Annotated in this window: 857 protein-coding genes, 3 tRNA genes, 1 other RNA gene, 13 pseudogenes and 2 riboswitches (2 of these 876 cut by a window edge); of the genes and pseudogenes, 449 read left to right on the top strand and 425 right to left on the bottom strand. The window is 57.2% G+C overall.

All coding sequences use genetic code 11. The features are described from left to right. Positions 1–123 carry the start of an energy-coupling factor ABC transporter ATP-binding protein gene (locus tag EXZ61_RS18520; protein ID WP_237219004.1) on the bottom strand. 585 nt of this gene lie to the left of the window's left edge, so 123 of the gene's 708 nt are visible here — the first part of the coding sequence; its start codon is at positions 121–123; the stop codon falls past the left edge of the window. A 130-nt stretch (positions 124–253) separates the two neighbouring features. Between EXZ61_RS18520 and EXZ61_RS18515 the strand changes: the two genes are divergently transcribed. The 18 genes from EXZ61_RS18515 to EXZ61_RS18430 all read left to right on the top strand — a co-directional run bounded on the left by EXZ61_RS18515 (position 254) and on the right by EXZ61_RS18430 (position 22326). Then, on the top strand, positions 254–1162 hold the full coding sequence (locus tag EXZ61_RS18515; RefSeq protein WP_142813222.1) for a hydroxymethylglutaryl-CoA lyase: 909 nt from the start codon (positions 254–256) through the stop codon (positions 1160–1162). A 24-nt stretch (positions 1163–1186) separates the two neighbouring features. Next, on the top strand, positions 1187–1963 hold the full coding sequence (locus tag EXZ61_RS18510) for a YbaK/EbsC family protein (RefSeq protein ID WP_237219003.1): 777 nt from the start codon (positions 1187–1189) through the stop codon (positions 1961–1963). Then, positions 1960–2616 carry a 2-hydroxychromene-2-carboxylate isomerase gene (locus EXZ61_RS18505; protein WP_142813217.1) on the top strand — a complete coding sequence of 219 codons (657 nt, stop codon included), beginning with the start codon at positions 1960–1962 and terminating at the stop codon, positions 2614–2616. The genes EXZ61_RS18510 and EXZ61_RS18505 overlap by 4 nt, the downstream gene beginning before the upstream one ends. Before the next feature lie 169 nt (positions 2617–2785). Beyond that, positions 2786–4549: an MFS transporter gene (locus EXZ61_RS18500; protein WP_142813215.1), complete on the top strand. Its 1764-nt coding sequence runs from the start codon at positions 2786–2788 to the stop codon at positions 4547–4549. Positions 4550–4642: 93 nt separating this feature from the next. Next, complete coding sequence (locus tag EXZ61_RS18495) at positions 4643–4831, top strand: hypothetical protein (protein WP_142813213.1); 189 nt, start codon at positions 4643–4645, stop codon at positions 4829–4831. A gap of 87 nt (positions 4832–4918) precedes the next feature. Next, positions 4919–5398, top strand: a complete 480-nt coding sequence (locus EXZ61_RS18490) for a hypothetical protein (protein WP_142813211.1) — start codon at positions 4919–4921, stop codon at positions 5396–5398. A 140-nt stretch (positions 5399–5538) separates the two neighbouring features. Further along, entirely contained in the window at positions 5539–12117 is a 6579-nt protein-coding gene (uvrA, locus tag EXZ61_RS18485; protein WP_237219002.1) for an excinuclease ABC subunit UvrA, read from the top strand. Between the two features lie 398 nt (positions 12118–12515). Beyond that, positions 12516–12998, top strand: coding sequence for a Spy/CpxP family protein refolding chaperone (locus EXZ61_RS18475; protein WP_142813209.1), 483 nt, complete (start codon positions 12516–12518; stop codon positions 12996–12998). Positions 12999–13004: 6 nt separating this feature from the next. Beyond that, positions 13005–13313, top strand: coding sequence for a hypothetical protein (locus tag EXZ61_RS18470; RefSeq protein ID WP_142813207.1), 309 nt, complete (start codon positions 13005–13007; stop codon positions 13311–13313). Continuing rightward, on the top strand, positions 13295–13993 hold the full coding sequence (locus EXZ61_RS18465; RefSeq protein ID WP_142813204.1) for a response regulator transcription factor: 699 nt from the start codon (positions 13295–13297) through the stop codon (positions 13991–13993). Before EXZ61_RS18470 ends, EXZ61_RS18465 begins: the two co-directional genes overlap by 19 nt. Beyond that, positions 13990–15345, top strand: a complete 1356-nt coding sequence (locus EXZ61_RS18460) for a HAMP domain-containing sensor histidine kinase (RefSeq protein WP_142813202.1) — start codon at positions 13990–13992, stop codon at positions 15343–15345. The genes EXZ61_RS18465 and EXZ61_RS18460 overlap by 4 nt, the downstream gene beginning before the upstream one ends. A 154-nt stretch (positions 15346–15499) precedes the next feature. After that, positions 15500–15667: a hypothetical protein gene (locus EXZ61_RS21945; RefSeq protein ID WP_168224817.1), complete on the top strand. Its 168-nt coding sequence runs from the start codon at positions 15500–15502 to the stop codon at positions 15665–15667. A 34-nt stretch (positions 15668–15701) separates the two neighbouring features. Then, positions 15702–18437 carry a TrlF family AAA-like ATPase gene (locus EXZ61_RS18455; RefSeq protein ID WP_142813201.1) on the top strand — a complete coding sequence of 912 codons (2736 nt, stop codon included), beginning with the start codon at positions 15702–15704 and terminating at the stop codon, positions 18435–18437. 22 nt (positions 18438–18459) lie between these two features. Continuing rightward, positions 18460–19326 (top strand): GIY-YIG nuclease family protein, encoded by an 867-nt coding sequence (locus tag EXZ61_RS18450; RefSeq protein ID WP_142813199.1) that lies wholly within the window; start codon positions 18460–18462, stop codon positions 19324–19326. Positions 19327–19386: 60 nt separating this feature from the next. Next, positions 19387–19797, top strand: a complete 411-nt coding sequence (locus EXZ61_RS18445; RefSeq protein ID WP_142813197.1) for a PPC domain-containing DNA-binding protein — start codon at positions 19387–19389, stop codon at positions 19795–19797. 128 nt (positions 19798–19925) lie between these two features. Next, a complete protein-coding gene (locus EXZ61_RS18440) occupies positions 19926–20606 on the top strand; it encodes a hypothetical protein (RefSeq protein ID WP_142813196.1) in 681 nt (226 codons plus the stop codon). Beyond that, complete coding sequence (locus EXZ61_RS18435) at positions 20599–21285, top strand: hypothetical protein (protein WP_142813195.1); 687 nt, start codon at positions 20599–20601, stop codon at positions 21283–21285. The genes EXZ61_RS18440 and EXZ61_RS18435 overlap by 8 nt, the downstream gene beginning before the upstream one ends. 6 nt (positions 21286–21291) lie before the next feature. Further along, positions 21292–22326, top strand: coding sequence for a histone deacetylase family protein (locus tag EXZ61_RS18430; RefSeq protein ID WP_142813193.1), 1035 nt, complete (start codon positions 21292–21294; stop codon positions 22324–22326). An 18-nt stretch (positions 22327–22344) separates the two neighbouring features. Here the strand turns inward: EXZ61_RS18430 and EXZ61_RS18425 are convergent, their stop codons facing one another. Next, the gene (locus EXZ61_RS18425; RefSeq protein WP_142813190.1) at positions 22345–23202 is read right to left on the bottom strand and encodes an HAD family hydrolase; all 858 of its coding nucleotides are present in this window, start codon (positions 23200–23202) and stop codon (positions 22345–22347) included. Positions 23203–23235: 33 nt separating this feature from the next. Next, a complete protein-coding gene (locus EXZ61_RS18420; RefSeq protein ID WP_142813188.1) occupies positions 23236–24867 on the bottom strand; it encodes a peptide chain release factor 3 in 1632 nt (543 codons plus the stop codon). 368 nt (positions 24868–25235) lie between these two features. Between EXZ61_RS18420 and EXZ61_RS18415 the strand changes: the two genes are divergently transcribed. The 10 genes from EXZ61_RS18415 to metF all read left to right on the top strand — a co-directional run bounded on the left by EXZ61_RS18415 (position 25236) and on the right by metF (position 37377). Continuing rightward, on the top strand, positions 25236–26369 hold the full coding sequence (locus EXZ61_RS18415) for a DUF3369 domain-containing protein (RefSeq protein WP_168224816.1): 1134 nt from the start codon (positions 25236–25238) through the stop codon (positions 26367–26369). A gap of 172 nt (positions 26370–26541) precedes the next feature. Further along, positions 26542–27546 carry an ABC transporter ATP-binding protein gene (locus EXZ61_RS18410; protein ID WP_142813184.1) on the top strand — a complete coding sequence of 335 codons (1005 nt, stop codon included), beginning with the start codon at positions 26542–26544 and terminating at the stop codon, positions 27544–27546. Between the two features lie 72 nt (positions 27547–27618). Then, positions 27619–28920 (top strand): ABC transporter substrate-binding protein, encoded by a 1302-nt coding sequence (locus EXZ61_RS18405; RefSeq protein WP_142813182.1) that lies wholly within the window; start codon positions 27619–27621, stop codon positions 28918–28920. 36 nt (positions 28921–28956) lie between these two features. Then, positions 28957–29961: a carbohydrate ABC transporter permease gene (locus tag EXZ61_RS18400; RefSeq protein ID WP_142813179.1), complete on the top strand. Its 1005-nt coding sequence runs from the start codon at positions 28957–28959 to the stop codon at positions 29959–29961. After that, the gene (locus EXZ61_RS18395) at positions 29958–31136 is read left to right on the top strand and encodes a carbohydrate ABC transporter permease (RefSeq protein ID WP_142813176.1); all 1179 of its coding nucleotides are present in this window, start codon (positions 29958–29960) and stop codon (positions 31134–31136) included. Before EXZ61_RS18400 ends, EXZ61_RS18395 begins: the two co-directional genes overlap by 4 nt. Positions 31137–31159: 23 nt before the next feature. After that, the gene (locus EXZ61_RS18390; protein WP_142813173.1) at positions 31160–32809 is read left to right on the top strand and encodes an alpha-glucosidase family protein; all 1650 of its coding nucleotides are present in this window, start codon (positions 31160–31162) and stop codon (positions 32807–32809) included. 86 nt (positions 32810–32895) lie between these two features. Then, a complete protein-coding gene (locus EXZ61_RS18385; protein WP_142813171.1) occupies positions 32896–33912 on the top strand; it encodes a LacI family DNA-binding transcriptional regulator in 1017 nt (338 codons plus the stop codon). A gap of 90 nt (positions 33913–34002) precedes the next feature. Beyond that, positions 34003–34122, top strand: a riboswitch (S-adenosyl-L-homocysteine riboswitch). A 62-nt stretch (positions 34123–34184) separates the two neighbouring features. Then, complete coding sequence (ahcY, locus tag EXZ61_RS18380) at positions 34185–35612, top strand: adenosylhomocysteinase (protein WP_142813169.1); 1428 nt, start codon at positions 34185–34187, stop codon at positions 35610–35612. Next, a complete protein-coding gene (locus EXZ61_RS18375) occupies positions 35612–36511 on the top strand; it encodes a TlyA family RNA methyltransferase (RefSeq protein ID WP_142813167.1) in 900 nt (299 codons plus the stop codon). The genes ahcY and EXZ61_RS18375 overlap by 1 nt, the downstream gene beginning before the upstream one ends. Before the next feature lie 14 nt (positions 36512–36525). After that, complete coding sequence (gene metF, locus EXZ61_RS18370) at positions 36526–37377, top strand: methylenetetrahydrofolate reductase [NAD(P)H] (RefSeq protein WP_142813165.1); 852 nt, start codon at positions 36526–36528, stop codon at positions 37375–37377. An 82-nt stretch (positions 37378–37459) separates the two neighbouring features. Here the strand turns inward: metF and EXZ61_RS18365 are convergent, their stop codons facing one another. Then, positions 37460–38350: a 23S rRNA (adenine(2030)-N(6))-methyltransferase RlmJ gene (locus EXZ61_RS18365; protein WP_142813162.1), complete on the bottom strand. Its 891-nt coding sequence runs from the start codon at positions 38348–38350 to the stop codon at positions 37460–37462. A gap of 262 nt (positions 38351–38612) precedes the next feature. Between EXZ61_RS18365 and rplM the strand changes: the two genes are divergently transcribed. From rplM to erpA, 5 genes are all read left to right on the top strand, one after another. Then, complete coding sequence (rplM, locus tag EXZ61_RS18360) at positions 38613–39083, top strand: 50S ribosomal protein L13 (protein ID WP_142813160.1); 471 nt, start codon at positions 38613–38615, stop codon at positions 39081–39083. Further along, on the top strand, positions 39080–39472 hold the full coding sequence (rpsI, locus tag EXZ61_RS18355; protein ID WP_142813158.1) for a 30S ribosomal protein S9: 393 nt from the start codon (positions 39080–39082) through the stop codon (positions 39470–39472). Before rplM ends, rpsI begins: the two co-directional genes overlap by 4 nt. A 135-nt stretch (positions 39473–39607) precedes the next feature. Beyond that, the gene (locus EXZ61_RS18350; RefSeq protein ID WP_342590558.1) at positions 39608–40270 is read left to right on the top strand and encodes a DUF6776 family protein; all 663 of its coding nucleotides are present in this window, start codon (positions 39608–39610) and stop codon (positions 40268–40270) included. A 21-nt stretch (positions 40271–40291) separates the two neighbouring features. Beyond that, on the top strand, positions 40292–40687 hold the full coding sequence (locus EXZ61_RS18345; RefSeq protein WP_142813154.1) for a bactofilin family protein: 396 nt from the start codon (positions 40292–40294) through the stop codon (positions 40685–40687). A 62-nt stretch (positions 40688–40749) separates the two neighbouring features. Then, entirely contained in the window at positions 40750–41115 is a 366-nt protein-coding gene (gene erpA / locus EXZ61_RS18340; RefSeq protein ID WP_142813152.1) for an iron-sulfur cluster insertion protein ErpA, read from the top strand. A gap of 39 nt (positions 41116–41154) precedes the next feature. Here erpA and EXZ61_RS18335 read toward each other — a convergent pair whose 3' ends face one another. Further along, positions 41155–42249, bottom strand: a complete 1095-nt coding sequence (locus tag EXZ61_RS18335) for an anhydro-N-acetylmuramic acid kinase (protein WP_237219001.1) — start codon at positions 42247–42249, stop codon at positions 41155–41157. Between the two features lie 56 nt (positions 42250–42305). Further along, the gene (locus EXZ61_RS18330; protein ID WP_425353589.1) at positions 42306–43700 is read right to left on the bottom strand and encodes a M23 family metallopeptidase; all 1395 of its coding nucleotides are present in this window, start codon (positions 43698–43700) and stop codon (positions 42306–42308) included. Between the two features lie 156 nt (positions 43701–43856). Between EXZ61_RS18330 and tyrS the strand changes: the two genes are divergently transcribed. Next, positions 43857–45101 (top strand): tyrosine--tRNA ligase, encoded by a 1245-nt coding sequence (gene tyrS, locus EXZ61_RS18325; protein ID WP_142813146.1) that lies wholly within the window; start codon positions 43857–43859, stop codon positions 45099–45101. An 8-nt stretch (positions 45102–45109) separates the two neighbouring features. On the opposite strand, the gene EXZ61_RS18320 is transcribed toward tyrS, so the two are convergent. From EXZ61_RS18320 to EXZ61_RS18305, 4 genes are all read right to left on the bottom strand, one after another. Next, positions 45110–45814, bottom strand: coding sequence for an ankyrin repeat domain-containing protein (locus tag EXZ61_RS18320; RefSeq protein ID WP_142813144.1), 705 nt, complete (start codon positions 45812–45814; stop codon positions 45110–45112). 71 nt (positions 45815–45885) lie between these two features. Beyond that, the gene (locus tag EXZ61_RS18315) at positions 45886–46374 is read right to left on the bottom strand and encodes a GlcG/HbpS family heme-binding protein (RefSeq protein WP_178084867.1); all 489 of its coding nucleotides are present in this window, start codon (positions 46372–46374) and stop codon (positions 45886–45888) included. Positions 46375–46504: 130 nt separating this feature from the next. Beyond that, positions 46505–47134 (bottom strand): response regulator transcription factor, encoded by a 630-nt coding sequence (locus EXZ61_RS18310; RefSeq protein ID WP_142813141.1) that lies wholly within the window; start codon positions 47132–47134, stop codon positions 46505–46507. Continuing rightward, positions 47131–48603, bottom strand: coding sequence for a sensor histidine kinase (locus EXZ61_RS18305; RefSeq protein WP_142813139.1), 1473 nt, complete (start codon positions 48601–48603; stop codon positions 47131–47133). Before EXZ61_RS18305 ends, EXZ61_RS18310 begins: the two co-directional genes overlap by 4 nt. 66 nt (positions 48604–48669) lie before the next feature. On the opposite strand from EXZ61_RS18305, the gene dtd reads away from it, so the two are divergent. The 3 genes from dtd (at position 48670) to EXZ61_RS18290 (ending at position 50598) form a co-directional block, all read left to right on the top strand. Continuing rightward, complete coding sequence (gene dtd, locus EXZ61_RS18300; protein WP_142813137.1) at positions 48670–49134, top strand: D-aminoacyl-tRNA deacylase; 465 nt, start codon at positions 48670–48672, stop codon at positions 49132–49134. A gap of 275 nt (positions 49135–49409) precedes the next feature. Next, on the top strand, positions 49410–50150 hold the full coding sequence (locus EXZ61_RS18295; protein WP_142813134.1) for a helix-turn-helix domain-containing protein: 741 nt from the start codon (positions 49410–49412) through the stop codon (positions 50148–50150). Positions 50151–50217: 67 nt separating this feature from the next. After that, positions 50218–50598, top strand: a complete 381-nt coding sequence (locus EXZ61_RS18290; RefSeq protein ID WP_142813132.1) for a VOC family protein — start codon at positions 50218–50220, stop codon at positions 50596–50598. Positions 50599–50827: 229 nt separating this feature from the next. Here EXZ61_RS18290 and EXZ61_RS18285 read toward each other — a convergent pair whose 3' ends face one another. Genes EXZ61_RS18285 through EXZ61_RS18275 form a run of 3 tightly spaced genes read right to left on the bottom strand, consistent with a single transcriptional unit; the run spans position 50828 to position 52606 of the window. Beyond that, a complete protein-coding gene (locus EXZ61_RS18285; RefSeq protein WP_142813130.1) occupies positions 50828–51103 on the bottom strand; it encodes a hypothetical protein in 276 nt (91 codons plus the stop codon). A gap of 17 nt (positions 51104–51120) precedes the next feature. Further along, complete coding sequence (gene ybeY, locus EXZ61_RS18280) at positions 51121–51567, bottom strand: rRNA maturation RNase YbeY (RefSeq protein WP_142813128.1); 447 nt, start codon at positions 51565–51567, stop codon at positions 51121–51123. A 25-nt stretch (positions 51568–51592) separates the two neighbouring features. Further along, positions 51593–52606: a PhoH family protein gene (locus EXZ61_RS18275; RefSeq protein WP_142813126.1), complete on the bottom strand. Its 1014-nt coding sequence runs from the start codon at positions 52604–52606 to the stop codon at positions 51593–51595. 76 nt (positions 52607–52682) lie between these two features. Here EXZ61_RS18275 and ruvA point away from each other — a divergent pair, with 76 nt between their 5' ends. Together ruvA and EXZ61_RS18265 are read left to right on the top strand one after the other, a co-directional pair. Beyond that, entirely contained in the window at positions 52683–53255 is a 573-nt protein-coding gene (ruvA, locus tag EXZ61_RS18270; protein WP_142813124.1) for a Holliday junction branch migration protein RuvA, read from the top strand. A gap of 190 nt (positions 53256–53445) precedes the next feature. Continuing rightward, complete coding sequence (locus EXZ61_RS18265; RefSeq protein WP_142813122.1) at positions 53446–53676, top strand: DUF1161 domain-containing protein; 231 nt, start codon at positions 53446–53448, stop codon at positions 53674–53676. A gap of 3 nt (positions 53677–53679) precedes the next feature. Here the strand turns inward: EXZ61_RS18265 and EXZ61_RS18260 are convergent, their stop codons facing one another. Next, entirely contained in the window at positions 53680–54768 is a 1089-nt protein-coding gene (locus EXZ61_RS18260) for a carbonic anhydrase (protein WP_168224815.1), read from the bottom strand. Between the two features lie 187 nt (positions 54769–54955). Here EXZ61_RS18260 and ruvB point away from each other — a divergent pair, with 187 nt between their 5' ends. Beyond that, on the top strand, positions 54956–56017 hold the full coding sequence (ruvB, locus tag EXZ61_RS18255) for a Holliday junction branch migration DNA helicase RuvB (protein ID WP_142813118.1): 1062 nt from the start codon (positions 54956–54958) through the stop codon (positions 56015–56017). A 15-nt stretch (positions 56018–56032) separates the two neighbouring features. Further along, positions 56033–56211, top strand: a riboswitch (yybP-ykoY riboswitch). Between the two features lie 2 nt (positions 56212–56213). After that, positions 56214–56792, top strand: a complete 579-nt coding sequence (locus EXZ61_RS18250) for a TMEM165/GDT1 family protein (RefSeq protein ID WP_142813116.1) — start codon at positions 56214–56216, stop codon at positions 56790–56792. Here EXZ61_RS18250 and EXZ61_RS18245 read toward each other — a convergent pair. The 7 genes from EXZ61_RS18245 to EXZ61_RS18215 form a co-directional block, all read right to left on the bottom strand. Next, on the bottom strand, positions 56789–58555 hold the full coding sequence (locus EXZ61_RS18245) for a lysoplasmalogenase family protein (RefSeq protein ID WP_142813114.1): 1767 nt from the start codon (positions 58553–58555) through the stop codon (positions 56789–56791). The genes EXZ61_RS18250 and EXZ61_RS18245 overlap by 4 nt on opposite strands. A 70-nt stretch (positions 58556–58625) precedes the next feature. Continuing rightward, positions 58626–59135, bottom strand: coding sequence for a hypothetical protein (locus EXZ61_RS18240; RefSeq protein ID WP_142813112.1), 510 nt, complete (start codon positions 59133–59135; stop codon positions 58626–58628). A gap of 38 nt (positions 59136–59173) precedes the next feature. Beyond that, complete coding sequence (locus EXZ61_RS18235; protein WP_142814309.1) at positions 59174–59824, bottom strand: histidine phosphatase family protein; 651 nt, start codon at positions 59822–59824, stop codon at positions 59174–59176. A 2-nt stretch (positions 59825–59826) separates the two neighbouring features. Then, entirely contained in the window at positions 59827–60411 is a 585-nt protein-coding gene (locus EXZ61_RS18230; protein ID WP_142813110.1) for a DUF4136 domain-containing protein, read from the bottom strand. Positions 60412–60440: 29 nt separating this feature from the next. After that, positions 60441–61385 carry a tRNA 2-thiocytidine(32) synthetase TtcA gene (gene ttcA, locus EXZ61_RS18225; RefSeq protein ID WP_142813109.1) on the bottom strand — a complete coding sequence of 315 codons (945 nt, stop codon included), beginning with the start codon at positions 61383–61385 and terminating at the stop codon, positions 60441–60443. 84 nt (positions 61386–61469) lie between these two features. After that, a complete protein-coding gene (locus EXZ61_RS18220) occupies positions 61470–61841 on the bottom strand; it encodes a dihydroneopterin aldolase (protein WP_142813108.1) in 372 nt (123 codons plus the stop codon). Positions 61842–61852: 11 nt separating this feature from the next. Next, positions 61853–62656 (bottom strand): SDR family oxidoreductase, encoded by an 804-nt coding sequence (locus tag EXZ61_RS18215; RefSeq protein WP_142813107.1) that lies wholly within the window; start codon positions 62654–62656, stop codon positions 61853–61855. Positions 62657–62677: 21 nt separating this feature from the next. On the opposite strand from EXZ61_RS18215, the gene EXZ61_RS18210 reads away from it, so the two are divergent. The 8 genes from EXZ61_RS18210 (at position 62678) to EXZ61_RS18175 (ending at position 71023) form a co-directional block, all read left to right on the top strand. Beyond that, the gene (locus EXZ61_RS18210; RefSeq protein WP_142813106.1) at positions 62678–63871 is read left to right on the top strand and encodes a class I SAM-dependent methyltransferase; all 1194 of its coding nucleotides are present in this window, start codon (positions 62678–62680) and stop codon (positions 63869–63871) included. A 50-nt stretch (positions 63872–63921) separates the two neighbouring features. Next, positions 63922–64347 carry a phosphomannose isomerase type II C-terminal cupin domain gene (locus tag EXZ61_RS18205; RefSeq protein ID WP_237219000.1) on the top strand — a complete coding sequence of 142 codons (426 nt, stop codon included), beginning with the start codon at positions 63922–63924 and terminating at the stop codon, positions 64345–64347. Positions 64348–64412: 65 nt separating this feature from the next. After that, entirely contained in the window at positions 64413–65423 is a 1011-nt protein-coding gene (locus tag EXZ61_RS18200; RefSeq protein ID WP_142813105.1) for an ROK family protein, read from the top strand. 173 nt (positions 65424–65596) lie between these two features. Further along, positions 65597–66847, top strand: coding sequence for an ABC transporter substrate-binding protein (locus EXZ61_RS18195; protein ID WP_142814307.1), 1251 nt, complete (start codon positions 65597–65599; stop codon positions 66845–66847). A 90-nt stretch (positions 66848–66937) separates the two neighbouring features. Further along, the gene (locus EXZ61_RS18190; RefSeq protein WP_142813104.1) at positions 66938–68200 is read left to right on the top strand and encodes an ABC transporter substrate-binding protein; all 1263 of its coding nucleotides are present in this window, start codon (positions 66938–66940) and stop codon (positions 68198–68200) included. A 6-nt stretch (positions 68201–68206) separates the two neighbouring features. Then, positions 68207–69085 carry a carbohydrate ABC transporter permease gene (locus EXZ61_RS18185; protein ID WP_142813103.1) on the top strand — a complete coding sequence of 293 codons (879 nt, stop codon included), beginning with the start codon at positions 68207–68209 and terminating at the stop codon, positions 69083–69085. Positions 69086–69089: 4 nt separating this feature from the next. Continuing rightward, positions 69090–69944, top strand: a complete 855-nt coding sequence (locus tag EXZ61_RS18180) for a carbohydrate ABC transporter permease (protein WP_178084866.1) — start codon at positions 69090–69092, stop codon at positions 69942–69944. 5 nt (positions 69945–69949) lie between these two features. Continuing rightward, the gene (locus tag EXZ61_RS18175) at positions 69950–71023 is read left to right on the top strand and encodes an ABC transporter ATP-binding protein (protein ID WP_142813102.1); all 1074 of its coding nucleotides are present in this window, start codon (positions 69950–69952) and stop codon (positions 71021–71023) included. A gap of 149 nt (positions 71024–71172) precedes the next feature. Here the strand turns inward: EXZ61_RS18175 and EXZ61_RS18170 are convergent, their stop codons facing one another. From EXZ61_RS18170 to EXZ61_RS17990, 38 genes are all read right to left on the bottom strand, one after another. Then, on the bottom strand, positions 71173–71994 hold the full coding sequence (locus EXZ61_RS18170; protein ID WP_142813101.1) for a DNA adenine methylase: 822 nt from the start codon (positions 71992–71994) through the stop codon (positions 71173–71175). Next, positions 71960–72151: a Com family DNA-binding transcriptional regulator gene (locus tag EXZ61_RS18165; protein ID WP_142813100.1), complete on the bottom strand. Its 192-nt coding sequence runs from the start codon at positions 72149–72151 to the stop codon at positions 71960–71962. Before EXZ61_RS18165 ends, EXZ61_RS18170 begins: the two co-directional genes overlap by 35 nt. 122 nt (positions 72152–72273) lie before the next feature. Then, complete coding sequence (locus tag EXZ61_RS18160; RefSeq protein WP_142813099.1) at positions 72274–72654, bottom strand: Gp49 family protein; 381 nt, start codon at positions 72652–72654, stop codon at positions 72274–72276. A gap of 19 nt (positions 72655–72673) precedes the next feature. After that, positions 72674–73045, bottom strand: coding sequence for a hypothetical protein (locus EXZ61_RS18155; RefSeq protein WP_142813098.1), 372 nt, complete (start codon positions 73043–73045; stop codon positions 72674–72676). Further along, complete coding sequence (locus tag EXZ61_RS18150; RefSeq protein ID WP_142813097.1) at positions 73042–73542, bottom strand: hypothetical protein; 501 nt, start codon at positions 73540–73542, stop codon at positions 73042–73044. The genes EXZ61_RS18155 and EXZ61_RS18150 overlap by 4 nt, the downstream gene beginning before the upstream one ends. Before the next feature lie 9 nt (positions 73543–73551). Further along, positions 73552–74523: a phage tail protein gene (locus tag EXZ61_RS18145; protein WP_142813096.1), complete on the bottom strand. Its 972-nt coding sequence runs from the start codon at positions 74521–74523 to the stop codon at positions 73552–73554. 8 nt (positions 74524–74531) lie between these two features. Next, positions 74532–75125 carry a putative phage tail protein gene (locus tag EXZ61_RS18140; RefSeq protein ID WP_142813095.1) on the bottom strand — a complete coding sequence of 198 codons (594 nt, stop codon included), beginning with the start codon at positions 75123–75125 and terminating at the stop codon, positions 74532–74534. Between the two features lie 2 nt (positions 75126–75127). Continuing rightward, positions 75128–76264, bottom strand: coding sequence for a baseplate J/gp47 family protein (locus tag EXZ61_RS18135; protein WP_142813094.1), 1137 nt, complete (start codon positions 76262–76264; stop codon positions 75128–75130). Next, complete coding sequence (locus EXZ61_RS18130) at positions 76261–76851, bottom strand: phage GP46 family protein (protein WP_142813093.1); 591 nt, start codon at positions 76849–76851, stop codon at positions 76261–76263. Before EXZ61_RS18130 ends, EXZ61_RS18135 begins: the two co-directional genes overlap by 4 nt. A gap of 68 nt (positions 76852–76919) precedes the next feature. After that, the gene (locus EXZ61_RS18125) at positions 76920–77423 is read right to left on the bottom strand and encodes a phage baseplate assembly protein domain-containing protein (protein WP_142813092.1); all 504 of its coding nucleotides are present in this window, start codon (positions 77421–77423) and stop codon (positions 76920–76922) included. Then, positions 77423–78577: a phage baseplate assembly protein gene (locus tag EXZ61_RS18120; RefSeq protein WP_142813091.1), complete on the bottom strand. Its 1155-nt coding sequence runs from the start codon at positions 78575–78577 to the stop codon at positions 77423–77425. Before EXZ61_RS18120 ends, EXZ61_RS18125 begins: the two co-directional genes overlap by 1 nt. Beyond that, entirely contained in the window at positions 78577–79893 is a 1317-nt protein-coding gene (locus tag EXZ61_RS18115; protein WP_142813090.1) for a DNA circularization protein, read from the bottom strand. The genes EXZ61_RS18120 and EXZ61_RS18115 overlap by 1 nt, the downstream gene beginning before the upstream one ends. Next, positions 79893–81962, bottom strand: coding sequence for a phage tail tape measure protein (locus tag EXZ61_RS18110; protein ID WP_142813089.1), 2070 nt, complete (start codon positions 81960–81962; stop codon positions 79893–79895). Before EXZ61_RS18110 ends, EXZ61_RS18115 begins: the two co-directional genes overlap by 1 nt. Before the next feature lie 33 nt (positions 81963–81995). Beyond that, positions 81996–82583 (bottom strand): phage tail assembly protein, encoded by a 588-nt coding sequence (locus EXZ61_RS18105; RefSeq protein WP_142813088.1) that lies wholly within the window; start codon positions 82581–82583, stop codon positions 81996–81998. Positions 82584–82729: 146 nt separating this feature from the next. Beyond that, on the bottom strand, positions 82730–83101 hold the full coding sequence (locus EXZ61_RS18100) for a hypothetical protein (protein WP_142813087.1): 372 nt from the start codon (positions 83099–83101) through the stop codon (positions 82730–82732). 27 nt (positions 83102–83128) lie between these two features. Next, a complete protein-coding gene (locus EXZ61_RS18095) occupies positions 83129–84604 on the bottom strand; it encodes a phage tail protein (RefSeq protein WP_142813086.1) in 1476 nt (491 codons plus the stop codon). Positions 84605–84660: 56 nt separating this feature from the next. Continuing rightward, positions 84661–84888 carry a hypothetical protein gene (locus EXZ61_RS18090; protein WP_142813085.1) on the bottom strand — a complete coding sequence of 76 codons (228 nt, stop codon included), beginning with the start codon at positions 84886–84888 and terminating at the stop codon, positions 84661–84663. 12 nt (positions 84889–84900) lie between these two features. Next, on the bottom strand, positions 84901–85509 hold the full coding sequence (locus EXZ61_RS18085; protein WP_142813084.1) for a phage protein Gp37: 609 nt from the start codon (positions 85507–85509) through the stop codon (positions 84901–84903). Continuing rightward, entirely contained in the window at positions 85506–85943 is a 438-nt protein-coding gene (locus EXZ61_RS18080; RefSeq protein ID WP_142813083.1) for a phage virion morphogenesis protein, read from the bottom strand. The genes EXZ61_RS18085 and EXZ61_RS18080 overlap by 4 nt, the downstream gene beginning before the upstream one ends. Then, on the bottom strand, positions 85943–86461 hold the full coding sequence (locus EXZ61_RS18075) for a phage protein Gp36 family protein (RefSeq protein ID WP_142813082.1): 519 nt from the start codon (positions 86459–86461) through the stop codon (positions 85943–85945). Before EXZ61_RS18075 ends, EXZ61_RS18080 begins: the two co-directional genes overlap by 1 nt. A gap of 6 nt (positions 86462–86467) precedes the next feature. Then, complete coding sequence (locus EXZ61_RS18070) at positions 86468–86731, bottom strand: hypothetical protein (protein ID WP_142813081.1); 264 nt, start codon at positions 86729–86731, stop codon at positions 86468–86470. 78 nt (positions 86732–86809) lie between these two features. Continuing rightward, a complete protein-coding gene (locus EXZ61_RS18065) occupies positions 86810–87766 on the bottom strand; it encodes a major capsid protein (RefSeq protein ID WP_142813080.1) in 957 nt (318 codons plus the stop codon). Positions 87767–87838: 72 nt separating this feature from the next. Then, positions 87839–88222, bottom strand: a complete 384-nt coding sequence (locus EXZ61_RS18060) for a capsid cement protein (RefSeq protein ID WP_142813079.1) — start codon at positions 88220–88222, stop codon at positions 87839–87841. Positions 88223–88257: 35 nt separating this feature from the next. After that, positions 88258–89436: a hypothetical protein gene (locus tag EXZ61_RS18055; protein ID WP_142813078.1), complete on the bottom strand. Its 1179-nt coding sequence runs from the start codon at positions 89434–89436 to the stop codon at positions 88258–88260. 187 nt (positions 89437–89623) lie between these two features. Beyond that, complete coding sequence (locus EXZ61_RS18050; RefSeq protein WP_178084865.1) at positions 89624–90109, bottom strand: hypothetical protein; 486 nt, start codon at positions 90107–90109, stop codon at positions 89624–89626. Beyond that, the gene (locus EXZ61_RS18045; RefSeq protein WP_142813077.1) at positions 90106–90591 is read right to left on the bottom strand and encodes a regulatory protein GemA; all 486 of its coding nucleotides are present in this window, start codon (positions 90589–90591) and stop codon (positions 90106–90108) included. The genes EXZ61_RS18050 and EXZ61_RS18045 overlap by 4 nt, the downstream gene beginning before the upstream one ends. Continuing rightward, positions 90588–91289: a DUF2786 domain-containing protein gene (locus EXZ61_RS18040; protein ID WP_142813076.1), complete on the bottom strand. Its 702-nt coding sequence runs from the start codon at positions 91287–91289 to the stop codon at positions 90588–90590. Before EXZ61_RS18040 ends, EXZ61_RS18045 begins: the two co-directional genes overlap by 4 nt. A gap of 121 nt (positions 91290–91410) precedes the next feature. Beyond that, positions 91411–91581 carry a hypothetical protein gene (locus EXZ61_RS21940; RefSeq protein WP_168224814.1) on the bottom strand — a complete coding sequence of 57 codons (171 nt, stop codon included), beginning with the start codon at positions 91579–91581 and terminating at the stop codon, positions 91411–91413. Next, a complete protein-coding gene (locus EXZ61_RS18035; RefSeq protein WP_142813075.1) occupies positions 91578–92090 on the bottom strand; it encodes a host-nuclease inhibitor Gam family protein in 513 nt (170 codons plus the stop codon). The genes EXZ61_RS21940 and EXZ61_RS18035 overlap by 4 nt, the downstream gene beginning before the upstream one ends. Before the next feature lies 1 nt (position 92091). Then, complete coding sequence (locus EXZ61_RS18030) at positions 92092–92760, bottom strand: hypothetical protein (RefSeq protein ID WP_142813074.1); 669 nt, start codon at positions 92758–92760, stop codon at positions 92092–92094. After that, on the bottom strand, positions 92757–92993 hold the full coding sequence (locus tag EXZ61_RS18025; RefSeq protein ID WP_142813073.1) for a hypothetical protein: 237 nt from the start codon (positions 92991–92993) through the stop codon (positions 92757–92759). Before EXZ61_RS18025 ends, EXZ61_RS18030 begins: the two co-directional genes overlap by 4 nt. After that, positions 92990–93214, bottom strand: coding sequence for a hypothetical protein (locus EXZ61_RS18020; RefSeq protein WP_142813072.1), 225 nt, complete (start codon positions 93212–93214; stop codon positions 92990–92992). The genes EXZ61_RS18025 and EXZ61_RS18020 overlap by 4 nt, the downstream gene beginning before the upstream one ends. Then, on the bottom strand, positions 93214–94218 hold the full coding sequence (locus EXZ61_RS18015; RefSeq protein ID WP_142813071.1) for an AAA family ATPase: 1005 nt from the start codon (positions 94216–94218) through the stop codon (positions 93214–93216). The genes EXZ61_RS18020 and EXZ61_RS18015 overlap by 1 nt, the downstream gene beginning before the upstream one ends. Then, positions 94215–95834: a Mu transposase C-terminal domain-containing protein gene (locus EXZ61_RS18010; protein WP_168224813.1), complete on the bottom strand. Its 1620-nt coding sequence runs from the start codon at positions 95832–95834 to the stop codon at positions 94215–94217. Before EXZ61_RS18010 ends, EXZ61_RS18015 begins: the two co-directional genes overlap by 4 nt. A gap of 74 nt (positions 95835–95908) precedes the next feature. Then, complete coding sequence (locus EXZ61_RS18005) at positions 95909–96946, bottom strand: hypothetical protein (protein ID WP_142813069.1); 1038 nt, start codon at positions 96944–96946, stop codon at positions 95909–95911. Continuing rightward, positions 96947–97186, bottom strand: coding sequence for a hypothetical protein (locus tag EXZ61_RS18000; protein ID WP_142813068.1), 240 nt, complete (start codon positions 97184–97186; stop codon positions 96947–96949). Beyond that, positions 97183–97416 carry a hypothetical protein gene (locus EXZ61_RS17995; RefSeq protein WP_142813067.1) on the bottom strand — a complete coding sequence of 78 codons (234 nt, stop codon included), beginning with the start codon at positions 97414–97416 and terminating at the stop codon, positions 97183–97185. Before EXZ61_RS17995 ends, EXZ61_RS18000 begins: the two co-directional genes overlap by 4 nt. Next, positions 97413–97697 (bottom strand): helix-turn-helix domain-containing protein, encoded by a 285-nt coding sequence (locus tag EXZ61_RS17990; protein WP_142813066.1) that lies wholly within the window; start codon positions 97695–97697, stop codon positions 97413–97415. Before EXZ61_RS17990 ends, EXZ61_RS17995 begins: the two co-directional genes overlap by 4 nt. A 32-nt stretch (positions 97698–97729) precedes the next feature. Between EXZ61_RS17990 and EXZ61_RS17985 the strand changes: the two genes are divergently transcribed. The 14 genes from EXZ61_RS17985 (at position 97730) to EXZ61_RS17920 (ending at position 106943) form a co-directional block, all read left to right on the top strand. Beyond that, on the top strand, positions 97730–98161 hold the full coding sequence (locus EXZ61_RS17985; protein ID WP_142813065.1) for a helix-turn-helix domain-containing protein: 432 nt from the start codon (positions 97730–97732) through the stop codon (positions 98159–98161). A 2-nt stretch (positions 98162–98163) separates the two neighbouring features. Further along, complete coding sequence (locus EXZ61_RS17980) at positions 98164–98712, top strand: hypothetical protein (RefSeq protein ID WP_142813064.1); 549 nt, start codon at positions 98164–98166, stop codon at positions 98710–98712. 334 nt (positions 98713–99046) lie between these two features. Beyond that, positions 99047–99397 (top strand): putative holin, encoded by a 351-nt coding sequence (locus tag EXZ61_RS17975; protein ID WP_142813063.1) that lies wholly within the window; start codon positions 99047–99049, stop codon positions 99395–99397. A gap of 100 nt (positions 99398–99497) precedes the next feature. Next, positions 99498–100121: a transglycosylase SLT domain-containing protein gene (locus EXZ61_RS17970; protein WP_142814305.1), complete on the top strand. Its 624-nt coding sequence runs from the start codon at positions 99498–99500 to the stop codon at positions 100119–100121. Then, positions 100118–100615: a hypothetical protein gene (locus tag EXZ61_RS17965; RefSeq protein ID WP_142813062.1), complete on the top strand. Its 498-nt coding sequence runs from the start codon at positions 100118–100120 to the stop codon at positions 100613–100615. The genes EXZ61_RS17970 and EXZ61_RS17965 overlap by 4 nt, the downstream gene beginning before the upstream one ends. 2 nt (positions 100616–100617) lie before the next feature. Further along, positions 100618–100830 carry a TraR/DksA C4-type zinc finger protein gene (locus EXZ61_RS17960; RefSeq protein WP_142813061.1) on the top strand — a complete coding sequence of 71 codons (213 nt, stop codon included), beginning with the start codon at positions 100618–100620 and terminating at the stop codon, positions 100828–100830. Then, entirely contained in the window at positions 100827–101111 is a 285-nt protein-coding gene (locus EXZ61_RS17955; protein WP_142813060.1) for a hypothetical protein, read from the top strand. Before EXZ61_RS17960 ends, EXZ61_RS17955 begins: the two co-directional genes overlap by 4 nt. A 3-nt stretch (positions 101112–101114) precedes the next feature. Further along, positions 101115–101624 (top strand): DUF1804 family protein, encoded by a 510-nt coding sequence (locus EXZ61_RS17950; protein ID WP_142813059.1) that lies wholly within the window; start codon positions 101115–101117, stop codon positions 101622–101624. Next, the gene (terL, locus tag EXZ61_RS17945) at positions 101624–103216 is read left to right on the top strand and encodes a phage terminase large subunit (protein WP_142813058.1); all 1593 of its coding nucleotides are present in this window, start codon (positions 101624–101626) and stop codon (positions 103214–103216) included. Before EXZ61_RS17950 ends, terL begins: the two co-directional genes overlap by 1 nt. Next, positions 103213–104775: a DUF935 domain-containing protein gene (locus tag EXZ61_RS17940; RefSeq protein WP_142813057.1), complete on the top strand. Its 1563-nt coding sequence runs from the start codon at positions 103213–103215 to the stop codon at positions 104773–104775. The genes terL and EXZ61_RS17940 overlap by 4 nt, the downstream gene beginning before the upstream one ends. Next, positions 104772–105020 carry an amino acid ABC transporter substrate-binding protein gene (locus tag EXZ61_RS17935; RefSeq protein WP_142813056.1) on the top strand — a complete coding sequence of 83 codons (249 nt, stop codon included), beginning with the start codon at positions 104772–104774 and terminating at the stop codon, positions 105018–105020. Before EXZ61_RS17940 ends, EXZ61_RS17935 begins: the two co-directional genes overlap by 4 nt. 4 nt (positions 105021–105024) lie before the next feature. Beyond that, complete coding sequence (locus EXZ61_RS17930) at positions 105025–105240, top strand: hypothetical protein (RefSeq protein WP_142813055.1); 216 nt, start codon at positions 105025–105027, stop codon at positions 105238–105240. 154 nt (positions 105241–105394) lie between these two features. Then, the gene (locus EXZ61_RS17925; RefSeq protein ID WP_142813054.1) at positions 105395–105718 is read left to right on the top strand and encodes a DUF4406 domain-containing protein; all 324 of its coding nucleotides are present in this window, start codon (positions 105395–105397) and stop codon (positions 105716–105718) included. Next, complete coding sequence (locus tag EXZ61_RS17920; RefSeq protein ID WP_142813053.1) at positions 105711–106943, top strand: phage head morphogenesis protein; 1233 nt, start codon at positions 105711–105713, stop codon at positions 106941–106943. Before EXZ61_RS17925 ends, EXZ61_RS17920 begins: the two co-directional genes overlap by 8 nt. Positions 106944–107317: 374 nt before the next feature. On the opposite strand, the gene EXZ61_RS17915 is transcribed toward EXZ61_RS17920, so the two are convergent. The 6 genes from EXZ61_RS17915 to EXZ61_RS17890 form a co-directional block, all read right to left on the bottom strand. Further along, on the bottom strand, positions 107318–110266 hold the full coding sequence (locus EXZ61_RS17915; protein WP_168224812.1) for an EAL domain-containing protein: 2949 nt from the start codon (positions 110264–110266) through the stop codon (positions 107318–107320). Positions 110267–110399: 133 nt separating this feature from the next. Then, positions 110400–111779, bottom strand: coding sequence for a sensor histidine kinase (locus EXZ61_RS17910; protein WP_142813051.1), 1380 nt, complete (start codon positions 111777–111779; stop codon positions 110400–110402). Next, complete coding sequence (locus EXZ61_RS17905; RefSeq protein WP_142813050.1) at positions 111776–112477, bottom strand: response regulator transcription factor; 702 nt, start codon at positions 112475–112477, stop codon at positions 111776–111778. Before EXZ61_RS17905 ends, EXZ61_RS17910 begins: the two co-directional genes overlap by 4 nt. A 38-nt stretch (positions 112478–112515) precedes the next feature. Further along, positions 112516–113826: a multifunctional CCA addition/repair protein gene (locus tag EXZ61_RS17900; RefSeq protein ID WP_142813049.1), complete on the bottom strand. Its 1311-nt coding sequence runs from the start codon at positions 113824–113826 to the stop codon at positions 112516–112518. A gap of 4 nt (positions 113827–113830) precedes the next feature. Continuing rightward, positions 113831–114514, bottom strand: a complete 684-nt coding sequence (locus tag EXZ61_RS17895) for a glutathione S-transferase family protein (RefSeq protein WP_142813048.1) — start codon at positions 114512–114514, stop codon at positions 113831–113833. Between the two features lie 15 nt (positions 114515–114529). After that, the gene (locus EXZ61_RS17890; protein WP_142813047.1) at positions 114530–116530 is read right to left on the bottom strand and encodes a lytic transglycosylase domain-containing protein; all 2001 of its coding nucleotides are present in this window, start codon (positions 116528–116530) and stop codon (positions 114530–114532) included. 9 nt (positions 116531–116539) lie between these two features. Between EXZ61_RS17890 and EXZ61_RS17885 the strand changes: the two genes are divergently transcribed. After that, a complete protein-coding gene (locus EXZ61_RS17885; RefSeq protein WP_142813046.1) occupies positions 116540–117139 on the top strand; it encodes a 5-formyltetrahydrofolate cyclo-ligase in 600 nt (199 codons plus the stop codon). Here the strand turns inward: EXZ61_RS17885 and EXZ61_RS17880 are convergent. Together EXZ61_RS17880 and EXZ61_RS17875 are read right to left on the bottom strand one after the other, a co-directional pair. Beyond that, positions 117108–117548 (bottom strand): TfoX/Sxy family protein, encoded by a 441-nt coding sequence (locus tag EXZ61_RS17880; protein ID WP_142813045.1) that lies wholly within the window; start codon positions 117546–117548, stop codon positions 117108–117110. The genes EXZ61_RS17885 and EXZ61_RS17880 overlap by 32 nt on opposite strands. Positions 117549–117573: 25 nt before the next feature. Beyond that, positions 117574–118446, bottom strand: coding sequence for a DUF6279 family lipoprotein (locus tag EXZ61_RS17875; RefSeq protein ID WP_142813044.1), 873 nt, complete (start codon positions 118444–118446; stop codon positions 117574–117576). Between the two features lie 91 nt (positions 118447–118537). On the opposite strand from EXZ61_RS17875, the gene glmU reads away from it, so the two are divergent. Together glmU and EXZ61_RS17865 are read left to right on the top strand one after the other, a co-directional pair. Then, positions 118538–119908, top strand: a complete 1371-nt coding sequence (glmU, locus tag EXZ61_RS17870) for a bifunctional UDP-N-acetylglucosamine diphosphorylase/glucosamine-1-phosphate N-acetyltransferase GlmU (protein WP_237218998.1) — start codon at positions 118538–118540, stop codon at positions 119906–119908. After that, positions 119908–120693: a sensor histidine kinase gene (locus EXZ61_RS17865; protein WP_142813043.1), complete on the top strand. Its 786-nt coding sequence runs from the start codon at positions 119908–119910 to the stop codon at positions 120691–120693. The genes glmU and EXZ61_RS17865 overlap by 1 nt, the downstream gene beginning before the upstream one ends. Positions 120694–120722: 29 nt before the next feature. On the opposite strand, the gene EXZ61_RS17860 is transcribed toward EXZ61_RS17865, so the two are convergent. Beyond that, positions 120723–121205: an Lrp/AsnC family transcriptional regulator gene (locus tag EXZ61_RS17860; RefSeq protein WP_142813042.1), complete on the bottom strand. Its 483-nt coding sequence runs from the start codon at positions 121203–121205 to the stop codon at positions 120723–120725. A gap of 136 nt (positions 121206–121341) precedes the next feature. Here EXZ61_RS17860 and glmS point away from each other — a divergent pair, with 136 nt between their 5' ends. Both glmS and EXZ61_RS17850 read left to right on the top strand, forming a co-directional pair. Further along, positions 121342–123237: a glutamine--fructose-6-phosphate transaminase (isomerizing) gene (gene glmS / locus EXZ61_RS17855; RefSeq protein WP_142813041.1), complete on the top strand. Its 1896-nt coding sequence runs from the start codon at positions 121342–121344 to the stop codon at positions 123235–123237. 212 nt (positions 123238–123449) lie between these two features. Beyond that, on the top strand, positions 123450–124223 hold the full coding sequence (locus tag EXZ61_RS17850; protein ID WP_142813040.1) for a hypothetical protein: 774 nt from the start codon (positions 123450–123452) through the stop codon (positions 124221–124223). Positions 124224–124519: 296 nt separating this feature from the next. Here EXZ61_RS17850 and EXZ61_RS17845 read toward each other — a convergent pair whose 3' ends face one another. After that, positions 124520–124870 carry a hypothetical protein gene (locus tag EXZ61_RS17845; RefSeq protein ID WP_142813039.1) on the bottom strand — a complete coding sequence of 117 codons (351 nt, stop codon included), beginning with the start codon at positions 124868–124870 and terminating at the stop codon, positions 124520–124522. Positions 124871–125062: 192 nt separating this feature from the next. Next, the gene (locus EXZ61_RS17840) at positions 125063–125929 is read right to left on the bottom strand and encodes a LysR family transcriptional regulator (RefSeq protein WP_142813038.1); all 867 of its coding nucleotides are present in this window, start codon (positions 125927–125929) and stop codon (positions 125063–125065) included. Between the two features lie 87 nt (positions 125930–126016). Here EXZ61_RS17840 and EXZ61_RS17835 point away from each other — a divergent pair, with 87 nt between their 5' ends. Next, on the top strand, positions 126017–126955 hold the full coding sequence (locus EXZ61_RS17835) for a DMT family transporter (RefSeq protein WP_142813037.1): 939 nt from the start codon (positions 126017–126019) through the stop codon (positions 126953–126955). Between the two features lie 62 nt (positions 126956–127017). Here the strand turns inward: EXZ61_RS17835 and EXZ61_RS17830 are convergent, their stop codons facing one another. Continuing rightward, positions 127018–130305: a hybrid sensor histidine kinase/response regulator gene (locus EXZ61_RS17830; RefSeq protein WP_142813036.1), complete on the bottom strand. Its 3288-nt coding sequence runs from the start codon at positions 130303–130305 to the stop codon at positions 127018–127020. Positions 130306–130545: 240 nt separating this feature from the next. On the opposite strand from EXZ61_RS17830, the gene EXZ61_RS17825 reads away from it, so the two are divergent. Beyond that, positions 130546–131748 carry a serine hydrolase domain-containing protein gene (locus EXZ61_RS17825; protein ID WP_425353631.1) on the top strand — a complete coding sequence of 401 codons (1203 nt, stop codon included), beginning with the start codon at positions 130546–130548 and terminating at the stop codon, positions 131746–131748. 38 nt (positions 131749–131786) lie between these two features. Here the strand turns inward: EXZ61_RS17825 and EXZ61_RS17820 are convergent, their stop codons facing one another. From EXZ61_RS17820 to EXZ61_RS17710, 23 genes and pseudogenes are all read right to left on the bottom strand, one after another. Beyond that, a complete protein-coding gene (locus EXZ61_RS17820; RefSeq protein ID WP_142813034.1) occupies positions 131787–132545 on the bottom strand; it encodes a hypothetical protein in 759 nt (252 codons plus the stop codon). A gap of 21 nt (positions 132546–132566) precedes the next feature. Then, positions 132567–133589, bottom strand: coding sequence for a transporter (locus EXZ61_RS17815; protein ID WP_142813033.1), 1023 nt, complete (start codon positions 133587–133589; stop codon positions 132567–132569). A 230-nt stretch (positions 133590–133819) separates the two neighbouring features. Continuing rightward, positions 133820–135490 carry a choline dehydrogenase gene (gene betA / locus EXZ61_RS17810; protein WP_142813032.1) on the bottom strand — a complete coding sequence of 557 codons (1671 nt, stop codon included), beginning with the start codon at positions 135488–135490 and terminating at the stop codon, positions 133820–133822. Positions 135491–135496: 6 nt separating this feature from the next. Further along, positions 135497–136957 carry a betaine-aldehyde dehydrogenase gene (gene betB, locus EXZ61_RS17805; RefSeq protein WP_142813031.1) on the bottom strand — a complete coding sequence of 487 codons (1461 nt, stop codon included), beginning with the start codon at positions 136955–136957 and terminating at the stop codon, positions 135497–135499. Positions 136958–136980: 23 nt separating this feature from the next. Further along, the gene (gene purU / locus EXZ61_RS17800) at positions 136981–137841 is read right to left on the bottom strand and encodes a formyltetrahydrofolate deformylase (RefSeq protein ID WP_142813030.1); all 861 of its coding nucleotides are present in this window, start codon (positions 137839–137841) and stop codon (positions 136981–136983) included. A 121-nt stretch (positions 137842–137962) separates the two neighbouring features. Continuing rightward, positions 137963–138904, bottom strand: coding sequence for a choline ABC transporter substrate-binding protein (locus EXZ61_RS17795; RefSeq protein ID WP_142813029.1), 942 nt, complete (start codon positions 138902–138904; stop codon positions 137963–137965). 273 nt (positions 138905–139177) lie between these two features. Beyond that, positions 139178–140257, bottom strand: a complete 1080-nt coding sequence (locus EXZ61_RS17790) for a GlxA family transcriptional regulator (RefSeq protein ID WP_237218997.1) — start codon at positions 140255–140257, stop codon at positions 139178–139180. A 33-nt stretch (positions 140258–140290) separates the two neighbouring features. After that, complete coding sequence (locus tag EXZ61_RS17785; RefSeq protein ID WP_142813028.1) at positions 140291–141163, bottom strand: ABC transporter permease; 873 nt, start codon at positions 141161–141163, stop codon at positions 140291–140293. Next, positions 141156–142193: a quaternary amine ABC transporter ATP-binding protein gene (locus tag EXZ61_RS17780; RefSeq protein ID WP_142813027.1), complete on the bottom strand. Its 1038-nt coding sequence runs from the start codon at positions 142191–142193 to the stop codon at positions 141156–141158. Before EXZ61_RS17780 ends, EXZ61_RS17785 begins: the two co-directional genes overlap by 8 nt. An 18-nt stretch (positions 142194–142211) precedes the next feature. Then, positions 142212–142406: a hypothetical protein gene (locus EXZ61_RS17775; RefSeq protein ID WP_142813026.1), complete on the bottom strand. Its 195-nt coding sequence runs from the start codon at positions 142404–142406 to the stop codon at positions 142212–142214. A 16-nt stretch (positions 142407–142422) separates the two neighbouring features. Beyond that, positions 142423–143529: an FAD-binding oxidoreductase gene (locus EXZ61_RS17770; RefSeq protein ID WP_142813025.1), complete on the bottom strand. Its 1107-nt coding sequence runs from the start codon at positions 143527–143529 to the stop codon at positions 142423–142425. A 12-nt stretch (positions 143530–143541) separates the two neighbouring features. Further along, positions 143542–144804 (bottom strand): aromatic ring-hydroxylating oxygenase subunit alpha, encoded by a 1263-nt coding sequence (locus tag EXZ61_RS17765; RefSeq protein ID WP_142813024.1) that lies wholly within the window; start codon positions 144802–144804, stop codon positions 143542–143544. Positions 144805–144817: 13 nt separating this feature from the next. Next, positions 144818–145603 (bottom strand): hypothetical protein, encoded by a 786-nt coding sequence (locus EXZ61_RS17760; RefSeq protein ID WP_142813023.1) that lies wholly within the window; start codon positions 145601–145603, stop codon positions 144818–144820. After that, positions 145600–146718 (bottom strand): electron transfer flavoprotein subunit alpha/FixB family protein, encoded by a 1119-nt coding sequence (locus EXZ61_RS17755; protein WP_237218996.1) that lies wholly within the window; start codon positions 146716–146718, stop codon positions 145600–145602. Before EXZ61_RS17755 ends, EXZ61_RS17760 begins: the two co-directional genes overlap by 4 nt. Then, the gene (locus EXZ61_RS17750) at positions 146715–148601 is read right to left on the bottom strand and encodes a (Fe-S)-binding protein (RefSeq protein WP_142813022.1); all 1887 of its coding nucleotides are present in this window, start codon (positions 148599–148601) and stop codon (positions 146715–146717) included. The genes EXZ61_RS17755 and EXZ61_RS17750 overlap by 4 nt, the downstream gene beginning before the upstream one ends. 152 nt (positions 148602–148753) lie before the next feature. Beyond that, complete coding sequence (locus EXZ61_RS17745) at positions 148754–150814, bottom strand: NADH:flavin oxidoreductase (RefSeq protein ID WP_142813021.1); 2061 nt, start codon at positions 150812–150814, stop codon at positions 148754–148756. 9 nt (positions 150815–150823) lie between these two features. Then, positions 150824–151357, bottom strand: coding sequence for a DUF5943 domain-containing protein (locus tag EXZ61_RS17740; RefSeq protein WP_142813020.1), 534 nt, complete (start codon positions 151355–151357; stop codon positions 150824–150826). Between the two features lie 35 nt (positions 151358–151392). Beyond that, positions 151393–152364 (bottom strand): dipeptidase, encoded by a 972-nt coding sequence (locus tag EXZ61_RS17735; protein WP_142813019.1) that lies wholly within the window; start codon positions 152362–152364, stop codon positions 151393–151395. 45 nt (positions 152365–152409) lie between these two features. Further along, positions 152410–153618: pseudogene (glyA, locus tag EXZ61_RS17730) on the bottom strand (serine hydroxymethyltransferase); the annotation flags it as partial. A gap of 78 nt (positions 153619–153696) precedes the next feature. Next, the gene (locus tag EXZ61_RS17725) at positions 153697–154350 is read right to left on the bottom strand and encodes a sarcosine oxidase subunit gamma (RefSeq protein WP_168224811.1); all 654 of its coding nucleotides are present in this window, start codon (positions 154348–154350) and stop codon (positions 153697–153699) included. Further along, a complete protein-coding gene (locus tag EXZ61_RS17720) occupies positions 154343–157345 on the bottom strand; it encodes a sarcosine oxidase subunit alpha family protein (RefSeq protein ID WP_142813016.1) in 3003 nt (1000 codons plus the stop codon). The genes EXZ61_RS17725 and EXZ61_RS17720 overlap by 8 nt, the downstream gene beginning before the upstream one ends. Beyond that, positions 157342–157650 (bottom strand): sarcosine oxidase subunit delta, encoded by a 309-nt coding sequence (locus tag EXZ61_RS17715; protein WP_142813015.1) that lies wholly within the window; start codon positions 157648–157650, stop codon positions 157342–157344. Before EXZ61_RS17715 ends, EXZ61_RS17720 begins: the two co-directional genes overlap by 4 nt. 9 nt (positions 157651–157659) lie before the next feature. After that, the gene (locus EXZ61_RS17710; RefSeq protein ID WP_142813014.1) at positions 157660–158919 is read right to left on the bottom strand and encodes a sarcosine oxidase subunit beta family protein; all 1260 of its coding nucleotides are present in this window, start codon (positions 158917–158919) and stop codon (positions 157660–157662) included. A gap of 233 nt (positions 158920–159152) precedes the next feature. On the opposite strand from EXZ61_RS17710, the gene EXZ61_RS17705 reads away from it, so the two are divergent. Beyond that, positions 159153–159740 (top strand): hemerythrin domain-containing protein, encoded by a 588-nt coding sequence (locus EXZ61_RS17705; RefSeq protein WP_142813013.1) that lies wholly within the window; start codon positions 159153–159155, stop codon positions 159738–159740. Positions 159741–160095: 355 nt separating this feature from the next. Here the strand turns inward: EXZ61_RS17705 and EXZ61_RS17700 are convergent, their stop codons facing one another. From EXZ61_RS17700 to EXZ61_RS17665, 8 genes are all read right to left on the bottom strand, one after another. After that, a complete protein-coding gene (locus tag EXZ61_RS17700) occupies positions 160096–162969 on the bottom strand; it encodes a nitrate reductase (RefSeq protein WP_142813012.1) in 2874 nt (957 codons plus the stop codon). 520 nt (positions 162970–163489) lie between these two features. Next, positions 163490–163876, bottom strand: a complete 387-nt coding sequence (gene nirD, locus EXZ61_RS17695) for a nitrite reductase small subunit NirD (RefSeq protein WP_142813011.1) — start codon at positions 163874–163876, stop codon at positions 163490–163492. A 10-nt stretch (positions 163877–163886) separates the two neighbouring features. After that, positions 163887–166319, bottom strand: a complete 2433-nt coding sequence (nirB, locus tag EXZ61_RS17690; protein ID WP_142813010.1) for a nitrite reductase large subunit NirB — start codon at positions 166317–166319, stop codon at positions 163887–163889. Between the two features lie 469 nt (positions 166320–166788). After that, positions 166789–167622, bottom strand: coding sequence for an ABC transporter ATP-binding protein (locus EXZ61_RS17685; RefSeq protein WP_142813009.1), 834 nt, complete (start codon positions 167620–167622; stop codon positions 166789–166791). Next, the gene (gene ntrB, locus EXZ61_RS17680; RefSeq protein WP_142813008.1) at positions 167619–168557 is read right to left on the bottom strand and encodes a nitrate ABC transporter permease; all 939 of its coding nucleotides are present in this window, start codon (positions 168555–168557) and stop codon (positions 167619–167621) included. The genes EXZ61_RS17685 and ntrB overlap by 4 nt, the downstream gene beginning before the upstream one ends. Positions 168558–168566: 9 nt before the next feature. Continuing rightward, positions 168567–169811, bottom strand: coding sequence for a CmpA/NrtA family ABC transporter substrate-binding protein (locus tag EXZ61_RS17675; RefSeq protein WP_142813007.1), 1245 nt, complete (start codon positions 169809–169811; stop codon positions 168567–168569). 478 nt (positions 169812–170289) lie between these two features. Next, positions 170290–171912, bottom strand: coding sequence for a methyl-accepting chemotaxis protein (locus EXZ61_RS22420; protein WP_201799089.1), 1623 nt, complete (start codon positions 171910–171912; stop codon positions 170290–170292). 216 nt (positions 171913–172128) lie between these two features. After that, positions 172129–172776: an ANTAR domain-containing response regulator gene (locus tag EXZ61_RS17665; protein WP_142813006.1), complete on the bottom strand. Its 648-nt coding sequence runs from the start codon at positions 172774–172776 to the stop codon at positions 172129–172131. A gap of 138 nt (positions 172777–172914) precedes the next feature. Between EXZ61_RS17665 and EXZ61_RS17660 the strand changes: the two genes are divergently transcribed. The 3 genes from EXZ61_RS17660 to EXZ61_RS17650 all read left to right on the top strand — a co-directional run bounded on the left by EXZ61_RS17660 (position 172915) and on the right by EXZ61_RS17650 (position 176080). Beyond that, positions 172915–173865: a TraB/GumN family protein gene (locus EXZ61_RS17660; RefSeq protein ID WP_168224810.1), complete on the top strand. Its 951-nt coding sequence runs from the start codon at positions 172915–172917 to the stop codon at positions 173863–173865. A gap of 87 nt (positions 173866–173952) precedes the next feature. Next, positions 173953–174138 carry a hypothetical protein gene (locus tag EXZ61_RS17655; protein WP_142813004.1) on the top strand — a complete coding sequence of 62 codons (186 nt, stop codon included), beginning with the start codon at positions 173953–173955 and terminating at the stop codon, positions 174136–174138. Beyond that, positions 174125–176080 (top strand): bifunctional 2',3'-cyclic-nucleotide 2'-phosphodiesterase/3'-nucleotidase, encoded by a 1956-nt coding sequence (locus EXZ61_RS17650; protein WP_142813003.1) that lies wholly within the window; start codon positions 174125–174127, stop codon positions 176078–176080. Before EXZ61_RS17655 ends, EXZ61_RS17650 begins: the two co-directional genes overlap by 14 nt. A 76-nt stretch (positions 176081–176156) precedes the next feature. Here the strand turns inward: EXZ61_RS17650 and EXZ61_RS17645 are convergent, their stop codons facing one another. Continuing rightward, on the bottom strand, positions 176157–178724 hold the full coding sequence (locus tag EXZ61_RS17645) for a YbcC family protein (RefSeq protein WP_142813002.1): 2568 nt from the start codon (positions 178722–178724) through the stop codon (positions 176157–176159). A gap of 21 nt (positions 178725–178745) precedes the next feature. Next, positions 178746–180308 carry an NADH-quinone oxidoreductase subunit L gene (locus EXZ61_RS17640; RefSeq protein WP_142813001.1) on the bottom strand — a complete coding sequence of 521 codons (1563 nt, stop codon included), beginning with the start codon at positions 180306–180308 and terminating at the stop codon, positions 178746–178748. A 97-nt stretch (positions 180309–180405) separates the two neighbouring features. Here EXZ61_RS17640 and EXZ61_RS17635 point away from each other — a divergent pair, with 97 nt between their 5' ends. The 4 genes from EXZ61_RS17635 to EXZ61_RS17620 all read left to right on the top strand — a co-directional run bounded on the left by EXZ61_RS17635 (position 180406) and on the right by EXZ61_RS17620 (position 187509). After that, positions 180406–181332 (top strand): LysR substrate-binding domain-containing protein, encoded by a 927-nt coding sequence (locus tag EXZ61_RS17635; protein ID WP_142813000.1) that lies wholly within the window; start codon positions 180406–180408, stop codon positions 181330–181332. 190 nt (positions 181333–181522) lie between these two features. Beyond that, a complete protein-coding gene (locus tag EXZ61_RS17630; RefSeq protein WP_168224868.1) occupies positions 181523–184774 on the top strand; it encodes an error-prone DNA polymerase in 3252 nt (1083 codons plus the stop codon). A gap of 65 nt (positions 184775–184839) precedes the next feature. Beyond that, positions 184840–185580, top strand: a complete 741-nt coding sequence (locus EXZ61_RS17625; protein WP_142812998.1) for a substrate-binding periplasmic protein — start codon at positions 184840–184842, stop codon at positions 185578–185580. 120 nt (positions 185581–185700) lie between these two features. After that, positions 185701–187509, top strand: a complete 1809-nt coding sequence (locus tag EXZ61_RS17620; RefSeq protein ID WP_142812997.1) for a hybrid-cluster NAD(P)-dependent oxidoreductase — start codon at positions 185701–185703, stop codon at positions 187507–187509. A gap of 62 nt (positions 187510–187571) precedes the next feature. Here EXZ61_RS17620 and EXZ61_RS17615 read toward each other — a convergent pair whose 3' ends face one another. Next, entirely contained in the window at positions 187572–188432 is an 861-nt protein-coding gene (locus EXZ61_RS17615) for a phosphate/phosphite/phosphonate ABC transporter substrate-binding protein (RefSeq protein WP_142812996.1), read from the bottom strand. Between the two features lie 18 nt (positions 188433–188450). Then, a complete protein-coding gene (locus EXZ61_RS17610; protein WP_168224809.1) occupies positions 188451–189998 on the bottom strand; it encodes a sensor histidine kinase in 1548 nt (515 codons plus the stop codon). A gap of 192 nt (positions 189999–190190) precedes the next feature. Here EXZ61_RS17610 and EXZ61_RS17605 point away from each other — a divergent pair, with 192 nt between their 5' ends. Together EXZ61_RS17605 and EXZ61_RS17600 are read left to right on the top strand one after the other, a co-directional pair. Further along, positions 190191–191156 (top strand): chemotaxis protein CheX, encoded by a 966-nt coding sequence (locus tag EXZ61_RS17605; protein ID WP_168224808.1) that lies wholly within the window; start codon positions 190191–190193, stop codon positions 191154–191156. A 28-nt stretch (positions 191157–191184) separates the two neighbouring features. After that, positions 191185–191559, top strand: coding sequence for a response regulator (locus EXZ61_RS17600; RefSeq protein WP_142812993.1), 375 nt, complete (start codon positions 191185–191187; stop codon positions 191557–191559). A gap of 94 nt (positions 191560–191653) precedes the next feature. On the opposite strand, the gene EXZ61_RS22635 is transcribed toward EXZ61_RS17600, so the two are convergent. The 10 genes from EXZ61_RS22635 to EXZ61_RS17550 all read right to left on the bottom strand — a co-directional run bounded on the left by EXZ61_RS22635 (position 191654) and on the right by EXZ61_RS17550 (position 203218). Next, a complete protein-coding gene (locus tag EXZ61_RS22635; protein WP_168224807.1) occupies positions 191654–191794 on the bottom strand; it encodes a DUF2177 family protein in 141 nt (46 codons plus the stop codon). 75 nt (positions 191795–191869) lie between these two features. Next, on the bottom strand, positions 191870–193975 hold the full coding sequence (locus tag EXZ61_RS17590) for a PAS-domain containing protein (RefSeq protein ID WP_142812992.1): 2106 nt from the start codon (positions 193973–193975) through the stop codon (positions 191870–191872). 94 nt (positions 193976–194069) lie between these two features. Continuing rightward, a complete protein-coding gene (gene xylB, locus EXZ61_RS17585; protein ID WP_142812991.1) occupies positions 194070–195545 on the bottom strand; it encodes a xylulokinase in 1476 nt (491 codons plus the stop codon). Positions 195546–195554: 9 nt separating this feature from the next. Then, positions 195555–196493, bottom strand: a complete 939-nt coding sequence (locus EXZ61_RS17580; RefSeq protein ID WP_142812990.1) for a helix-turn-helix domain-containing protein — start codon at positions 196491–196493, stop codon at positions 195555–195557. An 87-nt stretch (positions 196494–196580) separates the two neighbouring features. After that, positions 196581–197981, bottom strand: coding sequence for a D-arabinitol 4-dehydrogenase (dalD, locus tag EXZ61_RS17575; protein WP_142812989.1), 1401 nt, complete (start codon positions 197979–197981; stop codon positions 196581–196583). A 44-nt stretch (positions 197982–198025) separates the two neighbouring features. Then, a complete protein-coding gene (locus EXZ61_RS17570; protein ID WP_237218995.1) occupies positions 198026–198766 on the bottom strand; it encodes an SDR family oxidoreductase in 741 nt (246 codons plus the stop codon). Between the two features lie 11 nt (positions 198767–198777). Beyond that, positions 198778–199821: an ABC transporter ATP-binding protein gene (locus tag EXZ61_RS17565; protein ID WP_142812987.1), complete on the bottom strand. Its 1044-nt coding sequence runs from the start codon at positions 199819–199821 to the stop codon at positions 198778–198780. A 153-nt stretch (positions 199822–199974) separates the two neighbouring features. After that, positions 199975–200802 carry a carbohydrate ABC transporter permease gene (locus EXZ61_RS17560; protein ID WP_142812986.1) on the bottom strand — a complete coding sequence of 276 codons (828 nt, stop codon included), beginning with the start codon at positions 200800–200802 and terminating at the stop codon, positions 199975–199977. A 121-nt stretch (positions 200803–200923) separates the two neighbouring features. Beyond that, positions 200924–201784, bottom strand: a complete 861-nt coding sequence (locus EXZ61_RS17555; RefSeq protein ID WP_142812985.1) for a carbohydrate ABC transporter permease — start codon at positions 201782–201784, stop codon at positions 200924–200926. A 120-nt stretch (positions 201785–201904) separates the two neighbouring features. Beyond that, positions 201905–203218, bottom strand: a complete 1314-nt coding sequence (locus EXZ61_RS17550; RefSeq protein ID WP_142812984.1) for an ABC transporter substrate-binding protein — start codon at positions 203216–203218, stop codon at positions 201905–201907. 307 nt (positions 203219–203525) lie between these two features. On the opposite strand from EXZ61_RS17550, the gene EXZ61_RS17545 reads away from it, so the two are divergent. Further along, entirely contained in the window at positions 203526–204581 is a 1056-nt protein-coding gene (locus EXZ61_RS17545) for an alpha/beta hydrolase (protein ID WP_142812983.1), read from the top strand. 72 nt (positions 204582–204653) lie between these two features. Here the strand turns inward: EXZ61_RS17545 and EXZ61_RS17540 are convergent, their stop codons facing one another. Continuing rightward, positions 204654–205736 carry a calcium:cation antiporter gene (locus EXZ61_RS17540; protein ID WP_142812982.1) on the bottom strand — a complete coding sequence of 361 codons (1083 nt, stop codon included), beginning with the start codon at positions 205734–205736 and terminating at the stop codon, positions 204654–204656. A 188-nt stretch (positions 205737–205924) separates the two neighbouring features. Between EXZ61_RS17540 and EXZ61_RS17535 the strand changes: the two genes are divergently transcribed. Continuing rightward, positions 205925–207517 (top strand): sensor histidine kinase, encoded by a 1593-nt coding sequence (locus tag EXZ61_RS17535; protein ID WP_168224806.1) that lies wholly within the window; start codon positions 205925–205927, stop codon positions 207515–207517. A gap of 44 nt (positions 207518–207561) precedes the next feature. Here the strand turns inward: EXZ61_RS17535 and EXZ61_RS17530 are convergent, their stop codons facing one another. Together EXZ61_RS17530 and EXZ61_RS17525 are read right to left on the bottom strand one after the other, a co-directional pair. Then, the gene (locus EXZ61_RS17530) at positions 207562–208347 is read right to left on the bottom strand and encodes a substrate-binding periplasmic protein (RefSeq protein WP_142812980.1); all 786 of its coding nucleotides are present in this window, start codon (positions 208345–208347) and stop codon (positions 207562–207564) included. 35 nt (positions 208348–208382) lie between these two features. Continuing rightward, entirely contained in the window at positions 208383–209321 is a 939-nt protein-coding gene (locus tag EXZ61_RS17525; RefSeq protein ID WP_142812979.1) for a LysR family transcriptional regulator, read from the bottom strand. A 106-nt stretch (positions 209322–209427) separates the two neighbouring features. Here EXZ61_RS17525 and EXZ61_RS17520 point away from each other — a divergent pair, with 106 nt between their 5' ends. Further along, on the top strand, positions 209428–210222 hold the full coding sequence (locus EXZ61_RS17520) for an SDR family NAD(P)-dependent oxidoreductase (RefSeq protein ID WP_142812978.1): 795 nt from the start codon (positions 209428–209430) through the stop codon (positions 210220–210222). A 9-nt stretch (positions 210223–210231) separates the two neighbouring features. Here the strand turns inward: EXZ61_RS17520 and EXZ61_RS17515 are convergent, their stop codons facing one another. Then, positions 210232–211644: an aminotransferase-like domain-containing protein gene (locus EXZ61_RS17515; RefSeq protein WP_142812977.1), complete on the bottom strand. Its 1413-nt coding sequence runs from the start codon at positions 211642–211644 to the stop codon at positions 210232–210234. 222 nt (positions 211645–211866) lie between these two features. Here EXZ61_RS17515 and EXZ61_RS17510 point away from each other — a divergent pair, with 222 nt between their 5' ends. Further along, entirely contained in the window at positions 211867–212280 is a 414-nt protein-coding gene (locus EXZ61_RS17510; protein ID WP_142812976.1) for a hypothetical protein, read from the top strand. Positions 212281–212390: 110 nt separating this feature from the next. On the opposite strand, the gene EXZ61_RS17505 is transcribed toward EXZ61_RS17510, so the two are convergent. After that, positions 212391–213377 (bottom strand): sensor domain-containing diguanylate cyclase, encoded by a 987-nt coding sequence (locus EXZ61_RS17505; protein WP_142812975.1) that lies wholly within the window; start codon positions 213375–213377, stop codon positions 212391–212393. Positions 213378–213750: 373 nt separating this feature from the next. Then, the gene (locus tag EXZ61_RS17500; protein WP_142812974.1) at positions 213751–219462 is read right to left on the bottom strand and encodes an alkaline phosphatase D family protein; all 5712 of its coding nucleotides are present in this window, start codon (positions 219460–219462) and stop codon (positions 213751–213753) included. Between the two features lie 50 nt (positions 219463–219512). Here EXZ61_RS17500 and EXZ61_RS22520 point away from each other — a divergent pair. From EXZ61_RS22520 to EXZ61_RS17490, 3 genes and pseudogenes are all read left to right on the top strand, one after another. Next, positions 219513–220814 (top strand): annotated as a pseudogene (locus EXZ61_RS22520) (sensor histidine kinase); the annotation flags it as partial. A gap of 360 nt (positions 220815–221174) precedes the next feature. Beyond that, positions 221175–222302 carry a response regulator gene (locus tag EXZ61_RS22240; RefSeq protein ID WP_237219198.1) on the top strand — a complete coding sequence of 376 codons (1128 nt, stop codon included), beginning with the start codon at positions 221175–221177 and terminating at the stop codon, positions 222300–222302. Positions 222303–222336: 34 nt separating this feature from the next. After that, complete coding sequence (locus EXZ61_RS17490) at positions 222337–226020, top strand: DUF748 domain-containing protein (protein WP_168224804.1); 3684 nt, start codon at positions 222337–222339, stop codon at positions 226018–226020. Between the two features lie 34 nt (positions 226021–226054). Here EXZ61_RS17490 and EXZ61_RS17485 read toward each other — a convergent pair whose 3' ends face one another. The 4 genes from EXZ61_RS17485 to EXZ61_RS17470 are packed head-to-tail and all read right to left on the bottom strand — an operon-like array spanning position 226055 to position 231278. Next, entirely contained in the window at positions 226055–226546 is a 492-nt protein-coding gene (locus EXZ61_RS17485; RefSeq protein ID WP_142812971.1) for a cupin domain-containing protein, read from the bottom strand. 5 nt (positions 226547–226551) lie between these two features. Then, the gene (locus EXZ61_RS17480; protein ID WP_142812970.1) at positions 226552–228462 is read right to left on the bottom strand and encodes an alpha/beta fold hydrolase; all 1911 of its coding nucleotides are present in this window, start codon (positions 228460–228462) and stop codon (positions 226552–226554) included. Beyond that, complete coding sequence (locus EXZ61_RS17475; RefSeq protein ID WP_142812969.1) at positions 228459–231023, bottom strand: glycoside hydrolase family 2 protein; 2565 nt, start codon at positions 231021–231023, stop codon at positions 228459–228461. Before EXZ61_RS17475 ends, EXZ61_RS17480 begins: the two co-directional genes overlap by 4 nt. 9 nt (positions 231024–231032) lie before the next feature. Then, positions 231033–231278, bottom strand: a complete 246-nt coding sequence (locus EXZ61_RS17470; RefSeq protein WP_142812968.1) for an acyl carrier protein — start codon at positions 231276–231278, stop codon at positions 231033–231035. Between the two features lie 130 nt (positions 231279–231408). On the opposite strand from EXZ61_RS17470, the gene EXZ61_RS17465 reads away from it, so the two are divergent. From EXZ61_RS17465 to EXZ61_RS17455, 3 genes are read left to right on the top strand one after another with little or no spacing between them, the layout of a single operon-like run. Then, the gene (locus tag EXZ61_RS17465) at positions 231409–232584 is read left to right on the top strand and encodes an acyl-CoA dehydrogenase family protein (RefSeq protein WP_168224803.1); all 1176 of its coding nucleotides are present in this window, start codon (positions 231409–231411) and stop codon (positions 232582–232584) included. 43 nt (positions 232585–232627) lie between these two features. Further along, positions 232628–233545 (top strand): amino acid--[acyl-carrier-protein] ligase, encoded by a 918-nt coding sequence (locus EXZ61_RS17460; protein WP_142812966.1) that lies wholly within the window; start codon positions 232628–232630, stop codon positions 233543–233545. Continuing rightward, complete coding sequence (locus EXZ61_RS17455; protein ID WP_142812965.1) at positions 233542–234549, top strand: DUF1839 family protein; 1008 nt, start codon at positions 233542–233544, stop codon at positions 234547–234549. The genes EXZ61_RS17460 and EXZ61_RS17455 overlap by 4 nt, the downstream gene beginning before the upstream one ends. On the opposite strand, the gene EXZ61_RS17450 is transcribed toward EXZ61_RS17455, so the two are convergent. Next, entirely contained in the window at positions 234546–235598 is a 1053-nt protein-coding gene (locus tag EXZ61_RS17450) for a pirin family protein (RefSeq protein ID WP_142812964.1), read from the bottom strand. The genes EXZ61_RS17455 and EXZ61_RS17450 overlap by 4 nt on opposite strands. Before the next feature lie 104 nt (positions 235599–235702). On the opposite strand from EXZ61_RS17450, the gene EXZ61_RS17445 reads away from it, so the two are divergent. Genes EXZ61_RS17445 through EXZ61_RS17435 form a run of 3 tightly spaced genes read left to right on the top strand, consistent with a single transcriptional unit; the run spans position 235703 to position 238982 of the window. Continuing rightward, positions 235703–236878: an exo-alpha-sialidase gene (locus EXZ61_RS17445; protein ID WP_142812963.1), complete on the top strand. Its 1176-nt coding sequence runs from the start codon at positions 235703–235705 to the stop codon at positions 236876–236878. Beyond that, a complete protein-coding gene (locus EXZ61_RS17440; RefSeq protein ID WP_142812962.1) occupies positions 236875–237588 on the top strand; it encodes a hypothetical protein in 714 nt (237 codons plus the stop codon). Before EXZ61_RS17445 ends, EXZ61_RS17440 begins: the two co-directional genes overlap by 4 nt. Beyond that, positions 237585–238982, top strand: coding sequence for a CoA transferase (locus tag EXZ61_RS17435; protein WP_142812961.1), 1398 nt, complete (start codon positions 237585–237587; stop codon positions 238980–238982). Before EXZ61_RS17440 ends, EXZ61_RS17435 begins: the two co-directional genes overlap by 4 nt. A gap of 104 nt (positions 238983–239086) precedes the next feature. Here EXZ61_RS17435 and EXZ61_RS17430 read toward each other — a convergent pair whose 3' ends face one another. The 6 genes from EXZ61_RS17430 to metK (EXZ61_RS17405) form a co-directional block, all read right to left on the bottom strand. Then, on the bottom strand, positions 239087–240922 hold the full coding sequence (locus EXZ61_RS17430) for an ArnT family glycosyltransferase (protein ID WP_142812960.1): 1836 nt from the start codon (positions 240920–240922) through the stop codon (positions 239087–239089). 50 nt (positions 240923–240972) lie between these two features. After that, positions 240973–241452: a GtrA family protein gene (locus EXZ61_RS17425; protein WP_142812959.1), complete on the bottom strand. Its 480-nt coding sequence runs from the start codon at positions 241450–241452 to the stop codon at positions 240973–240975. Next, entirely contained in the window at positions 241449–242693 is a 1245-nt protein-coding gene (locus EXZ61_RS17420; RefSeq protein WP_142812958.1) for a glycosyltransferase family 9 protein, read from the bottom strand. Before EXZ61_RS17420 ends, EXZ61_RS17425 begins: the two co-directional genes overlap by 4 nt. Positions 242694–242703: 10 nt before the next feature. Further along, positions 242704–243885: a methionine adenosyltransferase gene (gene metK, locus EXZ61_RS17415; protein WP_142812956.1), complete on the bottom strand. Its 1182-nt coding sequence runs from the start codon at positions 243883–243885 to the stop codon at positions 242704–242706. Between the two features lie 92 nt (positions 243886–243977). Continuing rightward, on the bottom strand, positions 243978–245009 hold the full coding sequence (locus EXZ61_RS17410) for an adenosine kinase (RefSeq protein WP_142812957.1): 1032 nt from the start codon (positions 245007–245009) through the stop codon (positions 243978–243980). Positions 245010–245056: 47 nt separating this feature from the next. Then, complete coding sequence (metK, locus tag EXZ61_RS17405; protein WP_142812956.1) at positions 245057–246238, bottom strand: methionine adenosyltransferase; 1182 nt, start codon at positions 246236–246238, stop codon at positions 245057–245059. Between the two features lie 197 nt (positions 246239–246435). Between metK (EXZ61_RS17405) and EXZ61_RS17400 the strand changes: the two genes are divergently transcribed. After that, a complete protein-coding gene (locus EXZ61_RS17400) occupies positions 246436–247272 on the top strand; it encodes a lysophospholipid acyltransferase family protein (protein WP_142812955.1) in 837 nt (278 codons plus the stop codon). Beyond that, positions 247265–248146: an LpxL/LpxP family acyltransferase gene (locus EXZ61_RS17395; RefSeq protein WP_142812954.1), complete on the top strand. Its 882-nt coding sequence runs from the start codon at positions 247265–247267 to the stop codon at positions 248144–248146. Before EXZ61_RS17400 ends, EXZ61_RS17395 begins: the two co-directional genes overlap by 8 nt. Here the strand turns inward: EXZ61_RS17395 and yihA are convergent. Beyond that, positions 248140–248865 carry a ribosome biogenesis GTP-binding protein YihA/YsxC gene (gene yihA, locus EXZ61_RS17390; protein ID WP_142812953.1) on the bottom strand — a complete coding sequence of 242 codons (726 nt, stop codon included), beginning with the start codon at positions 248863–248865 and terminating at the stop codon, positions 248140–248142. The genes EXZ61_RS17395 and yihA overlap by 7 nt on opposite strands. A 70-nt stretch (positions 248866–248935) precedes the next feature. Between yihA and EXZ61_RS17385 the strand changes: the two genes are divergently transcribed. The 5 genes from EXZ61_RS17385 to EXZ61_RS17365 all read left to right on the top strand — a co-directional run bounded on the left by EXZ61_RS17385 (position 248936) and on the right by EXZ61_RS17365 (position 254858). After that, on the top strand, positions 248936–249589 hold the full coding sequence (locus EXZ61_RS17385) for a c-type cytochrome (protein WP_142812952.1): 654 nt from the start codon (positions 248936–248938) through the stop codon (positions 249587–249589). Between the two features lie 116 nt (positions 249590–249705). Continuing rightward, on the top strand, positions 249706–251829 hold the full coding sequence (locus EXZ61_RS17380) for a cytochrome c biogenesis protein ResB (protein ID WP_142812951.1): 2124 nt from the start codon (positions 249706–249708) through the stop codon (positions 251827–251829). A 3-nt stretch (positions 251830–251832) separates the two neighbouring features. Beyond that, entirely contained in the window at positions 251833–253191 is a 1359-nt protein-coding gene (gene ccsB, locus EXZ61_RS17375) for a c-type cytochrome biogenesis protein CcsB (protein ID WP_425353588.1), read from the top strand. Between the two features lie 45 nt (positions 253192–253236). Then, on the top strand, positions 253237–254244 hold the full coding sequence (msrP, locus tag EXZ61_RS17370; RefSeq protein ID WP_142812950.1) for a protein-methionine-sulfoxide reductase catalytic subunit MsrP: 1008 nt from the start codon (positions 253237–253239) through the stop codon (positions 254242–254244). 20 nt (positions 254245–254264) lie between these two features. Further along, a complete protein-coding gene (locus EXZ61_RS17365; protein WP_142814298.1) occupies positions 254265–254858 on the top strand; it encodes a protein-methionine-sulfoxide reductase heme-binding subunit MsrQ in 594 nt (197 codons plus the stop codon). Between the two features lie 46 nt (positions 254859–254904). Here EXZ61_RS17365 and lptM read toward each other — a convergent pair whose 3' ends face one another. After that, on the bottom strand, positions 254905–255039 hold the full coding sequence (gene lptM / locus EXZ61_RS22630) for an LPS translocon maturation chaperone LptM (protein WP_142812949.1): 135 nt from the start codon (positions 255037–255039) through the stop codon (positions 254905–254907). Between the two features lie 20 nt (positions 255040–255059). On the opposite strand from lptM, the gene cyaY reads away from it, so the two are divergent. Next, positions 255060–255398: an iron donor protein CyaY gene (gene cyaY / locus EXZ61_RS17355; RefSeq protein ID WP_142812948.1), complete on the top strand. Its 339-nt coding sequence runs from the start codon at positions 255060–255062 to the stop codon at positions 255396–255398. Here the strand turns inward: cyaY and EXZ61_RS17350 are convergent. Then, the gene (locus tag EXZ61_RS17350; protein WP_237218994.1) at positions 255388–257751 is read right to left on the bottom strand and encodes a penicillin-binding protein 1A; all 2364 of its coding nucleotides are present in this window, start codon (positions 257749–257751) and stop codon (positions 255388–255390) included. The two genes, cyaY and EXZ61_RS17350, sit on opposite strands and share 11 nt — an antisense overlap. A gap of 272 nt (positions 257752–258023) precedes the next feature. Between EXZ61_RS17350 and EXZ61_RS17345 the strand changes: the two genes are divergently transcribed. The 6 genes from EXZ61_RS17345 to EXZ61_RS17320 are packed head-to-tail and all read left to right on the top strand — an operon-like array spanning position 258024 to position 263589. After that, on the top strand, positions 258024–259103 hold the full coding sequence (locus tag EXZ61_RS17345; RefSeq protein WP_142814296.1) for a pilus assembly protein PilM: 1080 nt from the start codon (positions 258024–258026) through the stop codon (positions 259101–259103). Continuing rightward, positions 259100–259738, top strand: coding sequence for a PilN domain-containing protein (locus tag EXZ61_RS17340; protein ID WP_142812947.1), 639 nt, complete (start codon positions 259100–259102; stop codon positions 259736–259738). Before EXZ61_RS17345 ends, EXZ61_RS17340 begins: the two co-directional genes overlap by 4 nt. A gap of 8 nt (positions 259739–259746) precedes the next feature. Next, positions 259747–260412, top strand: a complete 666-nt coding sequence (locus tag EXZ61_RS17335; protein ID WP_178084863.1) for a type IV pilus inner membrane component PilO — start codon at positions 259747–259749, stop codon at positions 260410–260412. Then, the gene (locus EXZ61_RS17330; protein ID WP_142812945.1) at positions 260412–260948 is read left to right on the top strand and encodes a pilus assembly protein PilP; all 537 of its coding nucleotides are present in this window, start codon (positions 260412–260414) and stop codon (positions 260946–260948) included. The genes EXZ61_RS17335 and EXZ61_RS17330 overlap by 1 nt, the downstream gene beginning before the upstream one ends. Beyond that, on the top strand, positions 260945–263038 hold the full coding sequence (locus tag EXZ61_RS17325; RefSeq protein ID WP_142812944.1) for a type IV pilus secretin PilQ: 2094 nt from the start codon (positions 260945–260947) through the stop codon (positions 263036–263038). Before EXZ61_RS17330 ends, EXZ61_RS17325 begins: the two co-directional genes overlap by 4 nt. 29 nt (positions 263039–263067) lie before the next feature. After that, a complete protein-coding gene (locus EXZ61_RS17320; RefSeq protein ID WP_142812943.1) occupies positions 263068–263589 on the top strand; it encodes a shikimate kinase in 522 nt (173 codons plus the stop codon). 21 nt (positions 263590–263610) lie between these two features. On the opposite strand, the gene EXZ61_RS17315 is transcribed toward EXZ61_RS17320, so the two are convergent. Next, positions 263611–264258, bottom strand: coding sequence for an NUDIX hydrolase (locus EXZ61_RS17315; protein WP_142812942.1), 648 nt, complete (start codon positions 264256–264258; stop codon positions 263611–263613). 139 nt (positions 264259–264397) lie between these two features. Between EXZ61_RS17315 and EXZ61_RS17310 the strand changes: the two genes are divergently transcribed. The 6 genes from EXZ61_RS17310 (at position 264398) to EXZ61_RS17285 (ending at position 270995) form a co-directional block, all read left to right on the top strand. Then, a complete protein-coding gene (locus tag EXZ61_RS17310) occupies positions 264398–265204 on the top strand; it encodes a cysteine hydrolase family protein (RefSeq protein WP_142812941.1) in 807 nt (268 codons plus the stop codon). An 82-nt stretch (positions 265205–265286) separates the two neighbouring features. Next, positions 265287–266435, top strand: coding sequence for a nicotinate phosphoribosyltransferase (gene pncB, locus EXZ61_RS17305; protein ID WP_237219196.1), 1149 nt, complete (start codon positions 265287–265289; stop codon positions 266433–266435). Between the two features lie 11 nt (positions 266436–266446). After that, complete coding sequence (gene pnuC, locus EXZ61_RS17300) at positions 266447–267079, top strand: nicotinamide riboside transporter PnuC (protein ID WP_142812939.1); 633 nt, start codon at positions 266447–266449, stop codon at positions 267077–267079. A gap of 4 nt (positions 267080–267083) precedes the next feature. Next, on the top strand, positions 267084–268205 hold the full coding sequence (locus tag EXZ61_RS17295) for an AAA family ATPase (protein ID WP_142812938.1): 1122 nt from the start codon (positions 267084–267086) through the stop codon (positions 268203–268205). 13 nt (positions 268206–268218) lie between these two features. Further along, positions 268219–269928 carry an NAD+ synthase gene (locus EXZ61_RS17290; RefSeq protein WP_142812937.1) on the top strand — a complete coding sequence of 570 codons (1710 nt, stop codon included), beginning with the start codon at positions 268219–268221 and terminating at the stop codon, positions 269926–269928. 32 nt (positions 269929–269960) lie between these two features. Further along, complete coding sequence (locus tag EXZ61_RS17285) at positions 269961–270995, top strand: NUDIX domain-containing protein (protein WP_142812936.1); 1035 nt, start codon at positions 269961–269963, stop codon at positions 270993–270995. A 6-nt stretch (positions 270996–271001) separates the two neighbouring features. Here the strand turns inward: EXZ61_RS17285 and EXZ61_RS17280 are convergent, their stop codons facing one another. Beyond that, a complete protein-coding gene (locus EXZ61_RS17280; RefSeq protein ID WP_142812935.1) occupies positions 271002–271979 on the bottom strand; it encodes a helix-turn-helix transcriptional regulator in 978 nt (325 codons plus the stop codon). A gap of 87 nt (positions 271980–272066) precedes the next feature. Here EXZ61_RS17280 and EXZ61_RS17275 point away from each other — a divergent pair, with 87 nt between their 5' ends. Continuing rightward, positions 272067–272276, top strand: coding sequence for a hypothetical protein (locus EXZ61_RS17275; protein ID WP_142812934.1), 210 nt, complete (start codon positions 272067–272069; stop codon positions 272274–272276). A gap of 82 nt (positions 272277–272358) precedes the next feature. Here EXZ61_RS17275 and cho read toward each other — a convergent pair whose 3' ends face one another. Continuing rightward, positions 272359–273216 carry an excinuclease Cho gene (gene cho, locus EXZ61_RS17270; protein ID WP_142812933.1) on the bottom strand — a complete coding sequence of 286 codons (858 nt, stop codon included), beginning with the start codon at positions 273214–273216 and terminating at the stop codon, positions 272359–272361. A gap of 160 nt (positions 273217–273376) precedes the next feature. Next, positions 273377–273616, bottom strand: coding sequence for a hypothetical protein (locus tag EXZ61_RS22625; protein WP_425353630.1), 240 nt, complete (start codon positions 273614–273616; stop codon positions 273377–273379). 231 nt (positions 273617–273847) lie between these two features. Here EXZ61_RS22625 and EXZ61_RS17255 point away from each other — a divergent pair. The 4 genes and pseudogenes from EXZ61_RS17255 (at position 273848) to EXZ61_RS17240 (ending at position 276281) form a co-directional block, all read left to right on the top strand. Then, a pseudogene (locus EXZ61_RS17255) lies at positions 273848–274932 on the top strand (IS3 family transposase). A gap of 41 nt (positions 274933–274973) precedes the next feature. Continuing rightward, a pseudogene (locus EXZ61_RS17250) lies at positions 274974–275309 on the top strand (IS66 family transposase); the annotation flags it as partial. Between the two features lie 82 nt (positions 275310–275391). Further along, positions 275392–275637: a hypothetical protein gene (locus EXZ61_RS17245; RefSeq protein WP_142812932.1), complete on the top strand. Its 246-nt coding sequence runs from the start codon at positions 275392–275394 to the stop codon at positions 275635–275637. A gap of 59 nt (positions 275638–275696) precedes the next feature. Then, on the top strand, positions 275697–276281 hold the full coding sequence (locus tag EXZ61_RS17240) for an acyl-homoserine-lactone synthase (protein WP_142812931.1): 585 nt from the start codon (positions 275697–275699) through the stop codon (positions 276279–276281). A 339-nt stretch (positions 276282–276620) separates the two neighbouring features. Here the strand turns inward: EXZ61_RS17240 and EXZ61_RS22230 are convergent. Then, positions 276621–277088, bottom strand: a pseudogene (locus EXZ61_RS22230) (IS21 family transposase); the annotation flags it as partial. A gap of 207 nt (positions 277089–277295) precedes the next feature. Here EXZ61_RS22230 and EXZ61_RS17225 point away from each other — a divergent pair. Continuing rightward, complete coding sequence (locus EXZ61_RS17225; RefSeq protein WP_142812928.1) at positions 277296–277994, top strand: helix-turn-helix transcriptional regulator; 699 nt, start codon at positions 277296–277298, stop codon at positions 277992–277994. Between the two features lie 2789 nt (positions 277995–280783). Next, a complete protein-coding gene (locus EXZ61_RS17220; protein WP_142812927.1) occupies positions 280784–281218 on the top strand; it encodes a hypothetical protein in 435 nt (144 codons plus the stop codon). A 237-nt stretch (positions 281219–281455) separates the two neighbouring features. Here EXZ61_RS17220 and EXZ61_RS22225 read toward each other — a convergent pair. From EXZ61_RS22225 to EXZ61_RS17190, 7 genes and pseudogenes are all read right to left on the bottom strand, one after another. Next, positions 281456–282091 (bottom strand): annotated as a pseudogene (locus EXZ61_RS22225) (IS66 family transposase). Between the two features lie 448 nt (positions 282092–282539). Further along, entirely contained in the window at positions 282540–282926 is a 387-nt protein-coding gene (locus EXZ61_RS22220; protein ID WP_237218993.1) for a transposase, read from the bottom strand. A gap of 37 nt (positions 282927–282963) precedes the next feature. After that, positions 282964–283485 carry a transposase gene (locus EXZ61_RS17210; protein WP_142812926.1) on the bottom strand — a complete coding sequence of 174 codons (522 nt, stop codon included), beginning with the start codon at positions 283483–283485 and terminating at the stop codon, positions 282964–282966. Between the two features lie 231 nt (positions 283486–283716). After that, the gene (locus tag EXZ61_RS17205; RefSeq protein ID WP_142812689.1) at positions 283717–284076 is read right to left on the bottom strand and encodes a hypothetical protein; all 360 of its coding nucleotides are present in this window, start codon (positions 284074–284076) and stop codon (positions 283717–283719) included. Between the two features lie 157 nt (positions 284077–284233). Next, the gene (locus EXZ61_RS17200; protein ID WP_142812925.1) at positions 284234–284632 is read right to left on the bottom strand and encodes a roadblock/LC7 domain-containing protein; all 399 of its coding nucleotides are present in this window, start codon (positions 284630–284632) and stop codon (positions 284234–284236) included. A gap of 44 nt (positions 284633–284676) precedes the next feature. Next, positions 284677–285204, bottom strand: coding sequence for a GTP-binding protein (locus tag EXZ61_RS17195; protein ID WP_142812691.1), 528 nt, complete (start codon positions 285202–285204; stop codon positions 284677–284679). A 14-nt stretch (positions 285205–285218) separates the two neighbouring features. Beyond that, positions 285219–285935: a hypothetical protein gene (locus EXZ61_RS17190; protein ID WP_142812924.1), complete on the bottom strand. Its 717-nt coding sequence runs from the start codon at positions 285933–285935 to the stop codon at positions 285219–285221. 1354 nt (positions 285936–287289) lie between these two features. Between EXZ61_RS17190 and EXZ61_RS17185 the strand changes: the two genes are divergently transcribed. The 6 genes from EXZ61_RS17185 (at position 287290) to EXZ61_RS17160 (ending at position 296864) form a co-directional block, all read left to right on the top strand. Next, positions 287290–287820 (top strand): fimbrial protein, encoded by a 531-nt coding sequence (locus tag EXZ61_RS17185; RefSeq protein ID WP_142812923.1) that lies wholly within the window; start codon positions 287290–287292, stop codon positions 287818–287820. Between the two features lie 86 nt (positions 287821–287906). Continuing rightward, positions 287907–288446 (top strand): fimbrial protein, encoded by a 540-nt coding sequence (locus EXZ61_RS17180; RefSeq protein ID WP_142812922.1) that lies wholly within the window; start codon positions 287907–287909, stop codon positions 288444–288446. A gap of 18 nt (positions 288447–288464) precedes the next feature. Then, positions 288465–289214, top strand: a complete 750-nt coding sequence (locus EXZ61_RS17175) for a fimbrial biogenesis chaperone (RefSeq protein WP_142812921.1) — start codon at positions 288465–288467, stop codon at positions 289212–289214. Positions 289215–289268: 54 nt separating this feature from the next. Then, a complete protein-coding gene (locus EXZ61_RS17170) occupies positions 289269–292172 on the top strand; it encodes a fimbria/pilus outer membrane usher protein (protein ID WP_142812920.1) in 2904 nt (967 codons plus the stop codon). 9 nt (positions 292173–292181) lie between these two features. Then, on the top strand, positions 292182–293273 hold the full coding sequence (locus EXZ61_RS17165) for a fimbrial protein (protein WP_142812919.1): 1092 nt from the start codon (positions 292182–292184) through the stop codon (positions 293271–293273). 309 nt (positions 293274–293582) lie between these two features. Then, the gene (locus tag EXZ61_RS17160; protein ID WP_168224802.1) at positions 293583–296864 is read left to right on the top strand and encodes a response regulator; all 3282 of its coding nucleotides are present in this window, start codon (positions 293583–293585) and stop codon (positions 296862–296864) included. 616 nt (positions 296865–297480) lie between these two features. Here EXZ61_RS17160 and EXZ61_RS17155 read toward each other — a convergent pair. Continuing rightward, complete coding sequence (locus tag EXZ61_RS17155) at positions 297481–297969, bottom strand: hypothetical protein (protein WP_142812917.1); 489 nt, start codon at positions 297967–297969, stop codon at positions 297481–297483. Positions 297970–298074: 105 nt separating this feature from the next. On the opposite strand from EXZ61_RS17155, the gene EXZ61_RS17150 reads away from it, so the two are divergent. The 4 genes from EXZ61_RS17150 to EXZ61_RS17135 all read left to right on the top strand — a co-directional run bounded on the left by EXZ61_RS17150 (position 298075) and on the right by EXZ61_RS17135 (position 303960). Next, complete coding sequence (locus tag EXZ61_RS17150; protein ID WP_142812916.1) at positions 298075–298374, top strand: hypothetical protein; 300 nt, start codon at positions 298075–298077, stop codon at positions 298372–298374. 111 nt (positions 298375–298485) lie between these two features. Beyond that, positions 298486–299217 (top strand): response regulator transcription factor, encoded by a 732-nt coding sequence (locus EXZ61_RS17145; RefSeq protein WP_142812915.1) that lies wholly within the window; start codon positions 298486–298488, stop codon positions 299215–299217. 84 nt (positions 299218–299301) lie between these two features. After that, a complete protein-coding gene (locus tag EXZ61_RS17140; RefSeq protein WP_142812914.1) occupies positions 299302–300390 on the top strand; it encodes an HD domain-containing phosphohydrolase in 1089 nt (362 codons plus the stop codon). A gap of 693 nt (positions 300391–301083) precedes the next feature. Beyond that, the gene (locus EXZ61_RS17135; protein ID WP_142812913.1) at positions 301084–303960 is read left to right on the top strand and encodes a response regulator; all 2877 of its coding nucleotides are present in this window, start codon (positions 301084–301086) and stop codon (positions 303958–303960) included. 7 nt (positions 303961–303967) lie between these two features. Here EXZ61_RS17135 and EXZ61_RS22215 read toward each other — a convergent pair. Next, a pseudogene (locus EXZ61_RS22215) lies at positions 303968–304352 on the bottom strand (DDE-type integrase/transposase/recombinase); the annotation flags it as partial. 159 nt (positions 304353–304511) lie between these two features. On the opposite strand from EXZ61_RS22215, the gene EXZ61_RS17125 reads away from it, so the two are divergent. The 3 genes from EXZ61_RS17125 to EXZ61_RS17115 all read left to right on the top strand — a co-directional run bounded on the left by EXZ61_RS17125 (position 304512) and on the right by EXZ61_RS17115 (position 307304). Continuing rightward, a complete protein-coding gene (locus tag EXZ61_RS17125; RefSeq protein WP_142812911.1) occupies positions 304512–304802 on the top strand; it encodes a co-chaperone GroES in 291 nt (96 codons plus the stop codon). Positions 304803–304888: 86 nt separating this feature from the next. Continuing rightward, positions 304889–306538 carry a chaperonin GroEL gene (gene groL / locus EXZ61_RS17120; protein WP_142812910.1) on the top strand — a complete coding sequence of 550 codons (1650 nt, stop codon included), beginning with the start codon at positions 304889–304891 and terminating at the stop codon, positions 306536–306538. Between the two features lie 127 nt (positions 306539–306665). Beyond that, positions 306666–307304, top strand: coding sequence for an NAD(P)H-dependent oxidoreductase (locus tag EXZ61_RS17115; RefSeq protein ID WP_142812909.1), 639 nt, complete (start codon positions 306666–306668; stop codon positions 307302–307304). A 24-nt stretch (positions 307305–307328) separates the two neighbouring features. On the opposite strand, the gene EXZ61_RS17110 is transcribed toward EXZ61_RS17115, so the two are convergent. The 5 genes from EXZ61_RS17110 to tal all read right to left on the bottom strand — a co-directional run bounded on the left by EXZ61_RS17110 (position 307329) and on the right by tal (position 312631). After that, on the bottom strand, positions 307329–307952 hold the full coding sequence (locus EXZ61_RS17110; protein ID WP_142812908.1) for a DNA-3-methyladenine glycosylase I: 624 nt from the start codon (positions 307950–307952) through the stop codon (positions 307329–307331). 65 nt (positions 307953–308017) lie between these two features. After that, positions 308018–308641 (bottom strand): HAD family hydrolase, encoded by a 624-nt coding sequence (locus EXZ61_RS17105; RefSeq protein ID WP_142812907.1) that lies wholly within the window; start codon positions 308639–308641, stop codon positions 308018–308020. Positions 308642–308727: 86 nt separating this feature from the next. After that, positions 308728–309999, bottom strand: a complete 1272-nt coding sequence (locus tag EXZ61_RS17100; RefSeq protein WP_142812906.1) for a winged helix-turn-helix domain-containing protein — start codon at positions 309997–309999, stop codon at positions 308728–308730. 112 nt (positions 310000–310111) lie between these two features. After that, complete coding sequence (gene pgi, locus EXZ61_RS17095) at positions 310112–311680, bottom strand: glucose-6-phosphate isomerase (protein ID WP_142812905.1); 1569 nt, start codon at positions 311678–311680, stop codon at positions 310112–310114. Between the two features lie 3 nt (positions 311681–311683). Beyond that, complete coding sequence (tal, locus tag EXZ61_RS17090; protein ID WP_142812904.1) at positions 311684–312631, bottom strand: transaldolase; 948 nt, start codon at positions 312629–312631, stop codon at positions 311684–311686. A gap of 106 nt (positions 312632–312737) precedes the next feature. Here tal and zwf point away from each other — a divergent pair, with 106 nt between their 5' ends. Together zwf and EXZ61_RS17080 are read left to right on the top strand one after the other, a co-directional pair. Then, a complete protein-coding gene (zwf, locus tag EXZ61_RS17085) occupies positions 312738–314204 on the top strand; it encodes a glucose-6-phosphate dehydrogenase (RefSeq protein WP_142812903.1) in 1467 nt (488 codons plus the stop codon). Positions 314205–314227: 23 nt separating this feature from the next. Further along, on the top strand, positions 314228–315076 hold the full coding sequence (locus EXZ61_RS17080) for a MurR/RpiR family transcriptional regulator (protein WP_142812902.1): 849 nt from the start codon (positions 314228–314230) through the stop codon (positions 315074–315076). Between the two features lie 81 nt (positions 315077–315157). Here the strand turns inward: EXZ61_RS17080 and EXZ61_RS17075 are convergent, their stop codons facing one another. The 5 genes from EXZ61_RS17075 to EXZ61_RS17055 form a co-directional block, all read right to left on the bottom strand. Then, positions 315158–316405: a M20 aminoacylase family protein gene (locus EXZ61_RS17075; RefSeq protein ID WP_142812901.1), complete on the bottom strand. Its 1248-nt coding sequence runs from the start codon at positions 316403–316405 to the stop codon at positions 315158–315160. Positions 316406–316507: 102 nt separating this feature from the next. Next, the gene (locus tag EXZ61_RS17070) at positions 316508–317662 is read right to left on the bottom strand and encodes a porin (RefSeq protein ID WP_142812900.1); all 1155 of its coding nucleotides are present in this window, start codon (positions 317660–317662) and stop codon (positions 316508–316510) included. Positions 317663–317906: 244 nt separating this feature from the next. Continuing rightward, a complete protein-coding gene (locus EXZ61_RS17065; RefSeq protein WP_142812899.1) occupies positions 317907–318941 on the bottom strand; it encodes a porin in 1035 nt (344 codons plus the stop codon). A 257-nt stretch (positions 318942–319198) separates the two neighbouring features. Next, positions 319199–320242 carry a porin gene (locus EXZ61_RS17060; RefSeq protein WP_142812898.1) on the bottom strand — a complete coding sequence of 348 codons (1044 nt, stop codon included), beginning with the start codon at positions 320240–320242 and terminating at the stop codon, positions 319199–319201. Positions 320243–320509: 267 nt separating this feature from the next. Continuing rightward, a complete protein-coding gene (locus EXZ61_RS17055) occupies positions 320510–321553 on the bottom strand; it encodes a porin (RefSeq protein ID WP_142812897.1) in 1044 nt (347 codons plus the stop codon). A gap of 219 nt (positions 321554–321772) precedes the next feature. Between EXZ61_RS17055 and coq7 the strand changes: the two genes are divergently transcribed. Then, positions 321773–322408, top strand: coding sequence for a 2-polyprenyl-3-methyl-6-methoxy-1,4-benzoquinone monooxygenase (gene coq7, locus EXZ61_RS17050; RefSeq protein WP_142812896.1), 636 nt, complete (start codon positions 321773–321775; stop codon positions 322406–322408). Positions 322409–322475: 67 nt separating this feature from the next. Here the strand turns inward: coq7 and EXZ61_RS17045 are convergent, their stop codons facing one another. After that, positions 322476–322928, bottom strand: coding sequence for an OsmC family protein (locus EXZ61_RS17045; protein ID WP_142812895.1), 453 nt, complete (start codon positions 322926–322928; stop codon positions 322476–322478). 104 nt (positions 322929–323032) lie between these two features. On the opposite strand from EXZ61_RS17045, the gene ilvA reads away from it, so the two are divergent. The 6 genes from ilvA to EXZ61_RS17015 all read left to right on the top strand — a co-directional run bounded on the left by ilvA (position 323033) and on the right by EXZ61_RS17015 (position 330443). After that, the gene (gene ilvA / locus EXZ61_RS17040; RefSeq protein ID WP_142812894.1) at positions 323033–324592 is read left to right on the top strand and encodes a threonine ammonia-lyase, biosynthetic; all 1560 of its coding nucleotides are present in this window, start codon (positions 323033–323035) and stop codon (positions 324590–324592) included. A gap of 25 nt (positions 324593–324617) precedes the next feature. Continuing rightward, positions 324618–325511, top strand: coding sequence for a 5'-nucleotidase (locus EXZ61_RS17035; RefSeq protein ID WP_142812893.1), 894 nt, complete (start codon positions 324618–324620; stop codon positions 325509–325511). Between the two features lie 182 nt (positions 325512–325693). Continuing rightward, the gene (locus tag EXZ61_RS17030; RefSeq protein WP_142812892.1) at positions 325694–325936 is read left to right on the top strand and encodes a hypothetical protein; all 243 of its coding nucleotides are present in this window, start codon (positions 325694–325696) and stop codon (positions 325934–325936) included. A gap of 18 nt (positions 325937–325954) precedes the next feature. Then, positions 325955–327229: a DUF1800 domain-containing protein gene (locus EXZ61_RS17025; protein WP_142812891.1), complete on the top strand. Its 1275-nt coding sequence runs from the start codon at positions 325955–325957 to the stop codon at positions 327227–327229. A gap of 13 nt (positions 327230–327242) precedes the next feature. Then, a complete protein-coding gene (locus tag EXZ61_RS17020; RefSeq protein WP_142812890.1) occupies positions 327243–328538 on the top strand; it encodes a DUF1501 domain-containing protein in 1296 nt (431 codons plus the stop codon). Positions 328539–328625: 87 nt separating this feature from the next. Beyond that, positions 328626–330443, top strand: coding sequence for an ABC transporter ATP-binding protein/permease (locus EXZ61_RS17015; protein WP_425353587.1), 1818 nt, complete (start codon positions 328626–328628; stop codon positions 330441–330443). Here EXZ61_RS17015 and queC read toward each other — a convergent pair. The 12 genes from queC to EXZ61_RS16955 form a co-directional block, all read right to left on the bottom strand. After that, the gene (queC, locus tag EXZ61_RS17010) at positions 330419–331138 is read right to left on the bottom strand and encodes a 7-cyano-7-deazaguanine synthase QueC (protein ID WP_142812889.1); all 720 of its coding nucleotides are present in this window, start codon (positions 331136–331138) and stop codon (positions 330419–330421) included. The genes EXZ61_RS17015 and queC overlap by 25 nt on opposite strands. Positions 331139–331257: 119 nt before the next feature. Further along, positions 331258–331752 carry a hypothetical protein gene (locus EXZ61_RS17005; RefSeq protein WP_142812888.1) on the bottom strand — a complete coding sequence of 165 codons (495 nt, stop codon included), beginning with the start codon at positions 331750–331752 and terminating at the stop codon, positions 331258–331260. A 164-nt stretch (positions 331753–331916) separates the two neighbouring features. Further along, positions 331917–332735, bottom strand: coding sequence for a carbon-nitrogen hydrolase family protein (locus EXZ61_RS17000; RefSeq protein WP_168224800.1), 819 nt, complete (start codon positions 332733–332735; stop codon positions 331917–331919). 13 nt (positions 332736–332748) lie between these two features. Beyond that, a complete protein-coding gene (locus EXZ61_RS16995) occupies positions 332749–334437 on the bottom strand; it encodes a flavin monoamine oxidase family protein (protein ID WP_142812886.1) in 1689 nt (562 codons plus the stop codon). A gap of 105 nt (positions 334438–334542) precedes the next feature. Beyond that, a complete protein-coding gene (locus EXZ61_RS16990; RefSeq protein ID WP_142812885.1) occupies positions 334543–336474 on the bottom strand; it encodes a YhgE/Pip domain-containing protein in 1932 nt (643 codons plus the stop codon). Positions 336475–336556: 82 nt separating this feature from the next. Beyond that, positions 336557–337048, bottom strand: coding sequence for an Mpo1 family 2-hydroxy fatty acid dioxygenase (locus tag EXZ61_RS16985; RefSeq protein WP_142812884.1), 492 nt, complete (start codon positions 337046–337048; stop codon positions 336557–336559). A gap of 98 nt (positions 337049–337146) precedes the next feature. Further along, entirely contained in the window at positions 337147–338322 is a 1176-nt protein-coding gene (locus EXZ61_RS16980; protein WP_142812883.1) for an FAD-dependent oxidoreductase, read from the bottom strand. A gap of 20 nt (positions 338323–338342) precedes the next feature. Further along, entirely contained in the window at positions 338343–340688 is a 2346-nt protein-coding gene (gene selD / locus EXZ61_RS16975) for a selenide, water dikinase SelD (RefSeq protein WP_142812882.1), read from the bottom strand. A 17-nt stretch (positions 340689–340705) separates the two neighbouring features. Continuing rightward, positions 340706–341527 (bottom strand): DUF547 domain-containing protein, encoded by an 822-nt coding sequence (locus EXZ61_RS16970; protein ID WP_142812881.1) that lies wholly within the window; start codon positions 341525–341527, stop codon positions 340706–340708. Between the two features lie 5 nt (positions 341528–341532). Further along, entirely contained in the window at positions 341533–343695 is a 2163-nt protein-coding gene (locus EXZ61_RS16965; RefSeq protein ID WP_142812880.1) for an FAD-dependent oxidoreductase, read from the bottom strand. 42 nt (positions 343696–343737) lie between these two features. Next, on the bottom strand, positions 343738–344343 hold the full coding sequence (locus EXZ61_RS16960) for a CDP-alcohol phosphatidyltransferase family protein (RefSeq protein ID WP_142812879.1): 606 nt from the start codon (positions 344341–344343) through the stop codon (positions 343738–343740). 224 nt (positions 344344–344567) lie between these two features. Further along, entirely contained in the window at positions 344568–345038 is a 471-nt protein-coding gene (locus tag EXZ61_RS16955; RefSeq protein ID WP_237218992.1) for an Lrp/AsnC family transcriptional regulator, read from the bottom strand. 70 nt (positions 345039–345108) lie between these two features. Between EXZ61_RS16955 and EXZ61_RS16950 the strand changes: the two genes are divergently transcribed. Beyond that, positions 345109–346065: an EamA family transporter gene (locus EXZ61_RS16950; RefSeq protein ID WP_142812878.1), complete on the top strand. Its 957-nt coding sequence runs from the start codon at positions 345109–345111 to the stop codon at positions 346063–346065. A gap of 39 nt (positions 346066–346104) precedes the next feature. Here EXZ61_RS16950 and EXZ61_RS16945 read toward each other — a convergent pair whose 3' ends face one another. Together EXZ61_RS16945 and EXZ61_RS16940 are read right to left on the bottom strand one after the other, a co-directional pair. Continuing rightward, a complete protein-coding gene (locus EXZ61_RS16945) occupies positions 346105–346932 on the bottom strand; it encodes a substrate-binding periplasmic protein (protein ID WP_142812877.1) in 828 nt (275 codons plus the stop codon). 55 nt (positions 346933–346987) lie between these two features. Beyond that, entirely contained in the window at positions 346988–347335 is a 348-nt protein-coding gene (locus EXZ61_RS16940) for a terminase (protein WP_142812876.1), read from the bottom strand. Between the two features lie 120 nt (positions 347336–347455). On the opposite strand from EXZ61_RS16940, the gene EXZ61_RS16935 reads away from it, so the two are divergent. The 5 genes from EXZ61_RS16935 to EXZ61_RS16915 all read left to right on the top strand — a co-directional run bounded on the left by EXZ61_RS16935 (position 347456) and on the right by EXZ61_RS16915 (position 350472). Continuing rightward, on the top strand, positions 347456–348154 hold the full coding sequence (locus EXZ61_RS16935) for a TetR/AcrR family transcriptional regulator (RefSeq protein WP_142812875.1): 699 nt from the start codon (positions 347456–347458) through the stop codon (positions 348152–348154). 140 nt (positions 348155–348294) lie between these two features. Beyond that, entirely contained in the window at positions 348295–348777 is a 483-nt protein-coding gene (locus EXZ61_RS16930) for a rubrerythrin family protein (RefSeq protein ID WP_142812874.1), read from the top strand. 35 nt (positions 348778–348812) lie between these two features. Beyond that, the gene (locus tag EXZ61_RS16925) at positions 348813–348977 is read left to right on the top strand and encodes a rubredoxin (protein ID WP_142812873.1); all 165 of its coding nucleotides are present in this window, start codon (positions 348813–348815) and stop codon (positions 348975–348977) included. Positions 348978–349003: 26 nt separating this feature from the next. Then, positions 349004–349258 (top strand): DUF2061 domain-containing protein, encoded by a 255-nt coding sequence (locus EXZ61_RS16920; RefSeq protein WP_142812872.1) that lies wholly within the window; start codon positions 349004–349006, stop codon positions 349256–349258. Then, on the top strand, positions 349255–350472 hold the full coding sequence (locus tag EXZ61_RS16915) for an FAD-dependent oxidoreductase (protein ID WP_142812871.1): 1218 nt from the start codon (positions 349255–349257) through the stop codon (positions 350470–350472). Before EXZ61_RS16920 ends, EXZ61_RS16915 begins: the two co-directional genes overlap by 4 nt. Before the next feature lie 22 nt (positions 350473–350494). On the opposite strand, the gene EXZ61_RS16910 is transcribed toward EXZ61_RS16915, so the two are convergent. The 10 genes from EXZ61_RS16910 to ftsY form a co-directional block, all read right to left on the bottom strand. Further along, positions 350495–351670, bottom strand: a complete 1176-nt coding sequence (locus EXZ61_RS16910) for a GGDEF domain-containing protein (RefSeq protein WP_142812870.1) — start codon at positions 351668–351670, stop codon at positions 350495–350497. Positions 351671–351749: 79 nt separating this feature from the next. After that, positions 351750–352811, bottom strand: a complete 1062-nt coding sequence (locus EXZ61_RS16905) for a glycoside hydrolase family 18 protein (protein WP_142812869.1) — start codon at positions 352809–352811, stop codon at positions 351750–351752. 5 nt (positions 352812–352816) lie between these two features. Then, the gene (locus EXZ61_RS16900; RefSeq protein WP_142812868.1) at positions 352817–353461 is read right to left on the bottom strand and encodes an ATP-binding cassette domain-containing protein; all 645 of its coding nucleotides are present in this window, start codon (positions 353459–353461) and stop codon (positions 352817–352819) included. A gap of 4 nt (positions 353462–353465) precedes the next feature. Further along, positions 353466–353924 (bottom strand): Rieske (2Fe-2S) protein, encoded by a 459-nt coding sequence (locus EXZ61_RS16895; protein ID WP_142812867.1) that lies wholly within the window; start codon positions 353922–353924, stop codon positions 353466–353468. Between the two features lie 13 nt (positions 353925–353937). Continuing rightward, entirely contained in the window at positions 353938–355602 is a 1665-nt protein-coding gene (locus EXZ61_RS16890) for an ABC transporter permease (protein WP_142812866.1), read from the bottom strand. 101 nt (positions 355603–355703) lie between these two features. Next, positions 355704–357005 carry an Hsp70 family protein gene (locus EXZ61_RS16885; RefSeq protein ID WP_142812865.1) on the bottom strand — a complete coding sequence of 434 codons (1302 nt, stop codon included), beginning with the start codon at positions 357003–357005 and terminating at the stop codon, positions 355704–355706. Next, on the bottom strand, positions 356995–357678 hold the full coding sequence (locus EXZ61_RS16880) for an alpha/beta hydrolase (protein ID WP_142812864.1): 684 nt from the start codon (positions 357676–357678) through the stop codon (positions 356995–356997). The genes EXZ61_RS16885 and EXZ61_RS16880 overlap by 11 nt, the downstream gene beginning before the upstream one ends. A 184-nt stretch (positions 357679–357862) precedes the next feature. Further along, positions 357863–358894 carry a GGDEF domain-containing protein gene (locus EXZ61_RS16875; RefSeq protein ID WP_142812863.1) on the bottom strand — a complete coding sequence of 344 codons (1032 nt, stop codon included), beginning with the start codon at positions 358892–358894 and terminating at the stop codon, positions 357863–357865. 63 nt (positions 358895–358957) lie between these two features. Continuing rightward, positions 358958–360157, bottom strand: a complete 1200-nt coding sequence (locus EXZ61_RS16870; RefSeq protein WP_142812862.1) for an ABC transporter substrate-binding protein — start codon at positions 360155–360157, stop codon at positions 358958–358960. Between the two features lie 87 nt (positions 360158–360244). Beyond that, complete coding sequence (gene ftsY / locus EXZ61_RS16865) at positions 360245–361357, bottom strand: signal recognition particle-docking protein FtsY (protein ID WP_142812861.1); 1113 nt, start codon at positions 361355–361357, stop codon at positions 360245–360247. 29 nt (positions 361358–361386) lie between these two features. Here ftsY and EXZ61_RS16860 point away from each other — a divergent pair, with 29 nt between their 5' ends. Beyond that, a complete protein-coding gene (locus EXZ61_RS16860; protein WP_142812860.1) occupies positions 361387–362880 on the top strand; it encodes a M16 family metallopeptidase in 1494 nt (497 codons plus the stop codon). A gap of 56 nt (positions 362881–362936) precedes the next feature. Further along, on the top strand, positions 362937–364277 hold the full coding sequence (locus EXZ61_RS16855; protein ID WP_142812859.1) for a M16 family metallopeptidase: 1341 nt from the start codon (positions 362937–362939) through the stop codon (positions 364275–364277). Here the strand turns inward: EXZ61_RS16855 and hemL are convergent. Then, complete coding sequence (hemL, locus tag EXZ61_RS16850; RefSeq protein WP_142812858.1) at positions 364274–365578, bottom strand: glutamate-1-semialdehyde 2,1-aminomutase; 1305 nt, start codon at positions 365576–365578, stop codon at positions 364274–364276. The genes EXZ61_RS16855 and hemL overlap by 4 nt on opposite strands. Continuing rightward, entirely contained in the window at positions 365562–366479 is a 918-nt protein-coding gene (gene thiD / locus EXZ61_RS16845; protein WP_142812857.1) for a bifunctional hydroxymethylpyrimidine kinase/phosphomethylpyrimidine kinase, read from the bottom strand. Before thiD ends, hemL begins: the two co-directional genes overlap by 17 nt. Before the next feature lie 120 nt (positions 366480–366599). Between thiD and EXZ61_RS16840 the strand changes: the two genes are divergently transcribed. The 6 genes from EXZ61_RS16840 to EXZ61_RS16815 are packed head-to-tail and all read left to right on the top strand — an operon-like array spanning position 366600 to position 376513. Next, positions 366600–366773: a rubredoxin gene (locus EXZ61_RS16840; protein WP_142812856.1), complete on the top strand. Its 174-nt coding sequence runs from the start codon at positions 366600–366602 to the stop codon at positions 366771–366773. Between the two features lie 49 nt (positions 366774–366822). Beyond that, positions 366823–367221 carry a response regulator gene (locus EXZ61_RS16835; RefSeq protein WP_142812855.1) on the top strand — a complete coding sequence of 133 codons (399 nt, stop codon included), beginning with the start codon at positions 366823–366825 and terminating at the stop codon, positions 367219–367221. Beyond that, on the top strand, positions 367221–367586 hold the full coding sequence (locus tag EXZ61_RS16830) for a response regulator (protein WP_142812854.1): 366 nt from the start codon (positions 367221–367223) through the stop codon (positions 367584–367586). The genes EXZ61_RS16835 and EXZ61_RS16830 overlap by 1 nt, the downstream gene beginning before the upstream one ends. 12 nt (positions 367587–367598) lie before the next feature. Next, positions 367599–368129 carry a chemotaxis protein CheW gene (locus EXZ61_RS16825; RefSeq protein ID WP_142812853.1) on the top strand — a complete coding sequence of 177 codons (531 nt, stop codon included), beginning with the start codon at positions 367599–367601 and terminating at the stop codon, positions 368127–368129. Between the two features lie 20 nt (positions 368130–368149). Further along, positions 368150–370414 carry a methyl-accepting chemotaxis protein gene (locus EXZ61_RS16820; protein WP_142812852.1) on the top strand — a complete coding sequence of 755 codons (2265 nt, stop codon included), beginning with the start codon at positions 368150–368152 and terminating at the stop codon, positions 370412–370414. A gap of 57 nt (positions 370415–370471) precedes the next feature. Next, positions 370472–376513: a hybrid sensor histidine kinase/response regulator gene (locus EXZ61_RS16815; protein ID WP_142812851.1), complete on the top strand. Its 6042-nt coding sequence runs from the start codon at positions 370472–370474 to the stop codon at positions 376511–376513. On the opposite strand, the gene EXZ61_RS16810 is transcribed toward EXZ61_RS16815, so the two are convergent. Continuing rightward, on the bottom strand, positions 376486–377979 hold the full coding sequence (locus EXZ61_RS16810; protein ID WP_142812850.1) for a cryptochrome/photolyase family protein: 1494 nt from the start codon (positions 377977–377979) through the stop codon (positions 376486–376488). The two genes, EXZ61_RS16815 and EXZ61_RS16810, sit on opposite strands and share 28 nt — an antisense overlap. 21 nt (positions 377980–378000) lie before the next feature. Between EXZ61_RS16810 and EXZ61_RS16805 the strand changes: the two genes are divergently transcribed. From EXZ61_RS16805 to EXZ61_RS22000, 9 genes are all read left to right on the top strand, one after another. Further along, positions 378001–378600, top strand: coding sequence for a YqgE/AlgH family protein (locus EXZ61_RS16805; protein ID WP_142812849.1), 600 nt, complete (start codon positions 378001–378003; stop codon positions 378598–378600). Then, a complete protein-coding gene (gene ruvX, locus EXZ61_RS16800) occupies positions 378597–379025 on the top strand; it encodes a Holliday junction resolvase RuvX (protein WP_142812848.1) in 429 nt (142 codons plus the stop codon). The genes EXZ61_RS16805 and ruvX overlap by 4 nt, the downstream gene beginning before the upstream one ends. Then, positions 379022–379519 (top strand): bifunctional pyr operon transcriptional regulator/uracil phosphoribosyltransferase PyrR, encoded by a 498-nt coding sequence (gene pyrR / locus EXZ61_RS16795; protein ID WP_142812847.1) that lies wholly within the window; start codon positions 379022–379024, stop codon positions 379517–379519. The genes ruvX and pyrR overlap by 4 nt, the downstream gene beginning before the upstream one ends. Before the next feature lie 2 nt (positions 379520–379521). Continuing rightward, positions 379522–380484, top strand: a complete 963-nt coding sequence (locus tag EXZ61_RS16790; RefSeq protein WP_142812846.1) for an aspartate carbamoyltransferase catalytic subunit — start codon at positions 379522–379524, stop codon at positions 380482–380484. A 34-nt stretch (positions 380485–380518) separates the two neighbouring features. Then, the gene (locus tag EXZ61_RS16785; RefSeq protein WP_142812845.1) at positions 380519–381811 is read left to right on the top strand and encodes a dihydroorotase; all 1293 of its coding nucleotides are present in this window, start codon (positions 380519–380521) and stop codon (positions 381809–381811) included. A gap of 33 nt (positions 381812–381844) precedes the next feature. After that, positions 381845–382588: a lysophospholipid acyltransferase family protein gene (locus EXZ61_RS16780; RefSeq protein WP_142812844.1), complete on the top strand. Its 744-nt coding sequence runs from the start codon at positions 381845–381847 to the stop codon at positions 382586–382588. 98 nt (positions 382589–382686) lie between these two features. Then, entirely contained in the window at positions 382687–383280 is a 594-nt protein-coding gene (locus EXZ61_RS16775; RefSeq protein WP_237218991.1) for a helix-turn-helix domain-containing protein, read from the top strand. Beyond that, positions 383280–383807, top strand: a complete 528-nt coding sequence (locus EXZ61_RS16770; RefSeq protein ID WP_142812843.1) for a GNAT family N-acetyltransferase — start codon at positions 383280–383282, stop codon at positions 383805–383807. The genes EXZ61_RS16775 and EXZ61_RS16770 overlap by 1 nt, the downstream gene beginning before the upstream one ends. Positions 383808–383841: 34 nt before the next feature. Next, positions 383842–384144: a DUF5710 domain-containing protein gene (locus EXZ61_RS22000; protein WP_201799087.1), complete on the top strand. Its 303-nt coding sequence runs from the start codon at positions 383842–383844 to the stop codon at positions 384142–384144. Positions 384145–384370: 226 nt separating this feature from the next. Here the strand turns inward: EXZ61_RS22000 and EXZ61_RS16760 are convergent. From EXZ61_RS16760 to EXZ61_RS16740, 5 genes are all read right to left on the bottom strand, one after another. Further along, positions 384371–384445: transfer RNA gene (locus EXZ61_RS16760), tRNA-Arg, on the bottom strand. A 45-nt stretch (positions 384446–384490) separates the two neighbouring features. After that, on the bottom strand, positions 384491–385702 hold the full coding sequence (locus tag EXZ61_RS16755) for a vWA domain-containing protein (RefSeq protein WP_142812842.1): 1212 nt from the start codon (positions 385700–385702) through the stop codon (positions 384491–384493). Between the two features lie 30 nt (positions 385703–385732). After that, on the bottom strand, positions 385733–386344 hold the full coding sequence (locus EXZ61_RS16750) for a GNAT family N-acetyltransferase (protein ID WP_201799086.1): 612 nt from the start codon (positions 386342–386344) through the stop codon (positions 385733–385735). Further along, positions 386341–386562 (bottom strand): hypothetical protein, encoded by a 222-nt coding sequence (locus EXZ61_RS16745; RefSeq protein ID WP_142812841.1) that lies wholly within the window; start codon positions 386560–386562, stop codon positions 386341–386343. Before EXZ61_RS16745 ends, EXZ61_RS16750 begins: the two co-directional genes overlap by 4 nt. A gap of 17 nt (positions 386563–386579) precedes the next feature. Further along, on the bottom strand, positions 386580–387434 hold the full coding sequence (locus tag EXZ61_RS16740) for an AAA family ATPase (RefSeq protein ID WP_142812840.1): 855 nt from the start codon (positions 387432–387434) through the stop codon (positions 386580–386582). Between the two features lie 106 nt (positions 387435–387540). Between EXZ61_RS16740 and EXZ61_RS16735 the strand changes: the two genes are divergently transcribed. After that, complete coding sequence (locus EXZ61_RS16735) at positions 387541–388206, top strand: c-type cytochrome (RefSeq protein ID WP_142812839.1); 666 nt, start codon at positions 387541–387543, stop codon at positions 388204–388206. A gap of 56 nt (positions 388207–388262) precedes the next feature. Here the strand turns inward: EXZ61_RS16735 and EXZ61_RS16730 are convergent, their stop codons facing one another. After that, the gene (locus EXZ61_RS16730) at positions 388263–388697 is read right to left on the bottom strand and encodes a DUF1841 family protein (protein ID WP_142812838.1); all 435 of its coding nucleotides are present in this window, start codon (positions 388695–388697) and stop codon (positions 388263–388265) included. A gap of 150 nt (positions 388698–388847) precedes the next feature. On the opposite strand from EXZ61_RS16730, the gene pcaF reads away from it, so the two are divergent. From pcaF to EXZ61_RS16715, 3 genes are all read left to right on the top strand, one after another. After that, the gene (gene pcaF / locus EXZ61_RS16725) at positions 388848–390050 is read left to right on the top strand and encodes a 3-oxoadipyl-CoA thiolase (RefSeq protein WP_142812837.1); all 1203 of its coding nucleotides are present in this window, start codon (positions 388848–388850) and stop codon (positions 390048–390050) included. Between the two features lie 131 nt (positions 390051–390181). Next, positions 390182–390937 carry a sulfite exporter TauE/SafE family protein gene (locus EXZ61_RS16720; RefSeq protein WP_142812836.1) on the top strand — a complete coding sequence of 252 codons (756 nt, stop codon included), beginning with the start codon at positions 390182–390184 and terminating at the stop codon, positions 390935–390937. A 145-nt stretch (positions 390938–391082) separates the two neighbouring features. Next, entirely contained in the window at positions 391083–392765 is a 1683-nt protein-coding gene (locus EXZ61_RS16715) for an AMP-binding protein (RefSeq protein WP_142812835.1), read from the top strand. A gap of 108 nt (positions 392766–392873) precedes the next feature. On the opposite strand, the gene kefC is transcribed toward EXZ61_RS16715, so the two are convergent. Further along, on the bottom strand, positions 392874–394685 hold the full coding sequence (gene kefC / locus EXZ61_RS16710; RefSeq protein ID WP_142812834.1) for a glutathione-regulated potassium-efflux system protein KefC: 1812 nt from the start codon (positions 394683–394685) through the stop codon (positions 392874–392876). A gap of 74 nt (positions 394686–394759) precedes the next feature. Here kefC and EXZ61_RS16705 point away from each other — a divergent pair, with 74 nt between their 5' ends. Beyond that, a complete protein-coding gene (locus EXZ61_RS16705; protein ID WP_142812833.1) occupies positions 394760–395377 on the top strand; it encodes a ParA family protein in 618 nt (205 codons plus the stop codon). 23 nt (positions 395378–395400) lie between these two features. Here the strand turns inward: EXZ61_RS16705 and EXZ61_RS16700 are convergent, their stop codons facing one another. Both EXZ61_RS16700 and EXZ61_RS16695 read right to left on the bottom strand, forming a co-directional pair. Next, the gene (locus tag EXZ61_RS16700; RefSeq protein ID WP_142812832.1) at positions 395401–395862 is read right to left on the bottom strand and encodes a tRNA (cytidine(34)-2'-O)-methyltransferase; all 462 of its coding nucleotides are present in this window, start codon (positions 395860–395862) and stop codon (positions 395401–395403) included. A gap of 47 nt (positions 395863–395909) precedes the next feature. Continuing rightward, positions 395910–396425: a ComF family protein gene (locus EXZ61_RS16695; protein WP_342590557.1), complete on the bottom strand. Its 516-nt coding sequence runs from the start codon at positions 396423–396425 to the stop codon at positions 395910–395912. Positions 396426–396990: 565 nt separating this feature from the next. On the opposite strand from EXZ61_RS16695, the gene EXZ61_RS22620 reads away from it, so the two are divergent. From EXZ61_RS22620 to EXZ61_RS16665, 7 genes are all read left to right on the top strand, one after another. After that, entirely contained in the window at positions 396991–397560 is a 570-nt protein-coding gene (locus EXZ61_RS22620; RefSeq protein WP_425353586.1) for a methyltransferase domain-containing protein, read from the top strand. A 160-nt stretch (positions 397561–397720) separates the two neighbouring features. Further along, positions 397721–398905, top strand: coding sequence for a cytochrome c oxidase subunit II (coxB, locus tag EXZ61_RS16685; RefSeq protein WP_142814289.1), 1185 nt, complete (start codon positions 397721–397723; stop codon positions 398903–398905). A gap of 59 nt (positions 398906–398964) precedes the next feature. Further along, a complete protein-coding gene (gene ctaD, locus EXZ61_RS16680) occupies positions 398965–400581 on the top strand; it encodes a cytochrome c oxidase subunit I (RefSeq protein ID WP_142812830.1) in 1617 nt (538 codons plus the stop codon). 32 nt (positions 400582–400613) lie between these two features. Further along, positions 400614–400724 (top strand): cytochrome oxidase small assembly protein, encoded by a 111-nt coding sequence (locus tag EXZ61_RS22210; RefSeq protein ID WP_237218990.1) that lies wholly within the window; start codon positions 400614–400616, stop codon positions 400722–400724. Positions 400725–400727: 3 nt separating this feature from the next. Then, the gene (locus EXZ61_RS16675) at positions 400728–401327 is read left to right on the top strand and encodes a cytochrome c oxidase assembly protein (RefSeq protein WP_142812829.1); all 600 of its coding nucleotides are present in this window, start codon (positions 400728–400730) and stop codon (positions 401325–401327) included. 5 nt (positions 401328–401332) lie between these two features. Then, complete coding sequence (locus EXZ61_RS16670) at positions 401333–401545, top strand: DUF2970 domain-containing protein (RefSeq protein ID WP_142812828.1); 213 nt, start codon at positions 401333–401335, stop codon at positions 401543–401545. A 51-nt stretch (positions 401546–401596) separates the two neighbouring features. Then, a complete protein-coding gene (locus EXZ61_RS16665; protein ID WP_142812827.1) occupies positions 401597–402478 on the top strand; it encodes a cytochrome c oxidase subunit 3 in 882 nt (293 codons plus the stop codon). A gap of 94 nt (positions 402479–402572) precedes the next feature. Here the strand turns inward: EXZ61_RS16665 and EXZ61_RS16660 are convergent, their stop codons facing one another. Then, positions 402573–402794 (bottom strand): twin transmembrane helix small protein, encoded by a 222-nt coding sequence (locus EXZ61_RS16660; RefSeq protein WP_142812826.1) that lies wholly within the window; start codon positions 402792–402794, stop codon positions 402573–402575. 36 nt (positions 402795–402830) lie between these two features. Between EXZ61_RS16660 and EXZ61_RS16655 the strand changes: the two genes are divergently transcribed. Genes EXZ61_RS16655 through EXZ61_RS16635 form a run of 5 tightly spaced genes read left to right on the top strand, consistent with a single transcriptional unit; the run spans position 402831 to position 406952 of the window. Then, positions 402831–403532: an SURF1 family protein gene (locus tag EXZ61_RS16655; protein ID WP_425353585.1), complete on the top strand. Its 702-nt coding sequence runs from the start codon at positions 402831–402833 to the stop codon at positions 403530–403532. Positions 403533–403537: 5 nt separating this feature from the next. Continuing rightward, entirely contained in the window at positions 403538–404251 is a 714-nt protein-coding gene (locus EXZ61_RS16650) for a thioredoxin domain-containing protein (RefSeq protein WP_142812825.1), read from the top strand. 10 nt (positions 404252–404261) lie between these two features. Further along, positions 404262–405440, top strand: coding sequence for a COX15/CtaA family protein (locus EXZ61_RS16645; protein WP_142812824.1), 1179 nt, complete (start codon positions 404262–404264; stop codon positions 405438–405440). Next, positions 405437–406333, top strand: a complete 897-nt coding sequence (gene cyoE, locus EXZ61_RS16640; protein ID WP_142812823.1) for a heme o synthase — start codon at positions 405437–405439, stop codon at positions 406331–406333. Before EXZ61_RS16645 ends, cyoE begins: the two co-directional genes overlap by 4 nt. A gap of 7 nt (positions 406334–406340) precedes the next feature. Next, positions 406341–406952, top strand: a complete 612-nt coding sequence (locus EXZ61_RS16635) for an SCO family protein (protein WP_142812822.1) — start codon at positions 406341–406343, stop codon at positions 406950–406952. Between the two features lie 29 nt (positions 406953–406981). On the opposite strand, the gene EXZ61_RS16630 is transcribed toward EXZ61_RS16635, so the two are convergent. Continuing rightward, the gene (locus EXZ61_RS16630; protein ID WP_237218988.1) at positions 406982–407923 is read right to left on the bottom strand and encodes a Bug family tripartite tricarboxylate transporter substrate binding protein; all 942 of its coding nucleotides are present in this window, start codon (positions 407921–407923) and stop codon (positions 406982–406984) included. A gap of 125 nt (positions 407924–408048) precedes the next feature. Further along, positions 408049–408990: an RNA polymerase sigma factor RpoH gene (rpoH, locus tag EXZ61_RS16625; protein WP_142812820.1), complete on the bottom strand. Its 942-nt coding sequence runs from the start codon at positions 408988–408990 to the stop codon at positions 408049–408051. Positions 408991–409190: 200 nt separating this feature from the next. On the opposite strand from rpoH, the gene EXZ61_RS16620 reads away from it, so the two are divergent. Then, positions 409191–410510: a lytic murein transglycosylase gene (locus EXZ61_RS16620; RefSeq protein WP_142812819.1), complete on the top strand. Its 1320-nt coding sequence runs from the start codon at positions 409191–409193 to the stop codon at positions 410508–410510. 13 nt (positions 410511–410523) lie between these two features. Further along, entirely contained in the window at positions 410524–411072 is a 549-nt protein-coding gene (locus tag EXZ61_RS16615; RefSeq protein WP_142812818.1) for a C40 family peptidase, read from the top strand. A 34-nt stretch (positions 411073–411106) separates the two neighbouring features. Here EXZ61_RS16615 and EXZ61_RS16610 read toward each other — a convergent pair whose 3' ends face one another. Together EXZ61_RS16610 and EXZ61_RS16605 are read right to left on the bottom strand one after the other, a co-directional pair. Continuing rightward, positions 411107–411439, bottom strand: a complete 333-nt coding sequence (locus tag EXZ61_RS16610) for a hypothetical protein (protein WP_142812817.1) — start codon at positions 411437–411439, stop codon at positions 411107–411109. 9 nt (positions 411440–411448) lie between these two features. Further along, positions 411449–412612 (bottom strand): Gfo/Idh/MocA family protein, encoded by a 1164-nt coding sequence (locus EXZ61_RS16605; protein ID WP_142812816.1) that lies wholly within the window; start codon positions 412610–412612, stop codon positions 411449–411451. 184 nt (positions 412613–412796) lie between these two features. Between EXZ61_RS16605 and EXZ61_RS16600 the strand changes: the two genes are divergently transcribed. Further along, the gene (locus tag EXZ61_RS16600) at positions 412797–413684 is read left to right on the top strand and encodes an EamA family transporter (RefSeq protein WP_142814287.1); all 888 of its coding nucleotides are present in this window, start codon (positions 412797–412799) and stop codon (positions 413682–413684) included. Here EXZ61_RS16600 and EXZ61_RS16595 read toward each other — a convergent pair. Further along, positions 413681–413986, bottom strand: coding sequence for a hypothetical protein (locus tag EXZ61_RS16595; protein WP_142812815.1), 306 nt, complete (start codon positions 413984–413986; stop codon positions 413681–413683). The genes EXZ61_RS16600 and EXZ61_RS16595 overlap by 4 nt on opposite strands. Before the next feature lie 174 nt (positions 413987–414160). On the opposite strand from EXZ61_RS16595, the gene EXZ61_RS16590 reads away from it, so the two are divergent. Then, on the top strand, positions 414161–415393 hold the full coding sequence (locus EXZ61_RS16590) for a multidrug effflux MFS transporter (protein ID WP_142812814.1): 1233 nt from the start codon (positions 414161–414163) through the stop codon (positions 415391–415393). A gap of 13 nt (positions 415394–415406) precedes the next feature. Here the strand turns inward: EXZ61_RS16590 and EXZ61_RS16585 are convergent, their stop codons facing one another. After that, a complete protein-coding gene (locus EXZ61_RS16585; RefSeq protein WP_142812813.1) occupies positions 415407–416402 on the bottom strand; it encodes a sodium:calcium symporter in 996 nt (331 codons plus the stop codon). Positions 416403–416532: 130 nt separating this feature from the next. Here EXZ61_RS16585 and EXZ61_RS16580 point away from each other — a divergent pair, with 130 nt between their 5' ends. Beyond that, positions 416533–417075, top strand: a complete 543-nt coding sequence (locus EXZ61_RS16580; protein ID WP_142812812.1) for a hypothetical protein — start codon at positions 416533–416535, stop codon at positions 417073–417075. 3 nt (positions 417076–417078) lie between these two features. Here the strand turns inward: EXZ61_RS16580 and EXZ61_RS16575 are convergent, their stop codons facing one another. Next, positions 417079–417972, bottom strand: a complete 894-nt coding sequence (locus tag EXZ61_RS16575; RefSeq protein ID WP_142812811.1) for an EamA family transporter — start codon at positions 417970–417972, stop codon at positions 417079–417081. Continuing rightward, positions 417973–418500 carry a GNAT family N-acetyltransferase gene (locus EXZ61_RS16570; RefSeq protein WP_168224799.1) on the bottom strand — a complete coding sequence of 176 codons (528 nt, stop codon included), beginning with the start codon at positions 418498–418500 and terminating at the stop codon, positions 417973–417975. Between the two features lie 121 nt (positions 418501–418621). Here EXZ61_RS16570 and EXZ61_RS16565 point away from each other — a divergent pair, with 121 nt between their 5' ends. Next, on the top strand, positions 418622–419014 hold the full coding sequence (locus EXZ61_RS16565) for a VOC family protein (RefSeq protein ID WP_142812809.1): 393 nt from the start codon (positions 418622–418624) through the stop codon (positions 419012–419014). A gap of 213 nt (positions 419015–419227) precedes the next feature. Then, the gene (locus tag EXZ61_RS16560; RefSeq protein ID WP_142812808.1) at positions 419228–420160 is read left to right on the top strand and encodes an exopolyphosphatase; all 933 of its coding nucleotides are present in this window, start codon (positions 419228–419230) and stop codon (positions 420158–420160) included. Positions 420161–420185: 25 nt separating this feature from the next. Here EXZ61_RS16560 and EXZ61_RS22205 read toward each other — a convergent pair. Then, a pseudogene (locus EXZ61_RS22205) lies at positions 420186–420313 on the bottom strand (flavin reductase); the annotation flags it as partial. Positions 420314–420607: 294 nt separating this feature from the next. Between EXZ61_RS22205 and EXZ61_RS16550 the strand changes: the two are divergent. Both EXZ61_RS16550 and EXZ61_RS16545 read left to right on the top strand, forming a co-directional pair. Beyond that, positions 420608–420880 (top strand): BrnT family toxin, encoded by a 273-nt coding sequence (locus EXZ61_RS16550; protein ID WP_142812807.1) that lies wholly within the window; start codon positions 420608–420610, stop codon positions 420878–420880. Further along, entirely contained in the window at positions 420840–421112 is a 273-nt protein-coding gene (locus EXZ61_RS16545; protein WP_142812806.1) for a BrnA antitoxin family protein, read from the top strand. Before EXZ61_RS16550 ends, EXZ61_RS16545 begins: the two co-directional genes overlap by 41 nt. 4 nt (positions 421113–421116) lie before the next feature. On the opposite strand, the gene EXZ61_RS16540 is transcribed toward EXZ61_RS16545, so the two are convergent. The 4 genes from EXZ61_RS16540 to EXZ61_RS16525 all read right to left on the bottom strand — a co-directional run bounded on the left by EXZ61_RS16540 (position 421117) and on the right by EXZ61_RS16525 (position 426324). Next, a complete protein-coding gene (locus EXZ61_RS16540; protein WP_142812805.1) occupies positions 421117–421656 on the bottom strand; it encodes a hypothetical protein in 540 nt (179 codons plus the stop codon). Positions 421657–421668: 12 nt separating this feature from the next. Further along, a complete protein-coding gene (locus EXZ61_RS16535; RefSeq protein WP_237218986.1) occupies positions 421669–421905 on the bottom strand; it encodes a hypothetical protein in 237 nt (78 codons plus the stop codon). Positions 421906–422100: 195 nt separating this feature from the next. Beyond that, positions 422101–424560, bottom strand: coding sequence for a serine/threonine protein kinase (locus EXZ61_RS16530; RefSeq protein ID WP_142812804.1), 2460 nt, complete (start codon positions 424558–424560; stop codon positions 422101–422103). A gap of 192 nt (positions 424561–424752) precedes the next feature. After that, entirely contained in the window at positions 424753–426324 is a 1572-nt protein-coding gene (locus EXZ61_RS16525; protein ID WP_142812803.1) for an alkaline phosphatase D family protein, read from the bottom strand. 119 nt (positions 426325–426443) lie between these two features. On the opposite strand from EXZ61_RS16525, the gene imuA reads away from it, so the two are divergent. The 3 genes from imuA (at position 426444) to EXZ61_RS16505 (ending at position 429518) form a co-directional block, all read left to right on the top strand. Further along, complete coding sequence (gene imuA / locus EXZ61_RS16520; protein WP_142812802.1) at positions 426444–427142, top strand: translesion DNA synthesis-associated protein ImuA; 699 nt, start codon at positions 426444–426446, stop codon at positions 427140–427142. After that, positions 427111–428640 carry a Y-family DNA polymerase gene (locus EXZ61_RS16515; RefSeq protein ID WP_237218985.1) on the top strand — a complete coding sequence of 510 codons (1530 nt, stop codon included), beginning with the start codon at positions 427111–427113 and terminating at the stop codon, positions 428638–428640. Before imuA ends, EXZ61_RS16515 begins: the two co-directional genes overlap by 32 nt. Positions 428641–428918: 278 nt before the next feature. Next, complete coding sequence (locus EXZ61_RS16505) at positions 428919–429518, top strand: YdeI/OmpD-associated family protein (RefSeq protein ID WP_142812801.1); 600 nt, start codon at positions 428919–428921, stop codon at positions 429516–429518. 76 nt (positions 429519–429594) lie between these two features. Here EXZ61_RS16505 and EXZ61_RS16500 read toward each other — a convergent pair whose 3' ends face one another. Continuing rightward, positions 429595–430545, bottom strand: a complete 951-nt coding sequence (locus tag EXZ61_RS16500) for a LysR family transcriptional regulator (RefSeq protein ID WP_237218984.1) — start codon at positions 430543–430545, stop codon at positions 429595–429597. 30 nt (positions 430546–430575) lie between these two features. Here EXZ61_RS16500 and EXZ61_RS16495 point away from each other — a divergent pair, with 30 nt between their 5' ends. Beyond that, a complete protein-coding gene (locus EXZ61_RS16495; protein ID WP_237218983.1) occupies positions 430576–431496 on the top strand; it encodes a phytanoyl-CoA dioxygenase family protein in 921 nt (306 codons plus the stop codon). Positions 431497–431504: 8 nt separating this feature from the next. Then, positions 431505–432320: a sugar phosphate isomerase/epimerase family protein gene (locus EXZ61_RS16490; protein WP_142812800.1), complete on the top strand. Its 816-nt coding sequence runs from the start codon at positions 431505–431507 to the stop codon at positions 432318–432320. 5 nt (positions 432321–432325) lie between these two features. Here EXZ61_RS16490 and EXZ61_RS16485 read toward each other — a convergent pair whose 3' ends face one another. Both EXZ61_RS16485 and EXZ61_RS16480 read right to left on the bottom strand, forming a co-directional pair. Continuing rightward, positions 432326–432943, bottom strand: a complete 618-nt coding sequence (locus tag EXZ61_RS16485; protein WP_142812799.1) for a DUF1993 domain-containing protein — start codon at positions 432941–432943, stop codon at positions 432326–432328. Further along, complete coding sequence (locus tag EXZ61_RS16480) at positions 432940–433191, bottom strand: hypothetical protein (RefSeq protein ID WP_142812798.1); 252 nt, start codon at positions 433189–433191, stop codon at positions 432940–432942. Before EXZ61_RS16480 ends, EXZ61_RS16485 begins: the two co-directional genes overlap by 4 nt. 268 nt (positions 433192–433459) lie before the next feature. Here EXZ61_RS16480 and EXZ61_RS16475 point away from each other — a divergent pair, with 268 nt between their 5' ends. The 13 genes from EXZ61_RS16475 (at position 433460) to tatC (ending at position 441225) form a co-directional block, all read left to right on the top strand. Continuing rightward, on the top strand, positions 433460–433684 hold the full coding sequence (locus EXZ61_RS16475) for a CopG family transcriptional regulator (protein ID WP_142812797.1): 225 nt from the start codon (positions 433460–433462) through the stop codon (positions 433682–433684). Then, positions 433677–434126, top strand: a complete 450-nt coding sequence (locus EXZ61_RS16470) for a PIN domain-containing protein (protein WP_142812796.1) — start codon at positions 433677–433679, stop codon at positions 434124–434126. The genes EXZ61_RS16475 and EXZ61_RS16470 overlap by 8 nt, the downstream gene beginning before the upstream one ends. Next, a complete protein-coding gene (gene hisC, locus EXZ61_RS16465; protein ID WP_142812795.1) occupies positions 434123–435283 on the top strand; it encodes a histidinol-phosphate transaminase in 1161 nt (386 codons plus the stop codon). The genes EXZ61_RS16470 and hisC overlap by 4 nt, the downstream gene beginning before the upstream one ends. Then, positions 435280–435909 carry an imidazoleglycerol-phosphate dehydratase HisB gene (gene hisB, locus EXZ61_RS16460; protein WP_142812794.1) on the top strand — a complete coding sequence of 210 codons (630 nt, stop codon included), beginning with the start codon at positions 435280–435282 and terminating at the stop codon, positions 435907–435909. Before hisC ends, hisB begins: the two co-directional genes overlap by 4 nt. 55 nt (positions 435910–435964) lie before the next feature. After that, positions 435965–436621: an imidazole glycerol phosphate synthase subunit HisH gene (gene hisH / locus EXZ61_RS16455; RefSeq protein ID WP_142812793.1), complete on the top strand. Its 657-nt coding sequence runs from the start codon at positions 435965–435967 to the stop codon at positions 436619–436621. A 62-nt stretch (positions 436622–436683) separates the two neighbouring features. Next, positions 436684–437424 carry a 1-(5-phosphoribosyl)-5-[(5-phosphoribosylamino)methylideneamino]imidazole-4-carboxamide isomerase gene (gene hisA / locus EXZ61_RS16450; protein WP_142812792.1) on the top strand — a complete coding sequence of 247 codons (741 nt, stop codon included), beginning with the start codon at positions 436684–436686 and terminating at the stop codon, positions 437422–437424. 86 nt (positions 437425–437510) lie between these two features. Then, positions 437511–438308, top strand: coding sequence for an imidazole glycerol phosphate synthase subunit HisF (hisF, locus tag EXZ61_RS16445; protein ID WP_142812791.1), 798 nt, complete (start codon positions 437511–437513; stop codon positions 438306–438308). Positions 438309–438403: 95 nt separating this feature from the next. Beyond that, a complete protein-coding gene (gene hisI / locus EXZ61_RS16440) occupies positions 438404–438802 on the top strand; it encodes a phosphoribosyl-AMP cyclohydrolase (RefSeq protein ID WP_178084889.1) in 399 nt (132 codons plus the stop codon). Between the two features lie 3 nt (positions 438803–438805). Further along, positions 438806–439186 (top strand): phosphoribosyl-ATP diphosphatase, encoded by a 381-nt coding sequence (locus EXZ61_RS16435; RefSeq protein WP_142812789.1) that lies wholly within the window; start codon positions 438806–438808, stop codon positions 439184–439186. 25 nt (positions 439187–439211) lie between these two features. Beyond that, the gene (locus EXZ61_RS16430) at positions 439212–439586 is read left to right on the top strand and encodes a histidine triad nucleotide-binding protein (RefSeq protein WP_142812788.1); all 375 of its coding nucleotides are present in this window, start codon (positions 439212–439214) and stop codon (positions 439584–439586) included. A 93-nt stretch (positions 439587–439679) separates the two neighbouring features. After that, complete coding sequence (gene tatA, locus EXZ61_RS16425) at positions 439680–439916, top strand: Sec-independent protein translocase subunit TatA (protein WP_142812787.1); 237 nt, start codon at positions 439680–439682, stop codon at positions 439914–439916. A gap of 59 nt (positions 439917–439975) precedes the next feature. Next, positions 439976–440437, top strand: coding sequence for a Sec-independent protein translocase protein TatB (tatB, locus tag EXZ61_RS16420; RefSeq protein ID WP_142812786.1), 462 nt, complete (start codon positions 439976–439978; stop codon positions 440435–440437). Beyond that, complete coding sequence (tatC, locus tag EXZ61_RS16415) at positions 440434–441225, top strand: twin-arginine translocase subunit TatC (RefSeq protein WP_142812785.1); 792 nt, start codon at positions 440434–440436, stop codon at positions 441223–441225. The genes tatB and tatC overlap by 4 nt, the downstream gene beginning before the upstream one ends. Positions 441226–441396: 171 nt before the next feature. Here the strand turns inward: tatC and EXZ61_RS16410 are convergent, their stop codons facing one another. Further along, positions 441397–442536: a S1C family serine protease gene (locus tag EXZ61_RS16410; RefSeq protein WP_142812784.1), complete on the bottom strand. Its 1140-nt coding sequence runs from the start codon at positions 442534–442536 to the stop codon at positions 441397–441399. Positions 442537–442747: 211 nt separating this feature from the next. Here EXZ61_RS16410 and EXZ61_RS16405 point away from each other — a divergent pair, with 211 nt between their 5' ends. The 3 genes from EXZ61_RS16405 to pdxA are packed head-to-tail and all read left to right on the top strand — an operon-like array spanning position 442748 to position 444878. Then, the gene (locus EXZ61_RS16405; RefSeq protein WP_342590556.1) at positions 442748–443002 is read left to right on the top strand and encodes a hypothetical protein; all 255 of its coding nucleotides are present in this window, start codon (positions 442748–442750) and stop codon (positions 443000–443002) included. Between the two features lie 7 nt (positions 443003–443009). Next, positions 443010–443780: a Nif3-like dinuclear metal center hexameric protein gene (locus EXZ61_RS16400; protein WP_142812782.1), complete on the top strand. Its 771-nt coding sequence runs from the start codon at positions 443010–443012 to the stop codon at positions 443778–443780. Positions 443781–443822: 42 nt separating this feature from the next. Then, positions 443823–444878, top strand: coding sequence for a 4-hydroxythreonine-4-phosphate dehydrogenase PdxA (pdxA, locus tag EXZ61_RS16395; RefSeq protein ID WP_142812781.1), 1056 nt, complete (start codon positions 443823–443825; stop codon positions 444876–444878). Positions 444879–444962: 84 nt separating this feature from the next. Here the strand turns inward: pdxA and mscL are convergent, their stop codons facing one another. Beyond that, positions 444963–445391: a large conductance mechanosensitive channel protein MscL gene (mscL, locus tag EXZ61_RS16390; protein WP_142812780.1), complete on the bottom strand. Its 429-nt coding sequence runs from the start codon at positions 445389–445391 to the stop codon at positions 444963–444965. A gap of 154 nt (positions 445392–445545) precedes the next feature. Between mscL and petA the strand changes: the two genes are divergently transcribed. From petA to EXZ61_RS16360, 6 genes are all read left to right on the top strand, one after another. Further along, on the top strand, positions 445546–446160 hold the full coding sequence (gene petA / locus EXZ61_RS16385) for a ubiquinol-cytochrome c reductase iron-sulfur subunit (protein ID WP_142812779.1): 615 nt from the start codon (positions 445546–445548) through the stop codon (positions 446158–446160). Positions 446161–446170: 10 nt separating this feature from the next. After that, the gene (locus tag EXZ61_RS16380; RefSeq protein WP_142812778.1) at positions 446171–447583 is read left to right on the top strand and encodes a cytochrome b; all 1413 of its coding nucleotides are present in this window, start codon (positions 446171–446173) and stop codon (positions 447581–447583) included. Between the two features lie 16 nt (positions 447584–447599). Next, positions 447600–448358: a cytochrome c1 gene (locus EXZ61_RS16375; RefSeq protein ID WP_142812777.1), complete on the top strand. Its 759-nt coding sequence runs from the start codon at positions 447600–447602 to the stop codon at positions 448356–448358. A gap of 104 nt (positions 448359–448462) precedes the next feature. Continuing rightward, entirely contained in the window at positions 448463–449074 is a 612-nt protein-coding gene (locus EXZ61_RS16370) for a glutathione S-transferase N-terminal domain-containing protein (RefSeq protein WP_142812776.1), read from the top strand. Between the two features lie 8 nt (positions 449075–449082). Beyond that, positions 449083–449559: a ClpXP protease specificity-enhancing factor gene (locus EXZ61_RS16365; RefSeq protein ID WP_142812775.1), complete on the top strand. Its 477-nt coding sequence runs from the start codon at positions 449083–449085 to the stop codon at positions 449557–449559. A gap of 51 nt (positions 449560–449610) precedes the next feature. Then, positions 449611–449686, top strand: a tRNA-Thr gene (locus EXZ61_RS16360). Between the two features lie 24 nt (positions 449687–449710). Here the strand turns inward: EXZ61_RS16360 and EXZ61_RS22200 are convergent. Further along, a complete protein-coding gene (locus tag EXZ61_RS22200) occupies positions 449711–450025 on the bottom strand; it encodes a hypothetical protein (protein WP_142812774.1) in 315 nt (104 codons plus the stop codon). A gap of 24 nt (positions 450026–450049) precedes the next feature. Here EXZ61_RS22200 and EXZ61_RS16350 point away from each other — a divergent pair, with 24 nt between their 5' ends. From EXZ61_RS16350 to EXZ61_RS16330, 5 genes are all read left to right on the top strand, one after another. Beyond that, complete coding sequence (locus tag EXZ61_RS16350; RefSeq protein WP_142812773.1) at positions 450050–450985, top strand: M23 family metallopeptidase; 936 nt, start codon at positions 450050–450052, stop codon at positions 450983–450985. A 202-nt stretch (positions 450986–451187) separates the two neighbouring features. Next, entirely contained in the window at positions 451188–453953 is a 2766-nt protein-coding gene (secA, locus tag EXZ61_RS16345; RefSeq protein ID WP_142812772.1) for a preprotein translocase subunit SecA, read from the top strand. Between the two features lie 9 nt (positions 453954–453962). Further along, entirely contained in the window at positions 453963–455192 is a 1230-nt protein-coding gene (argJ, locus tag EXZ61_RS16340; RefSeq protein ID WP_142812771.1) for a bifunctional glutamate N-acetyltransferase/amino-acid acetyltransferase ArgJ, read from the top strand. A 13-nt stretch (positions 455193–455205) separates the two neighbouring features. After that, positions 455206–456087, top strand: coding sequence for an ATP-binding protein (locus tag EXZ61_RS16335; protein ID WP_142812770.1), 882 nt, complete (start codon positions 455206–455208; stop codon positions 456085–456087). A 4-nt stretch (positions 456088–456091) separates the two neighbouring features. Beyond that, a complete protein-coding gene (locus EXZ61_RS16330; RefSeq protein ID WP_142812769.1) occupies positions 456092–456553 on the top strand; it encodes an NUDIX domain-containing protein in 462 nt (153 codons plus the stop codon). Positions 456554–456633: 80 nt separating this feature from the next. Here EXZ61_RS16330 and EXZ61_RS16325 read toward each other — a convergent pair whose 3' ends face one another. The 7 genes from EXZ61_RS16325 to EXZ61_RS16295 all read right to left on the bottom strand — a co-directional run bounded on the left by EXZ61_RS16325 (position 456634) and on the right by EXZ61_RS16295 (position 463117). Beyond that, complete coding sequence (locus tag EXZ61_RS16325) at positions 456634–456843, bottom strand: DNA gyrase inhibitor YacG (protein WP_142812768.1); 210 nt, start codon at positions 456841–456843, stop codon at positions 456634–456636. Next, entirely contained in the window at positions 456840–457595 is a 756-nt protein-coding gene (zapD, locus tag EXZ61_RS16320) for a cell division protein ZapD (protein WP_142814283.1), read from the bottom strand. Before zapD ends, EXZ61_RS16325 begins: the two co-directional genes overlap by 4 nt. 22 nt (positions 457596–457617) lie before the next feature. After that, a complete protein-coding gene (coaE, locus tag EXZ61_RS16315; RefSeq protein ID WP_142812767.1) occupies positions 457618–458232 on the bottom strand; it encodes a dephospho-CoA kinase in 615 nt (204 codons plus the stop codon). After that, positions 458233–459075 (bottom strand): prepilin peptidase, encoded by an 843-nt coding sequence (locus tag EXZ61_RS16310; protein WP_142814282.1) that lies wholly within the window; start codon positions 459073–459075, stop codon positions 458233–458235. It lies immediately after the preceding gene. Further along, on the bottom strand, positions 459075–460292 hold the full coding sequence (locus tag EXZ61_RS16305; protein WP_142812766.1) for a type II secretion system F family protein: 1218 nt from the start codon (positions 460290–460292) through the stop codon (positions 459075–459077). The genes EXZ61_RS16310 and EXZ61_RS16305 overlap by 1 nt, the downstream gene beginning before the upstream one ends. A gap of 18 nt (positions 460293–460310) precedes the next feature. Beyond that, complete coding sequence (gene pilB, locus EXZ61_RS16300) at positions 460311–462044, bottom strand: type IV-A pilus assembly ATPase PilB (protein ID WP_142812765.1); 1734 nt, start codon at positions 462042–462044, stop codon at positions 460311–460313. Between the two features lie 143 nt (positions 462045–462187). After that, complete coding sequence (locus tag EXZ61_RS16295) at positions 462188–463117, bottom strand: polyprenyl synthetase family protein (protein ID WP_142814281.1); 930 nt, start codon at positions 463115–463117, stop codon at positions 462188–462190. A 212-nt stretch (positions 463118–463329) separates the two neighbouring features. Between EXZ61_RS16295 and rplU the strand changes: the two genes are divergently transcribed. From rplU to proB, 4 genes are all read left to right on the top strand, one after another. Beyond that, entirely contained in the window at positions 463330–463641 is a 312-nt protein-coding gene (gene rplU / locus EXZ61_RS16290) for a 50S ribosomal protein L21 (RefSeq protein ID WP_142812764.1), read from the top strand. Between the two features lie 12 nt (positions 463642–463653). Next, positions 463654–463911 carry a 50S ribosomal protein L27 gene (gene rpmA, locus EXZ61_RS16285; protein ID WP_142812763.1) on the top strand — a complete coding sequence of 86 codons (258 nt, stop codon included), beginning with the start codon at positions 463654–463656 and terminating at the stop codon, positions 463909–463911. A 71-nt stretch (positions 463912–463982) separates the two neighbouring features. Then, positions 463983–465065, top strand: a complete 1083-nt coding sequence (gene cgtA / locus EXZ61_RS16280; RefSeq protein ID WP_142812762.1) for an Obg family GTPase CgtA — start codon at positions 463983–463985, stop codon at positions 465063–465065. A 54-nt stretch (positions 465066–465119) separates the two neighbouring features. Continuing rightward, a complete protein-coding gene (proB, locus tag EXZ61_RS16275; RefSeq protein ID WP_142812761.1) occupies positions 465120–466256 on the top strand; it encodes a glutamate 5-kinase in 1137 nt (378 codons plus the stop codon). 12 nt (positions 466257–466268) lie between these two features. Here proB and EXZ61_RS16270 read toward each other — a convergent pair whose 3' ends face one another. Then, a complete protein-coding gene (locus EXZ61_RS16270; RefSeq protein ID WP_142812760.1) occupies positions 466269–466778 on the bottom strand; it encodes a CNP1-like family protein in 510 nt (169 codons plus the stop codon). Beyond that, positions 466768–467397 carry an RNA pyrophosphohydrolase gene (locus EXZ61_RS16265; RefSeq protein ID WP_142814280.1) on the bottom strand — a complete coding sequence of 210 codons (630 nt, stop codon included), beginning with the start codon at positions 467395–467397 and terminating at the stop codon, positions 466768–466770. The genes EXZ61_RS16270 and EXZ61_RS16265 overlap by 11 nt, the downstream gene beginning before the upstream one ends. A 92-nt stretch (positions 467398–467489) precedes the next feature. On the opposite strand from EXZ61_RS16265, the gene EXZ61_RS16260 reads away from it, so the two are divergent. Both EXZ61_RS16260 and EXZ61_RS16255 read left to right on the top strand, forming a co-directional pair. Next, positions 467490–469232, top strand: a complete 1743-nt coding sequence (locus tag EXZ61_RS16260) for a proline--tRNA ligase (RefSeq protein WP_142812759.1) — start codon at positions 467490–467492, stop codon at positions 469230–469232. Continuing rightward, positions 469229–469873 carry a lytic transglycosylase domain-containing protein gene (locus EXZ61_RS16255; RefSeq protein WP_142812758.1) on the top strand — a complete coding sequence of 215 codons (645 nt, stop codon included), beginning with the start codon at positions 469229–469231 and terminating at the stop codon, positions 469871–469873. Before EXZ61_RS16260 ends, EXZ61_RS16255 begins: the two co-directional genes overlap by 4 nt. A 4-nt stretch (positions 469874–469877) precedes the next feature. Here the strand turns inward: EXZ61_RS16255 and EXZ61_RS16250 are convergent, their stop codons facing one another. From EXZ61_RS16250 to EXZ61_RS16210, 9 genes are all read right to left on the bottom strand, one after another. Further along, positions 469878–471185, bottom strand: coding sequence for a tryptophan--tRNA ligase (locus EXZ61_RS16250; protein ID WP_142812757.1), 1308 nt, complete (start codon positions 471183–471185; stop codon positions 469878–469880). A gap of 14 nt (positions 471186–471199) precedes the next feature. Next, positions 471200–471868, bottom strand: coding sequence for a site-2 protease family protein (locus EXZ61_RS16245; protein WP_142812756.1), 669 nt, complete (start codon positions 471866–471868; stop codon positions 471200–471202). Between the two features lie 48 nt (positions 471869–471916). Beyond that, positions 471917–472540, bottom strand: a complete 624-nt coding sequence (locus EXZ61_RS16240; RefSeq protein ID WP_142812755.1) for an L-threonylcarbamoyladenylate synthase — start codon at positions 472538–472540, stop codon at positions 471917–471919. Between the two features lie 35 nt (positions 472541–472575). Next, the gene (locus EXZ61_RS16235) at positions 472576–473430 is read right to left on the bottom strand and encodes a 3',5'-nucleoside bisphosphate phosphatase (RefSeq protein WP_142812754.1); all 855 of its coding nucleotides are present in this window, start codon (positions 473428–473430) and stop codon (positions 472576–472578) included. A gap of 37 nt (positions 473431–473467) precedes the next feature. Further along, positions 473468–474157, bottom strand: coding sequence for an RluA family pseudouridine synthase (locus tag EXZ61_RS16230; protein WP_142812753.1), 690 nt, complete (start codon positions 474155–474157; stop codon positions 473468–473470). Then, entirely contained in the window at positions 474147–476351 is a 2205-nt protein-coding gene (locus EXZ61_RS16225; RefSeq protein ID WP_142812752.1) for a PAS domain-containing sensor histidine kinase, read from the bottom strand. The genes EXZ61_RS16230 and EXZ61_RS16225 overlap by 11 nt, the downstream gene beginning before the upstream one ends. 57 nt (positions 476352–476408) lie before the next feature. Beyond that, positions 476409–478046 (bottom strand): bifunctional UDP-sugar hydrolase/5'-nucleotidase UshA, encoded by a 1638-nt coding sequence (ushA, locus tag EXZ61_RS16220; RefSeq protein ID WP_142812751.1) that lies wholly within the window; start codon positions 478044–478046, stop codon positions 476409–476411. Positions 478047–478258: 212 nt separating this feature from the next. Further along, positions 478259–479947 (bottom strand): AMP-binding protein, encoded by a 1689-nt coding sequence (locus EXZ61_RS16215; protein WP_142812750.1) that lies wholly within the window; start codon positions 479945–479947, stop codon positions 478259–478261. Positions 479948–480056: 109 nt separating this feature from the next. Further along, the gene (locus EXZ61_RS16210) at positions 480057–480356 is read right to left on the bottom strand and encodes a 2Fe-2S iron-sulfur cluster-binding protein (RefSeq protein ID WP_142812749.1); all 300 of its coding nucleotides are present in this window, start codon (positions 480354–480356) and stop codon (positions 480057–480059) included. 120 nt (positions 480357–480476) lie between these two features. Here EXZ61_RS16210 and EXZ61_RS16205 point away from each other — a divergent pair, with 120 nt between their 5' ends. Next, entirely contained in the window at positions 480477–481004 is a 528-nt protein-coding gene (locus EXZ61_RS16205; protein ID WP_142812748.1) for a GNAT family N-acetyltransferase, read from the top strand. A 76-nt stretch (positions 481005–481080) separates the two neighbouring features. On the opposite strand, the gene EXZ61_RS16200 is transcribed toward EXZ61_RS16205, so the two are convergent. The 10 genes from EXZ61_RS16200 to EXZ61_RS16155 form a co-directional block, all read right to left on the bottom strand. Further along, positions 481081–482199, bottom strand: coding sequence for a beta-ketoacyl-ACP synthase III (locus EXZ61_RS16200; RefSeq protein WP_142812747.1), 1119 nt, complete (start codon positions 482197–482199; stop codon positions 481081–481083). A 108-nt stretch (positions 482200–482307) separates the two neighbouring features. Continuing rightward, positions 482308–482778 carry an SRPBCC family protein gene (locus EXZ61_RS16195; RefSeq protein WP_142812746.1) on the bottom strand — a complete coding sequence of 157 codons (471 nt, stop codon included), beginning with the start codon at positions 482776–482778 and terminating at the stop codon, positions 482308–482310. A gap of 67 nt (positions 482779–482845) precedes the next feature. Further along, entirely contained in the window at positions 482846–483775 is a 930-nt protein-coding gene (locus EXZ61_RS16190; RefSeq protein WP_142812745.1) for a GNAT family N-acetyltransferase, read from the bottom strand. Beyond that, positions 483772–484560 carry an NRDE family protein gene (locus EXZ61_RS16185; protein WP_168224798.1) on the bottom strand — a complete coding sequence of 263 codons (789 nt, stop codon included), beginning with the start codon at positions 484558–484560 and terminating at the stop codon, positions 483772–483774. Before EXZ61_RS16185 ends, EXZ61_RS16190 begins: the two co-directional genes overlap by 4 nt. After that, positions 484551–485393 (bottom strand): alpha/beta fold hydrolase, encoded by an 843-nt coding sequence (locus EXZ61_RS16180; protein WP_142812743.1) that lies wholly within the window; start codon positions 485391–485393, stop codon positions 484551–484553. Before EXZ61_RS16180 ends, EXZ61_RS16185 begins: the two co-directional genes overlap by 10 nt. Then, positions 485394–485882, bottom strand: a complete 489-nt coding sequence (locus EXZ61_RS16175; RefSeq protein ID WP_142812742.1) for a hypothetical protein — start codon at positions 485880–485882, stop codon at positions 485394–485396. Positions 485883–485918: 36 nt separating this feature from the next. After that, entirely contained in the window at positions 485919–486392 is a 474-nt protein-coding gene (locus EXZ61_RS16170; RefSeq protein ID WP_201799085.1) for a YHS domain-containing (seleno)protein, read from the bottom strand. Positions 486393–486418: 26 nt separating this feature from the next. After that, positions 486419–487576, bottom strand: coding sequence for a hypothetical protein (locus EXZ61_RS16165; protein ID WP_201799084.1), 1158 nt, complete (start codon positions 487574–487576; stop codon positions 486419–486421). A gap of 10 nt (positions 487577–487586) precedes the next feature. Beyond that, positions 487587–488153, bottom strand: coding sequence for a hypothetical protein (locus EXZ61_RS16160; protein WP_142812741.1), 567 nt, complete (start codon positions 488151–488153; stop codon positions 487587–487589). Then, complete coding sequence (locus EXZ61_RS16155; protein WP_142812740.1) at positions 488150–488614, bottom strand: hypothetical protein; 465 nt, start codon at positions 488612–488614, stop codon at positions 488150–488152. The genes EXZ61_RS16160 and EXZ61_RS16155 overlap by 4 nt, the downstream gene beginning before the upstream one ends. A gap of 137 nt (positions 488615–488751) precedes the next feature. Between EXZ61_RS16155 and EXZ61_RS16150 the strand changes: the two genes are divergently transcribed. Next, positions 488752–490872: an acetyl-CoA hydrolase/transferase C-terminal domain-containing protein gene (locus EXZ61_RS16150; RefSeq protein ID WP_142812739.1), complete on the top strand. Its 2121-nt coding sequence runs from the start codon at positions 488752–488754 to the stop codon at positions 490870–490872. A gap of 108 nt (positions 490873–490980) precedes the next feature. Here the strand turns inward: EXZ61_RS16150 and EXZ61_RS16145 are convergent, their stop codons facing one another. Both EXZ61_RS16145 and EXZ61_RS16140 read right to left on the bottom strand, forming a co-directional pair. Continuing rightward, positions 490981–491496 (bottom strand): 3'-5' exonuclease, encoded by a 516-nt coding sequence (locus EXZ61_RS16145; protein ID WP_142812738.1) that lies wholly within the window; start codon positions 491494–491496, stop codon positions 490981–490983. Positions 491497–491665: 169 nt separating this feature from the next. Next, complete coding sequence (locus tag EXZ61_RS16140) at positions 491666–493042, bottom strand: esterase-like activity of phytase family protein (protein WP_142812737.1); 1377 nt, start codon at positions 493040–493042, stop codon at positions 491666–491668. 131 nt (positions 493043–493173) lie between these two features. Here EXZ61_RS16140 and EXZ61_RS16135 point away from each other — a divergent pair, with 131 nt between their 5' ends. Continuing rightward, positions 493174–494124 (top strand): DUF808 domain-containing protein, encoded by a 951-nt coding sequence (locus EXZ61_RS16135; RefSeq protein WP_142812736.1) that lies wholly within the window; start codon positions 493174–493176, stop codon positions 494122–494124. A 71-nt stretch (positions 494125–494195) separates the two neighbouring features. Beyond that, complete coding sequence (locus tag EXZ61_RS16130; RefSeq protein ID WP_237218982.1) at positions 494196–495068, top strand: DMT family transporter; 873 nt, start codon at positions 494196–494198, stop codon at positions 495066–495068. A gap of 22 nt (positions 495069–495090) precedes the next feature. On the opposite strand, the gene EXZ61_RS16125 is transcribed toward EXZ61_RS16130, so the two are convergent. After that, positions 495091–495837 (bottom strand): copper homeostasis protein CutC, encoded by a 747-nt coding sequence (locus EXZ61_RS16125; RefSeq protein WP_201799083.1) that lies wholly within the window; start codon positions 495835–495837, stop codon positions 495091–495093. Further along, positions 495834–496760 (bottom strand): ROK family protein, encoded by a 927-nt coding sequence (locus EXZ61_RS16120; protein ID WP_142812734.1) that lies wholly within the window; start codon positions 496758–496760, stop codon positions 495834–495836. The genes EXZ61_RS16125 and EXZ61_RS16120 overlap by 4 nt, the downstream gene beginning before the upstream one ends. 110 nt (positions 496761–496870) lie before the next feature. On the opposite strand from EXZ61_RS16120, the gene EXZ61_RS16115 reads away from it, so the two are divergent. Next, the gene (locus tag EXZ61_RS16115; RefSeq protein WP_142812733.1) at positions 496871–497665 is read left to right on the top strand and encodes an SDR family oxidoreductase; all 795 of its coding nucleotides are present in this window, start codon (positions 496871–496873) and stop codon (positions 497663–497665) included. Positions 497666–498201: 536 nt separating this feature from the next. On the opposite strand, the gene EXZ61_RS16110 is transcribed toward EXZ61_RS16115, so the two are convergent. Further along, positions 498202–499158 (bottom strand): AraC family transcriptional regulator, encoded by a 957-nt coding sequence (locus EXZ61_RS16110; protein ID WP_201799082.1) that lies wholly within the window; start codon positions 499156–499158, stop codon positions 498202–498204. A 177-nt stretch (positions 499159–499335) separates the two neighbouring features. Here EXZ61_RS16110 and EXZ61_RS16105 point away from each other — a divergent pair, with 177 nt between their 5' ends. Next, positions 499336–500508, top strand: a complete 1173-nt coding sequence (locus EXZ61_RS16105; protein ID WP_142812732.1) for an MFS transporter — start codon at positions 499336–499338, stop codon at positions 500506–500508. Between the two features lie 17 nt (positions 500509–500525). Here the strand turns inward: EXZ61_RS16105 and EXZ61_RS16100 are convergent, their stop codons facing one another. Then, positions 500526–501434 carry a DMT family transporter gene (locus EXZ61_RS16100; RefSeq protein ID WP_142812731.1) on the bottom strand — a complete coding sequence of 303 codons (909 nt, stop codon included), beginning with the start codon at positions 501432–501434 and terminating at the stop codon, positions 500526–500528. Positions 501435–501568: 134 nt separating this feature from the next. Between EXZ61_RS16100 and EXZ61_RS16095 the strand changes: the two genes are divergently transcribed. The 3 genes from EXZ61_RS16095 to EXZ61_RS16085 all read left to right on the top strand — a co-directional run bounded on the left by EXZ61_RS16095 (position 501569) and on the right by EXZ61_RS16085 (position 505425). Then, entirely contained in the window at positions 501569–502447 is an 879-nt protein-coding gene (locus EXZ61_RS16095; RefSeq protein ID WP_168224797.1) for a DMT family transporter, read from the top strand. 133 nt (positions 502448–502580) lie between these two features. Further along, positions 502581–504311, top strand: coding sequence for a methyl-accepting chemotaxis protein (locus EXZ61_RS16090; protein ID WP_168224796.1), 1731 nt, complete (start codon positions 502581–502583; stop codon positions 504309–504311). A 118-nt stretch (positions 504312–504429) separates the two neighbouring features. Beyond that, on the top strand, positions 504430–505425 hold the full coding sequence (locus EXZ61_RS16085) for a quinone oxidoreductase family protein (protein WP_142812730.1): 996 nt from the start codon (positions 504430–504432) through the stop codon (positions 505423–505425). A 32-nt stretch (positions 505426–505457) separates the two neighbouring features. Here EXZ61_RS16085 and EXZ61_RS16080 read toward each other — a convergent pair whose 3' ends face one another. From EXZ61_RS16080 to EXZ61_RS16065, 4 genes are all read right to left on the bottom strand, one after another. Further along, positions 505458–506372, bottom strand: a complete 915-nt coding sequence (locus EXZ61_RS16080; protein ID WP_142812729.1) for a hypothetical protein — start codon at positions 506370–506372, stop codon at positions 505458–505460. Positions 506373–506433: 61 nt separating this feature from the next. Continuing rightward, complete coding sequence (gene lspA / locus EXZ61_RS16075) at positions 506434–506940, bottom strand: signal peptidase II (protein ID WP_142812728.1); 507 nt, start codon at positions 506938–506940, stop codon at positions 506434–506436. Continuing rightward, positions 506940–509792: an isoleucine--tRNA ligase gene (gene ileS, locus EXZ61_RS16070; protein ID WP_142812727.1), complete on the bottom strand. Its 2853-nt coding sequence runs from the start codon at positions 509790–509792 to the stop codon at positions 506940–506942. The genes lspA and ileS overlap by 1 nt, the downstream gene beginning before the upstream one ends. Before the next feature lie 99 nt (positions 509793–509891). Then, positions 509892–510866, bottom strand: coding sequence for a bifunctional riboflavin kinase/FAD synthetase (locus EXZ61_RS16065; RefSeq protein ID WP_142812726.1), 975 nt, complete (start codon positions 510864–510866; stop codon positions 509892–509894). Positions 510867–511042: 176 nt separating this feature from the next. On the opposite strand from EXZ61_RS16065, the gene EXZ61_RS16060 reads away from it, so the two are divergent. Then, the gene (locus EXZ61_RS16060) at positions 511043–511600 is read left to right on the top strand and encodes an HNH endonuclease (protein ID WP_142812725.1); all 558 of its coding nucleotides are present in this window, start codon (positions 511043–511045) and stop codon (positions 511598–511600) included. A 9-nt stretch (positions 511601–511609) separates the two neighbouring features. Next, complete coding sequence (locus EXZ61_RS16055) at positions 511610–512014, top strand: methylglyoxal synthase (protein WP_142812724.1); 405 nt, start codon at positions 511610–511612, stop codon at positions 512012–512014. Positions 512015–512034: 20 nt separating this feature from the next. On the opposite strand, the gene EXZ61_RS16050 is transcribed toward EXZ61_RS16055, so the two are convergent. Further along, positions 512035–512883, bottom strand: a complete 849-nt coding sequence (locus EXZ61_RS16050; RefSeq protein WP_142812723.1) for a hypothetical protein — start codon at positions 512881–512883, stop codon at positions 512035–512037. A gap of 230 nt (positions 512884–513113) precedes the next feature. Between EXZ61_RS16050 and EXZ61_RS16045 the strand changes: the two genes are divergently transcribed. The 3 genes from EXZ61_RS16045 to EXZ61_RS16035 all read left to right on the top strand — a co-directional run bounded on the left by EXZ61_RS16045 (position 513114) and on the right by EXZ61_RS16035 (position 515269). Continuing rightward, positions 513114–513731: a TetR/AcrR family transcriptional regulator gene (locus EXZ61_RS16045; protein ID WP_142812722.1), complete on the top strand. Its 618-nt coding sequence runs from the start codon at positions 513114–513116 to the stop codon at positions 513729–513731. A gap of 50 nt (positions 513732–513781) precedes the next feature. Further along, a complete protein-coding gene (locus EXZ61_RS16040) occupies positions 513782–514702 on the top strand; it encodes a DNA ligase (RefSeq protein ID WP_237218981.1) in 921 nt (306 codons plus the stop codon). Positions 514703–514771: 69 nt separating this feature from the next. Further along, positions 514772–515269 carry a DUF2059 domain-containing protein gene (locus EXZ61_RS16035; protein ID WP_168224795.1) on the top strand — a complete coding sequence of 166 codons (498 nt, stop codon included), beginning with the start codon at positions 514772–514774 and terminating at the stop codon, positions 515267–515269. Between the two features lie 128 nt (positions 515270–515397). On the opposite strand, the gene EXZ61_RS16030 is transcribed toward EXZ61_RS16035, so the two are convergent. The 3 genes from EXZ61_RS16030 to EXZ61_RS16020 are packed head-to-tail and all read right to left on the bottom strand — an operon-like array spanning position 515398 to position 518508. Beyond that, the gene (locus EXZ61_RS16030; RefSeq protein ID WP_142812720.1) at positions 515398–516513 is read right to left on the bottom strand and encodes an acyl-CoA dehydrogenase family protein; all 1116 of its coding nucleotides are present in this window, start codon (positions 516511–516513) and stop codon (positions 515398–515400) included. 20 nt (positions 516514–516533) lie between these two features. Beyond that, the gene (locus EXZ61_RS16025; protein ID WP_142812719.1) at positions 516534–517763 is read right to left on the bottom strand and encodes an acyl-CoA dehydrogenase family protein; all 1230 of its coding nucleotides are present in this window, start codon (positions 517761–517763) and stop codon (positions 516534–516536) included. A 49-nt stretch (positions 517764–517812) separates the two neighbouring features. Next, positions 517813–518508 carry a YceH family protein gene (locus EXZ61_RS16020; protein ID WP_142812718.1) on the bottom strand — a complete coding sequence of 232 codons (696 nt, stop codon included), beginning with the start codon at positions 518506–518508 and terminating at the stop codon, positions 517813–517815. Between the two features lie 13 nt (positions 518509–518521). Here EXZ61_RS16020 and purN point away from each other — a divergent pair, with 13 nt between their 5' ends. Then, the gene (gene purN / locus EXZ61_RS16015; RefSeq protein ID WP_142812717.1) at positions 518522–519112 is read left to right on the top strand and encodes a phosphoribosylglycinamide formyltransferase; all 591 of its coding nucleotides are present in this window, start codon (positions 518522–518524) and stop codon (positions 519110–519112) included. A 121-nt stretch (positions 519113–519233) separates the two neighbouring features. On the opposite strand, the gene xopAW is transcribed toward purN, so the two are convergent. Continuing rightward, a complete protein-coding gene (xopAW, locus tag EXZ61_RS16010) occupies positions 519234–520184 on the bottom strand; it encodes a XopAW family type III secretion system calcium-binding effector (protein ID WP_142812716.1) in 951 nt (316 codons plus the stop codon). Positions 520185–520409: 225 nt separating this feature from the next. Between xopAW and EXZ61_RS16005 the strand changes: the two genes are divergently transcribed. Continuing rightward, positions 520410–521156 carry a response regulator gene (locus EXZ61_RS16005; protein WP_142812715.1) on the top strand — a complete coding sequence of 249 codons (747 nt, stop codon included), beginning with the start codon at positions 520410–520412 and terminating at the stop codon, positions 521154–521156. After that, positions 521144–522337, top strand: a complete 1194-nt coding sequence (locus EXZ61_RS16000; RefSeq protein ID WP_237218980.1) for an ATP-binding protein — start codon at positions 521144–521146, stop codon at positions 522335–522337. Before EXZ61_RS16005 ends, EXZ61_RS16000 begins: the two co-directional genes overlap by 13 nt. Before the next feature lie 72 nt (positions 522338–522409). Here EXZ61_RS16000 and EXZ61_RS15995 read toward each other — a convergent pair whose 3' ends face one another. Further along, positions 522410–522649, bottom strand: a complete 240-nt coding sequence (locus EXZ61_RS15995) for a DUF1653 domain-containing protein (protein WP_142812714.1) — start codon at positions 522647–522649, stop codon at positions 522410–522412. Between the two features lie 16 nt (positions 522650–522665). Here EXZ61_RS15995 and EXZ61_RS15990 point away from each other — a divergent pair, with 16 nt between their 5' ends. Continuing rightward, positions 522666–523937: an RsmB/NOP family class I SAM-dependent RNA methyltransferase gene (locus tag EXZ61_RS15990; RefSeq protein WP_142812713.1), complete on the top strand. Its 1272-nt coding sequence runs from the start codon at positions 522666–522668 to the stop codon at positions 523935–523937. A gap of 88 nt (positions 523938–524025) precedes the next feature. Further along, entirely contained in the window at positions 524026–525240 is a 1215-nt protein-coding gene (locus EXZ61_RS15985) for a DesA family fatty acid desaturase (RefSeq protein WP_142812712.1), read from the top strand. A 412-nt stretch (positions 525241–525652) separates the two neighbouring features. Here EXZ61_RS15985 and rpmG read toward each other — a convergent pair whose 3' ends face one another. The 3 genes from rpmG to trxB all read right to left on the bottom strand — a co-directional run bounded on the left by rpmG (position 525653) and on the right by trxB (position 527218). Continuing rightward, positions 525653–525823 carry a 50S ribosomal protein L33 gene (rpmG, locus tag EXZ61_RS15980; RefSeq protein ID WP_142812711.1) on the bottom strand — a complete coding sequence of 57 codons (171 nt, stop codon included), beginning with the start codon at positions 525821–525823 and terminating at the stop codon, positions 525653–525655. An 11-nt stretch (positions 525824–525834) separates the two neighbouring features. Continuing rightward, positions 525835–526068 (bottom strand): 50S ribosomal protein L28, encoded by a 234-nt coding sequence (rpmB, locus tag EXZ61_RS15975; protein WP_087496789.1) that lies wholly within the window; start codon positions 526066–526068, stop codon positions 525835–525837. 196 nt (positions 526069–526264) lie between these two features. Then, positions 526265–527218: a thioredoxin-disulfide reductase gene (gene trxB, locus EXZ61_RS15970; RefSeq protein WP_142812710.1), complete on the bottom strand. Its 954-nt coding sequence runs from the start codon at positions 527216–527218 to the stop codon at positions 526265–526267. A gap of 173 nt (positions 527219–527391) precedes the next feature. Here trxB and EXZ61_RS15965 point away from each other — a divergent pair, with 173 nt between their 5' ends. From EXZ61_RS15965 to EXZ61_RS15935, 8 genes are all read left to right on the top strand, one after another. Beyond that, positions 527392–528069: a Crp/Fnr family transcriptional regulator gene (locus tag EXZ61_RS15965; protein ID WP_142812709.1), complete on the top strand. Its 678-nt coding sequence runs from the start codon at positions 527392–527394 to the stop codon at positions 528067–528069. A gap of 84 nt (positions 528070–528153) precedes the next feature. Then, positions 528154–530547 (top strand): DNA translocase FtsK, encoded by a 2394-nt coding sequence (locus tag EXZ61_RS22415; RefSeq protein WP_142812708.1) that lies wholly within the window; start codon positions 528154–528156, stop codon positions 530545–530547. A 9-nt stretch (positions 530548–530556) separates the two neighbouring features. Further along, entirely contained in the window at positions 530557–531210 is a 654-nt protein-coding gene (lolA, locus tag EXZ61_RS15955) for an outer membrane lipoprotein periplasmic chaperone LolA (protein WP_425353584.1), read from the top strand. Between the two features lie 654 nt (positions 531211–531864). Next, positions 531865–532101, top strand: a complete 237-nt coding sequence (locus EXZ61_RS15950) for a tautomerase family protein (protein WP_142812707.1) — start codon at positions 531865–531867, stop codon at positions 532099–532101. Between the two features lie 443 nt (positions 532102–532544). Then, positions 532545–532682, top strand: coding sequence for a hypothetical protein (locus EXZ61_RS21935; RefSeq protein WP_168224794.1), 138 nt, complete (start codon positions 532545–532547; stop codon positions 532680–532682). Beyond that, positions 532679–533998, top strand: coding sequence for a replication-associated recombination protein A (locus EXZ61_RS15945; RefSeq protein ID WP_142812706.1), 1320 nt, complete (start codon positions 532679–532681; stop codon positions 533996–533998). The genes EXZ61_RS21935 and EXZ61_RS15945 overlap by 4 nt, the downstream gene beginning before the upstream one ends. A 129-nt stretch (positions 533999–534127) precedes the next feature. Then, positions 534128–534664, top strand: coding sequence for a GNAT family N-acetyltransferase (locus EXZ61_RS15940; RefSeq protein ID WP_142812705.1), 537 nt, complete (start codon positions 534128–534130; stop codon positions 534662–534664). Between the two features lie 8 nt (positions 534665–534672). Then, the gene (locus EXZ61_RS15935; protein ID WP_168224793.1) at positions 534673–535242 is read left to right on the top strand and encodes a GNAT family N-acetyltransferase; all 570 of its coding nucleotides are present in this window, start codon (positions 534673–534675) and stop codon (positions 535240–535242) included. Between the two features lie 115 nt (positions 535243–535357). Here the strand turns inward: EXZ61_RS15935 and EXZ61_RS15930 are convergent, their stop codons facing one another. Further along, positions 535358–535828: an Lrp/AsnC family transcriptional regulator gene (locus EXZ61_RS15930; RefSeq protein ID WP_142812703.1), complete on the bottom strand. Its 471-nt coding sequence runs from the start codon at positions 535826–535828 to the stop codon at positions 535358–535360. 145 nt (positions 535829–535973) lie between these two features. Between EXZ61_RS15930 and EXZ61_RS15925 the strand changes: the two genes are divergently transcribed. The 7 genes from EXZ61_RS15925 (at position 535974) to EXZ61_RS15890 (ending at position 547797) form a co-directional block, all read left to right on the top strand. Beyond that, positions 535974–537236 carry a methionine gamma-lyase gene (locus EXZ61_RS15925; protein ID WP_142812702.1) on the top strand — a complete coding sequence of 421 codons (1263 nt, stop codon included), beginning with the start codon at positions 535974–535976 and terminating at the stop codon, positions 537234–537236. A gap of 282 nt (positions 537237–537518) precedes the next feature. After that, positions 537519–537740, top strand: coding sequence for a hypothetical protein (locus EXZ61_RS15920; RefSeq protein WP_142812701.1), 222 nt, complete (start codon positions 537519–537521; stop codon positions 537738–537740). Between the two features lie 365 nt (positions 537741–538105). After that, positions 538106–538777 carry a hypothetical protein gene (locus tag EXZ61_RS15915; RefSeq protein ID WP_142812700.1) on the top strand — a complete coding sequence of 224 codons (672 nt, stop codon included), beginning with the start codon at positions 538106–538108 and terminating at the stop codon, positions 538775–538777. Between the two features lie 141 nt (positions 538778–538918). Continuing rightward, on the top strand, positions 538919–540805 hold the full coding sequence (locus EXZ61_RS15905) for a M66 family metalloprotease (RefSeq protein WP_168224792.1): 1887 nt from the start codon (positions 538919–538921) through the stop codon (positions 540803–540805). A gap of 212 nt (positions 540806–541017) precedes the next feature. Continuing rightward, entirely contained in the window at positions 541018–542772 is a 1755-nt protein-coding gene (locus tag EXZ61_RS15900; RefSeq protein ID WP_168224791.1) for a M66 family metalloprotease, read from the top strand. A 250-nt stretch (positions 542773–543022) separates the two neighbouring features. Next, entirely contained in the window at positions 543023–545821 is a 2799-nt protein-coding gene (locus EXZ61_RS15895) for an ImpA family metalloprotease (RefSeq protein WP_142812696.1), read from the top strand. A 230-nt stretch (positions 545822–546051) separates the two neighbouring features. Continuing rightward, a complete protein-coding gene (locus tag EXZ61_RS15890; protein ID WP_142812695.1) occupies positions 546052–547797 on the top strand; it encodes a M66 family metalloprotease in 1746 nt (581 codons plus the stop codon). A 114-nt stretch (positions 547798–547911) separates the two neighbouring features. Here the strand turns inward: EXZ61_RS15890 and EXZ61_RS15885 are convergent, their stop codons facing one another. After that, positions 547912–548208 carry a hypothetical protein gene (locus EXZ61_RS15885; protein WP_142812694.1) on the bottom strand — a complete coding sequence of 99 codons (297 nt, stop codon included), beginning with the start codon at positions 548206–548208 and terminating at the stop codon, positions 547912–547914. A 428-nt stretch (positions 548209–548636) separates the two neighbouring features. Between EXZ61_RS15885 and EXZ61_RS15880 the strand changes: the two genes are divergently transcribed. The 8 genes from EXZ61_RS15880 (at position 548637) to EXZ61_RS15845 (ending at position 558053) form a co-directional block, all read left to right on the top strand. After that, positions 548637–551432 carry an ImpA family metalloprotease gene (locus tag EXZ61_RS15880; protein WP_142812693.1) on the top strand — a complete coding sequence of 932 codons (2796 nt, stop codon included), beginning with the start codon at positions 548637–548639 and terminating at the stop codon, positions 551430–551432. A 39-nt stretch (positions 551433–551471) separates the two neighbouring features. After that, positions 551472–552188 (top strand): hypothetical protein, encoded by a 717-nt coding sequence (locus tag EXZ61_RS15875; protein ID WP_142812692.1) that lies wholly within the window; start codon positions 551472–551474, stop codon positions 552186–552188. 14 nt (positions 552189–552202) lie between these two features. Further along, on the top strand, positions 552203–552730 hold the full coding sequence (locus EXZ61_RS15870; protein ID WP_142812691.1) for a GTP-binding protein: 528 nt from the start codon (positions 552203–552205) through the stop codon (positions 552728–552730). A gap of 44 nt (positions 552731–552774) precedes the next feature. After that, positions 552775–553173 (top strand): roadblock/LC7 domain-containing protein, encoded by a 399-nt coding sequence (locus tag EXZ61_RS15865; RefSeq protein ID WP_142812690.1) that lies wholly within the window; start codon positions 552775–552777, stop codon positions 553171–553173. 157 nt (positions 553174–553330) lie between these two features. Next, entirely contained in the window at positions 553331–553690 is a 360-nt protein-coding gene (locus tag EXZ61_RS15860) for a hypothetical protein (protein ID WP_142812689.1), read from the top strand. A gap of 390 nt (positions 553691–554080) precedes the next feature. Further along, positions 554081–554650, top strand: coding sequence for a cyclic nucleotide-binding domain-containing protein (locus tag EXZ61_RS15855; RefSeq protein ID WP_142812688.1), 570 nt, complete (start codon positions 554081–554083; stop codon positions 554648–554650). 173 nt (positions 554651–554823) lie between these two features. Next, a complete protein-coding gene (locus EXZ61_RS15850) occupies positions 554824–557556 on the top strand; it encodes a helix-turn-helix transcriptional regulator (RefSeq protein WP_142812687.1) in 2733 nt (910 codons plus the stop codon). A 119-nt stretch (positions 557557–557675) separates the two neighbouring features. After that, positions 557676–558053 (top strand): PilZ domain-containing protein, encoded by a 378-nt coding sequence (locus EXZ61_RS15845; RefSeq protein ID WP_142812686.1) that lies wholly within the window; start codon positions 557676–557678, stop codon positions 558051–558053. A 123-nt stretch (positions 558054–558176) separates the two neighbouring features. On the opposite strand, the gene EXZ61_RS15840 is transcribed toward EXZ61_RS15845, so the two are convergent. Genes EXZ61_RS15840 through EXZ61_RS15820 form a run of 5 tightly spaced genes read right to left on the bottom strand, consistent with a single transcriptional unit; the run spans position 558177 to position 563547 of the window. Next, a complete protein-coding gene (locus EXZ61_RS15840) occupies positions 558177–559229 on the bottom strand; it encodes an ABC transporter ATP-binding protein (protein WP_142812685.1) in 1053 nt (350 codons plus the stop codon). Positions 559230–559253: 24 nt separating this feature from the next. Further along, a complete protein-coding gene (locus tag EXZ61_RS15835) occupies positions 559254–560090 on the bottom strand; it encodes a carbohydrate ABC transporter permease (protein WP_142812684.1) in 837 nt (278 codons plus the stop codon). Beyond that, positions 560087–561025, bottom strand: coding sequence for a carbohydrate ABC transporter permease (locus EXZ61_RS15830; RefSeq protein ID WP_142812683.1), 939 nt, complete (start codon positions 561023–561025; stop codon positions 560087–560089). Before EXZ61_RS15830 ends, EXZ61_RS15835 begins: the two co-directional genes overlap by 4 nt. A 43-nt stretch (positions 561026–561068) precedes the next feature. Continuing rightward, a complete protein-coding gene (locus tag EXZ61_RS15825; protein ID WP_168224789.1) occupies positions 561069–562337 on the bottom strand; it encodes an ABC transporter substrate-binding protein in 1269 nt (422 codons plus the stop codon). 46 nt (positions 562338–562383) lie between these two features. Then, entirely contained in the window at positions 562384–563547 is a 1164-nt protein-coding gene (locus EXZ61_RS15820; protein WP_142812681.1) for a PLP-dependent transferase, read from the bottom strand. A gap of 187 nt (positions 563548–563734) precedes the next feature. Between EXZ61_RS15820 and EXZ61_RS15815 the strand changes: the two genes are divergently transcribed. Continuing rightward, positions 563735–564631 (top strand): LysR substrate-binding domain-containing protein, encoded by an 897-nt coding sequence (locus EXZ61_RS15815; protein ID WP_142812680.1) that lies wholly within the window; start codon positions 563735–563737, stop codon positions 564629–564631. 28 nt (positions 564632–564659) lie between these two features. On the opposite strand, the gene EXZ61_RS15810 is transcribed toward EXZ61_RS15815, so the two are convergent. Both EXZ61_RS15810 and EXZ61_RS15805 read right to left on the bottom strand, forming a co-directional pair. Then, complete coding sequence (locus tag EXZ61_RS15810) at positions 564660–565334, bottom strand: SOS response-associated peptidase (protein WP_142812679.1); 675 nt, start codon at positions 565332–565334, stop codon at positions 564660–564662. A gap of 11 nt (positions 565335–565345) precedes the next feature. Next, on the bottom strand, positions 565346–565813 hold the full coding sequence (locus EXZ61_RS15805) for an Lrp/AsnC family transcriptional regulator (RefSeq protein WP_142812678.1): 468 nt from the start codon (positions 565811–565813) through the stop codon (positions 565346–565348). Between the two features lie 105 nt (positions 565814–565918). Here EXZ61_RS15805 and mdeB point away from each other — a divergent pair, with 105 nt between their 5' ends. From mdeB to EXZ61_RS15775, 6 genes are all read left to right on the top strand, one after another. Continuing rightward, a complete protein-coding gene (gene mdeB / locus EXZ61_RS15800) occupies positions 565919–568579 on the top strand; it encodes an alpha-ketoglutarate dehydrogenase (RefSeq protein ID WP_142812677.1) in 2661 nt (886 codons plus the stop codon). A 254-nt stretch (positions 568580–568833) separates the two neighbouring features. Further along, positions 568834–569763 (top strand): branched-chain amino acid ABC transporter permease, encoded by a 930-nt coding sequence (locus EXZ61_RS15795; protein WP_142812676.1) that lies wholly within the window; start codon positions 568834–568836, stop codon positions 569761–569763. A 15-nt stretch (positions 569764–569778) separates the two neighbouring features. Beyond that, positions 569779–570861 carry a branched-chain amino acid ABC transporter permease gene (locus tag EXZ61_RS15790; RefSeq protein ID WP_142812675.1) on the top strand — a complete coding sequence of 361 codons (1083 nt, stop codon included), beginning with the start codon at positions 569779–569781 and terminating at the stop codon, positions 570859–570861. Positions 570862–570885: 24 nt separating this feature from the next. Further along, positions 570886–571656 carry an ABC transporter ATP-binding protein gene (locus tag EXZ61_RS15785; RefSeq protein ID WP_142812674.1) on the top strand — a complete coding sequence of 257 codons (771 nt, stop codon included), beginning with the start codon at positions 570886–570888 and terminating at the stop codon, positions 571654–571656. A gap of 8 nt (positions 571657–571664) precedes the next feature. After that, a complete protein-coding gene (locus EXZ61_RS15780; protein ID WP_142812673.1) occupies positions 571665–572384 on the top strand; it encodes an ABC transporter ATP-binding protein in 720 nt (239 codons plus the stop codon). A 43-nt stretch (positions 572385–572427) separates the two neighbouring features. Further along, positions 572428–573300 (top strand): DMT family transporter, encoded by an 873-nt coding sequence (locus EXZ61_RS15775; protein WP_142812672.1) that lies wholly within the window; start codon positions 572428–572430, stop codon positions 573298–573300. Between the two features lie 20 nt (positions 573301–573320). On the opposite strand, the gene EXZ61_RS15770 is transcribed toward EXZ61_RS15775, so the two are convergent. Further along, the gene (locus EXZ61_RS15770; protein ID WP_142812671.1) at positions 573321–574373 is read right to left on the bottom strand and encodes a CDP-6-deoxy-delta-3,4-glucoseen reductase; all 1053 of its coding nucleotides are present in this window, start codon (positions 574371–574373) and stop codon (positions 573321–573323) included. A gap of 54 nt (positions 574374–574427) precedes the next feature. On the opposite strand from EXZ61_RS15770, the gene EXZ61_RS15765 reads away from it, so the two are divergent. Continuing rightward, positions 574428–575363: an SDR family oxidoreductase gene (locus EXZ61_RS15765; RefSeq protein WP_142812670.1), complete on the top strand. Its 936-nt coding sequence runs from the start codon at positions 574428–574430 to the stop codon at positions 575361–575363. Between the two features lie 4 nt (positions 575364–575367). Here EXZ61_RS15765 and EXZ61_RS15760 read toward each other — a convergent pair whose 3' ends face one another. Beyond that, positions 575368–576069, bottom strand: coding sequence for a phosphatase PAP2 family protein (locus tag EXZ61_RS15760; protein ID WP_142812669.1), 702 nt, complete (start codon positions 576067–576069; stop codon positions 575368–575370). Positions 576070–576142: 73 nt separating this feature from the next. On the opposite strand from EXZ61_RS15760, the gene EXZ61_RS15755 reads away from it, so the two are divergent. Next, positions 576143–576652: an META domain-containing protein gene (locus EXZ61_RS15755; protein WP_142812668.1), complete on the top strand. Its 510-nt coding sequence runs from the start codon at positions 576143–576145 to the stop codon at positions 576650–576652. Positions 576653–577091: 439 nt separating this feature from the next. Here the strand turns inward: EXZ61_RS15755 and EXZ61_RS15750 are convergent, their stop codons facing one another. The 6 genes from EXZ61_RS15750 to EXZ61_RS15725 all read right to left on the bottom strand — a co-directional run bounded on the left by EXZ61_RS15750 (position 577092) and on the right by EXZ61_RS15725 (position 583975). Beyond that, entirely contained in the window at positions 577092–578822 is a 1731-nt protein-coding gene (locus EXZ61_RS15750; protein ID WP_142812667.1) for a DUF2326 domain-containing protein, read from the bottom strand. Next, positions 578813–579040 (bottom strand): ABC-three component system middle component 6, encoded by a 228-nt coding sequence (locus EXZ61_RS22515; protein ID WP_142812666.1) that lies wholly within the window; start codon positions 579038–579040, stop codon positions 578813–578815. Before EXZ61_RS22515 ends, EXZ61_RS15750 begins: the two co-directional genes overlap by 10 nt. Next, positions 579027–579992, bottom strand: coding sequence for an ABC-three component system protein (locus tag EXZ61_RS15740; protein ID WP_142812665.1), 966 nt, complete (start codon positions 579990–579992; stop codon positions 579027–579029). Before EXZ61_RS15740 ends, EXZ61_RS22515 begins: the two co-directional genes overlap by 14 nt. A 183-nt stretch (positions 579993–580175) precedes the next feature. Further along, positions 580176–580520, bottom strand: coding sequence for a hypothetical protein (locus tag EXZ61_RS15735; protein WP_142812664.1), 345 nt, complete (start codon positions 580518–580520; stop codon positions 580176–580178). Positions 580521–580905: 385 nt separating this feature from the next. Then, positions 580906–581622, bottom strand: a complete 717-nt coding sequence (locus EXZ61_RS15730) for an AAA family ATPase (RefSeq protein WP_142812663.1) — start codon at positions 581620–581622, stop codon at positions 580906–580908. 46 nt (positions 581623–581668) lie between these two features. After that, complete coding sequence (locus EXZ61_RS15725; RefSeq protein WP_142812662.1) at positions 581669–583975, bottom strand: DDE-type integrase/transposase/recombinase; 2307 nt, start codon at positions 583973–583975, stop codon at positions 581669–581671. 628 nt (positions 583976–584603) lie between these two features. On the opposite strand from EXZ61_RS15725, the gene EXZ61_RS15720 reads away from it, so the two are divergent. From EXZ61_RS15720 to EXZ61_RS15690, 7 genes are all read left to right on the top strand, one after another. Continuing rightward, on the top strand, positions 584604–585134 hold the full coding sequence (locus EXZ61_RS15720; RefSeq protein WP_142812661.1) for a helix-turn-helix domain-containing protein: 531 nt from the start codon (positions 584604–584606) through the stop codon (positions 585132–585134). Between the two features lie 65 nt (positions 585135–585199). Then, entirely contained in the window at positions 585200–586111 is a 912-nt protein-coding gene (locus tag EXZ61_RS15715) for a hypothetical protein (protein WP_142812660.1), read from the top strand. Between the two features lie 152 nt (positions 586112–586263). Beyond that, entirely contained in the window at positions 586264–587007 is a 744-nt protein-coding gene (locus EXZ61_RS15710) for a hypothetical protein (protein ID WP_142812659.1), read from the top strand. A gap of 87 nt (positions 587008–587094) precedes the next feature. Continuing rightward, entirely contained in the window at positions 587095–587421 is a 327-nt protein-coding gene (locus EXZ61_RS15705; RefSeq protein WP_142812658.1) for a Mor transcription activator family protein, read from the top strand. Between the two features lie 17 nt (positions 587422–587438). Next, entirely contained in the window at positions 587439–587822 is a 384-nt protein-coding gene (locus EXZ61_RS15700) for a phage tail assembly protein (protein ID WP_142812657.1), read from the top strand. Next, positions 587819–589405, top strand: coding sequence for a phage tail tape measure protein (locus EXZ61_RS15695; protein ID WP_142812656.1), 1587 nt, complete (start codon positions 587819–587821; stop codon positions 589403–589405). The genes EXZ61_RS15700 and EXZ61_RS15695 overlap by 4 nt, the downstream gene beginning before the upstream one ends. Before the next feature lie 27 nt (positions 589406–589432). Further along, the gene (locus EXZ61_RS15690) at positions 589433–589885 is read left to right on the top strand and encodes a hypothetical protein (RefSeq protein WP_142812655.1); all 453 of its coding nucleotides are present in this window, start codon (positions 589433–589435) and stop codon (positions 589883–589885) included. A 310-nt stretch (positions 589886–590195) separates the two neighbouring features. Here EXZ61_RS15690 and EXZ61_RS15685 read toward each other — a convergent pair. Further along, positions 590196–590280 (bottom strand) — tRNA-Leu (locus EXZ61_RS15685). Between the two features lie 41 nt (positions 590281–590321). Between EXZ61_RS15685 and cysM the strand changes: the two genes are divergently transcribed. The 3 genes from cysM (at position 590322) to EXZ61_RS15670 (ending at position 592119) form a co-directional block, all read left to right on the top strand. Then, positions 590322–591224, top strand: a complete 903-nt coding sequence (gene cysM, locus EXZ61_RS15680) for a cysteine synthase CysM (RefSeq protein ID WP_142814270.1) — start codon at positions 590322–590324, stop codon at positions 591222–591224. A gap of 76 nt (positions 591225–591300) precedes the next feature. Further along, on the top strand, positions 591301–591849 hold the full coding sequence (locus EXZ61_RS15675; protein ID WP_142812654.1) for an NUDIX hydrolase: 549 nt from the start codon (positions 591301–591303) through the stop codon (positions 591847–591849). 42 nt (positions 591850–591891) lie between these two features. Further along, on the top strand, positions 591892–592119 hold the full coding sequence (locus EXZ61_RS15670; RefSeq protein ID WP_142812653.1) for a sulfurtransferase TusA family protein: 228 nt from the start codon (positions 591892–591894) through the stop codon (positions 592117–592119). A gap of 131 nt (positions 592120–592250) precedes the next feature. Here the strand turns inward: EXZ61_RS15670 and EXZ61_RS15665 are convergent, their stop codons facing one another. Together EXZ61_RS15665 and EXZ61_RS15660 are read right to left on the bottom strand one after the other, a co-directional pair. Beyond that, positions 592251–595190: a valine--tRNA ligase gene (locus tag EXZ61_RS15665; RefSeq protein ID WP_142812652.1), complete on the bottom strand. Its 2940-nt coding sequence runs from the start codon at positions 595188–595190 to the stop codon at positions 592251–592253. Between the two features lie 200 nt (positions 595191–595390). Next, positions 595391–596011 carry a DUF1294 domain-containing protein gene (locus tag EXZ61_RS15660; protein WP_142812651.1) on the bottom strand — a complete coding sequence of 207 codons (621 nt, stop codon included), beginning with the start codon at positions 596009–596011 and terminating at the stop codon, positions 595391–595393. A gap of 215 nt (positions 596012–596226) precedes the next feature. Between EXZ61_RS15660 and yaaA the strand changes: the two genes are divergently transcribed. The 3 genes from yaaA to queF are packed head-to-tail and all read left to right on the top strand — an operon-like array spanning position 596227 to position 598939. Then, positions 596227–597003, top strand: coding sequence for a peroxide stress protein YaaA (gene yaaA, locus EXZ61_RS15655; protein ID WP_142812650.1), 777 nt, complete (start codon positions 596227–596229; stop codon positions 597001–597003). A 57-nt stretch (positions 597004–597060) separates the two neighbouring features. Then, complete coding sequence (locus tag EXZ61_RS15650; protein WP_142812649.1) at positions 597061–598020, top strand: alpha/beta fold hydrolase; 960 nt, start codon at positions 597061–597063, stop codon at positions 598018–598020. A gap of 52 nt (positions 598021–598072) precedes the next feature. Beyond that, a complete protein-coding gene (queF, locus tag EXZ61_RS15645; RefSeq protein WP_142812648.1) occupies positions 598073–598939 on the top strand; it encodes an NADPH-dependent 7-cyano-7-deazaguanine reductase QueF in 867 nt (288 codons plus the stop codon). 86 nt (positions 598940–599025) lie between these two features. Here queF and EXZ61_RS15640 read toward each other — a convergent pair whose 3' ends face one another. From EXZ61_RS15640 to EXZ61_RS15620, 5 genes and pseudogenes are all read right to left on the bottom strand, one after another. After that, positions 599026–601194, bottom strand: coding sequence for a histidine kinase dimerization/phosphoacceptor domain -containing protein (locus EXZ61_RS15640; protein WP_142812647.1), 2169 nt, complete (start codon positions 601192–601194; stop codon positions 599026–599028). 25 nt (positions 601195–601219) lie between these two features. After that, on the bottom strand, positions 601220–603313 hold the full coding sequence (locus EXZ61_RS15635; protein WP_142812646.1) for a putative bifunctional diguanylate cyclase/phosphodiesterase: 2094 nt from the start codon (positions 603311–603313) through the stop codon (positions 601220–601222). Positions 603314–603478: 165 nt separating this feature from the next. Beyond that, positions 603479–605038 carry a methyl-accepting chemotaxis protein gene (locus tag EXZ61_RS15630; protein WP_142812645.1) on the bottom strand — a complete coding sequence of 520 codons (1560 nt, stop codon included), beginning with the start codon at positions 605036–605038 and terminating at the stop codon, positions 603479–603481. 236 nt (positions 605039–605274) lie between these two features. Further along, a pseudogene (locus EXZ61_RS15625) lies at positions 605275–605499 on the bottom strand (enoyl-CoA hydratase); the annotation flags it as partial. A 10-nt stretch (positions 605500–605509) separates the two neighbouring features. After that, positions 605510–606385, bottom strand: a complete 876-nt coding sequence (locus tag EXZ61_RS15620) for a sterol desaturase family protein (RefSeq protein ID WP_142812644.1) — start codon at positions 606383–606385, stop codon at positions 605510–605512. Between the two features lie 117 nt (positions 606386–606502). On the opposite strand from EXZ61_RS15620, the gene EXZ61_RS15615 reads away from it, so the two are divergent. Both EXZ61_RS15615 and EXZ61_RS15610 read left to right on the top strand, forming a co-directional pair. Continuing rightward, positions 606503–607444 (top strand): LysR family transcriptional regulator, encoded by a 942-nt coding sequence (locus tag EXZ61_RS15615; protein WP_142812643.1) that lies wholly within the window; start codon positions 606503–606505, stop codon positions 607442–607444. 87 nt (positions 607445–607531) lie between these two features. Further along, positions 607532–607948 carry a hypothetical protein gene (locus tag EXZ61_RS15610; protein ID WP_142812642.1) on the top strand — a complete coding sequence of 139 codons (417 nt, stop codon included), beginning with the start codon at positions 607532–607534 and terminating at the stop codon, positions 607946–607948. Between the two features lie 209 nt (positions 607949–608157). Here EXZ61_RS15610 and pap read toward each other — a convergent pair whose 3' ends face one another. The 3 genes from pap to EXZ61_RS15595 all read right to left on the bottom strand — a co-directional run bounded on the left by pap (position 608158) and on the right by EXZ61_RS15595 (position 611913). After that, positions 608158–609702 carry a polyphosphate:AMP phosphotransferase gene (gene pap / locus EXZ61_RS15605; protein ID WP_142812641.1) on the bottom strand — a complete coding sequence of 515 codons (1545 nt, stop codon included), beginning with the start codon at positions 609700–609702 and terminating at the stop codon, positions 608158–608160. A gap of 89 nt (positions 609703–609791) precedes the next feature. Then, the gene (dinB, locus tag EXZ61_RS15600; protein ID WP_142812640.1) at positions 609792–611087 is read right to left on the bottom strand and encodes a DNA polymerase IV; all 1296 of its coding nucleotides are present in this window, start codon (positions 611085–611087) and stop codon (positions 609792–609794) included. 61 nt (positions 611088–611148) lie between these two features. After that, positions 611149–611913, bottom strand: a complete 765-nt coding sequence (locus EXZ61_RS15595) for a substrate-binding periplasmic protein (protein WP_168224787.1) — start codon at positions 611911–611913, stop codon at positions 611149–611151. 141 nt (positions 611914–612054) lie between these two features. On the opposite strand from EXZ61_RS15595, the gene EXZ61_RS15590 reads away from it, so the two are divergent. Next, positions 612055–614736, top strand: coding sequence for a bifunctional acetate--CoA ligase family protein/GNAT family N-acetyltransferase (locus EXZ61_RS15590; RefSeq protein ID WP_142812638.1), 2682 nt, complete (start codon positions 612055–612057; stop codon positions 614734–614736). 2 nt (positions 614737–614738) lie between these two features. Here EXZ61_RS15590 and EXZ61_RS15585 read toward each other — a convergent pair whose 3' ends face one another. Further along, on the bottom strand, positions 614739–615884 hold the full coding sequence (locus tag EXZ61_RS15585) for an alpha-hydroxy acid oxidase (RefSeq protein ID WP_142812637.1): 1146 nt from the start codon (positions 615882–615884) through the stop codon (positions 614739–614741). A 328-nt stretch (positions 615885–616212) separates the two neighbouring features. Beyond that, complete coding sequence (locus tag EXZ61_RS15580; protein WP_142812636.1) at positions 616213–616758, bottom strand: phasin family protein; 546 nt, start codon at positions 616756–616758, stop codon at positions 616213–616215. A gap of 442 nt (positions 616759–617200) precedes the next feature. On the opposite strand from EXZ61_RS15580, the gene EXZ61_RS15575 reads away from it, so the two are divergent. Beyond that, a complete protein-coding gene (locus EXZ61_RS15575; protein ID WP_142812635.1) occupies positions 617201–618232 on the top strand; it encodes a Glu/Leu/Phe/Val family dehydrogenase in 1032 nt (343 codons plus the stop codon). A gap of 16 nt (positions 618233–618248) precedes the next feature. Here EXZ61_RS15575 and EXZ61_RS15570 read toward each other — a convergent pair whose 3' ends face one another. From EXZ61_RS15570 to EXZ61_RS22410, 5 genes are all read right to left on the bottom strand, one after another. Then, positions 618249–619133 carry a type 2 periplasmic-binding domain-containing protein gene (locus tag EXZ61_RS15570; RefSeq protein WP_142812634.1) on the bottom strand — a complete coding sequence of 295 codons (885 nt, stop codon included), beginning with the start codon at positions 619131–619133 and terminating at the stop codon, positions 618249–618251. 150 nt (positions 619134–619283) lie between these two features. Then, positions 619284–620909, bottom strand: coding sequence for a GDYXXLXY domain-containing protein (locus tag EXZ61_RS15565; RefSeq protein ID WP_142812633.1), 1626 nt, complete (start codon positions 620907–620909; stop codon positions 619284–619286). Continuing rightward, on the bottom strand, positions 620906–621883 hold the full coding sequence (locus EXZ61_RS15560) for a DUF2157 domain-containing protein (protein WP_142812632.1): 978 nt from the start codon (positions 621881–621883) through the stop codon (positions 620906–620908). Before EXZ61_RS15560 ends, EXZ61_RS15565 begins: the two co-directional genes overlap by 4 nt. A gap of 270 nt (positions 621884–622153) precedes the next feature. Next, entirely contained in the window at positions 622154–624415 is a 2262-nt protein-coding gene (gene pbpC, locus EXZ61_RS15555) for a penicillin-binding protein 1C (protein ID WP_237218979.1), read from the bottom strand. 47 nt (positions 624416–624462) lie between these two features. Next, a complete protein-coding gene (locus EXZ61_RS22410; protein WP_281063806.1) occupies positions 624463–624588 on the bottom strand; it encodes a hypothetical protein in 126 nt (41 codons plus the stop codon). 163 nt (positions 624589–624751) lie between these two features. Between EXZ61_RS22410 and EXZ61_RS15550 the strand changes: the two genes are divergently transcribed. After that, positions 624752–625852 (top strand): NADH:flavin oxidoreductase, encoded by a 1101-nt coding sequence (locus tag EXZ61_RS15550; RefSeq protein WP_142812631.1) that lies wholly within the window; start codon positions 624752–624754, stop codon positions 625850–625852. A gap of 48 nt (positions 625853–625900) precedes the next feature. On the opposite strand, the gene EXZ61_RS15545 is transcribed toward EXZ61_RS15550, so the two are convergent. Then, on the bottom strand, positions 625901–626260 hold the full coding sequence (locus EXZ61_RS15545) for a DUF1304 domain-containing protein (RefSeq protein ID WP_142812630.1): 360 nt from the start codon (positions 626258–626260) through the stop codon (positions 625901–625903). 120 nt (positions 626261–626380) lie between these two features. Between EXZ61_RS15545 and EXZ61_RS15540 the strand changes: the two genes are divergently transcribed. Then, positions 626381–627025, top strand: a complete 645-nt coding sequence (locus EXZ61_RS15540; protein WP_168224786.1) for a TetR/AcrR family transcriptional regulator — start codon at positions 626381–626383, stop codon at positions 627023–627025. Here EXZ61_RS15540 and EXZ61_RS15535 read toward each other — a convergent pair. After that, a complete protein-coding gene (locus EXZ61_RS15535) occupies positions 627022–627309 on the bottom strand; it encodes a TFIIB-type zinc ribbon-containing protein (RefSeq protein WP_142812628.1) in 288 nt (95 codons plus the stop codon). The genes EXZ61_RS15540 and EXZ61_RS15535 overlap by 4 nt on opposite strands. A 17-nt stretch (positions 627310–627326) precedes the next feature. Then, positions 627327–627707: an HPF/RaiA family ribosome-associated protein gene (locus EXZ61_RS15530; RefSeq protein WP_142812627.1), complete on the bottom strand. Its 381-nt coding sequence runs from the start codon at positions 627705–627707 to the stop codon at positions 627327–627329. A gap of 96 nt (positions 627708–627803) precedes the next feature. Between EXZ61_RS15530 and EXZ61_RS15525 the strand changes: the two genes are divergently transcribed. Continuing rightward, positions 627804–628688 (top strand): LysR family transcriptional regulator, encoded by an 885-nt coding sequence (locus tag EXZ61_RS15525; RefSeq protein WP_142812626.1) that lies wholly within the window; start codon positions 627804–627806, stop codon positions 628686–628688. A gap of 10 nt (positions 628689–628698) precedes the next feature. On the opposite strand, the gene EXZ61_RS15520 is transcribed toward EXZ61_RS15525, so the two are convergent. Then, a complete protein-coding gene (locus tag EXZ61_RS15520; protein WP_142812625.1) occupies positions 628699–629646 on the bottom strand; it encodes a TerC family protein in 948 nt (315 codons plus the stop codon). Positions 629647–629833: 187 nt separating this feature from the next. Between EXZ61_RS15520 and EXZ61_RS15515 the strand changes: the two genes are divergently transcribed. After that, a complete protein-coding gene (locus EXZ61_RS15515) occupies positions 629834–630361 on the top strand; it encodes a DUF2062 domain-containing protein (protein ID WP_142812624.1) in 528 nt (175 codons plus the stop codon). A gap of 132 nt (positions 630362–630493) precedes the next feature. Beyond that, on the top strand, positions 630494–631417 hold the full coding sequence (locus EXZ61_RS15510; RefSeq protein WP_142812623.1) for a Tim44 domain-containing protein: 924 nt from the start codon (positions 630494–630496) through the stop codon (positions 631415–631417). A 232-nt stretch (positions 631418–631649) separates the two neighbouring features. Here the strand turns inward: EXZ61_RS15510 and EXZ61_RS15505 are convergent, their stop codons facing one another. Next, on the bottom strand, positions 631650–632030 hold the full coding sequence (locus EXZ61_RS15505) for a hypothetical protein (protein ID WP_142812622.1): 381 nt from the start codon (positions 632028–632030) through the stop codon (positions 631650–631652). Beyond that, complete coding sequence (locus EXZ61_RS15500; RefSeq protein ID WP_142812621.1) at positions 632030–638053, bottom strand: alpha-2-macroglobulin family protein; 6024 nt, start codon at positions 638051–638053, stop codon at positions 632030–632032. The genes EXZ61_RS15505 and EXZ61_RS15500 overlap by 1 nt, the downstream gene beginning before the upstream one ends. A gap of 170 nt (positions 638054–638223) precedes the next feature. Here EXZ61_RS15500 and EXZ61_RS15495 point away from each other — a divergent pair, with 170 nt between their 5' ends. From EXZ61_RS15495 to EXZ61_RS15485, 3 genes are all read left to right on the top strand, one after another. Continuing rightward, on the top strand, positions 638224–639153 hold the full coding sequence (locus EXZ61_RS15495; protein ID WP_142812620.1) for a DUF3034 family protein: 930 nt from the start codon (positions 638224–638226) through the stop codon (positions 639151–639153). 75 nt (positions 639154–639228) lie between these two features. Continuing rightward, positions 639229–639726, top strand: a complete 498-nt coding sequence (locus tag EXZ61_RS15490; protein ID WP_142812619.1) for a group I truncated hemoglobin — start codon at positions 639229–639231, stop codon at positions 639724–639726. Next, positions 639723–640445, top strand: a complete 723-nt coding sequence (locus EXZ61_RS15485; protein ID WP_237218978.1) for a cupredoxin domain-containing protein — start codon at positions 639723–639725, stop codon at positions 640443–640445. The genes EXZ61_RS15490 and EXZ61_RS15485 overlap by 4 nt, the downstream gene beginning before the upstream one ends. 27 nt (positions 640446–640472) lie before the next feature. On the opposite strand, the gene EXZ61_RS15480 is transcribed toward EXZ61_RS15485, so the two are convergent. The 4 genes from EXZ61_RS15480 to EXZ61_RS15465 all read right to left on the bottom strand — a co-directional run bounded on the left by EXZ61_RS15480 (position 640473) and on the right by EXZ61_RS15465 (position 643161). Further along, positions 640473–640865, bottom strand: coding sequence for a hypothetical protein (locus EXZ61_RS15480; protein ID WP_142812618.1), 393 nt, complete (start codon positions 640863–640865; stop codon positions 640473–640475). A gap of 17 nt (positions 640866–640882) precedes the next feature. Next, positions 640883–641701, bottom strand: a complete 819-nt coding sequence (locus EXZ61_RS15475) for an ion transporter (RefSeq protein WP_142814267.1) — start codon at positions 641699–641701, stop codon at positions 640883–640885. A gap of 88 nt (positions 641702–641789) precedes the next feature. After that, entirely contained in the window at positions 641790–642575 is a 786-nt protein-coding gene (locus EXZ61_RS15470; protein ID WP_142812617.1) for an anti-sigma factor, read from the bottom strand. A gap of 10 nt (positions 642576–642585) precedes the next feature. Next, positions 642586–643161 carry a sigma-70 family RNA polymerase sigma factor gene (locus EXZ61_RS15465; RefSeq protein ID WP_142812616.1) on the bottom strand — a complete coding sequence of 192 codons (576 nt, stop codon included), beginning with the start codon at positions 643159–643161 and terminating at the stop codon, positions 642586–642588. Positions 643162–643359: 198 nt separating this feature from the next. Here EXZ61_RS15465 and EXZ61_RS15460 point away from each other — a divergent pair, with 198 nt between their 5' ends. Together EXZ61_RS15460 and EXZ61_RS15455 are read left to right on the top strand one after the other, a co-directional pair. Beyond that, positions 643360–643971, top strand: coding sequence for a ferritin-like domain-containing protein (locus EXZ61_RS15460; protein WP_142812615.1), 612 nt, complete (start codon positions 643360–643362; stop codon positions 643969–643971). Continuing rightward, positions 643971–644387: a c-type cytochrome gene (locus EXZ61_RS15455; protein WP_142812614.1), complete on the top strand. Its 417-nt coding sequence runs from the start codon at positions 643971–643973 to the stop codon at positions 644385–644387. Before EXZ61_RS15460 ends, EXZ61_RS15455 begins: the two co-directional genes overlap by 1 nt. 138 nt (positions 644388–644525) lie before the next feature. On the opposite strand, the gene EXZ61_RS15450 is transcribed toward EXZ61_RS15455, so the two are convergent. The 3 genes from EXZ61_RS15450 to EXZ61_RS15440 form a co-directional block, all read right to left on the bottom strand. Then, positions 644526–644765: an HP1242/YdcH family protein gene (locus EXZ61_RS15450; protein WP_142812613.1), complete on the bottom strand. Its 240-nt coding sequence runs from the start codon at positions 644763–644765 to the stop codon at positions 644526–644528. Positions 644766–644862: 97 nt separating this feature from the next. After that, on the bottom strand, positions 644863–645519 hold the full coding sequence (locus EXZ61_RS15445) for a DsbA family protein (RefSeq protein ID WP_142812612.1): 657 nt from the start codon (positions 645517–645519) through the stop codon (positions 644863–644865). A gap of 26 nt (positions 645520–645545) precedes the next feature. After that, positions 645546–646412, bottom strand: coding sequence for an MBL fold metallo-hydrolase (locus tag EXZ61_RS15440; RefSeq protein ID WP_142812611.1), 867 nt, complete (start codon positions 646410–646412; stop codon positions 645546–645548). Between the two features lie 129 nt (positions 646413–646541). Between EXZ61_RS15440 and EXZ61_RS15435 the strand changes: the two genes are divergently transcribed. Together EXZ61_RS15435 and EXZ61_RS15430 are read left to right on the top strand one after the other, a co-directional pair. Further along, complete coding sequence (locus EXZ61_RS15435) at positions 646542–647438, top strand: LysR family transcriptional regulator (RefSeq protein ID WP_142812610.1); 897 nt, start codon at positions 646542–646544, stop codon at positions 647436–647438. A gap of 56 nt (positions 647439–647494) precedes the next feature. Then, positions 647495–648445 carry a DMT family transporter gene (locus EXZ61_RS15430; protein ID WP_142812609.1) on the top strand — a complete coding sequence of 317 codons (951 nt, stop codon included), beginning with the start codon at positions 647495–647497 and terminating at the stop codon, positions 648443–648445. Positions 648446–648598: 153 nt separating this feature from the next. Here the strand turns inward: EXZ61_RS15430 and EXZ61_RS15425 are convergent, their stop codons facing one another. Next, positions 648599–649180, bottom strand: coding sequence for a PKD domain-containing protein (locus EXZ61_RS15425; RefSeq protein WP_142812608.1), 582 nt, complete (start codon positions 649178–649180; stop codon positions 648599–648601). Between the two features lie 88 nt (positions 649181–649268). After that, a complete protein-coding gene (gene mdtH / locus EXZ61_RS15420) occupies positions 649269–650483 on the bottom strand; it encodes a multidrug efflux MFS transporter MdtH (protein ID WP_142812607.1) in 1215 nt (404 codons plus the stop codon). 100 nt (positions 650484–650583) lie between these two features. On the opposite strand from mdtH, the gene EXZ61_RS15415 reads away from it, so the two are divergent. Continuing rightward, on the top strand, positions 650584–651471 hold the full coding sequence (locus tag EXZ61_RS15415; protein WP_142812606.1) for a LysR family transcriptional regulator: 888 nt from the start codon (positions 650584–650586) through the stop codon (positions 651469–651471). Here the strand turns inward: EXZ61_RS15415 and EXZ61_RS15410 are convergent. From EXZ61_RS15410 to argH, 3 genes are all read right to left on the bottom strand, one after another. Further along, positions 651468–653033, bottom strand: coding sequence for a sensor histidine kinase (locus EXZ61_RS15410; protein WP_142812605.1), 1566 nt, complete (start codon positions 653031–653033; stop codon positions 651468–651470). The two genes, EXZ61_RS15415 and EXZ61_RS15410, sit on opposite strands and share 4 nt — an antisense overlap. A 94-nt stretch (positions 653034–653127) precedes the next feature. Further along, a complete protein-coding gene (locus tag EXZ61_RS15405; RefSeq protein WP_168224785.1) occupies positions 653128–654681 on the bottom strand; it encodes a sensor histidine kinase in 1554 nt (517 codons plus the stop codon). 118 nt (positions 654682–654799) lie between these two features. Continuing rightward, positions 654800–656254, bottom strand: coding sequence for an argininosuccinate lyase (argH, locus tag EXZ61_RS15400; RefSeq protein WP_142812603.1), 1455 nt, complete (start codon positions 656252–656254; stop codon positions 654800–654802). A gap of 38 nt (positions 656255–656292) precedes the next feature. On the opposite strand from argH, the gene EXZ61_RS15395 reads away from it, so the two are divergent. Then, positions 656293–657330, top strand: a complete 1038-nt coding sequence (locus EXZ61_RS15395) for a sensor histidine kinase (RefSeq protein ID WP_142812602.1) — start codon at positions 656293–656295, stop codon at positions 657328–657330. After that, a complete protein-coding gene (locus EXZ61_RS15390) occupies positions 657327–658067 on the top strand; it encodes a LytR/AlgR family response regulator transcription factor (RefSeq protein WP_178084862.1) in 741 nt (246 codons plus the stop codon). Before EXZ61_RS15395 ends, EXZ61_RS15390 begins: the two co-directional genes overlap by 4 nt. Before the next feature lie 33 nt (positions 658068–658100). Here EXZ61_RS15390 and ppc read toward each other — a convergent pair whose 3' ends face one another. Further along, complete coding sequence (gene ppc, locus EXZ61_RS15385; RefSeq protein WP_142812601.1) at positions 658101–660935, bottom strand: phosphoenolpyruvate carboxylase; 2835 nt, start codon at positions 660933–660935, stop codon at positions 658101–658103. 90 nt (positions 660936–661025) lie between these two features. Here ppc and hemC point away from each other — a divergent pair, with 90 nt between their 5' ends. Genes hemC through EXZ61_RS15360 form a run of 5 tightly spaced genes read left to right on the top strand, consistent with a single transcriptional unit; the run spans position 661026 to position 666194 of the window. Then, the gene (hemC, locus tag EXZ61_RS15380) at positions 661026–661961 is read left to right on the top strand and encodes a hydroxymethylbilane synthase (RefSeq protein WP_142812600.1); all 936 of its coding nucleotides are present in this window, start codon (positions 661026–661028) and stop codon (positions 661959–661961) included. A 2-nt stretch (positions 661962–661963) separates the two neighbouring features. Further along, entirely contained in the window at positions 661964–662758 is a 795-nt protein-coding gene (locus EXZ61_RS15375) for a uroporphyrinogen-III synthase (protein ID WP_142812599.1), read from the top strand. Next, complete coding sequence (locus EXZ61_RS15370; protein WP_142812598.1) at positions 662755–663798, top strand: uroporphyrinogen-III C-methyltransferase; 1044 nt, start codon at positions 662755–662757, stop codon at positions 663796–663798. Before EXZ61_RS15375 ends, EXZ61_RS15370 begins: the two co-directional genes overlap by 4 nt. A 1-nt stretch (position 663799) precedes the next feature. Beyond that, entirely contained in the window at positions 663800–665086 is a 1287-nt protein-coding gene (locus EXZ61_RS15365) for a heme biosynthesis protein HemY (protein ID WP_142812597.1), read from the top strand. Between the two features lie 31 nt (positions 665087–665117). Continuing rightward, positions 665118–666194 carry a GGDEF domain-containing protein gene (locus tag EXZ61_RS15360; RefSeq protein WP_142812596.1) on the top strand — a complete coding sequence of 359 codons (1077 nt, stop codon included), beginning with the start codon at positions 665118–665120 and terminating at the stop codon, positions 666192–666194. An 81-nt stretch (positions 666195–666275) separates the two neighbouring features. On the opposite strand, the gene EXZ61_RS15355 is transcribed toward EXZ61_RS15360, so the two are convergent. Beyond that, on the bottom strand, positions 666276–669323 hold the full coding sequence (locus EXZ61_RS15355; protein WP_142812595.1) for an Rne/Rng family ribonuclease: 3048 nt from the start codon (positions 669321–669323) through the stop codon (positions 666276–666278). Positions 669324–669818: 495 nt separating this feature from the next. Here EXZ61_RS15355 and EXZ61_RS15350 point away from each other — a divergent pair, with 495 nt between their 5' ends. From EXZ61_RS15350 to EXZ61_RS15335, 4 genes are read left to right on the top strand one after another with little or no spacing between them, the layout of a single operon-like run. Next, complete coding sequence (locus EXZ61_RS15350; protein WP_342590555.1) at positions 669819–670850, top strand: RluA family pseudouridine synthase; 1032 nt, start codon at positions 669819–669821, stop codon at positions 670848–670850. 43 nt (positions 670851–670893) lie between these two features. Beyond that, entirely contained in the window at positions 670894–671574 is a 681-nt protein-coding gene (locus tag EXZ61_RS15345) for an HAD family hydrolase (RefSeq protein ID WP_142812594.1), read from the top strand. A 19-nt stretch (positions 671575–671593) separates the two neighbouring features. Next, the gene (locus tag EXZ61_RS15340; RefSeq protein ID WP_142812593.1) at positions 671594–671968 is read left to right on the top strand and encodes a Rieske (2Fe-2S) protein; all 375 of its coding nucleotides are present in this window, start codon (positions 671594–671596) and stop codon (positions 671966–671968) included. 1 nt (position 671969) lies between these two features. Then, on the top strand, positions 671970–673007 hold the full coding sequence (locus EXZ61_RS15335; protein WP_142812592.1) for a S49 family peptidase: 1038 nt from the start codon (positions 671970–671972) through the stop codon (positions 673005–673007). A gap of 59 nt (positions 673008–673066) precedes the next feature. Here the strand turns inward: EXZ61_RS15335 and EXZ61_RS15330 are convergent, their stop codons facing one another. Together EXZ61_RS15330 and EXZ61_RS15325 are read right to left on the bottom strand one after the other, a co-directional pair. Next, positions 673067–673831 (bottom strand): SAM-dependent methyltransferase, encoded by a 765-nt coding sequence (locus EXZ61_RS15330; protein WP_142812591.1) that lies wholly within the window; start codon positions 673829–673831, stop codon positions 673067–673069. A 23-nt stretch (positions 673832–673854) separates the two neighbouring features. Next, the gene (locus EXZ61_RS15325) at positions 673855–674466 is read right to left on the bottom strand and encodes a Maf family nucleotide pyrophosphatase (RefSeq protein ID WP_142812590.1); all 612 of its coding nucleotides are present in this window, start codon (positions 674464–674466) and stop codon (positions 673855–673857) included. A 26-nt stretch (positions 674467–674492) separates the two neighbouring features. Here EXZ61_RS15325 and EXZ61_RS15320 point away from each other — a divergent pair, with 26 nt between their 5' ends. The 22 genes from EXZ61_RS15320 to EXZ61_RS15215 all read left to right on the top strand — a co-directional run bounded on the left by EXZ61_RS15320 (position 674493) and on the right by EXZ61_RS15215 (position 694253). Further along, positions 674493–675035 (top strand): YceD family protein, encoded by a 543-nt coding sequence (locus EXZ61_RS15320; protein ID WP_142812589.1) that lies wholly within the window; start codon positions 674493–674495, stop codon positions 675033–675035. Between the two features lie 115 nt (positions 675036–675150). Continuing rightward, positions 675151–675333 carry a 50S ribosomal protein L32 gene (gene rpmF / locus EXZ61_RS15315; RefSeq protein ID WP_105259923.1) on the top strand — a complete coding sequence of 61 codons (183 nt, stop codon included), beginning with the start codon at positions 675151–675153 and terminating at the stop codon, positions 675331–675333. A 102-nt stretch (positions 675334–675435) separates the two neighbouring features. Next, positions 675436–676467 (top strand): phosphate acyltransferase PlsX, encoded by a 1032-nt coding sequence (plsX, locus tag EXZ61_RS15310; RefSeq protein ID WP_142812588.1) that lies wholly within the window; start codon positions 675436–675438, stop codon positions 676465–676467. Between the two features lie 22 nt (positions 676468–676489). Further along, a complete protein-coding gene (locus EXZ61_RS15305) occupies positions 676490–677467 on the top strand; it encodes a beta-ketoacyl-ACP synthase III (protein WP_142814265.1) in 978 nt (325 codons plus the stop codon). A 49-nt stretch (positions 677468–677516) separates the two neighbouring features. After that, positions 677517–678467, top strand: a complete 951-nt coding sequence (fabD, locus tag EXZ61_RS15300) for an ACP S-malonyltransferase (protein WP_142812587.1) — start codon at positions 677517–677519, stop codon at positions 678465–678467. Continuing rightward, positions 678464–679210: a 3-oxoacyl-ACP reductase FabG gene (gene fabG / locus EXZ61_RS15295; RefSeq protein WP_142812586.1), complete on the top strand. Its 747-nt coding sequence runs from the start codon at positions 678464–678466 to the stop codon at positions 679208–679210. Before fabD ends, fabG begins: the two co-directional genes overlap by 4 nt. 100 nt (positions 679211–679310) lie before the next feature. Then, positions 679311–679550, top strand: a complete 240-nt coding sequence (gene acpP / locus EXZ61_RS15290; RefSeq protein ID WP_142812585.1) for an acyl carrier protein — start codon at positions 679311–679313, stop codon at positions 679548–679550. A gap of 128 nt (positions 679551–679678) precedes the next feature. Beyond that, positions 679679–680923 (top strand): beta-ketoacyl-ACP synthase II, encoded by a 1245-nt coding sequence (fabF, locus tag EXZ61_RS15285; RefSeq protein ID WP_142812584.1) that lies wholly within the window; start codon positions 679679–679681, stop codon positions 680921–680923. 501 nt (positions 680924–681424) lie between these two features. Next, entirely contained in the window at positions 681425–682045 is a 621-nt protein-coding gene (rpoE, locus tag EXZ61_RS15280) for an RNA polymerase sigma factor RpoE (protein ID WP_142812583.1), read from the top strand. Between the two features lie 2 nt (positions 682046–682047). After that, the gene (locus tag EXZ61_RS15275; protein ID WP_142812582.1) at positions 682048–682683 is read left to right on the top strand and encodes an RseA family anti-sigma factor; all 636 of its coding nucleotides are present in this window, start codon (positions 682048–682050) and stop codon (positions 682681–682683) included. A 23-nt stretch (positions 682684–682706) separates the two neighbouring features. Then, the gene (locus EXZ61_RS15270; protein WP_168224784.1) at positions 682707–683690 is read left to right on the top strand and encodes a MucB/RseB C-terminal domain-containing protein; all 984 of its coding nucleotides are present in this window, start codon (positions 682707–682709) and stop codon (positions 683688–683690) included. Positions 683691–683757: 67 nt separating this feature from the next. Beyond that, positions 683758–685224 (top strand): DegQ family serine endoprotease, encoded by a 1467-nt coding sequence (locus EXZ61_RS15265; RefSeq protein WP_142812580.1) that lies wholly within the window; start codon positions 683758–683760, stop codon positions 685222–685224. 483 nt (positions 685225–685707) lie between these two features. Then, a complete protein-coding gene (gene lepA / locus EXZ61_RS15260; protein WP_142812579.1) occupies positions 685708–687519 on the top strand; it encodes a translation elongation factor 4 in 1812 nt (603 codons plus the stop codon). Continuing rightward, entirely contained in the window at positions 687519–688484 is a 966-nt protein-coding gene (gene lepB, locus EXZ61_RS15255; protein ID WP_142812578.1) for a signal peptidase I, read from the top strand. The genes lepA and lepB overlap by 1 nt, the downstream gene beginning before the upstream one ends. Positions 688485–688525: 41 nt before the next feature. Next, positions 688526–688876 (top strand): DUF4845 domain-containing protein, encoded by a 351-nt coding sequence (locus EXZ61_RS15250; protein ID WP_142812577.1) that lies wholly within the window; start codon positions 688526–688528, stop codon positions 688874–688876. A 1-nt stretch (position 688877) separates the two neighbouring features. Further along, positions 688878–689564, top strand: coding sequence for a ribonuclease III (rnc, locus tag EXZ61_RS15245; protein ID WP_142812576.1), 687 nt, complete (start codon positions 688878–688880; stop codon positions 689562–689564). Positions 689565–689632: 68 nt separating this feature from the next. Beyond that, on the top strand, positions 689633–690577 hold the full coding sequence (gene era / locus EXZ61_RS15240; RefSeq protein WP_237219190.1) for a GTPase Era: 945 nt from the start codon (positions 689633–689635) through the stop codon (positions 690575–690577). 37 nt (positions 690578–690614) lie between these two features. Beyond that, positions 690615–691364, top strand: a complete 750-nt coding sequence (gene recO, locus EXZ61_RS15235; protein WP_142812574.1) for a DNA repair protein RecO — start codon at positions 690615–690617, stop codon at positions 691362–691364. Between the two features lie 4 nt (positions 691365–691368). Continuing rightward, positions 691369–692151 carry a pyridoxine 5'-phosphate synthase gene (locus tag EXZ61_RS15230; protein ID WP_142812573.1) on the top strand — a complete coding sequence of 261 codons (783 nt, stop codon included), beginning with the start codon at positions 691369–691371 and terminating at the stop codon, positions 692149–692151. 10 nt (positions 692152–692161) lie between these two features. Next, positions 692162–692578: a holo-ACP synthase gene (gene acpS / locus EXZ61_RS15225; RefSeq protein ID WP_142812572.1), complete on the top strand. Its 417-nt coding sequence runs from the start codon at positions 692162–692164 to the stop codon at positions 692576–692578. Between the two features lie 92 nt (positions 692579–692670). Next, positions 692671–693765, top strand: a complete 1095-nt coding sequence (gene nagZ, locus EXZ61_RS15220; RefSeq protein WP_142812571.1) for a beta-N-acetylhexosaminidase — start codon at positions 692671–692673, stop codon at positions 693763–693765. A 62-nt stretch (positions 693766–693827) separates the two neighbouring features. Next, positions 693828–694253, top strand: a complete 426-nt coding sequence (locus EXZ61_RS15215; RefSeq protein WP_142812570.1) for a carboxymuconolactone decarboxylase family protein — start codon at positions 693828–693830, stop codon at positions 694251–694253. Here the strand turns inward: EXZ61_RS15215 and EXZ61_RS15210 are convergent. Genes EXZ61_RS15210 through EXZ61_RS15200 form a run of 3 tightly spaced genes read right to left on the bottom strand, consistent with a single transcriptional unit; the run spans position 694250 to position 699258 of the window. Beyond that, positions 694250–694957, bottom strand: a complete 708-nt coding sequence (locus EXZ61_RS15210; RefSeq protein ID WP_142812569.1) for a 4'-phosphopantetheinyl transferase family protein — start codon at positions 694955–694957, stop codon at positions 694250–694252. The two genes, EXZ61_RS15215 and EXZ61_RS15210, sit on opposite strands and share 4 nt — an antisense overlap. Before the next feature lie 5 nt (positions 694958–694962). Then, complete coding sequence (locus tag EXZ61_RS15205; RefSeq protein ID WP_142814264.1) at positions 694963–699003, bottom strand: Pls/PosA family non-ribosomal peptide synthetase; 4041 nt, start codon at positions 699001–699003, stop codon at positions 694963–694965. Between the two features lie 27 nt (positions 699004–699030). After that, complete coding sequence (locus EXZ61_RS15200; protein ID WP_142812568.1) at positions 699031–699258, bottom strand: hypothetical protein; 228 nt, start codon at positions 699256–699258, stop codon at positions 699031–699033. Between the two features lie 173 nt (positions 699259–699431). Here EXZ61_RS15200 and EXZ61_RS15195 point away from each other — a divergent pair, with 173 nt between their 5' ends. The 3 genes from EXZ61_RS15195 to EXZ61_RS15185 are packed head-to-tail and all read left to right on the top strand — an operon-like array spanning position 699432 to position 701552. Next, on the top strand, positions 699432–699794 hold the full coding sequence (locus tag EXZ61_RS15195) for a translation initiation factor Sui1 (protein WP_142812567.1): 363 nt from the start codon (positions 699432–699434) through the stop codon (positions 699792–699794). 5 nt (positions 699795–699799) lie between these two features. Next, on the top strand, positions 699800–700012 hold the full coding sequence (locus tag EXZ61_RS15190; protein ID WP_142812566.1) for a DUF3820 family protein: 213 nt from the start codon (positions 699800–699802) through the stop codon (positions 700010–700012). 28 nt (positions 700013–700040) lie between these two features. Further along, complete coding sequence (locus tag EXZ61_RS15185; RefSeq protein WP_142812565.1) at positions 700041–701552, top strand: mechanosensitive ion channel family protein; 1512 nt, start codon at positions 700041–700043, stop codon at positions 701550–701552. A gap of 23 nt (positions 701553–701575) precedes the next feature. On the opposite strand, the gene EXZ61_RS15180 is transcribed toward EXZ61_RS15185, so the two are convergent. Then, on the bottom strand, positions 701576–702151 hold the full coding sequence (locus EXZ61_RS15180) for a YgjP-like metallopeptidase domain-containing protein (RefSeq protein ID WP_142812564.1): 576 nt from the start codon (positions 702149–702151) through the stop codon (positions 701576–701578). Positions 702152–702242: 91 nt separating this feature from the next. Continuing rightward, positions 702243–703790, bottom strand: coding sequence for a lysine--tRNA ligase (gene lysS, locus EXZ61_RS15175; RefSeq protein WP_142812563.1), 1548 nt, complete (start codon positions 703788–703790; stop codon positions 702243–702245). Between the two features lie 129 nt (positions 703791–703919). On the opposite strand from lysS, the gene EXZ61_RS15170 reads away from it, so the two are divergent. After that, the gene (locus EXZ61_RS15170; protein ID WP_142812562.1) at positions 703920–704495 is read left to right on the top strand and encodes a YggT family protein; all 576 of its coding nucleotides are present in this window, start codon (positions 703920–703922) and stop codon (positions 704493–704495) included. A 77-nt stretch (positions 704496–704572) separates the two neighbouring features. Here EXZ61_RS15170 and accD read toward each other — a convergent pair whose 3' ends face one another. The 19 genes from accD to EXZ61_RS15075 form a co-directional block, all read right to left on the bottom strand. Then, a complete protein-coding gene (gene accD / locus EXZ61_RS15165) occupies positions 704573–705445 on the bottom strand; it encodes an acetyl-CoA carboxylase, carboxyltransferase subunit beta (protein WP_142812561.1) in 873 nt (290 codons plus the stop codon). 28 nt (positions 705446–705473) lie between these two features. Continuing rightward, positions 705474–706343, bottom strand: coding sequence for a tryptophan synthase subunit alpha (gene trpA, locus EXZ61_RS15160; protein WP_142812560.1), 870 nt, complete (start codon positions 706341–706343; stop codon positions 705474–705476). Beyond that, a complete protein-coding gene (trpB, locus tag EXZ61_RS15155) occupies positions 706340–707638 on the bottom strand; it encodes a tryptophan synthase subunit beta (protein WP_142812559.1) in 1299 nt (432 codons plus the stop codon). Before trpB ends, trpA begins: the two co-directional genes overlap by 4 nt. A gap of 5 nt (positions 707639–707643) precedes the next feature. Further along, complete coding sequence (locus EXZ61_RS15150) at positions 707644–708363, bottom strand: phosphoribosylanthranilate isomerase (RefSeq protein ID WP_142812558.1); 720 nt, start codon at positions 708361–708363, stop codon at positions 707644–707646. Next, positions 708360–709142: a tRNA pseudouridine(38-40) synthase TruA gene (gene truA / locus EXZ61_RS15145; protein ID WP_142814263.1), complete on the bottom strand. Its 783-nt coding sequence runs from the start codon at positions 709140–709142 to the stop codon at positions 708360–708362. Before truA ends, EXZ61_RS15150 begins: the two co-directional genes overlap by 4 nt. A 45-nt stretch (positions 709143–709187) precedes the next feature. Next, complete coding sequence (locus EXZ61_RS15140) at positions 709188–711611, bottom strand: motility hub landmark protein FimV (RefSeq protein ID WP_237218977.1); 2424 nt, start codon at positions 711609–711611, stop codon at positions 709188–709190. Between the two features lie 304 nt (positions 711612–711915). Further along, on the bottom strand, positions 711916–713052 hold the full coding sequence (asd, locus tag EXZ61_RS15135; RefSeq protein ID WP_142812557.1) for an aspartate-semialdehyde dehydrogenase: 1137 nt from the start codon (positions 713050–713052) through the stop codon (positions 711916–711918). Positions 713053–713275: 223 nt separating this feature from the next. Further along, positions 713276–714343 (bottom strand): 3-isopropylmalate dehydrogenase, encoded by a 1068-nt coding sequence (leuB, locus tag EXZ61_RS15130; RefSeq protein WP_142812556.1) that lies wholly within the window; start codon positions 714341–714343, stop codon positions 713276–713278. A 34-nt stretch (positions 714344–714377) separates the two neighbouring features. Next, entirely contained in the window at positions 714378–715028 is a 651-nt protein-coding gene (gene leuD, locus EXZ61_RS15125) for a 3-isopropylmalate dehydratase small subunit (protein ID WP_142812555.1), read from the bottom strand. Continuing rightward, positions 715025–715153 (bottom strand): entericidin A/B family lipoprotein, encoded by a 129-nt coding sequence (locus EXZ61_RS15120; RefSeq protein ID WP_142812554.1) that lies wholly within the window; start codon positions 715151–715153, stop codon positions 715025–715027. The genes leuD and EXZ61_RS15120 overlap by 4 nt, the downstream gene beginning before the upstream one ends. Positions 715154–715174: 21 nt before the next feature. After that, positions 715175–716623 carry a 3-isopropylmalate dehydratase large subunit gene (gene leuC, locus EXZ61_RS15115; RefSeq protein WP_142812553.1) on the bottom strand — a complete coding sequence of 483 codons (1449 nt, stop codon included), beginning with the start codon at positions 716621–716623 and terminating at the stop codon, positions 715175–715177. A gap of 25 nt (positions 716624–716648) precedes the next feature. Beyond that, positions 716649–717575: a LysR family transcriptional regulator gene (locus tag EXZ61_RS15110; protein WP_142812552.1), complete on the bottom strand. Its 927-nt coding sequence runs from the start codon at positions 717573–717575 to the stop codon at positions 716649–716651. A 194-nt stretch (positions 717576–717769) separates the two neighbouring features. After that, positions 717770–719080 (bottom strand): citrate synthase, encoded by a 1311-nt coding sequence (gene gltA / locus EXZ61_RS15105; protein WP_142812551.1) that lies wholly within the window; start codon positions 719078–719080, stop codon positions 717770–717772. Positions 719081–719091: 11 nt separating this feature from the next. Beyond that, positions 719092–719370: an FAD assembly factor SdhE gene (locus EXZ61_RS15100; RefSeq protein WP_142812550.1), complete on the bottom strand. Its 279-nt coding sequence runs from the start codon at positions 719368–719370 to the stop codon at positions 719092–719094. Positions 719371–719391: 21 nt separating this feature from the next. After that, on the bottom strand, positions 719392–720096 hold the full coding sequence (locus EXZ61_RS15095) for a succinate dehydrogenase iron-sulfur subunit (protein ID WP_142812549.1): 705 nt from the start codon (positions 720094–720096) through the stop codon (positions 719392–719394). A gap of 23 nt (positions 720097–720119) precedes the next feature. After that, complete coding sequence (gene sdhA / locus EXZ61_RS15090; protein ID WP_142812548.1) at positions 720120–721910, bottom strand: succinate dehydrogenase flavoprotein subunit; 1791 nt, start codon at positions 721908–721910, stop codon at positions 720120–720122. Positions 721911–721936: 26 nt separating this feature from the next. Then, positions 721937–722302, bottom strand: coding sequence for a succinate dehydrogenase, hydrophobic membrane anchor protein (sdhD, locus tag EXZ61_RS15085; RefSeq protein ID WP_142812547.1), 366 nt, complete (start codon positions 722300–722302; stop codon positions 721937–721939). A gap of 21 nt (positions 722303–722323) precedes the next feature. Next, the gene (gene sdhC / locus EXZ61_RS15080; RefSeq protein WP_142812546.1) at positions 722324–722767 is read right to left on the bottom strand and encodes a succinate dehydrogenase, cytochrome b556 subunit; all 444 of its coding nucleotides are present in this window, start codon (positions 722765–722767) and stop codon (positions 722324–722326) included. 102 nt (positions 722768–722869) lie between these two features. Further along, positions 722870–723670: a GntR family transcriptional regulator gene (locus EXZ61_RS15075; RefSeq protein ID WP_142812545.1), complete on the bottom strand. Its 801-nt coding sequence runs from the start codon at positions 723668–723670 to the stop codon at positions 722870–722872. Between the two features lie 188 nt (positions 723671–723858). Here EXZ61_RS15075 and EXZ61_RS15070 point away from each other — a divergent pair, with 188 nt between their 5' ends. From EXZ61_RS15070 to EXZ61_RS15050, 5 genes are all read left to right on the top strand, one after another. After that, positions 723859–724845 (top strand): malate dehydrogenase, encoded by a 987-nt coding sequence (locus EXZ61_RS15070; protein ID WP_142812544.1) that lies wholly within the window; start codon positions 723859–723861, stop codon positions 724843–724845. A gap of 26 nt (positions 724846–724871) precedes the next feature. Next, the gene (locus EXZ61_RS15065; RefSeq protein ID WP_142812543.1) at positions 724872–725912 is read left to right on the top strand and encodes an HpcH/HpaI aldolase/citrate lyase family protein; all 1041 of its coding nucleotides are present in this window, start codon (positions 724872–724874) and stop codon (positions 725910–725912) included. A gap of 18 nt (positions 725913–725930) precedes the next feature. Further along, a complete protein-coding gene (locus EXZ61_RS15060) occupies positions 725931–726512 on the top strand; it encodes a hypothetical protein (RefSeq protein ID WP_178084861.1) in 582 nt (193 codons plus the stop codon). Positions 726513–726578: 66 nt separating this feature from the next. Then, complete coding sequence (gene acnB, locus EXZ61_RS15055) at positions 726579–729170, top strand: bifunctional aconitate hydratase 2/2-methylisocitrate dehydratase (RefSeq protein ID WP_142812542.1); 2592 nt, start codon at positions 726579–726581, stop codon at positions 729168–729170. A 499-nt stretch (positions 729171–729669) separates the two neighbouring features. Further along, entirely contained in the window at positions 729670–730590 is a 921-nt protein-coding gene (locus EXZ61_RS15050; protein ID WP_142812541.1) for a helix-turn-helix transcriptional regulator, read from the top strand. Here the strand turns inward: EXZ61_RS15050 and EXZ61_RS15045 are convergent, their stop codons facing one another. Next, the gene (locus tag EXZ61_RS15045) at positions 730591–731367 is read right to left on the bottom strand and encodes a transporter substrate-binding domain-containing protein (RefSeq protein WP_142812540.1); all 777 of its coding nucleotides are present in this window, start codon (positions 731365–731367) and stop codon (positions 730591–730593) included. A 234-nt stretch (positions 731368–731601) separates the two neighbouring features. Here EXZ61_RS15045 and EXZ61_RS15040 point away from each other — a divergent pair, with 234 nt between their 5' ends. Then, a complete protein-coding gene (locus EXZ61_RS15040) occupies positions 731602–732618 on the top strand; it encodes an N-acetyltransferase DgcN family protein (RefSeq protein WP_142812539.1) in 1017 nt (338 codons plus the stop codon). Positions 732619–732650: 32 nt separating this feature from the next. After that, entirely contained in the window at positions 732651–733598 is a 948-nt protein-coding gene (locus EXZ61_RS15035) for a dipeptide epimerase (protein ID WP_168224783.1), read from the top strand. Positions 733599–733715: 117 nt separating this feature from the next. Here the strand turns inward: EXZ61_RS15035 and EXZ61_RS22405 are convergent, their stop codons facing one another. Continuing rightward, positions 733716–733850, bottom strand: a complete 135-nt coding sequence (locus tag EXZ61_RS22405; RefSeq protein WP_142812537.1) for a response regulator — start codon at positions 733848–733850, stop codon at positions 733716–733718. A 70-nt stretch (positions 733851–733920) separates the two neighbouring features. Here EXZ61_RS22405 and EXZ61_RS22615 point away from each other — a divergent pair, with 70 nt between their 5' ends. Together EXZ61_RS22615 and EXZ61_RS15020 are read left to right on the top strand one after the other, a co-directional pair. Next, positions 733921–734106, top strand: a complete 186-nt coding sequence (locus EXZ61_RS22615) for a hypothetical protein (protein WP_142812536.1) — start codon at positions 733921–733923, stop codon at positions 734104–734106. 143 nt (positions 734107–734249) lie between these two features. Beyond that, positions 734250–735024, top strand: a pseudogene (locus tag EXZ61_RS15020) (anion permease); the annotation flags it as partial. Positions 735025–735028: 4 nt separating this feature from the next. Here EXZ61_RS15020 and EXZ61_RS15015 read toward each other — a convergent pair. Both EXZ61_RS15015 and EXZ61_RS15010 read right to left on the bottom strand, forming a co-directional pair. Further along, on the bottom strand, positions 735029–735502 hold the full coding sequence (locus EXZ61_RS15015; protein WP_142812535.1) for an NINE protein: 474 nt from the start codon (positions 735500–735502) through the stop codon (positions 735029–735031). A gap of 7 nt (positions 735503–735509) precedes the next feature. Then, a complete protein-coding gene (locus EXZ61_RS15010; RefSeq protein ID WP_142812534.1) occupies positions 735510–736031 on the bottom strand; it encodes a GNAT family N-acetyltransferase in 522 nt (173 codons plus the stop codon). A gap of 127 nt (positions 736032–736158) precedes the next feature. Between EXZ61_RS15010 and rpsP the strand changes: the two genes are divergently transcribed. The 6 genes from rpsP to EXZ61_RS14980 all read left to right on the top strand — a co-directional run bounded on the left by rpsP (position 736159) and on the right by EXZ61_RS14980 (position 740086). Beyond that, complete coding sequence (gene rpsP, locus EXZ61_RS15005) at positions 736159–736410, top strand: 30S ribosomal protein S16 (RefSeq protein WP_142812533.1); 252 nt, start codon at positions 736159–736161, stop codon at positions 736408–736410. A 49-nt stretch (positions 736411–736459) separates the two neighbouring features. Further along, positions 736460–737023 carry a ribosome maturation factor RimM gene (gene rimM, locus EXZ61_RS15000; RefSeq protein WP_142812532.1) on the top strand — a complete coding sequence of 188 codons (564 nt, stop codon included), beginning with the start codon at positions 736460–736462 and terminating at the stop codon, positions 737021–737023. Between the two features lie 14 nt (positions 737024–737037). After that, on the top strand, positions 737038–737793 hold the full coding sequence (gene trmD, locus EXZ61_RS14995; RefSeq protein ID WP_142812531.1) for a tRNA (guanosine(37)-N1)-methyltransferase TrmD: 756 nt from the start codon (positions 737038–737040) through the stop codon (positions 737791–737793). A 160-nt stretch (positions 737794–737953) separates the two neighbouring features. Then, positions 737954–738322, top strand: a complete 369-nt coding sequence (rplS, locus tag EXZ61_RS14990) for a 50S ribosomal protein L19 (RefSeq protein WP_142812530.1) — start codon at positions 737954–737956, stop codon at positions 738320–738322. A gap of 243 nt (positions 738323–738565) precedes the next feature. Next, positions 738566–739114 carry a CoA pyrophosphatase gene (locus tag EXZ61_RS14985; protein ID WP_342590554.1) on the top strand — a complete coding sequence of 183 codons (549 nt, stop codon included), beginning with the start codon at positions 738566–738568 and terminating at the stop codon, positions 739112–739114. A 51-nt stretch (positions 739115–739165) separates the two neighbouring features. Next, positions 739166–740086: a cobalamin biosynthesis protein gene (locus tag EXZ61_RS14980; RefSeq protein WP_142812529.1), complete on the top strand. Its 921-nt coding sequence runs from the start codon at positions 739166–739168 to the stop codon at positions 740084–740086. Between the two features lie 40 nt (positions 740087–740126). Here EXZ61_RS14980 and rsgA read toward each other — a convergent pair whose 3' ends face one another. Genes rsgA through EXZ61_RS14965 form a run of 3 tightly spaced genes read right to left on the bottom strand, consistent with a single transcriptional unit; the run spans position 740127 to position 742664 of the window. Next, positions 740127–741068, bottom strand: coding sequence for a ribosome small subunit-dependent GTPase A (gene rsgA / locus EXZ61_RS14975; protein ID WP_237218976.1), 942 nt, complete (start codon positions 741066–741068; stop codon positions 740127–740129). A gap of 11 nt (positions 741069–741079) precedes the next feature. Further along, entirely contained in the window at positions 741080–741397 is a 318-nt protein-coding gene (locus EXZ61_RS22610) for a 4a-hydroxytetrahydrobiopterin dehydratase (protein WP_142812528.1), read from the bottom strand. 16 nt (positions 741398–741413) lie between these two features. Then, positions 741414–742664, bottom strand: a complete 1251-nt coding sequence (locus tag EXZ61_RS14965; protein WP_425353583.1) for a M48 family metallopeptidase — start codon at positions 742662–742664, stop codon at positions 741414–741416. A 75-nt stretch (positions 742665–742739) separates the two neighbouring features. Between EXZ61_RS14965 and orn the strand changes: the two genes are divergently transcribed. Together orn and EXZ61_RS14955 are read left to right on the top strand one after the other, a co-directional pair. Further along, positions 742740–743309 (top strand): oligoribonuclease, encoded by a 570-nt coding sequence (gene orn, locus EXZ61_RS14960; protein ID WP_142812527.1) that lies wholly within the window; start codon positions 742740–742742, stop codon positions 743307–743309. Between the two features lie 260 nt (positions 743310–743569). Then, positions 743570–745465, top strand: a complete 1896-nt coding sequence (locus EXZ61_RS14955; protein WP_142812526.1) for a DEAD/DEAH box helicase — start codon at positions 743570–743572, stop codon at positions 745463–745465. 87 nt (positions 745466–745552) lie between these two features. Here EXZ61_RS14955 and EXZ61_RS14950 read toward each other — a convergent pair whose 3' ends face one another. Then, positions 745553–746422, bottom strand: a complete 870-nt coding sequence (locus EXZ61_RS14950) for an NAD(P)-dependent oxidoreductase (RefSeq protein ID WP_142812525.1) — start codon at positions 746420–746422, stop codon at positions 745553–745555. A gap of 112 nt (positions 746423–746534) precedes the next feature. After that, positions 746535–747512, bottom strand: coding sequence for a GMP reductase (locus tag EXZ61_RS14945; protein WP_142812524.1), 978 nt, complete (start codon positions 747510–747512; stop codon positions 746535–746537). Between the two features lie 189 nt (positions 747513–747701). Here EXZ61_RS14945 and EXZ61_RS14940 point away from each other — a divergent pair, with 189 nt between their 5' ends. Next, on the top strand, positions 747702–750140 hold the full coding sequence (locus EXZ61_RS14940) for a UvrD-helicase domain-containing protein (RefSeq protein WP_142812523.1): 2439 nt from the start codon (positions 747702–747704) through the stop codon (positions 750138–750140). A gap of 177 nt (positions 750141–750317) precedes the next feature. Here EXZ61_RS14940 and EXZ61_RS14935 read toward each other — a convergent pair whose 3' ends face one another. The 12 genes and pseudogenes from EXZ61_RS14935 to EXZ61_RS14880 all read right to left on the bottom strand — a co-directional run bounded on the left by EXZ61_RS14935 (position 750318) and on the right by EXZ61_RS14880 (position 767268). Then, positions 750318–751058 carry a hemagglutinin repeat-containing protein gene (locus EXZ61_RS14935; protein WP_142812522.1) on the bottom strand — a complete coding sequence of 247 codons (741 nt, stop codon included), beginning with the start codon at positions 751056–751058 and terminating at the stop codon, positions 750318–750320. A gap of 144 nt (positions 751059–751202) precedes the next feature. Further along, positions 751203–751568 (bottom strand): hypothetical protein, encoded by a 366-nt coding sequence (locus EXZ61_RS14930; protein WP_142812521.1) that lies wholly within the window; start codon positions 751566–751568, stop codon positions 751203–751205. 2 nt (positions 751569–751570) lie between these two features. Continuing rightward, positions 751571–754522 carry a DUF637 domain-containing protein gene (locus EXZ61_RS14925; RefSeq protein ID WP_168224781.1) on the bottom strand — a complete coding sequence of 984 codons (2952 nt, stop codon included), beginning with the start codon at positions 754520–754522 and terminating at the stop codon, positions 751571–751573. Between the two features lie 83 nt (positions 754523–754605). Next, positions 754606–754968, bottom strand: a complete 363-nt coding sequence (locus EXZ61_RS14920; RefSeq protein WP_142812519.1) for a hypothetical protein — start codon at positions 754966–754968, stop codon at positions 754606–754608. Further along, positions 754965–761636, bottom strand: a complete 6672-nt coding sequence (locus EXZ61_RS14915; protein WP_142812518.1) for a two-partner secretion domain-containing protein — start codon at positions 761634–761636, stop codon at positions 754965–754967. Before EXZ61_RS14915 ends, EXZ61_RS14920 begins: the two co-directional genes overlap by 4 nt. A 44-nt stretch (positions 761637–761680) precedes the next feature. Then, entirely contained in the window at positions 761681–762253 is a 573-nt protein-coding gene (locus EXZ61_RS14910) for a hypothetical protein (protein WP_142812517.1), read from the bottom strand. A 55-nt stretch (positions 762254–762308) separates the two neighbouring features. Continuing rightward, complete coding sequence (locus tag EXZ61_RS14905; RefSeq protein ID WP_142812516.1) at positions 762309–762863, bottom strand: toxin-activating lysine-acyltransferase; 555 nt, start codon at positions 762861–762863, stop codon at positions 762309–762311. Between the two features lie 9 nt (positions 762864–762872). Next, on the bottom strand, positions 762873–764597 hold the full coding sequence (locus EXZ61_RS14900; protein ID WP_237218975.1) for a ShlB/FhaC/HecB family hemolysin secretion/activation protein: 1725 nt from the start codon (positions 764595–764597) through the stop codon (positions 762873–762875). 389 nt (positions 764598–764986) lie between these two features. After that, positions 764987–765121: pseudogene (locus EXZ61_RS22180) on the bottom strand (integrase core domain-containing protein); the annotation flags it as partial. Between the two features lie 12 nt (positions 765122–765133). Continuing rightward, a pseudogene (locus tag EXZ61_RS22175) lies at positions 765134–765244 on the bottom strand (transposase); the annotation flags it as partial. A 739-nt stretch (positions 765245–765983) separates the two neighbouring features. Next, complete coding sequence (locus EXZ61_RS14885; protein ID WP_142812513.1) at positions 765984–766802, bottom strand: MipA/OmpV family protein; 819 nt, start codon at positions 766800–766802, stop codon at positions 765984–765986. A gap of 286 nt (positions 766803–767088) precedes the next feature. After that, on the bottom strand, positions 767089–767268 hold the full coding sequence (locus EXZ61_RS14880; protein WP_142812512.1) for a hypothetical protein: 180 nt from the start codon (positions 767266–767268) through the stop codon (positions 767089–767091). A 130-nt stretch (positions 767269–767398) separates the two neighbouring features. On the opposite strand from EXZ61_RS14880, the gene EXZ61_RS14875 reads away from it, so the two are divergent. The 3 genes from EXZ61_RS14875 to EXZ61_RS14865 all read left to right on the top strand — a co-directional run bounded on the left by EXZ61_RS14875 (position 767399) and on the right by EXZ61_RS14865 (position 769821). Then, positions 767399–768055 carry a response regulator gene (locus EXZ61_RS14875; protein WP_142812511.1) on the top strand — a complete coding sequence of 219 codons (657 nt, stop codon included), beginning with the start codon at positions 767399–767401 and terminating at the stop codon, positions 768053–768055. Beyond that, positions 768052–769413: a sensor histidine kinase gene (locus tag EXZ61_RS14870; RefSeq protein ID WP_142812510.1), complete on the top strand. Its 1362-nt coding sequence runs from the start codon at positions 768052–768054 to the stop codon at positions 769411–769413. Before EXZ61_RS14875 ends, EXZ61_RS14870 begins: the two co-directional genes overlap by 4 nt. 90 nt (positions 769414–769503) lie before the next feature. Then, positions 769504–769821, top strand: coding sequence for a high-potential iron-sulfur protein (locus EXZ61_RS14865; protein WP_142812509.1), 318 nt, complete (start codon positions 769504–769506; stop codon positions 769819–769821). Between the two features lie 44 nt (positions 769822–769865). Here EXZ61_RS14865 and EXZ61_RS22400 read toward each other — a convergent pair whose 3' ends face one another. Then, positions 769866–769991 carry a hypothetical protein gene (locus tag EXZ61_RS22400; protein WP_281063805.1) on the bottom strand — a complete coding sequence of 42 codons (126 nt, stop codon included), beginning with the start codon at positions 769989–769991 and terminating at the stop codon, positions 769866–769868. 12 nt (positions 769992–770003) lie between these two features. Between EXZ61_RS22400 and EXZ61_RS14860 the strand changes: the two genes are divergently transcribed. Further along, positions 770004–770972, top strand: coding sequence for a TIGR01777 family oxidoreductase (locus EXZ61_RS14860; protein ID WP_142812508.1), 969 nt, complete (start codon positions 770004–770006; stop codon positions 770970–770972). Between the two features lie 223 nt (positions 770973–771195). Here EXZ61_RS14860 and EXZ61_RS14855 read toward each other — a convergent pair whose 3' ends face one another. The 20 genes from EXZ61_RS14855 to EXZ61_RS14760 form a co-directional block, all read right to left on the bottom strand. After that, the gene (locus EXZ61_RS14855; protein WP_142812507.1) at positions 771196–773253 is read right to left on the bottom strand and encodes an alkaline phosphatase; all 2058 of its coding nucleotides are present in this window, start codon (positions 773251–773253) and stop codon (positions 771196–771198) included. Positions 773254–773338: 85 nt separating this feature from the next. Continuing rightward, complete coding sequence (locus EXZ61_RS14850; RefSeq protein ID WP_142812506.1) at positions 773339–773905, bottom strand: hypothetical protein; 567 nt, start codon at positions 773903–773905, stop codon at positions 773339–773341. Between the two features lie 21 nt (positions 773906–773926). Then, a complete protein-coding gene (locus EXZ61_RS14845) occupies positions 773927–775519 on the bottom strand; it encodes an alkaline phosphatase D family protein (RefSeq protein ID WP_342590553.1) in 1593 nt (530 codons plus the stop codon). Positions 775520–775812: 293 nt separating this feature from the next. Beyond that, complete coding sequence (locus EXZ61_RS14840) at positions 775813–776394, bottom strand: TMEM175 family protein (protein ID WP_142812505.1); 582 nt, start codon at positions 776392–776394, stop codon at positions 775813–775815. A 139-nt stretch (positions 776395–776533) separates the two neighbouring features. Beyond that, positions 776534–777961, bottom strand: coding sequence for a biosynthetic peptidoglycan transglycosylase (locus tag EXZ61_RS14835; RefSeq protein ID WP_142812504.1), 1428 nt, complete (start codon positions 777959–777961; stop codon positions 776534–776536). Between the two features lie 31 nt (positions 777962–777992). Then, a complete protein-coding gene (locus tag EXZ61_RS14830) occupies positions 777993–778586 on the bottom strand; it encodes a hypothetical protein (RefSeq protein ID WP_142812503.1) in 594 nt (197 codons plus the stop codon). Further along, positions 778583–779521, bottom strand: coding sequence for an exosortase Q (gene xrtQ / locus EXZ61_RS14825; protein WP_142812502.1), 939 nt, complete (start codon positions 779519–779521; stop codon positions 778583–778585). The genes EXZ61_RS14830 and xrtQ overlap by 4 nt, the downstream gene beginning before the upstream one ends. 2 nt (positions 779522–779523) lie before the next feature. Further along, positions 779524–781614, bottom strand: a complete 2091-nt coding sequence (locus EXZ61_RS14820; RefSeq protein WP_142812501.1) for a VIT and vWA domain-containing protein — start codon at positions 781612–781614, stop codon at positions 779524–779526. Between the two features lie 350 nt (positions 781615–781964). Next, complete coding sequence (locus tag EXZ61_RS14815; RefSeq protein ID WP_142812500.1) at positions 781965–783140, bottom strand: hypothetical protein; 1176 nt, start codon at positions 783138–783140, stop codon at positions 781965–781967. Positions 783141–783372: 232 nt separating this feature from the next. Next, the gene (locus EXZ61_RS14810; protein ID WP_142812499.1) at positions 783373–783693 is read right to left on the bottom strand and encodes a hypothetical protein; all 321 of its coding nucleotides are present in this window, start codon (positions 783691–783693) and stop codon (positions 783373–783375) included. Position 783694: 1 nt separating this feature from the next. Then, complete coding sequence (locus EXZ61_RS14805) at positions 783695–784036, bottom strand: hypothetical protein (protein WP_142812498.1); 342 nt, start codon at positions 784034–784036, stop codon at positions 783695–783697. A 336-nt stretch (positions 784037–784372) separates the two neighbouring features. Continuing rightward, a complete protein-coding gene (locus tag EXZ61_RS14800; RefSeq protein WP_142812497.1) occupies positions 784373–784828 on the bottom strand; it encodes a phage virion morphogenesis family protein in 456 nt (151 codons plus the stop codon). Between the two features lie 149 nt (positions 784829–784977). Further along, positions 784978–786315, bottom strand: a complete 1338-nt coding sequence (locus tag EXZ61_RS14795) for a PBECR2 nuclease fold domain-containing protein (protein WP_142812496.1) — start codon at positions 786313–786315, stop codon at positions 784978–784980. Further along, the gene (locus EXZ61_RS14790) at positions 786308–787759 is read right to left on the bottom strand and encodes a DUF935 domain-containing protein (protein ID WP_142812495.1); all 1452 of its coding nucleotides are present in this window, start codon (positions 787757–787759) and stop codon (positions 786308–786310) included. Before EXZ61_RS14790 ends, EXZ61_RS14795 begins: the two co-directional genes overlap by 8 nt. Before the next feature lie 23 nt (positions 787760–787782). After that, entirely contained in the window at positions 787783–789201 is a 1419-nt protein-coding gene (locus EXZ61_RS14785; RefSeq protein WP_142812494.1) for a phage terminase large subunit family protein, read from the bottom strand. Continuing rightward, positions 789201–789770: a phage protein Gp27 family protein gene (locus EXZ61_RS14780; protein ID WP_142812493.1), complete on the bottom strand. Its 570-nt coding sequence runs from the start codon at positions 789768–789770 to the stop codon at positions 789201–789203. The genes EXZ61_RS14785 and EXZ61_RS14780 overlap by 1 nt, the downstream gene beginning before the upstream one ends. Before the next feature lie 3 nt (positions 789771–789773). Beyond that, positions 789774–790067 carry a VpaChn25_0724 family phage protein gene (locus EXZ61_RS14775; protein WP_142812492.1) on the bottom strand — a complete coding sequence of 98 codons (294 nt, stop codon included), beginning with the start codon at positions 790065–790067 and terminating at the stop codon, positions 789774–789776. Beyond that, positions 790064–790462: a hypothetical protein gene (locus tag EXZ61_RS14770; RefSeq protein ID WP_142812491.1), complete on the bottom strand. Its 399-nt coding sequence runs from the start codon at positions 790460–790462 to the stop codon at positions 790064–790066. Before EXZ61_RS14770 ends, EXZ61_RS14775 begins: the two co-directional genes overlap by 4 nt. Then, complete coding sequence (locus EXZ61_RS14765; RefSeq protein WP_142812490.1) at positions 790452–790985, bottom strand: hypothetical protein; 534 nt, start codon at positions 790983–790985, stop codon at positions 790452–790454. Before EXZ61_RS14765 ends, EXZ61_RS14770 begins: the two co-directional genes overlap by 11 nt. Then, positions 790982–791497, bottom strand: a complete 516-nt coding sequence (locus tag EXZ61_RS14760; RefSeq protein ID WP_142812489.1) for a lysozyme — start codon at positions 791495–791497, stop codon at positions 790982–790984. The genes EXZ61_RS14765 and EXZ61_RS14760 overlap by 4 nt, the downstream gene beginning before the upstream one ends. 123 nt (positions 791498–791620) lie before the next feature. On the opposite strand from EXZ61_RS14760, the gene EXZ61_RS14755 reads away from it, so the two are divergent. The 3 genes from EXZ61_RS14755 to EXZ61_RS14745 are packed head-to-tail and all read left to right on the top strand — an operon-like array spanning position 791621 to position 792632. After that, positions 791621–791896 (top strand): hypothetical protein, encoded by a 276-nt coding sequence (locus EXZ61_RS14755; RefSeq protein WP_142812488.1) that lies wholly within the window; start codon positions 791621–791623, stop codon positions 791894–791896. Positions 791897–791898: 2 nt separating this feature from the next. After that, complete coding sequence (locus EXZ61_RS14750) at positions 791899–792111, top strand: hypothetical protein (protein ID WP_142812487.1); 213 nt, start codon at positions 791899–791901, stop codon at positions 792109–792111. Continuing rightward, positions 792108–792632, top strand: coding sequence for a hypothetical protein (locus EXZ61_RS14745; RefSeq protein ID WP_142812486.1), 525 nt, complete (start codon positions 792108–792110; stop codon positions 792630–792632). The genes EXZ61_RS14750 and EXZ61_RS14745 overlap by 4 nt, the downstream gene beginning before the upstream one ends. A gap of 63 nt (positions 792633–792695) precedes the next feature. Here the strand turns inward: EXZ61_RS14745 and EXZ61_RS14740 are convergent, their stop codons facing one another. From EXZ61_RS14740 to EXZ61_RS14730, 3 genes are read right to left on the bottom strand one after another with little or no spacing between them, the layout of a single operon-like run. After that, positions 792696–792938 carry a Rha family transcriptional regulator gene (locus EXZ61_RS14740; protein WP_178084859.1) on the bottom strand — a complete coding sequence of 81 codons (243 nt, stop codon included), beginning with the start codon at positions 792936–792938 and terminating at the stop codon, positions 792696–792698. Between the two features lie 57 nt (positions 792939–792995). Further along, a complete protein-coding gene (locus tag EXZ61_RS14735; protein ID WP_142812484.1) occupies positions 792996–793553 on the bottom strand; it encodes a hypothetical protein in 558 nt (185 codons plus the stop codon). A 26-nt stretch (positions 793554–793579) separates the two neighbouring features. Next, positions 793580–794044, bottom strand: coding sequence for a helix-turn-helix domain-containing protein (locus EXZ61_RS14730; RefSeq protein WP_142812483.1), 465 nt, complete (start codon positions 794042–794044; stop codon positions 793580–793582). Between the two features lie 104 nt (positions 794045–794148). Between EXZ61_RS14730 and EXZ61_RS14725 the strand changes: the two genes are divergently transcribed. Beyond that, positions 794149–794634, top strand: a complete 486-nt coding sequence (locus EXZ61_RS14725) for a hypothetical protein (RefSeq protein ID WP_142812482.1) — start codon at positions 794149–794151, stop codon at positions 794632–794634. A gap of 85 nt (positions 794635–794719) precedes the next feature. Here the strand turns inward: EXZ61_RS14725 and EXZ61_RS14720 are convergent, their stop codons facing one another. Further along, positions 794720–795103 (bottom strand): hypothetical protein, encoded by a 384-nt coding sequence (locus tag EXZ61_RS14720; protein WP_142812481.1) that lies wholly within the window; start codon positions 795101–795103, stop codon positions 794720–794722. A 99-nt stretch (positions 795104–795202) separates the two neighbouring features. On the opposite strand from EXZ61_RS14720, the gene EXZ61_RS14715 reads away from it, so the two are divergent. The 32 genes from EXZ61_RS14715 to EXZ61_RS14570 all read left to right on the top strand — a co-directional run bounded on the left by EXZ61_RS14715 (position 795203) and on the right by EXZ61_RS14570 (position 818914). Further along, positions 795203–795649: a hypothetical protein gene (locus tag EXZ61_RS14715; protein ID WP_142812480.1), complete on the top strand. Its 447-nt coding sequence runs from the start codon at positions 795203–795205 to the stop codon at positions 795647–795649. A 69-nt stretch (positions 795650–795718) separates the two neighbouring features. Continuing rightward, positions 795719–795991, top strand: a complete 273-nt coding sequence (locus EXZ61_RS14710; RefSeq protein ID WP_142812479.1) for a DNA-binding protein — start codon at positions 795719–795721, stop codon at positions 795989–795991. Then, on the top strand, positions 795988–796182 hold the full coding sequence (locus EXZ61_RS14705) for a hypothetical protein (protein WP_142812478.1): 195 nt from the start codon (positions 795988–795990) through the stop codon (positions 796180–796182). The genes EXZ61_RS14710 and EXZ61_RS14705 overlap by 4 nt, the downstream gene beginning before the upstream one ends. A 2-nt stretch (positions 796183–796184) precedes the next feature. Next, positions 796185–796502, top strand: a complete 318-nt coding sequence (locus EXZ61_RS14700; RefSeq protein ID WP_142812477.1) for an IclR family transcriptional regulator — start codon at positions 796185–796187, stop codon at positions 796500–796502. 25 nt (positions 796503–796527) lie between these two features. After that, a complete protein-coding gene (locus tag EXZ61_RS14695; RefSeq protein WP_142812476.1) occupies positions 796528–797415 on the top strand; it encodes a hypothetical protein in 888 nt (295 codons plus the stop codon). A gap of 20 nt (positions 797416–797435) precedes the next feature. Further along, entirely contained in the window at positions 797436–799211 is a 1776-nt protein-coding gene (locus EXZ61_RS14690; protein WP_142812475.1) for a transposase family protein, read from the top strand. 80 nt (positions 799212–799291) lie between these two features. After that, positions 799292–800413, top strand: coding sequence for an ExeA family protein (locus EXZ61_RS14685; RefSeq protein ID WP_237218974.1), 1122 nt, complete (start codon positions 799292–799294; stop codon positions 800411–800413). A gap of 146 nt (positions 800414–800559) precedes the next feature. Then, entirely contained in the window at positions 800560–800778 is a 219-nt protein-coding gene (locus EXZ61_RS14680; protein WP_142812473.1) for a hypothetical protein, read from the top strand. After that, a complete protein-coding gene (locus EXZ61_RS14675; RefSeq protein ID WP_142812472.1) occupies positions 800775–801194 on the top strand; it encodes a hypothetical protein in 420 nt (139 codons plus the stop codon). The genes EXZ61_RS14680 and EXZ61_RS14675 overlap by 4 nt, the downstream gene beginning before the upstream one ends. A 46-nt stretch (positions 801195–801240) precedes the next feature. Then, complete coding sequence (locus EXZ61_RS14670; RefSeq protein WP_142812471.1) at positions 801241–801861, top strand: DUF3164 family protein; 621 nt, start codon at positions 801241–801243, stop codon at positions 801859–801861. Between the two features lie 67 nt (positions 801862–801928). Continuing rightward, a complete protein-coding gene (locus EXZ61_RS14665) occupies positions 801929–802387 on the top strand; it encodes a hypothetical protein (protein WP_142812470.1) in 459 nt (152 codons plus the stop codon). After that, positions 802384–802875: a regulatory protein GemA gene (locus EXZ61_RS14660; protein ID WP_142812469.1), complete on the top strand. Its 492-nt coding sequence runs from the start codon at positions 802384–802386 to the stop codon at positions 802873–802875. The genes EXZ61_RS14665 and EXZ61_RS14660 overlap by 4 nt, the downstream gene beginning before the upstream one ends. Continuing rightward, entirely contained in the window at positions 802868–803326 is a 459-nt protein-coding gene (locus tag EXZ61_RS14655; RefSeq protein WP_142812468.1) for a hypothetical protein, read from the top strand. Before EXZ61_RS14660 ends, EXZ61_RS14655 begins: the two co-directional genes overlap by 8 nt. An 80-nt stretch (positions 803327–803406) precedes the next feature. After that, a complete protein-coding gene (locus tag EXZ61_RS14650; protein ID WP_142812467.1) occupies positions 803407–804573 on the top strand; it encodes a peptidase in 1167 nt (388 codons plus the stop codon). Between the two features lie 65 nt (positions 804574–804638). Then, positions 804639–805013 carry a capsid cement protein gene (locus EXZ61_RS14645; protein WP_142812466.1) on the top strand — a complete coding sequence of 125 codons (375 nt, stop codon included), beginning with the start codon at positions 804639–804641 and terminating at the stop codon, positions 805011–805013. A 56-nt stretch (positions 805014–805069) separates the two neighbouring features. Then, positions 805070–806017 (top strand): major capsid protein, encoded by a 948-nt coding sequence (locus EXZ61_RS14640; RefSeq protein ID WP_142812465.1) that lies wholly within the window; start codon positions 805070–805072, stop codon positions 806015–806017. A gap of 49 nt (positions 806018–806066) precedes the next feature. Continuing rightward, on the top strand, positions 806067–806261 hold the full coding sequence (locus EXZ61_RS14635) for a hypothetical protein (RefSeq protein WP_142812464.1): 195 nt from the start codon (positions 806067–806069) through the stop codon (positions 806259–806261). A 33-nt stretch (positions 806262–806294) separates the two neighbouring features. Beyond that, the gene (locus EXZ61_RS14630; protein WP_142812463.1) at positions 806295–806717 is read left to right on the top strand and encodes a gp436 family protein; all 423 of its coding nucleotides are present in this window, start codon (positions 806295–806297) and stop codon (positions 806715–806717) included. 11 nt (positions 806718–806728) lie between these two features. Beyond that, positions 806729–807151 carry a phage tail terminator protein gene (locus tag EXZ61_RS14625; protein WP_142812462.1) on the top strand — a complete coding sequence of 141 codons (423 nt, stop codon included), beginning with the start codon at positions 806729–806731 and terminating at the stop codon, positions 807149–807151. Beyond that, positions 807148–807324, top strand: coding sequence for a hypothetical protein (locus EXZ61_RS21925; protein ID WP_168224779.1), 177 nt, complete (start codon positions 807148–807150; stop codon positions 807322–807324). The genes EXZ61_RS14625 and EXZ61_RS21925 overlap by 4 nt, the downstream gene beginning before the upstream one ends. Positions 807325–807339: 15 nt before the next feature. Beyond that, on the top strand, positions 807340–808311 hold the full coding sequence (locus tag EXZ61_RS14620) for a phage tail tube protein (protein ID WP_142812461.1): 972 nt from the start codon (positions 807340–807342) through the stop codon (positions 808309–808311). 11 nt (positions 808312–808322) lie between these two features. Next, the gene (locus EXZ61_RS14615) at positions 808323–808661 is read left to right on the top strand and encodes a hypothetical protein (RefSeq protein WP_142812460.1); all 339 of its coding nucleotides are present in this window, start codon (positions 808323–808325) and stop codon (positions 808659–808661) included. After that, complete coding sequence (locus tag EXZ61_RS14610) at positions 808661–809035, top strand: DUF1799 domain-containing protein (protein WP_142812459.1); 375 nt, start codon at positions 808661–808663, stop codon at positions 809033–809035. The genes EXZ61_RS14615 and EXZ61_RS14610 overlap by 1 nt, the downstream gene beginning before the upstream one ends. 3 nt (positions 809036–809038) lie before the next feature. Continuing rightward, positions 809039–811669 carry a phage tail length tape measure family protein gene (locus EXZ61_RS14605; protein ID WP_142812458.1) on the top strand — a complete coding sequence of 877 codons (2631 nt, stop codon included), beginning with the start codon at positions 809039–809041 and terminating at the stop codon, positions 811667–811669. After that, positions 811666–812265 carry a hypothetical protein gene (locus tag EXZ61_RS14600; protein WP_142812457.1) on the top strand — a complete coding sequence of 200 codons (600 nt, stop codon included), beginning with the start codon at positions 811666–811668 and terminating at the stop codon, positions 812263–812265. The genes EXZ61_RS14605 and EXZ61_RS14600 overlap by 4 nt, the downstream gene beginning before the upstream one ends. Next, positions 812265–812822 carry a hypothetical protein gene (locus EXZ61_RS14595; protein ID WP_142812456.1) on the top strand — a complete coding sequence of 186 codons (558 nt, stop codon included), beginning with the start codon at positions 812265–812267 and terminating at the stop codon, positions 812820–812822. Before EXZ61_RS14600 ends, EXZ61_RS14595 begins: the two co-directional genes overlap by 1 nt. A 2-nt stretch (positions 812823–812824) precedes the next feature. After that, the gene (locus EXZ61_RS22605) at positions 812825–813244 is read left to right on the top strand and encodes a DUF6950 family protein (RefSeq protein ID WP_425353582.1); all 420 of its coding nucleotides are present in this window, start codon (positions 812825–812827) and stop codon (positions 813242–813244) included. A gap of 1 nt (position 813245) precedes the next feature. Then, complete coding sequence (locus EXZ61_RS14590) at positions 813246–815849, top strand: phage tail protein (RefSeq protein ID WP_142812455.1); 2604 nt, start codon at positions 813246–813248, stop codon at positions 815847–815849. Between the two features lie 11 nt (positions 815850–815860). After that, positions 815861–816454 carry a hypothetical protein gene (locus EXZ61_RS14585; RefSeq protein WP_142812454.1) on the top strand — a complete coding sequence of 198 codons (594 nt, stop codon included), beginning with the start codon at positions 815861–815863 and terminating at the stop codon, positions 816452–816454. Positions 816455–816756: 302 nt separating this feature from the next. Next, a complete protein-coding gene (locus tag EXZ61_RS14580) occupies positions 816757–818085 on the top strand; it encodes an SPRY domain-containing protein (RefSeq protein ID WP_168224778.1) in 1329 nt (442 codons plus the stop codon). Next, positions 818082–818612, top strand: a complete 531-nt coding sequence (locus tag EXZ61_RS14575) for a hypothetical protein (protein ID WP_142812452.1) — start codon at positions 818082–818084, stop codon at positions 818610–818612. Before EXZ61_RS14580 ends, EXZ61_RS14575 begins: the two co-directional genes overlap by 4 nt. Then, a complete protein-coding gene (locus tag EXZ61_RS14570) occupies positions 818609–818914 on the top strand; it encodes a hypothetical protein (protein ID WP_142812451.1) in 306 nt (101 codons plus the stop codon). The genes EXZ61_RS14575 and EXZ61_RS14570 overlap by 4 nt, the downstream gene beginning before the upstream one ends. Positions 818915–819038: 124 nt before the next feature. On the opposite strand, the gene creC is transcribed toward EXZ61_RS14570, so the two are convergent. The 3 genes from creC to EXZ61_RS14555 form a co-directional block, all read right to left on the bottom strand. Beyond that, on the bottom strand, positions 819039–820487 hold the full coding sequence (gene creC / locus EXZ61_RS14565) for a two-component system sensor histidine kinase CreC (protein ID WP_142812450.1): 1449 nt from the start codon (positions 820485–820487) through the stop codon (positions 819039–819041). Positions 820488–820521: 34 nt separating this feature from the next. Next, on the bottom strand, positions 820522–821292 hold the full coding sequence (creB, locus tag EXZ61_RS14560) for a two-component system response regulator CreB (RefSeq protein ID WP_142812449.1): 771 nt from the start codon (positions 821290–821292) through the stop codon (positions 820522–820524). Positions 821293–821543: 251 nt separating this feature from the next. Next, positions 821544–823472 (bottom strand): PhoX family protein, encoded by a 1929-nt coding sequence (locus EXZ61_RS14555; RefSeq protein WP_142812448.1) that lies wholly within the window; start codon positions 823470–823472, stop codon positions 821544–821546. Between the two features lie 156 nt (positions 823473–823628). Between EXZ61_RS14555 and EXZ61_RS14550 the strand changes: the two genes are divergently transcribed. Then, positions 823629–824087: a tetratricopeptide repeat protein gene (locus EXZ61_RS14550; protein WP_142812447.1), complete on the top strand. Its 459-nt coding sequence runs from the start codon at positions 823629–823631 to the stop codon at positions 824085–824087. Between the two features lie 82 nt (positions 824088–824169). On the opposite strand, the gene EXZ61_RS14545 is transcribed toward EXZ61_RS14550, so the two are convergent. Genes EXZ61_RS14545 through EXZ61_RS14535 form a run of 3 tightly spaced genes read right to left on the bottom strand, consistent with a single transcriptional unit; the run spans position 824170 to position 826693 of the window. After that, a complete protein-coding gene (locus EXZ61_RS14545; protein ID WP_142812446.1) occupies positions 824170–824928 on the bottom strand; it encodes a FecR family protein in 759 nt (252 codons plus the stop codon). Beyond that, complete coding sequence (locus EXZ61_RS14540) at positions 824925–825704, bottom strand: BPSS1780 family membrane protein (RefSeq protein ID WP_142812445.1); 780 nt, start codon at positions 825702–825704, stop codon at positions 824925–824927. Before EXZ61_RS14540 ends, EXZ61_RS14545 begins: the two co-directional genes overlap by 4 nt. Next, on the bottom strand, positions 825701–826693 hold the full coding sequence (locus tag EXZ61_RS14535; protein ID WP_142812444.1) for a homoserine kinase: 993 nt from the start codon (positions 826691–826693) through the stop codon (positions 825701–825703). Before EXZ61_RS14535 ends, EXZ61_RS14540 begins: the two co-directional genes overlap by 4 nt. A gap of 170 nt (positions 826694–826863) precedes the next feature. Between EXZ61_RS14535 and polA the strand changes: the two genes are divergently transcribed. The 3 genes from polA (at position 826864) to EXZ61_RS14520 (ending at position 832638) form a co-directional block, all read left to right on the top strand. After that, a complete protein-coding gene (gene polA / locus EXZ61_RS14530) occupies positions 826864–829659 on the top strand; it encodes a DNA polymerase I (RefSeq protein ID WP_142812443.1) in 2796 nt (931 codons plus the stop codon). Between the two features lie 163 nt (positions 829660–829822). Beyond that, entirely contained in the window at positions 829823–831640 is a 1818-nt protein-coding gene (locus EXZ61_RS14525; RefSeq protein WP_142812442.1) for a methyl-accepting chemotaxis protein, read from the top strand. Positions 831641–831819: 179 nt separating this feature from the next. After that, complete coding sequence (locus tag EXZ61_RS14520) at positions 831820–832638, top strand: ZIP family metal transporter (RefSeq protein ID WP_142812441.1); 819 nt, start codon at positions 831820–831822, stop codon at positions 832636–832638. Between the two features lie 9 nt (positions 832639–832647). Here EXZ61_RS14520 and EXZ61_RS14515 read toward each other — a convergent pair whose 3' ends face one another. Then, the gene (locus tag EXZ61_RS14515; protein WP_142812440.1) at positions 832648–835791 is read right to left on the bottom strand and encodes a PAS domain S-box protein; all 3144 of its coding nucleotides are present in this window, start codon (positions 835789–835791) and stop codon (positions 832648–832650) included. A 14-nt stretch (positions 835792–835805) separates the two neighbouring features. After that, entirely contained in the window at positions 835806–836663 is an 858-nt protein-coding gene (locus EXZ61_RS14510; protein ID WP_142812439.1) for a phosphate/phosphite/phosphonate ABC transporter substrate-binding protein, read from the bottom strand. 202 nt (positions 836664–836865) lie between these two features. Here EXZ61_RS14510 and EXZ61_RS14505 point away from each other — a divergent pair, with 202 nt between their 5' ends. The 5 genes from EXZ61_RS14505 to EXZ61_RS14485 are packed head-to-tail and all read left to right on the top strand — an operon-like array spanning position 836866 to position 844773. After that, the gene (locus tag EXZ61_RS14505; RefSeq protein ID WP_237218973.1) at positions 836866–837681 is read left to right on the top strand and encodes a CerR family C-terminal domain-containing protein; all 816 of its coding nucleotides are present in this window, start codon (positions 836866–836868) and stop codon (positions 837679–837681) included. Next, positions 837678–839102 carry an efflux transporter outer membrane subunit gene (locus EXZ61_RS14500; protein ID WP_237218972.1) on the top strand — a complete coding sequence of 475 codons (1425 nt, stop codon included), beginning with the start codon at positions 837678–837680 and terminating at the stop codon, positions 839100–839102. Before EXZ61_RS14505 ends, EXZ61_RS14500 begins: the two co-directional genes overlap by 4 nt. 50 nt (positions 839103–839152) lie before the next feature. Further along, entirely contained in the window at positions 839153–840349 is a 1197-nt protein-coding gene (locus EXZ61_RS14495) for an efflux RND transporter periplasmic adaptor subunit (RefSeq protein WP_142812438.1), read from the top strand. A 12-nt stretch (positions 840350–840361) separates the two neighbouring features. Beyond that, complete coding sequence (locus EXZ61_RS14490; protein WP_142812437.1) at positions 840362–843445, top strand: efflux RND transporter permease subunit; 3084 nt, start codon at positions 840362–840364, stop codon at positions 843443–843445. A 5-nt stretch (positions 843446–843450) separates the two neighbouring features. Then, on the top strand, positions 843451–844773 hold the full coding sequence (locus EXZ61_RS14485; RefSeq protein ID WP_142812436.1) for an SGNH/GDSL hydrolase family protein: 1323 nt from the start codon (positions 843451–843453) through the stop codon (positions 844771–844773). Positions 844774–844803: 30 nt separating this feature from the next. Here the strand turns inward: EXZ61_RS14485 and EXZ61_RS14480 are convergent, their stop codons facing one another. From EXZ61_RS14480 to EXZ61_RS14460, 5 genes are all read right to left on the bottom strand, one after another. Continuing rightward, positions 844804–847032 carry a penicillin-binding protein 1A gene (locus tag EXZ61_RS14480; RefSeq protein ID WP_142812435.1) on the bottom strand — a complete coding sequence of 743 codons (2229 nt, stop codon included), beginning with the start codon at positions 847030–847032 and terminating at the stop codon, positions 844804–844806. Between the two features lie 269 nt (positions 847033–847301). Next, positions 847302–848213 carry a hypothetical protein gene (locus EXZ61_RS14475; RefSeq protein WP_142812434.1) on the bottom strand — a complete coding sequence of 304 codons (912 nt, stop codon included), beginning with the start codon at positions 848211–848213 and terminating at the stop codon, positions 847302–847304. Positions 848214–848437: 224 nt separating this feature from the next. Continuing rightward, on the bottom strand, positions 848438–850132 hold the full coding sequence (locus tag EXZ61_RS14470) for a methyl-accepting chemotaxis protein (RefSeq protein ID WP_142812433.1): 1695 nt from the start codon (positions 850130–850132) through the stop codon (positions 848438–848440). A gap of 79 nt (positions 850133–850211) precedes the next feature. Beyond that, on the bottom strand, positions 850212–851060 hold the full coding sequence (locus EXZ61_RS14465; RefSeq protein ID WP_142812432.1) for an alpha/beta fold hydrolase: 849 nt from the start codon (positions 851058–851060) through the stop codon (positions 850212–850214). 20 nt (positions 851061–851080) lie between these two features. Next, positions 851081–852991, bottom strand: a complete 1911-nt coding sequence (locus tag EXZ61_RS14460) for a diguanylate cyclase (protein ID WP_142812431.1) — start codon at positions 852989–852991, stop codon at positions 851081–851083. Positions 852992–853253: 262 nt separating this feature from the next. Here EXZ61_RS14460 and EXZ61_RS14455 point away from each other — a divergent pair, with 262 nt between their 5' ends. Next, the gene (locus EXZ61_RS14455) at positions 853254–853892 is read left to right on the top strand and encodes an excisionase family DNA-binding protein (RefSeq protein ID WP_168224777.1); all 639 of its coding nucleotides are present in this window, start codon (positions 853254–853256) and stop codon (positions 853890–853892) included. A 54-nt stretch (positions 853893–853946) separates the two neighbouring features. Here EXZ61_RS14455 and EXZ61_RS14450 read toward each other — a convergent pair whose 3' ends face one another. Beyond that, on the bottom strand, positions 853947–854897 hold the full coding sequence (locus EXZ61_RS14450; RefSeq protein ID WP_142812429.1) for a LysR family transcriptional regulator: 951 nt from the start codon (positions 854895–854897) through the stop codon (positions 853947–853949). Between the two features lie 80 nt (positions 854898–854977). Here EXZ61_RS14450 and lysA point away from each other — a divergent pair, with 80 nt between their 5' ends. Continuing rightward, positions 854978–856228: a diaminopimelate decarboxylase gene (lysA, locus tag EXZ61_RS14445; RefSeq protein WP_142812428.1), complete on the top strand. Its 1251-nt coding sequence runs from the start codon at positions 854978–854980 to the stop codon at positions 856226–856228. A gap of 272 nt (positions 856229–856500) precedes the next feature. Continuing rightward, positions 856501–858987: a DUF1631 family protein gene (locus EXZ61_RS14440; protein ID WP_168224776.1), complete on the top strand. Its 2487-nt coding sequence runs from the start codon at positions 856501–856503 to the stop codon at positions 858985–858987. A gap of 17 nt (positions 858988–859004) precedes the next feature. On the opposite strand, the gene EXZ61_RS14435 is transcribed toward EXZ61_RS14440, so the two are convergent. The 3 genes from EXZ61_RS14435 to EXZ61_RS14425 form a co-directional block, all read right to left on the bottom strand. Beyond that, positions 859005–859871, bottom strand: coding sequence for a sulfurtransferase (locus EXZ61_RS14435; protein WP_142812426.1), 867 nt, complete (start codon positions 859869–859871; stop codon positions 859005–859007). 27 nt (positions 859872–859898) lie between these two features. After that, positions 859899–860786: a DMT family transporter gene (locus EXZ61_RS14430; RefSeq protein ID WP_142812425.1), complete on the bottom strand. Its 888-nt coding sequence runs from the start codon at positions 860784–860786 to the stop codon at positions 859899–859901. Positions 860787–860872: 86 nt separating this feature from the next. Then, positions 860873–862048, bottom strand: a complete 1176-nt coding sequence (locus tag EXZ61_RS14425) for an aromatic ring-hydroxylating oxygenase subunit alpha (RefSeq protein ID WP_142812424.1) — start codon at positions 862046–862048, stop codon at positions 860873–860875. 180 nt (positions 862049–862228) lie between these two features. Between EXZ61_RS14425 and EXZ61_RS14420 the strand changes: the two genes are divergently transcribed. The 4 genes from EXZ61_RS14420 to EXZ61_RS14405 all read left to right on the top strand — a co-directional run bounded on the left by EXZ61_RS14420 (position 862229) and on the right by EXZ61_RS14405 (position 866731). Further along, complete coding sequence (locus EXZ61_RS14420; RefSeq protein ID WP_142812423.1) at positions 862229–862483, top strand: exodeoxyribonuclease VII small subunit; 255 nt, start codon at positions 862229–862231, stop codon at positions 862481–862483. After that, entirely contained in the window at positions 862480–863442 is a 963-nt protein-coding gene (locus tag EXZ61_RS14415; protein WP_237218971.1) for a polyprenyl synthetase family protein, read from the top strand. Before EXZ61_RS14420 ends, EXZ61_RS14415 begins: the two co-directional genes overlap by 4 nt. A gap of 124 nt (positions 863443–863566) precedes the next feature. After that, positions 863567–865444, top strand: coding sequence for a 1-deoxy-D-xylulose-5-phosphate synthase (gene dxs / locus EXZ61_RS14410; protein WP_142814254.1), 1878 nt, complete (start codon positions 863567–863569; stop codon positions 865442–865444). Positions 865445–865651: 207 nt separating this feature from the next. Then, positions 865652–866731: a TRAP transporter substrate-binding protein gene (locus tag EXZ61_RS14405; protein ID WP_142812422.1), complete on the top strand. Its 1080-nt coding sequence runs from the start codon at positions 865652–865654 to the stop codon at positions 866729–866731. Between the two features lie 128 nt (positions 866732–866859). Here EXZ61_RS14405 and EXZ61_RS14400 read toward each other — a convergent pair whose 3' ends face one another. From EXZ61_RS14400 to EXZ61_RS14390, 3 genes are all read right to left on the bottom strand, one after another. Beyond that, positions 866860–867363: a hypothetical protein gene (locus tag EXZ61_RS14400; RefSeq protein ID WP_142812421.1), complete on the bottom strand. Its 504-nt coding sequence runs from the start codon at positions 867361–867363 to the stop codon at positions 866860–866862. A gap of 93 nt (positions 867364–867456) precedes the next feature. Further along, positions 867457–869004 (bottom strand): TRAP transporter large permease, encoded by a 1548-nt coding sequence (locus EXZ61_RS14395; RefSeq protein WP_142812420.1) that lies wholly within the window; start codon positions 869002–869004, stop codon positions 867457–867459. 60 nt (positions 869005–869064) lie between these two features. After that, positions 869065–869604 carry a TRAP transporter small permease subunit gene (locus tag EXZ61_RS14390; RefSeq protein WP_142812419.1) on the bottom strand — a complete coding sequence of 180 codons (540 nt, stop codon included), beginning with the start codon at positions 869602–869604 and terminating at the stop codon, positions 869065–869067. A gap of 239 nt (positions 869605–869843) precedes the next feature. On the opposite strand from EXZ61_RS14390, the gene EXZ61_RS14385 reads away from it, so the two are divergent. Beyond that, on the top strand, positions 869844–870278 hold the full coding sequence (locus tag EXZ61_RS14385; protein ID WP_168224775.1) for a universal stress protein: 435 nt from the start codon (positions 869844–869846) through the stop codon (positions 870276–870278). 79 nt (positions 870279–870357) lie between these two features. Continuing rightward, entirely contained in the window at positions 870358–871956 is a 1599-nt protein-coding gene (locus tag EXZ61_RS14380; protein ID WP_168224774.1) for a methyl-accepting chemotaxis protein, read from the top strand. Between the two features lie 118 nt (positions 871957–872074). On the opposite strand, the gene crcB is transcribed toward EXZ61_RS14380, so the two are convergent. From crcB to gyrA, 13 genes are all read right to left on the bottom strand, one after another. Beyond that, complete coding sequence (crcB, locus tag EXZ61_RS14375; protein ID WP_142812416.1) at positions 872075–872464, bottom strand: fluoride efflux transporter CrcB; 390 nt, start codon at positions 872462–872464, stop codon at positions 872075–872077. 138 nt (positions 872465–872602) lie between these two features. Continuing rightward, entirely contained in the window at positions 872603–872938 is a 336-nt protein-coding gene (locus EXZ61_RS14370; RefSeq protein ID WP_142812415.1) for a ComEA family DNA-binding protein, read from the bottom strand. 131 nt (positions 872939–873069) lie between these two features. Next, positions 873070–874089, bottom strand: a complete 1020-nt coding sequence (gene rfaD, locus EXZ61_RS14365) for an ADP-glyceromanno-heptose 6-epimerase (protein WP_142812414.1) — start codon at positions 874087–874089, stop codon at positions 873070–873072. Beyond that, positions 874086–875018, bottom strand: a complete 933-nt coding sequence (gene rfaE1, locus EXZ61_RS14360) for a D-glycero-beta-D-manno-heptose-7-phosphate kinase (RefSeq protein ID WP_142812413.1) — start codon at positions 875016–875018, stop codon at positions 874086–874088. The genes rfaD and rfaE1 overlap by 4 nt, the downstream gene beginning before the upstream one ends. Beyond that, entirely contained in the window at positions 875015–876172 is a 1158-nt protein-coding gene (gene lapB / locus EXZ61_RS14355) for a lipopolysaccharide assembly protein LapB (protein WP_142812412.1), read from the bottom strand. The genes rfaE1 and lapB overlap by 4 nt, the downstream gene beginning before the upstream one ends. Then, positions 876162–876476: a LapA family protein gene (locus tag EXZ61_RS14350; protein WP_142812411.1), complete on the bottom strand. Its 315-nt coding sequence runs from the start codon at positions 876474–876476 to the stop codon at positions 876162–876164. The genes lapB and EXZ61_RS14350 overlap by 11 nt, the downstream gene beginning before the upstream one ends. A 29-nt stretch (positions 876477–876505) precedes the next feature. Then, entirely contained in the window at positions 876506–876817 is a 312-nt protein-coding gene (locus EXZ61_RS14345) for an integration host factor subunit beta (protein ID WP_142812410.1), read from the bottom strand. Between the two features lie 76 nt (positions 876818–876893). Continuing rightward, a complete protein-coding gene (gene rpsA / locus EXZ61_RS14340) occupies positions 876894–878573 on the bottom strand; it encodes a 30S ribosomal protein S1 (RefSeq protein WP_142812409.1) in 1680 nt (559 codons plus the stop codon). Between the two features lie 123 nt (positions 878574–878696). Further along, on the bottom strand, positions 878697–880715 hold the full coding sequence (locus tag EXZ61_RS14335; protein ID WP_142812408.1) for a bifunctional 3-phosphoshikimate 1-carboxyvinyltransferase/cytidylate kinase: 2019 nt from the start codon (positions 880713–880715) through the stop codon (positions 878697–878699). After that, positions 880715–881590: a prephenate dehydrogenase gene (locus EXZ61_RS14330; protein ID WP_142812407.1), complete on the bottom strand. Its 876-nt coding sequence runs from the start codon at positions 881588–881590 to the stop codon at positions 880715–880717. Before EXZ61_RS14330 ends, EXZ61_RS14335 begins: the two co-directional genes overlap by 1 nt. Positions 881591–881611: 21 nt before the next feature. Then, a complete protein-coding gene (pheA, locus tag EXZ61_RS14325; protein ID WP_142812406.1) occupies positions 881612–882694 on the bottom strand; it encodes a prephenate dehydratase in 1083 nt (360 codons plus the stop codon). 13 nt (positions 882695–882707) lie between these two features. Continuing rightward, a complete protein-coding gene (serC, locus tag EXZ61_RS14320) occupies positions 882708–883835 on the bottom strand; it encodes a 3-phosphoserine/phosphohydroxythreonine transaminase (protein WP_142812405.1) in 1128 nt (375 codons plus the stop codon). Between the two features lie 65 nt (positions 883836–883900). Continuing rightward, positions 883901–886540 carry a DNA gyrase subunit A gene (gene gyrA, locus EXZ61_RS14315; RefSeq protein ID WP_142812404.1) on the bottom strand — a complete coding sequence of 880 codons (2640 nt, stop codon included), beginning with the start codon at positions 886538–886540 and terminating at the stop codon, positions 883901–883903. 227 nt (positions 886541–886767) lie between these two features. On the opposite strand from gyrA, the gene ompA reads away from it, so the two are divergent. From ompA to EXZ61_RS14290, 5 genes are all read left to right on the top strand, one after another. Beyond that, entirely contained in the window at positions 886768–887424 is a 657-nt protein-coding gene (gene ompA / locus EXZ61_RS14310) for an outer membrane protein OmpA (protein ID WP_142812403.1), read from the top strand. 119 nt (positions 887425–887543) lie between these two features. After that, complete coding sequence (ubiG, locus tag EXZ61_RS14305) at positions 887544–888263, top strand: bifunctional 2-polyprenyl-6-hydroxyphenol methylase/3-demethylubiquinol 3-O-methyltransferase UbiG (RefSeq protein ID WP_142812402.1); 720 nt, start codon at positions 887544–887546, stop codon at positions 888261–888263. A gap of 5 nt (positions 888264–888268) precedes the next feature. Beyond that, on the top strand, positions 888269–888934 hold the full coding sequence (locus EXZ61_RS14300; protein WP_142814253.1) for an HAD family hydrolase: 666 nt from the start codon (positions 888269–888271) through the stop codon (positions 888932–888934). 12 nt (positions 888935–888946) lie between these two features. After that, positions 888947–889323: a transfer-messenger RNA gene (gene ssrA / locus EXZ61_RS14295) on the top strand. Between the two features lie 290 nt (positions 889324–889613). Then, positions 889614–890816: a tyrosine-type recombinase/integrase gene (locus EXZ61_RS14290; RefSeq protein ID WP_237218970.1), complete on the top strand. Its 1203-nt coding sequence runs from the start codon at positions 889614–889616 to the stop codon at positions 890814–890816. Positions 890817–890958: 142 nt separating this feature from the next. Here the strand turns inward: EXZ61_RS14290 and EXZ61_RS14285 are convergent. After that, positions 890959–891695: pseudogene (locus EXZ61_RS14285) on the bottom strand (integrase core domain-containing protein). Positions 891696–892164: 469 nt separating this feature from the next. On the opposite strand from EXZ61_RS14285, the gene gmd reads away from it, so the two are divergent. From gmd to EXZ61_RS14180, 21 genes are all read left to right on the top strand, one after another. Next, a complete protein-coding gene (gmd, locus tag EXZ61_RS14280; protein ID WP_142814252.1) occupies positions 892165–893253 on the top strand; it encodes a GDP-mannose 4,6-dehydratase in 1089 nt (362 codons plus the stop codon). A 6-nt stretch (positions 893254–893259) separates the two neighbouring features. After that, entirely contained in the window at positions 893260–894768 is a 1509-nt protein-coding gene (locus EXZ61_RS14275; protein WP_142812401.1) for a lipopolysaccharide biosynthesis protein, read from the top strand. 41 nt (positions 894769–894809) lie between these two features. Further along, positions 894810–895811, top strand: a complete 1002-nt coding sequence (locus EXZ61_RS14270; protein ID WP_168224773.1) for a methyltransferase domain-containing protein — start codon at positions 894810–894812, stop codon at positions 895809–895811. A 48-nt stretch (positions 895812–895859) separates the two neighbouring features. Further along, positions 895860–896693 (top strand): FkbM family methyltransferase, encoded by an 834-nt coding sequence (locus tag EXZ61_RS14265; RefSeq protein ID WP_142812399.1) that lies wholly within the window; start codon positions 895860–895862, stop codon positions 896691–896693. Between the two features lie 40 nt (positions 896694–896733). After that, positions 896734–897780, top strand: coding sequence for a glycosyltransferase family 2 protein (locus EXZ61_RS14260; protein ID WP_142812398.1), 1047 nt, complete (start codon positions 896734–896736; stop codon positions 897778–897780). Between the two features lie 53 nt (positions 897781–897833). Beyond that, positions 897834–898751, top strand: a complete 918-nt coding sequence (locus EXZ61_RS14255; RefSeq protein WP_237218969.1) for a GDP-mannose 4,6-dehydratase — start codon at positions 897834–897836, stop codon at positions 898749–898751. Positions 898752–898766: 15 nt separating this feature from the next. Beyond that, positions 898767–900014 carry a class I SAM-dependent methyltransferase gene (locus EXZ61_RS14250; RefSeq protein WP_237218968.1) on the top strand — a complete coding sequence of 416 codons (1248 nt, stop codon included), beginning with the start codon at positions 898767–898769 and terminating at the stop codon, positions 900012–900014. A 21-nt stretch (positions 900015–900035) separates the two neighbouring features. After that, positions 900036–901130 (top strand): glycosyltransferase WbsX family protein, encoded by a 1095-nt coding sequence (locus EXZ61_RS14245; protein WP_142812396.1) that lies wholly within the window; start codon positions 900036–900038, stop codon positions 901128–901130. After that, positions 901127–902074 carry an NAD-dependent epimerase/dehydratase family protein gene (locus EXZ61_RS14240; protein WP_168224772.1) on the top strand — a complete coding sequence of 316 codons (948 nt, stop codon included), beginning with the start codon at positions 901127–901129 and terminating at the stop codon, positions 902072–902074. The genes EXZ61_RS14245 and EXZ61_RS14240 overlap by 4 nt, the downstream gene beginning before the upstream one ends. Before the next feature lie 3 nt (positions 902075–902077). Continuing rightward, complete coding sequence (locus EXZ61_RS14235; RefSeq protein WP_142812394.1) at positions 902078–903652, top strand: MBOAT family O-acyltransferase; 1575 nt, start codon at positions 902078–902080, stop codon at positions 903650–903652. Further along, the gene (locus tag EXZ61_RS14230; RefSeq protein ID WP_142812393.1) at positions 903652–904665 is read left to right on the top strand and encodes an alginate O-acetyltransferase AlgX-related protein; all 1014 of its coding nucleotides are present in this window, start codon (positions 903652–903654) and stop codon (positions 904663–904665) included. Before EXZ61_RS14235 ends, EXZ61_RS14230 begins: the two co-directional genes overlap by 1 nt. Position 904666: 1 nt before the next feature. Beyond that, positions 904667–905980, top strand: coding sequence for a hypothetical protein (locus EXZ61_RS14225; protein ID WP_168224771.1), 1314 nt, complete (start codon positions 904667–904669; stop codon positions 905978–905980). A 34-nt stretch (positions 905981–906014) separates the two neighbouring features. Further along, positions 906015–907013 (top strand): glycosyltransferase, encoded by a 999-nt coding sequence (locus tag EXZ61_RS14220; protein WP_142812391.1) that lies wholly within the window; start codon positions 906015–906017, stop codon positions 907011–907013. Positions 907014–907043: 30 nt separating this feature from the next. Continuing rightward, entirely contained in the window at positions 907044–908156 is a 1113-nt protein-coding gene (locus EXZ61_RS14215; RefSeq protein ID WP_142812390.1) for an FAD-dependent oxidoreductase, read from the top strand. Positions 908157–908188: 32 nt separating this feature from the next. After that, entirely contained in the window at positions 908189–908980 is a 792-nt protein-coding gene (locus EXZ61_RS14210; protein ID WP_142812389.1) for an NAD-dependent epimerase/dehydratase family protein, read from the top strand. Further along, the gene (locus EXZ61_RS14205; protein WP_142812388.1) at positions 908980–909825 is read left to right on the top strand and encodes a sugar phosphate isomerase/epimerase family protein; all 846 of its coding nucleotides are present in this window, start codon (positions 908980–908982) and stop codon (positions 909823–909825) included. Before EXZ61_RS14210 ends, EXZ61_RS14205 begins: the two co-directional genes overlap by 1 nt. Beyond that, positions 909822–910178 carry an SMR family transporter gene (locus EXZ61_RS14200; RefSeq protein WP_142812387.1) on the top strand — a complete coding sequence of 119 codons (357 nt, stop codon included), beginning with the start codon at positions 909822–909824 and terminating at the stop codon, positions 910176–910178. The genes EXZ61_RS14205 and EXZ61_RS14200 overlap by 4 nt, the downstream gene beginning before the upstream one ends. Before the next feature lie 11 nt (positions 910179–910189). Next, positions 910190–911035, top strand: coding sequence for a glycosyltransferase family 2 protein (locus tag EXZ61_RS14195; RefSeq protein ID WP_237218967.1), 846 nt, complete (start codon positions 910190–910192; stop codon positions 911033–911035). After that, a complete protein-coding gene (locus tag EXZ61_RS14190) occupies positions 911032–912180 on the top strand; it encodes a glycosyltransferase (RefSeq protein ID WP_142812386.1) in 1149 nt (382 codons plus the stop codon). The genes EXZ61_RS14195 and EXZ61_RS14190 overlap by 4 nt, the downstream gene beginning before the upstream one ends. 140 nt (positions 912181–912320) lie before the next feature. After that, positions 912321–913736: a hypothetical protein gene (locus EXZ61_RS14185; RefSeq protein ID WP_142812385.1), complete on the top strand. Its 1416-nt coding sequence runs from the start codon at positions 912321–912323 to the stop codon at positions 913734–913736. 1 nt (position 913737) lies between these two features. Further along, positions 913738–914141, top strand: the 5' end (the start) of a protein-coding gene (locus EXZ61_RS14180) for a glycosyltransferase family 4 protein (protein ID WP_142812384.1). 835 nt of this gene lie beyond the right edge of the window; only the first 404 of its 1239 coding nucleotides appear in the window; it begins with the start codon at positions 913738–913740; the stop codon falls past the right edge of the window.

The raw sequence follows: 914141 nt of genomic DNA, 5'->3' as shown, positions 1-914141 counted from the left end.
ACTGCTTTTGCCGGCGCCGTTGTCGCCAATGAGCCCAATGCGGCGCTCATTCAGTTGCAGGGTCAGGCCGTCGAACACTGGGGTCGTGCCCCGCTTCAGGACGGCGTTGGAGATGCTTAGCAAATCAGATACCTTGTAGGAGTCTGGGCGGATGCGCCAGGCAAAGCCGGTGACTATACCAATGCCCTCCCAGAGGGCATGCGGCTTCGCGGTTTAATATGCCCATCCGCGTTTGAACTTGTGAGTCCGCATTATGAATACCCCCCAGCACGTCAAGATCATTGACGTAGGCCCACGCGACGGCCTGCAGAACGAAAAACAACCCGTCCCTGCCAGCATCAAAGTGGAGTTGGTCCACCGCCTGCAAGACGCAGGCCTGAAGGAAATTGAAGTCACCAGCTTTGTGAGTCCGAAGTGGGTTCCGCAAATGGGCGACAACGCCGAGGTCATGGCCGGTGTGCAACGCCGCGCGGGCGTGCGCTATTCGGTGCTCACGCCCAATATGAAGGGTTATGAAGCGGCGGTGCTGTCCCAACCCGACGAGATTGTGGTGTTTGGTGCGGCGAGCGAGGCCTTCAGCCAGAAGAACATCAACTGCTCGATTGAGGAAAGCATTGAGCGCTTCCGCCCGGTGGCAGCGGCTGCCAAGGCCGCCGGCATTGCGGTGCGCGGCGCTATCTCGTGCGCGGTGGGCTGCCCCTACGAAGGCGAGATTGCGCCCGAGCGCGTGGCGCTGGTCGCCAAGCTGATGCACGATATCGGCGTGGAGCATGTGGGCGTGGCCGACACCATTGGCGTGGGTACTCCCCTCAAGGTGCAACGCGCGCTGGAGGCGACCCTGCAGCACTATGCGGTGGATCAAGTTTCCGGCCATTTCCACGACACCTATGGCATGGCACTGGCCAACACCTTGGCGTCATTGGAGATGGGTATTTGGCATTTCGACACGTCGGTGGCGGGCTTGGGCGGTTGCCCTTACGCCAAAGGGGCTACTGGCAACGTCGCAACCGAAGACGTGGTCTACATGCTGCACGGCATGGGCATTGAGACCGGCATCGATCTCGACAAGCTGATCGATGCAGGCAAGTTCATCAGCGACTTTTTGGGGCGCAAACCGCACTCGCGGGCGGCCAATGCCTTGCTGACCCAACGCCTCGGATGATTGAAAAGAATGTGTGGAGCCGAATTGACTGAATTACCCGAAGGCGTGCAGCGCGTGTCTGCTGCACTGCAAGCCAAAAACCATCCCCATAGTCCAGTCATGCTGGATGGCGCAGCGCGCACCGCGCAACAGGCGGCTGACGCCTTGGGCGTGGCCGTGGGCCAGATTGCCAAGAGCATCATCTTTAAGCGCATCGAAGACGATGTGGCCGTGCTGGTGGTGACCTCGGGCGACCGCCGTGTGGACGAAGCCAAAGTAGCCGCCTTGGTGGGCCCCCTGGGGCGTGCGAACGCCGGGTTTGTGAAAGATCGCACGGGCTTTTCTATTGGCGGCGTCAGCCCGATTGCCCACGCCAAGCCGGGGGTGACGCTGATCGACCAAGACCTGTTTCGCTTTGACGAGGTGTGGGCCGCTGCCGGGCACCCGCATGCGGTTTTTAAGCTGCAGCCGCAAGACCTGGTGACCCTGACAGGTGCACCCGTGGCCCAGGTGGTGGAAGCGCCTGAAGCAGAGAATCCCTTGGATGCGCAAGCCCGTGCTTTTGCTATTAAAACGCTAGCTGCTCGCGCAATCACCATAAGCGCTATGGCCGAAAACGTGCCAAGTCCTTGCGTCAATGTGTGCCGCATGGACACAGGAAGCGGCCTGTGTGAGGGCTGTTTTCGCACGATTGACGACATCCGTGAATGGGGCCGCAGCGACGATGCAGGTAAAAAAACGATGTGGGCGGCGGTGACACAGCGACTGCGCCAAACCCACCCCGATGCATTCAACCCAAGCCCAAGCCAAGCGAGCCTATGAAGCACATCACCTTTTATTTGGACTTCATTTCCCCCTATGCCTATTTGGCGTTCGAGAGTCTGCCTGCATCGCTCATGGGCTTGAGTTATGGCGTGACGTACAAACCCGTTTTTCTAGGCGGCCTGCTCAAACACAATGCCATGTTGGGGCCTGCCGAAGTGCCGCCCAAACGCAGCTGGATCTACCGCCATGTGCAGTGGCTGGCGCACAGCAAAGACATCCCTTTCGACATGCCTGCGGTACATCCGTTCAATCCGCTGGCGTTACTGCGTCTGGCGATTGCTGCCAAGCCCCAAGGCGTGCCCAACCGCCTCGTGTGCGAAACCATTTTTCACCATGTGTGGCGGGGTGGTGCCGATGCGCTTGAGCCCCAGCGCATCGACGCGTTGACCGCCACGTTGGCACCAGCGCAAGATCCCAACAGCCAAGAGGTGAAGGACCTGCTCAAACGCTATGCGGACGACGCCATTGCCGCGCAAGTGTTTGGAGTGCCTGCCTTTGAAGTAGACGGCAAAGTGTTCTGGGGTTTCGATGCCTTGCCCATGTTGCGCAGCTACCTTGCTGGAGACCCTTGGTTTGCTGACAACGAAGCTGACACACACTGGAATGCAGCGCAGCACATTCCCTCGGGAATACCCTTGCGGACCCCTTGAATTGCCATGATGTGAAAAAGTGTTTAAGGGTTGCACCTTAAACCGTCAGACCCCAGTCAGTTTGACGCAAGTCTCTGTTGGTTTCGCGTCAGAGCAGGGTCAGTCCACACTCCAAGAATAGGCCTAAGTCACCATGTCGGTGGCCCTATAACGATTTGGAGATGAGACTATGGCAACAGCAGCAGCCCCACGGCCGATGTCTGGGGAAGAGAAGAAAGTGATCTTCGCTTCCTCACTCGGCACGGTGTTCGAGTGGTACGACTTTTACCTGTACGGTTCATTGGCAGCCATCATTGCCAAGCAGTTCTTCAGCGGCTTGGACGAAGGCTCTGCCTTCATCTTCGCGTTGCTGGCATTTGCTGCAGGTTTCATCGTGCGTCCGTTCGGTGCGCTGGTGTTTGGCCGCTTGGGCGACATGATCGGTCGCAAGTACACCTTCTTGGTCACCATCTTGATCATGGGCTTGTCCACTTTTATCGTGGGCATATTGCCTAACTACGCCACCATCGGCGTAGCGGCCCCCGTCATCCTGATCATCCTGCGTTTGCTGCAAGGATTGGCTTTGGGTGGTGAATACGGAGGTGCGGCGACCTATGTGGCTGAGCATGCGCCACAAGGCAAGCGTGGCGCCTACACCGCGTGGATTCAAACGACCGCGACGCTGGGCTTGTTCCTGTCTTTGCTGGTGATTTTGGGAACGCGCACCGCAATCGGTGAAGACGCGTTTGCCGATTGGGGCTGGCGCGTTCCGTTCCTCGCGTCCGTGATCATGTTGGGTATCTCGGTCTACATCCGTTTGAGCATGAACGAGTCCCCCGCGTTCACCAAGATGAAAGCTGAAGGCAAGACTTCCAAGGCGCCATTGTCCGAATCCTTCGGCCAATGGAAAAACCTGAAGATCGTCATCTTGGCCTTGATCGGTTTGACCGCTGGGCAAGCCGTGGTGTGGTACTCCGGTCAGTTTTACGCCTTGTTCTTCTTGACGCAAGCCTTGAAGGTGGACGGCCCTACGGCCAACATCATGGTCGCGATCTCGCTGATCATTGGTACACCCTTCTTCATTGTGTTCGGCTCCCTGTCTGACAAGATTGGCCGCAAGCCCATCATTTTGGCGGGTTGTTTGTTGGCCGCCTTGACTTACTTCACCGTGTTCGAGCAGTTGACCAAAGCAGCCAATCCTGACCTATACGCAGCACAACAAACTGCCAAAGTCACTGTGACTGCTGACCCTGCTGAGTGCTCCTTCCAGTTCAACCCCACTGGTACCAAGAAGTTCACCTCTACCTGCGACATTGCCAAGCAACGTTTGGCTGGCGCCTCCGTGTCTTATGAGAACGTGGCTGCCCCTGCAGGTACACCCGCTGTCATCAAGGTGGGTGAAACTGTGGTGAACGTCAAGTACAGCCCAGAAGACATTGCCGCAGCCAAGGCGAAAGCCGAAGCCAAGTTGGCCGAAGTGTCTGCGGCTAATCCAGTGGACGAAAAAGCCGTGGCTGCTGCCAAGAAGTCTGTGGCTGACCTGAGCGGTGAGAAGACCGCTAACGGTGCCTTGTTAGGTGCCAACCTCAGTGCTGCCTTGAAGGCCGCTGGTTACCCTGCCAAGGCTGACATGGCCAAGTTCGACAAAGTCAAGGTCGTGATCATCCTCACCTACTTGGTGCTCTTGGTGACCATGGTGTACGGCCCGATTGCCGCCATGCTGGTGGAAATGTTCCCAACCCGCATCCGCTACACCTCCATGAGCTTGCCTTACCACATCGGTAACGGCTGGTTCGGTGGCTTGTTGCCTACCACTGCCTTCGCTATCGTGGCGCAGACCGGCAATATGTACAACGGCTTGTGGTACCCCATCATCATTGCGGGTGCTACCGTGGTGATTGGTGGCTTGTTCATCAAAGAAACCAAAGACGTTGACATCTACGCCAACGATTGAAGGCTGGTTGAGTGAGTGAGAACGGCCCCGGCGCTGCAAGGCGCTGGGGTATTTAACAGGCCCCCCGGGGCCCTTTTTTTTTGAGGAATGGTTATGTGGAAAATTGCAGTCGGATTTGCCCTCTTTGCAGGCTTGGCGCTGTTCATCTTGAGCAAAGGCGGGGACATCGACATGAGTGGCGAAAAACATGGCATTGAAGAAACCCACGCGCCTGCTGCTGCGCCAGCTGCCGCCCCAGCACCGGCCGCCCCAAGTCCCGCACAGGCGGACGCGCCAAAGTGAACTTAAGGCATGCTTCTAGGTGCAAACGCCTAGTGGCCTGCTTAAAACCCTAGGGTAACTAGGATTTTTTCGTGCCTAAAATGAGGCATGAAATACATCAAAACGGAGACGGGGCAGCAGGCTTTTAAAGAGCGCTCAGGCCTGATCAGTCCACGCCAGCGGCCCATGTTCATCTTGTTTGATGGGGTAAAAACCGTGGAGCAAGTATTGGCCGCGTCTGCGGGCTTGGGTGCCACCCAATCGGATGTGGACCACCTGCTGGCCCAAGGCTTGATTGGTTTAGCACCAGAGCCTCTCTTCGCGCCAGTTGACAACAAAGTTGTGAAATGGACCGCGCTGGATGGCACCGTTGCCTTGCGCAGCAACCGCTCCGCCCAAGAGCGCTACACCGAGGCCATGCCCATTGCCACCCAACTGGTGGCGTCTATGGGCCTGAGCGGCTACCTACTGAATTTAGCGGTGGAGTCTGCCGACGGGTATGAAGGCTTGTTGGCCGTATTCCCCAAAATCCACAAAGCGCTGGGTTCCAAGGCTTGCAAAGAGCTAGACCGCGCGCTTAACGGCTAAGCGGGCAAAAAGCCGAATATGCAGGGCCAAGCTAGGCCTTGCTAGATGTGGCTAGCGCTTGCCAAGCGCATTGCCCTTCAAGCCAGCTTGGGGCGCAAACCTGCCTAGAATGGCTCTCCCCCTAGCAGAGAGCACTCACCATGGCACAAGGCACCATCCGCATTCGCGGAGCGCGTCAACACAATCTCAAGAACCTGGACCTCGACATTCGCACCGGCGAACTCACGGTGGTCACCGGGCCCAGCGGCTCGGGCAAATCGAGCTTGGTGTTTGACACCCTGTATGCCGAAGGCCAGCGCCGCTACGTAGAAACCTTCAGCGCCTACGCCCGCCAGTTTTTGGACCGCATGGACAAGCCCGCGGTCGACAAGGTCGAGGGCGTGCCCCCCGCCATTGCCATTGACCAGACCAACCCGGTGCGCTCCAGTCGCTCCACCGTAGGCACCATGACGGAGCTCAACGACCACATCAAGCTGCTGTACTCCCGCGCAGGCAATTTGTTTGACAAGGTCACCGCCTTGCCCGTGCAGCACGACACGCCTGAGACCATTTACGCAGAGTTGCTGCGCCGCTCACAGCAAGCCCAGTCCCCCCGCTTGGTGCTCACGTTTCCGGTGGAGTTACCCGCAGACACCTCCGCCGAAGAACTGGCCCAGTGGCTCAGCGCCAGCGGATTTACCCGCGTGCATGCCGAGCGCTTTGTGGATGCACCGCTGAACCCACAAGCTGCTACCGAAGCCTCCGCTGCAAAGAAGGCCAAAGCGAAGGCCGCTGCGCCCGCGAGCACCCGGCGCAAAGTGCTGGATGTGGTGGCGGACCGTTTCCGTATCGACAAGGTCGAAAGAACCCGCGTGCTCGAAGCCATTGAGCTGGCGCTCAAGCGCGGCAGTGGGCGTTTGAACGTCTATGTGCTGCCCGAAAGTGGCTCTGCAGAGCCAAATATGCCCTTGGCGCCCATGGATACTCCGCAAGCAGCTACTGAAAATGTAGCAAGTGAGCAGACGCCCACCTGGCGCTTTTCCACTGGCTTGCACTGCCCGCAAAGTGACCTGCGCTACACCGACCCCATTGCCTCCATGTTCAGTTTCAACTCGGCCGTGGGCGCGTGCGAAGTGTGCCGTGGTTTTGGCCGGGTGGTGGGCGTGGACTTGGGGCTGGTCATTCCCAACGTCAACCTCACCCTGCGCGGCGGTGCCGTCAAACCCATGCAAACGCCCGCGTGGCAAGAGTGCCAAGACGATTTGATGCGCCACGCCGAGGCCGCAGGCATTCCGCGCGACACGCCTTGGAACAAGCTCACGCCTGAGCACCAACACTGGGTGATCCACGGCTCGCCCAACTGGAACGGCAAGTGGAACCAGCACTGGTTCGGGATTTACCGGTTCTTTGAGTACCTGGAGAGCAAGGCCTACAAAATGCACATCCGGGTGCTGCTGTCCAAGTACCGCAGCTACACCACCTGCCCTACTTGCAGCGGCTCGCGGTTGAAGACTGAGAGTTTGCTGTGGCGTATTGGTACCAAGGCGCAGGCTGACGCTGTAGTGGCACCCGCCCAGCGCTTTATGCCGCTGGGCGTGCAGTGGACGCGTGCGCAGCTAGAGGCTTTGCCTGGCTTGTGTTTGCATGATTTGATGCAAATGTCCTTGGACCGGTTGAAGCGGTTTTTTGATGCACTGCAAGTGGACCTTGGGGCGTATGTGGCGGAAGGGGGGGCGCAGCCAGTGGCACCGGCAGGTGCCTCACACACTCGCTTCGCGATTGCGAAGTCGGCCCCTGCCGATACCACAGGCTCCGCTTTGCGTTCGGAAGACTTCGCTCCGAGTGAGGCATCTGGCGTGCCCCTGCCTTCGGCCCAGTCGGAGACAAGTCCAGCAACCGAGGCCGAACACAAAACCCTCAAGCTCTTGTTTGAAGAGGTGGGCACCCGCCTCAAATACCTGTGCGATGTGGGCATTGGCTACCTCACCCTAGACCGCCAGAGCCGCACCTTGAGTGGCGGTGAAGTGCAGCGCATCAACCTCACGACAGCACTGGGCACCTCGTTGGTGAACACCTTGTTTGTGTTGGACGAGCCCAGCATTGGCCTGCACCCGCGTGACATGAACCGCATCATCACCGCCATGCAGCGCCTGCGCGATGCGGGCAACACCCTGGTGGTGGTGGAGCATGACCCGGCGGTGATGCTCGCCGCCGACCGCATGATCGACATGGGCCCCGGCCCGGGCGAAAAGGGTGGCCAAATTGTGTTTGATGGCTCTACCGAAGCCCTCAAAGGCGCGGACACCTTGACCGGTGCCTACCTGGGCGGGCGCAAGCAAGTGGGCTTGGGCTTTCAGCGCCTGGTGGCCGATAGCACGCCACGCTTGATTTTGGAAGGCGCCAGCCAACACAACCTGCGCCATGTGTCGGTAGAGATTCCGCTGCAGCGCTTGGTCACCATCACGGGCGTGAGCGGCTCGGGCAAGTCCACACTGGTGCAAGACGTGTTGGCGCCCGCCCTCTTGCGCCACTTTGGCAAAGCGACTGAGACGCCCGGCGCGCATGACCGTTTGCTGGGCGCAGACTTGCTCAGCGATGTGGTGTTTGTAGACCAGTCGCCCATTGGCAAAACCGCGCGTTCTAACCCCGTGAGTTATGTGGGCGCGTGGGACGCGATTCGCGAAATTTTTGCCGGGGCTGACCTGTCCCGCGAGCGCAGCTACACGGCCAGCAAGTTCAGCTTCAACGGGGGCGATGGGCGTTGCCCCACCTGTGGCGGCTCAGGCTTTGAGCATATTGAAATGCAGTTCTTGAGCGACGTGTATTTGCGCTGCGCCGACTGCGATGGCAAGCGCTACCGGCCCGAGATCCTTGAAGTCACGATTGACCGCGCCCCGGCTGGTGGCCCTGCGCGCCAACTCAATGTGGCGGACGTGCTGGCCCTCACTGTGAGTGAAGCGGCGGATTTGTTCCGCTCGGATCGCGACATCATCCGCGCGCTGCAACCCATTGTGGATGTGGGGCTGGAGTATGTGAAGCTGGGCCAGCCCGTGCCTACGCTCTCGGGGGGCGAGGCGCAGCGCCTTAAGCTGGCAGGCTTTTTGGCCGAGGCCGCCAAGAGCAGCAGCGCCAGCCGCCAAGCCACGGCCAAGCGTGGCGCACTCTTCATGCTGGATGAGCCCACCACGGGCTTGCACTTTGACGATATTGCCAAGCTCATGCGCGCCTTGCGCAAGCTCTTGGATGCCGGGCATTCGCTTTTGGTGATTGAGCACAACCTGGATGTGATTCGCGCATCCGACTGGTTGATTGACCTCGGGCCTGAAGGCGGCGAGGGCGGTGGCTTGGTGGTGGCGGAAGGCACCCCGGCGGAGGTGGCAAAGCATCCCACCTCGCATACGGGCCAAGCCTTGCGCGAGTACGCCACAGCCATGGGGGCGGTGCATGCGGTGGCGGAGCCGTCGGCTAAGTATTTGCTTGGCAGTGTTCCTTCTCTCGCTGCGGTGGACGGGCTTGCGCCGGGCGCCTCATACGCTCGCGGTGCGAGCTCGAAATCGGCTTCCGGCGCAAGCCCATCCGCCTCCGGGGGCATGCTCGCTGACGCATCGAATTCCATTCGCATTGTTAATGCTAAGGAGCACAACCTCAAATCTCTCAGTGTTGATATTCCGCGTGGCAAGTTCAGTGTGGTCACTGGTGTGTCTGGCTCGGGCAAGTCCACTTTGGCGTTTGACATTCTGTTTAACGAAGGCCAGCGCCGCTACCTGGAGTCGCTCAACGCCTATGCCCGTTCCATCGTGCAACCGGCGGGGCGGCCCGAGGTGGATGCGGTGTACGGCATACCGCCGACTGTGGCCATTGAGCAGCGGCTCTCGCGCGGCGGGCGCAAGTCCACCGTGGGCACCACCACCGAGGTGTGGCACTTCTTGCGCTTGCTCTACGTCAAGTTGGGCACCCAGCACTGCATCCGCGACGGCACGGCGGTTGCGCCCCAAACGGCAGACAGCATTGCCGCGCAGCTGCTCAAAACCTACCGTGGCCAGCACATCGGCCTGCTCGCGCCCTTGGTCCAGGGGCGCAAAGGGGTTTACACCGAGTTGGCCGACTGGGCGCGCCCGCGTGGCTACACGCATTTGCGCGTGGACGGCAACTTCTTGCCCACCACCGCCTTCCCGCGCATTGACCGGTTCAAAGAGCACAACATTGAGCTCCCCGTGGCCAGCCTTGACGTCAACCCCGCACAAGAAACCGCCTTGCGCGCCGCGTTGGCCGTGGCCTTGCAGCATGGCAAGGGCGTGGTCTATGTGTTGCACGGCTTGACGGGCTTGCAAGCAGCGCTGGAGAGCGGGGCTCCCACCGCAGGCATTGGCAAGGTGCAGGTGTTTTCGACCAAGCGGGCCTGCCCGGTGTGCTCCACCTCTTACGCCGAGCTAGACCCGCGCCTTTTCTCGTACAACAGCAAGCACGGCTGGTGCCCTGACTGTGTGGGCACCGGCGTGGCCTTGACCAAAGAGCAGCGCAAGGTGTTTGATGACTCGGTCAAAGACGACGACAACCAAGGCCGCGAGCAAACCTTTGCCGAGGCCGATATCGAAGACCTGGTGGACTCCGCGTGCCCAAGTTGCCAAGGCACCCGCCTGAACGCCACGGCGCGCGCCGTGCGTTTTGGCTTCCAGCTCGCCAGCGATGCGGGCGCAGTGCGTACCGAGGCGGTGGACGGTGTGGCCATCACCTCACTGGCCCGTTTGAGCGTGACCGACATTCGCAAGTGGGTGCAAACCTTGGAAACCCACGGCCGTTTGAGCCAGCGCGAAAACGACATCGCCCGCGACTTGATTCCAGAAATCAAGAGCCGCCTAGAGTTTTTGGAAGAGGTGGGCTTGGGCTACCTCACGCTAGACCGTGGCGCACCTACCTTGTCGGGTGGCGAGGCACAGCGCATCCGCTTGGCCGCGCAATTGGGCAGCAATCTGCAGGGCGTGTGCTACGTGCTGGACGAGCCCACCATCGGCCTGCATGCGCGGGACAACAAGATTCTGTTGGGGGCCTTGCAAAGCTTGAGCGACAAGGGCAACACGCTGGTGGTGGTGGAGCATGACGAAGACACCATTCGCCATGCGGACCACATCATCGACATTGGGCCTAGCGCGGGTAAGCGTGGCGGTCGTTTGGTAGCGCAAGGGTCTGTGGCGGACGTGCAGAACGCGCCTGAGTCGCAGACAGGGCGATACCTGCTGCACGCAATGCAGCATCCTTTGGCTGTCCGCAGGGGAATGGTTAGCCATGCGGAGACATTGGCGCTCGACGCGGCGGAGGCGCTTACGCCGGGCGCCTCATACGCTCGCGATGCGAGCTCCAAATCGGCTTCCGGCGCAAGCACCTCCGCCGCGGGTGGTAGCAAGCCTGCTAAGAAACTCAGTGCTAAGGCACAGAAAGCAGCGGTTGAAGCGGCGCGCATTCTGGACAGTGCAGCCGCTAACACCGAACTTGCGGAACGCACCAAAGTAGCCGCCGAATACGCCGCATTGGCGGATCGTAGAACCGCCCAAATGTCCGTCGCAGCAGAGGGTAGCCCGGCGGCGGGTGACGATTTCGAGCTTGCGAAGCAAGCGTATGAGGAGCCCACCGCCGGGCTACCCTTTGCGAGCTCAGCAAACACAAAGGCGTACAAACCGAAACTAGACTGGCTAACGGTCAACAACGCCACCATGCACAACCTGCAAGGCGTCACCGCCCATGTCCCACTCAAGCGCTTGGTGGCCATCACCGGCGTCAGCGGTTCCGGCAAGTCCACCCTGGCGCGTGACGTGCTCCTGACCAACGTGCAAACCGCAGTGCAAAAGCGCAGTACCAAAGCAGGCCGCGATGCGCTGGAGGCCGGTGAAAAAATCGACTGGTTGGGCTGCGAAGGCGTAACGGGCTATGAGTCCATAGACCGCGTGCTCGAAGTGGACCAAACGCCGATTGGCAAAACACCGCGCTCCTGCCCCGCCACCTACATCGGCTTTTGGGACACCATCCGCAAACTCTTTGCCGACACGCTGGAAGCCAAGGCACGTGGCTATGCGTCCAACCGCTTCAGCTTCAACACTGGCGAAGGCCGCTGCCCGAGCTGCGAAGGGCAGGGCATGCGCACCATTGGCATGAGCTTCTTGCCCGATGTGAAAGTGGTGTGCGAAACCTGCAAAGGTGCGCGCTTCAATCCTGAGACGCTGGCCGTCACCTGGCGCGGCAAAAACATCGGCGATGTGCTGCAAATGGAAGTGGACGATGCGGTCGATTTCTTCTCCGCCATGCCCGTCATCGCCCACCCGCTGCAACTGCTCAAAGACGTGGGCCTGGGCTACCTCACACTGGGCCAGCCCTCCCCGACCTTGAGTGGCGGTGAAGCTCAGCGCATCAAGCTGGTCACCGAACTCAGCAAGGTGCGCGACGACGTGGGCAAGCGCGGCAACAAGGTGCCGCACACCCTCTACGTGCTGGACGAGCCTACGGTGGGCCTGCACATGGCAGATGTTGAAAAGCTCATCCATGTGCTGCACCGACTAGTCAACGGCGGCCATAGCGTGGTGGTGATTGAGCACGACCTCGATGTGATCGCCGAAGCCGATTGGGTGCTAGACCTCGGCCCCGAAGGCGGCAACGGCGGAGGCCGCGTGGTGGCGGCCACCACGCCGGAAGACGTGGTCAAGCTGGGCACGCACACCGGCAAGGCGCTGGAGGCGGTGTTGGCGCGGTAGTCGTCTTCGATGAACTTGGTGTTTGTAGCCGGGGCAGCCGGTCTAGGCTCTTACGGGGCGTTCTGAAGGCGTGCCAACACACCGTGCATGGGGACGGCCTTGTGGACCTCCTCAGCTGTTTGCGTGACCAGGGCGACCAACTTTTATGTTGGCTATCCCCACCAGCTTGCCGCTGGCGGAGAAGCTCTTTAGGTGGTCGTAACCAGCGGTGTGCATGAGTCCGCCACGGATATAGAGGGCTTGACTCTCTGCAGCAAGGTGTAGCCGTCAGCAGGCTGCTTGCGCCCCCTGAAACAAACCGAAACAAAGCGATACCCCGCCGACACCCGGTAACTACACGCCAAGCGCACCATTGCGGTCATGTTCAACACGTCCTTTGGGACACACGAAAGACCGCTATGAAACACTTCTTTAAACGCAACTTCAAACGCACCGTATTTGGCATCGTGGGTGCCACCATCTTGATTGGTGGTCTCAGTGCCTGTGGCCACCGTGACCGCGACTATGGCTCCACTATGAGTCCTGAAAAGTACAGCCAAATGCGCGACAAAATGGTTGACCGCGCTGCCAGCAAGCTGGACCTGAACGAAGACCAAAAGAAGCGCCTGGCCACACTGGGCGACACCTTGTATGCCCAACGCACTGCCTTCATCGGGCAAACGCCCGACCCGCGCGCAGAGTTCAAAGCGCTGGTAGCTGGCGACAAGTTTGACCGCACCCGTGCGCAAAACTTGGTGACTGAAAAAACCACCGTGTTGCAAACCAAGAGCCCTGAGGTGATTGCCGCGCTGGCAGACTTTTACGACAGCCTGAACCCCGCGCAGCAACAAAAGGTACGCGACTACATGGAACACCGCGGCGGCTGGTTTCACCGGGGCTAAACCACCATGCCAAGCACTTTGAGCCGAAGCGACTTGGTGGCACCTTTGCGTGCCTACGGTGCGGTTATTTTGGAGGGCTATGACGAGCCCCATGCCGAGGTCTTGGCCTTGGTGTGGGGCCCCCGGTTTGACCGGGAGCATGCCCACACCTTGCTAGAGCGCAAGCCGGGCTATGTGCCCCAAGTGGTGCAAACGGTGCAGCAAGCGGCCGACCACTTTGACCAACTGGCCGCCGCCCAGCAGCGGCGGGTGCGGGAGCTCATCATGCGCCACCACAGCTGGTGGGAGAATGCGCCATGCACCGCATCCTCTTGATTGACGACGACGCGCAACTGGGCCCACCACTGGCGTCATATTTCCAACGCTTTGACATGGCACTGGAGTGCGCGCTCAAGCCCAGCGAGGGCTTGGCCCGCCTGAAACTGGGTGGCCTAGACGCCGCCATTTTGGATGTCATGCTGCCCGAGATGGATGGCTTTGCGCTGTGCCGCGCCATTCGCAAAGAGAGCGACATTCCCATCATCATGCTCACCGCGCGTGGCGAGGTGATGGACCGTGTGGTAGGGCTGGAGCTGGGTGCTGACGACTATGTGCCCAAACCCTTTGAGCCGCGTGAACTGGTGGCCCGCTTGCAAACCGTGTTGCGCCGCCGTGTGGCCCCTGCTGCTGCTGCGCCCAGCAATACGCCATCTACCGCCTTGGTGTTTGATGGCCTGAGCCTAGACCCTGTGACCCGCAGCGTGCTGCGACAGGGCCAAGCCCTAGAGCTCACCAGTACCGAATTTGACCTGCTGCACCTGCTGGCCGCGCAACCGGGGCGTGTGTTTACCCGGGACGACATCTTGAACCAGCTGCGCGGCGTGGACGCTGAGTTCTACACCCGCGCCGTCGACATTGTGGTGAGCCGCTTGCGCAAAAAGCTAGAGCCGCTGGACTGCATCAAAACCCTGCGCAACGCGGGCTACACCCTGGCCTTGGCCAAAGCCGCACCATGAGCCGCACAGCACAGCCCCAAGCACCGTCGACCGAGGGCCGCTGGCACCGCCGCGCGCGCCACGCCTTGGCCCACTCGCTGCGTGTGCGCATGGTGGCCTTGTTCTTTGTGCTGGCCTTGGCCATGGCGGCCACCTTTGTGTTTGGCATGCAGGCAGCGCTCTCCATTGGCTGGCGCGATGCCGCCCGCCCGCTGGTCACTGACTATGTGGACAAGCTCGCCGCCGACCTTGGCAGCCCCCCGCGTGTAGAAGCCGCACAAGCACTGGTCGCGCGCTTGCCGCTGTCGGTGCGCATCAGCGGCCCCCAGGTGAACTGGCGCAGCCACCCCAAAGAGCCAGACTACGACGCCCACTGGCGCACAGACGAAGGCTGGAAACAAGACGAACCCCGTTTTTTTGAGCGCACCACTGCCGATGGCCACACCATCCGCTTTGGCCTGAACGTGCAGGCCTGGCACGACCGCCCGCGCTTTATCGGGTGGATCACCCTGGGCGTGCTGCTCGTGCTGATTGCCCTGGCCTACCTCAAGATTCGCAGAATGCTGCGCCCCTTGGACGACATCCGCGACGGTGCCCAGCGCTTTGGCCGGGGCGACTTTGCCCAAGCCATACCGGTGCGCCACTTCCACCGCCAAGACGAGCTGGGCCAATTGGCCACCACCATCAACACCATGGGCGCTGACATCCACCAAATGCTGGAGGCCAAGCGCGCGCTCTTGCTGGCCATCAGCCACGAGCTGCGCAGCCCACTCACCCGCGCGCGGCTCAACACCGAGCTGCTGCCCGAAACCCCCGAGCTGCAAGCCAGCCGCGAAGCCCTGCTGCGAGACCTGGGCGTGATGCGCGACTTGGTGACCGACCTGCTGGAGAGCGAGCGCCTGGCCAGCCCGCACGTGGCCTTGCAGCGCGAGCCCACCGCCTTGGCCAGTGTGGTGAGCGAAGTAGTGGCCGGGCTAGACGGCAACCCCTTGGTCCACACGCAGGTGGACGCCCACATCCCCCTGCTAGCGCTAGACCGCACCCGCATGCGCCTGCTGCTGCGCAACCTGCTGGAAAACGCCTTGCGACACACCCCGACGGACGCGCCCGTACCCGAGGTGCATGTGCACCTGCAGACAGACGGCAGCGTGCACATCACCGTGCGCGACCACGGCCCCGGCGTGCCCGAAGACCAGCTCCCCCAACTCGCCCAACCCTTCTACCGCCCCGACGCCGCCCGCACCCGCGAAGGCGGCGGCGTAGGCCTAGGCCTGTACCTGTGCAAACTGGTCGCCACCGCCCACGGCGGCACCTTCGCCGTGCGTAACGCTAGCCCCGGTTTGGAAGTTAGCGTGACGTTGCCTGCGGCATAGGGCAGGGCTTGTCAGAGCTGCGCGATGTGCTATGCAAAACGTAGCTGCTTGCGCAGTTTGGATGGGCGCGAGGGCCATATTTGCCTCTGAATAACTGCTCTGAATATCCGCGCACACATTGCCCCTAGAATGACTCCCCAAGGGAGATCAAGGCATGACGCCAGAGCAAAAAGCCAGAGTCAGTATTGATGCGCTGATAGATGTGCTCGTTTGGCATGTCTGTGACTTGGCGGACGTCGATATCAATTTGTCAGTTCCTGCCAGCGCAATCGTAATGACAGTCAACTTAGGCACCAGCGTTTGCGCTGAATTCAAAGCCTAAACAGCCACAAAAACAAAAGGGAGCTAGACCACCAATGAGCAATTTTCCAAAAGGATCGGAGTGGCGGCTGTGGGACCTTCACATCCATACGCCCGCTTCATACAACTATTCTGGTGGGCGCTTTGCCACTATGACGCCCGCAGAAAAAGCCATCGCAATCAGTCAAATAGTTGCGAACATGAACGAAAGTGACGTTGCCGCATTTGCGATCAACGACTACTGGACGTTTGATGGGTATCTCGCGCTGCGACAGGCTCATGAATCGGGCGAAACAATCCACAAGACGTTGTTTCCCGCTATTGAGTTGAGGATTGAGTCAGCTTCAAAGTTTCGATTGAACATTCATGTCATTCTTTCTGACAAACTTACTGTTCAACAGTTGATTGACTTTAAAGGCCAACTCAAGTTGAGGCTGACTGATCGCCCGCTTTCTGATGAGGCGCTAGTGGAGTATGCCAAGCGGTTGGATGCCGGAAAAGCGAAGGATCAGGGTGCGCCGGTAGACTATTTGACAAACCCTGCGGCGCTGGCATTGCTGGGTGCAAAAACTGCGGAGATCACAAAGGCTTCATTTGAGGCAGCCCTAAAAACGATCCCGACAGATCAAAGGCTTGTCATGGTGCCTTACGACTGTTATGGCGGGATGGCAAAAATTGACTGGAAAGCGCAACCGGCTGAAGATCTGTACTTCATGCAGATGGCCGATATTGTTGAGGATAGAGATCAAAAGAATATTGACCTCTTTGCTTGTCGAAAAACACCTGAAAACGCTGAGTTCTTAGATAGTTTTAAAGCGACGATTGGAGGGCGACCCAAGCCATGTGTATCCGGCAGTGATGGGCATTCGATAGCAGCGTTTAAGACATGGCGAACGGAAACCAATACCAAGAAAACGTGGATAAAGGCGGATCCGACTTTTGAAGGTCTGCGACAGATCCTTTTTGAACCGGTGGCCAGAGTGCGCGTGCAAGAGAAGAGCCCAGGCCAAGCCTACACAAAGCCATTTTTTAGTTCCGTCGTTATTACGCAAGAACTATCCCCTTTTCCTGGAAATCCAAACTACGAAAATCCGCGTTTTGGGATGCATGAAGGCTTGCCACTGAATAGTGATCTGGTGTGCATGATTGGAGGTCGTGGTACCGGAAAAAGCTGCCTAGTTGACTACGTCGGACAAGCGTTTGGTCCATCTCAAAAGAAGCCAACTTACGTACTCAACCAAGATTTCGCGGTGACGTTTAACAAGGACGTCCAGAGTATGAGTAACCATCATGCGAAGGAAGGGGCAGAGCTTCCTTTTGTATACATCTCTCAGAACGAAGTTAAGTCCAAAGTGACAACTGGAACTGTAGGCGAAGAGATTAAGCAAATGCTGGGGATCCAAGGCTTGTCGTTCGATAGTGATTTGGTTGCAAAAACAAGGGAGATGCAGGACTCGGTAAGTAAGCTGAAACTCTGGTTTGATCAAACTGATGAAAAAGGTTCTGTTATCTATGACCGCAGAGAAATTGAAGGGCAGATCGCTCGCTTTACCAGTCTTCTAGACTCAATAACAACCGATCAAAACAAGGAGAAGCTGGAGCGGTTTACTGCCAATATTTCACGAATTTCCAGCGCTGAAGAGCTAATAAGAAAACTCGGTCTACTTAAGGACGAGTTGGATACTTTTAAGGCCGCATTCGACTTGAAGCTGTCGGCAGTTGACCCCCAAATTCCGCTGTTGGACATTTCCAAGCAATCAGTGGCAATAGAGTCCGCGACCATCAGCGCTGCTTCCCAAGTCAAGAGCGGTCAAACGCAAAACGCCCAAATACGATCCGATTTTGCACAGGTCTACACGGGTGATTTGTCAGGCTTGCTGCAGAACGCTGAGGTATACCGGGCTTCAATAGAAAAGCTCCACAACAATTTCCGACTTATTGCCGAAAAGCAGAAGGAGCTTGAAATCGCGATAGCTAAGCGGTCAACCTTGCCCGACCTAATTGCTGCCGAACTTAAGCGCCAAAAGGACGCAATCGATGCAAAGTGGTTGTCAGTTCAGCAAGGACAACCGGATTGGACAACTGAGCAGCGTGATTTGATGAGAAGAATCTTGGCTGACCGCCAAATCACGTTGGCTGGCAGAGTGATTTTCGACACAACTGTATTTGTGGCGCATCTCAAAGATGTTTTGAATCTTCGCTCGTTCCGGGCGACGAATGAATTGACAGTAGATGGTCGAGTCAAGCAAGCATTTCCAATCGCCGATGCCGATGCTTTTTTCGAGTTTATGAGAGACGAGTTGCACACCATCGAAGCGGAAGATTTTGTATCTGGTGATCTTGCTGGATTGTTTTATGACGTAACCAAGAGATCAAAATTTCTTCGTGTAGAGCCTGTTATTTCGTACGGTGGCCGCCCACTGGATCGCTTATCTGTTGGTCAAAAAGGTACGGTTTATTTGTGCTTGAAATTAGCTACCCAGGCATTTACGCAGCCGTTGATTTTTGATCAGCCCGAAGATGACCTTGATAACGAGTTCATCATTGAGGAATTGGTTGATATCTTTCGTGGAATCAAACAATTTCGACAGGTAATTTTGGTGAGCCATAACGCCAATTTGGTGGTCAACGCGGATGCTGATCAAGTGATCGTTGCTGAGAATGATTCGGGAGTTCTTCGATATAGATCAGGAAGCCTGGAAGATGCGACCACGAATCAGGCAGTTCGACGGATTCTCGAGGGCGGGGATGCCGCATTCTTGAAGCGAGAGCTTCGTTACAACCTCAAGTGATTGATTTGTCAGTGTGAATGTAATGAGTGCCCCTTTCTCCCTCCGCATCTTCGTCGCCGACGGCGACCCCGACGGTCTGCGCATCGTCGACAAATCCAACTGGATCGGTAAGGCGCTGGTGTTCCCGCGTGCGCTGCTGCCGCAGGTCAAGGCCCGGCCCGAGCTGGCGCAGACCGGGGTGTACCTATTGCTGGGGCCACGCCCGGATGGTGAGGGCGACATGCTCTACGTGGGCGAGGGCGACCCCATCCGCCCCCGGCTGGAGAGCCACTATGCGCAAAAGGATTTCTGGACCCGCGCCATCGGCTTCACCACCACCACGGCCGGGCAACTCAACAAGGCGCATGTGCAGTTTCTGGAGTCGCGCCTCATCGCCCTGGCCCGCGCCGCCAAGCGCATGCCGCTGGACAACGCCAACCAGCCCGCCGAGCCGTCCCTGAGCGAGGCCGACCGGGCCGACATGGAAGTCTTTTTGGGCCACATGCTGGGCATGCTACCGGTGCTGGGTGTGCATGCGTTTGAGCAAGCGCCCAAGGTCCCCGCCGCCAAGGCCGGCCCGGTGCTCACCTGCAAGGGCAAGGGGGTGCAGGCCACGGGCTACGAGGCCAGCCAGGGCTTTGTAGTGCGGGCGGGGTCGCAGGCGGTGGTTGCAGTGACCAACGCGTTCAACCAAATGACCGGTGCTTGCGAGTTGCGGGCAGACCTGCTCAAGAACGGCGTGCTGGTGGAGGAGGGCGGTGTGTTGCGTTTCACACAGGACTATGTATTTTCAGCACCGTCTGCTGCATCAGACATTGTGTTGGGTGGCAGCACCAACGGGCGCACAAGTTGGAAAGACGCCAATGGCCGGACGCTGAAAGAGATTCAAATGGCGGAGGCCGGTCAGTGATTTGCTTTACTTTTGATAGCTACTCACGCAATATCCATGAGCGCTAGAGCCTGATTTGATATGAAAGCTCTCCCCATCCGCCTAACCCCCGGCCAAGATCTTCGCGCTGCGTTAGAAGCCGCAGTCCAGGCGCAAAACTGCCGCGCGGCCTTTGTGCTGTCAGGCATCGGCAGCTTGTCTACCGCTGGCATCCGGCTGGCGGGCGATAAAGATCCGACGCGGTTCACTGAGAGCATGGAGATCCTCACTCTCTCGGGCACCGTAGCCGCCAATGGCGACAAGACGGCTTCGCACATGCACATGGCCATTTCCACCGCCACGGGGCAGGTGCTGGGTGGGCATGTGGCGCCGGGTTGCATCGTGCTCACCACGGCCGAGGTGCTGCTGGCCCTGTTGCCCGACTGGCAGTTCACCCGCGAGCCGGATGCGGGCACGGGGTATGACGAGTTGGTGATACGGGCGCGGGACTGAATTGCTACTTCTTTGATAGTTGCTGGCGCTTATTCCATGAGCGAAAGTGGCCAATTGTGGTTTTGGCTTGCATTTGTGCGGCGATTTCATTACATTCAATATTCGCGATTCACGAATATTGAATGTAAATGCCGCTCAAGCCTCAAGACTTCTTGGTAGCCCTCAAGCTCGTGGCTTGGGGTGCGCAGCGCTGGACGTATGCGCGCTTGGCGCTGGAGCTGGGCATTAGCGTGTCTGAGGCGCATGCCTGCATCAAGCGGGGGTTGCAGGCGGGGTTGCTGTCGCAAAACTATGCGGCAATTCCGCTGTCCTTGGCGGGTGACATCAACTCGGCAATGAATGCGCAGGAGCCTATGGGTATTTACCGAGTCACTCGCAAGCGGGTGCGCCGTTCGGCTTCGCCTGATAACGAAGCGGTGGCCGACAACGCCGTAAGACCCCATTCGCATAACTTGGCCGAATTCGCCTTGCACGGCGCCAAATACGCGTTCCCCGGGGTTCGTTTGCCGCTGTCCGTGGGTGTTCCCACTAGCCACAGTGCTCCTGCCTTTGCCGGTGTGTTTGCCCCAGGTAGCACCGACTTTGTGTGGCCGCACCCAAACGGTTCGGTGCGTGGTGTGGGGGTGGAGCCACTGCACCCGTCGGTGCCCTTTGCAGCCATGCAGGACGCCAAACTCTACGAAATGCTGGCACTGTTTGATGCGTTGCGCGTGGGCAAGGCACGCGAGAGGGGCATGGCGCTGGAACGCCTGCAAGCACTCATTGACCCTAGCGCACCCAAGCCCGTGAAGGGATCTATGCATGGCTAATCCGAATTTGGCCCTATTGACCGCGATAGCGCAGGCTATGGGGCCGCTGTGTGAGCAGGTGGTTTTTGTGGGCGGCTGTGCAACGGGGCTGCTGGTGGACGATGTTAATTTGATGGATGTGCGCCCCACAGAAGATGTAGACGCCATCGTGGAAGTGGCGTCGTTGGCTGCGTATCACCGGCTGGCAGAGCAACTGATGCAGCGTGGCTTCAAGCAGACGATGGCAGACAACACGCCCCCGTTTCGCTGGTTCTGGAACCGTATGCAGCTGGACTTGGTTCCGCTGGACGAAAAGGTGTTGGGCTTTGCCAATCCTTGGTACCGGGTGGGCTTTGATGCCGCCATCTCGGTGGAGTTGGCAGACGGCTTGCTGCTGCGGCATTTGTCGGCGCCTCACTTCTTCGCAACCAAATTCGAAGCATTCAAAGACCGTGGACAGAACGACGTGTACTTGAGTCACGACCTTGAAGACATCATGACCGTGATGGAAGGGCGTAGCTCAGTGCCGCAGGAGATGGCCGCTGCCGAGGCAGCGGTGCGCAACCATGTAGGCCAATCGGTGGCTGCGCTGCTGAACATGCCTGCCTTCCACAATGCGCTGCCCGGTTTACTGAGCAACCCAGAGCGCGAGCCAACAGTCCGGGCTCGAATGATCCAAATCTCAAAACTACCAAGCTAACTCACCATGAAAACCTTTTACAACCACCTCCACGCCCAGCACCAGGGCAAAGTCGAAATGTTCCGCGGCGCGCTGGTGCCGTGCTTTGAGGTGCCGGCCCGCGCGGACCATGTGCTGGCGGAGCTGCAGCGCCGCCAGTTGGGCACGGTAGTAGAGCCGAAGGCGTTTGGCGAAGCGGCGCTTACCGCCATCCACAGCCCGCGCTACCTGAACTTTTTGGCGACCGCCTGGGACCAGTGGGTGGCGCTGGACGCGGCCAATGCGGACAAGGACATCTTGCCCTCCGTGTGGCCCACGCGCACCTTCCGCACCGACATCGAGCCCGACAACTTAGCCGCCAAGGTGGGGCTGTATTCGTTTGATGCAGGCTCGCCGTTCACCAGCGGCACCTGGGTGGCGGCGCGCAAGGGGGCGGAGTGCGCTTTGAGCGCGGCGCAGCAAGTGGTGGCGGGCGACCGCGCCGCGTTTGCCCTGAGTCGCCCGCCAGGCCACCATGCGGGGGCGGACTTTTTTGGCGGCTACTGCTTCTTGAACAATGCGGCGCTGGCGGCGCAGCATTTGCGCAATGCTGGTATGAAGAAAGTGGCGGTGCTGGATGTGGACTTCCACCACGGCAACGGCACCCAGGCCATCTTCTATGACCGGCCTGACGTGTTTTTTGCCAGCATCCACGGCGACCCGCGCACCGAGTACCCCTTCTTCTTGGGCCATGCGGACGAGACGGGCGCTGGGGCTGGCGTGGGTGCTAACTTGAACCTGCCGCTGCCACGCGGCACAGACTACACGGCGTGGGCACGGGCTTTGGAAACCTCGCTGACGGCCATCGCCCGGTTTGGCGCGGACGCGCTGGTGGTGTCACTGGGCATGGACACGTTTGAGGGCGACCCCATCTCAGGCTTCAAGCTCAAGAGTGACGACTACCTGCGCATCGGTGCCCGCCTCAAGCAAGCGGGCTTGCCGACGGTGTTTATTTTTGAGGGGGGCTACGCGGTGGAAGAGGTTGGCATCAACGCCGTGAACGTGCTGCAGGCCTTTGCCTGAGTACGTGCCGAGAGCGGCCTAGCCCGCTTGGCGGGCTTCTAGCAGCGCGTTGGCCACTTCGGCAAAACCGCTGCCCCGTTCGCTGAGCGTGACGTAGCGGGGCAGGTGGGTGAGCTGCGGCACAAAGCGCGCAATGTTGGCCACGCCCGCGCTGTGGGTGAAGTGCTGAAACATGGCTTGGTCGTTGCCCGAGTCGCCCACAAACACCCAGCGGTCTAGCTCTTGGGTCAAGTCACGCCCCAGCAGGGTTTGCACGATCCAGCATGCGCCGCCCCATTTGTTGAAGTCCCCAAAACAGCCGTGGATGTGGATGCTGCTCACTGTGGTGTGCATGCCTTCTGCTTGCAGCAAGGCCAGCACCTGATCGACTTGCGCTGGGCCCAGTTGCGCGAACTCGTGGTAGTCGAATGCGAGGTCCGTCTCACGCCCAGCGCTGTCTCGCGCGAGGCCCACACCGGGCACTTGGGCACAGACCTTGGCGGCAATGGCTTGCATGCGTGCTTGGTTGTGCGCGCGTGTGCTGGCGTCTTGTTGGTATCGTTTTGATAGCGGCCTGCGCATACCAGATGGGCGCTGCAGGCTATTTTGGCTCGAAAAATCAGCGCTATCAGGCACAAAAGCCACAGCACCGTTCTCGGCCACCATGGCGTCTACCGGCCAGGGCGGCGACACCTCGCCCCGCATAAACGGCTCGCACCAACCAATAGGCCGCCCGGTGATGGGGATCACAGTCAGCCCCGCCGCTTTGAGCTGGTGCAGGGCCCGCAAGGCATCGGCCGTGATGGCACCCTCACTGGTGAGGGTGTCGTCAATGTCGGTAAACACGCCGGTGATGCGGCGACGCTGTTCCAAGGGCCAGTGGCTCAGTGCCTTCATGTGCGCAGAACCCCCTGCCTGTACCGTGCCGGATCAACCCGCGCTTTGCAGCGCCAAGCCCGCGTGTTCACGCAGGGGGTGGAAGTGGATCTTGGGGAAACGCTCTTGCGCCAAGCGCACGTCATAGGGGCTGGTGCATAGGTAGGCCAATGTGTCGGCGGCGTCACGGGCCATGCGCATGGGGTAGGCGTTGATGAACTCCTGCAGCTCTTTGGGCGTGTCTGCAGTGATCCAGCGAGCGCCGGTGTACTGGCAGCCTTCTAGGCGGATGTCGGCGTCGTATTCACCTTTCAAACGGTGTTGCACCACTTCGAACTGCAATTGGCCCACAGCGCCCAAAAGCATATTGCCACCCATTTCGGGCTTGAAGACTTGGATGGCGCCTTCTTCACCCAACTGGGCCAAGCCTTGTTGCAACTGCTTGGTGCGCAAGGGGTTTCTCAGCACCACGGTCATGAACATTTCGGGCGCAAAGAAGGGCAGGCCGGTGTACTGCAGGTTGATGCTGCCGTCGGTGATGGTGTCACCCAGCTGCACGCCGCCGTGGGTGGTAAAGCCCACGATGTCACCGGCGTAGGCCTCTTCCACCGCTTCACGGCGCTGGCTCATGAAGGTGACAACCGAGGTGGGGCGCAGCTCTTTGGCGGTGCGCATGACCTTGAGCTTCATGCCCGGTGTGTATTTGCCAGAGGCCATGCGTACAAAGGCAATGCGGTCGCGGTGGTTGGCGTCCATATTGGCTTGCACCTTGAACACCACGCCGCTGAAGGCCGTGTCTTCGGGTTGCATTTCTTTGACCACGGGCTGGCGGTTGACCACGGTCGTGCTGGTGCGCTTTTGGGGCGCGGGTGCCAGGTCGACTAAGGCGTCCAGCACTTCCATCACCCCAAAGTTGTTCACCCCAGAGCCAAAGAACACGGGCGTTTGCTTGCCCGCCAAAAAGGCGGCATGGTCCCACGCGGGGGACGCGCCGGTGGCGAGCTCCATGCTTTCGATGGCGGTAGTCCACTCGTGGCCAAAGCGCTTGGCCAGCGAGTCGGCGTCGTTCAAAGGCACGGTGTCAAAGTCTTGTGGGCGGCGCTCGCTACCGCTCTCAAACACGGTCATGGCCTCGGTGCGCAGGTTGATGATCCCGCCGAACAGCTTGCCTTGGCCCACAGGCCAGGTCATGGGCACGCAGGGCATGCCCAGCTCGCGTTCGATTTCGTCCAAGATGTCCAGGGGCTCGCGCACTTCGCGGTCCATCTTGTTCACGAAGGTGATGATGGGTGTGTCGCGCTGGCGGCAGACCTCAATCAGGCGGCGGGTCTGGGCTTCCACACCGTTGGCCGCGTCAATCACCATCAGTGCCGAGTCCACGGCGGTGAGCACGCGGTAGGTGTCTTCCGAGAAGTCTTTGTGGCCGGGGGTGTCGAGCAGGTTGACCACGTGGTCGCGGTAAGACATCTGCATGACCGACGAGGCGACCGAGATGCCACGCTGCTTTTCGATTTCCATCCAGTCGGAGGTCGCGTGGCGGCTGGCCTTGCGCGCTTTGACCGAGCCGGCAATCTGGATCGCGCCCGAGAACAGCAAGAGCTTTTCAGTCAGGGTGGTTTTACCCGCATCCGGATGGGAAATGATGGCAAAGGTGCGGCGGCGGCGGGTTTCGGAGGCGTAGGTCACAGGTAATCCAGTTTAGAAATAAGCGCGCAATGTCGGCCGTCGTCAGTCAAACCGTGGGGAATGCTTGGAAATGTGAGCCCAGAACACCTGGCCCGTCCAAAAGCACAGCGCAAGCCCGCAATTTTACTGGCACTGCACTGGGCTCGGTTTCTCCTGCGTGCGGCTAGATGGCGGGCTCATGCGCTAGCGGCGCTTACGCCGCCTGCAGATCACGTATTTGCCCAGCCGTTGTTTAAGTTGCGGTTTAAGTTTGTGTTGCTTTGCATTGGCCGCTACGATGTGGGGGCTGTGTCACCAGAACCGTAGAGAACTTACAAGGGGCGCTGCGCATTGTTGGTCCGCGGGTTGTCGATGATTGGGAGATGTCGATGGATAAAGAAGACTCCGAAAGCTGGCTGCGCGACGATGCGCCTGATGCTGCACCTGTACGCGCAGCCGCACCTATGCCACCCTGGAAAGTGCTGGTGGTGGATGACGAGGCCGATGTCCACAATGCCACCCGGTTCGCGCTCTCTGGCATTGTTTACAAAGACCGTGAAATCCAGTTGATGTCTGCCTACTCCGGCAAGGAGGGCCTGCTGGTGATGCGTCGCGAGACCGACATTGCCTTGGTACTTCTCGACGTGGTGATGGAGACGGCAGACGCCGGACTGCGTTTGGCGCGACAAGTGCGCGAGGAACTCAACAACCAGATGGTGCGACTGGTGCTGCGCACCGGGCAGCCGGGGCAAGCGCCCGAGCGTGACGTGGTGCTGCAGTACGACATCAATGACTACAAGAACAAGACCGAGCTCACTGGGCAAAAATTGTTTACAACGGTGATCGCCTCGCTGCGTGCCTACGAGGGCTTGCTCACCATTGAGCGCAGCCGCCAGGGCTTGGAGCGCATACTGGCGGCATCTACCGATCTGTACCACGTGCGATCTTTGCGGGAGTTTTCATCTGGGGTGCTGAACCAGATTACGGCCCTGCTGGACGTGGGGGCCAATGGGGTGTTGTGCCTGTTTTTGTCGCAGGCGGAAAGTGGTGATGCCCCCGTCATCATGGCGGCGACGGGTGACTATGCCGCCATGGGCAAAGAGGCGCATATTCCTGAGTCAGATGCCCTGCTGCAGGTTGCCAAAACGGCCTTTGCAGAACGCCGCAGCCACTTAGAACATCCCCACTATGTGCTGCATGTCGGCACGCCAGACCACCGGGAGTTTGTGATTTTGGTGTCGCCGCCTTGGCCGCTGGCAGACTACCAGCGGCGCTTGCTGGAAAACTTTTGCACCAAGATTGGTTGGGCATTCGACAACCTGCATGCGTTCAACGGCTTGCGCCACGCGCAAGACGCCTTTTTAGAAGCCGTGCGGCGCACTTTGCTGTGCATTGAGCAGGGCAACCGCCAAGACCTGCCCGCCGCATTGCGCCAAGTCAGTGCGCATTTGGCGTCCTACGGTGAAGTGACCTTGGACCAAGACGCCCTAGAGCGCAAGCTTTTGGCGGCTACCAACACCTAAATCCAAGGGCGTCGCAAACGCTCGGATTTCACCCCGGGAAAACACCTATCGCGTACAAAAACGTTTTTGGCACAATCAAAAACGTTTTTGGAGTTCCGGTATGTGTGTTTTTCTAAGTACACCGCCACGGGCTTCGGCAAGTTTCAACGGGTAGAAAGTTGGGGGAATGTTCATGAGTCAGTCCGATGTCCGCTTGCGCGGTATCAAAAAACAGTACGGCAAGTTGGACGTGATCCACGGTATCGATTTGGATATTGAGCCCGGCGAATTTGTGGTGTTTGTTGGGCCCTCTGGCTGTGGCAAGACCACTTTGCTGCGCATGATTGCGGGCTTAGAAGAGATTTCTAGCGGCGACTTGTCGATTTCCGGCGAGCGGGTGAACGACTTGCCGTCCAGCCAGCGTGGTGTGGCCATGGTGTTCCAAAGCTACGCGCTGTACCCCCACAAGACGGTGTACGACAACATGGCGTTTGGGCTCAAGATTGCCAAGGTGCCCAAGCCAGAGATTGACCGCCGCGTCAAAGAGGCGTCTGCAGTCTTGCAAATCACGGAATATCTAGACCGCTTGCCCAAGGCGCTCTCCGGCGGCCAGCGTCAGCGTGTGGCCATTGGCCGGGCCATTGTGCGCGACCCCAAGGTGTTTTTGTTTGATGAGCCCCTGTCTAACCTAGACGCCGCCTTGCGCACCAAGATGCGGGTGGAACTCAAAACGCTGCACCGCCGCTTGGGTGCAACCATGATTTATGTGACCCATGACCAAATTGAAGCCATGACCTTGGCCGACAAGATTGTGGTGCTCAACAAGGGGCGTGTGGAGCAAGTGGGGCGTCCGCTGGATCTGTACACCAGCCCTGCGAGCCTGTTTGTTGCGGGCTTTATTGGCTCGCCACAAATGAACTTCATCACCGGCGAGTTTGCATCGCGCAGTGCAGCCAGCACCGTGGGCTTGCGTCCAGAGCATCTCAAGGTCGACGCCAATGGCCCTATTGTGGGCACGCTGAAGCATTCAGAGCAACTGGGCAATGAGACTTTTGCCTATGTGGATGCGGGTGTTTTGGGTGAGATCACTGCCCGCATGGATGGCACCTTGATGCTCGCTCCCGGTAGCGCTATTGCACTGGGGTTCGATCCAGAACATTTGTACCGTTTTGACAGTGCGGGCAAGCGCATTTCGTAGCGCGAACGCACCCCCCGATATATCAATTTGCTTTGCGGATGGGCCGTAGAGTTATTAGAGGAGAAGAGTGGCATGTTTAAGACAACCGTAATCGCTGGTGCTAGCGCACTGGCACTGGCTTCCATGGTCAGCCCTGCATTGGCTGCTGACTACAAGGGGCCCAATCTGAAGGGTGAAGTCATCACCATGACCTGTCCTTGGACAGGGGCCGAAGAGGGGATGCTCAAAAAAGTCATCGCCAACTTCGAAAAAGCAACCGGCGCTGTGGTGAAGCATTCCTGCTCACAAAGCTCGGAACAGCAAATCGTGATCGATATCAAGGCGGGCTCACCGTCCAATATCTCGGTCTTCCCGCAACCTGGATTGGCAGCCAATATGGCCGCAATCGGAGGTTTGGTGCCTTTGGGTGAAAAAACCAAAGACTGGGTCAAGAAGAACTACGCAGCGGGCAGCTCATGGGCTGACCTGGGTACGTACAAAAACAAAGCAGGCAAAGAAGAGTTTTACGGTTTCTTCTACAACGTGAACGTGAAGAGCTTGGTGTGGTACATCCCCGAGAACTTCAAGGAAAAGGGCTACAAAGTACCTAAGTCCATGGAAGAGTTGCAAGACCTGACCAAGAAAATTGCCGCCGACGGTGGCAAGCCTTGGTGTATTGGTTTGGGCAGCGACGCTGCAACAGGCTGGCCTGCGACTGACTGGGTGGAAGACTTCATGCTGCGCACACAGTCGCCCGAGGTGTATGACGGTTGGGTGAACAACACTGTGAAGTTCAATGACAAGCGCGTGGTGGACGCGATTGAAGCCTACGGCTGGTTTGCCAAGAATGATGCCTACGTGGACGGTGGCGCCAAGGCTGTGGCTACTGTGAGCTTTAAAGACAGCCCTAAAGGCATGTTTGGCTCACCACCCAAGTGCTATATGCACCGTCAAGCCAGTTTCATCCCTGCGTTCTTCCCAGAAGGCAAGGCGGACGAAGCGGACTTCTTCTACTTCCCATCGTACGCAAGCAAGAAACTCGGCAACCCAGTTTTGGGTGGCGGCACCATTCTGACGCTGACCAAAGACAGCAAGGGTGCTCGCGCTTTCATGGAGTACTTGCAACACCCCCAAGCGCATGAAATCTGGATGGCTGAAGGTGGTTTCTTGACACCGCACAAAGGTGTTGATTTGGCCAAGTACAAGTCCAAAGCACTGAAGAAGCAAGGCGAGATTTTGCTGAGCGCAACCACCTTCCGCTTTGACGGCTCTGACCTGATGCCCGGCGCTATTGGTGCTGGCTCCTTCTGGAAAGGCATGGTGGATTACTCCGGCGGCAAGTCAGCCCAACAAGTGGCCGACGACATCCAAAAGAGCTGGGACGCCATCAAGTAACGGATGAAAGTGTGATCTAAGAGCGAGCTGACTGCCATGACCAACCCGATTTTCCAAACGATTGCCGCCGTGGTGGTCAGCATCGCGTTTTGCCTGCTGTATTTCGCAGGCTCCAATTTTGTGCTCGACAAACTCGTGCACCTGCCCTTGGGCTCCAAAGTACGTCGCGAGCAAGTGCGCTCCAGCGTACGCCCCTGGCTGTTTTTGGCTCCAGCGCTATTGCTGCTGACCGTGTATCTGCTGTACCCCTTGGTAGAGACCTTTCGCCTGACGCTGTATGACGCGACTGGCGAAGTGTTTGTGGGCCTGTCCAATTACAAGTGGGTATTTGTAGACCAAGGTTTCTTGATCACGATTCGCAACAACTTCATGTGGTTGGTGGTGGTGCCCACACTCGCCACCGTTTTTGGATTGATCGTGGCGGTGCTTGCAGACCGCGTGTGGTGGGGCAACTTTGCCAAGTCCATGGTGTTCATGCCCATGGCCATTAGCTTTGTAGGTGCCAGTGTGATCTGGAAGTTTGTGTATGACTACCGCGGTGCGGGGTCAGAGCAAATTGGTATTTTGAACGCCATTGCCGTGGGCATGGGGTTTGAGCCCCAAGCATGGGTGACGGTGCCGTTTTGGAACAATTTCTTTTTGATGGCCATTTTGATTTGGATTCAAACGGGCTTTGCGATGGTGATTTTGTCGGCAGCGCTGCGCGGCGTACCGACCGAGACCATTGAAGCCGCACGCATTGATGGCGCGGGCGAGCTACAGATCTTTTTTGAAATCATGGTGCCCCAGGTGATGTCCACTATCTTGGTGGTGTGGACCACGATCACCATTACCGTACTCAAGGTGTTTGACATTGTCATGGCCATGACTGGCGGGCAATGGGACACCAGTGTGCTGGCCAACCTGATGTACGACTGGATGTTTAGAGGTGGTGGCGACTATGGCCGCAGTTCTACCTTGGCCATGGTTCTGATGTTTGCCGTGATTCCTGTGATGGCGTTCAATATTCGCCGCTTCCGCACCGAAGAGGCTCAGCGATGAAAAAGTATTTCTCTCTTCCGTCTATCTTGGCGCAGCTGCTGCTGCTCGTGATCGTGGCGGTGTGGGTATTGCCCACGTTTGGTTTGCTCGTGTCTAGCTTTCGGGACAAAGAGCAACTGGTGTCCAGTGGCTGGTGGACCGCCTTGTCCACCCAAACCCGTGCCGACATGCGTCGAACCGGTGGGGCACAAAGCGTGTTCAAGGAAGGCGATGCCTATGTGATGAAGGGCCGCTTGTTTGGGGAGCAAGCCAAGATTCAAATCAAGAAGTTTTCTTTGAAGTCATCAACGCCTAGCGAGTTCGACGCAGGGGCTGCTGTAGAAGTGGCAGATGGGCAGATTTTTGACGAAGAAGATGGAAAGCCCGACGGCGTGTTGACAGTGGCAAGCAACGGCGAATACCGATTGGTGCTGAGTGGCCCGTATGAAAAAGACAAGGGCATTCGCATCTTCTACATTGCAGAGTCACCCCCGGTTTTCATCACGCAAAACTATGAAAAAGTAATTGCCTCTGAAGGTGTAGGGCAAGCGTTTTTAAACACGTTCAAGGTCACGATTCCGGCTACGTTTATTCCTATTTTGATTGCGGCGTTTGCAGCCTATGCATTCAGCTGGATGGAGTTTCCAGGCCGCAAGTGGCTGTTCATTGTGGTGGTCGGCTTGTTGGTGGTACCGCTGCAGATGTCACTAATCCCCCTGCTGCGCTTGTACAACCAAGTAGGCGCGGGCTTCGGGATTGAGTCCAAGTCCTACCTAGGGGTATGGTTGGCCCACTCGGCGTTTGGATTGCCTTTGGCGATCTATCTGCTGCGCAACTACATTGCCGCACTCCCGCGCGACATTATTGAAAGTGCGCGCATGGACGGTGCCACCCATTTCCAAGTGTTCACCAGCATTGTGTTGCCCTTGTCGATACCGGCTTTGGCAAGCTTCGCCATCTTTCAATTCTTGTGGGTATGGAATGACTTTTTGATCGCATTGGTTTTCTTGGGCAAAGCCCCTGACCAGATTGTGCTCACCATCAAGCTCAATGACTTGTTGGGCTCAAGGGGGGAGAGTTGGGAAATCTTGACGGCCAGTGCGTTCGTGTCGATCGCAGTGCCGGTGATGGTGTTCTTTTCTTTACAGCGTTTCTTTGTTCGTGGGCTGCTTTCCGGCTCGGTCAAGGGTGGATGATTTTTGCAATAGGGTGAGATCGAATGACAAAAGCAGCAAACAATAATTGGTGGCGCGGAGGGGTGATTTACCAAATCTACCCACGCAGTTTTGCAGACAGCAATGGCGACGGCATTGGTGACTTGGCGGGTGTGACGGCCCGTTTAGATTACGTGGCCCAACTGGGCGCTGACGGTATCTGGCTGTCGCCCTTTTTCAAAAGCCCGATGAAGGACTTTGGGTATGACGTCAGCGACTATTGTGATGTTGACCCGATGTTTGGGACTTTGGCCGACTTTCGGGCCTTGGTTGAGCGCGCCCATGCCTTAGGGCTCAAAGTCATGATTGACCAGGTGCTTTCGCACAGCGCCGACCAACACCCGTGGTTTGTAGAAAGCCGGTCCAGCAAAGACAACCCCAAGGCCGATTGGTATGTATGGGCGGACGCGAAGAGCGATGGAACCCCTCCTAACAACTGGCTGTCCATATTCGGGGGCAGCGCATGGCAATGGGATACACGGCGCTGCCAGTACTACATGCATAACTTTTTGACCAGCCAGCCTGATCTGAATTTCCACAACCCCGAGGTTCAGGATGCACTGTTGGGGACGGTGAAGTTTTGGTTGGATTTAGGGGTAGATGGCTACCGCCTTGACACCGCCAACTTCTACTTCCACGATGCGAAGTTGCGCGATAACCCCCCCCGTGGCCGGCCTACGGGTGAAGACCCCGCAGTCAATGCCGTCAATCCTTACGGTTGGCAATGGCACAAGCACGATAAAAGCCAGCCCGAAAACTTGGTTTTTCTGCAGCGCCTGCGCACGCTTTTGGACGAATACCCGAACACCACGATGGTCGGTGAGATTGGGGATGACGACGGCTTGGCACGCGTCGCGGAATACACCCAAGGGGGTGACAAGCTGCACATGGCGTATTGTTTCGACTTGTTGGGCTCTGCCCACAGCGCGCCGTACATCCATTCAGTGTTAGAACGGTTTGAGCAACTGGCCGGCGGAGGATGGCCATGCTGGGCATTGTCTAACCACGATGTCACCCGATTTGCAACACGCTGGGGCGGAGACACACCCAACCCTCAACTGCTGCGACTGGCTGCGGCGATGCAAATGAGTCTGCGTGGCTCGCCCTGCATCTACCAAGGGGACGAACTGGGATTGCCCGAGGCTGTGATCGCATTTGAAGATCTGCAAGACCCCTACGGCATCACGATGTGGCCCGAATTCAAAGGTCGTGACGGATGCCGCACGCCCATGCCATGGCAGGCTTCTGCCGATGACCTTGGTTTCTCTGCGGTGGATGTGGTGACCAGCAAGCCTTGGTTACCAGTGGCCCACGCGCATCAATCGTTGGCCGCTGACGTGCAAGCGCAGCAACCCGACTCCTTGTTGAACTTCTACCGGCAACTCTTGGCTTGGCGCAAGCAACAGTCACCGCTGATCAATGGCCGCCTCCAACTCTTGCCCTCACACCCGCAGGTGCTGGCATTTGTTCGCAGCGAGGGTGCGCAGCAGATCCTGTGCGTGTTCAACTTTAGCGATGCGGAAGCTACGTTTGCCTTGCCCGCAGCATGGGGTGAAGCCGCACTTCTACCCAGCAGTGGCTTGGATGGTGCGGGATTGCAAGGGCGCACTTTGGTTTGCAAGCCATGGGGTGGTGCCTTTGTCGCAGCGGTTTAATTGGGCCACTCTGGTTTTGCAAAACGCCAGCGCTTAGGCTAGTCGATGGTCCTACTACACTTGCCTACGAATGAGAGGACCCGTGTGTGAATATTCGAGAGTTGGCCAAAGCGCTTGGTTTATCGACCTCTACGGTCAGTCGTGCCTTGAACGGCTACCAAGACGTCAACGCCCAAACCCGCCAGCGTGTGCAAGACATGGCCAATGCGCTTGGGTACCGTCCTGATGCCGGAGCCCGGCGTTTGGTGCGAGGGCGGGCGGATGCCATTGGTATCGTCTATTCCGCAGCGGTAGACAACCTTGGCAATCCCCAGTTCTTGGAAATGGCCAGTGGCTTGTCTGACCGCTTGGAGCAAGACCATTTGGATCTATTGCTGGCCGTCGCTCAGCATGAAGGCGAGTGGAGCATGGTCGAGCGTTTGTTTAGAGGCGGACGAGTAGACGCCGTGATTGTCCCCAACACGTTTGTACAAGATGAGCGCGTCGAGCAACTGCTAGAAAAGGGCTACCCTTTTGTCGCCTATGGCCGAACGTCTACACATGCGGATTATTCATGGTTTGACTTTGATAACGAGCGCGGCAGTCACCTCGCAGTCAACCATCTGTTGGGCTTGGGACATCGACGCTTTGCATATGTACACGCCCCTTTGGAGCTGAATTTTGCTAGCCAGCGGCATGTGGGTTTTCTGGCGGCCTTACGTGCGGCTGGCTTGGATTGCCCCTTGTCATATCAAGTGTCAGGTGTTAACGATCGCCGAGGCGGCCTGGGCGCTGTCGCACGGCTATTGGCCTTAGAGGCGCCCCCCACCGCTATCGTTGTGGATAACAACTTGGGTGGCGTAGGCGTGATACGCGGTTTGATGGATGCTGGCATCCGCGTGGGGGCAGATGTGTCAGTGGTGGTGCACGGTGACATTCCAAGCGACACCCTGCTCCCAGGTATGCACGTCACCACGGTATCCCAAGCCACGCCCTACCAGTCTGGGCAAACGATGGGGGATATGCTGGTGAGGGTTCTCAAGCACCCGGAAGCTGGACCCTACCAAGTCTTGCGCCAGCCCGCCCTCATCATCGGAACAAGTTCCTCTCTTTGTCGTAATTAGGTGCTAGAACGTACGGGAAAGCCCCACTTCTATTTTGCTTAGATCGGCAAGCGGGCTGGTGCAGAAATTCAGATGCAGATAGAATTGCGACTTTCCGAGGAGCGTTGCAGCCCGCATTGGTTTTTCTAGGCACTGAAAAACACAGCTGGTGAGGCTCGGAAATCGCTAAGCAGCCATTGCTTGGCGCTTCCCCAACGGCGCTCACCCACGGTCTTTGTGGTGTGAGTCTTTGCACCCCTATCCGTGGCACTTAACTTATGCATGGAGCCAACATGAGTGCTGTTCTTACACCTAACGTCGATTACGTCATTGCTGACCTTTCTCTTGCCGCCTGGGGCCGCAAAGAGTTGCGTATCGCTGAAACTGAAATGCCCGGCCTGATGGCCATTCGCGAAGAGTTCGCCAAGGCCCAGCCACTTAAAGGCGCTCGCATTACCGGCTCCTTGCACATGACCATCCAAACGGGCGTGTTGATGGAAACACTGCAAGCCTTGGGTGCCCAAATCCGTTGGGCATCGTGCAATATTTTCTCCACCCAAGACCACGCAGCGGCAGCGCTGGTGGAAGCCGGCACTCCCGTGTTTGCCTACAAAGGTGAAAACCTGACGGACTACTGGGATTACACCCACCGCATTTTCGACTTTGGACCCGCTGGCTCCGAAGGCGAAGGTCCCAACATGATCTTGGATGACGGTGGTGACGCAACCTTGCTCATGCACTTGGGCAAACGCGCTGAGAAAGACCAGTCCGTGTTGAACAACCCTGGCAGCGAAGAAGAGACCTGCTTGTTTGCTGCCATCAAGGCCAAGCTCGCGGTAGACCCCACCTGGTACAGCCGCAAGAGCGCGCACATCATCGGTGTGACCGAAGAAACCACTACGGGCGTGCACCGTTTGAAGGAAATGTCTGCTGCCGGCAGTCTGATGTTCCGTGCTATCAACGTGAACGACTCTGTGACCAAGAGCAAGTTCGACAACTTGTACGGTTGCCGTGAGTCTTTGGTGGACGGTATCAAGCGTGCCACAGACGTGATGATTGCAGGCAAGGTAGCGTGCGTGGCCGGTTACGGTGACGTCGGCAAGGGCTCGGCACAAGCTTTGCGTGCTCTGAGCGCGCAAGTGTGGGTCACCGAAATCGACCCTATCAACGCGCTGCAAGCCGCCATGGAAGGCTACAAGGTCGTGACCATGGAATACGCGGCTGACAAAGCCGACATTTTCGTGACCACCACTGGCAACAAGCGCGTGATCACCCATGACCACATGAAGGCCATGAAAGACCAAGCCATCGTGTGCAACATTGGCCACTTTGACAACGAGATTGACATCGCGTCCATCGAAAAATACGAGTGGGAAGAGATCAAACCCCAGGTGGACCATGTCATTTTCCCGGACGGCAAACGCATCATCCTGTTGGCAAAAGGCCGTTTGGTGAATCTGGGTTGCGGAACCGGTCACCCCAGCTTTGTGATGAGCAACAGCTTTTGCAACCAAACCATTGCCCAAATCGAGTTGTTCACACACAGCGATTTCTATGAGCAAGGTAAGGTCTACGTCTTGCCTAAGCACTTGGATGAAAAAGTGGCGCGCTTGCATTTGAAGAAGGTTGGCGCGATGTTGACGGAGTTGACTGACGAGCAAGCTAGCTACATCGGCGTGCCTAAGCAAGGCCCTTACAAGCCTGACACCTACCGTTACTAATGCGCGCTGATCAACTTCTGGTAGTACGCGGCTTGGCGAGCACTCGCTCCCAAGCCCAGCGTTTGATTGCCGATGGCGTGCAGTGGCGTAGAACTACGATCACTGGGGAGGAATGGAAGACCGTTGTCAAAAACGGTGATGAGATTCCAAATGATGCCCCTATCCAACTTTTGGACGACTCCGAAGCACGTTATGTGTCCCGCGGCGGCCTAAAGTTGGAGGCCGCGCTCAAGCATGTGGGACTGTCTGTCACAGGAATGGCCTGCTTGGACGTGGGGCAATCTACCGGAGGTTTTACCGACTGCCTGCTGCAGCACGGCGCAGCCAGCGTCGTGGGCGTCGATGTAGGTAGTGCGCAACTGCACCCTCAACTACGCGAAGATCCTCGGGTCTTGTGCGTAGAGGGTGTAAATGCGCGTTCATTAAATGCTACTGATTTGATAGCTGCTTACGCTGACAGTACGGGCGCTGATGGTCAGTTTGAGGAAGATGACTTCGAAGATTCGGAGTTTGATGAATCGACTGAGGCTTTGTCCCCAGATGCAGCGGCTACTTCACTTGCTGAATCTGAGTTTGCGCCGGCCTTTGACTTGCTTGTTGCTGATTTGTCGTTTATCTCTCAGACCTTGGTCTTGCCCGCAGCGGTTCCTTTTTTGAAGCCTGGTGGCTATCTCCTCACTTTAGTGAAACCTCAGTTTGAACTGCAGCCTGGCCAAGTAGGCAAGGGCGGCATTGTCAAAGACGCAGCGATGTACCCTCTGGTGGAGCAGCGCTTGCGAGACGCATGTGCGGCAGAAGGCCTGTTGGTGTCTGACTGGTTTGATTCCGCGATTGAGGGAGGCGATGGCAACCGGGAGTTTTTTATATACGCCCGCAAACCTGAATTGATGGGTGTTTGATTCCTAAGGTGTTTATGTCTGCAACGTCTCAATTACCTTTGAGCCTGGAGTTTTTTCCTCCGAAAACGCCCGAAGGGGCCGAGAAACTCAAGCAAGTGCGACAACAGCTCTATGTCCTAGCGCCAGAGTTTTGCTCGGTTACCTTTGGTGCCGGAGGATCGACTCAAGAGGGCACATTCGCTGCCGTTCGGGATATATTGGCCGAGGGGGTCAGTGCGGCTTCGCATTTTTCGTGCATTGGTGCCACCCGTGAAACGGTCCGTGCGCAGTTGACCATACTCAAGGCAATGGGGGTCAAACGCCTTGTCGCATTGCGAGGCGATTTACCCAGTGGCTACGGTGCAGGCGGCGAGTTTCACTACGCCAGTGACTTGGTCGCCTTTATTCGGACCGAAACGGGGGATGACTTCCACATTGAAGTGGCAGCCTACCCAGAGGTACATCCCCAAGCCAAATCGCCAGCAAGTGATTTACAGGCCTTTGCAAACAAGGTCAACGCCGGAGCGAACTCTGCAATCACCCAGTACTTTTACAACGCGGATGCTTACTTTCGATTTGTAGAAGAGGTCGATGCCTTGGGACTGAATGTTCCAGTGGTTCCAGGCATCATGCCCATCACCAGTTCTACGCAATTGATGCGATTTAGCGACGCATGCGGCGCGGAGATTCCGCGATGGATTCGGTTGCGACTTCAGAGTTTTGGTGATGATGTGGTGTCCATCAAGGCCTTTGGCTTGGACGTAGTCACAGACTTGTGTGAACAACTCCGCGCAGGTGGCGCGCCATCACTGCATTTTTACACCATGAACCAGAGTGCCTCGGTCTTGGCTTTGTGCCAACGACTGGGTTTGCACAGCAAGGCCTAGCTCGTTCTTCGCCAGACGCTGTGTTGTCGCTTTTGCGAGAACACAGCGGGTCCATTTACGGACCTTACGGCAGTGCAGCCTGTTATCCTGCTGAATCCAAGGTAAAGGTGGCGTGCTGGTCTTGCTTCAGAATGCTCACCATTTGGGGGAGCGCCGCCTTCAATCCTGCTTTGAGCGTGTGTGGTGGGTTGATGATAAACATGCCACTTGCAGGAAGTCCCGGGCGTACTACCTCACCTTCAGCATCTTGCAGTAGCTTGCTCGACTTCACAGTCAGGGTCGCGTGCAGCCATGGCTTGCCTGATTTAGTTGCCAAGGTCTTCAATTTACGAGGCAAATCATGCGCTTCGGGACGAGGGATGATGGGATACCAGACTGCATAGGTTCCCGTTGCAAACCTTTGCATAGAATCGGCCACCATGACGGCGACACGCCCATAGTCATTCTTGACCTCGTAGCTAGGATCGCACAAAAGTAACGCTCGGCGCGACGGCGGCGGAAGGAACTTCTTGACCGCTTCAAAACCATCTTCGCGCAACACCGCAACTTGGCGCCCCACTTCCAATTGCGCAATGTTTGCGCTAAGGGTCTTGGAGTCTGTTGGGTGCAGTTCAAAAAGCTTGAGCTTGTCGCGGTCTCGCAACTCTTGCTGGATGATGAATGGCGAACCAGGATAAATCTTCACTTGGTCCTTGCCATTGAACGAGGCCACCATGTCGACGTAGTCTTGGAGAAGCGGAGCAAGCGGTTCTGATAGTTTGGCATGCACCAACTTCACAAAGCCGTCTGCAGCCTCTGCGCTGGTTTGTGCATAGTCGCCGTCAAGGCGATAGAGTCCAGCGCCAGCGTGTGTGTCAAAAACGGTGAGGGGCGTGTCTTTTTGCGTTAAATGTCGCAACACAGCAAGTAGCACGGTGTGCTTGAGGACGTCGGCGTGATTCCCGGCGTGAAAGGCGTGACGGTAACTGAACATAGAGGTGGATGGTAACCCGTGCGAGCTCATTTGGGGTGGCCTGCTTGCATCTACTAGCGCGTCACGCGCCAAAAAACCTAGTCAAAACGTAGCTTAGTTTGTATAATCGTGGGCTTCGCAGCGCTTTAGTGGTTCCGCGGCGAAGACATTCTTTGCATCGTTTCGGCTATGTAAGGCGTGAAACCCACCTAAGAGATTCCCAATAGAGGAGCGCCGACCGTGGAAAAGAGCCCAGCAAACCTTCTTTTTAAAGAGAAAACTCATGTCAACTTTCAGCGCAAAACCCGCTGAGGTCGTGCACGAGTGGTTTGTGATTGACGCGACCGATAAGGTCCTCGGACGAGTAGCCAGCGAAGTTGCTCTCCGTTTGCGCGGCAAACACAAGGCCATTTACACGCCTCACGTAGATACTGGTGACTTCATTGTCATCATCAACGCAGCTCAGCTGCGCGTTACCGGTGCCAAAACACTGGATAAGGTCTACTACCGCCATTCCGGTTATCCCGGTGGCATCACAGCCACAAGTTTCCGCGACATGCAAGCGAAGCATCCTGGTCGTGCTTTGGAAAAAGCCGTCAAGGGCATGTTGCCAAAGGGTCCTTTGGGTTATGCCATGATCAAGAAGTTGAAGGTGTACGGTGGTGCTGAGCATCCCCATGCAGCCCAACAACCTAAGGTTTTGGATATCCCCGGTATTTCTGCTAACGCAGTGAAAAGAGAGGCGGCCCAATGATCGGTGAATGGAACAATGGAACCGGCCGTCGCAAATCCAGCGTCGCTCGCGTTTTCCTGAAAAAGGGCTCCGGCCAAATCGTCGTTAACGGTAAAGCTATTGAAAAATTCTTTGGCCGTGCCACTTCGATCATGATCTGCAAGCAACCTTTGCAGTTGACCAACCACGCTGAAACGTTTGACATCATGGTCAACGTGGCTGGCGGTGGTGAGTCGGGTCAAGCAGGTGCAGTGCGCCACGGCATTACCCGTGCTTTGATCGACTACGATGCAACTCTGAAATCTGAGTTGAGCAAAGCAGGGTTTGTGACCCGTGATGCTCGTGAAGTGGAGCGTAAGAAAGTCGGCTTCCACGGCGCGCGTCGTCGTAAGCAGTTCAGCAAGCGTTAATCGCTGCTTGGAACAATTCAAAGCCGCCCCGACGTTGTTTGGGGCGGCTTTGTTTTTGGAGAAACACCTATGCGTTTTCGCCTATTGAGGCGCAGATTAACGATTAGTGCGCCGAGAATGTCTGTGCGCAGCGCTATGCCATGGCCGTTTCGCTGGGCGGTTTGGGCTATCGTGATGGGTTTCTGTGCAGCCATTGGGCTGTGGGCCTTTGAGTTCGGGAAAAACATCGCCGGGCTTGAAAAAGGTTCCCGCGCGGAACTCTTAGCCTTGAGGGAACAAGTGCTGGATCTACAAGCTGCATTGAGCGTTGCTGAAAAAGCGCGTGACCAAGCGCAGTCCATCGCCAATACGGCGGGCACTTTGGTAACAGCAGAAAAGTCTTCCCAAGAGCGGCTTGTGGCGCAAGTCAAGCAGCTTGAAGCCGACAATCGGGCGCTACGTGGAGACCTCGGTTTCTTTGAAAAGTTAATTCCTGTAACTGGTGTTGATGGGGTGTCAATACGGGGGTTGCAGGCGGAATTGATTGGCGGTAGCACGGTAAAATGGCAGGTGCTTGTGATTCAAGCCAATAAAAACGCACCAGAATTCGGCGGCCGAATGGATGTATCATTTTCCGGACTTTTGAACGGAAAGCCTTGGAGCGCTTCGTTGGTAGATGGGCCTCAAGCCATAAAAATTAGGCAGTATGGCCGTGCAGAAGGGCAATTCGAATTGCCACCCCAGGTCATCTTAAAGGGGGTCACCGCGAAGTTGATGGATGGTGCCACTGTGCGTGCCACCCAATCCATCAAATTGTAACTATCTAGACTGAGGTACGTGATGTTTAACATGAAGAAGCAACCCCCTATCAAAAGCTTGATAGCGGATGGAAGCCTGATCCAGGGCAATGTATCGTTTTCGGATGGATTGCGTATTGATGGCCAAGTCGTGGGCAATGTACGTGCCAAAGATGATGTGGCCAGCATCTTGGTCATCTCTGAAACAGCCAGTGTGCAAGGTGAGATCATTGCGGACCACATTATCATCAACGGCTCCGTCAAAGGACCAGTCACTGCCCGCATGCTGCTTGAGCTGCAACCTAAGGCGCGGATCGAAGGTGACGTTGACTATTCGGCACTTGAAATGCATCCAGGCGCCTTGATTACGGGTCAACTGCGTCCTATCTTGGAAGGCGAAGAAAAGCCCACACTCAAGTTGGCGGCAAATAACCAGTAAATGTATACCTGAGGGATTTGCTGTACTATTCCCCCAATTCCCTAAATTGACTGGAGCCACCGATGAGTGCCGTTGCTGAATCCCCCGTTGTTGAAATGCCTTCGCCTATTTTGTTCACTGACAGTGCTGCGGCTAAAGTGGCAGACCTGATTGCAGAAGAAGGCAACCCTGATCTGAAATTGCGTGTGTTTGTGCAAGGTGGCGGTTGCTCTGGCTTTCAGTACGGCTTTACCTTCGACGAAATCACCAACGAAGACGACACCACGATGACCAAGAATGGGGTTTCGCTCTTGATCGACGCGATGAGCTACCAATACCTGACTGGAGCTGAAATTGACTACAAGGAAGACTTGCAAGGCGCGCAGTTCGTGATTAAGAACCCCAATGCAACCACGACGTGTGGCTGCGGTTCTTCTTTTTCTGCTTAAGTCAGGCTTGCAGCCCCCTGTCAGCGTCTTTAGGGCGTTTTAGGCGGGGTAAATCGCACCAAGAATACGGGCGCCTCTGGCGCCCGTAACGCTTTCTAAACTAGCAGTTTTTCGTACCATGGCTTGCCGAGCCAGCCAAGCGAACGCTGTAGCCTCCACTTGCAACGGAGGTAAGCCATGCAGGGCAGTCGAGTTAACCGTGTAATTGGGCAGTGCCACTTGGAGTCGCTGCATCAAATAGCCATTGAGTGCACCACCGCCGCACACCAAGACTTGCGAGGGCTGCTCGGGACATGCATCCAGACATCGGGCGCATCCAAGCGCTGTCAGTTCGGTCAATGTCGCTTGTACATCGACGGGCAAACATGGCCCACACTCCGCCAATTTGTGTTGAAGCCATGACCAATTGAACAGATCTCTCCCCGTGCTCTTGGGTGGGCGCAGGGCAAAAAAAGGTTCTGTCAGCATGGATGCGAGGAGCGCATCATTAATGCTTCCAAATGCTGCCCACGCGCCGTTGTCGTCAAAAGCCGCACCAGTGTGCTGCGTACACCACGCATCCATCAGCGCATTACCTGGACCACAATCGTATCCACGCAAACCGTCAGCAGCGAAGGGGCGTTGAATGTGCGTGATGTTAGCGATTCCCCCAATGTTGAGCACCGCAGCAACCTGGCCAGAACCGCCAAAGAAAGACTGGTGAAAGGGGGGCACCAAGGGGGCACCCTGTCCGCCAGCAGCCACATCGCGGCTGCGAAAGTCAGCGACCACATCAATGCCACATAACTCGGCCAAAAGTGACGGGTTGTTGACTTGGAGCGTATAACCCGTGCCGTCAAACTCAGTCGGCCTATGGCGTACTGTTTGCCCATGCGCACCGATGGCGGCTACTTGATCTGATGTACGGCCACTTTGCAAAAGCAAATCGTTGACGACTCGAGCGTACAAACGAACCAGCGCGTTCCCAGCCAAAGCTGCGCGATGGAGCTCGTTGTTCCCTGCGGTGTTGAGCGCCAAGAACTCAGCCTTCAGATCCACAGGAAACGGCAAGCTCGCGTGGGTGACTGCCGAAGGCTGCATACCTGAGAAATCAACCAAAACACCATCCACCCCGTCTAAGGAGGTGCCTGACATTAGTCCTACGTATAGATCGGACAAGCGGTACGTCCTATACCTGATTCAGCCCTGCGCTATTCAGCACTGGCTGTTTGCATATAGAGCGCGGCCTCCAACTGGTGGCGCACAGACGCCGCAGCTTTATCAAAAAGAGGTCTCACGGATGCGCTGATCGGTACAGCCACGTTATTGCCAACGGCCAGTAAAGGATCTTGGTGGACACCATTGACCCGAAATTCAAAATGCAAATGGGGCCCCGTAGCCCAACCGGTGGCACCGACTGCGCCGATGTGCTGGGCTTGCGATACGCTTTGGCCGCGTTGCACATCAATCCTACTTAAATGCGCGTACACGGTCGTAGTGTTGTTGGCGTGCTTGACGAACACTACGTTGCCAAAGCCGTTTTGCACACCTGCAAATTCAACGATACCGTCCGCCACCGTGCGCACTGGGGTACCCGTTGCTGCCGCGTAGTCCACGCCCAAATGGGCTCGCCAAGTTTGCAGAATCGGGTGAAACCGCATTTTGAAACCACTTGACACACGCGAAAACTCCATGGGCGACGCCAAGAATGTTTTGCGCAGGCTGTCACCCGCCAAGGTAAAGTAGCCGCCTTTGGTCAAGTTGTGGGTGGCGGCGCTATCCGTAACGGTACCGACCGCAGCGGGCTCTTGGAACCACATGGCTTGGTGGGTTTTACCGTTGTTGACGAACTCAGCACTGAGTACGCGACCGGCACGCAAAGGCTCACCATCCCCTTCCAGCGACTCGTACACCACGGAAAAGCGATCACCCTTGCGCAAGGCGCGGTGAAAGTCGATGTCCCCGGAAAAAATCTCTGCCAGCTGAATAGCCACTGCATCGGGAATGCTGGCGTCGTCGGTAGCTGCAAACAAAGAGCTTGCAATCGTTCCACTCGCTAGGCGGGAAGAAGCCGCCATGGGCAAGGTTTCCAAGCGAGAAACAAAACCTTCAGGCAGTTTTTCTATGGAAAGGCGTTTGAACATGCCGTCGTCTTCAGGACTCCAGCGAGCGGTCAGGCGCAGCAGTCCATTGGCATCCGTTGTTTCAGCGGTAATGTTGCGGCCCGCGCGACCCAGCACCAATTGCTGCATCAATTTGTCGTTGCGTAAAAACTCCGCGGCTTTGGTGTCAAACACCCCTAGGCGCTTAAGTAAAACGTCCGCCGTATCGGTTGAGCGCGTGAGGTCTGAGCGGTAGAGCCGCATGGCCAAATTCGTGACATCCTCGGTGGCCGCACTCACAGGCGGCAACGTAAGGTTCTCGACCACCGTGCGGACGGGCATATCAGCGGGGTCTGGCACCAGTTGCGACACAGCGTAGCTTCCGCCAGCACCCACCAAAAGGCTGACACCGATGGCTGAAACAATACGCTTGGGATAGCGCTTGGCAAGATACGCCGAATACGCCCACAGCTGTGCGGCTGCTTGGGTAAATCCGTCAATCAAAATAGGAGCTCCGTTGGGTTGAGAGCGGCATCCAACATGCATCGCCCCAAACTGCGCTCAATGCCCGACTAAAATTCAGTTAAGGCATATAGAAGACCGCAGGAGAGATCTCGCAGTATATATGCCAAGTACCCCCAGGCATCAAGAAAAACCCTTATGAATCAAGCCTCAAGCCCCCAGTTAGTTGTAAGTGATCGTGTGCGCGAGGCCCTTGCGGTCACCCTGCGTGGCGTTGAAGAACTGCTCCCGCAAGACGAATGGGTGAAAAAGCTCGCCAAGTCCGAGGCCACAGGCAAGCCGCTGCGCATCAAGCTGGGACTGGATCCGACCGCGCCTGATATTCATATCGGTCACACCGTGGTGCTGAACAAGATGCGTCAGTTGCAGGACTTGGGGCACACCGTCATCTTTTTGATCGGCGACTTCACCAGCATGATCGGTGACCCCTCCGGCCGCAACAGCACCCGCCCGCCCCTTACGGCTGAGCAGATCAAGGTGAACGCCGAGACCTACTACCGCCAGGCCAGCCTGGTGCTGGACCCCGCCAAAACCGAGATCCGCTACAACAGCGAGTGGAGCGACCCGCTGGGCGCGCGCGGCATGATCCAGCTGGCCAGCCGCTACACCGTGGCTCGCATGATGGAGCGCAACGACTTCCACGACCGCTTCCACGCAGGCACCCCGATTGCGGTGCACGAATTCCTCTACCCGCTGATGCAAGGCTATGACTCCGTGGCGCTGGAAAGCGACCTGGAGCTGGGCGGTACCGACCAGAAGTTCAACCTGCTCATGGGCCGCACCCTGCAGGCCGAATACGGCCAGGAGCCCCAGTGCATCTTGACCATGCCGCTGCTCGAAGGGCTGGACGGCGTCGAGAAGATGTCCAAGAGCAAGAACAACTACATCGGCATCTCGGAAGAGCCCAACACCATGTTCGCCAAGGTGCTGTCTATCTCCGATGTGCTGATGTGGAAGTGGTACACCTTGCTCAGCTTCAAGAGCGAGGCAGACATCGCCGCGCTCAAGGCCGAAGTTGAAGGTGGGCGCAACCCCAAAGACGCCAAGGTGGCACTCGCCAAGGAAATCACCGCGCGCTTCCACAGCGCTGCTGCGGCCGATGCGGCAGAGCAGGACTTCATCAACCGCAGCAAAGGTGGCATCCCGGACCAGATCGACGAAATCACCTTGCCCTTGGGCGAAGGTGGTGCAGCGGTGGGTATTGCCGCGCTGCTGAAGTCTGCGAACCTGGCCGCCTCCAGCGGTGAAGGCAACCGACTGATTGACGGTGGCGGCGTGCGGGTGGACAGCAATGTGGTGAGCGACAAGGGCTTAAAGCTGGGCGCTGGCACCTACGTGCTGCAAGTGGGCAAGCGCAAATTTGCCCGCGTGACCCTGGCCTGAAGCCGGATTTAGCGCTTCTCCAGCAAGCGCACCATCTCTGGGTAGCCATAGCTGCGCGCCAGGTCCAGCGGCGTTTTGCCGTGGCGGTCGGTGAGCTGCAAGTTAGCGCCTGCTTCCACCAGAGCCCTCAAGGTGGCTTGGTGACGGGCGCCGCCGTTGCCCAGCACGATGGATTCAATGGTCGCAGTCCAGTGCAGGTTGTTCACATGATCTAGCGGGGCGCCGGCTGCAATCAGCTGGCGCACCACACCGTCATGGCCCAAGTGGGCGGCCGCAATCAGCGCTGTGCCCTCAAAACGGCTGGTCACCAACTTGGCGCTTGCGCCCAGGCTCAGCAGGGTGCGCAAGGTTTCTTCGTCATCGGCCACCGCCGCGATGGTGACGGCGTCATACCGGTCATTTTCCAAGGCACCGGTGTCAGCGCCCGCTTGTATCAAGGTGCGTACCGCCGCGCGCTGTTTGGCAAAGGTGGCCACATGCAGGGGCGTGCGGCCATAGGCATCGCGCGGGTTGATGTCGGCTTTGGCGCTCAGCAGCTGCGTAAGGGCCGCCACATCGCCCCGCGCCGCCGCAGCGTGTAGGCCACGGTAAGCCGCAATCTCAGCGGCCGTGGGCGCCACCTGCGCCTGAGACAGCGGCAGCCATGTCACACCCGCCACTAGCAGGGCGAATGGAAGGGTCCGGGCAAGCCGGGTGCTACCGGGGGTTGACATGGTGCTTTACCTTCCAAATGCTGCAAAAACAGGAGCTTCTAGCGCAATATCCACGGGCGGTAGAGGCCAATTTACTTCAAAGAATCTTTGACTTTGTCCAGCGCGACCATGGCGCACTGCTCGTCCAAGTGGCCGCCGGGTGCGCCGCCTACGCCTACTGCACCGATGACTTCGTTACCCACCTTCACCGGCACACCGCCACCCACCAGCAAGAAACCGGGGATGTAGACCAAATTAGCCGCAGCCGGGTTCTTTTGGGCGCCTTCCATCATGGCCAGGGTGGTGTTTTTGGCGGACGCCGAGGTAAAGGCTTTTTCCTGGCTGGCGGCCAGGGTGTGCGGGCCGGCATTGTCAGCACGTTGTACAGCGCGCACGCTGCCGGCGCGGTCCACCACGGTCGCGGTCACGGCATAGCCGTTGGCGGAGCAGGCGGCCACGGTAGCAGTAGCGATCTGGTTGGCCAGTTCCAGCGACATATTGCGCTCGGTGCGCACGGCTTGAGCGCTGGCTGCGGTGGCAACGGTGGAAAGAATCAAAGCGAGGAGGTGGGAAGTACGCATGAAATGCTCCGGAAATTGAGGGGTACAAGCGGTTCGATCAACCGTGCAGCTACTGTAAAAATCCGGGGCCGATTTGCCCATGCGTACCGCTACTCCCGTGCCTCCGTAGAACTACGGAGCGCCCCGAGCATTACGCGGCGGTGTCTTCGTCCACCAGGGCGGCGTACTGGCGCACCAGTTGGGCCAAAGCGTCAATTTCCAGCTTGGCGAACAGGTTGGCGCGGTGGGTTTCTATGGTGCGGGGCGACACGTTGAGTGCGCGGCCGATTTCCTTGTTGGTCAGCCCGGACACGATCAGGCCCAGCACCTCGCGCTCGCGCTCAGACAGTTGCGCATAGCGCTGGCGCGTGACGCGGTCGGCCTGGTTGCGTTGGCGGGACTGCACATGCTGGCGCACCGAGGTTTGCAGGGCTTCAAGCAGGCGCTCGTCGTCTACCGGCTTTTCCAGGAACTCGGCAGCACCGGACTTGAAGGCGCGCCGGCACATGTCGATGGTGCCGTGCCCGGTGAGCATGATGACGGGCTGGTCCACCTTTTGTTCCTTCAGCATGTCCAGCACCGTGAGCCCGCTGATGCCGGGCATACGCACATCGAGCACGATGGCGCCGATGCTTTCCCGGTCAAAGGTTTTAAGGAACGTCTGCGGATCGGCCCATGGCTGCACGCGCAAACCTACGGTGCTGATCAGCAAGGCCAGGCTGCTGCGCACGGCTTCGTCATCGTCGATCAGGTGGATCAGGGGAGAAAGCGGTGCGGTCATGGGGCGGGCGTTGCGAGAGGCATCTGCAGGGTGAACTCAGCGCCTTGGTTGGGCAGATTGGCAGCGCTCAAATGCGCGCCCATGCCCTGCGCCAAAGATTCGCACAGGCTTAAGCCCAGACCGAGGCCGCCTTCGCGTGTGGAAAAGAAGGGCTCAAACACCTTGCCCAGTGCGTCTGGCGGGATGCCGGGCCCGGTGTCCTGCACTCTCAGCACACCGTGGGTGGCGGTGTGGCTGAGCACCAGTTGCAGGGCACGCTGCTGCAGCGGTACCTGCTCCATGGCTTGGAGCGCGTTGGTCAGCAGGTTATGGATGATTTGCTCCAGCGCCACCGGGTCGGCCTGCACTTCAAAGGGAGTGCCGTCCACGGTCAAGGTGGGTGTGCAACGGCTGCGCTGCAGCTCGGGCTCCAGCAGGTAAAGCGCGTGTTGGCAGGCCGCGTGCAGGTCCACGCTTTGCACCGCTGCGGCGCTGCCCGGACGCTCCACCGTGCGGCGCAGGCGCCCCACCACATCAGATGCCCTGCGCGCTTGCTGCACCGCCATCTGCATGGCGCTGCGGGCGGCGGTCAGGTCAGGCTCGGCATCATCCAGCAGACGGCTGGCGGCCTGGGTGTTGGCCAGAATGGCGGTGAGTGGCTGGTTGATTTCGTGGGCCATGCCGGCGGCCAGTTCGCCCAAGGTGTTGAGCCGTGTGCGCTGGCCCACGCGTTGGCGTTCTTCTTCGCGGCGTTGCTGGGTGCGTTGCTGTACCAGCATCCGGCCTCGGAGCAAGGCGAGTGCAATGGTGCCGGCGCTGATCAGCATGTACGTCCATGGCAACGCGGACCACGGCACATGCAGGCGGGACACCACTTCAAAAGGCTGGCTCTCCGCCGCCAGCACTTTGCGCGCTTCAAAGGTCCAGCCCGCATCCCCCATGGCAAACGGGCGACCGGCTTGCACGGTGTAGGTCTTGGCGCCCAGATCGAGGCGCACTTGCACCGGGCTGGTGTCCGGCTTCATGGGCCATTCCGCCCACGGCACCATGTTGCGCAGGGCAATGGTCAGGGCATAGCTGTCTGGCTGCGCGGCCAGCACCAACTGGTAAGTGCCTTTTTGCAGGTCCACATCGGCCAGTACTGCGCGCTTGAGGCGCAGGGACTCAGCTTCCGCGTTGGCGAGTTCGGGCGAGGGCCAGGTTTCATTTGCGCCCCGGTGGGCGGCAGCCGCAATCTGGCCATACAGCGCGGGCAGGCGTTGCTCAGGACGATCAGCCGCATTGCCGCCGTGCAGCAGCGCCAGCGTGGCCAGAATGGCATCGTGTTGCACCACCTGCTGGCTGAGCAAGCGGTGCACGATGCGGGCGTTGGTGTCGAACACGTCCTGCTGACGCGTCAGCTCGCCGCGCGCGATATACATACCGCTCAACAGCGACAGCGCGGCCCAGGCCAGCAGCCACAATCGAAGGCGTTGGAGGTGTGCAAACATGATGATTCATTGTGGCACAGGGGTGCGCGGCACAATGGCCGCAGACAGTTTCGAGAGGTACACGGGATGATGGCTTTGGTACAGCGCGTTCGCCGCGCGCAGGTGGTGGTGGACGGCGCTACGGTCGGCAAGATTGAGCAGGGCCTGCTGGTGCTGGTGTGCGCCGAGCAGGGTGACACCGAGGCGCAGGGCGACAAGCTGCTGGCCAAGTTGCTCAAGCTGCGCATCTTTAGTGATGCTGAAGGCAAGATGAACCGCAGCGTGCAAGACCTAGACGGTGCGGGCCAGCACGGCGGCCTGCTCATTGTGAGCCAATTCACCCTGGCCGCTGACACCTCGGGCGGCAACCGGCCCAGCTTCAAGGCGGCTGCTGCGCCCGATGAGGGTCGGCGTTTGTACGACTACTTTGTGGCCCAAGCCCGCACAGTGCACCCCATCGTGCAGACCGGCATATTTGCGGCGGACATGCAGGTGGAGCTGGTCAATGACGGGCCGGTGACGATCCCTATGCGGGTGGCACCTGTTGTTTAGTTGCTATTTATTTGATAGCTTCTTGCGCTGATTCCATGGGCGATAGGGGCTGAAATAGCTCAAAAGTTTGCTGGCGCACGCCCGCGCCGGGCTGCAAGCACCTGCCGCCGTTCGTGTCCCCCGGCCTGCGGCCTCCTCCTTGACCTCACTTTGGCAGGCACCTGCAACCCGGTGCTTAAGAGGTAGGGAGGCGAAATGCAACCGCGATGGATTGTCAGTGGTTGTGCTTCTTGCAAGTCTATAGTTCATCAACTTCTGACCTCTATTCCAACGCCATGTACGACCCCATCAAAGACGGCATCGATAAAGCCTCTGGACACGTTCGGTACGCTGTGGACCGACCGGCAGAGGAGCTGTCGGGGCTGGTGCATTGCTACTGGGAGCTGAAGACCGAGCGCGTGCTGGCTGAGGACTTTCTGCTTCACGCCATGCCGGACGCCTGCGTGAACATTTTGTTTAACCAGATGGACACCGAGATTGCAGGTGTCACCGCTTTGCGGACGACCTACGAGGTGCTCAATCTGGGGAAGTCATTTCACTACGTCGGCATCCAACTGTTGCCCGGTGTGTGGCAGGGCGACCCGCAGGAAATTGCGCATCAGTTTGTAGGCACGGCGTATGCCGGAGACCTGCCGCTGGTATCCACCAGCCGCGAAATGGCAACGCTCGACTTTTTGGCCAAGCAAGAACACATGGCTAAATTAGTGCGGTGGTTTGTCAACGCCGGTCTGGTGGTGAGCTGCCCGGTGATCGAAAAAATCTTGGCGCAACTGGATGACATTCGCACCGTGGCCGATATGGCTGCTGTCGCCTGCCTGTCTGCGCGCCAGTTGCAGCGAACCCTCAAGCAAACCACAGGCTTTTCTCCGCACGATCTGCTCAAGGTCTTGCGCATCCAGCAATCCTTCAAGCGGCATTACCTGGATTTGTATGCGGACCAGTCGCACTACATCCATTCCTTCCGCAAAGTCACGGGCTACACCCCCGCAAAATTCACTGATAAGTTCGATGTCTGATTTACACAATACAGACCGTTGACGGCTACCTAGACTGAGCACTTCTTCATCAACAAAGGAGTGCCAAATGGCAAAGTCGAATGCAGTGGGCTGGTTTGATATCTATGTCAACGACATGAATCGTGCTGTCAGCTTTTATGAGAGCGTGTTGAAGCAAAAGTTGGAACCCATTGGGGACCCGACTGGGGAAACGCAGATGATGAGCTTTCCTACAGATATGTCCGTCTATGGGGCCGGCGGCGCATTGGTCAAGTCCAACTATGCGCGGCCGGGAGTGGGGGGCACATTGGTGTACTTGAGCGTTGAGGACTGTGCAGTGGAAGAGTCACGCGTCACCAGTGCAGGCGGCAAGGTGATCCGCCCCAAGTTTTCCATTGGCGAATTCGGTTGGGTTACCTTGCTTGAAGACACAGAGGGCAATATGGTGGGCCTGAGTTCTATGAAATAGACCTTGATTTGCCTGGCACCCGCAGTAGCAGTCGCCTAGGGTGTTTTGCGTAGGTAAAGGAGGAGCGCGAAGCGCGGGGGACACGGAGCAAAGCGCCTTAGGCGATTGCTCCTAAGTACTGCAAACCTGCCTAGAGTACATGGACTTCGAATCTGAGGCAGCGCCCTCAGTAAGGGCAACTAAATTCCAGCCCTGCGGTGTGCAGGGTTGCGTGGACAGGAATGTGGGCTCAGTGGTCCTTCACTGTAACCACCTTGTCATTCCTGCGTGGCTTGCCGGCGCGGCCGGCTTTGGACCAGTCGTAGGGTTGGCCGTCGGGGGTTTTGCCGTCGACTACGGCATCTACCCCTGGCTTGCCCACATGGTTGGGGTCTTCGGCCACCATGGTCACAAAGGCAAAGCCAGCGTCACGCTTTTCTTTGACCAGTTGCAGTGCTTGGGTGAGGCCGTCTTCGTCTTGCGACTGTGGTGCCCCATCATGGGTGGTCCAGTAAACCTTAAACATGGGTGTCCTTCCGGCGCTCAGTAGGGGTTGTTAAACCCGAGCCGGGCCATGATGTCGGACTCGCGCAGTTCCATCACTTCGGCGTCTTCGTCGAGCTCATGGTCCCAGCCTTGGGCGTGCAGGGTGCCGTGCACGATCATGTGCGCGTAGTGGGCTTCTAGGGTTTTCTTTTGCTCTTTGGCTTCTTGGGCGATGACGGGCGCGCACAACACCAGGTCGGCGGTGACTACGGGTTCTTGGGTGTAGTCAAAGGTCAGCACATTGGTGGCGTAGTCTTTTTGGCGGTAGTCGCGGTTCAAGGTTTGACCTTCTTCCGCGTCTACGATGCGCACGGTGATTTCGCCGTCAACTTCCAGCGCGTTGCGAATCCAGCGCTTGACTTTGTGGCGTGCCAGTGCGGCGCGGTGGAGTTCGGGGTTGGCGATCTTGCCAAATTGCAGAGAGAGGGTGAGTTCAGGCAGCATGGGGGACTCGGGCTAAAGGTGAAGCTTAGGCGCGCTTGGGCGCACGGGTTTTGGGCAGGCCCACGCGGGGCAGCTCGGGTTCTGGCTCGGGGATGGCTAAGGTGGGCAGGTCGTTCAGGCGGGCCGCGTCGTAAGCGTCCACAATGCGGGCGACCAAGGGGTGGCGCACGATGTCTAGGCTGGTCAGGCGTGTGATGGCAATACCGGGTGTGCGCTTCAAAATGCGCTCGGCCTCCACCAGCCCGCTGAGTTGGGCCTTGGGCAGGTCAATCTGGCTCACATCGCCCGTGATGACGGTTTTGGTGCCAAAGCCCACGCGGGTCAAAAACATCTTCATTTGCTCGGGCGTGGTGTTTTGCGCCTCGTCCAAAATCACAAATGCGTTGTTCAGCGTGCGCCCGCGCATAAAGGCCAGCGGCGCAATTTCTAACTGCTGGCGCTCAAATGCCTTGTGCACTTGCTCGTAGCCCATGAGGTCGTACAGCGCGTCGTACAGGGGGCGCAGGTAGGGGTCCACCTTTTGGTTCAAGTCGCCGGGCAAAAAGCCCAAGCGTTCGCCCGCTTCTACCGCAGGGCGGGTGAGCACGATCCGCTGCACAGAGCTGCGCTGTAAGGCATCGACCGCGGCAGCCACAGCCAAATAGGTCTTGCCAGTGCCTGCGGGGCCAATGCCAAAGGTGATGTCGAACTCGGCAATGTTGTCTAGGTACAGCGCTTGGTTGCTGCTGCGGGGCTTGAGGTCGGCGCGGCGGGTGGCGAGTGTGGGGCCGTTGGTGTCTGTGGGGGTACCGTCGCCGGCCAACATGAGTTGCACCGTGGCGGCGGGAATCGGCCGGGCTGCAATCTCATACAGGGCTTGCAGCATTTCCAGGGCGCGCTGGGCGCGGGCTTTAGGGCCTTCTACCTTGAACTGCTCATGGCGGTGGGCAATGTGCACCTCCAGCGCCAGCTCAATGGTGCGCAAATTGGCGTCGGTCGGGCCGCACAGGTGTGAGAGCCGTGTGTTGTTCAGCGGCGTAAAGGTGTGTCTGAGAATCACGTTGATAATTCCGGTCAGGGGGCCAAGGTGCCCCAATGATAGGCAACAAAGCCCCACCCCTCACTTTGGACACAGCATGATTGGCAAACTCACCGGACTCTTAAGCGACAAAAACCCGCCCCAAGTGATTGTGGATTGCGGTGGCGTGGGTTACGAGGTGCAAGTACCCATGAGCACTTTTTACAACCTGCCCGCCGAGGGGCAAAAAGTTACTTTGCTCACCCACTTTGTGGTGCGTGAGGATGCGCAAATTTTGTACGGCTTTGCCTCCGCCCAAGAGCGCGAGGCGTTTCGCGAACTGATCAAAATCTCTGGCGTGGGCCCGCGCACCGCGCTGTCTGTGCTCTCAGGCATGGGGGTGGCTGAGTTGTCGCAGGCTATTACCCTGCAAGAGGCCGGGCGCTTGATCAAAGTGCCAGGCATTGGCAAGAAAACGGCCGAGCGATTGCTCTTGGAGCTCAAAGGCAAGCTGGGTGCCGACATTGGGTTACCAATGGGCGCGGCCAACGACGCGCAGTCTGACATCTTGCAAGCGCTGCTGGCGCTAGGTTATAGCGACAAAGAGGCTGCGGCAGCTCTCAAATTGCTACCCGCAGAAGTGGGTGTGAGTGAAGGTATCAAACTCGCTTTGCGGGCTTTGGCCAAGTAAGTGCTTGGGCGGTCGCTTGGGCACGGGCGTGCATTTGGGTGTGCTAATGCGAGAGGCGCGATCTTAAATTAGCGACAGAAAAGGAGGGATATGGGAAAACCCGTGTTTTTTTGCCGCACACACCCCGGCGATATGGCTAATATGGCGTTGGGTCTAGGGATGGCCTCAATTTCACACAGGAGCACAACAAATGAAGCGTATCGTGTACCTCGCCGCATTGGCTTTGATCAGCTCACAAGCCATGGCCGCAAAGACATGCGAGGAAATCAAGACAGCTATCGCCGCAAAGGTGGAATCACACGGTGCCAAGAACTTCACACTAGAGATTGTGGAGCCTGACCAAACGGGATCTAAACGCGTAGTAGGCACCTGTGAGCGGGGTGCGAAACGCATTGTCTACACCCGCGGCAAAAAAGAATAAGCCTCACTGACCGTCGCGCACTGGGCGGCCATTGACGGGCTGCACCGGGCGTGCATTGTTGGGATACAACTGGCTAAACAGCTTGTATTGGACACGGCTGATCTTCATCGGTTGTTTGATCACCATCCACAGCACCCCTTCGCTGCAAGGTGGTGTGGTGAGCGAGCCCATGAACTGGTAGTAGCGCTGGTCAGCCGGCAATAGCTCGTTCATATTGAGCATTTCACGGGGCATACGGACTTGGTCCCCGGCGTCTAGGGGCATATAGGTCCATACCTTGTCAATCAAGGGGTTGGCCGTCCCCACTTCTAGCAAAACCGCCACCACAGCCAGCTGACCGCTGTCATTTCTGTGCACCAAGTGCGCCACCATGGGAAAGCGTTTTTGGTTGACTTGTTCTTCGGACGGCGTGTGGAAGTGGAACTGCAGCAACTTGTAGGTGGAGCCCCGCACCGTGATGCTGTTGTCACCTTGGATGTTGACCTGTATGGTGTGTCCGTTATTCACCACCGTGCCGTCGCTGGGCATGTAGTTGAACAGCACGGGCTCGGCGGGCCCCACCAAGGTCGCGCCATCTTCAATGCTGATGGGGGACTGGCGTTTTCCAATAGCGCACAGGTTGAATTCTGGTTTGAGGTTGCCCCACGCTTGGGGACCGTTTTCGCCCTCGTAGGCCCAATGCACTTCACCGCCATGGCCGGCAGGGGCTGGTGCGGCCTTGGCTGCGGCTGCGCGTGCCAGCATGGCCTGACGGCTTTGGGCCGTAATGGCAGGTGTTGCGCCTTGCGCACCTTCTGCTGCAGCGGTAGCCACTGGCTTGCCGTTAATCACCAAGGTGAGTTTTTTGCTGGGCACATTGCCGGTGCCCAAGGCCTCGCGCACTTTGTCACCCATTTCCTTGGCAGTGGCGACGGGGGGCTCCACAGGCTCTTCAATTTTTTTGGGCTTGGTAGTGGGCGCACTGTGGGCGGCGGCCGGTTCATTGGCCCAGACCGGCGTGGGAAGGGCAACCCCCAAACCCAGGCCCAAGGCTGTCAGGCACAAAGCCAGCCGCAGCTGCGGTAAGGCGCTGGGGGCGGTGCGTAGCGTCATAGTGGCGGTGCCTTTCAAACAGATGTGCGTGCCCGCGGCCAACAAGGCTTGAGGCGTGCTTGGCTCTGCTATCGGCATATTGGCCACACGACTTGAGCACTCGTAGTGGTGTTGCGCTACTTAAACGCCGGTGCGCGCAGACGCCAAGCGCGTGTAAGCTTGCATCTTTGCACCAACAGGCTGTTTTGTGAGCATCCAGACCGACGACTTTTCTGCAGTCCCACCCAAACGGGTACTTTCTGCTGCGCCCGTTTCCCCGAACGAGGAAGCCATTGAGCGTGCCTTGCGCCCCAAGCTGCTGGACGAGTATGTGGGCCAGGCCAAAGTGCGGGAGCAACTGGAGATTTTCATTGGTGCGGCCAAAATGCGCAGCGAGGCGCTGGACCATGTGCTGCTCTTTGGCCCACCGGGCTTGGGCAAGACCACGCTGAGCCACATCATTGCGCATGAGCTGGGCGTAAACCTGCGCCAAACCAGTGGCCCGGTGCTCGAAAAGCCCAAAGACTTGGCCGCGCTGCTGACCAATTTGGAAAAGAACGACGTCCTGTTCATCGACGAGATTCATCGCCTAAGTCCTGTGGTCGAAGAGATTTTGTACCCCGCGCTGGAGGACTACAAAATTGACATCATGATTGGCGAAGGCCCGGCGGCGAGATCCATCAAACTCGACTTGCAGCCGTTCACTTTGGTGGGAGCGACCACCCGTGCGGGCATGTTGACCAATCCGCTACGCGACCGCTTTGGCATCGTGGCGCGCTTGGAGTTTTATACGTCCGAAGAGTTGGCCAGCATTGTCAAGCGCAGTGCCGGATTGCTCAAAGTGCCTATGGTGGAAGAAGGCGGATTTGAGATCGCCCGGCGTTCGCGCGGCACACCACGCATTGCCAACCGCTTGCTGCGCCGCGTGCGTGACTATGCGGATGTGAAGGGCAGCGGCACCATTACGCTCGATATCGCGAACCGGGCGCTGGCTATGCTGGACGTAGATCCGCAAGGCTTCGACTTGATGGACCGCAAGCTGCTAGAGGCGGTGATTCACCGCTTCGATGGCGGCCCCGTGGGGCTGGACAATATTGCCGCCAGCATCGGCGAAGAGCGCGAAACCATCGAGGATGTGATTGAGCCCTACCTGATTCAGCAGGGCTACTTGCAGCGCACCCCCCGTGGCCGCATTGCCACCTTGGCAGCCTACCGCCATTTGGGTGTGGCGCCGCCTAGCAATCCCACGCCGGATTTATTGGGCATGTAAGCCACTGGGGTATGATCAGCAGGTTCATTGGGGAGTAGCCGCTCTTCACCCGAAGAGGCTTGCGTCAACACACTTGGTCGGCAGACCATGGCGCCAGCGGTTGTACAACTTGGCAAGACCTTTGATCACTTCGCTTTCGCATGGGCCGGAAAAGCGTGGTGGTCATTTGTCTTGTGTCCGGCCCTTGGAAAATCCTATGGAAGCCTTGTTAGTCTCTACCGGTGTTGTGGCACTTGCCGAAATCGGTGACAAAACCCAGTTGCTCGCCTTTATCTTGGCAGCGCGATTCAAAAAACCTCTCCCCATCATTGCCGGTATCTTGTGCGCCACCATCGTGAACCATGGTTTGGCAGGCGCATTGGGCGCCTGGATCACCAGTGCGATTACCCCAGAGGTTTTGCGCTGGGTATTGGGCGCATCGTTCATCGGTATGGCGATTTGGACGCTGATTCCCGACAAGATCGAAGAAGAAGAAACCCGTGCCGCCCAGCGCTTTGGCGTGTTTGGCGCCACGCTGGTGACCTTCTTTTTGGCCGAAATGGGCGACAAAACCCAAATCGCCACGGTGGCGATGGCCGCGCACTACGCGAGCCCCGTGCTCGTAGTGTTTGGCACGACGCTGGGCATGCTGATTGCCGATGTACCCGCCGTGTTTGTGGGCGACAAGATGGCCAACAAAATTCCTATGAAACTGGTGCACAGCATTGCCGCTGGCATTTTTGCGCTACTGGGCATGGCCACCCTGTTGGGGGCAGGGGCCAAGCTCGGTTTTTAAGCGCTGGCCGCAGCAGCGGGTGCCCGTGCTGCGCCACTGCTTTGCATCAGGTTGTGCACGATCAGAATTTGCGCCGCGTAGTAGGTGAACAAAATCCAGAAGCCTGCCAACGGCACCGGTGTCAAAAACTGGTTGATCGCAATCATAGAGTCACTGGCCATGAAAATGCAGGCGCCCACGGCCACCCAGCGCGCGCTGGCATCCCCTTGTACGATGGTGCGGCCAATGGCTTGGCCCGCCATCAGGCAGATCACAGTCACATAAGCTGCCACAGCGGCTTTGAGCGCGGGATCGGGCAAGTGGCTCCACAGCACAGCGTACATGGCCGCGCCAAAGGCCAGCACCACGCCCAATGCGCCTTTGTGCGGAAACCAGGCATGGCCGTCGCGAAAGATGACGAGGTAGAACACATGCGCCACCAAGAACGAGGCCAAGCCGGGAATGAAGTAGTCCCCCGGCAGCATCAAAAACACGTCGCCACCCAAGGAAAACAGCAGCGATATCTGTAATAGCGTGTGTTTTTTAGTGCTAAATATGCCGTTTGCGCCCATGGATAGTGCGCAAGAAGCTACATAAATCATAGCAATGGACATGACCATGGGCTTAAACAGCATGAAGTAGGGCAGCATGTCCACCGCGCCCAAAGTGGCGATGGCGGCGGCCTGCACGGCCACAACTTCCAACATGCCCAAGCCATGCTGCATAAACCGGCCCAGGGCCCAAACCGAGGCACTGAGTGCCGCGCAGCCCATGGCAGCTTGGGTAAAACTCATGCCGTCCGCCACCCACAAGTAGGCGGCTACGGCACCTAAGTTGGCCAAAAATTGCAAGCCCGCAAACCATTTTTGCCCTGTGCTCAGGGGTGGGTTGTAGGTGGTGACTTGGTCCAAGGTAAAGGCGGGCTTGGAGTTGGCAGCTGCCAGATCGGCCGGTTGCCAGCCTGGTGGCTTGAGCCACACCCGCAGCTTGTCGCCCCAGTGGCGCGTGGCCCACGAGTCTTTGGCCAAGGCCGCGTAGACCTCAAAGTTGGCCCATAAGGGGTCCCAGCTATTGAGCTGGCCGCGTGTGCCGTAGACGCACTTTTCGTGCTCTTCTTGAAAGGTGCCAAACATGCGGTCCCACACCACCAGCAAGCCGCCGTAGTTTTTGTCGATGTACGGATCGTTCACGCCGTGGTGCACGCGGTGGTTGCTTGGTGAGCAAAACACGCGGTCAAACCAGCCGAGCTTGCCCACTTGCTCGGTGTGCACCCAAAATTGGTAGAGCAAGTCGATCAAGGCCACGATGCCAAACACCAAGGGCGGCACCCCGGCAATGGCCATAGGGATGTAAAAGATCCAGCCAAACAAGGCGCCGGTAGACGTTTGGCGCAGTGCGGTAGAGAGGTTGTAGTGTTGGCTTTGGTGGTGCACCACGTGCGCCGCCCACAGCACCGAGACTTCGTGGCCACCACGGTGCAGCCAGTAGTAGCAAAAGTCGTAAAACAGCAGCGCAAGAATCCAGCCGTACCAGGTGTTCCAAAACTCCAGGTGCGGGTACCACGCCACTGCATTGAAGACGGCCGTGTAAATGCCAACGGTCATCACTTTGCTGATGACGCCGCCCACTTGGCTCAAGATGCCTAGGCTGATGCTGTTGATAGCGTCATTGAGGCGGTAGGTGTCTTGCCCCGTGCCCTTGGCGGCGCGCCAACGCCCCCAGAAAAATTCAATGGCAATGAGGAGGAAGAAGACCGGAGTTGCGAAAACGATGACTTTGCTCATCGCCTCATTTTCACAGAGCAAACGCTTTGCGAATTGCGGGTGAACCCTAGGACTACGTCGAGGCTTCAGTCTACTTCTCGGAGCGTTTGCGCCAAGCTACCAACCAACCTTCGTCATCCATTGCCGCTAAGTGGGCACTTACCGGGGCGCGAAACGAACGCCATTGCACCCGCGCAAACCAGCCTGCAAGCGCGCTAAGTGCTGCAAAAACTAGCGTGCTGGTCCAAGAAACACCTTCAGATGTAGTGAGCGAGGCCAAGACAAATACCAAGCAGAACGCACAAAAGAGGCCTGCAAACAAAGCCCACACTAGATTGACCAATCGCCTGCCATAGGCTCTGGCCGCGCGGATAGCCGCCTTGGTGTCGTGCAACGCATCGCGTGCATCTTGTGCGCCACTGGTGTTTTGCGCTTGCAGGGCGTCTGCCACGTTCCCCTTGGTCAGTATCTCTGCGAAGTCGCCCGGGGCTGGGCGACTGTTGCGCCGCTTGATCCAAGCCGCCAAGAAAAACATCACCACCACCACCACCACAACCGCAGCAGCGATCAGCAGATTGTGTTCGTCTCGGGTAGCTACCATGGCCTATACGTAACGCGTCGCGCTGGTTGCTGCGATGGTTACACGCTGCTTTCGTCCAGAGCGGCTTGCTCCAAGTGCTGGACGTCGCCCCATCCTACGAGCGTGAAAGACTCTGGCGTCCACAGCAATCGGTTGATGGCGGTATTGCCCAATTCCCAGGCGCGTGGCGCACTGACGCTTTGCTGGGTCGCAAGTCTGTACAGCATGTCTAACACACCACCATGGGCTACGAGAACGATGAGTTCGCCCCCGTGCGGCATTGCCAGCGCATCGAGTGCGGTGCGCACGCGCGTGCACAGCGCGGTGGGTGATTCGCCGCCTGGAGGCGCAAAGTGGGGTTCGCGGTGGCGCCAGCGCAGGGAAGCCTCTGGCCAGTTGGCTTCAATTTCTGCGTAGGTGTAGCCTTCAAACATGCCAAAACCACGCTCCCGCAGCCCAGTGTGCAGCGCGACGGTAGGGTGAGGCAGGTGTCGGTTGTGTGCGGCAATCGCTTGCGCCGTGTCGTGGGCGCGGCTGAGGTCGCTGCTGTAGACAGCCGCAATCGGCTCATCGCGCAAGGCCTGTGCTACTTGCTCTGCTTGCCAGCGCCCGCGGGCGTTGAGTCCTATGTCTTTGTGGCCTTGCAGACGGGTTGCAACATTCCAATCGGTCTCACCGTGGCGAACCGCGATGATGCGGGTGGGACTCATGGTCATGGCGTAACGCTAGCGTTGTGCAGCTCAACCACGATGTTGCGCGGGCCTTGTGGAGGGTTGGGGTAGTCAGCCAAAGCTGCGTCCAAAATGGCGGGCAATAGACCCAGGGTGTCGGACCATGGGCCGTCGTGGGTTGCCTGCGTTTCATAGGCGACTTGTCCGGTGCCTAGATCCCTCAGGACAAGGTGCACACTGTGTTTGTACCAAGTGGGCTCTAGGTTGAGCAACATGGTGGGGCCGCGGGTGCCGTCTTTGCCTTCGTCCAGCAGCCAGTTGCGGCTATTCACCCGCTGAGGATGGCGCAAGTAGGCCGCGACCCGTACCGTGATTTGGACTGAGTACTTGGGGACCGTGGCGCTGGGGGTGAGTCCCACATTCTGCAGTGCGACCTCTGCAATGGACTCAATGCGCGATTGGCTGTTGCCTTGCGCTTCTTGGGACGGGAGTCGCTCAAAGCGGTAGCTGGCCGGTCGTTGTGCCCCATTGGCTCCTGCAAATGCGCTCACATCGCTGTCTACCATCCGGCTGCTGGCGCAACCAGTTAACACGGCCAAGCCCAGCAAGGCGAGCAGGGTCCCCAAGCGTGGGACTAAGGACCAGCGCACTGCCACTAGAGACTCACCACTTGCATGCCCGGCAAGCCCGAGAGACTGGGTGGGGTGAAGTCTTCGGCGTCAAACGCTTTGTCGCCTTCTTCGTCTTCCACACCCGTCGTTTGGATGTTTTGGAAGTCGTGCAGCTTGCTGTCCATCAAGTGCGAGGGCACCACGTTTTGCAGCGCAGTAAACATGGTTTCCAAGCGGCCAGGGTATTGCTTTTCCCAGTCGCGCAGCATGTTGCCGATTTGCACGCGTTGCAAATTCGTTTGGCTTCCGCACAGCGAGCAAGGAATGATGGGGAATTCGCGGTGTGCGGCCCAGCGGATCAGGTCTTTCTCAGCCACATAGGCCAGCGGGCGGATCACGATGAATTCGCCGTTGTCGCTGGCGAGTTTTGGTGGCATGCCTTTGAGCTTGCCGCCGAAGAACATATTGAGAAAAAAGGTTTGCAACATGTCGTCGCGGTGGTGACCCAGCGCGAGTTTGTTGCATTTGAGGCGGCGTGCCACGTTGTACAAAATGCCCCGGCGCAAGCGGCTGCACAGGCTGCACATGGTCTTGCCTTCGGGGATGTTGCGCTTGACGATGGAGTAGGTGTCTTGCGTTTCGATGTGAAATTCCACGCCCAGTGTGGCCAGGTACTCGGGCAGGATGTGGTCAGGAAAACCGGGCTGTTTTTGGTCGAGGTTGACCGCCACAATCTCAAATTTGATGGGCGCACGTTGCTGCATCTTGAGCAAGATGTCGAGCATGCCGTAGCTGTCTTTGCCACCGGACATGCAGACCATCACGCGGTCGCCTTCTTCAATCATGTTGAAGTCCACAATGGCCTGCCCCACTTGGCGGCACAGGCGCTTTTCTAGTTTGTGGGTTTCGCGCTCAATTTTGGCGGTGTTCGGCGCTGCAGCTGCGGGGGCTTCTGGCTCAAGCCAAGAGGTTGGAATACTGGAATTCATAGCCTCTATTGTCTCATTGCCTGCCAATTTCGCTAAATGGGGCCTATCTGCCCCTGATCTTGCGCCCTGAGCAAAGGCGCAGGCTCACCATTGCCCGGTTTCCACCTTGATGGCCACTTCACAGTCGCTAAAGATTTCGAGCTTGGCTATTTTGACCCGCACGCCCAGCACGCCAGGCAGTTGCATCAGACGGTGGGCCAGTTTGCCGATCAGGCTTTCTAGCAAGTTGACGTGTTCTACAGTGCACTCGTTGATGATGATTTGGCGCACCTTGCGGTAGTCCAGCACGTGGTTGATGTCGTCGTCGTGGGGTAGCAGGGGCTGGGTGCCCAAGTGCAGCTCGGCATCGACTTGGATGGGCTGGGGATCGGTTTTTTCGGATTCCAGAATGCCAAGGCTGGCGTTGAAACGCAGGCCGGTAAGGGTTAGGGTCTGCGTGCCTGTGGTGTGGTGCATGGGAAATCCGTTTACATCAAGGAAAAGTCGCGGTCAAAGCGCATCAGGTGCTGCCCGCCGTCGACCAGCAAGGTAGTGCCCGTTATAGAGGGGTTATCGATCGCGAATTTGACCGTGGCCGCCACATCCTGCGCTGTAGACGACCTGCCCAAGGGCGACAACTTATGTAGCGCTTCAAACTTATCTGCCGACAGCATGTGGCTGGTGAGCGTGAGGCCAGGCGCCACACCGACTACGCGCAGCATGGGGCTCAAGGCCAAGGCCAGCATAGTGTTGGCCGCCTCTAGCGCCGCTTTAGAGAGTGTGTAGCTGAAAAAGTCGGGGTTTTGGTTCCAGAGTTTTTGGTCTAACAGGTTCACCACCACGCCGCGCCGTTGTGTTTGGTCTGCAGTCAAGGCGTGGTTGCGTTGCTGGATGTGGGTGTGCAAGGCTTGGCTGAGCAAAATGGCAGCGCCTGCGTTGCTGCGCATGTGCTTTTCCATGGCGGTAAAGCCAAAACTGTCGATGTTGTCGTGCTCAAAGGTGGACGCGCTGTTGACCACTGCATCGACATGGCCAAAGGCCTCGATGACCGTGGGCAATAAGTTGCGTACCGCCGTTTCATTCGCTAAATTGGAGCGAAATGCCATGGAACCGCCCGTCAATTGTGCGCAGTCAGCTACGGTTTTTGTAGCATCCTCCACAGAGTCGCGGTAGTGCACGGCCACGCGCCAGCCGCCGCGCGCCATGGTGAGGGCGATTTCGCGGCCCAAACGCTTGGCGGCACCAGTGATGAGGACGGTAGGAACGGGGGATGGAACGGCAGGTGCAGACATTGGGCGACAATTCACAGTGAAATGACAACAGCACCGAGTTTACCTAGCCCTTCTGGCGCGCAAGACGCCCAGGCCATCCACCTAGCGCTGCGTGCACATTTGCACCAACGGATCGCCGCACACGGCGGTTGGATCGGGTTTGACGACTTCATGGCCCAGGCCCTGTACGCACCAGGCCTGGGCTACTACGCCAATGGCTCTGCTAAGTTTGGGCAAATGCCCCAAGGTTTGCGCCAAGCGCAGTCTGAAGAGACTGGCGGCACTGCGACTGATGTGCAAGGCGCGGGCAGCGACTTTGTGACCGCGCCCGAGATGACGCCCTTGTTTGGCCAGGCGCTAGCGCAGCAGGTGGCGCAGGCCCTGCAAGCCACGGGGTGCGACGAGATTTGGGAGTTTGGCGCGGGCACTGGTGCTTTGGCCAAGCAGCTGTTAGCCACTTTGGCCACGCTCAAGGTGACTGTGCGCCGCTACAACATTGTGGACCTGTCCGATAGCCTCAAAGCCCGCCAACAAGAGGCCTTGCAATCGTACGGCTCTGTGGTGCATTGGGTGTCTAGCTTGCCCGAGCAGTTTGAGGGCGTGGTGGTGGGCAATGAGGTGCTAGACGCCATGCCAGTGAACTTGCTGGTGCGTAAAGGCGGCGTTTGGATGCAGCGCGGTGTGGTGAGCCACGGTGAGGGCTTTGACTGGCAAGACCGCGCCACCGACTTGCGCCCTTGGGTCGAGGTGGAGGGCGAGCACGACTACTTGACCGAGGTGCATCCGCAAGCGGAAGCTTTTGTGCGCACTTTGGGTGACCGCATGGTGCGTGGCGCTGTGTTCTTTCTGGACTATGGTTTCCCGGAGGCTGAGTACTACCACCCCCAGCGGCACATGGGCACTGTGATGTGCCACCAAGCCCATCGCAGCGATGCCGACCCTTTGCAAGACGTGGGGTTGAAAGACATCACCGCGCATGTCAACTTCACGGGTATTGCGGTTGCAGCCCAAGACGCGGGTTTTGAGTTGCTGGGTTACACCAACCAAGCCCATTTTTTGATGAATTGCGGTTTAGTGGCCGCCATGCAGGATGCGCCGCTGCCTGAGCGCGTGGCCGCGCAAAAGCTCATCATGGAGCACGAGATGGGGGAATTGTTCAAGGTCATCGGCTTTTGCAAAGGCGCTGCGTGGCCTGCACGTGGCTTCTCGCATGGAGACAAAACCCATCGCTTGTAAGGCCATTGGTCCTACTGGTCTGGTAACGCAACCGTAACGAACAGGGGGGCATGCGCGTTAGTATCGCGGGCATCTTCCCCTTTATTTCAACGCATTACGAGGCACCCATGCAGACCACCACGCGCACTGAAACCATTGAACGTACCCAGCGGCCATGGGGGTGGTATGAATCAGTTTCCGAGGTGGATGGCAACAAGATCAAACGCATTGGCGTGCTGCCAGGACAGCAGCTCAGCTTGCAAAAACACCACCAACGTTCGGAGCACTGGGTGGTGGTCAAAGGCACGGCGCGCATCACCTTGGACGAGCGTGTGTTTGACCTTAGCGTAGGCGGCCACTGCGATATTGCGGTGGGGCAAGTGCACCGCTTGGCTAACCTGACCGCTGAACCGGTAGAAATTGTGGAAGTGCAGTTTGGCGCTTATCTGGGTGAAGACGATATCGTGCGCTTACAAGACGACTACGGGCGTCAGTAAGCGCTTTTTTACTTCGGCGGCTTGCGATGCGCGGCCTTTGGTGCACTTTGACTCGGACTTTTCTCATGCAAAACGAACACTCTCTGCCTTCTGATTCTGCCCCCTTGGTACTGCCCGACATTCGCTTGCCCCAGAGCGCGGCGCCGGTAGCCTGTGTGGACATTGGTGGCACCAAGGTCGCTGTCAGCGTGGCTGACGCGGCAGGCGTGCGCGGCAAAGTGTCGGAGCCTACGGCCAAAGAAGGCAGCAACGACGCCTTGGCTTTGCAGATCATTCGCCTCGTGGGCGAGAGCGCCGCATTGGCTGGGGTTGCTGTCGCAGAGATAGCGTCTGTTGGCGTGTCGTCGTGTGGTCCCTTTGTCATGCGCGAAGGCCTGATTGAGCTGGCTGCGCCCAATATTTGCGGCGGGCTAGCGGGTACCGCGCGTGGTTTGCCCAACACCTGGGACACCGCGCTTTTGGAAGCACCATTGCGTGCAGCTTTCCCCAAAGTTCGTGTTGAAAATGACGGCATTGGCGCTTTGGAAGCCGAACGCCGATGGGGTGCTCTGCAAGGGATCGAAAACTGTGCGTATGTCACCTGGAGTACCGGGATCGGCATGGGCTTATGCGTGGACGGGCGGGTGCTGCGCGGTAAAAACGGCAATGCCGGCCACGCGGGGCACACGTTCGTTAGTGACAACTTAGACGCCTTGTGCGGTTGCGGCAATGTGGGGGATGTAGAGGGCCTGGTGGCAGGCAATGCCATCGCCCGCCGTTTTGCCTCGCATGGCTATGCTGACGCCGCAGCTTTGTTTGAAGCGGCCTATGCCCAGGATGCTCGCGCCATCGCCCTGATTGACGACCTGTGCCATGTCATGGGGCGCACTTTGTACAACCTCATTGTTACTTTGGACTTGCAGCGCATCAGCATGGGGGGAAGTGTGTTTTGGCACCACCGTGCGTATTTGTTGCCCCGTTTGCGTGCATTCTTGCAAGGCAAGCTCCCTTCGCTCACCGACGGTGTGGAGGTGGTTGCTGCAGGTTTAGGCGACAAAGTAGGTGATTTCGCCGCTGTTGCGCTGGTTACAGCCTGACAGAGAGTAGTGCCCCCCTTTGGGGCACCTAGGGAAAGCACCAGTATTCATGTTTCGTTAATTAATTAAAAATTAATGAATCCAAGTTGGCGTGGTGCCAGCGAGGATTTAACGAAGCTCCCGGCCAAGGCACAGGTTTTGGTTCAGTGGAGACAACTCTTTTTGGAGACATGATGTTGAAGCTTTCGAAACTCGCCACCGCAGTGGCATTGGTAGTCGCTGGTTCTGCCGCAATGGCTGGCGAAGTTGAAGTTTTGCACTACTGGACTTCTGGCGGTGAAGCCAAGTCGGTTGCAGAACTGAAAAAAATCATGCAAGGCAAGGGCCATACCTGGAAAGATTTCGCGGTAGCGGGCGGTGGCGGTGACAATGCTGCAACGGTGCTGAAGAGCCGTGTGGTGAGTGGAAACCCTCCTGCAGCCGCGCAGATCAAAGGCCCTGCTATTCAGGAGTGGGCTTCTGAAGGCGTATTGGCCAATCTGGACGCTACAGCCAAGGCCGAAAAGTGGGACGATTTGCTGCCTAAGGTGGTGGCCGACGTCATGAAGTACAAAGGCAACTACGTTGCCGCTCCCGTGAACGTGCACCGCGTGAACTGGATGTGGGCTAACTCCGCAGTACTGAAGAAGGCCGGCGTGACTGGTACTCCTAAGACTTGGGACGAGTTCTTCGCCGCTGCTGAAAAAGTGAAGAAGGCTGGCCTGATCCCCGTAGCACACGGTGGCCAAAACTGGCAAGATTTCACAACTTTTGAATCCGTGGCTTTGGGCGTAGGCGGTGTGAAGTTCTACAACGACGCACTGATCAAGCTGGACGAAAAAGCACTGACCAGCGCGACCATGACCAAAGTTTTGGAAACATTCCGCAAGGTCAAGGGCTACACCGACGCAGCCGCTCCTGGCCGCGATTGGAATTTGGCTACCGCCATGGTGATCCAAGAGAAGGCAGCTTTCCAATTCATGGGTGACTGGGCTAAGGGCGAGTTCTCCGCAGCTGGCAAGGTTCCAGGCAAAGACTACATCTGCGCTGCAGCTCCTGGTACCTCCAACTCCTACACCTTCAACGTGGACTCCTTTGCGATGTTCAAGTTGAAAGACGCGGGTGCACAGAAGGCTCAGGCTGACTTGGCTGCTTCCATCATGGGCACTGAGTTCCAAGAAGTGTTCAACTTGAACAAGGGTTCTATCCCAGTGCGTTTGAACATGTCCATGGACAAGTTTGACGATTGCGCTAAGACTTCAGCGAAAGACTTCGTGTCTACTGCCAAATCTGGCGGTCTGGTTCCTTCCGTGGCCCATGGCATGGCTATCAAGCCAGCTGCTGAAGGCGCGATCAAGGATGCCGTGTCCCAGTTCTGGAACGACGACAAGATCTCCGTGGCTGACGGTGTGAAGAACATCGCCAAGGCTGCTGCGACCAAGTAAGCCTCGCGCTTGCACAGGCCCTCGCGGCCTGTGGTACCCCACCTTCCGCTGGAGGTGGGGCTTTTCTAAAAAAATAATAAGCCGTCTCCCATGTTCCTCAGTTACGTAAGGTGCTGTTTGCTCAGCTGTGCTGCACTGTGTGCAGGCGCAGTAGCGTTGGCTGGTGAAGTTGAAGTGCTGCACTATTGGACATCGGGTGGTGAGGCTAAATCGGTGGACGAGCTCAAAGGCATGATGGCTGCACGTGGCCACACCTGGAAAGATTTCACGGTAGAAGGCGGCGGCGGACAAAACGCAATGGCGGTTTTGAAGCAACGTGTGTTGGCGGGTACCGCGCCTGCAGCGGCCTTGATCAAAGGGCCTGCTATCCAAGAATGGGCAGACCTGAATGTGCTGACCAGCCTTGACGCGATGGCATCGTTTGAAAAGTGGGATGACCTGCTTCCCAAAGTGGTCGCGGACCAGATGAAGCACAAAGGCCGCTATGTGGCGGTGCCGGTGAATGTGCACCGTGTGAATTGGTTGTGGGCCAACTCAGCGGTGTTGAAGAAGGCGGGTGTCAGCACCATGCCTAAGAACTACGAAGAATTTTTTGCAGCCGCCGACAAGATCAAGGCGGCAGGCTTTGTCGCCGTGGCCCATGGTGGCCAAGATTGGCAAGACTTTACGGTGTTTGAGTCCGTGGCCTTGGGTGTCGGTGGTCCGGCTTTCTACAACAATGCCCTGATGCGTTTGGACAAAAGCGCACTCGGCAGCGAAGACATGAAAAAGACCTTAGAAGTATTCAGGCGCATCAAGGCCTACACCGATGACAAGTCCCCTGGTCGCGACTGGAATGTGACGACCGATATGGTCATCAAGGGCAATGCAGGTTTCCAATTCATGGGTGACTGGGCAAAGGGTGAGTTCATGGCGGCGGGGCAACAACCCGGCAAAGAATTCACCTGTACTGCAGCGCCAGGCACAGAGAACGCGTACACCTTCAATGTGGACTCATTTGCCATGTTCCAGTTGCGTAGTTGGGAAGCACAAAAGGCGCAGGGCTATTTGGCCTACTTGCTGATGGGCGATGACTTTCAGAAAAAATTCAACCTGCGCAAGGGTTCTATTCCAGCGCGTTTGAACACGTCGATGGACAAGTTTGACGACTGCGCCAAAGCATCTAGCCGAGACTTCGTGGCCACCTCAAAGGCTGGCACCTTGCTGCCTTCCGTGGCGCACGGCATGGCCCTGTCGTCTGCCTACCAAGCTGATATGCGCGCCATTGTGAGCGAATACTGGCGCAATGAAAAAACCACTGTGGCCGATACTGTTGTGAAGTTGCAGCGTATAGCCGCGCCAAAGCAGAGGTAACCCTTTATGAAAACGATTGAAAACATCCTCCCCAAATTGGTGATAGCCCCTGGCTTTGTCATCGGCTTTGCCTTTATTTATGGCTTCATGATCTGGAACGGCATCCTGTCGGTCACCGGATCACGCATGCTGCCCAACTACGAGGAGTTCGTAGGTCTTGAGCAGTACGTCAAGTTATGGGAGATGGACCGTTGGTACATTGCCTTGAAAAACTTGGGCATTTTTAGTCTGTTGTATGTGGGCGGTTCCATGGCTTTAGGCATGGGCTTGGCCATTTTCTTGGACCAAAAGATCCGCTTTGAAGGTTTCTTGCGTACGGTCTATCTGTACCCCATGGCGCTGTCATTTATTGTGACGGGCACGGCATGGAAGTGGATCTTGAACCCGAGCTTGGGCCTGGAAAAACTCATGCATGACCTAGGCTGGGCCAGCTTTAGTTTTGACTGGTTGGTGCAAAGCGATACCGCCATTTACTGCGTAGTCATCGCAGGGATCTGGCAGTCTGCCGGATTTGCCATGGCTTTGTCGTTGGCAGGCTTGCGCGGTATCGACGACAGCATCATCAAGGCCGCACAGATCGACGGAGCATCGCTCCCCCGGATTTACTGGCGCATTATTCTGCCAATTTTGCGTCCCGTGGTGTTCTCCACCGTGCTGGTCTTGTCGCACTTGTCGATCAAGAGCTTTGACTTGGTGATGGCCTTGACGTCTGGAGGCCCTGGCTTCTCTTCTGATGTGCCAGCCACCTTTATGTATGTGATGAGTTTCACCCGAGGCCAGATTGGCTTGGGGGCAGCGAGCGCCACCATGATGTTGGCCTTTGTCGCCGCCATTGTCGTGCCTTACCTGTACAGCGAACTCCGCGCAAAACCCCACGACCGCTAAGCATATGATGTCCAAAAACCTACCCCGCATCCTGATTTACGGCGTCTTGCTGGTCGCCGCCTTCTTCTTTCTCGCGCCACTTTATGTGATGCTGGCAACCTCGTTCAAAGATGCGGAGCAAATTCGCTCTGGAAATCTGTTGAGTTTGCCGAACTCCTTGAACTTTGAGTCTTGGAAGTTGGCGTGGTCTTCTGCCTGTACCGGTGTGGATTGCCGCGGCTTGCAGCCTTACTTTATGAACTCCATCATCATGGCCGTGCCGGCCGTGTTGATCTCTACCGCATGGGGCGCTGTCAATGGCTACGTGTTGTCGATGTGGAAGTTCAGGGGCAGCGAAGTGCTCTTTGGCTTCATGCTGTTTGGTGTGTTCATGCCCTTTCAAGTGGTGCTCTTGCCTATGAGCCAAGTGCTCGGATTTTTGGGCTTGTCCAGTTCTTTGGGCGGCTTGATTTTGGTGCACTGCATTGCCGGCTTGGCGGGTACCACGCTTTTTTTCCGCAACTACTACACCGCCATTCCCCGTGAGTTGGTGAATGCGGCGCGCATTGATGGTGCCGGTTTCTGGCGCATTTTCTTCCGCATCGTGGTGCCTATGTCCACCCCCATTTTGATGGTGACCCTGATTTGGCAATTCACCAACATTTGGAATGACTTCTTGTTCGGCGTGGCGTTCAGCGGCGCGGATAGCAAGCCCATTACCGTGGGGTTGAACAACATGGCTAACACGTCGAGCAGCGTCAAGAGTTACAACGTCGACATGGCTGCGGCCGTGATTGCAGGCTTACCCACCATGCTGGTCTATGTATTGGCCGGTCAATATTTCGTAAAAGGTCTCACAGCTGGCGCTGTGAAAGGATAAACACCATGGCAGCTTCACTTCACATCGCAGGTATTCGTAAGGTATTCGGCAAAGGCGACAAAACCGTGGAGGTCTTGAAAAAGATCGACATTGAAGTCGCTCCGGGCGAATTTTTGATCCTCGTAGGACCCTCGGGTTGCGGCAAATCGACGCTACTCAACATCATCGCGGGCTTGGAAGAACCATCCGAAGGTGAACTTCGTATTGCCGGCAAAAACGTAGTGGGTGTTGCTCCTGCGCAGCGCGACATTGCCATGGTGTTCCAAAGTTACGCCCTGTACCCCACCATGAGCGTGGCTGACAACATTGGCTTTGCGCTCGAGATGCGCAAGGTGCCAGTGGAGCAACGCAAAAAGCGCATCGGTGAAGTAGCCGCCATGTTGCAGATTGAGCATTTGCTGGACCGCCGCCCTGCGCAACTCTCCGGTGGTCAGCGGCAACGCGTGGCCATGGGCCGTGCCTTGGCACGCGATCCCCAATTGTTCTTGTTTGACGAACCACTGTCGAACTTGGATGCCAAGCTGCGCGTAGAAATGCGCGCTGAGATCAAACGCTTGCACCAAGTGTCTGGCATCACCAGTGTGTATGTGACGCATGACCAAATTGAGGCAATGACTTTGGGTAGCCGCATTGCCGTCATGAAAGATGGCATCTTGCAGCAAATTGGCACCCCTGACGATATCTACAACCGCCCCGCCAATACCTATGTGGCCACTTTCATCGGTTCACCGACTATGAACTTGATCAAGGGACATGTGGATGTTGCTGGGCCCCAGGGGCGTTTCGTCTTCAACGGCAGCACGCTAGAAATTCCATGCCCATCGGTGGCGGGCGATGCCACTATCGGTGTGCGCCCTGAGCACGTGGCTTTGGTGCCCGATGCGACATGGCGGGGCGAGGTCAGCGTGGTTGAACCGACGGGTGCGGATACCTACGTCGTCGTCAAAACCGCCTCAGGCGATGTGACCGTGCGTACCTCTGCCAACGCCCATTGGAAAGCAGGAGACCAAGTGGGCTTGCAGGTCAGCACCGAGCACACCAGTTGGTTCAATGTACAAACCGGCGTGCGTATCGAGTAAACCGCAGTCGTTAAGCACCAAGTAAAAGTAGCGCGACGTTTGGTTTGATCCAGGAAGACGTTTGATTTGATCCAGCATTTTCGGCTGATTCTGACGCATCTTTGATCCAGCATTAAACCGGCTGTGAAACCGGTTCAAACCCACCTTAGTCAGATCGGGAAGTTGGCGATCAGCAGTTCGCCCTTGGGTTCCCGACCCTGCCCCGAGGCTCCCACCGTGTAATTGATCGATAGCCGCTGCATGGCCAGGCCCTTGAATGCCAGGCGCATCTGGGGAATGTCGTTCACGCTGACCAAGGCGTTGCCCTTCATGGTGCGCAGCAGCTCAGCCATCCGGTCGTATTGCTCCAGGCCAAAGCCCACTCCATAGCCTTCAGTGCCGTAGTACGGCGGGTCCAGGTAGAACAGGGTGTGCGGCCTGTCATAGCGCTCCACGCAGGCCGCCCAGTCCATGTGTTCAATGGTTACCTGGTGCAGGCGAAGGTGTGCCAGGCTCAAATCCTCTTCCAGGCGCAGCAGGTTCAACCTGGCCTTGGACGTAGTGGCCACGCCAAAGGTCTGGCCGTCCACCTTGCCGCCAAAGCCCAGCTTTTGCAGATAGAAGAACCTCGCTGCCCGCTGGATGTCCGTCAGGGTGTCAGGCGGTGTGTCCTGCAGCCAGCCATACATCTCCCGGCTGGCCAGCGACCACTTGAACTGCCTGACGAACTCCTCCAGATGGTTCTGGACGACTCGGTACAGCCGCACCAGGTCGCCATGGACATCATTCAACACCTCCACCTTGGCCGGTTCCTTGAGGAAAAACAGTGCGGCCGCACCGCAGAAGGCTTCCACGTAGCACTCATGTGGAGGAAACAGGGGCAGGATGTGCTGGGCTAGGCGGCGTTTGCCGCCCACCCAGGGCACCAATGGTGCAGCCTGGGCGTGGGTAGGTTTTCTAAGGGGTGCGCTCGCGCCTTTGGGCTTGGTCATAGTTGCCTTCAACGTTTGACGCTCCAGGGCGCGCAGGTGGGGGGCTCATGGCCCTCAATATGTTTAGCGTCCCGCATCGGGGGCACTTGATCTCTAACCTTGTGTATTGGGCTTCTGCCAGCTTTCTCTGGCATTGGCCACAACGAATAACTTCCATTCGGCATCTCCGATAATGGCCCGGCCTGTACAGGTGGCAGGGTCATCGGTCAATGCCGTGTCAACTCACGGCGGAGGCGGGGACTTGAGGTGTTAGCGCACCACAGGCCCTCGCCCTGTCTTTTAGGTGGCGCTGGCCAGCTTGGTACGCAGCTCGTAGCCCATCAAGGGCCAAATCTTCTGCACAGCGTTCTGGCGGGCAATTTTGCGGCCCACTTCGGCGTCGAAGTTCTCAGGGCTGGCGCAGGCCGACTCACCAGTGACGGTGAAGCCGTTTGCAAGAACCAGGACGCAGAAGGTCAGAAGCCCAAGTTCGGGGCGCAGCGGATGCACATCACGACGAATAACGCCGTCAGCGACGTTGTCCAATCCCTCCATGCGAGCGCCCTGCAGCGCGGTGAAATAGTGCTCGCTGGCGATATTCGCCTCAATGCCGGACGGCGTGACGCGAGGTGCGGTCAGGCCTTTGGCTTGGATTTCTTGCTCAATTTGGCCATCAGTCATAGTTTTCTCCAGCGTTGAATCAGGTTTGAGACTCGCTCACACAGTGCTTGTCGTGAGGGTCGAAATAGTCCAGCAAGTTCTGGCAGACCCACATCGCATGGGCCTTGTGCCAGCAGTCATCCTGCAGACCGATGTAGCGTGAAAGCCGGTCAGTGACCAGCTCCATGGGGCGCTTAGGAAACTCATGGAACCACAGGACTGCAATCGTCCAGTTCGCAACCAGGTCGACCAGATAGCCGGTGACCAGCGCGGGCGTGGCCAGCACCAGAGCTGGCTTGGTCAAGCGTTTGGCCAGATAGGCGCGGTAGAAGCCCATGATCAGGACGTACAGCAGCCAAAAGCCGTACAGGTAAGCCAAGGTCCACCCCAGCACGATCAACGCGTCCGTCATGCTAGCCACGCTGCAGCGGGCAGGTCTGCCTCAATGTCCGCAATACTGGTCGGCATGGGGCGCTTGCCCGCCTGCACTTTTGCCAGGATGTCGTAAGCCGCAGCCCAGGTGGCATCGCGCAGGTTGACGCAGGCCTGCCCCTCGGTCTTGAACTTGGGCACCGTGCTGGTGGCGTAGGTGCAGGCGCTGAGGATGTTGTCGTAGTTGCGCGTCTGTGCAAAGACGTCCAGACGCTGCTGGATGGCGGCGGCGAAATTCCGCTGCAGTTGCTCGGCCGTAGGTGCCTCTGGAGGCAGCTCTGGCTGCGGCACAGGTATGTCCTGGAACATCCATGCACCGTCCACAAAGTGGATCGTCTTTCCCGCCTGCGCTGCGGGTGGTTCGACCGTGGTGGCAAATGCTGGCACCAGCCAGTTGGAATGGTCCAGTGGATCTAGGTCCGCACGATCTTCACCCGCGAGTTGCAGGGTATCCGGGTTGTAGTGGAAAATTTTCATGATCAATCCTCAATACTTGATGCAAGCCAACATGGCCACGTTGCGTGGGCGGGTTTCAGCGGCAGTGCGTGGCGTTCCATTGGTTCCATCAGTGAGCGGGCCGCCAGTGTTACCGGGCGTTGATGTGGTGTCGTTTCCGCCCCCTGGAATGCCGCTGTTTAAAAATGATGTCGCGTGGGCAGCGTGAACGTGACCTTGCATCGCATCGGTCTGCAAGGTGCCAAATGCACGGCCACTGTCCACGCCACGCGCATCGTCCCATCCACGCAAGAACTCGCCACGCAGGTCAGGAACGTTGAAAGTAGTGCTACCGTCACCCACGCCGAAGGTGGTGCCAATGGATGCAAACAACGTTGCGTAGGTAGCGCGAGAAATTGCTGCACCGTTCGCCTTCAGGAAGCCTGTCGGTGCAGTGTTGCGAGCGAAGTAACAAATCTCGCCGGGTTGCTGGCCCCCACCAGCCGAAACACCCGTCGCCGGATTCAACAGCACCCACTTGTCCAGCGTCAGGTCGTATTGCAGCTCAATCCAATGTCCAGCACCTGCAATATCCCCTGCTGCCAGAACAGCCCCTGCGCCCTTGACGATAGCCTTTGCCGCAATGGTGCCGCTGGCAGGAGTGAAGGTCGGCGTGGTCGTGGCATTGGCCGCAGCCCCGCGCACATACAGCGCCATGCCATCCTTTAGCGCCGTGATGCCAGGCGTAAAGGTGGCCGTGATCGCATCGGCTGTGCCAGCCGCAGCAGCCGAGAACAGTTTCCCCGACTGAATGGCCGCTGCCACCTGCGTGTAGGTGGCCGGGACCGTCTTATCAAAAGCCACTGGTGCCAGGCCACCGGCCTTGATGATGGCGAGCAACTCCCAGATCACGCCATTCATGTCCTGGTCTGTTACTGCGGTCGTAGTGGCTGCAGATTGCTGGTGCATCCGATTGCCGGTACCGGCATCGGTGGTGTACGCATTACTTAGGGTGTAGTCCATGGATTACCTCAAACAAAAATCACGTTGACGCTGTACCGTGCTGGCACTACGCGTTGGAGATAGCAGGCCAATTCGCTGCCGTTGAGCGTGCCCTGCAGTAGCCTGTCATTCGCACGGGAAACACCCACGCGGAATGGGATGGACTGGATGGTTACGGTGATCCACAACTTGCCGTCGAGTTGCCCCAGGCGCTGGCCGCAGCGCATGCCCGTGCGAAAAGGGGTGTTGTAGACAACGGTCACCAGCGGATAGCCCAGCCACGCACATATCGCGATCAGCGCACCTGGGCTGGCAGGGCTGGAATCGGAGTACTCCAATGCCGGACCGCGCAGGCGGGCCAGCAGTAACTTGCGCCGAGTCGCATCGTCCTGGTTGAGTCCAAAGCAGGCATCCGGCAGGCCGGTGCACTCCTCCCATTCAGCCAGGCGTGTAACTGCCTGGTGCGGTTGCCACTGATTGGCGGTCAACCGAATGAACTCATGCTGCTCATTAAAAGAGCCTGCAACGCCCCTTAAAACCCGCATCAAAGTCGCCAATGGGTCGCGCGGCCAGGCAAAGCCTGTGGGCAGCAGTGCGGCGAGGGCTTGCCAGAACTTGTTCATGGTCAGACGAACGTCACCGTGCCCAGCACCAACAGGCTGTTGTAGGTTCCCACTGTGAACATGCCACCCTCGGTCAAGGCGGGCGCACTGATGGTGTGGTTGTACTCACCAATTACCCCGCTGATGACTTCCTTGAGGTGGCTGTGTGGAATCGACCCACCAGGAACCGCTTCCCTAAAGAACAAGTCCTGCAATGCCAGAACCACGGCCGCGCGGATCGCGGCGGTGTCGGGCGACACGTTCAAGGTCACATTGATGGCCACGGCCGTGGGGATGATCACAAACAGCTCGTCCGGCGGGCCGCGTTTGGGATCGCGTATGTAGTCAAGTACCAACTGCTGCTGGCCAGTGGTCGGCAAGCCGGGTGAAGCATTGCCATCGGCCATGATGATCACGCCCGCCGTGGTGGCTCCGGACGGATTGCGCACACCCCAGGCACGGGTAATACCTGCCACCTGCAGCGCCCAGCGCGCATAGTCTGCCGGACTGCCGCCCATAGGCTCATTGGACAGCCGCTGCTGCAGGCGGTATTTGGCCTGCGTGTCAGTCTCGGGGTCTGCGCCACCTGTGATGCCGTTGGGCATGGCCACGGTAAACACCGCATCAATTCCGGCTACAGCCGACACCAGGGTGAGGTTTGTTCCACCGGTTAAGTTCCCAGCACCGCCAGCGACCAACGCCGTCACCGTGGCTGTGACCGTGCCACCCACCGCCACGGCCACATCAGCAGCCACAGCGTACTGGCGACCATCGGTAGTTTGCATGATGGTTCCGGCCGTCAACAGGGTTACGGCCACTCCGGTGCCAGTAACAGAGCCGCTGGCGCTTGATGCCACCTTGCGCGCCATCCCATAGGTGGCCAGCCAGCCCTCCAGAAACTCCCCTGTGGACTTGATTGGAATCGCCTGGGGGGCAATGAAGTCGCGCAGGTAGCGCAAGACACTGTGCAGCCCCATCCCCAGCACGAATGAAAACGCCTTGGTGTTGCTGCGCGCCAAGTCCTGATCGGCCGGGCTTAGGCTTCTGAGTGGTGCGCCGATCTGCTGTGCGGCCGCCAATGACTGCTGTAGCAGCCGCTCTGAATTCCCGCGCAACTCATCAATGGAGGGAATCGCCGTTCCCAGTGGTGTAGTGCTCATTGCGCCAGCCTCCGAATGCTGGTGCCCCAGAGCACGTCATAGACCGGACGCACTTGGCCAGGCTTGTAAATGGCCGGACGCACAGCAAGGCGGTCCTGGCGCTCCCCCACCCACTGAGCAGCCACATCTACCCGACTAGCAATACCATCGCGCACCATCCATTCCAGAGCCTCAGAGGCCGCAAAGCGCGCCCGCTCAAGTACATCCTGGCTGGCCTTGCCCGCGTAGCAGGTCCACAACAAGGAACCCCATGGGTCTGGCCGGGAATCAAAGTCATCGGTGGCGAACTCATCGCCCACCCAGCCACGCCGGTCTGTATCGCCCGCAGGCAGCTTGTCGTCTGGGCCTGCGCGCCGGTCGGTAAAGAGAGAAATGATCACGGCTGTCTGCATCGTGTCTTCCAGCTCCACCGAGTAGGTGGCCAGCACATCGGCATAGACCACGGGCACACCGTTGGGTTGCACGAAGTCTTTCCAGGGATAGCTGACGGCAGGTCCGGGGGTTACCAACCGCCAATCGAACGGCAAACCAAAGACGCTCGCGGCGTCTGTGGAATTGGGCTGGGGTCGTGTGGCCACATCAAACATGCAGCCAGTGTCTTAAACCCCGGTCAATTGGTCATGGTGAAACACTTCACCGGATCACGGGCCGTGGCTTAGAAGTTGGCCGTGGAACCTGCACCGTTTTGCACGTTGCCGTGGTTGTGGCCAGCGACTTCTTTGCTGCCCACCTTGAGGCTGGTGGCGGCCGCAACGGTTTGCGAGGCGAGGGACTGAGAGGTAATCGCAGCCGATGCCGCAACGGTGGGCGTGTTCAACGCCACACCCACGCTGGCATTCACAACGAACTGGTCGCAGTCCACCTGCACAATGCGTCCGGCGCGCATGCGTACCGTGTGACCTTCCTTATGCCAGATCGCCACCTCATAGGCAGGCAGTTGCGGCCGCTCGGCAGTGCGGTCCATCCGCACGATGATGGTATGGCCCCCAACTTCCAGCTTCAGGCCCTCACCGTCTACCGGATTGGCTGCAAAGCCGTAGTCCTGCGGCCGTTGCGCATCGTCTCGCACATCGCCCTCGAATCCTTCCACACGGCCCTTCTGAAACTTGCCTTCCTTGAGCCCACGCACCCGCACCCATCGCATCAGGTTGGCCAGCATCAGTTCGCCCCTTGCGCACGGTCACTCGGGCCGCGCGGATGGTTGGTGGTGTTGCCCTTGTTGCCCCAGTTGCGGCGCTTTACCTTGGATTTAAGCGGGGCGGTGTCATAGGCCTCAATGGGGCGCACCAGCAGCTCAGTCACATCGCCTTCCTTGAGGTCACAGGTTTGCTTCACCCCACAGATCAGCCACTCGGCCCCATCCAGCCCGGCCACATCGTCATAGATGGCCACGCGCTGATTCAAGGGCCAAGGTTCGCCCTGGAACGTCCAGCCCTCCACCGTGTAGCGAAACCCATAGGCATGGCCACGGCGCACGCGCAGGGTGTGGTCTGCCTGCGTCTGCAGCTCAGCCTGGGTGGTGTTGCCCTCGGCATTGATCACCAGCGGCAGATAGCGCGTGATCTCAGAATCCTTGGAGCTGGCTTTGAGGCCCTTGGCGGTGTCAAAGTCCTCCACCGTATTGCACTGGCCATACACGAAGTACTGGCTGTGGCGCTGCTCATCGCTGCCCACGGATTCCATGGCAATCACATTCTGGCCGCGCACGATAGAGCCCTTAAACCGGTCCTTGCCCGCCTTGGTCAGTAGCACCCGGCCTGCATCGTCCCTAGTGACCAGAATGCCCCGCAGCCTGGCCGCCCGCGCTACCGCATCCAGGGCAGTCTCACCATGCCCCAGTTTGAAGTCTTTCACCGGGTCGCCCAGATCCGTTGCAACCTCTAGCTCCAGGCCAAACGGGCTGATGATGTCCTTGATGATCCGATCTACAGTCACATTGCGCCACTGCCCACCCTTGTAGATGGCTGAGCAGCTCACTAGGTCGCCCGTGCGGTCCCGCCCCATGACGCGCATGCCACATTCACTGCGCCTGTAAAACGGCTCGGCGGCCAGCACATAGCCCGTAATCACCACCTTGTCCCCAATGCGCACCCGAACGGCATCACCCCGGTGAATCCATGGCGGTGCGCCAGGCACCAGCGAAATCGGAATCGAGAACGTACCGGCCAAGGCTTCCAGGTTGCGGTCCACCTCGCTCTGCAACCAGCCCTCATACGCCGTCCAGCCAAACCCATCCAGGCCCAGCACCTCCACCACAATTTTTGCAGTGTCGCGGGTAAAGCGCTCCTCGCCAGCTTGTATTGGCTTAGCCATCAGTCGTGCCTCATCACGCGCAGCGGCTTGCCTGGTGGAACCAGCAGCGGGTGGGTAATGTGCGGGTTCATGTCCAGAATCTCATCCGCATAGGCCACGGTGCCAAACAGCTTGTAGCTCACCAGCCAGACCGGCATCCAGCCGTCCGGCGTATAGGTGGTCAGGCGAGCCAGATCGCGGCTGCGGTCGCGTATGTCGGCCAGCGAAGCACTCAGCATGGCCATCGTGGCGTCATGCCAGGAAGAGGTCGGCAAGGTATCACTGGCGGCCTGGGTGGAGGCGCGCAACAGCAAACGCGTAGCCTGGTCATTCACCTTACCGCGCAGCGCAAGGGCATCGTCGTAACTTGTCATATCGGCGGCTGCAATAGCCTGCACCCATCCGGCCAACGCCAAAGACTCCACCAGCTGGTCGCTGGTGTCATTCAGCACGGCCAACTGCCTGCGGGCCGGTGTGTCCAGGCCCAGGCCAGTGGAGCTGCCAGTGCCGTACATCACCAAACCCGCCCCGACTGCTGGCATCACAGACACTTCAAAGTCCTTTCGAGCGACTTTTTTACCCATGTCAAACAGGCCTTCAAAGCTGGCGGCAAAGTCCCGCGCAGCGGCTGAGCTGAGGTCGGTTGGCAGAGCAAACAGATTGGATATGGCCTTCGCCAATTGACGCGGCTGACGCACCAGAGTGCTGATCCCATCGCGCACCGCCTGGTAGTTGCCAATGGCAGTGTTGGTGAAATCTCCCAATCCGCTTGTCACCTTGGACATATTTGCCCAGATCGCGCTCACCGAGTCGGTGACCCGCGCCACAGAACGATCAGCCGCCCAGCCAGGCTTGTTTGATAAGTCGTACGCAGCAAAGAATGCATCCATGCTGGCAATTTGCGCTGCTAGAGACTTCTCCTTCGCCGTAGCCTGCGTATTGGCCACCCCTCTCGGATACCTACGCACTTCACCACGAACAAACGTCAGGTCAAACCGCGCCATGCCGCCTTCGGCCGTTGGGTTTTCCTTGATCGAATATTTGGCCGATACAAACACAGACATAGTGCCTGCTGTGGGGTGAACTAGGTCGCCACTACCCGGCGCATCCAGCGCTGCACGCAGGGCATCGCGCTGCTCCATGTAATCGTCGCCGATCACATACGCCGAGAACTTGATTTCTTCGGCCCCTTGCCCCATACGGAACACGGTGGGCAAGTCCTGGAACGGGTACTCCCGCACCACCAGGTTGTAGCCAGCCTGGTGCTCTATCGAGTCAACCTGGAAATACACATCCCGGAATTTTGCGCGCAGAAGTTGATCAATCCAGATGGGCATCAGCGCAAGCTCCCCGGATTGGTTGCACCAGGGTTGATGCGGATCAGCGATGGCTGCTGTAGCACCCGCGTTGCCGCAGTGACCCGCTCATCCGTAACCCGCAGATCAATTCCAAGAGTGCCTTGCCCCACATCCAAGCGGCCACTTCCAAGACCTGTAGCCCCCGCAAGGAAGTCAGTGCCAGCGCGTGGTGCGGAAATATTGACAGCACTCATCCGGGCAAGCGGGCGGCTATTCATCTTCTCAAACGCATCCTCTGCTGCGAGTGAATTTGCAGCATCTTTGCTGCCAAAGAACGCCCCCACGCGCGCCATGCCGCGCCCCAAGCCATTCGCAAAGGTAGTCCCCTCCAAGGCATGGTCATACAACAAGGTGCCCGCCCCATATCCCACGGCACCCGCGCCTGCAACGCCCAAGCCACCGGCAGCAATGCCCAAGCCACCAGCGGAGACGCCACCAAACAGCGCACCCAAGCGCCCGGCTGCCCCACCTATCCATCCGCCCACCTTGCCTGCCAAGCCACCTCCAGTGGCCAACGAGAATCCACCAGCCGCCAAAGCCGCAGCACCTAGCGCAGTGGCGGCAAGCATGGCCGAACCAGTCAACTTTGGAAAATCCGATGCCAAACCACCAAACGCATCAGCCGCCTTACCAATAGCGGGTGTCAGACTATCCATGGCCGCTTTTTCAGCAAGTCGTTTGTCTTCGCCCGCCTGTTCCAACTTGAAGTCTGAAGTCCCTGAAATCACACCATAGGACGTATCCGTCTCCATCTGACCCGCGCCCCTGCCATACTGCGCACTCGCCTTGTCCAACACGTCGCCGGTGTACTGGCGGTTATTGACCAACCCCAGAAACGCCCCCAGCGACTGCTGGTTGTGAAACAGCTTGCCAACCGCCGTGCCTTGCATCTGTGCAGCCATCGCCTCAATCGTGTCTTTGCGGCCAGCCTTGTCATCGGGGTTCAAGGCTTGCAACTTCTTCTGCAAAGCCTGATAGCCCTCGTTTTTGGACATGATCTTGTCCATCATGTCCATGGTTGCACTCACCTTATCAACGCCCCGGCTCTGGTAATCCAAATACACATCGTTCACCGATTTCAGCTTGGATTCCTTCTCCCCGCGCTTCAAATGATGGCCACCATTCATATATTGCTCGGCCATAAACCCCGTGAAATGCCCGGTGTTCAGCTCATTGAGCAAATCTTTAAGGTTGTTTCCGGCCTCATCTTTGGTGCCAGCCGTAATCACAGACGCTTGGTTCCATGCCATCAGCTTGGCCAAGCCCGCCTTGCCACTCAAGCCCAGGTTGCCCGCCATGGCCATTTGCTGTGGCAGCCACTTGCTCATGTCCTTCAGCTCAAAGCCACCCGCCTGACCGGCTGCCATCGCCGCGCTCAGCACGCTGGGCAAGTCTTCAGTCTTGATCTTGAAATTCTGCTTTGCCCGTATCCCAATATCCGCCAGCTCACTGGCCGATGCACCGGACGCGGTTGACGCTTTCATGATGCCTGGCAGCATCGCCATTGCATCCGCATCAGACACAGTGCCAGAGGCCAAAATTTTGTCCAGCGCCCCCGCCGCCTGTTCCCGCGTTCCACCACCATGCTTGCGCGCCCGGTTTATTGCGGCCTCAAGCGTCTTCATGCCCTGCACCCGTCCCGCCGCATCCCGGTCGGAGAACGCAGTGTTTGCCATATTGGCCATCAGTCGGTCATAGCTCATTGCCTCTTTAGCCGGGTGTGCCAACGCCATGGTGGCCCCCGCTGCACCTGCAGCCCACGGGGCCGCAGCCTGAAGCGCCCGCCCATACTTTTCAACGGACTCCCTTGCACGTGCCGCGCTTAGCGCAATTTGAGAAAAATACTGAGACTGGCGCGCCAAACTTGCGTTGTGCACCCCGCCAATGCGCATCAAGGCCTTTTCATAGGCCCCAAACTTAAGCTCAGTTTTCCCCAGCTCCTTCTGAATCTTCTCTTGTGCCTGCACCAGAGCCTGCGCATCGCTACCCGCCTTCTCGCGAATGTTGGACACCAGGTCGATGAAGTACTTCAGCTTCATTTCACGCATAGCCAGCCCTATTTAGTTGCGCGCCTGGAGAGGTCAAGCGCCACGGCCTGAAGGCGTGCTATTGGCAACGTCTCCAGTGAAATCGGTGAGCAGTGCAGGGCCAGACTGATCGAGACCATCATTCGATCCCACATTTGCAGCCTGGCCCACGGGCTGTGGGGATGTCGCAGTTCCAGCAGGCATCCGTCCAGCAGCAAATTGGTCAAACTCTTCCTGGCTAATAACGCCATACCGAACCTGGGCAACCAATGCAATCAGTACCACCCGCTCTTCAATCAGTTGCAGATCGTGAGGGCTTAGCTTGCCAAAAATGTCCAGGTCAAGAACTGCCTGGGGCAGCTTGGTGCCGTCACATTCAAAGGAATCGCAGTGCCGCATGGTCATGGCGTAACGAAAGTCGGAGTCGCTCACCAGTAGCTTGGATGCGCCACCAACAGAGACAACACGCTCTGCCAGTCGCGCAGCAATGCGCTCATCGGCCACTGTGGTCTCACGCATTTTTACCGTTCGGTATCGCAGCAGTTTTCCGCCAGACTCGACGGGCAGCCCATCAACCAGAGTGAGGGCAAATAGGTCGTCAATGGATGACGACACAACAGTGGGGGTGCTTTGTGGGTTCATGGCATGCAGTGTCATTGCGCACGCCGATTGGGTCATGGTGAAATACTTCACCCCCACAACGTAAAAGGGCGGGAGCACTTTTCAGTGCCCCGCCCAGTGCCCTTTAAGTCGGCCCGACTATTCGCCACCCCCTGCGAATTTCTACATTACAACCACTGCAATTCAGCATTCAAGATGAATTGAATATCCACGGTGCCCGCGCCAATATCCCCCATCTCGCCAAAGGTCGCCTTGGGTGCCAGGCACTTGCGGCCGGTAAAGCTGTCACGCATGGCCAGCTGCACATTGCTCATACCCGAATAGGTTCTCGGGTCGTTTGCAGCCGCCCATTGCAGCTTGGCTTTCAAGATGCGGGGCACCCGAGAACGGTACACAAAGTCATCGCCACTGGCCGACAGCTTGGGGTCGTTCTTGAATCCGGCCGCACCCGACAAGGATGCAGAGCTGTCCTCAAACGCAATCGCCAGTCCATCCACGATGATCGTGTCGATATGAAATAGTTGGTTTTCACCTGCCATGTTTTTCTCCTGGTAGTTTCAATCAGATCAGACCTGACCGGCCACCACGTTGCTGGTGATTTCGGTTTGGTAGTGCTGGGTCAGGATGACGGGCTCATCCATGATCTTCAGCTTGCCGTTGGGCGCATCAATTTCCGCGTTCAGCGTGGAGATGTAATACGGCATGTTCTGGCACAGACCGGCATCGCAGAACAGCTTGTACAGACCCACCATGATTTCCTTGGCCAGATCCACCGTCATGATCTTCTGACCAGGAATCGGCTGTGTCACATACTGCGCCAGCTTGTAGCCCGCGTTGTTGTATTTGTTCTGGAACTCGGTCACCCGATACCAGCGGTAATAGCTCATGGTCTTGAGCCAGCACATCTCAGCCATGCTGCGGTCAGGCGCACCGCCTGGGCTGGTCTTGTAGTTGGTCACCATACGGAACAAGCTGCCCGTGTAATCGGCGGCAATGTTCAAAGGCGACCCACCCTTGACCAGCAGATTGTTGATGCTATCCACCAGGAAGCCATTGCCCTGGGTCGGCCCCTTGTAGCCCACCAGCTTGGCCGTAGGGCCTACAGCCGGGTCAATGGCGGCGCTGCTTTCAATGGCTGCCCCGGCCATGGAAGCTGTCTCCCACGGGTTGGTGATGTCATTGGTGGTGCAGATGGTGTGCACATGCGGGCTGTTGCGTGTGTTCAACCACGTGGTGATCGTGGCTTCAGTGCCGCGCATGCTGGTCACCACCATGGCATCCTGCATGTTGTTCTGCAGCCAGCGCGCTGCCAACTCCGTTTCAAACAGAACCATATTGGTGCTGTCCGTGAACGGGTTCACGATCTCAGTGGCACGGTACAGGTTCATCGCCACGATCACGGGCGTCACATCCGGAATCACCGCGCCTGCAGCCATGGCGGGAATGGTCAGCGTTACGCCCAAGGCCAAGGCATCGTCCGGGTAGTAGGTGCTACGCAGACTGATGTCATTGCCGCTAGGTCCACCCCAACGGGCTGTCAGTGTTACTGTGCTGGCCGCCACCGAGGCAGTGACCGGCAGCTTGGCCGCAGCGTTAATCGCATTGCCCAGCTTGGTCGCAATGGTGGCCGACGTATCGGCAGTGGTCACTCCGGTGCTGATGCGCTCATCGCCGATGTACATCATCACCTCGCCACCCACAGTGGGCGTACCCGCCACCACCACGGCACTGGTGGCCTTGACGGCAGAGCCACCTTCGGCGATGGCGATCACGTCGATGGGCAAGCCCAGATCAGCGTTGGCCTTGGCATCGCGCCACATCGCCAGCAGCATGGAGCCTTCACCCAGCCGAGCAATGGCATCCGGTTCATTGCTGATCGTCGTCAGGGTATTGACTGCCAGCGATCCGGCTGCCAGCTTGTGGCCCACCAGGAGCAAGCGCCGTGGCATGCCACGCATACCGCGAATCGCGCGGGAAAAGTCGATCTTCCCGGCCACAAAGGGCACCAGAAAGTTCAAGCTCATCAAATTGGAAATAGCCATGGGTTGCTCCGTTCAGGTAGTTTTCAAATGGGGGCTGCAGGGGGCTTGAACGCCCTTTAAACGCGCACCAGGTCGCCGTCAGCCAGGCGGCGCAAGGTGGTCACAGTGACCGTCTGCAACGTGGGCGTGCCGGGCTCAAAGTCCAGACCGGTTTCGTTGTTGATCAGCTCCAGGCCGTCAGCGACCTGGACTTGAATCATTTCACCCAGGCGGGGTGGCGCTTGGGTTGCAGTAGCCGCATCGGTGGCAGCGTCAGTGTTTGCTCGTGTCTCAGTCTTGGCCATGGGGTTCTCCAGTTAAGTGTTGACAGGGAAGGTGATCTTTTCGGTCACCGTTATGGGGGTAGTCCCGGATGCAGTTGCAGCCGGTTCAGTAATACGGGCGGTGTCTTCAATGGCCACGCTCAGCCAGTCAATCAGCGTCGGGGCACCGCTGACGCTGGTCAGCACGGGTTTGACCGCCTGATTCCAGTCCACCAGCCAGACCGACTGGCCCAGTCGATCCACCGGCTGGCTGTAAAGGTTCTCGCAAGCAGCGTCGTCCTCAAGCGGCCCCACGGTAATGGGCAGGCCGCCCGAGTTGTCCGGCATCCATTGGCGCATCACCAGGCACAGCTTCTCTGACAGCGCCATGCCCAGACGCATGCGCTGATCTCGCTTGGCATGCTTTGCCACCACGAAAGCAGCCACGCGCACATTGCGGCTGTACTTGCCACTCAGGCGGTGGCCATCGTGCAGGGGTTGCCAGCCCAACACCGTGACAAAGATGGCCGGGCAGTTGTAGCTCACCTTCTCCATCTCGGCCGTATTGAACTCGCCCCCATAGGGCTGCACGGTCACCACCTCGGCCTTGGTGAAGGCGGCGCGGATATAGGCTTGCACCTGGTCAAGCAATGCCGTGCTCATTGCATGGCCTCAATCGCCTCTACCAGGTAGGCACCAATGCGGCGCTGCTGGCGTTCACCCACACCCATTACGGGGCGGGCTGTAATCTTGGTTTTGTGGCCACGGCCGGTTTCACCACCGAAGTGATGAATGGCGGCATAGACCTTATTGGAGCCAACAACGACACCACCACGCGCCAACTGAAACACGTAGCTGTCATACAGATGGTGGTCCTTGATCAGCGTCTTTCCAGCGCGCTTGATCGCCGCTTTGCTCTGGGGCATGGGCGAACCATCAAACAGACGCTGGCGGTCAAAGTTGTCCTGGATATCGCCTACCAAGTACTCACCAATTTCACGGCGAGCAGCAGTCCATTCCCGGCGTGCTGACAGGCGCGCCAGGTGCGCCAAAATGGGGCCAGCGCCAGATTTAAATACAAGTGCGGTGCCAGCCATCACCAGCTCCTGGTGGGCGGGAATGCGCCCCAGTTGAAGGCGCTGGCTGCTTGGCCAGTTCGCACGCGGCCGCGCCCAGGAACCTCATCACCTGCGCTGGTAACCAAGGTCACCTTGCCGGACTGGATGTCCTTTAGCCAGGTGCGCCACCGATCTGCAATGTCCACAATGCGCTCGGTCACGTTGTCCGAGTCATCAGCAACACCCTCGCGTACCAGGGCGATGCAGCACTCTTCTAGCGTACCTGCATTTGCATCATTGACCGACAGGGGCAAGGTCACAGCACCACGCAGGTAGCCGTCCATGAAGTTGCTGACGGTCACCAGCTTGCGCGTGATGCGATCTTTGGCGGCATTGGCTGCCGCCTGTTCGGCCACGCTGGGTGTGCCGGTCCACGACCCGGCCAGCGCATCACTCAGCAACTGGCTGGTGAGCAACTGCTGCTCATCCGCCAGGAGCTGGGTGGTTTCATCCAGGCCGTATTCCTGGATGAAGCGCTGTGGGGTCGCGTAGGCCATGGCCGCTTACTTCTTCTTGGTGGAAGTAGCCACTGCCTTGGTGTCGCCACCTTCACCACTGGTGCCAGTGCCGTCAGTACCATCGCCGCCGCCATCGGCAGCAGCAACGGGTTCGTCCAGCTTCACAGCGCCAACTTCAAGCAGGGGCTTTGCCTGGGCTTCAGGCAGCTCCAGTTTGTCGCCAGCGTCTTGGCCGGGGCCGTACTTCACACCATCGTGCTCTACCGCCACCAGGGCGATCAAAGCAATCAAAACAAGGTTCTTTGCCATGTCGAATCTCCGTTAAGTTGAAAATGTTGGTTATGGGAAGAGGCGCAGACCGCCCCTTCTCATGAAGCACCTGGCGGCTTACGCCACCGCGTTTTGGAAGATGTAGCCCAGCGCCGAGGCACTGACCACTTCTTTGACGGACTCGGCCACGCGCACACGCTGCGAGCCACGGATGCCCATCTTGGGCTCGGGGATGTCGCCAGCCACCTTGTCACCCCACTGGGCGGTGAAGCCCCAGCAAGGCTGCTGAGCCATGGCCGCTTCCTTGTCCACGTAGAGGAAGGAGGCATGCTTGCCCCAGACGCGCTGGTTGTTAACAGCCTGGCCCTTTTTCGCGGTGTTCACGAAACCTGCGCCCACCACCACCTTTTGGATTTCCAGCACCTGGGCGAGTTGATCGCGGGTAACCACGCCGCCAGTCTGCGCAGTGCCAAACACGGCTTGCACGATCTTCGGGTGCTGACGCAGCTTGGTGAAGGTTGCCTGACCGAACACAGCCACGTTGGGGCGGTAGATCGGAATGTCCAGCGCAGCCAAGATGGCATCCAGCGGGTTGCTGTTGGCGAAGTCAGACCACTGGCTAGTGCCGGACAGCGTTGCCTGGTTGCCAGCGGCATAGTTCGCAGTGTTGAAAACCTTGGCTGCCACACGCACCTCGCGGTCCAACTGGATCAGCTTGGTAGTCAGCATGGTGCTCACATCCAGGGGATTCAGCGGGCCACCGCGCTGTGGCTTGACCATGGAGTTGAACGCCTCGATCTCATCGTTGGGCACCACATCATCCAGGCCGTAGTCCAGCACTTCGTCATTAACCAGCGTACCGGTGAAGTCCACCTCGGTCGGAACGCTCTTGCGGCCCACCAGTGTTTGCGGAACGGTGAAGCCCTGTGCCACGTCGTAGTTCGACCAGGCGAACTTCTTGGCCGTGGGAATACGGGGCATCACGTCATCAGCGATCAGCGCCGTGGCCGGGTTGGAATACACCATCGCAATGGCGGTCAACGTCGGATTGATGGGGAAGGCGGTAGTTGCCATGGTTTCTCCTGAAATATGAAAAGGGACTGGAAAAGGTCTGGTGGAGCCAGCCCACCGGGCTGGCTATTCGCTTTAGCCCTGGACCGATCCAGGCTCAATGACGAAGCGGATCACGTCACCAGCAGCAGTGGCGGACTCATCAGCGACCCCGATGATTCGGTTGTTCACACCTGCAGCAGGCGCAGCGGTCACCGCGCGGCCGACAGCGTCAGAGGTAATCAGGGAACCGCGCGTGATGGCGGCACCAGCCTCCACCCAGGCAATACCCACGCGAACCACGTCAACGCGCTCACCGGTTGCAATGCCTGCGGGCATTTCGTTGACCACACCGATGATGGAATCGGTGGCGGCAGTAGCCACGGCAACGTTACGGTCACCTGTGCCGAACTTGACCAGGCGGTTATTGGAAATGGCAGCGTCAGCGATGAAGTTCACTGCCAGCAAGGGATTAGCCATGTATTTCTCCGAGAGTTAAAGGGTTGTGGTTGAGATCAGGCGGTGCGAGAAGACACGTGCGCCACCGCCTCGGGCAGGGACACGGTCAGACCCTTGTTGGTCTGTTCTTTCATGTACTGGCGTGCACGGTCGGCAATCTGGCCAGCGTCATTCATGTCCAGGTCAGCGCCTTGATTGCCACCCAGATTCGACTGATTGCCCAGCTTGACCACGGGTTTGCGTTTGGCCATGAAGTCGGCAAAGAACTGGGCCGGGGTCTTCTTCACGTCCGATTTGTCGGCGGCGCTGAATGAGAACTCGCCAGCAGCACCTTCAATGGATGCCATGAATTCAGCAAGGCCCTCTACCTCGGCTGGGGTGACCACGCCGCCAGCAGTCCAGCCAGCGATCTGGGTGGTAATGCGTTCAGATTGACGCTCACTGCGCAGTTGGGTCAGCTCGGTCTGGCTTGCCGCAAATTCGGCAGCCGCCTTGTCTTCGGCTTCCTTGCGGGCCTTGGCCGCTGCAGCGTCCAGCTGCTCCTGGGTAAAGGACATAGAACCTCCTGGGTTGTCATGTTGAGAAAAGGGGGTGAGGCCGTCATCGACTTCAGTGCGGGCAGCGGCCTTGACGCGCTCACCGGCATCCGCAATGGACTGGATGCGCCAGTTGGGCAGCGCAGCATCGGCCGCCTCAATGCCATCCTTGGCAATCATTTGTTCACGCAGGCCACGCAGCAACTCGGCCGTGTCGCTCAACGCATAACCAACGTCCCAGTCTTCGGCATCGAATTCATAGGCGTCCACCTCGGCGCTGTAGTCCAGCGGAGCCAGGCCATCAATCGCGGGGGGCGCAGCGCCAAGCCAGCCCACGTGGCGCAAACGCCAGCCCGCGTCCTTGTCCTGGAACACCGAGACCGAGCGATTGCGGTACGCACCACTGTCCACACTGGCCGCAAAGGCCGGGTTGACGTCTTCAAACTTGACGAACAGGGATGCGCCCTCGCGCTTCGCACCTTCGGGCTTGACCCAGCCATAGGCCGGATCGTTGTGCTTGGGGTGCCCCAGCACGGCGGGGGCAGCGCCCAGTGCCAGGTTGCTCACCATCTGATCCAGGTCAGCTTCGGTGAAGGTGCAGCCACGGCCCTTACTGTCGGTATGCGTTCCAGCGCGGAACACTTCGATCCAGTCGGAGAGGCCCTTGAATTGGTGTGCCGATAGGCTTGCTTGTGTCATGCCCCGCACTTTGCCGGGCAGGGTCAACTACGTCATGGTGAAACGCTTCACCAAATCAAGAACAGGGAGGGGTTTGGAAACAGGCCCGTGGCGGGCTTTGAGGCGTTGCGGGCTCCCGATGTACCGGGCTGGGCTCCACAAGCGGTTTTAAACGGGTTTGTGCCGTTTTTAAACGGGGTTCAACCCATCAGGCCCGGCGTGAACCCAGGCCAAAGGGGTCATTTGCCTGGCCAGCGTGATTTACCGGGTCGGAATCTGGCTCTGCAAACATATCAATGGTAAACGTATCTGCCCCGTTTGCGTCACCGCCCAGGATGTTGATCACATGCCTGCGGCTGTAGCCCGTGGCTTCCGCCGTCTCATCCACAGTCAGACCCTGCTCTCGACATTGGCGCACCTGGCTGTGGCGCAACTCACGCAGGTAGGCATCGCCCTTGGGTAGGTCAATCGTCTCACCGCCATATTCATCCACCAGGCGTTCAAAGGCCACAGCACCCAAGGCCATGCGCAGCGGGTGGTCCTCGCGGGCCTTCTTGGGCACCGACACGCGCGCACCACCATGCAGGCCGATCAGGCGCAGTGCATCGGTGTCACCCAACACGCGCGCCAGCTCGCGCAAGCCTTCTGGCAGTGCCTCCGGCTTGATGGTCAGGATGGGGGCGGCAGATTTCACAGCGTATTTGCCTCCACCCGTTCACCCCATGCCTTCATCTCTTCGATCAGCTTGTTCAATTGCATGGTGTCTGCAAACCGCAGTGCGTCAAACGGACCGATCTTGCCGTGGGACGCTTGGCGCTTGCACCATGCCTCCACGGCCTGCAGGCATGCGGCCGGACTCTCAGGGCGATCTACAGCACCCACCTCGGCCAAGGCCCACCACATGGCCTTGAGCTTGCGCACCTGGGGCCGCTCTTCACGCAGTGCACCCGCGCTCTTGGGCTTGGCCGCACGGCCTGGCTTCTGTACGCCCATGCGCTGGGCCAGCTTGTCCATGTGCGTGCGCACCACCACCTGCTCGGCCGTGGTCATATCCTTGCAGCTCGACTTGCCAACCAGGTTGACCAGGAGCGCGCGGTAGTCGTCTTCCTGCAGCTTGAACAGGCCCTTGAGGACGTGGATGGCGGCGGTGTGGTTCATCGGCTTGCCTGCACTCATGCGAGCAGCCCCCTTTGATCTAGCCCGCCGACCGCACGATTTAGTTGAGCGCGCTTCCCCGCTTGTCGTCCCTCCCAAGAATCGTTATGACTTACGTTGCGTCCCTTGGCCCGGTCCTTGACCTTAGCGCTTGCCAGATCTGGGTAGTGCTCTGCCATGTACTGCTCAATTAGGTGCTGATTGCGCTCGGTGCCTGCGAATCCTTCCACCAGGCTGCGCACGCCATAGACCCAGCCAAGCGCAAACTCATCACCACGTGCGGTCTTGGTGATGGGCTTGCAGTTCTTCGGCTGCTTGCGGATGTGGGTCAGTCGGTCACGCGCACATTGACGCGATAACACATCGTATGCATAGCCAGCAACCTGCGGTGCCGCTCCGATGCCTACAAAGACGTAGTCGCGCTTTCTGATCAGGTCACGCGAACGAGTCAGGTGACGACTGGACTTCGACAGGTGATCGCAGCCAAACGCCTCTGCAATCATGTAGGCCAGGGTTGTCTCCCACGGCGTGATGGAATTGAGCCGGGCCGGGGCAGATGCCTCCATAACATCGGCCAGGCTGACATCGGTTTCCGTCAGGTTGTGTTCGGCCATCAACTTTTGGGCCTGACGCATCGCTGCGGCAGCCTCATGCGGGTTGCTGGACTTGGCCAGCGCGAGGCACTTCTTGATCTTCGATAGGGCTTGTTCTCGATTCATGCGTTTCTTTCACTTTGTTCAAGCCCCCATCAACGGAGGTTTGAAAAAAGCCCCCGGCCGAGGCCGAGGGTAAAAATCAATGGCGGCCCGCACCGCTCAATTGATCAGGGAGAATTTCGATTCAGTGGATGGCAGCGAACTCGGCCCACAGTTGTTTGGCAGCAGCAGCCCAGCAAGCGCGATCACTGTGTGGCAGCTTTTCCCAAGCTGGTGCATTCACCCCAATGAGCCGTTGCAATTCCTTGGTGTGTGCCTCGTAGGCGGCTTGTGCAAGCTGGTCAAAGGTCTTCACGCCGCCACCTCGGTATCCACCTCAAACGGCACAATCACAAAGTCCTCCACGCCAGTGACGATGGACACACCAGGCACGCCCTTGGCCTTTTCCGGCTCATTGAGCATGGCTTCCTTGTTGATTTCTTCCTTGGAGCGAATGAAGGCATTCATGCCCATGTTTTTGAGCCACGCGATAACGGCATCCACACCGGTGACCTTCACGCTGGGCGGGCGCTGACGCCACTGCACTTCACCGGTTACCAGGTTGGCCGTCTTGCCTTTGCCGCACAGTTCTTCGCGGTTGGCTTCGCAATAGATTTGCACGCCCTTTTGCAGGCTAGCAACCTGCTCTTGCAGGTCTTTCAGCATGGGTGCAGCAGCGTCTGTGAGCTTGGCTACCTGGTCATTGAGGTCAGCACTCACACGACCATGCTCGCGCTGCAGATCGCCGATCTTGCGGATGTCGCTTTGCACCTGCGCCATGGTTTGGGGTGCGTCTGCGGCTTTGGTTTTGATACGGGTTGCCATTTCAGTTTCCTTTTTCAGTTGATAAATCGTTGGTCGGGATGGGTGCACGCTTGCGAATGGCCGCAATCTGCTCACGTATCGCAGCAGGCATGGGCGCTGCGCGCTTGGTGTCTGCATCAATCTTGGCCAGCACCGGGTCACGTCCGCCGTACACCTGGTCAAGCGCATCACCGATAGCCATGGGCTGGCCCTTGACCGTCACAGTGGCATTGGTCGGTCCATGCTTGCGGCCCGCTTCAGATTCGCGCTCTTGTGCAGCCTCGGTGCGGTCAGCCATGCGCATCAGCGTGGCGTAGAGGTAGCCATTGCCATCCAAGGGCAAGGACAGCGTGCCTTTATCCTGGGCATCGAACACGGCCTGCAGCGCAGCCTTCCATGCATCAGGCCCAACCACCCAGGTGCGGCCATTGCGCTCAATAGCAGTGCGCTGGATATCAGGCACCAGTTCACCCAGCAGCTTGGCCAGCTTGTCCATGCGCAGTTTTTGTTTGGGCGGCTTGTGCAGACGCAGGTAACGAACCACTTGGCTACCCAGTGGGAAGCTGATCGTCACAACGTTGGCAATCAAGCGGCGCACCTGGTCGTCGTCCACCATGCGCATGAGCAGCGCATCCATACTTTCTTCAGCCCCACACACGGGGCAGGTGTTGATCAATGCGGCGGCGCTCATGGGTGCGGCCCCATCAGCCAGGCTGCGACATCGGCCATGGCCGCATTGGCTTTGCCCATAAATGCACGTACCGGCGACTGGCGACGGTAGGGGCCATCAATCACACCAGGAGCAAAGGGCATGGGACGCACCTCGCAGTCGGCACAGGCGGGCTTGCGGTTCTGGCACAGGCCCAGCTCCAGGCAGGTGCGTGGCGTACGGGAAGTGGCGCGGATTGGAGTGGTTTGAGTCATGCTGCAGCCCTCCGGCCACGGGCTACCGTCACGCTCACCACCAGGGCTTCTGGGAAGAGTTCAATGGCGCGGTCCAAGGCATCCCAGCTATTGGGGTACAGGCCTGTGTGATCGCCACGCGAGCCATCGGGCATCTTGATCACTACATGGCAGCGCTTGAGCTGCACGGTCTGGCCTGTGGTGTGGAACACGGGTGGGGTGTAAGGCAGTAGGGCGAGCATTACTTGCCTCCCTGCTCAGCGCGGGGCTTGGCCATGAACAGCACCTTGGCCGCGATCTTCTCAATCAGCGGGCTGCTCAACGGCAGGCTACCCATGCCGTAGTCCTTGACGGCCGGTATCAGGTTTTCATTCAGCACACGGGCGCTGCCATCGCAATAGGCCCAGAGCGTGTCCAGCACCTCATCGCTCAACTCACCGGCATCTGCAAGGGCCGTGCGCGCCATGTCATCGGCATCGTCGCGGCTGATGCGCTGAATAGTCTCTGGCCACATGCCAACGCGGCTGCGAATCTGGTCAAACTGACCGTGCTGCGGCTTGATCAGGTTGGTCAGCTTCTCGGTGCCCACCAGCACCACGCCCACCTGGGCCATGTCACGCAGGCGGCGCAGGTGCTCCAGGGCGCTGCTGCTCATCTTCTCGGCCTCATCGGCAATCACCACATAGTTGGTGCCCTTGAGCACACGCACCAGCTCGCGGAACTTGCGGTCCAGGCCTGCAGGCACCGCGTTGTTCAGTTGCTCCAGCAACTCCGTCATAAGCACGCCGGGTGTCATGTTGGGGCTGACCTCCACCAGGAGCGTCATGGGGTGGGTCTCGCAGTACTCACGGCAGCAGCGGCTTTTGCCCACACCCACGTAGCCGGTGATCACGCCAAAGTTCTGGTGCTTGCGGGTGCGGTCCAGCACCACGCCCATCAGCTTGTGCACACTGCCACGCACATAGCCCGGCGTGCCGTCCTTCAGGCGCTCGCCTTCCACTTCCAGCACCGACAGCATCTGGTTGAGCTGGCGGGTGGGACTGCTGACGTATTTGCCACTCAGAATCTGGCTCAGCGTGCCTGAGGGGATGCTGGCCTTCTTGCTCAGCCAGGCGCGGCTTTTCTTGTTTTCTTCCAGCCACTTCAGGACAGCCTCTACCTTGGACCGGTCCTGGTCCGTGTAGATGCTGGCCGCTGCGGGCATGCCAGGCAGTGCGTTTTGGGTTCTATGGGCGGGGGTGCTCATTTGTCATTCCTCCAAGTCAAAAGGTCGATGTCAATCACGTCATTGCCCTTGGGCGTGGGCAAGGCCGGGGTGGGGTGCAGCGCTTCGATGGCGGCAAATTGGTCGGTGGCTTCCACCGGGTCGTCGCGGCGGCGGGTGGCTTCGTCCACCTTGCGCTGCAGTCGCTTGAGCTGGCCCTGCAGGCGGCGGTCGCGGCCTTCCTCCAGGCGGCTGGTGGGCAGCACGCCGATCTTGTTGACCAGCTTGGCTTCCACGATGAAGCGGCCCTTCTTGTCGAAGCACCACACGCGGTTGTCGTGGTGCAGGTCGTACTCCACGTCCAGCTTCTGCGCATCGAACAAGGCCAAGGCCTCGGCGTAATAGAAGCGGTTGTGCAGGCGCACCGTCTGGCGGCTGACCGTGCACTCTTCGCGGGGGCGGGCAATGGCATCCATGCTCAGCTCCACCGGCACCGGGCGCAGCTCGTTCCATACCTGGTTGGGTGTGCGTCCGTCCAGCTTGTCCTGCGGCTGGTTGTGGTAGTGCTCCAGCCATTGAGTGAAGCTGTCCACATAGGACTTGAGGCTGGGCAACTCACGGCGACCCATGGCCAGATCGGCGCTCAGGCGGCGGTTCACCTCGGGGGCCATGTCATCGCCGCAGTACACATTGCCGCCCGCATAGAACTTATCGTGCTTGTCACGCACTGTGCGGAAGAAGCGCTCAATCCAGCCCTTGCCATGCGGGTTGCCAGGCAGCGCGCCGATCACGCCGATGTCAAAGCGGGCATAGAAGCCGGTGCTCTCATCGGACAGCAGGCGAGCGCGGTAGCCGGGGCCTCGGTCAACGTACACCCAGGCTGGCACATGGTTAAACATGCGCATGGCGTGGCTCAGCGCGAACATGGTGGAGACCGTGCTTTCCGACTCGGACAGCCACCAGCCTGTGATGTAGCTGCTCTTGATGTCGATAAACACCGTCAGTTCGGGCCGGTAGGGTTTGCCGGTGTTGGGGTGCGCCACATAGCAGTCAGCCGTGTGACCGTCGCCTGCGTAGATTTCGCCCACCAGCACTTCGTCCAGGCTGCGGCGCTGGAACTTCTGCCGGGTCAACTGGTGCAGGTGCTTGCCAATGCGTGCGGGGCTGAACTTGCCCAGGGTGGCGGGCAGCGCCTTCAGGTAGCGTTTCACCCGGCTTTCTGAAACGTCTTCAAAGCCCTCTTGAATCAGGCGTGAAGTCACGTCAGCAAAGCCGGGCTTGCCTGGCAGGTTGTACAGGGTTACGGCGCGCTCTTCCCACCCGTAGGCTTGACGCACGCGGCCGGTGTGCTTGGGCAGCAAGGCGTTCTTGCCGTCCCTCATGAAGCCGCTCAGCCAGCGTTTGATGGTGGGCACGCTCATCACGTCCACGACAGCATCACCGGCCAGCATGCTGACCAGGTGCTTGGTCCGCAGATCGGCTGTGCCTGCATCCAGTTGGGACTTGAGCAGCGCCGCTGCATGGTTGATGCTGGCACCGCCATTGATCAGGTCAACCAGCGGCCCAATCAACGACTCGCGCAGGCCCGCCACCCGTCGCGCTTCGTCACTTGCGCATTCCCAAGGGTCCGGGTTCAGCGCCGCAGGAAGATCACTCATCTGGCGGATGTCTTTGGTTAATTTGAGTAGTGCGCCCATAGGTCACCTAAAGGGGGTGGGGTGTCCGACGGGGCTCAGGCCTTGGGAGCGTCCGGCGCTTTGGCGGGACGGCCCTTGCCACGTGGCTTGGCTTGTGCGCGTTCGTGCTCACGCAGGGCCGCTTCGTGCTGGTGCACTGCTGTCAGGCGCGCCCACTCTTCTGCCACCGACTTGATTTCGCTGGCGTCCAGGAAACTCAAGGTGTCGGGCTGGCTGCGCAGGCGCTTGGCGCTATCGCCCATGGCCTCGGCAAAGCTCTTGATGCTGCCGTCCACCAGCTCACGCACCGCCAGCAGGCCGGAGAGTCCCAAGCGCAGGGTGGGCTCAACCCATTCGGCGGCATCGGCGTGGGAGACCAGACCGACCACCTCCACACCAATCGGGTGCAGGGAAGTCACCGCCAGCTCAGCCTTCTTGATCAATGCAGCCAGCTCGGCGCGCACATCGGCCACCACCAGCGGCACCACCATGTCTTCTTCATCGCGGGCGGCGCGGCGCACCTTCTTTTCCATGGCCTTTAGGTCGTTTTGCGCCTTATCACGCTGGGTTCCCAAATCAGTGTTGTGGGCAGCAAGGTCTTCGACCTCTTGCTTGAGTACAGCCTTTTCCCTTGCGTGCCTGGCGATCACTGCCTCAGCGAAATCGATTAGGGCATCCTTGTCGCCAGTTGACGCAACTTCGACCAATGCCTTTTGCTCATCATCTGGAAGCCTGCGGAATTGCCGAAGCTCGCGGTAGCCAATCCCAATCCGCGTCATCATTTCAAGCGCGTTCTCGCCAAATGCCTTGACGTTCTTGATGTCCTCATCGGCCTTGTCAACAGACACGCCGAGGAGGCCGCAGAACTCTTGCCATGTTCCGCGCAACTCCGAACCGTTCGGAGTACTCATACCGCTAAGTTGTTGATATAGCTTGTTTTCTTTGACGATAGCTATCTTGGAGACTCCGAACGTTCGGAGAAATTCACCGGCTGCATTGAGTGCCTGTGCTTGGCCCAGCAGTTGATTCAAAAGATCACGGCCTGCGCCGCCGTTTTCGCCATTGATCGCCACTTCATTCTTTTTTGCCATCATTCATCCTTTTGATTGGTGTCGGGTTTTTGCAATTACCAATTGCGTCTGTGCCTTCGCGTTCTCAACGCGTAAATACAGAAGAGCCGCCTGGCCCATCCCTTTGGCTAAATCAGCCGCTTGCTGGGTGGCCGCTTCTGCGTTGAATTGACTGGGTTTGATACTTAGCTTTTCGCAAATAAAGGCAACCACCTCTGCGCCTAGCTCTTGCCAGTCATTCGCAAATCCAGCGTCTTTGCTCATGCCGCACCCCGGTTGGTTTCTTTCACCAGCGGCTTCATCACTACTTTGGTGGGTACAAAGTGCTTGCTTCCCAATGGCAGCTTGGTCGCCATGTCGGCAAGCACGTTGAGTTGCTGCGCCATCTGGCGTAACTCGCCGGGGCGAATCTCTAGTCCGTTGAAGGGCTGGCCATCAAGCACCACCAGCGGCTGACCATGGCGGTCTTTGGTCAGTGTGGCGGCGATGATCACGCTGCAATCCGTCCGTCCCACACACCCATCGTCCGGCCACGTTTATTGGCGGGGGCGTCGTAAACGGGCCGACCGGTGATCTTTTGAAGCTCAGCTTCCACGCGGGCGCTGCGTACCTTTTTATTCACCACTTGAGCGATGTGGCCCGTGGTCATACCGAGATAGCGGGCAATCGCGGCTTGATTTGTTCCCGCTTTCTCTATCGCTGCTTTAATATCTGCTGGCTCCATGTTCTTGCCCTTTCCTATTAAGTTTTGAACATGGGTAAAACTATAACGCACAAACGGGTGCTTTGCAAATAAAAGGCGAACAAATGAGTATTTCTTTTTCAGAGCGACTGCGGGCTCTCCGTCAAGAAAAGATGCAGAGCCAAGAAGGTATGGGCGCGTTGGGGGGGGTTAGCAAACGCGGCCAGCAAAACTACGAGGCCGGGGAGCGACTCCCGGATATTTCGTATTTGCAAAATTTGGCGGGTAACTTCAAACAACTCAAATCGCCCATTGACCTGACATACTTGGTCACAGGCGAGACTTCCGAAGCCACCGAACTTTCAGAGGATGAGCGGACTCTGATTGAGGCCTACCGCAAAGCCCCCAAAGCGAGCCAAGAGTTCATCCGTCAAGCTGTCGTCATGGCAGGCGCTGCACAACCACCCGCAGCCGCAGCGCCGGACATAGATTTAGTGGCGGACTACAAACCGAATAGAACCAAGCCCGCAACGAAGCCTCGCGCCAAGAAGGGCTGAACATGTGGTGGTTACTACTCGGCCTGGTAGGTGTGTTCTGGACCCTTCGCCAACTCAAGCGCGGCAAATTGGAGCATCGCGCTTTCAAGCCCGAAGACCCGGCAGAGGCGCGTGTTGCCGAGGCCATCAAAAATCAGATGCAGGCTGGCAAGTTTTCCATGGCGTCAGCCATGAAGGCAGTGGAAGAAGACAAATACCAGCAGCAGTTTTCAGAGGTGGCAATGCTCATTGCCAGCGCGAACGGTTACCCGGCTTCCAAGTTGACGATGCAAGAGGTTCTAGACCGCTACCCGGCATTCGCCGAATCCGCCCGGCACTTGCAAATCATCGGCGAAAGTCTCGACATCATCGAAAAAACCAAAGTCTTAAAAACCTTGGAGAGCCGGGCCGAAGTTGTTCGCACCAACCAGGCTGCAATGTTTGATGCGCTTCCGTTTGCAATTGACGCAGATACGCGGGCCACGCAAGAGGAACGCATTGATCAAATTGTGCAAGAGGCGATTGCCAATTTACCGCCACCAAAGCCTAGGCGCAAAAAGGTCAGCCCTTAACACGCATCAGGGAGGCCATCTCCTCCATGTTGTCGTTCATCTGTTTGCAGGTCAGCCGCGTTCTAAACTGCTGCACAGTTTCCCCGCGCCCAATCGCAACCTTTAGCGCTCTTGCAATGCGCAACAGCAGCCTAGACGGGCAATTTGCAGCGATATTTATCGCGCTCTCATGTGCTTTTCCAAACATCGCCACACTCCCAAAGTTGGTAAGACACGGATTGCATCACTCGAAACAAATAGCCTCACGGTGAAACACTTCACCATGACCTAGCCGCCCCAAATCCAGACACTGAGGACTACTTTTTTGTAGTCCTTTTTTTGTCTGGAGGCGGTCATGTTTACTCTTCCCCGTATGTTGTTGTGCCTGGTGCTGACCCTGGCACTCATAGGCCTGTCGATGCTGCTGCAGGCGTACATGCCTGGCACGCTGGTGGCGGTGACTGCCTACAAGGCCCACCTGATGTCCTTGGGAGGTTGGGGTGGCTACTGGCTTGACCGTGCACTGTTTCCATATGACCGGCCACACACCTATCTGCTGGAAGCGGGAACGGCTGCAACTTGCGAGGTAGAACAGCCTGAGTTGATTGAAGGTGTGTTCGTAGGCGCTGGCAATTTCGGGGCTTCCATGATGCGCCGTGCCATCGTTGTAGCGGCCTGCCTGATTTGCGTGGGCCTGGGAGCCTGACATGGGCTACCTGACGAACAGTCAGAAGCGTTGGAAGGCATACACGCGTGAGCGCTCTGCTGCACGCGCACGGGCCAGTGGCTGGGTACAACGTGCGCACATGCGCCGCCTCGCCATCTGGCTACTGGCATTCATGGCCATGCAGTTGATTGCCTTTATGGCGGCATCGTTCATACGTGTTGCGCAGGCCCAGCCAATACCCCGCGAGGCAGCGCGTTACCAACTCACGCTCAAGCGCGAGGCCCAATTCGCTTGGGGCCTGCAGGCACCCGTAGCCACCTTTGCTGCGCAGGTGCACCAGGAGAGCCGCTGGCGGCTGGATGCCCGCTCGCCGGTGGGAGCGGTAGGCCTGGCGCAGTTCATGCCCTCCACATCCAACTGGATCGGCGGGCTGTACCCTGGCTTGTACGAGCGCGCGCCCACCAATCCCACCTGGTCGCTGCGCGCTCTGGTCACTTACGACAAATGGTTGGCAGATCGCGTCCAGGCAGACGACGAATGCCAGGACATGGCCTTTGCACTGAGCGCCTACAACGGCGGCCTGGGCTGGGTCTACAAACGCCAGAAGCTCAGCCAGCAACCAGGCCTTTGCCTGGGCGGCACTTGCGCAATCAATCCTGGCATCACGCCCGCATCCCAGCGTGAAAACCAGCACTACCCAGAAGTGATCCTGCTTAAGTACGAGCCGCTTTACCTCACCTGGGGAAATGGAGCATGCCAATGACCACATGGTTTGAACGTTGGGGGCTCACCTTGCTCGCTCTGGTGGCTGCGGCCACAGGTGCCGCAATGTCCGCCTTGGTGCTTGTCCCTCACTACCAGGAGCGCATCGCCACGATGGAACGCAACCAGGCGCGAGCGATAGCGACGGCACGCCAAGCCGACATTGATGCCCTCAAGACCGCCAATGCCCATGGCAATGAACTCACGGCCCGCCTGCAACTCGCCGAATCCACGCTCACCCACAAAGACCAGGAGCTGAAAAATGCAATTGCTTCAAAAACTACCGGCCGCGCTTGCCTGTCTGGCGATGTTGTCCGGCTGCTCAACCAGCCTGCTGCAGAGGACCGAGCCGCCCATCTGCCCACGCCCACCGCAAGCCCTGCTGCAGCGGATGGAACCGCTGCCACCGATACCGATGTCGCTCAGTGGGCCAGCAACGCCCGTACCCAGTACGACCTCTGCCGCGCCCGGCTCAACGCCCTGATTGACTGGTGAGCATGGACGAAAAGTTTCACGAACAAGCCAGCCAGCTCGAACTGGATCGCCGCTCTGATGCCTTGGCGCAAGTGCGCCGAACGTTGAGCGCCCAAGGCCAAGCCCATTGCGAGGACTGCGAAGAGCGTATCCCCGCCAAGCGGCGCAAAGCATTTCCCAGCGCGATCCGCTGCATCGCATGCCAACAGATTTTTGAGAGGATTTATAAAAAATGAGCGCTCCTGATAACAACACCACGGTGCTGGTGGAACTGGGCCAAGTCAAAGGCCAGCTATCGGCACTGACTGACCTCATCCGTCAGAACCACACCGCCACGCAAACCCGCATTGAAGACCTTTCAAAGTCCGTTGGTGTGCGCTTTGATGGCATTGAAAAGCGCCTGGCAACCCTGGAGCAAAACGAACGCGGAACGGCTATGCGTGCAGCCGGTACCGGCGCACTGTCTGGCGCTATCGTTGCGGCTGGCATTGCCGCCATGAAGTACCTAGGCCACTGAGCAATGGCCTACGACCGCTCCACCCGCAACAAGGTGCGCGCCAAGTACGTGCAAGGCTTGCCCCTGGCCACGGCGGCTGAGGCGTGCAAGGTGCCGTACAACACCGCCCGCAACTGGAAGCGCCAGGACGCGGAAGAAGGCAACGACTGGGACATTCAGCGCAATGCCCGCCGAATGACCAAAAGCGGTATTGAGGAAATGGCCAACGAAGTGCTGGGCAGCTTGGCTGAGCAGTTTCTGGCCACCCTGGAAGAAGTCAAGAAAGACCCCAAGATGCCAGCCGCCCAGCGGGCAGACATCATGGTCCGCTTGATGGATGGCTACAACAAGGCCATCGGTGCCGCCAGCCGGGCCATGCCCAACGCCAACCGCCTGGCGGTGGCCATGGATGTGCTCAAGTTCCTGTCGGTCTTTATCGCCGGGCGCTACCCCAAGCTGCGCGAGCAGTTCATTGAGATCACGGAAGCGGCTGGCGACGATCTGGTGCGCGAGTTCGGTGGGAGCGGTGCCTGATGGCCAAACAGCGCCAGCTCAAAGACAAACAGTTCCTGGAGGAACTGCGCGCCTTTGCGGACGAACAGCGTCGCCTGGTGGAGGCGGAATGCGATGGCTTTGCCACCGACCATGCTGCCCGCGATCAGCGCGCCACGCGTGCGCAGAAGGACTATGAGTTCTTCTGCAAGACCTACTTCCCGCACTACATCAAGGGCGATCCATCGCTGTTTCACCGTTGGTTTTATGACAACGTTCCAGGCATGCTGGACAAGTCGGTGGGGCAGCTTATTGAGGTCTCCGCGCCCCGTGGTGAAGCCAAGTCCACCTTGGGAACCCAATTGATCACTCTGTGGCTGGTGGTCACCGACCGCCAGTGGTTTATCCCTATCGTGATGGACAGCTTTGACCAGGCGGCGACCATGTTGGAAGCCGTGAAGGTGGAGCTGGAAAGCAATCCACGCCTGGCGATGGACTTCCCCAATTCCTGCGGCCGTGGTCGGGTGTGGAATGCCGGTGTCATCGTTACGGCCAATGGCCGTAAGGTGCAGGCCTTCGGCTCCGGCAAGAAGATGCGCGGCCTGCGCCATGGCCCACACCGTCCCGGCTTCGTGCTGCTGGACGATATTGAGAACGATGAGAACGTGCGCAGCAAAGAGCAGCGCGACAAGACCGAGGCTTGGGTCAAGAAGGTAGTGATGCCACTGGGGCCACCCGATGGGTCGATGCATATCCTGTATCTGAACACCATCCTGCATTACGACTCGGTCGCCAATCGCTTCCACCGTAACCCGCTGTGGAAGCGTGTCAAATTCAAGGCAATCGCTCGCTGGCCGGATCGCATGGACCTCTGGCAGCAGTGGGAAGAGCTGTTCATCAACGAAGGCGAGGAAGTATCCGACGCTTTCTATGCCGAACACCGCGCCGATATGGATCAGGGCGCACAGGTGAGCTGGCCCACCGTGCGTCCACTGCTGCGCCTGATGAAGATTCGTGCCAGTGACCACCACGCCTTTGACTGTGAGTACCAGAACGACCCGACCAACGACGAAAACGGGTTCTTTCAGAACATGCAGTACTGGGTGCAACCGTGCCGCGACTGGGTGTTCTATGGCGCACATGACCCCAGCCTGGGCAAGAACAACAAGAGCCGCGACCCCAGTGCCTGCCTGGTAGGCGGCTTTGACCGCAACAGCGGCAAGCTCAGTGTGGTGGAAGCCTATGTCGCTCGCACGATCCCGGACCGCCAGATCAGCCGGATCATCGAATTCCAGCGCGATTACCGTTGTCTGGTCTGGGGCATTGAGTCTGTGCAGTTTCAGGAGTTCTTTCGCCAGGAGTTGGTCAAGCAATCGGCCAAGGCGGGTGTGCCGGTGCCCGCCGTGCCCCTGATACCGCACAGCGACAAAGACCTGCGCATTGAATCGCTGAGTCCGCATGTCAACAACGGACTGATCCTGTTCAACCAGGCGCACACCGTCCTCAATAGCCAGGTACGGCACTGGCCCGAGGCCGATCACGACGATGGCCCTGATGCCCTTCACATGCTCTGGATGCTTGCGCTCACGCGCGCCGGTGGCATCCCCAAAATCCGAACCGGGAAAACACGATGATTCCTCCCCTCAAAGGCCTGATCCGCAATCTGAACTCCTGGCTTGGCAAGCCGGTGGCTACGCCGGAGACTGACCCGCAGCGCTTCTTTGGCACCATGCTGACCTTGCCCAACCCGGACCCAATCCTGCGGGAAATGGGCCGGGCTGATGCGGTCTATTACTCCATCATGATGGACGCACACGTGATTGGAGAAATCCGGTCTATCCGTGGTTCATTCCGCTCACACAAATATCGGCTCGATGTGGGCAAAGACGGTGACAGCAAGTCTGCCGCCGCCATGGAGTTGTGCGCCAACTGGATGGCCAGCCAAGCACCCAATGCCATCGTGGATTGGCTGGAAGTCATGTGGCAAATGAGCGCTTGTATCTTCACGGGCTACCGCACACATGAATTAGTGTGGGAGCTGGTAGATGGCAAATATCTGCCTACCAGTGTGATTGACCGTCCCGGTCGCCGCTTTCGCTTTGACGTGCATGGCTCGCCCATGCTGCTCTCCAACGGTGCGTGGCAAGGCGCATCGGTGGAGCCTTATCAGTTCGTGGTGTCCCGGCACATGCCCACCCATGACAATCCCTATGGCATGGCGCTGCTGTCGAGTTGCTTCTGGCCCTGGACGTTTAAAACCGGTGGCTGGCGCTATTTCGTGAAGTACTGCGAGCGCCATGGCCTACCCTGGCCTGTGGGCCGCTACCCGGCTGGCACCAGTGAGAGCGAGCAGGACGATCTGGCTGACGCGCTGGCCGGAATGATGGAGGCGGGCTATGTCGTTATGCAGGAGGGCAACGGCGTAGAGCTGCTGGTGCCCAACGGCAGCGGCTCCGGAAACCTGCCACAGCAAAACCTGATTTCTCTTTGCAACCGGGAAATGTCCAAGGCCCTCACCAGCCAGGCCATGATCGGTGAGCAGCTCGACGTGGGAGCACGCGCAGCAGCGGACACCGCCAAAGAACGCCAGAGCGAGGTCCACGATTCCGACCGCGACATTGCAGCGGCCAGCATGGCGCAGATTTTCAAGTGGATCACGCTATTCAACTTTGGTGAAGGTGTCGCACCGCCCACATTGGAGTTCTACAAGCAGGAAGCCGCTGGCAAGGCACGGGCCGAGACCTACCAGATCGCCGCCAATATGGGAGCCAAGCCCTCCCGCAAGGCCATGCTGGACGAACTGGACATTCCAGAGGCCGAAGATGATCAGGACGCCTTGCTGCCAATGGCCAAAGGTCTGACAGCGAAGACTGCTGCCGCACCTGCAGGAACCACCCTGCCGGTGGACTTCTCAGCGGTTGCGGGCTTCACATTCGCCAAAGCCGCTGGCATGACTGAAGACGAAGCCATGCAGCTCGCCGCAGATGCGGCCGACCAGGCCATTGAAGACAAGATGATCGCGCCGGTCTACGCCATGCTGGTGCAATTTGAGGCCGAAGGCAAAACACTGGCTGAGTTCCAAACGGCGCTGCAAGGACTGGTGGGTGAAATGGATGACGAAGGCCTGCGCGAGGTGATTGACCGAGCTTTGAGCTATTCGATGTTGCGAGGTGCGGCAACGCAGGCTGAATGAACATCGGACTGAAATTCATCAATGACATTCTCACCGGCATCGACGGCGAGAGCTATGACGTTGGCCGCCTGCTATGGGTGCTGGCCTTCCTGATCGGCATGTGCCTGGAAATCTATTCCGTCATCACGGGCAACAAGTTCGATTTGCAGGCGTATGGCGTAGGTGTGGGTGCACTGCTGTTAACTGGTGGCGCTGCGCTTGGCTTGAAGTCTGGGACAGAGCCTGGCGCAAAGAAGGGAGGTTGACTCTATGAGCAAATGCAACGGCGGGCTGCACTTTTTACGGGTCATTTCCAGTCGATCAAGCTCTGAAGCGCCCGACGCGCAAGAGGTCGTGCGTTGGTGCGCGGCTTGCGGGGCCGTGGTGATCGATTTAGACATTGATGGACGAACTGCCCCTGGCGCCATATTCAAAATGGCTTTCCCACAAGCGACAAAGACCCTCTACGGAGGCCTGAAGGCGTGACAGCCATGTGGGGCCTCCTTTTCAACAAGGGCGCGCTGTGGATCGGTGCGCACTACTCACCCTTCAACCGCCGCTGGTGCATCAATGTGCTTCCCTGCGTCACTTTATGGGTCGCTTTGCCTGGTGGAAAAGTACCTGACAGGAGCCAATGCTGATGAAACGTATCTATGTGGCTGGCCCCATGACCGGCTTGCCTGACTTCAACTACCCGGCCTTCAATGCTGCGTCTGAGCGCCTGCGCGCGCTGGGCTTTGAGGTGGAGAACCCAGCCGAGAACCCGGAACCGCATTGCGGCTCCTGGCTTGGCTATATGCGTATGGCCATTCGTCAGTTGTCTCAGTGCGATGGTGTTGCGTTGCTGCCAGGCTGGCAAAAATCGCGCGGCGCTCGCATTGAGCACCAGCTCGCCCAGCAACTCGGTCTGACTGTCGTTCCTGAGAGCACCATCCTGCACGGCCCTGAGGTGTGCGATGCCTGATCTGGTGAAACCCTTCGGCGTCCAATTCGGGCAGGCTATCGACAACCTCAAGGGCAAACTGCCCGAGGCCACCATGAAGTGGGACGATCTGGCAGGCCCGGTGCACGGCAAGGTGTTCGCCATTGCCGGTGCGACCAATACCGACCTGGTGGCTGATATTCAAAAGTCGCTGGTGGATGCCCTGAAGAACGGTACCACCATTACCCAGTTCCGCAAAGACTTTGATGCCACTGTGCAGAAGTACGGATGGACCTACCGTGGCAAGCGTGGGTGGCGCACCAGCGTCATCTTCAACAACAACATGCGCTCGGCTCATATGGCTGGCCGCTGGGAACAGCTCCAGGCCAACAAGGCGCGCCGCCCGTTCCTGCAATACCGTACAGCCGGGGACGCACGAGTGCGCCCCATGCACCGCATGTGGAATGGCCTGATATTCCCCATCGACGATGCTTTCTGGCAGACACATTACCCGCCAAACGGCTGGGGCTGCCGCTGCACCGTGCGCGCCTATAGCCAGGCCGATCTGGACGATGGCAATCTCCAGGTGTCTGAACCCTTCCAGGTCAAAACACGCGAAGTCGTCACACGCGACGGCGAGATCACGGATCGCGTGCCAGTTGGCATTGATCCAGGCTGGGACCACAACGTGGGGCAGAGCTGGATCGCCCCAGAGCTTGCCTTGGGCCAGAAAATTGCCGCCTTGCCCAAACCATTGCAGGGCTTGTTGGCTGATAAAGCCGTTTCACCCGCCTATCAAAAGGTGCTTAACGACAATTTCAAGGCGTTTAAAACTGCCATTAAACAGCCCGTTGGGCAGGCGCAAATCGTGGGATTTATGGACAGCGGCATGATCAATGCCATCGCAGAAAAGCTGCCCGAGGTGGAATTGCAAACCACCAGCGTGTCCGTCTTGGACAGCAAAACAAACCACCTGGCAGGACGCCACAAGGTCAACTCGCCGCAGGTGTGGCCGGAGGAGTGGGCAAATAACCTGCCCGAGCATTTCAGGAATTACCAGGCGGTTTTGCTGGACAAGAAGAGCGGGAATCTGATCGTCGTTCCGCAGGATTCATTCAATACCATGCTGCCCAAGATCGTGCTGCGCCTGAATCAACGAACCAAGATTGGACTGTCGGCGACCGTGGTGTCGCTTGGCGCTGCCGCTGCGGGCGACCTGGGCAATGCAGACGCATACGAGCTGCTGCTCGGTGCGCTGACCAAATAAAAAGCCCACACATGGTGGGCTTGGGTCAGGAAGTGCGCTACGTCTTCGTAATAACGGTGCCAAGGGCATTGCGTCTGGCTGGTGCGTTTCCAGTCCACTGACTTGCCCGAAGTGTAGTCCCGGACCCGGCTTTTTGCAATTTCTTGGTATTTTTCCTGCCACACACCAATCATTTAATCGGCATTTAATGGGCAAATGCCCCCCGATTTTTGGGCAGCTACTGGATCAAAATAAACGTTTCTCGCCGCCAACCTCTAAAACGCCCTAACTTATTGATTCCTTTGACGTTTTTCCTGTTTTTTCGACCGTTTTTGTGTGGATCAATTCAAACATCTCCCCCCTGTAAAGGCCGCGCTAACAGCGGCCTTTTTTCGTTAGCGAGACTGTATGTACAGCTCCAGATCCTCCGCGGCCATAGGGCGTGCGAACAAGTATCCCTGCCCGTAGTCACATCCCGCCTCGATGAGCAGGTCGCGCTGCAGCGCCGTCTCCACCCCTTCGGCAATGACCTTCATGCCCAGCGCGTGGGCCATCACGATGATGGCCTTGCACAGCGCTAGGTCGGTCGATGCCGGTATCAAATGCTTGACGAAAGACTGGTCTATTTTGATGAAGTCAATGTCAAACTTTTGCAAGTAAGACAGTGACGAGTACCCAGTGCCGAAATCGTCAAGTGACACTTGAATGCCTGCGTCACCCAGCTCCAGGAGGTGGTCGCCGACACGGGTCCCTGTGTCCAAAAGCAAGCCCTCGGTGATCTCCACCACAATGCTGCTGCCTGGCAAGCCCAGCGCATTGAGGTGGTCTGCCCACGTCGCTTTGTGGCTGTCATCGTGGTGGAACTGCACTGGCGACTTATTCACACTGATTTGAAAGTCAGGGTGCAAACGTTGCCGCCACTGAAGCACTTGGCTGGCAGCTTGTTGAAACACCCATTCCCCAATGTCCACGATCAAGCCGCTGCTTTCCGCAATGGGAATGAACGAGGCGGGGCTCACCAAACCCAGTTTGGGGTGGTGCCAGCGAATCAGGGCTTCCGCTTTGTGTACAGCGCCTGTTTGGAGGTTCACTATGGGTTGGTACACCACCTTGAATTGCTGTTCTGCCAAGCCGCTGCGCAAATCATGGGTCAGGCGCACCCGGGTTTGAGCGGCTTCCTGCAAAGCAGGGGTAAAGAAGCTAAAGCGGTTGCGCCCGGCGCCTTTGGCAACGTACAAGGCTTGGTCTGCATTTTTGAATAAGTCCTCGACCTCGGTAGCGTCAGACGGATACATGGTGATGCCAATGCTGGCCGATACAAATACCTGGTGGGCCCCTAACTGAAAAACTTCTGACAGACTGCTTAAAAGCTTATGCAGGATGCGCTCTAGGCTATCGGCGTCGTCCAAATTACCCACAATGAGTGTGAACTCATCGCCGCCCATGCGGGAGACGGTATCGGTTTCGCGCACACAGCTTTGTATGCGTTGGGCTGCCTCTACCAGCAGCAAGTCGCCGCTGGCATGGCCCAAGGTGTCATTCACTTCTTTGAAATGGTCGAGGTCAATAAACAGAATGGCCAGTTGTTGGTCTTCGCGTCGACTCTTCTTGATTTTTTGGTCCAGTCGGTCGCGCAGCATGCGCCGATTGGGCAAGCCCGTGAGGGGGTCAAAGAACGCTTGCTTGCGAATCAATGCCTCTGACTCTTTGCGCGGCGTGATATCGGTAAACGTGCCTATCATCCGCTCCGGTTGTCCCGCATCGTCCCGAGCAATGACCATGCCACGGCTGAGCACCCATTTCCACGAACCATCTGAACAGCGAATGCGGTGCTCGTTCATGTAGGTGGGCGTATGTCCATCAAAATGGTTTTGACGGTCGATCGCCATTTGCTGTACATCGTCAGGATGGGTGCGAGCATCCAAAATGTCAGGGTTGCTATCCAGGTCGGCCTCTGCCAAGCCAAACATTTGCAGCAGCCGCTTAGAGTAGAACTCCACCTTTTCTTGAATGTGCCAGTCCCAGACTCCATCGCCAGTGCTGTCCAGCGCGAGTTTGAGGCGCTCCTCGCTCTCGTACATCGCCGCTTCTGTGCGCTTGCGTTCAGAAATGTCCTGAATCACTGCTGTGCGCTTACTTAGCCGCCCATTCTCGTAGCGCAGGGTGCCCATGACGTGCAAGCAAATGCGTTTACCTGTGTAGGTGATGACATCTAGCTCCAATTCAAATCGGTCACTGCCGGGGTTTGCGCTGGCCAAATACTGCTTAACCGCGGCACGACCCTCGGGGGTGAAAAAACGCCTCACAGATTCAGGGGTAGGGGTGAACTCGGTTGGGGCCGTTTCCAGAATGCGATAAACGCCCGCGGTCCACTCGATGGTGTGTTCGAGCACATCGTGGTCAATGCCGCCCACCCGAGCGATGGACTGTGTGGCGTCTAGCAGCACATCTAGTCTTTTACGGGCAGCTTCAGCTTGCACATAGTTGGTCACATCGGCAAAGGTGCGCACCAAGCCTCCATCTGGAAGCGCCTGAGATCTCACTTCCAAGGTGCGTCCGCTAGGTGTCACGCGCAGGTAATTTTCTAAAAGACTGCTGGGCCCACCTGCTGCCACATCCATCACATGGGTGCGTGCGTGGGAGTCAATCAATTCACCTTGGGGGCCAAAGTCGCCGCGTACCATTTGGAAGTGCGTGACCTCCTGCAAGGTGGGCAATGTCGCCATAAAACTGAGAGGCAGGTCCAGCAGCTCGCACATGCGGGGATTGAACTTGCGCACCCGTTGTTGGCCGTCGGTCAGGACTATGCCTTGGGAAATACTGGTGAGCGTGGTTTGGAGTAGCGACGTATTGTCGAGTAACTGCGCATTGAGTTCTCGCAAGTTGTCCTCCACCCGTTTTCGCTCGCTGATGTCAATGTGCGTCCCTATCATGTGCACAGGGCGACCTTTTTCATCGCGCTGGACGATGGTGCCCACCGTGGCAATCCACTTCCATTGCCCATTCTTGCAGCGCAGCCTGACGTCCATGGCGTACTGCGCTTGGTCCCCGCGCAAGTAAGCGGTGAATGCAGACTTCACGGTGTGCACATCGTCAGGGTGCACCAGTTCCATAAACGCCTGGTTGTTATTGGCTATGTCACCCACGCTGTAGCCCAGCATATCTAACCAACGTTTGGAATGGGTTTGCTCGCCAGTGGCGATGTTCCAGTCCCAGGCGCCAAGGCCAGAGCTCTCCATCGCCAGCATCCACGGGTTGTCTGTGCATGTAGCCGGATTCGCGACCCGCCAGTCATGGGCGGCCAGCGAGACCGGACGGTCGGTGTCGTCGGATGGGCCGACCATTGCGGATAGTTGGCGTTTTGGCACGTATTTGCGGATAAATTGAGTCTGGAACAGACAGCTGGCAAGGGCCGCAATGTCGCGCTTCACCTCAGTTCTTGGCTTGCCGTCAGTGTGCGCGGTCGGGCGCTTGGCGTCAAGGTGTCTTGGGCAGACTGAGGCTGATTCGTAGGCCATGCGGCATCACTGCATAGGCACTGGCGGTGCCGCGGTGACGTTGCGCAATTTCAGCCACGATGGCCAAGCCCAGCCCGCATCCTCCCGGCATTTCGCTGGCCCTCCAAAAGCGCTCAAAGACCCGAGAAAGGTCATTGGCGCTTAAACCAGGGCCGTTGTCCTCAACTTCTAGCAAGCATGTGTTGCCTTCCGTGTGGGTGCGCAGGGTGACTGCAGTATTGCGCCCGCTGTAGCGCAAGGCATTGTCGATCAGGTTGTTCAAGGCTTCGCGCAGCAAGAGCTTGTCACCAGGCACCATCATGGTGTCTTCTCCCTCGTAACCCAAGTCTACGCCGGCCGCAACTGCGCGAGGGGTCCACTCTCGGGCCACCTCGCGTGCCAAGGCCGCTGCATTGATGGGGTGGAGGCTGACTTCTGCTTCGGTTCTTGCCAGTGACAGCAGTTGGTTGACCAAGTGGGCACTGCGCTGCGCGCCAGTGTGGACTTTTTCCAACCGTTGTTTGAGTGCTTGTGGCTGCGTTTCTTGCATCGCCAGCTCGGTCTGGCTGATGAGCCCTGCCAATGGCGTGCGCAACTGGTGGGCCGCATCGTTCAAGAAGCGCTTCTCTTGGCTCAAGCTGCGACGCAGGGTGGTCAACAACTGATTCAACGCATTGGCCAAGGAGTGAACTTCTTGGGGAGCCTGTGTCATCTCGATAGGGGAGAGCGAGGCCGTTGTTCTATCCGCCAACTGAGATTCCAACTTGTGCAGGGGCGCTAAACCACGGCGCACACCGGCATACACGAGAAAGCTCAGCACCGCCCCCATTAGCAAGAGGGGGAAAAGCACGTCTCGTACCAGCTCACGGGCAAATCGCTGCTGTACCGCCAAGCTTTTGGCTACTTGCACTTGCATGCGCTGCGGGGTCAGCCCATCGCCAAACCCCAACTCCACAGCCGCCACCCGCATGGGCTTTCCGTCCATGACCAGGTCGTAGAGGACCGGCTCGTTTTCGGGGCTGTAAATGGTGAAAGGCGGGCGTGGAAACTTGCTATTGCCCAGCAGAAAACTCCCAGGGGGGGACGACACCATGTAGAACACCCGGTCGGTGGGGTCTTGTTCCAAGATGTCTTGGGCGGCGCGAGGAAAATCGACCAAGAGGCCGGAACCTAGCGGCTTGACCTGACGCGACAAAGCCCGCACCGATTGTGTGAGTGACTGGTCAATCGTTTTTTCCGCGTAACTCAGTGCCACCCGAAAGGCGAGCACGCCCCCCATCAGCCACAACACCAACTGCGGCAGCAAGAGCCATAGCAACAATTGCCGCCGCAAAGACAAACCGGCAGCCGGCTGGCTCATGGGCTCTCTAACTCCAGCATGTAGCCCAAGCCACGCACATTGCGGATGTTCAGTCCCGAGTCCTGCAACTTGCGGCGCAGGCGATGCACGTAAACCTCCAGGGCATTGGAGGCCGTGGCCGAACCATCAGCCGGCTGGGTCTGCCAGACAGCCAAAACATCTTCACGTCCCACTACTTGGCCTAAGTTGCTCACCAAGAGTGACAACAACGCCCACTCGCGCTGGGTGAGCTCCAGCGGAACATCGTCTAGCCACGCCAGGGGCAATGTTGGGTCCACACGCAGCCGCTTTTCTGCTGCGCTCTCCACTTCCATGGAGCCGCCAAAGGCTGGCATTCGGGAGCGGCGCAGCATGGCTTGCAGCCGGGCCAATAGCTCGGCCATGACAAAGGGTTTGGTGAGGTAGTCGTCGGCTCCGGCGTTCAGGCCTTGAACCCGGTCGTCAATATCGTCCCTGGCGGTAAGGATCAGCACGGGCAGGGCGTTGAGCCGTAGGCGTATCCAGCGCAGCACGCTAATGCCGTCTACCTGTGGCAAGCCAAGGTCCAGAATGACGCCGTCAAAGCGGGTGATCTCCAGCAGGGCCTGGGCTTGCGCACCATCGCTGGCACTGGTCACACTGTGACCAGCATGCATCAGCTGCGCGCACAGGCCATCGCGCAGCAATTCATCGTCTTCAACAATCAGCAAATGGGACATGGGCCTAGCATACCAAGATGCTCACACGCAGCGCGGCGCTACAGGCCTGCTGACACCGCTTGCACGCGCGCAGCATGGATGAATTGGCCTATCTTTGGGCCAGTGGCACCCATGGATTGGGCGTGAGCTGCTACTACATTGGTAGCAATTGATTGTGCATCTTGCAGGGCTTTTGCAAGCCGGCCTGCCTGCGGGTAGGGCTTGTCTTGGTGCCCCAGGCGACCCCGTGCATCACATTCGCAGGCGAGCAGCACCTCCGCAAAGCGGACGGGTTTGCGAAACGCGTCGCAACGCTCCAACAGGCGCACGATGGCAGCTGCATCTAAGCTCCCACTGCGGTGGATGTTGCCGTGCTCGCGTGCGACCACGATCGCCAGTTCACTGCAGTCCAGGGGTACGCGCAAGGCCGGGCACAAGGCTTCTAACAGGCGCACACTGCGCGCTTCGTGGGCGATATGGCGGGGCAGCACATCGGTAGGCGTGGTGCCCTTGCCCAGGTCATGCGTGAGGCAGGCAAAGCGCACGGCCAAGCTGGCCCCCACGTGTGCGGCCATGTCCAGTACCAGCATTACATGGATGCCGGTATCCACTTCGGGGTGGTGCTCGGGGCTTTGTGGCACGCCCCAGAGCCGATTGAGGGCGGGCATCAGTTTGGCAAGGGCACCGCAAGCACGCAAAACCTCAAACATGCGGGAGGGTTTGCCCTCCATCAGCCCTTTGGCCAGTTCTTGCCATACCCGCTCAGGCACCAAGTGGTCCACTTCACCGCCGTCTACCATCTCTTGCATCAAGGCCAATGTTTCGGGGGCCACCGAAAAGTCGGCATAGCGCGCAGCAAACCGGGCCACGCGCAAGATGCGTACCGGGTCTTCTCGAAACGCGGGAGTGACATGGCGCAGCACTTTGGCGGCAATGTCGCGTTGGCCACCATAGGGGTCTACCAGGCGGCCTTCGTGCAGCCAATCTGCAGGGCTACCTAAGGCTTTGGTACTTGTTTTAGATGTGCTATTGAGGGTAAATTGGCCGTTATCGCCTGTCGGATAAGCGCGTACAGCTATTGAATTGATAGTGAGGTCGCGCCGGGCCAAGTCTTCTTCTAGTGTGACATCCGGGGCTGCATGGACCGCAAAGCCTTGGTAGCCGGGTGCGGTTTTGCGCTCTGTACGGGCCAAAGCATATTCTTCGCGCGTCTTGGGGTGCAAAAACACAGGAAAGTCTCGACCCACCGCAATAAACCCAAGGTCCAGCAACGCTTGGGTGCTGGCACCCACCACCACCCAGTCCCGGTCTTGGACGGGTTGGCCCATGAGTGCGTCGCGCACGGCACCGCCAACCAAGCAAATGTCCACGGATTCAGGGCCTCATGCGGTAGGGTTCTTCAAAGTCCAAAAAGTCTTGCTCTGCGCGCGCTTGCTCTACCCATGCCTGCACGCCGGGCAAGCCACAGACCCGCGCCACATATGCGGCAATGGCTTCTGGCACCGGTAGGCCGTAGGTTTTCAGCCGCATGCAAACGGGCGCGTAATAGGCATCGGCCACGCTGAACTCGCCGAACAGCATCGGGCCGCCGTAGGCCTCAAGCAATCCGCTCCACATCTCGACCAAACGCTGCACATCCGCACGCACACCGGATTTGTCACGCCAGATGAGGGCACCAGCATCGGCCAAGTCGGCCTCGATGTTCATCGGGCAGTTGCCGCGCAAGGCCGTAAAGCCGCTGTGCATTTCGGCGCATACGCTACGGGCCTGGGCGCGGGCGGTTCGAGCTTTGGGCCACAGCTGTTTGTCGGGGTGTTGCTCGGCGATGTACTCCGCAATCGCCAAGGTGTCCCAAACGGCCAAGTCTTCATCCACCAAGAGAGGCACCTTGCCTGTGGGGCTCAAACCCTGGAGCGTGGCTTTGAATTGGGAATCAGGCGCAAAGGAGTCAAAGCGCACCATCACTTCTTTGAAGGGAATGCCCGCTTGGGTCAGCAAGACCCAAGGTCGCATGGACCAAGATGAATAGTTTTTGTTGCCAATAAACAGGTGGTACATAAGTGCCTTCATGCATTAGGGGAGGTCCAAGCCCAACTCAGGGCTTGCGGATTCTTTGGGCCCCACGGTGCCCAAGCGCGCTTTGAGGGATTGGGACTGCCCGGTAATCAAGGCCGCATAGTTGGTGGCGTTAGACAGCACTTTCTTGACGTAGTCGCGGGTCTCGGTAAACGGCACGTTTTCCGCCCAGATAGCGCCCTCTAAAGTAGCCGCACCGTCTTGGCCTCGCCACATGCGAGGGCGGTTGGGGCCTGCGTTGTAGGCCGCAGCAGCCATAGGCATGGAGCCGCCAAAGTTGTCGAGCACCAGTTTGAGGTAGCCCGTGCCAATGGCAATATTGGTGTCGCGGTCGTTGATGTCACTGGCGCGGAAGTCAGTCAGGCCAATTTTTTTGGCGGTCCACTTGGCGGTGGCGGGCATGACTTGCATCAAGCCTGAGGCACCGACGTGCGATTGCGCGTCCATGATGAAGCGGCTTTCTTGGCGAATCAGCCCATACACAAACGCGGGGTCTAAGCCAATTTGCTTGGTGCGCGCCAATACAGCAGCCTTAAACGGCATGGGAAACCGCTGCTCTTGGTCTGTGCTTATCTTTGTGCGCTCGCTGGAGTTGATGCAGCGGTCCCAGACCTCGGCGCGGCACGCCAAGTCGGCGGCAGCCAGCATGCTGCGGTCGTCCAAACCGCCGCGCACATGCAGGTTGGTGCTGTAGTTCCACTCTCGCACTCCCTCAGAGCGCATGCCAATTTGGATGGCGTACAGGGCGCGGGCCAGCCCTTGGTTTTGGCGGGCCGCCTCGCGTTCTTCGGACGTGAGTGGCTCAGGCCGGGGTGGGGTGGTGATGCGTTGGCCTAACTCTTCGAGCGCTAGCTGCTCGTAAAACCCGCGAGGGCTGGCAATGCTCTCTAGCAGGCGCAAAGACTCAGCACGTGCACTCTCGGTTTGGGCCTGAATCATCAGCGCGCGCGCACGCCAGTAGACCCACGTTGGGTCTTGTCGCAGGCTGTCTGGCATGGCCGCAATGGCTTCGGTCACCTGATTCCAGCGACCGGTGCGCAGCGCGGCACGGGCCATCCATGCCAAGTGGTCCTCATGCAGGTGTTGCACTTGTGCCTTGGCAAAGTAGTTGGGTGCGTCATTCGACAGTTTTTGGGCTGCTCGTTTGCCGATCACACCGTAAATCCAGCTGCGTTCTTCTTTGGTCAGCTGTGCGCGCCAGCGCAGTTTTTCTACTTCCACTGCCGCTTCTTCGGGGTCCAAATAGGCTTGGCGAATCAAGGCCAGAGACACCAACTCCCGCGTTTGCGGGCGCAAAGCGGTGAGCTTGTCGTTGAGGTACTTGCCTGGGTTTAGGTAGATGGCGTTGACGGTTTTGACCCAACTTGGGTTGAGCAAACCCACGGCTTGGGTGGCCACGCGCAAGCGGTCGTTCTCCATACCCAAACGTGCCCGCACCCAGGCTACTTGGGCCATCACGGAGTGGTCTTTGAGTAACTGTTCTGCGGCACTGGCGCAACCTTCATCGGCGTCTTTTAGCGACAGCCAGGTGGACTGCACCTGCGATTTGATGTCGGTCCCCGAGCTCAAATAGTCGGCAAGTAAGCCATAGCAACGCACCGATCGGTCGTCGTTCATGCGGAACTTGGGGTACTCGCGGTTAAAGCTGGCCCAGTCGCGGTCGCGCCCCATTTTGAGCAGCCACTCATTGCGCAGCTTGTCTTCTTGGTAGCTACCGCTGTAGCGTGTCATGAACTCTTGAATTTCGCGCACAGGGGCTTCGTCCAAGCGTGCCGAAATCTCCCAATATGCGGCCCAGGGTTCCAGTAAAGAGCCCCGTGCTTGGGGGAGTAGCGCTGCAAGCTTGCGCTTGTCACGTTGTTTATAGGCCTGCGCCATGTCCATCACCGCTTGGTCGGCGAGGGTGTTGTCTCGGCCTTGGGCCAAGGCGGATGAAATCGAGGGGGACAGCGTCGCACCAAGGAGGGCGATCGATGTCAGAATGGCTGAAAACTGCATGTGGTGATTATGAACAACTCAGACGATAAGCAAGCGGCGGAAAAAAAGGCACTTCGTAAGGCTTTGTTAGCTCAACGTTTGGAGATGCCGGATCGGCTACAGCGCGCCGACATGTTGCAGCAAGTCATGCGCATTTGGCTGGTAGGACGCCCCGATACCGTCATCGGTGCCTACTGGCCCATTAAAGGCGAGTTTGACCCCTTGCCGGCTTTGCACCGTTGGAAAGAAGACGGTGAGTTGATTGACCAGCCACAACCCCGGCGCATTGGTCTGCCCGTGGTCAACCGTGAGCACAAGACCATGACCTTTCATGCCTGGTACCCTGGCTGCCCCATGGAAGAAGACGCCTATGGCATTCCCAAACCCAAGGACACGGAGCTCATTGTTCCCACCTTGTTGTTCGCCCCCTGTGTCGGCTATGGTCCCGGGGGCTACCGACTGGGCTACGGCGGTGGGTTTTACGACCGCATGTTGGCGACTCTGAGCCCCAAACCCTTTACGGTGGGCTTGGGCTATGGGGTGGGCTATGTGCCGGACCTAGAGCCAGAGCCGCATGACGTGCCGCTGGACGCAATTCTTAACGACTACGGGGTAGTTTGGCCGGTTTAGCGGCTGACGGCTTGGCCACACCGGCCTGTTTGACAGCGGTCTTTTTCACCGCAGGTTTTTTGTTGGCATGCGCGGCCACCGCTGCTTGTAGGGCCAAGCGGGCCCATGGCTGCATGAGCGCGGGTGACTCCATCGCATCGGCGGGGGCACTGTAGTAGTTCATGCCCCTGGTCTTCCCGTCGGCTTCATAGGTAAAGCGGGCGCAGCCCTCAGCTTCAAACAAGGCTTGGCTTTGAACATCGGCTTTAAGCCACAAGGTGTCCCCTTGGCCCAAGTTGGCCAGAATGGCGATGGTCATGCCGTCGATGGCAATTCCCCAGCCTCCAAACATCCGCTTCGCCCGGCACGGGCCGATGGGGCTCAGCAGTTCACAGCAGTAGTCGGCAAAGTCACTGGGAATGGTGGCCATGGGGTGTCTCAGTAAGGCGTGTGCTTTAGGGCCGCTGCATCAAGACGCGGGCGTCGGTTTCGTAGTCTTGCAGGGTTTGGGCCAAGCGCTGGCGTTGGTTTGCCGAAGTGCTGTTGTGCACTGCCGCCAGCGCGGCGCAACTCTGCGCAGTAATGGTGGCCAAGTAAGCGCGGAACGCCGGGTCTGGGGAGTTCAAAGCGCGCGCCAACATGGCGCGAATATCAGCTTGACCCTGTGCTTCTGTGGCGTTGCTGTTGCGCAAGTCACGCAAGGTTTGTAGTGTGTCTTGCTGGCGTCGCAGCATTTCACGGTAGTTCAGGCTAGGGTCAAAGTCTGAGTTGTTGACCTGGTTGCGCAACAAGGCGACTTGGGTGGCATCTAGGCGCCCATAGAACGCTTCCGCCCGTTCTTGGAGCTTTTTGGTACGCAGGTCGGTGCGTTCGGCCTTGCTACCTTCCAGCCACTCTTCTCGCCACTGTTTGTTGCGTTTTTCAAAGGTGCGCGCCATGTGGTCCAACTGTGCGGGCTGCAAATTGGTGCTGAGGGCGGCGAACGCTGGCACCAAACGGTCGCTGGTCGCTAACACGCGTGTCTGCACATAGCTATAGACGGCGCATATTTGTTCTGGGTTCACGGGGTTGGGGGCAGCGGCTTGCAGGTTTTTCAGCAGATCTGCAAGCAGCGGCAACTCTTCTTTGCGGTGCCAGTCTTGCAGCGCCACCAGCTCTGCGCGCATGGCATTGCTTTGGGCGGTGCTGAAGTCAAAGTAGCCATCGAGCCACCAGTAAGCAAGGGTGGGCGCGTTGTTATAGCCCAAACGCACGGCACTGCAGCCGCTGAGCGTGAGGGCGATAAAGACTGCGCAGATAATGGCGAACCAACGAAACAACAGGGGCATAAGAGTGGCGGCAATTCATCAACATCAACGTGGCGAAGAACAAACGCCCGCAGTCGAAGTGGTCATTATGGCGGCCGGCAAAGGCACGCGCATGAAGAGCAAAAAACCCAAGGTATTGCACACCATTGCGGGGCGTCCCTTGCTGAAGCACGTGCTGGATACTGCCGCTGCGCTACTGGCCCAGAAAGTGGTGGTCATTACAGGGCATGGTGCTATGGAAGTGGAAGCGGCTTGCGCAACATCCACGGGCGCTGCAGCTGATTTTTCCCTGAATTTTGTGCGCCAAGAGCCACAGTTGGGAACGGGGCACGCCGTACAGCAGGCGGTGCCCGCTCTATCGGACGACAGCGTGGTGGTGGTCTTGTCGGGCGATGTGCCTTTGACCCAGGCCGATACCTTGTTCCATCTCATCAAGGCCAGCGGGGGCCATCAGCTTGCTCTCTTAACGCTGGAGCAAGCGGACCCCACGGGCTACGGCCGCATTGTGCGTGCCCAAGCTTCGGCAGACGCCGATGGCGCGGTGCAAGCCATTGTGGAACACAAAGACGCCACACCCGAGCAACGCCGCATTACCGAGATTTACAGCGGCATCATGGCCGTGCCCGCTGCGCAGCTCAAACGCTGGTTAGCCCGCTTGGACAACAAAAATGCCCAAGCCGAGTACTACCTGACCGATATCGTGAAGTTCGCCGTGGCCGATGGCGTGCCCGTGGTGGGCTACAAAATTACCGACGCGGTGCAAGTCGCTGGGGTCAATAGCCCGGTGCAACTGGCCGAGTTGGAGCGTGCCTACCAACTGCAACAAGCCCACCGCCTGATGGAAGAGGGCGTGCGCTTGGCAGACCCGGCCCGGCTGGATGTGCGTGGCGACCTGCTGTGCGCCCACGATGTAAGCATTGATGTGAACTGCGTGTTTGAAGGCCAAGTGAGCTTGGGTGAAGGCGTGTCCATTGGTGCCAACTGTGTAATTGCCAACGCGGTGATCGAGGCCGGTGCCGTTATTCACCCCTTTACCCATATCGATGGTGAAAAGCTGGGGGTGACCGTGGGCGCTGGCGCGCTGATTGGCCCCTTTGCCCGTCTGCGCCCCGGCGCGCGCTTAGGGGCCGAAGTGCACATCGGCAACTTTGTGGAAGTCAAAAATTCCACCTTGGCCAAGGGTGCCAAAGCCAACCATTTGGCCTACTTGGGCGATGCGACCGTGGGAGAGCGCGTTAACTTTGGTGCGGGTGCCATTACCGCCAACTACGACGGCTCTAACAAGCACCGCACCGTCATCGAAGCGGACGTGCATGTGGGCAGCAACAGCGTGCTCGTGGCGCCCCTCACCTTGGGTGCTGGCGGCACGGTGGGCGGGGGCTCTACGGTAACCAAAGACACCCCGGCAGGCGCCTTAACGGTGGCTCGCGGCAAGCAAGTCAGCATTGCTGACTGGGCCAGACCCCAAAAAATAGCACGCTAATGGCTACCCAAGTCAGTGCGCAAGTCGCCCAGCCCTTGGCGCTGGCAGATGTGCTGGCCGAAAACGCTGCGCTGCGCGCGCAGCTGGCTGCGGTCCGAGCCGACATGCATGAGTTCACCCACTGCGTCTCGCACGACTTGCGCGCCAACTTGCGCCACATTTTGGCCTACGCCACCGTGATTGAAGAGGATGCAGGGCCCACGCTGGCCCCTGAAGTGTTGGGGCATTTAGGCACCATCCACCACGCAGCCAAGCTCATGGGCCTGCAGATGGATGGTCTCAAAGAGTTTGCACGAATTGCCGCTGTCGTGCCCCAGCCTAGCGCAGTGTCTTTGGGCGACTTGGTGGCCGAGGTGCTTGCCCACATGCAAGCCAAATGCAGCGGCCGCTTGGTCACGTGGAGCTTGGCCAACACCTGGCCTACCCTGCACGCGGATTCGGCATTGGTGCGCCAAGTGCTCACCCACGTCGTGGGCAACGCCGTCAAGTTCACAGGGGCAACGCCAGCCGCGCACATCGACATAGGCTGGGAGCCATGTGCGGATGACGCCAGCCGCTGCACGGTCTGGGTGCAAGACAACGGCGCTGGCTTTAACTCCGCCCACAAGTCCAAGCTGTTCCACGTTTTTCAGCGTTTGCACAGCCAGCGTAGCTTTGAAGGGTTGGGCATGGGCTTGGCACTGACCCGGAAAATACTGGAGCGCCATGCCTGCACGGCGTGGGCTGAAGGTGCGGAGGGCGCAGGTTGTTGTGTGCGCTTTACCTTGCCCCTTGCAACTGCGTAGCTTTCCGATTGCGGGGCAGTATTCGCGGCTCAGGCCAGTGGCAACTCTGCTCCAAACTTGCTGCGTTTCACGCTGAAAAAAGCCTTCACATTGCGCACATTGGCGTCTTGCGTGAACAAGCGCTGCACCAAGGCTTGGTAGCCGGGCATGTTCTGCGTGTGCACTACCAGCACAAAGTCGGGCCCCGGTGACACGCGGTAGCACTGTTGCACCGCAGCGTCGCTAGCGACGCGGCTTTCAAATTGGTCCAGCGATTGGCTGTCTTGCCGGTCTAGGGTGATCTCCACAATGGCACTCAGGCCAAAGCCCAGCACCGCAGCCAGTTTCTCCGGGTTGAGTACGGCCACCTGGCGCTCAATAAGCCCTAAGTCGTGCAATCGTTTAACCCGGCGCAGGCAAGTCGGCGGCGAGGTGTGCACGCGCTGCGCCAAAGCGTGGTTGCTTAATCCCGCGTCCTTTTGCAGTTGGGCGAGAAGCTGCAAGTCGATGCTATCGAGTGAAATTTCTTCCATATTTGATTATTTTTTGAATTTAAATTTCTTAACTTTGAATTCATGAAATTTTCGTTCATAAAAAAGCGAATTTCAATCAACAATTTTTTGCATGCAGGGCTAGCATCCCACTATTCAACAACTTGGGAGTTTGTCTATGTGCGGAATCGTTGGTGCTATCTCTACCCGAAACATCGTTCCTGTCTTGGTGCAAGGCCTGCAGCGCTTGGAGTACCGCGGCTATGACTCATGCGGCGTCGCGGTGTACGCACAAGACGACAAGCCCGGTTTGCGCCGCGCACGCAGCACATCGCGCGTCGCCGAGTTGGCCGAGCAGGTGCAAGCCGGCGACGTGCATGGCACATTGGGCATTGCCCACACCCGCTGGGCCACCCACGGTGCGCCTGCGGTGCACAACGCGCACCCCCATTTCAGTCACGGCCCAGGCGCGGATGCCGCCAGCCGCCCAGGCCGCATTGCCTTGGTACACAACGGCATCATTGAAAACCATGACGAACTGCGTGCCACACTCAAAGCCCGTGGCTACCAGTTTGACAGCCAGACCGACACCGAAGTCATCGCCCACTTGGTCGATAGCCTGTATGACGGCGATCTGTTTGAAGCGGTAAAGGCCGCTTGTGCGCAGCTCCACGGTGCGTACGCCATCGCAGTGTTTTGCAAAGACGAACCCCACCGCATGATTGGCGCGCGTGCTGGCTCTCCACTGATCTTGGGTGTGGGCGCGGATGGCCAAGAGCACTTCTTGGCCAGTGACGCCATGGCCTTGGCCGGTGTGACTGACCAAATCGTGTACCTCGAAGAAGGCGACATGGTGGACGTGCAGCTGGGCAAATACTGGCTCATCGACAAACAACACGCCGCAGTGTCCCCCGCTCAACGTCCGGTCAAAACGGTGCATGCGCACAGCGGCGCTGCAGAGTTGGGCCCTTATCGGCACTACATGCAAAAGGAAATTTTTGAGCAGCCGCGCGCTATTGCCGACACCTTGGAAGGTGTGGAAGGCATTGTTCCCGAGCTGTTTGACCAGCAAGCCAACCATGCGCCTGGGGCCAACGCAGCGCGCGTGTTTGCACAGGTGGACTCCGTGCTCATCTTGGCCTGTGGCACCAGCTACTACAGTGGCTGTACCGCCAAATACTGGATCGAGAGCATTGCCAAAATTCCATGCCAGGTCGAAGTGGCCAGTGAATACCGCTACCGCGACTCCGTGCCCAACCCCAACACCCTGGTCGTCACCATCACCCAGTCCGGCGAAACGGCCGACACCTTGGCCGCCTTGCGCCATGCCCAGAGCTTGGGTATGAAACACACGCTGACCATTTGCAACGTGGCGACTAGCGCCATGGTGCGCGAATGCAGCCTGGCCTACGTGACCCGCGCAGGCGTAGAAATTGGCGTGGCCAGCACCAAGGCGTTTACCACCCAGTTGGCAGGCTTGTTCTTGCTCACATTGGCCTTGGCGCAAGCCAAAGGCCGCTTGAGCAGCGAAGACGAAGCACGCCACATCAAAGCCATGCGCCATTTGCCAGCCGCATTGCAGGCGGTGTTGGCGTTAGAGCCGCAGGTCATTGCTTGGGCTGAAGACTTTGCCAAGAAAGAAAATGCCCTTTTCTTAGGCCGTGGCTTGCACTACCCCATTGCCATGGAAGGCGCGCTCAAGCTCAAAGAAATCACCTACATCCACGCCGAAGCCTACGCCGCAGGCGAGCTCAAGCACGGCCCCTTGGCCTTGGTCACCAGCGAAATGCCCGTGGTCACCGTAGCACCGAACGACTCACTGTTGGAAAAGCTCAAGAGCAATCTGCACGAAGTGCGCGCCCGTGGCGGTGTGCTCTACGTGTTGGCCGACGCCGACACCCGCATCGACAGCGGCGAGGGCTTGCACGTGATCCGCATGCCTGAACACTATGGTGAGCTGTCCCCATTGCTGCACGTCGTGCCCTTGCAACTACTGGCGTACCACACTGCCTTGGCTCGCGGAACGGATGTCGACAAGCCCCGTAACTTGGCGAAATCGGTCACGGTGGAGTGAGGACAGAGGGGCGGGCAAATTACTATTCTGGGCAATTAAAGTCGTAAACCTGAGCTCAGGCTCTTGGCTCGCCATGGTTGCCCAAGTGCTCTGCACGATTTTTCCCTGCGCCCCCGTGGTGTTCCTGTAGTGCCAACCACCTGAGTTGACACTCCCGACGTGCTTGGGAGCTCACGTTGTCAAGTCACCTGCCGGGCGCTAGACTGGCCGCCATGTTTTCCAAGTTTTGGATATTCCTAGCATCGGTGTTGCTGGGCGTGATGTCGTCCTCAGCCACGGCGCGCGCAGTGAATGTGTGCATTTCAGACCGACCTGTGCCGCCCCACACCTACCCTGATCGCGAAGGCCCGTTGCAGTGGCTGATGCGCTCCGCCGCAAGTCAAAGTGGCCCCGGCGTAGTATTTTCCGTAGCGCCCTTTAAACGCTGCCTTTTGGGCTTGGAAAAGGCAGAGTACGACGCTGTACTGACTGTGTCCGGCGTGTCCGAGAACCAAACCATTTACGCCTTTCCTCGCCTGCCCAATGGGGAGTTAGACAGCAGCAAACAGAGTGCAACCGTGCGGCATGTGGTCATCCGGCGCAAGGATGACTACGTGCAATGGAATGGGCGCTCTTTTTCTAACCTTGCGCGCCCTGTGATGTACCAGGCAGGCGTCAGGATGCTGCAGGAAAAGCTCGAAACACTCCAAGTCGCTGTCGACGCCAGTTCGAACAACGAGACCCAAACCCTGCGCAAACTTTTGCTCCAGCGGGGCGATGCAGCCATCGTGCTATCCAGCATTGCCGATGTGCTCTTGCAAGACGATGAGTTCAAGGGCAAGTTAGATGTGTTGCCCGAACCCTTCGGTCAGTTCACGATCTACGTCGCGTTCAGCACGTTGTATTACAAAGAAAACAAATTGCTAGTCGAAGACCTCTGGAACCGTATGAAAAAGTTGCGCAACTCCGCTGAGTTCAAAAAGCTAATGGCCACCACTGCTCAGTAGAGGTTTGCCGTAGTTGCTACTGGCGGGCGGCTCAGCCCGCTGCCCCTTGATCTGGCGTGTGAACTGGCTGATCGCCCTCGTAGATGTTGCGCAACATGCTATAAAAAAGGAAGCTTGCTTCGCGCGCAGCTGCACTTTTGCACCATGCTACGCAACACTGACGAGATCAACAGCTACACCTTGGGCGCTACCGACGGTGAGGTGGGCTTTGTGTGCGACTTGTTTTTTGACGACCAAGAATAGGTCATTTGCTACCTTGTTGTGCAAACCGGCACTTGGCTGGCTAGCCGCAAACATCAGCGCGGCCAAGCCTTGGGTGAGCGCACTGCGCCGATGCAGGCTTGAAGGCGCGAACCGTTTTGGGCCACCAAGGCGCACAAGGCATTGTTAGGGACCTCTATGGCCCAGAAGCTACAGCCTCGCTGTGCCAAGTCGCCGTGCACACGTACCACGTCACGCTCGTAGCCAAAGTTGGCGAGGGGATTGACGTCGGCCAACTCGGCCTTCACCTGGGCCGCCATTTCCTCGGCGCTCAATTGCACCAGGGTGCACGGTGCAAAGCCTACGCTTAAGAGCTCTGCTTGCGCAGCCTCAAGGGACGTTTTTTGTGGTGAACGCGACCACTGCGCGCCCTCCAAAAAAGACACGATGGTTCGGTGCGTGGGGCAACACGGGTCCGTAAACATGCGTCTGAGAGCTTCTAGAGAGCAACTCCAATGCCGCGTAGCCAGACCCACAGCTTTCCCAATGGAGCGCAATATTGCTGCAGTTTGCAGTACCGGTGAGCGCAAACCTAGCGGCTGCGATGTCTATCACCACTGCCTGTGGACCTACCCCAGCTACGTCCCCAAGGTATGCACAAACTGTTCGTACATGGCGTCGACCGCGCGTGAGCGCTGTGATGCCTTGCTGCGCAACAGGGCAACGTTCATAGTGCCCAGTGCAGGCAGTTCAAATTCCTTGGGCAGGTTATGCAGCGGCTGCAAGCTGGCGGGCACACTGCAGCGCGTCAGCACGGCCACGGCAAGCCCGCTTTCCACAGCGGCCACTTGGCCAGTCAGGCTGGCGCTGTGGTAGACCACGCGGTAGGCACGCCGCTTGGCTGCCAGCGCCGCGATGGTTTCTGTTCTGGCCATGCTTCCTGATTCATAAACCGCAATGGGCAGGGGCGTTTTGCGCCACACCTCGAACTGAGGGGCGCCCACCCAAACCAGCGGCTCTTGAAACAGCAGCTTGCCACGCTGGGGCTTGTCCCGTGACACCAGTGCCAAGTCCAAATCGCCGCGCCCCACCTTGGGAATGAGTGAGGTGGACTGCTCACAGGTCAATTCAATCTCCACCCCATGGTGGCGGCTGGCAAAGCTGCGCAGCACCGGCGCCAGGTAGGTGGTGGCATAGTCGTCCGGCACACCCAGGCGTATGCGGCCTTCGAGTTGGATGCCGAACAGCGCGGCGTGGGTCTGGGCCTGCAACTCCAGCATCCTGCGCGCGTAGGACAGCAGTTCGGTGCCTGCTGCGGTGATCTCCATGTGGCGCGGGCCACGCACAAGCACGGGCTTGCCCAATGCGTTTTCCAGTTTTTTGATCTGCATGCTCACCGCCGATTGCGAGCGGTGCAGCATGGGTGCCGCAGCCGACAGAGAGCCTGCGTCCACAACGGCCACAAAGGCGCGCAACCAATCAATTTGAAAGTCCGGGTACTTCATAGCGACAACTTAAGTATTCGATAAACGCATGGTAGCTATTTGAACTATGCGCTTTACAGAAATCAAGAGATTCGTGAACATGGGCTTATGCAAACCCCAACCGCCACCACTATCGTTCTCCCCGCCACCATGCAAGCTGTGCGCGAGCGGCAAGGTCTATGGCTGATGGTGGCGGGTGGCGTTCTGCTAGGCAGCATCGGCGTATTCGTAGAAGAGGCCGGCCAGCACCCGCTGGTGACGGTTTGGTTTCGCTGCGCTTTCGGCGCGCTGGCGCTGCTGCTGTGGAGTGCGGCCACCGGCAAGATGCAAGACCTGCGCCTGGGTGGAGCGAGCCTGGCCGTGGCCTGTGCCACCGGATGTTTGATGCTTCTGAACTGGACCCTGTTTTTTGCTGCCATTTCACGCACCTCGATGGGGGTCGCCACGGTGGTGTTTCATATTCAGCCCATCTGGGTCATCCTCTTTAGCGCCATCTTCTTGCGCGAGCCGGTGTCCAAAGGCCAATGGCTGGCCACGCCGGTCGCCCTGTGCGGGCTTGCACTGACCACCGGCTTGTTGGATGACATGGCATCGGCCCGGTCTGCCAGCAGCGAGTACATGCTGGGCTTGTTGCTGTGCATGGGCGCTTCCTTGTGCTACGCCGCCGTCACCTTGCTGAGCAAGTCCAAACAAGCCATCAGCCCCTTCGCATTGTCGTTTTGGCAGTGTGGGGTGGGCGCGGTGGTGCTGGCGTGGGCACCGTTCTCCTTGGGATGGCCCCAGCAGCCCAGTGCCTGGCTGTGGCTTGCAGGGCTGGGCGTCATTCACACCGGCCTAGCCTACGTGATTCTGTTTGCGGGTATGGCACGGCTCACTTTCGGCAAGATAGCCGTGTTGCAATTTGTGTACCCTCTGGCCGCAGTGTTGTTTGACTGGGCCGTCTATGGCACCCGCTTGAGTGTGGTGCAACTCGTGGGCGTCGCACTGATGGGTGCTTCTGTGTGGACCATCAGAAAACCAAGCGGCAAGTCGTCGCTAAGCCGTTAAGCGCCATTGGACTGCACCTGTGTCATTTTGCGCACAGACGCCAGCGCTGTGTCCCCTTTGGCTCAAGAGGCCAGTAGTTGCTCGCAGGTTTGCCTTGCTGCCTCTAGGTCTAGGGCCTGCAAGTCCAGCTCTAACGCTTGCAGCAGATCGTTGGGCAAACCCTCTAGTTCATGGCGCACATCCGCGAAGCGTTGCAGTGCGTTCAAGTCATCTGCTTTCAGCAAAGCCAGCAACTCAAGCAAGGCGGGGCGTGGATCATGCGCGGCGGATGTATCTGTCGCCAACACGGACGTAGGGGCTGCATGTTCTGACAGAGCCGCTATGGCGGTGTGCATCAAGTCTCGGCTTGCCTGCACCAAGGAGAGCAGGGGGCTGAGTTGCGGTCGGCAGGCCCCGGTGCCTTCGGTGCGGCAGAGGGCCTCTAGCCTTTCCGCCTCGTGTGCCAAAGCAAGCGCCCCCAGAGAGCCTGCATTGCCCTTCAAGGTATGCAACAGCATGGTGGCTTTTTTCGCGTCTTCGGCGTCCAAAGCGACAGACAGGTCTTCGGCCACCGTCTCCAAGATGGCCGCGAAATCGCGCGCCGTTCGCACATACAGATGCCGCATGCCCGACATGCGTCCGATCGCCAGCGCAAGATCAAGCCCTTCAATGACGGGCAGAGGGGCGCTAGGCGGCGGGGGCAGCTGCGTTCCTGATGCAACGTCCTCAAACCCCGTCAGGCGTATTAACAGGGAGACCAGTTGTGCCATGTCGAAGGGCTTGCCAATATGTTCATTCATACCCGCAGCAAGGCAGGCTTCACGGTCCCCAGACATGGCGTTGGCGGTCATGGCCACAATGGGGAGCGCATTGAGTCCCAACTGCTCACGAATCAAGCGGGTGGCGCCATAGCCGTCAAGTACGGGCATTTGTACGTCCATGAGTACCAAGTCAAACTGCGGTGCTGCAGCACTGACGGCCTCTACGCCCAGCTGTCCGTTGGCTGCCAGGGAAACGATGGCCCCCTCGCCAGAGAGCAGCTCTTCAGCAATCTGCTGGTTAATGAGGTTGTCTTCTACGACCAGCACACGCATCCCTTGTAGCTGCCGCCCTCCAGGTCGGGCCCGGGTGACCTGGCGCATGGATGAGGATCCGTTGGCGCTGTCTGCAATCGCATCCAGCAGCATGGAGGCCGTCACCGGCTTGACCAAGAACCCACTCAGCATGGCTTGTTCGTCAGAGCTACGTTGCGCCAAGGTATCGCGCCCGTGGCCGGTCACCATGATGATGGTGGGCGGAGGCACGCCGCAGCGTTCGCTCAGTTGACGGAGTTGGCGCGCAGTGTCCCACCCATCCATCCCCGGCATTTGCCAGTCCACCAAGATGAGTGGGTAAGGAAACGCGTTGGGTGACGCATCCAAGGCCTTCTGCACGAGGTGCACGGCCGCATCGCCGCTAGACGCCACCTCAACCGGCCAACCCCAAGATTGCACGATGCTGTAGGTGATGCGCTGAGCCACGGGGTTGTCGTCAATGACCAAGGTACGCATGGGGGCCATGCTTTGCCGCGATGGCCGCGCCAGCGTGACAGGTATCTCCTGCGAAACAGGTAAGTCAATGCGAAAGCTAAAGGTACTGCCTTGCCCCACAACGCTGGAAAGCGTTAGCTCACCGCCCATCAGCCCCACGAGGCGTTTGCAAATGGCCAGCCCAAGGCCTGTGCCCCCGAAGCGCCGGGTTGTTGAAGCCTCCGCTTGTGAAAAGCCGCTGAATATATGTGCTTGGTTTTCGGGGGCAATGCCAATGCCCGAGTCCTGAATGGCAAACTCAAGCTGCACCGTGGAGTCGGTGGCAGACAGCTGGCGAATTGCCAGCACCACTTGCCCTTGCGATGTGAACTTGACGGCGTTGCCCCCAAGGTTGATCAGCACTTGCTGCAATCGCAGGGCGTCGCCGCTTACGACTTCTGGCAAATCTGGAGAAACATCGTAAAGAACCTCGATGTCTTTCGCGCCTACATTGGACGAGAGCACCACAGAGAGGTCGCGCAGCAATTGATCCAAGCGAAAGGGTTCGTGCTCTAACTCCATCTTGCCCGCCTCGACCTTGGAGAAATCCAAGATGTCGTTGAGCAAACCCAATAGCGACTTGGCAGCCCCTTCCGCCTTGCTGGCGTAATCAAGTTGACGAGACGTTAGCTCGGTCCCTTGGAGTAGGTGCAGCATGCCCAGTATGGCATTCATGGGGGTGCGTATCTCGTGGCTCATGTTGGCCAGAAACTGGCCTTTGCTGCGGCTCGCTTCTTCCGCGTGGTCGCGGGCAATCACCAAGTTTTCCATGGCTTTTTCACGCTCGCGCTCGGTTCTCCACAGCCGCCACAGCGCCCAGGCCATGAGGAGTAGCAAGGTCAACGCAATCACGGAGGAAACGAGTAGTTGCGAGTACCAAGTACGCAGAACCTCTTCTTGGCCAAGGGCAACATAGATGAAAAACGGAAAATCATTGAGCACCAAAAATGTGGTGTAGCGCGTCTTACCATCGAGTGGCGAAGTAAACAGCGAATGGCCCAGTTTTTCGCCTTGCACAATGCGGTCGAAGTTCGATGACTTGGTGATCTTGTGCACTTCTGCTGGAATCGGAGGCTGGCGAAGCAGCAGTTTGTTGTCGGTGGCACTGCGGATGGCGATCAAACCTTGCGGGCCAAGATCGATCGCTGCAATCGCTTTTTGCAGGTAGTCGAGATCAACGAGTACGGACGCTAGGCCTACAAAGGTGCCCTCAGCATTGCGTATTGCCCGTGCAAAAACGATGGTGGGTCGACCGTTTGATTTGGACACCACCACATCCGTCCACACCAAACCGGCGGATGGGTCAGCCTGCAAACGCTTGAAGTGCGAACGTTCGGCAACGTTAAAGCTTTTGAACGTTCCAGACGAATAGATGGTGTCACCCACAGCGTCCACTACGTAAAAGTCTGCAACTTCTGCGAAATTCACCTTCAACGAGTCTAAATAGCTCGCCCAGTCTTTGCGATAGCGGGGCGCGAGCTTGGCGTCCAACTCTTGAGGCGCAATGCGGCGCACCACGCCTTGCAAGTCTGCATCTAGGCGGCGCAAACTGGAGTCAAATTGACGCTCCAGCACCTTGGCTAAGTTGGTGCCATCGGCCGTGGCCTTTGCAACCGCTTGGTTATGCCCTTCACGCAAGAAATAGGTGAACAAAAGGGCGGTGCCGACCAACGCCAGCAGAAAGAGCCCCAGATATCCATAGACCCGACCGCCAGCCTTGGAGGCACGCTCTTGGAGAGCCATAGAGTCCGTATGCGCTGGGGCGGGCATGTGCACCTCTCGGTCAGGAAATGGGAAGTCCATGTTACAAGAGCTTGTGCAAAAGGTGTAGCTTTTGTGCCTGTGGGATTCACCGGCGCTTTTAATGCATTCCTTATCTGTGAGCAAGGGTTTCTCTGCAGACGGGGCGGACGTAAGGCCTGCAATACTCACGGCTTCATTGCAGATGTTTGACGCTGGGTCATCTGGCAGCCCTTGGCTGCGGACCCATGGTACCCCACGAGTCTGCACGTTGTTAACAGCGCAAGGAGAATGGTGTTGAATGTGAAAAAAGTGGTGCTCGGCACCTTGGTTCTTGTGGGCGTTGCCGCTGTTGGCGGCTGGTTGAGCTTGGACAAAGAAACACGCGGTTTGTTGGCCACCGTGCCGACCAACCGCGATTTGTTGTTTTGGACCCAGCCGCAGCGCGATGCGGCGTTTCGCGCCTTGGACCGCCTACCTATCTTGGCCAAGGTGCATGTGGTGCCCGCAAGCGGCAACCCTTCACCTTTGCCTGCAGGGGCACCGTTGAAACTACCTACCGATGTGGATGCCTACATGGCGGGCCAGCGCATGGCTGCACTGCTGGTGGTGCACGATGGCAAGCTGCGCATGGAGCGCTACGGTCTGGGCTTTGACGGCGATGGCCGTTGGACCAGCTTCTCGGTGGCCAAGTCATTTACGTCCACCTTGGTTGGGGCCGCGGTGAAAGATGGGTACATCAAAAGCTTGGACGACAAGGTAAGCCTCTACATCCCTGACCTCAAGGGCTCTGCCTATGACGACGTGAGCGTGCGCCAACTGCTCACCATGACCTCTGGCGTCAAGTGGAACGAAGACTACGCCGATCCCAACTCCGACGTCGCCAAGTTCAACAACCACAAACCCACCGATGGCGTGGACGCATTGGTGAGCTATATGCGGACCCTGCCGCGCGACGTGCCTGCAGGCACACGCTGGCTTTACAGCACGGGTGAAACCAACTTGGTGGGCACCTTGGTGCAGCAAGCCACCAAAAAGCCTTTGGCCACTTACCTCGCTGAAAAAGTGTGGGGCCCCGCGGGCATGGAGCAGCAGGCCACCTGGATCTTGAGCAAAACTGGCCAAGAGATTGGTGGCTGCTGCGTGCAAGCCGCCCCGCGTGATTACGCCCGCATGGGCCAGTTCATCTTGAATGGTGGCATGGTCAATGGCAAAAGCATCGTGCCCGATGGCTGGTGGGCGGAGGCCACTACCAAGCGCACCGACATTGGTGAACCGGGCCGTGGCTATGGGTACCAATGGTGGACTTTTGATGACGGCAGCTACTCCGCCCGGGGTATTTTTGGGCAAGGCATTTTTATTGACCCCAAACGCAAGCTCGTCATCGTGTCCAACGCCAATTGGGCTGGCGGCGCCAGAGACAAGGTCGCTATCGTAGCACGCGATGCGTTCTACCGCGATGTTCAGAAGGCGGTTGACGATGAGGGCGCTGCGCCTGCGAAGTGAAGGCGTACAACGCATGCACCCTGTTGGACGGGGCCCAACTACAACAAGGCCTTGGCGGCCTCAATACGCAAGCGCAAGTCCACGGTGGTGTCCTGCATCACGCCCCATAGAAAGCGCCTCGCTTCTTGGGCGTGCGTGTCATAGTGCGTGATCGCGGCTTCGGTGGGCGGCGTGGCTGAGGCGCTAAGTGCCGATAGTGCAGCTTGAGGTGGGGCCGATGGAACAGCGCCCTGCAGCGAGTCGCAAGCCGTTTGAAAAACAGCCGCCGGAATGCTGCGCAAGCGGCTGAGCACTTGGGCTTGCGCATCGGGCGTAGGTGTCATGTCCAGCCAGGGCTCGTCGGCCAGCACGGGTGCCAAGTCGGGGGTCACAAAGGCTGACCAATTGCCGGTGTCGCTTTGTACGGCAGGCACCTGGTCCGCATGGGTCCAAAGCAGCTCACCTGAGCTGGCTGGCATGGGCCAGCAGCGGACGCGCTCGGGCTTGACCTCGGGCAAGTAGCGCATGCGCAAGGCCTGCATAAAACGGTGTGCCTGCTCCGCGCTCACCGCCTCTGCCAGCGAGAACCAGAGCTGGTAGCTGTCTCTGCCCGATACCGCAATGGCGGGTGCGGGCAGTTCCAGATCCGTTTGCACGCCACGCCATACGGTGGACATCAGCGACCAGTCTGCGGGACGGCCCAGGGCAAGCACCATGGTTCGCACCAAGCCGCGCTCCGACACCAAGGCGAAGTTGGGCTGTGCAGTGGTGGGCTCAGGGGCGTAGAGGCGGGCGAGTTCAGTGGCGAGTGGGTGCATGGTGCATTGGCGGGTGCTTGGCTACTCTTTGGTCTTGCGAAACGCAATCCAAGCGGCAATGGCGGTAAAGGTCACGATGATGGCGATCACAATCCAAAACCCGTGCGGGTGTTCGTTAAATGGGACGCCACCCACGTTCATGCCCAAGAGGCCCGCAATGATGTTGATGGGCAGCGCTAACACGGTCACGATGGTCAGCACAAACAGGCTGCGGTTATTGGCCTCGGCCACGCGTCCGGCAATCTCTTCTTGCAGCAGCTTGATGCGCTCTTGCAGGGCGGCCATGTCGCTCAAGGCTACGTTGAACTCTTCGGTAGATTGGCGCAGGTCTTCCAGGTCTTCTTCTTGTATCCACGCCGGGGGCTTGCGCAGCAGGCGAAACAGGGCAGCAGGCTCGGGTGCCAGCAGTCGCTGCAGGCGCACCAGCAAACGGCGCAGCGAGCCGAGGTCGGCCCGCTTGGTCTCTAGCCGGCCGGCCAACAGCTTGTCTTCAATGCCATCCACACGGGCTGTGGTGCCGCGCACAATGTCCACCAGCACATCGCCTTGGTCATGCATCAGGTGCACCAAGAGTGCCACCGAGGAGCGCACGGTAGCGCCTTTGCGCACAGCGTCACGCAGCCGGTCAATAGAGCGCAGCGGTTGCAGCCGCGCGCTGACCACCAAGTTCCGGCCCACCGACAGCCACAATGTGGAGATGTCAGAGGGCTCAAACGCAAAGTCGTAGTGCACATCGTTCACCACGGCCACCAGGGTGTCGTCGTCCAGCTCCACGCGGGTAGAGCGTGAGCCGTCTTTGAGCGACTCATGAAACACGCCAGAGAGCTGCAGGTTCTCGCGCAGCCACTTCTCGGTAGACGCGTGGGCCATATTGAAGTGCAGCCACACAAAGCCGCCTTGGCTGGCGACTTGCTCCGAGTTCAGCCAGCGCAGGGCGGCTGCCGCGTCAAGCGCCACCGCATGCCCGTCGGGGTTGAACTGAAACCCGTAAATCAGGCCGGAGGTGTCTGCGCCGTAGGTGGGGTTAGGGGTGTTGTTGGCCATGCTGGTTGGGTGGAGGGAGCTCCAAGTGTAAGCAGCCCGGCGGTAGGGGGCTTCAAGCCGCCATTGTGCGTTGGAATTGTGAAGCCGTGGCAACGCGTACCACGGCCCTATGCCTTGACGCACGGACGCTAGCTCTGCGGAGAGCTTGGCGCAGTTTTTGTGGAAAAATGGCCTACGCGCCCGTGGTTAAAGCGCAAGCAGCTACAAAAACAGGAGTAACCGCTTGTCGGCTAGCGCTGCGCCGTTTGGTAAGCCGGGTGCACAAAGAAAGGGGCGTCAGAGCGTGGCAGGCTGGGGCGGCCGAGAATGATGTCCGCCATTTTCTCGGCCAGCATGATGGTGGGCGCATTGAGGTTGCCGCTCACCACATCGGGCATGATGGACGCATCCACCACCCGCAGGTTGCTCACGCCATGCACGCGTCCGCTGCCGTCGGTCACCGCCATGTCATCGGTGCCCATGCGGCAGGTGCAGGAGGGGTGCAAGGCGCTCTCAGCGTGCTCACGGATGTGGGCGTCAATCTCGTCATCGGTTTGCACCTTGGCGGTAGGCGAAACAGCCTCGCCACGGAATCGGTCAAACGCGGCCTGTTCAAAAATCTCCCGGGTCAGGCGCACGCCCGCGCGCATCTCTTTGCGGTCTTGCTCGGTGCCCATGTAGTTGAACAAGATGCGTGGCGCGTCCTTGGGGTTGGCGCTCTTGAGTTTGACAAAGCCTTTGCTGGTGGGGCGCATAGGCCCCACGTGGGCCTGAAAGCCGTGAAAGCTGGCCGGTGCACTGCCGTCGTAGCTGATGGCCATGGGCAAAAAGTGGTACTGCAGGTCGGGGTGCTTGACACCGGCATCGCTGCGAATGAATCCACCCGACTCAAAGTGGTTGGTCGCACCCAGGCCCGTGCCCTTGAGCATCCACTCCACGCCGATCTTGAGCTTGGCCCAAGGGTTCATGGCGCTGTACAAGGTGATGGGCTCTTTGCAGGCGTACTGCACATAGGTTTCCAAATGGTCTTGCAGGTTTTCACCCACACCCGGCAAGGCCGCCACCACGGGCAGGCCCAGGCTGCGCAACTCGTCAGGGTTGCCAATGCCGGAGAGCTGCAAAATTTGCGGCGAGTTGATAGCGCCACCACACAAGATCACCTCGCGGTTGGCACGCAGCACGTCCAGCGTGCTGCCGTTCACCACTTCCACGCCCACCGCCTTGGGGGCTTTGTTGCTGGACTCGGTGACCACGCGTGTGACCAAGGCACGGGTGCGCACATGCAAGTTGGGGCGCTGCATAGCGGGGCGCAGGTAGGCCATGGCCGTGCTCCAGCGCCTGCCCTTGTGCACCGTCATGTCCATGGGGCCCAGACCTTCCTGGCGGAAGCCGTTCATGTCTTCGGTGTAGGCATAGCCCGCTTGTTGTCCGGCTTGGATGAAGGCTGTGTAGAGCGGGTTTTTGCAGGCGCCGGTGGATACGTGCAGCGGGCCGTCGTTGCCTCGGTAAGCGTCGCCCCCTTTTGCGCGGGTTTCGGCTTTGCGAAAGTAGGGCAGGCAGTCGGCGTAAGACCAGTGCTCTAGCCCGGCGTGGCTGGCCCAGCCGTCATAGTCCAGTGCATGGCCGCGGATGTACACCATGCCGTTGATGGATGACGAGCCACCCAGCACCCGGCCACGCGGGCAGTACATGGCGCGCTGGTTCATAAACGGCTCGGGCTCTGAGTGGTAGAACCAGTTGAACTTGTCGTTGGCCAGCGGGTAGGCAAATGCCGAGGGCATGTGGATGAAAATGCTGCGGTCACCCGGGCCTGCTTCCAGGACCAAGACCGTGACATTGGGGTCTTCGGTCAGGCGGTTGGCCAGCACGCAGCCCGCCGAGCCGGCGCCTACGATGATGTAGTCAAAGTTTTCAGTTGCCATAGCGTTTTAGCGGTAGCCGCAGGCCACTTGGCCCAGTTCCACATAGACAGTTTTGAGTTGGGTGTAGTGCTCCATGGCCACCATGCTGTTTTCGTGGCCAATGCCCGATTCGCCAGCGCCGCCAAAGGGCATTTCAATGGGCGTGATGTTGTAGTTGTTGATCCAGCAAATACCGGCCTTAAACGCCGCCGCCATGCGGTGGCCGCGCGCGCTGTCGCGGGTGAATACGCCAGCGGCCAAGCCAAAGCGGGTGTTGTTGGCGCGGGTAATGACTTCGGCTTCGTCGTCAAACACCAAGACCGACATGACGGGCCCAAAGATTTCTTCTTGCACGATGCGCATGCCATCAGTGCAGTTGCTAAAAATGGTGGGCGCTACAAAGTTGCCTTGTTCAAAACCAGGCACTTGTGCTGCCGTGCCGCCGCACAGCAAGGTGGCGCCTTCCGCCAGACCAATTTGGATGTAGCCCAGCACTTTTTCTTTGTGCGCGCTAGAGATGAGGGCGCCCACTTCAGTCACAGGGTCCATGGGGTCGCCAATGCGCAACAGCTTGGTGCGCTCGGTAAGCCGTGCCAAGAACTGGTCGATGACACCGCGCTGCACAAACACGCGGGTGCCATTGGTGCAGATCTCGCCCTGGGTGTAGAAGTTGGCCATCATGGAGGCCGTGACCGCTTGCTCCAGGTCGGCGTCGTCAAAAATCACCAAGGGGGACTTGCCGCCCAGCTCCATGGTCACCCGCTTGAGTGTGTTGGCGGCGCTGGCCATGACGCGCTTACCGGTCGGCACCGAACCCGTGACCGACACTTTGGCCACATCGGGGTGGGCCGCCAAAAGCGCGCCCGTAGAACCACGCCCTTGCAAGACCTGAAACACGCCCGGTGGCACGCCAGCTTCCAGATACACCTCGGCCAGTTTTACGGCGGTCATGGGAGTGAGTTCAGACGGCTTGAAGATCATGGCATTACCGGCTGCCAGCGCGGGGGCGGACTTCCAGCAGGCAATCTGGATGGGGTAGTTCCACGCACCAATGCCAACGCAAATGCCCAGCGGTTCGCGGCGGGTGTAGGCGAATGCGTTCTTCAAGGGATACTGCGCCCCGGCCAAGGTGGCGGCAGCGCCTGCAAAGTACTCAATGCAGTCCGCGCCGCTGGCGACGTCTACCACCTGGGCTTCTTGCCAGGGTTTGCCGGTGTCTTGGACCTCTAGCGCAGCGAGTTCGTCATTGCGTTGGCGCAGCAGCTGCACCGCACGTTGCAAGATGCGGCCGCGCTCGGTGCCCGTCATGGCGGACCAGAGTGCAAAGCCGCTCTGTGCGGCCGCAATGGCGTCTTGTACATCGGCCTCAATGCAGTCGTGCACACCACCGATGACGGCGCCAGTGGCGGGGTTGACGGTGTCAAAGCGTGCGCCGCGCCCATGGACTGCGCGGCCGTTGATGAAGCTGGGGATGAGTGTGTCGGTCATAGAAGATATTTTGCAGTCAAAGCTCAGCGCAGCACCACCGTTTTCATGCCATTGATGAAGACACGGCGCTCCAGCACAAAACGCAAAGCACGGGAGAGCACCAAGCTCTCGACCAAGCGCCCCGCTTGGGACAGGTGCTGCGGCGTGTCCGCATGGTCTACGCGCTCGACGGACTGTTCAATGATGGGGCCTTCGTCCAAATCGGTGGTGGCAAAGTGGGCGGTTGCGCCTATGAGCTTGACGCCACGGTCAAAGGCTTGCTGGTAGGGGCGGCCCCCTTTGAAACCGGGCAAGAACGAATGGTGGATGTTGATGACCCGGCCATGCAAGCGCTGGCACAGGTCTTCGCTCAGCACTTGCATATAGCGCGCCAGCACTACAAATTCTGCGCCCGTGTCGGCAATCAGGCGCTCCAGCTTGGCTTCTTGTGCGGGCTTGGTGTCTGCGGTGATGGGGAGGTGGTGGTAGGGCAAGCCTTCGGCGTGGGCAATGTTGGCCAAGTCGGGGTGGTTGGACACAATACCCACAATGTTCATCTTGAGCTCACCACGGCGCCACTGGGCAATCAGCTCGCGCAGGCAGTGGTCAAACTTGGACACCATGATGAGCACCTTGGTGGGCTCCGCCAGGTCATGCACCTGCCACTGCGCGGCGGGAAAGGTGTGGGCCAGTGCGCCAAACGCGTGCCGCAGTTCTTGCACCTCGGTGCGCAGGCTGAACACGCCGCGCACGTAAAAGCGCTCGGTGGTGTGGTCATCAAACACTGAAAATTGCTCAATGTAGGCGCCATGTGCGTCCAGCAGTTGGGAGACCGCTGCAACCTGCCCGCGCGCGCTGCCGCAGGCCAGGTTCAGGCAGTAATGGGTGGCGGTGTCTGTGGTCATGGGCGAAAGGCGGAAGAAGTCGGTACGGAGATCAGGATGGGCCCACGAGGGCGAGCGTAAGCAAGCCCACCCCGCGCAGCGCAAGAACGGCTGCGTGGGAGGTGTGAGCCCAGGGGGCGGGTTACTTCAGCGCAGCTTGAACGGCGGGCAAACCGTCTTGGCCACCAAAGGTTTTCACGCCTTTGAGCCAAGCGTCAATCACGCCAGGGTTCTTCTTGAGGTAGGCCTTGGCAGCAGCGTTGGGCTTGGCTTTGTCCATGATGGACAGCATGACGGTGTTTTCCATCGCGAGCGAGAACTGCAGGTTCTTCAAGAAAGTGGCGACGTTGGGGCAGCGTGCTTCGTAGCTGGGAGGCACTGCGGTAAACACCTTGGCTTCGCCCAGGTTAGGCCCAAACACGGCGTCGCCACCTTCCAAGTATTTCATCTTGACTTGCACGTTCATGGGGTGGGGTTCCCAGCCCAAGAAGACGATGGGCTTGTTGCTCTTGGCGGCGCGCATCACCTCGGCCAACATGCCGGCTTCTGATGACTCCACCATCTTGAAGCTCTTGAGGTTGAAGTCGTTCTTCTTGATCATGTCGGCGATCAATGCATTGCCGTCGTTGCCTGGCTCAATGCCGTAGATCTTGCCGTCCAGCTCTTTTTGGAACTTGGAGATGTCGGCAAAGGTTTTGAGGCCTTTGTCGTACAGGTAGGCGGGAACTGCCAAGGTGTACTTGGCGCCTACCAAATTGGGCTGGTCCAACACCTTGATCTGGCCCGCTTTGACGAAAGGCTCAATCATGGGCGTCATGCTGGGATTCCAGTAGCCCAAAAACGCATCGATTTGCTTGGACTTGATGCCAGCAAATGTGATGGGTACGGAGGCAATGGTCACGGTAGGCTTGTAGCCTAAACCTTCTAGCACCACAGAGGCCAGCCCTGTCGTAGCTGCAATGTCGCTCCAGCCGACGTCGGCAAAGCGCACGGTTTTACAGCTGGCGTCTTCGGCATGCGCCAAAGACGTACTAAGAGAAAATACTGCGGCAGCAACACTGAGCAGAGCGAGTTTGAGTTTCATGGCCAGTTCCAAGTGAATGAGTGGGGTTTAGCAACGCTATGACACCACCCTACTTTGGCAGTTTGGCCCTTGGAAACTTTGCTTGGAACGACGCAGACTTGTTCACGTGCGGCACGCAAAAGTGGTCGTATGCGTACAAGTTAAATCTAGGGTTTACCCTTGCTGGACGTGCGTGAGCAGCTACCAAAAAAATAGCATGAAGATGCTGTTTCTGGTAGCCAAGCACCGCGCAAAATCGCCGCGATGGAGCGAGCCTAAGCGCCGAACTGTGGCTTACGCACGCACTGCGTATTGCAAGACGGGTGCGGCCCGATTGCTTGCACGTGCCGGTACCGGTTTGCCCGTTTGGTTGCGCCGTTCCTCGCTGGGCGAGTGGCCGTACAAACCGCGATAGGCCTTGCAAAAGTGCGAGGCCGATTGAAAGCCACAGGCTACTGTCACTTGCATGATGGGCATGCTGCTGTGGGTGAGCAATTCTTGGGCTCTGCGCAGCCGCAAGTTCATGTAGTACTGCGCGGGGTTCATGCTGAAGTAGCGGTGGAACAAACGCTCTAGCTGGCGCAGCGACACGTGGATCACGCCTGCCAACTCTGCCAGTGGCAAGGGTTCCTCGATGTTGGCGGCCATGATTTCGGCTGCCTCGGTCAGGTGCTGGTAGCCAGGGCCAATGCACTGGGGCTGAGGAATGCGCTGGCGGTCGTTGCTGGCACGCAGGCGCTCCACAATGAACTGCTCGGAGATATCCATCACCAGTTTCACCCCATGCTGTGCACGCACCAAATGCAGCATCAAATGCAAGGGGGCGGTGCCCCCTGAACAGGTGTAGCGGTTGCGGTCCATGATGAAAACTTCGGGCGAAAACTGTACGCGGGGAAATTCTTCACCAATGGCCGCCAAGTTTTCCCAGTGGATGGCGCAGCGGTAGTCGTCCAGCAGGCCTGCGCTGGCCAATGCAAACGAGCCCGTGCACAGCGCCCCCATGGCCGCGCCTTGGGCGGCGCATTGGCGCAGCATGTGGCGCAGCCGCTCGTCGGTGTTGGCGCGAATGTTGACCCCACCGCAGACGAACACCATCGCACAGTCGGCAAGGGCTTGGGTGCCTCCTTCGGTGGCGATGCTGAGCCCGTTGCTGGCCACAGAAGGGGCGCTGTCGGAACTTATGACGGTCCAGCGGTAAAGCTCGCTGCGGCTGATGTAGTTGGCCATGCGCAGGGTTTCCACCGCGTTGGCAAAGGCAATCATGGAGTAGTCCGGCATCAAGATGAAGCCCACATGGGTACAGCTGGGGCACGCCACGGGATCATTGGCACCCACGGTGGGCAGCGATGTGGGATGGGTGGGGGCGCGTGGCACGGTAAAGGCTCCTGATTGCTTGTCTCTTGGGGTCTAGCTGTCGTGACCCTTGCGGGCGACGCCAAAACTCTCTGTCAGTCTGTCCAAGATGATAGCCAGCAAAACGACGGCCAGACCACTCTCAAACCCTAGGCCAATGTCCAGCCTTTGGATGCTGGCCAGCACATCGTTGCCCAAACCACCCGCGCCCACCATGGACGCGATGATCACCATGGACAGGGCCATCATGATGGTTTGATTGACGCCGGCCATGATGGTGGGCAAGGCGATCGGCAGTTGCACTTTGAACAGCAACTGCGCGGAAGTGCAGCCAAAGGCGTTGCCGGCTTCCACTTGCTCAGAACTCACTTGGCGAATCCCCAAACTGGTGAGGCGCACCACCGGTGGCATGGCAAAAATGACGGTTGCAATGGTGCCCGGCACGCGGCCCAAGCCAAACAGCATGGCTGCTGGGATCAGGTACACAAAGGCGGGCATGGTTTGCATAAAGTCCAAAATCGGGCGCACGGTGGCGTTGACACTGTTGTTGCGGGCACACCAAATGCCCAAGGGAATTCCGTAAAACAAGCTGATCAAGGTGGCCGAGAGCGTGAGCCCCAGGGTCACCATGGTTTGAGGCCAAAAGCCCGTGACCACGATCAGCATCAAGGCTAAAGCAACAAACAGGCCAAAGCCCCAGCCCAAGCGCCGTACACCTACAACGGTGGCCACCAATATGACCAACCAAAAGGGGATAGCCAGCAAACCTTGCTCAATGGATTCGGCAAAGCCTTCCACCAGCACGCCAATCGAGTCAAACACCGTGGCACCGTTGTCCAACAACAGTTTGACGCCTGCATTGACCCACTGGCCCAAGGGCAAGATGTCGTGGGTGGCTTCGGTGAACTGGGTTAAGAGATCAGACATGGCGGGCTTCCTGGGACATTTTCACGAGTAGGCTGCGGGCAGAAATGCTGCCCATGAGTTGGTCGGCGGCATCAAACACGCCTACAGGCTCGTTGATGCTGAGCACGATTTGCATGGCTTCGGGCAGCGGGGTGCTCCAAGGCACGCGGGGGCCGCCGTTGTACGAGTGCCCGTTGAGCACGGGGTCGAGCAAGTCCGCCGCAGTGAGGTAACGCGAGGTGTCTATGCCCTCAAAGAACTTGTGCACATAGGCATTGGCCGGTTGCGTGATGATTTGGTGCGCCGTGCCTTCTTGCACCAGCTGGCCGCCCTCCATGATGGCAATGCGGTTGCCAATGCGCAGCGCTTCTTCCAGGTCATGCGAGACAAACAAGATGGTGCGTTTTTGCTCACGCTGCAAACTCAGCATGAGGGTTTGCATCTCAATGCGCTTCAAGGGGTCCAGGGCGGAGAAGGCTTCGTCCATGAGCAAGATGTCGGGGTCTACCGCCAGCGCACGTGCCAAGCCTACGCGCTGCTGCATGCCGCCGGACAGTTGGTGGGGGTACTTGGCGGCATAGGTGTGCAGGCCCACTTGGCCCAGCACCTCCATAGCGCGTTTCTCGCGCACCTTGCGCTCGGTGCCCGCCATTTCCAAACCAAAGGCTGCGTTGTCCAAGACATTGCGGTGTGGCATGAGCGCAAACGACTGAAATACCATGGCCACGCGCTTGCGCCGCCATTTCACCAACTCAGCTTGTGGCAACGCTGCAATGTTTTCGCCGTCGATATTGATAGCGCCTGAGGTGGGTTCTACCAAGCGGTTGATAAGACGAATCAAGGTGGACTTGCCGGAGCCCGATAGGCCCATGAGCACGTAAATCTCGCCCGCGTTGACGTCGAAGCTGACCTTGTTCACGCCGACGACTTGGCCGGTTTTGGCGAAAACCTCGTCTTTGCTGTGGCCTGCGTTCAGAAGCTTTTGTGCCTCGGTGGTGTTGCTGCCAAAGATCTTGTACAGATCTCTCACGCGAATTTTTACATCGGTCATCACGGTCTCCAAAAGTGTTCAACTGCTGGCGAAAAGCTGCAGTGTTTTTATAAGCAAGCGCCGCGCCACTTTGGCGCGAAAAGTGAAATCAAATGGGGTGCGATAGGCCTCGCGCAGCAAGGCCTCGCCATGCGCAAAGGGCAGCACATCAGCGGGACAACGGGTGGTGAATGGTGAGCAAGAAACGCAGGCCATGGGGGTGAGGTGTTTCATACTCTGGGCCAAGGCTTTAGCGGTCGAGTGTGACGTCACTGCTGGGTGTGCTGCAGCAGGGCAGCATCCAGCCTTGGTCAACTTCGCGCTGGCGTATCCCGCCAGCGTGTTTCATGTCAACCGTGCCGGCAAGTTTCTGTGTTTTACAGGTTCCGCAAGCACCGCTGCTGCATGACGAGGGCAGACGTACCCCCGCTTCACTGGCTGCTTGCAAAATGGTTTGATTCTCACGGCAGCTAAAGGACTGCTGGGTCTTTTGCAATTGAACGGTGTAGCTGCGAACGCCTGACGCCACTGGCTCTGTGGCAGGGGGAGAAGCTTGTTCGGTGGGCGCTTGCAGCGTTTCAAATGCAAAGCTCTCCTCGGCGTACTGCTGCATGTCAAAGCCCGCTGCGCCCAAGAGGGTGCGCACCGCGCCCATGAACGGGGCGGGGCCACAGGTGTAGACCGCGCGCTGCATGAAATCGGGCGCAATATGGGCCAGCCGCGCGCCATCTAGGCGACCCAAATGCCCAGCGTAGCTGCTACCCGGCGTATGGTTTTCACACACGATGGCCAAGCGCAGCTTGGGCATGTTGCGCGCCATGAGCGTCAGTTCTTCGGCAAACAACACATCGGCCGGGGTGCGCGCGCAGTGCACAAACACCACGTCGGCATCGCTGGCCAAGTCGTGCAGTGCGCGCGTCATCGACATGAGCGGCGTGACACCACTGCCACCCGACACAAAGAGGTAGCGCTTGGCCGGTTTTTCAAAGCAAGTGAATACACCGCTGGGCCCCATGACGCCTAGCGACATGCCCACCTGCACGTTGTCATGCAACCAGTTGGATACCAGGCCACCGGGTACCCGCTTGACGGTAATGCTCACCACATCAGGCCGTGTGGGGCTGGACGACAAGGTGTAGCAACGGTTGACCTTGGTTCCTGCGATGTCCAGTTCCAGGGTGATGAACTGCCCGGGAAGGTAGCGAAAGCTGCGCGGCTGCGCGGCGGCCAGCACAAAGGTTTTGACGTCGTGCGTTTCTTGGCGCACCTGCACGCAACGCAAGGTCTCATCGTGGTCACTGGACCAAGGTGCGGCCGGTAGTGCGGCAAAGTTCGGGGCGTGGGCGGGGAGTGTCATGCCGGGCGTGTGTTAAGCCGTTTTGGTCAGTGCGCTCAGGCGGTTGACGTACCAGTTGCAAAACTTCTCGACCAAACCTTCGGTGAATGGCGAGTAGGGGCCTGGCTCATAGGCGCCAGTGGCAATGCCAATTTGCGACTCTTCCACCAAGCGGCGGTCTTGGGCGTTGGTTGCATTCCACACGGCGGTGAGGTTGTCCAGGGTGTAGTCCACGCCTTCCACAGCATCTTTGTGTACACACCATGTGGTGCGCACCAGCGTTTTGGTGGCAGAGATGGGGAGCACCGTAAAGCTCACGATGTGGTCGCTCATGAAATGGTGCCAAGAGTTGGGCTGCGTCCAAAACGACAAACCGCCCAAAGCAGGGTCTACAAAATTGGCGAGTAGTTTTTTTGACGCCACTTCAGCGTTTAGCGTTTGCGACTGGCCCGCGCGGTCCAGCGGCAAACGTTGGGTACGAAAGCCGGTGACACGATCGTCCAGCGTGTCGATCTCCGCCGATGGCAGTCCCATGCTTTCCCAGCGGGCGTGGTTGCTCGCCAAGATGTCTTCAAACCGCTTGAGACCTGCTGCGTTCTGGGCATCGGGTTGGTAGCCAAAGCCATACTCGTACAGCGATACCGTGAGTTCAGGGTGGTTGCCTACGCAGTGGTAGCACTCCCGGTTGTTCTCCATGGTGAGCTTCCAATTGCAGTCTTCCACGATGTCGACTTGGGTGGCGACCTTGCAATCCATCAAGCGGTGGGGCATGAGGTAGGGCGTCATTTCAGCCGCCATCTGTTCAAAGTCTTCCGGCGGGTTGTCGGCCAAGCAAATAAAGAGCAAGCCCGCCAAGCTGCGGATATGCACGGGCTTGAGGCCAAGGCCGGTGGGGTCGAAGTCGTCCCCCATGTGCTTGGCGTGGATGAGCTTGCCGGTGAGGTCGTAGGTCCATTGGTGGTAGGGGCACACGATGTTGCCCACGCTGCCTTTTTGGCTGGCGCACAGTCGGCTGCCGCGGTGGCGGCACACATTGTGAAAGGCTTTGACCTGCATGTCGTCATCCCGGACGATCAAGATGGAGTGCTTGCCAAAATCCACGGTGATGTAGTCACCCGCTTCGGGCACCTGGGGCTCTACGGCCACAAAGATCCAGTGCTTGCCGAAGATGTGTTCCAAATCGGCCTGCAAAATGGTGTCGCTCAGGTAGAACGGGGCTTCCAAGCTGTAGCCGGGGCGGCGGCGTGCCAGCAGCTCGCGGGTGAGCAGGGACTGCGCAGAAATCGTTGTTGTCATGGTGAGCCTCTCCTCAAAAATTTACGAGTGAATGGGTGCGCAGGTAGTCCAGAACTGCTTGCGCTTTTTCATTGGGGGTACCTGCTTTGAGCACCGTGCCGGCGCTGGCTGGCGACTCAATGGCGCCCAGCATGCGTGCGTGGCCACTTTGGGCGATACGGGCTTCCAAGACCTTGCGGCGCTTGTTGCGAGGTACCTGCTGCACAGGCGTGTCGGATGCGCTCAGCGCTGGGCTCTGGGTGTTGGCGCTATGGGCGTGGCGAACTATCTGACCTGCCATGGCGCTGGCCAAAGCGTGGCGCAGGGTCACGGGCGCGCTGGCACTGATGGCCAATACGGCGGGTGCTGCGACACGCAGGGTGCGGCGTGCGCCCTTAGGCAGCGCTTGGGTCACCACCCAGTGGCTTCCATCGCCTTGTGGTTCAGGTGCAATGGCCACCACGTCCACCACCAAGGGGCGGTCCAAGGCATGTGCCAAGGCATAGGGCAGTAAGTTGCTGCCTTGTTCTGCCTCAGAGCGCGTGCCGGTGAGTACCCACGGTGTGGTTTTCAAGGGGCCGCAAAGGGCCGCAACGGTGTACTCAGGGGCGGCGCATTCGACTGCATGCAGTGTGTTTGCGCCCAAGGCGAGGTAGTCACGTGCCACGCTGTCTGCGATGGCACCTGCCGTCCACAGGCTCACCTGGTGCTGCGGGATGGCAAGCGCCACACTGGCGGCAACAGCGTCAGAGCGGCTGCGCGTGGGCTTGCCACTGATGCTGTGCGGGCGCTCGGCAACCAAAACGGCAATAGCGCTCATGCGTGCTCCTTGTGTTGGCGGGCTAAGTCGTTCAAGGCTTGCATCAGTGCGCTGCTGTCTTCAACCACGGTGAGGTTGGCGCGACGCGCGATGGGCGCTGAGCCATCGAGGTTGATGGCAATGACGTGGCGGCAGTCTTTGATACCTTGCAAGTGCTGCACCGCACCGGAAATCCCAATGGCAATGTAAGCCGATGCCGAGACTGTCTTGCCGGTCGCGCCAATTTGCTGGCCCCGGTGAAAGCGCCCATCGTCCACCGCCACCCGAGACGCACCTACGGCAGCGCCCAAGGTCTTGGCCAAGGCATGCACCAAAGGAACGTCGTTCACGCCGTTACCCGCAGCCACGATCAAGTCCGCTTCTTCCAAAGCCAGGGATTCGGGGTTGCCAGGCTGAACGCCTAGGTCTTGAATCTGGGCGTCGGCCACGGGTTCCAGCGCAGGTGCTGTTGCGCGCTGGCCTAAGCCTACAAACGGCAGTTTGGTGCTCACAGCGCCTTTGCGCAGCAGCATCACCGCGGTATGGGCGCTCAAGGCATCGTGCAGGGGGCTAGCGGCCGTGCGCACCGCATCGGCCGTGAGCTCAACCACTGCGCAACGCACAGGCAACTGGGAAGTCACGGCGAAGCGGCGGCCCAAATCGCCGTCGGCTTCACTGTCGGCAAACAACCACTGTGCGGTCCTCATTGCGGCTTGCAGGCCCAACAACCATTGCACGCTGGCACCCAGTTGGTAGTGGGCTGGGTCAAACTGTTCCGCTATCAGTGTGCGGTCCGCGCCTAGGGCCGCCATGTCTTCATGGCAGGTGCCCAGCACGGCCAGCACCACCTCGGTGTGTGGGCTGGCCAAAATGGCCGCTGCTGCAAGGGCTTGGCGTGCACCGTCACTCAGGCCGCCGCGCTCTGTATGGGTCACCACCACCGTGCATTGGCTGAAAGGGCCGGTGCTGCGCACGGGCTTGGGGGCCTCTCCATGGTTTGCCTGCAGCGGATGCTGTGCGCGCACGCCTTCCAGGCTACCCAGCACGATGCGGCGCAGGCCCGCAGGCGTGAGGATGGCGGGGCGGCGTGGGTCTATGCGAGGCACGCCAGTGGGGCTAAGGCTGGTCATGCTCATACCACCTCCAAAGCGTGGGCCAGTAGTTCTGCAATGTCGCGCACTTCAGGGCGCGGACCTACCACGCCTTCAAGCATGGCGGTGCAGTTAGGGCAGGCCACGGCGACCACGGCTGCGCCAGTGGCTTTGGCGTCTGCTATGCGGATGTCGGGAATGCGGGTGCTGCCGGGAATGTCCGTAAATGGTGCGCCGCCGCCGCCGCCGCAGCAGCGGCCTTTCTCGCGGTTGCGTTCCATCTCCACGACCTGGATGCCAATGCCCTTGAGCACAGCGCGCGGTGCCTTGACTTCGCGCCCATAGCGCCCGAGGTAGCAAGGGTCATGGTAGGTCACCGCCTCGGTGCTCGCGGCGCGGGTGGGCTGCAGCGCGCCGGTCTCTAGCAAGTCAGCCAGCAGCTGGGTGTGGTGCCATACGTCAAACTGGCCGCCCAGCGCGGGGTACTCGTTTTTGAGGGCATGGAAGATGTGCGGGTCTGGCGTCACGATGTGCTTGAACTTGCGTGTGGCCAGCGTGGCAATCAGTTGCTTGGCCTGGCGCTGAAAGCCCGCTTCGTCGCCCAGTCTGCGGGCGAGGTCACCGCAGTCTGTTTCGTCCGCGCCCAACAGAGCGATGTGGAGTTTGGCTTTTTGCAAGGTTTTGATGAAGGCACGCAAGGTGCGCTGGTAGCGCATATCAAAGCCACCTTCGCCCACCAAGACCAGCCAGTCGGTCGATTCACCTGCCGCTAGCTGTGCAATACCGAGGTCTGCAGCCCAGTGGTGGCGTGCTGCCAAGGGGAAGCCGCCGACCGTGTCGGTATCTCGCAGGTTCTCCAAGGCTTCGCCGCCTTTGTTCGGGACGATGCCGCTTACGAGTGTCATGTGGCGGCGCATGTCCACAATGGCGTCTACATGCTCGATCAGCATGGGGCATTCTTGGACGCAAGCCCGGCAGGTGGTGCATGCCCACAGGGTGTCGCTGCCAATCAGCCCACCCACGATGGGCAAGTGGGGCGCACCCGCATGTTGGCCAATAGGCTTGCCTGGGTAGGGGCTGCCTGCGTAGGCGGCGTCAGTCTTGCCGCTCATGCCCACCACCAAGTCTTGGATGAGCTTTTTAGGGTTCAGCGGCTGACCGGCAGCAAAGGCGGGGCAGGCGGCTTCGCACTTGCCGCATTGCACGCAGGCGTCAAATGAGAGTAACTGGTTCCACGCAAAGTCGGAAGGCTTGCCTACGCCCATGTCATCCGCTGTCAGACGCAGGGGCTTGAGGGCCGTGGCAAAGCGTTTGTCGCCAAAGCGCTCAGGTCGTGGGTGCAGTCCCAAGTGCAGCAGACCCGCGACTGCATGTTTCATGGGTCCACCCAGACCGATGCCCAAGGCCAGTTCTGCGGCACCCGCGGCAAATGCGACACTGATCAATGCAGCCAACCACGGCGCCAACGCGGTGCCGGTGAGTGCAACCACAGAGCTCAGGCTAACAGCCATCGCAAACAACAAGAGGCTCAACGACAGGCGGCTCCAAGGGCCGCGTGACAAACGCGCTGGCGCATTGCTGCGACGCCACGCCATGGCACATGCGCCAGCAGTCATCATGAGCCCCGCGAAGAGCAAGGCACCATCTAACACCCGCAGGTACAGGCCCAGGCCGTAGTTCAAGGCCACCAAGGCCAAGGCCAAAATCGCGCCGCCGGCCACTCCCACGTGGGCACGGGCGACAAACGGTTCGCGCGCCACCACATCGTGCAGGTCTACAAAGTAGCGCTTCGGTATGTGTAGCAGACCGCGCATATCCACTGTGCGCTGGCGGCCATTTTTCCATAGAAGGGCTCTACGCGCCAAGCCCCAAGCCAAGGCCAGGACGGCGATCCAGAACACGGTGCTGATCGAATGCTGAAGCGTCATTTCAGACTTCCAGGGTGCAGCGTGTCACCCACCATGGTTGAACATCAGAGACAGCCATGCCAGAGACACCGTGGATCTGGCTTTGCCAGGCCACTGGTGTCGCCCCCTGGAGGGGGAGGCGCCGCAGGCGCTTCGGGGGGGAGCTGTGCATGTCAAAAGTCCTTGCACAAGCGCAGCGAGTCGTAGATCGCGGCGTGGATGTTGTGCATAGAGACGCAGTCCCCCACGCGGTATAGCAAGAACTGACCGTTGCCCGTGGGCTGGCTCAAGCCGGGCTGCGGTTGCGCGTCGTACAAAGCGTCAATATCGGTCTGGCCCTTGTTCAAGGACTGGGGCTTGAGTTCCCAGTACAAAGCGTCCACGGGGAGGATGCCGTTCTCAATCACCACTTGGTCTACCGCGCGTTCTTCCAGGGCTTCCGTGTATTCGTTCTTGAGCACAGCAATGAGCTTGTCGCCTTCACGGTACACCTTGTCCAGCCAGAAGTTAGGCGTTTGGATCACGCTCTTGGCATAGAGCTGGCGGTAGAAAATGGGGAAGGTAGTGCCTCCCACGTCGTCAGCCACCTTGACGTCGGGCGTGACGATTTCGACTAGCTTGCCACGCGCCGCAATAAAGTCGGCAGCGCCCGTGCCGGCGTGGGTGCTGATGGTGTCGTAGACCAGCACGTTTTCGCCAGGTGCCACTGCCCCCGACAAAATGTCCCAGCTGCTGACGCACAAGCCATCTGCCGCGCCCCATGCTGGGGTTTGGCCCATATTGGGCGTGCCACCGGTGGCCAAGACCACGATGTCTGGGCGCTCGGCCAAGATCATCTCGGTGGTGGCTGCTACACCCAAACGGCGATCAACGCCCAGGCGGATGGTTTCCATGTCGAACCAGCGAATGATGCCCGCCATTTGCTCGCGCTTTGGTGGCTTGGATGCTAGGTTCACCTGGCCGCCCACCGTGTCATTTTTTTCAAACAAAACTACGTCGTGGCCCCGTTCACGCGCGACGCGTGCGGCCTCTAGGCCTGCAGGTCCTGCGCCCACCACTACCACCTTGCGCCGCACCCCCGTGGTCTTTTCGATGACATGGGGCATGGTCTCTTCACGGCTGGTGGCAGCGTTTTGCACGCACAGCACATCCAGGCCGTTGTATTGGCGGTCAATGCAGTAGTTGGCGCCCACGCATTGCTTGATTTGGTCTTCGCGGCCATCGCGAATTTTGATGACCATGTGGGGGTCGGCAATCTGGGCGCGTGTCATGCCCACCATGTCGACCATGCCTGTGGCCAAAATGCGCTCCGCTTGCGATGCGTCACGGATGCTTTGCGCGTGCATCACCGGCACTTTGGATACCGACTTAATGCCTGCAGCCAAATGCACAAAAGGCTCAGGCGGCAGTGCCATGGGGGGCATGCAGTTCACCAAAGTGTTGTGGGTGTCAGCACCAGATCCGACCACGCTCAAAAAATCAATCAGGCCAGATTCGCTCATGGCCTGCGCAATCTCCTTGGCCATGTCGTGGCTGATGCCGTCTTCGTGGAATTCGTCGCCGCACATGCGCATGCCTACGCAAAAGTCAGCACCGACTTGTTCGCGCACGGCAGTCAACACTTCCATACCAAAGCGCAAACGGTTTTCCAGGCTGCCGCCGTACTCGTCGGTGCGGTGGTTGACGCGCGGGCTCCAGAATTGGTCAATCAATTGCTGGTGCGCTGCCGAGATTTCGATGCCATCCAGGCCTGCGTCTTTGACACGCTTGGCCGCGCGGCCATAGTCCGCAGCAATGCGGCGAATTTCTTCAATTTCTATGGTCTTGGCGTTGCCACGGTGCACCGGCTCGCGGATGCCAGAGGGGCTGACCAGGTGCGGCCAGTCAAAGCCATGCCAGGCATTGCGCCGCCCCATGTGGGTGGCCTGAATCATGATCTTGGCGCCATGCTTGTGCATGGTTTCTGCCAGCTTGGCCAGAGGCTCAATCACCGAGTTTTTGGCCAGGTTGATCGAACTCCACCATGACCACGGGCTGTCCCGCGAGACGGGGCTGGAGCCACCGCAAATGGCCAGACCCACGCCGCCCTTGGCTTTTTCTTCGTAGTAGCGCAGGTAGCGCTCGGTGGGCACGCCGTTCTCTGCGTACACCTCGGCATGCGCGGTGCTCACAATGCGGTTGCGCAGCAAAACCTGGTTTAGACGAATGGGCTCAAACAAGTGCGGGTAGCGCATGGCAAAACTCTAGAGGGGGCTGACAGTGAAAATGCAGTGGCTGTGGCCTTCTGCCGCGCATTGGGTTTCCACGCTGGTGGTGCGAACCGTGGAGCCGCTGGTCTCTAAGACCCAGTCCATGGCACCGGAGAACCACCCGGCAAACAAATAGCAGACCTTGCTGTGGTTGACCGGCACTCCAGCAATCCCTTGGGCCAGCACGAACACGGAGTTTTCCAGCTTGACCAAGGCATGGCCAGTTTGTGCGTCGGCTTCTACAAAGGAGAACAAGCCCCAGCCGCGCTGCGACAGGCGCTTGAGGTAGTGCTCGTACACCGCCATGCCCGTGAGTCCGTGTGTGGCGGCTTCTTTTTGGCACCAGAAGTAGGCGGAGCGGTGCCCCGCCTTGTACAGCGCCGGTGCGTACACATCCCGCCCCACCACGGCTTCAGTTTCCACATGGTTGTTCACAAAGAAGTGCCGAGGCACATAGATCATGGGCAAGCCGTCCGTGGTCCAGACGCCGGTGTCCGCGTTGACATCAATAGGGAGTTGAGGTTGCATGGTGCGTAGAGCTTGAAGGGGATGGGAGGGTCGCCTTAAGCGCCCCAGACTTGGCCGAAGAATTGCATCCAGTTGGCGCCCAGCACCTTGGTGATGCGGGTCTCCGACCAGCCGGACTGCAGCATCGTGGCCGTGAGGTTGGGGAAGTCGCCGATGGTGCGTATGCCTTCGGGGTTCACCACCTTGCCGAAGTGGGTGAGGCGGCGCCAGCGCCCTTTGTCATGCGTGAGCATTTCGAAGAACTCATGGCCATGGCCTTGGGTGAAGTCAGAGCCCAGGCCCACGCAGTCTTCGCCCACGATGTTGATCACATAGTCGATGGCCTCCACATAGTCGTGCACGGTGGAGTCATTGCCGCGCTTCAAGAAGGGCGAGAACATGGTCACGCCGATGAAGCCGCCATGGTCGGCAATGAACTTCAGCTCGGCATCGCTCTTGTTGCGCGGGTGGTCTTTGAGGCCCAAAGGCAGGCAGTGGGTGTAGGCCACAGGTTTGGTGGACGCGAGGATGGCTTCTTCTGAAGTCTTGCTGCCCACGTGGGACAAGTCGACCATGATGCCCACGCGGTTCATCTCGGCAATCACCTCGCGGCCGTAGCCGGAAAGCCCGCCGTCACGCTCATAGCAGCCGGTGCCCACCAAGTTTTGCGTGTTGTAGCACAGCTGAACCACGCGCACGCCCATGTCGTGGAAAGCCTCGATATAGCCGAGGTTGTCTTCAAACGCGTGGGCATTTTGGAAGCCCAAAATGATGCCGGTCTTGCCCTCGGCCTTGGCTTTCACGATGTCAGCCGTATTGCGGGCCAGGGTCACCAGGTCGCTGTTGTCACGGATCAGCTGTTTGAGCTCGGCGATGTTGTCCACCGTCTTAGGGAAGTCGTCCCACACTGAGACGGTGCAGTTGGCAGCGGCCAGGCCGCCTTTCTTCATGTCCTCGAATACGCTGCGGTCCAGCTTGGCGATGATGAGGCCGTCGATGACGATGGAGTCCTGGTGAAGTGTGCTCATGGCGGGGGCTTTCAATAGGAGGTTCGGGCGTGTTTCAGACGTGAATTACGCGTACAGAGGGAAGCGGGCGGTCAGGGCCTTGACCTTGGCAAACACCGCAGCTTCCACGGCGGGGTCGCCAGCCGGGTTGGCCTTGAGCGCGTGGAAAACCTCCAGCATCAGGCGGCCGACTTCTTCAAACTCGGCCACGCCGAAACCGCGCGTGGTGCCGGCTGCGGTGCCCACGCGGATGCCCGAGGTGATGGTGGGCTTTTCGTCGTCAAACGGAATGCCGTTCTTGTTGCAGGTGATGCCGGCTCGCTCCAGCGCCACTTCGGTCTGGTTGCCCTTGAGACCCAGGGGGCGCAGGTCTACCAGCAGCAGGTGGTTGTCGGTGCCACCGGTCACCAGATCCAGGCCACCAGCCTTGAGCACCGCGCCCAGCGCTTGGGCGTTGGCCACCACTTGCTGGGTGTAGGCCTTGAAGGAGGGCTGCAGCGCTTCGCCGAAGGCCACGGCCTTGGCGGCAATCACATGCATCAGTGGGCCACCCTGGGCGCCGGGGAAGACGGCGGAGTTGACCTTCTTGGCGATCTCGGCGTCGTTGGTCAGGATCACGCCACCGCGCGGGCCGCGCAGGGTTTTGTGGGTGGTGGAGGTGGTGACATGCGCATGCGGCACGGGGCTGGGGTAGACGCCAGTGGCGACCAATCCGGCCACATGGGCCATGTCCACCATGAACAATGCGCCTACTTTGTCGGCGATAGCGCGGAATCGCGCCCAGTCGATGGTGCGGGGATAGGCGGAGAAGCCGGCAATGATGAGCTTAGGTTGGTGCTCGACAGCCAAGGCTTCCACTTCGTCGTAGTCGATCAGCGAGTCCGCGCGGCGCACGCCGTATTGCACGGCCTTGAACCATTTGCCTGACAGGGCAGGCTTGGCACCATGGGTCAAGTGTCCGCCGGCTGAGAGGGACATGCCCAGCACCGTGTCACCCGGTTGCACCAGCGCCAGCATGACGGCGGTGTTGGCTTGCGCGCCGGAGTGCGGCTGCACATTGGCGAACTCTGCGCCGAAGAGCTTGCACAGGCGCTCAATCGCCAAGGCTTCGACCACGTCTACATGCTCGCAGCCGCCGTAGTAGCGCTTGCCGGGGTAGCCTTCGGCGTACTTGTTGGTCAGCACCGAGCCCTGGGCGTCCAGTACGGCTTGCGACACGATGTTTTCAGATGCAATGAGTTCGATCTGGTCGCGCTGGCGTTGCAGTTCGTGGTCCATGGCCGCCGCAATGGCGGGGTCAGCTTGGCTCACGCTGTGGGTAAAAAAGCCTTCGTGGTGCATGGCAAGAATCTTTCAAATAGCTTCAAAAAGGGGGGCGAACACGGGGTCGGCCTGGTAGCCAGGGGCCGTGATGCACAGCTGGTAGGGGCGGGCCGTGCGCTCGATCAAGCGCCAGATGTAGTCCGCAAAGCTGCGCCTAAACACCAGCAGTACGCCAGCCTCATCGGTGCGCACCACGGTCAGGCCTGCCTTGGATGCCACGGTGCTCGCGCAGCGGCCTAAGGCCAAACTCTCAAAATCAAAGGGGCTGAGTTGGCGCAGTAGCAGCAAATGGTCGGGGCCACTCAAACGCACGGTGGTGAGCCCTCCGCTGTTGTCCACTACCTGGGCGAACACACCGCGCAGTGCTTCGGTCAACGCAGCCAGCACTGCGTCGCGCTGGCTGCGCGGGCAGACCAGCAGCCATTCGTCGGGCGACACCCAGAGCACCGCAGCGCTCGCAGATGACGCGATGTGCGTGGCTTGGGTTGGCAGCGCCAAACCCAAGACCGAGCTGACGCCTTGCATAAACGAAGTGTCGTCCGGCTTGCCGCGCAGCACCAAATAGCCCAAATGCGACAGTTCTGCTGCGCACACGCGGTTGTCAGCGGTGGGCGTGGCCACACGCTGCGCTAAACCAAAGGCATGCAGCGGAGACTCCAGCAGGGAATCTAGGGTCTTAGACATTTTGACGATCACCTTTCTCATCCACAAACACACTGCCTGACACCTTGACCGGTGTGACTTGGCCGTGCGCATGGACATGCAATATTTGGTCTTTGCGTTGCAAGCCGCCCGCCACCACTGCCATGGCGATAGAGCGGCCTAAGAAGGCGCTGTGGTAGCTGGAAGTCACATGGCCCAGCATCTGGTTGTTGCCATGGGGCTGTGCCACCGCGCTTTCCATGATTTGCGCGCCTTCAATCAACACCGCGTTGGGATCTACCGGCAGCAAGCCGACCAGTTGCTTGCGCCCCTCGCGGGCGGTGTCGCTGCGGGACAAGGAGCGCTTGCCCAAGAAGCTGAAGGGCTTCTTCATACCGACGGCCCACGCCATGTCCAGGTCCAGCGGGCTCATGGAGCCATCGGTGTCCTGGCCGACGATGATGAAGCCTTTTTCTGCACGCAATACGTGCATAGTTTCAGTGCCGTAGGGGGTGATGTCGAACTCCGCGCCCGCTGCCATCACAGCTTCCCACAGGGCGTGGCCAAAGCCAGACTCCACATTGAGTTCGTATGACAGCTCGCCAGAGAAGCTCACGCGAAACACGCGGGCTGGCAAGCCCGCCACGGTGCCGCCACGCCAGTCCATGAACTTGAAGTTCTCGGCGGAGAGGTCAATGTCTGTACACAGCTTGGACAGCACTGCGCGGGCTTTGGGACCGACCAGTGCGATGGTGGACCAGTGGTCGGTCACCGAGGTCATCCACACCTTGAGCTCGGGCCATTCGGTCTGGTGCCAGCGCTCCAGCCAGTTCAGCACGCGTGCTGCACCGCCGGTGGTGGTGGTCATGTAAAACTGGTTGGCTTCGATACAGGCGGTCACGCCGTCGTCCATCACCATGCCGTTCTCGTCCAGCATCAGGCCATAGCGGCATTTGCCGACTGCCAGCTGGCTCCAGGCATTGGAGTAGATGCGGTTGAGAAACTCGCGGGCATCCGGGCCGTCGATTTGAATCTTGCCCAGAGTGGATGCATCCATCACCCCCACGCCATTGCGTGCGGCCAAGCACTCGCGGTTGACGGCGGCGTGCAGGTCCTCGCCCGGCTTAGGAAAGTACCAAGGCCGCAGCCATTGGCCTACGGGTTCCAACGCGGCCTGGCGTGCCACGTGGGACGCATGGATGGCGGTGTAGCGGCTGGGGTCAAAGCACTCTTCGCGCATGGTGCCCGCGAGTGCGCCCAAGCTGACGGGGGTGTAGGCAGGGCGGTAGGTGGTGGTGCCCACTTCGCCCACCGGGCGCTTGAGCGCGCGGGCGGTGATGACAAAGCCGTTCACATTGGACAACTTGCCTTGGTCGGTGCCAAAGCCTAGGGCGGTGTAGCGTTTGACGTGCTCGATGGAGTGGTAGTTTTCGCGAACGGCCAGCTCGATGTCCGCAGCGCTCACGTCGTTCTGGTAGTCCACAAAGGCTTTGGCTCCGGCACCTTCGGGTTTGCCGTCCGGCAGGCGGAACATGGGGCGAGCGGCCAGGCGATGCACAGGCGCGCATTGGGGTGTTGGCAGCTGTGTGGGTTTGCCCAACAGCGCCAGCACTTGCTGCATGGCTTCTGTGGTTTGGCTCAACGCATCTTGAAGTTCGAAGGCCCCGGTGACTGCGCCCACGCAGGCAATGCCTTTGCGCCCCGTGCGTGGCACCACAAAGGCGGCTGCTTGCTCATCCCATGTGGGGCGGCTGCCGTCGTGGCAAAACAAGTGCACGGTCGGTGACAGACCGCCGGAACTGAGTACGGTGTCGCAGGCAATATGGGTGCCACCACCGACGGCCACGTCGCGCAGAGCGTCCAATGGCACCAAGCGCACGCCCTTGACTTCGCTGCCGCCGCTGACCTCGGCAATGCCGTAGCCAGCCATCACGGTGTAGCGGCTGCTGCGGGCTTTGGCTGCATGCCGCACATCGGCCACCGTGACATGGGCGCCTGCTTTGGCCAAGGCTTCTGCGCAGTCGTGAATCAAGTCACTGGTGCCGCAAATGACAATGCGTTTACCCACCAAAACGCCATAGCGTTGGAAGAAGGTTTGACCGGCAGACACTGTCATCACGCCGGGAACATCGTTGTTGCCAAACACCAGGGGGCGCTCAATCGCGCCGGTGGCCAAGACCACGTGGTGCGCGCGGATCTTGTGCAGGCGGTGGCGCGGCAGGTGGGCTTGGCGCTCCTCAGGGGCCAGGTGGTCTTGTACCAGCTCTACCGCTTGCACCATGTTTTGCTCGTACATGCCAAATGCAGTGGTGCGGGTGAGCACCGTCACATGCGGCATGTCGGCCAGGGCAGCGCGCACCGAGCGCACATAAGCGTCGCTGCTGCGGCCATCGATGTGGGCCGTTGGGTCAGACAAGAGCCATCCGCCCAGTTCGTTTTGCTCGTCGAGCAACAACGTCTTTAAACCTGCTCTGCCGCTTTGCAACGCAGCCAGCAAGCCTGCTGCCCCACCGCCTACCACCAACACATCCACATGGTGGTGCAAGTGGTCATAGCTTTCGGTGTCGGGCACGGTGGGAGCGCTGCCAAAGCCTGCAAACTTGCGAATCACAGCTTCATAGGCAGGCCACAGCTTGCGAGGCCACTTGAAGGTTTTGCTGTAAAAGCCTGCAGGCATGAAGCGTGAGCCTTGGCCCAGCACAGACTTCAGATCGAAGTCCAGCGAGGGCCAGCCTGACGTGGAGGTGGCGCTCAAGCCCGCATAGAGCTCGGCCTGTGTGGCCTTGATGTTGGGTGCTGTGAGTGCGCCCGTGCCTAGCTGCACCAAGGCATTGGGCTCTTCGGCACCCGCACCGATGATGCCGCGTGGCCGACCATATTTGAAGCTGCGCGCCATGCGGCGCACGCCATTGGCCAGCAGTGCCGAGGCCAGCGTATCGCCTGGATGGCCGCTGTATGAGCGGCCGTCAAATGTGAAGCTGATGGTGCGTGTGCTGTCGATGCGGGCAGCACTGTGGGGAACGCGTGCTGCGCTCATACCGAGGTCTCCTTGGCCATGTCGGCCAGATACAGGGGCTTGCCTTCGGCCAAGGTCCAGCTTCCGGCGACTTCATACGTGGCAGTGTTGCGTTTGACCGCAAACACCTTGCGGCAGGCGGCAGTGTGTTGCCACTGTTCCCAAAACCAGCCTTTGGTGTTTTTGCGAAAGAACACGTAGTCGCCCCAGGTCGCGTCGTCAACGGATTCAGGCTGGGCAGGGCGGGGAATGTAGGCTTCACCGGCGTAGCTGAACTCTTCTTCGTCCCGCATTTCGCCGCAGTGAGGGCAGTGCAAAAGGTACATGGTGATAACTCAATGTGCGACGCCAGCGGCGCCGTGTTCATCGATGAGGTGGCCACTGTGGAAGCGGCCTACCGAGAAGGCTTGGGCCAAGGCATTGGGTTCTCCCGTGGCCAGCATGTCTGCAAAGACATGGCCAGAGCCGGGGGTGGCTTTGAAGCCACCGGTGCCCCAGCCGCAGTTGAAGAACAGGTCTTTCACCGCGGTCTTGGAAATGATGGGGCAGGCGTCTGGCGTCACGTCCACAATGCCGCCCCATTGGCGGTTCATGCGCACGCGGGAGAACTGCGGGAACATTTCAATGATGGCTGCGGCCGTGTGTTCGATCACGTGCGGGCTGCCGCGCTGGCCGTAGCCTAGGTAGCTGTCGATGCCGGCGCCGATGACCAGCTCGCCTTTGTCGGACTGGCTCAAGTACCCGTGCACCGCGTTAGACATGATGACGGTGTCAATCACGCGTTGCATGGACTCGGAGACAAAGGCTTGCAGGGGGTGGCTCTCTAGTGGCATGCGCAGCCCGGCCATGCGGGCGAGTACCGAGGAGTGCCCTGCAGCGACACAGCCCACGCGACCTGCTTTGACGTAGCCTTGGTTGGTTTGCAGGCCACGGATGCGGCCGCCTTCGATGTCCATGCCGCTGACTTCGCAGCCTTCAATCAGGTCTACGCCCAAGCGGCTAGCAGCACGCGCAAAACCGCGTGCTACCGCGTCATGGTGGGCGACACCGCCGCGGGGTTGCCAGCTGGCGCCCAAGACGGGGTAGCGGCGGCTGGCGCTGCAGTCTAGCTGCGGTATTTTTTCTTGCACTTCTTTGGCGTTGAGCACGTGGGCGTCAATGCCTTGGAGTGCGTTGGCGTTCACACGGCGCTCAATGTCGCGCATGTCTTGCAGGGTGTGGCCTAGGTTGAACACGCCGCGCTGGCTGAACATCACATTGAAGTTCAGGTCTTCCGTGAGGCTTTCCCACAGTTTGAGGGAGTGTTCATAAATCGCTGCGGACTCGTCCCACAGGTAGTTAGAGCGCACGATGGTGGTGTTGCGCGCAGTGTTGCCGCCGCCCAAGTAGCCTTTTTCCAGCACGGCAATCTTGCCCACGCCGGGATGGTTCTTGGCCAGGTAGTAAGCCGTGGCCAGACCATGGCCGCCACCGCCCACGACGATGACGTCGTAAGCGGGCTTCAAGGCCACCCGTTCCCAAGCGGGCTCCCAGGTGGTGTGGTTTTTAAAGCCGTGCTTGAGCAGGCTCCAGAGTGAATAGTGTTGGCCGCGCATGGGTTCTCGAGGTGGTCCAATGAATCTGCATCCATTGTTTTTCGAGTGGCGCTTTGTACCTTGCGCCTTGCAGACGTTCACTTGTCAAAAACCGACACAGGTACAACAATGGCTTGCATACGACATGCTTTCACCGAGTACATACCCTAGTGTTTGGTGCAGGTGGTTCACGCTTTTTGCGGGTAAACCCTTGTAGCGGGTGCTGCTGTTGGAAGGCTGTTGAAATAGAGGGTATGACGTCCCGCAGCCCTATTCCTTTTCCTGGCCAACCTACCCCTTCGGTCGGGTTTGAAGCGCCTTTTGACATGCTGAGTGCGTGCCATGAACGTGTGGAGCGTTCGCTCGCACTGTTGGAGCGCCTCATGGTGCATGTTGCCCGCATGGGGGCAGATGCGTCCGCTCGCCAAGCGGCCCTTGATGTCATGCGCTACTTTGACCTCGCGGCGCCCTTGCACCACCAAGATGAGGAGTTGCATGTGTTCCCGAGGCTTTTGGCAGGCCCAGATGTGGCACTGCAGCAGTTGGCGCACCGCTTGATAGCGGAGCACCGGTCCATGGAGTTGGCCTGGCAAGAGGCCCGAGCAAGCTTGGTGGCACTGGTGGAGGAGACCTCTGGCGGCGAACAAGCTATAGGTCCGCCACAGCGCCCTGTTTGGCCTACCGATGCACAGCTTGCTCAGCTTCGTGCATTTGCCCAGCTGTATCGCCGCCATCTCAGCGATGAAGACCGTTTGGTGTATCCCGTGGCGTTGAGCCACCTGGACCCATCCAGCCTCCAGCACATGGGCGAGGAGATGGAAGCGCGGCGCAGGGCGTCTTAGGTCTTGCGGTGTCGTGTGTTGGATGGCTGCGAGCCTTTGGAGTTGCGTCCAAACCCGGAGTGAATTAGGCCGCGATAGCGCATGTTTTCTCGGGTTTAGGAGCTCCCCAACTGCACGTTTTTGGGCTACTCTGACGCGATCACAAGGCCTGCGTCTAGGCCTGCTCGCTTTGACTACCTTTTGGGGCTGGCGGCGGCATGGTGGCCACGGCGGGTACCGCTATTGCCGGTGGTGGAGTGGGTTCCAACGGGCCTACCAACGGCGCAGGCTTTGTGGGGGACACTAATTCCACGTTGATTTTCACGCTTGACGCAAGCGACGCCGTGGCGGGCAGCGGGGGCACGTCGGCACCTTGCTATGGTGTTTCGGACCTCATGTCTGCACTGCGGCGCACCAAGCCCTGCAGTTGCGGCAAGCAAGAACCGCAGTTGGTTCCGCACTGCAAAGCGGTTTGTAGGCTTTGCAGGCGCTGGGTGGGAGATCCCTCGCACAGCGACAAGGTGCTGTGTATCTGCTGATCAGTCACATTGAAACAGGTGCAGACGACGGTCCCCGCAGACGCCACAGGGATAGGGGGCGTCGCACCCGGTGACAGCAGGGCGCGTCCATAAGATTGCACGGGAAGCTCACCTTGCAGCAAGGGCGCGATCCAGCGCTGGGCGCGGGTATCGCCTGCGAGCAAGAAACCTTCCAAACGGGTATCAGTGCCCTCCATCCGACGGCGCAGGCGTCGCTGTTGGCCGCGCTTGGGGTCGTCATAGCGCACGACATCTGCCCCATCGAGTTGCAAGACGGCAGCAATGCGTTGCAAGGCCTCGGGGCCAATCGCCTCGGCATGGGAAGCTTTGAACAAGACACCTTGGCGCGCCGCTGTGCTGTCTAGGGCCACTGCGTTGGCAAACGGCACGCAGCTGGCATAGGCAAACTCGGCCATGAGCGACTGCAAAGCACGCCTGGCAGTCAGCGCATAGGCGTCTGGTAGCCACGCCATCGCCACCAGGCTCCACGGTAGCTCGGCCTTTACTACCTTGACGGCCGCATGTTTGAATTCTGGTTGCTTAGAGTCCGGGCAGAACGCGGACGTCGTCAATGCATTCACGCCCGACAGGCGCTGTCCCTTGGCGCCTAGGCCGCTGACAAACTCTTCGCCCCAGTGCATGGCCATAAACAGCTGACTCATGGCCAGCGCTTTGCTGGCTTGCACGGGAAGCACCACCGCGCCCCGCTTGCTGCTCAGGTGCACCAAGTCACCTTCTTTCAATAGCCTGCGTGCCATATCCTGGGGATGCATGAGCACCGCTGGTTCGGATACGTGGCCAAACAGGCGTCCGACAGTACCGGTGCGGCTCATGCCATGCCACTGGTCGCGCAGGCGGCCTGTCGTGAGGGAAAAGGGGAAGCGCGCGTCTCGGGCTTCGGCAACGGGTTTGTAGACCACATTGGCAAAGTGAGCCCGACCGTCCGCAGTGGGAAACACCCCGTCTTCGTACAGCCGTTGTGCCCCTGCGGATTGCCCTTCGCGCATGGGCCATTGCAGTGGGCGCTCTTCGAGTTGCTGGTAAGACATGCCAGTAATGTCCAGGTCGCGGCCCCGCGTGGACTCGCGGTGCTCGTTCCACACCGATTCGGGGGTGGGATACGGGAACAAGCTCCGCGTGGGCTGAGCTTGGTTTAGCCCTTCGATAGGCACTGTAGACGCGACCAAGAGCTTCTCTAAGCGCTGGGCAAAGTCCACGGCAATGGCCCAATCATGGCGTGGGCCATGGTGGGCGTCGCCAGGGGCTGCCACAGCGGGGCGCACGCGTGAAATACGCCGTTCGCTGTTGGTGACCGTGCCGTCTTTTTCTCCCCAGGTGGTGGCGGGAAGCAAGAGGTCGGCATAGGCGCAGGTGGCGGTGGTGGCGAACGCCTCTTGCAGCACCACGAACTCGGCGCGTTCCAGTGCCCGGCGCACCGTGGCTTGGTCTGGCATGCTTTGGGCAGGGTTGGTGCAGGCAATCCACAGCGCTTTGATTTCTCCGTCTGCGGCGGCTTGGAACATTTCCACCGCTGTTTTGCCTGGCTTGTCGGGCACCTGTGAAACGCCCCACAGGGCCGCTACTTCTGCGCGGTGTGCGGGGTTAGCCAGGTCGCGGTGCGCGCTGAGCAAGTTCGCCAATCCGCCGACCTCGCGGCCGCCCATCGCGTTGGGTTGCCCTGTCAGCGAAAACGGGCCCGCTCCCGGTTTGCCAATTTGGCCGCAGGCGAGGTGCAGGTTGATGAGGGCTGCGTTCTTGGCGGTGCCTGCGCTGCTTTGGTTGAGACCTTGGCAATACAGACTCAGTGTCGGGGTCCGGCTGTGGGCCACGTCGCTGTCATCGACCCCTGCAAACCAGCGGCTGGCCAGCACCAAATCCTCTTTGCGAATGCCACAGGTAGCGGCTACCGCATCCGGCGTGTAGTCGCGCACCGTGGCTTTGAGGGCGTCAAAACCGCTGGTGTGGGCGCGCATGTAGGCAGGGTCTACCCAGCCCTCCCACAGCATGAGGTGCAGCATACCGTGAAACAGCATCACATCGGTGCCGGGTTGAATTTGCAAGAACAGGTCAGCCACTTCCGCCGTGTCGGTGCGCCGTACGTCGACCACCACCATTTTTTGCGTGGGGTTGGCACGCCTAGCATCTTCGATGCGGCGAAACAAGACCGGGTGGGCAAAAGCAGTGTTGGAGCCCGCAATGAACAGGGTCTGCGCGAACTGCACATCGTCATAGCAGTTGGGAGGCGCATCCGCGCCCAAGGTCTTTTTGTAGCCCGCTACGGCGCTGCTCATGCACAAGCGGGAGTTGGTGTCGATGTTGTTGGTGCCTATCAGCCCCTTGGCCAGCTTGTTGAAGACGTAGTAGTCCTCGGTGAGCAATTGGCCACTCACGTAAAAGCCCACGGCGTCGGGCCCGTAGTCCCGGATGATCTGGGCAAACTTCGTGGTGGCTGTGTGCAGGGCGCTGTCCCATGTGACTGGCTGTGGCGTGCTGCCTCGCACTAGGCGCTGCAGTGGTTGCAGCAGCCGGGTTTGCAAGGTGACTTCCGCGGTGGCGCTCAGTTGCAAGGTGCTGCCTTTGGAGCACAGTCGCCCGAAGTTGGCCGGGTGCTGCGGGTCGCCCTTGACGCCGGTGATCTGCGCACCCTCGCTGTGGATGATGACGCCGCAGCCTACACCGCAGTAGGGGCAGGTAGAGCGAGTTTCTTTCACTTGGGTGTACCCCTACGAAGGTGTTCTTTATTGTTCGCATAGCGATCTGCTGCGATAGCAGCTAGATCGCAGTAGGGGCAGGTGCTCTTGGTTTCTTTCACTTTTTCGGGCCTTTTTTAACAGCCGGAACAACCCACTCTCCCCCCCGCCCCTCTCGCCCCGCCGGGCGAGAGGGGGGCTTAACTGCCGAATGTGGGGTGCTCGCGCCGGCTACGGTGCTATGCGCGTGAGGGAGCGTTGCGGGTGGGTGCGCCACTGAGGGAACTCCAGCGGTCGTAGTGTTTGCAAATATGCATGCGTGCCAACGGCAGGCCGCTTGGCGCCTGCTGTGGGCGAACACACCATGCGTGCCGACTCTACGACCACTGGCGTGAAGCGCTGACGCAAAGCAACGGTGGCGACCTTGTGGACGTAGCCAGCTAGCCGGAGCACAAGGGCCAAATGTGGCTGTTCTACTCCCCTCTCGCCCGGCGGGGCGAGAGGGGTTGGGGGAGAGTGGGTTGTTAAAAACCATGGCCCCTCAAATCCAGTCAACCGGACGCCGAACAGGCCCAGCAATAGGCCGCACCAAATCGCTCGCATGGCCATGCAGCTCAGCCGCGTCCAAATACACCACCCCTTCTTCCAATTTCACACGAAACCGAGGTGTACAGCCTTCGTCCGGAGCGCTGGCCTGGCCGTCGCACAGCCCTATGGTCCAGTTGTGCAGCGGGCAAGCCACGCTGGTGCCGAACACAATGCCTTGCGAGAGCGGGCCGCCCTTGTGCGGGCAGCGGTCCAGCAAGGCAAAGACTGCGTCTTGGCTGTTGCGAAAGATGGCAACATCCAATCCGCTGGCGCGCTCCACGCGGCGCGCGCCCAGCAAGGGAATGTCTTCCAGGGTACAGATGCGGGTCCATTCGGTCATGGGGTAAATCCTAGGCAGTGAGGGCTGAAAACTGGCGGGTGTCCACTTGCGCATCTTTGAAGTCGAACCACGGATCGGGTTCGCCGTCCAGGGCAAATTGCAGGCGTTCCCAGAGCGCTTTGCGGCCTTCGTGGTCATCAAGAATGCGCTGCTTCACATAGTCCAGGCCCACGCGGTTCACATAGTGCACGGTGCGTTCTAGGTACCAACCCTCGGTGCGGTACAGCTCGCAGAAGGCACCGATGTATTCCAGCACGTCTTGCGGCGTCTTGAGCTTGGTGAAAAAGTGGGCCACTTCAGTTTTGATGCCGCCGTTGCCAGCCACATACATCTCCCAGCCGCTGTCCACACCGATGATGCCCACGTCCTTGATGCCCGCTTCGGCGCAGTTGCGTGGGCATCCAGAGACAGCAAACTTAACCTTGTGCGGGGCATACATGCGCCACATGGCGCGCTCCAGGTCTTTGCCCATCTGGGTGCTGTCTTGCGTGCCCATGCGGCACCACTCACTTCCAACACATGTTTTCACGGTGCGCAGGGCCTTGGCGTAAGCGTGGCCGCTGGGCATGCCGATGTCTTTCCACACCGCTTGCAGGTCTTCTTTCTTCACGCCCAGCAGGTCGATGCGCTGGCCGCCGGTGACCTTGACGGTGGGGATTTTGTACTTGTCCACCGCGTCCGCGATACGGCGCAGCTCGGAGGAGTTGGTCTCGCCACCCCACATGCGCGGGATGACGGAGTAGGTGCCGTCTTTCTGGATGTTGGCATGGCTGCGCTCGTTAATGAAGCGGCTTTGCGGGTCGTCCTTGGCCTCTTTGGGCCAGCTGGAGATCAGGTAGTAGTTGAGCGCAGGGCGGCAGGATGCACAGCCGTTGGGCGTCTTCCAGCCCATGCCTTGTTGCACTTGGGCGATGGTGAGGTACTTCTCTTTGACAATGGCCTCACGCACCGCTTGGTGGCCGTGGTCGGTGCAGCCGCACATGGCCTTGGTCTTGGGTGTGGCGCTGTAGTCCCCACCGGCGGTGAACATGATGATCTGTTCCACCAGTCCGGTGCAGGAGCCGCACGATGCGCTGGCTTTGGTGTGCTTGCGCACCTCGTCCAAGGTAAACAGGCCCTTGTCGCGGATGGCTTTGCAAATAGTGCCCTTGTTGACCCCGTTGCAGCCACACACTTCGGCCTCGTCGGGCATGGTGGCTGCTTTGTTGTGGCCCTCATGGCCCACGTCGCCGATGTTGCTCTCGCCGAACATCAACTTGTCGCGGATGTCAGCCACACTGCGGCCCTCGCGCAGCAGCTTGAAGTACCAGCTGCCGTCCACGGTGTCGCCGTACATGCAGGCACCGACCAGCTTATCGTTTTGGATGACCAGCTTTTTGTAGACGCCGCCAAAGGGGTCACTCATCACGATCTCTTCAAACCCTTCGCCACCGGTGAAGTTGCCGGCAGAGAACAGGTCGATGCCGGTGACTTTGAGCTTGGTGGAGGTGAGAGACCCCTGGTAGCGGCCAATGCCGTACTCGGCCAGATGGTTGGCCGCCACTTTGGCCTGCTCAAACAAGGGCGCAACGAGTCCATAGGCAATGCCGCGGTGGGCGGCGCATTCGCCCACGCTGTAGATGCGTGCGTCGGTCACGGTTTGCAGGGTGTCGGTGACCACGATGCCGCGGTCCACATGCAAGCGCATGCTGGTGGCAAGCTCGGTGTTGGGGCGAATGCCCACGGCCATGACGACGAGGTCGGCAGGCACCTCGGTACCGTCTTTGAACTTGATGCTTGTCACACGGCCATCGCTACCCCCGACCAGCTCCTGGGTCTGCGCGCCCATCAGGAACTTCAGACCACGCGCTTCCAGTGACTTTTGCAGCAGGCCGCCAGCCACGGTGTCGAGCTGGCGTTCCATCAGGGTGGGCATCACGTGCACTACGGTGACTTGCATCCCACGCAGCATCAGACCGTTGGCCGCTTCCAGACCCAGAAGGCCGCCACCGATCACGACAGCGTGCTGGTATTTCTTTGCCGCCTCGATCATGGCGTTGGTATCGGCAATATCGCGGTAGGCAATCACGCCTTGCAGGTCATTGCCGGGCACAGGCAGGATGAAAGGGTTGGAGCCGGTGCAGATCAGCAAGCGGTCGTACTCGGCCTCGGTGCCGTCCGACGCTTTCACGACGCGTTTCACGCGGTCTACCTCAGTCACTTTTTTACCGGCATGCAGGGTGATGCCGTTTTCGGTGTACCACGCAAACGGGTTGAGCACGATCTCGTCCAGCGTTTGCTCCCCGGCGAGCACGGGGCTGAGCAAAATGCGGTTGTAGTTGGGGTGCGGCTCAGCACCGAAGACGGTGATGTCATACAGGTCCGGTGCGACCTTGAGCAGCTCTTCAATCGTCCGCACACCGGCCATGCCGTTGCCGACCATGACCAACTTTTGCTTTTTCATTGTTGTTCTCCTGAGTTTTGGTGTGCGGGGCGAGGGAACACACCCCCTATCCCCCAACCCCTTTCCACCCTCGCCAGGGCGGAAAGGGGGGCCAACTGCCGATTGGGTGGCTGTGCGCCGGATACGGATCTAGGCGAGTGAGGTCGCGTCGCGTACTTGGGCGCCTGCATTGAGGAACCTACGGTCGTAGTGTTCGCCGATATGCGGGCGTTCAAACGGCAGGCCGCGTGGCGCCTGCTGTGGGCGCGCAAACTACTTGGCCTGTCACTACGACCGCTGGCATGAGCCGCTGGTATGCAAAAACGGTGGCGACCTAGTGGCAGTAGCCCAGTAGCCGGAGACAAACAACAAAATGTGGCTGTTCGGCTCCCCTTTCCGCCCTGGCGAGGGTGGAAAGGGGCTGGGGGATAGGGGGTGTGTTCCAAAGCAGCGTGCACCTCAAAAGCATCCAGAAAGCAAGAAGACATGATCAAGCCACCTTCTCCACATGCCCCTGCCGGGTGTACAAAAAGTCAATCACCGCCTTGCGGTACCCCAGGTACTCCGGGCTATCAGCCAAGGCCACGCGGGACCGAGGGCGGGGCAGGTCCACGCTCAGCACTTCGCCGATGGTGGCGGCAGGTCCGTTGGTCATCATCACAATCTTGTCGGACAGCAGCACAGCTTCGTCCACATCGTGGGTCACCATGACCACCGTGCTCTCGGTGCGCGCCACGATCTCCAGCAACTCGTCTTGCAGCTTGGCACGGGTCAGCGCATCCAGCGCGCCGAAGGGCTCGTCCATCAACAGCACTTTGGGCTCCATGGCCAGCGCACGGGCAATGCCCACGCGCTGCTTCATGCCACCGCTGATTTCGCCGGGGCGTTTTTGAGCGGCGGCCGTCAGGCCCACCAAGGCCAGTGCGGCATCGGTGCGGGCTTTGAGCTGCGCTTGGGTCTCTGACGAAGCGCCAGGATTGCGGGTACCGAACACGCGCTCCACGCCCAGATAAATGTTTTCAAAGCAAGTCAGCCAAGGCAGCAGCGAGTGGTTCTGGAACACCACCGCGCGCTCGGGGCCGGGGCCTGCGATTTCGCGGTTGGCGCAAATCAGCGAGCCTTGGGTCGGCATGGTCAGGCCGGCAATCAGATTCAGCAAGGTGGACTTGCCGCAGCCGCTGTGGCCGATGAGGGCCACAAACTCGCCCTTGGCCACGTTGAGGTTGATGTTGCGCAACGCTGGGAACAGGCCTTTCTTGGTCTTGAAGGTCTGGTCCACGCCTTGGATCTCGATGTACTTGAGGTTGGGGGACACGAGGCTCATGACTTCACCTCTTCGAACGTGAATGCGGTGGCGATTTTGATGAGCGCGAACTCCAGCAGCAGGCCCACGATGCCGATCACAAAGATGGCAATGATGATGTTCTTGACGTTAAGGTTGTTCCACTCGTCCCACACCCAAAAGCCAATGCCCACGCCACCCGTCAGCATCTCGGCGGCCACGATGACCAGCCAGGCGGTGCCCACTGCGAGGCGCACACCAGTCAGCATGTAAGGCAGCACCGAAGGGAAGAGGATTTTGGTAAAAATTTTCCACTCGGACAGGTTGAGCACGCGGGCCACGTTCATGTAGTCCTGCGGCACGCGCTGCACGCCCACGGCGGTGTTGATGACCATGGGCCAGATGGAGCAGATGAAGATGGTCCAGATGGCAGCCGGGTTCGCGCCCTTGAACACCAAGAGCCCGATAGGCAACCACGCCAGGGGCGACACGGGGCGCAATAGGCTAATGAGCGGGTTGAACATGCGGCTTAAGAACTCAAACCGCCCGATCAGGAACCCGGCTGGAATGCCCACCAGTGCAGCCAGCCCAAAACCCAAGGCCACGCGCTTGAGCGAGAACAGCACGTTCCAGCCCACGCCCTGGTCGTTAGGGCCCTTGCTATAGAACGGATCGCTGAAGATCACCACCGCCTGCTTCCATGTCTCCAAGGGGCTGGGGATGGAGCTGGCTGTGCCAATGCTCACCAATGCCCAGATGCCGATGAGCAATGCCAGCCCAGCCAAGGGAGGGAATACCTTGAGTAGCAGACCGTTCCAGTCGAAAGCGGGGGCAGACTGCTCCGGCAATGTCTGTGCAGCAGTCTGTGTGTCTTTTGGGCTGCTAGCGACCGCGGAATGGGCGGCAGCAGCTTCTGTTTTTGTAGCAGACCCATCGGTGGCTGTGGCGATCGGTGAGTGGAATACGGCGCTGACCATGTCGACTCCTTATGCTTTGATCTTGAAACCGTCGGCGTATTTCTTGGGGTCTTTGCCGTCCCACACCGTGCCGTCCATGAGCTTGCTGCTGCGCATATCGCTCTTAGGCAGCGGCGTCTTGGTAGCGGCGGCAGCCTGCTTGTAGATCTCGATCTGGTTGATCTGCTTGGCCACAGTCAGGTAGTCGGGGTGGTCTTTGAGCAAGCCCCAACGCTTGTGCTGGGTCAGGAACCACATGCCATCCGACAGGTAAGGGAAGTTCACTGCGCCGTCGTTGTAGAACTTCATGAAATTCGGGTCATCCCAGGTCTTGCCCAGACCGTTTTGGTAGCGCCCCAGAATGCGCTGGTTGATGGCGTCCACGCTGGTGTTCACATAGCTCTTATCGGCAATGGTTTCGGCCATCTTGTTCTTGTTGGACAGGCTGGCGTCGATCCACTTGCCGGCCTCTAAGATGGCAGCTGTGACGGCCCGAGCGGTGTTGGGGTACTTCTTGACGAAGTCGCCCGTGGTGCCCAGTACTTTCTCAGGGTGGTCTTTCCAAATGTCTTGGGTGGTGGTGGCGGTGATGCCGATGCCATCAATGATGGCGCGGTGGTTCCAGGGCTCGCCCACGCAGTAGCCGTCCATATTGCCGACCCGCATATTGGCCACCATTTGCGGTGGGGGCACGGTGATGACCTTGGCGTCCTGCAGTGGGTGGATGCCATTGGCAGCCATCCAGTAGTAAAGCCACATGGCATGGGTTCCCGTGGGGAAGGTCTGCGCAAAGGTGTATTCACGCTTTTCTGCGGCCATCAGCTTGGCCAGGCTGGCGCCATCGACAGCGCCTTTGTCGGCTAGCTTTTTGGACAAGGTAATAGCCTGGCCGTTGTTGTTCAGGGTCGCCAACACGGCCATGTCTTTCTTGGGCCCACCAATGCCTAAGTGCACACCGTAGACCAAGCCATAGAGCACGTGGGCAAAGTCCAGTTCGCCGCTGACCAGTTTGTCACGCACACCGGCCCATGAGGCTTCCTTGCTAGGCACAATCGTGACGCCGTACTTTTTGTCGAAACCGAGCACCGAGGCCATCACCACGCTGGCGCAATCGGTCAAAGGAATGAAGCCGATCTTGACTTCGGTTTTCTCGGGCGCATCGGAACCGCCTGCGTAGACGACGGCCCGCAGCGCCGGACTGATACCAACCGCGCCTACGGTTGCAGTTTGTAGCACTGCGCGGCGGCTGAGTTTGGCTTTCAAAAGGTCTGTCATGACAACACTCCAAAGTTAAAACACAAAACAAAAAAGGCGTCCACACGGGGTTCGACGCGCAGTGCGCAATCAAACCCGTGGGGACGCCTTTGTCCTTTTGCATTCACCCAGCCCGCCGTTGGACGGGGCGTTTGCATGACCTAAAGAAGGTCTTGTGAGGTGTTAAGCAAGGTATGTGCCATGAATGAAACCTGACAGTGTGTGTGTTCTAAATACTGCTGGCGCTATAAAAAGCGGAGCATGCGGCGCTTTGCGGATAAGCGCTACGGAGCTATTGGTTCATTAAATTTCGTTGCTTGAACCGGCGGTACGTTCATGGTGCCTGCACCAAAAAGGGTGGGGCGCTGATTCGCTTGCCCCAAGCTTGCCTTTCTATGGCGCGTGTGGCTCATCGGCGTGGCAGATTTTGGTGCGCCATAGTCCCTCTGCAACCAAGGCCGATTCGGGCTTGCCGTTGCGCACAGGGCGCTAAATGATCTCAGCTGCTGCTGTGGGTGCGGGCGTGGCTGTCACCCAGTTTAAATTCTTTGACCGTGTTCACCAAAGCCGTAGCTTGCTCGCGCAGTGTGGCGGCAGCAGCGTCCATTTCTTCTACGAGGGCGGCGTTCTGCTGGGTGGTGTGCTCCATATCAATCACAGCCATACCCACCTCAGCCACTCCGCGCGACTGCTCCATGCTGGCCGCACTGATGCGGCCCATGATCTCGGTGACTTCTTTGATGCTGCTGACAACCTGCGTCATGGTGGCACCGGCCTGATCGACCAAGGTCGTGCCTTGTTCTACGCGTTCAACGCTGGTGCTAATCAGCGACTTGATTTCGCGGGCCGCTTGAGCCGAGCGCCCAGCCAATGACCTGACCTCACTCGCGACCACCGCAAAGCCACGCCCTTGCTCCCCCGCTCGGGCGGCCTCTACTGCTGCGTTGAGGGCCAAGATGTTGGTTTGAAAGGCTATCCCGTCAATGACGCTGATGATGTCGGCAATTTTTTTAGATGCGTCATTGATGCCCTTCATCGTGTCGACCACTTGCCCCACCACCATGCCGCCTTGCGAAGCCACGTCCGTAGCTGCTAACGCCAGGCGGTTCGCTTTTTTTGCGCTATGGGCGTTTTGCTCCACGGCTTGTGACAGTTCTTTCATGGAGTTCGCCGTTTGAACCAAGGTGTTGGCCTGGCTTTCTGTGCGGCGGGCCAGCTCGTGGTTGCCTTCAGCAATTTCAACGCTGGTGGTTTCTACATTGTCAGAGCTACTGCGCACGCGCTGTACAACCTGGGCCAGATTGCTTTGCATAGACTTAAGCTGCCACAACAGACTGCTTTCGTCGCCGGGCATCAAGCGGACATCGTGGCTGAGATCGCCGGCACCTACGTTTTGTGCCAAGCTCACGGCAGTTTCCGGCTCGCTTCCTAGCTGGCGCAAAATGCTTCTGACCACCCAGCTGCCAAAGCCAACGGCCAGAAGCACAGCGGTGACGGCGCTAACCGCCATGACGGCCATCATGGCATTCGACTTGCCCAATGCACGATCGGTGATATGGTTTGCTTCTTCGACTTGGTCTGCGTGGAACTTGTCAAGAACTTTCTGAAGGTCTTCGCTTGCAGCGTCAAACCCAGCAGATCCGTTGGCGCCTTTCATGACTGCGTTGCCAGCTTCCATGCCTTGGTCCATATACGTTTTGGCCATGACCTTGCCCATGTCGTAAAACTTGGTGAAACTTGCATCCACTTCTTGCAAGACAGCGAGGTCTTTGTCTGCTTCCGCTTTTGCTTGGGGATTCCCCGTCTTGCTTTCGGCTTCCAGCTTAGCCTTGAAGCTAGCCACGCCTGCGCGAAACCGCTTGGCCGCGTCGTCGGCGTCTTTGTACCCGTCGGGGTCATGCGTGGCCGATACATCGGTCAAAAACTGTTGGACATCAGAACGGGCTAAGTTCATATCCCCTACGATCAGAACAAATTTGAGGGTGTCCCCGTGGATAGTTTTAACGTCGCTCGCGAGGCTGGCGAGGTACGAGGCCACCACCACCAAAGTAATTGCAAACAATCCAACGACAGCTGCAAATGCCAAAGACAAACGGGCTTTGATACTCAGGTTCTTGACCATACGCTGGGCTTTCGGAAGGGTTTTTTCATAGGGCTTGCACGGACCCACTATTCTTCAAGTGCTCTCGACGCCTCCAGTTTAGGGGGATTCACTGTGCTTGGGCGGAATATTTGAGGGGCTTATCGGGCGCTGTGCTCAGCAGATTCCAGCCGCCTTCCATCAACGCTTGCCAGTCTCAGGGAACCTTTGACGCCACTGACTGACACGCTGCTCTGATCAGGACCACAGCTCGGCCACGTCCAGTATGCGCTGGGCCACTTCCACGATCTTCAGGTTTTTGTCCATGGCGGTTTTGCGCAGCTTGGCGTACGCCGCGTCCTCGCTGAGCTGCTGACGCTGCATCAGCAATGCTTTGGCCCGGTCAATCACCTTGCGGTCTTGCAAGGTGGCGCTCAGTGCATTGAGTTCGTCGCGTGTGTCTGCCAGCTCTTGGCGCAGCGCTTGTTCGTGTTGGAAGCGGGCCAGCGCGACATCCAGAATCGGCCGTATGCGTTCGGCTTGAAGCCCCGCGACGATGTAGGCCGACACACCCGCAGCCACTGCAGCGCGGGCATTGTCTGCGTCATGGTCATTGGTAAACATGACGATGGGGCGGCGCGCATCACGCGTGGCCATGACAACATGTTCCAGTGCATCTCTCGCTTCGCTTTCCGCGTCGACAATGATCAAGTCGGGCTGCAACTGGGCCAAACGTTCGGTCAAAAAAACGTCGGGCGGCAGGGAGGCCACCAAGTTGAACCCATTTTCAAGCAAACCAATACGCAAGCTGCGCGAGCGCTCCGCCTGCTCAAGGGCATGGCTGTCGCCCGGATCCTCAACATCCAGTTCCGCAGTGATGACAACAATTCGCAGTGCTTCGGTCATGGTGAACGGCATGCAAGCAAGTTTCGCACCATAAGGGTGCTTGGGGCCCCTTACACTGAGCACTTGCTAACCGGTGATGGGCGCAAGCTAGGGCGCAGGGCCGCGTGCCATGCTACAGACGATGGAAACGGGGTACATGTGAATTACAAAACTTATGGCCTGGGCCGCGTGGTGGTTTTGGTGCTGGGTCTTTGGGCTGGGCAAGCCTTGGCCGAATGCACTGCGCAGCCTCAGGCGCCTAGCACCGAGCACATCGCGACGGCCCAGGCCAATGTCCGAGACCGCGGGTTTTTGTGGCGGGTAAGCAAAGGTGGGCACAGTTCTTATGTCTATGGGACCGCGCACGTGGCTGCGTGGGACTGGGCGTTTCCTGGACCTGTTTTGGGGCAGGCGTGGCATGAAGCGGATGTGCTTGCACTAGAAATAAATCCCTTAGAGCCAGAGACTGCGAGCACCCTGGAGCAGAAGATGAGCGCGAAGACTGCGCCACCTTTGCCAGCCGCTTTGAACGCGCGCATGCAGGCGGTGGCGGACCGGCTTTGTATAGCACGAGAGGCTTTGGTGCGCTATCGCCCCGAGATGCAGCTAGCCACTCTGGCGAGCATGGTAGCGCGGGACCAGGGCTTGGAGCCCACCTATGGCATTGACTTGCAAATGGCACTGATGGCGAACGCTGCCCAGCGACCCATCGTGTCTTTGGAAACCGTTGACGAGCAGCTGGAGGCATTGCGCGATGACAAGGCGCCCCTTGCACAACGCAATGCTGACGTGGCCTCGGCCTTGCGCGACTTGGAGAGCGGCAAAACCCGCAGTATGTTGATCAAGCTGATGCAAGCCTGGGCAAACCATGACTTGGCTACCCTGGAAAATTACGCCGCCTGGTGTGCCTGTATCAAAACGGCTTCAGAGAAAGCAGCTATGAAACGCTTGGTGGATGACCGCAACCCTGTCATGGCCCAACGATTGGATGCGCTGCATGCTGCGGGGACCAAGGTGTTGTTGGCGGTGGGCGCCTTACATTTGGCAGGCCCCACCGGCTTACCCACCCTACTGGCGAAGCAGGGCTACACGGTACAGCGCTTGTACTAATGGAGCAGGCCTTAGAGTCCAGCGTGTGGTAACTCCGTGCGAGTGCTTGGCTGAGACTAAGGCCGCATTCTCATCGGTAGACGGATCATGCTTCACGGTGGGGCAGTAGGTGGTAGCGCAAGCGCCGGGCCTTTGGATGCCTTTGTCTTGGGCCAAGCGGCGCAGCCTGTCAACAAGGCGACACGAAAGCATGCCTACTTGCTGCGCATCAAAATGGAAGACGTGGCGGTGGCTATGATGAAGTTTTGGAGCCAATGCAATGCAAAAATTTAGATGGAATGCCGCCTTGATGGCCCTGCTAATTGCGGGGTCATTGGGTGCCGGGGCCAACGCGGCTGAACTCAAACTGCGCATCTTAGAGACGACTGATGTGCACATGAACCTGTTGAGCTACGACTACTACCAAGACAAAGCGACCGACCAATACGGTTTGGCACGCACGGTTAGCCTGATCAAGGCTGCGCGGGGCGAGGCGACCAACAGTATGCTGTTTGACAACGGAGACTTGTTGCAAGGTAACCCCTTGGGAGACTTGGTGGCCAAAGTGCACCCACTCAAAGAGGGGCAAGTTCACCCCGCCTACAAGGTGATGAACCAGATGGGCTATGACGCCGCCAACATTGGCAACCACGAATTCAATTACGGCCTGGCGTTTTTGCGCCGCTCCTTGCAGGGCGCCAACTTCCCTTACGTCAATTCCAATGTGTTTTTGGATAACACCGCCAAGGACAGCGCCAACCCAACGCATGCTTTCACACCTTATGTGCTGTTGGACCGCACCTTCAAAGACTCCCAAGGTGCCAGTCACAACCTCAAGGTCGGCGTGATTGGCTTTGTGCCACCCCAAATCATGCAGTGGGACAAGGCCAACTTAGAAGGTCAGGTCGTCACCCTGGATATGGCTGATATGGCGAAAAAGTATGTGCCTGAAATGCGAGCCAAGGGCGCACAACTGGTGATCGCCATTCCGCATTCCGGGTTTGAAAAAGGTGAGGTAGGGCAGTTTGCGGAAAACTCGGTGTCGCGCTTGGCCGAGGTGCCAAGTATCGACGCCATTTTGTTCGGCCATGCGCATGCCGAGTTCCCGAGCAAGGCGTTTGCCACCTACCCCAAAGTGGACATCGAGCGTGGCACGATCAACGGGGTTGCTGCTGTCATGCCAGGTCGCTGGGGTGACCATTTGGGCGTGGTGGACTTCACACTGGACAACAGCAGCGGCGCGTGGAAAGTGGTGGACAGCCGCTCCACCATACGCCCCATCTTTGACCGTGTGGCCAAGAAGTCCGTGGCCGAGATCGACCCCATGGTCGAAAAAGCCGTTGGTGCAGAGCACGCACAAACCTTGGAGTACGTGCGTGGCAAGGTGGCCTTTAGCAGCGCACCCATTTACAGCTACTTCGCGCAGGTGGGCGATGATTCCTCCGTGCAAATCGTGTCCAACGCGCAAATTGCCTACGTCAAACGTGCTATGCAGGGTACCGAGTACGAAAAGTACCCTGTGCTTTCGGCAGCTGCGCCTTTTAAATCGGGCGGACGCCAAGGCTGGGGCTACTACACCGACATTCCCGCGGGGCCCTTGGCCATCAAGCACGTGGCCGACCTGTACATCTACCCCAACACCCTTAAGGCCATGCTGCTGACCGGTGCAGAGATTAAAGAGTGGCTGGAAATGTCAGCCGGGCAGTTCAACCAAATTGACCCCAAAGGCACCGCGCCCCAAGCCCTGCTCAATGACGCCTTTCCCTCCTACAACTTTGACGCCATAGACGGTGTGAGCTACGAGGTGGATGTGACCCAGCCCGCCAAGTACGACACCAAGGGCGCCGTGGTGTCTGCAGCGTCCAGCCGGATCAAGAACCTGCGTTTTGAAGGTGCGCCCATTCGCTTGGACGCCAAGTTCATTGTGGCCACCAACAACTACCGTGCCTATGGAGGCGGCAACTTCCCTGGACTGAACGCCAGCAAAGTGGTGCTAGATGCGCCAGAGGAAAACCGCCAGACCCTGGTCGAATACCTCACCATGATGGACACCTTGGCCCCCGGCAAACAAGTGAACCCCAGCGCAGACGGCAATTGGCGCATTGCCGCCATCCCCGGCGTCAAACCTACCTTCTTGTCTGCCAGCGCTGCCCAAAAGTATTTGGACAAACACCCCAGCATCCGCTTGGTGAAAGACAACGGCGACGGTTCAGCGCTCTACGAACTGGGCTACTAAGCCCAAGGCCCTGGTCCCGTGGTCAGTGCGACTGCGGGGCAGGGGCCTTTTTCTTATTGGGCAAGCCCGGTGGAGTTCAGTGGCCCTGCTGCGCTTGCAACTGCACTTCGTTCCAGCTGCCGCGTTCATACTGTTGCAAGCCCTTTGCATCAAATCGCCACAGGTACAGCCAGCCGTTGTCTAAGAGTTGCTGCACCACGGCATGTTTCTGGATGACGGTTTCAATGGCTTGCTGGGGTGCATCAATGACCACGGTGAGCCGCAAAGGTTCGTGCATCCACCGCTTGCCGTCGTGCAAAGATTGTTGCGACAAGCCAATGCGCAGGTCGCCTCCATTGCCCTCAAACACGCCAAGGTGGCCCCCCACCACGTTGTGCAGCACCTTGTTGCCGCTGCCCAAATGCAGCGGCTCGCAGGTTGAGGCGTGGTATTGCCAGTTAATCCAGTGCGTGACGAGCATGGGGGCCGTCATCAGCAGTTCCAGCACGCTGCCATCGGCATCCTGCGATGCCTCATAGTCGTGCAGAAAACTGCGCCCCTCTAGGCGCACACCTCGGCTACGTGCCCGTGGTGCGATCAAGAACGCCGCATTGCCCGCCAAGCCCCATTCGGGGCGCGTTTGCGCGCCGTCATTGGCGCGCAAACGCAATTGGCTGAGTAGCGCGGTGTGCGTGGCACTGGGGTCCAGCCCCAGTGTGGGCGCCCGTTCCCGTCGTACCTGGTCGCAGGCATGCGCGAAGACGCTTTGCAAGCGGTCCCAGCGCGTGCGGGCAGCGCTGGGTAGCAAGTCTAGGTCAAAGCCCTCGATCTCGTCGGTGGTGGTGTTGTGCAGCGCGGCCACGAACACTGTGTCTTCTGGAATCGTGATGCCGTGTGCGAGCAGGCCATGGCGCACCGCTGTCTCATTGAGTAGCAGCGCCAGGCTTCGGGCGTTGACCTCACCGGTTTGGCCGCAGCATGCGCCGCAATCCAGAGCCGCTGCGTGGGCATTGTTGGTCGTTTGGCTGCCGTGGCCCACCAGCAAGACCAAGGGCGCGAGCTGGCGGTCCAAGCCCATGGCGTGCAACACGCGCGCTGCAAGCGTCACTTTGGCATCCAGTTCCAAGCCTGTGACCTGCGGGCGGCACAGGGGCCGGTAACGCACGGGCAGACCATCGAGGTCATCGCGCGCGCGCGCCGCTTGGGTGGGCTTGAGCCATTGCCCCAGCTTGCCAAGGTAGCTGAAACCAGCCGCCTCCACAAACGAGAACGCAGCGCCCGGCCAGCGGCTGGCGGCCTGCCATTGGTCTGACCAGCCAAAACGGTCCAGCCGGGCTTCATGGGCCGCGCTTTGCATCGCGTCATCCGTAGCACCTTGGCTGTTGCTGGGGGCCACCATCCGGTCCTGCACTTCGATGCCTGGTGCCAGTAGCCCGGGCAGCTGGGGCCGACGTGCGTGCGTGGCCAACGGGGTGTAGGCAGCGGCCAAGCCAAAGAACCCTGCAAACCCGATGGTCTGAATGGCTGGCCACACCGACTCCAGCGCGCGGCGCAGGGGTTCGCTGCGTACATCAATGCAAAAAGCCGCCTGCACTTCAACCGCCTGTGGCGCAGCGCTTTCGCTAGCACCTAAGACCAGCTTGTGCGCCAGTGTGCGTTGGTAGCCCGCTTCCAGCGCGCGTTGCCACACCTCGTCGACCAGCAACGCCTCTTGGGCGTGTGCCAATAGTGCGGGGGCATGGCTCCACTCGCCTTGGAGCGCGGCGAAGGCGTGGCTGTTGGCGGTTCCGCCTTTGCACTCCAGCAAAATAGCGCCCCACGCCAGCCGAATGGCCAGTAGCTCGCGCAAGTGGGTGTCGCTGCGGCCTTCCAGGCGCGCCTGCCAACCCAAGTAGGCACACCAAGACGCCCAGCCGTTGACCGTGAGCAACACCGCTTCCAGGTAGTCCGCCCACACCGCCTGTGGCAGGCCTAGGCGCTGCAGTACCCAGCGCTCTGCGTCTTGGCGGGTGCGTGGCAATGCTTGCAGGGCTTTGCCAAGATGGGGCAGACCCATCAGCATGCCTATGCCGTGGTCGTGCTGCAGCGTGTAGCGCCAAAACGCATACAGACCTTGCGCGCGCTCGGGCTGCCAATCGGCCTGGTGTTCGTCAAAGTAGGCGGCGCAGGTTTGGCTCACCTGGTGGGTGATCGCTTGACGCCACGACAGGCGGGTATGGCGCTTGGGGTCGTTGTCCAGCACCTCAATCAACAAGGGCAACTGGGCCACCGGTTGGTCGGTGTGCAGTGCGCCTACACATTGCGCTGCCGATAGCTTTGCGGCCGCGCCGGGCACTTGGGTCAAGGCATAGTCCAAGTCAGCCGCGGTGATGCGACCTTCTTCCCAAGCTTGCAGCTGGTTGGGGCGCGTGGGAAACACTTGCACGCCACCCAAGACCGCCATGCGTGCCGCTACCTGCCGCACGGGCATGCCAATGCGGGACCAATGTGGATTCACCGCAATCGCGCGGTCCAGCGGCCATGCGGGTGCAATGGCTTGGCAGGCTTGCGCACAGGCCGCTTCGGCTTCTGTCTGGTATGGCCAATCTACAGCAGGGCTAGGCATTGCGGAGTTCGGGGTCTGGGTGTCTGTTGACCTTGGGGCGCTCGGGCTCAATGTGTCCATGGGGATCTCCTGGAGTTCTGTTTAGGGGTGGGCTGTGGCGTCAACGCGCGTACCGATGGGTGTGCCGGTGTGCGATGCATGCGGTGCCCAGTGGCTAGGCCAGAGCTGCAAAGCCAGGCGCGTGTAGAGCTCGTCGACATAAAAGCCTGCATAGCTCCAGCGGCGCCATCTGCGCAGCGCGTTGGGGCGAATCTGCAGCACCACCAAGCACCCATACAAAGCCGCCATGCCTAGCAATGTGACCAGGCCCAGCGTATGGTGTGGCACATCGCGAATGCCGAGCGGCAGGCTGTGCAACAGCAGTGCCAGCGTGGCCAGACCCACAATCATCAGCAGGCCTGAGCAGGTCTGCAAGACAACAGCCCGCAGACTGGCGCGCGCTGGGTCCAGCCACACCATAGGGGCCCAGGCCAAGCCCATCACCGCGCTCCACCACCAAGGCCAAGCAGCGGGGTTTACCAGTGTTTGCATCAGCACTACGGCGGCTACCGCAAGGACCGGGGCTATGCACAGGCTCACGGGGGTTGGCCCATGGGCACTGCGCATCATCTGCAAACGCGTCTCGCGCACGGCGCTAGAGGCCGACAAAAACGCGTGGGCTTTGTACAGCGAATGTCCGATCAAGTGCAGCGCCGCCAGCGTGTACAGCCCCAGACCGCATTCCAGCAGCATGAAGCCCATTTGTGCCACGGTGGACCACGCCAAGCGCACTTTGATGCTGATGCGCGTCAGCATCACCAAACCGGCCAGCACGGCGGTGCCCAAGCCGAAGGCGATGAGCAGCGAGCGTGCGGGTGTGGCCTGTTCCAGCAGCGGCGCAAAACGGATCAGCACAAAGCCCCCCAAGTTCACCACGCCTGCATGCAGCAAGGCCGACACCGGGGTAGGGGCCTCCATCACCTGGATCAGCCAGCCATGCACCGGCAACAGCGCGGTGCGCACAACCACCGCCAGCACCAAGCACACCGCGCTCAGGTGCAGGGAGGTGGACATTCCCTCGCGTGCAATGTGGGCCCACAGCGCGGTTAAGGAGCCTGTACCCACTTCAGTCCAGGCCAAGCCTGCCGCCGCAATCAGCAGCACATCGGCCATGCGGTCGGCAATGCGCTTTTTGTGGGCCGCCAGCAGGGCAAAGGGGCGGTCCGGGTAAAAGCACAGCAGGTGTTGCAGTGCCACCCCCACCAAAGCCCAGGCGGCGATCAACACCACCCAGTGGTCAGCCAACAGCAGCACATGTACGGCCGCCAATACGCCGGCCAGCGCAGCCATATAGCGCCGCTGGCGGTGCTCGCCCTCCAGATAGCGGGCAGAAAACACCCCAATCACCCAGCCCAGCAGTTGCACCAACACCGCCAAAACGCTCCCCAAGCGGGTCGGGTTGAGCCCAGCCTGCGCCTCCACGAGGTAGGGCACCAGCAGGGCGGACACCACGCTAAAGCCCAGCGCCGCGCCTGAGAGCGCGTTGCACGTCTGCCAAAGTGCGGCGGTAGGGCGGTCTTGCCGGCGGGGCGTGAGCAAGGCCAGCAGCATCAATGCGGCGGGCATACAGAGACTAACGGTTGCGGCAACTTGAAGCAAAGTCATAAAAAGCACCTCAAAGAGAAAGTTGTCGTATGCTGCCCGTCCTATAACGTTCTGTAAAATACATTGATAGTTTTAAAACGTTCTGTATAAAAGAACAATGAACCTAGAGCAACTGAACTTTCACCACCTGTTCTACTTCTGGCGCGTTGCCAAGTTGGGACATCTAACCCGCGCTGCGGAGGAGTTGCACACCTCGCAGTCGGCCTTGTCGGCCCAAATCCGGCAGCTGGAAGAGCGCTTGGGTGAGGCCCTGTTTTTGCGGGAAGGTCGCCGCCTGCTGCTGACCGACACGGGCCAACTCGTGCTCTCGTATGCCGACAACATCTATGGCTTAGGCCAAGAAATGCTGGGGCGGCTGCAGGGGCAGAGTGAGGGCATCACCCGGCTGCGTGTAGGCAGCATGGCCACGCTGTCGCGTAACTACCAAGAAAACTGGATTCGCCCTCTGCTGACCGACCCCTCGGTCGTGCTCACGCTGGAGTCAGGCTTGTTGGAGGGCTTGCTGGCCCGCCTGCTGCAGCACCAGCTGGATGTGGTGCTGGCCAATGAGACCGTGCCCGCCGACCCGGAACGCCCCTTGCACTGCCGCTTTCTGGGGAGCCAGGCGGTTTCATTGGTAGGCCCCAGCAAGGTGTGGCAAGCCCACAGCCTGCGTGTGCCTGAAGACCTGCAAGGCATGGACTTGGCCGTACCTGGCCCACGCCACGCGGTGCGGGCCCAGTTTGATGCCCTGTGCGCCGCCGCCGGAGTCACCCCCCGCTTGCGCGCCGAGGTGGACGACATGGCCATGCTGCGCCTGATTGCCCGCGACAGTGATTGGCTCACGGTCTTGCCCGAGGTGGTGGTGCAGGACGAATTGCTGGCGGGCAGCTTGGTGGTGGTGGGCCAGTCCGCCCAGCTCAAAGAACGGTTCTATGCCATCACCACGCCGCACCGGCATCGCACCGACATTGTGGAGCGCTTGCTGTCGCTCTCACCGCAAAACCCTAGGCAAGCCGACGCTTTGGCGGCTGGTACTCGGTAAACGCCGAAGCCAGCGCAGGGCCCACGCTAGCGCTTCTTTCGCATCTCTTCTAAAATATGGTTTTATATACAGTATTTTGAACTGAATGCCCATGCCATAAGCATTGCAGCGCAGTTCATTGGGGCTGTCAGCGATGGAGCAACAGGCCATGGAGTCTGCGGAATCGGTTGAAACCCTGGGGCGCACGGCCATGCCTGCGGGGGAGGGGGCGCCTGCCTATGCGGAGTTGGTGTGCCTGTCTAACTTCAGCTTTCAACGGGGGGCGTCGCAGCCGGAGGAGCTGGTGGCGCGCGCGCACCGTTTGGGCTACAGCGCCTTGGCCTTGGTGGACGAGTGCTCGGTGGCCGGGGTGGTGCGTGCGCATGGGGAGGCGCAGCGCCTGGGGCTCAAGCTGTTGCTGGGCGCGCAGTTTCGGGTGCCGCTGGGCGCGCAGGCCCACGCTCAGGGGCAGACCGCCACCCGTGGCACCGCCCATACTGGCGCGGCAGGTTTTACCGCCGTGGTGCTGGCCCACTCCTTGGAGGGCTGGGGCCATCTGTGCGCCTTCATCACCCAAGCGCGCATGGCCGCGCCCAAGGGCGAGTACTGCGTGGGCTGGGGGCTTGCGTATGCCGCGCACTGGGCAAGCCTGCAGGCGTGCGAAGTGCTGCTGCATTTTGATGGCGCTATAAAAACAGAAGCGGCTTGCGCAGTATCCATGGGCGCTAGAGCCCTATTTGGCCCTAATTTGTGGTTGTGTGCCAGTGCGGGCTTGGTGTCAGGTGACAGCTTGCAGGCGCAGCGGGTGCAGCAAATTGCAGCTCTCAGCGGCGTGCCCGTGGTGGCCACGGGCATGGTGCACATGCATGTGCGCTCACGCAAACCTTTGCAAGATGTGCTGACTGCCGTGCGCCTGGGGCTCCCGGTGTCGGCCTGTGGGTTTGCCTTGCAAGCCAATGCGGAGTCGCACATGCGGGTGCGGGCGCGGCTGGCTGCTTTGTTCCCCGCGCAGTGGCTGGCCAATACCTTGGAAGTGGCCCAGCGCTGTACCTTTAGCTTGGACGCGTTGCGTTACCACTACCCGCTAGAGGCGGTGCTGCCCGGCCAAACCCCGGCCCAAACGCTGCGCCACTACACCGAAGAAGGGGCGCTGGTGCGCTACCCCACTGGTGTGCCACCGCAGGTGCGCCAGCAGCTGGAGCATGAGCTGGTCTTGATTGCGGAGATGCGCTACGAGATGTACTTTTTGACCGTGCACGACATCGTGCGCTTTGCACGCAGCCAGGGCATTTTGTGCCAGGGGCGGGGCTCGGCGGCCAATTCAGCCGTGTGTTACTGCTTGGGCGTGACCGAGGTCAACCCCACGGAAACCAATTTGCTGTTTGAGCGTTTCATCTCCAAAGAGCGCAACGAGCCGCCCGATATTGATGTGGACTTTGAGCACCAGCGCCGCGAGGAGGTGATCCAGTACATCTATGCCAAATACGGCCGCGAGCGCGCCGCCATTGCCGCCACCGTGATCAGCTACCGGCCCCGCAGTGCCTTGCGCGATGTGGGGCGTGCGCTGGAGATCCCCGACGCACTGATTGCCGCTTTGTCCAAAGAGCACCCCGGCATGTACAGCCGCGAGGTTTTGGCCGAGCGTCTGGGTGATGCCCTGGCGCGCCTAGGGCCCGACTTTCAAGCGCCTACAGCGCGGCGCATGCAGCAGTGGGTGGACTTGAGCACGCAGTTGCAGCGCTTCCCCCGCCACCTGAGCCAGCACGTGGGCGGCTTTGTGCTGACGCAGGGGCCGCTCACGCGCATCGTGCCGGTGGAAAACGCCTCCATGCCGGACCGCTCCATCATCCAGTGGGACAAAGACGACCTCGATGCCGTGGGCCTGATGAAGGTGGATGTGCTGGCCTTGGGCATGCTCAGCGCCATTCGCCGCTGCTTGGCGCTTATCACCCAGTGGCGCGGCTTGCCACGCCCCATGCGCATGCAAGACATTCCGCGCGAAGACACGGCCACTTACGACATGATTTGCCGGGCCGACACGGTGGGCGTGTTTCAGATTGAGAGCCGCGCCCAAATGAGCATGTTGCCGCGCCTCAAGCCCCGCACGTTTTACGACCTGGTGGTGGAAGTGGCCATCGTGCGGCCCGGCCCCATACAAGGCGGCATGGTGCACCCCTACCTCAAGGCCCGGCAAAACCCCGAGGCCGTGACCTACCCCAGCCCACAGCTCAAGCAGGCCTTGGTGCGCACCCTGGGCGTGCCCATTTTTCAAGAGCAGGTGATGCAAATTGCCATGGCGGCAGCCAACTTCAGCGCGGGCGAGGCGGACCAGCTGCGCCGCTCCATGGCCGCGTGGAAGCGCAAGGGCGGCGTGAGCAAGTTTTACGACCGCTTGGTGGGCGGCATGCTCAAAAACGGCTACACCCAAGCATTTGCGGACACGCTGTTTCAGCAGATTGAAGGCTTTGGCGAGTACGGATTTCCAGAGAGCCACGCGGCCAGCTTTGCGTTGTTGGTCTACATCAGCTGCTGGCTCAAGTGGCATGAGCCCGCCTGCTTTTTAGCGGCCATGCTCAACAGCCAGCCGCTGGGGTTTTACGGGCCCTCGCAGCTCGTGCAAGACGCCCAACGCCATGGCGTAGAAGTGCGTGCCGTGGCCGTGGCCCACAGCGATTGGGATTGCACCTTGGAGCCTGCAGCACCGTCAGCAGCCCATGGTGGGGCAGACGCAGCACAGACCCATCAAGCGGCTGTGCGCCTAGGCCTGCGCTTGGTGGGCGGCTTGTCGCAAGAGGTGGGCCTGCGCATCAGTGCGCAGCGCGCGCTGGCGCCGTTCACCAGCACCCAAGACTTGGCGTTGCGCTGCCAGCTCGACGCGGGCGATTTGAAAGCCTTGGCCAGTGCCGACGCGCTGCAGTCTTTGAGTGGCCACCGCCGCCAGCAAGTGTGGGACGCTTCTGCTTTGCGGCCCGCCCCCGCATTGTTGCAAGGCGTGCCCATTGAGGAAGACCCCTTGTATTTGCCCGCCGCTGCCGAGGGAGAAGAAGTGACGTTTGACTACGCTGCCTTAGGGCTCACTTTGCGCTCGCATCCCTTGCTGCTATTGCGCAGCCAGCTATCAAAAATGAAGCTGCTTACCGCCGCGCAGATGCGCAACTACCCCAGTGGCCGCTTGGTGCGCGCATGCGGCATCGTCACCATGCGCCAGCGCCCGCAAACCGCCAAAGGCGTGGTCTTCGTCACGCTGGAAGACGAGACCGGCTCCGTCAACGTCATTGTGTGGAAAGCAGTGAAAGAGCAGTTCCGCCAAGAGGTCTACCAAGCGCGGCTCATGGCGGTGTACGGCATCTGGCAGCGCGACGAAGCCAGCGGCGGCGAAGTCCGCCACGTGATCGCCAAGCGGCTTGTTGACCTCACGCCCATGCTGGGCGACTTGGCCACGATCAGCCGGGACTTTCATTGACGGTGGGGCGTGCGCGCGCCGTGCAGCGTTGACAAGCTGCCGGACTGCGGCCAATACTCGCCGCCATGACACATCTCGTTTGGCTTGTGGCGACACTGTGCTTCTCTCTAGGAGCGGTGCAGGCGCAGGTGCTAGCGGTTGCGCCCAAACTGCCGGTTCTGGTCACTTCTGCCGATGGCAAAACGCCTGACGGCGGTCAGGCGGTAGAGATCCTCACGGAGGCAGCGCGCAGGGCTGGGCTCACGCTGAAGATGGAGATCCAGCCGTGGTCCCGAGCGCTGTTAACCGGGTCGCAGACCGCCAACGTTTTGCTGTTCCCCGTGGTGCGAACGGCAGAGCGCGAAGCCCAGTTTGAATGGCTAGGCCCCGTCAACCGGGTGGAGTATTGGGTGTTTCGCCGCACCGAGGGGTTAGCGCCAGTGGCTAAAACTTTGGATGACTTGAAGTCGGCCTCCATCGGCACCCTTGCCAACAATGCCAACAATGAATGGTTAAAAGCCAAGTTGCCAATGGCCACGATCCAACCCGTTCCCCTGTACAGCAGTTTGGCCCCCATGCTGTTTTTGGACAGGTTTGATTACTTGGTCGCAGCGCGCAGCACCTTTTTTGCAGAACTCGAACGGCTTGGCAAGCCAAGAGCTTCGGTACAAGCCCTATTCCCCCTGGTCGATGATGTGGCGGACGCCAAGTCGTATGTGGTGTTAGCCAAGGGCTCTGACCCGCAGCTAGTCCGTAGCATCAGAACTGCCCTAGAGCGCATGGCGGCGGACGGCACCTGGGACAAGATGTACAGAAAGTACCAGTAGTCATTTTTTCACGACGGCATCAGGCGCATGCAGCCGTTCGCGTCCTCAGCCAGGGCGCGTTGCCCGTTTCGGTCTAGGCTGTGATACCTTTGCGCCCCACCTTTTCACCCGGACCTTTCTATGCCACGCCTAGGCAGCATTCATCTCTATCCCATCAAGTCCACGGCAGGCATGGAACTGCCCCGCGCTTTCGTGAGCGAAGAGGGCTTGCTGGGCGACAGGCGCTATATGGTGGTGCAGCCAGACGGCACGTTTGTGACGGCCCGCACCCACCCCCAGTTGCAACTCTTGCGTGCAACCCCGCAAGACGGCGGCTTGCACCTGGCCTACCCGGGCCATGCCATCCTGAATTTGTATGAAAAAGACTTCAGCCTGGAGCCGCAAGCCACTGCGGTGTGGAGCGACCGTTTTACTGCTTTGCGCACCCATCCCCAGGCCGATGCTTGGTTCAGCCAAGTGTTGGGTGAGCCGGTGCGCTTGTTGTGGGTGGGTGCACGCTCTGCGCGTTATCGCGCCGCAACCGGCACGCGGGTCAGCATGGCCGATGGCTACCCGGTGCTGCTGATTGGCCAAGCCTCCTTGGACGACCTGAATCTGCGCTCTCACGCCTTGCACCAGATGCGCCAATTCCGTACCAACTTGGTGGCCACGGGCACCCAGCCGTTTGAGGAAGACAGCTGGAAGCGCATTCGCATCGGCGAGGTGGAGTTTGCGGTGCTTAAGCCATGTAGCCGCTGCATCATGACCACGGTGGAGCCGGGCACAGACCGCTTCAACGTGCTGCGCGAGCCGCTGTCTACGCTGGCGCGCTATCGCCGGGGGGACGATGGAGAGGTGTACTTTGGCCAAAACCTCGTGGCCCTTAATGAGGGGTGGGTGGAGGCCGGCAGCCCCATTGAGGTCTTGGAAACGGTGGAGCCCGTGGTCTACGCCGATACCGCGCCCAAGAAGCGGGTCTTGGTGTGTGTGGCCCGTGAGCCAGTGGCCCGTGATTTCGAAACCTTTTGGCTAGAAGCGGCCGATGGTCAACCGTTACCCAGTTACTTGCCGGGCCAACATCTGCCTGTCAGCGTCGATGTAGAGGGCCAGCGCCACCAGCGCCGTTACACCTTGAGCTCAAGCCCAGACCAGTTGGCACGCTACAGCATGAGCGTTAAACGCCAAAGCGATGGCCGCGTGTCATCCTGGTTGCACCAAGCGCTGCAAGTTGGTAGCACCTTGCTCGCCGAACCCCCTGCGGGGGACTTTCACTTGGGGGCTGGGCGCACGCTGTTGTTGCTCTCGGCAGGCTCGGGCGTGACGCCTATGTTGTCGATGGCGCGCACCTTGGCGTTGCGTGGCGAGCTCGGTGGGGTGCACTTGATGCACCTGTGCCGCAGCGAGGCGGACCTACCCGCTGCCGCCGAACTGGCGGCCATGCAGCAGCAAGGCTTGCAACTCACGTGGATCTTGAGCCAGCCCGGACCCCACTGGCGGGGCTTGCACGGACGGTTGAGTGACGCGCACTTGGCGCAAGTGCAGGGCTTGCTGGCGCGTGAGGTCTTTCTTTGCGGGCCTGAGGGCTTTATGGCAGATGCTGCCGATCGCTTGCGGGGATTGGGAGTGCCCGCAACCCACATCCAGCAAGAGCGATTTGGTGGCACTGCGCGTGGGGTGGACCGCCCCCATCAAGCGCTACAACTGCGCATTGGCACGCACAGCATTGCGGGAAATAACCAAGCCACCATTTTGGATCAGGCCCATAAGCACGGCGTGGCCTTGCCCTGGAGCTGCCGGGCTGGCGTTTGCGGCACTTGCAAGCAGACCTTGCTTTCGGGTGAGGTAGACCAGGCAGAGGTTCCCGCCATCACGGAAGCAGAGCGGGCGCAAGGCAAGGTGCTGACCTGCTGCGCAGTGCCGCTGAGCGACGTGGTGCTTGGTCCGCTGTGAATACTTTTTTTTTTGATCCCCTGCATCCAAACGCCCAAAGCCTACCTTCTCTAGCTAGGCCACTAAAAGGTGTTGGCGCGCTGGCGGTAGTACTCGGTTACCAGCGGGTCTGCCGTGGCGAGCTCTGCGATGCTGAGTGCACTCAAACCCTCGTGCTGGGTGGCTTTGAGCAGGCCTTGGCCTTCAGGGGTGTTCGGGAACTGCAGCAAGTTTTGGCTTAGTTTGGGGGCTTGGGCACTCCAGCGAGGGTGCGCCAAATAGGCCATGGGGGTGAGGCCTTTGGGGCAGCGCGTCAGCACTTTGAAGCGTGTGCTCAGCTCAGGCGGCAACAAGGTCAAGGTGGAGGCTGAGCCCACCGCAGCAGGTGCATCTCCGTTGAGCATGCGCTGCACACAGTTGCGCTGGGTGCCTGCAACCACCAGTTTGACATCGCGCCCAGGCACCACGCCATGGTCTCGGATGTCGCGCAGCGCAATGAGCACATGCACCGCAAATGGATCAGCCACTAACACCGCACGTTGGGACAGGTCTTGCAATCGCTTCAGGGGGCTTTCGGTTGGCACCACTACCAAAGGCTCCAGCGCCGCAGTGGCGCGGGCCAAGGGCGAAAAACCCTCTTCGCGCTGTAGCAGACGCGCCACGTGGGGCGACGCGCCGATGATGTCGAACTCGCCTTTGCGGGCGCGCTCAATGAACTGTTCAAAGTCTGGCGCAGTGGCCAAAACACAAGGCCTGCCTAAAGTGCGCTCAATCAGCGCCACGATGGGCTCGTACAGGCGTACCAACTGCTGCACGGGCAAGTAAGGCACCATGCCAAACACCAAACTACGCTCGCCACTTGGCGTTTGTGCCGCCACGCTGTGCACCAAAGGCAGCGCACCCAGCATACGTAAGCAGTGTCTACGGTTGAGGTGCATGGACATAGGATCTCTTTCGGTGCGCTAAAGCGGTGCGTAGGTGCTGGCCACAGAGTCCGCGACCAAAGGGGCTAGCAAGGGCAAGTCCAGCACAAAGGTGCTTCCTTGGCCCACGGTGCTGGTGACGCTGATGTGCCCGCCCAGCAGGCCATGGACGATATTGCGAACAATCGACAGGCCAAGCCCTGACCCACCCTGGCCCATTTTGGTGGTGAAAAAAGGGTCAAACACGTGTTCCAGCACATTCGCAGGCATGCCAGCGCCGTTGTCTTGCACGCGCAGCTCAACCCGCTGGCCGCCCGCCACGAGGGTGGCACTGATGCGCAGCAGTCCCGTGCTGTTGGGGCCAAACGCATGGCGTTCTGCGTTTTGGATGAGGTTGGAAATGACCTGGTCCAGGGGGCCGGGGTAACTGTCCATCACCACGCCAGTAGGGATATCCAACTCAATGGCATGCGCGCTGTGTTTGAGTCCGTAAGACATGGCGCGCATCAGGTCAGATACGATAGACAGCAAGTCAAAGCGCCGCCGTTGTTGCGAGGCGTCGTCTACGGCAACCCGCTTGAAGCTGGTGATGAGCTCGGCGGCTTTTTGGCTGGATTTGACCACCAGACCGGCCATTTCTTGCCCTGTACCTAGTGCTGCAATCAGGCCTTTTCTGGACGCGGTTTGGTTCTGAACGCTGGTGTCTGTCTCTCGCAAAAGGCTTTGTAGGGAAGACGCTGTGAGTAAGGCGTTGCCGATCGGCGTGTTGAGCTCGTGAGAAATACCGGCCACCAAGGCCCCCAGCGAGGCCAGCTTTTTAGCCTCTACCAGTTCGTCTTGTGTGAGCTGTAATCGGTCCAAGGTTTGCTCAAGGTGCTGCGTGCGTTCGCTGACCCGATGCTCCAGCACCGCATGGGATTCTTGTAAGCGCTTTTCTGCACTTTCCAATGCGGTAAATCGTTCACTCAGCACCTCAGACATGTGGTTAAAGGCTGTAGCCAGCTTGGCGAGTTCATCTTTGCCTGTTGCCGCAATGCGCACGTCTTGCTCGCCCGCCGCCATGCGGTCGGCGCCATTGCGCAAGGCCGTCAAACTGCGGGTAAGCACGCCCGACCAATAGACCAACAAGAGAGCAGCAAGCACCATGGTGCCTAAGCAGATCGCCAGCATACGCCCCAAAATTTGGTCGGTTGCGGCTTCAATTCCCCCTCTGTCGAGGCTGAAACGTGCAACACCGTAGTTACGCTGGCCCACCCGCAGCGTGGTTTCGGACAGGGAGGCGGCAGAAGCACTGGTGCTGCCCGCTTGGCTCAGCAACTGCTGGTTGCTGTCGCGCACCTCCAGAAAAGTGAAATCGCCCCGTTGCACGAGGTCGTGGCTCAGTTCGTCCAGTCCCGCCAAGTCACGCTGCGCTAACAAAGGCCCGAGGGCACTGGAGAGCAGGGCGGCACTGCGCGCGCTATCACGGCTACTTTGCTGCGACATCGCGTCCACAATCACCACGCGCGTGGCCAGCAAAATGGCCAGAGTGGTGAGAGAGAAAACGAGGACCGTGGCCAAGACCAGTTTTTGCCGAAGCGTGCGCATGCAAACGAGGGGTTGTGTGTGACTGTGCCAGCATAGTCGGGAACATGCGTGCGCACAAGCCATAAAGAGGCCGGAAAACGCCCTCTGAACTCGGTGTGCACGTTCTGCGTGTGGAAACCGGTGACCTTTTGCAAAGACTCAGGTACGATGCAAAAGCGGACGCGGTTGAACTTCCTTTTGGGGACACCAGACATGACGGACACCACCCACCTTGAGGCCAAAGTGCTGTTGCTGGACCATGATTCCGTGCACTGCAAGACGCTGACTGACTTTTGCGCCTCGATTGGTTTGCTAGCCTTGCTGCGTACGGCGCACGATGCCATCGCTTCGCTAGAGAGCAACAAAGATTTGGCAGGTGTTCTGTTGGCAGAAGACATGCCATGTGATGGACCCGATGGCTTGGCACTGGCGCAAGCCATACACAAGCTACGCCCCGAGCTTCCCATTTTTTTGCGCCGCACATCCACGCGCGGTTTGACGGCGTCTGAACAGCAAGCCGTAGGGCACCAGTGGCAATCCGACGACATTGATGGCTTGCGTGCCAGTGTGGAGCGCACCATCTTCAGTTTGCGCTACCCCACGGCGTTGGTGGACGGTATTGTGGATCTCACCACTTCCGCGTTGCGCTCGATGTTCCCCAATGCCCTGGTGCAGTCAGAGTCTCCGTATGTGGTGCATGACCGCATCATCCATGGCGAGGTGTCCACCCTGATTCCGATTGAGAGCACCTGGTGTCGTGGTTACATGATGCTGCAAACCGAAGAGAGCGCGCTGCGCCAAGGCTTGGTGCAGGGCCTGAGCTTTCAGGGTGTTGGAGGCGACCTTAACTTCCGTGAGATCAATAACTTGCTGGGGGAGACGACCAACTTGATTTGGGGTGCGTTTAAGAACCGCTACATACCGCCCCAAGCCTTTGCCAACCAGCAAACGCAAGTGCCCATTGTGATTAACCATGCGCACAAATACATTTCCTTTGGCTCGCCCGACCCCCAACTGTGCATCCGTTATCAGCTCACCGACCCAGGTCGTTTGGGGGCGCAGGCCTTGGTCATCGTGCAACGATTTATATTTAACCTGCACTGGTCCCCAGAGGACTTTGCAGTGTTTGCAGCGGCAGCATCTGAGGGCACCCCTACAGGCGACTTGGACTTGTTTTGAATGTGCCTTGGGCAAGGAGAAAAACACAATGGCGAACGTTTTGGTAGTTGATGACTCCAGCACAATGCGAGAGATTGTGTCCAGTTATCTGCGTAAGAACGGGTTTGAGGTGACGACGGCCACCGATGGCCGCGATGGAATAGCGCAACTGCGCGCTGACCCCGCCATTCGGCTGGTGGTCAGTGATGTCAATATGCCCATCATGGATGGCCTGATGATGGCTGAAAAAATTCGCACCGAACTAGACAACAAGAGCGTACACATCATCATGCTCACGACCGAAGACAACCCCTTGATGCGCGAGCGAGGCAAGGCCATTGGGGTTACGGGTTGGATCGTCAAACCCTTCAGAGGCGAGGCGGTTCTGGGACCCTTTAAACGCTTGTGTGGCCTTCAGCCTTAGCCATTAAGCAGGGTCTTTACACCTGCGCTTTGCGGCTGAGTCGCAGCCATAGTTTTTGCCCAGCCAGCGCAGCGGCGGCACTGATGGCACTTCTCTATGCCATGTCCAGCGCTGCCAGCCAATAAGGCCAGGCTTTCAACGCGGCTAGTTGGGTGAGGTGGTAAGTGGCATACGCACCGAAACCCAACAGGGCACCGCGCAGTGGTACCAAGGTGCCGCAATTACTCCAATCCACAGCACATCTAGCACCACCATTACACAGGCACCGGTAAGCCAGCTGGCAAAACGGGCTTTTGAGGGAGGCATGGTTTCATTGCGCAGGGTGTGGCGCAGTGCAGGGTATCTGCATCTCAAACGTGGTCCCGTGGCCCAGCGCAGAGCGCACATGGAGTGTGCCCCCCAGTACCTTTTTGACCAGGTTTTCGACAATCGTCATCCCCAGTCCCGTGCCACCACGGCCAATCTTGGTGCTGAAGAACGGGTGAAACAATTGGTTGAGCAGCGTTGCGTCCATGCCTGCACCATCGTCGCTCACCGTCAGATGCACCATGCCGTCTTGCGCGTGGGCTGCGATGTGCACAGTGCCTTGCTGCTTATGTTCAAACGCGTGCAGGTAAGCATTGTTAACCAGGTTGATCACCACCTGACCCAAAGCGCCTGGATAGCTGGCGACCCATAGTTCTGGAGCTATGTCGACCGTGACCTGATGCTTGTAGCGCTTGAGGGTAGGGCTCATGGTGTCCAAGACCTCGGTGACTACGGCGGCCACCTCAAACTCACGCATTTGTTCGCTGGCCTGGTCAGAGGCTACTTGCTTGAAACTTGTAAGCAACTCCACCGCACGGTGCAAATTGCGCTCGACCAGCGCCGTGCCATCGCTGATTTGCTCCACGAATTGCGCCAAGTCGGAGCGCTTGACCTGGCCCGCCTCGTACTGCATAAGAAAGTGACGTGCTGCGGCTGAGCAGGTGCTGGCAGCCATGAGGCTGTTGCCCAGCGGTGTATTGAGTTCATGCGACACACTAGCCACCAAGGTACTGAGCGTGGCTTTGGCCGCGCTGCGCGCCAATTCTTCTTGTGACTTGTGGAGCGACTGCATGGCTGCACTCAGCTGTTCAGAGCGCTCGGCCACCCGCTCTTCTAGGGTTTCGTTGAGTTCACGGATGTGTGCTTCGGCTTGCTTGCGTTCGGTAATGTCGATGTGTACCCCCGCCATCTTGAGGGCGCGCCCTTCAGGGCTGCGGCTAGACACTTGGCCGTGCGCGGCAACCCATATCCAGCGCCCGTCTTTGTGCAGTACCCGGTGCTCGTGGTTGTAGTAAGCGGTCTGCCCTTTAAAGTGGCTAAACATGGCGTCCATGATGCCCTCTAAGTCAGCGGGATGGCAAACGCGCATCAGTGTGGTGGTGCTTATGGGCTCAAGCTCTTCCAGGCGGTAGCCCAGTATCTCTGCCCAACGTGCGTTGACTTCCACCTCACCCGTAGTCAGGTCATAGGTCATGGTGCCCGCGTGGGTGCCTTGCACGATGTTGCGAAGTTGCTCACGCTCGTCTTGCAAGGCTCGCTCCGTGGCCTTGCGTTCCGTCACATCCAAGTAGGTCGTGACCATGCCGCCGTCCGGCGTGGGTTGCCCCATGATCTCCAGCGTGATGCCGTCGCTTGGGCGCGTGCGTTCGAATCGGTGGGCGATGAACTGGCGCGCCGCATCAATGCGCATCTTGGCCAGCATGTACGGGTCACCAGGGCCATATTCTCCGCGCTCGGCATTGAACAAAGCCAGTGCGGTGAATGAAATACCCGGCTTGCAAAGCTCCGCGGGTAGGTCCAGCAGCTCCCCAAATTTTTGGTTGCAGAGCTCAATTTCTAAGTCAGCGTTTACAAAACTAATGCCTTGGTTCACATTGCTGATGACTTGTTCCAACATGTCTGCTTTGTGGGCCAGTTCTTTCTCTCGTTGGCGCAGTTCTTGGGTGCGGGCATCTACGCGTTGCTCAAGTTCGGCGCTGAGGGCGACCAGCGCCTGCTCGCGCAAGCGCGCTTGCGTGACATCGGTATACGTAGTGGCCATGCCACCACCTGGTAGCGGGTTGCCGCAGACTTCGATGATGCTGCCGTCGGGGCGCTTGCGCTCAAAGCGGTGCGGCAAAAACTGCCTGGCCAATGCAAGGCGTGGTTTAACCAAGGCCTCAATATCGCCAGGCCCGTACTCGCCCATGGCTGCATTGTGTCTGAGCCCTTGCTCCAAGGTGGCGCCCACTTGGCACAGATGGTCAGGGAAGTTGAGCATGGCCTGAAACCGCTTATTGGCAGCCACCATCACCAAGTCACGGTCAAAAACGGTAAACCCGATGTCCAACTGGTCTAAGCCTTGCGCTAGCAAAGCCAGTTTTTCATCCGCCCCAAGGTCAATTGCCATGCACGCTCCAAACGCTTTACCCGTACCTCTGTAAGACGTTCAGTCTGCCCAATACCCGCCATTCGCGCAAGGGGCGGGCCTTTTAAGCCTATGACTATGCGTGAAAATGGCTTTGCAGAGCTGGGTAGAGTTGGCGATATCGATCGTACCGAGGTGCTAGTAGGGCTTGATGGCGAAGACTTGGGTTAAACAACTGGCCACTCTCCAGCGGGGAGCAAACCTCTTCTTCCAACCCACCATCTGCGAGCTGCGCAAGGCGTGCTGCACCCAGTGCGGCAGCAATAGGGGCATTGGTAGAGCGTTGCAAGGTACGGTTTAACGCACTGGCCACAAGCTGGGCCCATGCATCGCTGCGTGCACCACCACCCACCAACGCTAAGGCTGGCTGTTGGCTGGCAGTCACGTTGGGCTGGCCCATGGCAGCTAAGCCGTCGCGCAGCCCAAACGAGACCCCTTCCATGACGGCATAGGCAATGTCTGCCGCACCATGCTCACCGCGCATGCCCATCAAAACACCCGTGGCCATGGGGTTGTTGTGGGGCGTGCGCTCTCCACTGAGGTAGGGTAAAAATAGGGGCGCCTGGGCTTGTTCCGTTTCAGTCAGTGAGGCAGCTTTGTGCGCAAAGTCGGCTTCATTGGTGCAACCGGTGAGTCGTGCCGCCCAACTGAAGGCGCTGGCGGCGCTGAGCATGACCGACATCTGGTGCCACCGTTGCGGGATCGCATGTGCAAAGGCATGCAATGCAAGTGCTGGTGCAGGCGCATAAGTCGTACCCACCTGGAACACCACGCCAGATGTACCAAGCGACACAAAGCCTTGGCCCTCGGAGGTCGCACCTACGCCAATGGCACTGGCCGCGTTGTCCCCAGCTCCACCGGCCACAATGATCTGCGGTGACAAGCCCCATTGCGCTGCCAATGGCGTGCGCAGCGTTCCGCTGGACGCGCTGCCTTCTATCAACCGTGGCATATAGCTTAGGTTCAGACCACATGCCTCTAGCATGGGTACGCTCCAGCAGCGTTTCGCAACATCAAGCCATAAAGTGCCAGACGCATCGGACATGTCGCTCACATAGTCGCCCACAAGTTGCAAGCGCAGCCAGTCCTTGGGCAGCAGCACTTTTCGGGTGCGGGTAAACACCTGCGGTTCATGGGTGCGCAACCAACAAAGCTTGGGCGCTGTGAACCCCGGCATGGCCAAGTTGCCCGTGATATGGCGAGACTCTGGCACTTGCGCTTCCAGTGCCAAGCACTCTGCATGCGCACGCCCATCGTTCCACAAAATGGCAGGTCGCAGGACTTGGTCTTGCGCGTCCAACACCACGGCGCCATGCATTTGGCCTGATAAACCGATGGCCCTAACCTGTGCCCACGCCTGTGGGGCCGTGTGGCGCAAATGCGCCACGGCATCTTCTAGCGCATGCCACCATGCGTGCGGGTCTTGCTCACTCCATAGCGGGTGCGGACGCTGCACCGTGAGCGCGGCGTCTGAAGTGGCTACAAGGGTTTTCTGCGCGTCTAAAAGCACTAGCTTGATGCCAGAAGTTCCTAAATCAATGCCAAGATACATGCAAAGTCCTTAGGCTTTGACGCCAAAGCGGCTCGCCGCCTGGCGTCGGTACTCGCTGGGGGTCATGCCTCTGATGTCCAAAAAACGCCGGTTGAAATTGGCCAAGTTGTTAAACCCCACCTCGAAGCCAATGTCAGCAATGAAGTGGTCTGACTCCATCAGCAACTGACACGCCCGCGTGACCCGCACATGGTTCACAAAATCGGTAAAGGTGTTGCCGGTGGCGCGTCTGAAGAATCGTGAGAACCGACTTTCCGTCATGCCCAGTTCTTGCGCGAGTTCGGAGGCGGCCAATGGTTCTGCGATGTTTTCAGTGATGCGATTCAGGATCACATTGATTTGGTCTTGCTGCGCGTCACTGTCTACGCTCTGTAGCTGTGCGTTAGACAGCAAGCGGTAGTCCGTGCATTGGCTCAGCTCCGCCATGAAGGCGCAAAACGCGGCGAGGCGGGCCAAGCCCCGGTTGGCTTTGACACGGTGCCAATGTTCTTGCGCAGTACGCAACATGCCAAAGAACTCTATGCCGTGCTTGGCTCGTTCGAGCAGCGGCAGCATGTCGCGTAGTTCGGCAATGTGCTGGGCGCCCGCTTCAATGGGGCCATGCAAAAACTGGATCACCAAGTCACGCTCTGCCACTCCACCCGGCGGCGCATCCATGGTGACCCAGTTGTGGGGCAATCGGGGACCCGTTAACACCAAGTTGCCCGGCTGAAAAGGTCCAATCCAGTCACCTACAAACGCCTTGCCTGAGGTGGCCGTAATCAGGTGCAGCTCGTATTCATCATGGCAGTGCCAACGCGCCAAGGGGGTGGGGTAGCCGTGGTCCAGACAGCGTATGAACCCTACCTCGGCCGTGGGCTCGTAGCCCAAGGACGGATTGCGGTTGTAGTCAGCCTCTAGTTCGGGGCCCCGCTGTCGTGGTGTGGTGGGGTGCTTGTTTGCTGCCATGGCACTTCTTGCAATAGGTTGTCGCTGTTTGCGGATGCGCTGTTTATAGCCAATGTGATGCGCTGATGCAGGACCTTTGCAGAACGGTCATCTGCGGTGGTTCTTCACAAACAGGCCCACCCGCTCGTGCGCCACCCGCAAGGCGCCTACCAGCTGCGGGTGCGAAGCCAGCGCCCCCCAGAGCACATTGTCTGCCGCAAAGGCAGCGACCGGGTCGGCAGATTCACACATGGCGTGCGCTGCAGCCGTATCCATGGCCTGGTCCTGGTAGGTGTAGGCAATCTCGCCCCGGTGCCAGCGCTGCAGGTAAGCCAGAAACAGCGCAGGCAACATGGACACGCTCGAGATGGATTCACCCCGGGCCAGACGCTCGCGAATGGTGGGGGCAATGAAACCCGGAATCTTGGAATAACCGTCCATGGCCACGCGCTGGTTGGTGTCGCAAATGGCAGGGTTGCCGAAACGATCCAGCACCACGTCGCGGTAGGCGCGCAAGTCCAGCGGACTGGGCTTTTCAGGCGTATCCAACACAGGAATGGTGTCGTCCGTCACGTAGTCATACGCAAAGCGGCGGATGACGGAGTCATGCGTGCCTTCGTGGATGTACTGGTAGCTCACCAGGGTGCCGGCCCAGGCGATGCAGCTGTGGGTGGCATTGAGCAGGCGGATCTTGGCTTCTTCATAGGCGTCAACCGACTGCACCATTTCCACGCCCACCTGCTCCCAGGCAGGGCGGCCGGCAATGAAGTTGTCTTCAATCACCCACTGGATAAAGCTCTCACCCATGATGGCGGCTTGATCGTCCCAGCCGGTCGCGGCCTTCACGCGCTCGGCCACATCCGACGTGGGCCGCGGGGTGATGCGGTCCACCATGGCATTGGGGCTGCTGGTGTTCTGCTCTACCCATGCCTTGAGCGCGGCGTCGCCGAGTGCGTCAATGAACTGCAGCAAGCCGGCGCGCGAACGCTCGCCGTTGTGGCGGAGGTTGTCGCAGTTCATCAGGGTCACCGCACCGGCGCCGCTGCGCATGCGGGCCCGCAAGATGCTGACCAAGCCGCCGTAAATAGTGTGGCCGGCGCGGCCCGCCTTCACCGCCTCCAGGTCAGCCCGCAGGTCCGCAAAGGTGGCCCAGTCCAGTTGGTTTTTTGCACCCAGGTAGTAGCCGGCTTCGGTCACTGTGAACGAAATGATGCGGGTGGCAGCCTCAGCACCGGCTGCAATCAGCGGGGCCAGGTCATCCTGATAAGGAATGACTTTCTGGATCGACTCAATGCGGGTGTAGCTGCGCTCGCCTTGGGGCGTCACGGTTTCCAGCGTGTACGCGCCGCCTTGGGCCTGCAGGGCCTCCATGGTGGCCAGCATGTCCGGGCGCAGATTGCCGCCGGTGATGGACCATTCGGTATCACCACGCTGCCGCAGTTTGTGGATGTAAAGCGCTTGGTGTGCGCGGTGGAACGAGCCCAGTCCGAGGTGAAGAATCGTGGTCATGGTCAGGCGTAAAAAAAGTGGATCAGGGTTCGCTGGGAGATCGCTTAAAGATCAAACTGGGTGGGCATCATCACCACGTCGCGGATGGTCATGCCGCGCGGACGGGTCAGCATGAAAATCACCACGTCAGCGACTTCCGAGGCCTCCAGCAAGCTGCCTTTGGCCTTGGCTTCTGCCAGCTTGTCGGCAGGCCAATCAGACAGCAAAGAGGTAATGACCGGCCCCGGGGAAATCGAGCCTACGCGCAATCCGTGCTTGAACACTTGGCGGCGCACCGTCTGCACAAAGCAGTCGATGGCCCACTTGGACGACGCATACACGGGCTCCCACGGGGTCGGGAAGTGCGCTGCCAGTGAGCTGGTCACGATGATGTCGCCCGAGCCCCGCGCGATCATGTGCGGCAGCACGTTATGCACGTTCTTCATCACCACATTGATGTTCAGGTTGAGCATGCGGTCGATGGCATCCGGATCGCTGTCGACCAGGTCGCCGCCCACATACAGGCCGGCGTTGGCGTGGAACACATCCAAGCGCCCTTCCAGTGCCAGCACTTGAGTGAGCAAGCTGGCGCACTGGTCGCGGTCCAGCAGGTCCAGCACCAGGGGCACAGCTTGAGACCCGAGGCTTGCGCAGGCTTTGTCCAGTGCAGTGCGATCACGGTCGATCAGCACCACGCGGGCACCGGCTTGAACCATGGCGTTCGCGCTGGCAAAGCCAATGCCCGAAGCGGCACCTGTGACAGCGGCCACCTGGCCGTGAAGGGCTTGCTGTGGGTGAGGTGTCATAACGGCGGACATCAACGTGCGCCCGCGGCTACGACACGGCCGTTGGCATCAAACAGGTGGGCAGCATCGGCATCGATGTGCACGCCTACGTCAGCGCCCACATGCAGCTCGGTGCGGGTGTTCAAGCGAGCCACCAGCTGGGCGCCGTTCTGGGTGGTCACATAGATCAGGGTCTCGGCGCCAAGAGCCTCGATCAGCTCTACCTTGGCTTGCACAGCCCCCTGGCCGGCTTGCACCAGCGTGATGCTTTCAGGCCGTAAGCCTATGGAACCCAGCGCAGGCACTTGCACACCGGCCACGGTAGTCACCGAGGGCAGCTTGGCGGCTTCGACCACGTTCATTTGCGGAGTGCCGATGAACTGGGCCACAAACTGGTTGGCCGGGCGGTCATACAGCTCCAGCGGCGTACCCACCTGCTCAATACTGCCGTCGCGTAGCACCACCACGCGGTCGGCCAAGGTCATGGCTTCCACTTGGTCGTGCGTTACGTAAATGGTGGTGGCGCCGAGGTCGCGGTGCAGCTTGGCAATCTCGATACGCGTCTGGCCGCGCAGGGCTGCATCCAGATTGGAGAGCGGCTCGTCAAACAAAAACACTTTGGGGGCCCGCACGATGGCGCGGCCGATCGCCACACGCTGGCGCTGACCGCCAGACAACTCTTTGGGTGTGCGCTGCAAATAGTTGGTCAGGTTCAGGATATTGGCGGCGCGGTCCACCTTGTCTTTGATGATGGCGGGGTCCACATGGGCCAGCTTCAAGGCAAAGCTCATGTTCTCGAACACGCTCATGTGCGGGTAGAGCGCGTAGCTCTGAAACACCATGGCCAGGTCGCGCTTGCTGGAGGGCTGGTGGGTGATGTCCCGGCCATCGAGCTGCAAGCTGCCGCCGTCGATGGTTTCCAGGCCGGCAATCAGGCGCAAGAGCGTGGACTTGCCGCAGCCGGACGGGCCCACAAACACCACAAATTCGCCTTGTTGGATGGCCAGGTCAATGCCCTTGATAACGCGGTGTTCGCCGAACAGCTTTTCAACGCCGCTGAGTTGGAGGTAAGACATGAAGAAGGTCTCCTGAATAGTTTTGTTAGGAACGTTTGCGTACCAGGCACACAGGCCCAGGGGTGCCGCAGGACCGGCTCCGCCGGACTGCTGGCACCGCCCCCTGCAAGGGGGAAAGCGGCCACACGCAGTGGGCAAGCCGGGAGGTGTGCATCACTTCACCGCGCCGAAGGTGAGGCCTTGAACGAGTTGTTTTTGGCTGAACCAGCCGAAGACCACGATGGGGCCGATCGCCATGAAGGACGCAGCCGACAACTTGGCCCAGAACAGACCCTCCGGGCTGGAATAGCTGGCAATCAGCGTGGCCAGCGTGCCGGCCTTGGCCGCGCTCAGGTTGAGCGACCAGAAAGCCTCGTTCCAACTCAGCACCAGTGTCAGCAAACCGGTAGAGGCCAGCCCGCCCATGGTGAGAGGCAGCAGCACATAGCGGAACTCGCTCCAGAGCGTGGCGCCGTCCATGCGGGATGCTTCCAGAATCTCGTTCGGGATCTCCTTCAGGTAGGAATACAGCATCCACACCATGATGGGCAGGTTGGACAAGGTGAACACGATCACCAGTCCGGTGCGGGTGTCCAGCAAGCCACTGGTCTGAGCCATCACATACACCGGCACCAGGGCGCCCACGGCGGGCATCATCTTGGTCGAGAGCATCCACATCAGGATGTCTTTGGTGTACTTGCCCTTGAAGAAGGCCATGGCATACGCGGCCGGAAATGCCAGCATCAAGCCCAGAGTGGTGGAGGCCACGCTGGTGATGAGCGAGTTCTTGGCGTAGAGCATGTAGTCGCTACGCTCTTGCACGATCTGGAAGTTCTCCAGCGTAGGCGTGAAGAGCAGCAAAGGCGGCACCGAGATGGCTTGCAGCTCGGTCTTGAAGGCCGTGAGTACCAGCCAGCCCAACGGGAAGAACAGCACCAGAGTCACCAGCCACGCAACCAGCGTGCGCAAGCAGTAGGCAGGTGTGTAAATAGAAGCTTTCATGCGAAGGACTCCATGGCGTCTGAGGGGGAGCGAACGAGGGCTCCGTGGAACCGGCTTTGCCGGGCCACCAGAGCCGCCCCCTTGAGGGGGACGAGCGAAGCAAGACAGGGGTGGTTCATAACTACTTGTCCAGGTTCTTGCCGACCATGCGGATCAGGAAGACGGCGGCGATATTGGCCAGGACCACGGCGAACAGCGCACCCGCGGAAGCCACACCGGCATCGAAATTCAGGAGCGCCTGCTTGAAGATCAGGAAGGCCACGTTGGTGCTCGCGTCGCCCGGGCCACCACCGGTGGTGGTGTAGATCTCGGCAAACACGCTGAGCAGGAAGATCATCTCGATCATCACCACCACCGCCACCGAGCGCGCCATGTGGGGCAGATAGAGGTAGCGCAGTTGCTGCAGGTAATTGGCGCCGTCCATGCGGGAGGCTTCCAACTGCTCGCGGTTCATGCTCTGCAAGGAGGTAATGAAAATGAGCGTCGCAAATGGCAGCCACTGCCAAGAGACGATGATGATCACGCTGAACAGCGGGAAGTCAGTCAACCAGTCCACCGGGGTGCCGCCGAAGAAGATCCACACCTGCGCCAGCACGCCGTAGATGGGGTTCATCATCATGTGCTTCCACAGCAGGGCATTCACGGTGGGCATGACGAAGAACGGTGAAATCAGCAGGATGCGGACCAGACCACGGCCGGGAAAAGGCTCGTCGATCAGCAGCGCAATCAAAGTACCCAACACCACCGTGATCAGGATCACGCTGCCGAGCAGCAGCAGGGTGTTCATCACTGCCGTGCCAAACGAAGGGTCGGTCACGAAGTATTCAAAGTTCTCCAGTCCGATGAAGCCGCTCTGGTCGGGCTGCATCAGGTTGTAGCGGATGACCGAGAAGTAAATGGTCATCACCAAGGGCACGATCATCCACAAGAAGAGGGTGACCACTGCCGGCGCCATCAGGGCGCGGGGAATAAATCGGTTCATGAAGATGTCTCTCACTGAGCGTCGCCGGCCCGAAGGGGCATGGAGTGCGGCGGAAAACGTGACATAAAAGGGCGCGCAGGTTCCCCCGCGCGCCTGAAGTCAACTTACCGGGAGAGATGCTTACTTGTAGTAGCCGGCCTTCTTCATTTCGCGCTCTGCTGCGACTTGAGAGGCCTTCAAGGCTGCGTCTACCGACTTCTTGCCGGCCAGTGCTGCACTCATTTCCTGACCCACGGTGGCGCCGATGGCCTGGAACTCAGGAATCGCTGCAAACTGCACTCCGACATACGGGCTCTTGGGCAAGGTGCTGTCGCTCGGGTTGGCAGAGTCGATGGCTGCTTTTTCAGCCGCTGCAAACTTGGCAGCCTTCTGGAACTCAGGGTTGGCGTAGGTGCTCTTGCGGGTGCCGGTAGGCACGTGGGCCCAGCCGTTGGTCTTGGCCACAAGCTCGATGTATTCCTTGGAGGTTGCCCAGGTCACAAACTTGCTGGCTGCGTCCACTTTCTTGGAGCCCGATGGAATGGCCAGTGCCCATGCCCACAACCAGTTGGCACCCTTGGGGGTCACAGCGGTGGGTGCCTGTGCAAATGCCACCTTGTCCGCCACTTTGGACTGCTTGGGGTCGGTGATGAAAGACGCTGCAATGGTCGCGTCAATCCACATGCCGCACTTGCCTTCGTTGTACAGCGCCAGGATTTCGTTGAAGCTGTTGGCAGACGAGCCGGGAGGGCCGTAGTTCTTCAGAAGGTCCACGTAGAAGTTGATGGAGTCCTTCCAGGGCTGGCTTTCCAGCTGGGGCTTCCAGCTTGTGTCGAACCATTGGCCGCCATTGGTGTTGACCAAAGTGGTCAAGAAGGCCATGTTGTCGCCCCAGCCCGGTTTGCCGCGCAGGCAGATACCGTACACGCCGTTCTTGGGGTCATGGATCTTGGCAGCCAGGGCCTTGATGTCGGTCCAGGTGGGCTTGTCAGCCACTTTGATGCCGGCCTTGTCAGCCAAGTCCTTGCGGTACATCAGCATGGAGGATTCACCGTAGAAGGGCACCGCAAACATCTTGCCGTCCACTGACAAGCCATTGCGCATGGCGGGCAGGATGTCGTCCGCGTCGTACTTGGCGTCGGTCTTCAGTTCCTGCAGCCAGCCTTTTTTGCCCCAGATCGGGGTTTCGTACATGCCGATGGTCATTACGTCAAACTGGCCGCCCTTGGTGGCGATGTCGGTGGTCACGCGCTGGCGCAGCACGCCTTCTTCCAGGGTCACCCACTTGAGTTTGATGTCGGGGTTGGCCTGCTCGAAGTTCTTGCTGAGCTTCTGCATTTCGATCATGTGGCCGTTGTTCACGGTGGCTACAACGAGTTCAGTTTCTGCGTGCGATGCGCCGCACAAGCTCATCACCAGAGCAGCGCTCAGGCTAAGACGGGTCGTCAGTTTCATGGAAATGTCTCCTTGTTGTTGGATGGGTTGCGCTATTCAATGCTTGTCTGCAGCTAGCACCGACCCCATGAACGATACTGGTATCCATGTTCTGAAATGGTACAAAGATCGAGTCTTCTGGTATTTAATTTCATACCCATTGCAGTGTTTACACCTATTTGTGTCAATTTAGTACTGGTCTCATGCGTGTTAGGACATGCTTTGAGGTCTTTACATGGCTGCGGTTTTGTTACATTTTTTGTACTCGCGTCCTGTACCACGATGGGTACAGTGTTTTCTTTACATGCTCTGTCATCAGGACTCTTGTATGCGCACTGTGCGGCCTTTCTCTAGGCCTATTCCTTTGCTGCGGCCTGTGGCCGCACCCCGATATTTGCAACCTCGCGTTCGCAATCGCTTGCTCACTGGCGCTTTGTGGGTCAGCCTGTCGGTGCTGCCGCAGGTGGCGCAATCAGGGCCACTGTGGGACCGTTTGCAAGAGCGACGTGCCATGAAGGAGCAGGCCCAGGGGCCTGAACAAGTCGTGCAAGACCCGTATGGTGCCAGCGCAAAGGTAGCGCTGACCAAGGGCAAGGTGCTCCATGACTTGGCCTATGGCACAGACGCAAAGCAGCGCTTGGATGTGTACATGCCAGCGAGCGCCAAGGTGGGCTCACCCGTTGCCCCTGTGATTCTGATGGTGCATGGTGGGGCTTGGCGTATAGGGGACAAGCGCCATAGCCAAGTGGTTGAAAACAAGGTGACGCGCTGGGTGGGCAAGGGCTTTGTGCTGGTCTCGATTAACAACCGATTGCTGCCGCAGACTGACCCTTTGCAGCAAGCCCACGACGTGGCCCGTGCGCTGGCTTATGTTCAGACACATGCCCCCAGTTGGGGCGGCAACCCCCAGTCGGTGGTGCTGATGGGCCATTCCGCAGGTGCCCACCTTGTGGCACTGTTGGCGGCATATCCGCGTTTGGCCCAAGACTTGGGTGCAACGCCGTGGTTAGGCACGGTGGCCCTTGACAGTGCGGCCATGGATGTGACTCGCATCATGCAGGTCAAGCACATGGGGCTGTACGACCCTGCATTTGGTACAGACCCCGCCTACTGGGCGAGCGTTTCGCCCACCCAGCTGTTAACGGCTCACTCCTTGCCGATATTGGCGGTGTGTTCCTCAGAGCGAGCAGATTCGTGTGTGCAGGCCCGAGCTTTGGCTCAGCGTGGCGCCCAAGTAGGCAGCCGGGTGCAGGTTTTGCCGCAAGCGCTGTCGCACATTGAAATCAATGCGCAGCTTGGGGTTCCAGGGGTGTACACGACCGCCGTAGAGCAGTTTATGGCCAGCCTAAGTCCCGAGCTCGCGCAGTGGTTGGCAGCGCCTTAACTGGGTTGCTTCGAAAAAAGAACCTGCGAGAGCAATGGCGGTGGGCGCTCCAGCCCCAAAGTGGCCTTGGAATTAGGGAACTATGGTCGTGAACAAGTAGGTCGCTAGCAGAACGAGGTGCACGGTGCCTTGCAGCACGGTGGTGCGCCCTGTGCTGAGTGATAAGGTGCACACAAACAGTGATAGCAACAGCAACACGGTTGACTTGATATCCAAGCCCAAGGTCAGGGTCCAGCCCGTAGCGACTGAAACGGCGGCCACCGCAGGGATGGTCAGGCCGATGCTGGCCAACGCCGAACCTAGCGCCAAGTTCAAACTGGTCTGCAAACGGTCAGCGCGCGCGGCACGGTAGGCCGCCACTCCTTCAGGTAGTAAGACCAACGCCGCAATGATGATGCCCACCAAAGCCTTGGGAGCACCCGCTTGTGCAACCAAAGATTCAATCGTGGGGGCCAAGCTTTTGGCCAGCAGCACCACGGCCACCAACGCCAAAACCAGCAAGCCCGCACTCACCGCCGCTTGCGCGTGGGTTGGGGGCTGGGCATGGGCTTCGTGGTCAGCAGGCGCATTGGCGGGTAAAAAATAGTCGCGGTGGCGCACGGTCTGCACCAGGACAAAAGTGCCGTACAGCACCAAAGACACGATGGCCACAAAAATGAGTTGGCTGCTGCTGTAGGTCGCGCCCGGGCTGCTGGTGGTGTAGTTTGGCAAGACCAGCACCAACACCGCAATGGCCGCCAGCGTGGTCAGTGAAGCGCTGACCCCATAGAGGCCAAAGCTTTGCTCCCGGTAACGGCTGCCGCCCACCAACAAGCACAAGCCCACGATGCCGTTAAGTATCAGCATGACGGCTGCAAACACCGTGTCACGCGCCAACGCCGCCGTGGCTGGCCCACCGCTGAGCATGAGCGACACAATGAGCGCTACCTCAATCACAGTAATGGCCAGCGCCAGCACCAAGGTGCCATAGGGCTCGCCCACCTTGTGGGCCACCACTTCTGCATGGTGCACAGCGGCAAAGACCGTCGCCATCAGTGCAAGGGCCAAAACGGTAAACCACAGGCCCCCGGAGAACCCCATCAGGCTCAGAGCGAGCAACAGGGCCGCAACAAGAGGAGCGGCAATGGTCCAAGTCGGTAGTGCGTGGTGGTTCATGGTGCGATGGGGCGGAGGTCGGTGGCGAAGTTCAGGCGGCAAATGGCCTTTATCGTAACGTGCAAGTGGACGCATCCCTATTCACCATGGGGCTAGGGTCCAGGGCTAGGCAAGCAGCTAGGAACAATGGGATACTGAAAGTCCGCTGTACAGGCCGAATGCGCACCTGAGTACCCTATGGAATGCCTATGGTTGACATGCTAAACGCTGAGAGCCCGCCGCGCCTACGGGCGTGGGGAAGAGCGCTGTCGCTCAAGCGCTCCATCGTGGTGGGCATTGCCTTAGGCATCTTGTTGCCTGCACTCATCGTGGGGCCGTTTTTGGCGCGTGAAATCTATGTGCGTGAGATCCAGGCACGCAGCCAAACCCTGTTGCACCAATATGCCTCCATGCTGGAGCAAACGATGCCCAACCCCATTTGGTATGTGGATGCACCGGCCGCGCAGGCCTTTGTAAATTCCGTCATGCTCAACCCTGACGTGGTGCGCATTCTGGTGGAGGACGCGTCACTGGGGCACCTTGTGCTGGCAGAAAAGCCCAACGTTCCGAAGGACTCGCGCATCCAAGAAATGCGCACAGTCGTGCGCAACGGACTGCCCATTGGCCGTATCACCGTCGACATGACCACCGCCCAAGTAGAGCAGCAGTTTTTTTACACCTTGGTGCGGGTAGCCGCGGCACTTTTGGTGCAACTGGTGGTGTCATGCCTTTTGCTTTTTTGGCTGTTTGAGGGGCGTTTGATGCGCCCCTTGCGGCAGCTGCACCGCGATGCCGATCGACTTGCCGGTGGCGAGCTGGCAAGCCCCGTGCTAGCCGTGCGTGACGATGAGATCGGTGCGTTGGCGCATGGCATGGACCATATGCGCTCGCAGCTGTTCGCTTTTCAAAGCGAGCTAGAGCAAAGGGTGCAAGAGCGCACCCAAGCCTTGGAAACGGCCAACCAAGAGCTTCTGCAAGCGATGGCCACGCTCAAAAATGCCCAAGACGAAATTCAGCGTACCGACCGCTTGGCCGCCCTAGGCGCCTTGGTCGCAGGTGTTGCCCATGAGCTCAACACTCCCATTGGTGTGTGCGTTACCGTGGCCAGCACCTTGCGCGAGACCAGCGACAGCTTTGAAGCATCCCTTGCCCAAGGGGTAACACGAGGTGCACTCTCGACCTACGTGAGCCATAACCAGCAAGGTACCGAGATCCTCATGCGTAGCCTCGCACAGGCTGCTGAACTCATTGGGGGCTTCAAGCAAGTGGCGGTAGACCGCACCAGTGCGCAGCGCAGAGTCTTCGACCTGCATGCCATGGTCGTGGAAACCGCGATGACGATTGGCATTTCACTCAAGCACAGCAACCATCAGCTGCTGACCGATGTGCCCACCGGCATCCATATGGACAGCTACCCTGGCCCCTTGGGGCAAGTGTTCAGCAACCTCATTGCCAATGCAGTGCTGCATGCCTTTGGGCCGGGCGTGGCTGGGCGCGTCACGGTCAGTGCGCGGTCGTGTGCGCCCCAGGCCGTAGAGTTGCGCGTGCAAGACAATGGCTGCGGCATCACGCCCGCCAACCTCAACCGCATCTTTGATCCCTTTTTCACCACGCGCCTAGGGCAGGGTGGCAGTGGCCTGGGGCTGAACATTGTGTACAACTTGGTCACCGTGGTGCTGGGCGGGAGCATTCGGGTGGAAAGCACGGTCAACCAAGGCACCACCTTCGTCATGGTCTTGCCTTTGACGGCGCCGAACAGTGTGACGCCTGAGCCAGCATGTGAACACCCGGACCGCGCGTAGCCCGTTTTAACTGGGTAAGCGCGTGAGCGCGTGAGCGCCTAAGGCTACTTGGTTGTAACGCTCCAAGCGGTGGGGCAGTTCACCTGGGCCAGTAGCTTGTTGTATTCACCTGATGCCCGCAACTTTTTCAGGCCGGCATTGAATTCAGCTAAGCGCGTTGCGCTTTCGTTGCGCGCCTTGGGTAGCAGCAAGTGGGTGGTAAAGCTGTCCGTCATGAGTTTGGGGTGGGCTGACAGGCGGCTGGCTTCAGCCGGTGTAAAGTTTTTTTGTAGCAGGTCGCACGCCACGTTGCGCTCCATGGGGCTGACATCGACCCGGTCTAAGAGCAACATTTTCAACGCGGCCCGGTCGTCTTGCACCCGCTCCACTTTGAGCTCGCCTGCATTGGCCATTGCCCAAATTTGGGGGGTGTAGGTGTAGTCCTGAATCATGGCCATGCGGTAAGGCTTGAGGTCGGGCAGCGCGTTCCATTGCAGGGCGATGGCTTTGCGGTGCACCATCACCCACTGCTCAGTAAGGACGTTGTCACTGAGCAAAAAGCTGGCCTCGTGTTCCGGCTTGTGGCCCCAGTAAGCACTGGCGTCCCATTTGCCTAATCGGGTTTCGGCCAAGGCGCGCGACCACGGCAAAAAGGTGTACTCCACTTGGTAACCCGCCAGCTCAAAGCTACGGCGCACAATGCTCAGCGCGATACCTTGGTCCGGCCGCGACTCAGTGGCATACGGCGCCAGCTCCCCTGTTGCAATTTTGAGCGCAGGCTTTTGCGCCACAGCCCATGGCGCTGACGCCAATAGCCACGCTGCGATGAAGGTCCCCAACCGTTTTGCCATGGTTCGCTCCCACAAAGAAAGTCCTTGCTGCTAGCCTACCATGCAGAGGAATTAGCGTGGGGTGTTTCTGGTGTTTCCAGATGCGCTTGCAGCACTTCCGCCAGCCAATCCATCACCACGCGCACCCGTTTGGCTACATTGCGGCGGTTGGCGTAGACCACATGCAAGGGCATATCGGGGGCGCGGTACTGGGGCAAGATTTCGACAAGCTGGCCTTGGTCTAGCATGGCCTTCACCCCCAAGTGCGGTACTTGGATGATGCCCAAGCCCGCCAAACAAGCGGCGCTGTAGGCATCCGCATTGTTCACCGTGATCGCACCGTGCATGGCAATGGCATGTAAGCCGTGTGCCTCAGCGTACTCAAAGCCGTCGGGCTTGCTGCCCAAGGTGTTGGCGTAGTGCACCAGCGTGTGCTTCGCCAAGTCTGCCAATGTGGCAGGCAATCCGCGCTGACTTAGGTAGGCCGGGCTGGCGCAGTTGACCATGCGCATGGCACCCATGTGGCGTGCTACCAAGCTGCTGTCTTGCACCGGCCCCGCGCGCAGCACGCAGTCAAAACCTTCGCGCACGATGTCCACCCGCCGCTCTGTACAGCTGAGTTCAAGTTCCAGCAAGGGGTGCAAAGCCAGCAGCGCGGGCAGTTGGGGCAGAACCGCATGGCGCGCTATGCCTGACGACATGTCGATGCGGACACGCCCACGCAAAGCCTGCTCGCCTTGGAGCTGAAACATGGTTTGCAGCTCATCCAGGTCGGCCAACACATCTTTGCAACGCTCGTAAAACGCCTGGCCATCGTGGGTGAGTTGCACCTTGCGCGTGGTGCGGTGCAACAAGCGCGTGCCCATCGTGGCCTCTAGCTGCGCAATGGCCGTGGACACCGTGGCCTTGGGTAGGTCCATGCTGCTGGCCGCTTGGGTAAAGCTGGCCAACTCGGCCACCCGACTAAAGATCTGCATGTGCTCTACGGTGTTCATTGTTTGTGAATTAGCGAACAAATAAATCAAATTTTCTATGTTTATCTTGCCAATCGCAATCAATAAACTGCGTTCATCGTTAACCCACTTCAGAAAGTGACGCACCATGACCTCAATTACCCACCCATCCACGGCAGCTACATCACAAACCCCTGTGGCCCTCGTCACCGGCGGCAGCCGTGGCCTTGGCAAAAACAGCGCCTTGCATATCGCCCGTGGCGGCAGCGACGTGATCCTGACCTACCGCAGCGAAGCTGCCCAAGCGCAAGCCGTGGTGCAAGCCATCGAAGCCATGGGCCGCCGCGCCGTGGCCTTGCCTTTGGATGTGTCTGAGAGCAGCAGCTTTGCCGCATTCGCAGAGCAAGTGCGCAGTGCGCTGGCTACGCATTGGCAGCGGCAAGACTTCAACTTTTTGGTGAATAACGCGGGCGTGGGCGTGCACGCTAGTTTCATGGAGACCACCGAGGCGCAGTTTGATTCCATGGTCAACATCCACCTCAAAGGCGTGTTCTTCTTGACACAAAAGCTCTTGCCGCTGATGGCCGATGGTGGCCGCATCGTGAACGTGTCCACGGGCTTGGCGCGCTTTGCGCTGCCCGGTTACGCGGCCTACGGCAGCATGAAAGGGGCGGTCGAGGTGCTGACCCGCTACATGGCCAAGGAGCTCGGCCCACGCGGCATCGCAGTCAATGTGGTGGCCCCCGGCGCAATTGCGACTGATTTTGGTGGCGGCGCTGTGCGTGACAACGCGCAGCTCAACGCCTTTGTGGCCTCGCAAACCGCGTTGGGCCGCGTGGGCGAGCCCGACGATATTGGCGGCGTGATTGCATCGCTGCTGACACCGGGCAACCGCTGGGTGAATGCCCAACGCATCGAAGCCTCAGGCGGTATGTTTTTGTAGGCCTGCAGCTTAGCTTAAGCCGCAAGCCAACTCCCCCAGTGTTTGCAAGGCCGCATCAAAGCGAGGGTCTTGCGCATGGCCCACGTTGATGCGCAGGCAATGCGCAAAGCGCTGGTCTGCTGAAAACAGCTGGCCCGGCGCCACGCTGATGTGCTGCTCTAGCGCCAAGGCCTGCAGCTGCAGGGCGTTGATATGCGCCGGCAGCTCCACCCACACAAAGTAGCCCCCTTGCGGGCGCGTGGTGCGCGTGCCTTTGGGAAAGTGGCGTGTGATCAAGCGCAGCGCGCGCTGTTGGTCGTTGGCCAAGGTGCTGCGCAGCCCACGCAAGTGCCGCTCGTAGCTACCCCCTTGCAAATAGCCCGCAATCGCCAACTGTGATGGCACGGCGGTAGACAAAGTGGTCATGAGCTTCAAGCGCTGCACCGCGGGTGCGTAGCGCCCAGCGGCCACCCAGCCCACGCGGTAGCCCGGTGCCAAGCATTTTGAAAACGAGCTGCAGTGCAGCACCAAGCCTTGTGTGTCAAACACCTTGGCCGGCAGCGGGCGGCGCAGGTCAAAGTACAGCTCGCCATACACATCGTCTTCAATCAAAGGCACTTGGTGCTGGGCCAGCAGCGCCACCATGGCGCGCTTGGCGCTCTCGGGCATCAAGCTGCCCAAGGGGTTTTGAAAGTTAGGCATGAACCAGCAGGCTTTCACCGGGTGGCGCTGCAGCACGTCGGCTAAAGAGTCTAGGTCCACACCGGTGCGCGGGTGGGTAGCCACCTCCACCGCACGCAGCTTCAGGCGCTCCAGCGCTTGCAAGGCGGAGTAAAACATGGGCGACTCCACCGCCACCACATCGCCCGCCTGGGTGGTGGCCTGCAGGCAGAGGTTGAGCGCCTCCATGGCGCCATTGGTCACCACAATTTCTTCGGGCGCTGCCGCTGCGCCTTCCACCACATAACGCAAGGCCAGCCACTCGCGCAGCTTGTCGTTGCCCAAGGTCAGGTCTTCCGACAAGCGTTCGGGTGCCAAGCTGCGCATGGCAGGGGTGAGGCAGCGCGCCAACTTGTCCAGCGGAAACAGTGTGGGGCTGGGGAAGGCCGAGCCCAGCGGCACCACATCTTTGCGCCGCGTGGACTCCAGCACCTTGAACACCAGCTCGCTCACGGCCACGTCCGTGCTGTGCTGCGCAGGGGTTGCGGTGTGCGGCTGGGCTTGGCGCGGCGTGCGCTTCGCATTCACGTAATAGCCCGAGCGCGGGCGGACCTGCACCAAGCCCCGTGCTTCCAGCAAGTAGTAGGCTTCAAACACGGTGGATGCGCTGATCTTGCGCTGCGCACAGGCCTCCCGCACCGAGGGCAGGCGGTCACCGGCTTTCAAGGTTTGGGCTTCGATGAGCGCCGTAATTTCATGGGCGTAACGTTCGTAGCGTTTCATGGTGTGGCGTGGGCAGGCAGGGCGCTGGGTGCGTTAACTGATCTGGCTTTTTTCAGAAAATCGGAGTCTAGCGAATCAGATGCTATGAAACCGGCCCATGGATGTCTGTGCATCGGGCCCTGGTGGGCCCAGTTGGTGCATCGTGAGCGGGATGCTTTGGAGTGTGATAGTGGCCGATGTGCGTGGGCCGGCTGTGGCATATTGAGCCAAAAGGAAAACAAGATGCTACTCACTGATATTGCCGTTGAGCACACGCCAACGTCCCCCAAGGGCGGACTCCCTGCGACGCTTTGGTTGCACCCCTTTACGAACACCCAACGCGACAGCCTTGGCAAATTTGAGATCGTGCGTTCCATCCGTGAGCCAGGGGCTAAGGAGGTAAAACGCTCAACCTTCGTGTCGTTTCAGCAGTTGGCGGAGTTGTACGCAAAAGGCGTGCTGGACGAATTCGGGTTTTCCGTGCGCATGTGTGCTGCAGGCGGCAAGTACCCCATGGTGAATCCTGTAAAAAAGGTACTCCCCGCCCACATCAAGCCAGGTTCACCCTTCGCGCTGGCGGTGCAAGCCGTAGATGTGTCACAACCCGCTAGCCGCGAATTGAGAACAGCGCTGTTTCGCACCAACGTCAAGCTCTAGGTGTGCCTGCGCATCCAACGCTTAATCATGGCGAAATCGTCGCCATGTGTGTCTCGCACGCTATGCGCAGATCACCGCGTGGTGAGGCTTTGAGCGCCCCATGGATGGGATCAGTCTTTCCTCGTGGGCTCGTACATGCGAAACGTGTTGCGCCCAGACTTTTTGGCCGCATACATTGCGAAATCTGCCTGCTGGCATAGATCATCAAAACTCTGATGGCCCTCGTGCATGAGGGTAGCGCCAATACTGACCGTATTGATCCACGGGGCCGAGCCCAAGGTATAGGGCTGGCTGAGGCACTCTAAGATTTTTTCGGCGATATCGCGCGTTTTGCTTGCGGCATGCGTAGAGTCTGTCCCTAGGTTTTCAAGCATCACAACAAACTCATCGCCCGAAATCCGGGCCACCGTATCGGCCTCTCTCACCGCCCCCGTCAGGCGGCGCGCGATGTCTTTCAACAATAAGTCTCCCGCCTCATGTCCGAGTTGGTCATTGACCTCTTTGAAGTTGTCTGAGTCCAAAAACAGGATGGCACCCAATTGTTTGGATCTCTTGGCGGCGTTCAAAGCCTGTTCCACGCGGTCAATGAGCAGGCGGCGGTTGGGGAGTTTGGTCAACGCGTCGGTCATCGCCATGCTGTGCAGGCTGATGTTGAGCGTTTCCAACTGCGCTTTCTGTGCAGCCAATTCGCCATTGAGTCTTTTCAACTCTTCTTCTTGTTGACGCCGTGCGTTGATGTTGTAGGTGACGCCGATGAGGTGCTTGGCGTTCGGTTCATCCACGCGTTCCACGATTTTTCCGCTGTTGGCATACCAAATCCACGCACCCGATTTTGTTTTTAATCTGAATTCACATTGGTATTTGGCGACGGCACCACGCAGATGATCGTCAATCGCTTGTTTCATGCGATCCACATCGTCTGGATGGACGATGGAAAAGATATTGTCCATGCAGTCGCCAGCCTCTTCCTCCGTGTATCCGAGTTCGGCATACACCTTGGTGGCTTTGCGTGTGACGGCGCCACTGACCAGCTCGTTTTCCCAAACGTCTAAGCCGGCGGCTTCCATAACCACATCGATGAATGTTTCGTGTTGCATGGTGGGTAATCTTCTCGGGCAAATCGCACAGTGCTGGTTGGGGTATTGGGAACTTGCGCAAGTGAGGGCGTATTGCTGCGAACCCACAAAAACCTGCCATGCGCGCTACGTCACGTATACGTAAGGATACAGCCCTATTGTGACTCGGAAGCCGAGCGCGCGACTCCCAAGTAGGCTTTAGCGGACGGCTGCTGGTGGCCAACCCGCCACTGCGCTGCGCGCCGCCACGCCAGCAATGCCGCGCCGTACATCGTCCGAGTACCCTGCGCACAATGGCAATTTGTGCAAAAAGTGCCTCTGCCGCTCATGGAATAAGCGCAGGCAGCTATATTTTGCATAGCAAATGCCTGCGCATACCAACAAGACCGACCGCCTACAAACGCAAGCACTGCTCCGCCAGCTTCTCGCCTTGCTCGCCATAGACCTGGCTTTGCACTTGCCATTGGTGTTGGGCGTTTTGGAGGATGCTGACTTTGGAGAACTGGCGTAGCGCGGTGCTCAAGGGTGCGGCGCAGCTGCGCACATTGGCTTGGGCGTCGCCCAAGGGGGCGTTGACCCAGCGCTGCATGACAAAGTCGCTCGGTGCGGCGTTGGCAAAGGGCAGGCTGGCGTTCCAGCCGGAGCTCACCACCGACACCGCGCGCACCATGGGTTGGCCGCCTGCAGCGTGCAGCTCTAGCTCGGCCATGCCAGAGAAGTGGTAGTCGCCCGACATAAACACGATGTGCTGGATTTGGTGCTCCACAATGAACTGCACCAAGGTGCGCCAGGTGTGGGGGTAGGCCCACCAGTCGTCGGTGTGCAGGCAGGCGTTGTCGTTGTTCATGCCGTCGTTGCCGGTCTCGACGAGCGCGTTTTCTACAAACCCAAACACGCTGCCCGAGCACAGTACCTTGGGCTCGTCTTTATGGGCCAAGAGCCAGCTGGTGAGCGCCTGCATTTGGGCGGTGCCCACCATGCCTTGCTGGCGCCAGTGTTCTTGGGTGCGCAGGCTGCGTTCGCTGCGGGTGTCTGCCGCAAACGCGGGCACACCGCCAATGGCGAACGGGCCCCAAAAACCGGTGACCGCTTGGTGTGTGACCGCAGGCTGGGAGCGCAGGCCAGCGTAGCGGCTGGTGGGGTCGTTGCCCCAGCGCCATTGGTAGGCCAGTGCGGCTTCAAAGCCGTCGAGTAGCTTGGTGTCCTCGCAGTTGTCGGCAGCGCCGCTCCAGTTGTCGCCGTACTCGTGGTCGTCCACCACGGTGTAGCTGGGCAGCGCGCTGAGCAGCGCTTGGGCGTGCGGGCCACCCCAGGCGTCGCGGTAGGCCTGGGCGCGTAGTTCGTCGGTCTCGCGGATCTTGAAAAGGTTGGCGGCGGCATCGGCGTAGATTTGGTCGCCCAGCATGACCAGCGCATCCACCGGCAGGCTGCTGTGGTGCACGTGGCTCAGCATCTGCTGCGCTAAGGTATCAACTGCCACGCCTTCAAACGGTGTGCCTGGCCAGCGGCATGACACGGCCAACCAGCTCACCGGGGCGTGTACCGATTGCCCCGTCCAGCGCTTGAACCAGGGCAGGCCTTGCAGTGCCAGCACGGCTTGGCCTTGTTGACCACTTAAGCCGCGCTGCAAGTGCACGGCCTCAAGTTGGGCAAATGGCAGTGCTGCGGATTCGGTGAGGTGGCCCACCCAATGCGCGCCTTGCCCGTGCAGCAGCGCCACATCGCGCCCCGCGTGCAAGGCATAGTCTGACGCGTGCAAGCGCGTGGCCGACCAGCCGGGCAAGGCGTCGCCCGCCGCGTCTTTGGCTAGCAAGGGCGCGGGTGCCAAGCTGGGGTCGTTGGGTAGCTCGGTCCAGAGCACCAGTTGGCGCTGGGGCTCGCCCTTGACGAGCACTTCGTCTAAGCGGATGTGGGGGCCCACCAAGGGTGCGCGTGGGTTCCATGCGCTGTGGTCCTGCCAGTGGCTGGGGATGTGGCTGGCGTCCACCTCGGCGTTCCAGCTGCTGGTAGAGGCGGCGGGCGCACGCAAGAACTCGCACAGCGCAGGGTAGACATCGCGGTGGGCGTTTTGGCCAAACAAAAAGTCCATATGCCCATAGCCCTCGGCCATGAACACGCGCACCGTGCGCTCGGGCTGCACGTGGCGCAAGCGGTTCCAAGAGCGCACTGCGCTGCGGGGGTCAAACACCCGGTTTTCGGAGCCATGGGCAAACAAAATGGGGAAGGTCCAGTGCGCTTGAAACTGCTCGGCAGTCATGTAGACCTGCGCGCCATCGCGGTCGGTGAGCTGCTGGCGGTTGATCAAGAAGTAGAGTTGCTGAAACACCTCAATGCTGGCGGGCCCCACCAGCGAGGCCAGCTGCTGGTGCGTGGCTTCGTTCAGGTTGTCGTGCACCCACTCGCGGCCGTAAAACAGGGTCATGCGGTTGCAGGTGGCGGTGCCGCCTTGCGGGTCAAACTGGTGCTTGAGGTGCAAGCCCAGCTCGCCGAGAGGCCAGGGCAGGCTGGCGGCCAGGCGGTCAATCACTTGGTTGATGCCACCACTGGACTCCGCCGTGGGCACGGGGTCTACCGAAATGTCGGGCGGCATCAGGTCTTTGTACAGCGTGGCCAAGGCGCCTGAGAGTTGGTTGGACGCCGAAGGCACGATCCACGGGTGCACCGCGTGGATGATGGCTTTACCCACCATGCTCACGGGCTCAAGCGTGTGGCGGGTGTCCATGAGCCAGCCCTTTAAGGTGGCCATGGCGAAGGCGCCGCCCCCCACGCAGTGGGCAAACACGGCAATGGGCGCCCCCGCTGCGGCGTACACATGGCGCACGGCGGCAGGCATATCCAGCGCGGCCACGTCGTCCATGCAGTGGTCCAGCTTGTGGTAGGGCAGACGGTTAGAGAGCCGATGGTCCAACACCCAGACGGTGTAGCCGTCTTGCACAAAGGCGGCGGCCATGTTGTTGCCCTCGGTCGTGTCGGTGGTGAACACGGTGCCACCATGCGCCAAGCCGTGCACCATGAGCAGGTGCTCGCCATTGCTGCGCCCCGCAAGAGGGGGGTAGCAGGTGAGCTCTAGGTTGAGTTTTTCATGGGCGGCAGCGCCGTTGCGTTTGGTGTTGTCGCGGTAGCGTGGCACGGGCAGTACCACGCGCTGCGGGGCTTGTGCACCCTGCAGGGGGCCATGCTCGGCCGGGGCGGGCGGGGCGAGTTGGTCGTAGTCCAGGCCTCTGAAGCTCCAGAAATGGCTTTGAAAAATGCTGCGGCACCACAGGCTCACAAAAGCCCCCATGCCTGCAATGCCGGTAGGCGTGTCGGGCGCTTTTTCGACCTGCAGGCGGCGGTTGCGCACCATGTCAATCAGGTCCGCCGTCACACTCAGCGTGGCGGGGTTTTGGCCATTGCGGGGGGTGAGTTCCAGGTCTATGTCGACCAGCGCATCCCACACGTTTTTTTGCTTGGGCGCATAGGCCAAGCGTTTGCGGCCCAGTGCATCCACTTTGAACTGCGGGTGGTCGGGCTTGTGCAGCTCAAACGCATAGACCAACTCGCGGTACTGCGCAATGTTGCGCCCGGCGCGCAAGTAGCCCAAGGTGCTGGTCCATGCATGGTCTAGCTTCTCTTTCCAAGTCTGTTTGGGTGGGTTAGCGGTCGACGGTGACTGCTTGGGAAAGGCCAGGTTCAGCAACTCTTGGAAGGAACGCCGCTCGATATAAGTGCCAATGGCCGCTAGCACGCGCAAGGCCTGCTCCCAGCGCGTGGCGGGGGCATCCAGCGCCAAGAGTGACAGCCAGCCCGTGCCTTGCAGCACCGGCGTGCCTGCGCAGGCATCCGGCTGCACCGTCATGGCGTGGGGCGTGGGGTTGCGGTAGAGCGCGAGCTGGGCACCGGGCAGTTGCATAGACGGGTTGGCCAGCCACTGCTCCAGGTCGAGCGACACATCCACGGCCACGATCCACGCGCGCTGGGCCTCGTTGGGCGTGAGCGAAGGGTCTGGTTTGGGCAGCCACTCCGGCGCGATGGCTTTCCAGTGGCCCTGCAAATGCTCGCGAAAGCGCAGGGTAACGGGCCCCACGTTTTGGCGGCGTTTTTGGGGCAACTGCCATTGCTTGGTGGGAGCGCTAGGCGTAGCGGGCTCGTCGGCCTGGTGCGAAGTGGTGCCCAGTGCACGCGGCGCTGCTGCAGGTGCAGACACGTCCAGCTCTTGGCGAATACTGCGCGCCGCTACGACGCACAGTGCCGAGATGGTGAGGAAGGGGTTGACGCCGACCGCACTGGGGAGCATGGCCCCGTCCAGCACATGCAGGCCCTGCAAGACGCCACCGTCGCGGTGAAACACCGTGCCACGCCAGTCCACCACGCCGCTGTGGGCGTCATCGCCCATGCCGCAGCCGCCCAAGGGGTGTACGGTCATGCCTTGCGGGGCCGCTGCTTCACCCGCAATGGCGTTAAAGCCGTCAGGCAGGGCCTTCCACAAGGGGTTGGGCAGGTAGTCGCCGCCTTGGAAGCCGCCGCCGTTGGGCTTGGCCGCCGCGTCTTTGAGCCAGTTGTGTATGCCTTGGTAGTAGGGGGCAGCGGGGCCGGTGTCTTTGCTGGGCCAGCGGATGTTGAGGCTGGTGGCCTTGTGGTGGTGTTGTTTTGCGTGCGCTGCGCCTTGGTGGCGCCCGTGGGTGCCGCTTTCTTCCTCAGGCAATTCGTCCAGGCTGACCACACCATCGGCGTCGTCATGGCCCATGCCCAAGAGCAAAAGCGCGTGGCGTCCGATGTCGGGTGGGGTGGTGAGCCGGTCTACCTGCAGGCCCGGGCCAAAGTATGCGGGGCCATCAGCGCCCACGTAGCGGTGGGGCAGTGAGGCGGTGGCGCCCAGGGCGACGACCGTTTGCGTGAGGGCACTGGGGATGGCACCTTCTTCAATGAGCACCTCACGGGTCCCGCCCTCGGGCAGGTCAATGCGGGTTTTCAAGATACCTGTGATGGTGGGGCCCACTTGGTCCGCTGCGGCTTGCAGCACGCTGGTGTCTTGGCCCGGTGTGGCCATGCCGTTGGTGCGGGCTTGCATGCCCCAACCCAATGCCAAAACATCGCCATTGGTAGAAAAACGCGTGCCCAAGCGGTGGCTGGCCTTGATGTGTGGGGAGTTGAGCAGCACCTCGGTGCTGCCCAAGGCGCCTGCGGCCAAGATCACGGTGTGGGCGTGGACTTCAAACTCGCGGCGGGTGGCCTCGCTTTTTTGACCTTGGGTGCACACCATGCGCACGGTCCATCGCACCGGGCGGCCCGCCGGCGTGTTTAAGCCCTTAGGCAGCAGATGTACTTGGCCGGAGTTGCTTGCGCCAGTGCGGGCTGCTAGCACCTCCAGTGCGGTGGCCCCGGTGTAAAACTGCGCGCCTTTGCGGGCCGCGTCAGGCAGCACATGGGTCACCGTGGTGTTTTTGGCACCCACATTGCAGCCGGTGAAGCAGTTGCCGCAGCGGGTGCAAGCCTTTTGCGCGACGCCTGCGGGGCTGACTTGGTCGTGTGAGGCAATGGTCAGCGGGGCAGGAAACGCCGATACACCGTGTGATTCGCCCAAAGTGTTCAGTGCTTGGTATTTGGCAAGGCCTGTTGCGCCTAACAGTGGTGCCACTTGCAATTGGGCCTCTACCTCGGCCATGGCGGCCCACAGCGTGGTGCGAGCTGCGGGGTCACGCCGGTAGTGGCCGGGCCAGCTGGGGTTGCTCAGAAGCTTGGGTTCGGGGCGAATGGCCACGCCTGCGTTGATGAGCGAGCCCCCGCCCAGGCCATTGGCCAAGAGCACGGTGAGTTGGTCAAAGCGGCGAAACTCCAGCAAGGCGTCGCTATTGCCCACGGCGTCTGCAGAGCCCGTGTTGCGCATGCGTACCTGCGCTGGCAGCATGCCAATGTCTTCAGGAAACTCGCCCAAGGCAAATTCGCGCCCGCGTTCCATGACCCAAACCGTCTCACCGGGGGCAGCTAATTCACGCGCCGCAAAGCTTCCGCCATATCCAGAGCCGATAATGAGCACATCGCACGCAGCCGGCTGTGCTTTGGTGCCGCCGTATTTGTCTAGCCATTGGTCTATGGTGTGGGCGGTACGGTGGCTTTCTGTGTTCATCGTGGTTCTCCCTGCTCTGGTGCGGTACGCTTAGTTACTCAAATTACATCATGCCGTGGTTGCAATTTAGGAATCCCTTGGACCTGTCAAAGGCCTCCACCTTGGACTTAGAGGTGGCGCGCGAGTCTTTGCGTTTGCGCGCGACCCAGACCGTGCATTCGCGCTGGATGATTGCTATCGCCGCCACGTTGACGGCTTTGGCCATGTCTGCTGCGGGAGACTTGGCCTATGCCTTGGCGTGGGTGTTGCCCATTGTGTTCATGGCGCAATGGAATGCCAGCATGTGCACGCAAGTTTTGTTCCATCTGGAAACGGCAGATGCCGCCAGGCTGAGTCGCAACCAGTGGCAGTTGTGGTGCATGGCCTTTGTCAACCAAACCTTGGTGGGTTTGGGCGTGTGGTGGTTGGGCGAAGGCAGCAACCTGGAGGCTGCCGGGTTTTGCACCGCGGTGCAACTGGTCTATGTGGGCGCGGCCATGGTCAATGGGTCGACCCATCCGGCGACGTTTATCGCAGGGGCATTCTCCAACCTAGCCCTAACTGCCGCGTTTTGGTTGACGCACGGACAGGGGGGCATGGTGGTGGCGGTGGCCCTCGCGGGCGTGGGATTGGTGATGGCCAAACAGTCGCAACAAATGGCCAAAAGCTTCTCAGAGTCCATGCGCATGCGGTTTGAAAACCAAGATTTGCTGGCTAAGCTTGCGGCAGAGAAGCAGGTGGCTGAGGAGGCGACGGAGTTCAAGTCCAACTTCTTGGCCACGATCAGCCATGAGATTCGCACCCCCATCAGTGCCATCTTGGGTATGAGTTACCTCACGCTCAAAACCGATTTAAATCCCAAGCAGCGCGAGTACGTGGAGCTGGTGCAACAAGGGGCGCAGCACCTTACCGAGCTGGTGAACCAAGTGCTGGACTTCTCCAAAGTCGAGGCGCACATGATGACTTTGGAATACGACCGGTTTTCTATGCAGTCGGTGTTGGACACGAGCTGCGCTTTGAATGCCGACAAGGCGGTGGCACAAGGCCTCACGCTGCGTTGTGAGCGGGCGCCAGAGGTCCCTGAGTTTGTCATGGGCGATTCCGTGCGCTTGGGCAGTGTGTTGATGAACTACATCAGCAACGCCATCAAATTTACTCCTAGTGGTGGTGTGGCCGTGCGTTGCAGCCTGCGTGAGCGCAATGGCGCGAGAGTGCTCTTGTACTTTGCAGTGCAAGACAGTGGGATTGGCCTGACGGAAGAGGCCAAAGGCCGCGTTTTTGAGAGCTTTCAGCAGGCAGAGGCCTCCACCACACGCCGCTACGGCGGCACGGGCTTGGGCCTTGCCATTGCCAAAAAGATGGCCGAACTGATGGGCGGTGAAGTGGGGGTAGACAGCGCGCCCGGTGCTGGCTCCACGTTTTGGTTCACCGCATGGTTTGACGAGGCTGGCGCGCAAGCGGCTGACAGCGGGACAGAGGCGCCGGACCTGACAAGTGCGGTGGTCCACGCGGCCCCTGCCCCTGTTAGCCCCCACCCTCCCGTGCTCAGCAGCCAAAGCCGTGAAATTTTGGGAGGCATTGCAGCCCTGTGCAATGCCAGCGATGCCCAGGCATTGGCAGTGTGGCAGCACGAGGCTAAGCTATTAGAGGAGGCACTGGGCGACGCCTATACACCTTTGCACACTGCAATGGGGGCGTATGACTGGGCCACCGCCCAGACCCTGTTGACCCAACTGGGCGTGCGCGCAAGCCAAGTGGTGCCCACAGCCCCCGGTCGGCGTACCGTGCTGGTGGTGGATGACACCCCGGTCAACCTCACCCTGTTGCATGAGCTGTTGGCACCCCACTACCGGGTGCTGGCTTGCAACAATGGCCTGCGTGCTTTGCAGGTTGCCAAAGACGCGCAGCCTGACGTGATCTTGTTAGATGTGATGATGCCTGGGATGGACGGCTATGCCGTGTGCAAACGCCTCAAAAGCAGTGTGCAGACGCAAGACATTCCCCTTGTTTTTGTGACGGCGCGCAGCCAACCCCTCGATGAAGAAATGGGGCTGCGCATGGGGGCTGCCGACTACATTGCCAAGCCCATCAGCCCACCCATTGTGTTGGCGCGGGTGCGCACGCAACTGGCGGTGCAGGCCGCCGCAGAGTTTTTGAAAGACAAGGCGCAGTACTTGAAAAAGGAGGTGGCGCGCCAGACGGATGAAATCAAGCGCCTCCAAGACGCCACGATCTTGGCCATGGCCTCCATGGCGGAAACCCGCGACAACGAAACGGGCGCCCACATTGTGCGCACCCAGAACTATGTGCAAGCCTTGGCGCTGCATTTGCAAAAGCACCCCCGCTTCACTGACTACCTGACGGACACGCAAATTGACCTCTTGTTCAAGTCGGCACCGCTGCACGACATTGGCAAGGTGGGCATTCCAGACCGCATCTTGCACAAGCCCTCGCGCTTGGCCGCTGACGAGATGGAGGTTATGAAGACCCACACCACCATTGGGCGCAACATCATTGAAATCGCCGAGCGCCGCTTGGGCCATAGCGTGCCCTTCTTAGCCTGCGCCAAAGAAATTGCCTACGGCCACCAAGAAAAGTGGGACGGTTCTGGCTACCCGCTGGGCCTCGCGGGCGATGCCATCACTATCAGCGCGCGTCTGATGGCTGTGGCCGATGTGTATGACGCATTGATCAGCGTCCGCGTGTACAAGCCTGCCTTTAGCCATGCCAAAGCGCGTGATCTCATCCTAGAAGGGCGTGGCTTGCATTTCGACCCCGATATCGTGGATGCGTTCACCGCCTTGGATGGTGAGTTCCAACGCATAGCCCACACCTACACTGACGAAGTCCCTAGTCCCTGATACACCGTGTGGTGTTGAGCCCCTAACCATGCCCATGACCTTGTCGAACGCCCCTTTCTTTGCCCACCCTTGGTTACGCCGCGCGCTATGGACCGTGCTTAGCCTCGTCTTGCTCAGTGTGTTGGCGTGGTTGGGCGTGCCGCCACTGGTGAAACACCTGGCCCAGCAACAGGGAGAAAAAGCCTTGGGGCGCAAAGTGACGGTGGGGGCCGTGAGCTTTAAGCCTTGGTCCATGGAATTGACGGTGACCGACGTGGCAGTGGCCACGGCCGATGGACAGGCAAAGCAGCTGTCGCTCGCCAAGGTCTATGCCAACGCACAATGGGAGTCGGTATGGCGCATGGGGCCGGTGTTTGACGCAGTCACCGTGCAAGACCCTGTGGTGCAGATCACGCACCTAGGGGACGGGCGTTACGACATCGATGATGTGCTGGCCAAGCTCAACACGCCAAATGACTCCGCGCCCGTGCGCTTTGCGCTGCACAACGTGCGCTTAAGTGGCGGTGCCATCGACTTTTACGACACCTTGCCCGCTAAGGCTCAGCAAGCGCCTGTGGTGCAGCACCACACGGTGCGCCACGTAGAGCTGTGGCTCCCCTTCTTGAGCAATTTAGACGCACAGCGCGACATCACCGTAACGCCGCACTTGGCGTTTGAGCTCAACGGTGCTGCTTTTGACAGTGCGGCCCAAGGCACGCCTTTTGCCCAGGTCCGTAAGGGCGAACTGGCACTCAAGTTCACACACGTGGACCTCGCCCCTTATTTGCCCTACCTGCCTGCTAGCTTACCGGTGCGGGTGCAGTCTGCGGTGGTGGCTGCCGATATGCAGCTGCACTTTGCGCAAGACCCTGCAACTTCTTTGCGCTTGGAGGGCAAGCTCACGGTGTCGGACCTCCAAGTAGCGGACCCTGCAGGTGGTGCATTGCTGGCTCTGGATTCGGTGCAGGCCGATGTGGCCGATGTGCGTCCCCTAGAACGCCGTGTGGCGCTGACGTCATTGGCCATCACAGGCCCCAAGCTGCGGGTGCAGCGTGCGCATGGCGGGCGATTGAATTGGGATCTGGCCAGTACAGCGCCTGTTGCTACCAAAAAAGTAGCTGATGGGGCATATTCCGCGGGCGCAGCGGGCCAAAAACCTTCTGAAGAAGTACCGCAAAAGGCAGCGGATGCGCCCCAAGATGCGTGGAAGTTCAGCCTAGCCCGCTTGCACGTGGAGGGCGGCGAGTTGCAGTGGGTGGACCAAGCTTTGCCAAGCCCAGTGCGGGTGGATGTGAAAGACATTGCGGGGGAGGTGCAAGGCATAGCGTGGCCGTTTGTTGCCGACAAGGCGGCCACGTTTGAAGGTTCGCTGGCCGTACCCATGGCTGGGAAAAACGCGACGCTGAAGTTCAAAGGCTCGGGCAGCGATGTGGCTGCACAGGTGCATGCCGAATTGGCGCAACTGCCCCTGGCCATTGCACAACCCTATGTGTCGCAGTACTTAGCGCCACGTTTGATGGGACAAGCAGATGCGCAGTGGGATGTTGACTGGCGCCCCGGGCAATTGGCGTTCAAGGTACAAAAACTCTCGCTCTCCAATGTGGCGCTGCGGGGCGACCTACCTGCTGGGCAAAACCCCAAGCGCGGTGCTTTGGCCGCTTGGGGCGAAGGCAACGCTTGGCCGCAGTGGCGCTTGCTAGAGGTGAAGGATGCGCGGGTGGATGTAACACGCCAGACCGTGCAGGTGGGCCAAGTCCGACTGCAAGGCCCGCGCGCTTTGTTGCAGCGCGATGCCCAAGGGCAGTGGATGGCGCAGCGCTGGCTCAAAGAAACCGCTGCGCAAACGGCCCAAGCAACGCCAGCAGTGCCCGGCAAGCCATGGACTGTTGCCCTGGCCGACATGGCCTTGGACGATGGTTTCGTCGTCTTGGACGACCGCAGCATGCCCAAACCGGTGCGGGTGGAGCTGTCTGGAATGCAGTTACAAGCCAAGGGCTTCACGCTAGATGGAGCCAAGCCCGTGGCGCTGAGCGTTGCCACGCGCGTGAAGGCAGGTCGGACCGAAGCGGGTAGCCTGCGTTACAGCGGCACTGCAAGCTGGGCACCGCTGCTGGTGCAGGGCAGTGTGGAAGCTATCGATGTGCCAGCCCACGCGTTGGCCCCGTATGTGGGGGAGCGCCTGAACATTGATTTGCTGCGCGCCGACAGCAGTTTCAAAGGCGATGTGCGCTTTGCCAGTGCGCCCGCTGGCGTGAGCCTCACGGTGCGTGGTGACGGCGCACTCGAAGACTTTCGGGCCCACAGTGCCAGCGCAGCAGGGCAAGCGGAGTCCGTGGGCGATGAGCTTTTGAGTTGGAAGTCGCTCAACGTACCAGGCATTCGCATTGACATGGCGCCCGGTGCGGCCACGCAGGTGGATGTGCGTGAGGCGGTTTTGAGTGACTTTTATGCCCGCTTGGTGGTAGACCCTAAGGGCCGCCTGAACTTGCAAGGCTTGGTCAAGCCTGCACCAGCCGGTACGGAGGCAGCTGGCCAGGATGCCCACGTGCGCATGGGGCCTGTGCGTTTGGTCAATGGCAAGGTGTATTTTTCTGATCGGTTTATTCAGCCCAACTACTCGGCCGATTTGTCGGAGTTGACCGGGTCGTTGAGCGGGTTTTCTTCGCGCCCCGTCAATGGCCAAGTGCAGTTGGCCGACCTGGATGTGCGGGGGCGGGCCGAGGGCACGGCATCGCTGGCCATCACCGGCAAGGTCAACCCTTTGGCCAAGCCATTGGCGCTTGACATCAAAGGTCGGGTGCGTGATTTGGAATTGCCACCCCTCTCGCCCTACGCCATCAAATATGCGGGCTACGGTATTGAACGCGGCAAGCTCAGTGTGGATGTGAGCTACACCGTGCAGCCCGATGGCCAGCTCACGGCCAACAACAATATTGTGCTGAACCAACTGGTGTTTGGCGACAAAGTAGACGGCGCGCCCAACAGCCTGCCGGTGAAGCTGGCGGTTGCGCTGTTGGCCGACCGCCACGGGGTGATTGATATTGACTTGCCCATCAGTGGCTCCCTCAATGACCCGCAGTTCAAGCTCGGCGCGGTGGTGTGGAAGGTGATTACTAACTTGGTGGTGAAAGCCGTCACCTCGCCGTTTACCTTGCTTTCCAAAGCATTCGGTGGGGGCGCGGGGGATGAGCTCAGCGCAGTGCCTTTTGCGCCGGGATCTGCCGAGTTGGGGGCGCAGGCCAAGGAGGGCTTGGATAAAGTGGCCAAGGCGCTGGTAGACCGACCTAGTTTGGCGATCAACGTGGTGGGACTGGCGAATCTGGAGGCAGAGCGAGAGGCCATCAAATCGCAACGCCTGGTCGACATGTTGAAGGCGGAGAAGCGCCGCCGAGCTGCAGTGGCAGGGCAAGACGTGGCGCAGGTGGAGGCTGTCTCAGAGGCAGAGTCCGCCGCTTTGCTCAAAGAGGTGTATCGCCGGGCTGATATCGTCAAACCACGCAACCTGGTGGGGCTGAGCAAAGACCTACCCGATGCCGATATGCGCGCCTTGCTCTTGGGCAGTTTGAGCGTGAACGCTGAAGCGGTGCGTGCATTGGCATTACAGCGTGGCGTGGCGGTGAAAGACTACTTGGGCTTGAAGCAATTGCCCGCCGCACGGCTGTTTTTGGGAGCCCCTAAGGTGGTGCCAGCGGCCGACGGATGGAGTCCGCACGCTGAACTGAGCATCAGCAACCCCTAGATCCACGTGGGGTTGCGAAGGCCGCGCCAAGGGGTTAGGGGGCTGACTTGTCTTGCGGGTGCTTGGCCGCCCAACGGGCCAGCTTGCTGGGTTTGTAGATGGTCCAAGTTTTCTTGACACCCCCGGCGTGCACATTCCATGTGGCCGAAGTGCCGGCATAGAAGAAGGCGGTGTCCCCCACTTTGAGGGTGAAACGTTTGCCTAGGTACTCAATGTCTACGCCACCTTCAAGAATGTAAATGGCTTCATCCAGCCCGTACTGCCACACAAACGAAGAAGCGCCATCGGCTTGAAACAAACCCGAAGAGCTGCTGGCGTCCGTGGAAGCACCAAACTCCAGCGACTTGAAGTTGGGCGCGCCGGACTTGACCCATGTGGGGTCGATGGCCAGTGGGGCCAGCGGCATGGCGACTGCTTGTGCAGACGGAGCGGGTCGGTGGCTGACGTGTTGGTAGGCCGAGTAGACAGAAAGCCCTGCCGCTGAGCACAGAGCGCCGATGATGAAGGGCAAGGCGAATGGTTTCACGGTGCTTAAAAGTTGGTGGGTAAAAACTCAGTGCCAAAGAGTGACATGGGCGCACTAGGGGGTGCTTCGTACCACGGTGGTTCGTCGGCCATTTGCGGCAAGCGACTGCGCTGTACAGGGGCCAGCACCCAGTTGTCGAGGCGGCGGTGGAGATGGGTAAATAGCTGGGCGCGACCCGCCAATCCAGCAAAGGTGTGGTCGGCCCCTTCGATTTGGTCTTCAGTGACCGGCCCCTTGTTGAACAAGGTCGGTGAGTCATAGGCCAAGGCTTCGCGAAGCATGGCGGGGCCTGGGTCCGTCGTCGCAAACACAAAGTGAACGCGGCAGCCTTGCTTGTTGAGGACGCGGAACTCCCGCGCCAACTCAGGTGGGGCAATCAGTTTGAGTGCTCGGCCTGCCTTCAAGAGGTTCTTTAGCGTCTCCCCACGCACACGTCCCCAGAACGATTGGGCAATGACGCGCCAATTAACTTGGCCGCGCAAGAGCTTGATCCATCGGTCGGGTTTGATGAGGTTGCGGCTGGCGTTTTGGGCCACGGCAAACTGCAGCGCGGCATGGGCCCATACATCGGACTCTTGCACGTCTTGGGGCAAGAAGCCAAATGCGTTGATAGGGAAGACGTGGTAGATGCCGCGCTGCGCCAGTGCCAGTCGGTAGCTATGGTAGGCGCCAGAGCACAGGCCCAGCACCGCCCAGCGCGGTGAATGGTGCTCATGTAACTGGGCTTTTAAAAAGGCCGCCACGTGTTCGATGGCGTCTGGGGGGTAAACCAAGTTGGTACCCAAGGGGTAGTCTTGCTGGCTCTCGCCGATGCCTGGCATATCAAGTCGTATGACGATGTCACCCAAGGCCGCGCGCGCTCTGGCAAAGCCGACCCACATGCGGTTGGGACCAATGCGCCGCTCGGTGCTGGAGTTCAAGATCAAGATGCCGCGCCCCGAATACGACACCCCTTCCCCCGGCTCAATGCGCAAGGCCGCCATGCCCATGGGGCCAAACGGCGGTAGGACTTTCTCAAGCACGTTGTATCCGTCGGAGCGCACATGGGCTTGTAGCCTTGGCTTGATTGCGTGCGATGGGCGCAGCGCATGCGGCTCTAACTGGTGCCAAGAAAAGGTTCTGAGTGCCTCAAGGACTTGGTCAAACATGCGCAATGCCGGTTTGGCCTTGTGCGCAGTGAGCACCATGTCGGGGTAGCCGGGCTCTGCGCTGTACACCGTGTGCACACCTTGGACCGCGAGGCTGTCAATCCAGCGCCTGCCAATGCCCATGTCGTCGCGGTCTACGACGGCCACGGCGTGGGTCTTGAGAACGTCGGGTAGCTTGGCCGCCTGAATGGCCTGGGCGGTGGCATGGTTGAGCGTAAAGCCTGCAGCGAACACGGCATGCGCTGGCTGCGCTTCGCCTTGCGCCATGGCACCCCCCAGCATGCGCAGCTCTTTGAGGTAGGCTTGGCCGCTGCGTACCGGGGCCATGAGCACCAAGGCTGCAATGTCTGCGCGTTGCGCCGCAATCTCGGCGGCCAGCAAAGCGCCCAAGCGCATCCCCACCAAAACCACGTGTTCTAAGCCGGTGAGTTGCTTGAGGGTATCTATTGCCGCTATACAAGCCTGTTGCCACAGGGGCCACAGGTTGTCGTCGGGGGCGGGCTCGTAGGAGTCACCGCATCCGTCGTAATCAAAACGCATGCAGGTGTAGCTTTGCTGCGCGATGGACTGGGCCAGGCCGCGCAACGCCCGGTGGGCGGAGAGGTCTTCTGCGCCCCAGGGGCTGAGCATGAGCACCGCAAAGGGTGCAGTGAGGTTGGCGGTCGGGCGGTGTAGGACGCCAAACAAAGGCCGCGACTCGGGGCCAAAGAAGAACGACTGCGGAGGTGCCTGCACCGCGCCCAAGGGGATGTCGACGCTGGTATTCATGGGGCAACGGAGGGTGTTTGCAGTGGAATGGGGCAAGACTGCCGACCATTGAGTGCGATGGCGCTGGCATGCCAGTGGCTGTGGCCGGGCAGCGTGGGTGAGAAGCGAATACTGCGTTGCGAGCCCGGTGGCATGTGGAAAAACTCGTCGTCGGCTTGCCAGCCATAACTTTCAAAATGCACGCCATAGCTCACGGCGCGGGTGCTGAGTTGCACCACGATGCAGCCATCGGGGGCTGCCGTGGCCCAGGCACTAAGCCCCGGGTTGCCATTGAATGCAATGAGTTGTTGGGGCTCAAAATGCAAAGCCTGGCCGATTACGTGTCCTGCGGCATCTCGCCACTGGACGACGGCCAAGTCAAACGCGGCAGGGCCAAAGCGATGGCTGTAGGCGAGGTCCACAAAGCTGTCTAGCCAATCGCTGACGTCCCATTCCTGTGTGCTTCGCGCTGGCACTGCGAGCTTGCGCACATGCTGTGCGACGCGAAACTCGCCGTGCTGGTACAGGGTCAGCTCAGCCTGGGTTTCAAGGTCTGAGCTTGTTTCATTGATGAGGTGCAAAGCCAAGCCATTCAGACCCTGTGCACCGAGGGTAGCCAAGAGGGGCTGCTGTACCCTGGCCAAGGCATGAAAAACCGACTTGGGAACGCCTTGGTCGTCCACCAGCCCGCAGCCTGCGCTTGCCCACAGGTCGCGCAAAAACCACACCAGCGCGCCGCCACAGGCGGACGGTGCTGTGCGCCAGGCTGCCATGGTGCGGCCCATCACCTCGGCGGCTACAGCGCGCCCCAAAGTCAAATAGCGTGCGGGGTCCACTGCACGCAGGGCTTCAGGGCGCAGCCCTAGGAGTTGATCGAGGTAGTAGTCACGCACATCGTCAAAGTCCCAGCCTACCGACTGGTCACGGTAAACCCGGGCCTTCCATGCCGGCGCGTGGACTTGCGGCGCTTCACCGCACGGTGCTCGGCGCAAGGTGCTGCTGGGCGGAATATTGGCAAAGGCCAGGCACTCGGTGGCAAACGCGACTTGGCTGGTGAGTGCGTCGTCCAACGGCCGTTTGTACGCGCCTACGCCGTAGTAGGAGGTGGTGCCTCTTTTGACTTGGTGGGGAAACGCGCCTCCGTGGGCACTGGACGGCCAATACACGGTATGGGGCAAGAGGCTTTGCGCGATCTCGCGCAGCGAGTGGTGAAACAGCGGGGGAGCCCATTGGCTTTTGTCTGCGCCCCACATGGCCGCTTGTTGTTCAACTTCGGAATTGCCGCACACTACAGCGACGCTGGGGTGGGCCTGCAAGGCAGTGAGCTGCTGGTGCACCTCGGTGCACACGCTGTGCGCAAATGCAGCATCCTCAGCGGGGTAGTCCATGTTGGAGAACATCAGGTCTTGCCAGACCATGATGCCCAAGGCGTCACATAGCGCGAAGAAGGTCGGTGTTTCGTACATGGTGGAACCTGCGAGCCGCAGCATGTTCATACCCGCGGCTTTGACTTGCAGCAAGGCTTGGCGGTAGGCGTCCTCGCTGGCCGCGAGGCTCACCACATCCAAAGGCATCCAGCAAGCGCCGCGGCAAAAGACCGGGGTTCCATTCACGCAAAGGGCAAATCTGTCGTCGCCGTGGGCTTTAGTGATGGTCCGAAACCCGGTTTTCCCGAGTTCGTAGGCCATCGCTGCGCCTGTAGCATCTGCCACAGTGACGCGGACCGTGTAGAGCGCGGGCTCACCGTGGGTATGGGGCCACCAGGGTGCAACACCGGGGATGTGGCACTGGACCTGGTAATGCCCATCTGCTGCGGCTTGTAAAGCGACCGTGGTGCTGCCGCTAGGCCCGTGGATGTGGGCAGTGACGCTGGTCTGCGCGGGCAAGGTGTCGCTAAACCAGCAATCAATCGCCAGAGTGCCATGCGCACCGTCCAGATGTGCGGCCAGCGTAGACCGCACCAAGTGTGCAGACGGACCCATGTCTTCTAGCCAAATAGGCCGCCATGGGCCAACCGGTGCGGCGGGGGGCGTCCACCCTGGTGTGCGACCCAGCAAGCTGGTGCGCAGCCAACGCAGCTGCTGGTGCGCCACCATCGGTGTGCGCCAACGGGGGCGGGGTCGCTTGGTTTGTAAATGGGGTGTGAGCGTGTCAAACCGTAAGCGCAACACATTGGCCTGCGGCACCAACAGGTGGGTCACGTCCACCTGGTGGGCGAGAAACATGTTGTCGCTGGCCAAAATTTCTACATCGTTGAGCCATACGCGGCAGAGGGTTGCCAAACCGCCAAAGTGCAGCTGCCGCAAGGTGTTGGCAGGGCACGCCGGTGCATCAAAGCGAACCTGAAACCACCAGATGCTGGCATCCAAGTCCAACGCGGGGCCATCCAGCGTCCATTGCCCCGCCATTTGCAAGGCGTGGGCTACCGTGGTGGCGTGGTCAATGGTGTGCCAAGCACTGCCATGCGGTACGTCATCCGCTGTTTGGCCGACGGCCTGCTGGCAGATGGCCCATGCCTGGGGCAAGGTGCTTAAGGGAAGGCGAGAGCTTTTCTTCCCTTGCGCGTTAGGCCAGCCCTGCATGCGCCGCGCCTAGGCGATCAGCTGCTGGAGCGCGGCCGAAATAGATGCGACGCTGGAGAACACGCTGCGCGACAGCATGTGGTCTGGAAATTCGACGTCAAACTCGCCTTCCAAGCCCAGCATCACGTTGACGCTGGCGTGTGAGGTCATGCCTGCCTGCTGCAAGTCGGCGTCCCGTGCCAAGGTCTGTGCGTCTTGGGACAGACGTCCATGGGCTGCCAAGACGGTGCGGATGCGGGATTCAAGGTCGTTCATAGTCAGCAAAAGTTCAAATCGGGAGAGAGGGCAAAAGCACCATGGTGGCATGCGACAGCAAGCTGCGCATAATAATACAATTGGTTACAACCATAGGCGGCGCGCCGCAGCGATCTATCAGGGATTCACCGTGACAACAGCCTCTACCACCAGTCCTTCTTGGGCCTGGGTCAAACAGCTACAAAGCCCCCAGATAGCGGCACAGCACGCCCATGATGTGGACCAACAGGCACGCTTTCCGCGCGAATCTTTGGCCGCATTCCAGTCCGAAAAGCTATTGAATGCACCCGTGTCTGTAGCAATGGGTGGCAAGGGTCTGACCATGCGGGGTCAGTGCGAGCTCGTTGCGCTGATTGCACAACGGTGCGGCTCCAGTGCCATGGTCTTGGCCATGCACTACAGCCAGCTGGCCTGCCTCACCCGCAACGCACAGGGCAGCGCGTTCTTCACCCAGTACTTGCGAGATATGGCGGACAAGCAGTGGCTTTTGGGTTCTATGACGTCTGAAGTGGGCACGTTCGGAGACACGCGTTCTAGCATCTGTGCGGTGGAGCGCGAGGGCGATCAATTTGTACTTAACAAGGAAGCAACGACCGGCTCGTACTGTGCCTATGCCGACGCCATTTTGGTAACTGCACGCCGCGCCAGCGATGCACAGGCTAGCGACCAGGTGCTGGTCTTGGTGGACAAGCACCAAGCACAGCTCACACACAACGGCGTGTGGGACACCATGGGCATGCGCGGAACCTGCAGTCCGGGCTTTAGTTTGCGCAGCCAAGGAGGCATAGAACAAGTTTTTCCGACTCCGTACTCAGAGATCGCATCGCAAAGCATGGTGCCTTACTCGCATACCTTGTGGTCCGCTTTGTGGTGGGGCTTGGCGTACTCGGCCTATGACAAAGCCGCTACCTTGGTGCGCAACCAAGCACGCAAGAACCCGGGCCAGGTGCCACCGGCTGCGACGCGCTTGGCGGAGCTCATGGTCAAAGTGCAAGCCATGCGGCGCCATTGGCAAGGTGTGGCGGACGAATTTGATGCGTTGGTGGAACAAGGGTCGGATACCAATACCTTGCAAGAAATGGGCTGGGCCTTGCAGTTCAATAGCTTGAAGACGGCCGCTTCACAAGCGGCCCCCGCCATCATTCAAGACGCCTTGCTCATCTTGGGAATCCCCGGTTTTAACAACCAAGGTCCCTTGAGTGTGAGCCGGGCCTTGCGCGATTCACTCTCGGGGGCACTCATGGTGTCCAATGAACGAATAGCCGCCAAGAGCGCCTCGATGCTGTTGGTCTACAAAGACCAATGACCGCATTGCCCCTACTGTCTCAACGAGCCAAGCGAGCGAAGCTATGACCCAGATCACCAGCGAAGAAACCCGTGCATTCAAAGCGGCCCTGGAGGCGCAAGGCTTTCTGTTGCCCTCAGGCGTGCGGGGTGTCAATGGCTTTGGCCCCGCGTTTGAAGACATTTTGCAGCGCTTCAATGCCTTGGTCTCACGTGTTGCCGCGGATGACAAGGCAGAGGAGCTCACCTTCCCCCCTGTGGTGCCACGGGCGTTGATTGAAAAGATGGGCTACCTCGGAAACTTTCCGCATTTGATTGGGTCAGTGCACAGCTTTTTTGGCAGTGACGCCAAGGCCCGTGAGATGGCAGACCAGGCCAGCAATGGCGAGCGATGGGAAGCCGCACTCGACATTACCGACGTGATGATGACCCCCGCGGCTTGCTACCCCGTGTACCCCTTGTTTAGCGGAAAGCTCTCGCCCAACGGGCGTTTGGTGACCACGCTCAACTGGATTTTTCGGCACGAGCCTTCCGATGAGCCCACCCGTTTTCAGTCGTTTCGCATGCGCGAGTTCATTCGGGTCGGCCCATCCGACGTCGTTGTGGCATGGCGCGACCAGTGGCTGGAGCGTGCGCGCACCTTGTTGCTTGACCTTGGACTGCCTGTAGAGAGTGATGTCGCTAACGACCCGTTTTTCGGCCGCGTGGGCAAAATGCTGGCAGCCAACCAGCGCGACCAAAAACTCAAGTTTGAACTCAAGGTGCCTGTGATATCGAGCACCGACCCTACCGCCATTTGTTCGTTCAATTGGCACCAAGAGCATTTCAGTTCCAAGTTTGGCATTCAAGATGCTGATGATCGGCTGGCACACACCGCCTGTCTCGGGTTCGGCTTGGAGCGCGTGACCTTGGCGCTGCTCAAAACGCATGGTCTGGACACCACCCTGTGGCCTGCGGCCACCCGCGCCTTGCTGTGGCCATGATGCCCACCAAGGTCCAAGCCATCCAGGGGCTAGATGCGGCCCACTACCCGCGCCACGCCTTGCATGCCAGCCACGCGCTCTGGACTGAAAAAAACTGTTACATCGACCTCTGGATAGAAATCTTGCACGCCAAAGGCTTGGAGCCCTTGGCCATGCTGCCCTTTGTGGCGCAAATGGATTTCGAAGGCGACCAGTGGACGTTTTTCAAACCATCGCACGATGAGCTGCGCAGTTTGTACGGCATCAAAGTGCATGAGCTCACCGTGTGGAAGCCCTTGCTGGAGCATGCGCTGGAGCATTTGTCCGCTGGCCGCTTGATCTGTGTGGAAGTCGATGCCTATTACTTGCCGGACACCCAAGGCACCGACTACCGCCATAAGCACAGCAAAACGACAATTGCCATTAACGCCGTGGACACTGAGGCACAAGAGCTAGGGTATTTCCACAATGCGGGTTATTTTGTGGCGCAGGGGGAGGACTATCACCACCTATTGCCCGCACAGTGGCCAGCGTCGGGCCTGCCTTTGTTTGCGGAGTTGGTGAGTTTTTATGACCCCCCTGTCTGGCAAGGCAGTGCGCTCAAGCAAGCCAGCAAAGCCTTGATGGGCAAGCACGTGGCCTATGCCCCGCTGGTGAATCCTGTCATCCAGTTTGCGCATCGGTTTGCGCAAGAGTTGCCCAAGCTTCAAGCATCGGGGCTGGACAACTACCACGCATGGGCGTTTGCGGGTATTCGCCAGTGGGGTGCCGCCAGCGAGTTGCAGGCGGCTTGGCTGGAATGGTTGCACGAGGAATTGCCACCCGCAGCGCAGCCCGTGCACGCCTTGTTGGCTGGCATGGCGATGGATGCCAAGACTTTGATTTTGAAGGGCGCGCGCGCGGTAGTGTCAAAAAAGGCGTTTGATCCTGTCGCGCAGTTGGCACACAGTGCGGCCGCTTGGGACCAATCCATGGCAGCGCTCAGGGCAGCGTTTCCACCGCCGTCTGCACCGCTCAACTCTTAAGACGTCGGCGCAAGCGGGTTGGACTCGGTGCTACGTTCCTCCAATGTGCCGTCGGCATGCTGGGCAAAACGGCCCCGATCGCGTGCATGCACGGGGTCACTCGCACCCCAAGGCCATCCACCAAATTCGGTACGCTGGTAGTCGGCAAACGCTTGCTGAATTTCGGCGGCGGTGTTCATCACAAACGGGCCATACTGCGCCACAGGCTCGCCGATAGGTCTGCCCTGCAGCACCAAGCACTCTGACTCTGCGTTTCCGTTGATCAACTCCACGGCGTGGTCTGCTTGCAACTCGATGGCGCTATGGCTGTTGACCGCCTGGCCTGCCACCTGCAGCTGTGGGCCCTTGAAAAAATACAGCATGCGCCGGGTTTGGGGGTGCTGCGCAGCAGGTAGCGTCCAACGCGCGCCGGCCGACATTGTGAGCGTCCATATGGCAAGGTCGCTGTGTGGTGCACTGGCCCATGAGTCAGGCGGGGGCGGCAAAGGCTGCATGCCGGACAAGGATCCGGCGATGCACACGACCTCGGTGTGCCCATCTTTTGCGTCGACGTGAACCGTGCGTGGAATGTCTTCGTGCCAAAACATGGTGAAGTGGGGCTTGGCCATTTTGTTTTTGGCAGGCAGGTTGAGCCAGATTTGAAACAGCTCTGTGGGATTGGGTGCGTGTGGGTGGACCAGGGGAAACATTTCGCAGTGCACGATGCCCTGGCCTGCTGTGAGCCACTGCACGTCACCACCGCCAAAGCGGGCCGTGGCCCCCAAAGAGTCGGAGTGGTCGATCAAGCCCTGGCGCGCAATGGTGACCGTCTCAAAGCCCCTGTGCGGGTGGGAGGGAAACCCGGGCACCGTGTCCCCGTGGTACATGCTCCACCCGTCTTGGCCGGCAAAGTCTTGCCCTAGCTTGCGTCCTGCCAAACTGGCTTGGGGGCCTAGCTGCGCATTGCCTGCGGGGTAGGCATCGTGGTGGTGCACGCAAAACAAAAACGGGTCTAGCGTTTGCCACGGAAAGCCCAGCGGGGCCAGGCGGAGGATGGAGGAGGTGCTCATGGTGGGAATGGGGGCTGGGAGTCAGTCAGCTCACATTGTCCTTGGTGTGGGGCTTTTTTGCTGGCCTAGCAGGCCTAGGCCTTGTCAACTACTAAGATCAGGGAATGGATGTTCTGAAATTTCATTGGCGCTTGTTGATCGCCGCCTTGGCTGTCAGTGGTTTGCTGGCGTGGGACCTCGCGCAACGCCCTGTGTCCCCCGCAGAAGCGGCCACCGTGTGGCCAGATACCACAGGCGTCGCACAACCCATGGTACTTACCAAAGTAGACCAAGGGCCGGTGCCCATGCCAGCGCAATCTGCAGCTGCCCATGCCAGCACGCTGTTGGTGATGCCAGCAGACTCCGCAGCCCGCTTGCGCATCTTCTGGTTTTCTGGTGAGCGCGAGAGCGGCCCCAATGTGCAAATTGCCACGTCTGAGTGGCGCCGTGCGGACCAAGCCTGGAGTCCGCCGCAGTGGGCCGTGAACCGCCATGTCTTGGGAGCGCAACTGGGCTATGGGGTGCGCCGTTTGGGCAATCCGGTGGCGTGGCTAGACGCAGATGCGCGCATTCACCTCTTTGTGGTGGCGACGGGCGCGGGGGGCTGGGCTGCCAGCCGCATCGTGCATTTGCGCCAGACGCAAGCCAGCCGCGCCGCTGGGGCCGTAGAGTTTGAGCCTATGCCTGCACTGCCCGTGTCGTGGCTCTGGAATACCAGCTATTTGGTGCGCAGTTCCCCCTTGCCCTTGGCTGATGGGGGGATGGTTTTACCAGTGCATTTTGAACTGGGCATCAAGCACCCGGCGGCTTTGCGCTTTGATCGCTACGGTGGGCTTATGGGTATCAGCCGCATCAGCGGGCGTGGCTACGCCTTGCAGCCCACACTGCTAGCCCAAGGTCCGCGTGAGTGGACGGCGCTGATGCGGGACGAGCGCGCCCAGGGGCGTGTGCTGGCCGCCCGCACGCAGGACGGGGGGCGCAGTTGGCAAGACCTGCCCGATCTGAGTTTGATCAATCCCGACTCCTCGGTTGCTGGGCTGGGCTTGGCGCCGGGGTTTGGGGTGCTGGTACACAACAGTTCGCCGGGCTCCAGGGCGGTGATGGACTTGAGCGTGTCCGGAAACGGTCAAGACTGGAGACTTTTGAACCGTATGGCTGAGGGAGCACCGGATGACGAATTCTCTTATCCCGCCTTGGCATGGGAGCAGGGCAACTTGTGGGTGAGCTACACCGTAGACCGCAAGACTATTTCGTGGCAGCGGTTTTCAACAAACGGCGCTGACAAGGCGGTGACCCCATGAGCGGCTTTAGCGTACCGGCTTTGCTGCAACACCTGCGTGAGGCACCGTCTTCTCTGGGTGCCACCGACACCTTGGTTCTGCCGCTTCCTCAGGTGGCAAGTGCTTGGCTGTATGTGGCATGGGGCTTGGTCTTGGCTTGGGGGTTAGGGGCCTTGGTGCAAAGTTTCGCAGCACGTGTTGGCCTGCATGCGCACGGTTTGCTAGCACGGCGAGTGGCCGCCGTGCTCGCGTTTGGGTGGGCCTGGGTGCCAGGCCCTTGGGGGCCGGTACATTGGTTGGGGCTGGCGTTTCTGGCACCGAGTGTGGGCACTGCCTTGTTGTCTGCCGCGTGTGTCTGGGGCTGCGCCCGCCCCCTGTCGGTTGCTCGCAGAGGTCTGTGGTTCCTGCCTGTGTGCGGGGTGCTGCTAGGGTGGGTTTTGTTGTTGGACACCTTTGCCTTGTTGCCTGGCGAGTGGTATGCCTTTGGCTTTAGTGCAGCCGCGGTTTGGGTGGTGGCGGCCGTGGCCTGTGTGCCATGGTTGTTTTGGGGCACGGCGCAGACGCGGTGGATCTGGGCTTTGTTGCCAATCGTAGTGCTGGTGTTTGTGGCACTGCGCTTGCCCACGGGCAATGTGTGGGATGCCGTCTTGGACCCCTGGCTGTGGCTGGTTTTGCAGGGGATGTTGGTGCGCAAGGTTTTGGCGCTTCGACGCTCTCGCAAGCGGCTATGAACCAAGCGCCTGCCCCATCAGAGGTTTTCGCCCAGCTGTGGGCCTTGGGAGAGCTATCTCCGCAGGCCTTGGGGTACCTGCGCTTGACGGGTTGCGACCCTGTATTGCCCAGCTCGTTTGCCGTGGGCACTGCCGCGCAGGTCAGCATAGCTGCGGCCGCGCTGGCAGCGTGTGAACTGGGGGCGGTGCGTGGGCAAGCCCGGCAAGATGTGGCGGTGGACATGGCACAAGCCGCCATGGAGTGCCAAGGCTGGTACAGCCTAGATGGCGTGGTGCCGGACCCTTGGGATGCCTTGTCAGGTCTGTACCGCTGTGCCGACGGCTGGGTGCGTTTGCACACCAATTTTGCGCACCATCGCCTGGGTGTTTTGGCGCTATTGGGTTTGCCGCCCAGCACGGGTGAGCGCGACACCGTGCAAGACGCGGTAGCGCAGTGGCGAGCGGTGGATCTGGAAACACAGGCCGCAGAGCGGGGCTTGGTCGTCGCTGCCGTGCGCAGCTTTGAGCAATGGGACGCCCATGCCCAGGGCCAAGCCATCGCGGCCCAGCCACTCTTTACCTTGGAGCGCATGGCTGACGGCCCGGTACTGCCTTTGCCACAGCTTGGCGCAGCGCAGCGGCCTTTGCATGGTGTGCGGGTGTTAGACCTGACCCGCATCGTGGCAGGCCCGGTGGCGGGGCGCACCTTGGCGGCGCTGGGTGCGGATGTGATGCTGGTGAACAGTCCCCATCTTCCGAACATCGACATGATCGCGGAGGCCAGTCGTGGCAAGCGGTCGGTGCATGTGGACTTGCGGGATCCCGCACAGCGCCAGCAAATGAACGCCTTGGTGGCAGGCAGCCATGTGTTTGTTCAGGGCTACCGCCCCGGGGGCCTCGATGCCCTGGGTTATTCCCCTGCGCAACTGGCGCACTTACGCCCAGGGCTGGTCATTGTGTCTTTGAGTGCTTACTCCGAACAAGGGCCATGGGCTGGGCGGCGTGGTTTTGACTCCTTGGTGCAAACAGCGGCTGGCTTCAATACGGCAGAGGCACAGGCCGCCGGGGTAGAAAAACCCCAGGCATTGCCCGTGCAGATACTCGACTACGCCACCGGCTACTTGATGGCATTTGCCAGCAGTGCGGCCTTGGTCCGCCAGCAGCAAGAAGGTGGGACCTGGTTGGTGCGGGTGTCACTCGCCCAAACCGCGCACTGGTTGCGCAGCATGGGCCAAGTTGCAGCGGGTTGGGGGATACGCGCCCCCAGCGTGCCAGAACGTACGCATTATTTGGAGTCCTATGCCACCGGGTTTGGCGCGCTTGTCGCCATGCGGCATAGCGCCAAACTGTCGCGCACGCCCGTAGGCTGGAGTCGTCCAGCCATGCCCCCCGGTTCCCACCCGCCGGTGTGGTGAGTGTGAGTCAAAAGTATTGCAGCCGCACGTAGATACTGGGCGTGCAGCTATATTTTTGATAGCTTGCTCGGAAAATGTGCCCAGGAGGCGTGCAAGGGGTGCTATCAGTTGCGGGTGGGCACGACGAGCCATTCTTTGCGGAACAACCACGTCTGGGGGTACCACAGGTTGGAGAGTGTGACCTCGCCGTCTTTGTGGCGACTTTTCACATGCACTCGGCTGCCCAATATTTCGCAGGCTGGCAGGCAGCTCGGCCCAGTTTCATGGGGTTCGTCTTGCAACCACACCACTGCGTCAAACTCACGCAACAGCGTGTTGAGCCGTTCGTGCCCCGGCATGTCAGGGTACAGCGCTCCCGTGTTGCGGCCTTCCGCGTCGTAGGGCGTGATGCGCGCGCCATGCAGCACAAAGTGGAACCGCTCATACTGGCCGGTAAAGCCGTTGGGTACGGCAACGCGCTGGCCTTGCATACGGGCCTGAACTGCCGCGCCGTAGCCATTGTCTGAGATGGGGGCGACCATCCAACCGAAGGTGGCATACACCGCCAGTACCGCCAGCAATGTGGCGTTGCGTAGGCTTGATTTTGAGAAAAAACAGGCGATTGCGCTCGTCAAACCTGCGCAAGCAGCTATCAAAGTGAGCGCGACTTCAGTGGCGGAGGCAATGTGCAGCTCTCCCATGGTCCAGCCGATGCGGGCCAGCATCACCAAAGCGGGCGCGCAGACCAGCAAGGTGATCCAAAACCAGATCCGTGCGATGCGCCGCCATACCAAGGCCATAGCAATCGCAATGGCGGGCATTGCGGGAATCACGTAGCGTTCGGAGCGTTGGCTGGGGATGGTGAACACCACCAGCCATACCAGCAACCACGCGAGCAGCACCCACTGGCCCGGGCTCAGGTGCTGGTAGGTGCTTGACCTAAAGGCCTTGGTAATTGCCCAGATGCAAAAACCCAGCACCGGAAAGAACAACAAGCCTGCGTTCGCCGGGTAGGCCAAGAGCTGTGTCCACATCGGGTAAGCGCCATACAGTGCGGCGTGCCAGTAGCCTTGCCCACCTGACATCTTGCCCGCGTTCTCTGCCACCACAAACTCTTGCCAGACGGCCGCAGGATCGGGGTCCAAGACGAACCACAGCGCAAAGATGCCCAAGCCTACCAGCGTGCTCCAGGCCAAACCGGTACTGGTTCGAAACCACATGCGCCAGTTCCAGCGGGGGCCCCCCGGTGTGCTGAGCAGCGCGGCACACCCAATAGCGGCTGCGCTGGGCGCCAGTAGCGCAAAGGATTTGTAAGCGGCTCCCAGGCCCATGGCGACACCGATCAGGGTGTAGCCAAGCCAGCCCACGGGCGCAGAACTGGCACTAGGCTGCGCACTTGCGCCAACGCGCACGCACCGCCATAACACCCACCACATGGGCAAGGCCAGCCAAAAGGTTTCGGGTGCTGAGGTGAGGTAGGCGCGGCCATAGCGGAAGGTGCAGAAAAACAGCAAATACAGGCTGGCTGCGATGCAGGCGGTGCGGAGTTTTTCCGTGTGTGCAGCTTCAGCACCGGCGGTAGGCGAGGTGTTGCTCGCTGGCTGTGCCATGTGGTAGGCGAAAAACGCCAGCAAGCCTGTGGTTGCAAACGTGTAAACAATGCTCGGCAGGCGCAGTGCAAAAAGACTCCACTGCTGCCCCCAGTCGCCTGCCACCATAGCTTGCCAAATCAGCAGGGGGGGTTTGGTATTACGGGTGCCCACAAGCTCAGACTGCAGTGGCAACCAGTGTCCGGCTTCGGCCGTCATGCGGGCGATGTGGATGTACACCATCTCATCGCCATTGGTTGGGGCGTAGGGGCTACCGAGGCCCAGCACGTAGAGCGCGAGGGCAGAAAACACCAAGGCATACCAAGGCCAAAGGCGCAAGGGAAAGGCAGGGGAGTGGGCCAACTTAGACATGCCCTATTGTCGCCGCAGCGAAGGGGCGGCAAGCTACCCCTGCGGATGGCCTAGCGCTTCTTAAAGGTCCAGCGGTCGTTGGCTAAAAAGTTGCTCACGCTGGCTATTGCAATGGCAGTGAGGTTGGCCAACAGGTAGTGGACCCATTGTGAGAGCCAGATGGTCAATCCGTACTGCAACAAACTCCCAAACCACGAAGCCGTCGCGTATTTGCCAAACTGACGCAGCATCGTTGTGTTCGTGGACGCAGAAGTCATGGCCTGGCTTTTGACGCGGTCAGACCATGTCCACAGCCGGTTCCAGGTGAAGTTGTTCAGTGTGGCAATGGCAATGGCCAGTGCCAAGGAGGCATACGGCTTGCCCCAGCTGGCTTCAAAGCTTTGAAAAAGGTACTCATGCCCCAAGTGAAGCACGAGCAAGTTCACCACGGTGCCGCTGGCGCCCACCAAACCAAACTTAACAATGCGAAAGCTCTTTAGCCATTCAACGGTGGAAAAAATGCGCGCTTTAAAGCCAGTGGGATGCGTCATGCGAGAGAGGGTTGGGTCGGAGCACTGTTCAAAAATTGCAGTGCGTCGGCCAAAACGGGGTCGGGCGCAATGCGTTTAAGGCATTGATTATCGCCGTCGCAAAAAGTAAGCCTGTGGTTGTAGGCTGTCAGGCAAGGAGAGCAGGCAATGCCGCTTTCCAAAATGATGGTGCGACGCCCCAAGGGACCATAGAGCTTGCCGGTCTCGGGCCCAAAAAACACCATGGTCTGAATAGGTGTCACCGTGGCGAAGTGGCTGGGGCCGCCGTCATTGGTGATGAGCAAGGCGCTGGCATGCATCAACATCAGCAACTCGCGGATGCTTTTGGTATAGCCCGTCAGGTTCAGGCAGGCCTCGTGCCCCACTTGGGCTTGCAGCTCATGGGCCAAGATGGCGTCATCTTTAAGGCCGATCAGCCCTACGGCATAGCCTGCAGCACATAGTCCTTGCACCACCCGTGCATAGTGGCTGGCAGGCCAAGCCCGCTCGGGCAAGATGCCGCCACCGGCATAGACCAGCACCAAGCGCCGATCTTGCGTGACGCGGTGGTCGCTTTCAAGTTTGCTGCGGTATGTCTCAAGCTCTGTGTCGGTGAACTTAACCGAAAGCTCTGTGTCTTCGGGGGTGTCACGTATGGCAGCCGCCCGGTTGCGGGGCATGCTGTCTGGTGCGCTTAGGGCGTCGACCAAGGACAAGAACTGTTTGCTGATGTGCTGGTAAGGGTTGTACGGGATACTATGGTTGATGAAGCTGCCACGGTACAGGCCTTCTTGCGTGTGGGGTGTAAAGCCCACGCGCACCGGGGCCCCGGTGCTGAAAGACAACAAAGCGCTTACGCGTGAAAAAAGCTCGCAATCAATGACCGCGTCCAGCCCGAGGTTGCGCATCCTCAGACTCACTTTGAGAATGTCTGCCACCAGAGACCCGCCGGAACTGTCGTCCAGCGTATGCATGTAGTCTGTCTCGGTCAGCGAGAGGAGCTTGGAGACTTCTTGGTTCTTTTTGAGTTGCAGAATGTGGATCGCAGCACCGGGATACGTGCGGCGCAGCGCTGCAAACATGGGGCCCGCGAGAACGATGCTGCCCATTTCCGACAACAAAATCACCAAAATGTTTTTTGGGGAAGCAGGCATGCGCGCTGGCCCCCCAAAGAGTTGGGTCAAGCGCACCCATGCAGACACCGCGCCGCAGAGTAGCTGGCCGGCCCAGCGGTCAATGAAACGTTGTGTCTGGATGTTCATAGGCGATGGTTTAATTCAAGCCAGCGGCGGCGCGCAGCACTTGGGCCTTGTCGGTGCGTTCCCAAGAGAACTCAGGCTCTTCACGGCCGAAGTGGCCATAAGCCGCAGTCTTCTCGTAGATGGGGCGCAGCAAGTCCAGCATCTGGATGATGCCCTTAGGGCGCAAGTCGAAGTGCTCGTTGACCAGTGCGGCGATTTTCTCATCCGAGATCACACCAGTGCCTTCGGTGTACACGGTCACATTCATGGGCTTAGCCACACCAATGGCGTAGGCCACTTGGATTTGGCATTGCTTGGCCAAACCGGCTGCCACAATGTTCTTGGCCACATAGCGCGCAGCGTAAGCGGCAGAACGGTCCACCTTGGTTGGGTCTTTGCCAGAGAACGCGCCACCACCGTGGGGGCAAGCACCACCATAGGTATCCACAATGATTTTGCGACCCGTCAAACCACAGTCGCCTTGGGGTCCACCGACCACAAAGCGGCCTGTGGGGTTCACCAAATAACGCGTGTCTTTGAGCCACTCCGCAGGCAACACCGGCTTGATGATCTCTTCAATGACGGCATCGATGAACTCTTGCTTCATGGTGGTGCCATTGCTCATCTCTGGGCTGTGCTGGCTAGACAGCACCACCGTATCAATGCTGTGGGGCTTGCCATCCACATAGCGCATGGTTACCTGGCTCTTGGCGTCAGGGCGCAAGAAGGGCAGACGGCCGTCTTTGCGCAGCTGGGCCTGGCGCTCTACCAAGCGATGGGCGTAGTAAATGGGGGCAGGCATGAGCTCAGGGGTCTCATTGCAGGCATAACCAAACATCAAACCTTGGTCGCCGGCACCGGTGTTGAGGTGATCGTCCGACGCATGGTCTACGCCTTGGGCGATATCGTTGGACTGCTTGTCATAGGCCACCAAAACAGCGCAGCCTTTGTAGTCAATGCCGTATTCGGTGTTGTCATAGCCAATGCGCTTGATGGTGTCGCGCGCCACTTGGATGTAATCCACATGGGCGTTGGTGGTGATCTCACCAGCCAGCACGACCAAACCGGTATTGCACAGCGTTTCTGCGGCGACGCGGGATTTGGGGTCTTGTTTGAAGATGGCGTCCAAAATCGCATCCGAGATTTGGTCAGCGACTTTGTCGGGGTGACCTTCTGAGACGGATTCAGACGTGAAGAGGAAGTCATTGGCCATGTTTAACGCTCCAGTTGCAAGTTCGGGATCATAAGTTCTTGTCCGCGTTGCTTGGACCGGATGGCCTTTTGCGAACGCGCAGGTGGACAGGTTCAGCCGCCGATGTGCTGGGTAAACCGAGTGTGGATGCTGCCCATAGTCTCTTTGCTCAAGCGGTTGCCATACTGACTGACCACCTGACCTGCCGCTTGGTTGGCCAGCCATGCGGCTTGGGTCACACTGTGGCCGTGCGTAACCGCATACAAAAACGCGCCAGAAAACATGTCGCCTGCGCCATTGGTGTCCAGCGCCTGCACGTTTGCGGCAGGAACTGCGGTTTGCTCCTCGCCGTGCAAGACGATGCAACCTTGGCTACCACGGGTCAGGCATACGGTTTTGGCCAGCGTACGGATTTGGCTGCAAATTGCAGCTAAGTCTGTGGACCCGCACCAGACTTGGGCTTCTTCTTCATTGCAAAAAAGGTAGTCCAGTCCATCGCCAATGATGGCTTCTAGGCCAGCGCGGCAGTACTGGATCATGGTCATGTCGCTCAGGGTGGTGGCCAACAATACGCCCGCATCCTTTGCTATTTTTTTGCCCTGCAAGGCTGCATCCAAACCCGTGGGTGATGCCGCCAAATAGCCCTCCATGTAGTACACCTTGGCCTTGCGAAGACTGTCTTCATCCAGCGCGGTGTGATCCAAGTCTGCAGTGGCGCCCAAAAACGTCGACATGCTGCGCTCGGTGTCTGGAGTGACCATCACGATGCAAGTGCCAGTCTGTCCCGCTGTCGGTTGGGTGCGGCTAAGGTTGGAGTCGACTCCGTTGTCTGCCAAGTCTTGGGTAAAGAATGCACCAAGACCGTCATCCGCCACGCGGCACGAGTAGAAGGACGAGCCACCCAATTGGGCGCAGGCGACAACCGTATTGGCCGCGGAGCCCCCACCTGTGCGACGCGCGTGCAAGCCTTGGAGGGCCTGCAGCAGATCAGCACGACGCGTTGCGTCGATCAGGGTCATGTGCCGCTTTTCGACGGCCATGGCCTGCAGTTGGGCGTCACTCACTTCGTATTCAGCGTCTACCAAGGCATTGCCGATGGCATAGATGTCGTAGTGCTGGGCTGCGTTAGGTTTGAAGTTGGGCATGAAAACTGTGCGTCGAATGATGTCTGGGAGTGGGCGAAGCCAGTGGTTTAATTCAAGCCAGCGGCGGCGCGCAGCACTTGGGCCTTGTCGGTGCGTTCCCAAGAGAACTCAGGCTCTTCACGGCCAAAGTGGCCATAAGCCGCAGTCTTCTCGTAGATGGGGCGCAGCAAGTCCAGCATCTGGATGATGCCCTTAGGGCGCAAGTCGAAGTGCTCGTTGACCAGTGCGGCGATTTTCTCATCCGAGATCACACCAGTGCCTTCGGTGTACACGGTCACATTCATGGGCTTAGCCACACCAATGGCGTAGGCCACTTGGATTTGGCATTGCTTGGCCAAACCGGCTGCCACAATGTTCTTGGCCACATAGCGCGCAGCGTAAGCGGCAGAACGGTCCACCTTGGTTGGGTCTTTGCCAGAGAACGCGCCACCACCGTGGGGGCAAGCACCACCATAGGTATCCACAATGATTTTGCGACCCGTCAAACCACAGTCGCCTTGGGGTCCACCGACCACAAAGCGGCCTGTGGGGTTCACCAAATAACGCGTGTCTTTGAGCCACTCCGCAGGCAACACCGGCTTGATGATCTCTTCAATGACGGCATCGATGAACTCTTGCTTCATGGTGGTGCCATTGCTCATCTCTGGGCTGTGCTGGCTAGACAGCACCACCGTATCAATGCTGTGGGGCTTGCCATCCACATAGCGCATGGTTACCTGGCTCTTGGCGTCAGGGCGCAAGAAGGGCAGACGGCCGTCTTTGCGCAGCTGGGCCTGGCGCTCTACCAAGCGATGGGCGTAGTAAATGGGGGCAGGCATGAGCTCAGGGGTCTCATTGCAGGCATAACCAAACATCAAACCTTGGTCGCCGGCACCGGTGTTGAGGTGATCGTCCGACGCATGGTCTACGCCTTGGGCGATATCGTTGGACTGCTTGTCATAGGCCACCAAAACAGCGCAGCCTTTGTAGTCAATGCCATATTCGGTGTTGTCATAGCCAATGCGCTTGATGGTGTCGCGCGCCACTTGGATGTAATCCACATGGGCGTTGGTGGTGATCTCACCAGCCAGCACGACCAAACCGGTATTGCACAGCGTTTCTGCGGCGACGCGGGATTTGGGGTCTTGTTTGAAGATGGCGTCCAAAATCGCATCCGAGATTTGGTCAGCGACTTTGTCGGGGTGACCTTCTGAGACGGATTCAGACGTGAAGAGGAAGTCATTGGCCATGTTTAACGCTCCAGTTGCAAGTTCGGGATCATAAGTTCTTGTCCGCGTTGCTTGGACCGGATGGCCTTTTGCGAACGCTTTAGCAGATGTCTTGTCATTGACAAGGCACAATGGCGCTCCTACTTAGAATAGCCCTTGTGAGTGCCGCCCTGCAAGTAGTTCCATAACTCAGCGGCAGCGCGGATTTTAGCCCAGTCATGACACTTTTATTTCGTTTGCTTTCATGTTTGCCTTTGTGGCTGCTGCATGGACTAGGGTGTGCACTGGGTTGGGTGGCGTTCCTTGCCTCTCCGAGCTACAGGGGACGTTTCTTGTTCAATGCAAAGCAGGCGGGGGTTTCTTGGTTAAGTTTGCTGGGAGCTGTAGGCTGCGCAGGGAAAATGGTCGCGGAGTTACCTCGCCTTTGGTTTGGGCGTCCCGTGCGCGTGCGATGGGATGGCGATGCGCTGATAGATCATGCTTTGGACTCTGGCAAGGGCATTGTGTTCATGACGCCGCATGTTGGTTGCTTTGAAGTGACGGCACAAGCCTACGCCAAGCGCTTTGGTGTTGCTGGGCGGACCATTACTGTTTTGTTCAGGCCGCCTAGGCAGATTTGGTTGCGAAGCGTGGTGGAGTCGGCTCGTCAGCGACCAGGGTTGCTGACCGCGCCTACAACCTTGGCAGGCGTTAAGCAGTTGATTCGCGCACTCAAGCAAGGTCAATGCGTAGGGCTGCTGCCCGACCAGGTTCCTCCAATGGATCAGGGGGTATGGGCCCCGTTTTTTGGCAAGCCGGCGTACACCATGACCTTGTCGGCCCGATTGGCCATCCAAACGGGAGCCACCATTTTGGTGGCTTGGGGAGAACGGCGCCCCTGGGGGCGTGGGTACATCGTGCATGTTCGCCCCTTTGAGGGTGACTTGTCGGCAGATTTGACAAGTGCTTCAGTGCAAATCAATCAGGCGATGGAGGCAGTGATCAAAGCTGCTGCATCTCAGTACTTGTGGGGCTATGCCCGCTACAAAGCGCCTAAGCTAAATTCTCATGCCTAAGCCTATCAACCTAACCACGGTGGTTTTGGGCCTGGTGGAGCAACTAGGGCGGCTCCCTTTGCCCGTGCTTCGTTGTTTGGGAGTTCTCCTGGGTCTGGGTTTGTATGTGGGGGTGGGGTCGCGAAGGAGGGTAGTACGTACCAACATGAGTTTGTGTTTCCCACATTGGACGTCGTGGGAAATCCGTCTTTACTCACTGCGAACCTTTGTCGGTTTTGCACAAGCATGGTTAGATCGTGGGTGGCTGTGGACTGCATCCCCGGAGCTCTTGCGTCGTCGCTTGAAATTGGTGGGGGCTTGTCACGAGCTAGACGGGCAAGAGCCTACGGTCCTATTCGCACCACATTTTTTTGGTTTGGACGCTGCTTGGACTGCTTTGACTCTCGGGGTGCCTAGGCGCTTCACCACGATCTACACCGATCAGCAAAATAAAACGTCTGATGCTTGGATTTTGCGTGGCCGCCGGCGTTTTGGCTCGCCCAATGTATTGGGACGCGTCGATGGGGTAAAGCCAGTGCTTGCATCGCTCAAGCGAAGCGAGCCACTGTACTTGCTACCCGACATGAACTTTGGTCCGGAAGAGTCTTTGTTTGTCCCGTTTTATGGAGTGCCGGCTGCGACCGTGCCATCACTATCGAGGTTTGCCAAGCTGGGACGAGCCAAAGTGGTTCCGGTTATTGCGCGAATGACAGCGCAGGGTTACTCCATTGAACTGCTGCCGGCGTGGAGAGACTTTCCTACAGCGGATTTGCGCGCAGACACTGCCACCATGAATCTGCGACTTCAGGGATACATTGACGCCATGCCCGCGCAATACTATTGGGTGCACAAGCGGTTTAAGGATAGGCCCGATGGGGAGGCAGGTCCTTACTGAGCAGTCGTGTCCGTTGGCGCAGTGGTTGGGGTACTGGGGTGTGCCCATTTCCATAAGAGCTTTGCCACATCATCAATGCCTTTTTGCTTTGGCGCTGAAAAGAGCATGACCTCGCCACCACCCGCTTGGAGTTTTGCAATCGATAGCGCTTTGGTGGCTTCGCTGCGGTTCAGTTTGTCGGCCTTAGTTAAAACGATGAGGAATTTAAGTCCCTCTTGCACCCTTGGCCGAATCACATCCAAGAGGATTTCATCGAGCTCTGTCATGCCGTGTCGCGGGTCGCACATCAGCACAATGCCCTTCAGGTTCTCCCGGGTCACCAAATAATTCGCCATTACTTGCTGCCAACGAATTTTGTCTTGTTTAGGAACTGCCGCATAACCGTAACCAGGTAAGTCGGTCAATATGGCGTCTGTGACGCCTTGCTTGCCCAGTGCAAACAGATTGATATGCTGGGTGCGGCCTGGCTTCTTGGAGGCAAAAGCCAGCTGTTTTTGCTGTGTCAGCGTATTGATGCAAGTGGATTTTCCTGCGTTGGATCGTCCCACGAAAGCAATTTCGGGTACATCAAGCTTTGGTAAAAAATGCAACTGCGGCGCGGTGGTAAGAAATCTGGCCGTATGCATCCACCCCATGGCGATGGCGGACTCGGATTTTTCTGGGGTACTCGAAGGTAACCCGGGTCGCGAAAGTGAGGGGGGATTTGTATTGGTTGTCATTTATTTAGGAGTAAGACCCGGACCCGCATTGTAGAATGTCGCAGTTTTGCTCACCAGAAACATCATTCCTATGAAGTTGATTGCACATTTATTATTCGCTGCTGCAGCTGTGGCAACTCAGTTCTCCGCTATAGCCGCAGACGCTCCTGCAGCCCATGTCGAGGCTCCAGCTAGCAAACAAGCAAAGCCTGATCTAGCCAAGGGCTCAGCGAGCTACGGAGCGGTTTGCGCGGCTTGTCACGGTGCTGATGGCAACTCTGGAACGCCAGGGTATCCCAAGCTCGCTCAGCAGCACCCAGAATACTTGGTGAAGCAGCTGCAGGAGTTCAAGTCCGACAAGCGCAACAACGCTGTGATGAAGGGCTTTGCTTCGGCTTTGTCAGATGAAGACATGCGTAACATCGCGTTTTGGGTGTCATCGCAAAAAGCAAAGCCAGGCTTCGCCAAGGAGAAAGAGTTGGTTTCCTTGGGTGAACGTATTTACCGTGGTGGCATCGCGGACCGCCAAGTGCCAGCCTGTGCTGGATGCCACAGCCCAAACGGCGCAGGTTTGCCCTCCCAGTACCCCCGTTTGGGTGGTCAGCATGCTGAGTACTCTGTGGCTCAACTGGTGGCCTTTAGAGATGGCGTTCGCAAGAACAGCGCGCAAATGAACCAAGTTGCTGCGAAGATGAATGACCGTGAAATCAAAGCAGTGGCTGATTACATTGCAGGACTGCGTTGATTTGAAGTGAATTAGTAGTTTGGGAAGGGAACTATCCCACCCAAACTAACCCTAACGGGGCGGGCCCACTGGATGCGTGGTCTGCCCTTTTTTTTTGGCGCTTTAAAGATTTGACTATGACTGCCTCTACTGAGGGCTTTGTATTGCAGACGGGATCTCGGGCATGGCGCGCGGCCGTGGAGTTGGTGTCCTCCATGCGGTTTGCAATATCGCTATTGACGGTGATTTGTATTGCCTCCGTGATTGGTACGGTGCTTAAGCAGCACGAACCCTACGGAAACTACGTCAATCAGTTTGGACCATTTTGGGCGGAAGTTTTTGCGACAGTAAGTCTCTATAACGTTTACAGCGCTTGGTGGTTCTTGCTGATTCTCGCTTTTTTGGTGCTCAGCACATCGTTATGTGTGGCGCGGAACTCTCCCAAAATATTGAAGGATCTGCGCTCTTACAAAGAGAACCTTCGCGAGCAAAGCCTGTTGGCCTTTGGTCATCGCGCACAGGCCTCTATGGAAGAGGCTCCAGAAGGTGCTTCGCACAGAATTGGTCGTCTGCTGACCTCCGGTGGATGGAAAGTCAAACTGCAGCAACGCGATGGCGGGGGCTGGATGCTTGCTGCCAAGATTGGCTCCGCCAATAAACTTGGCTATATTGCAGCGCATAGCGCCATCATTTTGATTTGTGTGGGTGGGCTATTGGATGGTGACCTGGTTGTTCGGGCTCAAATGCTTTTCAACGGCAAGACACCATATACAGGTGGAGGGATGATTGCGGACGTACCTGTCCAACATAGGTTGAGCGAGCGCAACCCCACCTTCAGGGGGAATGTATTGGTGAGCGAAGGGACGCAATCGAGTACGGCTACGCTGAGTCAGTCGGATGGAGTATTGCTACAAGAGTTGCCATTCGCCATAGAGCTCAAGAAGTTCATCGTTGAGTATTACTCAACCGGTATGCCTAAGCTTTTTGCCAGCGAAGTGGTGATTCACGACTTGGCGACCGGGGAAGCCAAGCCTGCGCGCGTTGAGGTGAACCATCCGGCAAACTTCAAGGGTATTGAGATTTACCAGTCCAGTTTTGATGATGGCGGTAGTAGTTTGGAGCTACGCGCAATGCCGATACGTGGCCACGGTAAGCCTTTCGACCTGCAAGGTACCGTGGGTGGGTCGTCTAAACTGGTGGCTCAAGGTGGCGTGCAAGAGCTGAGCGTGGAGTACACAGGTCTTCGTGTGATCAATGTGGAGAACTTCGCACAAGAAACAGCTGCGACGGACGTTCGCAAAGTGGATTTGAGAGCTTCATTGGATGCGCGCATGGGAGCGGCAAACAAAACCCATGAAAACAAAAACCTGCGCAATGTAGGGCCAAGCGTTAGCTACAAGCTGCGCGACAGCGCTGGACAAGCGCGAGAGTTCAGTAATTACATGCTGCCGGTGGATATGGGGGATGGTTCGCCAGTCTATTTGCTTGGGATGCGCGAGTCTCCATCGGAACCGTTCCGTTACTTGCGTGTTCCTGTGGACGCCAATGGCAGCATGGACGAGTTCTTTCGACTAAGCGGGGCCTTGTCGGACGCAGCCATGCGCGAAAGAGCCGTAAAGCGCTATGCAAGCAAATCTGTTGATGCCAAACGGCCCGAGTTGGTCGATCAACTTGCGGCATCTTCTGCGCGCGCTTTGGCCTTGTTTGCCGGCAAGGGACCGCAAAACTCAGGTAGCCCGCCAGTGGCCGGATTGCAGGCTATTTCAGACTTTATTGAGGCCAACGTCCCAGAGTCTGAACGTAACAAAGCTGGCGAAGTGTTGATCCGCATTTTGAACGGCACGCTGTTTGAACTGGCGCAAGTTGCACGCGAATCGGAAGGGCTCAAGCCGCTAGTTGCAGAAACAAGCACCCAACAGTTTATGACCCAAGCGGTATTGGCGCTGAGTGATGTGCCGCTGTATCCTGCTCCTGTGGTGTTGCAACTGACCAACTTCAATCAGGTACAAGCCAGTGTCTTTCAAGTTGCGCGGGCACCAGGCAAGAAGGTCGTGTATCTTGGATGTGCCCTCTTGATTCTGGGGATATTTGCCATGTTGTACATCAGAGAGCGGCGGTTGTGGGTATGGTTCGCTCCTGTGACCACGGGTAACCATGTGACGTCGCAAGTCACTATGGCCATGTCCATGAACAGAAAAACAATGGATGGCGACCGGGAGTTTGAACAACTCAAAGACAAGGTTTTGGGCCTCACGGACTAAGAGATGACAATGACGAACATGAACAGCCAAATGAGTGTGTCTCAATCAGGCGCCACAGAGGTGCTCCTTCATGAGGGGTTTTTTAGCAAACGCAACGCTTGGGATTGGGTGTTTGCCGCATTGACGTTGTTAGGAGCCTTGTACGCATTGTCTCTGTATAGCAGTGCTATGGATGTCTATGAACAAGGCATCTTGATCGCAAGCGTTCCGGCTGCGATTTGGTTGGGGTGGTTTTGGCGACCCCTGCGGACCTTGATGATGGTGGTGGCTTTCTTGTCTTTGCTGGGTGTATGGTCTTATCAGGGCACCATGCAACGTGCAGAAACTGTGTTTTGGCTCAAGTACTTTCTGTCAAGCCAGTCTGCCATTTTATGGATGAGCATGCTGTTTTTTGTGAGCACGGCGTTCTACTGGGTAGGCGTGTTCCTGAAAGAGCGTGCTGATGGTATCGAAGAGACGGCTTCTCGGCTTTTGTGGGTCGCAGTCACCATGGCCTTGACTGGCACCATGATGCGTTGGTACGAGAGTTACTTGTTAGGCCCTGACATTGGCCATATTCCCGTCAGCAATTTATACGAGGTGTTCGTTCTGTTTTGCTGGATGACGGCGACCTTTTACTTGTACTACGAAGCGCAATACAAGACCCGTTCTTTGGGGGCATTTGTCATGTTGGTGGTGAGTGCTGCGGTGGGCTTCTTGCTTTGGTACACCTTGGTGCGCCAGGCGCATGAAATACAGCCCTTGGTGCCCGCGCTAAAGAGTTGGTGGATGAAGTTGCATGTGCCTGCTAACTTTATCGGGTACGGTACCTTCGCTCTAGCCGCTATGGTGGCCTTCGCCTACTTGATCAAACAGTCAGCAACGGAGTCACGGTGGTACAGGCTTGCGCCCTTGTGGTTGTTGGGAATCGTGTTGTGCTTTGAGCCTTTGGTATTTCGCAAAGCATCCGCAAGTGGTTTAAGTGATTACTGGGCCGTGTATTTTGGTATGTCCGCTTTGGTCATTGGCAGCATCGTGTTCGGTCGCAAGCGATTGGCCGCACGGCTTCCTTCCTTCGAGGTTTTGGATGATGTCATGTACAAGTCCATCGCTGTGGGATTTGCTTTCTTTACCATTGCAACCGTCTTGGGAGCTCTATGGGCAGCGGAAGCGTGGGGGGGCTATTGGAGTTGGGACCCAAAGGAAACCTGGGCTTTGATTGTGTGGCTTAACTATGCCGCGTGGTTGCATATGCGTTTGGTGAAAGGCCTTAGGGGCAATGTGGCCGCTTGGTGGGCCCTGGGGGGCTTGGCGGTGACGACATTTGCCTTTATTGGGGTGAACATGTTTTTGAGTGGTCTGCACAGTTACGGTACCTTGTAAGAACGTCTAAGTCCCGCCGACCAAGGCTCAATAGAAGGATGGGCTATGTTGATTAAATCAAATGCTTCCGGGGTAGAGCATGTGCCCCCAAGCGAGATAACACCGAAGACTATCTACGAGGACAGACGTGGAGCACTGAAGCGCTTGGCATTAGGGGTTTCAAGTGGGCCGTTGGCGGCGCTTAGTTCGGGCCATGTCCACGGGCAAACGTCGCAAGTGTATCCGTCTCCAGGCAAGCTGACGCCCTTGGCTGCACGTGTGGCTACCCTTGACGGAGGCGTCACTATGGAAAAACCGACAGCCTATAAAGATGCCAGTACCTACAACAATTTTTACGAGTTTGGCACAGACAAAGCAGACCCGAGCCGGAATGCGCATACCTTGGTTACCAGTCCATGGTCGGTTGATGTCGAGGGCCTGGTCAAAAGACCTGGTAGGTGGGCGCTGGAAGACTTGCTAAGGCTTAGTTCCCTGGAAGAGCGTATCTACCGGTTGCGGTGTGTTGAGGGATGGTCGATGGTGATTCCATGGGTGGGATACTCGTTGGCTGAACTAATTAAACGGGTGGAGCCGCAAGGGAGCGCAAAGTTCGTGGAGTTTGTGACTCTTGCGGACGCAAAGACAATGCCCCTCGTGGGGTCCCGTGTCTTGGATTGGCCTTATGTCGAAGGTCTGCGAATGGATGAAGCCATGCACCCTTTGACATTGCTAACATTTGGAATGTATGGAGAGGTATTACCCAATCAAAGTGGTGCTCCAGTGCGACTTGTGGTTCCATGGAAGTATGGTTTCAAGAGTGCAAAAAGCATAGTCAAGATCCGATTCACTGACCGTCAGCCGGCTACTGCATGGAACAAGGCAGCAGCCAATGAATACGGTTTTTATTCCAACGTTAACCCAGCGGTAGACCACCCACGTTGGAGTCAAGCCACTGAACGGCGGATCGGCGAAGACGGCTTGTTTTCGAAAAAACGCAAGACTCTCATGTTTAATGGCTATGAGAATCAGGTGGGGCAGCTTTACGCTGGGATGGATTTGAAGAAGCTGTATTGACGGTGCATGTGCGCAATTCTCTGAACCAGTGGCTCTTGCACCGGAGCACTAAGTCTGTAGTTTTCTTCCTTGGGTGTTTGCCCGTGCTGTGGCTGGGTGTTGCAGCTTGGTCGGATCAGCTTGGGGCCAATCCGGCAGAAGCTTTGGTGCGGTCGACGGGGGATTGGACTTTAAGAATACTTTGCGTAGTTTTGTCCATCACCCCACTCCGGGTTACCTTCAAGATCTCCGCGTTGGCTAGGTTTAGGCGGATGCTGGGGCTGTTTGTCTACTTCTATGTCGTCGTGCACTTTCTCGCCTACGCTTGGTTGGACATGGGCTTTGAACTCATTGATGTTGGGTCTGATCTTGCCAAACGCCCATTTATTTTTGTAGGCTTTGCGTGCTTGATGCTATTGACGCCCTTAGCCGCTACTTCGTTTAGTCGTGCCATCAAATGGTTGGGGGGGGACCGATGGCAGATGCTGCACAGGCTGGTCTATGTCGTCGCCGTTTTGGCATTGGTACATTTCTTCTGGATGCGAGCAGGAAAGAACAACTTCAACGAAGTGTTTGTCTATGCGGCAATAGTCGCCATGCTTTTGGGATGGCGTATACGTAATGCCTCAAAATAGCGTGTCTTTTTCGCGCTGGCCTTGAGAGCCTGCTTTAGGCGGCAAGTTAGCTGGAGTTACTAGGGCTTGACGCCTGTGTGTCTGGAGGCTTGGGAAGGTAGAGTGGGCCAGGCTGCCCACAACCAGCAAGCAGAAACCCTACAACTCCTACTAAAGCTAACGTATGCTGAAGTTTTTTCATGTGATTGTGATGAGGTGAGAATGACAGATGCTGAGTTTATGGACCGCGCTGAGGCTTTGCTAAACGGCATTGAGACTAACTGCGACCGTTTGAACGAAGAGATGGATGTTGATTTGGACAATCAGCGTATCGGGAACATGCTAACCATTACTTTTTCAAACAGAAGTCAAGTCATTCTCAATTTGCAAAAACCGCTTCAAGAAGTATGGCTGGCCGCGAGGTCCGGCGGTTACCACTTTCGTTGGGTTGCAACAGGTTGGGAGGACAGCAAAGGGCTGGGTAGCCTCCCCAGCATACTCGCGCGCTGCGCGAGTGAGCAAGCAGGGCGCGATCTTCAATTTACAAGTCTTAGTTCTTGAAGAAGTCCAAGATTTTCTTCTTCTCTTCGGTTGCGGGCGCAGGAGTTCCGCCGCTCGGGGCGTCTGACTTCTCTCCTAAGCCCAAACTGCTGACTCCAGCGCCTTTTGCGTACTCGTCGTAGTACCACTCTCCACCCACATAGACTACGCCCTCTGGCGCTGGTGGTTCAGAAATGGGAACTCCTTTGAGTGCGCTTTCCATGAAGCTGATCCATACGGGCAAACTAAGTCCCCCACCGGTTTCTCGGTCTCCGAGCTTGCGAGGTGTGTCGTATCCGATCCAAGTTACTGCAGCCAGGGTGGGCTGGTAGCCAGCAAACCATGCGTCCATTGAATCATTCGTAGTGCCTGTTTTTCCATATACGTCAGGGCGCTTTAAGGTTGCTTGCGCGCGTGCAGCGGTTCCTGAGCGTGTAACCTCTTGCAACAGGCTGGTCATCATGAATGCATTGCGTGCATCAATGGCTCTTGACGTCTCGTCTAGTGAGGGGGTCTTGGCTCCTACCAAGACCTTTCCTCGTTGTTCCTTAACCTGTGTGACCAACCACGGGTTAACGCGGTAGCCGCCATTTGCAAATACCGAATAGCCCGTGGCCATTTGCATTGGGGTCACTGATCCCGCCCCTAGCGCCATTGTCAAATAGGCCGGATGCCGCTCCGCTTCAAAGCCAAACTTTGTGATCCAGTCTTGTGCATATTGAGGGCCAATAGATTGCAAGACTTGAATGGAAATCATGTTCTTGGACTTTGCCAATCCACGACGGATGGTCATGGGGCCCTCAAAGGTTCCGTCGTAATTCTTAGGCTCCCAAGGTTGGCCACCTGTAACGCTGGCATCGAAAAATAACGGTGCATCGTTGATGACCGTAGCAGGGGTGAATCCTTTTTCCAATGCTGCGGAATAAATGAACGGCTTGAAGCTTGATCCAGGTTGTCGCCAAGCTTGGGTTACGTGATTGAATTTGTTTTTGGCAAAGTCAAATCCTCCAACAAGGGCTTTGATCGAACCATCGCGTGGATCGATGGCGACAAATGCGCCTTCGACTTCAGGCAATTGAGTTATCTCCCATGTGCCTTTGCTAGTCTTCGTTACTCGTATCACTGCACCTTTGCGAATCTTGATATTCGGCGGCGCTTTGTCTGATAGGCCTGACTGGGCAGGCTTCAATCCATCTCCGCTGATCTCAACTAACTCACCGTTTTGCCGAATTGCCTTGATCTGCTTGGCATCCGCTTCTAGAACAACTGCTGAAAGTACATCGCCATTATCAGGATGTTCATCCAGAGCCTCATCAATCGCATCGTCTCTTTCAGACTGTGTACTGGGCAAAGCAATAAACTTCTCTGGACCACGATAGACCTGACGGCGTTCAAAATCCATAATCCCGCGGCGCAACGCCCTATATGCGGCATCTTGGTTTGAGCTGCTTAAGGTGGTCTGCACGTCAAGCCCTCTGGTGTAGGTCTCTTCCCCATACTGCGCATACATCAATTGGCGAACCATCTCGGTGACGTATTCGGCATGGACTCGGGTCGCACTGGAGGGGCTATTTAGCTTTAGATCCTGCGTCCGGGCGGTTTCCGCTTGTTGTGCCGTGATGAATCCATTTTCTAGCATGCGATCGATAATGTGCAGCTGTCTAACGCGCGCGCGCTTGGGATTGACTATAGGGTTGTAGGCTGAAGGAGCCTTGGGCAATCCAGCCAACATAGCAGCTTCCGCAATCGTTATTTCCTTAAGCGGTTTGCCAAAATAGGCATCTGCTGCTGCAGCAAATCCATAGGCCCGATTGCCTAAAAAAATTTGGTTCATGTAAATTTCAAGGATTTGATCCTTGTTGAGCAAATGCTCGAGCTTGAACGTCAGCAGAATTTCATAGATCTTGCGCATGTAGTTCTTCTCAGCGCTGAGATACACGTTTCTGGCCACTTGCATCGTGATCGTTGAGGCGCCTTGGCTTTTGGATCGCCCAAGGTTGGCGATTGCAGCTCTCACGAATCCCTTGTAAGAAACGCCACCATGCTGATAAAACTCTGAGTCTTCGATGGCCAGAACGGCGTCGATCATCACTTTGGGGATTTCTTTGATGGGGGTGAGGTGTCTCCGCTCCTCGCCGAACTCGGCAAGCAGGTCGCCCTCTGCGGAAAACACCCGCAGAGGCAGCTTAGGTCTGTAGTCCAGAAGATCTGAAATATCTGGCAGGTTAGGGTATGCAACCGCCAAGGCCATTGCAATCACAGCTACCAACGCCAATACACCGGCAGCTGTCAGCCCGCATACCCATATCAGTCCCCGTACAAGCAAGCTAACAAGTGTTGCTGGTGGGGTCTTGGGGCTTGTAGTATTGGTCAATTTTCACGTCCACCAGTGTTTGATTCAGAAAAGGAATTATAGAAATACGAAAGCTGTGCCAACATCAACCTTCAGCTTCGTTGATGTATGTGTTTAACACGAGGGTCAATGGTGAAGTTCTCGACAAAGTGCACAGGTTGTAGTCCACTTTCGGCAACGGCAAATACAACTTGAAACCATAAAAGTCTTTGGTGAACAAAGGTCTTACTGATAACATTCAAGTGGTTTCTTAAGAGTGGCCGTCGAACGGTCTTTGTAGCTAGGAGATGCTTTTGATCTCGTTGGGGTCGTTATTCAGTCGTAAACCAGCTCCTATGTTAGGACTGGATATTAGTTCGTCTAGCGTTAAGCTAGTGGAGCTAGGGCAAGACAAAGCCGGCAACCTAGTATTGGAGCACTGCGCCATTGAGCCTCTAGATCGAGGTTGGATTGTCGACGGCAACATAGAAAAGTTCGATGAAGTGGCTGAGGCGCTGCGTCGACTAGTCAAGAAAAGTGGCACGAAAACTAAGAACGTCGCTATGGCGTTGCCACCATCGGCGGTCATAACAAAAAAGATCATTCTTTTGGGTGGACTGTCTGAGCAAGAGCTAGAACAACAGGTGGAGACAGAAGCTAATCAATACATTCCATTTCCTCTTGATGAAGTGAGTCTTGACTTTTGTGTCATTGGGCCCAGTGCCACCTCTGCGGGTGATGTTGAGGTCCTGATCGCTGCATCGAGGAGGGAAAAGGTGCAAGATATACAAGGATTGGCCGAAGCCGCCGGACTGACCCCTGTTATTGTTGATGTGGAGTCGTATGCTTCACGCTTGGCCGCAGGGCGCTTGATCTCTAATTTGCCCAATCAAGGTGCAGGACTTATTGTCGCCTTGTTTGAAATTGGCGCAATGACAACGAGCATGCAAGTGCTGCGTGATGAAGAGGTGCTTTACGATCGTGATCAGGCCTTTGGCGGCGCACAATTAACGCAATTGATTGTGCGCCAGTATGGCTTTTCAATGGAAGAAGCGGAGGCCAAAAAGCGCAGCGGGGAATTGCCCGAAGACTACGATGCGATGGTCTTAAAACCATTTATCGAGACAATGGTCCAAGAGCTGGGTCGCGCATTGCAGTTTTTCTTCACCAGCACCCCTCACAATAGAGTGGACTATATCTTGCTCGCAGGTGGATCGGCAGCGCTGCCTGGTCTTACTGTAGCCGTAACTCAGCAAAGTTCATTTCCATGTAGTCTTCTAAATCCGTTCGATGGAATGGAAATTGGGGACTCTGTCAAATTAAAGCGTATGACACGTGAGGCGCCGTCGTACCTTACATCTTGTGGTTTGGCGTTGAGGAGATTCAGTCAATGATTCTCATCAATCTATTGCCCCATCGGGAAGCTGCTAGAAAGCGCAGACGTGATCTTTTTAATGTTTCCTTGGGCGCATCGGCATTGTTTGGTGGCGTTATAGCAGGAGCCGTATTCCTTTGGTACCAAGCAGCGATTGCTGTGCAACAAAATAGTAATGGGGTGCTTTCGTCCGAGATTGCAAAACTCGACAGCCAGATCAAAGATATTGCTGGACTTGAATCGGAAATTGCTGCCTTGCGAGCACGCCAACAGGCTGTGGAAGACTTGCAGTCAGATAGAAATTTGCCGGTCCATCTACTTACAGAGTTGGTTAATCAGCTGCCAGATGGTGTTTACATCAATAAGATGGCTCAAATTGACCAGATTATTGCAATTACTGGTTCAGCTCAGTCGAATGAGCGGGTTTCAGAGTTGCTTCGCAAGCTTTCGGATAATACACCGTGGTTCAGCAAGCCAGAACTGATTGAAATTGTGTCGGGATCCGTCGCTTTGAGTCCTAAAGACTCAAGAAAAGTAGCGAACTTTACAATCAAGTTTAGGCTGATGAGGGCGAGCGAAGCGGAGCAAGCGTTAGCCAAAGCGGAGGCATCTATTCCAAGTGAAAAGACGCCCAACCCCGCGGTTAAAAAATAGAAATGGTCATGGCAAAAAAAGAATCAAGCAGCATCGATTTGGCAGCTCTGCAGAACCAGTTGCTCGGACAGTTTCGTGATTTGGATCCTAAAGATCCGGTGCTATGGCCAATAGTGCCGAGAATGGCGCTTTTTGCAGCCTCCTCGATAGCTGTTGTGATCGTACTATGGTTTGCTTGGCTCAGTTCGTCACAAGAGGTCTTGCAACAAGAAGCTGAAAAAGAAGTGAAGCTACGTGAGGAATACAGGACGAAGTTAACTAAGGCTGTTAATTTGGATGTTCTGAAGAAGCAGAGAGAGCAAGTTGAGCAATATGTGACTCAACTAGAAAAACAGCTGCCTAGTAAAGCTGAAATGGATGCCTTGTTGTCGGATATCAACCAAGCCGGTATAGGTAGGAGTTTGCAATTTGACCTATTTCGCCCCGGCCAAATTGCCGTCAAAGAGTATTATGCAGAACTCCCCATCACAATTAAGGTGAGCGGAAGATACCATGACCTAGGTGCTTTTGCGTCTGATATTGCACACTTGTCACGTATTGTGACCTTAAACGGTTTAAACATTGCACCTCGCGCAGATGGTACATTGACCATGGATGCGGTTGCAAAGACATTTAGATATTTGGATGCCAATGAGGTCGCTTCTCAAAAATCAGCTGCTGGAGCGAAGAAGTGATGGTGCGTTTATCTTTTGTTTTACTTCTCATCTTGTTGCTATCCGCATGTGGGGCCGCGCAAGAAGATGAAATACGCCAATGGATGGTTGACGAAAAAAACCAGGCGAGACCGAAAGTCAAACCGCTACCTGCCCCCAAGCAATTTGTGCCAGAGGCCTATACAAACTCAGCATCCACAGAGCCATTCAGCAGCCAAAAGTTAACGCAAGCACTGAAAAAAGAATCCGCTCAAGTAGCAGCGAATGGGGCCCTAGTTGCTCCCGAATTGGCAAGGCGTAAAGAGCCACTGGAGGGATTTCCTCTGGATAGCATGAGTTTGGTGGGGAGTATCTTTAGAGCTAGTCAACCGATTGCTTTAGTGAAGGTAGATCAACTTCTATACCAAGTGAAGGTTGGCAATTACCTAGGCCAAAACTTTGGTAAGGTGACGAAGATCAATGAAACAGAAGTAACGCTTAGAGAGATTGTGCAAGATGCTGTTGGAGAGTGGACGGAACGTATTGCGACACTGCAGCTGAAAGAAGGTTCTAAATGAGAAATGTATATCAGTTGTATATGGGCATGCTTGCTAAGTTGGGGTCTGTGGTTTTCACTGGATTCATTGCGTTGAATTCCTACGCACAAGTCGCCATTGAGTCGGTGACTGGTTCGGTACAAGGTGGTTCGGAGGTCGTTCGAATCGATTTAAGTCAACCGTTGAGCGCGGTTCCAACGGGTTTTTCAATTCAATCTCCTGCGCGTATTGCATTGGATTTTCCCGGCGTTGGAAATTCAATGGGACGGTCCAGCGTAGAAATAAACCAAGGCAATTTGAAGTCCGTCAGTGTGGTGCAGGCAGGCGAGCGCACACGTGTAGTGCTTAATCTCAAGCAAGCTGCGGCTTATAGGGCGGAGATTCAAGGGAAGTCTCTGTTGGTAGTTTTGGACCCTGTTGGCGCTGTACCTGCCAGTTCAGCGACGGCGCCCTCGTTCTCCGAAAGTAAGGCTAGAGATTCCGCGCCATTGAAAGATCTGGACTTTAGGCGAACGGCTGATGGTGCAGGACGTGTCGTAGTCAGCTTGCCCAACAACCAAGTGGGGGTTGATATTCGTCAGCAAGGGCAATCGTTGGTGGTTGAGTTTATGAAGTCTACTTTGCCAGAGGGGCTGCGGCGTCGATTGGATGTGTCTGACTTTGGGACCCCTGTTAAGACCGTAACAACCTTCCAAACGGGGGATCGTGTTCGGATGGTCATTGAGCCCCAAGGGCAATGGGAGCATAGCGCCTACCAAAGCGATGAGCAATTCGTCATTGAAGTCAAGGAAATCAAAGTCGACCCCAAAAAGCTCACGCAAGGCGTTGGCTATACTGGGCAAAAGCTTTCTTTGAACTTCCAAAACATTGAAGTACGCTCCCTTTTGCAAGTGATAGCTGACTTCACCAATTTCAACATTATTACTTCAGATGCTGTTTCGGGTGCAGTCACCTTGCGCTTGCAAGATGTGCCGTGGGATCAAGCCTTGGATATCATCTTGCAGTCAAAAAATCTTGGCATGCGCAAAACAGGAAACGTACTACTGATTGCGCCTAAGGACGAACTCGCAGCTAAGGAGAAACTTGAGCTCGAATCTGCGACTGCAGTTCAGAGTTTGGAGCCGTTGAGGACGCAGTCATTTCAGATCAACTATGCCAAAGCCACAGAAATAGCGGCTGGTTTGACCGGTGGGGGCGGTGCTGGGGCGAAGGCTATTTTGAGTGCGCGCGGAAGTGTGATTTCGGAAACTAGAACCAACCAACTCTTTGTCACCGACATCCCAAGCAAATTGGAGCAAGTGGAGCAGCTGATCGGCAAGATTGACGTTTCCGTTCGTCAAGTCTTGATTGAGGCGCGCATTGTCGAGGCTTCTGATAGTTTTGGTAAATCTTTGGGTGTTAAGCTGGGCGGTGGTGGGCAAGTCATTGACGTTGGTGCCGACTCTGGAGGCCCATTCAGAGGTGCAATTGGATCGAGCTATGTTGCTGGTGCGCAAGGAACAACTTCCGGCAATTTTGTAAACCTACCGTCGACTGGGGCATTGGGCTCTAGCAACGCGGCCAGTTTTGCAGTGTCTTTATTTGGGGCGGGTGCCGGGCCGTTTTTGAATCTAGAAATCTCTGCGCTTGAGGCTGACGGAAAAGGCAAAGTTGTTTCTAGTCCTCGCGTTGTAACCGCGGATCAGAAGCCCGCAATTATCGAGCAAGGTACTGAGCTGCCTTACCAGGTTGCTTCTTCGAGTGGAGCGACTTCCATTGCGTTTCGTAAAGCGAATTTGAAGCTTGAAGTAACGCCTCAAATCACACCGGATGGCAATGTGATTCTCGATCTCGATGTTTCAAAGGATACGGTCGGCCAGTCCACACCTGCGGGATTTGCAATTGACACTAAGCATGTCAAAACGCAGGTGTTGGTGGAGAACGGTGGAACTGTCGTCATTGGCGGAATCTTCACTGAAGACCAAACTGAGAGCGAGACCAAGGTCCCATTCTTTGGGGACCTACCTGGATTGGGAATCTTGTTTAAGAACAAGTCACGCTCTACAACAAAGCGCGAAATGCTGGTGTTTATCACCCCAAAAATGCTGGCTGAGAAGGCCTTGGGTCGATAAGTTACTTTAGCTTCGTTAGTGGTATTGCTTTGATAGTTAGTTTAGTAGGGCTGCCAGGCTCCGGAAAAACCACCGTAGGCCGGCAACTTGCCAGACGCCTCCAGTTACCTTTTCAGGATTCAGACCAAGTCATTGAAGTTCGGATTGGCATCCCAATTCGAACATACTTTGAGCAACACGGTGAGGCGCCGTTCAGGGATCTCGAAGAACAGGTCATTGCAGAGTTGGTTGCGGGACCTTCTTGTGTTTTGTCTACGGGTGGTGGGGTGGTGCTGAGAACCAATAATCGACATGCTCTGCACCGAAGTGGCCCTGTCGTTTATTTGAAGTCCAATCCAGACGAACTGTATCGGCGATTGCGACATGACCAAAGCAGACCTCTTTTGCAAGTTGCTGACCCTTTGGGAAAAATGCGCGACTTGTTTGCGGTGCGCGACCCCTTGTATCGAGAAACAGCGCATTTCGTCATGGAAACAGGGCGCCCCTCTGTAGCGACGTTAGTCAACATGATCGTGATGCAGCTGGAGTTGGCAGGGACTCCAGCAAAGTAATGCCGGTTCTCTTGCGCGGTTTTAAATGCCCCGTTCTCTTACGGATAAAGCATCTTTGTATCGTTTTTTTAGCCTGTAGATTTGACTAGGGCGGCTGCGGCCTGCTGTCCGTAGTGCGCCGGGTACGGGCTCCAAAACGTCTAAATCAGCCAGTTTTCTGCGGAAATTCGCGATATTGATGGCTTCGTTTTGCACAACCTCGTAGGTTGCATGTAGTTCAGCAATGGTGAACTCAGTAGGGCACAAAAACACGGGAAGCGATGAATAGCTGGCCTTGCTGCGCACTCTTTGGACCACGCCGGAGACAATCTGGCTGTGGTCGAATGGAAGGTTCGGTAACTGATTCACTGGAAACATGGCGGCTGCTTGCGACACTACAGGCACCAATGCAAAGTACACCACCGTCATCGACCAGCCCCGCGGGTCACGTACCGGCCCCGAGAAGGTTCCGAATTCCTCAAGGTAGGGGCTCCGCACCCCGGCTTTCACCTCTAACACTCTAGCCGCGGCAGCCTTAGCGGAGTCATCTTCGTGGGTGTGTATAAAGCCCCCTGGCAGGGCCCAATGACCAGCAAACGGCGCAGCCTCGCGCTGGTGCAGGGCTACGCACAGCTCTGAGTCAACAATGGTGAGCAGAACGGTATCCACCGTCAGAATGGGAGTGACCATGAATTCATTCATTTTATTTAGTTTCATTAAACACTTTAATGAATATTTTTGTCAATGACATTATTTAATTGCAACCTGCATTTATATTTGCTAGACTGATGCCATCAGCAGTCGAAAGCCATATACCAGGAGCCAGGCCATGAAGAAGCTACTCATCATTGATCCGCAAAACGACTTTTGCGACATCCCCGGCGCTGCCCTGCCCGTAGCCGGGGCCTATGCAGACATGCTGCGCTTGGCAGACTTCATTGCTAACACAGGGTTGGATGGCATCACGGTCACTCTGGACTCGCACCCCAGCGTGGCCGTGGAGCGCACCACATTTTGGAAAACTGCCGAGGGCAGCGCACCGGCCCCCTTCACGTTTGTGACTGGCAACGATGTAGCCAGCGGCAAATTGCTGCCACGCGACGCATTGCTCACACCCAAGGTCACCTCCATGCTGGCACAGCTTGCACAAGCTGGCCGTCCGGGCTTGGTGGTGTGGCCGGTGCACTGCGTCACCGGCACTTGGGGCCACAACATCGCAGCCCCGCTGGCTGAGCAGTTGGCCCGCTGGGAGTTCGCCCAACAACGGGCGGTGCGAAAGGTACTCAAAGGCGAATACCCGCTGACCGAACACTTTGGCGTGTTTGAGGCTGATGCCCCAGACGCTGGCGTTGCATCCACCCAGTTCAATACCGAATTGGCGGCAGAGCTCACCGCAGGCGTAGACACCCTGTTTGTGGCAGGCGAAGCGGGCAGCCACTGTGTGGCCTCCAGCATAGACCAGCTCATGCGCTATTTGGACCGCAGTGGGGGACCCCGCCCCCGCATCGTGCTGCTGAGTGACTGCATGAGCCCGGTGACCGGGTTCGAGGCAGACCAGCAAGCGTTCATCGAACGCGCCACCCGCTGGGGCGCAGAGCTGATGACCACCGCTCAAGCACAGGCTGCTTTGAATTGAAAAGGGATTTCACGTGAGCACCAGCAAACCTACCAGCCTTGTGATCCACAGCCTGCTGGAGACTGACCTCTACAAATTCACCATGCAGCAACCCATGCTGCATTCCATGCCCACCAACCAAGCGCAGTACCGTTTTGTGTGTCGCAACGCACCGGAGTTTCCTCTCTCAGAACTGGCTGCAGAGGTCAACGCAGAGTTGGATGCGCTGTGCGCGCTTCGCTTTACCGAGGACGAGTTGCGATATCTGGGTGGTCTGCGATTCTTGCGGTCGGACTACATCGACTTCTTGCGCTTGTTCCAGTTTCAGCGCCGATTTATCCATGTCACAACCGAAGGCGATACCCTGCACATCGTGGCCGAGGGGCCGCAAGTCCATGTCATGGGCTTTGAAATCTATGTGTTGGCCATCGTCAATGAGCTGTACTTTCGCCGTATGGCGCAACTGCGCGGTGGTGTGGAGCCTTTCTTGGCAGAGGCCAGAACCCGCCTGCAAGCCAAGATCGTACAACTCCGTGGCATCAACCTAGGCGGTACCACGCACCCCTTCGAGTTTTTTGATTTCGGTGTGCGCAGGCGCTTCTCCGGCGCATGGCAAACCGAGATGGTGAAGACCCTTGCGCGCGAGGTACCACAGTTCTTCAAAGGTACGTCGAACGTGCTGTTGGCCAAGGAGTGCAACCTGGTTCCCATAGGCACCATGGCGCACGAATACCTGCAAACCTTTCAGGCTACCGGTGTGCAGCTGCGGGGTTTCCAAAAGGCCGCGTTGGAAACTTGGGTGCAGGAGTATCGAGGCGACCTGGGCACGGCCTTGACCGATGTGGTCGGCATGGACGCTTTCCTGGCCGACTTCGACCTCTACTTCGCCAAGCTCTTTGATGGTCTTCGCCACGACAGTGGAGACCCAGTCGTGTGGGGTGAGAAAGCGCTGACCCACTATGCCAAGCTCAAGATCAATGCGAACAACAAACGCCTAGTGTTCTCCGATGGCCTGGACATTGCCACCGCCATCCGACTGCACCAGCACTTTGCAGACCGCGTGCAAACAGGCTTTGGCATCGGGACCAACCTGAGCAATGACACGGGCCTGCACCCACTCAACATCGTGATGAAGCTGGTGAGCTGCAACGGCCAACCCACCGCCAAGTTATCCGACACCCCCGGCAAAACGCTTTGCGAAGACGCCACGTTCTTGGCGTATTTGCGCCAGATCTTCAACAAACCCGAATAGGACCAATCTCCATGGAGTTTGCCGCCTGGTTGAAGCTGTCCATTGCCCTGGGCAGCATCAGCTTGACCCTAGGCGATGCACTGGGCTTTGCCACTGGGCTGTTGTGCGTCTGGCTCACAGCCAAAGCCAGCATCCGGAACTTTCCTTGGGGCATCGTCAACAGCTTGATTCTGGGCGTTGTGTTTCTAGACCAGCGGCTCTTCGCCGATGCAGGGTTGCAGGTCGTGTTTGTCGTGCTGTCAGCGCAAGGCTGGGTTCAATGGCACCGGCGCTTTGGGCCTGCAAGCAGTGCGTTCCATGGCACGACAGCGCGGGATCAATTGGTGTTGCTGGCTGCCGGCTTGGGCATGGCAGTCCTGTTGTGGGCGGTGTTGGAACAGTTGCGCGGCAGCGCGCCCCCCAGGTATGCGTTGATCACTGCATTCAGCCTGTGCGCCCAATGGCAACTGAACCGCAGGCAGGTCTCCAGCTGGTACTGGTGGATCGCCGTGGACCTTGTATCCATCCCTTTGTATTGGAGCCGCGGGTGGTATCTGATTGCCGTGTTGTATGTTGTTATCTTGGCCATCTGCTTCCATGGCTTGCGTAACTGGCAGCGCGCCCAACGCTCAATAGCGCCAGCAAACAACTTGAGTGCGGCTTGAGTCTATGCAACGGATCGCATTCCAACACTCCCTGGTCATCGGCAAGTTCTACCCTCCGCACCTGGGGCACGAATACCTGATGCGTACTGCGTCCCAGCACAGCGCTTCAGTGACTGTGCTGGTACTTGGGGCAAGTGCGGAGCGCATCTCCATAGCGAACCGGGTTGCATGGTTGCAAGACGCACTGCAAGAGAACCCTAACATCCAAGTGATCGGTGCGTTGGGCGATGTGCCGGTGGACTACCTTGATGACGCGATCTGGCAAGCGCATGTGGACATCATGAAATGCACCATCGAGGCTGCGCAACAAAGCACACCGGGCCTGGTCCCTGTGGATGCAGTGTTCAGCTCTGAGCCTTATGGGGAGCGCTTGGCCCACTACTTTGCTGCGCGGCATGTGTGCCTAGACCAGAGTCGCAGCCTCTACCCCGTATCAGGCACCGCCGTGCGGGCCGACGTGCCAGGCCAGTGGCACATGCTTTCGCCTGCCGTGCAAGCAGGTCTGGCGTTACGGGTTGTGGTGGTGGGTGCGGAGTCCACAGGTACCACGACCCTGAGCCAAGACTTGGCCAAGTCTCTGAGACAACAAGGCGGCGTGTGGTCGCAGACCCGTTGGGTCGCTGAGTACGGCCGTGAGTACAGCGCCAAACTGCTCGCACTTGCCAAGGCCGCCAACCCACGAGCCACCGCTTTGAACAGTGACTGGCGCAGCAGCGACTTTGAACACATTGCACGCACCCAATGTGCCCTGGAAGAACAGGCCGCACGCCATGGCTGCACGGTGCTGGTGTGTGACACCGATGCACTAGCCACCTGCATCTGGCATGAGCGCCATATGGGTCAGCACAGCGATGCGTTGGCAGCCATTGCTAAAGCCATGCCACCACGCGCCCTGTACGTACTGACGAGTGAAGTGGATGTTCCGTTTGAAGACGATGGCCTGCGCGACGGTGAACACTTGCGCTGCTGGATGAATCAACGTTTTCGCGACGTGCTCACAGCGCAGTCTGTGCCGTGGCTGGAAGTCACCGGCTCCCCCGAAGAGCGGTGCCGCGCAGCCATGCAGGCCCTCGCAGAACGCCAGACAAACGCACACTCGTTTGCTGCCATCAGCAACACCCCGTAACCCCAGGCACGCCATGTTAAAAATCACCAGCGCCCAAATCAACCCCACCATTGGCGACATCACCGGCAACATAGCGCTTATGTTGCGCGCAGCCCGCCAGGCGCGGGATTCGCATGCCGACATGGTGGTGTTCCCCGAGCTCAGCCTCACGGCCTATTACCCTGCAGACTTGCTGGACGATGCGAGCTTTCAGCGCCGCCTTGACGCTGGCCTGGAGCAGTTGAAGCTGTCTACCCGCGAAGCACCTGCCTTGCACTGGATCGTGGGAGCGCCCATGCGCCGCGAGGGCACCGGAAAGCCATTTCACAATGCGCTGCTGGTATTGAAGAACGGTGAAATCGTGCTTCAGTACAACAAGCAGCTGCTGCCCACCTACAACATCTTTGATGAGCGCCGCCATTTTGAGCCCGGGGCAGACATGGCCCGCGTGCTGCGAATCGGCGATAAACAGGTCGGCCTGATGATTTGCGAGGATGGTTGGAACGACGACGGTCAAGACTACGCCGTCAACCCATTCCAACGCCTAGCCGACGCGGCCCCCGATCTGGTGGTCTCCATCAACGCCAGCCCCAGCAACATTGGCAAACGGGAACAGCGCCACACCGTGTTTGGCAATGCATGCAGCCGGCACAGATTGCCGCTGTTGTACGTGAACCAGATTGGCGGCCATGACCAGCTGGTGTTTGACGGTGCGTCCTTTGCCATGGATGCCACCGGCAAGGTCGTCTATGAGGCGCAGCGTTTTGCCGAGGACATCACCACGCTGACCTTTAGCAGCCAGCTACAAACGTTTAGTGACGCACAAGGTGAGTCGTTTGCAAAAGTAGAAGTCACCGGCCTGCCCACCATGGAGTTCTACCGCCAGCAAATTGTGTTGGGCCTGAAGGACTATGCGCGGCGCTGCGGCTTCACCACGGCGGTGGTGGGCTGCTCCGGTGGCATTGACTCTGCGCTGACCCTGGCGCTCGCGGTCGAGGCATTGGGCGCAGCCAACGTGGTGGGTATCACCATGCCGTCCAAGTTTTCCAGCGAAGGCAGCGTTTCTGATTCACAGACACTGTGTCGCAACCTGGGCATTACGCTCATTGAGCACCCGATCCGCAGCATGGTCGCCAGCTTTGAAGAAGGTTTTGCAGCGGCCTTCGGCAAACCGCTGCAAGGTTTGCCACTGGAGAACTTGCAAGCCCGGGTGCGCGGAACCACACTGATGGAATACTCCAATGCCTTCGGCCACCTGCTGCTGACCACGGGCAACAAGTCCGAGGTAAGCGTGGGCTACTGCACACTCTATGGCGACACCAACGGTGGCTTGGGGCTGATTGGCGATCTGTACAAAACCGAGATCTTTGCGCTGTGCCGGCACATCAACGCCACTGCGGGTCGCGAGCTGATTCCAGTCGCCATCATCGACAAGCCCCCGTCCGCCGAGCTCGCACCCGGACAGAAAGACACCGACAGCCTGCCGCCTTATGAAGTGCTGGACGAAATCCTCAAGTCCCTCATCGAAGGCGCGCGTTTACCCGACTGGGAGCATGCGCGTGCTGAACAGAAAATGGCTGATTTGCGCGCCGATCCTGCTGGGCGCGCGATGATTGAACGTATCCAGAAAATGATTGCCCGCAACGAGTACAAACGCCGCCAGGCACCGCCCGTGCTGCGCTTGCGCGGGCGGGCGTTCGGCAGCGGCCGCCAGGTGCCCATCGCCGCAGTGCAATACGCCTGAAGCGACTCCCCAAACACCCCCGACACAAACGCATGACCGAAACCAAACCAACCACCTCCGGTACCGCACTCATCATCGGCCGCTGGCAGATTTTTCACAAAGGGCATGAAACCCTGCTCAAGGCGGCCCTGGCCACTGCGCCGAAGGTGATCGTGGTGATTGGCTCCGCCTTTCGTTCGCGCAACCCGCAAAACCCATTCACCTGGCAGGAACGCCAGGCCATGGTGGAGTCCATCTTGTCTGCCGAAGACAAGGCACGCGTGCAGTACCTGCCGGTGCGCGACTACTACGACGACACCCGCTGGAACGCTGCTGTACGCGAGGGGGTTCAACGCATCACCCAATGTACCCAACCCATCACCCTGGTGGGTTTCAAGAAGGACAGCTCCAGCTACTACCTAGACAACTTCCACGGTTGGGCCTGGAAGGGCGTGGACCGCGAGATCGAGATCGATGCCACTGCCCTGCGCAATGTTTACTTTGAGGGTGCCGACCCAGACGCGCGCCTGAGCGTGCTACAGCCCTATATCAGCCCGCAGGTGCTGGCCTATTTGCAAGCATGGGCCCGCTTGCCTGCATTTGCCGAGCGCATGTCGGAGCACGCCGCAGTAGCGGCCTACCGCAAGCGCTGGGCTGCGCCTTTCCATTTGACGGCAGATGCCGTGGTCCAAGCCAGTGGCAAAGTGCTGCTGGTGCGCCGGGGCGGCGACATCGGACATGGACTGTGGGCGCTGCCGGGTGGATTCGTGGAGCCCGGTGAACGCATGTACGCCGCCGCCTTGCGCGAGCTGCAAGAAGAAACCGGCTTTAAAACTCTCGCCCCCACCATGCAAGCCGCATTTCAGGGCAGCGTGGTGTTTGACCACCCCGGCCGTAGCCCAAGGGGCCGCATCATCACGCACGCCCACCATTTCAACCTGGGCAATATCGCGCTACCCGAGGTCAAAGGTGCCGACGACGCTATGGAGGCCAGTTGGGTCCCCATTGCGAACTTGCCCGCCATGGAAGACCAGCTTTTTGACGACCACGCCGCGGTGTTGGATCGGTTTCTGGGCGTGTACAGATAAGCTGCGCTAGACCGGGGAGGGCGCGTACTGCGCAGAAGCAGCCTGCAATTCTTTGTGCACTTCCTCTTGCAAGGCTCGCGGTGCAATCACTTTCACATGCCGGCCGTGCCTCAGAATATCCATGGTGAGCTCACGCATATCGGTAAACGGCAAGCGCATGGTCAGACTGCCATCCTCCTCTTGGGTCAGTGTTTGTTGTGGGTGCCATAGCTCACGCGAGACCCAGCGGGCGCGCTCAGCAGAAAAAAGCAGCGTAGCCCACTGCACCTCTGAGCCCGAAAAGATACCGTAGCCTTGGCCAACAAAGCGGTCTAGCGCTGCCTGGGGCAGGCTTTTGGCGGTTTTGCTCACCACGCTGGCGGTTTCCATTGCGTCCATGGAGAAAGAGCGCATGGCATCTTGCTTGTGGCACCAAGCGCCTAAGTACCAGTTGCCCCGGTGGTGGATCAAGAGTTGCGGTGACACCTCGCGCGCACCCAACTCGCCACGCGAACGGTTGAAGTAATCAATCTGCAGCCGCTGGCGCCTCAAGAGCGCTGCTGCCACCACCTCAAAGTTGCTGTCGGCCACAGAGCGAGCCGCCACATTGAGCAACTTAACGCGGCTTTCCACATCACCCACGGGGTGTTTGCCCGCTTCTATCACGGCGCGCAATCGCGCTTTGAGCGGCGCCACATGCGGCCCCAGCAAGCCAGGCTGCATATCGGACAGCAAGGATTGCATCATCAGCAAGGCATGGGCTTCGCTGGCGTTGAACCACAGACCTGGCAGGGCTTGTTGAGTCTTTGTGCCTTGGGTGTAGGAGTAGCCACCATCGGCTTTGCTCCAGGCAATAGGTGAGTTCAGCCGACTGCGCATGTACTCGATGTCGCGCTTGAAAGTGGCGAGCGACACCTCCAGTTCGCGCAAAAAACGATCCACGGGCACTATGGCTCCACCTTGCAGCAGGGCGTCAATCTTGTAAAAGCGCTCAGTTCGGTCCACAGGCGGTCCTTTTTTTAGTTGTAGCTCACTCTATGAGCTACATGGACTTGATCATAAATCTAAGTCCATGCAACAAGGAGCCACAACATGCCTATCCCAGTAGTACAGCCTTACACACTATCCACGGAAAAAAGTAACTTTGATCGCCATGCTTGGCGCAGTGCAGCCTTGCGTTCGACGCTCAAACCCCATGCCTGTGGCGCACAGAAGCTGGCAGACAATGCCTTGCGACGCCAATGGCACACACTGCGCCAACTGTCAGCCGCTGCGTTGCTTGGTATGTGGCGGTGGATGTAAGCCATTGGTGCTTTCGCCTCGCAAAGCCGACATGGCTGCATCAGGGTTAGGACTACCGCGACCAAATCTGATGGCTAAGCCGTCAAAGCAGAACGAGTTCAACCGCACTGGTGAGGATGGGTTTGCACAAAATCTTGTAGCCATCCGCATCAAACCCTGCCGCCATGGCGTCGAGCTGTTTCGCTTGGCTGAGCTCACTCACGCTGCCCAAGTAAGTCCAGTTGCGCACCACGTGGATTTGGCATTCGTCCTCAAAGCGCTCGACCAGGCCAACCGCCCCAGAGAAGGGCCAACAGGCCACCCGAACGCCCTCGAGTGCATCAAGAAGTCTTTGTTGGTGCTCGTCTAGGCTCTCGCTGCCTCGGCAGACACCGGCACAGTGTTGAATCATGGCTCTGAAGCAAGGCTTGCCTTTAGGTAGTTTCTCTAAGCCTAATGTGCCGTAGCACAGCTTGTGCTGATCTGCCAGGTCGCGAAGCGATTGCAACGCAGCATGCTTGCTCGCGTACAGGCCAAACAAGTCTTGTGTTGTCGCGAAATTCAGGTCTTTGGAATAGACCACTTCGGGCAAGCCTTGGTTGAGCCTGAGCGAGCACAGTTGCCGGCTTCGCCTGAGCTTTTGATTCAGCAAAGGCTGCTGTTGCTTGATCATGCAGGCTTCCAACAAGAGCGCGCCAATTTCCCCCGCCGTTCGGATAAACGAGATGCGGCGGGTTAGTCGCAGCAAGCGAGCTTCATCGGGATTGCGCAGATGGGACAGCACACGGCTGCGCAAATTGACACTCTTACCTATGTAGAGCGGCAGATCACCTTCTTCGCCATGAAAGACATAAACTCCGGGCGTATTGGGTAAGCCGTCTATGCCCTCACGCAGGTGTTGGGGGTACTCGTATGGACGAGCCTCATTAAACTCAGGACGGCGTCGGTGTGGAAATGGCATGGGGCAGTGACTGCAGAAAGGAATCCTCCGCCCCGGTGATGTGGGCTGGTTCAAGTTACTTGGGTTCAATAAGCGCAGGGGCGGGTCTAGAACGGGCCCAAACCAAAGGCTACGCTATTGTGCAGTCGACTCGCATATCCAAGCCCTTGCTCTGCCTGCCTTATTTCTGAGGTATGTTTCCTGCACATTTTGATATTTTCTGATTTCGAGAGGCTCTTCGTCGCGGTCCAGCACCTAGCCGGAAAGGGCCGGAGACGGGTTGTATGTGTGCGTTCTGGTCCAGCACACATCGGCCGGTGCAGCGCCTGTGGCTGCGGTTCGGGTGGGTGAGGGCGAGCAGCGCGTCAGACCAGTCGCGCTGCTGCACGTCCAGCCAAAGGGTGCCGCTGGCGTTAGACATGTCGCATGCGTATTCCTCAGTGAACATGAGGCGCATATAGGCTTTGGGCAGCCACACAAGGGCCCGTCAATCTGCATGATGCTGTGGCCAATTTCACCAGCCATGCCTTGCATGCCACTCATCAGGCGTTGATTAAGCACAATGCCCGCGCCGGGCAGGCCGACGCCGCTAGTAATCCCCCCGAAAAATCAAAGGACCGACAAGTAGAATTTTCCAAGAAGGAAGTTCTGCGTGAAGAAGTCAGGATTTACGGACAGCCAGATCATTGCTGCCCTCAAGCGTGTTGAAACTGCTTTGCCTGTCCCCGATATTTGTCTGGAGTTGGGCATCAGCACCGTGACGCTTTACAAATTGCGAGCCAAGTTCGGTGGCATGGACACGTCCCTGATGGCCCGAATGAAGGAGCTTGAAGACGAGAGCCGGCGCCTCAAGAAGATGTACCTCGAAGAGAAGCTCAAGGCCGAGATCGCCAACGAGTACCTCGCAGAAAAGTCACCCGGCCGTCTCGCCGGCGCGAGAGGGCCAAAGAGGTCGTGCAGCAGCTTAGGCTGACCTTACGGGTCACCTGTGCCGTGTTCTCGATCAGCGAGTCCTGCTACCGCTACGAGTCCAAGCAAAACGCTGAGGATGAACTCATCGCCGACCGGTTAATGCGGTCGACGGATAACCACCGCAACTGGGGCTTTGGCCTTTGCTACCTGTATCTGCGCAACGTAAAGGGCTATGGCTGGAATCACAAGCGCACAAGCGGGTGTATCGCATCTACCGCGAACTGGAACTCAACCTGCGCATCAAACCCAGAAAGCGCTTGGTGCGCGAGAAGCCAGAACCACTGGCCGTTCCATCAGGTCTGATCAATGGACTTCACGCATGACAAGCTCTAAGACGGCAGGAATTTGAGGCTGTTCAACCTCATTGAAGACTTCAATCGCGAGGCGCTGGGCATCGAGGTGGACTTCTCCTTGCCTTCTGAGCGGGTGATCAGAGCTTTGAAGCAGATCATTTCCTGGCGCGGGAAACCGCAGGTTATTCGTTGTGACAATGGGCCCGAGAACATCAGTGGCACTATCCAGAACTGGGCCGAGGAATGGGGCATCCGGTTTGAATATATTCAGCCGGGCAAGCCAAAGCAGAATGCCTATGTTGAACGGTTCAACAGGACCGTTCGCTACGAATGGTAATCCCAGTATTACTGGTCAAGTATTGAAGAAGTTAAGGGCTTCGCAACGCAATGGATGTGGTCCTACAATCACGACCGCCCGAATATGGCCTTGGGCGGTTTCACCCCAAAGCAGCATTTGGCCATGGCTGCATAACTGTTCTACTTTTAGCTCCGATGGAAATCGGGGGGATTACCTACCGTCAGGAAACAATCTTTGGCCGCGCTGGGGTGCCCATCCCGCGCTCCACCCTGGCGCAATGGGTAGGACTTTGCGGAGTGCGCCTGCAACCCCTGGTCGATGCGCTGAAGGCCGAGATACTGCAACGCCGCGTACTACATGCGGATGAAACACCGGGGCAGATGCTCAAACCGGGCGACGGCAAAACACACCGGGCTTACCTGTGGGCGTGCGCACCTAGTGTCTTTGAAGACATGAAAGCCGTGGTCTACGACTTCTGCGAATCGCGAGCCGGGGAACTTATGCGCAGGTTCCTTGGGGGAATGGAATGGAAGGGAAGCCTCGCCTGCGATGTTTCAAGGCCACCGTGGATCACGACGGCATTCAGCCGAGAGTGCGCCTGACCGGCTTTACGGAGAGATCGGGCGATTGGAGATGGAGCTCGGCTGGCTCCAAAAAGTCCGTGATGCGCATGTCATGATCCGGCACGGCAGGATCGGCGCCCATGTCGATCCGACGCAGAAGCGCCTATGTCTGCGGGCTGGTGTGTCGCAGCAAAACTCGGACACAACCGTTACCATTAATGCAGGCTTTCCCTCCCTGGCCATGCCCAGCGCAGGTGCCCTGCACAATCTCAACAGCAGCATGCTCTGGCCAACTGCCACCTATCTGTTCAGATAGTTACGCAGACGACCAATTCTGTTTGTAATCGCTCCTTTGACACACAAGGAGTGCCCGCTATGCAACATCAGCTTTCAATTTACGGTAGTCAGGACATCAATCACCAAGATGCCTTGGGCATGCATCGCTTGCGCCACGAAGTGTTTGCGCAGCGCTTGGGCTGGGATGTGCAGTCATGCGATGGACTGGAACGCGATCGATTCGACGACGTCGAAGACGTCGCCTATGTACTAGCCAAATCGGCAAATGGTGTTGTCGAGGGCTGTTGGCGTTTGCTGCCGACCACCGGCCCCAACATGTTGCGAGATACCTTTCCAGAGCTTTTGCACGGTCAAACTGCACCTTGTGCAGACGATTGTTGGGAAATGAGCCGATTCGCAGTCAGCAGCAGTCCATCTTTGACCGCCAATGGTACTTTCGGCCCACTTTCCAAGGCACTCATGACCCAGTCGGCCTACTTTGCTGCGGAAAACGGAATCAAGCGTTACGTGACCGTCACGACACCCATCCTGGAGCGAATGCTCAAACGCCAGGGCCTAAACATTCACCGCATCGGTCCGCCCATCAAAGTCGGCGTAGCTGCTGCTGTCGCTTGCTTCATTGAAGTCGACAACATCACGTTGAGCGCGGTTGGTGTTTTGTAGCCCTAAACAGTCCCAAAAGGACAATGCTCAGCTGCTCTTGGCGTAGCAACAGCAACAAATCTAGCGTATTCAAGAGCTTTTTGAGAGAACAAACGTGGCGTGGTATATAGACTCCAACCGAGTAAAGAAGTCAGCAAAACCGGACTTGTCCCATTGGACAGTCACGCACAGCCCAGGCTCAGTGGTACCCGACTCCGGTATCTATGTGTGCTTAATCTGCGGAAAAGAAGTGACTTGCAACAAATCCGACTCTTTTCCACCACAGAATCACCACCAACACTATGAAAGCAAGCCTCCAATTCGCTGGAAGCTGCTGGTGAAGGCGGTGACTGACTAATTGCCCTTCTTGACTTTGTACAGCGCCGTCTTCATGTTGTCATAGATGCCCCTGGCCGGGCTAGGCTACTAACCAGAATGCTCGATTGGCGCACAGCTTCAGATGCGAGACCTGTACCTTGTAGAAGTTGCCACCCGCCAGCAAGCCTTCATCGCTCCAGTCAAACTGGAACGCATCACCCTACCAAAAACCAAGTGGCACGAAGGCTTTACTGGGCAATTTGCCCGTCTTCTCACGCCATGCGCGAATGAAGTTGCTCACCATGCTGTAGCCACCCCGGTAGCGCAGAGCTTGGATTTGCTTGAACAACGCGCGTCCAGTGCGTCGGCCATGTTTAGGGGCGCTTTGTCGCCAGCGGCCTTGAGCCATTTCTTGACCATCGCGCGTGACAATCCCGTGGCCTTCGCGAGCGAACAGTGGGTGAGTTTGTCGCGCAGTTTCATGCGCCTGACCTTGCCTACCATTTTCATGGTGATCACCGTTTAAGTACCTGCTGAGATATTCCGTGTTTTGCTAGGCATGTATGCTCCTCGGTGAGATGGCATTCCTCACAGTCAAAATTTCTGACAGGCTCACAACCCGTCAAAACCTTGGGCATCGACGGGGAACGACCAATAGGCATATGGATAAGCCGGAGACAGTGGGTGGGTAAAAGAGGTTTTGCCCGAGAAATTGGCATGATCGCTGATGTTATGGGCAGTCAGGATCAGCAGGAATTGCTTGGGCGCATCAAGACTATCGTCCAGAAAGTGGGTTTTGATACGTTCATGGTGGGGCTTGAACGTCGTGCTGAGGATGGCCGCATTGCGCACTACGTTATGAGCGACTATCCACAACGGTGGCAGCAGCTTTATGACCAGCAAGGGTATGCAGCGCTGGACCCTACTGTCGCTTATTGCCAGAAGTCGAGAGCACCCCTCGTCTGGTCTGCAGAATTCTTCCAAAAATCCAAGGCGGGCTTTATGCTTGAGGAGGCCCGGAGTTACGGCCTGCATCATGGTGTAAGTCTGTCCGTACACGATCGCTTTGCTACCAAGAGCATGATGTCGCTAGTGCGTGATCAGGATTTGACAAAGTCGGCAACTGAATCCGCCTACCTACTGAATTGCGCCCAAGTCATCTCAGCATGTGTTCATCAGGTTGCCCACCAACTGCTGGAAACCAATCAAAAAAAGCAACAATCTACCTTAACGGCACGTGAGAGTGAGTGTCTGCAATGGATTGCAGTCGGCAAGTCGACACCAGAAATTTCGGACATCCTGAATGTGTCTGAACCCACAGTAGCGTTCCATGTCAAGAACCTGATGCGAAAACTCGACGTACACACACGCCCTCAGGCCCTAGCGAAGGCAATGCGGATGGGTTTGATAGGCTGAGTTGAATGACTCTGGCGTTCTCGTCCACTGCGTTGCCAGGCCAATTGCCACGTCGGCTCATGATGCCTTTAAGAGTGTGGGGGCTTGAGGTAATCCGGCCAGTCATAGCTCGTATATCGGGCCGATTCAACCGGTCATCGCAACACCTTTAACCAGGAGGTGTTGATGGGGCGACCCACTGACTGGATGAAGCAATTGACAGGGGGAGACGCCTTGCGCTCTCCGGTGGCTCCTGCGCTTCGGCGAGAGGTCGAGCGCCAGTTCTGACTACAGATTGCCACAAATTCCGGGGGCATTTCCCGTTCAACCTCACGGTGAGCTGACCAATTCATATGTTTGCCTTTCAGCTTGGGACAACTACGGCCCTTGTATCAACTTGCACCGGTAAACATGAATGGTCCCAAGTCGGACTGCAACTTCGGACATTGAACGGCCACGCCCCATGATCTGTTCAATTGACCCGGTCTTTAGTTAATCAGAAAACTAATTCTGACTCAGCACCAGTGATTGGTCTTAACGCCTGAGGCAAAGAGGTGTTGGCTCACCCACGGCGACTTAATGCAAAATTTTCGACTCAGCTGATCCGCTAGATACGCCCATATTCATCCACACCGTAAACACATCATCGCGTCCAATCTTGGGAATCTGAAAATGTAAAAAATACCTTACACATGTGTCGCCAAAGAAAGAAAGCGGTGAAACTTAAAAGACATCGCCTTCCTAGATTCATTCAACTCATCTAAGCAAATGAGATTTATCTCTCTAAATTCATATTTGGCTATGGCGGTTGGGATGCCTTTATTTGGGCGCGCATGATGGAGCTAACACCATCACCATTCAACTGAAGAGAATGGTGAACTCATAAAAACTGCCAACGCGATCAAGTCAAAGTTAAAAGATTGCTTTTCAAAAGTATTATGGAAATAGACCGACAAATGGACATTCAAGATGAATTGTTTAACCTAAGCTTGAGACAGATAGAGTTGCTGTGGCTTCATGGATTTCACTCCAACATATCTTCAAAGGGGTTAAGCAAAGAAAATGGCAACATTGCTAAATTCAACCCCTCCTCGATTGAACATATTTTAAATTTCAGAAAACAAATTACATTCACAAGAGCCAAGCGTAGTCATTTAAACAAGGCGTAAAATATGAGCACTGGGATGCTAATAATCTACTTGGAAATTTCAATTTTTGTGATATGTTTTTATTTTCTTGAAATTTCATTATCCACCTCCCTCCTTGCGGCAGTATTACTTGGAAGTATTATTGGAATAATATTTGCTTATTATGGAAAGATGATGTAGATTCCAAATGCAACATCATGGGATTGCTAAAGCCTCAGCACAGCCGCTCAACCAATTTAGTAACAATATTCGAAACAACTAGATTGTTACTTGTATTGCACAATAAATTCACAACTCTCTATTTACTAGAGTGAAAATTAATCACTCGGAAGACCGGCTACTTTATAAAATTGGAGTTTATTCGTTTTCGTAGATTTACTTCAGCATCGAGTTCAAAACTGCTCGAATGCCAGTGAGCTCAGATAGCCAAGGTGAGTGTGCCTTCGAAATCGATTGTAAATACCCTCAATTCCTGGTCCAGTTCGATCACCTGATTGCGAATACGATCTCTTATTTCTAGAGTGCTTATTGTGGAGTGCGGACGAAACACTGCGATTTTTATAAGCAAGGCACGTTTTGCGAAAAGAGTCCGTCGGGCTCTACTCCATGTAGACACAGTAACCAATGTCTGCGCAGGCACCCTAACTCTGACTGCCATTAGTGCGTATTCCGGTTGGTTTTTCCATCTATTCCGGTAATGGTTGACCCGTGTGCAGATAACTCCCTGGCTGCATTGCTCAACACCCTCAAGCTGCCTGAGCGAAGAAATCATCCTAAGCTCGTGAGCCGCCCTGAATTAATCGGGTGCTGGTGCTATGTGCATTTTTCTTGATAAAGCTGCCAAGCACTGCAATCACCAAAGGAGTGTCTAAACAGGCTCTATATCCTAGGGAAGTGCAAATCATCAAGTACGGTCATCACGCCAATAGAGCCGATCGGCGAGTGCAGTCAACTTCTCACACCGATACTTTTTGCCCTGAGCGGATTTATAGCCGCTGGGACAGTCCCCGAAGGCCTGTGTGGGGTTACGCCCCATTGAATTTCGACTTTTATTTGTCGGTGTTCAGCAACGGGATTCACTTCAAGACGATTTATGTTAACGACAAATCCAATAGGGATGCTCTATTTGTAAATTTGAACTTGCAGTTTTTGACGGCACCTCTGCAGATTCCGAAAATCGATGAAAGTCCAGTTGTGGCCTAACAGATCCATACTACTTGAAAATTCGGATTGTAGATTGAAAAAGCCAAAATCATGCGATATCCCAAACGAATTCAAGCAATAAAGAAAGGGGTCGCCAATATAGAAGTTATGTTTTTAACGAACACCTGCTTGCGCATGAGTATTTAAATTTTTAGAACATCTATTTTACTTTATCTCCAAATACTTTTACATATCTAAAGGCAACTTCATGCATTCCGACCCCCATCCTTTCATGCATGCTAATGACACTCCTTCGTACCTTGGAGAAGCGAGTTTTGACAGCAGGAAACTTTTGGAATTCATGAATTTTGTTCAATATAGATCCATTCGACTCGAGTTGGATGGACGCCACTTCGACTCTAGCATTGCATCAACATTTTTAACCCAGCTAAAAAGCGATTACCCCGACTCTGGGCAGAGTTCAGACGAGACTATGCCCGCCAAAAGCGAGATTACAAAATGAAATTCATAGAATTTATTAACTTTGAAAAGACCGCCGCGGAAGAAATTCGCAGTTTGATAAGAGATTCGTCCATTGATGAGCGCATTATTGAGTGGCATGTTGGGCTTAGAAATATTGTCTCACGACCTCATCTGGCGCTCATATGTGCCGCCAATATTCACAATCCTTGGGTTATCAAGAAATTGGCCAATTTCTGTTCGGCACAATGTGTGGCTCTTTATGGCGTTGATAAGGAGATCATGGGGCTGCCCTTCGTAAGTGTCGACGATACTTTGTTGTCACTTATGGAACTGATGGGTTCCGCTAATACTTTTCGGCCAGCACCCGTGTCTGGAATGGTGTTGGAAAAAACTTGTCCAATGGCCATTTCAAGCAGGAAAAGTCAATGGGTAGATTTAAGTCCACCACATATGTTTCCATCGTATTTGTAAATGTAGGAGCGCAGAGAAATTTTTTCAAAATACAGAGTAAATTTTTTTAATCTCTTTATTGTTTTAGGTAAGAATCGAGCGGATAAAACTAATTGGGGTTTTACATTCAGCAGTCTGACCCACAAAGTCTAAGCCAAGCTCCTTTAACCTGATGCGGTGGCCATCCGTCAATTTGTACGCGTTTATTCCACTAATGGAGCGGCTCCGCTGTGCATCTACTCTTGAGGGCCATATAGATTACACGCAAGCCCAAAGTGACGCATAGGCTTGACGATGCTCCTGCACCAAACGTACAGCACGCTTTCCCGCACGAAGGGAGCCAGCGAACAACCAATTACTTCTGCCAATGGGTATCGGACGAATCTGATTCTCAATAGGGTTGTTCGCTACCGGGAGTTGCCTATCAGTCATAACCCCCGTCATAGCCCCCCAGCGGCGCAGGCTGTAATTCAGTGCTTTGCCCCTGGCCAAACCATTCGTAACTTTTTGACGTTTCAGAGTCATGCACTGATGCAAGGCATCCAGCAGTGGTTTTGATCGTTCCTAGCGAATGCGTTGTCGCTCATCTATCAGAAGTTCGTTGATCTCCCGCTCAATGTCGTAAATCCTTGCGATCGGCTTCAGCGCACTGTGGGTAATCTGGCTTTAGTTGCTGGCATACAAATCAAAGAACTCGCGCCCACTGTGGGCCAGACAGCCTACCTCCGTGACACCTTGGGTGATCAACTGCTTGCAGCCACTGAAGTCACAACCCACGAGACCGCCTCTCCAGCCGCCCAGAAACAACTTTGCATTCTCCCCTCCCCGGCAGTTACAAAAATCGTAGACAACAGCCTTGGTATCTTCAAACGCCCCTTTGGCAAAGGCCCACAACTACGCTCGGTGGGTCTTGCCAGCTCCGGGCTTCGGCATTTGAAGTGGCGTTTCCTCAGCATGCGCCCCGCTGTGGCTCAAGATCTAGGCCTTAAGTACATCCACCTAAAGCTGCAACAGTACCCCTGCAACTACCCACCAGGCACCCATGTGGAGCGGGAGGTGGCCAAACCGGCACGCCCAAAGAGGGCTTCTGGGCGGTACCGCGGCAACCGATACCCAAACTTGGCGGCCAACACACCTAGCCCAGTAGACCCGCAGTGGGGAAACTTTTGTTGATGACGTGTGCATCCACAGATGCCTGAATCAGAGTCTTGCATTGGGCGCAAGCCCACTTGCCTCGGGTATGACGCTGAACACACCAGGCACGTCGTCCAGTTTCTCAGCCACGTCTTCACCGATGCGTTTTAACTGGAAGCCGCAACCGGGCGTGTTGCATGTGGTGGCGTCAGGCGCATGGCGGATGTTGGCGAGGGCGGATTCGCGGGTAGGGCCTGGCTTTTGGGTTGCTGCTTGGTCTTCGGGGTAGAGCATCACTGGAGCTGAGTTGCTCGATCTCATCGTTGTCCGCTTGCAGATCCTCATCCAGGGTGTCTTCCAGCAAACAACCTTGCTCGGCGCTGAAGCGCTCAGATTGGGCGGCAAACTTCAGCCGCTTGAGGATGGCAATTTCGTGCGTGAGCTTGTAGATGGTGGCTTGTTTGAAGCTAGGCGTCTTGAACAGGGACTGCACCACGTCGCGCAGTTCGTCTGCGCCCATGTGGGGCAATTGTTGCGGGCTAATCACCATGAAGCGCGGTGTGTCACTGCCCACCACAAAGCACCATTGGTGCATGCCAACATCGACGCTGTTGCTATGCTTTTTGCAGGATTCACACCATGGTGATGGTGCCGCCATCCCCCATGCGTTGCCCCGCCGAACTCAATACCAAGTGATCCAGTTGGGGGTGACTCAAGCTAAATTGATCTACCCCACAAATGGGTGGCCAGACAAACCGACCTTGATGCAGTCTGCGTGCCGCCAGCCAGGCGGCGCACTCAGCAGCACAAACGAGCTGCCATTGGACGCGCACCGTGGTAGCTGAGCGCTGCAGTTCAATCTGTACATTGGCTGAGGCTGCATCACCAGACTGAATCTCCAAGGCGATGAACTGGGTTTGTGTCTGTAGAGCCAGCGCCATGGTCTGCTTCGCCGTATCAGACTTGAGCAAGCGCGTTTGGGATTCAGAAATCCAGCGACGCAGCACGTTAGCGTCCAAGCCGTTTGCCAGCGCTACAGCCTCAGTGGGCACTCCGAGCTGCTTGCAGGCAGCCATGATCTGGCGTTTGAATTCGTCGCTGTAACGGCCCTGAGGCCGACCAGCAGTGGGCAATTGAATGTATGTAGTGTGCACGTGTCCACCTTGTTGAAGTGGACACCATGCTCCCAACTATTGCCCTCAGGCGAAAGATGGGTTGACCGCGCGCTTAGCGCTTTAGGCCCTCAGGTGCAGATCATCGGATACAAACCCTCGCAAGTAAGCGACTACGCGGGCTTGCTTCTAGGGTTTCGCTCGGCCGACTATTCCGCCATGAAAAAGGCCCGTTTGTGAACGGGCCTATCTGCTTGGGCGCTTGGCTGAACTTTAAAAGTCTAAACCCTTATCAGCATCCTGCACTTTGCGCCTAGCCATTGCCAAATTTGACTTGCTTTTATCCAAAACAAAATAAATGAAAACACCTTCCTTGGAAGCAGATGGTCGAATAATGTGATATTGCTTTCCTAAGGTAATTAGCATGTCATCAATTGTGTCATTCAGACCCAATGCGCGCATAGTCTTCATTTTGGAGCGAAAGACTTCGGTATTTCCCGCCGCAGCCACCTCGATATCCACACCAGAGCCAGCGCTACCCAAGATCATGCCGCTGGTTGAGTCGACAATGGCAGTGCAAACGGCACCATCAGCTGTCATGAGTTCGTCAAGTGTTTGTTTAATCGTAGACATAGTGTTGTTCCTTATCAATTTAGTTAATTCGCTGCGGATTTTTTATTTTGACGAGTGCCCCGCAGCCCGCACAAGATTTTTAAATTAATTTGCTTAAGAATAGCGCTTGGTTTTCTAGCAGTTTTTAAGGCCAGCCGCCTGCACCGCAATACATTTCTTAGCGCAGCTCCCTCAAGGCTTTGGCAAATCGCTTTCCACGGTGATTTACTTGAGCCATTATTGCCGTTGAGTCTGAAACAATATTCACTATCAATAAGTTTGCATCCGATTGATTGACCAAAAATACCTGGACAAACCCATTTCCAGAGTAGATCGTTATATCTGATGGATCTTCCAAAAAAGATTCTCTTGCGACCACCGAACCAATGGCAGAGATTGAACTGGCCATCGCTGCAATTCTTTCGGGGACAAGATCTCCGTGGTGGGCATAGGCGACTTCAAAACCATCGACCGTAGAAACTACAACTCCCAGCGTTCCGGTAATCTCGGCGAGAATTTTTTGTGCCTCTTGCTCGCAAAAATTGCGAATATTGTCTATAGCTGTATTATTTTTCATATATGTGTTGTCAAATAGCCGGTGGGGTGTGCTGAATCAAACGGTCAAAGATCAGCTTCAATTTGCGTTAACAAGATGTCAATGAGCATGAGGACATCGTCACGCTGTCTCACGTCAACGGGAACAACGGGCACCAAGCATTGCCGGTTAAACAAGAAGTCTGCATACGCGTCAACATCCGGATCTGGGCACTCTGGCAAACGCCCTACACCAATGACGCAGGGTGTGTTTCCGAGGAACTCACTAAAGCCATTGAGGTACTTTTCAAGATCTTCCAATGGCTTAGGGCGGGAGTTATCAATCAAGATAATGAGACCCAGCGCATTTTTCGCGAGAATTTTCCAAAGAAAGTCAAACCGATCCTGGCCTGGCGTCCCAAACAACCTCAAACGGTTACCACTCTCCAGTTCAACCAAGCCGAAATCAAGTCCTACTGTGGTCAGCAGCTTAGAAACTGTAGGATCTGTATTTTTTACATCCGTCACGATGGGCAGAGAATCACTCACCACACCTATTGCAGTGGTTTTCCCCGAACCAGTGGTACCGCTTATTAGTATTTTGTATTCATTCATAGGATTAGTGAGTTTCAGAGGCCCAGCTTCCGTCGCAGTGAGGAAATAAAACCACGATTAGCATGGCTAACAGCCTTTTTCTTACTTGGTAGAAATTCGACTACCTTAGCCTTATCAGGTACCTCGCTGGAGGATATCAAGACCAATCGAAGAGACTTTAAAATTGCAATAAAAGATATGCATTCCTCCAGTGCAACTCCGGAAGAAATAGCTAGCTCTCGGATAGACCACGCTCTGCCAATCAAAAAATTAGATAAACGCACACGGTCCTTGCTTCCACGGATCGCGACCTGGTGAGGCCAACGAATGAGTTGGTATTTTTCTTCAGCAATACTCTCTAAACTTTCGATTCCTTTTAGCCCAGCTGATACTTGCTGATTATTTGTTTCTGAAGTGAATAATTTTGGCTGGACCAAATCTAACGTGTATTGCTGGGAAGAGATAACCCTTTGGAGCACAATTAGGCAAGCCTTTAAACTAGGCGCATCTATGGGGCGACTCAAGCGCAGTTTATTAGAAGGCGCGCCCGCCAGTACGATTTCAATATCTGAAACATATGGAATCTCCAAATGCGAATATGTTTCCGCATCTGCAATATATGCATCAAACGGCTCTTTAGACGAGTAAATCCATTTAAAATCGGGATCAATGGTCATGGAACTGAGTAAATCTCGAATAAAATTAGTCTCACCTTCACTCAATCCTTTAATACCCAGATTAAAATTGTTCATAATGAGTTCTCCAAACGGATAGAGGCCTTGAGTAATATTTCAAAATGGCGAATTGCAATTAACGACCGACAATTCGCCATCGGGAGCCGTGCGGTAGTTGTTGGTGCTCGTGCTCCTGAAACCGTGACTTGGGAGCCCAAATATGCTGGAGTGCTCATTTAAATCAAAGACTTAACTCGCATTTTCAAATTCGCCCAGAAAGTGATCGCCATTAATGGCAACTCGGCGCCGCGCAGCGGCTGTGTAAATTTCCACATCTTGCGCAGTTTGCAATCAATCTCTCTCCTAACTGCCCGACAGACATAGCCACGCGCAAGACTTGCCTCACACGCAGCCATTTCCACGCCAGGTAGAGATGTGAGCAGACTGAAACTGTAGCGGTGTTGATGCGGGGATACGGGGCCACGGTACATTGCGAGGGTATTGAACTAAATCAGGCTTGGCATTACCGGGAAAACTGAGATCGCATATTCAAGTATTTAGTTAAGCTCCAAATATGCTCGCCATCTAACTGACATCAATTGCCAGCAAATCTGTGGAGTATTGTCAAATTGACTCACACTTACACAGGCCACTTTGTTCTGTGCGAAATTTCATCGTCTGCAATAACCACGGCCCGAGTTTGCCAATCCGCAGGCTGCTCATCAAAGATTGCAAATGAAAATTTACAATGTGCACACTTGGGTTGGATTTGTCGTCGGCACAAAACACCCTTCAACGCACCACAACGACCCCAACCAAAATCTTGACTGGGGGTATGCAGCTGCAAGACAAAATCAGCATCGACACCCAGCCCCTGAGACTGGCTTCGTAAAGACGGATCCCACCAAAGCCGGTGAACTCATCAAGGATCCAGCAAAGACACCAACCCCATCGCCCAGACCGAGCAGTCTGAAACAGCAGGCCTAAACCAAGAAGAAAAGGGCCTGAGCTTTGGCTTTGCGCTTCCACCGGCCGGCCTTCGCAGGATGAACGCCACATCTCAGTGCAACACCCAACTGCTTCCTGCTCTCACCGCGCTCAGCAAACTGCGTGCTTGTGTCCAGACGAAGTGCGACGCCGACTACTTGCGAGCACTCTCCAGCCCTCTCCCGCGAGGGATCGACCCAGAACCATGTCGCATACGTCTGGCCGGGTGTTAACCCATTGCTGAAGTCCTAGCTCAGCGGCGCGTAAGTACAGAGGGCACCCGCGTAACACAACAGATACCGCTAGCGAATACATCGCTGCAGAGGGGCGAAGCGCTCTGCAAGCAAAGAATGTAAATAAGCCATAACAATTCTTGGGTGCAGCAAGCTATTAATCAAGAATCGGCTTCCGAGATTTTTCGGGTACTTAAATTGGAGTAAAGGCTATGACAAAAAATACGATCAGTAAACTGATGTTTGCAACTGCAATGGTTGTTCCGTTGATGGCGCAGGCGACTGATGGAACCATTGATTTCACTGGTAGTTTGACTGCCACGACTTGCGTTGTCCAACCGGTGTCTGCGAGTTTTGCAGTCCAACTGCCCGCCTTGCCTACTAGTTCTATGACGACCACTAAGACTACTGCTGGTGTGACCCCTTTCAGCATTACGGTGAAAGGTTGTTCTACGGGAGCAGCGTTCAAGCCCTATTTTGAATCGGGCACTGGCGTGGATGCCGCTACAGGCAATCTGAACAATACAGGTTCTGCCAAGAACGTTCAGCTGAGGCTTTTGAATACGGATGGCAGCACTATCAATGCAGCCGCCGTGGCTTCGGCGCAAGGCGTGAATGCAGTTACCGTGGACGCCACTGGAAACGCTACGGCCAATTACGCGGTTGCTTACTACTCGGAGAATGGTAATGCGACGGCAGGTACTGTAGTTGGTAAAGTAGCTTACTCGGTTGTATACCAGTAAGTAATTATCTAATTGAGTGAAAAGCGAGGAGCTAAATCTCCTCGCTTTTTAACTTAGGTGCCATAAATAATCTCAGACCAGACCCAATGCCTACTGTACTAAGTATTAAAATAAAAGTGCTGGTGGTGATGGTCACTGTGTTTAATATGAGCTTTGCTTTTGCACAGCAAGTCACCATCAGTGGCAAGGTTACTGCAAGCACATGCCAAGTAAATAATGGCAAGGCAAGTATTTCAATTACTCTCCCGCAACTTTCCGTGTCGGCTCTTTCGTTTGTGGGCGCCACCGCTGGTGCAACGCCCTTTGAATTTTCGTATGCGAACTGCACGCCAGGCATCGTAAGCGTTACACCATATTTTGAACCTAATTCAATGACGAGCCCTTCTGGCCGTGTTAAACAATTTCCTTATATATTATCGCCGATGAAAAATGTGGAGCTCCAGATTAAAAATAGCGATGGGACCATTGTGGATTTGTCAAAAAGCTTTGGTCAACAGAAAGTTAATTCTAGTGGGCTGGTTTCAAATTCTGGAAGTCAACGTTTCATTGCTGAGTACTACGCGACCGGAGTGGTCCAGCCCGGGCGATTTTACGCATATTTGAGGTACTCGTTAGTTTATCAATGAATCTAAGAGATCAACGCTATGAAATTTAATGTCAGGCCTATCAGAATAGCATTTCTACTGATGGGAGTGCTTGCTGCTTCAATTGCATATTCAGGAGTCATTGTCAATGCCACGCGGTTCATATACAAATCCAATAATCGCGATGTTTCCGTAAGGCTGTCAAACGAAGGGGAAAATCCCGCTTTGGTTCAGTTATGGATTGACGACGGGGCTCCCGATTTGGCACCAAATAAAATTGATGTGCCTTTTGTAATAAGCAGTCCAACAGTCAGAATCGAGCCAAAGCAAAGCCGTGCGCTTCGGCTTATCGCTACAAATCCCACGCTCCCCCAAGACAGGGAAACTATGTACTGGCTCAATATTTTAGAGATTCCCCCCAAACCAAAAGTGGATGAGGGGCAAAACTACATGCAGTTTTCGGTTCGTACCAGATTGAAACTCATTTACAGACCCGAAAAAGTTGGTAACGATGTGGTCAACTCCGCTAAGGAAGTAAGGCTTCAAATAGTGCAAGAAAAACCATTGCGAATGAAGCTTGTCAACGCGTCAGCAAACTACCTGAATTTTGGAGAAATAGCCATTATGGAGGGCGGCCAAAAGATTGGCAAGCCACTATACGCAACGGTATCGCCATTTGACGGTACTGAGCTAGATTTCTCTGAGGTCGACTTGTCGCAAATTAACAAAGAAAAGGTTGAAGTCCTATTTTCTGTTATCGATGATAACGGTGCATCATCTACCTTCGGCATGCCAATAGTACGGCGATAAGGGGGCGGAGTGGGGGTTTCGGTTTTAAACAGATTAACGAACTGGAAGCAATCCATGCGTATAAGAAAAATGATGATGCGTGTAGTTCTGGTTCTATTATGGGTGGCCTCCATTAGCGCAGCGCAAGCGAGTGTTGAGAAAATCATTCCAGAGGTTGAGTTTAATGAACAAATGACCATTGGCGGAATGGGCAAAGAAGAGGTGGCTAAATTTGCTCGGGGTAATATCGTCATCGCAGGGAAATACCGCGTTGACCTCTTGCTCAATGGAACGTGGTTGCGCAAGCTAGATGTATCTATTGAACCCGGCGCCAATCCCTACCTAGAAAAGATGTGTTGGAACCGCGAACTCTTTCAAGGTATTAGCATTGATCAAAGTCGCCTTGATGCGAAAGGTGTTGAACAGCTCAATCGTATCCAAATGAGTCAGGGGGATGAGCTCCCCGCTTGCACTTCGCTGGAGGAAATAATGCCCGGTGCCGGAGCGGCTATCGACTTGGCGGAGTTGCGGGTCAATGTATTGATTCCTCAGATCTATTTACAAAAGAACGCGATGGGTGGTTCGACCAAAAAGTTTTGGGATGATGGCATTCCTGGCGGAATGCTGAACTACTCGTTGGCAAACTACCAATCAAATTCCAGTGGTAGAGGCGTGAGTACTACCTTTGGACAGCTGGATGGAGGCGCCAGCGCCGGTCGCTGGCGGCTTAGGCACAATGGAAGTTACTCGGCAGGCAATGGAGTGGAAGCGGTTTACTCACCATCGTCGAGTTTTATCTATACAGACCTGCCAGAAATTAATGGCAAGTTGTTAATGGGAACCACCTACACCAGGGGTTTTGATACTGAGTCAGTACCGGTTAAAGGTATACAGCTGTTCTCCGATGACCGCATGCTACCCTTGTCGGCCAGAGGCCAGTCCCCCATTATTAGAGGGCAGGCAAAATCCAATGCAAAAGTTTCCATTTATCAACGTGGTATATTGGTTTATCAAACCACCGTGCCAGCGGGTCCATTTGAGATAAACGATTTGTATGCTAATGGTTATTTCGGCGACTATCGTGTAAAAATTACTGAGGCCGACGGGTCGGAAAGTGAATATAATACAACTTACATCTCTGGACCGAGTTTGCTGCCACGTGGCAGTATTAAATACAACGCGGCTTTTGGAGAATACGATCAGATAGGCGCAAAGTCTGGCTACGGAATTGTGCAGATGGGTGGTGCATACGGTATCTTGGACAATGTATCCCTTGCAGGATCTGTATTTGCGTCCCGTTACTACGACTCATCAAACGTTGGTTTAAATGTCGGATCGTCAGTTGGCGCTTGGTCTATTGATTTACTGAACTCTTCTTTACACCTACCCGGACAGCCGACATATGGGGGTGCTAGCCTTCGGACCGGGTTTTCCACTGTACTTCCGTGGGTGCAGACAAACTTCAGTATCGCGTCCTATCAGAATAACTCGGAGAACTTTTATTCGATAAACGACGCTATGAGCTTTGTTAACAATGTCTATGGGCGTGATCTTGGGGCTACTTCTAGGGAAAAAGAGCGCTTGGCGATTAGTCTCAATCAGTCCTTGGGGAGCTGGGGCTCGTTATACGTCAATGCATCTCAAGCGAGTAACTGGTTGGATGCACCCATGCAAACTGAGTTTCAGCTTGGCTGGAGCACAAACGTAGGCGGCACAGCTTTGGCCTTATCGGCGTCAAAAGTAAAAAGAGACGGGGCTGATAGTGCACTATATTCAATCACTGCATCTATACCCATTGGCTCATCATCACGGAGAACAGTCGTCAATGGTGGCATTCGGTCTGATGATAAAGGGCAAATGGATGCTAATGTGGGAGCCTTTGGCGCCTTGAATGAGAACGCTTCGGTAACCTACGGTCTACTGAATAGTACAAACGGCCAATCGAACAACAGTTCCTCGGGTAGCGTTAACTGGAGTACTGGCGTCGGTGTTTTATCGGGCAGTGCCAGCCAGTCCCAGAACTCGAGTTCAAACTCACTGAGCTTCCGTGGGGGCCTTGTGGTACACCGCGATGGAATATTGGCAGCACCTCAGTTGGGTGACACCATTACTATTGTTCGAGCAGAGTCTGCAGCGGGTGCAAATATTAGTGGCAATGGATATTCTAAAATTGGTCGTAACGGCTATGGTGTAGTCCCGTATGCATCGCCATATACCCAAAATAACATCGAACTTGATACGCACAACCTGCCTTTAGATGTTGAGCTTCGCTCTACTTCGCAACTGACAGTTCCAAAATCAGGAACTATTACACTCGTTAAATTCGATACCGATGTTTCGAAATTGGCAATTATTAAGCTTGAAGGTCGCTATAGTGATTTAATTCCCTTTGGCGCAGCTGTATTAGATAAAGACGGTAAATTGATTGGAAATGTTGGCCAAGGCAAAAAAATTCAAGTACGCCTTAAAGACAAGGCCGGCAAGTTTTACATTGAAACTCCTGATGGTCTAGGTAATAGGTACGAAGTGACATACGCTGTGGCTGATGAGGTCAAATCCTCGCTTATTCAGCTTGTAGCTGCTCCAGTTCCATCTGATGCCCTACGCGTCGGAGAAGAGTCAACGCCGCGTGAGGAGGCAAACGTCGAGAAGAAAAGTCGTCCACCTGTAAGTGGGGCAGATTTTTCTTCGCTGGGCGATAGGGTGCGAATCAGTGGCTTTTTAGTCCATCGCAATGGTGAACCGCTGGAACGTGGTGCAAACATTATGGCAGTGGGTGAAACAAACCCTTCAATTTCTACCGTGGCGGACGATGGCCGGTTTATGCTGAGGGTTCACAAATATAGCCAGATGCTAAGAGCCACTTGGGGCGAAGGCGCAGGTGAAAGTTGTCTCGCTGAGTTTGATCGACTCAGTGCACGGCAACAATCATTGGTGTGCAGAGACCCTGCAACATTATCTGCACAGAAACTTAATTAAAAATAGGTCATGAAAATATTAATTTTTGCCATTTTAAAGATATTAATAGGCTCGTTTTTTTACGTGGGAGCAATTCATGCAGAGCAGTGCACCACTGGGGGGCCGGTAACACTTGAGTTCAGCCCGCCGCTTCCTCCACAATTTGTATTGACTGGTCGCTCAAATGGGGATGTGCTCTGGTCGGGGACGGCTATTGTACGTTTCAATGGCTGTTCATTTTCGGGATCAACAAAAACAAACCCTCGAGTTGCTTTTGTGGTATCTACTGGTGGAACTCCTGGCAAAATTATTGTAAAAAGTGGTACGAATACCACTCCTACTGGCTTATCTATTAATAGAAGCGCACCGGGAGCTGTTGTGACTGGCCTTCCGGCTGGATGCGTTCTAGAAGAAGTCAAAGATACCATTGAAACGGGCCTCACGATATACTGCTCAAAGCCGATTTACGTCACAGATCTTTCTGCGGTAATGGCGACAATTCCAAATATTAAAATTTCGGTGATCGACAATAGAGCGACGTCTAGTACTTTTGGCGATCCTAATGTAACTCTAGTTACAATAGCTCCTCAAAAATGGGGGTATATTATGACTGTGGCTAACTTGCCATTTGCTTATGCTAATTTTAAAAAAGCCTCTAATACGGATGATATAACGGTTATTGGTGGCGGTGTTAAGTATGTTATTCAGGCCACCTGCACTTTATCGCCAGCTAATATCGCAGTTCCACTCCCGGATGTTGGTATGAATTCTTTCCGTAGAGTTGGCGATGCTGCCGGAACAACGCCTTTCAATCTGAATTTGACCGGTTGTTCGAATGGCAATAACCAATTCTTTGCCACATCGAAGTGGTCGTTTACGCCCGGAGCTAGCCAGAATAGCATCGCGAATGCGGTAACCAGTGGTGGGGCAGTGAATGTGGAGACTCAGTTGCTAGACGCGAATCAGAGTCCCATTTCAAATGGTGGCACTGTTGAACTCGGTGTGGTTCCCGCTGGTGGTACTCAGTTGAGCAAGGGTTTTTTCGCCCAGTATATTGCCACTGGGCCGGTTTCTCCAGGATCGGTCGTTGGGATCGCAACCTTCACAATTAACTACAGATAAGTCGCGTAGGTGTGTACCATTTGGCTTTTGGGTATTGATGGTTGCCCCTGTACTGCACCGGGCTAGCGACACGCAATGGGACATTGAGTGTGTGGGTGTCTTTAGCAGTGTGCCATTGTCGGAACGCTGAGCGTTACAGTGCTAAGTGTACTCGCCCCCAATGGCTGGACGCACAAGTATGCTTCAGCGTCTACAATTCCATGGCACTTTAGGACAGCGATTCCGCGAATGTAGTTGCAGGTTTGAGCCGAAGGCCCAGAGTATTAGCTTGCTTGTTTAATTGCCGGTCCGCTTGGAGCACAGATGCCAATGGACGATATCCAACAAATGCGTCTACACAGACTTGAGAGTGTTGTGTCTCTGGTGCTGGATATAGACAATGCTCAAAGTAAGAATGGTGGCATTACGTTCTTGATGGGCATGATCCACGAGAGACTGCACAACATCATGGACGCGTCTAATTTCTTTGTAGCTACATGTGATAAGGATCGTACCTATTTTCAAGTTCCGTATTTCAAAGACTCTATAGACGCGAGCGAGGTCAACCCCGAAGAGCGCTTTCCCATCGACAAAAGCACTGGCCTGCTGACAGTGGATGTGCTCCTAAGCGGACAAGCCATCGTACTGACGCGGGCGGCCATCGACGAGCACGACCGTACTTGGGGTAAAGCTGAAGTCAAGGAATGTCAAGCAGAGCACTGGATAGGGATTCCCTTGTACGATAGCTTCCAGACTATCATGGGTGCTCTGGTAACCCAGAGTTACAAAGCAGAGCGCGGCTACACCGATGAAGATGTTGCGCTGATCAAAATGATTGCAAGCCTGGTGGCGTCAACGCTAGAGCGCGAACAGCGCCGCAATGCGCTGGAACTTGAAGTTGCCCGTCGTACCCTGCGTATGGAGCAAGAGATTGAGGAGAGGCGCAACGCCGAGAAAGTACAACGTGCATTATTTGAAATTGCGTCTACCAATCCGGATCCGCAGAACCCAGATAGGCATTACGAAGAGTTGCACCGAATCCTTGCTAGCTTATTGCCCTTACCGAATTGTTATATCGTCTTTTATGACTGGCCCAATAGCGAAGTATCTGTGGCTTTTAAGCGCTATGAAAAAGAGACGACTCTCCCCACGCGCTGGAAGTTAAACAAGGGGCTACTTCGGCTGGTTTTGCACAACTGTCGACCTTGGCTCATTGATCAGAAGCTGCAAAGCGAGTTAATGGCTTCTGGAGCAGTGGAGGAAATTGTGGGCGGTAGCGACCAAGTTTCGTGGATGGGTGCCCCCATGGAGTTTAACGGTATTGCAATGGGTGCTATCGTGGTGGAGTCATATAGCGATGACATTGTCTATACCCCCAAAGACCTTGAAATACTGAGCTATGTTGCCCGTCATATTTGCTCCACGATGAGCCGCGTGCAGATCATTAGTGATTTACATCATACGCAGCGGGAATTGGTGAAGAAAAACGAAGAGCTGACCACCCAGACAAAAAATCTTTGCGATATCGTGGCTGAGCTTGATCAATTAAGGAATATGGCTGAGGCTGCGACGCGGGCCAAATCAGAATTTCTAGCCAATATGAGCCATGAGATTCGCACTCCAATGAATGCCATTATCGGCTTGTCTGTTTTGGCTCTTAAGTATGACATGCCCGCTCGAGTGCATGACTACTTGAGCAAGATTAAGTATTCAGGTGAGCACCTGCTGGGGGTGATCAACGATGTCCTTGATATCTCCAAAATCGAGGCAGGTAAGTTGGAGATAGAGCGTGTTCCATTTAAGCTCGCAGACGTGATGAACAATGTCATGGGTTTCATCGCAGAAAAGGCAGAGGTCAAGGGACTGGAGCTGCTCATTAGTGTCGACAAAGCGGTGCCTGACGCCCTGGTGGGGGATCCATTGCGCGTGGGCCAAATATTGGTGAACTACGTCAACAATTCCGTCAAGTTTACAGAGCAAGGTCAAGTGCGATTGCACGTATGTGTGCTGGAGCTAACTGAAGACGACATTTTGCTGCGATTCGAAGTGAGTGATACCGGCCTCGGTCTTACCGATGCCCAAATTTCGAAACTCTTTCTAAGCTTCAGTCAGGCAGACAGCTCCACTACCCGCAAGTTTGGCGGCTCCGGGCTGGGCCTGGCGATCAACAAAAGTCTGGCCGAAGGCATGGGTGGAGAGGTGGGAGTGACTAGCACCATGGGCAAAGGCTCCACCTTCTGGTTTTCCGCGCGACTAGGGCTGGTTGAAGGGCCAAGCCAGCGCATAGCCCCATTCAGCGCGGACTTACATGCTAAACGCGCGTTGGTGGTGGACGACAACGAAGACGCCGCCTTGATACTCCGCGCTCTCCTCGAAGACTTCGGTCTGCAAGCAGAAATTGCCCATAGCGGACCAGAAGCATTAAATGTAATCCTGTCCGCCCATACTCGGCAGGTACCGTTTGATTTTGTGTTTATGGACTGGTCCATGCCCGGTATGGATGGGCTGCAGACCATTCATGCCATTCGTGCGCGAGTTAACGATCCCGGCTCTTTCATTCTCTTGGTTACACCTCTAAAGCGCCAAGATCTGTTTCAAAGTGCTGAGGCACAAGGAGTTATGCACGTTATAACCAAGCCAGTGGAAGCCTCGATGCTGTTGGACGCCTTAATGTCAACTGTGGCCCATTCATCCGCAACGACAGCCGTGGGCACTGACCTAAACAGTCTGCGCCTCCAGCAACCCCACGAAAGCGGCTTGCGGCTGGTGAATGGTGCACGTGTCCTGCTGGTGGAAGACAACGAGCTCAATCAACAAGTGGCCTTTGAGCTCCTTACAGATGCGGGCTTTCTTGTGGACATTGCAGATGGCGGCCAAAAGGCCGTGAATAGCGTAGAGGCGCGTGCGCTGGAACGTCTGCCCTATGACCTCGTTCTGATGGATATGCAAATGCCGGTAATGGACGGTGTGACTGCCTCACGCCTGATACGGCTGAACCACTCAGCGCAAGAGTTGCCTATTATTGCCATGACAGCCAATGCTAGGCTGACAGACAGAGAGCGGTGCATGGCAGCGGGCATGAATGATTTTTTGACCAAGCCAATTGCTCCAGCCCAATTGTGGCAAGCCATTCTGCGCTGGGTCAGCCCCAGAGAAGGGCTGCTAAGGCGGCCTGCGAGCGAGGCAATATTCACAACAAAGATGCCCCTGCATATAGATGGTCTCGACTGGCAGGCTGGGCTCTCGCTTATGGGCGAAAACTGGGATCTGTACGTGAAGACTCTCTGGAGTTTTTTCGAAACCCAGGGCAACGCCACTATGGTGATCGAGCGAACGATCGAAGAGAGAGACTTTGCAACTGCGGAACGCCTCGCTCACACACTCAAAGGACAGGCGGCCTATCTTGGTGCCAACGAATTGCGAAGAACTGCCTCTGCGCTGGAGGAATTGCTAGCAAAGCCGCAGAGCGACATTCGAGATATGCAACACGCGCTGCAGGCAACTGATGAGGCGCTGGACACGCTGCGAGAGTCAGTGCTTCGGCATTTTTCCCAAGAGGTGCAGAGTGATTCGGTGCAGCGGAACTCTCCTCGAGCAACGCTCGCACAATAGGGACTCGGTGCTTTATTGCAAACGACAAGTAGACAGCATCGAAATTCAGTTGGCCTTGTCCAGGCGCCTTAGCCGTGCATTCGGCGACTCGTCGGCCCAGCTCGGGACTTAATCGTTAATGCCCTAAGGTGGGTGTCGAACGAATGGGCCGGAGCCCACCAAAGCCTATATCAATTAGGACGAGGTACGCGCAGTCGCAGGTCGCATGTTTTGACTAATCTAAGAGCTCAGTCCACTCAGGCATTTCGCTGATCGCCCCACAATGTAAATGACAACATACATTTGTTTGGCATTGAATTGCAAGTGTAAGACAATGCAAACAATGCTTGAAAACGAAGAAATACAAGCTGTTGACAACAGGTTGGTGGGGGTTGGCACCAATATGTGATCTCAGTTTTCCGGGCAATGCCAAGCCTAGTTTCGCTCAATACCCTTGCAAAGTACCGTGGACCCGTATCCCCGCATCAACACCGCTACAGTTTCAGTGTGCTCACATCTCTACCTGGCGTGGAAATGGCTGCGTCTGAGGCAAGTCTTGCGCGTGGCTATGTCTGTCGGGCAGTTGGGGAGCAAGGTTGATTGCAAACTGCGCAAGATGTGGAAAGTTACACAGCCGCTACGCGGCGCCGTGTTGCCATTGATGGCGATCACGCATCGCAAAGCCCGGGCCACTCTTGTGCAAGCCCAAGACCCAGCGGCAAGTGTGATGGCTCGTGCGCGCAGCCTTGAGCATCAACTCCTGCATCGCTTTTTTGATGCGACGATGCGTAGCCTTGTGGTGCGCCGGCCCATCGGCCATCCCGCTATCCACCCAGCGTGCAGCCAAAGGCAAGGTCAGCGCAAAGTTAAATTCGCCCCCGTAAGCCGGGTGCTGCGCGCCCGGGCGCAGTGCCAGCTCCAAGTAGTAGCCCAGGCTGCCAAGGCACACCGCGCGGCGCGGGCAATAGCCCACCACGCTTGCATGCGTGCGTCCCACCGTTTGCTTGACAGTGCCGCGGTAGTCCATGGCGAAGGTATTCATATCACCCGAGGTGCGGCGACACTCGATGGAGCCAAAGTCTATGGGCTGCCCATTCGTAGGACTGTTCAGCAGCAAATCATTCATCAGGGTACCCAGCTGGACCCAAGAGGCGGCATTAGTGTGCACGCGTTGACCGAGAGTCGGGCTGGATATAAGCCCCCCCAGACTCAATGCACGCGTGAAGAAAGTGTGGTTCCAAAAGCCCTCTATCGCGTGGAAGGCGCTCTTGCCCAAACACAAGATGGGCAGACAGAATTTGAGGATGCCGCTGTTGAAAGCGCTAGAACGCACGGAGCACTTTGCATCGGCCAATGCGTTGAATTTGACGCGCTTAAGGTATTTGCCGATGAAAGCCAGTCAGGCATATGCCTTGAGGTTTTAGGGCAGGTTATTGATTACAAAGTCGCCCCTGTTCACGCTCACTTTCTGGGTGAATATGAAAATGCGATTTCAGTCTTTGATTTAAATGAGGAATCCAGCATATTTTAACTCCCACGTCACGGTTTCAGGTTATCGCCTCCAGCAATTCCACGGTATTTTACTTAAAGCAATGGATGCTGATTGAAGTTCATTGGACTTTTATTTGTAATTAATTTTTAAATGAATACATTAAAAGATACATCATCAAGCCCCCATGTGCGTGTCGCATTTTTAGAAGATGACGATATCGTTGGGAATATTCTGATCAATGCTCTTACTGAGGCTGGTTTCGCTGTTGACTGGTTTAAAAGCGGCTTGGAGTGCATTCGCTCGATTCAACGACAGCAATACGCTGTTTGTGTTTTGGATTGGATGGTTCCAGACGTAGTGGGGCCAGATGTGTTGCGTGCTATACGTGAATCTCGAAAAAGTAGTGATCTTCCGATAGTTTTCGTGACATCCCGCGCAGAAGAACATGATGTCTTGTCAATGCTCGCGATTGGTGCAGATGATTACATTACAAAACCGGTCTCTGCGGCCATTCTTGTTGCGCGAGTTACTGCACTTTTGCGACGGAGTGGTCAGGCAACCCGTGGGCAAAAAAAGAGTTGGGGACCTTTGTGCGTCAACTTCAGCAGTCGGACCATATTTTTTGATGACGTAAAAATTGTTCTAACCAAGCGAGAAATGGAGCTTGCACTTTTTCTACTCGAAAACACAGAAAGATTATTGACCAGAACAATGCTTCTAAAGGCCGTTTGGCAGCACTCATCTACCGTTGAATCTCGCAAGATAGATGTATGTATAAGTACTTTGCGAAAAAAATTGAACCTAACGCCGACCTATGGATGGCAACTCTCGAGTGTATATGGAGAGGGCTATCGACTTGAGTGGATCGGTAAAAGTAGCTGATGTTGGTGGGCGATCTACTTTATTGTAATGATGTAATTTATGGGTTGATGAAGTGAATTCTTCAGTCTGTTAAATATAAATAATATGAACCACGCGAAGAAAAATATTCTAATCGTTGACGACACTATTCAGACATTGAGAATATTTTACGAATTCCTAAAAGATGAGTACGATATAAATATTGCAACAAGTGGTGAGGCTGCTCTGAAGCGAGTTGAGATAGGCAGTTGTCCAGACCTCATTCTTTTGGATGTAGTAATGCCAGGAGTAAATGGGTACGAAGTTTGTAAACGTCTGCGAGAAAAGGCTGAACTTCGGCATGTTCCAATTATTTTCCTCACTGGCAAATCATCGGATGAAGACAAAAAGAGAGGCCTTGAGGTTGGTGGTACAGACTTCCTTATAAAACCTGTGGGTCCTGATTTGCTTCTGGCCCAAGTCAAGACCCACTTGGAGGCCAAGATGTATGTCGATTCGCTTTCCAATAGAGCGAATTCTCTTGAGAAAGAGTTCGATAAGCGAGTAAAAGAGTTAGGTAGTATTCAAGATGTGGCTCTACAAGTTATGGCTTCATTGGTGGAAACACGCGCCAATGAAACCAGTGGGCACATGCTACGAGCACAGCATTACGTTAAACTACTATCCTTGGAGCTTAGTAAACATTCTAGCTATAAGGCGCAGTTGGATGATTTTACAATCAACGTATATATAAAGTCGGCCGCGCTTCATGATATTGGAATGTTTAGAATCCCACATCAGATTTTATTAAAACCTGGTGAGCTTGACTCCGATGAGTTCGCCATAATGAAGACACACACGATGCTTGGACGAGATGCGATAGAACTCGCAGAAATTTCTTTGGGAATAGAGGGGGGGGCTCTCACTACCGCCAAAGAAATCGCTCTAAGTCATCAAGAGAAGTGGGACGGCAGTGGCTATCCGCACGGATTGCGCGGCGAGGAAATTCCACTCTCAGCTCGAATTATGGCGGTTGCTGATGTTTATGATGCCCTGACTACGGGAAGAGTGTACAGGCCGCCAATGCAACATGATCTTGCGTCAGAAGTTATCATTGAGGGAGCTGGCTCCCATTTCGACCCACTTATCGTTTCTGCTTTTTCGAAAATAAAAAATGAATTTCGCTTGATTGCTGAACGCTTTTCTGATGAATGACTGATTGCAATGTGAATCAACTATTTTCCAATCGAGTTAAATCACATGTCAAAAAGTCGATTAATTGATAGCGGTGAAATCACGAGGTCAAGCACCTTATTGCGGGAAAAGTGAAATATTTGGTGGTTTATGATTTGCGCTGGATATTGAAGCATTCCATTCATCGGTATTTCCACAAAACATAGTTGTCCAGCACAGAATTGAATGTTTTCATGTATTCAATTTTGTCGTGCATTTTTTTGATGTAATCTCTGCGTACTATTTGGTTGAGCGTTTGTCAGTGCATGCCTTCATGAATTCATGCCATGGCAGGGGCGGTTGCAATTTGGATTCCACCCTTTGCTCGAAGCTTTTTTTGATTTTAGCTTAAGAAATCATAGGCGGATGGCCGCGTCCAAGTAGCAAAGATGCTTCATGTTTAACTCGGCAAAAAGTGGTCGAAAGCAAAAATCACGTGTTGATTTTCTCAAATGGAATGGCGCCGTATTGGATTTTTTAATTTCGCATTCGGCATTTATTGTTTGAGAGGCCTTAAATTGAGCCTTGCAATTTTGATGATTTTCCATATTATGTTCCTGCGCTAGGGTGTTTGAGTTAATCGCATTTGTATTTTTAGGAGTTGTGGCTCTCTTGGTCGTTTGATTAGAGATTTTTTGTGGGGTATCAACTTTCGAAGAAGCAAGGTTCCTAGTTATGTCTGATTTGTCAAAATATTCTCAATGCGAAGTGTCTGGCGTCTTTCTTTTTGGAATTAAGCAGGCGTTTCTTAATCTTTCTGTTTTGCCAAAGGGTGAAATGCTGCTTGAAGTGGGTGAAATTGATGTTTCGCATTGGTATCCCTATGATCAATTTCTGGAGTTGATCAGAAGAATTGATTTTGCCTTGCCGGAATCTTCAGAAAACATTCTCTTTGAGGCTGGCGCCAACTTGCTTAACGTATGGCCTACAAGTGGCAAAGACAATTCATCCGCGACTTCGTTTATTGATTGGATTAGCAGACGCGGACCCAATGACTATAACAATTATGTGCGTGGCGCTGATTTAAATGATGTTGGATGGTGCTCATTGCTTTCATTGGATAAAGTAAGTGGACATGCTCTTTACGACATGGTCATGCCACTTCGCCCGGAGTTTATTACCGGAGTGATTTATGCTGGGTGTAATATGTTTCGCGACATAGACTATGTTTCAGTAGACTGGAAGCCTAAGGTGTTTGGGCGTAATCCGTTCCTGAATAGGTTTACAGTGCGTGTGAAATTCAAGTTGAACCCGCGCTTGGCGCACAATGAAATTGAAGAAAAAATAGCTCGTTTACGACATAAGGATGAGCTGCCATTTGATGATCAGGAGTTAAAGTCTATCGCATGGCGTTATAAGTCACTTTGCGAGCAATTCGCTTTATTTCGTAGTTTCCATAAGGAAATTAACTATATATTGGCACATTCGCTGGAGGAGGGGCATCGCAGCCGTGAAGATCTGGAAATGGCTCGGAGAAAGGCTGACGAATCCGCTGCGGCAAAGGGTTTGTTTTTGGCCAATATGAGCCATGAAATGCGTACCCCAATGAATGCCATCATTGGGTTATCTGCGCTGGCGCTTAAAAACGAGATGCCCACACGGGTTCATGATTATTTGGAGAAAATTAGAGGTTCAGGCGAGCATCTGCTCGGAATAATTAACGATGTACTGGATATGTCCAAGATCGATGCGGGTAAGCTTCGTATTGATCACGTGCCTTTTGAGATCAATGAGGTGCTCGGCTATGTGGTAAACCTGATTGCTCAGAAGGCGGAAGCAAAGGGTCTTAAGTTAATTGTCGATATCAATCGGGATGTCCCTCGAATCATGGTGGGTGATCCGCTTCGGCTTCGCCAAATACTTATTAATTTTGCTGGGAATGCTATAAAGTTTACTTTCCAGGGGCAGGTGTGCATTAATTTGAATGTAATCGAGCAGACTGACTTTGATATCTTTCTTCGCTTTGAGGTTCGCGACACAGGCATTGGATTGAGCGAGGCGCAGATTGCAAACCTATTTCATAACTTCAGTCAAGCCGACAGTTCTATTACTCGACAGTTCGGAGGTACCGGTCTGGGACTGGCTATCAGCAAGAGTTTGGCGGAGGAAATGGGAGGGAAAGTAGGCGTCAATAGCACATTGGCATGTGGATCAACGTTTTGGTTTACCGTACGGCTAGGCAAGGCTTCAGCCGACAAAAGAGGGGCGTTTGCGGTCGGTATGGGCATGCGCGGCAAGGGGGTACTGGTCATCAGCGACGATGTGCACTCGACTCTGAATTTATGTGCAATGTGCGAGGACTTGGGGTTAATTCCAGAAATTGCGAGTACAAGGCAGGGCATTTTGGATGCCATTCAACCGGCCAACGTCCGGGTTAGTTCCATTGATTTCGTGATCACGGATTGGCCAATGTCGCAACCAGGCGTTTTGCGAGATATCGACGCTATTCGTTCACTTTCCGGTCGGTACATACCTCTCATATATATCAGTGCGCCTGACCAGCGAGCAGAAGATTCGAAGGTTATGCATGCTTTGGGCATGGTTCAGGTTCTTGCTAGGCCATTGAGCATTGCCGCACTCCAGGAAGCAATCGTGAGTTTCGAAGCGATGCCGGCGTCGCTACCTTCAATGGGATTCCGCAGCGACAGTCAAAACCTAGCAGGTGAACTCGAAGTTGCGTTGCAGCAAATCTGCGGTGCTCGGATTCTGTTGGTCGAAGACAATAGACTCAATCAGCAAGTAGCCTACGAACTGCTTACCGATGCGGGGTTTGTGGTGGATCTTGCCGAAGATGGCCAAAAGGCCGTCAATTGTGTGGAGGCTCGTGTGTTGGAAGAGCTTCCTTACGATCTGATTTTGATGGACATGCAGATGCCAGTCATGGATGGCGTTACTGCTGCTCGCCTGATTCGGCTGAACTATAGCGCAGCGGTCCTGCCCATTGTGGCGATGACGGCCAATGCGATGCAGGTCGACCAGGAGCGTTGTCTTGCTGCTGGGATGAATGACTTCTTGACTAAGCCGATTGCTCCAACGCAGCTTTGGAGGACTCTGTTGCGTTGGATAGCGTTGGGTGAAGAGTTGAAATCCCCAAGCGAGATGGCACAGACTTCAGCGCTACCGAATATGGCGATGCCCGAACAAATCGAGGGCTTGGACCTCAAGACTGGTCTAATGCTTATGGGCAATAACCAAAGCCTCTATCTCAAGACATTGGCTACATTTGTGTCTACCCAGTCGAATGCCATAAAGTCTATTAGCAAGGCTGTTTCTTCGAATGACGTCACAAGCGCGGCAGATCAGGCACATACGCTCAAAAGTCACGCCGGATACCTAGGTGCTAAGCAGCTGGAAAAGGTGGTTAGAGAGCTGGAAGACATTTTCAGAGATCCCAAACGAACGACAAAAGCGACCGATGAGTGTCTGGCGACTGCAGCGGCAACATTGGAGGCGCTTCTGACGGCTGTACGTTTTGCATTCCCCAGCGGCTTGCCGTTGCCAACACTTGAAATTGAACGGCCGAGTAGGATTAGACTTGACCCGCTTTCGTAGGCCTATTTCAACTGTCGGTTCGAAGTTGCTCGAATGCCAGCGGGCTCAACGGGTCGAGGTGACTGTGCCTGCGGACTCGATGGTAGAAACTCATCGCTGCCAAACTGGCTGCCCTGATCTGAATGAATCATCACAGGGGTTTGTGGCTGTCTGCGCCCTGCCGCCATCATCAGCGCATCCAATACCAGTTTGGTGGCCATGGTGGACTGCATTGGCCAGCCCACGACTGCTTGTGAGTGCAGGCCGATCACGACGCTCAAATCCAGCCAACTCTCATAGGCTCGTATGTAGGGGATATCGGTTCCCCAAACCTGATTGGGCTGGGCGGCTGTGAGCTCACGCTGCAATCGCTTGGGTGCGGTCGCGGCCGACAACAACACCTGAAAAAAGGGGGGGCTTTCCACTGACCCCCTTGAAACTGGCGAAAACACCCTTATCATTAGCACTCGTAGGAGTTGAGTGCTAACACTTGGCTTCTCAAGTGAATGTGTGCTGATGTTGTTGAACGTCGGCGCTAGTTTTCCACTGTTTCAAAACCTAGGAGATTCCTCATGAAACTGCGTCCTTTGGCAGATCGCGTAATTGTTAAGCGCGTCGAAAACGAAACCAAAACTGCCTCTGGCATCGTGATTCCTGACAGCGCTGCTGAAAAGCCTGATCAAGGTGAAGTCTTGGCTGTGGGCCCAGGCAAGCGCAATGACAAGGGCGAAATCGCTGCGTTGACCGTGAAGATCGGTGACCGCGTTTTGTTCGGCAAGTACAGCGGCCAAACCGTCAAGGTGGATGGCGATGAGCTGTTGGTCATGAAAGAAGACGACCTGTTCGCAGTGGTCGAGAAGTAATCTAATTACTATCAAATTTATAGCTGGTTGCGCAATATCTGTGCGCGCTAGCAGTCAATTTAACTTAAATATCTTAGGAGCCTAACATGGCAGCAAAAGACGTAATTTTCGGCGGCGAAGCCCGCGCACGCATGGTTGAAGGCGTGAACATTTTGGCCAACGCGGTCAAAGTGACACTGGGCCCCAAGGGCCGTAACGTGGTTCTGGAGCGTTCTTTCGGCGCCCCAACCGTGACCAAGGACGGTGTGTCCGTGGCCAAGGAAATCGAACTCAAAGACAAGCTGCAAAACATGGGTGCGCAGATGGTTAAGGAAGTGGCATCCAAGACTTCTGACAACGCGGGTGACGGTACGACTACCGCTACTGTGTTGGCTCAAGCCATCGTTCGCGAAGGCATGAAGTACGTAGCCGCTGGCATGAACCCCATGGACCTGAAGCGCGGTATCGACAAGGCTGTTACTGCTTTGATTGAAGAGCTGAAGAAGGCTTCCAAGCCCACCACCACTTCCAAGGAAATCGCCCAAGTCGGTTCCATCTCTGCTAACTCTGACGCCTCCATCGGCGACATCATCGCTAACGCGATGGACAAAGTGGGCAAAGAAGGCGTGATCACTGTGGAAGACGGCAAGTCTTTGCAAAACGAGTTGGACGTGGTCGAAGGCATGCAATTCGACCGCGGTTACTTGTCTCCTTACTTCATCAACAACCCAGAAAAGCAAGCTGCTTTGTTGGACAACCCCTTCGTGTTGTTGTTTGACAAGAAGATCAGCAACATCCGTGACTTGCTGCCTACATTGGAGCAAGTCGCTAAGGCTGGCCGTCCTTTGTTGATCATTGCTGAAGATGTCGAAGGCGAAGCCTTGGCAACTTTGGTGGTGAACACCATCCGCGGCATCTTGAAGGTTGTGGCTGTTAAGGCTCCTGGCTTCGGTGACCGTCGCAAGGCCATGTTGGAAGACATCGCTATCTTGACCGGTGGCAAGGTCATCGCAGAAGAAATCGGCCTGTCCTTGGAAAAAGTGACTTTGGCTGACTTGGGTTCTGCTAAGCGTATCGAAGTGGGCAAAGAAAACACCATCATCATCGACGGTGCTGGTGCTGCTGCTGACATCGAAGCCCGCGTCAAGCAAGTGCGCGTGCAAATCGAAGAAGCGACTTCCGATTACGACCGTGAAAAGCTGCAAGAGCGCGTGGCCAAGTTGGCTGGCGGTGTTGCCGTGATCAAGGTGGGCGCTGCTACCGAAGTCGAAATGAAGGAAAAGAAAGCCCGCGTAGAAGACGCATTGCACGCGACCCGCGCTGCTGTGGAAGAAGGCATTGTGGCTGGCGGCGGCGTGGCTCTGTTGCGCGCTAAGCAAGCGGTGGGCGCCATCAAGGGCGACAACGCGGACCAAGACGCTGGTATCAAGCTGGTGTTGAAGGCGATCGAAGCGCCTCTGCGCGAGATCGTGTACAACGCTGGCGGCGAAGCGTCTGTGGTGGTGAACGCTGTGTTGGCCGGTAAGGGCAACTACGGCTTCAACGCTGCGAACGACACCTACGGCGACATGATCGAAATGGGTATCTTGGACCCCACCAAAGTGACACGTACTGCATTGCAAAACGCAGCTTCCGTGGCATCTTTGATGTTGACCACCGAGTGCATGGTGTCTGAGTCTCCAAAGGACGACGCACCCGCTGGCGGCGGCATGCCTGATATGGGTGGCATGGGCGGCATGGGCGGCATGGGCATGTAATTGCCAGCCGCTGGGGGGCGCAAGCCCTCTTGCTGCGTCGGGTAATTCCGACCATAACCCATTGAAGACCCCGCAAAGCCTAGACTTTGCGGGGTCTTCTTATTTCTTACCAACCTGAAAGCAATACATGTCAGAAGTTATTCAAAAGCTGCAATGGCGCTATGCCACCAAAAAGTTTGACCCTAGCCAAGTGGTCCCCCAAGACAAGGTGGAGCGGATTTTGGAAGCAGCGCGTTTGGCGCCTACTTCCAGCGGCCTGCAGCCCTTTGAAATCATCGTGATCCGCAATGCGGCACTGCGTGAGCAAATCAAGCCCATTGCCATGAACCAAGGCCAGATCACGGACTGCTCCCACCTCTTGGTGTTTGCGGCGTGGGACACCTACACCGCGGAGCGCATCAACACCTTTTTTGACCTGACCAACTCCGAGCGTGGCTCCACCAACGAAGGCTGGGAAAACTACCGCAAGTTCTTGCTGGGTGCCTACCCTGGCCGTGACTCCGAGGTGAACTTCCAACACGCTGCCAAGCAAGCCTACATTGGCTTGGGCGCCGCGCTGATTGCGGCTGCGTTTGAAGGCGTGGACAGCACCCCTATGGAAGGCTTTGACCCCAAAGCTTTGGACGAACTCTTGGGCCTGAAAGCACGCGGCTTGCGCAGCGCTGCCATCATGCCTCTGGGCTACCGCCAGGCGGACCAAGACTGGTTGGCGAGTCTGAAGAAGGTCCGCCGTGCCCGTGCGGACTTCATCACTGAAATCAACTAAACCCTGTTGATGTTTCGCGCCGCTTTAGCCCAACACAGGCGCTAAAGCGGCCCGCGCCTGCAGCGCCGCCGCGCGCACATGGCATTCTTCTTCATGGTCATTTACCAAGCCCATGGCCTGCATCAAGGCGTACATGGTGGTGGGGCCTACAAACTTGAATCCGCGTTGCTTGAGGTCTTTGGACAAAGCCACCGACTCGGGCGACTGCGTCATGCTGCGCAGTGCCTCCCGGGTGATGCGCGCAGGGCGTGCGGTGGGTGAGGGCTCAAACTTCCAAAAATAGTGTGCCAGCGAGTCTTGTGACTCCAAGAGCTTCTCCGCGCAGCGCGCGTTGTTGATGGCTGCTTCAATCTTGCCCCGGTGCCGCACGATGCCGGCATCTGCCACCAACCTTTCCACGTCCGCATCACCAAACCGGGCCACACGGGCAATGTCAAAGTCGGCAAAGGCCGCGCGAAACGCTTCACGCTTCTTCAAAATGGTGATCCAACTCAAGCCCGACTGGAACCCCTCTAGGCACACCTTTTCAAACAAGCGCGTGTCTTGGTGCACCGGAAAGCCCCACTCCGTGTCGTGGTAGTCGCGGTAGAGCTGCGAGTCATCGCACCAAAAGCAGCGGTGCGGCGTGGGGCTAGAGGATGCTGTCATAGTGCTTGAGAGGGCTTGCTATAGGTTTGGTAGCTGTTTGCGCAATAGGGATGTGCGCTAGAGGCCTATTTGCCTAGTATGTGCGTGAGCTGAGCACGCGCATCGTCAGCCGTTTTGAAGTGGATGCCGTGCCAACCGCGTGCCTGCGCTGCGGCGATGTTGGGCAACAAGTCGTCCAAGAACACGGTGTCTTGCGGCCTAAGCCCATAGCGCTCTTCCAGCGTTTGGTAGATCGCCGGTTCAGGCTTGATTTGCAGCACATCGCCCGAGAAGACGCCGCCGTCAAAGCGCTTAAGAAACCCATGGCGCGCCTCCAACACACGGGCATAGGGCACAGGCATGTTGGAGAGGTAATACAGGCGCACGCTGGGGTCAGACTGGCGGCGCGCGTGCAGGTCTTCCAGTAGTTGCACGCTGTCTGCCATGGGCACCAAGTAGTCACCAATGCCATGCACTAAGTGGTGCAGCGCTGCGCGGTCAAGTTGTAGGCGTTCGGCGGTGCGGGTGATGACCTCGTCAATATGCAGCGTGCCCCGGTCAAAGGCTTGCCAGTCGGCGTGGGCAAACATTGCGTGGGCCAAATGCCCGGCTTGCGCCGTGGTGGCTGCTTGCGTGGGGAAGTGCTGCGCGGCCAAGACCACAGGCTGCCAGGTAAACAGCACCGCGCCAAAATCAAAAACAATGTTCATTCGTCTGCTTTCAGGTGTTCGCCCAAGCATCCGCTTGTGCGTTCGAAGGGAAGAGGGGGCACATACCGTGCGGGGCAGCCAGGGGCTCAAGCTGCCGACTGGGGCAAGGAGGGACTGGCCTGCACCGACGCCATTTTGACAGCCCGTTGCAGCGCAAGCTTGAGCCCTTTGGCACGGCACTGGCTGATGTTGACCGTGGGCGTGTCGTGCCATTGCGCGCATTCAACCAGCGCCTGGGCCACGGCCTTGATTTGCAGCTCAGACCACGGCCTAGGGCCTTGGCAGTGCAGTGCTTTCACTTCAAAAACACCTTCGCTGCGGTGGGCCTTGGCGTCAAGCCGGCCTATGAGTTCGCCCTGGCACAAAATCGGCAGAACAAAGTAGCCATAGACCCGTTTGGGTTCCGGCGTGTAGCACTCCAAGCGGTAGTCAAAGTCAAACAGTGTGGATGCGCGCTCGCGGTCCCACACCACTGGGTCAAAAGGCGAGAGCAGGCTTGTGTGGCTGGCCAGCAATTGCCCCTTGAGTGCTTTTTTTAGCAGCGCGGCATGGGCGCTATGCACATAGCCCGGCGCATCCCAGCCCTCCACGTCTACCCGGACCACGGTGCCGTCTGCTACCAAGGCGTCGAGGTCAGCATCTTTAAGTCGGGGCTTGAGGCGGTAGTAGTCGTTGACCCACCGGGCTTGGCATATGCCCAGCGCGGCAATAGATTGGGTGATGAACTGCTGGTGCGCCTGCACACCGGTGGGGGCGTGGCCCCCTTGTTCTGCAAGCAAGGCTTCGGGCGCTACGCGCGAGGTGAGGTCGTAGACCCGGTGGAATTTGTCCCGCTGCCGCACCATGAGTTCGCCGCGGCCAAACAGGGTTTCTAGCCAACGTTTCTCGTCTTTCCAAGCCCACCAAGCACCGCCTTTGCTGCCCTCAGGTCGTTCAAAGTCAGACGATTTGACGGGGCCATTCGCTGCAATGTGCGCCAGCAGCTTATCCAGATGGGGGCGTTGGGTGGCATGCAGCGCTTCTGCTTTGCCCAAGCCCCAGTGCTTGCGGCCGTCGCGGTTGTACGCGCGGTGGTGCAGTAGGTCAGAGGCGGGTGCAAAGCAAGCTTCGTGGGCCCAGGTTTCAAACAACTGCCCTTGGGCCAAGGCGTCTTCAAGCCACTGGCGCGGGTAGTGGCCCAACCTAGAAAACAAAACCAAATAGGGGCTGCGCGCCACCACATGGATGGTGTCAATCTGCAGCAGCCCCATGCGCTGCACGCTGGCCGCCACATCGGAGCGCTTGGCAGCACGCGCGGGCGCTTGCAGCAAGCCCTGCGCTGCGAGGTGCAGGTTGCGGGCTTGCTGCTGTGTGATCATGGTCAATGGTGTGGAAGCGAAGCGGCACGGCGGGATGTTGCGGCGGGCGATTTTTGCGCGTTTGGCAGTATGAGCCCGCCGCAATGTCCCGTTGTGTCGCCCTCCACGAAGGTCAAGCCCGCAAACGCGCCAATAAGCCCGCCGTAGAACCGTCTAGCCCCGTCGCATCTCCCGAGGCCAAGCGGGGTTCAATGTCTTTGGCCAAGACCTTGCCCAGCTCCACGCCCCATTGGTCAAAGCTATTAATACCCCAGAGGCTACCGCTGACAAACACCCGGTGTTCTTGCAGCGCAATCAATGCACCCAACGAGGCAGGCGTCAAGTCATCCAATAGCAAAAAGGTGCTGGGGCGGTTGCCGGTGAAATGCTTGTGGCCTCCAATATCACTTTTCCCCACCATCAAGGCCTGCGCCTGCGCCAGCACGTTGGCCAGCAGCATGGGGTGGTGGCCCTTCAAATCGTGGCGTGCTTTTTTGACGGCGATGAATTCCACGGGCACCACTTCGGTCCCTTGGTGCAACATCTGGAAGTAGGCGTGCTGGCCATTGGTGCCAGGCTCACCCCACAAGACCGGGCAGCTGTCAAACGGCAGGGCCTCGCCAGCAGCATCCACACGCTTGCCGTTGCTTTCCATCTCTAGCTGTTGCAGGTAGGCGGGCAGGCGGCGTAGCGCGCTGTGGTAGGGCGCAATGCTGCGGCTGCTGAAGCCGTGGAAATTGCGGTACCACACGTCCAAGAGCCCCAGGCGCACCGGCAAGTTGCTTTCTAGCGGCGCGGTGCGGAAGTGTTCATCCATGGCATGCGCGCCTGCCAGCAAATCGCGGAAGCACGCTGCGCCAATCGCAATCGCAATCGGCAAGCCAATGGCAGACCACATGGAGTAACGCCCGCCCACCCAGTCCCAAAAGCCAAAGGTGGTGGTAATGCCAAAGGCATTGGCCGCCGCCACGTTGGTCGTGAGGGCCGCAAAGTGGCGGGCAATGTCGGAGCCACCTTGCGATTCAAACCATGCCTTGGCGGAGGCCGCGTTTGTCATGGTCTCAATGGTGGTGAAGGTCTTGCTGGCGATCAAAAACACCGTGCTCTCGGGCTTGAGCTGGGGCAGCTTGGCGGCGAGCTCGTGGCCGTCCACATTGCTCACAAAGTGCATGCGTTTGCCGCTGGTGGCAAATGCGTCTAGCGCCAGCACGGCCATTTGCGGGCCAAGGTCAGAGCCGCCAATGCCGATGTTCACCACGTCGGTAATCGCGCCATCCGCGCGCACGATTTCGGCATAGGCCAGCATGGCGTCCAACGTGCTATGCACCTTGGCTAACTCATCTGCTATAAAAGTGCTAGCTGCTTGCGCAGTATTGGTGGGCGCAGAGGCCGGTTTTCGCAACAAGGTGTGCAAAACCTCGCGGCCTTCGGTGGCGTTGATTTTTTCGCCAGCGAACATGGCATCGCGGTGCTCTAGCACGCCGCTTTGGCGCGCCAAGTCGAACAGCAAGCCTTGGGTTTGCGCGTCCAAGCGGTTCTTGGACAAGTCGGCAAACACATAGGGCGCCTCTTGGCTAAAGGTCGCAAAGCGTTGGGCGTCAGCCGCAAAGGCGTTACGCAGGTCAAACGCTTGTCCGCTAGCCTTGTAGGCAGCTTGTAGCGCACCCCAGGCCGGGGTGCGGTCGCAACGGGTACGCGCCATGCTTTAGGCCCCTAGCAAGAGCTGGTCGAGCTTTACGGCGTCTACGCAGAAACCGCGAATGCCTTCGGCCAGTTTTTCCGTGGCCATGGCGTCTTCGTTCATTGCCAAGCGGAAACTCTTTTCGTCGTAAGACACATGCTGCAAGTCCAAAGCCTGTGCGGCTTGCGCGCTGAGCGCTGGAGCCAAAGGCGCCTCGCTAGCAGCCAAAGACGCTAGCAGCTCAGGGCTGATGGTCAAGAGGTCGCAGCCTGCCAAGGCGGTAATTTGGCCTACGTTGCGAAAGCTCGCGCCCATGACTTCGGTTTGGATGCCAAACTTTTTGTAGTAGTTGTAGATGGCGGTTACGGACTTCACGCCCGGGTCATTGGCCAAGGTGTTGTCGGCTTCTACCCATGCGGCCCCGGCAGACTTTTTGTACCAGTCGTAAATGCGGCCCACAAACGGGGAAATGAGTTGCACCTTGGCTTGGCCGCAGGCCACCGCTTGGCAAAACGAGAACAGCAATGTCAGGTTGGTGTGAATGCCTTTGCGCTCCAGTTGGGCAGCAGCTTGGATGCCTTCCCACGTGGACGCTACTTTGATGAGCACGCGGTCGGTATGCACGCCTTGGGCTTGGTAGAGCTCAATCAAGCGCTCACCACGGGCTACAGTGGCTTCGGTGTTAAAGCTCAGGCGGGCGTCGACTTCGGTAGACACACGACCGGGGATGATGTTCAAAATCTCGCAGCCAAAACGCACCAGCAGGCGGTCCATGATTTCGTCCAGCGGGCGACCACGGAATTGGTTCACCGTGTCTTTGAGCAAAGGCGCGTAGTCGGCTTTTTGCACCGCCTTCAAGATCAAGGACGGGTTGGTGGTGGCGTCTTGCGGCAGGTAAGCCCCCAGCTGTTTGAAGTCACCGGTGTCTGCCACTACGGTGGTGAATTGTTTGAGCGCGTCGAGTTGGTTCATGGTGGCCATTCAGAGCGAAATATTGCAAAAAGTTGGGGAAAACAGCCTTGAATTATGGTTGAAACAAAGTTACATTACAACGTCATTATTTATGTAACTCGAAATCATGAGCTTTGATCTAGTCTTGTTTGGTGGTACCGGTGATTTGGCTTGGCGCAAGCTCATGCCCGCCTTGTTTCAAGCCTTTCGCCATGGCACGCTGCCAGAGGGCGGACGCATCATCGGCGTAGGCCGTGATGACCTGAGCCATGACCAGTACCGGTCGCTCATTCAGTCCCGTTTTGACAAGGTGGACCTGGCCAAACGCCCCAGCGCCGAAGAATTTGCCCGCTTTGCAGCCTTGTTGGAATTTGTGCGCATGGACCTGTCCAAGCCCGCCGACTACGCCCGCTTGGCCAGCACCTTGCAAGAGCGCAATGCCGACACCGTGGTGTTGTACGTGGCAACGGCGCCCTCCCTGTTCACCACTGTGTGCGAACAACTAGGCGCCGTAGGCCTCAACAACGCCAAAACCCGCGTGGTCTTAGAGAAGCCCTTGGGCCACGACCTCGCCTCCAACCGCGCGATCAACCAAACGGTGCGCGGCATCTTTGAAGAAAACCAAGTTTTCCGTATCGACCACTACCTGGGCAAGCCTGCGGTGCAAAACTTGTTTGCTCTGCGCTTTGGCAACGCCTTGTTTGAGCCGCTGTGGCGCCGTGAGCACATTGCCAACATCCAAATCACCATTGCCGAAGACCTAGGCGTAGAGAGCCGTGGTGCGTTTTACGAGACCACCGGTGCCCTGCGTGACATGGTACAAAACCACGCCTTGCAGTTGCTGTGCGCTATTGGTATGGAGCCGCCCATTAACTCGCATGCCGATGCCATTCGCGATGAAAAACTCAAGGTACTGCGTTCCTTGAAGCCTTGGACCCAAGAGTCTTTGTCGCAAGATGTGGTGCGCGGCCAGTACGCTAGCGGCACCAGCGGCGGTGGCAAAGTGCCAGGCTACCGCGAAGAGCCAGGTGTGAATCCCCAAAGCAACACCGAGACCTTTGTGGCACTGCGCACCGAGATTTCCAATTGGCGCTGGGCGGGCGTGCCGTTTTACATCCGCACCGGCAAACGTTTGGCGGGGCGCGATGCGCGTATCGTGGTGAACTTTCACCCCACACCGCACGCCATTTTCAACTCGCAAATCGGCATGGCCAACCGTTTGGTAATTAACTTGCAGCCCAAAGACGGCTTGGAGTTGCACCTCTTGGCGCAAGGCCAAGACAACCGCAAGACCACGCATGCAGCCGGCCAGTCTTTGGTGCCCGTGCAGCTGGACTTGGACTTTGATAAACGCTTCGGCTCGGGCCGGGTAGGCGCGTATGAGCGCTTGCTGCTGGACGTGATTGACGGGCGTTTGAATTTGTTTGTGCGCAGCGACGAGCAAGAAGAAGCTTGGCGTTGGGTGGAACCCATGCTGGAGTTCTGGGCCAATGACGCCCAAGGCCCACGCTTGTACAACTCTGGCACTTGGGGGCCCAGTGCCTCAAGCGCCATGATTGCGCGCGACGGGTTTTGCTGGAGCGAAGAGAGCTGATCTTTTCGCACAAAGGACACACCATGCTAGATCGAATCAAAGCCTCCCTACCTTCCTTGGCTCCCGCTGAGCAACGCGTGGGCAAGCTGTGCTTGGCCGATCCGCGTGCGTTTGCCAAACTGCCGGTCAGTGAACTGGCCGACCGCTCCCATGTGAGTAAACCCACGGTGGTGCGTTTTTGCCGCAGCGTGGGCTACGATGGTTTGGCTGACTTCAAGCTCAAACTCGCTGGCACGGTGAACGAAGGCGTGCCCTTCATCCACCGTAGCGTGGATGCGGACGACAAAATCAGCGACGTTACGGTCAAGGTCATCGACAACACCGTGGCCGCGTTTTTACGTTACCGCAATGACGCATCGACCGTGGCCATTGAGAAAGCGGTGTTTGCCTTGGTGGAGGCCTACAAAGAGGGCCGCCAAATTCAGTTCTTTGGCGTGGGCAACTCAGGCATCGTGGCACAAGACGCGCAGCACAAGTTCTTTCGCCTAGGCATCAACACCACGGCGTACAGCGACGGCCACATGCAGGTCATGAGCGCGTCCATCCTGGGCCCTGGCGACTGCGTGGTGGTGATCAGCAACTCCGGCCGCACCCGCGACCTGATGGACGCGTGCGACATTGCCCGCAAAAACGGTGCCACCACTATTGTGATTACCGCCAGCGGCTCGCCCTTGGCCAGCGCGGGCAACATCCACTTGTGTGCCGACCACCCAGAGGGCTTTGACCGCTACAGCCCCATGGTGTCGCGCCTCTTGCATTTGATGATCGTAGACATCTTGGCCACCAGCGTGGCGCTGCGCATTGGCGGGGACAAGCTGCAACCCCTGTTGCGTGAGATGAAGCACAACCTACGTAACAAGCGCTACGCTTGATTGTGTCAGGGGCGAAAGGGCTGCTGGCGCGCATGGGATATGCGCAAGCAGCTATATAAACAGTAGCAATTTGCGCATTGTCTATGGCGCTCCCGAGCCTTGCATCGGCATGGCTTGCTCAACCAAACTGGCAAACAAAGCCGCTCCCAAAGGCAGCACCTCGTCGTTAAAGTCGTAGCGGTTATTGTGCAAATAGCAAGAGCTTGGGCCGGACTCTGTGCCTTGCCCCAAGCGGAAATAGGCCCCCGGTTTGGCTTGCAGCATGAACGAGAAATCTTCCGCCCCCATGCTGGGCTCCAGATTGCGCACCACCTTGGCCTCGCCCAGCAGAGAAGCAGCCACATCCCCAGCAAACTGCGCCTCAGCCGCCGTATTGATGGTGGCGGGGTACATGCGCTCAAAGGTGACTTGTGCGGTGGCACCAAAGCCAGTAGCAACGGCAGTGCAGAGCTCATGCAAGCGGCGCTCGACCAAGTCTTGCACCAATGGGTTAAAGGTGCGCACCGTACCCACCAGCGTGGCCGATTCGGGCACCACACTCATGGCGTTGATGTCTCCCGCCTGCATGGCACACAGGCTGATGACGGCGCTGTCAATGGCCTTCACATTGCGCGACACAATGCTTTGCACTGCCGTGATGATGTGGGCCGCCACCAGCACCGGGTCTACGGTTTGGTAGGGGTGCGCGCCGTGGCCACCGCGCCCGGTAATCTCTATCGTCACGCGGTCTGCCGCCGCGCACATCGCACCGGGGTTGATACCCACGGTGCCGGGGGGCATGGCAGGCCAGTTGTGCATGGCGTAGACCGACTGAACCGGGAAGCGTTCAAACAAGCCGTCTTCCATCATGGCGCGCGCACCCGCATAGCCTTCTTCCCCCGGCTGAAAAATCAAAACGGCGGTGCCGCTGAAGTTGCGCGTCTCAGCCAAGTACCGTGCGGCGCCAACCAACATCGCCGTGTGTCCATCGTGCCCGCAGCCGTGCATCAAGCCCTGCTTGGTGGATTGCCAAGGCACCTCGCTGCCCTCGGCCATGGGCAGCGCGTCCATATCGGCCCGCAGCCCAATCATTGGGTGGGGCAAGGTGGACGCGGCTTTGCCGCCACGTCCTTCAATCACGGCCACCACCCCCGTCTTGCCCAAGCCAGTGTGAATTGCGTCCACCCCGCACACCTTGAGCGACTCAATGACCCGTGCCGAGGTGTACACCTCTTCAAACCCCAGCTCAGGGTGGGCATGCAAGTCCCGACGCAATGCGGTGAGTTCTGGGTGGAGTTCTGCCATGCGTGAAAACACACGGCTATGGGGAGGGTGAAATTGCAGTGCCATACCCTGAGCATAAAACGGATAGGCGCAAAAAAGCCCCACGCTGTGCGGGCAGTGGGGCTCAGAGATCGAAAAAACCTAAGCGCTGTGTGCGCTTAAGGGAGCTTAAAACGCCTTCAGCAAACGAATGCGGTACTCGTTGGTGTTGGAGGCGGTCTTGCGCAAACTAGCTACTGGGTTGACGCGCTCTGGATCTTTCACATCGTAAACACCGTAGCTCACATTAATGGTTGTGAGCTTGCTCAATGCGTAGTCCATACCCACTGCAACACCGCTACGCGCCGCAGTACCCTTGACATCAGCTGTTGTCAGAGAAGCAACGGCCGCACCTAATGTTCCACCCGCAGAGTCTGCACGGATGCCGTCACCCAGTGATTTACTGTCGTCGCCTTTTTGTGCGTAGATCAGGCCGAACGTGGCTGCACCAGCGGGAACAGTCAAGCCGACAACAGTTTCATTTGCCCAGCCTTTGGTTTTTGTGCTAAATCCAGCACCAACTTTGAAGCTACCAAAGTCATAGGAGCCAGAGATGTTGGTGCTTTGGCGTCCTTCGTAGCCGGCTTTGAAAAGTGCAGCGGCACTGGCATCTTGCAAGGAGCTGATGCTCAATGAATCTTGGCCAATGGACATGCCTACAGAAATCGGGCCATTGTCGTAGCTCGCGTTGAGCGAAACGTGTTGCAAGGGGCCGCCACCACCGCCAGGGCCGCCTGCAATTTTGTTTCCGGCTGCGCCGCCAGTCAAAGCCCCCATCGCGCCGAATGCGTCAGCTAGGTCATTGACATCTTTTGAACCGCTTTCCGAGTATGCAGCTCCAACCACAATTCCCGCTAGGCGGGTGTTGAACGCAATAACGTCGACATTGTTGCCGCCACGAATGACTTCGCCATCAAAGCCTGTAGGAAGGGAAACAGGAGCATCCGCCCAGCCACGCCCAATGATGCTGTTGCTTGCATCCAAAGCGCCCATTGTGATTAGCCCCACTGGTGTCATCAAGTTCAAAGTAGCGTCGCGTGCGCTCAAGGCCGTATCACGGCCGCGGAGCAACATTTCGGACTTGGCGGTAATGGAGTAGCCTGCGCCCAAGTCTTCTTTTGCGGTGAAGGTGATGTGGCCATCGGTCATTTGCAAGCCGTGCACTGCCTTAGGCGTGGTGCGGTCTTTTTGGTAACTCATGCCCAATGCGCCAGACACCGTAACTTGCGCAAAAGAAGCGCCAGAAGCCGCTAAAACGGCCAACGCGACGAGTGATTTTTTCATAAATACGTCTCTTGTAAATGTTATGAGATAGATAACGAAGCCAAAGACACTTAATCAAAGTATCAGAGGTCAGCATACCCACCATGCAGCGAAGTGACCTTAGCGTTACTACTAGGTTAGATGCGGCGCCCTACGAATTGTCGAGTTTTTACAACAGGGTTTTGATACGTGCAGACGAAAAAAAACCCGCTACCGAAGTAACGGGTTTGCTTCAAACCATCAGCTGGCAAAAGCCAGCGTCAAATTAGAAGGACTTCAACAAACGAATGCGGTATTCGTTGTCGATAGGGCTGTTGTTCAAGCCAGAGTACATGCCGTAGCTTGCGTTCAGAACTGTCAACTTGCTCAGTTTGTAGTCAATACCAATAGCTGTTGCGCTGACAGAGTTTACGGCTGTGTTGAAGTAAGCAGCGTCTGTAGACACGGATGCACGGTTAGAGTAGATCAAGCCAACAGTTGCAGCAGAGCTCAAAGGAGCAGCCACGCTGAATGTTGTTTGTGTAGGCGCATTGTGGTTAGCTGTCTTGATACCAGCGCCAATTTTGGCAAAGCCAAAATCGTAGCTAGCGGACAGGCTGGTGGTAGCCAAACCGTCGTTGAAAGCCGCTGGCGAGAAAGCGGTGTTTGCAGCGTTGTCAGCCTTGACAGTGCGGTAGTCAATGCCAATAGCCAAGGCGCCTGCAGCGTAGTCAGCAGACAACAGGTAGTAGTTCACGCCACCAACGTTACCGCCAGTGCTGTTGGCAGTGCCAGCAGCTGCGCCTGGTGCAACACCGGACACTTCATTGTAAGAAGCGCCCAGAGTCACTGCGCCCAAAGGCAAGCTCACAGCAGCTGTGTCCACATTGTGGCAAGAACCGTCCAATGTGAATGTAGAGTAGTCCAATGGCGCGCCAGCGGTGCCAGCGTCATGGCCAGTAGCCAAGGACACAGGTGCACCAGCTACGTTGTCGATACGTGTGCAACGCTCAATTGCGCCCAACTGCAAAGTAGCTGCTTTAGTAGCCAAAGTCAAAGAAGCGTCACGTGCGCTCAATCCGGTGTCACGGCCCTTCAAGTTGAAAGACTGAGCTGCAGTCAAAGACATGCCGCCGCCCAAATCTTCCTTGGCTTCGAAGTTAATCTTGCCATCGGTCATTTGCATGCCTTTGGTAGCAGCTGTGCCAGGAGTAGTTGCGTTCTTTTGGAAGCTGAATCCCAAAGCGCCGGACACAGTAACTTGCGCGAAGGAAGCGCCTGAAGCAGCCAATACTGCCAATGCGACGAGTGATTTTTTCATTGAAGACTCTCAATAAGGGTTAAAGAAACAGAAAAATTGTCAATCAAGTTTTCTGATCAAGGCAACTAAACGCCTGAAAGAATTTCACCACGAAAACTCAAGGGTGTTAATCATTTGTGATGGGTAATTTTGTAAAGTGACACAAAAACGCAACACATTGCTGACTTGAGTGCCACTCACAGAATCACTTTCCAAACAAAAAAGCCTCCCGCTTCCGCGAGAGGCTTTTGCCTTGCTAAGTCAGCAGTTTCAAAGTCTTAGAAAGACTTCATCAAGCGCATGCGGTACTCATTTTCGTACTGGGCTTTAGCACCGGTAAGTGAGTTTGCACCAGCGCCTGTGTGTTGTGCCGCGGTGACATTGAAGCTCGTTGTCTTGCTCAAAGCGTAGGTTGCTCCAACGGCCAAGTAGGTGCGTGAATCGTCACCGTTGGCAACACCATAAACAGCAGAAGCTGCACCTTTAGCGGCAGCGTCAAGGTCTGGGTTGCCTTGTGCGGCACGGTTGGCGTAGTCGATGCCGAAGGTCAATGCGCCAACTGGCACGGCCAAGCTCAGCAGGTATTGGTCTGCGGCGGATTTGTTCTTGACTTGAAATCCTGCGCCGACTTTCGCAACACCAAAGTCATAGGAGCCAACCAAGCGAGTACGGCTTCCACCATCTGCGTAGGATCCAAACCCAGCCACGGTGGTTGTTGGTGATACTGCTAGCCCCGCGGTTTTGTCCGCTTGGTAAGCGGTGTGATCCAAGCTAACCATCAGAGGACCAGAGCTGTAGGTTCCTCCAACGACCCAAGCGGTCACAGTGCTTGCCACCCCAGCGCCTGGAACGAATTCGATGTAAGACAAAGTACCTGTGAAGGGGCCCACAGGAACGATGTATGACGCTGCGTCCACGTTGCTGCAGGTGTCTAAGGCGCTGAATTTGCTATCAATGCCTGTTGAAGTGGATGTAGCGCCAGACATTACATCTTCTAGCTTGGAGCAAGTTTCTGCTGCTGCCAAGCGAAAGGCTCCTACGCCAGTTACAAGCGTCAGGTGTGCATCGCGTCCATCGATAGTGGTGTCACGGCCACGCAGTTTCATGCGTGTATCTGCAGTAATGGACATACCGCCACCAAGATCTTCGACTGCCTTAAATCCAATGTCGCCATCAGCCATTTGCATACCGTGATTGGCAGCACCGCCAGCTGCATTGGCATTCTTTTGGTAAGAAAAACCAAGTTTTCCGCTGACCGTAACTTGGGCGAAGCTAGTGCCTGCAGCGGCCAGCACAGCCAAGGCGATGAGTGTTTTTTTCATGTTCCGTGTCTCCAGTTATGACAATAAAGCTTTTGCGCGATGTCTCGCGATAGCGAAGTCGGCCTTTACGAGCCAAGTCAAATTGAATCATGAACATGTGGTTGGTACAAGCCGGTACCTGCTTGGATCCGCAAAAAAGCGAAAAATTACTTAGAAATGTTTCATTATTGTTACGCGGGATAACCCTAATAAAAAAAGCCCGGCAGTGCCGGGCTTTGAAATTCGCAGCTGCCTACCGCAAAGCAGGCAACTCAAACTACGCGTTAATTAAAACTTCTTCATCAAACGAATGCGGTATTCGTTTTCCAAAGTTTCTTTACCGCCGATGGTGGTGTTGCTGCCGGTATATGTACCGTAGCTAACGTTCAAAGCAGTAGTTTTGCTGAAGTTGTAGTCCAGGCCGACAGCAGCTGCGGAGCGCGCGTCTTCTTTGCCTAGGCCGACTGAGGCGTCAGCTTCTTGCGAGTTACGAGCGGAGTAAATCAAACCAAAGGAGATGGCACCCACTGGTACGTTCAAACCCAATGTGTATTGGTTTGGCAAACCATGGTTCTTGGTTTGCAGACCCAAGCCAACCTTGGCGACGCCAAAGTCGTAGGTACCTGTCAATGTGGTACGAGCCAAGCCATCAGCCAAGTTGAGTTGAGCCGCGGTGAACAAGGGTGTTGCAGCTGTGGCTGCAAATACGGTGAAGTCCACTGCCACTGCGACTGGGCCGTCGACGTAAGCCAAACCTAAGCCAGTGCTGGTCAAGCCGGAATTGTTACCACCAGAAGTGTCCTGGGTGCCCACAACTGTGTTGGTACCAAAAATCCCTTTGCCGTTGTTGACTTCAGAGTAGGCCAAGCTACCTGTGAATGCGCCAAATGGGATGGAAAGAGTTGCAACGTCTGCGTTGTAAGTGGTGTCCAATGGAGCGCGGTTGCCGTCGTTGTCATGGCCAGTTGCCAAAGAAACGGGTGCACCAGCATGGCCAGCAAACAGAGGGGAGGCAACTTCTACAGAAGCCAAAGTCAAACCGAAGTTGGAACCCTTTACGCCCAAGATGGCATCGCGAGCGGTGACTGTTGTGTCACGGCCACGCAGCTTCAAGCGCGCGTCTGCAGACACGGACACGCCGCCGCCGATGTCTTCAACAGCTTTAAAGCCAACATCGCCGTCGGCCATTTGCATGCCATGGTTAGCTGCACCAGTAGCTGCCTTGGCATTCTTTTGGTAGCTGAAGCCCAGTTTGCCGGACATTGTTACTTGGGCGAAAGATGCGGAGCAAGCTGCCAAAACTGCAACTGCTACGAGTGTTTTTTTCATCATGAAAAACTCCAATAACTAGGTATAAGCCCCACTGTTGGGACGGTCTCTTTCTGCTAACGGTTAGCTTGAAATTGGCGCTAGTTTACTGAGCGCATGTGACAGTTCTAATAAGCGGCCAAAGTTTTGCATAAAAACAACGCAGCTGTTGTTTCTATGCAAAATGCAGCAGATTGGATGCAGATCAAGTGCGCGTTTAGGTCATCCATTAGACTCGGGACGATGTTGCAACCCCGTATCAAAGACGCCTATCTCATCGCTGCCGATAGAGCACTGCGTACCCTGTTTGCCAAGCCACATGCTTCCTTGGGCTGTCCTGAGTCAGTCGAACGTGGTGCTGAGTTGAGTCCAGCCCAAAACGAGCACGCCGCCGCGCTGATGCGCGTCAACCATGTGGGCGAGGTGTGCGCGCAGGCTTTGTACACAGCGCAGGCACTGACTACTCCCAATGCCAAGTTGCGCGAGCACTTTCAGCGCGCATGCGCTGAAGAGACTGACCACTTGGCATGGACCGAACAGCGCTTGCAAGAGTTGGGCGGGCGCACTTCCTTGCTGAACCCGCTCTGGTACGCCGGTGCTTTTGGAATTGGCTTGGTCGCAGGCCGCTTGGGTGATGCAGTTAGCTTGGGGTTCGTGGTGGAAACCGAAACCCAAGTAGGCGCACACCTCGATAGCCACTTGGCGGAGTTGCCAGCGCAAGACCACGCATCGCGGGCGATCGTTGCGCAGATGCGGGACGACGAACTGCGCCATGCGGATGATGCCCACCATGCCGGCGCTGCCACATTGCCCCAGCCTGTCAAAGCCCTGATGCAAGCAGCCGCCAAAGTCATGACTACGGTGGCATACCGCATCTAGCGGCTCTGGCTAGGCGGCGCACCCCATTTGCGGTGAGGGTTACACCGGATGTGCGGTGCTACCTGCCTTAAGCCGCTTCTTGCAACTCGAAACTGGTGGTGATGTCTGCCGTTTTTGCCAACATGATGCTGGCCGAGCAATACTTTTCATGGCTCATGGCCACGGCGCGCTCCACCGCAGCGGCAGGAATGTTCTTGCCGGTGACGGTGAAATGCATGTGAATTTTGGTAAACACCTTGGGTTCGGTGGTGGCGCGCTCGGCGCTGAGCTTGACGGTGCAGCCTTGTACCGCGTGGCGGCCTCTCTTTAAGATCAGAACCACGTCATACGCGGTGCAACCACCCGTGCCGGCCAGCACGGTTTCTAGCGGGCGTGGGGCCAAGTTTTGGCCGCCGTTTTCGGGTTTGTCAGCGTCGGGCGCACCGTCCATCATGAGGGTGTGGCCACTTCCGGTTTCGGCCAGAAAGCCCATGCCTGAGCGCGTGTTTAAGTTGCCTGTCCAGCTGACGGTGCATTCCATGGTGAATCAATCCTTGATGTGGCGAGTGAAGTACCCCAACGGGCCAGCCTTAGCGCTGACGTGGGTGGTGGCGATTATCATCTGGACACACCTCAGAAGCGCCTATGACCACCAAACCCCTGAAACCTGCTGACTACCTTAAGAAGATATTGACTGCCCGTGTCTACGACGTGGCCACCGAGACCGCCTTGCAACCCGCCGCACAACTGGGCCAACGCTTGGGCAACACGGTGCTGTTAAAGCGCGAAGACCAGCAAGCCGTGCGCAGCTTTAAGTTGCGCGGCGCCTATAACAAGATGGCGCATTTGACGCCTGAGCAGCTGAAGAAAGGCGTAATCTGCGCCTCCGCAGGCAACCATGCCCAAGGCGTAGCCTTGAGTGCAAGCAAGCTTGGCACGCGGGCCGTGATCGTGATGCCTACCACTACGCCGCAGGTCAAAGTGGATGCTGTGCGTGGCTTTGGGGGCGAGGTGGTACTGCATGGCGACAGTTACTCTGACGCCTATACCCACGCCTTGGTCTTGCAAAAGAAGCAGGGGCTTACCTTTGTGCACCCGTTTGATGACCCGGATGTGATTGCGGGGCAGGGCACCATCGCCATGGAGATACTGCGACAAGTGCAGACCTTGGGCAACAAGCCATTGGACGCCGTGTTTGTGGCCATTGGCGGCGGCGGCTTGGTTTCCGGCGTGGCCAACTACATCAAGGCGGTTGATCCATCGATCAAGGTGATTGGGGTGCAGATGAACGACTCCGACGCCATGATCCAGTCTGTGGCCGCCAAGAAGCGTGTCACTTTGCCGGACGTAGGCTTGTTTTCTGATGGCACGGCTGTCAAGTTAGTAGGCGAAGAAACCTTCCGAGTGGCGCGTGGGCTGGTTGACGAGTTCATGACCGTGGACACCGACGCCGTGTGCGCCGCTATCAAAGACATATTTGTGGACACCCGCTCTATCGTGGAGCCCGCTGGTGCTTTAGCTGTGGCCGCTATCAAGCAGTATGTGGCAACCCACAAGACCAAGGGGCAGACCTATGCCGCCATTTTGTGTGGCGCTAACATGAACTTTGACCGCTTGCGCTTTGTCGCCGAACGCGCTGAAGTGGGTGAAGAGCGTGAGGCCTTGTTTGCCGTGACCATTCCCGAAGAGCGTGGCAGCTTTAAGCGGTTTTGTGAGTTGATTGGCGAATTGCCGGGTGGTCCGCGCAATGTGACCGAGTTCAACTACCGCATCAGCGACAGCGCCAAGGCCCATGTGTTTGTGGGAATTACCACGCAGGGCAAAGGCGAGTCAAAGAAAATCGCCACGCACTTCACGCGGCACAAGTTCGCCACCTTAGACCTGACCCATGACGAGCTGGCCAAAGAGCATATTCGCCACATGGTGGGGGGTATATCGAGCTTGGCGCAAGACGAGCGCTTGCTGCGCTTTGTGTTCCCTGAGCGGCCCGGTGCGCTGATGAAGTTTTTGAGTTTGATGCGCCCGGGTTGGAATATCAGCCTCTTCCATTACCGAAACCAAGGCGCAGACTATGGCCGCATTTTGGTGGGCCTGCAGGTGCCCAAAGCCGACGACAAAGCATTTGCCAAGTTTTTGCAGACCTTGGACTACCCGCATGTGGAAGAAACCGCCAACCCGGTCTACCGCATGTTCTTGCAGCAATAACTAAGCCACACCACAAAGGCAGGCCATGGCAATCACATTGGATGGAAAACTGGTGGTGGCCATATCGTCACGCGCCTTGTTTGATTTTGAGCAAGAGAACCAAATTTTTGAGCAGGGGGACGACCGCGCCTACATGCAGCTACAGCGCGAGCGTTTGGACGTGCCTGCCACGCCAGGCGTAGCCTTCTCACTGGTGCAAAAGCTGCTGGCGTTCAATGAGCCAGACGCACAGCGCGTTGAGGTGGTGATCTTGTCGCGCAATGACCCAGTGAGCGGCTTGCGGGTGATGAAGTCTGCAGCCCACTATGCCTTGCCCATTATTCGCTGCACGTTTACACGGGGCGAGCCACCGTGGCGCTACTTGCAGCCGCTCAAAGCCAATTTGTTTTTGAGCACGCACTTGAGTGATGTGCGTGCCGCCTTGGCCGCAGGTGTACCGGCGGCGCAGGTCTACCCCCACTCCGCCCACGCCAGTGACGCGCACCCCCATGAAGTGCGCATTGCGTTTGACGGTGATGCCGTGCTCTTCAGCGATGAGGCGGAGCGCGTCTACCAAGACCAAGGCTTGCGGGCCTTTCAGCAGCATGAAATGGACAAGGTGGCGCTGCCCTTGCCAGACGGGCCCTTTAAGCCTTTGCTGGTGGCGCTGCACCGCATGCAGCAGGCCAAGACGCCAGCGATGCGCATACGCACCGCTTTGGTCACAGCCCGCAGCGCGCCGGCGCATGAGCGCGCCATTCGTACCCTCATGGACTGGAACATTGACATTGATGAGGCCATGTTTTTGGGCGGCCTGGACAAAGGTGAGTTCTTGCGTGAGTTTGAGCCAGATTTCTTCTTTGACGACCAAACCGGCCACATTGAGTCAGCCGCGCGGCATGTGCCATCAGGCCATGTGGTCAGTGGCGTGCGCAACTAAGGCACTGCCGCGGGGCTTGTCACTATGGGGCGCTACGCCCCATGTAAAGCGCATGTGAAGCTGGGTAAAAGTCGGTAAACCAGTGGCGCAATCGTCATCGCTTGCGACCACAATGCCGTTGACGTTGGACGGGCTGCGCACACACCGTGCTGCCCACGTACTGGCCTTACCGAAAGAAAAAGATGGCGCAACTCTTGGTTCCCTCTCCCACTTTGAAGCGGCGCACTTTGTTGGCCGGAGCCTTGGGGCTTGCAGGTGCGCCGTGGGTGCATGCCATTGCCGCTGCGCCGGAGTTGGACCGCACTGCGCAGCAATGGCGGGTCATGTCTCGTTTGGGCTATGGGCCTACGGCTGCTTTGGTACAAGACCTTCAAGCGGCAACCGCCCCCCGCGCCTGGGCGCTTAAGCAGCTGGAGCTAGCCTAGGCTGCCAGCCAAAAACCCATTGGGCAAGAGGCGCAACGCAGTGCGTTTAGTGGCGCATTACCGTCTCTGTTTACAGGGGCCGAGCGCGAACGCGATGCCCGTAGAAAGGCTAAAGACAACAAAGGCACGGACACGGCACGTGGCGAAGATGGCCTTAAACGGTTTGACTTTGCTGCACCGCCTGCGCCCGAGCACTTTAGCCGTGCCATGGTGCAACAAAGTGCCGCTTGGCGGTTGCAAAGCGCCAGCCACCCGGAACTCGAGGCACCCTTGCTGGCGCGCATGACCGAATTTTGGTTCAACCACCTCAATGTGTATGTAGGCAAAGGGGCAGTGCGTCCATTTGTGGGGCACTACGCGGTGCACGTGGCGCGCGCCCACGCCTTGGGTAAGTTTGAAGACTTGCTCCTAGCCAGCGCCAAACATCCGGCCATGCTTTTGTACTTGGACCAAGCGCGCAGCGTGGCAACTGGTAGCCGTGGCCCCCAGGGCAGCACCCGGGGCTTGAATGAAAACTATGCACGTGAGCTCATGGAGTTGCACACCTTGGGTGTGGACGGTGGTTACTCGCAAAACGATGTGCGTGAAATGGCCAGGGTGCTGACGGGCTGGACCGTGGACCCGGGCGACAAGAGCGGCTTTAGGTTTGTGGCGCGGCTGCATGATGCCGGCCGTAAAACCGTGTTGGGCCAGCAGTACCCGAATAGTTTTTTGGGTAGCGGCGTGGGCGAAGGGGAAGACGCCATCAGGCGCTTGGCCCGCCATCCAAACACCGCCAAGCGTGTGTGTTTGCGTTTGGCCCAGTTTTTTGTGGCCGATCAGCCGGCGCCAGCGTTGGTGCAAACCTTAAGCCAAACGTTTCTGAGTACCCAAGGTGATATACGGCAGGTGATGCGCGCTTTGGTGGAGTCTGCCGACTTTTGGCATCCCGACAACCGCTTGTTCAAAACCCCCATGGATTACGCCTGCTCTGCGCTGGCCGCCGTGGACTCCGTGAGCGATACGCCAGATTGGCGACGCTGGGTTTTAGCGGTGGGCTTTTTGGATGCAGCGGGCCAGCCCTTGCACGGCTGGCAAACCCCTGACGGCTACAAGTTCGACGCGGCAACGTGGCTGGTGCCAGAGGCTTTGACCCGCCGTGCTGACTTTGCCTTGACTTTGGCCAGGCAAGCCGACACTGCCGAGTTCTTGCTGCCGTATATGTCGGCCGCTACCCGCGCGTCGGTTGCCCAAGAACGGCCCGCCATGCGCACCGGCTTGCTGCTGGCAAGCCCAGACTTTATGTACAAATAGCCAAGGAACTGACATGCCACAAGGATTTGATTTCACCCTGCAACGCCGCACGTTGTTGCAAGGTTTCTTGGGTGCTGGTGCGGTTTACGCAAGCCCGGTTCTGTGGGCGCAAAGCAAGGCACCAGCGGCTGCGGATGCCCGCTTGGTGGTGCTGTTTTTGCGGGGGGCGTATGACGGCTTGTCCGCCTTGGTGCCCCATGGGGATGCCAACTACTACCGCTTACGCTCCAGCATTGCCATTCCTAAGCCTGATGGCAGTGAGCAAAGCGCAATTAAGCTCGACAACATGTTTGGCTTGCACCCCGCTATGGCAGCTTTGCTGCCGCTGTGGCAGCAGGGCGTGCTGACGGCATTGCCCTGTGCGGGTTCACCCGACCCCACGCGCTCGCATTTTGACGCCCAACACCACTGGGAGATTGGGGTGCCCGGCAAGAGCGGCAGTGGAGATGGCTGGATGAACGCCCTGGCGGCGCAACGTGCCGCAGCCGCTGCTTCGGCATCGGGGCCAGGCAAAGCTTTGGCCGTGGGCGTGGGGGAAGCCAACCCCTTGATTTTGGCTGGCAGTGCGCCAGTGCAACTGGTCCCTAAGGGCCAAGCCGCCACGCGCCAAGGTGCGCTGGGCGATGCCCGCACTCGCGACGCCGTGATGAAGCTGTATTCCGGCCAAGACAAGTTGTCAGAGGCCTTCAGAGCCGGGGCAGAAAGCCGCATGCAAACCGCGCAAACCTTGAGTGCCGATATGGCGGACACGGGTATGGCTGCGCAAGAAATGCAGGCCGCCAACAATGGCGCGGGCAACTCCAAGGGTTTGTTGTTGGATGCGCAGCATCTGGCCACTCTGATGCGCCAAGACCGTCGCTTGCGCTTGGGGTTTTTGTCAGCAGGCGGCTGGGACACGCATGCCAACCAAGGCGGTGTGACGGGGGCGCTGGCGCAAAACCTGGGCAACTTGGCCGCAACGCTGGTGCAGCTGCGCAAAGATTTTTCGCAACCTAACGACATGGTGGTGGTGTGCAGCGAGTTTGGCCGCACCAGCGCCGAAAACGGAACCCGTGGCACCGACCACGGGCATGGCAATGCCTTGTGGCTCATGGGCAACCAGGTCCAAGGCGGGCGGGCGCACGGCCGGTGGGAGGGCTTGGCCAACGGCAATCTGCATGAGGGCCGTGACCTGCCCGTGCACCACGACTTCAGGGCCGTGTTGGCCCAGGTGTTGCGCCATAGCCAAGGCGTGGGCACAGCGGAGCTGGACCGCCTGTTCCCCGGCTATGCCTGGGATGCGCAGCTCGACGGGCTGATGCGGTCCTAGTGTTGTTTGTGCGGCTTGGGCCAACCACGCCCATCGCAGGGCGTGCTGGGCGCTACTATGAACGCTAGACTTTGCAAAGGTAAATTCATGGCTGTTATGTCGATCGTTCGTGCCAAGGGCATAGGGTTTGCGCAGATGACGCGCCGGGTGTGGGCGCTGACCCAACCGTACTTTGTGTCAGACGAAAAATGGCGCGCGCGTGGGCTCTTGCTGGCCATCGTGGCTTTGAACTTGGCCATGGTCTACATGGCCGTGCTGTTTAACGACTGGAACAAGTTGTTTTACGATGCGCTGCAAGACAAAAATGCGTCCGTGTTTTGGACGCAGTTGGGCCGGTTTACCTACCTTGCTTTTGCCTTCATCGTCATTGCGGTGTACAAGTTTTACCTGACGCAAATGCTGGAACTGCGCTGGCGCACCTGGATGACGGGGCACTACCTCACGCGCTGGTTGTCTCACCATGCGTTCTACCAACTGGAGTTGGCGCGTTTTGCGGTGCCGGGCCACGCAGACCATGCCAACCCAGATAACCCTGACCAGCGCATCCAAGAAGACATCAACCAGTTCACCAGCTACACCATTTCACTGAGCATGGGGCTGCTCAACGCGGTGGTGACCTTGGTGAGTTTTGTGGGCATTTTGTGGGCCTTGTCGGGCGGTTTTAGCTTTACGGTGCAGGGAAGCAGTTACACCATTCCGGGCTTTATGGTCTGGATGGCCGTGCTGTACTGCTTAGTTGGCAGCGTCATAAGCCATTGGATTGGTCGCCCACAAATACGGCTGAACTTTGAGCAACAGCGCCTAGAAGCCGACTTTCGCCACCACATGGTGCGTGTGCGGGAGTACAGCGAGTCCATTGCCCTTGACCGTGGCGAGCAGGCGGAACGGGGGCAGTTGGACGCGCGCTTTGGCAAGGTCATGGGCAACACGCTGGCGCTTATCAAGGCGCAAAAGAACCTGGTGTGGTTCACCAGCTTTTTTGGACAAGCGGCGGTGGTTTTTCCGTTTGTGGTGGCTGCTCCGCGCTTTTTTAGTGGGGCCATTCAGCTCGGTGAGCTTATGCAAATCTCCAGCGCATTTGGGCAGGTGCAGGGCGCTTTGAGTTGGTTCGTCGATAGCTACAGCACCTTGGCGACTTGGCGTGCTACCACCGATCGTTTGACCAGTTTCGAGGCCTCCGTCGTGGCGATAGAGGACACCGGGTCTGCGCAGCATGCTACGCAAGTTGAAGCGACTACTGCCGGTTTAGCGCCTGAGGGGTTGCGCACAGAAGGGCTCAGCGTCGCTTTGCCAACAGGGCAGGTCTTGCTGTCGGGTGTGGGCGTGGCGGTAGATCCTGGTGACACGGTGCTGCTGCAAGGGCCATCGGGCAGCGGCAAGTCATCCCTGTTTCGTGCCTTGGCTGGCATTTGGCCTTTTGCCCAGGGCACCGTACATAGTCCGGCAGACGCCATGTACCTTCCGCAGCGCCCCTACTTTCCTAATGGGCCTTTGCGTGACGCATTGGCCTACCCCGAGTTTGCAAGCCACTACACGGACGCCATGCTGCAAGACGCCTTGCGCGAGGCGCAATTGCCCCACTTGTGCGGGCAGCTGGACACCATCGATGCGTGGGGGCAAAAGCTATCGGGTGGCGAGCAGCAGCGCCTGGCGATCGCCCGGGTGTTTCTCAAAAAACCGCGTTGGGTCTTTGCCGATGAGGCCACGAGCGCCCTCGATGAAGCCACTGAAAAAAGTATCTACAAAAGCTTGCTTGCGCTTGTAAATACTGGGCAAGGCGCTCTTGTTTCCATAGCGCACAGGCCTGGGGTTGCGGAGTTTCACCAGCGCCGCTGGGAGCTAGCGCCAGTGCCACACCCACACGGCATGGGCGCCAAGTATCAGTTGGTGGAGAAGCGCTCGTAGCCCCGGGCGCGCAACTCGCACGCAGGGCAGGTGCCGCAGCCATAGCCCCAGGCGTGGCGATGCTCCCGGTCGCCCAGGTAGCAGGTGTGCGTGTGTTCCACAATCAAGTCCACCAGTTTTTGGCCACCGTCGGGCACGCCCGACGCGGCGCCTAGTTGGTGTGCCAAACGCCATGTGTCGGCTTTGTCGATCCACATCAGCGGAGTTTCGATCAGGTAGCGCTTGTCCATGCCAAGAGACAAGGCCAGTTGCATGGCCTTCATGGTGTCGTCACGGCAGTCGGGGTAGCCCGAATAGTCGGCCTCGCACACGCCAGTCACGATGACTTGCAGGTCGCGGCGGTAGGCCACCGCCGCAGACAGGGTGAGGAACAAGAGATTGCGGCCCGGCACAAAGGTGTTGGGCAGGCCACTTGCCTCCATTTTGAAGGCGGTGTCCCGGGTCAGTGAAGTCTCGCTCACGGCGCCAAGTACGGCCAAGTCCAAGATGTGGTCTTCACCCAGTTTGGGTGCCCATAGGGGGAACTGCTTGCGTATTTCTTGCAGGACTTGAAGCCGGGCTTCTAACTCGACGCTATGGCGCTGGCGGTAGTCAAAGGCAATGGTTTCCACGCGGTCGTATCGGGCGAGGGCGTGGGCGAGGCAGGTGGTCGAGTCTTGACCCCCAGAAAACAAAACAAGGGCAGTGGTGTGCATAGGCGTAATGGTAGTGCAACTTCCAAAACTGTATACAAAATAAGAGAAATGGTGCTGCCCGCAGTCTGACCTTGTGCGGTTGGCGAGGGGCAGGCAAGCCCCTGAGCGAGGTGACGGCCTCAGATGTTTTCGTTTTTGTTGACCTTGCTGGCCGAGTACACCAACTGCTGTTTGATGTGGGCCGCCGCCCCTTCAATACTGGTTTGGGGCGGCGTAGCGTTGATGTTTTTGACCTGTTCCACCTGCACCGCACTGGCGCTGGCTGTCCACATGGTGCGCAAATGGTCCATCAAAACCTGCGATATGGGTTTGGGAGGTGGGTTCTCCACTTTTTGCGGCACAGGGCGGTGAATAGTCCAGTCGCGGTGCAGCGTGGCTTCTTCGTTGCCCTTGGCCGTAGGGTCCGCCACACTGGTGTACACAGGCTCACCTTGGTTCGGCTTTGCCGCTTGGTTCACCAAGTTGATCACACTGGGACTTGGCTCTGCGGCCGTAGTCACCGAAACCGAAGGGTTGACCGGGGCCACAGGAATCACCTTGTTTGCCGCAGACGAAGCCAAATCTGCGCCGGCGGGGCGCACATTTGGGTTTCGATCGACAGACGGCAATTGCATGATGTTTCGGCCCTTGGCCTCTCCGGTTACTTTTATGAGTTGACGTACATTTCTTAACGGCAGATTTAGAGGCTTATTTAGGCCTATTTTTAAAAAAAGTGATTTTTTTTGAAAATAAGCACTTCTGGCGTCCGCTGGGCCGCGAAGGCCCAGGGAACGCTAGGTCAGCGGTCCGCGCTTGGGTGTTGCGCTTGCCTGAGCTCTCGCACATGCGACTGGCGTTGCCGCGCGAGTGCCAAGTCTTCAGCCCGCACGGTGCAGACCAGTAGCGACTCTTCTCGTGCGGCTGCGCCCAGCACTTGGCCACTGGCGTTGCATACCGTGCTGAGGCCGCCATAGGCCACGTCGGCTTCGGCCCCCCAGTAGTTGGCGTAGGCCACCGCAACTTGGTTTTCGTAGGCACGCACGGGCACCAATGTGCTGGCGACGAAGTCGTAGTCCGGCATGTTGGCGGTGGGAACCAACACCAGGTCCGCCCCCGCTAAGGCCAAGCGCCGCGTGTTTTCACCAAACTCTACGTCGTAGCAAATGAGCAAACCGATCGCCCATCCGCGTAGCTCGATCAGCTGACTTTGTAAGGGGGCTGCCGAAAACTGGTTGCGGTCTAGGGCGCCGAACAAATGGGTTTTGCGGTAGTTCAAGCCCGGCGCGTCGTGCCCCTGCACCAATTGGGCCGCGTTGTAGACATGGCCCACCGCATCGCACTCAGGGTAACCATACGCAATTGCAATGCCTTGCTGCTGAGCGATAGCTTTTACCGCTTGTGCATAGCTGCCGTCGCTCGCTTGGGCCAATTGACGGCATGCGGATGCCCCAATGTTGTAGCCGGTGATGAACATTTCTGGGGTCACCAAGACCTGTGCGCCTTGCTGCGCGGCCCTTTGGGCAGCGATGTTTAGGCGGCGCAGGTTGGCCTCTGTGTCTAAGGGCCAAGGTGCACACTGGTACAGCGCCAGCGTGAGGTCTTGTCTAGGGAGCTGCACAGAGTTTGCCACCTTAGTCTGGCAGGGCGATAGGGCCTAAAGTGTCAAACACATCGCCGGGGCCCGGATTGCTGGCATGGGTATGACCACCCAGATGGTGCACGATGCCCCAGACTGCATTCAAGGAGGTCTGCACCGCACCCTCGACCCAAGCAGGGGTCCAAGACACATCGTCTCCCGCGATGAAGATGCCACGCTGCTCGGCGGGCATGGTTTTTTGCACAAAGTGGGCATACATGCGCTGGTTGTAGCGGTAGTGCCCCGGCAAAGCCCCTTTGAACGCCCCCAAAAAGTGCGGGTCGGCTTCCCATGACACACATATGGGGTCTCCAATGATGTGGCTGGCGATGTCGACTTTGGGGTAAATCTTTTTCAATGCATCCAATGCGAGCTTGACCCGCTTTTCCACCGGTTGGGGCAGCATTTTGAGCGCGTCACCCATCCACGCATAGGACAGGCAGATGACGGCAGGCTTGTCGGGACCGTTATCAAACAGGTAGGTGCCCCGTGTGAGTCGGTCGGTGAGGGTCATGCTCATGAGGTCCCGCCCGGTTTCTGGGTCTTTGTCTTTCCAGAACGGCCTGTCCACCATCACAAAGGTTTTAGAGGACTGCATGTAACGGGTGCGGTCCAGCGCCATCCACATTTTTTGTGAGAAAAGCGACTCCTCGCAGTCAATTTGCGTGGTCAGCAGCCAACTTTGGCAGGTGGTGAGAACGGCGGCGTACTCACGGGTGTCGCCCCAGCGGTCCGTCACGGCCAGCTGCCCGTTAGGCGCACGCGCTATGCGGGCCACACCTGCCCTGGTCGCACCCCCATGCAGCGAAGCAAGTGTGGTCCCTGCAGGCCAGTGCACCGGCTTGGCGGGCGCTAGTTCCCAGAGGCCATGCGGTACTTGGTCTGCCCCGCCCACAATGAGGCGCTGGTTCTCATCGCAGTTGGTCATGACCACCCGCAGAATTTCGAGCATCGAATTGGGAAAGTCTGAGTCCCACCCCCCGGTGCCGAAACCGACCTGGCCAAACACCTCGCGGTGTTGGAAGGACAGGCGTTTGAAAGCGTCTGAGCTGGCCACAAAGTCGTAGAAAGTGCGGTCATCCCACTTGGGGATGAGGTCATTCCAAATGTGCTTCAAGGTTGCAACATCGCGGGCTTTGATCGCCGCCTGGACTTCTGAGAAGCGCGCGTCCTTTTCCAATGCTTCGGCCCAGGCCTGGGCCACCTCGCGAAACAGGGGCGGCAGGTCTGCCAAAGACTCTGCGTAGTAGGTCTTGCCTTCCAGGTCCACCACCGTGCTGCCGGACGCGGGGGTCAGGGGGTTGGGGAAGGGCTGGGTTTGCAAGCCCAATTGGTTGACATAGTGGTAGAAGGCGGTGCTAGACACAGGGAAGCGCATGCCGCCCAGCTCAGCCACCACGCCTTGGGCACCTTCAAAGTGCTGGGAGCGCAGGCGGCCCCCCATCTTGGACGCTTCGTAAATGACAGGCTTGAGTCCCAGCTTCATGAGCTCGTAGGCAGCAACCATGCCTGCCATACCCGCACCTACAATCGCGACTTCTTGGCCATGGCAATGCGAGGGCAGCACACCTAGGCCGTCGGGGTGGGCAATCCAGTCATCAAATGGAAAGGGAAAGTCGGGACCAAACAGGGTGACGGGCTTTGCGCTTGCGTGGGTGGCAGGCGCATTCTGGGTAACACTCATGACGTAACCTCAAGACTAGTTTTGTAAACAAGTCTGAGAGCATAAACGCAGGCCTACCCGCTTCATGCCATGGTTTGCCCACCCGCCTCACGCGACGAGCTTGGTTCAGACGTCAATGGCAGCGCGCATTTCATGGGGCTTCACAAAGCGCCATTTGCCAATCCAACTGGCAAACACAGAGGCTGCCAGTGTTGCAGCAGAAACCATGAGCAAGGGGTGCTGCCAGTTGCCCTCATAGGCGTCAAACATGCTGGCTTTGAGCGCACGCACAGACCATGTCACCGGTAGCCAGGGGCTGATCTCTTTGTACCAGCCGCCGCTGAGCTCAATGGGCACAATGCCACCTGAGGACGACATCTGAACGGCCAGCAAGATCATGGCAAGGCCCTTGCCAGCGTCGCCAAAGGCACGCGTCAGGGCAAAGACGATCAGTAAAAAGGTCACCCCTGAAATCACCAAGGTCAAGACAAAGGCTCCGCTGTGGACCAAAGGTATGTGCAGCAAGTAGCGCACCATGGCCGCCAAGAGCACGGCCTGCAGAACCACAATGGCGCTGGGTAGCGCGATTTTCCCAATGACTTGCGCGGGGGGGAGGAAGAATTGGGCATGCCGGGGCAAGACCCGCACATGAATCAAGAAGGCCGCAATTCCTGCGCCCAACCACAGGGCCGCAGGCAGCACATTGGGCGCAAAGCCGCTGCCGCTGTTGGGTACCGCTGCCTCCACGTCCATGACAGGTTGCACCGACACCGCCAAGCCCTGCGCGCTGCCATCGAGCTTGGCAATGTCTTTGGGTAGGGAACTAGACAAAAGCTCAATGCCTGCCGCCAAGCGCTGCGCACCCGCGTTCACCTTTTGGGTCGCCTCCGCCACGCTGCTCACCCCATTCGCCACTTCGCCAGCGCCTTTGCTGAGTTCGTCTAACTGGCTGTCTTCTGGCAGTTTGCTCACCATGGTCCGAATGCCACCGCCCAAAGTGCGTACGCCGCTGGTCAGGGTGTTCACGCCAGTGCTGACGGCTTTGGCGCCATCCGCTAGCTTGACCTGCGCGCCAGATGCACTCTGGATTCCCGTGTGCAGCTGTCCCAAGCTGTCCGCCAGCTTGTCGAGGTTGTCTGTGACTTTGGCGGGCACAAAAATGCTGTCTTTGGCCTCGGTTTGGAATGCGCCAACGCCGTCCCGTATCTTTTGTGAGCCCGACTGCAGCTCTGCCAAACCTTGGCCAAACTCTACGTGTCCTGCGGACAGGGTTTCCGCCCCATTGCGCAAGCGGTTCAGGTCGGCGTTGGCGGGGCGCTTCGCATCCATCGTCTTTAAGCCTGCGCCCAGTTCTTTCACGCCTCTGGTGAGTTGGCCTACTCCGTCGTTGAGACGTCCAGCACCATTGGAGAGGGTTCGCGCCCCATTGGCTGTTTGGACGGTCCCGGCGCGCAATTCGTTGGCGCCAGTGCGCAGTTGTTCAACACCGTTACGCAGGGCTTCCACACTGCGCTGCGATCCTGCTGCATTGCTCAGTACCAAGGCCCAACGCCGCTCATTGAGGCTGTCATTGACGTCTTGGCCCAGCGTCTCCGCAAAGTGGCGCGCAATAGCGGCACTTTCAAAGTTGTTGCCCTCTGAGGTGTAGACCACGAGTTTGCCAGCGCCTACCGAAGCTCCGGGGATGGCATTGGAGCTAAACCCTGGAGGGATGATCAAGGCAAACGCGAGTTCGCCGGTGCGCACCAAATGGCGGGCCGCCGCTTCGCTTTCGATGAGCTGAAAGCCAAACCGCCTACTGGCCTGCAGCCGCTGGCTGACTTCTTTGCCAATATTGAACACCGTGCCCCGGTACTCCACCCCTTGGTCTTGGTTGACCACCCCCACAGGCAAAGCGTTGGTGTGGGCTAAAGGGTCCCACACGCTGGACAAGTAGATCGCTGCATACATGGCAGGGATCAAGGCGACCACTGCCGTGGCTAACACTAACCGAGGGTAGCGCGCAAAGAAACTGAGTTCAACGCGAATGATGTACCAGATTTGGGAGAAAAACTTCATGTCGTGCGCGCCGCGAGTGATGCCTAACGATAACCCAGTTGCAGGCACGGCGAAACCATCCTGTGAAGCGTTTTACCGATCTTTACCAGCGGATGCCCCATTTGAAAAAGAGTTTGCTCAGAACAAACAAGTGCCCCACCCAAAAATACTGCAGATCCTCCATGGCAGAGGGCTTCTTGCCTTCGATTTGGTGCCCATAGTCTTGCAGCAGCCACGCACCCGCAAAGGCCGAGACGCTGAGCACCCAAAGCACCCAAAGCACCCCTAAGGCACCCAGAATGCCCGCCAGCACCAGCATGGCAAGGAGGGTGATGGCCATGGCAACGCAAAACTCGAAAGACAGCCGGGCGTAGTACAGCAAACTCAGGACGATAAACACCACAGCAAGCCAAGGGTAAAGCGCATACAGCACGCCGACCACGCTGAACAGGTTCAGCGGTGTACTGACCAAGTGGATGCGTTCGTTGCTGGGGTGGGTATGGTTGGCGGTGTAATGCGCCAAAAGCAGATCCACCTTGCGTGACCCAATGGCGAGGGCCGTGTGTTTGGGGTTGGCGGGGCTGGTGGATGCCATGGCTAACTCCTTGTGTGGGAGCCGGATATTCGCAGATTGCCCCAGCGCTGACAAGCCTTAAGCGCTTATGTGGCAGGGGTTTAGCCCACTGGAGCGTGCTAAGCGGGCGCGCGGCTGAAGCGCGCAATGAAGCGGCGGTCAATCCACGCTTTGAGCCACCACACCCAGTGGCCCTGGGCGCTCAGGCTTCCCCAGCTGGCGATGGCATAGCGGCCTCCGCACGATAACAGGTTCAGGCTGTGCGGCAAGGCGGAATGGGCATGCAAACGTGCACCGCTGGTCACTGCCGCCAAGTTGCGCACCAGCGTTTTGCCAGCACGCATGGCGTACACCCCATTGCGCTCCCACGCCCGGTCTGTGCGGGTGCATACGTCGCCAGCCGCAAAAATCGAGGCATGGCTGGTGCTGCGCTGGTACTTATCCACTGCGATAAAACCTTGCGAATCCAGGTCCAGCCCACTGCCGGTGAGCCACACGGGGGCTTGTACACCCAATGCAATCAATGGCACGTCACACGCCAAGCGGGCACCGCAGCCCAAGTGCACGGCATCGCTGTGGATGCGGGTGGCGGTGTCTTGCAGCACGGTGATACGGCGTTTCTTGAGGGCTTGCAACAAGCGCTTTTGTACCGAGGGCGAGTAATTGGCACCGGGTGGTGTTGACCCGCTCACCAAGGTGACTGCGGCGTTCTTCAAACGGTGGCGCACGGCCATGGCCATTTCGACACCACTTGCGCCACCGCCGATCACGGCAATACGCAGTGCTTGGCTGTTACCTTTGTCGCTGATGCGTGGCCACAAGGCGCTGAAGGCTTCCAGCGGTCGAATAAACAAGCCGTGGGCGCGGGCACCGGGCAGGCTGCTGTCAATGAGGTCTCGGTTTTGGATGGCCCCTGTGTTAACCGACAGCCAGTCGTAATGCACGCGGCTGCCGTCGTCCAATTGCACGAATTGGGTTTCGGCATTGAGCGCTTTGACGCTGCGCTGTAGCCAGCGCACGCCGCCCAGGCGCACCAAGGGCTCCATCGCCACCGCACATTCGTCCAAATCGAAATGCCCGGCGACAAATCCCGGCACCATGCTGGCGTGAATCTGCCGAGGATGGGGGGCCACCAAGATGATGCGCACCCCGATCAGGGGAGACTGCGCCAACTTCGCCAGCATTTGCAAATGGGCAAAGCCAGCGCCCAGCAGCACCAGTTGGCGCGGTTGGTAGCCTGGACCGTCCACATGGGTGTCGTGTTCGTTGTGGGTTGGCAAAAAAGTGTCAGTCATGGGGCCTATTGTTTCATGGGTCAGACCTTGCCTGCCAAGCCTAAGCTGGCTCGTGCAGTGGGCACCGCGTCTGCAAGTACCAGCGGCGCTATCGCCTCGCTAGGCGGCAGTACTTGGCCAATGACGGCGGAATAGGGGTAGCCCGCTTGGTGCAATGCCAGTACGCAGGCTTCGGCATGCTGGGCCGGTACGCTGGCCAAAAGCCCCCCTGCTGTTTGTGGATCAAAGAGCAGGGGGTAGCGTGGGTGGCTCGTCCACTCAGTGGCGTTGCGCAAAGCGGTTTGCACACGCGCATTGGCACTGTGCAGGGAGCTGAGGGCCCCTTGGGCCATGCACTCCAAGGCACCGTCTAAAACAGGAATATCACCCAGCACTAGGGTGGCGTCGGTGCCGGACGCGCGGGTCATTTCTAGCAAATGCCCTACAAGTCCGAACCCCGTGACGTCGGTGCATGCGTGTGCGCCATGGGCTTGCAAGACCTGTGCAGCGTGTTGGCTGGACTGGAGCATGCTGGCCAGTGCGGCTTGCACCCAACGCCCACGGGCCAGCCCACGTGCATGGGCTGCCAAGAGCGTGCCGGTACCCAGGCCTTTGGTCAAAATCAGTACATCGCCCGCTTGCATGGCGCTCTTGCGCCAAAGCGTTTGCAGTTCCCCCTGCGCGTTGATATCTAACAAGCCATTGATGGCAAAGCCCAAAGCCAGTTCTTGGCCCTCGCCGGTATGGCCACCCACCAAGCTGCAATGGGCCGCGTTGAGGACTTCCACGGCACCCGCCATCATGTGGGTGAGCAGGGCTTCGGTTTGGCGGTCAATGCCAGCGGGCACGGTGGCAATGGCAGTGGCGGTGTGGGGCAGAGCGCCCATGGCATAGATGTCACCCAAGGCATGGTTGGCGGCGATCTTGCCAAACACATACGGGTCGTCAATAAAGGCCCGAAAAAAATCAACGGTGTGCACCAAGGCTTTGCCCGCAGGCACACGGACCACCGCTGCGTCGTCGGGGGTATGCAAGCCCATCAGCACATCTGGGTTGTGGACAGGCGTGAGGCTGGAGAGGGCGCGCGCCAGAATGTCAGGGCCCACCTTGGCGCCGCAGCCTCCGCACCGCATCGCCAGGGCCGATAGGGCTTGTTGCGACTCCTGTGTGCTCATGGCCAGCGCTGGCTGCAGGAAAGCGGCAGGCTTGGTCTGGTGCGGCCCCATAGTGGGGAGTTGGCTGAAGCGTTGCATGAACGCGCGGTCAATGCGGTCCTTCCAGCGCCACACCCACTGGCCTGCAAAACCCAGCGCACCGCGTGAGGCAATGGCGTAGCGGTCGCCCGTGCTGATGAGGGCCAGCCACCGGGTTTGCGGGTGGTAAGCCCGTAGCGGCAGCCCGGCCAAACTCTGGCGCAAATTGTGGGTAAGCGGCTTGGCCATGCGCACCGCAAACACACCGGCCTTTTCCAAGGGGTGGCCCGCGATGCTGGCCACATCCCCTGCGGCAAACACACAGGGGTCCGTGACGGACTGCAACTGCGTATTGACTTGGAGGAAACCGGCAGCGTCCAAGGCCAAACCCGTGCTCTGCAACCACGCCGCGCCGCCGGCTTGGGTGACCCACATGACTTCGTCTGCGGCCTGCCATTCACCCGTTGCCACGCGTACACCACTGGCCGCAATTTCTGCCACGCGCGCGGCGGTATGCACATGCACACCGCGCTGCATCAAGACCTGCGCAAATCGCTGCTGCACGCCGCGGTTGTGGGTCGGCAAGATGGTGGCCTCTGCCGTAAACAGGTGAAAGTGCAAGGTGGTGGGCTTGCGGCCCAAGCGGGCGAGCTCTTGGCGCAGCCGGTACTGCATGGCCAAACACAGCTCTACGCCACCGGCCCCTGCGCCCACCACGGCCACCGTGAGGTCGCCTGTGTGCTGGCGCGCGCGCTCCAAAAGGGCCAACCACCGCTGGTTGAACTGGTAAATGGGCTTGACGGGCACCGCATGTTGTGCCGCCCCCGCGACTTGGCGCACGCTGGGGGTGGAGCCAATGTTGATGGACACCAGGTCGTAGGGCACAGGGGGGCGGTCGCGCAGCAGCACGGTCTGTGCGGTTCGGTCTATGCCGGTCACTTCGGCCTGAATGAAGCGGGCTCCTGCAAACACGCACAGGCGGCTGAGGTCGATGTGCACGTCATCGTAGCTGTAGTGCCCCGCGATATAGCCCGGCAACATGCCTGAGTACGGGGTGTGTGCATCGGTGCAAATGACGGTGATGCGCACCCCCGGCACGGGTTGCATACCAAAGGCTTTGATCACGCCCACATGGCTGTGGCCACCACCGACAAGCACGATGTCTTTGACGATAGGCGAGGGAGCTTGCTGCATGCGGGAAAGGGGCCTATTCAGCGGGCCAAGTCATTGAGCCGCCAATCGTAGTCCAAGAATTCAACGGGCAAGCCACCTGCTTTGAGGCGGGCGCGGTCCTCGGCTTGGGAGCTGAGTTGGTCGGCATAGCGGGCACCTACATCGCTTAAGGAGAAAAGCCCTAGGTGGCCTTTCTCAAAGTCGGCCCGGTACCACTTGAAGATGGCGTTGAGATAGAGGGTGCCGTCGGCATAGCGGTTGCGGGTGGGGTCGCCCATAAACCGCTGCATGCCGTCGTCCAGTTGGCGCTGCAGCGCGCTGTCGGTAAATGCCTCAGGGCGCAAGGCGGGGCAGCCGATGCTGGCGCAGTTCAGGGCGGCGTGCAGGCGCGGGTCCTTGTACACAGGGCGCAGTTGCGCATGCTCCACCCAGTCCAAGCTGCGCTGCTCGCCCAGCAGTGGGAACCACTGCTTCTTCCAAGGCGATTGGAAGAGGGTGCCCAGGTCTTTGATGGACTTGAGGTCTGGGTACTTGCCCAGCACCAGCTCCAAAGTGAAGCCGTTGTAGGCGTTGATGAGAAAGGCTTGCCGTTGTGCAGGCGAGAAGCCCTCAAACTGGGCCTTGCTGACGCCCGACCAGCCAGCAAGAATGGCCTGCAAGTCCGCTCTCGCCTGGGTTAGCCCCCGGTAGTCCACCCGCGACTGCTTGCCGTCTGGCAGCCACTGCACGTATTTCTTGAGCAGGGTATCCCATGCGGCATAGCGGTGGTCAATGCCGGAAGAATTTTGAGAAAAAACCGCATTTGCGCCCGTGGTTATTGTGCATGCAGCTACAAATTGAATAGCAGTTCTGCGATCCATAAGGCTTAGCCTCTGCGCCAGGTGTGGAATTTGCGCACCCATTCGAGCAATCCGTGGGGCTGGTGGGCGCGCTTCCATTCACCGGCGGCGTATTTGTTGGCTTCGCTGAGCGTGGGGTAGGTGTGAATGGTGCCCAATATTTTGTTGAGCCCCAGCCCATGGCGCATGGCCAGCACGTATTCCGCCAACAGGTCTCCCGCATGTGTGCCCACAATGGTGACGCCCAGTATCTTGTCTTTGCCAGGCTGGGTGAGCACTTTGACAAAGCCATGGGTGTCACTGTCGGCAATGGCGCGGTCCAAGTCGTCCAAGGGGAAGCGGGTGACTTCCACCGCAATGCCTTTGTCCTTGGCCTCTTGTTCGTTCAGGCCAACCCGCGCCACCTCGGGGTCCACAAAGGTGGCCCAAGGAATCACGGAGTAGTCGGCCTTGAATTTTTTGAAGTCGCCAAACAAGCCGTTGACAGCCGCGTACCAGGCTTGGTGGGCGGCCGTGTGGGTGAATTGGAACGGCCCCGCCACATCGCCCACGGCGTAGATGTTGGGGTAAATGGTTTGCAAATACTCGTTAATCGCCACGGTGCGCTGCACCGGAATGCCCAGGTCTTCTAGCCCATAGCCGGTCAAACGGGCCACGCGGCCCACGGCGCACAGCAGTTGGTCAAAGCCAATGCGCAGCTCCTTGCCTGCAGACTCCACCACCAGTATCTTTTCACCCTGGTCGATTTCGCAACGCAAGGCCTTGTGCCCGGTGAGCACCCGCACCCCGTCGGCTTGCATCACTTGGGTCACCAGCGCAGACACTTCTGCATCCTCGCGCGCCATGATGCGATCCGCCATTTCTATCTGGGTCACTTCGGAGCCCAAGCGTGCAAAGCTTTGCGCCAGCTCGCAGCCAATGGGGCCGCCCCCCAAGACCACCAAACGCTTGGGTACCTCATCCAACTGGGCAAAGGTGTCCCACAGTGTGTCGCTGGTCACATAGCCCACGGTGTCCAAGCCGGGCAGTGGCGGCACAAAAGGTCGTGCACCTGCCGCAATCACAATGCTGCGGGTTGTCAGAATCTGCTTGCCGCCGCCGTTTAGCGCTATCTCCACCGTCCACGGGTTGAGAATTTTGGCGTAGCCCTGAAGCACCTCCACCCCTAAGCCGGTGTAGCGCTCAATACTGTCGTGCGGTTCAATCGCGGCAATGACCGCGTGGATGCGCTGCATCACTGCCTTGAAGCTGAAACTGGCGGGCGTGTCGTGCAGGCCGTACTGGCTGCCATGCTTCATCTGTGCGGCTAGCTTGGCGCTTTTGATCAGGGCTTTGCTGGGCACGCAGCCGTAGTTCAGGCAGTCCCCGCCCATTTTGTGGGCTTCAACCAAGGTGACTTTGGCCTTGACCACGGCGGCAATGTAGGCACTCACCAAGCCCCCTGCACCGCCGCCAATGACCACCATATTGCGGTCAAATTGCTTGGGTTTGACATGCTTCCAGCGGGCGTAGACCTTGCGCTGCTGGACCGCGTCCATCAGCTTGCGTGCGATGAGCGGAAATATGCCCAAGAGCACAAAAGAACCTAGCAGGGCAGGGCTCACCACATCTTGCAGGCTGTGAATGTTGGCGAGTTGGGTGCCCGCATTTACGTACACGGCGGTACCTGCCAACATGCCCACCTGGCTGACCCAGTAGAAGGTGCGTGCCCGCATGGTGGTCAATCCCATGGCGAGGTTGATCACAAAAAACGGCACCACCGGGATCAGCCGCAAGCTCAGCAAATACCACGCGCCTTCACGTTCCACGCCCTTGTTGAACTCGGCCAGTCGCGCACCGAAACGGTCTTGCACCGTGCTTTGCAATACAAAGCGTGCTATCAAAAATGAGAGCGTAGCCCCGAGCGAGGACGCAAATGACACCAGCAACAAGCCCCAGCCAAACCCCAAAACCCCACCCCCTGCGAGCGTGAGTACGGCAGCCCCTGGGAGGGACAGCGACGCTACCGCGAGGTAGGTGGCGAAGTAGAGGCCGCGTACCAACCATGGCGATGCGGCATACCACTGGCTAAAACTCTCCTGGCTTTGCTGCAAATAGACCAAGCTCAGAAAGCGGCCCAAGTCGAGCGCAAAAAACAGCACGACCAGCGCGGCCAGGCCAGAGAGCAAAAGAATTTTGGAAGTTTTCATGGGTGTGTGAGGGCGCTTGGGGGTAGTGCGAGCCAGCGATGCTTAGCTAAAGCTTTTCCAGCCCCACCAAATACGGGTCGCGGTGGTCACGGCGCACAGCGCCGCAAAGGTGTAGGCCAGCAGCGCAAAGTGCTGGGGCCACAGGCACATGGCCATGAACGTGGCCAAGGTCTCGGTGGCCTCGGTGAGACCGCCCAAAAAGAAGAACGACTTGTCCGGGTAGTCCACACTGTGCAAGCCCCGCTTGGCGGCAAGTGCAGCAAATGCCAAAAAGCTGGAGCTGGTACCCATAAACGCCATGAGCAGCGTGGCAGCGGCCAGTGCATTGGCAGCAGGGTTAGCCAACGCAAAGGCCAGTGGAATGCTGGCATAAAACAAAAAGTCTAAGGTAATGTCCAAGAATCCACCGGCATCGGTAGCTTGGGTTTGGCGGGCCACGGCGCCGTCAATACCATCGCTGAGCCTAGACAGCAATATGGCGATTGCGCCCGCTAAATATGCCTGGGTAGCTATCAAAACCGCAGCAAATATTCCAATAAGAAAGCCGACGACAGTGACACTGTTGGCACCCACGCCCAGCTTTACCAAGGCTTTGGCGGCGACATGCAGGGTGGGGCGAATCAAACGGACAGCAAAACGGTCAAGCATGGCGGGGGCGTTGGAGGGGGTGAGGCCATCGTAGCGGAAACTACGTATGGCCGTGAATGTGGGGCTGGTGAGCCCTGCCTAAGCCTCAGTCGTGGCACAGCGGCCAGGTCTTACAAGGCACGGCGGCGTGCCGACCTCTCAGAGTAGCCCAAGCCCTCGAACATGGCCGCTCGCCCGGCCAAGCGCATCGTGGGTTTTGGAGCGTGTAGCGACGAACACGGCACCTACGCCGCGATGGGCCGCAGGGGCTGGTCCTCAAATTCGGTGTTGAGCACCACGGTGCTCGTGGTGCGTGCCACGCCAGGGATGGACTTGATTTGGTAGAGCACGGCTTCCAACTCGCGCGCATGGTGGGTGCGTATTTTGGCTAAAAAGTCGTATTCCCCAGCCACGCTGTGTAACTCCTGTACGGCGGTCATCTCACGCAGGCGGGGGGCCACCTCGCGGCAGTGTGCGCCGCCGTCATTACGAATGGCCACAAAAGCGGTAAACCCCAGCCCGACAGAGTCAGGGTCCACACTGATGGAGAAGCGCCGAATCACGCCGCGCTCCAACATCTTCTTGACACGTTCGTGCACGGCGGCAGTCGATAGCCCGACCTCGTTGCCAACTTCGGCGTAAGAACGTCGGCCATCATTGCCTAACGCCGTAAGAATTCTTCCGTCAATGTTATCTATCTGTATATTTGCTTGCATTGTGGTATTTTTTGTGTATTATTTCGATATTGCGCCAACGTGCAGAAAATTTTACGAAGAAATTAACAATATGCCTACTAATTTACAGACGGGTGGGGTGAAAAAAGCGTACTGGAAGCTCATCACCGCCTTGTTGCTCGTTTACATCGTCTGGGGAACCACGTACTTTGCGATCGGCATCGCAGTCAAGAGCATGCCGCCCATGTGGATGAATGGCGCGCGCTTCTTTTTGGCTGGCTTGCTGATGCTGGGTTGGGCACTGGTGCGGGGTGAGAAGTTGCCCACAGCTCTACAGTGGCGCAATGCAGCACTGGTGGGAGGGCTGATGGTGTTTGTCTCCATGAATTTGGTGGTGTTTGCCCAGAAGAACGGCATTGGGTCTGGCCTGATGGCAACAGTGATTACCACGATGCCGATGTGGTTGGCTCTGTGGTCGCGCTGGGGCGGAGAGAAGGTGCCGGTGACCAGCTGGATTGGGCTGGCTTTGGGCGTGGCAGGGGCAGCACTGTTGTCGCTAGAAGGGGATTTTTCGGCCAGCTGGCTGGGAGCGCTGGCAGCTTTTGCAGCCCCCTTGTGCTGGAGTATCGGTTCTTACGCTTCCCGCCGATTGGACTTGCCTGGTACGGCCATGGCGTCTGCTGCCCAGTGGCTCACGGGCGGGGTGATGGGCTTGGCGGTCGCGTGGCAGCTTGAACCCCATGATGCCTTGGCGCATGCGAGTGCGTCCGCATGGTGGGCATGGGTCTATTTGCTGGTTTTTGGGACGCTGATTGCCCTCAACGCCTATCTTTGGTTGCTGCAAAACACCAGCGCCGCAGTGGCGGGTAGCTATTCCTTTGTCAATCCAGCGGTTGCTTTGCTGGTCGGTGCGGGCATAGGCCACGAAGTGTTGACGGGCTGGGTGTTTGCAGCCTTGCCTTTGATTGGGGCCGCCTTGGCCATGATTTTGTATGGAGCCTCCATCCAGGCTGCACTGGCACCGGTGTGGGGCATGTTGACCAAGCGCTTTGAGAACAAGCAAGCCTGAGGTCTTGCCCAACCGCGATGCCGGGTCAGTGTGTAGCACCTAGTCAGGCGTGCGCGGCCCGGTGTACAGCAAGTCACGCGCTTGGGCTGTCGGTAGGTATTGCGAGTTGATCTTTAGCAGCGTGCCGTCACGTAGCATGTCGCTGACCAAGGCGTCCCATTGCTTGGCCTGCTCTGGTGTGAAGGTCTTGCGGGCCAGTATCAGGGTGCCCACGGAAAACTGATCGGCGGGCGTCCAGTCGTGGATCACCACTTTGGCTTTGAGTTGCTTCTCGGCGTAATAGGCATTAAAGACCAAGGGTTGGCTCAAAATGCCGCTGACCACACCGCGGTCTAGCAGTTTGAAGAGTTCATTGACATCCGCACTTTCAATGACTCGCCCTTGTTTTGCCAGCCTAGCAATCAAACTGTCGTAGGCCATTTCGTGGCGAAATCCGCGCACCACGCCCAGTCGGTAGTTGCCGGCTTCGAACTGTTCGAGGGTGCTGGCTTTGCTTGCAATGTGCCTGTCTAGCAAAAACAAATTGCGGGTTTTCATGTAGGGCAGCAAGAAGCCGTACTCTTTGCGCTCGGGCGTTGGAATGGCGGCTGTGGCCAGGTCTAAGGTGCCAGCCTGAAGCTCCGCCCAGATGCGGTTGCGTGGCAACACCACTTGCACAAACGCGCACCCGGTGCGCTTGGCTATGGCGTCTAGCATGCGGGCATCGATGCCGTCGCCCGCTGCTTGCCTGTACATCAAGCCAAACTCAAACAACGCGACCCTGATGGGGCGTGAGCAATAGAGCTCAGTGGGTGCCGCAGCTACACCCATGCTCAGTCCAGCTAGGCAGACGCTTAGTAAGTGGCGAAAGCGGTTGAAGACTGGCATGCCCACTTTATACGGGAAGGGCGAACATAATGCCAGCCTCCGCCGCAAAGGCCGCTTACGTTTGGCGAAAGGCCCTTAGCCATCCACCGCTCAAGACAAACCGGGGAAATGTGACCCATTGTTCAAAAAACAAACGGGCAACCGCTTGCACGGGCCCTGTGAACGGTTCGGCGGGCACTGCCTCCATGCGGTGGCCTCGGCCTTGTGCCGCCAGGGACAGCACCATAGGGACTAGGCTAGCCAGAGCCCAGCCCCACGCGCCCAGCCACAGCGATGCAAGCAACATCACGTTGCCCAGCAAAAATGCGGGCACGGCCACGATGTGCAGGAGTAAGTTGCTTTTGCGCGCGTGGTAGCGCGGGTAGCCGCTGGCTTGCCAGCGCAAAAGTTCGGGCAGATTCATACGGTTTTCTCCATACCTACAAGAGCAGTTCAAGCCACGCGCCAATGTTGGCACTGGTTACATGAATTCTAACGGTCTATGTTACCGATGTAAACTTCGGGTGAATCTTGATGCCGACTTATGTCTACTACCCGTCACATGCCCCCTAACCCCCCATTGCTTGTTGCTAGCCTTGGTGCAGACGCTGGCGCTGAAACGCCGCGCAGTTACCACCACGGCGACTTACGCAACGCGCTGCAGCAAAGCGCATTGGTGCTATTGCGCGACAAAGGCCTTGAAGGCTTAAGCCTGCGCGAAATATCCAAAGTAGCAGGGGTTAGCCATGCCGCTGCGTACCGCCACTATGCGGATAAACAGGCGCTGTTGGCAGATTTATCCATCGTGGGCTTTGAGCAGTTGACTCAGATGGTCGAGCACGCGTTGGCATCGACTCTGGGCGGACCACTGGCGCAGCTGTTGGCCACGGGCCGTGCTTATGTGGTGTTCGGTGCTCGCCAGCCCCAATTGCTGCAGCTGATGTTTAGCAACGCCATTCCCGACTGGCAAGCGTTCCCCGAGTTGGCTTCAGTGGGCCAAGCATTGACGCAGAGCCTGCAACACACCATCGCCCAAGGTCAGCAGTGTGGCGAGATCCGCGCGGGCGATCTCGCCAGTTTGAGCATGGCGGCCTGGTCCATGGTGCATGGTTTGGCCATGTTGCTAGCAGGCAAGCGCATCCCGGGTGCTTTGCCGGACGAAGCCTATGTGCAACAAGCGGCTGAGCAGTGTGTCAATGTTTTGGCTAAGGGCTTGCGCCCCGATCCGGAACGGCCGGCTTAATCCAGCCGGCAAGGCTTGTAAAAATAGTTTCTATATATTGATTATTGAAAATCAATTGGCTTCTTTGCGTGCTGCTGCATAACATTGCTCCCATGCCAATCGCAGAATTTGCTGCAACCCTTCACAACAAAGAGGCCACCATGACCATCGCTCAACGTCCTGAAATCAAAACGCTTGCCAATTTGGAGGCCGCGTTTGCCGGTGAATCCATGGCCCATATCAAATACCGTTACTTTGCCAAATTGGCCCGTGAGATGGGCGACGAAGACACTGCACGCGCCTTTGAAGCCACGGCCGACCAAGAAGTGATGCATGCCTTTGGTCATTTGGATTTGTTGTACCCCAAGGCCGACATGACGCCTGCGAAGGCATTGCAGATTGCCATTGACGGAGAAACCTATGAGTACACCGAGATGTACCCCGGCTTTCGCGCAACCGCCGAAGCCGAAGGCAACGCCGCAGCCGTCGCTGAGATGGACGAGCAAATAGAAGAAAGTAAGGTGCATGCAGCACAGTTCAAAGCTACGCTGGAGAAAGCGCAAAAACGCTTTGCCGCACTGGCCCGCGTGGAAGAGCGCCACGCCAACCACTACAAAGCCCAGCTCGCGAAGGTCAGCGCCTAAGCTCCCGTTGAATTCCCACTAACTGAAAGACTTGTATGAAAACCTATATCTGTATCGTGTGTGGCTTTGTGTATGACGAAGCCGCTGGCCGCCCTGAAGACGGACTCGCTCCCGGCACGCTGTGGGCCGATGTGCCTGCCACGTGGGCCTGCCCCGAATGTGGCGTGGCCAAAGCCGACTTTGAAGTCGTCGAGCTCTAAGTCCCCCCATTCACAAGGAGTGCACCATGGCCCAATTCGCCCGCAACAACCTGCCCACGCTCAAGAAGACGGCCAGCTACTACGTGGTGCACATCACAGTGGCTGCCTTGGTTGCCTATGCCGTGACCGGAAACTTACTGGTGTCTTTGACCCTGAGTTTGCTGGAACCCACGGTCCAGGCCTTTGCCTTCTTTTTCCATGAAAAGGCTTGGGAACGCATCAATGGACGCCAAGGCACAGGCCACGCGCATAGTCAGCAAGCGGCGGGAGCAGGCGCTTGAGCAGCGCTGCGCCCATTGTGCTTGTGGGGGCTGGCTTGGCTGCTTGGTCCACCGTGCGTGAGTTGCGCAAGCTGCAGGCCGAGGTGCCGGTGGTACTCATCACCGCAGACAGCGGCGACTTTTATGCCAAGCCAAGCTTGTCCAACGCGTTTGCCCAAAAGCGCACGCCAGAGCAATTGGTGAGCACCTCGGCGGCCAAGATGGCTGAGACCTTGAACGTGCAGCTCATGGCCCATAGCCGGGTGACGGCTGTGGACCCACAAGCCCGCAGCGTGCAAGTCGCGCAGGGTGAGGCTGTGCACACGGTGGCCTATAGCGCCTTGGTCATCGCCACAGGCGCGCAGCCTATCACGGTGCCCTTGCAAGGCAGTGCGGGCGCGAGCGCGATGTCTGTGAATTCGCTAGACGACTTTTCTAAGCTGTTTTTGGCCTTGGGCGGTCATGGAATAAGCGCAGGTAGCTCTGAAAACAATAGCAAAACGGTGCTCATTATGGGCGCGGGGCTGATTGGCTGCGAGTTTGCCAACGACCTCGCTGTAGGCGGCCACCGCGTACATGTCGTAGATCCAGGCGTCAGGCCCCTGGCCGCCTTGGTGCCTGAAAGCCTGGGCCTGGCTTTGCAAGCGACGCTGGCCGAACTGGGCGTCCGCTGGCACATGGGCACCACTGTGCAAGCGCTGAATAACTCTGAGGCACCCGGGCCATGCTTGACCGCCACGCTCGCCAATGGCGAGACCGTGCAAGCCGACCTTGTGCTCAGCGCGGTGGGGCTGCGGGCGGACACCCGGCTGGCACAAGCCGCTGGCCTCGTGTGTGAGCGTGGCATTGTGGTGGACGCGCACCTGCAAACCTCTGCGCCTGCTATCTACGCTTTGGGCGACTGTGCCCAATATGCCTCAGCCGGCGGGCGCACCTTGCCTTACGTCATGCCCATCATGCAGGCTGCCAAAGCGCTCGCGTCCACCTTGGCAGGCACACCCACGCCGGTGGTGTTCCCCTTGATGCCAGTCGCTATCAAGACGCCGGTTTTGCCACTGGTGGTGCAGCCACCGCCGCCCGAAGCGAACGGTCAGTGGGTGCGCGATGACGCACAAACCGCCATGACCGGCGAGGTGTGGCGCTTTGTCAATGCAGTGGGTGCGCAGTGTGGTTTTGCGCTCAGCGGCAAAGCCACGGCGCGGCGTTTGGAGCTCATCAAGACCACGGGGGTCTAGGCTATACCGACCTGGCTGCGGCTTATATGACGCGGTTGCGACCGCGTTGTTTGGCCAAATACAGCGCTTTGTCAGCGTTGTAGTACAGCGCGTCGAAATCCAGCTTCTCTGCGGCGGTGCAGCCAGCGCTGCCAATGCTCACGGTCACGGGTATGCGTTGGCCACTCCACTGCGCGGGGTGCGCTTCGATCTTGGCGCGAATCTTCTCCGCCAGTCGGCGTGCGGCGTCGATGCTGGTGGACGGCAGCAACACAATGAACTCCTCCCCCCCCAATCTGGCGACCAAATCGGTGCTGCGCACGGCGGAGCTGGCCAAAGTGGCGGCGTGTTTGAGGACCGCATCCCCCGCAGGATGGCCCCAGGTGTCGTTCACCTTTTTGAAGTAATCCAAATCCATGACCAAAATGGCGGTGGACGAGTTTTGGCGCTGCGCCCGTTGTAGCTCTTGTTGTGTGAGTTCTACAAAGGTCTTGCGGTTAAACAGGTTGGTCAAGCCATCGGTGCGGGTTAAGCGCTGCAACTCCCGCTGCTTGTCTTGCAGCTCGGCATTGGCTTGTTGCAGGGCTTCTTGTTGAACATAGAAGGCAACGTAGCGACGCCACAGGTAGATGGAAACGCCCATGCCCATGGCACAGGCGGTCAATGCATCCAAGCGGTTGGTCAAAATTTGGTGCGGTGAACTGGGGCTTTGGCCCAGCACCCAGTTAAACACCACAAAACCCGTGCAATAGATCCACACCACCGTGCTTGGCTTGAGCAGCAGTGAAACGGCCAAGAGCAGGCACACATAGATGTAAGGGGTGACACTGTCACTGCCCCACTGTTCCAAATACACAAATACGATGGCGTCGGCCATGCAAAAACACGCAAGCCCAATAGGCAGATAGCGCATGGTCTTGGTGCGCCCTGTGCGAGGTTGCTGCTTGGCCAACCACGCTGCGCCCAGCAGGGCCAAGCCCATGGCGCTTTGCATCAATACCGAGCCCCAGCCCCATCGCCAAGCGGCGGTGTCGCTTGCCATGTTGACCACGATGGAGACGCCAAAGACCAAGGCCGTCAATAGGCCAAAAAATGCACCAATGGGCGCAAACCAGCGGATACGGCTCAGATTGGCCAAATCAGCCTCACTTTCCACGAGCGCATCGTCCGTACGCCATTGCGCAAGCAGGACGCGAACCTCATGAAGTGAAAAGTGCATAACGAGCTAAAAAAAGTGAGTCGAAAAAACCTGCAGTGTAGGCCGCCATTGCCGTGCCTCGGCCCCGGTGCAGGATAGTCTATTGGAGCGGCACGACCGGCGGATTCAGTGCCTTGGAAAATGCAAATTTGGGTACACCCTCCAGACCATGGCACGGCGGTGAATGCGGCGTGCTGCCCGCCGCACAAGGGCCGTCGCGGTTGATTGACCAAAAATGCAAGCCCCCCATGCCCAGGCTGTTGACCGCTTGTCCTAAGCGCTGCGCATCTTCTAAGGTAAACACATTGGGCGCAAAGTCGTTGACGCCCAGCATGGGCGTGAGTTCTATGCGGTTCATCGGAATCTCATAGCGCTGACTCACGTTGCGCGCGGCTTGCAAGGCCGAGGCCACCATGTCACAGCGTTTGGCGACCACCACGCAGTTGTAGGGCGAGGCCTTGCCAAAGTTCATGACCATCAAGTTCAGGTAGTAGTTCTTTACCCCGGCTGCGGCAATGGCTTTCATGACGCGCTGGCCATCGATGTTCAGGCTGTCCTTGGTGGCGGTGGTGTCTGCCACCGTGGCCAAGGTGAAGCTGATGCGTAGATACGGGTAACGTTGGGTTGCGAGGGCAATTTGTCGGGCCAGTTGCGCGAGCATCTCGTCTGGCTGCCCCGCTTCAATATCAAAGTCCAAGCCAATAAAGTGGGTCGAGCTGTAGCGCTGGACAAAGGCATCCATGCCCGCTACAGAGTCGCAAAAGAACACACCGTCCGCCCCTCCGGTGGAGACGATGTAGCCCATATTGGCCTCGCGCAGACTGTCAATGGTGGCCAGTATGCTGTTGCGGCTGACCTCACCGTCCCAGGCCTCTTTGCCGCATTCGCCAATCGCAAACGCCAGCGTCACCGCGCCCACATGTGCGGGCACTTTGAGGGCCTTGGTGGGCGCATCGCCTGTGTCCAAGGGTTGAAGCCCGGTGCTGACCGACCAGTAGGGGCTGTTCACAAAGCCCCGCAGTTGGCTGGGCTTGCCGGGGTCGCGCTCAGGGGCTGAGCAACTTGCCAAGAGGACCAGAGCGGCGAGCAGCAAGACGCGCAAGTACGTGCTACCAGACTGGCGTGGGGTGGCGGGTTGGGTGTGGAAGGGTAAACAGCGCATCGTGGCTACACGGGTTGGGTCACGGCGTGCGTGAGGTGGGTGAGATGGTCGAGGTGGGCAATATCTGCGGTGTCATGGGTCACTAACAGCGCAGGAATCTGGCGTTGTGCCACCAAGCCAAACACCAAAGCACGCATGCGCGCACGCAAGTTCGCATCGAGTTTGGAAAAGGGCTCGTCCAGCAGCAAGGCGCGGGGCTGTGCCAAGAGGGCACGTGCCAAAGCCACGCGGGCGCGCTGCCCTCCGGACAAGGTGGCGGGGTTGGCCTCGGCATAGGCGTCCATTTCCACATCGACCAGCGCTTGCTGGGCCTGGGTTTTGCGGTTTGCCCGTGGCCCACTGGGCAAGGCAAACAGCAGGTTTTCTAGCACCGTCATGTGGGCAAACAGAAGGTCGTCTTGGAACAGCATGCCAATGCGACGGGCCTGGGTTGGAAGGGTGTCTACCCGTGTGTCACCCAGGGTGATGCTGCCTTCAAACTGCACGGCTGGGTCTAAGGTGCCACACACGGCCGCCAAGAGGCTGCTTTTGCCCGAGCCGCTGGGGCCCATGACCGTATGCACCACCCCGGGGGCCACTACCAGATCAATATGGGCCAGCAAGGTGTGGCGAGGGGTAGCGAGGCGGTGAATGTGGAGCTGCAAGGCCATCGTTCTACCCCTTCGCCGCGCTAGGGGCTGTGGCGATGCACACTTGGCCCTGAGCGTCCACGACCACTGGCACGCTGAGCAAGGCCTCACCCACGCATTCACCCGTTTCGCAGACGCCGTCAGACCAACGAAAGCGGGAGTAATGCACATTGCAACTGACCGACACATAGGGGGTCTGGATCAGCTGGCTTTGGCGTGCCGCCAAAGGCACTCCAAAATGGGGGCAGCGGTTGGCAAATGCATGCACCTGCGTGCCATTGCGAAGCACCAGTACTTTGAAATCAGTGGCGCTGTCTGCAGCACCTGGGGCCTGTGTCACGCTCACCATCTGTGCCTGACCCTCTACGAGGTCGTTCAGCATGACCAACGCAGTGCCGGGGGCTGGCGCATGTGGGAGATCAGACCATGTCAGGGGCTCGGCAGAGGGTGAGGGCATGGGCAAGCGCAAGCGTTGTGGGGTCATGTCAATCGAACCCTTATTGTGCCGGGTTGGCCATGGCGTTGGTGCGAAAAGTGCGGGCCCGGCCTAGCCAATGGGCCACCGTAAACAGGGCCACGGGCAGCACCCACTGCAGTCCTGCGTAGGCTGCGGTCAGGGAGCGCTGGCCACCGGCTGCGAGGTTGACAGCTTCTGTGCTCACCGTGCTAAACCGTCCCGCGCCAACGTACAAGGTGGGCAAATACTGCGCCACGCTGACGGCAAACCCAATGGCAAAGGCGGAGGCAAGTGTGGCTTTTAGCAAAGGCCATTTCACTTGCGACAGGTAGGCCCATCGGCTGCGGCCCAAGGTAGCACTCAGTTGCCCCAAGCGCGCATCAAAACCGGCATAGGGGCCCGCCAAGGCCAGCACTACATAGGGCAGACTCGCCAAGCTATGGGCCAGCCACAAGCCACTGGCCTGCGCATCCCAGTCCCATGCCAAGGCCAAACGGTGCAGTCCAAGCACCCACAACACGGCGGGCAGCACCAGGGGCATGAACAGCAGCGGCTGGGCGCGTTGGTGCCACGCAGGGGGGGCAAACTCGAGCCACAGTACCGCCCACACCAAGGCCGTGCCCGCGCTCACCAGCGCCAGTGCGACCGTTGTGCCCAGGGTGCTGGCGCTGCCCAGTACCGAGGCCCAAGCCGCCGTGCTCAAGCTGTGGGGCCACAGCGACGGAAAGGGCCAGTAGCCCGACACACTGCCAATAGCCAGCGCCAGCAGCACTACGGCATAGACCGCGGTGAGTACATGCAACTGCCATGCGCCGGTGCGCGTTGGCGTGGGCTGTGCGTGGTAAGCGGGCACGCCTGCGGTCCACAGCCGTTTCCATACCGAGAGGCGAGCCCCCCACCACAGCAGGGCCGCCCCTAGGGCGACGCAGCCAGCCAGCGCCCACGCAGCAGCAGCCCCTTGCGCCTGGGTCTCAGGGGCCGCGTCTTGCAGCCACTGCCACGCCAGCACGGCCAAAGTGGGGGGGGAGGTAGGCCCCGCCACCAAGGCCATGTCCACGACGGTGAGCCCATAAGCCCACACCGCCAGCACGGGCAGCGCCAAGCGTGGCATGAGCTGGGGCCAGACCACGCACCACCACGCACGGTGCGGGGCATAGCCCATGGTGTGGGCCAAACGCAGTTCTGCTTGGAGTCGGCGCGCAACGTCAGGCTGTTGCAAATAGGCCATGGCCGTCCACAACAGAAACGGAATCTCCTTGAGTACCAGCACCGCAACCAGGCCCACGCCCCAAGGGTCTTGGGTGCTGGCCCACGCCGGTGGGCTTTGCAGACCGGTTGCCCAAGGCGACAAGGCGCGCAACACCCACCCGCTGGGCGCAAGCAGGGCTACAAAGCCGATGGCGAAGGCGGCATGCGGCACGGCCAGCAGGCTGGGGAGGCGCTGCGCCCAGCGTGGCCACACGGTCTGCCCAAAGCTGCGCGACACGATCCAGGCGCTGGCGGCCAAGGCCAGCGTGGTCGCAGTGAGCGCAGTCCCTACGCTCATGCCCAGCGACGGCCAGAACTGCGGGTCTTGGCTTAGGCGGACCCAGCCCGCCGTGTCTGTGCCTGCCACAGCAGCACCCCACAGGCTCCACACCATGGGCACACCCACCAGCGCCAAGAGAACGGCGCCATAGAGGGCGGGCGTGAGGGAACGTGACACGTGGCGCGAGCTAAAGGGCTAAAAGTACTGTTTGCGCACGTGGCATATGCGTAAGCAGCTATTGAATGTGTAGCAAGGCATGCGCAAGGTCCAGACGATGCTCAAGCCACGGCCTCTGTAGCGCTGGCTGCGCCGGCCACGGCCAAGCCCGCTGCCACGCCGCCAAAGCGGTTGCCTTCCACCAAGGTGGCTTCGGGCATGGCGCTGCGCAAGGCTTCGATCAGTGGGCGCAAGGCTGATGAGCCACCCGTGAGGTACACCACATCCACAGCCGTGAGACCAGCGGCCGCCACACACTCCTGCGCACAGGCGACCACTTGGCCCAGGGCCTGCTGCAGGGCGTTGGCCATGCCATCGGCGCTGACCATGGGGCTGAGCTCGGCTGGGATGTTGCGGTCCAAAAAGTCCAAGTCCACCCGTGCCGACTCGCCGCTGATGGAGCAGGCAATCTTGGCGGCCTCTACGCCTGCGAGCATGCGGTGGCCGTGTTGCTCGTCCAGCGCGTTCATCAAGCGGCGGTGCAGGCTGAGGTCGGCGTAGTCAGTCCACAGCTCTTTGGCAAAGTGCATGGCTTTGCGTGTGTAGGCTTGGTGGATCAAGTGCCAGGTACTCAGGTCAAAGAACACGCTGTTGGGCACCGGGCGCCCCCCCTGGCCCACATGGCGGTAGCCCAAAAGCGGCATCACGGTGGCAAGGTCTAACAGGCGGTCGAAATCGGTCCCGCCAATGTGCACGCCGGTGGTGGCCAAAATGTCTTCGCTGCGGTCGCCCAAGTGGCTGCGCGCAGGGTTCAGACGGATCACCGTGAAGTCAGATGTGCCCCCGCCAATGTCCACCACCAAGGCGGTGGTTTCTTGGGTGATGCGTTGCTCGTAGTCCAGCGCAGCGGCAATGGGTTCAAGCTGGTAGGCAATGTCGGTAAAACCAGCTTCACGCGCCGCGCGGCCCAGGGTCTCTTGGGCCAAGGTGTCGCGCTCGGGGTTGTCGTCCACAAAGTGCACGGGGCGGCCCAGCATGGCGTGGGTGATGGGGTGGCCCACCTGCGCTTCGCAGCGCTTTTTGAGTTCTTTGAAGAACAAGACCACGATGTCAAAGAAGCGAATACTTTGGCCGTCAACCACGGTGTATTCGTCCATGAGCGCGCTGCCCAAGAGGCTTTTGAGCGAGCGCAGCAATCGGCCTTCGGTGCCGCTCAAATAGGCCTGCATGGCGGCCGAGCCGAACAGCACGCTGTGGGTTTCGCTGGAGAAAAACAAGGCGGTGGGCATTTCAGAGCGCGCACCGTCGAGTTGAATGACCTCTAACTGGCCGCTGCTGTTGATCAGCGCGGCGGCAGAGTTGGAGGTGCCAAAGTCAATACCAATGACGGGGGCTAAAGAGGCTAATTCGTCGTTACGCTGCACGTGCGGGGGTTCCTAATACTTGCTTCAAAAATGCCGAAATGTCGGCGACTTCACGGGGGTGCACGCTGTGCGGCATGGGGTAGGTGTGCCATTGCACGGGGTGGCCATGGGCTGCCAGCGCATCGCGCGAGGCTTCTCCACGCGCCAGCACGACCACAGGGTCTTGCGTGCCGTGGGCCATGAACACGGGGGTGTTTGCATTGGCGCTGTGGCGTTCGTCGCCAAAGCGCTCGGCCAGGGGCAGGTAGCCAGACAGCGCCATGATGCCCGCAATGCGAAACGGCAGGCGCAAGCCGGTGTGCAAGGCCATGGCGCAGCCTTGGCTAAAACCTGCCAGAACGATGTTTTCAGGCGCAATGCCACGCGCAATCTCATGCTGGATCAGCGCTTGGATGGCCCGCTCGGAGTTTTGGATGCCGGCGGCGTCTTGGCGGCTGATCAGGTCGGTGCCGGTGATGTCGTACCAAGCGGGCATCACATAGCCGCCGTTGAGCGTGACTGGCATGCTGGGCGCATGTGGAAACACAAAGCGAATGGGCGGGCAGCCTGCCAGCTGAAGTTCAGGCACCAAGCCTGCGAAGTCATTGCCATCGGCACCTAAGCCGTGCAGCCAGATGACGGCGGCAGTGGGGTTGGGGGCGCTTTCAATTTCAATACGGGGCAGTAAGGTCACGGTGGGGCACCTAGCAGTGTGGGGGTTAATAAACGTTAGAAACACCGCCGCTTGCGGTGATTCTGGTCAAGGGCAGGGATAAAACCAAGGGCTCAATGCGCTGACTAGCCCCTTGGCTAGCGCTGGGACACGGTGTTTTTGCGAGCCAAGGCGAGATTTTGCCAGCCTTGCGACGCAAAGATGCCTAAAACAGCTCCATGTCGCCGATGTTTTCTGCATGTTGGGCCAATTCACCTTGGGCAATCAAGGCCGCATAGCTACAGACTTGGTTGCGTCCATGCCCTTTGGCGTAGTACACGGCTTGGTCCGCCCGCTCAAAAGCGCCGCTTGGGGTGTCGCCTGCCATGACTTCGGAAAAGCCCACGCTAATGGTGATGGTGCCCACTTGCGGAAAGCGGTGCGCCTCGGTGGTGACCCGCAAGCGCTCCAGCACGTTGAAGGCCTCGGCCTCGCCATTGCAGCGCATGAGCACCACAAACTCTTCGCCACCAAACCGGTAGAGTTGGTCGTGGAAGCGAAAGTGGGTGCGCATCAGGCGTGCTAGCAGCAACAACACCTCATCGCCGATCAAATGGCCGTAGTTGTCGTTCACCTTCTTAAAGTGATCAATGTCGATCATGACCAGCCAATAGCTTCCAGACGTTTCTGTGGCCCGCCGTTCCCCCAAGGGAACTTCGGCAGCGAGCCGCTGCTCGTTGGAGGCTTTCAGAAATGCCGTGTCAAAGGTTTTGCGGTTGAGCAGCTCCGTCAGTGAGTCGCGCTCACCGTAGTCCAACAAGCTCAGAAAATTCAGGTACAGCCGCAGCACGCCGGTCACCAAGCGCAGGGAGTCCGAGGACATCTGGCCTGCGGTGCGCACTTCGAGCACGCTGGCCCCCTCGACCCCGGTCGCGATGGGGAACACCGCCACGCTGGGTTCGCCTTCAGAGTGCTGCACGGTTTGTGTTTCTACCGATTTCTGCCGCAGCGGGTGGTCATTGAGGTTAGGCAGTAAGTCCAAGGAGGACCATGCTGCGTCAAAGGTGGGGGTCAATTGACCTTGTGCCAACTGGGCACTGGTGAGCCAGTGCTCATTGCCTACTTCGCCCACGACCCGGTAAATCGCGCAGGTTTCAGGCTGCAGCAAATCACTGATGGCGCTGACCAATGCCATGTCCAGAGCGTCACGGTCGCGAATGGCAGTGAGGTTGGCCAGCCGGTTGACAAGTTCGGACATGGGTTCAGTTTATTCTGCGACTGGTGGAGCCGCTACCAACGATTTAGGCCCACATCGTAGCGCTTATTGCCCATACCGTTTCAACCATTCTTTTTCCAGCGGGTCTACCCAGCTGCCATGCGGCTCTGGAATGGTGGGAGCCGGGCTGATGACTTGACCCGGCAAGGGCTTGGCCGCAAAACGCGCCTTGTCAGCCGCGCTCAGCTTGTCCACAGCCAACACGGTGGGGTCGCCCCACACCGCAATGTCGGCTTTACGCGCCTGGGCTTGCGCACTGAGCAAGAAGTTAGCAAACACCTGCGCGCCCTCTTTGGCTGAGGCGTTGACAGGGATGGCCACAAAATGGGTGTTGCCAATGGTTCCGCTACTGAATTGGTAGCTAATCACGCTCTCTGGTAGGCGCTTGGCGGCAATTTCGTTGGCTGCGTCATTGGGGTTGAAGGTCAGCGCCAACAGCAATTCGCCGTCCGCCATCATTTGGCGAATGGCGTCCGCGTTTTGCGGAAACTGTTTGCCTGCACGCCACAAATGGGGGTGCATCTGGTCTAAGAACGCCCACAAAGGCGCGCTGGCTTTGGCAAAGGCTTCCGGGGAAGTGGGCTTGTAGAGCGCGCCACGGTCGGCATTGAGTTCTAGCAGCGCTTGCTTGACGAAGGTGGTGCCGTGAAAGTTGGGCGGACGTGGGTAGCTCACGCGGCCGGGGTTGGCCTTGGCAAAGGCCAGCAACTCGGCCATGCTTTTGGGTGGGTTAGCTACCTTTTTGCTGTCCACCATGAAGGTCAGCTGCGCCATGCCCCATGGGGCTTCTAGACCGTCTACAGGCTCCGAAAAGTCGATCCGGGTGGTGGGTTTGCCTTGTACGTCCACATTGGCAAACGAGGGCAGGCTTTCAGCAAAGGGGCCAAAGAGCAGGCCGTCGCGCTTCATGGCCAAAAAGTTCTCACCATTGATCCACACCAAATCGACCGTGCCATTGGTCTTGCCCGCCGCCTTTTCGTTGCGCACGCGCTTGACCACGTCGGCAGCATCGCTCACTTTGACATGTTCAACCTTGACGCCGTAGCGCTTGAGCACTTCAGCACCCGCCCATTGGATGTAGGCGTTGATGGGCTCCGAGCCAGCCCACGCATTGAAGTACACCGTTTGGCCCTTGGCTTTGGCCTCGATAGTGGACCAACTGGCACTGCTTTGGGCAAACACTGGGGATGCGATGGCTAGGCTAGACAACGCTAGTAAGTGGCGACGGTTGAGCTGAATGGTCATGGTGACGGGCCGTGAAAAATAGAGTGCAAAAGAGTGGGTCGTGGACTGCGGCGTTTTCTTACCGCAGCGATCCGGCGCTCGCGTTCCTCACGCCAGCAAGGCCTGTGCAAACTCGCGTGCGTTGAAGGTTTCCAACTCGTCGAGCTTCTCGCCCACGCCAATGAAGTACACCGGGATGGGCCGCTCGCGGGCAATGGCGGCCAGCACGCCGCCTTTGGCGGTTCCGTCGAGCTTGGTGATGATCAGGCCGGTGAGGCCTAAGGCGTCGTCAAAGGCTTTGACTTGGGTGACAGCGTTTTGTCCGGTGTTGCCGTCAATGACCAGCAGCACCTCGTGGGGGGCGGTGCCGTCGGCTTTTTGGATCACGCGTTTGATCTTTTTGAGCTCTTCCATCAGGTGCAGCTGCGTGGGCAGGCGACCAGCGGTGTCAATCAGCACCACGTCTTTACCGCGTGCTTTGCCAGCGCTGACTGCGTCAAAGCTCACGGCAGCGGGGTCGGCACCGTCTTGGCTGATGATTTCGACCGTGTTGCGGTCGGCCCACACGGTGAGCTGCTCACGTGCTGCCGCGCGGAAAGTGTCGGCCGCTGCCAGCAGCACAGTGGCTTGGCTGTCTGCCAAATGCTTGGTGAGTTTGCCAATGCTGGTGGTCTTGCCCGCGCCGTTGACTCCGGCCACCATGATGACGGTGGGCGTTTGCGCGCCAATGACCAAGGGCTTTTGCAAGGGCTGCAGCATCTCGGTCAAGGTGGCGGTCAGCACGTTTTTCAGGGCGACGGGGTGGGTAATACCGCTGTCTTTGACTTTGCGCCGCAACTCTTTGAGCACGTATTCTGTGGCGGGTACCCCTGCGTCTGACATGAGCAGTGCGCCTTCTAGGTCTTCATACAAGGCCTCATCAATCTGGGCGCCTACAAACACGCCCGAGATGTTGGACGCTGTTTTGCCCAGGCCCGCCTTGAGCTTGTCCAGCCACTTTTGGCGTTCAGGCGGTGTGGCACTGGGAACGGGAATGTCGATGGGCGTGACCAGCGCACTGCCAATGAGGGAGCCGCCCAAGGCGGGGCTGGCAGCCGCTGATGCGGCGCTGAATGCGGCTGCCGGTGCAGCGCTAGGCAGCTCAGCGGGTGCTGCAACAGGTGCTGCAACGGGCGCTGCAGCCGGTGGGGGAGGGGATTTTTTTTTGAAAAAACTGAACATGTTGGGCGTTCTTAGAATCACACCATTCTATGAAACACCATTTTCACCTGCCTGCGCGGTTTTTGGCACGCCCTTGGTCTTTATCTCTTCCCTTGTTGTTGAGCCCCATCAAGGCACTGCGTTTAGGTACTCTGGCTATTGCCGCTGTGGCGCTGTCTGCCGGTGCACAAGGACTGACCGGCGCAACCCCAGGCACGGCGGCCAGCCCGGTGGTGCAGTACACCTTGCGCAATGGCCTTACGGTGATTGTGAAACCCGACCACCGAGCGCCCACGGCAGTCCATATGCTCTGGGTGCGTGTGGGTTCCATGGACGAGGTGGACGGTACCAGCGGTGTGGCCCATGTGCTGGAGCACATGATGTTCAAAGGCACGCCCACCGTGAAAGCGGGTGACTTTTCGCGCAAGGTGGCTGCCCTAGGTGGGCGCGAAAACGCCTTCACCACCAAAGACTACACCGGCTACTACCAGCAGATTCCTGCTAACCGATTGGCCGAGGTCATGGCCTTGGAGGCAGACCGCTTTGCCAACAACCAGTGGACCGATGATGACTTCCGCAAAGAGCTAGAGGTGGTCAAAGAAGAGCGCCGCATGCGCACGGAAGACAACCCGCATGCCCGTTTGCACGAAGCCTTGGAGTCGACGGTGTTTACGGCTTCCCCTTACCGCCGTCCCGTGGTGGGCTGGATGAGCGACTTGGATGCGATGACACCCGACGACGCGCGCGAGTTCTTCCGCCGCTGGTACACGCCTGCCAATGCCGCAGTCGTGGTGGCGGGTGACGTGGAGCCAGAACAGGTGCGTGCGTTGGCTGAGAAGCTGTATGGCGGCATTCCCGTCCGCGCCTTGCCAACCCGCAAGCCGCGCGTGGAGCCAGAGCAGGTGGGCTTGCGACGTTTGGAGTTCAAAGCACCTGCCGAGCAGGCGTACGTCGCGTTGGCCTTTAAGGTGCCGAGTTTGGTCGCCGCTGACCTGGAAACAGGCGAGGGTGAAGACGCGCTGGCGCTCACCGTGCTGTCCGCCGTGCTCAATGGCTATGAAGGTGCACGCTTAGACCGCGCGCTGACCCAACCCGATGACCACGTGGCCGACGATGTGGGTGCCGGTTACGGGTTCAGTGGCCGCGGCCCCAAGTTGTTCATGTTGTATGGCGTACCCGCTGCAGGCAAAACCAGCGCGCAAGTGGAAGCCGCGCTGCGTGCCGAAGTTGCCAAAGTGGCCCGTGACGGGGTGACCGAGGCCGAGTTGGCGCGCGTGAAAGTGCGCTGGGTAGCGGGCGAGGTCTACAAGCTCGATAGCGTGTTCAACCAAGCGCGTGCATTGGGGAGCAACTGGGCCAGTGGCTTTGCCTTGGATGCAGAGGAGCGCCTGATCGCACGCCTGCGCGCCGTGACGGCGCAGCAGGTGCAGGCTGTGGCTGCCAAGTACTTTGGCGATGACGCTTTGACGGTAGCCACCCTGTTGCCGCAGCCCTTAGACACCAGCCGTAAACCGCGCCAAGTGCCAGTAGGTGCGCGGCATTGAGGCCATGCCCCCGCGCTGCGGTGCCTGGGTCTGCTCGTTGAACACAGAAGGAATTCATGATTGCTATAAATTTAAGAGCTGTTTGCGCAATGTGGATGGGCGCTACAGGCCTTTTTCTACCACTTTTATCCATGGCCGGTATTCCCATTGCGCATTGGACGCAAGCGTCCGGCGCACAGGTGTACTTGGTGCAAAGCCCGGCGATTCCTATGGTCGATGTGCAAATAGAGTTTGACGCCGGTAGCCGCCGCGACCCAGCATCGCAATCGGGCTTGGCCAGCGTGATGGCGGGTTCTATGTCGAACGGGGTGCGCGCCCATGGGGCCGACCCAGCCCTAGACGAAAACGGCTTGAGCGAAGCATGGGCAGACCTTGGGGCATCGTTTGGTGGTGCAGCCAGCGCGGACCGTTTGAGTTTTTCTCTGCGCTCTTTGACGTATCCCGACTTGCTGCCCAAAGCCGTGGCGTTGGCTGCGCGCCAGTTAGGGGAGCCCAGCTACCCAGAGGCTTTGTGGTTGCGTGACCGGCCCAAAATGCTGGCAGCCCTGAAGCAAGCAGACACACGCCCCGCAACCTTGGCAGGCCGGGCGTTTAGCCAAGCGGTGTACGGCAGCCACCCCTACGGGCAGGAGATGACCGAGGCCACACTGATGCGCATAAGCGTGCAAGACATGCGGGCGCTGCACGCGCACGCCGTGCAACCTTGCCACGCCAAGGTCAGTATTGTGGGTGCCGTAGACAAGGCGCAGGCAGACGCCTTGGTGAAGCAGCTGTTTTCACGGGTGACGGTGGCGGCCTGTGCACCTTTGGCCGCCGTGCCAGAGGTGCAGGCCTTGCAAGCTGCCAGTGAAAAGCGCATTGCGTTTGCGTCCGCCCAAGCCCAAGTGCTGATAGGGCAGCCTGGGTTTAAGCGCAACGATCCTGACTTTTTCGCCTTGACCGTGGGCAACCACATTCTGGGCGGCGGTGGCTTTAGCTCGCGCTTGACCGAGGAAGTGCGTGAAAAACGGGGCCTGAGCTACAGCGTCTACAGCTCCTTTTCGCCAGGTTTGCACGCGGGCGCGTTTGGCATTGGTTTGCAAACCCGCCCTGATCAAGCACAACAAGCCTTGGACTTGGTGCGCACCGTGCTCGCGCGCTTTGTGAAAGAGGGGCCGACCGAGAAGGAGCTGCAGGCGGCCAAAGACAATTTGATAGGGGGATTCCCGTTGCTGATGGATAGCAACCGCAAGCTGGTGGGCAGTGTGGCCAATATCGCGTGGAATGGCCTGCCCTTGAATTACCTAGACACGTGGACGCAGCGCGTCCAAGCCCTCACCGTGGCCGATGTGCAGGCCGCATTTGCGCGCAAACTGCAGCCTGACACCATGGCAACGGTGGTCCTGGGGGCGGATTAAAGCAACTTGAAGACTTCGCTAGCGGCTGCCACGGTCGCGGCGATGTCTTCTTCGGTGTGGGCTGCGCTCATAAAGCCCGCCTCGTAGAGCGCCGGGGCAAAGTACACGCCGCGATCTAGCATGCCGTGGAACAGGGTGTTGAAACGTTGGTTGTCCGTCTGCATGACGCGCGCGTAGTTTTGCGGCAGGCTGTCAAACAAGAAGAAGCCAAACATGCCACCTTCGCTGTCGCCACAGAAGGGCACACCCGCGGCATCGGCAGCGCCTTGCAGGCCGCTGATCAAGGCTTGGCTCTTTTGCCCCAGTGCTTCATAAAAGCCCGGTTTGCTGATTTCGCGCAGAGTGGCCAAGCCGCAGGCGGTGGCTACGGGGTTGCCAGACAAGGTGCCGGCTTGGTACACCGTGCCCAAGGGAGCCAGTTGCTGCATGAGGTGGCGCTTGCCGCCAAAAGCCGCCAAGGGCATGCCGCCACCAATCACTTTGCCCAATACGGTCATGTCTGGCTCAAAGCCGGGTATGGAGCGCGCGTACACGCTTTGCGCGCTGCCCAAGGCCACGCGCAGGCCGGTCATGACCTCGTCAAACACCAAGAGTGCACCGTACTCAGAGCACAGTTCGCGGCAGCGCTTCATAAAGGGCACGGAGGCGCGCACAAAGTTCATATTGCCCGCAATGGGCTCGATGATCAGGCAGGCCAACTCTTTGCCATGCAGGGCAAAGGCTTCTTCGAGTTGCGCCACATTGTTGTATTCCAGCACCAAGGTGTGCTGCACCACTTCAGGGGGGACGCCAGAGCTGGTGGGGTTGCCAAACGTAGCCAGGCCAGAGCCGGCCTTGACCAAGAGTGCATCCGAGTGGCCGTGGTAGCAGCCCTCAAACTTGATGAACTTGGGGCGGTTGGTAGCGCCTCGGGCCACTCGAATGGCGCTCATAGAGGCTTCGGTGCCAGAGCTCACCAAGCGCACCATGTCCATGCTGGGCACTGCTTGCAAAATGGCTTCGGCCAGTTCTACTTCCCGCTCGGTGGGGGCACCATACGAGAAGCCTTCGAGCACTGCTTCTTGCACGGCCTGCACTACGGCCGGGTGCCCGTGTCCCAAAATCATGGGGCCCCACGAGCCTATGTAGTCGATATAACGCTTGTTGTTGGCATCCCAAAAGTAGGCGCCTTGCGCACGGGAGACAAAACGGGGCGTGCCGCCCACGGCCTTAAAGGCCCGCACGGGGGAATTCACGCCACCGGGAATGACGTTCTGTGCGCGTTCAAAGAGTTGGAGGTTGCGGTCAGTGACGGGTTGCATTGGGGGAAATCTCAAAGTTGGAATCTAAGTCAGTGGCGTCGTCGGTCTCGTCTTCTTCAGGGTGGGCCCAGAAAAGCCGATCCGGGAGAACATTGCCCATACCAGGGCGAAAGCCGTTTTCCAAGCATCTATCCAAGTAACTCAGTGCTTCTCCGACGGCTTCCACCAGCTCTGTATCGCTGGCGATCAACGCTGCCAACGCGGCACTCAGTGTGTCACCAGCCCCTGAAAAAACGGCCTCAAAACGTTCGTACTTGTGGCTGCATAGCACTGCCTCTGGCGTGCAAAGTACATTGTCAATGTGCTGGTCAGGCAGGGGCATGCCGGTCACCAGGGTGTAGGGCACGCCGTACTCGTTGGCAGCGCGGGCAAGGTCGAGTGCGGAAGGGGGCAGCGGGGTGCTCCAGTCAGGCAGCAACCAGCGGGTGAGGGTGCTGTAGTTGCCCACCAAGACCGTGGTTTGCGGCAGCAAAAGCTCGGTGCAGGCATCGTGGTATTGGTCGGTTAGGTCTTCTTGCCACCACGAAAGGTCTGGCATATATGCAACCAAAGGTAAATCTGCGTAATCAGATGCAAGCTCCGCAATGGCGCTGAGGTTCTCAGGGCTGCCTACAAACCCGACCTTGAACACATCTACCGGAATGTCTTCCAAAATCGCTCGGGCTTGCTCGGTCACAGCCTCGTCATCGAAGGGATAGTGGTCCAATATTTCAGACGTGTCTCGGGCATACGCCCCAGTGATAACGGGTAGCGCATGAGCGCCCACTGACGCAATGGCGGTGAGGTCGGCGCTAATGCCGCCCGCACCACTGGCATCATTGGCATTGAACACCATAATGCAGGCAGAGGGGCCGTCATCGGCGTCTTCGTCGTCAAGGTTGGGTGGGGGATTTGCTTGCATTGGTGAGCCTGTATTGGGGTTAGTCCTCAGGCAGAATGTGATCATTCAGTGGGCGTGCAGTTCGTTCGCTTACGCTGCCTCTATACAATCATTCCATTCTATTCGAAGGTAAGTGCGACCGTGACTGATGCAAAAACTTGGATGTGCCTGATTTGTGGCTGGATTTATGATGAAGCCGCAGGCGCCCCAGAGCACGGGATCGCCGCAGGCACTGCATGGGCACAAGTGCCCATGAATTGGACCTGTCCCGAATGTGGGGCGCGCAAAGAAGACTTCGAGATGGTGGAGCTTTGACGCTGCGTATTGGTGATTCAAGCCCCTATTTGTTCAGGAGACATGCTTTGTGAGTACCAGTGTTTCAACCTTCAAGGTGTTGGTCGTAGATGACAGCAACACGATTCGCCGCAGCGCGGAGATATTCCTTAAGCAGGGTGGCCATGAAGTGATGTTGGCTGAAGATGGCTTTGTGGCCTTGGCGCAGGTGAATGATTACCAGCCACAGCTCATTTTTTGCGATATTTTGATGCCGCGCCTTGATGGCTACCAGACCTGTGCGATTATCAAGCGCAACCCCAAGTTTTCGAACGTTCCCGTGATCATGCTTTCCTCTAAAGATGGAATCTTTGACAAAGCACGCGGACGTATGGTGGGTGCCCAAGATTACTTAACCAAACCATTTACCAAGGATCAACTGTTGCAGGCCGTGCAGCAGTTTGGTGCCGTTTTGCAAGGAGCTATTTGATGGCAATACATAAAGTACTCATCGTTGACGATTCAAAGACAGAGATCATGTTTCTCACGGAGTTGTTGCAAAAAAATGGCTACACCGTGCGCTCCGCAGAGAACGCCGATGAGGCATTCAAGCGTTTGGCGGAAGAGAAGCCGGATCTCATTTTGATGGATGTGGTCATGCCTGGTCAAAACGGGTTCCAGCTCACACGATCGATCAACCGGACCCCTGAGTATGCGGATGTGCCTATCATCATTTGCACCAGCAAAAACCTAGAAACTGACCGTGTGTGGGGCATGCGCCAAGGCGCTAAAGACTACATCACCAAGCCCGTGGACTCGGTGGAGTTGTTTGCAAAAATCAAAGCCTTGAGCTGATTCGCCTCACCCATGGCAAACAGAGAAGCAATTCGCGAACTGCAGGCCCGTTTGGCCAGTCGGCTCCAAGCGGCACGCACCGAAGGCGTGGCGGTGGCTTGGCTTGCAGTCAAGGCTGGTGGCCATAACTACCTTTTGCCCTTGGGGCAGTCGGGTGAAATTTACCCCATGTCCAATGTGCAGTCTGTACCTTATGTGCGGCCGTGGTTCCGTGGGGTTTTAAATATCCGCGGGGGCCTGTATGGGGTCGTTGATGTGGCGGGCTTTGTGGCTGAAACTGGCGGAGCGCCGCATGCGGAAACCCTCGCTTTGGACTCTAGCGTTGTCACCTTCAACTCCGCTCTAGAAGTCAATTGCGCCCTCCAAGTGGATAGTTTGGCAGGGTTACGCGGCGTGGATGCATTTGAGTCGTCAGAGCCACCCGCGGAAGGCGCGCCCGCCTATTTCGGCAACCGATTTGTAGATTCGACGGGCGAGCATTGGCAGGAGATTAACCTGCGCACATTGTCCCAATTCCCTCAGTTTTTGAGTATCAGCGTTTAGTTCACTGTTAAGGCGCCATCATGTCCGTAGTCGACCAATTGAAAAACATTTTTGCCAAAAAGCAAGTCGAGTCTGAGCTTGACTCACGCCTCAGCTTGGCTATGCCGGATGGCTCTCCCGATGCGGCTTCGGATGATTCGTTGGCGCACAAACCTGCGGCTGATGCCGTAGACCTTGCTGTGAAAGCTGCCGCCACAGCCGAAGATGCAGGAAACCAGGACTTGATTTCCGTCCCCTTGTTGGGAACTCGTACGATTGCTGATCACCAAAAGCGTTTGGGTGTTGCTTTTGGCGTGTCGCTGGCTCTATTGGGTGTGGTGGTGTTTCTCACGCTCAGCCAATCGAACAAGGTTGCGCAGCAGTTGAATGCAACGGGGCAGTCTTTGATGCAGTCTCAGCGTCTTGCTAAGTCTGTGACGCAAGCTGTTGTGGGAAGTGCGCAAGCTTTCCCTGACGTCTCAGATAGTTCGGGTGTTTTGGCTAAAACTATCAAGGGTTTGCAGTCCAGTGATGACGATATGAATTTGGCTGCTGTAGGTGATAAGTACGCCGCTGAAATGCAAAAAATTACGCCCTTGGTTGACCGAGCTGAAAAAAATGCGAAGGCGGTGCTGGCCCAGCAAAAAATTCTGACCCAGATCGGATCCGCGCTGCGCTTGATTAACCGCCAGTCGTCAGATTTGCTGGAGATCGCTGAAACAATTTCATCGTTGAAGCTTCAGCAAAACTCGCCCTCCGTTGAAATCTCCGCTGTGGGTCAGTTGGTGATGTTGACGCAACGTATTGGTAAGTCCTCCAATGAGTTCTTGACCTCTGAGGGTGTAAGCCCTGAGGCGGTGTTTTTGTTGGGTAAAGACTTGAACACTTTCAAAGAAATTTCCGAAGGATTGTTGTCTGGTAGTTCTGAACTTCGCCTGACAGCCGCGAAAGACGCCGCTACGCGCGAACAGCTAGAAGCACTGATCAAAATGTACGGTGAGACCCGCGTGCAAGCAGGTGCCATTTTGGGCAACTTGCAAGGCTTGGTGTCTGCGCGTGAAGCGCAGAGCGCGATTATTGAAGACAGTGAGCCACTGCGTCGTAACCTCGAAGAGTTGCAAGCAAAACTCTCCAATCAGGCTGGTGTTTCTGGCGAGCTTTTCTTGGCCATGGTGGCATTGGCAGTCTTGGTGCTGGCTTCAGCGGCAGGTTTTTCTGCGGTTCAACTGAAAGACAGTCGCAAGCGCCAAATCGTCGCTGAAGACCAACGGCTGGAAGCTGAGCAACAACAGCAAGACGCCAAGCGCGTGAACGATGCCAATCAGGCTGCGATTTTGCGTTTGATGAACGAGTTGCAAACTGTTGCGGAGGGCGACTTGACCCAAGAAGCTACGGTGACGGAAGACATTACCGGAGCGATTGCTGACTCGGTGAACTACACGGTGGAAGAGTTGCGCTCCTTGGTAACCAACGTGCAAAGCACGGCTGCGCGTGTTGCGCAAACTACCTCTGAAGTGGATGCCACGTCTACAGAACTCTTGGCTGCATCCAATGAGCAGCTGCTAGAAATTCGTGAAACGGGCCGCTCTGTAGTGGATATGGCCGGTCGCATTAACGAGGTGTCCGTTCAAGCGCAAGAGTCTGCTGCGGTAGCTCGCCAATCGCTGCTGGCTGCGGAAACCGGCTTGACTGCGGTGCAGAACGCGATCGGTGGTATGAACTCCATCCGCGACCAAATTCAGGAAACATCTAAGCGTATCAAGCGCCTTGGTGAGTCTTCTCAAGAGATTGGTGAAATTACAGAGCTGATTTCAGACATTACCGAACAGACCAACGTTTTGGCCTTGAATGCCGCTATTCAAGCGGCGTCTGCCGGTGAAGCCGGACGCGGGTTCTCCGTGGTTGCCGAGGAAGTTCAGCGTCTTGCGGAACGCTCCGCAGACGCGACTCGCCAAATTTCCGCCTTGGTGAAGGCGATTCAGACCGACACACAAGATGCGATCGGCGCTATGGAACGTTCCACGCAGGGTGTGGTGGAAGGAGCCAAGCTTTCCGACAACGCGGGTACGGCGCTGACCGAGATTGACCGGGTGTCACGCCGTGTTGCGGAATTGATTGAGCAGATTTCGGGCTCTGCATCGCGGGAAGCCGGCTTGGCCAACGTGGTTGCAGACAACATTCAGCACATTTTTGCGGTGACGGAGCAGACCGGAGAGGGTACCCGCGCTACAGCGAACCAAGTGCGTGAGCTCTCACGCATGGCGGAAGAGTTGCGCCAGTCGGTGTCACGATTCAAGATTGCTTAAAGCCAGTCTTTGTCGCGTATTTGTTAAGCAAAGTGATCCTCAGGAGAGCCCCAATCCATGTCATCGAATCCTGCCGCTGTTGGCGAAAATGAGATAGCGGCCAGCGATCTTGGTCCACTCGCTTGGGTGTTGGATGAGTTGCGCAAATCGCTCGATGGCGCGACCAAAGCAATGCGTCGATTTGTACGGGACGCCGAGCTGGCCCGTGGTGCAGAGTTGACTGACTTAGATGCCAGCCATCTGCGCGTCGCGCGGCAGCAGTTGCACCAAGCGGTCGGTGCCCTGGAAATGGTTGGGCTAGGTGCACCTGCCAAAGTGCTTCGTGCAATGGAAGCTTTGGCCCAGAAGTTTGTGCAGCGCCCAGAGACTTGCAGCGATGAGGCTGCCAACAAGTTGGAACGCGCCAGCTTTGCGTTGACGGAGTATCTTGAGGGTTTGCTGAAAGGCAAAAAAGCATCTCCGGTTGCTTTGTTTGCCCAGTACCGGTCGGTCTTGGAGTTGACGGATACCGACCGAGTCCACCCTGCTGATTTGTGGCCTGTCGAATGGCGTTGGCTGGATGTAACCGTGCCGGAAACCTCCGCACTTGCCTATTCGTCAGCGGTGCGCGAAAAGATGGATTGGGCCGTACTCAAAGTTGTGAAGATGGGAGACAACCATTCTGCAGCCCGTTTGAGTGCCGTATGCCATGGTCTAGCGATGGCGGGTGTCGATGCCCATGCGCGAACTTTTTGGTTGGTGTGCGCCGCCTATTTTGAGGCGGTTGCGATGGGCCTGTGTCCAAGTGATGTTTACACCAAACGGGCCGCATCGCGGGTGTTACAGCAGTACGCCATTTTGGCCCGAGGAGGAGCCGCTCCTTCGGAGCGCTTGGCATTGGACTTGTTGTTTTTTTGCTCCTTGGCTCAGCCGTCCATGGGCACCGCCCCACTGCTGACCGCTGTTAGAAGTGCTTATGGCTTAGATGACTCTAAGTTCGTGGACTATGAAGCCGCGCACTTCGGGCGCTTTGATCCAGCACTCTTGGTTTTAGCGCGCAAACGGATTGCCGCTGCATCCGAAACTTGGTCTGCCTTGGCTGGTGGCGATGTAAACCGACTAAAGGCAGCTGGCGAGCAGTTTACGTCCGTGGCTGAGTCCATGGTCAAACTGCATCCGGAGACGCACGAGTTGTCGTCAGCTTTGCAGCGTGCAATTGAGTTCACAATCGCGTCCTCTGCCGCTCCAACACCTGCCGTGGCTATGGAAGTTGCGACAACGATTCTGTATCTGGAAGCCGCGTACGAGGATTTAGATCCCACAAATTCACACATGATGGAGCGCAGCACACGTTTGGCGCAACGTATGTCTGGTGTAGTTGGTGGAGGCGTGTCCGAACCCATGGAGTCCTGGATGGAGGACTTGTACCGGCGCGTGAGTGATCGACAAACGATGGGGAGCGTTGTCGCTGAACTGCGCACCACCTTGGATGAAGTCGAAAAATCGTTGGACCAGTTTTTCAGGGCGCCCGCCGACAAGACGCCGTTGCAAGAATTGCCGAGCCGACTTGCCCAGATGCGCGGGGTCTTCTCTGTCCTTGGATTGGACCAACCTGCTATAGCCGCCTTGCGGATGCGTACCAGCGTGGAACAGTTTCTGGTGGACGACATCGATGAAGCTGCAGCGCGCTTAGGAATTTTTGAGAAGCTTGGCAATAGTTTGGGCGCGATGGGGTTTCTCATCGACATGTTGAGCTACCAGCGAGAACTGGCCAAACGGCTGTTTGTCTATGACGAAAGCTTGGGAGAGTTCCGTCCGCTTATGGGGCGAGAGCGTGTCTCGGTGGTACCGGATGTATCCACTGACCAAGTTCATGTGGGTCTTGAAGATACGCACTTGGCTGCCAGAAACGATGTAAACATAGATATGCTGGCCACGGTTCCGTTTGCCGTTCCGTCGGCAACAGTTGCTTCGAAGGTCATGTCTCCCGTTGTCATTGATGAAGATGAAGACGACACGGACCTACAGGACATTTTCTTGGAAGAAGCCCGAGAGGTCGTGCTGACAGGACTTGCTTCCATTGAAGCCTTGCGTAGTGATCCCGCTGATCTCGAGCAACAAACAGTGCTGCGTCGCGCGTTCCACACCCTCAAAGGCAGTTCACGTATGGTGGGACTCACAGAGTTTGGCGAGGCCGCATGGTCTTTTGAACAACTCCTGAATACCTGGCTTGCTGAGCAGCGGCCTGCGAGTGAAGATCTCATTGCGGTGGCTACGTCGGGTATGACCGCATTTGGGCTTTGGGTTGAAGACATCGCGTCAGGCGATGCTGGTGCTTGGCATTCCGCCGATTTTCGTAAAGCTTCCGACGGTCTACGCTTGCACAATGAGCGGATTGGGGTGGAGGCACCTAGGCGGGTTCCCACCGTCTCCTCCCCAATGGAGCTTGACGTCCGCTTGGATCCCTCCGGGGGCGATGTTGCGGAGCTTGAGGAAGACCTGGCTGCGTTGGAATTGGCCGCGAATCAGTTTGCAGAGCCGCATGGCGAACTGCCTGATTTAGAGCTTGATTTTGACCAGGCCGAGCCTGTCCCAGAGATTCCGTTAGAGCTACAGCTTCCTGAAGAACGGAGCGAGTTAGTCGCCAATCAACTGGCTGGCGCGGAGCTTGCCGTCAGCCCATCCACGAGGCCAAATGAGCCCGACAGCGCACGCGATGGGTTTTCCCCAACGCAATTGGCCAGCCCTGACTTCGCGGATAGCCATCCCCCTGTTACCGAGTTCGCTGCCACTGCACCGGTCGATTTTGAGGCCACTCAGCCCTTTGATTTACGCGCGAATGATGTTCCTGTGGATCTGGCTAGTGCGGGTACGGAAGTAGAAGAAATTGACTTTGGCGATTTTGACTTCGGTACTTTGGATACCCCCGCTGAGATTCCCGCTTCTGCAGTTTTAGTAGAAGGTATCGACTTTAGTTCTGCGGATACGAGAGCAGACTTAGACCCGGTGTCTTCTGAGCCTTTCGATTTGGCAAGGGAAGTGATTGAGCCGGATTCTGAGCAAGGGCTGCCAACACAAGCTTCCGTTGAGCAAGGCGCTGAAGAAGCTGCACAGGTTCATGAAGAACCTGAATCTGCGCCGGAAGTCCTGGACGAGCGCATCAAGGTCATTGGCCCCCTGCGTCTAAGCATTCCACTTTACAACGTGTACCTCAATGAAGCTGACGAATGGTCCCGTCGACTGCAGACTGAACTCACTGAATGGAGCTTGGAACTAGAGCAGGACTTGCCTGACTCGGCCGTGGTTTTGGCGCATTCTTTGTTGGGAAGTTCAGCAACGGTCGGCTTCACCGCTTTGTCGGATATGGCGCGTTTGTTAGAGCAAGCGCTTCAGCATGTGCAGCTGCATCGCCAAGGAACCTTGGAGCATGCCCAAGTGTTTAACCGATCTGCAGAGGACATCCGCCGCTTGTTGCACCAGTTCGCAGCGGGGTTTCTGAAAGACGCTGATGTCTCAATCATGCAAGCGCTGCAGGACATCATCGACACGGAATTCTTGGCGCCGACCATGAAAGTCGATATCGAGACCATTGACGATATGCCCTTGGATGACGTGATCCAATCGCTAGAGCAAGAGCAAGAGCAAGAGCTAGAGCTAGAGCAAGAGCAAGAGCAAGAGCAAGCTATCGAGGCAGCCATCGATGAAAGCCTGATCGTTGCAACGCCAGCCTTGGTCGACGTACCACGGGTCATGGCAGCAGCGCCGCTCAAATTCGCTGAACAGGGTGATGATGAGATCGATGCGGTGGATAGCTTGGATGATGATCTGTTCCCCATCTTTGACGAAGAGGCAACGGAGTTGTTGCCTCAGCTTGGCGCTGCATTGCGCGAATGGGTGGATCACCCGGACCATGCATCCGCCCGTAACAGCGTTCTGCGCGTTTTGCATACCCTTAAAGGCAGTGCCCGCTTAGCTGGTGCCATGCGATTGGGTGAAATGGCGCACCGCATGGAGTCTAGTATTGAGCAGTTAGGTGCTGAGCAATTGCAGTCTGTGCAATTGGAACCTCTGCTACCAAGGTTTGATGACATACAGCGCACCTTTGCCAGCCTGAACACTCCGGTGGACGAAGATGAGGTGACACCTGCTGAGGTCACTGAGGAGTCAGTTCAAGCGAGTGGGCAGGCTAAACCAGCGCGCCAGATACTGCATGCTCCTATTGCGACATCATTTGCACCCATTCGGCAGGTCAGTGGTCAGTCAGTGCGTGTGCGCTCCAAGCTACTCGACCAGATGGTCGCCCAAGCTGGCGAAGTGCTAATCACGCGTTCACGCATGGATGCGCGCATGGCCCAGGTTCGCTCATCACTGGTAGATTTGAGTGGTAACTTGGACCGATTGCGCCAACAGCTGCGTGACGTGGAGCTTCAGGCGGAGTCCCAAATGCAATCGCGTTTGGCACAAACCAAGGACTCCGCTCAAGCGTTTGATCCGTTAGAGTTTGACCGATTTACCCGCGTGCAAGAACTCACCCGCATGATGGCTGAGTCTGTGAATGACGTGGCGACGGTACAGCGCAATTTGCAGCGTTCGATTGAAGGCAACGAAGATGATTTGATTGCACAGGGACGCCAAGCCCGCGAGTTACAGCGCGATCTCTTGCGCACCCGTATGGTCGAATTCGAGAGCATTTCAGACCGCCTGTACGGGGTAGTCCGTCAAGCGTCTAAAGACACCGCCAAACAAGTTAAGTTGGACATTGTGGGCGGATCTATTGAAATGGACCGGGGCGTACTTGACCGTATGGCGCCAGCTTTTGAGCACATGCTGCGCAATGCCATTGCCCACGGAATTGAAGATGCTGAAGTGCGGGCAGCGGCGGGTAAGCCGCTCGCCGGTACGATCACTATTCAGGTTAACCAAGAGAGCAATGACATCTCTGTCGCCTTTAGTGATGACGGATCTGGCTTGCACTTGGACAAGATTCGCGCAAAGGCGATTGCTAACGGAGTCATCAAACAAACCGACGACTTGAGTGATTCTGATGCTGCCAATTTGATTTTTACCCCGGGCTTTTCTACGGCTGATTCTGTTACCGAATTAGCTGGCCGAGGGATTGGGATGGATGTGGTGCGTTCAGAGGTCACTGCGCTAGGTGGCCGTATTGAAACCACCACCACTGAAGGCCAAGGTACGCGGTTTAAGTTGGTGTTGCCACTCACCACTGCGGTGACGCAGGTTGTCATTCTGCGTATGGGGGAGTTCACGATTGGGGTGCCCTCCAACTTGATTGAAACCGTACTGCGAGTGCCTTCGAAGGCCGTGGATGCTGCTTATCAGAGCAATAGTTTTGAGTTCGGCGCACGTACTTTGCCGTTTTTCTGGGCGGGCGCCTTGCTGCAAGTCTCGGCAATGAGCAAAGATGAGCCTCTCAAAACCCAAGCAGTCGCCATTTTGCGAAGCGCGGGCCAAGAGCTCGCCTTGCATGTGGACGAAGTCTTGGGTAACCGAGAAGTCGTGGTCAAGAACCTAGGACCACAGCTGGCTCGGCTCCCAGGCTTGGCAGGGATGTCTGTCTTGGCGTCTGGCGCCGTGGTGTTGATCTACAACCCTGTGGCTCTCGCTGCAGTGTACGGTGAGAAGGCCCATGAGATGCGCATGCAGGCGCAGGCTGCAAACACCGCTGGAGCTCCCGTTCAGCAAGGGCAAGAGTCTGCTGTTTGGATGGGCGACTCTGACAAGCTACCGCTAGTTCTGGTAGTTGATGATTCCATCACGGTGCGACGCGTTACGCAGCGCTTATTGAAGCGTGAAGGCTATCGTGTGGCCCTGGCGGCTGATGGACTTCAGGCCCTTGAGCAATTGATGGAAGAGCGTCCCGCAGTGGTCCTGTCTGACATCGAAATGCCACGCATGGACGGGTTTGACTTAGCGCGCAATATTCGTAACGACGAGCGTTTGCGTGACTTGCCCATCATCATGATCACGTCGCGCATTGCGGGTAAGCATCGTGAGCATGCCAAAGAACTGGGAGTGGACCACTACTTAGGCAAACCGTACTCTGAAGACGAGTTGCTTGAGTTGGTGCGCGGCTATTGCGTCGTGTCTGCCGAGGGTTGATCGGCGTCGCGAGCCTGCGCGTACCTTGCAAGGGTGCGCGCACGTGCTTCCCCATGGTCTATAACGGGATGGGGGTAGTTCTCACCCAAGACTACTTTGGCAACCGTCAGCTCTTGTGGTTTTGCTAGCCAGGGAGCGTGAATGGCTCTTTTGCCAAGCTGGCCAAGCTGTGGCAAATAGCGGCGAATGAACTTACCCTCGCCGTCAAATTTTTCACTCTGCGTAATGGGGTTGAATATTCGAAAGTAAGGCTGTGCGTCACAGCCTGTGGAGCTCACCCATTGCCAACCCCCGTTGTTGGCCGATAGGTCAAAGTCGTTGAGCTTTTCGGCGAAATAGGCCTCTCCCCAGCGCCAGTCAATGCCTAGGTGTTTGACAAGAAAGCTACCCGCCACCATACGGAGTCGGTTGTGCATATAGCCTGTCTGGTTAATTTGGGCCATGGCCGCGTCGACCAGTGGGTAGCCGGTCTTCCCTTGGCACCACGCTTCAAATAGCGCCAAGGCAGTAGGTCCTTCTTCCCATTGCACGTTGTTGTAGGCAGCTTTGAAGGGGTGTCCCACCACATGCGGAAAATTCGCAAGAATTTGCACATAAAAGTCACGCCAGGCCAGTTCACTCAACCACACCTTGGCGCCCTGGTTGCCAGCCAGATACTGCTCGTAAGCAAGTTGTACCAATTGGCGAATGGAGACGGTCCCAAAGCGGAGATGAACACCTAGGTAGCTTGGCCCTTTGACGGCAGGGAAGTCGCGTGCGCTGTCGTATCGTTCCAAGCGGGGCCAGAAATCAGCGAGCAGGGCACTCGCTGCAGCCTCGCCAGCGCCTAGATGGAGCGCACTGAGATTGGTGCGCTCGAACCCCAAAGCCTCAAGGCTTGGCAGCTCATTTCTCCATGCTGCGGGTTTTGCGGCGAGCATGTTTTCTGCATCATCGAGCCGACACGGTCCCAGTGGCGTGTCCTCCAGACGTGCTAACCACGCACGCCAATACGGAGTGAACACGGTGTAAGGCTTACCCACCTGCGTGACAACTTCCATGCGCTCAAAGATCACATGGTCTTTGACTGTTCGAAATGCGATCCCTTGGCCTGAAAGCGCTAGCTCCACGGCAGCATCACGATTGAGGGCCGCAGGTTCATAGTCGCGTCCACAATACACTGCGTTGGCGCTTAAGGCCAGCGCAATCTCCGGTACCAGCGTTTGCGCGTCTCCATGCGCAACGAGCAAACCCGCGTGTGCGTGGCCTGCCACTTGGCGCAGCGAAGCGTCAAGCTCTTGCACTGCACCATGGATGAACTCCACGCGTCTGTCATGCTTGGGAAGCGCCGACAAGATCGCCGTGTCAAAGACAAATACGCAGTGCACCTGTTCGCACTCTGCTAGGGCTGTACTGAGGGCCACGTTGTCATGCAGCCGCAAATCGCGTCTGAACCATACCAAACCTGTTTTGAATTGCGCTTGCATCTGTGCCGCTAAAATAAAAGGATGTCCGGCGATTCTGCACCTATCAACCTCACCAACCATTTTTTGATCGCTATGCCCGGACTGGAGGATGCGATATTTTCAAAAAGCGTGGTCTATGTGTGTGAGCACAGTGAGCGTGGTGCCTTGGGCTTGGTGATTAACAAGCTAGCCGATATCAACTTAGGGTCCCTTTTTGACAAAGTCGAACTCCCGCTTCAGCGCGCAGACTTAAGCCAAGCCCCGGTGTACTTGGGTGGCCCCATGCAAGGGGATCGTGGCTTTGTGCTGCATGAGCCTATCCTGGCTATGCCCGACGACAAGACAGATCAGTTGTTCCAGTCCACCATGAAGATTCCTGGTGGCTTAGAGATGACCACCTCCAAAGACGTCTTGGAAGCCCTGTCATGCGGTGGTGGCCCACGCAAGGTTCTAGTGTCTTTGGGTTATTCCTCATGGGGTGGTGGTCAGTTGGAGTCAGAGTTGGGAGCCAATAGCTGGCTCACCGTTGCAGCTGACCCAGCCTTGATCTTCGACACCCCACCTGATCAGCGCTATGAAAAAGCCCTCAACTTGCTGGGCCTGCAGTCTTGGATGATCTCCACCCAAGTGGGGCACGCATGAGTGCACCGGCCCCGGCTATGGGACCGGCGGATGTGCCACCCAGCCACCGTGTGTTTATTGCCTTTGATTTTGGAACCAAGCGCACCGGTGTAGCCGTGGGCAACCGGGTGATGGGTACGGCGCAGCCGCAAGGCAGCATCCAAGCGCAGGGGGACGCGCGCTTTGAACAGATCGCCAAGCGGCTTAAAGAGTGGCAACCCGATGCCATCGTCATCGGCGTTCCCTACCATCCCGATGGCGCCGCCCATGAAAACACAGCGCGCGCCAAAAAATTTGGCCGCCAGCTCCATGGGCGTTTTGGTTTAACGGTTTACGAAGTGGACGAGCGCTACAGCACCACAGAGGCTTTGGCCTCGGGCGCAAAAGATGCCGATGCCGCCTCAGCGTGCATTATTTTGGAACAGTTTTTAAGGGGATTGGTGTGAGTACATTGGCACTGGACGCAGAGGCACTTTACGGCGAATTATTGCGTGGCGTGCGCTTGATGTGCGCAAGCGATACCCGCTTGGTAGGCATCACCTCGGGTGGCGCTTGGTTGGCTGAGCGCCTGCAAGCTGACCTTGGCTTAAGCGGCAAAGCGGGTTCCATTTCTTCATCCATGCACCGAGACGACTTTGCCCAGCGCGGCCTAGCGTCTGGTGGGCAAACCCAGCTGCCTTTTGACATCAATGGCGCGCATATCTTGCTGCTAGACGATGTGCTGTTCACCGGTCGCACCATTCGCGCAGTGATCAACGAGTTGTTTGACTATGGTCGCCCCGCGAGCGTGCGGCTCGCCGTTTTGGTAGACCGTGGTGGGCGTGAGTTGCCGGTGCAAGCGGACTACTCAGCGGCACGTGTGAGTCTGGCGGCTGGCCAATCTTTGGCACTTGCACGCAGTGATGCGGGGGTCTTCAGTTTCAACGTGAAGGAAAGCTAAGCATGCTCTACAAACGTAACCCGCAGCTCAACAAAAATGGCGAGCTGGTGCATTTGCTCTCAATAGAAGGGCTGCCCAAAAGCATACTGACCCATATTCTGGACACTGCAACCAACTTCGTCTCGGTCAATGACCGCGAGGTGAAGAAGGTGCCACTCTTACGTGGCAAAAGCGTGTTCAACCTGTTCTTCGAGAACTCCACACGCACACGCACCACCTTTGAAATTGCGGCCACCCGTTTGTCAGCGGACGTGATCAACCTCGACATCGCACGCTCGTCTGCCTCCAAGGGCGAGTCATTGCTAGACACCATTGCCAACCTCAGCGCCATGGCCGCGGACGTGTTTGTCGTGCGCCACAGTGAGTCTGGCGCCCCCTACCTGATTGCGCAGCACGTAGCGCCGCACGTCCACGTAATCAATGCAGGGGACGGACGCCACGCCCACCCCACCCAGGGTTTGCTGGACATGTTCACCATCCGGCACTTCAAGAAAGATTTCAGCAACCTCACCGTGGCCATCGTGGGCGACGTGTTGCACTCACGCGTGGCCCGCTCTGACATTCACGCGCTGACAACACTAGGCTGCGCCGAAGTGCGCGTGGTCGGCCCAAAAACCTTGGTGCCGTCGGACATGGCGCACATGGGCGTGCGGGTGTGCCACACGCTGGAAGAGGGCATCAAAGACTGCGACGTGGTGATCATGTTGCGCTTGCAAAACGAACGCATGAGCGGCGCGCTGTTGCCCTCGTCGCACGAATACTTCAAGAGCTTTGGCCTCACGCCAGAAAAGCTGCAATTGGCCAAGCCAGACGCCATCGTCATGCACCCAGGCCCCATCAACCGCGGCGTAGAGATTGACTCCACCGTGGTGGATGGCGCGCAAAGCGTGATCTTGCCTCAGGTGACGTTTGGTATTGCGGTGCGTATGGCCGTGATGAGCATTGTGGCGGGCAACGAAGCCTGAGCCTGTTGGCACGCATACGGAAGGACGCAACCCCATGAACATTCTCATTCAAAGCGGTCGCATCATCGACCCCGCTTCTGGCCTCGATCAGGTTGGCGATTTGGCTATTGCGGATGGCAAAGTGCTGTCCATTGGTAGTAGCCCCAGCGGCTTTGCGCCCGACACCACGCTGCAAGCCCAAGGGCTGGTTGTTAGCCCTGGCTTGGTGGATCTGTCGGTACGCCTAGGAGAGCCCGGCCATGAACATGAAGGTAAGCTCGCCACCGAGTTGGCAGCAGCCGTTGCCGGTGGTGTGACCACCGTGGTCTGCCCGCCAGATACTGACCCCGTGCTGGACGAGCCCGGCTTGGTCGAAATGCTGCGATACCGCGCAGAGCGACTCAAGCTCTCGCGGGTGTTTCCGCTAGGCGCCTTAACGCGCAGCCTCAAGGGCGAAGTGCTGACCGAAATGCTGGAACTCACCCAAGCGGGCTGCGTAGGTTTTGGCCAAGCTGAGGTAGCGCTGAGCAACACCCAAGTCTTGCAGCGTGCCTTGCAATACGCCAGCACCTTTGGCTACCCCGTGTGGTTGCGGCCGCAAGAGTTTCACTTGGGTAAAGGTGTGGCTGCTAGCGGACCGCTGGCGACTCGCATGGGCTTGAGCGGCATACCGGTGGCAGCAGAAACCATTGCCTTGCACACCATTTTCGAGCTGATGCGTTCCACCGGCGCGCCTGTGCACCTGTGCAGAATCAGCAGTGCGGCAGGCGTGGCTTTGGTCCGCCAAGCCAAGCAAGAAGGCCTGCCCGTCACCTGCGACGTCAGCGTGAACTCCTTGCACCTCACGGACGTGGACATTGGCTACTTCGACAGCCGCATGCGCTTGACGCCACCCCTGCGCCAGCAGCGCGACCGTGACGCGCTGCGTGCTGCCTTGGCCGACGGCACCATTGACGCACTGGTGTCTGACCACACGGCGGTGGGTGAAGACGAGAAGGCGCTGCCGTTTGCCGAGAGCGAACCCGGCGCCACCGGCCTAGAGCTGCTGCTGAGCTTGGCCCTTAAGTGGGCGCAAGACAGCGGCTTATCTATCGCCCAAGCCCTGGCCACCGTGAGTGCGCGGCCCGCCCAAGTGCTGGCAAAAAGCAAAGTGGCCGCTGCAGCGGGCCTGGGCCAATTGCGCGTAGGCGCTGTGGCAGATGTGTGCGTGTTCGACCCGCAAGCTGAGTGGCGCGTGGAGCCCTCTGCTTTGCGCAGCCAAGGTAAGCACACCCCTTTTGGTGGCTACGAGTTGCAAGGTCGCGTGCGGGCTACCTTGGTCGCTGGCCATGTGGCCTACCAAGCGTAAAACGGTGCGGACCGTGGGCTTGGAGAACAAGGGATGAAGACCCTGCGCGCCTTGGGGCGACTGTGCCTCGTGGTGCAACATTTGCTGGGCGGCGTGTTCACGCTGTGGTGGACGTTTCCTAAGCTAACTGCTGCACAAAAAGAAGAGCGAATTAGTGCTTGGGCGCGCATGCTACTTGCGCGGCTAGCTATTAAATTGGTAGTAAAAGGAGCGCTGCCACAGCAAGGGCCTTTGCTCTTGGTGGCCAACCATATCTCGTGGCTGGACATCATCGTCATGCACGCCGCGCGCTATTGCCGCTTTATCTCCAAAGCCGACGTCAAGCACTGGCCCGTGGTGGGCACCTTGGCCAGTGGCGCAGGAACAGTCTTTATTGAGCGCGACTCCCGCCGTGACGCGGTGCGGGTGGTCCACCACATGGCCGAATGCTTGCAGCAGGGCGATGTGCTTGCCGTCTTTCCTGAAGGCACCACGGGCGACGGCCAAACTGTCTTGCCCTTTCATGCCAACTTGCTCCAGGCCGCCATTGCGGCGAATGCTCCGATTCAACCCGTGGCACTGAGCTTTGTGGATGGCCCAAGCGGCGCCCTCAGCTTTGCCCCTTGCTACATCGGTGATGACAGTTTGCTCACTTCCTTATGGCGCACCCTGTGTGCCGACAACGTCCATGCCGTGGTGCACTATGGCACCCCGCAAACCGCCGACGGCCGCGACCGCCGAGCCTGGGCGCACGACCTGCGCAACACCATCCAAGCCATGCGAGCGCCGAACGCTTAGCTCAGAGCGCACCTGTTAGACACATTGCAGGCATGCCAACGGGCTCGTTGGCGTAGGAGGATTGAGTGAATTCCAGTATGGTGGATATAATTTCCACCATGAAAGAATCTCCTGCCATCGAATTAAACCAACGCATCGCCCAGCGTGTGCGCGACTTGCGGGCCCAGGGCGGCTACTCGCTAGACGTTTTGTCCACCCGCAGTGGCGTCAGTCGCTCCATGTTGTCCTTGGTCGAGCGGGGCGAGAGCAGCCCCACCGCCGTGGTGTTGGAGCGCATTGCCACCGGGCTCAACGTCACCTTGGCTTCTCTGTTTGAGAACCCGCAAGCCACAACCGAGCCGATTGCGCGCTACGCAGACCAACTGCTATGGCAAGACCCGCACTCAGGCTATGTGCGCCGCAACGTCACGCCCGCTAGCCTAGGCGCTGCGGTGCAAATCGTTGAAGTCTTGTTTCCACCGCAGGCCAGAGTCATGTACGAAAGCACAACGCGTGAGCCTGTGGTGCAGCAGCAAATCTGGATCTTAGAGGGCACTATGGAGGTCACCCTGGGCACCACCACGCACACCTTGCATACGGGTGACTGCCTGGTCATGGTCCTCAACCAAACCATGGCCTACCACAACCCTACCCAACACACCGCGCGCTACGCCGTGGTGATTGCCAACCTCGCCAAACCTTGGAGCCCCTGATGTCTAACGTCGCACCTTTGCCTACTGTTCGCACCCTGACCCACGCCACACAGGGGGAGTTGCAAGCGCTGGTTGATTTGCTGATCGACTGCGTGGAGGGCGGGGCGTCGGTCAGCTTCATGCACCCACTTTCGCCCGAGCGGGCGCGTGGGTTTTGGGAGCGCGTGCTGGCCGATGCGCAAGCGGGGCTGCGCGTGCTGCATGTGGTGGACGATGCCCAGGGCATTGTGGGCACGGTGCAAGTGGTCTTAGACCAACCTGAAAACCAGCCGCATCGGGCAGAGGTATCCAAAATGCTGGTGCACCGCCGCGCCCGCAAACAAGGCTTGGGCGCCGTCCTCATGCAAGCCGCCCACGCATCGGCAGCGGCCCACCGCAAAACCCTGTTGGTCTTAGATACCTCCAGCCCAGAGGCTGAGCGCTTGTACACCCGCATGGGCTGGCAGCGTGTGGGCGAAGTGCCCGACTTCGCCCTCTTGCCGCATGGGGGGCTGTGCAAGACTACGTTTTTCTACCGAGCGGTGTGAGAGGTGATTGCTGTTTGCTTGCAATAATCCCCCCATGCGAATCAACCTTGTCACCCCATTTGCCGAAAAAGACGCTGCTAAAGCCTTGGGCGCCCGCTGGGACGGTACGCGCAAGGTGTGGTACATCACCGATGTCGAAGACCTGACGCCATTTGCCAAGTGGATTCCTGACCTGGCTGCTGCGCGTGCTACGCCCGCCCCAGCGCCTAGCAAGCTCTCTGCGACCGGTGTACGCACGGGACCAGCGCTAGCTCCGGCGCATTGTGGCTGCCAAGTCTTGCCTTGGGTGGCATGTGAACACACCCCAGCAGCGCAAGTGACTTTTGCTAAGGCTTGAGCGGCAAGCGCATTCAGGTGTCGTGTGTGAAGGGCTGCGCATCCTTGGCAAAACGGTTGCCACTGAGGCGCAGGTTGGATGCCCAGCAAAGTGGGCAACATCGCAGCTAGACGGTCTGCTATGAACTTTGAAGCGGTCTGCGCAATGTGGATGCGCGCTAACGGCTAGTTAGGCTTGATAACCGCAGGCAACTAGCTTGAGGGGATGCATCGACACTCTGCGCGCTTGGCGCCCCCGACGGGAATCGAACCCATATCTAGCGCTTAGGAGGCGCTCGTTCTATCCATTGAACTACGGCGGCGTGGCAGAGAGAGCCCGTATTCTAGGGCACGGGCGCAGCGATTCTTTACTTGGTGAGCTGGCGCATGGCTTCTTCTAAGCCTTTGAGTGTCAGCGGGTACATGCGCTGCTGCACCAACTGCTGGATCAGGCTGATGCTTTGGCGGTACTGCCACACGCCTTGCGGCTCTGGGTTGATCCACGCGAATTTGGGGAAGGCGTTGGTCAGGCGTTGCATCCACTCGGCGCCGGGCTCTTCGTTGTTGTATTCCACGCTGCCGCCGGGCTGCAAAATTTCGTACGGGCTCATGGTGGCATCGCCCACAAAGATCAGTTTGTAGTCTTTGTTGTACTTGCGGATGATGTCCCAGGTTTCAAACTTTTCGGCAAAGCGCCTGCGGTTGTTTTTCCACATGAAGTCGTACACGCAGTTATGGAAGTAATAAAACTCCAGGTGCTTGAATTCGGTCTTGGCCGCGCTGAACAACTCTTCCACGCGTTGGATGTGTTCGTCCATGGTGCCACCCACGTCCATGAGCAGCAACACTTTCACATTGTTGTGCCGCTCGGGCACCATCTTGATATCCAGGTAGCCCGCGTTGGCGGCCGTGCTGCGTATGGTGTCGTCCAAGTCTAGCTCTAGCTCGTTGCCTTCGCGGGCAAATTTGCGCAGGCGGCGAAGCGCTACTTTGATGTTGCGGGTACCTAGCTCTTGCGTGTCGTCGTAGTCTTTGTAGGCCCGCTGGTCCCACACTTTGACTGCACTTTTATTGCGCCCCTTGTCTTGGCCTATACGCACGCCTTGCGGGTTTTGGCCGTAGGCACCAAAGGGCGAGGTGCCGCCCGTGCCAATCCATTTATTGCCGCCTTCGTGCCGTTCGTTTTGCTCTTCCAAGCGCTTCTTGAGCGTGTCCATGAGCTCGTCCCAGCCCATTTTTTGCAGCTTGGCTTGCTCTTCGGGCGTGAGGAATTTCTCTAGGTTTTTACGCAACCAGTCGGCGGGGATGTCTTTGGTGAAGTCCGCAATCATCTCCACGCCTTTGAAGTAGGCGGCAAAGGCGCGGTCGAACTTGTCGTAGTGCTTTTCGTCTTTGACCAGCGCGGTGCGGGCGAGGTAGTAAAAGTCGTCTATCTTGTAGCCACTGCTGGCATCGCCTTCGTCGGCCACGGTGTTTGGGCCCACCACCCCTTTTTGCAAGGCTTCTAGCAGTGTCAGGTACTCTTTGACCGACACAGGGAGCTTGGCTGCGCGCAGGGTGTAAAAGAAGTCAAGCAACATGGCAGTGGTGGTTGAAGTGCGGGCAAGCGCTTAGACGCGGGGCTTGGTCAGTTGGTATTGCAAGTGCGCACGCACCGTAGGCCACTCGGGCGCAATGATGCTGTACACGCAGGTGTCGCGCAGCGTGCCTTTGGCGTCAGGGTGTGGGTTGACCTGGTGGCTGCGCAACACGCCGTCGAGCTTGGCGCCCAAGCGCTCAATGCCTGCGCGGCTTTGGTGGTTGAAAAAGTGCGTTCTAAATTCCACGGCAATGCACTGCAAACTGTCAAACGCGTGGCCCAGCAGCATGAGTTTGCACTCGGTGTTGATGGGGCTGCGCTGTACGCTTTTGCGATACCAGGTGGAGCCAATCTCTACCCGCCGATTGGCGTTGTCGATGTTCATGTAAGTGGTCATGCCCACGGCTTTGCCCGACGCGTTGTCCACAATGGCAAACGGCAGCATGGAGTCTTTGCTTTGCAAGTCCAAGCGGCGGCGAATCTCGGCTTGCATGCCTTCCGGCGTAGGAATGGCGGTGTACCACAGCTTCCACAACTCGCCATCACGCACACCTTCTACCAAGTCGTCATGGTGTTCTGGGGCCAGGGGGACCAAGGTGGCGTACTGACCTGTCAATGTCACGGGGCTACACAAGGCCATCATTTGTCTCCCTTTTGTCGACTGACGCGCCAGCGGCGGGCCAGTTGTAGCCCTAAGCCTCCGCCCAAGCCCACCAGCACGATGGCGCCAATGCTGGCGTTGCCGTAACCGGGGGCAAACAAGTCCAAGCCAAGCATTCGCCCGACCCAAAAGCCAAGAAGCGCGCCGCCCACAAAGCCCACAGCGTCGGACAGGCCTTCGATTAAAAGTTTGTTCGTCATTGGAGGGTTGCAGTGGTTTAGCGGTTGTGGCGTTGCATGAACATCAGTTTTTCAAACAGCGTGACGTCTTGCTCGTTTTTGAGCAAAGCGCCCACCAGCGGTGGCACTGCCATCTTTTCGTCCTTGCTTTGCAAGGCTTCCAGCGGAATGTCCTCGGCCAGCAGCAGCTTGAGCCAGTCCAGCAGTTCACTGGTGGAGGGCTTCTTTTTCAGGCCTGGTAGGTTGCGCACATCAAAAAAAGTTTTCATGGCCGCTGACAGCAGCTCTTTTTTCAAGCCGGGGAAGTGCACATCCACAATGCTTTGCATGGTGGTGGCATCGGGGAACTTGATGTAGTGGAAGAAGCAGCGGCGCAAAAATGCGTCGGGAAGTTCTTTTTCGTTGTTCGACGTGATGAACACCAGTGGGCGGTGTTTGGCACGGATGAGTTCACGCGTTTCGTAGCAGTAGAACTCCATGCGATCGATCTCGCGCAGCAAGTCGTTGGGGAACTCGATGTCGGCCTTGTCAATCTCATCAATCAAGAGCGCCACTTGGCGGTCTGCCGTGAAGGCCTGCCACAGCACGCCTTTGACAATGTAGTTGTTGATGTCTTTGACACGCTGGCCACCATCCACATCCGACAGCTGTGAGTCACGCAAGCGGCTCACGGCGTCGTATTCGTACAAGCCCTGTTGCGCCTTGGTGGTGGACTTGATATGCCACTGCAGCAGCGGCATGTCCAGCGCTTGCGCCACTTCTTCGGCCAACATGGTTTTGCCGGTGCCAGGCTCCCCTTTGACCAAGAGCGGGCGCTGCAAGGTCATGGCGGCATTGACCGAGAGCATCAAATCTTGGGTGGCAACGTAGTTCTTGGTACCTTGAAATTTCATAGTTCTAACTTGATAAATTGAGGCTGCGCAGAGCTTGTTGATGCGTGGCTGGTCGATATAATGAACGATTGATCCATCTCAAACACCGGTTGATTGTCCTCTCAAAATGAACAAATTCCTGTCATCACTGTCTGTACTGGTTGTCGCATTTGCGACCTCCTTCTCTGTCAATGCCCAGGAGGTCAAGGGTGATGCCAAGGCCGGTGCCGGCAAGAACTCGATGTGCATTGGCTGCCACGGCATCAAAGGCTACCAAGCCAGTTTCCCTGAAATTCACAAAGTTCCCATGATCTCTGGCCAAAGCGCTGCCTATATTGCAGCCGCTTTGAATGGTTACAAAAAGGGTGACCGCAAGCACCCCACCATGCGTGGAATTGCAGATTCTTTGAGCGACCAAGACATTGCCGACTTGGCAGCCTACTACGCCGCCAGCGGTGTTGTGGAAGGTGCGCCTGAGTTGCCAGCCGCTGCGGCCGGCACAACCAAGGCCCAAGAGTTGGTGGCCAAAGGCAACTGTGCGTCATGCCACGGTGCTAACTTCAGCAAGCCGATTGACCCGTCTTATCCCAAGATTGCTGGCCAGCACAGCGATTACCTGTTTGTGGCTTTGAAGTCCTACAAGAACGTGGAAAGCGCGCAAGTGGGGCGTGGTAACGCCATCATGGGAGGTATTGCCAAGCAGTTCTCTAACGCCGAACTCAAAGAATTGGCCAACTACGTAGGCAGCCTGCCTAGCGATTTGAAGACCGTGCCACAAAGCCGCTTCAAGTAAGCTGGCAAGCAGCGAACAAAAAAACCGCTCTATGAGCGGTTTTTTTTCGTCTGGACTCAGTCTCTGGTTGCGTGGCGTTGCACACAGGCAATATAGGCATTGCCATCGGGCGGGCGGCCCGCGCGCTGACTTTCCCAAATCATGGTGCCCAGGCACTCCATGGCGTCGTGGTGGGCGTCGTGCAGCGAGTTGCGGCGGTGGGTGAGTAACTCGACAGCTTGGCGAATGCCACGCGGCTGGTCGATGCTGCACTGCTCGCTGATGGACAAATGCATGGACAGGTGCAAAAACGGGTTGGTGCGGCCCGGCTCAGACTCGTACATGGTGGCCAAGGCTGTGTCTACATCGGCAAAGTCTGCGTGGTATTCAGGGTGCTCGTTGATCCATTGGCTTGCTATGACTTCGATAGCTTCTAGCGCACTACCTGCGAGGGCTTTGGCATAAACGGCGCAAAAAAAGCGGCGTACGTCGGCTTGGGATGGGTTAAACATGTCACAAGGTTAGCACGAAGCCCCAGCCCAGTCTCAGTACAACTACCTAGGCTCACAAGGCTGTGATTACGGTGAAAAATAGTTTAAAGTTAAAGTAATTGTGAGGCATGGCTATGCCGCCATTGCGCATTTTCATTAAGGACTCGACCCATGACCCACGCCTATATTTGCGACGCCATTCGCACGCCTTTTGGCCGCTACGGCGGTGCGCTGGCCAGTGTGCGCACCGATGACCTGGCTGCCATTCCGCTGAAGGCGCTGATGGCGCGCAATAGCAAGGCGGATTGGGCTGCCTTGGATGAGGTGCTCTTGGGCTGCGCTAACCAAGCGGGTGAAGACAACCGCAACGTGGCCCGCATGGCAGGCCTGTTGGCCGGGCTGCCAGTGGAGGCCGCAGGCGCCACCATCAACCGCTTGTGTGGTTCAGGGCTAGACGCTATTGGCACGGCAGCGCGCGCCATTAAAGCCGGCGAGGCTTCATTTTTGATAGCGGGCGGGGTCGAGAGCATGAGCCGCGCCCCCTTTGTAATGCCGAAGATGGATACCGCCTTTGGTCGTAACAACGCGGTGTACGACACCACCATTGGCTGGCGCTTCATCAACAGCCTTATGAAGGCGCAATACGGCGTGGACTCCATGCCTGAGACGGCTGAAAACGTGGCGACAGAGTTTTCTATTTCTCGCGCTGACCAAGACCAGTTTGCAATGGCCAGCCAGCGCAAGGCTGTGGCGGCGCAGCAAGCGGGCCACTTTGACGCAGAAATCACGCCTGTGAGCATTGCGCAGAAGAAGGGCGAGCCCATTGTGGTGCGCCAAGACGAACACCCGCGTGACACCAGCCTGGAGGCATTGGCCAAGCTCAAGGGGGTGGTGCGCCCCGACGGCACCGTGACGCCGGGCAATGCCAGCGGTGTCAACGACGGCGCGGCAGCCGTGCTGCTGGCTAGCGAGGCCGCTGCCATGCGCCATGGCTTGATTCCGCGTGCCCGTGTGGTGGGCATGGCCACCGCGGGTGTGGAGCCGCGCATCATGGGCATCGGACCTGCGCCCGCAACGGCCAAAGTGCTCACCCAAACAGGCTTGCGTCTTGAAAACATGGATGTGATTGAGCTCAATGAAGCCTTTGCCGCCCAAGGCTTAGCCGTGATGCGCATGCTGGGCTTGCAAGACAAGGACCCACGCGTCAACCGCTGGGGCGGCGCCATTGCCCTGGGCCACCCCTTGGGCGCCAGTGGCGCACGCTTGGTCACCACCGCCATCCAGCAGCTGCACACCAGTGGCGGGCGATACGCCTTGTGCACCATGTGCATTGGCGTAGGGCAGGGTATTGCGCTGGTGCTTGAGCGGGTCTAGGTCCAGCATCGCACCACGGGTGCGCATCGATAGTGCGCAAGGTGCTATCGTAAACATAGCTGCTTGCGCTTATGGAATGAGCGCTGCAGGCCGATTTGCATGACAATGCAAGTCTTCACGACTGTACTCGCATGCCATTCCCACTGATCACCGATCCCTTTTTCTACCTGGTCACCGTTCCAGCGGTGCTGCTGTTGGGCATCAGCAAGAGTGGTTTTGGCGCAGGCTTTGGCTCATTGGCTGTACCCATGATGGCGCTGGCGGTCACGGTGCCTGAAGCTGCTGTCATTTTGATGCCAGTCTTGTTTCTGATGGACGTTCTGGGCATGGCCGCATTTCGCAAAGACTTTGACCGGGCTTTGCTCAAGTTCTTAGTCCCGTGCGGCTTGGTGGGCATTGGCCTTGGGGCCTTGCTGTTCAAGGTCTTGAGTGCTCAGATCGTCTCTGCCATGGTGGGTGCGTTCACGCTCTTGTTTCTAGTGCAGCGCTTGGTGTTCGCACCTAAAGCTGACAGTGCGCCCCCTTCGCGTTGGGTGGGCGCGGTGCTGACCGTCACCTCGGGCTTTACCAGTTTTATTGCCCATGCGGGCGGCCCACCGATCAGCGCGTATGTAATTCCACTGCGCTTGTCGCCCGTGAAGTACACGGCCACCATGGCTTTCTTTTTCTTTGTGATCAACCTGTCCAAGTGGGTGCCCTATGCATGGCTGGGCTTGTTGGACATGCGCAATATGGCAACTTCAATGGTGCTGCTCCCCATTGCCCCGGTGGGGGTATGGATAGGGGTGCGTTTGGCGCGGCGCATCGGCCAAGACCTTTTCTACAAATTTTTGTACACAGGCATGTTGCTCACTGGGGTCAAACTGCTATGGGATGGCCTGCGGTAAACCCTTGGAGCGACAAGTTTCGTATCCCAACAAACCCTAGGTGTTTACCGAATAAGTCTTCTAAAAGTAGGGATTTGTCGCTAATTTGTGCGGCAGTTTCAGCATGCTGCGCTATTCTGCAAGCATAACTACGAGGAGACCTTGGATGGCTGCACCTAAGCTGATGCTGGACTATGTTTTTGACCATGAGGCATCACGCCCTGATTTTGTTTTTCTGACCCAGCCCACGGGTGGCGGAAAAACAGTGGACTACACCTGGCGCCAAGTGCTAGACCAGTCCCGCAGAATGGCAACCCACTTGAAAGCCCAAGGCTTTGAGCCGGGTGCCCGGATTGCGATTTTGTCCAAAAACTGCGCCCATTTCTTTATGGCAGAGTTGGCGATCTGGATGGCGGGTGGCACCACTGTGGCCATTTTCCCTACAGAAACTGCGCAAACCGTGCGCTACGTCTTAGAGCACAGCGGCGCTAGCTTTTTGTTTGTAGGCAAGCTAGACACGTGGGAAGCGCAAAAACCAGGCGTTCCTGCGGGCTTGCCCTGTGTGGCGTTTCCCTTGGCACCGCAAACTGCCTACGAGTCCTGGGACGCCATTACCGCGCGCACAGCGCCGCTGGAGGGCAGGGTGCAGCGGGCAGGCACCGACATCGGCATTCTGGCGTACACCTCGGGCTCCACCGGTGAGCCCAAAGGTGTGATGCACAACTTTGAGCGCATTACCCGCGCCAGTGAAAACATGGTGGAAAACGTGCGTGGTCGTATTGGGGCCAATTCACCGAACCGCATCATCTCCTACCTGCCTTTGGCCCACGTGTTCGAACGTGCATGGGTGCAGTCAGCATCCTTGGTGGCGGGCAGCACCCATGTGTTTTTTGCCGAAACCTTGGACACCTTTGTGCAAGACTTGAACCGCGCTAAGCCGGTCACTTTCATTTCGGTTCCGCGTCTCTGGCACAAGTTTCAGCAAGGTGTTTTTGCCAAGATGCCGGCCAAGAAGCTTGACCGTTTGTTGGGCATACCGATCTTGGGCCGTATCGTTGCCCGTAAAGTGTTGAAGGGGCTGGGCTTGGACCAAGCCTTGCTAGCGGGTAGCGGTTCCGCTCCTATTCCTGCAGAGCTCATTGCGTGGTACCGCAAGCTAGGCCTCAACATGATCGAGGGCTATGGCATGACGGAAGACTTTGCCTACTCATTCAACTCCACTCCCAAGATCAATGCGCCGGGCTGTGTAGGTGTTCCTTTGCCGGGTGTTCAGGCACGCATCAGCGAGGAGGGCGAGATCTTGATCAAGTCTCCTGGCCAGTTGGTGGGCTATTACAAACGCCCTGACTTGGACGCCGAAGTGTTCACCGCCGATGGTTACTTCCGCACGGGTGACCGTGGCGAAATGCGGGCGTCCGACGGTTTGCTGCGCATCACCGGGCGGGTGAAAGAGCTGTTCAAAACGGCAAAGGGCAAGTACGTGGCCCCAGCACCGATAGAAAACCGCATCAACGCCCACGCGATGGTAGAGACTTGTATGGTGTCTGGTGTGGGCCAGCCTGCGGCCTATGCCATCGTGGTGCTCGCTGAGGACATTCGCCCTAAACAAAACGACCCTGCGGTGCGCGCCGAAGTGCAAGCGGAACTGACCGAGCTGCTCAAGAAGGTCAACAGCGAGCTGGCGGACTATGAAAAGCTGCAAATGCTGGTCGTTGCCAAAGAGCCTTGGAGCATTGAAAACGGATGTCTGACGCCCACCATGAAAATCAAGCGTGCACGCATTGAAACCGAAGTTGGCCCTAAGGTCGAAACTTGGTACGCCAGCAATGGCAAAGTGCAGTGGGCTTGATGTTGGCTAGATAAGGCACAAACCTGCAACGCACAGCGATCGCCATTGAGCAGCTGTGTTGTTGGTGGCTTAGAGAGGGGGTAGCGCTTTGCGGTGCTACTCCCTTATTCAATTGCCAAAGGCTTTGGATTGTTGCCGCTCTTGGGCCATTTGTTCTTCCAGTTGCTGACGCCCTTGTTTGATGGTGGCCACTAGTTTGGCTTGGTCGCGGTAGTGGGGGTGTAGCTTTTCAAAGAGTTCCAAGTTGTGCTCGCGAAATCTGTCGGTCATTTGCTGGGCCTGCAGGGGCGACTGGCCCAGCAGTTGCAAGACGCTTTGGGCACTGGCAAGACTGGATTCAAAAAGTTCGCGCTGCACCAACATGACGCCTCGGTCACGTAGTTTGTTCCAGTGGGTGACATCGCGGGCCCGGGCCACTATCTGCAGCTGTGGGAAATGCTCACGGGCCAGATCCACAACTTCCAACGATTGCTCCACATCATCGACTGCAATGACCAAGACTTTGGCCTTGGCAGCGCCCGCGGTGCGCAATAAGTCTAGGCGCGTGGCATCGCCGTAAAACACGCGGTAGCCGTAGTTGCGGGCGGCTTCGATCATGTCGGCGTCGTGGTCCAGCACCGTGCAGGGTACGCCCTGCGCCAAGAGGACGCGGCTAATGATTTGCCCATAGCGGCCAAAGCCCGCCACCAATATGGGCGCCTCTTGTTGCTCCGAGATTTCTTCGAGCTCAGGGCGCCCACAGTTGGCAAAGCGAGGAAGCAAATACTTGTCAATACACACCAAAATGACCGGGCTGACGAGCATGGAAACCGCCACCGCGCCAATGAGCAAGGAAGAGGTTGACTCACTAAAGACCCGAGCACCTGCGGCTGCCTGAAACACCACAAAAGCGAACTCCCCACCTTGCGCCAGTAACAGAGTGAACACAGGCCGCTCTTGGTAGGGCAGGCCCATGCGCTTGGCAAGTCCAAAGATAACCACGCCTTTGACGGTTAAGAAGGCCAAAACGATGAGCGCCATAGTCCATGGCGCGTCACGCAGTACCCCAAAGTCGATGCTCATGCCCACCGCAATGAAGAACAGCCCCAGCAGCAAGCCTTTGAAGGGTTCAATATTGGTTTCCAGTTCGCGCCGATATTCGCTTTCGGCCAGCAGCACGCCTGCCAAAAAAGCGCCCAGTGCCATGGACAGGCCCACCATTTGCATCAAGCCCGCAATGCCAACGACCAGCAGCAAAGAGGCCGCGGTAAAAATTTCGGGCGTGTTGGAGCGTGCGATCCATCGGAAAACGGGGCGCAGCAGCAAACGTCCACCCAAAATGATTCCAGCAATAACCGCTATTATTTTTGCAGCAGCTTGCGCATACTCTGCGGGCGATGTAGCTTGATTTGCACTAGAAACCGCGCCTAGCAGTGGAAGCAGGGCCAGTATTGGAATCGCGGCCACGTCTTGAAACAACAAAATGGAAAAAGCCGATTGCCCACTGGTCGTGGACATGAGGTTTCGCTCATTCATGACTTGGATGGCAATGGCCGTGCTCGACAACGCGAGCCCAAGGCCAGCGACCAAAGCGGTTTGCCAGCCCACTCCGCACAGCACCGCGAGGGCCGTGATGAGCACGGCACACCCGATGACCTGCGCGCTACCCCAGCCAAAAATAGGGCGCCGCAGACTCCAAAGGCGCTTGGGCTCTAACTCCAAGCCCACCAAAAACAGCATCAGCACCACGCCAAACTCCGCGAAGTGCAGGATGTCTTGGACATCGGTAACCAAGCCAATACCCCAAGGGCCAATGGCAATGCCAGCGGCCAAGTAACCGATGATGGAGCCTAGCCCCAGGGCTTTGCTAAGTGGGACCGCAATGACTGCGGCACTGAGATAGATGAAGCTGTTAACCAGCCAAGTGGGGGTGTGTTCCATTTCGCTAAGATACCGCAAAAGTTTGACCCATTTCCTAAGCCTGGTCGGGCAGACCCACCTTATAGGAGCGATGTATGGCAGTTATCGTTGTTGCAAACCCCAAGGGAGGCGTGGGCAAGTCCACTCTATCTACCAATGTTGCGGGTTACTTGGCTTCTTTGGGCCATGGAGTGGCCTTGGGAGATGCAGATGTGCAGCAATCGTCTCACCTGTGGCTAAGCCTGCGCCCTGCCGCGGCGCGCGCCATTTCCGCGTGGGACGTAGGGCCGGAGCTCGTGGGCAAGCCGCCAAAGGCTGCGCACTATGCCGTGCTAGACACCCCAGCAGGCCTGCATGGTAAGCGGCTCAAAGAGGTGATGAAGCAGTCCGACAAAATCATTGTGCCGCTGCAGCCCAGCATTTTCGACATGTACGCCACCCGTGCGTTTTTGGACGAGTTGGCTCAAAACCGCCACGCTATGAATGCGCAAATCGGCATTGTGGGTATGCGGGTGGACGAGCGGACCATTGCGGCTGAGAAGCTCCATGAGTTTGTGAGCTCTTTGGGCTTGCCAGTGCTGGGCTTTTTGCGTGACACCCAAAACTACATTCACCTGGCAGCAGGCGGCTTGTCAGTGTTTGATGTGTCACCTAGCCGCGTGGAGCGTGACTTGGAGCAGTGGGCGCCCATCTGTAAATGGCTGGCGACTTAAGCGCGATTGCGCTTGGGGTGGTTTCAGCCAAAACCGTTTTGACGCCAAGCTTCAAACACGGTAACCGCCACTGCGTTGGACAGATTGAGGCTGCGCTGACCTTCCTTCATCGGAAGCTTGAGACTCTGCCCGGGGCCAAAACTGGCCCGAACGGCGTCCGAAATACCCTTCGTTTCTGATCCAAAAACTAGCCAATCGCCTGGCGTGAACGTCACCTCAAAGGGGCTGCGGGTACCGCGTGTAGTCAGGGTGAAGAGGCGCTCTGGCGCTGGTTGTTCGTCTTCTAAAAATTGCTGCCAGCTGATATGGCGTTTGAGCGTGGCGTACTCGTGGTAGTCCAAGCCCGCGCGGCGCATGTGCTTGTCGTCCATCGAAAAGCCCAAAGGTTCGACCAAATGCAAGCTGCACCCGGTGTTGGCTGCCAATCGGATGACGTTGCCGGTGTTGGGTGGGATCTCCGGCTCAACTAAAACTATATGAAACATGGCGCTATTGTCGCCTGAGCGATGGCGTGCCTGATAGGCTACGCACCTTACTCCGTGCGTGCGAAGACGAGTCCGGTGATGTGGCTGGCACCTGCCTGGCGCAATGCCTTGGCTGCGGCGTGGAGTGAGGCACCCGTAGTCATCACATCGTCTAAGAGTACAACGCGCTGACCTTTGAGTCGGTAGCTTTGAAGCGGGTCTACCGCAAACGCATGCTGCACACTGCTGAGCCGAACCTGGCGGGCCAATGTGCGTTGGGCCGGAGTATCGAGTACCCGCTGTAGCAAATGCACCTGCGTTTTGGCGCTGTCTAGAGCCTTGGCGAGTAAGGCGCATTGGTTAAAGCCGCGCTCAGCCAAGCGTTCTTTGGATAAGGGCATGGGAATCAGCATGTCGGCCGCATCCAACGCAGGTTCTACCCAAGGTGTGCTGCGTAACAGAGTGGCAAAGGACTTTGCCCACCCTGTTTTGTCTTGAAATTTGTATTGCACCAGCAGTGTTGACCATGGGTAGCCATAACTAACGGCAGCCAGCATTCGGTCAATAGGCGGAGGGTTGATCACACACCCTCCGCATTGTCGTATCTCTTGCGGCAGGGCAATGGCGCAGGTGATGCATCTAGCAACAGGTTGGGCAAACTGGGCGACACAGGCTTCGCATACTGGCTGCGCAGGCCAAGTGTGGCATACGGCACACTGGCTTGGAATGCGGTGCGATAACCCTCGCAGGAGTCGGCGGAACATGGAGCCAATATACTCGCCCCGCTCCCTATTTCCTTTCATGTCCAATCAGCGCCCACCTAGCCTCGACCCTATTGCCGCCCACCGTTGGTCACAACTGCCTGTGGCAGCTGACCCAGATGGCTCGGCTTGGCTGCATGAGGAGGTTGCGCGTCGTATGGAAACCCGTTTGCAGTGGATCGTTAAAACTCCCAAGCACTGGGTCCATTGGGCCCCCGTGCTTGGAGGAATACAGGCCCATAAACTCTTAGTGGCACGCTATCCAAAATCGATATGCCATGCCTTGCATGTCCCTGCGAGTCAGTTGTTGCTTGCTAAGAGAAATATCGCGGGAGCTTGGTGGAAGCCCAGTGATTGGGGCCAGGCAAAGACGTCGTTTGAAGTGCCTATGCATCCCACGCAGATGGTGTGGGCGAATATGGCGCTACATATGGCCGCAGATCCGCAAAGCCTGTTGTCGCAGTGGCATTCACTGTTAGACGTTGATGGCTTTTTGATGTTCTCTTGCCTTGGCCCGGATACCTTGCGCGAGCTTAGGACTGTTTACTCAGAGAGAGGATGGGGCATGCCATCCCATGAGTTTACGGATATGCACGACTGGGGGGACATGCTGGTTGGTGCTGGTTTTGCCGAACCAGTCATGGACATGGAGCGAATTACCCTTAGCTTTTCGAGCCCCGAGCGCTTGCTGGCAGAGCTGCGTGGCCTAGGGCGCAACTTGAGTGCCCACAGATTTACGGGCTTGCGGGGCAGGCAATGGCATCAACACCTGATGCAGGCTTTGCTCGCGTTGGCGCGTCCGCAAGAGGGCGGGCGGCTGATCCTCACTTTTGAGGTAATTTACGGCCATGCCTTTAAGCCTCGCCCTCGTGCACAGATGCAGGCGGAAACCACAGTGAGTCTCGATGACATGCGGCAACAGCTGCGAGGAGCCCATCGGCAAGCCCCTAAGCTTTGATATTTGGGCTTGACATCTGGTGATTAATTGTGGCTTTGCAAGGGGGCGGTCGGCTACAATCCTCGAGGAATCGAATCTCGGCTACGTTCGCTAGTGTGCGGCCTCATGGCGCAACCCGGTTCGGGCTTGATCAATCTGATGCAATGAAGAAATGAACATGATGAAGAGCATTTTTAAACAATTGGCTTCACTGCTGTTGGCGGCCGGCGCATGGGCGGCAACTGGGGTATTTACCTTGGCGCAGGCAGTTAACGATTTGCCTGGTGGCCCAGCTGTTCGACAGCTGAATCTCCATCCCGCTGTGACGAAGATTGCGCAAGACCAAGCGTGGCTTCACTGGTTCATGCTCATCGTGTGCGCAGTGATTTTTGTCGCAGTTTTTACTGTGATGTTTTATTCCATCTGGAAGCATCGTAAGTCTGTAGGCCACAAGCCCGCGACATTCCACGAGTCTGTCGTGGTTGAAATTGTCTGGACAATTGTTCCATTCTTGATCGTGATTGGTATGGCATTGCCTGCAACCAAGGTCATTGTTGCCATGAAAGACACCACCAATGCTGACCTGACTATCAAAGCAACCGGTATGCAGTGGAAGTGGGGCTACGATTACATCAAGGGTGAAGGTGAGGGCATCGGCTTTACGTCGACTTTGGATAGTTCTCAGCGCGCTATGTCTGATGCAGGTGGCCCAAAAAATCCAGAAGGCGTGGATGACTATTTGCTTAAGGTCGACAACCCATTGGTAGTGCCGGTCGATAAAAAAGTTCGCATCATCACGACTGCAACAGATGTGATCCATGCATTTGCGGTACCCGCGTTTGGTATCAAGCAAGATGCCATTCCCGGCTTTGTGCGTGACACATGGTTCCGCGCTGAAAAAACAGGCGATTTTTATGGTCAGTGCCAAGAATTGTGTGGCAAAGAGCACGCTTATATGCCCATTCATGTGAAGGTGCTGTCTGCGCAAGATTACGCTGCTTGGGTTGCTGCCGAGCAAAAGAAAATGGCCGCCAAAGCAGATGATCCATCGAAAGTTTGGACGCAAGAAGAAATTGTGAAGCGTGGTGAGAAGGTGTATGCAGCCAATTGCGCGGCTTGTCACCAAGCGAACGGCAAGGGCGCTGGCCCCATCAAGCCTTTGGATGGTGCTGCGGTGGTCTTGGATGCAGACAAAAACAAGCAGATCATGGTTTTGTTGAACGGCCAAAACAACGGAGCTATGCCAGCTTGGCGAGCGTTGAGCGACACAGACATCGCCGCAGTGATCAGCTATACCAAGAACAACTGGTCCAACAAGACTGGACAAGTGGTTCAGCCTGCTGACGTTTTGGCTTTGCGCAAGTAATTTGATTCGACCAATCCGAATCGTTGCACCGAATTTAGAGAATTGAGAAGGAAATCAAGATGAGCGCAGTTTTAGATCATCACGATCACGCCCATGACGACCATCACCACGCCCCAAGCGGCTGGCAGAGGTGGGTCTATGCAACAAACCATAAAGACATTGGTACGTTGTACTTGCTGTTTGCCTTCACCATGTTGATGGTGGGTGGGGTGTTGGCTTTGTTGATCCGTCTGGAGTTGTTTCAGCCTGGCTTGCAGTTTGTGAACCCGGAGTTGTTTAACTCTTTCACCACTATGCACGGTTTGATCATGGTGTTTGGTGCCATCATGCCGGCCTTCGTGGGCTTTGCAAACTGGATGATTCCATTGCAAATTGGCGCAAGTGACATGGCCTTTGCCCGCATGAATAACTTCAGCTTCTGGTTGATGATTCCTGCTGCTTTGATGTTAGTTGGCTCGTTTTTCATGCCTGGTGGCGCACCAGCAGCGGGTTGGACACTGTACGCTCCCTTGACCTTGCAGATGGGTCCCTCCATGGATGCAGGTATTTTTGCCATGCACATCTTGGGCGCATCGTCCATCATGGGTTCCATCAACATCATCGTCACCATCTTGAACATGCGCGCGCCCGGCATGACCCTGATGAAAATGCCTATGTTCTGCTGGACTTGGCTGATCACAGCTTACTTGTTGATTGCAGTTATGCCTGTGTTGGCCGGTGCGATCACCATGACGCTGACAGACCGTCATTTTGGCACTAGCTTCTTCAACCCAGCCGGTGGTGGTGACCCAGTGATGTACCAGCATATTTTCTGGTTCTTTGGTCACCCTGAGGTGTACATCATGATTTTGCCGGCCTTCGGCATCATCAGCCAAATCGTGCCCGCGTTTGCTCGGAAGAAGTTGTTTGGGTATGCCTCCATGGTTTACGCGACCTCGTCGATCGCTATTTTGTCTTTCATCGTGTGGGCCCACCACATGTTCACCACGGGTATGCCTGTGACGGGTCAGTTGTTCTTTATGTACGCGACCATGTTGATTGCGGTGCCTACTGCGGTCAAGATCTTCAACTGGATCGCCACGATGTGGCAGGGGTCTATGACCTTTGAGACACCCATGCTGTTTGCGATCGGGTTCATCTTTGTTTTCACAATGGGTGGATTTACTGGTTTGATCCCAGCCGTTGCACCCATTGATATCCAATTGCAAGACACGTATTACATCGTGGCTCACTTCCACTATGTGTTGGTGGCGGGTTCTTTGTTTGCCATGTTTGCGGGCTTCTACTACTGGGCTCCTAAGTGGACTGGCGTGATGGTGAGCGAAACTCGTGGCAAGATCCACTTTTGGTGGTCTATCATTGCGTTCAACGTGACCTTCTTCCCCATGCACTTCTTGGGCTTGGCGGGTATGCCCCGTCGCTATGCCGACTACCCCATGCAGTTCGCGGACTTCAATGCAATTGCGTCGGTTGGTTCGTTCTTCTTTGGCTTTGCGCAAGTCTATTTCTTCTTCTTTGTCGTTTTGCCCGCCATGCGTGGCAAGGGCGAGAAAGCAGCTCAAAAGCCTTGGGAAGCTGCTGAAGGCTTGGAGTGGGAAGTGCCATCGCCTGCACCGTTCCACACCTTTGAGAACCCGCCAAAGTTGGATTCAACGGCCACTAAAGTCATCGGTTGATGGGCGATGCTGCCTCGCGTAAAGGAACCAACATGAATTCGGAACAGAAAAAGGCGAACCTTAAAACTGGATTGATCCTAGCTACAGTTGCAGCCACATTTTTCATCGGGTTCATGGCAAGAATGGTTTTTTTGGGTCAGTAACTTATGGGCATGCAACGGGAAAACTTGTTGATGCTGCGCAAACTAGCGGTTGTTACGGCCGCCATGTTTGCGTTTGGATATGCCTTAGTGCCGATCTATAGAACCATTTGCGAGATGACTGGCATAAACATTTTGGCCTTGGGTGAAAAGTTGATCGTGGGGCAAAGCACCGCAACTCCAGCCAATACCCAGGTCGATACCAGTCGACTAATCACGATTGAGTTTGATGCTAACGCACGTGGCCCTTGGGACTTCAAACCAGGGCAGCGTTCTGTTCAAGTGCATCCGGGTGAGGTTACAACGGTGATGTATGAGTTTCAGAACATACAAAACCGCCGCATGTCCGCACAGGCTATTCCTAGTTACGCGCCTCAGCAGGCATCTGCCCACTTTAATAAGCTGGAGTGTTTTTGCTTTAGCCAGTACACCCTAGAGCCTGGTGAGAAAAAGTCATGGCCTGTGGTGTTTATTGTTGATCCCAAGCTATCCAAAGACGTTAAAACGATTACGTTGTCGTATACGTTTTTCGAAGTTGGTGGTAAGACACCGCCGGCACCTATAGCGTCTGCAGTTGGTCTGGTGGCAGCAGGACTTGGATCGTGATGGCTATGAAAGAAGATACCGCTTTTTCCTCTAAGTCAACATGGTTGCTTAGTGTTAAGTTGGTTGCGTGGTCGTTTCTTGGTATCCGAAGCAAGTCGGCTTACCAGGAAGACTTGGCACGCGTTAACCCCATGCATGTCGTGTTGGTTGGTATTGCAGGTGTGCTGTTGTTTGTTTTGAGTTTGATCGCCTTGGTCAATTGGGTGGTTGCGAAGTAATGTAAATGGTCATCAATAGCAGATGGCCAAGAATTTGAAAATGGAGCAGAAATGAGTTCAACTACACACGGTGGAACCCCGTACTACTTTGTCCCAGGTCCTTCTCGCCATCCCGCCATGGCCGCACTGGGCCTGTTCTTTGTAATCTTGGGTGCTGGCCAGTGGATCAACGGCGCGCAGTGGGGCATGTGGGCCTTGTTGGCCGGAATGGTTGGTTGGCTGTTTGTCCTGTACCAATGGTTCAGCGAATCGATCGCTGAAAGTGAAGGTGGCCAGTATGGCTACAAAATCGACTTGTCCTACCGTTGGAGCATGAGTTGGTTCATCTTTTCAGAAGTGATGTTTTTTGGTGCCTTCTTTACTGCCTTGTGGTGGGCACGCGCTCATTCTGTGCCCGCATTAGGGAGTTTGGATAATTCCCTGCTGTGGCCCGGTTTCAAGGCGGTGTGGCCCAGCGTTGCAGCTGGTGCTACAGCGTCACCCGCACATATCGTTGAGCAGTTTCAAACCATGGGGCCGTTTTGGTTGCCCACAATTAACACCGCCTTGTTGTTGACTTCAGGTGTTACGCTAACCATCGCCCACCATGCCTTGGTTGATGGAAATCGCAGCAAAACCTTGACCTTTATGTGGATCACCGTGCTCTTGGGTGCCACGTTTTTGGGCGTGCAAGGCTACGAGTACCACCATTTGTACGAAGAAGCTAACCTTAAGCTCACATCAGGGGTGTATGGCTCAACGTTCTATTTATTGACGGGTTTCCATGGCTTCCACGTATTCGTGGGTATGCTCATGCTCTTGTTCATCACCTTGAGGTTGCAAAAAGGCCATTTCACACCCAAACGCCACTTCGGGTTTGAAGGTGCGGCTTGGTATTGGCATTTTGTTGACGTTGTGTGGCTGGGTCTGTACATCTTGGTTTACTGGATGTAGTTCTGGGATACCCATGAAAAAAGGCACCGTCGTAGGTGCCTTTTTAGTTTATGTCTATGAAGTAGGGTTTGCGACTGCTTAGGTAGTCTTGGCTTTATTGGCCTGCTTGAATGCCCGTTGGATGGATAAGTCCCAATTGCCAAGCCAGTAATACACAGGCGAACAACGTGATGGAAATGCCGACGCGCACCGCCAAGGCCTTGGCCATACGTTTCGACTTTGCGTCTCCTTCTTGTCCTCCGCGCAACATGTAGTAAAGCGCAAAACCTAAGCTCGCCAAAATGGCAATGAATGCAATGATCACTAAGTACGTCATGGTGGGGATTATGTTGTGAAAACCCGAAGCAAGCACGTGTTGGTTTTTCTACTTGCTTTGGCACTTGTGCTGAGTGGGCTATCGCTTGGGCGTTGGCAGCTCTCGCGGGCAGAGCAAAAGCTGACCGCCCAGGCTGCAGTAGAGGCCCAGGCAAGTAAGCCTGCCTTGGACAACGCGCAGCTGCTTGCTGACACTCCCGTTAGTCATTTGTATCGGAGCGCTGTATTGCGTGGTCAGTGGATACCCGGACAAACCGTTTTGCTAGACAACCGTCCTATGGAGGGACGCGTTGGCTTTTACGTTCTGACTCCCTTTTTGTTGGAGGGCAGCAAGTCATCTGTGATGGTGCAGCGTGGATGGATCCCACGCAACTTCGAGAACCGGGCAGACGTACCTCAAGTCGCAAGTCCAACGGGCGTTGTGGTCTTAGTTGGACGAATCACCCCGCCACCGGGTGCCCTTTATGACTTGGGCACCCAGCCTGAGGGACAGATCCGGCAAAATGTCGATCTCAAGCAGTTTGCATCGGCCGCAGGTATTGACCTTTTGACCGAGATAAGCGTGCAGCAAACAGACGCAGTGTCAGGCGGCCTGCTGCAACACTGGCCTGTCGTCAACGTGGGTGTTGACAAACACTACGGCTACGCATTCCAGTGGTTCGCGCTGGCGGCGCTTATTGCGGGTTTGTATGCTTGGTTTCAAATCATCCGCCCCCGAATTTCTAGACCCAAAGACTGATCCACATGCCACGTCAAACTTCCCCTGATAACGACCCTATGGGCATGACGGTACATTCGATGCCGTCTACCGATTCCGTCTTGACTGACACGCAGGCGCGCACGCGCGTTGGACGCTGGAAAATGCTGCTGCTATTCCTGATTTGCGCCAGTCCGGTTGTCGCTTCTTACTTTACCTACTACGTCATTCGTCCTGAAGGCAGACGCAATTACGGGGACTTGATTACACCCCAGCGTGCTTTGCCTGACCTGGTCGCCACAACTATCTCTGGAGATCGAGTTAACTTGCAGACGCTTAAGGATCAGTGGCTGTTGATCAGTGTTGGTAGTGGTGCGTGCGCATCGCAGTGCGCCCAGCATCTATACATGCAGCGCCAAATGCGCGAGACGCTAGGGAAGGAGAAGGACCGCTTGGACTGGGTGTGGCTTGTCGATGACGCGGAGCCTGTAGCACAAGCGATTCAGCCTGGGCTCAAAGATGCAACGGTACTGCGCGTGAACAGAGAGGCAATTTCACGCTGGTTGGAACCGGCACAAGGCCATGGTTTGGCAGATCACTTGTATGTTGTCGATCCTTTGGGCAATTGGATGATGCGGTTTCCCGCCAACCTGGACCTGAAGGATGGCGCACCCAAAGCTAAGCGCGATCTAGAACGTCTGCTGCGCGCCTCCAACGCTTGGGATAAGCCCGGCCGTCAACCTAACGCTGTGGCTCCCTAGTCGATTAGCTATGGAAACGTCTTTGTACGACTTGTCCCCCGTTTTCCACATCCTTCTTGTGGGGGCCATATGTGCTGCGCTGCCATTGGCGTGGGTTGCCTGGGCCCATCGCAATGCGAGCTGGCAGGGTAAGTTGCGTGCGCTTGGTCTGGTGACCTTGTTCTTAACCTTTGATCTCGTGCTTTTCGGTGCCTTCACGCGCCTCACGGACAGCGGGTTGGGCTGTCCAGACTGGCCTGGCTGCTATGGCAGCGCCAGCCCACTGGGTGCACACCAGGAGATATCGGCCGCTCAGAGTGCTATGCCAACAGGTCCTGTCACGCATAGCAAAGCGTGGATTGAAATGGTCCACCGCTACCTAGCCACCAGTGTGGGTGGCTTGATTCTTTTGCTAGCGATTTTTTCTTGGAGAGCGTTGTGGCGAGGAGAAGTGCCACGGCGAGCTTGGACGAGTTACCTCCCTACGTTGAGCCTTGTATGGGTCTGTGTTCAGGGTGCTTTTGGCGCTTTGACGGTCACTATGAAACTGTTTCCAGCAATCGTGAGCCTCCACCTGCTCGGGGCGTATTTGCTTTTGGCTTTGTTGACCATGCAGTCTTATCTGGGCGAAGAACCTCCGAACGGAGTGAGTCCCTTGCCAAACACCCAGCCTCTTTCAGTTAGCAGTTTGTGGGTTGTGCTGGCCCTAGCTATGTTGGTGTTGCAAGCAGCGTCTGGCGCTTGGGTCAGTACGAATTACGCGGTACTGGCCTGCACAGAGTTCCCCAAATGCCAAGGCAGCTGGTGGCCAGACATGCAGTTTGAGCACGCCTTTACCTGGTGGCGACCACTAGGCTTAGGTGCGCATGGCGAGGCCATCACGTTTCAGGGTCTAACCGCTATTCATTACATGCACAGGCTGCTCGCCATGGCGACCATCATCGCATTGGGTAGCCTGGCATGGCATGCTTCCCGCGCCGATCGACTCCGATCTTTAGGCCGGGCCTTAGCTGCACTCTTGGTGCTCCAATTTGCCACGGGCTTAAGCAATGTGGTGCTCGACTGGCCCCTTGGCGCAGCCGTGCTGCACACCGCCGGAGCTGGCGCCATGGTCGTCGTGCTTGTAAGGATGCTCTGCAGCATTGCCCCCCAGGATATTCACCCTTCGGCGCACGCAGCCGCGCTGCACCCATCGAGATCTTCAGCATGACAGCCTTAGCCTTGCCCCCCGCTTTGTCGGTGATTCGCCAGTTTCACGCGCTCACCAAACCGCGGGTCATTCAGCTCATAGTTTTTTGTGCCCTCATTGGCATGGTATTGGCCGTGCCGGGTGTGCCGACCCTTGCCCAAGTGGCCCTTGCGGCCATTGCCTGCGCTGGCATCTACTTGGTGGCCGGTGCTGCTGCTGCTTTCAATTGCGTTGTGGAAAAAACCATCGACGCCAAGATGAAACGCACCTCATGGAGGCCCACTGCGCGCGGGCAACTAGGGGATATTCAGACCTTGGTGTTCTCGGCAGCCTTGTGTGCGGCTGGTTCGGCGGTTTTGTACATCTGGGTCAACCCCCTCACCATGTGGTTGACGTTTGCCACCTTTGTGGGCTATGCCATTGTCTACACCGTGATCTTGAAGCCGTTGACGCCCCAAAACATTGTGATCGGCGGCGCCTCGGGTGCCATGCCGCCGGTCTTAGGGTGGGCGGCCATGACCGGGGATGTAGGGCCTGAGGCTTTGATTCTGTGCCTCATTATCTTCTTGTGGACACCGCCGCATTTTTGGGCTTTGGCCCTGTACCGGGTGGAGGACTACCGTAAGTCAGGTCTCCCCATGTTGCCGGTGACGCATGGCAGCGAATTCACGCGTTTGCAGATCTTGTTGTACACCTTGATTCTGTTTGCGGCCTGTTTGCTGCCCTTTATCTACGGGTTTAGCTCGTGGCTCTATCTGGTTGTGGCAGTCGGCTTGAGCATTGGCTTTTGCTGGTATGCGTTGCGTTTGTACCGGGCCTATTCCGATGAACTGGCGCGAGCCACCTTTCGCTTTTCACTCATTCACTTAAGCGCACTGTTTGCCGCGCTTTTGATCGACCACTACCTCGTCTAAGGCACTTATGCAACGAAGAAATGCTCTTAAATCAGTAGCTGCTTATGCAGTACTGGTAAGCGGTATTGCAGGGTTTGGCTTAGGCCTAACCGCATGTACGGACAGCAAGCCCGCCTTTGCTTCGATTGATGTCACAGGTGCCAATTACGCCAAAGACTTTGAACTGACTGACCAAAATGGACAGCTGCGTCGGCTGAAGGACTTTGAAGGCAAAGTGGTGGTCATGTTCTTTGGCTACACCCAGTGCCCGGACGTGTGCCCCACCTCAATGCTTGAGTTGGCCGAGATCAAGCGCCTGCTCGGCAAAGACGGCGACAAACTCCAGGGCATCTTCGTAACGGTAGATCCCCAGCGGGACACGCCTGTAGTGCTCAAAGGCTATATGGAGAGCTTTGACCCTACGTTTTTGGCACTGTATACAACGCCCGAAAAGCTCGAGGTCTTGGCCAAAGACTTCAAGGTCTACTACAAGCGGGTAGAGGGCAAAACCCCCACCAGCTACACCATGGACCATTCAGCCGGCAGCTACGTGTACGACACCAAAGGCAATCTGCGCTTGTTTACCCGCTACGGCAGTGGCGCCCAGGTGTTGGCAGCTGACATCAAACAGCTGCTCTAACGGGCTCCTGCCTCTGGCCGGGTGGCTGCTTACTCAGCCTTGATGCGGCCTACCAAAATGATGCCACCTAGCAAAGCGGTGTCCGCCTTGATGCGGTTGGCCAGCCCCTCGCCTGTGGTACCCGCCACTTGCCAGCCTTGTTGGTACAACTTTTGGCGCATATCAGGGCTGCGTACGATGTCGCTGATCAGCGTAGACAAGCGATTGGCCACAGCCGTTGGCATGGCCTTGGGTGCGGCTACCGCGTTCCATATCTCCAGATTGAATCCACGAATGCCGACCTCGGCCAAGCTAGGCACATCGGCCAACAAAGGGCTGCGCACGCTGGAAGTCACGCCGATGGCTTTGAGCTTTCCTGACTTGACCTGTGCCATTGCCAAGGCCGGTGGCAGTAACGCCAGCTGCAAATCACCCGAAATCATGCCCGTGGCCACTTGCGGGTAGCCAGGGTAGGGAATATGAACCGGTGCGATATTGCTTTTGCTCTTCAAAAGCTCCATGCCCAAATGGCCCACGGTACCAACGCCTGGGGTGCCGTAACTCCATTTGTTGCCTGCATTGCGGGCCGCCACAAAGAAGTCTTGTCCGCTGCCCGTGGCGACGGCGGCCGAGGCCGTTAACACCAGGGGGGATGTGCCAATGAGGCTGATAGGCTGCAAATCCTTGAGCGGGTCATAGCTCAGGGCGGGGTTGAGCATCTTGGCAATCGTCATATTGCCGTTGATCATCAAGCCCAGGGTGTGGCCATCGGTGGCCTTGGCCACGTAATCTGCGGCAATGTTGCCTCCAGCGCCTACCTTGTTTTCCACAATCACCGCTTGACCGAGCGCTTTGGACAAAGGCTCGGCCAAGGCGCGTGCTGTCAAGTCAGGGGAAGACCCACCAGGAAACCCCACAATCAGACGCACGGGTTTGCTGGGCCAGTTGCCCTGTTTTACATTGTCATTTTGGGCATTTGCGCCCGTAGACATTGCGCAAGCAGCTATAAAAAGTGTAGTAAGTCGAAGCAAATGGCGACGCATGAAAAAGAACTCCAAAAACAAAAAACCCCTGAGGGTAAAACCTTCAGGGGCTATTGTCGGGTGAGAAAACTGCTTTACGCGTATTGCGCCAAGCTTGCCTTCATTTTCTTCATGGCGGCTACCTCAATTTGCCGAATGCGCTCTGCACTCACGCCATATTCAGCAGCCAAATCGTGCAAGGTCATGCCACCTGAGCTGTCATCGTTGACCTTGAGCCAACGCTCTTCGACTATGCGGCGGCTGCGTGGGTCCAAGCTATCCAGTGCCGTGGCAATGCCGTCGGTGGCCAAGATGTCACGCTGGTGCGCTTCAATCATGGCAATCGGCTCGTGGCTGGTATCCGTCAGGTAAGTCACCGGGCCAAAAGAATCTTCGCCATCATCTGCCGGGCCGGGGTCCAGCACCACATCACCGCCAGACAAGCGTGTTTCCATCTCAATGACCTCTTCAGGCTTGACCTTGAGCTCGCGCGCCATTGCCTCCACTTGGTCCGCGTTCAGGGTTTCCCGGTGCGTGCCTGCGTCTGCGGCCGCATCGTCACTCTTGTAGCGCTGCTTCATGGAGCGCAGGTTGAAGAACAACTTGCGCTGCGCCTTGGTGGTTGCCACTTTGACCATGCGCCAGTTTTTCAAGATGTACTCGTGAATTTCGGCCTTGATCCAGTGCATGGCATAGCTCACCAAGCGCACGCCTTGGTCTGGGTCAAAGCGCTTGACAGCCTTCATCAGGCCCACATTGCCTTCTTGAATCAAGTCGCCATGGGGTAAACCGTAGCCCAAGTACTGGCGTGCAATCGACACCACCAGCCGCAAATGGGACAGCACCAGTTTTCCTGCGGCGTCCAAGTCATTGTCGTTCTTGAACTTGCGAGAAAAGTCTTGCTCTTCTTCTAATGTGAGCATGGGCATGCGGTTGGCTGCCGAGATATAAGCATCCAAATTGCCCAAAGAAGGCACCATAGCCCATGGATTCGCCACCGCCAACGCCGTGTTTGAGTGCGCCATTTGCAAAGTCATCGCCGAACTCCTTGTGTTCATCAACTGAATATTAGCACTCTGTCTGAGTGAGTGCTAAACAAAAAGTTCAATCCCGTAGATAGCCAAAGGCAAAGACGCGCAGCGGGGCAGCACGCGTCACTTGGAAATGACCCTTTAGTGCGCAAGACACGCCAGACGCAGTGCCGCGTGGCATGCAAAGTCGGGCGAAAATGACGCGTATGCACATTCGGTCTTTCACCATCCAGTTGCGCCACGTCAGATACGCAAGCTTGCTACTGTCCACCTTGCTTGCGGCAGGTTGCGCTTCGGTCTCGTCGGTGCCTAGCCCGCCAGAGCGTTCACCTGTGCCAAGCTCCCCGGCGGCTCAAGGTGCGTCTGTGGAGCCAGTCGCAACTGCGGACCCTCAGCAGGCCTTTACCCAATGGGTAATGAAGTTCCGTGCGTCTGCCCGCGCGGCAGGGATAGACGAAGCAACTTTGCAGGCGGCTTTTGGCGACGTGCGCTTTGTGCCGCGCGCCATAGAGGCAGACAAAGCGCAGCCAGAATTTACCCGCACCGTGTGGGATTATCTAGACACTGCAGTTTCCGCGCAGCGGGTGAGCCGTGGAGCCGCCAAGTTGGCGGAACTGCGCAAGCCCGGGGGCCTAGACATTGACGCGATTGCCGCCCGCTATGGCATACCTGCCGAGGTACTGGTGGCCATTTGGGGCATGGAGAGTAGCTACGGCAGCTTTATGGGTGATATTCCCGCCATTGATGCCCTAGCCACTCTGGGGTTTGAAGGCCGGCGCGAAGAGTGGGCGCGTGGCCAGCTCATGGCAGCCCTCAAAATTTTGCAAACCAAAGAAGTCTCTAAGGCACAAATGGTGGGCTCCTGGGCGGGGGCTATGGGGCAAACCCAGTTTTTGCCCACCACGTTTTTGGCATACGCCGTAGATGCAGATGGCGACGGCCGCCGAGACATATGGAGCAGCCTTCCGGATGTCATGGCCTCCACAGCCCACTTCTTGGCGCGCTCTGGGTGGGTGCCTGGGCAGGAGTGGGGCCAAGAGGTGCGCTTGCCCGCGGGCTTTGACTACGCGCGTGCGGACTTAAGTCAACGCCAAAGCAGTGTGGCCTGGGCGCGTGACGGCGTGCAGGCCATGGACGGTGGCGTTTTGTCTAACTTGCCCGATGCGTCAGTTTTTCTTCCCGCTGGCGCTCGCGGCCCAGCCTTCTTGGTGGGCAACAACTTTAGAACCGTACTGCGCTACAACAATGCCAATAGCTACGCATTGGCTGTGCATTTGCTGGCGCAGCGTTTGGGCGGAGGGGCACCACCCCAAACCCCGTGGCCACGCGAGCTGCAGGCATTGACGCGGTCCCAAGTGCTCACTATGCAAAGTGCACTGAATGCCAAAGGTTTTGACACGGGGGCTCCAGACGGTGTCGCAGGACCCGCCACGCAGCGCGGTGTGCGCCAGTTCCAGCGCAGCCTAGGCCTCCCCGCAGACGGGTTCCTCACAGTAGACTTGCTGCAACGCATTCAAACGCCTTAAGCGCCCCACACCTATGGCCCTGTCTTTCGCTAAGCATGTTGGTCTGATCTCCCGTGGACCTTGGGCACCTGTGCGGGCCGTGACCCTGTGTGTCTTGGTTGCTGTGCTTTGCGGATGCGCTTCTGCGCCACCACCCGCGCCAGTGGCCACTTTGCCACCCCCACCCCCAGTTGCCAGTGGGCGGCTCTCGGAAGACCAGGCCAATGACGTGACCCTGATGGCCATTGGCCTCGTGGGTACACCTTACCGTTACGGTGGCAACACCCCTGCAGGTGGTTTTGATTGCAGTGGCCTGATCGCCTATGTCTATAAAGAGCGGGCAGGCGTACTGACCCCGCGCTCAGTAGCCGCTATGGCGGACTGGGGGCAACCGGTCGCCGCCCATGCGGTTAAGACGGGCGACTTGGCCATCTTTATCCAAGACGGCCGTGCCAGCCATGCGGGCATCTATGTCGGAGAGGGGCGGTTCGTCCACGCGCCTTCAACCGGTGGGGTTGTGCGCTTAGATCCCTTGCAGTCCAAGTACTGGGCTAAGGTGCCGGTACGGTTTCGCAGGCCCTGAACGCTTGCAGGCTAGGCTAGGCTAGGCGTGGCAGCTACAGCAGAGCAATGGTGGTTACAAAGGCAGTTTTCACCAGCAACCAGGTCAGCACAATGAGAAGCCAGGTTTTCCATGGGGTACGGGCTTGGTTGAAAGTATTCTCACTGGCAGTGAACACCACTGCAGCAAAAAACCCAAAAAGCAGCCCCAGCGCGCCCTGCTGGGCTTTGTGCTGCCACAGCGGATCAGCGGTCTCATCTACGGGTTGAAACAGCGCAACCACTACCCCGAACACCAACCATCTGACCAAGTAGCCCCACCAGCGGGTCCAGAGACCGGTGCCTACGGGGGGCCAATGGGCCGCGTCGGAGTTGGGGGATTGGTGCATGCGTGAAGTTTACACAGTGGTCCAAACCCCTTGCTGGGCACTGGATTGCAAAACTGCCGTCACAAACTGCACGCCGAGCAAGCCATCCGTTGCGTTGGGGAAGTACAAGGCAAGAGGATCCGGCGCCAAGCCACAACGCCGCGCGGCAATGGCTTCTGCGGCGTCCGCATAGAGGTTGGCAAAAGCTTCGTGAAACCCCTCTGGGTGGCCTGATGCAATGCGCGAGGAACGCGCTGCCAGTGGCAAAGTGCCAGGGCCGTTGGGTGTGTAGGTTTGTGCAGGCGCGCCTAGCGGCTTAAAGCTCAGGATCTGTGGGCTTTCTTGGGCCCACTCTAGGGTACCCAATGAGCCACTGACGCGAATACGCAAGCTGTTTTCAACCCCGGCGGCGGCCTGCGTCACCCACAGATTACCGCGCGCGCCGCCCTGCATGCGCAAAAGCACCCCTGCATAGTCGTGCGTTTGGCGGGTGGGCACGATGGTGCCCACTTCGGCGGCCACTTGTTCCACCTCAAGCCCGGTGATAAAGCGCAGCAAATTGTGCGCGTGGGTTCCAATATCTCCCAGCACCAAAGACGGGCCACCGCGGCTCACATCGTCTTTCCAGGCCGTGCGACTCGGGCCAGGCTTAGCACGGCCGCCTTGCACATACTCCACCTGCACCAATCGGATGTCACCTAAGTGGCCCGCCTGCACCATCGCTTTGGCTTGGCGCACCAAGGGATACCCGGTGTAGTTGTGGGTCAGGCAATACACCCGCTGTGAGTGGGCCACTTGGGCGCACACCTCTTGGGCCTGGGCCAAGGTGTTGGCCATGGGTTTGTCGCAAATCACGTCAAACCCAAGCTTCAACGCGTGCATGGCGTAGGGGTGATGGCTGTCGTTAGGAGTCATGATGGCCACCACGTCTGCGCCATCGGCCCGCATGGCTTCTGCCTCCATCAGTGCGTAGGCCGTGCCATAGCTGCGGTCTGCGGGCAAGCCCAGGTCCGCGCCTGCAGCCCGCGACTTGTCGGGGTCGGACGAAAGAGCCGCTGCAACCAACTCAAACCTATCGTCCAAGCGTGCGGCTTGGCGGTGCATGGCCCCAATAAACGAACCTGGTCCGCCACCTATCGCAGCAAGCCGCAAGCGGCGTCCCAGCATGTGAATCACCGGATTGGTCTGGGGCATGGAGGGTGCACTTTCTTAGGTAGTTGGAGGTGAAGACTGCTAGGTGTGCGCACTGCACAGGCGCTGGCAATTGTCTGGTTTTGAAGGAAACCTGTCCGATTGCACATGGTATCCGTCCAGAGGGCTGGCTTAGTATGGAGCAAATATTTTTGGAAAGTTTGCCATGTCAACAGCCTCTGTCCCTATGCGTGGACGCGATATCGCTTTGGCGCTGGTGGTTATCGCGGTGTGGGGCGTTAACTTTGCGGTCATCAAAGTGGGCGTTGCCGATGTACCGCCGCTCTTGCTGGGCGCGCTGCGTTTCATGCTGGCCGCGTTTCCGGCCGTGCTCTTGGTGCGTCCACCCAAGGTTCCGTTGCGTCTGTACCTCATTTACGGCCTCACGATCTCGGTAGGGCAGTTTTCTCTGCTGTTCTCTGCCATTTATGTGGGTATGCCTACAGGCTTAGCCTCGTTGGTACTGCAGTCGCAGGCTTTTTTCACCATGCTCTTTGCCGCCCTCTGGCTCAAAGAGCATTGGCAGCCTAACCAGTTGGCCGGCTTGCTCTTGGCGGCGCTGGGTTTGGTGTGCATTGGCAGCGCACATGGCGTGTCTATGCCGCTGGCGGGTTTTTTGCTCACTATTGGCGCTGCAGTGATGTGGGCTACCGGCAATATCGTCACCCGCACCATCAGCCGCCATGGGCCCATGAACCAGTTTGCTTTTGTGGTGTGGGCTAGCTTGGTGCCGCCGTTGCCATTTTTGGCCCTGTCGTACGTGTTGGAAGGCCCTGCGGCAATAAGCACAGCGCTGCACAACTTTGGCTGGGTGTCATTTGGCTCGGTGGCGTATTTGGCATGGGTGGCCACCTTGTTGGGCTATGGTCTGTGGACGTTTTTGATGTCCCGCTACGCCGCCAACCGGGTGGCCCCGTTTAGCCTGATGGTGCCCATGGTGGGCTTGACCACCGGTTGGGTGGTGTTTGGCGAAGCACTAAAGCCGATTCACTATGCTGGTGGAGCTTTGCTCATGGCGGGGCTCTTGGTCAATCTCTTTGGCGGCCCCCTGTTTGCCAAGCTCAAAGCGGTTTAGCGAACCAATTTCTTCTCTCGCAAGCGTTTTGCAATCCCGCAGTAACCTTCATTCAGCAACAAAGCGTTCCATTGCGCTTGAGGCAAAAAGTCTTCCTGCACTTTCTTGGCAGCCGCTTCGCCCAAGGTGTCACGCACGGTTCGTAAATCTTCTTGGAAGTGCAGCACATCTTTTTTGCAGGGGTCGACAACGGCGGCAGGCGCTGGCAAAGCGGCCGAATTGCTTTGGGCCACCACCAGCAAGGGCGCACCGAGAAAGCACGCAAGCAGTAGCCGTACAACGGGCTGCACGAGAGAATGCATGGGCACCGGCTCCATTTTTTTTAGAAAAATCAATCGTAATACCAAAAGTGTATACACAGTTACCCAGGGGCACTGAGTTAGGGTTAACCTATGCAAAGCGCATGCCAAGCTGTGGCTTTTTGACAAAGCAGGCGCGTGTTCCAATCGAGCCTACTCTCTCTTTTTTATAAAACCATGAATCCCGACGCTCAGAGTCTTTGGCGTGGCCCGCAATGGGCTTTTGCTGTTTTGTTAGCCATCTTGGGCATGCTGGGGCCGTTTTCGATTGACACCTATTTGCCGGCGTTTGCGGGCATTCAGCAGTCTTTAGATGCCTCAGCGGTGCAAATGCAGCAAACCCTGTCGGCCTACCTGTTTGGTTTTGCCTTTATGAGTCTGTTTCATGGCGCCATCTCGGACAGCTTTGGCCGCAGGCCTGTGGTACTGTGGGGGCTGGCGGTGTTTACCTTGGCGTCTGCTGGGTGCGCCTTGTCGCAAAACATTGGGCAGCTGATCTTCTTTCGCGCCGTGCAGGGCCTGTCCACGGGTGCAGGCATTGTGGTGTCACGCGCCATCATTCGTGACATGTTTCCGCCATCGCAGGCCCAGAAGGTGATGAGCCAGGTCACCATCTTTTTTGGTGTGGCCCCGGCCATTGCGCCCATGGTGGGCGGCTGGTTGTTGGTGCACAGCAATTGGCACGCCATCTTCTGGTTCTTGTGCGCGATAGGTGTCGCGCTGTGGGTGATCAATGTGCGCTGGTTGCCTGAAACCTTGCATTTAAACCAACGCCAAGAGTTCAATGTGAAACACCTGCTGCGCGGTTATCGCCAGTTGGGTGCTGACCCGCGCTTTATCTTGTTGGCCCTGGCCAGTGGCGTGCCTTTCAATGGCATGTTTTTGTACATTTTGAGTGCACCGGTGTTCTTGGGTGAACACTTGGGCTTACAGCCGCAGCAGTTCTTCTGGTTCTTTGTGTTGACCATTGGCGGCATCATGGCCGGGGCCATGGTCAGCGGGCGATTGGCGGGCAAGATTGCACCTAAAAAGCAAATTCGCATTGGCTTTGTCATCATGCTGACCATCGGCTTGGTCAATTTGTTGGCCAACCTGGTGTTCAAAGCGCATGTCAGTTGGGCTTTGTTTCCTATTGCGGTGTTTGCGTTTGGCTGGTCGCTCATGGTGCCGGTGGTCACGCTTTTGGTGCTAGACCTGCACCCCGAGCGCCGGGGCATGGCCTCTAGCTTGCAAATGTGTGTGGGCTCCACCGCCAACGGCTTTGTGGCCGGCGTCATATCGCCCTTGGTCATGCACAGCACCGTGGGCTTGGCTACCGCCTCGGTCTGCATGATGGGCATTGGTTTGGGCGCGTGGATTTTTATGCGCAAGCGTTGGCCCGAGATTGGCCAAGCCGTGTCCCACGCCTAATGGCCTTGCCCGTTTACTGCACCACCCCGGCGTAGACAAACGCTACATAGCCGCCTAGTAGCACCACGCCCAGCGCGCGTGGCAGGCGGCCTAGGGTGGCAATGCACACAAAGTGCAGGCAAGCCGCCCCGGCGATGGTGTAAATGCCCGCCTGGAAAAAGCCGGGAATGCTGATTTTGTCTGACAAGGCAAACAGCCCAATGCACATGGGAATGCAGATATGCCCGTCCCCCACTTGGGAACTCACGATGATGTCTTGCCGCCCCACAAAGCCGTAGTAAAACGCAATGAACGCATTGGGCAACACCATCAGTACGCCACTGAGCCACCCCAGGTGCGAGGCATTGAGGTACGCGCTTTTGGAGGTGCTCACCCACTGCACCAAAAAATCCACGCTGATGTAAATGCCATAGACACCCGCCGCTAGCAGCAGCAGGTCTAGCAAGATAGACCACTGAAACTGCCGGTTCTTGCGCACATTGTTTTTCAAGATTTCAAACACATGCAGCACCTGCCAAAACAGGAACAGCCCCACCAGCACCAGTCCATCGTACAAGTCCAGCACACCGTCTTTGGCCAGCGCCCACAGCGTGCCGGTAAACAAGAAAAGCGCCACCAGCGTGAATAGCAGCTCCAGCTGGTGCAGCCGGTCCACCGAAGGCGTCTTTTTCTTGCTGCGCGCTTTGCCCGCAGCCGCTTTGACAGGTGCTGCCTTGGGCGCAAAGATGAGCGTGGTGAGCCCCAAAATCAGCGTGAGATTGGTCACGTTGTTGACGATGCAGTTTTCAATCACGGTGCGGCCGTTGCCCGGCGTGCGGCTCATCATGAAGGCGAACACCAGGTTCGCAAACCCCGAGCAGTAGGGCATGATGAGAGTGCCCACAACCGTGCCTTCAAACCCTTTGCTCTCAATCGCTTGCAAGCGCCAAATCATCAAGGCCGAAGCGGCTAAAAACAGCGCTACTTGGGCCAAGGGGTGGTCCAAATAGACGAGGAAACTAGAACTCATGCTGGGCAAAACGCGGCGTAAAGAGGGCAGGGCTGGGTGTAAGCGTCTAAGGATAAGCGCTTTCTATGCTGTGGCCAGAAGCACCATACGAGTTCTGTAAACTGCAGGCTTTTGCGAAAGATCTTGCTGCATGACGATTACCACGAGTCTCCCCGCCGACGCTACCGCCGAACGCATTGTTCGCCATTTCCAGGCGGCCGGATTCCCGGGAATCACCGAAGCACTGCTCGTCCGTGTGCGCCTGAAGAAAGGCGATCTGTTGCAAATTGAGGCCGCTTTTGATGTGGCGGTTCAAAACGGCAGCCCCCTGCCGCTGCGTGAGTTTTTTGACATTCAGCTCTACGGCTTCTATTCCGAAATACGCGCTTTGCTAGACGCTAAGCTGGCCTTTCCCACCGACTTTGGCCGCAACCTACGTTTGGCCTTGCCCCGCGTGCACTTCAGCGCGCCGCCTACTATTGCCGACGACGCCTTGGCCAGTGGCACCAAATACGACGCACTACTCAAACTGGGCGAGAACATGGACGGCTGCTCGGTGGGCATTTTGCTCAACGACCCCAACTCATCCTTCTTTGAATACCTAGACGCACAGCCCGGCTACGACTGGCAAAAAATCGCGGGCGACTTGGGTGCTGCCGCTACGTCTTACGTGCCAGAAGAAGACTTGCTCTAGCCTCTAACTTTCTTGCGCTGCAGGCTTAGTGGCGGGGTTGGGTGGTGCGGCCGTCCACGCACTGCCAGCAGCGGCCAGCATGGTGCACACAATGGCCACCCACTGCAGCGCAGTCAAATGCTCGTTAAGCACCAGCAAGCCTAAGAGGGCCGCCACTGCAGGCTCCATGCTGGTCATGATGCCAAAGGCCTCTTGCGGCAAGCGCTTCAAAGCCATCATCTCCAGCGAAATAGGAATGGCGCTCGACACAGCCGCCACCAACAAGCCATACAACAAAATGGAGGGCGACAGCAAAGCCGTACCTGCGTGCCACACGCCAAACGGCACCACGGTAATCGCCGCCACACTCAGGCCCAGGGCCACCGAATGGCCCGCGTGTAAGTGCCCTACACGCTTGCCAAACACAATGTAGGCACCCCAAAACACCGCCGCCAATAAGGCGTAGGCTACGCCCTCGGGGTCTAGGCTTGCCACGTTGTCGCCCAGTGGCAGCAGCAAGCCCAAGCCCACCATGGCCAGCGCCAGCCACACGAAGTTAATGGCCTTGCGCGACGACAACAGCGCCACCGTCAGCGGCCCTGAAAACTCAATCGCCACCGCCACCCCAAACGGAATGGTGCGCAGCGACATATAAAACAGCAGGTTCATCAAACCCAGGGCCACGCCATAGCGCAGCAGCGATATTGCATCGCTGCGCGAGAGCGCCCAGCGCCACGGTCGCCACAGCGCCAACATCAGTAGCGCAGAAAACCCCACGCGCAGCGCCGTGGTGCCCAAAGAGCCCACCACCGGAAACAAATGCTTGGCAAACGAGGTGCCAATACCCAGCGCAATGACCGAGCCCAGTACCGCCAGCAGCGGCACGCTGTTGGCAAGCCGTGTGTTGTGGCTACCCATTTATTGCCCACGCTCCATAAAGCGCCAGATGGCGTGAAACTGTGGGGGCACCTCGGTGGGCTCGTAGGCACTGCGGTATTGGAAGCCCATGTTTTCGTACAAGCGGTGGGCCGACTGCATAAACGGCGCCGAGTCCAGCAGCATGCGGGCGTAGCCAAAGTCCGCCGCATCGGCCAGCACGCGCTGCATGATGGCCTCACCCAAGCGCTTGCCGCGCTGGTCAGGGCGCACATAAATGCGCTTGACCTCGCCCACGCCGTCTTCTACGCGCCGCAAGCCCCCCATGCCTGCCAGCACACCGTCGGCATGCACCAAGTAGAACGCACCCACGGGCGGCAGCTCACCACACACTTTGTCTAAGGTGCTCTCCACGTAAGTGGCAACCGGCATGCCCATCATGGCTTCGGGGCTGGCACCCGTGAGGGCCGAGAGCTCACCGAGCACCCAGTCCATGTATTCTTTGCTCAAGCGCAGAAGGTCCGCACGGTGCGTGTGAGGATCGGCAAGTGTGAAGGTGATGGTGGTCATGGTGTGCTGGGGCAGCGGGGGGCTAACACGTGTTGGCCCATTTTGGCACGGCCACGGCAGTGGCACTTGGCGTAAAGTCCTGCCCTCTTGTCTTAAACCGCAACCCTCTGAATCACCCACCATGCCCCAAAACATTGCCTGTATTGCCTTGGTCGTCCCCGACTATGACGAAGCGATTGCCCACTACACCCAAGACTTGGGCTTTGACTTGGTGGAAGACACCGCCTTGCCCAACGGCCAGCGCTGGGTGCTGGTGGCGCCGCCCGGTGCCACGGGCAGCCGCTTGCTCTTGGCCAAGGCCAAAGGCCCTGAGCAACTGGCCCGCGTGGGCGACCAAACCGGTGGGCGCGTGTTTTTGTTTTTGAACACCGACGACTTCTGGCGCGACCACGCCCGCTACCTAGCACGCGGCGTGCAGTTTTTAGAAACCCCACGCGAAGAGAGCTACGCCACCGTGGCCGTGTTTCAAGACAGGTTTGGCAACAAGTGGGACCTGCTGCAGCCCAAGGGGTGAGGGGGATTCAGCGCGGAGGCAAGACAGACGAGCTGCACCTCACGCTAATCTGAAATGGATGGATCGCCCGAGAGCTACGCGGGCTCCTCGTGCGGGCGGGGCGTGCGCCTAAACGTGTCTGGCGGGGCTTTTTGCGTTAGTATGAATCGGGGTGCAGCCATGCGTTGCAAGCCGCTTCCATTTGACCTGACCAGCCAAGCAAAGGACCTTCTTATGAGCGCAAGCAAATTCCGTCTGGTAACCCGCAGCGACTTTGACGGTCTGGTCTGCGCGGTGTTGCTCAACGAGCTGGACTTGATCGACGACATCAAGTTTGTCCACCCCAAGGACATGCAGGACGGCAAGATTGATATCACCAGCCGCGACATCACCACCAACCTGCCTTACGTAGCAGCGGCGCATTTGTCTTTTGACCACCACGAGTCCGAGACCATTCGCAACACCGGCGAGCGACCCAACCACATCATCTCGGCCCACGCCCCTTCGGCTGCGCGCGTGGTCTACGACTACTACGGCGGTGCCAAGGCGTTTCCGAACATCAGCCTGGAGATGATGGCGGCGGTGGACAAGGCCGACTCCGCCCAGTTCACGCACGAAGAAATTTTGGAGCCCACCGACTGGGTGTTGCTGAATTACCTGATGGACTCGCGCACCGGTCTGGGCCGTTTCCATGAATTCCGCGTCAGCAATTACCAGTTGATGATGGATCTGATCCAGTACTGCCGCAACCACGGCATCGACGAGATACTGCAATTGCCCGACGTCATCGAACGCGTGGACCTGTACTTCGACCATACAGCCCGTGCGCGCGAACAAATCGAACGCTGCGCCACCGTGCACCAGAACCTGGTGGTGCTAGACCTGCGCCATGAAGAAACCATCTTCGCCGCCAACCGCTTCCTGATCTATGCGATGTACCCGCAATGCAACATCTCCATCCACGTGATGTGGGGTGTTCACAAGCAAAACACCGTGTTTGCCACCGGCAAGTCGATTCTGGACCGCAACAGCAAGACCCATGTCGGAGAGCTCATGCTGCAATACGGCGGCGGTGGCCACAATGCAGCGGGCACCTGCCAGGTAGACAACGCGCAGGCCGGCGATGTACTGGGCGCCTTGATCCAGCGCATCAATTCGGACGGTTGAGCCCGGCGGGGCGCGTGCCTGAGTCCGACACCTTGGGCGGCATAAAGTCCAGCGGCATAGCCCACGCCGCCGCCATCTCATGGTGCTGCCCACCATGCGCGCAAGCCACCACACCGTGGGCCCATGGTTGAGCAGCCGATAGGCCTTGTCCAGCGGGGTAGGGGTGAATTAGTCGGGGAGGGTGTTGTCCCTGGTCTTGCCGTGTGAGATATAGGAAAAAGTGCCGTTTGCGCCTGTGGAATATGCGCAGGCAGCTATTTATTTGGTAGCAGTTATACCCGCTCAATGCACGTTTGTGCTACACGAAGCTTGAACCGAGACGAGCTGCAGTTCGGTATTCACAAAACTCGCTGCGCCACAGCTAAATGAATATCGGAGGTTGCCATAGTGCCTCAGCCTGCAGCTTTCGGCTGGGGGTGTTATTTAATGGGGGTACAATAAATTGCCATGCAAATTGAATTTGACAGCCAAAAGCGAGAGAAGACACTGGCCGAAAGAGGCCTCGACTTCGCCCGCGCTGCTGAAGTATTTGCAGGGCCGCACTTCACCGGGCAGGACGAACGCACCGACTATGCCGAAGACCGCTTCATTACGGTTGGCCTGTTGGATGCACGCTTGGTGGTGCTGGTGTGGACCCCACGCGGCAAGGTGCGCCGCATGATCAGTATGAGGAAAGCCAATGACCGCGAAAAAGCCTACTACGCCCGCTACATGGACTGACCCAGACGACGCGCCGGCGTTGCCCGAAGCCTTCTTTCAGAGGGCCGATCGCTACGAAGGCGCGGTGCTCAAACCGCGTGGTCGTCCCCGTGCGGCCAGTACCAAAGAGCCCGTAAAAATCCGGCTGGATGCTGATGTGCTGGCCGCTTTGCGTGCCAGCGGTGATGGTTGGCAGACGCGTATCAACGACGCCCTGCGGGCATCATTGCAGTTGGCGGGGAAGCTTGGGTGACGGCCTAGCGCATCAAAATTTTGGCGGTTATCACCGCCGCATCGTTTTCATATCCCCGCTTGGCTTGCGCTTGCACCTTGTTTTTGATGTCGGTCGGAGACCAGAACAACCAGCCTTTCGTGTCCATGGGCGCTCTGACAGCTTCTTCTTGCCCTTGGTAAACATTGCCCGCAGCTAAGCCCAGGTAGATGCGTGTCTGCAGGTTAGCCATGCCATGGGCCGTCAGGTCCTGTCGGAGGCGCTCAAAAACAATGTTTCTATAACGCTCAGTGGTAAACAGTTTGTAGCGCCCCTCAGGAACTTCATGGACTTCCATCAGATCGGCAAACTTAACTCCCGGCGAATCAAAGTATGACTTTGCCTCTAGCGCAATGACCTCATTGCGCTGAAAGTGGAGAGCCAGCAAGTCGATCTCCGGCCTGGGTATCGAGTGCTTGCCGATGGCACGTTTTTCCTCGGGCGTGACGTTGACCTTGAATGAACGCCGCACCCAGTAGCCTTCGGCCTCGAGCAACATGCCAACAATGCCTTCAAAGTGGTCCATTGGTTTTCTTTCTTACATACCATCCCACCAACCATAACCCTCTCGTCGGGCGCGGCCCAGCGCTTCTAGGGTTTCCAGAATGCGGGGCAGGCTTTTCTTCCAAGGGCCGCGGCCTTTGAAGCGGGCTTCGATGGCAGGAAGTGGCAGGCAGTGGCATGGCAGTGGCATGGCAGCGGGGCTGGCGGCCAGCACGGCGGCGACCACGCGCACTTGATCGGGCAGGACGCCGCCGGGTGGGGCTTTGTTCATGCTTCCTGTAATGAAAAGTATAAGAGAAAGTGCTGTTTGCGCTCGTGAAATATGCGCAGGAAGCTATCAAATTTATAGTAAATGAATGTTCGGGGTCAGGTCGATCTTCACCTCACCCAGTGCCACATCGCTGGTGAACTTGGGCACCTTGTCGTGGTCCAGCAGTACTTCGCGGTCAACGGTTTTGTGGAGTCATTAGCTGGACTGCTTGAACGCCATGATGGCCTGGTTGCGCAGGGTTCTGAGCAAGCTGAGTTCTTTTTCGTCCAGTTCTAGGGTGCCGAGCGTTTTCTTGTCTGCGTAAATCAAGCCAAACGGCGACCCCTTAATTTGCAGCGGAAGCAATAAAAAGGTGGGTGCCTGCAACCCTTTGCGGTACCAAGCAGGCAGGCGGTGTGCGATATGTGCCTCTTGTGCGTCGTTGATCATGGTGTCAGAGCCGTTAGCACATACCGCTGCAAACAAGTCCGGAGGGGAAGCCTTGAGTTGCGAGCGAAACTCTTTTACATGCAACTCCACGCCTTCACCCAAGCCAAAGCGGCCGGTCATCGTCTCGGTTTTGGGGTCTCGCATGCAAAAAATGACGCGATCAAAGGCCATGGCTCGGTACATGGTCTCCAAAATCATGCGCAAGACGTCGGTGAGCTTGAAGTCGTCCACCATCGCGTTGGTCACATCCTGAATACCTGCCGTCAGCGCCTCTGCCACCCGGGTGGTTTTCACGGTTGAACTGGCTGGGGCGCTGGACAGGGCGGGCTGCGTGGGTTGCAGCTCAAAGCGGCCCAAGTGCGTGTCCTCCAATACGGGCCCGGCCGTGGCGGAACTCCCTTCTGGCGATGTAAGCAACTGAGCGCCGACCGACCCCTTTGCCACATGAATGTCCATGGCCTGGGCCATTCCGATCAATTTTTGCCGCGCGCGGGCGGTGGATGTTTGCATCTCTGCAGACCCTATGCCGATCGCCTGGGCGTATTTACGGGTTACCTGGGCAATGCGTGCGGGCGCATCCTTGGGGTCACCATGCAGCAACACATCGGCAATTTCATTGGCCACGAGGGCGATCCAGCGCATGCGCTCATCTGGGTCTTTAGGCGGCGTGTGAGGCGGCGTGCCAACTGGCTTGTGCATGCAGCGCTGTATCCCGTAGGGTAGGTTCCAGGCCCGCGCCACGCCCAAGCCCAGTTGCTCCAGCGTCAAACCCAGTACGCCAAACGCGGCTACGTCTTCGGTGACTGCATCGCGCGCGGAATTCATTAGGCTGTGCACCTGGCGGGCTTCTTCAGGAAAATAGAACTCCATGAGCAGCCGCCCCAGGTTCTGAAACATGGCACCAATAAAGGCCTCTTCGCCCTCTTGCTGCAAAGGACATAACTCTGCGGCAATGGAGCCTGCCATGAGTGAGCGCAAAAATTCGTCTTTCAGGTGGGCCGCGTGGGCCTTGTCCTGCATATGTTCCAGTAGCACTAGGCTTAAAGCCATGTTGCGAATGCCGTTAAACCCCACCAGATTCACAGCGCGGGACACCGTGCTGATGGTGCCGCCCCGCCCGTAGTGGGCGCTATTGACCAGCCGCAGCAGTTTGTTAGTGAGCGCCACGTCTTTCAAAATTTCATTGGTGACGCTGTTAATGCTTTCGTTCTCGGACGCAGCCATGGCTTGGATGCGGATCACCGAGTCAGACATGGCCGGGAAATCACTTTTGTGACGCATGCGGCGCAGCATGAACTCCAGCGTTGCGTTGTAGTGCGTGTCACCGTCCGCACTGGGCATAAGCTCCCCCGCGGGCTTGACCCACTGTGTCAAATCGGCCAGAAAGTCACGCGCAGTGGCATAGCGTTGGCTAGGGTCTTGGGCAATTGCCCGGTGCACGATGGCGCGCAACTTGTCATCCACATCGGCAGGGGTGTCCGCAGGTAGTTCCAATTGCGCATGCAGCACACGGGAGATGGCGCGCTGCGGGTCCGTCTCGGCAATAAGTGGCTTGCCGGTGAGCAACTCGGCCAGCACCAGACCAGCGGAAAAAACATCCATGCCTGCCGAAGGCGCGTCACCACGGGCCGCTTCGGGGGACATATAGCCAGCAGTCCCACCACTGGGGGTGTTGGGAGTGGTACTACTTTTGTCTGTGATGCAGGCGGCAATGCCAAAGTCCATCACCCGCGCATGGCCTGCAGCATCTACCAGCACATTGGCGAGCTTTAGGTCGCGGTGGACAACACCTGCCTCATGGGCAACCACTATGGCATCCAGCACATCCATCATCAATTCCACCGCCTGCGCGGGCGGGAGTGCACCCTGCGCGTGCAGCAGTTGGTCCAGCGTCTGTCCTGGCACGTATTCAAACACTAGGTAGGGATGGTGGTCTTGAATGTCCGCCTCATACACCGGCACGATGTGCGGGTGCACCACGCGACTGGCACTGCGCGCCTCCTGCAGCCATTGCGCGATAGCTTGGGTGTCAGACTCCGCCTCCAGTCGCATCACTTTGACAGCGACTTCGCGCTCCATGCGTGAGTCAAATGCGAGCCACACGGTGGATTGGGCACCCTGGCCTAGGACCTTGCGCAACACAAACCGTCCCAAACTGTCCCCCGCGCGCAAGGGAGCCGTATCGGAGTGGGCCAGTGTGCCAACGAAATAGTTATGAGTGAGCATGTGGATCAACCAAGTTACACACAAGATACTCCTAAAACCAGCTTGCGCAAAGGGGCACCACTTCGACGCTATCGCGCTCTGCGTAAGCGTTGTGCACTGCTTAAGCTGCCGTAGCTCCGCGAGTCAACACATTGGATACAAGCACCTGTGTGACCCGTATCTCACCCTTGAAAACGATCCCGCGCGCACCCTTCACACCCGCTCAATCCGCGCCTGCCCCGCCTGCACCACAAACTGGGCCAAGGTGTCTATGCCGCTGCTAGCCAGGCTTGGGTCTTGCACGGCGCGCAGGGTGGTGGTGAGTTGGGTGGGGGTGAACTCGGCCACGCCGTAGCCCCGGCGTTCGCGGTCGGCAAAGACAAAGTGCGGGTTCTCGGTCAGCTGCTCGGCCAGCTTGTCGTTGTTGCCGCCGTAGGAGGTGATGCTGGTGCCGCAAAACTCCACGCCCACGGTGGCGCTGCGGTCTTGCGCGTAGTCGGCCTTCACATGGCCCACCCAGTTGGCATGCACATCGCCACCCAAGAGCACGGGGTTGCGCACGCTGTGGCGCTGCAAGCTGGTGGTGAAGCGGCTGCGCGCTGGGCCGTAGCCGTCCCAGCCGTCGTTAGAGAGCGACTGGCCTTGGCCTAGCTTGAAGTCACGCTGGCCGAACACCGTTTGTTGGCCCACTACGTTCCAGGTGCCTGCGCTTTTGGCAAAGGCTTGGTCTACCCAGCGTTCTTGCGCATCGCCTAAGAGCGTGCGCTGTGCATCGCTCCAGATGGCGCACTGCGCGGGGTTCACGGTGCTAGAGCCGGGCGCGCCGTCTTTGGTGCAGGCTTGCGGGTCGCGGTACTGGCGGTCGTCTAGCAAATACAGCGTGGCCAAGGTGCCAAACGGCACCTGGCCGTAAATGCGCATCTCGGCCCCACGGGCCAGCCCGCCCAAGGCTTGCGTGAGCACGCTGGCACGCACGGGCATGTGCTCGTAAAACGCCTGGTAAGCCGCCGCTCGGCGGGCCAAAAAGTTGGCCACTGCTGGCCCCTTGCTCCCTGCGGTGGTGCCTGCGTAGTCGTTTTGCACCTCGTGGTCGTCCCAGGTCATCAACCACGGGCAGGCGGCGTGCATGGCTTGCAGGTCGGGGTCGCTCTTGTACAGCGCATAGCGGGCGCGGTAGTCGTCCAAGCTGATCACAGCGCTGCTGCTCACGCTGCGCACCGCTTTGCTGCTGCCGCCGTACTCGTAGATGTAGTCGCCCAAAAACACCACGGCGTCAAGCTGCTCTTGCCGCATGTGGCGGTAGGCGCTGTAGTAGCCGTGCTCCCAGTGCTGGCACGAGGCATAGGCCAGCCGCAGCCGCGCAGCGGGCGTGCCCGGTGCCGGAAACGTGCGCGTGCGCCCCGTGGGGCTGACCGCGTCGCCCCACATAAAGCGGTAGTGGTACCAGCGGTCAGGTGCCAAGCCTTGCAGCTCTACATGCACCGCATGCCCCAACAGGGCGGGTGCTGTGCTTTGGCCGCTGTGCACCACACGCTGAAACTGCGCGTCGTGCGCCACCTCCCAGCGCACCGTGGCATCTTGCGTGGGGGGTACGGAGCCTGCGGCCAGCCGCGTCCACAGCACCACGCCCTGGTGGGTGGGCGAGCCGCTGGCAACGCCCAGCGCAAATGGGTTGTCGCTGGGGCGGGCTTGGCTCCACGCGCTGCGGGGCAGCCACAGACTGGTGGTGGCTGCCGTGGCGCACAGCAAGAGTTGGCGTCGGTCAAGCGGGATGGGGTGGGGCATGGGGTGTGATAGCTCGGGTCAAGGCGTTGGCAAATTATGGTTGTGAAAACCGCTTGGACAAGCCACGGGGCTTGCCATATACTGTAAATAAAACCAGTATTTAAAACCAAAGCCTTGCCATGTCAGTCCTTGCGCGTGATCTCTCTTTGCTCGACATCCATGCCGATGTCTGGCACGCCGACACGCTGGCCACCCCGCACACGCAGGTGGTGGCCACGGGCGAGCGCACGCTAGACGCTTTGTTGCCCGGTGGCGGCTGGCCCTTGGGTGCCTTGACCGAGGTGCTGCAGCCCACCGGCGTGCACAGCGAGTGGCGCTTGTGCCTGCCGGCTTTGGCGCGCTGTGGGCAGGGGCCGGTGGTCATGGTGGGGGCGCCTTGGGTGCCTTTTGCCCCCGCACTGGCCGCACAAGGCTTGGCCATGCGCCGCTTGGTGTGGGTGGCGGCACCCGCCGCTGAGCGCCTGTGGGCCGCCGAGCAAGCGCTGCGCTGTGCCGAGGTAGACGCGGTGCTGGCCTGGCTGCCCCACGCCCGCAGCGACCAACTGCGCCGCTTGCAAATGGCCGCCGCCGAGCACAGCAAGTTGCTGTTTGTGCTGCGCCCCGCCCAAGCGCAGCAAGACGCATCTCCCGCCGTGCTGCGCCTGCTGGCCGCACCCGCCTCTGACGCTGGGGGCGATGCCTTGCAGGTGCAAGTGCTCAAGCGCCGTGGCCCGCCGGTAGAACACCCGGTGTCATTGCACGCCCGCCCGGCCGCACTGGCCATGTGTTTGGCCGCGAGCCGTCGCCATGCACTGGATCGCACTGCAACCCACGCCTGAGGCGCGCAGCCAGCCCGTGGTGCCCGCGTCTAATGCCTTGCCCGCAGCAGCCGTGGGCAGTGGGGCCGGGGCTGGTGCGCCCGCCGCAGTGCCAAGCGTCTGCGTGCCAAGTACGCCCCACCTGGCCGACCCCCAAGCAGCCTTGGCCTGGTGGGCCTTGCAGTTCACCCCGCATGTGGCGCAGGTGGAAGAGGCGCTGCTGCTAGAGGTGTCAGCCAGCGAGCGCCTGTTTGGCGGGCGTGCGGCCTTGCTGCGGCAATTGTTAGAGCCAAATTGGCCACTAGCGCCCGTGGAATATGCGCAAGGCGCTACTTCTTTGGTAGCAATGGCGCACCTGCGCTGCACCCCGCAAAGTGTGCAGGCCCAAGGCGCAGCCGTGCCACGGGCCGTGCATGCCTTGCCCCTGCACACCTTGAGCGCGGCGCGGCCCCATCTGCCCACCCTGGCGCGCATGGGCATACGCACCTGGGGGCAACTGCGCGCCTTGCCGCGTGGCGGGTTGGTGCGCCGCTTTGGCAGTGCCTTGGTTGACGCGCTAGACCGCGCCTACGGCCAGCGCAGCGAGCTGTACCCTTGGCTCACCCTGCCCGAGGTGTTTGACGCACCGCTGGAGCTGGCAGCCCAGGTGGAGTCGGCGCCTGCCTTGCTGTTTGGGGCGCGGCGCTTGTTGGCCCAGTTGCAGCTGTGGCTGCGCGCGCGCCAGCGCGGCGTGGTCGAGTTAGAGCTGCTGTGGGAGCTAGACGCCCGCCGCTCCAACGCACAGCACATCGACGCCCACCACCAAGGCGGCGCGCAAGGCCGCTTGGTGTTGCGCACCGCGCAAGCCACGCAAGACATACAGCACCTGCAGCGCCTGTTGGGCGAGCAGCTGGCCCGTGTGAATCTGCCGGCCCCCGTGCTCTACCTGCGCATGCGCAGCTTGCAGACCGAGGCGCTGGCCAGCGAAACGCGCAGCCTCTTGCCCGACACCCAGCGCCCCGGCGACAGCCTGCACCACATGCTAGAGCGCCTCAGCGCCCGCTTGGGCAAAGAGCAAGTGCTGTGCGTGCAGCCCCATGCCGACCACCGCCCCGAGCACATGCAGCACTGGCGCCCATGGCAGTCGCTCCCGCCCAAAGCCCAAGCCGCCTTGGCGCAGGCGGTGAATAGTGCTGCTACAAAAAAAGAAGCTGCTCGCGCAGATACCATGGGCGCCACAGCCCCATTTGCCCCATATTTTTCGCAGTACGGGGCCTTGCACCCCACGTGGCTGCTGCTCAACCCGCTCAAGCTACCGGTGCGCGCCAACAGCCCACAACACCACGGCCCCTTGGCGCTGCTGCTAGGCCCCCACCGCCTAGAAGCCGGCTGGCTAGACGACACCCCCTGCGCCCTGCGCGACTACTTCATCGCCCGCAGCGTCCAAGCTGGCCTGCTATGGATCTACCGCGAACGCCTACCCACCCAAACCCCCGGCGTGCCGGGCGATGACTGGTATTTGCATGGGGTGTTTGGGTGAGGGGGCATGATCCGAATCATCTCTATTCAAAAGATGGGCGTTATTCATATGGTGTGAGCCAAATACCCCGCTGGGGACGCGCCTGCAGCCCCGACCATCTCTATTGGCCGGGGTTGGACGTCGACTTATCAGTGCAGTCCATTCGAAATCCATCCGCATTTCCGCTGGTTTCTGGTGGTGCTGGCTAACCGCTTGCTCGTCACGGCCAAGCCGTATCAAAATGCAGTTTGGCGGTGCGCGCAGCGTGCCGCACAGCACCAACCCTTAGCTTTAAACAGATGATGTCCGCAGCGCCGCATCCTTCAACCCATCCGCTGAGCCGCGAAGAGTGGCGTGCATGGCTGCAGCAGAATCACGCGCTTGCAACGGGGGTGTGGTTGGTTTCGTTCAAGAAGGCCACAGGCAAGCCCCGTATCGAATACGACGAGGCAGTGACAGAGGCCTTGTGCTTTGGTTGGGTAGACAGCAAGCCCAACAAGCTCGATGACGAACGCACTGTGCTGTGGTTTGCACCTAGAAAGCCCGGCTCTGGCTGGTCGCGCCCGAACAAGCGGCGGATTGAGCAGATGGTGCAGGCTGGGCGCATGGCCGAAGCAGGCTTGCGCAAGGTGGAGCAAGCCAAGCTAGATGGATCGTGGAGCAAACTCGATGCCGTCGAAAACCTGGAAGTTCCGGATGACTTGCACAGCGCGCTCACCGCACTCCCAGACGCACTGAAGAACTTTGAAGCATTCCCGCGCTCGGCTAAACGGGGCATCTTGGAGTGGATAGGCAACGCAAAGACAGCGACGACCCGGTCTAAGCGCATCAACGAAACCGCCTTGCTCGCCAGCCAGAACCTGAGAGCCAATCAATGGAGTCCTAAGCAAGCGCAGTGAGGCCTAACCCGGCTCTTGCGATGTGCTGCTAGCCCCGCGTAGGGCTTGGCTTACTGCAGTACCTTGCGGTGTGTGTTCAGGGTGCTGGTACTGAGGCCTGCGTGTAGCCCACGCCTTGTAGTGCCTTGTCCCACGGCGCAACAGGCTGGTACTCGGCCACCAAAAAGTCAATCAAAGCGCGTACTTTGGGAGATAGCTGGTGGCTGGCGGGGTAGAGCGCACTGAGGTGGTTCAGCGGCAAGCTCCAGTCGCGCAATACGGGCACCAAGTTGCCGTCGAGCAAGTCGCGCCAAGCCAAGAAGGTGGTGTTGTACACAATGCCCAGCCCGCGTAATGCGGCTTGGTGCAGCACCTGGCCGTTGTTGGCGGTAAAGCCCACGTTTACCCGCACATTGCGTTCTTCCCCATCGCGGCTCAAGCGCCAGGTGCTGCCATCGGTGAGGTGGCTAAATTGCAAGCACTGGTGTTGCGCCAAGTCTTCTGGCGTTCTGGGATGGCCCCAGTGGGCCAGGTAGGCGGGGCTGGCGCACAGCACGCCGTGGCAAGGGGCCAGCGCGCGCATGGCATAGGCATGGCTGTCAGGAATGCCACCCACGCGGATGGTGAGGTCAAAGCCGTGTTTGATGGGGTCTAGCAGCGCGTCGTCCACATGCAGGAGCGGGCGCAACTGCGGGTGCAGCAGGTTGAAGCGCGCCAGTGCATCCGCCAGCCACACACTACCAAAACTAGAAGGCGCTTGGATGCGCAGTGGCCCCACCAAAGTGCTGCCTTTGTGAGCCACGGTGCGCGCGGCTTCGGCGGCTTGCGCTAGCGTGGCTTTGCAGGGCACCAGATAGGCTTGGCCTGCATCGGTAAGGCTCACTTCGCGGGTGGAGCGGTGCAGCAAGCGCGCATCCAGCTTGGCTTCTAGCTGCATGATGTGCTTGCTCACCATGGCACGGGTCAGGCCCAGGCGCTTGCCTGCACCGGTGAAGCTGCGCTGGGTGGCAACTTCGACAAAAACTTCCATGGCATAGAGTTGGTCCATGCGGCTGATTGTCAAACGGGTGGAGACAATATGTCAACCAAAGCACGTGTTGACTGCACACAGGTGGACCCTAAAATTTGCCCCTCGTTCAACTTGCTAAATGGCTCTGACATGCTCACTATCGAACAATGCGCGCAGTACCAACGTGATGGTTACCTCGTGATTCCTGGCTTCAAGAGCGCGGAGCAAATCGCCGCCTTGCGTGCGCGGGCGGAGCAAATTGTCAATGATTTCGATCCTAACGAGAGCCGCACTATCTTCACCACGCGCGACCAAGAGAGCAAGACCGAAGACTACTTTTTAGACTCCGACAACACGGTGCGCTGCTTCTTTGAGGAAGAGGCGTTTGGGCCGGACGGCGAGTTGCGCCAAGCCAAGGCTTTGTCCATCAACAAAATTGGCCATGCCATGCATGACCTGGACCCCGTGTTTCATACGTTCTCACGCGATGCACGCTTGGCGGAAGTGGCGGTTGACTTGGGCTTGCAAGAAGCTCAAGTCTGGCAGTCGATGTACATCTTCAAGCAACCCGGCATTGGCGGCGAAGTGCGTTGGCACCAAGATGCGACTTATTTTGATTCCACGCCCATTAGCGTGACCACGTTTTGGTTTGCCTTGGAAGACGCCACCAAAGACAACGGCTGTTTGTGGGTGGAGCCGGGCGGCCACCGTGGCCCTTTGCGTGAGCGCTTTTTGCGCAACGGCCGCCAGATTCGCATGGAAAAGCTCGACAGCACGCCGTGGCCTGACGACAGCACTGCCGTGCCACTAGAGGCCAAGGCCGGTAGCTTGGTGTGTTTCCATGGCCTGTTGCCGCACTACAGCGCGCCCAACCGATCGGCTGTGTCGCGCCATGCCTATACCTTGCATGTGACGGACGCGCGCACTGCTTATTCGTCGCAAAACTGGATCCAGCGCGATGCCAGCTTTCCGGTGCGTGGCTTCGTTTAAGGTCGGCAATGGATATCTTGATATGTGCCCCCCACTGGGGCAGCAGCGACTTGGCACCGCAGGCGTTTATTGACCGGGTCAAGGCGGCGGGCTTTGATGGCGTGGAAATGTCGTTGCCCCTGGACGATGCCCAGCGTGCGGACTGGCTGACGCGCATTGCCGATGCAGGCTTGGCGCTCATTGCCCAGCAGTGGGAAACGGTGATGCACCCCAAGTTTGAGCTACACCGCGCGGCCTTGGACACCTACCTGAACAATGCCTGTGCCGCCAAGCCCTTGTTTGTCAACTCGCACACAGGGCGCGACATTTATTCGCCCGCGCAAAACCGTGAACTCATTGCACTGGCCCGGCGCATTTCGCAAGCGCATGGCGTGCCAATTTTTCATGAGATTCACCGCAGCCGGTTCAGCGCCCACCCCATGTTGCTCTTGCCCTATTTGCAAGAGATGCCTGAGCTGGAACTCACGGCCGATTTGTCGCACTGGTGCTGTGTGTGCGAAACCTTGCTCGAAGACCAGCCGGAAAACTTGGAAGCCACCTTCCCGCATGTGCGCCATATCCACGCCCGTGTGGGCCATGCGCAAGGGCCGCAGGTCAGTGACTTCAGAGCGCCTGAGTGGGCCACTGCCTTGGAGCAACACCTATCGTGGTGGCAGCGCATTGTGGATCTGCGCCGTGCAGCAGGTGCTGCGCGCATCACGCTCACACCAGAGTTTGGCCCTGTGCCTTACACGCCTACGCTGCCCTATAGCCAAGCACCGGTGTCCAATGCATGGGAGCTCAATGTGGCCATGCTGGACCTGCTGCGGGAGCGCTTGGTCTAGTTGGCTCAGTTAGTTTCTCTTGGGGCTGGCGCGCCGTATTGGTGCCAGCCATCAAACTGCCCTTTGCTCAAGGGCAGGCCCAAGCTGCGCAGCAGGGCGTAGACCATGCTGACGTGGAAAAAGAAGTTGGGCATTGCATATTGATGCAAAAACGTACTGGCATCCAAAGTTACCGTGGTTTGGCCCGCAGGGTCAGAAATCGTGCGGCCACTGGCGTGGGCCATATCGGCGTGCGAGAGGCTGTTTAGGTACTGCAAACCTTGGGCAACGCGAGCTTGCAGCGCGGCGAGCGAATCCCGGTGTTCTTCCAACGGTGGCACCGCCTGCCCGGCCAGCGGTGCACACGCTCTGAACACAAAATTCACCGCGATTTCTACCTGCACCGCCAAGGGCAGCATGTCGGGTGCTAGGCGTGCTTCAAGCACATAGGCTTCAGGCAACTTGGTTTGCGCCAAGTAGGCAGAGGCGCTGTTGAGCAAACCTTGCAATTGGCGCAAATAGCGCTGAAATACCGGCACGCTGGCATCGAACAAAGCGTTGCTTGGCAACAACTCGCCGGAGTTACGCGTCACGCTATCCGTGCCAACGCTTGCTGGCACATGGGCCGTAGATGGGGGGCTCAACGGCCCCTGCTGTTCAGAGGGCGGCCAATGAGCTTGGCCAGTTTCACGCTGTCGGCCTCTGTTTCACGCGAGGCGAAAAACTGCGCAGTGTTCACCCGTTCGGCGGCACGCTTGCGCGCTGCGTACTCACGCACGTAGGTGCGCTGACGTTCCTGCTCAAGCTCTTCAGGTGTTTTGTTCTCGGGTTTACGCCAGTTAAAGGCGTTGTCTTCCGACTTCACAATTTTGGAGGAGGCGTGGTAGTTCATGGGTTTAGGCTACTGGCTCAGTATGACACTTATGTGATGAAGGTACCTTTTTTGCCCGTTCAATCGACTAGCGAATAACCCCTAGGTAGCCACCCGAGTACTCTGCTGCCGCGTACTCTCTGTGGCCCAAAACCGTGCACTAGCGCGACCGATTGGACTATCAAAGCCGTAGCAAGCAATAAAGATGCCGCACTTTCAGTGGGCATGGTTTTGTTTGTAATGCGCAACACGAATTTCGTGGTGCACGAAGTTCGTGTACTATTTGGGCATGAAAAACATCACCATCACTATGGAAGATGCCACCGCCGAATGGATTCGCATTGAGGCGGCCAAGCGCAATACCAGCGTGTCGCGCTTGGTGGGGGAGATGTTGACCGACAAGATGCAGCACGACGATGCCTATGCCCGCGCCATGCGCGAATGGGTAGCAGATACCTCTGCCTTCAGTTCTGATGGCAAGGTCTACGGCAAACGCGAGGCTTTGTATGGCTGAGCCCGCCATTGTGTTTGTAGACACCCATGTGCTGCTACGTGCCGACGATGCCGGTGACCGCAGTGCAAAAGAACGCACGCGCGAGTGGCTACTGGCTTTATGGAAAAACCGTGCGGGACGCCTTAGTACCCAAGTGCTGAGCGAGTATTACGTGCAGGCGAGTCGGCAGTTCGGTTTGCCCATGGGGGATGCACGAGCCAAAGTGCGCCGCTTTCAGCTGTGGCAGCCTTGGCAGATTGACCACCGCACGGTGGAGACTGCTTGGGGTGTAGAGGCGCGTTTTGGCTTGGGCTACTGGGATGCTTTGGTGGTAGCCGCCGCCGCACAGTCTGGCGCCAGCCATGTGCTCACCGAGCATTTGCCACATTTGCAGCAGATAGATGCCATCACGGCCATCAACCCTTCCATGATGACTCCCCAAGAGCTGGGCCTAGAACTATGACCACACCATCACTCGCAGCAGTTGCAGCGCTTTCGCGCATTCGCCAAGACGTGCGTGGCATGCATGCCTACGCCGTGCAAGATTCCAAGGGCATGGTCAAGCTAGACGCTATGGAGAACCCGTATCGGCTTAGCCCAGCATTGCAAGAAGCGTTGGGCAAGCGCTTGGGTGCCGTGGCGTTGAACCGCTACCCCGATGGCCGCGTGAATGACTTGCGCCAAGCACTGGCAGCGTATGCCGATATGCCAGAAGGCTTTGAGATCATGTTGGGTAATGGCTCGGACGAGCTGATATCGATGCTGTCCATCGCTTGCGCGGTGCCAGATGCTACCGGCGCGCGTGCCGTGGTGGTGGCGCCAACGCCTGGTTTTGTGATGTACGCCATGAGCGCCCAACTGCTGGGGCTGGACTTTGTGGGCGTGCCCCTAGGTACAGACTTTGCGCTGGATGTACCCGCCATGGTGGGTGCCATTTTGGCCAAAAAGCCCGCCCTGGTGTACTTGGCCTACCCCAACAACCCAACCGCCAACTTGTGGAGCGAGAGCAGCATGGCGCAAGTGATTGCGGCTGCGGGTGAGGTGGGCAGCATCGTGGTGCTGGACGAGGCCTACCAACCTTTTTCTAGCCGCACCTATCTCGACACCATTCGCCAAGCCCCTGATAGGCACGGCCATGTGCTGCTCATGCGCACCATGAGCAAGTTTGGTTTGGCAGGCGTTCGCCTGGGCTACCTCATGGGCCCCAAAGCATTGGTCGCAGAGCTGGATAAGGTGCGCCCGCCCTACAACATCAGCGTGTTGAACTACGAATGCGCTTTGTTTGCGTTGGAACACGCCGATGTGTTTGCCCAGCAAGCGGCAAGCCTGCGTGCGCAGCGCACACGCTTGTTGGCCGCTTTGCGTGGCATGCCGCAAGTACATGCCTGGGACAGCGATGCCAATATGGTGCTAGTGCGCATTCAGGCGCAGGGCGCTGCGGCACTGGAGGCTGCTGCTGCAAAGGTGTTTAATGGCTTGAAAGCACGTGGCGTGCTGGTGAAGAACATTTCTAAAATGGACCCCCTGCTCGCAGGTTGTTTGCGACTTACGGTGGGCACTGAAGAAGAGAACACCCTACTATTGGCGGCGCTGCGCGCAAGCCTTGAGGAAACTGTATGACCCACTACCCTTTGACTGAAGTTCCTGTGATTGCCGTTCCACGCACTGCGGAGGTGAGCCGCAACACGGCGGAAACCCGCATCACCGTGAAGATTGATCTGGACGGCACCGGCAAAGCGCGCCTGTCCACCGGCATTGGCTTTTTTGACCACATGCTGGACCAAATTGCCCGCCACGGCTTGATTGATCTCGACATCGAAGCCGAAGGTGATTTGCATATCGATGGTCACCACACCGTAGAAGATGTGGGCATCACCTTGGGCCAAGCGTTTGCCAAAGCGCTGGGCGACAAAAAAGGCATCCGCCGCTACGGCCACGCCTACGTCCCCTTGGACGAAGCCTTGTCCCGCGTGGTGATTGATTTTTCGGGTCGCCCGGGGCTAGAGATGAATGTGCCATTTACCAGTGGCATGGTGGGCGGCTTTGACACCCAACTCACCCATGAGTTTTTCCAAGGCTTTGTCAACCACGCCTTGGTGACGCTGCACATTGACAATATCAAAGGCAGCAACGCGCACCACCAAGCGGAGACGGTGTTCAAAGCATTTGCCCGCGCTTTGCGTGCGGCCGTCGAGTTAGACCCGCGTGCGCTAGGTACTATCCCTTCCACCAAAGGAAGTTTGTAGGAAAAAGGCTGTTTGCGCGCATAGAATATGCGTAAGCAGCTATCAAATACAGAGCATGAAAAAAGTAGCAGTAGTCGATTACGGCATGGGCAATTTGCGTTCAGTCACGCAAGCGGTCCAGCACGTAGCTGCCGACGCAGGCGTTGAAGTGGTGTGGGCACGCACCGCCCAAGAGGTGTTGGATGCCGAGCGTGTGGTTTTGCCAGGGCAGGGTGCGATGCGCGACTGCATGCGCGAGCTGCACGAGTCCGGCATGTTTGATGCCGTCATGCACGCTGCGGCCAACAAGCCTTTGATGGGTGTGTGCGTGGGCATGCAAATGCTGATGGACCACAGCGAAGAAGCCGACACACCGTCGCTAGGCTTGATTCCTGGACGTGTGGTTAAGTTTGATTTGGCTGGACAAATTCAGCCCGACGGCAGCCGCTACAAGGTTCCTCAAATGGGCTGGAACCGCGTGTACCGCAATGACCACGGCGCTGCGAGCCACCCAGTATGGGGCGATGTGCCCGACGGGAGCTACTTTTACTTTGTGCATAGTTATTACGCCAGACCGTCTGATACGCGCCACAGTGTGGGCGAGACGGACTATGGCCAGCGCTTTTCTTCTGCGGTTGCGCGCGATAATATTTTCGCAACACAATTTCACCCAGAAAAAAGTGCCGATCACGGTTTGTCCCTCTACCGAAACTTCCTTCACTGGAACCCTTGATTTCTCCTAACCGCTCGGTCTAAGCCTTTCCAAGCCTAATCTACCGAGTTAACTCCACCACCATGCTTCTCATTCCTGCTATTGATCTTAAAGACGGCCAGTGCGTTCGCCTCAAACAAGGCGACATGGACCAATCCACTACTTTTGGCGAAGACCCCGCGGTCATGGCCCGACGATGGGTGGACCAAGGTGCTCGGCGTCTGCATCTGGTGGATTTGAACGGCGCGTTTGCCGGCCACCCCAAAAATGAGGTAGCTATTCGCAAAATTCTTAAAGAAGTGGGCGGCGAGATCGATGTGCAGCTGGGCGGTGGTATTCGCGACCTAGACACCATTGAACGCTATTTGGACGCAGGTTTGCGCTACGTCATCATCGGCACCGCTGCGGTGAAAAACCCCGGCTTTTTGCAAGATGCCTGCACTGCATTCGGCGGCCACATCATTGTCGGCTTGGACGCCCGCGATGGCAAAGTAGCCACCGATGGCTGGAGCAAACTTACCCGCCATGACGTGATTGATCTGGGTAAGAAGTTTGAGGACTTTGGCGCTGAAGCCATCATCTATACCGACATCGGCCGTGACGGCATGCTCTCTGGCATCAACATCGATGCCACCGTCAAGCTGGCCCAAGCGCTCACCATTCCTGTGATCGCGTCTGGCGGTTTGTCCAACATGGCAGACATCGAAGCCCTGTGCGCCGTCGAAGACGAGGGCGTAGAAGGTGTCATCTGTGGCCGCGCCATTTACAGCGGCGATTTGGACTTTGCGGCAGCCCAAGAGCGCGCAGACGAGCTGAATGGTTGATGGCGCCGAGGCGCAGCATGCTGCGTACTTGGGACTTTGCCTTCTCTTGCAAACTGACCAACTTATTCTGAACACGGAGATTCGCTGTGCTGGCTAAACGCATCATCCCTTGCCTGGACGTAACGGGTGGCCGTGTAGTTAAAGGCGTTAACTTTGTGGAGTTGCGCGATGCGGGCGACCCCGTCGAAATTGCCGCCCGCTATAACGACCAAGGCGCAGATGAGCTGACCTTTTTGGACATCACCGCCACCAGCGATGGGCGTGATTTGATCCTGCACATCATCGAAGCCGTGGCGTCGCAAGTGTTTATTCCACTCACGGTGGGTGGCGGTGTGCGCACCGTAGAAGATGTGCGTCGCTTGCTGAATGCAGGGGCTGACAAAACAAGTTTCAACTCGGCGGCTTTGGCCAACCCGCAAATCATTGAGGATGCGTCTGCCAAATACGGGGCTCAGTGCATCGTGGTGGCGATTGATGCCAAGCGCCGCTCAGAGCAGGAGGCTGCGCGGCTGGTAAACGGTTTGGCGATTGGTCCCGGATGGGATGTGTACAGCCATGGGGGTCGCAAGAACACCGGCTTGGATGCGGTGGCTTGGGCGACCGAGATGGCCCGCCGGGGTGCCGGTGAGATATTGCTGACCAGCATGGACCGTGACGGCACCAAGTCCGGTTTTGACTTGGCCTTGACCCGCGCGGTGGCCGATGCTGTGTCGGTGCCGGTGATTGCATCTGGCGGCGTTGGCAATCTGGATCACTTGGCAGATGGCGTGCAGCAGGGCGGGGCAGATGCCGTGCTCGCGGCTAGCATTTTCCACTACGGTGAATACACCGTGGGCCAAGCTAAAGCCCGTATGGCCGAGCGCGGTATACCGGTGCGGCTTTAAGTAAATTTTTGGCAAAATGTGCCGCCGGCGCGCATCTGGTAATCGTGGGTAGCTATTGAATATGTAGCAATGCCTGCCTCTTTACATTACGGACCCTGCAGACAATGAACTGGCTAGACAACATCAAATGGGACGCCCAAGGCTTGGTGCCTGTGATCGCACAGGAACAAGGCAGCAACGACGTGCTCATGTTTGCTTGGATGAACCGCGAAGCCTTGCAAAAGACCGCAGAGCTAGGGCGTGCTGTTTACTTTAGCCGCTCGCGCAACAAGCTATGGTTCAAAGGCGAAGAGTCTGGCCATGTGCAAACCGTGCATGAGCTGCGTCTAGACTGCGACAACGATGTGGTGCTTTTGAAGGTGACGCAGCAGGGTCACACGCCGGGTATAGCATGTCACACCGGAAGGCACAGCTGCTTTTACAGCGTCTTGAAGGACGGTGTGTGGACCGCCACCGAACCCGTGCTCAAGGACCCCGAATCCATTTACAAATAAACCATGACTACCGCTGTGAACTCCAACGATTCTTTGGCGCGCTTGGCCGCTGTCATTGAAAGTCGCAAGGCCTCCAATGGCGGGGACCCTGATGCGAGCTATGTAGCCCGATTGCTGCACAAAGGTCCTGACGGCTTTTTGAAAAAAATCGGCGAAGAAGCCACTGAAGTCGTGATGGCTGCCAAAGACGCAGACCATGGCGGCGATAAGACAAAAATCGTCTACGAAGTGGCGGATTTGTGGTTTCACTGCATGATTGCATTGGCCCACTACGACCTGACTCCCGCTGATGTGGTGGCAGAGTTGGAGCGTCGCGCAGGTACCAGTGGCATTGAAGAAAAAGCATTGCGCAAAGCCATAGCGCGTGAAGCCAACAATTCTTGATATCTCACAAAAAGTACGCAGACTTATGAGCCATTTAGTGAAAGACCACGACCCTGACTGCTTGTTCTGCAAGATCGTGGCCAAGAAAATTCCTTCCCGCCCTGTGTACGAAGATGACGAGTGCTACGCCTTCCATGACATTCACCCTTGGGCGCCCGTGCACTTTTTGCTCATCCCCAAAATGCATATTCCATCCATGGCGCAAGTGGGCGCGGAGCACGGCCCTTTGCTAGGCCGCATGATGGCCTTGGTGCCTATGCTCGCGGCCCAAGAGGGCTGCAATCCCTATCCAGAAGGCGGTTTCCGCTTGCTGGCCAATGCGGGCGATGAGGGCGGCCAAGAAATTCACCACCTGCACTTTCATGTGATGGGCGGCCCTCGCCCTTGGCTCAAGGGCTAGTTCACCTTGGAATAGCGCGGGTCAATTTTTACGAGCCTTTGGGTCAGCAGTCCTGCGCGGACTAAAATCAACGTTATTGCTTAGGAGAAAGACATGGGATTTTCGACAACACATTTGCTGATTTTCTTGGTCATCATCGTGGTGATCTTCGGAACCAAGAAGCTGCGTAATATCGGCTCAGACTTGGGCGGAGCCGTCAAAGGCTTTAAAGACGGCATGAAAGACGGTACCGAAAAGCCCGCAGAAACTGCGGCAGCCCCGACCGAACTGGTCAGCAACAAGGTTGCCGCCAAAGACACCATTGATGTGGAAGCCAAGTCCAAAGTCTAAGAAACTTGGATGTATCTTGGGTTTGCTTGGCACTGGTTGCTAGGTTAAGGACGCTGTAATTGATTGATATTGGTGTTACCAAACTCGCCATCATCGGCGGCATTGCGCTGATTGTCATTGGGCCAGACAAGTTGCCTGCAGTTGCCAAGACAGTTGGCACGCTGCTGGGACGTGCGCGTCGCTACGTTGCGGACGTGAAAGCCGAAGTCAACAAATCCATGGATTTGGATGAGTTGAAAAAAATGCGTGAGACTGTTGAAAATGCGGCTCGGGACGTAGAAAACACCATTCAGACCAATGCCGCGGACTTCGAAAAGAGCTGGTCAGAAGCAACCACCGCTGCGCTCGAGGGTGGAAACACGGTCGACTCGGTGCCAGAGTACAAACACCCCAACAAAAACTGGCGCCTGAAGCAGGGTGCAGTGCCTCATTGGTACAAAGCACGCAATGGCGTGCGAACCAAGGCTCTCTCTGGCGCGGCGCGGGTTGCGCGCTACAGGCCCCGCAAAGCAAGCCAATGACTACTCCAAATCCAGAAAACGACGAATTGGCAGGCACCGAGCAGCCGTTTGTTCAGCATCTCTTTGAACTCAGAGACCGTTTGTTGTACGCGCTGTATGGCGTAGCGGTGGTGCTTATTGGACTGTTCCTTTACCCAGGGCCGTCACATTTGTACGACTTGCTCGCGAAGCCTTTGGTGTCTTCTTTGCCTGAAGGTTCGCACATGATCGCGGTGGGCGTCGTATCACCGTTTTTGGTTCCTATTAAGGTCACCGTATTGGCGGCGGTTGGATTGTCTTTGCCTTGGATTCTTTACCAAGTGTGGGCTTTCGTAGCACCTGGCTTGTACAAGCATGAAAAGAGACTCGTGTTTCCTTTGGTGATGGCCAGTACCTTGCTTTTCTACACAGGTGCTGCGTTCTGCTACTTTTTTGTATTTGGACAAGCATTCCCCGCCATTCAAAAAATGGCACCCATCTCAGTGGCTGTGAGTCCAGATATTGAGGCTTACCTAGACTTTGTGATCACGATGTTTATTGCGTTTGGGGTTGCCTTTGAAGTGCCCATCGTGGTGGTGATCTTGGCTCGTATGGGCATTGTTACCGTGTCGCAGTTGCGCGATTTTCGGACTTACTTCATTGTGGGCGCTGCGGCGATTTCTGCCCTAGTGACTCCACCCGATCCCGTCTCGATGATCGCGTTGCTGATCCCAATGGTCGCTTTGTATGAAGTCGGAATATGGGCTGCTATTGTCTTTATCAAGCACACACAGGCCCCCGAAGAGGATGCTCCCGTTAATCCCGCCTAGTTTTTCAACCACGTGCCGTTGTGCCTTACAAGGCTGTCGTAGCAGTAGCTTCTAAAACGCGTTCTTTTGGGTGAAAGGCGAGAGCGCTTGTGTCGATTCCTGTCTAGCGGTGCTTTCGGGCGAGCAGGTCGGTTTCAGCTAGCGACCCGCAGATGCCCGGCGCTTAAGCGTTTACCGCGTTTCCTTTGGCTTGGGGCGAACGCCTGGGGTTACATCTATCTCCAGGGTGCTGTTCTTTCGCTCAATGGTGAACTTTGAAGAAACTCCTGGCTTGAGCGCCGCGACTTGGGACAGCAAGTGCGTTACGTCTGATACGGGGTTGCCGATAATGCCGATGATTACATCTCCTGGACGGATGCCAGCCTTTGCAGCTGGTCCGTTTTGAAGCACGCCGGTGATGATGACGCCATCTTGGCGTTTGATGTCAAATGTCTCGGCCAACTCAGGCGACAAATCATTGGGCTCCACGCCAATCCATCCGCGTGTGACTTGGCCGTCTTTTACGATGCCCTCCAAGACCTGCTTTGCAGTGGTGACTGGTATGGCGAAGCCTATGCCCATGCTACCCCCGGACCGCGAGTAAATTGCAGTGTTAATGCCTAGTAAGTTTCCGTTGGTGTCGACCAATGCACCTCCAGAGTTGCCGGGGTTAATGGCAGCATCCGTTTGAATAAAGTTTTCAAACGTATTGATACCTAGCTGGTTCCGGCCCAACGCACTGACGATGCCGCTGGTTACAGTTTGGCCCACGCCAAATGGATTGCCTATAGCTAACACCTGGTCACCCACTTGCAGGGAATCGGAGTTACCGAGCACAACGACAGGCAGTTTGTCCAATGTAATTTTGAGAACGGCTAAGTCACTGTCTGGATCTGTACCAATCACTTTGGCAGCTGTATGGCGACCGTCGTTCAAAAACACTTCGATTTCGTCTGCGCCTTCGATCACATGGTTGTTGGTCAAAATGTAGCCGTTCGGGCTCACGATCACCCCGCTGCCAAGCCCGGTTTGCGCTTCATTCCCCTGGTCACCATAAAAGAACTTGAACCAAGGGTCTTCCGCATTCGGATTTTTACGCGCCGCTTTGCTAGTGTTAATGCTCACCACCGCTGCAGAGGCTTTTTGCGCTGCCAAGCGAAAGCTACCGCTTGGTATCTCGCCTGGCTCGGGTGCTTGCGACTGCACAACAGGCACCGACCCGTAAGACCAAGGGCTATGGTTCAACCATTGCGGTTTCAGAGTTGCCAGGACAAAGTAGGCCGCCAGCAGAACGGTGGAGGTTTGAGAAAAAATGAGCCAAAGGCGTTTCATGAGCAGTTCCAGTGAGGGGCGCATGCAAGGTACATTGCGGCAATGGCTAAATTGTAGGGCGCACCCAAGTCTGAATCACTAAGCAACTCTGACTATGAAATTGCCACAACGCATCATTCACATTCAATCACAGGCCCCTCCAAAGCCCCCTGTGGGCTCAACATGCAATGGCTGTGGAGTCTGTTGCCTTGCTGAACCTTGTCCTGTGGGTATGCTGATTTCGCTTAAACGCACGGGCGCATGCCACGCTTTGATCTGGAGCGCGCCTGATGTTCGTTACCTGTGTGGCGCTGTGTATGCGCCTGAGCAAGTAGTGCGTGAGCGCATGCCTGGGCGTCTTTCCACATTCACACCATTGGTGGCAAAGGCCCTACGCAGACTAGCCTTGCGCTGGATTGCAGTCGGTGAGGGGTGCGACAGTGATCTGAATGCCATGGCATCATCGGATGAACTATCTGCAAACTAAGCGAACGATGATTACTAGACAAGACCTTTTGTCACAATTCGACTTTCTCTTGGAGCCTCAACGCTTTAAGGACTATGGGCCGAACGGTCTGCAAGTTGAGGGGAAACTGCATGTGCAGAAGATCGTGTCAGGCGTTACAGCGAGCCTAGCGTTGATTGAAGCCGCAATCGCTGCGAATGCGGATGCCATTTTTGTTCACCACGGTCTATTCTGGCGCGGTCAAGATGGACGCGTGGCCGGGTGGATGAAGCAAAGACTTGCCTTGCTTCTGGCCCACGACATCAATCTATTTGCGTATCACCTACCTTTGGATGCCCATCCCGAGTTGGGCAACAACGCGCAATTGGGCAAGTTGCTAGGGCTGTCAGGTGCTGCCTGTTTCGGTGAGCAACAACTGGGTTGGGTGGGCGAGCTGGCAGCAAATAACCACGAGGAGGCTGGGTTTGCCAGCGCGCAGCTACTGGCGGACCACGTCGAGCAGAGACTGGGGCGCGGGGTGTTGCTGGTGCCTGGTCGTGAACAACCTATTCGCAAGATTGCCTGGTGTACCGGCGGCGCGCAAAGCTACTTTGAGAGCGCTATTGCGGCCGGGGCGGACGCTTTCATCACCGGCGAGATTTCCGAACCGCAAGCACACATTGCTCGCGAGACCGGTGTCACCTTCATTGCTTGTGGCCACCACGCAAGTGAGCGCTATGGTGCGCAAGCAGTAGCCAGCACAGTTGCAACCGCAAGTGGACTGGATCACCTGTTCATTGATTTGCACAATCCTGCTTGAATAGTCAAGGTCGATGGCGCTGGTCCAGAATTGTTGAGGTAAATGATGCTGATTCAACCAATAGCAATCACTATGGGCGATGCTGCTGGCATAGGCCCTGAGTTGATTGCGAAACTGTTCCGCAATGAGCAGGGCAATATGTCGCCGTCTCATAGGTGTTTTGTCGCTGGCGATGTGCAAACCATGCGATGGGCGAGTGGCTTGGTGTCCGCGCGTGGGCAGTTGCCACTGCCTGTTGCGCGCATATCTGATCCCCAAGATGCGCTGGCAGTGCCGCCAGGTTGCATACCGGTACTACAGATTGGAGAGCCGCTAGAGGCGATTGTGAGAGGGCAGGTTAGTGCGGTGGCGGGAGAGTTTGCGGGGCGCTGCGTCGTTTGGGCGGCTGAAGCCGCTTTGCGCAATCAAGTGGGCGCGGTAGTGACCGCGCCGCTGCACAAAGAGTCGATTTCAGCCGCTGGAGCACCTTACAGCGCATACCCCGGTCACACGGAACTGCTGCAAGCGTGTGCCGCGTCCCATACAGGGAAAACGACTCAGGAGTTGCCTGTGCGGATGATGCTTGCCAACGATGAGTTGCGCACCGTTCTGGTTAGTATTCATGTGTCGTTGCGCGATGCGATTGATGCAGTTACTTACCGCAATGTTTTGGAAACCATTGAGATCAGCCATCATTCACTGTCCAAGGTCTTGGGACACCCCCCGCGTATTGCAGTTGCGGGGCTCAATCCACATGCCGGAGAAGGCGGCTTGTTTGGTTTAGAGGAAGTGCAAGTTTTGCTTCCCGCAATCCGAGCAGCGCAAGCGCTAGGCATCCAAGTTGAGGGACCCTTTGCACCCGATACCGTTTTCATGCGTGCTCGCGCCAAAGCAGGTAAGGAGGGCCGTTGGGATGTGGTCATTGCGATGTACCACGACCAAGGCTTGATACCGGTGAAGTATCTTGGGGTTGAGCACGGGGTGAACGTTACTTTGGGCCTTCCTTTTGTACGCACAAGCCCTGATCACGGCACTGCGTTTGACATTGCAGGAACAGGCCAAGCAGATCCAGCTAGTTTGCGTGCCGCAGTAACAATGGCGAAGTCAATGCTGATTTGACGACGGCATGAGCATTGGCCAATGCATGCCACTTGGCAGAGCTTGGTCCAATTGGCCGCTTTCAGTCATTGCGGGAGTACAAGCTCATCTTCTGAGGCTGTCCCGTATCTCGCGAAGCAACACAATGTCTTCTGGAGTGACGCTTTCAGCCACGGGCGCAGGCGGCGCTTCTTTCTTAAGTCGGTTGATCTGCTTGACCATCAAGAAGATGATAAAGGCCAAAATGGCGAAATTCACACCGACCGTAATGAAGCTACCGTAGGCAAACACGGGTACCCCCGCTTTTTTGAGTTCAACCAACGTGCCCGCATTTCCAGTGGGAATGCTGCCTAAAACAAAAAACAAGTTCGAAAAATCAAGTTTTCCCACCACTGCGCCCACCAGTGGCATGATTAGGTCGCCCACAACGGAGTCGACGATTTTTCCGAAAGCCCCGCCAATGATGACGCCTACTGCCAAGTCAACGACATTGCCTTTGATTGCAAACTCTTTGAATTCTTGAATCATTCCCATCGCTAAGCCCCTTAACTGGTTATGGAAAACAGAGTATTGCCGAAAAACTGAAGGGTGTTGCAAGGTACAGTGCTTGCTTTGCGTTGAAAGTTTGGCATAGGGTCAGCTACAATCGTCCGCTAACCCCTAGTAGTGATGTTCATTGAGGATTCTCATGAGTGAAACCCCTGTCGACGCGAAACAGATCGACTCCAGCAAGCGGACTTGGATAATCACCTCCGCTTGCGCTGGTGCTGTGGGCGGTATTGCAACCGCTATTCCCTTTGTGAGCACATTTCAACCTTCTGAAAGAGCGAAGGCTGCAGGTGCTGCAGTTGAGGTTGATATTGCTGACATCAAGCCCGGCGAGAAGAAAACGGTGGAATGGCGCGGCAAGCCAGTCTGGATTGTGCGCAGAACCCCCGAGCAGGTTGCTGCGTTGTCCAAAGTATCAAGCCAGTTGGCCGATCCCAAGTCTGAACGCAAGCCGGGGGAGTTGACGCCAGAGTACGCACGCAATGAAGCTCGGTCCATCAAGCCAGAGTTTTTTGTGGCAGTTGGAATTTGCTCGCACCTAGGGTGCTCCCCTTCGGATAAATTCCAAGCAGGCGCCCAACCCTCTTTGCCTGATGATTGGACTGGCGGCTTCCTCTGCCCATGCCACGGGTCTACCTTTGACATGGCTGGTCGTGTCTTTAAAAACAAGCCCGCGCCAGATAATCTTGAAGTCCCTCCCCATATGTATCTTTCTGACAGCAAGTTGCTGATCGGTGAAGACAAGAAAGCCTGAGGAATAAGACATGGCTCAATTTAAGGAAGTTTCTCCTAACGCATCCTCGGGCGAAAAACTCACAAACTGGTTCGAAAACCGGTTTCCAACGGCATTTGATGCATACAAAGTGCACATGTCGGAGTACTACGCGCCCAAGAACTTTAATTTCTGGTACATCTTTGGGTCATTGGCACTTCTAGTGCTGGTTATCCAAATCGTTACCGGTATATTTTTGGTAATGCACTACAAGCCAGATGCTGCTCTGGCTTTTGGTTCGGTTGAGTACATCATGCGCGATGTACCTTGGGGTTGGCTCATTCGATACATGCATTCGACTGGAGCATCCGCCTTCTTCGTTGTTGTGTACTTGCATATGTTTAGAGGGCTGTTATACGGTAGCTACCGCAAACCTCGTGAATTGGTTTGGGTATTTGGTTGTGCGATCTTCTTGTGCTTGATGGCCGAAGCGTTCATGGGTTATCTACTGCCTTGGGGGCAAATGAGCTACTGGGGTGCTCAGGTCATCGTAAACCTGTTCGCTGCGGTACCATTCATTGGTCCTGACCTTGCGCTACTGATCCGTGGTGACTATGTTGTTGGTGACGCAACACTGAATCGCTTCTTCGCGTTTCACGTGATAGCGGTTCCTTTGGTGTTGTTGGGTTTGGTTGTAGCTCATCTGTTGGCTCTGCATGATGTCGGCTCCAATAATCCTGATGGTATTGAAATCAAAGGCCCGAACGCTCCTCGTGATGCCCAAGGTCATCCCCTTGATGGCATTCCTTTCCATCCGTACTACACAGTGCATGACATCTTCGCGGTGAGCATGTTTCTGATGGTGTTTACCGCAATCATTTTCTTCGCTCCTGAAATGGGTGGGTATTTCTTGGAGTACAACAACTTCATTCCGGCTGATCCGCTAAAGACGCCTGCCCACATCGCGCCAGTCTGGTACTTCACGCCTTATTACTCCATGTTGCGTGCGATCACCAGCGAAATGTTGTATGTGCTGATTGCGTGTGTACTAGGTGCTGCTGGCTTTAGTGCACTGAAGTTCAAGCTTCCTGCTATCTTCAAGGGTGCCATCATAGGAGCTGCGCTAGTTGCGTCCGTATTGATGCTATCAATAGATGCCAAGTTTTGGGGTGTGGTAGTGATGGGTGGCGCAGTAGTCGTCTTGTTCTTCTTGCCATGGCTGGATAACAGCCCTGTTAAGTCGATTCGCTATCGTCCAGATTGGCATAAGTATCTGTATGCAGTGTTTGTGTTGAACTTTGTTGTCTTGGCCTACCTTGGAGTGCAGCCACCTTCGCAAATTGGTGAGCGTGTTTCACAAGTTGGTACCTTGTTCTACTTTGGGTTCTTCTTCCTCATGCCTTGGTGGAGCACCTTGGGAGAACCCAAGCCGGTTCCGACCCGCGTTAATTTTTCTGCCCATTGAATCCGGGAAAGCACAAATGAAAAAAATATTCGTTAGCTTGATAGCGGCGCTTGGATTTGTAATCGGTGCGCAGGCCAGTACAGGTGGAATACCTTGGGACAAGGCACCAAACAAGATCAATGACCTTGCTTCTTTGCAAAATGGAGCCAAGCTGTTTGTCAACTACTGCTTGAATTGCCATTCCGCTGCATTCATGCGCTTTAATCGCTTGAAGGATATCGGTCTGAATGACCAGCAGATCAAAGACAATTTGTTGTTCACCACAGAGAAAGTGGGTGAAACCATGAAGGCTGCTATTGATCCCAAGCAAGCGAAAGAGTGGTTTGGTGCTAACCCTCCGGATCTCACCGTGATCGCGAGATCCCGAGCTTCGGTTGGTCAGGGTAGTGGTGCCGATTACCTTTACACCTATCTTCGAACTTATTACGCAGACGAGAGCAAGGCCACTGGCTGGAATAATTTGGCTTTCCCGAACGTCGGTATGCCCCATGCTTTGTGGGAATTGCAAGGTAAGCGCGTGCCCGTGTATGAAACCATCGAAGAGCATGGACACGAAGTACACGTATTCAAGAAGTGGGAGCAACTCACACCAGGTACGATGTCCCCCGCTCAGTACGATGAGGCTGTGGGTGACTTAGTCAATTACCTCCAGTGGATGGCAGAGCCTGCTCAAACAACCCGTGTTCGGGTTGGCGTTTGGGTTTTGCTGTTTTTATCGGTCATGACTTTGTTTGCTTGGCGCTTAAACGCGGCGTTTTGGAAAGATGTGAAGTAGATTTTGTGCAAGCAAGCGCAAGTCGATTGCCGATAAATGCTTGATGCGGTCAGAGTGGGTGCGCGAAGGCGTCCCACTCTTTTATTTTTTAGGAGTCTGTCGTCATGATGGTGTTGTATTCAGGAACTACCTGCCCCTTTTCCCACCGTTGCCGGTTTGTTTTATTTGAGAAGGGAATGGATTTTGAAATTCGCGATGTTGATCTGTACAACAAGCCAGAAGACATCAGCGTTATGAACCCCTATGGGCAGGTGCCTATTCTGGTAGAGCGCGACTTGATTCTGTATGAATCGAACATCATCAATGAATATATTGATGAGCGGTTTCCGCACCCGCAACTGATGCCCGGGGACCCTGTTGATCGAGCGCGTGTGCGCCTTTTCTTACTAAACTTTGAGAAGGAATTGTTTGTTCATGTAACTACCTTGGAAGCTCGTGCTTCAAAGGGCAATGAAAAAGCACTGGAGAAGGCTCGAGCGCATATTCGTGACCGATTGACGCAACTGGCCCCCGTGTTTTTGAAAAACAAGTTTATGTTGGGTGACAGCTTCTCGATGTTAGATGTGGCGATTGCTCCTTTGCTATGGCGCCTAGATTTTTATGGCATTGAACTCAGCAAGAATGCTGCGCCTCTATTGAAGTATGCAGAGCGGATCTTTTCGCGGCCAGCGTACATTGAAGCACTGACTCCCTCGGAAAAAGTAATGCGCAAGTAGTCACCAACATGCCAGATACTCCAGTTGTGGGTTCAACCCGCCCTTATCTGATCCGTGCGCTGTACGAATGGTGCACCGACAATGGGTTTACCCCATTCATAGCAGTATTGGCTGACGAGACTGTGCGGGTACCTCACGAGTATGTAAAAGACGGTGAGATTGTGCTGAACATCAGCTTCGATGCCACAAGTGCGCTTCAGTTAGGAAATGATGCTATTGAGTTCAAAGGCAGGTTTGGTGGAGTCGCCAGAGATATCGTAGTGCCCATCGGAAGGGTCCTCGCGATCTATGCGAGGGAGAATGGTCAGGGCATGACTTTCCCTATGGCCGCGGCATCTACCAATAAATCTGGTGAACGGCGTAGGCAGGAAGATTTAAAACCGACCACTGCGCTGACAAGTGTTGTTAAAGCCGGAGCGGATGATTCCGGCCCGCCTCGGTCTCCCACTCCGACACCTAGGCCATCTTTAACACGCATCAAATAGAATTTGGCCAGCTTAGTTTTGGGTTGTTTGCTGGGTTATAATTTCCGTAGTGCCGATTTAGCTCAGTTGGTAGAGCAACCGCCTTGTAAGCGGTAGGTCATCAGTTCGAATCCGATAATCGGCACCATTTCATTTGCGCGACTCCGCGTAGCTACCCTGACTTCCTTAAAGCGCTAACTTTTAAGCGAATAGCAGTCACATCCCAGCCCTTGCTTCTCAAGTGTGCCTCAATAGCAGGTTGCAGTTGCCGTATTTTTGCTGCGACAGCATTGTTGTCAACAATAATGCACCAATTCGCCCCATCGATTGGGCCAGCCTGTATCAGCTTGCGAAGTGAAGTCGGAATAAGGGAGTCAATGGCTTGAAGGCGTGCTGCAGATTCAGTCACCAAGGCACTTAACTGAGCAAATGTAGGCGAGTCCTGCGTTGCTTGTAGTACGGATATAGAGTGACTGCGCCGGTTCATGTGTGAAGTAAAGGGAGGTTTGCAATGCAGTTGATTATTACGGATGCATGGCTGGCAAAGAGTCGAGCCATCCACCTTAGTGGGATGAAATTACTGGTTTCACTGTGTGCAGTGTCTGTGGTGTTGGTGTTTGCGTCTGCAACCTTATACCACTGGGTATTCTTGAAGGGTGCGCGGGAGGGGTGGCCAATCATTGGGACGCTTGTGCGCCTGGTGGTTAAGGATGAAGTGGCACAACAAGATCGCTTCATGCGCGAAAACATCGAGGTGATGGCCAAGCGTTTAGGAGAAATGCAGGCCAAAATGATTCAATTGGAGTCCTTGGGCGAACGGGTTTCTGGCCTTGCGGGGGTGAATCCGGCTGAAATTATGATCAAACCAGGACAAGGTGGGCGGTTGGTTATTGGTCGCGATTTGTCGATGGAAGAGCTCCAAGCTACCCTGAATGAGTTGGATCAATTGGCGAATCAGAGAACCGACGTTATGACCGTCATAGAGTCGCGGCTTTTTGAGCAAAAAATTAAAAAAATGATGGTGCCGACCCAAGTGCCCGTGCGAGCCGCAAACCTCGGCTCTATTTTTGGCTGGCGGATTGATCCAATTACTGGCCGTTCAGCGCTACACACGGGACTCGATTTTCCAGCAGAGCCTGGGACGGATATTTTTTCGGCAGCTGGCGGAGTAGTGGTCACTCAGGAGTACCACACGCAATACGGCAATATGGTAGAGATAGATCATGGCAATGATCTCATCACACGTTATGCCCACGCCTCCAAGGTCTTTGTAAAAAAGGGCGATCTCATCAAGCGCGGGCAGAAGGTGGCGGAGGTCGGAAATACAGGCCGCTCTACGGGCCCGCATTTGCACTTTGAGGTACTGGTCCAAGGGATCCCGCAAGACCCTCAGAAGTTTCTCGATGCTGGTCGAACACTCGCGGGTGCGCAGGCGCTCAAAAACTGATTGGGTTTGCGGGTCCGGGGTGCATGCGCCCGCGCACTTGCACTGAATTCAGCGGAGCTAAAATAGGTGATTGGGTAAATCAACCGGGCAAATCGAAGTAACCTTCAGCTTTCTAATTGGTTTACCTCCCTTCCACCTAGATCAGGAATAACGGACTGAACTGAGCTCAGCTTCTTTTGTGTTGAGCGTCAGTCTTGCACGCATGGCCATAAACATCCTCACCAAAATTTTTGGCAGTCGCAATGACCGCTTGCTTAAACAATTTCGCGGAGTTGTTGCGCGTATCAACGCACTAGAGCCGCAGTATGAATCATTGAGCGATGCCCAACTGACCGGGAAAACGGCTGAGTTTAAACAACGGGTCGCCAATGGAGAAACACTCGATTCGATCTTGCCAGAAGCGTTTGCGGTGGTGAGAGAGGGCTCAAAACGCGCAATGAAGATGCGGCATTTCGATGTTCAGCTACTGGGTGGTATGTCGCTGCACGCGGGGAAAATATCAGAGATGAGAACTGGCGAAGGTAAAACCTTGACCGCCACGCTTCCCGTCTACCTAAACGCCTTAACGGGCAAGGGTGTCCATGTTGTTACCGTCAACGACTACTTAGCCAATCGTGATGCCCAGTGGATGGGCCGTTTGTATAGCTTTCTCGGACTGACGGTAGGCATTAACTTGCCTCAAATGTCCCGAGAGGACAAGCAGGCCGCGTATCGGGCAGATATTACATATGGAACGAATAATGAATTCGGTTTCGACTACTTGCGCGACAACATGGTGTACGAAGCTGCCGACCGTGTTCAGCGTGGGCTGAACTACGCAATCGTTGACGAAGTTGACTCTATTTTGATTGATGAGGCGCGGACGCCTTTAATCATTAGCGGCCAAGCCGAAGACCATACAGAGATGTATGTGGCGATCAACAAGGCTGCTCCTCGTTTAACAAGACAAGAGGGGGAGGCTGATCCACGAACCGGTGAAGGAGTTACCAAACCAGGAGACTTCACCGTCGATGAGAAGAGCCATCAAGTCTTCCTGACCGAGCAAGGGCACGAAACAGCAGAGGCAATATTTGCCGACTTAGGGCTCATTCCTGCTGGTGCTTCCTTGTATGACCCAGCAAACATTACGCTCATGCACCATTTGTATGCTGCGTTGCGAGCTAATCATCTCTATCACCGTGATCAACACTACGTGGTGCAACAAGGCGAAATCGTCATCGTCGATGAGTTTACCGGACGCCTAATGACAGGCCGACGTTGGAGCGACGGTCTGCATCAAGCGGTCGAAGCAAAAGAGGGAGTCAGCATTCAAGCTGAAAATCAGACGCTCGCTTCAATTACGTTTCAGAACTATTTTCGCCTTTACGGGAAGTTGTCTGGGATGACGGGAACGGCGGACACAGAAGCTTATGAGTTCCAAGAGATTTATGGCCTCGAAACGGTTGTTATTCCTCCAAACCGTATCAGTCGCCGTGAAGATCAGCTTGATCGCGTCTACAAAACAACAAAAGAAAAATACGATGCTGCAATTCAAGATATTCGCGAGTGCTACGAGCGAGGCCAGCCTGTGTTGGTGGGGACCACTTCCATCGAGAATTCGGAAATCATCGCTCAACTCCTAGAGCAAGAAAAGCTACCCCATCAAGTGCTCAATGCCAAGCAGCACGCACGTGAAGCTGACATTGTTGCCCAAGCCGGGCGCGCCAAAATGATCACCATTGCCACCAATATGGCGGGGCGTGGAACAGATATCGTACTTGGAGGCTCTATCGAAAAAAATGTTCAAGAGATTGAACAAGACCCCGCTTTGGAGGAGCCTGCAAAGCAGGCGAAGCTTGCTGAATTACGCAGCAGTTGGTCCGCGGAGCACGAGAAGATAAAGGCCTTGGGCGGTTTAAGGATTATTGCCACGGAGCGCCATGAGTCACGCCGAATTGACAACCAGCTTCGTGGACGTTCGGGTCGACAGGGTGACCCCGGATCCTCTAGGTTCTATCTAAGCCTAGATGACTCGTTGATGCGCATATTTGCGGGGGACCGTGTCAAAGCTATCATGGATCGCCTCAAAATGCCTGAGGGCGAGGCAATAGAAGCAAGTATTGTCACCCGTAGCATTGAGAGTGCACAGCGTAAGGTGGAGGCGCGCAACTTTGACATGCGAAAGCAGCTTCTTGAATACGATGATGTGTCAAATGATCAACGTAAAGTCATCTACCAGCAACGCAATGCCATCTTAGATGCTTCTGACCTAGATGGACAGATTACGGCTTTGCGGGAAGGATGCTTCGATGACTTGGTCCGGCAATTCGTACCCGTTGAGTCAGTTGAAGAACAGTGGGATATCAAAGCGCTGCAAAAAAATTTAGTCGATGAATGGCAATTAAACGTTGACCTGGTTGAGCAAGTCTCTCAAGCGTCGGCCATTACAGACGATGAGATCTTGGGTACTGTCATAACGGCTGCGAATGCTTACTTTGCCACTAAGGTTGATCTGGTTGGATCCGCGAACTTCACGCAGTTTGAACGCATGGTCCTTTTGCAAAGCTTGGATACGCATTGGAGAGATCACCTGAGTGCGCTGGACTACTTGCGTCAAGGCATTCATTTGCGCGGATATGCTCAAAAGCAACCCAAGCAGGAATACAAGCGTGAAGCCTTTGAGTTATTTGGCCAGCTATTGGACTCGGTCAAAAACGATGTGACCAAGATTCTTATGACGGTAAAGATCCAGTCCAACGAGCAGCTAGATCAAGCCGCTGAAGCTATTGAGAGTCGGGGCGAGAGCATTTCCAACGTGACCTACAGTGCGCCCGATGAATCGGGCGCAGCGCAAACAATGTTAGAGAGCGAACTAGCTGCAGTGTCGACGACCAGCGTTTCTACGGAAGTTCCGAGGGTTGGGCGCAACGATGCCTGCCCTTGTGGTAGCGGTAAGAAGTACAAACACTGCCATGGCAAGTTAGCCTGAAAGCCGTTTATGCCAGTAAATTTGCTCCCTCCTAAAGCTGAAGAACTGCTGCCGATTGACGGAATCAGAATTGGTGTTGCTCAAGCCGGTATACGTAAAGCACACCGGAAAGACTTGATGGTCATGCTGCTAGATGAGCATGCCAGCATTTCAGGTGTCTTTACCCAAAACAGATTTTGCGCCGCTCCTGTTCAGATTTGCAGAGAGCACTTAGCGACTCGCAAGGGAGTTAGGGCACTGCTTGTTAACACGGGCAACGCGAATGCCGGTACGGGCGTTGATGGGCTGGCACGGGCGCGACATACCTGTGTGGCTTTGGCCGACAAGCTGGGAATTGACCCTGAGCAAGTGCTTCCGTTCTCTACGGGGGTAATCATGGAAACCTTGCCGTCTGAGCGCGTTGTAGCTGGACTGGACGCGGCCATTGCCAATGCTAGTGGCAACAACTGGCTTAATGCGGCTGAAAGCATCATGACGACTGACACTGTGGCGAAGGCCTTCAGTGCACAAGCTACCCTAGGGAGCAGCAGGGTGACGGTGACAGGCATCAGCAAGGGCGCAGGAATGATTCGCCCCAATATGGCTACTATGCTGGGTTACATTGCGACTGACGCTTGTATTGACGATGCCATCATGCCTGAACTGGCGAAGTTGCTTGCGGACCAATCGTTCAACCGAGTAACTGTCGATGGAGATACGTCAACCAATGATTCTTTGGTAGTGATAGCTTCAAACAAGGCCAGTCATGCCCCCATTACTTCTTGGTCAAGTGAATACGGCCGAGTGCTGATAGAGGCTTTGTTGGACGTTGCGAAGAGGCTTGCGCAGGCGATAGCTCGTGATGGTGAGGGGGCCACAAAGTTCATCACAGTGATGGTGGATCACGGGAGGTCAGAGGAAGAGTGTTTAAAGGTTGCCTACGCTATTGCGCAGTCGCCGTTGGTGAAAACGGCTTTCTTTGCGAGCGACCCGAACTTAGGACGAATTCTCGCTGCGGTAGGATATGCAGGGATCGAAGATTTGGATCAGCAGGGCATTGACTTGTATCTTGATGATGTCCACGTCGCCAAGAGCGGTGGGAGACATCCAGATTACTTGGAGTTGGAGGGCCAGCGTGTCATGAAACAGAGTGAGATCACGGTTCGCGTAAGCTTAGGTCGAGGCAGCTTCTGTCAATCCGTATGGACGTGTGACTTGAGTCACGATTACGTAACGATTAACGCCGACTACCGATCGTAACAAGGTATCTGGCATGGATAAGCTTCAAGAATTTTTCGCTCGGTGTGAGCTATTCATGGAACGCGTAGAAGCGTCGTTGCCAACAACACTCCAAAACCCAAACTGGGAAGAATCGATTGCCTTTTCGTATGTCAAAAGTCCTTCAGGTGTCTGTTTCTTAAAGCCCGTAAAGCATGTTGCCTCTATCTCGTTCGGGCAACTTAAAGAAATCAACACGCAGCGGGATCAGTTACTGCGTAACACAGAACAATTTGTAAATGGGCGTCCTGCGAATAACGTTTTGCTGACTGGAGCTAGGGGGACAGGTAAGTCTTCCTTGGTGCGAGCGTGCTTACAGGCTTTCTCAACGCAAGGGCTTCGATTAATCGAGATAGACAAATCCCACTTGGTTGACCTAGCGTCAATTGTTGACCTCGTTGCAGATCGACCAGAACGGTTCATTGTTTTCTGTGATGACCTAAGTTTCGATTCAAACGAACCAGGGTATAAGGTACTGAAGTCAGTGCTTGATGGGTCCATTTCCGCTGGGGCTTCAAATCTTGTGGTTTATGCTACCAGCAATCGTCGACACTTATTGCCTGAGTACTTGGCCGAGAACCTTGGATATCAGCACTTGGAGAATGGTGAAGTCCACCCAAGTGAAGGAGTGGAGGAGAAGATCTCTCTATCGGAGCGGTTTGGCCTCTGGCTTAGTTTTTATCCATTTTCACAAGATGAGTATCTTCGTATTGCAAATGAGTGGGTAACCACTCTGAGTCGTGGAACCATAGTCGATCCATTTTTGTGGAAGCAAGAGGCCTTGGTTTGGGCTCTGGAGAGAGGCTCACGCACCGGACGCGTTGCGTTGCAGTTTGCTAGAGCCTATGTAGGCGCACAAACCTCTCAACTTGGCTAAGCTGATGCAAGTATTAGTGGCAGACGCTTCAATTGCAAGGCAGAGTGATGATTCTCGGAAAATCACTGAGGTTGCTGTCGGTATCCTGATTTCCGAAGCCGGTGAATTTTTATTGACTTCACGCCCGCAAGGCAAGGCTTATGAAGGCTTTTGGGAGTTTCCTGGTGGGAAGATTGAAGAGGGCGAGTCAGTGCATGAGGCACTTCGCCGTGAACTATTTGAAGAATTAGGAATTGAAATTTCCGAGTCAATCGTTTGGAAAACTTCAATAGTGGACTATCCTCACGCTCTAGTGAAACTCCATTTCTGTAAGGTTTTTCGTTGGAGCGGCTCGATTCGAATGATGGAGTTGCAGAGTCACTCTTGGGAGTGCCTGCCGGTATCGGTGTCTCCAATTTTGCCGGGTACTGTGCCGGTACTTGAATGGATAGCGCAAGAGCCTGACTTCAGTAGCGTCAAATTTTAAACCCTTGAAACATGCCAAAGGGTGCATCGGCCCGGTGCCATGTTTCGTGGCCGTTGATTTTCCTGCGGAGCGAGGCGGAACTACCTAAGTGGGTCTTCGTCGTGTGCAGTATCAGCTTGCACAGAGAAACTCTCTGTCGCCCAAGATCCAAAGTCATTTTGCTGACAGCGAAAGCTGCAGAATGGTCGATGTTCGTTGGCGGCGGCATAAAGGCTGGGGCCTTTGCAATGAGGACAAGTTACCTGCCTCACTACGATAGATGCATTAGTTTGCGCTACATCAGAGGTCATGAGCACAAGGTTAAATCAAACGTTCCATCTTCATGCGTGGCGTGAAGGCGATCATCACTTTCATGACGCATGAGCCTAATAGACACCATCAACCTATTGCCACTGATCTCTGGTATGAGATTGAACTCGGGTCTGATCGCAAGTCGTAGTAGCTGAAAAGTTCTTCCTTGTGGGAGGTTTTGCTGAAAATGTCCGTTGACCGCTATGACCTTTTGAGCGGAGCCAGAGTCACGTAGCAGCTTCAGCAACAGGTGGACTGATTTCGCTAAGGGGGTAAGCGTGGATGCCCATCGCACCAAGTCGGCCTGTCGCTGGCCGACTGACCGATGCTGCCAAGCATAATAGGCTGGCAAATCAAACTCACAAGTTCCTCCGGGGATGCCTACCCTACTTCGGATGCTCATCAGCCAGTCATTCTCAGTCAGGGCTTGGCCTGCTTTTCCGCTGAGTCCATTTAGTTCGGAAAAGCAAGTGTCAATTTGCCCCACGACTTGGTCTAGAAGGGCTTCAGCAATAGCTGGATTACCCCGGTACGCGTTCAGGATGTTTTTCTGTTTATCCAAATCTTTCAGAACATCTGATTTCAGGTCCGCGCGTGCACCTACATCCATAACTTGGAATATGGTCGTCAGTGCGAAATGATGGTCCAGTGCGTCAGACCGCATGACTAGATTGTTTAGGCCCAAAAACAAGTGCTCAAGTCGCAGATAAGTGCGAATGCGTTCATTGAAGGGGTATTCATATAGGATCACGTTGATTCTTCCAGTGGGTGAATCATAGTCCGAACTTCCTTGCAAATTCATCCACTTCGTGCTGAACCTCATCTAATGAGACGCCATCATTGAATATAACGTAGTCAGCACAGCTTAGACGACGTAGGCGTGTGCTTTGGGCTGATATTGCTTGAGAAATGAGTTCTGTCGACCAACCATTCCGCGCCTTGACGCGACATGCTTGCGTTTCTTGCGAACAGTCAACCACCAGTACGGCATCCACCGCATTTCTCCAGTGATTGGATTCAACCAATAGCGGGATGTCATACACAATGCAAGTCGCACCTTGCCAGATCAACTTGGTGCTTAACCGGTCCATTTCTGCCCGAATTAAAGGGTGGGTAATGCTCTCGAGTTGAGTACGCTTTATAGGGTCAGCGAAGACCAATTCTCGTAGGGTCTTACGCTCCAATCGTCCATCCACGCCAACTAGGTCAGGCCCAAACGCTGCGGCTATGGCTTTGGTGCCGGTCGCATTTTTTCCAGTAATTGTTTGATAGGCAAGATCCGCATCAACCAAACCAGCACCTAACTCAGCCAGTCTCTTAGCGATGGTGCTCTTTCCACTTCCAATACCGCCAGTAACACCAATCTTGGGGCACGGCATGGCATCCATTCAAATCCCCAGGAATCTAGAAATTTGATATGGGCCAAGTACTAGCATTGCGAAACCCGCGCCGGCCAAAAATGGGCCGAAAGGGATGTAGCCACCCTCCCGCAGACCCGAGCTGTACTTCATGCCAATTCCAATGATTGCCCCAATAACGGAGGACAAGAGAATTATCGGTATCAAACCTTGCCAGCCAAACCAAGCTCCAAGCGCCGCAAAAAGCTTGAAATCACCGTACCCCATGCCCTCCTTACCAGTCACGATTTTGAACACCCAATAGACGATCCATAGCGACAAGTAACCCGCAACCGCGCCCCAAAGAGAGGAGAACAGGCTCACCTGAGTCCATTGCAAGCTTGCTGCAACGAGCCCAAGCCAAAGCAGCGGTAGCGTCAACACATCAGGCAGTAAAGTTGTGTCCCAGTCAATACATGCGAGAGCTAGCAAAATAGAAGCAAACGATGCCCATGCCATTGCGGAGTAAGTCATGCCCCACGTATCGGCACAATGATAGAACAGTGCTGCGGCTGTAACTTCAATCAGGGGGTAACGAACACTTATTTTTGCTTGGCATTGACTGCATCTTCCTCTCAATGCCAAGTAACTGAATAAAGGGATGTTTTCATACCAAGTGATCTGGTGTCCACAATGAGGGCAGCTTGAGCGGGGTACTACCAGATTGAAGGTATCTGCTTTTCCTCGCCCCATGTCGCTATTTGGTTCGCAGTCCGCCGCCCATTCAATCTCAAGCATCTTTGGCAATCTGTAAATCACCACATTCAAGAAGCTGCCGATTAACAATCCCAATATTGCCGCCAGTACTAGATAGATATCCGCAGATTCAAGCATCAAACGACTTGCCCCAGTTTAAAGATAGGAAGGTACATCGCCACCACTATGCCGCCAATGACAGTACCTAAAATCACAATAATTATGGGCTCCATCAGACTTGAGATCCCCGCCACCATGTCGTCAACTTCAGCCTCATAAAAGTCTGCGGCTTTTCCGAGCATGTGATCAATGGCACCTGACTCTTCGCCAATCGCGCACATCTGAAGCACCATAGATGGAAACAAGTTGGCGTTACTCATTGCAGCGGTTAAGGCGGTACCTGTAGATACTTCTTGCTGAATCTTGACGGTCGCCTCTGCGTACACTATGTTTCCAGCGGCCCCGCCTACCGAGTCTAATGCCTCTACCAGTGGCACCCCCGCCGCAAACATCGTGGACAATGTTCTCGTCCAACGGGCAATGCACGATTTCTCCACCAAAACACCAAAAATAGGTAGTTTGCGCATGAGTCGGTCCATAAAGGCTTGAACCTTGGTACTTCGCTTCCACGACTCCAGAAAGTAGTAAACCCCCCCGCCAATACCGCCAAAGATAAGGTACCAATAAGCAATGAAAAACTCACTCATGGCGATCACCATGAGCGTGGGCGTCGGTAGTTCTCCGCCAAACGAAGAAAAAACCGACTTAAATGAAGGGATCACAAAAATCATAATGACGGCAACCACTACAAATGCCACGATTAGCACGGTAATGGGGTACATCAATGCTGACTTGATTTTGGATTTTATTGCTTCTGTTTTCTCCATGTAAACCGCAAGGCGGTCAAGCAACTGATCCAAGATGCCTGCAGATTCACCGGCCTCAACCAAGTTGCAATACAAGTTATCAAAGTAAATGGGAAACTTTCTAAACGCCACGCTGAGCGACGTGCCGGTCTCAACATCCATGCGAATATCATTCAGAAGCTTGGTCACACTTGGATTTGGGTTGCCTCGCCCCACAATATCGAAAGCTTGAAGGAGTGGGACCCCTGCCTTCATCATCGTCGCAAGTTGGCGAGTAAAGATGGCCAAGTCTTTAGGCTTGATTGACTTGCCTGAGCCCATCCGCCTCTTCTTAATCTTGGTCGGCGTTATGCCTTGTCGACGGAGGGTTGACTTAACTTGGTTCTCGCCAGCTGCGCGTGTTTCACCACGCACTTGCTTTCCATTCTTGTCCTTCCCCTCCCACTCGTAGACCACCTCTTTGGTGTCTGAACTTCTGCTTGTTGCCATAGGGTAGTTTTGTAGTGCTTAGAGGTTGGAAACTGCAAGTACTTCTTCCAAGGAAGTTAGCCCAAGCTTCACTTTGTATAAGCCCGACTGTCGTAAAGATCGGACCCCTTCTTTTTCAGCCTGTTTAGCAATTTCTAGGGCACTGCCATCCGCCAATATGATTTTTTGAATTTCTTCGGTGATTGGCATGACTTGATAGATGCCCAGCCGACCTTTATAGCCGTTATTGCACGCCGAACAGCCTACGGGTCGGTACGGGTGCCATGAGCCATCTAAGTCGGATTCTTGAAATCCCGCATCAATCAAGGTTTGTGCTGGTACGTCGGTCGGTGCTTTGCAATTGAGACACAAACGACGCGCCAAGCGCTGTGCAGTGATAAGTATGACGCTAGAGGCAATGTTAAAGGGTGCAATACCCATATTGCGCATGCGAGTGAGTGTCGCGGGAGCGTCATTGGTATGCAGCGTAGAGAGCACCAAATGTCCCGTCTGCGCTGCCTTGATTGAGATGTCGGCTGTCTCTAAGTCGCGAATTTCACCAACCATAATAATGTCAGGATCCTGGCGCAGAAATGATTTAAGTGCGGCTGCAAAGGTAAGCCCAGCCTTATCATTGACGTTAACCTGATTAACCCCAGGAAGGTTGATTTCAGATGGATCCTCAGCTGTCGCTATATTGACACCCGGCTTATTCAACAAGTTCAAGCATGTATACAAAGAGACCGTCTTACCTGAGCCAGTTGGTCCTGTTACTAAGATCATTCCGTAAGGGCGACCAATGGCTGTCAGTAAGCGTTCTTTTTCTACTGGTTCGTAACCAAGCGCATCAATCCCCAGTTTGGCGCTACTCGGATCGAGAATACGGATCACTATTTTTTCACCAAACAAAGTGGGTAGTGTGCTCACACGAAAATCAATCACACGGTCAGCCCCCACTTTGAGCTTCATGCGGCCATCTTGGGGAATTCTCTTTTCAGAGATATCCATACGGGATATCACCTTGATGCGCGACGCGAGCTTGTCCTTAATCGCAATGGGGGGACTCGCTATTTCACGCAATTCACCATCGATGCGAAAGCGCACCCTGTAGGTGTGTTCGTAAGGTTCAAAATGCAGGTCGGAGGCGCGCATTCCAAAAGCGTCCATTAGCATTTTGTGAAGAAAACGTACAACGGGCGCATCCTCAACTTCTGCAGTATTCGCTTGGGTGTTTTCTGATTCAACCTCGGCGGCGCTTTCATCGAATTCAAAGTCGCCACCAATGATGTCTTCCATCGCTTCGCTTGCGGTGGTGTTGGCCGCATCGACTAACTTCGATAACTTATCAAATTCTGCAATGACCCAGTCGACACCCAACTGGGTCGAGAACTTGATTTTTTCATTCGCGCCTTGATCAGACGGGTCGGCCGTCGCAACGATAAGCCGATTGCCTCTTTTACTCAGGACTACGACCCGGTAGTCGGTGCAAATTTTGGAGTCCAAAATGCCTTTTGGAAGTCGTTGGGTGTCTATGGCATCCAGGTCAATCAAAGGCGCAGCGAAGGTCAGCGACAACGTGTGCGCCAAGTCTCGTGCTGAAACCGCGCCAGAGCCAACTAACTCGCCAATGAAACTGTTTTTTCCTGACAATGCTTTCTTATAAACGTCCTCCGCCGACTTTTGCCCGAGTTTGCCGGCTGCAACCAACGCTCTACCGAGTCCTGGCAAGGCAATTGCAGCGGTATCGCGGTTAACTGTTTCGGCTGAGGACATAAGACGCTTAGGATATACGAAACACTGAGGGCCGAGCTTAAATCTGCTTCGTGTGAATTGGAAACTTTGTTCTACGAAGTAACAAACGGTAAGCAATGCTGATTCGCCATGCTACACCGCTGTTTTTTCCTATCGGTCGCTCACTAATGGTCTCTGTTTAACAATTGAGTGGCTAAAGCAATCAAGCTGTCAACATGCGGTCCTTTGGGCAACAGCTTGGCGGAGTTCACCGCCCTCTGAGCCTCGGTTTGTGCGGCAAGTTTCGCTACTTCGAGAGCGCCCGTTGACTGAACAATGCTCGCGATTCTCTCTATAGCGGAAACATCTGCATTTGTAATGGCCTGTTGTATCTCTTGCCGTTCGCTGGGAGATCCGAGGCGCATCGCTGCTATGAGCGGCAACGTAGTCTTACCCTCGCGCAAGTCATCTCCAACGTTCTTGCCCATGGTCTTTAAGTCGCCCGTGTAATCCAGCACATCGTCAATCACTTGAAACGCAGTGCCGAGGGCTTGTCCATATGTAGCACACGCGTCTATGTGTTGCGGGTCGGCTTGGGCAAGAAGGGCGCCAACACGTGCACTGGCTTCAAACAGCTTCGCGGTTTTGGATCGAATAACGTGCAAGTAGCTTGCTTCACTGAGGTCTGCATTGTGCATATTCATGAGTTGCAAGACTTCGCCTTCGGCAATGACGTTGGTCGCGTTGGCCAGCGTTTCCATGATGCGCATATCTTGTGCTTCAACCATCATTTGAAAAGCACGAGAGTACAAAAAATCACCGACCAAAACACTGGCTGGGTTGCCAAACCTTGCATTGGCGGTTGCGCTCCCGCGCCGCATCTCAGAGTCATCCACCACGTCATCATGCAGCAATGTTGCGGTATGAATGAATTCAACAACCGCGGCCATGTTGAACTTTTGAGATCCCTGAAAGCCAAGTGCTCCGCTGCACAGAAGCAAAAGCACTGGCCGCAATCGCTTGCCGCCCGCGCCGATGATGTATTGGGAAATACTGCCCACCAGTGGCACGGTGGATTCGAGTCTCTTGGAGATGACTAAGTCAACTTGTCGCATGTCTTGTTCGACAATTGACAGCCCATGGGGCGCACTGTGAGGAGTAGCTTGCAAGACGATGACCAAGTAATTGAATAGTGGATTATAGAAAGCCAGAGGACTGAACTTTCCGTGCACGTCCAATAGTTGGGGCTTGATGAAAAATCACCGGAGTGATATACTCCGAGGCTCTGTAAAATTTCGTTTGCAGATTTTAAGTCGAAGAGGTCAACATGTACGCGGTCATAAAAACCGGCGGTAAGCAATATCGGGTTGCTGCCGGCGAAAAAATTAAAGTAGAACAGATTGCTGCGGACGTAGGCCAAGAGATTGTGTTTAACGAAGTGTTGGCGGTCGGAAACGGCGCTGAGCTGAAGGTAGGCACACCCTTGGTGTCCGGTGCTACTGTTACGGTAACGGTTATTTCTCATGGCAAGCACGACAAAGTGCGCATTTTCAAGATGCGTCGTCGTAAGCACTATCAGAAACGTCAAGGGCATCGTCAGCAGTTCACTGAGCTGCAAATCGGCGCGATTTCTGCATAAGAGGTATAGGTCATGGCACAGAAAAAAGGCGGCGGCTCTACGCGAAATGGACGCGATTCCAAGCCAAAGATGCTGGGTGTGAAGCGTTTTGGTGGTGAGTTGGTCAGTGCAGGTGCGATTATTGTTCGCCAGCGCGGGACTAAGTTTCATCCCGGTTCCAATGTCGGTATTGGAAAAGACCACACCCTGTTTGCGTTAGCGGACGGGCACGTATCTTTCTCTATCAAGGGCGCTCTTAACAAGCATACCGTGAACATTACTGCAGCCTAAGCTCAGCTGATGGTCATCAAGAACCCTGCGCTGTTGCGCGGGGTTTTTTATTTCTAACTACGATTACTACCATGAAGTTTGTTGACGAAGCCTACATAAATATCTCCGCTGGAGATGGTGGCGCAGGTTGCGTCTCCTTTCGACATGAGAAGTACAAAGAGTTCGGCGGCCCTAACGGCGGAGATGGCGGGCGCGGTGGGCATGTGTTTGCCGTGGCCGACATCAACCTCAATACCTTGGTGGATTACCGCTTTTCGCGCCGCCACGAGGCCAAACGGGGTGAGCATGGCATGGGGTCCGACATGTTCGGTGCAGCAGGTGATGACATCACCTTGAAAATGCCCGTTGGAACCATCATCTCTGACGCTGAGACTGGTGAAGTGCTGTTTGAGCTCTTGGTTCCCGGCGAAGTCATTACTATTGCCAAGGGGGGCGATGGCGGCTTTGGAAATCTGCGCTTTAAGAGCGCGATCAATCGAGCGCCCCGCCAAAAGACACCGGGCTGGCCTGGGGAAAAGCGTGAACTGAAGCTTGAGCTTAAGGTTTTGGCAGACGTGGGGTTGTTGGGGATGCCCAATGCAGGAAAGTCTACATTCATCACGGCAGTATCGAACGCGCGGCCTCGCATTGCAGACTACCCATTTACAACTTTGCATCCAAATTTGGGTGTGGTGCGTGTTGGACCTGAGCAAAGCTTTGTTGTAGCGGACTTGCCGGGACTCATTGAAGGTGCATCAGAAGGCGCTGGTTTGGGGCACTTGTTTTTGCGTCACTTGCAGCGCACTCGTTTACTGTTGCACATTGTCGACATTGCGCCATTTGACGAAAATATTGACGCTGTTGCGCAAGCGAAAGCTATTGTGAACGAGCTTAAAAAGTACGATGAAGCGCTGCACAAAAAACCTCGTTGGTTGGTGCTCAATAAGTTGGATATGGTGGACACTGATAATCGTGCTGCCGTTGTCAAAGACTTTGTAAAGCGCTTCAAGTTTAAGGGCCCTGTTTTTGAAATATCAGCCCTTACTAGGGAAGGGTGCGAGCCCCTCATCAAAGAGATCTATAAGCATGTGAAAGCTCAGCAACTGGCTGAGCAGCCCCATATTGAAGTGGATCCGCGCTTCCTTGCTACGTCTACAGATGGCAAGATAGAATAGTTGCTATATAAATAATAGCTGCCTTTGCATATCCTGCGGGCGCAAACTAACTAAATGGTTGAACACTCTCACTCCACAGTATTGCGAGATGCCAAGCGCGTTGTAGTCAAAGTTGGTTCCAGTTTAGTCACCAATGATGGTCGAGGGCTTGACGAGGAAGCTATTGGCGAGTGGTGTCGACAAATGGCTGAGCTGATTCAAGATGGTCGAGAAGTGATCATGGTTTCGAGCGGCGCTGTTGCTGAAGGTATGAAGCGTCTTGGTTGGGCTGTGAGACCGAAGGCGGTCAATGAATTGCAAGCCGCTGCAGCGGTGGGGCAAATGGGCCTTGCACAGATGTATGAAACCAAGTTGCGATTGAATGGCCTAGGTAGCGCTCAAGTTCTACTCACCCATGCTGATTTGGCGGACCGCGAGCGCTATCTCAATGCAAGGTCTACGTTGCTGACGCTCCTAAAGCTCGGCGTACTTCCAGTCATTAATGAAAACGACACCGTTGTTAATGATGAGATCAAGTTCGGTGACAACGACACCCTAGGGGCATTGGTTGCCAACTTGGTGGATGCCGATGCATTGGTAATACTGACGGACCAAAAGGGTTTGTTTACTGCAGATCCTCGTAAGGACGCCAGCGCAACATTTGTGCATGAGGCAAAGGCCGGTGATCCTAAGCTGGAGGTAATGGCGGGTGGGGCTGGTTCTAGTATCGGACGCGGTGGCATGATCACCAAGATATTAGCGGCCAAACGCGCGGCAGGTTCAGGTGCTTCCACGGTGATCGCATGGGGCCGAGAGCCTGATGCTTTGGTTCGCTTGGCCCGCGGTGAGCCACTAGGCACTTTGCTGCTTGCCCAAACGCAAAAGCAACAAGCCCGTAAGCAATGGATGGCAGACCATCTAAAGATGCGCGGCGCGGTGACAGTGGATGCAGGTGCGTCTGACAAGCTTAGAACTGAGGGTAAGAGTTTGCTCCCTATAGGCATGGTGAGCGTTGAGGGAGAGTTCGCGCGAGGAGACGTAGTCGCGGTCAAGGACCTCGATGGTCTTGAAATCGCACGCGGTTTAGCTAACTACGCCAGCGCCGAGGCGCGCCTTTTGTGTCGCAAGCCTTCCAGCGAAATAGAAAAATGGCTTGGGTACGCAGCCGAGCCTGAAATGCTGCACCGAGACAATTTGGTTTTGTCACGATAAAGCGGAGGACGCTTACCTTGGAGTGGGGCGGGATCCCAACTTCAAGGCGCGAATAGTGTCCTGTTGACTGGATGTGATCCGATTGGTGCAAGCACCTTGCCGAGATATGGCTTGGGCATGGCGAGATGGCATATTGTCATTCACACTGCGCCATTGCGGTGAATCTAGCAAGGTCCATTGCCCTGATGCGGTGAATCGTGCATAGGTCTTGACCTCGCCATTCACGCAGCGTAATCCTTCATATGCTCCACTAAGCGCCCCGGTGGCGTTTTGCATTACGACGACATAGCGCACAATCCCATCGGAACCTACTTGGACCGTGGAAGGATCTACCCCTACTTTCAAGGACACATAGCTAGGCATGCTGATTTCAATCAATTGCTCTTTTGAAAAAGCAGGGATTGGAGGCATAGGTAGCTCGGCCCAATCGGGGTTGTCTAAGGTGTTTTGAGCCCATGCAAGCGTTGCAATCAGGCACGCCGCAACGCCCATAAAAAAGGAGCGAGCAAATCTAAGTTTCATGGCTGCGAGGCGAGTGCGTTCCAGGATCGGGATCAATAGACCCACCAGGCGGTAGTTCCATAGGGCGAGAGTTGAAGCGGTCGTGAAGCATGCCCGCTCTTGCCGGGGATGGCACCGAAGCGCGAACATTGTTTTTTAGCAGATCACTCTTGGGTAGATACCTAGCAAGCTCAATCAGCGCGGTCTCATAGACGCCTCTTTTAAACTCGACAACTGCGTCAAGCGGAACCCAGTAATCATTCCAACGCCAAGCATCAAACTCGGGGTGGTCTGTCGCTCGTAAGTTCAGATCCCAGTCATGCCCAACAAGCTTCAAAAGAAACCAGATTTGTTTTTGGCCCTTGTAATGGCCACGCGCATCGCGGCGAATGAATCGGTCGGGCACCTCATAGCGTAACCAGTCTCGGGTACGGGCGACGATAGCCACATGCTCCGGATGGAGACCCACCTCTTCATGTAGCTCACGAAACATGGCTTGCTCGGGGGTTTCCCCCCGGTCAATGCCACCCTGCGGAAACTGCCACGAATGGGTGCGAATGCGCTTGCCCCAAAATACCTGATTCTTATGGTTCACCAAGACGATGCCGACGTTGGGCCGAAAGCCGTCCCTGTCAAGCATAATCAAACCTCAAATTTTAAACTTCGTTCATTATGCACAGCACTTGCGGTGTATCAAGGGGCGAAGGTCACCGTAATTCTGCGAGCTGTGCCATGAAAGCGTCTCAATTCCTTATCTCCACCCTCAAAGAAGCGCCTGCGGACGCTGAAGTTGTCAGCCACAAGCTGATGATGCGCGCAGGCATGATCAAGAAGATCGGCGCCGGGGTTTACAACTACATGCCCATGGGCTTGCGGGTGATCCGCAAAGTGGAAGCCATCGTGCGGGAGGAAATGAACCGTGCTGGCGCGATTGAAATGACTATGCCTGTGGTTCAACCCGCCGAGCTGTGGCAGGAAACCGGTCGCTTCGAAAAAATGGGCCCCGAGCTGCTGCGTATCAAAGACCGCCATGGCCGCGACTTTGTGGTGCAGCCGACCAGCGAAGAAGTGGTGACGGACATCGCGCGTCAAGAAATCAAGAGCTACAAACAGCTTCCCAAGAATTTCTACCAAATTCAAACCAAGTTCCGTGACGAACGTCGCCCACGCTTTGGCCTGATGCGCGGACGTGAGTTCACCATGAAAGACGCCTACAGCTTTGACCGCGATGTGGATGCGGCTAAGGCCAGCTACCAAGTCATGGCCAAGGCTTATCGCAAGATATTTGACCGTTTTGGTCTGACTTACCGAGCCGTTGCCGCCGACAGCGGCGCGATTGGCGGAGACTTGTCTGAAGAGTTTCAAGTGATAGCCGCCACCGGTGAAGACGCTATCGTTTACTGCCCAGGCAGCGACTACGCAGCCAACATGGAGAAAGCAGAAGCATTGGCGCCGGTGGGCCCGCGTGCTGATGCTGCGCAAGCCATGTCCAAAGTGGCGACACCAGGCAAGAGCACCTGTGCTGATGTGGCAGAGTTTTTAGGCTTTTCACTGTCGTCGTCTATCAAGTCATTGGTTGTGGCTACAGATACCAAAGACGAGGCGGGCAACATCATCAAGACGCAAGTGTCATTGCTGTTGCTGCGCGGCGACCGCGAGATGAATGAAGTCAAGGTAGGCAAGCTGGACGGGATGGCCGATTTCCGCTTTGCCACCTTGGCAGAAATTGACGAGCACTTTGGCTGCAAGCCGGGTTACTTGGGCCCCATCGGTTTGAAAAAACCTGTACGCCTGATCGTAGACCGCGAAGTCGCCTTGATGAGCGATTGGGTGTGCGGTGCCAATGAAGAGGATTACCACTTGGTTGGCGTCAACTGGGGCCGCGACCTGCCCGAGCCTGACTTGGTTGCGGACTTACGCAATGTGGTTACTGGTGATTTATCGCCAGACGGCAAGGGGGTTCTGGCTATTGAGCGAGGCATTGAAGTGGGTCACGTTTTTTACTTGGGCACCAAGTACAGCCGTGCCATGAATGCGACCTTCCTCGACGTCAATGGCAAGCCTCAATTCATGGAGATGGGGTGCTATGGCATTGGCATCACCCGCTTGCCGGCCGCTGCTATTGAGCAAAATCATGACGAAAACGGCATCATTTGGCCAGATGCCTTGGCGCCGTTTACCGTCGTGTTGTGCCCCATCAGCCCTGACCGCTTTGCGGCCGTTAAAGAGGCTGCGGATGCCCTGTATGAGACCTTGCTAGAAGCAGGCGTCGATGTGATTTTGGATGACCGCAACGAACGGCCGGGTGCGATGTTTGCCGATTGGGAGCTGATTGGCGTGCCACATCGCGTCACCATTGGTGACCGCGGACTGAAGGAGGGCATGGTGGAGTACCAGCATCGGAAAGATGCGGCGTCCAGCCAAGTGGCGTTGACTGAAATTGCTGGGCTCATTCAGTCTCGTCTGAAGGCATGACGGTGCCCACGGGTGGGGTAGCGGTGGTTTCTAGAAGAAACTGCCTTCTGCGCGCATCTGTATTGGGTTTTCCACTATTCTTTCAGGAGCAAGCCCGGGCGGGTGGTCAACTGGAAGAGCCTCTGATTGATTCGGTTCGGACGGCATTGAGCTCCGCCATTCGCAACTCCGCGCCACCTATTCCAGAGTTTCAAGACACTGAATCTCGTCTCAAGTATTTGCGCTGGCTAGGGAGCATGAGTGAGCGCCTGAAAAAGAAGAAGCCGGAGTGGGAAGTGCGCAAGGAGTTCCTACAAACCGTATGGTACGAGTCCAAGCGGGCGGGCTTAGACGTGACCTTGGTGTTGGGCTTGATTCAAGTGGAAAGCAATTTCCGCAAGTTTGCCGTGAGCAGCGTAGGTGCCCGCGGCTACATGCAAGTCATGCCGTTTTGGACACGGGCCATTGGCGATGGTGATGCTGGCAAGCTGTTTCACATGCAAACCAACTTGCGTTTCGGCTGCGTCATCTTGCGGCACTACCTCGACATTGAAAAGGGAAACCTATTTTTGACGCTGGGGCGTTACAACGGATCACGGGGCAAAGCCCCGTATCCTGATGCAGTGCTTGGCGCCAAGCGCAATTGGGAATTCGCAGGCTAGCCCTTTAGGCTGCACTGGCTTCTTGTGCCCATTGGTCTAGCGCAGCAGTCGCGCGTTGCTCTTGCGCGGCGGAGGTCCAAGGTGCCAACTGCGTTGCTACTTGGGCCAACGCGGTGCCGCCACCTTGCTGCAGCAAGGCAATCGACTGTCCCGCTATCTTTGGGGATTCGAATCCCATGCTTTGCATCAATACCTCGCCGTCAGCAGCGACAAATTTGAAATAGAACAGGCCATCCTTCTCGCGGTATTGCTTGAAGGATGCCCGAGCCACCTTCTCAGATTTGGCCTTGCTGGGCTTCGCATTGGCGTGCAGTTTTCGCAAACCCACGGCATGGCGTAAGTCCGCCATGAAAGGGCTTGCAATGGCGCGAGCCTTTTCGGCCCCGTTAAGCAACACTTGTTCAATGCGCTCGGGAGCGCTTATCAAATCTTCATAGCTGGCCCGCATAGGTGCCATTTCTTGGTCGATGCGCTCCAGAAGTGCATGTTTCGCATCGCCCCAGGCAATGCCATCGGCAAACGCAGCTTTAAAGGCTTGTGTTTCTTCTGCCGTAGCGAAGGCTTGGTAGATTTGGAATAGGGCGGAACCTTCGGTGTCCTTGGCTTCACCGGGTGGGCGCGAGTCCGTCACGATGCCAGCGATGAGCTTGCGCAGTTGATCCTTGGAGGAGAACAAGGGAATCGTGTTGTCGTAGCTCTTACTCATCTTGCGACCATCCAAGCCGGGCAGGGTGGCGACCGACTCTTCAATGGCGGCTTGTGGCAACACAAAGTGCGCACCGTAACGGTGGTTAAAGCTGTTGGCCATGTCGCGGGCCATTTCAATATGCTGCACCTGGTCACGCCCCACGGGCACATGCTGGGCGTTGAACATCAAGATGTCAGCCCCCATGAGCACGGGGTACATGAACAAACCGGCGTTGACATCTGCATCGGGGTCTTGCCCGGCTGCTTGGTTTTTGTCAACGGCTGCTTTGTAGGCATGTGCGCGGTTGAGCACGCCTTTGCCGGTGACACAGGTCAGGAACCAGCATAGCTCGGGAATCTCGGGAATGTCAGACTGGCGGTAAAAAGTGACGCGTTCAGGATTGAGTCCAGATGCGAGCCAAGACGCTGCAATTTCTAAGGTTGAGCGCTGAACGCGAGCCGGATCTTCAGTCTTGATCAAGGCGTGGTAATCGGCCAGAAAGTAAAAACTTTCTACGTTGGCAGCCAAACTGGCGCGAACCGATGGGCGAATAGATCCGACATAGTTGCCAAGGTGCGGGGTGCCTGAAGTCGTGATTCCCGTGAGGAAGCGAGTTGCCGTCATAGTGCGCAAATGGATTAGTTGAGGAGCATGCCCAAGGGAGCGAGCAAAGCGTTAAGCAAAGAGAAGGTGAATGACATCAATGGCTGCATCCAATAGGTACTCACCAATCCGGTGACTACCAAGGCCATCACGATGAAAAAGCCCCAAGGCTCGATGCGTGAAACCGCCACCGCCTGGCGGTAGGGCAGCAGGCCAACCAAGATGCGACCACCGTCAAGCGGCGGCAGCGGAAAGAGGTTAAATACAAACATCACGACGTTCACGAGCACGCCTGCTTGGCAGGCTTTAAGGAAAAATGGCTCGCTAATGCCTGCGCCTTGTAAAACATAGAGCAAGACACCCCAGACAAGCGCTTGCGCCAAGTTAGCCATGGGGCCCGCCAGTGCCACCCAAATCATGTCGCGCTTAGGGTTGCGCAAGTTGCCAAACCGCACAGGCACTGGTTTTGCGTATCCAAAAATGAAGGCACCAGAGGTTGCGAAATACAAGAGCAAGGGCATCAAGATGGTGCCAACGGGGTCAATATGTTTGCTTGGGTTCAAGGATACGCGCCCCAGCATCCAAGCGGTGTTGTCGCCAAAGTAACGGGCGGCATAGCCATGTGCGGCTTCATGCACGGTGATGGCAAACAAGACGGGTAGCGCGTAAATCGCGACGGTTTGAATCAGGTTGGCAATATCCACAGAGATAGTCTTGGGTAAGGGGGTAAATGGGCGGTTGGCAGAAACTGGCTAAAGCCCTAGTTTAGAGAGCTTGCCTCCACCTTGGCGAATAACCACGGGTTCAGCACTGCTCAAGTCGATGACGGTTGTGGGTTCGAGCGCACAAGCCCCTGCGTCCAGGACGGCTGAAACTTGGTGTTCATATCGATCACGAATTTCCTGCGCATCGTTGAGGGGTTCGGTTTCGCCTGCTGCTATCAGCGTGGTGGCCAGAAGAGGGGCGCCATGCATCTCTAGCAAAGCTTGCAGCGTTTTGTGTTCCGGCACACGCAGGCCAATGGTTTTGCGAGAAGGATGGCTAACCCGACGCGGCACTTCTTTGCTGGCTTCCAGGATAAACGTGTAAGGACCCGGTGTGGCCGCTTTCAGCAATCGGTATTGCTGGTTGTCCACACGCGCATAGCTTGCTAGCTCGCTAAGGTCACGGCACAAAATGGTGAGGTGGTGCTTGTCGTCCACCTGGCGTATGCGTCGCAAAGTGTCAGCCGCTGCTTTGTCGTCCAAATGGCATACCAACGCGTAGCTGGAGTCGGTGGGGACAGCGAGCACTCCACCTTTGGACAATAGCGCCACGGCTTGCTTGAGTAGACGAGGTTGAGGGTTGTCAGGGTGAAGTTCGAAGTATTGCGCCATAGCGTATAAAACCTAGGAAAGGAGGGGCTTGGCAATTACTGAATGCGCGTAGCCAACAAGTCCCACACAGGGCTTAGTTTGCTGGGCAGGTGTGGCAAGGTGCCGAGATCAATGCGGCTTTCGTCCGGGCTGTGAAAGTCACTACCTCTTGAAGCCGCAAGGCCAAACTCTATCGCCATATCTGCATAGGTTTCGTACTCTGCGGGGCTGTGGCTGCCGGTCACTACTTCAACACCTTGGCCACCAAATCCTTTGAACTCGGTAAACAGCGCGTATTCTTCGTTGGGCGAGAAGCCATAACGTCCTGGATGGGCAATGACAGCAACGCCACCTGCGCCAAGAATCCAATGCACCGCGTCAGACAGCTTGGCCCACCGGTGGGGCACAAAACCTGGTTTGCCCTCGGTTAAGAAGCGCCGAAATACCTCATTGGTATCACTGCAAACCCCGGACTCGACCAAGAAGCGGGCAAAGTGTGTCCGAGAGATCAAGTCCGGATTGCCCACAAACTTGAGCGCACCCTCAAAGGCATTGGCAATGCCTACTTGGGCCAAGCCTTCCGCCATTTCCATGGCCCTTTGTTCACGCCCGCCGCGAGTTTGGGCCAGACCTTTGTGCAGGTTTGGGTCGAGCATGTCGAAGCCCAGCCCCACGATGTGCACAGTTTTCCCGATGAAGGTGACTGATACTTCTACCCCTGTTAGGTAACCCATACCGCATGCCGCCGCCGCCGCGGCAGCACGCGCTTGGCCACCCAGTTCGTCGTGGTCGGTCAAGGACCACAAGTCAACCCCATTGGCGTGCGCGCGTTGCGCCAAGGTCTCAGGCGATAAAGTGCCGTCGGACACCGTAGAGTGGCAATGGAGGTCGGCGTTTGAATAGGTAGTCACGCGGCCATTTTAGGCGCTGTGCGGCATGGGTGCTGCATCACGTCTGTATAGGCTTCACCGTGGGAAATGTTGTGGGGCTGTCAAACCTGACCCAACCCGACTCAGAAGGGTGGATGAAGCTCAGCGAAGTGGCATGCAGCAGCAGTCGATCGGCTTGTGCCTGCAATGCCTCTGGTGCGTACAAAGCATCTCCCAGAATGGGGTGGCCTATCGCCATCATATGCACGCGCAGTTGATGCGAGCGGCCGGTGATGGGCTCTAGTTCCACATGGCTGGTATTGGTGTGTGGGTTGTACAGGGTCCAGCGCACACGTGTTGTGGATGCTTGCCCATGGTCATGGTCTATGACCCGGCGGGGGCGATTGGGCCAATCTACAGCGATGGGCAGGGCAATGCTTTGCCATTCCCCCTGGGGCGCGTGAAGACAGCCACTCACGATGGCGTGGTAGCGTTTGCGAACCATGCGCTGGGCGAAGGCTGCGCTCAAGTACCGCTGGGCTTTGAGACCTCTGGCCATGACCAGCAAACCAGAGGTGGACATGTCCAAGCGATGCACCACCAAAGCATCCTTGAACGATTGTGCGACCCTAAGGCTTGCACAGTCTTGCTTGTCTAGGCCCCGCCCGGGGACTGACAGCAGGCCTGGTGGCTTGTTCACCACTACCAGACTGTCGTCGGCATACACAATCCACCGCGCATCCAAAGCCAGTGCGTCGCTATCTGGCATCGCTGCCGGCGATCAGTCTTTGCACCGTCTCGCAAAGTTCGTTCACATCGTTGGGTTTGTAGATCAGTGCCCCAGCGCCATCGAGGGCTGCCATGTCTTCTATTTCAGGGGTGATGTAACCAGATGCCAGTGCGACCGGAAGATCTGGACGTATGGTTTTGGCTGCGCGCAACAATTCCAGACCACTGTACCCAGGCATGTTGTAGTCAGTCACTAGCAAATCAAAGGCCTTTGGTGTTGCCTGCAAGGCAGCTTGCGCCTCACGCGGGTCTGTAAACGCCGTCACGATGTAGCCCTTGCGGGTCAGTACCCGGGTGACCAAAAACACCAGGGCCTGGTCGTCGTCAACATACATGACATGCCGGCCTTTGCCTTGTACATAGGCCACCTGCGCGGGCTCAGGGGCAAACACCACCTGCTCTTGGGTCACCGGGAAAAACAAGGTGAAGGAGCTGCCGGATCCTAGTTCACTTTGGACTTCCACGGCACCTTGGTGGGTTTGCATAATGCCGTGAACCACGGATAAGCCTAGTCCAGTGCCTTGGCCCACAGGGCGTGTGGTGAAGAAAGGTTCAAAAATTCGCTCTTGCGTTTGGGGTGTCATGCCTTTGCCAGTGTCGCGCACGGCTAGCGTGAGATAGCGCCCGGGCGCTAGGCCAATGCGGTCGCTCAAAGGCTGGGCAATGTCGGTCGCCTGTAAGGCCATGGAGACTACACCTTTTTTGGTGCCCACCGCCAAAATCGCGTTGGTGCAGAGGTTCAATAGTGCTTGTTCGATTTGGGTTGCATTCGCCAGAATCGGAGGCGTATCGTCAGCAACAAATACTTCCAGCCTCACCATGGGCGGTAAGGTGACCTTAATCAGGCGTGCGGTTTCATGCACCACTTCTGCCAGTTGCACCGGAATGCGTTTGGGTAACTCATTGCGACTGAAAGTGAGAATTTGCTGGACCAGTGCCCGCGCTCTACGCCCGGCCTTGTCGATTTCCTGCAGACTAGGCAAAGCCGCCGATTCGGCAGAAATGTCCTGTTTTGCCAAGTCGACATTACCTAAGATCGCGCTCAGAATGTTGTTGAAATCGTGTGCGATACCACCAGCCATAGTCCCCATGGCCTGCATCTTTTGTGACTCGCGGAGCTGGGCTTCCAGCGTGGCACGCTGCGTCTCTGCTAATTTTTTCGCAGTCAGGTCGCGCGCAAAAATGGTGGTTATCGCACCATGCGAGCGATGCAAGCCACGCCAAGACACCTCTTTGGACCCCGTGTTCTGTTTGGCGTTGCGTGAGCGCAGCCTCCGTTCAAACGAGACGGAGATTTCTACGTAAATGGGTTTTCCCAGCAAAGTGACTGCTTGGAACTCACCCAATATCGATTGCGTGGGTACTTTTTCCGCCGTGAGTGCACGCTCGACTTCGGGCAAAAATCGACTCAAGTTGCTGCCCAGCGCGAGCTCAGGCGAACACTGAAAAAGCGCGGTAGCGGCTGGGTTAAAAACGGTAATACAGTGCTTCTCGTCGATGCACAGAATGGCATCTAATGACGAGTTGATGATCGCCGCCATGCGCGTTTCACTCAATAACAAGTCTTCATTGCGCTGGCGCAAAATCGTTGCACTTTCCTGCAAGGCTTGGCGTTGGGCTAGCAAAGGACCTTGGTCAATGATGGCGCAAATGAAGTGCGCCAACTCGTTCTGCGGGTTCTCAATGCGCGCGATGTGCAGGTCGCCGGTAAAAGATTGCTGCGAACCCGCTAGAAAGACCACCTCGTGCACGCGGCTTGTGCCTTCTGACTTCGCGCTGAGGAAAGACACCGCCACTTCATCCGTTTGTTCCGGGTTAATAAAGGGCAGCAAAAATGTCAGTGGGGGGTCGGTTTCAAGAGGCTGAAAGTGCCGCAAGGCCATGGCATTGCTGGCAAGAACTAAGCCCTCTTCGTCGACCACCATGAGTGCCAACGGCACATTGGAAAACAAGGTTGCAAAGCGTTCCGAAGCGCCTTCGGCCTCTTGCTGGCTGTAGCGCAACGCCTTGTTTTGTACTTCTAGCTCTGCTTGGTACTTGCGCAGATCTTCGATCATCTGCGCTGGCGCATACCCATCCAAAATCAAGTCTTGGGACGCCCTAGCTTCGTTATCAGGTAGGTGGTCAGGGCGAGGAATGACCTTGAACTTTTTGCGTTTGGAGAGATTGTTCATCGGTCGTTTGGCTGACGGACGCCTGCTCGGCGTACCGTCTATCCTCAATAAGTAGCGCTATTTGCGAACTACGCTGTCAGCGGGGTCGTACTGTGCTGCGCGCAACGGACTGTTGTTCGTAATGTAGCTGCGCAGAACGTCCGCATCAACGTAGCCGGTATCCACAAAAGATGGATGTCCAGTGAGCTTGGGGTAGCCATCGCCTCCCGCTGCGACAAAGTTGTTGATTGCCATGCGGTAGGTTTTGCCCGCTTCAAGGGACTTGCCTGCGATGCTTGCTTCCTTGACATTGTTGGACTCAATCAACAGCTTGACCCCGGCAAATTGTGGAAAGGCACCAGAACCTGGGCTCATCTTGACCGCCGCGTTAAGGAAGTCCAGAACCTCTTTGCCCGTGAGCTCTACCACGCAAACGGTGTTGCCAAACGGGTGGACCGTCAGCACATCTTTGTAATTCAATTTACCAGCCGGCAAAGAATCACGCACGCCACCTGAGTTCATCACTGCAAAGTCCGCGCGGGTTTTTTCCATCATGGCCTGACCAATCATCACACCCAAGGCCGTTGGCTTGGTACGCACCACGCTGCGGTCTCCCTCCAGCTTGCCATCTGTACTGCCTACTTCGACCAACAATTGCTTTTGGCCAAAGTCTTGAAACGGTTGCAGCAGTGCCAGCATGTCTTTGTTTTCGGCAATCTCTGGGGTGTAGGTCACCATAGTGGTCTTGCCGTCTGCCGCTTTGACCGGTTTCTTCAAGTTGATAGGAACCAAGCTGTACTTCACCAACTTGAACTCACCGTTGCGGTATTCAAAGTCGGCGCGGCCTACGTATTTGCCCCACTCATGGGCTTGCACAATCCAGGTACCGTTTTGGCGGTCAGGTTGGCATTCGGCACCGGGCACATAGGCCGTATCCAATACGTTCTCAGCCTTCATACAAGCGGGGTTTTGCGTATGACCGCCCACCACGAGGTCAATGCCCTTGACAGCACGCGCCATCTCGACATCGCCAGGCGCTTGTGTGCCATGGTTTCCATTGGCGTAATGGCCCATGTGGGTTGCCGCGATCACAACATCGGCTTTGCCGCGCAGTTCGGGCACCACTTTTGCCGCTTCTTGGATGGGGTTACGAAACTCCATGTCGCGGATGTTGTCCGGGTGCACCATTTTTTGAGTGTCCTCTGTCGTGAGACCGACAACAGCGACGCGTACGCCCCCTAAATTGAATACTTTGTAAGGGTCAAAGGCGCGTTCACCCTTGCGATAGATATTCGCCGACAGCATGGGGAATGTTGCCAAAGCGCGTTGCATTTTCAAGACGGTAGGCGGCTTGTCAAACTCATGGTTGCCAACGGCCATCGCGTCATAGCCCAAAAGATTCATGCCCCTAAAGTCTGGCACGGCGTCTTGCAGGTCGGACTCTGGTACACCGGTGTTGACATCACCACCGTCTAGCAACAGGCTGTAACCCCCTTTGGCTTGCACTTCGCTGCGGATGCTGTCGATCACAGTCTTGCGTGCGGCCATTCCATACTCACCATCTCGATTCTTCCAAAAACGACCATGGTGGTCATTGGTGTGCAGAACCGTGATCATGTACGTTTTGTCGGGTGCTGGTCCGCTTGTCGTTAGGCTGCTGCAGCCGGCCAGCGCAATGCAAGCGATGGCGCTCAGCGTAAAAGTAATGCGTTGCATATCAAGATTCCTTGAATTCATGTGAAGGTATGCGGGGTTTATATCAAACTCAGTTGTCGAAGCCATGTTGCTTTGGGCAAGTGACAAAGTTGCATTTCTTGTGAAGCAAAAAACGCGCCGATGGCGTCGAGCTCATACGAACCGGCGCTGCCCAACGGGCGCGACATATGGGCAGGTCGTCGTCTCGCCGGGACAGCAGAAGCACCGTGCTTCTAAGTCGGCCACACCACCGGTTTGCCCAAACTTAGCCATGCTTCGTATTGGTCCGCATAGGCTTCTTCGATGCGGGGACGCTTGACCTTGAGTGTTGGTGTCACAAATCCATTTTCTGGCGTCCACGGCGTAGTGATCACGGCAAGACAGTCGAGCTTTTCATGGGCTTCCAGATGTGCGTTGACCGTCTTGAGGTGGGCTTTGAGAGACTCGGTAATGGCTGCCTTGCCCTCTTTGCTGTTGCTGCGTTTGACAGCCTCGACACTCAGCATCACCAAGCCCATGGGTTGTGCGTAGTTGGCCCCGGTGACCAAACACGCTTCCACATCAGGGTGCGTTACCAGCAAGTCTTCGATCGGTGCGGGGGCCACGTACTTGCCTTTGCTGGTCTTGAAGATGTCTTTGACGCGGCCGGTAATTCGCAAATTGCCTTGGCCATCAATGTTTCCCTTGTCGCCGGTGTGCAACCAACCGTCGGCAGTGAAGGCTGCCTGGGTTTGCTCGTCGTCCTTGTAATAGCCCATCATCAAGGCGCCGCTGAACATTTGAATCTCACCGGTTTGAGGGTCAATGCGGTGTTGCACACCATCGTAGGGCAAGCCTACAGTTCCTATTTTTTTCGAGCCAGGCAGAGTGCTGTGAGATGCACCACAGTTTTCGGTCATGCCGTATACCTCGATGAGGTCTAAACCTAGTGTGCGGTACCAGTGCAACACATCCGCAGGCATAGGGGCGGCTCCACCTGCGGCAACACGGCATTTGTCTAAGCCCAGCCCTTTAAGAATCTTGCGTCGCACTAGCCAACCCAACACGGGCAGGCGCAACAACAGAGCCAGTTTCTTCGCTGGCATCTTGGAGTGAACCCCTTGCTGAAACTTCACCCAAAGTCGCGGCACTGAGAAAAAGATGGTGGGGCGCGCACGCTGCAAGTCTTGGACAAAAGTATCCAAACTTTCGGCAAAGAAAACATGGGCTCCATAGCGCAAGGAACCTTGTTCAATCAGCATGCGTTCTGCCACATGGGCCAAGGGCAAATACGAGATGAATCGGTCGCTGCTGCTCATGGTGACCCGGCGCGTGGCGGCGGTTACACCCCAGGCCATGGCATTGAAAGTTTGCACCACGCCCTTGGGCTTGCCCGTGGTACCCGAGGTGTAGATGATGGTGCAGATGTTCTTGCCATCGGGCTTGGGAGATGCTTTTAGCGGCTTGTTGTCCTTGAGTACATCATTCCAAGCCAAGCCCTTCACCGCAGGTGCCAGGGGCATCACCACGATAGGCAAGTCAGCGGGAATGCCCTTGTCCACGTTGACGACATCGTCCATTTTGCCAATGAAGCAGGCTTTGGCCTCGCTATGGGCCAATATGTAAGCAAGGGCTTCAGCGTTAAAAGTAGGGTAGATCGGCACCGAGACATGCCCCGCCATCAAAATAGCAAGGTCTGCCAGCATCCAGTGCGCACTGTTTTTTCCCAAGATGGCGACCCGACTGCCCGCGGGCCAGTCTTGGGCTTGCAACCACTTGGCAACGCGTCTGACCTGGTCCGCGGCTTGTGCCCAGGTGATGTCTTCCACCTGACCGCCGCCTAAAGGCTGCGTGAGGTACACGAAGTCTGCGCGTTCCTTTTCCCAGCGGTACAAGCAAGACAGAGGCAAGTCGCTAGCAGACACCGTAATCGAAGCGTTCATGGAGGCGATTTCCTTTGGACTAAAGCCCCCATTCTTGGGTCCATTGAAGGGCAATAGCAATAGTGTTGTCCCTAGGTAACGCAACGTCGGTGTGACACAGCGACTGCACTTAGTCGAACTCTACGTGTTCCAGCGTAATGTCGCAGCTGACATAGGCCACACACGGCAAGATGAATCCGCTTGCCTTTTCTTCAGCGCTTAGGCCAGGCCAGGCCATGCGGTAGTGCACATGCCCCGCGCTCATGCGGCAGATGCAGGTGCGGCACGTACCGTTGCGGCAGGAGCTCAATAGTTCAATCCCTGAGCCCAGCGCCGCTTGCAATATGGTTTGTTCTGGTGCTACAGGGAAGCATGTCCCCGATGTGCTTAGGCAAACTTGGTACTGCGTGCGATCGCTGTGGCTAGTCATTGTGAGCGTGGGGCGGCCCCATAAATCAGGGTAAGTACGTATGAAAAAAGAAGGCGGATCCAAAAACAGCGACAATCTAGCCCTTTTTTCGCAATTTTCGCATTAGGTTCACTCCCAGACATGTCCAGTACGACTACTTACCAGGTTCGCCACGCGACCCTGCGCGATGCCAAGGCCATCGCAGAACTCCATAACTTGACCATGATGGAATCCTTCAAAGGCATCGTGGCACCCGAAGACATGCCTGTCGTTAGCCAAGAAAAACGCCAAGCGTATTGGCGCGAGGCCATTGAATACAGCGAGCCACACGTTCAAGTCGCCATGGATGGCGAGAAAATTGTGGGCTTTGTGGGTTACGACCGCTCACGTGACAAGGGTACGCCCAACACCATGGGTGAGGTGTGGGCCATCTTCGCTGCACCAGCCTACTGGGGACAAGGCGTAGGACTGGCGCTGTGGGATGCCGCACGTGAGGGCTTGATTGAAGAAGGCTGCACCCGCGTTAGTTTGTGGGCACCGTTGGCCAATGAACGCGTGATGCGTTTTCATGACCTAGCCGGGTTCAAGCGGGAACTTCCGACCGCGAAGACAGTGCCATTTGGCAAAGTAAAGATCGAAGAAATTCGTCTCAAACGCGAACTCAACTAAACCTTTGAGTGGAAAGCCCTGCATCGCGCGATACGCTCGCGGTGCGCGGGCCTGAGGCAGCCTGTGCGGGCAGATCTTAGAGGCGCTTCACAATGACGCTGCCAATCGAGTAGCCCGCGCCAAACGAACAAATCACGCCAATTTGCCCCTGCACAATGTCTTCGTGGTGGCGATGAAAGGCGATGATGGATCCTGCAGACGCTGTGTTGGCAAACTCGTCCAGAATCACCGGGGCATCGTCCAACGTGGCATCACGCCCTAAGAGCTTGCGAGCGATCAGCTGGTTCATGCCTAAGTTGGCTTGGTGCAACCAGTAGCGGCGCACTTGCTCGGTACCCAAATCCAAGGCCGCCAAGTGGCCCGCAATGTGCTCTGCGGCCATAGGACACACTTCTTTAAACACTTTGCGACCCTCTTGCCGGAACAGCTGATCCCGGTCCTCGGGGTCGCGGTCTTCTGCGCGCGACATAAAGCCTGCGTTGTTGCGAATGCTGTTGGAGAAGGTGCTCAGTAGTTTGGTGCCCAGCACCTCAAACGATCCCGTTGGTGCTAGGTCGAGGCGCTCTACCAAGATGGCTGTGCATACGTCGCCAAAAATAAAGTGGCAATCACGGTCTTGCCAAGCCAAATGGGCGGACGTAATTTCTGGGTTCACCACCAAGATAGCGCGGGCGCTTCCGCAGCGCACGGCATTGAAGGCTTGCTCAATCGCAAACGTGGCGGAGGAACACGCCACGTTCATGTCAAAGGCAAAGCCTTGCACACCCAAAGCCGTTTGAATTTCTACGCCCATGGCGGGGTAGGCACGTTGCATATTGGCTGCCGCACAAATGACGCCGTCCACATCGGCAGCGGTTTTTCCTGCGCGCTGTAGCGCGTCTTGGGCCGCTTGGACGGCAATCTCTGCCATCATGGAAATTTCAGTGTCTGGGCGTGGCTTGAAGCTGGGGCGCATGCGGCGGGGGTCCAAGACGCCCGTTTTTTCCATGACATAACGGCGTTTGATGCCAGACGCCTTTTCGATGAACTCGACGTTCGAGTCTGTGAGCGCAGCCCGCGTACCGGCGGCAATTTCGCTGGCGTACTTTTCGTTCTCCAAAGCAGCATAGTGGTTATAGGCGGCAACCAACTCTTCGTTGGTGATGACTTCAGGTGGAATGAAAATACCAGTGCTGCTAATGGCGACGCGATGCATAGAGAAAACCTGTGGAAAAACGCATTGGCCAAGTCCAATGCGGGCCTGATTATGCGGGATTGCGCTGTTGGATTGGCAGTCGGGCGTGGTCACAAAGACGCAAGAAACTCAGACCTCGCCCCCAAAGCAGGCAATCAAGCTGTCAATGTATTGCTCTGTCAGGCTCTCAAACTCCAACTCAACCACGGGGGCCACGATGGCGTGCATGATGGCGGGCAGTGGCAGGTGGAAATCGGCTTGGACGGCCAGCACAATCTTGGTCGAAGTTTTTTTGTTGGTGATTTTCCAACTACCCGAGACCTCTGCATTGCCTACGCCTTCAACGGGGGTCCAAGCCACAGTACCTTTGGCTGCGTTGGACACATAGCGAGAGGCGTACACCGTCTGCAAAGTCACTTGGCCCGCGCCAATTTTTTCCATCTCCCATTGGTAGCAGCCATCCCCCAAATCTGTGAGCTGATGGACCTTGGGAAAGTGGCTGGCTGAGCTGGGCACATCCGACAAGAGTGCGAACACCGCTTTGGATTTTTCGTGAACCTCAAACTCGTACCCTAGCTCGATGGACACCGTGATAGACATGGAAACTCCTCGTTAGTCGTCAATGCGCAGAGCATAGTACGCCACAGGGCCCACTCACAATCCGCTCTCAGGGGGGAGCGGATCTCGTTAGCCGCGTTCTCAGTTTGTGCGGGATGTCATGCACGCGCACAAACACCAAGCCATCCAGCGTGCCGCTGAATGCATGGTCAATGTTGAAGCCGGCAAAGCGGCCCTTGAGCTCAATATAGTGCTTGATCAGCATAGGTAGTGCCATCCCCTGTTCCAGTCGCTTCAGAAAGCGTGACAAACGCCCCGGGTCCGCCAAGCCTGCGCTGACCTCATTCAGGCGGTGGTGCCACGGGTGTGCTGGGGCTTGGGGTGCATTGCGGGCTTGAATCAAACACTTGAGCTCTGGGTCCATGTGGTGAAGTTGCAAGGCAGACATGATGAGCATGCGCCCCAACTCGCTAAAGCGGGGGCTCACACTGACAGGGCCAAACAAGTGGTACACCTCGGGATGGCGGTCTAGCACTACCGCAATGCCAGCCCACAACAATCGCAAGGCACGCGTGCTTCCTTGGCACTCAGGCCTGACAAACGAACGGCCCAGCTCGAGACTGGGCCCAAGTCGCTCCAAGAGGCGCACGTCAAAGTCAAACAGGCTGTGCGTGTACAAGCCCTCCACACCCAAGCCCTGCATAACGGGGTGTGTCAGTGCCAAGCGGTAGGCCCCCACAATTTCACGGCTGTCACGGTTCCATACGAAAAGATGCTGGTAGTGTGCATCGTAGGTATCGATGTCCAAGGCCTTGCCGGTACCTTCTCCCACGGCCCGAAACGTCATTTCGCGCAAGCGGCCAATCTCCAACAACACGAGGGGCAAGGCAGCGGCAGGCGCACAAAAGACTTGCAGTGTCCCTAGCTCTAGCAGCAGCGTGTTGGGCGCTAGCTGTGCAATCTCGCGGTGCAGTTCTGCGGGGTCCTGGGCCCCAGCGACAGCGGGTGCAGCTTCGCTGCGCAGCACAGAGAGCGTCATAGTGTGGTCCCCCAAGTGGTGGTGTGGTGCACTTCACCGCTCATGCCCGCGGCGTCAAAGCTGCGCTCGAAAAAACTAGCGCCATGCCGGTGAACAAAAAGCAATGAGCTGGCCCGTGTGCCATACGTTGGCGTGTGAATGAACTCTGCAGACAAGGCACGTTCGCGCTCTATGGGTAACCCCGTGTGAGGCAGCGCATCATCCGCGGCGAGGCGGCGCTCGGCCAGCATGGCAAACAGGTCACCGTGGTGGCTTGGAGCTGCGTCACCTTGCGCCAGCCCGTGCTTTGCTAGGTGCTGGGTGTAGGCCGCTTGCAGCCTTTGCAACTTGGGCCAGGGCGTGCCAAAGTCGGCATTGGACACGGCGCCCACCCCAGGGGCCAGTGCAAAAGGCTGCCCGTGGCGACTCTCAAAGCCCATGGCGCTATGGCCATCAAACACCAATAAGTTGAACGGGTTGTACTGGTGCGCTGTGGCCGCCAAGGTCTCTAGGTACTGTGCACAAGACGCGGTGCCCCGTAAGAAGGCACTGGTCAGGTCCCCGCGCGAAGGCGCGTCGTCCCGGTGCTGGTTCACATCGCGGTGGTTGGTCAGTGCAGCCACCCGGCCGGTGTGGCTGACTCCTAGCCAGGTGCCGCCGGCTTGCAGGTCTTTGCCAGCCAAGAAGCCCGTGTCCTCCCATTTGTGCAGTGCTTGGGTCGGGCGCGCATAGAACTCATCCCGGTTGGCAATGAGGGTGAGTGGCACTGGCGCTTGAGGCTGCCAGTTAAAAGCAATCAGGCACATGGTAGCTTGCGAATCGCGTTGATCACGGCGTCTGGATCTTCCCACAGGAAGAAATGGGTAGCGTCTGGGAGCCGTTGAATAGACAGCCATTGGGCGGGCGCAAACGCTTGCACCTCGTCCACGGTGCGCGGGTCTACCAGAGTGTCTTTGCCGCCTTGCAATAGCAGCAAAGGCACATGCAGTGTCGGCAATGCGTGTTCCAGCTTTTCCAGTTCGCTGGACAGCGGCATCATTTCTTGGTTGGACCACACCATCTCTTGCGGGATGGCCCAACGCACCAAAGCAAAGTCTGCCAAATAGTTGTACCAGCGCGGTGCTTCGTACTTGGACGACAGCGAGCCCGCGAGCGAAATAGCCGCGCACACCTGGTCTGGCGCATCCACCGCCATCCACGCCGCAATGGGTCCACCCAGCGAGTGGCCAATCACAATTGCTTTGCGCCCCTTCGGAATCAGGGTGGCAAGCAGGGCCGCTTGTGCCCTGAGGTCGGGCACCACCTGCCCAGCGCCGGAGGCCCCAAAGCCCGGGCGGTCTACGGCAATGCGTGTATCGAATGTAGGAAGCTCACTGGCTTTGAGAAAGTGGGCCCACGCCTTCCAGTCACCCGGCGAGCCATGGATAAACAACAAAACAGGCGCTTGGGCCGCTTCCACAGGCGCTGTGGTGGTCTTTGCCATGCCCACATAGCGGCCTTGCACCTGCACGGTAGACAGCGCGGGGTATTTGCCATCCGGGTAAAGTGATTCCATGGCACCACGCGGATAGGGCGGGTTGCTGCACCCGGCCACCAGCGCCACCGCCACCGTGGCAAACCATTGCAGTGGATTGCGCATTTAGCTGCGCCCTAATAGCTGACGCACGGCCGGCGCCCAGACGTCGCGTCGCATCCACAGCAGCACAGCGCATGACACCCACACGCCGCAAGCCAGCATGAAGAGTTCACCGCCATCGCTGCTGCCGTCGGTATTGATAACCGCAATGCCCAAAGGTGTGAACAGGTGAAAGAAAATGGCGCCACTGATGACGCCCAAGCCCATGGCCGCACCTGCCACCTGAATCCAAGGCCTGCGCGCAGTGGCGGCGCCTACCAGCAGCAGCAATGACGCCAGCAGTTCGGCGGTGCCGACTACTTTGGCTGAAAAAATGCCCCCCGGCGCAAAAACACCCGCAAACCCGAGGGAGGCTGCCCACGGGTCTAATTTGCCTTGGAAAATGTAGACCGTTTCAGGCGAGTTGCTGAACTTGAAGAACAGTGACTGGATGAAGACAAAGGCCACAAACAGGGTGAGCACCCAGTGGCCATGTTTTTTCAGGAGTTGCATGGAAGACCTCACGGACTCTGTGTTGATTGGAGTGCCTTACTTGGCCAACAGGCTTTGAAACTTGGCATCCGCTTGCTTGATAAAACCGGCGCGGTCTTTGGCCCATTCTTTTTGCACCGAAGCGTCGTAGTTCAAGTACAGCTTGCCGTCCAAAATGGTGAACTGCTCGGGGTCTACCTTGACCAAATTGTCTTTGGCAACGCCATAGGCACAGTAGCCACCGTACTGCGGGGCGTATTTGTCGGGGTTGGCTTTAAAGAGTTCCAAGTTGGCGGCCGTGGAAAACTTCCATTTGGCCCCTTTCCACTCCCAGACCAAGCTGTCCGAGCCTTTGACCGGGGCATTGTTAGTGAAATAGGCCACGCTGTCGTAGCCGTTGATAGCGGTGTCCGTCGTGGTGGCGAAAAACGAGTTCTTCAAGGTGTTGATGGGCGGTGCAGCCAAGGCGTTGAGGCCTAAGAGCATGCTGAACATCACAAGCAAGTGGCGAAAGTAGTGTTTGTTTTTCATAGTCAATGTGGTGCGATAGGAAGGGGTTAAAACCAAGTTTCGCTGCGGCGCAAGTCGGCTAAAAATTGTTGCAGCAAGCTCCAAGCGGAGGTGGTAGCAACGCCCTGTTTTTCGTAGGCTGCGCCTATGGCAAAGGCGGTGGACCATTGGTGAAACATGGCCTTGTAGCCGGTAAGCAAAGGTGTTCCCGGGTGGTAAATGTGCGCGCTCTCAGCAGATACACCGTTGAGTTCCAGTACCTGCAGACCCTCACCGCGCCTAAAGTGCGCCACGCTGGGCACGCGCAGGTCCATGCGGCCAAAGGCATAGCCGGGCACGGCATCTAGCAAACGGGTGAGCGTGGCGACCAGGGCTGGGGTTGCATGTTCGGCCGCGTCCAAGAAGAGACTGCCACGGCAGTGCGCGCCAATCTCCACCAGTTTGACCACATCACCGATGGCAGGCACACGGTCTAGCTCATGCGCCCAGCGCTCAAATAACAGGCTAGAAATCAGGCGTGCACGGGCGTCTGCCAATATGAGTTCACGCAAACTGAGCGTGCCATTGCCTGTGACTGTGGGAAAAGTTTTGTGCACGATGGACAGAATGCGTGGCTGCAGTTCCCCTGGAGCGCGTGCCACAAACACGCCAAACTCCTCGCCGCCAATGTGCCGCTGCGCAATCACATCGCCTTTGAACCGGGTCATGTAGTCACGCACTTCGGCCTGTGTCCGGGCCACGAAAACGCCGCGCCCGCGTTGCCCTACATTGGGTTTGAGTACCAGTGGCATACCTTGTATCTGGGCAAACGCCATGGCCGCAGCCGTGCGCTCGGTGGCATCTGCAGACTCGATAAGTGTAAATTTCGCTACCAAATCGGGAGCGTTGTTCTGAAGCGGGGCGAGCGCTAGGTGCTTTTTTTCACCTACCATGCCGCCGGCTTCGAGTGCTGGGTTGGCAGCGGTAAACGCCATGGGGCTGCGGTGTTTGAGTCCTAACCACAGTATCCACAGCACGATGGGGCCGTAGTACAGCCACGAGGGCCAGAACTCCCAACGTACCGCGCGCTCCACCCTGATCTGCAGGCTTTGGAGCCAACTGGGCTGTGGGGGGGCGTCCTGCACTTCGGCTTGCCATGGCAGGGCAGAAGGGTGCAAGCCGCGCGGCGCGGCGCTGGGTGGCAGGGGGGCGTGCATGTCCATCATGGCAATCTCCTTAGGCCTGTGCCGTTTCGCACAACTGCTTACGTTCGTGCGCCACCGTAGCAGGTGCCTTGCCTACACCGGCGCCCAAGGTCTCACCCCGCTGGTGGGCGTAGGCTTGCATGACCGCAAAGTGGTGGGTGGCATGGCTGTTCAAGAACATCAACTCACGCGCTACGCTGGAGACCGTCTTAAAGTCCAACTCGCCCAGGAGTCCCCCGCGGGTATGCACTTCTACGCTGCGCTCCATGGTGGTGGTACTGAGGTCGGTCAGCATACGCATCAGCTTGTGGATGCGCTCCATGGCCACTTCAGGCATGGTTTCAAGTGCCAAGTTGCGTTCACGCGCATCGTAGTCGGCGACATAGGGGCGCAGCGCGGCCACGTCGGAGACGGCCAAAGCGTTGGCCAGCGTGTCGTAGTGTTCAATGATGTGGCGCATGTGCGCACCCAAATGCAAAGCGTAGGCTTGGTCAGCCTTCTCGAGGTGCGGCTGGACCACACTGGCCATTTGCGTGAGCACCGCGTGGGTGTATTTGCTCAGCTGCGCTGCGGTACCTAGGGGGGGGGCGTGGGTCATGCGAGTGCTTTCAAAGGTTGGGTACGCATCAGGAGCAAGGCGTAGCTGGTACAAAACAAAAAGTTGGGAATCAAACCCGGGGCCAGTGTGAGCAAAACGTGCTGGGTGCCTATGAGCCCGTGCACCACCAGCAGCGTGGCGTAGGTTAGACACAAGCCGCCCGCCATGGCGCGCAGTCCGCCCGCTGCTCCATGGGCTTGGCCGTAAAAAAAGCGCATGGCCATGGTTCCAAAGAAGGTGAGTAAGGCGCTGGTGCTCCAGTGTGCAAGCCCTACTTTCAAGGCTTGGTTAGCACCGTCCGCCCAGTTGGCCCACACCGCCCATGCGCCGTACACAGCGCCACCCAAAATGGCACCCAACCAGGAGTCCATCAAGCCACGCAAGGTGCGAAGCAGCCCTAGCCGTGTGCTTGGTGTAGTGGCTGCCGTACTGAACAGCTGTGTGGGGTTTTCGCTCAACATGGCCTTTGGTCGCAGGCCATGGATAAACCTTACAAAACTTGTGCTTCTGGCAAAAAACTTGTCCCATATCAAGAATCTTGGGAGCGGATGTGCCGATACTGACCAGCTAAAAACAAAGACACTAGGAGAGCACCCCCATGACCCAGCCTTTATTGATGGATTCCATTGATGCCTGTGTAGACCATGTCCTTGACAGCATTGCTGGCGACATCGTGCTGGGTATTCCCCTGGGCGTAGGCAAGCCCAACCCGTTTGTGAATGCGCTGTACCGCCGCATCAAAGGCAACCCTTTGCGCAAGTTGCGCATCATCACCGCGCTGTCGCTCGAAAAGCCGGTGGGCCACAGCCCGCTCGAAAAGCACTTTTTAGAACCCCTGGTGGAGCGGGTGTTTGGCAACTACCCCGACTTGGATTACGTCAAAGATTCCCGCGCGGGCTGCTTGCCGCCCAATATTGAGGTGCGCGAGTTTTTCCTGAAGACGGGTGACTACCTAGGCAACAGCGCAGCCCAGCTGGGCTACATCTCCACCAACTACACCTTTGTGGCCCGCGACATGGCGGTGCAGGGCATCAACGTTCTGGCCCAAGCTGTTGCGGCCAAAGAAGGCGCGCATGGTTTGCGCTTGAGTCTTTCGAGCAACCCTGACGTCTCGCACGAAGTGGTAGACAAAATGCGCAGCGCGGGCCTGCCTCTGATGACGATTGGTGTGATCAACCACGCCATGCCCTTTATGCCCCATGGCGCCGAAGTGAGCCCCGCATTCTTTGACGTGGTGCTCAACGACCCCGCCGCGACCCACGATGTGTTTGCACCGCCTAACGCCAAAGTCAGCGCGGCGGACTACGCTATTGGCCTGCATGCTGCCAGTTTGGTGGCCGACGGGGGCACGCTGCAAATTGGCATTGGCTCACTGGGCGACGCCATCGGCCAAGCCCTGTTGGTGCGGGATCGCCATGGCGTGGAGTTTCAGAATATTTTGAAGTCGCTGTGTCCGGCGGGCCTGCAAGGCCGCGAGCTAGGCCGGTTTGACCAGGGCCTGTATGGCTGCTCAGAGATGTTTGTGAACGCCTTCTTGCGTTTGATTGAAGCCGGCATTATTCGCCGCGAGGTGTATGGCGATACGGTGTTGCAGCAGCTATTGAACTCTGGGGCGATTGCCGATGAAACCGTCACGCCCCAAACCCTGCGCGCCCTCTTGGATGCAAGGCGTGTGCGTTCTTCATTAGGGCAGGGCGATCTGGATTTCTTAAAGCACTACGGCGTGCTACGCCCTGAAGTGCAGCTAGATGGCGAAACCCTGGTGTGTGGCCACCACCGCTATGCCAACAAGCTGCGGGACGAAGCTGTGTTTGAACATGTCTGCGCCCATATGCTGGGGTCACGGCTCCTGGGTGGCATCAGCATGACGGGTGGCTTTTTCTTAGGGCCGCGTGACTTTTACGAGCGGCTGCGTTCCATGCCTGAGCAAGAGCTGGCCAAGATCGACATGACCCGCATCGACTTCATCAACCAGCTCTATGGCGACGACGCCTTGAAGCGTGCACAGCGCCGCAAGGCGCGCTTTATGAACACCACCATGGTCGTGACCCTCTTGGGGGCTGCTGCCAGCGATGCGCTGGAGTCTGGCCAGGTGGTGAGCGGGGTAGGTGGGCAATACAACTTTGTCGCCATGTCCCACGCGCTGCCCGATGCGCGCTTGGTCATGATGCTGCGCGCCACCCATGACAACAAAGACGGCCTCAAAAGCAGCATCGTCTGGAGCTACGGCAACGTCACCATTCCCCGGCATTTGCGCGATGTGGTGGTTACCGAATATGGCGTGGCGGAGTTGCGCGGCCAGTCGGACAGCGAGGTCGTCAAACGCCTCATTGCGGTGGCAGACTCGCGCTTCCAGCCCGAGCTGGTGCGCCAGGCCAAGGCGCACGGCAAGCTGGAGAGTGACTACGAAGTGCCCGCCGCTTACCGCCACAACCTCCCCGAAACCCTGCAAGCCACCTTGCGCCCTTGGGCCCAAGCGGGCCTGCTGCCCGACTTTCCGTTTGGTACAGACCTCACTGAAGACGAGCAGCACATGGTGCGCGCCATGAAAAAATTGAAGCACGCCAGCAGCCACCCGGGCGAGCTGTTTGTGATGGCCGTGAAAAGCCTATGGGATGGCAAAGAAGCCCCGCAAGCCTACCTAGAGCGCCTAGGGCTGGACGACGCCCACAGCATCAAAGACTTGCTGATGCGCCGCCTGTTTGCCGGGAATCTTTAGGAGCGCTTTAAAAAAATAGCTGCAGCGCCCATGGATATTGAGTGGTTTGCTATCTATATGGAAGCGCGTGGTCGCTGTTGGTATGGCATCTTTGCGCCCATGGGGAGCTTAGTGGCTGCCCCGGCGCAGGCGCTGCAGCGTGAGTTGCAGCATGCGGGCATCGGCACTGGCGCGGTGGCGCTGGGTGCCGCGCTCGTGGCTGATCTCGGCCTTGACGATGTGCCACTGGTCGGCTTCGGTTTCGTTGAGCAGGGCGCGCAGGTTTTCTAGCTTGAACTTCGGCGCAATGCCTGCGGCGTCAAACAAGGCGCCAATCCAGCTGTAGTCATTGGCCCAGCCGTCGGAGTACACGGTCTGCCCTTGCAAATGGGTGTTCAAAAGCCGGGCAACCTCTCGGGCAGGTTGGCCCCGTTGCTCGATCAAAGTGCGTGAGATGTGGTGCAGCGCTTCCGCTTGCGCATCCCAATGGGTCCACTCGGCCTCAGGGCGAATCAGCGTGCAAAAGGTGTGGCCATTGGGCAGCGCAAAGCCCACTTCAATGGGGTAACTGTTGCGCCCAAAGCCGGAGGCTTCGACGTCCAATACGGTGGGGCAAACGGCAATTTCTGCGGTAGCGTGTGTCATGGCAGGGTGCAAAGCAAGAATCGACGCATGTTGCGCTGCAGCATCCCAATGACTGCATGTGCGCCCCACTTTGCGATGCATTGTGCGCCTGCTCCTAGCCCCAAGTAAATAGGCCATCCCCTGTTGCCAAGGGATGGCCTTTGTGCTTAACCAAGAGGGTAGGCGAAGCTTACTTCGCGTCGATCAAGGCTTTGATGTTCAAGAGCGTGAGCTCGTTGTCATCCGGCTTGCCCAAGGTGCGGCCCGAGGAGAAGGGGAAGTTGTTGTCGTTCACCACCACAATGTGCTGGGCATCCACCACTGCGAGACCTTCTGGCCCGAGGTGGGGCAATACGAAGTTGTCTTCATTGGGGCCCACCTTGGCCAGCTTGTTGGGGTTGCTGATTTTGGTGAGGTCAATGTAGGCCACTTTTTTGACAAAACCATCGGCGTCGGTTTGGGCGAAGTCGATCTTGTAAATGCGCTTGAACTTGGCAGGGCGGGTAAAGCAGTCGGTGCGGGCTTCACCAGGGCAGCCAGGGCCTGCGCCTTCGGTTGCGTCGTCACGCTCAATCACCAAGCCGGTGGTGGCGTCCAGCATTTGGAAGTCGGCGGCGATGTTGCCGTTTTCTTCAAAGCTGTATTTCCACTGGCGCTCGCTGTATTTTTGGCTGGCAATGTCTAGCTCCAAAATGCGGGTGAACTGCTTGCCATTGCGGCTTTCTTGGGCTTTGGTAGCAGCATCCCACAGAGGCCACTCAAACATGGGGTACATGGTTTTGCCGTCCATGGACTTGGCCATGGGCTCAAAGCCGCCGGAACGGCGCACTTCAAAGCCAGCGTCGCCGGGGTAGTTGGGCAGGCGACCATTCATGTAGTGGTCTGGTCCACGGTAGGCTTTGCCGCCCACCACGGTCTCAATCACGCCTTGGACCACACCTTGGTGGTTCACACGCAAGATGTAAGGGCCAAACTCGTCGCCAATCCACCACTCGTTGCCCACCACTTGGATGGACTCGGGGTCAAAGTCAGAGCCGGTCAGGTAGCGGGTGCTGGTGTTCTCGTTGTTGATGTGGAAAGGCACTTTGCGATCGGGGTCACGCAAAAAGGTGGTGTGTTGGCGTGTGACCTTGCCGCTGGCCCAATCGGCCTTGACCAAGTGCACCATGAGCAAGGCATCTTGGGAGTTGATCTTGCTGCCAAAGCCGTTGTCAGTCAGAGCCAAAAACTCGCCCTTGCCCAAGGACACGATGCCAGAGAAACCTTGTACCGATTGGCCTTCAATCGGCAAGCTGCCGCCTGAGGCGCGGGGGTACTTAGGGTCACCGACAAAGCTGATGCCAGGCACGCTGCCCAAGGTTTCTGAGCGTAGACGGTTGCCGGCGGTGAACTTGCCTGCAGTGGCAAACAGCGGGCCTGCTTCTTTAGGGGCAGCCACGGTGGTGTTGAACGGCACGGCCGCGTGGCCCGCCAAGACAGCGGTGACTTCGGTTTGGGCTTGCGCGGTCAGTGCGCTGAGGGCCAGTGCGAAGGCAGCAGCACGGGATGTGAATGCAAAACGAAACATCGATGTTTTCCAGTGGGTGAGAGAAGCGCGCAAGCGTAGAGCGCTTGTGTGAAATGCCGATGACACGGGTCAACCCGGTTGACTGGCTTCAGTACGGCGACAATGCAGTTTTCAACTTGCACAAACGACGTATGGCCAGCAGCCTTTTAGCCCTGATTGACGACGTTGCCGCCCTCTTGGATGACGTGGCCTTGCTGACCAAAGTGGCGGCCAAAAAAACTGCCGGTGTGTTGGGCGACGACTTGGCTTTAAACGCCCAGCAAGTGGCTGGGGTACAGGCCGACCGCGAGTTGCCCGTGGTGTGGGCGGTGTGCCGGGGTTCGTTTATGAACAAGCTGATTTTGGTGCCCGCCGCCTTGGTGATTAGCTGGCTGGCGCCTTGGGCGGTGACGCCACTGCTCATGGTGGGGGGCGCGTTCCTGTGCTTTGAAGGGTTTGAAAAGCTGGCCCACAAATACCTCAGCCATAGCGAAGACGATGCCGCGCACCAAGCCGCTTTGCGCAACGCGCTGAGCGACCCCGCAGTGGACCTTGTGGCCTTGGAAAAAGACAAGATCAAAGGCGCTGTGCGCACCGACTTTGTGCTGTCGGCAGAAATCATTGCTATCACTTTGGGCACCGTGCAAACCCAGCCTTGGCTCACGCAAGTGGCCGTGCTCAGCGGCATTGCGGTGGTCATGACCGTGGGGGTGTACGGCGCAGTGGCGGGCATTGTGAAGCTGGATGACCTGGGCCTGTACTGGAGCCGCAAAACCGCTGCGGGCGCATGGGCCCAATTACAACGGCGCATGGGTGCGGCGGTGCTGTGGGCGGCACCGTGGTTGATGAAGGCCCTGTCGGTGGCGGGCACCGTCGCCATGTTCTTGGTGGGTGGCGGCATCTTGGTGCATGGCATGCCGTGGCTGCACCATGCTATTGAAGCTTGGCTCGGCCCAGTGGGCACCGCCCAAGGCATGCTGGCCAACGCGGTCCAATCGCTTGGCCCGGTGCTGGCGGATGCCGTCGTGGGTGTGCTGGCAGGCGCCTTGGTTTTGCTGGGCGTGACGGCCTACCAGGCGGTTTTGAAGCGATTTAAGGGCTAAAAGTGGCTATTGCGCCCGTAGATACTGCGCAAGCAGCTCCTAAAAATATAGCATTTGGGTTGGTGCTGGCCATGGCCGGCTCCATTGCCTTTAGCGGCAAGGCCATCATCATCAAGATGGCCTACCGCCATGGGGTGGATGCGGTCACGCTCATCATGCTGCGCATGGTGTTTGCACTTCCCTTTTTTTTGGTGATTGCTTGGTGGGCGAGCCGACCAGGCAAAGGTCCTGGAGGTGCTGACCCAGTGGCGCTTTCCCACAAGGACTGGCTGGGCATTGCGGGGCTAGGGTTCACCGGGTATTACTTGGCGAGTTTTCTGGATTTTGCGGGGCTGGCCTATATCTCGGCCTCGCTGGAGCGTTTGGTGCTGTACCTGAACCCCACCATCGTGCTGCTCTTGGGGCTGCTGCTGTACAAGCGCCCCATTGGCCGTTGGCAAGCTCTGGGCATGGCCATTAGCTACAGCGGTGTGCTGCTGGTGTTTGGCCACGAGGCCAGCCTGCAAGGCCCCGATGTGGCGCTGGGTGCCGTTCTGGTGTTTTTGAGCGCGGTGAGTTATGCCATTTATCTGGCCTACAGCGGTGAGCTGGTGCAGCGCTTGGGCTCGCTGCGTTTGGTGGGTCTGGCCACCAGCATAGCCTGCGTGCTGTGTATCGGGCAGTTTGTGCTCTTGCGCCCGGTGGCTCTGGTGTGGGAGCTGGCGCCTGCGGTGCTATGGCTCTCGGTTTTGAATGCCACGCTTTGCACCGTGGTGCCGGTGCTCATGGTGATGATGGCCATTGAGCGCATTGGCCCGGGCTTGGCGGCCCAAGTGGGCATGGTGGGCCCCATGTCGACCATTGCCATGGGCGTGCTGGTGCTGGGTGAGCCCTTCAATAGCTGGATCATTGCGGGCACGGCCTTGGTGCTGGCTGGGGTGTACGTCTGCACCCGCAAGCCTTAGCGCCCCCAAAAGCGCCCCGCGTTTACGTGAGAACCGCCGCCTTCATCGCCCGCACCTCGTGCGCGCTGGTGTGTCGCATCAGGGGCTGGCAAAACCCCAAGTCAATGGCGCGCTGATGCACATACGGTGCGGCAAGTGTGCATGCGCCATGCACCTCATAGACATCGGGCAGCGCAGCGCGCAGGCTTGCCACGTTGTCTGGCCGAACGCCTGAGCCCGGCATCACACTGATGCGGCCTGCTGCGGCTTGGCAGGTCAGGGCCAAATCAGGCAAGCCCGCCAGCGCAGTGGCGGCACGTCCAGAGCTCAAGATACGTTCAAACCGGAGTTGCACGGCCATCTCTACGGCGTCGGCGATATGGGGCACCATGTCAAAGGCGCGGTGCAGCGTGGCACCCAAGCCCTGGGCGTGCTGGCGCAGGGTGTGCAGCGTGGCACCATCAAGCTGCCCATCGGCCAGGTTGGCCCCCAGCACCACTCCGGCCAGGCCCAAAGCCCGCACGGTGTCGATGTCATGGCGCATGGCGTCCACATCGGCCGCAGTAAAGACGAAGTCGCCCGGGTGGGGCCGCACCATGGCATACACCGGCACCGGGCTTTGGGCCGCCAGCGCCATGAGGCCGGCGGTGGGTGTGAGGCCGCCCACGGCGAGCGCACTGCACAGCTCTATGCGGTCAGCCCCACCCGCAATGGCTGCCGCTAAGCCTGCCGCAGAGTCCACGCAGACTTCAACCAGAGGGGCACGCACTGGCGGATGCAGGGTGCTCACGCCTGGGCCTTATTCAGACCCAAAATGCCTGCGCCAATGAGGCCGGGCTCTACGGTGCACTGGCTGGGTACCACCAAAGGCGCGTGCGTGGTGCGCAAAATGCGCGCGCGCACAGCGGAGTCGAGTCGGGATAGCAAAGGCTTGACGTTGGACAAGCCGCCCCCGACAGGAATGACCGAAGCCCCCACCACGTTGACCACCAAGGCCAGCGGCTCGGCCACCAAGTCCACATAGCAGTCCATGGTTTGGCAGGCCTGGGCGTGGTGTGCATCTTGCGGGTTGAGCCACTGCGCCATGATGTCGGTGCTGCGCAGGGTGGTGCTGTGCAAATGTGCGTGCAGCCGCTCCAAGCCACGCGCGCCACCTACCGCATCCACACAACCGACCTGGCCGCAGCCACAGGCAAAGCGCGGTACGTCCACCGCGGGGTTGCCTGCCTGAGTGGCAGTGATAGGCCCATGGCCCCACTCGCCCGCGTAGCCACCAGCGCCGGTGAGCAACGTGCCGTCAATCACCAAGCCTCCGCCCACGCCGGTGCCCAAGATGGCACCAAACACCACACGGTGGCCTCGGCCTGCGCCAGCCACGGCTTCTGCCATGGTGAAGCAGTCGGCGTCGTTGGCGACCAGCACCACGCAGCCCAAACGGTGCTCCAGGTCTTGGTCTAAGGTGCGTCCGTCAATGCAGGGAATGTTGGCGCATTTGAGGGCACCCGTTTCGGGATCGACCACCCCGCAAATCGAGATAGAGACGAGCTGGTGGGCCGCTGGTGGGCCATCGGCGATTAGCGTCTGCATGGTGGCCACGAAGGCCTCAAAGTCATGCAAGGGGGTCGGCAGTGTTCGCCCGGCCACGACCTTGTCGGGGCTGTGGGCCACGGCCACTTTGATGGAAGAGCCGCCAATGTCAAAACAAGTAATCATCAGAAAAACAGGGGTAGATGCAGAGAAACCGGCGGGTGCCGCGCCTGCGTTTGTATCATCAACCGACCCAGCCACTACGGGCTGCGGTCAACGAGACAAGGGGTACGGCTATGGATTTGGGACTGCAGGGCAAATGGGCGCTGGTGTGCGGCGCGAGCAAAGGTTTGGGACTAGGCTGCGCGCAGGCACTGGTGCAAGAGGGGGTGAATGTGCTCATTGTGGCCAGGGGCGAAGCGCTGCTTGCGCAAGCTGCTTCAAATTTGATAGCTAACCACGCACAATCTACGGGCGCTAGTGTGCTTTTTTGTGCCCAAGACATCACCACGGTGGCGGGGCGTGAGGCCGTGTTTGCGGTGCGCAAAGACTTTGACATTGTGGTGACCAACGCGGGTGGGCCGCCTACGGGGGATTTTCGAGACTGGGACCGGGACGCATGGATCAAAGCGGTGGACGCCAATATGCTGACCCCCATCGAGCTCATCAAAGCCACGGTAGACGGCATGGCAGCACGTGGCTTTGGGCGCATTGTGAACATCACCTCCAGCTCGGTGAAGTCGCCCATTGATATCTTGGGTTTGTCCAACGGCGCACGCAGTGGCTTGACCGGTTTTGTCGCCGGTGTCGCCCGCTCTAGTTTGGCGGCCAAGGGCGTGACCATCAACAACCTTTTGCCAGGCAAGTTTGACACCGACCGCATTGCGGCCACGGTGCAGGCAACGGCTAATAAAAGTGGCAAATCGGTGGAAGAAATCCGCGCAAGCCAGCAGGCACAGATTCCGATGGGGCGCTATGGCACGCCTCAGGAGTTTGGTCAGGTGTGTGCCTTTTTGTGCAGCCAGCAGGCGGCTTATATGACGGGGCAGAATGTGTTGTTGGATGGGGGGGCTTACTCGGGGACTTTCTAGTTTTCGTTGTTTTGTTTGAGTTCCAGCGTTCTTTTTAACTCCCACTCCCCCCAGCCCCCTCGCCCCGTCGGCGAGGGGGAGCCTTGAACTGCCGATTTGGTGGCTGGATTCCGGATGCGGAATTACTGGGGTGGCGTTGCCAATTTTGCTGTTCGCCACGGCGCTAGCGGTGCGGTTGTAGATACTTCGCGCACGTTGGTGTGCCAACGCTGGCAGCTGCGCCTGCCAGTTGCGTCGCGATAGGTATACGTACTGCATTAACTGTCGCCTCTGGCTGCTGGCGGCGAAGCGCGCCAGTCGGTGCGCACACATCCCTGTGAAGTTCTACGACCGCTCGCCATAGCCGTGGCGCGCCCACCCGTTGGCAGCGGCTCTTGGGTAGCCGTGTGTCCGGGGTAAAACAATCAAATCGGCAGTTCAAGGCTCCCCCTCGCCGACGGGGCGAGGGGGCTGGGGGGAGTGGGAGTCAATAAACCAAGCCACACCACCAAACCCGCAACTAGGAGACAAGAGCATTCATGAAGAGAGGGAGCAGCTCAGGAAACCAAAGCCTGCGCCCGATACACCTTAGGCGTAGTCCCAAACTGCTGCTTAAAGCAGCGAATGAAATGGCTGGAACTGGCAAACCCGCAGCACCAAGCAATCTCCTTCACCGCCGAGTCATCCTCTTTGAGCAAACGGGCCGCGCGCGCCAAACGCAGGCGCAGTACCACCTGCCACAGGTGCTCCCCCGTGTGCTGGCTGTACAGGTGCGAAAGGTAGTCCGCACTACAACCCACAGCCTCTGCCAAGCTGGCCACCGTGAGGTCAACATCGCCCAGACGGTTTTGAATGTGCATGCGCAATTTTGCAAACAGTGGGGGCTCGTGGGACACCAGCTGCTCGGGCGCATCCAAGAGGCGTGACACGCCGCTGAGTGCGGTCAGTACCAAGGCGCGCTGCTGCACGGGCCAGAGCCCGTGGGTGTCTTGGGTGGGGGCCTGGGTGGCATCGACCAACCAGCCTTCAATGCGTGCTGCATCCGGGTGCTGGCACGACTCTAGGTACAGGTTGCCGGGCCGCTGTGGTTGGGCTTCATTGGCAATGTGGCACGACACGGCTTGGCTGTCGGCGTAGATCACCAGGTTCGCAAAGGGGCCGTGGGCATCGCCCCCCACCCATTCGTCGTGGAGCAGCTTTGGCGGCATGAGCAAGGCTTCGCCTGCCCGCAGCGTGACCTGCCCCTGCGGAAATCGAAACTCGGTATAGCCTTGCATCTGTAAAAACAGCTCGGCCCCTAAATGGAAATGGCCTGCCCCGCGCGCGGCCCAATGGGCTTGCGCAGGCGGGGGCACTAGCGGCAAGCTGCCGGTGGCTGCCAAGGTGATGAAATGGGCCAAGTGCCGGCGCAATCGCAGGGCTAAGGCGGGTGCGTCGGGGTCGTCGGCCGCTACGGCGGGTTGACTGCACTGCGGCGGCAATTCTTGATCTAAGAATTTTGCTATTTTTGACATTACTTTGGTACCGCTTTGCTTTGCGACTTGGGGCATTTTGGCCTACGATCGATAGACATACAAGCCAACGCCTTGGCAAATTCTAGTGAAAAGTACTGTACTTATGTCGTCCAAGATTTACCTTATTCTTAGTGCTCAGTGCATGGCCCGAAGTGCGTTTCAACGCGGGGGGGCAGCATGAGCCAAGCGCAGGTGCATGGTTCGCCGCGGCAGATTCGCCATGCGGTTTGGGCCACACGGGGTATGTTTGCCGCGTTGGGCGTGCTGGGCGGCTCTTGGGGGGTGCACATCCCCTCCGTCAAAGACCACTATGGGTTGGAGCCTTCGGCCTTGTCGTTGGTCTTGGTTGCAGCAGCGATAGGCGCAGTGGCCTCCCTGCTGTTTGCGGGCCGAATGATTGGACGTTTGGGCGCGCGCAACGCGACTGCGCTGTGCGCGGTCACGATGGCTGCCATGCTGGGGCTGGTACTGCACTGGCCCAACTACGGCGTGCTGCTTGCGACCATGCTGCTATTTGGTGCGGCCATGAGTGTGTATGACGTTGCCATCAATACCGAAGGGTCAGCGCTCGAGGCAGCGGGTGGTCGGCCCATCATGGGGGGCCTGCATGGCATGTTTAGCGTAGGTGCCATGGTAGGCGCGGCCTTGATGTCGGCGCTGTTGCGACTGCAATTGCCCGCCAGTACTCAGCTTGCCGCTGTGGGGGTATTGGTTGCGGTCAGTGTGCTGGTCGGTTCGCGGTGGATGTTGCCTACAGAAACCGCAGCCCCCAAGGCCGGTGAAGGTGCGCGTTTTGCTTGGCCGCGTGGAGCGCTGCTCGTGATTGGCTTGCTGATATTCACCGGCATGAGCGCGGAGGGTGCTGTGTACGACTGGTGTGTGCTCTACCTCAAACAAGAGGTGGGCATGCCGCAAGACCAAGCCGCCTTGGGTTACGCAGCCTTCTCGGGGGCCATGGCCGCCATGCGTTTCGCAGCCGACAGCTTTCGCCACCGATTTAGTGAGCGCCTATTGCTGCAGGCCAGTGGTCTTGTGACAGCAGTCGCCATGGCAGTCGTGTTGCTGTTCGCGTTGCCGTGGGTGTCGCTTGTCGGGTTTGCGATTGCTGGCGCTGGCTTGGCGATGGTGGTGCCTATTTTGTACACCGCGGCAGCCCGCGTGCCAGGTACTACGCCTGCAGCGGCCATAGCGGCGGTGTCCTCCATTGGCTACAGCGGGTTTATGGTCGGGCCGCCCGTGATTGGGGCCATCGCACAACATGTTTCTTTGACCATGGCCATGGGGGTGGTCGTACTAGGTGCTGCCACGCTGGCTGCGTTTGCGCATCGCGTTCCTGACAAAGCACCGTGAGGGCAGTGCCCTTTGCATCACCCTTTGCGCTGGGTGGACAAGACGATGCCAGAGACAATCAAAGCAAACGCCAGACCGTGAAAAAGTTGTGGCGCCTCTCCCAAAAATGCAGCGGAGAGCAAGGCTGTGAACAAGGGCGTGAGGTTGATAAAAAAGCCGGCAACCGCTGGCCCCGCACGCGCTACCCCAGCGCCCCAAGACGCATAGGCAATCACTGCAGGCCCTACCGCGATAAAGGCCAAGGCAGAGATCAGGGGCCAACCCCATTCAATATGGGCAGGCGTTGCGGTCCACTCCACTCCCGTGGAGGCTAGGCACCAGCCTAAGCCAAACACAATTTGCCCCATTAAAAAGGCCGACCAATCGGCCCGCAAGGAGGCTGACTCGGGGCTTGGGCGCGAGAGCATCCAGCTGTAGTAAGCCCAAGCGCACGAAGCCATCAGGACATACAAGTCGCCCACGACCAAACGCAGGTTGAGTAGCAAGGCCCATTGCCCACGGGACAGCACCAAGACCACGCCCGCTACAGACAGAACGGCACCCCAGCATTGCCTTTGGCTAATGGGGGCCTTAAAGAACAGCCGACCAATGAGCAGCATCCATACCGGTGTGCTGGCGCCGACCAGGGTGACGTTGATGGGTGTAGAGGTGTTCAGCGCCAGATAGAGCAAGGCGTTGTAAGCCCCAATACTAAAAAAGCTCAGGGCGGCAAAGCGCCGCCACTGCGGCCACAGCACACTGTCGCGTCGCAACACATGCGCGGCAAAGGGCAACAAAAGCACCAAGGCAATGGCCCAGCGCAGCAGGTTGAGTGTCATGGGCGAGACCAGTGGACTTACCAAGCGCCCCACCACAGCGTTACCTGACCATAGGAGCGGTGGAATTACGAGAAGAAGAGCTGCAGTCGGGGTGAGGCGTTGGGTCATGGGCAGGGATGGTACCTTGCCTCGTTTCTTCTGGCCTTGGGTCCTTCAATACCCGCAAGGGCAGGGCGCACAGGGGAGTTAATGCACTGCGGCGGTGCACTTACTAGAATGGGTATTTGTCTGGCTTCTTCTCTATGCAAGCTTCTGGAAACATGCGCAGCATCGTCGCGATGGTGGTGGCGGTTGGTTTTTTCTCCCTGATGGATGCGGTGCTCAAAACCCTAGGCAGCACTTACCCCGCCATGCAGGTGGCTGCCTTGCGTGGAGTGACCGCTTTGCCCTTGGTGTGCGTCTATGTCTTTTGGCGCGGTGAAGCACGCACCCTGCTCCAAGTGCGCTGGAGTTTGCATCTGTTGCGGGGGGTGTTCAGTGTGGGCATGCTGAGCTTGTTCACCTACGCCTTAAGCGAGCTCCCTCTGACGGATGCCTATGCGGTGTTCTTTGTCGCCCCCTTGTTGATCACCATGCTGTCGATCCCGGTACTCAAGGAAAAAGTATTGCCTTTGCACTGGGTGGCCATCGCGGTGGGCTTCGCGGGGGTTTTGATTGCTATGCGCCCCGACGGTGCCGCTTTCTTCTCGCTAGGCGCGATGGCGGTATTGGCCGCTGCATGCATGTATGCCATGTCAGCGGTGGCAGCACGGGTTTTGAGCCGGACGGACTCTTCGGTTCAAGTGGTGTTTTGGACCACCGCCATGCTGACCATAGGTGCTGGCGCATTGGCGCTGCCGATGTGGGTGGCTATTCGCCCAGAACACTGGTTGCTGCTGGCAGCGTTGGGGGGCACAGGTTTTTTAGGTGGTGTGGCGATTACAGAGGCATTTCAGACTGGCAAAGCCTCTGCCGTGGCCCCGTTTGAGTACACCGCCTTGGCGTGGGGCATGGGTTTGGATTGGGCGATCTGGCGCACACTGCCTGACCACTACACCTTGGTAGGCGCTGCCATTATTGTGGCCAGCGGGGTTTATTTGATTCGGCATGAGCGTGCGCAAGAGCCTGTTATTGCCCCCTGATACCGAGTAAATCGACAGGGTTGACTGCAAAAGGGCGCCGTTAGGCCTGAAAGTAGTGCTTGCGACTCCATCCCGCCGGGGCTAGACTCCGCTGGCTCGTAGCTTGAAAGTTCTTACTTATAGGGATTGCACGATGAAACTCAGCGTCAAACTACCACTGGCGTTCGCAGGTGCGCTCTTGTTTTTGTTTCTGAGTGGCATGTTTGGCATGTCTAGGTTGTCAGCAGCCTTGGACGTGTACGGCACTGAGGTGGCCAACGCGTCAGAGGCACATAAGTACGTGAATGATGCAGACCACAATTTTTTGGTGGGCATTCAAGAGTGGAAGAACACTCTGTTGCGGGGCAAGAAACCTGAAGATCTCGATAAGTATTGGGCCGCCCACCAAAAAGAAATGGGACAAATGGAGGCTAGTCTCAAGCAGCTGGAGCCCAAGCTCAGCAGCGAGGCCAGCAAGGCCTTGTTCCAAAAAATATTGCCTCAGATTTCCAGTGCCCGTGAGGGCTACAACAAAGCGTTTGAGGAATTAAAGTCGTCTGGTTTTGATTCTGCGGTCGGTGACAGCGCGGCGCGCGGCAAAGACCGTGACGCTATCGCCACTTTGAATGAACTCAAGAAGCAACTTTCCATGGAAGAAGCAGACGCTGAAGCGCACGCCTTGGCTATTGCAAAAAACAGCCGTGTGTTGGCGTACAGCTTGATGGTACTGGTCACTGCCCTTGGCATTGCGGCTAGCGTCTGGTTGAGTCGTGGCATTGTGCGGCCTCTTGAGGAGGCGGTTACGGTCGCGGAAGTGGTGGCTGGCGGGGACTTGAGCAATACCATCCAAGTGCGTGGCACGGATGAGGTCGCCATGCTCATGGGGGCCATGCAGCGCATGCAATCTAGTCTGTCGAGCTTGGTGGCGGGCGTGCGCCAAGGGGCAGAGAGCGTGGCGTCTTCCAGTGGAGAGATCGAGTCTGGCAACCACGATTTGTCGGCCCGTACCGAACAGCAGGCCAGTGTTTTGGAAGAAACTGCTGCCACCATGGAGGAGCTGAGTGCCACAGTAAAGCAAAACGCCGACAACGCACGCCAAGCCAATCAACTCGCCATGAATGCCAGTACCGTAGCCGTCAAAGGTGGCGATGTGGTGGAGCAAGTGGTTGCCACCATGAAGGGCATCAACGAGTCCTCACGCAAGATTGCTGACATCATTAGTGTGATTGACGGCATCGCGTTCCAGACCAATATCTTGGCCCTGAACGCGGCGGTGGAAGCTGCACGGGCCGGCGAGCAAGGGCGTGGGTTTGCGGTAGTGGCCAGCGAGGTGCGCTCCTTGGCGGGGCGGTCGGCCGAAGCTGCCAAAGAAATCAAGTCCTTGATTAGTGCCAGTGTGGAACGGGTGGAGCAAGGCTCTACCTTGGTAGACCAAGCGGGCGTGACGATGACCGAGGTGGTGAGCTCCATCAAACGGGTCAATGACATCATGGGCGAAATCAGCGCTGCTAGCAGCGAGCAAGCTACAGCGGTTTCGCAAGTGGGCGAGGCAGTCACCGCGATTGATCAGACGACACAACAAAACGCAGCTTTGGTAGAAGAAATGGCGGCGGCGGCCAGCGGCTTGAAAGGACAGGCCCATGATTTGGTCGATTCTGTCGCTGCGTTCAAACTACCCGCAGGGCAAGGCGCTTACGGAGCACGGTCTGCCAGCGCGCATAGATCGCCACCAAGCACTCCCCAACGGGCGGCGATGCCGAGCACCAAAGCCCCTCAGTTGGTAGCTAAAGCCGCCGCACCAAGACCTGTTGCCCCCAAGCTGGGCCCCAGCACCCCTGCCAAGGCTACGCCGCAGGGCGGCGATGATGACTGGGAAACGTTCTAAGGCCTAAGTCAAAGTGAGTGCACGTGGGCTACGTGCGCTCAAAAGGCCAGCTGCTACGCTGGCCTTTTGTTTTTGGGCCATGATCCGATGAATTTACGAAGCTGAGAGGAACACTTGTATGTCCATGCATCCATCCCGCGCCATTCACATCGAACAGTTTGGTGGACCCGAGCAACTAAAGCTGGTCCACGTTCAGGTAGGTGAGCCCGGACCTGCCGAGGTGCGGATCCGCCACCATGCGGTGGGCCTGAACTTTATTGATGTGTACCAACGCACGGGCTTGTATCCCAACCCGCTGCCACTGCAATTGGGCATGGAAGGGGCGGGCATTGTGGAAGCGGTGGGGGCTGAGGTGCAGCACCTGCAGGCCGGGGACCGTGTGGCCTATGCCAGCAACCCGCCCGGGAGTTACTGCGATCTGCGTGTGTTGCCGGCTAAGTGCGTGTGCCGCCTTCCCGATGCCATTACTTTTGAGACAGGCGCCGCCATGATGTTGAAGGGCTTGACCGCCCAGTACCTACTCAAGCGCACCCTGCCTCAGGGCGGCTTAAATCCGGGTGATTTCGTGTTGTTTCATGCGGCTGCGGGGGGCGTGGGCCTCATCGCTTGCCAATGGGCCAAGGCCCTAGGCTTGCGTTTGATTGGTACGGCAGGCTCAGACGCCAAGTGCGAACTCGCTTTGGCGCATGGGGCTGAGCACGCCATTAACTATGCCAAAGATGACTTTCTGGCACGCGTAAAGGAAATCACGGCCGGTAAAGGTGTCAAAGTGGTCTACGACTCCGTCGGTAAAGACACGTGGGACAAGTCCTTGGATTGTTTGGCGCCCTTTGGCCTCATGGCAAGCTTCGGCAATGCGTCGGGCCCTGTCGCTCCCTTTGCACCTGGCATTTTGGGGCCCAAGGGCTCGGTGTACGTCACCCGTCAGACTTTGTTTACCCACATCGCCACGCGTGAGAGCACCCAATCCATGGCCGATGATTTGTTCTCGGTGGTCATGAGTGGCCAAGTGCAAATCCGCATTGACCAACGTTACCCTTTGGAGCGAGTGCAACAGGCGCACCAAGCCTTGGAGGCGCGGCAAACGACTGGCTGCACGGTATTGACTTTGTAATGCCTGGGCTGCGCTAGACAGCGCAGCCGCCATTAGAACAAGAAGCCTGCGGAGAGCACTTGTTCAGACATCCAGATTTTCTGGTCCGCAACACCTTGGTACACCGGAACGTTTTTCAGAACGCCGTAAGCCAGTTTGCCGGTTAGCTCTATGAACATGGACTTGTAAACGCGGTAACGCACCCCGACTTCTACGCCGGTGGTCCAACCGTTGATTTGCCACCAGTCTTTGCTGGAGAAACAGCAGACATTTTCGTTCTTGGGCCCTACCTCGTTTTGTTTGCCCAAGATGGTGTTGTCTGCATGGGGAATCAATACCCCCGCGCCTAAACGGCTGATGAGTTGTAAGTCACCGGCTGCATTTTCAGGGCCGTGCAAGTGCTTTAACCACACAGCGTTGACCATGACGTGGTTCAAACCGTTGTGCAGGGCGTAGTTGAAGTTTTGCGCGTCTACCACCATGTTGGGGTTGGCCGGCGCTCCGTTGATGGTTCCACTCACACCGACGGTTTGCCCTAGGTCCACGTTGTACTTGCTATGGTCTAGCGAGAACTCAATGGCAAATGTTTTCTCGGGGTTCATGAACTTGCCAATGCGCAAGTTTTCCTGCGGGTTGGTTAAGTCCAAATTGATGAGAGAGCTGAGTGTGTCTTGAACGCTGGACGGAAAGTCGCTCGCTCTAGCCTGATGCACTGTGAAGTCGTTGCCCAAGCCGGGTTGGGACACGTGAATGTCGCTGGGCGCATACTGTTGGCGGCTATAGCCCCAAGAAAAATACCAGTTGCCTTCGGGGTTCAAGGCCTTGTCAAAGCTAGCACTTACGTTTGGAGCGGCGGCTGCGGGTGCTGGCGCTTCGCTGGTAGGCGACTTGTCCTGGGCGTAGGCTGCTACGGGTAGCGTGAGCAGCAAGCTGATCAGCACGCTGTATGCTGGTGCGGTTTTGTACATAAGTGCATGCCCTAGGGGCTGTTGGTGTAGTGGATCGGCGGGCTACTTGTGCTGTGGGACTTTAGCTTTTGCGAACCCGCAGCAACTCGTCCAATATCAAGGCAATCGCCCCCACCGTAATGGCGCTGTCTGCCACGTTAAAGGCGGGGAAATGCATGCCACTCCAGTGAAAGTCCAAGAAGTCGACCACGTAGCCATGCATCAATCGGTCCACCACGTTGCCGATAGCGCCGCCCAAAATGCAGGCCATGGCAAACGAAAACAAGCGTTGACCGGGGTGCGATTTGAGCATCCACACGATGACGCCGGCCGCCACAAGTCCCAAGATGGTGAAAAACCAACGCTGCCAGCCCCCAGCACCCGCCAAGAACGAGAATGCGGCACCGTAGTTGTGTACACGCACCACGTTAAAGAAGCTGGTGACGTAGGTGCTGTCGCCCAGATGGTAGTAACCAAGGATCAGCACCTTGGTGAACTGGTCTGCAATGAGCAGCATCACTGCCAGTGCCAACCAGGGCACCATGCCGGCGCTAGCGCTGCGTGCGCCGAACTTGCCGCCGCGTGCCATTAAGCAAAACTCCGTGCTTCGCCTGGGCCGTCCAGGTTGCTGGCGCAGCGCCCGCACAGGGTCGGATGGGCGGCCACGCTGCCAATGTCATCGCAGTAGTGCCAGCAACGCTCGCATTTGGTGCCACTTGAGGGGTTTACGCTTATGGATAAGGCGTCACCAGCTACCAATTTGATAGCGGATGTGATGAAGGCGAACTTCAAGTCGGCCCCCAGTGTGTGTAGCAGCGCGTAGTCTGGTGCGCCTAGGGTCAGCGTGACCTCGGCTTGCAAAGATGCGCCCACTTGGCCTGCTGCGCGCAGCACTTCAATTTCCTTGTTGACCGCTTCACGGATTTCACGGATACGGCTCCACTTCGCTAGCAACTCACCGTTAGGTGCCGCCAAGTCGAGATAGGTTGCCGTGAAGATGGAGGCTTTGTGGGCTTCGTCCACGCGCCCTGCAGCACTCAGGACCGCCCATGCTTCTTCCGCCGTAAAGCTCAAGAAAGGCGCCATCCAGCGCAGCATGGCCTGGGTGATCTGCCACAGTGCAGTTTGCGCAGAGCGCCGGGCCAAGGAGTTGGGGCCGGTGGTGTACAGGCGATCTTTCAAGATGTCGAGGTAGAACGCGCCCAAGTCTTCGCTGCAGTAAATCTGCAGCTTGGAGACCACCGGGTGAAATTCATACACCTCGTAATGGGCCAAGATGTCTGCTTGCAACTGCGCAGCGCGGCTCAGGGCATAGCGGTCAATCTCCAGCATCTGCTCCGGTGCGACCGAGTCCACCGCAGGGTCAAAGTCACTCACATTGGCGAGCAAAAACTTCAAGGTGTTGCGCACGCGACGGTAGGTGTCCACCACCCGGGCCAAGATCTTCTCGTCAATGCCCAAGTCTCCGGAGTAGTCGGTAGACGCGCACCACAGACGCAGGATCTCTGCGCCCATTTTGTCGCTGATTTCTTGCGGGGCCACCACGTTGCCCATGCTCTTACTCATCTTTCGGCCTTGGCCGTCTACGGTAAAGCCGTGGGTTAGCAGGCTGCGGTAGGGCGCGCGGTCGTACATGGCACAGGCCGTCAGCAGAGAGCTGTGGAACCATCCGCGATGTTGGTCATGGCCTTCCAGGTACAGGTCTGCCTCCGGGCCATTGGTGTGTGCTGACCCGGCGTGCGAGGTCTTGAGCACCGTCGTGTGCGTGGTGCCTGAGTCAAACCACACTTCCAAGATATCGGTGCTCTTGGTGTAATGCACTGCATCTTCTGCGCCCAAGATCGATTCGGCGCTCGCTTTGCTCCACGCTTCGATGCCACCTTGCTCCACCATGTGGGCCGCGATGTCCATGATTTCTAGCGTGCGTGGGTGCAACTCTCCACTGTCTTTGTGCAAGAAGAACGGCACGGGCACACCCCAGCTACGTTGCCTGGAGATGCACCAGTCGGGCCGGTTGGCGATCATGTCCCGCAGACGGGTGCGTCCGTTTTCAGGGTAAAAATTGGTTTGCTCAATAGCATCGAGCGCTAGCTGACGCAAAGTTTTGGGGGCTTTGTCGGTGGTGAACACGCCCACGCCTTCGTCCATGCGCACAAACCACTGGGCTGCCGCGCGGTAGATCACGGGAGTCTTGTGGCGCCAGCAATGGGGGTAGCTGTGGGTAATGTCATGGCTGGTCATCAAACGGCCTGCGTTGCGCAGGGCTTCAATCACCACGGGCACCGCCTTCCAGATGTGCATGCCACCAAACAGAGGGAAGTCGGCGGCATACGTGCCATTGCCTTGCACGGGGTTCAAGATGTCGTCGTACTTCATGCCGTGGGCAATGCAGCTGTTGAAGTCGTCTACGCCATACGCGGGCGAAGAGTGGACCAAGCCGGTTCCGTCGTCCGCAGTGGCGTAGTCGGCCAAGTAAATCGGCGCAAAGCGCTGGTAGCCAGGGTCTACATCGTACAAAGGGTGCTTGAAGTTGATCAAACCCAGGTTCTTGCCAAGGGTTGTGGCCAAAACTTGGCCCGTCAACTGGTAGCGCTCCATGCACTTCTCGACCAAGGAGTGCGCCAAGACCAATAGGCCGCGCTCGGTCTTAACCAAGGCGTATTCCAGCTCGGGGTTCAGGTTCAGCGCCATGTTGGCGGGAATCGTCCACGCGGTGGTGGTCCAAATCACTGCAAATGCGGCTTGGTCCAGCGATTCCAGGCCAAAGGCTGCGGCCAGTTTGGCGGGCTCTGCACACTCAAAAGCGACATCCAAGGTGGTACTTTTCTTGTCGGCGTACTCGATCTCAAATTCGGCCAAACTGGAGCCGCAATCAAAACACCAGTACACGGGCTTTAAGCCACGGTACACAAAACCGCGCTCCACGACACGTTTGAAGGCGCGAATCTCAGCGGCTTCGTTCACAAAATCCATGGTGCGGTAGGGCGTGTCCCAAGCGCCCAGAACGCCCAAACGTTTGAAGTCGGCACGTTGCTGGTCTATTTGCTCGGTGGCAAACGCGCGGCTCTTGGCTTGCATGTCGTCGCGTTGCAGGTTCCGGCCGTGGAGTTTTTCGATGGCGTTTTCGATGGGCAGGCCGTGGCAGTCCCAGCCAGGAATGTAGGCGGCGTCCATGCCTTTGAGCTGGCGCGTCTTGACGATCATGTCCTTGAGGATTTTGTTCGCTGCATGGCCAATGTGGATCTTGCCGTTGGCGTAGGGCGGGCCATCGTGCAGCACAAATTTAGGGGCGTTGACCCGGGCGTCACGCAGTTTTTTGTAGACGCCTTGTTCTTCCCATGCTTTGACCCAGCCTGGCTCGCGCTTGGGCAAGTCGCCGCGCATGGGGAAAGGGGTGTCAGGAAGGTTCAGGGTGCTGCGGTAGTCAACTTTGTCGGTCATGGCGAACTCTGTTAGGAATGTGGGGGGGGCGGCGCAGCGAAGGGCCGCGCGCGGGTGGCATGGACAAGACGCGGGGCTAAGTGCGTCGCCAAGGCCCTGTCAAATTCGGGCTGCGAACCAAGCGCGCGCGTCATCGCAGTCTTGGTGAATGCCACGCGTTAAGGCATCCAGACCGTCGTATTTCAGCTCGTCGTGCAGTTTGTGCAGTATTTCCACGCGGATGATTTTACCGTAGGCCCCTTCTGGGCCCAGGTTGGCGGGCCAATCCAAGCAATGGGTTTCCAACAACACCCGCCCGCCGTTCACGTCGTTGGGGTCCAAAGACGGGCGTACGCCCAAGTTGGCAACCCCTTTGAGAGGCGTTGTATGTAGGCCATGAACCAACACGACAAAAATTCCGCTAGCGGCAGGTTTCCAGTGGGCAAATCGCAAATTCAGGGTTTTGAACCCCAGGGTGCGGCCCAACTTGCGGCCATGCACCACGTGGCCAGAAATCCGATACGGGCGGCCCAGTAGCCGCGCAGCGTCTGTCAAGCTACCTTCTTGCAACGCGTCGCGTACTGCCGAGCTAGACACGCGCAAACCATGCACTTCATAGCTGTTCATGCGCGCTACGTCAAAGCCGTGCTGCATGCCAGAGGCGTCGAGCATGGCGTAGTCTCCCGCACGCTGTGCGCCAAAGCGGAAGTCATCTCCCACCAGCACGTAACGGGCACCTAGGCCAGCCACTAGCACTTCTTGTACAAAAGCCTGTGGCGTTTGTTGGGCGAGTCGGGCATCAAAGGGCAGCACAACGGTTTGGTCCACACCACAATTTGCCAAGTCTTCGAGTTTGTCCCGCAGCGTTCCGATACGCGCGGGCGCAAGGTCGGGTTTTTTGTAGAGCTGGGCGAAGTAATCGCGCGGGTGTGGCTCAAAAGTCAGCACACAGCTGGGCACGCCGCGTTGCTGCGCTTCACTGCGCAAAAGCGCCAACATCGCTTGGTGGCCCCGGTGCACACCGTCAAAGTTGCCGATGGTTAAAGCGCACGCAGGTGCGACACCAGGATGTTTGAAACCGCGAAAGACCTTCATGGGTTTGTTATCTTTTTGATAGCAGCTTGCGCGCATCCGTTATGCGCTTGAAGCCAATTTGTCACAGAAACAGGGTATATTGTGACGTAGCAATGCGCCAGATTGGATTTGGCGTGCAATGGCAGACATTGGCGTTCCGAGTAGGTGGTGGTTTTTACCGTTGCAGGAGGCGTGTTTTGAAAGTCTTGAAGCTATCAGCCCAAGGGCTCCCCCAGTCATGGATTACGCTGGAACAAGCCGTGGTGCACTACGCAACAGGCGAGGTGCGCTGGGAGTCTGGCGCTGAGGTGGCAGTCTTTCGTGGTGGGCATAACGCGGTCACTGGCGAACAGTCCATTATTCGCGTCAATAGCATCATCGGTACACGCGGCGTTCCCAACATCAACCCTTTTGACCTGCGCCCAGGGCTCACGAACAGCAAGCTGTTTATTCGCGACCGCAATGTGTGCGCCTACTGCGGTGGGCATTTCCATGAGTCTGATCTCACGCGCGAACACATCATTCCATTTGCCCAGCAGGGCATTGATACGTGGATGAACGTGGTGACCGCGTGCCGCCCCTGCAACCACCGCAAAAGCCACCGGACCCCTGAGCAGGCGAACATGCCTTTGCTGTATACGCCTTACATTCCCAGTTTGTGGGAAGATTTCATCCTTCGCAACCGGCGCATATTGGCAGACCAGATGGAGTTTCTGATGGCCCATGTGCCCCGGTCCTCCCGACTTTTGATCTAGCCTTTATCCATGTCTATTGCCAAGCGCCCCCGCATTGCCCTGATTGCCCATGACCACAAAAAAGACACCATGGTGCGTTTGGCCAAAGAATATGTGGAGTTGCTGCGCCAATGCACCCTAAGTGCCACTGGTACTACGGGCGGTCGATTGGTGGATGAAGTGGGGCTGGATGTAGAGTGCATGCTCAGCGGCCCGTGGGGTGGCGACCTGCAAATTGGCGCCCGCTTGGCACAAGGCGAGGTAGACGCAGTTATCTTTCTGCGTGACCCGATGACGCCGCAGCCCCATGAGCCTGATATCAATGCCTTGGTGCGTGCCTGCGATGTGCACGATGTACCTTGCGCCACCAATTTGTCGACGGCCCGCTTGGTCTTGGCGCAAATGGCGCGCGTGGCTGACCTAGACGCAGCCTGATCGTTCGGCTTGTGTGTGGCTCAGGGCGCCAGTTGGAATGGCGTCAACATCGTTACTTGCATGCTTTGGATACGGGCAAAGCGCTCATCCATGTTATTGATGAGCAGCCATTCGTGGTGGGTAGCGCCCACCATCTGTTGGCCCACGAGGTTAATGCCTCTCCAATCAAAGTCCACGCTAACGCGGATCGTGCCGTCCGATAGCGCTGTCACCTGCAAGTTCTTGTAGGCGTGCGTGCTACTTTGGATGCGACTGGGAATGCTGGCTAGCCATTGGGTAAGCTGGGCCAGGGTGCTGATGCGGGTTTGGTCGCTGAGTTGCAACGCAAAATTGGGAGCCAATATTTCTAGGAACTTGCCGCTGTCTTGGTGGGAGGTTTCTACCAAGTACAGCCAGTAGTGCATCAGCGACCTGGCACGGTTCTGCGCATAAGCGGGCTCAAATTTGAATTCCTTGACTTCACCTGTGGGCGTGAGCTCTAGACGTTCAAACACGGGCAGGTCCTGTGCGCGTGGGGAGAGTAGGGTGCTGTAGTGCAGGGTGTAGCTGAACTTGCTGTCGTCTGGGCGAATGTTCTGGTAGACGATGTCGGCCTCAAGTTGCAACTGCCCTTGGGCGGTACGCCTGACTTGGGTGTTCTGCACATGGTGGGCATTTTTCCAACCCGCGAAGACTTTCAGACGGTCTTCCAGACCAGCCTTGCCTTTGCTGGTGCCCATTTGCGAGATGATTTCTATATCGTCAGACAAGATGTCTTTTTGGTTGGCAATGCGTGCTGGCGTGAAGGGCACTTCGTACACCTGGTACCAGCGGTAGTACTGCGCCAGCGCGGCATGGGTTTGTTGTTCCAGTTCAAAGTGATGGGTCATAGTGCTTGAGGTTTGAGCGAAGCCAGTGGACGTAGCTGACCGTAAACAACCGATCAGTACCGCGCGGTAGATGTGCGCTTTGCAGCACGAAATAGTTTAATTGAATTAAATGACCAATTAAGTCAATTTGGTCATTTTGGATATTGCAGAGATATAAGTCAAGCGCGTCAAACTGCAACCATAGTTTTGCGTGCGTTTTGCACGGCGCAAACCCGTCTATAGAATGGCTCATGGCCACAGACACCCCAACCGACCCCAATCCGAAACCCCAGGCCATTCTTGATGCCGCAGAGCGCCTGTTTGTGCGCTACGGCTATCGCAAGTCTTCCATGGACGATGTTGCCCGCGAAGCGGGCATTGCCAAAGGTACGGTGTACCTCTACTACGCGGGCAAAGAAGCGCTGTTTCGCGCTTTGCTAGAGCGCATTGGCGAGGCAGTGATATCCGCCTCGCACGCGGCAGCGCAGGCAGAACAACCATTTTCCGAGCGTTTGTTTGGTGTGTTGGATGCCATGTATGGCTACTTCCATGAGCGCTTTAGCGACTCGGGGCATTTGCAAGAGTTGGGCGAAATACGTGGCAGCTTGGGGCAAGACCTGAGCGAACAACTGCGGCAACGGCATTTGCAAATTTTGTTGGAGCTGATAGAGCGGGCCGAGGCGCAGGGCGATGTGGCACTGGCCGCGCGCGGCTTGTTGCCTGGTGACATCGCCACACTGTTGATCGCAGCCTCCTTGGGGGCCAAAACCATGGTGCCTGCCAACGCGGGCACCAACGCGTACACCGAAAGCTTGCGCAACTGCACACGCGTCATGTGTGCGGCGGTGGCGCCAGTGGGTCCTGCTTGAGCGCTAAAGCGCTTCCCAAACACACGGCTTCAACCCCTACTTCTTAGGCTATGAAACCCAAGGCACCGAACTTCAAACAACCCGCTCTGCCCATGCTCTTGATCGCCGTGGGTGCGGCTTTAGGCGTGCCGTACCACGCTTTCGCGGCCAGTGCGCCCCCGAGTGATTCCACGGCGACAGCAGACACTGGTCCTGTGCAGGCCTCAGCCCTGATGTTGGCGACCCACTGGTCGCACACCTTAGACCCCAGCTTGTACCTAGTGAGTGAAAAGCTCGATGGCGTGCGTGCCTACTGGGACGGCCGCCAGTTGCGCTTTAAAAGTGGACGCCCGCTAGCCGCGCCTTCATGGTTTACAGCCGCTTTGCCAGCCCAAGCTTTGGATGGGGAGTTGTGGATGGGGCGGCGCAGCTTTGAGCGCCTGTCTGGTACGGTGCGGCGGGCCGAGCCGCAAGACGCAGCGTGGCGGGAGGTGCGCTACATGGTGTTTGATCTGCCAGGCAGTGTGGCTACTTTCACAGAGCGCGCGGCTGAGCTAAAGGCCGTGGTGACCTCGGCGGGTGTGCCGTGGTTGGCAGTTGTGGACCAACAGCGAGGCAGCGATCTCGCAACTCTGCAATTGCAATTGACGCAAACCGTGCAAGCCGGTGGCGAAGGCTTGGTGCTGCACCGTGCGGACGCACGCTGGCAAAGCGGCCGCAGTGAGGCCGTGCGCAAGCTCAAGGCAGTACAGGATGACGAAGCCCGCGTGGTGGCGCATGTGTCGGGCAAAGGCAAATACCAAGGCAAGATGGGCGGGCTCTTGTTGGAAACGGCCGCAGGTCAACGATTTGTATTGGGCACCGGGTTTAGTGATGCCCAGCGCAGCAGTCCGCCTGCCGTAGGCGCTTGGGTAAGCTACCAATACAGAGACCTCACCTCCAAGGGCTTGCCGCGTTTTGCCAGTTACTTGCGGATACGTGAGGCTGAGTAAGCTATCCACGCATGTAGACAGAGCCAAAGTGCTTTGAACCTGTGTTTCTTCAACTTCAAAGGGATGTGTATGCGTCTACCGGCCACATGGATTCTTGTCGCAACCTTATGGGGTTTATTTGCGCCCGTTGCAAGTGCCGACGAGCTAAGCGCTGAAAAGCGCACCGATATCGAGCAGTTGTTGGTATTGACCGGGGCCTTAACCTTGGGCCAGCAAATGGCACACAGCATGACAGAGCAAATGAGCCAAGCCATCAAGGCCGCCCGGCCAGACATCCCGCAAAGCTTGATCGATGCACTTCCCCATGAAATTGACGCTGTGATAGCTGCCAACCTCGACAGCTTCAAAGATGCCACGATTCCCCTGTACCACCGTTATTACAGTGGGCCAGAAATCAAAGAGCTGCTACGTTTCTACGCGAGCGACTTGGGCAAGAAAACGATTGCGGTTATGCCACAGATGATGCAAGAAAGCCTGGCGGTGGGGCGCGCGTGGGGCGAGTCTCTGGCGCCACAAATACAAGCCCGCTTGCGGGCTCGGTTTCAAAAGGCGGGTGTCAGCATTTGAGACGGAGTTGACCCCCGCTGGGCCTAGCCCTGCCTGCGCGCAGGCTTTTGCACATGCAAGAATTTGGTGAGCAATTCCCTTGGGGGGCACCAGGGTTTCGCCCCAGTACGCTTCGCTAGACGCTGTCTTTAAGCAAAGACCCCGGCCGTTTCCTGCATGCGGGCGGACACTTCACCCAAGTGGTGCAAGCTGTCGCCAAAGGTCATTTCGAGTTGGGTGAGCTTTTTGAAGTAATGGCTCACGATGTACTCCTCGGTCACGCCAATGCCGCCGTGCAGCTGCACCGCTTGCTGGCCCACAAAGCGCATGCTATTGCCCAGTTGGTACTTGGCCCGCGCCAAGGCTGCGCGCCGCTCAGCGGCGGGCGCATTGAGCTTGAGGCTGGCGTAGTAGCTCATAGAGCGGGCGAGTTCCAGTTGCATCTTCATATCCGCTGCGCGGTGGCGCAGTGCCTGAAAGCTGCTGATGGCCACGCCAAACTGCTTGCGTGTGTTCATGTACTCCGCCGTGATGGCCATGGTTTTATCCATGACACCTACGGCTTCGGCGCAAGTTGCGGCGATACCGATGTCCACCGCATGCTCCAGTGCCAGCTGCCCTTGGGTGGTGATCAAGGTAGCGGGTGCATTTTTGAACACGACTTCCGCCGCACGGCCCCCGTCTTGGGTGCCGTAGCCACGGGTGCTCACACCGCTGGACAAGCGCTCCACCAAGAACAAGCCCAGCACGCTGTTGACCTTGGCGGTCACCAAGAATGCATCGGCATGGTCCCCCACGGTCACTATGCTTTTTGTAGCGTTCAGCACATATCCACCGGGCGCTTGGTGGGCTTTTGCCTCGCAAGCGTCTAGCTGGTAGCGCGCTGCGCGCTCTTGGTGCGCGAGCACCACAAGTGCTTCACCACTGCTAATCTGGGGGAGCCAAGCGGCTTTGGTGCCTGCGTCTGCGTAGCCAGCGATCACCGCACCTGCGATGAGGGACTGCACCAAGGGCTCCAGCACAATGCCGCGCCCCAGCTCTTCCATCACCACCATCCCTTCTACGGGGCCCATGCCTAGGCCACCATCGGCCTCAGGCACATACAGGCCGCACAGGCCTAACTCGGCAAGCTCGGTAAAGGCCTCGCGTGAGAAGCCACCCGCGCGCTCAATGCTGCGGCGGCGATCAAAGGTGTAGCCTTTGTCCACCCACTTGCGCACGGCGTCGCGTAGTTGCTCTTGGTCGTCGGAAAAATCGAAATCCATGGTGTTTTCCTTTGTGTGCGTTAGCCCAGAACGACCTGGGAGACGATGTTGCGCTGCACCTCGTTGGAGCCGCCGTAGATCGTGGTTTTGCGCATATTGAAATAGGTAGACGCCAAAGGCGCACAGTGCACGCCACCGCCGGGAAAGCCTTGCAGCCCCGCACCTGCCGCTTGGTCGCCTTGCCAGCCAGCGTCCATCGCCTCATGGATCAAGGGCAGGGCAAACGGGCCTGCGGCCAGCATCATGAGCTCGCTGTAGCGCTGCTGAATCTCGCTACCGCGGATTTTCAAAAGACCTGCAATGTCCAGCGGGTTTTTGCCCGACTTTTCGGCTGCTAGCACCCGCAGCACCAACATCTCTAGTGCGATGACATCCACTTCAAGCTTGGCGATTTCGTCTCTGAAACGCAAGGCCGTAGCGCCGCCGGTGGCGGGGTCCCACACGCCTTCTTGCTTGGCAATGCGTTTGAGACGCTCTAGCTCGCGCTTGGCACGGTTCACGTCGGCAATGTTGGTGCGCTCATGGGCCAAGAGGTGCTTGGCGTAGTTCCAGCCCTTGTTTTCTTCACCAATCAGGTTTTCTACCGGCACTTCGACATTGTCAAAAAATACCTCGTTGACCTCGGCTTCACCGTCGAGCAAGACGATGGGGCGCACGCTCACCCCGGGGGACTTCATGTCGATCAACAAAAAGCTGATGCCGGTTTGTGGCTTGCCTTCAGTGCTGGTGCGCACCAGGCAAAAAATCCACTCGCCGTACTGGCCCAAGGTGGTCCAGGTTTTTTGGCCGTTGACAATGTATGTGTTGCCTTGGCGCTCAGCCCGCGTTTTGACCGACGCGAGGTCGGAGCCAGAGCCCGGCTCGCTATAGCCTTGGCTCCACCACACTTCACCACTGGCAATGCCGGGCAAAAAGCGCTGCTGTTGCTCCGCATTGCCAAACGCCATGATGACTGGTGCCACCATCACCGGGCCAAAGGGCACGACGCGTGGGGCGCCGGCCAAGGCGCACTCTTCTTCAAATAGATGTTTTTGCACGGCGTTCCAGCCCGGGCCGCCAAACTCTTTGGGCCAAGCGTGGCCTAGCCAGCCTTTTTTACCCAATATCTTGGCCCAGCCTTGCAAGTCGTCGCGGCTCAGGCGCAGCGCGTGGTGCACTTTGTGCGCAATGTCGGCGGGCAAGTTGGCACGCACCCACGTGCGTATCTCTTCGCGAAAACTCTGCTCTTCTGGCGTGAATGCCAAATCCATGTCTACGTCTCCTTAGTGGCAATTGCCGTGTTTTAGCACGGTCGTTCTTTTATTCCTGTCCGGGGGGCGACATACCCAACTCAGCACACAGCTTGGCCACGGTTTCCTGCAGCTTGGCGACCTGTGCTTCCAACGCTTCGATGCGTTCCACGGCGTTGCCGCCCAAGCCACTGCTGCGACTGACGGCGCCGCTAGCCAGTTGGGCTGCATCTACAGGGCCACACAGCAGGTGCGCCCACCGTTGCTCGCGTGCGCCAGGTGCACGGTCCAGCTTGATGACCAAGGGGCCGCCTTTCTCCGCAGAGCGCTCTTGCAGTTCATCTAAGAAGCCTTCTACCGAGGACACGTCGGCAAATTTGTACCAACGCTCGGCGTTCAAACGCAGTTCTGCGCTGGTCTGTGGGCCGCGCAGCATGAGCAGGCCCAGGAGCACGGCCGCTTGCTCAAACACCCCGACTCCACGTTGAAAGTTGTGTTCAAACTTGGCAGTGCGCCCGCCGCTGGTCTCGCGCACCAGATTGCGCTCTTTGAGCGTGGCAATGGCGCTGGCGATTTGGGCCTCGTCCAGTTCCATGTAGGGATCGCGGCTGCTTTTTTGGTTGCAACCCAACATCAGGGAGTTGAGCGAGAGCGGGTAGCTGTCAGGCACCGTGCGGGCTTTTTCCATGAGTGTGGCGATGACGCGGGCCTCAATGGGGGTGAGCACAAGGGGGGCGGGCGTGGGGCTGGAGGTGGTCAAGGTCATAATTCGCTCAGGTATGAAAAACATCGTTATTTTGATCTCAGGCGGCGGCTCCAATATGGCAGCCATGGTGAAAACTTCCGAGCGTGAGCGCTGGCAGAGCCGCTTTGGCGCGCGCATTGCCGCCGTGGTCAGCAATAAGGCCGATGCCAAAGGCCTGGTGTTTGCAAAAGAGCGGGGCATTGCCACCCATGTGTTGGACCACAAAGCCTTTCCCACCCGGGAGGCGTTTGACGATGCCTTGGCCGCACTGATTGACCCGTACAACACACCCTCACACCCGGTGCTGGTGGTGTTGGCGGGCTTTATGCGCATACTGACACCGGGCTTTGTGGAGCGCTATGCCGGGCGCTTGACCAATATTCACCCCTCACTCCTGCCTGCGTTTACCGGTTTGCATACCCACCAGCGCGCCATTGATGCGGGCTGCAAATACGCAGGCTGCACCGTGCACTTGGTGACTGGGGAGCTAGACCACGGCCCCATCTTGGAACAAGCGGTGGTGCCGGTGCTGCCAAACGATACGGCCGATACCTTGGCCGCACGCGTGCTCACCCAAGAGCATGTGATTTACCCACGCGCGATTGCGTCGTTGCTATCTAAATAGTAGCTGCTTGCGCTTATTGAATGAGCGCTAGTGGCATATTTGCCTCATTTTTTTGTGAGAGCGTACGCCACGCCCCCTACAGACTTGGCTGCAAGGGGGCCAATTGCAGCGGACCTGCAGCTTAGGCTCTGGCGTTCAAGAGGCTACTGCTAGTCGACGAGATACCTGCTGCAATTTGCTGGTAAATCTGTTGGGCGAGTTTCGCTACGTCCACGTAGTTGTCTGACTTTGCGGCGGTTTTGCTGGTCGTTGCGCCGTGGGTTGCGCTGCTATCTGAGTCGCTGTCCGTCTGCGCGCTGTTGGATGCACTGCTAGCTGCGCTAGATCCAGTCGCTGCCGATGCAGCAGCGTCTTTGATGGCACCGACCAGTCGCTCCAGTTCAGACACCGTGCCGTCTTGGTTGGTGTCCAGCTTGTCGTAGGTTTTGCTGGCGGAGTCTGATTTGGCGGCACCACCGGGGCCGCCCGGCCCACCGCCAGGTGGCGGGCCATCTGGGTGGTCGGCCTTGCCTGCACCGTGGGGCGCGTGTTGGGGCTTGCCCGCCTCAAATTCGCTTTGGCTGATCTTGCTGTCGCCGTCGGTATCCAGCTTGGCAAACATATCGTCGGCACTGGGGCCGCCGTCCTTGCCGCCGTTTGGTTTGACCTTGTCGCCAAAGGCGCTGAGTTCTGTCTTGTCGATGGAGCCATCGCCATTGGTGTCTATCTTGGCAAACAAGTCATCCTGCTTGCCGTCACTGCCACCAGTGGTTTGGCGGCTTTGGGCAAAGTCCACCGTGCTGGGGGGCGGCATCAGCGCTTGCATGCCTTGGCCCAGCTCGTCGCCGCTCAAGCTGCCGTCGCCATTGCTGTCCATTTTTGTAAAGGTCTGGGCGGTGTCTCCAGACAAGTTCATGCCTGTCTTTTGGCTGACCTCACTCAGCAGGGTTTGCAGCTCTGCTGGCTCAACACCGCCGCTGCCGTCGGTATCTACTTTGGCAAACATTTTGGTTTGCATCTGGCTGCGTTGGGCCTTTATGGCGGCCCATGGATCGTTGGCACTGTTGCCGCTGACCCCATTGATGGTGCTCATGCTCGTTTCCTTTCAAGGTGGGTGATGAATGTCACCCTTGGCCCATGCGGCATAAGGCGACGTGTCCATTCTTGAAGGGCAACGTAACGCTGGTTTGTCTGCTTTGTACCAAGCCCGATACAAAGCCCGAACTAAAGCGCAATAAAAGGGGGAAAAGCAGCCGTATTTCCAAGCGAGGGCACGGTGCGGGCAACCCTAGACTCAGTTCCATGCCAAAGCCTTGCCATGACGCCACCCACCCACATCCTCATTGTTGACGACGACGCAGACATCACGTCGCTGCTGAGCGACTACTTGGCGCGCTTTAACTTCGTTACCCACACTGCGCACGACAGCCATGCCATGTGGGAGCAACTGGCCTTGCACAACATGGATTTGGTGGTGCTGGACGTGATGCTCCCAGGGGTGGACGGCTTGGAGCTATCGCGCCAAATTCGCCAGCGCTCCGCTCTGCCAGTCATCATGCTCACTGCACGCTCCAGCACGTATGACCGCATCATGGGCTTGGAAAATGGTGCCGACGACTATGTGAGCAAACCCTTTGAGCCACGCGAGCTGGTCGCGCGCATTCACACCGTGCTGCGCCGGGCGTCAGGCGCGCAAGACGGCACCAGTGCGACCAACCCCGCACGCAGCGATGTGGTGTGTTTTGATGGATGGGAGCTGCACCGGGATGACAGGTGTTTGCGCTCCCCCACGGGGCTGGTGGTGGCGCTGTCCAATGCGGAGTTCCGCTTGCTGAACACGTTTTTGCAAACGCCACGGCGCTTGTTCAGCCGTGACCAACTCATGGAGCAAGCCCGGGGCCGCGCCATGGATGCGTTTGAGCGCAGCATCGACTTGCTGGTCTCTCGCTTGCGCCAAAAACTGGCCGATGGTCCTGAGGAGTCCCACATGATCAAAACCGTGCGTGGCGCGGGCTATATGTTCAACGTGCAGTCGGTGCAAGGGCGTTCGCTATGGCGCACATGAGCACACCGGTGTGGCACGCCCCAGACCGCGCGGCGCCGCGCAGTCGCACCGCCGTCAGTGCACTGTGGCGGCGTTGCCTGGGTGTGTTGGTGCCGCAAAGCCTGTTTGGCCGCCTGGCCCTTTTACTCATGGTGGCGGTGATCAGCAGCCATGTGCTGGCGCTGACACTGGTGTTTGAGCTGATGCCTAGGCCCTTGGGTCCGCCGCCCGTGATGTTGCCTGTTCCTGTGGCGGGAGTGGCGGATATGGCGATGCCTCCATCGCCAAACGGGTCACCTCCGTGGGCTCAAGCAGGGCACCCACCGCCACCGCCAGGTTTGCAGATGGGTTTGCTGCTAGACATTGGCATACGCCTAGGCGCTTTGATGTTGGCCGCCTGGGTGGGGGCACGTTGGCTATCGCAGCCTATACGCAGCTTGGCGGGTGCTGCGCAGGAGTTGGGGCACAACATTTACCGAGCGCCCTTGCCCGAACAAGGCCCCAAAGAGTGCGTGGAAGCCACGCGCGTGTTCAACCACATGCAGCTGCGCATTTGTGAGCAACTAGCGCAGCGCGACCAGTTTGTGGCGGCGGTGTCGCATGACCTGCGCACTCCGCTCACACGGCTGGCCCTGCGCGCACAGGGCTTGCGCAGCAGCCAAGAGCGCGAGCGCTTTGGCCAAGACATTGCCGAGATGGATGACATGATCCGCACCACGCTCGACTATTTGCGCGGTGCAGCCGACGCCGAAGCCCGCGTGCTGCTTGACATGGACTCCTTGGTCCGCAGCATTGCGCACGATTGCCAAGACTGCGGGCAAGACGTGCAGCTGCTGCCCAGCGTATCGGTCACGCCCATGCGGGTCCAGCCCTCTGCCATGCGCCGCTGCATCAGCAATGTGGTGGAAAACGCGGTGCGTTACGGCCAGCGTGCCCGCATCGGCATGGAGGAGCAGAGCGGCGTGTTGCGCATCACCGTGCGCGATGACGGCCCCGGCATCCCAGAAACAGAGCAGGAGCGCGTGCTGGCGCCGTTTTATCGGCTAGAGGGTTCACGCAACCGCAACAGCGGCGGCGTGGGGCTTGGGCTTGCCACCACCCATGATGTGGCGCGCAGGCATGGAGGCACCATCGTGCTGCGCAATCACCCGGATGGGGGCTTGGCTGCATGTATCACCCTGCCTTATACGGCTGCGCCTTGATGGTGCTGGGTGGTAATGTTGCTATTGTTTAAATAGCTGCTTGCGCAATGTCTATGAGCGCTAGTGGCCAAATTACTCAGTAACTTTTGTGAAGCGCGGTTGCACTACCCCGTCAATGTTGACCATTTCTTCAAACATGGCCGCCGGGCGCACCCACAGGCCATGGTCGCCATACAGGGCACGGTACAAGGTCATGGGCTCCAGCGTTTCGCTGTGGCGCACAGTGTCTATCACTTCGTAACGCATGCCTTTGTAATGGCGGTACAAGCCGGGCGGTGTGCGGATTAGCGTTGGGAGAATTTCGTCACTCATGGGACAATCCTAGCTTATGCATCCAAAAGCCCTGTTAGAAGCCTGTTCCGAGTTGGTCAGGCTGACTTTAAAATTCGACCACCCCGCCGACGCCATTGTGTCGCGCTTTTTCCGTGACCACCGAGGCCTTGGGCCGCGCGAACGTGCCACCATGGCCGAAACGGTGTACACCGTTTTGCGCAAAAAGCAGCTGTTCGACCACTTGGCGCCCTCGGGCAGCGGACCCAAAGAACGTCGAATGGCCATTCTGGGCTTTTACGGCCCTGATGACTTTTTGCGCAGCGCCCTGACCGACCAAGAGAAAAACTGGCTGGACGCCTGCCAAAAGGTAGACCCTAAAGACCTGATGGAGCGCCATCGCCACAACTTGCCAGAGTGGTTGGTGCAGCCGTTGAAAGACCAGCTAGGTGCCGAATTTTGGCCCTTGGTCGAGAGCTTTAACCAAGGCGCTGGACTGGATTTGCGCGTGAACGACTTCAAAGCCAAGCGCGCGGATGTTCAAAAAAGTTTGGCAGCCCTCGGTATCAAGGCGGTGCCCACGCCGTATTCCCCTTGGGGCTTGCGCATTGCAGGCAAGCCCGCTCTGAACAAAACCGAAGCCTTTATGCGCGGCGAGTTTGAAGTGCAAGACGAAGGCTCCCAGCTTTTGGCGATGCTGTTGGACGCCAAGCGCAGTGAGATGGTCGTGGACTTTTGCGCTGGCGCGGGCGGTAAAACGCTGGCGATTGGTGCCGCGATGCGCAGCACTGGGCGCTTGTACGCGTTTGATACGTCTGCCGGCCGTCTGGATTCGTTCAAGCCCCGCCAAGCGCGCAGCGGCTTGTCCAATGTGCACCCTGCGGCCATCGCCCACGAGCGTGATGACCGTGTGAAACGCCTCTCCGGAAAAATTGACCGCGTGTTGGTGGACGCACCCTGCACCGGCATGGGCACCTTGCGCCGCAACCCTGATCTCAAGTGGCGTCAAAGCTTGGAAGGTGTTGCGGAAATGGCTGCGAAGCAAACTGCCATTTTGCAAAGCGCTTCCAAAATGCTCAAATCCGGTGGGCGCTTGGTCTACGCCACCTGCAGTGTCTTGCCGCAAGAAAACGAAGACATTGCCAAAGCGTTTTCTGAAGCCAACCCGGACTTTGTGGCACTGCCGGTGGGGCAAGTTTTGACTGAGCTGAAAGTCGAAAACGCAGCCACCTTGTGTGCGGGGGGCGAAGACGGCCAAGCCTATTTGCGCTTGTGGCCGCACCGCCATGCCACCGACGGCTTTTTCGCAGCGGTGTGGCAAAAGAAGTAAACCCTAAAATCGTGGGCTAAGCACCAAGCGGCTAGGCAGCCATTGGGATGACAACACAACTAAATCTCGTTGAGAGTGTGAGCAGACTATGCAGATGACGGACTGGGCAATTGTGAATGCAGCCATTGAATGGTTTGCACATGGTATGTGGGACTTGGCGTGGTGGCAAATCATTGCCTTTACCTTGGTACTCACCCACATCACCATGATCAGCGTGACCGTGTTTTTACACCGTCACCAAGCGCACCGATCTTTGGATTTACATCCCATTGCTTCTCACTTTTTCCGATTTTGGTTGTGGTTGACGACAGGCCAAGTCACCAAAGAATGGGCTGCGATCCACCGCAAGCACCACGCCAAGTGTGAGCAAGCCGAAGACCCACATAGCCCGCATGTGCACGGCATCAAAAAGGTATTGCTGCAAGGAGCGGAGCTGTACCGCACGGAGTCTAAGAACCAAGATACCTTGGCGCGTTTTGGCCATGGCACGCCCAACGACTGGATCGAAAAAAACCTGTACACCCGCTTTTCTTGGCAAGGCGTGGGGCTCATGCTCATCATTGACCTGACATTGTTTGGCGCTGCAGGTTTAAGCGTGTGGGCGGTACAAATGGCGTGGACGCCCATCATGGCGGCAGGCATCATCAATGGTGCGGCGCACTATTGGGGCTACCGCAACTTTGAAGCGCCTGACGCCAGCACCAATATCTCGCCCTGGGGCATTTTGATTGCCGGTGAAGAGTTGCACAACAACCACCACACTTACCCCACATCTGCCAAGCTATCGGTCAAGCCGTATGAGTTTGACATTGGCTGGATGTACATCAGTCTTATGCAAATGGTCGGCCTTGCCACCGTCAAAAAGACGCCGCCCAAAGCCGCGTTTGGAAGTATTCGCCGCGTAGCCGACGAAAAGACCCTAGAAGCCTTGATTGCCAACCGCTACGAAATCATGGCAACCTATGCCAAGGGCGTGCGTGAGGCGGCGCATACCGAGTTTGAAGCCATGAAGCTACGCAGTGCCGACGCTGCTGTGATCAAGGCAGCCAAGCGTTGGATGCACCGCGACACTGAAAAGGTACCGGCAACGGTTGTCGCGTATTTGGCTAAGGCCAGGGCGGCTTCCCCGGTGTTGGACAAAATGGTGACCATGCGCGAAGAATTGCGCCAAATGTGGCTCAACACCAGCGTTTCCCGCGAACAACTCGCCCATGAGCTTCAAGCCTGGTGCCACCGCGCGGAAGAAAGTGGCATCTCAGCGTTGCGCGACTTTTCCTTGCGTTTGCGGGCGGCACGGGTTTAAGTGCAGTTTTGGCGTACTTGTAAAACCCGCCTTGTGCGGGTTTTTTTATTGCCGCGATTTCCGTCGACACAAAGGGGTTTCCCTTTTGTTGCACGGTGGCTTGGGCGCTTTGCCCCGTACGTGTCCCCCGGCCCTGCGGGCCTCCTCCTTTACCTTCCGGTGCAAAACACCCAAGCCACCTGGAGAGCGCTAGGGTGAGCGCAGTGTCTTAGACACGTGTTGGGCGCGGTTAGGTCCGGCGGAGGGGCGGGAATGTGCGTTGTGCGGAGGTAAAGGAGGAGGGCGAAGCCCGGGGGACACGAAGCACAATGTGCGTTCCCGTCCATCCGCCCGCGCAAAGAGCCATCTCCAAGAACATGTAGGCAATAAAAAACCCGCACTAGGCGGGTTTTTTAAAGTCGTGAGGCTTGAATTACTTCAGCTTCATTTCTTTGTATTCCACATGCTTGCGAGCCACTGGATCAAATTTCTTGATCAGCATTTTCTCGGGCATGGTTTTCTTGTTCTTGTCAGTCGTGTAGAAGTGACCGGTGCCAGCAGTAGATGCCAGCTTGATTTTTTCGCGTCCGCCTTTGGTTGCCATGGTGCTACTCCTTAAGCTTGGCCACGTGCACGCAGGTCTGCGAGCACAGAATCAATACCGTTCTTGTCGATCAGACGCAAGCCGGCGTTAGAAATACGCAGGCGAACCCAGCGGTTTTCAGACTCGACCCAGAAACGGCGGTATTGCAGGTTCGGCAGGAACCGGCGCTTGGTTTTGTTGTTGGCGTGGGAAACATTGTTTCCGACCATGGGGCCTTTGCCCGTGACTTCACATACGCGTGCCATGAGGACACTCCGATACATTATTAACGGCCCTTGCACTTTGCCGCACAGCGCTTGATGCCAAGCTGCGCAGCCTTCGCTCAGGCCTCACCTCGCCATTAGAAAAGGGTGGCGGTAACCCCATGCTGCGCCTAAAACCGAGATGGCCTAGTTCAGCAAAGCCTGCGATTATAACTAATTTGTAGCAAATCCCAGCCCTTTAGGCTTCTTGATCCAAAAAGCGTTGCGCATCCAATGCAGCCATGCAACCCGTGCCTGCGCTGGTGATGGCTTGGCGGTACACATGGTCTTGCACGTCACCGGCCGCAAAAACGCCAGGCACCGAGGTTTGTGTCGCAAAACCCTTGTTGCCGCCTTGGGTCACGATGTAGCCCCCCGCCATTTCCAGTTGCCCTTGGAACAACTCTGTATTGGGCGCATGGCCAATGGCGATAAAGCAGCCTTGCAGGGCAATATCTTCGGTGGTGTTGTCGTGCACGCTTTTGACACGAATGCCAGTGACGCCAGACGCGTCACCCAGTACTTCATCCAAGGTGCGGAAGGTTTTGAGCTCAATCTTGCCTGCGGCGACCTTCTCCATCAGCTTGTCAATCAAGATGGGTTCTGCCTTGAACTTGTCGCGGCGGTGCACCAAAATGACCTTGCTGGCGATGTTGGACAGGTACAGCGCTTCTTCTACCGCTGTATTGCCGCCGCCCACCACGCAGCACACTTGGTCGCGGTAGAAAAAGCCGTCACAGGTCGCACAGCCCGACACGCCGCGCCCCATAAATGCGGTCTCGGAAGGCAAGCCCAGGTATTTGGCAGATGCTCCGGTAGCCACGATCAGCGCGTCACAGGTGTAGCTGTCGGTGTCACCCTTGAGGGTAAAGGGCCGCTTGCTGAGGTCTACGGCGTTGATATGGTCAAACAGCACCTTGGTGTTGAAACGCTCTGCATGCTCCAAAAAACGCTGCATCAACTCAGGGCCTTGCACCCCATGGACATCTGCAGGCCAGTTGTCGACTTCCGTGGTGGTCATCAATTGCCCGCCCTGGGCCATGCCGGTCACCAGCACGGGGTTCAAGTTGGCGCGTGCTGCGTAGACCGCGGCGGTGTAGCCTGCAGGGCCAGAGCCCAAAATCAGGACCTTGGCGTGTTTGGATTCAGACATGGAGCAAGCCTTTGTAAACGAACGAACAATTCAAGAAATAAAAACGGACACAATGCAGCTTGAGCCAGCGGGGGCGATTTCAAGTCCAAGGGCTTGGCTTGTCGGTAAACTGCGCTGCGCACGAACCCGTTTATTGTAAGAAAACCTCCCTGACTCATCTCTGGGGCCAACGAATGTCAATGCTGAGTAACCTGGATTTAATCCGCCGTGTCCCCTTGTTCGCTACGCTGACGACCGAGCAAGCCGGGTTTTTGGCTGGTGCGGTGGTCAAGCGCCGGTACAAGCGAGGCGAGAACGTGGTGGAGCAGGGCAAGGTGAGCGATTCGCTGTACATACTGCTAGCAGGCCGGGCCCGGGTGGTCATGGCCGACAACCAAGGCAAAGAAGTGATCTTGGCCACCCTGCGTGTGGGTGACTGCATTGGCGAGATGAGTCTGATTGATGACGAACCGCACAGCGCCAGCGTGGTCGCCGAGTTGCAAAGTGATGTTTTGATTCTCGCGCGTGACGCGTTCTCCCGCTGTTTGGCGGCCAACTTCGCCATCAATGACGCCATCATGCGCAGCCTGGTGCAGCGCTTGCGAAGCGCCGGGCAAAAAATTGCCTCCTTAGCTCTGCTCGATGTCCATGCGCGGGTGGCCAATTTGCTGCTGGACGCAGCTGTAGTGACTGACGCCAGTGGGGCGCGTCTCACGCCTGACAAAATTACCCGCCAAGATATCGCCAAGTCGGTAGGCGCATCGCGAGAAATGGTCAGCCGCGTCATGAAGTCGTTTGAAGAACAAGGCTTCATTCACACGCTTGACACCGGGGCCCTGCGGGTGGTGGAGCGTCGCTCCAGGCCCCGATAAAGCGACGGCGCAAGCGCCTCTGCTTAGATTTGAATTCTTACGCCTATCGCCGACGCCGTATGGCATGAAGGCTGCCTTTGCAACATGACTTACTCGCTACACACCCTACATAGTCCGCCGACCCCCGTTCGCAAAGCGCAAACCGGGTTGGGCCGCTTCGCCACTGAGGTCGGAATTGTCCTAGGCGCTGTGCTCTTGTTGGCTTGGCTCGTCGCTTTGCTGAGCTACTCCCCGCACGATGCAGCATGGTCCACCACGGGCTCCGGCTTGCCATTGGCCAACCGCCTTGGGCGTTTTGGGGCCTATGTGGCGGATACCAGCTACTTTTGGTTGGGGTTCTCCGTGTGGTGGTGTGTGGCAGTGTGCATACGCCTGTGGTTGTCTTTGTTGGCCCAGCGGCTGCGCGGTGATGCCTTGGGGCCAGAGCCTGCCGATGTGCGCATTTGGAACACCAAAACAGCGTTTTGGATAGGCTGCGTATTGCTGATCTATGCCAGTACCTCCTTGGAGTGGTCACGCTTGTACAGCTGGGAAGCTCGTTTGCCAGGGCACAGTGGTGGTGCGCTGGGCTACCTCACGGGCAGCCAGAGCGTGCATTGGTTGGGCTTTGGCTGGTCTGGCTTGGTCGCCATCCTGCTGGGAGTCGTTGGAGCAGGCTTGGCATTTGGGTTTTCTTGGATGCACGTCGCTGAGCGCATTGGCGGCTGGGTGGACCGCAGACTGGAGTCTTACCGCGAGAAACGTGAAATGGCGCAAGACCTGCAGCTAGGGCAATTGGCTGCGCGGGAGCGTGAAGTGGTGCTGGTCGATGATTTTGCGGACACCGAAGGGGACCCTGACCACGAACCTCTTGCACCTGTGGCGCAGCCCCGGGTGAAGGCGCGCAAGGCGGAGCCTCAGCCCACGCCGGTGGTCATAGAGCCTGCGTTGGCCGAGCCCACGGTCATGAGCACACGGGTCGCCAAAGAGCGGCAAAAGCCCCTGTTTACCGAAATGCCAGACAGCAAGCTGCCCCAAGTGGCTTTGCTTGACGCCGTGCAACTGCGCCAAGAAACCGTGGCGCCTGAAACGCTGGAAATGACCAGCCGCATGATTGAGAAAAAGCTCAAAGACTTTGGCGTAGAAGTGCGCGTGGTCTTGGCGTCTCCAGGCCCGGTGATTACGCGCTACGAGATCGAGCCCGCCACCGGCGTCAAAGGCTCGCAAATTGTGGGTTTGGCCAAAGACTTGGCGCGCTCCTTGAGCTTGGTCTCCATCCGCGTGGTGGAAACCATTCCGGGCAAAAACTATATGGCGCTGGAGCTGCCCAACGCCAAGCGCCAGTCCATTACCCTGTCCGAAATTTTGGGCTCGCAGATTTACCACGAAGCCAAGTCCTTGCTCACCATGGGCTTGGGCAAAGACATCATTGGCAACCCCGTGGTGGCTGACCTTGCCAAGATGCCCCACGTGCTGGTGGCCGGCACCACGGGCTCAGGTAAGTCCGTGGGTATCAATGCCATGATCTTGAGCATTTTGTACAAGGCAGAAGCACGCGATGTGCGCCTGCTCATGATCGACCCCAAGATGTTGGAAATGTCGGTGTACGAGGGCATTCCGCATCTTTTGGCACCGGTGGTCACCGATATGCGCCAAGCCGCGCACGGGCTGAACTGGTGCGTGGCCGAGATGGAGCGGCGCTACAAGCTGCTCAGCAAAATGGGCGTGCGCAATTTGGCGGGCTACAACGCCAAGATTGACGACGCCGCTGCGCGCGAAGAATTCATCTACAACCCCTTTAGCCTCACGCCCGAAACGCCTGAGCCGCTGCAGCGCTTGCCGCACATCGTGGTGGTGATTGACGAGCTGGCCGACTTGATGATGGTGGTGGGCAAAAAGATTGAAGAGCTGATTGCCCGCTTGGCCCAAAAAGCCCGCGCCGCCGGTATTCACCTGATCTTGGCCACCCAGCGCCCCAGTGTGGACGTGATTACCGGTTTGATCAAAGCCAACATCCCGACCCGCATCTCATTCAAAGTCAGCAGCAAGATCGACAGCCGCACCATTCTTGACCAAATGGGCGCCGAAGCCTTGCTGGGCCTGGGTGACATGCTCTACATGCCCGGCAGTGGCATGCCCACGCGGGTGCACGGCGCCTTTGTCAGTGATGAAGAAGTCCACCGTGTGGTGAGCTACCTTAAAACCCAGGGCGAGCCTGATTACGTGGAAGGCGTATTGGAAGGCGGCACCGTGGACGGAGAAGACGGTGAGGCCGGCGAAAAAGGTGGCGGCAGTGGCGAGAAAGACCCCATGTACGACCAAGCGGTGGAAGTGGTGCTCAAAAACCGCAAAGCCAGCATCTCGCTGGTGCAGCGCCATTTGAAAATTGGCTATAACCGGGCAGCCCGTTTGGTGGAAGAGATGGAAAACGCAGGCTTGGTCAGCGCCATGAGCGGCAGCGGCCAGCGCGAAATTTTGGTGCCAGCGCGCGCCGAGTAAAGGGATTCAGTGAACACTAGATCGGGAAAACTGATTGCTACGCTTTTCGTAGCTGCTTGCGCTCTATCCACGGGCGCAGCGGGCGCTTCTGGCCTTGATGGGCTGGAGGCCTTCTTGAAGACTGCCAAAACGGGCCGTGCTGACTTCACGCAGCTAGTGACGTCTCCGCCCAAAGACGGGCAAGCACCACGCGCCAAAACCTCGTCAGGCACCTTTGAGTTTGCGCGGCCTAGCCGCTTTCGCTTTGTCTACAAAAAGCCGTTTGAGCAAACCATCGTGGCCGACGGCCAAACCCTGTGGCTCTACGACATAGATCTGAACCAGGTCACCGCCCGCAAACAATCGCAAGTGCTGGGCGCAAGCCCCGCTGCGCTCATAGCCTCTGCGCCCGATCTGCGGGCCTTGCAGGCCGATTTCGCCTTAGCAGCCGCACCGGATAAGGACGGCTTGGAATGGGTACTCGCCACCCCCAAGTCCAAAGACAGCCAACTGCAAACCGTGCGCGTGGGGTTCAAAGGCAATGACCTGGCCGTACTCGAAATTCTGGACAGCTTCGGCCAACAATCCGTCATGCGCTTTAGCAGCTACCAAGCTAATGCCACGCTAGACGCCGCCACCTTTCAGTTCAAGCCCCCGGCTGGGGCGGATGTGGTTCGGCAGTAGGTGCAGAGGTGATGGTGGCAAGCGCTTAAAGAAAAACTCTGCTGTGAATCTGGCGAACGACAGCTTGCAGGCGGACCATCTGAATTCCTGTCAGCGGTCGCTCCCAGACTTCAAGTTTGCAGCGATACCAGTCCTTCGCGATGACGGAATGAACTGAAGGACTAGGCCATCTTCGGACGGCTGGCAATGGCTGCTATGGGGTGAGCATTTGATAGACCCGGCTTTCGGCGGCAGGCTCCAACTGCTGGAGCTGTCCGTCGTAAATTTCTCGCTATCGTGCCATTTCAATTGCTAACTCATCGATTGACTGCAGGGTTTCGCGACTTTTTAGTCAAGGCTTTTCATGGGGCTCGTGTCGAAACCCAAATGGAATCAATGTCTTATCGCCGCGCCGTTGGCTTTGTTCATGAGCAGGTTTGCAGGGTTCGGCTCCATTTTCATGGGCAAGCCAACCGTCTGACGTCCGGAAAATAGGATATAAATCAAGGACTTAAAGAATACACGGGAGGGAAAAATGGCTCAAGGCGACCTTGTCCATAAGACGTTTTTTACTTCTAAATCACGTTGGGCATCGAAAGCATCAATGGATGCTCTACCACGCGCATATTGGGTAGAGACGACTCTCATCGCGCTTCAACCAAATTCCACGACGCTATGCCACTGATAAACATTCGTCTTGCACGCCGAGACGTGCCAACCTCTGCGCAACAAAAGGCGCAACTTATCGCCGGTGTCACTGAGCTCATGCACAAGGTTCTCGCGAAGCGGCCAGAGAGCGTTGTGGTGATCATTGATGAAGTCGATCCCGAGAACTGGGGTGAGGGCGGGGAGCCGGTCACGGCCATTCGCAAGCGTCGTCAGGCGAGTACCTCTGGGGGAGGCTGTGAATGAGTCTTCGCGGCACTGGTGGTCGCTACGGGGCCGCAACTTCGTCGATGCCCAACCAGTTGTTCCAGCCGACGGCCTCCGGCCTCGGCTTTACGCCAACGTTGAACCGCATCAAGGGTTCGCCAGAACAGTTGTTTCTCATCTAGTTCAAAACTGCAATCACAACTTCCTTGATTGGTCCGCTATCGGGCATTGAATTCGATGGGCTAGAAGTCGGCGTTGGGTCCATTGCTTGAGTGGTCCCATAATTTGCGACCGACCGCTTCTAGCCCATATTGCTGGTGCTCGCTTTGACGAAGTCCTAACCATTAAGCTGCCGTCTATCACTGACTGGCAATGACTGCATTGAAGCAGGCAAATCGTAGACTGCACCCCCCTGCACCCCCCCCCGCAATCGTCGTCTGAATATTCTCCCCCGTGTCCAAGTCGTCGGGCAGGTCGTCGATTTGCCGCGCTTCCATGAACTGTTGGGCGTAGCGCAGGTAGACGCCTTGTTGCACAAACACGTGGAAGAGGTCGGCATCGCTGTGGCCGTGATGTCGCGCAAGCTGCACCCCTGCATGCGCCACAATATTGCCCAATGAACGCTACCGCTGCCCATACCCCCAAACACCAGCCTTTGGCTGAACGCCTGCGCCCCAAAACCCTGGGCGAGGTGATTGGTCAGCAGCACTTGTTGGGTGAGGGCATGGCTCTGCGGCTGGCGTTTGAGTCGGGGCAGCCCCACAGCTGCATTTTGTGGGGCCCTCCGGGTACGGGCAAGACCACAATTGCGCGGCTCATGGCCAACGCCTTTGATGCGCAGTTTTTAACCATTAGCGCGGTGCTGGGCGGTGTAAAAGAAATTCGCGAAGCGGTAGACCTGGCCCAAACGGCGCGCGATGGGTTGGAGCAGCGCCACACCATCGTGTTTGTGGACGAGGTGCACCGCTTCAACAAAAGCCAGCAAGACGCGTTTTTGCCGCATGTGGAAAGCGGCTTGTTCACCTTCATTGGCGCCACCACCGAAAACCCCTCGTTCGAGGTGAACTCCGCCTTGCTTTCACGCGCGGCGGTGTACGTGCTGCAGCCTTTGGGGGAAGAAGATTTAAAGCAAATCGTAGCCAAGGCCCTTGCAGAATCTGCGCAACCAGCTATAGAAAGCGTAGCGGTGGATCGGCTGATTGCCTACGCTGATGGTGACGCCCGCCGCCTGCTCAACACCTTGGAAACCCTGGCCGTAGCTGCGGCCCAAGAGAAGGTGAGCGAGATCACCGACGTCTGGTTGCTCAAGGTGCTGGGCGAGCGCATGCGCCGCTACGACAAAGGTGGCGAGCAGTTTTACGACACCATCTCGGCCCTGCACAAAAGCGTGCGCGGGAGCGACCCCGACGCCGCCCTGTACTGGCTGCTGCGCATGCTAGATGGCGGGGCAGAGCCGCGCTACATGGCGCGCCGCCTGATTCGCATGGCCACCGAAGACATTGGGCTGGCCGACCCGCGCGCCCTGCGCTTGGCGCTGGACGCGGCCGAGGTGTACGAGCGCTTGGGCTCGCCCGAGGGTGAGTTGGCGCTGGCCGAGTGCGTGGTGTACTTGGCCATCGCGCCCAAGTCCAACGCCGTGTACAAAGCGTTTAACGAGGCCAAGGCCTTCATCAAAAAAGACGGCACGCGCCCGGTGCCCATGCACCTGCGCAACGCTCCCACCAAGCTCATGAAGCAGCTGGACTACGGCAAAAACTACCGCTATGCCCACGACGAAGCCGACGGCTACGCCGCGGGCGAAAACTACCTGCCCGATGGCATGCCCCCGCCCGGCTTCTACCGCCCTGTGGAGCGTGGCTTGGAAATCCGCATTGCCGAAAAAATGCGCCAACTGCGCGAAGCCGATGCACAAGCTAAGGCAGCAGGCCAAGGGTGAGCCAAACATCTATGGATTTTGATGAAAAAGTGCTTTCTGCGCCCATGGATATTGCGCAAGCAGCTATGAAATTTGTAGTATCTGCCTTGCGCAGTGTTTTGGCTTGGGTTGAATGAAGAACTGCTTGTGATGCAACTAGAGACCATCAGCCTGTCCAACCTGGACCATGTGGCTGCCATCCACGCCGCCAGCTGGCGCTCTGCTTACCGAGGCATTTTGCAAGACGCTTTTTTGGATGCTGACTTAGTTGCCAACCGCCAAGCCTTGTGGACCAAGCGCCTTACGCCCAACCGCGCTGATCAGTTTGGCTATCTGGCCTTTGATCCTGTCCACAACAAGGCCCTCGGCTTTGTCTATGCCTACGCAGGGGCGGACCCGCAGTGGGGCACGCTGGCGGATAACCTGCATGTCATGCCCGAATGCAAAGGCCAAGGCATTGGCCGCAGTTTGCTGAAAGCCATTGCGCATCACTGCCAAGCCGCCAACCCAAGCCAAGGCCTGTACCTGTGGGTGTACGAGCGCAACACCGCCGCCCAGCAGTTCTATGCCGCACTTGGCGGACAGCGCGGCGAACGCATCGAAGTCACTGTGGCCGGTGGCGGCACCGCGCCCGAGTGGCGCTACAGCTGGGCCTCACCGGCTGTTTTGCTGGAGCGTTTGGGCTAAGCATGAACATGAATGTGAATCCAATGACCGGCTATCAAACGCCCACGCTAGAAACCGAACGCCTGTGGTTCCGAGAGTTGCGTCTATCCGATGCGCAAGACATGTTTGCGCTGGACTCCGATCCAGACGTAGTGCGGTATGCAGGCGACGCGCCGCTTACCCACATCGACCAAGCGCGCGAGCGTATTGAAGGCATCCAGCAGCAGTACCGCGCGTTGGGGCTTGGGCGTTGGGCCGCCATTCGCAAAGACACCCAAGAGTTCATGGGCTGGGCGGGGCTGATGTACATCCAAGCCATCAATGGGCGCACCGACGTGTACGACCTGGGCTACCGCTTCTTGCCAAAGCACTGGGGGCAAGGTTTTGCGACAGAGGCAGCCAGTGCTTTCATCACCCACGGCTTTGATGTCATGCACCTCCAACGCATCAGCGCCTATGCCGATGTGAGGCACACGGCCTCGCGACACGTGCTGGAAAAATGTGGGCTTGCGCTGACGAACACCTTTATGGATGACGGCGATGTTTGCGCTTGGTACGTGATCGACCACGCCACGTGGACGCGCAATCGCAACCCCTGATACGGCCGCTGCCTTAGTCGCCTAGCAAAACCGTATCCATCTGCAGTTTGCGCAAGCCTTCGGGCATGGTGAGCGTGGCACGGTCCTATTGCTCTAGGGCGCGCAAGACGCTGTTTCAAGCCACAGGCAGGCTGCCTGCGTGCTTGACCTCTTTGAGTGAGAAGCTGGTGGATATTTCTTTGACCCCCGGCAAGCTGCCGATTTTGGAGCGCACCAAGAGCGAAAACGCCTCCAGGTCAGGGGCAATGGCTTCGATCAAATAGTCGTATCTGCCGGAGAGGTTGTGGCAGGCCAGCACTTGGGGCAGTGCCACCACTTCGCGCTCAAACGCGGCCACCACCTCGGGGGTGTGGTTGTTCATTTGCAGTTGCACAAAGCCGGTGACCCCATAGCCCAGTTTCTTGCGGCTCAGGCGTGCGTGGTAGCCCTCAATCACGCCTGCGTCTTCTAGCTGGCGCACCCGGCGCCAGCAGGGGGAGGGCGAGAGTGCCACCTTGGTGGCCAGCTCGGCCACGGTTTGGCGTGCGTCTTGTTGCAGGGCTTGCAGGAGTTGGCGGTCGGTGGTGTCGAGTGGGGAGGTTTCCATGGGTAAATATTACCAACATTAATTCAATATTGGAATATTTATCTATTTTTTAGGGGAAATGGGTACGTAATAGCCAAAATTTACCCAAGCACTTGGACAACAATTTTCAGCAGTTCATCCCATAAAAAAACCCTGAAAGAAGACCATGAGCGAGACACACCACAAAGGCTTTAGCACCCGCGCCATCCACTTTGGCTACAACCCAGCCGACCACCAAGGCGCGTTGGTGCCGCCCATCCACACCTCCGCCACGTTTGCGTTCCCCGACGTGGCTTACGGTGGGCGCTGCTTTGCGGGTACTGAGCCAGGGTACTTTTACACCCGCATTGCCAACCCGACCTTGGCGTTGTTGGAAGGCCGCTTGGCCAGCCTGGAAGAAGGCGCTGGCGCTGTGGTGTTTGGCTCCGGTATGGGTGCGATCACCGCCACGCTGTGGTCTATGTTGGAGCAAGGCGACGAAGTGCTGGCCGACCTCACTTTGTACGGTTGCACCTTCTCGTTCATGAACCACGGTTTGACGCGCTTTGGCGTGACGGTGCGCCACGTGGACATGACGGACCCCGCCAACGTGGCACAGGCCATGGGCCCCAAGACCAAGGTGGTGTACTTCGAGTCCCCCGCCAACCCCAATATGCGCATGGTGGACATTGAAGCCGTGTCACGCATTGCCCATGCCGGTGGCGCGCGCGTGGTGGTCGACAACACTTACTGCACACCGTATCTGCAGCAACCGTTGTTGTTAGGCGCTGACGTGAGTGTGCATTCCATGACCAAGTACCTGGGTGGCCACGGCGACCTGACTGCAGGTGCCGCCATCTTCGCGGACGCTGAACTGGCCACGCGCGTGCGCTTGTTCGGTCTCAAAGACATGACGGGTGCAGTGATGTCAGCCCAAGACGCGCACTTGGTGATGCGTGGTTTGAAAACCCTCACCTTGCGCATGGACCGCCACTGCCAAAGCGCACAAAAGGTCGCTGAGCTGCTAGAGCGCCATAGCGCCACGGCAGTGGTGCACTTTCCTGGCCTGCCGAGCTTTCCCCAGCATGCACTGGCCAAGCGCCAAATGCGCCAGTTTGGCGGCATGGTGGCGTTTGAGCTCAAGGGTGGCTTGCAAGCCGGCATCCGCTTTATGGATGCCTTGCAGCTGGTTACCCGCGCGGTGAGCTTGGGCGACGCCGAGACTCTGGCGCAGCACCCCGCCAGCATGACCCACTCCACCTACACCCCCGAAGAGCGCCAAGCCCATGGCATCTCCGATGGTTTGGTGCGCTTGTCCATCGGGCTGGAAGACATTGACGACGTGCTGGCCGACATTGCGCAAGCGCTAGCCATGGCGGAACGCGGCAGCACGGTCGGCAAGCTGGTGGCGCAAGCTGCCCAAGCGCCTGATTGCTTGGAAGCGGTCTAGGCCTTTGCGCAAGCCCTGCACGGGTTGTGCGGGGCATGATTGAGGGGCAAATATGCCGTTTGCGCCCGTGTATATTGCGCAAGCAGCTATTGAATGTATAGCGTTTGTTGGGGGTAGGGCGATGCAGCTTGCCTGGCATCCCACAAACGCTGTGCGCTGAGCGCCACAGTCTGGTACACATTTTGTTGCCATAAACATACCATTGGTTAAACCTGTGCAGCAGTTTTTGTACGACGATCTTTCCCATTTTGGCACCTGATCCAAAGCGTTGGAAAGCTAGACATGCGAATACAAAAAGACCTGTTTCACCATGACGGCGCGAGCGCCGCGCCCATCGTCAAACGCAACACACCGAGCTTGGCGCAGTCCAAGCGCCCTTTGGTCGCCGTTGCCAGCGCCGACACCTTTGTAGCTGCGCAAACCAGCGCGGCAAACGACAGCGTCACGCTTAGTCAAAACCCGTTCACTGAATTGCCAAATCTGCTGCTTGCAAGGGTGGGCTAGCGCAGGCCACTGCCTTTCAAATTGTCTGCAGAACCATACTTTCGGCTAAACCATGTGTGCGCCATTTGTATGACGATACCTTCCGCCAGAGCAATACGTTCTAAACGTTGGAAGGATGGACATGCGCATACAAAAAAGTTTCCTATTCGATGGTGACGCAGCGCTACGAGCGCCCCAAGCACAGGCCGCACAGGCGAAGCCTGCGCGTGCAAAACCCGTACTCGAATCTGCGCACGCTTCGGCCGCATCGACCCCGTGTGCAGCCGCACATGGAGAGCCTGGCGGATCTGTAGTCACCTCCGTCGGCAGTGCGCAGTGTGTCCAAGATGCCGGTGTGACTAACTTCGGGAGTTGAGTTTTCTTGCATGGTTGAAAATCGTTTTGTGCTCCACACCTTGCTGCTGATGGTGGGGGCGAAAGACTGGCAGCAGTTGCGCCAGTTGCTGCGTGTGAGATGGACCTTGATGCTTAACACACTGGGCTATTCCCAGACAGTGTGCGAGCGAATTCAGCACTGGGCCGAGCAAGGTTTGCGCGAGGTGGACTTGCACAGCCGCTGCAGGGTGTACCACTTGCGCTCGCGTCGCGGTGTGCGCGGGTTCTTGGTGCTTATCGCACCTATGCATCCGATTGAGTTGCGCACCACAGACATCGTCTTGCTGCAAACCTACTTACAGCAGTTGGTGAGCGAGCAATTGTTTTTGCCATCGTCGGCATTGCGCATGGTTGTGAATATCAAGCCCAACACGCATCAGCGTGCGCGTGCCAGTGCGCCGCAAACCTTGGGCGTGCCTTTGCAGGATGTTGTGCGTACGTGCATTGGCTACCAGTATTCAACGTCTGAGCTGCAGAAGCTTTTCGGTAGGGCAACTGGTACTGCGCCTACATCGCCTTTTCATGCATCGGCTGTCCAAGCCAAATGCAGCCTAGGTGCGACACACACACCGGACAGTGCGGACCTTGAGTCTGGGGATTACCCGGTCTTAACGAGCCCTCACATCCCCAAGCCAAGCGCGGCCTGGCTCGACATCCCCTAAAACCATACTTTTGGTTAATGGGCACCTTGCGCCTCGCTGGAAAAATTCTCTCAAAGTGCTAGTCGGGGTTTCTTGGTTGGGGGTGACAGCTTTCAACGGGCTATTGGCTTTGCACGCCTTTTGAAAGAATTGAGGAATCGTATGCGTTTACAGTCAGCTAGCACAACAACAGGCGCTCGTCATCTCGTTGGGTGGTCCGCACTTGCCTTGGTTGCATCGCTTACCGCCTGCGGAGGGGGCGGCGGCCAATCAGGCAGCAGCCCTAGCAGCGGTACTGCGCCAGCAACTCCTGCCGCAGTACCAGCAACTCCTGCCGCAGTACCAGCAGCTCCTACCGCAGTACCAGCAGCTCCAACCGCAGTACCAGCAACTCCTACCGCAGTACCAGCAACTCCTACCCCGGTGCCGGTGCCTCCTGCCTCAGTACCGGTACCAGTCTCGGCCGCACGTATCGCCACCGTCGAATTGGCCCAATCCCTGTTGTTTCCCAGTGGGGATAGTGCTTTGGTGCTGGTGGCGGGCAAAGACGCTTTGGTCAAAGTCAATGTGACCACCACCAACACCGCGCAGCCTATCCCTGACGGGACGCTGCGCGTGGAGACCCAAGCGGGCGTTTTGGTGCGAACGATCGCTTTGACAAAGCCAACGTCCACCCTGCCTGCCTCAGTGCCAACAGTGCCCAGTTTCACCAATGCCTATACGGCAGTGGTGCCTGCGAATCTGGTGACCGCTGGATTGCGTTTAACGGCCAGCATTCCCGATGGCGCGAGCACGGTCACGATCAACCCGCGTGTGGGCGCCGGGGTGACCATGGATCTGGTGGCAGTGCCGGTGAAGATTGGCGATACGGTAGGGCAAGTCGTGGCTAACGCTTCCAGTTTTTTGCTGGCCCGAATGCCGTTTGCCAACATCAATTTCCAGACGCGCGCTACCTATACCTCTACCAGCGTAACTACCTTGCCCGCCACGGGCGCAGAGTGGAGTACTGCATATAACAAAATCTTGGGTGAAATCAGTACCCTGCGTTTTCTAGACAACACAGGCAACAAAACCTACTACTACGGCTTTGTACCCAAGCGCACCTGGGGTTTGGCTGGTTTAGGTGAACGCCCCGGCAATGCCGCCATCGGCTTTGACATGCCAGACAGTGAAGGGTCCGTGTTAAAAACTATGGCGCATGAACTGGGTCACAACCTCGGCGTGCAGCATGCGCCCTGCGGGGGGCCCGCCAATCCTGATCCAAACTATCCGTATGCCAATGCCGCTCTAGGTGCGGGGACCCGCTTTATCTGGGGCTACAACAGCGCGACCAAGACTTTTGTCGACCCGCGTAAAGTCACTTTGAGCGACATCATGAGCTACTGTAACGGTGACACGTTTTCGGACTACAACTATCGCAAGATTCAAACCTATTTGACGCCTGCGGACGCTTTCGTCAAAACAGCTGCGGCGTCTGTCAACGCAGCGGGCCCGCAAGAGTTGTTGCTCATCAGTGGCATGGTTTCTAGTGGCAAGGTAGATATGCGCCCGGTCAAAACTCTCAAGGGCGAGGCGCAGTTGCCTGATGACGGCCCCTACACCCTGCGCCTAGGCACAAGCGCTGGCGTTGTGGAATACCGCTTTGCCATGCAAGAGCTAGATCACGACAGCAGCACACAGCTGTTTGGCTTCACTGTGCCCAACCCTGGCACATTGCTGAGCATCACCATCTTGAAAGACGGTGTGACCTTGATGCAACGCGGTGGTGTGGCGACAGCGCAAAAATCCGTGGCTTCTTACGTCATGGCGGCTGACAAGACCGGCGTGCAATGGACTGAGCAAGGCCGCACCGCAACTCTGCGTTGGGACAACGCTAGCACGCCTTATCTGACGGTAGTGCATGTGGGTGCGCAGCGTACAACCTTGGCCCAAGACCTCACAGGCGGCTCTGCCACCGTGAACCTGCCGGCCAATGTGCCTGCAGGTGGTAGCTTTGAGTTCATCCTCTCAGACGGCCTGAACTCTCACCGCGTGACGGTCGCGCGCTAGTCAAAAACCATACTTTTGGTTAGTGGGCACCTTGCTGCTCGCTGGAAAAATTCTCTCAAAGTGCTAGTCAGGGTTTCTTGGTTGGGGGTGACAGCTTTCAACGGGCTATGGGCTTTGCACGCCTTTTAAAAGAATTGAGGAACCGTATGTGTTTACAGTCAGCTAGCACAACAACAGGCGCTCGTCATCTCGTTGGGTGGTCCGCACTTGCCTTGGTTGCATCGCTTACCGCCTGCGGAGGGGGCGGCGGCCAATCAGGCAGCAGCCCTAGCAGCGGTACTGCGCCAGCAACTCCTGCCGCAGTACCAGCAGCTCCTACCGCAGTACCAGCAACTCCTACCCCGGTGCCGGTGCCTCCTGCCCCAGTACCGGTACCAGTCTCGGCCGCACGTATCGCCACCGTCGAATTGGCCCAATCCCTGTTGTTTCCCAGTGGGGATAGTGCTTTGGTGCTGGTGGCGGGCAAAGACGCTTTGGTCAAAGTCAATGTGACCACCACCAACACCGCGCAGCCTATCCCTGACGGGACGCTGCGCGTGGAGACCCAAGCGGGCGTTTTGGTGCGAACGATCGCTTTGACAAAGCCAACGTCCACCCTGCCTGCCTCAGTGCCAACAGTGCCCAGTTTCACCAATGCCTATACGGCAGTGGTGCCTGCGAATCTGGTGACCGCTGGATTGCGTTTAACGGCCAGCATTCCCGATGGCGCGAGCACGGTCACGATCAACCCGCGTGTGGGCGCCGGGGTGACCATGGATCTGGTGGCAGTGCCGGTGAAGATTGGCGATACGGTAGGGCAAGTGGTGGCTAACCCTTCCGGTTTTTTGTTGGCCCGAATGCCGTTTGCCAACATCAATTTCCAGACGCGCGCTACCTATACCTCTACCAGCGTAACTACCTTGCCTACTACCGATGCTGACTGGTATACGGCGTTTACCAAAATCGCGAACGAGATCATTGCCCTGCGGTTGCTGGACAACACGGGCAAGAAGACCTACTACTACGGTTTTGCGCCCAAGCGCAGTTGGGGCTTTGCCGGTTTAGGTCAAATCCCTGGCAATGTCGCCGTTGGCTTTGATATGCCAAGCAGCGACTGGGCCGTGTTAACAATCATGGCGCATGAACTGGGTCACAACCTCGGCCTTCCTCATGCGCCTTGTGCTGCCGGTAATCCTGATCCAAACTATCCTTATGCCAATGGCGCGTTGGGTGCGGGGAACCGCTTTATCTGGGGCTACAACAGCGCGACCAAGACTTTTGTGGACCCGACTGTTCCCAATAGAAGCGATGTAATGGGCTACTGTAACGGTGACACGTTTTCGGACTACAACTACCGCAAGATCCAAACCTATTTGACGCCTGCGGACGCTTTCGTCAAAACAGCTGCGGCGTCTGTCACCGCAGCGGGCCCGCAAGAGTTGTTGCTCATCAGTGGCATGGTTTCTAGTGGCAAGGTAGATATGCGCCCAGTGAAAACTCTCAAGGGCGAGGCGCAGTTGCCTGATGACGGCCCCTACACCCTGCGCCTAGGCACAAGCGCTGGCGTTGTGGAATACCGCTTTGCCATGCAAGAGCTAGATCACGACAGCAGCACACAGCTGTTTGGCTTCACTGTGCCCAACCCTGGCACATTGCTGAGCATCACCATCTTGAAAGACGGTGTGACCTTGATGCAACGCGGTGGTGTGGCGACAGCGCAAAAATCCGTGGCTTCTTACGTCATGGCGGCTGACAAGACCAGCGTGCAATGGACTGAGCAAGGCCGCACCGCAACTCTGCGTTGGGACAACGCTAGCACGCCTTATCTGACGGTAGTGCATGTGGGTGCGCAGCGTACAACCTTGGCCCAAGACCTCACAGGCGGCTCTGCCACCGTGAACCTGCCGGCCAATGTGCCTGCAGGTGGTAGCTTTGAGTTCATCCTCTCAGACGGCCTGAACTCTCACCGCGTGACGGTCGCGCGCTAGTCAAAAACCATACTTTTGGTTAGTGGGCACCTTGCTGCTCGCTGGAAAAATTCTCTCAAAGTGCTAGTTGAGGTTTCTTCGTTGGAGTTGCGCCTTGGGCCACCTTGAAGCAGGTACTCATTGCTAGAGCGGTGTTCTTCAAATGAAGAGCACCTATGAAGTGCTCTGGGTTGAGGTTTCTTGCTTGGGGGTGAGGGCTCGCAAAGGGCCGTTGGCAGGGCGAGAATTATTTTAAGAATTGAGGAACAGTATGCGTTTGCAGATAGCTCGCAAAAGGTTAAGCGCCCGTCATCTCTTTGGATGGGCCACACTCGCCTTGGTGGCGTTGCTTACCGCCTGTGGAGGCGGAAAATCAGGCAATACCCCTAGCAGCATTTCTGGCAGCAGCCCAGTGACTTTGGTGGCAGCGCCCCAGCCCAGTTCTCCCATCGCGCTGGCCTTGGCCACCGGTGACTCCAGTGCGCTGACCGATGCCAAGCTGGTTGCCCAGCACGCCCAGTACGCGCAGCAGCAAATCAGCTTGGCACAAGCAGCGCGTATCAGCAGCCTGTACCAGGGTGTAAGCACAGAATATGACCCGTCGCGCTGGAGCTACTGGGTGCAGCCGCGCAACACCGCCACGGCGCAGCCACTGATTGTGGGCGACCAGGGCAACACATTGGCCAGCATGAGCGTGGCAGCAGGCGGCCGCAGCGCGGGCTTTGGCGTGCAGGTATTGGAGAGGTTCAATGGCAACGAGCTGGTCGCTTATCGTCCCGCCTTCAAGCGCCTACTGGCTTGGCTGGTGCGTGGAGATGCTGCGGGAACCCTGCCAGCCACGCTGAACGTGGCCTTTGCGGGTATCAATGCCACCAGCAGTGCGGCCGGCTTGGTGAAGGCCGGGGTGCCAGTTACCACCATTGCGTGTGACTTCATTGCCACCCCCGCCTGTGCCTCCAACGCGCACCTGCTGGTGGTTGGCGGTGATTTGGCGGCCAGTGCCAGCTTGGAAACTAGCATACGCGCACTGATTGCCGCTGGGCGGCCGGTGCTCTATGCACACACCAAGTCCAACTGGACCAGTGACTCCGCCATCCAGGTGTTGGCAGGCATGGGTCTGCAGTTCGGCCCTTATCCCGGCAACAACTGGGCCAGCGACAAGGTGGCAGCAGGCCGCAGTGAAGCAAGCAACCGCACCTTAAGCGACCAGTTTGCCAAAACCACGCCTATTCTCAATTTGATAGCCTCCGACAGCTTCAGCATGCCCTATGACTGGTCGCCATGCACCGTGTATGCCGGTAAAACCGATTGCCCGGGGAGTGTCACTGACTTGCAAGCCGGGCTGCTCTCGCCTGTAGACGCCTTGCGCAGCCAGATTGATGTTTTTAACCGCGCTGGGCAAAGCATCTTTGCTACAGCCGATACCGATGTACTGCGCTACTTGGTGCTCTGGGCTGATGTGGTGCGACGCCAGATTCGTTACCCTATGGACAAGACTGGCTCGCCCGCTGCGTTCCAGAAAGCCCTGATTGCCGATGCCTTGGTGTCCTACGTCCGGACCACGGCTCCAGCGCAGTCAGATCTGGGTACCTTCGCCAGTGCGCTGACCACCGGCATGGCCGTGAGTCGTGCAGATGAAATAGTGGATGTGACTGTTCCCGCCACCCAAGGTTTCACGGCCATCGGCCGCCTGGCCGCGCCAGGCAAACCATTCACGGTAGAAGTGCTTAGCGCCGGAAGCGCCACCGTGAAGCTGCGTATCAACACCCACCGCACGGGCTCTACCCGCCTGTGGGAGGCGAATAAGTACAACCGCCCCCGGTTTTTGGCGAGCCCGGAGATGTCCCTCACCACTGGCCAGCCACTGCAGCTGGTGACCCCCTATGGCGGCACCTTGCAGCTGGTGTTTAGCAATGCAACGCCCCAGCAAAACGTGCAGCTGCGTTTACGTGGGGTGGCCAAACATCCGTTTCTGGATCTGTCCAACGACCGAGGTGACAAGGCCGGGTTTGTGGCCGCGCTGAACGCCGCCCAGCATGAGTGGGCCGAGATCAAACTGCCGGGCATTGAAGTGCACTCCCGCGCGGACATGATGCGCGCAGCCATCAACACCGCCGTCTATGCCGGAGATATGGACAAGTACCTGAGTGAACTGCAAGAGCTCTTGTTTGAAGATACGTACCTGTTTGCAGGCTTCGTAGTGCCGGGCAAGACGCTTACCCCCCATGTTCAGGCCATGTGTGTCACCTTCGGCTGGAATTGCACCGACCCAAAAATCCACCAAAAGCCCGGTACCCAGCACATCAATGTGGATGTGTACGCGGCGTGCGGTGGCGCTTGCTCGGGCAATCCCTATGACCAGACGGTGGGGCTTAACCCACGTGGCGGCGGGGAGGGGCATGAAATAGGACACAACCTTCAAAAAGGAATGCACAAGGTCTATGACGACCGCAGCACCGAGGTCTCCAACAATTTGTTCCCACTGCACAAGGCCTGGCGATTGTTCATTGAGCAGAACTACAACACGGTCGGCGTCCAAGTGGCTTACCAGTCCGCGTTCAACATGATCAAGGCCGCCAAGACGGAAGCGGACCCCATTGAAGGCGCTTACCAGCGCATTTGGGGTGATGCTGCCTACGCAGCACAAGGTGCCGAGCGCATCGCCTTCTACCTGCAGTGGGTGCACTACTGGACCCAGCGCCAAGCCAGCAATGCCTCCGGCTGGGACATTGTCACTTTGCTTTACCTGCACCAGCGTCAGTTTGATGCAGTAGCTGCTGCGGACTGGGCTGCCAATCGCAACAAGCTGGGCTACAGCACCTACGCCAATAAACCCAGCCCGTCCGGCAATGACAACATGCTGATCACCCTCTCGTGGATTACGGGCCGGGACCAACGCCCGACCTTCGATCTGTGGGGCGTGCGCTACTCACCAGAGGCTGCGGCCCAGGTAGCGGCCTTCGGTTTTGCGGCGGAACCCGCGCTGTTCTATGCCAATACGAGCGTCAACAACCACAGCACGGTGCGCAAGGTCGACATGTCGGTCGCCAGTCCGGTCTGGCCTTTTTAACGAATTAGCAATCTATGAAAACACATCTACATCGCTTGGGTCGCATGCAAGCCTCGCCCCACTTCTCCATGCTGCGCCGGCTTGCACTGATGGGTATGTTTGTTGCGGCGCTCGGCGCGTGCGGCGGTGGTGGAAGTGGAAGTGGAAGTGGAAGTGGAAGTGGAAGTGGAAGTGGAAGTGGAAGTGGAAGTGGAAGTGGAAGTGGAAGCGGAGTGCTAGGCAACGCTTCCGTGGTCATTCAACTTGCGCAATCCCATGTAGTGCCGGCCCAAGGGACCACGTGGTCGCTGGCCAACAGCCCCCGGTTGAGGGTTTCGCAAGGGCGTGACGCCTTGGTGCTGGTGCAGCTCAACAATCTACGAGCTACCGCGCCGGTGTTGGAATTGCGCCAGGGCAGCAACCTGGTCAGCAGCCGCGCCCTGAACCCGCCGGCCCAGCTGCCCCCTAGCGAAGGGGGCGATGAAAAGTTTGCCTCCAACATGTGGTCCGTCACAGTGCCGGGGGCCGAGGTGGCCGAGGGCATGTCGCTGTTGGTGCGCGACGGTGGGCGCGAATTGAATGCACCCGTGGCTGTCACTGTGGCACCCCGCACCGATGTGACTTTTCAGTTGCTCTCCTTTTTGCTATTTGGTGCCCCAGAAGACGCCAGCGAACTCAAGGCGATGACCGCAGACGAAAAGGCGCAGGGTGTGGCCGGCATGCCCTACACCACCAGCACCTTTGTTCGCCACCCCTTGGGAGCGTTTGAATCCTCCTTCTTGGTGCTGCGGCCCGATGGCACCCATGCGGCCTCCAAAATCACCAATGCCGACGGGCTCTCCGGTCGCGATAACCCCTTGCTCGACATGGTGTGGACCATCAATGACGCCACAGGCGATGAAACCTTGCAGCGCGTCACGTATGGCAGCGTATTTATGAAAAAGGCAAACGGTGAGCGGAAGTATTGGGGCGGCGGCGTCTCCTGGACCGGCTCGGGTGGCGCCGTGGGGGACCCCGGCTTTGGTCTCTTGTGGCACGAAGGCGGGCACGCCATGAGCTTGGGCCATTCACCGGCGGATTACGACGGCGGCGGCTACCCCTACCTGGATGGCAGCCTCAAAGGCAGTGCCTGGGGATACGACCAGTCCAAAAACTACTTCCGCGCCCCCTTTACCGCCCCCGACTCGTACTACGCCACCTGCCAGGGCGATAAGGCCGCGCGGGGTGGCAGAAGTTTTGCCAAAGACAGCCGGGGTCGTTGCTACCGCTTTGACCCTATGCACTCGGCAGACGAGCAAAAAACGACCAAAGCAGCCTTCCCCCTGTTCTCTGACTACAACGCCGCCCGCATGCAACGTTGGGCCTTGGGGCGCGACAAAGTCAACGCGGGCAACACCGGTTTCATGCAGCTCAACAGCAACGGCCAGTGGGTGGAGAATGCGGACGCCAGCAAAACCTACAACTACGCTTGGGACGGCTTCAACAACAAACACGCCGACCCCGACATGCTCAACCGTGAGTGGGATTTTGTGTATACCACTCGAAGCCTGGCCGATACGCCCGGCGCGACCGAGTTCTACCCACCCATTCGGCATGTGGGCAACGCCCGCAAGCTGATTGACCCTATGGTGCAAAGCGAGCTTGATTCCATCAACGCAGCCGACAAAAAAGCCAGCTACTACAAGTACTGCCGCCAGTCCGGCTGCGACTTCACGGTGCGTGCCACCTATGAGCACCCTGTCACCCGCGCGCAAAGCACTGCGTACCGGGTGCTGCGCGGCAGCGGACGACAGTCGGACAAGCCTGACACGTGGAAAGACGACGTTCTGGTCGATACCAGCCGCGACAGCTTCGTCTGGTGGGCCATCCGACTGCCGGTTCCGGCGGGCCAGCCCAAACTTATCAGGCTCGAACTGCTAGACACCCCCATGGTGTGGACTCGCACAGCCCACGACATTCGCAACGCCACAGTGCTTAAAACACTGGTCTTGCCATAGCGAAAGTGCGCCCAAGCAGCAAACAAAAAGGCCTTTAGCGCTTGCCCAGTAAGCTTAAGTAGCTCCGAAATTTATAGCGACAAATCTTTCCTAAGGTAGTAAGGCCGGGCCGATCTACACCGTGCCTTCCACCAGTGGGTTCACAGCCATTGGACGTCTGGCAGCTCCCGGCAAGCCTGTGTTCGTGGAGCTGCTGTGCGCGGGCGGTGCCACCGTGTCGCCACGCCCCAACCCCCAGCATTCCGGCTCCACCCGCCCGTGGGGTTCCAGCCGCTCCCGCCGCTCCGGCTTTTTGGCCAGTCCGCACAGGGTACTCAGTACCGGCCCAGCGATGCCGCAGTTAAGCCGCCTACGCAGATACCCTGCAGCCAATGTTGGGCAGCGCCACACCGCATCGGCGAGGTCTCCCACAAGAGGTTCCTACCTCACAAAAATCGGAGCATGTTCAACCAGCTGAACTGCAGCACGGTGCGCAAGATCGATAGCTTGGTCGCGATTCCCGTCTGGCCGTTTCGAGAAATACCTAGGGATAACCCTGTATCAACGCCTTCCTACTTCCGCAAACCGATCGCATCGTGGACCAACATTCCCCAAAACCATACTTTTGGTTAGTAGTCACCTTGCTGCTAGCTGGAAAAATTCTCTCAAAGTGGTAGTTGCGGTTTCGTCGTTGGAGCTGCGCCGTTGGCCACCTTGAATCAGCCACTCAGTTCTAGAGCAGGTTTCTTCGTGTGAAGACCACCTATGCAGTGCTCAGGATTGCAGTTCCTTGGATCGAGGTGGCCGCCCTCAATGGGCCTTTGGCATGGCGAAAACTATTTTAAGAATTGAGGAACAGTATGCGTTTGCACTTAGCTGGCAAAACACTAAGCGCCCGTCTTTTCGTTGGATGGGCCACATTCGCCTTGGTTGCGTTGCTTACCGCCTGCGGCGGCGGCAAATCAGGCAGTAGCCCTAGCAGCGTTTCTGGCAGCGGTGCCGTGACCTTGGTGGCAGCACCCCAGCCTAACCCGCAAATTGTGCAGGCCTTGGCCACCGGTGACGCCAGTGCGCTGACCGATGCCAAGCTGGTCGCTCAGCATGCCCAGTACGCTCAGCAGCAAATCAGCTTGGCGCAGGCAGCGCGCACAAGCAGCCTGTACCAGGGCGTCAGCACTGAATACGACCCTACGAATCAGAGTCATTGGGTGCAGCCTCTTAACACTGCCACCGCGCAGCCACTGATCGTGGGAGACCAGGGCAATGCTTTGTCCAGCATTAGTGTGGCCGCAGGAGGTCGCAGCGCGGGTTTTGGCGTTCAGGTGCTGGAGAGGTTCAATGGAAACCAGCTCATAGCTTATCGGCCCGCCTTCAAGCGCCTACTGGCATGGCTGGTGCGTGGTGACGCTGCCGCTACATTGCCGGCTACGCTGAACGTGGCTTTTGCCGGCGTCAATGCCAACAACAGTGCGGCTGGCATGGTGAAGGCGGATGTGCCGGTCACCACCATTGCCTGTGACTTCATTGCCACTCCCGCTTGCGCCACCAACGCACATCTGCTAGTGGTGGGAGGAGACCTTGCACCTAGTGCCAGTCTGGAAGCAGGTATACGCGCACTGGTAGCGGCTGGGCGGCCGGTGCTGTATGTGCACACCAAGTTCAGCGCGTTTAGTGATTCAGGCAGGCAGGTGCTGGCGGGCATGGGCCTGCAGTTCGGCTCCTACGGCGGTAACTACTGGGCCAACGACAAGGTGGCCGCGGGCCGCAGCGAAGCGACCAATCGTACGTTGGGCGACCAGTTTGCAAAAACCACGGCCATGCTAAGTTCGCTGGCTTCCGACAGTTTCAGCATGCCCTATGACTGGTCGCCGTGTACCGTCTCTGCTGGCAAGACCGATTGTTCAGGAGTGGCCAGCCTGCAGTCCAACTTGCTGTCGCCGGTGGATGCCTTGCGCAGCCAGATCGATGTGTTCAATCGCGCGGGTCAGAACCTCTTTGCCACGGCCGATACCACCGTACTTCGCTACCTGGTGCTGTGGGCCGACGTGGTGCGGCGCCAGCTCCGATACCCCATGGACAAGGCCAGTACGCCTGCCGCCTTTGAGAAGGCCCTGATTGCTGACGCCCTCGTGGCCTATGTGCGCCCTGCCGCCAACGCCCAGGCTGACCTCGGCAGTTTTGCCGGTGCGCTTACCACCGGCATGGCCGTGAGCAGCACGGACGAGACGGTGGACGTGTCGGTACCTTCCACCAGCGGCTTCACGGCCATTGGCCGCCTGGCGGCTCCGGGCAAGCCCGTTACGGTCGAGCTGCTCAGCGCCGGCAGCGCCACCGTGTCGCTGCGCCTGAATACTCAGCGCACCGGCTCCACTCGCCTGTGGGACCCTAATCGATACAACCGCCCTCGCTTCTTGGCCAGCCCGGACATGGTGCTCAGCACCGGCCAGGCGATGCAGTTGGTGAGTCCCTATGGCGGCACCCTGCAGCTGGTGTTCAGTAACGCCACGCCACAGCAAAACGTACAGCTTCGGCTGCGTGGGGTAGCCAAGCATCCGTTTCTGGACCAGTCCAACGGCGCGGGCGATACAGCGGCTTTTGCCACCACATTAAACGCCGCCCAGCATGAGTGGGCCGAGATCAAGCTCGCTGGCGTTGAAGTCCATTCCCGTGCCGACAAAATGCGCGCCGTCATCAATGGCCCTCATTACGCAGGCGATATCGACAAGTTTTTGAACGAACTGAAAACCATCTTCTTCGAAGACCTCTACATGCTGGCCGGCTATGCCTTGCCCGGAAAGAGTCTGACCGCCCATGTGCAGGCCATGTGTGCCAATCTGGGTTGGACTTGCACCGATGCCACGCTGCACCGCGTGCCCGGGACCCAGCACATCAATGTAGACAACTATTCGCAATGCGGTAGCGGCTGCGCGGGCAACCCGTACGACCAAGACTGGGGCCTCACCCCCCGCGGCTGGGGCGAAAGCCATGAGGTCGGTCACAACCAGCAAAAGGGCATGCACAAGGTCTATGACGACCGCAGTGGCGAGGTCTCCAACAACCTGTTTCCCTTGCACAAAGGCTGGCGCATGCTAAGCGAGCTTGGCTACAACTCAGGCGACAACCGAGTGGCTTACCAGTCTGCGTTCAACATGATCAAGGCCGCCAAGACGGAAGCGGACCCCATTGAAGGCGTTTACCAGCGCATTTGGGGTGATGCTGCCTACGCGGTGCAAAACGGCGAGCGCATGGCCTTCTATATGCAATGGGTGCATTACTGGGCCCAGCGCCAAGCCAGCATTGCGACCGGCTGGGACATTGTCACTTTGCTTTACCTGCACCAGCGTCAGTTTGATGCCGTAGCTGCTGCGGACTGGGCTGCCAATCGCAACAAGCTGGGCTACAGCACCTACGCCAACAAACCCAGCCCGAGCGGCAATGACAACATGCTGATCACCCTCTCGTGGATTACGGGCAGGGACCAACGCCCGACCTTCGATCTGTGGGGCGTGCGCTACTCACCAGAGGCTGCGGCCCAGGTGGCGGCCTTCGGTTTTGCGGCGGAACCTGCGCTGTTCTATGCCAATACAAGCACCAACAACCACAGCACCGTGCGCAAGGTCGACATGTCGGTCGCCAATCCTGTCTGGCCGTTTTGAGAAATTACTCAACGCATATAAGCGTTTGGAGAAGTCAATATGACTACTTTTAAGTTGGGGATCAAAGGATTGAGTGCGGGTGAGACTGACTTCATTCGCGACTTACTCAGTTTTATGACCGTTGATGGAGACTTTAAATGGAACTATGCACCTATAGAGCCATTTGATGCCTATATCGTGGACGCGGAGGCAAGTTCGCATATGGAAATCCCCTATGTGTCAGATATTGAAATCGTGCTGGCAGGTGCGCCTGCGAATAAATTACGTTTGAATAGACCCATCCATGGGGCGGGTTTAAAGGCATGCCTCAGCAAGCTTCAAACGCTTGTCTATACGCAGCAAGCCACGTCAAGCTCGGCCCAGTCAAATATTTCGACCTCAGAAGAAAATAATCAGGAAATTACTTCCAAACTAAAACCGATAGAAAATTCTCAGAATATTGTCGAAGAGAAATACAAACTCATTCGTTGGCCTCACCAGGTCGCGATTCGTGGCAGTAAGGACCGTGTGCGCTTATCTAATTTTTTGATTGGCAAAGCGTGGTCTGTCAACGAGCTCGCGAGTGCTTCCGGAGTTTCCCTCGAAGAATGTGCGTCCTTTATTGCAATTCTAAAGTCGCTTCAATTGGTTTCAATATTTTCAGAAGTAGTATCTGACAGAAGCAATGTAGTTGACATGGTGCAAAGCAGGAAAAAAATGGCCAGCCATGCTAATCGTGGTTTTATTTCCTCACTGCGACGGAAGCTGGGCCTCTGAAACTCACTAATCCTATGAATGAATACAAAATACTAATAAGCGGTACCACTGGTTCGGGGAAAACCACTGCAATAGGTGTGGTGAGTGATTCTCTGCCCATCGTGACGGATGTAAAAAATACAGATCCTACAGTTTCTAAGCTGCTGACCACAGTAGGACTTGATTTCGGCTTGGTTGAACTGGAGAGTGGTAACCGTTTGAGGTTGTTTGGGACGCCAGGCCAGGATCGGTTTGACTTTCTTTGGAAAATTCTCGCGAAAAATGCGCTGGGTCTCATTATCTTGATTGATAACTCCCGCCCTAAGCCATTGGAAGATCTTGAAAAGTACCTCAATGGCTTTAGTGAGTTCCTCGGAAACACACCCTGCGTCATTGGTGTAGGGCGTTTGCCAGAGTGCCCAGATCCGGATGTTGACGCGTATGCAGACTTCTTGTTCAACCGGCAATGCTTGGTGCCCGTTGTTCCCGTTGACGTGAGACAGCGTGACGATGTCCTCATGCTCATTGACATCTTGTTAACGCAAATTGAAGCTGATCTTTGACCGTTTGATTCAGCACACCCCACCGGCTATTTGACAACACATATATGAAAAATAATACAGCTATAGACAATATTCGCAATTTTTGCGAGCAAGAGGCAAAAAAAATTCTCGCCGAGATTACCGGAACGCTGGGAGTTGTAGTTTCTACGGTCGATGGTTTTGAAGTCGCCTATGCCCACCACGGAGATCTTGTCCCCGAAAGAATTGCAGCGATGGCCAGTTCAATCTCTGCCATTGGTTCGGTGGTCGCAAGAGAATCTTTTTTGGACGACCCATCAGATATAACGATCTACTCTGGAAACGGGTTTGTCCAGGTATTTTTGGTCAATCACTCGGATGAGAATTTATTGATAGTGAATATTATTTCAGACTCAACAGCAATAATGGCTCAAGTAAATCACCGTGGAAAGCGATTTGCCAAAGCCCTGAGGGAGCTGCGCTAAGAAATGTATTGCGGTGCAGGTGGCTGGCCTTAAAAACTGCTAGAAAACCAAGCGCTATTCTTAAATAAATTAATTTAAAAATCTTGTGCGGGCTGCGGGGCACTCGTCAAAATAAAAAATCCGCAGCGAATTAACTAAATTGATAAGGAACAACACTATGTCTACGATTAAACAAACACTTGACGAGCTTATGACAGCTGATGGTGCCGTTTGCACTGCCATTGTCGACTCAACCAGCGGCATGATCTTGGGTAGCGCTGGCTCTGGTGTGGATATCGAGGTGGCTGCGGCGGGAAATACCGAAGTCTTTCGCTCCAAAATGAAGACTATGCGCGCATTGGGTCTGAATGACACAATTGATGACATGCTAATTACCTTAGGAAAGCAATATCACATTATTCGACCATCTGCTTCCAAGGAAGGTGTTTTCATTTATTTTGTTTTGGATAAAAGCAAGTCAAATTTGGCAATGGCTAGGCGCAAAGTGCAAGATGCTGATAAGGGTTTAGACTTTTAAAGTTCAGCCAAGCGCCCAAGCAGATAGGCCCGTTCACAAACGGGCCTTTTTTCTGTGTGTCGATATCAGGGGGTTTTGCTCCCTAGAGATTGGGCCAAAGCGGAGCAGGTGACGTCTCCGAGCTTGATTTTGGCTAGGGATAACCCTTGGATAAAGCGGCCTGTACATGCTCTCACTAAGGCTTGAGGGGTTCCATATCCCCTAAACCATACTTTTGGCTAGTCATGTCTTTGTGAGCAGGTGTAAAAATTCTCTCAAGGTTGCTGTTGCGGTTTCGTCGTTGGAGATGTGTCGTGGGCGACCCAAAATAAGACCGGCTTGCGCGGCTACGTGTAATGACGTAGAGCGGGCTATTGCAGGGGGCTAGGACTTCAAAACTGAGATATCGCCATGGGAACGTTGGAAAACTATGGGTCGTTCAAAGCGCAAGCTGTGTTGCATTTGATGGAGCGGTATAGCCACTATGGCTTTGACATACACACTGCCACAGAGTTTGTAAGTCGCAGTAGCGAATACAAGTTTGCCTGCTACGACAAAATTGTGCGCGAAGGTGAGCTGCATGGTTCGGGGCTCATTTATTTCATTGTGCAAGGCGAAGTGGCGGTGGAGTCGCGCTTGCACAGGCAGTCGGGGCGTGCTGCGGTGTGCATTTTGCAGCCCGGAGAACTTTGCGGCGAGTCCAACTTTTTTGATGTCATGCCCGCAACAGCGACCTGCACCGCCCTCAGTGACGTGGTGTGCCTTGCCTTCGCCAAAAGCGCGTTGTATAGCGCCCGTGGAGTCGACACAGCGCTGATGCATCCCGTAATGCACCTCATTGGCGCGCATTTGACGAAACGCATTCGCAGTGCCAATAACAAAATTCTCATTTACGAGAAGATTTTGGATGTGGCGCTTTCAGGTGAGCGCATGTATTCCAAAGCGCACTACGAGCTTGAACTGCAAGCCTCCCAGATGTAGGCCATAGGGGCAGATGGCCAGTCCGCAGCGTGAGGCTAGTGGCTTGGCGTTACGCAAAATCAGTTTTAAGATGACCGGCAAACGATGTTTCGGTTAGAGCGATGGCTCCCGCCCATCTAGGCCTCTTTCGTATGTGACACGCCGAGCAGCAAGTTTTGTGAGATTTTATTAACGTGACTAGACATATTGCGCTGGCCAAGGTCCACAAATACCTTCCTCCCAAGCCAGTGGTGCCCTACGTCATTGCGCAAGCGGGATTGCTAGACAACTATCTGCATCGCAATGTGTGGGTGCAAGCACCTAGCGGGTTTGGCAAGACCGTCGCATTGAGCCGCCTGTATGAGGCGAGCCAAATGACCGGCGAGCTGTGTGCTTGGCTGACGTTGGATCCGTGGGACAGTGACCCGCAAAGGTTCATGCGTGAAATGGTGGCCGCCTTGCAGGCAGTGGATGACTTGTTGGGCAGAGGCACGGACCTGCAGCTGAAGTATGGTGTTGTGCACAGCGTCGGCCCGGAAGTGCGCAACCTGTGCTTTGAGGTTGCCAACTACCCCGCCACAGTCAATCTGCACATTGACGGCTATCACCTGATTGCCAATGACGAGATCAATCGCATGGTGCGCAGGCTGCTACAGCATGCGCCACAGAATTTCAGAATCCGCATTGCGAGCCAACAGAGTTTGCCTACACGCTTGGTCTTGGAAGACTCGCCTGCCGCGCTGTCTGTGCTGTCTCGTGCAGACTTGGCTCCCGCAAGCGCAGAGCTGAGCGATTTGTTCAGGGCGCTGGGCGTGGATGAAGCTTCCAAGCAGGGGGTCAGCATTCAACGGATGGTGGCCCAGCGCGGCCTGGTGGCGATGCTGATGCTGCGATTGGGCGCGAACTACGGTGTGCTGGCGCAGGACGCAATGCCCAGCGCGTCTTTGGACTTTCCTAAGCTGCTGGACCTTGTGTTGTCGGCTATCGACGAGGATGACAAAAAGCCTTTGTACGGGTCAGCAATTCGCGATCGGTTTAGCTGGTTGGAATTCAAAAAAAGCGGTCATGCGGGGCTTGATGCCTATGGAAGGTCGTGCTCAGCATTAACAGACATTGCCTTGCAAACCTCGAATGCTGGAGCCATGCGGTACAGCTTTCCGTCGGTCATTCGCGATCACTTGCGGGCCAAGCTCCAATTGCAAATGCCCAAGCTCTATATGGGCCTGCACATGGACGCAGCCCTGGAGGCCAAAGACGACCAAAATGTGCACCAAGAGCTGCACCACTATCTGTGCGCAGGCAATAAGCAACGGGCGGCGCAACTACTGAGCCAAAACGCAGATTGGATGGTGCGTGAGTGTGGTGAGTCGCGCGCTTTTGAGTACTGGGCCGCAGCCATTGGGGATCACCTGTTTCGTCAGTACGAAGAAAACCGCTTGGCGCTGGCGTGGCTTTACATCTTTACCGGGCGCTACTTGGATGCCCAGGCCATGCTGGACGAAGAAGACCGCCTGAGCATGGAAGCGCATGGCCATGCCAACCCACGGGTGATGACGCACTGGGCCACATTGCTGGGCTTGGCAGACCAGTCGGCCAAAATACCTGCGCGCTTAGCGCGTTACATGGGCCTGCAAGGCCAAACCTCTCGCTTTGACTTTGATATTGGCAATATCTCGTCGGCATTGGGTTACACCCATTTGCTGGAGTTTCGCTATGCCAAGTCGCGTGAGGAGTACACCAAGGGAGCGTATGCATTTGATGCATGTGGCTCCTTGTACGGCAAAGCCTATGCGTCTATTTCACTGTCCTACCTCACGGCAGAGCAAGGCTATGTGTACGATGCCGACGTCATGTTGAGCCGGGAGTACGAGCACTACCGAAAACGCGGCACTTTGTATTCCTACAGCACCTACATGATGCGTATTGCCAAGGCGGCGTACAGCTTTGAGATGGGCAACACGGCGGAAGCCGAAAAGAGGCTCAAGCAGTCGTTTAAGTACACCCGGGAGCAGGGCAACGTGGAAACCACGCTGATGGCCTATGCGACCAAAGCAAAAATTCACCTGAGCCAAGGCGATTTCTTGCTGTGCGAAGTGTGCTTGGTGGAAGGCATCGATTTTGCCTCTTCGCGTGGACTCAAGCGCTTGCGCTTGGGGCTGTTGCAGGAGTATGTGCATGCCTGCATCAAACAGGGTGATTGCGCCAAGGCGGTGCGCATTGCCGAGGGCGCGGGCCTCAACGCAGGCAATGAATACAGGTCGACCAAGGACATTGAAAACCCGCGTGCGCAGTTTGCGCTGGACATGGCGAGTGTGAGAATTCAGCATGCGATGGGATTACAGAAACAGGCGTACACCTTGTTGTCAGAGCTCATCCACGCGTGCAAGAAATCTGGCAGCCAGCTGTTGTTGATTCAACTCTTGAGCTTGAAGGCCACTTACCTCCTGCAAGCAGGGCAGCGCGACAAGGCCTTGCAAGCGATGAGCGAGGCAGAGGCCCTTGCCAAAACGGGCAAAGCTTACAGATCGATTGTGGATCAGTCGGACTTAGCCATGCACTTGTACGAAGAAGTTCTGGATCAAAGCCAAGCCGCCAAAAAGTTTGAAGAACACAACCCGTCTGATTTCATGACGTCCAACATCGACCTGGGATCAGATCCCCGTTCGCGAACCAACCCTGCACCCTTGGGCGTGGCTATAGGGCCGGCAGTGAGTCCCATCCTGAGCCTCACTGAGCGTGAATTGCAGTTGATTCAGATGATTGACCAGGGCCTGCAAAACAAGGCCATTGCCGAGCGCCTCTATATCTCTGAAGCCACGGTGAAATGGCATTTGCAAAGACTATTTGCCAAGCTGGAGGTGAAAAGCCGATCGGCGGCAGTGGCGCGCGTGCGGGCTGTAAAGAACGCTAACTATGGTGCCATGTAGGAAGCGGATGTGACCCTCCCACTGAAAAATGGTGATTGTGCGTTTGGTAAAAGCCCCGTACCCTTGCGCTCTTGTATGCGCCTCCCTATGGCGCACCGCCCAGACCCCGAAAGGCATGTATGACCCAAACGACCAGCGCCGGCTTGCGGCATTACACGCGCATTCCCTTTGCCGCCGCTGTGCTCTTGCATCTGCCTGGCAAAACGCTGACGGTCCAGCTCGTGGATATTGCACTCAAAGGTGCTCTTGTGGAGTCAGACAGCAAGTTGGACGTGGTGATGCAAACCAAGTGTCGCTTGGAGTTACCCATGTCCCAGGGGGGTGAAGGCCTGATGCTCACCGGCAAGTTGGTGCACCAAGACGGCGTGCGCCTTGGCATTGAATGCTTAGATATTGATGTGACCAGCCTCACGCGGCTACGTCGCTTGTTGGAACTCAACACGGGCGACACCGAACGCATGCACCGTGAGCTGTCGCACTTGTTCTCGTCGCAATAAGCCCTGACGTCAGTTTTTTGAGCCAAATAGGGCGATTGCGCCCATGGAATAAGCGCAGTCAGCTATTTATTTGGTAGCAAGTATCTTTCTTTAGACGGGTGAGTGTTCAACGCGTGTAGTTCTCTAACCCAGCCGCACGCCCGACTCAACGTCAAACAGGTGCATGCGCTGGGGGTCAAGGCGCAGTCCGAGTGGGTCACCGGCACGTACTGGCGAACGACCGCTGTCTAGCACCACCCACCGCACGCCAAAGGCGGTGACATGCAGCATGGTGCCGTGACCTAAAGGTTCCACCACTTCTACTTTGGCGCTCACACCGTTCGGGTCTATGGCTAGGTGCTCCGGGCGCACTCCCAGCCATACCTTGCGGCCCTGCTCAGGCAACTGGTTCACGGCTAATGCAATGTGGGTGCCTGCCACGTTGACGCCGCTGGCGGCGACTTCCCCTTGCACAAAGTTCATAGCGGGGGACCCGATAAACCCGGCCACAAACTTGTTGCCGGGGCGGTCATATACATCCAAAGGTGCGCCCACTTGTTGCACGCGGCCTTGGTCCATCACCACGATGCGATCGGCCAAAGTCATGGCTTCGACCTGGTCGTGGGTGACATAGACGGAAGTGGTCGCTAGTTGCTGGTGCAAGGCCTTGAGTTCGGCGCGCATTTGCAGGCGCATCTTGGCGTCTAGGTTAGACAGTGGCTCGTCAAACAGAAATACCTTGGGTGAACGGATCATGGCGCGCCCCATGGCCACGCGTTGGCGTTGTCCGCCTGACAACGCGCGCGGTCTGCGTTGCAAGAAACGCCCCAAGCCTAAGGATGCGGCGACGCTGGCAATACGCCCTTCGCGCGCACTGGGCTCTGTGTTACGCAATGCCAATGGGAACCCCAGGTTTTGGGCCACCGACAAATGGGGGTAGAGCGCGTAGCTTTGGAACACCATGGCCACATCGCGGTCACGCGGTGGCACGTTGTTCACCACGCGCGAGCCAATGGCAATTTCACCACCGCTGACCCAGTCCAGCCCCGCCAGTAGCCGTAAGAGGGTGGACTTGCCACAGCCAGACTCTCCCACCAAGGCAACAAACTCGCCGTCTGCAATTTCCAGGTCAATGCCGGTGAGAACTTCCACCGACTCAAACTTCTTCGTCACGCCACGCAGGCTTACCGATGCCATATCTATGAACTCCTCAAGTGCGGGTCAGCCTTTGACGGCTCCGCTGGTTAAACCTGCCACCAAATAGCGCTGTACGAACATAAAGAACACGCACACGGGAATGAGTAGAAGCACCGACGCTGCCGCCATTTGCCCCCAGTCCACACTGAACTTGGTGATGAAGCTCAGCAAAGCGGGGGGGATGGTTTTGTCGGACTCTCGGTTGATGAGTACCAGTGCCAAAAACAACTCGCTCCAAGCGGCGGTAAAGGCAAAACCGGCCGTGGCCGCGACGCCAGGCAAAGTCAGTGGAAACACCACCTTCACCATGGCCTGAAACCGTGTGCATCCATCGATCATGGCGGCCTCTTCCAAGTCTTTGGGGATAGCGTCCACAAACGATTGCATCAGAAAGGTTGCAAAGGGCACGTTCAGCGCTGCGTACACCACGGCCAAGCCAAAGAGCGAGTCGTTGAGGCCTACGCCGTTCAAGATGTGGTTGAGCGGAACGATCATGAGCATGACGGTAAACATCTGCGTGACCAGCAGCAAAAAGGACACTACCGCCTTGCCACGAAACACCCAGCGCGAGAGGGCGTAGCCCGCCAGTGCCCCCGCTAAGGTGGCCAGGCCTGCCGCACCTACCGCCACCTTGGCACTGTTCCAAAAGTAGTCTGGAAATTGGGTGGTGGTCCACACCTGCTGGAAGTGCGACAAGGTGAACGCGCTAGGCCACAGGCGCACCCCTTCGCTGTAAAGCAACTTGGTCGGGGTAATGGCTATTTTGAGTAGCCAATACAGCGGAAACAGGGCAAAGACCACGTACAGGGACAAGCCCAACCAGCGGCCGGAGAAGGCCGCACGTCGGTGCCAGATATTCATAAGGATTCCTCAATGCGGCCATCCATGATGCGGCGGCGCAATCGCAGTACCGTGGCCGCGTAGACCAAGAGCATGATGAGCTGGGCCACTGCCAAGGCAGACGCGTAGCCTTCGTTCATGTCGGTAAATGCCGTGGTGAACAGGTAGGTCGGCAAAATTTGCGTGGCACCCGCGGGCCCGCCTTGGGTCATGATCCAGACCAAGTCCCCAAAATTCACAATCCAGACCGAGCGCAGCAACACGGTGATCAGCAAGGTCGGCATCACCAGCGGCATGGTGATTCGGCAAAAGCTTTGCCAGGCGCTTGCGCCATCCAGCGCGCTGGCTTCGTACAGGTCTTCGGGAATGGCCTGCAGGGCCGCCAACAGCGTGATGGCAAAAAACGGGATACCAAACCACACGTTGGCCACCACCGGGCCCACCATGGCTAACTGTGGGTCTGCCAATAGGTCGGTGACCGTGGGCAGCAAACCCACTGCGACCAGCCAATGTGGCAAGGGGCTGGTGTAGGGGCTAAACAGCATTTTCCAGACCAAGCCAATCAGCACACTAGGGATTGCCCAGGGCAAGAACAGCAGGGCCTGCAGACGTCGACCGCCTGTTCCACTGTGGCGCAGCAAGAGCGCCAGGCCAAAGCCCAGCACGCATTGAAACGTTAAAGAAGACAGCGTCCACACCAAGGTGTTGCTCAGCACGCCGGGTAGGCGCGCGTCACCCACCAGGGTGCGAAAGTTGTCCAGGCCCGCAAAACCGGCTTCACCAAACAAGTTGTCCATGGACATGGACATAAATGCGTACGACACGCCCACCCCCAGCGGCACCAGCAACACCCCACACACCAACAGAAGTGCGGGGCTCAATAAAAACCAAGGCAGCGCGTGGCGCAGCCAATAGGCACGGTTGCGGGGTTCACCCGGGGAGGCAGTCGCTTGCATGGTGTTCCGTTAAACAGTCTTTCGGACCTGTGTGGGGTGAGGCTTACTTGGCCGCGTCAAACTTGTGTTGCGCAGCGGAGAGCGTGTCGGACCATTGCTTGGCCACATCCGCAACCTTGCGCTTGCCCAAGAGCAGCTCTTGGCCATTTTCAACCATGGTTTTGTCGTACATCGCGCCCCACTCAGGCAGGTAAACCGGTGGCGTGAGTTGCACGTACTTGTCCGCTTGCTTAAGGGTTTGGAACCAGCCAGCCCAGTGCTCACCCGCAAAAGCGGAGTCTGATTCTGCGCCTTGGTGCACCGGCAGTACCCCCACCAGTTTGGCCCACTCAATGTTTTGCTTGTTGGCGCTTAGGTGCTGAATCAGCTTCCATCCCTCGTCTTTGTTGGTGGACGCACTGGTCATGGCCCAACCGGCAAAGCCCGTGTTGGGGTAGGCCTTGCCGTTGGCGCTCAAGGGCACAGGAATTACGCCGAAGTCTTTGCTGTCCATCTTTTCTGCAATGCCGATCAGCGCGTCAGCGTCTTGTTGGAGCATGGCGCACGTGCCGCTGTAGAAGCCGGTCACGATTTCGTTAAAGCCCCAAGAAATGCTCTCTTTGGGGGCGTAGCCCTTTTGGTAGAAGTCCACCAGCATTTGCATGCCTTTTTGGAAGGCGGGCGTGCTGTACAGGCTGTTGCCGTCTTTGTCGAAGTAAGCGCCGTTGGCGCCATAGGCCGTGGGGTAGGTAATCCATTCAAACCCACCGCCTTTGCCGCCCCGCAGGCAGTAGCCGTACTTACCGGGCAACTTGGTGCTGACGGTCTCGACTGCTTTCACGAACTCATCGTGTGTTTTGGGTGGCTGCACACCGGCTTGGGCCAGCATTTTCTTGTTGTAAAACAAAGCCTTCATGTAAAAGCCGTAAGGGATTTGGTAGGTTTTGTCACCGCCAAACTTGCCTGCTTCGCGCACCGCTTTTTGCAAGCTTGCTAGGTCCTTGCTGTTCTTGAGCCAAGGGTCTAGGGCTTCAATTTGTTTGCCTTTGACATACAGCGCACTCCAACGCTCAGGCATTTCAATCACGTCAGGAATTTGGCCTGACTTGAACATGACCAGCACTTTTTCAAACGCGCCATCCCACGGAATGGTGATGAGCTCTACGGTGGTCCCTGGGTTGGCTTTTTGGAAGTCAGCCAACTGGGTTTGCAAGAGCTTGGTGCGCTCTGGGCTGGTGATGACCTCGACGACTTTGAGCTTGCCTGCATGCACCAAGCCACTGCTGAGTACACCTGCCAGTAGCAGGGATCCGACTAACGCTATCTTTCGCATACTTGTCTCCTTCTTGTGTTGAAAAAATATCCGGTCTACGCCGGGGTTAGGGCTGTGTTGGGTGTGCGGCTGCCAATGCGTTCTGCAGGTCTTGCCACAGGTCTTCGGTGTTTTCAAACCCCACATGCAAGCGCACCATGCGGTCTGTGATGCCGAAGTCAATTTGCGAATTGGGGCCTGACGCTTGTGCGCGGCTGACCAGTGCGGGAACCACCAAGCTTTCATGGCCGCCCCAGCTCACGCCAAGCTGGAACAAGGTGAGCGTGTTGCAAAACTTGCGCATGTCTGCGCCCGCTACAAGCTCCAAGGTAAAGAGGCTGCTATAGCCCGTAAGGCAAGCTGCACCGGGGCCGGGTTGGCACCAGGGGTGCATAACTTGGCTCACCGCTGCATGACTTTGCAGGCGTTGCAGCAGCACTTGGGTACTGGCCCACTGCCAAGCCATGCGCATAGGCAGGGTGCGCAGGCCGCGCAAGAGCAACCACCCCTCCATGGGTGATAGCTTGGCACCCAAGTAGGGGTAGCTCAGGTCATTGATGGCCGCCATGCGTTGTGCATTGCCTGCCACCACGCCAGCCACGGTGTCGCTATGCCCGCTTAAGTATTTGGAGGCAGAGTGCACCACCAAATCGATGCCATGGGTCAGCGGTTTTTGGTTGATCGGTGTGGCGCAGCTGTTGTCAATGATGGTGACTACCCCCTGTGCCCGCGCGGCGGCAGCGAGCTTGGGCAAGTCTTGGGTTTCCATGGTCCAGCTGGTGGGGCTCTCTAGGTAGAGCAAGGTGGTGCCGGGCAGAGCCGCAATCAGGGTGTCGGTGTCGCAGCCGTCGATGTAGCGCGTTTTCACCCCCAAACGCACCAAGAGCTTTTCCATAAAGCGGTAGGTGTCGGGGTACACATGGCGCACGCAGACCACGGTGTCTCCCGCTTTCACCACCGACAAAATGGCCGCGCTGATAGCGCCCATGCCGCTGGAGAAGGCGCGCGCATCATCAGCGCACTCCAGCTGCGCCAGCTTGCGCTCAAACTCGCGCACGGTCGGGTTGTCGCCGCGTGAGTACACCGGGCGGGTGGTTTCGCCGCGCACGCGCGCCTCCATGTCTTCTACCGTTTTAAAGGTAAAGAGCGAGGTTTGCACAATCGGTGGCACCACCGACTGCCAGGGGTTGGGCTGGTCGTGCACCAGCAGGGTTTCTGGGAAATCGCTCACTCGCTCTCCTTGTGGGGGATTGCTCCCCGGTGTTTGTAGAAACTGGCTGTAGGACCGAGCACGTTGGTGTGCGGTGATTGCAGCGTTGGCGGGGACTGTAGCGGCCTTGATATATCGGCATCAAGCGACATATTTTCTGGGTATCATTTAATTTAACTTAACGAACACCTTGAAACTAGGGTTAACCATGACTATTCGATTACCACCGCTGAATGCATTGCGGGTTTTTGAGGTGGCGGCCCGGCACTTGAGCTTTACCGCTGCAGCCCGTGATTTGCACGTGACCACGGCTGCTGTGAGCCACCAAATCAAGCAGTTGGAAGAGAGTCTTGAGCTCAGCCTGTTCAAGCGACGCAACAACCAACTGGAGTTGACCGTGGCGGGCGAAACCTACTTGCCTAAGGTGCGCGAAGCGTTTCGCACCCTGCGTGAGTCCACCGAGCAACTCATCGGGTTTTCATCGGTCACGGTGCGCATCGCCATGCGCCAGGCCCTGTGCGACCGCTGGTTGATTCCTAGGCTCGCGCGCTTTTACGATGCGCATCCAGGCATCCATTTGGAAATCAAGACAGAGTTTGAGCACGATTATTTGCTCTACGACTTTACGGTGGAGTACCGGCCCGTGAGCGCACCCGACTATGTGGTGCAGCAACTTTTTTCAACAGCCTTGTACCCCGTTTGTAGCCCCGAGTACGCTGCGCGCGTGCAGTCGGTAGCTGATTTGGAACGTGTCGCGCTGTTGCACGACCGGCCCTTGCAAGGCATGCCGGACTACCCGGATTGGCAGCGTTGGTTGGAGGCGGCTGGGGTTGGGGGTGTGAGCAACAGCCGTGGCGCTACCTTCTCTTCGTCGCTGATGTGTTTGCGTGCTGCTGAAGAGGGCGTTGGCGTGGCCTTGGGTCAGCACGCGTTGGTGGCGCAGGCCGTTGCGTCGGGTCGATTGGTGGTTCCCTTGCAGCTTGCTGCTCCTGTGCGCATGCCGTATTACCTGATTTACCCCACCCCTGCTATTGAAAAGCCAGGCGTGTTGACCCTGATCCAATGGCTACAGGCAGAGGCGGGACGCAGTGGCCATGCGTCGTAACTTGCCCGAGCCAAGCACTTGCGTCTGTTTAAAACAAACGCTCTTGGCGCGCTGGCTGCGCAGGCCCGGCTTTGAATAGGGACGCGTCTGGCACTTGAATCAGGCTGTGCGCTTGCTCGGTGGAACCTTGCAGCCATTGCTCCCAGTGCTGCGGCTCTATCGGGACCACCGCGCGCTTGTCTTGTGCGTGCGCAGCTAGTGTGGGGTCGGGTTTGTGCATGAGCCCCAAGAGCGGGTGGCCATCGCAGTTTTGCGTGACCATGGCGTAGCTGGGCACGCGCTCTGCGGTGAGTGGGTGGACCCACTCGGTCCAGATGCCGGCCAAGGCCCAGGGCTCGCCATCGGCGCGCCAAAAGCGCCACCATTCGTTTTTTCCACTGCTCCAGTTGGGCTCGTCAAAGTGGTCTGCAGGGATGAGGCAACGTTGGCCCAGTGCCCACGCCTTGCGGTAGGTGGTCGCGCTGGCAAGGCGTTCTGCGCGGGCGTTGTTGGTGCTCATGCGTGTACCGTTGGGCAGCATGGGCGTGGCGCTTGCTGAGTTTTCAGGAATAAAGCCCCACTGCGCCACGAGGGCCTGCCCGGCCAGCACAATGGGGCCGGGCTTGAGGGGTGCAACGGTGGGGCCGTACGCACCCACCGGGGCGGCAACGCCAAACTTCAGCCGTATGGTTTCGGGGCCTGTGGGTTGGTAGAGATTGCACATCGCGTGGGCGCTCAGACGAGCGGCAAGGGCAGGGCGGTTTTGTAGCGCACTTGCTTGAGCGCAAAACTGGAGCGAATCTTGTCAATGCCGCTGATGGGGCTGAGCTGCTCCAAGATAAACCGCTCCAAAGCGCCAATGTCGGCGACTGCCACGCGTATCAGGTAGTCAGAGTCTCCACTCATGAGGTAGCACTCCATCACTTCGTCGTGTTCCGCAATGCGCTGCTCAAAATCAGCCAGTGCCTCTTTGCTTTGCGATTTCAGGCTGATCGAGATGAACACGTTCACGCCCAGTCCCAGCTGCGTGGCGTTGGCAATGGCCACGTAGCGGTCAATCACGCCACTGGCTTCCATGGCTTTGACACGTGCTAAGCAGGGGGACGGGCTCAGGTGGACGCGGCGCGCCAGCTCTACATTGGACAAGGCGCCGTCGCGCTGCAGTTGGTCAAGAATTCGCAAATCGGTGGTATCGAGGTTCATTTGGCTGTGAATTCCTATGGTTGAAAAATTTTATGCTTGAAACCGCCGGTGCACAGGTGAGCATTGGCAGCACATTTCGTGGGGCTGTTTGTATAGTCGCAAACCATGAACACCTCCAAACACTTCTCTGACACGCCCGACTCCGACCCCCAAGAAACTGCTGAGTGGCAAGACGCATTTGCGGCCTTGCTGCAGGCACAGGGGCCACAACGGGCGCAGTTCGTCCTGAACGCCTTGGCGCGCCAGGCCCGTACACAGCGTGTGGGCTGGCAGCCAGAGTTAGCCACGCCGTACATCAACACCATTGGCGTGGATGAGCAGCCGGTGTTTCCGGGCGACTTGGCCGTGGAGGAGCGCTTGGCGTCCCTCATGCGCTGGAATGCGCTGGCCATGGTGGTGCGCGCCAACCAAGCCTACGGCGAGTTGGGCGGGCATGTGGCCAGCTACGCCAGCGCCGCAGATCTGTTTGAGACGGGCTACAACCACTTCTTTCAAGCACGCTCGCAACAAACGGATGGCTCTGGCAGCTTGGGCGACTTGGTGTTCTTCCAGCCCCACAGCGCACCCGGCGTGTACGCGCGGGCTTATCTAGAGGGGCGGCTCACCGCGGACGACTTGGCGCACTACCGGCAAGAGCTCACCGCGCCAGCGGCCCTTACGGGTGAGGGCGCGCGTGGGCTGTGTAGCTATCCGCACCCTTACCTCATGCCTGATTTTTGGCAGTTCCCCACGGGCTCCATGGGCATAGGGCCTATCAGTTCCATCTACCACGCACGCTTTATGCGCTACCTCACGCATCGCCAGTTGCTGAACTGCGCAGGGCGCAAGGTATGGGGCGTGTTTGGGGACGGCGAAATGGACGAACCTGAAAGCATGAGCGCGCTCACCTTGGCCGCGCGTGAAGGCTTGGACAACTTGGTGTGGGTGGTGAACTGCAATTTGCAGCGTTTGGACGGCCCTGTGCGCGGCAACGGCCGCATCATCGACGAGCTGGAAAAACTGTTTGCGGGCGCAGGCTGGAACGTGATCAAACTGGTGTGGGGCAGCGACTGGGACGGTTTGTTTGCGCGTGACACCACAGGCGCTTTGACCCGCGCGTTCGCCAACACGGTGGACGGCCAAATGCAGACCTTTGCGGCGAAGGACGGGCGCTTTAACCGCGACACCTTCTTCGGTCAAAACGAAGAGTTGGCGCGCTTGGCGCAGGGCATGACGGATGAGCAGATTGACCGTCTCAAACGCGGTGGGCATGACATCGTGAAAATCCACGCGGCCTACGCGGCTGCAGCCAAGCACACAGGCCAACCCACGGTGATCTTGGCGCACACCAAAAAGGGTTATGGCATGGGCAGTGCGGGGCAGGGCAAGATGACCACGCACAGCCAAAAGAAGTTTGACGAGACTGATCTGATCGAGTTTCGCAACCGCTTTAACTTGCCCATGACCGACGAGCAAGTCACCAACTTGGAGTTTTACAAGCCTGCGGCTGACAGCGTGGAAATGCAGTACCTGCATGCCAAGCGTACGCAACTGGGCGGCTACCTGCCCAAACGCCACACCGAGTGCGCGCAGATTCCTGTGCCTTCGATCAGCAGCTACGCGCAGTTTGCACTCGCGGCAGATGGCAAAGAAATGAGCACCACCATGGCCTTTGTGCGCATGCTGGGCAACTTGCTCAAAGACCAGGCCCTGGGGCCGCGCATTGTGCCCATCGTGGCCGACGAGGCGCGCACCTTCGGCATGGCTAACTTGTTTAAGCAAGTAGGCATCTATTCCAGCGTGGGCCAACGCTACGCGCCTGAAGACATTGGCTCGGTCCTCAGCTACCGCGAAGCCTTGGATGGGCAGATATTGGAGGAGGGTATTTCGGAGGCCGGTGCGATCGCCAGTTGGACAGCTGCGGCCACCAGCTACAGCGTGCATGGGCTGGCCATGCTGCCGTTTTACATCTACTACTCTATGTTTGGCTTTCAACGTGTGGGCGATGCCATTTGGGCTGCGGCTGATCAACGTGCGCGCGGTTTCTTGTTGGGGGCCACATCAGGGCGCACCACCTTGGGCGGCGAGGGCTTGCAGCACCAAGATGGCACCAGCCATTTGGTGGCGGCCACCATTCCCAATTGCAAGGCCTATGACCCGGCATTCGCAGGTGAGTTAGCCGTGATCATCGACCATGGGATGCGCGAAATGTTGGTGGACCAGCGTGACGTGTTCTATTACGTCACCATGATGAACGAGAACTACGCCCAGCCGGATTTGCCAACCAGCGTGCACAGTGATGTGATGCGTGGGTGCTACAAATTCGGTAGCTATCCACGCAATACAGACGGGCGGCAAGTGGCTAAATCGTTTCAAAACGTAACCTTGATGGGTTCTGGTGCTATCTTGACCGAGGTGATTCAGGCGGCTGAGCTATTAGCCCAAGAAGGTATTGACGTCGATGTTCTCAGCGTAACCAGTTGGAGCGAGTTAGCGCGTGACGGCTTGGCCAACACGCAGGGTCTGCAGTCGCATGGATCTGGCACCGCTTTGCCTTTTGTCGCTCAGCAGCTCCAAGCCACGCTAGGCCCCATCATTGCGGCCACTGACTATGTACGTGCCGTGCCCGACAGTGTGCGGGCCTATGTGCCGCAAGGCCGTAGCTTCACAACGCTAGGCACGGATGGCTTTGGTCGCAGTGATACGCGGTCAGCCTTGCGCGAGTTTTTTGGTGTCAACGCGGCGCACATCGCACAAGTTGCACGTGACGCTTTGGGGAGCGTGTGAACCCACGCATATTAGGACAACTAATAGAAGTGGCCTTGATCTGATGAAGTCGCTCGCTAAGGGTAAACCCACCTGAGTCGTCAGCGTCAAAGCCCCCCCCCTTCGCTACAATCCCCCCCACGAAACTGCCAGCGGCACCGCCCAGGGCGCCATGCTGGCAGGTTACTTGCTAAAGACTCGTTAGTGCTCACAAGGCTGCAAAACCAGTCGGCAAAAAGTCTGACTGACGCACCGGCCACAAATCGGAGAAGTGTATGGAAATTTTTTTACAACAGGTCATTAATGGTCTGGTGTTGGGTAGCATGTATGCGTTGATTGCCTTGGGCTACACCATGGTGTACGGCATCATTAACTTGATCAACTTCGCCCACGGCGAGGTCATGATGGTTGGTGCTCTCACCAGCTGGACCATCATTGGGCTCATGCAAGAGTCCATGCCAGGAACACCTGGTTTCATCATTCTCCTCATTGCCCTTCTCATTTCTTGTGTGGTTGCAGCAACCCTCAATTTTGTGATCGAAAAAGTGGCGTATCGGCCCTTGCGAAACAGCCCTAAGTTAGCTCCTCTCATTACCGCAATTGGTATGTCGATCTTGCTGCAAACCCTGGCAATGATCATCTGGAAGCCCAACTACAAGTCTTACCCCACGCTGCTGCCTTCAACACCGATTGACATTGCAGGTGCGGTGATTACGCCCACGCAAGTCATGATCTTGGGCTTCACCGCAGTGTCTTTGGCTGTGCTGATGTGGCTGGTGAATTACACCAAGCTCGGGCGCGCCATGCGCGCAACGGCCGAAAACCCACGGGTGGCGGGCCTGATGGGCGTGAAGCCTGATATGGTGATCTCAGCCACTTTCATTATTGGCGCAGTGTTAGCCGCCATTGCTGGCGTGATGTATGCCTCTAACTACGGCACCGCCCAACACGCAATGGGCTTCTTGCCTGGCCTGAAGGCCTTTACTGCTGCAGTTTTTGGTGGTATCGGTAACTTGGCAGGCGCCGTAGTCGGCGCCATTTTGCTAGGTTTAATTGAGTCGATTGGCGCAGGCTACATCGGAGCATTGACTGGCGGAGTCTTGGGCAGCCACTACTCCGACATCTTTGCCTTTATTGTTTTGATCATCGTCTTGACGCTGCGTCCTTCAGGTTTGCTGGGCGAACGCGTTGCCGACCGCGCTTAACGAGATACGTCCACTATGAAAAATCAAAAACTTTTAACGTCCTTGGTTGCTGCCATTGCGCTGCTGCTGTTGCCGCTGTTGTTGCAAAACTTCGGTAACGCATGGGTTCGTATCGCGGATATGGCCTTGCTGTTTGTGTTGTTGGCCTTGGGGCTGAACATTGTGGTGGGCTACGCTGGCTTGCTGGACTTGGGCTACGTCGCGTTTTTCGCGATCGGGGCGTATATGTTCGGGTTACTGAACTCGCCGCATCTGACCGACTACTTCCCAGCCATCGCTGCCATGTTCCCGAACGGGTTGCATACCCCACTTTGGGTCACCATACCTGCCGCCGCCGGTTTGGCAGGTATCTTGGGGATTTTGTTGGGTGCACCTACCTTGCGTTTGCGTGGTGACTACTTGGCCATCGTGACCTTGGGATTCGGTGAAATCATCCGTGTGTTCTTGAACAACTTGGACCACCCCGTCAACATCACCAACGGCCCCAAAGGCATTAGCCAAATTGACCCGTTGACCTTTTTTGGTTATAGCCTTGGCAAACCTCACGAGTTCTTTGGTTTCCGTGTGGAGTCAGTCTCCATGTACTACTACTTGTTCTTGTCACTGGTGGTCATCAGTGTGATCATTTGCCACCGCCTGGAGTTATCGCGTGTAGGACGCGCTTGGATGGCGATTCGTGAAGACGAAATCGCTGCCAAGGCGATGGGTATCAATACCCGCAACTTGAAGCTCATGGCTTTCGGCATGGGGGCAACTTTTGGTGGCGTGTCGGGTGCCATGTTTGGCTCCTTCCAAGGCTTTATCTCTCCTGAGTCCTTCAGCTTGATGGAGTCGGTCATGATTGTGGCCATGGTGGTGCTGGGTGGCGTAGGACATTTGCCCGGCGTGATTTTGGGCGCCGTGCTCTTGTCGGCTTTGCCTGAGGTCTTGCGTTATGTGGCTGGCCCATTGCAAGCACTCACGGGTGGACGCTTGGACGCATCCATCTTGCGTCAACTGTTGATTGCATTGGCCATGATCGCGGTCATGTTGACACGTCCTCGCGGCTTGTGGCCTTCACCAGAGCATGGCAAATCTTTGCAGAACAATAGAGCCTAAGCCCGCAGACACAACGGAATCAACATGACAGATACAGTACTTAACGTCTCAGGCGTCTCCAAGCGATTCGGCGGTTTGCAAGCTCTCAGCGATGTAGGCATTCAAATCAAGCGCGGACAGGTCTATGGTCTCATCGGCCCCAACGGAGCTGGCAAAACCACGTTTTTTAACGTGCTGACCGGCTTGTATACACCTGACAGTGGCAGTTTTGAGTTGGCGGGTAAGCCGTACCAACCTACGGCGGTGCATGCCGTAGCCAAGGCCGGAATTGCGCGTACCTTCCAAAACATCCGCTTGTTTGCAGAAATGACGGCGCTAGAAAATGTGATGGTAGGCCGCCATATCAGAACCCATTCGGGTCTCTTGGGTGCTATGTTTCGCACCCCTAGCTTCAAGGCTGAAGAAGCTGCCATTGCGAAACGTGCGCAAGAACTGCTGGACTATGTGGGGATTGGCAAGCTGGCGCCGTACAAGGCCCGCACGCTGAGTTACGGAGACCAACGCCGTTTAGAAATCGCCCGCGCACTTGCGACAGACCCACAGTTGATCGCACTGGATGAACCGGCGGCAGGCATGAACGCGACCGAAAAAGTCATGTTGCGTGAACTGATTGACCGCATTCGCAAAGACAACCGCACGATTTTGTTGATTGAACATGACGTTAAGCTAGTCATGGGCCTGTGTGACCGCGTGACTGTGTTGGACTACGGCAAGCAAATTGCGGAAGGCACGCCTGCCGATGTGCAGAAGAATGCAAAAGTGATTGAAGCATATTTGGGCACGAGCGGCCACTAAGGATAAAAATGACACAGAAGACTTTGCTCAAAGTAACCGGTCTGAAGGTTTCCTACGGTGGAATCCAAGCGGTTAAAGGCGTAGATTTTGAGGTGCGTGAAGGTGAGTTGGTGTCCTTGATTGGTTCCAACGGCGCTGGCAAGACCACGACCATGAAGGCCATTACAGGGACCTTACCCATTGCAGCCGGAGACATCGAGTACCTCGGCAAGAGCATCCGTGGTCAAGGCCCATGGGACTTGGTCAAACAAGGCTTGGCCATGGTTCCAGAAGGGCGTGGTGTGTTTACGCGCATGACGATTTTGGAAAACCTGCAAATGGGTGCTTATATTCGCACCGACAAAGCCGGGATCCTGTCAGATATCGAACGCATATTCACGATTTTTCCCCGTCTGCGGGAGCGCCGCGACCAGTTAGCAGGCACCATGTCTGGTGGCGAGCAACAGATGCTGGCCATGGGCCGTGCCTTAATGAGCCGCCCCAAGGTCTTGTTGCTGGATGAGCCCTCTATGGGCCTGTCACCCATCATGGTGGATAAGATTTTTGAAGTGGTTCGCGACGTCTATGCACAAGGCGTGACCATTTTGTTGGTCGAACAAAACGCCAGCCGCGCCTTGGCCATTGCCAATCGTGGGTATGTGATGGAGTCAGGTATTGTCACGATGACGGGCGCTGGTCAAGACATGCTCAACGATCCTAAGGTGCGAGCTGCCTACTTGGGTGAATGACGCAACACTCTTTTTTGTTGAACAGAGCTAGGGTGGAGCGCTGGTGAGTGTTCATGTATTGGCGCTAGTCTGTGTCACCCTAGTTTGGGGTGGCACATTTCCGGTACTGAAGATCGCCACGGTACAGCTATCTGGCCTTGAGGTTACGGCCCTGCGGTTCGTCTTGGCCGCAGTGTGCATGTTGCCTTTTGTTGTGCGGATTCCGCGCCGCACTTGGTTCGATGGGGCGATTCTAGGGGCCTTGGTGTTAGTTTCCTACGTGTTACAGGCGTGGGGGCTAGAAACCATTTCCTCGAATCGCAGCGCTTTCCTGACCAGTCTTAACGTATTGATGGTGCCGTTTTTAGGCATTGTGTTCGGCACGAAACTCCGCCTGAGGGTACTGGCCGCCGCCGCTGTGGCATGTGCCGGAATTGGCTTGATGTCCTGGGAGGGCGGCGCCAATCTGATGGCGGACGTCTTGACCGTCTTGAGTGCTTTCGCCTATGCACTCTACGTGGTTTTGTTGTCGCAACGCGCTGAACAGCACCAACCTATTCATTTGGCCTCCGCTCAGATTGTCTGGATGGCCTCTTTGGGATTGGTCTGGTTGGTCTTGAGTTCTGTGGGGACCGACAAGTTAGACACGCTCCCCTCACGCATTGACACCTCCGTGGTTTACAGCCTGGCCTATCTGGGTATCGTGGCGACGGCTGGCATGCTGTTTTTGCAAGCGTGGGCGCAGCGCAAGGTCTCTGCAGACAAAGCGGCCTTGGTCTATGCCTTGGAGCCTGTGTTTGCGGCCCTTTTCGCTTGGGTATGGTTGGCTGAGACGCTGTCTCAACCGGCCGCTATTGGGGCTGCTATGGTGGTTGGTGCCGTGGTGTTCAGTGAAATGGGTGGGGCACCCTCAGCCAAAGACCCTGCAACTTCCTAGGCCGTCACAAAACTTTTGGGTTAGGCGTGTGCTTTGTCCGCTTCTGACGTAAATGAGTCGGCAAAAAACTCATGGTCAGGGAGCTTGGCGCTGGCGCAAAAGTCGGCTCTTGCGGAGTCCACCATGATGGGGGCTCCACAGGCATAGACTTGGTGTTTAGAAAGATCTGGGTAGTCCTTAAGTACCGCCAGATGTACGAAGCCCGTGCGTCCGGCCCACTGGTCACTTGGCTGCGCGTCGGAGACCACGGGCACGTAGCGCATATGTGGAGTTGTCTTGACAAACTCTTGTACCCAGCTGTCCATGTACAGGTCACTGGGCCTGCGCCCTCCCCAATACAAGGTGGTAGGCCGTTCAATTTTCGTGTGTGCCATATGCTCCATTAACGCCTTGAGCGGGGCAAAACCAGTCCCTGAGCCCAGCAAAATAATGGGCTTGTCGGAGTCTTCACGCAAGAAGAACGAGCCATAGGGGCCCTCAGCACGGAGTATTTCTTTGGCCTTCATGGCTCCAAACACGTGGTCGGTGAATTTGCCACCTGGCATATGTCGAATGTGCAACTCCACCCCAGGTCCTGTGTGCGGTGCGTTTGCCATGGAGTAGCTCCGCCGCGCTCCATCTCGGAGCAAGATTTCAATGTATTGGCCCGCATGGTAGGCAAAAGTGTCGTTTGCGGGCATCTGTAGTTGCAACACCATCACGTCATCAGACACTGGGGTGAGCGTGTTGACCCTTGTCGGAAACTTCTTGATCGGATAGGCCCCAATTTCTGTGACCTGTCGGGACTCCAGGACCACATCTGACTGCGGATGTGCGCAGCAGGTCAGTACATAGCCTTGTGCTTCTTCAGCCTGACTCAGCGCTTTTTCTTGGTGGGTGCCATGCACCACCGTCCCCGAGAGCTTTTTGCATTTGCAGGTGCCGCAAGCGCCGTCTTTGCAACCATAAGGAAGTGCAATGCCTTGTCGAATGCCCGCTTGCAGCAGCGTTTCGTCTTCTTTGGCTTCAAACTCTCGCCCACTGGGTTGTACGGAAACTTGGAACAGTTTCGGTGCGGCGTCAACAACATTCATCTTTTCGGTATCCTCGGAGCAACTTTGCGTTCAAACTACATGTGAGCTTCGATTTTGCCTTCAAACCAATCCCCCTTGGGTGCTCTGCCATCGCGTTTTCGCCGCCAACGGCTTTTGATCGTAGGGTGCGGTGACATTGGATCTCGAGTAGTCAGCCGCATGCCACAGCGCGTGCAGGTACTGGCGCTCACTTCCCAAGCTAGTAGGGTGCCCCACTTGCGTGCTTTAGGCTGTACGCCCCTGATGGGCAACTTGGACACTCCATCGAGCCTGCGGCGCTTGGCAGGTCTGGCGCACCGTGTGCTGCATTTGGCACCACCTGCGAGTGACGGGTGGAGTGATCGACGTACAAAGGCCTTGGTACAAGCTTTGCGGTCACGCGGAGCACTGCACAGCCTGGTGTACGGCTCTACCAGTGGAGTCTACGGAGATTGCCAGGGCGCGTGGATTGACGAGACTCGGGCCGTGGCTGCTGATACTACGCGCGCGCAGCGACGCGTCGATGCAGAGAGCCATGTCCGGTTTCTGGGGCGTTCTGCGGGTGTGCGGGCCAGCATATTGCGCATCCCCGGCATCTATGCGCCAGACCGACCTGGCGGAACGCCGCAAGTGAGGCTCAGTAAGGGGACTCCCGTCTTACAAGCGGAAGAAGATGTGTTTACCAACCATATTCATGCAGAGGATTTGGCGCGCGCTTGCTTGCTGGCACTTTGGCGAGGGGCAGCCCAACGGGTCTACAACATCAATGACGATACCCAACTCAAGATGGGCGACTACTTCGACCTTGCGGCGGATCTGTACCAAATGCCTCACCCACCGCGCGTATCGCGTCAAGCGGCGCAGACGCAGTTGCCGGTCACCTTGCTGAGCTTTATGAGCGAGTCGCGCCGCATGCGCAATACCCGCATGAAGCAGGAGCTGAGGCTTGCCTTGCAGTTTCCCACGGTGGCGCAAGGTCTTGTAGAGCGCGTGCAGCGCAAGCGCGCCTAGCCCATCATTCGGGCTTTGATTGTCGCTGGGTCCACAGCAAGGCTCTCCAGACTAACCAACTGCTCAGCATGGTGATGGGGAAAGCCCAAAGCACGTCACTGAGCCAATGCGCGCCTGCTGACATTCGCGCGAAGCCTGTGGCCACACCTGCAAGCGCCCCGACAACCAGCCAAGTCTTTGCGCGTCTGCGGTGCACTAGCATCAAGCTCGCTAGGAAAAAGCCACAGGCCACATGACCACTGACAAAAGAGCAGTTGTTATCGCATTGGTCTGTGACAACGGTGGCCCGGGTAAACAGCTGCGTTCCACCAAAATTTTCGACCTGGTAGGGCCGCGCCCGTTGCCAGTTGTCTTTGAACCCGAGGTTGACGATCAGTCCAGGACCCACGGTGCCTGCTACAGCTACGAATGCCAAAGCGAGGCGCCATTGCAATGTTGCCTTTTTGTAGCGCGCATAGAGCCAGGCCAGCAGACATAGGACTAACCAAACGCGAAACAACGCAGGCAAATACAGATTTATTAGCTCGATCCACCACCATGCTTTTGAATCCAATAGGGGGGGATTGCCCATGAACAGACTCGCAGCTGCCAAGTCGAGCTGGGGCCACAGGGTAGGAACCAGCGCAAGCAGGATCGCGCCAAATATCGACCACCAAAACAAAACTGGCGTGCTCGTCGTTGCGTTTAAAGTGGGAGTAGGCAGCATGGAGTATCAGAGACCGTAAAAGACCCGTGATGGTACGTGATGTGGCGAATACCTTTCTTGCGTCAAGTTCTTGATGAAACTTAGGGAAAAATGTCCGTGGACTGCTATGCAGATCTGCAATTCTTTGGAGGATGTCAATATGCGGGGATCTTTTTTTGTGCGGCGTGTGGCAATTGTTGGCTTGGCTGTGCTTCTTGGCGCGTGTGCAGTGACAAGTAAGTCGTCAACGCTGCAAACCTTGCGCCCCGATAGCGTTGTAGGGCCAGTGTGGGAGGCTCTGACCCTGGAAGGGTCCATACCCTTGGTGGCGCCTAAGCCAACTTTTCGTTGGGTGGACTCGTCTCAGATTGTCGGGAGTGGCGGGTGCAATAGCTTTGCAGTGCAGGCTGCTCTTGAGGGGCAAACCGTTCACCTCGGGCCGCTGCGTCCGCAGGGGAAACCATGTATGACAGCGCCCAGTGGGCAAGAAGACATGTTCTTCAGGGCCTTAGAGCGCACGCGTCAGATGGGTATGGAGGGTGAGCAGTTGCTACTGCTGGACGGTCGTAGTCAAGTCATCGCCCGATTTGGCCGGAAGTTATAGGCGTTTGGGGATTGAGGTCATCCATCCACCATAATTCACGCTAGAAAACAAAAAGCCCGATGTTGTGTGAACCGACAGATGGTATGGGGAGAAGGCGGGAAGGGGCGGGATGACGTGGGATGGGCCGCAACCCCGCGTAAACACTAGCTTTTCCCCGATTCTAGGGGGTCAGGCCGTGCCCCACCTTTGCGACACATGGTCTGAGGTGAAAGGTGGGGCTGTGCGGCAGATGGTTTGGGGCATCAATACAGGCCCTTAAACCCCGGCATAAAGCCCCCTGAAACGCCCCACGCGCCCCTGTAGAGCCCCAGCCTGGGGGGGTTGGAGCCACCCTGCACTCCAGATGCCCCACCTTTTCAAGGCTATGAGGCCTTTGCCCCACCTTATCCACAGGGCATGCCCCACCTTTGAGGCTTCTGTTTTTTGTAGAAGAATGAATTTATGTGTCCGCTTCGATCCGAAAGAGCTTGTCTGTCTGCGAGAGCTTTACAACAAAATATTCATCCCTATTCAAATCAGCTGGGAGCTTGTCTTTGAGAATGGACGCGACAAATTGAACATGCGCCGACTCGCGATTTACCAGGCCAGCAATTTTGCTGAGCTGGTTGTCATGCATTAACTCCTTTTTGTCGTTTAAGAGGAAGTGATAACAAGGTATGCCTTCCTCATCGGCGAATAACGTATATGCAATATCAAAACAAGTAATTTCTCCCTGTTTCTTGCCAGAGCTGAAATTTGTATTGAATGAACTGAATTTATAAAGACGTTGCCCCATTTTGTTGGTGACGATGTCATATTTCAGTGCGTACTGTTCACCATAAAGCTCTTCAGAAATCTCGGAAAAAAATCTATTCAACTTGTTGAGCTGTACTTGAATTTTTGCTTCAAAATCGAATGAGAAAAGATCGTCATCGATTCTGGTCAGGTCAGCGTTGAGGTTTCTTAACTGGGCATCGGTATCCGCAATTTGTTGAATAACTTTCTCGTATTCACCTTTGCGACGATGTTTTTCATTTAAGACAATTATTATTGCTTCAAGCTCTTCGAAAGAATCGCTTTTTGAAACCTTCTCTGCCAGCGACTGTTCTTCAGCAAGGAATTTTCGCAGAGTCGCCTCATGCTCTTCAATCTGTGCTTTTAACGCTGGAAGCTCTTTAGAGACATATCGCGCTTTCTCTTCAATCATGCGATTGTGAAAAGCTACAAGTTCTTCAAAACTCTTTTGTATTCCAGATAGCCTGCCTGTCACATCGTCGTACAGCGACTTTAGCTGACCAACATCAATCTGAGTACGGTTTGACTTTATGTCATCCATTGCTTCTATTACAAGGCTTTGACGTAACTTCAGTCTACTGATTGCGGTGCTGGTGAAGTTGATTTTGTATTTAATCTCATCCAGTCTGTTCAGATCAGACTCGAAATCTGGGTTGATTCGTAACGCAGATTTCTTGGCATTTAATTTTTCAATATCCGTCAAAAGCAACGCCAGCGAGGCCTCATATGCTGACTTGGTTTGAGTCGATTCAAGGCGTGCCTTGAATAAGTTTTCTACGCGAATTTTTCCGAGGATGTTTTGTTTTGCATTCCCTTGATCAAAATCGCATCCCAGTAGAAATAGATGCAAAGTCTCATACTCATCGTCGCGAGTGAATTGATTCAACGTTCTTAGAGTATTGGTAACGCTTAATTCTTTGTAGCGGATGTTATGAGAAATGATTTGAGGAAATGTTGGTTTCTTGCCGTAGTGATTCGGAAAGAGAAGATTTGTAAGGGTTTCCTCAAATTCATCTTCGGTTTTTTGTACGCCGTCAATGCGTCGAACTAACTTGTTACGGGACAGAAAGTTGCGCTCGATGACTACTTCCTTCGCGAGGACATCGTCTAAATTCTCGGTCAATGTAAGGGTAACAAGTGCCTGCGTGTCGACAAGAAAATTCTTGACCAGCGCGTATTCTGTTTTTTTATTCTCGGGGTCTGTGTAGATTCCTTTTGCACTAGCACCCAAGCAAAAATCTATCAATATCAATACTGTTGTTTTACCAACGTTATTTCCGGTCGTCTCGCCTGCATCCGTTGGGGTTTCATCAACGATCAGATTCAAGCCTGCATGAAATTTAATGTCGCGAATCACCCCTTGGGTATTCGAAATTTGAAGCGACTTTAAGAACATATTTCAATGTTTCCGTTAGTATTATTGGAAATCATGCCCGCCAAATAAAGCCAATCCAAGGTGAGTGTGAAAAGTGGAAATTGCATTTCATGCAATTTTCGCGATTCAATGAAAAGTCCCATCAGATCAGCTTCCCCGATCCTCTTCAATGCCGCTAGGACATATGCGCCATTGAAATACAGACTGTTTGCTGGGTGGACGTTTTCAGGAAGTAGCATTGGCTGGCTCCACAGGATTCTTAAAAATACGGCAGCGAATGAAGGCATCCACGGCCAATGCATTGATCCACATTTCAAGCTCGTCCAAGGGCATTGCAATGTAATTTGCACTGTTTTGTACCGTTCTTACGGCATGCTCGACCACCTGGAAGAATAAATCATCGCCAGCATACTTGGCACTCAATTTAATATATGTCTGCCTTAGTCCGCTGAGAACGGCCTTGCTTTTGTTTTGACCGGCAGAATCAAATATGGCGTACATCCTGTCGATTCGATGGTGTTGAATTTTATAGTCTTCAATCACTATCGCTGCAGCGACTAAATTGTTAAAAACTAGCTTTTTGTCTACATCGAACGCAATGGGCAATGATGTGTGGCTTGTGTCTTCGATATCCTCTTTCGCTAGGATATTAATTAACTCAGCTAAGTTTGTTTCAACGGGTGAGGTGTCATTTATCGGCTGAAGTTCTTTTTTAAGAAAGTCATAAATCACCCGTTGCCTGTCGATATTTAAATGCTGTATGAAGCTCAGTATCGATTTGACATCATGAATGTCATTCTGAGGATCAAAGGCTAGGCCGTGCGGATTCAGGAAATTTTGTTTCCTCAAGTCGGAGGCATCTTTTGAAATGGAAACAAAATTAAAACGATACTTTTTGTAGGCCGCTAGATTTTTTGACAGCGCTGACTCAATTTTTGTTTTGGTAGCTGTCGATGACACTTGAAGTACAAGCGCATTGACAGTATCTATTAAATCAATGCCTTCAGCATTTTGTGCGACTGCGTTCATGTTCTTCAGTGAGTATCCGAAAAGAACATTGAGGAAGTTCACATAAAAATCCTCTGCATGCAAATGGAAGTTGAGGATATTCAATTTGCCTCGTAACTCCACGCGGGTGCAGAGAATGGAAAGGCGCTCTTCGCAAAGGTCCCAATAGAACGAGCGATTCATAGAGACAGAAATTTTTGTTGATTTTGAAGCATTGCAGCTCTCCCTGGCGCAAGCTTACCTCATAGGCATTCCATTTTTGATAGGGGTGAACGATGCGTTGTAACCCTCGTAGATTGGTAAAACGTGTTGGCCAAAAAAAACCTCCTGGCGTAGGAGGTTTGATTTGCTGAAGTGTTTGAGCTCTCAATGCAGCGTCGGCGTGCCCTGACTGTGATTTAGGGGCGTTACGAGTGAACGTGCGCCCTTGGCGGTAAGCCGAACGAAGCAATGCCTAGATTCATCTAGAGACAGGTGGACAAGCGCACGTTTTTTCAAGCTTCGCAAGATGCTCGCTAGCTCTGCGTCTGACACAGCAAAAATACTCTGTCTAAAGAGCGGTACCAGCGTTTCAAGGTACATGCCAACCTCGCCTGTCGCGTGTAGAGCCTCAAGGATGAGTTTTTGCTTTGTTTCTTGAAGTGCTGCAATGTTTTTTAGCCGCTGCGCGTGCCCAATGGCTTGTATTTTGTTGTCGGTACAAGTTTTCATGCTGATTCCTTCATGGTTTGAGGTTGGTCTGAGTTAAGAGGGCGGTCCTCTACGTTGGGCGTATACCAACGGTCGCCCGTGTTCGGGTCTGTCATTGAGTGGTCTGAATGCATGATGGGCGGTCTAGGGCCCGTGTCCCTTGTGATTTTGAGGACATCGCTGCTGCCAGCAACGCCGCATTTCCGTGGATAGCAAACCTCCAAAAAGCCAAATCGAATGAGGGCTTGAACGTATTTTTTAAGATTGCTTGAGTCGATCGCTGCGGTGGTCAAGATATCCGCGCGCGTGAAACGTCGCATGATCCTCATTGACTGCCACGCTTGGCGTCGAGCCACGTTGTCCGCTTTTACGGCTGTGCATCGCGCACCTAAAGATCGGCCCATTTTTAGTCCCTTGCCTTGGGCGCATTACCCAAAAAGAATGGTCTGCTGGCCCACTGATCGGCGTCAACTGACTTCCAATCATTTGCTTTAGCCATCGCTTCTACACGCGCCAGTCCCACTGTTATCAGGCCCATGCTGCCTTTCGCTTGGGCATGCAGATCAGCCAGCAGATCGTCTGCAATCCCGACCTCTGCCACCGTATCGGCCAGGATGCGGGCGTCTTCCGCATCGAGAGGTTTGAACTCGACCCACTCACTGATGCGGCGGGCCAACTGTGCGCGGTGGATCAGCTTGCGCTCGGTGCCTTCATGCCCGATCAGGATCACAGGCACGTTGCTCACGTCGTGGATATCGCGCAGCGTGTCCAGCATGGCCGTATCGCCAGCAAAGTAGTTGGCCTCATCAATGAAGAGTGGGCGGTTTTGTTGTTCTAGTGTGGCAGTAATGAACTTCAGCATTGCTGAGCTTCGATGTAGCGGTTCAGCCCCCAATTCATGCGTAATGCTTGCTAGCATTGCGTTGGGTGTCCATGTGCTGTAGGCCCGCACATACACACCGTTGGTACGGTTTACCAACCAGCTGATCGCAGTGGTTTTACCTGCTCCGGTGAAGCCATGTACCAGGCCCATGCCGGGGATACCAGAATCACGATTTGCAAGTGATTCAAATGCAGCTTGAAGGGCTGCAACGTTTTTCACTCCTGCCAGTTTTTGGCGCATCTTGCTTTCCTTCCACTTTGGTTCGATTCTTTAATCAGCCGATGTCTCAATCAGTCCCTGAAGCTGGTGCTTTTGTCAGCTGGGTGCGGCTGTCGGGCACCTCATTGACGAGTTCCACAATCCGGCGATAACTGGCCGGGCTGTTCTTCTTGAAGCGCGCCATGTAGTCCCGCTCCTCTTCGGTGAGAGCACGGACACGGCTGCGCTTCTCAATCCACTGAGCCCGCTCATGGGGCGTGTTGAACACAGGCTGTGCCTCCTGACGGTGGCGGGCCAGTTCGTTGTCATTGCCCGCAGGCACTTCATTGATGGCGGTCTCGGCCTGCAGGCGCTTCCAGCGCTCGGATACACCCTCCAGGCGCAGTAGCTCGGCGCTGGTGCCTGGGGCGCGGTCGATCTCGGCCATCGCGCTGGCGGCACCCTGCAGGCCCGCGCTGCTGTGTTCGCTGGTGGTGCGTGGCAGCATTGCTAACTTGCCTGCAGCCTGGGCGCGGTCGACCAGAATCTCCTGGACGATGTTGTCCACGTTCTGGCGCTTGGCTGCAGCCTTGAGGGCAGCACGCTCCTCCTGCACCCGCTTCTTCTGCATTTCCCGGCCCTTGGCAGCGACCTCCTTGCGGTCCATGCCCGTGCGCTCTGGGCACTCGGCCACGCATATGAATTGGTTGTCGCCGCCGTACACCACCAGCTGGCCCAGATCGGGCAGCTGGCGCGCCATGACCCGATGGCCCACATAGGCCTCAAGTTCGGGGGCAATAAACCAGGCGTTGTCGCTTTTCAGGCCCTTCTTTTGGACGGTCAGATATCCACCATTGCTACCAGCGGCCTCGGCCAGCAGCAGGTCCAGAATGCGCTCGTCCTTGATGATCCGCACCTGCTCCCTGTTGGCATTGGTGACCGCATAGGGTGTGCGGCGGTGCAGGCCTTCATGGGGCTCATGCATATACAGGCCATCGGTCCATTGGTCGCAGAACAGCTGGAAAGCAGCAGCGGTCATGTTGATGTCCACCACCTCGCCACGGGTCATCAGGCGATCGGCAAAGCTCTTGCGCGACTCGATGGCACTGCGCTCGGCCACGTTGTGCCCAATGAAGCCAGGCAGCAGCTCCATGAGGCTGCGTGCAAAGGTGCCAAAGCCGCGTTCGATGTGGGGCTTGTGCCAGGGTTGGAATGGTGGGCAGAAGTCCTGCTTGATGTCCAGGTTCTCGGCCACATAGGCCACGTGCTTGCTCTTGTAGTCCTGGCCGTTGTCAGTCTTGATGAGCAATGGCACACCCCAAGCCAGCAAAGCCTCCCGCAGCAACGCGGTCACCGCAACGGCCTTGCTGGTCTTGCTGACGAGCAGCTTGAAGCGGCGGGTATATACGTCGATCACTCCCAGCACGCTGTGACGGCCATCGGCCAGCATCACGTCCGCCGGGGTGCTGTCCATTTCCCAGCGTTCATTGATCAGGGTGATGTTCTCGCTCTGAGAACCGTAGGCCACCATGTATTTGTTCTTCCAGGCGTCGGGGTTGGACAGGGCCATCAGCGTCTGGGCGTTCTTTTCGCGCCAGGTGTCCATCCAGCGCTCCAGGCTGCGCATACTGGGCAGCTCAACGCTGCCGCTGGAAATATCGCCCGCCATGCGAGTGCGCAGGCCATGCATGATCTGGGTCGCCCGCGACTCGGGGAAGCTCACCAGCATCGCCTGCACAAACTCCCGCACCTGGGGATATGAGTCAATCTTTGAAACGCCTTTGCGATTGCCGTAAGCGCCAGCCAAAGCGGTAATGCCGTCCTTGCGCACTGCAAGCCTCCAGCGCTGGATGCTGCTGGGCGACACGGTGCCGACCAGGTCGCGCACCCATTGCTCGACCGCGATGTGGCCATGCCGGTAGGCGGCGCTGAATTGATGCTCGGCCACAGTCATGGCCAGGCCGCTGGCCTGCTGAAATTCCTCCAGGGCGCGTAGCACCTGCAACTTGGCATCCATGCGGCGCTGGTCATTTGCGGGCATTGCGGCCAGCTTGCGCAGGCCGTCCGCCTTGGCCGTCTCGGCGATCTGGTTGGCTAGGTTGGTTTTCAGCTCGACCTTGACCCCCTCAACCGCGCCCACCTGGGCTGCAGCCTGAAGGGCCTGGCCAGCGTTTCCAGCCAGCACGGCGGTGGTGTTCCAGGACAAGGCCGCACGTGTGGTGGCGGGCAAGCTGGATACGTGGTACTCACGGCGGGTGCCTCCATTGCCCGAGACTTCCCGGTACGTCCAGTGGCTGGCCAGCGCCTTACGGTGCACGCCGCGTTTGTCGGATGGCATGTTGGGCAAGCCCAGCAGCTCGGCGGCTGTTAGCCAGTCTTTTGGCAGGGCGCTCATTGGATAGAGGCCCCCCTCTGCTGCTGGTAAACGGCTCTTCCGCTAGTAGTAGTCGACCAAATCCGGCTACGAGGCGAAATGGCTAATTGGCTAGGGGGTAGGTGCTTGGGTACATGTTTTGTCGATCCTAGGCCCGTTCTACGGCGTTCTACGCATGGTTTTGAAATGGAGTCTTGGTCGACATTCAGCCGTAGATGGGTTTGGCAATCAAAACGATGGACGGCGTGCCGCCAAGGAGTTTGAGCTCCCGTCAGTTTGTTAGATGGCTGTGCACGCGTAAACATGACAGAAGGTTTCTGACTTGGTTCTATCTGTGCTGCATGCGCAATGCGGGTCGCTGAAGTACGCGTTTGATCTCGTCCATCACGATTTCGTGGTGCTTCAAACTTATTCCGTAGACAACAGATCGCACTATTGAGCCCGTAATTGGGCGATCTTCAGTGGAGAGCGCGCGCGCAATTTTGGAAAAGTCACTGCCACGTTCCTTGAGAGCAAAATGCATCTTGAGCGGATCTGAAGGTAGGTGCGCTGGGCTTTGAGGCTTAGGCATGTATGGGTGCTCCAAAGTTAACAAAACGTAATTTATATCAATCATTATGACATTAAAAGATGTCGTATCGTCATTTCCATGAAGCAAGCAGAAATCTTTTCCCGTGTGAGGGAAGTCGTTGGTGCGAGGCAGGATTCAGATGTGGCTGCGGCACTCGGAGTGACTGCCGCGAACTACGCTACTTGGAAGGCGCGAGGAACAGTGCCGTACGAAAAGCTGTGTGAGCTTGCGGTCCAGCGAAAAATCTCACTGGACTGGTTGTTACTTGGAGTCGGTGACTCCGCTGGGTCCGGTGCCATTGACGTAGACCTGTTTTCGTCTGTATTCCACGCGCTTTGGCGAGGCGCCAATGAAATAGGTGGGGACGATACTTTCCCGTATGTGTTGTCGAACGCCTGTGCGATCTACAGCAAATTAAGTTCTATTGCCGACAGAGTAGAGCAGTCGAAAGTTTTGACAATGCGAGTAAATCTTGCCTTGGGCTCATTAGCCCACGCCACGGTCTCGGTACTCCGGCAGCAAGAGGTAAAGAACCCAAATGCTGGGCGTAATGAGCAGGAAATTCTGCGGATAAGCGCACTCGCGAAGTCGTTTGATAAGGCCGCGTAATCACATTCCGAATCCGATGCTGGTGCAACGGGAAAACCAGGTAGTTCAAACAGAAAGAGTGTCAGATGATCGTATTGAACAGTGACAAAGAAATTGTTCGAGTTGATAGTTGGTCAGACATCACTGACCGCGCTGGTTTTAACGGGAATCTCAACCCCGCAGAGCACACCCTAGTCTCGATCATTGGCCGATACGCGTTTAAGGACTATGTGCCATGTGGGTTGTCGAATTGCCACACTCCCCACGGTAAGGGTTATATCGTCGTGACGAAGGACGGACGCGAGACAAATATTGGGAAGGATTGCGGAAGGACTTACTTCGGCGTCGATTTTGAAACGCTCTCGAATAAGTTTGATCGCGACATGACCGAGAAGGAAAACCGCGAAAAATTATGGAATTTCTACTTTCGCTGTGAAGAGGTCGCAGAACACGTCACGACAATACGTACAGAGGCGTACGGGGCAAATTGGGTCTATAAGCAGTTGAATGCATTGCAAAACATTCGAGAAGTTCCTGCTCCGGTTGTTCGTCGTATCGCCGCAATGGCGAAGGTGCGTGATCAGAATGTGACCTACGAAAGAGAGGCCACAGAGGTTGAAATCGAACAACTAGAGCAAGCTCAGGGCCGTCGCTTAATGCGCCCACATTACGTGTCGATTCTGATTGGAAAATTGGAGGGATTGGAGGCACTCTTTCCCGAAAATAATTTGAAAGTTCTCTTGATAGACGGAGTGTCGGAACGAATCAAAGAGTTGAATGCAGCGAACATTGACACACTGACTTTTGAGCAGCTACGGAAATGGGCCAGATGGCTGGGGGAACTCGATGAGGTTTTGGAGCGCGCCGCAAGGGCGGTGCGCAGTGGACGTGCATTGCTCACGCAGGAAAATTTGTTGAAGCTATCTGAAGCATCCGGCTTGAACAGTGACGAGCATGAGTTATATGTGGCCTACCTCAAGCAATTGCCAAAGCCATAGATGCCCGTTATGCCTGCATTTCCAATGGCTGAGCCCTTCCAACGGTAGTGCTCCGTTGTAATGCATTTAGTAACCTAAGTTAGAAGGATTTTTAGCCAAGTAAAAAGATACTGAACTCTGTTTCAAGGCCAAGTTTATTGACAGGGTTCAGTATGAGTAAAGAGAGAAAAAATGCCGCAGTGGCGAACCGGCAGGTCTGCATTGACGCCGTGGTTTCGCTTGCGAGTGATCTGGACAAAGTCGATCAAGAAATTGTTGATTTGAATTTGTCATTGCGTGAAATTGAAAGCGCATTGCGCGAATCCTTGATTGATATCCCTGACCCGCAGCCTTCCTTGGAGGCTTATCGTCGCGGTCTCGCTCTATTTGAAATCGGAAAGTGCACCACTCAAGAGTTGCAGGCATTGGAAGCCGAGCGCAACGCAGTGCAAACAAAAAAAGATGAAATTGAGCGGAATAATTTCTCTGCTACGGAGAGATGCAACGATTCAATTGCTGGGCTGAAAAAGCTAATTCGAGAGTCAGAGATTCGGCGAGAAAGTATTGCTGCTGAACTCCGTAGCAAAAAAATTGCTTTCCTCCACTCGGAGGCTGCTTGCATAGGCTTCGACTACGTTGAGCAAGCCGACGCCTTGAGCGAATCATTCAAAAAATTGTCCGGCTTGGAAAGAATCCTGGCAGCGACAACGGGCAACTTCCAAAAGCAGCATGTCATTCTTTTTGCAAAGGACGATTTCTGTGTGCCGATCTTTAAGGGGCCAGCCTTTGAGGGGCGTGCGATTCCCTTCAATCAATGGCTTTTGCATTCTGCGCGTGCGGATACTTTTGGCGGGGCATCAGAAATTGCAATGGCTAAGTTGATTGAAGAATTTAAAGCTGTCAACGTCACTATCTGATTTCGTGGGAATGGGCTTCACTTGGTTGTGGTTGAGCGCCTAGAGCGCCTAAACAGCCCATTCCCACACCCTTTTTAAGGATTGTTTATGGCGGGTTCAAAGGCTGCATATACGGAACTTCTTAAGGAGTTGAGGGAGCTGCTATTGAGCAGCCTGAACTCTGCCGGAGTGTCATTAGAGATAGCCCGGTCTGTCGCAGATTCAACAACTAACTGCCTCATAAATACTTGGGGCGGTTCCTTGATCTACTTTCCCAAAGGTCGAATTGAAAATGCAAAAGCGACCAGGGAGAAAATTATCGAGAACTTTAAAGGGAACAACGCATTGGAAGTTGCGCGGATGTGCAACGTAAGTATTCCTCACGTGTACAGAGTTCTTGGGAAAGTGCACGCTGAAAAGAAGGCGCGCAATTAATATTTTGCGATGACAAAATGAATCCGTTCAAAGTCGCCCATGCAAAGGTTGATACGTCTCCGGCCTTTCGGCGCAAGCATTTGGTCAAGTTGCAATATCCCGTGGAACTCATAGATCAGACCGGGAAGAAGACGATACGCGAGCTGGTATTTGATCCAGCCTTACGTATTCCTAAATTGGATGAAATCGACTCTGATTTTGATCGAACAATTTTGAGTATTTCAGCACTGACTGGCTACTCACCTGACGTTGTCACTTTGCTGGACAGTTCTGATTTAGACGCAATCGCAGCAGGAGTCTTGACCGAAATTGCGAATTCCGTTGAGCTCTATTTGGCATCGGTATCTGCAAGTTCTGTGAAGAAAACTCTTTCACCACAGAAGACGAAGCGCACGAGATGAGTAATTTGAAACTCGCCTTTGTTATTGAGGCTCTCGACAGGGCAACTGGGCCTTTGAGCCGCATTGGGCGTTCGATTGACAAGATCGGCGAACCTATCCGCCGCATCGGTGCGCTGTCTGCAGAGACAGCGTTCCGCTTTGGCCGCTTCATGGGCAACCGCCTGCAGAACCAGGCCGGTGAGGTTAAACAGCGGTTTGAAGCCCTATCAGGCACTGCACAAAGTATGTCGCAAGCATTCGGTGCCGCAACGATTGCTGCAGGCGGTGTGTTCTGGGCTCTCAAGCGAACCATTGATGAGACCGACCATGCCCTTGATGTGAGCAAGAAGCTGGGCATCACCGTGGAGATGTACCAGCGCCTGGGCTATGCGGCCCAACAGAACGGCGCTAGTCAAGAGGCAATGGGCGATGCCCTCCAGTTCTTGAGCCAGAACATGGTGGAGGCGAAGACTGGCAGCAAAGAAGCGGCAATGTGGTTTCACCGTGTAGGCATTCCCCTCAACCAGCTCAAGCGTATGAATGCCGTCGAGGTCTTTGAAGCGATCTCAGACAAGTTCAACCAGGTCGGCGATGCAGGTCAGAACGCAGCCAACAAGATCGCCGTAATGAAGGCACTCATGGGGCGTGGTGGTGCCGAGCTTAAGCAAGTGCTTGATCTGGGCAGCGAAGGCTTACGTGGGTTCTACAAGGAAGCCGATCAAATCGGTGCCGTGGTGCAGGGCGATACCGCTGCTGCGATGGCAGACTTCAACGACAACTTCGACAAAATGAAGTCGTCGATCTTCGGCGTCATGTCTGCAATCACTGCATCTGCACTCCCGGCAATGGACGCGATGGTCCAGCGCATCACGGCTTTGAATGTTGCGAATCGTGGTGAGTGGGGTAAGTCGATGGGTGAAACCATCGGCAACATCATCAATGCGTTGCCCGGATTTCTTAAGGGTGTTGGCAAAGTGAGTGCCGTTTTGGTAACTGTAGCGACTGCTGTCGACAATGTGGCGAACCTGATGGGCGGCTGGGCCAACGTCATCAACCTGATCATCGGCATCATGGGTGCAAAGCTCGCCTTCTCTGTCTACGGCCTTGCCAAGGCAATCATCACCATGATCCCCACGATCTGGAGCCTGGGCGTTGCGCTGATGTCCACGCCGTTGGGTTGGTTCATGGCTGCGATCGCCGCGATCATTGGCCTGGTCGTGCTGATCTACAAGAACTGGGAGCCCATCAAACAGTTTTTTGCGGACCTTTGGGGCGGTATCAAAACGGCTTTTACCTCGGTTTACGACTGGATCATGGGCAAGATCATGGCCGTGGTGGAGCTGGCCGCAAAGGTTGGCCAGGCCGTGAAGGGCATCTTCAGTGGCGACACGGGCGGCTCGGCGTCGTTTGACGCAATGGGCAACGCCACGGGCGTGGACGCCATGTCTGCACTGCCTACAGGCCGTGGCCAGAAGTCGGACGTGGGCGGCACCATTCGCCTGCAGATTGACCAGGATGGACGCGCCCGCGTGGCCGAGGTCAAGAAGAACAACCCAGGTGTCGACTTTGATGTTTACAGCGGCATGTCGATGGCAACGCCGTAATACGTGCAATTTGGTTTGGAGAAATAAATGCTTATTGAAGGTGGTGCAAGCGGCGCGCTCAAACCAATTGCTGCTGTGCAATTGCCGGATGGCACCTGGGGCGCTTTAAGGGTCTCAGCAGATGTGCAATATCGGACAGATGCAATAGGAGCATCTTCTAGATTTCATCTGGTCAGCGCAGCAGGCGCCAATGCCGGTCAGATTAAAGCCGCACCAGGCCGCGTTATTGGATGGCAGTTGGCAAACACCACTGCTGCGTGGAAGTTTGTGAAGCTCCATAACTTGGCGAGTGGGGTAACGGCGGGCGCAAACGTCTTTCTGGTAATCCCGATACCCCCAAATGGGAAATCAGAAGTAACTGTTGAAGGTGGGATTGCTTTCAGCGTTGGTATCGGAATTACCGTATTGGCAGGTGCCGCAGACACTGACACTACGGTTGTTGCTGCCAATGACGTAGTCGGAAGCATTATGTTTGCTTAATTTGGGAATCCATCCTGGCACTTCCAACCTTCAGACTTTGCTCGGCCCAATGTGAAAAGCCTCTACTTATCCACATTTTTTGTGGATAAGTAGAGGCTTTTCGGCCATCAAACGTCAAACCATGTGTCGTGGTTCAGCAAACCATCTGACGGTTTACACCTCTACTTATCCACATTTTTTGTGGATAAGTAGAGGCTTTTCGGCCATCAAACGTCAAACCATGTGTCGTGGTTCAGCAAACCATCTGACGGTTTACAGTTCAGCAAACCATCTGACGGTTTACATGTTGTATCAACATCGGGCTTAATTGTGGTGCCCAGGGCCGGACTCGAACCGGCACGCCTTGCGGCGGGGGATTTTGAGTCCCCTGAGTCTACCAATTTCACCACCTGGGCAGGTAATCTGTGAAGACTTGAATTATGGCACATTTATGGCTATGAAATACAAAACCATTGAAAATTCCATCGGAAAAACTCCACTTGTTGCTTTGCAACGCATAGGCGCTGCTGAAAACCAAGCCCGCAACAACGTTGTACTGGGTAAATTGGAGGGCAATAATCCTGCAGGCTCAGTCAAAGATCGCCCCGCGCTGTCCATGATCCAGCGCGCCCAAGAGCGCGGCGATATCAAAGTGGGCGATACCTTGATTGAGGCAACCTCCGGAAACACCGGCATTGCCTTGGCCATGGCTGCAGCGATCAAGGGCTATCGCATGGTGCTCATCATGCCGGAGGACCTGTCGATTGAACGCGTCCAAACCATGAAGGCCTTTGGCGCCGAGTTGATCTTGACGCCCAAGAGCGGTGGCATGGAATACGCCCGCGACCTTGCGGAAAAAATGCGTGCAGAAGGTAAGGGCTATGTGCTGGACCAGTTTGCCAACGAAGACAACCCACGCATCCATTACGAGACCACAGGCCCCGAGATTTGGGAAGACACAGAGGGGCAAATCACCCACTTTGTCAGCGCCATGGGGACCACGGGCACCATCACCGGTGTTGCGCGTTACTTAAAGGAAAAGAACCCCAACATCCGCATCATCGGTGCGCAGCCATCAGAGGGCTCACGCATCCCCGGCATTCGCAAGTGGCCGCAAGAATACTTGCCAAAAATCTACAACCCAGCCAATGTGGATGAGTTGGTGTACGTGAGCCAAGTGGACGCTGAGGACATGTGCCGCCGACTCGCACGAGAAGAAGGCATTTTTGCTGGCATCTCCGCCGCCGGTGCCTGCTGGGTTGCGCAAGAAATCGCCAAGCGTGAGCAAAATGCCACCGTGGTGTTTGTGGTGTGCGACAGGGGCGATCGGTACTTGTCCACCGGGGTTTTCCCTGCCTGAATATGCCACTTGCGCTCATGGGATAAGCGCAGGCCGCTATCAATTGCATAGTAATTAACGCAGAGAAAAGGGCCGTATGGCGACCAATTTTGTGTATTGCCCGCAGTGCGCAACTCCCTTGCAGCACATCACGCGGATGGAAGATGGTGGTGACACCACGCGCTTGCGTTGCACAGCCTGCGACTTTACGCACTGGAACAACCCCACGCCCGTGTTGGCTGCAGTCATTGAGTACCACGGGCAAATCTTGCTGGCGCGCAATGCGGCTTGGAGTGGCAAGGCTTTCGCCCTGATTACCGGGTTTATGGAAGCCGGCGAAACCCCAGAAGACGGCATACGCAGGGAGATTGCCGAGGAAACCGCCTTGCGCACGGACTCCTTGTCTTTGATTGGCGTGTACGACTTTCAGCGGATGAACCAAATCATCATCGCCTACCACGCGGTGTGCCAAGGGGATGTGCGTTTGTCGCCTGAACTGGTGGAGTACCGCCTGTTTGCACCGGAGAAGGTGAAGTGCTGGCCGTCGGGCACCGGCTATGCCTTGGCGGATTGGCTGAAGGGGCGGGGCTATGCGCCTGAGTTTGTGGAGTGGCCCAAGCCAGATGCCGCGGTGCAGGCCACGTAGGCTTAGGCTGCGCCCTACAATGCCAGCGACCAAGGAATAGCGATGCAAATAGACAAAGAAATTGACACCCGCGGGCTGAATTGCCCCTTGCCTATTTTGAAGGCCAAAAAAGCACTGTCTGAATTGCAAAGTGGGCAGGTCTTGAAGGTGGTGTCCACCGACAGTGGCTCGATCCGTGATTTTCAGGCGTTTGCCAAGCAAACCGGTAACGAGTTGCTGGAGCAGCAGACGGTAGAAAAAGACTACATCCACGTTTTGCGCAGGCGCTGAAAGCCCCATCAAGCAAAAAGCCCTCACGGCCATTCAAGAGCCGTGAGGGCTTTTTCTATGCTGCGTGTGAGGCGAGCGCTGCTGGCATTCGCTGCGCACCGCACCTAGCCCCTGAGGGCCTTGTGCCGTGCTTAGCCTTGCTTTTCCAACTGCGCCAATTGGTCACGCATTTTTGCAACGGTGGCGGCAAAGTCTGCCACCCGTTTGCGTTCTTGCTCGATCACAGCAGGCGGTGCTTTGGCCACAAAGGCTTCGTTGGACAGCTTGCCGTTGGCACGGGCGATCTCACCTTCCAATCGGGTCACTTCTTTGCCTAAGCGAATCTTCTCAGCGGCCACGTCCACTTCCATGAACAGGCAGATACGGGCTTCGCCGACCACGGCCACCGGTGAAGCTTGTGCAGCGGCAGCCCACGCAGCCGCGTCGTCAAACACCCGCACTTCGTTGAGTTTGGCCATGGCCTGCAACACAGGGCCGCTGGCTTGCACAAACGCGGTTTCTGCGGGGGTGTTGGCCACCACATACAAAGGCAGCTTGGTGGACGGCGACACACCCATCTCGCCACGCAGATTGCGGCAAGCGTCTACCAATTGCTTGAGCTTGGTGACATGGGCAATGGCTGCCTCGTCAATGCGCTCAGGCTGGCTCACAGGGTAGGCCGCAATGGCGATGGATGGGCCAGAGCGACCGGCAACCACGGACACCTTTTGCCACAGCTCTTCGGTGATGAAGGGCGTGATGGGGTGGGACAAACGCAAAATGGTTTCTAGGGTGCGAATCAGGGTGCGGCGGGTGGCGCGTTGTTGCGCGTCATTGCCGGTCTGAATTTGCACTTTGGCAATTTCCAGGTACCAATCGCAGAACTCGTTCCACACAAAGTCGTAGATCGTGTTGGCAACATTGTCCAGACGGTAGTCTTCAAAGCCTTGGGCCACTTGGGCTTCCGCCTTTTGCAAGAGCGACACAATCCAGCGGTCTGCTGGGCTGAAGCTCAGGTATTCGCCTGTGGCGCATTCGGCCGTGCTGTGCTCTGCCAAGCCGCAATCCTGGCCTTCGCAGTTCATCAGTACAAAGCGGGTGGCGTTCCACAGCTTGTTGCAGAAGTTGCGATAGCCTTCGCAGCGCTTGGAGTCAAAGTTAATGCTACGGCCCAAGGACGCCAAAGAGGCAAAGGTAAAGCGCAAAGCGTCCGCCCCGAATGCGGGAATGCCTTGGGGAAACTCTTTTTCCGTCTTCTTGCGTACTTGCGGTGCTGTCTCGGGCTTGCGCAGGCCTTCGGAGCGCTTGTCCAGCAAAGGGGCCAAGGCAATGCCGTCGATCAAGTCCACCGGGTCCAGCACATTGCCTTCGGACTTGCTCATCTTCTTGCCTTCGGCGTCGCGCACCAGGCCGTGGATGTACACATGCTTGAACGGCACCCGCCCAGTGAAGTGGGTGGTCATCATGATCATGCGGGCGACCCAGAAGAAGATGATGTCGTAGCCGGTGACCAAAGTGCTGCTAGGCAGGTACAAGTTGTAGTCGTCGGTGGCTCCGGTGCCCTCGCCATCATTGCCCCAGCCCATCGTGCTGAAGGGCACCAAGGCGCTGGAGTACCAGGTGTCTAGCACGTCATCGTCGCGGCGCAGCGTTTTACCCGGTGCTTGGGCTTGCGCTTCTGCCTCATCGCGGGCGACGTACACATTGCCTTGCTCGTCGTACCAGGCCGGGATTTGGTGGCCCCACCAGAGTTGGCGGCTTATACACCAGTCTTGGATGTTGTTCATCCACTGGTTGTAGGTGTTGATCCAGTTTTCGGGCACAAACTTCACTTCGCCCGAGTGCACCGCGTCAATCGCCTTTTGGGCGATGGACTTGCCCGTGGCATCGCCTGCGCCTACTTTGTTCACTGCCACAAACCATTGGTCGGTCAGCATCGGTTCGACCACTTGGCCGGTACGTGCGCAGACCGGCACCATGTTTTTGTGCGGTACGGCTTTTTGCAAAAAGCCTTGGGCTTCCAAGTCTTTGAGCACGGCCTTGCGGCACTCATAGCGGTCCATGCCTTGATAAGCCGCAGGGCCGTTGCTATTGATCTTGGCGTCCAGCGTGAAGATGGTGATCAGCGGCAGATTGTGGCGCTGGGAGCAGGCGTAGTCGTTGAAGTCGTGCGCGCCGGTGATCTTCACGCAGCCGCTACCAAAGGCGCGGTCCACAAAATCGTCCGCAATGATGGGGATTTTGCGGTCGCACAGGGGCAGGTCCACCAGCTTGCCAATCAGGTGCTGGTAGCGCTCGTCTTCAGGGTGTACGCACAGTGCACCGTCGGCCAGCATGGTCTCGGGGCGGGTGGTGGCAATGTGCATGCCGCGCAGGGGCGTGCCATCAGCAGCGGTTTGTGGGCCATCGCTAAACGGGTACTCGATGTGCCACATAAAGCTGTTGCGTTCCTCGTTTTCCACTTCGAGGTCGCTCACCGCGCTTTGCAACACCGGGTCCCAGTTCACCAAGCGCTTGCCACGGTAGATCAGGCCTTGCTTGTAGAGCTGCACAAAGGTTTCGGTCACCGTTTTGGACAGCTTGGGGTCCATGGTGAAGTACTCACGGCTCCAGTCCACCGTGTCGCCCATGCGGCGCATTTGGGTGGTGATGGTGTTGCCGCTTTTTTCTTTCCACTCCCACACTTTGGAGACAAAGTTTTTGCGCGCCTCGGCGGGCGTAGGACCCATATCGTGGCGGCTGATGTTTTGGGCTTGCAGCTGGCGCTCCACCACGATTTGGGTGGCAATGCCTGCATGGTCGGTGCCTGGAATCCACGCTGTATTGAAGCCCCGCATGCGGTGGTAACGGGTCAGCGAGTCCATGATGGTTTGGTTAAACGCATGGCCCATGTGCAGCGTGCCCGTCACATTGGGGGGCGGCAGCTGGATAGAAAACGCGGGCGCATCGGCTTGTGGCGCTTGGGTGCCACGGAAACCAGCGACACCGTAGCCGCGTTGTTCCCACTCTGGGCCCCAATGGGCCTCCAACGCTGCGGGTTCGAAGGATTTGGAGAGGCTGTTTAGCCCAGGTTGTTGTAGGGGTTCGGTCATCCCGCAATTTTATTCGACCTAGGCGGGGGGGGGGGCTAATAGGCTGTGGTGCACGCGAGATTGAAGCTGTGAGGCGATCGGACAGCGCAAGTAGGCGTTGGGAAGTGAACTAGACGCCTACTTTGCGCTCACTACAAGTCATTTCAGTGCAAACGAGGCGGCCGTTTTAACCCACTTTGTTTACTGCCGATGGTGTGCAGCTAGGCAATGCCTGGCCGAGGTACAGGAATGAGTCCGGCATTCCAAGCTACGAAAGCTCCGACGTTGAGCACCACGGTGAACCAGAACACCACAACGAAGCTTTGCTTGCTTGTTTTGTGCCTCAGGAGTTGCTGTGCAATCAAGGCTCCGGGCCAGCCGCCTGCCAAAGAGAATAGATGCAATGTTTGCTCTGATGTTCTCCAGCGGCCTGATACTGCGGCCGACTTGTCCACTGCGTATGCAATGAAGGCCACTAGGCTAAGGCCCAAATAGGCGAGAAGTACAGGTACTGAAAAGCCCCACCGAAACGCGACGTAGACGTATATGCCGAGGAATGTCGGTATGGCCAAGAGGCGCGGAAAAGTCCACTGCGCTGCCGAGCTTTTTCTGGACCTTTGTGTCGTCTTCTGACGTGGCGGGTACTGGACGGCACGAGCCTTCTTCTTGCCGTCTGACGCGGTTTCGATTTCAAAGGTCAGTATCTGTCCTACGGTTGGGCGGCCAGTTCCGGATGGGAACGATTTGATGTGGACAAAAATTTCTTGACCGCCTTGTATGGGTTCAATGAAGCCGAAGCCGCGCTCATCGTTCCAAGTCTTGAGTTTTCCAGAGAATCGCATGTCGATATTTGTCTTTGAGCTGCCTAACCTGTTGTGAAAGTCGATCCCATTTCCTATTGCCACCCGGATTTGGTTCGGAGGTAGAACGGAATTTGCGTGTCGTTGGTCTATAGCCGGACTGTTCAAGCGTAGCACGCGGCAATTTGCTTCCAACGAGCCTGAAACGCTTACCCCCTCGCAATGCCCCCGTTCCCATGGAGTACGCATAATGCGGCATGCTTTTTCTTCTTTCTCCTGCCAAGTCGCTTGACTACGAAACCCCCTTGCAAGGCCAGCCGCATACGGCGCCGCTGTTTGTTAAACAGTCGCAAGCTTTGATTGAGGTGCTGCGCACCTATTCACCTCAAGCCATTGCCGAGCTGATGGACTTGAGCGACAAGCTCTCGTCGTTGAATGTGGGGCGCTACCAAGCATGGTCGCCTAAAGCCTCTGAGCGAAATGCCCGCCAAGCCATTTTGGCGTTTAATGGCGATGTGTATGACGGCTTGCAAGCACACAGTTTGGACGCCAAGGCGCTGGATTGGACGCAGCAACACGTGTGCATATTGAGCGGGCTGTACGGCGTGCTGCGGCCTTTGGACTTGATGCAGCCTTACCGGTTAGAGATGGGCACGCGCTTGCCCACGCCGCAGGGCAGCAATTTGTACCAGTTCTGGGGCAGCCAAATTGCCGAGTACCTCAACACCCGGCTGCAGTCTGACATCAGCCCTGTGGTGGTGAACCTCGCCTCGCAAGAGTATTTCAAAGCGGTGGACACCAAAGCCCTGAAGGCCCGCGTGGTGGAGTGCGTGTTCCAAGAGTACAAAGGCGGGCAGTACAAAATCATCAGCTTCATGGCCAAGCGCGCGCGCGGCCTGATGGCACGCTTTGCGATTGAAAACCAGCTGGTGCAGCCCCACCAGCTGCGCGCCTTTGATGTGGACGGCTACGCCTTCAGCACTGAAGCGTCTTCGCCTGAGCGCCTTGTGTTTAGGCGCAATGTCGCCACCTAAGGGTGAGTTTTTGAGGTGAATTGGCCTCTGGCGCCCAACCCTATTGCGTAAGCAGATATGAAAATTAGAGCAAATGGCATTGACATCGAAGTGGAAGACAGCGCCCATGTAGACGGTGTGCTGGTGCCTGCCTTGGCGCGCCGCCCGGCGGTTTTGCTCATCATGGGTTTGGGCATGCAGCTCATTGCCTGGCCACCGGCCTTGGTCAAGGGGCTGGAGGACGGGGGCTTTCGCGTCATCCGCTTTGACAACCGTGACGTGGGCTTGAGCACCCACTTTGACCATTTGGGCAAGCCCAACGTACTCTGGGCCAGCATCAAATACCGGCTGGGGCTGCTGTCTAAACCGCCATACGCATTGGCCGACATGGCGCATGACGCGCTGGGCGTGTTGGAAGCCTTGCAGATTGAATCCGCCCATGTGGTGGGGGTGAGCCTAGGCGGCATGATTGCGCAGCGCGTGGCGATTGCCGCGCCTAAGCGGGTGATCAGCCTCACCAGCATCATGAGCACCAGTGGTGCTAAGCATTTGCCACGCCCGCAAGCCAAGGTGTTGCGCGTGCTGCTGAGCCGCCCCAAAAGCCAGCGCAGCGAGGCGGTGGTGGCCCATTACCTCAAGCTCTTCAAGGCCATTGGCAGCCCGGACTACCCGCTGGACGCGGCGGCCATGCGTGCCACGGTGGAGTTGGGCGTGCAGCGCAGCTACCGGCCCATAGGCACCACACGCCAGCTCATGGCGGTGGCGGCCGACATCACCCGGGCGGCACAGCTCGCGCGCATCACCAGCCCAACGCTGGTCTTGCATGGCCGGGCCGACCCTTTGGTGCCCTATGCCTGTGGCGTGGATACAGCCAAGCGCATTGCCGGGGCCAAGCTGGTGGGCATAGACGGCATGGGGCATGATCTGCCGCCCCAGCCTGTCGCGCAGATATTGGTGGAGCTGCTGGCGCACCTGCGGGCGGCTCAGGGCCCCGCTGCGCCCAAGGGCAAAGCCAGCGCGGCGGTGGCGAGCGCCTGACGCCAAGGCTTTTTTTCGCTGTTTCTTCTCGTTTTTTGTCTTTCGATTTGCCATGAACACACCCGAACAATCCCAGCTGGGCAAAAGCTCCGCCTACGTTGACCAGTACGACGCCTCGCTGCTGTTTCCGATTCCGCGCAAGGGCAAGCGCGAAGAAATTGGCATTGCAGGCGCGCCCCCGTTTTTTGGGGCGGACTTGTGGACCGCGTTCGAGCTGAGCTGGCTGGGCCCCAAAGGCAAGCCGCACGTGGCGCTGGCCCACTTCACCATTCCGTGTGAAGCGCCCAACATCATCGAGAGCAAGTCTTTCAAGCTCTACCTCAACAGCTTTAACAACAGCCGCTTTGCCGATGCAGACGAGGTGAAAAACCTGCTGCGCACCGATTTGACCGAGGCGCTATGGCGCGACACATCTGGTAGTGGCGCTGCTGTGCCCGCGGGCTCCATCGGCGTAAAGCTGGTGTTGCCCGAACTGTTTGACCGCGAACCCATTTACGAGATGGACGGCCTGAGCCTGGACCGTCTGGATGTGGAATGCACCCGCTACACCCCGGCGCCCGAGCTTTTGCGCGTGGTGCCTGACGAAGAGTCGCCGGTGAGCGAAGTGCTCACCAGCAATTTGCTCAAAAGCAATTGCTTGGTGACTGGCCAGCCGGACTGGGGCAGCGTGCAAATCAGCTACACCGGCTTGCCCATTGATCAAGAGGGGCTGCTGCAGTACCTGGTGAGTTTTCGCAACCACAACGAATTCCACGAGCAATGTGTAGAGCGCATATTTATGGACATCTGGCGCCAATGCAAGCCGCAAAAACTCACGGTGTATGCCCGCTACACGCGCCGTGGTGGCTTGGACATCAACCCGCTGCGCACCAGCGCGCCGCAAGCTTTGCCGGTCAATACGCGCACTGCGCGCCAGTAAAGTTGTCTGCTATATAAAGCATAGCTACTTGCGCAATATCCATGAGCGCAAACGCCTGATTTGGCTCTGAAAATGCGCCTGGGCGTTCAAGCCGGTGCTACTGGGCCTTGCAAGGTGTCGGGGCTGAACACCACGGTAAAGCTGGCGCCGCCCGTGTTGCCCACGACGAGCTGCCCGCCCAGCTGACGGACCAAGTCGCTCACCAGTTGCAAGCCTAGCGATTGGGACTTGCTGGCTTCAAAGTCGGGCCCCAAGCCCACGCCGGTGTCGCTGATCTGCAGTTCCAGGCGCATGTCCGGCCCAGCATCGCCACCGACTTGGCGCAAGCTCACGCGCACCTTGCCGCTTTGGCCGTTGGGGAAAGCGTGCTTGAGGCAGTTCGAAATGAGCTCATTGACGAGCAAGCCGCAGGGGGTGGCTTGGTCCATGCTCACGGTGACCGTGCACACATCCAGCTCCAGGCCAATGGGCTCGCCCTGGGTGAGCATCATGCGAAAAGACTGGGTGCTGAGCTGGCGCAAATAGTTACCCAGGTCAATGCCTGCAAAGGTGCCAGAGCGGTACAGCGTTTCGTGCAGCAAGGCCATGGAGCGGATGCGGCCCTGCATATCGTCTAGCACCGACTTGGTGTGGGGCAGGGTGCTGCGCCGGCTCTCTAGGCGCAACAGGCTGGCAATGATTTGCAAATTGTTTTTGACGCGGTGGTGCACCTCGTTCAAGAGCCCCACCTTTTCGTGCACAGCCGCTTGCAAGGCTGCGTGGGCTTTCTTGGTCTCCGTGATGTCACGGGCCAAGGTCAGTACACAGGCTTGCCCGTCAAACTGCACGCCGATGCCGTCCACACGCACCTCAACGGGCGAACCGTCTAAGCGCAGAAACACAATGTCTGCGGCGGGTGCGGGCACGCCTGTTGTGTCGGACAGCACGCGGTCAATGCGCGTTTGGGTGGATGCGTGGAAGTCTGGGTGCAGCAGTGTGAAAATGTTTGCGCCTATGAGGTCTAGGGGCGAAGCGGCGCCAAAGAGCTGCACCGCTGCGGGGTTGACGTACACCAATTCTCCATTGCGATGCACAAAGGTGGGCTCGGGCGACCATTCGATGAGGGTTCGAAAACGTAGTTCATTGGCTTTGAGAAGCACATCGTCGTGGTTCAAAACCTGCAGCATGTGGTTGAACTGGCGTGACAGGCGCTCAACTTCGCTAGAACCTGTCAGGCTGGCCCTGACTTGGGTCTCACCGTGGGCCACTTTGGCGGCTGCGTCTGCCAACTGGGTGTAGGGCCGTGTAATGGCAGTGCCAAAGCGCCAGGCCAGCGCAATAGCCAAGCCCAAGGCCAAGGCGCCTGCAGCTGCCGTGTTTTGCAGGGTGTGCCAATAGTGCACGTACACCAAAGATTCTGGACGGCCCGCCACAATACGCCAGCCTACGCCATCCATTGCAGTGAAAGCAAACAAGCGGCGCACCCCGTTCATATCGTTTGTCACCAGGTAACCATCTCGCAGGCCCTTGGTGGCATTCTCTGCCTTCATTTGGGTAGGCTTGCCAATGAAATTCTGAGGAGCTTGCGACCGCAGCAGGTTCAGGCCATTCGGGTGAATAACGGTGACCAATGCGTCTGAAGGCACTTGGGCCAGCACCGAGGCTCCCATGGCCAGCAGGTCGCGCGACAGGGTTACCCAACCCACCTTTTGGCCTACTTCACTAAACACTGGGTGGCTCAAGTTCACCATCCACCGCCCACTGCTGGGGTGGCGCACCGGCGCCGATACGTAGAAATCGTGGCTTTTCAAGGTGTCTGAGGTGATGGGAATGGCCGCTGCCTCGCGTCCGTCTTGTTCTTTGGGGGCAAAGGTGCAGACCACACGGCCTTGCATATTGCGCACCGTCAGGGAGGAGAATTCTTCCGTTAAAGCCACCATGTTTGCAACGACGGGGTCGCACTGGCTGGGCAACATCGTTTGCACCAAGCGGCGCTGGGCCACGCGCTCTAGCATGTGGTGGTCATTGTCAAGTTCGCGTTGAATTCGAAAGCCCGCATGTTCTGCCAAATGCATCACCTCCACCTGCGCCTTTGCACGTATGTGGTTCAAGTGCTGTAGCAGCAGCCACGCCAAGACGGCAGTCAGCGGCACCAGCAGGGCGGAAACCAGCAGAAACAACTGGCTACGCACCGACCAATGCCTGAACTTGAAATTGAGTCGATGCAGTGTGCTAATGGACATGGGCGGCACATCGGTGGTGGCGAGGCGTTGCAAGGGGTAGCCGCATACGGGGGCGAAGCTAGAGCGTATGCAAGGCGTCTACACCCACCGGCTTACCAAACAAGTAGCCTTGGTGGGCATCCACCCCGATGCCGGTGAGAAAGTCCCGCTGGCCCTCGGTTTCTACCCCCTCTGCGATGACTTTCAAGCCCAAGCTATGGCCCAGTGCCACGATGGTGCGCGCAATGACCGCGTCGCTGGGGTCGGTTAACACATCGCGCACAAAAGAGCGATCAATCTTGAGCTGGGTGAGCGGCAGGCGCTTGAGGTAAGACAAAGAGGAATACCCGGTGCCGAAGTCGTCCAAAGAAAAACTCACACCGCGTGCGCGAATCGCATTCATTTTCAGAATGATCTCTTCAATGTCGACCACCAGCATGCTCTCGGTGAGCTCTAATTTCAGGAGTTCTGGGCGCGCGCCAGTTTTTTCCAAGGCGCTGTAGACATTGGTTACAAAGTCTGCTTTAGCGAACTGAGAGGCGCTCACGTTCACGGCCATGGTCCAGTTGGCGGTACGAGGGCTCTTGGCCCATTCCACCAACTGCGCGCAGGCGGTCTCCAGCACCCACTGGCCCAAGGGAAGAATCATGCCGGTTTCTTCCGCCAGTTGAATAAACTGAGCCGGCGGCACCATGCCACGGGAGCCACTGTTCCAGCGCACCAAGGCTTCAACTCCGGTAATCGTAGGTTCGTGCAGCTTGTTGTTGTCCACCTTGACCTGCACTTGGTAGTGCAGCACAAATTCTTGGTTGGCCAGGCCGTTGCGCAGGTCTTTCTCTAGCTCTGAGTAGGTGGCCGCTGCGGCTTGCATGGCGGGGTCAAAAAAGCGGGTGGTATTGCGCCCGGCCGCCTTGGCCTGGTACATCGCGACATCGGCTTTTTTGATGAGCTCGTCCATGGTCTCGGAGTCTTCCAAGAAGACCACAATGCCAATGCTGGGCGTGCTGGTGTAGTTGTTGGCGCGGAGTTGGTAAGGGCGACCCAAGTGGTCCAAGATTTTGTTGGCGATGGCCTCAGCCTGGGTCGCAGCTTCATGGTCATGCACGCTCAAGGCCTCAAGCAGAACCACAAATTCGTCGCCCCCTAGGCGTGCCACGCTGTCGCCCTCACGCACGCACGAAGTCAGGCGTGTGGCCACTTGCTGCAGCAAGATGTCGCCCACATCGTGGCCTAGGCTGTCGTTGAGTAGCTTGAAGTGGTCCAGATCCAAAAACATCAAAGCGCCATGCTGCCCAGTGCGGCTTGACGTCACCATGGCTTGCTTGAGCCGGTCTAGCAGCAAACGCCGGTTGGGCAGGCCGGTCAATGGGTCGTAGAACGCCAAGCGGCGGATTTCTTCCATGTCCAGTCGGTGCTGGGTGACATCGCGGATCAGCCCGATAAAGGTGATTTGCTGGCCCCGCTCGATGCGCGACACGGTGAGGCTCATAGGAAACACACTGCCGTCTTGCCGTCGGCCTTCTAACTCGCGGGCCACGCCCACAATGCGCGCTTCGCCGGTGTTGCGAAAGTGCTGTAAGTAGTGGTCGTGCTCGCTGCGGTAAGGCTCAGGCATCAGCATAGAGATGTTATGCCCAATCACTTCATCGGGCGTGTAGCCAAAGATGGTGCTCGCTGCCAGGTTGTAAGACTCGACGATGCCATGGGTGTTGATGGTGATGACCCCGTCCGCCATATTGTCCAAAATGGCTTGGGTGTGCAGTACGGTGGCCTGTAGTTTGGCGTCGGCTTGGTACTTAAACAGCGCCATTTCTAGCACTGTGCGCAGTTCCCGCTCAGAGAAGGGCTTCAAGATGTAGCCAAACGGCTCGGTGAGCTTGGCGCGCGCCAGCACATCGTCAGCGGCGTAGGCGGTGAGAAACACCACGGGCAAAGCGTAGCGGTCGCGGATGATTTGGGCCGCAGCAATGCCGTCCATCACGCCCGCCAGCTGAATGTCCATCAGCACCAAGTCCGGCAACAAGTCTGCGACCATGACAATCGCCTCCTCACCCTGGGTGGCATGGCCCACTGGGTTGTAGCCCATTTCCAAAAGCTGAGCGTGGATGTCTCGCGCCACAATGGTCTCGTCTTCGACCACCAGTATCTTCGCTTGAGGAGCGGGTGAAAGCATGCGCGAGTCCCATCAAAAAAAACGAGCGGTTCCCTACACCGCAAAGCTCTGTTGGGCAAAAGGCTTGGCGATTCCAAGGCCTGTGTAGCAAGAGGGTAACCCATTGCCCTTCAAGCCGCAAGACGGGCGAACCGCGCGGGTTTTGCCATGCTCCAAGCGTGTGTATCAGGGCAACAAAAACACTTGCACCGAGCGGGCCAGTGCTTGAGACCCGACTTTCAGGTCTTCGGCAGAGGCTGCTGACTCTTCGACCAGCGCCGCGTTTTGCTGGGTTACATCGTCCAGTTGGTTGACCGCTTCATTGACCTGAGAGATACCGGTGGCTTGCTCTCGGGTGGCATTGCTGATTTGCTGAATCAACTCGCCCACCTGGTTGACTGCATCTACCACCTCATCAATGGTGTGTCCTGCCACGCTCATTTGCTGAGCGCCTTCGGCAATTTGCTCGGAAGATTTGGCGATCAGGCCACGAATTTCTTTGGCCGCTTTGGCGCTTCGCTGGGCCAGGGCGCGCACTTCGGCGGCAACCACGGCAAAGCCACGCCCTTGTTCGCCCGCGCGTGCCGCTTCCACAGCGGCATTGAGCGCCAACAGGTTGGTCTGAAACGCAATGCCTTCAATCACGCCAATGATGTCGCGTACCTTGTCGGACGAGGCTTCTATAGCATGCATGGCGTCCCCCACTTTTTGCACGGCTGCGTTGCCCCGCGTTGCAATAGCGGTGCTTTTTTCACTCTGTGCGGAGACTTGGGCTGCCGTGTCTGCTGTGTGTTTGACCGTGCTGGAGAGTTCTTCCATTGAAGCGGCGGTTTCTTCCAAGCTACTGGCTTGTGATTCGGTGCGCGCAGACAGGTCCATGCCACCTTCTGCCACTTCATGTGCAGTGCGCGTGAGGCTGTCAATTTCACCGCGCACGTCACCCACGACCGCCCTTAGGTTGATTTGAATTTGCCGCAAGCTGCGTGCAACACGGTCCAAGGGCGCCGGGTGGGCGGTTGAGATGGCCGTTGTGAGGTTGCATCCGGAAATGTCATCGGCAAACGATGCTAAATCATGGATTGCCCGTCCGAAGCTGCGGTGAAACCACGCGAGGACCATGGCGCCCACACTGCCCAGCACAAGCAACTCTGTGAGTAGCAACTGATCGGGCTGCAAGTTCAACAGGGCAGGCACCAAACCCGCCAAGCCCATGGCGGCCAGTGCCAGTCCTAAACGCACGGTCAGTGTGAGCCGGCCCAAACCGCCAAGCCAGCCGCGAATGCCTTGGTACCGAACTTCACCCGCGCGCAGGTAGAAAGGGGCTTGGCCTGCTGCCTCATGGGCGCGCATCTTGGTGTACAGAGCCTCTGCCGCTTGAATTTGACTTTGCTCGGGTTTGATCCGCACCGACATATAGCCCACAGGCTTGCCGTTTTGCATGATGGGGGTGACATTCGCTTGCACCCAGTAGTGGTCACCATTCTTGCGGCGGTTTTTGACCAACGCCGTCCAAGGATGCCCCTTGCCCACCGTGCTCCAAAGGTCTTTGTAGGCGGCCGCTGGCATATCAGGGTGGCGCACCAGGTTGTGGTTTTGGCCGATGAGCTCTTCGTAGCTGTAGCCACTGACTGCCACAAACGCAGGGTTGCAGTGGGTAATGATGCCTTTGGTGTCGGTGGTGGACACCAGCATTTGCTCTGCGGGGTAATCAAACTCGTGCTGAGTGATAGGCAAGTTAAGGCGCATGCAGACTCCCAGTATGTGCAGCCTACGGAAACCCGTAGCACTGAGTCTTGCATGGTGCCCGCCAGCAGGGAACGCGTCAATTGCCCAAAGGCGGCACTAGCGGGTAATAGGCCCGGCTCTTGGGGTTTTAGTTCACTGTATTGATCTGCATCAATTCCTTGCGCTCCGATAGCCGAATAGAGTGCAAAACCCGCTTGCTTCATTATTTGTAGCAGCCTGCGCTTATCTAATGAGCGCTAAAGGCCAATTTCGCTGAATTTCTGCAGCGCAGCGAGTTCGGGGAAGTCGCCAGCACGCTTGCTCTTCATGGCCATGACGGATTCCATGACGTGGCGGTTGCTCCAAACAGCGCTTTGCAGCCAACCCATTTGCTTGAGCGACTCGTCCACCGAGTGGTCGCGCGCATAGTGCACGGCCTGCTTGGTGCCCCAGATGGCGACCTGCGGCTTGGCGGCAATCTCTTCAAAGGTTTTAGGTACCCTGCTCCAGAGTGGGGGCATCTTCGTCGTAAATTTTGCCTTGCGGCACCAGAGCCGAGTGTTGCCGTTTGGAGCGCACCAAGGGGTAAAACAGCTCGGTGAACCAGCGCTCTTTGCCAAAGAGTTGGTCGTCACGCAGGCCCACTTGCGGCGGGTACTGGCGGGTGATGTGGGCGGTGCCAAACAACACGTCCCACAAGAAGAGCAGGTTGCCAAAGTTGCCTTTGTAGTGGCCTATGCCGTCTTTGTTGCTCATAGCGTGGTGGGCCCAGTGGGTGGCTGGTGTGGAGATGGTGCGCTCTACCACCCACATGATGGGCCGCAGGGCCTTGATGCGGTAGAGCGGCGCGTCCCACGGCACGGCGCAGTGCGCCCCCATGATGACCATGAGCTTGACCACCAAGTACACCAGGTACACATTGCCCAAGCCCAGGTAGGTCAGCACCCCGGCAATCCAGATGCCGGGCATCATGGCGTAGTAAAAAAAGTTGTTGCGGTAGGTCATACGCACGCTCATGTAGTGCGCCGAGTGGTGGGCGCGGTGCAGCGGCCACAAAAGCGGCGTGTGCGAGGCGCGGTGCCACAGGTACTGGGTCAGGTCGTCGCCCACCAGCAATATGGCCACCATGGCCCAAATCGGCAAATGCGCCCATGCGTTGGCGTACTCCGGGTAAGCACGCTGCGCCGCAGCGCCGGTGAGCGCAAAGATGACGGGCTGTATGAGCGCCAACAGCGCGACAAACATAAACAGTTCCAACTTGCCGTCGTCGGCCGTGGCTTTGAAGGTTTTGTAGCGCTCGCTCCAAATCTCTGCGGCGGCGAAGCCAAAAATGATCAAGACCAAGGCAATGGTCTGTGCGGTTTTCATATCGTCTCCTTGTCGTTATGGCTGGCATTGTGGAAGTCGGCTTTAATAGCGTCCAATGCATTTCAAGTTGAAAAGCAATGCAGTCACTGCATCACGCAGCAACACCCGGAGCCTTGTATGGACCTGCGCAGACTCAAGCATTTGGTGGCCCTGGCCGACGAGCGCCACTTTGGCCGCGCCGCAGAGCGTGTGCATTTAAGCCAACCGGCATTTAGCCGCAGCGTGCAAGCGGCCGAGAGCGAGCTGGGCTTGGCGCTGTTTGACCGTGGCCTGCCTGAGGTGCGCTGCACCGCAGCCGGTGCTTTTGTCATTGAGCGTGCCCGCAAGCTGCTGTTTGACACCCGCTGCCTAGAGCGCGATGTGGCGCTGTTTCGTGAGCAGCTGCTGGGCGACTTGGCCTTTGGCGTGGGGCCGTTCCCGGCGGTGTCTTTGGTGCCGCGCTTGCTGGTGCGTTTGCGCGCGCGCTACCCTGGCATCCAGACCCGGGTCGAGGTGAATAACTGGAAGTACCTGTTGGAGCACTTGCGCGCCGAGGAGTTGGATTTTTTTGTGGCCGACACGCGCAGCGTGCCCCAAGACCACGACCTGAGCATTCGCCCCGTGGGACGCCAACGCGCCGGGTTTTTTGTGCGCAAGGGCCACCCGCTGTTGGCGCAAGCGCAAGTCCAGCCTGCTGACCTGTTGCCCTTTGGCATCGCCTGTGTGCGCTTGCCTCCCAGCATCAGCGCCGTGTTGGCAGGCCTTTTTGGTTTGCCACCGGGTGAGCGCATGCCCATTGCCCTGGAGTGCGACGACCTGCACCTGCTCAAAGCCGTGGCATTGGCCAGCGACACTGTGCTGGCCGCGCCCGACGGCGCAGTGGCCGCAGAAGTGACTAAGGGCGATTTGCAGGCGCTGTCTTTGGCTGGCTGGCCACCCATGCATTCCGAAATGGGCGTGGTGTCTCTCAAAGGCCGCAGTTTTTCGCCGAGCGCCGAGTTTGCAGTGGCGGAGTTGGGTGCCTTGGCGGCAGACGATGCGGACGCCTTTGCCCCCGGTGAATCAAGAACCGCGTCATGATGTCGTGGACGCCAAGAGCCAGTATGTTCACTGTCTGACCTTGGCTTGAAACTATGGCTGTTTTTCAACCCCTGTGAACCCCACTCCATGCCAAGTTCCCCATTCAACATCCACGGCAAATACACGGTCGAAACCATGGGCCCTGTCTTGGTTTGCAATGTCACTGGCCCATGGAACATTGAAATGGTGCAGGAATGGGTTGCCGCGATGCTGCCGTTTTCTCAGCAGCTTAGTCAATACCCTAAGGTGGGCGCGATTGTTACTTACCACCAATCTATCCTGACAACCCCCGAGGCGATGGCACTCATGCAACAAGTCATGGCCAATGCTGCGGCGAACAAAAACTATGGTGCCTATGCTTTAGTGGCGGACGCCCATGTGGAAGGGCGTAGTCTCGTGGAGCCCATCTTCACACGTATCTTCGAAGGTCACTGCGCTTACAGGTTTTTCTACACATTCGATGAGGCGAAAACTTGGATAGAAAGTGAAATCAAACACCCGTAAACCCCAACCGTTTTTAAATGGTATTGCAGGAGTTTCAAGCCCTTCAAGCTAGGTAAGCCTTAGCGAACTTAGCGCATGCTGGCTAAAGGTTCAACTCTTAACCTTAAAGCTCCCTTCATCTCCCGGATCAAGTAAAGAGGTGCTTGCACGCGTTTATGTGATTGTGGATGCTGCGTTTTATATAGCACCTTGCGCAATATCCATAGGCGCTAGCGCTTGTTTTTCTTGTTTTTTTCTGGCTTTTGGGTGCCACTCTTCTTAGCAGCGCCCGGCGCTGCCGCCAACGCCGCCTCCATGCGTTCGCACAGGGTTTGCAGAATTTTGACGCGGGCGTAGTTTTTGTCGTTGGCTTCTACCAGTGTCCACGGTGCGTTGCCGGTGCTGGTGCGTTGCACCATGTCGCAGATGGCTTGTTGGTAGGCGTCCCACTTGTCGCGGTTGCGCCAGTCTTCCTCCGTGATTTTGAAGCGCTTGAATGCAATTTGCTCGCGCTCCTTGAAGCGCTTGAGCTGTTCTTCTTGGCTGATTTGCAGCCAGAACTTCACCACTATGACCCCAGCGGCGAGCATCTCATGCTCGAAGTCGTTGATCTCGGTGTAGGCGCGCAGCCAGTCGTTTTCTGAGCAAAACCCTTCGACCCGCTCCACCAGCACGCGCCCGTACCACGTGCGGTCAAAAATAGCGACGCGCCCCTTGCGTGGCAAATGTCGCCAAAAGCGCCACAGGTGCGGCTGGGCCCGCTCTTCTTCGGTGGGCGCAGCGACAGGGATGACTTGGTACTGCCGGGCGTCTAGCGCCGCAACGATGCGCCTAATAGCCCCACCTTTGCCCGCCGCGTCGGCCCCTTCAAACGCGCAGACCAAGGAGCGGCCTTGAAAGCGCGGGTCGCGTACCAACTCCGCGAGGCGGCCTTGCCACTGGGCCAGCTCGGTTTTGTACGGTTTGTCGGCTAAGGCATGGTGGAGGTTGAGCTCGGACAAGACGTTGCGGCCATCGGTATCCACCCGCACGATGGGGGCCACCGGCGTAGCCACTGGACTGGTCTGCGCAATTTTTTTCTTCAGGGCGGCCAGCACAATTTGACCCACGGTGAGTGAGCGGTAGCGGTCATCGGTACCCTCCACCACAATCCACGGGGCCCAGGCCGTGTTGGTCAGGCGCAGAAAATGGCCCGCTACTTCTTGCAGCTTGTCATAAGTTTTGAGGCGGTCCCAGTTCCACTGGGTGACGCGCCAAGCGGTCTTGGGGTCACTCTCCAGCTCTTTGAGCCTTTGGGCCTGCCCCTCTTTGGTCAGGTGAAACCAGAACTTCAGAACCACCGCGCCTTCATTGACCAGCATGGCTTCAAAGCGGTTGATCTGTTCGGCACGGGCGTCGAGTTGGTTCAGCGAGATCAGGCCTTCGATGCGCTCGCGGATGGGGTCTGAGTACCATGAGCCTGCCAAGATGCCGATGCGCCCTTTGGGTGGCAAGCTGCGCCAGTAGCGCCACATGGGAGGGCGCTCGCGCTCTTCGTCGGTGGGCTGTGAAAAAGCCAGGGTGGAGAGAAAGCGTGGGTCCATCCATTCGTAGAGCACGTTGATGGTCTCGCCCTTGCCCGCACCGTCTTGCCCACTGATCAGCAGCACCACAGGAATGCGCTTGCCCTCATGCAAGTCCACCTGCGCTTCGAGCAGTGCAGCCCGCAGCCCCGGCACGGCCTCGCGGTAGGCGCTCTTGCTGATTCTGTGCCCCACTTCCGCTGACTTAAACATAGAAGCCTTTCAAATCATCCAGTGAACTTGCACTCTCGCACAGTTTTGCTGGGGACACCAGTGGGGTGTAAGGGGGCAACCCAGAATGGCTAAGGTGCGTCGCTGCCCTCAAAGGGCAATACGGCTTGAATTGCTATGTTTTGTATAGCTGCTTGCCCAGTATCTATGGGCGTAATGGCCTGTTTTTGCTTGTTTTTTGGGGTGGCTGGCACGGCTGAGGCATCGGCCGCCGGGGCTAGGTCGGCATGGATGAGCGAGCCCACGCGCACGCCCAGCAGGCGCAGGCGCTTGTCCAGCGGCACGCGCTTGAGGCATTGGCCTGCCACTTGGCGGATGGTGCTGGCGCTGGCGGTGTACTGCGTGAGGGTTTGGTCGCGGGTCACGCTTTTGAAGTCGTCAAAGCGCAGTTTGATGCCAATGGTTTTGCCCACATAGCCTTTGCGCTCCAGGTCGGCCGCCACTTGCTGGCACAGGGTGGTGAAGATGACGCCTAGCTCGGCCTTGTCGCGCACGGCGTGCAGGTCGCGCTCGAAGGTGGTTTCGCGGCTCATGCTCACGGGTTCGCTCTCGGTTTCCACCGCACGCTCATCTTGCCCGTGGGCGGCTGCGTGTAGCCACGTGCCGGTGCGCGGACCAAAGTGCTGCATGAGCCACTGCGGGTCGCGCGCAGCCAGTTGGCCTATGGTCTCTATGCCGTGGGCTTTGAGCTTTTCATCCGCCTTGGGGCCAATGCCGTTGATCTTGCGGCAGGCCAGCGGCCAAATCATGGGCTCCAGATCGGTATCAAAGACGATGGCAATGCCGTTGGGCTTTTTGAATTCGCTGGCCATTTTGGCCAGCAGCTTGTTGGGTGCTACGCCCACGGAGCAAGTAAGGCCCGTGTCGTCAAAAATGGCTTTTTGAATCAGGCGTGCCAGCACGCGGCCCCCTTCGCGCTGACCACCGGGTACTTCGGTGAAGTCGATGTAGACCTCGTCCACGCCCCGGTTCTCCATGACGGGAGCGATGTCGGTGATGATGGCTTTAAAGCGCTGCGAGTAGTGGCGGTACTGCGCAAAGTCCACGGGTAGCAAGATGGCCTGCGGGCAGAGTTTGGCCGCCTTCATCAGCCCCATGGCCGAGCCCACGCCAAACTGGCGTGCGGCATAGGTGGCGGTGGTGATCACGCCACGCCCGGTGTAGTCTTTGAGCAGGGGGAATTCTTCGACCCGCAGCTGGTGCAAGCCGCGTTCGCCTTGCTGGGCGCGCAAAATTTCGTCGGCCTCGCGTCTTCCCCCGCCAATCACCACCGGCAGGCCTTTGAGTTGGGGGTAGCGCAGCAGCTCTACCGACGCATAAAAGGCGTCCATGTCGAGGTGGGCAATGCGGCGAATGGGCGGGCTCATGGAGCCACAAGGATACCAAGGCCGCTGCCGCTTTCTGCGGCGCGAGGAGCCTGAAAAATCGCTATTTCCGGATGCCGTAGCGCGCGATGATCTTGGCCAATTCCCCGTTCTTGTTGAGCTTGTCGATCGCGCGGTTGAATGCTTCTACATCGCCTGGCGCCATCGACTTCTTGCTGAACATCAGGCTCACAGCATCGTCATTCACCGGCACGGGTAGCACATCGGGCTGCGGCATATTGCGCTGGCGCGCTACATACAAGAACGAGTAGAGGTCACCCAAGAGCAGGTCGCCACGCTTGGCGTTGAGTTGGTCAAGCCCTTGTTCCGTGGTTTTGTAGGTGGTGAGCCGGTTTTCTTTGTCCAGAACCGGGCTGACGGCGGCATATGCCTCGCCGTACCAGCCTTGAAATGGCGCAATCACGGTCCAGTCGCGTTGGGTGAGTTGGCGCATGTCTTGCAACGCAATGCTCTTGCCCCGCCCGTGCTCGGCAAACAGCACCATGAGCTCTGAGCGGTAAGAAGGACTGAAGTGCGCAAACTCTTGGCGCTCAGGGGTGATAGAGGCCGCAAACTGGATGTCTTGTTCGCCTGCCTTGATCTGGGCCAGTTGGCGCTTAGGGGGAATATCTCCTGAAATGGCCAGGGTACAACCGGCCTCTTTGGCGATACGCTGGACGAGCTCAATATCTAAACCTTCAACCTGTCCCTTGGCATTGAGCATGGAGTAGGGGGGCCAATGGCTCCAGCTGACGCGCATGACATGGCTGCATGCTCCGTGCGCTGCCACACTAGCCAATGACAACATAAGTGCTAATGGGAGCTTCACGGTGCGTCCTTGTTGCTGCATCGCAGGTGTCGAATACTACGCCCCTGTGGTCAGGCGGGCAATGTGCGCCATGTCAATGCTTTTTTCACCGCAAGCGGGTAAGCTGCGCGCATTGTGGATTCCGCGTGAAAAGGATTGGGTATGGATAAGCATTTTCTGACACCTCTTTTCTCTCCGAGCTCCGTGGTCGTTTTTGCGGGCTCTACCGATAAGCGCGCAACTGTATCGCAACATAGCCAAGCCCTTTCGCATGCCCTTAGGGCGCAGCGTTTTGCGGGCTCCTTGGTGTTTTTGGATATCCATGCCAGTGGCACCTTGGCCGATTTGGCCGATGCCCATGCCGATCTCGCTGTGATCGCATTGCCGCCTGAAGAAGTAGGGGCTGCCTTGGAAATTGCGGCGCGCATTAAGTGCCGTGCCGCAGTGGTGATTTCGTCCGGTATCGGGGCGGCACAGGCGGCTCAGCTGCACGCCATTGCCCGGCGAGACGGCATGCATTTGTTAGGCCCCAATTGTTTAGGGTTCCAGCGGCCGCACCTCCAACTGAACGCGGGTGTGGTGGGGCCTATGTGCGCGCAGGGCTCTTTGGCTTTGGTGTCGCAGTCAGGGGCGTTGACTTCGTCTATTGTGGACTGGGCCAAAAAGAATGCGGTCGGGTTTTCTACCGTGGTCTCGCTGGGACCCAACACGGTGGTGGACATGGCGCAAGTGCTGGACTTCTTGGCGTCTGACACGCGCACCCAGAGCATCGTGGTGTACCTAGAGGGCATCAGCAACGCGCGTCGCTTTATGAGTGCATTGCGTGCGGCCGCCAATGCAAAGCCCGTAGTGGTGCTCAAGGCTGGGCGGCGTGCGGCGGGCAACCAAGCAGCGCTCACGCATTCTGGCTCCATTGTGGGGAGCGACCAGGTGTTTGACGCGGCGTTGCGACGCGCTGGGGCCGTGCGCGTGCGCTCATTCGTCGACCTGTTTTCGGCGGCCAAGTGTTTGGCGGCACGCTACCGCCCGGTGGGGCGGCGCTTGGCCATTGTGACCAACGGCGGAGGGCCAGGCGTGTTGGCCGCCGACTGGGTGAGCGAGATCAACTTGAAGCTGGCTTGCTTGAGCCCCGATCAAGCCAAAGCGCTAGCACCTTTGGTCTCACCACAGGCCTCATTGGCAGACTTGTTGGACCTGTCGGAAGACGCAAGCCCTGCGCACTTTAGGGCGGCCATTGAGGCTGCGGCTAAAGCTGCGCAAGTCGATGGCTTGCTGGTGATCTATTCACCCAAAATGGGGGCAGACGGAACCGCTATCGCACGTGCACTGGTGGATGCCCACCCTACGTTGAACAAGCCGCTACTCACCTGCTGGATGGGCGACGCCACGGTGGGCGAGGCGCGTGTGGTGCTAAACGAAGCAGCAATCCCCACCTTTCGCACGCCAGAAGCCGCGGTGGGGGCGTTTGACAACATTGCGTCGTTCTACCAAAACCAGCAGCTGCTGCAGCAAACCCCACCGCCCTTGTCAGACCTGGCCAAGCCCGATGTAGAGGGTGCACGCATGCTGGTGGAGAGTGTGCTGGCCGAGCGCCGTAAGGTGCTCACGGAGATGGAGTCCAAGGCGCTTTTGGCAGCGTTTCATATCCCAGTGACCAAGACTATCTTGGCGCGCACGGTGACCGAGGCCATCATGATTGCCTCGCAGCTGGGCTTTCCGGTGGCCTTAAAGATTGACTCGCCAGACATCAGCCACAAGTCGGACGTGCAAGGCGTAGTGCTCAACGTGCTCAATGCAGTAGGGGTGCGCGATGCATTCCAAGAAATGATGCAAACCGTGGCGCGCTTGCAGCCCCAAGCCCGCATCAATGGCGTTACGGTGCAAAACATGTCGACCCAGCGCAGGGGCCGTGAGATCTATATCGGGCTAGTGACCGATGACCCCTTTGGACCTGTGATCGCGTTTGGTGCGGGCGGCACCATGATTGAATTGATGAACGACCGCGCGATGGAGTTGCCGCCCTTGAACCAGTTTCTGGCCCGTCGGCTCATCGAGCGTTCCCGCGTGGCAGAGACTTTGGGTGAGTGGCGGGGTGCGCCTGCGGTGGACATGGAGGCGCTGGAGCAGGTGCTGTTGCGGGTGTCTGAGATGGTCTGTGAGTTGCCTCAGTTGCGCGAGATGGACATCAACCCCATCATCATCGACGACACCGGTGCGGTGGCGGTGGACGCGCGCATTGTGGTGGACAACGCGCCACCCACGGCGCGCACTTACCACCACCTGGCCATCTTGCCTTACCCCTCGCAGCACGAGCAGCTGTGGCCCTTGCGCGGTGGCGGTGAGTGCACGGTGCGCCCTGTTGCGCCGGATGACGCCACCATGCTGCAAGAGTTTGTGCGCCATCTTTCGCCAGAGAGCCGCTATTTCCGATTTGTCTCCAGCATGCAGGAGTTGCCCCCCAACATGCTGTCGCGCTTTACCTTGATTGATTACGACCGCGAGATGGCACTGATTGCGGTGGTGAAAGAGTCGCTCACCGATGCGTCAGGCACCGCGACGGAGGTGTCACGCGTGGTGGGCGTGTCGCGCTACATCACCAACCCGGACCGCAGCACCTGCGAGTTCTCGCTGGTAGTGGCCGACGACTTCAAGGGCCGGGGGCTGGGGTCGCGGCTCATGCTGTCTATCATGGACTTCGCGCGGGAAAAGGGCCTGACCGAGATCCAAGGGCTGGTGCTTGCAAACAACACCACCATGCTCAAGCTCATGCGTGGCTTGGGGTTTGCGGTCAAGGCTTACCCGGATGACCCCGACTTCAAGTTAGTCACCCACCAGCTGCAGTAGGCTTAGAAGCTGCCCGGCAGCAAGATGCTGCTGTCGACCGTGTCAATGCGGGTGTGGCCTGTGAAGGCCATGGTCACGTCCAGTTCTTTATGGATGATCTGCAAAGCCTTGGTCACGCCCGCTTCACCCATGGCGCCCAGGCCATAGACAAAGGCCCTGCCAATCATGGTGCCGCGTGCGCCCAAGGCACGTGCCTTGAGCACATCTTGGCCTGAACGTATGCCACCGTCCATCCAGACCTCGATGCGTGAGCCCACGGCCTGCACGATGGCAGGCAGTGCGGAAATGCTGGAGGGCGCGCCGTCCAACTGGCGTCCGCCGTGGTTGCTGACCACAATCGCATCCGCACCGCTGGCGACTGCGAGTTCAGCGTCTTGCACATCCATGATGCCTTTGAGAATGAGCTTGCCGCCCCATTGCTCCTTGACCCAAGCAACATCGGCCCAGGACAGCCGGGGATCGAACTGCTCATTGGTCCACGCCGCTAGGGAACGCATATCGCTCACACCTTTGACATGGCCCACCAAATTGCGAAAGGTGTGGCGCTTGGTGCCAGCCATGCCTAAACACCAGCGGGGCTTGGTCATGAGGTTGATGATGTTGGTGAGCGTGGGGCGGGGGGGGGCGGTGAGGCCGTTTTTGAGGTCTTTGTGGCGCTGACCAATAACTTGCAGGTCTAGCGTAAGGACCAAGGCACTGCACTTGGCGGTGCGCGCGCGCTCAATCATGCGGGCCATGGCTTCGCGGTCGCGCATCATGTAGAGCTGAAACCAAAAGGGGGCGCTGGTGTGCTCGGCAATGTCTTCAATCGAGCAAATGCTCATGGTCGACAAGGTGAACGGAATGCCAAACTTTTCAGCAGCGCGGGCGGCGTGGATCTCTCCATCGGCATGCTGCATGCCGGTGAGCCCTACCGGCGCAATGGCCACGGGCATGGCGACGTCTTGGCCAATCAGGGTGGTGCGGGTGCTGCGGTTTTCCATGTTGACCGCAACGCGCTGGCGCAGCTTGATGGTCTGGAAGTCTGCACTGTTGGCGCGGTAGGTGCCTTCGGTCCATGAGCCGGAGTCGGCATAGTCGTAAAACATGCGCGGTACGCGCTTTTGCGCAAGCACGCGCAGGTCTTCAATAGTTGTGATCACGGGCATCAAGCGCTCCTAGTTGTGCCCCAGATAGTACGCAAACCCGCGCGGTCGCTGCGTGAAAACTGGCGGGGAGGGCGTGAATTAATTTACAGAGCAGGGGCCGTGGCCGCCTTGAGAGACCTGGCAGCCGCACTGGCTGGCTAGACCAACGCGGCATTCTGTTGGGTGTGGGTGTCCAGTTCCGATACAGGGGCTTCTATTGTTGCGAAGCCATGGGGCCTGGGAAGCACTGGAGCACGAGAACTCATCTGCGCTTTCGACCACACTTCGAATCAAATGCAAAACGGCACCCGAGGGTGCCGTTTTCTATGAAGCGATTAGCTTTTGAAGATTAACGCTTTTTGGCAACTTTGGTCGCCACGTCAACCGCTTGGTTGGTTGCGGCTGTGATGTTGGCTTCTACCGCTTTCACGGCTTGGCGGGCAGACTTTTGCGCGGTTTCAACAGCGCTTTGGCTGGCGCTGATGGCGCTCTTGAAAGCAGCGACAGCGGTTTCAGTGCCAGCAGGTGCGTTCTTGGCGAGGTTTTCCACCACAGCGCCAAATTCTGTTTGCGCTTCAGCGATTTTGGCTTCTACCGCCTTGGTGAACTCGGCGCCAGACTCTGTGGCGATGGAGTACACGTGGCGGCCGTAAGCCACTGATTTCTCAGCAGTAGGTTGCAGCAAACCGGCTTGCAGGGCCAAGAATTCTTGTGCGTCTTTGGCACCCAGTACGGACTGGAAGTGGCTGAATGTTTCGCCCAAGAGAGTCTTGGATGTGGTCATGTTCAGCTCGACCAGCTTTTCAAAGCCAGCGTAGGCGTTGGTGGTCAGTTCTTCGAAAGCTTGTGCGTTGGCTTTGTTAGAAGCAATGATTTGTTCGGCGGTGTAGGTCATTTCAATCTCCAAGGTTAATGAAACTAGATGAGCCCAGCAATCACCGTTTCCGGATTTATGTTGCAGTGCAGCATAAACGCGATTGTAGGCACTTAAAGCAGACTTGCAAGCATTATTTGCTGCAGTGCAGCAAAAAAGTTAAAAAGAACCTTTCAAGCAACCCTGCGAGGGTGAAATGGCGTGCAGTTTCAGCTTCTTGTACCTTGTAAACCCTGCATATGAAAGCTTGATGAAGCGCGCAGCGCTGGCGGGAACTTTCAGGGCGGTGCACATGGCACTGCTCTATACTCGGACGCAGTGACACCCTCACTACCCGTGGCGCTTTGCAGCTACCCTTTGCAAGCGCCACACCTTTTGCCACCTACTTTTAACCAAAAACAAAGTGGAAATGCAGCGCCGTTCTACCCGGATGCGTGTTTGTTTTCCGCGCGGAGCTACCAGCATGAGCGCTTTCATCTTCAATGAACTCAATTTTGACAACCACGAGCAAGTGGTGTTTGTCTCCGAGGCCAAGTCGGGTCTCAAAGGCATCATTGCCATTCACAACACCACCTTAGGCCCCGCGATGGGCGGCTGCCGTATGTGGGACTACGCCAGTGAAGCGCTGGCTGTCAACGATGTTTTGCGCCTTTCGCGCGGCATGACTTACAAAAACGCGGTTGCCGGCCTGCCAATTGGCGGTGGCAAGAGCGTGATCATTGGCAACCCCAAAACCGACAAAACCCCTGCGCTGTTTGAAGCACTGGGCGAGGCCTTAGAGCGCTTGGGCGGGCGTTATGTCACCGCCGAAGACGTAGGCACCAGCCCCCAAGACATGGCCCACGTGGCCACCAAAACCCGCTATGTGGCGGGTTTAGGAGACAACGGTGACCCGTCTCCCTATACAGCGCTGGGGTGTTTTGTGGGGGCACAAGCCGCCGTGAAGCACCACTTAGGCCGAGACAGTTTGGAGGGATTGACCGTGGCCGTGCAGGGCTTGGGCCATGTGGGCTATGACTACGCGCGCCGTTTGCATGCTGCAGGTGCCAAACTGGTTGTGGCTGACATTGAAACGCAGGCACTGGAACGCGCCCGCCACGAGCTGGCTGCGACTGTGGTGGATGTGGATGCAATTTACGACGTACAGGCCGACATTTATGCGCCGTGCGCACTGGGTGCCACGCTCAATGCCAACACGATTGCACGCCTCAAAGCCCGTATCGTGGCTGGTGCGGCCAACAACCAATTGGCGACCGCCGATGTTGGCGAAATGCTGCGTCAGAAAGGCGTTTTGTACGCGCCTGACTTTGTCATCAACGCGGGCGGCATCATCAAAGTTTGCTACGAATACTTGGGCAAACCGGAGTCGGATGTCGAGGCCCATGTGCGCGAAATTGGCGACACCTTGGCCGAGGTGTTTGCGCGTGCAGGCCGCGAGGCGGTTTCAACCAGCGTGGTTGCCGACCAGGTGGCGCAAGCGCGCTTCAAGCGCTGAAAGCACCAGGCGTGGCTCAGTGTTTGAAATGGAGCCACAGCCCTTTGCGGTCCAGAGGCGTGAGGGGCGACAACAGGGGGTTATCCATCGCAAAAATGCGCCGACCTGTCAGGTTGGCGCGCTTGATGTCTTCGCCGTGGTATTCCTGAAACAGCTTTTCAAACGAACCGTCTTTTTGAATGGCTTCTAGGCCCTGGCTAATTCGGCTCGCCAAGGCCGGCTTGGTGGGCGAGACAAAAAAGTAGGTGGGCAGCGGCACATACAAGGCCAAGGTGCTCTCGATCACGATGTTGGGGAGCTGGTGCTTGCGCGCCTCCAATTCGTCAAACACTTCGGTGACCCCGCGGGCAAAGTAGTCGAACTGGCCCAATCCCAGGCGGCGAAACAAGCTCTCGTAGTCATTGTCTTTGGCGGTAAGAAAGCCTGCTTGATCCATGACTCGCGTGATGGCCCATTGCGTACCCGTGCCACCCCGCAAAGCCTTGAGTGCCTCTACCGACTCGATGTTGGCAAACTTTTCTTTGTCCTTTGCATCGATCAGCAGCAATCGGTAGCCGAGCAAGCCCTTTCGCAACGGAAAGCGCACCACCAAGAGTTTGTCTTCAAAGTCGGGACGGGTGGGTGCGTCGGCCACTTGCACCAACTCACCTCGCTCCAGTTCGCGTAAGAGCCGATCGCGCGACATGGCTGGGCCATAGGCAATATCAGCCTTGCCGTATTTGGCTTCTGTTTTCTTCAGCACTAGCTTCAAAAGCTGCTCGGAGTACTCGCTGCGCTTGTCCAGTGCGGACTCTGGCGGAGGTAGAAGAATGAGGTCTGCAGCCCCAACGGAGCAAGCCCACAGTGTCGCAGCCATAGCGCACACAGCGCGCACATGGGATCGCAGAGGGCCAGTCAACATGGTGGTTGCTCCAACTTCGATTTGCTAGGACATCGCAGGCAAGACGGCGTAACTTTAGCACCAAGGCACGGGTGTGTTCGCTGCAGGCGCTGGATGCAATGCACCTAGAAGTGGTGCTAGACCGATACCTTAATGCGTGTGGGAACTGCTTTAGGGCATATCGGCGTGGATGGGGCGCAGCAAGCCGTCAGCTAAGCCCACTAACAAGGCGCGCCCATCGGGAAGCACCCTGAACTCCCCAAACTTGGCCGCTTGCCAGCGCGCCGCTTGGCCTTCCTTGAAGAACCACGCGTCAGTCACCAAAACCCACTGGCCGTCTTTGGGCGTGAGTTGAACCAACTGTTCGTTCGGCTGCAAGGGCACGGTGCTTGTGTGTACACCTTTCAGGGTTGCAACGCCGCGTGCATCCAAAGTTGCCAGTAGCGTTGGCCGGTGTCCCGTCATGTTGTCCAGCACAGGGAGTTGGGTGCTGTCCAGCGATACAAAGCGCAATTGCATGTAGTCGCCCTGCATCAAGGAGCGTGGGTCTACGGGTTGCAAGGCCACGTACATGCGGGTGCCATTCGCGATCAAGCCTTCTTTTTGCCAGATAGCACCATTGGCAACCAAGACGGTGAGCAAGCCGCCAGCCAGCAGGCTCAGGGCTTGAGGTGTGCGCCACAGCGGTTCAGCGTGTTGGGCGGGCGTTTGGATGGCGCTCGGCGCTTGGGCCCACCAAGTCGCTACGCCCAAACCTGCACCCATGGCCGCCAGCAGCAAGGCCTTGTGGGCCAAGGGCCATTGCAGCTGGTAGTAAAAACCGCCGAGGACCCAGCAGGCCGCTACGCCGCAGGCAGCCGCTAGACGCCAGCGCTGGGTGGAGGCGGTGACCATGAGCGCCAGCATCACTGCGCCCAAGACGGGCATGAACCACGCCAGCACCGCGACCACGCCCACCACGAGCAGTGGCAAGGGCTTGCGTAGCGATGGCCAGGCCAAGGCTCCAACGCAGGCACCGGCTAGGACGAGCGTGCATCCGCCCAGTTGCATTGCGTTGGCCTGCCAGCTGCCGCGTTCGTCATCCATCAGCCAGCCGACGACTTCACCCACTTCGTTGCTCCCGAGGGCCGCACCCAGCAAAAAGGTTTTGCCCGCCAAGGCGCACAGACCCACTAGCGTTGTGAGCAGCCAACCCGTGCCCATGGCTTCTATCCAAGCTGCTGCGCGGGGCTGGCGCTCTTGGAGCCACAGCGCCAGCAGCCACAAGGCCAGCAAGCCATGCAGAACCAAGAGCGCGGCGGTGTGCCGCTGCTCCCAGTGCCAGCTCTTGAGCAGCACAGTGGCCAGCAAGCTTGCTGCAGTGGCACCCAAAATGACCCGCAGCCAAGCTTTGTCGATGGCCCACGCCACGCCCAGCGTTATCAGCAGCAGCAAGCCCGGGGCCAGCACGTCGCTCAAATCGCGGTAGGCTCCAAACCCTAGGCAGCCCGCGCCCACCCACAGCGCGGGCACTGCCAATTGCTCCACGAAGATTGGTAGCTCTGTGGCCCGCATCACCACCACCGCTGCCGCCAAGACCAAGGCGCCCACCACATAGGGGCTCGCGCCACGCAGTAGCACGTCGCCTAAGAGCAAGCCAACGGCAATAAGCAGGGGAATGGCTGCAAACCAAGCGCCTAGCGCAGTGAGTAAAACCACCGGCCAAGGGCGGCTGTGGGTGTCATCCAAGGTGGCATGGGCTGGCAGCACGCCTGCGTCAATGGCTTTTTGCAAACTTGTGTGTGCGGCGGTGTTCATACGGAAGTGCCTTCTGTGCGTGGCGCACGGCGTTTGGAGAGCGTCAATATCCCACTCACAGAGGCCGCCAACAAGCCTGCGGCAAACAGGCCCACCACCATGAAGCGCGCGATCCAGTCAGAGCCTGCGCCTTCACTCAGATAGCGCACCAGTCCACTCACCAGCAAAGCGTTCACACCTAAGGCCAGGGCGCTCAGAGCAACGATGTCAAAGTGCTTGGGCCGCGCCAGCCATGCTGCCCCTAGACCTAGCACCAGCAAGCCTGCGGGGTATTGCCCTGCCAAGGTCTCGTGAAACAAACCGCCTACAGCGGTGAGTGTGATGGCGATGACGCTCAGCGTGCAGGCTGTGCGAAAGCCCCACACGCCCGCGCCAGTGAAATGTGCCCACCTGCTGCTCAAGGCGGCGACCACGACCAAGGTGGCTGTCCACGCCAGCAGATGGACCGTGAGCAGGTCTGGGTCCACGCGCCAGCGGTGGCCGCCGTAGGTGTGGGTCCACAGCGCTACAGCGGTCAGCACCACGACAGTCCATGGCACCCAGAGCACGTCCGAACGGGCACCTACGCACAGCGGCAAGGCCAGTGCGGCCCACAGTGCAAACAGCTGCCAGGGATCAGCGCCCGTTTGGTAGGTTTGCCCAAAGTAGGCAAACAGGCCGCCTATGCCTAGCAAGGCAAGCAAGCCCAGGGGCGCACGCACCTTGGGTATGCAAGCAGCGCCCACTGCGCTAAGCGCGACCAAGCCTTGCAACAGCACAAAGTGCCCCGCGCGGCCCATGGTGTCCCAGTTGGCAGCTATCCACATCACCAAACCCAAGCCCAGGAGGGCAGCGGCCAGCACGGCCACGCCACGGGGTAGCCACACGGCCACGCCGTCTGGCTCCTGACTCAGCCCGGCCTCTTGCAGCAGGGCCTGGGTTTGGCTGCGGTTGAGTCGGTGGCGGTGGGCTAGCGCAAGCAAGGTGTGTCGCATGGGGGCGGCTCCAAAAGCAAGTGGTCAAGCCCAAGGGCGTGTGGGCGATGGGCACGATAGCAGCTTTGCTGCGAGCGGGCCGCCTTGCGCTTTTGTTTTGGGTGAATCGGTGTAAACGTGTTTGCCCTCAGGGGGTGCACGGGTCGTCTGGGTCTGGCGGCCGCGCTTTAGTGCGGAGCCATCGGCACAATTTGGCCAAGAGCACTGCGTCTAGGCCGAACACCATGCGCAAGCCCACCAAGCAGAGGTTGTATGCCGTCTGCTAGCTGCCTATTTCACGCCTGCGCCACGCACCTCGAGCTTGACCTCATCCAGCACGTCGTCTTTGCTGTTGACGATGCGCACCACATGCCGCCCCGGCCATGGGAGCCACTGTGCGGTGTTGCCTTTGGCGAACACTTTTCCGTCCATTTGCCAGCGCAGTTGGCTGCCCTCGGCGGTAAAGGTCAGGCGCTGGTTCTTAGGCGGAATGTCCGGGTCGAGCGCAATGATGGTGCCCGTGGTGGGGGCGGTGATGCGTCCGGTGCCAGCCGTGGCTTGCTTGGAGGCGTTGCTTGGAAAACCTGGGTCTTTTTGGCCACTTGCGCCCATGGATAAAGCGCGAGTAGCTATTAAATCTGTAGTGAATGTGGTTTGCTGTGTGCCGTTCATAAACCACTCTTGGCGCGGCGCTTCGGCTGCTGTGGCAAGGCTGCTGGAGCTAGCGGTTGCGTTGAACTTGACGGGCACTTGCGCTACGCCTGCCGGGGCTTGTGGGGCGCGGCTGCTTTGCGTTTTGTGCAGGTAGTTCATCACTGCGGCCCAGAGGGGCGCAGCACCCGTGGTGCCACTCACATCCCACATGGGGGCACCGCTGGCGTTGCCCACCCACACCCCCACGGTGTAGCGTGCGGAGTAGCCCAGCGCCCAGTTGTCGCGCATGTCTTTGCTGGTGCCGGTTTTGACAGCGCTCCAATACCGCGTGGACAGCACGCTGTCGGTACCAAAGGTGCGGGCCCGCGCCAATGGGTCACTCAAGATATCACCCACGATGAAGGCCGCGCCCGCGTCTAAGGCCTGGCTGGTGCTGGGCGCCGTGCGATCACCCGCCCTCCAGCGTATGGGGCTCAAGCGACCTTGCTGTGCGAGTGCGCGGTAGGCGTTGGCAAGGTGCAAGAGCGGCACCTCGGCACTGCCTAAGGCCAAGCTGTAGCCATAAAAATCGCCAGACTCTTTGAGCGGCAAGCCCAGTCGCACCAATTGCTTGTGGAAACTGTCGGGTGACACCATGAACAAGGTGCGCACGGCGGGTACGTTCAAGGACGCGGCCAAGGCCGTGCGCGCCGACACCCATCCCTTGAACTGGTGGTCGTAGTTTTGGGGGATGTATAAGCCGCTCGCCGTTTGAATTTGGGTGCCCGAGTCTTCCAGCAAAGAGGCCGCCGTGATGCGCCGCTCGGCGATGGCTTGGCCGTACAAAAACGGCTTGAGCGTGGAGCCGGGTTGGCGCAGCGCGGTCACCAAGTCCACATCGGGCGCACCGCTGAGTTCGCCAGATGAACCCACCCAGGCCAACACCTCACCACTGGCGTTGTCCAGCACCACCAATGCGGCGTCTTCCACATGGCGCTGGCGCAGCTCGCGCAAGTGGGTTTGCAGCGTTTGCACCGCAAAGCGCTGCAGCGGCGCGTGCACCGTGGTGCGAATGCTGGCAGGTAGCTCTGCGGGCTGGGTGCTGCCGGGCGACGCGCTTGGTAGCTGTGCCGCCCGCTGGGTTTCGCGCACCACATAGCGCGCCCAGTGGGGGGCTATGCCTTCGCTGGTGTCAAAAGCCTTGCGTTGCAAGGCGCCGCTCACAAACAAGTCCAGCGCCTCGCAGTCGGCATGGGCCTCCAGGCTTTGCAGCACGGCGCAAGCGCGCTGCGTGACTTGGGCTGCTTTGGCATTGGGTGCGCGCACCAAGGCAGCGGTGACGGCGGCTTCTCGGTTGTCCAGGGCGTGCGCAGCTTTGCCAAACAGGGTTTGGCTCACGGCGTCAATGCCTACCAGCTCGCCCTTGAGGGGCACCAGGTTCAGGTAGGCCTCCAAAATTTGGTCTTTGCGCCAATCGCGTTCCAGCCACTGGGCCGACACCGCTTGCCCCAGCTTTTGCACCACGCTGCGCCCGCCGCTATTGCGCTTAAGGTCTTCGTCCAGCAAGCCCGCCAGCTGCATGGTGAGGGTCGACGCGCCCCGGGTTTTGGTGTTCCATAGATTGCCCCATGCGGCGGCTGATACGGCGCGCCAGTCCACGCCACTGTGGGCATAAAAGCGCTTGTCCTCAGACAGCACCAAGGCCGTGCGCAGGGCAGGGGATACATCGGCCAGCGCCACCCACTGCCCCTTGCGCACGGTGGGGTTGGTGCGCAAGCGGTGCAGCACAGCACCTTGACGGTCCAGAATGAGGGTGTCTGAAGGTGTGTAGGCGGCTTTTATCTCACCAAAAGTGGCCGCTACGCCCGTGGAATATGCGCAAGCAGCTACTAAAGCAATAGCAATGTGCCTTGTGCGCACGTGCGGGACACTGAACACTGTGTGCAAAAGCCGTGGCACCGCTGCTCCTATCTGGCTGTGGTGCCACCTGCCAAGGAAAACACCGCTTCTGCGCCATCGCGCTGGCCGATAGGCGTGGGCGAGCAGCGTGCAGTCCGTGCAGGGAATACCTTGGCAAGGTGGGTGGTTGGCATGGTGGTGGGTGGGCGATGGGCCAATTGCACCTGAAGTGTACGTGGGGCTGGCTGGCCCGCTAGGCATGCGTCCCACGCTGTAGCCTTGGTGACGCTGCGCACGGTGGCGCGGCTGTGGATGCACGTAAACTGGTTTGGTCCGCAACTCTTGGCTCACGCATCCATGTCCAACGCAGCACCCTTGTTCCAGCCCTTCACACTCAAAGGCCTCACGCTTGCCAACCGCATTGTCATGGCACCCATGACACGGTCCTTCTCGCCCGGTGGTGTGCCCACCCCGGACGTGAGTGAGTATTACCGTAAGCGCGCCGCCGCCGCAGTGGGTTTGATTGTTTCTGAAGGCACGGTGGTAGAGCGTCCGTCTGCAGCCAATGACCCTGATGTTCCTCACTTTTGGGGCGATGCTGCTCTAGGCGCATGGCAAAACGTCATCAACACCGTGCACCAGGCCGGTGGCGTGATGGCACCCCAGCTTTGGCACGTAGGTGCAGCGCGCAACCCGCGCACCACGTGGACAGCGCCGCCGCCTGTGGACTCACCGTCTGGCCTGTCGCGCCCCGGTAAACAGTTTGGCGAGCCCATGGCGGACAGCGCCATTGCCGACACGATTGCCGCGTTTGCCAAAGCTGCTGGAGCCGCCAAACGCTTGGGGTTTGACTGCATTGAGTTGCATGGTGCCCACGGCTACTTGATCGACCAGTTCTTTTGGGCGGGTACCAATGTGCGCACCGACCAATACGGCGGTGACTTGGTGGCACGGGGTCGCTTTGCCGCAGACATTCTGAAAGCGGTGCGTGCCGAGGTGGGGCCTGACTACCCGGTCATCATTCGCCTCTCGCAATGGAAGCAGCAAGACTACGCAGCCCGCATCGCCCAATCACCGGATGAGATGGCCGCGTGGCTGCAACCCCTGGCAGACGCGGGGGCCGACATCTTTCACTGTTCGCAACGCCGTTTCTGGGAACCTGAGTTCGAAGGCTCAGACTTGAACTTTGCGGGCTGGGCCAAGAAGCTCACGGGCCGGCCGACCATCACCGTGGGTTCGGTGGGTTTGAGCGGTGAGTTCATTGCTGCCTTTGGCGGTGAAAGTTCTCAACCAGCGTCGCTGGACGAACTGCTGCGTCGTTTTGACCGAGGTGATTTTGATTTGGTGGCCGTGGGGCGCGCGCTGATTAGCGACCCCGATTGGGCGCTGAAAGTGCGCGACGGGCGTACGGCAGAGTTGTCTAGCTTTTCGCCGGCCGCTTTGGCCAAGCTGGTGTAGTCACTGCGGGTGCAAAAGCCCACGCAAGGCCTGCGTGGGCGTACCGGCTTACAGCAGCGCCAAAGCCGCCAAGCCCAGCATCGCAGGTACGGTTTGGATGTAGAGAATGCGCACCATGACCGTGACGGCACCCCATACCCCCGCCACCGCCACACAGGCCAAACCGAAATAGGCAAACGCTTTGGCGATGGCCGGGTCAGGGTAGACCAAACCCAGCAACAGGGCCGCTGCCAAAAAGCCGTTGTAGCAACCTTGGTTAGACATAGCCACAGCCCGCGACGCAATCTCCGCCTTAGGGATGCCAAACACCTTGGCTCCCCGTGATTTGAAGAGCACGGTCTCCAACAAAAAAATGTAGATGTGGATCAGGCACACCAGTGCAATGAGGATTTGGGCGATGAGGTGCATTTGGGGTCTAGCGATGGGGGCTGTTGAGTGCGGGATCTGTAGAATACATAATCACGTTATGTTTGTAAAGCTGCTTTGCGCAGGGCTACAATTTTTGTCACAGCATCACCCCACAAGAACGTGACCCACTTCCCCGCGAAACGCGATGGCCGCAAAGAAAATGGCAGCAATACCCAGGCCGCGCTGGAGTCAGCCGCTTTGCATTGGTTCAGTGAGCATGGCTTTGAGAAGGCTTCTGTAGGTGCCATTTGCGCACAAGCGCAGGTCACGGCGGGAGCCCTGTACCACCACTACGGAGACAAGAAGGGATTGTTTGCCGCAGTCGTTGAGCAGTTGGACGCCCAGTTGGTGCGAGCCGCTGCACAGGCAAATGCCACCGTCATGGCCAGTGGTGCTTCCCCTTGGGACGGGTTTCTGGCCTCTATTGCCACCGTATTGCAAGCCGGCGCGAATTCCCAGTTGCGCCGTTTGATGCTGGTGGATGCTCCTGCTGTGTTGGGGCCCCAACAGTGGGGCGATATCCGCAAGCGCCAAGGCTTGGGTGCCATGCAACTCAGCATCTCGGCCTTGCAAGCGCATGGCATTTTTGAAAGACATGATGCGTCAAGGTTGGCGTGCATCATTCTGGGCGCGCTGTACGGCGCTATGGAGTCTTTGCCCAGCGATGAAGCCCTGATGGCAGAAGGCTTGCAAGACGCCAGCCGCTGTATCCACGCCATGCTGCATGGCCTGCGCCATGAGCGGGTGGATGGTGTTGATAGCTAGTCAAAAATCTCGCTGAGCCACGATTTTTTACGTCCATGCTGGCTGTAGCCTTTGTTGTAGCTCTTGCCATAGTCAGAGTCTTCAAAATCCGGCTGTCTATGGCTAGGAGCCGTAGGGGCTGCGCGAGGGCTTGCAGCAGGGGCCGTAGCGGCTGCTTTGTCCAGCAATTTGTCGAGCTCTCCTCGGTCTAGCCAAATGCCGCGGCAGGCGGGGCAATAGTCAATTTCTACGCCTTGGCGATCGGACATCACCAAGGTTGAGTCAGGGCAGGTAGGGCACTTCATGGCAGTTTGGCTTTCAGTCAATGGTTGGTGAGGTTCTGTGTTGGCGACGCAGAGCTGGAGATGCCGAGCGTGTCTCTTGCCATGCGACCGCGCTCAGGCTTTTGGCGCTTTTGCAGGCTTCGGGTCAGCGTGCGCGTGGCCCGACTCAAAGAGCGGTCCAAGGCGGTGCGCCAGTCCCGCGCCAAGGAAGCAATCACCACATGCTCACTACCCTCAGCGATAAGCTCCACTTGGCACCGCTTGTCGACGCCACCGCGTGGGCCGTTGACATCTGAAAATTGAACCTTCGCGCGCGGCACCACGCCTTGCAGCCGTCGCAGCGCAAACTGAACACGCGCGATGGATGCCTCCCGCATGTCCGCACCGTCCGCATCGCGGGATTCAAAAATGATCTGCATTCCAATGACTCCATAAGGTTGAAGAGCCCTCACAGTAACCAGTGGGCTGCTTCTGGAAAAGCAGATAATTCGTTACCAACATTCCTAAAAAAGCACATGAGCACCACCTTCAACTACAAGCACCTCTATTACTTCTGGGTTGTTGCCAAAGAGGGCGGCATTTCCAAGGCAGCGGACAAGTTGGATATGGCGGTGCAAACCGTGAGCGCACAGGTTCGCGAACTGGAGCGTGCCTTGGGTTACGCCCTGCTCAAGCCTGCCGGGCGTGGCTTGGTGTTGACGGACGCGGGCGTGGCCGCCATGCAGCAGGCAGACCACATTTTCCAACTGGGTGAACGTTTGCCAGGTATCGTTCGTGACGCCGTCAGCTCGCCTGCGGTGCGATTGGCCGTGGGCGTTTCTGACGGACTGCCCAAACTGGTCGTCCACCGGCTTCTGTACCCTGTGATAGCAGAGCCCAATTTGCGTTTGCTGTGTCACGAAGGCGAGTTTGATGACTTGCTGGGCGACTTGGCCTTGCACCGGCTAGATGTGGTGCTGTCGGACCGCCCCGCGCCTAGCAACCCCAACATCAAGCTCTACAGCCATGCCATGGGCTCCACCGCAGTTGCGTGGTATGCCGCCCCAGAGTTGGCCGCTCGGGCCAAAGAGAATTTTCCGGAGTGCCTTGCAGAGTTGCCAGTGTTGCTGCCAACCTCGCATACCGCCGTGCGTGACCGCCTAGACAACTGGTTCGAAAACCGTGCCATTCGTCCGCGTATTGTTGGGGAGTTTGAGGACAGCGCCTTGCTCAAAACCTTTGGCTCAAGCGGAATGGGCGTGTTCCCAGCCGCAGAGTGGGTGCATGACGACCTGATTGCTCACTTTGCCGTAGAGCGCATAGGTACATGCGAAGGGGTTGCGGACCACTTTTTCGCTATTGGCACCGAGAAAAAAGTGCTGCACCCACTGGTGCAGCGCTTGCTGCAACCAGTGGGTTAGGCCTTTAGCGTTACTTCTTGGCAGTACGCAGACTGAGCAACATGGTGATGGCCAAGATACCAACTACTACACCCAAAGAGACCGCAACCGGGATCTTGTAGATGTCGATCAGCGTCATCTTGGTACCAATGAACACCAGAATCACTGCCAGGCCGTAGTTCAACAGGTGGAACTTGTTGGCCACAGCGGCCAGCAAGAAGTACATGGCGCGCAGACCCAATATCGCAAACACGTTGCTGGTCAACACAATGAACGGGTCACTGGTGATCGCAAAGATCGCGGGAATCGAGTCCACCGCAAAAATGACGTCCGTCAGTGCCACCAAGCAGATGACCATGAACAAGGGGGTGGCAATCTTCCGGCCGTTCTCCATGGTCCAAAACTTTTCGCCATCGAAGTTTTTACTCACAGGCAAAATCTTGCGCAGCAGTTTGAGGGCAGGGTTGTCGTCCAAACTCGGTTCTTGACCTGCAGCCCACCACATCTTCACACCGGTGATGATGAGGAACGCGCCAAACACATACAAGATCCAATGGAACTCGGCCAGCAACCAGCCGCCCACCAAAATCATGATGGTACGCAACACAATGGCACCGATGATGCCAATCATCAACACCCGCTTTTGGTAGTGCGTTGGCACGGCAAAGTAGGTAAAGATCAGCAGGAACACAAAAATGTTGTCAACGGCGAGCGACTTCTCAATCAAGTAGCCGGTTAAAAATTCGAGCGACTTGGTGTTCGCCATTTCGACAGAGCCGGTGCTGTCTTTCACAGCCCACCAGAACAAGCCATTGAACAAGAAGCTCAAGGCAATCCAAACCAAGGACCAATTCAAGGCTTCTTTCACGCCAATGTCGTGCGCGCCTTGCTTTTTGAGCACCACAAAGTCAACGAAGAGCGACACCAGCACGATGCCTATAAATGTGGCCCAAAGCCACAGGGGAGCAATTGTTTGCATAAACGCTTTCTAGAAATAAGTGCGGGGCAGCGCAATGGGCTGCGGCACTGAGGACGCAATTTTTATCTGAAACAAGTGGAATCACTGTTCGCAAAAACGAGACCATTTACGCGCATATTCCTGCTTCTCACCTAGCTATGAAAACGGGAGCATCACCCTATTACATTGCCGGCAATTGGATCTCTCGATGACACCGTCCTTCTCACACTGGTTCGAGCGTGTGCGTGCCTCGCTGCCCACGCGCGAGTCGCTTGCTCAGCATGCCTGGCTCAAGCCAGTAGCCGGGAAAGTCATGCACCCTCAGCTGTGGCGCATGCAGCATGAATCGGTGGCGCGTGGCGTCGCGGTGGGTACGTTTTGGGCGTTTGTCATTCCCGTCGGGCAGTTTGTCGCGGCGACGGCGCATTGCGCTTGGTGGCGCGCCAATATTCCGGTAGCCACCGCGATGACCATGGTCACCAACCCCCTCACGATCGGGTTTTGGCTATGGCTTGCTTACCAAATTGGCGCCTTTTTTCTGGGCGCTCCGATGTTGGAGCCGCCGAGAACTGGGGCAGAAGTGTTGTCTTGGTTTGCGCAATATGGCTGGCCCACCGTGCTGGGCATGGGCATCTTCGCGACGGTGGGTGCCGCCGTTGGTTATGTGCTGGTCAAGGTGAGCTGGCGGTTAAGCGTAAATACGAAGCGCCGCCGCCGTCTGCGGACCAAGTCTTGAAATCCAAATGCTCGTGTGGTCATCCAAATACTTCGTTAATTACGAAGTTTAAATCAAATAAATGCTGGTTTTTGTGAACTTAATTGGCATCTATTCTTGGCCCCGTTAGTTCATTTCATTAGGAGCATTTTTATGAACAAAGTCTTTTTAATTCTGGCCATGCTCTTTGCGTTTGGCCTCTCCTCTGTGGTGACCGAAGCGGAGGCGGCTAAGCGTGTGGGCTCAGGCAAGTCCATGGGTACCCAGCGCCAAGCCACCCAGGACAAAGCGCCCGCAGCGACCAACCAAGCAGGCGCAGCCGCGCCTGCCGCTGCAGCTCCTTCCCGTTCTTCATGGATGGGCCCCGTAGCTGGCTTGGCTGCTGGTTTGGGTTTGGCCGCTTTGGCGTCTCACTTTGGCTTTGGCGATGAATTGGCCTCTATGGTTATGATGGGCTTGCTCGCAGCGGCCATCATGGTGGCCGTGGGCTTCTTCTTGCGCAAACGCGCTGCAGCCAAGCAAGGCAATGGTGCGGCACCGGCAGGTATGCAGTACGCCACCATTGGCGGTAGCGCACCCCAAGGCGCAAACGTGGACCACAACACACCTGCGTACAAGGTCTCTATGCCTGCGCAATCTAACGGCAGCGTTATCGGCTCTGCGATTGGTTCCGGCTTAGCGGCTTCTACAGCGGCTGCTAAACCACTGCCAGCGGGCTTTGATAGCGCGGCTTTTGAACGCAACGCCAAGGTCAACTTCATCCGTTTGCAAGCGGCCAACGACGCAGGCAACTTGGACGACATCCGCCAATTCACCAGCCCTGAAATGTTTGCTGAGTTGAAGATGGATCTGGCAGAGCGCGGCACCGCCACCCAAAAGACCGAAGTGGTCAGCATCAACGCGAACGTGATTGAAGTGGATGAAGACGCTGATCGCTATTTGGTGAGCGTGCGCTTCACCGGCGTCATCCGTGACCACAGTGGCGAGCCAGATGAAAACTTCAACGAAATCTGGCACATGACCAAACCCATCACGGGCAACCACGGCTGGGTGCTGGCGGGCATTCAGCAGGCTTAAGCCCACATGCACACGGCGTTCGCGCTGTGTGCATCTCTTCCCCAAACGACAAAGGCGCTCTTGAGCGCCTTTGTCGTTTATGCGTGGCAGTTCGGCAAAGCAGCAGTTTTCAACCGCGCGGCCATGGTGAGTCAAGGCCGATCCAGTGGGCATTAAGCTTAGCTAGTTGAGTTGAAGCTTTGCTCGACGAATCTCTTGCACTGCCCGCTCATTTACATCCTGGAATGCGGGATCAGAGAGTGTTTGGATCCTGTTCCGGGCGCGCTACGTTGGTGTGCACATAACCACGCTTCAAAGCGTCCTGCATAAGCATGGCATTGCCTCGAAACCCACAAATCCCCATAAGAGCGACTTGCAAAAGCACTGCGCAGATGGCAACACCGTCCATAGGTAGATCACACGTATTGGTCGCCCCTTTGCCACTTTGATCGCAATACTCTTGTAACCCACCGGTCACTCTTGCAAGCAAGACAGGGACAAGGCTTATCGCCCAGATCCGCCAATGTGCATTCAACATGGCCCATAGTTGCGGTGTCAGAAATCCTAGCCAACTAAAGCCAGCGGATAGTCGCAGCAGTCTTCCATTGCTATGGGTCATTTCGATTTTTGTCATCACTTCGCCGCCTGCACCTTCACCCGCATATTCGGCGCTTCCCCAAACATCTCCGGCGCATACATTGCTTCCACGCGTGAGGGGGGCAGCGAGAACTCGCCCACGTTGTTCAGGCGAATGGTGTATTCCATCTTCACCACGCCTTTGGGCAGGTACTCGTAGTAGCTGCGGAAGGACTCGAAGCTGCGCTCTTCAAATGCGGCCCAGCCGTAGCCTTCGCGTTTCTCGCCCTGCGTGGCGATCTCGGAATCACGACCTAAACCACTACCAAGAATGGTGGCACCGCCGGGCACGGGGTCGGTGATGGCGACCCAGGTCATGTCGGCGCTGGCGTTCACTTCGATGCTGATGCGCAGCACGTCACCGCGTGTGTAGCTGCCAGCGGGCAGGCCCTTGTTGGCCTGCTCTACGGGGGTGATGGTTTTCTTGATCTGGTAGCCCGCAAAGAAAGGTGCCTTCAGTTGAACTGCCGCTACCGACTGCAGTGTGAGCCAGGGCTTGCCTGCGCCTTGGTGGGTCACGCTCAGCGTGTCTTTGGCCGCAGTTTTGCTCCACGGCAGAAACATGGTGTTGTTCTTCAGGTTACCCGGCGACGCAGGTGCGCCAAACCATGTGGTCTGGTGTGCAGCGCCGGATGCGTCGGTGGTCTTGACGCGTTCCACCTTGCTCCAGTCCACACTCGCCGCACCCGTGCTCATGGATGCCTTGGTGCTGCCGGCTACCGGAACCGCTTCAAACTTGGCGCTGAACTTCTCCAGCGCCAAGCCACCCCATAGGTTGGCAGTGGTGGTGTGCCACGCGCCGTTTTGCTGGCGGCTGATGAAGCCGTTGGCCAGGCGGCCCATGTCGTCTTTCCAGGCGGGGTCGTCCAGCACACTCAAGATCAGGCGCGCGGTGTTCACGTCGCCGCTTTGCATCAGCCACCACCAGTAGTCGTCCTTCTCGGTGCTGAAGATCATTTTGGTGCCCTGGTAGCTGATGCGGCTGCGCAAAACCTGCGTTGCTTCCGCTAGGCGCTTGTCACGCTCGGGCACATCAGTCACGCGTTTCAAGATGTTGAGCCAGTCAATTACCGCGTGCGTGGGCCACTGGTTGGGCGCGATGGTGATGCTGTTCACCATGCGGCCCTGGGCCTTGCCGTAGCGGGACAGGGCTTCGATGGCGGCCAGCTTGCGCATGTCCAAATCTTTGCGCGGGCTCCAGAACTCGCGCTGGATGCGGCCTTCCACAAAGGCGATCAGGCCGCGCTCCATGGGTGCGCGGATTTCATCGCTCAGCGCAAACGCCGGGTCAATGCTGGCAGCCTCGTGGGTCGCGGCCAGCAGGTAGGCGGTCAGCGTGTCACTGCCGCGGTTGGCCTCACCATCGCGTGGTGGGAAGTAGTTGGCCAGGCCGTCGCTGTCCAGGTAGCTTGGGATTTGCGCCGCCACGGTTTGCCACAGCTTGCCGTCGCGCAGGCCCACGCTCTTGCTGGTCTTTTGCTCCAGGCAGATAAACGGGTAGCTGGTGAACCAGTCACGTACACCGGGCATGCCTTCGGCCAGTTTGGGCTGCAGCGCCAGCTTGAGGCCACCACGGCCGGGCAGGGCGTCAGCGGGGGCATTCACGTCCAAGGTGAATGGCCCATCTACCTGAACCAAGGTAGCCTGCTGCACGGTGAGCGGCACGGCAGGGATGATGCGTTGGCGCGCCTTCAGTGCGTCACGTGCGCCGCTGATGGTGTCTTTGGCTTCGATCTCCCAGAGTATGGCTTCATTGCGTGTGAGTGCCAGTTGGGCGGGGGCGGTCACGTTCCATGCAACCTCTTTGGCCTCTCCCGCAGGTAGTTCAATGGTTTGTTGCTCTAAATTCAATAGCGTTGCGCGCGGTGTCACCACCACTTTCATCGCCTGCTTGGTGGTGTTGCGCAGGGTCAGTTGGGCGCGGTACTGGTCGTCTTCACGTACCAAGGGCGGCAAGCCGCTGATGATCTGCAAGTCTTGCGTCGCGCGGATGCTGGTAGATCCTGTGCCGAACAAGCCGGTGGAAGCATCGGCCACCGCCACGATTTTGAAGGTGGTGAGCGCATCGTTCAGCGGCACGGTCACCTGGGCCTGGCCGTTGGCATCTAGCTTCACGCTGGGGTTCCACAGCAGCAGGGTTTCCAGCAGCTCGCGCGCGCCGCTGTGACCACCGCCACCGCCGGGTGCCACGGCTTTGCGGCCGTAGTGCCTGCGGCCTATGATTTCCATTTGCGCGGTGGATGTTTCCACACCCCAGCTGCGGCGCTGCAACATGGCATCTAGCAGGTTCCAGCTGCTGTTGGGCATGAGTTCTAGCAGGGCTTGGTCCACCGCGGCCAGGGCGACCTCGGCGTTGGCTGCAGGTTGGCCGTTGGGCAGCTTCACTTGAATCGTGACCTTGGCCTGGCTACGCACGGCGTAGCTCTCTTTGTCGGCTTTCACACTGACTGACAGCTCATGGGCCTTGGTGCCCACACGGATTTCGGCCACGCCTAGGCGGAACGCGGGCTTGCTCAGGTCCACCAGCGCAGTGGGAGCCACGTACTCGCGTCCCTCGTACCAAAAGCTGGTCCACCACTCGCGCGGGGCCTTGTAGCCCCAGGTGAAAAAGCTGTACCACGGCACCTCGCGCAGGCGGCCACGCAGGGCTAACACGCTCACATACACATTGGGGCCCCAGCCTTCTTGAATCTTCAGGCTAATCGTTGGGTCTTGGCCGTTGAGCTGTACCACTTCGGTTTGCACAATGCCTTCGCGTTCCACCGCCACCAGTGCTGTGGCAAAGCGGAAGGGCATGCGCACTTGGAACTTGGCGGTCTCGCCCGGTTGGTAGCTCTTTTTCTCTGGCAGCAGGTCGATGCGGTCATGGTTCTCGCCACCAAACCAGAGTTCGCCCTGTTTGGTTACATACACGCTGCTGGCGGCTTGGATGGTGTTGCCGCTGCTGTCTTTGGCGGTGGCAACCAGCTCCACTTCGCCTGCTTCGTTGAGCGAGGTTTCGCACAAGAGCAAGCCACGTGAATCGCTCTTGCCGGAGCACACGCTGCCCAGTTCTTTGACGGACGTTTTGTTGTCGTAGGTGTAGAAGCCGCCCACCATGCGCTTGCGCGTGGTGGTGGTAATACGCGCCGTGGCCTTCACCTCCAAAGACACGCCTTCTTGGGGCTTGCCAGACAGGTCCAGGGCCAGCGCTTGGAATTTGATTTTTTGGCTAGCAGACACCCAGCCCTCGGTCTTGATGCCCGCTACCACGGCGGCAGGCCACAAGGTTTGTGTGCTGCGTATGGTTTGCACCTCGCCATTGGGGTCTGAGTAGGTGGCTTCTAGCAACAGGTCTTGGGCTTGGCGGCTGGTGGGCACTTGGGTTAGTTGGGTCTTGCCAGTGCCGTTTTTGTCTAGCGTGAGGGGCAGTTTGTCGGCAATCACGCGGGCGTCGCTGCCTGCGTCTGCCTCTTCATTGCTCTCTGCTGTGGCGTCATTGTTGCCACGCGGTGGCGAAAAGCTGAACTCGCTGAAGTCGGTAAAGCTCAGGTACTTTTTGCTGACCAAGGCCGACACGCGCACCGGCAGTTGTGCGGCAGGGCCACCTGACACATAGTTCACCTGCACATCCACGGGCAAGGCTTTGATGTTGACCAAGGCCTTTTTCTCAGCTGGTGTGACACGGCCTTCCAACACCGGCAAGCGGAACTCTTCCACCCGGAACTGCCCGGTGCTGAAACTGCGGTTGTCATTCACGCCGCGCAGTGTGACGTCGTAAAAGCCCAGCTTGGCACCCGCCGGTATGGCAAAGGTGTTTTCAGCACTTTGCCCGCCCGTGGCGGTCTTGCGCCAGTTGATGGCCTGGGTGTACTGCTGGCCGCTGCCCACATGGGTTATCTGCAGCACGTTGGGCAGGTCTTTTGCCAGACCAAAGCCTTTGGAGGTCTCGGTGCGCAGCAGGTGCTTCATCGACACGGTTTCGCCAGCGCGCAGCAGCGTGCGGTCAAAGATGGTGTGGGCGCGCTCATCGGGCTGCACCTCACGGCTGGTGGGCAGGTTAAAGCGCCAAGGCTCAATGCCTTTGTTCCAGTCGCTCCAGGTGAAGGCCATGTCTTGCACTGTGCCTTTGCCGTCGCCCGCAGGTTGGGGCGCGCGGGCGCTCACAAAGTAGGCTTGGGTGTAGGCGTTTTCACCATTGCAGGTGGGCGCTTGGGGCGACAAACCTGTCAATGTGGCCACGCCTTGGGCGTTGGTGGTGCCGGTGGCACGCTCGGCACCACGGCAGTCGGACACCCGCACCACGGCATTGGCCACGGGCGTGCCCTTGTCCAAGGTGGTCACCCAGGCCACGGCGTTTTCACGGCCTAGTTTGAAGTGCACGCCCAAGTTGGTCACCAATGCTGAGGTGCGCACGTACATGGTGCGGCTATTGCCATAGCGCTCGTCTAGCAAGCTCGTGCCCAGCTTTTGCGAGGCAATCTCCACCACATGAAAGCCAGGGCTCAAAGGAATACCCACCACCTCAAAGGGGCGGGGGTCGTTACTCACAGGCTTGGGCAGGTCCAGTGTTTTGACGCCGCTTTGTCCCTGCAAGAGGGACAACATGCGGGTTTGCACATCGTGCTGGTCGTACTCAGTGGAAGGTTTAGGCAACGCATGCTTCACGTCGCGCGCGGCTTGGCTGCGCGATACGGAGCTTGCCTCGTAGCGTTGCACTTTGCTAAACCACGCAATGATGTCGGCATCACTGCTGGGGGACACGGTGCTCACCTTGCCCACGGGCGCTTTGGTGTTGGCAGCTTTGGTTTGTTCTGCGTTCAGGCCTTTGATGTTCAAGGCTGCTTCTACGTTGCGCAGGGTCACCGGCAGCAGTGCCACGCCATTGGGCTCGGCAAAGCGCTCCACAATGCCAAAGGGGGCGGCTGCAAACTTGGCCAGTGGCGGCATGGCACCTGTGGCCACTTTGAGCGGAAAGCTATCGGCGTTGCGCAGCGTGCGCTGGGAGGCGTCTTTGAAGTCTTTGGGCAAGGTGAGCGTGAAGTTGCTGAGTTCCGGTAGCAAGGTGGCAAAGCCCACGTGGCTCACCACTTCGTCGCCATCGCCTTCGTCTTGGTCAAACTGCGGTTTGTAGCTGTCTTTGGGGCCGTTCAGGCGTATGCCTTCGAGCAGTTTGCGCGCTACCGGGGCGTTAAAGCTCAGGCGCATGGGGCGTATGGGCAGGCAGGCGCTTTGGGCGTTTTCACGCTCGCAGCTGAAGCTTGCTGCAAATGGCTCGCGCACGGTAAAGCCAAAGCGCTTTTCCACCGTGTTGGGCACACCTTTTTCAGAGCCTTTGTCCGGCGTGGTGACACCCTTGCCAAATACGAGCTGCACTTTGGCCGACGCACTCAAGCGCCGGTTACACGCCAGCGTGACCACACTCAGCGGTGAGGCTTTGGCCTGGGTGTCCAAGCCTTGGGCTTGGAGCAGGGCCTCGCGCTCTTTGCCCTCAATCATGCGCACTGCGATGCGCTCTCCGACGCCGTCGGCCACGCACCACACATTGGTTTGCACGCTGGCCAGGGTGGCGGGGCCGTTGAGTTGCAGGGCAAAGAACTGCTCCTCGTCAATCACGCTGCCTGCGTAAGGCACGGCGCGCTGCACAAAGGGGCCTCCACTATTAAATTTATAGCTGCTTACGCCCGTCAGATCTGCGCCTTTGGCCGATTTGAACCCTGCCTTGGCTTGCAAGGTGCAGCGCACACCGGGGGGCAGGTCATTGGCGAAGTCAAACACCCATTCGCGCTCGTTGGTCCAGCGGCCTGTGCCTTGGGTGGCTTGCGCATCGCTGCACTGCAAGCTCAAAGGCGCGGGGGCCTTGGGGTCGCCAAAGTTCACGGCGGCCTCGTCAAACTTGGCCACCACCTGCCGCACCCGGGCCACCTCGCCCTGGGGCGACACACTGGTGATTTGCAAGGCCTGTGCGGCCGGGCTCAGGGCGCACAGGCCCAAGGCGAAAGTGATAGCGGCTGCAACGGACGCGTGTTTATGTGGCTTCATGCTGGCTCCCCCAAACGGATGGCGAAGGGTAGCGCAAATATTTTTCCAAATAGTTGAATCCAGCTGCACGTGGCCTGCGTATTCACCACAAGCGCAAGGCCAATGGCCTGTTGGCTGCCTGCACCAGGTAGCCGCGCTGCCTTGTTCAACAACCCTTGGGAACTCACAAAATGAAACAATTTCGTACTGCGGTGGTGCTTGCAGTGGCCGGCCTGTGCAGCGGCTTGGTGCTCGCCGATACCGGAAAACTCTTACTCACCGGTGGGGTGAGCTCTATAGACGGCGCTGCGGGCGGTGGGCTCACCCCATGGGCGGTGATTGGATCTAACGCGACCGCCGGCGAGATCGGCGCCAGCGTACATGCCAGCCGAGCCACGTCGCAAGACTATGGGCTGAACACGGCAGGTTTGACGGTGGGCCTGTATGACCGCGTAGAGCTTTCCTTTAGCCGACAAGACTTTGACGCCTCGGTAGCCACGGGGCTCAATGCCTTGGGCTTTAGCGTGCAAGCGGGCCAACACGTCAATATGGACGTGGTGGGCATCAAAGTGAAAGTAGCGGGTGATGCCGTGCTCGACAGCGACTCACTCATGCCCCAAATTGCGGTGGGCGTTGAGCAAAAGTCGGTGAGTGCGGGCTCGATTGCCCCTGTTTTCACCTTTTTGGGTACCAAAAGCTCTGGCACGGACTATTACGTGAGCGCCACCAAGCTATTTTTGGGCAGCAGCGTGCTGGTGAACGGCACCTTGCGTTACACCAACGCCAACCAAAATGGCCTGCTAGGTTTTGGTTCCAAAGCCCCTGGCAAAAACGAAGCCAGCTGGGTGCCCGAAGTCTCGGTGGCCTACCTGCTCAGTAAAAACTGGGCCATAGGCACGGAGTACCGGGCCAAGCCCAACAACCTAGAGGCCTTGGGTCGCAGCGCCGGTTTGGCCGATGGCCTGGCCGAGGACGACTGGAAAGACCTATTTGTGGCCTGGGCCCCTAACAAACACACCTCGGTGACCTTGGCCTATCTAGATCTGGGCCGCATCCTGCCTGCCATCACGGCCAACCGTAAGCAAAGCGGCTACTACCTATCTGCGCAATTGGCGTTCTAAGCGCCCAGCCTGACCACCCGCTTGCCCCCAATCCACTCTTTTTGTGACTCACTTTTTTGTACCAGGACACTTCGTATGACACACCGTATTAGCTACCGCGGCCTGAGCTTGGCCTTTGGCACGCTGGCGCTCTCCTTAGCCAGCCTTTTTGCAGCACCAGCCGCCATGGCCCAAACCGCCAACCCGCCCATGGCCGGTGCTGCTACATCGCAGGCTGACACGCTTTACCGCGCCTTGGGTGAAAAGCCTGGCTTGGTGGCGCTGATGGACACCTTTGTTGCCAACATCGTGGCGGACGCCCGCATTGCCGCGCAGTTCAAAGAGGCCAATGTGGACCACCTGAAGACCCAGTTGGTCGACCAAATATGCGTGGTGAGCGGCGGTCCTTGCGAATACAAGGGGGCTTCTATGAAGTTGATTCATGCCAATCTTGACATCACCAAGGCCGACTTCCATGCCTTGGTGGAAGACCTGCAAGCGGCCATGGACGTGCGCGGTATACCGTTTGCCACGCAGAACCAGTTGCTGGCCCGTCTGGCGCCCATGCACCGCGATGTGATCACGGTGAAATGATGCGCAAGGCTTTAGACAATCGCCGCCAGCACGGCCAGTCGCCAAGCGCTGCGCAGCACTGGGTGAGTGGCTTGCTCGTTGTTGCCACCGTGTTACTGAGCGCCGCGTGCAGCGGCTTGGCATTTGCCGGCAACTTGGAGGTCTTGGTGCTGGACCGCGACGGTAAACCTATGCCGGATGCCGTGGTGATCGTGCAGCCTAGCGGCAAAGGCACGCGCAAAACGCCATTGCCCCTGAGTGCCGAGGTCAACCAAGAGAAGCTGCAGTTTGTGCCTAACGTCACGGTCGTGGGGGTGGGCGCCAAAGTGCGCTTTACCAATAGCGACCCGTGGAACCACCATGTGCGCTTTGGCGTGCCAGGTGCCGCTTTGGGCAGCACCGAGGGGCAGTCGGTGCTGCTAGAAGGCAAGACCGACAGCAAACCTGGAGGTAGCGCCATGTTCACCCTGAGCACGCCGGGCCCCACCGGCGCGGCACTCTTGGGCTGCTTCATCCACAGCCGCATGCAAGGCACCATTTACGTGGCGGACTCGCCCTGGACCGTGAAAACCGGTGCGGATGGCGTGGCTGTGCTTGAAGACGTGCCCGAGGGCACGGCTACTGTGCGCGTGTGGCATGCGGCCCAACTCGTGGAAAAAGCCCCTTTGCAATTGGTAGTGCAAACCGCAGTAGGCAAGGCCACGTTTCAACTCGATGTAGCCCCTAGGCGCAGGGGCTGAGTTGGTCGCCGATTGCGCGCGCTGGTGTCAAGCTCTAGTGGGCGCGCCGCGTGAGAGTAAGTACGCTGTGGGCACAAAGGTCAGCCATATGCTCACGTAAAACACGGTGAGGTACCAATGCGACACCAAGTAACCTGCGCCCAAGCCCAAGTAAACGGCGCAATAGGCGATGTCGTACACCGCTAGCGGCACGGAGTAGTAGAACGACAGCCACAAGGCCTTGGACATACGGTGTTGTGGCTTGCTGCGCAGCAGTATGGCAAGCGCAAACAAGGAAAACACCACCGACAAGAGCGTGCACGCTACGCCGACCAGGACCGGTGGGTATTGCTGGTAGTAGTCAGGCAAGCCGCCCAACCAAAACAGCAACCAGATCACACTGGCTTGGATGAGGAGGTTGATGTGGGTTTTAGCATTCATAAGTTCAATACCTGCAGCTAGAGTGTGGCCGTGCCCGTTTGGTAGGCTGGCAAACGGGCACCGCAGTGCATGCAAAACTGGGCTTCAGGTGCATGGCCTTCGGTCAGGCATTCGTGGCAGGTGCGTGTAGTGGGCGGCGGGGCGTGGGCAAACCGCGCTGCGCTGATCTCGGCAGTCACGATGCCGGTGGGTACGGCGAGCGTGCCCCAGCCCAAGAGCATCATCATTGAGGCGATGAGTCGGCCCAAGTCCGTCTTGGGGGTGATGTCGCCAAAGCCTACGGTGGTCATGGTGGTGATGGCCCAGTAAACCGACGTCGGAATGCTGCTAAAGCCGTTACCAGGGCCTTCCACAACGTACATCACCGTACCCATGACCAGCACGATCATCAGCACAGCCGACAAGAAGACCAGGATTTTTCGGCGGCTTGCGGCCAAGGCCCGGCCCAGGGCTTGGTACTCCGCCACATAGGCGGTGAGCTTGAACACCCGAAACACGCGCAGCAGGCGAAGCACCCGCACATCGATGAGGGCATGCACCTCAGGCACCAGCAAAGCCACGTAGGTGGGCAATAGTGCCAAAAGGTCGATGATGCCAAAGAAGCTCAAGGCGTAGCGCATGGGGTGGCGCACGCACACCAGCCGCGCCACGTACTCCACAGTAAACGCCACCGTGAATAGCCACTCCATAGCGGTGAATGCGCGCTTGTAGTTGTCACCCAGACCCTGCACACTGTCTACCACCACCATGGCCACACTGAGCAAAATGATGGCGATGAGCCATTGGTCAAACAAACGGCCCGCGCGCGTGTCGGCCTCAAAGATCACTGTGTACATGCGCAAACGCCACCCGGCCAGGGGTTTACCTAAAGATTCACTCACTGCAATCGCCCTTTACAACTGAGGCGACAGCATACCGGGTTGACTAAATCACTTTTTGAATCAAGGCACCCTTGAACAGCACAGGCCCAGTGGGGCCCGTGGCGCTGGGCACGCCGCCCTTGGGCTCTAGGCTGATGGCCAAGGTGGGCACTTCACGCACGTCATTCTCAGCAGCAGTTAAGCGCAGCACTTTGTCTGCGCCCAGCACACCCAAAGAGCGCGGACCACCCGCGGGGGGGAGGGCCCAGAGTTGCAGAGATCGGTCGCCCGCCTCTTGGAAGTTGCCCACCCGCTGCAAGGTGAGCTTTTGGGTCTTGGCGTCGAACGTGACCAACATGGAGGCAGCGGCCTTGTCGTCGCTCAGCACGGCCACGTATTCAATGCGCGGTGCGGCTTGCAGGCTGGTTTGGAGTTGGGCAATTTCGTGCGTGAGCTGTTGGCGGGTCTGGGCGCCCATGCCTACGGCCACGGCAGTAGCTACCAGCCCAGCAGCCGCAAGGCCACGCCACAAAGGCAGGCTGCGCACCCAGCCGCCAACGCTCGCCGATTTTGCCTGGGGGCGCAGGCGGGCTTGCTGCATAGCCGTTTGTTCTTGGTCCGCCAGCACCAAGTTGTTGATGCGGGTCCACACGGCGGGGCTGGGGTTGGCGGGGGCTTGCAGTTCGTTCAAGCTGGACATGCGGCTTTGCCAAATGAGCGCCGCTGCGCGCACGGGTGCCTGCTCGCGTGCCAGTGCTTCAAAGCGACGGCGCGCTCCACCGCGCAGGGTGCCTAGCGCATAGCTGCTGGCCAGTTTGTCTAAAAGTTCGGGGTGTTTTGACAGGTTCATCAGAGTCCCCTTAAGCAAAACGCGCCATACACAGGCGCAGTTGGTCCAGCCCGCGGCGGATCCATGTTTTGACGGTACCCAGCGGCAGCTGCAACTGGGTAGCTAGCTCGCTGTGGCTGAGGTCGCGCACGTAGGCTAGGTTCACCACCTCACGTTGTTTATGGTCTAACTTGCCCAAGCACTGGTGCAAGGCCCAGGCTTGCTCACTGGCTTGCGTGGTGTCTAGCGGTGTGGGGCCGCTGGCTTCTAGTGTGTCGGCCAAATGCTCGTCCAGCTCTTGCGTCAAGTGGCTGCGGCTCGCGGCTTTGCGGCGCAGGCTGTCCAAGGCCCGGCTGCGCACGATCAGGCCCATCCAGGCCATGGGTGGGCTGAGACTGGCACGGTAGTCACCGGCTGAACGCCAGATACTCAAAAACGATTCTTGCAGCACGTCTTCTGCCGCGTCTGCTTGGCCTACCACGCGCAGTGCCAAGCCATAGAGCTTGCCCGCACACAGGTCGTACAAGGCTTTGAGCGCTGCATGGTCATGGGCTGCTATGCGGTCCAAAAGTGCCATCAGCGTGGCGTCGTGGTGGTCAGAAATCATGGGGAGTATTGTGGGGTGTCAAAGGGTTGCACGTGTAGTTAGTACGCAGCCCAGTGGTGCTTGGATTCAAAAACTGAAGCACCTGCAACTATTTTTTCAATCATGTGAATCCAGTTGGGAACAGGGCGCGTATTCAAGGCTAAGAGGCCAAGGCTTTTGGCTTCTGCAACCCCCTAAACCCTTTTGAAGGACTGTTCCATGCAATCTGTAGTTCACACCCCAGCGCAAGCGGCTTCTGGCATTGTTTTGGCATCGTCACGCCGCGCGTTCATGGGCCGCACCACGGGCACCTTGTCTGCGGTGGCGGTCGCTCTGCTAGCGGGCAAAGACGCCTTGGCCGAAGGCATGGCAGGTGATACCGCCAAAGACGTGAGCATCTTGAACGTAGCCTTGGGCTTGGAGCACGAAGCCATCAATGCGTACCAACTAGGCGCCGGTAGCGGCTTGTTGGCTAAAGGCGTGCTGGACGTGGCAGTGCAGTTCCAAGGCCACCACAAGGCCCACCGCGATGCCCTGATCGCCACCATCCAAAAACTGGGCGGCAACCCCGTCATGGAGAAAAAGCTCGACGACTACGCCAAGTCCCTCAAAGCCGACACCTTGCGCAGCCAAGCCGATGTGTTGGACTTGGCCACCCGCTTGGAGTTGGGCGCAATCAATGCGTACTTGGGCGTCATCCCAGCATTTGGCAGCAAAGACCTGGCCAAAGTAGCTGCCCGCCTGGCGGCTGACGAGACCATGCACTTCACGGTGTTGACCAGTGCACTGGGCCGCCCATTGCCTGCTGGCGCTTTGTCGTTTGGTGCCTGATGCGCGTGGGCAGGCAAACCGCACGCCGCACAGGGCGCGTGCCCAGCAGGGCCGCGTCATGGGCGGGGCTGGTGGCCCTCACATGGGGGCTTGCTGCCGGTAGCGCGCAAGCCGAGTCGGTAGCGCATGGGCAGCAGTTGTTCGAGAGCCGCTGTGTGGCCTGCCATAGCCTAGATGCCCACCGGGTGGGCCCGGCATTGCGCGGCGTGTTCGGCCGGCCTGCGGGCAAGGCACCGGGCTATGACTACTCTGCCGCCATGGCAAAAGCCACGCACCGATGGACGCCTGACAAACTCAAAGCTTGGCTCACCAACCCCGAGGCCTTGGTGCCAGGCCAAGCCATGGGCTACCAAGTGGAGCAGGCGGCAGACCGCGCGGATATCGTGGCCTACCTGGCAACGCTAAGCAACCGGTGACTGCGCCCAAGGCTAGTCAGCGTGAACTCTTGGCAATCACATAGCAAACCCATTTGCTATTTTTTTGGTAGCTGCTTGCGCAATATCCATATGCGCAAGCGGCACTTTTTGCCACTGTAATTGCCGGTGGTCGGCTGCTTAGGCCTTGTTGAGCATTTGCACGATTTCGTCTTTGAGCTTGAGGCGCTTTTTCTTTTCCACTTCCAGCGCTTCGTCGCTCATGACGGCGCCACCGGTTTCGATTTTGGCAATCTCGTGGTTGAGTTCGTCGTACTCGGTGTAGAGCTTGGCGAAGTGCTGGTGGGTGGTTTTGAGGGTGTGAATTTTGTCTTTGAGGGCTGGAAATTCGTGGGCGATGTCGTGTTTGAGCAGATCCATAGCAAGTCCTGTTGACGGGTGTTGAACACGGGGCGTCTTGCGTGGCAATGGGCCCCACGCGCCACGGGGGTGGTGCGTTAGGGCCATTGTGGGCGGCTTAGCTCTTTGAGACCTTGATATGGGTCATGAGTGCGTCAAAGTCACCGTACAGCGCGCTGCTGGGCAGCACGCGTTCGCCTTGTGCGGTGCGCACCAGCACGGTAGGCACGCCTTGTGCGCTATGGGCACGCATCAGTGCCTGCGCGCGGGCCATGCGGGCTTGGGCCGTGGCCAGCAACTCGGCATCGACCTGCTGGGCCGATTGGGCCAAACGGGTGGCCGCATCGCTCAGGCCTAAGCCATAAAGCACAGCCACTAGCACGGGCATTTGCGTGATGTCTTGGCCGTGCACATAGCGGGCCTCTTGTAGGGCTTTGAGCGCGTCCAGCTCTCGCTCAGGCGCTGTGAACGCCACGGCAGCCAGTGCCAGTGTGGCGGGGCCAGAATCAAAGCGACCACCCGCACGCTCCAACACGTCGGCGCGGTAGCGTTCGCTAAACACCTGGCCGCTGAGCTTTTGGATGCGCACATCGTTGCTCCACGCGTACTGGGCAAACTGCGCATCCATGGTGCGCGCCCCCGTGCCGCTGAACAAGCCCGTGGGCAGCAACTCTAGCGTGATGTCGGCTTGCTGTTGGAGGCGCTGCATGGCGGGTGAGGCGCCATAGCACCAGCCGCACAAGGGGTCGAACAAATAGGTGATGGTGGTGGACATGGCCTTGTCTTTCTCTGCGCTGGTGTTTACCACTTCATCTCGCCCGTGTTGACCTTGGCGCCAATGTCCAGCGACAAGCCACCGTCAGTCAGGGCAGGGTAGGCCTGCTTCATGGCGGGGATCAGCGTGGCGCTGGTCTTGTTGGCAGCCAAGTTCTTTTCGAACGTTTGCAAATAGTCTTTGGTAAACGCAATGGTGCTGGCATCGACCTTGGTGCCCGCCTTCATGTGGCCGGGAATCACCAGTTCGGGCTTCAAGGCCGCCATTTCGTCGAGCTGGGCCACCCAGGCGGCGCGTTCGGCAGCGGTTTGTGTGTCAGCGGTCCAGACGTGCATATTGCCGAACACACCGATGTTGCCCACCACCGCCTTGATGGACGGAATCCACGCATAGGGGCGGTGCGCCAGCAGGCCTTGGGTGCCACGGATCTCGATGGTCTGGCCTTCCAGCGTCAAGGTGTTGCCTTCCAGGGCGCGGGGCACCACGGGCTTGCGGGGGGCGTTGGCACCCATTTTGGGGCCCCAAAACGCGACCTTGCCCGCCAGTTTGGGGGCCAGTTTGCCCAGCACGGCGGGTGTGCTCACCACGTCGGCTTGGGGGAACACTTCTTTCAGCGCTTCCACGCCGAAGTAGTAGTCCGGGTCGGCTTGGCTCACATAGATGGTGGTGAGTTGCTTGCCACTGTCGAGCACGTTGGCAGCGATGCGCAAGGCGTCGGCACGGGTGAAACCGGCGTCGATGACGATGGCGTCTTTTTGCCCGTAGACCAAGGTGGAGTTGACGTTGAAGCTGTTGCCGTCGGCGTTGTAGACCTTGACGGTGAGGGCTTGCTGGGCATTGGCAGCGCCGAAAGCAATGGCGATAGAGGCGGCGATAACGGTAGTGCGGATCATGGTGAACTCCTGTGGGTTGATAAAGCGCTGGGAGACAAGCTCATTAGCGTTGGGTTGAACTTTAATTTCAATATCCGCGCAGATAAACCCGATAATTCGCGCATTACTGTTTCATAAATTGAGCAAATCATGGACCGTTTGACCGCCATGCAGGTGTTTGTGGAGGTGGCGCAGAGTGGCAGCTTCAGTGCCACGGCTGACAAGTTGGACATGTCCCGCGCCATGGTGACGCGCTATATCGCTGAGCTGGAGCAGTGGCTGGGCGCACGGCTCTTGCAGCGCACCACCCGTAGAGTCACGTTGACCGACGCCGGCGAGAGTTGCCTGCGCCGCAGCCAGCAGATGCTGGCGCTCATGGAAAACGTGGAAGAGGAGACCAGCCGCCACGACGGCGCGCTGCGCGGACAACTGCGGGTGACCTGCAGCATGTCGTTTGCTTATGCCGAATTGGCGGCGGCGATTGCCGACTTTCTGGCGCTCTACCCCCAGCTCAAAATCGACCTCAATGCCAGCGAAGGCGCACTCAACCTGGTAGAGGCACGCATCGACTTGGCCATCCGCATCAGCGCCGAGCCGGACCCGGCGCTCATCGGCCGCGTACTTGCGCCGTGTGCCTCCGTGCTGGTGGCTTCGCCCGGTTACTTGGCGAAGCACGGCACCCCGCAGCTGCCTGCAGACTTACAGGCCCACCGTTGCCTGAGCTATGCCAACTTCGGCAAGAGCGAGTGGAAGCTGCAGCGCGGCGTGGAGCACGCCGAGGTGCACGTGGCCAGCCACTTCAGCGCCAACGAGGCCACCGCCTTGATGCGGGCTGCGCTCGCGGGTGGCGGGGTAGCCATGCAACCCACCTACCTGGCAAGCCCGCATCTGCAAGATGGCAGCTTGCAGCTGGTGCTGCCACAGTGGCAGCTGCCCATGATGAATATCTACGCGCTCTACCCTTCGCGCAAGCATTTGTCACCAGCGGTGCGCGCCTTGATGGACTTTCTGGTCGCGCGCTTCGCCTCGGAGCCTTGGCGACGATAATCCGTCCCTTTGCGCGCACGCCTGTGTGCCGCCTACTTTTGGGGTTCACCCGCTTCATGCCATCTAGTTCGCACCTACCCGCGCCCGCGCCGCGCCGGTTCTTAGACAACCCCTTGCTCTTGCTGCTGGCCACTGGCTCCATGCTGGGGCTGACCTTTCCTTTGGGCAAGTTGTCGGGGACGGCGGGCATTGCGCCTGTGGTGTGGGCATTCTTGATTTCTGCGGGCTCGGGGCTGGTGCTGAGCGTGGTGGCGTTGTTGACCCGCCAAGCGGTGCCGCTGAACCTGCGGTTTGGGCGCTATTACCTGCTGGCAGGCATTATTTCGTATGCCATTCCCAACGTGTTGGTGTTCATGGTGATCCCCAAGCTGGGCGCCGGGCTCACCTCCATCATGTTCACGTTCTCGCCCATCATCACGCTGGCGATTGTGGTGGCGCTGCGCATGCAGGCGGTGAATGGTTTTGGGCTTGCAGGCATTGCCTGTGGCTTTGTGGGCGCGGTCTTGATCGTGCTGTCTAAGGGCCAGTTTGGCGCAGGCGCTTTGCCAGCGGGCAGTGCTGCGGTGCAGCCGCTGTGGCTGGGTGTGGCGTTTTTGATTCCTATGGCTTTGGCCTGTGGCAATGTGTACCGCACGCGTGACTGGCCGGGGCAGGCCAGTGGCTTGGCCTTGGCAGTGGGCACCAACCTGAGTTCTGCCGCATTTTTGTTCGTGGCGGCTCAGGCACTGGGCCACGGTTTTGATTGGGGTCCGGCACTGGCCCGGCCTGACTTGGTGTTAGCCCAGGTACTGGCCAGCTCCGCGATGTTTGCGGTGTTTTTCAGGCTGCAAAAAGTGGGGGGGCCGGTGTACCTGAGCCAAATGGGCTATGTGGCAGCCTCCATCGGTCTGGGCGCAGGCTACCTGTTCTTGGGCGAGACCTATGGCCTGCTCACTTGGGCGGGGGCGCTGGTGGTGGTGCTAGGGGTTGCGCTGAGCACGTTGGCCCAGCGTCGAAAACCAGCGTAAACCCACAAGCTGAGGCACGGTGCCCCAGAGTGCCGCTCAAGCGGCTAAGTCGCTGATGTCTATGTGCCCGTGGGCTGCATGCTATGCGCGCAGAATGCTATTTAAATGAGAGCTATCTGCGCATATACCATGCGCGCCACAGCCTAATTTACCTTAGGGCTTGCAGCTAAACTGCCCTTTTTTTGCATTTTCAGAATACGTGAGGTCACCGGGGCAAGTGGGCTTTGGCGTCGGCAGGGCTGTGCCTGGTTTGGCAGAGCACGCGTAAGCTCCCGTTTTGGTGTTGTTGGACTTGGGCACTAGCTTCCAAGGGCTTGGGCATAGGGACGCTGGTGTAGGCGTGGCTGCCGGTGCCGGAGTTGCCGCTGGGGCGGCTGCACCTTCCACCTTTACGGTAGCGGTCTTGTCCGCGCCACCGCAGTTGGGGTGCGACTGTACATGCCGGCCACCGAGGTTAATGGTGTAGGTGCCGGGCTTGGCGTAGCTGTGCTGGAACACAAAAGGGCTCACGTGGCTAACGTCGCTCACGCCGTCTTTGTCGGTGCCATCACCAAAAAAAACGGCGAAGCCGCAGTAATTGCCTGAAACCACGTCGATGTTGACGGTGACTGTGACTGGTTCCCCAACTTTTGCAACTGCGGGGCTCACGCTCAGTGGGCCCAGCATTTGGGCTTGCCCCAAGCTGGTGACTGTGGCGAGGAGGGCGGCAATGCCCAAAGAGGTGCGAAGTTTCATAGCAAGAGCTTTCAAAAATCAGGGGGTGGCAAGGGCACGGTTTGCCCTACCTTGCCTTGGCATTGTGCGCCCTATGGCAGGGGCTTGGCTAGGGGAGTGACTTGCATTCAAAGGCCAAGGCCGCCTTTGGCTCAGGCGCTGCAAACTGCCGATACAGTGCCAAACATGTGAGTGCGCCCACCAGCGCCACCACCAGCCAAGGTAAGCCGGGCTGCTGCAAGGCACGTGAGGCATCTAGCAAGTAGCCGCCACCGGTGTAGCCCACCAAGCCGCCCACGGCCAAACCCATGCGCCCCATGCCCATGTAGCTCGCGCGGGCGTGCGCTTGGGCGAAGCGTGCCAAGAGCTCTTCGCGTGCGGGTTCCGTCACCAGCGAGCCGATGAAGAAGAGCGATAGCACCACAAAGGCCGCGTGCAGGCTGTGCACCCATGCCATAGCCGCCATGGCAGTGGTCATGGTGAGCAGGCCCAGCAAGATGCGGGTTTCTAGTTTCAAGTACCGCTCGCCAAGTCGGGCCAAGGGGTAGAGCAGGGCCAGCGACAAGACGGTGTCGATGGCATACATCCAGCTCACCGCCTGCGCGGTACCTGCCAGTTGCTTGATGGTGACGGGGAGCAAGAGCATGGTTTGCACGGTCAGTGCGTAGTAGCCGCTCAAGGTGAACACATAGGCCAAGAACGCTTTGTCTGCCAGTACCGCGCGCATCGAGGCCAGGGGCGCTGCGCGCTTGGAGGCTACGCGGTAGGCAGGAAGCAGCCATGCATTGGCCAGCGCGGCCAAGCTAAACATGGCGCAGCCGCCCATGGCCACCCAAAAAAAGTCAAACGCCAAAAGCCAAGTACCCAGGAGTGCACCACCCACTGCCGCTGCACTGTCTTGCATCATGAGCAGGCTGTAAAAGCGGTTGCGCTCATGGGGGCGGGTGAGTTTGACAATGAGTGCACCGCGCGGTGGGTCAAACAGCATGCCACCTAAACCCGAGACCACGCAGGCAAACACCAGCACGCCCGGATGGTGGGCCACGGCCATGAGGGCGAAGCTGGCTGCGCGCAGCAGCATGCCACCCACGATCAAGGGTTTGGCGCCAAACCGGTCCGCCAAGGAGCCTCCCAACAGCCCCATCCCCTGCTGCACGACCTGGCGCATGCCCAGCGCCAAGCCGACAGCAGCGCCCGCCCAGCCCAGCTGGTCTACGAAGTGCAAGCTGACCAAGGGAAACACGCAGAAGAATCCGACCACCACCAAGAGGTTGTCTACCATGATGAAGCGTCGGCCTAGGGTTCTTGCGCGTTGTGTTGTCATGGAGCGGGCGTGGTGTTTGTGTGCAGGGAAGCTCCATTCTCAAGGCCTGTTAGTTATTATGGAAGTCGCTAACGCGTAATACTTCATATGGGTTTTGGTTATGGCTATTGCATTGGACGACTTGCAGCTCTTGGTGGACATCGTGGCGTGTGGCAGCTTCAGCCAAGCGGCGGCGCGCAGGGGCTGGTCGCAGCCGCAAGTGAGCCAGCGGGTGAGTGCTTTGGAAGCCGACATCGGTGCGCAACTGTTTCAGCGCCACCGCAGAGGCGCGCAACCCACGGCTGCGTGTGATGCTTTTTTGCCCAGCGCGCAGGCCGCATTGGCCGCGCTGGAGCAGGGGCGGCAAGCCATACAGAGTGCGCCGGCCTTGCCCCGGGTGACCTTGGCGTGTTTGCCTTCTCTGAGCTCGGTGGTGTTCGGCCCTATTTTGTTGGCCTTGGCGCAAGCGCCGATTGAGATTCGCTGCCGCACTGACCATTCACCGGCCATCATGGAAGAGCTGCTCACGGGCAAGTCGCAGCTGGGTTTTGTGATCAAGTGCCCACCCATGGCGGGCATTCAGATGGAAAAGCTATGGCGCTCACCCATTATTGCGGTGGTGCACAAAAGCCATTCCTTGGCCAAGTCCAAACCCCGCAGCTTGGCCGAGGTGGCCAACGCCCGCTTGGCCCCGCAGTCATGGGGCGATGGCTGCTACCAGTTGATTGACCTGCTGCGCACCTTGCGCACCGTGCCTGGGCCTATCCACACGGTGCAGCCTGCCAGTGCGGCGCGGGAGATGGCGTTAGAGCATGGATTTTTGACCTTCATGCCCGAGGTGGCCGCCAAACGCGACTTGCGCGAGGGGCGCCTGGTCAAGCTTGACCTACAAGATCTGCCTTTGTGGGAGTGGGAGGTGATGGTTGCGTGGCGCAGTGGCAAGCGGGTAGACGCCAACAAGCAAATGGTGCTGGACACCGTGCGCGCTATGGCGCCTGATTGGGCCTAAGCTGGCTTGTTGGTGCTAGGGGGCAGCACTCTGGGAAAGCGCATGGTGAACGTGGTGCCCGTGCCCACCGTGCTGCTGACTTCAATGCTGCCTGCAAAGCGGCTGGTGACGATGTTGTACACAATGTTGAGGCCCAGACCTGTGCCGCCACGTCCGCGGCGCGTGGTGAAGAAAGGGTCAAACACCTTGCTTATGTCTTCAGAGGGGATTCCGCGCCCGTTGTCGCTCAAGCTCAACGTTACGGTGTCACCGGCGCTGCTGACGTGGATATCAATTTGACCACCTACCCCCGGCTCAAAGGCGTGGGTGAGTGCGTTCATGATGAGGTTGGTGAGCACCTGCGCCATAGCACCTGGCAGGCCTTCAACCAGCACGGGGCTTGGGCAATGGATGCTGACTTGCCCGTGCCCTTGTTTGATCGTGGGCCTAAGGCTGGATACGACTTCTTGGAGGTAGCCACCTAGCTCGTATTCGCGGCGCATTTCACTGGTTTGGTCTACGGCCACTTGCTTGAAACTGTGTATCAACTGTGCGGCACGCTGTGCATTGGTCAGTATGAGGCGTGAGGCTTCTTCCGCCATGTTCAAGTAGGCCATGACTTCCGACTTGCGAATGGAGCCACCTTCGATGCTGTCGCGCAGCTGGGTCGTGCCTTCGTTCAACACAGAGGCGCTGGTCAGTGCGACACCAATGGGGGTGTTGATTTCATGGGCGACTCCCGCTACCAATCCGCCTAAGCTGGCAAGACGCTCCGATTGAATCAGGGCGGCCTGCGTGGATTGGAGTTCTGCGTAGGCGGCCTCCGTTTTTTCGACTGCATGGCGCAGAGCTTCCTCAGACACACGCCGGCGTTGCATGACGCCTTTGAGCTTGCGTTGGGTGAGGTTAAAGCCTTTGATGACTTCGCCAAATTCATTGCGCTTGTCTTCTGGAAGTTCGCGAACTTCTTCATCGTCTTGCTGGGCCAAGCTGAACAGTGCGTCGCGCAGGGCGGCCAAGGGTGTAAATACGGTGCGTAAGCTAAATGCCAATGCGAGCAGCAGCACCGCATCAATCACAATGATCTCCACTATGCGGCGCAGGGTGTCAGATGCAAGAGCTTGGTCTATGCGCGCACGCGAAAAGTCCACAACCACTTGGCCAATGCGGATGTTTACAACGCTGTCTTTGACATTGCCCGTCAGTGTGTTCTCACGAAACAGGTCGGTGGTACGGCGTATGGAACTCGTGCTGCTTGGCACCAAGCCCGCTACCGCTTGGCCGGAAGCATCTCGGGCAATGGCGGCAAACACTTTGCCTTTTGCGTCCAAAACCTGAATGGCAGCGACCTCTAGGGGTTGTATCTCAGCCAACAGCACGTTTTGAATCTCCAAGGCATTGAAGTCCCATACGGGCTGGACGGTGCTGAGTCTTAGACGTTGCAGGGTTTCCGTTTGTACGGACTCAAAGCGTTGCTCTAGTTCGCTAGAGAGCAGTTGTTGGGCATAAATACCGAACAATGCCAAGGTAAGGGTCGTGGCGACCATGAACAGTGCAACAAACCGCAGTCGAATGGTATGCATCAGTGGTCCCTGCTAAGGACCCTAACCATATACGATTTTGCCTTGGGATACCACTGGGCCCATGGCGCAAGTGGTCGCTGTGCGGTGGCACGGCTTAGGCGCGCGCGGGGGAGCCTTTGCGTCTGCGCTCTGGGGCCGTGTTGGGGAGCACCATTGTGAACGTGGTGCCCGAACCCACCTGGCTGTCGACCACGATATCGCCGCCTAAGGTGGCCGTGACAATGTTGTAAACGATGTTCAACCCCAATCCACTGCCTCCTTGGCCAAGCTTGGTCGTAAAGAAGGGATCGAAGATGTGCTGAATGTCCGACCCGGGTATGCCTTTTCCGTTGTCGTGTACTTTGATTTGAATCGCACCCATAACTGGGCTGCGGGCCGAGATATGCAATGTTCCTGACGTGTGCGGGTCAAAGGCATGGACAAATGCGTTTTGGATCAGGTTGGTAATGACCTGCCCCAATGGGCCCGGGTAGCTGTCGAACGCTAGACCTTCGCCAATGTCTAAGGTGATTTTGTGGGGCGTTTTGTCAAAACTAGGTGCATTGATGAAGATGACTTCTTCTACGACGTCTTTGAGTTGGAACTTGCGGCGTTGTTCGCTGGCCCGGTCGGTGGACACCTGCTTGAATCGGGTAACCAAAGTAGCCGCCCGCTGAAGGTTTTGGACCAGAAGCGCGGTGCCATTCACGTAGCGTTCATGAAAACTGTTGAGTGCTGATCGGGTGAGTCCATGGGCTATGGCTTCTTCCAAGGCCTTGTTTTGGTCCTGGAAGGAGCTTGCGATGGTGACCGATACCCCCAAGGGGGTGTTGAGCTCATGGGCAACCCCTGAGACCAAAGCCCCTAAGGAAGCCAACTTTTCTTTTTGCACCAGTGCGCGTTGGCTGGCTTGTAGTTGATCCAATGTGCTGGACAGTTCTTCGTTGGACGCTTGCAGGGCTTGCGTGCGTTCTTGCACCCTCTGCTCAAGGCTGGCGTTGAGTTGGTCACGCTCGGTCAACGTGGTGCCCAAGGAAATACGCATGCTGTCCAAGTCTTGTGCGAGCTTGCCCAGCTCGTCTTGGCGGCGCACGGTAACGGCCTCGTCGAGGCGGCCACTGGCAAGCTTGGCGGCACTTAGGCGCAAATGCATGATGGGACGCACCATGCGTCGCTCAAGCAGCATCAGAATCAAGCCGACCGACAGCGCGACTTGCAGCACCAAGGCTGCCACCAGCTTGAAAAAGTCCAACAAGATACCTTGTTTGATCAAGCCCGCACTGACTTCGATTTTCACTGTGCCAATTTGTGAGTTGGCATAAAAGATGGGGCGCTGCTCACGCAGCAAGTCGCCCACACGGCGGCTTGGAATTTCGTGGGACACAAATTTTTCGTGGTTGTCGGCCTCTATGACGATGCTCACAACTTCGGTGTTCTTCATCACCGAATCCACAATTTGAGAGCCGATGGCATGGTCAAAAGACCATAGCGGGCCAGAAGAGGATTGGGCCAACATCTCGGCATAGTTGGTCATGGGGCGGCGCACCCGCAGGTCCACTTCTTGGCTGTACCGGTCGTGCAACAAGACATAGCCCAGTATCAAAGCAGGCCCCACGATGCCTAGCACCACGACCAACATCATGATTTGCCGAAGCGTTAACTTGTCCAAACGAAGCCTCTCTGCAAGTCTGTGAAGCCAGTTTACATGCTTGCCGTGACAGCGCAAACAAAAAAGCGGGGTCTGCGCTAGTGGCAAACCCCGCTTGTGATTTAGTTGGCAAAAAAGCCTAGTTCGCCAGCCGGGCTTGGTGACGGGCGATTTGGCGTAGCACTTGGGCAGGTGCTGTGCCGCCCAAAATATTGCGAGCATTCAAGGAGCCCCGCAGTGACAAAACGTCGTAGACGTCTTTTTCAATGCTGGTATTAAAGCCTTGGAGCACGGCCAGGGGCAGTTCTGACAAGTCCACTTGATGCGCAATGGCTGCCTTCACGGCGTGGGCCACCGTTTCGTGGGCATCGCGAAATGGCAGCCCCTTTTTGACCAAGTAGTCGGCCAAATCGGTTGCCGTGGCATACCCCTTGAGGGTAGCCCGCTCCATGGCTTCGGGCCTGACCGTGATACCGCCTTCTTTGGCGCCAGTGGCCGGGTTCACTTGGCCGCCCACCATCTCAGAGAAGATGCGCAGCGTGTCTTTGAGGGTGTCTACCGTGTCAAACAAGGGCTCTTTGTCTTCCTGGTTGTCTTTGTTGTAGGCCAAGGGTTGGCCTTTCATCAGCGTGATGAGCCCCATCAGGTGGCCAACCACGCGGCCAGTTTTGCCGCGTGCCAGCTCTGGTACATCAGGGTTCTTTTTCTGCGGCATGATGGAGCTGCCAGTGGTGAAGCGGTCCGCAATTTGCACAAAGGCAAAGTTTTGACTCATCCACAAAATGAGTTCCTCGCTCATGCGGCTGATGTGCACCATGCACAGAGTAGCAGCGGCAGTGAATTCGATCGCAAAGTCACGGTCGCTCACAGCGTCCAAGCTGTTTTGGCACACAGATGGGTGGCCCTGTTCGTCCACCATGCCAAGCGTGCTAGCTACGCGCTCACGGTCAAGCGGGTAGCTAGTGCCTGCCAACGCGGCCGCACCCAGGGGCAAGCGGTTGGTTCTCCGACGCACTTCATTGAATCGTTCTGCGTCACGGCTGAACATTTCTACGTAGGCCAACATGTGGTGGCCAAAGCTAATCGGCTGGGCCACTTGCAAGTGGGTAAAGCCCGGCAAGATCACGTCGACATGCTTTTGCGCGACTTCGACCAGTGACTTTTGCAGATCAACGAGCAGCTCGCCGATCAGGTCAATTTCGCCCCGCAGCCACAGGCGCACATCGGTGGCCACTTGGTCATTGCGGCTGCGACCGGTGTGCAAGCGCTTGCCAGCGTCACCCACCAGTTGGGTCAGACGAGCTTCAATGTTGAGGTGTACATCTTCAAGGTCGAGTTGCCATTCGAACTGGCCGGATTCGATTTCTGTCCAAATTTGGGCCATGCCTTTTTGTATGGAAGCATGGTCTTGCGTTGTGATGATGCCCTGGGCCGCTAGCATTTCCGCATGTGCCAAGGAGCCCGTGATGTCCGCCTGCCACAGGCGCTTGTCAAAAAAGACGCTGGAGGTGTAGCGCTTAACCAAATCGCTCATGGGCTCAGAGAACAGCGCGGACCACGCCTCGGATTTTTTGTCGAACTGGTTTTGTGACATGGTAGGTGGATCAGTTAATAGCGTCAGAATGCGGGTGCATGAAAGATACCCAAATATTATCGACGTTCCAGAACACCGCGCCGGACGCGAGTAGTCGCTTGGCGGTGTTGCCATTTGTTTTCGATGCTTGCCAGTTGGGCGTGGTCTTGCGCGCGGTGTTATTGGTCGAGCTTGCGGTGGGTACCGGGGTCATGTTTGTCGCTCAAAGCACCTGGGATGGGATGGCGCGCTTTGCACTCGTTACGGGTGGAGCGCTGCCGGCTACTGTAGTGTGGCTCTTGGTGACGTGCTCCTTGAAGAACCTATTGCGAAGGCTGCAATCATCGACGCAGTATGCGATTGCGATCTCAATGGGCAGTGCGGCAGGAGTCTACGGTTGCGCCATGCTGTGGTGGTCGGGTTTGTTGGAGCGCCCACCGTGGGGGGCTGCAGCGGCCAGCGGGGCTTTTTTGAGCGCCATTTTGGTGGCAGCGCTGGTTATGCGTGCCAAGGGGCGTTTGCCTGCAGACACGACGGCACGTTTGACTGAGCTGCAATCGCGCATACGGCCCCATTTCCTTTTCAATACGCTGAATAGTGCGATTTCTTTGGTGCGCGCCGAACCCGCCAAGGCAGAGACTTTGCTGGAAGATCTGAGCGATCTCTTTCGACATGCTTTGCTGGACCGCGGAGACTCTGTAACACTCGCGGATGAAATTTTGCTGGCTAAGCGTTACTTGGCCATAGAGCAGGTGCGCTTTGGCGGCCGACTGCGGGTTCAGTGGCTGCTTGATGATGCCGCCAACACAGCCAAACTACCGCCGCTACTTTTGCAACCCTTGGTGGAGAATGCGGTGCACCACGGCGTTGAACCGAGTGAGTCTGGCGCTGATCTGCAGATATCCACCGAACTGCGTGGGCCCATGGTGGTCATTAAAGTTACCAACACCGTGCCAGCAGGGCCAGGGGAGACTGGCCAAGGCCTTGCACTTCGCAATGTGCGAGATCGCTTGGGCTTGCTGCATGATGTGGAGGGACACTTCAAAAGTGGGTATAAAAAAGGCATGTTCCAAGTGCGTATAGAGGTGCCTGCATGATTCGTGTGCTGCTTGTGGATGACGAAAATTTGGCGCGCGCGCGTCTGCGCACTTTGTTGGGGGATTGCCCTTCACCCAAGGCGGTTGTGCAAGCCGAGGCGGCCAATGCAGTGCAAGCCATGGAACTTTTGCAGCGCCAAGTGTTTGACGTGGCTTTGGTGGATGTGCACATGCCTGGCGCGGACGGATTGGCCTTTGGAAAGGTCTTGCGCTCGCTACCCAATCCGCCGGCTTTGGTGTTTGTGACCGCGTACTTGGAGCATGCGGTACAAGCGTTTGAGCTAGAGGCGGTGGACTACCTGACCAAGCCTGTGCGCTTGGAGCGTTTGCAAGCCGCCTTACTCAAAGTAGAGCGGCATGTGTCTCAAAAAGCGACCCAACCCCAGTGGATAGAGCCAGAAGAGTGCGTGGTGATCCATGAGCGCGGACGCACCGAGCGTGTATCTTTGCAGCAGGTCATTTACTTTAAGGCCGAGCAGAAGTACATCACTGTGCGCACTGCTGAGCGCAGCTACATCCTCGAGGGCTCGCTTAACGAGCTTGAGGAGAAGTATGCAGACCGATACTTGCGGGTGCACCGCAACGCTTTGGTGGCACGTGGTGCCATGCGTTCATTGGAAAAGCACTTTGACCCTGAGGACGGGGAAGGCTGGGCGGTACATATGCACGGGACTAGCGATGTAGTGAACGTGTCACGCAGGCAGTTGGCTGCGGTCCGTGAATTGGTGAGGCGTTAGCGCGCTTGAGAGTGCCCAAGCGCGCATGCTTGCTTAGCCCGTATTGCGCAGACCCGCCGCTATTCCATTGATGGAGATATGAATGCCGCGTTGTACCCGCTCGTCGGCCTTACCTTCTCGGTACCGGCGCACCAGTTCCACTTGCAGATGGTGCAAAGGGTCGATGTACGGGAAGCGGTGGCGTATCGAGCGCTGCAGGGCAGCATTGTTGCTTAGGCGGTGTTTCTCTCCCGTGATGAGTGCCAACGCCTGCGCCGTGCTGTGCCATTCGGCTTCAATGGCTGTAAAGATCTTCTTGCGCAGGCGTGCGTTACTCACCAACTCGGCATAGCGTGAAGCCAGCGCCAAATCGCTTTTAGCCATCACCATGTCCATATTGGACAGTAAGGTGCGAAAGAAGGGCCACTGGCGGTACATCTTTTGCAGCAGTGCGGTGCGGTCTTTTGCGTGGGTAGCACCTGCAGCATCAATGAAGGTTTGCACGGCAGAGCCAAAGCCGAACCAACCAGGTAAGGTCAAGCGGCATTGGCCCCAGCTAAAGCCCCACGGAATAGCGCGCAGGTCTTCGATGCGCTGAGACGCTTTGCGCGAAGCAGGGCGAGAGCCAATATTGAGCTCCGCAATTTCCCGAATAGGCGTGGAGCTGAAAAAGTACTCAGTGAAACCCGGGGTTTCATACACCAGTGCGCGGTATGCCGCCATGCTGTTGATGGACAGCTCAGCAGCAGCATCCAAATACGCCTTGGTAGCGGACTTGGTAGGTTGCAGCAGGGTAGCTTCTAGCGTAGCGGCGACCAAGGTTTCTAAGTTGCGTCGTCCGATTTCCGGGTTGGCGTATTTAGAACCAATCACTTCGCCCTGCTCGGTCAGACGAATCTGGCCGCGTACAGTACCAGGGGGTTGGGCCAAAATCGCTTGGTAGCTTGGGCCACCGCCGCGACCAACCGTGCCGCCACGGCCGTGGAACATGCGCAACTGCACTTTCTTGTCACCCTTCACCTTGGCGTTGAGTTCGTCAAATAACTCGACCAAGGCAATCTCTGCGCGGTACAACTCCCAATTGCTGGTAAAAATTCCTCCATCTTTGTTGCTGTCGGAGTAACCCAGCATGATGTCTTGCTCAGCGCCACTGCGGGTAATCAATTCGGTGACGCCGGGCAAGGCGTAAAAGTCGCCCATGATGGGCGCAGCGTTGCGCAAGTCTTCAATGGTCTCAAACAGTGGCACCACAATGAGGTCGCACAGCGCCTGCGTGTCTAACGTGCCGCGCATCAGCCCCACTTCTTTTTGCAGCACCAACACTTCTAGCAAGTCGCTGACGGTTTCTGTATGGCTGATGATGTAGTGGCGAATAGCATGGTTGCCAAAGCGTTCGCGCATGACCTTGGCCATGGCAAAAATGGCCAATTCGCCTAGGGCATGGGCACTGTAAGTCGCGCCGTGAACGCGCAACGCACGCGCGTCGTTGAGCAAGCCCAGCAACACACGGCGTTTTGCCATTTCGTCCAAATTGCTGTAGTTGCTTTCTATGCGGGCTGTCGCCAGCAACTCTGCAACCACCTCCTCGTGCTTGTCGGAGCTTTGCCGTAAGTCAACCGTAGCCAAATGGAATCCGAACACTTCAGCGGCGCGAATCAGCGGACGCAAGCGTTGCGAGACCAAGGCGGATGCGTGGTTGCTCTTGAGTGAGGTCTCAATGGTGCGCAGGTCAGCCACAAACGCCTCGGCGCTGGTGTATGCATTCTGTGGTGCCACTGCGTGGCGAGCCGCCTCGGTTCCGGTGAGGTCTTTCAAAGTTGCCGCCAAGCGTGCATAAACGCCAGTAAGCGCCCGTCGATAGGGTTCGTCCTTGCGATGCTCGTTTTGGTCGGGCGAGCTCTCTGCCAAAGCGGTCATTTCAGGCGTGCATTGGGCCAACATCGCAGAAATGGAGAGCTCACCGCCTAAAAAATGCACCTCGGTCAGGTAATGGCGCAACGCAACTTCGGATTGGCGGCGCAAGGCGTACTCTAGGGTTTGCGCACTCACGTTGGGGTTGCCATCTCGGTCACCCCCAATCCATTGACCCATGCGAAAGAAGCTGTGCACAGCATGCTCGCCCAACCTGTCTTCCAAGTCGGCGTACAGCTTAGGAATCTCACGCAAGAAAGTCGACTCGTAATAGCTCAAGGCGTTTTCTACCTCGTCTGCAACGGTGAGCTTGCTGTAGCGCAGCAGGCGTGTTTGCCATAGCTGCATGACCAAGGCCCGCATATGTGCCTCATTGGCGGCCAGTTCTTTGGGCGTTAGTGCATCTTTTTTGCTTTCAAAAGAGGCCGCGTGGGCTTTGATTTCGTCGCGTGCGGTCAGCAACTTGGCTATGCCGCGTTCGGCATCCAAGATGCTCTTGCGCTGCACTTCGGTCGGGTGGGCGGTAAGCACGGGCGCAACATAGCTTTCAGCCAAAGTTGCGGCAATGGTTTTGGGTGCAATGCCTGCCCAACGCAAGCGGGACATGGCGACCTCAATACTGCCTTCTTGGGTGTCGCCGGCGCGCTCATGGATGGCGCGGCGTCGGATGTGGTGACGGTCTTCAGCCAAGTTGGCCAAATGGCTGAAATAGGTGAACGCGCGGATCACGCTGACGGTTTGATCACCGCTGAGGCTTTTGAGCAATTTCTTCAATGCGCGGTCGGCTTCTTGGTCAGCATCTCTGCGAAAGGCCACCGACAAGGTGCGGATCTGCTCGATCAACTCATACGCTTGCACGCCTTCTTGCTCACGAATCACGTCTCCCAGAATGCGCCCCAAGAGGCGAATGTCTTCCACCAATGGGCGTTCATTGTCTTTGGCGCGCTTGGCCGACTCGTTGGTAGGTGCTGGTTTCATGGCTTGCGAGAGAGGGGGAGGGTTGAGAAAAGGCGTGAAAGCCCATGCTAGCATCTCAGGCTTCAAACTGATTACGAGTGGGTTACGATTTTGCGAAATTACACCATTGCTACAAGGGAAAGCAGACTTGCACTGTGGCAGGCTGAACACGTTAAGGCCTTGCTGGAGCAACACGGGCACGCAGTACAGCTCTTGGGCATGACCACCCGTGGTGACCAGATACTGGATCGCAGCTTAAGCAAAGTCGGTGGCAAAGGTCTCTTCGTGAAAGAGTTAGAGACCGCACTGGAAACGGGTCACGCAGACTTGGCCGTGCATTCTCTCAAAGACGTGCCGATGGAGCTGCCTCCAGGCTTTGCGTTGGTGTGTGTCCTAGAGCGTGAGGACCCGAGGGATGCGTGGGTCTCCAACCGCTACGCCCGATTGGCTGATCTGCCACAGGGCGCTGTGGTGGGAACTTCTAGTTTGCGACGCATGGCACTTTTGCGTGCCGCACGCCCTGATCTGAAGATAGAGGCATTGCGCGGCAATCTGGATACCCGTTTGAAAAAACTGGATGACGGCCTGTACGACGGCATCGTGCTTGCTGCAGCGGGTCTTAAGCGTTTGGGACTAAGCGCGCGCATGCGTCACGCATTCGAGCCTGAGCAGATGTTGCCTGCCGCTGGTCAAGGCGCCCTAGGTATTGAAATTCGGTCTGATCGCTCTGACGTTGCCAGCCTATTGGCACCATTGATGCACTTGCCAACTTGGCTGTGCGTCACCGCTGAACGCGCGGTGAGCCGAGTCATGGGTGGCAGTTGTTCAATGCCACTGGCCGCCTATGCAACATTGCAAGGCTCGCACATGCACATCACAGCTGCCTGGGGCGACCCCACTGGGCAGTTTCCTTTGGTGCATGCCCGTGCGCACGGTGAGGTAACCGATGCCGTAGCAGCGAACACGCTTGGTGAGTCCGTAGCACAGCAACTCCAGCGTGGAGTAGCAGCGCAAGGCGGAACGCTGGCTGCAAACAGCAGCGTCTGACGATGCGAGTGCTGGTAACCCGCCCTGTACTTGACGCCCAAAAATGGGTCAAAGACTTGGCCAGCGCGGGTTTTGATGCGTATGCCTTGCCCTTGATTGAGGTGCGCGCAGCCATGGACGAGGCGCCCGTGCACAAGGCTTGGAAAAGATTGGCCGAGTTTGATGCAGTCATGTTTGTCAGTGGCAATGCTGTGGCCTATTTTTTTGCATCTAAACCAACGGTAGCGCACATGTTTACAGTGCAGTCAGCTACAAAAACAAGAGCATTTGTGCCGGGACCCGGCAGCTATCACGCGCTGATGCAGCAGGGCGTGGCTGCAGAATGTGTGGACGTGCCAGCGCTTGAAGTGGGGCAGTTTGATTCTGAAGCTTTGTGGGCCGTAGTGAAGGGCCAAGTGAAGACTGGCTTTCGCTTGTTGATCGTGCGTGGTTCAGGGGAACATGGTGCCGCTGCGGGGGACGGGGTCGGGCGGGATTGGTTCGCAGATCAAGCGCGTAGGCAAGGCGCTTGGGTTGAGTTTGTGGTGGCCTATCAGCGTGTAGCGCCGCAGCTCAACGAAGCGCAAAAGGCGTTGGCCCTCGCTGCTTCTCACGATGGAAGCGTGTGGCTGTTTAGCAGCTCTGAAGCAATTGCAAACCTTGGCATATCTTTACCGGGGCACGATTGGTCCCGAGGACGTGCTGTGGCGACGCATCCGCGTATTGCTCGGGCCGCGAGAGAACTTGGCTTTGATGTTGTTTGTGAGTCACGGCCCTTGTTGGTCGATATCAGGGCGTCTATAGAATCACTCCGATGAACACCGAGCCCACCGTGATTGCAGAGTCCGCGCAAAGCCCTTCAGAGCCGCCTGTGAGTGGAGTCAAACTTCCGCGTCTAGTCACCGTGGCAGCGTTCGTTGCGACGATAGGTTTGGTTTCTTCGGCCATGATGTGGCAGAAGCTCAGTGGTATTCAAGAGCAATTAGCAAGGCAAAGTGCCGATGCCGGTTCCAATGCCTCCGAAGCGCGGAGTACTGCGCGACAAGCGCAAGAGTTGGCTCTGGAAACTGCGGCCAAGCTCGCGGTTGCGGAAACCCGATTGAGTGAGGTGTCATTGCAACGTACCCAGCTTGAAGAGTTGATTCAGAGTCTGTCTAGGTCACGCGACGAAAACTTGGTAGTAGACATAGAGTCTGCAGTGCGCTTAGCCCAGCAGCAAGCGCAGCTGGCCGGGAGTGTGGAACCTCTGCTAGCTGCTCTGAAAAGTGCGGAGCTGCGTGTCAATAGGGCCGCTCAGCCAAGGCTCACCCCATTGCAGCGTGCGATTGCGCGTGACATTGCGCGCATCAAGGCTACTGCAGTTGCAGACACCCCCGCACTTTTGATCAAGATGGACGAGCTGGTGCTGTTGACTGACGAACTGAATGTTGCAAACGCGGTGGCATCCCCTAAATCAAAGGAAGTTTTGCAACGCAAAGCACAAGAGTCAGTGGCAGACTGGTCTGGGCGATTGCTTGGCGCGGTTCAGCAAGAACTGCGCAACTTGGTGCGAGTTAGCAAGATTGAAGATCCCGAAGCTGCCATGCTGTCTCCTGAGCAATCATTTTTCTTGCGTGAGAACGTCAAGTTGAAGCTACTCAATGCCCGACTCGGCTTGCTCTCTCGGCAAATTGATTCGTCTCGGTCTGACTTAGCCAGTGCGGCTGCCATTTTGGCCAAGTATTTCGACAATTCCTCGCGCAAGACGCAAACCGCAATTAATTTGCTTCAGCAGATTCAAGGGCAGATGAAATCCCTTGAACTTCCAAGAGTGGAAGACACCTTGGCCGCGCTCTCTACTGCGGCGGCGGGACGCTGATATGCGGGCTGTTTTATGGCTGTTTGCGTTGTTTGGCATAGCCACCGCCAGCGCGCTTTTTGCAGGAAATAACCAAAGTACGGTCACTCTGTACTGGTATCCACACCGGATCGACCTGTCTTTGAATTTGTTTGTGCTCCTGTTGGTGTTGGCTTTTGTGGTCTTGCACTTAGCACTACGTGCAGTTTCTGGACTGTTGAGTATTCCTCGGCAGGCGAGGCGCTGGCGTTTGTCTCAGAAAGAACGCGCTATTCAAAGCGCTTTGCTAGAGTCCTTGGCGCACTTGGTGTCTGGCCGATTTGTACGTGCGCGCAAGGCCGCTGAGCTGGTTGTTGCATTGGAGAGTTCGGTAAGCCAGGGCGGTGAGCGCCTAGAGTATGTGGGGCGGCTAAGGGCGATTGCCCATCTTTTGGCGGCAGAAAGTGCCCATGCGGTGCAAGACCGCGCAACGCGAGAAAGTCATTTTCAGCAGGCGCTGGTTGAATCGGATCGTCGTGACGCGCAAGATGTGCGTGACGGAGTAGTTTTGCGCGCTGCGCGCTGGAAATTTGACGATCGTGATGCTGCAGCTTCTTTGGAATGGCTTGACCAGTTGCCGCAAGGCGCTTCGCGCCGTACAGTGGCCTTGCGCTTGCGCTTTAAGGTTGCCAGACTTGCTGGGCAGGCCAGAGTAGCCTTAGAAACCGCTCGCTTATTGACCAAGCATCGCGCATTTACTGAGACTGCCGGAAGAAGCATTGCCCGTGGTCTCGCGATTGAGTTGATTCGCGATGCGCATGATCAGGTGCAAATCCAAAGGGTGTGGTCCTCGCTGGAGAGTTCGGAGCAAGAAACGCCTGAAGTAGCTTTGGAAGCCGCAGAACGCTTGCTAGACCAAGGTGGCTTGGTGCCCCTGTCTCGCCAATGGCTATTGCCGATTTGGGAGCGATTGGGTGCCGCTGATGGTCTCTCTGCTCCCCAGCGCGTGCGCTTGGTCAGAGTGCTTGAGCGGGGTTTCGCTGCTCCTGACGGTGCTCCGGACGCGCAATGGCTGACACGCGTCGAAGCTGCCCAAATGTCTAACCCTCGTGACGCAGAATTGCAGTACCTGGCGGGCGTGGTTTGTATGCGATTGAGTCTATGGGGTAAAGCGCAGCAAATGCTAAAGCAGTCACTGTTGATGCTCAAAGACGCTGGCTTGCGTCGTGATGCTTGGCAGGCTCTCGCCGAAATGGCGGAGCATAGACAAGATACGAATGCGGCCACACACGCCTATAAAGCTGCATTGGCGGAGACTGCAAAAAGATGACGGATTTCGTATTCAGGGCTATTATGTGCAAATGGCCAAACTTATTGAACACCTCATCAAGCTGACGGATCATAGGGATAGGGATCTTTTGGAGTTGACCTTGGCGAAGGCCTTGATTGACTTGCTCCCCATAGACCGTGTAGTGATTGCTCGCGTGCTAAGCGAAGAGGGCTCCAAGCGATGGCTGGAAGTCGCCACCATGGACGCCCGGGGTGGCGGAAAAGTGGTGGACCCCCTGCGCGTTGAGTTTCAAGAGTTAAGCCCCATTGAAGAATTGAAAGACCGCTTCAACTGTGTGCGCGAACGCCAGCGCGTGGTGGTTGCTTGGGCCGGCGAAGAAGGGCCTCGGATTACCTACATACCCTTGTTTTTGGATTCTCGCAACGATGACGATGGCGTGATCGAAATTCATTCGGGAACCATCCTCACCGGTGAACAGTTGCAAGCCATCGGGGAACTGCACCGCGTGTTCCTCAACATGTACAACCTTTTGGCGTACAGCGATCGCGACCCGCTGACAGGACTATTGAATCGCAAGTCTTTGGATGACACGTTTTACAGGGCAGTGCTTGAAGAGTTGGATGAAGGTCAGTCCACGCACTTGAAACTGCTGGAAGCCGCTGTAACGCCCGGTCAAGAGCGTCGCCATCGTGTTCCTCCCAATTACTGGCTAGGTACCGTGACAGTCGATGACTTTGGGAAAATTGGTGATCAACACGGCCATCTCATTGCCGAAGAAGTGTTGCTGCTGGTAGCACGCATCATGAACAATACCTTTCGCACCTATGACCGAATTTACCGATTTGGAGGGGAGCAGTTTGCTGTGTTGATGCATTGCCCCGATGAGACACTGGTGTTGGCTGCGTTTGAGCGTTTTCGTGTCAACATGGAGAAGTTTAACTTTCCCCAAGTGGGCCGTGTAACAGCGTGCGGGGGCTTCACCCGTATCTCTCCCGACGACTCTCCGAGTGCTGCTTTGGAACGTGCTGAGCGTGCAGTGGATTTCGCGCAGAACCATGGGAAAAACAAAGTGTTTAGCCATATCGACTTGGTGCGCAAAGGCTGCTTTGGGGATGCGCCTAGAGTGGGGGCTGTTGACGTTTTTTGATCGCCGTGATCACGCAAAAAAAAGGGCACTTGAGGTGCCCTTTTTTTTGGTTGGCGCCCCTTTTAAGGGGCCCCATATTGACTACGCTTCTTGTGTTGCCTCAAACGGCAAGGTCATGTTGCGTAGGTCTCGCTTGGTTTCTACCAAGATGAGTGGGCTGTTGTCTGGCTCCACTGGAGCTGGCCGTTCGCGGGGAACATGCACTGGCTTAGGTTCTGCCTCAATGGCAGCGCGCACTGCAGCTACGCGCTCAGCGTTGGAGTTAACCCATTGCAGACCAGCGGCTTGGGCGATTTGTTCCATTGTTTCGCTAGGCAATGTGTAGCTCGCCACCCTAGGCATGCCGACGCTGTTGGGCGCAGCTGCCGTGGGGCTTGCTTGCCGCGCCACAGCTTGAGGTGCGGCGGCGCCCATTTGCGCTGGCTCTACCGTGTTGACAGCAGGTGCTGTAACGGCATGGCTAGCGACTGGCGCTGCCACTTCCACAGGCGTGGGAGCAGGTGCATTGCCTTGGCCTGCGTGGGAAACATCTGTCGCTTGCGCGGCAGACTCACCGTTAACTTCAGCTTGCGCTGACTCATTGCGCGGAGCGCGGTCGCCACGAGGGCCACGGTCACGGCCGTAACGGTCGCGGGAACGCTTTTCGCGTGGCTCTTGGCCTTCATTGCGGACGTTGCCAGCAGGTGCTGGGGACTGAGTTGCTTCCGCTGTGGAGGCCGTGGCTTCCGAACCATTGGCTTCGCCGAAGCCTAGTTGTGCCTGTGATTCGCCATTGGCCACCCGGTTCGCATCGTCTTGGCGAGGCCCACGTCCGCCACGGTTGCCGCGTCCCCGGGAGTTGCGACCTTCACGTGCCTCGGGAGCGTCTGAACGTGCATTGGCGTCGCCTTCGGCGTTGCGGTTAGCGCGCTCGTCAGCTGGTGCTTCCGTGCGAGCTTCATTGCGGCCGTCTTGGTTACGCTCTGCAGACTCTTGGCGATCGCCGCCACGGCCTTGCTGGCGGTTGTTGCGGTCTCCACGCTCATTGCGTGGACCACGCTCTGGTCGGCCTTCGCTGCGCGCTTGCTCTTGTTGCGCTTGGTTCGCATCCAAGGTGGGTGTCACACCTTCTGCTGCGCGACCTTCACCGTCAAAGCGCTCACGTTGGGCGCCAGCCGCGCCTTCATTGCGTCCACCGCGACCCCCACGACCACCGCGTGTGTCACGGTTATCGTTGCGGCCCGCTGGGCGGGCACCACGGGTGTCATTGCGGCCTTCTGGGCGTGCATCGGAACGTGCCTCGCCGTTGCGTCCGCCTTGGCGGTTGCCATTGCGTGCGTTTCGGTCTTCACGCTTTTCATCCGCCTTGGGTGCAGGTGTGGTGGCCACGGGCTTGGTGGCAGGTGTGTCGCTGCCAACAAACAACGCTTTCAGCCAACCAAAGAAGCCTTTGCCAGCGGCAGCGCTGCTTGTTGCGGGCACTTGCGCGCGTGGAACTAATGCAGCAGCTTTTGTGGCCTCTGGCTTTGGTACAGCAACGGGCGCAGGTGCATCCGGCAACACGCCCTTGATGATGGGCGTTTGCTTATTGGTGGGTTCTTGCGAGCGGCGAGTGACCGAAGTGGGGTCTTCGATTTCTTCGGCCATCTTGTAGCTGGCTTCGATGTGGTCCAAACGTGGATCATCGTGCTTGAGGCGCTCCAAGCGGTAGTTCGGTGTTTCCAAGGTCTTGTTGGGCACCATCAGCACGTTGATGCGTTGCTTCAACTCAATCTTGGCGATTTCGGTGCGCTTTTCATTCAACAAGTAAGACGCAACATCCACAGGCACTTGGCACAGGACGGAAGCGGTGTTGTCTTTCAGGGACTCTTCTTGAATGATGCGCAGAATTTGCAACGCGCTTGACTCTGTGTCGCGGATGTGGCCAGAGCCGCCGCAGCGTGGGCAGGGGATGGATGCACCTTCGCTCAAAGCAGGGCGCAAACGTTGGCGGCTCATTTCCATCAAGCCGAATTTGCTGATGGTGCCAAATTGCACACGGGCGCGGTCTTGGCGCAGGGCGTCGCGCAGGCGGTTCTCCACGTCACGGCGGTTGCGGCTTTCTTCCATGTCGATAAAGTCGATCACGATCAAGCCACCCAAGTCACGCAAACGCATTTGGCGCGCTACTTCGTCGGCAGCTTCCAAGTTGGTGCGTGTGGCGGTTTCTTCGATGTCGCTGCCTTTGATGGCGCGGGCCGAGTTGACGTCTACGGACACCAGGGCTTCGGTGTGGTCGATCACAATCGCGCCGCCGCTTGGCAGTTGCACGGTGCGAGCGTAAGCAGACTCGATTTGGTGTTCAATTTGGAAGCGGCTGAACAGCGGTGCGTCGTCACGGTAACGTTTGACGCGTGCTGCGTGTTCAGGCATCACATGCGCCATGAACTGTTGCGCTTGCTCGTACACGTCATCGGTGTCGATGAGAATATCGCCGATGTCGTTGTTGAAATAGTCGCGGATCGCGCGGATCACCAAGGACGACTCTTGGTAAATCAGATAGGCACCCTTGCCACCTTTGGCTGCACCGTCAATGGCACCCCAAAGCTTGAGCAAATAGTTTAAGTCCCACTGCAACTCAGGCGCACTTCGGCCAATGCCAGCTGTGCGGGCAATGATGCTCATGCCGTTGGGGTATTCCAGTTGGTCCAGTGCTTCTTTGAGCTCTGCGCGGTCATCACCTTCAATGCGGCGCGATACGCCACCACCACGGGGGTTGTTGGGCATCAGCACGACGTAGCGACCAGCCAGCGAAACAAATGTGGTCAGCGCTGCGCCTTTGTTACCACGCTCTTCTTTTTCCACTTGCACCAAGAGTTCTTGGCCTTCGCGGATCGCATCTTGGATGCGCGCTTGGCTAACCGAAACACCTTGTTGGAAGTATTGCCTTGAGATTTCCTTGAACGGCAAGAAGCCGTGGCGATCTTCACCGTAGTCAACAAAGCAGGCTTCAAGCGATGGCTCTACGCGGGTGACCACCGCTTTGTAGATGTTGCCCTTGCGCTGTTCGCGGCCTTCAATTTCAATTTCGTAGTCGAGTAGTTTTTGTCCATCGACTATGGCCAAGCGGCGTTCTTCCGCCTGCGTAGCGTTAATCAGCATCCGTTTCATGGATTGCATCCTTCTTCAGTAAACACATGCCCAAGTTGGGCTAACGATGTCTGACTAACGAACTGAAGTGAGGTGGAATTGCCGGAGAACTTCGATTTACACGAGGTGTCGAAGCGTAGGCGCGTGGATGGGGACGAGGGGGGGGATTTGTGTGCCTGCTATCGTATTTGTAGCTGGCTGCGCTTTATAGAAGCGCGCAATAGGCTGATATGTGCCAAAAAACGAGACGCGAACGTCTCGCAGGCACAGGGAAATCAGGCTGAACAACACAAACATCTCGATTCATTCCGTTCGCAGACGCAGAGTCTGCAAACTTTGGGTATTCCGTATCAGTATTTCAATTCGTTGGCTTGACCACGTTGTCTACAGGCCATCACAGGCATCTGGCGTGTGATTTGCGTGCACTACAAAGCGGCAACATCGACCTTCTAGCAGGCCTTTAAGGGTTGTGTGGACTAAACTCCAGACAAATCAACCACTTACAGCGCGCCGCTAGTGAAACACATTATAGATGCCAAACCTGCCCCTGTGGGGGCTCAAGTCAAATCGGTCACGGTGGGGGAGGACGGTGATGGCCAACGTTTGGACAACTATTTGATGCGCCAACTCAAAGGTGTGCCCAAAACCCATGTTTACCGCATCATCCGAAGCGGCGAAGTCCGGGTTAACAAGGGCCGGGCCTCCGCAGATACCCGGCTTGCTGAAGGGGATGTCGTGCGGCTGCCTCCGGTGCGTGTGTCTGAGCGTGCGGAGCAAAAAGACCAAGCCATGGCGCAACAGGCCGCCGCATTTGTGCCGGCCAAGAGCTTCCCTGTTTTGTTTGAAGACGACTTCTTCTTGGCCATCAATAAGCCTGCGGGTGTGGCGGTGCATGGCGGTTCTGGCGTTAGCTTTGGCGTGATTGAACAATTGCGCATGGCGCGGCCCAAGGCACCATTCTTAGAACTGGTGCACCGCTTAGACCGAGAAACCAGTGGCATTTTGCTGATCGCCAAGAAGCGCAGTGCGCTTAAACACTTGCAAGACCAGTTTCGTGACCGGGCTACCGGAAAGACCTACTTGGCTATGGTCAATGGCCAGTGGCCAACCAATAAGAAGGTGCTTGATAAGCCTTTGCACAAGTATTTGGTGGCGGATGGAGGCTCTGGCGAAGGAGAGCGTCGCGTCAAAGTGGTGTCCAAAGACGATCCCGATGGCATGCCATCTTTGACCTTGGTGAAGGTCCGCGCCAGTTCCACAACAACGTCCTTGCTGGAAGTGACGATCAAAACCGGGCGCACCCACCAAATCCGTGTGCATTTGGCGTCGGAAGGCATGCCTATCTTGGGAGATGACAAGTATGGAAACTTTGAATTGAACAAAGAGTTGTTGCGTGGGGTGGGTGGCGTCGCACTCAAACGCATGTTTTTGCATGCTTGGCGCTTGCAGTGCAATCACCCTTCCAGTGGCGAGCGCTTGGAATTGTTGGCAGACTTGCCGCCTGAGCTTGCGCAATTTCAGTCAGCCACATTGCCAACCGCCGGCTGACCTGTGACCACGCGATTCCCACACCATTGAACACACCTTTACGATGAAGCCAAGCCCTAAATCCAGCCGTGCGCGCCAGTTCGACCTCATTGCCTTTGATTGGGACGGTACCTTGTTTGACTCGACGGCTAGCATCACTCGCTGCATTCAGTTGGCCGTGGCTGATGTCGGCGGCACGGTGCCCAGTGACCAAGACGCGTCTTATGTGATTGGCCTGGGTTTGATGGAGGCGTTGGCCCATGCTGCCCCAGATGTGCCCCAAAGCAAATACCCGGAGCTTGGTGCACGGTACAAGCACCACTACTCCCAGCACCAACACGACATCACCTTGTTTCCGGGGGCGTTGGCCATGTTGCACGCTTTGAAAGAACGGCAGCACTTTTTGGCGGTAGCCACAGGCAAGAGCCGGCGCGGGTTGGACGAGGTGCTGCAGTTTGAAGACTTGCATGGGCTCTTTCATGCCTCCCGTACAGCCGATGAGACAGCGGGCAAGCCCCACCCGCTGATGTTGCAAGAATTGATGGCCGAGTTTGGTGTGGAGCCGCATCGTGTGCTCATGATTGGTGACACCACCCATGACTTACAAATGGCGCGCAACGCTGGTTGCGCCAGCGTGGGGGTGAGCTATGGCGCCCACGCGCCGTCTGCGTTTGATGTGTTGGAACCTCGCTTTGTTGCACACACCGTAGCGGAGTTGCATCTATGGCTCATGGACAACGGCTAACCGTGGGAGCTGTTGCGCAATGAGTAGCGATCAACAAGTGCTTACGCTGTGCAATTCAGCAGACTTGAAAGACAGTGCACAAGCTGTCCCGTTTGACGTGGTGTACTGCGGCCAGACCTGCCAAGGGTTTGCCGTGCGGTTTCAGGGGGTTGCCTATGCCTACCTCAACCGCTGCTCGCACGTGCCGATGGAAATGGATTACCAACCCAACCAGTTTTTCGACTTGACGGGGCAATGGCTGATGTGCGCCACCCATGGCGCCATGTACAGCCCCACAACTGGAGAGTGCCGCGGTGGTCCTTGCCGCGGCGGCTTGATCAAGATCGCCTTGACCGAACGCGATGGCGTCGTGCACTGGCATACTGCACCTAACTTGAAACCTTGTGAGTTCTGATATGACTGATACCCGATTTCCCTCTGACCCTGAGTTCGATCAAAAAGTGCCAGAGCCGCCCGGGGGATATACGTATGACGCTCCTAAAAGTGAAGCATCTATGAGTGCGACATCCCCTGGTTGGGAGCGTGCTACCTTGGAGCGTTTAGCTATGGCGTCCTTGCAAGAGCAGCGCGTTGCGCGGCGCTGGCGCAACGGAATTCGTATTGCGTGGTTGATGTTTTTGGTGGGGCTGGTTTGGGTTGGCTTGTGGCGTGGCGGTAGCGCCTCCGACGTGTCCAAGCCCCACACCGCTGTAGTCGAAATCAAAGGTGAAATTGGCGCTGGGGCAGAAGCAAGCGCAGAGTTGGTGGTGTCAGCAATGCGCAGTGCGTTCGAAGACAGTGGTGCGCAGGCAGTGGTTTTGTTGATTAACTCACCCGGTGGAAGCCCAGTGCAAGCAGGCATCATCAATGATGAGATCTATCGACTGAAGGCCAAGCACAACAAACCCGTGTACGCGGTGGTCGAAGAGACTTGCGCATCAGCGGCTTACTACATTGCCGCAGGCGCCGACCAAATTTTTGTCGACAAAGCCAGCGTGGTCGGAAGCATTGGCGTACTGATGGATGGGTTCGGGTTTACGGGGTTGATGGATAAGTTAGGCGTAGAGCGGCGGCTGATGACTGCGGGTGAAAACAAGGGTTTTTTGGACCCATTTAGTCCCCAAACTGAAAAGCAACGTGCGTTTGCCCAAGCCATGCTAGACCAAATTCACCAGCAATTCATTGCTGTTGTGAAGAAGGGCCGAGGTGCGAGACTGAAAGAAACGCCTGAAACCTTCAGTGGTTTGTTTTGGACAGGTCAGCAAGCCGTAGAAATGGGCTTGGCAGACCAGCTGGGGAATTTGGATTTTGTGGCGCGTGAAGTCGTGAAGGCGGAGGACTTGATCGACTACACCCGCAGAGACAATGTGGCAGAGCGCCTTGTGAAGCGGTTTGGGGCATCCATTGGGCAAGGAGCTGCCAGCGCCTTGCAGGCCACACCTGTCCTGCGCTAATAGTTCATTGGGGAAAGCGCCCAACCTGTAGCCATTTGGTCAGCCCCTGCGCGATTTGCCTAACGTCCTATTGCAAACACTGTAGGGGTATCGTTTGACACTGGCCAAGGTGCTTGTTTCCAGCGCTTGACTAAATCGCTATGGCACGCAGCATTGTCTAAAGTGAGCCCACTGGCGCTTGCCAGCCGCGTGTTGTGTTGTAAGCCTTGGATTAAGGCTTGTAGCAATGCTTGGTTGCGGTAGGGCGTTTCAATAAACAGTTGCGTTTGCCCTGTCTTCAGAGCAAGTGACTCAAGCTCTTTTATTTTTTGGTTGCGTTCTGCAGGCGTTGCAGGCAAATAACCTACAAAAGCAAAACTCTGGCCATTGAGACCACTCGCTGCCAATGCGAGGAGCAAGGACACCGGGCCGACCAACGGTATGACTTGCAGACCTAGAGTGTGTGCAGCCCGCACGACGGAAGAGCCCGGGTCCGCAATGGCTGGCATACCCGCTTCGCTGACCAGTCCTACATCGGATCCGGTGAGAGCTGGCTTGAGGAGGTACTGTGCGTCAAATCCACCTTGGTGGTCACCCTTTTTGTGCACCTCCCGTGGCAACTCTTGCAATTGCATGCTTTGAACCGGCACACAAAGCGGGGTAATTTCGCCAACTCGCTTGAGGTAGGCGCGTGTTGATTTGGCGTTTTCGCATACCCAATGTTGTAAAGATGCAGCAACTTGCAGCGTGCCCTTGGGGATTGCATTTTCCAAGGGCGCTTGCGTGGCACACGAAAAATCTAGGGGTGCAGGCACAAGATAGAGTCGCCCTAGCCTGGCGCTCATTGAGGTAGTCTCCGCTGGCTGACTCATGGTGCGGTACGCCGATGCAGTAAGGAGATGCCCGCGGAGCGCAGCATGGCACTTGTGCGAATCAGTGGGAGGCCGATCAAAGCGGTAGGGTCATCGCTTTCTATGGATTCCAAAAGGCTAATGCCTAGCCCCTCACTCTTTGCACTGCCAGCGCAGTCGTAGGGTTGCTCGGCAAGCAGGTAGTTTTCGATTTCTTCGTCGGTCAAATCGCGAAATGTGACGCGAACCGGCGCCAATGCGTGCTGGGAAAAGCCAGTTCCCAAGCAAACGACCGCCACAGCAGTTTGAAACACCACGGTGCGGCCACGCATACGTTGAAGCTGTACCACCGCGCGCGCATGAGAACCCGGCTTCCCCAGAGGTTCACCGTCGAGATCGGCAACTTGGTCTGAGCCGATGACGACAGCTGCTGGAAACTTAGTCGCCACCGCACAGGCTTTCGCCAAGGCTAGGCGAATCGCTAGATCTGCAGGGCGCTCATGGGCAAAAGGAGTTTCGTCTACTTGGGGGGACTCAACGCTGTAGTTAAGGCGCAGTCGATCAAGCAACTCGCGTCGATATACGGAGCTGGATCCCAGTATGAGTTTTAATGGAGGCGTGGCGTTCATAGGGGTGATTCTCTTACACTGCAGCCATGAAAAATGACTATCTACCCCAGCACTTGAATGTTGAAGTCTTTGCCCGGTTGGCTGGGACTTGCTCTGGCACCGTCCGCTTAGGTGACTTTGAGCGTCTGATCCAAGAGTCCGTGACTGGCGCTGCCTCTGTACTGGTGGAGTTTACGGCGCAAGGTGAAATGCGCGGCGACGAAGCACAGGGCGAGCATGCGTGGTTGCATCTTGAAGCGCGCACGGTGCTCGCCATGACGTGCCAACGATGTCTTGGACCTGTGGATGTTGGCATTTCTGCAGAGCGCTCGTTCCGGTTTGTGGCCACCGAGGCCTTGGCGGAGACCGAAGATGAAGAATCTGAAGAGGATGTTTTGGTCGCTAGCCGAGACTTTGATCTGTTGGCTTTGGTTGAGGACGAGTTGCTCATGGCATTGCCGCCTGTTCCTAAGCACGAGGTGTGTCCGGTGCCCGTGAAACTTGAAGCGAGGGATGCCGATTTTGCGGAGGAAGACGAGCCCAAACCCAATCCTTTTGCGGTGCTGGAGCAACTCAAGAAAAAGAGCTAGCGGGGTTTTATGAATATGGGATATAATTTGAGGCTTCGCGTGGGTAAACCATCGCGTTTTCACTAACCCTTTTGAGTGTTGCGGCCTGCGCAGCACACCTGTCCTGGAGCGAATCATGGCCGTCCAACAAAACAAAAAATCTCCTTCCAAGCGCGGAATGCACCGTTCGCACAATGCATTGGTTGTGCCTGGTATTGCGGTTGAGTCCACAACAGGTGAGACGCATTTGCGCCACCACATCAGCCCTACAGGCTTTTATCGTGGCCGTAAAGTTTTGAAGACAAAATCAGAAGCTTAACTCACGTTGATTAACTGAAGCCCGAAGCTGCAATCGCTTGCAGCGACGGGCTTTTGTCATTTCTGGGGCACTTGTTTTGCATTTTTTAGGAAAAAGATTTTCATGATCACCATTGCCGTTGACTGTATGGGGGGTGACCATGGTCCCGTGGTGACCTTGCCCGCTTGTACGCAGTTTTTAGACCAACACCCTGACGCCAAGCTCATTTTGGTGGGTTTGGCCGAACATCTGGGTGAGTTTGCGCACCCGCGTGCAAGTGTGGTGTTGGCTACGGAAGTCGTGACCATGGACGATCCGTTGGAGATTGCTTTGCGTCGCAAGAAAGATTCTTCGATGCGTGTGACCGTTGAGCAGGTCAAGAACGGGGCTGCTCAGGCTGCCGTTTCCGCAGGCAATACAGGCGCATTGATGGCTATTTCGAGGTATGTACTTAAAACCTTGGACGGGATTGATCGTCCAGCCATTGCAGGTCAGTTTCCAAACGCGAAGGGTGGGGCCACCACTGTATTGGATTTAGGTGCCAATGTGGATTGCTCGGCCGCGCATCTGCTGCAATTCGCCGTCATGGGTTCCGCTTTGGTCTCTGTCTTGACTAATGAGGAGGCACCTTCCGTGGGCTTGCTCAATATCGGCGAAGAGGTGATCAAGGGCAACGAAGTCATCAAAAAAGCCGGTGAATTACTACGTGTGGCAGCTAAGTCGGGTGATTTGAATTTCTTTGGAAACGTTGAAGGTAACGACATCTTCAAGGGCACCGTGGATATCGTGGTGTGCGATGGCTTTGTGGGCAATGTGGCCTTAAAGACGGGAGAGGGGCTTGCCTCTATGATTGGCGCCTTTTTGAAGGCGGAGTTTTCTAAGAATGTATTTACGAAAATTGCGGCTATCGCCGCCTATTCTGTATTAAATGCTCTTAAAAATCGCGTGGATCACCGTCGTTACAACGGTGCTGCGCTGCTAGGCTTACGGGGCTTGGTGTTCAAAAGCCATGGCTCTGCTGATGCGATGGCGTTTGGGAATGCTTTGAACCGCGCGTATGATGCAGCCCGAAACAACTTGCTAGGCCGAGTTCAAGTGCGCATTGCCCAAACGGCGCCCGTGTTGGCGGCTGTAGAAAATTTAAGCAGCACTTAGTGCACGGTCAAACACCATATTGATGACACGTTTTTCGAAAATTACCGGCACGGGCAGTTTTTTGCCTGGGCAACCCATCACTAACGCGCAGTTGGCCTCTGATTTGGCTGCTCAAGGTGTAGAAACTTCCGACGAGTGGATTGTTGAGCGCACGGGCATAAAGGCCAGGCACTTCGTTGCTGACGGTGTGTTTAGCAGTGATTTGGCGGTAGAGGCCGCAAACCGTGCAATGCAAGCTGCTGGTTGTGGTCCACAAGACATAGATCTGATCATTGTGGCGACCTCTACACCGGACATGGTCTTCCCATCAACTGCATGCATATTGCAGCAAAAAATCGGAGCCAATGGGTGTGCTGCGTTTGATGTTCAGGCTGTGTGCAGCGGGTTTGTATATGCTTTGAGCGTGGCCGACGCGATGATTAGGGCTGGCAGTGCAAGCAAAGCTTTGGTTGTCGGTGCCGAAGTGTTTTCCCGTTTACTGGACTTTAAGGACCGCGCCACGTGCGTATTGTTCGGCGATGGGGCTGGGGCCGTGGTTCTAGAGGCATCCGAAACGCCAGGAATCTTGGCTAGTGATTTGCATGCAGATGGTAAGCATGTTGGCATATTGTGTGTGCCTGGCCATGTTGCTGGCGGCGAGGTGATGGGCGATCCATTGCTCAAAATGGATGGCCAGGCCGTGTTCAAACTGGCCGTTGGCGTGCTTGAGGATGCGGCGCGTGCAACCCTGTCAAAAGCAGGTAAGAGCGAGGCTGATATTGATTGGTTGATCCCGCATCAAGCCAACATTCGCATTATGCAAAGCACTGCAAGAAAACTGAAACTTCCAATGGGTAAAGTAATAGTCACCGTTGACCAACATGGCAATACCTCTGCCGCCTCTATTCCGTTGGCCTTGGACTGGGGAGTGCGTAACGGTAAAGTCAAGCTTGGAGATTTGGCGCTGCTCGAGGGCGTAGGTGGTGGATTTACCTGGGGTGCTGTGCTCTTAAATATGTAGCTACTGGCGCTTACTCTATGGGCGCTAGAGTCATTTATCTATAGGTTTTATGAAGACTTTTGCATTTGTTTTTCCTGGTCAAGGTTCGCAATCAGTTGGGATGCTGAATGCTTGGGGTGACCACCAAGCGGTGAAGCTAGTTCTCGAAGAAGCATCAGACGCTCTGCAAGAAAATTTGACACAACTGATACAAGATGGGCCCAAAGAAGACCTTGCCCTGACGACCAATACCCAGCCGGTGATGCTAGTCGCTGGAGTGGCTGCTTATCGGGTATGGATGGCTGAGGTCGGTGTCATGCCCGCTGTGTTGGCTGGGCATTCATTGGGGGAGTACTCCGCATTGGTGGCGGCTGGCGCCCTAAGCTTGGCCCAAGCTGCTCCTTTGGTTCGCTTGCGGGCACAGGCAATGCAAGATGCTGTTCCGGTGGGTACTGGCGCGATGGCCGCCGTGTTGGGCATGGATGCCATGAGAGTTGCGGCCGGTTGTGCGGAAGTTACGGCGGCTTTTGGGGGCGAGTCGGGTGAGGTAGTCGAGGCGGTTAACTTTAATGACCCTTCCCAGACAGTTATTGCCGGAACCAAAGCGGCGGTCGACAAAGCCTGCGAAGTACTGAAGGCGGCTGGGGCAAAGCGCGCTTTGCTTTTGCCTGTCTCAGCGCCATTTCACTCAAGCCTCATGCAACCCGCAGCCATCACGCTGCGTGCGCGTTTGGAGGCTATGGAGATGGCTATGCCGCAAGTCGCACTGATCAACAATATCGACGTTGCCGTGGCGGTAAGTGTTGCAGAGATTAAGGATGCGTTGTACCGACAGGCATTTGGTCCCGTGCGTTGGGTTGAGACCGTGCAAGCCATCAAGGCTTTGGGTGTTTCGACACTTGTGGAATGCGGTCCTGGTAAGGTGTTGGCCGGGCTGGCCAAACGGATTGACCCTGAGTTAAGCGGGTACTCTTTGGCTGATCCAGCGGGTTTGCAAGAAGTAAAAGGGAACTTGGAATGAGTGAAGTCAAAACCGAAGGTCAGATTGCCTTGGTCACTGGTGCATCCCGTGGCATCGGTGCTGCTATTGCACTAGAACTGGCGAAGAACGGCTTTAAGGTCATCGGTACTGCGACGACGGACAACGGAGCTAAGAGCATCCGTGAAGCATTGGCTGCTTTTGCAGGATGTGACGGTCGCACTTTGAATGTGACAGATGGTGCTGCTTCGGATGCGTTTGTGGATGCCGTAGTCAAAGAGCTTGGAGGGGTGCATGTGCTAGTTAACAACGCAGGCATCACGCGGGATACTTTGGCAATGCGCATGAAGGATGATGACTGGGATGCTGTTCTAGACACCAACCTAAAAGGTGTCTTTCGCATGAGTCGTGCCGTGATGCGCTCCATGATGAAACAACGCTACGGACGTATCGTGAGCATCACCTCGGTTGTTGGTGCATCCGGCAACCCCGGACAAGCAAATTATGCGGCTGCCAAAGCAGGGGTTGCAGGTATGACCCGCGCACTGGCGCGGGAGCTGGGCTCTCGTGGCATTACTGTTAACTGCGTTGCGCCGGGGTTTATTGAGACTGATATGACGGCTGGTTTGCAGGAAGATCAGCAAAAAGCACTTTTGAGCCAAATTCCTTTAGGTCGATTGGGCAAGCCGGCTGATATTGCCCATGCGGTGGCTTATCTTGCGTCTCCTGCGGCCAACTACATTACAGGCCAAGAGCTACATGTCAACGGTGGCATGTACATGTAGTCAAAAATAGGCCGATTTGTCCGTTCGGTCGTCCGGTTAGGGGCAGTGCTCTAAGCCCGGGTAAAATCACGGATTAATTTACTACCCTTAGAGTGAACACATGAGCGATATCGAAGTCCGCGTCAAAAAAATCATTGCCGAGCAACTCGGTGTTGAAGAGTCTCAAGTCACCAATGAGAAAGCCTTCGTGGCTGATCTGGGTGCTGACTCTTTGGATACCGTTGAACTTGTGATGGCCTTGGAAGATGAGTTCGGAATTGAAATTCCAGACGAAGACGCTGAAAAGATCAACACGGTTCAGAACGCGATTGATTACGCGAATACCCACAAGAAGGCCTAATTTGGTTTTCACGACACTTCGGTGTCAAACGGCTTGGGCAGATACGGGGGCTATTGCAACCGTCTGCCGGGCCATGATCCTGCCGTACTAACGGCGCTTCATTGGCAAACTGCTGAATACATACTTCTATGTCTCGTCGTCGCGTTGTGGTTACTGGTCTGGGTTGTGTAAGCCCAGTTGGAAATACAGTTGAAGAGGCTTGGGCCAATCTATTGGCAGGCAAGTCGGGAATTGATTTGATATCGAAGTTTGACGCATCTGCGTTTTCCTGCAAGATCGCAGGCGAGGTGCGCAACTTCAACCTAGACGCCTATATTCCTCCCAAAGAATCGCGCTCAATGGATGCCTTCATCCATTACGGCATTGCTGCTGCTGCACAGGCGATTCAAGACTCTGGCTTGCTGACCGGGGATGCGCTCAGTGAAGATGAGGCTACCCGTATCGGATGCGTCATTGGTTCTGGAATTGGTGGCTTGCCGATGATAGAGAGCATGCATAGTGAGTATGTGAATCGTGGGCCACGTCGGATTTCTCCCTTTTTTGTACCCGGCACGATCATCAATATGACCGCTGGGCATGTTTCGATGCGCTATGGCTTCAAAGGGCCCAATATTGCAATCGTCACAGCCTGCACCACGGGTCTTCATTGCATCGGTGAAGCCGGACGAATGATTGAGTACGGAGATGCAGATGTCATGATTGCGGGAGGCTCTGAAAGTACAGTTTCCCCGCTTGGCATTGGTGGTTTTGCTGCAATGCGTGCTTTGAGTACCCGAAACGACGACCCAACGACGGCGTCACGCCCTTGGGACCGCGATCGCGATGGCTTTGTGTTGGGGGAGGGCGGGGGGATTTTGGTGTTGGAAGAGTACGAGCATGCCAAAGCCCGTGGTGCCAAGATTTATGCAGAACTTGCTGGTTTTGGCATGAGCGCCGATGCCGGTCACATGACAGCTCCCAACATGGATGGCCCACGCCGCGCGATGTTGAGTGCGCTGCGCAATGCCCAGGTCAATGTTGATAAGGTTGATTACTTGAACGCCCATGGGACATCGACGCCTTTGGGCGATGTGAATGAAACCAAAGCGATCAAGGCCGCCTTAGGCGATCATGTAAAGAAGGTTGTGGTGAATTCCACAAAGTCCATGACTGGTCATTTGCTGGGCGGGGCTGGTGGTATTGAGTCAGTGTTTACTGTGCTCGCCGTTCATCATCAGAAAAGCCCACCAACCATCAACATTTTTAATCAAGACCCGGAGTGCGACCTTGACTACTGCGCCAATGTTGCGCGCGACATGAAGATCGATGTGGCTGTCAAGAACAACTTCGGCTTCGGCGGCACCAACGGTACTTTGGTGTTCAAGCGCATTTGAGTAAGTGCCACAACAGAGCGGCGCAGCCTAGGTAATGCATAAGGCTCCTGCCGTCAGTTGCGTCATTGGACCGTCGACAATCCCTAATAGATTGTTGGTAGGGGCGTTGTCACTAGCGTTCGCGTTGAACCTTTCCCTTTTGTTTAGCGGTATGGCTTGGGCTACATTGGGCTACTTGGCACTCGCCTATCTGTTTCTGGTGTTGGTTTTGATTGGCTCGAGGACTTCAAGAAACGCGCACACTGGACGTCTGAGCTGGGATGGCATGAACTGGGCTTGGACTCGGTTTCCCACTGCTTCGCCATGCCATATCGCAGTGCGGCTGGACATTCAGACTCTCATGCTCGTTCATGTCGTCAATGAAGAGCAAGACTCAGTATGGCTTTGGTTGGAGCGGAGCTCTTTGGCGCTCCAATGGTTGGCATTCAGACGCGCAGTTTACGCAGTTGGACGTAGCAGGCAAACCGCATTGACGAAAAACCGACCCATAGAGGAGTTTTTTTGAGCAATAGTCCCGCGCCCAACGACGACACTGATTGGACTTTGGTTCAACGGACTTTGGCTGGGGACCAGCGCGCATACGGACTATTGGTGCTCAAGTACCAACGGCGCATCCAACGTCTCATTGGTCGCATGGTGCGCGATGTTGATCTAGTAGAAGACATCGCCCAAGAAACCTTCATAAGAGCCTATCGCGCATTGCACCAGTTCCGTGGCGACGCGCAGTTCTACACTTGGCTCTATAGGATTGCGATCAATACCGCTAAAAAATCCTTGCTTGACCTAAAGCGCAATCCCACGGTCACCGATAATTTTGGCGATTCTGACGATGAGGATGAAACTTCTTGGAGAAAGCCTGAACTAACCAGTGACGAAACACCTGAGTCTGCACTGGCAGCCAAGGAAATTGCGACGGTTGTCAATGCTGCCTTAGAGGCTTTGCCAGCGGATCTTAAACAAGCAATCACACTGCGTGAAATCGATGGTTTGAGCTATGAGGAAATTGCTGAGCTTATGGAGTGCCCCATTGGGACCGTTCGCTCGCGCATCTTTCGAGCGCGCGAGGCTGTTTCCCAAAAAATCAAACCTCTGCTTGAAAAACGCACAGGCAAACGCTGGTAGACATGACTGATATGACATCTTCTGCATCACATTCAGACGAGTATTTGTCGACCCTGTTTGACGGCCAAGTAGAAGGTCTGAGTGGATTGGGGGCAGCTGAAGAACTGGGAAGCTCTCCAGACTTGGAAACAACGTGGATAAGCTACCAAGTACTAGGGCAAGTCATGCGTGGCGAACCCGAAGATCCCATCGCTGCACAGTCATTCTTGGCAAACTTTGAGCGACGACTGGCTCGAGAAGCCGTAGTTCCAATCGCTGCGCCCCTTGATACCGCTTTGAGGGAGGTTTCTGTTCGGGCGGATGCTCCGCCTGCCGTCGCTGTCAGTAATTTCAAGAGTAGATGGAAGCCAATGGTTGCAATCATTGCTTCGGTTCTATCTGGTGCGCTAGGTTTAGGGTTGCTACAGCAGACGGCGTTGGTCCAGGTTGCTGAGGTTTCGCAACCTAAGGCAGTCATCATCGAAGCAACTAATGCGCCTGTAGAGTTTGTTGTGGACTCGACTGGACCAGCAGTAATGATCAGAGATCCTGCGCTAGACGCGTTGCTTGCTGCGCATCAGTTGCAAGGCGGTCACTCGGCTTTGCAAATGCCTTCAGGATTTTTGCGCAATGCCACATTTGAAAGACCTGCCAAGTGATAGGTTTTGGACCGACTTGCAAAGTGATTTTGCTTGCATTTTCCCTTTTCATAAGCGTTAACACACAGGCCGAGCCCACAGTCGGAACCAATACACCTATCAAAACATGGTTGCAAAAAGGGTACCAAGCGTCTCGCCAATTGGCTTACACCGGCACCTACGTTGTACGGGCGGGCGGTCAGATGGCGAGTGCAAAGATATGGCACGTTTGTGACGGCGAGCAGCAAATGGAGCGCGTTGAGTCACTAACTGGTGCTCCACGCTCCACCATTCGGCGTGATGACCAGGTCATCACTTTCTATCCGACGATCAAACTTGCCGTGCTGGAGAAGCGTGATTCCCTTGGCTTGTTTCCCGGTTTGCTGAAATCAAAGGACACCGACATTGATAGCTTCTATGAGCTGAAGTCTTATCCCAATGAGAGGGTTGCTGGACTTCAGGCTGACGTGGTTGGTCTTACGCCGAAAGACGCGCTGCGTTTTGGCTATCGTGTCTGGAGTGAAAAAAGAACAGGGCTCATTGTTCAGTTGCAAACGGTAACCACAGAGGGACAAGTCATCGAGCAAAGTGCATTTTCTGAGCTTAGCCTGAATGCACCAGTGAGCATGCACAACTTGGGCCAGTTGATGCGGGCTACCGAGGGCTATCGGGTCGAGCGCCCAGAGCTACACAAGGCGAACCCGGACGAAGAGGGTTGGGCGTTGAAGCAAACTGTCGCAGGTTTCAAGCCCACGGGCTGTTTTCAGTGGCCCAATGCGGCGTCTCAGGCGAGCTATTCGCGCCACGATGGTTCCATGCAATGGACATTCTCTGATGGACTCGCGACCGTCTCACTTTTTGTTGAGGCATTTGATGTGCGAAGGCATGTTCGACAAGGTCCAACCGATCTTGGGGGGGCGACTCACATTTACGCGCGCCGTGTGAACGAATGGTGGATAACGGCGGTCGGAGAAGTGCCCGCCAGCACGGTCAAGGCGTTTGCCTTGGCGCTCGAACGTAAGCAATAGAACGACTTAAACGCAACACTTGGCGACTTGTATTTCACTGAACGATCAGTAACAGGAGATGGAAATAATGTTTCAAAACCGTGCGACTTCACTCAAAGCCCTCACCTTGGCGTTTGCCTTGGGACTGGGGTCCTTGGTGCCATTGCTAGGGGTTAGCCCAGCCCAAGCCCAGGCCAGGGCACTCCCAGACTTCACTGATCTCGTAGAGCAGGTCGGACCGTCTGTGGTCAATATTCGGACGCTTGAGAAAGTAAACCCGCGCGCACAACAGGGCAGTCCCGGGGACGAGGAAATGCTTGAGTTCTTCAAGCGCTTTGGTATACCTATTCCCAACGTACCCAGGCAAGCGCCACGGCAAAATCGACCTCAACCGCAAGAAGAAGAGCAGCCACGCGGCGTAGGTAGCGGGTTTATCTTGTCCTCTGATGGGCTCATCATGACCAATGCGCATGTGATTGACGGTGCGGATGAACTCTTGGTTACGTTGACCGACAAGCGCGAATTCAAAGCCAAGGTGATTGGTGCTGACAAACGTAGCGATGTGGCGGTGGTCAAAATTGAGGCTACAGGTCTGCCTGCCGTGAAGATTGGTGATGTCAATCGCCTGAAGGTGGGCGAGTGGGTGATGGCGATTGGTTCCCCCTTTGGACTGGAAAATACCGTAACGGCGGGCATTGTCAGTGCCAAGCAGCGAGACACCGGTGATTTCTTGCCCTTTATACAAACCGACGTAGCCATCAACCCGGGCAACTCTGGAGGCCCCCTGATCAATATGCGGGGTGAAGTCGTGGGAATCAACAGCCAGATCTATTCTCGCTCTGGTGGGTTTATGGGCATTTCTTTCTCGATTCCGATGGACGAAGCCGTGCGGGTTAGCGATCAACTGCGCGCATCAGGGCGCGTCTCACGTGGGCGCATTGGCGTGCAGATTGAGCAGGTAAGCAAAGAAGTAGCGGAGTCATTAGGCCTAGGTAAACCCATAGGAGCTCTGGTACGGGGTGTGGAAACCGGTGCGCCAGCGGAGAAGGCAGGCGTAGAAGCGGGTGACATCATTACCAAGTTTGACGGCAAGCTGATTGAGAAGTCGAGCGATCTGCCCCGTTTGGTGGGAGGTACCAAGCCGGGTAGTAAGAGCACGGTGACAGTGTTCCGCCGCGGTGCTTACAAAGACTTCATCATCACGGTTGCTGAAATTGAGCCAGAAAAAGTTGCATCCAAGGGCGGGTCTGGAGAAGACAAGAAAAAGTCCTCTACTGCGAGCCAAGTCTTCGGTCTGACGGTGTCTGACTTGACGGATGCACAAAGGAAAGAATTAAAGGTTAAAGCAGGTGTTCGCGTTGATGCTGCTGTTGACTCAGCAGCTCGGGCCGGCTTACAGGAAGGAGACGTCATTCTCTCCGTTGGTACATCCGAGATTGCCAGTGCGAAAGAGTTCGACACTCTACTGGCCAAACAAGACAAGAGTAAACCTATAACGGTTCTGTACCGGCGCGGTGATTGGACCCAATACGCCGTGATTCGGCCATCCAAGTAGCATCCGCTGTCAGGTAACCCCTCGCTGCAGTTGGGTATTGGCCGGGACATGGCGGGGGGAGTTGGCGAAAATGGTGTGTTTCCTGCAACACGGGCATGATGTGGTGCACACCGTCGTCCCTAAGGCCCTGTTTTGCTTTTGGTTAGAATAGAGCCTCTGTCTCTTGCATTGCTTGTATTCGCTGGTGCAATTAGTTCACAATGCGGGATTGTGTTTTTGCCCACAGCGGATCCACAGGTGCCTCACATGTTATGCAGGGCAAACCTATTAACTTGTGAATAAGTTGTGCATAAAATTGGTGTTGTTGTGTCGCAACTCCACCGAATCCCCAGTTTTTGGACTGTGCTCACAAAACTTTTTACCTACAATGAAGACCCAACCTTCGCAGTTGCCAAAGATTGTTGGTTTAGGGCGCGTCTCATTGTGACGCGCCCTTTTTTCTTGCCTGTCTCTTTTTACCCATCACCTTGAAGTAGTTCCTTGATGAATCACATCAGAAATTTTTCGATCATCGCCCACATTGACCATGGCAAATCTACTCTGGCTGATCGCCTGATTCAGCGTTGCGGTGGCCTCGAGGCAAGAGATATGGAAGCCCAAGTTCTGGACTCCATGGACATTGAGAAAGAGCGCGGTATTACCATCAAGGCGCAAACCGCAGCACTGCAGTACAAGGCCAAAAATGGGCAGGTCTACAACCTGAACCTTATTGATACGCCCGGTCACGTTGACTTTTCATATGAAGTCAGCCGCTCCCTGTCTGCTTGCGAAGGTGCTTTGCTGGTCGTCGATGCCAGCCAAGGCGTGGAAGCGCAAACAGTTGCTAACTGCTATACGGCCTTGGACCTGAATGTGGAAGTACTCCCTGTACTGAACAAGATCGACCTGCCCAATGCAGATCCCGACAATGCCAGAAGTGAAATTGAAGACGTCATTGGCATCGATGCGACCGATGCCATCGTCTGTTCTGCCAAAACCGGTCTAGGTATTGACGATATCTTGGAAGCCATCGTTGCCAAGATACCGCATCCCAAGGGCAACCCCGCTGCTGCGCTTCGGGCCATGATTATTGACAGCTGGTTCGATCCTTATGTGGGTGTCGTGATGTTGGTGCGTGTGGTCGATGGCCGCCTTGCCAAAGGTGAGCGTATCAAAATGATGGCGTCAGGTGCGACCTATAACGCCGATAACCTAGGTGTCTTTACCCCAGCCAACCAACCCCGTGCCTCCTTGGAGGCGGGTGAGGTGGGGTACATCATCGCTGGTATCAAAGAATTGCAGGCCGCCAAGGTCGGCGACACAGTGACGCTCATCAAGCCCGGCACTGGTGGTGCGGCTGCGACAGCGACAGAGGCTTTGCCTGGCTTTAAGGAGATTCAACCCCAGGTCTTTGCTGGTTTGTATCCCACCGAGGCGAGCGAGTACGACTCCTTGCGCGACGCGCTTGAAAAACTCAAGCTCAACGATGCGTCATTGCATTACGAACCCGAAGTCTCACAGGCTTTGGGCTTCGGATTCCGCTGCGGATTTTTGGGGCTGCTGCACATGGAAATTGTGCAAGAGCGGCTGGAGCGCGAGTTTGACCAAGACCTGATCACGACAGCGCCCAGCGTGGTTTATGAAGTGATGAAGGCAGACGGCGAAGTCATCATGGTGGAGAACCCCTCCAAGATGCCTGAGGTGAGCAAGACCGCCGAAATACGCGAACCCATTGTCACGGTGCACCTGTACATGCCGCAAGAATATGTCGGGGTTGTCATGACTTTGGCAAACCAGAAACGCGGTGTCCAGATCAGCATGGTCTACAAGGGGCGACAAGTCGTGTTGACCTATGAAATGCCGCTGGCGGAGATTGTGTTGGACTTCTTTGACAAGTTAAAGAGTGTCAGCCGAGGCTACGCTTCTATGGACTATGAGTTCAAAGAGTACCGTGCTGCCGACGTGGTCAAGGTCGATATTTTGTTGAACTCAGAAAAGGTGGACGCTCTGTCCATCATGCTGCACCGTAGCCAGAGCCAGTACCGGGGCCGCGCGGTGGTCGGGAAAATGCGAGAAATTATTTCGCGTCAGATGTACGACGTGGCGATCCAAGCGGCCATTGGGGCCAACATCATTGCCCGTGAGACAATTAAAGCCCTGCGCAAGAACGTGCTTGCCAAATGCTACGGCGGCGATATCTCGCGCAAACGCAAACTCCTTGAAAAACAAAAAGCAGGTAAAAAGCGCATGAAACAAATCGGTTCGGTGGAGGTGCCACAAGAGGCATTTTTGGCCATTTTGCAGGTGGAAGATTAATGCAAGCCTTAACTTCAGTGGTTCTGGGCGCATTCGTGCTGTACGCAGGCTCTTGGTATTTTGGGGCCGTAGAAGGTAACTTTGCCCTGCTCTTGTTTTTGGCAACCGTGGTCACAGGGATCTACTGGTTGGCAGAGCGCTTTTACTTTCTTCCCCAACGCCAGGCCGCCGCCGCCGCTCTAGAAGCCCACGATCTACATCGCCGCGCAGAGCTTGACAAGTTGGGCATCAAACAAGTGGACGGCGATATTGCACAAGCCCGCCAGAAGTTGTTGATGCAGCCTTGGTGGCTAGACTGGACAGCAGGCCTGTTCCCCGTGATTATTGCGGTCTTTTTCCTGCGCTCGTTCTTGTTTGAGCCGTTCAAGATTCCGTCGGGGTCCATGATTCCTACCCTGCTGGTGGGTGATTTGATCTTGGTGAATAAATTCACCTACGGCTTGCGATTGCCGGTCCTCAATACCAAAATTACGGAAGGCACGCCCCCCAAGCGTGGTGATGTGATGGTGTTTCGCTATCCTCCAAAGCCCAGCTTGGACTACATCAAGCGGGTGGTTGGCTTGCCTGGCGACAAGGTGGCCTATTTGAATAAGCGCCTGACCATCAATGGCAATCCTGTAGAAACCAATGGGGTGCCAGAGTTTTTGGACACCGATACCATGCGTTACTTCAAACAGTATGAAGAAACATTGGGTGACAAAAAACACCGTTTTCTTAACGATGATGACCGTCCAGCCTTCGTGGCGGGCGCAGATAATTTTGAAGGGCGCAATGGCTGCAGTTACACCGTAGAGGGCGTAACGTGCACGGTGCCTGAAGGCCACTATTTCATGATGGGCGACAACCGTGACAATTCACTGGATTCTCGCTACTGGGGCTTTGTGCCTGAGAAGAACATCGTGGGCAAAGCTTTCTTCGTTTGGATGAACCTGGGCAATATCAAGCGCATCGGTTCTTTTGATTAACTGGCTTGGCACGTTCCGCCAAGGATTGGAGTTCGCATACCATGGTTTCTTCACGTCATTCGCAACGCGGTGTTTCTTTCTTGGGCCTTGTGTTTTGGGGGGCTACCTTGGCCATGATTGGTGTGGTGTCCGCGCAAGTGTTTCCGACTTACGTGGAGTACTTGGCCGTTGAAAAGGCCGTCAACAAGGCAAAAGAAGGCCAAACGCCGGCAGAAGTCCGCGTCATATTCGACAAGGCCGCGCAGATCGATAACATCAAGAGCGTGAGTGCCAAGGACATAGAAGTCACCAAAGAAGGTGACAAAGTGGTGGTGAGCTTTGCCTACTCCCGCGAGATCCATCTGGCGGGGCCTGCTTACCTCACACTCAAATACGAAGGTCGTTCCAAATAACGTGACAGCAAAAATTGTGGAGCTGCAGCGCCGCCTGCAGCATCAGTTCTCCGACATCTCTCTGCTCCACCGAGCACTTACCCATCGCAGCTTTTCCCTTGACCACTACGAGCGTCTTGAGTTTCTTGGCGACTCGGTGTTGAGCTTGGCGGTGTCCGATCTCCTTTATGCCCGCTTGTCTTCCCTGCCCGAGGGGGACCTGTCGCGCGTCCGTGCCAATTTGGTCAAGCAAGACACCTTGCATCAGCTTGCCGTCGGGCTAGGTCTATCTGAAGTCATCAAGCTCGGCGAGGGCGAAGTCCAGTCTGGGGGGCAAAAGCGTCCTTCCATATTGGCCGACGCGCTAGAGGCCATCATTGGTGCTGTGTATCTTGACGCAGGGTTTCCGCCCGCACAAGCACTGGTGCACCGCCTGTACAAGGCCGTCGAAATCAACCCCCAAATGCAGGCCATAGGGAAAGACGCGAAAACGGAGTTGCAAGAGTGGCTTCAGGGTCGCAAAATGAAGTTGCCGACCTATACCGTGGTAGGCACCATTGGAGCTGCGCATAAGCAAAGCTTTGATGTGGAATGCGAAATTCCAGAGTTGCGCTTGGCAGAGCGCGGCATAGGCGGGTCCCGCCGTGCCGGCGAACAGGCCGCCGCACACGCAATGTTGCAAACACTCAAAGCAAAGGCTAACAAATGACTGCTCCTAAAAATATAGTGCCTCCCGCAGATTCCACGGGCGCAGAGGGCCAAAATGACTTGGAAAGCATGCTCAAAGGCTTGCGCCCCGCAAGCACTGCGGGTGAGGAGATCGCCGGTCAACGGTGTGGCTTGGTGGCCATTGTGGGCAAGCCCAACGTGGGCAAGTCCACGCTGATGAACGCTTTGGTCGGGCAGAAGATCAGCATTACCTCCCGCAAGGCGCAAACCACACGCCACCGCATCACAGGCATGCATACGCGGGGTGCCACCCAGTTTGTGTTTGTGGATACACCGGGCTTTCAAACCCGCCACAACAATGCCTTGAATCGCTCTTTGAACAAGACCGTCCAAGGCGCGGTGGGCGATGTGGATTTGATCTTGTTTGTGGTGGAAGCCGGCATGTTTAACCAAGCGGATGCCAAAGTGCTGGCCTTGCTGAACAAAGACATCCCCACTTTGTTGGTAGCCAACAAGTTGGACCAGGTCACGCGCCGCTCTGACATTGCGCCTTGGTTGCAAGACATGCAGCAAAAGCACGCGTTTGCAGAGTTTGTGCCGATCTCTGCCAAGAACGCCAAAGACATCGAGCGCATGCTCGACATCTGCGAGAAGTACCTGCCCGAGCAAGCCTGGTGGTACGCCGAAGACGAACTCACCGACCGCAGCGAAAAGTTTTTGGCCAGCGAAACCGTGCGCGAAAAGCTGTTTCGTCTCACAGGCGACGAGTTGCCTTACACCTCCACGGTGGTGATTGATAAGTTTGAAGAAGAAGCGGGTCGCGGCAAGCAAAAGCGCTTGCTCAAGATTGCCGCCACCATCGTCGTAGAGCGCGATGGCCACAAAGCGATGGTTATCGGTGACAAGGGCGAGCGCATCAAACGCATCGGTATGGAAACCCGTGTGGAGCTGGAAAAGTCCTTAGACGCCAAAGTGTTCATCGAGCTGTGGGTCAAAGTGCGCTCCGGTTGGGCGGACGACGAAGCGCGTGTACGCAGCTTTGGCTACCAATGATCTGCGGCTAGTTGGCCGCCCGTAGCGACCCCCATCTGTGGCAAGCAAAAGGATCTCTGAGGAGCCCACGTATGTGCTGCACCGCTACGACTGGAGCGAGACCAGCCTGATCCTAGAGGTGTTCACCCGCCACCATGGCCGCATTGCCTTGGTGGCCAAGGGTGCCAAGCGGCCTACCTCCAGTTTCCGCCCCATCTTGTTGCCGCTGCAAATGCTGCATGTGGCATATGGTGGGGAAGCCGAAATCCGCACGCTCAAAAGTGCTGAATGGCAGGGCGGCCATGTCATGCCCACTGGCGAGGCCTTGCTCTCGGGCTATTACCTCAACGAGCTGCTGCTCACCCTCTTGGCGCGTGATGACCCGCACCCCACCTTGTTTGATGTGTATTCGCAAGTGGTGCAAGTCATTGCCAGCCAGCATGGCGAGGTACTAGAGGCCGCGCTGCGCACGTTTGAGCTCTTGCTCTTGCGCGAAATTGGCCTCTTGCCCCAGCTGCATGTGCAAACCATGACCTTGCGTGATCTAGATCCGCACGCTTTGTATGTGCTGGTGGCAGAAGGGGGCTTGCGCCAAGCCCATGCCGATGAGCGCAATGGCATAGCGGGCGCCCAGTGGGAGCGGCTGCAAGATGCCTTAGATGCGCCCATGCCCTTCACCCCCACCTTGCGCGCAAGCTCTGAATGCAATGCAGCACTCAAGCCACAATTGCGGGCCTTGCTGCACTACCATTGCGGCGTCAAAACACTGCGCACCCGCCAGATGATGATCGACATTCAGGCGCTTTAACACCATGACCCAAGCAACCGTCAACTCGCTTCCCACCAAGACCCATCTTTCGGTGAATTTGAACAAAGTGGCCTTGGTGCGCAACACCCGCCACCTGGGCATTCCCAGCGTGACCCGCGCTGCCACGCTGTGCCTGCAAGCCGGGGCCGATGGCATTACTGTGCACCCACGGCCAGATGCACGCCATATTCGCGCTGACGACGTGCGCGAGTTGGCTGCTTTGATGAAAGCCTGGCCCGACCGCGAGTTCAACGTGGAAGGCAACCCGTTTCAAAACCTCATGGACTGCGTGCAAGACCTGCGCGAGCGCCAGTTGCCCGTGCACCAAGTCACTTTTGTGCCGGACGGTGAAGACCAGTTCACCAGCGACCACGGCTGGAACCTGCCTGCAGACAACGAGCGCTTGCGCCCACTCATTGCGCAGGCCCATGCCTTGGGCTTGCGGGTGAGCCTCTTTATGGATGCCGAGCCCGCAGCCATGGCCCATGCCAAGGCCTTGGGTGCCGACCGCATTGAGCTCTACACCGAGCCCTATGCCGCAGCGTGGGGCACGCCTGAGCAGGCTACCCAACTCGCCCGCTTTGCAGCCGCAGCGCAAGCTGCGCTAGAGGTTGGCCTGGGTGTGAATGCAGGCCATGACTTGAACCGCGACAACCTAGCCGCCTTTGTGCGCCAAGTGCCTGGCGTGGCAGAGGTGTCGATTGGCCATGCCTTGATTGCCGACGCCTTGGAGCTGGGCTACACCGCCACCGTGCAGGCCTACCAAACGTGCCTCTCTCGCGATTGAGGTTGCGCTCATGATTTACGGCATTGGCACCGACATTTGCGATGTGCGCCGCATTCGCGAGAGCCTAGAGCGCCATGGCGAGCGCTTTCCCGCGCGGGTCTTGGGCGAAAACGAATTGGCCGTGTGGAAGGCCCGTGGCGCCCGCTGGCCGCAGCGCGGCGTGAGCTACCTGGCTACGCGTTTCAGCGCCAAAGAAGCGTTTAGCAAAGCCATAGGCATGGGCATGCGCATGCCTATGACCTGGCGCAACTGCGAGATCGCCAACCGCCCCCAAGGCCATCCGCAGGCGGGCCAGCCTTACCTGGTGCTGCACGGTGCGCTGAAAGAATGGTTTGAATCACGCCAGTTGCACGCCCACATCACCGTGACGGATGAGACCGATTACGCCGCCAGCTTTTGTGTAGTGGAGCATATGCCGCATCCATAATGGCAAAAAGTACTGCTCCCACCCATGGAATAAGCGTAAGCAGCTATGCATTTAATAGCAATTCAATTTTGACCTCTGGAAAGACCTTCACCATGAGCCAGCACGCCCCCCTCGTGATCGACATCGCCGGTCACACCCTTACGGCCCTAGACCGCGCCCGCCTGAAGCACCCTTTGGTCGGTGGCTTGATTCTGTTTGCGCGTAACTGGAAAGACCGTGAGCAACTCACGGCCCTGTGCCGCGCAGCCAAAAAAAATCGCCCCGATCTGTTGATTTGCGTGGACCACGAAGGTGGGCGCGTCCAACGCTTCAAGACCGACGGCTTCACCCACCTGCCACCCATGCGCGCCTTGGGTGAGATGTGGATGGCCGAACCCAAGGGCAACAAGCATGCAGGCCCCATGGACGCCACTAACGCGGCCACGGCCTGTGGCTATGTCTTGGGCGCTGAGCTGCGCGCCTGCGGCGTAGACCTGAGCTTCACCCCCGTGCTGGACCTGGACTACGGCCATTGCAGCGCCATTGGCGACCGCGCTTTTGCGCGTGACCCCCGTGTGGTGGGTCTGCTGGCCAAGAGCGTGATGCACGGTCTCATGCTCAGTGGCATGGCCAACTGCGGCAAGCACTTCCCCGGCCACGGCTTCGTGGCAGCGGACTCCCATGTGGCCGTGCCAGTGGACAAGCGCAGCCTGACGGCCATCCTCGCAGATGACGCTGCACCGTACCGCTGGCTGAGCAACTCGCTCTCCGCCGTGATGCCCGCGCACGTGGTCTACCCCAAGGTCGACAAGCGCCCGGCAGGGTTTTCATCGGTGTGGCTCAACGACATCTTGCGTGGCCGCTTGGGCTTTGGCGGTGCCATCTTCAGCGATGACCTCTCCATGGCCGGTGGCCGCGAAATTGGTGGCGCAGCCATTAGCTACACCGAGTCCACCTTGGCCGCACTTAAAGCTGGGTGCGACTTGGCCGTGCTGTGTAACCAGTCTTTGTCCACCGCAGAGGGCGGCGGTAGTGCGCCAGACGACTTGATTGCAGGCCTCACCGAAGCCCAACTCAAAGGCCACTGGCAACCCCAAGAGCACAGCGAGCTGCGCCGCTTAGCCCTCTTGCCCAAAACGCCCGCACCGGAGTGGGACGAGCTGATGGTGCAGCCCCAATACATGCAAGCGCTGGACTGGTTGCCTTAAAGGGTGTTGGGCATCCGGCACGCTTCGTAAAGACTACGAGCCCTCACAGTTAGGTACCCGTTATGGCCACGACTCCACAAGCGACTTCCCCTGAGAACAATCCCCGCGTTAAAGCCGTGTTTGACGACATTCGTGCGACGCGTAAGACGGATTTCGTGAACAACATGTGGCGCTCGTTGGCTTTTGATCCGGGCTTGCTTGAAACCACCTGGGCGGACGTCAAACGCCTCATGGCGACCGAAACTCTGCTAGACCCCTTGACCAAGGAGATGATCTACATCGCCGTGTCGATCGCCAACGGCTGCAGCTACTGCGTGCATTCGCACACCGCAGCCGCTCGTGCGAAAGGTATGGGTTCGGAGCAGCATGCAGAGCTGCTGGCCATCATCGGGCTGGCAGCGAAAACGAACCATCTTGCGACAGGGCTGCAAGTGCCAGTCGATCCGGTTTTCGACCTGGGCGGGCCCGCCAGCCCTGCTGGACTCTAGTGATGGCTGCGCGACAACTTGCCGCTGTCAAAGCGGTGCACACCTGACAGTGCACCCAAGAACGGGGCGGGCAACGCGATGTGGCGCGTGCTGCAGTGTTGTAACTGCCGGTCTAGCCTTGGCGACCACTCCACCAAGCCTACCCCCAAGCACTTGAGCTTGGCCTCATGCGCCACCCACGCTTGCAAGAAGGCGGCTAGGCGTTCTGCGGGAGCGATTGCTTGTAATGCCTGGGCCGCATGGGGGCCTAAATAGTCATTGGCAAGGTGGGCCATTTCTTCTACATCGTTCAACCTGGTGTCGTTACGCAGCACGTCCAAGCCCACCGCACCTTGCACGTCAATGGCGACTGCGCTTAAGCCCGGCGCGTGGCTGATCGAAGTAAATGCCAATGGCCTACCAGTTGGAAGCTTGTGCACGGGAAAGCTTGCGCCTGGCAATACGCGCACTCCGTAGCCGGGCACTTGCTGCAAGGCGATGCCATCACCGCTGCAATCGAAATAGCGCGCCAGTACGTCGCGCAAGGCAGTGCGCACTGCGTGCCGGGCCAGGGTTCTGTCCTCGGTATCCGGCGTGTGGACAAAAACAACGGTGTGCCCTGCACTGAGCAGGTCCGCCACCGCCCGGTCGGACTCGATGGGCCATGCCCTCGCCATCGGGCTTGCCATGGGGCTGGCCATGGGGCTGCCTCCGGTCAAGGCCATGCTCCTTACGCTGCCACACGCCGAGGCGCTGCCGGGCAACCTGCCCAACTGGAACCCGCAGGGATATGCTCGCCCTTCATGGCCAAGGTGAGGGGGCCTAGCATGGCGTTGTCACCCACTACGGCGCCATAGAGGACGGAGGCACGCGGGCCGAGGTTGACCTTGCGGCCAATGACCACGGTATCGATTTTCATCACACGGTCTTCAAACAAATGGGTTTGCGGGCAGCACAGGGCATTGAGCTCGCTGTAGTCGCCAATGTGGGCGCAGTCAAACTCGGTGATGTCGGTGGTGTCCAAGTACACCCCTTTGCCAATGCGTGCGCCCAAAATGTTAAAGGCGACAGGCAGCCAAGGCGTGCCGCGCAGGTAGCTCAAAAAGTTAGGTACGGCGAGGCCTTCAAACATATTGGTAACGGCTTCTGAGAGCCACACAAAGCGCGTCCACATCGGTGCGCTGCTTTTGCGGTAGCGGCCCAGTAGCAGCCACTTGAGCAGCACCACAAACACAAAGGTGCCCACGCCGTAGAGTAGGCCTGCTACCGTGAGGTAGCTGGCCACATCGCCCCAGCGCTCTTCACCTGCCAACGGCATCACTTTGAGCACGATGGTGTAGCCCACCGAGATGACAAAAGCATGCGGCGCCACGATGCGAAACGCCTCAATCAGGCCGCGCGCGATGCGCCGGTAGATGGAGGGCTTGTAGGTCAGGGTTTCCGGGAAGCCCGAGGTTTGTTCACGCGCTGGAAGATGGATTGGCGGCGAGCCCAGCCAGGTGTCGCCATCGCGCATGCGGGTACTTGCGGGCACGCTGGAGTGCACGCCAATCAGCACATTCTCAGGCACGGTGGTGCCATCGGGTACATAGGCGCCGTTGCCGATGAAACTACGTTTGGAGACCACGGTTGGTCGCATGGTCATCCAGCCGCCATCAATATGCTCATCACCCAGCATCACCGCGTCGGCGATAAAGGTTTCGTCACCCAAGGTGAGCATGTCGGGCACCAGGCCCAGCGCAGAAGAAATCTCCGCATCACGCCCCACTTTGGCACCCAAGAGCCGGTACCACGCGGGCGCGAACACGGTGGCATAGACCCCGTGCAACACATGCAGGCTGGACTCTTGAATCTGGTTGACCAGCCAGCGGGCGCAGTACACCCAGCTGTGCACTGGCCAGGTGCCGGGCTGCATGCGGGGTAGGGCGGTCCAGCGTATGGCAGCTGATAGCAGCGCTGTGAGCACAATGAGCGTGCCCGCTGCCGGAAATGCCAGCACGAAGTACTTGAGTAAGTCCCAAGTGGTGTCCTCACTGGCCAGCCAAGGGAAACGGTCGCTGTTGTCGATCCAGTCAATCAGGATAAAGCTAGGAAAGACCGGCAGAAAAAACAAGGTGGCAATCAGCAGGGCACCTGCCGCAAAGTACGCTGCTTCAAAGGTGTGCCACAGCATGCCTGTGGCTGGGCGTGTGGCTTGGGCTGCCGTGTCGAAAGCTCCCACGTCGCGCGCCGGAGAGCCCGACCACACGCGTTGCGCGGGCACATGTTCGCCGTCTCGTAAGGCAGACTGTCCTTCTAAGTGGCCCAGGTATCCCAGGCTGGTATTGCCCTCCAGCACGGTATAAGAACCTACGCTTGCGTCTTTGCCCAAGGTGATAGGGCCCAGCACCAAGTAGCCGTGTTCCACCCGGGCGTTCTCTAAGTTCACCGCGTTGCCCACGCTCACGCCATCGCCTAGGTTTAGCAAGTCTGGGGCACGCAGCGTGATGGAGCCAATGACCGCATCGCGCCCCACGCGCGCACCCAAAGCACGCAGCCACCAGGCATACAAGCTGGAGCCGCTGAGCAAATACGCGGGGGCGGCTTCCACCAAGCGGTCGGCCAGCCACCAGCGGTAAAACGTCCAGCCCCACAAGGGGTAGCGTCCCGCCCGCAAGCGACCTGCGATGAGCCATTTACCAACAATAGCGAGGGCAAACTCCAAGAGCGTTGCGGCCAGAAACGCCAAGACCGATGCGCCAATGGCCAGCGCCACCGAGTCGTCAGGCTCCCCGGTGAAAAAGTGGTAGGTGAAAAACGGGGCCAACCATTGGCCCATGCGCAGCGCGACCAAGCCCGGAATGGCTGCGGCTTGTGCCGCTGCGCACACCCAGCGCTTGAGGCTGCTGGGCACCTCCCAATGCGTGTCCACCACGGCTGCGACCGCTACGTCGGCAGACATCGCCTTCGCTATATCGCCCACGGTGCGGTTTTGGTAAATGTCGCGCACCGTCACATGGGCAAACGCCGGGTTGCTGCGCAGGGCGGAGGCCAAGCGGGCTGCAAACAGGGAGTGCCCACCCAAATCAGTGAAAAAGTCTGCGCTGCGCACAATGGCTTGCCCGGCAAAGAGCTTGGCCAGCGCGGCAAACAAGGCTGCTTCTGCCGGGGTTTCCGGGGTGTCGCCGTGTGCTTGCGCTGCGCTGGGCGCCTGTAAGGGGCGTGCCTTGAGTGCGTTGCGGTCAATCTTGCCGGATGGCAGGCGAGGCATTTGGGCCAGGGTTTCAAAATGGCTGGGCACCATGTACGCGGGCATGCTGGCCCCCAAGGCACTGCGCAAGGCCAGCGTGTCAAGGGGCGGGCCATCAAGGCCTGCGGTGTCGCGCACCACAAAGGCAATCAATTGGTCCAGGCCTTCTTCGCTGCGCAAGATCACGGCGGCTGTGCCTATGCCCGGCTGCTTGGTCAGCGTGGCCTCAATCTCGCCCAGTTCCACCCGGAATCCACGAATCTTGACTTGGTCGTCCGTGCGCCCTAAGCATTGCACCGTGCCATGTGCATCAATGCGCGCCAAGTCTCCGGTGCGGTAGAGGCGTTGGTCGTGGGGTGTTTGGCTCCAGGGATTGGGCAAAAACTTCTCAGCCGTCAACTCAGGTCGCCCCAAGTAGCCTGCGGATACGCCGGGACCACTGATGCATAGCTCACCCACCTCGCCCAGCGGCAAGAGGCGCAGGCCTTGTTCTGTGTCAGGGGCGATGATGAGCAGGCTGTAGTTGGGCAGTGGCGCGCCAATGGTCACCGGCTGGCCCGAATGCAAGCGAGCCAAGCTGGCTGACACCGTGGCCTCGGTCGGGCCGTAGGTGTTGAACACCGCGCGCTTGGGTGTGGCCCAGCGCTCTACCAAGCTAGGTGGGCACATTTCGCCACCGAGGTTGATGATGCGCAGACTGGGCACGTCTTGGCTGAATAGTGCCAAGAGCGTGGGGACTGCGTGCAATACGGTGATGCCTTGCTGCTGCAGGGCCACGGGCAGTTGTTCCGGGTCAGTCGCGAGCGCCTTGGGCGCAATCCACAGCGTGGCTCCCACCAGGTAGCTGATCCATACCTCTTCAAACGACATGTCAAAGGCCGCGGAAAACCCTTGGTAGACCCGGTCGTTGGCTTGCACGCCCAGCTGGCTGTTCTCGCTGCGCAAAAAGTGGCAAATGCTGCCTTGGCTGATGGCTATCCCCTTGGGCTTGCCGGTGGAGCCAGAGGTGTAGATCACATACGCCGGGTCGCTGGGTGCAACGGGGCCCCTGCGCTGGGGTGCACACGGCGTGGCGTGCAGGGTGTCTTCAAGCCAGATGGCGCCGTTGTCGCTGAGAGCCTGGTGGAGGGCGGGGGGCAGTGTTTGTAGTTGGCTGTTCGCAGTGAGCAGGCCTTTGGCGTGGGCATCTTGCAAGCACACCAACACGCGCTCTGGCGGCGTGTCCGCGTCTAGCGGCAGCCATGCGGCTCCGGTTTTTGCAATGGCGGCTTGCGCCACCCACAAGGCAGCCCCACGTGGCATCCAGAGCCCCACGATGTGGCCAGCGGCGACACCTTGGGCCAGCATATGTGAGGCGAGGTGGTCCGCTTGCGCGTTGAGTTCTGCGTAACTCAGGCGAGTGTCGCCAAACTCCAGTGCGATGTGCTCAGGTTGGCGTTGTGCCGTAGCTTCTAGGATGTCCGCGAGTACCTCAGTGCGCAGCAGGTCTTCCCGCACAGGGCCTTGCAACACATGGGGGTTGTGGGGCGGTGCCCCGAGCATTGCCTTAGGGTTCACTGGGCACCTGGCTCAAGGCGAGCGGTGCAGGCGTGGCGATGAGAGGGCTACGATTTGGTCGTTGGTAGCTGCGTCTACATTCGGGTGTTGGGCCAGCAGCTTGGTGTTGCTCAGCATGATGCGCAGCTGCTGCAAGTCTTTCACCGAAGGGGCCACCTTGATCTGGGCCAATGCCGCCTGGCTGTTACCGCCTTGTAGCAAGGCAGTCACTTTGGTAGCCCAAACACTTTGACGAGACATGAATGAATTCCTGATTTCCAACGAAAAGAGTGCGCATTTTGGCACATTGCCCCCATGGAATGTGCGCAAATAGCTACAAAAATAGTAGCAAACACCTACTTTAGAGTGCGCTGCTTGATCCGTGACAATACCCGGATTCAAAGCCCTTCGTATTGTTACGGTAGACCTTCTGTATGAAATCTAGACTCTCTTCTGGCTCCTTGGTGTACTCCACCGACAGCGGGCGTATGTGCCCTGATTGCCGCCAACCCATTGCGCAGTGCGTGTGCAAGGCAGCTCCCAAACGGCCTACGGGGGATGGCATTGTGCGCGTCTCGCGCGAAACCAAAGGTCGTGCAGGCAAAGGTGTCACCTTGGTGCGTGGGCTGGACTTGGACGACGCTGCGCTCACCGCCTTAGGCAAGCAGCTCAAAACCTTGTGCGGCTCCGGTGGCACGGTGAAAGACGGTGTGATTGAAGTGCAGGGCGACCATTGCGAACGCCTGATCGAGGCGCTCAAAGCCAAGGGCTTTACCGTCAAGCGCGCGGGCGGCTAAGCCGTATGCAGCCGCAAGACTTGCAGTTACTGGTGGAACGCAGCATGCCCTTTGGCAAGTACCAAGGGCGTTTGATTGCCGACCTGCCAGGGGACTATTTGAACTGGTTTGCCCGTGAGGGCTTTCCCCAAGGCGAGATTGGCCGTCTGCTGGCTCTTATGCATGAAATTGACCACAATGGTCTATCTGCCTTGTTGGACCCTTTGCGCCCACGCTGAAACACTTTCACGGAGCTTGTGACCCCCAATGAACACCATGTTTGTGGCGCTGATGCAAAAAGACCTGCTGTGGGCCATGGTGGTGACGGCCTTGGTGGCCCTGGTCTTGCGCTGGCTAAAGCCCGCCTTGCGCTCTGAGCTGGTGCCCACATGGAGCTTGCTGGCCCTAAGTGGGGTGGGGCAGCTGGGTGCGGTGTTGGCATTGCCTTATGTGCAAGCCGCCGGCGCCTCTCTGGTGGAAGGCCTGGTGACTGCCTTGGTGGTATTGGCCATGATTCAGCTCACAGTGCTCGCGCTTTTTCATGGGCTGATGCCCGCGGTGGGCATTAAGGCACCACGCATTGCGCAAGATTTGACGGTGACCAGCCTCTCTATCGGCTGGGTACTCCTGTGGATGCGCATGTCGGGTGTGGATGCGGCGCAGCTTTTCACCACCTCGGCCATCATCACTGCGGTGCTGGCTTTTGCCATGCAAGACACCTTGGGCAATGTGCTGGGCGGTGTCGCATTGCAGCTGGACAACTCCTTGCGGGTGGGCGAATGGGTGCGCATGGATGACATCAGCGGGCGCGTGGTGGACGTGCGTTGGCGCTACACCGCTATTGAAACGCGCACCGGCGAAACCGTGGTGGTGCCCAACAGCTGGCTCATGAAAAACCGCTTTGCTGTATTGCGCAGCCAAGTGGACACCGGCTCGGCATGGCGGCGTGCCGTGTTTTTCAATGTGGAGGCGAGTGCTGTACCAAGCGTGGTAATTGCTGCCTTGGAACAGGCCGTGGCGGACGGCCACATCGCCCATGTCGCCGCTAGCCCCGCCGCCAGCGCGGTGTTGATGGACACCGCAGGTGGCTTTTACCGCTACGGGCTGCGCTATTGGTTAACCGCCCCCCAATTCGATGACCCGACCGACTCCGCCGTGCGCATGCATGCCTTGGCCGCGCTGGTGCGTGCTGGTGTGGGCCTGGGGCTGGAGCAAGAAGAGCGGCTGATGATCAAGGAAAACGACAACTGGCGCCTGGCCCAGGAAAAACGTGACTTGCAAAAGCGCTTGGCCGCGGTGCAGCGCACGGCCTTGTTTGCCAACTTGTCGGTGGCCGAGCAAGAAGCCTTGGCCCAGCACTTGGTGCACGCCCCTTTTGTGAAGGGCAGCACCTTGACCCGCCAAGGCGCAGTGGCGCACTGGCTCTATCTCATTGTGCAGGGTGAGGCCTCGGTGCTGGTAGAAACCGATGGCATCAGTACGCCGGTTAGCGCCTTGCACGATGGCGATTTCTTTGGGGAGATGGGTATGCTCACCGGCGAGCCTCGCAGTGCGAGCGTGTGGGCCGTGACCGATGTGGACTGCTACCGCTTGGACAAAGTAGGTTTTGCCCAAGTGCTGGCTGCGCGCCCCGGCATGGCAGACGCTATTTCTGCGGTGCTGGCCGAGCGCCGCAAGGTGTTTGATGCCAAAGTGCAGGCTGCCAAACACCTAGCCCATGCCGCACCCAGTGACGACTTGTTGGCGCGCATGAAGTCGTTTTTTGGGCTCATGGACTGAGCGGCAAGGCGCGCGACCAGCGCTTAAGCGTCGGGCCCGCTGCTCCACAGGCGCTGGCCGGTCGACTCCACATGGGTAAGGTAGACCCGCACTTCAAACTCCAGCTGGTGGTAGCTGGGCTCCATATAGGCGCAAAGTTTGTAAAACGCTTTGTCGTGCTCCCGCTCCCGCAAGTGCGCCAGTTCATGGACCACAATCATTTTCAAAAACGGCTCGGGCACTTCTTTGAACAGGCTGGCCACCCGGATCTCGCGCTTGGCTTTGAGCTTGGAGCCTTGCACCCGCGAAATTGTGGTGTGGGTGCCCAAGGCGTGCTGCACCACATGCAGCTTGCTGTCAAATGCCACTTTGCTCAAAGGGTCTGCCCCCTTCAGGAATTCACCTTTGAGGTCTTGCACGTAGTCGTACAGCGCACGGTCGGTGCGCATGCCGTGGCTGGCTGCATATTTGTTGGACAGCCAAGTCCCGAGCTTTTGGGCCTGCAGCATGCTCTGAATCTGGTCCAGCGTGCTGCTTGGGTACCCTTGCAAATAGCGCAACCCTGCGTTTGCTATTGGTTTTGTAGCTGCTTGCGCATACTGGATGGGCGCTGGAGGCATATTTCTCTCTGTTTTTGAGCACTAGACAAAAGGCCGTGTGCAGCGCCTAGGCGCCGTACACGGCCTTTGCATGGTGGAGCTTGGGTGCGGCTTAGCCTTCGCGACGCAGTGCAGGGAACAAGATCACGTCGCGGATGCTGGCGCTGTCGGTGAGCAGCATCATCAAGCGGTCAATACCGATACCGCAACCGCCGGTGGGCGGCATGCCGTATTCCAGTGCGCGCACAAAGTCGTGGTCGAAGTGCATGGCTTCGTCGTCTCCACTGTCTTTGGCGTTGACTTGGGATTGGAAGCGGGCGGCTTGGTCTTCGGCATCGTTCAATTCCGAGAAGCCATTGCCGAATTCGCGTCCGGTGATGTAGAGCTCAAAACGCTCGGTCACCTCGGGGCGCTCATCATTGGCGCGGGCCAGTGGCGAAATCTCGGTCGGGTGCTCCATGATGAAGGTGGGGTTCCAGAGCTTTTCTTCCACGGTTTCTTCAAAGTACAGCACTTGCAAGCTGGCCAAGCTGCGGCCCGCCAAGCGGTTCTTGGCTTCGTTTAGCCCCAGCTTTTTGAGGGCGTTGGTCAGCCACTCCGCGTTGTCCACGTTGTCGCCAGCTTCGGTGTACTTGAGGATGGCTTCGCGAATGGTCAAGCGCTCAAAGGGCTGGGCCAAGTCCACGGGCTTGTCGGCATAGCTCAGTTGCAGGCTGCCTGTGGCTTTGAGGGCCGCGTCACGGATCAGCGCCTCGGTGTAGTTCATCAGGTCTTGGTAGTTCCAGTACGCCGCGTAGAACTCCATCATGGTGAACTCAGGGTTGTGGCGCACCGAGATACCTTCGTTGCGGTAGCTGCGGTTGATTTCAAACACGCGGTCAAAGCCACCGACGATTAAGCGCTTGAGGTACAGCTCAGGTGCAATGCGCAAGAACATTTCTTGGTCCAGCGCGTTGTGGTGGGTTTTGAAGGGCTTAGCGTTCGCACCACCGGGAATGGGGTGCAGCATGGGTGTTTCCACTTCCATGAAGTCATGGGCCACCATGAAGTCGCGCAGGCCGCTCACGGCCTTGCTGCGGGCCACAAAGCGCTTGCGGGATGCTTCATCGGTCATCAGGTCCACATAGCGCTGGCGGTACTTCACTTCCTGGTCCGCAATGCCGTGGAACTTGTCCGGCATGGGGCGCAGGCTCTTGGTCAAAAGACGCACGCTGGTGGCGTGGATGGACAGCTCGCCGGTCTTCGTTTTGAACACGGTACCTTCTGCCGCCACGATATCGCCCAAGTCCCAGTGCTTGAACAGGGCGTACAGGTCTGCGCCCACATCTTCGCCTTTGACATAGATTTGGATGCGACCGGCAGACGGACCAAAGGAGCTGTCTTGCAAGGTGCAAAAACTGGCCTTGCCCATCACACGTTTGAGCATCATGCGGCCTGCCACTTTGACCTTGACGCCCGCCGCGGCCAACTCTTCTGTGGTTTGTGCTTCGTAGGCCGCAAACAATTCGGCCGCCTTGTGGCTGGGCTTGAAGTCGTTAGGAAAAGCCACCCCTTTCCCCTCGGTCTGCTGCTGGCGAATGGCTTTGAGCTTTTCGCGGCGCTCCAGCATTAACTGGTTTTCATCTTGCGGAGCGGGGGCGGGGGTGGTTTGGTCTGACATAAAGCGGTTGAATAGAAGCGTTAGAGCGGTTCAGGCATGCTGCGCAGAGCGCGGCAATGTGCGGTGGCAAAAGGGTAGATTCTAAGAGGTCGCTACGGATATGATGCACTCGCACTCATCTTGGACGCCATGCTCTACGAAATTTTCTCTCTTCTGCTAGAAGTTAGTGTTGGTCTCTTGACGGGCACCTGTCTGTTACGCCTGTACATGCAGTACCAACGCATTCCCATGTCAGCACGCTCGGGCAACCCCATGGGTCGCTTCATCTTCGCGCTCACGGATTGGGTGGTTTTGCCCTTGCGCCGGGTGGTTCCCTCCGTAGGGCGTTGGGACATGGCCAGTTTGTTGGCCGCTTATCTCTTGCAATTGGCAGAGTTTTCCCTCTTATGGTTGTTGGCGGGGCCCAAAGTAAGTGTGGCCTCTATTGCCGTGCTCGCAGCCTTTGGCATTGTGCGCATGGCCATTACGGGGCTGGTGATGCTGGTGATTGCTTACTCTGTCCTGTCATGGGTGCAAACCCAGTCGTTTGTGGCAGATTTGCTGGACCGATTGGTTTCACCTGCCTTAAGCCCCGTGCGCCGCATGGTGCCTTTGGTAGGTGGGGTAGATCTGTCGCCCCTGGTCTTGCTGGTGCTCTTGCAGATCGCTTTGATCGTCTTGGGCAAGTTGCAGGGTGTGGCACTGCTGGCCTTGACTGCCTACTGACGCAAAGCAAGCAATCATTCCGCCACAAAAAAGGCCACTCACTTTGCAGTGAATGGCCTTGGATGAGGCTCGCTGAATCAAATCACCGCGTCAGCCGGTTGGCGTTGCAGCATCGCCAAGGTGTTGGCCACTGTTTTGCGCAGCTCGCGTCGATCGCAGATCAGGTCCACCGCGCCCTTGGACTGCAAGAACTCGGAGCGCTGGAATCCTTCTGGCAAGGTCACTCTGACAGTAGATTCAATCACGCGAGGGCCTGCAAACCCAATCAACGCCTTAGGTTCGGCTATGACTACGTCGCCCAAGAATGCAAACCCCGCACTGACTCCGCCCATGGTGGGATCGGTCAGCACACTGATGTAAGGTAAGCCTTTCTTGGCCAAACGGGTCAACGCCGCATTGGTCTTGGCCATTTGCATGAGCGAAAGCAAGCCTTCTTGCATGCGCGCGCCACCCGTGGCGGTAAAGCACAGAAAGGGCACTTTTTGCTCTACGGCCATTTCTACGCCGCGCACAAAACGCTCGCCCACCACAGAGCCCATGCTGCCGCCCATGAATTCAAATTCAAAGCACGCCGCAATCAGGCTGATGCCGTGCACCGCGCCGCCCATTACCACCAAAGCGTCAGTTTCACCGGTGGCTTCTAGCGCCTCCTTGAGTCGCTCGGAGTACTTGCGGCTGTCTTTGAACTTGAGGGCGTCCACTGGCAAAACCTCTTGCCCAATCTCAAAGCGCCCCTCGTTGTCCAAGAACGCGTCCAGTCGCGCGCGCGCACCAATACGATGGTGGTGGCTGCAGCTAGGGCAGACGTTTTGGTTCTGTTCCAAGTCCGTTTTGTACAAAACGGTTTCGCAACTGGGGCACTTGATCCACAGCCCTTCAGGAACGCTGCGGCGGTCCGCGGGGGCAGTTTGTTGAATTTTGGGGGGCAGCAGTTTTTCAAGCCAGCTCATAGGATGTTTCCTTCAGATTGGGGGGCGATTATGACTCCAAAGCCGACCTGATCTCTTGCAAGAAGGTTTTGGCAGTGTGTGCCACTTGGTCGCGCGGCTGGTTTTCAATCAACTGAATGATCTTGGAACCAATGACCACGGCGTCAGCCACTTGGGCGATGGTGCGCGCGGTTGCTGCGTCCCGAATTCCAAAACCCACGCCCACTGGCACTTTGATGTGTTGGCGAATGCGCGGCAACATGGCTTCCACCGCGTCAGTGTCCAAAGCACCGGAACCGGTCACCCCTTTGAGCGATACGTAGTAAACATACCCGCTGGCCACCCGGGCGACTTGGCGCATACGCTCTTCGGTACTGGTGGGGGCCAGTAAAAAAATCAAATCCATGCCGTGGGCACGCAAGTTGATAGAAAAGTCCTCGCACTCTTCCGGTGGGTAGTCGACGATGAGAACACCATCCACGCCTGCTGCCGAGGCATCGACCACAAACGCGCTTTCCACGCCTTCTCGGGCATGTTTTTGATCGTAGCGCTCCACCGGGTTGGCGTAGCCCATCAGGATGACGGGGGTGGTTTGGTTGGTTTTTCTAAACTCACGCACCATGTCAAGCACTTGCACCATGCCGATGCCAAACGCTAGCGCTTTGTCCCCTGCTTTCTGGATCACAGGGCCGTCAGCACTAGGGTCCGAAAACGGGACGCCTAGCTCAATGACGTCGGCGCCACCGTCTACCATGGCATGCATGAGCTCGGGCGTGACGTCGGCATAAGGGTAGCCGGCGGTAACAAACGGAATGAGTGCCTTGCGACCTTGGGCTTTGAGGGCTTGAAAGGTCGCGGTTGTGCGCGATTTGATGGGTGCTGATTGCAAGAGCCCCGCGCCTTTGAGAACGATGGTCATGCTGCACCTCCTGCTTTCACCAAATGCACGGGTTGTTCGCCGCCTTTGACCGACTGGCCACGGCAGCTTGGGCGGCAGTAGAAGTCGGCATTGCTCAGGTCCGCCACGGTGCCGATGTCCTTGTCGCCACGGCCGGACAGGTTCACCAGAATGCTTTGGTCAGAGCGCATGGTTTTGGCCAGCTTCATGGCGTAGGCCACGGCGTGGCTGGATTCCAGCGCCGGGATGATGCCTTCGGTGCGGCACAGGTAGTGGAAAGCGTCCAGCGCTTCCTTGTCGGTGATGCCCACGTATTGTGCGCGGCCAATGTCGGCCAAGAAAGCATGCTCAGGGCCCACGCCCGGGTAATCCAAGCCGGCGCTCACACTGTGCGTCTCGGTGACCTGGCCGTTGTCGTCTTGCAGCACATAAGTACGGTTGCCGTGCAGCACGCCGGGGCTGCCCTTTTGGATGGACGCAGAGTGCTTGCCGCTCTCAAGTCCTTCGCCTGCTGCTTCTACGCCGATCAGGCGGGTTCGGTCGTGCTGGATGTAGGGGTGGAAGATGCCCATGGCATTCGATCCACCGCCCACGCAGGCAATGACCGCGTCAGGCTGCTCGGTTTTGCAGCCGGCGGTTGCCAGCATCTCGGGCATTTGCACCAGACACTCATTGCCGATCACGCTTTGGAAGTCACGGACCATCATGGGGTAGGGGTGCGGGCCTGCCACGGTGCCGATGATGTAAAAGGTGTTGTCCACATTGGCGACCCAATCGCGCATGGCTTCGTTGAGCGCGTCCTTGAGTGTCTTGCTCCCGCTTTCCACGGGCACCACGGTGGCACCCAGCAGCTTCATGCGATACACATTGGGGCTTTGGCGCTTCACATCTTCGCTGCCCATGTAGACCACACATTCCAGCCCGTAGCGGGCGCAAATCGTGGCCGTGGCCACGCCGTGCTGGCCGGCGCCGGTTTCGGCAATCACGCGGGGCTTGCCCATGCGTTTGGCCAACATGGCCTGGCCGATGGTGTTGTTTACTTTGTGCGCGCCAGTGTGGTTCAGGTCTTCGCGTTTCAGGAAGATCTGCGCGCCGCCCATTTCACGGCTCATGCGGGCCGCGTGGTACACGGGGGAAGGGCGGCCGACAAAGTGCGCCAGCTCTGATTTGAATTCCGCCAGGAACTCGGGGTCGTTCTGGTACTTGGCGTAGGCGTCTTTGAGCTCGTTGATGGCGTGGGTCAGTGTCTCGGAGACAAAGCTGCCGCCATATTTGCCGAAGTGGCCTTTGGCGTCGGGTTGTTGGTAATCGAACATGGTGTTTACATTCCTGCAAGATGCCGGTCCGCCGCGCGCACGGCGGCAACGAACTGGCGTATTTTTTCGGGATCTTTGATGCCCTTCTGGGGCTTGCCGTGAGCGTCTTCGGCTTCGACGCCGGAGCTCACGTCCACAGCCAGCGACTTACAGCGCGGCCTGACCTGCGCGATGCCATCGCCCACGTTTGCACTGGTGAGTCCACCACTCAAGACGAGGTGAGCGTTGACGCTTGGAGGAAGAAGTGACCAATTGAATGTTTTGCCACCACCACCGTAGCCGTCCACATGGGCGTCTAACAGAATGGCTTGGGCGTTTGGATAACGGTGCACGTAGTGTACTAGGTCAAAGCTCGCGCCTTCTGCTCCCAAGGGTATACGGGCAGCGCGGAGATAGGCATGGGCGCCATTGAGACTGCCTTTTTGGCATTCCTCATGTTCTTCGTCACCGTGGAACTGAAGCGTTGCCCCCGCCACCATTGCGCAGGTTGCTTCAATTTCTGTAGCGCTTGCGTTGACGAACAAAAGCACAGGAGTGACGAAAGGTGGCAGCCGAGAGGCGAGTTCCGCAGCCCTGAAGGGGCTTACGCAGCGGGGACTTTTGCTGTACATGACGAATCCAATGGCATCAGCCCCCGCTTCAACCGCAGCATCTACGTCGGCCTCACGGGTGAGGCCGCAAATTTTGATTCGGGTTCGGAGGGCAATGGGGGAGGATGTCGTCATGGAAGCATGTCAAAGGCGGGGGTTCGGTTTGGCATCCCCCATTGTGGGTCGTACTGTGGCCCTAAAAAATAGAGGCCGTCTGGAGAGAACGTAGGTGCAGCAGCCCTGCGATCTCGGGCGTGTAGCACCTCCAGCATCCATTCGGCGGGCCGCCTCGTCCTGCCGACTTGAATCAAGCACCCCATAATGTTGCGGATCATGTGGTGCAGGAAGGCATTCGCCTCAAAATCAAAGCGCCAATACGCTCCGCGTTTTGAGATGTCAATCTTTACCATGGTTTTGACTGGGCTGAGCGCTTGGCATTGCGAGGCCCGAAATGAGGTGAAGTCTTGTTCACCCAATAGGTGCTTCGCTGCGGTCTCCATGGCGGTCTGATCCAGAGGCTCGTAGCACCAGCCTACACGCCCTGCATCTACGCTGGGGCGTACAGGGGATTCGAGTACCACATATGCATAGCGACGCGAAATGGCGCTAGCACGGCAGTGGAAACTATCACTCGTAGAAACAGCCCACTGCACTGAGATGTTCTTGACCAAGTTGGCGTTGGTACCGCGAACCCAGGCGTGGGTATCGCGGATCCGGTCGGTATCAAAGTGCACTACTTGCATGAGCGCATGCACGCCGGCATCAGTCCGGCCCGCACACAACGTTGCAATGCGTTGATCGGCAAACTTGCTTAAGGCCGCTTCTAAGCGGTCTTGCACAGTAAGCCCACTCGGTTGGCTCTGCCATCCTTGGTACGCTTGCCCGTTGTAGCTGATTCCGAGCGCAATCCTCACCACGGTAGCAAGTCCAAGTTTAGGAGCCCAGAAAGTGGACCTGAATTAGCTCAGGTTCGCTAATGCACGTTGTGCCATGGCGCGCATTTCACCGGTAGATTCGGCAATCACTTCTTCGATCAGAGCTCGAGCACCGTCTTCGTCGCCGATCGAGACGAATTCTTCTGCCAAGGCCAATTTGGTTTCAAGCGGGTTGCTACCGCTCTCGCTCACCGGCGCCTCTTCAGCTTGCGCAGCAGGCGTGTCCAAGTCCATAGACAATGAACCTAAATCAAACTCCAGCATGCCAGAGTCGAAATCCACAGTTGGCGCTTCTTGCTTGGCCGTCGGAGCTGCACTTCCACCGCTTGCGGGCAAACTGCCGAGACCTTCCATGGACAACGCCAGATCTGGTAACGCATTTGCATCCACCTGCAATGGTGAGGCCAACGGTGCTTGCCCTGATAACTCAAAATCCATTTCAATGTCTGCTTTAGGCTCGGCGGAGCGCAATTGAACAGTTTGCTCGTGCTTGGCGTGAGCGACGGGCTCTTGCGCTGCAGCAGCGCTGTGAGGAGTCTCGTCCAACGAGAAATCAAGGTCTAGATCAAGATCCACACCAGCCGCCTGTGCTGCTGGAGCGGCGGAAGTTGTGAGGTTGCCGAAGATTGATGGCACGACCTCACCATCCGGTTGGCCGCCCGGTTGGTAGAGGGGATTGCTTGGGTCAATTTCCTGCCCCATTTCGCATACCCTGCTCCATTCGGTTGCGTCACGACCAGTCAGCTTAAAGACTTGCTTTGCGGTGGTTTCAAAGCTTTTTAAGTCCCTGCGCTTGGCAAAAATCTCTAGCAATTTCGTGTGGATGGCGAGGCGACCAGGGGACGTACGAACGGCCTCTTTGAGAATCTCTTCTGCCTGAAGGTCACGCCCATAGGCAAGGTAGACATCAGCCTCAGCGACTGGATCCACGTCGTCAGCTGCATCTAATTGGCTGGGTGAGTAAACCATCGAGGATCCACTCAGTGATGCCTCGTGGTTGGTGTCAACCCGCTGCCCACCGCTGGCGCCAAAGAACGAGTCTGGTTGCAGCCGACTTTCTAGAAACGAACTGTCAATCTGTCCACCATCTTTCTTGCGCTGACGAATACGCCAAAACGCAAAACCACCCAACAATGCGATAAGCCCCCCGGCTGCAGCGGGAAGCAGTGGGTTTTCCAACAATTCGTCGACGATGCTCGGTTCCTCAACTGGCGTTGGCTCAGCGGGTGGCTTAGGCACCACCGGCGCAGCTGGCGCGGTGGGGGCTGCTACTGGCTCCGCGGGGGCGGCAGCAGCCTCCGGTTGAGGAGCAGGGGGTGGTGTTGGCGCAGGAGCCGCAGCTATTGCTACGGGAGGCGCAGCCGCCACTGCTGGTGCTGCAGGTTTGGATTCGGCGGGAGCTGCTGCAACCGGCGCAGTGGATGCCCCTATTTTCTTTAGATCTTCAATGTTTTTGTTCAGTTCTGCTGTACGTGCAGATGCATCTTTTGCCGCTTTGTCTTTTGCGATTTGTTCTTCCGCTGCTTTGGCTTGCACACTGCCTTTGGACAGGCTCAGCTTGTCAGGTGTACCTGATACAGGTTTTTTGTCCTCTACTTTTGCCTCAATGCTGCCGCTGGCCTTGCGGTCAGCCGTCACCACTGCGGCAACAGGGGCGTTATTGGCCAAACTAGTTCGGAAGGTGTTGAAGTCTTTGCTTTGCGCAAGGACTGTCTGGCTTGCTTCAGCGGCTGGAACAGAAAGTGCCTGCTCTGAGCTAGGCACGTTCATGACAGCACCGCTGCGGATTCTGTTGATATTGCCTTTGACGAAGGCGTCCGGGTTGGCACGCAACAGCGCAACGAGCATTTGGTCGAGTGATACGCCCTCGGCTTTGGTCACATTGGCGATTTTGCTTGCCGTATCGCCTTTCTTTACCGTAACAGTTTTGTCTGAGTCAGCAGCAGAAACTGGTTCAGTTGGGTTGGCAATCTTGAGCGGCTTGCTTGCTTTGGCGGTTGCCGTTGTACTGGACTCGGCAGGGCGAGAGGCGTCGCTTGCATTGGTATCCGCCGTTGTCTGTTTGGGGGCGACCTGTACCGCAGGGCTTGTTTGCGCGAGGGTGGGGTTGGGCGCTTGTTGCTTGAGCGACGGGGGATCAAACAGCATGGTGTAGTCACGGACAATGCGACCAGACGACCAACTGGTTTCCAAAATCATGTCAACGAAGGGGTCGTTGATAGGCCTGTCGCTACTAAGTTTGATATACGCCCGGCCATCTGCACGTCGCTGTAGGCTGACTTGGAGGTTGGATAGGGCTGGGTTGTATTCAAGCCCGGCCGCAGTGAATGCGGTAGGCGCTGCGACCGCAGTTTTTAAGGATGCGGCTTCCTCGGCATTGATGTCGGGCACATCAATTTCGGCGCGTAGGGGCTCCCCTAGCGCAGACTGGACTGTCAAACGACCCAAAGACAGTGCGAGGGCGCCACTTGCAGACAATCCTAGTAAAGCGAAGACAGCCGCAGCTGCGGCTGTCTTCTGCCAACGATGTGACTTAGCTATCAATTTATTAGCCTCCGGTGCTCAGGTGAGCGGCGATTAATTACCATTTAGTGGGCAAGAAAACCCAACTCTAAAACTTAAAAAGTACCTTAACATCAATGTCTTAGGCTGACAAGCTGAGAAATGTTTTAAGTTTGTAAGCTCCTGCAGGCCTTGCCAACAACAGGAGTTTAAGCTGTTGTTGTCACATCATAACGATGGCCAGTCTCCTTTAGGCGTTCAGCAAGATGCGCAGCATGCGACGCAGCGGTTCTGCGGCGCCCCACAGCAACTGGTCACCAATGGTGAACGCGCCCACGTATTCTGGACCCATGGCTAGCTTGCGTACGCGACCCACCGGGATGGTCATGGTGCCGGTCACAGCCACAGGGGTCAATGCCTGGATAGTGGCTTCGCGGGTGTTAGGCACCACTTTGACCCACTGGTTGTCCGCAGCAATCATGGCTTCGATGTCTGCTACAGGTACGTTCTTCTTGAGCTTGAAGGTCAAAGCCTGGCTGTGGCAACGCATGGCGCCCACTCGCACACAAAAACCGTCCACGGGAATCGCGGAGCTGCCGAAGCCTTCTCCCATGCCCAAAATTTTGTTGGTTTCGGCCATGCCCTTCCACTCTTCTTTCGACATGCCGTTGCCTAGATCCTTGTCGATCCATGGAATCAGAGAGCCACCCAATGGCACGCCGAAGTTCGCAGTTTCTGCACCGGTCAGTGCGCGTTGCTTGGCGATGACTTTGCGATCGATTTCCAAAATAGCGCTCTTGGGGTCGTCGAGCAGGGCTTTGACTTCCGCGTTCAGTGTGCCGTATTGGGTTAGCAGTTCGCGCATGTGCTGTGCGCCACCGCCGGATGCCGCCTGGTAAGTCTGTGTGCTCATCCACTCGACGAGGCCGGCCTTGTACAGTGCGCCTACGCCCATCAGCATGCAGCTCACAGTGCAATTGCCGCCCACCCAGTTCTTCCCGCCCTTGGTCAGTGCGTCTTGGATGACGGGCATGTTGACAGGGTCCAGGATGATCACTGCGTCTTTTTCCATGCGCAGTGTGGAGGCTGCGTCGATCCAGTGACCGTTCCATCCTGCCGCGCGCAGCTTAGGGAACACTTCGGTGGTGTAGTCGCCGCCTTGGGCGGTGATGATGATGTCGCAGCGCTTGAGGGCGTCGATGTTGTAGGCGTCTTGCAGCGTGGTTTCGTTCTTGGCCTCTGCTGGAGCCTTGCCGCCTGCATTGCTGGTGGAAAAGAAGACAGGTTCGATGAGATCGAAGTCTTTTTCCTGCGCCATACGGTCCATCAAGACTGAACCAACCATGCCACGCCAGCCCACGAGGCCGACCAAATTACCTGTTTTCATGAAGTTGCCCTTTCAGATTGTTGAAACAAAAATTTCATCTGCCCGGCTCGTCTGGCCGGTGGGGGCGCGACGAACCGAACTGAACTAGCCAGTAATGGTTGTCGTTTTGGTCAACTGCGACCACGCTGTATCCGCGCGCCTAAACACTCCGTTGCCGCAGTGGGCGGCAAAAATAGCGTGTTTTGGGTGCAGATTGAGCATGGTCGAATTGTAAACGATGCTTTTACAAGGCTTTGACGACAGCTGCACCCATTTCAATAGTGCTGACGCGGGTGGTGCCTTCGCTGTAAATGTCGGCGGTGCGCAAGCCTTGTTCCAACACTTTCTTGACAGCGGCTTCGATACGCTGGGCGGCCACTTCTTGGTTCAGGCTGAAACGCAACATCATGGCCGCACTCAAAATGGTGGCCAGCGGGTTGGCAATGCCTTTGCCGGCGATATCCGGTGCGCTGCCGTGGCTGGGCTCGTACAGGCCCTGGTTGCTGCTGTTCAGGCTGGCCGAAGGCAGCATGCCGATGGAGCCGGTCAGCATGGAGGCTTCGTCGGACAGGATGTCGCCGAACATGTTGCCGGTCACTAGCACGTCAAACTTCTTGGGCGCCTTGACCAGCTGCATGGCGGCGTTGTCCACCAACATGTGGTCCAGCTCTACGTCGGGGTACTGTTGACCCACTTCGACCATCACGTCTTTCCAGAGCTGCGAGGTTTCCAGCACATTGTTTTTGTCGACACTGGTGACGCGCTTGTTGCGCTTCTGGGCTGCCTGGAAAGCCACGTGGGCGATGCGCTCAATCTCGGGGCGGCTGTAGCGCATGGTGTCGAACGCTTCTTCCGCACCGGGGAAGTGGCCGTCTGTTGCAATGCGACGGCCACGGGGTTGGCCGAAGTAGATGTCGCCGGTCAGTTCGCGAATGATCAGGATGTCCAGACCCGCAATCAGCTCGGGCTTGAGGCTGGAGGCGCCTACCAGCTGCTCGTAGCAGATGGCCGGTCGGAAGTTGGCAAACAGGCCCAAATTCTTGCGCAGGCCCAGGATGGCCTGCTCGGGGCGGAATTGGCGCTCCAGCTTGTCATACTTCCAGTCGCCCACTGCGCCGAACAACACCGCGTCCGCTTCTTTGGCCAGCTTGAGGGTGGCTTCGGGCAGGGGGTGGCCATGGGCCTCATAGGCGCAACCGCCCACGAGTGCGGTTTCCATTTCCAGCTTCAGGTCCAGGGCGTTCAGTACTTTGACGGCTTCCGCCACGATCTCGGTGCCGATGCCATCACCCGGCAAAACTGCGATTTTCATGATGTCCTTTGAATACTATGAATTTGATAGCTGCTCACGCAGACATGGTCTGCGCTAACCAGGGTTTTGTGGCCAAACGTTGGGCTTCGAACGCCTTGATCTTGTCGGCATGGCGCAGGGTCAGGCCGATGTCGTCAAAGCCGTTGAGCAAGCAGTACTTGCGGAAGGCTTGTACGTCAAATGGAATTTCTTCGCCCTGCGGCTTCACGATGACCTGGCGCTCCAAGTCGATAGTGAGCTGGTAGCCGGGGAAGGCCAGTGCTTCATTGAACAGCTGGTCTACTTGGGCTTCGCTCAGCTGGATCGGCAGCAGGCCGTTCTTGAAGCAGTTGTTGAAGAAGATGTCTGCGTAGCTGGGCGCGATGATGGCGCGAAAGCCATATTGGTCAATCGCCCAAGGCGCGTGCTCACGGCTGGAGCCGCAGCCGAAGTTCTTGCGGGCTAATAGGATGCTTGCACCGGCATAGCGGGGCTGGTTCAGCACAAAGTCCGGGTTGGGCTTGCGGCTGGCCGGGTCCTGGCCGGGGTAGCCCGCATCCAGGTAGCGCCATTCGTCAAACAGGTTCTGACCGAAGCCCGTCTTGCGGATGGATTTGAGAAATTGCTTGGGGATGATCGCGTCGGTGTCCACGTTTTCGCGGTCCATGGGCGCAACCAGCCCTTGGTGAATGGTGAAGTTTTTCATTTCTTTTTCGCTACCTCTTCAATTTTTTCGCCTGCTTTTTGCAGGTCCTGACCAATACCCTTGACGGTGTTGCAGCCAGCGAGCACAACACAAATGGCGCAGATGACAAAGCTAAGGTGTTTCACAGTGCGTGTCTATGTACGTTGCTAGCTAAACCGGCGGATGTCGACAAAGTGGCCGTGGATGGCTGCAGCAGCTGCCATGGCGGGGCTCACCAAGTGGGTGCGGCCACCGGCACCCTGGCGGCCTTCAAAGTTGCGGTTGCTGGTGGATGCACAGCGCTCACCAGGCTCCAGGCGGTCGGCGTTCATGGCCAGGCACATGGAGCAGCCGGGTTCGCGCCACTCGAAGCCCGCGGCCTTGAAGATCTCGTGCAGGCCTTCGCGCTCGGCTTGCTCTTTCACCAAGCCGGAGCCGGGTACGACCATGGCCAGCTTGATGTTCTTAGCTACTTTCTGGCCCAGCTTTTTCACCACGGCCGCGGCTTCACGCATGTCTTCGATGCGGCTGTTGGTGCAGGAACCGATGAACACCTTGTCCACGAACAAATCGTTCAAGGCCTTGCCGGGCTCCAAGCCCATGTAGGTGAGTGCCCGCTCAATGGCGCCACGCTTGCTGGCGTCTTTTTCTTTGTCGGGGTCCGGGACTATGGCGTCCACGCCCAGCACCATTTCAGGCGAGGTGCCCCAAGTCACTTGCGGCACGATCTGGGTAGCGTCGAGTTCGACGACGGTGTCGAAATGTGCGCCAGCGTCAGAGTGCAGGGTCTTCCAGAAAGCAAGCGCTTGATCCCATTCCACCGCGGCTGCCTCAGGCGACGCGGCGTTCGCGCCGGGTGCCAGTGGGCGGCCCTTGACGTAGTCGATCGTCTTTTCATCCACGGCCACCAGTCCGGCGCGAGCACCAGCTTCAATGGCCATATTGCACACGGTCATGCGGCCTTCCATGCTCAGCGCGCGGATGGCGGAGCCGCCGAATTCGATGGTGTAGCCTGTGCCGCCTGCGGTGCCGATTTTGCCGATGATGGCCAGCACAATGTCTTTGCCGGTGATGCCAGGAGCGACATTGCCTTCGACCTTGATCAGCATGTTCTTGGCTTTTTTGGCCAAGAGGGTTTGCGTGGCCATCACGTGCTCGACCTCGCTGGTACCGATGCCATGGGCCAAGGCACCAAACGCGCCGTGGGTGGAGGTGTGGGAGTCGCCGCACACCACGGTCATGCCGGGCAGGGTGGCGCCGTTTTCAGGCCCCATCACATGCACGATGCCCTGGCGCTTGGACAGGAAGGGGAAGTAGGCTGCAGCGCCGAATTCCTTGATGTTGCTGTCCAGGGTGGTGACCTGCTCTTTGCTGGTCGGGTCGGTAATGCCGTCGTAGCCCAGCTCCCAACCGGTGGTCGGCGTGTTGTGGTCGGCGGTGGCCACGATGGAGCTGATGCGCCAGACCTTACGACCTGCTTCACGCAGCCCTTCAAACGCCTGGGGGCTGGTCACTTCGTGGACCAGATGGCGGTCAATGTAGAGGATGGAGGTGCCATCGTCTTCGGTGTGGACGACGTGGTCGTCCCAGAGTTTGTCGTAAAGCGTGCGTGCCATAAGCGTCCTTGTGTTTGGGTGAATTTTAGGTGGCGGCGACTGAGTCCTTGCACAGGTGGTCGACCAACAGGCGCGCGGTGCGCGGCAAGGTAGAGAAGTCCCGTGCGACAAGTTCAATGCTGCGGGTGGCCCACGCATCGGTCAATGTCACGGCGGTCAGATTGCCGACCCCGTGCATGAGCTCAAAAGCGCGCTTTGGCATAACGCCTATGCCCAATCCGTTGTGGATCATGCGGCACATGGCATCGAGGCCTGTGACTTGAATGCGAAGCTTGATGGATCGATCCACATGCGCCGCAGCGTGTCGCATCGCCAAGTAAATGGAGCTATTGGAATGCAGCCCCACATGGTCATAGGCCAGCGTGTCAGCAAAGCCGATATCAGCTTCTTGCGCTAAAGCGTGCTTGGCAGGAACCACCAGAACCAACTGATCTTGGCGGTAGGTGTGCCGTTGCAAGTCGCCAATGCCTTCCGCCGTATTGCAAATGCCTAGGTCAGCGGCTCCTTCTTGCACTGCTCGTATCACCTCTGTGCTCAAGTGCTCTTCAAGATCAATTTTCACCTCGGCATGTTGGCGAATGAAGTCGCCCAAGTCTTCTGGCAAAAACTGCACAGTGGCCGAGATGCTCGCGTGCACGCGAATGTGGCCGCGTACGCCGTCTGCGTAGTCACTCAGTTCACCCTGCATGCGCTCTAAATTGAACAGAACGGCACGGGCATGGTGTAAAAGGCTTTGGCCGGCAGGCGTCAGGTCTACACCGCGCGAATGGCGGTATAGCAAGGCTGTGTCCAAGGTGGACTCAAGGTCGCTGAGTCGTTTGCTGAGTGCGGAAGGCGCAATGAATTCGCGCTCCGCCGCTTTGCCGATGCTGCCGAGCTCGCACACCGCGACAAACAGCTGTAGCGAGGTGAGGTCTATACGACGAGCGAAGGCGCGATCGGGAGCTTTCATGGGAATTAGTCATCGCTTTCGACGATGTGACCGTATTTTCACCTATGGAAGTGGGATTTGGCATCGCATTTGAAGAAGGCTTAGATTCCGCAACACGCAGGCACTCGCTTCGGATCCATTTTCTTCTTCAACCAATGCAAAGCCCCACAGAGCCAGAGACTCTGTGGGGCTTTGCAAGGGGTTGGTTGAACGGCTTAGCGCTGACCGATTGGCACAACGTCGCGCTTGACCGCGCCGGTGAACAGCTGGCGTGGGCGACCAATTTTGTACTCGGGGTCGCCGATCATTTCGTTCAGCTGGGCAATCCAGCCTACGGTGCGTGCCAAAGCGAAGATAGCGGTGAAAAGGCTCACTGGGATACCGATGGCGCGTTGGACGATGCCTGAGTAGAAGTCTACATTGGGGTAGAGCTTGCGTTGTACAAAGTAGTCGTCTTCCAGCGCAATCTTTTCCAAAGCCATGGCCAGCTTGAACAGTGGATCGTTCTCCAGGCCCAAGGCAGCCAAAACTTCCTTGCATGTCTCTTGCATCAGCTTGGCGCGTGGGTCGTAGTTCTTGTACACACGGTGACCAAAGCCCATTAGCTTGACGCTGGAGTTTTTGTCTTTGACTTGGTTCATAAACTCGCCAACCTTGCTGATGCCACCCATGCGTTGGATGTCTTCCAGCATGTTCAGGCACGCCTCATTGGCGCCACCGTGGGCAGGGCCCCACAAGCAGGCTACGCCTGCGGCAATGGCAGCGAACGGGTTGGTGCCAGACGAGCCGCACAGGCGTACGGTGGAGGTGGATGCATTTTGTTCATGGTCCGCATGCAACACAAAGATGCGGTCCAAGGCGCGCTCAATCACGGGGTTCACCACATACTCTTCGCAAGGGGTTGCGAACATCATGTGCATGAAGTTGCCAGCGTAGCTGAGGTTGTTCTTAGGGTACATATAGGGCTGGCCCATGCTGTACTTGTAAGCCATGGCAACCAGTGTCGGCATCTTCGCGATCAAACGGATGGCGGAGATTTCACGGTGTTCTGGATTGTTGATGTCGGTGCTGTCGTGGTAGAACGCAGACAAGGCACCCACCAAGCCTGTCATGATGGCCATAGGGTGGGCATCACGGCGGAAGCCGCGCAAGAAGAATTGCATCTGCTCGTTGACCATGGTGTGCTGTGTCACACGCTTGGTGAAGTCAGCCTTGCCAGCGGCATCGGGCAGGTTTCCGTACAGCAACAAGTGGCAGGTTTCCATGAAGTCACAGTTAGTAGCCAACTGCTCGATGGGGTAGCCCCGGTACAGCAACTCGCCTTTGTCGCCGTCGATGTAGGTGATGGCCGATTGGCATGACGCTGTAGACAAGAAACCCGGGTCATATGTGAACATGCCGGTTTGTGCGTACAACTTGCGAATGTCGACCACATCAGGGCCCACATTGCCGTGGTAAACCGGCAGGTCTACGCTGGGAGTGCCGTTGCTAAACGACAGAGTTGCTTTGTTGTCTGCGAGTTTCATTTTCTGGCCTTTCAGAGAGGTGCTCTCAACATATTTAAAACTTCTTGAACGTCTTCGCGGTCTAGCTCTGTGTCCACCTGCGCAAGCGACTTACGTGCCAAATGCACGTCCAACAAATCGTTGTCACTCAAGTCCATCAATGCGCCCAATGCATGGGCTTGGCCTTGTGTCAACGAATCACTGAAACGATTGAAGAAGCGTTCGATAAAAATATCGTTTTCGAGCAAACCCCGGCGGCAGCGCCATTTGAGTTTGCTTAATGCACGTTCATCAATCAGTTCGTTATTCACAGCGTGGTCACTTATCAAGGCTTAGACCGTACGCAAAACCATCATTTCTTTGATTTTTCCGATGGCTTTGGTGGGGTTCAAACCTTTGGGGCACACGTCCACACAGTTCATGATGGTGTGGCAGCGGAACAAGCGGTAGGGGTCTTCCAGGTTGTCCAAGCGCTCGGCGGTTGCTTCGTCGCGGCTATCTGCGATGAAACGGTAGGCCTGTAGCAAGCCAGCGGGGCCCACGAACTTGTCGGGGTTCCACCAGAAGCTGGGGCAGCTGGTGGAGCAGCTAGCGCACAAGATGCATTCGTACAGGCCGTTCAACTCTTCGCGCTCTTCAGGGCTTTGCAGACGTTCCTTTTCTGGGGGGACGTTGTCGTTGATCAGGTAGGGCTTGATCGAGTTGTACTGCTTGAAGAACTGGGTCATGTCCACGATCAAGTCGCGAATGACGGGCAGGCCTGGCAATGGTTTCAACACGATCGTGCCCGGCAAGGTGCGCATATTGGTCAAGCATGCCAAGCCGTTCTTGCCATTGATGTTCATGGCGTCAGAGCCACACACACCTTCGCGGCATGAGCGACGGAACGAGATGGTTGGATCTACGGCCTTGAGTTTCATCAAAGCATCCAACAACATGCGCTCGCTGCCATCGAGTTCTACCTCGATGTTTTGCATGTAAGGCTTGGCGTCTTTATCAGGGTCGTAGCGGTAAATGGAGAAAGTGCGTTTTGTCATGGGCTGATCTCGCTGAATTCTGATTAAAAGCTACGGGTCTTGAGCGGTACGCTCTCAACAGTCAGAGGCTTCATTTGCACTGGCTTGTAGCTCAGGCTGTTGCTAGCGCTATGCCACAAGGTGTGCTTGTGCCATTCTTTGTCGTTGCGACCGTTCGGGAACTCGGCGCTATCACCGTAGTCATCCACGCTGTGGGCGCCACGGCTCTCGTGACGTGCCGCAGCCGAGACGATGGTGGCTTGGGCCGCTTCGATCAGGTTCTCGACTTCCAGCGCTTCAATACGTGCGGTATTGAAGACCTTGGACTTGTCTTTCAAACCGATGTTTTTCACGCGCTCACGCAATGCCGCAATCTTGGTAACGCCTTCGTCCATGGCAGCTTGGGTGCGGAACACACCGGCGTGCTGTTGCATGGCCGTACGGATGTCGTTGGCAACGTCTTGCGCATACTCGCCGCCGGTGGCGTTGTCCAAACGTGCGAGGCGAGCCAAGGTGGCATCCGCAGCGTTGGCTGGCAACTCTTTGTGCGTTTTATTGGTTTTGTTGAATTCAACAATGTGATTGCCGGCCGCGCGGCCAAACACCAGCAAGTCCAACAATGAGTTGGTGCCCAAGCGGTTAGCCCCGTGTACGCTCACGCAGGAGCACTCGCCAACTGCGTACAAGCCGTTGACCACTTCGCTCTTGTTGTCCGCGTTTTGTGTAACCACTTGGCCGTGGATGTTGGTGGGGATGCCGCCCATTTGGTAGTGAATAGTGGGCACCACTGGGATGGGCTCCTTGGTGATATCCACATTCGCGAAGTTATGGCCAATTTCGAACACCGAAGGCAGGCGTTTCATGATGGTGTCAGCGCCCAGATGCGTCATGTCTAAGTTGATGTAGTCCTTGTTGGGACCACAGCCTCGACCTTCTTTGATTTCTTGGTCCATGCAGCGTGACACAAAGTCGCGTGGGGCCAAATCTTTCAAGGTAGGCGCGTAGCGCTCCATGAAGCGTTCGCCATTGCAGTTACGCAAAATGGCGCCTTCGCCACGGCAACCTTCTGTGAGCAACACGCCAGCACCGGCAACCCCTGTGGGGTGGAATTGCCAGAACTCCATGTCTTCCAGCGGAATGCCTGCGCGGGCAGCCATGCCCAGGCCGTCACCCGTGTTGATGAAGGCGTTGGTAGATGCCGCAAAAATGCGCCCAGCACCACCTGTTGCCAGCAATGTGGTTTTCGCTTCCAAGATGTGGACATCGCCGGTTTCCATTTCCAGCGCAGTGACGCCCACCACGTCTCCAGCCGCATCGCGGATGAGGTCGAGGGCCAACCATTCCACAAAGAAGCTGGTCTTGGCTGCCACGTTTTGTTGGTACAGCGTATGCAACATCGCGTGACCGGTGCGGTCAGCAGCGGCACAAGCGCGTTCCACAGCCTTTTCGCCGTAGTTGGCGGTGTGGCCGCCAAAAGGGCGTTGGTAAATGGTGCCATCAGGGTTGCGGTCAAAGGGCATACCCATGTGCTCTAGGTCGTACACCACCTTAGGGGCTTCACGGCACATGAATTCGATGGCGTCTTGGTCACCCAACCAGTCAGATCCTTTTACGGTGTCGTAAAAGTGGTAGTGCCAGTTGTCCTCGTTCATATTGCCCAACGAGGCGCCGATACCGCCTTGAGCCGCCACGGTGTGGGAGCGAGTTGGGAATACTTTGGTTAGCACAGCGACGTTAAGCCCGGCACGCGCGAGTTGCAAAGAAGCGCGCATACCAGAGCCGCCAGCGCCTACGATGACGACGTCAAATTTGCGTTTGGATACGGAAGTAGTCATGAATTAATGCCTGCAGTAAAAGCGACTCAAACGCGCCACAAAACTTGGATCGCCCAGCCAGCACAGCCAAGCAACCAGAAAATAGAAAACACTTGCAATGCCAAGCGCAAGCCCACTGGTTTGATGTAGTCCATCCAGATGTCACGCACACCCACCCAAGCGTGGTAGGCCAAAGCCACAATGACGCCGAATGTGATGACCTTCATCCATTGCGAAGAGAAGATCCCCGCCCACTTGTCGTAACCGATGGGGCCTTTTGAGAAGATGACTTGCGCCAGCAATAACGCGGTGAACAAAGCCATGATGCAAGCGGTCACGCGTTGTGCCAACCAGTCGCGCAGGCCGTAATGCGCGCCTACAACGATGCGCTTAGATCCGTAATTAACTGCCATTTTGAATTCCTTGGTAGATGCTTAATAGGCGCCGAACAACTTAAGCGCCAAGGCCAACGTCAACACGCTGCCCAGCACCAACGTGGTCACTGCAGAGGACTTGCCAAATTCCTTACTCACTGAGTGAGTCGCGTCCATGTACAAGTGGCGCACACCCGCGATGAAGTGGTGCAAGTAGGCCCAGATCAGAGCCAGTGCCACCAACTTGATGAACCAGCCGGGCACAAAGCCGAGGCCCACGCTAAACGCAGCGCTGAATTTGGCGAACGAAATTTCAGAGGAGATGGAAGTGTCAAACATCCACACAATGAATGGCAACAGGATGAACATGATGGCGCCACTCACCCGGTGCAAGATGGAGACCCAGCCAGCAGCAGGTAGACGGTAGGTGGGGAGATCCGAAAGCGCGTTGATGTTGCGGAATTCGGGCCGTTTGGCTTTGGTGGGGGAGCTAAGCTCAGTCATGAATTGGCTTTCTTGAAGGTAACCGTTTTGTAACAATGCATGTCGCAGGCCAAAATTCTATTGCACCGCACCAATCTGACGTTGGCCTTGCGGACAATCTGTTCAATTTAATTCGTTGCGGTAGTAATGCGTATCCGTCAAATACAGGCCCCGGCGCAACTCCATGGGCACATCGTTATAAGTGTAGGCGATGCGTTCCACGCTTAAGAGCGGCGTGGTTATTGCTGTTTGTAGTAGGCCTGACTGGACCTCATCAGGCAAGATGGCGCGAATTTTTTCTTCGGCACGGACCATGCGGACACCAAACTCGGTCTCAAACAGCCCATACATCGGGCCATCGTAGTCGTCAAGACGCTCTGCGGTGAGCCCCTTAAACGGCGTGCCCGGCAGCCATAGCTCTTCCAAAATTGTCGGTTTTCCAGCGAATGAGAGTACGCGGCGTACTTGCAATACCGCGTCGCCCGCTCGTAGGCCTAGTGCGCGTGCTACATCGGCCGTGGCACGTGAGCGCTTGCAATCAATAATTTTTCGTCCTGCCGGACCTTCGCTATTGGGGTCGCCATTGTCGGGGTGCAGCTTCAAAAAGCGATAGCGCACCGTTTGCTCAGCATGGGTCGCAACAAAAGTGCCTTTGCCTTGGCGGCGAATCAACAAATTTTCAGTCGCCAGTTCATCAATGGCTTTGCGGACCGTGCCTTGGCTGACCTTGTAGCGCGTGGCCAGTTCCATTTCGCTCGGTATGGCGGCGCTGGGCTTCCATTCGCCGGCTTGCAGGCTGTGCAATATCAGTGCCTTGATTTGCTGGTACAAGGGACTGAAGGCTGGTGTTTGCGGCGCCGCTGACGCAATGCCCACCGCAGCGGCGGATGCGCTGTCGCTTTGGGGGGAGATTGTGTTGCTCATGAGGCGAATTCTGTAAGCCGTAAGTCAGTGTTAAATTTGGCGTGAATCATATCTTATATAAGACATAAGACAAATTGACCGGCGACTTAAATCGGCGTTAAACTGTGCGGCATTCTGCCGGGGTTTGGCATTTATGGAAATGCGGTCCGGACAGTGGTCATTTTTACAACCTTCCTGGAGTTTTCACCATGAGCAAGAAGCCCGTTCGCGTTGCCGTCACTGGCGCAGCAGGTCAAATCGGTTACGCCATTTTGTTTCGCATCGCCTCTGGCGAGATGTTGGGCAAAGACCAACCCGTGGTGTTGAGCCTGTTGGAAGTTCCTGTTGAAAAAGCCCAGCAAGCGCTGCAAGGCGTGATCATGGAGTTGCAAGACTGCGCATTCCCATTGTTGGTGGGCATCGAAGCGCACAGCGACCCCTTGGCTGCCTTCAAGGACGTGGACTACGCCTTGTTGATCGGTTCGCGTCCACGTGGCCCAGGCATGGAACGTGCCGAGTTGTTGGCCGTGAATGCAGAAATCTTCACTGCACAAGGTAAAGCGCTGAATGCAGTGGCTAGCCGCAACGTGAAGGTCTTGGTGGTCGGCAACCCTGCCAACACCAACGCTTACATTGCCATGAAGAGCGCGCCTGACCTGCCACGCAAGAACTTCACCGCCATGCTGCGTCTGGACCACAACCGCGCCCTGAGCCAAATCGCTGCCAAGACCGGCAAGGCTGTGGCCGATATCGAAAAAATGGCGGTGTGGGGCAACCACTCACCCACGATGTACGCCGACTACCGTTTCGCTACTGTGAATGGACAAAGCGTGAAGGACATGATCAACGACCACGAGTGGAATGCCAACACCTTCTTGCCTACTGTTGGCAAGCGCGGTGCAGCCATCATCGCGGCACGTGGCGTGTCGTCCGCGGCTTCTGCTGCCAATGCAGCCATCGACCACATGCGTGACTGGGCCTTGGGCACCAATGGCAAGTGGGTCACCATGGGTATCCCTTCGGATGGCCAATACGGCATTCCTAAAGACACCATGTTTGGCTACGCAGTGACCTGTGAAGGCGGCGAATACAAAGTGGTGGAAGGCCTAGACGTCGATGCGTTCTCCCAAGAACGCATCAACGTGACCTTGAAAGAGTTGCAAGACGAACAAGCTGGCGTTGCCCACTTGCTCTAAGCGATTTGGCTGAGCGAGTTACGTTCATGAGCCATCCGCGCGAAGTGCTGCTGGGTGCCCAAAGTGGGGCAGGCTTGTTGCCTGTTTGTGATCACTACAGCGGCGTGGAAGCGCGGATGCGCAAGAGCCTGCAACTTCAGCGTGAGATGGCGCAGGAGTTTGGTACTTGTGTTTTTGACGTAACGTTGGATTGCGAAGACGGTGCACCCGTTGGGGGTGAGGTGGATCAGGCAAATATGGTGGTTGCGCTCGCCAATAGTGCGCAGTCTGCTATCAATTTGGGAGCGAATGAGGTGGTTCCGCGCGTAGGGGTTCGCCTACATGCGGTGGATCACCCTGCTTTTTTGTCGGATGTGGAAACCATTGTGGGGGGCGCTGCGCAAGCACTGAGCTACGTCATGCTGCCCAAAGTGGAGTCTGTGGTCGATGTGGATAGGGCCTTGCGCGCCATCGACGCTGCCACACCAATTCAAGCCCAGGTGCTGCCCATCCATGTATTGGTGGAGTCCCCAGGCGCAGTACATCGCGTCTATGAAATTGCGGCACATCCCCGGGTGCAGTCGGTGAGCTTTGGCTTGATGGACTTTGTTTCTTCCCATGCGGGGGCCATACCCGCCAGTGCGATGGGTGTACGTGGCGCAACGGATAGCCATGGCTTGGACCAGTTTCACCATCCTTTGGTGGTGCGTGCCAAGACCGAGATTGCCAGTGCCTGCCATGCAAGCGGCAAGGTGCCTTCGCATTGCGTGGTGACAGAGTTCAGCGATTCGGCTGCCATGGAGCGTGCTGCGCGCTACGCGGCATCGGCCCTGGGCTACACCCGCATGTGGAGCATCCATCCTAGCCAGATTCGGCCCATCCTCAAGGCTTTCTCTCCCAGTGCGCAGGCCGTGGACCAAGCGACCGAGATTATTGTGAAAGCCCATGCCGCACAGTGGGCCCCCATTTCTGTCGCTGGCGCATTGCATGACCGTGCGAGCTTTCGCTATTACTGGCAGGTACTGGAGCGCGCCCACCAAACGGGAATTGCCATGCCGGCTGAACTTAGTTCATTTTTTAGTGCCTAGTGCACGGATAGGAACAGCATGCGTCACGCATTTATGGTTTTCTTCATGTCCATGGGTTTGGGGTTTGCAGGTGCCCAGGCCCAGAGCACCAATGCCTCGTCCAGCGCCAAACCAGCGCCTGTTAAGCGCTTGCCTGCAAAGGCCAAAGCAGCGCCCGTGCCAGCGATCGCTGCCTTTGAGGCTATTTCAGAGGAACAAATGCTGCTCGCAGACCGAGTACATGTCGGCGAGTTACCCTGCGAGTTGGACGCGCGCGTCCATGTATCCCGCGATACCCAGATGCCTGGTCGTTTTTTCGTCCAACTTGGGCGAGAGCGACGTTCCATGATCCCTGTGGCTACCAGCACGGGGGCAGTGCGCCTAGAGGATGTGGCCTCAGGCTGGGTGTGGTTGCAATTGGCCAACAAATCTATGCTCATGAACCAGAAGCAAGGCAAACGCTTGGCTGATGCTTGCATGAGCCCGGAGGCCACCGCAGTCGCCAAAGCCATGGAAAGTGCCGGCGGCCCCGGCTTGCTGGACGCCCCAATCGGTACGGTTGCGACCCTTCCTGTGCTTGTCCCGCCAGCGGGTCAGGGTGTTGCTACTGCTACTAAATAGATAGCGGCTTGCGCATATAAGATGGGCGCAAGCAGCCAAATTACCAATTTTTAAGGAGTGAACAAGATGTTGAAAGCTTACCGAGACCACGTAGCCGAACGCGCTGCCTTGGGTATTCCCCCTTTGCCTTTGACCGCCAAACAAACGGGTGAGTTGATTGAGTTGCTGAAGTCGCCCCCCGCCGACGAAGAGGCAACGCTCGTCGAACTGATTACCCACCGCGTGCCCGCAGGTGTGGACGATGCTGCCAAGGTCAAAGCCAGCTACTTGGCTGCTGTGGCCCACGGCACTGAAAAGTGCGCCCTGATCTCCCGGGCCCGCGCCACTGAGTTGCTGGGCACCATGCTGGGCGGCTACAACATCAGCCCCATGGTGGATCTGCTGGATGACGCTGCCGTGGCCGCCGAAGCTGCAGAGGGCCTGAAGAAAACCTTGCTGATGTTCGACCAGTTCCATGACGTGAAGGAAAAGGCCGACAAGGGCAACACTTTCGCTAAAGCCGTGCTGCAGAGCTGGGCCGATGCCGAGTGGTTTACCAGCCGCCCTGAAGTGCCCAAGTCCATTACGGTCAGCATTTTCAAGGTCGCTGGAGAAATCAATACCGACGACCTATCTCCTGCACCCGACGCTTGGAGCCGCCCTGACATTCCTTTGCATGCGTTGGCAATGCACAAGAATGCCCGCCCCGGTATTACCCCTGAAGAAGATGGCAAGCGTGGCCCGGTCAAGTTCCTGGAAGAACTGCGCGCAAAGGGCAATCTCGTGGCCTACGTGGGCGATGTGGTGGGTACGGGTTCGTCGCGCAAGTCAGCGACCAACTCCGTGTTGTGGTTTACCGGCGAGGACATTCCATTTGTCCCTAACAAGCGGTTCGGTGGGGTCTGTCTGGGCGGCAAAATTGCCCCGATTTTTTACAACACTATGGAAGACTCCGGCGCGTTGCCGATTGAGTTGGACGTGAGTCAAATGGCCATGGGCGATGTGGTGGAACTGCGCCCCTATGACGGTAAGGCTTTCAAGGACGGCAAAGAGATTGCATCTTTCGAAGTCAAGAGCGATGTGCTGTTTGACGAAGTGCGCGCTGGTGGCCGTATTCCCTTGATCATCGGCCGTGGCCTGACTGCCAAAGCCCGTGAAGCTTTGGGCCTGGCACCTTCCACGCTGTTCCGCCTGCCCCAGAACCCCGCTGACACCAAGAAGGGTTTTAGCCTGGCCCAGAAGATGGTTGGTCGTGCATGTGGTTTGCCCGAAGGCCAAGGCGTGCGCCCCGGTACCTACTGCGAACCCAAGATGACTTCGGTTGGCTCGCAAGACACCACCGGCCCGATGACCCGCGACGAGCTGAAAGACTTGGCTTGCCTGGGCTTCTCTGCTGACTTGGTGATGCAGTCCTTCTGCCACACTGCGGCTTACCCCAAGCCAGTGGACGTGAAGATGCACCACGAGCTGCCTGACTTCATCAGCACCCGCGGCGGTATCAGCTTGCGCCCCGGTGACGGCGTGATCCATTCCTGGCTCAACCGCCTGTTGCTGCCAGACACCGTGGGCACCGGTGGCGACAGCCACACCCGCTTCCCTATCGGGATCAGCTTCCCTGCAGGTTCCGGTTTGGTTGCGTTTGCTGCCGCAACGGGCGTGATGCCTTTGGACATGCCTGAGTCGGTGCTGGTGCGCTTCAAGGGCAAGATGCAGCCTGGCGTGACCCTGCGTGACTTGGTGAATGCCATTCCGCTGTACGCGATCAAGGCCGGCCTGCTGACCGTCGAGAAGAAGGGCAAGAAGAACATCTTCTCTGGCCGCATCTTGGAGATCGAAGGCTTGCCAGACCTGAAGGTCGAGCAGGCGTTTGAGTTGTCCGACGCGTCTGCTGAGCGCTCTGCCGCAGGTTGCACCGTGCACCTGAACAAAGAGCCGATCCAAGAGTACGTCAACAGCAACATCACCATGATGAAGTGGATGATTGCCAATGGTTACTCCGATGCCCGCACCTTGGCCCGCCGTATCGCAGCCCAGGAAGCCTGGCTCAAGAACCCCGAGCTGCTTAAGGGCGACGCAGATGCGGAGTACGCAGCCGTCATCGAGATCGACTTGGCCGACATCCACGAACCTATCGTGGCATGCCCCAACGATCCGGACGATGTGAAGACATTGGCCGAAGTGGCCGGTGCCAAGATCGACGAAGTGTTCATCGGATCGTGCATGACCAACATTGGCCACTTCCGTGCAGCGTCCAAGCTGATGGAAGGCAAGCGCGACATCCCAGTCAAGCTGTGGATCGCACCACCTACCAAGATGGACGCCAAGCAACTGAGCGACGAAGGCCACTACGGTGTGCTGGGTGGTGCCGGTGCCCGCATGGAAATGCCAGGCTGCAGCTTGTGCATGGGTAACCAGGCGCAGGTGAAAGAGGGCGCAACTGTGTTCTCTACCTCGACCCGCAACTTCCCGAACCGCTTGGGCAAGAACAGCAATGTGTACCTCGGCTCTGCCGAACTGGCAGCCATTGCCTCCAAGCTGGGCCGCATTCCTACCAAGGAAGAGTACCTAGCGGACATGGGCGTGCTGACTGCCGCCAGCGACAAGGTGTATCAGTACCTGAACTTTGACAAGATCAGTGACTACACCGAGTCTGCTGCCACGGTGAAGACAACGGCCTAAGCGCCTGAGTTAGCCCTACGGGCAAAAGCCCCATGGCGTGAGCTATGGGGCTTTTTTTATGCGAAATCTGCGTCAAGCGCCCGTGGAATGTGCGCGAACAGCTATGAATTCAGGAGTAACTTGGCTTCCCGCTGGCACTGCCCCATGCCCGCCGCTGGACGCTCAAGGCAGCACCGGAGTGCGACATGGATCAGCGCATCAGCGGGTGATTGCGGCAAACAGCGATTGCGCCATAGTGATGGCTCAAGCTGCTCAAGCTGCTCAAGACAGCAAGATGGGGAACCAAAAACCTGTGACCTACTTGCAATCCTGCGGTCACCAAGTGGTTGAATTACCCAGTCGATGTTCCGTCGCTCGAAAGGCGTGGTTAAGGCCCTACCTTCAAACGGTGGGGTTTCTGTTTATGCTGTCTGGCTGTGCTCGCTCGGGGACAAGCGAACGATGCACCCCTTAAAGCCCCCCTGTTCTTGGCGGCAGGGCGGGGCTACACTTCTAGAAGATGAATGCGCCTTACCAATCCCAACTGTCTCTGCCACTCACCCCAGCCTTGGTCAAAGCCCTGGCCGCGATGACTGGGGCCATTGGTGATGCCAACTGGTTCGACACCGTGTTGAGTTTGCTCGGTAACGCCTGCGCGCTGGATTCCGGCGGAGTCATGGTGTTTCACCGCCATCAACGGCCGCGACGCATCGTGCACCGCTTTAACCCGCTGGAGCGCAAGCTGCCGGAAGATGCTTTCTTGTCCGGCCCCTATGCGCTCGACCCCAACTACCAGTTGTTTTTACAGGGCTGCCCCAGTGGGGTGTATTGGTTACGCGATGTTGCGCCGGACGACTTTTATGACAGCGAGTACTACCGGGTGTTTTACTCGCAAATCGGCCTGTCCGATTCGATCGACCTGCTGTGGCGCATCAATGCTGACACCGCACTCAACATATTTATCGAACGCAGCATCAAACAACCTCAGTTTCAACATGCCGATTTCATCGCCGTCACGGCCATAGCTCCGCTGATTTTTGCTGCTGCGGAAAAGCACCATGCGCTCACCGCTGCCTCTTCATTGGTGGACACTGAACAACTGACGCACCGCAAAGTGCAAAGCACGATCGCCAACTTTGCCAGCTCGCTGCTGACCAAGCGTGAACGCGAGGTGCTGTTTTACATGATCAGCGGTTACTCTTCGGCACTGACGGCTGAGCGGCTTCGCACCAGCGAAGGCACCATCAAAATTCACCGCAAGAACATCCACCGCAAGCTTGATATTGGATCGCAGGCCGAGCTCTTCTCGTTGTTTATCAATTGCATACCGTTTGCCTCGCCCGACGGCACCAACGACCCGCTACGGATTTACCAAAAAGCACCGGCCTCCAGCAGACCTAAAGGGCTGCTGGAGGCCGCGCTTCCTGTTTTGCTTGCCTGACTACTTGCCGTAGACGTCGAAATCAAAGTACTTATCGGCAATTTTCTTATAGGTGCCGTTGGCGCGCACCGTTTTCAAAGCCGCATTGAATTCGGACATGAGCTTGGTGTCGCTCTGGCGCATGGCCGCACCCGCGCCGTACCCCAAGATAGTCTGATCCTTCAATTCATAAGGTGCAAATTCAAAAGGTTTGCCCTCAGGCTTAGCCAGAAACCCCATTTTCATTTCCACCAAATTGCCGATCAAGGCATCCACACGGCCAGCGCTCAGGTCGAGATACGAATCTTGCGTAGATTCATAGCGCATGATCATGGCACCGGCTTTGGCGTAGTATTTTTCAGCGAAGTTGGCCTCGGTGGTCGCCTTCTGAACACCGATTTTCTTACCCTTGAGCGAGGCTGGCGAGCCGTCCTGACCGCTGCCGCGCTTAACGATGATGCGGTAAGGAATATCAGTCATTTTGTTGCTGAAGCTGACCGTCTTGCGGCGTTCGTCGGTGATCGTCATCCCAGAGATGATCACGTCAAATTTCTTAGCCAACAGTGAAGGGATGATGCCGTCCCAGGGAGACTCCACAAACACGCAGCTTCGCTTCATCTCGGCACAAATGGCATTGGCCAGATCGACCTCGAATCCGATCACCTTGCCATCGGGCGACTTGTATTCAAATGGCTCGTAGGTTGCATCGGTGCCGATGCGCAATTCCTTAAGTTCGGTGGCTTGAACCGATACCACGCAGGCCAGGCCGACGATGGTGAGCAGGTGCTTCAATTGCATGTTTTTTCCTCAAAGTGATTCGGATGAAGGGGCCATGCACAGCGCATGTCCGCGCAAGAATACGGCCGATGGCACCCTCCAAAACGACATCTATCCCCAAAGGGATATGCCCTATTGACCGCGCACGATTCCATGCCGAAGCAGACTATCCCGTCAGGAGTAGGCGCCGTCTTGGGGGACGGATTCGCGCTTACGCTTGGCACTCCTGAACTGAACACTATGGAAGAAACTGCGATGCACCAACTGCGCAAACCCTATCTGCTATTTCTGGGCGATGTGACGATCAAGTCTGACGCCAAGACCGCTTTCGGGCTGCGCGATTGGTGTCCCGATGACGTGATGGGCGAGTGGAGTCTTCCCGCCTGTAGCGTAAGCCTTGGGCTGCCCCGCCTCGCGCCCGCAGCGGCGGCGCAGCAGGGCGCTGGTTCGATCGTGGTCGGTGTAGCGGCCGTCGGCGGTGCTTTGCCGCAGCACTGGCTGGCAGAGCTGGAAGCGGCGCTAGACGCCGGTATGGACGTGGTCAGTGGCCAGCACACCCGACTGACAACATTCCCCACCTTGGTAGCTGCGGCCGCGCGCAGTGGTGCTCGGCTGATTGATGTGCGCCACTCCGACCAGACCTTTCCGGCCGGTACCGGTCGCAGGCGCAGCGGCAAACGCGTGCTTACGGTAGGCACTGATTGCGCACTTGGCAAAAAGTACACTGCGTTGGCACTGACCAAAGCATTGCAGGCACAAGGTTGCGCGGCCACCTTCCGTGCAACCGGACAGACCGGAGTAATGATTGCTGGCGAGGGTGTGGCGATCGATGCTGTCATTTCCGACTTTGTGGCCGGTGCAGCAGAACAGCTGTCTCCCGACAATGCCGACGGTCACTGGGACGTGATTGAAGGACAGGGCGCGCTGTTTCACCCTGCCTATGCAGGCGTCACGCTGGGGTTGTTACATGGCTCGCAACCCGATGCGCTGGTGCTGTGCCATGACCCGGCTCGCACCACCATCGAAGGTTATCCGCACCATCCAATACCGGATCTGCAGCTGGCGATAGACCGCTATGTGGAAGCTGCCCGATTGACCAACACCGCGGTGCGCTGCGTAGGTATCAGCATCAACTCCTGCGAGCTGACCGATGCCGCCTGGTCCGCATACCGGGACGAACTACAAGCCCGTCTGGGTCTTCCCGTGGTGGACCCGATGCGTGGCGGTGTGGCTGCCATCGCCTCAGCCCTGCTGGCACTGGGTACGCCATGATCCTGTGCACCACTACGACTGAGCGTTGGGCTATGCACGAGCCTTTCGAGATTTCGCGCGATATCATCACCGACCAGCCTGTGCTCATGGTGAAGCTGACCGATGCGCTAGGAGTCAGCGGATATGCAGAAACTGCCGGGGTGGACTACGCGGGCGAAACGACTGAGAGCATGGCAGCCCAGATTGCCGCTATTGCGCCGAAGTTGCACGACGGCCTAAGTTATGGCGAGCTGATGCAGCTGCTACCCGCAGGTGGTGCCCGCAATGGGGTGGACTGTGCCCTGTGGGATTTGCGGGCCAAGCAAACCGGTATCCCGGTGTGGAAGGCGGCCGGTCTGGCGTCGCTAAAGCCGGTAAGCACCGCCTTGACCCTTGGCCTCGGCGATGAGGCCACCACGCGGCGCAAGGCCCGTGATGCGCGCGGTTACCCGCTGCTCAAACTCAAGGTCGATGCGCAACGTCATCTGGATATTGTGCGACTGGTGCGTGAGGAGCATCCAACGGCGCGCCTGGTGGTAGATGCCAACCAATCCTGGACCTTGGACTTACTGAAAGCACTTTTGCCACAGCTCCATGCCGCGGGGGTGGAGCTGGTGGAGCAGCCCTTGCCGCAAGGCTTAGACAGTCAACTCGATGGCCTGCAATCGCCCATTCCGCTGGCGGCCGATGAATCCTGCACGGATCGTGCTTCCCTCCCTTCGCTGATGGGGCGCTATCAGTACATCAACATCAAGCTCGATAAATGCGGAGGCTTGAGCGAAGGGCTTGCACTGGCTGCCGAAGCGCGCCAACGCGGCATGGGTCTGATGGTGGGCAATATGTGCGGTAGTTCACTGGCCATGGCCCCTGCATTTTTGCTGGCCCAACAATGTACCTATGTGGACTTAGATGGCCCTTTGCTGCAGAAATCGGATCGGGCAGTGCCCATGCGTTATGAGAACGACGTCATTCAGGCACCGGACACTGCACTTTGGGGTTAGTCGCGTGGGGCCGCTGCTGAAACGTTTGCCCTCAGTTCAGCTAAATCGGGTCAACATGCTGTTGAGCGGCGCGGCATAAAAGAGTTTGGCAAGATGCGCGTCCATGACGGCCGTTTCCTACGTATCGCGGTCGGATTCCCAGGCCTTGACCGTGACCACAATGATGGGTACCCGGCAGGCCGCAGTCTCCATGGCACGGATTCTTTGTGCTGCTTCAAGGCCTCCTACGACCGGCATTTGCAGATACATCAAGATGAGGTCCCAGCGCTGCCGCGCAAAAAGCGTCGACGTCCAGCAGTTCGTTTTCCGCCAGGGTCACTTGATGCCCCGACTTCTCAAGCCATTTTCGCGTGAGCATCTGGTTTATGTGCATTTTCATGTGTGCATGGGCGGCGGGGTGTTTGAGGAAGTGCAAGGCGATGGCGAGGTGGATCCCGCCCCTGTAGAACCCGTGCAACCCAAGCGCCCGGCCCATTGCCTGTGGGCGGTGCCCATCGCACGCATCTAAGCGGTGTTGCCGCTGCTGTGCCCGAAGTGGAGCGCGCAGATGTGAACCATTGCCTTCATCACCCGCACCGATATCCGCCGCATCCTTAACCACATGGGGGTGGGGTCGCTGGCGCCCCACATTGACATCATCATTGAGCCGTGATGACGGATACCCATATGGTGTCCGGCGCGTTGGTCGGCGCCATTGCTTGGAACGTGATTACCTGGTACTACGGCATTCCCAGCAGCTCTTCGCATGCGCTGATCGCTGGCATCGCGGGTGCGGTGAGCGCGAAAGCGGGTGTAGTTGCCTCAATTGCCGCCGGCATTTTGAAACAGTGGTCTTCATCTTCGTGTCGCCTTTGCTAGGCTTTACGTTGGGTTCGCTGATGATGGTCGCAGTAGCTTGGGTATTCCGTCGCGCCCGGCCCTCGCGGATCGACAAGTAGTTTCGTCGCCTACAGTTGGCAGGTGCAGGTGCAGGTGCAGGTGCAGGTGCAGGTGCCTACAGCCTAAGCCACGGCGGGAACGATGCACAAAAAACAATCGGTATTATTTTGATGATGCGGATAGCCACGGGTTATGTGTCCGCCAGCGATGCCTCACCCCCCCCCACTTGGACCGTCGTGTCGTGTTACATCGCCATCGGAGCTGGCACCATGTTCGCCGGGTGGCGAATCGTGCGAACGATGGGACAGAAAATCACCACGCTCAAGCTGGTGGGCGGTTGCTGCGCGGAGTCTGTCGGTGCCAGAACCTTGTTTTTGGCGATAGCCCTGGGTATTCCGGTGTTGCCCACCCATACCATCACTGGCGCTATCGTAAGCCTTGGCTCTACCTAGCGGGCTAGCGCAGTGCGTTGGTGTTTTGCCGGCAATATCGTGTGGGCACGGGTCTAACTATTTTGGCCGCTGCTTTTGTTGCGGCAATTGCCTAATGGGTCAGTTTGCCGTTGTTTTAGGGGCGGCAGGCCCAGCGTCTTGTTGGGCGGCTTCGACTTGGTACTCGAAGTAACGCTGGAATGTGAATGCAAAGCTTGCCATCAAGACAGATGTACCCACAAACAGACAAGCCACAACGCCGATGATGGTGAACCAGTTTGTTTGACCACTCGGGGCATCTGCGGTGCTTTGGGGGTTGAACCGATGGTTCCACTTAGCCGTAGACATCAAGCCGAACACTATGCCATTCAGCGCACACCCTGCAATGGTGAACCCTAGGGGAGGGATAAGGAGCCAAATGAGGGGGTCATCTAAGCCAAATGCCTTAGAGCGCCAGATCCCATAGGCGCCCAACAGGGTTGGAATATAGAGCAGCCACCCTAAGCGGTCTTTGCCGCCATTGAGGTAAAAACGGTGGAGTCCCACTGGCCCTCCCAAAAAGGCAAGCCAAGTGGCGATGGTTTTGTTTTTCATGGATGAACTAGTTGGGCGATTGGCTGCTACCCAGCCCTAGCGAGCGTTCCATCAGTATCACATCTAGCCAGCGTTCGAACTTCCAGCCGCAGTTGCTTAGTGTTCCAACTGGTGTGAATCCGCATGCCTTGTGAACGCCCACAGATCCAACGTTCGCAGAGTCACCAATGACGGCAATCAACTTGCGCACACCAGCACGTTCCGCTTGGGTGATGAGCTCGGTGAGTAGTAGCTTGCCCAGCCCTCTGCCAGCGGCAGCAGGCGCAAGGTAGATGGAGTCTTCGGCTGAATACCGATACGCAGGACGCGGCTTGAACCAGTTGCAATAAGCGAATCCTAGAATTTCAGCGCCCTCTTCAATCACTAGGTAGGGCAGACTTTTGGCAAGAACATCGCTGCGGCGGGCCTGCATGTCTTCCTGTGACGGGGGGCTTGTTTCGAATGTGCCGGTTCCGTGCAGAACGTGGTGTCCATAAATGGCTGTGATGTGCGGCAGGTCAGAGTCGTTGGCGGGGCGAATAATTGGCATATTGGAGTAAAAGCGATATAAGTTATAATGTAAGGCTATTCAAAGTGTCACTGTCCGGGTGGTCAGTTGCGTGTCTCAACTTTGAATTACATGTCGAGAGCATTTCTCGTCACCCAAAGGATAAATCATGGTCGTCATTCGACTCGCTCGTGGTGGTGCTAAAGCCCGCCCGTTTTTCAATATTGTTGTTGCTGACAAGCGCACACGTCGCGATGGTCGTTTCATCGAGCGTATCGGGTTCTATAACCCCAGCGCCACGGCGAACGAAGAAGGTCTGCGCGTTATGCAAGACCGTTTGACATACTGGCAAGGTGTGGGCGCGCAAGCTTCCCCTACCGTTGAGCGCTTGATTAAACAAGCTGCTAAGAAGGCTGCTTAATGCAGTTTGGGAGGTGGCTGCAAAGCAGCCTCCCATTGAGGCTTACCCTATGCTGATCGGACTTGAGCCTGCTGAATTGCCCAATGATGCCATTGAGGTAGGTCGTGTTGCAGATGCATGGGGCATCAAAGGATGGTTTAAAGTACTTCCGTACAGCAACGATCCAGAAGCCCTTTTTTCATCCAAACGCTGGTTTCTGTTGCCAGCCGAAAAAGGCGCTAAAAATTTCACAGGAGTTGCACTGCTTACTGTGGCTGAGACCAAAGTGCATTCTGACTCAGTAGTGGCAAGTGCGCACAAGGTGCTAGATCGCAATGCGGCAGAGGCTTTGCGCGGCGCTCGCATTTTCATTTCTCGTGCCAATTTTCCCGCGGCTCAAAAAGATGAGTTTTATTGGGTTGATTTGTTGGGCTTAAACGTTGTCAATCGCGAAGGTGTGGCGCTCGGAGTCGTGAAAGATTTGCTGTCAACTGGCCCGCAAACCGTTCTAGTCATTGAGTTTGAGCTGGACGGTAAGGCGCAAGAGCGGATGATTCCGTTTGTATCTGTCTACGTGGATGACGTTGACTTGCCTGGCAAACGCATTTTGGTGGACTGGCAAGCTGATTTTTAAGTCCGTCGTAGCCCATGCGTTTCGACGTTATTACCCTGTTTCCTGAGTTGTTTGCACCGCTTTTGTCCAGCGGTATCACGCGTCGCGCCTATGAGTCTGGTGCGGTGGATGTTCGATTTGCAAATCCCAGAGACTTCGCCGTAGGAAATTACAAACGGGTGGATGACCGCCCATTCGGTGGCGGTCCCGGAATGGTCATGATGGCAGAGCCTCTGCATGCTTGCTTGAGCCAGGTCTTGTCTGAACGCGCGGTTGGAGCCCCGGTTGTGCTGTTTTCACCGATTGGTAAGCCGTTAACCCATGCCGTGGTTGAGCGCATGGGATCGGGTGAGGGTGCTGTCTTGTTATGCGGGCGCTACGAAGGTATCGATCAGCGCATTATTGATGCGCACGTCACAGAACAAATCAGCCTTGGTGATTTTGTGTTGTCCGGTGGAGAAATTGCAGCGATGGCTTTGTTGGACGCAGTCGCGCGTTTGCAGCCTGGTGTGTTGAATACAGAGGGCAGTCACCAGCAAGATAGTTTTAATCCAGCATTGGGTGGTTTGTTGGACTGCCCACACTACACGCGTCCTGATGTGTGGAACGGGCTTGCTGTGCCTGAAGTCTTGATGTCTGGGCACCATGGGCATATTGAGCGATGGAGGCGTGAACAGAGTTTGCGTATTACTGCAATGCGTAGGCCAGAGTTATTGGTTTCAGCAAGGCGAGCAGGCTTATTGAGCAATCGAGACGAGGAATTTTTACGCACTCTTGACTCAAGTCCATAGTGTTTGAAGGCCGCTGCCTTCTCTTAGGAACACAGTTGCCTAGGCTGTTGCAGCAAGGTTATAATATTCGACTTACCAGATCCTCTGGCCGGCTATTTCCCTCGTGGAAGTTTTGGCGTCAATTCCGACAGCTGCGCGTCCATGATCATTTAGGAAAATCATGAATCTGATTCAAATTCTTGAGCAAGAAGAAATTGCTCGCCTCGGAAAAACTATCCCTGACTTTGCCCCCGGTGACACCGTAGTGGTTAGTGTGAACGTGGTTGAAGGTACCCGCAAACGCGTTCAAGCTTACGAAGGTGTAGTGATTGCCAAGCGTAATCGCGGCCTGAACAGCGGTTTCATTGTTCGCAAGATCTCTAGTGGCGAAGGTGTCGAGCGTACCTTTCAAACCTACAGCCCACTCATCGCTGGTATTGAAGTAAAGCGTCGCGGTGATGTTCGCCGTGCCAAGCTGTACTACCTGCGTGACCGTAGCGGTAAGTCTGCACGTATTAAAGAAAAACTCCCAGCGAAGAAGACAAAATAAGTCGCTGAAGTTGGATCGTTTGATTCGTTCAGAAAGCCGTAACAGCGTAAGCTGTTACGGCTTTTTTCATTGCTGCGCAATGGTCTACCCGTGTTTCAAAATCTGGCGAGGTTGAGAGTGTCCCGTCCTCCCTTGTTTGATGCGCGATTGGTGCCTGTTACAGGTGTCGATGATCACTTGCCCAAGCTCCAGTCCTCCGCTCTCCATATCGAGGCAGTTCGGACTCATTTTTTGGATGCAAGTATGTGGACGCCAGAGATCCCGGGGGAGCCCGCTTTCACGAATAAGGCCCTCGTGCCTGCTGCTGTGTTGATTCCATTGGTCTTGCGCGCTGAGCTGATGGTGTTATTGACGCAGCGGCCGAACCACATGTCGAGTCATCCGGGGCAAATTGCCTTTCCTGGCGGCAAATCAGATCCTGTCGATGAAAGTCCCATCGACACCGCATTGCGAGAAACCGCCGAAGAGGTAGGGATTGAAAGTCGATACGTTGAAGTGCTGGGTACGCTACCCCAATACACCACGGGAAGCGGCTTTGCGGTGACTCCGGTGGTTGGGGTGCTGCGTGATGGATTCATCATTGCCCCAAATGCTTTGGAAGTGTCCGAAGTTTTTGAGGTCCCCTTTTCCTTTTTGATGAATCCCGCCAACCACAGGCGCCACGCCATGGAGTGGCTTGGAGTAAGTCGTGAGTGGTTCTCTATGCCGTACTGTGAAGAACAAACGGAACGCTTTATCTGGGGCGCGACCGCTGGCATGCTGAGGAACCTCTATAGTTTTTTGTCGGTTTGAGCCTGACCCGAATGCGGCGACGGGTGGACCGTTGATTGCTATGATTGAACCATGAGTTTCATCTCAATATTAATTGCCTTGCTTCTGGAGCAGGTAAGACCCTTGGCGCAACACAACTTAGTCCACACCGGAGTGCGTCATTGGGTCCGTTGGGTCCTGTCGAACTTCGATGCGGGCAAGAATCAGCATGCCTGGTTAGCGTGGACTATTGCGGTGCTTTTGCCGGGTTTTGTTGCCTTGGCCGTGCATTGGCTCTTGGTGATCTCTGTGGGTTGGGCCGCAGCGGCTGTGTGGAGCATTGCTATTCTCTATTCCACGTTAGGCTTTCGCCAGTTTAGTCACCACTTCACCAAGATAAGAGATGCCTTGGACTCGGGGGACGAGGAGAACGCAAGACGTTTGTTGGCGCAGTGGATGCGGATTGATGCGACAGCCTTGCCGCGTACGGAGATTATTCGCCACGTCATAGAGCACTCAGTCCTGCACGCCCATCGCTATGTATTTGGCGTGCTGGCGTGCTATACCTTGCTTGCCGCAGTCGGGTTTGGCCCTGCTGGAGCGGTGATTTACCGGATAGCAGAGTTTGTTAAGAGCTATGCAAATCGGCCTCTCGGGCCTTCCAGCCAACCTGTTAGTCCGGAGATGATCGCCAATGCTTCACTGGCTTGGAATGCCATTGACTGGCTTCCTGCGCGAGCTACTGCGTTGGGCTTTGCGTTTGTGGGCAGTTTCGAAGAGGCAGTGGATGGTTGGCGTCAGCACGAACAAGCGTACCCTGGCGACAATGACGGCGTTATATTGGCGGCCACGTCTGGGGCGGTCAACGTTAAGTTGGGCCCCCAAGAACGAGACGGACCAGCCAACCTAGCACAAGGCACACATTTGCGCGCGGTAGTGGGCTTGGTTTGGCGCACGGTTGTGATGTGGATGGTATTTCTCATCCTGATTTCACTTGCTAAGCTACTAAGCTAGCCAAGGGAAGCGGGCACTTTTGGCCTGTTTCACCTTGGGTTTAGTAGCGCTTCTGAGTTAACTCTGTGAATAGATCACTATAAATTTTGTAGCGTCTTGCACTGATTCCGCTTGTGCCATCGGCTTTTTTTAGCTCAGAAATGACGCCGCACCCGGGCTCGTGAAGGTGGGTGCAATTGTAGAACTTGCATTCGCTCGCATGTACCTTGATGTCTGGCATTAGACCGGCTAGATGCATGGCATCGATATGGTTCAGTCCAAACTCTTGAAAACCAGGAGAGTCGATAACTGCAGTCGTACGCGCCGTATCCGACCAATACAAGTTGGTGCTGGTGGTCGTATGCTTGCCTGTGTTGAGTGCGGTAGATATCTCATTGGTCAGCACCCGAGCTTCTGGTACTAAGCGGTTGATAAGGGTGCTCTTGCCTGCGCCGGATGGGCCAAGCACCAGTGTCGTACGCCCATTCAGTAACGGCATCAGTGTTGTAAGCTCGTTACTTCCTGACAGCTCGCTGTTAGTTCGTGGCTTCAAAGCAAGAGGGAGCATGGTGTAGCCCATGTCTCGGTAGGGGCCAAGGCGGTCCCACGCCAGATCAAACGGAGCCTTTAAATCGCTTTTGTTCAGGGCAATGATGACTTTGATTTGCTCGGCCTCGGCAGCAATCAAAGCGCGCGATAGCTGAGTTTCAGAAAACTCGGGCTCCGCGGCAATCAGAATGAGGATTTGGTCTAGGTTGGCCGCAAACGCTTTGGTGCGTATCTCGTCTTGACGGTAAAAGAGGTTGCGCCGGGGCTCAACTTTCTCTACGGTACCTTCGTCTTCGGTCGCTTGCCATAACACGCGGTCGCCTACGACTGTTTGGCTTTTCTTACCGCGTGGGTGGCAGATGAGCCGCTTGCCATCGTTGGTTTCCACCCATACGTGTCGTCCATGGCCTGCAACGACCAGACCGGGTTCTAGTTTTTGAGTGGTGATTGCCAAAATGTGACCTATCAGAGGAGAGCGGAGAATGCATCGATTCGCGCGGCACCGTCGAAGTCGAGTTGAGAAATGCCTTGCACTGAGGCGGTTCGCCACCGCACCACACAGCGTGCTTGTGTAAATACGATGTCAGGGAAATGAGCATGTTGCGCGGCCAATAGGGCAACCGATCCAACAAATGCGGCGGCTGCGCTATGGGTGTCAAAATTGAACTCTTTTTCAATCGCGAGCTCTGGCCCATCACCGAAAAGGCGCCAACCATTCAGGTGCACTAGCTTTGCTATTATTTGCGTAGCGGCTAGAGCAGATGCAGTCTTCAAGTTTTGCATTTTTTTCGAAGGCCTGCTAGGTGCGGGCAGGTACAGCCATTCGGCTTAAGCGCTCAGAGGCTGGTGGGTGGGAATAATAAAACTTCACATACACAGGGTCAGGGGTCAGCGTGGAGGCGTTGTCCTTGTACAGCTTGAGCAGCGCAGAGCGCAAGTCTGCTCCACTGGTTTGTGCAATAGCAAAAGCGTCTGCTTCAAACTCATGTTGACGCGAGAGTTGCGAGAACAACGGTCCCACAAAAGTGGCAACCAATGGCGCGGTCATCGCGAAAAGCAGCAGTGCCAGTGCATCGTTTGCAGAATCTAGGTTTGGTGTGACCCCTAAGCCGGTATAGAACCAGGCTTGTTGACTAATCCACCCCAAGGCGGCAAAGCCAAGCAGGCTAATGGCAAACATTGACACAATGCGCTTGACGATGTGTTTGTGCTTGAAGTGGCCTAGCTCATGCGCCAGCACCGCATCAACCTCTGCGGGTGACAGTTGTGCCAAAAGCGTGTCGTAAAACACGACACGCTTGGATGCTCCGAAACCTGTGAAGTATGCATTTGCGTGGGCGCTTCGGCGCGATCCGTCCATCACGTAAAAACCTTTAGCGCTAAAGCCGCATTTGGACATCAATGCGTTCACTCGCGACTGGAGCTCAGGATTCTCCAAGGGCTTAAACTGGTTGAACCAAGGCGCAATCCAGCTTGGGTACAGCACCAGCATGAGCAAGTTGAAACCCATCCATGTACACCATGTCCAAAGCCACCACCATGCGCCAGTCGCTGCCATCATCCAGAGTACCAACGCGGCAACCGGCAGGCCCAACACAACACTTAGCACGGACGACTTCAGTAGGTCTTGAAACCACAAAAAGCGCGTGGTTTTGTTAAAACCAAAACGCTGCTCAATCACAAACGTTTGGTACACAGAAAAAGGCAACTCCAAGAGGCCGTTGATCAGCATAAAGGCTCCCAGGAGTGCAAGTTGCTGCGTCATGCCTCCGCTGAAAACTACTGCCAGCCCTTGATTTAAAAGATCGAGACCGCCCAGTAAAGTCCAGCCTAGCAATAGGGCTGTACCCCATGCCAACTCGAGCACGCCAAACTGCGCCTTGGTAATCGTGTAGCGTGCCGCCTTTTGATGGGCTTCAAGCGATATTTGCGATTGAAACTCTGCCGGAACGGCGTCACGGTGCCCGGCAACATGGCGGACTTGTCGGCTGGTAAGCCACAGCTTGAGCAACAGACTTAAGGTCAACACCAAAGCGAACGCGAGTGTCATTGCCAAAGTGCCTGGAATGCTTGAAAAAAATACAGTCATAGGGGTTGAGTTTAGGTCATAGGTAACAATCGCACTATGGAAGCAAATATCACCTCTTTGGGCAAAGCCGCCCAGAATCTCATCTGGCTTGACTGTGAAATGACAGGCTTAGACCCTGAGACGGATCGCATTTTAGAGATCGCAGTCATTGTGACGGATCCACACCTAGTCATACGCATTGAAGGCCCCGTGTTCGTGCTCCACCAGTCTGAGGCCCAACTGGACACCATGGACGCATGGAACAAAGGTACCCATGGCAAAAGTGGCTTGATCGATAAAGTCAAAGCTTCAACGATGACTGAAGAACACGCTCAAGAACAGTTGATCGCATTTTTGGCGCAGTATGTGCCACCGAATACCTCACCGATGTGTGGAAATACGATCAGCCAAGACCGCAGGTTTTTAGTGAAGTACATGCCTAAACTGGAGGCTTTTTTTCACTACCGCAATATTGATGTCAGCACCCTCAAAGAGTTGGCTAAACGCTGGCGCCCTGAGGTTGCAGCTTCTTTTAAAAAGAAGCAACGGCACACTGCCTTGGCGGATGTGGAGGAGTCGATTGACGAATTGGCGCACTACCGCGAACACTTTCTAAAGCTAGACTAGGGCTTGGTTTTAAAAAGAATTAGGTAGAAACCCGAATTCGAGTTATACTCTTGGGCTGCGCTACAAGCTGTAGTGCATATTTGTACATCTCCCTTCATTCACTGGGTCCATCGTTGGTTTGCACTGCAAGCCGGCAACAAAGGGCCCCCTGCGCTGATAGAACTCAAGTTGAGTCAGAGCCGGTTCCGTTTGATGGTTGATGTTTTTTAACCATTAACGGAGCAATCGCACAACCTGCGGTGCTCGCGTATGAGAAAACTATGACTGACACTTTTGAAGTGGCCGGCGAATTCACGCCTGCTGAAAACTTTTCCTCTACAACGACTCAAGCAACCGTGACCGAAATGGTCGATGCGGTGGAAGTTGAAGAAGTACCTAACGGTTTCGTTGAGTTGGGCTTGGTGCCTGAACTGATTCGCGCCGTCAAAGATTTGGGCTACACCCAACCCACCACCGTGCAGCAAAAAGTCATTCCTATGGCTTTGCCTGCCAGTGCTGACAGCGCGCAAACCAACAAGTTCATTGACTTGATGGTCTCTAGCCAAACGGGTAGCGGCAAGACTGCAGCATTTTTGCTGCCCGTGTTGCACACCTTGTTGACGCAAATGGCAGAAGCTGAAGCCAAAGAGCGCAGCGACTATGAAGCAGCCGTGGCTGAAGCGGCTGCCAAGGGTGAACCTGCTCCTAAGCGTCCTAAGCGCCAAGACCCCACCAATCCACGTAACTTCAAAGCCGCTGTTCCCGGTGCTTTGATTGTTTGCCCTACCCGCGAATTGGCGCAGCAAGTGGCGCACGACGCCATTGACTTGGTACAACACTGCCGTGGTCTGCGCGTAGCCAACATCGTGGGCGGCATGCCTTACCAGTTGCAAATCGCCAAGCTGCAAAACGCTAATCTGGTCGTTGCAACCCCCGGCCGTTTGTTGGATCTGCAACGTTCCATGCAAATCAAGTTGGACCAAGTCCAGTTCTTGGTAGTAGACGAAGCCGACCGCATGTTGGACTTGGGCTTTGCCGATGACTTGGCCGAAATCAACCAGCTAACCATTGGCCGCAAGCAAACCATGATGTTCAGCGCAACTTTTGCGCCGCGCATTCAACAGTTGGCAGCCCGTGTGATGCGTGACCCACAACGTGTCACTATCGACAGCCCGCAAGAAAAGCATTCCAACATCAAGCAAGTCTTGTTCTGGGCCGACAACGCACAGCACAAGCGCAAGCTCTTGGACCACTGGTTGCGTGACACCACCATCAACCAAGCGATTGTTTTTGCCAGCACCCAAATCGAGTGCGATGGTTTGGCCAACGACTTGCAACAAGACGGCTTTTCTGCCGTGGCATTGCATGGCGCTTTGAGCCAAGGTTTGCGTAACCGCCGCTTGATGGCACTGCGCCAAGGCCAAGTGCAAATCTTGGTGGCGACCGATGTGGCAGCCCGTGGTATTGACGTGCCCACCATCACCCACGTGTTCAATTTTGGCTTGCCGATGAAGGCCGAAGACTACACCCACCGCATTGGTCGTACCGGCCGCGCGGGGCGTGACGGTATCGCGGCCACTTTCGCAGAAATTCGCGATCGTCGCAAAATTTTCGACATCGAAGCATTCACACGCCAGCCTATCAAGGCCGAAGTCATTCCTGGTATGGAACCCCAGCAACGTATCCCTGACGCACGCTCCAGTTTTGGCGGCGGCGGTGGTCGCCGTGATGCAGCTCCCCGTGGCCGTGGTGGCCCACGTGAAGGCGGCTTCGGTGGTGGCGGCGGACGCGGTGGTTTTGGTGGCGGACGTGATGGCGGTGCCCGCGAAGGCTTTAGCTACGAACGCAAGGGCGGTTTCAATGACCGCTTTGCCGGCGGCGGCGCTCCCGCTCCTCGTGGCGACTTTGCCCCGCGCGGTGATTTTGGTGGCGCTCCCCGTGGAAACTTCTCCGCTCCCCGCGGTGACTTCGCTCCTCGTGCAGAACGCACAGACTTCGCCCCCCGCGGCGAGCGCGGTGACTTTGCTCCCCGTGGTGACTTTGGTGCTCCCCGTGGCGACTTTGCGGCCCGCAAGCCTGCATTTGGCAAGCCCACTGGCTTTGCTAAGCCTGGCAATGGTGGCAAAGTGTTTGTGCCCCGTGATGCCAAGAAGCGCCCAGCACGCAATGCAGATTAATTCTGCGTTGGCGTAGTCAAAAGGCCTCGTAAGAGGCCTTTTTTTTCGTCTGTACATCCCGGCAAGAGCAGGGGTGTAGGTAGGCAGTTAGGTCATGCCGTTGCGGCTTGCCAGTTCCACAAACAAGCCCGCATGGTCCAAGTCCGCCAAGCCATGGTCAATGCCCTGGGCATACAGGCGTTCAAACAAGCCCGTGATGGGCGCATCAAATCCAATTTCTTGGGCCGTGGCGAGCGCATTGCGCAGGTCCTTCACTTGCACGGACATGCGGCCTCTGGGGCTGAAGTCGCGCTCAATCATGCGCTGGCCATGTACTTGCAAAATGCGACTGTCGGCAAAGCCGCCGGTAATGGCTTCTTTGACCTTGGCCATATCGGCCCCGCCTTTTTCGCACATCAACAGGGCTTCAGCCACCGCACCGATAGTGATGCCCACAATCATTTGGTTTGCAAGTTTGGCCAGTTGCCCAGAGCCAATGGGCCCTACGTGGGTGGCGCGCCCCAAGACGGCGAGCACTGGGGCCGCTATCGGGAATGTGCTTGTTTTGGCACCCGCCATGATGGCCAGCGTGCCTTCTTCTGCGCCAATGGTGCCGCCTGAGACCGGGGCGTCCATGTAGGCAATGTGAATTTCGCTCAGCCGAGCCGCATGGTCGCGTGCTTCGCTGGGCTTGATGGACGACATATCGATGAGCAAGCTGCCCGGCTGCATGGCGTTAGCAGCCCCTAGCTCAAACAGCACATGCGCTACCACGGCACCGTCTTCCAGCATCGTGATGACCACATCGGCACCTTGGACTGCAGACTGGGGTGTGCCATGCACCGTTGCTCCGAACGCGCTAAGGCGTTGGGCGCGCTCGTGGGTGCGGTTCCACACATGCAGCTCAAACCCCGCTTGGCACAAACGCCGCCCCATGGGCAGCCCCATCAAACCAATCCCTAGCAGTGCGATTTTCATGTTGCCTCCGTCCTTGGTTAGCAAGAATACAACCGGGCAGACAGCAAAACGGCCCACAAGGGGCCGCAATGCTGTCGATTGGCTGACGATGTAACCCAGTTACAGCCTGTGATTACATCAGCAAGTGCTCGCCGGCGTTGTCGCCACCGAGGGTTACGTAGTTCACTTTGCGAATGTCCATCAGTTTCTTGCCACCCGAATAGCTGATGGAGCTTTGTACGTCTTGCTCCATTTCAATCAAAGTGTCGGCCAGCTTGCCTTTGACCGGCTCCAGGATGCGCTTGCCTTCTACGTGCTTGTATTCGCCCTTGTTGAAGTCAGAAGCTGAGCCGTAATACTCTTTGAAGATCTGGCCGTCAACTTCCACCGTCTTGCCGGGTGATTCTTCATGGCCCGCAAACAGCGAGCCGATCATCACCATGCTGGCGCCAAAGCGGATGCTCTTGGCAATGTCGCCATGGCTGCGGATACCGCCGTCCGCAATGATGGGTTTGGTCGCTACACGGGCACACCATTTGAGCGCGCTCAGCTGCCAACCACCGGTACCAAAACCAGTCTTGAGCTTGGTAATGCACACCTTGCCTGGGCCCACGCCCACCTTGGTGGCGTCCGCGCCCCAGTTTTCCAAATCAATCACGGCTTCAGGGGTCGCCACATTGCCGGCAATCACAAAGCTCTTAGGGAGTTTTTCTTTGAGGTAGCCGATCATGTTTTTCACGCTATCCGCGTGGCCGTGGGCAATGTCGATAGTGATGTACTCAGGTGTCAAGCCTTCTGCCACCAGCGTGTCTACCGTCGCGTAGTCAGGTTGTTTGACACCCAGAGAGATGGATGCGTACAAGCCCTGTTTGTGCATGTCGCGCACGAATTGGACATTGTCCAAGTCGAAGCGGTGCATCACGTAAAAGTAGTTGTTTTGTGCCAACCATGTGCAGATCTTTTCGTCCACGACGGTCTTCATGTTGGCGGGTACCACTGGCAGGCGGAACTTGCGCCCTCCCAGTTCGATACCTGCATCGCACTCACTGCGGCTCTCTACCCGGCACTTGCGGGGGAGAAGCAAAATATTGTCGTAGTCAAAAATTTCCATAGCCCAAGCTCCTAGTCCATTGATCAAGAAAAATCTAGAAAAAACGCAGGGCGCTTGGATTGAGCCGGGTCTTTGAAAGCGCTCTTGGAAAAGAGCGTTGCCCACAAAAAACCGGGCGTCAATTGCTTGGGCCCGGTGGTTGATTGTATACAAAATCGGGCGGGTGCAGTGGGTTTCTACAATCGGGGTATGTTTTCACCCCATGCCCCTCTGGCCACAAGCCCCCAGCCTCTCCTAGCTACCCTGAATGACGAGCAGCGCGCCGCCGTCACGCTGCCATCCGAACATGCCCTGATCTTGGCGGGTGCGGGGTCGGGCAAGACGCGGGTGCTCACCACCCGCATTGCGTGGTTGCTCAGCCGGGGGGAGGTCACACCCGGCGGCATCTTGGCTGTGACCTTTACCAACAAGGCGGCCAAAGAAATGATGACGCGGCTGCAGGCCATGCTGCCGGTGAATGTCAACGGCATGTGGATTGGCACCTTCCACGGGCTGTGCAACCGGTTTTTGCGGGCGCATTACAAGATGGCGGGGCTGCCGCAGTCGTTCCAAATTTTGGACACCCAAGACCAGCTATCCGCCATCAAGCGCTTGTACAAGCAATACAACATCGACGCCGAGCGCTTTCCGCACAAAGAGATGCAGTGGTTTATCTCCGGCTGCAAAGAAGATGGTTTGCGCCCCCATGCGGTGGAAGTGCGTGACGACGAAACCCGTAAAAAAGTGGAGTTCTACCAACTCTATGAAGAGCAGTGCCAGCGTGAAGGTGTGGTGGATTTTGGCGAACTGATGCTGCGCTCGTTTGAGGTGCTGCGCGACAACGACCCCATCCGCGAGCACTACCAACGCCGCTTTCAGCACATTTTGATTGATGAGTTTCAAGACACCAACAAACTGCAATACGCGTGGATCAAGATGCTTGCGGGCTCAGGCGCCAATGGCCCGGTGAGCGACCCTGCCAGCTTTGCGCCGCGCGGCAGTGTGATTGCGGTGGGGGACGATGACCAAAGCATTTACGCCTTTCGCGGCGCGCGTGTAGGCAATATGACGGACTTTGTGCGCGAGTTCAAAGTGCAGCACCAAATCAAGCTGGAGCAAAACTACCGCAGCTACAGCAACATCTTGGATTCGGCCAACGCCCTCATCAGCCACAACAGCCGGCGCTTGGGCAAGAACCTGCGCACCAACCAAGGCGCTGGCGAACCCGTGCGAGTGATGGAAGCCCCTAGCGACTTTGCCGAGGCGCAGTGGATGGTGGATGAGATGAAGCAGCTGGTGCGCGACGACTTTGAGCGCAAAGAAATTGCCGTGCTGTACCGCTCCAACGCGCAAAGCCGGGTGATTGAAACCGCCTTGTTCAACGCGGGCCTGCCCTACAAGGTGTATGGCGGTCTGCGATTTTTTGAGCGCGCCGAAATCAAGAACGCGTTGGCCTATATGCGTCTGATTGAGAACCTGCGCGACGACACCAGCTTCTTGCGCGTGGTGAACTTTCCGCCGCGCGGCATTGGTGCGCGCAGCATTGAGCAGCTGCAAGACTTGGCGCGCGCGCAAGGCTGCTGTCTGAGTGATGCGGTCAGTGGCCTAGGAGGCAAAGCGGGCGCCAACATCAACGCGTTTGTGGCCAAGATAGAAGTCATGCGCGAGCAAACGCAAAGCATGACCCTGCGCCAAATCACCGAGCTGGTGCTAGACACTTCAGGCCTGCGTGAGCACTACCGCAACGACCGCGAGGGCGAAGACCGTTTAGAGAATTTGGAAGAACTGGTCAACGCGGCCGAGAGCTTTGTCTCCAACGAAGGCTTTGGCCGCGACGCTGTGGCGCTGCCCGGCGAGGACGACTTTGTGGCCCCAGCGCCCTCCATGCGGCAGTCACCGGCATCGCAAGGCTTTGACTTTGACGCCCCCATGGAAAACGCGCCTGCACCCGATGCTGACACCGGCGAAACTCTCTCGCCCTTGGCCGCCTTTTTGTCGCACGCCGCGCTAGAGGCAGGAGACAACCAAGCCCAAGCAGGGCAAGACGCCATCCAGCTCATGACCGTGCACTCCAGCAAAGGCTTGGAGTTTGACTGCGTGTTCATCACCGGCATGGAGGAAGGCTTGTTCCCCCACGAAAACTCCATGAGTGACCGTGACGGCTTGGAAGAAGAGCGCCGCCTGATGTACGTGGCCATCACCCGCGCCCGCAAGCGCTTGTACCTGAGCCATTCGCAAACCCGCATGCTGCATGGCCAAACCCGCTTCAATATGAAAAGCCGCTTCTACGACGAGCTGCCCGAGGCCGCGCTCAAGTGGCTGAGCCCCAAGCCTGGCGCGCAAGGCAGCTTGCCTGTGGGCCGCCCTTGGGGAGGCTACGGTGGTAATACAGGGGGTGCTACGTATTCAGGAGCTGGTCGCGCATATTCCACGGGCGCTACAACCAGTTTTGAGCCTAAAGTCGTGCAAAAGGAAGAGCCCTCACACGGTTTGCGCGTGGGCTTGAAAGTCTTCCACACCAAGTTTGGCGAAGGCAAGGTGCTCACGCTAGAAGGCACAGGGCCCGACGCCCGCGCCCAAATCAACTTTCCGCGCCATGGCGTGAAATGGCTAGCCCTCAGCGTGGCCAAACTCACGCCGGTGCCTTAGCCACCAGCCATCCAATTGAACGGGCGTGCGAAGGCTATCAGCCTAAACAAAACCTAAGGAGACTGCATGACCCCCGCTGGATACCAGCGTGCGCGGCGTCATCAAGGCCAGCCTGGAAAAGCTGGCGACCAAGGTGGCATCGGACACCGGCGAGGCCTTGATGGACCAAGCCTCCGCCTACCTCAAGCCCTGGCTAGAGGTAAAGCTGCCTTTGGCGGCCAGAGCAACGGTGTCTGCAGCATTCAGGGTGGCGGCGCGGGCAGCGATGCTGTTGCTGTTGCTGGCGTTCACGGTGAGGTTGGTGCCTGCAGTGATGGTGCTGCCCACATCGCTGGTCTGGCTGGTGAGCAAGTGGTTCTTGGCGTGACCGGCGTTGAAGGTGTTGGTCTGGCGGGTTGTGAGTGCGTTGATATTGACGTTGTTGCCGGCGTCCAGCTGCACCGCTCCATTGCCTGCTATCTCTGCGCCAGTTATGTTGATGTTGTTGCCTGCGCTGGCGTACAGCACACCTTTGCCTTGGACGTAGAGGCCTGCTACCCGGTCTATGCCGGTTTGGCTGTAGCTGTAACTGCCAGCGCTGCCTGAGCTGCTGGCGGTGGTGCTGGATACATTCAAGTCCCGCCCGGCCACCGCCACCAAGCTGTTGCCGGCCACCACGGTGCCGCCGGTGTTGTTGAGGTCTTGAGTGGTTTGCAGGGCTACATCTTGGGCTTGGATGAGGCCTGCGATGTTGTGGAGGTTGCTGGCTTCAATCTTCACGACTTTGCGGCCCAGGATGGTGCCGGCGTTGGTGATGTCGCCTGTGGTTTGGATGGAAACACTGTCGCCACTGAGCAGGGCACCCGGCAGGCCAGACCCGAAGACGCCCGGGAAGCGGCATTTTGCTACTAAATATGTAGCTGCTTGCGCATGTTTCATTGGCGCTAGAGGTCAATTTATGCATAAACACCAGCGCGGCGAGAACACTGAGTTGGTTGGCGGGTAGTGTTTCGAGTGGTGCCGGCTGCGCCTGAATTTCTGCCCAACATCAAAGTCAGCTCATCGAATCAATCAAAACGCTAGTCACAAAGAAACCAAGGTCTTCGCCAGCTTCTTGATTGCAGGATTTATGACTCCGAACACAAGCGCCAAGGTTGCGGCATGAATGGCGATGATTACTAGCCACTTGACAGCTTTGCTTTCGCGGCCAAGTTGGTACCAGTGGTGGCAGGTCAATGAGACAGCTCCAATTAAAGCGATTCCGGTGGAACCAAGAAGGTAGCTTGCTGTTAGTTCCGCAGATGACCACTCCCAATTACCGGCGAATATCCACGCTATAAAGGGATTGGCAACCAACCTTATCAAAGCAACAGTAAGTGAAAACGTGAGAGTCAGAACGATCCAGTTCCACAACATTTGTTGACAAACCCACTTTGCAATGCTTTTCATATTTACTGGCCTTGCGCCTTGTTTATTTGACCTTTTATACTGTCTCCTGATGGCTCTTGGGCGGCAGTTGATCCAAGCGTTCCCGATAAAAATGGCAATTGACTTGGGGTATTGAACTGAACGATGCCATATGGTCCAGCGGATATCCATTCAGGTCGATACCAAGGATCGACTTTGATTTTGACGACCGACTCAATGGCTTTGCCGGCACCGTAGCCGAGAACAGTACCCGCTGCCGCACCGCCCATCGCAGCATTCGGATTTTCAGACTTGATAGCGCTGCCGGCTAACGCACCACCGGAATTGATTGCAACCGATGAGGTTAGACCTTGCCAGAACCCACCGCCACCCGTCACAAAGCCCGTGAACCCTGCAATGCCGACATCCACCCAATCCATAGGTTGATCTCCAATGCTCTGGAAACCAGCGTTGCCACCGGCACCAACACCACCGGTAATCAATCGCGTCCCAATCGTTGCAGGTCCCCCAATGACTACGCCATACCCGATCATTCCCGCTCCAGCAACCCCAGTACTCACAGGGTTGTCTTTGACGTTGTTGGTGACCAACTGGTTGTAGGTTTGACCCGTTTTCAATTGGCTCAGTCCATTGGCATAGGTACTCCAATTCGAGGCTAGGAACTGCGAGTTCACGCGGCTGTTGGCATAGTCGGGATCAGTTTTTGAGGCATCGCAATTGAGTAGCTGGCAACCCATCAAAGATCGCAATTTGTAGTCGTTCACGCCGCCACTCTGTGCAGACGCAGAAGCATCTGAATTCCTCAGCATTTCTGCAGTCAAGCGACCTTCTAGTTCAGTTTCACTGACCTCACGTCCTTCTATCTTGGAAAGCGCATCTCGCACTGACTTGTTCTTGGAGTACTCTTTTGCCAGTTTATATTGGTCCGGATGCAACTGCCGGTTGTTCTGTGCCGCATTGGCCCCCGTGGTTGCGGCGATGTTCACGGCCTGTGCATTGTCCCCACCGCCACCCACCAGCAGGCCTGCCACAGCGGCCATGGTCTTGGCGAAGTTCACCGTATCCGTGGTTTTGGTAGGGTCGCCACTGGGGTTGTAATACTGCGCTGCGAGTTCCCCAACAACACCCCCAACAGCGCCGGGAGCGCAGCCTTTCGTATCACCGGCAGATGCAGAGCCGCCTACACAACCTAGTATGGCGTGGGCCAGCTTGTGGGTGAACGCATCAATCAGGGGAGGGTTTCCGTTCTGGCTGGAAGCCGCATCCCCAATCGCATTCGCCCCCTGCGCCATGCCCGTATTGATCAACGCCCCCTTGAGCGAATTGGCAAACGTCTTCTCATCAAACGGCTTGCCCGCCAGCGCACTGTTCATCAAGTCTGTGGCGACGTTGTTGGTCAGGTTCTTCTGGAGCTGGTCCACAAAAGGACTCTTGGCATTGATGTTGTTCCAGCCCATGGTGCTGTTGAGCTTGTCCAAGGCGCCTGCCGTGGCCATGGTGAGCAAGAGACCCTTGATGCTTTCTTCCTTGCCCAGTTGCTCCAGCGTCTTGCCGATATCGCCTCCGTTGTTCACTAGGCTGACAGCTGCCTGAGAGGCCAGCGAGGAGAAGCCCGCACTCATGGCAGTGCCCAGTGCACCGGTGGTACCCGTAAGCCCGGCTCCCAGGCCACCTGTTCCAGCGGCCACTGCAATGGTGAGCAGTGCAGCCCCTGCTGGTGTGAGCCCCGCCGATTGATAGCTCCAGTTTTCATGGGCGAGGGCCACCTTGTCCCATTGGATGTCCGTGCGCTGGGCCAGGGTGTTGAGGTATTCCAGTCCGGTGCTGGTTCCTGCCCCTGTACTCTGGCCTGCCAATGCCTGTATCTGGCTCTTGAGCTCCTGCCCACCCTTGGTGTCAGGAATCTGCACCGTGATCTTCAAAGCGTTATCAAAGCTCACGTTGCCCGAGATCTTGGTCTGGTTCAGGGTCTGGGTGGTCGTGCCTTGGCCCTTTTGTTCTTGCCAGACACCTGCGGTTTCAGACTTTTCGGTATGGCTGGTCTGGGTGGTGTCTTTGCTGGCTCCTATGACGAGCTCGCCGCGTTTGCGCGGGTCCGTCTTTACGAAGCTAGTCTCGGGAGACTGGATGTCGGTGCCCTGGAGTTCGGTGCGGTTGCCCACGCCAATGGTGACTTTCTCATTGGAGATGAGGCGGGAGCCAATGCTGCTGGCGGTGGCTTTGCTGTCGGTGGTGGTTTTGTCTTCCAGGGTGAGGCCTAAGAGGGAGCTGCTGCTTTGCGTGGTCGTCGTGCTCTGGGTGGTGTTGGTGGCTGCATACAGGGTGGTGGTGTCTTTGCCTTCCACATACACGCTGTTGCTTCCCTTGAACACGGTACCTACGCTCACCAGGTTCTGGTCTGCGATGACGCTGATGTTCTTGGCGTTGATGGTGCTGACCTGCGCGGTGGCGCTACTTGCTTGGGTTTGGGTGCTGGTGGTCGTAGAGCTCAAGAGACTACTGCTGGTGCTGGTCTGCACACTGTCATAGCTGCTTTGGGTTTGGCCGGCGTCCAGAATGATGTTGCCTTTGGCGGCCAGAGCCACGGTGTCTGCAGCATTCAGAGTGGCGGCGCGGGCAGTGATGCTGTTGCCGGCGTTCACGGTGAGGTTGGTGCCTGCAGTGATGGTGCTGCCCACATCGCTGGTCTGGCTGGTGAGCAGGTGGTTCTTGGCGTCACCGGCGTTGAAGGTGTTGGTCTGGCGGGTTGTGAGGGTTTGGAGGTTGACGTTGTTGCCGGCGTCCAGCTGGACTGCACCGTTGCCAGCTACTTCAGCGGCAGTCAGGTTGATGTTGTTACCTGCACTGGCGTACAGCACACCCGGCCCTTGGACGTAGAGGCCGGCTACCCAGTCTATGCCGGTTTGGCTGTAGCTGTAGGCGCCGCAGGATCGCCGAATTGCTATTGTTTTAGGAGCTGTTTGCGCATATTCCATGGGCGTCAATTGCGTTTTAATGCGAAATAGGACAGCATCAAGAACAAAGCGATCATCGAGTTTCGGTAGAAGCCGAACTTGAATCAATCCTGACCCCATCGATGATTTGGCAGTAGTGGCGCACCACACCGGCTGCACTTTTTGGGGAAAAGTAGTACGCCTGTCGTACCTGGCTTGCTACTGGTGGGCGTGGTACCGCAACGAGGGCAGCGGTAATACAACATTGTATAGAAAAACAGTACAAAAAACGCGGTGAATGCCAGCGAGACAAGAGTTTCCTCACTGAGCAAATTTCCTTTAGGAAAGATCACAAAGACCGAAAACAGAATCATGGGAATCAAGAAAAAAAACACGCCGTGTTTATGCCGTTTTCTAAATTCTTCCCTCGCTTCATCCGCATTCAAGCTTGGGTTTCCCTTTATCCACAACACAATACGTCGAATCATTTAGAAGCGTCCTCTGAGTTTGTTGCGATGGGTTGAGCTGGTGGTTTCACAGAAAACTCAATGATGTTGACCTTTGCTTCAGCTGAAATTTTCGGCAAAACTGGTGCGACTGTTGGCGTGGCGGTTCTATTCACAAAATTCGATACACCTTCGTCTTTAATGGACTTTCCTGCACTTGCACCGACTTCAAGTCCAACAGTGCCAACACCTACATTCACACTGGCAGCGGGTCCAATACGTACTTCACCAGCTTGCTGAGGATTTGACTCAGAGAGTGCACCACCTTTTGCACCAGTAACTGGTCCTTGGAGCAATCCGCCTCCGACAGTTCTTGTTCCAAGATTCAAGTGGCCACCCACACCAAAGCCCGCCCCAACTTTGCCACCTGTTATCTCACCGTTTTGAACCTCAACCTCAATTTCGCCACCAGGCATTGGCCCAGGATAGAAACCGACCCCGTAATTCCCATCAGGGACAGTTGCCTTCCCCGACTGAATACCAGCAGCACATTCCGCAGTAATGCATCCATTTGCATTCGGTGTCATCGTATTCAACCCTGCATTGGCGTTGCTAGGCGATTTTGTCTTCCCGGTTTGCGCGTCGGACCAAGCATAGGGTGAGTTCGCTCCGCCGGTATTGGCGATGATGTAGGCCGCAAGTTCTGGGTCTACCCTGCCTCCGTTAGGAAGGGTTTGAACCACACTTTTACCGTCACCACCTACGTTAAAGACAGCGCCCTTGTCTTCCACTACCGCTCCGGGATTGACCATACCAGTCGTAACAGACTCATTCTTTGCCTTGTTACCGCTGTTGCGCATGGCATCTTCAATTTGTGCTTGGGTGAACTTGCCCTTGCTCAGAGTTGCTAGCTGAGCAGCCTTATGCGTTTCTGTCTTGTGTAAAAGACGGTTATTTTCTGCAGCGTTGCGTCCGGTGGTGCTAGCAATATTGACTGCCGCAGCGTTGTTTCCGCCACCGTCAACCAAAACGCCCGCAGCAGCAGACAGAACCTTGGCGAGTGCCGATGCTTGCGTGTCGCTCATGCCACTGTTAAGTGCAAAGTCGGCTGTCAACTCCCCGACTACCGCACCCACAGCACCGGCACTGCATCCTTTGCTGTTACCGGCAATAGCAGCCCCACCCGCACATCCCAGAGCTGCATGCGCGAGCTTGTTGGTAAAGCTATTCAGATCAGCATCGCCAATCACATTCGCCCCCTGTGCCATCCCCGCTGTGATCAAAGCACTAGAGAGTGCAGCGGAGAGTGCTTTTTCATCAAACGCCTTGCCATTGATAGCCGCGTCAATCGCAGCACCTGCTACGTTGTTGGTGACGTTCTTGAGCAGGTTGCTGGTGAACTGGTTGGCCGCCTGGCTGGTGGTGATGCCGTTGGTGCCAGATGCACCAGCTCCGCTTTGGCCGTTGAATCCCAGTGTCTGGTTCAAGTTGCTCAAAGCACCTGCTGTCACCATCACGGTCAGCAGGTTCTTGATGCTTTGCTCACTGCCCAGCTGATCCAAGGTCTTGCCGATGTCTCCCCCGTTGTTCACCAAGGCGACTGCTGCTTGGCTTTGTAGGGCAAGGAAGCCAGCATTGAGGCCCGCTGCGATGGAGCCACCGCCCACAGCACTGGTAATGCCGGTGCTCAGGCCCGGTGCGTAAGCCGCCACTGCAATGGAGAGCAGTGCAGCCCCTGCTGGTGTAAGCCCCGCAGATTGATAACTCCACTTCTCGTTAGCCAGCGCAATTTGGTCCCACTTGACGTTGGGGTTGGCCTTGAGTTGTTCCAAGTACGCCAAGCCCTGGGGCGTGCTGGCCAGAGAGCTGTTGCTGAGCGCCTGCAGCGTGCTTTGCAGGGCTTGCCCACCGGGAGTGGCCTGCACGTCCTTGGGTATCTGCACCGTGATCTTCAAAGCGTTATCAAAGCTCACGTTGCCCGAGATCTTGGTTTGGTTCAGGGTCTGGGTGGTGCTGCCTTGGCCTTTTTGCTCTTGCCAGACACCTGCGGTTTCAGACTTTTCGGTATGGCTGGTCTGGGTGGTGTCTTTGCTGGCTCCTATGACGAGCTCGCCGCGTTTGCGTGGGTCCGTTTTTACGAAGCTAGTCTCGGGAGACTGGATGTCGGTGCCCTGGAGTTCGGTGCGGTTGCCCACGCCAATGGTGACTTTCTCATTGGAGATGAGCTTGGTACCTATGCTGCTGGCTGTGGCTACGCTGTCGGTGGCGGTTTTGTCTTCCAGGGTGAGGCCTAAGAGGGAGCTGCTGCTTTGCGTGGTCGTCGTGCTCTGGGTGGTGTTGGTGGCGGCATACAGGGTGGTGGTGCCTTTGCCCTCTAAGGTGACGCTGTTGCTTCCCTTGAACACGGTACCTACGCTCACCAGGTTCTGGTCTGCGATGACGCTGATGTTCTTGGCGTTGATGGTGCTGACCTGCGCGGTGGCGCTACTTGCTTGGGTTTGGGTGCTGGTGGTCGTAGAACTCAAGAGACTACTGCTGGTGCTGGTCTGCACACTGTCATAGCTGCTTTGGGTTTGGCCGACGTCCAGCACGATGTTGCCTTTGGCGGCCAGAGCCACGGTGTCTGCAGCATTCAGAGTGGCGGCGCGGGCAGTGATGCTGTTGCCGGCGTTCACGGTGAGGTTGGTGCCTGCAGTGATGGTGCTGCCCACATCGCTGGTCTGGCTGGTGAGCAGGTGGTTCTTGGCGTCACCGGCGTTGAAGGTGTTGGTCTGGCGGGTTGTGAGTGCGTTGATATTGACGTTGTTGCCGGCGTCCAGCTGGACTGCACCGTTGCCAGCTACTTCACCGGCAGTCAGATTGATGTTGTTACCTGCACTGGCGTACAGCACACCTTTGCCTTGGACGTAGAGGCCTGCTACCCGGTCTATGCCGGTTTGGCTGTAGCTGTAACTGCCAGCGCTGCCTGAGCTGCTGGCGGTGGTGCTGGATACATTCAAGTCCCGCCCGGCCACCGCCACCAAGCTGTTGCCGGCCACCACGGTGCCGCCGGTGTTGTTGAGGTCTTGAGTGGTTTGCAGGGCTACATCTTGGGCTTGGATGAGGCCTGCGATGTTGTGGAGGTTGCTGGCTTCAATCTTCACGACTTTGCGGCCCAGGATGGTGCCGGCGTTGGTGATGTCGCCAGCAGTCTGAATGGCTACGCTGTCGCCACTGAGCAGGGCACCCTTGGGGGTAAGGTCTCCAGCCTTGACTGCGGCATAGACGTGGGGGACCAGTACTTGGGTCTTTGTGCCATCGGCCAATGTCACTGTTTCTTGCTGCAGCCAGACGATGTCGGTGGTGAGCAGGGCGAGTTGGTTGGCGGTGAGGGCAATGCCGGGGCGCAGGTTGAACGCCTTGGCAAACGTCAGGCCGGAGTCCATGAGGGCTTGGTACTGCTGCTGGTCGCTGGTGTAGTTGCCCAGGAAGCGGCGCCCAGTGAGTTGGGCTACCTGTTCGCGGATGAGCTTTTGTTCATAGAAGCCGTCACCCAGCCGCTTTTGGGTGACGGTGGGGTCCAGGGCGAGTTGGGTGGTGATGTAGTCCGAGCTTAGCCAGGCACGGTAGTTGGTAAAGCGCGGGTCGGTCTCCACCAGGTAGTGACCTGCCGGGTTGCTATTGATGGTGAACAGGCTGCTGGTGGGTAGGCTGGTGGTGCCGCCGACCGAGGTCACGCCGGTACCTGCGCCAGTGAGGCTGGTGGTATCTACCGTGGCTTTGGTGACGGCACTGGAGACGAACTGTCGTTGGACTGCGGAGTCTAGGGTGTAGGTATTGGCGATTTCTGAGGTATGAGTGCTGGGACGGTAGGCGTAGTACAGGTAGTCACAGCCTTTTATGCCGCCACAGCCGTGATCGAACTTATCCCAGTTATAGGCCGTGCCATTGCGCACCGAGTTCAGCGTGATAGAGCGTGCCTTGTTGTCTACTGCTGCGGTGATGTTGAGAGCACCACCTGCGACGATCTCACTTTGGTCATTCACCACCGCTTGGGTTGCATCCAGCGTCATGGCACCGCCACTGGCAATGCGGCCCGGTGTGCTGCTACTGACTACGGGCTTGTAATCGGTTTGGGTGTACTGGGCAAAGCTTTCAAAGGTGCTCGGGCTGGAGCTGCTGTTGGCCTGGGCCTGGCCTTTGACGTAGCCATAGATCGGGAGCATGTTCCCTGTGGATGTGCATCTTCTGTCTTCGCGCCCACTACCCGTACATACCACCTCGGGTTCGTAGCCCACGATTTGATGGTACGCATAGCCCCCATGCGCTTGGGCGACCCAAGCGCCCGTCGTGCTCAGCAACCCTCCCGTTGCAGTATCAAAGGTGCCTGCTTGGGTGAAGTACACAGTGCCTGAACCACTTTGTGTGCCTGCGTCACTTGCCCACTGCAGGTTGGGGTTGAGGTTGTTGATGGTGGCCGCAGTCATGCGCATGGCACCGAAGGATTCGATGGTGCTGGCATTGTTGTTGACCGTGCCTGCCCGGCCGGTCGCTTGGCCGTTGGTGTCCAGAATGCCGCCAATGGCCATGTCGCCCACACTCAGGATGTTGGAGCCTTGGTTGTTATTGACGGTAGTGGCTCCGATATCGAGCCGGTCTCGGGCAGCGATGGTGGCAGCCTTCGACACGCCAGCCACAGTTTCTGCATCGTTGTTGAGTGTGGTGGAAGCGATGCCGACCTTATCCCCATAGATGCGCCCGGTGCCCAGGTTGTTGACGGTCACGGCCTGAATGCGTGTGCTGCCGGTGCCAGCTGTGTTGCCAGCATCGACCAGGCCTCGGTTGGTGAAGCTGCCGGTGGCGTTGAGGGTGGTGGTCGTTGAGGATAGTTCACCCGTGGCCGTGTTGTTCAGTGTGTTGGCAGACACGGTGAGACTCTGGCCGGCTTGCACCTTGCCGGTATTGGTCAGGTTGGCCGTAGTCGAAACACTCAGGTCTTGGTTGGCCAGAATGCTGCCGGTGTTGGTGGTGTCGGCCCCGACCGTGATGGCCAAGTTGTTGTTGCTGGCAATCGTGCCTGCGTTGTTGTTGAGGCTTTGGACTGACAGGTTGAACTGGTTGCTATTGACTGCCACCTTACCGTTGGTGTTGTCTAGGCTTCCGGCCAAGTTGATGATGGTGTTGCCCGTGCCACTTTGCTGTACCGTGCCATCGACATTGGAGAGGTCATGTGCTGACAGATTGAGCTGCTTGGCGGTGACGGTCGCGCCATCGGTGACCAAGCGGGTCTGGGTCGAAGCGCTCAGTGTCTCGATGGCGGAGACGGTGGCTTGATGGACCGATATATCGGAAGTACTGGCCGTGAGCTGGACGTTCTGGCCGCTCACCTTCGCCTTATCCAGCACCAAGCTGGTGGCTGTCAATGCTGTATCTCCGCCAGAGGCCAGCTGGCCTTGAACGGTAGTGCTGTCTGCGGAGCTGATAGTCAGGTTGCCCGCGCTACCGATGGCACCCGTAGTGCTCATGCCGGCCGCAACAGTGGCTCCGGTAGCGATGCTCACTTGGCTGCCTGCACCTTGCGCTGACACCGTCGTATTGCCACCGGAGGCGATGAGGCCTGTTCCTGTATTACTAATATTGCCTTGGGCAGTGAGGGTGGTGTTGCCAGTGGCGTAGACCGAGCCGGTGTTGCTGATCCATCCGTCATTCGTCACTGTCACATCTCCGGTGGATGCGCCAATGGTTCCGGCATTACGAATACCCAAGCCCGCTTCTGTGCCGATGAGATGGATTTTTCCTGCATACATGCCGCCGATGGAGGCGACGTCCAATGCAAAGGCCGGGGTGGGGCCTGTGGCTGCAGAGGCGTTGGCAGTCGCTGTGGGGCTTGCGGCGCTAGCGGCGCTGATGTCGTTGGAGCCTGTGGCAACTTTGAGGTCCTTGGCCCAGATGCCGGCATTGACTTGCAGGGCCCGGGAGAGGAGGTTGGTGTAGTCCGTTGTGCTGGTGTCCAAGCCGGCACCGTCAATGGCGATAGTGCCGCCACGCACCTTGAAGGACTCCAAGTTGCCGGCGTTCATCACCACATTGCCGGTGGAGAGGGTGACGCTACTTGCGTTCAAGAACCCACCACCGTTCACCGCAATTCCGGCGGGGTTGGCCATGATGACTTCAGCACGCTTGCCTGCGACCTCCACATAGCCTTTGATTTGGCTAGCGCTAGACGAGTTAACTTCGTTGAGGATGACCCGCGCACCTCCTGTAGCCAGCCACGGATTACCTTGCACGTAGCCGCCAATTTGCGTGGAGGTGTCGGTACGGCTGTTGTTGAGGATGACACCTTTGCTACCCACATCAAACTGGCTATAGGTGTTGCGCGAGACACCGCCCGTGCTGGGTGCTTGGATGTTGACCTGCGTCACCCCGCTGGCAGTGCTAAGTATCGTGGGCTGCTGGTTACCCGGGACAGTGCGGTCTGCAATCACCTGAGCTTGCAGCCACAGGGGCAGGCCCAGCAAAGTTACCCCAAGGGCTATTGATTTGGTAGCGGATAGCGCATATTCCATGAGCGCTAGCCGCCCATTTGATGCAGAGAAACCTGCTTCCCTGGTGTCTGCGCGGGCGGCAGTCTCCCCCGATGCGGCCTTGCCCTGCGAGGCTGCGGTTTCGGCAACGGCCATGCGGATGCCGCGCTTGGCGTTGAAGATGATTCGGTAGAGGTGCTTGTTCACGTTGATACTCCCTTGACTTAAAGATTTCCGCAGTGCCGTTCTTCTTATCGCGTGTAAAGCGCAGTCGCCTGTAAAGTCGTTGGGTATCCGTTTGAATCCAAGGCTCCACTGCTGTTCCCCGCATACATCAGCGAGCCTTCAACATCAAACACTTGCTTGCTCACTACACCAGTTTGCGGAACGCTGCTCAACGTAAAACCCGCACCACCATCTGCACTGATTGAGTAACCTGTTGACGTAATGAGTGCATTGGCTACTGTGGTTTTGCCGGTTATGGCGCCAGCACTAAACACCACAGAGTAGTTGCGTACCAACTTGCCCAAATAGGTCGCGCAAGTGTTGTCGCTATAAACTTCAATGGTGTTGGTTAATGTGGTGCCCGTGACCACGATAGGCCCGTTTAGGCCGCCATAAGTCCCACCATATGTGGTGAAGTTAAAACAGTTCGCCACATTTCCGGATGCAGTTCCGTCGTTGCGTTTCCATGTACCTTGGAAAGGGGTACTGTCGAATGCTGATGTACTTGTAGCGTTACTGCTACTTTCACCACCATCTCCACCTCCGCCGCAGGCGGTCAAGACGATACAGGTCAGCAAAACAGCAATTTGTTTTTTCATAAAGGGTAGCTCCATTTCGTAGTGTTAAGTGGTCAAGATTCGTGTTGCGATGTCATCAGGGATTCGTGCGCTGCAGGGCTAGCATTGGTCGTGTACTCCACCACTGCCGGGCATAGGTCGGATCCACCTGCGTACCTCGGAAGGTGAATACTTTGGCTCCACGCTCGTTACTGCGGTGACTCATGTAGCGGAAGCTGGCACGGGCAAACAGGGGGGCTAAGAGTCGCTTTACACGATGGGGGGATGTCTGTGGCGCAAAGAATTCTGTGCACCACATGCGGTCTCCGCTGTTCCAGTCTTCTTCATTCAAGCCGTGCAATGGGCTCGCGATGTAGCGGCTCTCGGCTTCTGCACTGAGATTGGCCCAGGCCATATAGCCCACCGGACGGTTGGTCTGCGCATCGGCTTCCATAACCAAAGCAAACTGCTGAGACCGTACGGCTGGGAGTAAAAGGCGGTCCAGCGCATGCAGGGGCAGATTGCGGTGATTGGGGCCTTGCATCCAGAGCCACACGGAGCTTCCGAATATCTCTGCATCGCTAGGCGCATCAGCGTCACCTTGTGCGCTTACCAGGGCAGGCGCGATTACTTTCCAGGAGAGTGAAGTCATCTTGCAGTCCTAGAAGCTCATGGACAGACTGCAGCCGGCAGTAGTCTCGGCGGTCTTGAATCCCGAGGGCTTGTCGATGGGAGCTCCCACAAACAGGTCGTACTGCACGGCGGTCTTAAATCGCTTGAAGCCGCCCTTCAACCCGATGACACCCCCTGCGAGATGCTTGCCTGCAAGGTTCTGGCTACTGGGCCCACTGACTTCACCTGCGTCCAGTCCTAAGTAAACCTCGTGCCCGGAATCTCCCAGTGCCATGCTCCAGTCATTGCGCAGGGTCCAGCCGCGCTCGCCCACCAGGCTGGACTCGCCATCAAAGCCACGCACGGTGTAGCGCCCGCCAATCGCAAAGCGGTCTTGCGGTGTCAGCGGGGTGCTGTTGTCTTGCAGGCGCAGGGCTGCGCTATACCTGAAGTTCTGACCCACCGCCTTGAAAGGCTTGCTGACATTCAAGTCCAGCAGAAGCAGGCCCAGCTTGGAGGTGCCTTCGCCGAAGGCTTCCTCAGGTGCGGGGATGGAGTCAAAATCTTGAGTGCCGCGCTTGTAGGCCAAGTTGCCCTCTACCGAAGCGTCACCCAACATGTCTTTGTGGTTCACACCGAGTTCCCAGCCGCCTACCACGCGGCGCTGGTTTTGCACTTCAGTGTCGTCAATGTAGTTGTTGCTTTTGCGCTGCCAGCCTTTGAGGCTCAGGGTGGATTTGCGCGCTTCATCCCGGTACACCAACCGGGAGAGCTTGATTTCGCTGTTCTCGCTGGTGCCGCTGTAGATGTAGTTCTGGTTTTGCCCCACGACTTGCTGGAAGTAGCGGTTACTGGAATAGGTGGTGCCCAAGGTCCAGTAGTCCAGGGGCAGGCTGTAGTGCACGGTGTAGCCGCGGGTTCCCCGGTCACCTGTCTGGGTGTTTCCTAACTCATAGCCCAATTCACTGTTTAAGTCATGGTTCAGCGTCAGATAGAAGAGGTCACTCAGTCCCAGAGGGTTGTCCAGTGAGAAGGTGCCACTCCCCTGGTAACGCCCGGTCCCCTTGCTGCCGCTGTCGTCCAGGCTCAAGGACCAGCGGGTCATGCGGGGCTGCTGGTAGGCAATCACCAGGTCGCTTTGGTTGATGGCATTCGCGTCTTGCGCGGGCTCGATCTGAATGTCCGCCTCAGCCGTTGGGACTCGCTTGAAGTTCTCCAGCCCTTGCTCAATGTCGCGCAGATTCAGGATGTCTCCGCTGCGCAGAGGAACCGCGTTCGAGGTGCGCACGCCAGGGGGATCTTGCGAGTCGGATCCTGTGGCTTTGAATCGGATAGCACCCACATGCCCGGGGATGACGGTGAGGACTAATGTGCCGCTAGACAAGTCTTGGCGCTGCGCTAGCACTCGCGTTGTCACATAGCCCTTGGCAACTGCTGCTTCCTGGCCCCGCTTGATAACCAACTGCACTCCGGCTGTTCCCAAGCACTTTCCGATGGGCGAGTCAGTGCCCGAAACACCGGCCGTAGCTGAAGTGAGCCAATCAAATGTTTCCGTAAAGATCGGATTGGGACGCGGAGCACCTGAGCCCAGCGGGTAGTCCGCGTTGTCCAGCGCAATGTGATCTATCTTGAAGCAGGGGTTCTCACCCGTAGGAAGAAGACTGTCATCCTGACGGCTTGCGGTAGATGTAACATGAGCAGTCCGTTCCAGCTCCTGACGTTGAGCCTGAACTCGCTGTTGCTCACGGCGTTGCTCGGGTGCGGGGTCTGCCACCGTTTGAGCATGAGATGAACCCGCGCCAAACAAGCAGCCGATACAAACATTGATGACTATCCAGCGCGATGAAATGCTTACTTTCGGCCTTAGCTTGGCTCTATGATTGAATTCTCGATACACGCGCGCAGTCCCCAGGTAACTTTACAAACGCTTTAGTCGCGTTTTTGTTTGAACAAATAGACGAAGCTCGTTTCAATCCAAGTCAAGCGGACTGAGATATGGAGCAGAGCAACAAAGGGGATACCTGTGTGTCCACAATGATTGAACGCTTGCGAGTCGCAAATCGCTCATGATCAAAACGGAGAAGGCAGTCTTTCAGCTTCTGAATTGCGCGGCAATCTTTGTAAGCGAAGAGTTACAAGTCTCGTCTTGCCAGCAGGTTTGCCATATCGCAGTGTGCGATTGAACCGCTCGACATAAGCGTTTTGCTGCGGGTTGCCGGGTGGTATGCATTGCAACTGAAGACCTCGGAGTTTTGCCCGTTCCTGCATCTTCAGGCTGATGTAGTCCGGCTCGGGGTCGCTGCCAACGCACATCTTCTTGAGCCGCCGGTTCTCTTCTTGGAGTCCCTTCATTCGCGGCATCAGGGAGTTGTCCATCCCTCCAAATTTCGCTCGCCACTTGTAAAAAGTCGCGGTGTTGATACATAACAACCAAATTGAGAATCTAGCGAGGTTGTTGGGGTTGGGCAGAAAAGCAAGGCTTTTCGCCGGCTGTGAACTGGCCTGACCACGCGTTGCAGTTGTGATGGATTCGCAGCCATATGCAAAGCTGCGTGGGAATGAACCATGGGCGTAACTCAATCAAGGGCGTGCTGACGAGACTGCCTGATCACACGAACTGTTGCGTTGACGAACGGTTACCCGACCGCTGACTAATGGAGTCCTAAATTATTGGGGCGGTCAAGTTGGAATGCCAACACACTTGCAATGAGCGAGCGTAGTCACTGGAAACGAGTGCCACAGGCCCACAGATTGCATGCTGGAAATCAACCCTCTAACTGCCTTACCTGACATCCATCGCCCACTGATACTTGTGGTGGGTGACACGCCGACCATGCTCATGGTGATGAGTGACATGCTCCAGTCCAAGTATTTGGTCAGGGTCGCCAACAGTGGCAAAAGAGGGCTGGACTTGGCAGTCAAGGTGAAGCCCACACTACTCTTACTTGATGTGCTCATGCCGGAATCAGGAGCTGCTCGCGCATATTTCATGCGCTCTAAAGGCCAAGCTGGAGCCTCTGCAGGAGCAAGCCAAAACCCTGTTTGCTCAGAAGATAGGCTAAATAGGGCGCTTGCGCCCATGGAATAGGCGTAAGCAGCTATCAAAACTATAGTGCTTTGACGCTGCCAGGTTTTGTCGAAGCAGGCTGCGCCATAGATGCTAGAAGCTGTAGGCCACCGCCACAAACGCATTTTGGCTGGTGGACTTGCGCACCAGCGGGCTGTCCTTGGCTGCGTTGGACAAGCTGGTGCTGGTGAGCCCGCCGATCAGCATCCAATTGCGGTCGAACTGGTGGTGCAGCCCTAGGCCCACGCTCACATCGCGCAGACCTGCCGAGGGTGTGTAGCTCTTGTAGCCACTGGCGCTGGCCTGGGTGCTGTTCACTCCAAAGTAGTCTTGCATGTAGTCGGCATTGGCTAGCGTGGCACCTGCGTTCAAACTCAGGTGTGTGCTGGGTGCCACGGGGATGCTGTAGCTGGCACCTAGGTTGAGCAAGCCTCCTTTGCCCGCACTGCCAGCCCCCAGTTGGACGCTGGAGCTTAGGCCCCACTGTTCAGACAGTGCAAGCTTGGCGTAGGCGTTCAAGGTGCCTTTGGCGGCAATGTCGCCCATGCCAGCGAGGTAGCTAGAGTCTGACTCTTTGCGGCCTGTGTCCATGCCAATGGCCAAGCCCAGTTGCAGCTGCTGTGTGGCGCTCATTTGCACGCCCAGTAGCCCATCTCTGCCGCCCACATACACACCGTTGGCCCAGCGGTATTCACCAATGGGTACAGCGGCCGTGCGCTGTTGGTCAGAGCCTGGGTACGTGGGGCCAGACCCCACGCCCACGCCAATAAAGCCGCCAGAACTGGGCCTGCCCGCTGGTGCCTTGCCATCGGCTTGTGCCCAAGCCGCCGCGCAGGGAAGGGCGAGGGTGAGTAAAAGGCCTTTGAAGAAGAGGGAGACGTGGCGATGTTGATGCGAGAAAGACAGTTTCATGGTGCGAGAGACGTAGTTGTAAGAGGCCTGTAGGCCATGGTTCAGTAAGAAAAAAGGTGCGGCCTGACGCCGCACCAACCTGGGGGAAGTTTTGTATTACGGTAACTGGGGTGCCTCCATCACATTGCCGCGCTGGCTTAGGTTCCATGGGGTTACGGCGCCTAGCGAATTTCGCTTGAAATGGATGACAGCGTCAAAACCAGGGGCTTTCACGTGGTCCACGTCTCCAAGCTCCACCGCCACAGGCCCTTGCCCTGTGCCTTGCACATACCGCTGTTTGTCTTCTTCAAAGACTTACCGCGGCCATGGCACACGCGCCGCTCAAGTCGCCTTGGTAACGTGCCTCGATCTGGGCTTGTAACGCCGCATCGGCAAGTGGGGCAGTGGCGGCCAGCCCGAGTGCTTGGCCCTTGGCCCGCGCGGTAAACGTGCCAGCAGCTTGCGCCATGCATTTCAAACTTTTCAATGACCTCAAGTCTTCCTCCGAGGGATACGGTGATGGAGGCAGATTGTGGTGCGCGCGACCTTGGCGCTGTCTTAAGATGGGGTGTTGCCCTCTTTAGCTTGCGCAAAGGTTGCAAAACCATAATCCCGCCATGCACATTTTGTTGATTGAAGACGACTTGGACCTAGGCCGAGCGCTGCAGCAGGCGCTCAAAGCGGAGGGGCTCACCAGTGAGTGGCTGCGCCGCGTGGTGGACGCGCCGCGCAGCTTTGACAACACCGCGTATGGCTGCGTCTTGCTAGACCTCACCTTGCCCGATGGCAGTGGCTTTGACCTGCTGCAACGCTGGCGCCGGCAAGACATCGCTGTACCCATTGTGGTGATTACGGCGCGTTCAGGTCTGGAAGACCGCTTGGCAGGGCTGGATGGGGGTGCTGACGACTTTGTGGTGAAACCCTTTGCCACTGCGGAGCTGATCTCACGCATTCGCGCGGTGTGCCGCCGCTCGGCCCGCCAAGCCAGCGAGGTGTGGACCTTTGCTAATCTGTGCATTTTGCCCCGCAAGCATCTGGCCATGCTTGATGGCATCGAGTTGGACTTGTCGCCGCGCGAGTACCGCATCTTGCTGGAGCTGGCCCGCGAGCCTAGCGTGGTGGTACCCAAAGGGGTATTGGCGCAGCGGCTAGAGCCACTGGGCGACCCGGTAGACTTTCCCACTTTGGAGGTTCATATGTCCAATTTGCGGCGCAAGATAGGTGCCCATCGCATTAGTACGGTGCGGGGCGTGGGCTACATGTTTCAGTCATGAAAATCTGGTGGCGCCCCACGCTGGTCAAGCGGGTGATGCTGGGCCTGTTCCTGGTTTTTTTCTTGGTCTGGGACGCGCTGATTGCCTACTCCTACTGGCGTAACTTCCACGATATTGACGCCAAGTCCCGTACCTTTGGCCGCTATGTGGCAGAGTCGTTGGCCTCTGTGCAAGACCCTGACCAAGCCCGTGCCTTGGTGAAGGGCTTGGCCGATATTCAAAACAAGATTTTTGACGAGGAACAGGTGCCCTTGGCCTTGCTGATTCAGTTGTGGGACAAGGATGGCCGCTTGGTCTATGCGCATGCTTCGCTGGAACATGCGCAGCTCACGGGGCATGTGGACCATCTCACCGAAGAAACCGCAGGTGGTCGCCCGGTGTATGTGGCACGCACCGAGCTGCCGCAATGGACCTTGGTGGTTGCACACCCCAGGCTGGAGCTGGGCTGGGCTTTGCGGGCCATCGCCTTGGACCTGCTGCCGTATATGGTGATTGCCTTCACCTTGATTTCACTGGTGATGTGGATTGCCGTGCGGCGCGGATTGCGCCCTTTGCAGCTGATGTCAGCCCATATCGCGGCCCGCAGCCCCAATGATTTGGCACCCACGGGTATTGACACCCGCTACGCCGAGTTGCAGCCCCTGCAACAGGCCTTGGACAGCATGTTAGACAAGTTGCGCCACAAAGTGGAGCGTGAAACCGCGTTTGTGCAAGAGGCCGCGCATGAACTGCGCACGCCTATGGCGGTGGTGTCTGCCCAAGCCCATGTGCTGCGGATGGCACAAGACCCCGAAACACGCAGCGAGGCAGAAGACCATCTAGATGCGGCCTTGGCTCGGGCCTCGCATTTGGTGGGGCAGTTGTTGCAATTGGCCCATGTGGGCGGTGAGCGCGTCACCACCCTAGCGCCCCTGGACCTTGCCCAGGATGTGCGTAGCGAGTTGGCCGCGTTGGTGCCCAGCGCCATGCAGCGCAACATCGAACTGGGACTCGATGCGCCCGACCGTTTGGTGGTCACGACCGAGCGGCAAACGTTCAAGTCCATCTTGCACAACTTGGTGGGCAATGCGATTCGCTATGTGCAGCAGGGCGGCAAAGTCGACGTCAGCCTGGTGCACAACGGGCGGCAGGTCGTACTGTCCGTGTCGGACAACGGCCCCGGTATTCCCGCCGAGCAGCGCGAGCTGGTGTTTGAGCGGTTTCATCGTGGGCTAGACCACGCGGCACCGGGCGCTGGCCTAGGTTTGGCGATCGTGCGGCAAGCTTGCAAACGCTTGGGCGGCCATGTGGTATTGCTGCCGGGCGCCCATGGGGTGGGGTGCCAATTTCTGGTCACTCTTGACATAGCGCAACACTAGGGTATTGGGGTCCCGGTAAATTCCAGCTGCGCTCATATTGGCGTTTCCATCGGCGTGTAACGTGGCCGATGCGAGTTGGAGAGAATCACCATGACCACTAACCGTAGAACCTTTGTAATCCAATCTCTTAGCGGCGCTGGCCTGGTAGCGTGCGCCAGCCTGTGCAACACCGCCTTCGCGCAAGCCGCGTTGACGGAAGCCGACCCACAAGCCAAGGCCTTGGGTTATTTTGCGGACGCCACCAAGACCGACAAAACCAAATATCCCAAGTACGCAGCGGGCCAAAACTGCCATAGCTGTGCCTTGTTCCAAGGCAAAGCCAGTGATGCAGCAGGTGGCTGCCCCTTGTTTGCGGGCAAACAAGTGGCTGGCAAAGGCTGGTGCAGCGCCTGGGCCAAGAAGGCCTGATGTAGACCGTTTCGGTCTCCCTGCGCGTGCGGTGCGCACGCCGTTCAAAAGCCCAAGCCTGCTTGGGCTTTTTTTATGCGCCCAACCGCCATCGCCGTGCGGGTATTGCGCAGTGGCAAGACTGACACGGTCTGCTTCTGCCACCATGCGGACTGCGCACTGATACGCATGAAAGGTTTGCCATGGCACAAGCTGCGGGTTTGCATTTTTTCCCCACACCACAACGTGTACTCATCACCGGGGGCACCGGGTTCATAGGCAGCGCTTTGTGCAAAGCCTTGCTGGCGGACGGCCACAGCGTGACCGTGTTGACGCGCAACCCCGGCAAGGCGCAAGCGGTATTGGGGAGTCAGGTGGTCACGTTCTCAAACTTTGATGCCCTGTCAGTGCAAAGCGCATTTGACGTGGTCATCAACCTCGCGGGTGAACCGGTGGTGGGGCCGCGGTGGACGGCGGCTCGCAAGGCGGTGTTGCTGGCCAGCCGCAGCGGCGTAACTGACGCCTTGGTAGCATGGCTGCAGCGCGCGCACACCAAGCCTCGGCTCATGATTTCTGGCTCTGCCATTGGGTTTTACGGCGTGCAAGCCCAGGGTGACCGCACTGAGTTGGCGGAAGACGCTGCACCGCAAGCCATCTTCATGTCTGAGCTGTGCCAAGCCTGGGAGGCCAGCGCCAAGGCGGTGCAGGCCATGGGCGTGCCGTTGGCCTTGCTGCGCATTGGCGTGGTGCTGGGGCCGTGTAGCACGGGGCAGGGGGCTTTGCCCAAAATGGTCTTGCCATTGCGCCTAGGCGTGGGCGGCCAGTTGGGCAACGGTCAACAGGTGGTAAGTTGGGTGCATTTGGCCGATGTGTTGGGTGCTGTCGCCCATCTCATGCGCTTGCCTGCTATGCAGGCTCAAGGCGTCTACAACCTCACCGCCCCGCAAGCGTGCAGCCAACACATGTTCATGCAAGTCGCAGCCCAGGCCATGCACCGCAGCTGGGCCTTGCCCCTACCTACGCCCGCTTGGGTGTTACGCGTGCTCATGGGGGAGCAAGCGGGCTTGTTGCTTGAGGGCCAGCGCGTGGCGCCCACGCGTTTGCTGGGGTCAGGCTACCGCTTTGCCTATGGCGATGTGGCCGCTGCCTTGAAACACTGCCTTGCTAGCTAAATCGTATCGGCTAATCTGGCGGTGGCGCCCATGAATAGTGCGTTGTCAGCTATCTAAAAAATAGCGAATAGGGCAGGTGGCTATGCCTCCGATGCGAGGGTCCGAAGTCGGCGCAACGCCTAGCGTGGTACCTCCAGCGGGTTAAGACCCTGAAATGACGCAGCCCACAACCCCGCTATTGCAGGGATGTGGGCTGATGGCTTAGCCGGGCTAAGGCGTCCGCTTACTTCTTAGCAGGCGCTGGGGCTTTCGTCCGCAGGCTTGCGACCAATCCTTCTGGCAGCACCACGCCTTTGGTGGCGGCTTGGGCGAGTTTGAAGAACACGTCGGTGTTGTCAATCACGCCAGTAAAGCTATAGGCACCTGGGCCAAAGGCCGACAAGGGGATGTCGGTGGCAGTGTGTACCGCGCTCTCGCCAGGCACTTGGCCGGTGACCATGAACTTGCCGTCCACATCGCGTGCCAGGGGAGTGGCAGGGTAAGCCGATAAAGGCTCTTTCTTCACAAAAGGCTGTTGGCTGTCTTGCAGGGGGCGGTCGTTGGTGCGGTAGTCTTCATAGCGGTCCGAGTTGGCACCATAGGCCACCAGCAACTTGTAGTCGATGTCGGTGGTTTCGGGGTAGCCGTCGCCTGAGATTTTGTACTTGGGGAAGCCGGCTTGTTCGTAAATGCCCACCACTTTGTCGCGCAAGTTGGCCACACCGCCTTCACGCACCAACTCTTGCAAGCGGGCATCGGTCACGCGGGAGCCTCCAATCAACGCGGCGCCAGAGCATTCGTGGTCAGCCGTCACAATGACCAAGGTGTCGCCGTTCTTGCGTGCGAACTCTTGGGCTAGCTTGATGGCGCGGTCAAACTCGATGGTGTCCAACATCCAGCGCTCGGTGTCCATGTTGTGGGCTTGCTTGTCGATAGACGCGCCTTCCACCATCAATACAAAGCCTTTCTTTTGGCGCTCCAGCACGCTCAGGGCCTTGGCAGTCATCTCGTCCAACATCGGTTGGTCAGGGAAGCCGTAGTCGTCCACCACGCGGCCGCTGATGCCGCGCGCCTTGTTGCGACGGCCATCCATCTTGTCCAAGGCCACGTTCATGTTGGAGTGGGCAAACAGGCCCAAAAGGCGCTCTGTTTTGCTGGCGTCGATCGCGTCCAAGCCAGTCTTGTCACCCGCATAGGCAAAGCCTGCAGACTTGAAGTCACCCAGCAAGTCACGGTCTTTGTCCAAGGCGCCGGCAGCAGCACCCCAGCGCTTCACGATTTCAGCGGTGTGGTCGTCGGTGGAGGAAAAGGCGTAGTCGGTTTTGTCGCCACGGGCAGAGCCCGGCACGGTGGAGGGCACAAACCATTTGCGTCCGCCGCCCATGAGCACGGTCAGGCCGGTGTTGCCACGGTCATCCAAAAATTGGTCCACGATGCCGGTGCCAGCACCCCGGTTGCTGGTGTGCACCGCATTGCCTGCAGGGGTGGCATCGAACACGTCGGCTGTGGTTACCACGCCCAGCGCCTTGCCTTGGGTGCGGTGCAGGTATTCGCTCAGGTACTCGATACGGGGGTTGTCAAACGGGTCCGTGGTGTCGTCAGGGAACACACCTTCTTCGTTGTTGTTGTTTTTGTTGCCAGACACGTAGCCGGTCATGCCAGGCGCCGAGTCAGTCACCACTGAGTTCAGCGAGGCGGTCTTCACCATGGCTGTGACTGGGAAGGTGTCCATCGCCAAAGGGGTGATATTTTTGCCCTGGGCATAGCCGCCCGCCACGATGCGTGCTGCCGTGCGCTGCGCAGCGCCCATACCGTCACCCAGCATGATGATGATGTTCTTCACCTTTTGGCCGCCTGGTAGCAAGGCCACCACTTCAAAGTTGCCTTGGGCGGTGACGGTTTGGCCGTCGCTTTGCGTGCCACTCACCGTAAAGGTGTGCACACCAGGCTTGTCTGCACTGGCAGCGCGCAGGGTGGCGATGGTGGCATTGCCAGGCACGCCATTCAAGCAGTCTTTTCCGCAGGCTTTCAGGGCCACCGTGGCTTTGACGGGTTTGCCGTCAATCGCAAATTGCGCTGCGGTGATGGTTTTTCCCGCGTCATCGGGGCGCAGTGTGGCTTGCAGGTCAAAGCGCTGTCCGGGCAAAAAGCGGGCAATCACCGGGGCCGCTTGGCCGCTGCTAAACAGCTCGCTGGGTGGCGTCAGGCGGCTCACGCTGGGCGCGGCGTGCGCGCTCAAGGTGGCAAGTGCGCACAAGCCAAAGGCAAGGCGCGCAAGGGGGAATAGTGGTTTAGGTGTCATACAAAGGTCGATGGAAAAAAAGCGATACGTGGATGAACAAGGACTTCGAGACGAGAAACTGAGGGTGGCTGTGTATGGGCTGCGCCTAGTGCTGGTGCTGCTGGTTGTGCAAGTACATGGCAAGTTCCATGGGGTTCATGCCCTTGGTGGCCTCAGGTGCAAGTTGCATGCGTATCCAAGAGACGCGGCCATCTTTTTCTTCAAAACGGCCCACATCGACTACGCCACGCACTTCAATCAGGCCCCGGGTATGCGGTACGACCCACGCCGATTGACTGGGGTCCAGATACACCATTACCGTGGCGACAGGCAAGTCGTCGGCCTCGCCATCGGCATGTTCACTCATCTGCACGGGGCGGGGTGTGAGCATGAAGCGTCCCAGTGACGGGGTTTCTTGCTTCACCATGTAGCCCACCAGGCGCGCGCTTGTGCCTTTGGCCTGCAGCAAGGCGTCGCCTAGCTCCAAACCTCCGGCTTTACTGCTGCTGCGGAAGAAGTCGCGAAACTTGATTTCTGGTAAGTCCTGGCTGGGGCTAGTCGCTGTGGTTTGGGCATGCAAAGCGCCAAACCACAGCGCGGCAGTGACGGCCATCACAGCACGGAGCGTCGTGAGCCTGCGCTGCGATGGGGCTGGAGGGTAGGGTAGGTTCATAGTGGGCAATTGCGTTGGGGTTTAGGCATGTTGCGGTGCCAATGTCTTGGCGTACAGTGAGGCGCCTGCCAAGTCTTTGAGCGTGACGGTCATGGCCTTGGTTTTGGCGTCAATGTCCACCTGGCCAAAGAACTGCATGCCGCTGCTCGGTGGGGCATTCGCCTCCGCCGGGGCTTTCTGGTACATCACTTGCATGCCAAAGGTGGCATCGGTTTTGTTGGGGCCAAAGCCACCTGCGTTCAGTGGGCCAGACACAAATTCCCAGAAGGGTGCAAAGTCGGTGAACTTGGCTTTGCTTGGGTCAAAGTAGTGGGCGGCCGTGTAGTGCACGTCAGCGGTCAGCCACACCACGTTTTTGATGTGGGCACGCTTGATCTCGCGCAGCAGGCGGGCAATTTCCAGCTCACGCCCCAAAGGAGTGCCGTCGTCACCATTGGCAATGGCTTCCCATTTGTCTTGTCCTTGGGCCGTTTTGCCATCACCCACGTGCAGGCCAATGGGCATGTCCGCAGCAATCACCTTCCAGGTGGCCTTGGAGCGCTTGAGGCCGTCTAGCAGCCAAGCAATTTGCGGGCGACCCATGAAGGCGCTTTCCTCGTTTTCCACCGTTTGCAGGTTGGCGCTGTTAGGGCCACGGTAGCTGCGCATGTCCACCACGAACATGTCCAGCAAGGGGCCTTGGGGTAGATGGCGGTAAACGCGCTCGCTCTCTGCATCCGCAGTGCGGCGCAGCGGTGCGTATTCGTGGAAGGCCTTGGTGGCGCGGGCCACCAGCAAGGGCACGTTTTTCTCGGTGTAGCGTGGGTCACCGCTTACGTCTTTGGAGTCAGACCAGTTATTGCTCACCTCATGGTCATCCCACTGCCAGATTTGGGGCACATCGGCTGCCATGCGGCGCACGTTTGCGTCCATCAGGTTGTAGCGGTAGCGACCCCGGTACTCGTTCAAGGTTTCCGCAACCTTGCTCACGTCTTCGGTGACTAAGTTGGTCCATAGGCTGCCATCGGGCAGCTTGACTTGTGCAGCCATCGGGCCATCGGCGTAAATGGTGTCTCCGCAGTGCAAGAAAAAGTCGGGGCCGACCTTGCGCATTTGCTCGTAAATCTTCATGCCGCCCCAAGCCTCGTTGATACCCCAGCCCTGGCCCGCCGTGTCCCCGCTCCAGGTAAAGCGCACATCACGCACCGCTGTACTGCCCGCGACTGCAGGCAAACGCAAGTGGCCGTTCATTGCCTCAGACAACACGCGTTCGTTGTGCAAATCTTGCAGCACCACGCGGTAAAAAATCTCTTGGCCAGCGGGCAAGTGGCTCAGGTCCACGCGGCCCGTGAAGTCTGTGTCTTCCAGCATGTGGGGGCCGCGCACGCGCGTGGCATTGGCGAAGCTGGCGGTCGTGGCCCATTCCACCCACAGGCGTGCAGGGCGGTCGCTGCGCGTCCAGATGATGGCGCCGTCAGCCTTGGGGTCGCCACTTTGGATGCCGTGGGCCATCTGCGGGCGCATGGCGTCGCGTGTGATCACTGCGGGTGCAGCCTGTGCCAACACCACAGCCGGCGCCAGCAAGCCAGCACCACTCAGCACAGAACCGGTGTTCAGAAAACGACGACGATCCACGGAATTAGCCCCTAGAAAATGTAGGGGCTAATTGTTGGGCACTGGTATGTCAGTCCCGTGACGGTGGCGTGTGGCCGCCGTGCTTCAAAAAATCTGCCGCCTTCATCAGATAGGGTTGCCCGCCAACACTCCGGTCATCGTTGTGATCGGCGCTGTCAATGACTCCACCGCTTCCGCGGATCATCCACAATACTGCCGGCGTAAAGTGAAAAATCTTGCCTAAATTGGCTGCTAGCCCCCGTTTAATAAGGGCAAGCTGCTATAAAATTGAGAGTGCTAATAGCGAAGGTCTGTTAGCGCTCGTTCAGTACCTTTTCAATCCGGGTGTCGGGGACAAACCAGATGCAGGCGACCAGGCCTACCAACACGCCTGACCACCCAGGGTAGCCCAGTAGTGCCAAGGGAATCGCCAGCACGTAGCTGGCGACCGACACTTTGCCCTTGAGGTCTGCGCCTACCGCATGGCGCAGCACGGAGTCGGGGCCTTCGTGGCGAATGATGCAATTTTGGAGCACGGTAAAGGCCAGCGCACACATCAGCAGGTCCACGCAGTACACCACCACCGGCATGGTTGCAAAGTGGTTTTCACCCATCCACGCCGTCGCAAATGGCATGAGCGAGAGCCAAAACAAGAGGTTGAGATTGGCCCACAGCATGGTGCCATTCACCTTCTTCACCGCGTGCAACAAATGGTGGTGGTTGTTCCAGTAAATGCCCACGTACACAAAGCTCAGCACATAGCTCAAAAACACCGGCCACAAGGGCAGCAGGTCCGCCAGTGCCTCGCCATGCGGTACTTTGAATTCCAGCACCATGATGGTGATGATGATGGCAATGACGCCGTCGCTAAAGGCTTCTAGTCGGTTTTTGTTCATGCGCGTCTGCTCGTCGCAGTGGAGTGGGCGAAGGTCCGCATTGTGCCGAGTTTGAAGGTCCTTAGGCACGAAGTTGCAGAGAACCGCGTCCAGCGCCCGTGGAATAAGTGCACCCAGCTATCCAATTTGTAGTGATGGTTTATGGCGATAGTGCACTTGCCGTCAGCCAATGGTTTGACTCTGATGGCAAGTAATGCGTTTGCTGCGCTAGCGTTGCACGAACGGGTGTGTTACTGGCTTCGCCCGTCGGTATCGTCCATGCTGCAGTGGCAATCTCATCTATGAGCTTGGCGCGCTGGGCTTTTTTCAGGGGGCGCAGGTGGCTGGCCACCCACTGGGCGCGGGCCTGGTTGATTTGGCCGGTGGCTTTCCAGCGGCGGGCTTCCAGCGCGGGGTTGTGCAGCATGGCGGCCAGCCACACAGCTTGGGCCGCAGTGAGCTGGCCGGCCGGTTTGCCAAAGTAAGCGTGGGCTGCCGCCTGTGCACCGCAGACCGTCGCACCCCATGGGGCATAGTCTAGGTACAGGCGCAGGACGCGCGCCTTGCCCAGCGTTTGCTCCATTTCCACGGCGTACAGCAGCTCGCGCAGCTTGCGCACCGGAGATCGTTCGCCGCCGGTGACCAGCAGCTTGGCGACTTGCTGCGTGAGCGTGCTGGCACCGCGCAGCGGGCGAGCTGCGCGTCCAAGGCCTTGCAGCGTAGCGTCCCTATCTTGGTTGCTGTGCAGCGCCTGCGTCATCTCCGTCAGGTCGTAACCCGTGTGTTCAAAGAAGCGCTGGTCTTCGGCGGCGATCACGGCGCGTGCCAAGAGGCTGTCTGCGCCCAGACTGGTGGTGGGCAGTCCGCGCCCGCACGTGCTTTTGGCCAGAGTCCAACTTTCAGTGCCCAGGCCGTTGACAGCCATGCCTTGCAGGCGGGGTTGCACGGTCAGTGTTTTGGATGGCAACTCCAGCGTGGCTTGCAGGGCCATAGTGCCGTCTATATGTGCGTAGGCCAGCTCAGGGATAGAGCCCGCAAACAGGGCATAGGCATCGCGCACCGGCGTGTCGGGCAGGGTGATGTGCAGCGTAAGCCCATGGGGCCGCACTGTGCCGCGCCACAGGGCATGCACAGCGCCACTGCTCAGTGTGCCTTTGAGATCGGTCGCATTGCGATGCACGGTCATGCGGGCGTCTGCCAGGCGCACGGGCTCGGGGCCCCAGCTGCTGCTGCGCACCACGCAGGGGTCGCAGTGCAAGCTGAGTTCCTGGCGCTTAGCGTCCCACGCCACATGCAGATCGCCCATGCGGGTGGGGAGTGTGCGGCCATGCAACTGCTGCGCAATCCACGGCGTGGTGCCCCACTGAATCAGCGCGGCCACGCCCACGTCAACTTGCAGGGGACCGACCCGCACGGTGGTGGTCCAGTCACCGGGGCTGGGGCGCAGCACAGCGCGCGCGCCCAGCAGCATTGCAAACATGGCCAGCATAAGAACCAAGACAGTGATGGCAGTCCAGCGCGCGAGCACGCGCAGTAGGGCCAAGGCAGAAACGGCGGTGGAACGGAAAGCGCGGAGCAGTGTGCGCATGGTGTTCACTGGAAGTAGTTGGAAGCGTGCCTTACAGCGGTGTGGCCACGGTCATGGCTTGCCATGGCCCGTGGGACTGGCCCGAGACCGACGCCCAGTACCAGGCCGACGTGTCGGTGTAACCCTGCCCTTGGGCGTCGGCAATGCGTTCGCAAACGCGCACCGCCTTGCCGCCGCGCTGGGCCACAAAACAGCGCCAACGTTGCTGGTCAGCTTGCACTTCCAGCTGCTCGCTGTGGATGCGGTAGCCCAGACCGCGGTAGCAGTCGGCGGCTGGGTGCAACATGCGGGTCGGCTGGTTGACGGTGCGCAGCACCAGTACCTGGGTGCCGTCGGTCATGCGCGCCACCGTGCCGGGAAAGTGCTTTGCAAAGCGCAGCTCCACATCACTCAGTGCCAGGGGGCGCAGTGGTGCGCCCTGCCAGTGGCTGGGCAGTTCCACGGTCACCTGGGGTGTTGCCGATGTCTCCGCTCCAGGCCTGTGGTCTGCCACAGCGGTGGCAATGCTCCACACCGCGCACAGTGGCAGCACCGCGGCCCACAGGGTTTTGTGCAGCACGCGGTTAACGAAGCGGTTGCTAAAGAAGCCTTGGGCAGTGGTGCGTGGGGATGCGGTGGTTTTCATACCTTGGACTCCTTAGCTGTGGAGCGGCCCATGGCCCAGGCAATGCCGCCGCACACCACGCCCAAAACCACCAAGCCCACGGCCTGGTGCGCTGCATTGCCCAAATGCACGCCGGAAGCCTCTCCCGCCACCAGCACGGTGTTGCGCACCACGTTGCCCAGGAGCACCAGCACACTCACCACCGGCAGGCGCAGCAAGAAGCTTCGGTTGCTGCGGCCTGTTGCCAGTGCCACCGCGCAGGCCGTGAAGTAACCCAGCCAGGCCATTTGCACTCCAGAGCAAGGCGCGTCCACGATGATGAGCTGGCCGTCTACCAAGAGGCTGCTACCGCTGCGCTCTACGGTGTGAGCCACAGAGAGCAACCAGCTGCTGAGCTCAGCCGTCACCACCCGCAGCGGAAAGCCCGCATAGAACTGCAACGATGCCAGCAGGGGCAGCGACAGCACAGAGAGCCCCCACACCGGTGCACTGGCCACCCGCGCCGGCAAGAAAGCCAGCAAGCCGGCAGCCAGGCTTAGTAAACCCACCAGCGCCACCAGCAGGTCGGGCAGCTGGTTGTGCAGGGCGGTGGTGAGCACTGCACCCACCAAGGCCGTGGCCTGCAGGCCCAAGCGGGGCGCCGCGCGCAGGTGCTGGCGGTGGGCGAACAACAGAGTAGCCATGGCGGCCAGGGCCAGGATGCCCAGCGGGTCGTCGGATCCATCGGCCATGCGCTGCCCCATCCACCACCAGGTGGGCCACAGGGCGACTGCCAACAGCGCCAGCCAACGCCATTCGGCCGCAGTGTCGATGGCAATGCCAAAGCGCACGAAGCCGGGCACCTTCAAAAGCCGTGAAGAGGTGCAAGCCTGACCTGCCGCCGGGCCGCCCCAAGGCAGGTAGCGCCCCCCTGGGGGGCAGCGCAGTACACGAAGTGACAAGCGTGGGGGCTTCATGTTCAGCTGGTGTAGTGGTGTGCGCGCGCCAGTGCGCGGCGGCGGCGGTAGGCCAGCATGCCCAGGACCGATATCGTCATGGCAATGGCACCCCAGGTAGCAGGCTCGGGTGTGCTGGGCACCTCGGTACCAAGGGAACTGTTTTCCACACCTTCGGGCAGGGGTGAGGGTTGGTTCACGCCGGTGCTGTCAGCAGGTGCCTTGTTGCGCACCACCTGGTCCACAGCCAGAAAGCTGGTGTACTGGGTGAGCAGGCTGTATTGCAGGCCCAGGTCGGTGATGGCCTTGGCGTAGGTGTCGCCGCCTTCCAAGGCTTCCTGGTCGCTCAAAGCAGCAATGCGGTTGCGGGCCCACAGATGGCGCAGGGCTGCGGTGTCAGTGGTCTTGGCGGTGTCGGCAGCCACAGGCAGTGTGTGTTGGATGGGGCCGCTGGCGCTCTGGCCCTCGATGATCAGCTTGCCTTTGGGCTCGCCACGCCATTTGCCGTAGACGATGACAGGGCGTTGCGCCAACAGGTCGGGCAGGTTGCGGGGTTCGACGTCGTAGACATCCAGGCCTTCAATGCGGGCCTTCACTTGGGTCAACACAGGGGATTCGATCATGGTGCGAAAGCGCTTGGCTTGTTCGGCCGCTTGCTCGGGTTTGGTGATGATGAAGGGTTCGCCCATGCCCGCACGGGCCAGGCCTTCCATGAGGTGGCGGTTCACGCTGGAGCCGATGCCAAACGAAAACACATTGGCGCTAGACAAGTTGTTGCGCACCAGCTCAAAGGCTTCGCGCTCCACGGTCACATAACCGTCGGTCACCACCACCACGGTGCGTGACACATCGGCGGTTTTGGCTTGGGCATACACGCGCTTGAGCGCAGGAATCAGCTCCGTGCTGCCACCGCCACCTTGTTGGTCGATGGTGCGGATGGCTTGCTCAATGTTGGCCTTGGTGGCGGGTACCGACTTGGGGCTCAGGAAATTGTTGCTGCCCGAGAACAGCAGCACGTTAAACGTGTCACTGGGGCGCAGGCCACCAATCAACTCACGCAGCACGCCTTTGGCTGTGTCCAGAGGAAAGCCATGCATGGAGCCCGAGATATCCACCACAAAGATGTACTCGCGTGGGCTGATGGCGGTGGCGGGCGGGGCCTTGGGTGGCTCCACCATGGCCAGGAAGAAGTTCTCGGTCGCACCCTTGTAGAGCAGCAATCCGCTCTCGATCTTGTCACCGGCCAGGCGGTAGTCCAAGATGAAGTCGCGGTTGTTGGTGGGCTCGGCGGTGGGGTTCAGGCCCACCACGGTGGCACCGCCCTGCTCGCTGTAGCTGCTGATGGTGTGCGATGGCGAGGTGACTTCCTTGATGCCAATGGGCGTGTTGAGCGACACGTGGATGTCAAAGGCAGGTGCGGCTTTGCTGGTGGGCGTGTTTTGGCCTTGGGGCAGGTAGGGCTGGGCAACCCAAGTGGCGTTGGCCTGACCGCTCTGTGGGCTGTTGTAGCGCGGACCTACCACGGTGGGGAACACAAACTGGTATTTGCCGTCGGTGGGTACCAGCAGCTCGGTGTAACGCAGCTCCACCTTCACGTCGTCGCCGGGCATGATGTTGGCCACATTCATCTGGAACACATTGGGCAGGTGCTGTTCCAGCAAGGCAGCGGTTTTGCCTTGGGCCTTGGCGTCGTCGTATTCGATCTTGGCTTGCTGCTTCTCGCGGATCTTGGCGGTGATCAGGCGGTCGGCCAGGCGCACGTTCATACCGTGCACTGCAGCGCGTGTGGAGCCGGGGAACACGTATTTGGCTTCGATGGCGCGCTGGCCTTCGTTCTTGTAGGTCTGTACCACGGTCACGTCGGCAATCACACCGCTGACCTTCACGTTGACCTGCGTGGACTTGAGCGGCAACTGGTCCACGCCGGGGTTGTCGCTTTTGACCAAGAAGTAGGGGCTCTCGGTTTTAAGGCGCGGGTTGTCAGTGTCCTGCGCATGCACAGGGTGGCTGACCAGCGCCACAAAGCAGACGGCCGAGAGGGAAGTGGTTGCCAGCCACAGCCAGCGGGATAGGCGGCTGGGCTGTGCGGGTTCTGACAAAACGGCGATAGCCATGGTGCATCTCTTGCGGTTCATCGTGCGACATTGCACGGTGAAGAGAGCATCCCGCCGCGGGAAGAAGACTGTTTGAAGTGGCTAGGGGGTTGTGTGAAGTTTGTGTGAAAACGGGGTGAAGGGAAACTTGGCTAGTGGCCAAAAGCAATATGAGACCAGTGCACGCCCGTACTTCCAAATGATTTGTTAAGCCCTTATCGCTCAGCGCCAACGAATGCGCTAGGGCTAAGACATTTCAGTGCTTGGTGAGTAAAGCCTGGAAATAGGGCGGTCCCGTTTTGGTGCCAATGCATAGCGTCAAGAAGCGTGAGTGCACGAGTTAAAACTGAACGAGATGAAGATAACTCCGTCTACTTCGGAGTTCGGCGGATTTGATCTGCTGCGCCAAGCAAACATCTTTTAAGCGCTTCGTTGGCCACTGGAATATCAAACGAGGCTCGAGTTGGAAGTGTCGCGCCATGATGATTGGAAGCCGCGGTTGTTGCGCCCAACTCGATGCAATGCTCGACAGATAGGTTTATCTCAGATTGGAAACGGCGAAGCCTAGGTTGCCAACTGACCACAGCGACGTTGTCGAACCTACGGCGCCCCGCGCTACTTCTAATTCGCAAATCTCCTTTTTTTGTTTTTGTGTACCAGACATAGGCATCGTCTATTTGATCAAAAGAACTTACTACTTCATCAATTGCTTGAACCGCGTTCGCAGAGTTGCTTAGCGACAAATTGAAAGTTTCTTGTGCGGTCATCAGTTCAGCGTCATCCGCCTGAAGATCTGCTTCATCATCTGCTTTGGGCTGTAAGTCAACGTGCATTTTTTGTCGAACCAATGGAGTTTCTTGTCCTAAATGTCTGAAGCTCGATTCAAGAGCCTGATTTAGCACTTGTGCTGTGTCTACCCTGTTCATGTTTTTTGCAGCGCCGTGTTGTACATGAGCATTGCAACGTGGCAAGAGTTGCGAAATTGCATTTCTCTCAGCTCGCTCAATCGCGGTTCGTATCTGTGAATTGCTGAAGGGCATTCCCTTCTCGATTTTTGCATAAGTGATAACAAAGTCCGTCAGCCCCCGCGGACCCGCAATGTGCGAAAAAGCGGGCCAATTTTCCGCCGCGAATATTGCTCGATTTAGAGATGAAACGCGGCCACGGTCGCCGGTTAATGTCGTCGGATCTGCACAAATCAAATCGGCAAGAAGTATTGAGGATTGCTCAACAGCTTTCATTTTCTCCAACACACTTCCGTTGAATGAAATACGCCGATCTCGAAGCGTTAGTGTGCCGAGGTGCTTTGCCCACCGTGTTGCGCACACGTCGCCATCCGTGGAGTTCACATTCGTCCCACGGAACTGTCCTACATAAAGTAAATGATCTTTGTAATGAATTGCATAGAGGCCAGCACCACGGGTTTCATCTTTGGGAAGACAACCGTTTGATTCAATTCGAAGATTGGCCCAGGCTGGGTTGCCTTTGATTGCTTCATTGGTATGGATTTTGAAAAGTGCTGCCGCGCAGTACGTTGTAATGATCACTGAATGATGTCCTTTGTTGATACACGTTGTGTTGGGAGCTGGATTCGATCACTTGAGAGAGAGTGAGATATTTCCGGTGGGTCACGCGAGATAAATCGGGTATTTGGAAATGTTGCGGGGTCTTTTCGCATACCGATCATGAAAATGGCTTTCGTATCAGGAAAGCCAAAAAACGCCCTTCATTTTTGATCGAAGCGGCTTGAGAACTGCCGCTTCCCATGCCCAGACGATATCAGCTGGGAAGTTGAAGGCCTTTCACCATTTCGGCAATGGTGCGTCCAGATGCACTGCTTGCTAACGTAATGACCTCGCCAGTGCCCCGCTCGACGATGGTAACGATAGTGCCCTCGTTCGGGCTTGCGCACAAGCTGTCTTTTTTATCCAGCGTTGGCAGATAGCGGTGCAAAGCCGACTTGGATATTTCCGTGATACCAAGCTCCCTGAGGTTGGCGATGATCTCAACCAGCGAAAAGTGGCGATTCGCACGGATGCAGTCAATTGCCATGGTACGCCGATGCGGTTCCATCTTGTCTATCGAAAAACGCCGGCTCATTTCAGTTTCCTCGGTTGCTGGTGTTGAACAAATCGGGGCGCAGATGCTGCACCGCGCCTAGCGTGGGGTTGTTGGTGCAAGGCTTGATCTTTTCGGCCACCATGCGCAGTAACGCACTGAGACAGTCCGGAGGGAGTTCGACATATTGGAGGCATCCACCTGCTTGGTGTAGCTTGATGTTTTGGCTCTCCATGGTATCTAACATGCAAGACAGGCCCACAAGGGCGAGGTTGGCGTCTTCGAGGGCCGCTTCGGTGGTTTCAGGCATGACCACGAAACGCGCATTGGGATCGAGGAAACGCGTGTCGATATCTTCCAGATGTGCAAGAGATGGATGCAACATGAAATGCTCCTTTGTTGAGACTGATGGCCCGTTTACTAGACGGGTGGGGGGTGTAGTAACACGCAACAAGTCGTGCCGCCGTCCTTACGGATGGGCGCACCCCCCAAAAATCGGACTCGTGGAGCGAATTGGGGACGAAAAAAAGCCGCATGACTGTCGGGTGCGGCTGTTCCGCTTGTTGTAGGTGTTACTAGTACCTGTGGCATATTTTACTCCACAGAAAACACATTTGCACACCACGAAACACCCCCAGAAACGGCAACGCCGCCTGGTCATTGGACTCAGAGCGGCGCGGTAGAGGCAGTTTAGCAGAGGGTTAAAGCGGGCCACAGGGCATCACTTGGTGTATCCGGCCAGCCAGTCATTGAGTGCATCAAGTACGGTTTTCTCATCGTTCGGCGCAAGGGTGCGGGCTATCGGGTCGCCAAACAGCAGGCCCCGGCGTGGCATTTTGCGGGTACCGAACTCATGGAATACAGCATACGGCGCACCAAAGCCAACCTGCACGGCGTTACCACCGTTGAGCAATTGATGATTCAGGCTGCGAAGCATGTCCCCGTGTCGGTTCAACACCTTGCGGTTTCCATCCTTGGGGTAGCTCTTTAATGTTGACGCGTTCAATCGTTTCCATATCACGTTGACCGGGTCTTTTTCCGTCTCAAAGCGGCCGCTGATTCGGCTCTCCAGCATCTGGCCAATGCCATCCAGCACGCGGGGGATGTCATCAGGCAACTGTGACAGCTTGGCAAGCTGTGTGCGGACTTCGCCAGATTCAATCGTCAGCGTGAACATTTCAAATTCCCCTTCAAACCCAGAAACACGTAAAATCCTCCGCAGCTGAGCGTGAGGCGCGAAAGTGGCTGGTGCCGGAACCTATAGCCACCTGTAAGTTGACCACCCGTGCCGGTGCGGGTGGAGCTATATCACTCACGTTCAGCGCCTTACAGCGCAGGGTCCACATAAACCCGCTCACCCACCCGCAAAGCATTGAGGCCTTTGCGATCCCGCTGCATCATGTTCCAGAAGATGCCGCCATCAGGCTCCACCTTGACCATCACAAACAGGTCATACTTTGAGCCGCTAAACACCTTGAGATAGCGCCTGCGAAGCGTGGCGTCGTCATAGGCCACTTCCCATATTTCAGACGGTGACTGCAACGTGGGCAAAACGAAGTTGGCAAACCGCTCACGCTGATCGCGCCGTTTTTCCACCACATGCAGCAAGGTGCTATCCAGGATAGTGACAGCCTCAATGGGCGTGGTTACTACCACCGCGCCGCCTTCAGGTATGCCCAGTGCGTCGCGCAATATCACCACCGCCTCCGCGTTCGTCTGCACACCAGGCAATAGCTCTGGTGCCACTGCCACATTCTTGGCAAGCCGCAAGTCTGGGTAGCCCAAAGACTTCCAATCTGGCACGTCCGCTACCACCTGCGCGTTCTTGGGTGCCTGCATGCCCAGGGCTTCTGCCGTCAAAGCCAGATTTCCCTCCTGGGTTGACAGCTTGTCCGTCACCAACTTCTGCAGTGCCGCTGCCCTGGTGCTGGCCTGACCTACGTTGTAATCAAAGCCTGGGGTAATGCCTACCGGCACCGCGCTGACCTCGCCCGTGCGTTTGTTCACCCAGTCGCGTGTCAGCACCTCGGGCGCGGTCTTCTTCATCGGACTGCCGTCTGGCGTTTTCCCTTGGTCGTATTCCCGCTGGCTGACCGACATCGCCCGGCACCGACACCGGTAGCCACAAGGCGGCCAGTGCGTATTCCAAAACGGATGGTCTACAGGCAATGTCACGTTGTCCCACTGCCGGTGTAACTCGCGCACGCGCGCATCGCGCTGGGTGATATAGCGCAGGTAAGGCATTGCGGCCTTATTGCGCTCGGCACGCTCCCACAGACCCGCCGCATACGCCTGGCGGGTGTTGGTGTCATAAATTAACTTCAACCGCGCTGCGTCAAACCGGGTAATCACTTCCCGGCCAGTGGCGGGGTCAATCACCGTCTTCTCACCCCACCAGCCCGCCTCAGATAAAGCCGCCTTGGCGTTGCGCATATAGTCACGCCGGCTCAAGTCACCCTGCACACTCTTGGTGATCATCTTCTGGATGGTCGCAAGCAGATCGACACGTGTCAGGCGGCTGATGGTGAACTGCTGGGCATGCTCTTCATGCCACAAGTCCTGCCAAGAATGCGTCACGGTCAACATCTTGCGGCGCTGCAAAAAGTCAACCGCCTGCGCAGGCGCCAGCTTGTTCAGCGCGGCAAAGTCGGTGGCGTCAGACATCGGACAAACCCGCCTGCGCACCCAAGCGCGCCACAAAGGCAGCATGGGTCAGCGCGCGCGCCAGCGCATCAGGGTTCATAGTCTCCAAAATCGCAGGTAAGCGTGCCAGAAACTCAGCCGCCGTCTCCCCCTTAGACACCGATTCATCCAGCGCCGCTTGAATAGGGTCCACCATCGGCGCAAGAACGGGTTCCCACGCTGACATCGCATCGTTGACGATGGCGTCCACCCCATCTACAACAGAGCCAGCCTCGGCAAATGCCACTTGTTGAGGACTACTTGCATTGACAGGCTTTGGCGCTGTGCCATCGGGCTTGAGGTCGCCTTCCTGGTAGCCATATGCGCGCATCCAATAGGCATTGGTGAACACTGCACCCGCATCATGGTTACTCTTGTCGCGATCGGCCTGCAGCTTGTCTTGGGCTTCTTGGTCCCACATGCGGAAAACTGGCGGCTGCAAATCTCCAAAGTTGACCTGGCAGAACCAGCCAATCAATTCGTTGATCGAATCGGCAATGATTTCTGCGTCGCCGTCACGCAGATCGTCGGTGACGCGCAAGCCAGCTGTGGCACTGGCTTTGTTGGCACTGGCCTCAGTGGTTTGGTTCTGGCCAAGCAGCGCAATGGCAATATCACTGCGGCAGTGCATAACCAGGCGCTCGTAAAGGTCGGCACTGGCTCCCTTGCCAGCCATCTCTACCAACTCCACAGAACCATCATCAGGAATGACGGCTACACCATTCTGAATCAACGCCTGCAGCGAGTTCAACAAGGTATCGCGTTCTGGGTCTGTCGCGTTACGCGGCAACTTGCCCACACTAAAAGCACTGCCGAATTTTTCTGTGAAAGCCAGCCAGAACTTGAGGCCATTCTTTTTGAACATCAACGGCCAGAAACACATGGCCAAGTCGGCAAAACCATAAGGATTCTTGTAAGTCGGCTCCTGGCGCGGTAGCAGAAACTTGTACTGGGGCACCAGCTCGCCCGTCATGGGGTGCGCCTTGGTCTTGAGGCGCAAGGTATTGTCTGCATCAAAGCAAAACCACTCTGGCGGTTTAGCCAAGATGTCTGCCGGAACAAACAGCCCACCTCGCTGCGACCAAATGACCTCCATAGGCTGATAGCCGTACAGCGTGCTCTCCTGCATTTGGGCAATGATGCGGGCCAGCTTAATGCCGTCCAGCATGTCCTGCACCGCCTTGAACGCCCGGCTGCTGGATTTACCCTTGTCCAAACCCCACTCTAAAGCCTGCACGGCGGCCTTGCGACGCCGGATGCAACCCCCAATGTGTGAATCGGTGCGCATTTCGCGGTACGTGGAAATATCCTTGCCCTGGGCTTTCAAGATCGGGTCTGGGTTGGGCAGCAGCATGCCCAAGGTTGAAAAGTCGATGGAGTTGGCGCGCGTGGCCAGGTGGTCGGTAATGGGTGTTTGAATTGCCATGGTTGTGGCCCTTAGGTTGCGGCTCAATAGCCTGCGAGGTTGATGCTGCCAATGGTTTCGATGGCCGAGCGTGGCCTGCTGGTGGCCACCACAGGACCACTGTCACCAGAGCCCGCGTGCAGCGCCAAAGCCAAAGCCCAAAATCGGTCCGCATGGCCGTCAGGTGTGCTCTCCGCCACAAAGCGAATGTTTCCAGCTGCTGTCACCGTCTTTTGCACTTTGCGAAGGTCTGCGCGAACCACTGGGTCATCTGGAATGCGCAGCGTGTGGTCTTCCATCGCTCCACGCACGGGGTATGCCAAAGCTTCTTTGACCTGCCCAGTGAAGGTGATAGCCTCCACCCGGCGTTCGCCAAACTTGTCTTGCGCGTCATCTGCCCAGCCAATACCCAGCCCAGTGGCGTCGATACAAATGCGGCTGCAGATGGCAAACCATGGGTACAAGATGGCCTCTTGTGCGCTCTTGCGCATATTGGCCATGGTCTCCACGCGGCGCGTATAGAACACATCGCCCAGCTTCTCGATCACCCATAAGACTGTCAAGTCCTTCTTGCGACCGATATCCACGCCGCAGAACAACTGGCCAGTGAACACATCGTCCAAGTCCCTTTGCCAAACGATGCCTGCGGCGTACTCGCAGCCAGTGATCAGCCCGTACTCCAAAAACTTGGCGTTGTCATCCGCAGGCACGCACATGTATTCCTGGTCGAACGACTCTTGATCGGCACACCCGTTCTTGATGAACTCGAAGTACTCCGCCTCGGTCATCACCTGTTGCTCGGCGTCGGCTGGCAAGGCTTGCTGCAGCTTGTAGAGGAACCCTTGGTCTAACGCGTCTTGCAGCGTGACGCGGTGCAAACTAATTTTCTTGGGGTTGCCTTTCTCACGTGCCTCACGGATCAGGCCATTGAAAAAGCTATGCGACCCCCGGTGCGTGCTAATGATTTCCATATTGCCGCCCCAGGTAATACCTGGGTAGGCAATGGCCCACAGCTTACGTTGATCCTTGTGCAGCGCAAACTCGTCCAGCACACGACTCCCGCGCTTACCGGCCTGCGCATCTGGGTTGCTACTCATGCTGTGAATGCGTCGGCCGCTGGCAAACTGAAGCACATAGGCTGTCAGCTTGTCTTTGGCGTCAATCACAACTTCGCCCAAGTCTTGGGCTGCCAAGTTCATGATGCCCGCCCACATCTTGCAGTCTTCAATGAACAAGCGCGCCTGGATATCGTCCCGGCTGCTTACCCACTCATCAAACCTTGCCCCCTGCGCAGCGGCACGCTCGTCGGCTGCATACGCGGTAGACCAACTAGCGCCGACCTGGCGCGTCTTCTCCATGAGCTTGATGCGCGAGTTGTCTTTGATCCACTTACTTTGAAACGGCAAGAAAATCGCTTCCCGATCGGCTGGAATGACCCTGGCGTTGCCTTTCGCATTGGCCATCAGACGATCCCCAGTGCCTCACGTATGGCCCGCTTGGTGTCTTCGGTAACACCACCCTTGCTTCCCATGGCTTTGAGTTTTTCGCTCTGCTCTTCAAGCAGCTTGCGGCGCGCTTCATCGGCTACCGATCGGCGCTCCTTCAGGTTTAAGCTGCGCGCCTCTTGCACTGTTTTTGCAGCGCGCGCCAAGTCCAGCACATCGCTGATATCCATGACCTCGCCATTCGCCGCATCTTCCACCGCCTGCAGGGCGCGCTTGCTCGCCAGCGTGGTCACAGCCTGGGCTAAGAGTGCGCCGCTCTTGGCATCAAAGTTGTCGCCCAGCTCGCCCACCAAGGCTTCGGCGGCCACCATCATCTGGCGCTCATGGGCCACGATCTCGCGAATGCCCTGGTTGTACCGCTGTAGAGACGACCAGCTGGGCAACTCCCCCTTCTGGGCCAGATCGGGGAACTGCTCATGCAGATCCGCAATCAGCTCCACCAGCGTCAGGCGGTTGTCGCGCAAGTGCTTTTGAATGCGGTTGCGTACCTCGGGGGGCAAGCGGTCTACGGTAGATTTGCGGCCCATGGGTCAAGCCCTCGGGCGTGCAATGCCGTCCACCTGGCTGCGGCCCTCGGCCACATCTTGCCCACGCTCAGTCAGTGTGGCCACAATGACCGAACCGACCTCCTCCAGCTTGAGAAGGCCTTGCTCAGCCAACCAACGCATCTCAGTCTTGGCTTGGTCGCGCGTGGTTGCATGGCCCATCTGGTGCAGTAAGTTGGCCAAGATAGAACTGTTGGCCCGGTACCCTGGCATCTCTGACAAGATGCGCAAAATCACCAAGCGCAAGTCAGCCCTTAGAAAGTTGGCGTATTCGCTCACATAGTCCCCTTGTTGTGCAGTAAGAAGTCCTCAATGCGCGTCAGGCTTTGGCGCATCGGCAATATGTCGCGCTGCACTGCGTCGTGCAGCGCTTTGACTTCGCGGGCATAGTCGTCGCGGCGCAGGTACTCACGGGGCATTTCAGCCTTAAGGCTCAAGAGCTCGCGCTCTATGCGCTGCCATTGGCTGGCCTCTTCACGGCTCGTGGCTTCTATGCCGTCCAAGCGCACATTGAGCTGTGCATGTTTTTCCTTGCGGGCTAAGTCTTGTGCCTCGAAGCGCTCGTTCAGACTCCGCTGAAACTGCGACAGAAACATCTTGGCCAGCGCCCAATAGGCGCCAATGATGGCGATGATGATGAAAATCAGATTGGCCAGGTTGAGTTCAATAATCATGGTGTGTCGCAGTGCTTACTAGCCCCAAGTTCCAGTCAATCAAGGCGTCAAGACGGGCGCGGCAAACCTCGTAGCTAGCCCCGGCGTCAATGATCCAGAGGCCGATATCGGTGTCACTGGCGAAGTGGGAGGCGAAGTCGGTATGGGCGGCAATGGCTTCACCCGCTGCAGCAGCGCTGCCGGGGGTTTGGGGTGGTCCACTGACCGTGATGCCAGGGGACTTGTCGAGCACGCGCAAAGCATCAGCACCCAGACACACGCGCCCAGTCGTAGCAAGCTTGATTGCATGTTGTTTCTCCGTTGTGAGTTGATTGATTTGGGTTTGCAGCGTTAGCAACCCGGTGGTGAGTGCATCGCCCCGTGCCTGGGCAGCTTGCAGCGCCTCCTTGGCCTGGCGCTCGTACGTTGTTTGCTTGGTAAGCCAGCTGGCGTTGCGCTGCGCGTCGCCAGAGGCAAAGCCAACGTAAAACGACAAAGCACTCCATGCGAGTAGCGCCGCCACGGTAGTTAGCAGCCTGGTCATTGTTCAGCCTCTGTGGTTTGGCCAAGGCACTGTGCCTGTAGTCGCAATCTGCGCTTCCACAGACCAGGGCAAGCCTTGCTGCCAGGTGCTGAGCAATCGACATCGCCAACCTTGCGCCATTGCAAAATTGCGTTGCATGCACCGCTGTAGTCTTGGGCATTGGCCTTCTTGACCAATGTGCTGTTGCAAAAGGCATTGCCACCAATGTTGTAGGCCAGGTTGATATAGGCGTCGTACTCGTATTGGTACAGAGGCACATGCACGCAGCGCTTTACAGCCCCCTCGTACTTGCTCACGTCTGCCAATGCCCGTTGCATCGCTTTGGGGGGCGTGGTGGTGTCGGTCATCTTCACACCTTCGGTGGTACCAAAGCCAATGGTCGGTACCTTGGTGCCGAGCACCGGGTCTGGTATGGCCACAGAGGTGTAACCCTCATCCAGCGCCAGACCTACAAACCCGGCAGCTGACAACACCAGCACGGCGATAAGGGAACGGTTGTTTGCGTCAGTCATACCCGCAACTTTGCCGCGCGCGCGCAAGCGCTAGTAAGTGAAGCAATTCATTTACTGGTTGCAGCCGTGCATCACGAAACTGAATGGCTCTGACCCAAACACCTCACACCGAGAAACATCACCATGAAACCTACTATCGGCCGCGTTGTACTTTTTCACCCTAGCGAAGGCGAGATCCATGCCGCCATCATTGCCTTTGTGCACTCGGACACCATGGTCAACTTGGCTGCGTTTGACGCTAACGGCGTAGCCTACAGCCGCACCTCGGTCACTTTGGTGCAGCCAGGCCAGGCTGCACCCGAGTTCAGCCCGTATTGCGAGTGGATGCCCTACCAAGTAGGGCAGGCACGCAAGGTTCTAGATTTGCCTGTGGTTCAAGCATCGCCTGCAGCAGGCTAAAAATGAACAAAACGCGAGACATAAACACCGACATCCTGGACTATCTGGGTGTCGACTGGTCGGCGAAGGATATCAAGGGCGTCACGTTGCGCATGCGTGGGGGTGCGTTACCTACTTTGACGATTCACCGCTACCTTCACGACAAAATGCCGGTAGCTGACAAGATAGAGCGGTATGAGCTGCGACTTATAGCCGCTGAGCTTAAGAAACCATGAAAACGCTGATTCACAAAGGCCGCGCACTAGGCACCAGTTGGGTAACGCCGACTGAGCCGACGCTGGAGCTTGGCCATTTCCTTTTCGAGCAGCGTGAACTCCCGCAACGCCTTGTCCGCCTTGGATATGTTGCCGTGCTGGTTTGCGAGGTCGCTCTGGTTAACCACCACAAAGCGGCGCTGGCACAAGTGCAGGAAGCGCAGCAAATCGGGGTCACGCATCAGCGGCTTGCGAGTGTTATCGACCCGCAGGCCCACATATTGGCGTTTGGCATCCGGCAAAAAAGTGATGCGTGGGTAATGGACGGGGCGCGGGCATACGTCAACGACAGCCCCGTCTGGGCGCTGCCAAACGGCATGGAACTCAGCTTCGATGAAGAGGCCCGGCACCTCCCAAATCGCCCAGCCCGTCAGTTGGCGGCCGCCCTGAGCAGCCACCTGCTTTGGCACGATAGCGAAACACTGGTGGAATGGCTCATGCAACAGGGGCAGGCACTCCACCATATAGGCAGTGCTGCCTAGAGCCACAGCGTTGCAAAACTCTTGAACGTGTGGTGCATCAAGCTTAGCGGCCACTGGTCCCATTTATTGCTCCTGGTTGAGAACTTTGGCCTCGCGTCCTGTGAACCCCATGGCGAGCAAACTGAAGCCGTCGCGGCTCAGTCGGTATTCGGCGTAGGTTTTGCCGCGCTTGTCGGTGTAGGTAGCCGGCGCAAAATTGCGTCCGCTGATGGAATCTGGCTCCCCAAGATTGGGGCGCGAGATTGCGTTTGGTTCCTCAAAATTGAGGAGCGAGATTTCCGCCAACAGCGCAGCAATGTCGCGCAAAACGTTGATTTGCTGTCGCCTGTCAGGGACACCAATGGCTGGAAGTCGGGTCGCGCATCAATCTGCACCAAGCGCAAGCGCTACCCTGATGGCGGTTTTTTGCGGCCATAACATTTGGTAGCAACACCCAAAAATGGCTAGCACGTAAAAACAACTTGCAATTGCGAGCCCTAGCAGTGACTGCAGTGTTGACGGGATCGTCATCAGCCCAATAGATAGCGGCAAATACAGTAGCGTTGCCAAAGCGACACCACCCCAACCAAATGCCAGATCGAACACACGCGACGCGACTTTGATGCCGCCGGTCTTTCTATCGGGGACAAGCGCACCAGAGCGCCAGGGCCGCTTGAGTTCATGGGACGTAAAACCGTAGTCTTCCATCAGTTTTTCCATGAGCACCCTCACGTTCCGGCTGCAGCGCATGCCTGTGGTTTGATAGAAGTCGGCCTGCAGACGCGACTCGGTCAATTTGGTGAGCATTTTCTCAATTACCAGCACCAGGTTGTTGTCGCCTTCAATGCTTAGTGAGCTCTTGGTCCCGGTGGGCTGGGCATCTTCTGGCGCGACCTCTGTTGACTCAGATGCTTTTGTATTTTGGTCTTCTTGGTCAGGCACTCCCTAACTCCCTTTCTTTGGTTGGTTTACTTCCTGGACATAGTCATCACTTTGTTGTTGCTGCCTTTTACTTTGACGTGATGATGGTTGGAGGCAATTTCATTGGCTTCGCCTTCTATCAAAGTACTGGTTTGAGGTGCAGGTTTTGCCGAGCGCTTAGGCGCATTGGCTGCTGTAGCACTGATTTGGCGGATGCGTTCACGGCCGTCGCTGTTCGCCTTGTCGTAATTGGCTAGCAACTCTTCCTGATCCGGGCGAAGGCGTGGGGCGGCACCGCCTGTTTTACCAGTGAGCAGGTACGTGATATCTGCACCAAAGGCTTCGTGCATGCGCAGCAATGATGAACCGTCAGGAAGGCGTTTTCCGGCCTCCCATCCTTCAACGGAACTCCGGCTCGCACCTACACGCTGTGCAAAACCAGCTTGTGTCAGCTTTCCTCGCAAGGCAGCTATGCGCTGCCCTACGTCAAAAAATATTTCGTGCTCAGCCATTAAATATCTTGTAAATCACTAATTTGTTCAGCATAATTCATACATCAAACGACAAATCCAAACAAACCACAACACCTAAAGGCAAAAAAATGCGCTTAACTTCCATGGCTGCGAATCTCCTGGACCACAAGGTCAGCGAGAACCCAGCCCTTGCAAGCCGGACAGATCAAAGCGGGAGTTTGGTCGGAGTCTTCAAACCGCATGACGACCTTCGCCCCGCGATCGAAACACTCCTGACAGACGTAGTGAAGGGGCTGCGCCGGGACTGGCTGGTCACCTCCGCCCACCGGTGGGGTCAGCTGTACCCGATAAGCGAAGTGGCCCACACCGGTTTGGAAAAGGATGTAACGACCTTTGTCCGACAGCTGTTCTGTCGCTACTCGCAACTTGTCGCGGGTCTCGAAATGTATTTGCTGCAACTCCAGCAAGGCGGTGTTGTGCGCCAAGAGGCTTTGCTGCGCCTTCAAGAGTTGGTCATTCATTTTGCCGACCTCGATGCAAAGCATCGCACCGTCTCGCAATGCAACAGCCCCATTGCCGATTTGTATGGCTGCCCCAATTGCGGACACCGCACCGCTGATAAGCCCTAGGTCCAACGCCTTGCTCCTAATTTTTTCAAACCACAACACCTAAAGGCAAAAAAATGATGCGCGCTCAATCCAAGCAACTCCTACGTCATCTGCCTGCGTCTTTGCCCAACGCGCCACTAGTAGCTTGTGCCTGCAACAACAGCGCTGAAATCTTGTCTGCCGCCAGTAGCGATATTTCAAACACCAAGATACCCGCCATAGCGACAGCGGTTAGCACCCCACCCAGCACGCAAGTTAGTACGGATGACTGTGTCACCGGCACCCACGCTATCGACAGCATGGCGGCCAAGCCCAGAGCCATTGCCAGCGTCATCCGCCAGTGCCTGACAAACAAAGCTGTTCTTAACTTTGCAAGCATCGCCGTCTCCTTTGCCAGCTTTGCTTTGATGTCGAGCAACTGGCTTATGACCATCAACACTGCAATGGCCACGCTTATCAGTGGCAGTTGTCTTGCTATTTCTTCGGTCATCTTGGTCTACCAAGCAAACGAGGTATGCCGCCGTCTTCGTTCATAAATCGCGTTCCAAATTTGAAATTTTCATAAATCACAACAACCCAAACTAAAGAAATGACAACGCTAAAACTGCCCTCAGCTACCACCAAAGCCACTGTGCTGCCGCAGCTCGTGGCATTGCTCAGCGGACTTACCGTTGAACATGCGCAGGATGTTCTTGACGATGCCTCTCGTCAGGTCAACGACTTTGCCTACCACCTATGCCGAACACATTGCTTCCGGCCTACCGGGGCTGAAACACCGGCCCAATTGATTGCTGGGGTTAGCCCAGTCGCTCACTTCACCCCTGCAGATCAAGCCATAGAGGTGCTCCAGCAGGCCTTTCGTGCGCAGATGCTGCAACTCATGGCTTGGGCACTGGAGGCGAACTCTCAAGAAGCGCATCTCGAATTGCTAGCAGATGCGGAACGATGCTTTACGCAGTTTCATTCGGCTTCGTCTTGGATTGAAGCCCAAAGGGTCGCTCCAACTTCTCAATCAACGCAACCGTCAGCCGCGTAGCAATCTCATTTGCTTGGTCTTCAGTCATTGCTTTGCCTTGTTGTTTAACTTCTTTTCACACATTTTGACATGAATAAAACCACTAATTTGAAAACCAGAGAGCAGGTGCAGGCGGACTTCAAGGCCGCTGGAATCACCCTGTCTGAGTGGGCGCGGGCCAATGGCTTTCACCGCATGACGGTGGTGGACTTGCTGCGCGGTGCCCGCCAAGGCTTGCGCGGCGAAACCCACCGCTGCGCTGTGGCCTTGGGCATGAAGCACGGCGTGGTGGTGGACGTGGCCACATTCAAACCCGCCCCAGCACGCCGCACCAAGGCTAGCCAAAGAGGGGCGGCAGCGTGACCCCCGATGACATCCGGTACGCGCTGGCCAAGCAGGTGCCTGACATGCGCGGGCGCGGTTTCGTCATCGGCACCTCTTATGGCGACCTCAGCGTGCCGCCCGGCCCGCTGGCCGAGCAGCTGGCCTACACCGTGCGCCTGGTGTTGGCGCTTGAGCTGGCAACCCTTCGTCAAACACAACAGGTGGGCTAAGCATGCACACAGAAACCACTTACAAGCTGGCTGAGCCCATTCGCAAGACCTGCGACCTGTTTCGGCTGTTAGCAGGGCACGAGCTGCTCGGCTTGGCCCCGACAGAAATTGCCAAGGGGCTCGACGTAGCACCCAGTTGGGTCAGTGTGAATTTGCCCGCCCTTGCTGCCGTTACCGGCTTCGTTGAACGCGTGGAAGGCACCAACCGCTGGCGTCTCGGTGTCCCGTTCGTGCGCATCAGCGTCACGGTAGCCGCCAACCTAGGCCAAGCAAAGCGTCGCCTAGACGAAGTCAGCCAACGCTACAGCGTACCCCTCTAACTTTTTCAAACCCACACAAAACCATATGGCTAAACAACCTACTCCAGCACCCGCCTCCAAGGAAACCCCGGTTGACTTGGCACTGGTGACTACTGACATGCAAGCCGCGAACTCACTGGCCGCCCTAGAGCGTTCCACCTCAGAAAACGTGATGGTGCTCGCCACCCAGCTTGGCTATGACGGTGCGTTGACCGTTGGGGCACTAGAGGATGGCATCCGTTTTTATCAACAGCGGACAGCAGAGGCTTGCCTGGAACTCGGAAAGCGCTTGGTCCTGTTGAAAGAGGCTAGCTTGTATGGTGAGTTTCAAAATCGATTAGAGCTGTTAGGGATTGATGACAGAGCTGCGCGCCGGTTTATGGCTGCGGCAACACGTTTTTCAAAACGGGTTACGTCACCCGTTTTGAAAATTGCCCAAAGCCAAAGTAAGTTGCTGGAGTTGCTAGTCCTGGACGATGAAGAAATGGCAGAACTAGCGGAAGGCGGCACCGTGCGGGGTATGAGTGCAGATGCTGTCGCCAGCATGGGGGTGCGCGAGTTGCGTGCCAGTTTGCGCGAACACATGGCAGAAAAGGATGCCACTGACAAGTTGCTGGCAGCCAAAGACGCAAAGATCAACAAGCTCACCCGCCATATTGCCAAGGCGACGCCAGATGACGTGCTGGCAGAGCTGCACCAGGAAGCAGCAGCCCTGCTGCGCAACGCCCAGGGGGCCGTAGCGGGGGAGCTTCGCCAGGCACTCATTGCCCTGCAAAACCACAAAGGTGCTGAGCAAAACGTTTTCATGGCGGGTCTGGTGGGGCAGTTGCAGGCTGACCTCACAGCCCTGCGCGAAGAGTTCAACCTGCCCGATGTCAGCACAGCGGCAGACCAAGCCTTGGCAGGTGAAGTGTCTGAGTGGGCCGGACGCTAAGCGCACCAGGTACTGAACCCATGGCACTCAATCCCGCAATTGTTCAACGCCTGGTGCAGCTGGCGCAGGCAGTGGCCAATGCGCCGCATGGCAGCAAGCAGGCGCTGTACGACGCCGCTTGCAGCGAACTGGGCATGAGTGCGCCCACCTTATACCGACACCTTGGAGCAGTCAAAGTGAAACCTGAACGCAAAAGACGCAGCGATGCGGGCGACGTGTTACTCAGCCGCGAAGACGCCGTGGCTATCAGTGCCGCTCTGATGGTGAGCCACCGTAAGTCTGGCAAGCGCTTGATGTCTATCGGCCAGGCAGTGGAGCTGATGCGCGCCAATGGCGAAGTCAAGGCAGATCGCACCGACCCAGAGACCGGTGAGGTGAGCCCACTGTCTGACAGCGCCATATCTCGCGCCCTGCGCAGCTATGGCCTGCACCCAGACCAGTTGAACTGCCCCGCACCAGCTGTGGAGCTCAAGAGCCTGCACCCTAACCATGTGGGCTCTATAGACGCGTCCATGTGCGTGCTGTACTACCTGAACGCGCGCACTGAGCGTGAGTCTGGCTTGCAGGTTATGGAGCACACCAAGTTCTACAAAAACAAGCCTGCCAACCTCAAACGCATTGAGGCAGACCGCGTGTGGTCGTACGAATACACCGAACACTACAGCGGTGCCATTTTTGTGAACTACGTGATGGGTGCTGAAAGTGGCACCAATTTGGCAGAAAGCTTTATCGCCGCCATTCAAAAGCGCGAAGGCGATCCACTGCATGGTGTGCCCTTCATCCTGATGATGGATATGGGTAGTGCTAATACCGGGGGGCTGTTTTCTAACTTGCTACGCCGCTTGCAGGTCAAGCCTATTGCCCATGCAGCTGGCAATGCACGAGCCACAGGCCAAGTAGAAAACGCCCGGAACATCATTGAGCGCAGCTTTGAATCAGGGCTACGATTTAGCCCGGTACAAGACTTGGCCCAGCTCAATGCGCAGGCTCAGCGTTGGGCACGTTGGTACAACAGCACAAAAATTCACAGCCGCCACGGCAAGACCCGGTATGACCAGTGGCTGACCATTAGCCAAGAGCAGCTGCGCATAGCGCCGCCCCCAGAGCTGTGCTTTGAATTGCTGACGCACACGCCCGAGTCGCGCAAGGTCACGGACTTCTTGACCGTGCCATTCAAGGGGCGTGACTTTGATGTCTCAGGCGTCCCCAACGTGATGGTTGGTGAAAAGCTGCAAGTCACACACAACCCCTACGTGCTAGACGCAGCCATGGTGTTGGACACCGACGTCAACGGGTTGGAAGTTCTCTACAGCGTCCCATTGGTACGGCGCGACGACGCTGGCTTCAGCGAGACAGCCAACGTGATTGGAGAAGACTACCGCCGCCATGCAGACACCCGTGCTGACAGCAACCGCAAAGAAGTAGACCGCTTTGCCTACGACGCCCTGACCCAAGACGAGGTAGACACCAAGCGGCGCGCCAATGCCACGCCTTTTGGTGGGCGCATTGACCCGTTCAAGGTCATAGAGCAAGCACCAGAGCGCACATTTATGCCGCGCAAAGGTACCGACTTGGTCAGCACGACAAGCACCAGTTCTATGGTGGTGGCCCGCGTGCTTAGCCAGTTTGAAGCAGCCCAAGCCTTAGTTGTGCGGGGCGTGGCGATGAGCCCTGAGCTGATTGCAACCTTGCGCAGCCTGCATCCTGACGGTGTGCCAGAAGACCAACTGGAGGCGCTGCAGGCTCGCTTAGCTGTGCGCGGTGGCCTTCGCATGGTGGCTGGGGGTGCCCTATGAGCCGGGCAGCACCTCTACTCAAAGCGCTGGGTATTCCTCAGAGCGAGCTTTGCCGCGCAACAGGGCTAAGGACCTCTGCTGTGAGCCGCATTTGTGCGCATGGCGAGTGGCCTGCATTTGGTGCTGAGCAAGCGCTGCAAAAAATTCAAACCTACTTGCAATCCAAAGGTTTGACGCAAGAGCAGCTGCAAGAGCTGCTGACTGCGCTGCAAGAAAAGGCGGCCAAGGCACGTTCGCACCGTGCCAAGGCCTATCCCGTGAATCCACCCTCAACCAATGAAACTGAACCCAAGGACGAACCAATGCTACTGCAAAACCAAGCTTTGACCCTAGAGGCCCGCAAGCACTTCGGGCTCCCACGCAACCCGTTTGTGGATGACGTGCAAAGCCAAGACGATGTATTTCAGACGCCCAGCGTGCGCTATGTGCGTGCAGCCCTGGTCGATTGCGCCAATAACCATGGCTTTCTGGCGGTGGTGGGCGAAAGCGGCGCAGGCAAAACCACGCTGGCGGAAGATTTGGAAGAGCGCATCAAAAGTGACAAGCGCGACGTGCTGGTCATCCGGCCCTACGTGCTGGCCATGGAGCGTGATGACGCGAAAGGCAAAACGCTCAAAAGCAGCCACATAGCCGAGGCCATTGCCTACGCATTGGACCCGCAGCTCAAGGTCAAGAGCAGCCCACAGGCACGGTTTCAGCAGGTTCACGACCTACTCAAAGCCAGTCGCAAAGCCGGACGCCGCCATTTGTTGGTCATTGAAGAGGCGCACTGCCTGCCCCTTGCCACGCTCAAACACCTAAAGCGCTTTCTTGAGCTCAAGGACGGAATGCAGCGCCTGATTGGTGTGGCCCTGATCGGCCAACCCGAGCTGAAGGACCGCTTGGGCAGCCAAAACACCGAAGTGCGCGAGGTGATGCAGCGCTGTGAGCTGGTGGAGTTGGAGCCTTTGGATAGTGAGCTGGAGGCTTACCTGAAACACAAGTTCGCCCGCTTTGACTTGAAGTACGAGGAAGTGCTAACCCCAGATGCCGCCGATGCCATTCGTGGCCGTCTGATCCATATCCCGCGTGGTGGCAAGACCGCTGACGCGCGCAGCATGTGCTTTCCGCTGGTGGTCAACAACCTGGTGTGCCGTGCCATGAATGCAGCCGCCAAAGCGGGTTGGCCACAGGTTGACGCCCAGGTCATCACCGGTTGCTAAGCCATGCGCAGCTACTTGGTCCAGATCACCATGGCCGATGGCTCCCAAGGGCAGCACCACGGCCTGTATGAAGACGGCTTTCAAGCTGTGGTCTTTGCCCTAGAACATTTTCCTGACGCACAACGCATTTCTGCAAGGAGGCTTTCATGATGAATCGTAATCCAACAAACCTGCAATCGCTCAGCCAGGCGCGCTACCCATTTGCGCCTGGTGTGATTGAGGCCCCCCCCGAACCCCCTTTGCCCAGCGGGTGGGCATTTGAGGCTGCACTGATAGGCGCGATAGTCATCGTGGTTGTGGTGGCCGTGGCTGTGGCCATTGGCTTTATGACGGGCTACTTCAACCTTTTGGGGTTTGCGCGATGAATGCAGACCACAAGCACAACCGCCGCCACCATTCACAGGTGCAGCTCAACGTGGACATTGTCAAACACGTGGCGCAGTACCAGCCATGTGGGTTTCAGGAGCTGTACGCCCTGTTTGGTCAGACCGAAGAGGACAAGAACGCCACAGAGCGCTTTCGCGCCCGCTTAGGGCACCTGACTTACAGCAAGCAGCTGGAGGCCACAGGCTCTGCGGCGGCTAAACGCTGGCGCATGCCGCAGCCCAGTTCAGCAGCTGCTGAAAAGCAAGTTCCTGCTTCCATGCCTGCGCTCGCCATCGTGCCCCCAGCACAGCACAACGTGATGCGGGCCCCGCCGTACGTGCCCGAGGTGACTGCCACCGCACGCACTGGCGCCATGGACTTCAAACGCTATGGCAGCCGTGGCTTTAGCTGCTGACCCACCCAAACCGATACCGACCTTCTAACCAACTGCAAAGAACGCTATGACTACAACTACCGCACCTCCTAAAGGCTACTGGATGGATGCCAGTGGGCACCTCATTCCTGAGTCCAAGGTGAAACCCATTGATCAACTTCGCAACCAAGTGGTCTACGACTTGTGCCGCATGGCGGAGGCGCAAAGCCAAGGGCTGGCCAAATTCAAGATCGACGCCATGACAGAGGTGGGCAGCTTCTGCGCCTTGAGCCTAGACCAGTACGGCGTGAAGACCGGTGGCGACAAGGGCAACATTACCTTGGTGAGCTTTGACGGCCAGTACAAGGTAGTGCGTCAGATGCAAGACAAGATTACCTTTAGCGAGCAATTGATGGCCGCTAAGGCCTTGATTGATGCGTGTGTACACCACTGGGCGCAAGACGCCAGCGACAACATCAAGGTTTTGGTGAACCATGCTTTTCAGACGGACAAGGAAGGCAAGATCAACACAGGGCGGGTACTGAGCCTTCGCCGCCTGGACATTGTGGACGACAAGTGGACATTGGCCATGCAGGCCATTGCCGACAGCATGCAGGTCGCCAGCACCAAGCCTTACGTGCGCTTTTACAAGCGCAACGAAAAGACCATGGAATACATGCCCATCGTTCTTGATGTGGCGGGGGTCTAACCATGATATTGCGCGGCCAATGAATACGCCACCTTCCTCGCCCCCAAATACCCCCCATTGGGACAAAATGGACATATCGCCAAGCCGCGAACGGGAGCCGGGTGGCACCCATGGTGCTGCCAAGCCTCCGCGTGGCCTTGTGGGGCCTATTTCCCCACCTTCGGATTTGCTGGTGTTTGTACGTTCACAGCCATTTAGTAAATCTGCCGCTGCTATCGGGCTGGCACGCGGGCAGGTGCACCGCATTGCCCACGGCTATTGGCCCAATGACCCACGTCGGATATTGGCCGCCTGGGAGGCGTATAGGGGCTGCACCGATGCGCCTGGTAGTTCATGGTTTCTGCGTCGCGTGTTGCCTGGCGGCATGGTCCGCCACGCTCGCACCCATTACACCAGTGCAAGACTTGCTTTCCGTATCGGCACCCTAGTTGCAGTGGCCCGTGTGTCGGGCGGTGATTTGTTGGTGCAGACATTGGAGCTGTCTGCGGAGCGCTTTGTTTTGAACCGCGTTGAGGTGGCTGAATGACGCAAGCCGCTCCGCCCAAAAATCATCTGGCTGCAATTCATATTGCGCAAAAAACGCTGGGCCTGTCTGCGGATGATGCTGCGGCCCTCAAAATCGCCATTACCGGCAAGGCCAGTGCTGCCGATATGACAGGCCCGCAACGCCGCCAGTACCTTGCCCATTTGAGTGACTTGCAGGTCCGCATGGGCAAGTTGCCGCGCAGCACGCATGCCGCTAAGCGCCCAGCCCTGCACAGAACCACGGCCGATACCAACGATGAGCGTTGGCTCAAGGCACGTGTCTTGTGGCAGGTACTGGCAAACGCGAGCGAGGTGCATACCAATACCGATGTGGCCTTGATGGCCTATGTGCACCGCCAGACCAAAGTGGAGCATTGGCGGTTTTTGAACACCTACCAGATCAATGGCGTGATTGAATCGCTAAAGCGTTGGTGCGAGCGGGTGAACGCACCCACTGAACCAATAAAGAAGGACGCTACCCATGGATGATGCATTGGCACACTCTACGTTGATGGGGTCGCAGCCTTTGGCTGAGCGGCCCGACGTGAGCGCGCTAAATGCACAAGAGATAGCGCCGCTGGAGCGACTGTTTGACCCGCTCACGCCAGACACCTGGCGCGACCTAGCGCTGAGCCACTACCTGACGCTGAAGGCGTTGTTCACTGGGCGCTATACGGATGCGGAGCTGGCGCGCTTGGCCATGGAGCTCACGCGCGGCATTGCCGCAGACTTGGGTGGCACGCAGCCCTACATTCAGGCGGGGCGCGAGTTGATGGCCAGCGCCCGCGCCCGGCGGGTCATTGAGTTGCTGGGCCAGGGCAAGAGTTACACCGAGGTGGCTGCTCTGTGCGGCAAGATCACTGACCGATACGTGCGCCAGATTGAAGCCGCTTGGCTGCGTGAGCAGCGCGCCTTGCGCCAGGGTCAGCTAGACCTGTAGTGGCGCGGGCGCAATGCCCACGCTAAATAAGTGACTTAGATCATTTAGCCCCATTGGGGAGGCTTGCCGAAACTAGCGGCATGCCCAAAGCAAAGCCCCTCCTTAATACCGCAGAGCCCCTGCATATCTTCAAGCCCGGCCGTCATACGCCGATGAGCGGGCAGTCCCTTTCGTTTTCTGAAGCCACGCTGCAAGCCACCGTGGCCGCCTACAACCCGGCCTTGCATGAGGCACCGCTGGTTGTGGGGCACCCAAGCCATGACTTGCCAGCGTATGGCTGGGTAACGGCCTTGTCTTTTTCTGACGGCAATGGCAACGGTGACACCGATGCTGGCTTGTATGCCACAGCCGGCCAAGTCAATACTGACTTTGCAGACATGGTGGCCGCTGGGGCATTCAAAAAGATCAGTGCCAGCTTCTATGAACCCGACGCGCCGCAGAACCCAGTTCCAGGCGTGTACTACCTGCGCCATGTGGGTTTCTTGGGCGCTCAAGCGCCTGCCGTCAAAGGCCTGCGCAACCCTAGCTTTGCAGACAGTGAAGAAGGCGTGGTCACGTTTGGCGAGTGGGACGACGTAGACAACGCAAACCTGTGGCGCAGCTTGCGGGACTGGGTGTTGGCCAAGTTTGGCCAGGAGGATGCTGACAAGGCCATACCCGGCTACATGGTCAAGAGCGTCGAGCAGGGCGCGCAGGACGAATTACGCAAAGCCCAGGCAGAGAACGCCAGCACGGTGCTGCCTGCTACCCCCTACTTTTCCGAACCCCAACGACAGGAGTCCACCGTGACCGAAGAAGAAGCCGCGCAATTGCGCAAAGAACTGCAGGCGCAGACCGCTCTAAATGCCCGACTGCAGGCAGATGCCAAAGCGCTGCGCCTACAAGGCCTGCACGCTGCCAATGTGGCCTTCTGCGAGGCACTGCAAGGCATTACCCCTGCATTCCGCGAAGTGGCGGTGGCCACGCTGGACCACCTGACTGCGCAAGAGACCGTGGTGGAGTTTGGCGAGGGCGAGACAAAAGTGCCTTTGCTTGACAGCCTCAAAGCCCTGTTTCAGGCGTTGCCTGCGGCCGTGGAGTTTGGGGAGCATGCGACAAAGGACAAGGTGGGCGCAAGCACCGTGGACTTCTCGGATGCGCAATCCATCTCCGACGCTGCCACTGCCTACCAGGCGCAAGCCAAGGGCAAGGGTATTGATGTTTCCCACACGCAGGCCGTTGCCGCAGTTACGGCTAAGCGCAGCTAAAGCCCAGCACTTACCCGAACCGATTCTTTCGCACCCACACAACCCCTCGTTAACTGGAGCCATTCATGAGCAATCCACTTCTCTTTAAGAACTACACGGCTGCAATGGCCATTCCTGCGTACCGAATCCTCCGGTTCTCTGCACTAGACACCGTGACCCTGGCCACGGCCGCGACCGATAGTTTGATGGGTGTTAACGGTGACGTGGCCCCCGCCATTGGCGAGCGCTGCGACGCTGTGCGCCAGGGCATCGCCTTCGTAGAGGCAGGTGCTGCGATTGCCCAAGGTGCAGCGGTTACTTCTGACGCCACCGGCCGTGCTGTAACTGCTGCACCTGCAGCGGGCGTCAACAACCGAATTCTTGGATTTGCGGACGAAGCGGCTACGGCTGCCGGTGACGTGATCCGCGTGCTGGTCGAGTTGGGTTCGATACAGGGCTAAGCCCAGTAGCCGCCCACACCAGATTTCCTTTACCCCACTGAAACAGGATCGACACCATGGCAACCACTGCTTTTGCAATCAACCCCGAGCTGACCGCCGTAGCGATTGGCTACAAGAACCGCGACATCGACATGATCGCGGACATTGTCTTGCCGCGCATCTTGACGCCCAAGAAGTTTGCCTACACCAAGTACAACCAGGCAGACGGCTATACCGTGCCCTCCACCCGTGTGGGCCGCAAGAGCGACCCCACCATGGTGGATTTCGGCGGAATCATTGTCAACGACGAGTGCGTGGACTTTGGCCTGGACGATCTGGTGCCCAACGACGAGATTGAGGCTTGGAACGCCATGGACAAGCCTGAGACGGCTGTTAGCCCATTGGCCAAGAGCACCAGCTTGCTTACCGGCCTGGTGCTACTGGACCGCGAAATTCGCGTAGCAGGCACGGTGTTCAGTGCGGGTAGCTACAGCGGCTCTAACCAGGCCACGCTGTCCGGTACCGGACAGTGGAGCGACTTTGCCAACAGCAACCCCTTGGATGCGCTGCTGGCCGCCCTGGACGTGCCACTGTTTCGCCCCAACACCGTTGTGCTGGGGCAGGCGGTGTGGACTAAGCTGCGCCAGCACCCCCGTGTGATACAGGCGGCCAACGCCAGCGCCCAGACCGGTGGTGCCATTACCCGCCAGCAACTCGCAGATCTGTTGGAAGTACGCGATGTGGTGGTTGGCACAGGGTTCGTCAACACGGCGAGGCGAGGCCAAGCAGCGACCTTTGCCCGCGTGTGGGGCAAGCACTGCGCGCTCTTGTACGTGGGCACCGATCTGGCCAACGCGGACCAACCTTGCTTTGGCTTTACCGCCCAGTTTGGCGACCGCATTGCAATGACCATGCAGTCCAGCAAGGGCTTGCGCGGGGGGCAGCAAATTCGCTCTGGCGAGTCGGTCAAAGAAGTGATCTCGGCCAACGATGCCGGTTACTTCTTCCAAAACGCTGTGGCCTAAGTACTGGCTGACTGAACCCAACACCTCTACAACCTAAACAGGAATCAACATGGCACCCAAAGCAAACCGCGCTGCGCGCAGCACATCGGCCGCTCAACTCGTCAAGGCCCTTGTGCCAGTGGAATACAACCACACGCGGCATGAACCTGGTGGTGAGCCGTTTGAGGTGGACGCTGAAGACGTGGACCAGCTGCTAGAGGTGAATGCCGTAGAGCTGACGGGCGGCGAAGCCGCCGCTACCTGACCAAGCATTGCCCACCTAGGCTGACGCACCGCTATGACCTACGCCACCCAGGCAGACATGACCGAGCGCTTTGGCGCGGTTGAGCTGGCCCAAATTACCGACCGCACCAATGGCACGGTGATCGACGCCACTGTGCTGGCGCGTGCGCTGAGCGATGCAGATGCCGAGGTGGACAGCTACCTGGCTAAGCGCTATAGCTTGCCGCTGGCCAGTACCCCGGTGGTGCTGGTGCGCATGGCGGCCGATATTGCCCGGTACCGGCTGTATGACGACGGCGTGCCAGACACGGTGCGCCAGCGCTATGAGGATGCAGTAAGCCTGCTCAAGCGCATGGCCAGCGGCGATGTGGCAGTGGCAGGCAGCAGCCCAGCCGTGGCCACGACCGGTGGCAGCAACGCAGTGAAGGTGAAAGCACCTGACCGTGTTTTTAGCGCTGACATGTTGGCTGGCTACTAGGAGATGCGCGCATGGATCTGGATGCTGTGGTGACGCGTGTGCAGGCAAGCCTTGGTGGCCTAAAGGCTGTTGGGGTCTCTGTAGATATGGAGGCAGCTATTGGTGGAGCCGTGCCGCTGCCTTGTGCGTTTGTGCTGCCACTCAATGAGGTGTCCACCGACCAGGACAGGCTGAGCCGAGTGCAGCAGCGGGTTACCCAGGGTTTTGGCGTGATTCTTGTGGTGAGCAACAAGCGAGACGCCAAAGGTGCCGCCGCTTTGAGCGACCTCAAGGCGCTGCGCACAGCCCTGAAAAACAACCTAGTGGGCTGGGTGCCTGATGCCACTAACGGAGAACCGGTGCACCACAGAAGTGGGCGCTTGTTGAACCTAGATGGCAATGCCCGTCTGTGGTGGATTGATGAATTTGAACTCGTAACTTACTGGAGCCAATGATGGGCAAGAACCAAACCAATGCCGCCGTTGCTGGCAATACCAACACCCCCACGCCTGAAAACACCCCTATTCCAGGTGGTGGTTCGTGGCGCTGGGACATTGCTTTGCCGGGCTGGGTAGAGCGCGATGTGAACACCGGCGAAGACCTTGCCGCCACGGACACCCCTGTTTAACTCCAAGAGCCCACCATGCCACGCTACGTCCGCAATACCGCCATATTGACCAAAGTTGAAACCGTTCCCGGAACCGATGCAGTGCCCACGGGTGCCGCTGACGCTGTACTGGTGAGCAACATGAGCATCACCCCGCTGGATGCCAACAACGTGAGCCGCGACTTGGTGCGCGGCTACTTTGGTGGCTCAGAGCAGTTGGTGGCCACGGCCAGCGTGAAGGTGGGCTTTACCGTGGAGTTGGCAGGCTCTGGTACAGCCGCCACCGCGCCCCAGTGGGGAGACCTTATGCTGGGTTGTGCCATGGCGGAAACCCTGCTTGCTACCCCCAACCGAGTGGAATACACACCGGTGAGTGCTGCGCTCAAGTCACTCACTTGCTACTACCATGACGACGGCGTTTTGCACAAACTGCTGTATGCCATGGGCAACTGCAAGCTCAGCGCTCGGATCAATGAGCGGCCAACGCTGCAGTTTGACTTTGTGGGTATTGACGGTGGCGTTAGCGCCACTGCCAACCCCAGCACCACCCTGAGCGCGTGGAAAACACCGCCCACCATGGCGAAGGCCAACGTGGTGGACATTACCCTAGGGGCAACCTATGCCGCAGGTGCGCTGAGTGGCGGCACCGTGTACCCAAGCACTGGCTTTGACCTGGATTGGGGTAACAAAGTGGCCTATGTGCCTTTGCTCAGCAGCGAGCGTGTTGACATTACCGATCGTGAGATCACCGGCGCTATGCAGCTTGACCTGAGTGCAGCGCAAGAGGTTAGTTTCATGAGTGCGGTGAAAGCCAATACCACCCAAAGCTTGGCGCTCACCATTGGCACTGCGGCGGGTAACAAAATCATCATCTACGCGCCAGCCGTGCAACTGATCAACCCAAGTAAGCAAGAAGTGAATGGCTCGCGCCTGATTGGCTATGACTTGCGTTTGGTGCCCTCGCCTGGTGGCAGTGGCAATGACGAAATTCGCATCATCACCCAATAAGGCAATGCTCCATGGCTTTCATTCTGTCTACCAAAGAAAACATTGTCGGTGTCACCGTGCGCGGTTGCCTGACAGGGCCTGACGGTGCCGAGACACCTTTTGATTTTGTGCTGCAGTGTGAGCGCCTGTCTGCTGACGCCATAGAGCGGGCTACGGGCCCCCAGAGCCTGGAAACGGCAGGCCAGTTTTTCACCCGTGTCACCAAGGGTTGGTTAGGTGTTTTCGACGATATGGGCCAAGAAAAACCGTTTACTGCGGATGGCTTGGTTAAGTTGTTTGCCATCCCCAACCTTGCGCGCATGGCGTTTCACAGCTATCTCCACGACGTTAGGGCCCGCGAAAAAAACTAATGGAAGCCGCGCGCCTGTGGGCGCTCGGCAAGCTCACCCTAGACACCCAAGTTGCCAAAGAAGATGACGAACTCAATCAAGTGCTTGCAGGTTTTGGCATTAAGGCCGTTGGCCCGGCCGTCGCTGCGCAGCACGAGGTCTTCTACCTATGGCCTGAGCTTGAAGACACGTTTTACTTCTTTTTGGAATGCCACACGCAGTGGCGCGTTGGCCTGCGTGGCTACAGTGGTTTGGATTACGCTGGTGTTGAGGCATTTATGCGTTTGCGCCCAGTTGCCCACCGCAAGCGCCAGCAATTGTTTGCAGATCTGCGCAGCATGGAGCAAGCAGCCCTTAGTGCATGGCATGACCAACGCAGCCGCCAAGGCAGGTGAAGCATGACGGTTGGCATCGGCATCAAGCTGGGGCTTGACACCTCTGAGGTAGAGGCTGGTTTGGAGCGCACGGAGCGCGGCATTGATGGAATCGGCACCCGTGCATCGAAAACGACCGAAGGCTTGAACCGCGCAGAGCGGTCTGCGGTTAGCAGCCTGCAGCGCGTTCAGGCCGCACTCGAAACCTCGTCCAAGAGCGAGTACACCGAAAAGCTGTTCGATTTGCGCGGCATCGACAAGTCTAAGCCACAGATCGCAGCGCTACTGGCCGGACTCAAGGAAGTCGAGGCTGCGCAAGCCGCGCTCAAGGCATCTTCAGAGGCAGCCACTCTTGGGAATAGCAAGCTGCCCCCTGTGCTCGACAAAACAGGCATCAGCGCGGCCCAAACCGCCAATGCCATGCGCATGATTCCCGCGCAGATGACCGACGTGGTGGTGAGCTTGCAGTCGGGGCAAGCGCCGCTCACCGTGCTGCTGCAACAGGGCGGGCAGCTCAAAGACATGTTTGGTGGCGTGGGCCCAGCAATCGCAAGCGTGGGCACCTACCTGCGTAGCTTGGTGAGCCCACTTACCCTGGCAGCAGCAGGCATAGGCACGGTTGCCATCGCCATGTATGAAGGCTCCCAAGAGGCTGATGCATACAGCCAGGCGATCGCACTCAGTGGCAATGCCTCAGGCGTTACCCTGAGCCAGCTCCAAGCCATGGCCAAGGGCATTGACGCGGTGCGCGGCACGCAGGGCGAAGCTGCAGAGACGCTTGCCCAGTTTGTGCAGGCGGGGCTAGCTGGCGGTGCAAGCCTAGAACGCTTTAGCCTGGCTGCCATGGACTGGGAGCGCACTACTGGCACGGCTGTAAAGAGCACTGTTTCCGCTTTTGTAGAGCTCGCTAAAGAACCACTGGTTGCGTCGCTCAAGTTCAATGACAGCTTGCACTACCTGACCGCTAGCATGTACGAGCAGATCAAGGCCCTGGTGGAGCAAGGCCGTATGACGGAGGCCGCGAACTTGGCCCAAAACACCTTTGCCGACACGTTGCAAAGCCGCTCGGCTGAAATGGTGGAGAACACTGGGCTCTTGGTGCGGGGATGGGCAGGTGTGAAAAAAATTATCAGTGAGACCGGGGACGCCCTGAAGAATTTGGGCCGCTCAGACACCTTGCAAGAGCAGATAGACAGCCTCAATAAGAGCATTGATGACAAGCGCACCTACTTAGGGCGTGAGCAGCCAAACAGCGGTTTCTCCCGTGTGTTGCAAGATGAGATTAGGGTGCTAGAGGCTCAAAAGCGCCCTCTGCAAGAGAAGCTGGAGGCCCAAGAAAAAATAGCAAGCAGTCGTGCGCGCGAGTCGACCTTGCTGTCTGCCCTGGTGAAGTGGGATAAAGACGGGGCACAGTTCCTCAGTCGCAAAGCCCAAATGGAGCAAGCCATACAGCGCACGCGCAAAGAAGGCTTGGCCGCAGGCAAAGACGAAGAAACCATTGAGCGCCGGATTGCTGACATCCGTGAAAAGTATGCTGACAAAAAAGCACCCAAAGCAGCAGCGCATGTAGACACTACGTACGTCAAACTTCTGGACGACCTCGCTCTGGCAGACGAAGCGGCCCAGCAGTACTTAGCCACGGGCGAGACCATCAGCTCGGCAGAGAAGTTTCGGCTTGAAACCCTGAAGCGAATCAACGACGAGTGGCTGCGCGGCAAGTTGACCTTAGACCAAGCTGTGGATGCCGAATCCTTGATGAATGAGGCCTATGCCAAGCAAGTGGATGTGCTGCAGGCGATCAGTGACGAAAAGCAATTTGCATCTGACCGCGAAGAGAACGCCAAGAACCTTGAGGCTACCCAAAAGCAGACGGAAAGCCTGCAAGACCAGCTGAGTAAAGAACAAGAGCACGTGCAGCAGCTGGGCTTGAGCAAAACAGCCTTGGCTGAGCTTGTGGTGCAAAAGCTGGAAGACCAAGCCATTGGCAAAGACAGGCTGGCCGACCTGTTTATGGAGATAGATGCTACGGGCCAAATGTCGGCTCAGTACCGTGAGCAAGCGCAAGCCCTGCGTGACCTTGCCGAAGCCAAACGAGGAAGTGCTGCCAAAGAAGTCGCCATAGACACGCAAAAGGACGCTGAAAAGCTCAGCAAGCAAACGGCAGACACGCTACGTAACGACCTCAAGGGGGCGTTTAGTGCCGCCTTTAGAGACAGCAGTGGTGATCCGCTGAAGGCCTTTGGCGATGCCCTGGAGAACATGATTTTTACCCGTGCGGCCACGGCGCTCTCTGAGTCCGTGATGAATGCGGCCGATAGCTTCATGGGGCAAGCTGGCGGCGGCGGAGGTGGTTTTGGGGACTTTTTGTCAAACATTTTGAGTTTTGATGGCGGAGGCTATACCGGCAGCAACGCCCGCACTGGAGGGCTTGACGGTAAAGGTGGCTTTATGGCCATGTTGCACCCGCAAGAAACCGTCACGGACCACAGCAAAGGTCAGCAAGTCAGCACGGGTGGTGCAATTAGCGTGGTACAGCACATCAATGTGGATAGTCGGTCAGACCAGGCCACCATCATGGCTGCCATGCAGCAGGCTAAGGCAGAGACCATGGCCGCTATTCAGCAAAGCCGCCGTGCGGGTGGAGTGTTCGCGTGATCTATAGCTGGCCTAACCTCAACAAGTTTGAGCCGTCCCTGTGGGAGTGGTCCTTGCAAAGCAACACGCAAGCCTTCAGCAGCCCCTTGTCTGGCAGCGTGCAGACCTTGGAGATGCCGGGTGCGCGTTGGCGCGTTGCCTTTCAGATGAACGCGATGTCCGCCGCTGACTCTGCACTCTTGCGCTCGTTTTTGGCAAAGTTACGCGGCCAGTCTGGACGGTTCTATCTGCACAACATGGCGCAGCCCACGCCCCGTGGGGCGGCGGGCGGAACACCGGTAGTGAATGGGGCCGCACAGACTGGCGCAAGCCTGGCCACGTCTGGCTGGCCAGCCAGCAGCACTGTTCTCAAAGAGGGCGACTTCTTTGCCGTCAATGGTGAGCTAAAAATGGCCACGGCCGACGCATTGAGTACCGCAGGTGGCCTGGCCACACTCACCTTCGAGCCCCCGTTGCGCAGTAGCCCTGGCAATGGGCTTGCTATCACTACGACGAAGCCTTTGGCAACGTTCCGGCTTGAGGATGACTCTGCGCGTTGGTCTACGGTGGCGGGTGCTCTCAGTAGTTTTGCCATCTCTGCTATTGAGGCGTGGTGATGGCGGGGCGTAACCTAAGTACTACAGCCGCTAACGCCCTTGCCGCTAGCCAAGTGCGGGGAGTGGTCTTTGTGGAGATGGATTTTCCGGCGGGCTTCTTGCGGCTCAACAACAGCGCCCAGCAGCTCAATTGGAATGGCTTTACTTGGCTGGGTATAGGGCGTCTTGGCAGCATTGATCCTGTAGGCGAGGGAATGAAGCTTGAAGCCCGTAGCCTCAAGTTCACGGTGACTGGTATAGATAGCGCCAACATCGCGATCGCTCTGGGGCAGCACTACCAAGGTCGGGCCTGCAAAGTGTGGTTGGCTCCACTGGATGAGGCTTACGCTGTGCTGCCGGACCCGGTGCTGGTGTTCAGTGGTCGGATGGACACCATGGACGTAGAGCTTGGTGCAACCGCCACCATCACGGTGAGCGCTGAGAGCCGCCTGGCTGATTGGGATCGCCCGCGCGTGCGGCGCTACAACTCAGCAGACCAAGCCATCACTGACCCTGCGGACAAGGGCTTTGACTTTGTGCCTCAAATGGTTGAAAAGTCTTTGCGCTGGGGCTATTAGCCGTGCAGATTACACGCCGCCAGGACTGGCCCGAGCAGCTTGCCGCGCAAGTAGCAGCTGCACAACGCCTGCCCTACCAGCTAGGGGTGCATGACTGTTTGCGCTTTAGTTGCCAATGCATCTGCGCGATGACAGGGGTGGACTTGTGGCCCAGTTTTGCGGGCTACAGGACGCGGCGTGAGGCAGTGGCGGTACTGGCTTGCCACGGTGCTACTTTAGAAGCTGCTGCTGCAAACATAGTAGGTGTGCAGCCTGGTCCGGTGCTGGCTGCACGGCGAGGCGATTTGGTCACCTTCAAGGATAGGTATGGCGAACATTTGGGGGTTTGCACAGGTAGCCATGTGGCTGTTTTGGGCCATGCAGGTCTGCAGTTAGTGCGTTTGGATCATGCTGGCCTGCAGGCCTCAGTGAGGATTGGCTGATATGCCCAAAGCGGTTGAGAAGGCTGTCAATGAGGTAAGCAATCTTGTTAAAGAGGCTGTGCCGGTTATCGGTGCGGTGGTGGGCTTTATCTACGGTGGCCCACAAGGGGCTGCTATGGGGTACAGCCTGGGCAAGATGGCATCAAACGCCAACAAGGGAAATGGCCACAATACGCCGTCGTTTGTTGCAGCCGTTCAGGAGCGTGACCAGGTAGTGCGCTCTAGCGTTGCCAATCGCACCGTGATCTACGGTCGTGCCATGGTGTCGGGGCCTTTGGTCTTTGCGGGTGTGGCAGGTGGCGGCAACAAGTACCTGTGGATGGTAGTGCCCTTGGCCGGGCATGAGGTAGATGCAATTGAAACCATTTACCTTAATGAGCTGGAAGTTGCGCTAGATGGCTCTGGATATGCAACCACAGCGCCGTATGCAGGCAAGGTATTGGTCAAAAAGCACTTGGGCGTTGCGGGTGATGCAGCAGATGCTGACCTCGTGGCAGTCAACATAGGTTGGACTAGTAACCATAGGCTCGCGGGTGTAGCTTACCTAGCGATTCGCCTGGAGTGGTCTGCAGATGTTTTTCCTACGGGTATCCCAAACATTAAAGCTGTGGTGCGCGGCCGCAAAGTCTATGACCCTCGCACAGGCACTACGGTGTGGAGCCAAAACCCCGCGCTGTGCGTGCGTGACTACATCACCAGTGCTCATGGGCTAGAAGCATCCTCAGCTGAGGTTGATGCCTCGCGGGTGGTAGCCGTCGCAAACGTCTGTGACGAATCGGTTGCCTTGGCTGGGGGCGGCACCGAGGCGCGCTATACCTGTAACGGTGTGATTGACACAGGCGAGAATCCGCGCAGTGTGATGGAGAGTTTGCTAAGCAGCATGGCTGGTTTTGTGGTTTGGAGTGGTGGGCAGTACCAAATGCATTGCGGCGCATACACCGCCCCATCAGTTCTCCTAACAGCCGACGACCTGCGGGGCGCAGTGAAGGTGCGGCCGCGCATGAGCCGCAAAGAACTTTTCAATGCGGTGCGGGGTACTTTTGTAGACCCTGCAGCGTTTTGGCAACCCACTGACTTTCCCATAGTCAGAAATGCTACGTATGCAGCCCAAGACGGTGGGCAAGTAATCTGGCGTGACGCGGTGCTGCCATTCACCACCAGCAGTGCCACTGCGCAGCGCATTGCCAAGCTAACTTTGGAACGAAGCCGCCAAGGCATCACGGTAGAACTGGCGTGCAAACTGACTGCCTTCAAGGTCGCGACCATGGATACGGTCATGCTAAGCCTGGCGCAACTTGGCTGGGTAGCCAAAGAATTCAAGGTGTTGGAGTGGCACTACAGCACCGAAGGTGGCGTGGACCTAGTACTGCAAGAGGAAACCGCCGCCAGCTACAACTGGAATAGCGGGATGCAAACGGTAGTTGACGCCGCGCCCGACACCAATTTGGGCAATCCATTCACTATCGCTACACCGGGAGCCCCAGCCGTCGCAGAGAGCCTTTACCAGACCACGGGTAGTGCGGGTGTCAAGAGCCGCGCTACGGTGACTTGGGCCGCTGTAGATGACGCCTTCGTCACCGGTTATCTGCTGGAGTACATGGTGGTGGCCTCGGGGGCGTGGACCACGCTGCCCATCCTGAGAGACACAAAAGTCGAGCTCAACGACTTGACACCTGGCACCTACTTGTTCCGCTTGAGAGCCATCAATACGTTCCAAGCCAAGAGCGCGTACAGCCCGACCACCAGCAAAGAACTGCTGGGTTTGACCGCGCCGCCCGCGAATGTCGCCAACTTCTCGGTGAGCAAAGTGGGCGGCGTAGCGGTAGGTGCATGGGGCTTGGCGGGTGACTTAGACGTTCGCATTGGCGGGCGCATCGTAGTACGCCACAGCCCTCAGACCAGCGCAGCGACTTGGCAGGACGGCGTGGTGCTTGACGAATTTGCAGGTGACAGCGTGAGCGGTTTGCTACCGCTAATCACCGGCACCTACATGGCTAAGGCCAAGGACAGCACGGGAACTTTCAGCACCGGCGTGTCGAGTTTTGTGGCCGAAGAAGGTCTGGTGACGGGTTTCAACACTGTCGCCACTTCGGTGCAAGCCCCGGTTTTCGCAGGGGCTAAGACAGGCACAGTGGCGTTTGCGGGTGGGTTGCAGTTGGACACAGCACTGCTGTTCGACGCGGCCCCCGGTTCGTTCGACGGTGCCGCTGGTCTGTTCGACAGCTTCGGTGGCTTGAACTCTATCGGCAGCTACGAATTTGCCACGTACACCGACCTTTCGACCGTCACCACCCGTCGCTTGGAAGCCGACATTAAGGTGTACTCGTTCGACAGCCAAACCCTGTTCGACGCGCGTGCTGGGCTTTTTGACGACAACAGCGGTGACTTTGACGGTACTGCCGTTAACGACTGCGATGCCACTCTGTACTACGCCGCGACCAACGACAACCCCGCGGGCACACCGGTCTGGGGCGCATGGACACCGTTTTTTGTAGCGGACGTTACCGCACGGGCTTTGAAGTTCCGACTCGACCTAGAGAGCGGGAACGCCGCCCAAAACATTTCCGTCAGCACTTTGAGTGTTGACATCAAAACCCCTGTGTAAGAAAGACGCCAATGCCACAACATGACATGGACATCGCCAACCAAGCTTTCGCTGCGACGAGGGTTGACATCAACGCCGCCCTGCAAGCCTTGGTTAGCCAGAACAGCGGCCCGACCGCACCCCCCACTATCTTCGCGTACCAACTGTGGGCCGACACCACCACGGGCATCCTTAAGCAGCGCAACGCGGCCAACTCTGCCTGGATTAACTTGCTGGCCCTCGCCTCGGGTGTACCTAGTGCTGCCACATCGGCCAAGACGGACACCACCCAGACCTACACAGCCGCCCAGCGTGGCGGCGTTGTGACACTCACGGATGGTTCAACCATCACGCCCGACTTCGCGGCGGCGAATAATTTCACTGTGACGCTTGGGGGCAACCGCACGCTGGCGAACCCAACGAATGCAGTGGCTGGACAGAGTGGTGTCATTCGTGTGATTCAAGACGCCACGGGGTCGCGGACTCTTGCATACGGCAATGCGTGGGACTGGGCGGGTGGCGCGGTGCAATCGCTCACCACAACGGCTAACGCTGTAGACCTACTGGCCTACTACGTTGACGCCACGGGCAACATCACACTGCGCTTGATCGCGGACCGCAAATGAGCGCGGTTGATGCAATCCCTCTACTTCTTGGCGGCAATCCCGGCTACCAAGCCCAACGCAGCTTGCGGTTTCGCAGTGCGGCTAGTGCCTCGCTTTCACGCACACCAAGCGCAGCTTCAAACCGTCGAACATGGACATGGAGTGGGTGGGCTAAGCGGGGAACTCTCGGGGTGATTCAGGGGTTGTTTTCTGCGCGGCAAGCAAAAGACGACATTAGCGGTGCGTACATCTGGACGGGCGATAAGCTTACATTCATTGACAGACCCGGCGTCACGAATCTGCAACTTACTACAACAATGGTGTTGCGTGACCCTTCCGCGCACTACCACCTCATTTTCCAAGCAGACACCACAAACGCTACCGCTTCAGACAGGTTCAAGATTTATGTAAATGGCGTGCGGGTTACTGCCTTCGACACCGCAACATACCCTGCGCAGAACTACGAGATTGCTTACATCAACAACACGCAAGATCACCGCATTGGCGCGTTCCAAGACAACACACCCTCTAACTTCGATGGCTACCTCTCCGATGTGCATTTCATCGACGGCCAAGCCCTGACCCCCGCAGCCTTCGGCCAGTTTGACAGCAACGGCATGTGGCAACCCAAGCCCTACACGGGCACCTACGGGGCCAACGGTTTCCGCTTGCGGTTTGACGATGCCACCAGCACCACTACGCTAATGGCAGACAGTTCTGGCAACGGCAACAACTGGACTGCGAACAATATCAGTTTGACCACTGGCCCAACTTACGACTCCATGCTCGATGTTCCGCTTGGCAGTGGCGGTGCTGAGCGGGGAAACCACCCGGTACTAAACCGACTGTCGCACGCACTTGCCGCAAATGTAATAGGCGAAGGCAATCTCAGTCTTGTTAACTACGCTGGCACCTACTACACGTCCGCAGGGTCAACGTTTTATGTCTCGTCGGGAAAGTGGTATTTTGAAGCTTCAATGACCGGGAGCGGGGCTAGTAATACAGTGGGTGTACATAAAGGAACATCCTATACCGGGTCTACAGTGTCCACATCGGGCGCATACCAAACGCAAGCTGGCTCTGTCGGGTACACCTCGGACACTGGCGTTATAAGCTTGGGGGGTGTTACGCAGTCAACAGGAGCCACTTGGACTGCGGGGGATGCTATTGGCGTTGCCTTAGATATGACGGCTGGCACCGTTCAGTTCTACAAAAATAACGTAGCGCAGGGATCTCCCGTTACAGGCATATCTGGCGACTACACCCCGGCCTTTGCGCTCAACTACTTCGCAACTAGCACGCTTTACCCAAACTTCGGCCAACGCCCGTTCGCCTACACACCACCAGTGGGATTTAAACCACTACACACAGGCAATCTAAGTGCGGGGGCTGTGGCTGCATCTGGCAGCTTTTCAGGCAATGCCGCAGCCGATGGCCCATTCGTCTGGTGCAACGGCACACCCGAAACCCTAGCGATCAACGGCAATGCGGTGACATGGGGCACGCACGCTGACCGACTAGCTAACGGCTTCAAGTTGCGCACGGCCTCAACCAGCTACAACGCCAGCGGCACTAACACATGGACTGCCACGGTGCTTTCTCCGCAGTCTAAATCCGCATTCAATATCCAAACAGCTAAGGCAAACCCATGACCTACTTCCACCCTGAGTCTGGCAAATATGTATCGCTTGGAAACCCGTTCAGCGTGACCGGAATTCAGTACCCAAGCAACTGGCTGGAGCTTGTTAGCCCCGAGGACATCGCGGCGGCTGGTTTTGTGCCTGTGGTTACTGAGGAAACCGTGCCAGCGGAATATCGCTTCTATAGCCGGTCAGAAGAATTGATTGGTGCGCGTCGGGTCGTTACGTGGACCCCTTTCCCTGCTGAACAAGTAGAGTCTATCAACGCTGCGGACGTTGCGGTCAAACTGTCAGAGGTGCGCGAGGTGCGTGAGGCCATGCTTAACCGCATGACGGGCATCGCCCTTGTCGCTCAGGTAACAGGTGACATCGTGACAGTCGAGGGCTTCAAGATTGCGCGGCAAGCCTTGTTAGACATTACTAAAGACTGCCCAAGCGACCCGGCGCTGGTGGATGCATTTATTGCGAGCAAGTACGCCGCCATAGTCTCTGCGCTGCCTGTGTCGTTGGTCAAGGCGTTTGCAGGGGTCGATGCGTGATTACCTTGCTGCTTGCACTGCTGTACCCCATAGCCATCCAGATTGAGCGCGGCGGCTGGTGGCGCTTGCTTGCGCCAGTCACGCTGTTTGCGCTGCTGGTGGACGTGATCGCCAACTACACAGAGCTTGTGGTGCTAACGTTTGACTTCCCACGCCGGGGTGAGTGGACATTCAGCACCAGGCTTGAGCGGCTGGTACTGTCCAGCGACTGGCGAGGCAGGGCTGCTCGGCCTATCTCACGCTTACTAAACTGGATAGCTCCAACGGGGCACCCACACATTAAGAATGCGATCGGCAAATAGGAACGTACCCGTAGGAATGGTTTGCTATCCTAGGGTTTTGCCTTGCGCAATTTGCTTTCTCCCGCAGAAACACACAGCCAACTAATTTATCGCGCTGATTGCTGCTCATTTATCGCGGCGCGCTTTAATCACTGCTTTTCGGCAGCCATAGCACCGCGCAAGCCCCACTACCCTCTGCCCCCGGCCGATTCGACAACTCCACCTTCCCCCGGTGTAGCGAAGCAATCTCCTTCACAAAGCTCAGCCCCAACCCCGTGCTCTTTTTCTTGGAGTGCGGGCGGGCCAGTGAATAGAACTTCTCAAACACCTTGTCCTGCGCATAGGCGGGGATGCCGGGGCCTTGGTCGCGCACGGTGATGCAGGCCCAGCGGCCTTTGTGGGTGATGGCAAGTTCTACGGTGCCACCTTCTGGCGAGAAGTCCAGCGCGTTGTCCAACAGGTTGCTCACGGCACGGCGTAGCAAAAACGGATCGGCCTCTACCGTGGCATCGGTGTCAGTGTGCACGGTGATGTGGATGTTGCGCAGTGCGGCCACGCCGTCTGCCGTGTGGGCTAGGTCCTGCAGCAATGGCAGCAGTGCCACGGGCTGGGTGCTCTCGAGTACACGGCGGGTTTCGAGGGCAGTGAGCTCCATCATGCGGTCTACCATTTCCTGGATGCGGTGGGTTTCGCGCTGGATGTTGCCTATGAAGCGCTGGCGCTGCGCTTCTTCCATGGGCTCTTGCAGCAGCTCGGCGGCGCCGCGAATGGCGGACAGGGGGCTCTTCACCTCATGGGTGAGGGTTTGCACATAGTCGGCCACGTAGTTGCGCCCGGCGATGGCGTCGCGCATTTCATCGTAGGCCACGCGCAGCATGGCCCAGCCGTGGCGCAGCAGCTTGGTGGGGTAGAAGCCTTTTTGGGCCTTGATGAAGCGGGCGTAGTCGGTAATGAGTCCGAAGGGGCGCACCAACCACACCGACACGATGACCGCCAGCACCAGCACCGCCAGGCCCGAGATGATGCCCACCGAGATGGTGCGCTCGCGCGCAGCGGCCACAAACTGGCCGAAGCTTTGTACCGGCTTGCCCACTGACACCACGCCGATGATCTCTCCGCTAGGCGTTGCGTGCACGGGTGCAGCCACGTACATGACCGCGGAGTTGGGGTCGTTGGCAATGTCGCGCGTGCTGCGGGCGCCGTACTCGCCGCGCAGGGCGCGCACCACGTCACGCCATTCTGAAAAGTCTTGGCCGGTGGCTACGCCGGTAGAGTCGTAGAGCACCGTGCCCATGCGGTCGGTCACGTAGGCGCGTAGCTCGACCTTGGTCTTGTGTACGCTGAAGATTTGCGCGTCAAAGCTGCGGCTGTAGCTGGCTTTGAACAGGGCTTCCAAGCGTGTCGGGTCTATCGCCCCATCCCGTGCGTCCAGCTCCACCAGCGTGGCCATGATTTGCGCTGTCTCCACCAAAGACTCTTCCGCCGACTCGCGGTAGCGCGGGTCCAGGTCGGTCACCACGTTGTGCAGCACATAGCTCATGCCGACGACATACATGAGCAGCAGACCCAAGAAAATACGGGTGCGCTTACTCATGATGCCTTGGCGCGCTTGGGCAGTGCAGTAGCGGTCATGCTGGCGTTGCGGGCAAGTCTTCGTTGAGCGCGTAGCCCGTGCCACGCAGGGTGCGAATGGGCTCCAGCGCAGGGGCCACGGCCTTGAGCTTGGCGCGCAGGGTTTTGATGTGGGCGTCTACTGTGCGGTCAAAGCTATCGTTGTCACCGCCCCAGACCTGTAGCAGTAGCTCGTCGCGCGTGTACACCCGCCCGGGCTTGAGCACCAGCAGGCGCAGCACGCCGTACTCGTAGCGCGATAGCTCTAGCGCGCGGCCATAAAAGCGGATTTGGTGTCGCTCTTCGTCCAGTGCCCACACGGCGGTTGGCGCAGCCGGCGGCGGTAGTGCAGGTGCTGTACTCGGCGACGCAGTGACGGGAGCTGTGGCGCGGTTGTCTTGCCCGGGGCGCGCACTGCGGCGCAGGATGGTGCGCACGCGTGCCACCAGCTCGCGCGGCGAAAAGGGCTTGGCAATGTAGTCGTCCGCGCCCAGCTCTAGGCCGACCACGCGGTCAATCTCGTCGCTGCGCGCGGTCAAAAACAGCATGGGGACTTGGCTACCGCCGGGCAAGGCTTGCAGGCGGCGAAACAGCTCGAAGCCGTTCATGTCGGGCAGGCCCACGTCGAGCACGGCGAGTGCGGGCAACTCGGCCTCAAACTGGCGCAGTGCTTCTTCTGCAGTGCTGCACCACACGGGCGCAAAGCCATCGGTGCTGAGCACGTACTGCAAGGTGTCGGCAATGCCGGATTCGTCTTCAACGATAAGGATGCGGGGTTTGCTGGCCATGGGCCCAATGGTAAGGGCTGCGTGGTGTCACCCGTAGGCGCCCTAGCGCCCGGCGAACCGGGGCTGCGGTCTGCGCGTGCAGTTGTCCGCTTAGCGGGTTGCCGTGCACGAAACGGCTGTGGCTGGTTCGCGTGATTTTCAATGCCAAATTGGCCACTGGCGCACATGGGTATTGCGCAAGCAGCTATCAAAAAAATAGCGGGTTGCATTGCTGCAACCCGCTAGGCGTCAGGCGCTAGTTAGCGCTTGATTTAGGTACCGATGATGCCGCCGTCTGCCTTGCGGATAACCACGGTGGCTGAGCGTGGGCGACCGTTGGCTTTCTTTTCAGGCCAGTTGGACACAGCGCGTGGGTTCTTGGGGTCGCTGGTTTCGTTAGCTGGCTCGCCGGGGTGCTGAATGTTGACGAACATGGTCTTGCCATCAGGGGTGCCGGTGGCACCTGTGATTTCACAACCTGCGGGGCCTACCAAGAAGCGGCGTGCTTCGCCGGTGTTGACGTCAGCCGCCAGCATCATGTTGTTGCCAAAGTTCTTCAAGTCACCCTTGCCCATGGCAGAGGTGGACATGTCGCACTGGATCCACAGCACGCCACGGCCATCAACCCACAAACCATCGGGGCAGGAGAACATGTCGCCCTTGATGCTGCCCTTGGCTTCTGCGCGCTCCAAAGATGGGTCGCCAGCCATGATGAAGTGGTTCCAGGCGAACGTGGTGCCGCTGAAATCGCCGTCTTCTTTCCAGCGGATGATGTTGCCTTGTGTGTTGTTCACGCGTGGGTTGGCAGCATCAACGCCAGGTTGCTTGTCTGCACCGCGGTTGCTGTTGTTGGTGAGTGTGGTGTACACCCAGCCTTGCTTGTCGACGGCAATCCACTCGGGGCGGTCCATCTTGGTGGCGCCCAGCAAGTCGCTGGCTTGACGTGCTTTGATCAGCACTTCGCCTTGGTCTGCAAAGCCGTTGGCAGCAGTCAAAGGACCTTGACCGTGTGTCAGTGCAATCCATTGGCCTTTGCCGTCCGCGTTGAACTTGGCCACGTACAAGGTGCCATGGTCCAGCAAGGTCGCGTTGGCTGTAGCGCCGCCTTCTTTGATGGCGTCGCGGCTTACGAACTTGTAGATGTACTCAAAGCGTGAATCTTCACCCATGTACACCACAGCGCGCTTGTCTTTGGTCACTGCTACGGTGGCACCTTCATGGGCTGCACGGCCCATGGCGGTGCGCTTCATAGGGGTGGAGCTGGGGTTCATGGGGTCGATTTCCACGATCCAGCCGAAGCGGTTGGGTTCGTTGGGGTTTTTGGTCGCATCAAAGCGCGCGTCATGCTGGTGCCAGTTGTAGCCACCACCGCCTTTTCTCAGGCCCCAACGCTTTTCGTGCTCGCTGAGGCTGTCGCCGCCGCTGAAGTAGTTGATGAAGTTTTCTTCAGAGGTCAGGTAAGTGCCCCAAGGCGTGATGCCGCTGGCGCAGTTGTTGATCGTTCCCAACACCACACGGCCTGCTGGGTCTGCAGCGGTCTTGAGCAGGGCGTGGCCAACTGCTGGGCCACTGAGTTCGGTGCGGGTGTTGGCGGTAATGCGACGCGCCCATGGGGAGGGGGTGACCACCGCCCACTTGCCACCTTTTTCTTCCACTTCAAAGATTGAGACGCCGTGCGCGGCTTGGGACTTACGGACTTTTTCCAGATTCCAGTTGTCAGTGCCGTCTGCGAAGAGTAAACCGTGGTCGGTGTACTCGTGGTTCATAGCGATCAAGCCACTCTTGGAGCCTTCTTGGGCAAAGTAGTGGATGCCGTCGTGGTTCATGCCGAATTGGGTTTCTTGGTGCGCTGCGGTGTTGCTAGCGTCGTCCTTGAAGGCTGTGTTTTCGCCGGACAAGCCCACTGGGTCACCCCACGGTGCAATCACTTGCACGGTGTAGCCTTCTGGCACGGTGACTGTGTCAGCAGTAGAAATGGCCACGCTCTTGAAGCCCAGCAAAGCACCACCAGCGCCGCTTGTGGTTGCGCAGCCTGCCAACGCGGCCGCACCACCCACAGCACTCAAAGGGGCCAAAAAGCTGCTAGCCAATGCACCCAAGCCGCCGCGCAAAACGGTGCGGCGTGCAGGGTTGGATACTTCATGGATCGTGGGGTTGGAAGAGCGGTTGCTGTCTTCCATCAAAGAAAAGTCTTTTGCCATCGTTCTGCTCACTCAAATGGGGATGAATAGCGCTGCCGACCGGCAGGCTTCAGGGGGAGTTTTTATCTCTTTTGTATGACAGTTGGGTGACAAAATCTTGACTGGCACTGGGCCACAAAAGTGGTTAACCTCTTTACATCACCTTTGGAGAGCCCCATGCGTTATGCCGCTTTAGTTCTGGTTTGCTTGCTTGGCGCATCCGCCTATGCCGTTGATACACCGACCGTCACACCCCCAACGGTGAGCGAGCGCATGGGCACCGCGCGGCAAGCGATAGAGCGCGGTGGCTGGAGCCGCGCCCAATACGACTTGCAGTCCGTGGTGCGTGACGTACCAGACAACGCAGATGCCCACAACCTCTTGGCTTACACGTACCGTAAACAAGAGAAGCCCGATCTAGCCAAAGCGTTTGAACATTACAAAGTCGCGCTCAAGCTCGACCCCCAACACAAAGGGGCGCATGAATACATTGGTGAGGCTTACTTGATGGCCAAGCAACCGGCCCAGGCAGAAAAGCACCTGCAAGACTTGGCGCGCATTTGTGGCAACACCCATTGCGAGGAGTATGTGGATTTGGCGAAAGCTTTGGCAGCCTACAAAAAAGCGAATCCTTAGGCAACAAGGCCGCCGCACCGTGGCGCTTGCCTTGCAAGAGGCCCAGCAAAAAGCCCCTTGAAGAGGGGCTTTTTGCTGTGGGCTAGAGCGGTGTTTTCATGGCCGGGTGCATTTGTCCGGGCTTGTCGTCCATATAGCCTTTGCCATCTTTCACGCCCTTCTTGCCCATGATCTCCCACGAGGTCTGTTGGCCGGCCAAGCGGGCTAGGTACTCCAACTCTTCGTCGGAGTGGTTGATGGCCTTGGCCGGAGAGAGCCAGCGGCCATCTTTGGCTTGCACCTCACCCCAGAAAGCCTGGTGGTAGTCGGATTTACTCACCACACTGTCGGGCCCGGCACTCATGTCTACGGTGCCATAGCAGTTGCAGAAGTAGCTCCGTCCAGCTTGTTCCGCAAAAATCTCGGTGTACACACCGGTCCCGCGAATCCCCGCCGTGAGGGTGGGCGTCACAATTTGGCGGCTGCTGCCTTTGCCCCACACGCTGATGACGGCTCCCGTCAACATGCGCAGCACGCTCACCGCATTCAGGGTGGCACCACGTTCCACCATCAAGCTCGAATTTTGGCGCACATGAAACGCCGAGTTACCAATGACGAAAATGAGGTTGGACGCAGGGCCTGTCACGATGTGGTCGCCGGTTTGCACGGACTGGCCTTCCAACATGAGACGGCCATTGACCATGGCGTCGCCCACCCGTTCCACCACGTTGCTGCGGGACTGGGCGTGGGCTGCAGAAAATCCGCCCAAAGCGGTCCAAGACGCCGCCGCTTGCAAAAAGCTACGGCGCTGAAACCAGAGCAGTTCCTTGTCGGTGCGGCCTTGCAGGCTGTGTTGGGTCATGGTGTGTCTCCTGAATCAGGCTCGAAGCTATCACGGAATGTGAAATATATGGAGGTGAAAAACATAGTGGCCATCATCATTGCCATAGGAACAATCGCCGCACTCACCAAATCAGCATCGCCAAAAATCGCCACGACGGAGGTCACCACCATGCCTATCAAGATGAAGGACAAGAACCACACCAGGCCATACACGGTGTAGGCGCCAAGGTTGCGCCAACAGGCCACCATGCTGAAGAACAGGCTCTTCCCGGGAGACACGCCATGCCAATGCACCAAGGCGGGTGCGTGCCAAAACATCAAGGACAAGGGCAGGTACAAAACCAGCATGATGAGTGCTGCCATTTGAAATTCAGCGCCTTGGACGACCTCTGGCGTTAGGCTGCCACCCACCAAGTACAACTTGGCAAACGCGCCCCCATCGGCCAAGGCCGATATTCCCAGCATGAGCATGAAGCCACCCGAGTACATGGCACCTAGCGTCAGCATGGCGTGCATGCGCTGGCGTCCCACACGGAATGCACTGAGCAGCACGGTGGGCATGGGAAACTTGCCGCTGGCCGCCTCTTGGGTGGCCGCCATCAAGCCCAAAGTGGCGCCAGGGACCAAAGCCAGTGCCAAGGCGTTGCCCAAGACAGGCACGATGCTGAGGACCGAGATCAGTGCCAAGAACAAGAAAAAGAGCCCCGCCAAAGCGAGGGGCTGGCGGAAAAAGGTCTGCATACCCAGCTTGACCCACTGGGCACCTTGACGTGCGGGAACGATGTTGAGCTTCATACGGTGGGCAAAATCTCACTAAGGGTAAGGGGGGATTGCACGCGGTTGCGCAGTACCCGTTCGAAATGGGTGGGGTCGTGGGGCTTGAGCATGGAGGCTTCGCGCGGAAGGTGCAAGTCCCACAGGCGCGAAATCCAAAACCGCAATGCGCCGGCACGGCACATGGCAGGCAACAACGCACGTTCCGCCGCGCTCAGGGGGCGCACGGCTTGGTAGGCCGCCAAAAATGCGTCAGTGCGTTCCTTGTCGGCCAGGCCTGTGCTTAGGTCAATGCACCAGTCGTTCAGGCACACGGCAATGTCAAACAGCCAAGCGTCATTGCCTGCAAAGTAAAAGTCAAAAAAGCCTGTGAGCTTGGGGCCGTCCAGCGCGGCTTTGCCGCTTGCAAACATCACGTTGTCGCGGAACAAGTCTGCGTGGATGGGGCCGCGCGGCAGCGCGGTGTAGGTGGACAGCGTGGCTACATGGTTTTGGTACGCCAGCTCGCTGCCCAGCAAGGCCGCTTGCTCGGGGCTCAAAAACGGTTGCACCACGGGCGCGGTTTCGTTCCACCAAGTCAGACCGCGCAAATTGGGTTGGCGCATTTCAAACGACTGGCCGGCCAAGTGCATGCGGGCCAGCATGTCGCCTACGCAGGCGCAGTGCGCTGCAGTGGGGGCCAGCTCGCTTTTGCCATCTAGCCGGTTCACCACCGCCGCGGGCTTGCCGTTGAGCGCGTGTAACACATCGCCATCGCTATTGGACGCTGGGTCTGGCACCGGAATACCTTGGGTGGCCAAGTGCTTCATCAGCCGCAGGTAGTAGGGCAGTTGCTCGGCAGTGAGGCGCTCGAACAGCGTCAGAACAAACGGGCCTTGCGTGGTGGTCACGAAATAGTTGGTGTTTTCGATGCCGCCCGCGCAACCCTCAATGGTTTTGAGGGTGCCCATCTTGAGCTTTTTCAGAAAACCTGCGGCCTGCTCTAGCGAGACCTCTGTGTAAACCGCCATGTAATAACCCAGGAATTGATCAGTGGTGTGGTCCGCCGTTGGCGCGGTTCCTGGGCCTGACACTGACAGTAGCGGGCAAGGAGATGCGAAAAACAGCGGCAAGCATGGTCGAATTGTAGAGCCCAAGGTCTGTGCCACCCAAGGCTCAATCACACAGGCAAAATAGGACTATGACCGAATCCAAGAAAACTCTATTGCTGGTAGATGGCTCCAGCTACCTGTACCGTGCCTTTTTTGCCGGCGGGGACAACATGAGCGTGACGCTGCCCGACGGCACTGTCCAGAAAACCGGTGCGGTGCGCATCATGATCAACATGATGAACAGCCTGCGCAAGGAATACCCAGCCGACTACGTGGCCTGCGTGTTCGATGCCAAAGGCCCGACCTTCCGCGACGAGATTTATCCCGAGTACAAAGCCCACCGCGACCCCATGCCCGACGATTTGCGCAGCCAGATCGCGCCCATCCACGAGATCGTGCGCCTGCTGGGCTGGACGGTGCTAGATGTGCCTGGCGTAGAAGCTGATGACGTGATTGGCACGCTGGCTGCCACTGCCGCCTCGCAAGGCATTGAAGTGATTGTGAGCAGCGGCGACAAAGACTTGGCGCAACTGGTGAACGAGCACATCACCATCATCGACACCATGAACGGCAAGCGCCGTGATCTTGCCGGGGTGGAGGCCGAGTTCGGCGTGCCCGCCCGCCTGATGCTGGACTACCAGACCCTGGTGGGCGACACGGTGGACAACGTGCCCGGCGTGGCCAAAGTCGGCCCCAAGACGGCGGTGAAGTGGCTGCAGCAGTACGGCTCGCTCCAAGGTGTGGTGGACAACGCCGCCAACATCGGCGGTGTGGTGGGCGAGAACCTGCGCAAGGCGCTGGACTGGTTGCCCACCGGCCGCACGCTGCTCACCATCAAGACCGACTGCGACCTCACGGGTTGGGTCGATGGTCTGCCTGCTATGGATTCAATAGCTGCTGGCGCACAGGATACGGTCGCTCTGCGTGCTTTTTATGAGAAATACGGCTTCAAAGGGTTGGCCAAGTCGGTAGGCGGCGCCGAAACTGCTGCCTCCGCTCCAGCGCCTGCGGCTCGCGCTTCAGAGCCGGGTTTGTTTGACGAGTCTGCTGCCGATGCTGCTGCGCCTGCATCCCGGGTGAGCACGGTGGAATACGAAACCATCTTCACGCTTGAGGCACTGGATGCTCTGTTGGCGCGCATTCAGGCAGCGCCGCTCACCGCCTTGGACACCGAGACCACCTCGCTCGATGAAATGCGGGCCGAGATTGTGGGCATCAGCTTCAGTACCGAGCCGGGCAAAGGCGCTTACATCCCGGTGGCACACCGCTATCCCGGAGCGCCCGAGCAGTTGGACCGCGACGCAGTGCTGGCCAAACTCAAGCCCTGGCTAGAGAACCCGCAGGCCTTGAAGCTGGGCCAGCACGTCAAATACGACCGCCATGTGTTTGCCAACCATGGCATCGAGGTGCAGGGCTACGCCCATGACACCATGTTGCAAAGCTATGTGCTCGAAGCCGACAAGCCCCACGGCCTGGCGAGCCTGGCCGAGCGCCACCTGGGGCGCAGCGGCATCAGCTTTGAAGACCTGTGCGGCAAAGGTGTGAATCAGATCAGCTTTGACCAAGTGGACATTGCCAAGGCCGCCGAATACGCCTGCGAAGATTCGGACCAGACGCTGGATGTGCATCTGGCGCTCTGGCCGCAGATCGAGGCCAGCGACAAGCTGAAGTTCATTTATGCGCTGGAGATTGCCAGCAGCGAAGCGCTGTACCGTATTGAGCGCAATGGCGTGCTGATCGACGCGCCCACGCTAGCGGCCCAAAGCCATGAGCTAGGCCAGCGCATCCTGCAGCTGGAAACCGAGGCCTACGAGATTGCCGGTCAGCCCTTCAACCTGAGCAGTCCCAAGCAGCTGGGTGAAATCTTCTTCGACAAGCTGGGCATGCCCGTGGTCAAGAAAACTGCCACCGGTGCGCGCAGTACCGATGAAGAAGTGCTGGAAAAACTGGCGGAGGACTATCCGCTACCGGCCAAGCTGCTGGAGCACCGGGGTCTGGCCAAGCTCAAGGGCACTTACACCGACAAGCTGGCGCAGCTGGCATTGCCGCGCACCGGGCGCGTGCACACCCACTATGCGCAAGCGGTGGCAGTGACCGGGCGCTTGAGCAGCAACGACCCCAACCTGCAGAACATCCCCATCCGTACCGCTGAAGGCCGCCGTGTGCGTGAAGCCTTTGTGGCGCCTGCTGGCAGCGTGATTGCCAGTGCCGATTACAGCCAGATTGAGCTGCGCATCATGGCGCACATCAGTGACGATCCGGCGCTCTTGCGCGCCTTCCATGACGGGCTGGACGTGCACCGTGCCACGGCGGCAGAGGTGTTTGGTGTGCCGGTGGAGCAGGTGAGCAGCGAGCAGCGTCGCTACGCCAAGGTCATCAACTTCGGGCTGATTTACGGCATGAGCGCCTTCGGCTTGGCGCGCAACTTGGGGATCGACAACACGGCTGCCAAAAACTACATCCAGCGCTACTTTGAGCGCTACCCCGGTGTGAAAAGCTATATGGAGTCCACCCGCGAACTGGCCAAGCGCCAGGGCTATGTGGAAACCGTGTTCGGCCGCCGGTTGCAGTTGGCCGGCATCAAGAACGCCAAGGGGGCGCAGCTGGCAGGGCTGGAGCGTGCGGCTATCAATGCGCCCATGCAGGGCACGGCGGCAGATTTGATCAAGCTCAGCATGGTCAAGGTGCAGCAAGCCTTGGACGCCCAGAACAAGGCCACCAAAATGATCATGCAGGTGCATGATGAATTGGTGTTTGAGGTGCCAGAGGGCGAAGTGGAATGGTTGCGCGCTGAAATACCACGTCTCATGGCGGGGGTGGCAGCACTCAAGGTGCCTTTGCTTGCCGAGGTGGGGGTGGGACCCAACTGGGACAAAGCGCATTAACAGCCCATTGCGCGGCCTGCATGTGGCGGGCCGCGTGCGCTGCAGTGCGCCTTTTTGGTAGCCGAATCGCACACATTTCAGCACCCAATTAGGGCTTGTGCTAACGGGGGCTCAGTGCTACCGTCTGGTGCACATTCGTTTTGGCCATCCAGTTGGAGACACTATGAGCTTTCAGCGCCTCACCATTTCTACAAAACTGTGGCTTTTCATTGGCTTGGTGGTCGGTTTTATTTGCGCAGTGGCCATCGTCGGCCTTAGTCGCAGTAACGCGATATTGGCCGAAGGACGCGCCAAGCAAGACCAAGCGCTGCAAATGGTGCAACTGTCCACGGAGTGGACTGGGCTGACGGAAACCAACTCGGCTCGCAATATGGCCATCGTGATGAGCCCGGGTAATGTCATCTCGGATGTTTTTTCTGATGCAGTGACCGCAACCAGCGCCAGAATTACAGATCTGCAGAAGCAAATGGAAGCCATGCCTTTGAGGGATGCAGACCAAGCGCAGCTCAGCAAGATCAAAGATTTGCGCAAAACCGTGATTGAGACGCGGGACGCCGCCCGCAAGATCAAGACCGAAGGCAATGAGGCCGAGGCCCAGAAGCTGATGCGTGAGACCTATCAGCCAGCATTAAATGCTTATGTGGGTGCGCAACGCGAGTTGGTCAAGATGCAGCAGGAGCATGTGGCCGAAGTGCAAGTTGAAACCGAGGCCCGCAGGAGCAGCAATGCCATGGGCATCATTGCAGGCTTGATCGTCATTATTGTGGTGATTTTTGTGGCCACACGGTGGCTGGTGGGATCGATTCGTGAGCCGCTAGAGCAAGCCAACGCGCTGGCCGCGCGCATTGCCCAAGGAGACTTGAGCACCACCGTCACCACCTCCCGCGAGGATGAGTTTGGCAACTTGTTACGTTCGCTGCACACCATGAACCAAGCCTTGCGCAGCATGGTGACCGAAGTGCGCGGTAGCACCGACAGCATTGCAACAGCCAGTGCTGAAATAGCGGCAGGCAATAACGATCTAGCCCAGCGCACCGAGCAGACCTCTAGCAACCTACAGTCCACGGCCTCCAGCATGGGATCGCTCACCAGCACGGTGCAGCAAAGCGCTGACAACGCGCGCCAGGCCAGCGCTTTGGCCTCCAGTGCAAGCACTGTGGCGGTGCGAGGTGGGGCCGTGGTGCAACAGGTGGTGCAGACCATGCAGGAAATTGATGCCAGTAGCAAAAAAATTGCCGACATCATCAGTGTCATCGACGGCATTGCCTTCCAGACCAATATCTTGGCGCTGAATGCGGCGGTGGAGGCGGCACGTGCTGGAGAGCAAGGCCGAGGGTTTGCCGTGGTGGCGAGTGAAGTGCGCACCTTGGCGCAGCGCAGTGCCGACGCAGCCAAGGAGATCAAGGCCTTGATCAACACTTCGGTCGAAAAAGTGGAGTCGGGTACCGCCCTGGTGACTGACGCAGGTACCACCATGGATGAAATCGTGCAGTCGGTGCGCCGAGTTGCCGATGTCATTTCAGAGATCACGGCAGCGGCCAATGCACAAAGCTCGGGTATTGAAGGCGTGAACCAGAGTGTGGGCAACCTGGACCAAATGACACAGCAAAATGCTGCTTTGGTGGAAGAGAGTGCGGCCGCTGCAGAAAGCCTGCGTGACCAGGCTGACCGTTTGAAGCAAGCAGTGGCGGTGTTTAACGTGGGGTCTGGTAGTGCTGCATATTCCTCTGGCGGGAACAGGGCGACTGCGTCAGGCACTGGTGGAGCCAAATCCCATGCGGTAGTGGCCCCGGCGGCCAGAGCTCCCGTTCGCTCCAGCACGCCCAAGCCCGCTGCGTTTAAGGGGCCAGAGCGCAGACTGCTTGCGCCCAAGCCCGGCGTTGCCAGCAAACCCCAAGGCGCTAGCGCCGCGTCTGCACCGCCCAAAACCCAGTCCAAACCGGCGCCAGCTGGCGGCGATGACGATTGGGAAACCTTTTAGCCCCAGCACCAGCGGCTTCCATGGAGGCCGGGGAAACTTAACTTTTGGGCCCTGCGGGGCCCTTTGTTTTTGGTACACGCGGTGCCTTGTGCAGAGGTCTAGGTTTGTGCGTCACAATGCGTGTCCTTGAATTCTTGATGAAAAGCGCTCTTGCGCCCATCTAATATGCGTAACTAGCTATGACTTTGGTAGCAATTTTGTTTGGAACGATTTGTGCGGGTGTGGGGAGCGTGTGGCTGGCTGCCGCCTTAAGCTTTGGCGCTTTGGGGCGCTATACGCAGCACATGCTGAGCCTGGCAGCTGGTGCTCTGCTTGCCACTGCCTTTATGCACTTGTTGCCAGAGGCTTTTGAAAGCCAGGCAGGTGCCCAAGAACTTTTTGGGACTTTGTTGGTGGGCCTGGTGTTTTTTTTCTTGCTAGACAAGGCGGAGTTGTGGCACCACGGGCACGAACACCACCATGGCGGCCACGTGCACGAGATCCAGCATGGCCATAGCCACGCCTCCCACAGCGGCCACGCGCACGCCCACCCTCATAGTGCGCCGCCCATGGGCTCTTGGGCAGTGCTGACCGGAGACAGCGTGCACTGCTTTGGTGATGGTGTTTTGATTGCTTCTGCCTTTATGGCGGATCTGCGTTTGGGGGTGATTGCCTCTTTGGCCGTTTTGGCCCATGAGATTCCCCACCATATGGGCGACTTGATGGTGCTGCGCCGCAGTTCTGCGAACAAGCGTGCTGCGCTGGTGAAGGTATCACTTGCGGGCGCCGTCACCGCGATTGGTGGGTTCACTGGCTACTGGTTGGTGGACCAGCTGCATGACTATTTGCCCTACTTTCTGGTGGTGGCATCCAGCAGCTTCATCTATGTGGCCTTGGCCGATTTGATTCCGCAGCTGCAAACCCGTTTGAGTGCCCGACAAACCGCGGCGCAGATCGCTTGGTTGTTGGCCGGCATTGCTTTGGTGACTGTGGTCAGTGGCTTGGCCCACGGCCATTGACAGACCCCCTTAGGGCGCTGTTGCTTGAGGGGCGAACCGGGCGATCAAGGCCATGAGGGTTTCGGCTTTGAACGGTTTGGCCATGTGCTCGTCCATGCCAGCTGCCAAGCAGGCTTGGCGATCGGCCTCCATGGCGTTAGCGGTCATTGCGATGATGGTGACACGATGGCCCGCTGCCTCCATGCCCCGAATCCGCCGAGTGGCCTCTAGCCCTCCCATGACTGGCATCTGCATATCCATGAGCACCAGGTCCCACGCTTGGGAGGTGAACAGGTCAACTGCTTCTTGGCCATTTTTTGCCAATACCACGCTGTGTCCACGCTTGGTCAATATCGTGGTTGCAAGTTTTTGGTTGATGGGGTGGTCTTCCACCAGCAAAATGCGCAGTGGTTCTTGCAGCGCATCGTGTGTGACGCCTAACTGGGGTGTCATATTCGGCACTGATGTGGCTGGAGGCGCCCCCATTGGCAGGTGCAGGGTAAAGTGAAACGTGCTTCCGACCTGTGGCACGCTTTCTAACCAGATGCGCCCGCCCATCAGGTTGACCAAGCGTGTGCAAATGGTCAATCCCAAGCCGGTACCCCCAAACTGCCGTGTGGTCGAAGCATCTGCCTGGCTAAACGCTTCAAACACCTGGCGTTGCTTCTCTGGCGGAATGCCAATGCCGGTGTCCCTGACCGATAGGTGTACTTCGAATACATCGCTGGTAAGCGCCGCCCACTCTAGCTTGACAGTGACAGAGCCCTCGCTGGTGAATTTAATGGCGTTGTCGCACAAATTAGTGAGGACTTGTCGTATGCGCCCAGGGTCACCGCGCAAGTAGGCTGGCACCTGGTCTTGAATTTCTACGTTGAGTGCCAAGCCCTTTGTGTTGCTGCGCACGCCAATGGCCTTGATCGCTTCGTTGATGGTGTCTACCAAAGAGAAGTTCACCACTTCAATGTGGAGCTTGCCTGCCTCAATTTTGGAGAAGTCCAGAATGTCATTGAGGATCACCATGAGCGCCTGCGCTGAACTTTTGACGGTGGTGAGGTACTCGCGTTGCTGGGCGTCCAAGGGCGTGTCAAGGGCAAGGTCGGTCATACCAATCACCCCGTTCATGGGGGTGCGAATTTCATGGCTCATATTGGCCAAAAACTCACTTTTGGATTGGTTGGCCCCCTCTGCGCTGAGTTTGGCCGCTAGCAATTCTTGCTCTACCCGGTTCTTCTCCGTAATGTCTAAGATAGTTCCGATCAGCGCGGTGACTTCGCCCTTGGCATTGATAAGCGGTGCCTTGGTGTACAGCCCTTCATGGACCAAACCCGTTTTGCGGTTGGTAAAGCTGGCCTCGTAAATTTGGCTCTGGCCGGTTTCAAACAGTTCCAAATCTTTGGCATGCATGAGCTCGGCACTTTGCCCGGGAACCAGATCAAACACTGTTTTGCCAATCCATGCGCTGCGATCAATGCCAAACAAGTCTGCAAACGCTTTGTTAAACCGCATGTAGCGGCTTTGGCGGTCTTTCATGTAAATCGCAGTGGGAGTTGCTTCCAAAACCACTTCCACAAACTGAAGCTGCTCTTCAATCTGCGCCTCAACGTTCTTGCGTATGGTGATGTCGGTGCGAATGGCAATGTACTGTTGTGGCAGGTTGTTGTTGTCGCGCAGCGCCAGCAGGGTTGCATCCACCCAGTACAACTCTCCGCCTTTGGTGCGGTTGCAAATTTCGCCGTGCCACACCTTGCCTTGGGTAAGGGTATGCCACATCTGGCGAAAAAACTCCGGCTTGTGGTGTCCTGAATTCAAGATACGGTGGTTGCTGCCTATCAATTCATCGCGGCTGTAGCCGGATATTTGACAGAACTTGTCGTTGGCATAGCTAATGGTGCCGTTCAGGTCGGTGATGCTCACAATGGCGTGCTGGTCGAGCGCAAACTTCTGGTTGTCCAATGCGCGCCTGCCTTCTTCGCGCTCGTTGACCAAGGCCACTACTTGTTGGGTCAGCGCCTCCATGGTCTCCACGCTATCGGTAGAGGTCAGTGCTTTGTGCGCCTCATCCGCATGAAAAACGTTGAGCACATGGCGCAGCGAGTCCAGGGCGCGCCTGCGCAGAAGCAATTCATCGTGCAGTTGTTGGTCCAGGGTGTGCTGCTCGGTCACGTCACGCAGTGCCAGTACATAGCCACTCACGTGGGGTTCAGCGCCGTAGATGGCGGAACGTGAACTATCCAAAACCAGGGGTTCCCCGTTAGCACCCCTGAGCTTAATGCGCTGCGCCTTCCACTCCAACGGTAAATCGGATCGTGCATACAGGCTATGCAGCACGTCTTGCATGTCTTTGCCAATGGCTCTGCGTGCGTTGAGACTGAGCATGTGCAAGGCGGCAGGGTTGGCGTAGGTGATGTGGTGCGCGGCGTCCGTGGTCAGTACGCCATCGCTAATGGCGTTCAAGGTGACCGTAGCTTCTTGCTGCTGGGCCAGCAAACGCTCGGCCGCCCGGCTCAGGATGTCAAAGGTGTGACGAATCTCCAGGGGTGCGTCGGCATCTAACAAAGAGTTAATGTGGATAGTGCCCGAAAGAATATCGGCCTCACGTTGGCGAACTCTGTCAAAGTTGCCCAGCCACCGCACCAGCAAAATGCGTATGAAAAAACTGCCAAGTAGCAAGGCAGCAATGGCCAGCGCGGCAGCGTACCAGGTGACACGCCACAGGTTTTCAGCGACTTCGTTCGCATCAAAGCTGATGCGCATGACACCGTAGTCTTTGCCTCCTACGGTAATGGTGTGGTTGATGTCAAACAATTTCGCTTGCACTTGCGTTACCAACCAGGCAGGCGCACCAGATACCAACGTGGAGTCTTGGCTTGCCTTCACCTTGCCGCCTTTGGTGTCAATAAACAAGGCCTCGGAAAAGTGTGATCTGAAAATCGCACTTTCCAGTGTTTTGGTGATGGTGTCGTAGTCGCCAATCACAGCGCTGTCGGCCACGGTCTGCGATGCAACCGCCATCATGCGTTCGGCGGCAAGCTGCTCTTCTTCAAAGGTTTGGCTGAACTGGTAGTAATAGAAAAAGCCCAAGCCTGTCACCACAAAAAACAGCAAAGAGGTGAGGTACAGAACGAACACCCGCCCCACTAAAGAGCTAGGCAGCAGGCGCAGCAACAGGTGCATGGTGCTGGCAGCGCTTAGTGCAAAGAGAGAGGGGCCGTTTGGTAGAAGCGTTTGTAGGCGGCGTAATCAGCCCCGGTGGCGGGGATGAAATAGGCGTCGGCTGGAAGTCCAACTTCTTTAGAAGCTTGGTGCAAGATGTCGCGTCCCTTGGGGTCATTGGCCATGTCAAAGAAGGCCTTGGCAACCGCCTTCACATCTTTGTCGGGCACTTTGTTGGATGCCATAAGCGCCAAGTCGTTGAAAAACTCCGACGACCACAGTACTTTGAACTTTTTACCCTCACGGTTGGTATAGCCCTCGGACAACTGTGAGTTGGCGCCAGAAGCGGGAACTTTGCCGCTAAAAAGTTGCGCAAATGCAGCATTTTGATTGCCTGCAAAAACAACCTTTACGTCAATGCCTTTGGACAGCAGATGGGCGTAGGGCACCTTGTAAACAAGGAATGCCTCGGGACCCGCAAACGCGACTTCTTGCCCCTTGAGTTGGGCAAGGTCCGTAATGCTGGAGTCTGCGGGAACCACAATTTGCGACTGCAGGGCGGGCGTCTTTCTGCGGCCAAATACCGTCCAGCCCAGTTGTTCACGCTCTGGGCTAAAGAGGTGGTTGCTAAACACAAACTCCACCTCGCGTGCGAGTACGTAGGCCGTGGTGTCTGCGGAGGTACGGCCAATTTTCAAGTTCAGCTGTACACCGCTTTTCTCTGACACATAGGCAATGATGGGATTCCAGTAAGCGGCTGTGAGCTTGATGTCGTACTGGTTGACTGGCGAGAAGGAGTAGTTGGGTTGTTGTGCACTAGCCAGTGGTGCAAAACCGGCACCTACCCAGCAAAGTGCGGTGAGAAAAAAATGTCCAAACGTTCGTCTTTTCATAAGAATTCCATTGCTTTGAAGGCGTTAAGGGCCTCGCCCGATGGGGTAGCGGTTTCATCATAAAGCAAGCATTAAGAAAAGAGAACGTTTAATCAACCATGGGCGACACGGTCTGGTGAGCTTGTCCATCAATTCCCCCAAAACTTCGATGGGAAATTCTAGTTAAATCAAACGTTTGATTTAACTTGCTACAATCTGCCGCATGAAAAAAGCTCACTCTCCCACTGGCGTGGGGATCTCCAAGTCGATGACGTCAGCCAAAGTGGCGGTGCCTGCAAAGGCGATGCGCAGCGATGGCCTTGAGGCGCGCAATCGTTTGTTGGACGCTGCCTTGGCCCTGTTTGCAGAAAAGGGATTTGCCAAAACCTCGACACGGGAGATTGCCTTAGCCGCGCAGGTGAATATCGCGTCCATCAGCTACTACTTTGGGGATAAAGAAGGCTTGTACCGCGCAGTGTTTGCGGACCCGCGCAGCAACCCCAATATTGATCCGGCTGACCTGGATGGGCCCCACATTGGCTTGGAGCAAGCGCTGTCTATCATTCTGCGCAGCTTTGTGGAGCCAATGAAGCAAGGGCATTTGATGCAGCAATGCATGAAACTGCACTTTCGCGAAATGCTCGAACCCACCGGCGTCTGGCAGGAAGAAATTGACACCAATATCAAGCCTGCCCACGCTGCCTTGGTCGCAGCACTAGGTCGTCACTTGGGCGTAGTGGGGGTTGATGACGACCTGCACCGCTTGGCGTTTGCCATCTCAAGTCTGGGCATGATGTTGCATGTCGGGTCTGACGTGTACTCGGCCATATGTCCCCAATTGGTCAATAGCCATGCGGCGATTGATCTATACAGCGAACGACTCACCGCCTACGCCATGGCCTTGGTGGAAGCAGAGGCCAAGCGTAGAGCTTGCCTTGTCGTCACCCCCGAAAAGCCGTCGCTTGGCAAGCCCAACGCATCACCCATCGCAAAAGCCAAACCTAAGTCCCCAAGTCTCAAACGTACATCAAGCCTATGACAACGTCTCCTTTTATGCATCTTTTTCGCCGAGGTGCGGTCAGTGCTGCAGCACTTGCACTCTCCGCATGCGCTAGCTTCATGCCGCCGACTCAGGTTGAGGTCGTGGTAGCTCCCAAATGGGAGGCGCCTTTGCCTCACCAAGGCGCCGTGGGATCATTGGCCCAGTGGTGGCAACAGCAAGGCGACCCGCTCTTGGTGGAGCTGATCACGGCCGCACAAACGGTAAGCCCCTCGGTGTCGCAAGCGTTGACCCGCATTGAGTCGTCCCGCGCGAACCAAGCGCTGGCCAATTCGGCGCTGCTGCCCAATGTGAGCGCCCAAGCCAGTGCCTCGCGTGGCGTAAGCCAACCCAACGTGCCTGTCTCCACCAACCAGCAAATTGGTTTGCAGGCAGCGTGGGAGCTTGATTTGGTCGGGGCCAACCGTGCAGTCAGCAGCGCTGCCGTGGCGCAGCTAGAAGGCACCCAAGCCCAATGGCATGACGCCCGTGTGTCGGTCGCAGCTGAAGTGGCAAACCTCTATTTCAGTTTGTCTACCTGTCACCAGTTATTGGGCGTAAGCCAGAACGATGCAGCCTCACGGCAAGAAACTGCGCGCCTGACAGACATCAGTGCCAGGGCTGGGTTTGTCGCACCTTCTGTGGCAGCCATGGCCAGAGCGAGCGCCGCCGATGGCAAAAGCCGGGTCACCCAGCAAGCCGCCCAGTGCGACATCACGACCAAGGGCTTGGTGGCGTTGACCGCCATTTCAGAGCCTGAATTGCGCAAGAAACTGACGCAGGCCCTTGTAAAAAATGCGCAAGCAGCTCCTATTTCTGTAGCGCTTGTGCCAGCGCAAACTGTGTCTCAGCGCCCGGACGTGTTTGCGGCCGAGCGCGATGTGGTGGTGGCCAGTGCCCAAGTGGGAAGCGCGAAGGCGCAACGTTACCCTCGCTTGAGCTTGAATGGCTCAATCGGCGCACTACGCGTGAGCAGTGGTGGCGTTGAGCAAGACGTGTCGACCTGGTCGTTTGGGCCTTTGGCCCTGAGCCTTCCACTGTTTGATGCTGGCCAGCGCGCGGCAGGCGTGAAGTCGGCACAAGCGGCCTACCAGAACGCGGTGGTGGCCTACCAAGGCAAAGTGCGCAATGCAGTGCGCGAGGTGGAAGAGGCCTTGGTCCATCTGCAAAGTACGGATGCCCGCAGTGCCGAGTCGCTGGTGTCCTCCCAAGGCTACGCCGAATCTTTGGCGGCCACCCAGGCGCGTTTCAACCAAGGGCTCGCCAGTTTGGTTGAGCTAGAAGATGCCCGGCGCAATGCCCTTGCGTCTGAGTCCGCCGTACTGGCACTGCGCTTAGAGCGCAACCAAGCGTGGGTCGCTTTGTACCGCGCCTTAGGCGGTGGTTTTGACTTAGCAGCAACCCAAGCTGCAGTGCAGTAGCACTCCCTTTTTCTCCTATTTGATTGACCGCATTCAACCGAGACCCAACCATGAACCGAATCACTCTGAAACCTTTGACTCTTGGCCTTATCGCAGCCAGTGTTCTGACATTGGCTGGCCTAGGCCTTATTTCCACCCGCAGTGAAGCAGCAGACGCAGGCAAGCCTGCAGCGCTTGCGAAAGCGGCGCTCACTGTCAATGTGACCCAAGCGAAGTCAGGCATGTTGCCTATCAAGCTAGCAGCCAATGGCAGTGTCGCTGCTTGGCAAGAAGCCAGCGTGGGCGCAGAGTCCAACGGCTTGCGGGTACAAGAGCTCACGGTGGCCGTAGGCGATAGCGTGCAGCGGGGGCAGGTGCTGGCCACTTTTGCGTCCGAGACGGTGCAGGCCGATGTGGCCTTAGCGCGTGCATCGGTCGCCGAGGCACAGGCCAATGCCGCTGAAGCGGCAGCCAATGCCGACCGCGCGCGTGCAGTCCAAGGCACAGGTGCTATCAGCGCGCAGCAGATCAACCAGTATCTGACCCAAGAGCAAACCGCCAAGGCGCGGGTCGAGTCAGCCAAAGCGCAGCTGGATGCCCAGTTGTTGCGCCTCAAACACACGCAGGTCATCGCACCGGACAGCGGCATTGTTTCTGCGCGCACCGCCACCGTGGGCTCGGTGGTGGGGGCCGGTACCGAAATGTTTAGGCTGATTCGGCAGGGGCGCTTGGAGTGGCGCGGTGAGGTTCCCTCGGCAGACCTGGGCCGCGTGACGGTTGGCACCCACGTGGTGCTGACCGCTCCCTCGGGCACGCAGTTCAAAGGTCGTGTGCGCATGGTGGCGCCTACGGTGGACGCCGCCAGCCGCAATGGGCAAGCCTTTGTCGATATCTTGGGGCCAGTAGATGGTGGCAAGGCGGCCAGTGGCGCACTGAAGCCCGGCATGTTTGCCCGTGGGGACTTTGAGCTGGGTAATTCTGGCGGCCTGACCGTGGTGCAGACAGCGGTGGTGGTGCGAGACGGCTTTAGCTATGTGTACCGCGTGGGTGCCGACAACAAGGTCACCCAAGTCAAAGTGCAAACCGGGCGGGTGCTGGGCAACCAGCTAGAGATTCAAAGCGGTGTGCAAGCCAATGACAAGTTGGTCGCCAGCGGCGGCAGTTTCTTGAGCGATGGCGATACCGTCAAGGTGGTCGAGCAAGCCGCTGTCAGCCCTAGCGCTGCGGCACCTGTGGCTGACAAGCCTGCACAAGCCACTGGCAAATAAGGAGCATTCACTGTGAACTTTTCCTCGTGGTCCATCAAAAACCCGATTCCGGTGGTGATGCTGTTTGTGCTGCTTACTTTGGCGGGCTTGATGTCCTTCAAAGCGATGAAGGTGCAAAACTTCCCTGACCTAGAACTACCCACCGTCACGGTCAGCGCCAGCTTGCCTGGCGCTGCGCCAGCGCAGCTTGAAACCGAAGTGGCGCGCAAGCTTGAAAACGCCATTGCGCCTTTGCAGGGCCTCAAAAACATCTACACCAGCGTGTCCGACGGCAGCGTGTCTATCACGGCTGAGTTCCGCTTAGAAAAGCCGACCCAAGAAGCGGTGGACGATGTGCGCAGTGCCGTGCAAAGCGTGCGCAGCGACTTGCCTAGCGATTTGCGTGACCCGATTGTGGGCAAAATGAACTTGTCAGGTGCCCCCATACTGGCGTACACCGTTCGGTCGGCCAATATGGACGACGAGGCCCTCAGTTGGTTTGTCGATAACACCGTAGCACGTACGCTGTTGGGCGTGAAGGGGGTTGGCTCCGTCGTTCGAGTGGGCGGCGCGACCCGCGAAGTGCAGGTCGCTTTAGACCCTCTCAAGCTACAGGGCTTGGGTGCCACCGCAGCCGACGTGTCTCGCCAGCTGCGATTGGTACAGACCGAAAGTGCGGGCGGTCGCGCAGACCTCGGGGGCTCTGAGCAACCCATGCGTACGCTAGCCACGGTGGGTACCGTGCAAGAGCTGTCGCGCTTAGAGTTCACCTTGTCGAATGGCAAGCGCGTGCGCTTGGACGAAGTGGCTACCGTGAAAGACACGATTGCTGAGACCCGCAGTTTGGCCTTGCTCAACGGCAAGCCTGTGGTGGGTTTTGAGATCACCCGCAGCAAGGGTGCTAGTGAAGTGGAAGTGGGCGCGGCCTTGAAAATCGCCTTGGCAACTCTCAAGGCGCAGCACCCCGACTTAGAGCTCACCCAAGCGTTTGACTTTGTGACGCCGGTGCAAGAGGAGTTTGACGCCTCAATGACCATGCTGTACGAAGGTGCGGTGCTGGCGGTGGTGGTGGTGTGGTTCTTCTTGCGCAACTGGCGTGCCACTTTTGTGTCTGCCGTGGCGCTGCCCTTGTCTGCGATTCCGGCCTTCATCGGCATGCACTACTTGGGCTTTACCACCAACGTGGTGACCTTGCTGGCCATGTCGCTGGTCATTGGTATCTTGGTGGACGACGCGATTGTGGAGGTGGAGAACATTGAGCGCCATTTGCGCATGGGTAAAACACCGTACCAAGCGGCGATGGAAGCCGCTGACGAAATCGGCCTGGCCGTGATTGCGACCACCTTTGCACTGATAGCGGTGTTCTTGCCCACGGCATTTATGGACGGAGTGGTGGGTAAGTTCTTCAAGCAATTCGGCTGGACGGCCGTGTTTGCGGTGTTTGCCTCGCTGGTCGTTGCGCGTTTGCTGACGCCCATGATGGCGGCCTACATCATGAAGCCGTCTACCCATGTGCATGAAGAGCCGGTGTGGATGCCTTTGTACTTGCGCATGACCCGCTGGACCCTGAGCCACCGCTGGACTACGGTGGGCGCTGCGATTGCGTTTTTCATTGGCTCCCTGTTCTTGGTGCCACTCATTCCTAGCGGCTTCATTCCACCGGACGACAATTCTCAAACGCAGGTGTATGTAGAGCTGTCTCCCGGTACCACGCTGGTGCAAACCCACGCGGCGGCGGAGCGTGCGCGTGAATTGATCACCGCCATCAAAGACGTTAAGAGTGTCTACACCACGATAGGCGGGGGGGCGGTAGGTTCAGACCCGTTCCAAGGGGGCTCGGCGGCTGACGTGCGCAAGGCTACCCTGACGGTACTACTCACTGAGCGTGGCCAACGTCCTCGTAAACAGGTAGTGGAGGCAGAGATGCGCACTGCACTGTCCCAGTTGCCGGGCGCTCGCATCAAGGTGGGGCTGGGCGGCTCGGGAGAAAAATACCAGTTGGCACTGAAAGGCGATGACCCCGTAGCGCTCGCCCAAGCGGCATTGGCCGTGGAAAAAGACCTGCGCAAGATTCCTGGCTTGGGCAACATCAGCTCAACCGCCAGCCTGACCCGCGCTGAAATTGCGATTCGCCCCAACTTTGCCAATGCGGCGGACATGGGCGTGACCAGCAGCGCCATTGCAGAGACCCTGCGCATAGCGACGGTGGGCGACTATGAGTCTGGGTTGGCTAAGCTCAATTTGAGCCAGCGCCAAGTGCCTATCGTGGTCAAGCTGGACACCGACGCGCGCAAAGACTTGGACTTGCTGGGCCGACTCATGGTGCCGGGTGCCAAAGGGTCTGTCACCTTGAACCAAGTCGCCACACTTGAGACATCAGGGGGGCCTGCGGTTATTAGCCGGCTGAACCGGGTGCGCAACGTGAATTTTGAGGTGGAGTTATCCGGTGTTCCACTGGGCGAGGTGACCGAAGCCGTGGCCAAGCTGCCTAGTATCAACAACCTGCCTGCCGGTGTGCAGCAGTTGGAGGTCGGCGACGCCGAAGTGCAAGCGGAGATGGTGGCCGGCTTTGGCATGGCCATGTTGACCGGGGTGTTGTGTATCTACATCGTGCTGGTGCTGCTGTTCAAAGACTTTTTGCACCCCATCACCATCTTCCCGTCTGTCATTTTGTCGTTTGGCGGTGCGTTCGTTGGGCTCTTGGTCACCGGCAAGATGCTCTCCATGCCCTCGTTCATTGGACTGGTGATGCTGATTGGTGTGTCTACCAAAAACTCGATTTTGTTGGTGGAGTACGCCATCATGGCCCAGCGCGATTTCGGTATGAGCCGCTTTGATGCTTTGATGGACGCTTGCCACAAGCGGGCCCGCCCCATCATCATGACCACCATTGCAATGGTGGCCGGTATGCTGCCCTTGGTGATTGGTTTGGGCCATGCAGACAACAGCTTTCGCGCACCGATGGCGGCAGCGGTGATTGGTGGGCTGATTTCATCCACCATATTGAGTTTGCTGGTGACACCAAGCTTCTTTACCATCGTGGACGATATTGAACACTTTACCGCCCGCGTGGTAGGCTGGGTGCGCGGCAAAAAAGCTGTTCCACAAACCACCTGAATTTGATGAAGACTACCCATTCCAACCGCTGGCTAGGTCATGGCTGCTTTCAAGGCCTGTGGGCTTTGCTGCTCACTTGGTGTGTGGCCATGGCCCCCGCCCAAGCGGCTGAGAATGTGTATGTCTTGGGCGACTCCATTGCCTATGGCCTGTCCTTGGATGGGCTTGAGACCAAGCTGAAAACCCGTTTAGGCGGTGAGGTGCGCATCAACTACGACGGTGCGCGCTCCATCACCACCCCAGGCAATCAAGTGAAGAAGAGTGCACTGGAAAGCGTAGACCTCGACAAAGACTTTATTGCCAGTGCGCAAGTGGTGGTCTTGGTGCTGGGCATGAACCAAATAGAACCCAACTTTGCAGAAAGCCAAGCACAACTGCTGCAAAAGCTCAAGGCCGTTGCCCCCAAGGCACGTTACTTTTGGGTGGATATTGCCTCGACCATTGCGCCCCAAGCAGCCAGTTGGAGCGCCCGCAATAAAACCATCTATGACAACGCCGTACCTTTGGGTTACAGCGTGGTAAGCCGCTACAAGGCTATCTTTGGCCCCGAGGCGGACCCCCTCAATATCAAGCCGGGGCAAAATTTTCCCAATTCGCCTACCGAGGAAGGCTATGGTGGGCCGGGCAATCTGCACGGTTTCTATTCCGAACTGTCACAGGCCTTGATTGACAGCATCACGCAACCTGTGAAATCTGTGGTGCGCTGCAGTCGCAAAGGCGCGCTCAATAGTTACATACTGGGCGACTCCATTAGTTATGGCCTGCATCTCGATGGGCTGGAGGCCAAGTTGGAGGCTCAGCTCGGAGGCTCCGCACTGATTAGCTACGACGTGGGTCGTTCAATCACGTTTCCCGGCGTGACCATTAAAAAGTCCGCACTAGACAGCGTGGACTTGGACAGTGCGGCTATCGCCAAAGCACAGGTGATTGTGATCGTGTTGGGCACCAACCAAAGTGAGGTGTCCTTTGCTGACGCGCAAGTGGAGCTCATGCAAAGACTGCGTGCACTTGCACCGAAAGCGCAGTACTTTTGGGTCGACATTGGTGCCACCATCGCCAGCCAAGCCCAAGGCTGGAGTGAGCGCAATCGCACCATTTACGCAAATGCGGAGCCGCTGGGCTACACGGTCATTAGCCGTTACAAAGCCATTTTTGGTTCCGCCGCCAACCCCTTGAAGATCGTGCCCGGCGCGAACTTTCCCGGCTGGATTACTGAGCCCGGTTACGGCGCGCCTGGGAACGTGCATGGCATGCAAGAAGCTTTGGCTCGCACCCTGTTGCAAGCCTTACCCAAGCCTTTTGGCAATACGCCAGCGGCAGGGTGCTAGTCCAAACTCCAAGCCCGCGTGAGCGCTGGCCTAGTCGGAGTCAGGGTTGTCGAGGCCCACTGTTTTGAGCGGTCCACCGTTGTCGTATTCGCTGTACATCCAGCGCCCGTCCACGTTGACCACCGTATCGGGCGGTGTTCGTTCTGTGGGGGCACTGCCGGCCAAGGCCGCGCGCATGCTGTCAATCCAAATTGGCAGCGCCAAGGTGGAGCCAAATTCGCGCGTGCCTAGGGATTTAGGGTCGTCATAGCCCATCCAAGCTACCGACACCACATTGTTGGCGTAGCCTGCAAACCAGCCATCCACTGCGTCGCTGGTGGTTCCGGTTTTGCCTGCCAAGTCTTGGCGACCCAGTTTGCTGCTGGCCGACGCGGCCGTGCCAGAGCGGGTGACTTCCCGCAGCATGCTGTCGGTCACAAAGGCGTTGCGCGCTTCAATGACCCGGGCTTCTTCGGCCGGGGTGTCGGGCTTGTTGGCTTCAAACAGCACCTTGCCTTTGGCGTCCGTCACGGTTTTGATGAGCCAGGGGCTCACTAAGTAGCCGCCATTGGCAAACACCCCGTAGGCGCTGGCCAGCTGCACGGGGGTTACCGAGCCTGTGCCCAAGGCCAGCGTGAGATTGAGCGGGTGCTTGTCGGCGTCAAAGCCAAAGCGCGGCAGGTAGTCGCGCCCGTAGGACGCGCCAATGGCTTTCAAGATGCGCACGGCGACCACGTTTTTGGATTGGGCCAATGCGTCTTGCATGGCCGTGGGGCCGTCGTACTTGCCGTCGTCATTGCGTGGGTCCCACTTCAGGCTGTCGGTGGTGGTGGCTGAGAGTTGCACGTCATTGATCAAGGTGCTGGGCGCAAAGCCTTTGTCCAGCGCCGCCGAGTAGATAAAGGGCTTGATCGACGAGCCCGGTTGACGCCACGCGCTGGTGACGTGGTTGAAGTTCTTGCGGTTGAAGTCAAAGCCGCCGACCATGGCGCGGTAGGCCCCACTTTGGGCATTGAGCGAGACATAGGCCGCATCCACCTCGGGCAGCTGGCTGATCGCCCAGTTTTTCTTGGCGTCTTGGGTCACGCGAATCAGCGCGCCGGGGCGGATTTTGAGGTCTTTGTTGGCGTTGGCCTGCAGGGCGCTGGCCGCAAAGCCAATGCCTTCGCCGCTGATCTGCACGGTGTCGCCAGAGGCCAGCTCGGCCTTGACGGTTTTGCCCGCGACTTCGGTCACCACGGCGGGCAAGAGACGGTCGCTATTGGGGTGCTTTTGCAGCAGCTCATCGATGGCGTCGTTGCGCGCGTCTTCATCGCTGGGCAGATCAATAAACGCCTCGGGGCCCCGGTAGCCGTGGCGCTGGTCGTAGGCCAGCACGTTGCGACGCAGAGATTCATACGCTGCTTCTTGCTCCGCCTTATTGATGGTGGTCGTGACCTTCAGACCCATGGTGTAGGTTGCGTCTTGGTACTGGGCGAACACGCTTTGGCGCACCATTTCGGCCACAAACCCGGCATGGGTTTCAAACACGGGGCTGGAGTTGATGTGCATAGGCTCCGTGCTGGCTTGGGCAAACTGGGCCTGGGTAATCAGGTCTTGCTTGAGCATGCTTTTGAGCACCAGCATTTGCCGCTGCTTGGCGCGCTTGGGGTTCACAGCGGGGTTGTGCCGCGCCGGGTTTTGCGGCACGCCGGCGAGCATGGCACTCTCGGCCAGGCTCAGCTCCTGCATGGGCTTGCCAAAGTAGGCACGCGAGGCGCTGGCAAAGCCGTAGCTGCGCTGCCCCAGATAAATCTGGTTCATGTACAGCTCCAGAATTTGGTCTTTGCTCAGTGCGCTTTCGATGCGGTAGGCGAGCAGCACCTCGGTCAGCTTGCGCGTGAGCGTGCGCTCCTGCGTGAGAAAAAAGTTGCGCGCCACTTGCATGGTGATGGTGGACGCACCTTGCTTCACCCCGCCTGTGAAGGTCGAAAAAATAGCGCGGGCCACGCCAACCAGGTCCACACCGCCATGGTCGTAAAAGCGCGCGTCCTCAATGGCCAAGAGCGCATTTTTGAGCGTGGGCGGCGTGTCCTTAATGGCGACAAACTCGCGGTGCTCTTTGCCAAACTCGCCAATCAACACGTTGTCGGCGGTGTAAATGCGCAAGGGAATTTTGGGCTGGTAGTCGGTGACCGCGTCCAGCGGCGGCAGGTTGGGCGCCAGTATCAGCAAGGCATAGGCCAAGCAAAGGATGACGGTCAGCGCCACCAAAGCCCCAAGGCTCACAATCCATTTCATAGTGCAATTCGCCCGGTAAGGGCCCAACAAGTTAGGTGCATGCCCACACCAGCGGTGGGCGGCGTATTGTGGCCCAGAGCCGGAGCTGGCCCCGCCGGGCCTAGGTAAAGCTTTGTTAAGGTTGGTGTGCCTTGCACGCCTCAAAACCGTAGTTGTGTGCAGAAATCAGGGCAAAAACTGGCCCTGGCGCACATGGAATAAGCGCGAGCAGCTATGTTTTGTATAGCAAGGTTGTTTTTTTGGCGGCAAACCGCATTGAATCGACATTCTTAGTTCAACTTTACCCAAGGAAGGGTGTATTGCTTCAGTGCGGCTGCCTCAGCTGCTGGCATATAGGGATTGTCGATGTGCACCACCACTCGGTGCTTGATATCCAGCGATGCTAGGTTTGCTTGTTTCACGAAAGAGTTATTCAAAAGATCTAGCAATTTCCCACTCTTGTGAAGTCTTTTCATTCCAACCTCAATTGCTTTTTGGATGTCTGGGGTGGTGGGCGAGACATAAAAAAACAGATCACTGGGGTAGACCAGTAGGAGCTTGCGTTCGATTTCAATATCAGGGTCGTTTGCAACAAGTTTCTTTTCCGAGTTGATTTCGAGGATGCCCCTTGAGAGTAAGTCGAAACGCTTGAGTGAAATCATCCTGAACAGCCTGGCGTACTCGCCGGGGATGACCTTCAATTGGGCGGCCCGCATGATGTCAGTATCTGCCCAAGCCTTGCCACTTCCAATGGTTAAGGCCCTTAAATCATCGAGTGTTTTAACTTGCGCGGCTTTAGCTGCGCCTGCTTTGTTCGCAAAAAACACACGATACCCACCCGCACCAAGATGAATCGGGATTGGCACGAGCAACAGGTCTTTTGTGAAATCTGCGCCCCCTGAAGTGGCAGCCACATTGCATTGTTTCCCCTGCTTCACCAAGATGGCGTAACGCAGGTCGGATGCATCGCTTTCTGTGTACGGACAGTTGCTTAAGCGGAAGGCCTTGCCTGATGCCTGTAAGGCCGATTCGAGGAGCTCAAATCGCAACTTGACGATGGAGTTGTCCATTTGAGACACCCGCTCGGCGAACACTGCTAGGGGCAATTCATTCGCCTGAACCACCGTGGCTTGCGCGCAAACCAAGAGCGTAATTGCGCTAAAAATAATTTTTGAAAGTGAAAAAATCAACATCACTTGCATCGGATATCGCTCCGTTCATTCGAAGTCATGCGGCTAAACATAGGGCAGCTCAAACCGCAAGGTGAAGACTGATGTGGCCTCTAGAGGTCATCCGTTCGGTTCAGGATGAGCCGGGTCAAAGCCCAAACCCAGCCAAGGCGAACGCGTCAAACTTTTGCTGAGTCGCTAAAAAGAGTCCGAACCAGGACCACCCCATACTGCTTTGCTCACAAACATCGGTTTTGTTAGGTATGCAGGATTTGCTGCGGCTTGGCGTGAACCATCGTTGTGGCCAGGGCCGCGGGGAATGGCGATTTGGGCCAGGGTGAGGCGGGTGTGCGTGTGGGTGCACTGGTGTTGTGCGACAACGCGAGATGGATGCGGCCGACTTTAAACACTGCCACCACTTGCACGAGTTTTTGGGCCTGGGCTTTCAGGCTGCTGGCCGCTGCGGCCATCTGCTCGACCAAGACCGCGTTTTGCTGGGTGGTTTGCTCCATTTGCGTCAACGCTTCACCCACCTGAGCCACGCCTGCAGCCTGTTCACTGCTGGCGGCACTGATTTCTCCCACCAAGTCGCTCACCCTGCGGATGGAGGTCACGACTTCGGTCATGGTGGTGCCAGCCTCATCCACCAGATCCGTACCGTGCTCTACTTTTTCGACGCTGGCACTGATCAGGCTTTTGATTTCTTTGGCGGCGGCTGAACTGCGTCCAGCCAAGGCGCGCACTTCGCTGGCGACCACGGCAAAACCGCGTCCCTCATCCCCCGCACGGGCGGCCTCTACTGCAGCGTTCACGGCCAAGATGTTGGTTTGGAATGCTATGCCGTCAATCACGCTGATGATGTCGAAAATCTTGCGAGAGGATTCGTTGATCTCTTGCATGGTGTTCACGACCCGACCCACCACTTCACCACCGCGCAGCGCCACGGCGGACGCACTGGACGCAAGTTGCTTGGCCTGCAATGCGTTGTCGGCGTTGTGCTTGACCTGGGCGCTAAGCTCTTCCATCGACGCCGCAGTTTGTTCCAGTGCACTGGCTTGGCTTTCTGTGCGGGCGGAGAGATCTTGGCTGCCATGCGCAATCTCTGCGCTTGCCGTTGACACACTCTCAGAACCTTTTCGCACCCGCGAAACCACTTCGGCCAAAGACCGCTGCATGCGGGCCATGGTCGCCAGCACACTGCTGCGATCCTTGGCGTGCACAGCCAGGGCAATGGCCAGGTCACCATGGGCAATGCGGTCAACGATGGCATTCAGTTCGGCAGGTTCAGCACCGAGCGATCTATCCAGGCTGCGGGTGATTGATATCCCCGCAAGAACCGCACTGAAAAGAGCCACTAGGCACACGCCCACAAGCAAGTTGCGCTGGTTCGCGAAACCCGCCTCGGCTGCTTCAATGTCTTGTGCCGAGTGTGTTGCGGTCAGTTCCGCGTAGTCCGACGTCAACGTGATCAATGCGGCCAACAGGGGGCGACATTCGCCGTTGATCTTGGCGATTGCCTCGTCGCGCTTGTCATGCAGGGCCTTATCGACGATGTCCAATGCCACCGGGGCATAAGCCTTTTCGATGCGGTCTATGTTTGCGATGAGGCTTCTGGCCTCCGCCGCTACATCTGGCACCTCCGCCAATTTTTTGAGTTGAGCCAGACTGGTCGCAACATCTTCATGCGCCTTCCTAACGATATACCGTGCTTGGGCCAAATCTTCAGGTGTGCTCGCAATCACCAAATCCCGGGCCGCGATGGCCCGCAAGTCGATCGCTTGACGCACACGGGCTGCCAGTGCGGCACGCGCGTTGACGCCGTTAACAAAGTGCTCCAAGTTGTCATTGGAAGCGTTCAAGGCATGCCACGCAAACCCGGAAATCAAAAGCACCAGGGAGGCAAGCACTCCAAATGCCCACGTCAGTTGGGCGCGTATGCTCAGTTTTTTCATCGATGACTCCTTCGTCCAACTACTGTTTTAGTTTTTTGCGTGGCCATGCCAACTAGCGCAGCCATCTATGCGCTGTCCATTAGTAACGTTGGATAAGCCACGTTTGCACTGCGAGCAACGCAGCGTCCAGCGTTGTGGGGTGAGGGCGTTCGTCACTCGCGCTGCTGCAGTACTTGGTGACCAATACCCTGCTCGGTACCGCCTTGGCAAACTCTGCGCCGGTCTGTGAGTGGGTTGTGCTTTCTGTTTCGGATTGCAACAGCAGCGTTGGAGTGTTCCAACGCGGTGCTGCACTGTGTACACAGCGTTTGGCGAGGTGGGTGTAGGCGGCTAACCGCGCCGAGACGTGCTTTGTGCTGTGCCGGTCCGATGGTGTGCTCTGCCCATACAGGGAATTCCCACTGGCATTGGCGGGAAAGTGGGCAAGTTTAGTTTTGAGATGGGGCACTAGGTAGGACGCGAGCCGTACTGACCACTGTTTTGCGCGACTCTCGATGAGCTGCATGGCAGGCGATAAGAGGATCAGCCCGTCAACGCGTTGCTGTTGCAGCGCTACACAATGTGCAGCGACTAGACCGCCTAAGCCGTAGCCATACACGATCAAGGGCAGGCGCTTGGGCATGTGCGCCCGAGTGTGCGCAGCGGCATATTCCAAATCTTGAACGAGCTGCGCATGTGTCAGTAGCCTGCCGAACTTGCCTGGCGATTGGCCATGTCCATATTGGTCGTAAGCCCGCACTGAAAATCCGAGTCGGTTGAAAACTTTGGCCAGTGCGTGGTACTTGCCGGCGTGTTCACCCAGGCCGTGGACGATGAGCACCACGCCCCGCAAGTTGGTGCCTACGTTCACTCGCCAGTCGTGCACTGTAAGTGTGTAGCCAGCGGGAGTCGTGAGTGACGATAGAGTGGGAGGAGAGCTGAGACGCATGTGATTTTTCTTACGTTGGACTAAGCGACCTTTAATACCCGCACCTGTTGCTTAGCGTGGACGGCTACGCAGTTGCGCCCACCGCGCTTGGCGGCATACAGCGCTTGGTCCACACTGCCCAACAGCTGTTCAATGCTGGCCACGTAGCTGTCCCAAGTCACGATGCCTAAACTGGCCGTGATGTAGATGCTGTGAGAGTCGGTGGTGTAGGGTTGTTGTGCAATCGCTTGGCGAATGCGCTCGGCCATGTAGGCCCCTTCGCGTAGCTCCAGGTTGGGGCAGATCACCAAAAACTCCTCGCCACCCCAGCGGCAAACGGTGTCCTCTTTGCGCGCTTGTTTCTGAAGGCATTCGCTCACGAGTTTGAGAACATCGTCCCCTACCAGGTGGCCATGCACGTCATTGATGCTCTTGAAGTGGTCTATGTCTATGCTGATGACGCTAAAGGGTGTTGACTTGCGGCTGGCGCTTGACCACGCCTGCGCCAAGGTGTGCAGCCCCGCACGACGGTTGGCCAAAGACGTGAGTGGGTCTGTCAGCGCGGAATGCTGCAGACGCTGATTACTTTGTGCCAAGTCTTCGGCCGCCATGCTCAGGCGCTTGTGATCTCGCTCCCATGCTTCACTGATGCGCACGTAGCGGGCTTGCGCTTGCAGGCGCGCGTGCAAGCAACGCAAATGCACAGGCTGTGGCAGGCAGTCGTCCACGCCGGCGTCAAAGGCCGCAACCACATGGTGCTCGTCGTCGTTTTCGAGCAGCATCATCACGTAGATGTGCTGGCTCCAATCATTTGACTTGATGGCCTGGCACAAGCGTGTGCTGCTGATGAGTGGTCCCGAGCCTTGCGTTAGCACCGCGTGGGGCTTGAATTTGAGCGCCAGGCTGAGGGCATCTTGGCTGTTGTTGGTGGTGAGCGTCTCGTACTTGCACTCATCGCGCAAGTAGGTGTTGATCACGTCGACCATTTGCGCGTCTTCGCCAGCCACCAACACTTTGAACCATTGGGTTTCTGGGCACTGGTCGGGGCGAAGTTGTGACTCCTTCATTGCGGCGAAAGAAGTTACATCCTTGACCTGCACGCTCAGGCTATTGCCCCAGGCGCGCCACTGCCGAAGCAGGTCATCTACGCACTCGGTGAATTCACTTTCGTCTAGGCCAAGCTTGCCGGCCACAAGCCGCAACTCGGAGATGTGAAATGCCGATTCATTGCTGGGGTGCAAGACAAAGTTGGCAATGAGCAAACTCAAGTGCGTCAAGTACACCAAGCGCCATTGCCGGGTGCCATGGGCGTAGGTGTTGGCCTCTGGGGTCTCATGGAACTTGAGTGGCTCTATCAACGCACCGGGCAAGCCCCATTGCTTGAGTAAGCGGTCGGTCATGGCAATGTGGTCGGTGTCCAGCGCTTTGCGTTCTTCAGACAGCAATTCTTGTGGCTTCAAACCGCGCGCCATGAGGGCGGAGTACTCCACGGGATAGGCTGTTGCCAATGCCAGGCAACCCACCCGTGACAGCAGTCCGCACGAGAAGAGCTCGTCGGCCATGCCCAGCTTCAGCATCTCTCCCAAGTTCTTGACGGCAACCGCCATCAGCAACGCGTGACTCCAAAACAAGGTGTAGTTGAAGTGTTCACACTCACCGCGCCCATGTTGGTCTACCAAAGAAAAACTGAGTGCGAGCAGTCGCACCGACTGCAGCCCAAGCCGATTGACCGCCTCAAGGGCGGACATGACGGGGCGTAAACCCTCGGCTAGCGAGTTGGCTTGCTTCAGCAATCGGCCCGTTAAAGCGGGATCTGATTGCACTAGCTTCGCAATTTGGCCTACGGTGACGTGCTCATCCTCGCACAGCTGCATGATGGACAACGCAACGCCTGTGGGGCTGGGTAGCTTGTAGACCCTTCTGGCTGACACTGGGTTTGCATTGCTGTTCAAAGCGTCTCTCCTATTTTGTTTGCGGATCGGCGATGGCGTCCTCGACTTGGTTCAGCTTTACGTGTCAGCTTTCACTCCGTTGGGGGACTCCATCGCATGGCAACGGGTACTTAGTTGCCTTTGCGCAACAAATTATTTGTTTAATTTGAAATTGATTTAACAAAAATCCCAAAAGCAAGCCAATCCATCAAAATCCACATTTTTTTCAAAAGATGTGTTGGTTTTTTCGCAAAAACCTGATGCAAAAATGGTTTTATCAAGAATGCAAACAGGTAAAAAGCCCACTGGTGTGGCCGATGTGCTCACCACTAAACAAGCGGCTCAACGGCTGGGCCTGTCGGTCACTACCGTTCAGAAAATGGTGATTCAGGGCGAAATTGAGGCGTGGATCACGCCAGGAGGACATAGAAGGATTCCTGGCGGCGCGGTTGAGAAGCTGTTGGCATCTAAATTGCCCGCCCATGCCATCGCGGTACAGCCCAGAGTGCCATCGCAACGCCTACGTGTGTTGCTCGCTGAAGATGACCCGATTCAGGCCCAGTTTTTCAAGAGCATCGTCGGACGCTGTACGTTTCCTATTGACCTCACCGTGGCTACCGACGCCTCTATGGCCTTGATTCAACTCGAACGTCAACGTCCGGATCTGTTGGTTACGGATCTCTTGATGTCACCCTTTGATGGCTTTCACCTCATGGCTGCGCTAGAAAAGGAAGCTGCCTACCACGGCATAGAAGTGCTCATTCTTTCGGTGTTGGACTTCACAGAGGCCAGGAGCCTGGGGAGTTTGCCGGAGTGGGTCACTTACTACCAGAAGCCGGTTATTCCAGACCGCATGCTCGGATACCTAGATGCCATGCACAGCAGGCTCATCAAAAAGCACACGCGGCACAAGGATTGGTAGATTTGGATTTATTGAAGTATCAGCTTGCAGCGCCTATGGAATATGTAGATGCAGCTATGCTTTTTGTAGTATTTCGCGCGCCGCCAGCGTAATCGCCTCTACCAGTTGCGCTTGGAGTGGGTGAGTCGCTGCTACCTGTGGCACCAGCAAACTCACGTTGAAGGCAATGGCCTCGGTCAGTGGGCGCACCACCATCTGCGGGTGCGCCATGGCGTGGGCCGTGAGGGGGTTGACGATGGCCACGCCCAGGCCTTGCTGCACCATGGCGCACACCGCCACGGCGCTGGCGGTTTCCAGCAGTGTGGCGCGCTGCACTTGGGCTTGCGCGAAGAGGGCGTCAATGGCTTGGCGGTAGGGGTCGCCCTCTGCCAAACTCACAAAGCGCTCGCCTTGAAAGTCTTGCGGCGCGAGCACCGCCTTGCGGCACAGGCGGTGGCCCACCGGCAGCACGGCCACCTCATTGGCTTGCAGCAGGCTGCGTACCTCTACCCCAGGGGGCGCTGGCGTGGCGTCACCCAAGGACTCGCCAATGCCTAAGTCAAAGCGCTGCTCCCCCATAGCTTGCTCCAGCCAGGGTGACTCCAAGGGCACCACGCTCACGCTGGCTTGGGGCAGGGCACGCGCCAAATGCACCAATGCTTGAGGCACCAGCGCATGGGCGAGTGCGGGCAGGCAGGCCAGCCGCAGCCGCCCGGTGGACAAGGTCCGCAGTTCTTGGGCGCGGGCGCTGATTTGCTCTAAACCTATGAAGGAACGCTCTACCTCTTGCATCAAGGCCAGTGCCCGCACGGTGGGGCGCAAGCGTCCACGCACCCGATCAAACAAGTCAAAACCCAGCAGTTGCTCCAAGCGCGCTAACTCCCGGCTCAGGGTGGGTTGGGACGAGGCGGTCGCCTCCGCCGCGCGGCTCACATTGCCTTGCAACATGATGGCGCGAAACATGGCCAACTGGCGGTGGGTGATCTGGGGTGGCGTGAGAGGGAGGGCAGCGTGTGGTCGTGGCATCTGCAAACTATATCCATATTGAATAGCTAATCAACAAAATTGGCATTGCAGGCATATAAAGGGCTGGGCATGATGCGGACATGAACCCTTTTTCTAGTGCCACCCTTGCCCATATCGCCAAAGCACATGGCACCCCCTTGTGGGCGTATGACGCCGCCACCATCCAGCGCCAAATTGCGGCCTTGCGCCAGTTTGATGTGGTTCGTTTTGCCCAAAAAGCCAACTCCAACACCCACATTCTGCGTCTCATGCGCGCGCAAGGTGTGCTGGTCGATGCGGTGTCTTTGGGTGAGGTTGAGCGCGCCTTGGCGGCGGGTTACCAGCCCGGTTTGCACCAAGGCCACTACGAAATTGTGTTTACGGCAGACTTGCTAGACCGGGCCACCTTGGCCCGCGTGGTGGAACTGGGCATTCCGGTGAACTGTGGCTCGGCCGACATGCTGGACCAACTGGGCGCGGCGCACCCGGGTCACCCTGTGTGGTTGCGCATCAACCCCGGCTTTGGCCACGGGCACTCCAACAAGACCAACACCGGTGGTGAACACAGCAAGCACGGCATTTGGCATGCCGAGTTGCCGCAAGCCTTGGCCAAAGTACGTGCCAATGGTTTGCAACTGCTGGGTTTGCATATGCACATTGGCTCCGGCGTGGACTACGCCCACTTGCAAGAGGTCTGCGGCGCGATGGAAGCCTTGGTCGCGACTGTGAAAGCGCAAGGCATGGACTTATCGGCCATTTCTGCCGGGGGTGGCTTGTCTATTCCTTACCAAGCGGGTGAGCCTCAGATCGACACGGTCCATTACTTCAGCTGCTGGGATGCAGCACGCCAGCGTATCGCCGCCTCATTAGGCCACCCTGTGACTTTGGAGTTAGAACCCGGGCGCTATTTGGTGGCAGAGTCGGGCGTCTTGGTGAGCGAAGTGCGCGCCAGCAAAGACGTGGGTAGCAACCATTTTGTGTTGGTGGATGCGGGCTTTAGCGACTTGATGCGCCCTTCCATGTACGGCGCGTTTCACGGCATCAGCGTGATCACGGCAGCTGGTGAAGCGTCTACTGCGCCTGTGAAAGACACCGTGGTAGCCGGGCCACTGTGCGAATCAGGCGATGTGTTTACCCAAGGGGAAGGTGGTGTGGTGCAGACCCGCGCATTGCCCGCGGCGCAGGTGGGCGACTTGCTGGTGTTCCACGACGCGGGCGCCTATGGGGCGTCCATGTCCTCCAACTACAACACCCGCCCTTTGATTGCCGAGGTGCTGGTGGAAGACAGCCAAGTACGCGTCATTCGTCGCAAGCAAACCGTGGCGGAGCTGCTGGCACTGGAAGCTCTGTAGGCCGCCCTGCGGTCTGCGCTGGGCACGCATTTTCATGCGGCCAATGGTTTGTAAATTGGTAATAAAAAGTAACGGAGGCGTTTGCGGGTAGGGCATGAGCTACACACGTGTCTAAAGCCGCCTGCCCCCGGGGGTTGCACACTTTTTACACATATTTGCATTGCGTTTCTGATAAGGTTGGCAGGTGGGAAGCGATGCGTCAGACAATGCTCCCCATCTTGGTCGTTGGGGCGCGTGTGGCCCTGTATTTGATATCGATTAGATTTGCTAGGATGTCCATCCGTTCCCCACTGTCGTCTCACCATGAGATGCTTCTACGCAGCCTCGTCAGCAAAACGCTGGCCTATTTTGGGGCGCATGAAGTAGACCATTTGGACCGGGTGCGCACGCACTTGTTGACCCTGTTGGACGCAGTGCAGCCTTTAGGGCGTGCGCAAAATTTACGGTCTGCCTACGTTTTTCTACAAAAACAAGGCCCTGCGTTCAACCAAGCGTTTCATACCCAGCTGCGCAAAGGCCTAGAGGCACAATTGGCGTCCTTGCGCGATCAGGGCGCAGAGGCCAAAAACACCACAGGCTCTGGCGCTTTGTTTTCCGATGACATGGGTGGCTTGGCGATGACGCTGATTGATGTCAGCGAAGTCGAACGCATTCTGTTGGTGGACCGAATCACGCAGAAGTTCACAGCACACTATGACGCTGCGCTGGCACCGTTGACTCGCCGTTTGGGGGTGTTAACGGGCCTAGAGTCGGCCACGCTCACAGACAACCCGTTTCGCGCAGAAATCTACATCCAGTCCTTTATGTCGGCCTGGGAATCGTGTGACTTTGACAACCAGGCCACCGAAGACCTGATGTTGTCCTTGGAGCCACAGACCTATTTGGACTTGGCTCCTTTGTACCAAGACCTCAACGCCACGCTGACCAAAGCCGGAATCGATGGGCAAACGGTATACCGCATTCGCAAAACGGAAGCAGGCGTTTCGGGGTTGATGCCTTTGAGCAGTCCCGATCGACCAGAAGCGACAAGCGATGTGCAAGGCGCTGATCAAGGGCGTAGCCGTCCGGCCCCTATCGGTGCTTCAGGAGGTGCTCAAGCTGCCGGTGGGCGCATGCGTACTGGCAGCCAGGGTGACGCCGCTGCGCAGGCGGACAGCCGATCCATGTGGGGTGGTATGGCCCCCGTTGGGCGCAGTGTGGCCGCGCATGCGCGACAGTTTTTGCAGCGTTTGGGCTTCGGAAGGGCAGGTGGTCCAGCGCGATCACAGGGCATGCAAAGCCCTGCCAGCCCTGCGGGTGGGCAAGCGCAATACCCCAGTTCCCAAAACGGTGGCTTGGCCCCTTCTTCCTACTTGGACAGTGCCTCCGTTGACAGGCAAGGTGAGCACCAGAGCGGGTTCCAAGGGGGGGCCGAGGTTCCTGCGGACCCTGAGTTCATGGGGTATTTGGCCGAGCTTCAGGCCGGAGCACAAGAGAGCTACGCCGAGCATGCTTTTGCGGGAGACATTCCGCCCGAGCACTTTGTTTTGCGCCAAATGCGTGAACGCGATGAAGTGCGTCGCGCCCCAGAGTTAGACCGAGGGACTGTCGACGCCTTGGCCGAAGTCTTTGACTATGTGTTTGCGGACCATGCCATTCCTTTGCAGATGAAGTTTGTGATTGGCCGCTTGCAAATTCCCGTGCTCAAAGCGGCCATGATTGACCGAGACTTCTTTTTGAGCGCTGATCACCCCGCGCGCCGACTCATCGATACCTTGGCGCAGGCCTCCATTGCATGGCAGCCTGAGAAGGGGGAGAGCGATCCCTTGTACGTGCGGATTGAAAACACGGTCAAGCGTGTTCTCAATGAGTTTGAGGACGACTTGGACTTGTTCAGTGAGCTCTTGCTTGAGTTCACGGAGTTCCTGTTTGAAACCGAGCAGCAAGCCCAAGGTCGCATTGAACCTGTGGCGGACCACGCCCGTGAGGGCGAAGTCTTTGAGCAAGCGTTGGCCCATGTCGATGAGGTGGTGCACACACGGTTGAGTGCATTGACACCCGATTCGCCTGTGCTTGCATTCTTGGCGCCCTTCATCACCCAACAATGGCGCGAGGTCTTGGCGCACGCTTGGATGGATGTCACAGACAACCCGTCACATTGGGAGGCCATGGTAGGGGCCATGGATCAACTCATCTGGTCTATTGAGCCCAAGACTACCGCCCAAGAGCGCCGTCAACTGGTCGCAGTTCTCCCGGAGCTGGTGCGCAATATCAATACGGGTCTGGACAACATCAACTGGGTGGGCGATGAGCGGGGAACCTTCACAAGGCGCCTGATCTCGACCCACATGCTGGCTATTCGCATGACCCAGGCGGCCGGCTTGGACAGTCAGCAGCAAGCCTTGGATCCATCGGCGGGACGAGAGGCTATCGTTGATTTGGAGCAACGCAGGGCCGCGAAGTTGGCACAGTCACGCGATAGTTTTGATGGTTTGGCCCAGTCACTGCAGCGGGGCACTTGGTTTGACTTTGCCGCCCCGGGCGAGCCATTGCACCGCTGTCGTTTGAGCTGGGTGAGCCCCATGCGTACGCGCTTGCTGTTTACCAACCGTGATGGTTTCGACGCGTTTGTGCGCTCAGAGCGTGAAGTCGCTGAACTGCTGCGCCAAGGCCAATTGCGCTTGCTCGATCAACAGCCGATTGTTGAGCGCGCGTTGGAGCGCATCATGGCGGAGAATGAGTCGCAAGTGTTGCAACTGGACCTAGAACAAGCGGCCTAAGGGCCGCTGATGCCAGACTAACCTTTTGCTACGGGGCGCGCAGGGTCGCTGCACCACTCACTCCAACTCCCTGCAAATAAGGCGGTGCGGCCAAAGCCTGCAATTTCCATGGCCAACACATTGGGCGTAGCGGTCACTCCACTGCCGCAGTGGTGCACGATGCTGTTGGCATCACGTAGCCCCAAAACCTGCGCGAACTCGGCCCGTAGACGGTCGGCAGGCTTGAAGTAGCCATCTTGGGTGAGGTTCTCTGTGAAGGGGCGATTAAGCGCACCTGGAATATGGCCCGCCACAGGGTCCAGCGGTTCCACGTCGCCACGGTAGCGGGGCGCGCCCCGTGCATCTAGCACTTGCTGCGCAGTATTGCCCAAGTTTTTGTGCACCGTGTGCACATCCACCAAAGTGGCGAGTGCGGGGCCTAGCGCGAAGCTGCCGAGGGTATCCGCTTGTGTGGCACCACTGGCGACAGCGCCGTTCTCTTCTAACCACGCTGGCCATCCACCATCCAGCACAGCCACTGCTTTGTGGCCGGCCCACTTGAGCATCCACCAAAGCCGTGCACAGTAATGGCAGGCCTGGCGGTCGTACACCACAGCTTGCATGCCATTGCTAAAGCCCATGCTTTGCAGCCACTGTGCGAAATTTTCCCGGGATGGTAGAGGATGGCGTCCCCCTGATGCAGCACCGGTCAGCGCTGGATCGCCCTTGGCGCTAAGGTCTTTGTCCAAGTGTGCGTACACTGCGCCCGCGATGTGCGAAGTGGCATATGCCTCAGCTCCAGCGCCAGGGTTGCCCATGTCGAAGCTGCAGTCGAAGACCATATATGGTGTTCCGCTGAGCTGCAGTGCCTTCAACTCCTTGGCTGTGATCAGGGTGGTGTACATCTCAAAACTCCTTGTGTGGCTGTGGAATCAGTGTTCTTCGGCGGGCGTATTGGGCAAGACCCGCGACCTTAGGATGGTGGCAAGTATGCCGCTGACGACGATGACTCCAATGCCGGCCCAACCCATGGGGGCAATGTGGTCCCCAAAGAGCACGAGCCCATAAGCGACTGAGAACACAATGCCGGAGTACTGCATGCTCGCAACTACCAATGTCGCACCCTTGCTGTAGGCTCGCGTCATACACCACTGCCCCAAGGACGCTAGGATGCCAATAGGAATTACCCAAGCAGCGTCTTGCCAGCGCACGGCTGCCCACGGGGTGATGTTGGTGAATAGCATGCCGGCGGCCCCCACAATGGCGGTGCCAACCGAGAAGTAAAAGACGGTGCGGTCTTCGGGCTCACCCGCTTTTCCCAACGCGGTCACTTGCATATAGGCCAGCGCGGCTCCGAGTCCAGACAAAAGCCCGACGACACCTGCAAAAAGCTGGTCTTGGTCTATGGTAGGACGCAAGGTCATCACCACACCTGCAAAACCCATGAGAACGGTTCCTAGCAAAGGTCCTTGGCGTTCTGCCTTGCCATATAGCAAGGCACCGCCTACGATGAATGCGGCAACCCATACGCCACTCATGTAGTTCAGGGTCATGGCGGTTGCGAGTGGTAGGTGCGCAATCGCAAAAAACCACGACCCCAACGAAACCACGCCGATGCCACTGCGCCATAGGTGCATCATTGGTACAGGTGTGCGCAAAGCTGTTCCACGGCCGCGCATCACGATGGCCATAAACACTACGCTGACTACGCCACGGTAAAACACCAACTCAAAGGTTGTGAAACTGTTGGACGCGAACTTGATGCCCACGGCCATGGTGGCAAACCAAAATGAGGCCAAAATCATCCAGAGTGCTTGCATCAATTGACCTTGTTCTTTGGGGCTTGGGTGCCCATTGGGTAAGTGCTCGGCGCTATTGAAGATGTAGCGATGCGCGCAATGCCTGTCTAGGGCGTGGCTTTGCCTAGCTGTCGACGGTACCACTCATGAAAGTGCTGCATACCGTCTTCCATCGGGCTTTGGTAGGGACCTACTTCGTTGTCTCCCCGCGCGTACAAGGCAGCGCGTCCCGCATCCATGCGCTCCCCAATTTCATCGTCTTCTATGCAAGTTTCCATATAGGCGGCCTGTTGGGCTTCTACAAACTCGCGCTCAAACGCCGCAATTTCTTCAGGGTAGTAGAACTCCACCATGTTCATGGTTTTGTTCACGCCCATGGGGTACAAGGTGGACACGGTAAGGACATGGGGGTACCACTCCACCATGATGTGTGGGTAGTAGGTCAGCCAAATAGCACCGAACGGTGGGGGCACATTGTTGCGGTAAGCCAAGAGTGCTTTCTGCCAACGTTCATACACCGGGGAGCCGCCGCTCGCGTCCGCCTTGCCCAAACGATTGGCTACCCCAACGGTTTGCACCGAATAGTTATCTTTGAATTCCCAGCGCAAGTCATCGCAGGTCACAAACTGGCCCAAGCCAGGATGAAAGGGACCTACGTGGTAGTCCTCCAGGTACACCTCAATAAAGGTTTTCCAGTTGTAGTTGCACTCGTGCATCTCTACGCGGTCTAGCACATAACCTTCAAAGTCCAAGGCCGCGCGGGGACCGAGAGTGGCCATGTCGTGTGCGACGTTGCGGCCTTGTGCCTCAAAAAGCAGACCATTCCACTCTTGGAGCGGGTAATTGTTCAGGTTAAGGCAGGGGTCTTGCGCGAAGTGGGGCGCGCCTATCAGTGTGCCTGAGCGACTGGCATCTAGCCCTGCGTGGGCGCCGCTGTAGGTCCAGCGGTGCAGGGGGCAAACGATGTTGCCGCCGCTTGCATTTTTTTTGCCATTGCCGTGCAGCAATGAACCACGCCCTTTGAGCATGACGGCTTGGCGATGGCGGCATACATTGGAGATGAGCTCAATGCCACCTGCATTGCGCACCAGCGCACGGCCTTCTTTTTCTTGTGGCAAGGCGTAGTAATCCCCTACTTGGGGGACTGCCAAAGCATGGCCCACGTAACGTGGGCCGTTGGCAAAGATGGTTTGCATTTCGCGCTGGTACAGCGCGGCATCGAAGTAGCTTGAAACTGGTAGTTGGCTTTGCGCCTGCTGCAGTTGAAGACTTAAATCAGACATGGCAGTCGTGACCTAAAGACTCCCCACAGGGGGAATGGCCCATCGGGCTTGGTAAAAGGGAGTCCACAACACTGGACCCAGTGCGCGGAAGGAGAAGCCTCTATTGTAGCCGGGCCGTTTCCGCCCTATTAAGGACCTAAAATCTGCTTTTGTTTTTTTGCCACAAGCGCCACACCACCCATGCCTAAGGCTAGCACCGTCACTCCCTCACCATCTGCAGCGATTGCCGCACCCGTAAGCTATGAGTTGGCCATGGGAGAGCTTGAGCAGTTGGTAGCCCAGTTGGAGTCGGGCGAGCTTCCTCTTGAACAAATGCTATCGGGTTACCAGCGCGGTGCATTGCTGCTGCAGTACTGCCGTGATCAACTGAAGGCAGTGGAAGACCAGATCAAGGTGTTGGATGACGGCAGCTTGAAGACGTGGAAAGGGGTATGACAGTGACTGCTTTGCATGCTGCTCAAGGCTCTCTGATGGAGTTTGATTTGACCACTTGGAGTCAGGTTCGGTTAGCGCAAGTCGAGCGAGCTCTGGAAGACTGGGTGAGTGTCGACATTCCCTTGGGCTTGGACCACGGTGCTCCTGCCGCCTTAGTGGATGCCATGCGTTACGCGGTTCTCGATGGTGGAAAGCGTTTGCGTCCGCTGTTGGTGCTTGCCGCCCACGAGGCTGTGGCTTCTGCGGAGCCGCATGGGGCTGCTGCGGCCTTGCGTGCGGCGTGTGCGGTCGAGCTCATCCATGCTTACTCCTTGGTGCATGACGACATGCCCTGTATGGACAACGATGTTTTGCGGCGCGGTAAGCCCACGGTGCACGTGCAGTTTGGCGAAGCCAATGCACTCTTGGCAGGCGATGCCCTGCAAGCCTTAGCCTTTGAGTTGTTGACGCCGTTAGATGGCTCCGTTGACGGCGAAACCCAAGCGCGCTTGTGCGCCTTGTTGGCTCGTTCTGCCGGAAGCGCTGGAATGGCCGGTGGCCAAGCCATTGACTTGGCAAGCGTGGGACTTGCCTTGACTGAAACTCAACTGCGCGAAATGCATGAGCTAAAGACGGGGGCCTTGCTTAAAGGGAGTGTGCTCATGGGAGCACACTGCGGGCGACCATCTACAAAGGCTTTGGCTGCACTGGATGCCTATGGTGCCGCGATTGGTCTGGCATTTCAGGTGGTGGACGATATTTTGGATGTCACGGCTGACTCTGCAACGCTTGGGAAAACGGCGGGCAAAGATGCAGACAACGACAAACCCACCTACGTATCCCTGATGGGCTTGGATGCAAGCCAAGCCTATGCGCAGTCACTGCTGGATCAGGCGCTAGGCGCATTGGATGCCAGTGGCCTGTCCAACACCGTGGCACTGCAGGCATTGGCGGATATGGTGGTGAATAGAGCTTCTTAATCTGCAGCTCGCGTTTTATGACGAAAATGACCCATAGCGCTCGTTTGATAAGCATTAAAAGCTATAAAAAGAATAGCAATTGAATACTGAGTTGACAAAACCTATGCAAAATTCACAGTCTCCCATGCCGTCTGCCTTGTTGCGGTCACTCGACACGCCGGACCAATTGCGTCAGGTGCCACGCTCCGAATTGCGTGCGGTGGCGGACGAGTTGCGTGCTTACTTGCTCAGCAGCGTTGCAAAAACAGGCGGGCACTTGAGTTCTAACTTGGGAACCGTGGAGCTCACCGTTGCGCTGCACTATGTCTTCAATACGCCCCATGACCGCGTGGTGTGGGATGTGGGGCACCAAACCTACCCCCACAAAATTCTCACCGGACGTCGGGATCGCATGCCTACTTTGCGCCAGTTGGGTGGTTTGTCAGGCTTCCCGCAGCGGGCGGAGAGTGAGTACGACACGTTTGGTACTGCGCATTCGAGCACTTCCATCTCCGCCGCCCTCGGTATGGCCATGGCCGCCAAAATCAAAGGCGAAGAGCGCTATTCCATCGCGGTGATCGGCGACGGTGCCTTGACCGCAGGCATGGCCTTCGAAGCCTTGAACAATGCGGGGATCGCCGACTGCAACGTGTTGGTGATTCTCAATGACAACGACATGAGCATTAGCCCGCCTGTTGGCGCGCTGAACCGCTATTTGGCACAGCTCATGAGTGGGCAGTTCTACGCGGCAGCCAAAAACGTAGGGAAGACGGTGCTCAAAGGGGCACCGCCCTTGTTTGAATTGGCCAAGCGCTTCGAAGAGCACGCCAAAGGTATGGTGGTTCCGGCTACGCTATTCGAAAAATTTGGCTTTAACTACATTGGCCCCATCGATGGACACGACCTTGACTCCTTGATCCCGACTTTAGAGAACATCAAGCACCTCAAGGGGCCTCAGTTCCTGCATGTCGTCACCAAAAAAGGGCAGGGCTATAAGTTGGCAGAGGCAGACCCGGTGGCGTACCATGGCCCTGGCAAGTTTGACCCCTCTGTAGGCTTGCAAAAGCCTGCCGTTGCGCCCAAGGCTACGTTCACCCAAGTGTTTGGTCAGTGGCTGTGTGACATGGCAGCGCACGATCCGCGTTTGGTGGGCATTACGCCCGCTATGCGCGAAGGTTCTGGCATGGTGGAGTTTGAGCAGCGCTTCCCAGAGCGCTACTTTGACGTGGGCATAGCCGAGCAACATGCAGTCACGTTTGCCGCAGGCTTGGCATGCGAAGGCTTGAAGCCTGTCGTGGCAATCTACTCTACGTTTTTACAGCGCGCCTATGACCAGTTGATCCACGATGTAGCAATACAGAATTTACCGGTCGTCTTTGCTTTGGATCGGGCCGGTTTGGTGGGCGCCGATGGTGCGACACACGCCGGTGCCTACGACATCTCCTTCCTGCGTTGCATACCCAATATGAGTTTGGCCTGCCCCGCGGACGAGAACGAATGCCGCCAGTTGCTCAGCACCGCATTTGCCCAAAATCATCCAGTGGCTGTGCGCTATCCGCGTGGCGCTGGGGCTGGTGTCCCCACGCAGCCAGGCTTGGAAGCGTTGCCCTTTGGAAAAGGTGAGGTGCTTCGACAAGGCCGTAGCATTGCCATTTTGGCCTTCGGCACGTTGTTGCAGGCTGCATTGCAAGCAGCGCAAGGGCTGGATGCCACGGTGGCCAATATGCGTTGGGTCAAGCCATTGGATACCGCTTTGTTGCTAGAACTCGCGCGCAGCCATGAAGCCTTGGTAACGGTGGAAGAAGGCGCTGTGATGGGTGGAGCGGGCAGCGCTGTGGCTGAAGCTTTGTTGGCGGCCGGAGTGCAGTTGCCAGTGCTGCAATTGGGTCTGCGCGATGAATTCATTGAGCACGGTGATCCCGTCAAACTTATTGCCTTGCAAGGCTTAGACGCACAGGGCATTGAAGCCTCTGTGCGCGACCGGTTTTCTGCTCTGTTGGCCCCTATTGCGCGCGCTGCCTGAGGGCCCTCACGGCAAGCGCAGGTGATGCACTTTCGCGTCACCTTGCAGAAACCTGAATGCTTGGCTTGGGTCCCCGCTTGACGAGGGAAAACCCCCACGATTGCCTACGCGGGCCTTCCTACAATCTTCGCAGACTTAAGCAATTAGTCTTCTCTGTGCAGCTTTGCATTGTGAGATATCCGATTAATAACCTCAGGAGTGAATCACATGGATCGTCGTTCCATTATCAAGAACGCTGGCATTGCTGGCGTTCTGGCGGCAGGTGTAGCACCCGCCGTGCATGCCCAGGCAGCAGTCCGTTGGCGTTTGTCCTCCAGCTTCCCCAAGGCGCTGGACACCATCTTCGGTGCTGCGCACATCTTCTCTGAAAAAGTGAAGGCCATGTCGGGTGGCAAGTTCGAGATTTCCGTGCACGCAGGCGGCGAAATCACGCCTCCGTTTGGTGTGGTGGATGCGGTGCAGCAAGGCTCTGTTGAGTGCGCGCACACAGCGCCTTACTACTTCTTTGGTAAGAATGAAGCTTTTGCATTGGGTTGTGCGATTCCCTTCGGCTTGAACAGCCGTCAGATGACCGCTTGGATGTACGAAGGCAATGGCTTGAAGCTGATGCGTGAGTTCTACGCCAAGTACAGCATGATCAATTTCCCTATGGGCAACACTGGTGCGCAAATGGGCGGTTGGTACCGTAAAGAGATCAAGACGGTCAAAGACTTGAAGGGCTTGAAGTTCCGCACAGGTGGCTTCCCCGGAAAGGTCATGGAAAAGCTGGGAGTGATTCCTCAAAACATCCCCGGTGGTGAAATCTATACGGCCTTGGAGAAGGGCACGATTGATGCGGCCGAATGGGTCGGACCATACGACGATCAAAAGTTGGGCTTTAACAAGGTCGCGCCGTTCTACTACTACCCCGGTTGGTGGGAAGGTGGCCCACAGCTGGACCTGTACGTTAATCAAAAAGCCTATGACGCATTGTCACCAGAAAACAAGGCTATTTTGGAAGCCGCTGCTAGCTATGCGCATGTGGACATGCAAGCCAAGTACGACGGCAAAAACCCCAATGCATTGAAGCAGTTGGTTGGTTCAGGCACCAAGTTGCGTCCGTTCTCCAACGAAATTTTGGCCGCAGCGTTCAAGGCTGCCGAAGAGTTGTACTCGGAGCTCAACGACAAGAACGAAGATTGGAAGAAAATCTACGCTGACTACTCCAAGTTCCGCGCCGACTCCAACCTCTGGTTCCGTTTCACTGAAGCAAAATTCGACTCTTTCATGCAGTCACAAAAGCTGTAATGCACTGAGTCAGGCCCCCGTGTGGCCTGCACTAAGAGCAACAAAACCCCCGCGAGAGTTTCTTGCGGGGGTTTTGTTTTTGTGGGGTGCAGGGCAATAGGTGTATTGCCCCGATGGGCTAGCTCGGATTAGCGGGCGTTGCGTGCGGCCTCCAAGGCCAACTCCAAGCGTTTGAACTCTGAGAGCATGTTGGCGTCAGCTGCGTAAAACACCAAAATCTTTCCGCTGAAATTCTTGGTGTACAGCCGTGGGGCAATGAGCCAGTCCAGCGCCTTGATGCGAATGACCTTGGCGTAGGCCAGGTTGCTCAGTTCTAGGCGCTTGCCCCACATCCAAGATTGCTCAACCGCGCTGCTGGACAGCGTTGTCTTACCTGTGACAACAAACCACACCGTGTAGGCCATGAGCCCCCAGGGGGCCCATAGCCAGCTGGTGGCTTGCTCAACGGCTTGGCGCTGTCCCCATTGGTGCATCTCCCAGGCCCACAGGGCGGCCATGGCTAGCAGTACCAAGGCTAGACCCTTAAAGAATGGGCTGTAGGCGTCAGCCTTCAGCGTGCCGCCTGTGGGCTCAAATGTGAAGACCTTGGGGGCGTCGGTGGAAGCGGGTTGGTTGGCAGTGGAATCGGTCATAGGCTTACTCAAACAAAAAGGCCCCGGGCAAGTAGCCGGGGCCGCAGGGGGCGGTTAGTTCAGGTGCTTTGTCTGAACTTCGGTTGCGAGCGATTACTTCTTAAACAGCTCGTCAATCTTCTTTTGCTCGTCTTCTGCCGCTTTGTCGGCAGCGCTGGTGCTTTGTTCTGCGTCAGCAGCCGCAGGAAGCTCACCGGCCTTCAGTTCGGCTTTGGGTGCCATCTCGTCTTGTGGCATTTCAATCACGACTTTGTCCACATCCACTACCACTTTCTCATCGAGGAACATGGTCACCGACTGCGGCACAAAGATCACCACAACCACCAAAATGATCTGCATGATGACCCATGGAATGGCTCCGAGGTAAATGTCATTGGACTTTACGGGCTCCGGGATGCGCTTGTCCTTGAACAGAGTGTCTGCAATACCACGTAAGTAAAACAGCGCAAAACCAAACGGCGGATGCATAAAGCTGGTTTGCAGGTTCACGCACAGCAAGACGCCGAACCAAATCAGATCAATGCCCATCTTGTCAGCCACTGGGGCCAACATGGGCACGATGATGAAGGCGATCTCGAAGAAGTCCAAGAAAAACGCCAAGAAGAACACAAAAATGTTCACCACGATCAAGAAGCCGATTTGGCCACCGGGCAAGCCCGTGAGCAAATGCTCCACCCACACGGCACCATCCACACCTTGGAACACTTGGCTGAAGACACGGGAGCCAATCAAGATGAATACCACCATGGCGGTTAGGCGCATGGTGCCTGACATGGCTTCCCAAATCAGGGCGGGGGTCAGTCGTTTGGACAGGGCAGCGAGCAAAAGCGCGCCCACGACACCCATGGCACCGGCTTCGGTCGGGGTCGCAATTGCAGTGTCTTGGCCTGGCAGGCCGCCCATAGATCCCAGCACCGCGAATATCAGCAGTGCCGAGGGAATGATCCCGCGCAGGCACTTGGACCACAAAGCCCAGCCATCCAAGGAGCGCTCCGTTTTGGGAATGCCTGGCAGGTAGTCTGGTTTGATGCGTGACAACGCAAAGGTGTAAGCCGCAAACATCAGCACTTGCAGGATTGAGGGGCCCCAAGCACCCTTGTACATGTCGCCCACTGGTTTGCCCAGTTGGTCAGCTAACACAACCAGCACCAGTGAAGGCGGTACCAATTGCGTAATCGTGCCGGAGGCAGCCAATACGCCAGTGGCATAGCGCATGTTGTAGTTGTACTTCATCATCACCGGCAATGAAATCAGCGCCATGGCAATCACCTGGCCCGCAACCGTACCGGTAATGGCGCCCAGAATAAAGCCGACGATGATCACCGAGTAGCCGACCCCACCACGGACGGGGCCGAACAACTGGCCCATGGAGTCGAGCATGTCCTCCGCTAGACCGCACTTCTCGAGGATCGTGCCCATGAAGGTGAAGAACGGAATGGCAAGCAACAACTCGTTGTTCAAAATAGAGAACAGAGAGATCGGCAGATTGCCCATGAAGGCGGCCGGGAACCAGCCCATCTCAATCGCGTAGAACCCGCTGGCAAGCCCCAGTGCCGCTAGCGAGAACGCGACCGGAAAGCCGATCAACATGATGATGACGAGGCCCGCAAACATGATGGGCGGGAAGTGATCCATTTGCATATAAGAGTGTCCTGAAGTGTCTGGTGCGAGGGTAGGCGTAGCGTGGTGGCGGTACGCGCCTTACTGCAAAGGCTTTTCGTAGTGGGTGTCCATCTCGTACTTGCCCATCAAGTAAGCAACACGCTTGATGATTTCTGACACCCCTTGAATCCACACCATGGCAAAGCCCAAGGGCATGGCCAACACTGCGGGCCAACGAATCAGGCCGCCGGCGTTTTGCGACATTTCGCCTGAGACATAAATGCCCCAAAAGTATTTAGCGGAAAGGTAGGTCAGCAAGGTGATCACGGGCAGTAAAAACACTGCCAAACCAAACAGGTCTACGTACACAGGTTTGTTGCCACGCAACTTGCCGTAGATCAGGTCGACGCGCACATGTTCGTTGAGCTTGAGCACAATGGGTGCGCCCACCATGACGGTGTAGGCAAACAAGTACCACTGAATTTCAATCCAGCCGTTGGAAGTGATTTCCAGCCCATAACGGACGAAGGCGTTGCCTGCGCTGATGAGCGCCGCAAACAACACGGTCCAAGAGGCTAGCAGACCTAGCTTTTCGCTGACCCAGTCAATGCCGGTGGAGATTTTGAGAAGTGCAAACACGAGGTGTTCTCCGGTTTTTATGTATGAAAGCTGCGCGCAGGAATGCCCCTGCGAACTAGGAGGCTATGGTGCCTGAATCGGCTGTAAATTACCTGACGCTTGCACATGGTGTTTACCCTAGGCATGGGGTGTTGGACGGGTGCTTTGCGTTCCAATGGAGACTTGATGTGGATCAGTATTCCCACGCGTTGCAGTCTCTAGACTTGGCATTAACGGTTTTCACATTTCGAGGAGTTCACATGTTTAAGCACATTCTTTTGCCCACCGATGGTTCAGAGGCATCTCAGCGCGCGGTCGAGTCTGGCGCGCGTCTTGCAAACGCATTAGGCGCCAAACTGACCTTGGTGAGTGCGCTGGATCCATTGCCCTTGGGCGTAGGCAGTGCTGCATCCCTGGCAGAAGACAGCCCTATGCACTCAGCGGCCCGTTCCGCAGCGCAGCACTGGTTGACTCAGGCGCAAACCCTGGTGCAAGCGCAGGGGCAAACGGCACAAGAGTTGATTGTCCAAGAGCGCAGCATTTACCAAAGCATCATCGCGGCGGCTGCCAGCACAGGCGCAGACTTGATCGTGATGGGCACCCATGGCGCAGGCGCGTTGGAGCGCTTTTTGGTGGGTAGCCAGACACAGCGCGTGCTAGCGCATACCAACCTGCCAGTACTGGTGTTTCGCTAAAGCCTGAGCGTCCCGCATACCCAGTCATACCAGTGACATGGGGCGTCCCTATGATGACCCCATTCATGGGGGCTACGTTATGGCTTGGTTGGCAAACTTGCGAATTCGTTCGCGCTTGGTGCTGGTGCTGGTGTTTTCGGTGCTGGCGCTGCTGCTGTTGGGAGTCTTTGCCTCAGAAACGATTCAGACCGAGACGCGGCGGGCCACTTCATTCATTGACCAAGAGTTTGGTGCCGTCCAAGTCATAGGCGAGGTGCGGGTGGCCATGGCCAACGCACGCCGGTACGAGAAAGATCTGTTTTTGAACATGGGCAACGACGAAGAAACCCAGCGTTTCACGGGTCTATGGGCTGCGCAGGTTCAAGCGGTGCGCGATGCGATTGGCAAAGCGAAGCCTTTGGCGCAAGACACGGAGGCTGAGAGCTTGCAAACCATGCAAACAGGCGTCGAGGCCTATGCCGGTGGGGTAAAACAAGTGATGCTGAAGATCGAGCGCGGTGAGCTGCATGACCCATGGGGTGCCAATAAGGCCATGGAGCCCACTTTGCTGGAGATTCGCAGGACCGACGAAGCGCTGCAAGCTTTGTCACAGTCTATCGTTTCGCGTGCTTCACACAGCCGCGAAGCCCTGGCCTTGGCAGGCGGTGAAGCACCGCGTGTGATGTTGGTCGCAACGGTTTTTGTGTCGGTGTTGGCCACTTTGTTAGTGCTGGCCATTGTTCGCTCGATCTTGGCCCCTATCCAAGACTTGCAAACGACCGCCATGGCGTGGGGCCAAGGTGATTTGCGCCCAAGCATGCGCGAAGGCGGGCAAGACGAACTCTCCGATGTGAAGCGAGATTTAGGTCAAATGCATGCCTCGTTGGCGCAGTTGGTCACCCAAGTACGTACAGGCATAGAGATGGTGAGCAACAACACCAGTGAAATCGCCAGCGCAAACAACGCCCTGTCGCATCGCACTGAGCAGGCCGCCATTGATGTGCAGAAGACTACGGCTTCCATGGGGCAGTTGTCCGAAGCGGTCAAGCTGACGGCGCAGGCCGCCACCCAAGCCGTGAACGCCGCGGCGCAGGCTGCCGAGGTTGCGCAGCGGGGGGGGACGGTGGTGCGCCAAGTGGTAGGCACCATGCGTGACATTCAAACCTCATCGCAAAAGATTGCAGACATCATCCAAGTGATCGACGGTATTGCGTTTCAGACCAACATTCTGGCGCTTAACGCGGCAGTCGAGGCTGCCCGCGCGGGCGATCAGGGGCGTGGGTTTGCCGTGGTCGCCAGTGAAGTGCGCAGCTTGGCTGGGCGTTCTGCTGAGGCGGCGCGAGAGATCAAGGCCATCATCGTGCGATCGGTCGAAAAAGTGGAGGAGGGCTCTGCCTTGGTAGAGAGCGCGGGCCAAACCATGCAAGACATTGAAGCCAGTGTGAATCAGCTTGCACGCGTGGTGACTGAGATTCGTCACGCAGCCAATGACCAGCATGAAGGCATTGGCCTGATCAGTATCAGCATGGGCCGCATCGACCAAGCAACGCAAGAAAATGCGGCCATGGTGGAGGAGTCGGCTGCCGGCGCAATGGGCCTGGACGAAGAGACTCAACATTTGCGCAGAGCCGCCGCTGTGTTTCAGCTGAAAGACGATTTGAAAGGAAAAAGGCCTCTGGCGCTTTTGAGATATGCGTAGGTAGCTATTCAATTCATAGCAAACCAACAGACGAACTGAGTTGCCGCGGCATTGGGCTGGTGAGCTTTGAAATCAACTTGGGGCGTTTGGTGCGAAGGCTGAGTGGGGGTCTGTAGCTCTAGCCCCCAACGCGCAAGGCCAAGAACGATCCAACGGTTTTGATGCCCGCCAAGGTGAGTGCCAATGACCCCAGCAAGTGCACGCCTGCCGTGGCCAATGCCAAGGCGTATCGTTGTTGCAAGAGCATGCCAACGACCTCTGCCGAAAAGCTGGAAAACGTGGTGAGCGCCCCCAAAAAGCCGGTGACCAATGCCAATCGCCAGATGGGGTCGAGCTCTGGCATAGCCTGGAAGGCCGCAACGCAAACGCCCACAAGGTAGCCGCCGATCAAGTTCGCCGCCAACGTGCCGTAAGGCATGTGTGTGCCTGTGTTGAGCCATAGGCCCAGTTGCCAACGGGCCAAGGCCCCCAAACATGCACCCACACAAATTGCTATCACCGCCAACATGACTCTGCAGCTCCCTATGACCTGAATAGACAGCCCATGATAGCGGCTGAGTTGTAGACGCGTGGGTACGCGTGCCCTTGGTTGGGTCGGAAAGCAAAAAGCCCGCGGTGTGCGGGCTTTTTGCAGTTGAGGTGGGTGTTACTTCTTGGGTTCTTCCGCTTTCTTTTCTGCGGGCTTGCTAGGTTTTGCAGCAGGAGCAGCAGCAGCCGTTTTGTATGCAGTCCCACCAATGGTCAAGCCCTCGGCGGAGAACTTGGCGGCATTGCCTTCGCCCACGCCTTTGACCCGTTCAATGAAGTCGTCCCAGTTTTTGAAGTTGCCTGTCTTTCGCTCGTCCAAAATCTTGGTGGACATTGCGGGCCCAATTCCCTTGATACCGTCTAAGTCCGCTGCGCTGGCTTTGTTAACGTCCACTGCTGCAAAACTCGCCGCTGCATACGCCATCGACAGAACCACTAACAATTTCTTCAACATGTAAATACTCCTAGAGAGGTGAATCTAAAAGGCCAAGCTTGAAAGACAAACTTGGCCTTTTAACGCATGTCTGGAGCGACAGGTTGACCCCGTGTGGCCCAGCGCCTTGCTAGCTCAGCGCAGGGCGTCTGTTATGACTTGGTAGCCAACCATTTCACGTATTGGGTGACACCGGTTTGCACATCCGCAAAGCGGTGGTCACATCCGACCGCGCGCAGGCGCGTGAGGTCGGCTTGGGTGTAGCACTGGTACTTGCCGCGCAATGCGTCAGGGAAGGGCACATATTCAATCAGGCCTTGCTGGGCGATTTCCGCCAGCGGCAATGCAGTCTCACCCTGAAGGCTACGCATCGCGTTCACGACGGAGCTAGCCACATCGTTGAAGGGTTGCGCGTTGCCGGAACCTAGGTTGAAGATCCCAGATTCAGAAGGGTGGTCAAAGAACCACAGGTTGATGGCCACCACATCGTCAATGAAGACAAAGTCGCGCATTTGGCCGCCACCTGCGTAACCGCCGTACTCGCCAAACAGCTTGACGCGGCCTTCGCTCTTGAATTGGTTGAACTGGTGAAACGCTACGCTGGCCATGCGGCCTTTGTGTTGCTCGCGAGGACCGTACACATTGAAGTAGCGAAAGCCCACGACTTGGTGGGTTTTGCCTGCTTTTGTACGCTGAAAGTCGTTGCCGCACTCTCTGCGCATACGTTGGTCAAACAGCAGCTTGGAGTAGCCATACACATTGAGCGGCAGCTCGTAGGCAGGTTCTTCTTTGAAGGTCTCTGAGCCGCCGTAGGTGGCGGCAGAAGATGCATACAACAGGCGCGCGCCGCGCTTTTGACAGGCCTGAAACAGGTTCCATGACAAGGTGTAGTTGTTGGACATCATGTACTTGCCGTCTGTTTCCATGGTGTCGCTGCAAGCGCCTTCGTGGAACACAGCTTCGATTTGGCCATAGTGGCCAGCCGAGAATGCGTCGTAGAACACATCGGCATCCACATAGTCCGCAATCTTGAGATCCGCTAAGTTGCGAAATTTGTCGCCCTGCTTCAGGTCATCAACCGCAATGATGTCGTCCAAACCGCGAGCGTTAAGCCCGGCGATGATGTTGGAGCCAATAAACCCGGCTGCACCGGTAACCACTATTCGGGTCATGCAAACAACTCCTCATAAGAAACAGTGGCGGTTCCGAACTTGCCAACCACAAGTCCACCTGCACGATTTGCCAACGGCACCGCGTCTCGCAGTGGCAAACCTGCGCCCACCAGAGCTGCCATGGTGGCAATCACGGTGTCGCCTGCGCCGGTGACGTCAAACACTTCACGTGCTTGTGCGGTGACATGCATTTCACCTTGGGCGTCAAACAGGGTCATGCCTTCTTCGCTGCGCGTGAGAAGAACTGCGTCGACATGCAGCTGCGTGCGAAGTTGGTGCGCTTTGGTACGTAAATCTTCTTCGCTGTTCCAGCCGCCAATCACCTGTTGCAGTTCGGCGCGATTCGGCGTGATGGCCGTGGCGTATTGGTAGCGTGAGTAGTCGCTGCCTTTGGGATCAATCAGAATGGGCTTTTGCAATTGGCGTGCACGCTCGATCATGTCGCTTACGTGGGCTAGGCCCCCTTTGCCATAGTCCGAAAAGAGAATCGCGTCATGTTGTGGCAGAAGGTGCTCAAACGTCGCGGTTTGCGTGGCCAGTACTTCGCTCTTTGGTGTGTTCTCAAAATCCAAACGCAATAACTGTTGTTGACGCCCAATTACGCGTAGCTTGACGGTAGTTTTAAGCGCTGTATCGCGTCCAAAGTGGGTGCGAAGACCTGTTTTCGCAACCAGCTCTTCCAGTTTGTGGCTTGCCTCGTCGTCACCAACCACGGTGAGCAGGGATGCCTGCGCGCCCAATGTTGCGACGTTGAATGCCACGTTGGCAGCACCGCCGCAACGCTCTTCTTCGCGGGTTATCCGTACAACGGGAACGGGCGCTTCTGGGCTAATGCGATCTACTGCACCGTACCAGTAGCGGTCTAGCATCACATCGCCAACAACGAGGACGCGGGAGTTTGATAAGGTTTCTTTGGATATTGTGGTCATAGTTCTTCGACGCGGCGAGCGGGATAGCTGTCCCACGTTTGGCAGCCGGGGCAATTCCAGAAATGCTGCTTGGCCTCAAAGCCACAGGCTGCACAACGGTAGCGGGTGAGTGGCTTGACGGCGTGGTCCAAGGCCCGTTGAACCTGCGGGTGAAACTGTTCGTGTTCAAGCTTCTCGCCTGCAATCCATTTTGCAGCGGCAACCAAGGAGGGCTCTTGCTCTAGGTGGCGGACGTACCAGTCACGCGCACTGGTTGTGGATGTTGTGCTCACAGCTTCTAGAGTCACGATGGCATCCAGAACATCCAAAGACGGTGCGGTTTCGTAGATGGATTTCAACAAGGCTAGCACCGATGCCCCTTGTTGGCATCCTTTTGCATACAGTGCAAGTTGTGGCGCAATTAAAGATACTGCCGCAGGCATTGCACCTATCGCCTGCGTGAGCGTGGCGCAGGCGGCCACCGTATCGCCCAGTTGATTCTCAAGACGGGCGAGGTCAATTCGAGGGCGGGGGGCATCTGGCGCTGTGTGAACAGCTTTCTCCAGCAGTTTTCGGGCAAGGTCGGTATCTCGCGTTGCAACGTAGGTGGAGGCTTGCTCACAGAGGTAATGCGACAGCCTAGATCGGAAACTTCCTTGGCCAGACGACTCCAACAACGTGGCTATTTTTGCAGCGTTTTCCCAATCACGTGAGCGTTCATAGTTGGCCAGCAGCGCGAGGCGCGCCTTGGATTCAAAGCGCGTGCCCTCTAGTTTCAGGAGAGCTTCTTCAGCCCGATCCAATAGCCCTGCCTTGAGGTAATCCAGTGCCAATGCATGCTGCGCCCTATGGCGGTCGTCTTGGCTGAGGTCCCCGCGTGAAAGCAGGTGCTGATGAACCCGCACGGCGCGCTCATATTCGGCACGGCGGCGAAACAAGTTACCTAATGCAAAGTGCAGCTCCGAAGTATCAGGGTCATTTTGCACCGCCTCAATGAAGGCATCAATGGCTTGGTCTTGCTGTTCATTGAGCAAGAAGTTCAGGCCTTTGAAATACGCTTTTGGGGCTTGCTTGTTTTCTATTCGAAGTTGGCGTACATCCATGCGAGATGCAAACCAGCCCAGCACAAATACCAAAGGAAGACCCAAGAGGATTAGGGTAAGTTCAAATTCCATAGGGAGGCGTTGCAGGGGCGTTGTCTGTACTTAAGGCTGCGGCAGCTGTCGCTTGGGCAGCTTCACGTCTTGCGATGGATGCGTCCTTGCGGTGCAGCCACCAACGCGGCACCATGCCTAAGACTCCAATGCCTAAGCCCAAGCCAAAGGCAGCCAGAAGCACCAACACAAGCGGCGATGTCCATTGCGTTCCAAAGAAAAACCGTACCGTAGCATCGTGTTGGTTGTTGAGTGCAAAAGCAAACAGGGTAAAAAAAATGGCTGCTTTAAGTAGCCACTTAAAGAGCCATAAGACGTGTTTCATTGATGTCCTCAGTGTCGAGGCAATTCTACTCAGGGTTTGGCCTGTGATTGCAGCTCGGCAGTACGCTGGTCTACCGCTTCTCGAAGTGCTTTGCCTGGTTTGAAGTGGGGAACACGTTTTTCGGGGATGGCGACACTTTCACCGCTACGCGGGTTGCGACCCATGCGGGGAGGGCGGTGGTTAATAGAGAAGCTGCCAAACCCACGAATTTCAATGCGGTGTCCTCGGACCAAGGCGTCGTTCATCGCGTCCAAAATAGCCTTGACTGCGAACTCAGCGTCACGATGGGTAAGTTGACTAAAGCGGTTTGCCAGTTCTTCTACGAGATCGGATCGGGTCATGGTATTTGCTCGGGAGACAAAAAAACGGCCGGTACCCCTAAGGATACCGGCCGTTGATTCAATTCAACAACAAAATTTAGTTGTTGTCCAACTTGGCGCGCAACAGGGCGCCCAAGCTAGTAGTACCTGCATTTTCACGGGCAGATGCTTGGCTCAAAGTAGCCATGGCTTCGTTCTGATCGGCTGCATCTTTTGCCTTGATGGACAATTGGATGTTGCGGGTCTTGCGATCCACGTTCACCACCACAGCAGTCACTTCGTCGCCTTCTTTCAACACGTTACGCGCGTCTTCCACACGGTCACGGCTGATTTCGGAAGCACGCAAGTAGCCGATGATGTCTTCACCCAAGTCGATTTCAGCGCCCTTGGCATCCACAGTCTTGACCTTGCCAGTCACTACTTGACCCTTGTCGTTAATGGACACGAAGGTTGTAAATGGGTCGGAGTCCAATTGCTTGATACCCAAGGAGATGCGCTCGCGGTCCACGTCCACAGCCAAGACCAAAGCCTCAACTTCTTGACCCTTCTTGAATTCGCGCACGGCGGTTTCACCAGATTCGTTCCAAGACAGGTCAGACAAGTGCACCAAACCGTCAATGCCAGCAGCCAATCCGACGAATACGCCGAAGTCAGTGATGGATTTGATTGGGCCCTTCACGCGGTCACCGCGCTTGGTGTTTTGTGCGAATTCTTGCCATGGGTTGGCCTTGCATTGCTTCATACCCAAGGAGATACGACGTTTGTCTTCGTCAATTTCCAGAACCATGACTTCGACTTCATCGCCCAAAGCAACGATCTTGGAAGGTGCAACGTTCTTGTTGGTCCAGTCCATTTCGGATACGTGTACCAAACCTTCGATACCTGGCTCGAGTTCAACAAACGCGCCGTAATCGGCGATGTTGGTGATCTTGCCGAACATACGTGTGGACTGTGGGTAGCGGCGGTTCACGCCCATCCATGGATCGTCACCCATTTGCTTGAGACCCAAGGACACGCGGTTTTTCTCGGTGTCGAACTTGAGGATCTTGGCAGTGATTTCTTGACCCGCTTGCACCACTTCGGATGGGTGACGCACGCGGCGCCATGCCATGTCAGTGATGTGCAACAGGCCGTCGATACCGCCCAAGTCAACGAACGCACCGTATTCGGTGATGTTCTTGACCACGCCTTGCACCACAGAACCTTCTTTCAGGTTTTGCATCAACTTGGCGCGTTCTTCGCCCATGGAAGCTTCTACGACAGCGCGGCGTGACAGCACGACGTTGTTGCGCTTGCGGTCCAGCTTGATGACCTTGAATTCCATGGTCTTGTTTTCGTACGGAGACAGATCCTTGGTAGGACGTGTGTCGACGAGGGAACCTGGCAGGAAGGCGCGGATGCCGTTGACCAACACGGTCAAACCACCCTTGACCTTGCCGCTGGTGGTGCCAGTGACAAATTCGCCAGATTCCAAAGATTTTTCCAAAGACATCCACGACGCCAGACGCTTCGCAGTGTCACGGCTCACGATGGTGTCGCCGTAGCCGTTTTCCATGGCAACGATAGCCACAGACACAAACTCACCTACTTGAACTTCGAGGTCACCCTTGTCGCTCTTGAATTCGGACAAAGGCACGTACGCCTCAGACTTGAGTCCTGCATTCACGACCACAAAGCTGTGCTCGATGCGGATAACTTCAGCAGTGACGACTTCGCCAATGCGTGTTTCAGAGCGTTTTTGTGACTCTTCAAATAGGTCTGCGAAAGATTCTGACATGTGTTTTGTGGCTTAGATGCCACGGGGTTAAGTTGTTGAACCGCACAGACAGTGCGCTTGATGCGCGAAGAGATCTGTACGGGCCCGCAAAGGCAGACGCCCTTGCTTTTTGTCGCCAGCCGTTCAGTGTGACGTGTACAGCTGCTTGCTTTGCCACCAATTCAACACGATTTCAACCGACTGATCGACTGATAGTTCAGAGTTGTCAAGTAGCTTGGCGTCTTGTGCCGGCCTCAGAGGCGCTACGCTGCGATTTGCGTCGCGAGCGTCGCGGGCCTCTAGGTCAGCCCGAAGAGATGGGAGTGTAGCGGAAATCCCTTTTGAAATCAATTGTTTGTAGCGCCGCTCCGCCCTACATGCCGCGCTGGCGGTTAAATAGACCTTCAATGGTGCAACTGGAAATATCACAGTTCCCATATCACGGCCATCGGCAACCAAGCCGGGGAGGGCTCTAAACCTGCGTTGAAGGTCGATCAAGGCGGCCCTTACCATGGGAAAAGCGGATACGCGCGAGGCATTCATTCCGGCTTCTTCGGTGCGGATGAGCTCGCTGACATCTTCTGGTCCCAACCAGATGTGGCTGCCTTCAAAGTGTATGGGAAGGCTTTGCAAGAGGTCCGCAATGGCCTGCTCATTGGCTACATCCAACGGAATCTGGGCCCGTGTGGCGGCCAATCCAGTGATGCGGTACAAAGAACCGGAGTCTAGAAAATGGTAGCCCAGCTTTTGCGCCACCACGGCGGCCAAGGTGCCTTTGCCAGAAGCAGTGGGCCCGTCTATACAAATAACGGGGATGTGCTCTTCAGCACTTTGGGTTACAGAGAATAGGGCTTCAAAGTAGTCTGGAAATGTTTTCGCGACGCACTTAGGGTCTTCAATACGCACTGGCAATCTGGCTGGGTTGAAGGCTGCCAGCGAAAAGCACATGGCGATACGGTGATCATCGTAGGTGTGAATGCTGGCTGCTTGCCAAGCGGCAACCGTGGGCGGAGGAGTTACTTGAATAAAGTCTGCGCCCTCTACGACCGTTGCTCCCAGTTTGCGCAACTCGGTTGCCATGGCTGATAAACGGTCAGTTTCCTTCACACGCCAGCTAGCAATGTTTCGCAAGGTCGTCGTGCCGTCGGCATACAAAGCCATCACCGCCAAGGTCATGGCTGCATCGGGGATGTGGTTGCAGTCGAGGTCAATCGCTTTGAGTGGCCATGCCTTGCGGGAAATGTGAAGCCAGTTGGGGCCGCTTTCTATGTGTGCGCCCATGTGACTCGCAGCCTCGATAAAACGGATATCACCCTGTATCGACGATGCCCCCACGCCGTGGATCTTTATGCCATTGCTTCCCTCTGCGGCTGTAGATATTGCGCCCAATGCTATGAAATAACTAGCGGATGATGCATCTGCTTCTACATACACATCACCGGGCGATTGGAGCTTGGCCCCTGCAGGAATGGTGAAGCGTTGCCAAGCGTTGGGGCCTGTGGGGCGACTGACGGTAACTCCAAACTGAGCGAGTAGCTTCAGTGTGATTTCTATGTAGGGTCGTGATATCAATTCGCCCAAAACTTCGATTTCGATGTCTCGCTCTGCAACCAAAGGCAAGGCCATGAGGAGTGCGGTGAGGAATTGGCTAGACACATCCCCGCGCACTTGGATAGGCGCGTCCAAGCGTAAAGAGGGCAGGCCTATGTGCAAAGGCGGGTAGCCAGTCTGTCCTTTGTAGCGGACGTCGCAGCCTAGCTGTAGCAAGGCGTCGACTAAGTCACCAATAGGGCGCTCGTGCATCCTCGCGACCCCACCTAGTTCAAAGTCCCCACCCAGCACCGCTAAAGCTGCGGTGAGTGGGCGCATGGCTGTGCCTGCATTACCAAGAAACAGCTTCGCACTGGGGTTGGGCAGCTTACCGCCTAGCCCCGTGATGCGCGCCGTTTTTCCAGTTCTCTCAATTGCGCAGCCCAATGTCGCCAAGGCGTCCAGCATGACGGCGGTGTCATCAGAGTCCAGCAAGTCGTGGACAGTGGTGGTGCCCGAGGAAAGCGCAGCTAGCAAAAGCACCCGATTGGAGATGCTCTTGGACCCTGGCAGGGTGACATCCCCTTGCGCGTGGGTCAGTGGGGGGATATCCAAGAACGCAGTGGAATACATCAGTGTGTCGGTTTAGAAGTCATGGTCCAAGCAGCGCGTGCCTGGCTAGCCTGGCCAATAAGAGTTTCCAGGGCCTGGTTGTCGCCCTGGGCTATGAGTTGTTCGAATGCTTGCAAACTATCGCGGAAGACCCGTACCTGAGTTTGCAGTTCTTCTCGGTTGGCCAATAGTATGTCGCGCCAAACCTTGGGGTCACTTGCAGCAATACGCGTGAAGTCTCTAAACCCAGGGCCTGCCAGCGACAAGTAGTCCGCTCCTTGGGACTGCCCCGTAATGGAGTTCATTAAGGCAAAGGCCAGCATATGTGGCAGATGGCTGACGGCCGCAAAACTTGCGTCGTGCTGCTCTGGTGACATCTGTTGTACTTGGCAGCCTAAGGCGGTCCACACCGCTACCGCTTTTTGCAATTGGGTCGTGAGCGTTCGTTCCGTCGGGGTCAGGATGATCTGTCTTCCCGTATACAGGTCTGCGTCAGCATTTTCTACGCCAGAAACCTCTTTGCCAGCAATCGGGTGCGCAGGGACAAAGGAACCAAAATGGTCGCGTAATGCACGGCGACCTGCCTCAATCACATCGCGTTTGGTTGAGCCCACGTCCATGATCAGCATTTGCGATGTCACCAAGTGCTTGATCGCTCGAAAAGTGGACTCCGTGGCGGCTACGGGAACCGCAATCAGCACAATGTCAGCACCGGATACGGCCAAGAGCGCAGAGGGCGCCTCCACATCAATGACGCCGAGTGCACGCGCTCGTTCCGTCGTGCTCGGGGATTTGCTATAGCCCACTACCCGCTTGACCAAACCGGCCTTTTTGAGTGCGAGCGCAAAAGAGCCCCCCATCAAACCACATCCAATCAAAGCCAGTTGTTCAAACATAATTTGTCTTGCTGTCTCGGCTTAGTCTGCCAAGGGGTAAGTACCCAAGATTTTGTAAAAGGCGCATAGGCCCGCCAAGTCTGCCAAGGCCGCGGCAACATTGGCTTGCGAAGGATGGCCCTGCAAGTCAATGTAAAAGTAGTACTCCCACTGGCCCGAGCGCGCAGGCCGTGACTCAAAGCGTGTCATGGAAACCCCATGCTTTTTAAGAGGTACCAACATGTCGTGGACTGCGCCAGGGCGATTGGGGACAGACACCACCAAGCTGGTGCAATCTTTGCCAGAAGCTTGTGGCGCAGGCATTGTGGAGGGTAAACACACAACGACAAAGCGCGTTCGGTTGTAGGCGTCGTCTTGGATCGCATGTGCTGCGGTGTGGAGGCCAAACTCAGAGCCAGCCCGCTCGCTGGCGATGCCTGCCCATACGGGGTTGGTCGCTGCTAGGCGCGCACCTTCTGCATTGCTAGACACTGCGCGCCGCTCAGCATGGGGAAGATGGTCTGTCAACCATGTCTGGCATTGCGCCAAAGCTTGCGGATGTGCCATCACCACTTCAATACCGTCCAGTGAGGGGCTAGACCGCAAGAGGTGATGGCGTACCAGAAGGCTGATTTCTCCGACGATGTGCAGCGGGGAGTGCAGCAACAAGTCTAAGGACCGCGTGACCACGCCTTCAGTGCTGTTCTCTACGGGTACCACTCCAAACTCTGCGGCTCCGGCACTTGCTGCATGGAACACTTGGTCAAAGTTGAGGCAGGGCACGTGCTGAATGCTGGAGCCAAAAAAACGCAAAGAAGCTTCTTCACTGAACGTGCCTGCAGGACCAAGGTAGGCCACGCGTTGGGGCGCCTCCAAGGCTCGGCAGGCAGACATAACTTCGCGCCAAATTTTCGCGACGCTTTCATTTTTCAACGCGCCGTTATTGGCTTGTTGGAGGCCATGTATGACCTGAGCTTCACGTTCGGGGCGAAAGACGGCGGAGCCATCCAAGCGTTTGATTTCGCCCACCGCATGGGCTAGGGCGGCACGGCGATTCAGCAGAGTCAATAACTCAAGATCCACCGCGTCAATTTGAACTCTGAGTTCAGCAAGCGTTTTTGCCATGTCTTGATGTATCTCAGGATAGGGTGCGTTCGAATTCACGCATGTATTGCACCAAGGTTTGAACACCTTCCAAAGGCATGGCGTTGTAGATGCTTGCGCGCATGCCACCTACCGACTTATGCCCTTTGAGCTGTAGTAGACCCGCTTCCTTTGCGCCGGTTAAGAATGCCTCATTGCGCGACTCGTCGCGCAGGAAGAACGGAACGTTCATTCTGGATCGGCTGTCCAGTGCCACCTTGTTGACGTAGAAACTGGATTGGTCTATCGCGTCATACAGGAGCTTAGCTTTGGCTATGTTTTGTTGCTCCATAGCCAGCACGCCACCTTGGCGCTTGAGCCACTGAAACACCAACCCGGCGATATAGATAGCGTAGGTAGGTGGCGTGTTGTACATTGATTGGTTGCTCGCCACCATTTGGTAATCAAACGCGCTAGGGCATATAGGCAGGGCGTGACCCAACAAATCCTCGCGTACGACCACCAACGTTAAGCCTGCTGGGCCTAAGTTTTTTTGAGCGCCACCAAAGGCAAGGCCCACGCGGCTCCAGTCGACAGGGCGTGATGCCACGTGCGATGAAAAATCAATTACCAACTCTGCCGCTGAGCCCAGCGCTTTGAGGTCAGGAAGTTGGTGGAACTCTAAGCCATTGATGGTTTCGTTAGTACACAGGTGTACATAACTGGCTTTCTCACGCAAGTTCCATGTTGAAGGCTCTGGAATACGGGTAAAGCCGTTAATTTGGTCACTAGCAGCAACCCGTGCATCGCAAAACTTGGTGGCCTCATCCAAGGACTTTTTGCTCCAACTGCCAGTGACTACGAAGTCTGCCGCACCGCGGGTCTCTGGGTTAGGCCGTAGCGCGCTCAGGTTTAACGGCACGATGGCGTTCTCAGCCAACCCCCCACCTTGCATGAACAGTATCTTGAACTGGTTCGGAATGTTGAGTAACTCGCGCAAGTCTGCTTCGGTTTTCTCATAGATGGACAGAAACTCTTTTCCGCGGTGGCTCATTTCCATCACGCCCATGCCACAAAGGCGACCAGTCGCATCTGGCCAGTTCAGCATTTCAGCCGCAGCCTGGCTCAGCACCTCTGACGGAATGGTTGCGGGGCCTGCGGAAAAATTGTAGGGTCTTTGCATGTAATGGTGGGGGGAAAGTGGCCTAGCGCCCTATTGATAAGCGCAGAATGCTATCAAAAAAATAGCTACTCTGCCGCTGTGTCTCCATCTTCAGATAGGTTGTCTTCTACGTCGGCGGGATTGGCATCGTTCTCCACGATGCGCTGTAGCCCACTGAGCTTGGAGCCTTCGTCGAGTCCGATCAATGTGACGCCTTGGGTAGCACGCCCCAACTCGCGAATCTCACTGACACGGGTGCGAACCAGCACACCCTTGTCAGTAATGAGCATGATTTCGTCATTGGCGTGAACCAAAGTGGCTGCTACGACTTTGCCATTGCGCTCAGACTGTTGAATGGCAATCATGCCTTTAGTCCCACGGCCATGTCGTGTGTACTCGGTAATGTTGGTGCGCTTGCCATAGCCATTTTCGGTGGCCGTTAGCACGCTTTGTTGCTCGTCCTCGGCAACCAGCATTGCGATGACGCTCTGGGTTTCGTCAAGCATCATGCCTCGGACACCGCGTGCGTTGCGGCCCATAGGGCGTACATCATTTTCGTCAAACCGGACTGCCTTGCCACCGTCGCTAAACAGCATGACATCGTGCTTTCCATCGGTCAATGCAGCACCAATAAGGAAGTCGCCTTCGTCTAAGTCAACGGCGATGATGCCGGCTTTGCGTGGGTTAGAAAACTCATCAAGCGCAGTTTTCTTGACTGTACCCATGCGCGTTGCCATGAACACGTATTGGTCAGCGGGGAATGTTCGTTTCTCACCTGTAAGCGGAAGCACGACGGTGATTTTTTCGCCTTCTTGGAGTGGGAACATGTTCACAATCGGGCGGCCACGCGACCCGCGTGACCCTTGCGGAACCTCCCAGACTTTGAGCCAGTACAAGCGGCCTCGATTCGAAAAACACAGGATGTAGTCATGGGTGTTCGCCACAAACAACTGGTCCACCCAATCATCTTCTTTAGTCGCGGTGGCTTGCTTGCCGCGCCCGCCGCGTTTTTGGGCGCGGTATTCGTTGAGAGGTTGGCTCTTGATGTAACCGCTATGGCTCATGGTCACCACCATGTCGGTCGGAGTGATGAGATCCTCTGTGGATAGGTCAAACGATGAATGCTCTACCAAGCTGCGTCGCGCGCCCTGCTTGCTTTGGCCAAATTCAGTTTTAATGGCCGTCAGCTCTTCACTGATGATGAGCGATACGCGCGCTGGCTTTGCCAAGATGTCGAGCAAGTCTTCAATCTCACCCATCACTTCTTTGTACTCGGAAACAATTTTGTCTTGCTCTAGGCCCGTCAGACGTTGCAGGCGCATTTGCAAAATTTCCTGCGCTTGGGTATCTGACAAACGGTACAAGCCATCACCGCCCATGCCGTAGGTCTTTTCCAAACCGTCTGGGCGGTAGTCGTCTGCGTTGACAACGCCACCGTCGGCACGTGTGCGCGTGAGCATCTCCCGCACCAGTTTGCTGTCCCACGGCTTGGACATCAATTCAACTTTGGCGACCGGGGGGGTAGGGGCATTTCTGATAATCGCAATGAACTCGTCGATATTGGCCAGCGCGACCGCTAAGCCCTCCAAAACGTGCCCGCGCTCTCTGGCTTTGCGCAAGTTGAAAATGGTGCGCCTTGTCACCACTTCGCGCCGATGCTGCAAGAAGACTTCAATCAAGTCTTTCAAGTTGCACAATTTTGGCTGCCCATTGATCAGGGCCACCATGTTCATGCCGAACGTGTCCTGAAGTTGGGTTTGCTTGTAAAGGTTGTTCAAAACCACTTCAGGGACTTCGCCACGCTTGAGCTCAATGACCAAGCGCATGCCTGACTTGTCAGACTCGTCTTGAATATGGCTAATGCCTTCGATTTTCTTCTCATGCACCAACTCGGCCATGCGCTCTTGCAAGGTCTTCTTGTTGACTTGGTAGGGGAGCTCGTCAACGATGATGGCCTGGCGTTGCCCCTTATCAATGTCTTCAAAGTGGCAGCGCGCACGCATGACAACCTTGCCACGACCAGTCCGGTAACCGTCTTTGACGCCATTGATGCCGTAAATGATTCCCGCTGTCGGAAAGTCAGGCGCTGGAATGATCTCCATCAATTCATCGATTGATGCATCAGGATTGCGCAGCAAATGCAAGCATGCATCCACCACTTCGTTCAAGTTATGGGGGGGGATGTTGGTCGCCATCCCCACGGCAATACCACCTGAGCCATTGACCAGCAAATTGGGCAGGCGAGTCGGCAGCACCAAGGGCTCTTTTTCGGAGCCGTCATAGTTGGGGCCAAAGTCCACAGTTTCTTTGTCTAAGTCTGCCAATATCTCATGGGCAATCTTGGCCAAGCGGATTTCGGTGTAACGCATGGCGGCTGCGTTGTCTCCATCCACAGAGCCGAAGTTACCTTGCCCGTCCACCAACATATGGCGCATAGAAAAATCTTGCGCCATGCGAACTATGGTGTCATACACAGATTGGTCGCCATGTGGATGGTACTTACCGATTACATCTCCGACGATACGGGCGGACTTTTTGTAGGCCCGGTTCCAGTCGTTGTTCAACTCGTGCATTGCGAAAAGCACCCGCCTATGCACAGGTTTCAAGCCATCGCGCGCATCAGGTAAAGCGCGGCCTACGATCACGCTCATGGCGTAATCGAGGTAGCTGCGGCGCATTTCCTCTTCGAGGCTAATGGGCAGGGTTTCTTTGGCGAACTGTGTCATAGATAGAGGGGGCAACGTCGAGTACAGCACAGCATTCTACGGTGCCCAATGTGTAGCCTTGACGCAACGTCTTCTCGTGCAGGACTCATAGCCCCTATGTCCTGTGTGGTATGCCCCACTTTGAGGAGCCAAAAGCTATGGCACAATTGATCACACATTTGGGTGGTGATTCAATAGCCTAGATTTATCGCAGCGGTGCTGCAGTTTTGTTCAGTAAAAGGAAGTCCATGATGAAATTGAATAAAGTAGCGTTCATTCTTGCTACCGCAGCGTTTGCCACCCTTGCTGGCGCACAAGAAATACACAACTGGCGCAGCGCATCAGGCGAAGTGTGGAAAAGCGCCTCTGGCGAGTGCTGGCGCGATGCGGTCTGGACACCGGCAACCGCAGCTCCTGGTTGCGACGGAGCTATCGCTGCGAAACCCGTGGCAGCAGTTCCAGCACCCGCTCCAGTGGCTCCCAAAGCCGCAGAGCCAGCCCCAGCTCCAAAAGCAGCAGCACCTGCTGCTCCTGTTCCTGCAGCTGCTGCAAGCAAAGTGACTTACGCAGCTGACGCATTCTTTGACTTTGACAAGTCTGTTTTGAAGCCTGAAGGTAAAGCCAAATTGGACGATTTGGTTGGCAAGGTCAAGAGCATCAACCTAGAAGTGATCATTGCTGTGGGACACACCGACTCCGTTGGTGATGATGCCTACAATCAAAAGCTGTCTGTCTCACGTGCTGAAGCAGTCAAGGCGTACCTGATCTCCAAGGGCATCGAAAAGAATCGCGTGTACACCGAAGGCAAGGGTGAAAAGCAGCCCGTAGCTGATAACAAGACCAAAGAAGGTCAGGCTAAGAACCGCCGTGTGGAAATTGAAGTCGTGGGAACCCGCGCTCAATAATTCGCACACGTGCAAAAAAACCCGCCAAGGCGGGTTTTTTTTTGACTAGTTCTGACGTTTCTTGACTTGGGCCGCAAGTCACATTTTCTGTCTTTGGACCAATGTTCGACAAACACACTATGACTACGATTCTGAATGCTGATCCTGCAGAGCTTGCGAAATTTTCCGAAGTGGCGCATCGCTGGTGGGATGTGGATAGCGAATTCCGACCCCTGCATCAGATCAATCCGCTGCGATTGGAGTGGCTCAATGGCATTGCGCCCTTGGCGGGACTCCGTGTGTTGGATGTTGGGTGTGGCGGCGGCATTTTGTCAGACTCCATGGCGAGAAAGGGTGCCAATGTCTTGGGCATTGACTTGGCGACTAATGCGCTAAAAGTTGCCCAGCTGCATGCCTTGGAAGCGCAAACACCCAATGTGCAGTACCGAGAGATCAGCGCAGAAGGAATGGCCGTTGAAGCTGCTGGCTCGTTTGATGTCGTGACTTGCATGGAAATGCTAGAGCATGTGCCGGACCCTGCCTCCGTGGTGGATGCCTGTGCTCAATTGGTAAAGCCGGGTGGATGGGTCTTCTTTTCGACAATAAATCGAAGTACCAAGTCTTTTCTATTTGCGATTCTTGGCGCGGAGTACCTGTTGAATTTGGTGCCGCGGGGTACTCATGAGTATGCAAAGATGATCCGACCTAGCGAACTTGCTCGCTTTTGCCGTGCAGCGGGGTTGGAGCTTAAGCACACCAAAGGCTTGGAATACAACCCGATAACCAAGCGCTATTGGTTGAGTCAGAGCACGGACGTTAACTATATGATTGCTGTGCGTAAACCAGAGGCACTCTCGTGAGCACAATTGCCCGGCAGCCTCAAGCCATTCTGTTTGATCTAGATGGCACTCTGATTGATAGCGCGCCCGATTTGGGGGCTGCTGCAGACAAAATGCGCGTAGATCGTGGACTTCCTTCGTTAGATTTGGCTTTGTATCGGCCTATGGCTGGTGCTGGTGCGCGCGGTATGCTGGGCATCGCCTTTGGCATCACTCCGACAGATTCCGCCTATGAGGACATGCGCGAGGAGTTTTTTTCTAACTACGAGCGCTGCATGACCGAGCGAACGTTTGTTTTTGATGGTGTCGCGGATTTGATTCGCGAAATTGAGCGCAGGCAAATCCAATGGGGTGTAGTGACCAATAAGTCCGCGCGTTTTACCAATTCCTTGGTCCGCACCATGCCGTTATTCGCAAATGCGGGTGCTGTCATCAGCGGTGACACCACACCGCATGCGAAGCCACATCCCGCCCCTTTGTTGGAAGCAGCGAGGCGTCTAGGTCTGCAAGCACATCAGTGCATCTACGTTGGCGATGACGAGCGCGATATTGTGGCGGGTAAAGCTGCGGGAATGCCCACCGTGGCCGCGAGCTACGGCTACCTGGGCGCGCATACTGATACGGCTGCTTGGAAAGCAGATACCGAAATTAAATCGCCCCTAGAGCTCTTGCATTGGATCGATCAGGCCTAAAATAGACACCTTGGGGCTGCACTGGTTTCGACGTGGATTCGGACGCGCAGCAGGGCATGTCGAGCTGAGTGCGCTCGTAAAACAGATTCAAACAAACTAACTGCAAACGACGAACGTTTCGCACTCGCTGCTTAATTGCACGTGAGGCTCACAACAGCAAGCCGATAGGCTGGGCAAGGGTGGCGCAAGCTATCCAGGCTGTGGGCTAATTTCATTCGGCTGGAATCGACCTGGGTAACTTAGGTTGGTTCGAGACAATAGGTTACTGGCGTCTTGCATAGCGTGCCACTGCGCGATGCAAGGAGCGAGACTTAAATCAGATGGCTACACATGTAGAACTGTTCGAAGAAGGTTTGCGGACGGGGGTTCAAATCCCCCCAGCTCCACCATATTAAAGTCCAAAGGCGTTTGCTGAAGTCCAGCAAACGCCTTTTTTCTTTTGTAAATCAATGGCTTATGCGGGTTTCTCTTCCGCATTCGTCCAATAGGGTGTGCGGACATCCGGGGGTAATAGGGGGAACAAACTGGGGAACAAAGTGGGGGTAGACTCTGAATGTTGAGTTTGTTCCCCCGTTCTCACTGGAGATGTCCCCTATGCTGACCGATGTCGAATGCAAGAATGCAAGCTGCCCTCAAGACAAAACTAGGATACGTCTAGCTTGTTCGGGGGGGGCTTTACTTGGAAGTCAGCCCCAATGGCTCCAAGCGCTGGTTTTGGAAATATCGTAAAGACGGCAAAGAGGGGCGCTTAGCCTTGGGGAGTTATCCCGATGTAGGTCCAAAGGAAGCGCGCCGAGCCCGTGATCAAGCGAAGGCCCAAAAGTCGGACGGTGTCGATCCGGTGGCCGCTCGCAAAGTTGAAAAGCTGAAGGCAGCCATACCGAGTGGGACCACGTTCAAAGCGGTGGCCGCCGAGTGGTATACGAAGCAAGCGCCGCACTGGAGCCCCAGTCATGCAACCCGATCATTGCGCCAGCTTGAACGTGACCTTTACCCTTGGATAGGTGAGCGCCCGATGGAGGACGTTCATGCATTAGAACTTTTGGCAGTGCTCAAAAAGGTTGAAGAGCGGGGGGCTTTCGAAACTGCAGATCGCGTGTTGATGCTATGCCGGCAAGTTTGGGACTACTGGCTCCCCACTGCCAGCGCTTCACAACGCAACATTACAGAAGGGTTGAAAAAGCGCCTCACCCCGTATCACAGTAAATCGTTTGCCGCCATCGTAGAGCCCGCTCCGTTTGGCGAGTTGCTACGTGCCATGTTTGCATACAAAGGAGGCGTGGTGGTGCGCACTGCTTTGCAAATTGCGCCCCTGGTGTACCAACGCCCCGGTAACCTGCGGGAAATGGAATGGGCTGAGCTAGACCTTGACGCGGCCTTGTGGACTATTCCTAGCGCCAAGATGAAACGCACCAAGGCAGAAAAAGAGCACGGTGAACCGCATGTTGTGCCACTGCCAACCCAAGCGGTTGCCTTGTTGTGCGCTCTACAGCCGGTCACTGGTCACGGCCGCTATGTGTTTCCGGGTGAACGAAGCCATGACCGCCCGATCAGCGACAACTCTGTACGAAGCGCACTCTACGCATTGGGCTATGGCAAAGCTCAGACTTGGCATGGTTTTCGTGCAAGTGCACGCACCATGATAGTCGACCAGCTGAATCTCGATCCATTGGCTATTGAAGCCAATTTGGCACACGCGGTAAAGGACTCCAACGGTCGCAGCTACAACCGAACTCAGTACCAGACCCAGCGCTTCCAGCAAATCCAAGTCTGGGCAGATTACCTTGATCAATTGCGCACTGGTGCAGATCTCATTCAGTTCCTTAAGCGAAGCGCAAGTAGCAACAGCACTAAATGCAGCAGCATTAAAGCTTCAGTGTGAGGAGGCTTGTACTTTGCTTCTTGCTGCCAAGCAGTGAGGGCAGTGCGGGCAACTTCAAAAAGCCTGATTGGCCTATGTGATAAAGATGCTAGCAAATGAGGGGTAATCCCCCCGTTTTCCATCGTCGCAGAAAGTAGAGCGGTTATGCAGCCATGGCCAGCCGCTGCTTTGGGGTAACGCCGCACAAGGCCATGTGGGGGCGGTCGTGATTGTATTTCCACATCCACTGGGTAGCGTATGTCCGATCATCTTGCAAGGTGGCCCAGCTGTAGGGTGACAACCTGTCATATTGCAGTGTCCGGTTGAACCGCTCGACATAAGCGTTTTGCTGCAGTTTGCCGGGTCGTGTGTATTGCAACTCAATACCTCGGCGTTTGGCCCATTCCTGCATCGTCAGGCAGATGTACTCCGGCCCGTTATTGCTGCGAATCACCCGTGGTTTGCCACGCCAAGCGAAGATCTGATCCAGCACCCGGATGACGCGCTCTGAAGGCAAGGAGAAGTCAATCTCAATGGCCAGCGCTTCGCGTTTAAAGCCATCAATGAGCACGATTTGCTCAACGTAAACACCAGGCAGCCCCAGTCAGATGGGGACGCCTCGCTGCGCCACGACTTCTTTGGCCATCTCGCGTCTGCGAGATGGCCGACTTACTTTTCTGCGAGGTACTCGGCGGCAATTCCGGCCTTGAGGTTTTCTTCCAGATACATCTTCTTAAGCCGCAGATTCTCTTCTTCGAGCTCCTTCATTTGCGACATAAGGGAGGTGTCCATGCCTCCAAAGTTCGCTCGCCACTTGCAAAAAGTCGCCGTGCTAATGCCGATTTCAAGGAACAGATCAGGAACGCACAAGCCAGCTTCCACGCGCTTGAGCGCCTGCATGATCTGGCTATCTGAAACTTGGACTTCTTCAAGTAGAAATTCTCTCCGAGAAAATTTCTACTTCTGGCAACTATGCTTTGAAGGGGGGGAATACCGTGCAGAGTCAGAACGTAACCCATTTCATCAGGAACGTTCGGAATCGGAAGAGCGCAATGGTCAGGCATAATTCTGTGTGGATGACTTAAATGCGATTGTCGCGCTTGTTGAGCGTAGTACTGTATCGCGGTTGCTTGCCTGAAACGGGTCTAGTTTTTTGAGTCATTTAGGGCCACCAACGCCCGATGAATGTCTGCAATTGGCTATCAAAATGATAGTGAATTGTTATCCGACTGTCCTCTAAGAGCTTTACTTCGCAGGCCACTGCTGCATAGTTAAAGCGACAGCGATGGTATTGGGAAGCAGCGAGCTTGTAAGCTCTAAATGGGAAACGCACTCATATCACTGGAATGGCAAAAAATTACGCTCAATGATGAACTCTAAAGTTGCTTTAATTACTGGCATAACCGGGCAAGACGGTTCTTATTTGGCTGAGTTTTTACTGGAAAAGGGATACATTGTCCACGGTATCAAACGCCGGGCCAGCTCATTCAACACAGCCAGGGTAGATCATCTTTACCACGACCCGCACGAAGTAAACGTTCGGTTTTTTCTTCACCACGGTGATTTGACTGATTCATCCAATCTTGTCCGGCTGATTCAGAAAATTCAACCAGATGAAATTTACAACCTTGCGGCAATGAGTCATGTGGCGGTCAGCTTTGAATCACCCGAATACACTGCAGACGTAGATGCCATCGGCCCCCTGCGCATGCTGGAAGCCATACGCATCCTCGGTCTGGAGAAGAAAACCAAGTTCTACCAGGCCAGCACGTCCGAGCTTTATGGATTGGTGCAGGAAACCCCGCAAAAAGAAACCACCCCGTTTTACCCGCGCAGCCCCTACGCCGTAGCCAAGCTCTACGCGTACTGGATCACCGTCAATTACCGCGAAGCGTATGGCATGTATGCCTGTAATGGCATTCTGTTCAACCATGAATCCCCCGTGCGCGGTGAAAACTTTGTCACCCGTAAAATCACTCGCGCACTGGCACGCTTCAAGTTGGGCCTGCAAGACCGCCTGTACCTGGGCAACCTAGACGCCAAGCGCGACTGGGGGCACGCCAAAGACTACGTGGAAATGCAGTGGCTCATGTTGCAGCAAGAGCAGCCGGAAGACTTCGTTATTGCCACTGGCGTGCAGTACAGCGTGCGCGACTTTGTGAACGAAGCCGCCCAAGAACTAGGAATTCGCATCCGCTGGGAAGGCAACGGCGTGGATGAAAAAGGCTTTGATGCAAAAGGCAACTGCATCGTTTCCGTGGATCCGCGCTATTTCCGGCCAACCGAGGTGGAAACCCTGCTGGGCGATGCCACCAAAGCCAAGCAAAAGCTGGGTTGGGAACCAAAGATCACCTTTCAGGAACTGGTGCAAGAAATGGTGCGCGAAGACCTGAAGAGCGCGGAGCGCGATCAACTAGTCAAACGTCATGGCTATTACACCAATGACTACCATGAGTAGTCAGCCGTGACTCTTAGTCGCAATTTGCTGGCAGGGCTGGCAAATTCAATTTGGTCAGCCTTAATTGGGTTGGCTGCGGTGCCCTTTTATCTCAAATATTTGGGGATGGAAGCCTATGGTTTGATCGGCTTCTTTGTCACCACGCAAGCCGTGCTGAGCCTGCTTGACATGGGTATGGCACCCACCATCAACCGCGAGGTTGCCCGTTGTTCAGCATCGGGCGACCTGAAGGAAGCCGGCAAGCTACTGCACACCTTGGCCGTGGTCTATTGGGGTATGGCGGGGGCAATCGCTTTGTTGATTTTGGCGCTTGCACCTTTGATAGCGGAATACTGGCTGCAATCCAAACAGCTTTCAGCGCAAACCATCACGCATGCAGTGATGCTGATGGGACTTGTCGTGGCTTGTCGCTGGCCGATTGGCCTGTACCAAGGTGCCTTAATGGGTGCCCAGCGGTTAGCAGTAACGAGCTTGATAAATATTGCCATGGTAACGATAGGGAGCTTGGGTGCAGTGGCCGTACTCGCCCTTGTCTCGCCGACGATTGAGGCATTCTTTATTTGGCAGGTTTTTGTCGGTCTTGCCTATGCAATAGTAATTCGCAGGGCTGCGTGGGGAGTCGTTGAGTTTGATGTTAAGAAAAAATTTGAAATTGAAGAATTAAAACGGATATGGCGCTTTTCTGCGGGGATGAGCGCGATTGCTCTGACTGGCATTGTGTTCACTCAATTAGATAAGATCCTTCTCAGCAAGATACTTGGGCTGGAAGGATTTGGCCACTACATGCTAGCAACGGCTGTAGTAAGTGGTCTTTATACGATGGTTACTCCGATGTTTAATGTGATGTATCCAAAATTTACTGCGCTTGCAGTGAATAACGAAGTCGAAAAACTGGAAGTTCTCTATAGAGTTTCTATGCAATTTCTCTCATCAATACTATTTCCGGCATCAATGCTGCTTACTTTCTTTTCCGAGGAATTGGTTTTTGTATGGACATCAAATGAAGCGCTTGCAATGAGTGTTGCGCCGATTATTGCATTCTTATCGGTTGGCTCAGCTCTGCATGGAGTAATGTTTTTGCCCTATGCTTTGCAAATGGCATTTGGGAGGACAAAGTTAATTTTCAAAAATAATGTCATATTAATGATGGCTTTAGTTCCATTGATAATAATATTATCCAGTTATTTTGGTGCTCTGGGCGGTGCTGAAGCGTGGTTTATGTTGCATATCTTGTCTACCCTAATTGTTACGTGGCAAGTTCAACGATACCTGCTTTACGGTTCTGCCAAATGGTATTTGGTCGATGCTCTCGCGCCGTTAATTTTGTCTTTTGCAATTGGAGGCTTGGGGAACTACTTTTTTCAGTTAAATGGATATTCTGCATACGCAAAGTTGGCAGGGGGAGGTGGGTTGGCCCTGGTATCTGTAATCCTGTCATTGTTAATGGCGAAACAATTGCGCATTCGAATATTGATGGCAATTGGCTACAAAATTCCAAAGCATCGCTATATTTAAATTTGTACGCATGCGTGTGGATAGAAACTGCGAGAGTTCATTTGAAAAGCGCAGAAAACCAAACATTATTTGAGGAAATGATTATGAGCGAACTAAGTGGGAATAAGTTGTGGAAGTCAATATTGCGTAATATGAATGAATCTGCTTCGCTTAAAGAAGAAACAATGAGAAAGGAAATCAAAAGTGCAAAAATAGATGCAAACACTCAAAATCTATTGGAGGCAATTTACTTGGAGGAAGATCGAGAAGCAAGTTTTAAACGATTTTTGGAAAGCCAAGAATATAAAGCGCTCTTCAATGAAATTTTGCGACAAACAGGTGGAAACCTTGATGCTAAAATTTGTGAGGTCGGTGCTGGCCCAGGGTTTTTGGGTGTTGCATTAACAAAATCTGGATTTAAAAATGTATGCATGCTTGAACCCAATGGAGAGTGGATAACCGGAACGGGGTTCATCTCAAATATTGCAAAGCAACATGGTGTGTCAATATGGAATGATTTAAATAAATGGTATGACTCTGATGAGTTGTATGATTTCATAATCACAAAGGCTTGTGTTCATCACTTTGGAAATGTCAGCAAGGTGGCTGCGGAAATTAGATGCAAGCTAAAGCATGATGGAAAGTGGCTGATGTTTGATGAATACTTTGCGAACACAGCTGAAGATTTGTACTTGGCCTTGGTAGAGCATTCACATGTCATTAAATACGGGCAATATGAATGGCCATATTCTGCTGCACTTTATGTTGATATGGTGCAGTTGGTTGGATATAAACTCGATGAAGTGTTGCCCACAAGGTACGAAAATAACTATATAGCGCGGAATGCATCGGAAAAAGTTAGGCTTTCCACGTTAATAACCAAGTTAACTAAAGTTCTAATCAGGCTAAGGTTAACGGTATTGGTATTTGGTCTTGAAAGGGTAATGGATAAATTTTTTGGAATCTCTCGGAGATTTAGGTTGTTTACTTTTCCGCAGTTGCTTGTATTCAAGAAAAGCAATATCGTTTTTCCGAGCGTGCCATCAAACAAGTTACCTTCTTAATTTGGGCTAGCAACTAAGCAAATAGGGTTTAATATGATTAGAAGACTCATGAACTATCTGCTGGATGTACGCGATCGTCAGCGCATCGCAATCGCACTGAGCAAAGGGGCGGCAATGATGCTGGCTCGCAACATCGATTTGAAACAACCCTCGACCTGGGAGTTTTCCGGCTTCAGCCAGAATGGTGAGGATGGCATCTTGGACGTTTTGCGCAAGAATCTGAAGTGTAGCAACCGTTACTTCATCGAGATTGGCGCTGCAGATGGCATCGAGAACAACACGGGGTGGTTACTTGTGGCTGAGAAATACAACGGACTGTTGATCGAAGGTAGCCAGCAACTAGTTGAACGAGCAAGACGGACTGTTGTTGGCTACAGCATCGGTGCGGAAATCCACAACATGTTCGTAACGAAGGAAAGCATACGCGACTTGAAAGTGCTGGCTATGCACCACGACCCCGATGTGTTCTCGCTCGATATCGACGGCAACGACTATCACATCGCACAAGCCATCTTCGATGCCGGCTTCCGCCCTAAGATTTTCGCTGTTGAATACAACTCGGTCTATGGTCCGGAGCGCAGAATGACCATCGAATACCAGCCCACTTTTGTGTTTACCCAGGCGCACCCCACGCACCTGTATTACGGCGTGTCGATCTCGGGCTGGCGGAGATTCTTTGAACAACACGGCTATCGATTCGTGACGGTAGATCGCAACGGTGTGAATGGATTTTTTGTGGATCCCAAGCATTTTGATGCTTCCTTCCTAGTTGGAGTCAACGGACTGGCCTTTGTAGAGAACCAGTCCCAGTACAAGAAATTCCGCATCCCGAACGAGCAGCAGTTCGCTTTAATCGCCGACCAGAAGTTCGTGACCATTTAGGCGCGGGCGGTGCCACACCAACGACAACTTGAACCGCGCGATGACAACTACTGCAACACCCAAACTGTCCATTTGTATTGCTACCTTCAAAAGGGGGGCATTCATCGGCGAGACGCTGGATTCCATCTTGGGCCAGATGGAGCCCGGCATCGAGGTCGTTGTTGTGGATGGCGCTTCGCCGGATGACACGCCTAAGGTGATGGCGCGGTATGCGGCTGCACACCCGGAGATTCGCTACTTTCGAGAATCTGTGAACTCCGGTGTGGATGCCGATTTCGACAAGGCGGTGGGCTACGCGAAAGGCGAGTTTTGCTGGCTGATGACTGATGATGACTTGCTGCGCCCGGGTGCAGTGGCGGCCGTGTTGGCTGCACTTGGAAGTGAGGATGATCTGATTATCGTCAACGCCGAGGTAAGAGGCGTGGATCTTTCCGAGTTGTATGAGAAGCAGCGGCTGGTGTTCGACGCAGACAAGGTATATCGCGCGTCAGATCGCGAAGCGTTCTTTGCGGAAACCGCTGCTTACCTTTCATTCATCGGCTGTGTGGTGATTCGGCGTACAGGCTGGCTGGCCAGGGAGCGTTCCGCTTATTACGGCTCCCTGTTCATCCATGTCGGGGTAATCTTTCAGAACCCACCCATTTCAAATGTCAAGGTGATTTCTGAGCCGCAAATCATCGTCCGCTATGGCAATGCAATGTGGACCTCGCGCAGTTTCGAAATCTGGATGTTTAAGTGGCCCGGATTGGTATGGTCATTCCCAGATATTTCGGACGAGGCAAAAAGAAAGGTCTGTCGGCGTGAGCCTTGGCGCAGCGCGAAGGCGCTATTCCACAACCGGGCGCTCGGAGCATATTCATCGGTCGAGTTTAAAAAAATCAAGCAAAGCGACGTTGGAAAGCTTGAAAAAATGGTCGCGTACCTGTTGAGCGTATTTCCGGCATCGCTCGCGAATCTGGTGATGGTGACTTATTTTTCGTTGCTGGCAACACCGGCCCGAATAGCGTTGCATGACCTGTTGTTCAGTCGGAATGCAGGGGTGCTGAGTCGTATGTCCGCCCGTGTTCTGACCCGCAGGAATCGCTGACTGATATGCCCACAGCGCTCATCACTGGGATAACCGGGCAAGATGGCTCGTACTTGGCGGAGCAGTTGCTCGCCAAGGGGTGCCGTATCATCGGCGCAGTTAGAAATACAGATAATGCGAAAGCGCGTCTGCCCGCAGCGTTGAAGTCTGACGCTGAGTTGGTCGCATGGGACATGCTGGATCAGAAGCGCATGACGGAAGTGTTGGCAGAATATGCCCCAGCGGAAATTTATAACTTTGCCGCTTATTCCTCTGGCGCGGGCATGTTCGATGACCCTGTGGGTATCGGTGAGGTGAACGGGCTAGCTGTGCTCCGTATGCTGGAGGCGATTCGGGCAGTCGACGTGAATATCCGTTTCTGTCAAGCATCCAGCCGGGAGATTTTTGGTGAGGCAGTTGAAAGTCCGCAGAGCGAATCTACGCCCGTCAATCCGCGCAGCCCCTATGGAGCAGCAAAACTCTACGCAGATTCCATGATCCGCATTTATCGGCAACGTTACGGCCTCTTTGCGTGCGCGGCAATTCTCTTTAACCACGAAAGCCCGCGCCGTGGTTTGGAGTTTGTGACGCGGAAGATCACGCGCGAAGCAGCCAAGATCAAGCTAGGCCTAGCAAAGGAGTTGCACCTCGGCAACCTGGATGCCCAGAGGGACTGGGGTTTTGCCGGCGACTATGTCCGCGCCATGTGGTTGATGCTGCAGCAGGAGCGGGCGGATGACTATGTGTTGGCGACAGGCAAAGCGCACACGGTGCGTGAGTTATGCGAATTCGCTTTTGGTCGCTTGGGGCTGGATTATCGCGATTATGTGCGTGAGGATGCATTGGCCTATCGGCCTGTTGAGCCCGCGTTACTGGTTGGTAACGCTGCTAAGGCCAATCGCAAGCTGGGCTGGAAACCGGAGATTGAGTTTAGAGAACTGGTGCACATGATGGTGGACGCAGACTTGCGAAGCTTGGGTGCGGGTATTTGAAAATTGATGGGGTGAATGACGATGTACAAAAAAGTAGAGAAATGCAGAATTTGTGGCAACACGCATCTGGAGCGTGTGCTGGATTTGGGCGACCAAATGCTCACGGGCGTGTTTCCCCGCGAGAAGGGGGCTAAGGTTACAACTGGCCCGCTGCATTTGGTGAAGTGCGTGGGGGGGGGGGAGGCGTGTGGCCTGCTGCAGATGGGGCATTCCTACGACTTGGGCGAAATGTATGGTGAGAACTATGGCTACCGCTCCGGCTTGAATGCCAGCATGGTCGCGCACCTCAACAACAAGGTGAAGCGCATCCTTGGCACGGTGGAGTTGCAAGCAGGCGACTTGGTCATCGATATTGGCAGCAACGACAGCACCACCTTGCAGGCTTATCCCGCGAGTGGCCCGGTACTGGTGGGGGTTGATCCGACGGGCGTGAAGTTTCACAGCTATTACCCACCGCACATTCAGCTGATTCCGGATTTCTTTTCCGCTGCGCTGGTACAGGCCCGTTTCCCTGGGCAGAAGGCCAAGGTTGTTACTTCGTTTTCCATGTTTTATGACCTGGAGGACCCGGTGGGCTTCATGCGCCAGGTGTATGAAGTGCTTGCAGACGATGGGGTTTGGGTATTTGAGCAAAGCTACATGCCGACCATGCTGGATACGAATTCGTATGACACGGTGTGTCACGAGCATCTGGAGTTCTACGCACTGCGCCAGATCAAGTGGATGGCCGATCGGGTGGGCTTCAAGATCCTCGATGTGGAATTCAACGACATCAATGGGGGCAGTTTTTCGATAACAGTCGCGAAATCGCATGGTGATGAGTCTGCGGTTCCGTCAGTCCAGAAAATTCTCGATGAAGAGCAGGCAAAGGGTCTCGATACCTTAGAGCCCTACCATGCCTTTGCGGAGCGCGTGCTGCAAACCAAGGGCGATCTGCTGGGCTTTATAGCAACTGCGCGTGCTGAAGGCAAGACAGTGTCGGTGCTGGGCGCATCCACCAAGGGCAATGTGCTGCTGCAATACTGCGCCTTTACCGCCAAGGAAGTTGACTTTGTGGGTGAGGTCAATCCTGAGAAGTACGGCTGCTATACACCTGGCACCTGGATTCCGATCATCCCCGAAGAAGAACTGCTTACGAAGAAGCCGGATTACGTCATCGTGCTCCCATGGCATTTCCGGAAATTCTTCACGTCGAACAAGAAGCTTTCCGGCATGAACCTAGTGTTCCCGTTGCCTCAAGTCGAAGTCGTAAAAATCGCCTAGAGGTCAGAGGTAGGAAACGTAATGACTGAAAAAGTCGCCCAGAACAGAAAAGCACGCGTCATCGCCTTCTATTTGCCGCAGTTTCATCCCACCCCGGAAAACGACCAGTGGTGGGGTAAAGGGTTTACAGAGTGGACTAATGTGGCCAGTGCGAAGCCCTTATTCAAGGGGCATGAGCAACCGGTCATTCCGGCAGACTTGGGGTTTTACGATCTCAGGTTGCCAGAGACCAGGGCGGCACAAGCCGAGATGGCGGCAGCTTATGGGGTGGCAGGTTTTTGCTATTGGCACTACTGGTTCAATGGTCGCCGGATGCTGGAGCGTCCATTTGATGAGGTGCTTGCGTCGGATTCGCCTGATTTTCCATTCTGTCTGGGCTGGGCCAATCACTCTTGGAACGGAATCTGGAAGGACGAGCCGCATCGACGATTGATCGACCAGACCTATCCGGGCGAGGCCGATGACAGGGCTCACTTCGACTACCTGCTGACAGCCTTTCGCGACCATCGTTATATGACAGTTGATGGCAAGCCTATCCTGGTGATCTTCAAGCCGACTGACATGCCGGATGCCAAGCGGCGCTTCGACCTGTGGCGTGAGTTGGCACTACAGGCAGGTCTCAAGGGCTTGCATATCGTGGGCATCAATATGCTGGATTTCAAGGATTCAACGGCGCTTGGGTTGGATGCCGTTATCGCATCTACGCTGGCGGTGACCAATACGGGGAATTCGGTGGTAAACGAAGCCACCCGAATCATGTGGGGCATCAGACGCCGCTTTTCTTTGGGCGGGCCGCGCATCGTCGAATATAGCGAGGCGATCAAGCACCTTGTTCCTGATCTGAACCAGTTTGATTGCGAGGCCTATCCCTGCGTTTACCCCAATTGGGACAACACGCCGCGCAAGGGGCGCAAAGGCTTGGTGCTGGCAAATTCGACCCCCGCACTTTTTGAGGAGCATGTGAAAGCGGCTGTGGTTGCCTTGGATGATCGTGCCGATGAACACAAGCTGGTCTTTCTGAAATCCTGGAACGAGTGGGCCGAAGGCAATCATCTGGAGCCGGATGCCAAATGGGGCCACGCCTATCTAGAAGCGCTCAAGCGAGTGATTGGATGAGTGGTAATCACGCATCTGGGGTGAATACAGTCGTCGTTATCGGTGCTTCGGGGTTCATCGGCGAGCATCTGTTGAATACGCTGACCGAGCGCTCGAATATTGAACTCCGGGTTCTGGTACACCGCAAAAAAGCGAAGATCCATGCTGGCGTCAACTTTATAGAAGGCGATCTGCTGCAGCCTGATTCGTTGGATGTATTACTCCTTAAAGACAGCATTGTGATCAACTTGGCCTATCTTGCGCAGAACAATCTTGAGGCAATGGATAATCTTGCACAGGCATGCGTGAAGAATAAGGTCAGACGTTTGATACATTGCAGCACGGCAGTCGTGGACGGCAGGTCTGAAAATGATTGGGTCACTGAAAGTACGCCCTGTGTCACAACGTCAGATTATGAAAAAACAAAATTGCAAATAGAGTCGTCTTTGTGTAGGGCTGCCCTTGGCGAATTCACAATCACAATTCTCAGGCCGACTGCCGTGTTCGGTCCGGGAGGTAAAAATCTCCTCAAACTGGCGAACGAGTTGATGAATGGAAATCAGTGGATCAACTATGTCAGATCCTGCTTGTTCAGTAGCAGAAGCTTGAATCTGGTCGCTGTTGAAAACGTGGTTGCCGCGCTAGAGTTTCTATTGGCCGCCGAAAATGTGGACCGTGAAGTTTTCATAATTTCCGATGATGATTCCCCCAAAAATAACTATCGCGACATAGAGAATCGGTTGCTTGCGGGCTTTGGAATATCCTACCTTTTTCCAAGAGTACCCATGCCGAAGTGGTGCCTTAAAGTACTTTTGCGTGTGGCAGGTAAAGCGAATATCAATCCATCAAAAAAATACAGTGATAGAAAGCTCTCAGAGTTAGGTTTTAAAAAGCCTCAAGGGCTTGAGGCAGCAGTAGATAGGTTTTCATCGTGGTATAAGGGTGCTCATCCCAAGCGGACGTAAGTAATGCTGTTTAATTCATACGAATTTCTGTTTTTATACCTTCCCGTCGTATTTTGCGGATTTTTCTGGCTTGCCCGATATGGCCACAATGTGAGTGCGTTATGGCTTGCATTCGCTTCGTTGTTCTTCTATGGATGGTGGTCGACCAAATATATAGGCTTGCTCTTGGCGTCGATTCTCATGAATTACAGCATGGCCTTTCTGATCGGGCAGGTATGTGGTCGTGCTCATGCGAAGTTCATTCTCATATTTGCAATAGCCGCGAATCTGGTGCTGCTTGGCTTTTATAAATACGCCAATTTCTTTATAGATATGAGCAACTATGTGTCCGGTGGTTCGCTGCATTTGGTTGACATAATTCTGCCGTTGGGAATTTCATTTTTTACTTTCACGCAAATCGCATTTTTAGTGGATGTTTATCGTGGCGAAGCACGTGAATATAATTTCATTCACTATCTATTGTTTGTCACGTATTTTCCTCATCTAATTGCGGGGCCGCTTCTTCACCACGGGCAGATGATGCCCCAGTTCGCTAAGAGTCAAACATACAGATTACATCTGGATGACGTTGCACTCGGGCTGAGCATTTTCACTATAGGCTTGGCAAAAAAAGTACTGTTGGCAGATAATTTTGGCGATTACGCCGGACCGGTGTTTGCTGCCGCTGGTCTTGGAATACAGCCAGACTTCATCGAGGCGTGGAGCGGTGCGCTGGCCTACACGCTGCAACTGTACTTTGATTTCTCAGGCTATTCGGACATGGCAATTGGCATTTCCATGCTATTTGGTGTGAAACTGCCGATCAATTTCAATTCGCCGTACAAGGCAGCTAATATCATAGATTTCTGGCGCCGTTGGCACATGACGTTATCGCAATTTCTACGTGATTACCTCTATATTCCGCTGGGGGGCAACAGAAATGGAAGGTTCATGCGACATATGAATCTGATGCTCACGATGTTGTTGGGCGGGTTGTGGCATGGAGCTAATTGGACCTTCGTAATCTGGGGCGGACTGCATGGTCTCTACCTGGTTGTAAATCACGCGTGGCAATCCCTAGTTGCAGACAGCCTTAAGCTAGAGGGCATGGCCGCACGGACTTACAAATTGGTAGCGATGCTGTTTACGTTCTTGTGCATCGTCATCGCGTGGATATTTTTTCGCGCCGAAACTTTTTCCTCTGCCATGTTGGTGTTGAAAGGATGCTTTGGATATGGTGGCATTTCCCTGCCATCAACCTTCGGCACACTTGTGGAAAGATTGGGCGGTTTGGCAAGTGTGTTGCCAGCAGGGATTGGTTATGGCGGGGTATTCTTGAATATTCCCGGATTGGGGTCAATGGGAGGGATTGCGCCATTTTTAAAATTATTGGTGATAGGCATGCTGATCATTTGGATTGCGCCTAACACCCAGCAATTTTTCAACTTTGGTGCGCAAACTGGCAAGAGCTTCAGGTTGTTCAATTGGACGATCTCCTGGCAGCGAAAGCCGGTGGTCGGTTTCATTATTGGCTGTGTATTCTGCCTTGCCATAAGCAAGCTGGATAAGGTGAGCACTTTCCTCTATTACCAGTTCTGATGAAAACTAATCTCAGCTCACTCTCATATTTGAAGTGGTTCAGCCTGCCTGTCCTTGCCTTCGTTGTGATTGCAATTCCACTGAACCTATATTTTGAGCCGATCTCGGGCGAGCTAACACGCATTGGACACTGGTCAGAACGGGATTTTGGGTGGCAGCAACCGCAGCCGACGGTTGCCGTTCATGCGAATGGCACATCAATCACCAATCCTGATGTTGTGGTGCTAGGTGATTCATTCACGCATCCGAACATCTGGCAGTCCTACTTGGCTGAGTCGCGCAATCTTAACGTTCTTTCTTTCCAATATCAGGATGTCGCTTGCGTCGATAACTGGCTGCATTGGGTGGCTGAGCGGCGTTATCCCAACCTGCATACGGTTGTTATAGAGACCGTGGAACGGGGCTTCGTTCCGCTATTCAGAAACTTCAACAATTGCCCACGTCGAACTCCGAAGTCGTTTCAGCTCGCAGAGAATAACGTGACGCCATCGCGTCCACAAAAGGGGTTGACGCTGGATGCAGGTTATCTGATTCCAACAGCCACCAACACGCTTCGTGCTGCATGGAGTGATGGGTCTATGGTGTCGGGCGAGGTGATCAATGTGCCCCTTTCGACGGACAAGTTATTCTCAAATCGCAAGGCCAATCGCCTTTTGTATTTTGCAGACGACGAACTCAAAAGAAGTTGGTCGGACAAAGATCAGGCTGCTGCTGTGGCTAACTTAAATCGCTTCCAGGATAATTTAGCAAAGAAAGGACTGCGTCTGGTTGTGATCGTAGTTCCGGATAAGTCGTCCGTTTATCGGCCATACCTTTCGAACGAAGCAAGCAAAGTCGGATATCCAGATGTATTTGAGCAACTAAAGACCGCTGGTGTGACCAACGTGAACTTGTTGAGCTACTTTCAGCATGCGGCGGGTGAGACGGTCGATCTGTATTTACCCAATGACACTCACCTCAGTACTCAGGGTTATAGGTTGATGGCTTCTAAGGTTGCAGATGAAGCTTTCTAATATGCTGAAAATTTGGTTATACCGCAATCCTTTGCTATGGGCAGTCATAGGCTTTGGATTTTTCACTATCGCCTGTTATCCGGGCTTCATGTCGGTAGATACGCTGGAGCAATACAGGCAGGCGCACACGCTGAAATTTAAGGATGGGCATCCGCCGGTCATGGCATGGCTTTGGTCAAAACTGAGCTTCATATTGGATGGGCCGCAAAGTTTATTGTTTCTGCATTTGGGTCTGCTTTGGGCGGGGCTATATATTTGGTCCAGAAATGCAGGTGAAAGCCGCGCAGCCAAATGGTTTATCGTGCTTGGTTTTTTGCCATGGGTCGCTAACTTCGAGGGCGTGCTATGGAAAGACATGGGCATGGCATTCAGCCTGCTGCTGGCCCTTGGTTTGCTGAGTGGGCGGAATCCGTCGAGGATACAAATCGGCACGGCGTTCGGTTTGTTGCTCTACGCGTTTATGGTACGTAGCAACGCACCAGTCGCACTGATCCCTATTGTCTGGTATGCAGCAAGAAGATTGCTGCCTTCACTTTCGAGTCGCATCATGATTGCGATCACGGCACTGTTGCTGGTTGCGATGTTCGCATTTCTGAACTTCTTTAACTACTACTTGTTGGATGCAGAAAAGAATCATATGGCCAGTTATATGATGGTCGATGATCTTGTCCACCTGTCTGTGGTCGCGGACAAAAGTCTGCTGCCCAAGGTGGATGATAAGACGGTCATGGAATGTGCTCAGGAGACGATTGGTGAAACGAAACTGGTGGGTCGATTGTTTTGTCTGGTTGCAAAGCCGTCGTATCAGAATGTCGCGCCCATACCTTATGAAGAAGTCAAAGAAGCTTGGCTGTCTGCGGTTGCAGGTAATCCGCTGGAGTATGTAAGATTTCGCTTTAGCGCTTATCTTTATCTGCTTCGGTCGCCCTCTGAGAGGCCTTATATACACTGGTTTTCCGGCATCTCCCCTAATGAGATGGGGTTGGTTCAAAAAGATAATGCTGCGACAGTTTTTCTGAACGGTTATGTCAGCGGCATCGCGCATCTAGCGCCTTTTCTGTTCAAGCCCTATTGGTGGTTGATCCTAGCTTTGTTGTTGCTGTGTGCAACATGGAGTATGCGGGGCGGTAACGATGCGCTGACGTTGATCCGTGTTCTACTGATCTCTGCGTTGCTTTACATGTTAAGTTATATCCCGTTGACACCGATGGCTGATTTTAGATATGTTTACTGGAGTACGCTGGCCATCAGTTTGGCGGCGATAAAATTTTTCGCATCAGATTTAAGTTTCAGATTCGATCTGCGCGTTGTGTGAACTGGTCTGATTATTAATTAGGTGTGTGACATTTATGAGATACCATATTTTCTTGTCCATCGTGTTGGTGCTGCGCAATCAGGCATCTACACTCCAATCAGTTCTTGCAGAGGTATCATCGCCCTTGGGAGGGCTAGTCAGTGATTATGAGTTGATCATTGTCGACAATGCATCCGAAGACGACAGCATCTCAGCGCTGAGAAATTTGACTAGAGAAGGCGGACTTCCCAATCTGCAGGTCTATGCGCTGACCAAAGAAGTGGACTGTGACACTGCGTCTTGGGTCGGGTTGGAGAATGCATTGGGTGATTTCGTTGCCGTGATCGACCCAGCGGCGGACAGTGTGGACTTCCTGCCCAGCCTGTTGGAACAGGCTTTGGATGGCGCGGATGTCGTCTTTGCTTCCAATCAGCAAAAAACGCATCAAGGCTGGGCTTATCGTGTCTGCTACTCAGTCTTCAATAGTATCTATCAACGGTTCAATGAGATCAATCTTGCAAACGAAGCGCCGTCATATAGGGTGCTGTCTAAGCGCGTGGTGAACTTCATCCTCCAACATCCCATGCCCTCTCTGACCTATCGCCATCTGCCCGCGACAGGTGGTTTCACCAAAGTCAATCTGAGCTACAGTGCGCCGACGCGGCCATCGCAAACCAAGCGCCTCGGAGAAAGTATCGATCGTGGCATGCGTTTGCTGGTATCTACAACGCGCGCGCCGATGCGTCTCGTCACTGCGCTCAGCTTGTTTGGTGCGGGCGCTAATCTGTTGTATTCGTTCTATGTGATTGCGGTCGCCATGCTGAAAGCAGATGTCGCGGCCGGGTGGGTGACTCTCTCCTTGCAGCAGTCAGGTATGTTTCTTTTGATCTCGCTAGTGTTGTGGATGTTGGGTGAATATATCCTCCATATGGCCAGACTCTCCAACGAGGGGCCGATGTATCACGTGGCGCAGGAGTTCACCAGCGCAGTAATGACCCACCGTGGAAAATTGAATATCGAAGCGACAGGGCCGATAGGTCATAGCCGACCTTGATAGTTGCTATGTTAAAGATAGTTGTTAGTGATGTATGACGCGATCGTCATCGGGGGGGGCTTCTATGGTGCAGCTATTGCTATTTACCTGAAGACCCGGCGAGGGTTCGCCAACGTGTTGTTGATCGAGTGCGAGTCTGACCTGCTGCTGCGTGCCTCATTCAACAATCAGGCACGCGTCCATAACGGCTACCATTACCCGCGCAGTTTTACCACGGCATTTCGCAGCCGAGTAAACCAGCCGCGATTTGTGCAAGAGCATCCCCAGGCGATAAAGAGGGACTTCACCAATTTGTATGCAATTGCTCGGCACAATTCCAAAGTCACGGCGCGACAGTTCAGGCGTTTCTGCCACGAGATCGGCGCCCGGTTGGAGCCCGCTACCGAGGTGCATAGGAAGTTGTTCGAGACGCGTTTGATTGAAGAGGTGTTTCTGGTCGAAGAGTGTGTATTCGATGCCTGCAAGCTCGCCGAATGGGCCAGACAGGAGCTTGATGAATGTGGTGTAGATGTTCTTCTGAATACTCGCGTTAAGAGTATCAAGAAGGCTTGGAACGGCCTGATAGTGAAATGCGACGGGGATGCGCAGGAAGCGCTGAGCGGGCACTATGTCTTCAATTGCACTTACAGTGGGCTCAACCAGTTTGCGGGCGATTTTCCTGGTACACAGATCAAGCTCAAGCATGAAATCGCCGAGATGGCCCTGTTGCAAGCGCCTCTCGATCTGGCGGATTTGGGTGTTACCGTGATGGATGGCCCGTATTTTTCCATGATGCCCTTCCCGGTTCGTGGGCTGCATACACTTTCGCATGTTCGGTACACGCCACACTCCAGTTGGTTGGACCAGGCCAAGGCGGAAGCAGGTCCGTATCAAATATTGGCAGACTATCATCATGAGACTAGAGTAGATCGTATGGTGCGAGACGTGAAGCGATATATGCCGGCAATAGCAGACGCCAAATACGTGGAGTCGTTATTCGAGGTAAAAACGATATTGCTAAAGAATGAAGGCGATGATGGCAGGCCGATCTTGTTCGAACGCCATGCTTCGTTACCCAATTGCTACTCGATTCTCGGCGGGAAGATCGACAATATTTACGATGTACTGGAGAAACTTGATGCGGAATCGTTTTCGCTCACTTGAGAAGATAATGAATATAGGATTGTGGAGAGCAGATGTCTGATGCTTTGGTCGGTTACACTGGGTTCGTGGGTTCAATACTGCTAAAACAGCGTGGTTTTGGGCAAAATTTTAGCTCCGCCAATATAAATGACATTGGCGGACGTCGATTTGATCTGCTGGTCTGTGCCGCCGCCCCCGCACAGAAGTGGATCGCCAACCGCGAGCCAGATGTGGACCGTCAAAAGATCGAAGGGCTGATTGCTCATCTGAAGACGGTACAGTGCAAAACTTTTGTGCTGATCAGCACCGTTGATGTTTTCAAAAGTCCTATCGGCGTCAATGAGGACACGCCAGTCGCTGAGGCTGACCTGCATCCTTATGGTTTGCATCGTCGAATGCTTGAGCAATTCGTTGAGGCGCACTTCGCGCATCATCTGATAGTCAGATTACCTGGCTTGGTCGGGCCGGGTTTGCGTAAGAACTTGATCTTTGATTTTTTGAATGGCAACAACCTTCACGCAATCGATAGCCGGGGCGTGTTCCAGTTCTACCCTATGGTCAATCTCTGGTTCGATATTCAGACCGCACTTGAAGCCGATTTAAAGCTTGTTCATCTTACAGCTGAGCCTCTTAGTGTGGCGGAGCTGTCAGCAACAGGTTTTGGCAAAACATTCGATCAGACATTGGCTAACTCGCCGGCCCGTTACGATTTACAGTCCCGGTATGCCCATGTGTTTGGTGGACAGGGTGGCTACCAGTACAGCAAACGGGAAACCATTCAGGCGGTTCGTTCATATGCACAATCAGAGCCTATTTCCATCAAAGCAGAAGGCGGGAAGGTTTGATGAGGATTGCGATTTCCAATATCGCCTGGGATGTATCAGAAGATGAGCAGGTCGTAGCGCTGTTGAACAAATATGGGGTCGATGCGATTGATGTGGCGCCCAGCAAGTATTTTCCGGATCCTAAAAATGCCCGCCCTGGCGACATTGCGCGTGTGCGCGAGTGGTGGCGCAATGGCGGGATCGAGATCACAGGAATGCAAGCACTGCTATTCGGTACCACGGGGCTGAATCTGTTTGGATCGCAGAATACGCAGGCCGCACTGCTGGAACATTTGCAGGCGGTATGCGGACTCGGTGCGGGGCTGGGCGCAAAGAAGCTGGTGTTTGGCTCACCCAAGAATCGAGATCGTTCGGCACTATCGAATGAAGTGGCTCGTGATATGGCCATCCGCTTCTTCAGGCGACTGGGAGATGTCGCTAGCTGTCATGGCGTGGTGATATGCCTTGAGCCCAACCCGCCTTGCTATGGTGCCAATTTCATGACCGACAGTGCGGAAACGGCGAGCGTCGTGGGCGCGGTAGACCATCCCGCCATTCGCATGCAACTGGATACCGGTGCTATGGCAATCAACGGTGAGGATGTGGCGCAGGTCATTAGTGAGCACGCCGCACTAATTGGCCACGTCCATGCCAGCGAGCCTGATCTCGCGACATTGGGCGATGGCTGTGCTGATCATTCGTCTGCAGCCTCGCAACTGCGTGCGCGTGTGCCGGATCAGGTCGTGACTATTGAAATGTTACCTCCCAAGGCGGGAGCCAATATCGCCGCAATAGAGCGAGCGCTGGCAGTCGCTATTTGCTATTACCGTGATCAACCGGTCGGCATGGCAGGGGCTGTGGCATGAAGTGGTTGATCCTGATCGTAGGCATTGCGTCCAATGCTTCAGCAAGCGTGTTGGTCAAGATGGCAATGATGCCGCCCCGGAAATTTCCAAGTCCGAGTGACCCACTGGGCGCATTGAGTAACTTGCCATTCTGGTTAGGCTTGCTGCTCTATGGGGTGGCGTTCCTGCTCTATGCTGCCGCTTTGGCTCGTCTACCCTTGAATGTCGCACATCCTGTGCTAACTGCCGGAGCGGTTGCGACCGTGGCGGTATTTTCATATGTGGTGTTTCGTGAGCCTTTTTATTGGACCACCATCGTTGGCATATTGCTGGTAATTGCCGGTGTAGCCTTGATCACAGTGCGTGTCGGTTAAACAGAAAGCAGATGATGACTTCAGATTCACCTCCGGAAATGCGCGGGACCTGGCAGGTTCCGATATTTGATACTCCGCTGTGGTTAGGACGACAGCGCTCTTATTGCGTCGTGATCCCTGTCATCAATGAAGGGGCAAGGATACAGAGTCTGCTCGCCCGAATGGCGGCATACAACATTGCCGAACTTACTGACATCATCATAGTGGATGGCGGCAGCACCGATGCTTCGCTGGGCTTGGAGTCACTTCAACAGCAAGGCGTACGCGCCTTGCTGGTTAAAACCGGGCCCGGTAAATTGAGTGCCCAACTGCGTTGTGCCTATGCCTTTGCACTTGATCAAGGTTATGAAGGAATAGTCACGATAGACGGAAACGACAAGGATGATCCGGAAGCGATACCGCGTTTTGTCGATGCCTTGCAGGGCGGTGTGGATTTCGTGCAAGCCTCGCGGTTCATTGCCGGGGGGGGGGCTGAGAACACACCAAAATCGCGCGACCTAGCCATCCGTTTTGTTCATGCACCGATGTTGAGTTTGTTCTCGGGATTCCACTGGACGGACACGACTCAGGGTTTTAGGGCGTACAGCAAAAGAGTGTTGCTGGATGAAAAAGTCGCGCCGTTTCGCAATGTCTTTAGCGGTTATGAGCTGCTTGCGTATCTTTCTTATCGGATACCAAGGCTCGGTTATAGTTGCGCCGAGATGCCAACAGTTAGGAGATATCCCATGACGGGTGATGTTCCGACCAAGATCAGCGGCCTCAAGGGAAATTGGTCTGTTCTCAAAGTGCTCTTTCTGGCGTGTTTCGGCTCCTACGATGCTCCCGCTGCTCAAATCGGACAACGATATCCGCAATGAAGATATTAAATGTGAGCAATACGATAGATCCGGTTACCGGCGGGGGGGAGGCAGAAAGATCTTTTCAGATGAGCAAAGCGCTCGCCCAATCCGGGGCGGACTGCCGTATTTTGACCATCGATACAGGATTGGATGCCGAAAGGAAAAGCTTTCTTGGAGAGGGGCGGGTGATCGCATTGCCTTGTCTCGTCAGGAGGTTTTATGTGCCCAAATTTTCCTTTCGCCAAATAAATGACCTTGTGGCGGAAGCGGATGTGATTCACCTGATGGGCCATTGGACGGTACTTAATGCACTGGTGTATCTCGCGGTGCGCAAACAAAAAAAGCCATATGTGGTTTGTCCTGCCGGGGCGTTGGATATTTTTGGTAGGTCGAAATTATTCAAGAAAATCTATAATACAGTTGTTGGTGGAAAAATAATACGCGATGCATCGATGTGCATAGCGGTAACTCCAGATGAGCTCAGTTCATTTAGGGCGTATGGGGTAGAGCAAGATAGAGTCCATGTAATTCCCAATGGGATCGCAGAATCAGACTTCCTTGCTGAAGATGATGCGGGATTCCGAGCCAAATTCGGTTTGGGGAAGGCCTTCATTCTGTTTGTGGGACGTTTGAACCTGATCAAAGGGCCTGACATGTTGCTGCAAGCTTTTTGCACAATCAAGGATAAATTCCCGGCAATTGATCTGGTATTTGTGGGGCCGGATGGAGGTATGCTGGCAGAATTGAAGGCGCTTGTGAAAGCTGAGAATGTCGCAGATCGAGTGCACTTTCTCGGCTATCTAGGTGGGGCAGATAAGTCGCACGCCTATCATGCCGCAACATTCTTGGCCATTCCCTCAAGACATGAGGCGATGTCAATTGTTGTGCTTGAGGCTGGGGTGGCTGGCACGCCCGTATTACTGACGAATCAATGCGGTTTTAATCAAATTGCCGATAATGGGGCGGGTTGGGTGGTACCGGCTACGATTGAAGGGATAAGTACGGGGCTGCATAAAGTTTTGTCAGATACAGGGAAGATCGAAGTGGCGGCGGGTACGATACATAAATATGTAATGGGGGAGTACTCTTGGGTGGTGGTGATACGGCGTTACTGGGAATTGTATTTTAACTTGATTCAGAAAGTTGGTCGAAAATCGCTTTGATTGCCTGTCTAAAGTGGTGAAAATTAAAAGAAGCCGTTGCGTAAAATACAATATGGGGCGTGAAGGTTGCTAAAAATTATTATAAGATTGCATAGTAAAAATTATTTTTATATTGGTTGTGTGTTTATTTTGATATTTTCATGGGTGCAAATATAAACCTAGTTGAGTTGATTAATGTGTTATTGGTTATTTTTTTATTTTTAATTCTGAATCGCAGGAGGGATGTTGTAACGCTGTTATTTGTTTCGTTTGTATATGGCACATTGCACTTTGGTTTTTCTGTTGCAGCATTGGTAAGTTCAGATAGGGTGGGCGTGATGGCCGCAATGCATCTGAATGGAGGGGGGGTGCTGGCAGGGATATCTGCGCTGTCTTTGGTTGGTGTTGTAGTTGTTCTATTGGGTAAGCTGGCCTACAAGCAATTTCCATTGAATCGTGAAGTCGACAGAATATTAATTCTCTCAGTATTGCTGGTCATGGTTGCCATATTTACAGGCTATCTTTTCAATGTGCAGGACGGCGACTGGCTGCAGTTAAAGAATGTGATCTCAATTGAGGCGATGCTCGCTTTTTCGCTAATTGCCTTCCTGTCTATGAGTGGTGAGCAGGTGATTGATATCGATCGCGGATACATGTGGGGAGTGGTTGGCCTGCTCGTGTTTGGTGCAGTAAACTGTATAGCCGTCTACGAGGTGTTCACCCATTCCTCTTGGGCCGGCACGATGAGCAGTACGGGGGTGATGGTTTATCGTGCGAGCTCTATCCTGTTCAATCCAAATTTATTCGGTTATTGGGCATCGCTCGTATATCTAGGCTGCGCCTATGGTTTGGATGAGCATAAACGGCATCGGAAAATGATGTTGTCGGGCATGGTTCTGTCATCGGTAGCGATATATTTCTCCGGATCGCGTAGTTCGGGTTATCTGCTGCTGGTGGCATTGTTCGCACCGATGGCGCTGCTGCTGCTATTTGGAAAGCGGTTGATCTGGCTGCCTCTGATGGTGCTGCCTATGACCATGCTGGCAATATATGTCGGTGCCGCTTGGGTGGCGCCTCACTTCCTGACTAGCGCAGTTGGTTGGCATGAAATCGCCTTGCTAGGGGAACGGTTCGCCGTCGCGCCTGTTCAATTGATGAATTATGGGTTGATGAAAATTGGTCATGTAATCAGTGAGCTGTATCAATTGATTGGAGGTAGTCCGATTGATTTCTCACAAGTTTCCCCACGTGAGATAGTGGAGTCGATAGAAGGGCGCTTTGTGGGTGAGGGGCGCGATGCTGGCTGGCTTGTTTTGTACCAGGACACTGGGTGGTTCGGGTTGGGCACTGTAATTCTGTCAGTGTCTGGGTTGCTGGCTTGGGGCGTACAGGTTTGTGCGGCAAAACCATACCTCTCCAATGTTTATGCACTTGCTGCACTGTTGTTTTGCATGTTGTCTGGTTTTGTCATGCGCTTCCAGATTTTCCCAGTATGGTTGTTCGTCAGCCTCGTCCTCGTTGCCTCGTTGGCACTTTGGAGCCGGCCTGAGACACTTGCTTCTCGTATAAGGGGTTGACGTGCGCGTACTCATAGTAAGCCAATATTTTTGGCCGGAGAATTTCCGCATCAATGCGATTGTGGCGAGCCTAGTTGATCGTGGGATAGAAGTCGAAGTATTGACGGGCAAGCCTAATTACCCCGAGGGGGTCATAGCACCGGGTTACCGTGCCTTTGGCCTCCATCGAGAACAGTGGAAAGGCGCTTTGTTGCACCGCGTTCCTCTGTTTCCCCGTGGCAGAGACAGCCGCTTGGGGTTGTTGCTCAACTATCTCTCTTTTGTTTTTTTCGGGTTGTTCTGTGGCACATGGATGGTGCGCAAGGGCAAATACGATGTGATTTTTGCGTATGGCCTTTCGCCAATTTTTCTGGCTATCCCCGCTCTGTTTATTGGATGGCTGAAAGGAAGCAAGGTAATAGTCTG

This window comes from Rhodoferax aquaticus (assembly GCF_006974105.1).
Taxonomy (GTDB): Bacteria; Pseudomonadota; Gammaproteobacteria; order Burkholderiales; family Burkholderiaceae_C; genus Allorhodoferax; species Allorhodoferax aquaticus_A.
The sequence above is the reverse complement of the archived record's forward strand: the minus strand, read 5'-3'. Positions and strand labels throughout refer to the sequence as shown.

Bases quoted from the DNA above. Each gene is read 5' to 3' on its own strand.
- EXZ61_RS17910 (WP_142813051.1), bottom strand. From the start codon at position 111,779: ATGAGCCAGCCGGCTGCCGGTTTGTCTTTGCGGCGGCAATTGTTGCTA.
- crcB (WP_142812416.1), bottom strand. From the start codon at position 872,464: ATGTTGGCGGTGATAGCAATTTGTGTGGGTGCATGTTTGGGGGCCTTG.
- EXZ61_RS15200 (WP_142812568.1), bottom strand. From the start codon at position 699,258: ATGTCTCGTCAAAGTGTTTGGGCTACCAAAGTGACTGCCTTGCTACAA.
- EXZ61_RS16770 (WP_142812843.1), top strand. From the start codon at position 383,280: ATGTCTAACGTCGCACCTTTGCCTACTGTTCGCACCCTGACCCACGCC.
- EXZ61_RS14485 (WP_142812436.1), top strand. From the start codon at position 843,451: ATGAAGACTACCCATTCCAACCGCTGGCTAGGTCATGGCTGCTTTCAA.
- EXZ61_RS17760 (WP_142813023.1), bottom strand. From the start codon at position 145,603: ATGAGCGCTATTGCCGTTTTGGTTGCCGAGCGCCCGCACAGCATCAGT.
- pcaF (WP_142812837.1), top strand. From the start codon at position 388,848: ATGACCCACGCCTATATTTGCGACGCCATTCGCACGCCTTTTGGCCGC.
- EXZ61_RS17905 (WP_142813050.1), bottom strand. From the start codon at position 112,477: ATGTCCCATTTGCTGATTGTTGAAGACGATGAATTGCTGCGCGATGGC.
- EXZ61_RS18475 (WP_142813209.1), top strand. From the start codon at position 12,516: ATGAAACACTTCTTTAAACGCAACTTCAAACGCACCGTATTTGGCATC.
- EXZ61_RS17525 (WP_142812979.1), bottom strand. From the start codon at position 209,321: ATGAACACCGTAGAGCACATGCAGATCTTTAGTCGGGTGGCCGAGTTG.
- EXZ61_RS16350 (WP_142812773.1), top strand. From the start codon at position 450,050: ATGCAGTTGATTATTACGGATGCATGGCTGGCAAAGAGTCGAGCCATC.
- EXZ61_RS15990 (WP_142812713.1), top strand. From the start codon at position 522,666: ATGCATCCAAAAGCCCTGTTAGAAGCCTGTTCCGAGTTGGTCAGGCTG.
- EXZ61_RS17110 (WP_142812908.1), bottom strand. From the start codon at position 307,952: ATGACAGCATCCTCTAGCCCCACGCCGCACCGCTGCTTTTGGTGCGAT.
- msrP (WP_142812950.1), top strand. From the start codon at position 253,237: ATGTTGATTAAATCAAATGCTTCCGGGGTAGAGCATGTGCCCCCAAGC.
- EXZ61_RS14925 (WP_168224781.1), bottom strand. From the start codon at position 754,522: ATGGAATATGCGCAAACAGCTCCTAAAACAATAGCAATTCGGCGATCC.
- EXZ61_RS16920 (WP_142812872.1), top strand. From the start codon at position 349,004: ATGGCCCAATTCGCCCGCAACAACCTGCCCACGCTCAAGAAGACGGCC.
- EXZ61_RS17055 (WP_142812897.1), bottom strand. From the start codon at position 321,553: ATGATGAAAAAAACACTCGTAGCAGTTGCAGTTTTGGCAGCTTGCTCC.
- EXZ61_RS15010 (WP_142812534.1), bottom strand. From the start codon at position 736,031: ATGCCAATTATTCGCCCCGCCAACGACTCTGACCTGCCGCACATCACA.
- EXZ61_RS18215 (WP_142813107.1), bottom strand. From the start codon at position 62,656: ATGTCTGCACCTGCCGTTCCATCCCCCGTTCCTACCGTCCTCATCACT.
- EXZ61_RS17145 (WP_142812915.1), top strand. From the start codon at position 298,486: ATGAATACATTAAAAGATACATCATCAAGCCCCCATGTGCGTGTCGCA.
- EXZ61_RS17980 (WP_142813064.1), top strand. From the start codon at position 98,164: ATGTGGTGGTTACTACTCGGCCTGGTAGGTGTGTTCTGGACCCTTCGC.
- EXZ61_RS15050 (WP_142812541.1), top strand. From the start codon at position 729,670: ATGAATGCGCCTTACCAATCCCAACTGTCTCTGCCACTCACCCCAGCC.
- EXZ61_RS15590 (WP_142812638.1), top strand. From the start codon at position 612,055: ATGGATAAGCATTTTCTGACACCTCTTTTCTCTCCGAGCTCCGTGGTC.
- EXZ61_RS15920 (WP_142812701.1), top strand. From the start codon at position 537,519: ATGCGAATACAAAAAGACCTGTTTCACCATGACGGCGCGAGCGCCGCG.
- EXZ61_RS17755 (WP_237218996.1), bottom strand. From the start codon at position 146,718: ATGAGCATGACCAGCCTTAGCCCCACTGGCGTGCCTCGCATAGACCCA.
- EXZ61_RS15790 (WP_142812675.1), top strand. From the start codon at position 569,779: ATGAAAAATCAAAAACTTTTAACGTCCTTGGTTGCTGCCATTGCGCTG.
- EXZ61_RS16500 (WP_237218984.1), bottom strand. From the start codon at position 430,545: ATGGACCAACTCTATGCCATGGAAGTTTTTGTCGAAGTTGCCACCCAG.
- EXZ61_RS17435 (WP_142812961.1), top strand. From the start codon at position 237,585: ATGAACCAAGCGCCTGCCCCATCAGAGGTTTTCGCCCAGCTGTGGGCC.
- EXZ61_RS15060 (WP_178084861.1), top strand. From the start codon at position 725,931: ATGCGTCACGCATTTATGGTTTTCTTCATGTCCATGGGTTTGGGGTTT.
- EXZ61_RS16310 (WP_142814282.1), bottom strand. From the start codon at position 459,075: ATGCTTGAATCTGCGGATATCTATCTAGTACTGGCGGCAATATTGGGA.
- EXZ61_RS16095 (WP_168224797.1), top strand. From the start codon at position 501,569: ATGCAAGCTTCTGGAAACATGCGCAGCATCGTCGCGATGGTGGTGGCG.
- EXZ61_RS15635 (WP_142812646.1), bottom strand. From the start codon at position 603,313: ATGCTTTCACCCGCTCCTCAAGCGAAGATACTGGTGGTCGAAGACGAG.
- EXZ61_RS16515 (WP_237218985.1), top strand. From the start codon at position 427,111: ATGCACTGGATCGCACTGCAACCCACGCCTGAGGCGCGCAGCCAGCCC.
- EXZ61_RS18250 (WP_142813116.1), top strand. From the start codon at position 56,214: ATGGAAGCCTTGTTAGTCTCTACCGGTGTTGTGGCACTTGCCGAAATC.
- EXZ61_RS17535 (WP_168224806.1), top strand. From the start codon at position 205,925: ATGGTTGACATGCTAAACGCTGAGAGCCCGCCGCGCCTACGGGCGTGG.
- EXZ61_RS15995 (WP_142812714.1), bottom strand. From the start codon at position 522,649: ATGAGTGACGAAATTCTCCCAACGCTAATCCGCACACCGCCCGGCTTG.
- EXZ61_RS18040 (WP_142813076.1), bottom strand. From the start codon at position 91,289: ATGAATCGAGAACAAGCCCTATCGAAGATCAAGAAGTGCCTCGCGCTG.
- EXZ61_RS18185 (WP_142813103.1), top strand. From the start codon at position 68,207: ATGAAAACGATTGAAAACATCCTCCCCAAATTGGTGATAGCCCCTGGC.
- thiD (WP_142812857.1), bottom strand. From the start codon at position 366,479: ATGCAAGCAAATCCCCCACCCAACCTTGACGACGAAGACGCCGATGAC.
- EXZ61_RS18290 (WP_142813132.1), top strand. From the start codon at position 50,218: ATGGCAAAGTCGAATGCAGTGGGCTGGTTTGATATCTATGTCAACGAC.
- EXZ61_RS15065 (WP_142812543.1), top strand. From the start codon at position 724,872: ATGAGCCATCCGCGCGAAGTGCTGCTGGGTGCCCAAAGTGGGGCAGGC.
- EXZ61_RS14265 (WP_142812399.1), top strand. From the start codon at position 895,860: ATGAACTATCTGCTGGATGTACGCGATCGTCAGCGCATCGCAATCGCA.
- EXZ61_RS14855 (WP_142812507.1), bottom strand. From the start codon at position 773,253: ATGACACCTAAACCACTATTCCCCCTTGCGCGCCTTGCCTTTGGCTTG.
- EXZ61_RS14695 (WP_142812476.1), top strand. From the start codon at position 796,528: ATGGCTAAACAACCTACTCCAGCACCCGCCTCCAAGGAAACCCCGGTT.
- EXZ61_RS17170 (WP_142812920.1), top strand. From the start codon at position 289,269: ATGCGTATAAGAAAAATGATGATGCGTGTAGTTCTGGTTCTATTATGG.
- EXZ61_RS16785 (WP_142812845.1), top strand. From the start codon at position 380,519: ATGAACATTCTCATTCAAAGCGGTCGCATCATCGACCCCGCTTCTGGC.
- EXZ61_RS15860 (WP_142812689.1), top strand. From the start codon at position 553,331: ATGTCTACGATTAAACAAACACTTGACGAGCTTATGACAGCTGATGGT.
- EXZ61_RS15330 (WP_142812591.1), bottom strand. From the start codon at position 673,831: ATGAGCGCCAGGCTAGGGCGACTCTATCTTGTGCCTGCACCCCTAGAT.
- EXZ61_RS15905 (WP_168224792.1), top strand. From the start codon at position 538,919: ATGCGTTTACAGTCAGCTAGCACAACAACAGGCGCTCGTCATCTCGTT.
- EXZ61_RS17420 (WP_142812958.1), bottom strand. From the start codon at position 242,693: ATGAACATCCAGACACAACGTTTCATTGACCGCTGGGCCGGCCAGCTA.
- EXZ61_RS18080 (WP_142813083.1), bottom strand. From the start codon at position 85,943: ATGGCTGGCACCGCACTTGTATTTAAATCTGGCGCTGGCCCCATTTTG.
- EXZ61_RS15450 (WP_142812613.1), bottom strand. From the start codon at position 644,765: ATGGATCTGCTCAAACACGACATCGCCCACGAATTTCCAGCCCTCAAA.
- EXZ61_RS14870 (WP_142812510.1), top strand. From the start codon at position 768,052: ATGAAAATCTGGTGGCGCCCCACGCTGGTCAAGCGGGTGATGCTGGGC.
- EXZ61_RS16550 (WP_142812807.1), top strand. From the start codon at position 420,608: ATGCAAATTGAATTTGACAGCCAAAAGCGAGAGAAGACACTGGCCGAA.
- pilB (WP_142812765.1), bottom strand. From the start codon at position 462,044: ATGTCCTCAGCCGAAACAGTTAACCGCGATACCGCTGCAATTGCCTTG.
- EXZ61_RS17515 (WP_142812977.1), bottom strand. From the start codon at position 211,644: ATGAAACGCTACGAACGTTACGCCCATGAAATTACGGCGCTCATCGAA.
- EXZ61_RS17795 (WP_142813029.1), bottom strand. From the start codon at position 138,904: ATGAAACTCAAACTCGCTCTGCTCAGTGTTGCTGCCGCAGTATTTTCT.
- EXZ61_RS16945 (WP_142812877.1), bottom strand. From the start codon at position 346,932: ATGCCAGTCTTCAACCGCTTTCGCCACTTACTAAGCGTCTGCCTAGCT.
- EXZ61_RS17430 (WP_142812960.1), bottom strand. From the start codon at position 240,922: ATGTCTAAGTTGGCCCACTCCCCTGCCTTTCCCTTGCGCCTTTGGCCT.
- EXZ61_RS14475 (WP_142812434.1), bottom strand. From the start codon at position 848,213: ATGCAAGTGATGTTGATTTTTTCACTTTCAAAAATTATTTTTAGCGCA.
- EXZ61_RS15440 (WP_142812611.1), bottom strand. From the start codon at position 646,412: ATGATCCGCACTACCGTTATCGCCGCCTCTATCGCCATTGCTTTCGGC.
- EXZ61_RS15210 (WP_142812569.1), bottom strand. From the start codon at position 694,957: ATGGCCTTGACCGGAGGCAGCCCCATGGCCAGCCCCATGGCAAGCCCG.
- EXZ61_RS14480 (WP_142812435.1), bottom strand. From the start codon at position 847,032: ATGAAATGGATTGTGAGCCTTGGGGCTTTGGTGGCGCTGACCGTCATC.
- rpmF (WP_105259923.1), top strand. From the start codon at position 675,151: ATGGCCGTCCAACAAAACAAAAAATCTCCTTCCAAGCGCGGAATGCAC.
- EXZ61_RS15690 (WP_142812655.1), top strand. From the start codon at position 589,433: ATGCTTATTGAAGGTGGTGCAAGCGGCGCGCTCAAACCAATTGCTGCT.
- pnuC (WP_142812939.1), top strand. From the start codon at position 266,447: ATGGAGTTTGCCGCCTGGTTGAAGCTGTCCATTGCCCTGGGCAGCATC.
- EXZ61_RS18390 (WP_142813173.1), top strand. From the start codon at position 31,160: ATGACAAAAGCAGCAAACAATAATTGGTGGCGCGGAGGGGTGATTTAC.
- EXZ61_RS15805 (WP_142812678.1), bottom strand. From the start codon at position 565,813: ATGAACCTCGATACCACCGATTTGCGAATTCTTGACCAACTGCAGCGC.
- EXZ61_RS17920 (WP_142813053.1), top strand. From the start codon at position 105,711: ATGCCTGATCTGGTGAAACCCTTCGGCGTCCAATTCGGGCAGGCTATC.
- EXZ61_RS18310 (WP_142813141.1), bottom strand. From the start codon at position 47,134: ATGACCGCACCGCTTTCTCCCCTGATCCACCTGATCGACGATGACGAA.
- EXZ61_RS18045 (WP_142813077.1), bottom strand. From the start codon at position 90,591: ATGAGTGCAGGCAAGCCGATGAACCACACCGCCGCCATCCACGTCCTC.
- EXZ61_RS15110 (WP_142812552.1), bottom strand. From the start codon at position 717,575: ATGAAAGCTCCCGATCGCGCCTTCGCTCGTCGTATAGACCTCACCTCG.
- lysS (WP_142812563.1), bottom strand. From the start codon at position 703,790: ATGTCAGACCAAACCACCCCCGCCCCCGCTCCGCAAGATGAAAACCAG.
- EXZ61_RS14510 (WP_142812439.1), bottom strand. From the start codon at position 836,663: ATGAAAAGACGAACGTTTGGACATTTTTTTCTCACCGCACTTTGCTGG.
- lspA (WP_142812728.1), bottom strand. From the start codon at position 506,940: ATGGCACGCGGCGGCAAGTTCGGCGCACGCAGCGCTAGCGCCGGCATG.
- yaaA (WP_142812650.1), top strand. From the start codon at position 596,227: ATGCTTTTTCTTCTTTCTCCTGCCAAGTCGCTTGACTACGAAACCCCC.
- tyrS (WP_142813146.1), top strand. From the start codon at position 43,857: ATGAATCAAGCCTCAAGCCCCCAGTTAGTTGTAAGTGATCGTGTGCGC.
- betB (WP_142813031.1), bottom strand. From the start codon at position 136,957: ATGACCGACACACTCATCCCCAGCTTCATCAACGGCCGCGCAGTCCAT.
- EXZ61_RS16805 (WP_142812849.1), top strand. From the start codon at position 378,001: ATGTCCGGCGATTCTGCACCTATCAACCTCACCAACCATTTTTTGATC.
- rpmB (WP_087496789.1), bottom strand. From the start codon at position 526,068: ATGGCACGCGTATGTGAAGTCACGGGCAAAGGCCCCATGGTCGGAAAC.
- EXZ61_RS15215 (WP_142812570.1), top strand. From the start codon at position 693,828: ATGGCCACGACTCCACAAGCGACTTCCCCTGAGAACAATCCCCGCGTT.
- EXZ61_RS22420 (WP_201799089.1), bottom strand. From the start codon at position 171,912: ATGGTCAAGAACCTGAGTATCAAAGCCCGTTTGTCTTTGGCATTTGCA.
- EXZ61_RS14955 (WP_142812526.1), top strand. From the start codon at position 743,570: ATGACTGACACTTTTGAAGTGGCCGGCGAATTCACGCCTGCTGAAAAC.
- EXZ61_RS14400 (WP_142812421.1), bottom strand. From the start codon at position 867,363: ATGACCGATTCCACTGCCAACCAACCCGCTTCCACCGACGCCCCCAAG.
- ftsY (WP_142812861.1), bottom strand. From the start codon at position 361,357: ATGTTCAGTTTTTTCAAAAAAAAATCCCCTCCCCCACCGGCTGCAGCG.
- EXZ61_RS15375 (WP_142812599.1), top strand. From the start codon at position 661,964: ATGCGAGTGCTGGTAACCCGCCCTGTACTTGACGCCCAAAAATGGGTC.
- EXZ61_RS15715 (WP_142812660.1), top strand. From the start codon at position 585,200: ATGATCGTATTGAACAGTGACAAAGAAATTGTTCGAGTTGATAGTTGG.
- EXZ61_RS18305 (WP_142813139.1), bottom strand. From the start codon at position 48,603: ATGTTTGCACACCTCCAACGCCTTCGATTGTGGCTGCTGGCCTGGGCC.
- EXZ61_RS18455 (WP_142813201.1), top strand. From the start codon at position 15,702: ATGAGCAATTTTCCAAAAGGATCGGAGTGGCGGCTGTGGGACCTTCAC.
- EXZ61_RS22400 (WP_281063805.1), bottom strand. From the start codon at position 769,991: ATGCGTATCAGTGCGCAGTCCGCATGGTGGCAGAAGCAGACCGTGTCA.
- EXZ61_RS17765 (WP_142813024.1), bottom strand. From the start codon at position 144,804: ATGACAACAACGATTTCTGCGCAGTCCCTGCTCACCCGCGAGCTGCTG.
- EXZ61_RS16105 (WP_142812732.1), top strand. From the start codon at position 499,336: ATGAGCCAAGCGCAGGTGCATGGTTCGCCGCGGCAGATTCGCCATGCG.
- EXZ61_RS16380 (WP_142812778.1), top strand. From the start codon at position 446,171: ATGGCTCAATTTAAGGAAGTTTCTCCTAACGCATCCTCGGGCGAAAAA.
- EXZ61_RS17665 (WP_142813006.1), bottom strand. From the start codon at position 172,776: ATGACCGAAGCACTGCGAATTGTTGTCATCACTGCGGAACTGGATGTT.
- EXZ61_RS15530 (WP_142812627.1), bottom strand. From the start codon at position 627,707: ATGCAGATCATTTTTGAATCCCGCGATGCGGACGGTGCGGACATGCGG.
- EXZ61_RS18430 (WP_142813193.1), top strand. From the start codon at position 21,292: ATGAAAACCTTTTACAACCACCTCCACGCCCAGCACCAGGGCAAAGTC.
- EXZ61_RS15575 (WP_142812635.1), top strand. From the start codon at position 617,201: ATGAGCGCTTTCATCTTCAATGAACTCAATTTTGACAACCACGAGCAA.
- EXZ61_RS17030 (WP_142812892.1), top strand. From the start codon at position 325,694: ATGGCGCAACTCTTGGTTCCCTCTCCCACTTTGAAGCGGCGCACTTTG.
- EXZ61_RS16470 (WP_142812796.1), top strand. From the start codon at position 433,677: ATGGCTGAGCCCGCCATTGTGTTTGTAGACACCCATGTGCTGCTACGT.
- EXZ61_RS16110 (WP_201799082.1), bottom strand. From the start codon at position 499,158: ATGTCAAAAATAGCAAAATTCTTAGATCAAGAATTGCCGCCGCAGTGC.
- uvrA (WP_237219002.1), top strand. From the start codon at position 5,539: ATGGCACAAGGCACCATCCGCATTCGCGGAGCGCGTCAACACAATCTC.
- EXZ61_RS16165 (WP_201799084.1), bottom strand. From the start codon at position 487,576: ATGATGGACATGCACGCCCCCCTGCCACCCAGCGCCGCGCCGCGCGGC.
- EXZ61_RS15925 (WP_142812702.1), top strand. From the start codon at position 535,974: ATGAGCGAGACACACCACAAAGGCTTTAGCACCCGCGCCATCCACTTT.
- EXZ61_RS14535 (WP_142812444.1), bottom strand. From the start codon at position 826,693: ATGGCGGTTTACACAGAGGTCTCGCTAGAGCAGGCCGCAGGTTTTCTG.
- EXZ61_RS17925 (WP_142813054.1), top strand. From the start codon at position 105,395: ATGAAACGTATCTATGTGGCTGGCCCCATGACCGGCTTGCCTGACTTC.
- rimM (WP_142812532.1), top strand. From the start codon at position 736,460: ATGCTGATCGGACTTGAGCCTGCTGAATTGCCCAATGATGCCATTGAG.
- ilvA (WP_142812894.1), top strand. From the start codon at position 323,033: ATGACCACCAAACCCCTGAAACCTGCTGACTACCTTAAGAAGATATTG.
- hisC (WP_142812795.1), top strand. From the start codon at position 434,123: ATGACCACACCATCACTCGCAGCAGTTGCAGCGCTTTCGCGCATTCGC.
- EXZ61_RS17200 (WP_142812925.1), bottom strand. From the start codon at position 284,632: ATGAAAAATAATACAGCTATAGACAATATTCGCAATTTTTGCGAGCAA.
- coxB (WP_142814289.1), top strand. From the start codon at position 397,721: ATGAAGAGCATTTTTAAACAATTGGCTTCACTGCTGTTGGCGGCCGGC.
- EXZ61_RS16130 (WP_237218982.1), top strand. From the start codon at position 494,196: ATGGCCGGCTCCATTGCCTTTAGCGGCAAGGCCATCATCATCAAGATG.
- EXZ61_RS17965 (WP_142813062.1), top strand. From the start codon at position 100,118: ATGACCACATGGTTTGAACGTTGGGGGCTCACCTTGCTCGCTCTGGTG.
- EXZ61_RS14550 (WP_142812447.1), top strand. From the start codon at position 823,629: ATGCGTTATGCCGCTTTAGTTCTGGTTTGCTTGCTTGGCGCATCCGCC.
- EXZ61_RS15205 (WP_142814264.1), bottom strand. From the start codon at position 699,003: ATGCTCGGGGCACCGCCCCACAACCCCCATGTGTTGCAAGGCCCTGTG.
- EXZ61_RS17165 (WP_142812919.1), top strand. From the start codon at position 292,182: ATGAAAATATTAATTTTTGCCATTTTAAAGATATTAATAGGCTCGTTT.
- EXZ61_RS17710 (WP_142813014.1), bottom strand. From the start codon at position 158,919: ATGCGCGGCCAACACTATTCACTCTGGAGCCTGCTCAAGCACGGCTTT.
- EXZ61_RS14450 (WP_142812429.1), bottom strand. From the start codon at position 854,897: ATGCCACGACCACACGCTGCCCTCCCTCTCACGCCACCCCAGATCACC.
- EXZ61_RS17835 (WP_142813037.1), top strand. From the start codon at position 126,017: ATGCAAACCCCAACCGCCACCACTATCGTTCTCCCCGCCACCATGCAA.
- EXZ61_RS17065 (WP_142812899.1), bottom strand. From the start codon at position 318,941: ATGAAAAAATCACTCGTCGCATTGGCAGTATTGGCTGCTTCAGGCGCT.
- EXZ61_RS15840 (WP_142812685.1), bottom strand. From the start codon at position 559,229: ATGGCATCGGTAAGCCTGCGTGGCGTGACGAAGAAGTTTGAGTCGGTG.
- EXZ61_RS14800 (WP_142812497.1), bottom strand. From the start codon at position 784,828: ATGTTCACGCTGACGATTGAATCTGGCGAAGTCCGCACACAGCTTGCC.
- EXZ61_RS16595 (WP_142812815.1), bottom strand. From the start codon at position 413,986: ATGCATTCTCTCGTGCAGCCCGTTGTACGGCTACTGCTTGCGTGCTTT.
- EXZ61_RS14205 (WP_142812388.1), top strand. From the start codon at position 908,980: ATGAGGATTGCGATTTCCAATATCGCCTGGGATGTATCAGAAGATGAG.
- EXZ61_RS22515 (WP_142812666.1), bottom strand. From the start codon at position 579,040: ATGCTACTTCCTGAAAACGTCCACCCAGCAAACAGTCTGTATTTCAAT.
- sdhA (WP_142812548.1), bottom strand. From the start codon at position 721,910: ATGACTACTTCCGTATCCAAACGCAAATTTGACGTCGTCATCGTAGGC.
- EXZ61_RS17195 (WP_142812691.1), bottom strand. From the start codon at position 285,204: ATGAATGAATACAAAATACTAATAAGCGGTACCACTGGTTCGGGGAAA.
- EXZ61_RS16675 (WP_142812829.1), top strand. From the start codon at position 400,728: ATGGGCATGCAACGGGAAAACTTGTTGATGCTGCGCAAACTAGCGGTT.
- EXZ61_RS15830 (WP_142812683.1), bottom strand. From the start codon at position 561,025: ATGCAAGCGACTGCCTCCCCGGGTGAACCCCGCAACCGTGCCTATTGG.
- EXZ61_RS17380 (WP_142812951.1), top strand. From the start codon at position 249,706: ATGACTGCCTCTACTGAGGGCTTTGTATTGCAGACGGGATCTCGGGCA.
- EXZ61_RS16530 (WP_142812804.1), bottom strand. From the start codon at position 424,560: ATGCTCACTCATAACTATTTCGTTGGCACACTGGCCCACTCCGATACG.
- cyoE (WP_142812823.1), top strand. From the start codon at position 405,437: ATGACAGCCTTAGCCTTGCCCCCCGCTTTGTCGGTGATTCGCCAGTTT.
- EXZ61_RS17780 (WP_142813027.1), bottom strand. From the start codon at position 142,193: ATGACCGATGTAAAAATTCGCGTGAGAGATCTGTACAAGATCTTTGGC.
- leuD (WP_142812555.1), bottom strand. From the start codon at position 715,028: ATGAAAAACTTCACCATTCACCAAGGGCTGGTTGCGCCCATGGACCGC.
- rpsP (WP_142812533.1), top strand. From the start codon at position 736,159: ATGGTCGTCATTCGACTCGCTCGTGGTGGTGCTAAAGCCCGCCCGTTT.
- EXZ61_RS17190 (WP_142812924.1), bottom strand. From the start codon at position 285,935: ATGAACAATTTTAATCTGGGTATTAAAGGATTGAGTGAAGGTGAGACT.
- EXZ61_RS15930 (WP_142812703.1), bottom strand. From the start codon at position 535,828: ATGGAAACCTCCCCACTCGACACCACCGACCGCCAACTCCTGCAAGCC.
- EXZ61_RS14835 (WP_142812504.1), bottom strand. From the start codon at position 777,961: ATGCGCACACTGCTCCGCGCTTTCCGTTCCACCGCCGTTTCTGCCTTG.
- EXZ61_RS16930 (WP_142812874.1), top strand. From the start codon at position 348,295: ATGACCATCGCTCAACGTCCTGAAATCAAAACGCTTGCCAATTTGGAG.
- EXZ61_RS17445 (WP_142812963.1), top strand. From the start codon at position 235,703: ATGGATGTTCTGAAATTTCATTGGCGCTTGTTGATCGCCGCCTTGGCT.
- EXZ61_RS15730 (WP_142812663.1), bottom strand. From the start codon at position 581,622: ATGCGCCAAAAACTGGCAGGAGTGAAAAACGTTGCAGCCCTTCAAGCT.
- EXZ61_RS15410 (WP_142812605.1), bottom strand. From the start codon at position 653,033: ATGCATACCATTCGACTGCGGTTTGTTGCACTGTTCATGGTCGCCACG.
- EXZ61_RS15035 (WP_168224783.1), top strand. From the start codon at position 732,651: ATGCACGAGCCTTTCGAGATTTCGCGCGATATCATCACCGACCAGCCT.
- EXZ61_RS16665 (WP_142812827.1), top strand. From the start codon at position 401,597: ATGAGTTCAACTACACACGGTGGAACCCCGTACTACTTTGTCCCAGGT.
- EXZ61_RS14810 (WP_142812499.1), bottom strand. From the start codon at position 783,693: ATGAGCCGGCGTTTTTCGATAGACAAGATGGAACCGCATCGGCGTACC.
- EXZ61_RS17785 (WP_142813028.1), bottom strand. From the start codon at position 141,163: ATGTCTGATCTCTTAACCCAGTTCACCGAAGCCACCCACGACATCTTG.
- EXZ61_RS15465 (WP_142812616.1), bottom strand. From the start codon at position 643,161: ATGATTTCTGACCACCACGACGCCACGCTGATGGCACTTTTGGACCGC.
- EXZ61_RS18035 (WP_142813075.1), bottom strand. From the start codon at position 92,090: ATGGCAACCCGTATCAAAACCAAAGCCGCAGACGCACCCCAAACCATG.
- groL (WP_142812910.1), top strand. From the start codon at position 304,889: ATGGCAGCAAAAGACGTAATTTTCGGCGGCGAAGCCCGCGCACGCATG.
- orn (WP_142812527.1), top strand. From the start codon at position 742,740: ATGGAAGCAAATATCACCTCTTTGGGCAAAGCCGCCCAGAATCTCATC.
- EXZ61_RS15190 (WP_142812566.1), top strand. From the start codon at position 699,800: ATGCAGCCGCAAGACTTGCAGTTACTGGTGGAACGCAGCATGCCCTTT.
- EXZ61_RS14700 (WP_142812477.1), top strand. From the start codon at position 796,185: ATGCACACAGAAACCACTTACAAGCTGGCTGAGCCCATTCGCAAGACC.
- EXZ61_RS14820 (WP_142812501.1), bottom strand. From the start codon at position 781,614: ATGGCTATCGCCGTTTTGTCAGAACCCGCACAGCCCAGCCGCCTATCC.
- EXZ61_RS17080 (WP_142812902.1), top strand. From the start codon at position 314,228: ATGCTAGATCGAATCAAAGCCTCCCTACCTTCCTTGGCTCCCGCTGAG.
- EXZ61_RS15545 (WP_142812630.1), bottom strand. From the start codon at position 626,260: ATGCACCTCATCGCCCAAATCCTCATTGCACTGGTGTGCCTGATCCAC.
- EXZ61_RS14595 (WP_142812456.1), top strand. From the start codon at position 812,265: ATGGCGGGGCGTAACCTAAGTACTACAGCCGCTAACGCCCTTGCCGCT.
- EXZ61_RS15515 (WP_142812624.1), top strand. From the start codon at position 629,834: ATGACACCGTCCTTCTCACACTGGTTCGAGCGTGTGCGTGCCTCGCTG.
- EXZ61_RS17440 (WP_142812962.1), top strand. From the start codon at position 236,875: ATGAGCGGCTTTAGCGTACCGGCTTTGCTGCAACACCTGCGTGAGGCA.
- EXZ61_RS16705 (WP_142812833.1), top strand. From the start codon at position 394,760: ATGGCAGTTATCGTTGTTGCAAACCCCAAGGGAGGCGTGGGCAAGTCC.
- EXZ61_RS17225 (WP_142812928.1), top strand. From the start codon at position 277,296: ATGATCGCTGATGTTATGGGCAGTCAGGATCAGCAGGAATTGCTTGGG.
- imuA (WP_142812802.1), top strand. From the start codon at position 426,444: ATGTCAGTCCTTGCGCGTGATCTCTCTTTGCTCGACATCCATGCCGAT.
- EXZ61_RS17395 (WP_142812954.1), top strand. From the start codon at position 247,265: ATGCCTAAGCCTATCAACCTAACCACGGTGGTTTTGGGCCTGGTGGAG.
- EXZ61_RS17685 (WP_142813009.1), bottom strand. From the start codon at position 167,622: ATGAGCCTCGTGTCCCCCAACCTCAAGTACATCGAGATCCAAGGCGTG.
- EXZ61_RS16055 (WP_142812724.1), top strand. From the start codon at position 511,610: ATGTCTATTGCCAAGCGCCCCCGCATTGCCCTGATTGCCCATGACCAC.
- EXZ61_RS17115 (WP_142812909.1), top strand. From the start codon at position 306,666: ATGTCAGAAGTTATTCAAAAGCTGCAATGGCGCTATGCCACCAAAAAG.
- EXZ61_RS16900 (WP_142812868.1), bottom strand. From the start codon at position 353,461: ATGGCCTTGCAGCTCCACATTCACCGCCTCGCTACCCCTCGCCACACC.
- EXZ61_RS18140 (WP_142813095.1), bottom strand. From the start codon at position 75,125: ATGAACAAGTTCTGGCAAGCCCTCGCCGCACTGCTGCCCACAGGCTTT.
- EXZ61_RS17565 (WP_142812987.1), bottom strand. From the start codon at position 199,821: ATGTCTTACCTCCAACTCAGCGGCGTTGAAAAGCTGTTCGGCGAACAC.
- EXZ61_RS14780 (WP_142812493.1), bottom strand. From the start codon at position 789,770: ATGGGCCGCAAATCTACCGTAGACCGCTTGCCCCCCGAGGTACGCAAC.
- EXZ61_RS17975 (WP_142813063.1), top strand. From the start codon at position 99,047: ATGTTTACTCTTCCCCGTATGTTGTTGTGCCTGGTGCTGACCCTGGCA.
- EXZ61_RS16430 (WP_142812788.1), top strand. From the start codon at position 439,212: ATGAGCCATTTAGTGAAAGACCACGACCCTGACTGCTTGTTCTGCAAG.
- xrtQ (WP_142812502.1), bottom strand. From the start codon at position 779,521: ATGAAGCCCCCACGCTTGTCACTTCGTGTACTGCGCTGCCCCCCAGGG.
- EXZ61_RS16115 (WP_142812733.1), top strand. From the start codon at position 496,871: ATGGATTTGGGACTGCAGGGCAAATGGGCGCTGGTGTGCGGCGCGAGC.
- EXZ61_RS17455 (WP_142812965.1), top strand. From the start codon at position 233,542: ATGATGCCCACCAAGGTCCAAGCCATCCAGGGGCTAGATGCGGCCCAC.
- EXZ61_RS16590 (WP_142812814.1), top strand. From the start codon at position 414,161: ATGAATCCCGACGCTCAGAGTCTTTGGCGTGGCCCGCAATGGGCTTTT.
- EXZ61_RS16335 (WP_142812770.1), top strand. From the start codon at position 455,206: ATGGATAAGCTTCAAGAATTTTTCGCTCGGTGTGAGCTATTCATGGAA.
- EXZ61_RS14545 (WP_142812446.1), bottom strand. From the start codon at position 824,928: ATGACCCAACACAGCCTGCAAGGCCGCACCGACAAGGAACTGCTCTGG.
- ompA (WP_142812403.1), top strand. From the start codon at position 886,768: ATGATGAAATTGAATAAAGTAGCGTTCATTCTTGCTACCGCAGCGTTT.
- purN (WP_142812717.1), top strand. From the start codon at position 518,522: ATGAAAAACATCGTTATTTTGATCTCAGGCGGCGGCTCCAATATGGCA.
- EXZ61_RS18115 (WP_142813090.1), bottom strand. From the start codon at position 79,893: ATGCCCATCTGGATTGATCAACTTCTGCGCGCAAAATTCCGGGATGTG.
- fabF (WP_142812584.1), top strand. From the start codon at position 679,679: ATGTCTCGTCGTCGCGTTGTGGTTACTGGTCTGGGTTGTGTAAGCCCA.
- EXZ61_RS17550 (WP_142812984.1), bottom strand. From the start codon at position 203,218: ATGAAACTGACGACCCGTCTTAGCCTGAGCGCTGCTCTGGTGATGAGC.
- rfaD (WP_142812414.1), bottom strand. From the start codon at position 874,089: ATGACCCGAATAGTGGTTACCGGTGCAGCCGGGTTTATTGGCTCCAAC.
- EXZ61_RS18155 (WP_142813098.1), bottom strand. From the start codon at position 73,045: ATGACGGACGCGTTGATCGTGCTGGGGTGGACCTTGGCTTACCTGTAC.
- EXZ61_RS15565 (WP_142812633.1), bottom strand. From the start codon at position 620,909: ATGAACACCGCCGCACACACAAGTTTGCAAAAAGCCATTGACGCAGGC.
- EXZ61_RS15250 (WP_142812577.1), top strand. From the start codon at position 688,526: ATGGTTTCTTCACGTCATTCGCAACGCGGTGTTTCTTTCTTGGGCCTT.
- EXZ61_RS14950 (WP_142812525.1), bottom strand. From the start codon at position 746,422: ATGAAAATCGCACTGCTAGGGATTGGTTTGATGGGGCTGCCCATGGGG.
- EXZ61_RS16670 (WP_142812828.1), top strand. From the start codon at position 401,333: ATGAAAGAAGATACCGCTTTTTCCTCTAAGTCAACATGGTTGCTTAGT.
- EXZ61_RS14755 (WP_142812488.1), top strand. From the start codon at position 791,621: ATGAAACCTACTATCGGCCGCGTTGTACTTTTTCACCCTAGCGAAGGC.
- EXZ61_RS17545 (WP_142812983.1), top strand. From the start codon at position 203,526: ATGCGCACTGTGCGGCCTTTCTCTAGGCCTATTCCTTTGCTGCGGCCT.
- EXZ61_RS15415 (WP_142812606.1), top strand. From the start codon at position 650,584: ATGGCTATTGCATTGGACGACTTGCAGCTCTTGGTGGACATCGTGGCG.
- EXZ61_RS17220 (WP_142812927.1), top strand. From the start codon at position 280,784: ATGAAATTCATAGAATTTATTAACTTTGAAAAGACCGCCGCGGAAGAA.
- EXZ61_RS16400 (WP_142812782.1), top strand. From the start codon at position 443,010: ATGATTACTAGACAAGACCTTTTGTCACAATTCGACTTTCTCTTGGAG.
- pheA (WP_142812406.1), bottom strand. From the start codon at position 882,694: ATGGCAAAAACGCTTGCTGAACTCAGAGTTCAAATTGACGCGGTGGAT.
- EXZ61_RS14190 (WP_142812386.1), top strand. From the start codon at position 911,032: ATGAAGATATTAAATGTGAGCAATACGATAGATCCGGTTACCGGCGGG.
- EXZ61_RS14905 (WP_142812516.1), bottom strand. From the start codon at position 762,863: ATGACTTCACTCTCCTGGAAAGTAATCGCGCCTGCCCTGGTAAGCGCA.
- EXZ61_RS16140 (WP_142812737.1), bottom strand. From the start codon at position 493,042: ATGTTTCGTTTTGCATTCACATCCCGTGCTGCTGCCTTCGCACTGGCC.
- mdtH (WP_142812607.1), bottom strand. From the start codon at position 650,483: ATGACAACACAACGCGCAAGAACCCTAGGCCGACGCTTCATCATGGTA.
- EXZ61_RS16480 (WP_142812798.1), bottom strand. From the start codon at position 433,191: ATGAACTACCACGCCTCCTCCAAAATTGTGAAGTCGGAAGACAACGCC.
- dtd (WP_142813137.1), top strand. From the start codon at position 48,670: ATGATGGCTTTGGTACAGCGCGTTCGCCGCGCGCAGGTGGTGGTGGAC.
- EXZ61_RS14235 (WP_142812394.1), top strand. From the start codon at position 902,078: ATGCTGTTTAATTCATACGAATTTCTGTTTTTATACCTTCCCGTCGTA.
- EXZ61_RS15945 (WP_142812706.1), top strand. From the start codon at position 532,679: ATGAACGCTACCGCTGCCCATACCCCCAAACACCAGCCTTTGGCTGAA.
- EXZ61_RS16085 (WP_142812730.1), top strand. From the start codon at position 504,430: ATGTCCATGCATCCATCCCGCGCCATTCACATCGAACAGTTTGGTGGA.
- EXZ61_RS17830 (WP_142813036.1), bottom strand. From the start codon at position 130,305: ATGGACTTCCCATTTCCTGACCGAGAGGTGCACATGCCCGCCCCAGCG.
- EXZ61_RS14385 (WP_168224775.1), top strand. From the start codon at position 869,844: ATGTTTAAGCACATTCTTTTGCCCACCGATGGTTCAGAGGCATCTCAG.
- EXZ61_RS14920 (WP_142812519.1), bottom strand. From the start codon at position 754,968: ATGATTCGACGTATTGTGTTGTGGATAAAGGGAAACCCAAGCTTGAAT.
- EXZ61_RS14650 (WP_142812467.1), top strand. From the start codon at position 803,407: ATGCCCAAAGCAAAGCCCCTCCTTAATACCGCAGAGCCCCTGCATATC.
- EXZ61_RS18150 (WP_142813097.1), bottom strand. From the start codon at position 73,542: ATGAAAATTTTCCACTACAACCCGGATACCCTGCAACTCGCGGGTGAA.
- EXZ61_RS14965 (WP_425353583.1), bottom strand. From the start codon at position 742,664: ATGACACTCGCGTTCGCTTTGGTGTTGACCTTAAGTCTGTTGCTCAAG.
- EXZ61_RS16875 (WP_142812863.1), bottom strand. From the start codon at position 358,894: ATGTCCGAACTTGTCAACCGGCTGGCCAACCTCACTGCCATTCGCGAC.
- EXZ61_RS16965 (WP_142812880.1), bottom strand. From the start codon at position 343,695: ATGAAAACTTCCAAAATTCTTTTGCTCTCTGGCCTGGCCGCGCTGGTC.
- EXZ61_RS17500 (WP_142812974.1), bottom strand. From the start codon at position 219,462: ATGAACACAGAAAGCCACCGTACCGCCCACACCATAGACCAATGGCTA.
- EXZ61_RS18110 (WP_142813089.1), bottom strand. From the start codon at position 81,962: ATGCGTGAAATGAAGCTGAAGTACTTCATCGACCTGGTGTCCAACATT.
- EXZ61_RS18465 (WP_142813204.1), top strand. From the start codon at position 13,295: ATGCACCGCATCCTCTTGATTGACGACGACGCGCAACTGGGCCCACCA.
- EXZ61_RS17770 (WP_142813025.1), bottom strand. From the start codon at position 143,529: ATGACACTCCCCGCCCACGCCCCGAACTTTGCCGCACTACCGGCCGCA.
- trmD (WP_142812531.1), top strand. From the start codon at position 737,038: ATGCGTTTCGACGTTATTACCCTGTTTCCTGAGTTGTTTGCACCGCTT.
- EXZ61_RS15470 (WP_142812617.1), bottom strand. From the start codon at position 642,575: ATGAACCTGTCAAAACACCCCGAACTTTTAGACAAACTGGCCAGCAGC.
- EXZ61_RS15045 (WP_142812540.1), bottom strand. From the start codon at position 731,367: ATGCAATTGAAGCACCTGCTCACCATCGTCGGCCTGGCCTGCGTGGTA.
- pdxA (WP_142812781.1), top strand. From the start codon at position 443,823: ATGATGCTGATTCAACCAATAGCAATCACTATGGGCGATGCTGCTGGC.
- EXZ61_RS15665 (WP_142812652.1), bottom strand. From the start codon at position 595,190: ATGACCGAACCCCTACAACAACCTGGGCTAAACAGCCTCTCCAAATCC.
- EXZ61_RS15855 (WP_142812688.1), top strand. From the start codon at position 554,081: ATGGGAACGTTGGAAAACTATGGGTCGTTCAAAGCGCAAGCTGTGTTG.
- EXZ61_RS17285 (WP_142812936.1), top strand. From the start codon at position 269,961: ATGACCGAAACCAAACCAACCACCTCCGGTACCGCACTCATCATCGGC.
- EXZ61_RS15615 (WP_142812643.1), top strand. From the start codon at position 606,503: ATGGACCTGCGCAGACTCAAGCATTTGGTGGCCCTGGCCGACGAGCGC.
- EXZ61_RS17505 (WP_142812975.1), bottom strand. From the start codon at position 213,377: ATGCAACACGAAACATTCATCGATGTGGTTATGGAAGCCGCCGGCTTA.
- rpsI (WP_142813158.1), top strand. From the start codon at position 39,080: ATGATCGGTGAATGGAACAATGGAACCGGCCGTCGCAAATCCAGCGTC.
- EXZ61_RS16995 (WP_142812886.1), bottom strand. From the start codon at position 334,437: ATGAGTGTTACCCAGAATGCGCCTGCCACCCACGCAAGCGCAAAGCCC.
- EXZ61_RS18335 (WP_237219001.1), bottom strand. From the start codon at position 42,249: ATGTCAGGCACCTCCTTAGACGGGGTGGATGGTGTTTTGGTTGATTTC.
- EXZ61_RS16495 (WP_237218983.1), top strand. From the start codon at position 430,576: ATGTCAACCAAAGCACGTGTTGACTGCACACAGGTGGACCCTAAAATT.
- EXZ61_RS15040 (WP_142812539.1), top strand. From the start codon at position 731,602: ATGCACCAACTGCGCAAACCCTATCTGCTATTTCTGGGCGATGTGACG.
- EXZ61_RS18055 (WP_142813078.1), bottom strand. From the start codon at position 89,436: ATGACACAAGCAAGCCTATCGGCACACCAATTCAAGGGCCTCTCCGAC.
- EXZ61_RS15320 (WP_142812589.1), top strand. From the start codon at position 674,493: ATGAAAAATGACTATCTACCCCAGCACTTGAATGTTGAAGTCTTTGCC.
- EXZ61_RS17410 (WP_142812957.1), bottom strand. From the start codon at position 245,009: ATGCCCAACTTCAAACCTAACGCAGCCCAGCACTACGACATCTATGCC.
- EXZ61_RS17610 (WP_168224809.1), bottom strand. From the start codon at position 189,998: ATGCGCACGCTTCGGCAAAAACTGGTCTTGGCCACGGTCCTCGTTTTC.
- EXZ61_RS14240 (WP_168224772.1), top strand. From the start codon at position 901,127: ATGAGTGGTAATCACGCATCTGGGGTGAATACAGTCGTCGTTATCGGT.
- EXZ61_RS15870 (WP_142812691.1), top strand. From the start codon at position 552,203: ATGAATGAATACAAAATACTAATAAGCGGTACCACTGGTTCGGGGAAA.
- EXZ61_RS17955 (WP_142813060.1), top strand. From the start codon at position 100,827: ATGAGCGCTCCTGATAACAACACCACGGTGCTGGTGGAACTGGGCCAA.
- EXZ61_RS16570 (WP_168224799.1), bottom strand. From the start codon at position 418,500: ATGACCACCATCACCTTCACACTTGCCGATCCTCACACGCACCGTGCG.
- EXZ61_RS18120 (WP_142813091.1), bottom strand. From the start codon at position 78,577: ATGGCTAAGCCAATACAAGCTGGCGAGGAGCGCTTTACCCGCGACACT.
- EXZ61_RS14785 (WP_142812494.1), bottom strand. From the start codon at position 789,201: ATGGCCAATGCGAAAGGCAACGCCAGGGTCATTCCAGCCGATCGGGAA.
- EXZ61_RS18425 (WP_142813190.1), bottom strand. From the start codon at position 23,202: ATGAAGGCACTGAGCCACTGGCCCTTGGAACAGCGTCGCCGCATCACC.
- EXZ61_RS16375 (WP_142812777.1), top strand. From the start codon at position 447,600: ATGAAAAAAATATTCGTTAGCTTGATAGCGGCGCTTGGATTTGTAATC.
- pgi (WP_142812905.1), bottom strand. From the start codon at position 311,680: ATGGCGCGTACCCGTTGCGACCGCACCCCGGCCTGGGGTGCGCTACAA.
- EXZ61_RS16715 (WP_142812835.1), top strand. From the start codon at position 391,083: ATGGCTGCACCTAAGCTGATGCTGGACTATGTTTTTGACCATGAGGCA.
- EXZ61_RS16605 (WP_142812816.1), bottom strand. From the start codon at position 412,612: ATGCCCCAGACCAATCCGGTGATTCACATGCTGGGACGCCGCTTGCGG.
- EXZ61_RS17035 (WP_142812893.1), top strand. From the start codon at position 324,618: ATGGCAATCACATTGGATGGAAAACTGGTGGTGGCCATATCGTCACGC.
- EXZ61_RS22000 (WP_201799087.1), top strand. From the start codon at position 383,842: ATGCGAATCAACCTTGTCACCCCATTTGCCGAAAAAGACGCTGCTAAA.
- EXZ61_RS16620 (WP_142812819.1), top strand. From the start codon at position 409,191: ATGCACATTCGGTCTTTCACCATCCAGTTGCGCCACGTCAGATACGCA.
- EXZ61_RS17880 (WP_142813045.1), bottom strand. From the start codon at position 117,548: ATGGCCACCATTCCCAGTGACTTTGCCGACTACTGCTGTGAACTGCTG.
- EXZ61_RS15395 (WP_142812602.1), top strand. From the start codon at position 656,293: ATGAAAGATACCCAAATATTATCGACGTTCCAGAACACCGCGCCGGAC.
- dxs (WP_142814254.1), top strand. From the start codon at position 863,567: ATGCCGTCTGCCTTGTTGCGGTCACTCGACACGCCGGACCAATTGCGT.
- EXZ61_RS17245 (WP_142812932.1), top strand. From the start codon at position 275,392: ATGGAGCTCGGCTGGCTCCAAAAAGTCCGTGATGCGCATGTCATGATC.
- EXZ61_RS15780 (WP_142812673.1), top strand. From the start codon at position 571,665: ATGACACAGAAGACTTTGCTCAAAGTAACCGGTCTGAAGGTTTCCTAC.
- EXZ61_RS15345 (WP_142812594.1), top strand. From the start codon at position 670,894: ATGAAGCCAAGCCCTAAATCCAGCCGTGCGCGCCAGTTCGACCTCATT.
- EXZ61_RS17335 (WP_178084863.1), top strand. From the start codon at position 259,747: ATGGCAAAAAAAGAATCAAGCAGCATCGATTTGGCAGCTCTGCAGAAC.
- EXZ61_RS17635 (WP_142813000.1), top strand. From the start codon at position 180,406: ATGAACCTAGAGCAACTGAACTTTCACCACCTGTTCTACTTCTGGCGC.
- rpmG (WP_142812711.1), bottom strand. From the start codon at position 525,823: ATGGCAACCAAAGGCGGACGCGAAAAAATCAAGCTGGCATCTACTGCT.
- EXZ61_RS17125 (WP_142812911.1), top strand. From the start codon at position 304,512: ATGAAACTGCGTCCTTTGGCAGATCGCGTAATTGTTAAGCGCGTCGAA.
- EXZ61_RS16585 (WP_142812813.1), bottom strand. From the start codon at position 416,402: ATGAGTTCTAGTTTCCTCGTCTATTTGGACCACCCCTTGGCCCAAGTA.
- ileS (WP_142812727.1), bottom strand. From the start codon at position 509,792: ATGACCGACAAAGTTGACTACCGCAGCACCCTGAACCTTCCTGACACC.
- EXZ61_RS16475 (WP_142812797.1), top strand. From the start codon at position 433,460: ATGAAAAACATCACCATCACTATGGAAGATGCCACCGCCGAATGGATT.
- EXZ61_RS15490 (WP_142812619.1), top strand. From the start codon at position 639,229: ATGACACACCGTATTAGCTACCGCGGCCTGAGCTTGGCCTTTGGCACG.
- EXZ61_RS14770 (WP_142812491.1), bottom strand. From the start codon at position 790,462: ATGATTATTGAACTCAACCTGGCCAATCTGATTTTCATCATCATCGCC.
- EXZ61_RS18460 (WP_142813202.1), top strand. From the start codon at position 13,990: ATGAGCCGCACAGCACAGCCCCAAGCACCGTCGACCGAGGGCCGCTGG.
- EXZ61_RS21945 (WP_168224817.1), top strand. From the start codon at position 15,500: ATGACGCCAGAGCAAAAAGCCAGAGTCAGTATTGATGCGCTGATAGAT.
- EXZ61_RS15755 (WP_142812668.1), top strand. From the start codon at position 576,143: ATGAAACTTAGGGAAAAATGTCCGTGGACTGCTATGCAGATCTGCAAT.
- EXZ61_RS14615 (WP_142812460.1), top strand. From the start codon at position 808,323: ATGGCTTTCATTCTGTCTACCAAAGAAAACATTGTCGGTGTCACCGTG.
- EXZ61_RS16745 (WP_142812841.1), bottom strand. From the start codon at position 386,562: ATGACGAACAAACTTTTAATCGAAGGCCTGTCCGACGCTGTGGGCTTT.
- EXZ61_RS18500 (WP_142813215.1), top strand. From the start codon at position 2,786: ATGGCAACAGCAGCAGCCCCACGGCCGATGTCTGGGGAAGAGAAGAAA.
- EXZ61_RS14725 (WP_142812482.1), top strand. From the start codon at position 794,149: ATGGCTGCGAATCTCCTGGACCACAAGGTCAGCGAGAACCCAGCCCTT.
- EXZ61_RS16045 (WP_142812722.1), top strand. From the start codon at position 513,114: ATGGCCACAGACACCCCAACCGACCCCAATCCGAAACCCCAGGCCATT.
- EXZ61_RS18365 (WP_142813162.1), bottom strand. From the start codon at position 38,350: ATGTTCAGTTACCGTCACGCCTTTCACGCCGGGAATCACGCCGACGTC.
- EXZ61_RS17745 (WP_142813021.1), bottom strand. From the start codon at position 150,814: ATGCGCTACCCGCACTTGTTTGAGCCCATTCGTCTAAACCAGGTTTTG.
- EXZ61_RS14405 (WP_142812422.1), top strand. From the start codon at position 865,652: ATGGATCGTCGTTCCATTATCAAGAACGCTGGCATTGCTGGCGTTCTG.
- EXZ61_RS16435 (WP_142812789.1), top strand. From the start codon at position 438,806: ATGACTACCGCTGTGAACTCCAACGATTCTTTGGCGCGCTTGGCCGCT.
- EXZ61_RS14690 (WP_142812475.1), top strand. From the start codon at position 797,436: ATGGCACTCAATCCCGCAATTGTTCAACGCCTGGTGCAGCTGGCGCAG.
- EXZ61_RS16925 (WP_142812873.1), top strand. From the start codon at position 348,813: ATGAAAACCTATATCTGTATCGTGTGTGGCTTTGTGTATGACGAAGCC.
- EXZ61_RS16660 (WP_142812826.1), bottom strand. From the start codon at position 402,794: ATGACGTACTTAGTGATCATTGCATTCATTGCCATTTTGGCGAGCTTA.
- EXZ61_RS17570 (WP_237218995.1), bottom strand. From the start codon at position 198,766: ATGACACCTCACCCACAGCAAGCCCTTCACGGCCAGGTGGCCGCTGTC.
- creB (WP_142812449.1), bottom strand. From the start codon at position 821,292: ATGGCCAGCAAACCCCGCATCCTTATCGTTGAAGACGAATCCGGCATT.
- EXZ61_RS16985 (WP_142812884.1), bottom strand. From the start codon at position 337,048: ATGGCATCCACCAGCCCCGCCAACCCCAAACACACGGCCCTCGCCATT.
- EXZ61_RS15265 (WP_142812580.1), top strand. From the start codon at position 683,758: ATGTTTCAAAACCGTGCGACTTCACTCAAAGCCCTCACCTTGGCGTTT.
- EXZ61_RS16135 (WP_142812736.1), top strand. From the start codon at position 493,174: ATGGCCAGCAGCCTTTTAGCCCTGATTGACGACGTTGCCGCCCTCTTG.
- EXZ61_RS18315 (WP_178084867.1), bottom strand. From the start codon at position 46,374: ATGCGTACTTCCCACCTCCTCGCTTTGATTCTTTCCACCGTTGCCACC.
- EXZ61_RS14830 (WP_142812503.1), bottom strand. From the start codon at position 778,586: ATGAAAACCACCGCATCCCCACGCACCACTGCCCAAGGCTTCTTTAGC.
- EXZ61_RS14495 (WP_142812438.1), top strand. From the start codon at position 839,153: ATGAACCGAATCACTCTGAAACCTTTGACTCTTGGCCTTATCGCAGCC.
- queF (WP_142812648.1), top strand. From the start codon at position 598,073: ATGAACACACCCGAACAATCCCAGCTGGGCAAAAGCTCCGCCTACGTT.
- EXZ61_RS14710 (WP_142812479.1), top strand. From the start codon at position 795,719: ATGAATAAAACCACTAATTTGAAAACCAGAGAGCAGGTGCAGGCGGAC.
- EXZ61_RS16780 (WP_142812844.1), top strand. From the start codon at position 381,845: ATGAAGACCCTGCGCGCCTTGGGGCGACTGTGCCTCGTGGTGCAACAT.
- EXZ61_RS14625 (WP_142812462.1), top strand. From the start codon at position 806,729: ATGGATCTGGATGCTGTGGTGACGCGTGTGCAGGCAAGCCTTGGTGGC.
- EXZ61_RS14720 (WP_142812481.1), bottom strand. From the start codon at position 795,103: ATGACCGAAGAAATAGCAAGACAACTGCCACTGATAAGCGTGGCCATT.
- ntrB (WP_142813008.1), bottom strand. From the start codon at position 168,557: ATGGTCAGCGCCGTATTCCACTCACCGATCGCCACAGCCACCGATGGG.
- EXZ61_RS15630 (WP_142812645.1), bottom strand. From the start codon at position 605,038: ATGCGCCTTAACTTGCCTATCACTCAGCACGAGTTTGATTACCCCGCA.
- EXZ61_RS18100 (WP_142813087.1), bottom strand. From the start codon at position 83,101: ATGGCAGGTGAAAACCAACTATTTCATATCGACACGATCATCGTGGAT.
- EXZ61_RS15950 (WP_142812707.1), top strand. From the start codon at position 531,865: ATGCCACTGATAAACATTCGTCTTGCACGCCGAGACGTGCCAACCTCT.
- EXZ61_RS16040 (WP_237218981.1), top strand. From the start codon at position 513,782: ATGAAACCCAAGGCACCGAACTTCAAACAACCCGCTCTGCCCATGCTC.
- EXZ61_RS15725 (WP_142812662.1), bottom strand. From the start codon at position 583,975: ATGAGCGCCCTGCCAAAAGACTGGCTAACAGCCGCCGAGCTGCTGGGC.
- rfaE1 (WP_142812413.1), bottom strand. From the start codon at position 875,018: ATGACCACAATATCCAAAGAAACCTTATCAAACTCCCGCGTCCTCGTT.
- EXZ61_RS17960 (WP_142813061.1), top strand. From the start codon at position 100,618: ATGGACGAAAAGTTTCACGAACAAGCCAGCCAGCTCGAACTGGATCGC.
- EXZ61_RS14795 (WP_142812496.1), bottom strand. From the start codon at position 786,315: ATGTCTGACGCCACCGACTTTGCCGCGCTGAACAAGCTGGCGCCTGCG.
- EXZ61_RS15675 (WP_142812654.1), top strand. From the start codon at position 591,301: ATGGCGACCAATTTTGTGTATTGCCCGCAGTGCGCAACTCCCTTGCAG.
- EXZ61_RS15650 (WP_142812649.1), top strand. From the start codon at position 597,061: ATGAAAATTAGAGCAAATGGCATTGACATCGAAGTGGAAGACAGCGCC.
- EXZ61_RS17340 (WP_142812947.1), top strand. From the start codon at position 259,100: ATGATTCTCATCAATCTATTGCCCCATCGGGAAGCTGCTAGAAAGCGC.
- EXZ61_RS17655 (WP_142813004.1), top strand. From the start codon at position 173,953: ATGCTTCACGGTGGGGCAGTAGGTGGTAGCGCAAGCGCCGGGCCTTTG.
- EXZ61_RS14455 (WP_168224777.1), top strand. From the start codon at position 853,254: ATGCAAACAGGTAAAAAGCCCACTGGTGTGGCCGATGTGCTCACCACT.
- xylB (WP_142812991.1), bottom strand. From the start codon at position 195,545: ATGTATCTTGGCATTGATTTAGGAACTTCTGGCATCAAGCTAGTGCTT.
- pap (WP_142812641.1), bottom strand. From the start codon at position 609,702: ATGTTTAAGTCAGCGGAAGTGGGGCACAGAATCAGCAAGAGCGCCTAC.
- EXZ61_RS16145 (WP_142812738.1), bottom strand. From the start codon at position 491,496: ATGACACACGCTACCGCAGAAATTGCCGTTTGCCCCACCGTATTGGAC.
- EXZ61_RS18470 (WP_142813207.1), top strand. From the start codon at position 13,005: ATGCCAAGCACTTTGAGCCGAAGCGACTTGGTGGCACCTTTGCGTGCC.
- yihA (WP_142812953.1), bottom strand. From the start codon at position 248,865: ATGACAACCAATACAAATCCCCCCTCACTTTCGCGACCCGGGTTACCT.
- EXZ61_RS16810 (WP_142812850.1), bottom strand. From the start codon at position 377,979: ATGCAAGCGCAATTCAAAACAGGTTTGGTATGGTTCAGACGCGATTTG.
- dinB (WP_142812640.1), bottom strand. From the start codon at position 611,087: ATGAGCCCGCCCATTCGCCGCATTGCCCACCTCGACATGGACGCCTTT.
- ppc (WP_142812601.1), bottom strand. From the start codon at position 660,935: ATGAAACCAGCACCTACCAACGAGTCGGCCAAGCGCGCCAAAGACAAT.
- EXZ61_RS14875 (WP_142812511.1), top strand. From the start codon at position 767,399: ATGCACATTTTGTTGATTGAAGACGACTTGGACCTAGGCCGAGCGCTG.
- EXZ61_RS14505 (WP_237218973.1), top strand. From the start codon at position 836,866: ATGAAAAAAGCTCACTCTCCCACTGGCGTGGGGATCTCCAAGTCGATG.
- EXZ61_RS18195 (WP_142814307.1), top strand. From the start codon at position 65,597: ATGTTGAAGCTTTCGAAACTCGCCACCGCAGTGGCATTGGTAGTCGCT.
- EXZ61_RS18125 (WP_142813092.1), bottom strand. From the start codon at position 77,423: ATGCTGGCCAACCTGATGCGATGGGTGCGGGTGCGTGGGCTCAAGGAA.
- EXZ61_RS15505 (WP_142812622.1), bottom strand. From the start codon at position 632,030: ATGACAAAAATCGAAATGACCCATAGCAATGGAAGACTGCTGCGACTA.
- EXZ61_RS17185 (WP_142812923.1), top strand. From the start codon at position 287,290: ATGACAAAAAATACGATCAGTAAACTGATGTTTGCAACTGCAATGGTT.
- EXZ61_RS14350 (WP_142812411.1), bottom strand. From the start codon at position 876,476: ATGAAACACGTCTTATGGCTCTTTAAGTGGCTACTTAAAGCAGCCATT.
- rpsA (WP_142812409.1), bottom strand. From the start codon at position 878,573: ATGTCAGAATCTTTCGCAGACCTATTTGAAGAGTCACAAAAACGCTCT.
- EXZ61_RS15185 (WP_142812565.1), top strand. From the start codon at position 700,041: ATGAACACCATGTTTGTGGCGCTGATGCAAAAAGACCTGCTGTGGGCC.
- EXZ61_RS17895 (WP_142813048.1), bottom strand. From the start codon at position 114,514: ATGTACCACCTGTTTATTGGCAACAAAAACTATTCATCTTGGTCCATG.
- EXZ61_RS14680 (WP_142812473.1), top strand. From the start codon at position 800,560: ATGATGAATCGTAATCCAACAAACCTGCAATCGCTCAGCCAGGCGCGC.
- ubiG (WP_142812402.1), top strand. From the start codon at position 887,544: ATGACTACGATTCTGAATGCTGATCCTGCAGAGCTTGCGAAATTTTCC.
- EXZ61_RS17470 (WP_142812968.1), bottom strand. From the start codon at position 231,278: ATGAACGACCTTGAATCCCGCATCCGCACCGTCTTGGCAGCCCATGGA.
- EXZ61_RS16700 (WP_142812832.1), bottom strand. From the start codon at position 395,862: ATGTTTCATATAGTTTTAGTTGAGCCGGAGATCCCACCCAACACCGGC.
- acnB (WP_142812542.1), top strand. From the start codon at position 726,579: ATGTTGAAAGCTTACCGAGACCACGTAGCCGAACGCGCTGCCTTGGGT.
- EXZ61_RS16910 (WP_142812870.1), bottom strand. From the start codon at position 351,670: ATGCACTTTTCACTTCATGAGGTTCGCGTCCTGCTTGCGCAATGGCGT.
- EXZ61_RS15795 (WP_142812676.1), top strand. From the start codon at position 568,834: ATGGAAATTTTTTTACAACAGGTCATTAATGGTCTGGTGTTGGGTAGC.
- EXZ61_RS17725 (WP_168224811.1), bottom strand. From the start codon at position 154,350: ATGTCTAAGACCCTAGATTCCCTGCTGGAGTCTCCGCTGCATGCCTTT.
- EXZ61_RS18515 (WP_142813222.1), top strand. From the start codon at position 254: ATGAATACCCCCCAGCACGTCAAGATCATTGACGTAGGCCCACGCGAC.
- EXZ61_RS15360 (WP_142812596.1), top strand. From the start codon at position 665,118: ATGGCCAAACTTATTGAACACCTCATCAAGCTGACGGATCATAGGGAT.
- EXZ61_RS17295 (WP_142812938.1), top strand. From the start codon at position 267,084: ATGCAACGGATCGCATTCCAACACTCCCTGGTCATCGGCAAGTTCTAC.
- coaE (WP_142812767.1), bottom strand. From the start codon at position 458,232: ATGGATGCCATGCCGTGCCCCAAGATTGGTGTTACTGGCGGTATTGGA.
- EXZ61_RS16050 (WP_142812723.1), bottom strand. From the start codon at position 512,883: ATGACCCATCACTTTGAACTGGAACAACAAACCCATGCCGCGCTGGCG.
- EXZ61_RS15880 (WP_142812693.1), top strand. From the start codon at position 548,637: ATGCGTTTGCACTTAGCTGGCAAAACACTAAGCGCCCGTCTTTTCGTT.
- lapB (WP_142812412.1), bottom strand. From the start codon at position 876,172: ATGGAATTTGAACTTACCCTAATCCTCTTGGGTCTTCCTTTGGTATTT.
- EXZ61_RS16030 (WP_142812720.1), bottom strand. From the start codon at position 516,513: ATGGATTTCGATTTTTCCGACGACCAAGAGCAACTACGCGACGCCGTG.
- EXZ61_RS16190 (WP_142812745.1), bottom strand. From the start codon at position 483,775: ATGACGCTCTCTGTGCTGCGCAGCGAAGCTGCACCCGCTGTCGCTGGG.
- EXZ61_RS17275 (WP_142812934.1), top strand. From the start codon at position 272,067: ATGCCTATCCCAGTAGTACAGCCTTACACACTATCCACGGAAAAAAGT.
- EXZ61_RS15895 (WP_142812696.1), top strand. From the start codon at position 543,023: ATGCGTTTGCAGATAGCTCGCAAAAGGTTAAGCGCCCGTCATCTCTTT.
- EXZ61_RS15785 (WP_142812674.1), top strand. From the start codon at position 570,886: ATGACAGATACAGTACTTAACGTCTCAGGCGTCTCCAAGCGATTCGGC.
- EXZ61_RS14730 (WP_142812483.1), bottom strand. From the start codon at position 794,044: ATGGCTGAGCACGAAATATTTTTTGACGTAGGGCAGCGCATAGCTGCC.
- kefC (WP_142812834.1), bottom strand. From the start codon at position 394,685: ATGGAACACACCCCCACTTGGCTGGTTAACAGCTTCATCTATCTCAGT.
- EXZ61_RS14655 (WP_142812468.1), top strand. From the start codon at position 802,868: ATGGATGATGCATTGGCACACTCTACGTTGATGGGGTCGCAGCCTTTG.
- EXZ61_RS14805 (WP_142812498.1), bottom strand. From the start codon at position 784,036: ATGTTGCATCCATCTCTTGCACATCTGGAAGATATCGACACGCGTTTC.
- plsX (WP_142812588.1), top strand. From the start codon at position 675,436: ATGATCACCATTGCCGTTGACTGTATGGGGGGTGACCATGGTCCCGTG.
- tal (WP_142812904.1), bottom strand. From the start codon at position 312,631: ATGAACCAACTCGACGCGCTCAAACAATTCACCACCGTAGTGGCAGAC.
- EXZ61_RS16870 (WP_142812862.1), bottom strand. From the start codon at position 360,157: ATGACCATTCAGCTCAACCGTCGCCACTTACTAGCGTTGTCTAGCCTA.
- EXZ61_RS18005 (WP_142813069.1), bottom strand. From the start codon at position 96,946: ATGATGGCAAAAAAGAATGAAGTGGCGATCAATGGCGAAAACGGCGGC.
- metK (WP_142812956.1), bottom strand. From the start codon at position 243,885: ATGGCCAATGACTTCCTCTTCACGTCTGAATCCGTCTCAGAAGGTCAC.
- lptM (WP_142812949.1), bottom strand. From the start codon at position 255,039: ATGAAAAAACTTCAGCATACGTTAGCTTTAGTAGGAGTTGTAGGGTTT.
- EXZ61_RS15570 (WP_142812634.1), bottom strand. From the start codon at position 619,133: ATGTTGACTGGCCCTCTGCGATCCCATGTGCGCGCTGTGTGCGCTATG.
- EXZ61_RS15075 (WP_142812545.1), bottom strand. From the start codon at position 723,670: ATGAGCAACACAATCTCCCCCCAAAGCGACAGCGCATCCGCCGCTGCG.
- EXZ61_RS16740 (WP_142812840.1), bottom strand. From the start codon at position 387,434: ATGAAATTTCAAGGTACCAAGAACTACGTTGCCACCCAAGATTTGATG.
- EXZ61_RS18405 (WP_142813182.1), top strand. From the start codon at position 27,619: ATGTTTAAGACAACCGTAATCGCTGGTGCTAGCGCACTGGCACTGGCT.
- EXZ61_RS22210 (WP_237218990.1), top strand. From the start codon at position 400,614: ATGAATTCGGAACAGAAAAAGGCGAACCTTAAAACTGGATTGATCCTA.
- EXZ61_RS17310 (WP_142812941.1), top strand. From the start codon at position 264,398: ATGAAGAAGCTACTCATCATTGATCCGCAAAACGACTTTTGCGACATC.
- EXZ61_RS14840 (WP_142812505.1), bottom strand. From the start codon at position 776,394: ATGAACAAAAACCGACTAGAAGCCTTTAGCGACGGCGTCATTGCCATC.
- EXZ61_RS16155 (WP_142812740.1), bottom strand. From the start codon at position 488,614: ATGTTGAGCGAAAACCCCACACAGCTGTTCAGTACGGCAGCCACTACA.
- EXZ61_RS17625 (WP_142812998.1), top strand. From the start codon at position 184,840: ATGACACATCTCGTTTGGCTTGTGGCGACACTGTGCTTCTCTCTAGGA.
- EXZ61_RS15875 (WP_142812692.1), top strand. From the start codon at position 551,472: ATGACTACTTTTAAGTTGGGGATCAAAGGATTGAGTGCGGGTGAGACT.
- EXZ61_RS14555 (WP_142812448.1), bottom strand. From the start codon at position 823,472: ATGGCAAAAGACTTTTCTTTGATGGAAGACAGCAACCGCTCTTCCAAC.
- EXZ61_RS16905 (WP_142812869.1), bottom strand. From the start codon at position 352,811: ATGCGCTGTTTACCCTTCCACACCCAACCCGCCACCCCACGCCAGTCT.
- sdhD (WP_142812547.1), bottom strand. From the start codon at position 722,302: ATGGCAGTTAATTACGGATCTAAGCGCATCGTTGTAGGCGCGCATTAC.
- EXZ61_RS14440 (WP_168224776.1), top strand. From the start codon at position 856,501: ATGTCCATCCGTTCCCCACTGTCGTCTCACCATGAGATGCTTCTACGC.
- queC (WP_142812889.1), bottom strand. From the start codon at position 331,138: ATGCACACCACTGCCCTTGTTTTGTTTTCTGGGGGTCAAGACTCGACC.
- EXZ61_RS16750 (WP_201799086.1), bottom strand. From the start codon at position 386,344: ATGATGGCCTTGTGTAGCCCCGTGACATTGACAGGTCAGTACGCCACC.
- EXZ61_RS16000 (WP_237218980.1), top strand. From the start codon at position 521,144: ATGGCGCACATGAGCACACCGGTGTGGCACGCCCCAGACCGCGCGGCG.
- EXZ61_RS14585 (WP_142812454.1), top strand. From the start codon at position 815,861: ATGCCACAACATGACATGGACATCGCCAACCAAGCTTTCGCTGCGACG.
- EXZ61_RS16185 (WP_168224798.1), bottom strand. From the start codon at position 484,560: ATGTGCCTGATTGCTTTTAACTGGCAGCCTCAAGCGCCAGTGCCACTC.
- mscL (WP_142812780.1), bottom strand. From the start codon at position 445,391: ATGGGAATGATTCAAGAATTCAAAGAGTTTGCAATCAAAGGCAATGTC.
- EXZ61_RS14645 (WP_142812466.1), top strand. From the start codon at position 804,639: ATGAGCAATCCACTTCTCTTTAAGAACTACACGGCTGCAATGGCCATT.
- EXZ61_RS22620 (WP_425353586.1), top strand. From the start codon at position 396,991: ATGCATCCCACGCAGATGGTGTGGGCGAATATGGCGCTACATATGGCC.
- EXZ61_RS15480 (WP_142812618.1), bottom strand. From the start codon at position 640,865: ATGAATGCTAAAACCCACATCAACCTCCTCATCCAAGCCAGTGTGATC.
- leuB (WP_142812556.1), bottom strand. From the start codon at position 714,343: ATGAAAATCGCAGTTTTGCCGGGTGATGGCATCGGCACCGAGATCGTG.
- EXZ61_RS14345 (WP_142812410.1), bottom strand. From the start codon at position 876,817: ATGACCCGATCCGATCTCGTAGAAGAACTGGCAAACCGCTTTAGTCAA.
- purU (WP_142813030.1), bottom strand. From the start codon at position 137,841: ATGACCACAGACACCGCCACCCATTACTGCCTGAACCTGGCCTGCGGC.
- tatA (WP_142812787.1), top strand. From the start codon at position 439,680: ATGGGATTTTCGACAACACATTTGCTGATTTTCTTGGTCATCATCGTG.
- EXZ61_RS17865 (WP_142813043.1), top strand. From the start codon at position 119,908: ATGGCTACCCAAGTCAGTGCGCAAGTCGCCCAGCCCTTGGCGCTGGCA.
- EXZ61_RS17950 (WP_142813059.1), top strand. From the start codon at position 101,115: ATGGCCTACGACCGCTCCACCCGCAACAAGGTGCGCGCCAAGTACGTG.
- serC (WP_142812405.1), bottom strand. From the start codon at position 883,835: ATGCAAAGACCCTACAATTTTTCCGCAGGCCCCGCAACCATTCCGTCA.
- EXZ61_RS16730 (WP_142812838.1), bottom strand. From the start codon at position 388,697: ATGTTTAACCCATCCCAAGCCGACGTACGCCGCTTTTTTTGCGCCGTT.
- EXZ61_RS17560 (WP_142812986.1), bottom strand. From the start codon at position 200,802: ATGAAAGCTTCTATTTACACACCTGCCTACTGCTTGCGCACGCTGGTT.
- EXZ61_RS15610 (WP_142812642.1), top strand. From the start codon at position 607,532: ATGCCAAGTTCCCCATTCAACATCCACGGCAAATACACGGTCGAAACC.
- EXZ61_RS14885 (WP_142812513.1), bottom strand. From the start codon at position 766,802: ATGAAACTGTCTTTCTCGCATCAACATCGCCACGTCTCCCTCTTCTTC.
- proB (WP_142812761.1), top strand. From the start codon at position 465,120: ATGGTTGAACACTCTCACTCCACAGTATTGCGAGATGCCAAGCGCGTT.
- xopAW (WP_142812716.1), bottom strand. From the start codon at position 520,184: ATGAGCACCATCAATGGGGTCAGCGGCAACAGTGCCAACGATCCATGG.
- fabD (WP_142812587.1), top strand. From the start codon at position 677,517: ATGAAGACTTTTGCATTTGTTTTTCCTGGTCAAGGTTCGCAATCAGTT.
- cgtA (WP_142812762.1), top strand. From the start codon at position 463,983: ATGAAGTTTGTTGACGAAGCCTACATAAATATCTCCGCTGGAGATGGT.
- EXZ61_RS15070 (WP_142812544.1), top strand. From the start codon at position 723,859: ATGAGCAAGAAGCCCGTTCGCGTTGCCGTCACTGGCGCAGCAGGTCAA.
- EXZ61_RS14860 (WP_142812508.1), top strand. From the start codon at position 770,004: ATGGCACAAGCTGCGGGTTTGCATTTTTTCCCCACACCACAACGTGTA.
- EXZ61_RS16970 (WP_142812881.1), bottom strand. From the start codon at position 341,527: ATGGATCGCAGAACTGCTATTCAATTTGTAGCTGCATGCACAATAACC.
- EXZ61_RS15425 (WP_142812608.1), bottom strand. From the start codon at position 649,180: ATGAAACTTCGCACCTCTTTGGGCATTGCCGCCCTCCTCGCCACAGTC.
- EXZ61_RS14210 (WP_142812389.1), top strand. From the start codon at position 908,189: ATGTCTGATGCTTTGGTCGGTTACACTGGGTTCGTGGGTTCAATACTG.
- EXZ61_RS15485 (WP_237218978.1), top strand. From the start codon at position 639,723: ATGATGCGCAAGGCTTTAGACAATCGCCGCCAGCACGGCCAGTCGCCA.
- EXZ61_RS18060 (WP_142813079.1), bottom strand. From the start codon at position 88,222: ATGGCTAATCCCTTGCTGGCAGTGAACTTCATCGCTGACGCTGCCATT.
- EXZ61_RS17480 (WP_142812970.1), bottom strand. From the start codon at position 228,462: ATGAATACCAGCGTCGACATCCCCTTGGGCGCGGTGCAGGCACCTCCG.
- EXZ61_RS16170 (WP_201799085.1), bottom strand. From the start codon at position 486,392: ATGAAAAACAAACACTACTTTCGCCACTTGCTTGTGATGTTCAGCATG.
- EXZ61_RS18070 (WP_142813081.1), bottom strand. From the start codon at position 86,731: ATGGCAAAGAACCTTGTTTTGATTGCTTTGATCGCCCTGGTGGCGGTA.
- EXZ61_RS14425 (WP_142812424.1), bottom strand. From the start codon at position 862,048: ATGTCTGATTTAAGTCTTCAACTGCAGCAGGCGCAAAGCCAACTACCA.
- EXZ61_RS15560 (WP_142812632.1), bottom strand. From the start codon at position 621,883: ATGCGACACACCTTGCTTGCGCTAGCCCACCGCCACCGACTCAACCGC.
- EXZ61_RS18200 (WP_142813105.1), top strand. From the start codon at position 64,413: ATGCAAAACGAACACTCTCTGCCTTCTGATTCTGCCCCCTTGGTACTG.
- EXZ61_RS15940 (WP_142812705.1), top strand. From the start codon at position 534,128: ATGCAACTAGAGACCATCAGCCTGTCCAACCTGGACCATGTGGCTGCC.
- EXZ61_RS18220 (WP_142813108.1), bottom strand. From the start codon at position 61,841: ATGCACCACACCACAGGCACGCAGACCCTAACCCTTACCGGCCTGCGT.
- EXZ61_RS17205 (WP_142812689.1), bottom strand. From the start codon at position 284,076: ATGTCTACGATTAAACAAACACTTGACGAACTCATGACAGCTGATGGT.
- EXZ61_RS15750 (WP_142812667.1), bottom strand. From the start codon at position 578,822: ATGTTCTTAAAGTCGCTTCAAATTTCGAATACCCAAGGGGTGATTCGC.
- EXZ61_RS17600 (WP_142812993.1), top strand. From the start codon at position 191,185: ATGGCGAACGTTTTGGTAGTTGATGACTCCAGCACAATGCGAGAGATT.
- EXZ61_RS16100 (WP_142812731.1), bottom strand. From the start codon at position 501,434: ATGACCCAACGCCTCACCCCGACTGCAGCTCTTCTTCTCGTAATTCCA.
- EXZ61_RS18245 (WP_142813114.1), bottom strand. From the start codon at position 58,555: ATGAGCAAAGTCATCGTTTTCGCAACTCCGGTCTTCTTCCTCCTCATT.
- EXZ61_RS15580 (WP_142812636.1), bottom strand. From the start codon at position 616,758: ATGACCTACACCGCCGAACAAATCATTGCTTCTAACAAAGCCAACGCA.
- EXZ61_RS14540 (WP_142812445.1), bottom strand. From the start codon at position 825,704: ATGAAGCTCAACATCGTTCCCGCACGTCAAGGTGCCCAGTGGGTCAAG.
- EXZ61_RS15230 (WP_142812573.1), top strand. From the start codon at position 691,369: ATGACCCAAGCAACCGTCAACTCGCTTCCCACCAAGACCCATCTTTCG.
- EXZ61_RS15835 (WP_142812684.1), bottom strand. From the start codon at position 560,090: ATGAATATCTGGCACCGACGTGCGGCCTTCTCCGGCCGCTGGTTGGGC.
- EXZ61_RS17840 (WP_142813038.1), bottom strand. From the start codon at position 125,929: ATGAAGTACCCGGACTTTCAAATTGATTGGTTGCGCGCCTTTGTGGCC.
- nirB (WP_142813010.1), bottom strand. From the start codon at position 166,319: ATGAAAAAGCAAAAGTTGGTCATGGTCGGCAACGGCATGGCCGGTGTG.
- EXZ61_RS14335 (WP_142812408.1), bottom strand. From the start codon at position 880,715: ATGTATTCCACTGCGTTCTTGGATATCCCCCCACTGACCCACGCGCAA.
- glmU (WP_237218998.1), top strand. From the start codon at position 118,538: ATGAAGAGCAAAAAACCCAAGGTATTGCACACCATTGCGGGGCGTCCC.
- EXZ61_RS15985 (WP_142812712.1), top strand. From the start codon at position 524,026: ATGCAGATGACGGACTGGGCAATTGTGAATGCAGCCATTGAATGGTTT.
- EXZ61_RS17510 (WP_142812976.1), top strand. From the start codon at position 211,867: ATGCTACTCACTGATATTGCCGTTGAGCACACGCCAACGTCCCCCAAG.
- EXZ61_RS16505 (WP_142812801.1), top strand. From the start codon at position 428,919: ATGATGTCCGCAGCGCCGCATCCTTCAACCCATCCGCTGAGCCGCGAA.
- EXZ61_RS18440 (WP_142813196.1), top strand. From the start codon at position 19,926: ATGCCGCTCAAGCCTCAAGACTTCTTGGTAGCCCTCAAGCTCGTGGCT.
- EXZ61_RS18395 (WP_142813176.1), top strand. From the start codon at position 29,958: ATGAAAAAGTATTTCTCTCTTCCGTCTATCTTGGCGCAGCTGCTGCTG.
- EXZ61_RS14910 (WP_142812517.1), bottom strand. From the start codon at position 762,253: ATGAAAAAACAAATTGCTGTTTTGCTGACCTGTATCGTCTTGACCGCC.
- EXZ61_RS16120 (WP_142812734.1), bottom strand. From the start codon at position 496,760: ATGATTACTTGTTTTGACATTGGCGGCTCTTCCATCAAAGTGGCCGTG.
- EXZ61_RS18090 (WP_142813085.1), bottom strand. From the start codon at position 84,888: ATGGCCAAGACTGAGACACGAGCAAACACTGACGCTGCCACCGATGCG.
- EXZ61_RS15170 (WP_142812562.1), top strand. From the start codon at position 703,920: ATGCTCTACGAAATTTTCTCTCTTCTGCTAGAAGTTAGTGTTGGTCTC.
- EXZ61_RS15810 (WP_142812679.1), bottom strand. From the start codon at position 565,334: ATGTGCAATCTCTACCAACCCACAGGCCCCGAAACCATACGGCTGAAG.
- EXZ61_RS14195 (WP_237218967.1), top strand. From the start codon at position 910,190: ATGATGACTTCAGATTCACCTCCGGAAATGCGCGGGACCTGGCAGGTT.
- EXZ61_RS16755 (WP_142812842.1), bottom strand. From the start codon at position 385,702: ATGTTGCTTGACTTCTTTTACACCCTGCGCGCAGCCAAGCTCCCTGTG.
- EXZ61_RS16005 (WP_142812715.1), top strand. From the start codon at position 520,410: ATGACGCCACCCACCCACATCCTCATTGTTGACGACGACGCAGACATC.
- EXZ61_RS17060 (WP_142812898.1), bottom strand. From the start codon at position 320,242: ATGAAAAAAACACTCATCGCCTTGGCTGTGCTGGCCGCTGCAGGCACT.
- EXZ61_RS14380 (WP_168224774.1), top strand. From the start codon at position 870,358: ATGGCTTGGTTGGCAAACTTGCGAATTCGTTCGCGCTTGGTGCTGGTG.
- EXZ61_RS17475 (WP_142812969.1), bottom strand. From the start codon at position 231,023: ATGCAGGGCTGGCCTAACGCGCAAGGGAAGAAAAGCTCTCGCCTTCCC.
- ccsB (WP_425353588.1), top strand. From the start codon at position 251,833: ATGACAATGACGAACATGAACAGCCAAATGAGTGTGTCTCAATCAGGC.
- EXZ61_RS17860 (WP_142813042.1), bottom strand. From the start codon at position 121,205: ATGGAAGAAATTTCACTCGATAGCATCGACTTGCAGCTTCTCGCCCAA.
- EXZ61_RS14260 (WP_142812398.1), top strand. From the start codon at position 896,734: ATGACAACTACTGCAACACCCAAACTGTCCATTTGTATTGCTACCTTC.
- EXZ61_RS15705 (WP_142812658.1), top strand. From the start codon at position 587,095: ATGGCGGGTTCAAAGGCTGCATATACGGAACTTCTTAAGGAGTTGAGG.
- EXZ61_RS14575 (WP_142812452.1), top strand. From the start codon at position 818,082: ATGACCTACTTCCACCCTGAGTCTGGCAAATATGTATCGCTTGGAAAC.
- EXZ61_RS17650 (WP_142813003.1), top strand. From the start codon at position 174,125: ATGCAAAAATTTAGATGGAATGCCGCCTTGATGGCCCTGCTAATTGCG.
- sdhC (WP_142812546.1), bottom strand. From the start codon at position 722,767: ATGACTGAGCTTAGCTCCCCCACCAAAGCCAAACGGCCCGAATTCCGC.
- selD (WP_142812882.1), bottom strand. From the start codon at position 340,688: ATGCAGCAAGCTCCCTCGCCTATCGTCAAAGACATCGTGCTTGTCGGT.
- EXZ61_RS18105 (WP_142813088.1), bottom strand. From the start codon at position 82,583: ATGAACCCACAAAGCACCCCCACTGTTGTGTCGTCATCCATTGACGAC.
- EXZ61_RS14635 (WP_142812464.1), top strand. From the start codon at position 806,067: ATGGCACCCAAAGCAAACCGCGCTGCGCGCAGCACATCGGCCGCTCAA.
- EXZ61_RS15535 (WP_142812628.1), bottom strand. From the start codon at position 627,309: ATGAAGTGCCCTACCTGCCCTGACTCAACCTTGGTGATGTCCGATCGC.
- EXZ61_RS18295 (WP_142813134.1), top strand. From the start codon at position 49,410: ATGTACGACCCCATCAAAGACGGCATCGATAAAGCCTCTGGACACGTT.
- EXZ61_RS22415 (WP_142812708.1), top strand. From the start codon at position 528,154: ATGACTTACTCGCTACACACCCTACATAGTCCGCCGACCCCCGTTCGC.
- rplU (WP_142812764.1), top strand. From the start codon at position 463,330: ATGTACGCGGTCATAAAAACCGGCGGTAAGCAATATCGGGTTGCTGCC.
- EXZ61_RS14980 (WP_142812529.1), top strand. From the start codon at position 739,166: ATGAGTTTCATCTCAATATTAATTGCCTTGCTTCTGGAGCAGGTAAGA.
- EXZ61_RS14220 (WP_142812391.1), top strand. From the start codon at position 906,015: ATGAGATACCATATTTTCTTGTCCATCGTGTTGGTGCTGCGCAATCAG.
- EXZ61_RS15735 (WP_142812664.1), bottom strand. From the start codon at position 580,520: ATGAAAACTTGTACCGACAACAAAATACAAGCCATTGGGCACGCGCAG.
- EXZ61_RS17315 (WP_142812942.1), bottom strand. From the start codon at position 264,258: ATGGTCACTCCCATTCTGACGGTGGATACCGTTCTGCTCACCATTGTT.
- EXZ61_RS14245 (WP_142812396.1), top strand. From the start codon at position 900,036: ATGACTGAAAAAGTCGCCCAGAACAGAAAAGCACGCGTCATCGCCTTC.
- EXZ61_RS22625 (WP_425353630.1), bottom strand. From the start codon at position 273,616: ATGTCTAACGCCAGCGGCACCCTTTGGCTGGACGTGCAGCAGCGCGAC.
- EXZ61_RS17605 (WP_168224808.1), top strand. From the start codon at position 190,191: ATGACGGACACCACCCACCTTGAGGCCAAAGTGCTGTTGCTGGACCAT.
- ushA (WP_142812751.1), bottom strand. From the start codon at position 478,046: ATGCAACGCATTACTTTTACGCTGAGCGCCATCGCTTGCATTGCGCTG.
- EXZ61_RS18175 (WP_142813102.1), top strand. From the start codon at position 69,950: ATGGCAGCTTCACTTCACATCGCAGGTATTCGTAAGGTATTCGGCAAA.
- mdeB (WP_142812677.1), top strand. From the start codon at position 565,919: ATGAACACCTCCAAACACTTCTCTGACACGCCCGACTCCGACCCCCAA.
- lepB (WP_142812578.1), top strand. From the start codon at position 687,519: ATGCAAGCCTTAACTTCAGTGGTTCTGGGCGCATTCGTGCTGTACGCA.
- EXZ61_RS18505 (WP_142813217.1), top strand. From the start codon at position 1,960: ATGAAGCACATCACCTTTTATTTGGACTTCATTTCCCCCTATGCCTAT.
- EXZ61_RS17385 (WP_142812952.1), top strand. From the start codon at position 248,936: ATGAAGTTGATTGCACATTTATTATTCGCTGCTGCAGCTGTGGCAACT.
- EXZ61_RS17070 (WP_142812900.1), bottom strand. From the start codon at position 317,662: ATGAAAAAATCACTCGTCGCGTTGGCCGTTTTAGCGGCTTCTGGCGCT.
- EXZ61_RS18345 (WP_142813154.1), top strand. From the start codon at position 40,292: ATGTTTAACATGAAGAAGCAACCCCCTATCAAAAGCTTGATAGCGGAT.
- EXZ61_RS16525 (WP_142812803.1), bottom strand. From the start codon at position 426,324: ATGCCCCACCCCATCCCGCTTGACCGACGCCAACTCTTGCTGTGCGCC.
- EXZ61_RS16195 (WP_142812746.1), bottom strand. From the start codon at position 482,778: ATGTCTATCACGGTGTCCATCGAGCTAGGGTACGAGTTTGAGGTTCAC.
- polA (WP_142812443.1), top strand. From the start codon at position 826,864: ATGACCGAATCCAAGAAAACTCTATTGCTGGTAGATGGCTCCAGCTAC.
- ctaD (WP_142812830.1), top strand. From the start codon at position 398,965: ATGAGCGCAGTTTTAGATCATCACGATCACGCCCATGACGACCATCAC.
- EXZ61_RS18400 (WP_142813179.1), top strand. From the start codon at position 28,957: ATGACCAACCCGATTTTCCAAACGATTGCCGCCGTGGTGGTCAGCATC.
- EXZ61_RS17330 (WP_142812945.1), top strand. From the start codon at position 260,412: ATGGTGCGTTTATCTTTTGTTTTACTTCTCATCTTGTTGCTATCCGCA.
- EXZ61_RS18170 (WP_142813101.1), bottom strand. From the start codon at position 71,994: ATGACCAAGCCCAAAGGCGCGAGCGCACCCCTTAGAAAACCTACCCAC.
- EXZ61_RS17180 (WP_142812922.1), top strand. From the start codon at position 287,907: ATGCCTACTGTACTAAGTATTAAAATAAAAGTGCTGGTGGTGATGGTC.
- EXZ61_RS15915 (WP_142812700.1), top strand. From the start codon at position 538,106: ATGGTTGAAAATCGTTTTGTGCTCCACACCTTGCTGCTGATGGTGGGG.
- EXZ61_RS18025 (WP_142813073.1), bottom strand. From the start codon at position 92,993: ATGACTCAAACCACTCCAATCCGCGCCACTTCCCGTACGCCACGCACC.
- trxB (WP_142812710.1), bottom strand. From the start codon at position 527,218: ATGTCTGAATCCAAACACGCCAAGGTCCTGATTTTGGGCTCTGGCCCT.
- cyaY (WP_142812948.1), top strand. From the start codon at position 255,060: ATGACAGATGCTGAGTTTATGGACCGCGCTGAGGCTTTGCTAAACGGC.
- trpB (WP_142812559.1), bottom strand. From the start codon at position 707,638: ATGTTCGATTACCAACAACCCGACGCCAAAGGCCACTTCGGCAAATAT.
- EXZ61_RS18075 (WP_142813082.1), bottom strand. From the start codon at position 86,461: ATGGCCTACGCGACCCCACAGCGCTTCATCCAGGAATACGGCCTGGAT.
- EXZ61_RS14230 (WP_142812393.1), top strand. From the start codon at position 903,652: ATGAAAACTAATCTCAGCTCACTCTCATATTTGAAGTGGTTCAGCCTG.
- fabG (WP_142812586.1), top strand. From the start codon at position 678,464: ATGAGTGAAGTCAAAACCGAAGGTCAGATTGCCTTGGTCACTGGTGCA.
- EXZ61_RS15660 (WP_142812651.1), bottom strand. From the start codon at position 596,011: ATGCGATTCTCTGGAAAACTCAAGACTTGGAACGATGAGCGCGGCTTC.
- EXZ61_RS16720 (WP_142812836.1), top strand. From the start codon at position 390,182: ATGCCATTCCCACTGATCACCGATCCCTTTTTCTACCTGGTCACCGTT.
- EXZ61_RS16260 (WP_142812759.1), top strand. From the start codon at position 467,490: ATGAAAGCGTCTCAATTCCTTATCTCCACCCTCAAAGAAGCGCCTGCG.
- creC (WP_142812450.1), bottom strand. From the start codon at position 820,487: ATGAGTAAGCGCACCCGTATTTTCTTGGGTCTGCTGCTCATGTATGTC.
- EXZ61_RS16580 (WP_142812812.1), top strand. From the start codon at position 416,533: ATGACGATTACCACGAGTCTCCCCGCCGACGCTACCGCCGAACGCATT.
- EXZ61_RS16540 (WP_142812805.1), bottom strand. From the start codon at position 421,656: ATGGACCACTTTGAAGGCATTGTTGGCATGTTGCTCGAGGCCGAAGGC.
- EXZ61_RS14630 (WP_142812463.1), top strand. From the start codon at position 806,295: ATGACCTACGCCACCCAGGCAGACATGACCGAGCGCTTTGGCGCGGTT.
- gltA (WP_142812551.1), bottom strand. From the start codon at position 719,080: ATGAAACTCGCAGACAACAAAGCAACTCTGTCGTTTAGCAACGGCACT.
- EXZ61_RS17540 (WP_142812982.1), bottom strand. From the start codon at position 205,736: ATGAACCACCACGCACTACCGACTTGGACCATTGCCGCTCCTCTTGTT.
- tatC (WP_142812785.1), top strand. From the start codon at position 440,434: ATGACTACTCCAAATCCAGAAAACGACGAATTGGCAGGCACCGAGCAG.
- EXZ61_RS14850 (WP_142812506.1), bottom strand. From the start codon at position 773,905: ATGAACCTACCCTACCCTCCAGCCCCATCGCAGCGCAGGCTCACGACG.
- EXZ61_RS16820 (WP_142812852.1), top strand. From the start codon at position 368,150: ATGTCCGTAGTCGACCAATTGAAAAACATTTTTGCCAAAAAGCAAGTC.
- EXZ61_RS15520 (WP_142812625.1), bottom strand. From the start codon at position 629,646: ATGCAAACAATTGCTCCCCTGTGGCTTTGGGCCACATTTATAGGCATC.
- EXZ61_RS17930 (WP_142813055.1), top strand. From the start codon at position 105,025: ATGAGCAAATGCAACGGCGGGCTGCACTTTTTACGGGTCATTTCCAGT.
- EXZ61_RS16950 (WP_142812878.1), top strand. From the start codon at position 345,109: ATGCCTACTAATTTACAGACGGGTGGGGTGAAAAAAGCGTACTGGAAG.
- EXZ61_RS14750 (WP_142812487.1), top strand. From the start codon at position 791,899: ATGAACAAAACGCGAGACATAAACACCGACATCCTGGACTATCTGGGT.
- petA (WP_142812779.1), top strand. From the start codon at position 445,546: ATGAGTGAAACCCCTGTCGACGCGAAACAGATCGACTCCAGCAAGCGG.
- EXZ61_RS16990 (WP_142812885.1), bottom strand. From the start codon at position 336,474: ATGAAGTTTTTCTCCCAAATCTGGTACATCATTCGCGTTGAACTCAGT.
- EXZ61_RS16150 (WP_142812739.1), top strand. From the start codon at position 488,752: ATGACCCAGCCTTTATTGATGGATTCCATTGATGCCTGTGTAGACCAT.
- EXZ61_RS17705 (WP_142813013.1), top strand. From the start codon at position 159,153: ATGACGTCCCGCAGCCCTATTCCTTTTCCTGGCCAACCTACCCCTTCG.
- EXZ61_RS15845 (WP_142812686.1), top strand. From the start codon at position 557,676: ATGACCCAAACGACCAGCGCCGGCTTGCGGCATTACACGCGCATTCCC.
- EXZ61_RS17935 (WP_142813056.1), top strand. From the start codon at position 104,772: ATGAACATCGGACTGAAATTCATCAATGACATTCTCACCGGCATCGAC.
- EXZ61_RS15095 (WP_142812549.1), bottom strand. From the start codon at position 720,096: ATGACAAAACGCACTTTCTCCATTTACCGCTACGACCCTGATAAAGAC.
- EXZ61_RS18235 (WP_142814309.1), bottom strand. From the start codon at position 59,824: ATGAGTCCCACCCGCATCATCGCGGTTCGCCACGGTGAGACCGATTGG.
- EXZ61_RS18495 (WP_142813213.1), top strand. From the start codon at position 4,643: ATGTGGAAAATTGCAGTCGGATTTGCCCTCTTTGCAGGCTTGGCGCTG.
- EXZ61_RS18265 (WP_142813122.1), top strand. From the start codon at position 53,446: ATGAAGCGTATCGTGTACCTCGCCGCATTGGCTTTGATCAGCTCACAA.
- EXZ61_RS16855 (WP_142812859.1), top strand. From the start codon at position 362,937: ATGATTGCTATAAATTTAAGAGCTGTTTGCGCAATGTGGATGGGCGCT.
- EXZ61_RS16035 (WP_168224795.1), top strand. From the start codon at position 514,772: ATGCGTCTACCGGCCACATGGATTCTTGTCGCAACCTTATGGGGTTTA.
- EXZ61_RS16825 (WP_142812853.1), top strand. From the start codon at position 367,599: ATGGCAAACAGAGAAGCAATTCGCGAACTGCAGGCCCGTTTGGCCAGT.
- argJ (WP_142812771.1), top strand. From the start codon at position 453,963: ATGCCAGTAAATTTGCTCCCTCCTAAAGCTGAAGAACTGCTGCCGATT.
- metF (WP_142813165.1), top strand. From the start codon at position 36,526: ATGTCTGCAACGTCTCAATTACCTTTGAGCCTGGAGTTTTTTCCTCCG.
- cysM (WP_142814270.1), top strand. From the start codon at position 590,322: ATGAAATACAAAACCATTGAAAATTCCATCGGAAAAACTCCACTTGTT.
- EXZ61_RS16330 (WP_142812769.1), top strand. From the start codon at position 456,092: ATGCAAGTATTAGTGGCAGACGCTTCAATTGCAAGGCAGAGTGATGAT.
- EXZ61_RS15620 (WP_142812644.1), bottom strand. From the start codon at position 606,385: ATGAAAACCGCACAGACCATTGCCTTGGTCTTGATCATTTTTGGCTTC.
- EXZ61_RS17740 (WP_142813020.1), bottom strand. From the start codon at position 151,357: ATGCAACCTCAACTCCCTATTGATGTCAACGCGGACACCGGCGTCTGG.
- EXZ61_RS15445 (WP_142812612.1), bottom strand. From the start codon at position 645,519: ATGTCCACCACCATCACCTATTTGTTCGACCCCTTGTGCGGCTGGTGC.
- coq7 (WP_142812896.1), top strand. From the start codon at position 321,773: ATGTTGCAACCCCGTATCAAAGACGCCTATCTCATCGCTGCCGATAGA.
- terL (WP_142813058.1), top strand. From the start codon at position 101,624: ATGGCCAAACAGCGCCAGCTCAAAGACAAACAGTTCCTGGAGGAACTG.
- EXZ61_RS14620 (WP_142812461.1), top strand. From the start codon at position 807,340: ATGCCACGCTACGTCCGCAATACCGCCATATTGACCAAAGTTGAAACC.
- EXZ61_RS16210 (WP_142812749.1), bottom strand. From the start codon at position 480,356: ATGACTAGCCACAGCGATCGCACGCAGTACCAAGTTTGCCTAAGCACA.
- EXZ61_RS16775 (WP_237218991.1), top strand. From the start codon at position 382,687: ATGAAAGAATCTCCTGCCATCGAATTAAACCAACGCATCGCCCAGCGT.
- EXZ61_RS18450 (WP_142813199.1), top strand. From the start codon at position 18,460: ATGAGTGCCCCTTTCTCCCTCCGCATCTTCGTCGCCGACGGCGACCCC.
- EXZ61_RS16895 (WP_142812867.1), bottom strand. From the start codon at position 353,924: ATGACCCCACAACGCTTGCGCTTGCCCATGCCCTCACCCTCTGCCGAG.
- EXZ61_RS14500 (WP_237218972.1), top strand. From the start codon at position 837,678: ATGACAACGTCTCCTTTTATGCATCTTTTTCGCCGAGGTGCGGTCAGT.
- EXZ61_RS17640 (WP_142813001.1), bottom strand. From the start codon at position 180,308: ATGACTTTGCTTCAAGTTGCCGCAACCGTTAGTCTCTGTATGCCCGCC.
- EXZ61_RS16960 (WP_142812879.1), bottom strand. From the start codon at position 344,343: ATGCTTGACCGTTTTGCTGTCCGTTTGATTCGCCCCACCCTGCATGTC.
- EXZ61_RS18135 (WP_142813094.1), bottom strand. From the start codon at position 76,264: ATGAGCACTACACCACTGGGAACGGCGATTCCCTCCATTGATGAGTTG.
- EXZ61_RS16090 (WP_168224796.1), top strand. From the start codon at position 502,581: ATGAAACTCAGCGTCAAACTACCACTGGCGTTCGCAGGTGCGCTCTTG.
- EXZ61_RS17490 (WP_168224804.1), top strand. From the start codon at position 222,337: ATGACCTTGTCGAACGCCCCTTTCTTTGCCCACCCTTGGTTACGCCGC.
- EXZ61_RS14715 (WP_142812480.1), top strand. From the start codon at position 795,203: ATGACAACGCTAAAACTGCCCTCAGCTACCACCAAAGCCACTGTGCTG.
- EXZ61_RS15700 (WP_142812657.1), top strand. From the start codon at position 587,439: ATGAATCCGTTCAAAGTCGCCCATGCAAAGGTTGATACGTCTCCGGCC.
- EXZ61_RS17045 (WP_142812895.1), bottom strand. From the start codon at position 322,928: ATGGAATGCACCGTCAGCTGGACAGGCAACTTAAACACGCGCTCAGGC.
- rpoH (WP_142812820.1), bottom strand. From the start codon at position 408,990: ATGACTTTGCAAATGGCGCACTCAAACACGGCGTTGGCGGTGGCGAAT.
- EXZ61_RS22610 (WP_142812528.1), bottom strand. From the start codon at position 741,397: ATGCAAAACTTGAAGACTGCATCTGCTCTAGCCGCTACGCAAATAATA.
- EXZ61_RS16295 (WP_142814281.1), bottom strand. From the start codon at position 463,117: ATGCGACAAGTTGACTTAGTCATCTCCAAGAGACTCGAATCCACCGTG.
- asd (WP_142812557.1), bottom strand. From the start codon at position 713,052: ATGAAAACAGGTAATTTGGTCGGCCTCGTGGGCTGGCGTGGCATGGTT.
- erpA (WP_142813152.1), top strand. From the start codon at position 40,750: ATGAGTGCCGTTGCTGAATCCCCCGTTGTTGAAATGCCTTCGCCTATT.
- EXZ61_RS14605 (WP_142812458.1), top strand. From the start codon at position 809,039: ATGACGGTTGGCATCGGCATCAAGCTGGGGCTTGACACCTCTGAGGTA.
- EXZ61_RS16935 (WP_142812875.1), top strand. From the start codon at position 347,456: ATGTCTACTACCCGTCACATGCCCCCTAACCCCCCATTGCTTGTTGCT.
- EXZ61_RS14525 (WP_142812442.1), top strand. From the start codon at position 829,823: ATGAGCTTTCAGCGCCTCACCATTTCTACAAAACTGTGGCTTTTCATT.
- EXZ61_RS14745 (WP_142812486.1), top strand. From the start codon at position 792,108: ATGAAAACGCTGATTCACAAAGGCCGCGCACTAGGCACCAGTTGGGTA.
- EXZ61_RS18320 (WP_142813144.1), bottom strand. From the start codon at position 45,814: ATGTCAACCCCCGGTAGCACCCGGCTTGCCCGGACCCTTCCATTCGCC.
- EXZ61_RS18010 (WP_168224813.1), bottom strand. From the start codon at position 95,834: ATGAGTGATCTTCCTGCGGCGCTGAACCCGGACCCTTGGGAATGCGCA.
- EXZ61_RS17530 (WP_142812980.1), bottom strand. From the start codon at position 208,347: ATGGCAAAACGGTTGGGGACCTTCATCGCAGCGTGGCTATTGGCGTCA.
- EXZ61_RS14225 (WP_168224771.1), top strand. From the start codon at position 904,667: ATGCTGAAAATTTGGTTATACCGCAATCCTTTGCTATGGGCAGTCATA.
- EXZ61_RS17460 (WP_142812966.1), top strand. From the start codon at position 232,628: ATGACCCAGATCACCAGCGAAGAAACCCGTGCATTCAAAGCGGCCCTG.
- EXZ61_RS15460 (WP_142812615.1), top strand. From the start codon at position 643,360: ATGCAATCTGTAGTTCACACCCCAGCGCAAGCGGCTTCTGGCATTGTT.
- EXZ61_RS18210 (WP_142813106.1), top strand. From the start codon at position 62,678: ATGACAACAGCACCGAGTTTACCTAGCCCTTCTGGCGCGCAAGACGCC.
- EXZ61_RS14215 (WP_142812390.1), top strand. From the start codon at position 907,044: ATGTATGACGCGATCGTCATCGGGGGGGGCTTCTATGGTGCAGCTATT.
- EXZ61_RS16955 (WP_237218992.1), bottom strand. From the start codon at position 345,038: ATGCAAGCAAATATACAGATAGATAACATTGACGGAAGAATTCTTACG.
- EXZ61_RS17400 (WP_142812955.1), top strand. From the start codon at position 246,436: ATGACACTTTTATTTCGTTTGCTTTCATGTTTGCCTTTGTGGCTGCTG.
- EXZ61_RS15935 (WP_168224793.1), top strand. From the start codon at position 534,673: ATGAATGTGAATCCAATGACCGGCTATCAAACGCCCACGCTAGAAACC.
- EXZ61_RS14415 (WP_237218971.1), top strand. From the start codon at position 862,480: ATGACAGTGACTGCTTTGCATGCTGCTCAAGGCTCTCTGATGGAGTTT.
- EXZ61_RS16940 (WP_142812876.1), bottom strand. From the start codon at position 347,335: ATGAATCTGCCCGAACTTTTGCGCTGGCAAGCCAGCGGCTACCCGCGC.
- EXZ61_RS17615 (WP_142812996.1), bottom strand. From the start codon at position 188,432: ATGTCCATGCACCTCAACCGTAGACACTGCTTACGTATGCTGGGTGCG.
- EXZ61_RS18130 (WP_142813093.1), bottom strand. From the start codon at position 76,851: ATGTTTGATGTGGCCACACGACCCCAGCCCAATTCCACAGACGCCGCG.
- EXZ61_RS16735 (WP_142812839.1), top strand. From the start codon at position 387,541: ATGAACAAATTCCTGTCATCACTGTCTGTACTGGTTGTCGCATTTGCG.
- EXZ61_RS18015 (WP_142813071.1), bottom strand. From the start codon at position 94,218: ATGAGCACCCCCGCCCATAGAACCCAAAACGCACTGCCTGGCATGCCC.
- EXZ61_RS17715 (WP_142813015.1), bottom strand. From the start codon at position 157,650: ATGTACCTTTTGCACTGCCCTCACTGCGGCGAAATGCGGGACGAAGAA.
- EXZ61_RS22410 (WP_281063806.1), bottom strand. From the start codon at position 624,588: ATGCCAACCACCCACCTTGCCAAGGTATTCCCTGCACGGACTGCACGC.
- acpS (WP_142812572.1), top strand. From the start codon at position 692,162: ATGATTTACGGCATTGGCACCGACATTTGCGATGTGCGCCGCATTCGC.
- cho (WP_142812933.1), bottom strand. From the start codon at position 273,216: ATGCCATTTCCACACCGACGCCGTCCTGAGTTTAATGAGGCTCGTCCA.
- EXZ61_RS18000 (WP_142813068.1), bottom strand. From the start codon at position 97,186: ATGAGCAAAGACGCTGGATTTGCGAATGACTGGCAAGAGCTAGGCGCA.
- EXZ61_RS22200 (WP_142812774.1), bottom strand. From the start codon at position 450,025: ATGAACCGGCGCAGTCACTCTATATCCGTACTACAAGCAACGCAGGAC.
- secA (WP_142812772.1), top strand. From the start codon at position 451,188: ATGGCCATAAACATCCTCACCAAAATTTTTGGCAGTCGCAATGACCGC.
- EXZ61_RS14665 (WP_142812470.1), top strand. From the start codon at position 801,929: ATGGACATATCGCCAAGCCGCGAACGGGAGCCGGGTGGCACCCATGGT.
- EXZ61_RS16020 (WP_142812718.1), bottom strand. From the start codon at position 518,508: ATGACCTTGACCACCTCCAGCCCCACGCCCGCCCCCCTTGTGCTCACC.
- EXZ61_RS16830 (WP_142812854.1), top strand. From the start codon at position 367,221: ATGGCAATACATAAAGTACTCATCGTTGACGATTCAAAGACAGAGATC.
- EXZ61_RS14675 (WP_142812472.1), top strand. From the start codon at position 800,775: ATGAATGCAGACCACAAGCACAACCGCCGCCACCATTCACAGGTGCAG.
- metK (WP_142812956.1), bottom strand. From the start codon at position 246,238: ATGGCCAATGACTTCCTCTTCACGTCTGAATCCGTCTCAGAAGGTCAC.
- EXZ61_RS16630 (WP_237218988.1), bottom strand. From the start codon at position 407,923: ATGTCTACGGGCGCAAATGCCCAAAATGACAATGTAAAACAGGGCAAC.
- EXZ61_RS17735 (WP_142813019.1), bottom strand. From the start codon at position 152,364: ATGAGCACACTTCACCAGGACTCCATCGTCATCGACGGCCTCATCATC.
- ruvA (WP_142813124.1), top strand. From the start codon at position 52,683: ATGATTGGCAAACTCACCGGACTCTTAAGCGACAAAAACCCGCCCCAA.
- EXZ61_RS18490 (WP_142813211.1), top strand. From the start codon at position 4,919: ATGAAATACATCAAAACGGAGACGGGGCAGCAGGCTTTTAAAGAGCGC.
- EXZ61_RS18285 (WP_142813130.1), bottom strand. From the start codon at position 51,103: ATGTTTAAGGTTTACTGGACCACCCATGATGGGGCACCACAGTCGCAA.
- EXZ61_RS14760 (WP_142812489.1), bottom strand. From the start codon at position 791,497: ATGACTGACGCAAACAACCGTTCCCTTATCGCCGTGCTGGTGTTGTCA.
- EXZ61_RS16610 (WP_142812817.1), bottom strand. From the start codon at position 411,439: ATGCACCAATCCCCCAACTCCGACGCGGCCCATTGGCCCCCCGTAGGC.
- EXZ61_RS17425 (WP_142812959.1), bottom strand. From the start codon at position 241,452: ATGACGCATCCCACTGGCTTTAAAGCGCGCATTTTTTCCACCGTTGAA.
- EXZ61_RS16860 (WP_142812860.1), top strand. From the start codon at position 361,387: ATGAAACACCATTTTCACCTGCCTGCGCGGTTTTTGGCACGCCCTTGG.
- EXZ61_RS17160 (WP_168224802.1), top strand. From the start codon at position 293,583: ATGGACGATATCCAACAAATGCGTCTACACAGACTTGAGAGTGTTGTG.
- EXZ61_RS16160 (WP_142812741.1), bottom strand. From the start codon at position 488,153: ATGACCCACGCCCCCCCCCTAGGTACCGCAGCGCAGCTGAGCAAATAC.
- nagZ (WP_142812571.1), top strand. From the start codon at position 692,671: ATGAGCCAGCACGCCCCCCTCGTGATCGACATCGCCGGTCACACCCTT.
- EXZ61_RS15495 (WP_142812620.1), top strand. From the start codon at position 638,224: ATGAAACAATTTCGTACTGCGGTGGTGCTTGCAGTGGCCGGCCTGTGC.
- EXZ61_RS15475 (WP_142814267.1), bottom strand. From the start codon at position 641,701: ATGTACACAGTGATCTTTGAGGCCGACACGCGCGCGGGCCGTTTGTTT.
- EXZ61_RS14395 (WP_142812420.1), bottom strand. From the start codon at position 869,004: ATGCAAATGGATCACTTCCCGCCCATCATGTTTGCGGGCCTCGTCATC.
- EXZ61_RS17885 (WP_142813046.1), top strand. From the start codon at position 116,540: ATGAACAACTCAGACGATAAGCAAGCGGCGGAAAAAAAGGCACTTCGT.
- EXZ61_RS18205 (WP_237219000.1), top strand. From the start codon at position 63,922: ATGCGCGTTAGTATCGCGGGCATCTTCCCCTTTATTTCAACGCATTAC.
- EXZ61_RS17590 (WP_142812992.1), bottom strand. From the start codon at position 193,975: ATGGCAATTGACCTTGGGGCGGATGAAAAACTGGCTTTGCTAGCGCAA.
- EXZ61_RS17140 (WP_142812914.1), top strand. From the start codon at position 299,302: ATGAACCACGCGAAGAAAAATATTCTAATCGTTGACGACACTATTCAG.
- EXZ61_RS18375 (WP_142813167.1), top strand. From the start codon at position 35,612: ATGCGCGCTGATCAACTTCTGGTAGTACGCGGCTTGGCGAGCACTCGC.
- EXZ61_RS16535 (WP_237218986.1), bottom strand. From the start codon at position 421,905: ATGAACAAAGCCCCACCCGGCGGCGTCCTGCCCGATCAAGTGCGCGTG.
- EXZ61_RS16790 (WP_142812846.1), top strand. From the start codon at position 379,522: ATGCTCTACAAACGTAACCCGCAGCTCAACAAAAATGGCGAGCTGGTG.
- EXZ61_RS14200 (WP_142812387.1), top strand. From the start codon at position 909,822: ATGAAGTGGTTGATCCTGATCGTAGGCATTGCGTCCAATGCTTCAGCA.
- EXZ61_RS14660 (WP_142812469.1), top strand. From the start codon at position 802,384: ATGACGCAAGCCGCTCCGCCCAAAAATCATCTGGCTGCAATTCATATT.
- rpmA (WP_142812763.1), top strand. From the start codon at position 463,654: ATGGCACAGAAAAAAGGCGGCGGCTCTACGCGAAATGGACGCGATTCC.
- EXZ61_RS16230 (WP_142812753.1), bottom strand. From the start codon at position 474,157: ATGCCAGATAGCGACGCACTGGCTTTGGATGCGCGGTGGATTGTGTAT.
- EXZ61_RS18260 (WP_168224815.1), bottom strand. From the start codon at position 54,768: ATGACGCTACGCACCGCCCCCAGCGCCTTACCGCAGCTGCGGCTGGCT.
- EXZ61_RS16365 (WP_142812775.1), top strand. From the start codon at position 449,083: ATGCCAGATACTCCAGTTGTGGGTTCAACCCGCCCTTATCTGATCCGT.
- EXZ61_RS17890 (WP_142813047.1), bottom strand. From the start codon at position 116,530: ATGCAGTTTTCAGCCATTCTGACATCGATCGCCCTCCTTGGTGCGACG.
- acpP (WP_142812585.1), top strand. From the start codon at position 679,311: ATGAGCGATATCGAAGTCCGCGTCAAAAAAATCATTGCCGAGCAACTC.
- accD (WP_142812561.1), bottom strand. From the start codon at position 705,445: ATGAGCTGGCTTGAAAAACTGCTGCCCCCCAAAATTCAACAAACTGCC.
- EXZ61_RS18065 (WP_142813080.1), bottom strand. From the start codon at position 87,766: ATGGCAACTACCGCCTTCCCCATCAATCCGACGTTGACCGCCATTGCG.
- EXZ61_RS14185 (WP_142812385.1), top strand. From the start codon at position 912,321: ATGGGTGCAAATATAAACCTAGTTGAGTTGATTAATGTGTTATTGGTT.
- EXZ61_RS16645 (WP_142812824.1), top strand. From the start codon at position 404,262: ATGGAAACGTCTTTGTACGACTTGTCCCCCGTTTTCCACATCCTTCTT.
- EXZ61_RS14250 (WP_237218968.1), top strand. From the start codon at position 898,767: ATGACGATGTACAAAAAAGTAGAGAAATGCAGAATTTGTGGCAACACG.
- EXZ61_RS16600 (WP_142814287.1), top strand. From the start codon at position 412,797: ATGCGTGGACGCGATATCGCTTTGGCGCTGGTGGTTATCGCGGTGTGG.
- EXZ61_RS18030 (WP_142813074.1), bottom strand. From the start codon at position 92,760: ATGAGCGCCGCCGCATTGATCAACACCTGCCCCGTGTGTGGGGCTGAA.
- EXZ61_RS15710 (WP_142812659.1), top strand. From the start codon at position 586,264: ATGAGTAAAGAGAGAAAAAATGCCGCAGTGGCGAACCGGCAGGTCTGC.
- EXZ61_RS14945 (WP_142812524.1), bottom strand. From the start codon at position 747,512: ATGGAAATTTTTGACTACGACAATATTTTGCTTCTCCCCCGCAAGTGC.
- EXZ61_RS14765 (WP_142812490.1), bottom strand. From the start codon at position 790,985: ATGACCAGGCTGCTAACTACCGTGGCGGCGCTACTCGCATGGAGTGCT.
- EXZ61_RS14865 (WP_142812509.1), top strand. From the start codon at position 769,504: ATGACCACTAACCGTAGAACCTTTGTAATCCAATCTCTTAGCGGCGCT.
- EXZ61_RS14370 (WP_142812415.1), bottom strand. From the start codon at position 872,938: ATGTTGAAGAAATTGTTAGTGGTTCTGTCGATGGCGTATGCAGCGGCG.
- EXZ61_RS16980 (WP_142812883.1), bottom strand. From the start codon at position 338,322: ATGACTGACACTTTTTTGCCAACCCACAACGAACACGACACCCATGTG.
- EXZ61_RS15740 (WP_142812665.1), bottom strand. From the start codon at position 579,992: ATGAATCGCTCGTTCTATTGGGACCTTTGCGAAGAGCGCCTTTCCATT.
- EXZ61_RS15550 (WP_142812631.1), top strand. From the start codon at position 624,752: ATGTCCAACGCAGCACCCTTGTTCCAGCCCTTCACACTCAAAGGCCTC.
- EXZ61_RS14435 (WP_142812426.1), bottom strand. From the start codon at position 859,871: ATGTACACCACCCTGATCACAGCCAAGGAGTTGAAGGCACTGCAGCTC.
- EXZ61_RS14470 (WP_142812433.1), bottom strand. From the start codon at position 850,132: ATGAAAAAACTGAGCATACGCGCCCAACTGACGTGGGCATTTGGAGTG.
- EXZ61_RS16305 (WP_142812766.1), bottom strand. From the start codon at position 460,292: ATGGCAACAAGCAGAAGTTCAGACACCAAAGAGGTGGTCTACGAGTGG.
- hemL (WP_142812858.1), bottom strand. From the start codon at position 365,578: ATGCAACCCGTCACTGACCGCAACCTCCAACTCTTTGAACGCGCACAG.
- EXZ61_RS15525 (WP_142812626.1), top strand. From the start codon at position 627,804: ATGAGCACCACCTTCAACTACAAGCACCTCTATTACTTCTGGGTTGTT.
- EXZ61_RS14515 (WP_142812440.1), bottom strand. From the start codon at position 835,791: ATGCACCTGTTGCTGCGCCTGCTGCCTAGCTCTTTAGTGGGGCGGGTG.
- EXZ61_RS17630 (WP_168224868.1), top strand. From the start codon at position 181,523: ATGCCTGCGGGGGAGGGGGCGCCTGCCTATGCGGAGTTGGTGTGCCTG.
- EXZ61_RS15015 (WP_142812535.1), bottom strand. From the start codon at position 735,502: ATGAAAAACAAAACCATCGCCACTTGGCTTGCCTTTTTGGGAGGGCCA.
- ttcA (WP_142813109.1), bottom strand. From the start codon at position 61,385: ATGAATTCCAGTATTCCAACCTCTTGGCTTGAGCCAGAAGCCCCCGCA.
- EXZ61_RS15770 (WP_142812671.1), bottom strand. From the start codon at position 574,373: ATGAATGTTGTTGACGCCGCACCGAAACTGTTCCAAGTTTCCGTACAA.
- EXZ61_RS16225 (WP_142812752.1), bottom strand. From the start codon at position 476,351: ATGAACAATCTCTCCAAACGCAAAAAGTTCAAGGTCATTCCTCGCCCT.
- EXZ61_RS15325 (WP_142812590.1), bottom strand. From the start codon at position 674,466: ATGAACGCCACGCCTCCATTAAAACTCATACTGGGATCCAGCTCCGTA.
- EXZ61_RS17875 (WP_142813044.1), bottom strand. From the start codon at position 118,446: ATGCCCCTGTTGTTTCGTTGGTTCGCCATTATCTGCGCAGTCTTTATC.
- EXZ61_RS22615 (WP_142812536.1), top strand. From the start codon at position 733,921: ATGCCCCGACTTCTCAAGCCATTTTCGCGTGAGCATCTGGTTTATGTG.
- EXZ61_RS14420 (WP_142812423.1), top strand. From the start codon at position 862,229: ATGCCTAAGGCTAGCACCGTCACTCCCTCACCATCTGCAGCGATTGCC.
- EXZ61_RS18415 (WP_168224816.1), top strand. From the start codon at position 25,236: ATGGATAAAGAAGACTCCGAAAGCTGGCTGCGCGACGATGCGCCTGAT.
- EXZ61_RS15760 (WP_142812669.1), bottom strand. From the start codon at position 576,069: ATGCTGCCTACTCCCACTTTAAACGCAACGACGAGCACGCCAGTTTTG.
- EXZ61_RS17075 (WP_142812901.1), bottom strand. From the start codon at position 316,405: ATGGCACTGCAATTTCACCCTCCCCATAGCCGTGTGTTTTCACGCATG.
- EXZ61_RS16205 (WP_142812748.1), top strand. From the start codon at position 480,477: ATGTCCAGTACGACTACTTACCAGGTTCGCCACGCGACCCTGCGCGAT.
- ybeY (WP_142813128.1), bottom strand. From the start codon at position 51,567: ATGCTGCCTGAACTCACCCTCTCTCTGCAATTTGGCAAGATCGCCAAC.
- pncB (WP_237219196.1), top strand. From the start codon at position 265,287: ATGCAGCAACCCATGCTGCATTCCATGCCCACCAACCAAGCGCAGTAC.
- EXZ61_RS18350 (WP_342590558.1), top strand. From the start codon at position 39,608: ATGCCATGGCCGTTTCGCTGGGCGGTTTGGGCTATCGTGATGGGTTTC.
- EXZ61_RS15455 (WP_142812614.1), top strand. From the start codon at position 643,971: ATGCGCGTGGGCAGGCAAACCGCACGCCGCACAGGGCGCGTGCCCAGC.
- EXZ61_RS17450 (WP_142812964.1), bottom strand. From the start codon at position 235,598: ATGAGCACCTCCTCCATCCTCCGCCTGGCCCCGCTGGGCTTTCCGTGG.
- glmS (WP_142813041.1), top strand. From the start codon at position 121,342: ATGTGCGGAATCGTTGGTGCTATCTCTACCCGAAACATCGTTCCTGTC.
- EXZ61_RS16615 (WP_142812818.1), top strand. From the start codon at position 410,524: ATGGCCCTGTCTTTCGCTAAGCATGTTGGTCTGATCTCCCGTGGACCT.
- EXZ61_RS18160 (WP_142813099.1), bottom strand. From the start codon at position 72,654: ATGACTGATGGCCAAATTGAGCAAGAAATCCAAGCCAAAGGCCTGACC.
- hisH (WP_142812793.1), top strand. From the start codon at position 435,965: ATGAAAAAAGTAGCAGTAGTCGATTACGGCATGGGCAATTTGCGTTCA.
- EXZ61_RS16370 (WP_142812776.1), top strand. From the start codon at position 448,463: ATGATGGTGTTGTATTCAGGAACTACCTGCCCCTTTTCCCACCGTTGC.
- EXZ61_RS18085 (WP_142813084.1), bottom strand. From the start codon at position 85,509: ATGAGCACGGCATTGCTTGACCAGGTGCAAGCCTATATCCGCGCCGCC.
- EXZ61_RS18145 (WP_142813096.1), bottom strand. From the start codon at position 74,523: ATGGACTACACCCTAAGTAATGCGTACACCACCGATGCCGGTACCGGC.
- EXZ61_RS17645 (WP_142813002.1), bottom strand. From the start codon at position 178,724: ATGGACACATTGAGCCCGAGCGCCCCAAGGTCAACAGACACCCAGACC.
- EXZ61_RS18020 (WP_142813072.1), bottom strand. From the start codon at position 93,214: ATGCTCGCCCTACTGCCTTACACCCCACCCGTGTTCCACACCACAGGC.
- EXZ61_RS17240 (WP_142812931.1), top strand. From the start codon at position 275,697: ATGCAACATCAGCTTTCAATTTACGGTAGTCAGGACATCAATCACCAA.
- EXZ61_RS14590 (WP_142812455.1), top strand. From the start codon at position 813,246: ATGCCCAAAGCGGTTGAGAAGGCTGTCAATGAGGTAAGCAATCTTGTT.
- EXZ61_RS14935 (WP_142812522.1), bottom strand. From the start codon at position 751,058: ATGAAACATGCGCAAGCAGCTACATATTTAGTAGCAAAATGCCGCTTC.
- EXZ61_RS15825 (WP_168224789.1), bottom strand. From the start codon at position 562,337: ATGCGAAAGATAGCGTTAGTCGGATCCCTGCTACTGGCAGGTGTACTC.
- EXZ61_RS17985 (WP_142813065.1), top strand. From the start codon at position 97,730: ATGAGTATTTCTTTTTCAGAGCGACTGCGGGCTCTCCGTCAAGAAAAG.
- EXZ61_RS16255 (WP_142812758.1), top strand. From the start codon at position 469,229: ATGACGGTGCCCACGGGTGGGGTAGCGGTGGTTTCTAGAAGAAACTGC.
- EXZ61_RS17775 (WP_142813026.1), bottom strand. From the start codon at position 142,406: ATGAAACACCTCACCCCCATGGCCTGCGTTTCTTGCTCACCATTCACC.
- EXZ61_RS14930 (WP_142812521.1), bottom strand. From the start codon at position 751,568: ATGAAAAGCATTGCAAAGTGGGTTTGTCAACAAATGTTGTGGAACTGG.
- EXZ61_RS14610 (WP_142812459.1), top strand. From the start codon at position 808,661: ATGGAAGCCGCGCGCCTGTGGGCGCTCGGCAAGCTCACCCTAGACACC.
- EXZ61_RS17105 (WP_142812907.1), bottom strand. From the start codon at position 308,641: ATGAACATTGTTTTTGATTTTGGCGCGGTGCTGTTTACCTGGCAGCCT.
- EXZ61_RS14790 (WP_142812495.1), bottom strand. From the start codon at position 787,759: ATGGCAATTCAAACACCCATTACCGACCACCTGGCCACGCGCGCCAAC.
- EXZ61_RS18240 (WP_142813112.1), bottom strand. From the start codon at position 59,135: ATGGTAGCTACCCGAGACGAACACAATCTGCTGATCGCTGCTGCGGTT.
- betA (WP_142813032.1), bottom strand. From the start codon at position 135,490: ATGGCAACTGAAAACTTTGACTACATCATCGTAGGCGCCGGCTCGGCG.
- hisA (WP_142812792.1), top strand. From the start codon at position 436,684: ATGCTTCTCATTCCTGCTATTGATCTTAAAGACGGCCAGTGCGTTCGC.
- zwf (WP_142812903.1), top strand. From the start codon at position 312,738: ATGAGCTTTGATCTAGTCTTGTTTGGTGGTACCGGTGATTTGGCTTGG.
- EXZ61_RS15335 (WP_142812592.1), top strand. From the start codon at position 671,970: ATGACTGATACCCGATTTCCCTCTGACCCTGAGTTCGATCAAAAAGTG.
- EXZ61_RS14670 (WP_142812471.1), top strand. From the start codon at position 801,241: ATGACTACAACTACCGCACCTCCTAAAGGCTACTGGATGGATGCCAGT.
- EXZ61_RS15720 (WP_142812661.1), top strand. From the start codon at position 584,604: ATGAAGCAAGCAGAAATCTTTTCCCGTGTGAGGGAAGTCGTTGGTGCG.
- EXZ61_RS15180 (WP_142812564.1), bottom strand. From the start codon at position 702,151: ATGCCTCCAGCGCCCATCCAGTATGCGCAAGCAGCTACAAAACCAATA.
- gyrA (WP_142812404.1), bottom strand. From the start codon at position 886,540: ATGACACAGTTCGCCAAAGAAACCCTGCCCATTAGCCTCGAAGAGGAA.
- EXZ61_RS16215 (WP_142812750.1), bottom strand. From the start codon at position 479,947: ATGAACGCTTCGATTACGGTGTCTGCTAGCGACTTGCCTCTGTCTTGC.
- EXZ61_RS14640 (WP_142812465.1), top strand. From the start codon at position 805,070: ATGGCAACCACTGCTTTTGCAATCAACCCCGAGCTGACCGCCGTAGCG.
- lepA (WP_142812579.1), top strand. From the start codon at position 685,708: ATGAATCACATCAGAAATTTTTCGATCATCGCCCACATTGACCATGGC.
- EXZ61_RS18410 (WP_142813184.1), top strand. From the start codon at position 26,542: ATGAGTCAGTCCGATGTCCGCTTGCGCGGTATCAAAAAACAGTACGGC.
- EXZ61_RS17015 (WP_425353587.1), top strand. From the start codon at position 328,626: ATGGCTGTTATGTCGATCGTTCGTGCCAAGGGCATAGGGTTTGCGCAG.
- EXZ61_RS15815 (WP_142812680.1), top strand. From the start codon at position 563,735: ATGACTATTCGATTACCACCGCTGAATGCATTGCGGGTTTTTGAGGTG.
- EXZ61_RS17005 (WP_142812888.1), bottom strand. From the start codon at position 331,752: ATGCAATTGCCGTCTGTCGATCGAAACCCAAATGTGCGCCCCGCCGGC.
- EXZ61_RS17155 (WP_142812917.1), bottom strand. From the start codon at position 297,969: ATGAATGATTTGCTGCTGAACAGTCCTACGAATGGGCAGCCCATAGAC.
- EXZ61_RS18435 (WP_142813195.1), top strand. From the start codon at position 20,599: ATGGCTAATCCGAATTTGGCCCTATTGACCGCGATAGCGCAGGCTATG.
- EXZ61_RS16560 (WP_142812808.1), top strand. From the start codon at position 419,228: ATGAGCGCAAGCAAATTCCGTCTGGTAACCCGCAGCGACTTTGACGGT.
- EXZ61_RS15510 (WP_142812623.1), top strand. From the start codon at position 630,494: ATGAACAAAGTCTTTTTAATTCTGGCCATGCTCTTTGCGTTTGGCCTC.
- EXZ61_RS15500 (WP_142812621.1), bottom strand. From the start codon at position 638,053: ATGAAGCCACATAAACACGCGTCCGTTGCAGCCGCTATCACTTTCGCC.
- nirD (WP_142813011.1), bottom strand. From the start codon at position 163,876: ATGACCGAATGGACCCGCATCTGTACCCTGGAAGACATTCCCTTGCTG.
- EXZ61_RS18190 (WP_142813104.1), top strand. From the start codon at position 66,938: ATGTTCCTCAGTTACGTAAGGTGCTGTTTGCTCAGCTGTGCTGCACTG.
- EXZ61_RS17290 (WP_142812937.1), top strand. From the start codon at position 268,219: ATGTTAAAAATCACCAGCGCCCAAATCAACCCCACCATTGGCGACATC.
- EXZ61_RS15355 (WP_142812595.1), bottom strand. From the start codon at position 669,323: ATGAAACGGATGCTGATTAACGCTACGCAGGCGGAAGAACGCCGCTTG.
- EXZ61_RS15965 (WP_142812709.1), top strand. From the start codon at position 527,392: ATGTCAATGCTGAGTAACCTGGATTTAATCCGCCGTGTCCCCTTGTTC.
- EXZ61_RS15195 (WP_142812567.1), top strand. From the start codon at position 699,432: ATGAAATCTAGACTCTCTTCTGGCTCCTTGGTGTACTCCACCGACAGC.
- EXZ61_RS16180 (WP_142812743.1), bottom strand. From the start codon at position 485,393: ATGCGCAATCCACTGCAATGGTTTGCCACGGTGGCGGTGGCGCTGGTG.
- EXZ61_RS18180 (WP_178084866.1), top strand. From the start codon at position 69,090: ATGATGTCCAAAAACCTACCCCGCATCCTGATTTACGGCGTCTTGCTG.
- EXZ61_RS17940 (WP_142813057.1), top strand. From the start codon at position 103,213: ATGATTCCTCCCCTCAAAGGCCTGATCCGCAATCTGAACTCCTGGCTT.
- dalD (WP_142812989.1), bottom strand. From the start codon at position 197,981: ATGACCACGATTCTTCACCTCGGACTGGGCTCGTTCCACCGCGCACAC.
- EXZ61_RS17620 (WP_142812997.1), top strand. From the start codon at position 185,701: ATGCCACGCCTAGGCAGCATTCATCTCTATCCCATCAAGTCCACGGCA.
- EXZ61_RS17100 (WP_142812906.1), bottom strand. From the start codon at position 309,999: ATGATCACACAGCAGCAAGCCCGCAACCTGCACCTCGCAGCGCAGGGC.
- lysA (WP_142812428.1), top strand. From the start codon at position 854,978: ATGAACCCTTTTTCTAGTGCCACCCTTGCCCATATCGCCAAAGCACAT.
- EXZ61_RS17325 (WP_142812944.1), top strand. From the start codon at position 260,945: ATGAGAAATGTATATCAGTTGTATATGGGCATGCTTGCTAAGTTGGGG.
- EXZ61_RS16545 (WP_142812806.1), top strand. From the start codon at position 420,840: ATGACCGCGAAAAAGCCTACTACGCCCGCTACATGGACTGACCCAGAC.
- EXZ61_RS22220 (WP_237218993.1), bottom strand. From the start codon at position 282,926: ATGCACCAATGGTGCTTTGTGGTGGGCAGTGACACACCGCGCTTCATG.
- EXZ61_RS15370 (WP_142812598.1), top strand. From the start codon at position 662,755: ATGAACACCGAGCCCACCGTGATTGCAGAGTCCGCGCAAAGCCCTTCA.
- EXZ61_RS21925 (WP_168224779.1), top strand. From the start codon at position 807,148: ATGATGGGCAAGAACCAAACCAATGCCGCCGTTGCTGGCAATACCAAC.
- EXZ61_RS16405 (WP_342590556.1), top strand. From the start codon at position 442,748: ATGCTGATTTCGCTTAAACGCACGGGCGCATGCCACGCTTTGATCTGG.
- argH (WP_142812603.1), bottom strand. From the start codon at position 656,254: ATGTCACAAAACCAGTTCGACAAAAAATCCGAGGCGTGGTCCGCGCTG.
- EXZ61_RS14430 (WP_142812425.1), bottom strand. From the start codon at position 860,786: ATGCAAGCACTCTGGATGATTTTGGCCTCATTTTGGTTTGCCACCATG.
- EXZ61_RS15275 (WP_142812582.1), top strand. From the start codon at position 682,048: ATGACTGATATGACATCTTCTGCATCACATTCAGACGAGTATTTGTCG.
- EXZ61_RS15365 (WP_142812597.1), top strand. From the start codon at position 663,800: ATGCGGGCTGTTTTATGGCTGTTTGCGTTGTTTGGCATAGCCACCGCC.
- EXZ61_RS17020 (WP_142812890.1), top strand. From the start codon at position 327,243: ATGCCACAAGGATTTGATTTCACCCTGCAACGCCGCACGTTGTTGCAA.
- EXZ61_RS15435 (WP_142812610.1), top strand. From the start codon at position 646,542: ATGGACCGTTTGACCGCCATGCAGGTGTTTGTGGAGGTGGCGCAGAGT.
- ahcY (WP_142813169.1), top strand. From the start codon at position 34,185: ATGAGTGCTGTTCTTACACCTAACGTCGATTACGTCATTGCTGACCTT.
- gmd (WP_142814252.1), top strand. From the start codon at position 892,165: ATGAACTCTAAAGTTGCTTTAATTACTGGCATAACCGGGCAAGACGGT.
- EXZ61_RS14985 (WP_342590554.1), top strand. From the start codon at position 738,566: ATGTGGACGCCAGAGATCCCGGGGGAGCCCGCTTTCACGAATAAGGCC.
- EXZ61_RS17175 (WP_142812921.1), top strand. From the start codon at position 288,465: ATGAAATTTAATGTCAGGCCTATCAGAATAGCATTTCTACTGATGGGA.
- rplM (WP_142813160.1), top strand. From the start codon at position 38,613: ATGTCAACTTTCAGCGCAAAACCCGCTGAGGTCGTGCACGAGTGGTTT.
- EXZ61_RS15150 (WP_142812558.1), bottom strand. From the start codon at position 708,363: ATGACGACATCCTCCCCCATTGCCCTCCGAACCCGAATCAAAATTTGC.
- EXZ61_RS17720 (WP_142813016.1), bottom strand. From the start codon at position 157,345: ATGAGCGCAGCACGCGTTCCCCACAGTGCTGCCCGCATCGACAGCACA.
- EXZ61_RS17970 (WP_142814305.1), top strand. From the start codon at position 99,498: ATGCGCCGCCTCGCCATCTGGCTACTGGCATTCATGGCCATGCAGTTG.
- EXZ61_RS18095 (WP_142813086.1), bottom strand. From the start codon at position 84,604: ATGGCTATTTCCAATTTGATGAGCTTGAACTTTCTGGTGCCCTTTGTG.
- EXZ61_RS17820 (WP_142813034.1), bottom strand. From the start codon at position 132,545: ATGCACCCACTCGCCACTGAACTCGCCCGCCTCTACGCCCCTGAGCCC.
- EXZ61_RS15305 (WP_142814265.1), top strand. From the start codon at position 676,490: ATGACACGTTTTTCGAAAATTACCGGCACGGGCAGTTTTTTGCCTGGG.
- EXZ61_RS16065 (WP_142812726.1), bottom strand. From the start codon at position 510,866: ATGAAGGTCTTTCGCGGTTTCAAACATCCTGGTGTCGCACCTGCGTGC.
- EXZ61_RS16250 (WP_142812757.1), bottom strand. From the start codon at position 471,185: ATGACGGCAACTCGCTTCCTCACGGGAATCACGACTTCAGGCACCCCG.
- EXZ61_RS16025 (WP_142812719.1), bottom strand. From the start codon at position 517,763: ATGGATTTGGCATTCACGCCAGAAGAGCAGAGTTTTCGCGAAGAGATA.
- EXZ61_RS17555 (WP_142812985.1), bottom strand. From the start codon at position 201,784: ATGAACCGATTTATTCCCCGCGCCCTGATGGCGCCGGCAGTGGTCACC.
- EXZ61_RS16635 (WP_142812822.1), top strand. From the start codon at position 406,341: ATGCAACGAAGAAATGCTCTTAAATCAGTAGCTGCTTATGCAGTACTG.
- EXZ61_RS16650 (WP_142812825.1), top strand. From the start codon at position 403,538: ATGCCACGTCAAACTTCCCCTGATAACGACCCTATGGGCATGACGGTA.
- EXZ61_RS17135 (WP_142812913.1), top strand. From the start codon at position 301,084: ATGTCTGATTTGTCAAAATATTCTCAATGCGAAGTGTCTGGCGTCTTT.
- EXZ61_RS14465 (WP_142812432.1), bottom strand. From the start codon at position 851,060: ATGCGTCTCAGCTCTCCTCCCACTCTATCGTCACTCACGACTCCCGCT.
- EXZ61_RS18445 (WP_142813197.1), top strand. From the start codon at position 19,387: ATGAAAGCTCTCCCCATCCGCCTAACCCCCGGCCAAGATCTTCGCGCT.
- ruvX (WP_142812848.1), top strand. From the start codon at position 378,597: ATGAGTGCACCGGCCCCGGCTATGGGACCGGCGGATGTGCCACCCAGC.
- EXZ61_RS14520 (WP_142812441.1), top strand. From the start codon at position 831,820: ATGACTTTGGTAGCAATTTTGTTTGGAACGATTTGTGCGGGTGTGGGG.
- EXZ61_RS15585 (WP_142812637.1), bottom strand. From the start codon at position 615,884: ATGCCCGTGATCACAACTATTGAAGACCTGCGCGTGCTTGCGCAAAAG.
- EXZ61_RS15430 (WP_142812609.1), top strand. From the start codon at position 647,495: ATGCCATCTAGTTCGCACCTACCCGCGCCCGCGCCGCGCCGGTTCTTA.
- EXZ61_RS16240 (WP_142812755.1), bottom strand. From the start codon at position 472,540: ATGGCGCAATACTTCGAACTTCACCCTGACAACCCTCAACCTCGTCTA.
- EXZ61_RS17850 (WP_142813040.1), top strand. From the start codon at position 123,450: ATGTTTTCCAAGTTTTGGATATTCCTAGCATCGGTGTTGCTGGGCGTG.
- EXZ61_RS15865 (WP_142812690.1), top strand. From the start codon at position 552,775: ATGAAAAATAATACAGCTATAGACAATATTCGCAATTTTTGCGAGCAA.
- EXZ61_RS15340 (WP_142812593.1), top strand. From the start codon at position 671,594: ATGAGTAGCGATCAACAAGTGCTTACGCTGTGCAATTCAGCAGACTTG.
- EXZ61_RS16575 (WP_142812811.1), bottom strand. From the start codon at position 417,972: ATGGGTAGCCACAACACACGGCTTGCCAACAGCGTGCCGCTGCTGGCG.
- EXZ61_RS17675 (WP_142813007.1), bottom strand. From the start codon at position 169,811: ATGACAGACCTTTTGAAAGCCAAACTCAGCCGCCGCGCAGTGCTACAA.
- EXZ61_RS16565 (WP_142812809.1), top strand. From the start codon at position 418,622: ATGCCCCAAAACATTGCCTGTATTGCCTTGGTCGTCCCCGACTATGAC.
- EXZ61_RS16270 (WP_142812760.1), bottom strand. From the start codon at position 466,778: ATGAAACTTAGATTTGCTCGCTCCTTTTTTATGGGCGTTGCGGCGTGC.
- EXZ61_RS16325 (WP_142812768.1), bottom strand. From the start codon at position 456,843: ATGACCTCTGATGTAGCGCAAACTAATGCATCTATCGTAGTGAGGCAG.
- EXZ61_RS16490 (WP_142812800.1), top strand. From the start codon at position 431,505: ATGGATATCTTGATATGTGCCCCCCACTGGGGCAGCAGCGACTTGGCA.
- rplS (WP_142812530.1), top strand. From the start codon at position 737,954: ATGAATCTGATTCAAATTCTTGAGCAAGAAGAAATTGCTCGCCTCGGA.
- EXZ61_RS17580 (WP_142812990.1), bottom strand. From the start codon at position 196,493: ATGGCAGCAAACAAGCACCCCACCACACCACGACAGCGGGGCCCCGAA.
- EXZ61_RS16080 (WP_142812729.1), bottom strand. From the start codon at position 506,372: ATGTACAAAACCGCACCAGCATACAGCGTGCTGATCAGCTTGCTGCTC.
- EXZ61_RS17815 (WP_142813033.1), bottom strand. From the start codon at position 133,589: ATGGCCAACAACACCCCTAACCCCACCTACGGCGCAGACACCTCCGGC.
- EXZ61_RS16410 (WP_142812784.1), bottom strand. From the start codon at position 442,536: ATGAAACGCCTTTGGCTCATTTTTTCTCAAACCTCCACCGTTCTGCTG.
- hisB (WP_142812794.1), top strand. From the start codon at position 435,280: ATGACCCACTACCCTTTGACTGAAGTTCCTGTGATTGCCGTTCCACGC.
- EXZ61_RS14330 (WP_142812407.1), bottom strand. From the start codon at position 881,590: ATGTTTGAACAACTGGCTTTGATTGGATGTGGTTTGATGGGGGGCTCT.
- EXZ61_RS15670 (WP_142812653.1), top strand. From the start codon at position 591,892: ATGCAAATAGACAAAGAAATTGACACCCGCGGGCTGAATTGCCCCTTG.
- EXZ61_RS15695 (WP_142812656.1), top strand. From the start codon at position 587,819: ATGAGTAATTTGAAACTCGCCTTTGTTATTGAGGCTCTCGACAGGGCA.
- EXZ61_RS16265 (WP_142814280.1), bottom strand. From the start codon at position 467,397: ATGCTTGACAGGGACGGCTTTCGGCCCAACGTCGGCATCGTCTTGGTG.
- EXZ61_RS17750 (WP_142813022.1), bottom strand. From the start codon at position 148,601: ATGACGCTTCAGCATTCGATCAGCACCGTGTTCTGGATCGCCGTCCTG.
- EXZ61_RS16175 (WP_142812742.1), bottom strand. From the start codon at position 485,882: ATGCAACTCCTGAAAAAACATGGCCACTGGGTGCTCACCCTGTTTGTG.
- EXZ61_RS17520 (WP_142812978.1), top strand. From the start codon at position 209,428: ATGACCTCAATTACCCACCCATCCACGGCAGCTACATCACAAACCCCT.
- trpA (WP_142812560.1), bottom strand. From the start codon at position 706,343: ATGACCATCGTTCTCAAAGGCGCGGGGCTCTTGCAATCAGCACCCATC.
- EXZ61_RS18165 (WP_142813100.1), bottom strand. From the start codon at position 72,151: ATGGAAGTTATTCGTTGTGGCCAATGCCAGAGAAAGCTGGCAGAAGCC.
- EXZ61_RS16815 (WP_142812851.1), top strand. From the start codon at position 370,472: ATGTCATCGAATCCTGCCGCTGTTGGCGAAAATGAGATAGCGGCCAGC.
- EXZ61_RS17915 (WP_168224812.1), bottom strand. From the start codon at position 110,266: ATGGTCGGCCCATCCGACGACACCGACCGTCCGGTCTCGCTGGCCGCC.
- leuC (WP_142812553.1), bottom strand. From the start codon at position 716,623: ATGGCACGCACGCTTTACGACAAACTCTGGGACGACCACGTCGTCCAC.
- EXZ61_RS14940 (WP_142812523.1), top strand. From the start codon at position 747,702: ATGTTTTCACCCCATGCCCCTCTGGCCACAAGCCCCCAGCCTCTCCTA.
- era (WP_237219190.1), top strand. From the start codon at position 689,633: ATGCTCAAAGGCTTGCGCCCCGCAAGCACTGCGGGTGAGGAGATCGCC.
- EXZ61_RS15390 (WP_178084862.1), top strand. From the start codon at position 657,327: ATGATTCGTGTGCTGCTTGTGGATGACGAAAATTTGGCGCGCGCGCGT.
- EXZ61_RS16200 (WP_142812747.1), bottom strand. From the start codon at position 482,199: ATGCATCGCGTCGCCATTAGCAGCACTGGTATTTTCATTCCACCTGAA.